906 protein-coding genes, 19 tRNA genes, 2 other RNA genes and 1 riboswitch (2 of these 928 cut by a window edge) are annotated in these 893,404 nt (G+C 60.8%); of the genes, 457 read left to right on the forward strand and 470 right to left on the reverse strand.

Features of this window, described 5'->3' with window-relative positions:
• The 5 genes in view from KF885_06735 to KF885_06755 are tightly spaced (at most 56 nt apart) and all read left to right on the forward strand, a layout consistent with a single transcriptional unit that may run on beyond the window.
• Positions 1 to 399 carry the 3' portion of a sigma-70 family RNA polymerase sigma factor gene (locus KF885_06735; GenBank protein MBX3048851.1) on the forward strand. The gene continues 246 nt to the left of window position 1, outside the view, so the window shows 399 of its 645 coding nt (coding positions 247-645); its start codon lies beyond the left edge, outside the window; its stop codon occupies positions 397 to 399.
• A gap of 39 nt (positions 400 to 438) precedes the next feature.
• Positions 439 to 702: a hypothetical protein gene (locus KF885_06740; protein ID MBX3048852.1), complete on the forward strand. Its 264-nt coding sequence runs from the start codon at positions 439 to 441 to the stop codon at positions 700 to 702.
• Between the two features lie 56 nt (positions 703 to 758).
• On the forward strand, positions 759 to 1,787 hold the full coding sequence (locus KF885_06745) for a hypothetical protein (protein ID MBX3048853.1): 1,029 nt from the start codon (positions 759 to 761) through the stop codon (positions 1,785 to 1,787).
• Between the two features lie 9 nt (positions 1,788 to 1,796).
• On the forward strand, positions 1,797 to 2,306 hold the full coding sequence (locus KF885_06750) for a CopD family protein (protein MBX3048854.1): 510 nt from the start codon (positions 1,797 to 1,799) through the stop codon (positions 2,304 to 2,306).
• Between the two features lie 55 nt (positions 2,307 to 2,361).
• The gene (locus KF885_06755) at positions 2,362 to 2,763 is read left to right on the forward strand and encodes a hypothetical protein (protein ID MBX3048855.1); all 402 of its coding nucleotides are present in this window, start codon (positions 2,362 to 2,364) and stop codon (positions 2,761 to 2,763) included.
• Here the strand turns inward: KF885_06755 and KF885_06760 are convergent.
• Positions 2,750 to 5,707, reverse strand: a complete 2,958-nt coding sequence (locus KF885_06760; GenBank protein ID MBX3048856.1) for a DNA polymerase III subunit alpha — start codon at positions 5,705 to 5,707, stop codon at positions 2,750 to 2,752. The two genes, KF885_06755 and KF885_06760, sit on opposite strands and share 14 nt — an antisense overlap.
• A 38-nt stretch (positions 5,708 to 5,745) precedes the next feature.
• On the opposite strand from KF885_06760, the gene KF885_06765 reads away from it, so the two are divergent.
• Complete coding sequence (locus KF885_06765) at positions 5,746 to 6,303, forward strand: hypothetical protein (protein MBX3048857.1); 558 nt, start codon at positions 5,746 to 5,748, stop codon at positions 6,301 to 6,303.
• On the opposite strand, the gene KF885_06770 is transcribed toward KF885_06765, so the two are convergent.
• From KF885_06770 to KF885_06795, 6 genes are all read right to left on the reverse strand, one after another.
• Positions 6,300 to 6,731, reverse strand: a complete 432-nt coding sequence (locus tag KF885_06770) for a hypothetical protein (protein MBX3048858.1) — start codon at positions 6,729 to 6,731, stop codon at positions 6,300 to 6,302. The genes KF885_06765 and KF885_06770 overlap by 4 nt on opposite strands.
• A gap of 36 nt (positions 6,732 to 6,767) precedes the next feature.
• Positions 6,768 to 7,367, reverse strand: coding sequence for a response regulator transcription factor (locus tag KF885_06775; GenBank protein ID MBX3048859.1), 600 nt, complete (start codon positions 7,365 to 7,367; stop codon positions 6,768 to 6,770).
• On the reverse strand, positions 7,364 to 8,491 hold the full coding sequence (locus KF885_06780) for a sensor histidine kinase (GenBank protein MBX3048860.1): 1,128 nt from the start codon (positions 8,489 to 8,491) through the stop codon (positions 7,364 to 7,366). Before KF885_06780 ends, KF885_06775 begins: the two co-directional genes overlap by 4 nt.
• On the reverse strand, positions 8,488 to 9,210 hold the full coding sequence (locus KF885_06785; protein ID MBX3048861.1) for an ABC transporter permease: 723 nt from the start codon (positions 9,208 to 9,210) through the stop codon (positions 8,488 to 8,490). The genes KF885_06780 and KF885_06785 overlap by 4 nt, the downstream gene beginning before the upstream one ends.
• Positions 9,207 to 10,103 carry an ABC transporter ATP-binding protein gene (locus KF885_06790; GenBank protein MBX3048862.1) on the reverse strand — a complete coding sequence of 299 codons (897 nt, stop codon included), beginning with the start codon at positions 10,101 to 10,103 and terminating at the stop codon, positions 9,207 to 9,209. The genes KF885_06785 and KF885_06790 overlap by 4 nt, the downstream gene beginning before the upstream one ends.
• Positions 10,104 to 10,480: 377 nt before the next feature.
• On the reverse strand, positions 10,481 to 10,702 hold the full coding sequence (locus KF885_06795; protein ID MBX3048863.1) for a hypothetical protein: 222 nt from the start codon (positions 10,700 to 10,702) through the stop codon (positions 10,481 to 10,483).
• Positions 10,703 to 10,949: 247 nt separating this feature from the next.
• Here KF885_06795 and KF885_06800 point away from each other — a divergent pair, with 247 nt between their 5' ends.
• The 3 genes from KF885_06800 to KF885_06810 all read left to right on the forward strand — a co-directional run bounded on the left by KF885_06800 (position 10,950) and on the right by KF885_06810 (position 14,647).
• Positions 10,950 to 12,941 (forward strand): hydantoinase/oxoprolinase family protein, encoded by a 1,992-nt coding sequence (locus KF885_06800; protein ID MBX3048864.1) that lies wholly within the window; start codon positions 10,950 to 10,952, stop codon positions 12,939 to 12,941.
• Positions 12,938 to 14,500, forward strand: a complete 1,563-nt coding sequence (locus KF885_06805; protein MBX3048865.1) for a hydantoinase B/oxoprolinase family protein — start codon at positions 12,938 to 12,940, stop codon at positions 14,498 to 14,500. Before KF885_06800 ends, KF885_06805 begins: the two co-directional genes overlap by 4 nt.
• Before the next feature lie 75 nt (positions 14,501 to 14,575).
• A tRNA-Lys gene (locus KF885_06810) sits at positions 14,576 to 14,647 on the forward strand.
• 30 nt (positions 14,648 to 14,677) lie between these two features.
• On the opposite strand, the gene KF885_06815 is transcribed toward KF885_06810, so the two are convergent.
• Positions 14,678 to 16,705: a hypothetical protein gene (locus KF885_06815; GenBank protein ID MBX3048866.1), complete on the reverse strand. Its 2,028-nt coding sequence runs from the start codon at positions 16,703 to 16,705 to the stop codon at positions 14,678 to 14,680.
• 137 nt (positions 16,706 to 16,842) lie between these two features.
• On the opposite strand from KF885_06815, the gene KF885_06820 reads away from it, so the two are divergent.
• From KF885_06820 to rpsR, 6 genes are all read left to right on the forward strand, one after another.
• Entirely contained in the window at positions 16,843 to 18,909 is a 2,067-nt protein-coding gene (locus tag KF885_06820) for a hypothetical protein (GenBank protein MBX3048867.1), read from the forward strand.
• Between the two features lie 63 nt (positions 18,910 to 18,972).
• Entirely contained in the window at positions 18,973 to 20,613 is a 1,641-nt protein-coding gene (locus KF885_06825) for an aldehyde dehydrogenase (protein ID MBX3048868.1), read from the forward strand.
• Between the two features lie 12 nt (positions 20,614 to 20,625).
• A complete protein-coding gene (locus tag KF885_06830; GenBank protein ID MBX3048869.1) occupies positions 20,626 to 21,147 on the forward strand; it encodes a molybdenum cofactor biosynthesis protein MoaB in 522 nt (173 codons plus the stop codon).
• A gap of 66 nt (positions 21,148 to 21,213) precedes the next feature.
• Entirely contained in the window at positions 21,214 to 21,453 is a 240-nt protein-coding gene (gene rpmB, locus KF885_06835) for a 50S ribosomal protein L28 (GenBank protein ID MBX3048870.1), read from the forward strand.
• A 4-nt stretch (positions 21,454 to 21,457) separates the two neighbouring features.
• Positions 21,458 to 21,700, forward strand: a complete 243-nt coding sequence (locus KF885_06840) for a hypothetical protein (protein MBX3048871.1) — start codon at positions 21,458 to 21,460, stop codon at positions 21,698 to 21,700.
• 27 nt (positions 21,701 to 21,727) lie between these two features.
• A complete protein-coding gene (rpsR, locus tag KF885_06845; protein ID MBX3048872.1) occupies positions 21,728 to 22,033 on the forward strand; it encodes a 30S ribosomal protein S18 in 306 nt (101 codons plus the stop codon).
• 71 nt (positions 22,034 to 22,104) lie between these two features.
• Here rpsR and KF885_06850 read toward each other — a convergent pair whose 3' ends face one another.
• Entirely contained in the window at positions 22,105 to 23,373 is a 1,269-nt protein-coding gene (locus tag KF885_06850) for a hypothetical protein (GenBank protein MBX3048873.1), read from the reverse strand.
• A gap of 239 nt (positions 23,374 to 23,612) precedes the next feature.
• On the reverse strand, positions 23,613 to 24,593 hold the full coding sequence (gene argF / locus KF885_06855) for an ornithine carbamoyltransferase (protein ID MBX3048874.1): 981 nt from the start codon (positions 24,591 to 24,593) through the stop codon (positions 23,613 to 23,615).
• 67 nt (positions 24,594 to 24,660) lie between these two features.
• Here argF and KF885_06860 point away from each other — a divergent pair, with 67 nt between their 5' ends.
• The 6 genes from KF885_06860 to KF885_06885 all read left to right on the forward strand — a co-directional run bounded on the left by KF885_06860 (position 24,661) and on the right by KF885_06885 (position 29,312).
• Positions 24,661 to 25,062, forward strand: coding sequence for a cobalamin B12-binding domain-containing protein (locus tag KF885_06860; GenBank protein MBX3048875.1), 402 nt, complete (start codon positions 24,661 to 24,663; stop codon positions 25,060 to 25,062).
• A gap of 9 nt (positions 25,063 to 25,071) precedes the next feature.
• Positions 25,072 to 26,088 (forward strand): methylmalonyl Co-A mutase-associated GTPase MeaB, encoded by a 1,017-nt coding sequence (gene meaB / locus KF885_06865; protein ID MBX3048876.1) that lies wholly within the window; start codon positions 25,072 to 25,074, stop codon positions 26,086 to 26,088.
• On the forward strand, positions 26,085 to 26,627 hold the full coding sequence (locus KF885_06870) for a GNAT family N-acetyltransferase (GenBank protein ID MBX3048877.1): 543 nt from the start codon (positions 26,085 to 26,087) through the stop codon (positions 26,625 to 26,627). The genes meaB and KF885_06870 overlap by 4 nt, the downstream gene beginning before the upstream one ends.
• 36 nt (positions 26,628 to 26,663) lie before the next feature.
• Positions 26,664 to 27,623 carry a ribose-phosphate diphosphokinase gene (locus KF885_06875; GenBank protein MBX3048878.1) on the forward strand — a complete coding sequence of 320 codons (960 nt, stop codon included), beginning with the start codon at positions 26,664 to 26,666 and terminating at the stop codon, positions 27,621 to 27,623.
• A 63-nt stretch (positions 27,624 to 27,686) separates the two neighbouring features.
• A complete protein-coding gene (mutM, locus tag KF885_06880) occupies positions 27,687 to 28,511 on the forward strand; it encodes a bifunctional DNA-formamidopyrimidine glycosylase/DNA-(apurinic or apyrimidinic site) lyase (protein MBX3048879.1) in 825 nt (274 codons plus the stop codon).
• 69 nt (positions 28,512 to 28,580) lie between these two features.
• On the forward strand, positions 28,581 to 29,312 hold the full coding sequence (locus tag KF885_06885; protein ID MBX3048880.1) for a hypothetical protein: 732 nt from the start codon (positions 28,581 to 28,583) through the stop codon (positions 29,310 to 29,312).
• 29 nt (positions 29,313 to 29,341) lie between these two features.
• Here KF885_06885 and KF885_06890 read toward each other — a convergent pair whose 3' ends face one another.
• Genes KF885_06890 through KF885_06900 form a run of 3 tightly spaced genes read right to left on the reverse strand, consistent with a single transcriptional unit; the run spans position 29,342 to position 34,569 of the window.
• Positions 29,342 to 29,695: a DUF488 domain-containing protein gene (locus KF885_06890; protein ID MBX3048881.1), complete on the reverse strand. Its 354-nt coding sequence runs from the start codon at positions 29,693 to 29,695 to the stop codon at positions 29,342 to 29,344.
• A gap of 51 nt (positions 29,696 to 29,746) precedes the next feature.
• On the reverse strand, positions 29,747 to 30,586 hold the full coding sequence (locus tag KF885_06895; GenBank protein ID MBX3048882.1) for an MBL fold metallo-hydrolase: 840 nt from the start codon (positions 30,584 to 30,586) through the stop codon (positions 29,747 to 29,749).
• A gap of 5 nt (positions 30,587 to 30,591) precedes the next feature.
• Positions 30,592 to 34,569, reverse strand: a complete 3,978-nt coding sequence (locus tag KF885_06900) for a hypothetical protein (GenBank protein MBX3048883.1) — start codon at positions 34,567 to 34,569, stop codon at positions 30,592 to 30,594.
• Between the two features lie 230 nt (positions 34,570 to 34,799).
• On the opposite strand from KF885_06900, the gene KF885_06905 reads away from it, so the two are divergent.
• The 7 genes from KF885_06905 to KF885_06935 all read left to right on the forward strand — a co-directional run bounded on the left by KF885_06905 (position 34,800) and on the right by KF885_06935 (position 44,236).
• Positions 34,800 to 38,813 carry a DNA polymerase III subunit alpha gene (locus KF885_06905; protein ID MBX3048884.1) on the forward strand — a complete coding sequence of 1,338 codons (4,014 nt, stop codon included), beginning with the start codon at positions 34,800 to 34,802 and terminating at the stop codon, positions 38,811 to 38,813.
• A gap of 12 nt (positions 38,814 to 38,825) precedes the next feature.
• Positions 38,826 to 39,803: a 6-phosphofructokinase gene (gene pfkA, locus KF885_06910; protein MBX3048885.1), complete on the forward strand. Its 978-nt coding sequence runs from the start codon at positions 38,826 to 38,828 to the stop codon at positions 39,801 to 39,803.
• 71 nt (positions 39,804 to 39,874) lie between these two features.
• The gene (locus KF885_06915) at positions 39,875 to 40,216 is read left to right on the forward strand and encodes a type II toxin-antitoxin system Phd/YefM family antitoxin (protein MBX3048886.1); all 342 of its coding nucleotides are present in this window, start codon (positions 39,875 to 39,877) and stop codon (positions 40,214 to 40,216) included.
• A 78-nt stretch (positions 40,217 to 40,294) separates the two neighbouring features.
• Positions 40,295 to 40,762, forward strand: coding sequence for a hypothetical protein (locus tag KF885_06920; GenBank protein MBX3048887.1), 468 nt, complete (start codon positions 40,295 to 40,297; stop codon positions 40,760 to 40,762).
• Positions 40,746 to 42,758 (forward strand): hypothetical protein, encoded by a 2,013-nt coding sequence (locus KF885_06925; protein MBX3048888.1) that lies wholly within the window; start codon positions 40,746 to 40,748, stop codon positions 42,756 to 42,758. The genes KF885_06920 and KF885_06925 overlap by 17 nt, the downstream gene beginning before the upstream one ends.
• On the forward strand, positions 42,730 to 43,821 hold the full coding sequence (locus KF885_06930; protein MBX3048889.1) for a DNA cytosine methyltransferase: 1,092 nt from the start codon (positions 42,730 to 42,732) through the stop codon (positions 43,819 to 43,821). Before KF885_06925 ends, KF885_06930 begins: the two co-directional genes overlap by 29 nt.
• Positions 43,822 to 43,831: 10 nt before the next feature.
• Positions 43,832 to 44,236, forward strand: a complete 405-nt coding sequence (locus tag KF885_06935; protein MBX3048890.1) for a very short patch repair endonuclease — start codon at positions 43,832 to 43,834, stop codon at positions 44,234 to 44,236.
• 439 nt (positions 44,237 to 44,675) lie between these two features.
• On the opposite strand, the gene KF885_06940 is transcribed toward KF885_06935, so the two are convergent.
• Entirely contained in the window at positions 44,676 to 46,280 is a 1,605-nt protein-coding gene (locus KF885_06940) for a methylmalonyl-CoA mutase family protein (protein ID MBX3048891.1), read from the reverse strand.
• Between the two features lie 177 nt (positions 46,281 to 46,457).
• On the opposite strand from KF885_06940, the gene KF885_06945 reads away from it, so the two are divergent.
• Positions 46,458 to 47,237: a DUF1295 domain-containing protein gene (locus tag KF885_06945; protein MBX3048892.1), complete on the forward strand. Its 780-nt coding sequence runs from the start codon at positions 46,458 to 46,460 to the stop codon at positions 47,235 to 47,237.
• A gap of 48 nt (positions 47,238 to 47,285) precedes the next feature.
• Complete coding sequence (locus tag KF885_06950; protein ID MBX3048893.1) at positions 47,286 to 47,528, forward strand: DUF1272 domain-containing protein; 243 nt, start codon at positions 47,286 to 47,288, stop codon at positions 47,526 to 47,528.
• Here the strand turns inward: KF885_06950 and KF885_06955 are convergent.
• Entirely contained in the window at positions 47,525 to 48,244 is a 720-nt protein-coding gene (locus KF885_06955) for a hypothetical protein (GenBank protein ID MBX3048894.1), read from the reverse strand. The two genes, KF885_06950 and KF885_06955, sit on opposite strands and share 4 nt — an antisense overlap.
• A gap of 198 nt (positions 48,245 to 48,442) precedes the next feature.
• Here KF885_06955 and KF885_06960 point away from each other — a divergent pair.
• Positions 48,443 to 48,515, forward strand: a tRNA-Glu gene (locus KF885_06960).
• Positions 48,516 to 48,569: 54 nt separating this feature from the next.
• Here the strand turns inward: KF885_06960 and KF885_06965 are convergent.
• A complete protein-coding gene (locus KF885_06965) occupies positions 48,570 to 48,938 on the reverse strand; it encodes a hypothetical protein (GenBank protein ID MBX3048895.1) in 369 nt (122 codons plus the stop codon).
• Positions 48,939 to 49,123: 185 nt separating this feature from the next.
• On the opposite strand from KF885_06965, the gene KF885_06970 reads away from it, so the two are divergent.
• The 13 genes from KF885_06970 (at position 49,124) to KF885_07030 (ending at position 61,751) form a co-directional block, all read left to right on the forward strand.
• Positions 49,124 to 50,119: a LacI family DNA-binding transcriptional regulator gene (locus tag KF885_06970; protein ID MBX3048896.1), complete on the forward strand. Its 996-nt coding sequence runs from the start codon at positions 49,124 to 49,126 to the stop codon at positions 50,117 to 50,119.
• A 144-nt stretch (positions 50,120 to 50,263) separates the two neighbouring features.
• Complete coding sequence (locus tag KF885_06975; GenBank protein ID MBX3048897.1) at positions 50,264 to 51,712, forward strand: extracellular solute-binding protein; 1,449 nt, start codon at positions 50,264 to 50,266, stop codon at positions 51,710 to 51,712.
• 85 nt (positions 51,713 to 51,797) lie between these two features.
• Positions 51,798 to 52,745, forward strand: coding sequence for a sugar ABC transporter permease (locus tag KF885_06980; protein ID MBX3048898.1), 948 nt, complete (start codon positions 51,798 to 51,800; stop codon positions 52,743 to 52,745).
• Between the two features lies 1 nt (position 52,746).
• Positions 52,747 to 53,823 carry a carbohydrate ABC transporter permease gene (locus tag KF885_06985; protein MBX3048899.1) on the forward strand — a complete coding sequence of 359 codons (1,077 nt, stop codon included), beginning with the start codon at positions 52,747 to 52,749 and terminating at the stop codon, positions 53,821 to 53,823.
• Positions 53,820 to 55,190, forward strand: a complete 1,371-nt coding sequence (locus tag KF885_06990; protein ID MBX3048900.1) for a hypothetical protein — start codon at positions 53,820 to 53,822, stop codon at positions 55,188 to 55,190. The genes KF885_06985 and KF885_06990 overlap by 4 nt, the downstream gene beginning before the upstream one ends.
• A gap of 10 nt (positions 55,191 to 55,200) precedes the next feature.
• Positions 55,201 to 56,481 carry a beta-galactosidase gene (locus tag KF885_06995; protein MBX3048901.1) on the forward strand — a complete coding sequence of 427 codons (1,281 nt, stop codon included), beginning with the start codon at positions 55,201 to 55,203 and terminating at the stop codon, positions 56,479 to 56,481.
• A gap of 15 nt (positions 56,482 to 56,496) precedes the next feature.
• Complete coding sequence (locus KF885_07000) at positions 56,497 to 58,302, forward strand: glycoside hydrolase family 3 C-terminal domain-containing protein (GenBank protein ID MBX3048902.1); 1,806 nt, start codon at positions 56,497 to 56,499, stop codon at positions 58,300 to 58,302.
• 160 nt (positions 58,303 to 58,462) lie between these two features.
• On the forward strand, positions 58,463 to 59,251 hold the full coding sequence (locus tag KF885_07005; GenBank protein MBX3048903.1) for a class I SAM-dependent methyltransferase: 789 nt from the start codon (positions 58,463 to 58,465) through the stop codon (positions 59,249 to 59,251).
• Entirely contained in the window at positions 59,244 to 59,771 is a 528-nt protein-coding gene (locus KF885_07010; GenBank protein ID MBX3048904.1) for an SET domain-containing protein, read from the forward strand. The genes KF885_07005 and KF885_07010 overlap by 8 nt, the downstream gene beginning before the upstream one ends.
• Positions 59,772 to 59,780: 9 nt before the next feature.
• A complete protein-coding gene (mscL, locus tag KF885_07015; GenBank protein MBX3048905.1) occupies positions 59,781 to 60,149 on the forward strand; it encodes a large conductance mechanosensitive channel protein MscL in 369 nt (122 codons plus the stop codon).
• A 67-nt stretch (positions 60,150 to 60,216) separates the two neighbouring features.
• Entirely contained in the window at positions 60,217 to 60,735 is a 519-nt protein-coding gene (locus tag KF885_07020) for a pilus assembly protein (protein MBX3048906.1), read from the forward strand.
• Positions 60,735 to 61,160 (forward strand): pilus assembly protein, encoded by a 426-nt coding sequence (locus tag KF885_07025; GenBank protein ID MBX3048907.1) that lies wholly within the window; start codon positions 60,735 to 60,737, stop codon positions 61,158 to 61,160. Before KF885_07020 ends, KF885_07025 begins: the two co-directional genes overlap by 1 nt.
• A 6-nt stretch (positions 61,161 to 61,166) precedes the next feature.
• Positions 61,167 to 61,751 carry a hypothetical protein gene (locus KF885_07030; GenBank protein ID MBX3048908.1) on the forward strand — a complete coding sequence of 195 codons (585 nt, stop codon included), beginning with the start codon at positions 61,167 to 61,169 and terminating at the stop codon, positions 61,749 to 61,751.
• A gap of 59 nt (positions 61,752 to 61,810) precedes the next feature.
• Here the strand turns inward: KF885_07030 and KF885_07035 are convergent, their stop codons facing one another.
• The 9 genes from KF885_07035 to hppD all read right to left on the reverse strand — a co-directional run bounded on the left by KF885_07035 (position 61,811) and on the right by hppD (position 69,910).
• A complete protein-coding gene (locus KF885_07035; GenBank protein MBX3048909.1) occupies positions 61,811 to 63,640 on the reverse strand; it encodes a M3 family oligoendopeptidase in 1,830 nt (609 codons plus the stop codon).
• An 83-nt stretch (positions 63,641 to 63,723) separates the two neighbouring features.
• Complete coding sequence (locus KF885_07040; GenBank protein ID MBX3048910.1) at positions 63,724 to 64,947, reverse strand: mechanosensitive ion channel family protein; 1,224 nt, start codon at positions 64,945 to 64,947, stop codon at positions 63,724 to 63,726.
• On the reverse strand, positions 64,944 to 65,582 hold the full coding sequence (locus KF885_07045; GenBank protein MBX3048911.1) for a flavin reductase family protein: 639 nt from the start codon (positions 65,580 to 65,582) through the stop codon (positions 64,944 to 64,946). The genes KF885_07040 and KF885_07045 overlap by 4 nt, the downstream gene beginning before the upstream one ends.
• A 6-nt stretch (positions 65,583 to 65,588) precedes the next feature.
• On the reverse strand, positions 65,589 to 66,242 hold the full coding sequence (locus tag KF885_07050) for a hypothetical protein (protein MBX3048912.1): 654 nt from the start codon (positions 66,240 to 66,242) through the stop codon (positions 65,589 to 65,591).
• A gap of 4 nt (positions 66,243 to 66,246) precedes the next feature.
• Positions 66,247 to 67,434: a homogentisate 1,2-dioxygenase gene (locus KF885_07055; GenBank protein MBX3048913.1), complete on the reverse strand. Its 1,188-nt coding sequence runs from the start codon at positions 67,432 to 67,434 to the stop codon at positions 66,247 to 66,249.
• A gap of 20 nt (positions 67,435 to 67,454) precedes the next feature.
• Positions 67,455 to 67,631, reverse strand: a complete 177-nt coding sequence (locus KF885_07060) for a four helix bundle protein (protein ID MBX3048914.1) — start codon at positions 67,629 to 67,631, stop codon at positions 67,455 to 67,457.
• Positions 67,556 to 67,834: a four helix bundle protein gene (locus KF885_07065; protein MBX3048915.1), complete on the reverse strand. Its 279-nt coding sequence runs from the start codon at positions 67,832 to 67,834 to the stop codon at positions 67,556 to 67,558. Before KF885_07065 ends, KF885_07060 begins: the two co-directional genes overlap by 76 nt.
• Before the next feature lie 25 nt (positions 67,835 to 67,859).
• On the reverse strand, positions 67,860 to 68,768 hold the full coding sequence (locus KF885_07070; GenBank protein ID MBX3048916.1) for a fumarylacetoacetate hydrolase family protein: 909 nt from the start codon (positions 68,766 to 68,768) through the stop codon (positions 67,860 to 67,862).
• A 5-nt stretch (positions 68,769 to 68,773) separates the two neighbouring features.
• Positions 68,774 to 69,910 carry a 4-hydroxyphenylpyruvate dioxygenase gene (hppD, locus tag KF885_07075; protein ID MBX3048917.1) on the reverse strand — a complete coding sequence of 379 codons (1,137 nt, stop codon included), beginning with the start codon at positions 69,908 to 69,910 and terminating at the stop codon, positions 68,774 to 68,776.
• 220 nt (positions 69,911 to 70,130) lie between these two features.
• On the opposite strand from hppD, the gene KF885_07080 reads away from it, so the two are divergent.
• The gene (locus tag KF885_07080; protein ID MBX3048918.1) at positions 70,131 to 71,528 is read left to right on the forward strand and encodes a hypothetical protein; all 1,398 of its coding nucleotides are present in this window, start codon (positions 70,131 to 70,133) and stop codon (positions 71,526 to 71,528) included.
• Positions 71,529 to 71,597: 69 nt separating this feature from the next.
• On the opposite strand, the gene KF885_07085 is transcribed toward KF885_07080, so the two are convergent.
• Positions 71,598 to 72,542 (reverse strand): hypothetical protein, encoded by a 945-nt coding sequence (locus tag KF885_07085; protein ID MBX3048919.1) that lies wholly within the window; start codon positions 72,540 to 72,542, stop codon positions 71,598 to 71,600.
• A 101-nt stretch (positions 72,543 to 72,643) separates the two neighbouring features.
• Between KF885_07085 and KF885_07090 the strand changes: the two genes are divergently transcribed.
• The 8 genes from KF885_07090 (at position 72,644) to KF885_07125 (ending at position 79,167) form a co-directional block, all read left to right on the forward strand.
• Entirely contained in the window at positions 72,644 to 73,939 is a 1,296-nt protein-coding gene (locus tag KF885_07090) for a hydroxymethylglutaryl-CoA reductase, degradative (GenBank protein ID MBX3048920.1), read from the forward strand.
• A 1-nt stretch (position 73,940) separates the two neighbouring features.
• Positions 73,941 to 75,026 (forward strand): hydroxymethylglutaryl-CoA synthase, encoded by a 1,086-nt coding sequence (locus tag KF885_07095; GenBank protein MBX3048921.1) that lies wholly within the window; start codon positions 73,941 to 73,943, stop codon positions 75,024 to 75,026.
• Positions 75,027 to 76,190 carry a thiolase domain-containing protein gene (locus KF885_07100; GenBank protein MBX3048922.1) on the forward strand — a complete coding sequence of 388 codons (1,164 nt, stop codon included), beginning with the start codon at positions 75,027 to 75,029 and terminating at the stop codon, positions 76,188 to 76,190.
• 1 nt (position 76,191) lies between these two features.
• Positions 76,192 to 76,626, forward strand: a complete 435-nt coding sequence (locus tag KF885_07105; protein MBX3048923.1) for a hypothetical protein — start codon at positions 76,192 to 76,194, stop codon at positions 76,624 to 76,626.
• Between the two features lie 81 nt (positions 76,627 to 76,707).
• Entirely contained in the window at positions 76,708 to 77,115 is a 408-nt protein-coding gene (locus KF885_07110) for a Zn-ribbon domain-containing OB-fold protein (protein MBX3048924.1), read from the forward strand.
• Between the two features lie 5 nt (positions 77,116 to 77,120).
• Positions 77,121 to 77,501: a hypothetical protein gene (locus tag KF885_07115; GenBank protein MBX3048925.1), complete on the forward strand. Its 381-nt coding sequence runs from the start codon at positions 77,121 to 77,123 to the stop codon at positions 77,499 to 77,501.
• 44 nt (positions 77,502 to 77,545) lie between these two features.
• Positions 77,546 to 78,541 (forward strand): phosphotransferase, encoded by a 996-nt coding sequence (locus KF885_07120; protein ID MBX3048926.1) that lies wholly within the window; start codon positions 77,546 to 77,548, stop codon positions 78,539 to 78,541.
• A gap of 8 nt (positions 78,542 to 78,549) precedes the next feature.
• Positions 78,550 to 79,167 (forward strand): FMN-binding negative transcriptional regulator, encoded by a 618-nt coding sequence (locus KF885_07125; protein ID MBX3048927.1) that lies wholly within the window; start codon positions 78,550 to 78,552, stop codon positions 79,165 to 79,167.
• Here KF885_07125 and KF885_07130 read toward each other — a convergent pair.
• Complete coding sequence (locus tag KF885_07130; protein ID MBX3048928.1) at positions 79,164 to 79,754, reverse strand: cadmium resistance transporter; 591 nt, start codon at positions 79,752 to 79,754, stop codon at positions 79,164 to 79,166. The two genes, KF885_07125 and KF885_07130, sit on opposite strands and share 4 nt — an antisense overlap.
• A 110-nt stretch (positions 79,755 to 79,864) precedes the next feature.
• Here KF885_07130 and KF885_07135 point away from each other — a divergent pair, with 110 nt between their 5' ends.
• From KF885_07135 to KF885_07150, 4 genes are all read left to right on the forward strand, one after another.
• The gene (locus tag KF885_07135; GenBank protein MBX3048929.1) at positions 79,865 to 80,518 is read left to right on the forward strand and encodes a LysM peptidoglycan-binding domain-containing protein; all 654 of its coding nucleotides are present in this window, start codon (positions 79,865 to 79,867) and stop codon (positions 80,516 to 80,518) included.
• A gap of 2 nt (positions 80,519 to 80,520) precedes the next feature.
• Positions 80,521 to 81,060 carry an NUDIX hydrolase gene (locus KF885_07140; protein ID MBX3048930.1) on the forward strand — a complete coding sequence of 180 codons (540 nt, stop codon included), beginning with the start codon at positions 80,521 to 80,523 and terminating at the stop codon, positions 81,058 to 81,060.
• Positions 81,061 to 81,232: 172 nt separating this feature from the next.
• Positions 81,233 to 82,510 (forward strand): transcription termination factor Rho, encoded by a 1,278-nt coding sequence (rho, locus tag KF885_07145; protein MBX3048931.1) that lies wholly within the window; start codon positions 81,233 to 81,235, stop codon positions 82,508 to 82,510.
• A 14-nt stretch (positions 82,511 to 82,524) separates the two neighbouring features.
• Positions 82,525 to 83,508 (forward strand): M23 family metallopeptidase, encoded by a 984-nt coding sequence (locus KF885_07150; protein MBX3048932.1) that lies wholly within the window; start codon positions 82,525 to 82,527, stop codon positions 83,506 to 83,508.
• Between the two features lie 131 nt (positions 83,509 to 83,639).
• Here the strand turns inward: KF885_07150 and KF885_07155 are convergent, their stop codons facing one another.
• The gene (locus KF885_07155) at positions 83,640 to 84,128 is read right to left on the reverse strand and encodes a DinB family protein (protein MBX3048933.1); all 489 of its coding nucleotides are present in this window, start codon (positions 84,126 to 84,128) and stop codon (positions 83,640 to 83,642) included.
• The gene (locus KF885_07160; GenBank protein ID MBX3048934.1) at positions 84,129 to 85,211 is read right to left on the reverse strand and encodes an AlkZ family DNA glycosylase; all 1,083 of its coding nucleotides are present in this window, start codon (positions 85,209 to 85,211) and stop codon (positions 84,129 to 84,131) included. It abuts the gene before it with no gap.
• Between the two features lie 128 nt (positions 85,212 to 85,339).
• Here KF885_07160 and KF885_07165 point away from each other — a divergent pair, with 128 nt between their 5' ends.
• Positions 85,340 to 86,074: an SIMPL domain-containing protein gene (locus KF885_07165; GenBank protein ID MBX3048935.1), complete on the forward strand. Its 735-nt coding sequence runs from the start codon at positions 85,340 to 85,342 to the stop codon at positions 86,072 to 86,074.
• Between the two features lie 274 nt (positions 86,075 to 86,348).
• Complete coding sequence (chrA, locus tag KF885_07170; GenBank protein ID MBX3048936.1) at positions 86,349 to 87,473, forward strand: chromate efflux transporter; 1,125 nt, start codon at positions 86,349 to 86,351, stop codon at positions 87,471 to 87,473.
• A gap of 454 nt (positions 87,474 to 87,927) precedes the next feature.
• On the opposite strand, the gene rimO is transcribed toward chrA, so the two are convergent.
• The 4 genes from rimO to KF885_07190 form a co-directional block, all read right to left on the reverse strand.
• Positions 87,928 to 89,310 carry a 30S ribosomal protein S12 methylthiotransferase RimO gene (gene rimO, locus KF885_07175; protein ID MBX3048937.1) on the reverse strand — a complete coding sequence of 461 codons (1,383 nt, stop codon included), beginning with the start codon at positions 89,308 to 89,310 and terminating at the stop codon, positions 87,928 to 87,930.
• A gap of 10 nt (positions 89,311 to 89,320) precedes the next feature.
• Entirely contained in the window at positions 89,321 to 90,637 is a 1,317-nt protein-coding gene (locus tag KF885_07180) for a DUF4115 domain-containing protein (GenBank protein ID MBX3048938.1), read from the reverse strand.
• Between the two features lie 84 nt (positions 90,638 to 90,721).
• Positions 90,722 to 91,381, reverse strand: a complete 660-nt coding sequence (rplI, locus tag KF885_07185) for a 50S ribosomal protein L9 (GenBank protein ID MBX3048939.1) — start codon at positions 91,379 to 91,381, stop codon at positions 90,722 to 90,724.
• A 98-nt stretch (positions 91,382 to 91,479) separates the two neighbouring features.
• Entirely contained in the window at positions 91,480 to 92,637 is a 1,158-nt protein-coding gene (locus KF885_07190; protein ID MBX3048940.1) for a DUF389 domain-containing protein, read from the reverse strand.
• Positions 92,638 to 92,678: 41 nt separating this feature from the next.
• On the opposite strand from KF885_07190, the gene KF885_07195 reads away from it, so the two are divergent.
• The 10 genes from KF885_07195 (at position 92,679) to KF885_07240 (ending at position 103,327) form a co-directional block, all read left to right on the forward strand.
• A complete protein-coding gene (locus tag KF885_07195) occupies positions 92,679 to 93,662 on the forward strand; it encodes a hypothetical protein (protein MBX3048941.1) in 984 nt (327 codons plus the stop codon).
• Positions 93,663 to 93,785: 123 nt separating this feature from the next.
• Positions 93,786 to 94,784 (forward strand): BMP family ABC transporter substrate-binding protein, encoded by a 999-nt coding sequence (locus KF885_07200; GenBank protein ID MBX3048942.1) that lies wholly within the window; start codon positions 93,786 to 93,788, stop codon positions 94,782 to 94,784.
• Between the two features lie 132 nt (positions 94,785 to 94,916).
• Positions 94,917 to 96,488 carry an ABC transporter ATP-binding protein gene (locus tag KF885_07205; GenBank protein MBX3048943.1) on the forward strand — a complete coding sequence of 524 codons (1,572 nt, stop codon included), beginning with the start codon at positions 94,917 to 94,919 and terminating at the stop codon, positions 96,486 to 96,488.
• A gap of 2 nt (positions 96,489 to 96,490) precedes the next feature.
• Positions 96,491 to 97,744: an ABC transporter permease gene (locus KF885_07210; protein ID MBX3048944.1), complete on the forward strand. Its 1,254-nt coding sequence runs from the start codon at positions 96,491 to 96,493 to the stop codon at positions 97,742 to 97,744.
• A gap of 2 nt (positions 97,745 to 97,746) precedes the next feature.
• Positions 97,747 to 99,021 carry an ABC transporter permease gene (locus KF885_07215; protein ID MBX3048945.1) on the forward strand — a complete coding sequence of 425 codons (1,275 nt, stop codon included), beginning with the start codon at positions 97,747 to 97,749 and terminating at the stop codon, positions 99,019 to 99,021.
• Positions 99,022 to 99,087: 66 nt separating this feature from the next.
• Positions 99,088 to 99,450 (forward strand): DUF4260 domain-containing protein, encoded by a 363-nt coding sequence (locus KF885_07220; protein ID MBX3048946.1) that lies wholly within the window; start codon positions 99,088 to 99,090, stop codon positions 99,448 to 99,450.
• A gap of 239 nt (positions 99,451 to 99,689) precedes the next feature.
• Complete coding sequence (locus tag KF885_07225) at positions 99,690 to 100,610, forward strand: DUF3494 domain-containing protein (protein MBX3048947.1); 921 nt, start codon at positions 99,690 to 99,692, stop codon at positions 100,608 to 100,610.
• Between the two features lie 6 nt (positions 100,611 to 100,616).
• Entirely contained in the window at positions 100,617 to 101,351 is a 735-nt protein-coding gene (locus KF885_07230) for a class F sortase (protein ID MBX3048948.1), read from the forward strand.
• Between the two features lie 44 nt (positions 101,352 to 101,395).
• Positions 101,396 to 101,542, forward strand: coding sequence for a lmo0937 family membrane protein (locus KF885_07235; protein ID MBX3048949.1), 147 nt, complete (start codon positions 101,396 to 101,398; stop codon positions 101,540 to 101,542).
• A 180-nt stretch (positions 101,543 to 101,722) separates the two neighbouring features.
• Positions 101,723 to 103,327 (forward strand): ABC-F family ATP-binding cassette domain-containing protein, encoded by a 1,605-nt coding sequence (locus KF885_07240; GenBank protein MBX3048950.1) that lies wholly within the window; start codon positions 101,723 to 101,725, stop codon positions 103,325 to 103,327.
• On the opposite strand, the gene murJ is transcribed toward KF885_07240, so the two are convergent.
• Entirely contained in the window at positions 103,324 to 104,913 is a 1,590-nt protein-coding gene (murJ, locus tag KF885_07245; protein ID MBX3048951.1) for a murein biosynthesis integral membrane protein MurJ, read from the reverse strand. The two genes, KF885_07240 and murJ, sit on opposite strands and share 4 nt — an antisense overlap.
• Positions 104,914 to 105,094: 181 nt before the next feature.
• Here murJ and KF885_07250 point away from each other — a divergent pair, with 181 nt between their 5' ends.
• From KF885_07250 to KF885_07270, 5 genes are all read left to right on the forward strand, one after another.
• Entirely contained in the window at positions 105,095 to 106,918 is a 1,824-nt protein-coding gene (locus KF885_07250) for an ABC transporter ATP-binding protein (protein MBX3048952.1), read from the forward strand.
• An 8-nt stretch (positions 106,919 to 106,926) separates the two neighbouring features.
• The gene (locus KF885_07255; GenBank protein ID MBX3048953.1) at positions 106,927 to 108,762 is read left to right on the forward strand and encodes an ABC transporter ATP-binding protein; all 1,836 of its coding nucleotides are present in this window, start codon (positions 106,927 to 106,929) and stop codon (positions 108,760 to 108,762) included.
• Positions 108,763 to 108,887: 125 nt separating this feature from the next.
• Complete coding sequence (locus KF885_07260) at positions 108,888 to 109,817, forward strand: LCP family protein (GenBank protein ID MBX3048954.1); 930 nt, start codon at positions 108,888 to 108,890, stop codon at positions 109,815 to 109,817.
• Positions 109,818 to 109,897: 80 nt separating this feature from the next.
• The gene (locus KF885_07265) at positions 109,898 to 110,821 is read left to right on the forward strand and encodes a TIGR01777 family oxidoreductase (GenBank protein ID MBX3048955.1); all 924 of its coding nucleotides are present in this window, start codon (positions 109,898 to 109,900) and stop codon (positions 110,819 to 110,821) included.
• Positions 110,818 to 111,759: an L-lactate dehydrogenase gene (locus KF885_07270; protein ID MBX3048956.1), complete on the forward strand. Its 942-nt coding sequence runs from the start codon at positions 110,818 to 110,820 to the stop codon at positions 111,757 to 111,759. The genes KF885_07265 and KF885_07270 overlap by 4 nt, the downstream gene beginning before the upstream one ends.
• Before the next feature lie 62 nt (positions 111,760 to 111,821).
• Here the strand turns inward: KF885_07270 and KF885_07275 are convergent, their stop codons facing one another.
• The 11 genes from KF885_07275 to KF885_07325 form a co-directional block, all read right to left on the reverse strand.
• Positions 111,822 to 112,511 (reverse strand): zinc metallopeptidase, encoded by a 690-nt coding sequence (locus tag KF885_07275; GenBank protein MBX3048957.1) that lies wholly within the window; start codon positions 112,509 to 112,511, stop codon positions 111,822 to 111,824.
• Between the two features lie 24 nt (positions 112,512 to 112,535).
• Positions 112,536 to 114,017 carry a S41 family peptidase gene (locus KF885_07280; GenBank protein MBX3048958.1) on the reverse strand — a complete coding sequence of 494 codons (1,482 nt, stop codon included), beginning with the start codon at positions 114,015 to 114,017 and terminating at the stop codon, positions 112,536 to 112,538.
• Positions 114,018 to 114,096: 79 nt separating this feature from the next.
• Positions 114,097 to 114,330 (reverse strand): hypothetical protein, encoded by a 234-nt coding sequence (locus tag KF885_07285; GenBank protein ID MBX3048959.1) that lies wholly within the window; start codon positions 114,328 to 114,330, stop codon positions 114,097 to 114,099.
• A gap of 5 nt (positions 114,331 to 114,335) precedes the next feature.
• Positions 114,336 to 114,974 (reverse strand): pyrimidine 5'-nucleotidase, encoded by a 639-nt coding sequence (locus KF885_07290; protein ID MBX3048960.1) that lies wholly within the window; start codon positions 114,972 to 114,974, stop codon positions 114,336 to 114,338.
• 1 nt (position 114,975) lies between these two features.
• Positions 114,976 to 116,106, reverse strand: a complete 1,131-nt coding sequence (locus KF885_07295) for a glycosyltransferase family 1 protein (protein MBX3048961.1) — start codon at positions 116,104 to 116,106, stop codon at positions 114,976 to 114,978.
• Positions 116,107 to 116,182: 76 nt separating this feature from the next.
• A complete protein-coding gene (locus KF885_07300; protein ID MBX3048962.1) occupies positions 116,183 to 117,289 on the reverse strand; it encodes a metal ABC transporter permease in 1,107 nt (368 codons plus the stop codon).
• Positions 117,286 to 118,425, reverse strand: coding sequence for a metal ABC transporter permease (locus KF885_07305; GenBank protein MBX3048963.1), 1,140 nt, complete (start codon positions 118,423 to 118,425; stop codon positions 117,286 to 117,288). Before KF885_07305 ends, KF885_07300 begins: the two co-directional genes overlap by 4 nt.
• Complete coding sequence (locus KF885_07310) at positions 118,422 to 119,279, reverse strand: metal ABC transporter ATP-binding protein (protein ID MBX3048964.1); 858 nt, start codon at positions 119,277 to 119,279, stop codon at positions 118,422 to 118,424. Before KF885_07310 ends, KF885_07305 begins: the two co-directional genes overlap by 4 nt.
• On the reverse strand, positions 119,182 to 120,120 hold the full coding sequence (locus KF885_07315; protein ID MBX3048965.1) for a zinc ABC transporter substrate-binding protein: 939 nt from the start codon (positions 120,118 to 120,120) through the stop codon (positions 119,182 to 119,184). The genes KF885_07310 and KF885_07315 overlap by 98 nt, the downstream gene beginning before the upstream one ends.
• Before the next feature lie 119 nt (positions 120,121 to 120,239).
• On the reverse strand, positions 120,240 to 121,148 hold the full coding sequence (locus KF885_07320) for a cation transporter (GenBank protein ID MBX3048966.1): 909 nt from the start codon (positions 121,146 to 121,148) through the stop codon (positions 120,240 to 120,242).
• A complete protein-coding gene (locus KF885_07325; protein ID MBX3048967.1) occupies positions 121,145 to 121,840 on the reverse strand; it encodes a metal-dependent transcriptional regulator in 696 nt (231 codons plus the stop codon). The genes KF885_07320 and KF885_07325 overlap by 4 nt, the downstream gene beginning before the upstream one ends.
• Positions 121,841 to 121,910: 70 nt before the next feature.
• On the opposite strand from KF885_07325, the gene KF885_07330 reads away from it, so the two are divergent.
• Complete coding sequence (locus KF885_07330) at positions 121,911 to 122,528, forward strand: hypothetical protein (protein MBX3048968.1); 618 nt, start codon at positions 121,911 to 121,913, stop codon at positions 122,526 to 122,528.
• Here the strand turns inward: KF885_07330 and KF885_07335 are convergent.
• Complete coding sequence (locus KF885_07335) at positions 122,525 to 123,316, reverse strand: hypothetical protein (GenBank protein ID MBX3048969.1); 792 nt, start codon at positions 123,314 to 123,316, stop codon at positions 122,525 to 122,527. The two genes, KF885_07330 and KF885_07335, sit on opposite strands and share 4 nt — an antisense overlap.
• Positions 123,317 to 123,321: 5 nt before the next feature.
• Positions 123,322 to 124,104, reverse strand: coding sequence for a hypothetical protein (locus KF885_07340; GenBank protein MBX3048970.1), 783 nt, complete (start codon positions 124,102 to 124,104; stop codon positions 123,322 to 123,324).
• Positions 124,105 to 124,279: 175 nt separating this feature from the next.
• On the opposite strand from KF885_07340, the gene KF885_07345 reads away from it, so the two are divergent.
• The 5 genes from KF885_07345 to KF885_07365 all read left to right on the forward strand — a co-directional run bounded on the left by KF885_07345 (position 124,280) and on the right by KF885_07365 (position 129,466).
• Positions 124,280 to 124,489, forward strand: coding sequence for a cold-shock protein (locus tag KF885_07345; protein MBX3048971.1), 210 nt, complete (start codon positions 124,280 to 124,282; stop codon positions 124,487 to 124,489).
• Between the two features lie 166 nt (positions 124,490 to 124,655).
• The gene (locus KF885_07350) at positions 124,656 to 125,522 is read left to right on the forward strand and encodes a CPBP family intramembrane metalloprotease (protein MBX3048972.1); all 867 of its coding nucleotides are present in this window, start codon (positions 124,656 to 124,658) and stop codon (positions 125,520 to 125,522) included.
• A gap of 56 nt (positions 125,523 to 125,578) precedes the next feature.
• Positions 125,579 to 126,574 carry an ATP-binding protein gene (locus KF885_07355; protein MBX3048973.1) on the forward strand — a complete coding sequence of 332 codons (996 nt, stop codon included), beginning with the start codon at positions 125,579 to 125,581 and terminating at the stop codon, positions 126,572 to 126,574.
• A gap of 20 nt (positions 126,575 to 126,594) precedes the next feature.
• The gene (locus tag KF885_07360; protein MBX3048974.1) at positions 126,595 to 128,967 is read left to right on the forward strand and encodes a S8 family peptidase; all 2,373 of its coding nucleotides are present in this window, start codon (positions 126,595 to 126,597) and stop codon (positions 128,965 to 128,967) included.
• A gap of 286 nt (positions 128,968 to 129,253) precedes the next feature.
• Positions 129,254 to 129,466 carry a cold shock domain-containing protein gene (locus KF885_07365; GenBank protein ID MBX3048975.1) on the forward strand — a complete coding sequence of 71 codons (213 nt, stop codon included), beginning with the start codon at positions 129,254 to 129,256 and terminating at the stop codon, positions 129,464 to 129,466.
• 75 nt (positions 129,467 to 129,541) lie between these two features.
• On the opposite strand, the gene KF885_07370 is transcribed toward KF885_07365, so the two are convergent.
• Positions 129,542 to 129,835, reverse strand: coding sequence for a hypothetical protein (locus KF885_07370; GenBank protein MBX3048976.1), 294 nt, complete (start codon positions 129,833 to 129,835; stop codon positions 129,542 to 129,544).
• A gap of 486 nt (positions 129,836 to 130,321) precedes the next feature.
• On the opposite strand from KF885_07370, the gene KF885_07375 reads away from it, so the two are divergent.
• Positions 130,322 to 133,738, forward strand: a complete 3,417-nt coding sequence (locus KF885_07375; protein MBX3048977.1) for a class I tRNA ligase family protein — start codon at positions 130,322 to 130,324, stop codon at positions 133,736 to 133,738.
• Positions 133,739 to 133,809: 71 nt separating this feature from the next.
• Positions 133,810 to 134,574 (forward strand): hypothetical protein, encoded by a 765-nt coding sequence (locus KF885_07380; protein ID MBX3048978.1) that lies wholly within the window; start codon positions 133,810 to 133,812, stop codon positions 134,572 to 134,574.
• Between the two features lie 16 nt (positions 134,575 to 134,590).
• Here KF885_07380 and hemH read toward each other — a convergent pair whose 3' ends face one another.
• From hemH to efp, 5 genes are all read right to left on the reverse strand, one after another.
• Entirely contained in the window at positions 134,591 to 135,601 is a 1,011-nt protein-coding gene (gene hemH / locus KF885_07385; protein ID MBX3048979.1) for a ferrochelatase, read from the reverse strand.
• A 133-nt stretch (positions 135,602 to 135,734) separates the two neighbouring features.
• The gene (locus tag KF885_07390; protein MBX3048980.1) at positions 135,735 to 136,850 is read right to left on the reverse strand and encodes a ketoacyl-ACP synthase III; all 1,116 of its coding nucleotides are present in this window, start codon (positions 136,848 to 136,850) and stop codon (positions 135,735 to 135,737) included.
• Positions 136,851 to 138,101, reverse strand: coding sequence for a beta-ketoacyl-ACP synthase II (fabF, locus tag KF885_07395; protein ID MBX3048981.1), 1,251 nt, complete (start codon positions 138,099 to 138,101; stop codon positions 136,851 to 136,853).
• A 157-nt stretch (positions 138,102 to 138,258) separates the two neighbouring features.
• Positions 138,259 to 138,591, reverse strand: a complete 333-nt coding sequence (locus KF885_07400) for a hypothetical protein (GenBank protein ID MBX3048982.1) — start codon at positions 138,589 to 138,591, stop codon at positions 138,259 to 138,261.
• A gap of 157 nt (positions 138,592 to 138,748) precedes the next feature.
• Entirely contained in the window at positions 138,749 to 139,306 is a 558-nt protein-coding gene (gene efp / locus KF885_07405; GenBank protein MBX3048983.1) for an elongation factor P, read from the reverse strand.
• A 102-nt stretch (positions 139,307 to 139,408) separates the two neighbouring features.
• On the opposite strand from efp, the gene KF885_07410 reads away from it, so the two are divergent.
• Genes KF885_07410 through KF885_07420 form a run of 3 tightly spaced genes read left to right on the forward strand, consistent with a single transcriptional unit; the run spans position 139,409 to position 141,570 of the window.
• Positions 139,409 to 139,813: a response regulator gene (locus tag KF885_07410; protein MBX3048984.1), complete on the forward strand. Its 405-nt coding sequence runs from the start codon at positions 139,409 to 139,411 to the stop codon at positions 139,811 to 139,813.
• Positions 139,814 to 139,823: 10 nt separating this feature from the next.
• A complete protein-coding gene (locus tag KF885_07415; GenBank protein MBX3048985.1) occupies positions 139,824 to 140,201 on the forward strand; it encodes a DUF192 domain-containing protein in 378 nt (125 codons plus the stop codon).
• Positions 140,161 to 141,570 (forward strand): peptidoglycan DD-metalloendopeptidase family protein, encoded by a 1,410-nt coding sequence (locus KF885_07420; protein MBX3048986.1) that lies wholly within the window; start codon positions 140,161 to 140,163, stop codon positions 141,568 to 141,570. The genes KF885_07415 and KF885_07420 overlap by 41 nt, the downstream gene beginning before the upstream one ends.
• On the opposite strand, the gene KF885_07425 is transcribed toward KF885_07420, so the two are convergent.
• Positions 141,567 to 141,809 carry a DUF2007 domain-containing protein gene (locus KF885_07425; protein ID MBX3048987.1) on the reverse strand — a complete coding sequence of 81 codons (243 nt, stop codon included), beginning with the start codon at positions 141,807 to 141,809 and terminating at the stop codon, positions 141,567 to 141,569. The two genes, KF885_07420 and KF885_07425, sit on opposite strands and share 4 nt — an antisense overlap.
• A 101-nt stretch (positions 141,810 to 141,910) precedes the next feature.
• Between KF885_07425 and KF885_07430 the strand changes: the two genes are divergently transcribed.
• Together KF885_07430 and KF885_07435 are read left to right on the forward strand one after the other, a co-directional pair.
• Complete coding sequence (locus KF885_07430) at positions 141,911 to 143,518, forward strand: hypothetical protein (GenBank protein MBX3048988.1); 1,608 nt, start codon at positions 141,911 to 141,913, stop codon at positions 143,516 to 143,518.
• Complete coding sequence (locus KF885_07435) at positions 143,515 to 143,967, forward strand: hypothetical protein (protein ID MBX3048989.1); 453 nt, start codon at positions 143,515 to 143,517, stop codon at positions 143,965 to 143,967. Before KF885_07430 ends, KF885_07435 begins: the two co-directional genes overlap by 4 nt.
• Positions 143,968 to 144,017: 50 nt before the next feature.
• Here the strand turns inward: KF885_07435 and KF885_07440 are convergent.
• Positions 144,018 to 144,093 (reverse strand) — tRNA-Arg (locus KF885_07440).
• A gap of 168 nt (positions 144,094 to 144,261) precedes the next feature.
• On the opposite strand from KF885_07440, the gene KF885_07445 reads away from it, so the two are divergent.
• Genes KF885_07445 through KF885_07475 form a run of 7 tightly spaced genes read left to right on the forward strand, consistent with a single transcriptional unit; the run spans position 144,262 to position 150,662 of the window.
• Positions 144,262 to 145,893: a ThiF family adenylyltransferase gene (locus tag KF885_07445; protein MBX3048990.1), complete on the forward strand. Its 1,632-nt coding sequence runs from the start codon at positions 144,262 to 144,264 to the stop codon at positions 145,891 to 145,893.
• Position 145,894: 1 nt separating this feature from the next.
• Positions 145,895 to 146,779, forward strand: a complete 885-nt coding sequence (locus KF885_07450; GenBank protein MBX3048991.1) for a hypothetical protein — start codon at positions 145,895 to 145,897, stop codon at positions 146,777 to 146,779.
• A gap of 13 nt (positions 146,780 to 146,792) precedes the next feature.
• Positions 146,793 to 147,632, forward strand: coding sequence for a hypothetical protein (locus KF885_07455; protein MBX3048992.1), 840 nt, complete (start codon positions 146,793 to 146,795; stop codon positions 147,630 to 147,632).
• Between the two features lie 57 nt (positions 147,633 to 147,689).
• Positions 147,690 to 147,956, forward strand: coding sequence for an EsaB/YukD family protein (locus KF885_07460; protein MBX3048993.1), 267 nt, complete (start codon positions 147,690 to 147,692; stop codon positions 147,954 to 147,956).
• 58 nt (positions 147,957 to 148,014) lie between these two features.
• Positions 148,015 to 148,683, forward strand: coding sequence for a Mov34/MPN/PAD-1 family protein (locus tag KF885_07465; GenBank protein ID MBX3048994.1), 669 nt, complete (start codon positions 148,015 to 148,017; stop codon positions 148,681 to 148,683).
• Positions 148,680 to 149,537, forward strand: coding sequence for an FHA domain-containing protein (locus tag KF885_07470; GenBank protein MBX3048995.1), 858 nt, complete (start codon positions 148,680 to 148,682; stop codon positions 149,535 to 149,537). The genes KF885_07465 and KF885_07470 overlap by 4 nt, the downstream gene beginning before the upstream one ends.
• Before the next feature lie 3 nt (positions 149,538 to 149,540).
• The gene (locus KF885_07475; GenBank protein ID MBX3048996.1) at positions 149,541 to 150,662 is read left to right on the forward strand and encodes a VWA domain-containing protein; all 1,122 of its coding nucleotides are present in this window, start codon (positions 149,541 to 149,543) and stop codon (positions 150,660 to 150,662) included.
• Positions 150,663 to 150,674: 12 nt separating this feature from the next.
• On the opposite strand, the gene KF885_07480 is transcribed toward KF885_07475, so the two are convergent.
• From KF885_07480 to KF885_07495, 4 genes are read right to left on the reverse strand one after another with little or no spacing between them, the layout of a single operon-like run.
• On the reverse strand, positions 150,675 to 151,835 hold the full coding sequence (locus tag KF885_07480; protein ID MBX3048997.1) for a hypothetical protein: 1,161 nt from the start codon (positions 151,833 to 151,835) through the stop codon (positions 150,675 to 150,677).
• 2 nt (positions 151,836 to 151,837) lie between these two features.
• A complete protein-coding gene (locus KF885_07485; GenBank protein ID MBX3048998.1) occupies positions 151,838 to 153,010 on the reverse strand; it encodes a hypothetical protein in 1,173 nt (390 codons plus the stop codon).
• Complete coding sequence (locus tag KF885_07490) at positions 153,010 to 154,416, reverse strand: hypothetical protein (protein ID MBX3048999.1); 1,407 nt, start codon at positions 154,414 to 154,416, stop codon at positions 153,010 to 153,012. The genes KF885_07485 and KF885_07490 overlap by 1 nt, the downstream gene beginning before the upstream one ends.
• The gene (locus KF885_07495; GenBank protein ID MBX3049000.1) at positions 154,413 to 155,075 is read right to left on the reverse strand and encodes a hypothetical protein; all 663 of its coding nucleotides are present in this window, start codon (positions 155,073 to 155,075) and stop codon (positions 154,413 to 154,415) included. Before KF885_07495 ends, KF885_07490 begins: the two co-directional genes overlap by 4 nt.
• A gap of 117 nt (positions 155,076 to 155,192) precedes the next feature.
• On the opposite strand from KF885_07495, the gene tpx reads away from it, so the two are divergent.
• From tpx to KF885_07520, 5 genes are all read left to right on the forward strand, one after another.
• Complete coding sequence (gene tpx / locus KF885_07500) at positions 155,193 to 155,708, forward strand: thiol peroxidase (protein MBX3049001.1); 516 nt, start codon at positions 155,193 to 155,195, stop codon at positions 155,706 to 155,708.
• A gap of 9 nt (positions 155,709 to 155,717) precedes the next feature.
• Complete coding sequence (locus KF885_07505) at positions 155,718 to 156,122, forward strand: Hsp20/alpha crystallin family protein (GenBank protein MBX3049002.1); 405 nt, start codon at positions 155,718 to 155,720, stop codon at positions 156,120 to 156,122.
• Complete coding sequence (lon, locus tag KF885_07510) at positions 156,122 to 158,722, forward strand: endopeptidase La (GenBank protein ID MBX3049003.1); 2,601 nt, start codon at positions 156,122 to 156,124, stop codon at positions 158,720 to 158,722. Before KF885_07505 ends, lon begins: the two co-directional genes overlap by 1 nt.
• The gene (locus KF885_07515; GenBank protein MBX3049004.1) at positions 158,715 to 159,080 is read left to right on the forward strand and encodes a response regulator; all 366 of its coding nucleotides are present in this window, start codon (positions 158,715 to 158,717) and stop codon (positions 159,078 to 159,080) included. The genes lon and KF885_07515 overlap by 8 nt, the downstream gene beginning before the upstream one ends.
• Positions 159,081 to 159,170: 90 nt before the next feature.
• Positions 159,171 to 160,955: a putative DNA binding domain-containing protein gene (locus KF885_07520; GenBank protein ID MBX3049005.1), complete on the forward strand. Its 1,785-nt coding sequence runs from the start codon at positions 159,171 to 159,173 to the stop codon at positions 160,953 to 160,955.
• Here KF885_07520 and KF885_07525 read toward each other — a convergent pair.
• Positions 160,952 to 162,475: a glycosyltransferase family 39 protein gene (locus KF885_07525; protein MBX3049006.1), complete on the reverse strand. Its 1,524-nt coding sequence runs from the start codon at positions 162,473 to 162,475 to the stop codon at positions 160,952 to 160,954. The genes KF885_07520 and KF885_07525 overlap by 4 nt on opposite strands.
• 107 nt (positions 162,476 to 162,582) lie before the next feature.
• On the opposite strand from KF885_07525, the gene KF885_07530 reads away from it, so the two are divergent.
• Positions 162,583 to 162,987 (forward strand): META domain-containing protein, encoded by a 405-nt coding sequence (locus KF885_07530; GenBank protein ID MBX3049007.1) that lies wholly within the window; start codon positions 162,583 to 162,585, stop codon positions 162,985 to 162,987.
• 66 nt (positions 162,988 to 163,053) lie between these two features.
• Here the strand turns inward: KF885_07530 and KF885_07535 are convergent, their stop codons facing one another.
• From KF885_07535 to KF885_07560, 6 genes are all read right to left on the reverse strand, one after another.
• Positions 163,054 to 163,632 (reverse strand): thermonuclease family protein, encoded by a 579-nt coding sequence (locus KF885_07535; protein MBX3049008.1) that lies wholly within the window; start codon positions 163,630 to 163,632, stop codon positions 163,054 to 163,056.
• Between the two features lie 62 nt (positions 163,633 to 163,694).
• Complete coding sequence (locus KF885_07540; GenBank protein MBX3049009.1) at positions 163,695 to 164,204, reverse strand: DinB family protein; 510 nt, start codon at positions 164,202 to 164,204, stop codon at positions 163,695 to 163,697.
• 9 nt (positions 164,205 to 164,213) lie between these two features.
• The gene (gene gcvPB, locus KF885_07545) at positions 164,214 to 165,671 is read right to left on the reverse strand and encodes an aminomethyl-transferring glycine dehydrogenase subunit GcvPB (GenBank protein MBX3049010.1); all 1,458 of its coding nucleotides are present in this window, start codon (positions 165,669 to 165,671) and stop codon (positions 164,214 to 164,216) included.
• 25 nt (positions 165,672 to 165,696) lie between these two features.
• Complete coding sequence (gcvPA, locus tag KF885_07550; protein ID MBX3049011.1) at positions 165,697 to 167,007, reverse strand: aminomethyl-transferring glycine dehydrogenase subunit GcvPA; 1,311 nt, start codon at positions 167,005 to 167,007, stop codon at positions 165,697 to 165,699.
• Between the two features lie 65 nt (positions 167,008 to 167,072).
• Positions 167,073 to 167,465 carry a glycine cleavage system protein GcvH gene (gene gcvH, locus KF885_07555; GenBank protein ID MBX3049012.1) on the reverse strand — a complete coding sequence of 131 codons (393 nt, stop codon included), beginning with the start codon at positions 167,463 to 167,465 and terminating at the stop codon, positions 167,073 to 167,075.
• Between the two features lie 173 nt (positions 167,466 to 167,638).
• A riboswitch (glycine riboswitch) is annotated at positions 167,639 to 167,803 on the reverse strand.
• Positions 167,804 to 167,872: 69 nt separating this feature from the next.
• Positions 167,873 to 168,313, reverse strand: coding sequence for a hypothetical protein (locus KF885_07560; protein ID MBX3049013.1), 441 nt, complete (start codon positions 168,311 to 168,313; stop codon positions 167,873 to 167,875).
• Between the two features lie 86 nt (positions 168,314 to 168,399).
• Between KF885_07560 and fmt the strand changes: the two genes are divergently transcribed.
• From fmt to KF885_07585, 5 genes are all read left to right on the forward strand, one after another.
• Entirely contained in the window at positions 168,400 to 169,311 is a 912-nt protein-coding gene (gene fmt / locus KF885_07565) for a methionyl-tRNA formyltransferase (protein MBX3049014.1), read from the forward strand.
• A gap of 85 nt (positions 169,312 to 169,396) precedes the next feature.
• Positions 169,397 to 169,978 (forward strand): aquaporin, encoded by a 582-nt coding sequence (locus KF885_07570; GenBank protein ID MBX3049015.1) that lies wholly within the window; start codon positions 169,397 to 169,399, stop codon positions 169,976 to 169,978.
• Positions 169,979 to 170,236: 258 nt separating this feature from the next.
• The gene (locus KF885_07575; protein ID MBX3049016.1) at positions 170,237 to 170,908 is read left to right on the forward strand and encodes a histidine phosphatase family protein; all 672 of its coding nucleotides are present in this window, start codon (positions 170,237 to 170,239) and stop codon (positions 170,906 to 170,908) included.
• A gap of 32 nt (positions 170,909 to 170,940) precedes the next feature.
• Positions 170,941 to 171,990, forward strand: a complete 1,050-nt coding sequence (locus KF885_07580; GenBank protein MBX3049017.1) for a 2-dehydropantoate 2-reductase — start codon at positions 170,941 to 170,943, stop codon at positions 171,988 to 171,990.
• 68 nt (positions 171,991 to 172,058) lie between these two features.
• The gene (locus tag KF885_07585) at positions 172,059 to 172,439 is read left to right on the forward strand and encodes a hypothetical protein (protein ID MBX3049018.1); all 381 of its coding nucleotides are present in this window, start codon (positions 172,059 to 172,061) and stop codon (positions 172,437 to 172,439) included.
• 74 nt (positions 172,440 to 172,513) lie between these two features.
• Here KF885_07585 and KF885_07590 read toward each other — a convergent pair whose 3' ends face one another.
• Positions 172,514 to 172,810 (reverse strand): DUF503 domain-containing protein, encoded by a 297-nt coding sequence (locus KF885_07590; protein MBX3049019.1) that lies wholly within the window; start codon positions 172,808 to 172,810, stop codon positions 172,514 to 172,516.
• Positions 172,811 to 172,840: 30 nt separating this feature from the next.
• Here KF885_07590 and KF885_07595 point away from each other — a divergent pair, with 30 nt between their 5' ends.
• On the forward strand, positions 172,841 to 173,515 hold the full coding sequence (locus KF885_07595; GenBank protein MBX3049020.1) for a DUF4230 domain-containing protein: 675 nt from the start codon (positions 172,841 to 172,843) through the stop codon (positions 173,513 to 173,515).
• 3 nt (positions 173,516 to 173,518) lie between these two features.
• On the opposite strand, the gene KF885_07600 is transcribed toward KF885_07595, so the two are convergent.
• From KF885_07600 to KF885_07625, 6 genes are read right to left on the reverse strand one after another with little or no spacing between them, the layout of a single operon-like run.
• Complete coding sequence (locus KF885_07600) at positions 173,519 to 174,376, reverse strand: lipoate--protein ligase family protein (GenBank protein MBX3049021.1); 858 nt, start codon at positions 174,374 to 174,376, stop codon at positions 173,519 to 173,521.
• 8 nt (positions 174,377 to 174,384) lie between these two features.
• Complete coding sequence (locus tag KF885_07605) at positions 174,385 to 175,281, reverse strand: phosphodiester glycosidase family protein (protein MBX3049022.1); 897 nt, start codon at positions 175,279 to 175,281, stop codon at positions 174,385 to 174,387.
• Between the two features lie 56 nt (positions 175,282 to 175,337).
• Positions 175,338 to 176,219, reverse strand: a complete 882-nt coding sequence (locus tag KF885_07610) for a DUF1385 domain-containing protein (protein ID MBX3049023.1) — start codon at positions 176,217 to 176,219, stop codon at positions 175,338 to 175,340.
• A gap of 1 nt (position 176,220) precedes the next feature.
• Entirely contained in the window at positions 176,221 to 177,594 is a 1,374-nt protein-coding gene (locus tag KF885_07615; protein MBX3049024.1) for a dipeptidase, read from the reverse strand.
• A gap of 10 nt (positions 177,595 to 177,604) precedes the next feature.
• Positions 177,605 to 178,597 carry a hypothetical protein gene (locus KF885_07620; GenBank protein MBX3049025.1) on the reverse strand — a complete coding sequence of 331 codons (993 nt, stop codon included), beginning with the start codon at positions 178,595 to 178,597 and terminating at the stop codon, positions 177,605 to 177,607.
• A gap of 25 nt (positions 178,598 to 178,622) precedes the next feature.
• Positions 178,623 to 179,051, reverse strand: coding sequence for a DUF1801 domain-containing protein (locus KF885_07625; GenBank protein ID MBX3049026.1), 429 nt, complete (start codon positions 179,049 to 179,051; stop codon positions 178,623 to 178,625).
• Between the two features lie 54 nt (positions 179,052 to 179,105).
• Between KF885_07625 and npdG the strand changes: the two genes are divergently transcribed.
• From npdG to rsfS, 17 genes are all read left to right on the forward strand, one after another.
• Complete coding sequence (gene npdG, locus KF885_07630) at positions 179,106 to 179,777, forward strand: NADPH-dependent F420 reductase (protein MBX3049027.1); 672 nt, start codon at positions 179,106 to 179,108, stop codon at positions 179,775 to 179,777.
• A gap of 35 nt (positions 179,778 to 179,812) precedes the next feature.
• Positions 179,813 to 180,529, forward strand: a complete 717-nt coding sequence (gene cofE, locus KF885_07635; GenBank protein ID MBX3049028.1) for a coenzyme F420-0:L-glutamate ligase — start codon at positions 179,813 to 179,815, stop codon at positions 180,527 to 180,529.
• Between the two features lie 56 nt (positions 180,530 to 180,585).
• The gene (locus KF885_07640; protein MBX3049029.1) at positions 180,586 to 180,981 is read left to right on the forward strand and encodes a PPOX class F420-dependent oxidoreductase; all 396 of its coding nucleotides are present in this window, start codon (positions 180,586 to 180,588) and stop codon (positions 180,979 to 180,981) included.
• Complete coding sequence (locus tag KF885_07645; protein MBX3049030.1) at positions 180,974 to 181,393, forward strand: PPOX class F420-dependent oxidoreductase; 420 nt, start codon at positions 180,974 to 180,976, stop codon at positions 181,391 to 181,393. Before KF885_07640 ends, KF885_07645 begins: the two co-directional genes overlap by 8 nt.
• A complete protein-coding gene (locus KF885_07650) occupies positions 181,390 to 181,998 on the forward strand; it encodes a nitroreductase family protein (GenBank protein MBX3049031.1) in 609 nt (202 codons plus the stop codon). Before KF885_07645 ends, KF885_07650 begins: the two co-directional genes overlap by 4 nt.
• An 88-nt stretch (positions 181,999 to 182,086) precedes the next feature.
• Positions 182,087 to 183,028, forward strand: coding sequence for a 2-phospho-L-lactate transferase (locus KF885_07655; GenBank protein ID MBX3049032.1), 942 nt, complete (start codon positions 182,087 to 182,089; stop codon positions 183,026 to 183,028).
• Positions 183,029 to 183,070: 42 nt separating this feature from the next.
• Positions 183,071 to 183,670: a 2-phospho-L-lactate guanylyltransferase gene (gene cofC, locus KF885_07660; protein ID MBX3049033.1), complete on the forward strand. Its 600-nt coding sequence runs from the start codon at positions 183,071 to 183,073 to the stop codon at positions 183,668 to 183,670.
• Position 183,671: 1 nt separating this feature from the next.
• Positions 183,672 to 184,154: a PaaI family thioesterase gene (locus KF885_07665; GenBank protein ID MBX3049034.1), complete on the forward strand. Its 483-nt coding sequence runs from the start codon at positions 183,672 to 183,674 to the stop codon at positions 184,152 to 184,154.
• Complete coding sequence (locus KF885_07670) at positions 184,151 to 184,669, forward strand: hypothetical protein (GenBank protein ID MBX3049035.1); 519 nt, start codon at positions 184,151 to 184,153, stop codon at positions 184,667 to 184,669. The genes KF885_07665 and KF885_07670 overlap by 4 nt, the downstream gene beginning before the upstream one ends.
• A gap of 18 nt (positions 184,670 to 184,687) precedes the next feature.
• Positions 184,688 to 185,050 (forward strand): hypothetical protein, encoded by a 363-nt coding sequence (locus KF885_07675; GenBank protein MBX3049036.1) that lies wholly within the window; start codon positions 184,688 to 184,690, stop codon positions 185,048 to 185,050.
• 68 nt (positions 185,051 to 185,118) lie between these two features.
• A complete protein-coding gene (locus KF885_07680; protein ID MBX3049037.1) occupies positions 185,119 to 186,522 on the forward strand; it encodes an FAD binding domain-containing protein in 1,404 nt (467 codons plus the stop codon).
• Positions 186,519 to 186,845: a hypothetical protein gene (locus KF885_07685; GenBank protein ID MBX3049038.1), complete on the forward strand. Its 327-nt coding sequence runs from the start codon at positions 186,519 to 186,521 to the stop codon at positions 186,843 to 186,845. Before KF885_07680 ends, KF885_07685 begins: the two co-directional genes overlap by 4 nt.
• Positions 186,842 to 189,067 (forward strand): molybdopterin-dependent oxidoreductase, encoded by a 2,226-nt coding sequence (locus KF885_07690; GenBank protein ID MBX3049039.1) that lies wholly within the window; start codon positions 186,842 to 186,844, stop codon positions 189,065 to 189,067. The genes KF885_07685 and KF885_07690 overlap by 4 nt, the downstream gene beginning before the upstream one ends.
• A 3-nt stretch (positions 189,068 to 189,070) precedes the next feature.
• A complete protein-coding gene (locus KF885_07695) occupies positions 189,071 to 189,976 on the forward strand; it encodes an alpha/beta fold hydrolase (GenBank protein ID MBX3049040.1) in 906 nt (301 codons plus the stop codon).
• Positions 189,977 to 190,151: 175 nt separating this feature from the next.
• Positions 190,152 to 190,742, forward strand: coding sequence for a nucleotidyltransferase family protein (locus tag KF885_07700; GenBank protein MBX3049041.1), 591 nt, complete (start codon positions 190,152 to 190,154; stop codon positions 190,740 to 190,742).
• Positions 190,743 to 190,761: 19 nt separating this feature from the next.
• The gene (gene thpR / locus KF885_07705; protein ID MBX3049042.1) at positions 190,762 to 191,346 is read left to right on the forward strand and encodes an RNA 2',3'-cyclic phosphodiesterase; all 585 of its coding nucleotides are present in this window, start codon (positions 190,762 to 190,764) and stop codon (positions 191,344 to 191,346) included.
• Positions 191,347 to 191,360: 14 nt separating this feature from the next.
• A complete protein-coding gene (rsfS, locus tag KF885_07710; GenBank protein ID MBX3049043.1) occupies positions 191,361 to 191,705 on the forward strand; it encodes a ribosome silencing factor in 345 nt (114 codons plus the stop codon).
• 38 nt (positions 191,706 to 191,743) lie between these two features.
• On the opposite strand, the gene ndk is transcribed toward rsfS, so the two are convergent.
• Positions 191,744 to 192,205: a nucleoside-diphosphate kinase gene (ndk, locus tag KF885_07715; GenBank protein ID MBX3049044.1), complete on the reverse strand. Its 462-nt coding sequence runs from the start codon at positions 192,203 to 192,205 to the stop codon at positions 191,744 to 191,746.
• A 60-nt stretch (positions 192,206 to 192,265) separates the two neighbouring features.
• Positions 192,266 to 194,698, reverse strand: coding sequence for a tetratricopeptide repeat protein (locus KF885_07720; protein MBX3049045.1), 2,433 nt, complete (start codon positions 194,696 to 194,698; stop codon positions 192,266 to 192,268).
• Between the two features lie 162 nt (positions 194,699 to 194,860).
• On the opposite strand from KF885_07720, the gene KF885_07725 reads away from it, so the two are divergent.
• The gene (locus KF885_07725; protein ID MBX3049046.1) at positions 194,861 to 197,074 is read left to right on the forward strand and encodes an ABC transporter ATP-binding protein; all 2,214 of its coding nucleotides are present in this window, start codon (positions 194,861 to 194,863) and stop codon (positions 197,072 to 197,074) included.
• Positions 197,074 to 198,903: an ABC transporter ATP-binding protein gene (locus tag KF885_07730; protein ID MBX3049047.1), complete on the forward strand. Its 1,830-nt coding sequence runs from the start codon at positions 197,074 to 197,076 to the stop codon at positions 198,901 to 198,903. Before KF885_07725 ends, KF885_07730 begins: the two co-directional genes overlap by 1 nt.
• A 77-nt stretch (positions 198,904 to 198,980) precedes the next feature.
• Here KF885_07730 and KF885_07735 read toward each other — a convergent pair whose 3' ends face one another.
• Positions 198,981 to 201,335, reverse strand: a complete 2,355-nt coding sequence (locus KF885_07735) for a sodium-translocating pyrophosphatase (GenBank protein MBX3049048.1) — start codon at positions 201,333 to 201,335, stop codon at positions 198,981 to 198,983.
• Between the two features lie 459 nt (positions 201,336 to 201,794).
• Here KF885_07735 and KF885_07740 point away from each other — a divergent pair, with 459 nt between their 5' ends.
• Positions 201,795 to 202,088, forward strand: coding sequence for a GIY-YIG nuclease family protein (locus KF885_07740; protein MBX3049049.1), 294 nt, complete (start codon positions 201,795 to 201,797; stop codon positions 202,086 to 202,088).
• 1 nt (position 202,089) lies between these two features.
• Here KF885_07740 and KF885_07745 read toward each other — a convergent pair whose 3' ends face one another.
• Positions 202,090 to 202,389, reverse strand: coding sequence for an antibiotic biosynthesis monooxygenase (locus KF885_07745; GenBank protein MBX3049050.1), 300 nt, complete (start codon positions 202,387 to 202,389; stop codon positions 202,090 to 202,092).
• Positions 202,390 to 202,675: 286 nt separating this feature from the next.
• Between KF885_07745 and KF885_07750 the strand changes: the two genes are divergently transcribed.
• The 15 genes from KF885_07750 (at position 202,676) to KF885_07820 (ending at position 216,289) form a co-directional block, all read left to right on the forward strand.
• Positions 202,676 to 203,899: a sigma-70 family RNA polymerase sigma factor gene (locus KF885_07750; protein MBX3049051.1), complete on the forward strand. Its 1,224-nt coding sequence runs from the start codon at positions 202,676 to 202,678 to the stop codon at positions 203,897 to 203,899.
• A gap of 118 nt (positions 203,900 to 204,017) precedes the next feature.
• On the forward strand, positions 204,018 to 205,472 hold the full coding sequence (locus KF885_07755; protein MBX3049052.1) for a hypothetical protein: 1,455 nt from the start codon (positions 204,018 to 204,020) through the stop codon (positions 205,470 to 205,472).
• Positions 205,473 to 205,477: 5 nt separating this feature from the next.
• On the forward strand, positions 205,478 to 206,077 hold the full coding sequence (locus KF885_07760) for a class I SAM-dependent methyltransferase (GenBank protein ID MBX3049053.1): 600 nt from the start codon (positions 205,478 to 205,480) through the stop codon (positions 206,075 to 206,077).
• A 61-nt stretch (positions 206,078 to 206,138) separates the two neighbouring features.
• Positions 206,139 to 206,819, forward strand: a complete 681-nt coding sequence (locus KF885_07765; protein ID MBX3049054.1) for a response regulator transcription factor — start codon at positions 206,139 to 206,141, stop codon at positions 206,817 to 206,819.
• A 24-nt stretch (positions 206,820 to 206,843) separates the two neighbouring features.
• Positions 206,844 to 207,899 (forward strand): hypothetical protein, encoded by a 1,056-nt coding sequence (locus tag KF885_07770; protein ID MBX3049055.1) that lies wholly within the window; start codon positions 206,844 to 206,846, stop codon positions 207,897 to 207,899.
• Between the two features lie 126 nt (positions 207,900 to 208,025).
• The gene (locus KF885_07775) at positions 208,026 to 208,184 is read left to right on the forward strand and encodes a pilus assembly protein (protein ID MBX3049056.1); all 159 of its coding nucleotides are present in this window, start codon (positions 208,026 to 208,028) and stop codon (positions 208,182 to 208,184) included.
• A 227-nt stretch (positions 208,185 to 208,411) separates the two neighbouring features.
• Positions 208,412 to 209,464: a hypothetical protein gene (locus KF885_07780; GenBank protein ID MBX3049057.1), complete on the forward strand. Its 1,053-nt coding sequence runs from the start codon at positions 208,412 to 208,414 to the stop codon at positions 209,462 to 209,464.
• A gap of 11 nt (positions 209,465 to 209,475) precedes the next feature.
• On the forward strand, positions 209,476 to 210,708 hold the full coding sequence (locus tag KF885_07785) for a response regulator (GenBank protein MBX3049058.1): 1,233 nt from the start codon (positions 209,476 to 209,478) through the stop codon (positions 210,706 to 210,708).
• 26 nt (positions 210,709 to 210,734) lie between these two features.
• The gene (locus KF885_07790; protein ID MBX3049059.1) at positions 210,735 to 212,153 is read left to right on the forward strand and encodes a CpaF family protein; all 1,419 of its coding nucleotides are present in this window, start codon (positions 210,735 to 210,737) and stop codon (positions 212,151 to 212,153) included.
• Between the two features lie 4 nt (positions 212,154 to 212,157).
• Positions 212,158 to 213,123 (forward strand): type II secretion system F family protein, encoded by a 966-nt coding sequence (locus KF885_07795; protein ID MBX3049060.1) that lies wholly within the window; start codon positions 212,158 to 212,160, stop codon positions 213,121 to 213,123.
• A gap of 3 nt (positions 213,124 to 213,126) precedes the next feature.
• Entirely contained in the window at positions 213,127 to 214,059 is a 933-nt protein-coding gene (locus tag KF885_07800; GenBank protein MBX3049061.1) for a type II secretion system F family protein, read from the forward strand.
• A 56-nt stretch (positions 214,060 to 214,115) separates the two neighbouring features.
• Positions 214,116 to 214,814 (forward strand): ComF family protein, encoded by a 699-nt coding sequence (locus KF885_07805; protein ID MBX3049062.1) that lies wholly within the window; start codon positions 214,116 to 214,118, stop codon positions 214,812 to 214,814.
• A gap of 26 nt (positions 214,815 to 214,840) precedes the next feature.
• Complete coding sequence (raiA, locus tag KF885_07810; protein ID MBX3049063.1) at positions 214,841 to 215,401, forward strand: ribosome-associated translation inhibitor RaiA; 561 nt, start codon at positions 214,841 to 214,843, stop codon at positions 215,399 to 215,401.
• A 23-nt stretch (positions 215,402 to 215,424) separates the two neighbouring features.
• Positions 215,425 to 216,048 carry a GTP cyclohydrolase I FolE gene (folE, locus tag KF885_07815; protein MBX3049064.1) on the forward strand — a complete coding sequence of 208 codons (624 nt, stop codon included), beginning with the start codon at positions 215,425 to 215,427 and terminating at the stop codon, positions 216,046 to 216,048.
• Between the two features lie 79 nt (positions 216,049 to 216,127).
• Positions 216,128 to 216,289: a pilus assembly protein gene (locus KF885_07820; GenBank protein MBX3049065.1), complete on the forward strand. Its 162-nt coding sequence runs from the start codon at positions 216,128 to 216,130 to the stop codon at positions 216,287 to 216,289.
• Between the two features lie 23 nt (positions 216,290 to 216,312).
• Here the strand turns inward: KF885_07820 and folK (KF885_07825) are convergent, their stop codons facing one another.
• Genes folK (KF885_07825) through KF885_07835 form a run of 3 tightly spaced genes read right to left on the reverse strand, consistent with a single transcriptional unit; the run spans position 216,313 to position 217,854 of the window.
• Positions 216,313 to 216,792, reverse strand: coding sequence for a 2-amino-4-hydroxy-6-hydroxymethyldihydropteridine diphosphokinase (folK, locus tag KF885_07825; protein ID MBX3049066.1), 480 nt, complete (start codon positions 216,790 to 216,792; stop codon positions 216,313 to 216,315).
• On the reverse strand, positions 216,773 to 217,126 hold the full coding sequence (locus KF885_07830; GenBank protein ID MBX3049067.1) for a dihydroneopterin aldolase: 354 nt from the start codon (positions 217,124 to 217,126) through the stop codon (positions 216,773 to 216,775). The genes folK (KF885_07825) and KF885_07830 overlap by 20 nt, the downstream gene beginning before the upstream one ends.
• Complete coding sequence (locus KF885_07835; protein ID MBX3049068.1) at positions 217,126 to 217,854, reverse strand: SDR family oxidoreductase; 729 nt, start codon at positions 217,852 to 217,854, stop codon at positions 217,126 to 217,128. The genes KF885_07830 and KF885_07835 overlap by 1 nt, the downstream gene beginning before the upstream one ends.
• A gap of 97 nt (positions 217,855 to 217,951) precedes the next feature.
• Between KF885_07835 and KF885_07840 the strand changes: the two genes are divergently transcribed.
• From KF885_07840 to KF885_07855, 4 genes are all read left to right on the forward strand, one after another.
• Entirely contained in the window at positions 217,952 to 218,449 is a 498-nt protein-coding gene (locus KF885_07840; GenBank protein ID MBX3049069.1) for a hypothetical protein, read from the forward strand.
• Positions 218,450 to 218,571: 122 nt separating this feature from the next.
• Positions 218,572 to 218,844, forward strand: a complete 273-nt coding sequence (locus KF885_07845; GenBank protein ID MBX3049070.1) for a metal-sensitive transcriptional regulator — start codon at positions 218,572 to 218,574, stop codon at positions 218,842 to 218,844.
• Positions 218,845 to 218,873: 29 nt separating this feature from the next.
• Positions 218,874 to 219,080, forward strand: coding sequence for a heavy-metal-associated domain-containing protein (locus KF885_07850; GenBank protein ID MBX3049071.1), 207 nt, complete (start codon positions 218,874 to 218,876; stop codon positions 219,078 to 219,080).
• A complete protein-coding gene (locus KF885_07855) occupies positions 219,080 to 219,508 on the forward strand; it encodes a cytochrome c (protein MBX3049072.1) in 429 nt (142 codons plus the stop codon). The genes KF885_07850 and KF885_07855 overlap by 1 nt, the downstream gene beginning before the upstream one ends.
• On the opposite strand, the gene KF885_07860 is transcribed toward KF885_07855, so the two are convergent.
• Entirely contained in the window at positions 219,466 to 219,672 is a 207-nt protein-coding gene (locus tag KF885_07860) for a hypothetical protein (GenBank protein MBX3049073.1), read from the reverse strand. The two genes, KF885_07855 and KF885_07860, sit on opposite strands and share 43 nt — an antisense overlap.
• A 54-nt stretch (positions 219,673 to 219,726) precedes the next feature.
• Here KF885_07860 and KF885_07865 point away from each other — a divergent pair, with 54 nt between their 5' ends.
• Genes KF885_07865 through KF885_07910 form a run of 10 tightly spaced genes read left to right on the forward strand, consistent with a single transcriptional unit; the run spans position 219,727 to position 229,672 of the window.
• Positions 219,727 to 221,628, forward strand: a complete 1,902-nt coding sequence (locus tag KF885_07865; protein MBX3049074.1) for a copper-translocating P-type ATPase — start codon at positions 219,727 to 219,729, stop codon at positions 221,626 to 221,628.
• Positions 221,629 to 221,652: 24 nt separating this feature from the next.
• Positions 221,653 to 224,067: a heavy metal translocating P-type ATPase gene (locus tag KF885_07870; GenBank protein ID MBX3049075.1), complete on the forward strand. Its 2,415-nt coding sequence runs from the start codon at positions 221,653 to 221,655 to the stop codon at positions 224,065 to 224,067.
• Between the two features lie 50 nt (positions 224,068 to 224,117).
• Entirely contained in the window at positions 224,118 to 225,203 is a 1,086-nt protein-coding gene (locus tag KF885_07875) for a L,D-transpeptidase family protein (GenBank protein MBX3049076.1), read from the forward strand.
• Positions 225,204 to 225,206: 3 nt separating this feature from the next.
• Complete coding sequence (locus KF885_07880) at positions 225,207 to 226,109, forward strand: hypothetical protein (GenBank protein MBX3049077.1); 903 nt, start codon at positions 225,207 to 225,209, stop codon at positions 226,107 to 226,109.
• Positions 226,110 to 226,111: 2 nt separating this feature from the next.
• On the forward strand, positions 226,112 to 226,606 hold the full coding sequence (locus KF885_07885; protein MBX3049078.1) for a TlpA family protein disulfide reductase: 495 nt from the start codon (positions 226,112 to 226,114) through the stop codon (positions 226,604 to 226,606).
• Positions 226,603 to 227,592 (forward strand): DUF2085 domain-containing protein, encoded by a 990-nt coding sequence (locus KF885_07890; GenBank protein ID MBX3049079.1) that lies wholly within the window; start codon positions 226,603 to 226,605, stop codon positions 227,590 to 227,592. The genes KF885_07885 and KF885_07890 overlap by 4 nt, the downstream gene beginning before the upstream one ends.
• A gap of 5 nt (positions 227,593 to 227,597) precedes the next feature.
• Positions 227,598 to 228,383 carry a peptidoglycan editing factor PgeF gene (pgeF, locus tag KF885_07895; protein ID MBX3049080.1) on the forward strand — a complete coding sequence of 262 codons (786 nt, stop codon included), beginning with the start codon at positions 227,598 to 227,600 and terminating at the stop codon, positions 228,381 to 228,383.
• Positions 228,380 to 229,099, forward strand: a complete 720-nt coding sequence (locus tag KF885_07900) for a YggS family pyridoxal phosphate-dependent enzyme (GenBank protein MBX3049081.1) — start codon at positions 228,380 to 228,382, stop codon at positions 229,097 to 229,099. Before pgeF ends, KF885_07900 begins: the two co-directional genes overlap by 4 nt.
• Before the next feature lie 10 nt (positions 229,100 to 229,109).
• Entirely contained in the window at positions 229,110 to 229,355 is a 246-nt protein-coding gene (locus tag KF885_07905; protein MBX3049082.1) for a YggT family protein, read from the forward strand.
• 2 nt (positions 229,356 to 229,357) lie between these two features.
• Positions 229,358 to 229,672 carry a DUF167 domain-containing protein gene (locus tag KF885_07910; GenBank protein MBX3049083.1) on the forward strand — a complete coding sequence of 105 codons (315 nt, stop codon included), beginning with the start codon at positions 229,358 to 229,360 and terminating at the stop codon, positions 229,670 to 229,672.
• A gap of 120 nt (positions 229,673 to 229,792) precedes the next feature.
• Here the strand turns inward: KF885_07910 and KF885_07915 are convergent, their stop codons facing one another.
• A complete protein-coding gene (locus tag KF885_07915) occupies positions 229,793 to 230,494 on the reverse strand; it encodes a hypothetical protein (GenBank protein ID MBX3049084.1) in 702 nt (233 codons plus the stop codon).
• A gap of 144 nt (positions 230,495 to 230,638) precedes the next feature.
• On the opposite strand from KF885_07915, the gene KF885_07920 reads away from it, so the two are divergent.
• Entirely contained in the window at positions 230,639 to 231,490 is an 852-nt protein-coding gene (locus KF885_07920; protein ID MBX3049085.1) for an alpha/beta hydrolase, read from the forward strand.
• 2 nt (positions 231,491 to 231,492) lie between these two features.
• Here the strand turns inward: KF885_07920 and KF885_07925 are convergent.
• The 4 genes from KF885_07925 to KF885_07940 form a co-directional block, all read right to left on the reverse strand.
• Positions 231,493 to 231,563 (reverse strand) — tRNA-Gln (locus KF885_07925).
• A gap of 52 nt (positions 231,564 to 231,615) precedes the next feature.
• Entirely contained in the window at positions 231,616 to 232,359 is a 744-nt protein-coding gene (locus tag KF885_07930) for a hypothetical protein (GenBank protein ID MBX3049086.1), read from the reverse strand.
• 678 nt (positions 232,360 to 233,037) lie between these two features.
• On the reverse strand, positions 233,038 to 233,478 hold the full coding sequence (locus KF885_07935; protein ID MBX3049087.1) for an EsaB/YukD family protein: 441 nt from the start codon (positions 233,476 to 233,478) through the stop codon (positions 233,038 to 233,040).
• A gap of 11 nt (positions 233,479 to 233,489) precedes the next feature.
• Positions 233,490 to 234,410: a M23 family metallopeptidase gene (locus tag KF885_07940; protein ID MBX3049088.1), complete on the reverse strand. Its 921-nt coding sequence runs from the start codon at positions 234,408 to 234,410 to the stop codon at positions 233,490 to 233,492.
• A gap of 78 nt (positions 234,411 to 234,488) precedes the next feature.
• On the opposite strand from KF885_07940, the gene KF885_07945 reads away from it, so the two are divergent.
• The 9 genes from KF885_07945 to KF885_07985 all read left to right on the forward strand — a co-directional run bounded on the left by KF885_07945 (position 234,489) and on the right by KF885_07985 (position 244,034).
• Positions 234,489 to 234,782: a hypothetical protein gene (locus KF885_07945; GenBank protein MBX3049089.1), complete on the forward strand. Its 294-nt coding sequence runs from the start codon at positions 234,489 to 234,491 to the stop codon at positions 234,780 to 234,782.
• Positions 234,782 to 235,048: a WXG100 family type VII secretion target gene (locus KF885_07950; GenBank protein MBX3049090.1), complete on the forward strand. Its 267-nt coding sequence runs from the start codon at positions 234,782 to 234,784 to the stop codon at positions 235,046 to 235,048. Before KF885_07945 ends, KF885_07950 begins: the two co-directional genes overlap by 1 nt.
• A gap of 46 nt (positions 235,049 to 235,094) precedes the next feature.
• Positions 235,095 to 235,376, forward strand: coding sequence for a hypothetical protein (locus tag KF885_07955; GenBank protein ID MBX3049091.1), 282 nt, complete (start codon positions 235,095 to 235,097; stop codon positions 235,374 to 235,376).
• A gap of 153 nt (positions 235,377 to 235,529) precedes the next feature.
• Entirely contained in the window at positions 235,530 to 235,793 is a 264-nt protein-coding gene (locus KF885_07960; protein MBX3049092.1) for a hypothetical protein, read from the forward strand.
• 83 nt (positions 235,794 to 235,876) lie between these two features.
• Positions 235,877 to 239,890, forward strand: coding sequence for a hypothetical protein (locus KF885_07965; protein MBX3049093.1), 4,014 nt, complete (start codon positions 235,877 to 235,879; stop codon positions 239,888 to 239,890).
• Positions 239,891 to 239,910: 20 nt separating this feature from the next.
• Positions 239,911 to 240,741, forward strand: coding sequence for a VWA domain-containing protein (locus KF885_07970; GenBank protein MBX3049094.1), 831 nt, complete (start codon positions 239,911 to 239,913; stop codon positions 240,739 to 240,741).
• 52 nt (positions 240,742 to 240,793) lie between these two features.
• The gene (locus tag KF885_07975; GenBank protein MBX3049095.1) at positions 240,794 to 242,101 is read left to right on the forward strand and encodes a hypothetical protein; all 1,308 of its coding nucleotides are present in this window, start codon (positions 240,794 to 240,796) and stop codon (positions 242,099 to 242,101) included.
• A gap of 2 nt (positions 242,102 to 242,103) precedes the next feature.
• The gene (locus KF885_07980) at positions 242,104 to 242,733 is read left to right on the forward strand and encodes a hypothetical protein (GenBank protein ID MBX3049096.1); all 630 of its coding nucleotides are present in this window, start codon (positions 242,104 to 242,106) and stop codon (positions 242,731 to 242,733) included.
• A gap of 14 nt (positions 242,734 to 242,747) precedes the next feature.
• Positions 242,748 to 244,034: a hypothetical protein gene (locus KF885_07985; GenBank protein ID MBX3049097.1), complete on the forward strand. Its 1,287-nt coding sequence runs from the start codon at positions 242,748 to 242,750 to the stop codon at positions 244,032 to 244,034.
• A gap of 123 nt (positions 244,035 to 244,157) precedes the next feature.
• Here KF885_07985 and KF885_07990 read toward each other — a convergent pair whose 3' ends face one another.
• The 10 genes from KF885_07990 to KF885_08035 all read right to left on the reverse strand — a co-directional run bounded on the left by KF885_07990 (position 244,158) and on the right by KF885_08035 (position 252,194).
• Positions 244,158 to 245,450, reverse strand: a complete 1,293-nt coding sequence (locus KF885_07990; GenBank protein ID MBX3049098.1) for an MFS transporter — start codon at positions 245,448 to 245,450, stop codon at positions 244,158 to 244,160.
• Positions 245,451 to 245,465: 15 nt separating this feature from the next.
• Complete coding sequence (locus KF885_07995; GenBank protein ID MBX3049099.1) at positions 245,466 to 246,245, reverse strand: nucleoside phosphorylase; 780 nt, start codon at positions 246,243 to 246,245, stop codon at positions 245,466 to 245,468.
• A gap of 3 nt (positions 246,246 to 246,248) precedes the next feature.
• Positions 246,249 to 247,001, reverse strand: coding sequence for a nucleoside phosphorylase (locus tag KF885_08000; protein ID MBX3049100.1), 753 nt, complete (start codon positions 246,999 to 247,001; stop codon positions 246,249 to 246,251).
• Positions 247,002 to 247,021: 20 nt separating this feature from the next.
• The gene (locus KF885_08005) at positions 247,022 to 247,798 is read right to left on the reverse strand and encodes a nucleoside phosphorylase (GenBank protein MBX3049101.1); all 777 of its coding nucleotides are present in this window, start codon (positions 247,796 to 247,798) and stop codon (positions 247,022 to 247,024) included.
• The gene (locus KF885_08010) at positions 247,798 to 248,565 is read right to left on the reverse strand and encodes a nucleoside phosphorylase (GenBank protein ID MBX3049102.1); all 768 of its coding nucleotides are present in this window, start codon (positions 248,563 to 248,565) and stop codon (positions 247,798 to 247,800) included. Before KF885_08010 ends, KF885_08005 begins: the two co-directional genes overlap by 1 nt.
• Before the next feature lie 25 nt (positions 248,566 to 248,590).
• Complete coding sequence (locus tag KF885_08015; protein ID MBX3049103.1) at positions 248,591 to 249,481, reverse strand: energy-coupling factor transporter transmembrane protein EcfT; 891 nt, start codon at positions 249,479 to 249,481, stop codon at positions 248,591 to 248,593.
• 21 nt (positions 249,482 to 249,502) lie between these two features.
• Complete coding sequence (locus KF885_08020) at positions 249,503 to 250,315, reverse strand: ATP-binding cassette domain-containing protein (protein MBX3049104.1); 813 nt, start codon at positions 250,313 to 250,315, stop codon at positions 249,503 to 249,505.
• An 11-nt stretch (positions 250,316 to 250,326) separates the two neighbouring features.
• Positions 250,327 to 251,184: an ATP-binding cassette domain-containing protein gene (locus KF885_08025; protein ID MBX3049105.1), complete on the reverse strand. Its 858-nt coding sequence runs from the start codon at positions 251,182 to 251,184 to the stop codon at positions 250,327 to 250,329.
• 87 nt (positions 251,185 to 251,271) lie between these two features.
• The gene (locus KF885_08030) at positions 251,272 to 251,493 is read right to left on the reverse strand and encodes a hypothetical protein (protein MBX3049106.1); all 222 of its coding nucleotides are present in this window, start codon (positions 251,491 to 251,493) and stop codon (positions 251,272 to 251,274) included.
• 23 nt (positions 251,494 to 251,516) lie between these two features.
• Positions 251,517 to 252,194, reverse strand: coding sequence for a hypothetical protein (locus KF885_08035; protein MBX3049107.1), 678 nt, complete (start codon positions 252,192 to 252,194; stop codon positions 251,517 to 251,519).
• Positions 252,195 to 252,729: 535 nt separating this feature from the next.
• Between KF885_08035 and KF885_08040 the strand changes: the two genes are divergently transcribed.
• Genes KF885_08040 through KF885_08055 form a run of 4 tightly spaced genes read left to right on the forward strand, consistent with a single transcriptional unit; the run spans position 252,730 to position 256,653 of the window.
• A complete protein-coding gene (locus KF885_08040; GenBank protein ID MBX3049108.1) occupies positions 252,730 to 253,443 on the forward strand; it encodes a GntR family transcriptional regulator in 714 nt (237 codons plus the stop codon).
• A gap of 28 nt (positions 253,444 to 253,471) precedes the next feature.
• Positions 253,472 to 254,398: a nucleoside hydrolase gene (locus KF885_08045; protein ID MBX3049109.1), complete on the forward strand. Its 927-nt coding sequence runs from the start codon at positions 253,472 to 253,474 to the stop codon at positions 254,396 to 254,398.
• Positions 254,399 to 254,401: 3 nt separating this feature from the next.
• Positions 254,402 to 255,346, forward strand: a complete 945-nt coding sequence (locus tag KF885_08050) for a ribokinase (GenBank protein ID MBX3049110.1) — start codon at positions 254,402 to 254,404, stop codon at positions 255,344 to 255,346.
• Complete coding sequence (locus tag KF885_08055) at positions 255,346 to 256,653, forward strand: DUF455 family protein (GenBank protein MBX3049111.1); 1,308 nt, start codon at positions 255,346 to 255,348, stop codon at positions 256,651 to 256,653. The genes KF885_08050 and KF885_08055 overlap by 1 nt, the downstream gene beginning before the upstream one ends.
• Before the next feature lie 50 nt (positions 256,654 to 256,703).
• Here KF885_08055 and KF885_08060 read toward each other — a convergent pair whose 3' ends face one another.
• Positions 256,704 to 257,387, reverse strand: a complete 684-nt coding sequence (locus KF885_08060; protein ID MBX3049112.1) for a cupin domain-containing protein — start codon at positions 257,385 to 257,387, stop codon at positions 256,704 to 256,706.
• A 257-nt stretch (positions 257,388 to 257,644) separates the two neighbouring features.
• Here KF885_08060 and KF885_08065 point away from each other — a divergent pair, with 257 nt between their 5' ends.
• From KF885_08065 to KF885_08095, 7 genes are read left to right on the forward strand one after another with little or no spacing between them, the layout of a single operon-like run.
• Complete coding sequence (locus KF885_08065; protein ID MBX3049113.1) at positions 257,645 to 259,039, forward strand: aminopeptidase P family protein; 1,395 nt, start codon at positions 257,645 to 257,647, stop codon at positions 259,037 to 259,039.
• A gap of 11 nt (positions 259,040 to 259,050) precedes the next feature.
• Positions 259,051 to 259,911: a cupin domain-containing protein gene (locus tag KF885_08070; protein ID MBX3049114.1), complete on the forward strand. Its 861-nt coding sequence runs from the start codon at positions 259,051 to 259,053 to the stop codon at positions 259,909 to 259,911.
• Positions 259,912 to 259,918: 7 nt separating this feature from the next.
• A complete protein-coding gene (locus tag KF885_08075) occupies positions 259,919 to 260,776 on the forward strand; it encodes an NAD(P)-dependent oxidoreductase (GenBank protein MBX3049115.1) in 858 nt (285 codons plus the stop codon).
• A gap of 7 nt (positions 260,777 to 260,783) precedes the next feature.
• Positions 260,784 to 261,794 (forward strand): thiamine pyrophosphate-dependent dehydrogenase E1 component subunit alpha, encoded by a 1,011-nt coding sequence (locus KF885_08080; GenBank protein MBX3049116.1) that lies wholly within the window; start codon positions 260,784 to 260,786, stop codon positions 261,792 to 261,794.
• Positions 261,781 to 262,791 carry an alpha-ketoacid dehydrogenase subunit beta gene (locus KF885_08085; protein MBX3049117.1) on the forward strand — a complete coding sequence of 337 codons (1,011 nt, stop codon included), beginning with the start codon at positions 261,781 to 261,783 and terminating at the stop codon, positions 262,789 to 262,791. Before KF885_08080 ends, KF885_08085 begins: the two co-directional genes overlap by 14 nt.
• 27 nt (positions 262,792 to 262,818) lie before the next feature.
• Complete coding sequence (locus KF885_08090; GenBank protein MBX3049118.1) at positions 262,819 to 264,162, forward strand: 2-oxo acid dehydrogenase subunit E2; 1,344 nt, start codon at positions 262,819 to 262,821, stop codon at positions 264,160 to 264,162.
• Positions 264,163 to 264,170: 8 nt separating this feature from the next.
• On the forward strand, positions 264,171 to 265,661 hold the full coding sequence (locus KF885_08095; protein ID MBX3049119.1) for an aldehyde dehydrogenase family protein: 1,491 nt from the start codon (positions 264,171 to 264,173) through the stop codon (positions 265,659 to 265,661).
• 23 nt (positions 265,662 to 265,684) lie between these two features.
• Here the strand turns inward: KF885_08095 and KF885_08100 are convergent, their stop codons facing one another.
• On the reverse strand, positions 265,685 to 266,971 hold the full coding sequence (locus KF885_08100; GenBank protein ID MBX3049120.1) for an amidohydrolase family protein: 1,287 nt from the start codon (positions 266,969 to 266,971) through the stop codon (positions 265,685 to 265,687).
• Positions 266,972 to 267,352: 381 nt separating this feature from the next.
• On the opposite strand from KF885_08100, the gene KF885_08105 reads away from it, so the two are divergent.
• The 6 genes from KF885_08105 (at position 267,353) to KF885_08130 (ending at position 275,308) form a co-directional block, all read left to right on the forward strand.
• Complete coding sequence (locus KF885_08105) at positions 267,353 to 268,288, forward strand: ABC transporter permease (protein MBX3049121.1); 936 nt, start codon at positions 267,353 to 267,355, stop codon at positions 268,286 to 268,288.
• Between the two features lie 87 nt (positions 268,289 to 268,375).
• On the forward strand, positions 268,376 to 269,635 hold the full coding sequence (locus tag KF885_08110) for a substrate-binding domain-containing protein (protein ID MBX3049122.1): 1,260 nt from the start codon (positions 268,376 to 268,378) through the stop codon (positions 269,633 to 269,635).
• A 24-nt stretch (positions 269,636 to 269,659) separates the two neighbouring features.
• Complete coding sequence (locus KF885_08115; GenBank protein ID MBX3049123.1) at positions 269,660 to 271,225, forward strand: sugar ABC transporter ATP-binding protein; 1,566 nt, start codon at positions 269,660 to 269,662, stop codon at positions 271,223 to 271,225.
• Positions 271,226 to 273,682, forward strand: a complete 2,457-nt coding sequence (locus tag KF885_08120) for an amidohydrolase family protein (protein ID MBX3049124.1) — start codon at positions 271,226 to 271,228, stop codon at positions 273,680 to 273,682.
• Between the two features lie 9 nt (positions 273,683 to 273,691).
• On the forward strand, positions 273,692 to 274,591 hold the full coding sequence (locus KF885_08125; GenBank protein ID MBX3049125.1) for a cupin domain-containing protein: 900 nt from the start codon (positions 273,692 to 273,694) through the stop codon (positions 274,589 to 274,591).
• 18 nt (positions 274,592 to 274,609) lie between these two features.
• Complete coding sequence (locus tag KF885_08130; protein ID MBX3049126.1) at positions 274,610 to 275,308, forward strand: SDR family oxidoreductase; 699 nt, start codon at positions 274,610 to 274,612, stop codon at positions 275,306 to 275,308.
• A gap of 68 nt (positions 275,309 to 275,376) precedes the next feature.
• Here KF885_08130 and KF885_08135 read toward each other — a convergent pair whose 3' ends face one another.
• From KF885_08135 to KF885_08175, 9 genes are all read right to left on the reverse strand, one after another.
• A complete protein-coding gene (locus KF885_08135) occupies positions 275,377 to 276,876 on the reverse strand; it encodes a glutamate--tRNA ligase (protein MBX3049127.1) in 1,500 nt (499 codons plus the stop codon).
• 6 nt (positions 276,877 to 276,882) lie between these two features.
• Complete coding sequence (locus KF885_08140) at positions 276,883 to 277,989, reverse strand: rod shape-determining protein RodA (GenBank protein ID MBX3049128.1); 1,107 nt, start codon at positions 277,987 to 277,989, stop codon at positions 276,883 to 276,885.
• A 23-nt stretch (positions 277,990 to 278,012) separates the two neighbouring features.
• A complete protein-coding gene (gene minE, locus KF885_08145; protein ID MBX3049129.1) occupies positions 278,013 to 278,279 on the reverse strand; it encodes a cell division topological specificity factor MinE in 267 nt (88 codons plus the stop codon).
• A gap of 1 nt (position 278,280) precedes the next feature.
• Positions 278,281 to 279,084 (reverse strand): septum site-determining protein MinD, encoded by an 804-nt coding sequence (gene minD / locus KF885_08150; protein ID MBX3049130.1) that lies wholly within the window; start codon positions 279,082 to 279,084, stop codon positions 278,281 to 278,283.
• A gap of 18 nt (positions 279,085 to 279,102) precedes the next feature.
• Entirely contained in the window at positions 279,103 to 279,792 is a 690-nt protein-coding gene (gene minC, locus KF885_08155; GenBank protein MBX3049131.1) for a septum site-determining protein MinC, read from the reverse strand.
• Between the two features lie 58 nt (positions 279,793 to 279,850).
• Entirely contained in the window at positions 279,851 to 281,932 is a 2,082-nt protein-coding gene (gene mrdA / locus KF885_08160; protein MBX3049132.1) for a penicillin-binding protein 2, read from the reverse strand.
• A complete protein-coding gene (locus KF885_08165; GenBank protein ID MBX3049133.1) occupies positions 281,929 to 282,429 on the reverse strand; it encodes a hypothetical protein in 501 nt (166 codons plus the stop codon). Before KF885_08165 ends, mrdA begins: the two co-directional genes overlap by 4 nt.
• A gap of 3 nt (positions 282,430 to 282,432) precedes the next feature.
• The gene (gene mreC / locus KF885_08170) at positions 282,433 to 283,272 is read right to left on the reverse strand and encodes a rod shape-determining protein MreC (GenBank protein MBX3049134.1); all 840 of its coding nucleotides are present in this window, start codon (positions 283,270 to 283,272) and stop codon (positions 282,433 to 282,435) included.
• A 91-nt stretch (positions 283,273 to 283,363) separates the two neighbouring features.
• Positions 283,364 to 284,410 (reverse strand): rod shape-determining protein, encoded by a 1,047-nt coding sequence (locus tag KF885_08175; protein ID MBX3049135.1) that lies wholly within the window; start codon positions 284,408 to 284,410, stop codon positions 283,364 to 283,366.
• A gap of 540 nt (positions 284,411 to 284,950) precedes the next feature.
• Here KF885_08175 and glmS point away from each other — a divergent pair.
• Positions 284,951 to 286,792, forward strand: coding sequence for a glutamine--fructose-6-phosphate transaminase (isomerizing) (gene glmS, locus KF885_08180; protein ID MBX3049136.1), 1,842 nt, complete (start codon positions 284,951 to 284,953; stop codon positions 286,790 to 286,792).
• Positions 286,793 to 286,892: 100 nt separating this feature from the next.
• On the opposite strand, the gene KF885_08185 is transcribed toward glmS, so the two are convergent.
• The 7 genes from KF885_08185 to KF885_08215 form a co-directional block, all read right to left on the reverse strand.
• Complete coding sequence (locus KF885_08185; protein ID MBX3049137.1) at positions 286,893 to 288,080, reverse strand: alpha/beta hydrolase; 1,188 nt, start codon at positions 288,078 to 288,080, stop codon at positions 286,893 to 286,895.
• Between the two features lie 282 nt (positions 288,081 to 288,362).
• Entirely contained in the window at positions 288,363 to 288,671 is a 309-nt protein-coding gene (locus KF885_08190; GenBank protein ID MBX3049138.1) for a winged helix-turn-helix transcriptional regulator, read from the reverse strand.
• A 3-nt stretch (positions 288,672 to 288,674) separates the two neighbouring features.
• A complete protein-coding gene (locus tag KF885_08195; GenBank protein MBX3049139.1) occupies positions 288,675 to 289,142 on the reverse strand; it encodes an SRPBCC domain-containing protein in 468 nt (155 codons plus the stop codon).
• A 95-nt stretch (positions 289,143 to 289,237) separates the two neighbouring features.
• Entirely contained in the window at positions 289,238 to 289,552 is a 315-nt protein-coding gene (locus tag KF885_08200) for an AzlD domain-containing protein (GenBank protein ID MBX3049140.1), read from the reverse strand.
• Positions 289,549 to 290,286, reverse strand: a complete 738-nt coding sequence (locus tag KF885_08205; protein MBX3049141.1) for an AzlC family ABC transporter permease — start codon at positions 290,284 to 290,286, stop codon at positions 289,549 to 289,551. The genes KF885_08200 and KF885_08205 overlap by 4 nt, the downstream gene beginning before the upstream one ends.
• A 100-nt stretch (positions 290,287 to 290,386) precedes the next feature.
• Entirely contained in the window at positions 290,387 to 291,439 is a 1,053-nt protein-coding gene (locus tag KF885_08210; protein ID MBX3049142.1) for a CAP domain-containing protein, read from the reverse strand.
• A gap of 45 nt (positions 291,440 to 291,484) precedes the next feature.
• Positions 291,485 to 292,078 carry a helix-turn-helix domain-containing protein gene (locus KF885_08215; GenBank protein MBX3049143.1) on the reverse strand — a complete coding sequence of 198 codons (594 nt, stop codon included), beginning with the start codon at positions 292,076 to 292,078 and terminating at the stop codon, positions 291,485 to 291,487.
• A gap of 113 nt (positions 292,079 to 292,191) precedes the next feature.
• Between KF885_08215 and iscX the strand changes: the two genes are divergently transcribed.
• The 5 genes from iscX (at position 292,192) to KF885_08240 (ending at position 295,944) form a co-directional block, all read left to right on the forward strand.
• Positions 292,192 to 292,404 carry a Fe-S cluster assembly protein IscX gene (gene iscX, locus KF885_08220; GenBank protein MBX3049144.1) on the forward strand — a complete coding sequence of 71 codons (213 nt, stop codon included), beginning with the start codon at positions 292,192 to 292,194 and terminating at the stop codon, positions 292,402 to 292,404.
• Positions 292,401 to 293,084 carry an NADH-quinone oxidoreductase subunit NuoB gene (gene nuoB / locus KF885_08225; protein MBX3049145.1) on the forward strand — a complete coding sequence of 228 codons (684 nt, stop codon included), beginning with the start codon at positions 292,401 to 292,403 and terminating at the stop codon, positions 293,082 to 293,084. The genes iscX and nuoB overlap by 4 nt, the downstream gene beginning before the upstream one ends.
• A gap of 11 nt (positions 293,085 to 293,095) precedes the next feature.
• The gene (locus KF885_08230) at positions 293,096 to 294,874 is read left to right on the forward strand and encodes an NADH-quinone oxidoreductase subunit D (protein ID MBX3049146.1); all 1,779 of its coding nucleotides are present in this window, start codon (positions 293,096 to 293,098) and stop codon (positions 294,872 to 294,874) included.
• A gap of 28 nt (positions 294,875 to 294,902) precedes the next feature.
• A complete protein-coding gene (locus KF885_08235; protein MBX3049147.1) occupies positions 294,903 to 295,568 on the forward strand; it encodes a 4Fe-4S binding protein in 666 nt (221 codons plus the stop codon).
• 61 nt (positions 295,569 to 295,629) lie between these two features.
• On the forward strand, positions 295,630 to 295,944 hold the full coding sequence (locus KF885_08240; GenBank protein MBX3049148.1) for a hypothetical protein: 315 nt from the start codon (positions 295,630 to 295,632) through the stop codon (positions 295,942 to 295,944).
• Here the strand turns inward: KF885_08240 and KF885_08245 are convergent.
• The gene (locus KF885_08245; GenBank protein MBX3049149.1) at positions 295,941 to 296,306 is read right to left on the reverse strand and encodes a DUF1801 domain-containing protein; all 366 of its coding nucleotides are present in this window, start codon (positions 296,304 to 296,306) and stop codon (positions 295,941 to 295,943) included. The two genes, KF885_08240 and KF885_08245, sit on opposite strands and share 4 nt — an antisense overlap.
• Before the next feature lie 45 nt (positions 296,307 to 296,351).
• Between KF885_08245 and KF885_08250 the strand changes: the two genes are divergently transcribed.
• From KF885_08250 to KF885_08260, 3 genes are read left to right on the forward strand one after another with little or no spacing between them, the layout of a single operon-like run.
• Entirely contained in the window at positions 296,352 to 297,437 is a 1,086-nt protein-coding gene (locus KF885_08250; GenBank protein ID MBX3049150.1) for an Mrp/NBP35 family ATP-binding protein, read from the forward strand.
• 42 nt (positions 297,438 to 297,479) lie between these two features.
• Positions 297,480 to 298,433: a hypothetical protein gene (locus KF885_08255; GenBank protein MBX3049151.1), complete on the forward strand. Its 954-nt coding sequence runs from the start codon at positions 297,480 to 297,482 to the stop codon at positions 298,431 to 298,433.
• A 7-nt stretch (positions 298,434 to 298,440) separates the two neighbouring features.
• Positions 298,441 to 299,292 (forward strand): ABC transporter substrate-binding protein, encoded by an 852-nt coding sequence (locus KF885_08260; GenBank protein ID MBX3049152.1) that lies wholly within the window; start codon positions 298,441 to 298,443, stop codon positions 299,290 to 299,292.
• Positions 299,293 to 299,351: 59 nt separating this feature from the next.
• Here the strand turns inward: KF885_08260 and KF885_08265 are convergent, their stop codons facing one another.
• Entirely contained in the window at positions 299,352 to 299,807 is a 456-nt protein-coding gene (locus tag KF885_08265; protein ID MBX3049153.1) for a cupredoxin family copper-binding protein, read from the reverse strand.
• Positions 299,808 to 299,915: 108 nt separating this feature from the next.
• Here KF885_08265 and KF885_08270 point away from each other — a divergent pair, with 108 nt between their 5' ends.
• The 8 genes from KF885_08270 to KF885_08305 all read left to right on the forward strand — a co-directional run bounded on the left by KF885_08270 (position 299,916) and on the right by KF885_08305 (position 307,603).
• Complete coding sequence (locus KF885_08270) at positions 299,916 to 300,149, forward strand: hypothetical protein (protein MBX3049154.1); 234 nt, start codon at positions 299,916 to 299,918, stop codon at positions 300,147 to 300,149.
• Positions 300,146 to 301,009, forward strand: a complete 864-nt coding sequence (locus KF885_08275) for a hypothetical protein (GenBank protein ID MBX3049155.1) — start codon at positions 300,146 to 300,148, stop codon at positions 301,007 to 301,009. Before KF885_08270 ends, KF885_08275 begins: the two co-directional genes overlap by 4 nt.
• Positions 301,010 to 301,019: 10 nt before the next feature.
• Positions 301,020 to 301,853, forward strand: coding sequence for a universal stress protein (locus KF885_08280; protein MBX3049156.1), 834 nt, complete (start codon positions 301,020 to 301,022; stop codon positions 301,851 to 301,853).
• A gap of 74 nt (positions 301,854 to 301,927) precedes the next feature.
• Complete coding sequence (locus tag KF885_08285; protein MBX3049157.1) at positions 301,928 to 302,608, forward strand: FadR family transcriptional regulator; 681 nt, start codon at positions 301,928 to 301,930, stop codon at positions 302,606 to 302,608.
• Positions 302,605 to 304,434, forward strand: coding sequence for a 2-oxoacid:acceptor oxidoreductase subunit alpha (locus tag KF885_08290; protein ID MBX3049158.1), 1,830 nt, complete (start codon positions 302,605 to 302,607; stop codon positions 304,432 to 304,434). The genes KF885_08285 and KF885_08290 overlap by 4 nt, the downstream gene beginning before the upstream one ends.
• A 20-nt stretch (positions 304,435 to 304,454) precedes the next feature.
• On the forward strand, positions 304,455 to 305,486 hold the full coding sequence (locus KF885_08295; GenBank protein MBX3049159.1) for a 2-oxoacid:ferredoxin oxidoreductase subunit beta: 1,032 nt from the start codon (positions 304,455 to 304,457) through the stop codon (positions 305,484 to 305,486).
• Between the two features lie 104 nt (positions 305,487 to 305,590).
• Entirely contained in the window at positions 305,591 to 306,490 is a 900-nt protein-coding gene (locus tag KF885_08300; GenBank protein MBX3049160.1) for a DMT family transporter, read from the forward strand.
• 15 nt (positions 306,491 to 306,505) lie between these two features.
• Positions 306,506 to 307,603: a hypothetical protein gene (locus tag KF885_08305; protein MBX3049161.1), complete on the forward strand. Its 1,098-nt coding sequence runs from the start codon at positions 306,506 to 306,508 to the stop codon at positions 307,601 to 307,603.
• Positions 307,604 to 307,690: 87 nt separating this feature from the next.
• Here KF885_08305 and pyk read toward each other — a convergent pair whose 3' ends face one another.
• From pyk to KF885_08375, 14 genes are all read right to left on the reverse strand, one after another.
• Complete coding sequence (gene pyk / locus KF885_08310; protein ID MBX3049162.1) at positions 307,691 to 309,127, reverse strand: pyruvate kinase; 1,437 nt, start codon at positions 309,125 to 309,127, stop codon at positions 307,691 to 307,693.
• 47 nt (positions 309,128 to 309,174) lie between these two features.
• Positions 309,175 to 309,840, reverse strand: a complete 666-nt coding sequence (locus KF885_08315) for a hypothetical protein (GenBank protein MBX3049163.1) — start codon at positions 309,838 to 309,840, stop codon at positions 309,175 to 309,177.
• Positions 309,841 to 310,102: 262 nt separating this feature from the next.
• A tRNA-Gly gene (locus tag KF885_08320) sits at positions 310,103 to 310,174 on the reverse strand.
• A gap of 160 nt (positions 310,175 to 310,334) precedes the next feature.
• Positions 310,335 to 310,670, reverse strand: a complete 336-nt coding sequence (locus tag KF885_08325; protein MBX3049164.1) for a hypothetical protein — start codon at positions 310,668 to 310,670, stop codon at positions 310,335 to 310,337.
• 277 nt (positions 310,671 to 310,947) lie between these two features.
• The gene (locus KF885_08330; protein ID MBX3049165.1) at positions 310,948 to 313,029 is read right to left on the reverse strand and encodes a hypothetical protein; all 2,082 of its coding nucleotides are present in this window, start codon (positions 313,027 to 313,029) and stop codon (positions 310,948 to 310,950) included.
• Between the two features lie 24 nt (positions 313,030 to 313,053).
• Positions 313,054 to 313,821, reverse strand: coding sequence for a hypothetical protein (locus tag KF885_08335; protein MBX3049166.1), 768 nt, complete (start codon positions 313,819 to 313,821; stop codon positions 313,054 to 313,056).
• Positions 313,822 to 313,843: 22 nt separating this feature from the next.
• On the reverse strand, positions 313,844 to 315,439 hold the full coding sequence (locus KF885_08340) for a hypothetical protein (GenBank protein ID MBX3049167.1): 1,596 nt from the start codon (positions 315,437 to 315,439) through the stop codon (positions 313,844 to 313,846).
• Positions 315,432 to 315,809 carry a hypothetical protein gene (locus KF885_08345; GenBank protein ID MBX3049168.1) on the reverse strand — a complete coding sequence of 126 codons (378 nt, stop codon included), beginning with the start codon at positions 315,807 to 315,809 and terminating at the stop codon, positions 315,432 to 315,434. Before KF885_08345 ends, KF885_08340 begins: the two co-directional genes overlap by 8 nt.
• A 214-nt stretch (positions 315,810 to 316,023) precedes the next feature.
• On the reverse strand, positions 316,024 to 317,385 hold the full coding sequence (locus KF885_08350; GenBank protein ID MBX3049169.1) for an AAA family ATPase: 1,362 nt from the start codon (positions 317,383 to 317,385) through the stop codon (positions 316,024 to 316,026).
• On the reverse strand, positions 317,382 to 317,840 hold the full coding sequence (locus KF885_08355) for a bifunctional DNA primase/polymerase (protein ID MBX3049170.1): 459 nt from the start codon (positions 317,838 to 317,840) through the stop codon (positions 317,382 to 317,384). The genes KF885_08350 and KF885_08355 overlap by 4 nt, the downstream gene beginning before the upstream one ends.
• Positions 317,824 to 318,015: a hypothetical protein gene (locus KF885_08360; GenBank protein MBX3049171.1), complete on the reverse strand. Its 192-nt coding sequence runs from the start codon at positions 318,013 to 318,015 to the stop codon at positions 317,824 to 317,826. The genes KF885_08355 and KF885_08360 overlap by 17 nt, the downstream gene beginning before the upstream one ends.
• A 303-nt stretch (positions 318,016 to 318,318) precedes the next feature.
• Positions 318,319 to 319,239 (reverse strand): tyrosine-type recombinase/integrase, encoded by a 921-nt coding sequence (locus tag KF885_08365; GenBank protein MBX3049172.1) that lies wholly within the window; start codon positions 319,237 to 319,239, stop codon positions 318,319 to 318,321.
• Positions 319,240 to 319,452: 213 nt separating this feature from the next.
• A complete protein-coding gene (locus KF885_08370) occupies positions 319,453 to 320,709 on the reverse strand; it encodes an MFS transporter (GenBank protein MBX3049173.1) in 1,257 nt (418 codons plus the stop codon).
• Positions 320,710 to 320,734: 25 nt separating this feature from the next.
• Positions 320,735 to 323,548, reverse strand: a complete 2,814-nt coding sequence (locus KF885_08375) for a DEAD/DEAH box helicase family protein (protein MBX3049174.1) — start codon at positions 323,546 to 323,548, stop codon at positions 320,735 to 320,737.
• 88 nt (positions 323,549 to 323,636) lie between these two features.
• On the opposite strand from KF885_08375, the gene KF885_08380 reads away from it, so the two are divergent.
• A complete protein-coding gene (locus KF885_08380; protein ID MBX3049175.1) occupies positions 323,637 to 325,634 on the forward strand; it encodes an APC family permease in 1,998 nt (665 codons plus the stop codon).
• 39 nt (positions 325,635 to 325,673) lie between these two features.
• Here the strand turns inward: KF885_08380 and KF885_08385 are convergent, their stop codons facing one another.
• From KF885_08385 to udk, 4 genes are read right to left on the reverse strand one after another with little or no spacing between them, the layout of a single operon-like run.
• Positions 325,674 to 327,035 carry a M20/M25/M40 family metallo-hydrolase gene (locus KF885_08385; protein MBX3049176.1) on the reverse strand — a complete coding sequence of 454 codons (1,362 nt, stop codon included), beginning with the start codon at positions 327,033 to 327,035 and terminating at the stop codon, positions 325,674 to 325,676.
• A gap of 10 nt (positions 327,036 to 327,045) precedes the next feature.
• A complete protein-coding gene (locus KF885_08390; protein ID MBX3049177.1) occupies positions 327,046 to 327,594 on the reverse strand; it encodes a VTT domain-containing protein in 549 nt (182 codons plus the stop codon).
• A gap of 3 nt (positions 327,595 to 327,597) precedes the next feature.
• Positions 327,598 to 328,077, reverse strand: a complete 480-nt coding sequence (locus tag KF885_08395) for a peptidylprolyl isomerase (GenBank protein ID MBX3049178.1) — start codon at positions 328,075 to 328,077, stop codon at positions 327,598 to 327,600.
• A gap of 35 nt (positions 328,078 to 328,112) precedes the next feature.
• The gene (gene udk, locus KF885_08400; GenBank protein MBX3049179.1) at positions 328,113 to 328,766 is read right to left on the reverse strand and encodes a uridine kinase; all 654 of its coding nucleotides are present in this window, start codon (positions 328,764 to 328,766) and stop codon (positions 328,113 to 328,115) included.
• 53 nt (positions 328,767 to 328,819) lie between these two features.
• Between udk and KF885_08405 the strand changes: the two genes are divergently transcribed.
• The gene (locus KF885_08405; protein ID MBX3049180.1) at positions 328,820 to 329,053 is read left to right on the forward strand and encodes a hypothetical protein; all 234 of its coding nucleotides are present in this window, start codon (positions 328,820 to 328,822) and stop codon (positions 329,051 to 329,053) included.
• Positions 329,054 to 329,069: 16 nt separating this feature from the next.
• Here KF885_08405 and KF885_08410 read toward each other — a convergent pair.
• Positions 329,070 to 329,145: transfer RNA gene (locus KF885_08410), tRNA-Thr, on the reverse strand.
• A gap of 112 nt (positions 329,146 to 329,257) precedes the next feature.
• Between KF885_08410 and KF885_08415 the strand changes: the two genes are divergently transcribed.
• A complete protein-coding gene (locus KF885_08415; GenBank protein MBX3049181.1) occupies positions 329,258 to 330,490 on the forward strand; it encodes a glycosyltransferase in 1,233 nt (410 codons plus the stop codon).
• Between the two features lie 239 nt (positions 330,491 to 330,729).
• Here KF885_08415 and KF885_08420 read toward each other — a convergent pair.
• The 4 genes from KF885_08420 to KF885_08435 form a co-directional block, all read right to left on the reverse strand.
• Positions 330,730 to 330,803 (reverse strand) — tRNA-Val (locus KF885_08420).
• Positions 330,804 to 330,862: 59 nt separating this feature from the next.
• Positions 330,863 to 332,077, reverse strand: coding sequence for a peptidoglycan DD-metalloendopeptidase family protein (locus tag KF885_08425; GenBank protein ID MBX3049182.1), 1,215 nt, complete (start codon positions 332,075 to 332,077; stop codon positions 330,863 to 330,865).
• A gap of 56 nt (positions 332,078 to 332,133) precedes the next feature.
• On the reverse strand, positions 332,134 to 333,408 hold the full coding sequence (locus tag KF885_08430; GenBank protein MBX3049183.1) for an extracellular solute-binding protein: 1,275 nt from the start codon (positions 333,406 to 333,408) through the stop codon (positions 332,134 to 332,136).
• A 33-nt stretch (positions 333,409 to 333,441) separates the two neighbouring features.
• Complete coding sequence (locus KF885_08435) at positions 333,442 to 333,816, reverse strand: hypothetical protein (GenBank protein MBX3049184.1); 375 nt, start codon at positions 333,814 to 333,816, stop codon at positions 333,442 to 333,444.
• A gap of 187 nt (positions 333,817 to 334,003) precedes the next feature.
• On the opposite strand from KF885_08435, the gene greA reads away from it, so the two are divergent.
• The 5 genes from greA (at position 334,004) to KF885_08460 (ending at position 339,178) form a co-directional block, all read left to right on the forward strand.
• Positions 334,004 to 334,480 (forward strand): transcription elongation factor GreA, encoded by a 477-nt coding sequence (greA, locus tag KF885_08440; protein ID MBX3049185.1) that lies wholly within the window; start codon positions 334,004 to 334,006, stop codon positions 334,478 to 334,480.
• A gap of 64 nt (positions 334,481 to 334,544) precedes the next feature.
• On the forward strand, positions 334,545 to 336,089 hold the full coding sequence (gene lysS, locus KF885_08445; protein ID MBX3049186.1) for a lysine--tRNA ligase: 1,545 nt from the start codon (positions 334,545 to 334,547) through the stop codon (positions 336,087 to 336,089).
• Between the two features lie 318 nt (positions 336,090 to 336,407).
• The gene (serS, locus tag KF885_08450) at positions 336,408 to 337,682 is read left to right on the forward strand and encodes a serine--tRNA ligase (GenBank protein ID MBX3049187.1); all 1,275 of its coding nucleotides are present in this window, start codon (positions 336,408 to 336,410) and stop codon (positions 337,680 to 337,682) included.
• Positions 337,683 to 338,198, forward strand: a complete 516-nt coding sequence (locus KF885_08455) for a DUF456 domain-containing protein (protein MBX3049188.1) — start codon at positions 337,683 to 337,685, stop codon at positions 338,196 to 338,198.
• Entirely contained in the window at positions 338,174 to 339,178 is a 1,005-nt protein-coding gene (locus KF885_08460; protein ID MBX3049189.1) for a PD40 domain-containing protein, read from the forward strand. The genes KF885_08455 and KF885_08460 overlap by 25 nt, the downstream gene beginning before the upstream one ends.
• A 54-nt stretch (positions 339,179 to 339,232) precedes the next feature.
• On the opposite strand, the gene KF885_08465 is transcribed toward KF885_08460, so the two are convergent.
• Positions 339,233 to 339,928 carry a peptidase E gene (locus KF885_08465; protein MBX3049190.1) on the reverse strand — a complete coding sequence of 232 codons (696 nt, stop codon included), beginning with the start codon at positions 339,926 to 339,928 and terminating at the stop codon, positions 339,233 to 339,235.
• 2 nt (positions 339,929 to 339,930) lie between these two features.
• A complete protein-coding gene (locus tag KF885_08470; GenBank protein MBX3049191.1) occupies positions 339,931 to 340,728 on the reverse strand; it encodes a hypothetical protein in 798 nt (265 codons plus the stop codon).
• An 85-nt stretch (positions 340,729 to 340,813) separates the two neighbouring features.
• Here KF885_08470 and tkt point away from each other — a divergent pair, with 85 nt between their 5' ends.
• The 7 genes from tkt to KF885_08505 all read left to right on the forward strand — a co-directional run bounded on the left by tkt (position 340,814) and on the right by KF885_08505 (position 349,556).
• The gene (gene tkt, locus KF885_08475; GenBank protein MBX3049192.1) at positions 340,814 to 342,829 is read left to right on the forward strand and encodes a transketolase; all 2,016 of its coding nucleotides are present in this window, start codon (positions 340,814 to 340,816) and stop codon (positions 342,827 to 342,829) included.
• 17 nt (positions 342,830 to 342,846) lie between these two features.
• On the forward strand, positions 342,847 to 343,704 hold the full coding sequence (locus tag KF885_08480; protein MBX3049193.1) for a site-specific DNA-methyltransferase: 858 nt from the start codon (positions 342,847 to 342,849) through the stop codon (positions 343,702 to 343,704).
• Positions 343,705 to 343,707: 3 nt separating this feature from the next.
• Complete coding sequence (tal, locus tag KF885_08485; protein ID MBX3049194.1) at positions 343,708 to 344,829, forward strand: transaldolase; 1,122 nt, start codon at positions 343,708 to 343,710, stop codon at positions 344,827 to 344,829.
• 135 nt (positions 344,830 to 344,964) lie between these two features.
• Entirely contained in the window at positions 344,965 to 347,511 is a 2,547-nt protein-coding gene (locus tag KF885_08490) for a formylglycine-generating enzyme family protein (protein MBX3049195.1), read from the forward strand.
• Between the two features lie 89 nt (positions 347,512 to 347,600).
• On the forward strand, positions 347,601 to 348,359 hold the full coding sequence (locus KF885_08495) for an enoyl-CoA hydratase/isomerase family protein (GenBank protein ID MBX3049196.1): 759 nt from the start codon (positions 347,601 to 347,603) through the stop codon (positions 348,357 to 348,359).
• A 36-nt stretch (positions 348,360 to 348,395) separates the two neighbouring features.
• Entirely contained in the window at positions 348,396 to 348,884 is a 489-nt protein-coding gene (locus KF885_08500; GenBank protein MBX3049197.1) for a hypothetical protein, read from the forward strand.
• Between the two features lie 54 nt (positions 348,885 to 348,938).
• A complete protein-coding gene (locus KF885_08505) occupies positions 348,939 to 349,556 on the forward strand; it encodes an SH3 domain-containing protein (GenBank protein ID MBX3049198.1) in 618 nt (205 codons plus the stop codon).
• A gap of 79 nt (positions 349,557 to 349,635) precedes the next feature.
• Here KF885_08505 and erpA read toward each other — a convergent pair whose 3' ends face one another.
• The 6 genes from erpA to KF885_08535 all read right to left on the reverse strand — a co-directional run bounded on the left by erpA (position 349,636) and on the right by KF885_08535 (position 360,353).
• The gene (erpA, locus tag KF885_08510; protein MBX3049199.1) at positions 349,636 to 350,016 is read right to left on the reverse strand and encodes an iron-sulfur cluster insertion protein ErpA; all 381 of its coding nucleotides are present in this window, start codon (positions 350,014 to 350,016) and stop codon (positions 349,636 to 349,638) included.
• A gap of 116 nt (positions 350,017 to 350,132) precedes the next feature.
• Positions 350,133 to 351,665: a histidine ammonia-lyase gene (locus KF885_08515; GenBank protein MBX3049200.1), complete on the reverse strand. Its 1,533-nt coding sequence runs from the start codon at positions 351,663 to 351,665 to the stop codon at positions 350,133 to 350,135.
• A gap of 30 nt (positions 351,666 to 351,695) precedes the next feature.
• Positions 351,696 to 352,148, reverse strand: coding sequence for an SsrA-binding protein SmpB (gene smpB / locus KF885_08520; protein ID MBX3049201.1), 453 nt, complete (start codon positions 352,146 to 352,148; stop codon positions 351,696 to 351,698).
• Between the two features lie 74 nt (positions 352,149 to 352,222).
• Complete coding sequence (locus KF885_08525) at positions 352,223 to 354,877, reverse strand: hypothetical protein (protein ID MBX3049202.1); 2,655 nt, start codon at positions 354,875 to 354,877, stop codon at positions 352,223 to 352,225.
• Positions 354,877 to 359,988, reverse strand: a complete 5,112-nt coding sequence (locus tag KF885_08530) for a tetratricopeptide repeat protein (protein MBX3049203.1) — start codon at positions 359,986 to 359,988, stop codon at positions 354,877 to 354,879. The genes KF885_08525 and KF885_08530 overlap by 1 nt, the downstream gene beginning before the upstream one ends.
• A gap of 26 nt (positions 359,989 to 360,014) precedes the next feature.
• Positions 360,015 to 360,353, reverse strand: a complete 339-nt coding sequence (locus KF885_08535) for a hypothetical protein (protein ID MBX3049204.1) — start codon at positions 360,351 to 360,353, stop codon at positions 360,015 to 360,017.
• Between the two features lie 271 nt (positions 360,354 to 360,624).
• Between KF885_08535 and KF885_08540 the strand changes: the two genes are divergently transcribed.
• Positions 360,625 to 361,245: a 50S ribosomal protein L25 gene (locus KF885_08540; protein MBX3049205.1), complete on the forward strand. Its 621-nt coding sequence runs from the start codon at positions 360,625 to 360,627 to the stop codon at positions 361,243 to 361,245.
• A gap of 48 nt (positions 361,246 to 361,293) precedes the next feature.
• On the opposite strand, the gene KF885_08545 is transcribed toward KF885_08540, so the two are convergent.
• From KF885_08545 to KF885_08570, 6 genes are read right to left on the reverse strand one after another with little or no spacing between them, the layout of a single operon-like run.
• Positions 361,294 to 361,893, reverse strand: coding sequence for a CoA pyrophosphatase (locus KF885_08545; protein MBX3049206.1), 600 nt, complete (start codon positions 361,891 to 361,893; stop codon positions 361,294 to 361,296).
• The gene (locus KF885_08550; protein ID MBX3049207.1) at positions 361,886 to 362,455 is read right to left on the reverse strand and encodes a hypothetical protein; all 570 of its coding nucleotides are present in this window, start codon (positions 362,453 to 362,455) and stop codon (positions 361,886 to 361,888) included. Before KF885_08550 ends, KF885_08545 begins: the two co-directional genes overlap by 8 nt.
• Positions 362,455 to 363,258: a tRNA (adenine-N1)-methyltransferase gene (locus KF885_08555; GenBank protein MBX3049208.1), complete on the reverse strand. Its 804-nt coding sequence runs from the start codon at positions 363,256 to 363,258 to the stop codon at positions 362,455 to 362,457. Before KF885_08555 ends, KF885_08550 begins: the two co-directional genes overlap by 1 nt.
• 1 nt (position 363,259) lies before the next feature.
• On the reverse strand, positions 363,260 to 363,493 hold the full coding sequence (locus tag KF885_08560; GenBank protein ID MBX3049209.1) for a hypothetical protein: 234 nt from the start codon (positions 363,491 to 363,493) through the stop codon (positions 363,260 to 363,262).
• A 29-nt stretch (positions 363,494 to 363,522) separates the two neighbouring features.
• A complete protein-coding gene (gene mnmA, locus KF885_08565; GenBank protein ID MBX3049210.1) occupies positions 363,523 to 364,641 on the reverse strand; it encodes a tRNA 2-thiouridine(34) synthase MnmA in 1,119 nt (372 codons plus the stop codon).
• Positions 364,638 to 365,807 (reverse strand): cysteine desulfurase, encoded by a 1,170-nt coding sequence (locus KF885_08570; protein ID MBX3049211.1) that lies wholly within the window; start codon positions 365,805 to 365,807, stop codon positions 364,638 to 364,640. The genes mnmA and KF885_08570 overlap by 4 nt, the downstream gene beginning before the upstream one ends.
• Positions 365,808 to 365,973: 166 nt before the next feature.
• Here KF885_08570 and KF885_08575 point away from each other — a divergent pair, with 166 nt between their 5' ends.
• The 6 genes from KF885_08575 to KF885_08600 all read left to right on the forward strand — a co-directional run bounded on the left by KF885_08575 (position 365,974) and on the right by KF885_08600 (position 370,811).
• Positions 365,974 to 367,395 carry a phosphoglucomutase/phosphomannomutase family protein gene (locus KF885_08575; protein MBX3049212.1) on the forward strand — a complete coding sequence of 474 codons (1,422 nt, stop codon included), beginning with the start codon at positions 365,974 to 365,976 and terminating at the stop codon, positions 367,393 to 367,395.
• Between the two features lie 6 nt (positions 367,396 to 367,401).
• On the forward strand, positions 367,402 to 368,202 hold the full coding sequence (locus KF885_08580) for a TatD family hydrolase (protein ID MBX3049213.1): 801 nt from the start codon (positions 367,402 to 367,404) through the stop codon (positions 368,200 to 368,202).
• Positions 368,199 to 369,164 carry a polyprenyl synthetase family protein gene (locus KF885_08585; protein ID MBX3049214.1) on the forward strand — a complete coding sequence of 322 codons (966 nt, stop codon included), beginning with the start codon at positions 368,199 to 368,201 and terminating at the stop codon, positions 369,162 to 369,164. Before KF885_08580 ends, KF885_08585 begins: the two co-directional genes overlap by 4 nt.
• 52 nt (positions 369,165 to 369,216) lie before the next feature.
• Entirely contained in the window at positions 369,217 to 369,810 is a 594-nt protein-coding gene (locus KF885_08590; GenBank protein MBX3049215.1) for an iron-containing redox enzyme family protein, read from the forward strand.
• Positions 369,811 to 369,830: 20 nt separating this feature from the next.
• A complete protein-coding gene (locus tag KF885_08595; GenBank protein MBX3049216.1) occupies positions 369,831 to 370,223 on the forward strand; it encodes a VOC family protein in 393 nt (130 codons plus the stop codon).
• Between the two features lie 147 nt (positions 370,224 to 370,370).
• Positions 370,371 to 370,811 carry a CBS domain-containing protein gene (locus KF885_08600; protein MBX3049217.1) on the forward strand — a complete coding sequence of 147 codons (441 nt, stop codon included), beginning with the start codon at positions 370,371 to 370,373 and terminating at the stop codon, positions 370,809 to 370,811.
• Positions 370,812 to 370,824: 13 nt separating this feature from the next.
• Here the strand turns inward: KF885_08600 and KF885_08605 are convergent, their stop codons facing one another.
• The 4 genes from KF885_08605 to KF885_08620 all read right to left on the reverse strand — a co-directional run bounded on the left by KF885_08605 (position 370,825) and on the right by KF885_08620 (position 375,020).
• Complete coding sequence (locus KF885_08605) at positions 370,825 to 372,456, reverse strand: SulP family inorganic anion transporter (protein MBX3049218.1); 1,632 nt, start codon at positions 372,454 to 372,456, stop codon at positions 370,825 to 370,827.
• A gap of 84 nt (positions 372,457 to 372,540) precedes the next feature.
• Positions 372,541 to 373,053: a nitroreductase family protein gene (locus KF885_08610; GenBank protein ID MBX3049219.1), complete on the reverse strand. Its 513-nt coding sequence runs from the start codon at positions 373,051 to 373,053 to the stop codon at positions 372,541 to 372,543.
• Positions 373,054 to 373,063: 10 nt separating this feature from the next.
• On the reverse strand, positions 373,064 to 373,981 hold the full coding sequence (locus KF885_08615; GenBank protein ID MBX3049220.1) for an LLM class F420-dependent oxidoreductase: 918 nt from the start codon (positions 373,979 to 373,981) through the stop codon (positions 373,064 to 373,066).
• A 13-nt stretch (positions 373,982 to 373,994) separates the two neighbouring features.
• Positions 373,995 to 375,020, reverse strand: a complete 1,026-nt coding sequence (locus KF885_08620) for a histone deacetylase (protein MBX3049221.1) — start codon at positions 375,018 to 375,020, stop codon at positions 373,995 to 373,997.
• 66 nt (positions 375,021 to 375,086) lie between these two features.
• Here KF885_08620 and KF885_08625 point away from each other — a divergent pair, with 66 nt between their 5' ends.
• Entirely contained in the window at positions 375,087 to 375,977 is an 891-nt protein-coding gene (locus KF885_08625; protein MBX3049222.1) for a hypothetical protein, read from the forward strand.
• Positions 375,978 to 375,998: 21 nt separating this feature from the next.
• The gene (locus KF885_08630) at positions 375,999 to 377,522 is read left to right on the forward strand and encodes an aldehyde dehydrogenase family protein (GenBank protein ID MBX3049223.1); all 1,524 of its coding nucleotides are present in this window, start codon (positions 375,999 to 376,001) and stop codon (positions 377,520 to 377,522) included.
• Positions 377,523 to 377,579: 57 nt separating this feature from the next.
• Here KF885_08630 and KF885_08635 read toward each other — a convergent pair whose 3' ends face one another.
• On the reverse strand, positions 377,580 to 377,768 hold the full coding sequence (locus tag KF885_08635; GenBank protein ID MBX3049224.1) for a hypothetical protein: 189 nt from the start codon (positions 377,766 to 377,768) through the stop codon (positions 377,580 to 377,582).
• A 580-nt stretch (positions 377,769 to 378,348) separates the two neighbouring features.
• Between KF885_08635 and KF885_08640 the strand changes: the two genes are divergently transcribed.
• Positions 378,349 to 378,425, forward strand: a tRNA-Pro gene (locus KF885_08640).
• Between the two features lie 51 nt (positions 378,426 to 378,476).
• On the opposite strand, the gene KF885_08645 is transcribed toward KF885_08640, so the two are convergent.
• The 4 genes from KF885_08645 to KF885_08660 all read right to left on the reverse strand — a co-directional run bounded on the left by KF885_08645 (position 378,477) and on the right by KF885_08660 (position 380,666).
• Positions 378,477 to 378,839 carry a DUF59 domain-containing protein gene (locus KF885_08645; GenBank protein MBX3049225.1) on the reverse strand — a complete coding sequence of 121 codons (363 nt, stop codon included), beginning with the start codon at positions 378,837 to 378,839 and terminating at the stop codon, positions 378,477 to 378,479.
• A 21-nt stretch (positions 378,840 to 378,860) separates the two neighbouring features.
• A complete protein-coding gene (locus tag KF885_08650) occupies positions 378,861 to 379,499 on the reverse strand; it encodes an ArsR family transcriptional regulator (GenBank protein ID MBX3049226.1) in 639 nt (212 codons plus the stop codon).
• A gap of 70 nt (positions 379,500 to 379,569) precedes the next feature.
• Entirely contained in the window at positions 379,570 to 380,163 is a 594-nt protein-coding gene (locus KF885_08655; protein ID MBX3049227.1) for a LysE family translocator, read from the reverse strand.
• A 32-nt stretch (positions 380,164 to 380,195) separates the two neighbouring features.
• Complete coding sequence (locus KF885_08660) at positions 380,196 to 380,666, reverse strand: DinB family protein (GenBank protein MBX3049228.1); 471 nt, start codon at positions 380,664 to 380,666, stop codon at positions 380,196 to 380,198.
• Positions 380,667 to 381,035: 369 nt separating this feature from the next.
• On the opposite strand from KF885_08660, the gene sufC reads away from it, so the two are divergent.
• From sufC to KF885_08695, 7 genes are read left to right on the forward strand one after another with little or no spacing between them, the layout of a single operon-like run.
• Positions 381,036 to 381,812, forward strand: a complete 777-nt coding sequence (gene sufC, locus KF885_08665) for a Fe-S cluster assembly ATPase SufC (protein MBX3049229.1) — start codon at positions 381,036 to 381,038, stop codon at positions 381,810 to 381,812.
• A gap of 18 nt (positions 381,813 to 381,830) precedes the next feature.
• Positions 381,831 to 383,267 (forward strand): Fe-S cluster assembly protein SufB, encoded by a 1,437-nt coding sequence (gene sufB / locus KF885_08670; GenBank protein ID MBX3049230.1) that lies wholly within the window; start codon positions 381,831 to 381,833, stop codon positions 383,265 to 383,267.
• A 21-nt stretch (positions 383,268 to 383,288) separates the two neighbouring features.
• The gene (gene sufD, locus KF885_08675; protein MBX3049231.1) at positions 383,289 to 384,638 is read left to right on the forward strand and encodes a Fe-S cluster assembly protein SufD; all 1,350 of its coding nucleotides are present in this window, start codon (positions 383,289 to 383,291) and stop codon (positions 384,636 to 384,638) included.
• Between the two features lie 40 nt (positions 384,639 to 384,678).
• On the forward strand, positions 384,679 to 384,963 hold the full coding sequence (locus KF885_08680) for a hypothetical protein (protein ID MBX3049232.1): 285 nt from the start codon (positions 384,679 to 384,681) through the stop codon (positions 384,961 to 384,963).
• Positions 384,964 to 384,965: 2 nt separating this feature from the next.
• Positions 384,966 to 386,213 carry a cysteine desulfurase gene (locus KF885_08685; protein ID MBX3049233.1) on the forward strand — a complete coding sequence of 416 codons (1,248 nt, stop codon included), beginning with the start codon at positions 384,966 to 384,968 and terminating at the stop codon, positions 386,211 to 386,213.
• Positions 386,213 to 386,617: an SUF system NifU family Fe-S cluster assembly protein gene (locus KF885_08690; protein MBX3049234.1), complete on the forward strand. Its 405-nt coding sequence runs from the start codon at positions 386,213 to 386,215 to the stop codon at positions 386,615 to 386,617. The genes KF885_08685 and KF885_08690 overlap by 1 nt, the downstream gene beginning before the upstream one ends.
• Positions 386,618 to 386,644: 27 nt before the next feature.
• Positions 386,645 to 386,995: a non-heme iron oxygenase ferredoxin subunit gene (locus tag KF885_08695; protein MBX3049235.1), complete on the forward strand. Its 351-nt coding sequence runs from the start codon at positions 386,645 to 386,647 to the stop codon at positions 386,993 to 386,995.
• An 82-nt stretch (positions 386,996 to 387,077) separates the two neighbouring features.
• On the opposite strand, the gene KF885_08700 is transcribed toward KF885_08695, so the two are convergent.
• From KF885_08700 to KF885_08715, 4 genes are read right to left on the reverse strand one after another with little or no spacing between them, the layout of a single operon-like run.
• Complete coding sequence (locus tag KF885_08700; protein ID MBX3049236.1) at positions 387,078 to 387,755, reverse strand: HAD-IB family hydrolase; 678 nt, start codon at positions 387,753 to 387,755, stop codon at positions 387,078 to 387,080.
• Positions 387,756 to 387,792: 37 nt separating this feature from the next.
• The gene (gene miaA, locus KF885_08705; GenBank protein ID MBX3049237.1) at positions 387,793 to 388,737 is read right to left on the reverse strand and encodes a tRNA (adenosine(37)-N6)-dimethylallyltransferase MiaA; all 945 of its coding nucleotides are present in this window, start codon (positions 388,735 to 388,737) and stop codon (positions 387,793 to 387,795) included.
• Entirely contained in the window at positions 388,721 to 389,086 is a 366-nt protein-coding gene (locus KF885_08710) for a YraN family protein (protein ID MBX3049238.1), read from the reverse strand. The genes miaA and KF885_08710 overlap by 17 nt, the downstream gene beginning before the upstream one ends.
• On the reverse strand, positions 389,083 to 389,760 hold the full coding sequence (locus KF885_08715; protein ID MBX3049239.1) for a dienelactone hydrolase family protein: 678 nt from the start codon (positions 389,758 to 389,760) through the stop codon (positions 389,083 to 389,085). The genes KF885_08710 and KF885_08715 overlap by 4 nt, the downstream gene beginning before the upstream one ends.
• Before the next feature lie 43 nt (positions 389,761 to 389,803).
• Between KF885_08715 and KF885_08720 the strand changes: the two genes are divergently transcribed.
• From KF885_08720 to KF885_08730, 3 genes are read left to right on the forward strand one after another with little or no spacing between them, the layout of a single operon-like run.
• Positions 389,804 to 390,613, forward strand: coding sequence for a hypothetical protein (locus KF885_08720; protein ID MBX3049240.1), 810 nt, complete (start codon positions 389,804 to 389,806; stop codon positions 390,611 to 390,613).
• A complete protein-coding gene (locus KF885_08725; protein MBX3049241.1) occupies positions 390,613 to 391,017 on the forward strand; it encodes a M67 family metallopeptidase in 405 nt (134 codons plus the stop codon). Before KF885_08720 ends, KF885_08725 begins: the two co-directional genes overlap by 1 nt.
• A 59-nt stretch (positions 391,018 to 391,076) precedes the next feature.
• Complete coding sequence (locus KF885_08730; GenBank protein MBX3049242.1) at positions 391,077 to 391,754, forward strand: glycerol-3-phosphate acyltransferase; 678 nt, start codon at positions 391,077 to 391,079, stop codon at positions 391,752 to 391,754.
• 36 nt (positions 391,755 to 391,790) lie between these two features.
• Here KF885_08730 and KF885_08735 read toward each other — a convergent pair whose 3' ends face one another.
• On the reverse strand, positions 391,791 to 392,657 hold the full coding sequence (locus KF885_08735) for an MBL fold metallo-hydrolase (protein MBX3049243.1): 867 nt from the start codon (positions 392,655 to 392,657) through the stop codon (positions 391,791 to 391,793).
• A gap of 392 nt (positions 392,658 to 393,049) precedes the next feature.
• On the opposite strand from KF885_08735, the gene KF885_08740 reads away from it, so the two are divergent.
• Positions 393,050 to 395,776 carry a valine--tRNA ligase gene (locus KF885_08740; protein MBX3049244.1) on the forward strand — a complete coding sequence of 909 codons (2,727 nt, stop codon included), beginning with the start codon at positions 393,050 to 393,052 and terminating at the stop codon, positions 395,774 to 395,776.
• Positions 395,777 to 395,784: 8 nt separating this feature from the next.
• Positions 395,785 to 396,177 (forward strand): VOC family protein, encoded by a 393-nt coding sequence (locus KF885_08745; protein MBX3049245.1) that lies wholly within the window; start codon positions 395,785 to 395,787, stop codon positions 396,175 to 396,177.
• Here KF885_08745 and KF885_08750 read toward each other — a convergent pair.
• From KF885_08750 to KF885_08780, 7 genes are all read right to left on the reverse strand, one after another.
• Entirely contained in the window at positions 396,174 to 397,196 is a 1,023-nt protein-coding gene (locus tag KF885_08750) for a hypothetical protein (protein MBX3049246.1), read from the reverse strand. The genes KF885_08745 and KF885_08750 overlap by 4 nt on opposite strands.
• Positions 397,197 to 397,217: 21 nt before the next feature.
• Positions 397,218 to 398,243, reverse strand: coding sequence for a hypothetical protein (locus KF885_08755; GenBank protein MBX3049247.1), 1,026 nt, complete (start codon positions 398,241 to 398,243; stop codon positions 397,218 to 397,220).
• A 17-nt stretch (positions 398,244 to 398,260) separates the two neighbouring features.
• On the reverse strand, positions 398,261 to 398,932 hold the full coding sequence (locus tag KF885_08760; protein ID MBX3049248.1) for an SOS response-associated peptidase: 672 nt from the start codon (positions 398,930 to 398,932) through the stop codon (positions 398,261 to 398,263).
• Position 398,933: 1 nt separating this feature from the next.
• Complete coding sequence (locus KF885_08765; protein MBX3049249.1) at positions 398,934 to 400,481, reverse strand: MFS transporter; 1,548 nt, start codon at positions 400,479 to 400,481, stop codon at positions 398,934 to 398,936.
• Positions 400,482 to 400,529: 48 nt separating this feature from the next.
• Positions 400,530 to 402,185: a hypothetical protein gene (locus KF885_08770; GenBank protein MBX3049250.1), complete on the reverse strand. Its 1,656-nt coding sequence runs from the start codon at positions 402,183 to 402,185 to the stop codon at positions 400,530 to 400,532.
• A 56-nt stretch (positions 402,186 to 402,241) separates the two neighbouring features.
• The gene (locus tag KF885_08775) at positions 402,242 to 403,438 is read right to left on the reverse strand and encodes a radical SAM protein (GenBank protein ID MBX3049251.1); all 1,197 of its coding nucleotides are present in this window, start codon (positions 403,436 to 403,438) and stop codon (positions 402,242 to 402,244) included.
• A 160-nt stretch (positions 403,439 to 403,598) separates the two neighbouring features.
• On the reverse strand, positions 403,599 to 404,444 hold the full coding sequence (locus KF885_08780; GenBank protein MBX3049252.1) for a hypothetical protein: 846 nt from the start codon (positions 404,442 to 404,444) through the stop codon (positions 403,599 to 403,601).
• Between the two features lie 172 nt (positions 404,445 to 404,616).
• On the opposite strand from KF885_08780, the gene KF885_08785 reads away from it, so the two are divergent.
• A complete protein-coding gene (locus KF885_08785; GenBank protein MBX3049253.1) occupies positions 404,617 to 405,531 on the forward strand; it encodes a hypothetical protein in 915 nt (304 codons plus the stop codon).
• Positions 405,532 to 405,602: 71 nt separating this feature from the next.
• The gene (locus tag KF885_08790) at positions 405,603 to 406,682 is read left to right on the forward strand and encodes a transglutaminase family protein (GenBank protein MBX3049254.1); all 1,080 of its coding nucleotides are present in this window, start codon (positions 405,603 to 405,605) and stop codon (positions 406,680 to 406,682) included.
• 91 nt (positions 406,683 to 406,773) lie between these two features.
• On the opposite strand, the gene KF885_08795 is transcribed toward KF885_08790, so the two are convergent.
• The 4 genes from KF885_08795 to KF885_08810 form a co-directional block, all read right to left on the reverse strand.
• Positions 406,774 to 407,529, reverse strand: a complete 756-nt coding sequence (locus tag KF885_08795; GenBank protein MBX3049255.1) for an amino acid ABC transporter ATP-binding protein — start codon at positions 407,527 to 407,529, stop codon at positions 406,774 to 406,776.
• 15 nt (positions 407,530 to 407,544) lie between these two features.
• On the reverse strand, positions 407,545 to 408,741 hold the full coding sequence (locus tag KF885_08800) for an amino acid ABC transporter permease (GenBank protein MBX3049256.1): 1,197 nt from the start codon (positions 408,739 to 408,741) through the stop codon (positions 407,545 to 407,547).
• A complete protein-coding gene (locus KF885_08805) occupies positions 408,742 to 409,917 on the reverse strand; it encodes an ABC transporter permease subunit (GenBank protein ID MBX3049257.1) in 1,176 nt (391 codons plus the stop codon).
• 84 nt (positions 409,918 to 410,001) lie between these two features.
• The gene (locus tag KF885_08810; protein ID MBX3049258.1) at positions 410,002 to 411,129 is read right to left on the reverse strand and encodes an amino acid ABC transporter substrate-binding protein; all 1,128 of its coding nucleotides are present in this window, start codon (positions 411,127 to 411,129) and stop codon (positions 410,002 to 410,004) included.
• A gap of 222 nt (positions 411,130 to 411,351) precedes the next feature.
• Here KF885_08810 and KF885_08815 point away from each other — a divergent pair, with 222 nt between their 5' ends.
• Together KF885_08815 and KF885_08820 are read left to right on the forward strand one after the other, a co-directional pair.
• Positions 411,352 to 412,125: an enoyl-CoA hydratase/isomerase family protein gene (locus tag KF885_08815; GenBank protein ID MBX3049259.1), complete on the forward strand. Its 774-nt coding sequence runs from the start codon at positions 411,352 to 411,354 to the stop codon at positions 412,123 to 412,125.
• Positions 412,122 to 413,789: a hypothetical protein gene (locus KF885_08820; protein MBX3049260.1), complete on the forward strand. Its 1,668-nt coding sequence runs from the start codon at positions 412,122 to 412,124 to the stop codon at positions 413,787 to 413,789. Before KF885_08815 ends, KF885_08820 begins: the two co-directional genes overlap by 4 nt.
• Positions 413,790 to 413,837: 48 nt before the next feature.
• Here the strand turns inward: KF885_08820 and KF885_08825 are convergent, their stop codons facing one another.
• Positions 413,838 to 414,506, reverse strand: a complete 669-nt coding sequence (locus KF885_08825) for a hypothetical protein (GenBank protein ID MBX3049261.1) — start codon at positions 414,504 to 414,506, stop codon at positions 413,838 to 413,840.
• A gap of 34 nt (positions 414,507 to 414,540) precedes the next feature.
• The gene (locus KF885_08830) at positions 414,541 to 415,710 is read right to left on the reverse strand and encodes an MFS transporter (GenBank protein ID MBX3049262.1); all 1,170 of its coding nucleotides are present in this window, start codon (positions 415,708 to 415,710) and stop codon (positions 414,541 to 414,543) included.
• 64 nt (positions 415,711 to 415,774) lie between these two features.
• Between KF885_08830 and KF885_08835 the strand changes: the two genes are divergently transcribed.
• Positions 415,775 to 416,938, forward strand: coding sequence for a hypothetical protein (locus KF885_08835; protein ID MBX3049263.1), 1,164 nt, complete (start codon positions 415,775 to 415,777; stop codon positions 416,936 to 416,938).
• Here the strand turns inward: KF885_08835 and KF885_08840 are convergent.
• From KF885_08840 to KF885_08855, 4 genes are all read right to left on the reverse strand, one after another.
• Positions 416,935 to 417,447, reverse strand: coding sequence for a ClbS/DfsB family four-helix bundle protein (locus KF885_08840; GenBank protein MBX3049264.1), 513 nt, complete (start codon positions 417,445 to 417,447; stop codon positions 416,935 to 416,937). The genes KF885_08835 and KF885_08840 overlap by 4 nt on opposite strands.
• Positions 417,448 to 417,708 (reverse strand): hypothetical protein, encoded by a 261-nt coding sequence (locus tag KF885_08845; protein ID MBX3049265.1) that lies wholly within the window; start codon positions 417,706 to 417,708, stop codon positions 417,448 to 417,450.
• A 149-nt stretch (positions 417,709 to 417,857) separates the two neighbouring features.
• Positions 417,858 to 418,049, reverse strand: a complete 192-nt coding sequence (locus KF885_08850; GenBank protein ID MBX3049266.1) for a hypothetical protein — start codon at positions 418,047 to 418,049, stop codon at positions 417,858 to 417,860.
• Between the two features lie 26 nt (positions 418,050 to 418,075).
• On the reverse strand, positions 418,076 to 418,459 hold the full coding sequence (locus tag KF885_08855) for a hypothetical protein (protein ID MBX3049267.1): 384 nt from the start codon (positions 418,457 to 418,459) through the stop codon (positions 418,076 to 418,078).
• A gap of 121 nt (positions 418,460 to 418,580) precedes the next feature.
• Between KF885_08855 and KF885_08860 the strand changes: the two genes are divergently transcribed.
• The 10 genes from KF885_08860 (at position 418,581) to KF885_08905 (ending at position 426,370) form a co-directional block, all read left to right on the forward strand.
• On the forward strand, positions 418,581 to 419,474 hold the full coding sequence (locus KF885_08860; protein MBX3049268.1) for an enoyl-CoA hydratase/isomerase family protein: 894 nt from the start codon (positions 418,581 to 418,583) through the stop codon (positions 419,472 to 419,474).
• A gap of 6 nt (positions 419,475 to 419,480) precedes the next feature.
• Positions 419,481 to 420,059 carry a hypothetical protein gene (locus KF885_08865; GenBank protein ID MBX3049269.1) on the forward strand — a complete coding sequence of 193 codons (579 nt, stop codon included), beginning with the start codon at positions 419,481 to 419,483 and terminating at the stop codon, positions 420,057 to 420,059.
• Positions 420,060 to 421,562 (forward strand): aldehyde dehydrogenase family protein, encoded by a 1,503-nt coding sequence (locus KF885_08870; protein MBX3049270.1) that lies wholly within the window; start codon positions 420,060 to 420,062, stop codon positions 421,560 to 421,562.
• A 100-nt stretch (positions 421,563 to 421,662) separates the two neighbouring features.
• A complete protein-coding gene (gene paaA / locus KF885_08875; GenBank protein ID MBX3049271.1) occupies positions 421,663 to 422,628 on the forward strand; it encodes a 1,2-phenylacetyl-CoA epoxidase subunit A in 966 nt (321 codons plus the stop codon).
• Positions 422,629 to 422,709: 81 nt separating this feature from the next.
• Positions 422,710 to 423,240 carry a hypothetical protein gene (locus tag KF885_08880; GenBank protein MBX3049272.1) on the forward strand — a complete coding sequence of 177 codons (531 nt, stop codon included), beginning with the start codon at positions 422,710 to 422,712 and terminating at the stop codon, positions 423,238 to 423,240.
• The gene (gene paaC, locus KF885_08885; protein ID MBX3049273.1) at positions 423,237 to 424,001 is read left to right on the forward strand and encodes a phenylacetate-CoA oxygenase subunit PaaC; all 765 of its coding nucleotides are present in this window, start codon (positions 423,237 to 423,239) and stop codon (positions 423,999 to 424,001) included. The genes KF885_08880 and paaC overlap by 4 nt, the downstream gene beginning before the upstream one ends.
• Positions 423,995 to 424,501, forward strand: a complete 507-nt coding sequence (gene paaJ / locus KF885_08890; GenBank protein ID MBX3049274.1) for a phenylacetate-CoA oxygenase subunit PaaJ — start codon at positions 423,995 to 423,997, stop codon at positions 424,499 to 424,501. Before paaC ends, paaJ begins: the two co-directional genes overlap by 7 nt.
• Before the next feature lie 17 nt (positions 424,502 to 424,518).
• Positions 424,519 to 424,815 (forward strand): EthD family reductase, encoded by a 297-nt coding sequence (locus tag KF885_08895; GenBank protein MBX3049275.1) that lies wholly within the window; start codon positions 424,519 to 424,521, stop codon positions 424,813 to 424,815.
• A gap of 98 nt (positions 424,816 to 424,913) precedes the next feature.
• Entirely contained in the window at positions 424,914 to 425,702 is a 789-nt protein-coding gene (locus KF885_08900) for a slipin family protein (GenBank protein MBX3049276.1), read from the forward strand.
• A complete protein-coding gene (locus tag KF885_08905; protein ID MBX3049277.1) occupies positions 425,699 to 426,370 on the forward strand; it encodes a hypothetical protein in 672 nt (223 codons plus the stop codon). The genes KF885_08900 and KF885_08905 overlap by 4 nt, the downstream gene beginning before the upstream one ends.
• 38 nt (positions 426,371 to 426,408) lie before the next feature.
• Here the strand turns inward: KF885_08905 and KF885_08910 are convergent, their stop codons facing one another.
• The 4 genes from KF885_08910 to KF885_08925 form a co-directional block, all read right to left on the reverse strand.
• Positions 426,409 to 427,170, reverse strand: coding sequence for a DUF4239 domain-containing protein (locus KF885_08910; protein ID MBX3049278.1), 762 nt, complete (start codon positions 427,168 to 427,170; stop codon positions 426,409 to 426,411).
• Between the two features lie 93 nt (positions 427,171 to 427,263).
• A complete protein-coding gene (locus tag KF885_08915) occupies positions 427,264 to 428,565 on the reverse strand; it encodes a UbiA family prenyltransferase (GenBank protein ID MBX3049279.1) in 1,302 nt (433 codons plus the stop codon).
• Positions 428,566 to 428,699: 134 nt separating this feature from the next.
• Positions 428,700 to 429,653, reverse strand: coding sequence for a DUF2807 domain-containing protein (locus tag KF885_08920; GenBank protein MBX3049280.1), 954 nt, complete (start codon positions 429,651 to 429,653; stop codon positions 428,700 to 428,702).
• On the reverse strand, positions 429,650 to 430,246 hold the full coding sequence (locus KF885_08925) for a hypothetical protein (protein MBX3049281.1): 597 nt from the start codon (positions 430,244 to 430,246) through the stop codon (positions 429,650 to 429,652). The genes KF885_08920 and KF885_08925 overlap by 4 nt, the downstream gene beginning before the upstream one ends.
• A gap of 154 nt (positions 430,247 to 430,400) precedes the next feature.
• Between KF885_08925 and KF885_08930 the strand changes: the two genes are divergently transcribed.
• The 5 genes from KF885_08930 (at position 430,401) to KF885_08950 (ending at position 433,516) form a co-directional block, all read left to right on the forward strand.
• Positions 430,401 to 430,991 carry a sigma-70 family RNA polymerase sigma factor gene (locus KF885_08930; GenBank protein MBX3049282.1) on the forward strand — a complete coding sequence of 197 codons (591 nt, stop codon included), beginning with the start codon at positions 430,401 to 430,403 and terminating at the stop codon, positions 430,989 to 430,991.
• Complete coding sequence (locus KF885_08935) at positions 430,972 to 431,424, forward strand: hypothetical protein (protein MBX3049283.1); 453 nt, start codon at positions 430,972 to 430,974, stop codon at positions 431,422 to 431,424. Before KF885_08930 ends, KF885_08935 begins: the two co-directional genes overlap by 20 nt.
• Positions 431,421 to 432,500 (forward strand): hypothetical protein, encoded by a 1,080-nt coding sequence (locus tag KF885_08940; GenBank protein MBX3049284.1) that lies wholly within the window; start codon positions 431,421 to 431,423, stop codon positions 432,498 to 432,500. Before KF885_08935 ends, KF885_08940 begins: the two co-directional genes overlap by 4 nt.
• Before the next feature lie 98 nt (positions 432,501 to 432,598).
• Positions 432,599 to 433,192, forward strand: coding sequence for a sigma-70 family RNA polymerase sigma factor (locus KF885_08945; GenBank protein ID MBX3049285.1), 594 nt, complete (start codon positions 432,599 to 432,601; stop codon positions 433,190 to 433,192).
• A gap of 6 nt (positions 433,193 to 433,198) precedes the next feature.
• Positions 433,199 to 433,516, forward strand: a complete 318-nt coding sequence (locus KF885_08950) for a hypothetical protein (GenBank protein MBX3049286.1) — start codon at positions 433,199 to 433,201, stop codon at positions 433,514 to 433,516.
• On the opposite strand, the gene KF885_08955 is transcribed toward KF885_08950, so the two are convergent.
• On the reverse strand, positions 433,513 to 433,878 hold the full coding sequence (locus KF885_08955) for a hypothetical protein (protein ID MBX3049287.1): 366 nt from the start codon (positions 433,876 to 433,878) through the stop codon (positions 433,513 to 433,515). The two genes, KF885_08950 and KF885_08955, sit on opposite strands and share 4 nt — an antisense overlap.
• 273 nt (positions 433,879 to 434,151) lie before the next feature.
• Between KF885_08955 and KF885_08960 the strand changes: the two genes are divergently transcribed.
• Positions 434,152 to 435,909 carry a proline--tRNA ligase gene (locus tag KF885_08960; protein MBX3049288.1) on the forward strand — a complete coding sequence of 586 codons (1,758 nt, stop codon included), beginning with the start codon at positions 434,152 to 434,154 and terminating at the stop codon, positions 435,907 to 435,909.
• Positions 435,899 to 436,801, forward strand: a complete 903-nt coding sequence (locus KF885_08965) for a patatin-like phospholipase family protein (GenBank protein MBX3049289.1) — start codon at positions 435,899 to 435,901, stop codon at positions 436,799 to 436,801. The genes KF885_08960 and KF885_08965 overlap by 11 nt, the downstream gene beginning before the upstream one ends.
• Positions 436,802 to 436,830: 29 nt before the next feature.
• Here the strand turns inward: KF885_08965 and KF885_08970 are convergent, their stop codons facing one another.
• Genes KF885_08970 through sucC form a run of 3 tightly spaced genes read right to left on the reverse strand, consistent with a single transcriptional unit; the run spans position 436,831 to position 439,419 of the window.
• Positions 436,831 to 437,409: an isoprenylcysteine carboxylmethyltransferase family protein gene (locus tag KF885_08970; protein MBX3049290.1), complete on the reverse strand. Its 579-nt coding sequence runs from the start codon at positions 437,407 to 437,409 to the stop codon at positions 436,831 to 436,833.
• 2 nt (positions 437,410 to 437,411) lie between these two features.
• Positions 437,412 to 438,278 (reverse strand): succinate--CoA ligase subunit alpha, encoded by an 867-nt coding sequence (gene sucD, locus KF885_08975; GenBank protein MBX3049291.1) that lies wholly within the window; start codon positions 438,276 to 438,278, stop codon positions 437,412 to 437,414.
• 1 nt (position 438,279) lies between these two features.
• Entirely contained in the window at positions 438,280 to 439,419 is a 1,140-nt protein-coding gene (gene sucC / locus KF885_08980; protein MBX3049292.1) for an ADP-forming succinate--CoA ligase subunit beta, read from the reverse strand.
• 167 nt (positions 439,420 to 439,586) lie between these two features.
• Here sucC and KF885_08985 point away from each other — a divergent pair, with 167 nt between their 5' ends.
• Complete coding sequence (locus tag KF885_08985) at positions 439,587 to 439,907, forward strand: hypothetical protein (GenBank protein MBX3049293.1); 321 nt, start codon at positions 439,587 to 439,589, stop codon at positions 439,905 to 439,907.
• Here KF885_08985 and KF885_08990 read toward each other — a convergent pair whose 3' ends face one another.
• The 4 genes from KF885_08990 to scpB form a co-directional block, all read right to left on the reverse strand.
• On the reverse strand, positions 439,908 to 443,399 hold the full coding sequence (locus KF885_08990) for a TIGR03663 family protein (GenBank protein ID MBX3049294.1): 3,492 nt from the start codon (positions 443,397 to 443,399) through the stop codon (positions 439,908 to 439,910).
• Positions 443,400 to 443,476: 77 nt separating this feature from the next.
• On the reverse strand, positions 443,477 to 444,715 hold the full coding sequence (locus KF885_08995; protein MBX3049295.1) for an MFS transporter: 1,239 nt from the start codon (positions 444,713 to 444,715) through the stop codon (positions 443,477 to 443,479).
• A 45-nt stretch (positions 444,716 to 444,760) separates the two neighbouring features.
• Positions 444,761 to 445,861 (reverse strand): pseudouridine synthase, encoded by a 1,101-nt coding sequence (locus KF885_09000; GenBank protein MBX3049296.1) that lies wholly within the window; start codon positions 445,859 to 445,861, stop codon positions 444,761 to 444,763.
• Between the two features lies 1 nt (position 445,862).
• Complete coding sequence (gene scpB, locus KF885_09005) at positions 445,863 to 446,495, reverse strand: SMC-Scp complex subunit ScpB (GenBank protein MBX3049297.1); 633 nt, start codon at positions 446,493 to 446,495, stop codon at positions 445,863 to 445,865.
• Between the two features lie 42 nt (positions 446,496 to 446,537).
• Here scpB and KF885_09010 point away from each other — a divergent pair, with 42 nt between their 5' ends.
• The 6 genes from KF885_09010 (at position 446,538) to rsmD (ending at position 451,359) form a co-directional block, all read left to right on the forward strand.
• Positions 446,538 to 448,058 (forward strand): G5 domain-containing protein, encoded by a 1,521-nt coding sequence (locus KF885_09010; GenBank protein MBX3049298.1) that lies wholly within the window; start codon positions 446,538 to 446,540, stop codon positions 448,056 to 448,058.
• A 50-nt stretch (positions 448,059 to 448,108) separates the two neighbouring features.
• Entirely contained in the window at positions 448,109 to 449,068 is a 960-nt protein-coding gene (locus tag KF885_09015) for an SDR family oxidoreductase (GenBank protein ID MBX3049299.1), read from the forward strand.
• A gap of 89 nt (positions 449,069 to 449,157) precedes the next feature.
• The gene (locus KF885_09020) at positions 449,158 to 449,613 is read left to right on the forward strand and encodes a GtrA family protein (protein ID MBX3049300.1); all 456 of its coding nucleotides are present in this window, start codon (positions 449,158 to 449,160) and stop codon (positions 449,611 to 449,613) included.
• 47 nt (positions 449,614 to 449,660) lie between these two features.
• On the forward strand, positions 449,661 to 450,200 hold the full coding sequence (locus KF885_09025; GenBank protein ID MBX3049301.1) for a hypothetical protein: 540 nt from the start codon (positions 449,661 to 449,663) through the stop codon (positions 450,198 to 450,200).
• Positions 450,201 to 450,262: 62 nt separating this feature from the next.
• Positions 450,263 to 450,775: an acyl-CoA thioesterase gene (locus KF885_09030; protein ID MBX3049302.1), complete on the forward strand. Its 513-nt coding sequence runs from the start codon at positions 450,263 to 450,265 to the stop codon at positions 450,773 to 450,775.
• Positions 450,772 to 451,359: a 16S rRNA (guanine(966)-N(2))-methyltransferase RsmD gene (gene rsmD / locus KF885_09035; protein MBX3049303.1), complete on the forward strand. Its 588-nt coding sequence runs from the start codon at positions 450,772 to 450,774 to the stop codon at positions 451,357 to 451,359. The genes KF885_09030 and rsmD overlap by 4 nt, the downstream gene beginning before the upstream one ends.
• 114 nt (positions 451,360 to 451,473) lie before the next feature.
• Here the strand turns inward: rsmD and fni are convergent, their stop codons facing one another.
• Positions 451,474 to 452,508: a type 2 isopentenyl-diphosphate Delta-isomerase gene (fni, locus tag KF885_09040; protein ID MBX3049304.1), complete on the reverse strand. Its 1,035-nt coding sequence runs from the start codon at positions 452,506 to 452,508 to the stop codon at positions 451,474 to 451,476.
• Between the two features lie 99 nt (positions 452,509 to 452,607).
• On the opposite strand from fni, the gene KF885_09045 reads away from it, so the two are divergent.
• From KF885_09045 to KF885_09075, 7 genes are all read left to right on the forward strand, one after another.
• Complete coding sequence (locus KF885_09045; GenBank protein ID MBX3049305.1) at positions 452,608 to 455,079, forward strand: DUF87 domain-containing protein; 2,472 nt, start codon at positions 452,608 to 452,610, stop codon at positions 455,077 to 455,079.
• 121 nt (positions 455,080 to 455,200) lie between these two features.
• The gene (gene acpP, locus KF885_09050) at positions 455,201 to 455,437 is read left to right on the forward strand and encodes an acyl carrier protein (protein ID MBX3049306.1); all 237 of its coding nucleotides are present in this window, start codon (positions 455,201 to 455,203) and stop codon (positions 455,435 to 455,437) included.
• Positions 455,438 to 455,519: 82 nt separating this feature from the next.
• Positions 455,520 to 456,185, forward strand: a complete 666-nt coding sequence (locus tag KF885_09055; protein ID MBX3049307.1) for a dienelactone hydrolase family protein — start codon at positions 455,520 to 455,522, stop codon at positions 456,183 to 456,185.
• Between the two features lie 9 nt (positions 456,186 to 456,194).
• Complete coding sequence (gene ligA, locus KF885_09060; protein MBX3049308.1) at positions 456,195 to 458,222, forward strand: NAD-dependent DNA ligase LigA; 2,028 nt, start codon at positions 456,195 to 456,197, stop codon at positions 458,220 to 458,222.
• A 211-nt stretch (positions 458,223 to 458,433) separates the two neighbouring features.
• Positions 458,434 to 458,964, forward strand: a complete 531-nt coding sequence (locus KF885_09065) for a flavodoxin (GenBank protein ID MBX3049309.1) — start codon at positions 458,434 to 458,436, stop codon at positions 458,962 to 458,964.
• Between the two features lies 1 nt (position 458,965).
• On the forward strand, positions 458,966 to 459,382 hold the full coding sequence (locus tag KF885_09070) for a hypothetical protein (protein ID MBX3049310.1): 417 nt from the start codon (positions 458,966 to 458,968) through the stop codon (positions 459,380 to 459,382).
• A gap of 128 nt (positions 459,383 to 459,510) precedes the next feature.
• Entirely contained in the window at positions 459,511 to 460,719 is a 1,209-nt protein-coding gene (locus tag KF885_09075) for an aminotransferase class I/II-fold pyridoxal phosphate-dependent enzyme (GenBank protein MBX3049311.1), read from the forward strand.
• 41 nt (positions 460,720 to 460,760) lie between these two features.
• Here the strand turns inward: KF885_09075 and KF885_09080 are convergent, their stop codons facing one another.
• Positions 460,761 to 461,840: an AlkZ family DNA glycosylase gene (locus KF885_09080; protein MBX3049312.1), complete on the reverse strand. Its 1,080-nt coding sequence runs from the start codon at positions 461,838 to 461,840 to the stop codon at positions 460,761 to 460,763.
• Between the two features lie 23 nt (positions 461,841 to 461,863).
• Between KF885_09080 and KF885_09085 the strand changes: the two genes are divergently transcribed.
• Positions 461,864 to 463,075: a class I SAM-dependent methyltransferase gene (locus tag KF885_09085; protein ID MBX3049313.1), complete on the forward strand. Its 1,212-nt coding sequence runs from the start codon at positions 461,864 to 461,866 to the stop codon at positions 463,073 to 463,075.
• Positions 463,076 to 463,133: 58 nt separating this feature from the next.
• Here the strand turns inward: KF885_09085 and KF885_09090 are convergent, their stop codons facing one another.
• The 5 genes from KF885_09090 to ssrA all read right to left on the reverse strand — a co-directional run bounded on the left by KF885_09090 (position 463,134) and on the right by ssrA (position 467,551).
• Positions 463,134 to 463,922: an ABC-2 family transporter protein gene (locus KF885_09090; GenBank protein ID MBX3049314.1), complete on the reverse strand. Its 789-nt coding sequence runs from the start codon at positions 463,920 to 463,922 to the stop codon at positions 463,134 to 463,136.
• A 2-nt stretch (positions 463,923 to 463,924) separates the two neighbouring features.
• Positions 463,925 to 464,773, reverse strand: coding sequence for an ABC-2 family transporter protein (locus tag KF885_09095; GenBank protein ID MBX3049315.1), 849 nt, complete (start codon positions 464,771 to 464,773; stop codon positions 463,925 to 463,927).
• Complete coding sequence (locus tag KF885_09100; protein MBX3049316.1) at positions 464,770 to 465,768, reverse strand: ATP-binding cassette domain-containing protein; 999 nt, start codon at positions 465,766 to 465,768, stop codon at positions 464,770 to 464,772. The genes KF885_09095 and KF885_09100 overlap by 4 nt, the downstream gene beginning before the upstream one ends.
• A 326-nt stretch (positions 465,769 to 466,094) precedes the next feature.
• Positions 466,095 to 466,946, reverse strand: a complete 852-nt coding sequence (locus KF885_09105; GenBank protein MBX3049317.1) for a hypothetical protein — start codon at positions 466,944 to 466,946, stop codon at positions 466,095 to 466,097.
• 220 nt (positions 466,947 to 467,166) lie between these two features.
• Positions 467,167 to 467,551: a transfer-messenger RNA gene (gene ssrA / locus KF885_09110) on the reverse strand.
• A 131-nt stretch (positions 467,552 to 467,682) separates the two neighbouring features.
• On the opposite strand from ssrA, the gene KF885_09115 reads away from it, so the two are divergent.
• The gene (locus tag KF885_09115) at positions 467,683 to 468,195 is read left to right on the forward strand and encodes a DinB family protein (GenBank protein MBX3049318.1); all 513 of its coding nucleotides are present in this window, start codon (positions 467,683 to 467,685) and stop codon (positions 468,193 to 468,195) included.
• Between the two features lie 12 nt (positions 468,196 to 468,207).
• Here the strand turns inward: KF885_09115 and KF885_09120 are convergent, their stop codons facing one another.
• Positions 468,208 to 469,107 carry a VOC family protein gene (locus KF885_09120; GenBank protein ID MBX3049319.1) on the reverse strand — a complete coding sequence of 300 codons (900 nt, stop codon included), beginning with the start codon at positions 469,105 to 469,107 and terminating at the stop codon, positions 468,208 to 468,210.
• 195 nt (positions 469,108 to 469,302) lie between these two features.
• Positions 469,303 to 469,626, reverse strand: coding sequence for a helix-turn-helix transcriptional regulator (locus KF885_09125; GenBank protein MBX3049320.1), 324 nt, complete (start codon positions 469,624 to 469,626; stop codon positions 469,303 to 469,305).
• 81 nt (positions 469,627 to 469,707) lie between these two features.
• On the opposite strand from KF885_09125, the gene KF885_09130 reads away from it, so the two are divergent.
• Entirely contained in the window at positions 469,708 to 470,364 is a 657-nt protein-coding gene (locus KF885_09130) for a metallophosphoesterase (protein MBX3049321.1), read from the forward strand.
• Complete coding sequence (locus KF885_09135) at positions 470,361 to 472,067, forward strand: universal stress protein (GenBank protein ID MBX3049322.1); 1,707 nt, start codon at positions 470,361 to 470,363, stop codon at positions 472,065 to 472,067. The genes KF885_09130 and KF885_09135 overlap by 4 nt, the downstream gene beginning before the upstream one ends.
• A 1-nt stretch (position 472,068) precedes the next feature.
• Here the strand turns inward: KF885_09135 and KF885_09140 are convergent, their stop codons facing one another.
• The 7 genes from KF885_09140 to KF885_09170 all read right to left on the reverse strand — a co-directional run bounded on the left by KF885_09140 (position 472,069) and on the right by KF885_09170 (position 478,499).
• Positions 472,069 to 472,983, reverse strand: coding sequence for an aldo/keto reductase (locus KF885_09140; GenBank protein MBX3049323.1), 915 nt, complete (start codon positions 472,981 to 472,983; stop codon positions 472,069 to 472,071).
• A complete protein-coding gene (locus tag KF885_09145; GenBank protein MBX3049324.1) occupies positions 472,980 to 473,615 on the reverse strand; it encodes a LysE family transporter in 636 nt (211 codons plus the stop codon). The genes KF885_09140 and KF885_09145 overlap by 4 nt, the downstream gene beginning before the upstream one ends.
• Before the next feature lie 48 nt (positions 473,616 to 473,663).
• Positions 473,664 to 475,577: an endonuclease/exonuclease/phosphatase family protein gene (locus tag KF885_09150; GenBank protein ID MBX3049325.1), complete on the reverse strand. Its 1,914-nt coding sequence runs from the start codon at positions 475,575 to 475,577 to the stop codon at positions 473,664 to 473,666.
• A 24-nt stretch (positions 475,578 to 475,601) separates the two neighbouring features.
• Positions 475,602 to 476,246, reverse strand: a complete 645-nt coding sequence (locus KF885_09155; GenBank protein MBX3049326.1) for a glycerol-3-phosphate acyltransferase — start codon at positions 476,244 to 476,246, stop codon at positions 475,602 to 475,604.
• Positions 476,247 to 476,280: 34 nt separating this feature from the next.
• The gene (locus KF885_09160) at positions 476,281 to 476,922 is read right to left on the reverse strand and encodes a hypothetical protein (GenBank protein ID MBX3049327.1); all 642 of its coding nucleotides are present in this window, start codon (positions 476,920 to 476,922) and stop codon (positions 476,281 to 476,283) included.
• A gap of 7 nt (positions 476,923 to 476,929) precedes the next feature.
• Entirely contained in the window at positions 476,930 to 477,712 is a 783-nt protein-coding gene (locus KF885_09165; GenBank protein ID MBX3049328.1) for a hypothetical protein, read from the reverse strand.
• Positions 477,713 to 477,776: 64 nt separating this feature from the next.
• On the reverse strand, positions 477,777 to 478,499 hold the full coding sequence (locus KF885_09170; protein MBX3049329.1) for a class I SAM-dependent methyltransferase: 723 nt from the start codon (positions 478,497 to 478,499) through the stop codon (positions 477,777 to 477,779).
• A gap of 82 nt (positions 478,500 to 478,581) precedes the next feature.
• Here KF885_09170 and KF885_09175 point away from each other — a divergent pair, with 82 nt between their 5' ends.
• From KF885_09175 to KF885_09185, 3 genes are all read left to right on the forward strand, one after another.
• Complete coding sequence (locus KF885_09175; GenBank protein MBX3049330.1) at positions 478,582 to 480,201, forward strand: radical SAM protein; 1,620 nt, start codon at positions 478,582 to 478,584, stop codon at positions 480,199 to 480,201.
• 74 nt (positions 480,202 to 480,275) lie between these two features.
• Positions 480,276 to 481,142: a hypothetical protein gene (locus KF885_09180; protein MBX3049331.1), complete on the forward strand. Its 867-nt coding sequence runs from the start codon at positions 480,276 to 480,278 to the stop codon at positions 481,140 to 481,142.
• Positions 481,143 to 481,187: 45 nt separating this feature from the next.
• A complete protein-coding gene (locus KF885_09185) occupies positions 481,188 to 482,108 on the forward strand; it encodes a hypothetical protein (protein MBX3049332.1) in 921 nt (306 codons plus the stop codon).
• A gap of 75 nt (positions 482,109 to 482,183) precedes the next feature.
• On the opposite strand, the gene KF885_09190 is transcribed toward KF885_09185, so the two are convergent.
• From KF885_09190 to KF885_09200, 3 genes are read right to left on the reverse strand one after another with little or no spacing between them, the layout of a single operon-like run.
• Positions 482,184 to 483,362 carry a radical SAM protein gene (locus KF885_09190; GenBank protein MBX3049333.1) on the reverse strand — a complete coding sequence of 393 codons (1,179 nt, stop codon included), beginning with the start codon at positions 483,360 to 483,362 and terminating at the stop codon, positions 482,184 to 482,186.
• On the reverse strand, positions 483,362 to 485,086 hold the full coding sequence (locus tag KF885_09195) for a hypothetical protein (GenBank protein ID MBX3049334.1): 1,725 nt from the start codon (positions 485,084 to 485,086) through the stop codon (positions 483,362 to 483,364). The genes KF885_09190 and KF885_09195 overlap by 1 nt, the downstream gene beginning before the upstream one ends.
• Positions 485,080 to 485,436: a hypothetical protein gene (locus KF885_09200; GenBank protein MBX3049335.1), complete on the reverse strand. Its 357-nt coding sequence runs from the start codon at positions 485,434 to 485,436 to the stop codon at positions 485,080 to 485,082. The genes KF885_09195 and KF885_09200 overlap by 7 nt, the downstream gene beginning before the upstream one ends.
• Before the next feature lie 111 nt (positions 485,437 to 485,547).
• On the opposite strand from KF885_09200, the gene KF885_09205 reads away from it, so the two are divergent.
• A complete protein-coding gene (locus KF885_09205; GenBank protein MBX3049336.1) occupies positions 485,548 to 486,684 on the forward strand; it encodes a citrate synthase/methylcitrate synthase in 1,137 nt (378 codons plus the stop codon).
• Here the strand turns inward: KF885_09205 and KF885_09210 are convergent.
• The gene (locus KF885_09210) at positions 486,671 to 487,858 is read right to left on the reverse strand and encodes a glycosyltransferase family 4 protein (protein ID MBX3049337.1); all 1,188 of its coding nucleotides are present in this window, start codon (positions 487,856 to 487,858) and stop codon (positions 486,671 to 486,673) included. The genes KF885_09205 and KF885_09210 overlap by 14 nt on opposite strands.
• Positions 487,855 to 489,126 carry a hypothetical protein gene (locus tag KF885_09215; GenBank protein MBX3049338.1) on the reverse strand — a complete coding sequence of 424 codons (1,272 nt, stop codon included), beginning with the start codon at positions 489,124 to 489,126 and terminating at the stop codon, positions 487,855 to 487,857. Before KF885_09215 ends, KF885_09210 begins: the two co-directional genes overlap by 4 nt.
• 73 nt (positions 489,127 to 489,199) lie before the next feature.
• Between KF885_09215 and KF885_09220 the strand changes: the two genes are divergently transcribed.
• From KF885_09220 to KF885_09230, 3 genes are read left to right on the forward strand one after another with little or no spacing between them, the layout of a single operon-like run.
• Positions 489,200 to 489,961, forward strand: coding sequence for a WecB/TagA/CpsF family glycosyltransferase (locus KF885_09220; GenBank protein ID MBX3049339.1), 762 nt, complete (start codon positions 489,200 to 489,202; stop codon positions 489,959 to 489,961).
• Complete coding sequence (locus KF885_09225; GenBank protein MBX3049340.1) at positions 489,961 to 491,328, forward strand: sugar transferase; 1,368 nt, start codon at positions 489,961 to 489,963, stop codon at positions 491,326 to 491,328. Before KF885_09220 ends, KF885_09225 begins: the two co-directional genes overlap by 1 nt.
• Positions 491,328 to 493,721 carry an O-antigen ligase family protein gene (locus tag KF885_09230; GenBank protein MBX3049341.1) on the forward strand — a complete coding sequence of 798 codons (2,394 nt, stop codon included), beginning with the start codon at positions 491,328 to 491,330 and terminating at the stop codon, positions 493,719 to 493,721. The genes KF885_09225 and KF885_09230 overlap by 1 nt, the downstream gene beginning before the upstream one ends.
• Here KF885_09230 and KF885_09235 read toward each other — a convergent pair.
• From KF885_09235 to KF885_09255, 5 genes are all read right to left on the reverse strand, one after another.
• Positions 493,718 to 494,242 carry a GNAT family N-acetyltransferase gene (locus KF885_09235; protein MBX3049342.1) on the reverse strand — a complete coding sequence of 175 codons (525 nt, stop codon included), beginning with the start codon at positions 494,240 to 494,242 and terminating at the stop codon, positions 493,718 to 493,720. The two genes, KF885_09230 and KF885_09235, sit on opposite strands and share 4 nt — an antisense overlap.
• Positions 494,239 to 495,825 carry an NAD(P)/FAD-dependent oxidoreductase gene (locus KF885_09240; GenBank protein ID MBX3049343.1) on the reverse strand — a complete coding sequence of 529 codons (1,587 nt, stop codon included), beginning with the start codon at positions 495,823 to 495,825 and terminating at the stop codon, positions 494,239 to 494,241. The genes KF885_09235 and KF885_09240 overlap by 4 nt, the downstream gene beginning before the upstream one ends.
• Positions 495,822 to 497,405 carry an NAD(P)/FAD-dependent oxidoreductase gene (locus KF885_09245; protein MBX3049344.1) on the reverse strand — a complete coding sequence of 528 codons (1,584 nt, stop codon included), beginning with the start codon at positions 497,403 to 497,405 and terminating at the stop codon, positions 495,822 to 495,824. The genes KF885_09240 and KF885_09245 overlap by 4 nt, the downstream gene beginning before the upstream one ends.
• Positions 497,398 to 498,594: an aminomethyltransferase family protein gene (locus KF885_09250; protein MBX3049345.1), complete on the reverse strand. Its 1,197-nt coding sequence runs from the start codon at positions 498,592 to 498,594 to the stop codon at positions 497,398 to 497,400. The genes KF885_09245 and KF885_09250 overlap by 8 nt, the downstream gene beginning before the upstream one ends.
• Before the next feature lie 91 nt (positions 498,595 to 498,685).
• Positions 498,686 to 498,759 (reverse strand) — tRNA-Asp (locus tag KF885_09255).
• 81 nt (positions 498,760 to 498,840) lie between these two features.
• Between KF885_09255 and KF885_09260 the strand changes: the two genes are divergently transcribed.
• From KF885_09260 to KF885_09280, 5 genes are all read left to right on the forward strand, one after another.
• Entirely contained in the window at positions 498,841 to 501,009 is a 2,169-nt protein-coding gene (locus KF885_09260) for a bifunctional (p)ppGpp synthetase/guanosine-3',5'-bis(diphosphate) 3'-pyrophosphohydrolase (protein MBX3049346.1), read from the forward strand.
• Positions 501,006 to 502,247: a molybdopterin molybdotransferase MoeA gene (locus KF885_09265; protein MBX3049347.1), complete on the forward strand. Its 1,242-nt coding sequence runs from the start codon at positions 501,006 to 501,008 to the stop codon at positions 502,245 to 502,247. The genes KF885_09260 and KF885_09265 overlap by 4 nt, the downstream gene beginning before the upstream one ends.
• Before the next feature lie 52 nt (positions 502,248 to 502,299).
• Entirely contained in the window at positions 502,300 to 502,683 is a 384-nt protein-coding gene (locus tag KF885_09270; GenBank protein ID MBX3049348.1) for a vitamin K epoxide reductase family protein, read from the forward strand.
• 8 nt (positions 502,684 to 502,691) lie between these two features.
• On the forward strand, positions 502,692 to 502,952 hold the full coding sequence (locus tag KF885_09275) for a hypothetical protein (protein MBX3049349.1): 261 nt from the start codon (positions 502,692 to 502,694) through the stop codon (positions 502,950 to 502,952).
• Positions 502,953 to 503,038: 86 nt separating this feature from the next.
• Positions 503,039 to 503,620 (forward strand): hypothetical protein, encoded by a 582-nt coding sequence (locus KF885_09280; GenBank protein MBX3049350.1) that lies wholly within the window; start codon positions 503,039 to 503,041, stop codon positions 503,618 to 503,620.
• On the opposite strand, the gene KF885_09285 is transcribed toward KF885_09280, so the two are convergent.
• Together KF885_09285 and KF885_09290 are read right to left on the reverse strand one after the other, a co-directional pair.
• Positions 503,617 to 503,979, reverse strand: a complete 363-nt coding sequence (locus tag KF885_09285) for a nitroreductase family deazaflavin-dependent oxidoreductase (GenBank protein MBX3049351.1) — start codon at positions 503,977 to 503,979, stop codon at positions 503,617 to 503,619. The genes KF885_09280 and KF885_09285 overlap by 4 nt on opposite strands.
• Positions 503,980 to 504,084: 105 nt before the next feature.
• Positions 504,085 to 504,156 (reverse strand) — tRNA-Met (locus KF885_09290).
• Positions 504,157 to 504,235: 79 nt separating this feature from the next.
• On the opposite strand from KF885_09290, the gene KF885_09295 reads away from it, so the two are divergent.
• Both KF885_09295 and KF885_09300 read left to right on the forward strand, forming a co-directional pair.
• Entirely contained in the window at positions 504,236 to 505,564 is a 1,329-nt protein-coding gene (locus KF885_09295) for a hypothetical protein (GenBank protein ID MBX3049352.1), read from the forward strand.
• Between the two features lie 182 nt (positions 505,565 to 505,746).
• Positions 505,747 to 506,760 carry a hypothetical protein gene (locus KF885_09300; protein MBX3049353.1) on the forward strand — a complete coding sequence of 338 codons (1,014 nt, stop codon included), beginning with the start codon at positions 505,747 to 505,749 and terminating at the stop codon, positions 506,758 to 506,760.
• Positions 506,761 to 506,884: 124 nt separating this feature from the next.
• Here the strand turns inward: KF885_09300 and KF885_09305 are convergent, their stop codons facing one another.
• The 5 genes from KF885_09305 to KF885_09325 all read right to left on the reverse strand — a co-directional run bounded on the left by KF885_09305 (position 506,885) and on the right by KF885_09325 (position 510,860).
• Positions 506,885 to 509,116: an excinuclease ABC subunit UvrA gene (locus tag KF885_09305; GenBank protein ID MBX3049354.1), complete on the reverse strand. Its 2,232-nt coding sequence runs from the start codon at positions 509,114 to 509,116 to the stop codon at positions 506,885 to 506,887.
• A 107-nt stretch (positions 509,117 to 509,223) separates the two neighbouring features.
• Entirely contained in the window at positions 509,224 to 509,616 is a 393-nt protein-coding gene (locus KF885_09310) for a DUF1801 domain-containing protein (GenBank protein ID MBX3049355.1), read from the reverse strand.
• 2 nt (positions 509,617 to 509,618) lie between these two features.
• Positions 509,619 to 510,056, reverse strand: coding sequence for a DUF1801 domain-containing protein (locus KF885_09315; protein MBX3049356.1), 438 nt, complete (start codon positions 510,054 to 510,056; stop codon positions 509,619 to 509,621).
• 19 nt (positions 510,057 to 510,075) lie between these two features.
• Complete coding sequence (locus tag KF885_09320; protein MBX3049357.1) at positions 510,076 to 510,516, reverse strand: SRPBCC domain-containing protein; 441 nt, start codon at positions 510,514 to 510,516, stop codon at positions 510,076 to 510,078.
• On the reverse strand, positions 510,516 to 510,860 hold the full coding sequence (locus KF885_09325) for a winged helix-turn-helix transcriptional regulator (GenBank protein ID MBX3049358.1): 345 nt from the start codon (positions 510,858 to 510,860) through the stop codon (positions 510,516 to 510,518). Before KF885_09325 ends, KF885_09320 begins: the two co-directional genes overlap by 1 nt.
• Positions 510,861 to 510,984: 124 nt before the next feature.
• Between KF885_09325 and KF885_09330 the strand changes: the two genes are divergently transcribed.
• The 9 genes from KF885_09330 to KF885_09370 all read left to right on the forward strand — a co-directional run bounded on the left by KF885_09330 (position 510,985) and on the right by KF885_09370 (position 523,053).
• Positions 510,985 to 512,223, forward strand: coding sequence for a YcaQ family DNA glycosylase (locus KF885_09330; protein ID MBX3049359.1), 1,239 nt, complete (start codon positions 510,985 to 510,987; stop codon positions 512,221 to 512,223).
• Between the two features lie 111 nt (positions 512,224 to 512,334).
• Positions 512,335 to 512,724 carry a hypothetical protein gene (locus tag KF885_09335; protein ID MBX3049360.1) on the forward strand — a complete coding sequence of 130 codons (390 nt, stop codon included), beginning with the start codon at positions 512,335 to 512,337 and terminating at the stop codon, positions 512,722 to 512,724.
• Positions 512,725 to 512,945: 221 nt separating this feature from the next.
• Positions 512,946 to 514,091, forward strand: coding sequence for an FIST C-terminal domain-containing protein (locus KF885_09340; protein ID MBX3049361.1), 1,146 nt, complete (start codon positions 512,946 to 512,948; stop codon positions 514,089 to 514,091).
• A gap of 2 nt (positions 514,092 to 514,093) precedes the next feature.
• On the forward strand, positions 514,094 to 515,995 hold the full coding sequence (locus KF885_09345; protein MBX3049362.1) for an EAL domain-containing protein: 1,902 nt from the start codon (positions 514,094 to 514,096) through the stop codon (positions 515,993 to 515,995).
• Between the two features lie 55 nt (positions 515,996 to 516,050).
• Positions 516,051 to 516,458, forward strand: a complete 408-nt coding sequence (locus tag KF885_09350; protein MBX3049363.1) for a YbaY family lipoprotein — start codon at positions 516,051 to 516,053, stop codon at positions 516,456 to 516,458.
• A gap of 237 nt (positions 516,459 to 516,695) precedes the next feature.
• On the forward strand, positions 516,696 to 517,775 hold the full coding sequence (locus KF885_09355; GenBank protein ID MBX3049364.1) for an iron ABC transporter substrate-binding protein: 1,080 nt from the start codon (positions 516,696 to 516,698) through the stop codon (positions 517,773 to 517,775).
• Between the two features lie 4 nt (positions 517,776 to 517,779).
• Entirely contained in the window at positions 517,780 to 519,417 is a 1,638-nt protein-coding gene (locus KF885_09360) for an iron ABC transporter permease (protein MBX3049365.1), read from the forward strand.
• A gap of 9 nt (positions 519,418 to 519,426) precedes the next feature.
• Positions 519,427 to 520,470, forward strand: a complete 1,044-nt coding sequence (locus KF885_09365; GenBank protein MBX3049366.1) for an ABC transporter ATP-binding protein — start codon at positions 519,427 to 519,429, stop codon at positions 520,468 to 520,470.
• A gap of 183 nt (positions 520,471 to 520,653) precedes the next feature.
• Positions 520,654 to 523,053: a hypothetical protein gene (locus tag KF885_09370; GenBank protein MBX3049367.1), complete on the forward strand. Its 2,400-nt coding sequence runs from the start codon at positions 520,654 to 520,656 to the stop codon at positions 523,051 to 523,053.
• Between the two features lie 2 nt (positions 523,054 to 523,055).
• Here KF885_09370 and KF885_09375 read toward each other — a convergent pair whose 3' ends face one another.
• The 3 genes from KF885_09375 to KF885_09385 are packed head-to-tail and all read right to left on the reverse strand — an operon-like array spanning position 523,056 to position 527,626.
• Positions 523,056 to 524,231 carry a sigma-54-dependent Fis family transcriptional regulator gene (locus tag KF885_09375; GenBank protein ID MBX3049368.1) on the reverse strand — a complete coding sequence of 392 codons (1,176 nt, stop codon included), beginning with the start codon at positions 524,229 to 524,231 and terminating at the stop codon, positions 523,056 to 523,058.
• Positions 524,228 to 526,204: a PAS domain S-box protein gene (locus tag KF885_09380; protein ID MBX3049369.1), complete on the reverse strand. Its 1,977-nt coding sequence runs from the start codon at positions 526,202 to 526,204 to the stop codon at positions 524,228 to 524,230. The genes KF885_09375 and KF885_09380 overlap by 4 nt, the downstream gene beginning before the upstream one ends.
• A gap of 6 nt (positions 526,205 to 526,210) precedes the next feature.
• A complete protein-coding gene (locus KF885_09385; GenBank protein MBX3049370.1) occupies positions 526,211 to 527,626 on the reverse strand; it encodes a hypothetical protein in 1,416 nt (471 codons plus the stop codon).
• Positions 527,627 to 527,704: 78 nt separating this feature from the next.
• On the opposite strand from KF885_09385, the gene trmFO reads away from it, so the two are divergent.
• The 7 genes from trmFO (at position 527,705) to KF885_09420 (ending at position 536,463) form a co-directional block, all read left to right on the forward strand.
• A complete protein-coding gene (trmFO, locus tag KF885_09390) occupies positions 527,705 to 529,078 on the forward strand; it encodes a methylenetetrahydrofolate--tRNA-(uracil(54)-C(5))-methyltransferase (FADH(2)-oxidizing) TrmFO (protein ID MBX3049371.1) in 1,374 nt (457 codons plus the stop codon).
• The gene (locus KF885_09395; GenBank protein ID MBX3049372.1) at positions 529,078 to 529,965 is read left to right on the forward strand and encodes a M28 family peptidase; all 888 of its coding nucleotides are present in this window, start codon (positions 529,078 to 529,080) and stop codon (positions 529,963 to 529,965) included. The genes trmFO and KF885_09395 overlap by 1 nt, the downstream gene beginning before the upstream one ends.
• 2 nt (positions 529,966 to 529,967) lie before the next feature.
• On the forward strand, positions 529,968 to 530,360 hold the full coding sequence (locus KF885_09400; protein ID MBX3049373.1) for a hypothetical protein: 393 nt from the start codon (positions 529,968 to 529,970) through the stop codon (positions 530,358 to 530,360).
• 192 nt (positions 530,361 to 530,552) lie between these two features.
• Positions 530,553 to 531,719, forward strand: coding sequence for an aminotransferase class I/II-fold pyridoxal phosphate-dependent enzyme (locus tag KF885_09405; protein MBX3049374.1), 1,167 nt, complete (start codon positions 530,553 to 530,555; stop codon positions 531,717 to 531,719).
• 9 nt (positions 531,720 to 531,728) lie between these two features.
• Entirely contained in the window at positions 531,729 to 533,069 is a 1,341-nt protein-coding gene (gene hflX, locus KF885_09410) for a GTPase HflX (protein MBX3049375.1), read from the forward strand.
• A complete protein-coding gene (locus KF885_09415) occupies positions 533,069 to 536,020 on the forward strand; it encodes an FAD-binding protein (GenBank protein MBX3049376.1) in 2,952 nt (983 codons plus the stop codon). The genes hflX and KF885_09415 overlap by 1 nt, the downstream gene beginning before the upstream one ends.
• 149 nt (positions 536,021 to 536,169) lie before the next feature.
• Positions 536,170 to 536,463 carry a hypothetical protein gene (locus KF885_09420; protein ID MBX3049377.1) on the forward strand — a complete coding sequence of 98 codons (294 nt, stop codon included), beginning with the start codon at positions 536,170 to 536,172 and terminating at the stop codon, positions 536,461 to 536,463.
• A 44-nt stretch (positions 536,464 to 536,507) separates the two neighbouring features.
• On the opposite strand, the gene rpiA is transcribed toward KF885_09420, so the two are convergent.
• The 11 genes from rpiA to KF885_09475 all read right to left on the reverse strand — a co-directional run bounded on the left by rpiA (position 536,508) and on the right by KF885_09475 (position 548,792).
• Positions 536,508 to 537,215: a ribose-5-phosphate isomerase RpiA gene (gene rpiA, locus KF885_09425; GenBank protein ID MBX3049378.1), complete on the reverse strand. Its 708-nt coding sequence runs from the start codon at positions 537,213 to 537,215 to the stop codon at positions 536,508 to 536,510.
• Positions 537,212 to 538,807 carry a hypothetical protein gene (locus KF885_09430; protein ID MBX3049379.1) on the reverse strand — a complete coding sequence of 532 codons (1,596 nt, stop codon included), beginning with the start codon at positions 538,805 to 538,807 and terminating at the stop codon, positions 537,212 to 537,214. The genes rpiA and KF885_09430 overlap by 4 nt, the downstream gene beginning before the upstream one ends.
• A 138-nt stretch (positions 538,808 to 538,945) precedes the next feature.
• On the reverse strand, positions 538,946 to 539,656 hold the full coding sequence (locus tag KF885_09435) for a hypothetical protein (GenBank protein MBX3049380.1): 711 nt from the start codon (positions 539,654 to 539,656) through the stop codon (positions 538,946 to 538,948).
• Positions 539,653 to 540,870, reverse strand: coding sequence for a DNA polymerase IV (gene dinB, locus KF885_09440; protein MBX3049381.1), 1,218 nt, complete (start codon positions 540,868 to 540,870; stop codon positions 539,653 to 539,655). Before dinB ends, KF885_09435 begins: the two co-directional genes overlap by 4 nt.
• Before the next feature lie 21 nt (positions 540,871 to 540,891).
• Positions 540,892 to 542,094 carry a CoA transferase gene (locus tag KF885_09445; protein ID MBX3049382.1) on the reverse strand — a complete coding sequence of 401 codons (1,203 nt, stop codon included), beginning with the start codon at positions 542,092 to 542,094 and terminating at the stop codon, positions 540,892 to 540,894.
• Between the two features lie 39 nt (positions 542,095 to 542,133).
• Positions 542,134 to 542,991 carry an NmrA family NAD(P)-binding protein gene (locus KF885_09450; protein ID MBX3049383.1) on the reverse strand — a complete coding sequence of 286 codons (858 nt, stop codon included), beginning with the start codon at positions 542,989 to 542,991 and terminating at the stop codon, positions 542,134 to 542,136.
• A gap of 4 nt (positions 542,992 to 542,995) precedes the next feature.
• Positions 542,996 to 543,994, reverse strand: a complete 999-nt coding sequence (locus KF885_09455) for a quinone-dependent dihydroorotate dehydrogenase (protein MBX3049384.1) — start codon at positions 543,992 to 543,994, stop codon at positions 542,996 to 542,998.
• Entirely contained in the window at positions 543,994 to 545,391 is a 1,398-nt protein-coding gene (pyrF, locus tag KF885_09460; protein ID MBX3049385.1) for an orotidine-5'-phosphate decarboxylase, read from the reverse strand. The genes KF885_09455 and pyrF overlap by 1 nt, the downstream gene beginning before the upstream one ends.
• A gap of 2 nt (positions 545,392 to 545,393) precedes the next feature.
• A complete protein-coding gene (pyrB, locus tag KF885_09465; protein MBX3049386.1) occupies positions 545,394 to 546,380 on the reverse strand; it encodes an aspartate carbamoyltransferase in 987 nt (328 codons plus the stop codon).
• A gap of 12 nt (positions 546,381 to 546,392) precedes the next feature.
• The gene (locus KF885_09470) at positions 546,393 to 547,451 is read right to left on the reverse strand and encodes an amidohydrolase family protein (protein ID MBX3049387.1); all 1,059 of its coding nucleotides are present in this window, start codon (positions 547,449 to 547,451) and stop codon (positions 546,393 to 546,395) included.
• 246 nt (positions 547,452 to 547,697) lie between these two features.
• Positions 547,698 to 548,792: an inositol-3-phosphate synthase gene (locus tag KF885_09475; protein MBX3049388.1), complete on the reverse strand. Its 1,095-nt coding sequence runs from the start codon at positions 548,790 to 548,792 to the stop codon at positions 547,698 to 547,700.
• 79 nt (positions 548,793 to 548,871) lie between these two features.
• Here KF885_09475 and KF885_09480 point away from each other — a divergent pair, with 79 nt between their 5' ends.
• Together KF885_09480 and KF885_09485 are read left to right on the forward strand one after the other, a co-directional pair.
• A complete protein-coding gene (locus KF885_09480; GenBank protein ID MBX3049389.1) occupies positions 548,872 to 549,432 on the forward strand; it encodes a DinB family protein in 561 nt (186 codons plus the stop codon).
• A gap of 4 nt (positions 549,433 to 549,436) precedes the next feature.
• Positions 549,437 to 549,835 (forward strand): DUF1801 domain-containing protein, encoded by a 399-nt coding sequence (locus tag KF885_09485; protein ID MBX3049390.1) that lies wholly within the window; start codon positions 549,437 to 549,439, stop codon positions 549,833 to 549,835.
• A gap of 51 nt (positions 549,836 to 549,886) precedes the next feature.
• On the opposite strand, the gene KF885_09490 is transcribed toward KF885_09485, so the two are convergent.
• From KF885_09490 to KF885_09500, 3 genes are all read right to left on the reverse strand, one after another.
• Positions 549,887 to 550,489 carry a hypothetical protein gene (locus tag KF885_09490; GenBank protein MBX3049391.1) on the reverse strand — a complete coding sequence of 201 codons (603 nt, stop codon included), beginning with the start codon at positions 550,487 to 550,489 and terminating at the stop codon, positions 549,887 to 549,889.
• 121 nt (positions 550,490 to 550,610) lie between these two features.
• A complete protein-coding gene (locus KF885_09495; GenBank protein ID MBX3049392.1) occupies positions 550,611 to 552,116 on the reverse strand; it encodes a carboxypeptidase M32 in 1,506 nt (501 codons plus the stop codon).
• 10 nt (positions 552,117 to 552,126) lie between these two features.
• Positions 552,127 to 552,819, reverse strand: coding sequence for a TetR family transcriptional regulator (locus KF885_09500; GenBank protein MBX3049393.1), 693 nt, complete (start codon positions 552,817 to 552,819; stop codon positions 552,127 to 552,129).
• Between the two features lie 114 nt (positions 552,820 to 552,933).
• Here KF885_09500 and KF885_09505 point away from each other — a divergent pair, with 114 nt between their 5' ends.
• Positions 552,934 to 553,314: a DoxX family protein gene (locus KF885_09505; GenBank protein ID MBX3049394.1), complete on the forward strand. Its 381-nt coding sequence runs from the start codon at positions 552,934 to 552,936 to the stop codon at positions 553,312 to 553,314.
• A gap of 51 nt (positions 553,315 to 553,365) precedes the next feature.
• Positions 553,366 to 553,770, forward strand: coding sequence for a DoxX family protein (locus KF885_09510; protein ID MBX3049395.1), 405 nt, complete (start codon positions 553,366 to 553,368; stop codon positions 553,768 to 553,770).
• 70 nt (positions 553,771 to 553,840) lie between these two features.
• Here the strand turns inward: KF885_09510 and KF885_09515 are convergent, their stop codons facing one another.
• The 3 genes from KF885_09515 to plsX form a co-directional block, all read right to left on the reverse strand.
• Positions 553,841 to 554,287: a hypothetical protein gene (locus KF885_09515; protein MBX3049396.1), complete on the reverse strand. Its 447-nt coding sequence runs from the start codon at positions 554,285 to 554,287 to the stop codon at positions 553,841 to 553,843.
• Positions 554,288 to 554,360: 73 nt separating this feature from the next.
• The gene (locus KF885_09520) at positions 554,361 to 555,047 is read right to left on the reverse strand and encodes a hypothetical protein (protein MBX3049397.1); all 687 of its coding nucleotides are present in this window, start codon (positions 555,045 to 555,047) and stop codon (positions 554,361 to 554,363) included.
• Between the two features lie 2 nt (positions 555,048 to 555,049).
• Positions 555,050 to 556,060 carry a phosphate acyltransferase PlsX gene (plsX, locus tag KF885_09525; protein ID MBX3049398.1) on the reverse strand — a complete coding sequence of 337 codons (1,011 nt, stop codon included), beginning with the start codon at positions 556,058 to 556,060 and terminating at the stop codon, positions 555,050 to 555,052.
• Positions 556,061 to 556,143: 83 nt separating this feature from the next.
• Between plsX and KF885_09530 the strand changes: the two genes are divergently transcribed.
• Positions 556,144 to 556,228 (forward strand) — tRNA-Leu (locus tag KF885_09530).
• Between the two features lie 65 nt (positions 556,229 to 556,293).
• Positions 556,294 to 557,835: an NAD(P)H-hydrate dehydratase gene (locus KF885_09535; protein ID MBX3049399.1), complete on the forward strand. Its 1,542-nt coding sequence runs from the start codon at positions 556,294 to 556,296 to the stop codon at positions 557,833 to 557,835.
• A 53-nt stretch (positions 557,836 to 557,888) separates the two neighbouring features.
• On the opposite strand, the gene KF885_09540 is transcribed toward KF885_09535, so the two are convergent.
• The 12 genes from KF885_09540 to prfB form a co-directional block, all read right to left on the reverse strand.
• Complete coding sequence (locus KF885_09540; protein MBX3049400.1) at positions 557,889 to 558,248, reverse strand: YtxH domain-containing protein; 360 nt, start codon at positions 558,246 to 558,248, stop codon at positions 557,889 to 557,891.
• A gap of 29 nt (positions 558,249 to 558,277) precedes the next feature.
• Positions 558,278 to 558,718 (reverse strand): hypothetical protein, encoded by a 441-nt coding sequence (locus tag KF885_09545; GenBank protein ID MBX3049401.1) that lies wholly within the window; start codon positions 558,716 to 558,718, stop codon positions 558,278 to 558,280.
• A 46-nt stretch (positions 558,719 to 558,764) separates the two neighbouring features.
• Positions 558,765 to 560,033, reverse strand: coding sequence for a hypothetical protein (locus tag KF885_09550; GenBank protein ID MBX3049402.1), 1,269 nt, complete (start codon positions 560,031 to 560,033; stop codon positions 558,765 to 558,767).
• Positions 560,030 to 560,887: a twin-arginine translocase subunit TatC gene (locus KF885_09555; GenBank protein MBX3049403.1), complete on the reverse strand. Its 858-nt coding sequence runs from the start codon at positions 560,885 to 560,887 to the stop codon at positions 560,030 to 560,032. Before KF885_09555 ends, KF885_09550 begins: the two co-directional genes overlap by 4 nt.
• 5 nt (positions 560,888 to 560,892) lie before the next feature.
• Entirely contained in the window at positions 560,893 to 561,258 is a 366-nt protein-coding gene (locus KF885_09560; GenBank protein MBX3049404.1) for a twin-arginine translocase TatA/TatE family subunit, read from the reverse strand.
• Positions 561,259 to 561,262: 4 nt separating this feature from the next.
• Positions 561,263 to 561,718 carry a transcription antitermination factor NusB gene (gene nusB, locus KF885_09565; GenBank protein ID MBX3049405.1) on the reverse strand — a complete coding sequence of 152 codons (456 nt, stop codon included), beginning with the start codon at positions 561,716 to 561,718 and terminating at the stop codon, positions 561,263 to 561,265.
• A gap of 6 nt (positions 561,719 to 561,724) precedes the next feature.
• Entirely contained in the window at positions 561,725 to 562,042 is a 318-nt protein-coding gene (locus KF885_09570; GenBank protein ID MBX3049406.1) for an Asp23/Gls24 family envelope stress response protein, read from the reverse strand.
• 11 nt (positions 562,043 to 562,053) lie between these two features.
• Positions 562,054 to 562,815, reverse strand: coding sequence for a 3-oxoacyl-[acyl-carrier-protein] reductase (gene fabG / locus KF885_09575; protein MBX3049407.1), 762 nt, complete (start codon positions 562,813 to 562,815; stop codon positions 562,054 to 562,056).
• 41 nt (positions 562,816 to 562,856) lie between these two features.
• Positions 562,857 to 563,810: an ACP S-malonyltransferase gene (fabD, locus tag KF885_09580; GenBank protein MBX3049408.1), complete on the reverse strand. Its 954-nt coding sequence runs from the start codon at positions 563,808 to 563,810 to the stop codon at positions 562,857 to 562,859.
• 296 nt (positions 563,811 to 564,106) lie between these two features.
• Positions 564,107 to 564,292, reverse strand: a complete 186-nt coding sequence (gene rpmF, locus KF885_09585) for a 50S ribosomal protein L32 (GenBank protein MBX3049409.1) — start codon at positions 564,290 to 564,292, stop codon at positions 564,107 to 564,109.
• Between the two features lie 75 nt (positions 564,293 to 564,367).
• Positions 564,368 to 565,270, reverse strand: a complete 903-nt coding sequence (locus KF885_09590) for a cation transporter (protein MBX3049410.1) — start codon at positions 565,268 to 565,270, stop codon at positions 564,368 to 564,370.
• A complete protein-coding gene (gene prfB, locus KF885_09595; protein ID MBX3049411.1) occupies positions 565,270 to 566,259 on the reverse strand; it encodes a peptide chain release factor 2 in 990 nt (329 codons plus the stop codon). The genes KF885_09590 and prfB overlap by 1 nt, the downstream gene beginning before the upstream one ends.
• Before the next feature lie 139 nt (positions 566,260 to 566,398).
• Here prfB and moaC point away from each other — a divergent pair, with 139 nt between their 5' ends.
• From moaC to KF885_09635, 8 genes are all read left to right on the forward strand, one after another.
• Positions 566,399 to 566,884, forward strand: coding sequence for a cyclic pyranopterin monophosphate synthase MoaC (gene moaC / locus KF885_09600; GenBank protein ID MBX3049412.1), 486 nt, complete (start codon positions 566,399 to 566,401; stop codon positions 566,882 to 566,884).
• A 2-nt stretch (positions 566,885 to 566,886) separates the two neighbouring features.
• Positions 566,887 to 567,060 carry a hypothetical protein gene (locus KF885_09605; protein MBX3049413.1) on the forward strand — a complete coding sequence of 58 codons (174 nt, stop codon included), beginning with the start codon at positions 566,887 to 566,889 and terminating at the stop codon, positions 567,058 to 567,060.
• Positions 567,053 to 567,757 (forward strand): molybdopterin converting factor subunit 1, encoded by a 705-nt coding sequence (gene moaD, locus KF885_09610; protein ID MBX3049414.1) that lies wholly within the window; start codon positions 567,053 to 567,055, stop codon positions 567,755 to 567,757. The genes KF885_09605 and moaD overlap by 8 nt, the downstream gene beginning before the upstream one ends.
• Positions 567,758 to 567,847: 90 nt before the next feature.
• Entirely contained in the window at positions 567,848 to 568,843 is a 996-nt protein-coding gene (locus tag KF885_09615) for a pyridoxal-phosphate dependent enzyme (GenBank protein ID MBX3049415.1), read from the forward strand.
• Between the two features lie 8 nt (positions 568,844 to 568,851).
• A complete protein-coding gene (gene fabF, locus KF885_09620; GenBank protein MBX3049416.1) occupies positions 568,852 to 570,081 on the forward strand; it encodes a beta-ketoacyl-ACP synthase II in 1,230 nt (409 codons plus the stop codon).
• A 90-nt stretch (positions 570,082 to 570,171) separates the two neighbouring features.
• Complete coding sequence (rnc, locus tag KF885_09625; GenBank protein MBX3049417.1) at positions 570,172 to 570,882, forward strand: ribonuclease III; 711 nt, start codon at positions 570,172 to 570,174, stop codon at positions 570,880 to 570,882.
• A gap of 52 nt (positions 570,883 to 570,934) precedes the next feature.
• Positions 570,935 to 574,525, forward strand: coding sequence for a chromosome segregation protein SMC (smc, locus tag KF885_09630; protein ID MBX3049418.1), 3,591 nt, complete (start codon positions 570,935 to 570,937; stop codon positions 574,523 to 574,525).
• A gap of 15 nt (positions 574,526 to 574,540) precedes the next feature.
• A complete protein-coding gene (locus tag KF885_09635; GenBank protein MBX3049419.1) occupies positions 574,541 to 574,726 on the forward strand; it encodes a PspC domain-containing protein in 186 nt (61 codons plus the stop codon).
• Between the two features lie 47 nt (positions 574,727 to 574,773).
• Here the strand turns inward: KF885_09635 and KF885_09640 are convergent, their stop codons facing one another.
• From KF885_09640 to KF885_09720, 17 genes are all read right to left on the reverse strand, one after another.
• A complete protein-coding gene (locus KF885_09640; protein ID MBX3049420.1) occupies positions 574,774 to 576,066 on the reverse strand; it encodes a peptidylprolyl isomerase in 1,293 nt (430 codons plus the stop codon).
• A 99-nt stretch (positions 576,067 to 576,165) separates the two neighbouring features.
• Positions 576,166 to 576,570 (reverse strand): single-stranded DNA-binding protein, encoded by a 405-nt coding sequence (locus tag KF885_09645; protein MBX3049421.1) that lies wholly within the window; start codon positions 576,568 to 576,570, stop codon positions 576,166 to 576,168.
• Positions 576,571 to 576,599: 29 nt separating this feature from the next.
• Positions 576,600 to 576,905, reverse strand: coding sequence for a 30S ribosomal protein S6 (rpsF, locus tag KF885_09650; protein MBX3049422.1), 306 nt, complete (start codon positions 576,903 to 576,905; stop codon positions 576,600 to 576,602).
• A gap of 109 nt (positions 576,906 to 577,014) precedes the next feature.
• A complete protein-coding gene (locus KF885_09655) occupies positions 577,015 to 577,908 on the reverse strand; it encodes a DUF2877 domain-containing protein (GenBank protein ID MBX3049423.1) in 894 nt (297 codons plus the stop codon).
• Positions 577,905 to 580,244, reverse strand: a complete 2,340-nt coding sequence (locus KF885_09660; protein MBX3049424.1) for a xanthine dehydrogenase family protein molybdopterin-binding subunit — start codon at positions 580,242 to 580,244, stop codon at positions 577,905 to 577,907. Before KF885_09660 ends, KF885_09655 begins: the two co-directional genes overlap by 4 nt.
• A 3-nt stretch (positions 580,245 to 580,247) precedes the next feature.
• Positions 580,248 to 581,036 carry a cyclase family protein gene (locus tag KF885_09665; protein ID MBX3049425.1) on the reverse strand — a complete coding sequence of 263 codons (789 nt, stop codon included), beginning with the start codon at positions 581,034 to 581,036 and terminating at the stop codon, positions 580,248 to 580,250.
• An 8-nt stretch (positions 581,037 to 581,044) separates the two neighbouring features.
• On the reverse strand, positions 581,045 to 582,289 hold the full coding sequence (locus KF885_09670; GenBank protein ID MBX3049426.1) for a DUF1116 domain-containing protein: 1,245 nt from the start codon (positions 582,287 to 582,289) through the stop codon (positions 581,045 to 581,047).
• On the reverse strand, positions 582,289 to 583,962 hold the full coding sequence (gene fdrA, locus KF885_09675) for an acyl-CoA synthetase FdrA (protein ID MBX3049427.1): 1,674 nt from the start codon (positions 583,960 to 583,962) through the stop codon (positions 582,289 to 582,291). The genes KF885_09670 and fdrA overlap by 1 nt, the downstream gene beginning before the upstream one ends.
• On the reverse strand, positions 583,959 to 585,203 hold the full coding sequence (locus tag KF885_09680; protein MBX3049428.1) for an amidase: 1,245 nt from the start codon (positions 585,201 to 585,203) through the stop codon (positions 583,959 to 583,961). The genes fdrA and KF885_09680 overlap by 4 nt, the downstream gene beginning before the upstream one ends.
• Positions 585,204 to 585,689 carry a (2Fe-2S)-binding protein gene (locus KF885_09685; protein MBX3049429.1) on the reverse strand — a complete coding sequence of 162 codons (486 nt, stop codon included), beginning with the start codon at positions 585,687 to 585,689 and terminating at the stop codon, positions 585,204 to 585,206. It lies immediately after the preceding gene.
• A complete protein-coding gene (locus KF885_09690) occupies positions 585,686 to 586,570 on the reverse strand; it encodes a xanthine dehydrogenase family protein subunit M (GenBank protein MBX3049430.1) in 885 nt (294 codons plus the stop codon). The genes KF885_09685 and KF885_09690 overlap by 4 nt, the downstream gene beginning before the upstream one ends.
• A gap of 41 nt (positions 586,571 to 586,611) precedes the next feature.
• Positions 586,612 to 587,619 (reverse strand): XdhC family protein, encoded by a 1,008-nt coding sequence (locus KF885_09695; GenBank protein ID MBX3049431.1) that lies wholly within the window; start codon positions 587,617 to 587,619, stop codon positions 586,612 to 586,614.
• A gap of 9 nt (positions 587,620 to 587,628) precedes the next feature.
• Positions 587,629 to 588,072 (reverse strand): carbon monoxide dehydrogenase subunit G, encoded by a 444-nt coding sequence (locus KF885_09700; GenBank protein ID MBX3049432.1) that lies wholly within the window; start codon positions 588,070 to 588,072, stop codon positions 587,629 to 587,631.
• An 81-nt stretch (positions 588,073 to 588,153) separates the two neighbouring features.
• Positions 588,154 to 588,804: a 1-acyl-sn-glycerol-3-phosphate acyltransferase gene (locus KF885_09705; protein ID MBX3049433.1), complete on the reverse strand. Its 651-nt coding sequence runs from the start codon at positions 588,802 to 588,804 to the stop codon at positions 588,154 to 588,156.
• Positions 588,805 to 588,842: 38 nt separating this feature from the next.
• Positions 588,843 to 589,556, reverse strand: a complete 714-nt coding sequence (locus KF885_09710) for a TerC family protein (GenBank protein ID MBX3049434.1) — start codon at positions 589,554 to 589,556, stop codon at positions 588,843 to 588,845.
• A 100-nt stretch (positions 589,557 to 589,656) separates the two neighbouring features.
• Positions 589,657 to 590,442: a sulfite exporter TauE/SafE family protein gene (locus KF885_09715; GenBank protein ID MBX3049435.1), complete on the reverse strand. Its 786-nt coding sequence runs from the start codon at positions 590,440 to 590,442 to the stop codon at positions 589,657 to 589,659.
• 11 nt (positions 590,443 to 590,453) lie between these two features.
• Complete coding sequence (locus KF885_09720; protein MBX3049436.1) at positions 590,454 to 590,981, reverse strand: hypothetical protein; 528 nt, start codon at positions 590,979 to 590,981, stop codon at positions 590,454 to 590,456.
• A gap of 509 nt (positions 590,982 to 591,490) precedes the next feature.
• On the opposite strand from KF885_09720, the gene KF885_09725 reads away from it, so the two are divergent.
• From KF885_09725 to treS, 6 genes are all read left to right on the forward strand, one after another.
• Positions 591,491 to 592,477, forward strand: coding sequence for a tyrosine-type recombinase/integrase (locus KF885_09725; protein MBX3049437.1), 987 nt, complete (start codon positions 591,491 to 591,493; stop codon positions 592,475 to 592,477).
• A 98-nt stretch (positions 592,478 to 592,575) separates the two neighbouring features.
• Entirely contained in the window at positions 592,576 to 593,880 is a 1,305-nt protein-coding gene (locus tag KF885_09730; GenBank protein MBX3049438.1) for an HlyC/CorC family transporter, read from the forward strand.
• Between the two features lie 202 nt (positions 593,881 to 594,082).
• On the forward strand, positions 594,083 to 595,396 hold the full coding sequence (locus KF885_09735; protein MBX3049439.1) for a carbohydrate ABC transporter substrate-binding protein: 1,314 nt from the start codon (positions 594,083 to 594,085) through the stop codon (positions 595,394 to 595,396).
• 104 nt (positions 595,397 to 595,500) lie between these two features.
• On the forward strand, positions 595,501 to 596,622 hold the full coding sequence (locus tag KF885_09740) for a sugar ABC transporter permease (GenBank protein MBX3049440.1): 1,122 nt from the start codon (positions 595,501 to 595,503) through the stop codon (positions 596,620 to 596,622).
• Between the two features lie 3 nt (positions 596,623 to 596,625).
• Positions 596,626 to 597,513, forward strand: coding sequence for a carbohydrate ABC transporter permease (locus KF885_09745; GenBank protein ID MBX3049441.1), 888 nt, complete (start codon positions 596,626 to 596,628; stop codon positions 597,511 to 597,513).
• Positions 597,514 to 597,588: 75 nt separating this feature from the next.
• Entirely contained in the window at positions 597,589 to 599,223 is a 1,635-nt protein-coding gene (treS, locus tag KF885_09750; protein MBX3049442.1) for a maltose alpha-D-glucosyltransferase, read from the forward strand.
• Between the two features lies 1 nt (position 599,224).
• Here treS and pstB read toward each other — a convergent pair whose 3' ends face one another.
• The 7 genes from pstB to KF885_09785 all read right to left on the reverse strand — a co-directional run bounded on the left by pstB (position 599,225) and on the right by KF885_09785 (position 606,085).
• Positions 599,225 to 600,004: a phosphate ABC transporter ATP-binding protein gene (gene pstB / locus KF885_09755; GenBank protein MBX3049443.1), complete on the reverse strand. Its 780-nt coding sequence runs from the start codon at positions 600,002 to 600,004 to the stop codon at positions 599,225 to 599,227.
• Positions 600,005 to 600,008: 4 nt separating this feature from the next.
• A complete protein-coding gene (pstA, locus tag KF885_09760) occupies positions 600,009 to 601,253 on the reverse strand; it encodes a phosphate ABC transporter permease PstA (protein MBX3049444.1) in 1,245 nt (414 codons plus the stop codon).
• On the reverse strand, positions 601,250 to 602,113 hold the full coding sequence (gene pstC, locus KF885_09765; GenBank protein MBX3049445.1) for a phosphate ABC transporter permease subunit PstC: 864 nt from the start codon (positions 602,111 to 602,113) through the stop codon (positions 601,250 to 601,252). Before pstC ends, pstA begins: the two co-directional genes overlap by 4 nt.
• Positions 602,114 to 602,532: 419 nt before the next feature.
• Positions 602,533 to 603,537 carry a PstS family phosphate ABC transporter substrate-binding protein gene (locus KF885_09770; GenBank protein MBX3049446.1) on the reverse strand — a complete coding sequence of 335 codons (1,005 nt, stop codon included), beginning with the start codon at positions 603,535 to 603,537 and terminating at the stop codon, positions 602,533 to 602,535.
• Positions 603,538 to 603,647: 110 nt separating this feature from the next.
• Complete coding sequence (locus KF885_09775; GenBank protein MBX3049447.1) at positions 603,648 to 604,898, reverse strand: PAS domain-containing protein; 1,251 nt, start codon at positions 604,896 to 604,898, stop codon at positions 603,648 to 603,650.
• Between the two features lie 2 nt (positions 604,899 to 604,900).
• Complete coding sequence (locus KF885_09780) at positions 604,901 to 605,611, reverse strand: response regulator transcription factor (GenBank protein MBX3049448.1); 711 nt, start codon at positions 605,609 to 605,611, stop codon at positions 604,901 to 604,903.
• Between the two features lie 57 nt (positions 605,612 to 605,668).
• Positions 605,669 to 606,085 carry a hypothetical protein gene (locus KF885_09785; GenBank protein ID MBX3049449.1) on the reverse strand — a complete coding sequence of 139 codons (417 nt, stop codon included), beginning with the start codon at positions 606,083 to 606,085 and terminating at the stop codon, positions 605,669 to 605,671.
• A 73-nt stretch (positions 606,086 to 606,158) separates the two neighbouring features.
• On the opposite strand from KF885_09785, the gene KF885_09790 reads away from it, so the two are divergent.
• Both KF885_09790 and KF885_09795 read left to right on the forward strand, forming a co-directional pair.
• Positions 606,159 to 606,243, forward strand: a tRNA-Leu gene (locus tag KF885_09790).
• A gap of 51 nt (positions 606,244 to 606,294) precedes the next feature.
• Entirely contained in the window at positions 606,295 to 606,960 is a 666-nt protein-coding gene (locus KF885_09795) for a DNA alkylation repair protein (protein ID MBX3049450.1), read from the forward strand.
• Positions 606,961 to 607,011: 51 nt separating this feature from the next.
• On the opposite strand, the gene KF885_09800 is transcribed toward KF885_09795, so the two are convergent.
• Positions 607,012 to 607,761: an alpha/beta hydrolase gene (locus tag KF885_09800; GenBank protein MBX3049451.1), complete on the reverse strand. Its 750-nt coding sequence runs from the start codon at positions 607,759 to 607,761 to the stop codon at positions 607,012 to 607,014.
• Positions 607,762 to 607,869: 108 nt separating this feature from the next.
• Here KF885_09800 and tig point away from each other — a divergent pair, with 108 nt between their 5' ends.
• From tig to KF885_09845, 9 genes are all read left to right on the forward strand, one after another.
• Positions 607,870 to 609,270 (forward strand): trigger factor, encoded by a 1,401-nt coding sequence (gene tig / locus KF885_09805; protein ID MBX3049452.1) that lies wholly within the window; start codon positions 607,870 to 607,872, stop codon positions 609,268 to 609,270.
• Positions 609,271 to 609,302: 32 nt separating this feature from the next.
• Positions 609,303 to 609,911 carry an ATP-dependent Clp protease proteolytic subunit gene (locus KF885_09810; protein ID MBX3049453.1) on the forward strand — a complete coding sequence of 203 codons (609 nt, stop codon included), beginning with the start codon at positions 609,303 to 609,305 and terminating at the stop codon, positions 609,909 to 609,911.
• Between the two features lie 70 nt (positions 609,912 to 609,981).
• Entirely contained in the window at positions 609,982 to 610,764 is a 783-nt protein-coding gene (locus tag KF885_09815) for an HAD-IIA family hydrolase (GenBank protein ID MBX3049454.1), read from the forward strand.
• A 13-nt stretch (positions 610,765 to 610,777) separates the two neighbouring features.
• On the forward strand, positions 610,778 to 611,836 hold the full coding sequence (rlmN, locus tag KF885_09820) for a 23S rRNA (adenine(2503)-C(2))-methyltransferase RlmN (protein ID MBX3049455.1): 1,059 nt from the start codon (positions 610,778 to 610,780) through the stop codon (positions 611,834 to 611,836).
• Between the two features lie 47 nt (positions 611,837 to 611,883).
• Positions 611,884 to 612,114, forward strand: a complete 231-nt coding sequence (locus KF885_09825) for a hypothetical protein (GenBank protein ID MBX3049456.1) — start codon at positions 611,884 to 611,886, stop codon at positions 612,112 to 612,114.
• Between the two features lie 12 nt (positions 612,115 to 612,126).
• On the forward strand, positions 612,127 to 613,026 hold the full coding sequence (locus KF885_09830; GenBank protein MBX3049457.1) for a diacylglycerol kinase family lipid kinase: 900 nt from the start codon (positions 612,127 to 612,129) through the stop codon (positions 613,024 to 613,026).
• A complete protein-coding gene (locus KF885_09835) occupies positions 613,026 to 613,622 on the forward strand; it encodes a methyltransferase domain-containing protein (GenBank protein ID MBX3049458.1) in 597 nt (198 codons plus the stop codon). Before KF885_09830 ends, KF885_09835 begins: the two co-directional genes overlap by 1 nt.
• A gap of 13 nt (positions 613,623 to 613,635) precedes the next feature.
• Positions 613,636 to 614,334 carry a SpoIIE family protein phosphatase gene (locus KF885_09840; GenBank protein MBX3049459.1) on the forward strand — a complete coding sequence of 233 codons (699 nt, stop codon included), beginning with the start codon at positions 613,636 to 613,638 and terminating at the stop codon, positions 614,332 to 614,334.
• Entirely contained in the window at positions 614,331 to 614,711 is a 381-nt protein-coding gene (locus KF885_09845) for a hypothetical protein (protein ID MBX3049460.1), read from the forward strand. The genes KF885_09840 and KF885_09845 overlap by 4 nt, the downstream gene beginning before the upstream one ends.
• On the opposite strand, the gene KF885_09850 is transcribed toward KF885_09845, so the two are convergent.
• The 3 genes from KF885_09850 to trxA all read right to left on the reverse strand — a co-directional run bounded on the left by KF885_09850 (position 614,692) and on the right by trxA (position 617,314).
• Complete coding sequence (locus KF885_09850; protein ID MBX3049461.1) at positions 614,692 to 616,164, reverse strand: hypothetical protein; 1,473 nt, start codon at positions 616,162 to 616,164, stop codon at positions 614,692 to 614,694. The genes KF885_09845 and KF885_09850 overlap by 20 nt on opposite strands.
• 22 nt (positions 616,165 to 616,186) lie before the next feature.
• The gene (locus tag KF885_09855) at positions 616,187 to 616,891 is read right to left on the reverse strand and encodes a prepilin peptidase (GenBank protein ID MBX3049462.1); all 705 of its coding nucleotides are present in this window, start codon (positions 616,889 to 616,891) and stop codon (positions 616,187 to 616,189) included.
• Positions 616,892 to 616,960: 69 nt separating this feature from the next.
• Positions 616,961 to 617,314 carry a thioredoxin gene (gene trxA / locus KF885_09860; GenBank protein ID MBX3049463.1) on the reverse strand — a complete coding sequence of 118 codons (354 nt, stop codon included), beginning with the start codon at positions 617,312 to 617,314 and terminating at the stop codon, positions 616,961 to 616,963.
• Positions 617,315 to 617,396: 82 nt separating this feature from the next.
• Here trxA and KF885_09865 point away from each other — a divergent pair, with 82 nt between their 5' ends.
• From KF885_09865 to KF885_09905, 9 genes are all read left to right on the forward strand, one after another.
• Positions 617,397 to 618,176, forward strand: a complete 780-nt coding sequence (locus tag KF885_09865; GenBank protein ID MBX3049464.1) for a segregation/condensation protein A — start codon at positions 617,397 to 617,399, stop codon at positions 618,174 to 618,176.
• A complete protein-coding gene (locus KF885_09870; protein ID MBX3049465.1) occupies positions 618,176 to 620,233 on the forward strand; it encodes a hypothetical protein in 2,058 nt (685 codons plus the stop codon). Before KF885_09865 ends, KF885_09870 begins: the two co-directional genes overlap by 1 nt.
• Complete coding sequence (locus KF885_09875) at positions 620,227 to 620,607, forward strand: cytochrome c (protein MBX3049466.1); 381 nt, start codon at positions 620,227 to 620,229, stop codon at positions 620,605 to 620,607. Before KF885_09870 ends, KF885_09875 begins: the two co-directional genes overlap by 7 nt.
• A gap of 65 nt (positions 620,608 to 620,672) precedes the next feature.
• The gene (locus tag KF885_09880) at positions 620,673 to 621,731 is read left to right on the forward strand and encodes a prenyltransferase (protein ID MBX3049467.1); all 1,059 of its coding nucleotides are present in this window, start codon (positions 620,673 to 620,675) and stop codon (positions 621,729 to 621,731) included.
• Between the two features lie 73 nt (positions 621,732 to 621,804).
• Positions 621,805 to 623,220, forward strand: a complete 1,416-nt coding sequence (locus KF885_09885) for a glycosyltransferase (GenBank protein ID MBX3049468.1) — start codon at positions 621,805 to 621,807, stop codon at positions 623,218 to 623,220.
• Between the two features lie 7 nt (positions 623,221 to 623,227).
• Complete coding sequence (locus KF885_09890; protein MBX3049469.1) at positions 623,228 to 624,004, forward strand: hypothetical protein; 777 nt, start codon at positions 623,228 to 623,230, stop codon at positions 624,002 to 624,004.
• On the forward strand, positions 624,004 to 624,741 hold the full coding sequence (locus KF885_09895) for a class I SAM-dependent methyltransferase (GenBank protein MBX3049470.1): 738 nt from the start codon (positions 624,004 to 624,006) through the stop codon (positions 624,739 to 624,741). The genes KF885_09890 and KF885_09895 overlap by 1 nt, the downstream gene beginning before the upstream one ends.
• Before the next feature lie 9 nt (positions 624,742 to 624,750).
• Complete coding sequence (locus KF885_09900) at positions 624,751 to 625,263, forward strand: DUF1684 domain-containing protein (GenBank protein MBX3049471.1); 513 nt, start codon at positions 624,751 to 624,753, stop codon at positions 625,261 to 625,263.
• On the forward strand, positions 625,253 to 626,443 hold the full coding sequence (locus KF885_09905; GenBank protein MBX3049472.1) for an FAD-dependent oxidoreductase: 1,191 nt from the start codon (positions 625,253 to 625,255) through the stop codon (positions 626,441 to 626,443). The genes KF885_09900 and KF885_09905 overlap by 11 nt, the downstream gene beginning before the upstream one ends.
• 2 nt (positions 626,444 to 626,445) lie before the next feature.
• On the opposite strand, the gene KF885_09910 is transcribed toward KF885_09905, so the two are convergent.
• The 3 genes from KF885_09910 to KF885_09920 all read right to left on the reverse strand — a co-directional run bounded on the left by KF885_09910 (position 626,446) and on the right by KF885_09920 (position 628,836).
• Complete coding sequence (locus tag KF885_09910; protein ID MBX3049473.1) at positions 626,446 to 627,054, reverse strand: hypothetical protein; 609 nt, start codon at positions 627,052 to 627,054, stop codon at positions 626,446 to 626,448.
• 65 nt (positions 627,055 to 627,119) lie between these two features.
• A complete protein-coding gene (locus tag KF885_09915; GenBank protein MBX3049474.1) occupies positions 627,120 to 628,151 on the reverse strand; it encodes an SPFH domain-containing protein in 1,032 nt (343 codons plus the stop codon).
• Between the two features lie 25 nt (positions 628,152 to 628,176).
• Positions 628,177 to 628,836 carry a hypothetical protein gene (locus tag KF885_09920; protein MBX3049475.1) on the reverse strand — a complete coding sequence of 220 codons (660 nt, stop codon included), beginning with the start codon at positions 628,834 to 628,836 and terminating at the stop codon, positions 628,177 to 628,179.
• A gap of 133 nt (positions 628,837 to 628,969) precedes the next feature.
• Here KF885_09920 and KF885_09925 point away from each other — a divergent pair, with 133 nt between their 5' ends.
• The 3 genes from KF885_09925 to KF885_09935 are packed head-to-tail and all read left to right on the forward strand — an operon-like array spanning position 628,970 to position 631,910.
• Positions 628,970 to 630,391: a class II fructose-bisphosphate aldolase gene (locus KF885_09925; GenBank protein MBX3049476.1), complete on the forward strand. Its 1,422-nt coding sequence runs from the start codon at positions 628,970 to 628,972 to the stop codon at positions 630,389 to 630,391.
• The gene (locus KF885_09930; GenBank protein ID MBX3049477.1) at positions 630,381 to 630,887 is read left to right on the forward strand and encodes an NUDIX domain-containing protein; all 507 of its coding nucleotides are present in this window, start codon (positions 630,381 to 630,383) and stop codon (positions 630,885 to 630,887) included. The genes KF885_09925 and KF885_09930 overlap by 11 nt, the downstream gene beginning before the upstream one ends.
• A gap of 9 nt (positions 630,888 to 630,896) precedes the next feature.
• Positions 630,897 to 631,910, forward strand: coding sequence for a polyprenyl synthetase family protein (locus KF885_09935; GenBank protein MBX3049478.1), 1,014 nt, complete (start codon positions 630,897 to 630,899; stop codon positions 631,908 to 631,910).
• Here the strand turns inward: KF885_09935 and hemW are convergent.
• On the reverse strand, positions 631,907 to 633,091 hold the full coding sequence (hemW, locus tag KF885_09940; GenBank protein ID MBX3049479.1) for a radical SAM family heme chaperone HemW: 1,185 nt from the start codon (positions 633,089 to 633,091) through the stop codon (positions 631,907 to 631,909). The two genes, KF885_09935 and hemW, sit on opposite strands and share 4 nt — an antisense overlap.
• Positions 633,092 to 633,218: 127 nt before the next feature.
• Here hemW and KF885_09945 point away from each other — a divergent pair, with 127 nt between their 5' ends.
• Complete coding sequence (locus tag KF885_09945; protein ID MBX3049480.1) at positions 633,219 to 634,325, forward strand: LysM peptidoglycan-binding domain-containing protein; 1,107 nt, start codon at positions 633,219 to 633,221, stop codon at positions 634,323 to 634,325.
• Positions 634,326 to 634,385: 60 nt separating this feature from the next.
• Here the strand turns inward: KF885_09945 and KF885_09950 are convergent, their stop codons facing one another.
• From KF885_09950 to trxB, 3 genes are all read right to left on the reverse strand, one after another.
• Positions 634,386 to 635,675 carry a citrate synthase gene (locus KF885_09950; GenBank protein ID MBX3049481.1) on the reverse strand — a complete coding sequence of 430 codons (1,290 nt, stop codon included), beginning with the start codon at positions 635,673 to 635,675 and terminating at the stop codon, positions 634,386 to 634,388.
• A 21-nt stretch (positions 635,676 to 635,696) separates the two neighbouring features.
• Positions 635,697 to 636,620 carry a malate dehydrogenase gene (gene mdh, locus KF885_09955; GenBank protein MBX3049482.1) on the reverse strand — a complete coding sequence of 308 codons (924 nt, stop codon included), beginning with the start codon at positions 636,618 to 636,620 and terminating at the stop codon, positions 635,697 to 635,699.
• Positions 636,621 to 636,759: 139 nt separating this feature from the next.
• The gene (trxB, locus tag KF885_09960; protein ID MBX3049483.1) at positions 636,760 to 637,722 is read right to left on the reverse strand and encodes a thioredoxin-disulfide reductase; all 963 of its coding nucleotides are present in this window, start codon (positions 637,720 to 637,722) and stop codon (positions 636,760 to 636,762) included.
• A gap of 101 nt (positions 637,723 to 637,823) precedes the next feature.
• On the opposite strand from trxB, the gene KF885_09965 reads away from it, so the two are divergent.
• The 6 genes from KF885_09965 to KF885_09990 all read left to right on the forward strand — a co-directional run bounded on the left by KF885_09965 (position 637,824) and on the right by KF885_09990 (position 642,065).
• On the forward strand, positions 637,824 to 638,765 hold the full coding sequence (locus KF885_09965) for a folate-binding protein YgfZ (protein ID MBX3049484.1): 942 nt from the start codon (positions 637,824 to 637,826) through the stop codon (positions 638,763 to 638,765).
• A gap of 142 nt (positions 638,766 to 638,907) precedes the next feature.
• Positions 638,908 to 639,294 carry a DUF2089 domain-containing protein gene (locus tag KF885_09970; protein ID MBX3049485.1) on the forward strand — a complete coding sequence of 129 codons (387 nt, stop codon included), beginning with the start codon at positions 638,908 to 638,910 and terminating at the stop codon, positions 639,292 to 639,294.
• Complete coding sequence (locus KF885_09975) at positions 639,295 to 640,539, forward strand: hypothetical protein (protein MBX3049486.1); 1,245 nt, start codon at positions 639,295 to 639,297, stop codon at positions 640,537 to 640,539.
• Positions 640,532 to 641,236 (forward strand): hypothetical protein, encoded by a 705-nt coding sequence (locus tag KF885_09980; GenBank protein ID MBX3049487.1) that lies wholly within the window; start codon positions 640,532 to 640,534, stop codon positions 641,234 to 641,236. Before KF885_09975 ends, KF885_09980 begins: the two co-directional genes overlap by 8 nt.
• A 24-nt stretch (positions 641,237 to 641,260) precedes the next feature.
• Entirely contained in the window at positions 641,261 to 641,629 is a 369-nt protein-coding gene (locus tag KF885_09985; protein MBX3049488.1) for a hypothetical protein, read from the forward strand.
• Positions 641,622 to 642,065 carry a DUF309 domain-containing protein gene (locus tag KF885_09990; GenBank protein MBX3049489.1) on the forward strand — a complete coding sequence of 148 codons (444 nt, stop codon included), beginning with the start codon at positions 641,622 to 641,624 and terminating at the stop codon, positions 642,063 to 642,065. Before KF885_09985 ends, KF885_09990 begins: the two co-directional genes overlap by 8 nt.
• Here the strand turns inward: KF885_09990 and KF885_09995 are convergent.
• Genes KF885_09995 through KF885_10010 form a run of 4 tightly spaced genes read right to left on the reverse strand, consistent with a single transcriptional unit; the run spans position 642,058 to position 644,817 of the window.
• The gene (locus KF885_09995) at positions 642,058 to 642,645 is read right to left on the reverse strand and encodes an N-acetyltransferase (protein ID MBX3049490.1); all 588 of its coding nucleotides are present in this window, start codon (positions 642,643 to 642,645) and stop codon (positions 642,058 to 642,060) included. The two genes, KF885_09990 and KF885_09995, sit on opposite strands and share 8 nt — an antisense overlap.
• The gene (locus KF885_10000) at positions 642,638 to 643,105 is read right to left on the reverse strand and encodes a GNAT family N-acetyltransferase (protein MBX3049491.1); all 468 of its coding nucleotides are present in this window, start codon (positions 643,103 to 643,105) and stop codon (positions 642,638 to 642,640) included. Before KF885_10000 ends, KF885_09995 begins: the two co-directional genes overlap by 8 nt.
• A gap of 55 nt (positions 643,106 to 643,160) precedes the next feature.
• Positions 643,161 to 643,796 carry a cyclase family protein gene (locus tag KF885_10005; GenBank protein ID MBX3049492.1) on the reverse strand — a complete coding sequence of 212 codons (636 nt, stop codon included), beginning with the start codon at positions 643,794 to 643,796 and terminating at the stop codon, positions 643,161 to 643,163.
• 37 nt (positions 643,797 to 643,833) lie between these two features.
• A complete protein-coding gene (locus KF885_10010) occupies positions 643,834 to 644,817 on the reverse strand; it encodes an NAD(P)H-binding protein (GenBank protein MBX3049493.1) in 984 nt (327 codons plus the stop codon).
• Positions 644,818 to 644,925: 108 nt separating this feature from the next.
• Between KF885_10010 and KF885_10015 the strand changes: the two genes are divergently transcribed.
• Genes KF885_10015 through KF885_10075 form a run of 13 tightly spaced genes read left to right on the forward strand, consistent with a single transcriptional unit; the run spans position 644,926 to position 656,828 of the window.
• Entirely contained in the window at positions 644,926 to 646,401 is a 1,476-nt protein-coding gene (locus KF885_10015) for a hypothetical protein (protein ID MBX3049494.1), read from the forward strand.
• 10 nt (positions 646,402 to 646,411) lie between these two features.
• Complete coding sequence (ftsZ, locus tag KF885_10020) at positions 646,412 to 647,611, forward strand: cell division protein FtsZ (protein MBX3049495.1); 1,200 nt, start codon at positions 646,412 to 646,414, stop codon at positions 647,609 to 647,611.
• A gap of 2 nt (positions 647,612 to 647,613) precedes the next feature.
• On the forward strand, positions 647,614 to 647,853 hold the full coding sequence (locus KF885_10025; GenBank protein ID MBX3049496.1) for a hypothetical protein: 240 nt from the start codon (positions 647,614 to 647,616) through the stop codon (positions 647,851 to 647,853).
• Positions 647,853 to 648,059 carry a hypothetical protein gene (locus tag KF885_10030; GenBank protein ID MBX3049497.1) on the forward strand — a complete coding sequence of 69 codons (207 nt, stop codon included), beginning with the start codon at positions 647,853 to 647,855 and terminating at the stop codon, positions 648,057 to 648,059. Before KF885_10025 ends, KF885_10030 begins: the two co-directional genes overlap by 1 nt.
• 1 nt (position 648,060) lies before the next feature.
• Positions 648,061 to 648,711: a hypothetical protein gene (locus KF885_10035; protein MBX3049498.1), complete on the forward strand. Its 651-nt coding sequence runs from the start codon at positions 648,061 to 648,063 to the stop codon at positions 648,709 to 648,711.
• 43 nt (positions 648,712 to 648,754) lie between these two features.
• The gene (locus KF885_10040) at positions 648,755 to 649,558 is read left to right on the forward strand and encodes a class I SAM-dependent methyltransferase (GenBank protein MBX3049499.1); all 804 of its coding nucleotides are present in this window, start codon (positions 648,755 to 648,757) and stop codon (positions 649,556 to 649,558) included.
• A gap of 22 nt (positions 649,559 to 649,580) precedes the next feature.
• Positions 649,581 to 651,461 (forward strand): VanW family protein, encoded by a 1,881-nt coding sequence (locus KF885_10045; GenBank protein ID MBX3049500.1) that lies wholly within the window; start codon positions 649,581 to 649,583, stop codon positions 651,459 to 651,461.
• A gap of 3 nt (positions 651,462 to 651,464) precedes the next feature.
• Entirely contained in the window at positions 651,465 to 652,766 is a 1,302-nt protein-coding gene (gene murA, locus KF885_10050; protein MBX3049501.1) for a UDP-N-acetylglucosamine 1-carboxyvinyltransferase, read from the forward strand.
• A 13-nt stretch (positions 652,767 to 652,779) separates the two neighbouring features.
• On the forward strand, positions 652,780 to 653,007 hold the full coding sequence (locus tag KF885_10055; protein MBX3049502.1) for a hypothetical protein: 228 nt from the start codon (positions 652,780 to 652,782) through the stop codon (positions 653,005 to 653,007).
• Between the two features lies 1 nt (position 653,008).
• The gene (locus KF885_10060) at positions 653,009 to 653,587 is read left to right on the forward strand and encodes a HEAT repeat domain-containing protein (GenBank protein ID MBX3049503.1); all 579 of its coding nucleotides are present in this window, start codon (positions 653,009 to 653,011) and stop codon (positions 653,585 to 653,587) included.
• The gene (locus tag KF885_10065; GenBank protein MBX3049504.1) at positions 653,584 to 654,363 is read left to right on the forward strand and encodes an aldo/keto reductase; all 780 of its coding nucleotides are present in this window, start codon (positions 653,584 to 653,586) and stop codon (positions 654,361 to 654,363) included. Before KF885_10060 ends, KF885_10065 begins: the two co-directional genes overlap by 4 nt.
• Positions 654,360 to 654,785 carry an EamA family transporter gene (locus tag KF885_10070; protein ID MBX3049505.1) on the forward strand — a complete coding sequence of 142 codons (426 nt, stop codon included), beginning with the start codon at positions 654,360 to 654,362 and terminating at the stop codon, positions 654,783 to 654,785. The genes KF885_10065 and KF885_10070 overlap by 4 nt, the downstream gene beginning before the upstream one ends.
• Before the next feature lie 6 nt (positions 654,786 to 654,791).
• Positions 654,792 to 656,828, forward strand: a complete 2,037-nt coding sequence (locus KF885_10075; GenBank protein MBX3049506.1) for a thioredoxin domain-containing protein — start codon at positions 654,792 to 654,794, stop codon at positions 656,826 to 656,828.
• A 35-nt stretch (positions 656,829 to 656,863) separates the two neighbouring features.
• Here KF885_10075 and KF885_10080 read toward each other — a convergent pair whose 3' ends face one another.
• Positions 656,864 to 658,204: a cytochrome P450 gene (locus KF885_10080; GenBank protein ID MBX3049507.1), complete on the reverse strand. Its 1,341-nt coding sequence runs from the start codon at positions 658,202 to 658,204 to the stop codon at positions 656,864 to 656,866.
• Positions 658,205 to 658,308: 104 nt separating this feature from the next.
• The gene (xth, locus tag KF885_10085) at positions 658,309 to 659,073 is read right to left on the reverse strand and encodes an exodeoxyribonuclease III (protein MBX3049508.1); all 765 of its coding nucleotides are present in this window, start codon (positions 659,071 to 659,073) and stop codon (positions 658,309 to 658,311) included.
• Between the two features lie 66 nt (positions 659,074 to 659,139).
• On the opposite strand from xth, the gene hisS reads away from it, so the two are divergent.
• The 4 genes from hisS (at position 659,140) to KF885_10105 (ending at position 662,074) form a co-directional block, all read left to right on the forward strand.
• The gene (gene hisS, locus KF885_10090) at positions 659,140 to 660,411 is read left to right on the forward strand and encodes a histidine--tRNA ligase (GenBank protein MBX3049509.1); all 1,272 of its coding nucleotides are present in this window, start codon (positions 659,140 to 659,142) and stop codon (positions 660,409 to 660,411) included.
• 18 nt (positions 660,412 to 660,429) lie between these two features.
• Positions 660,430 to 660,504: transfer RNA gene (locus KF885_10095), tRNA-His, on the forward strand.
• 128 nt (positions 660,505 to 660,632) lie between these two features.
• Positions 660,633 to 661,217 carry a TetR/AcrR family transcriptional regulator gene (locus tag KF885_10100; GenBank protein MBX3049510.1) on the forward strand — a complete coding sequence of 195 codons (585 nt, stop codon included), beginning with the start codon at positions 660,633 to 660,635 and terminating at the stop codon, positions 661,215 to 661,217.
• Positions 661,217 to 662,074 (forward strand): alpha/beta hydrolase, encoded by an 858-nt coding sequence (locus KF885_10105; GenBank protein MBX3049511.1) that lies wholly within the window; start codon positions 661,217 to 661,219, stop codon positions 662,072 to 662,074. The genes KF885_10100 and KF885_10105 overlap by 1 nt, the downstream gene beginning before the upstream one ends.
• Position 662,075: 1 nt before the next feature.
• Here KF885_10105 and KF885_10110 read toward each other — a convergent pair whose 3' ends face one another.
• Positions 662,076 to 662,456: a hypothetical protein gene (locus tag KF885_10110; GenBank protein ID MBX3049512.1), complete on the reverse strand. Its 381-nt coding sequence runs from the start codon at positions 662,454 to 662,456 to the stop codon at positions 662,076 to 662,078.
• Complete coding sequence (locus tag KF885_10115) at positions 662,453 to 663,253, reverse strand: YihY/virulence factor BrkB family protein (GenBank protein MBX3049513.1); 801 nt, start codon at positions 663,251 to 663,253, stop codon at positions 662,453 to 662,455. The genes KF885_10110 and KF885_10115 overlap by 4 nt, the downstream gene beginning before the upstream one ends.
• 47 nt (positions 663,254 to 663,300) lie before the next feature.
• Here KF885_10115 and KF885_10120 point away from each other — a divergent pair, with 47 nt between their 5' ends.
• Entirely contained in the window at positions 663,301 to 664,317 is a 1,017-nt protein-coding gene (locus KF885_10120; GenBank protein ID MBX3049514.1) for a glucokinase, read from the forward strand.
• Positions 664,318 to 664,538: 221 nt separating this feature from the next.
• Positions 664,539 to 665,789 (forward strand): sigma-70 family RNA polymerase sigma factor, encoded by a 1,251-nt coding sequence (locus tag KF885_10125; protein MBX3049515.1) that lies wholly within the window; start codon positions 664,539 to 664,541, stop codon positions 665,787 to 665,789.
• Positions 665,790 to 665,997: 208 nt separating this feature from the next.
• Here KF885_10125 and ligD read toward each other — a convergent pair whose 3' ends face one another.
• Both ligD and KF885_10135 read right to left on the reverse strand, forming a co-directional pair.
• Positions 665,998 to 668,580: a DNA ligase D gene (gene ligD / locus KF885_10130; GenBank protein MBX3049516.1), complete on the reverse strand. Its 2,583-nt coding sequence runs from the start codon at positions 668,578 to 668,580 to the stop codon at positions 665,998 to 666,000.
• Positions 668,581 to 668,595: 15 nt separating this feature from the next.
• Complete coding sequence (locus KF885_10135; GenBank protein ID MBX3049517.1) at positions 668,596 to 669,450, reverse strand: Ku protein; 855 nt, start codon at positions 669,448 to 669,450, stop codon at positions 668,596 to 668,598.
• Between the two features lie 177 nt (positions 669,451 to 669,627).
• Between KF885_10135 and KF885_10140 the strand changes: the two genes are divergently transcribed.
• From KF885_10140 to KF885_10150, 3 genes are all read left to right on the forward strand, one after another.
• Positions 669,628 to 670,830 carry a hypothetical protein gene (locus KF885_10140; protein MBX3049518.1) on the forward strand — a complete coding sequence of 401 codons (1,203 nt, stop codon included), beginning with the start codon at positions 669,628 to 669,630 and terminating at the stop codon, positions 670,828 to 670,830.
• 101 nt (positions 670,831 to 670,931) lie between these two features.
• Positions 670,932 to 671,261 (forward strand): YegP family protein, encoded by a 330-nt coding sequence (locus tag KF885_10145; protein ID MBX3049519.1) that lies wholly within the window; start codon positions 670,932 to 670,934, stop codon positions 671,259 to 671,261.
• A gap of 79 nt (positions 671,262 to 671,340) precedes the next feature.
• Positions 671,341 to 671,511 carry a hypothetical protein gene (locus KF885_10150; GenBank protein MBX3049520.1) on the forward strand — a complete coding sequence of 57 codons (171 nt, stop codon included), beginning with the start codon at positions 671,341 to 671,343 and terminating at the stop codon, positions 671,509 to 671,511.
• A 63-nt stretch (positions 671,512 to 671,574) separates the two neighbouring features.
• On the opposite strand, the gene KF885_10155 is transcribed toward KF885_10150, so the two are convergent.
• Positions 671,575 to 672,345 (reverse strand): fumarylacetoacetate hydrolase family protein, encoded by a 771-nt coding sequence (locus tag KF885_10155; protein MBX3049521.1) that lies wholly within the window; start codon positions 672,343 to 672,345, stop codon positions 671,575 to 671,577.
• Positions 672,346 to 672,348: 3 nt separating this feature from the next.
• Positions 672,349 to 673,200 carry a MurR/RpiR family transcriptional regulator gene (locus KF885_10160; protein ID MBX3049522.1) on the reverse strand — a complete coding sequence of 284 codons (852 nt, stop codon included), beginning with the start codon at positions 673,198 to 673,200 and terminating at the stop codon, positions 672,349 to 672,351.
• A gap of 85 nt (positions 673,201 to 673,285) precedes the next feature.
• Between KF885_10160 and KF885_10165 the strand changes: the two genes are divergently transcribed.
• Positions 673,286 to 673,359: transfer RNA gene (locus tag KF885_10165), tRNA-Val, on the forward strand.
• 35 nt (positions 673,360 to 673,394) lie between these two features.
• Positions 673,395 to 674,132: a ZIP family metal transporter gene (locus KF885_10170; protein MBX3049523.1), complete on the forward strand. Its 738-nt coding sequence runs from the start codon at positions 673,395 to 673,397 to the stop codon at positions 674,130 to 674,132.
• A gap of 249 nt (positions 674,133 to 674,381) precedes the next feature.
• Here the strand turns inward: KF885_10170 and KF885_10175 are convergent, their stop codons facing one another.
• Complete coding sequence (locus KF885_10175; GenBank protein ID MBX3049524.1) at positions 674,382 to 674,843, reverse strand: DUF1801 domain-containing protein; 462 nt, start codon at positions 674,841 to 674,843, stop codon at positions 674,382 to 674,384.
• Positions 674,844 to 674,913: 70 nt separating this feature from the next.
• On the opposite strand from KF885_10175, the gene gcvT reads away from it, so the two are divergent.
• Positions 674,914 to 678,006, forward strand: coding sequence for a glycine cleavage system aminomethyltransferase GcvT (gene gcvT / locus KF885_10180; GenBank protein ID MBX3049525.1), 3,093 nt, complete (start codon positions 674,914 to 674,916; stop codon positions 678,004 to 678,006).
• An 8-nt stretch (positions 678,007 to 678,014) separates the two neighbouring features.
• On the opposite strand, the gene KF885_10185 is transcribed toward gcvT, so the two are convergent.
• Positions 678,015 to 678,521, reverse strand: a complete 507-nt coding sequence (locus KF885_10185; protein MBX3049526.1) for an aldo/keto reductase — start codon at positions 678,519 to 678,521, stop codon at positions 678,015 to 678,017.
• On the reverse strand, positions 678,416 to 678,994 hold the full coding sequence (locus tag KF885_10190; GenBank protein MBX3049527.1) for an aldo/keto reductase: 579 nt from the start codon (positions 678,992 to 678,994) through the stop codon (positions 678,416 to 678,418). Before KF885_10190 ends, KF885_10185 begins: the two co-directional genes overlap by 106 nt.
• A 149-nt stretch (positions 678,995 to 679,143) precedes the next feature.
• On the opposite strand from KF885_10190, the gene KF885_10195 reads away from it, so the two are divergent.
• Positions 679,144 to 680,667 carry a M1 family metallopeptidase gene (locus KF885_10195; protein MBX3049528.1) on the forward strand — a complete coding sequence of 508 codons (1,524 nt, stop codon included), beginning with the start codon at positions 679,144 to 679,146 and terminating at the stop codon, positions 680,665 to 680,667.
• 28 nt (positions 680,668 to 680,695) lie between these two features.
• Here the strand turns inward: KF885_10195 and KF885_10200 are convergent, their stop codons facing one another.
• Both KF885_10200 and KF885_10205 read right to left on the reverse strand, forming a co-directional pair.
• On the reverse strand, positions 680,696 to 681,343 hold the full coding sequence (locus KF885_10200; protein MBX3049529.1) for a deoxynucleoside kinase: 648 nt from the start codon (positions 681,341 to 681,343) through the stop codon (positions 680,696 to 680,698).
• Positions 681,344 to 681,395: 52 nt separating this feature from the next.
• Positions 681,396 to 681,866, reverse strand: a complete 471-nt coding sequence (locus KF885_10205) for a hypothetical protein (GenBank protein ID MBX3049530.1) — start codon at positions 681,864 to 681,866, stop codon at positions 681,396 to 681,398.
• A gap of 66 nt (positions 681,867 to 681,932) precedes the next feature.
• Here KF885_10205 and KF885_10210 point away from each other — a divergent pair, with 66 nt between their 5' ends.
• Together KF885_10210 and KF885_10215 are read left to right on the forward strand one after the other, a co-directional pair.
• The gene (locus tag KF885_10210) at positions 681,933 to 682,550 is read left to right on the forward strand and encodes a hypothetical protein (GenBank protein MBX3049531.1); all 618 of its coding nucleotides are present in this window, start codon (positions 681,933 to 681,935) and stop codon (positions 682,548 to 682,550) included.
• Between the two features lie 68 nt (positions 682,551 to 682,618).
• Positions 682,619 to 683,443, forward strand: coding sequence for a hypothetical protein (locus tag KF885_10215; GenBank protein MBX3049532.1), 825 nt, complete (start codon positions 682,619 to 682,621; stop codon positions 683,441 to 683,443).
• A gap of 122 nt (positions 683,444 to 683,565) precedes the next feature.
• On the opposite strand, the gene KF885_10220 is transcribed toward KF885_10215, so the two are convergent.
• The 26 genes from KF885_10220 to KF885_10345 all read right to left on the reverse strand — a co-directional run bounded on the left by KF885_10220 (position 683,566) and on the right by KF885_10345 (position 712,287).
• Positions 683,566 to 684,378, reverse strand: coding sequence for an SH3 domain-containing protein (locus KF885_10220; GenBank protein ID MBX3049533.1), 813 nt, complete (start codon positions 684,376 to 684,378; stop codon positions 683,566 to 683,568).
• Positions 684,379 to 684,523: 145 nt separating this feature from the next.
• Positions 684,524 to 687,094: an adenosylcobalamin-dependent ribonucleoside-diphosphate reductase gene (locus KF885_10225; GenBank protein ID MBX3049534.1), complete on the reverse strand. Its 2,571-nt coding sequence runs from the start codon at positions 687,092 to 687,094 to the stop codon at positions 684,524 to 684,526.
• A 78-nt stretch (positions 687,095 to 687,172) separates the two neighbouring features.
• The gene (gene nrdR, locus KF885_10230; protein MBX3049535.1) at positions 687,173 to 687,634 is read right to left on the reverse strand and encodes a transcriptional regulator NrdR; all 462 of its coding nucleotides are present in this window, start codon (positions 687,632 to 687,634) and stop codon (positions 687,173 to 687,175) included.
• 264 nt (positions 687,635 to 687,898) lie between these two features.
• Positions 687,899 to 689,029, reverse strand: a complete 1,131-nt coding sequence (gene ftsZ, locus KF885_10235) for a cell division protein FtsZ (protein ID MBX3049536.1) — start codon at positions 689,027 to 689,029, stop codon at positions 687,899 to 687,901.
• A gap of 83 nt (positions 689,030 to 689,112) precedes the next feature.
• Positions 689,113 to 690,348 carry a cell division protein FtsA gene (gene ftsA, locus KF885_10240; protein MBX3049537.1) on the reverse strand — a complete coding sequence of 412 codons (1,236 nt, stop codon included), beginning with the start codon at positions 690,346 to 690,348 and terminating at the stop codon, positions 689,113 to 689,115.
• 2 nt (positions 690,349 to 690,350) lie between these two features.
• Positions 690,351 to 691,301: an FtsQ-type POTRA domain-containing protein gene (locus KF885_10245; protein MBX3049538.1), complete on the reverse strand. Its 951-nt coding sequence runs from the start codon at positions 691,299 to 691,301 to the stop codon at positions 690,351 to 690,353.
• 17 nt (positions 691,302 to 691,318) lie between these two features.
• Positions 691,319 to 692,431, reverse strand: a complete 1,113-nt coding sequence (locus KF885_10250; GenBank protein ID MBX3049539.1) for a D-alanine--D-alanine ligase — start codon at positions 692,429 to 692,431, stop codon at positions 691,319 to 691,321.
• The gene (gene murB, locus KF885_10255; GenBank protein MBX3049540.1) at positions 692,428 to 693,339 is read right to left on the reverse strand and encodes a UDP-N-acetylmuramate dehydrogenase; all 912 of its coding nucleotides are present in this window, start codon (positions 693,337 to 693,339) and stop codon (positions 692,428 to 692,430) included. The genes KF885_10250 and murB overlap by 4 nt, the downstream gene beginning before the upstream one ends.
• A gap of 8 nt (positions 693,340 to 693,347) precedes the next feature.
• Complete coding sequence (locus tag KF885_10260; protein MBX3049541.1) at positions 693,348 to 693,530, reverse strand: hypothetical protein; 183 nt, start codon at positions 693,528 to 693,530, stop codon at positions 693,348 to 693,350.
• Positions 693,523 to 694,908, reverse strand: coding sequence for a UDP-N-acetylmuramate--L-alanine ligase (gene murC, locus KF885_10265; GenBank protein MBX3049542.1), 1,386 nt, complete (start codon positions 694,906 to 694,908; stop codon positions 693,523 to 693,525). Before murC ends, KF885_10260 begins: the two co-directional genes overlap by 8 nt.
• Complete coding sequence (locus KF885_10270; protein ID MBX3049543.1) at positions 694,905 to 695,420, reverse strand: hypothetical protein; 516 nt, start codon at positions 695,418 to 695,420, stop codon at positions 694,905 to 694,907. The genes murC and KF885_10270 overlap by 4 nt, the downstream gene beginning before the upstream one ends.
• Positions 695,417 to 696,508 (reverse strand): UDP-N-acetylglucosamine--N-acetylmuramyl-(pentapeptide) pyrophosphoryl-undecaprenol N-acetylglucosamine transferase, encoded by a 1,092-nt coding sequence (locus KF885_10275; protein ID MBX3049544.1) that lies wholly within the window; start codon positions 696,506 to 696,508, stop codon positions 695,417 to 695,419. Before KF885_10275 ends, KF885_10270 begins: the two co-directional genes overlap by 4 nt.
• A complete protein-coding gene (locus KF885_10280; protein MBX3049545.1) occupies positions 696,429 to 697,715 on the reverse strand; it encodes a cell division protein FtsW in 1,287 nt (428 codons plus the stop codon). Before KF885_10280 ends, KF885_10275 begins: the two co-directional genes overlap by 80 nt.
• Complete coding sequence (murD, locus tag KF885_10285; protein ID MBX3049546.1) at positions 697,712 to 699,085, reverse strand: UDP-N-acetylmuramoyl-L-alanine--D-glutamate ligase; 1,374 nt, start codon at positions 699,083 to 699,085, stop codon at positions 697,712 to 697,714. The genes KF885_10280 and murD overlap by 4 nt, the downstream gene beginning before the upstream one ends.
• 1 nt (position 699,086) lies before the next feature.
• Positions 699,087 to 700,082 (reverse strand): phospho-N-acetylmuramoyl-pentapeptide-transferase, encoded by a 996-nt coding sequence (gene mraY / locus KF885_10290; protein ID MBX3049547.1) that lies wholly within the window; start codon positions 700,080 to 700,082, stop codon positions 699,087 to 699,089.
• Complete coding sequence (locus KF885_10295) at positions 700,079 to 701,512, reverse strand: UDP-N-acetylmuramoyl-tripeptide--D-alanyl-D-alanine ligase (protein MBX3049548.1); 1,434 nt, start codon at positions 701,510 to 701,512, stop codon at positions 700,079 to 700,081. The genes mraY and KF885_10295 overlap by 4 nt, the downstream gene beginning before the upstream one ends.
• Positions 701,512 to 703,284: a penicillin-binding protein 2 gene (locus KF885_10300; protein ID MBX3049549.1), complete on the reverse strand. Its 1,773-nt coding sequence runs from the start codon at positions 703,282 to 703,284 to the stop codon at positions 701,512 to 701,514. Before KF885_10300 ends, KF885_10295 begins: the two co-directional genes overlap by 1 nt.
• A gap of 2 nt (positions 703,285 to 703,286) precedes the next feature.
• Positions 703,287 to 703,754 carry a hypothetical protein gene (locus KF885_10305; protein MBX3049550.1) on the reverse strand — a complete coding sequence of 156 codons (468 nt, stop codon included), beginning with the start codon at positions 703,752 to 703,754 and terminating at the stop codon, positions 703,287 to 703,289.
• Between the two features lie 63 nt (positions 703,755 to 703,817).
• A complete protein-coding gene (rsmH, locus tag KF885_10310) occupies positions 703,818 to 704,753 on the reverse strand; it encodes a 16S rRNA (cytosine(1402)-N(4))-methyltransferase RsmH (GenBank protein ID MBX3049551.1) in 936 nt (311 codons plus the stop codon).
• Positions 704,746 to 705,186, reverse strand: a complete 441-nt coding sequence (locus KF885_10315; GenBank protein ID MBX3049552.1) for a division/cell wall cluster transcriptional repressor MraZ — start codon at positions 705,184 to 705,186, stop codon at positions 704,746 to 704,748. The genes rsmH and KF885_10315 overlap by 8 nt, the downstream gene beginning before the upstream one ends.
• 199 nt (positions 705,187 to 705,385) lie before the next feature.
• Positions 705,386 to 706,348, reverse strand: a complete 963-nt coding sequence (locus tag KF885_10320; protein ID MBX3049553.1) for a hypothetical protein — start codon at positions 706,346 to 706,348, stop codon at positions 705,386 to 705,388.
• Positions 706,349 to 706,369: 21 nt separating this feature from the next.
• Complete coding sequence (locus tag KF885_10325) at positions 706,370 to 707,437, reverse strand: polysaccharide deacetylase family protein (GenBank protein MBX3049554.1); 1,068 nt, start codon at positions 707,435 to 707,437, stop codon at positions 706,370 to 706,372.
• A complete protein-coding gene (locus KF885_10330; GenBank protein MBX3049555.1) occupies positions 707,434 to 708,609 on the reverse strand; it encodes a GNAT family N-acetyltransferase in 1,176 nt (391 codons plus the stop codon). Before KF885_10330 ends, KF885_10325 begins: the two co-directional genes overlap by 4 nt.
• Before the next feature lie 19 nt (positions 708,610 to 708,628).
• On the reverse strand, positions 708,629 to 709,483 hold the full coding sequence (locus tag KF885_10335) for a fructosamine kinase family protein (protein ID MBX3049556.1): 855 nt from the start codon (positions 709,481 to 709,483) through the stop codon (positions 708,629 to 708,631).
• Positions 709,480 to 709,974, reverse strand: coding sequence for a low molecular weight phosphotyrosine protein phosphatase (locus tag KF885_10340; GenBank protein MBX3049557.1), 495 nt, complete (start codon positions 709,972 to 709,974; stop codon positions 709,480 to 709,482). The genes KF885_10335 and KF885_10340 overlap by 4 nt, the downstream gene beginning before the upstream one ends.
• Before the next feature lie 9 nt (positions 709,975 to 709,983).
• The gene (locus KF885_10345) at positions 709,984 to 712,287 is read right to left on the reverse strand and encodes an NADP-dependent malic enzyme (protein MBX3049558.1); all 2,304 of its coding nucleotides are present in this window, start codon (positions 712,285 to 712,287) and stop codon (positions 709,984 to 709,986) included.
• Between the two features lie 228 nt (positions 712,288 to 712,515).
• Here KF885_10345 and recA point away from each other — a divergent pair, with 228 nt between their 5' ends.
• From recA to rny, 3 genes are all read left to right on the forward strand, one after another.
• Positions 712,516 to 713,541: a recombinase RecA gene (gene recA / locus KF885_10350; GenBank protein MBX3049559.1), complete on the forward strand. Its 1,026-nt coding sequence runs from the start codon at positions 712,516 to 712,518 to the stop codon at positions 713,539 to 713,541.
• Between the two features lie 235 nt (positions 713,542 to 713,776).
• Entirely contained in the window at positions 713,777 to 714,403 is a 627-nt protein-coding gene (locus KF885_10355; protein MBX3049560.1) for a RecX family transcriptional regulator, read from the forward strand.
• Positions 714,404 to 714,420: 17 nt separating this feature from the next.
• Positions 714,421 to 715,944, forward strand: coding sequence for a ribonuclease Y (gene rny, locus KF885_10360; GenBank protein MBX3049561.1), 1,524 nt, complete (start codon positions 714,421 to 714,423; stop codon positions 715,942 to 715,944).
• Between the two features lie 126 nt (positions 715,945 to 716,070).
• Here the strand turns inward: rny and KF885_10365 are convergent, their stop codons facing one another.
• From KF885_10365 to KF885_10375, 3 genes are all read right to left on the reverse strand, one after another.
• Positions 716,071 to 716,532 carry a hypothetical protein gene (locus KF885_10365; GenBank protein ID MBX3049562.1) on the reverse strand — a complete coding sequence of 154 codons (462 nt, stop codon included), beginning with the start codon at positions 716,530 to 716,532 and terminating at the stop codon, positions 716,071 to 716,073.
• 139 nt (positions 716,533 to 716,671) lie between these two features.
• Positions 716,672 to 717,181, reverse strand: coding sequence for a DinB family protein (locus tag KF885_10370; protein MBX3049563.1), 510 nt, complete (start codon positions 717,179 to 717,181; stop codon positions 716,672 to 716,674).
• A 1-nt stretch (position 717,182) separates the two neighbouring features.
• Positions 717,183 to 717,821 carry an MBL fold metallo-hydrolase gene (locus tag KF885_10375; GenBank protein ID MBX3049564.1) on the reverse strand — a complete coding sequence of 213 codons (639 nt, stop codon included), beginning with the start codon at positions 717,819 to 717,821 and terminating at the stop codon, positions 717,183 to 717,185.
• Between the two features lie 47 nt (positions 717,822 to 717,868).
• On the opposite strand from KF885_10375, the gene KF885_10380 reads away from it, so the two are divergent.
• Genes KF885_10380 through KF885_10390 form a run of 3 tightly spaced genes read left to right on the forward strand, consistent with a single transcriptional unit; the run spans position 717,869 to position 721,217 of the window.
• A complete protein-coding gene (locus tag KF885_10380; protein MBX3049565.1) occupies positions 717,869 to 719,242 on the forward strand; it encodes a tryptophanase in 1,374 nt (457 codons plus the stop codon).
• A 26-nt stretch (positions 719,243 to 719,268) separates the two neighbouring features.
• Entirely contained in the window at positions 719,269 to 720,393 is a 1,125-nt protein-coding gene (locus tag KF885_10385; protein MBX3049566.1) for a hypothetical protein, read from the forward strand.
• The gene (locus KF885_10390; GenBank protein MBX3049567.1) at positions 720,393 to 721,217 is read left to right on the forward strand and encodes a DUF1684 domain-containing protein; all 825 of its coding nucleotides are present in this window, start codon (positions 720,393 to 720,395) and stop codon (positions 721,215 to 721,217) included. Before KF885_10385 ends, KF885_10390 begins: the two co-directional genes overlap by 1 nt.
• Positions 721,218 to 721,244: 27 nt before the next feature.
• Here KF885_10390 and KF885_10395 read toward each other — a convergent pair whose 3' ends face one another.
• The 40 genes from KF885_10395 to KF885_10590 form a co-directional block, all read right to left on the reverse strand.
• Positions 721,245 to 721,616: a hypothetical protein gene (locus tag KF885_10395; protein ID MBX3049568.1), complete on the reverse strand. Its 372-nt coding sequence runs from the start codon at positions 721,614 to 721,616 to the stop codon at positions 721,245 to 721,247.
• An 81-nt stretch (positions 721,617 to 721,697) separates the two neighbouring features.
• Positions 721,698 to 723,806 carry a nuclear transport factor 2 family protein gene (locus tag KF885_10400; GenBank protein MBX3049569.1) on the reverse strand — a complete coding sequence of 703 codons (2,109 nt, stop codon included), beginning with the start codon at positions 723,804 to 723,806 and terminating at the stop codon, positions 721,698 to 721,700.
• Positions 723,807 to 724,022: 216 nt separating this feature from the next.
• On the reverse strand, positions 724,023 to 725,489 hold the full coding sequence (gene mazG, locus KF885_10405; GenBank protein MBX3049570.1) for a nucleoside triphosphate pyrophosphohydrolase: 1,467 nt from the start codon (positions 725,487 to 725,489) through the stop codon (positions 724,023 to 724,025).
• 97 nt (positions 725,490 to 725,586) lie between these two features.
• Positions 725,587 to 725,979 carry a 30S ribosomal protein S9 gene (gene rpsI, locus KF885_10410; GenBank protein MBX3049571.1) on the reverse strand — a complete coding sequence of 131 codons (393 nt, stop codon included), beginning with the start codon at positions 725,977 to 725,979 and terminating at the stop codon, positions 725,587 to 725,589.
• Positions 725,980 to 725,992: 13 nt separating this feature from the next.
• The gene (rplM, locus tag KF885_10415; GenBank protein ID MBX3049572.1) at positions 725,993 to 726,427 is read right to left on the reverse strand and encodes a 50S ribosomal protein L13; all 435 of its coding nucleotides are present in this window, start codon (positions 726,425 to 726,427) and stop codon (positions 725,993 to 725,995) included.
• 19 nt (positions 726,428 to 726,446) lie between these two features.
• Entirely contained in the window at positions 726,447 to 727,184 is a 738-nt protein-coding gene (truA, locus tag KF885_10420) for a tRNA pseudouridine(38-40) synthase TruA (GenBank protein MBX3049573.1), read from the reverse strand.
• A 69-nt stretch (positions 727,185 to 727,253) separates the two neighbouring features.
• Complete coding sequence (gene rplQ / locus KF885_10425) at positions 727,254 to 727,631, reverse strand: 50S ribosomal protein L17 (protein ID MBX3049574.1); 378 nt, start codon at positions 727,629 to 727,631, stop codon at positions 727,254 to 727,256.
• A 3-nt stretch (positions 727,632 to 727,634) separates the two neighbouring features.
• A complete protein-coding gene (locus tag KF885_10430) occupies positions 727,635 to 728,621 on the reverse strand; it encodes a DNA-directed RNA polymerase subunit alpha (protein ID MBX3049575.1) in 987 nt (328 codons plus the stop codon).
• A 66-nt stretch (positions 728,622 to 728,687) separates the two neighbouring features.
• Entirely contained in the window at positions 728,688 to 729,137 is a 450-nt protein-coding gene (rpsK, locus tag KF885_10435) for a 30S ribosomal protein S11 (GenBank protein MBX3049576.1), read from the reverse strand.
• A gap of 12 nt (positions 729,138 to 729,149) precedes the next feature.
• On the reverse strand, positions 729,150 to 729,539 hold the full coding sequence (rpsM, locus tag KF885_10440; protein MBX3049577.1) for a 30S ribosomal protein S13: 390 nt from the start codon (positions 729,537 to 729,539) through the stop codon (positions 729,150 to 729,152).
• Between the two features lie 12 nt (positions 729,540 to 729,551).
• Positions 729,552 to 729,665 carry a 50S ribosomal protein L36 gene (gene rpmJ, locus KF885_10445; GenBank protein MBX3049578.1) on the reverse strand — a complete coding sequence of 38 codons (114 nt, stop codon included), beginning with the start codon at positions 729,663 to 729,665 and terminating at the stop codon, positions 729,552 to 729,554.
• Between the two features lie 80 nt (positions 729,666 to 729,745).
• A complete protein-coding gene (map, locus tag KF885_10450; protein ID MBX3049579.1) occupies positions 729,746 to 730,516 on the reverse strand; it encodes a type I methionyl aminopeptidase in 771 nt (256 codons plus the stop codon).
• Positions 730,513 to 731,175 (reverse strand): adenylate kinase, encoded by a 663-nt coding sequence (locus tag KF885_10455; protein MBX3049580.1) that lies wholly within the window; start codon positions 731,173 to 731,175, stop codon positions 730,513 to 730,515. Before KF885_10455 ends, map begins: the two co-directional genes overlap by 4 nt.
• Before the next feature lie 19 nt (positions 731,176 to 731,194).
• Positions 731,195 to 732,553: a preprotein translocase subunit SecY gene (secY, locus tag KF885_10460; protein ID MBX3049581.1), complete on the reverse strand. Its 1,359-nt coding sequence runs from the start codon at positions 732,551 to 732,553 to the stop codon at positions 731,195 to 731,197.
• A 25-nt stretch (positions 732,554 to 732,578) separates the two neighbouring features.
• Positions 732,579 to 733,043, reverse strand: a complete 465-nt coding sequence (gene rplO, locus KF885_10465) for a 50S ribosomal protein L15 (protein MBX3049582.1) — start codon at positions 733,041 to 733,043, stop codon at positions 732,579 to 732,581.
• A 5-nt stretch (positions 733,044 to 733,048) separates the two neighbouring features.
• Positions 733,049 to 733,249 carry a 50S ribosomal protein L30 gene (gene rpmD / locus KF885_10470; GenBank protein MBX3049583.1) on the reverse strand — a complete coding sequence of 67 codons (201 nt, stop codon included), beginning with the start codon at positions 733,247 to 733,249 and terminating at the stop codon, positions 733,049 to 733,051.
• Complete coding sequence (rpsE, locus tag KF885_10475; GenBank protein ID MBX3049584.1) at positions 733,239 to 733,799, reverse strand: 30S ribosomal protein S5; 561 nt, start codon at positions 733,797 to 733,799, stop codon at positions 733,239 to 733,241. The genes rpmD and rpsE overlap by 11 nt, the downstream gene beginning before the upstream one ends.
• An 8-nt stretch (positions 733,800 to 733,807) precedes the next feature.
• Positions 733,808 to 734,176 (reverse strand): 50S ribosomal protein L18, encoded by a 369-nt coding sequence (gene rplR, locus KF885_10480; protein MBX3049585.1) that lies wholly within the window; start codon positions 734,174 to 734,176, stop codon positions 733,808 to 733,810.
• Between the two features lie 4 nt (positions 734,177 to 734,180).
• Positions 734,181 to 734,726, reverse strand: a complete 546-nt coding sequence (rplF, locus tag KF885_10485) for a 50S ribosomal protein L6 (GenBank protein ID MBX3049586.1) — start codon at positions 734,724 to 734,726, stop codon at positions 734,181 to 734,183.
• Positions 734,727 to 734,759: 33 nt separating this feature from the next.
• Positions 734,760 to 735,173: a 30S ribosomal protein S8 gene (gene rpsH / locus KF885_10490; GenBank protein MBX3049587.1), complete on the reverse strand. Its 414-nt coding sequence runs from the start codon at positions 735,171 to 735,173 to the stop codon at positions 734,760 to 734,762.
• A 16-nt stretch (positions 735,174 to 735,189) separates the two neighbouring features.
• On the reverse strand, positions 735,190 to 735,372 hold the full coding sequence (locus KF885_10495) for a type Z 30S ribosomal protein S14 (protein MBX3049588.1): 183 nt from the start codon (positions 735,370 to 735,372) through the stop codon (positions 735,190 to 735,192).
• A gap of 2 nt (positions 735,373 to 735,374) precedes the next feature.
• Entirely contained in the window at positions 735,375 to 735,923 is a 549-nt protein-coding gene (gene rplE / locus KF885_10500; protein ID MBX3049589.1) for a 50S ribosomal protein L5, read from the reverse strand.
• A gap of 21 nt (positions 735,924 to 735,944) precedes the next feature.
• Positions 735,945 to 736,274 (reverse strand): 50S ribosomal protein L24, encoded by a 330-nt coding sequence (gene rplX / locus KF885_10505; GenBank protein MBX3049590.1) that lies wholly within the window; start codon positions 736,272 to 736,274, stop codon positions 735,945 to 735,947.
• 21 nt (positions 736,275 to 736,295) lie between these two features.
• The gene (rplN, locus tag KF885_10510) at positions 736,296 to 736,667 is read right to left on the reverse strand and encodes a 50S ribosomal protein L14 (GenBank protein ID MBX3049591.1); all 372 of its coding nucleotides are present in this window, start codon (positions 736,665 to 736,667) and stop codon (positions 736,296 to 736,298) included.
• 1 nt (position 736,668) lies between these two features.
• Complete coding sequence (rpsQ, locus tag KF885_10515; protein ID MBX3049592.1) at positions 736,669 to 736,929, reverse strand: 30S ribosomal protein S17; 261 nt, start codon at positions 736,927 to 736,929, stop codon at positions 736,669 to 736,671.
• Positions 736,926 to 737,135, reverse strand: coding sequence for a 50S ribosomal protein L29 (gene rpmC / locus KF885_10520; protein ID MBX3049593.1), 210 nt, complete (start codon positions 737,133 to 737,135; stop codon positions 736,926 to 736,928). The genes rpsQ and rpmC overlap by 4 nt, the downstream gene beginning before the upstream one ends.
• A gap of 2 nt (positions 737,136 to 737,137) precedes the next feature.
• A complete protein-coding gene (rplP, locus tag KF885_10525; GenBank protein ID MBX3049594.1) occupies positions 737,138 to 737,560 on the reverse strand; it encodes a 50S ribosomal protein L16 in 423 nt (140 codons plus the stop codon).
• A 25-nt stretch (positions 737,561 to 737,585) separates the two neighbouring features.
• Positions 737,586 to 738,263, reverse strand: coding sequence for a 30S ribosomal protein S3 (gene rpsC, locus KF885_10530; protein MBX3049595.1), 678 nt, complete (start codon positions 738,261 to 738,263; stop codon positions 737,586 to 737,588).
• A gap of 7 nt (positions 738,264 to 738,270) precedes the next feature.
• Positions 738,271 to 738,642 carry a 50S ribosomal protein L22 gene (gene rplV, locus KF885_10535; protein ID MBX3049596.1) on the reverse strand — a complete coding sequence of 124 codons (372 nt, stop codon included), beginning with the start codon at positions 738,640 to 738,642 and terminating at the stop codon, positions 738,271 to 738,273.
• A gap of 3 nt (positions 738,643 to 738,645) precedes the next feature.
• A complete protein-coding gene (gene rpsS, locus KF885_10540; GenBank protein ID MBX3049597.1) occupies positions 738,646 to 738,927 on the reverse strand; it encodes a 30S ribosomal protein S19 in 282 nt (93 codons plus the stop codon).
• Positions 738,928 to 738,943: 16 nt separating this feature from the next.
• Positions 738,944 to 739,780: a 50S ribosomal protein L2 gene (gene rplB / locus KF885_10545; GenBank protein MBX3049598.1), complete on the reverse strand. Its 837-nt coding sequence runs from the start codon at positions 739,778 to 739,780 to the stop codon at positions 738,944 to 738,946.
• Positions 739,780 to 740,082, reverse strand: a complete 303-nt coding sequence (rplW, locus tag KF885_10550; GenBank protein ID MBX3049599.1) for a 50S ribosomal protein L23 — start codon at positions 740,080 to 740,082, stop codon at positions 739,780 to 739,782. Before rplW ends, rplB begins: the two co-directional genes overlap by 1 nt.
• Positions 740,083 to 740,094: 12 nt before the next feature.
• Positions 740,095 to 740,727: a 50S ribosomal protein L4 gene (gene rplD, locus KF885_10555; protein ID MBX3049600.1), complete on the reverse strand. Its 633-nt coding sequence runs from the start codon at positions 740,725 to 740,727 to the stop codon at positions 740,095 to 740,097.
• Between the two features lie 18 nt (positions 740,728 to 740,745).
• Positions 740,746 to 741,375 (reverse strand): 50S ribosomal protein L3, encoded by a 630-nt coding sequence (gene rplC / locus KF885_10560; protein ID MBX3049601.1) that lies wholly within the window; start codon positions 741,373 to 741,375, stop codon positions 740,746 to 740,748.
• A gap of 232 nt (positions 741,376 to 741,607) precedes the next feature.
• Positions 741,608 to 741,922, reverse strand: a complete 315-nt coding sequence (gene rpsJ / locus KF885_10565) for a 30S ribosomal protein S10 (protein MBX3049602.1) — start codon at positions 741,920 to 741,922, stop codon at positions 741,608 to 741,610.
• Position 741,923: 1 nt separating this feature from the next.
• Positions 741,924 to 743,126 (reverse strand): elongation factor Tu, encoded by a 1,203-nt coding sequence (tuf, locus tag KF885_10570; GenBank protein MBX3049603.1) that lies wholly within the window; start codon positions 743,124 to 743,126, stop codon positions 741,924 to 741,926.
• Positions 743,127 to 743,154: 28 nt separating this feature from the next.
• Entirely contained in the window at positions 743,155 to 745,230 is a 2,076-nt protein-coding gene (gene fusA / locus KF885_10575) for an elongation factor G (protein ID MBX3049604.1), read from the reverse strand.
• Between the two features lie 28 nt (positions 745,231 to 745,258).
• Positions 745,259 to 745,729: a 30S ribosomal protein S7 gene (rpsG, locus tag KF885_10580; protein MBX3049605.1), complete on the reverse strand. Its 471-nt coding sequence runs from the start codon at positions 745,727 to 745,729 to the stop codon at positions 745,259 to 745,261.
• 25 nt (positions 745,730 to 745,754) lie between these two features.
• A complete protein-coding gene (rpsL, locus tag KF885_10585) occupies positions 745,755 to 746,174 on the reverse strand; it encodes a 30S ribosomal protein S12 (GenBank protein ID MBX3049606.1) in 420 nt (139 codons plus the stop codon).
• 150 nt (positions 746,175 to 746,324) lie between these two features.
• On the reverse strand, positions 746,325 to 750,251 hold the full coding sequence (locus KF885_10590; GenBank protein MBX3049607.1) for a DNA-directed RNA polymerase subunit beta: 3,927 nt from the start codon (positions 750,249 to 750,251) through the stop codon (positions 746,325 to 746,327).
• Between the two features lie 193 nt (positions 750,252 to 750,444).
• On the opposite strand from KF885_10590, the gene rnpB reads away from it, so the two are divergent.
• Positions 750,445 to 750,834: RNase P RNA component class A (gene rnpB / locus KF885_10595), an RNA gene on the forward strand.
• A gap of 68 nt (positions 750,835 to 750,902) precedes the next feature.
• Positions 750,903 to 751,808 carry an NAD(P)-dependent oxidoreductase gene (locus tag KF885_10600; protein ID MBX3049608.1) on the forward strand — a complete coding sequence of 302 codons (906 nt, stop codon included), beginning with the start codon at positions 750,903 to 750,905 and terminating at the stop codon, positions 751,806 to 751,808.
• Positions 751,809 to 751,923: 115 nt separating this feature from the next.
• Here the strand turns inward: KF885_10600 and KF885_10605 are convergent, their stop codons facing one another.
• Together KF885_10605 and era are read right to left on the reverse strand one after the other, a co-directional pair.
• Positions 751,924 to 752,616 carry a hypothetical protein gene (locus tag KF885_10605; protein ID MBX3049609.1) on the reverse strand — a complete coding sequence of 231 codons (693 nt, stop codon included), beginning with the start codon at positions 752,614 to 752,616 and terminating at the stop codon, positions 751,924 to 751,926.
• The gene (era, locus tag KF885_10610; protein ID MBX3049610.1) at positions 752,613 to 753,521 is read right to left on the reverse strand and encodes a GTPase Era; all 909 of its coding nucleotides are present in this window, start codon (positions 753,519 to 753,521) and stop codon (positions 752,613 to 752,615) included. The genes KF885_10605 and era overlap by 4 nt, the downstream gene beginning before the upstream one ends.
• A gap of 91 nt (positions 753,522 to 753,612) precedes the next feature.
• Between era and rpsT the strand changes: the two genes are divergently transcribed.
• The 5 genes from rpsT to KF885_10635 all read left to right on the forward strand — a co-directional run bounded on the left by rpsT (position 753,613) and on the right by KF885_10635 (position 757,403).
• Positions 753,613 to 753,885 (forward strand): 30S ribosomal protein S20, encoded by a 273-nt coding sequence (gene rpsT / locus KF885_10615; protein ID MBX3049611.1) that lies wholly within the window; start codon positions 753,613 to 753,615, stop codon positions 753,883 to 753,885.
• Positions 753,886 to 753,981: 96 nt separating this feature from the next.
• The gene (gene argS, locus KF885_10620) at positions 753,982 to 755,754 is read left to right on the forward strand and encodes an arginine--tRNA ligase (protein MBX3049612.1); all 1,773 of its coding nucleotides are present in this window, start codon (positions 753,982 to 753,984) and stop codon (positions 755,752 to 755,754) included.
• A 30-nt stretch (positions 755,755 to 755,784) separates the two neighbouring features.
• Positions 755,785 to 756,597, forward strand: coding sequence for a hypothetical protein (locus KF885_10625; protein MBX3049613.1), 813 nt, complete (start codon positions 755,785 to 755,787; stop codon positions 756,595 to 756,597).
• A 229-nt stretch (positions 756,598 to 756,826) separates the two neighbouring features.
• Positions 756,827 to 757,069: a hypothetical protein gene (locus KF885_10630; protein ID MBX3049614.1), complete on the forward strand. Its 243-nt coding sequence runs from the start codon at positions 756,827 to 756,829 to the stop codon at positions 757,067 to 757,069.
• Positions 757,062 to 757,403 (forward strand): type II toxin-antitoxin system PemK/MazF family toxin, encoded by a 342-nt coding sequence (locus KF885_10635; protein MBX3049615.1) that lies wholly within the window; start codon positions 757,062 to 757,064, stop codon positions 757,401 to 757,403. Before KF885_10630 ends, KF885_10635 begins: the two co-directional genes overlap by 8 nt.
• Positions 757,404 to 757,627: 224 nt before the next feature.
• On the opposite strand, the gene KF885_10640 is transcribed toward KF885_10635, so the two are convergent.
• The 6 genes from KF885_10640 to KF885_10665 form a co-directional block, all read right to left on the reverse strand.
• Positions 757,628 to 758,860 (reverse strand): AAA family ATPase, encoded by a 1,233-nt coding sequence (locus KF885_10640; GenBank protein MBX3049616.1) that lies wholly within the window; start codon positions 758,858 to 758,860, stop codon positions 757,628 to 757,630.
• A 164-nt stretch (positions 758,861 to 759,024) separates the two neighbouring features.
• Positions 759,025 to 759,948, reverse strand: a complete 924-nt coding sequence (locus KF885_10645; protein MBX3049617.1) for a hypothetical protein — start codon at positions 759,946 to 759,948, stop codon at positions 759,025 to 759,027.
• Between the two features lie 249 nt (positions 759,949 to 760,197).
• On the reverse strand, positions 760,198 to 761,583 hold the full coding sequence (locus KF885_10650; protein MBX3049618.1) for an ATP-binding protein: 1,386 nt from the start codon (positions 761,581 to 761,583) through the stop codon (positions 760,198 to 760,200).
• A complete protein-coding gene (locus KF885_10655) occupies positions 761,501 to 762,196 on the reverse strand; it encodes a DnaD domain protein (GenBank protein MBX3049619.1) in 696 nt (231 codons plus the stop codon). The genes KF885_10650 and KF885_10655 overlap by 83 nt, the downstream gene beginning before the upstream one ends.
• Positions 762,197 to 763,573 (reverse strand): replicative DNA helicase, encoded by a 1,377-nt coding sequence (gene dnaB / locus KF885_10660; GenBank protein ID MBX3049620.1) that lies wholly within the window; start codon positions 763,571 to 763,573, stop codon positions 762,197 to 762,199. It lies immediately after the preceding gene.
• Positions 763,574 to 763,579: 6 nt separating this feature from the next.
• Positions 763,580 to 764,152: a bifunctional nuclease family protein gene (locus KF885_10665; protein ID MBX3049621.1), complete on the reverse strand. Its 573-nt coding sequence runs from the start codon at positions 764,150 to 764,152 to the stop codon at positions 763,580 to 763,582.
• Between KF885_10665 and KF885_10670 the strand changes: the two genes are divergently transcribed.
• A complete protein-coding gene (locus KF885_10670) occupies positions 764,136 to 764,315 on the forward strand; it encodes a hypothetical protein (protein ID MBX3049622.1) in 180 nt (59 codons plus the stop codon). The genes KF885_10665 and KF885_10670 overlap by 17 nt on opposite strands.
• Positions 764,316 to 764,396: 81 nt before the next feature.
• On the forward strand, positions 764,397 to 765,080 hold the full coding sequence (locus KF885_10675) for a response regulator transcription factor (protein MBX3049623.1): 684 nt from the start codon (positions 764,397 to 764,399) through the stop codon (positions 765,078 to 765,080).
• Between the two features lie 41 nt (positions 765,081 to 765,121).
• Here the strand turns inward: KF885_10675 and KF885_10680 are convergent, their stop codons facing one another.
• On the reverse strand, positions 765,122 to 765,787 hold the full coding sequence (locus KF885_10680) for a metal-dependent transcriptional regulator (GenBank protein ID MBX3049624.1): 666 nt from the start codon (positions 765,785 to 765,787) through the stop codon (positions 765,122 to 765,124).
• Between the two features lie 233 nt (positions 765,788 to 766,020).
• Here KF885_10680 and phoU point away from each other — a divergent pair, with 233 nt between their 5' ends.
• A complete protein-coding gene (gene phoU, locus KF885_10685) occupies positions 766,021 to 766,707 on the forward strand; it encodes a phosphate signaling complex protein PhoU (GenBank protein ID MBX3049625.1) in 687 nt (228 codons plus the stop codon).
• Between the two features lie 234 nt (positions 766,708 to 766,941).
• Here the strand turns inward: phoU and KF885_10690 are convergent, their stop codons facing one another.
• The 17 genes from KF885_10690 to KF885_10770 all read right to left on the reverse strand — a co-directional run bounded on the left by KF885_10690 (position 766,942) and on the right by KF885_10770 (position 779,534).
• A complete protein-coding gene (locus KF885_10690; GenBank protein ID MBX3049626.1) occupies positions 766,942 to 768,024 on the reverse strand; it encodes a 6-phosphofructokinase in 1,083 nt (360 codons plus the stop codon).
• 37 nt (positions 768,025 to 768,061) lie between these two features.
• Positions 768,062 to 768,490 (reverse strand): response regulator, encoded by a 429-nt coding sequence (locus KF885_10695; protein ID MBX3049627.1) that lies wholly within the window; start codon positions 768,488 to 768,490, stop codon positions 768,062 to 768,064.
• Positions 768,491 to 768,532: 42 nt separating this feature from the next.
• Positions 768,533 to 770,578: a PAS domain-containing protein gene (locus KF885_10700; GenBank protein MBX3049628.1), complete on the reverse strand. Its 2,046-nt coding sequence runs from the start codon at positions 770,576 to 770,578 to the stop codon at positions 768,533 to 768,535.
• 159 nt (positions 770,579 to 770,737) lie between these two features.
• Positions 770,738 to 771,340: a 30S ribosomal protein S4 gene (rpsD, locus tag KF885_10705; protein MBX3049629.1), complete on the reverse strand. Its 603-nt coding sequence runs from the start codon at positions 771,338 to 771,340 to the stop codon at positions 770,738 to 770,740.
• Between the two features lie 116 nt (positions 771,341 to 771,456).
• Positions 771,457 to 771,529, reverse strand: a tRNA-Glu gene (locus tag KF885_10710).
• A 223-nt stretch (positions 771,530 to 771,752) separates the two neighbouring features.
• Positions 771,753 to 772,370, reverse strand: a complete 618-nt coding sequence (gene lepB, locus KF885_10715; protein ID MBX3049630.1) for a signal peptidase I — start codon at positions 772,368 to 772,370, stop codon at positions 771,753 to 771,755.
• Positions 772,371 to 772,421: 51 nt separating this feature from the next.
• The gene (locus tag KF885_10720) at positions 772,422 to 772,700 is read right to left on the reverse strand and encodes a EutN/CcmL family microcompartment protein (GenBank protein ID MBX3049631.1); all 279 of its coding nucleotides are present in this window, start codon (positions 772,698 to 772,700) and stop codon (positions 772,422 to 772,424) included.
• The gene (locus tag KF885_10725; GenBank protein ID MBX3049632.1) at positions 772,700 to 773,020 is read right to left on the reverse strand and encodes a EutN/CcmL family microcompartment protein; all 321 of its coding nucleotides are present in this window, start codon (positions 773,018 to 773,020) and stop codon (positions 772,700 to 772,702) included. The genes KF885_10720 and KF885_10725 overlap by 1 nt, the downstream gene beginning before the upstream one ends.
• Positions 773,020 to 773,430 (reverse strand): hypothetical protein, encoded by a 411-nt coding sequence (locus KF885_10730; protein MBX3049633.1) that lies wholly within the window; start codon positions 773,428 to 773,430, stop codon positions 773,020 to 773,022. Before KF885_10730 ends, KF885_10725 begins: the two co-directional genes overlap by 1 nt.
• A 10-nt stretch (positions 773,431 to 773,440) precedes the next feature.
• On the reverse strand, positions 773,441 to 774,070 hold the full coding sequence (locus tag KF885_10735; GenBank protein MBX3049634.1) for a hypothetical protein: 630 nt from the start codon (positions 774,068 to 774,070) through the stop codon (positions 773,441 to 773,443).
• A 2-nt stretch (positions 774,071 to 774,072) separates the two neighbouring features.
• Positions 774,073 to 774,921, reverse strand: a complete 849-nt coding sequence (gene eutJ / locus KF885_10740; protein MBX3049635.1) for an ethanolamine utilization protein EutJ — start codon at positions 774,919 to 774,921, stop codon at positions 774,073 to 774,075.
• A gap of 39 nt (positions 774,922 to 774,960) precedes the next feature.
• Positions 774,961 to 775,275, reverse strand: a complete 315-nt coding sequence (gene eutM / locus KF885_10745; protein MBX3049636.1) for an ethanolamine utilization microcompartment protein EutM — start codon at positions 775,273 to 775,275, stop codon at positions 774,961 to 774,963.
• A gap of 58 nt (positions 775,276 to 775,333) precedes the next feature.
• Complete coding sequence (locus tag KF885_10750; protein ID MBX3049637.1) at positions 775,334 to 776,809, reverse strand: aldehyde dehydrogenase family protein; 1,476 nt, start codon at positions 776,807 to 776,809, stop codon at positions 775,334 to 775,336.
• A gap of 9 nt (positions 776,810 to 776,818) precedes the next feature.
• Positions 776,819 to 777,109: a EutN/CcmL family microcompartment protein gene (locus tag KF885_10755; GenBank protein MBX3049638.1), complete on the reverse strand. Its 291-nt coding sequence runs from the start codon at positions 777,107 to 777,109 to the stop codon at positions 776,819 to 776,821.
• A gap of 15 nt (positions 777,110 to 777,124) precedes the next feature.
• Positions 777,125 to 777,997 (reverse strand): deoxyribose-phosphate aldolase, encoded by an 873-nt coding sequence (deoC, locus tag KF885_10760; protein ID MBX3049639.1) that lies wholly within the window; start codon positions 777,995 to 777,997, stop codon positions 777,125 to 777,127.
• Between the two features lie 173 nt (positions 777,998 to 778,170).
• Positions 778,171 to 778,731, reverse strand: coding sequence for a ribose 5-phosphate isomerase B (rpiB, locus tag KF885_10765; protein MBX3049640.1), 561 nt, complete (start codon positions 778,729 to 778,731; stop codon positions 778,171 to 778,173).
• A 2-nt stretch (positions 778,732 to 778,733) separates the two neighbouring features.
• The gene (locus tag KF885_10770) at positions 778,734 to 779,534 is read right to left on the reverse strand and encodes a GntR family transcriptional regulator (GenBank protein ID MBX3049641.1); all 801 of its coding nucleotides are present in this window, start codon (positions 779,532 to 779,534) and stop codon (positions 778,734 to 778,736) included.
• Positions 779,535 to 779,677: 143 nt separating this feature from the next.
• Between KF885_10770 and KF885_10775 the strand changes: the two genes are divergently transcribed.
• Positions 779,678 to 779,839, forward strand: a complete 162-nt coding sequence (locus tag KF885_10775) for a DUF1328 domain-containing protein (GenBank protein MBX3049642.1) — start codon at positions 779,678 to 779,680, stop codon at positions 779,837 to 779,839.
• A gap of 75 nt (positions 779,840 to 779,914) precedes the next feature.
• Here the strand turns inward: KF885_10775 and KF885_10780 are convergent, their stop codons facing one another.
• From KF885_10780 to KF885_10805, 6 genes are read right to left on the reverse strand one after another with little or no spacing between them, the layout of a single operon-like run.
• Positions 779,915 to 780,574: a hemolysin III family protein gene (locus KF885_10780; protein ID MBX3049643.1), complete on the reverse strand. Its 660-nt coding sequence runs from the start codon at positions 780,572 to 780,574 to the stop codon at positions 779,915 to 779,917.
• Positions 780,575 to 780,618: 44 nt separating this feature from the next.
• Positions 780,619 to 782,001 (reverse strand): ribosome biogenesis GTPase Der, encoded by a 1,383-nt coding sequence (der, locus tag KF885_10785; protein ID MBX3049644.1) that lies wholly within the window; start codon positions 781,999 to 782,001, stop codon positions 780,619 to 780,621.
• Complete coding sequence (locus KF885_10790; GenBank protein MBX3049645.1) at positions 782,001 to 783,233, reverse strand: hypothetical protein; 1,233 nt, start codon at positions 783,231 to 783,233, stop codon at positions 782,001 to 782,003. Before KF885_10790 ends, der begins: the two co-directional genes overlap by 1 nt.
• A 1-nt stretch (position 783,234) precedes the next feature.
• The gene (cdaA, locus tag KF885_10795; GenBank protein ID MBX3049646.1) at positions 783,235 to 784,110 is read right to left on the reverse strand and encodes a diadenylate cyclase CdaA; all 876 of its coding nucleotides are present in this window, start codon (positions 784,108 to 784,110) and stop codon (positions 783,235 to 783,237) included.
• 1 nt (position 784,111) lies between these two features.
• Positions 784,112 to 785,254, reverse strand: coding sequence for a dephospho-CoA kinase (gene coaE, locus KF885_10800; GenBank protein MBX3049647.1), 1,143 nt, complete (start codon positions 785,252 to 785,254; stop codon positions 784,112 to 784,114).
• A gap of 7 nt (positions 785,255 to 785,261) precedes the next feature.
• Positions 785,262 to 786,446 (reverse strand): glycine C-acetyltransferase, encoded by a 1,185-nt coding sequence (locus KF885_10805; GenBank protein ID MBX3049648.1) that lies wholly within the window; start codon positions 786,444 to 786,446, stop codon positions 785,262 to 785,264.
• 166 nt (positions 786,447 to 786,612) lie between these two features.
• Here KF885_10805 and KF885_10810 point away from each other — a divergent pair.
• The 6 genes from KF885_10810 (at position 786,613) to surE (ending at position 790,557) form a co-directional block, all read left to right on the forward strand.
• Positions 786,613 to 786,700 (forward strand) — tRNA-Ser (locus KF885_10810).
• A 12-nt stretch (positions 786,701 to 786,712) separates the two neighbouring features.
• Positions 786,713 to 786,802, forward strand: a tRNA-Ser gene (locus KF885_10815).
• A 75-nt stretch (positions 786,803 to 786,877) separates the two neighbouring features.
• A tRNA-Arg gene (locus KF885_10820) sits at positions 786,878 to 786,950 on the forward strand.
• Positions 786,951 to 787,062: 112 nt separating this feature from the next.
• On the forward strand, positions 787,063 to 788,295 hold the full coding sequence (locus tag KF885_10825; protein ID MBX3049649.1) for a hypothetical protein: 1,233 nt from the start codon (positions 787,063 to 787,065) through the stop codon (positions 788,293 to 788,295).
• A gap of 2 nt (positions 788,296 to 788,297) precedes the next feature.
• Positions 788,298 to 789,686: an LCP family protein gene (locus KF885_10830; GenBank protein MBX3049650.1), complete on the forward strand. Its 1,389-nt coding sequence runs from the start codon at positions 788,298 to 788,300 to the stop codon at positions 789,684 to 789,686.
• A 52-nt stretch (positions 789,687 to 789,738) separates the two neighbouring features.
• The gene (gene surE, locus KF885_10835) at positions 789,739 to 790,557 is read left to right on the forward strand and encodes a 5'/3'-nucleotidase SurE (GenBank protein ID MBX3049651.1); all 819 of its coding nucleotides are present in this window, start codon (positions 789,739 to 789,741) and stop codon (positions 790,555 to 790,557) included.
• Between the two features lie 12 nt (positions 790,558 to 790,569).
• On the opposite strand, the gene KF885_10840 is transcribed toward surE, so the two are convergent.
• From KF885_10840 to KF885_10850, 3 genes are read right to left on the reverse strand one after another with little or no spacing between them, the layout of a single operon-like run.
• Entirely contained in the window at positions 790,570 to 791,289 is a 720-nt protein-coding gene (locus tag KF885_10840) for a polyprenol monophosphomannose synthase (GenBank protein MBX3049652.1), read from the reverse strand.
• A 3-nt stretch (positions 791,290 to 791,292) separates the two neighbouring features.
• Positions 791,293 to 791,928: a 4-vinyl reductase gene (locus KF885_10845; GenBank protein ID MBX3049653.1), complete on the reverse strand. Its 636-nt coding sequence runs from the start codon at positions 791,926 to 791,928 to the stop codon at positions 791,293 to 791,295.
• A gap of 9 nt (positions 791,929 to 791,937) precedes the next feature.
• The gene (locus KF885_10850) at positions 791,938 to 792,339 is read right to left on the reverse strand and encodes a roadblock/LC7 domain-containing protein (GenBank protein ID MBX3049654.1); all 402 of its coding nucleotides are present in this window, start codon (positions 792,337 to 792,339) and stop codon (positions 791,938 to 791,940) included.
• Between the two features lie 54 nt (positions 792,340 to 792,393).
• Here KF885_10850 and hutI point away from each other — a divergent pair, with 54 nt between their 5' ends.
• Genes hutI through KF885_10875 form a run of 5 tightly spaced genes read left to right on the forward strand, consistent with a single transcriptional unit; the run spans position 792,394 to position 796,002 of the window.
• The gene (hutI, locus tag KF885_10855; GenBank protein ID MBX3049655.1) at positions 792,394 to 793,659 is read left to right on the forward strand and encodes an imidazolonepropionase; all 1,266 of its coding nucleotides are present in this window, start codon (positions 792,394 to 792,396) and stop codon (positions 793,657 to 793,659) included.
• Entirely contained in the window at positions 793,634 to 793,834 is a 201-nt protein-coding gene (locus tag KF885_10860; protein ID MBX3049656.1) for a hypothetical protein, read from the forward strand. Before hutI ends, KF885_10860 begins: the two co-directional genes overlap by 26 nt.
• A gap of 1 nt (position 793,835) precedes the next feature.
• Entirely contained in the window at positions 793,836 to 794,468 is a 633-nt protein-coding gene (locus KF885_10865) for an HD domain-containing protein (protein MBX3049657.1), read from the forward strand.
• Positions 794,469 to 794,492: 24 nt separating this feature from the next.
• Positions 794,493 to 795,197: an SH3 domain-containing protein gene (locus KF885_10870; protein MBX3049658.1), complete on the forward strand. Its 705-nt coding sequence runs from the start codon at positions 794,493 to 794,495 to the stop codon at positions 795,195 to 795,197.
• Between the two features lie 28 nt (positions 795,198 to 795,225).
• On the forward strand, positions 795,226 to 796,002 hold the full coding sequence (locus tag KF885_10875) for an inositol monophosphatase (GenBank protein ID MBX3049659.1): 777 nt from the start codon (positions 795,226 to 795,228) through the stop codon (positions 796,000 to 796,002).
• Positions 796,003 to 796,087: 85 nt separating this feature from the next.
• Here KF885_10875 and rsmA read toward each other — a convergent pair whose 3' ends face one another.
• The 7 genes from rsmA to KF885_10910 form a co-directional block, all read right to left on the reverse strand.
• A complete protein-coding gene (rsmA, locus tag KF885_10880; protein MBX3049660.1) occupies positions 796,088 to 796,906 on the reverse strand; it encodes a ribosomal RNA small subunit methyltransferase A in 819 nt (272 codons plus the stop codon).
• Positions 796,906 to 798,300: a DUF348 domain-containing protein gene (locus KF885_10885; GenBank protein ID MBX3049661.1), complete on the reverse strand. Its 1,395-nt coding sequence runs from the start codon at positions 798,298 to 798,300 to the stop codon at positions 796,906 to 796,908. The genes rsmA and KF885_10885 overlap by 1 nt, the downstream gene beginning before the upstream one ends.
• 30 nt (positions 798,301 to 798,330) lie before the next feature.
• Entirely contained in the window at positions 798,331 to 799,245 is a 915-nt protein-coding gene (locus KF885_10890; protein MBX3049662.1) for a c-type cytochrome, read from the reverse strand.
• A gap of 109 nt (positions 799,246 to 799,354) precedes the next feature.
• Positions 799,355 to 800,161, reverse strand: coding sequence for a c-type cytochrome (locus tag KF885_10895; protein MBX3049663.1), 807 nt, complete (start codon positions 800,159 to 800,161; stop codon positions 799,355 to 799,357).
• A 22-nt stretch (positions 800,162 to 800,183) separates the two neighbouring features.
• On the reverse strand, positions 800,184 to 801,926 hold the full coding sequence (locus tag KF885_10900) for a cytochrome bc complex cytochrome b subunit (protein ID MBX3049664.1): 1,743 nt from the start codon (positions 801,924 to 801,926) through the stop codon (positions 800,184 to 800,186).
• A gap of 27 nt (positions 801,927 to 801,953) precedes the next feature.
• On the reverse strand, positions 801,954 to 802,535 hold the full coding sequence (locus tag KF885_10905) for a Rieske 2Fe-2S domain-containing protein (protein MBX3049665.1): 582 nt from the start codon (positions 802,533 to 802,535) through the stop codon (positions 801,954 to 801,956).
• 81 nt (positions 802,536 to 802,616) lie between these two features.
• Complete coding sequence (locus tag KF885_10910) at positions 802,617 to 803,000, reverse strand: hypothetical protein (GenBank protein MBX3049666.1); 384 nt, start codon at positions 802,998 to 803,000, stop codon at positions 802,617 to 802,619.
• Between the two features lie 68 nt (positions 803,001 to 803,068).
• On the opposite strand from KF885_10910, the gene KF885_10915 reads away from it, so the two are divergent.
• Complete coding sequence (locus KF885_10915) at positions 803,069 to 804,097, forward strand: zinc-binding dehydrogenase (protein ID MBX3049667.1); 1,029 nt, start codon at positions 803,069 to 803,071, stop codon at positions 804,095 to 804,097.
• 82 nt (positions 804,098 to 804,179) lie between these two features.
• Here the strand turns inward: KF885_10915 and KF885_10920 are convergent, their stop codons facing one another.
• The gene (locus KF885_10920) at positions 804,180 to 804,581 is read right to left on the reverse strand and encodes a DUF3597 domain-containing protein (GenBank protein ID MBX3049668.1); all 402 of its coding nucleotides are present in this window, start codon (positions 804,579 to 804,581) and stop codon (positions 804,180 to 804,182) included.
• 174 nt (positions 804,582 to 804,755) lie between these two features.
• Here KF885_10920 and KF885_10925 point away from each other — a divergent pair, with 174 nt between their 5' ends.
• From KF885_10925 to cyaB, 5 genes are all read left to right on the forward strand, one after another.
• Positions 804,756 to 805,244 (forward strand): DinB family protein, encoded by a 489-nt coding sequence (locus KF885_10925; GenBank protein MBX3049669.1) that lies wholly within the window; start codon positions 804,756 to 804,758, stop codon positions 805,242 to 805,244.
• A gap of 206 nt (positions 805,245 to 805,450) precedes the next feature.
• The gene (locus tag KF885_10930) at positions 805,451 to 807,001 is read left to right on the forward strand and encodes an acyl-CoA carboxylase subunit beta (GenBank protein MBX3049670.1); all 1,551 of its coding nucleotides are present in this window, start codon (positions 805,451 to 805,453) and stop codon (positions 806,999 to 807,001) included.
• A gap of 24 nt (positions 807,002 to 807,025) precedes the next feature.
• Complete coding sequence (gene accC, locus KF885_10935; protein MBX3049671.1) at positions 807,026 to 808,540, forward strand: acetyl-CoA carboxylase biotin carboxylase subunit; 1,515 nt, start codon at positions 807,026 to 807,028, stop codon at positions 808,538 to 808,540.
• 1 nt (position 808,541) lies between these two features.
• The gene (locus tag KF885_10940; protein MBX3049672.1) at positions 808,542 to 809,048 is read left to right on the forward strand and encodes an acetyl-CoA carboxylase biotin carboxyl carrier protein subunit; all 507 of its coding nucleotides are present in this window, start codon (positions 808,542 to 808,544) and stop codon (positions 809,046 to 809,048) included.
• A gap of 11 nt (positions 809,049 to 809,059) precedes the next feature.
• Positions 809,060 to 809,689, forward strand: a complete 630-nt coding sequence (cyaB, locus tag KF885_10945) for a class IV adenylate cyclase (GenBank protein MBX3049673.1) — start codon at positions 809,060 to 809,062, stop codon at positions 809,687 to 809,689.
• A 149-nt stretch (positions 809,690 to 809,838) separates the two neighbouring features.
• On the opposite strand, the gene KF885_10950 is transcribed toward cyaB, so the two are convergent.
• From KF885_10950 to KF885_10965, 4 genes are all read right to left on the reverse strand, one after another.
• Positions 809,839 to 810,120, reverse strand: coding sequence for a DUF4287 domain-containing protein (locus tag KF885_10950; GenBank protein MBX3049674.1), 282 nt, complete (start codon positions 810,118 to 810,120; stop codon positions 809,839 to 809,841).
• Between the two features lie 55 nt (positions 810,121 to 810,175).
• The gene (murI, locus tag KF885_10955; protein ID MBX3049675.1) at positions 810,176 to 811,012 is read right to left on the reverse strand and encodes a glutamate racemase; all 837 of its coding nucleotides are present in this window, start codon (positions 811,010 to 811,012) and stop codon (positions 810,176 to 810,178) included.
• Between the two features lie 68 nt (positions 811,013 to 811,080).
• The gene (rplS, locus tag KF885_10960; protein ID MBX3049676.1) at positions 811,081 to 811,503 is read right to left on the reverse strand and encodes a 50S ribosomal protein L19; all 423 of its coding nucleotides are present in this window, start codon (positions 811,501 to 811,503) and stop codon (positions 811,081 to 811,083) included.
• A 55-nt stretch (positions 811,504 to 811,558) separates the two neighbouring features.
• Positions 811,559 to 812,413 carry a PIG-L family deacetylase gene (locus KF885_10965; protein MBX3049677.1) on the reverse strand — a complete coding sequence of 285 codons (855 nt, stop codon included), beginning with the start codon at positions 812,411 to 812,413 and terminating at the stop codon, positions 811,559 to 811,561.
• A 73-nt stretch (positions 812,414 to 812,486) separates the two neighbouring features.
• On the opposite strand from KF885_10965, the gene KF885_10970 reads away from it, so the two are divergent.
• Complete coding sequence (locus KF885_10970) at positions 812,487 to 812,984, forward strand: hypothetical protein (protein MBX3049678.1); 498 nt, start codon at positions 812,487 to 812,489, stop codon at positions 812,982 to 812,984.
• Between the two features lies 1 nt (position 812,985).
• On the opposite strand, the gene moeB is transcribed toward KF885_10970, so the two are convergent.
• On the reverse strand, positions 812,986 to 814,140 hold the full coding sequence (gene moeB / locus KF885_10975; protein MBX3049679.1) for a molybdopterin-synthase adenylyltransferase MoeB: 1,155 nt from the start codon (positions 814,138 to 814,140) through the stop codon (positions 812,986 to 812,988).
• Between the two features lie 60 nt (positions 814,141 to 814,200).
• Between moeB and KF885_10980 the strand changes: the two genes are divergently transcribed.
• A complete protein-coding gene (locus KF885_10980; GenBank protein MBX3049680.1) occupies positions 814,201 to 815,229 on the forward strand; it encodes an aminotransferase class V-fold PLP-dependent enzyme in 1,029 nt (342 codons plus the stop codon).
• A 116-nt stretch (positions 815,230 to 815,345) separates the two neighbouring features.
• On the opposite strand, the gene rsmG is transcribed toward KF885_10980, so the two are convergent.
• Positions 815,346 to 816,065 (reverse strand): 16S rRNA (guanine(527)-N(7))-methyltransferase RsmG, encoded by a 720-nt coding sequence (gene rsmG, locus KF885_10985; GenBank protein ID MBX3049681.1) that lies wholly within the window; start codon positions 816,063 to 816,065, stop codon positions 815,346 to 815,348.
• 59 nt (positions 816,066 to 816,124) lie between these two features.
• On the opposite strand from rsmG, the gene KF885_10990 reads away from it, so the two are divergent.
• Complete coding sequence (locus KF885_10990; protein ID MBX3049682.1) at positions 816,125 to 817,318, forward strand: LysM peptidoglycan-binding domain-containing protein; 1,194 nt, start codon at positions 816,125 to 816,127, stop codon at positions 817,316 to 817,318.
• Between the two features lie 45 nt (positions 817,319 to 817,363).
• Here the strand turns inward: KF885_10990 and infA are convergent, their stop codons facing one another.
• The gene (gene infA / locus KF885_10995) at positions 817,364 to 817,618 is read right to left on the reverse strand and encodes a translation initiation factor IF-1 (protein ID MBX3049683.1); all 255 of its coding nucleotides are present in this window, start codon (positions 817,616 to 817,618) and stop codon (positions 817,364 to 817,366) included.
• A 79-nt stretch (positions 817,619 to 817,697) separates the two neighbouring features.
• On the opposite strand from infA, the gene KF885_11000 reads away from it, so the two are divergent.
• Both KF885_11000 and mce read left to right on the forward strand, forming a co-directional pair.
• Positions 817,698 to 819,359: a methylmalonyl-CoA mutase gene (locus KF885_11000; protein MBX3049684.1), complete on the forward strand. Its 1,662-nt coding sequence runs from the start codon at positions 817,698 to 817,700 to the stop codon at positions 819,357 to 819,359.
• Positions 819,360 to 819,366: 7 nt separating this feature from the next.
• Positions 819,367 to 819,915, forward strand: coding sequence for a methylmalonyl-CoA epimerase (gene mce / locus KF885_11005; GenBank protein MBX3049685.1), 549 nt, complete (start codon positions 819,367 to 819,369; stop codon positions 819,913 to 819,915).
• Between the two features lie 46 nt (positions 819,916 to 819,961).
• Here the strand turns inward: mce and KF885_11010 are convergent, their stop codons facing one another.
• Complete coding sequence (locus KF885_11010; GenBank protein MBX3049686.1) at positions 819,962 to 820,837, reverse strand: DMT family transporter; 876 nt, start codon at positions 820,835 to 820,837, stop codon at positions 819,962 to 819,964.
• A gap of 96 nt (positions 820,838 to 820,933) precedes the next feature.
• Between KF885_11010 and KF885_11015 the strand changes: the two genes are divergently transcribed.
• From KF885_11015 to KF885_11035, 5 genes are all read left to right on the forward strand, one after another.
• Entirely contained in the window at positions 820,934 to 821,614 is a 681-nt protein-coding gene (locus KF885_11015; GenBank protein MBX3049687.1) for an ABC transporter ATP-binding protein, read from the forward strand.
• Positions 821,611 to 824,184: an ABC transporter permease gene (locus tag KF885_11020; protein ID MBX3049688.1), complete on the forward strand. Its 2,574-nt coding sequence runs from the start codon at positions 821,611 to 821,613 to the stop codon at positions 824,182 to 824,184. Before KF885_11015 ends, KF885_11020 begins: the two co-directional genes overlap by 4 nt.
• Position 824,185: 1 nt before the next feature.
• The gene (locus tag KF885_11025; protein MBX3049689.1) at positions 824,186 to 825,325 is read left to right on the forward strand and encodes a hypothetical protein; all 1,140 of its coding nucleotides are present in this window, start codon (positions 824,186 to 824,188) and stop codon (positions 825,323 to 825,325) included.
• A 20-nt stretch (positions 825,326 to 825,345) separates the two neighbouring features.
• Complete coding sequence (locus KF885_11030; protein MBX3049690.1) at positions 825,346 to 825,723, forward strand: cupredoxin domain-containing protein; 378 nt, start codon at positions 825,346 to 825,348, stop codon at positions 825,721 to 825,723.
• A 119-nt stretch (positions 825,724 to 825,842) separates the two neighbouring features.
• The gene (locus KF885_11035; protein ID MBX3049691.1) at positions 825,843 to 826,541 is read left to right on the forward strand and encodes a LysM peptidoglycan-binding domain-containing protein; all 699 of its coding nucleotides are present in this window, start codon (positions 825,843 to 825,845) and stop codon (positions 826,539 to 826,541) included.
• Positions 826,542 to 826,589: 48 nt separating this feature from the next.
• Here KF885_11035 and KF885_11040 read toward each other — a convergent pair whose 3' ends face one another.
• The 6 genes from KF885_11040 to KF885_11065 all read right to left on the reverse strand — a co-directional run bounded on the left by KF885_11040 (position 826,590) and on the right by KF885_11065 (position 831,873).
• Positions 826,590 to 827,066: a hypothetical protein gene (locus KF885_11040; GenBank protein MBX3049692.1), complete on the reverse strand. Its 477-nt coding sequence runs from the start codon at positions 827,064 to 827,066 to the stop codon at positions 826,590 to 826,592.
• 61 nt (positions 827,067 to 827,127) lie between these two features.
• Positions 827,128 to 827,889, reverse strand: a complete 762-nt coding sequence (locus KF885_11045) for an ABC transporter ATP-binding protein (GenBank protein ID MBX3049693.1) — start codon at positions 827,887 to 827,889, stop codon at positions 827,128 to 827,130.
• On the reverse strand, positions 827,873 to 828,850 hold the full coding sequence (locus KF885_11050) for an ABC transporter substrate-binding protein (GenBank protein ID MBX3049694.1): 978 nt from the start codon (positions 828,848 to 828,850) through the stop codon (positions 827,873 to 827,875). The genes KF885_11045 and KF885_11050 overlap by 17 nt, the downstream gene beginning before the upstream one ends.
• Positions 828,851 to 828,878: 28 nt before the next feature.
• Positions 828,879 to 829,676 carry an ABC transporter permease gene (locus KF885_11055; GenBank protein MBX3049695.1) on the reverse strand — a complete coding sequence of 266 codons (798 nt, stop codon included), beginning with the start codon at positions 829,674 to 829,676 and terminating at the stop codon, positions 828,879 to 828,881.
• A gap of 458 nt (positions 829,677 to 830,134) precedes the next feature.
• Positions 830,135 to 830,650, reverse strand: a complete 516-nt coding sequence (locus KF885_11060) for a ferritin (protein MBX3049696.1) — start codon at positions 830,648 to 830,650, stop codon at positions 830,135 to 830,137.
• A gap of 197 nt (positions 830,651 to 830,847) precedes the next feature.
• A complete protein-coding gene (locus KF885_11065; protein ID MBX3049697.1) occupies positions 830,848 to 831,873 on the reverse strand; it encodes a prohibitin family protein in 1,026 nt (341 codons plus the stop codon).
• Positions 831,874 to 831,929: 56 nt separating this feature from the next.
• On the opposite strand from KF885_11065, the gene KF885_11070 reads away from it, so the two are divergent.
• Together KF885_11070 and KF885_11075 are read left to right on the forward strand one after the other, a co-directional pair.
• Complete coding sequence (locus KF885_11070) at positions 831,930 to 832,640, forward strand: hypothetical protein (protein MBX3049698.1); 711 nt, start codon at positions 831,930 to 831,932, stop codon at positions 832,638 to 832,640.
• A gap of 294 nt (positions 832,641 to 832,934) precedes the next feature.
• Positions 832,935 to 833,978 (forward strand): radical SAM protein, encoded by a 1,044-nt coding sequence (locus KF885_11075; GenBank protein MBX3049699.1) that lies wholly within the window; start codon positions 832,935 to 832,937, stop codon positions 833,976 to 833,978.
• Positions 833,979 to 834,035: 57 nt separating this feature from the next.
• On the opposite strand, the gene KF885_11080 is transcribed toward KF885_11075, so the two are convergent.
• A complete protein-coding gene (locus KF885_11080) occupies positions 834,036 to 835,493 on the reverse strand; it encodes a phosphoglucomutase/phosphomannomutase family protein (GenBank protein MBX3049700.1) in 1,458 nt (485 codons plus the stop codon).
• A gap of 103 nt (positions 835,494 to 835,596) precedes the next feature.
• Here KF885_11080 and KF885_11085 point away from each other — a divergent pair, with 103 nt between their 5' ends.
• The 3 genes from KF885_11085 to KF885_11095 are packed head-to-tail and all read left to right on the forward strand — an operon-like array spanning position 835,597 to position 839,001.
• Positions 835,597 to 837,240: a cyclic nucleotide-binding domain-containing protein gene (locus tag KF885_11085; GenBank protein ID MBX3049701.1), complete on the forward strand. Its 1,644-nt coding sequence runs from the start codon at positions 835,597 to 835,599 to the stop codon at positions 837,238 to 837,240.
• A gap of 33 nt (positions 837,241 to 837,273) precedes the next feature.
• Positions 837,274 to 837,789 (forward strand): peptide deformylase, encoded by a 516-nt coding sequence (gene def / locus KF885_11090; GenBank protein ID MBX3049702.1) that lies wholly within the window; start codon positions 837,274 to 837,276, stop codon positions 837,787 to 837,789.
• A gap of 6 nt (positions 837,790 to 837,795) precedes the next feature.
• Entirely contained in the window at positions 837,796 to 839,001 is a 1,206-nt protein-coding gene (locus KF885_11095; GenBank protein ID MBX3049703.1) for a DNA replication/repair protein RecF, read from the forward strand.
• 49 nt (positions 839,002 to 839,050) lie between these two features.
• On the opposite strand, the gene KF885_11100 is transcribed toward KF885_11095, so the two are convergent.
• Positions 839,051 to 839,989: a branched-chain amino acid transaminase gene (locus tag KF885_11100; GenBank protein ID MBX3049704.1), complete on the reverse strand. Its 939-nt coding sequence runs from the start codon at positions 839,987 to 839,989 to the stop codon at positions 839,051 to 839,053.
• Positions 839,990 to 840,167: 178 nt separating this feature from the next.
• Here KF885_11100 and KF885_11105 point away from each other — a divergent pair, with 178 nt between their 5' ends.
• The 3 genes from KF885_11105 to KF885_11115 are packed head-to-tail and all read left to right on the forward strand — an operon-like array spanning position 840,168 to position 842,373.
• Entirely contained in the window at positions 840,168 to 841,067 is a 900-nt protein-coding gene (locus tag KF885_11105; GenBank protein MBX3049705.1) for a hypothetical protein, read from the forward strand.
• Positions 841,064 to 841,837: a nucleotidyltransferase family protein gene (locus KF885_11110; GenBank protein ID MBX3049706.1), complete on the forward strand. Its 774-nt coding sequence runs from the start codon at positions 841,064 to 841,066 to the stop codon at positions 841,835 to 841,837. The genes KF885_11105 and KF885_11110 overlap by 4 nt, the downstream gene beginning before the upstream one ends.
• Before the next feature lie 2 nt (positions 841,838 to 841,839).
• Positions 841,840 to 842,373, forward strand: a complete 534-nt coding sequence (locus tag KF885_11115) for a phosphatase PAP2 family protein (GenBank protein MBX3049707.1) — start codon at positions 841,840 to 841,842, stop codon at positions 842,371 to 842,373.
• 2 nt (positions 842,374 to 842,375) lie between these two features.
• On the opposite strand, the gene KF885_11120 is transcribed toward KF885_11115, so the two are convergent.
• The 9 genes from KF885_11120 to KF885_11160 form a co-directional block, all read right to left on the reverse strand.
• Positions 842,376 to 842,870, reverse strand: coding sequence for a hypothetical protein (locus tag KF885_11120; GenBank protein ID MBX3049708.1), 495 nt, complete (start codon positions 842,868 to 842,870; stop codon positions 842,376 to 842,378).
• A 57-nt stretch (positions 842,871 to 842,927) separates the two neighbouring features.
• Entirely contained in the window at positions 842,928 to 843,221 is a 294-nt protein-coding gene (locus KF885_11125) for a DUF2277 domain-containing protein (protein MBX3049709.1), read from the reverse strand.
• 2 nt (positions 843,222 to 843,223) lie between these two features.
• Positions 843,224 to 843,586 (reverse strand): DUF1801 domain-containing protein, encoded by a 363-nt coding sequence (locus tag KF885_11130; GenBank protein ID MBX3049710.1) that lies wholly within the window; start codon positions 843,584 to 843,586, stop codon positions 843,224 to 843,226.
• A gap of 8 nt (positions 843,587 to 843,594) precedes the next feature.
• Positions 843,595 to 843,981: a DUF1801 domain-containing protein gene (locus tag KF885_11135; GenBank protein MBX3049711.1), complete on the reverse strand. Its 387-nt coding sequence runs from the start codon at positions 843,979 to 843,981 to the stop codon at positions 843,595 to 843,597.
• A 60-nt stretch (positions 843,982 to 844,041) separates the two neighbouring features.
• Positions 844,042 to 844,545: an SRPBCC domain-containing protein gene (locus tag KF885_11140; GenBank protein ID MBX3049712.1), complete on the reverse strand. Its 504-nt coding sequence runs from the start codon at positions 844,543 to 844,545 to the stop codon at positions 844,042 to 844,044.
• A gap of 25 nt (positions 844,546 to 844,570) precedes the next feature.
• Entirely contained in the window at positions 844,571 to 845,053 is a 483-nt protein-coding gene (locus KF885_11145; protein MBX3049713.1) for an SRPBCC family protein, read from the reverse strand.
• A 40-nt stretch (positions 845,054 to 845,093) separates the two neighbouring features.
• On the reverse strand, positions 845,094 to 845,579 hold the full coding sequence (locus KF885_11150) for a VOC family protein (protein ID MBX3049714.1): 486 nt from the start codon (positions 845,577 to 845,579) through the stop codon (positions 845,094 to 845,096).
• 8 nt (positions 845,580 to 845,587) lie between these two features.
• The gene (locus KF885_11155; GenBank protein ID MBX3049715.1) at positions 845,588 to 845,947 is read right to left on the reverse strand and encodes a winged helix-turn-helix transcriptional regulator; all 360 of its coding nucleotides are present in this window, start codon (positions 845,945 to 845,947) and stop codon (positions 845,588 to 845,590) included.
• A gap of 164 nt (positions 845,948 to 846,111) precedes the next feature.
• Positions 846,112 to 846,198: transfer RNA gene (locus KF885_11160), tRNA-Ser, on the reverse strand.
• Positions 846,199 to 846,254: 56 nt separating this feature from the next.
• On the opposite strand from KF885_11160, the gene folK (KF885_11165) reads away from it, so the two are divergent.
• Positions 846,255 to 846,758 (forward strand): 2-amino-4-hydroxy-6-hydroxymethyldihydropteridine diphosphokinase, encoded by a 504-nt coding sequence (gene folK, locus KF885_11165; protein ID MBX3049716.1) that lies wholly within the window; start codon positions 846,255 to 846,257, stop codon positions 846,756 to 846,758.
• Entirely contained in the window at positions 846,755 to 847,630 is an 876-nt protein-coding gene (gene folP / locus KF885_11170; protein ID MBX3049717.1) for a dihydropteroate synthase, read from the forward strand. Before folK (KF885_11165) ends, folP begins: the two co-directional genes overlap by 4 nt.
• 79 nt (positions 847,631 to 847,709) lie before the next feature.
• Here the strand turns inward: folP and KF885_11175 are convergent, their stop codons facing one another.
• Positions 847,710 to 848,186: a GNAT family N-acetyltransferase gene (locus tag KF885_11175; protein ID MBX3049718.1), complete on the reverse strand. Its 477-nt coding sequence runs from the start codon at positions 848,184 to 848,186 to the stop codon at positions 847,710 to 847,712.
• Positions 848,187 to 848,280: 94 nt separating this feature from the next.
• Between KF885_11175 and KF885_11180 the strand changes: the two genes are divergently transcribed.
• From KF885_11180 to KF885_11235, 12 genes are all read left to right on the forward strand, one after another.
• The gene (locus KF885_11180) at positions 848,281 to 849,150 is read left to right on the forward strand and encodes a hypothetical protein (protein MBX3049719.1); all 870 of its coding nucleotides are present in this window, start codon (positions 848,281 to 848,283) and stop codon (positions 849,148 to 849,150) included.
• Positions 849,134 to 849,964 carry an NAD+ synthase gene (locus tag KF885_11185; GenBank protein ID MBX3049720.1) on the forward strand — a complete coding sequence of 277 codons (831 nt, stop codon included), beginning with the start codon at positions 849,134 to 849,136 and terminating at the stop codon, positions 849,962 to 849,964. The genes KF885_11180 and KF885_11185 overlap by 17 nt, the downstream gene beginning before the upstream one ends.
• Positions 849,965 to 850,069: 105 nt before the next feature.
• Complete coding sequence (locus tag KF885_11190; GenBank protein MBX3049721.1) at positions 850,070 to 851,542, forward strand: LCP family protein; 1,473 nt, start codon at positions 850,070 to 850,072, stop codon at positions 851,540 to 851,542.
• A 68-nt stretch (positions 851,543 to 851,610) separates the two neighbouring features.
• The gene (locus tag KF885_11195) at positions 851,611 to 852,891 is read left to right on the forward strand and encodes an AI-2E family transporter (GenBank protein MBX3049722.1); all 1,281 of its coding nucleotides are present in this window, start codon (positions 851,611 to 851,613) and stop codon (positions 852,889 to 852,891) included.
• Complete coding sequence (locus tag KF885_11200) at positions 852,888 to 853,070, forward strand: hypothetical protein (protein ID MBX3049723.1); 183 nt, start codon at positions 852,888 to 852,890, stop codon at positions 853,068 to 853,070. Before KF885_11195 ends, KF885_11200 begins: the two co-directional genes overlap by 4 nt.
• Before the next feature lie 36 nt (positions 853,071 to 853,106).
• Positions 853,107 to 854,423 (forward strand): transposase, encoded by a 1,317-nt coding sequence (locus tag KF885_11205; protein ID MBX3049724.1) that lies wholly within the window; start codon positions 853,107 to 853,109, stop codon positions 854,421 to 854,423.
• A gap of 364 nt (positions 854,424 to 854,787) precedes the next feature.
• Positions 854,788 to 857,067, forward strand: a complete 2,280-nt coding sequence (gene metE / locus KF885_11210) for a 5-methyltetrahydropteroyltriglutamate--homocysteine S-methyltransferase (GenBank protein MBX3049725.1) — start codon at positions 854,788 to 854,790, stop codon at positions 857,065 to 857,067.
• 63 nt (positions 857,068 to 857,130) lie between these two features.
• The gene (gene polA, locus KF885_11215) at positions 857,131 to 859,956 is read left to right on the forward strand and encodes a DNA polymerase I (protein ID MBX3049726.1); all 2,826 of its coding nucleotides are present in this window, start codon (positions 857,131 to 857,133) and stop codon (positions 859,954 to 859,956) included.
• A gap of 39 nt (positions 859,957 to 859,995) precedes the next feature.
• Entirely contained in the window at positions 859,996 to 862,356 is a 2,361-nt protein-coding gene (locus KF885_11220) for a tetratricopeptide repeat protein (protein MBX3049727.1), read from the forward strand.
• A gap of 48 nt (positions 862,357 to 862,404) precedes the next feature.
• Positions 862,405 to 862,797, forward strand: coding sequence for a DUF3054 family protein (locus KF885_11225; protein ID MBX3049728.1), 393 nt, complete (start codon positions 862,405 to 862,407; stop codon positions 862,795 to 862,797).
• A complete protein-coding gene (locus KF885_11230; GenBank protein MBX3049729.1) occupies positions 862,790 to 863,395 on the forward strand; it encodes a sigma-70 family RNA polymerase sigma factor in 606 nt (201 codons plus the stop codon). The genes KF885_11225 and KF885_11230 overlap by 8 nt, the downstream gene beginning before the upstream one ends.
• Positions 863,392 to 864,012, forward strand: coding sequence for a hypothetical protein (locus KF885_11235; protein ID MBX3049730.1), 621 nt, complete (start codon positions 863,392 to 863,394; stop codon positions 864,010 to 864,012). Before KF885_11230 ends, KF885_11235 begins: the two co-directional genes overlap by 4 nt.
• On the opposite strand, the gene KF885_11240 is transcribed toward KF885_11235, so the two are convergent.
• Positions 864,009 to 866,306, reverse strand: coding sequence for a transglycosylase domain-containing protein (locus KF885_11240; protein ID MBX3049731.1), 2,298 nt, complete (start codon positions 866,304 to 866,306; stop codon positions 864,009 to 864,011). The two genes, KF885_11235 and KF885_11240, sit on opposite strands and share 4 nt — an antisense overlap.
• Positions 866,307 to 866,385: 79 nt before the next feature.
• Here KF885_11240 and KF885_11245 point away from each other — a divergent pair, with 79 nt between their 5' ends.
• From KF885_11245 to KF885_11260, 4 genes are read left to right on the forward strand one after another with little or no spacing between them, the layout of a single operon-like run.
• Complete coding sequence (locus KF885_11245; protein ID MBX3049732.1) at positions 866,386 to 867,513, forward strand: alanine--glyoxylate aminotransferase family protein; 1,128 nt, start codon at positions 866,386 to 866,388, stop codon at positions 867,511 to 867,513.
• 35 nt (positions 867,514 to 867,548) lie between these two features.
• Positions 867,549 to 867,920 (forward strand): hypothetical protein, encoded by a 372-nt coding sequence (locus KF885_11250; GenBank protein ID MBX3049733.1) that lies wholly within the window; start codon positions 867,549 to 867,551, stop codon positions 867,918 to 867,920.
• The gene (locus KF885_11255) at positions 867,917 to 868,681 is read left to right on the forward strand and encodes a hypothetical protein (protein ID MBX3049734.1); all 765 of its coding nucleotides are present in this window, start codon (positions 867,917 to 867,919) and stop codon (positions 868,679 to 868,681) included. Before KF885_11250 ends, KF885_11255 begins: the two co-directional genes overlap by 4 nt.
• A gap of 57 nt (positions 868,682 to 868,738) precedes the next feature.
• Positions 868,739 to 869,686, forward strand: coding sequence for an aldo/keto reductase (locus KF885_11260; GenBank protein ID MBX3049735.1), 948 nt, complete (start codon positions 868,739 to 868,741; stop codon positions 869,684 to 869,686).
• 37 nt (positions 869,687 to 869,723) lie between these two features.
• On the opposite strand, the gene KF885_11265 is transcribed toward KF885_11260, so the two are convergent.
• From KF885_11265 to KF885_11315, 11 genes are read right to left on the reverse strand one after another with little or no spacing between them, the layout of a single operon-like run.
• Complete coding sequence (locus tag KF885_11265; GenBank protein MBX3049736.1) at positions 869,724 to 869,906, reverse strand: hypothetical protein; 183 nt, start codon at positions 869,904 to 869,906, stop codon at positions 869,724 to 869,726.
• Positions 869,907 to 870,623, reverse strand: coding sequence for a cytochrome c biogenesis protein CcsA (gene ccsA / locus KF885_11270; GenBank protein MBX3049737.1), 717 nt, complete (start codon positions 870,621 to 870,623; stop codon positions 869,907 to 869,909).
• Positions 870,624 to 870,626: 3 nt separating this feature from the next.
• A complete protein-coding gene (locus tag KF885_11275; GenBank protein ID MBX3049738.1) occupies positions 870,627 to 871,310 on the reverse strand; it encodes a heme exporter protein CcmB in 684 nt (227 codons plus the stop codon).
• Positions 871,303 to 872,013, reverse strand: a complete 711-nt coding sequence (gene ccmA, locus KF885_11280) for a heme ABC exporter ATP-binding protein CcmA (protein ID MBX3049739.1) — start codon at positions 872,011 to 872,013, stop codon at positions 871,303 to 871,305. The genes KF885_11275 and ccmA overlap by 8 nt, the downstream gene beginning before the upstream one ends.
• On the reverse strand, positions 872,010 to 873,719 hold the full coding sequence (locus tag KF885_11285) for a cytochrome c (protein MBX3049740.1): 1,710 nt from the start codon (positions 873,717 to 873,719) through the stop codon (positions 872,010 to 872,012). The genes ccmA and KF885_11285 overlap by 4 nt, the downstream gene beginning before the upstream one ends.
• Positions 873,716 to 874,090 (reverse strand): hypothetical protein, encoded by a 375-nt coding sequence (locus tag KF885_11290; protein MBX3049741.1) that lies wholly within the window; start codon positions 874,088 to 874,090, stop codon positions 873,716 to 873,718. The genes KF885_11285 and KF885_11290 overlap by 4 nt, the downstream gene beginning before the upstream one ends.
• Positions 874,090 to 874,638, reverse strand: coding sequence for a TlpA family protein disulfide reductase (locus KF885_11295; GenBank protein ID MBX3049742.1), 549 nt, complete (start codon positions 874,636 to 874,638; stop codon positions 874,090 to 874,092). Before KF885_11295 ends, KF885_11290 begins: the two co-directional genes overlap by 1 nt.
• Positions 874,635 to 875,108: a cytochrome c-type biogenesis protein CcmH gene (locus tag KF885_11300; protein MBX3049743.1), complete on the reverse strand. Its 474-nt coding sequence runs from the start codon at positions 875,106 to 875,108 to the stop codon at positions 874,635 to 874,637. The genes KF885_11295 and KF885_11300 overlap by 4 nt, the downstream gene beginning before the upstream one ends.
• On the reverse strand, positions 875,105 to 877,168 hold the full coding sequence (locus tag KF885_11305; GenBank protein MBX3049744.1) for a heme lyase CcmF/NrfE family subunit: 2,064 nt from the start codon (positions 877,166 to 877,168) through the stop codon (positions 875,105 to 875,107). The genes KF885_11300 and KF885_11305 overlap by 4 nt, the downstream gene beginning before the upstream one ends.
• Before the next feature lie 31 nt (positions 877,169 to 877,199).
• Positions 877,200 to 877,685: a cytochrome c maturation protein CcmE gene (locus KF885_11310; protein ID MBX3049745.1), complete on the reverse strand. Its 486-nt coding sequence runs from the start codon at positions 877,683 to 877,685 to the stop codon at positions 877,200 to 877,202.
• 55 nt (positions 877,686 to 877,740) lie between these two features.
• Positions 877,741 to 879,399, reverse strand: a complete 1,659-nt coding sequence (locus KF885_11315; protein MBX3049746.1) for a ribonuclease J — start codon at positions 879,397 to 879,399, stop codon at positions 877,741 to 877,743.
• A 288-nt stretch (positions 879,400 to 879,687) separates the two neighbouring features.
• On the opposite strand from KF885_11315, the gene KF885_11320 reads away from it, so the two are divergent.
• Entirely contained in the window at positions 879,688 to 881,631 is a 1,944-nt protein-coding gene (locus KF885_11320) for a hypothetical protein (GenBank protein ID MBX3049747.1), read from the forward strand.
• Here the strand turns inward: KF885_11320 and KF885_11325 are convergent.
• The 4 genes from KF885_11325 to KF885_11340 are packed head-to-tail and all read right to left on the reverse strand — an operon-like array spanning position 881,628 to position 886,198.
• Positions 881,628 to 882,674 carry a PD40 domain-containing protein gene (locus tag KF885_11325; protein ID MBX3049748.1) on the reverse strand — a complete coding sequence of 349 codons (1,047 nt, stop codon included), beginning with the start codon at positions 882,672 to 882,674 and terminating at the stop codon, positions 881,628 to 881,630. The two genes, KF885_11320 and KF885_11325, sit on opposite strands and share 4 nt — an antisense overlap.
• The gene (locus KF885_11330) at positions 882,664 to 883,941 is read right to left on the reverse strand and encodes an exonuclease SbcCD subunit D (GenBank protein MBX3049749.1); all 1,278 of its coding nucleotides are present in this window, start codon (positions 883,939 to 883,941) and stop codon (positions 882,664 to 882,666) included. The genes KF885_11325 and KF885_11330 overlap by 11 nt, the downstream gene beginning before the upstream one ends.
• Positions 883,938 to 885,311 carry a C39 family peptidase gene (locus tag KF885_11335; GenBank protein MBX3049750.1) on the reverse strand — a complete coding sequence of 458 codons (1,374 nt, stop codon included), beginning with the start codon at positions 885,309 to 885,311 and terminating at the stop codon, positions 883,938 to 883,940. The genes KF885_11330 and KF885_11335 overlap by 4 nt, the downstream gene beginning before the upstream one ends.
• Before the next feature lie 59 nt (positions 885,312 to 885,370).
• On the reverse strand, positions 885,371 to 886,198 hold the full coding sequence (locus KF885_11340; protein ID MBX3049751.1) for an SDR family oxidoreductase: 828 nt from the start codon (positions 886,196 to 886,198) through the stop codon (positions 885,371 to 885,373).
• 107 nt (positions 886,199 to 886,305) lie between these two features.
• Between KF885_11340 and KF885_11345 the strand changes: the two genes are divergently transcribed.
• Positions 886,306 to 887,754 (forward strand): DEAD/DEAH box helicase, encoded by a 1,449-nt coding sequence (locus KF885_11345; protein ID MBX3049752.1) that lies wholly within the window; start codon positions 886,306 to 886,308, stop codon positions 887,752 to 887,754.
• A 25-nt stretch (positions 887,755 to 887,779) separates the two neighbouring features.
• Here the strand turns inward: KF885_11345 and KF885_11350 are convergent, their stop codons facing one another.
• The 3 genes from KF885_11350 to dnaK form a co-directional block, all read right to left on the reverse strand.
• Complete coding sequence (locus KF885_11350) at positions 887,780 to 887,941, reverse strand: hypothetical protein (GenBank protein MBX3049753.1); 162 nt, start codon at positions 887,939 to 887,941, stop codon at positions 887,780 to 887,782.
• Between the two features lie 93 nt (positions 887,942 to 888,034).
• On the reverse strand, positions 888,035 to 888,682 hold the full coding sequence (locus tag KF885_11355; GenBank protein MBX3049754.1) for a hypothetical protein: 648 nt from the start codon (positions 888,680 to 888,682) through the stop codon (positions 888,035 to 888,037).
• Between the two features lie 196 nt (positions 888,683 to 888,878).
• Complete coding sequence (dnaK, locus tag KF885_11360; GenBank protein ID MBX3049755.1) at positions 888,879 to 890,789, reverse strand: molecular chaperone DnaK; 1,911 nt, start codon at positions 890,787 to 890,789, stop codon at positions 888,879 to 888,881.
• A gap of 156 nt (positions 890,790 to 890,945) precedes the next feature.
• Between dnaK and KF885_11365 the strand changes: the two genes are divergently transcribed.
• On the forward strand, positions 890,946 to 893,404 hold the 5' portion of the coding sequence (locus KF885_11365; GenBank protein ID MBX3049756.1) for a DEAD/DEAH box helicase. It continues 79 nt past the right edge of the window; 2,459 of the gene's 2,538 nt are visible here — the first part of the coding sequence; the start codon lies at positions 890,946 to 890,948; its stop codon lies beyond the right edge, outside the window.

Genomic DNA, 893,404 nt, shown 5'->3' on the forward strand with positions numbered 1-893,404 from the left:
CAAAAAATCGCGGTGCATGTGGCGCTCTCGGAGCTGCGTCGTCGTCGCTGGCGAGACATTCCCTTACAAGTCTTCACCGAATCCAGCGAGGGTGATGAGCTGACTCCCAGCATCCTCACCGATCACAGCCCTCAGCCCGAGCAACTGGCCAGCCAGCGCGAGCTGATGGGCATGGTGGAGCAGCTCATTTTCGAGGAGCTCACCGAGCGCCAGCGCACTGCCATGCTGGCCATTCTGCAGGACGGGCTGCCGCTCAGCGAGGTGGCCGAGCGCCTGGAGACCAACCCCAACGCGCTCTACAAGCTGCTGCATGATGCCCGCCAGCGGTTGCGCCAGAAATTGGAAGAAAAGAGCGGCCTTTCCACCCAGGAATTGCTGGCGGTTTTCGAGGCCGACTAGGTAATACTCACCCTGTAAAGAGCGTCAATACACAAATCTATGGCACGCATCCAATCCGAAACCCTTAAGAAACTCATTCGCAGAGCGCTGCACACACGCAGCGAGGAAATCGGCTGCGAGACGTGCTTTGAAAGCCTGGACCGCTTTGTGGAGCTGGAGTTGGACGGCAAAGACGCCTCGCAGGCTTTCCCGTTGATCAAGTACCATTTGGAGCTTTGCACGGGCTGCGCCGATGAATATCAGGCGCTTTTGGCTGCTTTAAATGAATTGCAGGCAGATTCGTCTGCCGACTTGCCTTCCTAGCCTGCCATTAATTTGTTTGATATTGCAATCCAGGCCTGCTGGGTATAATTACGCCCATGTCTGAGCCAGAATTCACCGAAGAAACCACCCCCAATACACCGGTCAGCGACCCTGCCGCCACCCAAAAGGTCAGTGCTGCGTCTGCTGGCGCGCCCCGGCCGCGCCGCTGGACCTGGATCTTGGGTGGCCTGGGCTTGCTGCTCCTGCTGGGCGGGCTGGGCGCTTTGGCTGGCTACCAGACGGCGCTGATGGCGCGCCAAAATGAGCAAGCTCTGCAGAGCGCGGTAGAAGCCCATTACCAATACGAGCTGGCCCTGGGCGACCTGCAGCAGGGCGCCTGTGCCCGTGCCAAAGAGCGCCTGATCTACGTGATCGAACTGATGCCCGACCACCCGGCGGCGCAGAGCGCCCTGGTGGAAGCCTCGATATGCGAACAAAGCGACCCGATGGCCGGTATCGGCGATACGACCACAGAGCCGGAAGCTGAGCCGCCCCCGGACCTGCGCGGCGCCGACACGATCTTTAATGAACTGCCCTCACGCATGTCCGCCAATGACTGGAGCGGCACGCTGACCTCGCTGGACACCCTGCGCCGCAACTTCGCAGACTATAAACCGATCGAAGTGGACGGCCTGTACTATGTGGCCCTGCGCCAGCGCGGCGTGGCGCGCATCCTCTCCGGCGAATTGGAGCCGGGCATTTTTGATTTGAACCGGGCAGAGCAGATCGGCCCGCTGGATAATGAAGTCACCAACTATCGCCAATGGGCGATCTGGTACCTGGTGGGTTCCAGCTTCTGGGAGATCGACTGGCCGCAGGCCGTGCAGTATTTCAGTTACGTGAAGGATGCGGCCCCCAGCCTGCACGATCTCAGCTTCGTCAGCGCGCTGGACCGCTACAACACCGCTTTGGTGCGCTACGCCGAGGACATGGTGGATGAGGCCATGCGCCTGGGAGTACAGAAGCAGTGGTGCTCGGCTGAGGAGCGTATTTACGAGGCCAACGCCATTACACCGCTGACGCCTGAGCAGCAGGCCGAGGCCGACCGCTTCAGCCAAAACTGCCTGGAACACGGCAACGAATAACCCCACAGCATGATCCCCGACTGGGCGCTGCTGATCTCTTTTTGGTTGCACATGTTGGCCACCGCGGTCTGGCTGGGCAGCCTGGCAGCCCTGGCCCTGTTTGTCCTGCCCAGCTTGCGCCGGCGACTGCCCGCCGCGGAATACGCTGCCTGGCTGCAGGCGCTCAACACGCGCCTGGACCCACTGGGCTGGTTCAGCCTGGGGCTGCTGACCTTTACCGGGCTGATGCAGATGACGCCCAACCCCAATTACGACGGCTTTCTGAGCATCAGCAACCCGTGGGCGGTGGCTATGCTGGCCAAACACCTGGTCTTCTTCGCCATGATCGGCGTTTCTGCCTACCTGACCTGGAAGGTCTCGCCTGCCCTGGGGCGCGCCGCCCTGCGCCGGGCGCGCAGTAAGGGCGACCCCGACGCAGGCGACTTGGCCTTGCTGGCCCAGTTCCAGCGTCTGGTAACCGCCAACTTGCTGCTGGGTTTGCTGGTGTTGGTCTTCACTGCCTGGGCGCGGGTTTCCTAAACTACGACGCAAACGGCATAAAGCTTGCACATCTCTGAAGAAACGGAGGTGTGCTTTGAATTCCGATTGGATTGGCATAGCGGCTCTGGTGGCCGTGCATTTGGGTTTTGCCGCCCTGCTGGGCGCCTTTGCTGGCCGCGCCAAGGACTTGTCCAGCAGCAGCGCCAGCTTCCTGGCGGCCCTGGCCTATTTCGGATCCAGCTTGAGCTTGCCGCTGGCGCTGCTGCCCAAGGCCGGCCTGGCGCTGGCTTCCGCTGGGCTGTTTGCTTACTTTGGGCGCCGGGGCATCCCGGGCGCGTGGCAGGCCCGTCTGGCCTGGCTGTATGCCGGCTTCTCTATGCTGCTCATTCTGCTGTGGAGCGCGGCACAGGGCTGGTTCTCGCCGCTGGCCAGCTTGGGGGCTGCCGCCGGCTGGGCTGGCGTGCTAGCCTGGCGGCGCGGCTTTACGGCCGGCTAGCCGCTGGCCCCAGCGCGGCCAGCCGCGTGGCTTGCAGCACGGGTTCGGGTGACTCGCGGCCGCTTTCCAGGCGGCCGGTGACCAGCAGCGCCCCCCGGCTGTTGAAGGCGTGGCGATCCCGGCGATAGACCTCGTCTGGGATGACCACGCGCAGAGTGCCTTCAAAGTCGGCCAGGTCCATAAAGTACAAATAGCCGCCGCGGCTGGTTTGCACCCGCCGCCAGGTCTGGCGCATGCCCGCCACGCGTAGTTCGGCGCCGGGAGCGCCCCCGGCGGCCTCCAGCGTGTTGAGCGCACCGGCTGCCGCGGCCTGGACGGCAAAGGTGTCCAAGGGATGGGCGGCCAGGGCCACGCCCAGCAGTTCACGTTGGGCTTCGGCTTTCTCCGCTTCGCTCCAATCTTCTGTTTGCGCGGCTGGCGCTTCAAACAGCGGCAGCTGGCCGCGCCGCCAGGCGCCTTCTCCCAGTTCTTCCAGTAAATTGGGGATCAACCCCAACCCCTCCAGCGCGCCGACCTGGATCAGGCCGCGCGCCTCGACCGGGCGCGGATAGGCACGCGTCAGGAAGTCGCCCAGCGAGCTGAACGGGCGCAGGGCGATGATGCGCCGTTGGGTCTCGCGCCCCAGGTCGCGCAGCTGGTCCAAGCCCATGTAGAGCTGAGGCTGGCCTTCTATATAAGAGACGCTGAACTGGCGCTGGGAATGGTTGATGTGCGGCGGGTGCAGGCGCAGGCCCATGCGACGCGCTTCCAGCAGATAGGTTTCCTGGCCGTAGTAGCCGCCCCAATTGGCCAGCACGGCGGCCATGAACTCTGCCGGGTAGTGCGCTTTGCACCAGGCCGAGCGCCATGCGACTTGAGCGTACGAGGCGGCATGCGCTTTGGGGAAGCCGTAGCCGGAAAAGGCTGCCATCATGTCCCAAATGCGCTCGGCCACTGTGGGCGGCACTTGTTTGATCTCGCCCGCGCCGCGGACAAATTTCTCTTTCAAGGTTTGCATTTGCTTGCCGGGGTCGAAGTGGCTCATCGCGCGGCGCAGCAGATCGGATTCGGCCAGGCTAAAGCCAGCCAGCTCGTGGGCCACGCGCAGCACCTGCTCCTGGTAGAGGAAGACGCCGTGCGTCTCGGCCAGCAGCGGTTCCAGGGCGGGGTGGATGTGCTCGACGCGTTCGCGGCCCAGGTGGCGGCGCACGAAGGCGTCTTTCAGGCCGCCGGTCAGCGGCCCGGGGCGGAACAGGGCCAGAGCGGCCATGACGTTGTCCACGCTGTCGGCCTGCGTCTCACGCAGCGTGGCGCGCATGCCTGGGCTCTCGATCTGGAAGCAGCCGATGGTGCGGCCGCTGCGCACCATCTCGGCGGTGAGCGGGTCGTGGTCGGGGATGTCGTCCAGCACCTGCAGGCGTTGGCTGCCTGCGGCGCCGTTCTGGCGGATGTGGTCGGCCACGTCGCCCAGCACCGTCAGGCCGCGCGTGCCCAGCAGGTCCATCTTGACCAGGCCCATATGCTGCACACCCTCCAGGTCGTATTGGGTGATGGTGATGCCTTTGCCGGAGAACTGGGTGGGCACCGTGTCGGTCAGCGGGCCGGAACTGATCACGATGCCGCCGGGATGGATGGAGAGGTGGTGCGGCAAGCCGATCAGGGCTTGGGCGTCGGCGAAGACGCGCTGGTGCTGCGGGCTGCGGAAACGGCTTTCCAGGTCGGCATAGGCCTGTGGATCTTCGGGGTGGTTGCCCGGCCCCCAGTAGCGGTAGGGCAGGCTGTCCACCATGCGCTTGATCTCGGCGGATGGGAGGCCGTGCGCCTTGGCCACCTCACGCAGGGCCGAGCGGCGGCGGAAGCGGTTGATGGTGGCCACCATCGCCACCCGGTCTGCGCCGTAGTGTTCGTAGACATGGCGGATGACCACATCGCGGCGTCGCGAGCACAGGTCGGTATCAATATCCGGCGGGCTGGGCCGGGCCGGGTTGAGGAAGCGCTCGAAATACAGGTTGAGGCGCATGGGGTCTGGGGTGGTGATGTCCAGGCAGTGGGCCACCAGCGAGGAAGCCGCCGAGCCGCGTGAAGAGATGGGCACGCCGGCGCGGCGGGCAAAGCCCAGGATCTCTTCCATGATCAGGAACAGTGTGGTGTAGCCGCTGGCTTGGATGACCTGCAGTTCGTGATCCAGGCGGGTGCGCAGGGCTTGGTTGATTTCGCCGTAGTGGCGCTGCGCGCCGGCATAGGCCCGGCTGCGCAGCGCTTCCAGCGCGCTTTGCCCGGGCGGCAGATCGGGCTGGGGAAAGTTGGGCTGCCCCAGCGGCAAGTCGAACTGGCAGCGCTCGGCAATTTCCCATGTCGCCGCCAGCGCCGCCGGGCTGAAGCGCGCCTGCATCTCCGCGGTGCTGGGAAAGTGCGCCGGGACGGAGGCGTCGGCGGCCAGGGCGGAGAGCGGCGTGTTGGTGCGGATGGCGGCGGCCACACGCTGCAGGCCGGCTTCCTGCGGCTGCAGGTAATAGACGGGCCACAGCGCCGCATCCACGCCGGCCCGATAAAAGCGATCGCCAAATAGCTGTCCAAGTTCGGGGTGGGGTGCATCCGCCAGGCAGATCAGGCCCTCGGCGTGCTGCTGCAACTGGGCGAAGGGCAGGCTGCGTTCGTCCCCGTTGGGCTCCCCTTGCAGCCAGCTGCTCAGCTGGCACAGCTGCGTCCAACCCTGGGCGTTGATCGCCAGCAGACGCAAAGCCAGCGGTTGGTCGGCCTGCAGCGTGACGGTCATGCCCAGAATGGGCCGGATGCCAGCGGCCTGGCAGGCCAGGCTGAACTCGATGGCCCCGCTGAGGCGGTTGTGGTCGCAGAGGGCCAGGGCCGGTTGGCTGGCTGCGGCAGCCGCGGCAGCCAGCTGGGCCGGGGCGGGCAGGCCGCGCAGAAAGGAAAACTGCGAGTGAGTGGCTAAATGTACGAACATGAACGCTTGTTCTATTATAAAGCCAATATAATCAGGGCATGAGCGAACGTTTACGCCAGCAAGGCCGCCCGGATTGGGAAGTGGCCGCCCTGACGCGCCTGGGCCATTCGGGGGAGCGCGGGCTGCATGCCGTAGCGTTCGTTTCGCAGCGCAACGCACCGATCCGCTTTGGCCGCCAGCCCACCGGGGCCAAGTGGACCCTGTGGGGCATGCTGTTTGGCCCGCCGCTGATCGTGCTGAATGCCGCCCGCGCCGAGCTGATGCGCCAGGGGCGGGACGCCTGGACGCTCTCGGCGATCGCCCATGAGGTCAAGCACTACGAACAGGGGTTTTGGGTGGCGCTGTCGGTATATGGGGAGCTGGAAGCCTGGCAGCTACAGATCCAGGTGTTGCGTGACCTGGGCGCCCCGCCGCGGCATGCGGCCTATCTGGCGATCGAGCAGCTGCCGCTGACCCACGACCCGGCCGTGCTGCGCGAAGCCGCCCGGCTGATGCGAGAGGCTTCGCCCGGCTACCGCAGCGACCTGCTGCCGCTCAACCCGCTGCCGTACACGCTGCGCAGCGCCTGGCAGCGCTGGTGGGGCGGCAAGGGTTAGCGGCTGCTCGCTTTCTTTCGCAGATAACGGCGCACTGCTTGCTGATAGGCCTCTGCCAGCAGTTCCTGCACTTTCCCCCACGTGGCAGCTGGATTGAGTACGCACACAAAACTTTGCGCGGCGTAGTCCGCGTGTGGCATGATCGTATCCAAGGCAGTGAAGTCGTAGGTGCTGAGGTCCAGCTGGTGGGAGCCAAACAGGGCCTCGAAGGTGGCGCGAGTGAGGCCGATATTGAGGCGGAATACCCCGGGCCGGCTGAGGTTGGAGACCTGCTCGTACTGATTGTCGGTGAGAGCGAGGGTGGTGAAGGGCAGCAGGCGCTCATCCTTGTAGAAGAAGAACTTATAGTCCATCGCCTCGGTCATCTCCACTCCATCCAATGACAGAATGTATTCGCTGAGGGCGACTTGATCGGGCTTTTCATCCATCTTGTGTGTCCTCCTGTGGCAGGAATCCACCCAGGGTTACAGGTATCCCATTTCCTGGGCCTTGGCGAATGCCTCGGCACGGTTTCGGGCCCCGAGCTTGGTGATGGCAGCTGACAGGTAGTTGCGTACGGTTCCTTCGGCGAGGTGGAGCTTTTGCGCGATTTCCACGTTGGTATGCCCTTCACCGACCTCTCGCAAGACTTCTCGCTCCCGGTCAGTGAGTGGGTCGCTGCCGGTCCATGCGGATACTGCCAGCTCCGGGGCGATCACACGGTTGCCTACAGACACCCGTCGGAGTGTGTAGGCCAGATGCTCGATGGGCGAGTCCTTGAGGACATATCCAGACACTCCGGCATCCAGCGCCCGCCGCAGATAGCCAGTTCGGGCGAAGGTGGTCACGATTACCACTCGGACCTTCGGATTGCCCTTGAGACGAGCCGCCAGCTCGAGGCCCGTCATTCCTGGCATTTCAATGTCGGTGAGCAGGATGTCTGGCAGGTGCTCTGTGACAGCGGCCAACCCCTGCTCGCCATTTTCGGCAACAGCGACGACCTCGATGTCGGGTTCGAGACCGAGGAGTCGCGCAAAGGCTCCTCGCACCATGGCCTGGTCTTCGACGAGGACGACGCGGATCATGAAGAGCCTCCACCAAATGGCATGTCAATGCGCAGCTGTGTTCCGCTCCTTACTCCGGGTCCGAATGTGAGGGTTCCCCCTGCGGCGATCACGCGTTCGCGCATACCCTGGATTCCTGAGCCGGTTCCCTTGGTGCTAGGTCCGATCCCATCGTCGGTCACGGTGAGTGATACGCCGCCATCCTGGCTGTCTATGCGGATCACCGCCGTGCCTGCGTTGGCATGGCGCAGAACATTGGTGACCGCCTCGCGAAGCCCTAACGCCAGAACGTTCTCGACTGAAGGCGCCAGATCGACCTCGAATTTTCCGAGCGTCTCCAATTCGATGCCTGCCGTCGCGAGTGCATCACGTGCGACCGCGAGCTCGTCGAGCAGCGAGGCCTGATGCCATCCAGCTACGCTTTCCCTGATCGAAGACAGTGCCTCGCGGGCGATGCGTTCCACCTCACCGGCTTCCTCGACGGTGCGATCTAGGTCCGACGGGACCAGCCTTTGGACGAGTTGGCTGCGCACGATGATGGCGGTGAGGGCCTGGCCTGCGATGTCGTGGACGTCGCGAGCGATCCGTTCCCGCTCGGCAATCGTGGCCAGGTGAGCGATGCGGCGGTTCTCAGCCCGCAGCGTGACCGCACGATGGTCCTGTGAGACATCATGGAAGACGGCGGATCCAATCACCCAGATCATGATCACCGAAATGAGTATGAAGCCCCGAAACGGCCAAGGGATCGAACTTAGCAGGAAACCGGGCAGCGTGAGGGCAGTGATCACCAGCAGTCTGTATCGCAGCGTTTCCTGACTGGCTGACCTGGCAAGCAGAGCGGCGGCGTAGATGGGCAGCGCCATGATGGCGGTCGAGTCAAAGGGGGCTGTGGCGAGAGCCAGCAGCATCAGGACAACCGCTCCTGTGATGTCCCAACCGCGCATTTCCGAAATGACAAAGACCGGGAGAGCCACGGCAACCACTCCGACAGCAAAAAACCAATCTGCGGGGCCGGCGTTAGGGGAGAAAATCGGTCCGGTGAGGACGAAGGCAAAAAAGATCAGGGGAGCCCAGCGCGAGAAACCGGAACGCCTCGTCTCGAAGCGTTCCGATTTCCCGAGTTGGACTGTCGTGTTCTTGTTCACACGTCTGCCGAACGGTAGGCCAGCGCGGCTGTGATGGCCCCCACGATCGTTGTTCCCGCGAGGTAGGCGATGTGACCCCACACGGCTCCGCCTTCCACCTGCGCCAACGCCAGTTGTGCCAGGTGATAGGGCGGGAGGTACACCGCGATAGCGCCGAGCCAGGTCGGGAGCATCTCGAGCGGGAACCAGAGGCCGGACAGGATCACCGAAGGGATCAGCACGGCGTTGAGCACCGCCGTTGTGGAGTTGGTACTGAACTTGGCGCCAACAGCCAGGGAGAACAGGCTGAATGGCAAGGATCCGAGCAGCAACACGCCGATGACCCGCAGGACCTGGATTACGTCCAGCGGCCCAGCGGTCAGACGGGCGACCAGGGTTATCCCTGCCAGGGTGATGATCGCATACGGCAGGGCTGCGGTGACTTTGGCAGACAGCGTCACGCCAAGGGGCGTACCGTCTGCTCTCTTGACGCGCAGCCAGCCTCGCTCTCTGGCATCGGCAAGGCTGATACCCGGGTTCGACAGAACCACGGACAGCACACCAAATGCCCCGTACCTGGCTACTGACTCGACGCCGAAGCCGCCCTCGCCGCCGAACATGGTTGCGAACAGGGCAAAGAAAGCCACCGGCACCAGTACCGAGAAGAAGAGAGCGATTGGCTCCCTGAAGATTGACAAGAGCTCGTCACGCACCTCTGTGCGAAAGATTTTTAGGTTCATATCAGCACCTCCTCGTGCTGGGTCATGGCGATGAGCACCTCTTCGAGGCTAGCCGTCTCCACCGTCAAATCGTTGGCCTCGGGGTCGAGGTCGAGCAGCGTGCGGACGACCTGCTCACTGTCGGTTGTTGCGATCACGGTGCGGCCGTTACGAAGCTCGACCGTCTCGACCGAGTCGAAGGTTCTGATTACACTCACCGGTACCTTCGTCTGGACTGAGATGCGCCGCTCGCTGAGCGTCCGGCGCAGTTCGTCCGGCGTCCCTTGCGCGACCACTCGTCCGCGATCAACCACAACAACCCGGTCGGCGACTGCGGCCGCCTCGTCCACGAGATGCGTCGTGACCAGCACACCGGCTCCGTTGTCGAGACGCCGTCGAATCGTGTTCCAGAACCGGCGGCGTGCCTCCACATCGAGCCCTTCGGTGGGCTCGTCGAGTACCAGCAGTACCGGATCGTCAACAAGCCCCATGGCGAGCTGCAGCCGCTGCTGCTGTCCGCCGGAGAGCTCGGCTGCCCGGTGTTTCTCCAGGCCGGCCAGGCCCATTTCAGCAATGGCTTGGCTGGCTGCTTCTGGGGACAACCCCCGGCGGGCGGCCGCACCGCCGACGATCTCACCGACGGTGAGTGACCGCGGAAAACCGACCGCTTGCTGGACGACACCGAGCCTGCGCCGGATTTCGGCGCTGCGTGGGTTGCCACCTGCCACATTAATCAGGTCAGCATGGCCTTCGATCAATCCGATCACATTGCGGACGAGGGTGGTCTTACCGGCCCCATTGGGGCCGAGAAGAGCGACACACTCCCCCGCTTCGACGGTCAGATCGACTCCGCTGAGAGCCGTGTAGTCACCGTATCGGTGCACCAGCCCTCGTACTTCGAGTACATGTTCCATCTACTACCTCCTTCTTTCGACACCGATTATGTGGGACAGTCGGTGCGGCAGGTAGTGCGGTCCATCACGAACCGGATATGATAGATGTCATCCGGATCAAGCCAGATCCGCTGGGATTGATTAAGGAAGCATGCGGCAACCGGCGGTCCAACTCCCCAGTTGCCGCATCAAAAAATTGATCCTATCATGACTTCTCTCGCTAATTTACCAACCACCACTGACCAGTTACTCCTTACAATTCACCCACACGCATTGGCGTGGACACCGATGCGCACCTTGCTCATCACCTTACTGTATTGAAGCATTTGTTCTTGTCTGATGGGAGTTAAAGCACAACTCGCCATGATCGTCTTACGTCATGGCGAGCTGTGGGAAGCTTAGTCCTGTTCATTGCGCAAGTCGGCCACACCCAGGCTGCTCATCGCGGGTGTAGCGAAGTCCACACCCAGCCGAACTGCCGTGCTGCGGAGCCCGACCAGCAGCGAGCGAGGGCTGACCGGAGCTGTGCTCTGCATGGCGAAGTCGGCGTTGTAGCGACCGCTTTCAAGCCTGGCTTCCTCGAATTGCATCTGTAAATAGCTGCGCTTCTGTTTGTGCATCTTGCTGCTCCTTCCTGTCTCCTAATGAAACTTCAATGTGGTGGCTTCCCATCTCTAGGGGAGTCATCCGCAAGAACGCCCCCGATTATGTGGGACGGTCGGCGCGGCGAGTAGTGCGGCCCATCACGAACCTGATATGACAGATATCATCGGATCAAGCCACCACCAATGCCGTGTCAAAACCCATCATGTACTCTTTCCCTGATTGCCAACCACGATTGACCAATTACTCTTTTACAATTCACCCATGCGCATCGGCGTGGATACCGGCGGCACTTTCACCGACTTCGTGGTTTTCGACCCGGCCAGCGGGGGGATCGAGACGTTCAAACTGCGCTCCACACCGGGTGACCCGGCGGCGGCCATCCTGGCCGGCCTGGAGCGCGTGGCCGGGGTCGCCCGCCAGATCGTGCACGGCAGCACTGTGGCCACCAACGCCGTGCTGGAGCGCAAGGGCGCCAAATTGGCCCTGATCAACACGGTCGGATTCCGCGACCTGCTGCAGATCGGCCGCCAGAACCGCCCGGCGCTCTACGACTTCTTGGCCGACCCGCCTCAGCCGCTGGTGCCGCGCCAGCACCGCCTGGAGGTCAGCGAGCGCGTCGCCGCCGACGGCAGTGTGCAGACGCCGCTGGATGCGACGGCCCTGGATGCGCTGGTGGCACACTGCCAACAGGCGGGCATCGAGGCCGTGGCGATCTGCCTGCTTTTCTCTTTCGCCAATCCGACCCATGAGCAAACCATCACCGAGCGTTTTGAGGCGGCCGGCTTCAAGGTCTCCGCTTCGCACCAGATCCTACCTGAGTTCCGCGAATATGAACGCGCCAGCACTACGGTGCTGAATGCCTACGTCTCGCCGGTGATGAGCGGCTACCTGAACAAGCTAACCGCGGCGCTGCCGGACGACCGCTTGCAGGTGATGCAGTCCAACGGCGGCATGGCCGGCCCGCGCCTGGCCGGGCGGGAGGCGGTACGATGCATCCTCAGCGGCCCAGCGGGCGGCCTGGTGGCCGCCCAGGCCCTGGCGGCCGCAACCGGCTACGAGCGCCTGCTGACCTTTGATATGGGCGGCACCTCCACCGACGTGGCCTTGATCCACGGTCAGGCGCAGGTCAGCCGCAGCTCGCAAATTGGCGGCCTGCCGGTGCATGTGCCCATGCTGGCGATCCACACTGTGGGGGCTGGCGGCGGCTCGATCGCTTTTCGCGATGCCGGCGGCGGCCTGCAGGTGGGGCCGCACAGCGCCGGGGCTGACCCCGGGCCGGCGGCCTACGGGGCTGGCGATCTGCCCACGGTGACGGATGCCAATCTGCTGCTGGGACGCATCCGGCCTGAGCACTTTTTTGGCGGCCAACTGCGCCTAGACGCGGGCCGCGCCGCGGCGGCCTTTGACCGGCTGGCCGGCGAACTGGGCCTCAGCCCGCAGGCGTGCCAGCTGGGCGTGGTGCAGATCGCCAACGCCCACATGGCGCGCGCCTTGCGGGTGATCTCGGTGGAAAAAGGCCACGACCCGCGCGAATTCACTTTATTGGCCTTCGGCGGCGCCGGCGGCCTGCACGCGGCTGACCTGGCACGCGCCATGGGCATGCGGCGTGTACTGGTTCCGCGCCAGGCGGCGACTTTCTCCGCTCTGGGCATGCTGTTGGCCGAGGTGGTTAAGGATTACAGCCGCACGGTGATGTGGCGGGGTGTAGCACCCGCCTTGCCGGGCGATACCGCACCCGCTGAACTTCAAGCCCAGCTGGAGGGTCTGCTGGCAACCGCCCGTGCCGACCTGGCGGCCGAGGGCCTGCCGCCGGAGGCGCAGCAGTTCCAGCCCAGCGCCGACCTGCGCTATGCCGGCCAATCCTTTGAACTCAATCTGCCACTCGGCCCGGACCTGCTGGCGGCTTTCCACCAGGCTCACCAGGCGGCGTATGGCTACCATGACCCGGCCGCGGCGGTGGAGCTGGTCACCCTGCGCCTGCGGGCCGTGGGTCTGACCGAAAAACCCGTCCTGCCCTACTTTGCGCCCAGCAACCGCGCGCTGAATGACAGCCTGCTGGGCCGCCACCCTGTGTGCTTTGAGCAGGGCTTGCTGGAGACGCCCTTCTACGCAGGCGAGAGGCTGGGGGCCGGCCAGCGCTTGGCCGGCCCGGCGGTGGTGGTGCACCCGGACACGACTATCTTGATCGGGCCGGGGGATACAGCCGAAGTGGACGCCTTCCTGAATTTGGTGATCGCGGTGGGGCCGGCGTGAAGACCGATCTGATCCGGCTTGAGATCTTTAAGCACCTCTTCGCCTCCATCGCCGAGGAAATGGGCGCGGCTTTGCAGCGGGCCAGCTTTTCGCCCAACATCAAAGAGCGGCGCGATTTCTCCTGTGCGGTCTTCGACGCTCAGGGCGAAATGATCGCCCAGGCGGCGCATATTCCGGTGCACCTGGGCGCCATGCCGCTTTCGGTGCAGGCTGCCATCCGGCGTCTGTCGTTTGAAGAGGGCGATATGGTTATCCTCAATGATCCTTATCAGGGCGGCACGCACCTGCCGGATATCACCCTGATCGCCCCCGTGTTCGCCGAGGGCCAGTTGGCCGGCTTCGTAGCCAACCGGGCGCACCATGCCGACATCGGCGGCATGGCTCCCGGATCGATGCCGATCGCCCGCGAGCTGGTGCAGGAGGGGCTGATCCTGCCGCCGGTTAAGCTGCTGGCCCGCGGCGAGCTGCAACCTGCCGTGTGGGAGATCATTCTGCGCAACACGCGCTCCCCAGAGGAGCGCGCCGGCGACCTGCGCGCCCAGATAGCCGCCAACCAACGCGGTACGGCTCGCTTCGGCGAGCTGATCGCCGCCAATGGCCTGCCCGAAGTGCAGCACTATGCCGCGGCGCTGCTGGACTACACCGAACGCCTGACGCGGGCGCTGATCGCCGGCCTGCCGGACGGCCGCTTTGAATTCGAAGATGCCTTGGACGATGACGGCATCGTCGACGAGCCGCTACCCATCCGGGTCAGCATCCAGATCGAGGGCGACCAGGCCATGGTGGACTTTGCCGGCACGGCCCCGCAGGCGCAGGGCAGCGTCAACGCGGTCTACGCCATCACACTCTCAGCGGTGTATTACGTCTTCCGCTGCCTGGTGGACAGCGAGATCCCCAACAATACCGGCTCGCTGCGCGCCATCCGCGTGCTGGCACCCGAGGGCAGCCTGGTGAATGCCAGCCCACCGGCGCCGGTGGCGGGCGGCAATGTGGAGACTTCGCAGCGCATCGTGGATGTGCTGCTGGGCGCGCTCGCGCAGGCTTTGCCCGCGCACATCCCCGCCGCCAGCCAGGGCACGATGAACAATACGCTGATCGGCGGCTGGGACGCGGCCCGCGGCCGCGCCTTTACCTATTACGAGACGATCGCTGGCGGCATGGGCGCCCGGCCCGCGGCGGACGGCCCCAGCGCCCTGCACAGCCACATGACCAATACGCTCAACACCCCCGCCGAGGCGATGGAGTATGCCTACCCGATCCAGGTGCTGTGCTACGAGCTGCGGGAAGGCACGGGCGGGGCCGGCCGCTTGCGCGGCGGCGACGGCCTACGCCGCGATCTGCTGCTGCAGGCGCCGGCCACAGCCAGCCTGCTCAGCGAGCGCCGCCAGAGCCGGCCCTACGGGCTGGCCGGCGGCGGACCCGGCGCGCCGGGCGAGAATGTGCTGATCCGCGACGGAAGCGAGCAGCCGCTGCCCGCCAAGGGCGAAGTGGCCCTGCGGGCGGGTGACGTGCTCAGCATCCGCACGCCGGGCGGCGGGGGTTGGGGAGTTGACTCTTAATCAATTGGTTGAAGGTTCGAGTCCCTAGAAGAGGATTGAAGAATCTCGTTTTCTTGCTATAATCTAGGCCGCTACGGCTCCGTAGCTCAATGGTAGAGCAGTTGACTCTTAATCAATTGGTTGAAGGTTCGAGTCCTTCCGGAGTCACAAAATCCCCGATGCGGGGATTTTTTGTTTCTAGTCCAGAGCTTGGATAAAGCTCATCAAATACTCGCCGTCCGCTGCCTGGTTGAGGTGGCGGATAGGCACCAGGCGCAGGGCGGCGTAGCCCGCCTGCGCGGCGGTGGCCGGCACCTGCACGCGGTGGGTCTCGATGCCCTCGGTGGTACGGCTCAGCAGGGTCTGCGAAGCCAGCTCCTCCCCGGCAGCGTTCAAATAGACCAGCTCAAAGTGGTCGCCGGCGCTGAGGCCCAGTTCCAGTTCGCCGGCGTGCCAGGGCTGCGTGAACTCCAGCTGCAGGGCGACGCCCTGGTGACCCAAGCCGCCGAAAGCCGTATTTAGCTCGACCCCAGTGCCTGATACTGCCACGCTTTGCAGCTCTGGGAAGCGCAACTGGGCGGCGTAGCCCGGCAGCCAATCGTCGAAGTCGCGCGTGTTGAGCGCCCAGATGGCCGCCCAGCGCTCGGCGCTGAACAACGGACCCTGGGTCACCAGGCGGATCTGCTGGTAATAAGCGTCCAGCGCCGGGTCGTCGAGGGCGGCCTGCTGCCCGGCTTCCAGCGCCAGGTACCCGGCCGGGATCTGGCGCATGAAATGGCCGCTGCGCCAGTTGGGGTTGTAGATCGGCGGCAGGCGGCTCAGCAGCGGGTCGGTCAGCGCCAGGCCGTGGATAAAGTACACATCCGGCCCGGCATAGTAGCCGGTGAAGCCGTTGGCGCCTTGCGGCAAGTAGAGCATGCCCTCGGCCTCCGCCTGGGCGCGCAGTTGGCGGCCCAACTCGATCCAGTCGTGTTCGGCTTCCCAGCGGAACGCCGTGCCGCGCCCCAATGAACGCGCCAGGTAGGCCGCCCGGTTGAGCAGGTGGTAGTCCGGGTGGCTGTTGAAGGCGTACAAATCCTCAATGCGAATCAAGTTGGTGGTGTGATAGACCATGCGCTCATCCACCACGCCCTGCCAACGGGCCGTCTCGAAGCCCTTGGCGTACAGCCAATAGGGCGGCGAGCTGGCTACGGCGCTGAGCAGCAGCGCTGCTGGGATCAGTGGCCAGTACCGGCGCAGTGACAGCTGGGGGAGGAAGTACACGGCCAGCAGTACTACCGCCGCCAGATAGACGGCGGAGAGGAAGCGCCCGCCCATAAAATCGCCGCCGATCTGCAGCACATACAGCAGATAGAGCAGCATGCCCAACAGCACAGCGACGCCGCGCGGCGGGCGATTGCCCAGCAGCACGACCACGGCGGCGCTCAAGACCACCACCCAGGTGAGCGGGTCATACAGCAGCGTGAACCAGAAATAGTTCAGCCCGGCCCAAACCTCCTGCGCCAAAGGCACATAATTGTGCAGCTTGGCGTAGTAGGTGTTGGGAAAAGGGAAGCCATAATAGACCAGCGCGAACAGTTCCCAGGCCAGCAGCGGCAGGAAGCCCAGCGCGGCGGCGCCCAACGCGCCCAAGCGCTGTGGCTGCCGCCACCAGGCATACAGCAGCGCCGGGGCGTAGAGCAGGCCGGTATCCAAGCGGTTAACCGCCGCCAGGGCGGCCACCAGGCACAGCCAGAACAATTGGCGTGGGCCGCCTTCCACGCGCAAGAACAACCACAGGAAGACGGCCAGCAGCAGATGGGTCAGCGGGTTCTCCAGGCCGGAGCTGGAGTAGTCGATGAAAGCCGTGGAGAGCGCCAGCAGCCCAAGGGCGGCCAGCCCCTGGGCGCGGCTGGCCGCGATCTTGAATACCAGCAGCCAGGCGACTGCCAGGGCCAACGCCAGGTTGACAAAGATCGTGGTCAGATAGATCTCCCGCGTGAAGAAGTACAGCGCGCTGAGCAGCAGCACCCACAGCGGGTGCGTGAAGCCTTGCACGCGCTCCTGCACATTCCAGGTCAGCCCATGGCCGTGCACGAAATTGTCCACACTGCGGAAGGAAAAATAGGCGTCGTCAGAGAACCAGGCGTGCGAGAGCACCAGCCAGGTCAAGAAGGTGAATGCCAGAACGATTGCCAAAGGCAGCAGCCGGGCGCTGGATAGGGTCGGCAGGGCAGGTTTTTTCATCAAATTCAGGCGATCAGAGCGGGGAGGTCATTCAGGGCTGGAGTGGGGCAATCATATCATTCTCGAAGGTTTGACGTTTTCTTCAGGTATCCAGGCGTATACTGGCTTCAGTTCGACTGCTTGATGGAGGATTTCTCGTGAAATTACGCTTAATGAACTTGGTGTCTGCGCGCCGCTGGGTTTCCACTACGCTCACCCTGCTGTTCGCATTGCTGCTGGCGGCCTGCGGTTCCGGCGGCATGGGCGGTGGGGCGGGCTGTGCCCCTGCAGACCTGGTCGAGCCGGACAACAGCGCCCCGGCGCCCGGCGAGATCGTCCTGGACATGAACCCTTTGTTTGTGTGGGGCTATACCAGTTGTGAGCCGGACAACTATCAGCTTCAGGTGACGACCTACGGCGGCTATGAATATGGCACTACCTACACTGAGCTAACCCCCTTGGGCGGCGGACTGATCCTTAACGAAGTCTTGGATACGGCACTGCAGCCCGCCAGTCAATACGAGTGGCGCGTAGCAGCCATCGATAGCGGCGTGCTGGGACCTTATTCCTACTCGACAAGCTTCTGGACCGGGCCGATCTGCGCGACGGCGCTCTTGAACGCTCCGCAGCAGGAGACGCCTGAAAATTATGCGGTGGTCACCAACGAATTCCCGCCCATGGGCTGGAATTACCCGGATGGCTGTATCCCCGAAGGCACTTTGCTGGAGCTGGACACCGATCCGAACTTCCCCGGACCGAACCTGGCGCATGGCTTTGGCGGGCCGCGCATTGGCCAGATCCCTCTGGACGCCCTGGATGACTGCACCACGTATTACTGGCACGTACGCAGTGAGAACCCGGACGGCACCGGACCCCTTTCGCCCGTGAGGAGCTTCCGCACCGACTTTACAGGCAGCTGTACGCCGCCGCCCACTTGCGATACCTCGGCGCTGATCGCTCCTTTCCCGGGGCAGCCCGTTTCGGGGGAAATCGTGGATGACCTGATGCCGAACTTCAATTGGTTCTATCCGGATGACTGCGATCCGCAAGGGTACCGGATTGATGTGACCACCTATGGCGGTTATGAGTTCGGCACCACTTTCAGCGGCGGCACAGGCAACCCCAGCCTGGTGTGGGCGCTGGCGGATGCGCTGCAGCCGGCCACGCAGTACGAGTGGCGCGTGGCAGGCATCAACGACACTACGCTTGGCCCCTATTCGCCTTCCACGGCGTTCTGGACCGGGCCGCTGTGCACCAGCGCCACGCTGTTGGCCCCGGTGCAGGAGACGCCCGCAGACGGCGCTGTAGTGGACAATGAGTTCCCGCCGTTGGGCTGGAGCTACTCGGGCGGCTGCCTGCCGCCGATTACCTTGCTGGAGCTGGATACAGACTCCAGCTTCCCCGGCCCCAATCTGGTAGCAGGCTTTGGCGGCCCGCGTATCGGCCAGATCCCCCTGGATGCGCTGGATGATTGCACCACCTACTACTGGCGTGTGCGTGGCGAAACCGCCACTACTCCAGGCGCCTACTCACCCACTTGGAGCTTCACCACCAACTTCAGCGGCGGGTGCGCCGGGGGCGCACTGGGTGGGGCCAGCCCCACGGGTCTGGCCCTGCGCAACCTCAACTGCCGCGCCGGGGACAGCCAGGTCTTTTTGGAGACGGGCTTTTTTGGGCAGGACGATGTCAGCCCGATCCTGGGACGCAATGCAACCGGCACTTGGTTCCTGATTCCCAGGGGGTTGGGCAACACCAACTGCTGGGTCTCGGCCATCTATGTCGAACTGCAGGGCAACGCGTCCCTGGATGCGCTGCCTGTGCTGAGCTCGCCACCTACGCCGATGCCCTCGCCGACGGCAGTCCCGCCCGTGGCGGCCACCGCTACGTCGCAGCCCCAGGGCGGTTCCTTCAATGTGACTGACATTCTTACCCATGTGGACAAAACCCATGTGACCGCCGGTGCCTGCCCGGAGCGCTTCACCTTCACTGCCCGCATCACGGTGGACGGCCCCGGCACGGTGCAGTATCGCTGGCTGCGCAGCGACCAGGTGGCCGGCCCTGTGGAGACTCTCTCCTTCAACCAAGCCGGCACCCAATCGGTGTTCACCACCTGGGATTTGGGGCAGAAGGGCCAGACTTACACAGACTTCTGGCAGCGGGTGGAGATCCTTTCTCCCAACAGCTTGCTGTCCAGCCGGGCCATCTTCTCGCTGACTTGCCAATAATCTAAAGTAATAACTAAAAAGCCCTGCCGGATCCGGCAGGGCTTTTTAGTTACAATCGCTGGCATGCCCACTGCCGTAACATCCTCAGCGGAACTCGAACGCGCTTTGCGCAACCTGCAGGCCGCCAAGCTGCCCTGGGCGCGGCTGCCGCTGGCGGAGCGCATCGCCCTCCTCGACCGCCTGCCTGAGGACTTGCACGCGGTGGAGCAGCCGTGGGTGGCGGCCGCCCTGGCGGCCAGGGGCGCCCAGCCCGGCTCCCCGGCCGAGAGCGAGGAATGGTTTTCCTTCAGTGTCATATATCGCCAGCTGCGCTATCTGCGTAAATCGCTAAGCCAGATCGCCGCCAAGGGGCGGCCGCAGATGCCCGGCAAGCTGTGCTGGAAAACTGCCGGGCAGTGGACCGTGGATGTCTTCCCGCAGACGCTGGCCGACCGCCTGGCCCTGCCTGGCATCCGCGCCGAGGTGCGCGCCCGCGATAACTTCAACGGCGACCTGCCGGAGACGGCTGCCTTCTACCAGCAGGCAGAGCCACAAGGCGGCCTGTGCCTGGTGCTGGGCGCCGGCAATGTCAATGCCTTGCCGGCGGGCGACCTCTTGCATAAGCTGTTTGTCGAGGGCAAGGTTGTCCTGCTCAAGCTCAATCCGGTCAATGCCTACTTGGATGAGTGGATGCAGCTGGCTTTCGGCGCCTTGATCGAGCCGGGGTATTTGCAAATCGTGCAGGGTGGGGCGGACGTGGGCGGCGAACTGGCCGCTCACCCGGCGGTGGATGAGGTGCATGTCACCGGCTCGGCGCGCACCTATGCGGCCTTGCAGGGCATTGGCAAACCGCTCAGCGCGGAACTGGGCAATGTCTCGCCAGTGATCGTCGTGCCTGGGCCGTGGAGTACTGGGGATGTGCGCAAGCAGGCCGCCAAGTACGCCACGTCGCTGGTGGCCAATGCGGGTTTCAACTGCGTGACGCCGCGCGTCTTTATTCAAATGGAAGGCTGGGCCCAACGCCAGGCCTTTAACCAGGCGCTGGTGGACTATTTGCGAGGTGTTCCCACCCGCCGCGCCTGGTACCCCGGCGCGGCTGAACGCCAGGCGGCTTTCGTGCAGAAATATCCCCAGGCGCAGCAGATCGGCGGCGCCGGGCAGGGTGAGTTGCCCTGGACCTATATTCCCGGCCTAGATAGTGAGGCCAAGGATGGCACTGCCTTCCGCCAGGAAGCCTTCTGCGGCCTGGCGGTGGAGACGGCCCTGCCGGCCGAGAACCCGATCGACTTTCTGCATAAAGCGGTGCAGTTCGCCAACCAGCACTTGTGGGGCGATCTGGCGGCCACTATCGTAGTTCATCCCAAATCGCTGCAGGATCCGCTGATGGAAGCCGCTGTGCAGCAGGCCATCACGGACTTACGTTACGGCACGGTGGTGGTCAACCACTGGGGCGCCCTGGCCTTTTACCTGGCCCTGACGCCCTGGGGGGCTGCACCTGGCAACACCCCTGCTGATATTCAGTCGGGTGTTGGGATGGTCTCCAACCCGCTGATGTTCGCCCAGCCGGAGAAATCCGTGGTGCAGGCGCCGTTCCTCTCATTCCCCGACCCGTACCTGGCCCAATCCAGGCGCAGCTATGCGTATTTCCGGGCCGATGCGCGCTACCAGCACCGGCCCAACGCCGGCAATCTGTTGCGGCTGCTGTGGGCGGCGCTGCGCAGCTAGTACAATCTCTGCATGACCAAGTCATCCGCTTCCACCCAGGCCCACCGCCAGCATGCCGCCGAGGGCGGCCCGCTGGCTTTCGCCGTGGTCACGGTCAGCGATTCGCGCACACTAGAAACGGACACCAACGGCAACTACCTGCGCGCCGAGATCGAGCGCCTGGGACACCGCCTGGTGGCTTATCACCTGGTCAAGGACGAGGCCCAGCAGATCGCCCAACTGTTGGATGAGCTGGCAGCCGGCGAGGCGCAGGTGTTGCTCTTCAACGGCGGTACGGGCATTTCTCGCCGGGATACGACGTACGACGTGCTCAGCCAGGCCCTGGAGAAGACCCTGCCCGGGTTTGGCGAGATCTTTCGCATGTTGAGCTGGGAGCAGGTTGGCGCGGCCGCCATGCTCTCGCGGGCCACCGCCGGTGTCTACCGGGGTAAGCTGGTCATCTCCACTCCAGGTTCACCGGCTGCGGTGCGGCTGGCGTGGGAGAAGCTCATCGCTCCTGAGGTGGCGCACCTGGCTTGGGAACTGGGGCGTTAGTTTGGATGGCCATACCCTCTTGGGCTTTTCACTGGTATAATCGCCCGTTGCTATAAGGAGTTATTGATGTCAAGAAAATCGGCCATCACAGGCAAAGGCCCGGCTTTCGGCAACAACGTGCCCTTCTCCAAGAAGAAGAGCCGCCGCCGCTGGGACGCCAACATTCACGACAAGCGCTTTTGGGTGCCTGAACTCAGCCGCTTCGTCAAAATTCGCGTATCCACCCGGGATATGCGCAGCATCGACAAGCATGGCCTGCTGCCCTACCTGCGCAGCAATGGCCTGACCTTGAAAGACGTCAGCTAGACCCATGAGCCTGGCCGAGCATGTAGCCTACAAGTCCAAGCAGCAAGCCGAGCTGCTAGACCGTCTGCGTGCCAACCCGCGAGTGGAACTTATTCGCGTGGCCGGACCTGTGGAATGCAGCCTGTCGCAAACAGTGCAGGGTGTCTACAGCAAGGACGAAGTGCCTGAACTGCCGGTCGAGGGTTGCTCTCGCCCGGGCGGTTGCATCTGCGCTTATGAGCCTGTGCTGAAGGAAATCTATCCCTAACAGGGACTTTGGAAAGAGTAAAAAAGCATGGCAGAACGAGAACGCACTCAAAGCAACGACGCTCCGCGTGAAGAACGCGAGGAGCGTGGTGGTCGCGGCGGTAACAATCGCTACTTCCGCAAGCCCAAGACCGATCCGTTTGAAGCGGATAAATCCTTGAAGATCGACTACAAGGACATTGAGCTGCTGAAGCGCTTCTTGACCCCCGAAGGCAAGATCCGCCCGCGTCGCCAAACCGGCGTAAACGCCCGCAACCAGCGCACGCTGGCCCGCGCCATCAAGCGCGCCCGCCACATTGCGCTGCTCAGCTACACGGACGATACGCTGGACTAAGCTTTCAGCCCGACAACAAAAAACAGCCCTACAAAGTAGGGCTGTTTTTGTTTTGCAACGGTTGGCAAGCTCTACGGACAGCGGATGAAATTACGCGCAATACCGATGTTTTCGCCATCCAGGATGCCCAGGTAACTGCGGCTAATTGGAAACACGAAAATGTCTTCAGCGCTACCTTGGCTGTAGCATTTATCGATTTCCTGTTTGGTGGCTTCGTTAATGCGACTTAAGCAATAGATCATTCCAACTGAGTGATCGTTGCACCAGCCTGCGTACCGCAAGACCAACCACAGGTCACACTCGGTTCCGGTATTGCCGCCGCACCAGCCTTGTGGGTTGTCCAGGTCGATACCGTAGCCGGTGGGGCGACGCTGTTCATCCACAAACCCCAGGAAGCGATTGTTTTGCGGAAGTACTCCCGGCAGGGTCACGATTGGGCATCCCGCCCGCGGGTTTTCGGCCTTGATCGCATCACACAGTTTGTGGAATATTGCGCCTTGTATCCCGCCAACGAGTGGGGGGATCGGTGTGGCTGTCGGTGGGAGCGGTGTGAGGGTTGAGCTCGGCAGGGGCAGCGGGGTGGATGTGACTGTAGGGGCCGGTGTTCGCGTGGCGCTGGGGCCGGCAGTAGGCTGCACAGGACCCCGGAAGGTAGTAGTCAGGTCGACGATGTAAAATATTGCGGTCCTGTCTGTCGCTTGCTCCACTGCGTAAAAGTAGTACTGGTGGAATGTATAGGAATTGTAGCCTGGCAAGCAACCGGCATCGAACATATCCTGCTGTAGATCAAACTGGATCGTGTAAATTCCCGAGTGCTCGGTGATTACTTCGCCCTCGTTTTGGAATCTGCAGGCGTTCGATACCCCGCGTAAAGCAAAATAAATCTCTTGTCTAGCTAATGGAATGTCCTCATCCACAATGTAATCGAAAGAAATTTGCCCCTTCCAGCCATCCAGAGACTCGAAACGAAAGTTTCTAAAAGTGACCGTTCTGGTGTTTACCGTGGGCCAGTCTCGCGAAGTCTGCCAGGCAATCTCAAAGCGTTCGTCATAAGCAACGTTCCCTATGTATCCGGTATCTCCCTCATATTCAATCGGCCAGATTTGCAGCAGGGCTACGTTGCTAGAACAATCGCCTTGCAGGCCGTGCTGGTACTCGAGTTCGGCCCACCCGAGTGACTGACTCACCCATGTGTTGGGGTGTTGCCAGACAAAGGAATAACGTTCCGCCCGGCAGGCGGGCGGAACATAGAGGCTTATGTACGCGGCTTGAACATCATCCGGAAGCCGGTAATAGAACTTTATTCGTACAATGTCCGGCTCAGGATTTTCGATGCTCACTCCAGCGATGTCATATCCGCTGGAGGCAATTTCAACCGTTGGGGTTGGGGTGTGCGTAGGCAGTGGCGTATGGCTCGGACTGGGCGTGATTGTAGCGGTAGCTGTGTGGGTTGGCGTTTCACTGGGTAGGGCAGGGGGCGCAGTGGCTGTGCCAGCTTCTGCCGGTGCGCAGGCTGCCAGCAATAGTAGCAGTGCCGCATACAGTGTCCGCCTCTTTTTGTACAAGTACGCCCGCTTTTCTACCCCAGCAGCGTCGCCAACAGCGCCTTCTGAGCGTGCAGGCGGTTGTGCGCCTGCGGGAAGAGCTGCGACTGCGGGCCGTCGGCCACTTCGTCGGTGATCTCCTGGCCGCGGTGGGCCGGCAGGCAGTGCATCACTATGGCGGTCGGCTTGGCTGCTCGCAGCAGTTCGTTGTTGACCTGGAAGGGCGGGAAGACCGCTTCGCGCTTCTTGCTTTCCTCCTCCTGGCCCATGCTGGTCCAGGTGTCGGTGTAGATCACATCGGCGTCCGCTACAGCGGCCAACGGGTCATTGAACAGCTCGATCGTACTGCCGCTCTGCGCGGCGATTTTCTGCCCCAGCTCAATCGCCGCGGCCGGCATGTCGTACCCTGCAGGGTTGCCGATGGCGAAATTCATGCCCAGCTTGGCACACACGTGCATCAGCGAGATGGCCACATTGTTGCCGTCACCGACGTAAGTGACCTTCAGGCCCTTAATATCGCCCTTGTAGTGCTCATAGATAGTCAGGGCGTCGGACAAGCCCTGGCAGGGGTGGTTGTAATCGCTCAGGCCGTTGATCACCGGCTTCTCGGCCCAGTGGGCCAGGTCCAGCACGTGCTGGTGGGCGAAGACACGGGCCATGATGCCGTCCACGTAGCCGTCCAGCACACGGGCGATATCGGCAATCGATTCACGCTGGCCCAGGCCGATTTCCTGCGGCCCAATATAGAGGGCGTGGCCGCCCAGATGCTGCATGCCCATCTCGAAGGAGACGCGGGTGCGCAGGCTGGGCTTTTGAAAGACCATCGCCAAGGCCTTGCCCTGCAGAATGGGCTTATTGCCGCCGGCGGCGTGCTCTTTCTTTAAATTAACTGCCAGATCAAGCAGGGACTGGATTTCTTGGGTACTCAGGTCGGCCAAAGCGAGAAAATCTTGCATGGGAGCTCCGTAGGAGGGGATTTTGCGGCAGTATAGCATTAAGCGCAATGGATCGCTCATCTCGCAGAGATGAGCGATCCATTGCGCAGGTATAATGCCATTTCACCCCTTTGCTTCCGGAGGATGCATGGCAGAAAAGAAGATCCGCGTCTTGGTGGCCAAACCCGGCTTGGATGGACACGACCGCGGCGCCAAGGTGATTGCCCGCGCGCTGCGCGACGCGGGCATGGAGGTCATTTACACCGGCCTGCGCCAAACGCCTGAAATGATCGCCGAAGCCGCGTTGCAGGAAGATGTGGATGCAGTGGGTCTTTCGATCCTGTCGGGAGCCCACATGGCCCTGGTGCCGCGTGTGCTGGAACTGCTGCGCGCCAACGGCCAGGACAAAGTGCGCGTCTTCGTCGGCGGCATCATCCCGGATGAAGACGTCAGCAAGCTGATCACGGCGGGCGTGGCCGGCATCTACGGCCCGGGCTCGCCCACCCAGAGAATTATTGACGACATCCGCGCTGCGGTACACCCGGCTTAGGAGCTTTGCGTGGATCTGGTTTCTTCCGTGCTCTCAGGCGACCGGCTGGGCTTGGCGCGCCTGCTGAGTGAAGTGGAGAGTGGCAGCCAGGCGGGTACCCAGGCGCTCAATCAGCTCTTTCCCCACACCGGCAAAGCCCAACTGATCGGCGTGACCGGCGCCCCAGGCACCGGCAAATCCTCACTGGTCAACCAACTGGCCCTGCATTATCGCCGCCCGCCGCAGGGTGAGCCGCGCCGCGTGGCGATCCTGGCGGTGGACCCCAGCAGCCCCTTCACCGGCGGGGCGGTGCTGGGCGACCGTATTCGCATGCGCGAGTTGTCCGGCGACCAAGGCGTTTTCATCCGCTCCATGGCCAGCCGCGGCTCACTGGGCGGCCTGGCGGCGGCCAGCGCTGGGGCAGCGCAGGCTTTTGATGCCGCCGGCTACGACATCATCCTCATCGAAACGGTGGGTTCCGGCCAATCTGAAGTCGAGATCGCCAAGCTGGCCCACACCACCCTGGTGGTGGACGTGCCCGGCCTGGGTGACGATGTGCAAGCCATCAAGGCTGGCATTCTGGAAATCGCCGATATTTTGGTGCTCAACAAGGCCGACAGGCCAGGCGTAGAGTCCGCCGAGCGCGCTTTGCAGGGCATGCTTAAGCTGGGCCACCCCACCAAGCGCATCATGCACCACGGCCAGGTGGAAGAAGTGCAGTCGGCGGACAGCGAGCAGGCGCACAGGGAAGAATGGATCCCGCCCATCCGCCGCACGGTGGCCCTCGAGGGCAAAGGTGTTGTTGAATTGGTAGAGGCGATCGAAGGCCACCGCCAGTTCCTGCAGCGCAGCGGCGAATGGCAGGGCCGCGAGCGCGCCCGCTTGCAGAACGAAGTCGAGCTGCTGCTGCAAAGTGAGCTAATGGCGACCTGGCGGCGCGGCCTCTCCCCCGGCCAATACGAAGCCGTGCTGGATGCCCTGATGGCGCGCCAACAGTCGCCGCGCCAGGCGGTCGCCGCCCTGCTCAACGGGAAGGCCAAGCGATGATAGTGGGAGATGGCCTGCGGTTGCGCGCCATCGAGCGCGCTGATCTGCCCACCATCGTCACTTGGTTGAACGACCCCGAAGTGCGCGACCAGCTGGCCGCCTACCTGCCCATGTCCCTGGCCGCCGAAGAGCGCTGGTTTGAAAAGCTGCCCGAGCGCCCGCGCGAACAGCAACCTTTGGCGATAGACGTGGCGCGCGGCAATGCCTGGAAGCTGATCGGCACTTGCGGCCTGCACGAAGTCGACTGGCGCACGCGGGCCGGCGAGTTAGGGATTATGATTGGGGAGAAGGGCGAGTGGAGCAAGGGCTACGGCACACAGGCGGTGGCCTTGCTGGTGCAGTTTGCCTTTGAAACGCTCAATCTGCACCGGATCAGCTTGTATGTGTATGCAGACAATGCGCGCGCCATTCGTGCATACGAAAAAGCTGGCTTTGTTTTGGAAGGCCGTCTGCGAGACGGCGAGTTTCGCCATGGTGTTTACCGCGATGTACTGATGATGGGCATTTTGCGGCCGGAGTGGGCCGCAGCCCGCAAATAAACAGGATAAGGTGAGTACGTGAGCAAGAATAAAGGACTGTACGGCGATATTAAATTGTTCGCTGGCACCGCCAGTCCAGACCTGGCAGAGAAGATCTCGCAGTATCTAAAAGTTCCCCTTAGCCCACGCGACATTATTGAGTTCCCCAATGAGAATTTGCTGGTGCGGCTGCATGGCAGTGTGCGCGGCCAGGATGTGTATGTGATCCAAAGCACAGCGGCCCCGGTGCACCGCAATTGGATGGAACTGTTCATCATGCTGCAGACCCTGCGCCTGGACTCGGCGGCGCGCATCACCGCCGTAATTCCCTTCATGAGCTATGCGCGCTCGGACAAGAAAGACCAGCCGCGCGTGCCGATCGTGGCCCGCCTGGTGGCGGACATGGTGCAGATCGCCGGGGCGGACCGCTACATCACGCTGGATCTGCACGCCGGCCAGATCCAGGGTTTCTTCTCCATCCCGGGGGATGTGCTCACCACTTTCCACATGCTCGCCGACCACGCCAAGAAGCTGTGCAAGAACCTTAAGGACCCCGTGGTGGTCAGCGTGGACCTGGGCTTTGCCAAACGGGCGCGCAACTTTGCCGAGCGCATCAACACGCCGCTGGCGCTAATCGAAAAGCGCCGGGTGGCCAACGACTCGAATGCTGAAGCCATGCGCATCGTGGGCGATGTGGCCGGGCGCGATGTGCTGCTGGTGGATGACGAAGTGGATACGGCTGGGTCCGTCTCGCAGGCCGTAAGTCTGCTGATGAAGAACGGGGTGCGCAGTGTGCACCTGGTCTGTGTGCATGCGCTGCTCTCCGACCCGGCGGTGGAGCGCCTGACCAAACTTGACCTTGCGGGCATCATCACCACCGATACGGTGCCTCTCTCCGCAGAGAAGCGCGCGGTATTGGGCGATAAGCTCACCGTGCTTTCCACCGCGCCGCTGCTGGGCGAAGTCATTCGCCGGGCCCACGAAGGCCGCAGCGTGGGCGCCATGTTCAATGAATAGCATACAGTTGGCAGTCGACAGTTGACAGTCTGTCAACTGTCGACTGCCAACTGTAAACCATCCATGCCTGAACTTCCTGAAGTCGAAACCGTAGCCCGTTCGCTGGTGAGTGGGCAGGGCGCGGCGCCCATCCTGGGGAGGCGCGTGGCCCTGGCTCGAGTGGCCTGGGCGCGCAGCGTGGCCAGCCCGAGCGCCCCCACGTTTGCGCGCCGCATCGCCGGCCAGCAGGTGCAGGACGTGGGCCGCCGCGCCAAGTACATTCAGATCGGCCTCGATCAGGATACCTTGCTGGTGCACCTGCGCATGTCGGGCGACCTGATGCTGGGCTACCAGGAAGTCCCGCTGGGCGCCCACTCGCGCCTGCAGATCTACTTCGAAGATGGCCTGCAGCTCAGCTTCAATGACCCGCGCAAGTTCGGGCGGGTTTGGCTGGTCCCCGACCCGGCCGAGGTCTATGCCGGTCTGGGACCGGAGCCTTTTGACCCGGCTTTGACCCCCAAGCGCTTCCACAGCCTGCTGGTTGCCCGCCAGCGGCAGCTGAAGCCGCTGCTGCTGGACCAGGCTTTCCTGGCCGGCCTGGGCAACATCTACGCCGACGAGGCCTTGTGGGCGGCCCAGCTGCACCCGCTGACCCTGACCAGCCGCCTGGATGCAGCCCAGGCCGCTTTGCTGCTGCGCAGCATCCGCGCCGTGCTGAAAGAAGGCATCCGCCGCAACGGCGCCAGCATCGACTGGGTCTATCGCGGCGGCGATTTCCAGAACCACTTCAAGGCCTACCAGCAAACCGGGCAGCCCTGCCCGCGCTGCGGCACACCCATCAGTCGCATTGTGGTGGGGCAGCGCGGCACGCATTTTTGCCCGCGTTGCCAAATATTGCAAGCTGCATAACGCATAATACTTTGACGGTAAGCTGCGTATTAAGTACGATGCGCAAAAATCAAAAATTGTGAGGATGATTTGAAAAAGACCTTCTTGATCCCTATGGTTGTTTTGGCGCTGGCCGCCATGGCGTGCAGCGCTTCTTCCATTACCAGCTTGCTGGAGAACGCTGTGTCTGAAGATGAGGGCTCCCTGTTGGACCGGGTATCGCAAATTCTTCCGCAGAGTGAACCCAATGAAACGATCGTCACCGGCCAGATCCTGACCCAGGAAAATTTTTCTGACCCCGAAGCCTGGGAATATTATGTGGATGACGGAGCTGCTTTGCAGGTTGACCAGGGTGCTTACAACATGTACCTCGAGGTGGAGGGGTTCATCTGGGGCATTAATGAGCAGATGCATTCTGATGTGGTCATCACTGTATTTGCCACCCAACTTTCCGCCACGGACAACAATGGCTACGGCGTGGTCTGCCGGTCAGACACGGAGAATATGGGCAACGGCTATTATTTTCTGATCAGTGGCGATGGCTTCTATTCCATCATGAAGAGTCTGGACGACTCTGCCGAGGCACTGGTGGACTGGACCAGCAGCAGCCAGATCCAGCAGGGCAGAGCCATCAATTGGATCAAGGCGGTTTGTGTCGAAAACTACCTGGCTCTATTCATCAATGACACCTTTGTCGCCGAGGCTTATGACTCCACGTTTTCTGAAGGCTATGCCGGACTGTCAGTGGCCATCTTTGAAGCTGGCAACGTTGAGGTCGCCTTCGATGACCTGATCATTTTGGCGGCTTCTCTGGCTGAATAAAGTAGTCGCTGAATAAAAAGAGCCGGCAGTTAACTGCCGGCTCTTTTTTGTTCCAGGTAGTCTTTCAAGATCACTGCGTGGTTGATCTGCTTGTCTTTGGCCGCGTACAGAAGTGTGACGGTCTGCTGTTTGGCCGCCGCGCGCAGCGTGTCCACGGCCGGGTTGTGGTCCAACTCTGCCCTGTACGCTTGGGCGAAGGCCGCGAACTTCTGTGGGTCGTGCCCAAACCAGGTGCGCAGCTCCGCCGAAGGCGCAATGTCTTTCAGCCACAGATCCAACCTGGCGGCCGGCTTGCTTACGCCGCGCGGCCAAAGCCGGTCCACCAGCACGCGAGTGCCGTCGTCCTTGGCGGGCTCCGCATAGATGCGTTTTAGTTTGAACATTGTGATCCCTGATGCGTGGTTCAGGCTGGCGCCTGGATCACGCATCAGCGATCACAATTGGGCTTGGGTGACTTTGAGTTTGCCCTCTTCGTCTTGGATCAGCTCGCCCACCGGGATGACCGTGTCGTGCTCAAAGACCAGCAGCGCCTGATTTTCCAGTGCCCAGCGCTGCCAGAAGCCTTTGGTGCGGATGGTTTCCAGCGGCTCCACGTCGTAGGCGGTTACCCAAGCCTTGCGCTCAAAGTGCACGGCAAAACTGGCCAGGTCATTCAGGTAGACGGCCGGCCGGGTTCCGCCTTCCAGCACCACCACCTGCAGGCCGCGGGTGTGGCCGGGGGTCACCGCCAGGCGCAGGTCTGGCGTTACCTGTGTGTCGCCGTTCAGAAGCCGCAGCTGGCCGGCCTGCCAGATGGGCACAAAGTTCTCCGGCAGGTAGGTGGCCCGCGTGCGCTCGTTAGGGTGCATGGCGTCGGCAAACTCGAGGCGCTGCACCCAATATTCGGCGTTGGGGAAAGCGGCCACGGGCTGCCCGTCTTTCAGCGTGGTGTTGCCGCTGCAGTGGTCAGCGTGCAGGTGGGTGTTGATGACGATATCCACATCTTCGGGACGCACGCCGTGTTTGGCCAGGTTCTGCAGCAAAGTACCTTCTGGATACTCCAGCCCCCACTGGCGGATGGCTTTGTCATTCAGCTTGTCGCCCAGACCGTTATCCACCACGATGGTCTTGCCGTCCGAGAAGATCAGCAGGCAGTGCATGCACATCGCCACCTGGTCCTGCTGGTTGGTGCTCTGATAACGGCTCCACAGCGGCCGCGGCACCAGGCCGAAAGGCCCGCCTGGGTCTACCCAGGTGGTGCCGCTGGGAACGATGTGCCACTCAAAGCCTGCCATGCGGCCTAGCCCTTCTTGCCGCGGCGGCGCTTGCGCTTGCCGCTTTTCTCGCTGCCGCCGTTGGCGCTGGCGGCCGGCTGGTTGCGGGCTGGCGCGGCAGGCGCCGGACGGCTGGGCGGCTGGGCCGGCCCCACGCTGGCCGGTTGGAAGACGAACATGCGGTTGACCATGCTGCTGCGCATGTCGGCAAACAGTTCCTGGAACATCTGGTAAGCCTTGGCCTTGTATTCCACCAGCGGGTCGCGCTGGGCGTAGGATTCCAGGCGCACCGCAATGCGCAGGGCTTCCATGCGGGTCAGGTAATCCACCCAAAGTTCGGTGAAGACGCGCAGCAAGAGCTGGCGATAGTTTTCGCTGATGGAACGCTTGCCCAGCGTGTGGATGGCCTTTTGTTTGGTGGCCTCGTCTAGGCTGCTTAATGCTTGGCCGTTCAGGTTCTGCAAAGCCTCTGCCCCCACGGCGGCTTCCAGGGCGGCCTTGCCGGTGGCGTTGAGCGCCTCGGCCCCGTTGGCGGCAATGCTGTCCCAGGCGGCCCGGCCCCAGATGGTCTGCAGCGCGGCCTGGGCCTGCTGCAGGTGGGCCAGCACGTTGTCGGTGACCTGTTCCGGTTTCAAACCTTCCAGGAACTGGGCGGCATAGTGGGTAAAGGTCAGGCGGCGCTGGCGCTGCTGCACCTGCTTGTGGGTGCGCTTGTCAAAAGCGGCCACCTGCGTTTCGGGCAGGCTGAGCAGGATGCGCAGCAGCTGCTCGTCGCTGGGGTTATCCCCTGCGCTCTGCAGGGCCGCGGCAACCTCGCGGGCGATCTGGCCCTCGCCGTTGTCGCCCAGCAGGCGCTGGCGGCGGGCGGCGAATTCCGCGCGGACTCGGGCCGCCAGGCTTTCACCCAGCGGGGCCCAGTCACTGCTGGCCAGCTCCTCGGCTTTTAGGCCCAGTTCAGTTTCCAGGCGGCGTTCCAAAGCCCCCAGCACGCGCAATACGGCCTGCTCGCGCAGGCTTTCCTCCGCCCGGCTGTAGAGCACGTCGGAAGCGGCGCTGTCGGCCAGCTGCAGGCTTTGCTGCTCTTCCTTGCTCAGTTGGAGCGGCACACGCAAAAGCGTGCTGGCTTCGCGCGCCAGGTCGGCCGCCGAGCGCGGCTGGCCCTCTTCGTCCATGCGGATGCCTTGCAGGAAGGTGTCAATCGTCTCGCCCAGGTCATTCATTTGCTGGTCCAGGCGCTCTTCGCTTTGCTCCAGCAGCGCTTCCAAGCCGCGCTGCAAATGCTCTTCTTCGGCCGTCAAAGCGTTCGAGGCGATCTGCACCAGGCCGCTTTGGGCGGAGCCGCCTTTGCGCTTGAGTTCATCCATCAGCAACTGCACGGTGTAGGAAGGCACGATCACCTGGTTTACGACCAGGCTGGGCTGAATCTGTTCCAGCCAGGCCAGCAGCTTCCACGGCCCTTCGGGGTCGTCCAGGGCGGCGGGCACGCGCTGGTGCACTTCCTCTTGCAGCATTTCCAGCACATCGTCCACCAGGTCTTCCTTGGTCATGATGCGCTCGCGCTGGGCGTAGACCGTGGCGCGCTGGGTATTGAGCACGTCGTCGTATTCCAGCAGGTGCTTGCGGGCGTCGAAGTTGGCGCCTTCCACCCGGGTTTGCGATTGTTCGATAATGCGCGAGACCAGGCCATATTCCAGCGGCACGGAGTCATCCATGCGCATGCGCTCCATCATGGCTTCCACTTGCGCGCCGCCAAACAAGCGCATCAGGTCGTCTTGCAGTGAGAGGTAAAAGCGGGAGGAGCCGGGGTCGCCCTGGCGGCCGGCGCGGCCGCGCAGCTGGTTGTCAATCCGCCGGGCTTCGTGGCGTTCGCTGCCAATCACGTGCAGGCCGCCCAGCTCTTTGACCTTGGCCATTTCCTCCACGGACTTGAGGAAGTATTCGACCTCGGCTTTGTAGATACCGTAGTCTTCCGGCTTGAGCTGCAGCAGGGCATCACGCTGCTGCTCAATGGTCATGTCGGAGGTTTCGCCCACGCCGGACTTGCGCAGCACGCGGCTGACGGCGGAGAGCACCTCTTCGGCGATCTCGCCGCCCAGCTTGATGTCCACGCCGCGGCCGGCCATGTTGGTGGCGATGGTCACTGCGCCGAAGGCCCCGGCCCCGGCGATGATCTGGCTCTCTTCGGTGTGCTTGCGGGCGTTGAGCACCGAGTGGGGCACTCCGTTGCGCAGCACGGCGGCCAGGCGCGGCGTATCTTCCGGCGCCAGGCCCAGCAGGCTGATCAAGTGCGCCAGGTTCTGCTCACTTTGCAGGTTCAGGTCCACGCCCAGCTCGCGGGCGCGCTGGCGCAGATCGCCGCTGTTGATCTTTTCCAACGGCTCCGCCAGGCTTTGCAGTTCAGGGATGATGAAGCCGTCGTCGTCTTTGTCGTTTTTCTCCAGCCACAGGGCGCGCAGCAGCATGATCTGCAATTGGCGCTGCACCGCCTCGGCCCGCAGCCGGCCAGAGAGCATGTCAGAGCTTTCCACCGATGTGGTGCCCAGCAGGATCGGCCGGCCGGTGACGTGGATGGCAATGATCTCTTTGATGATCGCGCGGATCTTGGCTTCCACGCTGCGGTAGACCACGTCAGGATAGTCTTGGCGCTTCCACAGGGCGGGCAGCTTGTCGGCGTCGCTTTTGTGCGCGTAGTAGATGACCTTGTAACCGGACTCGTCCTTGGCTTCGACGACTTCCAGTTCCGAGTCGGGGCGGTCAGCGTTGTATTCCACGTTCTGCGGCAGCGCCACCACGTCCAGCTTATAAATGTTGTCGAACTCTTCGGCTTCGGTCAGCGCCGTACCGGTCATGCCGGCCAGCTTCTCGTACATGCGGAAGTAGTTTTGGATGGTGATCGTGGCGTAGGTAACGTTCTCCGCCTGGATCTTGACGCCCTCTTTGGCCTCCACCGCCTGGTGCAGGCCGTCGGACCAGCGGCGGCCGGGCATCAGGCGGCCGGTGAACTCGTCGATGATCACCACCTGGCCGCCCTGTACCAGGTAGTCCTTGTTGCGCTTGAAGAGCAGTTGGGCGCGCAGGCCTTGCTCCACAAAGCCCAGCAAGCGGGCTTGTTCCGGGCTGATGTCTTCGGGGCGCTCCGGGTCGCGCAGCGGCGTCCCCAGCAGCTGCTCAATGTGGGCTTCGCCGATCTCGGTCAGGTTTACGCTGCGGTTCTTCTCGTCGACTTCGTAGTCTTCCGGGTTCAGCCGTTTGACCACATCCGCCACGCGCTTGTAATGCTCGGCTTCGTCATGGGCCGGGCCGGAAATGATCAGCGGCGTGCGCGCTTCATCCACCAGCACATTGTCCACTTCGTCGATCACGGCAAAGTAATGGCCGCGCTGCACGCCTTCTTCCGGCTGCATGCGCATGTTGTCGCGCAGGTAGTCGAAGCCGAATTCGTTGTTGGTGCCGTAGGTAATATCGGCGGCATAGGCTTGGGCGCGCGGCACCTGGTCCAGCTGGTGCTGGTCTTCGTGCGGCGATTCTTTGCTCAGGTTGACCATATAGGCGTAGCGCGAACTGTCGCCGCCGGAACCCATCTGCAGCACGCCTACTTTCAGGCCGAGGAAATCGAAGATCGGCGCCATCCAGCGCGCATCGCGGCGGGCGAGGTAATCGTTGACCGTGATCAGGTGCACGCCTTTGCCGGTGAGCGCATTTAAATAGAGGGGCAGGGTAGCTACGAGGGTTTTGCCCTCGCCGGTGCGCATTTCGGCGATCTTGCCCTGGTGCAGGGCCATGCCGCCCATCAACTGGACATCAAAGTGGCGCAGGCCCAGGGTGCGCTTGCTGGCTTCGCGCACCGTGGCAAAAGCCTCGGCCAGCAGCTCTTCCAGGCTCTGTCCCTGGCTCAGCCGGGCGCGGAACTCTTCGGTTTTGGCGCGCAGCGCCTCATCTGAAAGGGCTTCGTATTCAGCTTCCAGACCGTTGATGAAGTTGACCATCTCGCTGTAGGCGAGCACTGTTTGTTTGTTCGGGTCCCCCCCGATTAGCTTTGAAATTCGTTTTAACATGCGGCTTTTTGCTCCGGCGGCGATTATAGCATGCGGGCTTTTTCATTGAATGGCGCGTGATTCCATGCAGACAAGCTTAAAATATCAGCTCTTTTAAGCTTGGCGCAAAGTGTGCGTCAGGCCCGGATGCTATAATCTCTTTTGTTCCTCGGTAAGGTCTCCTAAAAAAGAAAACAACCATGTCTTTCGCCCACCTTCACGTTCACACAGAGTACTCGCTACTCGACGGATTTAGCAAAATCCCGGAACTGGTGAAGCAGGCCAAAGAGATGGGCATGCAGCACCTGGCCATCACCGACCATGGCGCCATGTACGGCGTCATCGACTTTTTTAACGCGGCCAAGGACGCCGAGATCCATCCAGTGATCGGCATGGAAGCCTACATGGCGGCGCGCGGCATGGGCGACCGCGACAGCGAACTGGACAAGCGCTCCAGCCATTTGCTGCTGCTGGCCGAAACGCAGGAGGGCTACCAGAACCTGCTCAAAATTGCCTCCCGGGCGCAGCTGGACGGCTTTTACCATTACCCGCGCATTGACCATGACTTCTTGGCCGAGCATGCCAAGGGACTGATCGCCACCACCGGCTGCCTGTCGGCAGAGATCCCACGGGCGATTATCCGCGAGAATTTGGACGATGCCCGCCGCCAGATCGACTGGTATTACCAGGTCTTCGGCCCGCACAACTTCTATTTCGAGCTGCAGAACCATCCGATTGACGAATTGAAAACGGTCAACAACGTCCTGCAAGACCTGGGCGCCTATTACGAAGCCAACTTCGTCGCCACCAACGACGTGCATTACATCCGCCCGGAAGATGCGCGCCTGCAGGACATCCTGCTCTGCGTGCAAACCGGCAGCCGCTACGGCGAAGCCCGCCGTATGCGCATGTCTGGCAGTGAGTATTACCTGCGCAGCGAGGAAGAGATGCGCCGCCTGTTCGCCGGGCACGAAGGCGCCCTGCTGAACACCGTGCGCATCGCCGAGCGCTGCCAGGTGGACCTGACGCCGGAAGGCTATCACCTGCCGCAGTTCGACGTGCCCGAGGGCTACGACACCGAAAGCTACCTGCGCATGCTGTGCGAAGAAGGCCTGGAGCGGCGTTATCCCGGCCGGGCGCACAGCGAGGAAGTGCGCCAGCGGTTGGAACATGAACTTGGCACCATCATCGGCATGGGCTTTGCGCCGTATTTCCTGATCGTCTGGGATTTGTGCCGCTTCGCCAAGCAGAAGAACATTTGGTACAACGCCCGCGGCTCGGCCGCCGGCTCCATCGTGGCTTACGCCCTGGACATCACCCTGGTGGACCCGCTGGAGCACAACCTGATCTTTGAGCGCTTCCTCAATCGGGACCGCATCAGCATGCCCGATATCGACCTGGACTTCCAGGACGACCGCCGCCACCTGATGCTGGAGTACTGCCGCCAGCGCTACGGCGACGACATGGTGGCCGCCATCATCACCTTCAACAAGCTCAAGGCGCGCGCCGCGGTGCGCGATGTGGGCCGCGTCCTGGACGTGCCGCTGACCGAAGTAGATCGCATCGCCAAGATGATCCCCAACATCCCCGGCAAGCCGGTCTCCATCGCCGAGGCGCTGGAGACCATCCCGGACTTTGCCCGCGAGTACAACACCAATTCGCAGGCCAAAGAGCTGATCGACACCGCCCAGCAGATGGAAGGCGTGATCCGCGGGGCGGGCACCCACGCCGCCGGCGTAGTGATCTCCGACCGGCCCATCATCGAATATGTGCCGCTCAACCGGCCGACCGGCAACAACGCCGATGACACGCCGATCAAACAGCTGACCCAGTTCGAAATGACCACGCTGGATTCGCTGGGCCTGCTCAAGGTCGACTTCCTGGGTTTATCGACCCTGACCATTATGGAGCGGGCCTGCCAACTGATCGCGCAGCGTCACGGCCAGCAATACGACCTGAACAACATTCCGCTGGACGACCCGCAGACCTACGAACTGCTGGGCCGCGGCGAAACCGCCGGCGTCTTCCAGTTTGAAGGCGCCGGTATGCGCCGTTGGATGATGGCGATGAAGCCCCAGGCGCTGGAAAATGCCGTGGCCATGGTGGCGCTGTTCCGCCCCGGGCCGATGGACTTCATCCCGACCTACATCAACCGCATGCACGGCAAGGAACCGGTGAGCTACGCGCATCCGGCCATGGAGAGCATTTTCGCCGAGACGTACGGCATCCCCGTCTACCAAGAGCAGCTCATGTCGGCGGTGATGCAGGTGGCGGGCTACTCCGCCTCCGAGGCGGATGACCTGCGCAAAGCGATTGCCAAGAAGATCGAAAACAAGCTGAAAAAGCACCGCAAGCAGTTTGTGCGCGGCGCCACCAAGCAAGGTATCGCCGAAAAGACCGCCGAAGAAATCTTCTCGGATTGGGAAAACTTTGCCCGCTACGGCTTTAACAAAGCGCACGCCGCCGACTACGGCGTGCTGGCTGTGCAAACCGCCTACCTCAAGGCGCATTACCCGGTGGAGTACATGACCGCCGTGCTGTCAGTGACGCTGACCGATACGGACAAGGTCGCCTATTACGCCCAAGACTGCCGCCGCATGGATATTGAAGTGCTGCCGCCGGACGTCAACTACAGCCATTGGGACTTCTCGATCCAGCAGGACGGCGAGAAGACCGCCATCCGCTTCGGCCTGGGCGCCATCAAGAATGTGGGCCATGGCCCGGTCAACGCCATCCTGACCGGGCGCGGGGACGCGCCTTTCAAAGATCTGGTGGACTTTGGCGAGCGGGTCGACCTGCGCCAGGTGGGCAAGCGCGCCCTGGAGAGCCTGATCAAGTCCGGCGCGCTGGACGCCTTCGGCAACCGCCATGCCATGCTCGAGATCCTGGAGCAGGTGGTTTCGATGAGCGCCGACCTGTTCCATGCCAGGGAAGTGGGCCAGATGAGCCTGTTTGGCGGCGATGTGGTGGCCGGCCCGCAAATCGTGCTGGCCGCCCCGCGGCCGGAAGAGGAAGAAGCCACCCGCCGCGAACGGCTGAACTGGGAGCGTGAGCTGATCGGTCTGTACGTCTCCGACCACCCGCTCAACCCGCTCCTGCCGCAGCTCAAGGAAGTCGTCACGCACTTCTCCAGCGAGCTGGCCATGCTGGAAGGTGAAGAGCGCGTACGCGTGGCCGGCATGGTCAAAAGCTGGCGCAGCTTCGCCACCAAGCGCGGCAAGATGATGGCCTTTGTGACTATTGAAGATCCCTTCGGCACCATCGACACGATCGTCTTCCCGGGGGTGTGGGAGAAGTTCGGCAACCTGGTGCAGAACGACAAAGTGCTGGTGATGGAAGGCAAGCTGGACCCGCAGAGCGGCGAGACCAAGCTGCTGGTGGACAAAGTGGACACCAACCTGAACATCACCACCCCCATGGCGGATGCCCCGCTGTCCTACCCGCCCAGCCCGCGGCCGGTCGCACCGGCCCCGGCGCTGCGCGAGCCGGACCCCGCCGAGCCGTCCAGCCTGCTGGACGCCCCGGAAGATTTTGACCTGGGCGCCATGCCAGAACCCCCAGAGTCCTTCCCGCCGGGCTGGGAGCTCTCGGTCGAAGATCATTTCCCCTTGGTGGGCAACACCGCCCCGCCAGAGCGGGACGAGCGCCAGCCCGAACTGCCTACCGAGCCGGAGGGGCAGGCCAGCGCCTCTCAGGCAGAGGAACGCGTGGATGACGCCCCAGACTTTGCCGCCTTTATTGAGCCGGCACCTTCGCTGAGCCGGACGCGGGCGCCTGAACCGGCGGCTAAGCAGCCGCCGGCTGACCTGCCAGCCCGGGAGGCCGATGCCCCTGAGATCGCGGTTGGCGGGCTGAGCGTGGCCACCCAGCCGCCCGAGGCGCTGCCGGTGGCCCCGGCCATTGTGCGCCCCGGCGCGGGCAAACCCGCTCCGGCCGCACGGGCAGAAGGCGACAGTACGCCCAAGATGCTGACGGTCTACATCCGCAGCACCGGCGACAAGCACCGCGACATCCTCGCCATTCGCCGCATCCACGGCGCCATCATCAGCTACCCAGGCGGGGACCGCTTTGCCTTCCAGGTCTTTGAGGGCCGCAGCAGTTACCTGCTCGACTTCCCCAACGACACCACCGACCTGGGCGACGAACTGATCGCCCGGTTGGAGACCATGCTGGGCGGGAGCAATTTCCGCGTCGAAACCATCACCTTGCAGTAAACTGTGCCTAGGATGAGCGCCAAGATCAAACGCATAGGGGTGCTGACCTCTGGCGGCGATGCGCCGGGCATGAACCCCTGCATCCGCGCCGTGGTGCGCACCGGGCTGTTCAACGACTGCGAGGTCATCGGCATCCGTGACGGCTATGCCGGGCTGCTGAACGGTAGCTTTGAAGTGCTGGAGGCGCGCCAGGTGGGCGGCATTATCCAACGCGGCGGCACCATGCTGGGCACCGCCCGCTCGCCGGAAATGTACGAAGAGGCCGGCCAGCGGGCCGCCCTGCAGGCCCTGCGCCAGCACGAGATCGACGGCCTGATCGTCATCGGTGGCGACGGCTCAATGCGCGGCGGCCTGGCGCTGGCCGAGCGCGGCGTGCCGGTGGTGGGCATCCCCGGCAGCATCGACAACGACATGTGGGGCACCAACATGGCCATCGGCGTGGATACCGCCCTCAACACCCTGTGTGACGCCATCGACAAGCTGCGTGACACCGCCTCTTCCCACCGCCGCGCTTTCCTGGTCGAGACCATGGGACGCAACTGCGGCTACCTGGCGCTGATGGCGGGCGTGATCGGCGGCGCTGAGGTGATCCTGATCCCCGAGGCGCCCAGCACCATCGAGAAGGTGGCTGAGGCGCTGGTGGGCGCTTACCAGCGCGGCAAGACCCACTCGATCGTGGTCGTCTCAGAAGGGGCCAATATCAAAGTCGCCGAGCTGGCCCAGCACCTTGAGGAGCTGGGTGTCGGTTTCAGCACGCGCATGACCATCCTCGGCCACATCCAGCGCGGCGGGCGCCCCAGCGCTTTCGACCGCCTGCTGGCCACCCGCCTGGGTGTCAAAGCCGTGGACGCCCTGCTGGCGGGCTACAGCAACGTGATGGTCGGCCTGCGCGGCCGGGACATCGACCTGGTGCCGCTGGCCGACGTCGTCAGCCGCCAGCGCGAAGCCAACCTGGAATACTACGAGATGGCGAAGATGCTCGCGTTCTAAGAGTTGGCGTAAAATCGGGGGGTTTGTTATTAAGTACTTCCGTATATACTTGGCGGATGAGGCGCATATCCTTGACTGAAGCGCACAGGCGCCTTTCTATCCTGCTGTCCAAGCTGGGCGAAGGGCCTATTACGCTTACCCGCCGCGGCAAGCCTGTGGCTGTACTGCTGGCGACCGAGGAATACGAGCGCCTGCACCGGCTTGAAATATCGCTTCGCTTTCAAAAAACGCAGGATCGCCTGGCTCGATTAAACGCGGACGTTCCTGAAGATGAGCTGGCTGCAGATATCCGCTCGGCTCGCCAGTCTATAACAGATGGGTACCTTGAGCAATTGCGTGGGTCTCTCAAGGGTGGCAACGCACTGGAGACTCTAATGCGTGAGCGTGAGTGGGAGCGTAGTCGGGACGGGTAGATAGGCTAAAAGAGTAATGCAAATGGCCGCTGCTGGTAGTGAGGTGTCACAGGTCAAGCTGGAGGACAAAAACTTAATATGATCGATAAATTTGAGTATTATCACGGGGCTGCGCTTGTTCGCGTCGTGGATGACCCCAGGTGCTATTCGATAAAAAAGCGGGGCCAGCAGGGGTATTTAGTCAATGATGCGATTTTTGTCTTCCTTAAGTACTCTACTAAATCCCGCTCACCGTGGGAGTTTTCATTCGATGCAGAAGATGTTTTGCACAACAATCTTATGCAGGAGGAGTATGGAGAGGCTTTCCTGGGCCTTATATGTGGAGGTGATGGTATTTGCGGCTTAGGTTGGAGCGAAGCAAAAGAATTACTTGGTGGGCAAGCTGGTCGGATTGCCGCCGGCCGCAAACACAATCGAAGCTATTCTGTTTGGGGAACAACAGGTGAATGGAAGAGGAAGATATCCCTAAGGCGTTGGCCCGCTCTCCTCTTTGAACCGGTGACTGGAATTGAGATGTTAGGGGAAGAATATGCAACCTCAAACTAGATTTGTTATTGAAGATGGTCAGCATACTAAAGAGGCCTTGAGCGTTCTAGCAGAAGAGATACAAGCTGAAGGCTCCCTGGAAGCTATTGTTGGAAGAGCAAGAAGAATATTGGAGCTTTCTGTTGACCCGGTAGCTGGAGCTGTCGATCCAAGTTATGGCCTGCTTTACGGACTTATTCAGAGTGGCAAGACGAGCATAATTACGGTCACGGCAGCTATGGCTGCCGACAATGGATTCAAATGCATAATAATCTTAACTTCAGATATTAATCCGCTTTATGATCAAACATTACAACGTATCCGAAGTCAGTTAAGGGGATTAGCTGTTTTAGGAAAAGCGGATTGGAATGATTATCAAAAATTTGAAAGATATTTGCGGACTTCTCCGTTCGCGATTGTTTGCTCTAAAAACGCTAACCACCTGAGTAGCCTATTGGAGGCATTTAAAAAGGTCGGGGCCAAAGGAGCACGCGGATTAGCCACAATGATTATTGACGATGAAGCGGATCAGGCTAGCCTAAATACAAAAGCTCGGTTTAATGCAATACAAAGGACAAATGAACTCAGTAGGATAAATAACCTGATAACAGATTTGCGAAGCTTTTTTCAGGCCAATACTTATCTTCAAGTAACTGCAACCCCCCAAGCACTTTTTTTACAGAGACCTGACGGTTTTTATAGACCATCATTCACGGTTTTAAGTGAACCCGGCTTTGGATATGTTGGGGGAGAGGCTTTCTTTGAAGATGCATCAAAGTTCCTTGTTTATGTGCCTTTGGAGGAAACGGAGCAGTTGAAATCAGGACATCAGCCTCATGCTACAACCGCTATCCCGAGGGGAATGCGTAGAGCATTTTTGAGTTTTCTTGTAGGAGCAACAACAAGAAATTTGGCGCAAAGTTCTGACGCCTTCGCCTTTCTTGTACATATAAGTCATACCCGGGTTGATCATGAAAATGTTGTGACAGTGATTGATGCTTTTCGTGAAGAGGTGATGAATGCACTTAATAATCCTGGAACGCCTGCTCATGAAAGGATGCGAGAGGAAATAGGTGCTGCTTATGCCGATATCGAGGAAACAGAAGGAGAATTACCCGATTTTGAAGTATTGGTGGATCGGATAAAGTTCCTCTTACCAGGCGCCAGCATAAAAACCATCAACTCGACTTCAGATTCGGCTATATCGTTGGATCACGTATATAGCATTTTTGTTGGCGGTAACAAGCTGGGGCGCGGCGTTACTATTCCAAATCTTATAACAAGTTATTACGGAAGGAATCCCAAATCTCCCAACGCAGATACGGTTTTGCAGCATGCCCGGATGTATGGTTATCGCGGTAAGCATTTGGGAATTACCAGACTATTCTTGCCTAAAAAATTGGCCGATCACTTTCGCATTATTCACCAAATGGAAAAGGCTTTGCGAGACCTTGTTTCCAGGTATCCGGAGGGCAAGTTTGAGGGAATTTATATTTCTTCACCCCTCCGGCCTACCCGAGGAAATGTTCTGGATCCGAATGCAATAGGGGTATATGTTGCTGGTGGATATTGCAATCCCCGTTACCCCTTACGGAATAAGGAAATAGCCAAAGACAGGGATTGGCTTGACCAAGAATTGTTGCCATTTGATGATCGGAATGAATACCACCCGTCGACAATAGATTTCATAAAGGAAATCATCAACAAGTGTAAGCATGATCCCGATGAGGGTGCGGAAATGTGGGATATTCAAACTTTGGAGGTTGCACTTGACAAACTCAAGACCCTCAGGGGAAATAGAGCTTACCTTCGTGTGAGAACTGGGAGAAACCTCAACGAACCAAGGCGCGAGACACAAGGTTTCTTAACGGGCGGAGAAGAAGGTCTTGTTCCTTCTGATGCCCCAACTTTGTTCATCTACAGAATTAATGAGAACGACCGCGGCGAAGCTGTTTGGTGGCCACAAATCAGATTTCCAGAAGGTAACTATGCGTTGGCTTTTAGCTTTGATAGGTAGAATAAAAAATTTACTCTTAGTCAGAAAGCCGCTCATTGCGATTGATGTTTTTTCAGGAGCGGGCGGAATGACTCTGGGTCTGAAACAAGCAGGCTTTAGAGTTATTGCTGCTGTTGAAGTTGATCAATTGGCAGTAGATACTTACAGAGTTAATCACCCCGAAGTTGAAGTCTGGCAGCAGGATGTCCGGCAAGTTAGCGGTGAAGATATCCTGAAAGCTTTAAAATTGCGGGAAGGGGAATTAGATGTTTTGGCGGGTTGTCCCCCTTGCCAAGGGTTTTCATCTATAAGGACGCTAAACGGCAAGAAAAGACCGCGTGATGAACGCAATGATCTTATTTTTGATTTTCTAAGACTTGTTGAGGAATTGAAACCAAAAGTGGTCTTGTTGGAAAATGTTCCTGCACTTGCTAAAAAAGAAAGATTGGTAAGGTTCACTCGGAGTCTGCGGAAGCTCGGTTATACCTTTAGTGGAACACCGATGATCCTTAACACCGCAGACTTTGGAGTTCCACAGCGTCGCAGAAGAATGATTTTCATTGGTAGCAGGGTGGGTGAAATAAAAATGCCTGAAAAGGAAGTGGAAGCAGTTACTGTACGGGCAAGTATTGGCGATTTGCCTCTACCGGGTGAAAGTGGAGATCCGCTGCACGATATAAAAGAACAGCGCGCTCCACACACCGTGAAAATGATAAAAAAAGTTCCAAGAGATGGAGGGAGTCGGTCAGATTTACCTGAGGAGTATCATTTGCCTTGTCACAAAAAATCTCCTAATGGATTCAAGGATGTCTACGGGCGAATGTCTTGGGATAACGTGGCCCCAACTATTACGAGTGGATGCAATAACCCATCCAAAGGCCGCTTCCTCCACCCAACACAACATAGGGCAATAACATTGCGTGAAGCAGCTATTTTTCAATCTTTCCCGAAGGATTATTATTTTTCTCTCGAAAAAGGTAAGAACGGTGCTGCTATTATGATTGGTAATGCCTTGCCCCCTAAATTCGTTCAGAAGCAAGCTGTTGCAATTAAAGATGCTATACGTGCTTCCCGAACTTTGTAACATGGATAAGTTGACCAAGGAACAAAGAAGCAGAAATATGAGCAGGATTCGCTCATCTATGACTGGCTTCGAGCAAAAGATATTCAAAAAACTAAAAAATAAGCGTATTTATTTCCAAACTCATTACACCCGAGTAATTGGTAAGCCTGACATAGCTTTGCCGAGATCTCGCAAAGCGGTTTTTCTGCATAGTGACTTTTGGCATGGCTGGCGACTGCCCAGCTGGGAAAATGTACTCCCTAACGAATTTTGGATTAATAAGCTGAGACAAAATCGAAAACGCGATAGAAAAGTAATTCGAAAATTGCGTCAAATGGGCTGGGATGTTTTTGTTTTATGGGAGCATTCGTACAAAAAAGACCCAGATGGATCGATTGACAAAATTATTAACTTTCTAAAGAGCGATTCCCTGTAAAGCAGACTACTGTTTAAAAGGAAAATAATATTACTTGTGGCTTGACTTCAACTGGAGTCTTCATGCTGCATATACCTGCCCATGCTTTAATACTGCTTGGGGCAAAATTTGTGAACCACAAATCCGCATTCGGGGCGGCTCTCTGTCAAATGTAATACCTGGCTTGACACGCCCGCTCCCCCCAATAGTATTGTTACAACTTGCACGGCTTTGCTGCACACCGTGTGCTGGAAAACGCAGATGACGCGTATCAAACCGAGAGGGATAAATGCTGTCTAGGTCAATTGCCGTCAAGCCATTGCCGGCCCAAAGTTGTATTAAAACCCCTGCCCCCCATCGCGTTAATATATCTTTTTCAAGCTGTTGGACAGAAATTGCCTGCAGTGAACTGCTAAGCCAACCGCTTTTGGGTTGGCTAGGCCTACCGCTTTTTGGTTGGCTAAATTTCCACGCTCTCCTCGTACACGCCGAACTCCTCTTTCATCAGCGACATGATCTCGCCCAGCGTGGCGTAGGCGCGCACTGCGTCCAGCAGCGCGGGCATCGTGTTCTGCGTGCCCTGGCAGGCCAGCCGCAGCCGGTCCAGCGCCTGCCCCAGCGCGCCGGGGTCGCGCTCGGCGCGCAGCTGGCGCAGGCGGGCCACCTGGCGGCGCTCCCCCTCCGGGTCCATCTCCAGGATGGGGATCTGGTAGCCGCCCTCGTCCTGGTAGGCGTTCACGCCCACAATGCGCCGCTCGCCGCTGTCGATCTCGCGCTGGTAGCGGTAGGCCGCATCGGCGATCTCGGCCTGGAAGAAGCCGCGCTCAATGGCCGGCAGCACGCCGCCCATCTCCTCGATCTGGCGGAAGTAGTCCAGCGCTTGCTGCTCCATGCGGTCGGTCTGCGCCTCCACAAAGAAGCTGCCGCCCAGGGGGTCCACTGTGTTGGTCACGCCGGACTCCTCGGCGATGATCTGCTGCGTGCGCAGCGCCACGGTCACCGCGTGCTCGCTGGGCAGCGCCAGCGCCTCGTCCATACTGTTGGTGTGCAGGCTGTTGGTGCCCCCCAGCACCGCGGCCAGCGCCTGGATCGCCACGCGCACCACGTTGTTCTCCGGCTGCTGCGCGGTCAGCGACACGCCGGCGGTCTGCGTATGGAAGCGCATCAGCCAGCTGCGCGGGTCCTTGGCGCCGAACACCTCGCGCATCTGCCGCGCCCAAATGCGCCGGGCGGCGCGGTATTTGGCGATCTCCTCGAAGAAGTCGTTGTGCGCGTTGAAGAAGAAGCTCAGCCGCGGGGCGAAATCGTCGATGTCCAGCCCGCGCTCCAGCGCCCAGCGCACGTACTCCAGCCCGTCGGCCAGGGTGAAGGCCAGCTCTTGCGCCGCGGTGCTGCCCGCCTCGCGGATGTGGTAGCCGGAGATGCTCACCGGGTTCCATTGCGGCAGGTGCTGCGCGGCGTACTCGATCGTGTCGGTCACCAGGCGCATCGAAGGCTCGGGCGGGAAGATGTATTCCTTCTGGGCGATGTATTCCTTCAAGATGTCATTCTGCAGCGTGCCGCGCAGCTGCTCCGGGCGCACGCCTTGCTTCTCAGCGGCTGCAATGTACATGGCCCAGATGATCGCCGCCGGGCTGTTGATGGTCATGCTGGTGGACACCTTGTCGAGTGGGATATCGCTGAACAGGATCTCCATATCCTTGAGCGAAGACACCGCCACGCCGCACACGCCGAACTCGCCCTCCGCCTCCGGCTGGTCGGTGTCATAGCCCATCAGCGTGGCCAAGTCAAAGGCCACCGAAAGCCCGGTCTGCCCCTGGCTCAGCAAATACTTGAAGCGCTGGTTGGTCTCTTCGGCGGAGCCGAAGCCGGCGAACATACGCATGGTCCACAGCTTGCTGCGGTGCAGGGTGGGGTGCACCCCGCGCGTGAAGGGGTACTCGCCGGGGTTGCCCAGGTCCTGGGCGTAGTCCAGCCCGGCCACGTCCAGCGGGGTATACAGCCGCTCGATCGGCTCAGAAGAAGTGGTGACGAACTCCGATTTACGCTCCGGCAGGCGTGCCATGGACTTTTTCAGCGTCTCTTCTGTCCAGGCCTCTTGCTGTTTGCGCAGCTCTTCAAGCGTTTTCTTGTCGTACATCTGGGCGTGTCCTCCAGGGTGAGGGCGAATAACGCCATTATAGCTGATTGAGCGTCCCTGACTGCCGCTGGCCAGTTCGCTCAGAACGGGGATAATCGCAGGATGGACTTGATCTCTGCTTGGTTCCAAACCGGCGCGCTGCTGCTGGCCAGCGTTTTCCTGCTTTGGCTGCTCAGCCTGCGCCTGCGCGACGCCGGCATCATCGACAGTTTCTGGGGCCTGGGTTTCGTGCTCTCGGTCTGGGCCTATTTCGTCTGGCTGCCCGGCGGCCTGGCGGAGCGCAAATGGCTGCTGGCCGCCCTGGTCAGCATGTGGGGCCTGCGCCTCTCAGCGCACATCACCTGGCGCAATTGGCGCCGCGGCGAAGACTTCCGCTATGCCAGCTGGCGAAAGGAGCACGGTCGCCGCTGGCCCTGGCGCAGCCTGTGGCAGGTGTTCATCCTGCAGGGCGCGCTGATCTGGCTGATCGGCCTGCCGCTGCTGGCCGCCCAGGCCAGTAGCGCGCCGCTCGGCTGGCTGGATGGGCTGGCCTTGGCCGCCTGGGCGCTCGGCTTCTACTTCGAAGCCGTCGGCGATTGGCAGTTGGCCCAGTTCAAACGCGACCCGGCCAATAAGGGCAAGCTGCTCACCAGCGGGCTGTGGGCTTACACGCGCCACCCCAACTACTTTGGCGATGCGCTGCAGTGGTGGGCCTTTGGCCTGTTCGCCCTGGCCGGCGACGCCTGGTGGGCTCTGCTCAGCCCGCTGCTGATGAGCTGGCTGCTGCGCTATGTCTCCGGCGTGGCTATGCTGGAGAAGACGCTCAAGAAGCAAAAGCCCGGCTATGCCGGCTATGCCCGCCGCACCAACGCCTTCATCCCCTGGTTTCCCAAATCGGGTTGATAGAATGAGCCAGGCAGGAATGCCTGGAATGACAAACGGAGGCATAACATGCTGGAAATTCGGCCAAACTGCGAATGCTGTAACAAAGATCTGTTGCCCAGTTCAGCGGAGGTCTACATCTGCTCATTTGAGTGCACGTTCTGTGCAGATTGCGCACAAGACAAACTGGACTTGGTGTGTCCCAATTGCGGTGGGGGCCTCGTGCACCGGCCCATCCGCCCGGCGCACAAGCTGCTGGAGCACCCTGCGTCTACCCAACGCGTCTACAAGCCTGAGGGCTGCACATCTTAAGGGAAGTGGATACGTGGGTGTCCCAACACACCTTCGATGAACACCGCGATCAGGGCGATCATCGGCAGCGCCAGTAAGAAGGTTGCCGGCGCGCATAGCAGCTGCGCCAGCCAGCGGGCGGGCCGGGCGCCGCGCCGGCGCGGCAGGCTGTAGGCGGGCAGGTAGACCATCAGCCCATAGACGAAGCACCAGAACGGGAAAGCCAGCAACATGGCCCCGCTGCCGGCAAAGAGGGCTTCGCTGAGGGTGCCCACGGCGCCAAAGGCGATGAAGACGGTGAAAGGGGAGAGATCATAGCGCGCCAGCAAAAAGGCCAGGGCGATGAAATAGGGGATCAGGACCACCACACTGTGCAGTAGGATCACATCGAAGTAGTTGGTCGAGGCGGTGATATAGGCTTCGCCAATCGGCGCCCCAAACCAGGGCGCCAGGTTGGTCATGGAGACCGTGACCACTTCTTCCAGGCAGGCCAGCAGCGTAGCAAAAAGCACGAACTTCACGCGCCAGTCCAGCCGCATGGCCAGCACCCGCTGCCGCACCTGGCGCCGCAAGCGCCACATCAGCCCGCCGCCGGCAATCACCCACAGCAGCACCAGCCCGCTGGCCATGCCCGCCACCGCCCGCTCCGCCGCGCTCTGGGCGCCAAGGCGCATCACGGCCAGGATCAACAGCGCCGCGGCGAACAGCAGGCCCAGAGTGACCTTCTTAGCGTTCACCTACAAAGTCTACTCCGTGGACTTTGTAAGCGTGCATGGTAAAATACGGCGCTCTGTTTGGAAGTGGCTGTTGTTATCTGTGGCTTGAAAATAGCTGCCGTTGCAACGGCAAAACAAAAGGGTGAAGCCCTTTACACAGCTTACAAACCAACCTGCCGTTGCTTCGCAACGGCAAAACAAAGGGCGAAGCCCTTGTTAGCCCTCATCGTCTAGTGGCCTAGGACGTGGCCCTCTCAAGGCCAAAACCGGGGTTCGACTCCCCGTGGGGGCACAACCAAAAACGCCTCGCTGAACTTCAGCGAGGCGTTTTGCTTTCCAAATGCGGTCAGCGTACCAGGTCCAGGTAAGCCTGGTAGTCGCCGCGCATCATCACCAGGATGATCGGGATAACGATCGCCGCGATCAGCAGGTAACGTTTGCGCCAGCTGGTGTGCCAAAGGCTGCCGACGTTGAACAAGATCACGCCGATGCTCAGTACCCCGGCGCCCACATTGATTAGCGGTGAAAAGGTGTTGGAGACGCCCAGCAGCGGCAGCAGCAAGGGCACCACAATGTATTGCAGGGTGCAGCGGATGGCCGTCAGCAGGAAAGGCACCCCGATCACCAAGGTGCCGAACTGCATGACTGGCGGCATCTCCTGCGCGTCTTGCTCATGGCGTACCTGGATCTGGTGGGGGGTGCTTGCTTGGCTCATTTGTCCTCGCGTATTTTCAAGTTCCAAGCAATTATAGCTCAGCCTTTTCGACCGAGGTGCAGGTCTTGACAAACCGTTGAAAATCGTCTTACAATGGGAACGCTCCCAATATCTAGCGAAATCGAGAAGCGTTATCCCTATTTTTGCGTCTAAAGACTGGGAGCGCTCCCAGAAATGAGTAGATTTTGAGCACGATCGAAGAAATCGCCAAAAAAGCCGGGGTGTCCCGCTCCACCGTCTCTCGGGTGATCAACAATGACCCGAATGTGAACGAGCAGACCCGCGAGCGGGTCCTGCAGGTGGTCACCTCCAACAACTACGTGCCCAACCGCGCCGCCCGCAAGCTGGCCGGCGGGCGCACCGGCATTATTGGCCTGGTGATCCCCACCGGTGTCTCCCGCCTGTTTGTCGAGCCTTTCTTCCCCATCCTGATCCAGAGCGTCACCAACCACTGCAATCGCCTCAATCGTTCCGTCATGTTTTGGTTGGGCGAGCCGGAGCATGAGCGCAGAAGCATTACCCAGATTCTCAGCAATGACCTCCTCGACGGGGTCATTGTTTCATCCCTCAAGGACCGTGACCCCATCGTGGAGGCCCTGCACAATTCGCAAGTGCCCTTTGTGCTGATTGGCCGTTACCGCGAAAACCTGCCCATCAACTTTGTCGATATTGACAATGAGAAATGCACCCAAATGGCGGTGAATTATCTGATCCAGATCGGGCGCCGGCGGATCGCCACGATTACCGGCGTGTCGGACACGATGGTCAGCCGCGAGCGTTTGGATGGCTACCGCGCCACGCTGGCCAAGGCAGGCCTTCCGGTCGACGAGAACCTGATCGCCGAGGGCGGCTTTGTGGAGGAGGGCGGCTACGCTGCCATGGCCAAGATCTTCCCGCACAAACCGGACGCGGTCTTCGCCACCAGCGATGCGATGGCGGTCGGCGCCATTCGTTTTCTCAAAGAGCAGGGCGTGCGTGTTCCGCAGGATGTTGCTGTGGTCGGCTTCGATGATGTGCCGCTGGCCGCCAGCTACAAGCCGGCGCTCACCACCATCGCCCAGCCCATCGAAGAGCTGGGCCAGCATGCAGTGGACATGCTGATCACGCTGATCGAACAGCGTCCAAAAGAACTGCTCACTGAAGTACTGCCTTCGAATTTGATCATTCGGGAATCGGCCTAGAAGATATGGGCCGATTCTTTTTTTGTATCCCTTTGACGACTATGGCTTTCGGGTAGAGGAGGTGATGACAACAGGCGAACCTATGTGTCTTACAGCAAAAAAACTCAGTGATTCACTCACTACACAAGAGGAGAAGTGAACATCATGAAAAAGCAATTCCAAGTGTTGTTCTCGTTGCTGCTGGTTGGCGCATTCGTACTCGGCGCCTGTGCAGCTCCGGCCGCGGCTACATCCGCTCCGGCTGAAGAGACCAACGGAGAAGAAGAGACGGGGGTTCTGGAGCCCGTCGCAGAGGCACAGGCAGACCGTGTCCAAATTTACTGGTACATCGGCCTGGGCACTGGCGCCCAACCGGATCAGATCCCCAAGGAGCGCGAATGGGTGGAGAAGTTCAATGCCTCCCAGGACCGCATCCAGCTGATCATGATCGTGGTGGACAACCGCTTCGCGCGTGACAACCTGACCGCTCAGATCGCGGCGGGCAACGCGCCCGACATCGTCGGCCCGGTGGGCACCGAGGGTCGTGGCTTCTTCCCGGATGCCTTCCTCGATCTGCAGCCACTGGTGGACCAGTTCCAATACGACACCAGCGACATTGATCCGGCCTTCCTGGAGTTCTACAAGGACCAAGGCTCCCTGGTGGGGCTGCCGTTCGCCATCTTCCCGTCGGCCGTGTTCTACAACCGCGACCTGTTTGACGAAGCGGGCCTGGCCTATCCGCCGCACGAGGTTGGTGAACCCTACACTCTGGATGGACAGGAAGTCGAGTGGAATTTCGACACCCTGGCTGAACTGGCCCGCCGTCTGACGGTGGACACCGCCGGTAACGATGCCACCAGCGCCGCTTTCGACGCCAGCAGCATCGCCCAGTATGGTTTCGACTTCCAATGGACCAAGGACAGCCCACGCTGGTTCAGCGCCTACTTTGAACCCTTCTACCCCGTCGCCGCTGACGGCACCGCCGTGCTCTCTGATGGCCAGGTGGAAGCGATCAACTGGTACTACGATGCCATGTGGGGCGCCCAGCCCTTCCTGCCCTCGCAGGCCGCTATGGATAGCGACCTGATCAGCGGCAACTCCTTCAGCTCCGGCAAGGTGGCCATGGGCCTCACTCACCTGTGGTACACCTGCTGTATCGACAAGACCTCTGTCCCCAACTGGGACGTGGCTGTGGTTCCGTCTCACAATGGCGTCACCACGGCCAAGATGCATGGTGACACGTTCGCCATCATGAACACCACCGCGCATCCGGAAGAGGCCTTCGAGGTCTACAGCTACATGTTGGGTGAAGGCTCCGCTGACCTGTATGCCATCTATGGCGGTTTGCCTGCTCGCAGTTCGCAGCAGCAAGCTTTCTTCGATGGTCAGGCCGCCAACTTTGCCCCCAATGAAGTGGACTGGGACGTCTTCCTGAAGATGATTTCGTATCTGGAAGTCCCCGGCCACGAGCTGGTGTTGCCCAATGTGGCCAAGTCGCACGATGCCTTCCTGCAGCTCGGCAGCGACCTGCGCAGCAACCCGGACTTGGACGTTAGCGCTCGCCTAACTCAATTCCTGGCAGATCTCACGGCGATCTACCAGGAAGTCGAGTAGTCGAGGTCTTTCCCCTTGGATAGCCTGGCAGGCTGGGCTTTTGCTCAGCCTGCCAGGCACCTGCTGCTTGGTTTTTCGAGGTACCATGGAAAACACCCAAACGATTTCGGCCGTGGAGAAGAAGAAAGCTCCGCGCAACAACCAACTTAAGCGAGAGATCCGTTGGGGCTGGCTCTTCCTCAGCCCCTGGTTGGTTGGCTTGCTTGTTTTCACTTTGTTGCCCACTGTGGCTTCTTTGATCTTTTCTTTCACCAGTTACAACCCAATTCAGCCCGACCAGATCAGATTCATTGGTCTGACCAACTATGCCCGCTTGTTCACCGACCCCTTCTTTGGGCAGGCCGTGGGCGTCACGCTGCGCTTTGTTCTTATTTCCGTTCCTTTTTCCTTGATCATTCCTTTGGGTTTGGCCCTGCTGGTTAATTCGGAGTATCTGTTCGGCAAAAACCTCTACCGTGCTTTGTTCTTCATGCCGTCCATGATCCCCGTAGCGGTCAATGTGATGGTCTGGCGCGGCATCATGAATTCCGAATCGGGCTGGTTGAACAAATTCCTGGGCTTCCTTAGCATTAGCGGCCCCAACTGGTTTCAAGACGAAGTTTGGGTGCTGCCGGCCCTGACCCTGATGGGGGTGTGGGGAGTGGGCAACGCCATGATCATCATGCTGGCGGGCCTGCAGAACGTCCCCACGGAACTTTACGATGCCGCCAAGGTGGACGGCGCCACGGGCTGGCAGCGCTTTCGGCATGTGACCCTGCCGCTCATCTCTCCGATCATCTTCTACCAATTGGTGCTCTCGTTGATCGGCACCTTTCAGTATTTCACGCAGGCCTACATTATTAGCAACGGTCGCGGCGACCCGAATGGGGCCACCATGTTCTACAACCTGTACCTATACCGCACGGCCTTCAATTTCCTCGATATGGGCTATGGCGCCACCCTGGCCTGGGTGATGTTCGCCTTTGTGCTGCTGCTCACCATCTTCCTGTTCCGCACTCAGCAACGCTGGGTGTACTACGCCGGAGGCGAATAACATGGCAGACCAAACCACGAACTCGCCGCAAAACCCCAGGCTCTCTCTGAAGTGGCCTTCCAAACGCGTCCTGCCTTATCTGGGCATCTCGATCTTTGGACTGGCTATTTTGCTCTTGTTCTTAGCGCCTTTGGCTTACATGAGCCTGACTGCTTTCAAGACGCTCAATCAGGTGCGTGATCCGCACTCGCAATTGCTGCCCTCCAGCCCGGTCAATTTCACGTATGAGGGCCGAGAATATCCGCTGCTCAACGTGCCCATGGAAGACGGTCTGCGCCAATTGGCCCTGGTCAAGCCCGGCCGTGAGGCCAGCGATTATGTCGACCCCGAGAATTTGGAAGCCGGCGTGTTTATGGTCGAGGGGCGCTGGCGCACTTTTGACCCGGTCTATGAGTTCGATCCCACCCTGGATAATTTCCCGCTTTCCTGGGCGCAGATCAACCTGGGTCGCCTGTTCCGCAATACCATTTTCATTGCCGTGGTCGGCACGCTGGGCACACTCATCTCGTCCATCCTGGTCGCTTATGGGTTTGCCCGCTTCCGCGTGCCTGGGGTCAACATCCTCTTCATCATCCTGATCTCGACCATCATTCTGCCTTTCCAGGTCAAGCTGATCCCCACCTATATTTTCTTCCGCGCCATAGGTTGGGGCGGCACGTGGTGGCCGCTGATCGTGCCGCATTTCTTTGCCAACGCCTACAACGTGTTCCTGCTGCGCCAGTATTTCCGCTCGATCCCCAAAGATCTGGATGAGGCCGCCACCCTGGATGGAGCTTCGCCCTGGCAGGTGCTCTGGCATGTCATCATCCCGCAGTCCTACCCGGCCATTCTGGCGGTGGGCTTGTTTCACTTCTTCTATGCCTGGAATGACTTTTTCGAGCCCCTGGTCTACCTGCAGGGCCGTGAGGATCTGTACACCATTTCTATCGGCATGACCCAGTTCAACAACATTTTCGCCGTCCAGCCCGGTCTGGCCATGGCAGCATCGATGATGGCGATCGCCTTGCCGTTGATCATTTTCTTCCTGGCCCAGCGTGTGTTTGTGCAGGGCATCGTCATTACCGGCGTGGAGAAGTGAGTTTGACCCTTTTGCGCCTCCCCATCCTTGCCGGTCTGTGCGCCGCCCTCTCGCTGGCGGCCTGCGTTGGCCCGGCGCCTGCACCAGCCACGCAACCCGCTGTGGATGCCAGCCCGACTCCCGCGGCCTTGCCCACGTTCACGCCGGCCGTCCCGGTAACACATGCCGGGCTGTATGTGGACGCCAGCCTGGAGCAGGGGCTGATCAGCCCAATGGTGTATGGCACCAACTACGGCCCCTGGCTGTTTGTCCCGCTGCAAATGCAGCCGGCCGTGGCGGAGGCCAACCTGGGGGTCATTCGCTACCCTGGGGGAAACTGGGGCGACCGCAATGACATGGATGAGTGGAACCTGGACCAGTACATTGCGCTCACCCGCCAGTTTGGCGCTGAGCCGTATATTCATGTGCGCTTGCTGAACGGCACGGCGGAAAAAGCCGCCGAGATCGTCCGGCTGCTGAATGTGGAAAAGGGCTACAACGTGCGCTACTGGTCGATCGGCAACGAGCCCAATCTGTTCGGGGATGGCTACGAGCCGGAGCAGTTTGTGCGCGAATGGCGCCAGTGGGCCGAGGCGATGCGCGCCGTGGATGCAGACATCATCCTGATCGGCCCCGAAGTCAACCAGTTTTATGCCAATCCCACCCAACCGCACCAGCTTGAGCTGGAGCGCTGGATGGTCGAGTTCCTCAAAGCCAACGGCGACATGGTGGACGTGGTCTCCTTTCACCGCTACCCCTTCCCCAGCTCTCAGTTGGCTGGGCCGCCTTCGGCGGATGAGCTGCGTACGGCCTCGGCGGAATGGGATCAGCTCATCCCCTATGTGCGTGACCTGATTCGCCAGCACACCGGGCGCGATATTCCCGTGGCGGTGACAGAGGCCAACTCCAGCTGGGCAGCCAGCAGCGGTGGTGACACCACGCTCGATTCGCACCTCAACGCCATCTGGTGGGGGGATGCCCTGGGCCGCATGATCCGCGGCGGGGCTTACATGGTCAATCAGTTTGCCCTGGCCGGCGATTTCGGCATGCTCACCAATTACGATGTCCGCCCGATCTACCACGTCTATCAAATGTACAAGGCATTCGGCCAGGAGCGTCTGTATGCTTCCTCGGACGACCCCCTGGTCTCCATCTTTGCCTCCCGCCGTGCCGATGGTGCCCTGGTCCTGATGGTGATCAACCTGGCTGCAGAGGCCCGAGAAATGGCTCTGCAGATTGACTCTCTTGATTTGCCCGCGACGGCGGAGGTGACCTTGTTTGACAAAGATCACCCTGCCGAAGCGTTGACCCCGTTGCAGGTTAGCGAGGGGATCCGCCTGCAACTCACCCCCGAATCCATGCTTTTGCTGGTTTTGCCGGCGCCCTGATCGACTGGTCATGATCGCTCCCACACCCCAACCATTCGTTCTGGGCGCCAATTACTGGCCGCGGCGCAAAGCCATGTATTGGTGGAGCCAGTTTGACGCAGCAGAAGTACGGGAAGAATTCGCCCTGATGCGCGCCATCGGCTTGAGCGTAGTGCGCATCTTCCTGCTGTGGGATGACTTCCAGCCCCAGCCAGACCAAGTCTCCCCCACGGCCCTGCAAGACCTGGAGACGGTCTGCACGATCGCTGCCGAGCACGGCCTCAAGCTGGACATCACGTTCTTTACCGGCCATATGAGCGGGCCCAACTGGGCGCCGCGCTGGCTGTTGGGCGGCGAGCTGCCTCATCTGGACTGGATTCGCCAGGTGGTCAGTCGCGGACAGCTCAGTGACCAGGGCTACCGCAACCCATTCCATGACCCGCTGGCGCTTGACGCCGCCCGTCTTTTGCTGCGCACGGTGGTGACGCGCCTCAAGCATCACCCGGCGGTGTGGATGTGGAACCTGGGCAATGAGCCAGACCTGTTTGCCTGGCCCAACTCTGCTGCCGAAGGGCGTGCCTGGGCGCGCCAAATGACCGATCTGATCCATGAGATCGACCCGCTGCACCCGGTCACCCTGGGCCTGCACAGCGGCAGCCTGCACGACCGCAATGGGCTGATGATCAGCGACATTTACGCAGAAACCGACGTGGCCGTGATGCATTCCTACCCCATGTATGTGGACTGGTCGCGCCAGCCGCTGGACCCCGACTTTGTGCCCTACACTTGTGCGATCACCGCCGCCCTGTGCGGCAAGCCGGTGTTGATGGAAGAAATTGGCGGCTGCACCACGCCGCCCGGAGAGCCATCCCAGTACTGGGAATGGGAGGCGCTGGGCCAGCAGTACAAGCGCTTCATGGCTTCGGAGGAAGACCTGGCCGACTACCTGCGCCTAGTGCTGCCCAAGCTGCAGCAAGTCGGCGCAACCGGCGCGGTGCTGTGGTGTTTTGCGGACTATATGGAGGCGCTCTGGGACCGGCCGCCTTGCGATGCCCAGCGCCACGAGCGCTTTTTTGGCCTGGTGCGCCCGGACGGCAGCCTCAAGCCGCACGCCGAGGTGATCAAACAGTTTGCGGAAACCCAGCCCATCGTTCAGCCTATCCCGGCTTGGGCGCAGCTGCAGGTGGACCCGGCAGAATTCAATCGTGACCCCAATGCGGGTGTGCGCAGGCATTACCCCGAGTATCTCGCCGCACTGCAGCGCTCCGAGGCGCAGCAATCCGACTCAAAAAACATTGAGAGCAAACAATAAAGGACTTTTGAGGACATGCAATCGATAGACAAGAACGTGAATATTGCCGAGCGGATGGAAGACCTGCTGGCCCAAATGACCCTGGCCGAGAAGATCGGCCAGATGACCTTGGTGGAGAAGAACAGCATTTCTCCCAAGGAAGTGACCAGCTATTTCATTGGCGGATTGCTCAGCGGCGGCGGCGGTTTTCCCGCCCAAAACACGGCCGAGGGTTGGCGCGCAATGGTGCAGGGTTTCCAGGAAAGGGCCATAGCCACTCGCCTGGGCATCCCTATGATCTACGGCGTGGACGCGGTGCACGGCCACAACAACCTGGTGGGCGCCACCATCTTCCCCCACAACATCGGCCTGGGCGCGACGCGTAATGCCGACCTGGTGCGCCGCATTGCGCGCGCCACGGCGATGGAACTGGCCGCCACCGGGATCTACTGGAACTATGCCCCAGCGCTGTCCGTACCGCAGGACATTCGCTGGGGCCGTACCTTTGAAGGCTTTAGTGAGCGCACCGACCTGGTGACCGAGCTGAGCGTCGCCTATCTGGAGGGTTTGCAAAACCCAGAGGGCGAACTGAACCTGGCCGCCCCCAGCGCGGTGCTGGGTACGCCCAAGCATTTCGTGGGCGACGGCGGCACTTCCTTCGGGTCTTCCACCACCTTCATTGAAGTCCAATACCTCTTGGACCAGGGCATCACCGATGTGGACGAGGCTACCCTGCGCACTGTGCACCTGGCGCCGTACCTGGATGCACTCAAGGCCGGGGCGCGTTCCATCATGGCTTCGTTCTCCAGTTGGGGCGGCATGAAGGTGCACGCCAACCGCTACCTGCTGACCGAATTGCTCAAGGAAGAGCTGGGTTTTGACGGGTTTATCGTCACGGACTGGGAAGCCGTTAACCAGATCTCACCCGACTATTACAAGGCAGTCGTCACTTCGGTCAATGCCGGCATCGACATGAATATGGTGCCCTTTGATTTCAAGAAGTTCATCTTCAGCCTGACCCAGGCGGTGGAGAAGGGCGACGTTTCGCTGGAGCGCATTGACGATGCCGTGCGCCGCATCCTGCGCGTCAAGCTGGAAATGGGCCTCTTCGAGCGCGGCGCCGCTGATTCGGCGCTGCTGCGCCAGGTCGGTTCGCCGGAGCACCGTGCGCTGGCCCGCGAGGCCGTCGCCCAGTCCGCCGTCCTGCTCAAGAACGAAGGCGGCCTGCTGCCGCTGAGCAAGGACACACCGGTCATCTTCCTGGCCGGGGAGGCCAACAACATCGGCCTGCAGTCTGGCGGCTGGACGGTGGAATGGCAAGGGAAGCCCGGCCCGATCACCCCCGGAACCACCATCCTGGATGGCATGCAGGATGGCGAGGCCACCGACAGCGAGATCATCTTCGACCGCTTCGGCAACTTTGACGACCAGCGCACGCCGGACGGGCAGCTGCTGCAGGCGGACGTGGCCGTGGTGGTGTTGGCCGAATTCCCCTATGCGGAGGGGCGCGGCGACCGCGTCTCGCTCGAACTGCCCGAGGCCGACCAGGCTTTGGTGGCCCGCGTGCGCGCCCGCGCCAAAAAGCTGGTCGTGATCCTGCTCTCGGGGCGGCCGCTGATCATCACCGACGTGATTGACCGCGCCGACGCCTTTGTGGCCGCCTTTTGGCCGGGTACCGAGGGCGCCGGCATCGTGGACGTGCTCTTTGGCGACAAGCCTTTCACGGGCAAGCTGTCCTACACCTGGCCGCGCGACATGCAGCAGATCCCGCTCAACGGCGGCAAAGCGCGCGAGCCGCTCTTCCCCTTTGGGCACGGCCTGACTACCAAAGCCAACGCTTAAAATCAGCAGCGCTGCGCCGGATGGAACCCATCCGGCGCAGGTTTTTGTTCTGATCAGATTGCCTATTGAAACTTTAAAAATCAGGCGTATATTGTTTTGTGTTGGAACGTTAACAGTGCATATCTCAGCAGGTTGCCCCCGACCGGGCAGGAGGGCCGTGATGGCCGAGCACAACGCCTTTTATCAAAAGGTGAATTATTACGATATTGTCTTTGATCGAGATGTGCGTAAAGAAGTGGATTTTCTGTTGGGGGTCTATCACAAATACGCCGGCCATGCGGCTCAGTCCACCCTGGACGTGGCTTGCGGCCCGGCTTACCATGCCCGCGAGGTGGCCCGCCGCGGCCTGCGCTCCGTAGGCATTGACCTGCGCCCTGAAATGGTGGAGTATGCCCGCCAGCGCGCCGAGGCCGATGGCTTACAGCTGGAATTGCGCAGCGCCGACATGCGGCGCTTCCGCCTCAAGCAGCCGGTGGACCTGGCCTTCATCGTCTTTGACGGTATTGATGCCCTGGTGGAGAACCGTGACCTGGTCTCGCATTTCCAGGCGATGGCCGCCAACCTCACCAGCCGCGGTGTCTACATTATTGACGTCAGCCACCCGCGCCACACCTCGCTGACCCATTACGGCAAGTTTCACTATCACGGCCAGCGCGGCGGCACCTCGGTGGACATCCGCTGGGCGACCAACAAACCCCATGTGGATCTGCTCACCGGCATTGCCGACACGGAGATCGAGATCCGCGTCAAAGAGAAAGGCAAGCAGCCCGCCGTGATCAAGGACAAGGCGCGCGAACGCATTCTCTCCGCGCAAGAGATCACGCTGCTGGCCCAGCTCAGCAAGCGCTTGTCCGTGGTGGGCTGGTACGGCGACTATAATTTGAAGCAACCTTTGGATGACACCGATGCCTCGCAACGCATGATCGCGGTGCTGCAACGCAATGACTGATATACAAAAACAAAGCGCAACCAACTCCTGGCTTTCCGACAAACTGGAGATTCGCACCGACGAGACGATCGAGGGACGCGGCATGTTCGCCCTGCGACCCATCCAGCGTGGGGAGCGGGTGGCGGTTTGGGGTGGTGACGTGGTTACGCGGGCCTTCTTTGAGGCCCTGCAGCCGCACCAGCAGTCGCAGAGCGCTCAAGTGGAGGAAGACCTTTATCTGGTCTCCAGCAAACCCGGCTCAGGTGACTTCATCAACCACTCCTGCGACCCCAACGCCGGGTTGGAAGGGCAGATCGTGATCGTCGCCCTGCGAGACATCGTACCGGGCGAGGAAGTCACCATCGATTACGCCATGTGCGATGGCGACCCCCGGGACTGGTTTGACTGCCTGTGCGGTTCCGCCGCCTGCCGCGGCCGCGTGACTGGCAATGATTGGAAGCTGCCGCAACTGCAACAGCGCTATGCAGGGCGCTTCTCGCCCTTTTTGCAGAAACGCATTCAAGCTCAGAAAGAAGGATAGGAGACAAATATGCTGCAAGAATTTCGTGATTTCGCCATGCGTGGCAACGCCATTGACCTGGCGATTGGTTTGGTGATCGGCTCTTCATTCACTTCGATCGTGGACACGCTAGTCAACGGCATCCTCATGCCGCCCATCGGCCTGCTGTTGGGCGGCGCCGACTTCAAGGACCTGTTCCTGGTGCTGAAGCCCGGCGAGGTGGCCGGGCCGTACGTCAATTTGGAAGCCGCTCAACAGGCGGGGGCCGTCACCGTTAACTATGGCGAACTGGTCACCGTCATCATTCACTTCGTCATCGTGGCGTTTGCTATGTTCCTGGTGGTCAAAGCCTTCAATCGCCTACACAAGGGCAGCACGGTGAGCGGCAAAGCCGGCTAGCGGCTGGTACCCATGGGGGAAGGTTCGCCGGCGGGCAATCCGCTATAATCCCCGCATGGTGGTTGGGATGCGAAATTTTTTGAAAAAAGTCTCTTCTGGACAGGGAACCCTGGAGTTCGCTCTGGTGATCCCCGTCCTGCTCTTGGTGATCTTCGCCATTTTTGAAGGAGCGCGGGCGGTCTTCATTTACCAATCCATCTCCACCGCCAGCCGTGAAGCGGCGCGCCTGGGCTCTTCAACTCAGTACTACTTGAACTGCACTGCCATTCGTGACAAGGCTTTGGAGTACGCTGGCGTGGCCAGAAGCACCGCCGGCGACATCGATATCTATTACGTGCGCGACGATTTGAGCAAAATTGGCGATTGCGGTTCGGTGACTGCAGCCCAGATCGAGACAGGCCACCGCATTGTGGTGGAAGTCACTGGGTACTTTGACCCGGCCGCCGCCATCCCGCTGATGCGCATTCCGCAAATGACCTTTAACTCCACCACGCGCCGCACCATTCTGAAAAGCGTGGAAGTCGGCCAAACTCTGCCAGCAGGCACAGAACTTGCTCAGCTGTATGAAGTGAGTGCCCTGCGCTGATGAAACAGCATCCTGCCTCCTCCCATCGCCGCTCTGAGCGCGGCCAGAGCCTGGTGGAATTCGCCATCACCTTCCTGGTCCTGGTGCTCATTTTGTCGGTCGTGGTAGATGTTGGCCGCTTGTATTTCGCCTCCGTCGCCGTGCGCGAAGCGGCAGAGGAGGGTGCTCTGTATGGTTCCACCGGAGCGTTTAGCGGCATCGAGACGCGCGTGCGCCAGTCCTCCACCAGTCCGATAGACATGATGGACGTTAGCAGGATCCAGGTCAGCCATTCCCCCACCACCCCCTGCGTTGGGCAGAGCCTGACCGTCACCGTCACGTATCAGTTCGAATTTGTGATGCCGCTGATTGCGCCTATAATTGGCAGCACTATTCTGCCTTTGTCGCATAGCGCCGTCACTACGGTGCTGCAATCGAGTTGCTGAGGCCTTATGCCCAAATCCAAAATCATCTTCCGCGTCGCCCTGTTTGCTCTGCCAGTCGTGGTGTTCTTGTTCAGCGCCATCCCTGCCTCGGCGTTTCAACGCGTGGAGCGCCGCGAAGTTGAGCTCTTTTTCGACCGGGATTACGATGTCTCCATAGGCAACGGCGGCATTTTCATTGATGACTCCAAGTATCGCGGCACGCTGGTGCTGCGCGCTGAAGAATTTCCTGACGATCGGCCGGATTCCTGGCACAAGTTCACCCAGCGCATTCTCGATTTTCAGATCTACCGCGAGGATGGTAAGCCTTTCTTGTGGATGTATGGCTTGGTCCGGGTCTATTTCAATTTGGATAAGATCCAGTACGACAAGTGGAAAGACCAAGAATCGAATATGAGCATTTGGTACTTTGACCACTTAGCAGGCGGTTGGCGCAAATGTTTCACCCATTGGCAGCCACAGGCCGGCAACCCTTACGGCCGCTTGTGGTGCGCAGCCGACAGGTATACTCGCTACGGTGTGGCCTGGACCCAGCCAACCATCCTGATGAAGATGATCAAGCTGGGCACCGTGACGGTAACGCCAACGCCCTAAACGCAAACAAAAGACCCGGCTTTGATAGCCGGGTCTTTTTTTGTTGGAGTGTCTCTCGCTTACAAGCTTTCGTAGCGGTCTACGTTGGCGCCGATCACTTTCAGGCTGTCTTCCCAGAACTTCTTCTCACGGATGTTGATGCCGAAGCGCGCCGCCAGTGTGGCCGCGTCGCCTTCGCCGGTGCTGGCCAGCAGGTCCTGATAATCGGCCACGAAGGCGTCTCCGCGCTGCTGGTAGATGGCGTACAAGCCGGTGCCGAACAGCAGGCCAAAGGCATACGGGTAGTTGTAGAACGAGAAGCCGGCGTAGTAGTAATGCGGCTTCCAGGTCCACATGTACTTATGCAGGTACTTGGGGTCCAGGCCGTCGCCGTAGGTTTGCAGCTGGGCGTCTTCCATGATGGCCGAGATCTCGTCCGCGGATAGTTCCGCCTTGGCTCGGCGCTCGAAGACTTCCTTCTCAAAGATGAAGCGTGAGGTGATGTCCACGATCACTTGGGCGGCGCCTTGCAGGTTCTGCTCCAGGATGGCCAGTTCTTCGTCTTTGTTCTTGGCCAGCTTCAGCGAGGCCTCAGACACGATCGTCTCGCACATGATCGAGGCGGTTTCGGCCAGGGTCATCGGCGTCAGTGTGCGCAGGAAGGGCTTGCCCACCAGGCATTCGTTGTGATAGGCGTGGCCCAACTCATGCGCCAGGGTGCTCAACTGGTCCATCGAGCCGTCGAAATTGGCCAAAATGCGTGATTCGTCCACGCCCGGCACATCCATACAGAATGCGCCGCCGCTCTTGCCTTCGCGCATTTCGGCGTCGATCCAGTTGTTGTCAAAGGCGCGCTTGGCCAGCCCCTGCAGGTGGTCGGAGAAGGTGCCGAACTGCTCCAGGATGAAGTCGCGCGCCTGCTCGTAAGTGTAGACTGTGTCGGTCTTGCCGATCGGCGCGAAGATGTCGTACCAGGGCAGCTGTTCCTTGCCCAGCCGCTTGGCCTTGGCCTTGAAATAGCGCCGAAAGGTGGGGAAGGAATCGCGCATGGCTTCCATCATGGCTTCCAGCGTCTGGCGGTCAATGCGCGCCGTGTCCAGCGAATCGTGCAGCGCGTCAGTCCGCCCGCGGCGGGTGTCCAGAGTGAGCACTTCGCCCTTCACGCCGTTCAGGGCCGCAGCGTAAGGTTCCTTGTTTTTCTCCCAGGCGTCCATCTCGGCTTCGTAACCGCGCTTGCGCGTCTCGCTATCGGGATGGTTGCGCAGGTTGATCAGGGCCGGCATGGGCATCTTCTGGACTTCGCCGTCCAGCTCAAAGTCCACGCTCAGTTGGGAAGTGGTCGTATTGTGCAGTTTGCCCCAGGCGTTGGCGCCGCTCAGAGTCAGCTCGGCGGCCAGGTCTTCTTCGGCCGGGCTCATCAGGTAGCGGCTCTGCTCGTACACCTCTTGCAGGAAAAAGGCATGCTCGGCCAGGGTGCCCGGGCGCTTCAGCAGCTCGGGCAGCTTGTCGCCGAAGCCGCTCAGCCAGCCGCGGAAGGCCACTTCGTGCTTGCGCAGGCGCACGCCTTGCATCTCCAGCTCGGATTCAGCCCGGCGGGCTTCCTGGTTGAACGAGTCGGTCGTGGTGTATGAGGCGATGAACGCGCCCAAAGTGCCGTACAGACGCGAAACCTTGTTGCGCTTGTCCACGGCTTCGGTCAGCACGCGGGCCAGATCATCCAGCTCGGTCTGCGCCGGACCGTTTTCACTCTTTTCAATGCGTTCTTGGCGCACGTAAGCTTCGATCTCGTCGAGCTGGTTCAGCAGGTCCTGGAAAGCCGCTTGGTACTCTTTGCTCTCCAGGCTGGGGTACACGTTGGTCAGGTCCCAACGCGGCACATTGCCTAAATTCTTGGTTTCACTCGTAGCCATCGCACATCCTTTGAAGCTGGCAGGGATTTGGGATTGTTGGGGCGTATTGTAACCGCGCTGCCCATTCCATAAAAGAAGCCCCTCTAGTCAGAGGGGCTTTGGGGATTGACCAGAGCCGGGTCGACGTTGTAGGTCAGCATCGTTGGCTGCTGGAAGACGCGCAGCCCAAATTCGGGAGCGATGGCCAGCAAATGGTCGAAGATGCTGGCCTGGATATTCTCGTATTGCTCCCAGGCCGTGGTACTGCTGAAGGCGTAGATCTCCAGCGGCAGACCGGTGGGGCCGGGGTCCAGCTGGCGCACCAGCATGGTCATGTCCTTGCGCAGGTCCGGGCGGCTCCTCAGGTAGGCGACCACATAGGCGGTGAAAGCCCCCACGTTGGTCAGGCGCGGCTTAAGCTGCATTTGGCTCACCGGCTCTTCGCCCTGGGGCTCCCACTCGCGGTTCTCGATGAAAGATTTCATCAGTGGATTGCTCTTCAGCATCTCCATTTCGTCCGGGCGAACGAAATGAATGGTCTGGATGTCGACAAAGATCGAGCGTTTGATGCGGCGCCCGCCAGCCTGGTTCATGCCGCGCCAGTTTTTGAAAGCCACGTCCATCAATTTGTGCGTCGGAATCACGCTGAAGGTCATGTCAAAGTTTTGGATCTTGATCGAGTGCAGCGACATGTTGGTCACGTCGCCGTCGGCGCCGAAACTGGGTACCTCGATCCAGTCGCCTTCTTTCACCAGGTCATTGGCGGCGATCTGCACACTGGCCACCAGGGCCAGGATGGTGTCTTGGAAGATGAGCAGCAGCACGGCCGTCAGCGCGCCCAGCCCGCTGAGCAGCAAGACGGGCGACTGCTCGGTGAACAGCGATACGCTCAGGATGATGCCGACCGCTACGAAGAGAATCTTGATCATATCCAGGTAGCCCTGGATGGCCACGCCGGTGTAGTTGGCCCGGCTTTCGTAGATGATGTTAACGGCGGTCAGCAGTGAGGTGATCGTGGCGATGCCCAACCAAAGCGCCAGGAACAGGACGCCCTTTTCCAGTGTGGGCTGAATGTCTGGCCAGAAATAGGCGAAGTAGTACACCACCACCAGCGGGGCCATCAGGGACAGGCGATAGGGATGCAGGTGCTTGACCAGCACGTCGTCCCACTGATTGTGAGTGCGCTTGGTCAGGCCGATCAGGCCGCGGGCGATAAAGAAGCGCGCGATCACGAAAGCGAGCACCGCAGCCACGGTCACCGCGAGGGCGGCCTGGCTGGGGTTGGCCTGCAAGGTCTCCAAAAGGGATTGAAAGGCTTCGAATGTCATTTTGCCTCCGGGGTGATCTGAGAAGGCGGCCGCCTCATCTCAAAAGTGTCACTGACGCGGTTGTAGCCATATCCGGCCAGGCGGCCCACGGGCTTGAAAGCCGCCATGTCGATCTTGTACTCTGGCAGCAGGATCTCGTCCGCCACGTACAGATGCACAATTTCGCCGATCACGATCGAGCCTGAGCCGCGCGCTCCGTTGCCAATGTCCACGATCTGGGTCAGCCGGCACTCATAGCTCACCGGGCTCTGTGCCACCCGCAGCGGGCGCACTTTGTGCGCCGGCGCGGCGGCCAGCCCGGCGTGCTCAAATTCATTCACTTCCGGCGGCAGTTCCGTAGCGGTCAGGTTCATCGCCTCGGCCGTGGCTTCGGTGACGATGTTGACCACGAACTCGCCGGTCGCCCGAATGTTCTTAAGCGTATCCTTGACCCCGCCATCGGTGCCGCGGATCTCCGGGCAGAACAGCAGGGTGGGCGGGGTGTAGCACACCAGGTTGAAGAACGAAAAAGGCGCCAGGTTGGGGCGGCCCTCGGCATTGACCGTGGAGACCCAGGCGATCGGCCGCGGCACCACCGTACTGACCATCAGACGGGTGAACATGCTGGCGGCGATCTCGCCGGGGCTAACTTCCATGGACGATTAGTCTCTCTTTAATTCCTGCCAAGTATTCCAGGCCAGCAGGGCCAGGCCCGCCAACATACCTGTAAAACGTAGCAATTCGAAGATTGGTTGCGGGAAAGTGTATACCAAAATTCCGATGGGAACAAAAGCCACCAACAGTGTCCAGCGCAGCACTTTTTCCGTCAGGGTCTTATCCGGCAGCAGGAAGGCAAACAGGAACAGGCCCAGGTAGCTGCTGTGGAACTTGAGCTGGCTCCACACCATGCGGCTGTGCAGCATCTGCGGCTCGATCGCCCAGCCCAGCTGGCTCATGTCCAGGAAAGTGATCAGTTCGTGGTTCTCCTGCAAGTCCAGGTAGGCGGTCACCAGCAGCGCGCCCAAGGCCACGGCAATCAAGATCTGACCGCGCTCTTTGGACCACAAGCGGATCGCCAGAAAGATGAAGGCGGCCGTGTAGAAGGTCAGGAACAGATTGTCCAAGGTCAGGAAGACGCGCAGCGGCAGGTCAGTGGCCAGCAGGGCGGCTTGGTACTCGGTTGGGTCGGCCACCAGCGTGAAGTTGAAGGCATTCAATTGCGGCCAGACCAGCGAGGCGGCGAACATGCCGCCAATCATCAGGGCCGCGGCCAGGGCGCTGGCGAACAGGTAACGTTTGACCTGGGTTTTCTTCATTAAATTAACCGGCGGTGAAGAAGGCGCTTTCGCCATCGTCGGCCATCCAGCTGGCCTGGTATTCCGGTTTTTCCATTTCAAGCGCCTGAGTGGTCAGGTGCATGGGGTTGAAGGTGTCCACCATCACCGCCAGCTCGTCGGTGCTCTTCTTGCCAATCGAGGCTTCGGTGGCGCCGGGCTGGGGGCCGTGCGGCAGGCCGAAGGGGTGCAGGGTGATGTCGCAGCGGTCGATGCCTTTGCGCGACATGAAGTTGCCCTCGGCGTAGTAGATCATCTCGTCCGACTGCACGTTGGAGTGGTTGTAGGGCGCTGGGATGGCATCCGGGTGGTAGTCGTACAGACGCGGCACGAAGGAGCACAGCACGAAGCCGCGTCCCTGAAAGGTTTGGTGCTCTGGCGGCGGCAGGTGTAGCGCGCCGGTGCGCGGCTCAAAATCGTGGATGCTGAAGATCCAGGGATACAAATAGCCATCCCAGCCCACCACATCGTGCGGGTGATGGTCGAGGATGTGGCGGCTGATCGTGTCGCGCACTTTTACGCGCACCTCGAAGTCGCCCTGGTCGGTGTGGGTGTCCAGCTGTTGCGGGACTTTGAAGTCGCGCTCGCTGAAGGGCGCATGTTCGCCCAGCTGGCCGTACTCGTTGCGATAGCGTCTGGGCGCCTGGATGTGCGAAGGGGTCTCGACGACCAGGAAGCGTGCTTCGCTCCCGGAGATCTCCATCTTCCAGGTGGTGCCGAACGGGATCACGACATAGTCGCCCGGTTGGAACTCCAGCACGCCGAACTGGGTACGTAGCACGCCGCTGCCCTCGTGGACATACCAGCATTCGTAGGCCTGCGCATTGCGATAGAAGTAGTCCATGCTCTGCGTCGGGCGGCTGAGGCCGATGGTCACGTCGTTGTTGCCCATCAGCACGCGCCGGGCGGCCACCGGATCGCCGCCCGCTGGCATATCGGCCGACTTGAAGGCGCGGTGGCGGATGGCGCCGAAGTCTACGTATTCCGGCTTGGCCGGGCCAAGCAGTTCGGCCGCTTTGACCCGCGGCGGCAGGAAGTGATGATAGAGCAGCGACTGGATGCCGGAAAAGCCCTCCAGCCCCATCACCTCTTCGCGGTACAGGCCGCCGTTGGGCTTGCGGAACTGGGTGTGGCGTTTCTTGGGGATGTCTCCGAGGGAGTGGTAGAAAGGCATGGGAACTCCTTTATTAGCTGTCAGCTATCAGCCTTCAGCTTTTTCATGAACGAGCTCAACATCTTTTTAACTTCAACGACTTGCTGATTGAGGCTTGTATGAACTTCTGAATTGATGAATTTTAGCTCAAATGCCAGAAGGAGTTGGTATTCGAGTTCGCTGGCAGAACCAAAGGCAATTTGCAGCATCCTGCGCATATCGGCATCGCTGCCACGTCCCGCGCCTTCTGCGATGTTTGAGGGATAGAAATTGCCGATCTTCTGGTCTGACTGGACAATCCGTACAGCTCAGAGCTTGGAAACGAACTGGTAGCTTGTACACTTCGAGCGCTAGCCGGTGCGATTTCTCCCAGACCTGCAATTTTCGGAAATCCTTCATAGGCCCTTTGGTTGTAGCTGATTGCTGACCGCTGAAAGCTGAACGCTTTACGCCACCTTGTTTTTTAGCACTCCAATGCCTTCAACTTCCAATTCTACGCTATCCCCAGCCTTCAGCCACGGCCCCTGGCCTTTGGTCAGCTCCAGCAGGCAGCCGGTGCCCACCGTCCCGGAGCCGATCACATCGCCGGGCAGCAGCTCCACGCCCTGCGAAGCGCGGGCGATGATCTCGCCGAACGAATAGTGGATGTCGCCCCAGTTGCCGCGTGAACGCTCTTCGCCGTTCAACCGCGCCGTCATGCCCAGCGTATACACGCCCGGGCGGCCGCTGGCAGCCTTGGCCAGTTCGTCCGGCGTCACGATCCAGGGTCCCAGGCTGGTGGCGAAGTCTTTGCCTTTGGCCGGGCCCAGGCCCACCTTCATCTCCTGACGCTGAATGTCACGCGCCGACCAGTCATTCATGATCGTGAAGCCAAATACGTGCTGCATGGCCTTCTCGGCGGGGATGTCCTTGCCGCGTTGCCCGATCACCACGGCCACTTCCAACTCGTAGTCCAGCGCCTGTGTGTAAGCCGGCATCTGCACGTCCTGGTCGGGGCCGTGGATGGTGTGCGGGTTGGTGAAATAGAAAGCCGGGAATTCGTACCACTCAGCGGGCACTTCCCGCCCGCGGTTCTGGCTGGCGGTGCGCACGTGGCCTTCAAAGGCGTAGAAGTCGCGCAGGGTGGGGGGGTGCTGCAGTGGAGTGTGCAGCTGCACGTCGCTGAGCGCCCACACCGAGTGTGTCTGGCGCGAGACCAGCTCCGCCAGCGCCCACATCTGCGGCCCGGCCTGGATGAACGAGAGCATGTCCAGCGGCAGGTCGCCGCGGGCCAGCGAGACCACCCGGTCCTCGGCCAATACTGCCCCCAAGCGCGGGCGTTCTTCTCCCGGCGGAGTGAATACCAGATAGCGCATCGAGGCTAGTTGTCCAGGTTGCCGCGGCGGCCTTGTTCCAGCTCCAGGGCTTCGAACAATGCCTTGAAGTTACCCTTGCCGAAGCCGCGGCTGCCGTGGCGCTGAATGACCTCTACAAAGGAAGTGGGGCGGTCTTGCACGGGGCGCGAGAAGACCTGCAGCAGGTAGCCCTCGTCGTCGCGGTCCACCAGAATGCCCAGCTCATTGATCTTGTCCAGCGGCTCTTTGACGATGTCGCCGACGCGCTCCGGCAGCAGGTCGTAATACGCGTCCGGCACGCGCAGGAACTCGATGCCGTTGGCCTTCAGCTGCGTCATGGTCTCGATGATGTCGCCGGTGGCGATGGCGATGTGCTGCACACCCGGGGTCAGGTAATAGTCCAGATATTCTTCGATCTGACTCTTCTTCTTGCCCTCGGCCGGTTCATTAATAGGGAACTTGATGCGCCCGTTGCCATTTTCCATCACTTTGGACATTAGGGCGGAGTATTCCGTGCTGATGTCCTGGTCATCGAAGTGCTGCAGCTGGCGGAAGCCCATCACGCGGTGATAGAAGTTGACCCAATAGTCCATCTTGCCCAGCTGCACATTGCCCACGATGTGGTCGATCGCCGCCAGGCCGGTGGACTGCGCTTCGTAACCCTCCAACGGCTTGTAGCCGGGCGCGAAAGGCCCTTTATAGCCGCTGCGGTCCACGAAGACGTGCAGCACTTCGCCATAGGTGTGGATGGCGGAGGTGCGGTAGACGCCGAACTCATCTTTCTCTTCACGCGGGGCCCAGGCGCTCTGCCCGCCGCGGCTGGTGGTCGCCTTCCAGGCTTCTTCCACATCTTTGACCTGAATGGCGATGGTTTTGACCCCATCGCCATGCGTCATGTGATGGCCGGCGATCTCATGTGAAGGCCCATAAGGGGCCGAAACCACGAAGCGGATCTTGCCGGATTCGAGCACATACGAAGCGGACTGGCGGTTGCCGGTCTCCAGGCCGGAATAGGCCACGGGTTTGAAGCCAAAGCCTTTCCACCACCAATACATCGCCTGTTTGGCGTTGCCGACATAGAAGTGCAAGTGGTCGATGGCTTGAATTTGTAGATGGTCGCCCTCTTCAGTCATCGGGCGGGTTTTGGTCTGAGCTTGTGCCATATGGGGCCTCCAGGGATGGGTTGGGGACTGTCCCCATTATAGTCCTGTGGGGCTGCTGTACAGCAAATAGTTCACAGCCGGCAGTTTATAGGTATTTCACCACAACGTCACTTCTAGCAATGACGGACGGCGCAGCTAGCGGCTAATCGCGAACAGCCAACCGCTCTCGCCCGCATGCTAAAATCATGGACTGTCTCGTTTTCCTGGGTCAGGAATGCCATTGACGACCCGCATCCGTTCCGACCGCCTGCTTCTCTGCGCCCTGGCGCTGTGGCTGGCCGCCTGCACGCCGCCGGCCGCCTCAACGGGGCCGGTCTCCAGCGGCTATTTGGTGGAACCGGTCTTCGCCGAATTCCATGACTTCCTCGGCGGCCCGGCCCGCCTCGGCCAGCCGCTCACCCCGGTGATCGTCGAAGGCATCGTCCAGAAGCAATATTTCGAAAACGCCCTGATGACCTACAACCCCGAGCTGCCGCCCAGCGAGCAGTATGCCCTGGCCCCGCTGGGTGAGCAGTTGGGCGTGTGGGATGCGCCGGTGGCCAATGCTGACCTGCAGGGCGCCGTGGTGGTGGATGGCTACATTATTTATGAAGGCTTTGTGCCGCTCTACCAACAGTTGGGCAGTCGCTACGTCGGCCGCCCGCTGACCGGCGTGCGCTATTCAGCCGAGCACAACCGCGCCGAGCAATACTTCCAGAACCTGGGCTTCTACATCAGCTTGGACCAGCCCGGCGAGGTGCGCCTGATGGCCTATGGCCGCCAGGCCTGCGGCGAGGCTTGCAGCCAGCCGCAGCCCGCCGCGGCGGCCATCATCCAGATCGACCTGCCCTATGGCGAGCCCTTCACCAGCACCGCTGCCCGCCTGGGCGACGCCTTCACTGGCGTCCGATTGGCCGGCCCCTACAAGAACGCTGACGGCAGCCTGGAGGTGATTTACCAGAACCTGGTCTTGTACGCCCAGCCTGATTCACAGGTCGCCACGCCGCGGCCGCTGCCTGGTCTGCTGGGCATCACCCCCGAGCCGCTGGTCACCCAGCTCAACAGCCCGGTGATCATGTTCTACAGCATCGACGGCCAGTACGGCTACAACATTCCGCTCTTCTTCACGGACTACATCGCCCGTCACGGCGGCTACGAACTGGTCGGGCTGCCGATTTCCGAGATCAGAATGCAGCACGACGGCAGCGCTACGCAATGCTTCATCAATGTCTGTCTGCGCTATGTCGAAGGCAGCGTCCTCCCGCTGCCCCTTGGCGGCGAATACAAGGCGCGGGTCTACGACCAGCCCGCCCCCCAGCAAAGCCCGGGCGAGATCCGCATTCAGGTTTGGGAGCAATATTCGCAGATCAGTTCGCAGGAAGGGCAAACCATCTTCGCCACCCTCTACGCCGGCAACCAACTGCTGACTGGCCTGCAGCCTTTTCTGGAGGTCAGCCTGCCGACCGGCGGAGTCAGCATCCACCAGTTCCCGCCCAGCAATGAAAGCGGCCAGACCCAGCTGACTCTGCCGCCCATTGCCGCCGAGAACGGCAAGCTGGTGCCGTACCGGGTGTGCCTCTCCGCCTTTGGCTCCGCCGAAGTCTGCGTCAATGAATCGTTTATGATTTGGGGGAATTAGACCCGCTCAAGAAAAAAAGACCGCTGGCCCTAGGGCCAGCGGTCTTTTTTTATCGTTCAGGCGCTCAGGTTAGGTCCCCAGGCAGTTGAACGTGCCGCTCACTGGGAAGCTGCGCCCATCCGGTCCGGCGGCCTCACCAAAGTACGAGCCGGACAAACCGTCGGGGTTACGCGTCAGGCTCATCCAGGTTGTCACATAGTTGACGCCGCCTACCCGCCAGGAAAGACCGGCGTTGCCGCTCTCGCCCGGCCCTACGCCGTCCTCCAGTATAAAGAGTGCCTGGTTGCCGCCGCGCTCGCCCACCACGATGCGGAAAGGCTCCGTGCTGCAGTGGGTGTTGGTCAGGTCCATCGGGTGTTCGCCGCGGATCGCCACAATGCCGGGCACGCAGGTGAACACGCCCCTCACCGGGATGACCACCTGCACGGGTACGCCGCTGCTGCCGCGGTGGGCCGTACCGTCAAAACGCCCGGAGAAGCCGTCGCCGTTGAGCGTGATCACAAATGTGTCCTGAGTGGATACGACTGCACCGTCTGTGTTGGCCGCGGAGGTCGCCCACACCAGCGTGCCGTTGCGTGTGGCGCCGGTGCCTGCGTAAATAATCAGTGAGGCATAGGGTGGCTCCGCATTGGCCGTATTGGGAATGCTCAGGTAAGTGTCGCCATCCAGCATCTGGCATTCGCCGCCATGCAGTTCCAGCGGCAGGTCGCCGCCGATCACCAGCATGGCGCCTGCCCCCGCAGGTGGGCTGCCGGTGCCCGGCGGGATGACGGGCGGGTTTGATCCGGGCGGGGGCGGAACCAGCTGGGGCTGCGGCAGCCCGGTTTCCACGTCCACCGGCCCCTCAGGCGCCGGATTCTGAGCCCCGCCCGTCTCCCCGCCGCCGGATGCCGGCGTGGGCGTGTTAGTCGGCGCGGCGAGCGAAGCTCCGCTGCCGCAGGCGGCCAACAATAAGGCCAGAAGCAGGACTGTCCAAACAACTTTGAAACGGTAGGAACCGAGTTTGCTTAGCATAGCTCTCCTTGGGGTGGGCGAATTCTACAGGAAAAGCCCTTCCAACCCGCTGATTTATCTTGATAGCTTTTGAAAGCCCGCTTGCGGCTTAATCCACTTGTATGAATTCGCCTACAGCAAAGCCATCATCCCGCATCTCCGGCTTCTATGATTTGTCCCTTGAAGAGCGCCAGGCGCGCCTGCGCGCCCTGGGGACGCTCAGCGAAGCGGAATTGAATGCGTTTGCCAGCGGCGGCCTGACCGCCGCCGCCGCTGACCCCATGATCGAGAATGTGGTCGGCACTTTCAACCTGCCGTTGGGCATTGCGCTGAATTTCGTGGTCAACGGCCGAGAAGTGCTGGTGCCGATGACGGTTGAAGAGCCGTCCGTGGTGGCTGGCGCCTCCTTCATGGCCAAGCTGGCCCGGCTGGCTGGCGGCTTCCGGACCAGCGCCGACGAGCCGCTGATGATCGGCCAGATGCAATTGTTGAACACGCCCGACTTGGACGCGGCCGCTGCGGCCATCACCGCTGCCGAAGCTGAGTTGCTCGCCGAGGCGGCCGGCATTGACCCCGTGCTGCAGAAGCTGGGCGGCGGGCCGCGCGGCCTGGAAGTACGCCGCATTGACGATTCGCCCATTGGGCCGTTCCTGGTCATCCATCTCATCTACGACGTGCGCGACGCCATGGGCGCCAACGCGGTGAACACCGCCTGCGAGCGCCTGGCGCCGCGCATCGAAGCGCTCACCGGCGGGCGGGTGCACTTGCGCATCCTCAGCAACCTGGCCGACCGCCGCCTGGCCCGCGCCGAATGCACCATCCAGCTGGAGCAACTGGCCTTCGGCGATTTTTCTGCCGAGCAGGTGCGCGACGGCATCATCGAGGCTTGGGCCTTCGCCGCCGCTGACCCCTACCGGGCTGCTACGCACAATAAGGGCATTATGAACGGCATCGACGCGGTGGTCATCGCCACCGGCAATGACTGGCGCGCCGTGGAAGCTGGCGCACACGCCTACGCGGCGCGCTCCGGGCGCTACACTTCGCTGAGCAGCTGGGGCAAGGACGCAGACGGCAACCTGGTGGGTTCGCTGGAGCTGCCCATGGCCGTCGGCATTGTCGGCGGGGCGACCAAGGTGCACCCGGCGGCCCAGGCCGCGCTCAAGCTGATGGGCGTATCCACGGCGGCAGAGCTGGCCCAGATCATCACCGCCGTCGGCCTGGCGCAGAACCTGGCCGCCCTGCGCGCCCTGGCCACCGAAGGCATTCAGCGCGGCCACATGAGCCTGCACGCCCGCCAGGTGGCCATCGCCGCCGGGGCGGCCGGTGAGCAGATCGAGCGCCTCGCCGCGCAGCTGGTCGCCGAAAAGACCGTGCGCGTGGACCGCGCCGAAGAGATTTTGAAGGAATGGGCGCAGTAAGATGACAGAACAACCCCACACCCACGAAACCGTCCGCCTGCTGAGGCCGGAGCACCCCGTCGGCATCGTCGGCTACGGCGCCTATGTGCCCCGCTACCGCCTGCCGGCCCGCGAGGTGGCCCGCGTCTGGACCAACGGCACCGGCGGCCTGCCCATCATCGAGAAGTCCGTGCCCGGCCTGGACGAAGACGTGGCCACCATGTCCATCGAGGCGGCCCGCAACGCCATGGCCCGCGCCCAGATCAGCCCGCAAGACCTGCGCGCCGTCTGGGTCGGCTCCGAGTCGCACCCTTACGCAGTCAAGCCCACCTCCACCCTGGTGGCCGAGGCCATCGGCGCGGTGCCCAGCACCCAGGCCGCCGACTGGGAGTTCGCTTGCAAGGCCGGCACCGAGGCCATGGTGGCGGCGATGGGCTTCGTCGGCTCCGGCATGGCCCGTTATGCGCTGGCCATCGGCATGGACACTGCCCAGGGCCGCCCCGGCGACGCCTTGGAGTACACCGCTGGGGCGGGCGGGGCGGCCTTCGTCATCGGCCCCGCCGAAGAGTCGCTGGCCGAGATCGAAAGCTCTTACTCCTTCGTCACAGACACGCCAGACTTCTGGCGGCGGCAGTACGCCAAATACCCGGAGCACGGCCAGCGCTTCACCGGCGAGCCGGCCTATTTCAAGCACATCATTTCTGCGGGCGAGGCCATGCTGGAGGCGACCGGCACCACCGCGGAAGACTACGCCTACGTCGTCTTCCACCAGCCCAACACCAAATTCCCGCAGCGCGCCGGGGCCATGCTGGGCTTCAGGCCGGAGCAGGTCGAGACCGGCCTGTTGGTGCCGCGCATCGGCAACACCTATTCCGGCGCGGCCATCATCGGCCTCACCGCCATCTTCGACATCGCCAAGCCCGGCGAGCGTGTGCTGCTGGTCTCCTTCGGCTCCGGGGCGGGCTCGGATGCGATGGTGCTGCGCATCACCGACAAGATCGCCGGCAAGCCGGGGCTGGCGACTACCACCGAAGACTACATCGCCCGCCGCACCGAGATCGACTACGCCGCCTATGTGCGCATGCGCGGCAAGTTGGAGATGAAGTAGATGAGCAAAGTCATCATCGCCGGCATCGGCCAGACGCCGGTCAATGAACAGTGGAATATCTCCCTGCGCGAGCTGGCCTTCCAGGCCATGGAGGCCGCCATGCAGGACGCCGGCGGCCTGCGCCCCAACGCGCTCTATGTCGGCAATATGCTGGCCGCGGCGCTCTCGCGCCAGGCGCAGCTGGGCGTCCTACTGTCCGACTTCGCCGGCCTGCACGGCATCGAGGCCGCCACCATCGAGGCGGCCGGCGCTTCGGCGGCGATGGCGCTGCGCGTCGGCTACCTGGCCGTCGCCTCCGGCCAGGTCGATGCCGCCCTGGTACTGGGCGTGGAGAAGCTCAGTGATCAAGTGCCCGCCGAGGTGGAGTACGCCATGGCTATGGCCAGCGACGCCGACTACGAAGCCGAGCAGGGCCTCACGCTTACCGCGCAGGCCGCCTTGCTGGCCCAGCGCTACTTCCACGAATTCGATGTGCCCCAGCACGCCCTCGCCGGCTTTCCGCTCACCGCTCACGCCAATGGGGTGCACAACCCCAACGCCATGTTCCGCAAGGCGGTCAAGGCCGAGACCTATGCCAAAGCCGGCATGGTCAGCGCGCCGCTGAACATGTTCGACGTGGCCCCCCACGCCGACGGGGCCGCCGCGCTGCTGCTGACCCGCGCCGACCTGCTGCCGCCCAAGTTCCCGCATCCCTTGGTCGAGATCAGCGGCTCCAGCGCGGTCAGCGACACGCTGGCCCTGCACGACCGGCCGGACCCGCTGGCCTTCAACGCCGCCCGGCTCTCCGTGGAACGCGCCTGCAAACAAGCTGGCATCCAGCCCGGCGATGCCGACTTCTTCGAATTGTTCGACGCCTTTTCCATATATAGCGCCCTCTCGCTTGAAGCCGCCGGCTTCTCCGAGCGTGGTCAGGGCTGGAAGTGGGCGCAGAACGGTGCGCTGGCCCCGGATGGCGAACTGCCCATCGCCACCCTGGGTGGCCTCAAGGCGCGCGGCTTCCCCGGTGGGGCGGCAGGCGCCTACCAGGCCGCCGAGGCTGTCTTGCAGCTGCGCGGTCAAGGGGGTGGGGCGCAAGTGAACGGGGCCAAGATCGGCCTGGTACAGAGCTTGGGCGGCCCCGCTGCCACGGCTGTGACCCATGTTTTGCGAACTGTGAAAGATTGAGATGGAAACCTTACGAACCCGCTTGGTCCAGGCCGCCGAATTGACCAACTCACTGGCCGCCCAGCTCTCGGCCGAGCAGCTCCAGAGCTACAACGGCGAAGCGCCCTCCAACAGCATCGGCGGCCAGTTCTGGTGCGTGGTCGGTGCGCGCGAAAGCTATGCCCGCGCCTTCACCGCCGGCGAATGGCAGGGCTTCAGTTGCAGCCTGCAGGACATCCAGACGCCCGGCAGCGTCCAGGCCGCCCTGGCGGACTCGCAAACCGCGTTGCTGAACGCCCTGGCCGTCACCGAGCAGCCCTGGGACGAAGCCCGCCTGAAGATCCTCTATGACCTGCTGGAACACGAAGCCCAGCACCACGGCCAGCTGATCCGCTACTTCTATGCCAACAGCATCCCCTTTCCTGCCGACTTCGCCCATCGGTATGCTTTAAGCTAACAGCTATTGGCTAATAGCTGTTAGCTATTTGATAGTTTCTGATAGTTCCGCCCCGCTACAGTAGCCTCAGGAGAAACGCAAATGGATATCCCGCGCCATTGGAGATTAAAGAAACAACGTTACGCCCTGGTGGGTGAGGTCTGCGAGCATTGCGACGCCAAGCTCTTCCCGCCGCGTGACATCTGCCCGGAATGCGGCGAAGAGGCCAAGACCCTCTTCCAGTTCAGCGGCAAGGGCGAGGTCTACTCCTACACCACCGTTTACGACGCGCCGCAAGGCTACGCCGAGCAGGCGCCCTACACCTTGGCGATGGTCAAGCTGGCCGAAGGCCCGCTGGTCACCGCCCAGCTCACCGATCTGGGCGAGCAGCAGCCGGCCATCGGCATGCCGGTCGAGATGGTCACCCGTTTGCTGCGCTCCGCCACCGACGAGCGCGGCATGCTCATCTACGGCTACAAGTTCCGCCCGGCAGTCGCCCAAGCCAGCTAAGCAGCATGCTCCGCGTCGGCTCCATCGTTCTACGCGTGGATGACCTGCAACGCATGGAAGCTTTTTGGACCGCTGCGTTGGATTATGTGCCGCGTGAAGGCTCGCGCAACCACGACTTCATCGTCCTACACCCCAGGGATGGCAACGGCCCCAATATCTCGCTTGACCAGCATCGCTCGGAACTGAGCATTCCACCGCGCATCCATCTCGACCTGTACACCGAGGATCAGCCAGGCGAAGTGGCGCGCCTTCTGGCGCTGGGCGCCACCGAGATCAACTGGGACAAGCGCCCGCCGGACGCCGACTACGTTATCCTGGCCGACCCGGAAGGCAATCGCTTCTGCGTGGTGGACGTGAGCGAACCCCAATCAACCAGCAGTTCGTGAAATAAACTGATCTCGAATCCCTAATTACCCATTACCATTCCCCCATGGAAAAATTCATCCGCGACCGCTTCAACGATGCCATCCTGCACGAGGCCGCCGGCCGCTATGGCGTGGCGCCGGACGCCGTGCGCATGTTGGACAGCTTCGAGAGCTTCATCTTCGAATTCTCGCGCCCAGACGGCGACTTCATCCTGCGCATCGGCCACAGTTCCCGCCGCAACCAGACCCTGATCGAGGGCGAAACCGAGTGGATCAATTACCTGGTTGCCGGTGGCGTCTCCGCCGCCCAGGCCATCCAGTCCCAGACTGGCAACCTGGTCGAGCCGATCGCCGACGGCCACGGCGCCGATTTCCTGGCGGTCGCCTTCGTCAAAGCCGCTGGCGGGCCGCCCTGGGAACGCTGGACGCCGGCGCTCTACGAGACCTACGGTGAGACCATCGGCCGCATGCATGCGCTCACCCGGGACTTCCATCGAGACGGCCAGCCGCGCAAGCGCCCCGAGTGGGACGACCCGGTCTTCGAGTTCGTCGACAGCTTCCTGCCGGCGCAAGAAATCATTGCCAGGGACAAGTACAAAGAGGTCTGCGATTATGTGCATAGCCTCCCCAAGGACAACGACTCCTATGGCCTGACCCATCAGGATGCTCACGGCGGCAATCTCTTCGTCGATGAGCAGGGCCGCATCACGCTCTTCGATTTCGACGATTGCGGCTACAACTGGCTGGTCAACGACATCGCCATGGTCCTCTTTTATATGGTGGCAGACGCCGAGCAGCCGGTGGCCCTTGCCAAGCAATTTATGACGCACTTCTTACGCGGCTACCGGCGGGCCTGCACGCTCGACGACCGCTGGCTGCAAGAGATCCCGCATTTCTTGAAGATCCGTGAGATTGAGCTCTACGCCGTCATCCATCGCGACTTTGACGTGGAAAACATCGGGCACAGGTGGGCCGCCCAGTTCATGGACGGCCGCAAAGCGCGCATCGAAAGCGGCGTCCCTTATCTGGATCTGGACTTTACCGCCCCCAGCCTGGGCTAGGAACAGCCATGTACATTCCCCGCCTCTATCGCCAGGAAGACCGCGCCGAAATTCTGGCCTTCCTTAAGCACAACAGTTTCCCCGCCCTGGTGTCTTACGACGGGGAAAAGCCCGTGGCTACCCACATCCCGGTGGAACTGGTCGAGGGTCCTGGCGAGCAGCTCAGCTTCCTAAGCCACATGGCCCGCGCCAACAAGCAGTGGCGCAATTTTGCCGATCGGGAAGTGCTGCTCATCTTTCAGGGGCCGCACACCTACATTTCACCCCGCTGGTACAACCACGCCAATGTGCCCACTTGGAATTATATGATCGCCCACGTCTACGGCCGCGTCCAGCCAGTGGAAGGTGATCAGCTTTACGGCTTGCTCAGCCGCCTGGTGCAGCGCTATGAAACGGGCACAGGCTACAGTCTGGAAGGCTTGCCGCAAGACTATGTCCAGCGTGAGATGCAGGCGGTCTATGGATTCGCTGTGGAGGTCACCCGCATCGACGCCGCCTTCAAGCTCAGCCAGAACCGGGACGACCAGGACCACGCCAACATCATCGCTCAGCTGGAGCAGCGCCCGGACCAAGACTCGCAGCAGGTGGCCGCCGCCATGCGCCGCGGGCGGCCCTCAGGGGATTAGCCGCCCAGCGCGCTGGCCAGCCAGCTCAATGTGCCACTCTCCAGCAGAATAATGAGGCCCAGGCTCACCAGAACCAGGGGCACCACCCAGCGGCCCTGTCTCTGTATCGCCAGGGCCACTGCAGGCTGCCGGCTCAGCCGGTAACCCAGCCAGCACCAGGCTCCCAGCATCCCAAAGAAGACCACTATTGTCAGCGCCAGTTGTTGAGTGTTGCTGCTGGCGAACAAAGGCGTATAGATGCCAATGTTGTCGGCTCCATTCGCCATCGTCACCGCCGCCACTTGCAGGGTGGCGGGGTGGGGCAGCCCGCTGTGACTGGCGTTCGGGTCTTCTGGCTTCGCCAACCAGGCCCGCAACCCCAGCAGCACCGGCGCCAAGCCCAGCAGGCCGACCCATTCGCGGGGCAGCGCCAGGCTGCCCAGATAGCCGAGCAGGCTCAGCGCCACCAGCCCGGCGAAGCCCAGGAACTGGCCGGATACCACCGGCGCCCGCCGCGGCGACTGCGCGAAAAATAAGGTCACGATCAGGATATCATCCAGGTTGGTGGCCGCGAAGGCCAGCACAGCCGTCAGGGTCGTGGCTAACATGCCGCCATTGTAGCTGTACGCAGACTTTGGCTGCACTTGGTCGGCTGGTTGGCTTGACGCTGATTCCCTCCGTGTGCTAGTATCCCCACTGAATGGATGTTCTGAGATCTATGCCTCGTTTTGTACAAATCACCTTTTGGGTATCTCTGGCGCTGTTGCTGCCTGCCTGCACGCGCTCGGTCAGCAATTCCGCTCTGCCCACCGCCACGCAAGATACGCTCAGCGCGTTGTTCAGCACCATCGCCACGGAAACTGCCCTGGCCAACAGCGCCAAGAACCCCGACGCTGTGCTCACCCCGGACGCCTCGGCGCCAGCCGCCAGTCCCACGGCGCCCTTTGGCGCCACCGCCACGCTGGAGCTTTCACCCACGCCCGAAGCCACTGCCACCAACACCCCCGCGCCGATCAGTGAGCAAAGCGTGCCCTCCAGCTACACCCTGCGCCAGGGTGAATGGCCTTATTGCCTGGCCCGCCGCTTCAATATTGACCCGGCCGCCATCCTCAGTGCCAACGGTCTCAGCGAGAGCCAGGCCGCCAACCTCAGTGTGGGCACTACCCTCACCATCCCGGTCGCCCAGGTGGGCACTTACGGCCCGGGTCGCCAGTTGCGCGCCCATCCCGCCACCTACGTGGCCAGCAGCACAGACACCTTCTACAGCATCGCCTGCGCCTTTGGCGATGTCTGGCCGCAGAACATCGCTGAGGCCAACGGCCTCACGCTGGATTCTGCGCTGCAGCCCGGCATGAATCTGCACATCCCCTAGCCGTGAACTTCAAGGTTCTCAAAAGCGAGCGGGTCTATCAGGCGTACAAGTTTGATGTACGCCAGGATTTGATCGAGCTGCCCAACGGCAAAACCGGCCTGTACGACATCGTCGTGCATAGCGGGGCGGTGGCCATGCTGCCGCTGGACGCCGAAGGCAAGATCCACTTCGTGCGCCAGTTCCGCCCCAGCACCGGCAAGCCCATCCTGGAGATCCCGGCCGGCACCCTGGAACCTGGCGAGCAGCCCGAAGCCTGTGCCCAACGCGAACTGCGCGAGGAGATCGGCATGGCTCCCGGCCGCCTGACGCCGCTCAGCGATTTTTACTTGGCCCCCGGCTACTCCACCGAGCGCATGTACCTCTTCCTCGCTGAGGATTTGCGCCCCGAAACTCTGCCGGCCGATGATGACGAATTCCTCAAAGTGGAAAAGCTTTCCATGCACGAAGCCTTTGAGGCCATGCACAGCGGTGCGATCGAAGAAGCCAAAACCATGCTGGCTCTTTTCCTCGCGCGCCAACTCCTGCAGAAAAGGGCAGGCTAAATCTTGCCCTAAGCGGTTTTTTCCGCTATAATCATTTTGTTACCCCCCTGTACTTTTTTTAAAATCGAGCAGCCCAACTATCGCCATGCGCTTAAATGCGGAAACGCCTGCCTGTGAGCGGGCAACCTGCATATAGAACCAATTAACCTGTACACCTGTAAAGAGACATTCCATGACTTTACCCAATTTAGAAAATAGTTCTCTGGCCGATCTTCGCAAAGTTGCCAAAGACCTGGGCATCGACCGTCCCACCCGTCTCAAGAAAGAGGACCTGGTCGTGCACATCCGTCGTGCCGAGGCGGCCAAGCAGGGCCGCGAAGTGCGCGGCGGCATCCTCGAGATCATGAATGAAGGCGTTGGCTTCCTGCGCTCCGACCACTACCAGGGCGGGCCGGACGACGTCTACGTTTCCCAGACCCAGGTGCGCCGCTACGGCCTGCGCAACGGTGACCTGATCATCGGCGAGGCTCGCCCGCCGCGCGAATCTGAAAAGCACTTCGGCCTGGTCAAGGTCGAATCGGTTAACGGCATGGATGCCGAAGCCGCCCGCAACCGGCCGCGCTTCGAGAACCTGACTCCCATCTTCCCGGACCAGCGCTTCGACCTGGAGACTGACCGCCGCGGCTTGGCCATGCGCATGATCAACCTGGTGGCCCCGGTGGGCCGCGGCCAGCGCGGCCTGATCGTATCGCCGCCAAAGTCCGGCAAGACCACCATCCTCAAAGAGATGGCCAACTCCATCTCCACCAACTACAAAGACGTGCACCTGATGATGGCGCTGATCGGCGAGCGCCCCGAAGAAGTCACCGACATGGATCGCTCGGTGGACGCTGAGGTCATCTCCTCCACCTTCGACGAGCCGGTTACTTCGCATGTGCGCGCCGCCGAAATGGTCATCGAGCGCGCCAAGCGCTTGGTGGAGATCGGCCGCGATGTGGTCATCCTGCTCGACTCGATCACCCGCCTGGCGCGTGCCTATAACCTGGTGGTCACACCTTCCGGCCGCACGCTCTCCGGCGGTATCGACCCCTCGGCGCTCTATCCGCCCAAGCGCTTCTTCGGCGCCGCCCGCAATATTGAAGAGGGCGGCTCGCTAACCATCATTGCCACCTGCCTGGTGGACACCGGCTCGCGTATGGACGACGTGGTCTACGAAGAGTTCAAGGGCACCGGCAACATGGAACTGCACCTCTCGCGCCGCCTGCAGGAGCGCCGCATCTTCCCCGCCATCGATGTGGACCGTTCCTCCACCCGCCGCGAGGAGCTGCTGCTCGGCCCGGACATCACCCAGCACGTCTGGCTGATGCGCCGTATGTACAACACCATGATCGCCGATCCCCCGCACGGCGCCGGCATGGATGTCGGCACCGCTGTGGAAGCCCTGTTGCAGCGCATGGCCAAGACCGACAGCAACCAGGAATTTCTGGAAGGTCTCAAGGACGAGGCCTAACGCTCCGAAGGCGTATGAGCAAATCAGTTTTCTCGAAGCAGGTCCGGCGATGGCTTTTCGCGGGCCTGCTTTTTGCTGTCGGCGCCTGCGCTGCACCGCCTACGGCTGAGCTGCCCACTGCGCAGCTCAGCTCGCCCGCCGCCACGGAGGCTCTGGTGGCCACCAGCACGCTGGCGCCACAGCCCACCGCCGCGACCGAGCCGTTCACCTACACCGTGGGGCCGGGCGATACGCTCAGCAGCATCGCCGCCCGCTTCGGCCTGCGCCCGGAAACCGTCTTGTGGGCCAATCATGACCTGCTGCACGACATCCCCGATTTTCTGATGGAAGACATGCAGCTGCTTATCCTGCCGCGTGACGGTATTTACCATCAGGCGGGCGGCGGCGACTCGGCCTCCAGCCTGGCCAACTTCTTCAACGCCAGCATAGACGACATCATCGCCTGGCCTGCCAACGGGCTTGACCCCCAAAACCCGCAAGTCTTTATCGGCCAATGGCTGCTCATTCCTGAGGGCCAGCGCGGCCTGCGCCGCCGCATCATGCCCAACTTGCCCGCCGGCGCTATGGCTGTGGCCAGCGAGGAGTACGGCAACGGGGCCTGCCCGCAGAACAGCGGCCTGGCAGGGCAGGGCACCGGCCAGTATGCCTGGCCGGTCGCCGGCCGCAGCTTGGCGGCCGAAGGTTACTGGAGCGGCCACCAGGCCGTGGACCTGGCCGTCGAGATCGGCGAGCCGGTCCTGGCCGCCGATGCGGGCGTGGTGGTCTATTCCGGTTGGTCGAACCTGGGTTACGGCCTGATGGTCATGCTGGACCATGGCAATGGCGATTACACGCTCTACGGCGGCCTGGGCGCCGCTACGGCGGTGTGCGGCAGCGCCGTGGCCCAGGGCCAGCCGGTCGGTTTGGGCGGCGTGATCGGCCATCCGGCGGGCACCTTCGTGCACTTCGAGATCCGCCGCGGCCCGGAATTTCTCAATCCGCTGGATGTGTTGCCCTAGTAGCTCTAAGCTATAAGCCGTAAGCTCTAAGCCTCCGTCATTGCGAGGAGTACTTGCGTAGCGACGAAGCAATCTCCGAGATGGTTCCACAACGATGCAATCATCAATCGTCAATCAACAATCAGCAATCACTAACCACTCAACTTAATCGGCATCCCATTCGCAAAAAAGAAATAGTCCTGCGCAAAGGTTGGCGCGCCCAGCGTGTGCAGCCCGGCCAGCATTTGCGCCCGGTGGTCCGTGCCGTGGTTGAGCACATGGAAGAGGATCTGCCACACCTTCACATTGGGCATAAAGTCGCGCTGCAGTGTCTCATCCTCCAACCTGCCCAAATATTCGCGCATCCCCGCTTCCACCGCATCCCACTTGCTGCGTACACTGGCGAAATCCGGGTAGGCCAACGGGTCAGCGAAGTCCGGAACGTCCAGCCCGCGCAGCCCGCTGAACCAGCGCTCATCAATGTTCAGTAAGTGCACGCATTGGTTGCGCATGGAGCCTATCGAATAATTCACTTCCTGGGTGAATTGCTCCGGCGTCAGAGTTAAGATGCACTGCTCCCAAAGCTCGCGGTTGCGTGTCAGGTGGTACTCAAACAAATTGTTAAAACTCTTAGCGTCCATCTAATCCTCCTTCGAAAATCCCCATTCAACGGGGATCCCCAGAAATTGGGCATAGTCTTCGGCGGCGGTGTCCAGCAGCTGGCGCTCTTGCGCGTTCAGGGGCCGCACGGGCCGGATGTGGGCGCGGACCCGCTTCTCATCCAGCACCCGCCGCCAGCTGCCCAGGATCACGCCGTCGGCCACCAGCGCATGCAAGAAGGCATTGTCGAACACGCCGGCCTCGCCGCCGCGCAGCATGGCCGCCGAGCGGTCCTTGTACCCGCTGATGTACTCATCGTAGGCCGGCAACAGCCAGCCCCGCCGGGCAGGTGGGGCTGGGGCTTCTCCCGGCGACCACCAGTGCTCCGCACCATCCACCAGGTCTACAGCCAGGCCGTCCTTGGCGTCTTCCAGGCCGCGGCGGGCTTCGCCCAGCGTCAGGCCCGACCAGTTGGCGAAGTCCTGCACTGTCGCTGGCCCGCGCGCCGCAAAATAGCGCGCTGCGAACCGCGTCAGCTCCTCCTCGCGCCCAAGCGGATGGGCTTCGGCGGGTACGCGCTCGTCAAACAGGGCGTAGGTGAATTGCTTGTCCCGCCGCGGCCCGCTGCAGATCGCCATCTCCAACTCGGCGTACATCACCATATAGGCCAGGCGAAAGCGCTTGGCCGCCAGGCCGGCTTGTTCCAGCGCCGCGGCCAGCTCCTCGCGGGTCAGGGACTGTCCGCCTTCCAGGGCTCGTTGCATCACATCCACCGCCCGCACCAGGGTCTCTGCATCCAGGCCTTCCTGGCGGTACATGCTGCCATTCACGGTGTGCACCCGCCCGGCCGTTAGCCGCAGCAGCATGCGCATATCTTCAGGCAGCACAAAATGCCAGGTGGGCCGCAGCACATGTGTGCGCAGGATCCGCCCGGCATTGAAGGCGGCTTCCACCGTCGCCCTGGTTGCCCCGGCTGTGCGCAGGCCCAACGACCACAGCGCGCCGGGGTAGTCTTGGGCCTGCGCCGCCACCAGATGGCGCAGGGCGGCTTCGGGCGTGGGCTGTGCGGGCTGGCTCAGGCCCTGGTGCTGCAGGCGCAGAGCGCGTATTTGAGCGGCTTGCATGCCTAAAAGTATAGTCGCCGCGCGGGCTGGTTTTGGCGTATACAGCGGGAACTTTTTTGGGAGATAATCCGTTAATCAGGTAAGTCAGGCCGCTGGGCTTGGCAAAACCGAAAAAACGGAGAAATCGTATGGTTAAAAAGAATGTCTTGTTTGTTTTGTTGGCGGCCATGCTCTTGGCGGCTTGCGCTCCCACGTCGCCGGCTCCCATCGTGGTGCCTGGCGCAGGCGCGGCCACCACGGGTGTCACCGTCGGCGGCCGTGGCGAAGTTCGCCTGGAGCCCAACGTAGCCTACATCACTATTGGCGTGCGCAGCTTCGGCAGCAACGTCTCTGAGGTAGTGGCGGCCAACGCCAACCAGGTCTCTGCCGTCATGGCTGCTCTGGCTGATGCCGGGGTTGCTCAGGCCGATATGCAGACCTCCAACTTCAATGTCTACGCCTCGGACAGCTACGATCCGTCCACCGGGTTGCCTTCCGGCACCAACTACACCGTGGAGAACACGGTCAATGTGACCGCCCGTGACCTGGCCAACCTGGGCCAGCTGCTGGACAGCGCCGTCTCCGCCGGAGCCAACTCCATCTGGGGTGTCAGCTTCGATGTGGATGACAAGAGCGCGCCGCAGGCCGAAGCGCGTGACCTGGCCATCGCTGATGCGATCGCCGAAGCGCAGGCTGTGGCTGCCGCCGCCGGCGTCACCCTGGGCGACATCGTCAGCATCACCTACGCCGACACCAGCGGTATGTACTACCCGCTGTACGGCATGGGCGGCGGCGGTGGAGCCCTCACCGACCAGGCCACCAGCATCGTCCCCGGACGCATCACCGTGTCCGCTGACGTGACCGTGACCTTCGCCATCCGCTAAGCGCATCGCGATTAAACAAAAAGCCCTGCAGCAATGCAGGGCTTTTTGTTTTTGTTGCAAACTTGTCATTCTTCGCGTCATTCTGAGCGGGTGCCTAGATCCCCACCAGAACCGCCGAATCCGGATCAGCGAAGAATTAACAGAGCCACATCTTCCGTGGCCCGCACCCCGAAACGCCATTTTCTCACGATTGTAATAAATAATGCAAAATAATGATAAAAAGAATAAATTATTGCATAGACCCCGTTAGCCCAAACCCTGCTATCATCGCCCGATGCGAGAATTGCTGCTGCTCTTTTTGCGCCTCGGCTTCACCGCCTTCGGCGGCCCGGCCGCCCACGTCGCCATGCTGCACGACGAAGTCGTCACCCGCCGCGGCTGGCTGACCCAGGCCGAATTTATGGACCTGCTCGGCATCACCAACCTCATCCCCGGCCCCAACTCCACCGAAATGATGATCCACGTCGGCTACCGCCGTGCCGGTTGGCTCGGCCTGCTGGCCGCCGGCCTGGCCTTCATCCTGCCCGCCATGCTCATCGTGTTGGTGCTGGCCTGGCTGTATGTCGAATACGGCAGCCTGCCAGCCGCCGCTTGGCTGCTGTACGGCGTCAAGCCCGTCGTCATCGTGCTCATCCTGCAAGCGCTGTGGAAGCTGGCCCCCGGCGCGCTCAAAGGGCTGGGGCTGACCCTGCTTGGTCTGGCCGCCCTGGTGCTGTACTTTGCCGGCATCAACGAGATCTTGCTGCTCTTCGGCCTGGCCCTGCTGGTGGTTGCCCTGCGCGCCGCCCGCCGCGGCGATACGCCCGGCCTGGCGCTGCTCTTGCCGCCTCTGGCCGGCTTGGCGGCTCCGGCGGCGCTCTCAGCAGTTGCCTTCAGCCTGCCCGTGCTGTTCCTCTCGTTCCTCAAAATTGGGGCCGTGCTCTACGGCGGCGGCTATGTGCTGCTGGCCTTCGTCCAGGCCGAGTTCGTCGAACGCCTGGGCTGGCTGACCCAAACCCAACTCCTCGACGCCATCGCCATCGGCCAGGTCACCCCCGGCCCGCTCTTCACCACCGCCACCTTCATCGGCTACGTGCTGGGTGGGCTGCCGGGCGGCCTGCTGGCCACCCTGGGCATCTTCCTGCCCTCATTCATCTTCGTCGCCCTCACGCACCGCTGGATCGAACGCCTGCGCCACAGCCCACTGGCGGCCGCCTTCCTGGACGGCGTCAACGCCGCCTCGCTGGGCCTGATGGCCGCCGTGGCCCTGCAGTTGGCCACCGCCTCCTTTGTAGACCTGCCCACCGCCCTTATCGGCTTGGCCGCTGCCGTGCTGCTCTTCCGCTTTAAAGTCAATTCCACCTGGCTGATCGTTGCCGGAGCGTTGGCCGGGTTGTTGGTTCATTTCCTGGCTGGGTAGGGGCTGGCTAGGCAAGTAAGGCTGGTTGAGTAGGGGCGGCTTGCAAGCCGCCCCTGCTCCTTACTCTCGCGTCATTCTGAGCGGGGTCATAAAGCCTTTACCAGATCGCCGAACCCCAGCCAGCGAAGAATTTATACTGGCATGGTTTCGGAATTGCCGCCAACTCGCCAATCACCCGCTTCTGCTTGACGCAACACCCCCAAGCGCCCCGAAATCCCCAATCGGCGCGATAACAGTCCCATGCCCACCAATCTATCTTTCGTCCGAGAAAAGTTTGATTAACCTGTCAAGTTTGATTAAACCCCCCGCCCCCCTGGAGGATTAATATATCTTTTTGATAAGCTGGCTGGAAGACTGGCGCTACTGTTAGTCCCGTAGGGCCGCAGCCTTGTCCCGAGCGGAGCGAAGGGATGCTGCGCCCTTGCCACTGTGGTTCGGTAAACAAGAAATGGGGCTAAAAATCGAAAGTGATCACATTGCGGCTGGTGTCCACCACGCCGCTCAGGTCATACGGCATCGCCCCGGTGATGCGCACCGGCACGATCTCGCCCAGGGGCGGCTGGCCTTCCACGAAGACCAGCCCGTCGATCTCTGGTGCGTCGCGGTAACTGCGGCCCACCGCGATCGGTTCAGCGCTGCCTTCCACTTCGCCGTGGCCTTCGATCAGCACATCCAGCGTCTTGCCCACCAAGGCCTGGTTGTTCTCCAGCGAAATGCGCTGCTGGGCCAGCATCAAGCGCTCTTTGCGTTCATCCTTCACTTCCTGTGGCAGCGGGTCGCCCAGCGGCTCGCTGGTCGTCCCCGGTTCGAACGAGAAGGTGAACACGCCCAGGCGGTCAAAGCGGATCTCTTCAATAAACTCCATCAAGGCCTGGAACTCTTCTTCGGTCTCGCCCGGGTAGCCCACAATAAACGTAGAGCGCAGCGCCAGGTCGGGCAGGGCCGCCCGCATCTTGGCCAGCGTGCGGTGCACCCAGCCCATGTTGGCCGGGCGGCGCATGCGCTTCAGCGTCGCCGGGTGGGCGTGCTGCAGCGGCATGTCCAAATAGGGGATCAGTTGCTTGTGGCTTGCCATCACTTCGATCTGCCGGTCGGTCAACGAGCCGGGGAAGTTGTACAAAATGCGGATCCAGTCCACGCCTGGCGCGGTCTCCACCAGCGCTTCCAGCAGGCCGGCCAGCCCGTCCTTCACGCCCAGCTCGTGGCCGTAGTCGGTGATGTCCTGGGCGATCAGGTTGATCTCGCGCACGCCGGCCGTTTCCAGGGCACGCGCCTCGGCCAAAATGCTCTCCCGCGGCCGGCTGACCAGCGTGCCTTTGATCAGCGGGATGGCGCAAAAAGCGCACGGCCGCCGGCAGCCGTCGGCGATCTTCAAATAAGCGCTGTACCCTTGTTGGGCCACGCGCAGCACATCACCCTCGTCGCGGCCCACCGTGGCGGCTTCATCCGGCAGGTGGTACAGCGGCTCCGGGCTGGTGCGCCGGCGCAGCTTGCCCACCAGCTCCAGCACATCCATCCAGCGCCGGGTGCCCAGCAGGGCATCCACGCCCGGCACGCGCTCGATCACTTCCGCGCCATAGCGCTGGCTTAGGCAGCCCGCCGCGATCAGCCATTGGTCGCCGCGCTTGCCTGCCGCCAGCTCGCCCAGCACCTGGTAGGACTCTTCTTTGGCCGGGCCAATGAAACCGCAGGTGTTAACGATCAGCACTTCGGCCTCGGCCGGGCTGCTGCTGGCGCGGTACCCGTCGCCCGCCAGCACCTGCGCCATCGATTCGGAATCGACCGTGTTCTTGGCGCAGCCCAGCGAAACCAAATGAAAGGACTTGGAGGAAGACATTCCAGCCATTCTAGGGGCTGCCACCGCTTGCGTCAACCGTATTGGTCGGCTGCGGGGTCAGCGTGGGCGTGGGGGATGGCGTGGGGCTGGGCGTCAGCAGGAAGTCGGCGGTGGCCGTCAAGATCGCCGGGTCAGTGGTCGGGGTTGGGGTTACCGTCGGCGTGGCCGCGCCTTGCTGGTTGAAGATGATATGCACTACGGCGCTGTAGTTGCCCAGCAGCCCCAGGTCTTGCTCGTTGAGGAAAGCCCGCACGGCCGCGCCGTTGCCGGCCACCAGTGTGATCTGGTTGAGCGCATTGAAGCTGTAGCTGCGGCCGGGCAGCGTGCGCCCCTCGAACTGGATCTCGCCGTCCACAGTCACCTGCATCCAGGTGCGCTGCAGGGCCAGCAGGCGGATGGACACCGTGCCGCTGGCGCCCACTTCGATCGTCGCTTCGCCCAGCACGCCCGGGGTGGGGGTGGCCTGGTCGCCCAGCAGGTTGATCGATCCGGGCGTGCCCGCTGGCGCCTCGTCCACAGACGGCGGCGCCGGCGTATTCAGCAGCAGGCCGGTCAGGGGTGGGGCGGTGGGCTCTGGCTCCTGGTTGGCCTGGGCCGCTGCCACCCGGCCAATGCCCCAGGCCACAAAGACCAGCAGGGTCAGCCCCAGAAAACTGCCCAGCAGCAGGTCGCGCGAGAACAGCGTGCTCAGCCAGGGCGGCAGCCGCAGCACCAGCTTGGGCAGCTGGAAGCTGGGCCGTTTGATGCGGGGCTTGCTCGCCTGCCGGGCGGCGAAGCGCGCTTGCAGCGCTTCCGCATAACGCAGCAGCAGGCCTTCGCCTTCCAAGCCGAGGAAGTCGGCGTAATTGCTCAGCAGGCCGCGCGCCTGCGTGGGCGAGGGAAAGCTGTCAAAATCGCCCTTCTCCAGTCGCTGCAGTTGGTGTTCGGGAATGTGCGTGCTGGATTCCACTTCCGCGACGCTCAGTTGCAGGGCTTCGCGTTGCTGGCGCAGCTCGGCGCCGATCGCCGCAAATGTGGCTGCGCTGTGGTCGCCATCTGCCGCCGGGGCGATCGGCGCTGGCGTCGCCGGGTTCTCTTCGGCCGCGACGGGTTCAGGTTTGGGCTGCAGCAGGTCCAGCAGCGCTTTGCCGTCCAGCTCCAGGTAGGCGGCGTAGGCCCGCAAAAAGCCGCGCAGCTGCGCCGCCGAGGCCAGCTGGCTCAGGTCGCCGGCTTCCAGCGCCGCCAAATATTGCACGCGGATATGGGTGGCTTGTGAGACTTCGCCCAGGTCCAGACCGCGTCGTTCACGCGCCTGGCGTAATTGCTGGCCAACTTCAATTGCGCTCATTGTCGGGAAGAAAAATCAGCCTGCGGCATGGGGACGCGCAGGCTGATAATCAAACATGGAAAGGCCTGCCCGTTGGGCAGTGGCTTAGTTCCCCTCGGCGTCTTCGTCCTCACCAGCGGTGTGGGCGTCCAGCTCCTCGCTGGCTTCAGCTTCGGGTTCACCCGCGGCTTCCGCGGCAGGTTCTGTGGCGGCTTCGGCCACTTCTTCGATCTCTTCAACCACGGCCGCCACCTGGGGTCCACCACCGCCGCTGGCAGCCGCCAGCTCTTCGGCGGCCATCATGTAGTTCTCGGGGTTCTCGCCTTCGCGGTACACGATCACCTCAAACTCAGGGATGATGTCCACTGTCAAGCGCACGGCGGCCTTGTGCAGACCCAGCAGGCGCAGCGGATCGGTGTTGATCTGGCGCTTATCCAGCATCAGCCCCAGCTTCTCGTTCAGCTGGTCGGCCATCATCTGCGTGGTCACCGAGCCGTACAGTTTGCCGGTTTCACCGGCGCGGGCGGGGAAGAACAACTGCAGGCCCGCAAAGCGCTCGGCCACCACCTTCATCTCGGTGTTCAGCTGGTCGCGGCGCTTGCCAGCTTCCGCGCTAATGCGCTCGGCCATCTTGACCGCGCCCTTGGTGGCGGGCACAGCCAGACCCTGGGGGATCAGGAAGTTGCGGCCAAACCCGTTGGCCACTTTCTTCACCTGGCCGGCGCGGCCCAGTTTATATACATCTTCAAGCAATAAAACGTCCATCGTATGGTTCCTTGGTCCTTTTGGGGCTTTCCGGGCCGGTTTAGCCCGGCGCAGGACGGGCTGAATTCTACCAGAGGGGGGTACAAGCGTCAACGACCTTAAGGCCGTGCAGTGGCCGTGGCCAGCAGCCCATCCAGGATCCAGCCATAGGCATCCAGGCTGGGCACATACACCCGCAACCACAGCCGGCCGCCAGCGCTGGCCGGCGGCTCGGGTAGCAAGTGCACCACGCTTCCATTCAATACGGAGCTGATGGTTTGCCCGGCCGGTTCGGCGCGCACAAAGGCGCCATTGCTGTCGGGCACTGCGATCACTGCGATCACCGGCTGCGGCGTGGGGCTGGGGGTCTGTGAGGGCGTGGGGGTTGGCGACGGCGTACGTGTGGGTCTTGGGCTGGGCGTGGGTGTCTGGCTTGGCGTTGGGGTTTGTGTCTGGCTGGGCGTTACGCTGGGCGTCAGTGTGGGCAGCCCCAGGCGGGCGCCCAGCACGGCTCCCGCGCCGCTCAGGATCACGAAGAACAGCGCGGCCGCCAGCAGCAGCGCACCCCCAATGGAATAGCCGAGGAAGTTCGGCGGGCGGAAGCCGGCCAAAGCCAGGCCCAGCGCGCCGGCCAGCACGGCCGCCGCCAGGTGCAGGGCGAAGATCACCAGGCCATCCGGCCACAAGAAAGCGCCGCCACCGCCCAGCCCAAATCCGGCGGCCACTGCCGGGGCGAACAGGCCGTAGGCCAGCAGCAGGCTGGGCAGCTCGGCCTGCTGCTCACGCACCAGGGTGGCCGTGGTCAGCGCACCGGCGGCCAGCATCAGCAGCAGGGCCAGCCAGTCAAAGCGCGTATGGGTCAGGGCCAGGCTGCTGCCGCCTGCGCCGGCGGCTAGGCCGGCTAGCCAGCCGGCGCCCATTGCCAGCCCGCAGCCCAGCAGCAGGGCGGCCAGACCGCGCACAAACTGGCGCGGCGCACCCAGCGCCACGCCCAAGGCGATACCGGCCGCCGGCGTCATCGCCGGGGCCATCAACGCGCCCAGCAGCAGCAAGTAGGGCGCATTCCACAGAAAGGCCAGGGCCATCACCGCCCCGGAGAAAAGGCTGTATAAAAAGAAGTCCAGGTTGGGCGCCGCCTGCTGCGCCACGCGCTCCAGCGCTTGGCTGCGTTCATCGCTGTCCAGCGGGCCAAACAAGTTGCGGGCGTTCTGCCGCCGCCGGGCGGCGGGCAGCTGCGGGTCATTGTCTGGCTGGGTGTGGATCGGCGGTAGGTTCATTCGCAGTGTGGGTTGCGCGGTATTATACAAGAGCAACTTTTATGAGACGCTTTTCTACCCATTTGTCCCTACTGGTATTGCTGGCTGTGCTCCTCTCCGCCTGCGGCGCCGGCCAGCCCACCACCCCCACGCCCGAAGTGTCTGTGCCTCCTACCGCGGTCCCGACGCAGGAGGCGGCCCAACCGCTGCTCCTGCTGATCGCCCCGCCCGATGCCGACGCCGGCTTGCTGGCCGTGGCGGCTGAGATTGCCGCTGCCCGCGCCGCAGAAGCGGGCATGCGCTTCGAACAACGCCAAATGCTGGACGCCGCCCAAATACCCGCCGAACTGGACACCCTGGTCTTGTTGGCCCCGGACCCCGGCGCCGCCGCCTTGGCCGCTGCCGCGCCCCAGGCGCGCCTGGTCGCTGTGGGCTTTTCGCCGGCGGAACCGGCCGCCAACCTCACCGCCTTGTCTTTGGGCGGGGGAGGCGGCAATTCCGCCGCCTTTTTGGCTGGCTATCTGGCGGCCGTCACCGCCACAGACTGGCGTGCGGGCGTGCTCTATTCGCCCTCCAGCCAGGCGCTGGCCCAGAGCTTTGCCGCCGGCGCCGAGTATTTCTGCGGCCTGTGCCGCCCCGCTGGCCCGCCAGATGTGGACTTGCCTATGCTCCAGCCGGCCGACCCGGGTAGCTGGCAGGCCGCCGCAGACCAATTGCTGTTCGGCGGGGTGCGCGTGGTCTATTTGCCGCCGGATCTGGAGAACAGCGGTGCGGCCCAATACCTGGCGGGTTACGGCGTGCTGATCATCGGCAACGGCGCACCGCCGCCTGACCTGGCGGCCAACTGGGTCGCCAGCGTCGGCGCCGACCCGGCCGCTGCCTTGCGCCAGCAGTTGCCCGCCGCCCTGGCTGGGCAGCCCCTGCCCAGCGCCGCCAGCGTGCTGGGCTTCAGCCATATCAACCCCCAGTGGCTCAGCCAGGGCCGCTTGGACCATATGGCCCTCATTATTGCTGAACTGGAACAAGGTCTGATTACCCTGGACTGACGTACAGCTTAAAAAATGCCCGCGCCGCTGAGCATTTTCTTGATTTGCCAAAATACTCATGCTACACTTAGTCAACTTGCGGCCCACTGGCTGCGTCTCACAATCTTCTAGGAGGAAGACTGTATGCATAAGAGATTTTCTACTTTGCTTGCCCTTACTGTGGGTCTGGCGCTGGTTTTGGCCGCCTGCGGGGGGACGGCGCCGGGCGCAGCCGACTTTAAGGCCTGCCAGGTAACCGATACCGGCGGCATCGATGATGCCTCCTTCAACCAGACCGCTTGGGCTGGTGTAGAACAGGCCGTTGCTGAGTTGGGCATTGAAAGCGCCTTCGTTGAATCCAACGAACAAGCCGACTACGAGCCCAACATCAACGCCATGATCGACCAGGGTTGTGACCTGATCATCACCGTGGGTTTCCTGATGGGTGACGCCACCGCGGCTGCGGCGGCTGCCAATCCGGACCAGGCTTTCGGCATTATCGATGTCGATTATCTGGACTTCCCCAATCTGACGGGTCACGCCTTCGCCACCGACCAGGCTGCTTTCCTGGCTGGTTACCACGCGGCTGCCAACACGCAGACCGGCGTGGTGGGCACTTTCGGCGGCATCAACATTCCGCCGGTGACTGTCTTCATGGACGGCTTCTGGTACGGCGTGCAGTACTACAACCAAGAGCATGGCACCAACGTGCAGGTTCTCGGTTGGGATCCTGCTGTGCAGGATGGCCTGTTCACGGGCAACTTCGACTCCCTGGATGACGGGCGTGCCTTTGCTGAGAGCCTGATGGACGAAGGCGCCGACATCATCATGCCGGTGGCCGGCCCCGTGGGCCTGGGCTCTGCGGCTGCCATTCAAGAGCGCGGCAATGCTTGGCTGATCGGTGTTGACAGCGATTGGTCCCAAACCGCTCCGGAATACGCTGGCATCATTCTGAATTCGGTGCTGAAGAAGATGGATGCAACCGTCTTTGAGCACATTCAGGCTGCGATCAGCGGCGAGAGCGCCGGTGCGCTTATCGTGGGCACCTTGGAGAACGGCGGCGTAGGTGTAGCCACCAGCTTCCCCGAGATGCAGGCTCTGGTTGACGGCATCGTTGCCGGCGACATCCAGACCGGCCCGTAATCTGGATCTTTGATGCAAGAGGAAAAGAGCCGAGTACTTGTACTCGGCTCTTTTTTCTGCATGGAGCAGGTGGTTTCTACGCTCATGGTAGAATGCCGTCTGACTATCCACAAGCAGCCGCTGAGGTAGCCGATGCCCCCTGTTCTTGAACTTCGTAACATCACCAAACGCTTCCCTGGTGTGCTTGCCAATGACCGTATTGACCTGACGCTCAATCGTGGGGAAATCCATGCTTTGCTCGGGGAAAACGGGGCGGGCAAGTCTACCTTGATGAATATCCTCTATGGCCTCTACCAGCCGGATGAGGGCGAGGTCTTCATCAACGGCCAACTGGCCCGTATCGACTCCCCTACAGATGCCATTCATGCCGGCGTCGGCATGGTACACCAGCACTTCATGCTCATTCCGGTCTTCACCGTCACCGAGAATGTCATGCTGGGCTCAGAGAGCGTCAAAGCGGGCGGAGTGCTGGACCGCAAAACCGCCGCTGAGCGTATCCGCGAGATTTCCTCTGCTTACGGATTGGCGGTAAACCCGGACGACTACGTGCGCGATCTGCCGGTCGGCGGCCAGCAGCGTGTGGAGATCATTAAGCTGCTGTACCGAGAAGCGGACATTCTCATCCTGGATGAGCCGACCGCCGTGCTGACTCCCCAGGAAGCGGACGAACTCTTCAAGATCATGCACTCCCTGACCGAGCGCGGCAAATCCATTATTTTTATCACCCATAAGCTGCGTGAAGTGCTGGACATTGCCGACCGCATCACGGTCATCCGGCGCGGCCAGGTGGTTGGCTCCACCACGCCTAAACAGGCCGACCAAAACAAGCTGGCCTCCATGATGGTGGGCCGCGAAGTGGATCTCAAGCTGGTGAAAAAAGCCGCCAAACCCGGCGCGGTGGTCTTGGAGGTCGAGAACCTCAAGGTCGCCGATGACCGCAGCCAGATCGCGGTGGACGGCATTTCTTTCCAGGTGCATGCGGGCGAGGTGCTGGGTGTTGCCGGCGTTCAGGGCAATGGCCAAACCGAGCTGGTCGAAGCTGTCACTGGCTTGCGCAGCGCTTTGGAAGGTCATATTCACCTGTTGGGCGAAGATACCACGCAGGCCAGCCCGCGGCATATTACGGAGTTAGGCACCGCCCACATTCCAGAAGACCGCCAACGCGATGGTCTGGTGCTCAATTTCCCCGTAGCAGATAACCTGGTCCTCAACACCTATTACAAACAGCCGTATTCCAAGGGCCTCATCATGCAGCACGAGCTGATTGCCGAAACAGCCAAAACGCGGGTGGAGAACTTCGACATCCGTACTCCCAGTGTGGAAACCTCCGCGGGCAGCCTGTCCGGCGGCAACCAACAAAAGGTCATCGTGGCCCGTGAGCTCTCGCGCCCACTCAAGCTGGTGGTGGCTTCGCAGCCCACCCGCGGCTTGGACGTCGGCTCTATTGAATACATTCACGGTCGCTTGGTCGCCAGTCGCGACGAAGGCGCGGCTGTGTTGCTGGTTTCTTCTGAGCTGGACGAGATCATGCAGCTCTCTGATCGCATTGCGGTTATGTATCGGGGCAAGATCGTAGACGTCCTGCCGGCCAAGGGCGCCAGCAAAGAACAGATTGGCTTGCTGATGGCAGGCCTACCTGGGCAAAAAACGCTCAAGAACGCCACTAAACCCGCCAAACGTGGTAAATCTCGCAAGGACGCGTGAGCATGGCAAAAAAAGACACTCAACCCCAGTCGTCCTCCAAGAAGAAAACCGCTTTCGGCATCTTTCTTGAGGAGCTCACCCGCGGTTCGCTCCTCGTGCCGATCCTGGCCATCGTAACGGGTTTACTCCTGGGAGGCCTGATTGTGGGGCTGACCACGGAGCAGGTCTACACCACCTGGTCCGAGTCACCGTTGGAGGCCATCGGCATCGGCGTTAACGCCGCCTTGCGCTCGTATGGCGCGCTGTTCAACGGCTCAATTGGCAATCCCGAACGCATCATCGATGCCTTGTCCAGTGGGGAAGAAGCCGCCATTCGGCGGGCCTTCAATCCTTTCCTTGAAAGCCTGACCAAGTCTGTGCCCTATATCTTCGCTGGCTTGGCGGTGGCGTTGGGTTTCCGGGCAGGTTTGTTTAATATCGGCGCGGAGGGTCAGCTGTTCATTGGCGCGATCACGTCGGTATATGTCGGCTTCGCCCTCACCGGTTTGCCGGCCATCATTCACCTGCCCTTGGCGTTGGGCGCCGGCGCTCTGGGCGGCGCGCTTTGGGGCTTCATCCCGGGTTGGCTGAAAGCCAAGACCGGCGGGCATGAGGTCATCAACACCATCATGATGAACTACATTGCCTTCCGCCTCAGTGAATACCTGCTGCGCGGTCCGCTGCAGCGCCCGGGCAGCACCAACCCGATCAGTCCTTTTGTCGAAGCCAGTGCACAACTGCCGCGCTTCTTCGATAGTCCCATCCGCTTCCATCTTGGCTTCTTCATCGCTTTGGCCGCCGCCTATGGTGTGTATTGGCTGCTCTTTAAAACCCGGATTGGTTTTGAGCTGCGCACAGTGGGGGCCAACCCCAAGGCGGCCCGCTATGCGGGCATGAATATCGTCTGGGTCACTGTGCTGGCCATGAGCTTGTCTGGGGCTTTGGCCGGGATGGCCGGTGCCAATGAAGTGCTGGGCGTAAACTACAATCTGGCGCCTGCCTTTTCCTCTGGTTATGGCTTCGATAGCATTGCTTTGGCCCTGATCGGGAAGAGTCACCCGCTGGGTGTGGTGCTGGCTGCGCTGCTGTTCGGCACCCTGCGCAACGGCGCCCTGCAAATGCAAATTGCAGCCAATGTTCCAGTGGACATCATCTCGGTTATGCAGGCGCTGATCCTGGCCTTCATCGCCGCCCCGGCCATCATCCGTACCATCTACCGCCTGCGCACTCCGGAAGATGATGACGACCAGCTGCATGTGCGTGGCTGGGGAGGTTAAGCATGAGTTCCCAGTCGACCACGATTCCAACTACCGTCGCCTTTGGCACAGCCCGGCGCCGCACCACAATGGGCATTGTTTTCCTGGCCCTGGCTGGAGTGATTTGGTACTTCTTCAGCCGCACTACTCAGGCAGGGATGATCACCACCTTCACCCTCAATCCAGGCGGCAGCCAGGCCAACTTCCCGGACCTGGTTTTTGGTACGTTGCCGATCCTCAATGTTCTCGCTTCAGTCTGCGCACTGATGGGTGCCTTTCAATTGGTGCGTGGCTTTGGCAAGCGCACCAATGTAGTGTTGGGCTTGGTGGCCGCGTTGTTCATCTTTGCCTTCCTCTCTTGGGTGGCCTCCGGCGCTTCGCTCAACCTGGCCGGCTTGCTGCGGGCCACGCTGATCCGGGCGATACCCATCACTCTGGGAGCATTGTCCGGCATCTTGTGCGAACGGGCGGGCGTAGTCAACATCGCCATTGAGGGCATGATGCTGACCAGCGCCATGCTGGCCGCCATCTTTGGCAGCATGTATGGTTTGTGGGTCGGTTTGTTGAGCGGTGTGATCGCCGGCGGCCTCTTGGCCTTGGTCCACGCCATTCTTTCCATTAAATATAAAACTGACCAGATCGTTTCCGGCACGGTGATCAACATTTTTTCGATAGGCATCACCTCATTCATTTCTGCCAAGTATCTGGCCAGCAGTCGCCACCTCAACAATCCTGGCATTTTTTCGGAGATCCAGGTCCCCGGCCTGGTGGACATCCCCTTCATCGGCCCGATCGTCTTCTCTCACAACATCTTCTTCTTTGGCATGGTCATCTTGCTGGCCTTGTTGCACTTCGGTCTGTTCTTCACCCGCTGGGGGTTGCGCCTGCGCTCGGTGGGCGAACACCCTAAGGCTGCCGACACCCTGGGTATTAATGTCTTTAGGACCCGGTACATGGCGGTGATCCTGGGCGGCATGATGGCCGGTTTTGGCGGCGCTTACTTCACCCTGGGGTCAGTGGGGCGCTTTGATGAGGTCATGACTGCTGGGCGTGGCTTCATTGGCCTGGCCGCCATGATCTTCGGCAACTGGAACCCCTTCGGGGCCTTTGGCGCCGGCCTGCTCTTCGGTTTTGCCGATATGCTGGCGGCGCGTCTTGCTATTCTGGGCGTACGCGTGCCCTCGGAATTTCTGCTGATGGCGCCGTACGTTGCCACCATGATCATCCTGGCTGGCGTGGTTGGCCGCGGTCAAATGCCCGCCGCCGACGGCCAGCCTTATGAGAAGGAAGGCCACTAAACACATTTCTTGCGCGTGGCTGCCGTTGCTTTTGTACAGTTCGCCATGACGAGTTTGGGAATTGATATGAAAAATATACTGCGCCTGGAAGAAATAGCCCTGTTCGCTCTGGGCTTGGCCGCTTATGCTCACACCGGGCTCAGCTGGGGCTGGTTCCTACCCCTGCTCTTCCTCCCGGATGCGAGCGGGATCGGCTATCTGCTGAATCCTCGCATTGGCGCGCTGCTCTACAATTTTGCCCATCACCGTGGCGTGGCCGTCTTGTTCTACCTGGCGGGGCAGTGGCTGGCAGCGCCGCTGCTCACGATTGCCGGCGTGGTCTTGTTCATTCACATCGCCATGGATCGCTTCTTTGGGTACGGCCTGAAATACCCGGATTCCTTCCACAATACGCACCTCGGCCCCATCGGCAAGGCGCGCCGCGCTTAGGGTCTGAAAGCAGGCTGGAGCAGGCACGCTGGAGCAAGAGATTCGTGCCTTCTCCTTAGAAAGCTCTCATAAACGAAATTCCCCAGCGGATTGCCCTATACTGAAAGTAACCACTGGATTGTTCTTTGTCCTCTAAGGGGTGTATACAACTAGAGGGCCTCTTGCTCACCTCCCTTGGTTGGAGGGTTAAATTGAATACTAGAAGATGTCTTAGACTCTTAGTCATTCTAGGAGTGTGTTTGGCCTTGGCCCAGCCATCATTGGCCGCCTTGGCAAGACCACTTGCCGCCATATCGCCTACACTCGGCGCAGTTGGCAGCTATTCTGTATTAGCGGGGTCTCAAGTCACCAATTCCGGGCCTACCAGCATGCCCGGCGACTTGGGGGTCAGCCCAAGTATAGGGGTGCCGCCTCATGTTATTGGTTTCCCGCCCGGCAGTGCAGGGCCGCCCGGCACCATCCATGACGCTGATGCACACGCCGCAGCCGCCCAAGCGGACAATACCGCCGCCTTTGCCTTCATTGACCAGATCTGCGATGTCAGCTATGCAGGCACCAAAGACCTCGCGGGAGAAAACCTTGTCGCCGGCGTGTATTGCGCGGATGCTTTTCAGTTATCCGGGACTCTGATTCTCAGCGGCGCTGGTGTGTGGATTTTCAAATCCGCCTCGGATCTGGTCACTTCAGGAGCGGCCAACGTAGTGGGCGGAGATGCTTGCAACGTGTGGTGGCGGGTGGTCAGCTCGGCCACACTCGGCACGAGTACTTCGTTTATCGGCAACATTCTTGCGCTTACGTCGATCAGCTTGCAGACCAACGCAAGCTTGCAAGGCCGCGCGCTGGCGCAAACCGGGCAGGTTTCTTTGGACTCGAATGTGATCACCGGAGCGGCCTGCCTCACGACTTCACCCGCACCGACCCCCACTGCAACTCCGCTATCTGTGGCTGGCGGTGGGGCTGGGATAACCAGCACCGGCGGAAGCAGCGATGATGACGCTAGCAATGCGGGTGACCCAAATGCGGTGATCGGCGGGTTGCCAGATACTGGCGGTGCGCCCATCCGTACCCAAAACTTTGCACTGAATTTGTTGGTCTTTGGCATTGTGACCGCCCTGATCCTGGGGGTTCTCTATCGACGCGCCTCTCAGACGAGACGGTAGGCCTCTATGCAAAACGATAACAAGCCCAGCCCGAGACCCTCTCCCGGGTGGCTGTTTGCCTGCTTGATTGCATCAGGTCTGCTTGCTGGTTGTGCAGATGATGTCCGTGAAAGAGTCCTACCACCTGCGCGTGTGCTTCTGCAAACAGCTCAGCCACTCATCCAGGCCTTGCCTACCGCCTATTATTTGGAGAACCTGGTCGATGTTGGCCTGCTGTTAGGCGCCGGTCCAGTCCAGATTCCCTTGCAGCTGGTCATCCCTGCACTCGGCATTAGCGCCCCGATCCTGGCGGTGGGCCTGACATCCGAAAATCGGATGGATGCGCCTAAAGGTCCAATTGGCGACGCCGTATGGGGGTCCGCTTTCTGGTATCGAGGCGGGGGAAACCCCGGCGCGATTGGGACTGCCACAATCGCGGCCCATGTCAATGACCCCTTAGGTGTGCCGGAGATTTTCGCCAACTTGGCGCAACTTCAGCCTGGGGATCAGATCATCATTCATGCCAAGGAAACCGGTCTCGATATCGTCTTCGTCATTTATGAGGTGATTACTTACACAACCTTGGAATCGCTCGACCCGGCCATACTTGTGCGCATTTTCGGGGCCGGGCCGGTGACGGGCAAAGCAGCCCAGCCGGCCCAGGATGGCCTTTCCCATCTCGCCCTGATTACCTGCGCCGGAGACATCATTGACGGCGCATTCGATCATCACACAGTGGTTTACGCCACCCGCAGCGATTGAGACTGCAGGTTGCTTTATCTCAACACACATTCAAAGGAGTTTTCATGCTTGAAACCATTATCATTATTTTGCTCGTCTTATGGCTGCTCGGCGCGTTGGGCCGTGTGCGCGTCCCCGCCTTAAGCGGGAATCTGGTTCACATCATCCTGGTGATCGCTGTGATCCTGATCATCTTTCGCTTGATGGGATAAGACTAGACCCAATCAAAAAGGGCGCAGGTTCCTGCGCCCTTTTTGATTTTTAAGTTAGACTTTTCAAGTATTCTGGTCGTTCAACGAAAAAACGCGCAGCTGTTGGCGTGCTAGCACAGGAGTCTTGAAATTATTGCGTTCAGCCTCGACCGGGTGACGGTGTCCTATAATGCCGCCCCCGTGTTCGAAAATCTCTCTTGGGATATCCACAATGACCGCTGTGTGGGCCTTGTAGGCCCCAACGGCGCCGGCAAGAGCAGCTTGCTGAAGATGATCAGCGGGGAGCTGAGCACCGAAAGTGGCTTTGCCAACGCGCGCGGCGCCATCAGTATCGGTTACCTGCACCAGGAGCCGCGCCTGAACCCGGAATACAGCGTCATCCAGGAAGCACTGACCGCCTCCAGCCGGCTGCCGGAGCTGCAAGCCCGCCTGGCCGGGGTGGAGGCCGATATGGGCCGGCCCGAGGTCTATTCAGATGAAAAGAAGCTCTCTCGCAAGATCGAAGAGCAGGCCGCGCTGCTGGAAGAATTTACCCGTATTGGCGGCCCGGGCTATGAAGGCCAGGTGCGTGCCACCTTGCTCAACCTGGGTTTTGAAGAGCACGAGCTGGAGCTGCCCATCACCGCCCTGAGCGGCGGGCAGAAGAAGCTGGTTGGCTTGGCCAAATTGCTGGTGGTGCAACCTGACCTGCTGCTCCTCGACGAACCCGACAACCACCTCGACATGCAGGGTAAGGACTTCCTGGAGAAGTACATCCGCAGCTATCCGGGTGGAGTGGTCATCGTCTCGCATGACCGTTACTTGCTGGACGTCGTGGCCGATGAGATTGCCGACCTGGAAGAAGGTCGCATCACCGTCTATCCCGGCAACTACTCGGAATATGCCGCCGAAAAGGATGCGCGCCGCGTGCAGCAACAGCACCAGTTTGATGTTCAGCAGCGCGAAATCAAACGCCTGGAATTGTCTGCCAAGCGCATGTTGACCTGGGGCCGCTCGCACGAGAACGAAAAGCTCATCCGCCGCGCCAAGTCGATGATGAAGCGCATCGAAAAGATGGACAAGGTGGACAAGCCCCTCGCCGAGCGCAAGGATATGGGTCTGCAGCTGGCGGGCTGGCGCGGCAGCAACAAAGTGCTGGAGATCAGCGGGCTGCGCAAAGGCTTTGAGGTTGTGGGCGAAGAGCAGCGCAAGGAAGTGCTCACCGGCCTGGATCTGACCCTGTGGCACGGCGAACGTGTCGGCCTGGTGGGGCCGAACGGCGCCGGCAAGTCGCTGCTTTTTCGCTTGCTGCTGGATCGCGAGCAGCCCGATGCCGGCCAGATCAAGCTGGGGCCGAGCATCCGGCATGCTTATTACGCCCAGGAGCACGAGACGCTGGACAGCTCACGTTCCCTGCTGGACACAGTGCGCCGGGCGGCCAACCTCAGCGAACCTCACGCTACGAGCCTGCTGGCGCGTTTCCTCTACAGCTATCAGCAGCTCAACAACCGCGTCGATACGCTCTCCGGCGGCGAGCGCAGCCGTCTTCAGCTGCTGCTGATCATGCTCAGCGGGGCCAATTTCCTGCTGCTGGATGAGCCCACCAACAATCTGGACATTCGCTCCGCCGAGGTCTTGGAAGAAGTGCTCGAAGGGTTTGAGGGCAGCGTGATGATGATCTCACACGACCGTTATTTCCTCGACCAGGTCGCGACCCGCGTTGTCGAACTGCAGGATGGCAAACTGATCGATTACCCCGGCGGCTACAGCGACTATCAGGAAGCTAAGGCAAAAGAGAAACGCTAGGCGTGCGGGCTGGCGGATTGCCGGCCCATGTGTGCAAAGGCTTTAATTTCAGGCCACACAAAGGGCAGCGTCAGGCCCAGGCCGACCAGCATGCCCAACAGGGCGATCAGCCATGGCGGCCCCGGCGCAAAGCGCATCAGGCCAAACAGCGTCAGGCTGCCCAGGATGGAGGCCAGCCCCACGCGGGCCAGCGTGTCCCAGCTGCTCAACAGGCCCTGATAGCCGCGCCCCAGCAGCCAGAGCAGCAAGATCGCTTCGGATGTAAAGGCCAGCGTGCCTGCCAAGGCGATGCCGCCGGCGCCCATCCGGCCGGTCAACCACACCGCCAGCACAATGAACACCACCGCGTTCAGCGCCGCCGCCCACATGGGTGTCTTGGCGTTTTGCGTGGCGTAAAACGAACGTGAGGCGATCTCCAGCAGAGCGTGCCCCGTCAGCCCGGCCAGGTACAGGCGCGTGACCCACACCACCAGGTCGACCTCGCCAGGGCTAAAGGCGGGAAAGGCGCGTGCCACCAGCGGTGGCAGGCCAATCGCCAGCAGCACTGCCGAGGGGACGGTAAAGGCCAGGATGGCGCGCACCGCGCCGTTCACGGTCTGCGTGAACTTTTCGCCCAGACCCAGGCTGAACAGTTCCGAGATGCTGGGCAGCAGGGCGATCGCCACCGCTGAGCCGAGCAGCGTCTCCGGCACCTGCATGATGAACCAGCCCAGGTTCAACGCCGTGATCGAGCCTTCGGGCAGCGGCGAAGCCAGGCTGTCGCGCGCCACGAAATAGATGTGAATAAAGAGCATCGTCAGCACCCGCGGCCCCATCAGGCGCAGCACCTGCTGCACGCCGGGGGTGTGCAGGCCCACCACGGGCTGCCAGCGGAAGCCGTAGCGCAACAGGCCGGGCACTTGGATGCCCAGGTGCAGCAGTGCCCCCAGAATCACGCCCCACACCAAGCCGTGGATGCCCATGCCTGCATGCGGCAGGGTGATGCTGCCCAACGAGTAACCGCTCTCCGGTGCCAGAATGAGCGCGCCAAAGATCTGGCCCACGTTGTAGAGCGCCGGGGCCAGCGCCGGCAGGAGGAAATGTTGGTTGGCTTGCAGCGCGGCCATCGCCAGGCCGCTTAGCGAAAAGATCAGGATGGCGACCAGGTCCAGGCGCATCAGTTCCACCGCCAGTGCTTGCTGCTCGGCAGGGAAGCCGGGGGCGATCACCACTTCGATCAGCCAGGGGGCAAAAAGGGCGATGATCACTGAAAGCAGCGCAGTCACGATGAACGCCAGATTCAGCACGCGCACGAACAGCGCCCAGGTTTCGCCGCGGCCGCGCTTTTCCAGGTAATCAGATAAGACCGGGATCAAGGCTACACCCAGCGCACCACCCGAGATCAGGGCGGAGAGCAGGTCCGGGATGTTGTTGGCCACGTTGAAGACGTCCAGTTCATAGCTCAGGCCGAAATGGTTGTTGACGATGATCTGGCGCACAAAAGCCAGCACCTTGTCCACGCCAAAAAAGAAGGCGATCAACAGCGTTGAGCGGGCAAAATGCGAGAGGCGGGGGGGCTTTTGAGTAGCGATGTGCGATTTTATCATGTCGACCATTCAGCAATTGACAACACCCCCCACTTGCTATAAACTATCCAGCGTCGGTTCTGCCTCTACAGGCAGATTTTGCGTCTGGCCCTCTTCCCCCAATCTAATCGCTTAGGCGACTTATTGTCGTTCACCTATTTGGTGAGTTGTCTTTATTTGCTTCGTTAAGGAGTGTGTTTTCTTGTCCGCACAACCCGGTTCTGAATTGATCTCCCTGAAACAGGTGGGGGCCGAGAGTCTGTGGAAGGGCATGTGGCGTCTGCTGGAAGGCCGCCGCCTGGCCTATGTCGGTTCCATGCTGGGCCTGGGTATTGCCGCCCTGGGCCGCTCATCCGTCTACCTGCTGCTTGGCTTTTTCATTGACGATGTGCTCTCCAGCCCGGATTTTGCTGCCCAAGTGCCGCTGGTGGCGCTCGGCTTCATCGGCCTGGCTGTGGTGCAGGGCTTCTTCACCTACCTCAGCGGCACGCTGGCCGGTCGCACGGGCGAAGTCGTCGCTGAGCGCCTGCGCAACTACCTCTACGACCACATCCAGCGCCTGTCATTCAACTTTCACGATCGCACCAAGACCGGTGAGCTGATCCAGAAGGTGACTTCGGACGTGGACGCCGTGCGGCGCTTTATCGCCCAAGAAGCCACCCAGTTTGGCCGCATCGTTACCTTGTTTCTGGCCAACTTTGCCGCGCTTTTCCTGCTGGACGGCCAGTTGGCTTGGCTCTCGGTGATCTGTGTGCCTATCACCATCCTGATGTCGATCTGGTTCTTTAAGCGCATCTCAGATGCCTATGAAGAGTTCCAGAACCAGGACGGCGTACTCTCCGCTGTGCTGCAAGAGAACTTGTCTGGTGTGCGCGTGGTGAAGGCCTTTGCCCGCCAGGAGTATGAGCAGAACAAGTTTGAAAAGGAAAACCAGGAGAAGTACGTACGCGGCCGCAAGCTGCTGATCTGGCATTCGGCGTTCTGGCCCTTGTCAGACATCATCACCGGCGCGCAAATGCTCTTTGGCTACTACATCGGCGCCCAAATGACCATCAGCGGGCAGCTTTCCACTGGTGATTATCTTTCATATATCACTTTGTTGGTGTGGTTGATTTGGCCCATTCGCAACCTGGGTCGTGTCATCGTGGAAATGTCGCGCGGCCTGGTGTCCTTTGAGCGCGTCAGCCGCATCATCCGCGAAGAACGGGAACCGCTGGAAGATGGCCAGGCGTCTTTGCCGGAGCGGCTTAAAGGTGAAATCGCCTTTGAGAACGTCAGCTTCGAGTACGAGCCCAACATGCCGGTGCTCAAGAACATCAGCTTCCACGTACAGCCCGGCCAAACCGTGGCGCTCTTGGGTTCCACCGGTTCTGGCAAAACCAGCCTGGTCAGCTTGCTGCCGCGTTTCTACGATTACACATCCGGCCGCATCCTGCTGGATGGCGTTGAGCTGAAAGACTATCCGCGGCGCTACCTGCGCGAGCAAATCGGTATTGTGCTGCAAGAGCCTTTCCTGTTCTCGCGCACCATCCGTGAGAACCTGCGCTACAGCGTCGGCCGCGAGGTGGACAATGCGGACATCGAAGCCGCCGCGGCGGACGCCGCCGTGCATGATGTCGTGCTGGGCTTCCCCAAGGGCTACGAGACCATCGTGGGCGAAAAGGGCGTCACGCTCTCCGGTGGCCAAAAGCAGCGCATCACCCTGGCACGCACGCTGCTCAAGAAGCCCAGCTTGCTGATCCTGGATGACTCCACTTCGGCGGTGGACACCGAGACAGAGGCGTCGATCCGCGCCGCCCTCAAGCGCCAGCTGGGTGGGCGCACGACCTTCATCATTGCGCATCGCATTCAAAGTGTCATGTCGGCTGATCTGATCCTGGTCTTTGACAAGGGTCGTTTGGTGCAGCAGGGCACGCATGCGCAGTTGCTGGAACAAGACGGCATCTACCGTGAAGTGTTCAACATCCAAACGATGATTGAGCATGAAGTCGAGCGGGAGGTTGCCTCGGCTAACCAAGGCCAATAGGATTTGCTATGGAAGACTTTACCGAATTTCAAGAAGAAGAATTTTCCACGACGGTCAACGGCCGCACCATCCGGCGCATCCTCGGCCTGCTGAAGGCACACTGGCCCTGGGCAGCGGGCTTCCTGCTGATGATCGGCCTGGTGTCCGTGTTGGACTCCTATTTCACTTACCTGAATAAGGAGATCATCGACCGCGGTGTGGCCGTGGGCGATATGGCCGAAGTGGCGCGCATTATGGTGCCCTACGGCCTACTCATGCTTGTCCAGGCCGCGGCGGTCTTCGGCTTCATCTACCTGACCGGTGTGCTCGGTGAAAAGGTGCGTTACGACTTGCGCCGCAAGATGTTCGACCACCTGCAGGGCCTGTCGCTGTCTTACTACAACCGCACTCCGGTGGGTTGGATCATCTCGCGGGTCAATTCGGACTCAGACCGCGTGGCGGAACTGGTTACCTGGGGCCTTTTGGATACCACCTGGGGCATCACCAACATCCTGACCGCGCTGGTGTTCATGGCGCTGATCAACTGGAAACTGACCGTCATCGTGGGCCTGATCATTCCGATCCTGGTGATCGTCGCCTCCTGGTTCCAGAAGAAGATCATCACTGAATATCGCGAGGTGCGCAAGATCAACTCGCGTATCACCGGCGCCTACAACGAGAACATCACGGGTGTGCGTGTGACCAAGTCGTTGGGGCGTGAAGAGGCCAACCTGCGTGAGTTTGGCGGCTTGACCAGCGAAATGCACAGGGCCGGCTTCCGCGCCGCCTGGCTTTCGGCGCTTTTCCTGCCCATCGTGCAGCTGATCAGCTCATTCGGTTTGGGGGCGGTCATCTGGTTCGGCGGTGTGGAAGTGCAGTTGGGCGGCATGACCATCGGCGGCATTTCTGCCTTCGTGACCTACATCACACTGATGCTCTTTCCCATCCAGGAAATGGCGCGGGTTTACGCTGAACTGCAGCAGGCCATCGCCTCCGCTGAACGCATCTTCTCGCTGTTAGACGCCAAAGCCACCGTGGTGGACCGCCCCGGCGCCCGCGACCCGGGCAGCCTGGTGGGCGACATTCGCTTCGAGAATGTGACTTTCGCCTACGACGATGCCCCAGATGAAGCTGTCTTGAGTGACTTTGACTTGCATGTGGAGCAGGGCCAAACCATCGCCCTGGTGGGTCCCACCGGCGGCGGCAAGAGCACCATCGTCAATCTGGTCTGTCGCTTCTATGAGCCTACCAGCGGGCGCGTTTTGATTGCCGGCGAGGACTACACCCAGTACACCTTGCACGGTATTCAATCCCGCGTGGGGGTGGTGCTGCAAACTCCGCACCTCTTCTCCGGCAATGTGCGCGAAAACATCCGCTATGGTCGCCTGGGGGCCAGCGATGCGGAAGTCGAAGAGGCCGCCAAGCTGGCCGGCGCGCACGACTTCATCGTCGACTTGGACAAGGGCTACAATGCCGAAGTGGGTGAGGGTGGCAACCTGCTCTCCTTGGGCCAAAAGCAGTTGATCAGCCTGGCGCGCGCCGTGCTGGCTGACCCGGAGATCTTCGTGATGGACGAGGCTACCAGCTCGGTGGATACGCTCACTGAAGCGCTGATCCAGAAGGGTATGGAAACCATGATGAAGGGCCGCACCAGTTTCATCATCGCCCACCGCTTGTCCACCATCAAGCGCGCCGACCGCATCCTGGTCATCGAAAAAGGTCGCATCGCCGAAAGCGGCAGTCATGCCGAGCTGCTGCGCCAGCGCGGCCACTACTACAACCTCTACACGCAACAGTTTCGTGAGGAACTGACCCGCGAGCAGGATCCCTTCCTGGCGGGCAGGGCACTCCCCGCGGAAAACTAAACGCACCGCATGCAAAAAACAACCGGGCCACTGCTTAGCAGTGGCCCGGTTGTTGGTCATCTCTCCCCTGAGAACCTAAAACCTACTTAACCAACACTAATTGCTCTTAGGCATAATTACTTGATATGCAAGACCCCTACGATAGCTACATGGAGCCGCCGCTGGAGGAAACCCAGCCTGGTGCTCCACGCCCACAGCCTGCTCTCACCCAGCGCAGTCGCCCCCTGCCGGCGGCCGTGCCGCCCCGCCGCCGCAAGCGCCGCTGGGCCTGGCTGCTGTTGTTCGCCTTCCTGATTTACACGCTCTTTCCCCTCCGCAGCAATGTGCTCGTCCTGGGCATCGACCGCACGCCCGAAGGCAGCGCCGTCGGGCGCAGCGACACCATGATCCTGCTCGGCATCCAGCCGCTGACTGGCCAGGTCAACATGCTCTCCATCCCGCGCGACCTGTGGGTGCCCATCCCCGGCTATGGCGAAAGCCGCGTCAACGCCGCCCACGCCTGGGGCGAAGCCGCCCAACCCGGCGGCGGGCCGCGTTTGGCGGCCAGCACCGTCAGCCAGAACCTGGGCGTGCATGTGGGTTACACGTTGCGTATCCGCCTGGAAGGCTTCCCGGATGTGATCGACGCGCTGGGCGGCGTGGATGTTGATCTCAGCCAACCGGCCGCCGGGTACCCGGCGGGCCGCCACCACCTGGACGGCACCCAGGCCCTGGCGTTTGTGCGCGACCGCAGCGGAGATGACTTCTTCCGCCAGGCGCACGGCCAGCTCTTCGTCGTTTCGCTGGTCAAAAAACTGCTCAACCCGCTCACTTGGTTGCGCATCCCCGGGGCCATGCTGGCCCTCGCTCAAACGGTGGATACCAATATTCCCGTCTGGGCCTGGCCGCGGCTGGGGATCGCGCTGACGCGGGGTGTGCTCTTCGATGGCCTGCAGGCCGTGGTGCTGCCGCGCACCGCCGTCAATCCCTGGGTCACTGCCGACGGTGCCCAAGTGCTGCTGCCAGACTGGAACCAGATCTTCCCCCTGGTGCGCGAGATGTTTGGTCTCTGGTAAGAAACATCCACCCAATCCTAATTTCCAATCCCTGATTACCAGTTACCATATGTATCCATCACCCACACGGGAGGGATGCCATGCGTGTATTGATTACCGGGGGTAGTGGTTTGCTTGGCCGGGCTTTGGCGCAAGACCTGGGCGCAGCTGGCTATGAAGTGATCGTCCTCAGTCGTAACCCGGACAAGGTCAAAGACTTGCCCAAAGGCGTGCGGGCGGTTGGCTGGGATGCCCGCACTGCGGCCAACTGGGGCGTGCTGGCCGACGGGGCTGAGGCCATTGTCAACCTGGCCGGCGAAAGCATCAAGGGCGATGGCTTCCTGCCCAGCCGCTGGACCTCTGCCCGCAAGCAGCGCATCCTGCAGAGCCGTCTGGATGCGGGCGCGGCGGTCAGCGAAGCCGTGCGCCAGGCGCCGCGCAAACCCAAGCTGGTCTTGCAATCTTCGGCTGTGGGCTACTATGGTCCGCGCGGCGATGAAGCCGTCACTGAGGACCAGGCCCCGGGCAGCGACTTCCTGGCAGGTGTTTGCACCGCCTGGGAAGAGTCCACTGCAGATGTAGAGAAGATGGGCGTGCGCCGGGTGGTCTTGCGCACCGGTTTGCCGCTCACCATGCAGGGTGGGGCCATGCCGCTGCTGGTGTTGCCCTTCCGCCTCTTCGCCGGAAATACTTTCGGCTCCGGCCAGCAGTATTATCCCTGGATCCACATTCAAGACTATGTCGCTGCCCTGCGTTTCCTGCTTGAGGATGGCAAGGCCAGGGGCGCCTTCAACATCAGCGCGCCGCAGCCAGCCCGCAACCGGGACTTCGCCCGCACCTTGGGCCGCGTCTTGCGCCGCCCGGTATGGCTGCCGACTCCGGCCTTCGCCATGCGCTTGGCGATGGGTGAGGTTTCCACGGTGGTATTGGACGGCCAGAATGCGGTTCCTCAGCATTTGCAGGCCCGCGGCTTCAAGTTCGGCCATCCTCAGCTGGAACCCGCCTTGAGGGACCTGCTGCAATGAAGATCGGGGTGATTGGGGCCGGGTTGGTAGGTTCCACGGCCGCCTATGCTTTGATCATGCGCGGGGTGGGGCGCGAGATCGTCCTGGTCGACTTGGATGCCGCCCGGGCGGGCGCCGAGGCGGACGACCTGTACCATGCGGTGCCCTTCGCCCACCAGCTCACGGTCAGCGCCGGGGATTATGCTCAATTGGCCGGCTGTCGCCTGGTGGTGATCGCCGCCGGCGTGTCCCAGGAACCCGGCGAAACGCGTCTGCAGCTGCTCAGCCGCAACGCTGAGGTCTTTCGGCAGGTCATTCCCAACATTCTAAAGTATGCGCCAGAGGCGATTTTGCTGGTGGCCACCAACCCGGTGGATGTCATGACCCATTTGGCCGCCCACTTTGCCGGCCAGCTGGGTTTGCCCTCCAGCCGGGTGATCGGCTCTGGCACCACCCTGGATACCGCCCGTTTCCGCGCTCTGCTGGGCCGCCGCCTGCAGATCGACCCGCAGCATGTGCATGCTTACGTGCTGGGTGAACATGGCGATTCTGAGGTCTTGGCCTGGTCGCTGGTCACTGCCGCCAGTCTTCCGTTGGACGATTTCTGCCGGGATGCGGGCATCCAGCTCGGCCCCCAAGAACGGGATGAGATTGATGCCGGGGTGCGCCGGGCGGCTTACTCGATCATCGAGGGCAAAGGCGCCACCTACTACGGCATCGGCAGCGCGATCGCGCGGATTTGTGAGGTCATCCTGCGCGACCAGCGCGCGCTGCTCACCGTGTGCACGCCCTTAGAGGATCTGTTGGGTGTCCAGAATGTCACCGTGGCGATGCCCAACCTGCTGGGCGGCGCGGGCGTGATCCGCACCCTCTCCCAACCGCTGACCTCCCAGGAGCAGGAAGCCTTGCGGCGCAGCGCTTCCATAGTGCGCCAGGCGATCACCTCATTGGGCTTGTGAAAGCTAAAAAAAATAAAAAGAGCCACAGCAGCTGCTGTGGCTCTTTTTATTAGCTTGGTCGGCTAGCTGCGCCGGTTCATGCCCATCACGATCGAGGCGTAGTACAGCAGCTGCGAAATTGCGCCCGCCAGCGCGGCTACATAGGTCAATGCCGCTGCGTTGAGCACATTGCTCACGCCGCCGCTCTCCTGCGCATTGTTGATGATGCCGCTGTTGGCCAGCAGCACCCGCGCCCGTCGAGACGCATCCAACTCTACTGGCAGTGTCGCTAGGGCGAACAGCGCGCCGCCAGAGAAGGTTAGCACACCCAGCCAGGCGATGCCGGCGGCTTCCATGAACAGGCCCACCATCAACAGGATCCAACCCAGGTTGGAGCCGATGCTGACTGCCGGCACCATCGCCGAACGCAGACGCAGCAACGGATAGTTTTCGTGGTCCTGCACAGCGTGACCCAATTCGTGGGCGGCGATCGCCGCCGCGGCCACGGAAGTGCCCTGGGCCACACCGGGCGAAAGGCGCAGCGTCTTGGAGCGCGGGTCGTAGTGGTCGGTCAGGTTACCGGGCACTTGCTCCAGTTTCAGATGAGTCAGCCCGTTGCTCTGCATCAGGCGGCGGGCCACTTCGGCCCCGCTCATGGCGTGGCTGTTCTGTACCCGGCTCCAGCGTGAATAGCTGGAGCTGACATACCATTGGGCCAGCATGGTCAGCAGAAAGGCTGGCACCATGCACAGCAAGTAAGAAGAATCATACATAGAAAAAGTTCCTCCTCGTGAGCTTTAGCGCTCGTTGATTAATTCAATCGCTTTGTCCAGTTGGGGGTCCAGGTCCTGGGCAAAGTCTTCTTCCGTCAGCGCCACGACATAGTCAGGCTCCAGGCCAACCCCATGGATCAAGCGGTCTTTGGATGTCAGCCAGTGGGCGATCGTGATGCGCAAGGCCCCTTCGCCATTGGAGAGGGTCGCCGGGGTTTGTACCGAGCCTTTGCCGAAAGTAGTCTCACCCACTAGCGGCGCCCGGCCGTAGTCCTGCAGGGCGCCTGCCAGGATCTCCGAAGCCGAAGCGCTGCCATTGTTCACCAGCACCACCATCGGGATCTCGGTGGCCAGGCCGCCGCTGAGCACGTTGTACTGGTCGCGCTCGCCGTTGCCGTACTCCTCGATCAGCACGATGCCTTCTTTAAGGAACTCGGAGGTCAGACTCACCGCGGTGTTCAAGTATCCACCGCCATTGTTGCGCAGGTCCAGGATCAGGCCCTTGGGGTTCTGCGCTAGCAGATCTTCGAGGATGGCGCGCATCTCACGGTCGGTGTTGGCGCCAAAAGTGTTGAGCTGTATATAGGCGATGCCTTCATCCAGCATCTCGCCTTCCACGCTGGGGATGCTGATGTGGGCGCGCACGATGGTCACATCGAAGGTCGGCTCGCCTTCGCGGCGGATGGTCAGCGTGACGCGGGTGCCTTCCGGCCCCAGAATGTAGCCGATCACCGCATCGCCGGGAATGCCGGTCATGTCGGTGCCATCCACAGCCAACACCTGGTCGCCGGGGCGCAGGCCGGCGGCCTCTGCCGGCGAGCCGGAGATGGGCGTGACGATGGTCACATATTCCGTGGTGGTGTCCACATAGGCGCCAATGCCTTCATACTCGCCGTCCAGTGAAATGTTGGATTGGCGCAGTTGGTCCGGGTCCATGTAGGCGGTGTGCGGGTCGCCCAGCGCTTCCACCATCGAGCGCAGCGAGGCGCGCAGCAGGTCCTGATAGCTGCCGCTGACCTCAGTTTGGCTGAACTGCACCGTGTGCCAGGCCTCCCAGAAGGGTGCAAAAGCAGCCTGGGCTTCCTGCGGCGTCTCGGCCTCAGCCGCCAGCGCTTCGGCGCTGGGGCTGCCGGCCGTCACGCTCAGCGCGTCCAGGCTGACCCCTTGTTCCTCCAGGTAGCCTAGCAGGCCGTCCAAGGCGCCTTCCGCCAGCACCTCATCATCCACTGGCTGCGAAACAAAGTCGTTGCGCAGGTAGCGGCGGCTCTCCCACATCGGGGCGAAAAGCTTCTCCAGGTCGGGGTTCTCCCCGGAAAGGGGTTGGGGCACCTGGGTCGGGCCGGCATTGAACTCGGTCAGCAGGTCCAGGGGGTTGTCCAGAGCGCTGTTGATCTCATCGCTGAACAGGAACATGCCTGCCGCCACTGCACCGATGGAGCAGACGCACAACATGGCCGCTACGGCTATCCCAGCCAAAACGTAAACAATAGGGCGAGATGATTTCATTAAATGATCCTTTGAACGTGGAAATTTGGTATCAGCCAGCGTAGCATAGCTCTATTAGAACGGCATAAAACCCTGAGCGCTACGCCTCGCTGTCTTCTTCATCCCCGGCGCGCAAGGCTTGCACTCTCCGGGAGAGCTCACTCAGGCGATCATCTTCGCCCTTCCAGGGGTTGCGGGCTACATTTGCAAGACGCGAGAAGAAATGGAATTCATTCAGTTTGCCCGGGCGGTGCAGCGCCAGCAAAAAGAGATTGATGGCGATGGCCGCCAGCACAGTGATGCCAATGATCAGGAGCACGTTTTGAATCGGCACTGGGATTATTCTACCAGTCCGGGCACCACTTCCAACAGCTCTTCGATCACCGACACACTGTAATCCGCGGCTGGGTGCGGCTCACGCGTGCCCACCAGCACAGTGCTCATCCCCAGCTGCTTGGCCGGGTCCAGGTTGCGGGCCTGGTCGTCGGCGAACAGGCAGGCCGCCGCCGGCAGGCCGGTGCTGTCCAGGGCCATCAGGTAAGCCTCGGGCTGCGGCTTGTTGCGAAACCCCATGGCCTTGATGTCCACAATGCCATTGAAGTAGCGGCTGACCCCCAGGGCGCCCAGCACCCGGCGGGCGTGCTCCAGACTGGCATTGGTGAAGATCCATTTCTGTTGCGGCAGATCCGCCAGCATCTTGTTCAGCCGGGCGTTGGGCCGCAGCATATCCTCGATGGGCAGGTCGTGCACATACAGCAAGTAATCATCTGGGTCCACCTGATAGGTGGCCATCAGCCCTTGCAGGGTGGTGCCGTAGGTGGCCAGCAGCTCATCCCGCAGGGCGGTGATGCCCCTGGCCGGGATATTCAAACGCTCGTGCATGTACTGCTCAATGCGGGAGCGCACGCCCGTCCAGATGCCGCTGCTGCGCGGGTAGAGGGTGTCGTCCAGATCGAAGAAGAGGGCCTGGGGTCGCACGCTAGGCCTGCAGCTCGCGGCTTTTTTCGATCACGTCGCTGTACACGTCCAACAATTGCTTCAGTGTCAGTTCCCAGGCATATTTGCGCGCCTTGATCTGCCCGGCGGCGCCCATGCGCTTGGCCAGTTCCAGGTCGGTGGCCAGTTCGACCACACTTTGCAGCAGCGCTTGGGCGTCTTCGGGGTCGTAGAGCAGGCCGGTGACGCCATGTTCCACCAGGTCGATCACTCCGCCGGAATTGGGCGCCACCACCGGCAGCCCGGAGGCCATCGCTTCGGCCACCACGTTGCCGTAGGTCTCCTCCGCGCCGGTGAAGGCGAAGATGTCGCCGGAGGCGAACGCGCTGGCCAGCTCTTCGCCGTGCAGATAGCCGGTGAAGAGCGTATCCGTCCCGGCAAACAAGCGTTCCAGCCGCGGCCGGTCCGGCCCATCGCCAATGATGGCGATCCGCACGCCCGGGATCTGCTTGGCCACCGGCACCAGCCAGTCGCAGCGCTTCTCGCGCGACAGGCGGCTGACGAAGATGATCAGCGGCTTCTCCGGCTCGCCGCCGGAGAGGCGCAGGCGCATTTCCGGGTCGGCATTGTTGGCTTGGAAGCGTTCCACATCCACGCCGCCGGACCAGACCGCCAGGCGTTCAAAGCCTTTGTCTTTCAGCTGGTTGAGGGTGAACTCAGAGGGGGTCAGGTTCAGATCCGCCTGGTTGTGCACCCAGCGGTAATAGCCGTAGATCGGCTGGGCCAGGAAGCCCAGCTTCCAGCGTCGCGCAAAGCCTGGCACGTCTGTGTGATACGAAGCCACCACAGGGATGTGGTTCTTGCGCGCCGCACGCAGGCCAGCCAACCCCAGCGAGGTCGGGTTGACCAGGTGGATAATGTCCGGCTTGAACTTGATCAGCTCTTTTTCGACCCGCGCCACGGGCAGGGCCACACGCAGTTCCGGGTACAGGGGCACTTGCACGCTCATGCGCGCAAAGATCTCCGTGTTGGCGTATGAATCCACGGAGCCTTTCGGCGCAAACATAATGCTCTCGTGTCCTTGCTCCTTCAGGTAGTTGAGCAAATGGGTCAGGGTAACCACAATGCCATCCACCTTGGGCAAGAAGACTTCAGTAAAGAATGCAATTCGCATAAGTGACCCTTTTCACCATTATAAATCAGCCTTGTTAAAGAAAAGAGCCGAGGGGCTCGCCCTCAGCTCTTTCTCTCTAAGCTCTCAGGTTTTGTTCGGCCATCTGGCGTCCCTGGGCTGTCAATTCCAGATGGTCGTTCGCGAGGCGGATCAGCCCGCCCTCACGGGCGCGCTGCACCACTTGTTGGGCGAACTGGGCCTCCCAGCGCAAGTGGTCGTGCAAATGATCCAGGCGGTTTTCCACGCGCGCCTCGGGCGTGCCTTCGTGGTGCAGCAGGTGGATGGTCAGCATCGTCTGGGCGAATTGCCAGCGCTGCCGCCGCCGGCGGGCGGCGATGGCCACCAGGCCGCGTTGCGGCGCCAGCAGCAGGCACAGCACGAACAGCAGGCCGATCATCGTGGCCATCGAGCCGGCGATGTTGGCGTCCAGCCAGCGGGCTGCCCAATAGCCGCCGATCGTGCCGGCCGCGCCGATCAGCACCGCATACAGTAGCATACGCTCCAGTTTGTCGGTCAGCAGGTAAGCGGCCGCCCCGGGCACGACCATAAAGGCAACCACCAGGATCGAGCCGACCGCGTCAAAGGCGCCTACCGCGGTCACTGAGACCAGGGCCATCAGACTGTAGTGGATCAACGCGGGGGAAAAGCCCAGCGCCATGGCCAACCCGGCGTCAAAGGTGGCCAGCTTGAGTTCCTTGTAGAACAGGGCGATGAAGGCGATGTTGATCAGCAAAACCACGGCCATCAGCGCCAGCGAATGCGGCACAGACAGCCCCAGCAGCTCCACGCGGTTGAAGGGTGCAAAAGCCAGCTCGCCCAACAGCACCGCGTCGGTGTCCAGATGCACGCCGCGGGCAAAGCGGGAGATCAGGATGACCGCCAGGCTGAACAGGGCCGGGAACACCAGGCCGATCGCCGCGTCCTGCTTGACCAGCTTGGTACGGTTCAGCAGTTCCGTCAAGCTGACCGTGATCAAACCCATGCCAGCGGCGGCGATGATCAGCCAGGGCGATTCCAGGTCGCCCAGTGCCATAAAGCCCAGCACAATACCCAGCAGCACCGTATGGCTGATCGCGTCGCTCATCATGGCCATGCCGCGCAGCACCAGGAACACGCCGGGCAGGGCGCAGGCGGCCGCCACCACCAGGCCGATCAGTTGGATTTCAATTTGCGCGCTGCTCATTGCGTCTCCTTGTGCGCCGGGGCGGCTTCCATGCGCTGCGCCTCGGCCAGCCCTTGCGCGGTCAGCGCCCACCAGTTGTTCTCGCCCGGCCTGACCAGCCCGCGCCCCTGCAGCGTTTGCAGGCTGCGGCGCAGGGCCGCGGCCCCGGTGACTGCGGCCAGGGCACTGACCGGGTGCGGTTCGGTCGGGTCGCTGTGTTGGGCGCTCATGCGGTACAGGTCCAGCAGCACGGCTTCGGTGCGCAGCCGGTTGCGGCTGCGCCAGTTGCGCCAGGCGTTCCAGGCCAGGCCGCGGTTGGGCGCCAGCAGCAGCGAGAAGAGCACGATGGCGCTGGCGCACAGCACGATCACCGGCCCAGTGGAGAGGCCGCTGCCCAGGCTGCTGATCAGCGCGCCGCTGACCCCGGCCAGGGCGCCGAAAAAGGCGGAAAGCAGCGCCATGCGCGCCAGGTCGTCGGTCCACTGCCGCGCCGCCGCCCCGGGGGCTACAATCATGGCGCTCATCAGCACCACACCTACGGCTTGCAGCCCCAGCACGATGGCCACCACCAGCAGCGAGGTCAGCAGGAGGTCCAGGCCTCGGGTCGGCAGGCCCAGGCTGCTGCCAAAGTCTTTGTCAAAGCTAAGCAGCTTGAATTCTTTCCACAGCAGCGCCACCACCAGCAGCGCCAGCCCGCCAAATACGGCCATGGTGACCACATCACGGGTCAGCAGGGCGGCGGCCTGCCCGAACAGGAAGGTGTTCAGCCCGGCTTGGCGTGCATCCGGGTTGCGCTGCAGAAAGGTGAGCAGCAACAGGCCCACGCCGAAGAAGCTGGAGAGCACAATGCCCAGGCTGGCGTCTTCTTTGATGCGCGTGTTGCGCGTGATCACGAAGAACAAGCCGATGGCCAAAAAGCCGGTCAACCCCGCGCCTAGCATCAGCACCAGCGGGGTCTTGGCGCCGGTGAGCATGTAGGCCAGGGCCACGCCGGGCAGGGCGGCATGCGAGAGCGCATCGCCCAGCAGGCTTTGGCGGCGCAACACCGCAAAGGCGCCCAGCACTCCGCTCACCGCGCCCAGGGTGGCCGTGCCCAGCGCCACAGTGCGCACGGTATGGTCGGTGACCAGGCTGGTCAGCAAGTCCCACCAGTTCATGCGGCTTCCTTGCGCGCCGCGCTGAGGAAGGACACCCGTCCGCCGTAAGTGGCGCGCAGGTTGTCCTCGGTGAACACCTCAGCCACCGGGCCGCTGGCGATGCGGCGCACGTTCAGCAGCGTGACCCAGTCAAAATACTCCGGCACGGTTTGCAGGTCGTGGTGCACGGCCAGCACGGTTTTGCCGGCGGCGCGCAGCTCCTTCAGCAGCTCCACGATCGCCCGCTCCGTGGTGGCGTCCACGCCCTGGAAGGGCTCATCCATAAAGTAGATCTGCGCATCCTGCACCAAGGCCCGCGCCAGGAAAGTGCGCTGCTGCTGCCCGCCGGAGAGCTGGCTGATCTGGCGCTGGGCATAGTCGCTCATGCCCACTTTCTCCAGGGCGGCCTCGGCGGCTTTGCGCTCGGCTGCGCCCGGGCGGCGCACCCAACCCAGCTTGCCGTAGTTGCCCATCATGACCACGTCCAGCACGCTGGTGGGAAAGTCCCAGTCCACGCTGCCGCGCTGCGGCACATAGCCCACCAGGCGGCGTTGCTCCGCGTAAGGCTTGCCAAAGATCGCCACCTGGCCGGCCGCCGTCGGCAGCAGGCCCAGGGTGGCTTTCAGCAGAGTGGTCTTGCCGGCGCCGTTGGGGCCGACAATCGCCATCAAAATACCTTGTGGGACGTCGAGGTCGACGTCCCACAAGACAGCTTTTTCCTGATAGGCGACGGTCAGGTCGTTAATTTGAACCGCTAGCTGCTCTTCCAAGTTGGCCTCATTTCTCTCCCAGCAGAGCGGAGACGATCGTGTCAATGTTGTGACGCACCATGCCCAGGTAAGTGCCTTCCGGCGTGCCGGGGCTGCCCATCGCATCCGAGAAGAGCTGCCCGCCAATGCTGACCTCAAACCCGCGGGCGGCCACTGCCTCCTGCAGCGCTTCCACGTTGCGCACTGGCACCGAGGATTCGATGAAGACTGCCGGCACCTGGTTCTGCACGATGAAAGCCGTCAGCTCCTGCACATCGGCGGTCGAAGCTTCAGACTGCGTGCTGATGCCTTGCAGACCCAGCACGCGGAACTGATAGGCCCGCCCGAAATAATTGAAAGCGTCGTGGGCGGTGATCAGGACACGCTGTTCGGCGGGCAGGCGGGCGGCCTGCTCGCGCACATAGGCGTCCAGGGCTTCCAGCTCGGCCAGGTAGGCCGCCGCATTGGCCTGGTAGTCGGCGGCGTTCTCGGGGTCAAAGTCGATGTAAGCATCGCGGACGGCGCCGACTACATACTGCCACAGCTGAACATCGAACCAGACATGCGGGTCGTACTCATCATCGTAGATCGGCGAGGCCAGGCGCTCTCCAACCGGAATGCTCTCGGCCAGGGCCACTACGGTCTTGTACTCGCGGATCTGTTCCAGGATCTGGTTCATCTGGGCTTCCAGGTACAAGCCATTGTAGAAAATGATCTCGGCTTCCTGCAGGATGGTCACATCGCCTTCGGAGGCGACATACAAGTGCGGGTCCACGCCGGCGCCCATCAGCCCGGTGACGTGCACATGTTCGCCGCCCACAATGGCGGCGGCATCGGCGATCTGGCCGATGGTGGTGACGACATTGATCTTGCCCTCAGCGTCTGGGTTGGCCGGGGCGGCACAGGCACTCATCAGCAGGGCCCCAGCCAACAGCAGGGCGAATGCGGTTTGGTATCGAGAAGGCATAAAACTGTGCTCCTTGGAATTTAGGTATGACTAAATATAAGTTTATCAATACCGATATATTTGTCAAGTGTCAGTTTTTAAAAAGTCAGCGCCCACTGCAAAGTGGGCGCTGAGGGTAATTAGTGAGCGTGAGCCTCGGCCAGCATGCAATCGTCAGGGCCGTACTCGATTTCAATGGTGGTGTGCAGCAAATGCTTGTCGTGTAGCAGGGCGCGGATGCGCTCGCGCAGAGCCATGACCTCATGGCGCGGCGTGTCCTCCGCCACCATCACATGCATGGTCAGCACGTGGTTCTCGCCTTCCAGCGACCAGGCGTGCATGTGGTGGGTGGCCTGCACGCCCGGCAGGGCTTCGACCGCTTTCTGGATGCCGCTGGTGTCCAGCTCTTCGGGCACGGCCTGCAGGAACAACGCCACGGTCTTGCGCAGGTTGCGCGCCACGTTGTACAAAATGTAGATCGAGATCAAGATCGACAGGATCGGGTCCAGGATCGGCAGGTTGGTGAACATCATCACGATGCTGGCCACCAGCACCGCCGCCCAACCCAGCACATCTTCGATCAGGTGCCAGGCCACCACGCGGGCATGCATCGAATTTTCGTCCCGCAGACGCAGCGCCCCAAAGCCGTTGACCACAATGCCGATGATCGCCAACAGCAGCATGCCCTGCGCATTGGTCTCCTGCGGGTTCAGCAGCCGCGGCACGGCCTCGCTGATCATATACAGCGAGCCAGCCAGCAGGATCACCGTGTTAATGAAGGCGCCTAGCAGCGAGAAGCGCCGGTAGCCGTAAGTGAATTTGGCGTCCTCGGATTTCTTGGAATAGCGCTCCAGATACCAGGCCAGCCCCAGCGACATGCTGTCGCCGAAGTCGTGCAGCGCATCGCTCAGGATCGCCAGGCTGTTGGTCCACAGTCCGCCGATGATCTCCAGAATGGCGAAGCCCAGGTTGAGAAAGAAGGCCAGCTTGATGTTGTCGCCGCCATGAGGGTGCGCGTGCGCGCCTGAATGCGAATGGTCGTGGCTCATTTCACCTCTACATAGACCTGGTTGGTGACCCGCGGCCCCAGCACGACCTCGCTCTCCTGCCCGGCCACCTGCACGCTCAGGTTGCCGTCGAATTCCGAATAGCTCTTAACCCCCACCTCGGCCTGCGGCACCAGGCCCAGCTGGCTCAGGTGGCGCAGCAGCTCGGCGTCCGTGTCGCGCACGCGCACCACGGTAGCCTGCTGGCCGGCCCGCAGGCTGCTCAGCGGCGTGTGCGAAGAGTCGGGCAGGCTCAGGTCCAGGCGCGGGATGGGGTCGCCGTGCGGGTCCAGGCTGGGGTTGCCCAGGGCGGCCGCAATGCGCTCTTCAAACTGCTCGGAGATGAAGTGCTCCAGCCGGTCGGCTTCCTCATGCACCTCATCCCACTCGTAGCCCAGCACCTGGTGCAGAAACAGCTCCAGCAGGCGGTGGTGGCGCAGGGTTTCCAGCGCGGCCCGTTCGCCGTCTTGGGTCAGGCGCACGCCCTGGTGCTTCTGATACTCCACCAGCGCCGGCTGGCCCGCCGCCAACTTTTGCAGCATGCCAGTCACCGAGGCGGGGGCCACGCTCAAATACTCGGCCAGCGCATTGGTGGAGGCGCGCTTCTCGCCGCGGGTCAATTCGTAAATGGCTTTGAGGTAATCCTCAATCGACTGCGAGTGCAGCTCACGCACGGCCTTGCCAGATTTAGTCATAGCTAAAGTATAGTGAGCTAGCGTCCCAGGGTCAAACCCAAATTTGGGTATAGACTTTATAATCCGGCGCATGTACATCACCTGCCCATGGTGCGGCACCAACCATGCTGAGTTCCAATCCAACTGCAAGAACTGCGGCGCGCCGCTGCCCACACCGCAGCAGCAGGCAGCCGAGCGCAAGCGCAGCGGTTTGCAGATCCCGCCGTCGCCGCCGCGCGAAATGTCGGGTGGTTTCATCTGGCGCTGGTTGGTGACTGATGGCTGGTCGATTACCGCCTTTGTGTTCTTGATGCTGGCCATCAGCTTCATCCCCGCCGGTTTGGGGCTGATCGTGGGGGTTGTGACTGCCCTGATCGGGATCCCTTTGTTTCTGGTGGGCGTGGTAATGCTGGCCGCCGCCGCCGGCGTTTTCTATTGGCGCTTTACCCTGGCCCAGCGCCTGCTCAAAGTGCTGCGCGAAGGACTCACCACTAGAGGCGAGATCACTGAAGTGCGCCAGAATTACTCAGTGCAGATCAATGGGCGCAGCCCTTGGATCATCAATTACATATTCAGGCTGGATGGGACGGACTACACAGGTACGGTGACCACCATGAATACCCCCCAATATCTTAATCCCGGCGACGCTACGGCCATCCTCTACCTGGCCGAAGATCCGCAATACAACGGGATCTACCCGCACCCCTAATCTTCAGCAGAATAGCTGGGCCAGTCCACGTCCACAAAGCGCACATAGCCGTGCTTCTCCGCCGCGCTGACCCGGCCATGGGAGGCTTGCTCACAGCCCGGCTCATCTTCCACCTCGATGGTATAGCCATACGAGCCCAGCGCCACAAAGACGAATTCACCGCCCTGGCACACCCAGGCCTCCAGCACATACGGCACCTGGCCTGAGTCGTCGCCGCGCGAAGGCTCCAGCACCAGGCCGCTGTAGCTCACCGTCATCAGGCTGCCCAACCGCTCGGCGCGGATGTTGCTCATCGGACCGTAGTAGCTGGACCAGGCCATGACCACGTGCGGGTCTGTGGGCGGCAGTGAAAGCGGGTCCCCCTGGATATCCAAATAGTCCGGGCCGCCGTTCACCCAGCAGCGGTTGGTGCCGCCGATGGCGCGCGCCAGCACCCAGGGGCTGGGGCTGTGCTCCATGCGGCCTAGCAGCTCGATCGTGCTTCCGCCGGCAAAGGTGAAATGGAACAAATAGGGCGCCCCCGGCCCGATGCGGCAGCTCAGCCGCCCGTCCACCACCACCTTGGCGCGCAGCGAACTGACATAGGTCGGCGTCAGCGTGGGCGTGGCGGTATCGGTCGGGATGGGGGTGAGTGTCTCGCTCGGCAGGGACGTGGCGCTGGGTGGCACGGGGCTGTTGGTAGGGCTGGCCTCAGCCAGCGTGGGCGTTGCGCTCGGCGCGGCGGCCGGGGGGGCGGCGCAGGCTGCCAGCAGCACGGCCAATAGCAGGAGGGGCAGGGGAGTGCGCATCACGCTTAGGGCGGCCAGGGCACGCCGACCCAGCCGGTGTAGCCGTGCTTGTCTGAGCCGAAGGCCCGCGCCCGCGAGGGCTGGTCACAGCCGGCGTCGTCCTGAATTTCCAGGGAAGTGCGGCTGGTGCCGTAAGCGCGGAACAAATACACGCCGCCCTGGCACACCCAGGCCTCCACCAGGTACTTGTCCTGGCTGTGCTGGTCGCCGGGCAGCCAATCGAAGGGTTCCCACTGCACAGTGACGATATTGCCAGTGCGCCGGGCGGAGACGCCCTTCAGCGGGTCGTAAGGCTGCGTGGTGTAGGGCAGCACCAGGTGTGGATTGTCGATCGGGTAGACCAGGCTGCGGTCCACGCCCAGGCTGATCAGTTCCTGGCTCACCCAGCATTTGCGCTTGTGGCTGCGCTCCACCTGCTCGATGTACCACCAGTTCTCGTTCAGCTGCATATGGCCCAATACGTTGACCACGTCGCCTTCATACACCGTGTCGCGCAGCAGGTAAGCGCCGCCCGGGCCGTAGCGGCAGGAAGCCTGGGCCACGTTGACCACGCCCCAGCTGAACTCCGGCGTGGGGCTCAGCGTGGCGCTGGGCGTCGGCGTTTCGCTGGGGGTCAGCGTGATCGTGGGCGTGCTGGTTGGGCTGGGGGTCAGGCTGGCGGTGGCGGTCGCCGTGGGCGGCTGGGTGGCGCTGGCCTCCGGGGTGGGTGTGGCCGTCGGCGCCGGGGGCGCGCAGGCCGCCAGCCACAAGACAGCCATTGCCAGCACCAGGGCCTGTGAGGAGCGCATGGACGGCATTATACACCCCGGGAACCGGCAGATTTTGCCTCTTGGCGTTCTATTGTAGGTTTGTTCAAAAAATGATACGATATTTACTGGTATACAGGCAGTTCTAATACGGGGGGTAGGCTTCTCGAGTTGGAACACTGGATCCGGAAAAATAAGGAAAGGAGTTCCAATCCCAATGGCTGAACGCGAACAGGGAACCGTGAAATGGTTCAATGGCTCTAAGGGCTTCGGATTCATCTCCCGCGATGGCGGCGAAGATGTTTTCGTTCACTTTAGCGCCATCAGCGGCGATGGCTACCGCAATTTGGAAGAGGGCCAGCGTGTTGAATTCACGGTAACCCAGGGCCAAAAGGGCCTCCAAGCCCAAGACGTGACTGTGATCTAACTAAGTCACAGACCAGTCAACCCAAAACGCCGCCGGACCCCCGGCGGCGTTTTTTTGTTCCCATCCGTCATCGTGGGGCAGGCCCGGGCGCCCTTGGGCAAGACAGGCTTGCCTGTCTGGTTTATACTAGGCTCACCATCCAATAAATAACCGCTGTGGAGCTGCGATGAAACTTCCCAAACTCGAAAACACCGCCGATGTCGGCATCTTGATTATCGTACTCATGCTGCTGGGCCTGGCCGTGACCTGGCCGCTGCTGGGCCAATGGGAGGCCGTGCGCGGCTTCGGCGCTGAGCTGCTGATCTTGGCCGTGACCTTTTACATCGCCCGCCAGTACCTGCCCTGGGAAGACGCGCCGCGCGAGCGCATCCGCCGCCCCGGCCCCGAACTGTGGATCGGCCTGCTGGGCTTTGTGGTTTTCTACATCGCCTGGCCCTTCGTGGCGGGCGGCGGCGGCCCGGTGGTCTTCCTGGCGCCCGGCATCCTGGCCGCCCTGACCCTGGCGGCGCTGCGCTATGGCCGGGCCGCCTGGGGCCTGCGCTGGCCCACCGGGCGTGAGCTGATCGTGCTGGCCGTGGTGGCCGCCGTGGCCGTCGGCCTCAGCCGCCTGTTTGGCGGCCTGCTGCCCCCCAGCGAGGCGCAGCTCCTGGCTACCCACCGGCCGCTGATCCCCGGCTTGATGCTGGACTTTAGCCAGATAGGGGCCAACCTGCTGCCCGCCCTGCTCATCGTCTTCTTGACTGTCATCGGCTATGAACTGTACTTCCGCGTCTTCCTGCAGACGCGCCTGGCGCAGGTACTGCCGGGCCGTTGGGCGCTGTTCGCCCAGGCCGCCCTGTACTTCGCCGGCGCCATGCTGCCGCTGCTGATCGTCAGCCGCGGCGACCCCAGCGTCTTCCCGCCGGCCTCGGTGCTGACCCAGTTCGCCATGCTCTCCAACGGTGTGCTGGCCGGCTATTTCTGGCGAAAAACCGGGAGTCTGCCCTTGCTGGTGCTGCTGCACCTGCTGGCGTTCGTCAGGTGGGGGCTGTAGAGCATGCTTGTTGTTTTGAGAACTCGTCGATACTATTGTCGCGAAAGGTTTTTTGAATGGCATCTGGGGATTTATTAAAGAAACTGTTTCGCAGTTTTAAGAGGCAAGATACCGATGCTTTCTATAGTGCTGCCTTGGAGGTTATTGCAGAAGAGAAGAAGAAAAACCACAATGTTCTTGCCGAAGATTTGCAAAAAATACTCAATAATGGTAATGATCACAAGTTTATTCCGGCCGATAGGTCTTTTGAACGTTTACCACAGGATAAAGACAAAGGAACTTTGTTAGTTGAGGTTAAATCTTCTAACAGAATGTTGTCGGATCTTGTACTAAGTCCTGATATTGCCGACCAAATAACCACTATATTGGATGAGTTTAGAGATGGTTCAGTTCTGAGAACTTATGGATTGAGACCAAAACAGAAAATTTTATTTGCCGGTCCTCCCGGATGTGGAAAAACAGTCACTGCTGAGGCACTCGCAACTGAACTAGGACTACCACTTCTTTATACTCGTTTTGATGCAGTTATTTCTTCCTTACTTGGAGAAACTGCGGCGAATTTGCGGAAAGTGTTTGAATTTGCGCAAAAGGGGACATGGGTGGTTTTCTTTGATGAATTTGATGCCATAGGAAAATCTCGACAAGACATTGGCGAGCATGGTGAATTAAAGCGAGTAGTAAACACTTTTCTGCAACTTCTCGATAACTTTATGTCTGATAGTATTTTAATAGCTGCCACTAATCACGAAACTCTTCTTGACAGGGCTATTTGGAGGAGGTTTGACGAGATCGTATACTTTAATAAGCCCGAACCAGATGAAATCAGGAAACTTGTAGCAATGAGACTGAGGGGATTTCCGCATTCTGGTTTAAATATTGATAGTTTTATCAGTTCTATGCATGGCTGGTCACATGCAGATATAGAGAGGGCAACGATTGATGCTATAAAAATGGTGATAATTGCTGGAGAATCAGAGGTCACCAATGTGTTTTTTCGCAAAGCGGTGGAGATGCAAAAAAACCGAATGGGTGTAATACTTCAAAATTCTTGAATTCCTTTTTGGGGATAGTAATGGCAGACTCAAATCAGCACCAGCATTTAAATTTCGAAAAACTGAATATTGAGCGTCCCAGAAGAAAAATTGGAGGGCCGGGTTCTAGACCCCGTCGGGACAATAGACAACATGGTAAAGAAATTCTTGAGAGCATTAATCTTCTGAAACAAGACTTTGAATCCCAACATCGTGAACTACCACCAAGATTTGATCCAGCGATGATATTTGCCCTTAAATTGGAGGGAAGCATTGACGAAATCGAATTAAAGCGAACCAGTTTAACTGTACTGGCAGAAGAACCAGGTGGAGTTGTTGTATTGTTTTCTCCCGACCAGCTGTCTGGGTTTCAATCGAAAATCGAATCATATAGTGGAGAAATACCGCCGAATCAAAAAAACCCTAGCTACAATTGGGTTGCGTCTGTAACCACAGATATGCATTTATGGGGAGCGCAAGATCGTATGGGGACAAAACTTGAGAAAAGGGAAATCGTTGATCATTTGGAATATATTGTTGATGTAGAAATATGGGTCTATGGCAGCGTAGAAGAGCAACATAGTCGGCGTCTTCAGCTCACTAACTTTGTTATTGAAAATAACGGACGCATTCTTGATAACTTCGAAAATGAATTTGTGAGCTTGTCGCGGATTAGCGTACACGGTGAAAGCCTTAAAAGACTATTAGGGATCGATATTGTTCAAAGAATAGAACTTCCTCCTGAACCTTCGGTTCTTGTAAGTGAGCAGATAGGAACTTCAATTGATGCATTAGAAATCCTGGGCCCTCCACCGGAAGGAAGTCCAGGTGTGTGCATAATTGATAGTGGTGTTGTCTCCAGCCATCCGTTGCTTGCTCAAGCAATTGGGGATGTCCGAGCAATTCCCGCTAGGTTTGGAGACGGGGTTGATGATAATGGGCATGGAACAAAGGTGTCTGGCTTAGTTCTTTGTGGCGATGTAAGCAAGGCAATAAGTGCTGGGAGCTTTGAGCCACAGATATTCATCTATTGTGTCAAGGTTACGAACAAAGACAATAGATTTGACGATGAGCGATTGATCGTAAACCAAATGGCTGATGCAATTCGAACTTTGCACGGGGAATACAACTGCCGGGTATTTAATATTTCTCTGGGCGATGAAGAGCAGATATACATGGGGGGAAGACCTTCTTCATGGGCTTATATTCTTGATGTACTTGCACGGGATTTGGACATAGTCATTGTGGTCTCTAGTGGAAATCAAACCACGGTTCAAGGCGTCACTGGCCCTGACGCAAATATGATAATATCTCGATATCCAGATCACTTACTGGATGACGAATCGAGAATAATTGAACCTGCCACAGCTGTTAATGCATTGACGGTGGGGAGTTTAGTTAATTCAGAGAATAGCTATCATGCTGTAGCAAATGGAAATGACCCTGGATTTAGGGTTTTTGCCCCACTACATTTCCCCTCCCCCTTTACTAGAGTTGGCCCGGGAGTAAACGGCTCGATAAAACCAGATGTTGTTGAAGAGGGTGGCAGTTTTATTTGGTCGCGATATGTGGATGGCTTTACTAATGATCCTGAGCAAGAAATTGTTTCAACTAACCATGAATTCTTGCAACGCTTGTTTACCTTTGATAAGGGTACAAGTTATGCTGCAGCCAAAGTTTCCCATCTTGCCGGCCTGCTATTAAGGGAGTATCCCCATAGTTCGGCTAATTTGATTAGAGCTTTGATTGGTGCCTCTTCGGAAATCCCTGCGACGTTCAATCGGCGTTATAACTTGCCTGAACTACTTCGGATGGTGGGCTATGGGCGACCAGACCCCAAGAAGGCATTGTATTCAAGTGATCAAAGAGTAACTTTGGTTGCTGAAGATGAAATTGGAATAGACAAACTCCATCTTTACGAAGTACCGATACCTGAAGAATTTTCCTCAGGTGCAGGAAGGCGGAGGATAAGCGTAACTCTGGCTTATGATCCACCAGTCAGAACAACTAGACTTGAATATTTGGGGTGTTTCATGGAATTTAATCTTTTTAGGGGGCTTACTATTGATCAAATTGTTGATTGGTACGCTGAAAGGCCCCAAGGCTTTCAGCCAGAACAATTCGGCAAGGCACATGCATGTCCAATGGAGCCAAGGGTGCGATTGAGAAGCAAAGGCACTTTGCAGAAAGGATATTTTGAGTTTTCTCGGAATAGAGCGCTTCAGGAATATCAGGGTGATACGCTTCACCTTTTGATAAAGTGCAAATCCGGCTGGGCCACTGAGGATAATCTTGCTACCCAGCGTTATGCCCTAGCGATAACTATGGAACATCTAGAGGAAGACATTGCTATTTACAATAGAGTTCAACAACGCTTGCAACAACAAGTTCGTGTTCGGGCCACTGCAGCCTAGCATGGAAATAGCTGCTCTCCCTCGCAGAATGGCTGGTTACTGGGCTGTAACTTTGTGTCAATTCCCCTGGACGAAACGGGTGCGTTGGTAGTGTTTAGCTAGCCACCTGCGTCCGAAAGATGCTTTCCGAGGTGGCCCAAACTCTAACGTTCCGCCTATATATAATCCATCGAAACCTGTTACACTCTCATTGTTAGTTAGCAGTGGCAGTTTTCAAACTGGGGGCATTTGCTTCAAATTGGAACTCCTGTGTAACTGAAAAAACGCAAGAAAGGAGTTCCTAATCATGGCAGACAGAATCCAAGGCACCGTCAAATGGTTTAACGGCGAAAAGGGTTTCGGTTTCATTGCTCGCGATGGTGGTGAAGATGTCTTTGTACACTTCAGCGCGATCAGCGGCGATGGCTTCCGCAACCTGCAAGAGGGCCAGAAGGTAGAATTTACCGTCACCCAGGGCCAAAAAGGCCCCCAAGCCCAAGACGTAACGCCCGTAATCTAGGCGTTGGCGTAAGAGCCAAACCAAAACGGCCCGCAGCAATGCGGGCCGTTTTCTTTACTCATTGAGTCCGTCGAGTTATCCCTGGCTAAACGCCAAATACAGCAGTCCCAGGCCAAACAGCAGCAGGATCAGCAATACGCCCGTCTTGCGGCGCAACTGGCCCTCCAGCACCAACAGGGCCGCCTGGCTGAGGAAGAACAAGCCGCCCAGCCCCAGGGCCAGCGGGTTGTAGCCCGCCTCTTCCTGGCCGAACAGGTCGCCCAGGAACATCGACAGCCCTATCGGGATCAGCAAGGCCAATGAAAACACCCGCCAGCGCGGCAGGCCCGGCGTGGCCAGCATCTCGGTCAGACGTTCAAAGATCTTCATAGCTACCGTCGAAAAGAATTATACAAGGCCGTCCGATAGCTACCCCTGACAGCTTGCGGCTAAGAGCCAATCGCTAATAGCTTTTTGTGGCATAATGCGCCCACAGGCTGAGACGAAAACGAGTACGCCCGTCACGGCTGGCAAGCGACCCCGGGAGAGTGAGAGCCGGGGCAGTCCAGCGGGCCGAAGATCCTTTCCGAGCCTAGACCTGAACGGCCACCGGCCTAGTAAGCGATACGGCCCGCCCACCGTTACCGGGCGCGGAGATGTATGCTCAGCTTGCTGATCGTAGTCTTCGACAGAGTGCTACGCCAAGCGTAGAATGCAGGTGGTACCGCGGGAGCAAAACTCTCGTCCTGCACACTGAATTCAGTGTGCAGGACGAGAGTTTTGCTTTAGCGCCTAGCTTTTAGTGAATAGCTAGTGGCTAACAGCTGCACTTATAGCGTATGGCTTATGGCTTAGCCAAACAAGGAGCAACACAACATGGCATTTCGCGAAGTACCCAACAAACTCGACTTCATTGCGATGGAGCATTCCATCCTCAAATTCTGGGACGAGACCCAGGCGCTGGCCAAGCTGCGCAGTCTGCGCCTGGGCGCGCCCAAGTGGAGCTTTGTTGACGGCCCCATCACCGCCAACAACCCGATGGGCGTGCACCATGGCTGGGGCCGCACCTACAAAGACCTCTACAATCGCTATTACGCCATGCAAGGCCGCGAACTGCGCTACCAGCAGGGCTTCGACTGCCAGGGCCTGTGGGTCGAGGTCGAGGTGGAAAAGGAGCTCAACTTCGCCAGCAAACGCGACATCGAAGCCTACGGTCTGGCCAGCTTCGTGCTGCGCTGCAAAGAGCGCGTGCTGCGCTATGCCGCGGTGCAGACCGAGCAGTCCATCCGCCTGGGCTACTGGATGGAGTGGGACTCGCCAGACCAACTGCGCTGGCTGGGCGAGCAGTTGGCCGCCAACCCCGGGCAGGTCATCGAATATCAAGGGCCGGCCGGCATCGCCGAAGGCACCGCCGAGCAGATCGTCGGCCGCCTGGGCATGCCCGAGCTGGGCGGCAGCTACTTCACCTTCAGCGACGAGAACAACTACATCATCTGGGCCTTCCTCAAGAAATGCTGGGAGAAGGGCTGGCTCTACCGTGGGGCCGACTCGATGCCCTGGTGCCCGCGCTGCGCCACCGGTATCAGCCAGCACGAGATCGAGTCGGATGGCTACAAAGAAGTCACCCACCGCACCGTCACCCTGCGCTTCCCGCTGCGCGGCCGCCAGAACGAAAGCCTGCTGATCTGGACCACCACACCCTGGACGCTGCCCAGCAACGTGGCCGCCGCCGTCGGCCCTGACCTGACCTACGCCAAAGTGCGCCAGGGCGAGCAGGTGTACTACCTCTCCAAGGGTACGCTGGGCATGCTGCAGGGCGAGCACGAACTGCTGGCCGAGCTGCAGGGCCGCGAGATGGAAGGCTGGGCCTATGACGGCCCCTTCGACGAGCTCGCCCCGGCCCAGGCTGAGGGCGGCTTCACCGAAGTGGCCGAGATCAAAGAAGGCATCAGCCAGAACGCGGCCCAGGCCCACCGCGTCATCCTCTGGGATGGAGTGGGGGAAGAAGAAGGCACCGGCATCGTGCACATCGCCCCCGGCTGCGGCGCCGACGACTACCGCCTGGGCCGCGAGCAGCAGCTGCCCGTCGTGGTCTGCATCGACGACGAGGGCCGCTTCCTGCCCGGCACTGCCGATTGGCTGCAGGGCAAAGACGTCAACGAAGCCCGCCAGCCCATCCTCGACGCGCTGGAGCGCAAGGGCATCCTCTACCACACCAGCGACTACACCCACCGCTATCCCACCTGCTGGCGCTGCAAGACCGAGCTGGTCTGGCGCGTGGTGGACGAATGGTTCATCAGCATGGGCCAGACGTACGACAAGCCCCGCCAGGATCTGACCCAGGCCGAGAAAGACGCCAGCCTGCGTTATCAGATCATGGACGTCGTCGACCAGATCCGCTGGGTGCCGGAGTTCGGCCACGCCCGAGAGATGGATTGGCTGCGCAACATGCACGACTGGATGATCAGCAAGAAGCGCTACTGGGGTCTGGCGCTGCCCATCTGGGTCTGTGACGATTGCAGCCAGCACACCGTGTTGGGCAGCAACACCGAACTGCACGAACGCGCCGTGGCGGGCTGGGATGAATTCGCCGGCCACACCCCGCACCGCCCTTACATCGACGCGGTCAAGTTAGCCTGCGAGCATTGCGGCGGCCAAATGAGCCGCATCCCCGATGTGGGCAACCCCTGGCTGGACGCCGGTGTGGTGCCCTTCAGCACCCTGCGCTACCGCCAGGAACCGGACTATTGGAACAAATGGTTCCCCGCCGATTGGATCAGCGAAAGCTTCCCCGGCCAGTTCCGCAATTGGTTTTACAGCCTCTTGGCCATGGGTACCGTGCTGGCCGAGACCGCGCCTTTCCTCAACCTGTTCAGCTATTCCACTCTGTTGGATGAGCAGGGCAAGCCCATGCATAAAAGCGCCGGCAACTCCATTGAATTCAACGAAGCCGCCGACAAGATGGGCGTGGATGTGATGCGCTGGATGTACGCCGCACAAAAGCCGGAGAACAACCTGCTCTTCGGCTACAACAAGGCCGACGATGTGCGCCGCCGCTTCCTCATCCCGCTGTGGAATGTCTACAGCTTCTTCGCCACCTACGCCCGCTTGGACGGCTGGACGCCGGACGCCGCCGCTTTTGACGCGGATCACCCCGAAGGCGCCACGCCCCAGTCCGAGAATCCGCTCGACCGCTGGATCCTGGCGCGCCTCAACCAGACCGTCACTCAGGTCAGCCATTCGCTGGACAATTGGGACGCTTTCGCCAGCACGCTGGCCGTCGAAGCCTTGATCGATGACCTGACCAACTGGTATGTGCGCCGCAGCCGGCGCCGCTTCTGGCGCAGTGAGCAGGACGCCGACAAGGGCCAGGCCTACGCCACGCTGTACCATGTGCTGGTCAAGCTGGTGCGCCTGATCGCCCCGCTTACGCCCTTCGTCACCGAGGAGATCTATCAGAATCTGGTTGTCAACCAGAATGCGGATGCGCACTCCAGTGTCCACATGACGCGTTGGCCCCTGGCCGACCCGGCCGCGCAGGATGACGCCCTGGTGGCGCAGATGGGTCTGGCCCGCCAAGTGGCCAGCCTGGGCCTCAGCGCCCGCGGCAATGCGAATCTTAAAGTCCGCCAGCCGCTGGCCGCCGTGCGTGTGCACGCCGGCGGGGCGGCCAGCAGCCTGCCGGACTACCTGACCGAAATCGTCCAGGACGAGCTCAACGTCAAAGCCTTGCTCTTCGTCCAGGACGCCGGCGAACTGGTGACCTATCGCCTGCAGCCGGACAACGTCAAGCTCGGCCCGCGCTTTGGCGCCGATTTCCCAGCACTGCGCAAGGCCCTCGAAGCGTTGGATCCGGCGGGGGTCAAAGCCCAGCTCGACCGCGGCGAAAGCGTGGAAGTGCATCTGGGCGGCCAGGCGCACGCGTTGGCCGCCGACGAGATCTTGGTCAGCAGCCAGCCGGCCGAAGGCCTGGCGGTGGCGGCCGACAAAGGCGTCACCGTCGGCCTGGACACCGCGCTGACGCCGGAGCTCAAGGCCGAAGGCACCGCCCGCGAGATCGTGCGCCGCATCCAGGACATGCGCAAGAAGGCCGGCTTCAACATCGAAGACCGCATCCACACCAGCTACCAGGCCGCCGGCCCTCTCGCCGCCGTCCTGACCGACTGGGCCGACTACATTAAAGCCGAAACGCTCAGCGAGCAGCTGAGCGAGGACACCCCAGCGGCCGACGCCTACAGCGAGGAGCACAAGCTGGATGGCGAAGTTGTCACCTTAGCCGTCTTTCGTAGTTGACCACAACGTAAGAAGGACTCTGCCCCTTGCCTCCTTTATAATCATGTGACCCTTCCGATTGGCGGTGAGTTATGCGAAAAACAAAACGATTTTTGTGGTTAGTGGGTCTGTTGATGTTTTTGCTAGTGGGATGCGCTTCCACTACAGTCGAACCCACTATAGAAGTTACACCCTTTACCGGCGCAGCTTTAGTGCCTACGAACACCGAAACCGCTGTACCCACCGCGACACGGATTCCCCCGACGGCAACAGTAGCCCCTCCTGATATCCTGTCTTCATTCTTGGAGAATATAGAAGTTGTTGCCTTTTATGATTTTAATAGAAATGATGGTTGGGATGTACACTGTGCTTGTGTTTTCAGTGGCGGAGAATTTGTGATGAATTCACGTAACTGGAATGCTGCCGTTTGGCGCAAGAACAGCATAGCGGCTGGAGAAGGAATTGTCCTTGACTTCGTCTTTTCAGAAAAGGTTCAATTTGAAGTTCTATTTGATATTGGTGAATGGGATACAAATCAGTATCGGCGTTTTGGAATCTATATAAATGACAATGTTGCTGGCGCGAACCTGTGGGCAGGCACTCAGTTGTTTCATGGTCGCTTAGGTGGAAACTTCTCTCTTAAACCTGGCACTCAATATTCGATGACTATGGCAGTAATAGAAGGCGGCGAATTTCTTGCTGTGATTTGGGACCCAACTGACCCCACAAAATTTATCAGTACTCATGAGCGTATTGGGGAAAGTTGGGCTGGTAGAGATTGGAAATTTTCTATTGGCGGGAATCAGGGACGAGTGAACGTCGATAATCTGCGAATGATTTCCTTTGGGGATAACTAGGTGTTGATGTTAGTTTCTAACTAACTTCATTCACCCAACCCACCACTGTCTCCACCCAATCCTCATTCGTATTCAAACACGGCACCAGGGTTAACGCCTCGCCGCCGGCTTCCAGGAACGTCTCCCGCCCGCGCAGGCCAATCTCCTCCAGTGTCTCCACGCAGTCGGCCACGAAGGCCGGGCAGATCACAGCCAGGCGCTTCACGCCGCTGTGCGCCAGCCGGGTGAGCTGCTCCACAGTGAACGGCCGCATCCAGGTATCCGGCCCCAGCCGGGACTGAAACCCCACCGAATAGTCCTCCACCTCCAGCCCCAACGCGCCGGCGACCGCCTCGGTGGTCGCCAGCGACTGGTGGCGGTAGCAGGTGGCATGGGCCGGCGAAGGCTGGCTGCAGCAGTCCGGACTGCTCAGGCAGTGGCCCCCGGTGGGGTCGCTTTTGCGCAGGTGGCGTTCCGGCACACCGTGGTAACTAAACAGCAGATGGTCATGGCCCTCCACATAGGGCCTGGCGCTTTCCACCAGTGCGCCGATGTAGCGCGGGTCGTTGTAAAAGGGTGGGTGGGTCTCCAACGTCATCCCTGGGTGCAGTTCCGCCAGGCGCTCGGCGGTTTCCACGATGCAAGTCTCCACCGTCGGCATGGCGAACTGCGGATACAGCGGGATGGCGTAGATCTGCTCGGCCCCCGCATCCAACAGTTCACGCAGCGCGCCGCGAATGGATGGGTTGCCGTAGCGCATCCCCAGCGCCACGGGCAGCTGGGTGCGCGCCTGCACTTGCTCGCGCAGCCGCTGACTGATTACTACCAACGGCGAGCCCTCGGGCCACCAAATGGATTGATACGCTTCTGCCGAACTGTAGGGTCGCTTGGGCAGAATGAACAGGCTGACTGCCATGCGCCGGATCGGGTATGGATAATCCAGCACGCGTTCATCCATCAGAAATTCTTCCAAATAGGGGCGCACATCCTCGGGTGTCGGACTGTCCGGCGATCCCAGGTTGATCAACAAAATACCTTTTTGCGTCATTCCATAGCCTCGGCGGCACATCCTAACGGCCGCCGCACGACCTGACCAGCCAACTTTGCGACCTTTGCTAGGTTTGCATAACTTGCAACAAAAAAGCGGCGCACCAACTGGTGCGCCGCTTGGGTTGTGCATCTTACGCCGAGGAGTCTTTGCCCCGGCCCCAGAACAAGCCTTCGATGAAGCGCCAGATGCGCCGCAAGAACGAGCGCAGGCGAGCGCGACGGCGGTAGCCGCGCACTTGGATCGGCTTGGCTTCTTCGAACGGCCCGGTCCAGCGGATCGCCAGCGAGCCCCAGGTCAGCCCGGCGCCAAAACCCACCATCACGGTATTGTCGCCGCTGTTCAGCATGCCTTGCTCCACCGCTTCGCACACCGCAATCGGGATCGAGGCGGTGGAGGTGTTGCCGTACTTCTGCACGTTCACGGCAAAGCGTTCCATCGGCAGCTTCAGTCCGCGCGCCGCGGCTTGAATGATGCGGAAGTTGGCCTGGTGCGGCACGATCAGGGCCACATCGTCCATCTCCAGGCCGGCTTTGTCCATCGCCTCGCGTGAGGCGGCTGCCATTACGCGGGTCGCAAAGCGGAAGACTTCATTGCCGTTCATATGGATGAAGTGCAGGCCATCCAGCACGGTCTGTGTGCTGGCCGGGTTCACACTGCCGCCGCCGGGGATCGACAGCAGGTTGCCGCCGGAGCCATCCGAACGCATCACCGCCGAAAGCACGCCGCCCGGTTCCTCGGCGGCCTGCAGCACAAAAGCGCCGGCCCCGTCGCCGAACAGGATGCAGGTGCTGCGGTCGGTCCAATCGACAATGCGCGACAAGGTCTCCGAGCCGATCACCAGGGCGCTCTTGATCTGCCCGCTGCGGATGGCTTGGGTGGCCATGTTGAGCGCATAGATAAACCCGGTGCAGGCCGCCGAAAGGTCGAAAGCGCCGGCCTTCTCCGCGCCCAGCCGGTCTTGCACTACGCTGGCCGTGGAAGGGAATACGTATTCCGGCGACGAAGTCGCCACGACGATCAGGTCCAGTTCGGTGGGGGGCAGCTTGGCCATGCGCAGCGCATTCGTGGCCGCTTCCACGGCCAATGAGGCGGTGGTGTCGCTCTTGCTGGCGATGTGGCGCTGCTCAATGCCGGTGCGTTCGCGGATCCACTCATCGTTGGTATCCACCATTTCGGCCAGGTCATTGTTGGTCAGAATTTTCTTGGGGACATGCATGCCCCAGCCTGTGATGTGTGCGTAAGTCATTTAGTCCGCCTGTGCCTGATAGCGGCCCACAATCACAGTGGCGTTGTGCCCCCCAAAGCCGAAGGAGTTGGACATGCATATATCAATTTCGGCTGCGCGGGCCTGGTTGGGTACCACGTCCAGGTCGCACAGCGGGTCAGGTGTCTCGTAGTTGATCGTCGGCGGCAGCATGCCATCGCGGATGGCCAGCAGACAGAACATCGCCTCGATCGCGCCGGCGGCGCCGATCATGTGCCCGGTCATCGACTTGGTCGAGGAAACCGGGATCTTGTAGGCGTGCTCGCCGAAAGTGGTCTTGATGGCGGCTGTCTCGCTTTTGTCGTTGAGCGGCGTGCTGGTGCCGTGGGCGTTGATGTAGTCGATCTGTTCCGGCTTCAGGCCGGCGTCGTCCAGCGCCATGCGCATGCAGTCCACCGCGCCGCGGCCGTTCTCGGCAGGAGCCGAGATATGGAAGGCGTCGTTGGTGCTTCCGTAACCCAGAATTTCGCCGTAGATCTTGGCGCCGCGCGCCTGGGCGTGCTCCAGCGATTCCAGCATCAGCACCGCCGCGCCTTCGCCCATCAGGAAACCGTCGCGGTTGGCGTCAAAGGGCCGGGAGGCGCCCTGGGGGTTGTCGTTGTTGCCGGTCAGGGCGGTCATATTGCCCAGCCCGGCCATGGCCAGGTCATTCACCGAAGCTTCAGAGCCGCCGGCCAGCATCACATCAGCCTGGCCGCGGCGAATGACTTCAGCCGCCTCGCCCAGAGCGTTGCCGCCTGTGGCGCAGGCGGTGGAAATGGCCCAGTTGGGGCCTTGGATCTGCAACTCGATGGCGATCAAGCCGCCCGCCGAGTCGGGGATCATCATCGGCACCAGGAAGGGGCTCACACGGTCGGGGCCGCTTTTCATAAAGACCTTGACCTGTTCGATCAGGCTCGTGGAGCCGCCAATGCCGCTGCCCACCAGGCAGCCCACCCGCAGGCGGTTGCTGTCGGTCACTTGCAGGCCGCTGTCTTGCATGGCTTCCTGCGCCGCGGCCATCGCCAGCTGCGCAAAGCGGTCCATGCGGCGCGCCTCACGGTGCCCGAACAGCGCCGCCGCATCAAAACCCTTGACTTCAGCGGCCACGCGGCTTTTGTGCAGGGTCGGATCGATCAGCGTGATCGGGCCTCCGCCAGGCGTGCCAGCCAAGATTGCGGCCCAGGTGCTTTCAACAGTATGGCCGAGAGGGCTGACACAGCCCAGGCCGGTGATGACGACTCGTTTTTTCATTGTGTGTATAGATCTCGCTTCTCACGGTTATAACACGGGGAGGGTGGATACGATGCGGAATAGCTGTAAGCGCTAAGCCGTAAGCTATAGCACTTCGGCGTTCTGAAATCGAACTTCTAACTTGCTGTTGCAGTTCCTGATTTGAGGCTCATGCTGATTAATCCCCTGGTCCCAGCACCCACTCGATGGGCAGCGAGACACACTGGCCGCAGCCGATCGCTGGCTCGGCCACTGGGCATTCACATTTGTGGCAATACGCGCTGACCTGCACTTCAGGGCGCAGGAAGAACAGCGGTTTGTTCACTTTGGGGGAGAGCTGCTGGTGTTCGCAGGCATTGGCTTGCAAAATGTCCGGCACCGGGCAGGTCTCACATAGGCGCGGTTCCCAGGTTTGCCCGGCGGCCTCCAGCAGCCGGCAGCGCTCTACGTGGCGACCACGGAAATAGTCCCCAAAGAAGTGGCGGCACTCTCTGCCAGCAGGAGTCTGCATGCGAGAATTATAGCTCTATGGAAGAATCGTCATTGCGAGGAGCCCGGCAACGCCAGGAGCGACGAAGCAATCTGTTTTGCTGAATGGCTACTTCGCTTGGAGATTGCTTCGCTCGACCTGTTGCGCAGCGTAAAGCTGGCAATACCGGCGCGAATATCTACGCCCGGGTGACGTATTCCCCCGTGCGGGTGTCCACACGGATTATGTCGCCTTGATTGATGAAGGCGGGCACCTGCACTTGCAGGCCGGTCTCGGTGGTCACCAGTTTGTTCACGCCGGTGGCCGTGTCGCCGCGCACGGCAGTTTCCGCCTGGGTCACTTGCAGGTCCACGGTAGTGGGCAGTTCCACATCCAGCGCTTCGCCCTGGTAAAAGGTCAGCTTCACGTCCAAGCCTTCTTTCAAATAACCCACCACATCCCCCAGGGTTTCCTCAGTGAGGGCCGGCTGCTCAAAAGTTTCCTGGTCCATGAAGATGTAGTCTTCGCCGTCTTTGTACAGGTATTGGACTGTGTGGTAATCCAGGCGCACATCCTGCACGCGCATCCCGGAATTGAAGGTCTTGTCGGTGATCGACCCGCTGCGCAGGTCACGGGCTTTGATGCGGATGGTGGCGCTGCCACGCCCGGGCTTGCTGTGAGAATAATCCAGCACCTTGTACAGGTTGCCGTCTTGCTCAAAGGTGGTGCCTTTGCGCAAATCGTTTACATCGATCATTAGAGCTCCTCATTGGGCCCAGAGAAAACGGGCGGGCGGGATTATAACCCTAAACAATTCGCTTAGGTGGGCGCAACCTTCCTTAATGGTACACTTCCGCGCATGATGGCCAACACCCCCCGCAAGGTGGTCTGCGTCGAGGATGAAGTCGAAATGATCGATCTCATTCGCCTCATTCTCAGCCGCCGCGGTTTCGAGGTGATTGGCGCCAATGGCGGGCGGGAAGGATTGGAGATCATTCGGGCGGAATTGCCCGACCTGGTCTTGCTGGACCTGATGATGCCCGATGTGGACGGTTGGCAGGTCTACCAGCAGCTCAAAGCCGACCCGGCCACGGCGGAGATCCCCGTGATTGTCGTCACGGCCAAAGCCCAAAACATCGACAAAGTGCTGGGCCTGCACATCGCCAAGGTGGACGACTACATCCCCAAGCCCTTCAGCTTGCAAGAATTGGTTGACCGGGTGGAAGCGGTGCTCAAGCGCCGCGACCAGGCCCGCGCCGCTTAGTGTCACCCTTATGCGCCGGGTTCAAGTCCTCAACCGCAACCGCGCCCTCCAGCTGCCCCTCGAAGTAGACTATTGCGCTTCATTCTTGTGCAAACTGCGCGGCCTGTCCTGGCGGCGGCACTTGGCGCCTGGACATGGCTTGCTGATGGCCGAGGCGGGCGAAAGCCGCCTGAACACCGCCATTCACATGCTGGGCATGGCTTTCGACCTGAGCATCATCTGGCTGGACAGTGACTTGCGTGTGGTGGATGTGCGCCCGGCCTGGCGCTGGCGTTCCTTCCTAACCCCGCGCAAAGCGGCTCGCTATGTGATAGAGTGTCGGCTTGAGCGTTTAGAGGAATTTCAGATTGGCGATCAAATCGAACTTCAAGACATCCTTGCTGCTTAGCCTGCTGGCCGCAGCCTTATTGCTCGTCACCACCCCAGCATTCGCCCAGGAAGAAGCAGAGGCGGAAGGGGTGCGCTATGTGGTGCAGCCCGGCGACACACTCTCCAGCATTTCTGTGCGTTTTGACGTGGCGCTCAATGAACTCATCGAGGCCAACAGCCTGATCAACCCCAACAGCCTGAATGTCGGCGATGTGCTGGTGATCCCTGGGATTGATTGGATCGAAGGCACCCTGGTCCTGCAGCCTCTGCCCATCGGCGAGGACTACGTCAGTTTAAAGCGCCGCTATCTGCTGAGCGACGCGGACATGGCCCGCCTCAACCGCTTCACCAGCACCAGCCCTGAGCAGATCTACACCGGCTTCCAAGTCATGCTGGCCACCGAGCACGGCGAGCTGACCGAGAGCGCCCGCGCCCTGGTGCGCCCGGGAATTTCGCTGCTGGAACTGGCCGCGGCTTCCGGCGACAGCCCCTGGGGTCTGGTGGCCGCCAACCAGTTGCCCGGCACCTGGGCTGCATTGCCTGGCGATGTGCTTTTCACGCCGGGGCGCCCCGGGAATGGCCCCGGGGGCTTGCCGGGTGAAGTTGCCAATCTGCAAATGGCGGCGCCGGGCTTTTTGCAAGGCGCCACCCTGCAGCTCAACTTTGATGCACCAACCGACCTCACCTTGAGCGGTGAGTTTGCCGGCTATCCGCTGCGCTTCTTCCGCTACGAAGACGCCTGGGTCAGCCTGCAAGGGATTCCGCTGGATGCGGTGGGCGAGCGCTACTCTCTGCAGCTTTCCGGCACCTTGCCGGATGGTTCGCCGTTCGCCTTTGCCCAGCCCGTGCGCGTGGCCAGCGCCGGCTATGAGCGGGCCAACCTGACTGTGCGGCCGGAACTTCTCGACGATCAGCTCAACGCCAGTGAGCTGGCCTATGTGGCTGAGATCATGTCGCAAGTCACGCCCGAACGGCTGTGGGAGCGCGGCTGGGGTTGGCCGCACGACCTGGTCAACGAGATCACCTCAGGTTTTGGCCTATTCCGCACCTACAACGGCGGCCTGGCCTCCAGTTACCATACCGGGGTGGACTTTGGCGGCGGCGCTTTGCTGGCCATCTACGCGCCTGCACCCGGACGGGTGGTCTTCGCTGGCCCGCTGGACATCCGCGGCAATGCCACCATTATCGATCATGGCTGGGGTGTGTTTACTGGCTATTGGCACCAGGCGGAGATCTATGTGAGCGTGGGCGATGTGGTTGAGCCGGGCCAGGTGCTGGGTATTGTCGGCGGTACCGGCCGCGTGAATGGCCCGCACCTGCATTGGGAGCTGTGGGTGGGTGGGGTGCCGGTCCAGCCTTTGGACTGGCTGGCCCGCACATACCCTTAGTCTTCGGCTTTGCCGAAATTGTCCCGGTAGATCTGGCGGGCGCGCACTTCGTGGCGTTCCGGGACAAAGATCTCGACTTCGGCCATATACCCGTGATGCAACCCATAGACATGGCCAATGCCCTCTTTGGTCAGCATGCAGGGGATCTCCTCAGCTTCCAGCAAACCGCGCAGCACCTCGGCCAGGATCGAGTCTTCCATCACGGCGATGCGGGTTAATTTGGGGTCGCGATTTGGCATTTGTCCTCTTGAGAAAGTTGCGGGCTCAGGTATAATATCGCCGCTTTGCTTCACAGTAGTGTAGTTCCGCTTCATTTTCCCACAATTCAAGTGCAGAGCGCATGAGCAGCCAGTCTTCTACTTTGTCTGCCCAGCAGCCCGCACTCGAGATGGATTGGGAGCAATTCAGCATTCGGTCAGCCGATCTCGAATTTCTCTCCGCATACCTGCTTGAAGAAGAAACGCCCCTCGGCCCAGAAGCGCTGGCCGCCCAACTCATTCGCCATCGCATGGAACAGCAGCAAGAGCATGTGGCCGCCCAACAAGCCGCGGCCCGGCCCTACCTGCCCCAAGAGCGTTATCAGGTCGGTGACCAGCTCAGCTTCCCCGCCCTGGGCTGGCAGGCAGGCCGCGTCAGCGCCGTGCGCCCGGCCAGGACCTTGGGCGAAGCCGTCTTTGATGTCATCACGGTGGAATTTGCCGATGGAGCCAGCCGCGAGTACGCTGCCGGGCTGGAGGAGCATGTCCTCAATCATCCGCCTGAAGTGGAAGAAGCCCCCGAGGATGTGCTGGCCGCCGCGGTCAGCGATCATGCCGCCCGCATCGCGCCCCAATTGGTGGAGGCGCTGCGCCAAAGCCCGGACTTCGTCTATATCGCCGGCCGCTGGTTCCCCAAAGCCCTGATCGTGGATGTCGACTCCGGCCAACTCAACGTTGCCGAAGCCTTGATGGACATGGCTTCCGGCGGCCCGCTGCTCACCGCCCAGCTTCTCGGCGAAGTCGAGCTGCCCAGCGGCGTCAATCCGCGGCTGGCCGAATTCTCTCTCGACCTCGCTCTGCAAGAGGACCCGCGCTTCGACGAAGTGGGGCCTTCGGGCGAGGTCGCCTGGTTCCTGCGTCGTTTGGAGCCGGAGCCGCTGCAGCGCACCCCCCTGCATCTAAGCTATGAAACCCTGGAGCACGACCGCGCCGCGCTGACCGAAGATATGCTGGCGTTCGAAACCCAGTTTGATGATGAACTGACCCCCGCCGAATTTCAACCCCAGGCGGAGGGCGATCACATCCAGGTCGCCCTGCTCTACCCGCACTGGCGGGTGGGCAGCCTGCCGCTGACCCGCCGCCTGGCCGCGTTCTTCCCCAGCGCTTACGAATCCCCCCGTGTGCGTTTCGATTTTGTTGACACGTCCAGCGGGGCGCGTTTTGAAGGTTGGGTCGACCGCGAGCACGGGTACATCGTTGGGTTGCGCCAGTGGTACCTGGACCGCGGCCTGATGCCCGGCGCCTTTGTGCAGCTCAGCCGCAGCCAGCAGCCGGGTGAGGTGCTCATCTCCGTGGATGCCCACCGCTCCAGCAAAGAGTGGGTGCGCACGGCTTTGGTGGGGGCGGATGGCGGCGTGGTGTATGCCATGCTCAAGCAGACCGTGGCAGCATCTTTCAATGAGCGCATGATGATGCACCTGCCGGCTGATCTCAGCCCGCTGGATGCGGTCTGGGAACGCCGCATTGGCAAGCCGGTCAGCAACTTCGCCCAGATCGTAGCCACCACCCTGCGGGAACTGGCCAAGCTCAACCCGCAGAACCACGTGCATGCGGAGGAGCTCTATTCGGCCCTCAACCTGGTCTTGCGCTGCCCGCCGGCCCCGCTGCTGGCCTTGCTGGCCACTCGCCCTCAATTTGAACACGTTGGCCATTTGCACTTCCGCCTGGCCGAACAGATCGCAGACGCATGAGCGAGAACTCCGAACCTCAAGAGAACGAAATCCTGCGTTCCAGTCTCATTCGCCCCACGCTGGACACGCCCTTTCACATTGACTTCTCCTGGTGGCGGCAGAACGACCAGGAATGGCAGGTCTTTCTGTACGGCCTGCTCAGTGAAGAGCAGCAGGCCAGTGTGGGCCGGATTAACCTGGACGATACGATTGACCGGGTGGACCCGCAAACTGCCCAGGTCACCCAGATCGACGCACTGCAATACCTGCTCAGCTCCCACTACGGCGCCAACGATGAGCAGGGCGGTTCCTCGCTGATCGAGTCGATCTTCCGCGCCTTCCTTAAGAATGGCAACCAGCCCCTGACCGCGGAGCAGTTGGCCGCAGACCTGGGCCGCCCGGCGCAGACCATCCTGCGCACACTCTCCGGCCGTCAGGTCTACCGCGGCATCCGCCCCGCCAATGTTTAATGGCTTTATGGAATAAAAAGAGCCTGCGTTAGCAGGCTCTTTTTGGTTTCTGGCGCCCTCGGCAGGGCTCGAACCTGCAACCTACGGATTAGAAGTCCGTTGCTCTATCCATTGAGCTACGAGGGCTGGTCGATAGCGATTATACAGGCTTGTCGGGCTTCCCACGCTTTCCGTGCTTGGAATATGAGAAAAATTTAGCGGCGTAGCACTTTTCGCTCGTCTCCCGTTCACTTCGCCAGCGCAATGGAATGCTGGTCTGACCAGCAGACCACTGCCTTTGGAGAGAGACCGCTGATGAGCAACGCTATCCCCAGAAGCAGCATCCCAGAGCTGGTGGCCGGCAAACTGGCCGCCGCACTGCTGGAAAAAGACTACCTGCCGGGCGCCTACCTGCCGCCGGAGCGTGACCTGATCAAGGACCTCGGCGTCAGCCGCTCCTCGCTGCGCGAGGGACTGCAGATCCTGGCTGAGGCCGAGCTGATCGAAGCGCACCAGGGGGTTGGCTGGCTGGTGGCCGCCTTATCGGCGCAGCAGGCGGCCAAAGCCCGCAAGCTGGCCGCCCGCCTGGCGCCACCTGCTGCGGACAAGCCGGCACGGCGCAAACCGGCCGCGCCGGCTGCCGGGCCACAGCGCCTGCCCGTGGCCAAAGAGAAGCCGCTGCACATCCCCAACCTCAAGAAAGACCGTCTGGGCACTTTCGACTTCATCTCCTGGTGGGAACGCGACAAAGTGCGCGACGCCAAGGTTATGGTGGTGGGGGCGGGCGCTTTGGGCAACGAGGTCATCAAGAACCTCACGCTGATGGGCATTGGCCACATCTACGTGGTCGATTTTGACAATGTCGAACTGGCCAACCTCAGCCGCTCGATCCTCTTTCGTGAGAAGGACTCCGGGCGGGAAAAAGCTCAGTTGGCCGCCGCCCGCGCCAAAGAGATCAACCCCGACGTAAAAGTGCAATACCTGCACGGCGATATCACGCATGACATTGGTTTGGGCGTCTTCCGCCGTATGGACGTCATCATCGGCTGCCTGGACAACCGTGAGGCGCGCCTGGCGGTCAACCGCTTTGCCTATTGGATGAACAAACCGTGGGTGGATGGCGCCATCCAGGAACTGCTCGGATTGGTGCGCGTGTTCGTCCCCGGCGACGGCGCCTGCTTCGAATGCACCCTCACCGAGCAGGCCCGCCGCGACCTGGCCCTGCGTTACTCCTGCCCGCTGCTGGCCCGCCAGAACATCTTGCTGGGCAAAGTGCCCACCACGCCCACCATCGCTTCCATTATCGGCGCCATGCAGTCGCAGGAGGCGCTCAAGCTGATCCACAGCATGCCGGTGGAGCCGGGCAAGGTCACGCACTTCAACGGCTACACCAATCACATGCACACCACGGCCTACCTGGCCGAGGAGGACTGCGAGAGCCATTGGATCTACGGTGAGATCACCGAGACACCGTTGCGCGCCGAGAGCACCACCCTGGGCGAGATGCTGGATGTCGTTTTCGCTGATCTGGGCGAGGACGCTGTGCTGGAGTTGGATGAGGAGCTGGTGCTCTCGCTGAATTGCATGGCTTGCAACACTTCTGAACGAGTGCTCAAGCCCATGTCCGACGTGTCCTTTGAGGCTGGGCATTGCCCCACCTGTGGCGAGATGCGTGAGGTCAACATGACCCACACTATCCGCGGCGACGAAGATTTCCTTGACCGCAGCCTGGCCAGTGTGGGCGTGCCACCGCTGCATGTGCTGCGCGCCACCAACGGCCGTGATTTTCGCTTCTACGAACTCAGCGGCGACTTGCATAAAGCGCTGCACTTCAACGATTTTGCCGAGGCGGTACCGACACCCTCGCCAGAAGCGCGTGTGCGCCTGGGTGAACCGGTCAGCGAATCTGGGGACACGGCCGCGGCGCGCATCCATCTGATGGATTGATATGGCCACGAATGTCATTCAAATGCCGCGCATGAATTCTTCCCCCAGCACCTTCGGTCACCTGCTGGAACAGGTCGTCCTGGTAACGCTCATCACGGCCGTCACCGCCCTGGCTTTGCTGCTGCTCTTTTCGTTGGAGTTGCAGGTTTCCCTGACAGCCATGAAATATGCCGCGCTGGGCTTGGTGGGCTTGGTGGCGGGCTTCAGCGCGCGGCGTCTGCTAGCGGGGCGTAGCTATGCCCTGCGCCTGTCCACCGCTGGGCTGGCCATCTGCCTGGGGCTGGGCTTGATGAATGAGGCCAGCCGCGGCTTTATTGGCATTGACCCCTTGCACCAATTCGCCCACATCACCTTCGAGCAGAACGGGCTGGCTCTGCTCACCAGCAGCCTGGCGGCCTGGCTGGCGCTGAGCGCCTTTGCCCGGCCGCGCACTGAGATCCTGGTGGAGCCGCGCCCGGCCGCTTCGCTGGAAGTGGCGGCGCCTGTACCTCCCATCAGCGTCTCGCCTGCGCCGCGGCCGCGTGTGCGCGCCGCGCGCCCAGCTCGCCGACCCACCATCCGCACCTCGATCGCCAATTGGAGCGGGCGCGTCAAAACCAGTTTGGTCAGCCTGTGGCCGGGCCGCCGCGTGCGCCGCGGCCCCAGCCTGCGCCAGCCCCGCCAGCGCATCGCCGCTCCGGCGGCGCCTAAGCGCACCCGGCGGGGCCGCCGGACAGCTGTGCATTTTTCCAGTGCGGAGACCCATGTCTGCCCGTACTGCCTGGAAGAAGTCACCAAGAAAGACCCGCGCGGCGTGCAGATTTGCAAAGTGTGCAAAACCTGGCACCACCGCGATTGCTGGGAGATCACTGGCGTTTGCCAGGTGCCGCATCAATACGCAGAGTAAACGAGGAGATCCTATGGCTGAAACCGAAATCACGATCATCATGCCCAGCGGTGGGGCGCGCAAGGCCGAAATGCCGGACGACATCCCCATCCGCGACCTGGTCACCGAGCTGGCTTCGCTGCTGGAGCTGCCCACTGTAGGGCCAGACGGCCGCCCGATGGGCTACCGCCTGGACAGCAAGGCCCTGGGCCGTGAACTGAAGGAGGACGAGACCCTGGCTACTGCCGGCGTGCCTGCCGACGACCGCCTGATCCTGACCGCCGACATCACCGCCGGCGCCGTCGGCACGGAAAGCCCGCGTCTGCGCCGCCTGAAAGCCGACCACACCCGCATGCAGGAGCTGGCGGCTCAGAGCGACTTTATCGACTTCAAGGCGCTTTCCGAGCGGCCAGGCCTGCCGCCGGAAAAATACATCGTGACCTACACCTGCAAAGGCATCGTGGGCGTTGACCGTTCCGGCACGCCCAAGTTTGGCGAACGCCACCAGGTGGAGATCTATCTGCACAACCAATACCCGCAGCGTTGGCCGGGGATGAAGTGGCTGACCCCGGTCTGGCATCCCAACATCAACCACCTCAACGGCACAGTCTGTGTGGACGCTGCCTGGTGGACGGCCAGCCGCTCGCTGGACCGCCTGGTGTTGATGATCGGCGAGATGGTGCAGTACAAGAACTTCCACGACGATCCCACCAAACCGCCATTCCCCTGGGATCCGGAGGCCGCCCGCTGGAGCCGGGAATACCGGCGCCGCAACCCACGCGCCTTCCCGGTGGATGCGCGCGAGTTGCTGCGCCCAGAGCGGGTCCGCATCAAGGACAAGCCCAAAACCAAGCCGCGCATTCGCCTCAAATAGTGGTTCCCGGCAGCATGCTGCCGTTGATTGCCAAGAAGAACTTGAAAGGAGTTAGACATGGCAGAGATCCCTGTAACCGTAGTATTGCCCTCGGGGGGCAGCCGTTCCGCCGATGTGCCCGATGACGTGGAGGTCAAGGACCTCATCCCGGAATTGGCCACTTCACTGGAACTGCCCACCACCGGCCCGGACGGCCGCCCGATGGGCTACCGCTTGGACAGCAAGGCCCTGGGCCGCGAGTTGAAGGACCAGGAAACCCTGTCTGGCGCCGGCATCCCCGCCGAAGACCGGCTGATCATGACCGCCGACGTCACCGCCGGGTAATGACTTGGCCTGGGCAGGGCTGGCAAAACAGCCCTGCCCAGACGCCTGCTTTTTGCTTATGACCCACACCAACATCTCCCCACTGGTAGCGGCTCAGGCGCCCCGCCCGGCGCGTCTGCCGCTGGAGCGCGCCCAGCGCTGGCTGGCCGAGGGTGAGCCGGATGCTGCGCCGCACACTCAGGTCTTCATGACCCAAACTGCCTTCCAGGCCATCCACCGTCACGCCAACACCGACTTGGATAACGAAGTAGGCGGCTGGTTGGCGGGGCGGCACTGTCAGGATCCGGACACGGGTCAGCCTTACCTGGTGGTGGAGGCGCTCCTGCCCGCCCAGCAGGTGCGCTCGGGCAGCACCTTCCTCACTTTCACACACGACAGCCAGGTGGCCATGCTGGCCGCCCTGGAGGAGCGCTACGCCAACAAGCACATTGTGGGCTGGTACCACACCCATCCGCGCATGAGCGTTTTTCTCTCCGGTTACGACCTTTGGCTGCATCGGCACTTTTTCCCGCATCGCTGGCAGGTAGCGCTGGTGGTGGAACCGCACAGCCACACCGCGGGCTTCTTTATTCGAGACAAAGAGGGCAACTTGAACGCCCAGCAAGGCTACGGTTTTTACGAGCTCTTTAACCGCAAATCCCACCCGGTGGTGGACTGGAAGAATTTACACCAGCCACCGGCTTCAGACAAAGGCCAAGCCAAGGCCGCTCAGGAGGCAGAAGAATGAACCGCTACACCCGTCTGTATTACTACAGCCTATTGGGCGCCATTGGCGGCCTGATCGGCTGGCAGGCCAGCAATCTGCTCGGCCTTTCGTTCGTGCAGAATCTTTATCTCAGCGAAGTCGTCGTTGGGGCGCTGATCGGCCTGTGCATCGGCGCCCTGATCGGCCTTAGTGAGGGCCTGGCCGCCCGCAGCCCGCTCTACGGCCTGCGGGCCGGGCTGATCAGCGGGCTGCTCGGCGCCCTGGGCGGCGCGGCCGGGCTGCCGCTGGCCGAATATGCCTTCCAAAGCCTGGGCGGCGAAGCCTGGACGCGTGCGCTGGGTTGGGCCATCTTCGGCGCCTTTATCGGCGCCGGCTTGGGTTTCAGCAGCGGGTCCCAGCTGTGGAAGCCGATCCTGGGCGGCCTGCTGGGTGGCGCGGTCGGCGGCTTTTTGCTGGAGTTCGCCCGCCAGCGCTTTGCCGACCCATTGATGGGCAAGGCGGCCGGCCTGGGCCTGCTCGGCGCGGCGGTGGGCGCTTTCATTGCCCTCATTGTGCTGCTGCTCTCCAAAGCCTGGCTGGAAGTGGTTACGGGCAAGATGAAGGGCACGGAATTCGTGCTGGACAAGTTCATTCACGCCAATGGGCCTTCGGCCTATATCGGCTCAGATGCGCTCAAGGCAGACATCGTCCTGCCTGATCCGGATATTGCCCCACAACATGCCCTGCTCAAAGGCGCAGACACGCACATGACGCTCAAGGATATGAGCAGTCAGGGCACTTTTATCAACAACCGCCGGATCGAAGTCGCCAATCTAAAAGACGAACAGGCCATTCGGATCGGCAATACCCAAATGGTCTATCACGAAAAGAGGTAACCCATGAAGACACTTCGCCTCTCCATCACGCTTTTGGCTGTCTTGGCCCTTTTGGGGACTGCGGCCTTCGCACCCCTGGCCCAGGCCGAGGAGAACATCCGCGTCACCCAGGTGGATACCAGCCAATTCCCGCGTGTCACTGTCTACGTCTCCGCCACGGACGCGGCCGGCAATCCGTTGCCGGTGGACCCCAACCGCATTCAGCTGGCCGAGAATGGCCAGCCCATCCCGCTGGACCGCATTGAAGGCATTGGCGATGTGGGGGCACTGACCACCATGCTGGTCATGGATGTCTCCGGCAGCATGGACACGGCTGGCAAGCTGGATGCAGCCAAAGCGGCCGCACACCAGTTCATTGACCGTATGCGCCCCGGCGACCAGGTGGGCCTAATCGCTTTCAACACGCAGATCGAAACCGTGCAGCCCATCACCAGCGACCAGGAAGCCCTGCGCGCCGCGGTGGACAGCCTGACTGCCGGCGATGACACCGCCATGTATGACGCGCTCATGGCAGCCGTGGAGCAGTTGGAGGCCGAGAGCGGCCGCAAAGCGATCATTGTGCTGACCGATGGCATGGACAATTCCAGTTCCGCCAATACCGACACGGTCGTCAATCGCATCGGCCCCATGGGGCTCTCCATCTCGGCGGTGGGCCTTGGTTTGCCGGGGCAGGGCGGCGCCATGGCGGGTATTAATCAGCCGCGCTTGCAGGACCTGGCCGATAGGGCTGGCGGCCTGTATGGCTACGCTGAAGACGAGGACAGCCTGACCACCCTATACAGCAGCTACGCCACCGCGCTGCAGAGCGAGTACGCCATCACCTACACCTCGCCGGCCACCCTGCGTGATGGGGTCAACCGCGCCCTCAGCGTTTCGCTGGCTTCGTCGACGGGTGCCTCAGGCAGTGACACGGCCGCCCAGTACAACCCCGGTGGCCTGGTGCCAGAGGTGGCCCAGCCCGCCTCTTGGACGCTGTTTGCTGCCGTCATCCTGATCCTGGTTGCGCTGGTGGCTGTGCCCATGCTGTGGGGCAGCCTGCGGAGCAATCTTGCCCCCGCCTCTGGTGGAAGCGGTGGCAAAGTCCGCTTGAAAAAGCCGGCCAATGTGCGCATCAAGCTCAAATAAAGAAAAGCCCCGTCAGGGGCTTTTCTTTTTCGGCTGGAGCGCTTGCCAGCCGGGCAGGGCCAGCACCACGCTGGCCGCCAGGAACAGATAAGCCCCGCACAGTTCCAGGGTTTCTTCTATCCAATAATCCCAGTCCTCACCGGTGGGGTGCAGCATGCTGATGTTGTCTTTGAACGAGATCAGATAACGGTCCATCGCCTGGGCGAAAACAATGATCAGCACGGCAGCCACTACGTAGATATAGGCCGGGTGGGTTTGGAAGAAGGTTTTGCGAAAGCGGTCCAGCCAGTTGCCCAAGCGGGTCAATCTGCCGGATGCCGCCAACAAGACCAACCCGGTCACGCCACTGGCCGCCAACAGCCACAGCAGGGGGGCGGCCAGGCGTTGCACCAGCACGACCTTGTCTGGTGCCGAGTCCAGCGGCGCCCAAGCCACAAAGGCCAGCCCGGCCAGCGCGGCCAGCCAAAGGGCGGCGGGCAACAAGCGGCGGCTGATCGCTTTCGAAGTCAGCCAGCCAGCAAACCAGGGCTGCCGCCACAGCCACAGGGGCAACAGCCCGCCCGCCAGCAGTCCGCCCACCAGCAGCAGGCGCGTGGCGGAGTAGCCCAATAACAGGCTGCCCTTGGCATCTGCAGGCAGTGAGAGCAGGTAGACGATGCCAAACAAAGACAAAGCCAGGAAGAAGCCCAGGTGCAGGTTGGACAGGGCCTTGGTTCGCTTGGCCAACAGCCAGTACAGCCCAATAAAAAGCAGCCAGACGACCAGGATCGCTAAAACGCTCAGCAGCAGCTGGCCGCCCAATTCAAAATGCCAACCGGCATCGGCCAGCTCGATTTGAATGACCTCATTCAACACCCCCACGAAATTGTGCAGGTCGTAGACCGGCACATTGTGCCGCTCCCAGGTCAGCGGCTGCACTGCGCCGCTTTCCACCCCATAGGATGATTCTTCCAGAAACGCAAACAAACTGATCAGCGGAATGGGCAAGTAAGTCCACAGCTGTTTGCGGCGCAGCAAAAGCAGCACAAGCGCGCACAGGATCGTGGCCACCAGATAGGTCGGTGGGCTCATCGGCTCCGGGGCGGGCAGGGAGCCCGGTAGAAAGCTAAACAACAGCAGGCAAGCGGCCAAAATGGCCAGAACCATGCCGATGTGCACGAGGGGGTTTGTCACTTTCATGCGGGTTCCTTTGAACTATCGTTTATTGTCTTGAAATGCCGTCCAGCCAGAAAAAAGAAGACCGCCCCCAGCATTTCAAAGACCTCCTCCGTCCACAACCCCCACAGAGGGATGTGTTCAGCCGGTGGTATCCATTGGTTGAGCGGGATGACCTCACGGTCGATCAGCTGGGCCACCAGAATTAGCGCCAGCGCAAAGCCGGCATAGAAATAGGCGGGTTCACTTTCCAGCCAGTTCAGCGCATCTCGCAGCCAGGCGCCTAGGGAGCGGCGGAAGTGCCCGCGCCAAGCCATGATGCTCAGCCAGGCCAGCCCGGCTGCCGCCAGCAGCCACATGGCGACTGGCGTCACCCGGGCCAGGCGCACCTGCGCATCTGGCAGGAAGACAAAGGTCGCCTGCACCTGATAGGCCAAGCCAGCCAGCACCAGCGCGGCAGCCCACAGGGCAACCTGCTGGCCGCGGCGGCCGGTCAGCCAAGCTGCCAGCTTGGCTTTTAGCGGCTGCCAGCCGGTGCGGCGGGCCAGGCACAAAGGCAGGGCGGAGGCAAGCAAAATGCCGGCTATGGTGGAGAGCCTTGCTATGGAATAGCCGCCCCACACGGCCGTACGCTCATCTGCAGGCAGCGCCAGCAGCCAGCCAGCCGCCGCCAGGCCCAGCAGCAGCCAACCGGTTGGCGTCCAGCGTACGATCCGGTCTTGGCGTTCCGTCTCCTTGGATAGTTGCAAACCCCAGGCGAACAAAAAGCCGCCCAAGATCAGGGCGCCATCCAGAAACAGGAACTTCATAAATTCAGCGGCCTGCCAGTTCTTTTCTGCCAGCCACAGGCTCAGCAGTTCCTGTCCCAGGCCGAAGGCATTGTGCAGATCACGCACCTCGGTGTTGTAGCGCGTGGAATAAAACGGCTGGATGTCAAATACTTCGCTGCCGTAGCCGCTCTCATCCAATAAGGCCAGCAGGCACAGCAAGACGATCGGCCCATACAACCATTTGCGCCCTTTGGGCAATTTTAGCCAGGCCAGCAGGCATACCAGAAGCGCTATCGCATAGACAAAAGGACTGATGTCTTCGGGGTGCGGTAAGCGGTCTGCGAATAGTGTGTAAAGGCTGAAGCCTGCGGCGGTGATCAGGGCGCAGTGAACCAGCAGTTTGCGAAAAGGCGTTTTTGTCATCAGGCGTTCTTGTTCGCCCGACTTTCGGCCAGGGCGTCCAAAATATACCCGGGTAGCAGCCAAAGCAACAGGCGGAACAGCAAAACCGAACTGAGCGCATGGCGCACGATGCCGGCTGCATCACCGTGTATGCTCACAAACAGGGTACCTACGGAGCCCAGGAAGAACAGCCAGAACAGTAAAGCCAGGCCAATCCGGGTCCTGTTGCCCCGCTTGACGGCCAGCCAGAGCAGCACCCCCAGCTGGAGGACCACCAGCCATACGATCAAGCTGTCGGTCGGGTGCAGCAGGTCGCCCAGGTAAACCAGGAAGGCCGGCGTAACTTCCGTGTCTCGGCGGAAGAAAGGCTGGGCGTTCTCCGTGAAGGCGTGCTGGGTGTCCTCGACGAATTCCTGCAGCGCCCACTGCGGGTGGCTGGCCAGGAAGGCCATATAGCTTTGCGTGCCGTTCTGTTCCGTCCAGCGCACCAGATCGCTTAGGTTGAAAAGCGAAAGCTCCGTCAGGTTGCCGCCCACTTCGGCCAGCAATTCTTCAGACACGGGCAGACCGCGCGCTTCAAAGAAGGCGCGGTGCTCCGCTACCGGCAGGACGCGGTCCAGCAGATTGTTGAAGAACGGGTTGATCCAGCGGCCGCTCTGCTGCGCCAGGCTGGAGGCGGTCACGAACAGCAGCACTAGAGCCAGCCCAAGCCCGGCCAGGGCTGCCGTGGGCAGCTGGCTGCGGTCTGGCTGCCAGAACCGCATGGCGATCAGGGCCGCCACAAAGGCCGGCAGCATGTAGTTGTTGGTGTCGCGCGCAAACACCCACAGCACGGTGATCAGCAGCCATAACGCTCCCAGGGCCAGCCGTTTGCCGCGCCCGGCAGGCTTTGCAGCCCCCAATGTGCGCATGAGTTCGATGGATACAGCCAGCAAAGCCACCAGCAGTGAGATCGCCAGCGGTTCGGAGAGCATCACATAGTCCCATTCCACTACTTGCGGGCTTAAGCCGAACAGCAGCACTAAACCGGCGGCCAGGTACTGCAATGGCGGTGTCTCAATACTGCGGAAAACCGCCCAAGCCAAAGCCACCCAAGCCAGCGTGGCCACCATCGCCTGCAGAGTGGTGATGCGCTCAAAGCCGGGCTGCCAGACCAGCGGCGGGTGCAGCTGGTCACCCGGGCTGCTGATGTTGGTGATCTGGTAACCGCTGTCAGGCTCCAAAGCCTGGTAGGCCCAGGCAATTGTAGGCTGTTGGATGGACGTGAAAAATCTCAGAGAGGGGAAACCCAGCTGACCTGCCTCCCCGTACCGGTCACTGTCGTAGTTGGAGACAGACAGGCTCAGGTGCGGGTACTGGCTTATCCGCAGCCATAGGGCCAGTGCAACCAGCGCCAGGAAGCCCAGTAACTTTGCATTCAACTTCATCTGGCCTGCCTCAGCCGCCAAGCGGCAAACAGCAGGAAGGGCGGCATCAACTCCAGTGCATACAGGCGGGGCAGTTCAGGGCTGGGCACCGCCCAGGCAAAAGCCAGCAAGCCGAGCGCTAGCAAAGCCAGAAGGCCTGCCCAGAGGTTGGGCGCCCCTTGGCTGCGGGTCAGCCACAGGCCTGCGCCCACCGTCGCCAGCCCGTACAGATTTAGCGCCAGAGCCAGCCAGCGTGTGGGGCGGTTGGTGGCCAGCAGGTCGCCCAGCTGGCTGTAGATCGGCTGGGCTGGGGCATACCAGGTTTGCGCCTGGGTCAGTTGGGTGCTGAGGGCCGGCCCCAGAGCCACGGCGGAAACAGCCAGCAGGGCGGGGGTCAGCTTCCTCAGCAGGCTGTTTCCGGGCAGTACTAGGTTGGTGTAGCCGTGGCCCAGCCAGGCGACCAGCAGCATGCCGCGGCCCCAATAAAACAGCTTCACCAAAGTCTCATTGAGTTCGAAGCGCAGCCCGATCTGGATGCCCAGCAAGAGCGCCAAAGCCAAGAGGCCGCTGCCCAATAGAGACTGGCTGGGGTCACTTTGTGATCGGGCTTGTTGCAGGATCAGGGCGGCAAACCCGCCGGCGAACACCAGGGCCAACAGTAGCCAATAGTCAGGCAGCATGGCGGCGATTCTAGCACTTTCGCTGGTACATCTGATGCTTTTCTTACATGCGCAATAGGGAAGCTGGGTACAATACCTGAGCACTAATATTCTTCCGTCAATTGAGGAGCACTATATATGGAAAGAACTGGTTTATTGCAGCTGGGGGGCAAGGACGTGACTGTCATTGGTCCCGACATTGAAGTCGGCCAGAATGCCCCGGAATTCACCGTCCACGACCACGACTGGAACCAAGTGAAGGCGCTTGAGAGCACGCAGGGCAAGGTGCGCATCATCGCCTCTCTGCCTTCGCTGGCCACTGGCGTTTGCGATGCCGAGACGCGCCGTTTTAATGAAGAAGCGGCTGCCTTGGGCGACGATGTGGTCATCTACGGCATCAGCGCCGATCTGCCGTTCTCGCTGAAGAGCTGGTGCGCCGCCAGCGGTGTCGACAAGGTCAAGGTCGTTTCCGATGCCTACGACACCAACTTCGGCGAGAAGTACGGCGTGCTGGTCAAAGAGCGCCGTATCCTGCGCCGCGCCGTCTTCGTCCTGGACAAAGAGGGCAAGGTGGTTTATTCCGACTATATGGCTGCCTTGGGAGACTCGCCGGACTTTGAGGCCGTGCTGGCCGCCGCCCGTGGAGCGCTCTAGGCGATCAGCATGCGCCGGGGCGAGCTGACCATTCGGCAGTCTTCCACTTCCTGGAGTGAACCCCAGGAAGTGCATTTCCGCGTCACCACGGTGACGCGGCAGTGGAAGTCCCGGCCGCACCTCTGGCGTCCACCTACGGACCTGCAGGAAACTGACAAGACCTTAGTCGTACGCATGGAAATCGCCGGGATGCAAGACGCCGAACTGCACATTGCGGTGGAGGGACGCCAGCTGGCTTTGTACGGGCTGCGCCAGCCGCCCAGCCAGCAAGGCGCCTATCACCAGCTCGAAGTGCGCTATGGGGATTTTCTCTCCGTGCTGGACCTGCCTGCCGAAGTGGACAGTGACCACATCACCGCAGAATACGCCGACGGCTTTTTGTTGGTCACCTTGCCTAAGGCGGGCAGCCGCTAATGCCTTTTGACTGGTGGGATGACTTGAACCCCGATTGGGAATGGAACGAGGCCAATAGCGAGGCGGAGCTGTATGAAGTCTTGCTGGGGCCAACTGTGACCAAGGTCGTACCCGGTAAAGACGACGCCGATCCCAGCGGGGATGGCCAAACCGAGGGCACGGAAGTGCCGGCGGAACTGCCCATCCTGCCGCTGCGCGGCGTGGTGGTCTACCCGCAAACTGGTGTGCCGCTGACGATTGGGCAGCCACGCTCCATCCGCCTGGTGGACGATGCCGTCTCTGGCAGCCGCCTGGTGGGCCTGGTCGCTTCCAAGGACCCTGAAAAAGAAAACCCTGGGCCGGAAGACCTGTATCGTGTGGGCACCTTGGCCTCGGTGCATCGCCTCTTCCGTTCCCCAGACGGCACCATCCGCTTGCTGGTTCAGGGGCTTTCGCGCATTCGCATCGGCGAATTCGTGGCCAGCGAACCGTACCTCAAGGCCAAAGTCGAGGCCTACCCGGAGACCAGCGAGCAGAACCTGGAAATCGAAGCGCTGGCCCGTAGTGTGCGCAGCCAGTTCGAACGCATTGCCGAACTGATTGGCAGCATCCCCCAGGAATTGATTTCCTCGATCTTGGAGATTGAGAACCCGCTGCAAACGGTCTATCTGATCGCCAATTTGCAGCGCATGGACCTGGCAGATGCCCAGCAGGTCTTGGAATACGACTCGCTGCGTGACAAACTGCAAAAACTGGTCGAATTTCTGACCCGTGAAATCGAAGTGCTTGAAGTCGGCCAGCGCATTCAGAATGAAGCGCGTTCCGAGATCGAGGGCATGCAGCGCGATTACTTCCTGCGTGAGCAGCTCAAGGCCATTCAGCGCGAGCTGGGCGAAACCGATGAGACCGCCGCCGAAGTGGAAGAGCTGAGCAAGAAGATTGATGCGGCCAAGATGCCTGAAGAGGCGGATAAACAAGCCCGCCGTGAGCTCGACCGGCTCTCCAAGCTGAATACCGCGGCCGCTGAATACGGCGTAATTCGCACCTATCTCGATTGGCTGGTGGCGCTGCCCTGGTCCAAGTCTTCAGACGACAACTTGGATATCGTTCACGCTCGCAAAGTGCTCGACCGTGACCATTTCGGCCTCAGCGACGTCAAAGAGCGCATTTTGGAGTACTTGGCTGTGCGCAAGCTGCGCCACGAACGCGCTGGCGAGCTGGGCAAAACCACACGCAAGGACACGCTGCGTCGCGAACGGGAAGGGGTGATCCTGTGCTTTGTCGGCCCGCCTGGCGTCGGCAAGACCTCGCTGGGCCACTCCATCGCCCACGCGCTGGGGCGTGAATTTGTGCGCATTTCGCTGGGCGGCGTGCGTGACGAAGCCGAGATCCGCGGCCACCGCCGCACCTACATCGGCGCTTTGCCCGGCCGCATCATGCAGGCCCTGCGCCGGGTGGAGACGCGCAACCCGGTCTTCATGCTCGACGAAGTTGACAAGTTGGGCAACGATTTCCGCGGCGACCCGTCCTCCGCTTTGCTGGAGGTGTTGGACCCCGAACAGAACAACGAATTCCGCGACCATTACCTGGAAGTCGCCTTTGACCTCTCGCAGGTCATGTTCATCACCACCGCCAACTCGCTGGAATCGATCCCCGGACCGTTGCGCGATCGCATGGAGATCATTCGTCTCTCGAGCTACACCGAGAACGATAAGCTGGCCATCGCCAAAGGCTACTTGGTGCCTCGCCAACTGGCCGAGAACGGTCTACGCAAGGGCGAGGCCAAGTTCAGCCCCCAAGCGCTGCGCAGCCTGATCCGCTCTTACACTCGCGAGGCGGGCGTGCGCAATCTGGAGCGCCAGATCGGCGCGGTGTGCCGCAAAGTGGTGACCAAGATCGCCGAAGGCGTGGTGAAATCCGTCAGTATCACCCCTGAGTTGGTGCGTGAATACTTAGGCCCACCCAAGTTCTACCACACCGAAGATATTGCCAAGCGCACCGCCATGCCTGGCGTGGTGACTGGCCTGTCTTGGACGCCGAGTGGCGGCGATGTGCTCTTCATCGAAGCCACGCGTATGCCGGGCAGCAAGGGTTTCCAGCTTTCCGGCCAGCTGGGTGATGTGATGCAAGAGTCGGCTAAAGCTGCCTTGTCCTTCGTGCGTTCCCGGGCGGAGAAATTGGGCATCGACGCTGACTTCTTCCAGAAGACCGACCTCCACTTGCATGTGCCGGCGGGTGCCCAGCCAAAGGACGGCCCCTCGGCCGGCGTCACGATGGTGACCGCGCTGGTTTCGCTGCTCACCGGCCGGCCGCTCAAGCCGCATGTCAGCATGACCGGCGAAATTACGCTGCGCGGCCAGGTCATGCCAGTCGGCGGCATCAAAGAAAAGGTCCTGGCTGCCCACCGTGCTGGCATCAGGACCGTGATCCTGCCTGAACGCAACCAGGTCGACCTGGAAGAGCTGCCCAAAGAAGTGCGTGACAAAATGACCTTCCATTTCGTCCGCACCATGGACGAAGTGTTGGAGTTCGCACTGGTAGCCCGACCAGCCAAACCCGGCCGTGAGCAGGCCAATGGAGCCAAACGCAAGCCCAGCACCGCGCCTGCGTCCCATGCCTAAGCACATCGTTTTACTGGAAGACGAACCGCTGTTGCTTGAACTGCTGCAGCAGGTTCTCCTCTTGGAAGGTCACCAGGCGACCTGCCTGAGCGACCCTCAAACCCTCATTGAAGTTCTGCGCGCCGAAAAACCCGATGCCCTACTGCTGGATGTAAACTTGCAAGACGGCAATGGATTGGATTTGCTGGGTAAGATACGCGCAGACCACAACCTCAAAAACCTGTTCGTGATCCTTTCTTCCGGCATGGATTACCGGCAAAATGCCCACCAGGCTGGCGCGAACGCATTTTTGATGAAACCATATTCCCCCGGCGCCTTGCTAGACCTGTTAGAGTCTCAAGGGGTACAGGGAGGCTAGAGTATATTTATGTGGCCTAAAAACCTACTACAAAAGAAAACAGAAGCAAAAAACAACGACAACCCACACCCGTCCATGAACTGGTATTCCATGGACTTGCACATTCACACCCCGGCATCTAGCGATTATCAGAATCCCGAAGCCAGTTATCTGGACATTTTGCGCAGGGCTGAGGCGCGTGATCTGGATATCATCGCCCTGACCGACCATAACACCGTGGCGGGCTGCCGGGCCATGGAAGCGGAGATGGAGCAGCTGCGCTTGCTGCGCTCGCTCAACCGCATCCTGCCCGAAGAGGAACAGCGCCTGCAAGAATTTGAACGCCTGGTCGGCAAAGTGCTGGTTCTGCCGGGCTTTGAATTCACCGCCACCTTCGGTTTTCACATCCTGGGCATTTTCCCGCCTGATAAATCGCTGCGTGAGCTGGAATACATCCTCCTGGATTTGAATGTTCCTGCCAACCAACTGGAGGATGGTTCGGTCACGGTGGGCGCCTCTGCGGATGTGCTCACCGCCTATCATGCCATTCATGAGGCCGGCGGACTGGCGATTGCCGCCCATGCCAATTCCAGCAATGGCGTCGCCATGCGCGGCATCAAGTTTGGCGGCCAAACCAAGATTGCTTATACCCAGGACCTGCACTTGCACGCCTTGGAGATCACAGATCTGGAAAAACGCGGGCGCTTTTCCACGGCGGCTTTCTTCAGCGGCAGCAAACCCGAATACCCGCGGCGCATGCACTGCATTCAAGGCTCAGATGCCCATCGCTTGGACAATGATCCCGTGCGCCGTGCCAACCTGGGCATCGGCGGGCGTGTCACGGAAGCCCTGCTGCCGGAACGCAGCTTTGCGGCCTTAAAAGAGCTATTTGAGGGCAATGACTTTGCTCGCACCCGCCCCCGGGTGGGCAAGCGTCAGACCAAGGACAAAGAGCCCGCTTTCGATTTCGTGCAAGCCGCCCGTGAAGAGGGCAGCAACATCGTGCAGGAATTCCATGAGAGCCTGCGCGGGGCACGCCTCAATGATGTGATTGCGGATGTATGCGCCTTCGCCAACACCAACGGCGGTTCGTTGTTCATTGGCGTCAGCGACGACCCGCGCCGGCCGGTGGCCGGGGTGCGCGTGGCTGGCATGGCCGTGCGACGCCTGGAGAAAGAGATCAGCCAGCGCATCAGCCCGGAACTGCATTGCACGGTGGATGTGCACAAATCCGGCGGCAAGGACATCATCCGTATCCTGGTGCCGCGCGGGGATGAACGGCCGTACGCCATTGATGACAACAAGATCTATATTCGCTCCGAGGCGGAAACCGGCCTGGCCGTGCGCGATGAAATCGTGCGTCTGATCGCCAAGCAGGCTGAGCCTGAACCGGCGCCCCCGGCACGTGAAGAGCGCGGAGGGCGCAAGACGGGCCGCAATGGCGCGGCCACCAAGCCGCCCGCCACCCGCAGCAAACCGGCGGCGGCTAAGCCGGCCCGGCCGCGCCCAGAGGCGCCACCCCCGGCAGAAGACGCGCCGCGCACGGGTGTCGAAGTCGTCAGCATGGAGCAGCGCGATGGCGCCTCGTATTACGTGGTGCGTGACCTGCGCAACGGCATGGTGGTCAACAACGTCACCGAAAAATCGGCCCGCAAGTTGTGGCACTACGCCATCAAGGCCTATGCTGAACTACAGCCGAACCCGTCTGCGGATTGGCGCGGCAACTTCGGCTTGTTAAAAGCCCATACCCAGTATAAGCAGCGGCGTTTTGACCTGGTGCAGCGCGTGGATGGTGATCTGCGTTACTACTTCGGCGTCACCGAAGATGGCATTCATGGACCGTGGACGCAATTCGTGCCGCAGGATGGGCCGGCCCCGGAAGAGCCCGAACACTAATTGCCTAGCGAATACACATCCCCATAGCGCCCGGTGAACAATAGACGTAAGACCAGGTGCTGCGCCATTTCATCCGGCGTGGGCACCTGGTCTTTGTAATCCAGGTCGCGTTCAAACCAGATCAGCACGGCCTGCTCGTCCTGCTTGGGCCACTCCGCAAAGCTTTGGATGGCTAAGGCCGCGTCTTCGCCCAAGTCCACTTCATAGCGCGGCAGGCGCCGGATCCATTGGCGCAGGTAGAACCAAGCGGCGGCTTCGTTATTGCTGTACACCACCACATCATCCTCAAAGGGCTCGGATTGCAAATAGGCCACAATGTCGGACTGGCGGATGGTGCGCGTATTGTACAGGTTATAAAAGCTGACGTCGCCTTCACGCAGTGACGCGCGCACATAGGCTTGCACCCGATACACCGGTAGCAGCATCACGAACGCCAGTGCGGTCAACAGGAGTCTGCGGTCTGTCTGCGGAAGCATCCGCTGCAAGACTGTGAAGGCCAGCACGAGGAACATGGGCAGCAGCAGCACATGCAGTCGCTGGCTGCCGGGTACGCGGTGTTCACTGGTACTGATGGTGAAGATCAGCACTCCGGCGTAGACCAGGAACATCACCAGTGAGGGCAGCACAGCATGGCTTTGCAGGTCCGCCAGCAGGGAGGGGATGCGCTTGCGGCCCGCTGCCAGCAGGCCGGCAAGCGCGACGATCAGCACCAGGGCCACTGCCGGGCCGTTTGTCCAGCTAAGCGGCACAAACCAGCCGCCTATTTTTTCGAAGAGCACCAGGAAATTCGTCCAGGCCTCGGCGGGGCGGTGTGTGCCCAGCAGTGTGCCGCTGTTGGGCAGATTGAAGAGCAGCGCCCAAGCGGCGATTGGTGCGCTGGCGGCCAGGCCAAAGCTTGCCGCCCGCGCCAAGGCAGCTGGCCAGTTCGGCCGCCAAGCCAGCAGCACCAGCAGGGCGCCCCCGGCGATCAACAACACTCCGGCGTAACGCAGGAAAGTGCTGGCGATGGCCAGGGCTACCATGGCAGTAAACTGTGCCGGTTGGCGTTTTTCCACGTAGCCCTGTGCCACCAACAAGAAGCCCAACAAGCACGCCGCAAACAGTGGGTCTGAAGCGATGTTGGCGCTCACTTCAATGAAAGGCAGCGAGCTGGCCACCAGCAGGCTGGCGGCCGCCGCCCAGCCCTTGCTGGGCAGGCTGCGCTCAAAGAGCCGGCCGCTGAGCAGGATGATGGCGCCAAAACACAAGACATTAAGAATTTGACTGCTGACCAGAACCTCTGTCTTCAGCAGCCTGCTGGTGGCAGCCAGCAGCAGGGGATACAGCGGCGGCCAATTGGTCAGCGGCCGGCCGAAATAATCCAACAAGCCCCGCCCCGCCAAAAGGCTTTCTGCCGTGGAGAGATAGCGAGCACCGTCCGTGGAAAGTCCGGGGCCGAATGTCGCTGTGGCCAGCCAGACCAAGGTCATGCCGAGCAGGCTGAGGCAAACCAGCAAAACGCGATATTGTCGGGAATTCATTGGCAGCATTGTAACTTGCCAGTTTTGTCAGGAACAAAATTGCGCAAGCTGGCGTTTAGTAAGTAAGATACTTGTGAAAGGACGGAATTTTAATTATGAAACTACGCATGCTTGTATTGTTATCTGCCTTGCTGCTCCTTCTGGCTGCCTGCGCCCCAGTAGCCGGGCAGGAACTGGCTGGCACCTCCTGGGTGCTGCAAAGCCTGGATGGCAACACTCAGGTGGGTGAAGCGCTTAGGGGCCAGCCGGTGACGATCAGCTTCGCTGATGAGACCCAGGTCAACGGCTCTTCTGGCTGCAACGGCTATGGCGGTAGCTACGAGTCAGACACGCGTGACGGCAGCCTGCTCTTCTCGCCGCTGGTATCCACGCTGATGGCCTGCCAAGAGGACATTATGGCGGTGGAGCAAAGCTTCTTTGCGGCTTTGCAAGCCGCCAGCGGCTATGAGGTCTCCGGCAATACGCTGACGATCACTTCCAACGAATACACCCTGGTCTTCACCCGCCAGTAAAGCACTCGAACAACAAAAAAAGAGCCTCGTATTTACGAGGCTCTTTTTTTTTTTGTTGTCAGAAATCTATGGCGCGGCCTGTGCAAAGGCGTTGTCACAGGCTGTGTTCGGCTCTTCGGCGGAGACGAAGGCTGCACCTCGGCGTACCAATTCCAGATTGACAAAGACGCCGTCTGCCACTACGTAGCGAGGCAGGCGGCCCCATTCATCGGTGTCTTGTTCGTCGCTGATCAGCATGACCTCTTTGCCAGCCACTAGTTGTGCGTTGACGTCCGTGGGCAGGTCACCCGAGTCGATGCCGATGTAGCGCACTTCCCATTCTCTGCCGTCTATGCGTACCATGATGGCGTCACCCGTGACGATCTCGGTGACAGTCGCCAGCACGCGCAGAGTGCTGTTGGGTACACACCCTGCGTCGCTGGGCAGTGGGGGCAGCAGCACGCCGCCCTGCACGCCCGGACCGTCTTGGGCGGGTTGGGTAGCCTCAGGCGCTTCTTCAACCGGGGCCTGGTTTTCGGCGTTTTGCTGTTCCATCAGCAGCGCCACCTGGGTGTTCACGGCATCCTGGTCTGCCTGACCGGAAGAGCCGCAAGCCGCCAGCAGCAAAGCGGCCAAAGCGAGTGTTAAAAAGGTTTTTGTCTTCATAGTTCCTTTATTTTAGCCAATCAAGATTAATCCCATTATAGCGAACCAAAATGAGGCCAAAATTACTGTTCAGGGGTGTAGGGCGCTTTGCCATGTTGGTCGCCTACGAAAGTGGGTAAGCCTGTATGGCCCAGCAATTGGCGGATGGCCTGTGCTTCGCCCAGATGGTACCAATAGTGATGCGTTGTGCGCCACAAGCGGGAGCCGATGCTCTCCTTGTAGGGTTCGCCTTTGTCGTTGAGTGTGTGCGTAACCAGGTCTTGGCTGGTCAGCGCGTCCAGCCAGGGGTCGCTGGCGGCCGTGACGGTATGCCAGCCCTCCCAAGCCTCTTCCAATGCGGGCACCGCCAACGGCGCGCCGCTGCCTTGGGCGCGCACACCCGGCGCCGGCATCAGCCCCTGGGCGTGGGTCAGCCAATAGAGCTGCTCCTGCCAGGCCAGATGGGCGATGATCCAGCTGATCGGGTTGAGCGGCTCAAACTGACGCGCGGCCTCCTCGGCGGTCACGTCTTTGAGGCCGCGCTCGAATTCTTTGCGGGTGAAACGCAGTTGCAAGACGAGAGGGTGGGGCATTGGATCCGGCTACGCCTCCCCGCTACGCGGGAACTCGCAGCACAGCACCAACTGCCGGGCCGCTTTGACTTCGTCCATGCGGCCGAACTTGGTGGTGTGCGGCGCGTTGCGCAGGGTGTCCGGCTCGCTGTGCGCTTCCTCGGCGATCTTGAGCATCGCCTCGGCGAAGGCGTCCAGGGTAGCCTTGTCTTCGGTCTCGGTGGGCTCAATCATCAGCGCCTCGCGCACGATCAGCGGGAAGTAGTTCGTCGGCGGGTGGAAGCCGTAGTCCATCAGACGCTTGGAAATGTCCAGCGCATGCACATCCGGCGTATCCGCCCAGCGGCCTTCCAGCACCACTTCGTGCATGCACGGGCGGTCGTAGGCCACCTTATAGGCGCCTTCCAGGCGGGCTTTGAGGTAATTGGCGTTCAGCACCGCGTGCTCGGCCACGGCTTTCAAGCCCTCAGCGCCTTGCATCAGAATGTAGGTGAAGGCGCGTACGTGCATGCCAAACTGGCCGTGGAAAGCCTTCAGCCGGCCGATGCTGTCTTTGGGCATCACCCAGTCGTACTCAGGGGCTTCTCCTTCACTGGCCTGTTGGGCAATGCCGGCAATTGGGCCGGGCAAAAAGTCGGCCAGGTGCTGCGCCACGCACACTGGACCGGAGCCGGGGCCGCCGCCACCGTGCGGAGTAGTGAAGGTCTTGTGCAGGTTGAGATGGATGACGTCAAAGCCCAGGTCGCCAGGGCGGCAGACGCCCAGCAGGGCGTTCATGTTGGCCCCGTCGCCATACACCAGACCACCGGCAGCATGCACTGCCTCAATCGCCTCAACAACCTGCTCTTCGAACAGTCCCAGGGTGTTGGGGTTGGTCAGCATGAATCCGGCCAGGGTGTCGTCGCACTCGGCTTTCAACGCTGCCAAGTCCACATTGCCGCGGCTGTCACTGGGGATCTCAACCACGCGGTAGCCGGACATGGCGGAGGTGGCCGGATTGGTGCCATGCGCCGAATCAGGGATCAGGATCTTGTTGCGTTTTGTGTCGCCGCGTTGTTGGTGGTAGGCGCGGATCATCATTACGCCGGCCAGTTCGCCGTGGGCGCCGGCGGCGGGTTGCAGGCTGCTGGCCGCCATCCCGGTGATTTCGGCCAGCCATTCTTGCAAGTGGTACATGATCGCCAGGCTGCCCTGCACCATTCCGGCGGGCTGCAGCGGATGGGCGTAAGCGAACCCGCTCAGCCGGGCAGTATCTTCATTGATGACTGGGTTGTACTTCATGGTGCAGGAGCCCAGCGGGTAGAAGCCGGTCAGGATGCTGTGGTTCAGCTGGGACAAGCGTGTGTAATGCCGCAGAGCTTCGAGCTCGCCGACTTCGGGCAGCGGCAGGTCTTTGCGCAGATGTACCTGGGGCAGTTCGGCCAGCGGCACATCCGGCGCGGGAAACTGGACGCCCTGGCGGCCGGGCGCGCCCAAGTCGTAAATCAACTCTGAATTCGAAGAATTTGGAAGCTCAGCCACGGCTTACCTCTTTCAGGCTTTCCACCAGGAAGTCGATCTCTTCTTTGCTGTTGACCTCGGTGACGGCCAGCAGGCTGCAATCTTCCAGGCCGGGGTAATCCGCGCCCAGCGCATAGCCGCCGATGATGCCGCGCTCCAGCAGGCGGCGATTCAATTCCGCGGCCGGCAGTGGGGCTTTGACCACGAATTCATGGAAGAAGGGCGTGTCGCCATACGCAAGCGAGAAACCCTTCAGCTTCCCGATCTGCGCCGCGGCGTAATGCGCTTTGTGGTAGCAGCTCTCCGCCACCTGGCGCAGGCCTTGCTTCCCCAGCAGGCTGGTGTAGACCGTGGCCGCCAGCATCATCAGGCCCTGGTTTGTGCAGATGTTGGAGCTGGCTTTCTCGCGTTTGATGTGCTGCTCACGTGTGCTCAGCGTCAGCACATAGCCGCGTTGGCCGCGGTTGTCCAGCGTCTCGCCCACCAGGCGGCCCGCCAGGCTGCGCACGTACTCTTGCTTGGTCGCCAGAATGCCCAGATACGGCCCGCCGAACGACAGCGGGATGCCCAAGGGCTGCCCTTCGCCGGTGACGATATCCGCTCCGAATTCGCCGGGCGGGCGCAGCAGGCCCAACGCGGTGGGGTTCACCGAGACGGCCAGCAGCGCGCCTTTGGCGTGCGCCGCGGCGGCCAGGGCGGTGTAATCGTAGATGCGTCCGAAGAAATCTGGATAGGCCACCGCCACCAGGCTGGTGTCTTCATCGATCAGCTCGATCAACGCTTCAGGCCCAGCGCTCAGGTCCAGGTCTTCGCCCAGCAGTTGCACATCAGAGCCGTGCTCGTAGGTGTGCACGGTGGCGCGGTACTGCGGGTGCAGGCCCGGCGAAAGGATGACTTTCTTGCGGGCGCCGCGCTGGATGACGCGGGCCATGTTGACCGCTTCGGCCAGCGCCGTGGCGCCGTCGTAGTGCGATGCGTTGCTGACTTCCATGCCGGTCAGCGCCACGATTAAACTTTGGTATTCGAAGATGGCTTGCAGGGTGCCCTGCGAGATCTCGGGTTGATAAGGGGTGTAGGCGGTGTAGTACTCGCCGCGGCGCAGAATGCTGTCCACCCCGGAAGGAATGTAGTGGCTGTAGGCACCCGCACCCAGGAAGCTGACCAGGTCGTAGGTGCTGTCGTTGGCCGCGGCAATGCTTTCCAGCTCGCCGCGCGCTTCCATTTCGGTCAGCGGCTCCGGCAGATTCAGCTTGGGGTAGCGAGCCTTGGCGGGGATCCCGGCGAATAGCTGGCTGACCTCGGCCACGCCGATGGTCTTGAGCATCTCTGCCCGCTCAGCCTCGGTATGTGGGATGAAGGAGCCGGCGTAGCCGGTTTTGGTGGCTTTGCTCACGCCTGGCGCTCCTGGCAGAAGGCCTCATAGGCTGCCGCATCCATCAAGCCATCCAGCTGAGTTGCATCCCTGATCTTGATCTTGGCCAGCCAGGCCGCGCCGTAGGGATCGCTGTTGATGCTTTCGGGCTGGGTGGGCAGTTGGGCATTGGTCTCCAGGATTTCGCCATCCACCGGCATGTAAACGTCCGCGGCTGCCTTTACTGATTCGACGCTGGCGAAGCCGGCGCCTTTGGCGATCTGCTGGCCGGGCGCGCCGCTGAACTCGACATACACGATGTCAGACAGTTGGTCCTGAGCATAGTCGGTCAGGCCCACGACCCCGCTATCGCCCTCTACACGAATCCACTCATCGTTGGTGGTGTACTTCAGTTCCGCGGGAAAGTTCATATCAGTCCTCCGTCGCCCTGTGGCGACAAACAAAAAGGCGCACACAAACGGTGTGCGCCTCTGTATTGGCCCTGAGAGATTCATATTTTTCCACCGCTTCTTTTGCGAGAGCAGTATCAAAATACTTGCACCATCGGGTTTGGCGATTTCCGCCGCCAAATTTCCAGAGTGAGAAGAACGGCCAGTCCTTTTTACCTGAGAGTTTCATGCGAAGCTATTTTCGCACTTGCCCCTTCGGTGGCTCGTTTGCTGCACTTGAATTCACCAGCAGAACGCCGCTTTTTTGGCGTTCTGCTCTTTGAATGCGCAGCATTCAAACGCTCTCCTAAACCGTTCGATTAAATTGTGGCGAGATTCTAAAAGGCCGCTTGACATACGTCAAGCGGCCTTTTGCGGCGAGAATCGCCCTAGTCGATCTTTTGCGTGCGCAAAAGCACCACGCCGGCGCCACCCAGGGCGCCTAAGAGAGCCGAGGTGACCACTTGGTTAGCCAGGTCATCCATGGAGTACGTGGCGGTCAGGTCGCGCAACGCTCGGGCGAGCGAACCAGAGTCCGAAAGGATCTGCGCCAGCAGCAAGCCGACGATGGCCACCAACACCGCATAGATCGCCCCAGAAAGGGCACCGCCGCCGGCAGCTTCCAGGTAGCTGGGGATGATCTTCTTGTAGATGTGGGTGGCATACATCCAGCCGGCGATGATGGCGAAGACAAAGGCCAGTTCGTTGGCCTGGCGGATGTCCAAAACACCCATGATCAAAAAGAATGCAATGGCCACAATGCCGGCCCATGCAGCACTGCGCCCGGCGGTGGGCACATCCATACGATAATTTGAAGATCCAGATTTCATGGTCATATCTTCCTCCAGAAGAATAGCGGGGTGGGGTTGTTTGGAGAACGTAGCAGCAGCCCTTTTTGACATGCTAGAATGCCGGCATGTCTACTCGTGTTGTCTTCATGGGCTCGCCGGACTTTGCGCTGCCCAGCCTGCAGCGGCTGGCGGCTGACCATGCGGTGGTCGGCGTGGTGACCCAGCCAGACCGGCCCTTTGGCCGCGGCCGCCAGCTGGCCCCGCCGCCGGTCAAAGAGCTGGCTTTGCAGCTGGGCATCCCCGTGATCCAGCCAGAGCGCTTGCGCGAACCCGCGGCCATGCAGCAGCTGCGCGCCTGGGCGCCAGACGTGATCGTGGTGGCCGCCTTCGGTCAGATCCTGCGCCAGGCGGTGCTGGACCTGCCGCCGCACGGCTGTATTAATGTGCATGCCTCCCTGCTGCCGCGCTGGCGCGGTGCCTCCCCGATCCAGGCGGCCATCTTGCATGGCGACGCTCAGACTGGCGTGACCATCATGTGCATGGACGCCGGCCTGGACACCGGCCCCATGCTCAGCCAGCGCGCCATCCCCATCCAACCAGAGGAGACTGCCGGCACTCTCAGCGACAAACTGGCGCGGCTGGGGGCTGAGCTGCTGGCGGAAACCCTGCCTGGCTACCTGGCCGGGCGTGTGCTGCCACGGCCGCAGCCGCAGGAAGGGGTGACGGTCGTCTCGTTGCTGAACAAAGCTGATGGCGAACTGGACCCGACCCAGCCCGCCGAAGCGCTGGTCCGCCGCGTGCGCGCCTTCCAGCCCTGGCCAGGGGCCTATCTGCCCTGGGCGGGCGGGGCGCTGAAAGTGCAGCGCGCCGAGGCGGCTGCGGGCGGCGGCAACCCTGGGGCACACGTGGTGCACCAGGGTTTGCCGGCCTTAAGCACCACCGAGGGTCTTTTGCTTTTAGAAGAAGTGCAGCCACCTGGCAAAAAGCCCATGTCTGGCGCGGACTTCCTGCGCGGCGCTGGCCGGGACTGGGCCTAGCAGCTGATATAGCTTATATATGGAAAGAGGAAATAGATGAACAAAGCCTACCTTGCAGAATTTATCGGCACCTTTGCTTTGATCTTTGTCGGCGCCGGCGCAGTGGCGATTGGCGCCGGCGGCGTTTTTGGGCGCCGCCTTTGCCCACGGTCTGGTGATCGTCAGCTTTGCCTATGCTTACGGGGCCATTTCCGGCGCACACTTCAACCCCGCGGTGAGCTTCGCCATGGCCCTGCGCGGCAAACAGAGCTGGGGACAGACTGCCGGTTACATGTTGGCGCAGGTGCTGGGTGGCGCGGCGGGCGCAGCCCTGCTCTACTTCGTCTTGGGCGGCGCTTCCAGCGGGTTGGGCGCCACGCTGCCCGCCAGCGGCGTCAGCGCCCTGCAGGCTATCGCGGTCGAGGCGGCGCTTACTTTCTTGCTGGTCAATGCCATTTTCTTCACTACGCAGGATAAGCAAAGTGCGCCCTTCGCCGGCCTGGCCATCGGTCTCACCCTGGTAGCCGCTATTCTGATGGGCGGCCCGCTCACCGGCGCCTCGCTCAACCCGGCGCGCACTATCGGCCCGGCGCTGTTCACCGGCTTCGAACATCTGTGGATCTACCTGGTAGGTCCCTTCGCCGGCGCGGCTTTGGCGGCTGGTGTGGCTTCTTTGCTGAAGAAATAGCTGCAGCGGCGGGCGGCCGTGCAATGGCCGCCCGCCAGCGAAGTAGAACGCAAAACAGGCCTTTGCGCTTCTCGTAAGCAGCGGTACAATGCGCCGAATTTAAAGCGGTGACTTTTGCACCGACCGCAAATTGCTGATCATTATCGAAGTGCCTATAGGGTTCATTCAGGGCTAGTCGCGCTAGCGGCTGGCGGTGATTCTCCCCAAGCATCCAACCGAGAACTGGTCATCGCTTTGCAACGCAAAGAGGTTCTTTTTATGTATGAATTCACCTTGCTACGCCACGGCGAGTCCCAGGGCAATATCGAATCCCGGCACCAGGGCCAATCCGATTGGCCCTTGACCGACCTGGGCAGCCACCAGGCGCTGGCCCTGGCAGAACGCTGGCAGCGCGAGCGCCGCGGCTTCGACCGGGTGCTGAGCAGTCCGCTGCAGCGCGCCCGCCAAACCGCCGAAATCGCCAACAAATTCATCGGCGCGCCGATGGAGCTGGACCAGGACTTTGCTGAGCGCGACCTGGGGCAGTTGACCGGCTTGACGCATGAAGAAGCCAGCCACAGCGTACCCCCGCCGCCCTTCCTCACCCCCTATGAGCCTTACGGCAACACGGGTGAAGGGCAATGGCAGCTCTTTCTGCGTGCCGGGCGCGGCCTGCAGAAGATGCTGGCCTTGCCCAAGGGCAAGTACTTGATCGTCTCGCACCGCGGCTTCTTGGGCATGCTGATGTACGCCATTTTGGGCATTGCCCCGCAGGCCAACTTCCAGGGCCCGCGCTTTCATTTCCAGAACACCGGTTTTGCCCGGCTGACCTATGACACTCAGAAACACCAGTGGCGTCTTTTCGCCTTCAATGACCTCAGTCATTTGGAAGACCTGGTGGTCGGCCCCACGATCCTCTCAGAGTCTGGGTTGGTCACAGACAGCAGCTAGCCAGGCCACTGGCTAGCCGTTATTATGGGGATATGAGTCCTTCAACGGCCAACCCGCTCAATGTGCTCGTCTTTGGCGCCGGCGCCATCGGCGGCTATCTGGGCGGCAGCTTGGCCCTGCAAGGGCACCAAGTGGTCTTCCTGGAACGGCGGCACAATGCCCCGCTGCTGCGTGAACGCGGCCTGCGCTTGGATCTGGGTGGCCAAACTCAAACACTGAAGGATTTTGGCGTGGTGACTTCGGTGGAAGAAGCCTTGGCCTTTGCGCCTTTTGATGTCGCTCTATTTGCCCTCAAATCCTACGACACGGCCGAGGCCCTGAAGAGCATTCAGCCGCATGCGGCTGCTCTGCCGCCCTTCCTTTGCCTGCAAAATGGCGTGGACAATGAAACTGCCCTGGCGGCTGTGCTGGGCGAAGACAAAGTTATCGCCGGCACGGTAACCACAGCCGTAGCCAAAGACGCCCCCGGCCAACTGCGCCTGGAGCGTTTGCGCGGGGTGGGGCTGCATGGCGGACATCCTCTGTCGCCGCGTTTGTTTGCCGTCCTGGCGGATGCCGGCCTGCGTCCACGTCTGTATGCCAATGCCCCCGCCTTGAAGTGGTCCAAGCTGCTCACTAACATTCTGGTGAATGCTTCCTGTGCCTTGCTGGATAGGCCGCCGGCTGATGTGCTGGCCGATGCGCGACTGTTCGCCGTCGAAATCCGCCAGCTGCGTGAAGCGCTGGCGGTGATGCGAGCCCTGGGTGTGCCTGTGGTAGATGTGCCCGGCACCCCCGTGCGGGCGCTGGCGGCGGCCGCACGCCTGCCTTTGCCGCTGTGCCGCCTGCTGGTCCGCGGCGCGGTCAGCCGCGGCCGCGGCGGCAAAATGCCCTCATTGCATATCGACTTGTACAACGGCCGTGGCCGCAGCGAGGTGGCTTGGCTGAATGGCGCCGTGGCAAGAGCCGGCGAACGCCTGGGGATTGCGACGCCGGTCAACGCCTTCCTGTCTCAAACGCTTAGCCAGCTGTTGTCGGACAATCCGGCGCACAACCCCTACAAAAACAACCCACAAGCCTACCTGGACGCTATACCCGACTAGCCTGCCTGCAACAGAATGCGCAAGTGCTGCGTTAGCCAGCCTACATTCTGCTTACAAAGGAGGCAAACATGTTGTCTGGTAAAGCTTTGGGTCGTTTTGGCGGCATTATCGCCACGTTGTCTTTGATCTTTCTGCCCCTGGCCAGCTGTGGTGATACGCAATTCCATGCCTTGGATGTCTTCCAGGCTGAGAATTCCGAAGGTCACAAGATCCTGCTTTTCATTGCCCTGGTAGCCGCGGTGGCGGCGGTGGCCTTTGTTCAACGCAATGCGCAGATCGTTTCCGGCCTGGCCGGTGTGGCCGCCATTGGCCTGGAATACAGTTCCAGCTTGCGTGACCCTGAACGACTAGTGCAGTTGCTGGTCGGTACACACCTGGCTTTCTTCGGTTTCTTGCTGGTCCTGGCTGCCGGCTTGTTCACCCAACCGGGCAGACAGGCCAAGGGTTAGGCGACCAAGTCGATCTCAACCCAGGGCAAGGCTTGCCTTGCCCTGGGTGTTGTAGATGTTATCGAGCCGTTGGGTTAGAGGAGCATCTCGATCTCGTCGCCATGCACTTCGACATCCTGCCAATGTCTTTCAACCCAGGCCGCCACTTGCTGCAGCGCGCGCTGAGCATGGCCGGCTTCTGTGCTGAGGGCTACACAGCCGAGCAGCGCTTCGCCCCAGCGGTCGTGGTAGCCGATTTCGGCAGCGGCGATGTTGAACTCACGCCTCAGGCGGGCCAGCAGCGGCTTGAGCCGGCTGCGTTTGGCCTTGAGCGAATCGGCCCCGGGGATGTGCAAGTACAGGATCAGCATGGCAACTTTGGCGTTCATCATTTTCAACTCGCCTAGTATATAATTTTCTTTATGCAACGTATCCGTCCCTGGTTGCCCACGATTATTGCTGTTCTGGCCCTGATGGCTGCGGTGATCCCTTTGCTGCTGGTCTACAACCTGTACAACTCGGTGACCGATATGGCCTCGTCCGGCGTGCAGCAAGTCAGCCAGATGGCTGGCGCGATGAGTACCCAGGTGGCCCAGGTGCTGCACCCCACGCCGACCATTCTGCCTGACCCCGTCAGCATCATCCATAAGGTGCGCAGCCTAGCGCGCCTGGAAACCATCCAGTACTCGGTGGAGAAGGTGATCACGGCGGAAAGCCGCCAGGGTGCATTGAGTTTCCTGGTGGGCGATAAGCTGCTTTTCGTCGCTCATGGCACGGTGATCGCCGGCGTGGATCTGCAGAAGCTGCAGCCCGAGGACATCCGCATCGAAGAGGGCATTCTTTACGTCAATCTGCCCGAGGCGGAAATTTTTATCGCCAGCTTGAACAATGAGGATTCTTATATCTACGACCGTCAGCTGGGCTTCTTGACCCGCGGCGATGTGAACCTGGAGACCAGCACCCGCCGGGTGGCTGAAGAAGAGATCCTCAACGCGGCTCTGGAGGATGGCATTCTGGAGCAGGCCCAGGTCAACGCCGAGAGCTATTTGCTGCGCTTGCTGCTGAGCCTGGGCTTCCAGGAAGTCATTTTCGAATAGCGCTTAGCTGCGCTCGGTCCAGGCCGGGTTGGCGTAGCGTTCCGCCAGCCAGCGCTTGGTGGCGGCATGCTCGTCTGCGCTTAATTCCCCTTCAATAAATTCGATGTTCAACGTCTCGGCGAAGGCTTGGATGAACGCCTCAGCCGCCGCATCAAAGCTCACCCGGCGGCCCAGGCCTTCTTCCACGGTGGCCGCCCGGGCGCGCACTCGCTCGGCAGATTGCTGCTGCCGTTCCGGGCTGGGATAGGTCAAGATCTCGGTGATGCGGCCAATGTCGCCAAACAGCGGCAGGCTGCCGTGCTGCAGCACGCCGCCTTTACGGCGCGCCTGGGCGCTGCCGATGATCTTCTTGCCGTGCAGGGTGATCTCATAGTCGGACGGCACTTCAAAGCATACCGGGTTGTCCGCATCGCCCAGGCCGGGACCTTCGTGCATCGGCTGGCGCTCCACTGGCAAGCCCATCAGCTTTAGGGCGGCCATTAGCCCTTCGGATAAGCGCTTGTAGGATTCCAGCACGCCGCCGGCCAAACGCGGCTCGTCGGAGGCGCCGATCACCGAATAGGTCAGCTCATCGGTATGCAGGATCGCCCGCCCGCCGGTGGGCCGGCGCACCACGTCCCAGCCGCGGGCTGCCTGGGCAGCCAGGTCAATATCGGAATAGTGCTGGGCGAACCCTAGCGAGAGGCAGGCGGGTTCCCAGTCGTAGAAGCGCAGGGTGGGGGGCGATTTGCCTTCCACCACCATTTCCAGGATGGCGGCGTCTACGGCCATATTGTGTGCGCCGCGTGCCGCCGGGTGGCGCAGCAAACGCCATTGCGCAGGTAATGGCGTTTGATTTTGGGTTGGGGGCAGGGTGGTCAAATGAGTTCCTATCGTCTGGCGCTAAAACCCAGGTGGTTGGCTACTGGGCGCTCGTTGCCGGGGATGCCCTGGTGCACTGGCGAATTCAAGATCAGCGGCTCGCCATTTTCGCCCTCGATCACCAGGGTGGTGGAGCCGCCGCCGTCCATGTTTATGGCGGAGTGCACATTGCGCTCCAGCATCAGTTGGGCCAGTTCCAGCTCCGTCACGCCTTCGCTGTACCCGGCTTGGCGGCCGTCCACAATAATGATGACCAGTTTGTTGCCGCCCTTGTTCAGGCCGACCGCGGTACGCGGCTCCGTTCCAGAGCTTCTCAGCCCGTCGGCCAATTCGCCGTTCCAAACCAGCAGCTTGTAGCCGGAAATGGCGTTATTGATCTTGCCTTCCAATGCGTTGATGGTTACCTTGTTGTTGGGCTGCAAATACAAGGTGGGCTGCTCATCTGTATCCTGGCTGTAGATCACCCCGCGCGAGGCGGCAAAGCCCAGCGGGGTGACACGCTGGCCGGGTTTGGGTGCAAAGCCAAAAGGTCCCAGGTCGTACCAGGGGGTGAAGGCGTCGCCATTGATGGCCAATTGCAGCCCGGCTTCGCTCAGAAAGGCGGAGGTTGTTTTGGCCGAAGAAGGTTGGTCACGGTCTGGGTTGCCGGGTGAGACCAGGCTTTTCAAGCCGTCAGCTTTTAGGTCAATAGTGACAATGTGGATCACCAAGCGGCGCGGGCTTTGGCGCACGATGCGCTCGTACTGGATGCCCTTGAACAGCTGGCGTTTCTCAGGCTCCGGTTGGCTGAGGCGCACACCCATGGGGTTGATGGCGCTCAGGTCGCAGGCCAGGCCGACCAACAGCACAAACAGGCCAAAGGCCGCAAAGCGGGCAGTGGGTTTGGTCATCAGGTTGTGCAACATGAGAAAGATTGTATCTGCTGCGGCCGCAAAAGCAAAAGTGCGGCGATGAGTTGAAGTTAAGCGACGTCGGCTTCGTCTTCCAGGCGTTTCATCTCCTTGAAGGCGGCAATGCTGACCTCCAGCATGCTGTCATCCGGCTCCCGGGTGGTCAGGCGCTGCAGCGCCAGGTTGGGCGCCACCAGCAGGCGCACCAGCGGGTTGCCGATGTGCCGGGCGGTCAGCCGCAGGTACTCATAGGCCAGCCCGGCCAATACGGGGATGAGCAGCACGCGCACTGCCAGGCGGGTCAGCAGCGGCATAGGCCCCAACAGGGCGAAGACCAGGATCGAGAGCACCACCACCGACAGCAAAAAGGCCGTCCCGCAGCGCGGGTGTTCTCGGGGAAACTGGCCGACCTGCTTGGGGGTCAGGGCGACGCCGGCTTCGTAGGCGTGAATGGTCTTGTGTTCCGCACCGTGGTAGCCGTACACGCGGGTGATTTCGGGCATGCGGCCGATTACGCTCAGATAGCCGATCAGGATGGCTAGGCGCAAGCCGCCCTCCACCAGGGCGCTGGCCAGCGGCGGCAGGTTGAGCGCGCCGTCCACCAACTGGCCTAGGCCGGCGGGCAGCAGGAAGAACAAGCCGATCGCAAAGCCGAACGAGATCAGCATGGTCAGCGTCAGCGGCCAGCCCTCCAGTCTCTCTTCCTCGCCGGTTTGCAGGTTGGCGGAGATGGTCAGGGCGCGTGAGCCCAGGCCCAGCGCGTCCCACAACAGCACCAGGCCGCGCAGAAAGGGCACTTTGGCCCAGCGGCTGCGGTAAATCGGCCCCAGGGTTTCGCTGTGCAGCACGATCTCGCCACCCGGGGCGCGCATGGCCACAGCCATATGGCTGCGGCCACGCATCATGACGCCCTCGATTACCGCCTGGCCGCCGTAGAGCGGCTTGTCGGTCATGCTATTCGCCCAGGTTGTAGATGAAATGGATCATGGCATCGATCTCTTTTTCCCAGGTCGGCAGGTGCAGCCGTTCGTTGGGGGAGTGCAGCTGGTCATCCGGCAGGCCGCTGCCTACATTGATCGACTCGATGCCCAAGCCCTGCAGGTGGCCCACCACCGGCACACTGCCGCCCTCACGACGGAAGATGGGGCGTACACCCCAAACCGTCTCCTGGGCCTTGGCCATAGCTTGCACGGCGGCCGAGTCACGCTCGGAGATGGACGGGATGGCATCTGAAAGCAGCTTGAGTTCCCAGCTCACACTGGGGTCGATGGTGTCTTCAATATACTTGCGCACCAGGGCGTCGATTTCGAAAGGATCCTGGTCAGGCACCAAGCGGCAGGAGAACTTGGCCATCGCCTTGGCGGGCAGCACGGTCTTGGGCCCTTCGCTGGTGTAGCCGGAGAGCAGGCCGTTGATGTCCAGAGTGGGTTGGGCGGTGGCGCGCTCGTAGGCGCTGAAGTCCTTGTCGCCCCACAAGGCCTTGGAGCCAGACTGCTGCAAGTAGAAAGAATCGTCCTGCGGCAGACGGCGGAAGTCGGCGCGCTCGGCCTCTTCCAGCTCGCGCACTTTGTCGTAAAAGCCCGGGATGGTCACACGGCCATCCGCGTCCTGCATGCTGCCCAGCACGCGGGCCAGCTCATTGGCCGGGTTGCGCACCGTGCCGCCGAAAAAGCCGGAATGCAGGTCCAGCGTCGGGCCGGTGATATGCAGTTCGAAGTAGGACATGCCGCGCAAGCCGTAGGTGATCGTCGGCTGGGTGGGGGTCAGCATGCCGGCGTCGGGGTTGAGCGCGAAGTCGGCGGCGAACAGGTCGGCGTGCTCTTGGATGAACTGCGCCATGGTGGGCGAGCCGGTTTCCTCTTCGCCCTCGATCATCCATTTGATATTGACGGGAACCTTGCCGGCATGCAGGGCGGCTTCCACCGCGGCGATGCTGGCGATGACCTGGCCCTTCATGTCTGAAGCGCCGCGACCAAAGAGCAGATCGCCCTTTTGCACGCCTTCAAAGGCCGGCGTCTCCCACAGTTCCATCGGGTCGGCGGGCTGCACGTCATAGTGACCATAGATCAGCATGGTCGGCGCGCCTTCGCCGGCATTCATCAGGTCACCGTAGACCATCGGGTGGCCGCCAGTGTCCAGGGTTTTCACGTTTTGGAAGCCCAGCGCCTTGAGCTTGCTCACCACCCAGTCTGCCGCGCGCAGAATATCGGCCTTGTAGGCCGGGTCGGCGGAGACGGAGGGGATCGCAACCAATTCTTTCAGTTCTTCGAGGGTGCGGGCGCGGTTGTCTTGCGAATATTTCAATGCAGCGTTGCGGGGGTCACTCATGGCTTTCCTTTCAGTTCGGCATGGCGGCCGAGATGGCGGCAAACGACACATCGTAGCGGTGTTGTACGCCGCGGTGTCCGCCGTCGTATTCGTGGTACTGGTGTGGGATGTCTTGAGCGCGCAGTTGTTCAGCCAGCTGGCGCGCCCCGTAGAGCAAATTATACTCGTCGAAGCGGCCGCAGTCGAAGTACAGCAGGCGCAGTGAGCGCAATGCGTCGCTGAATTGCGCCGCGCAATTCAGCGGGTCGTAGGCGGCCCAGCGCTGCCAAATTTCGGGTTGCCGCGCTCCGCTGCGCAGGTCAAAGGGCAGGTCAAAGCCCAGGGGTGCGGCCGGGTTGGGGGAAAAGATTGCCGCCATGGCCAGGATGTTGAGGACGCCGAAGGGGGCGCCATTGCGCAGCGCTGCGCCGGGGTCGCGCAGCAGCTCGCCCAGGGCGGCCTCGCCGCCACGCTCGGCGTAACGCAGCACTTCGCCAAAGTCCGGCGGATAGGTCAGTTCGAAATATTTGTCGCCGCTGTGGTCGGCGACCAGGCCAAAGGTGTCGGGGTGGCGCATGCCCAGTTGCAGCGCCCCGAAGCCGCCGGAAGAGTGCCCAGCGACGGCACGCGTCTCTGCGGCAGCTAGGGTGGGGTAGCGGTCGTCGATGGTTGCCACCAACTCGAGGATGTGGTCTTCGTAGTTGCCCGTACCCGCCGAATTCAGATATTGCGAGCCGCCGTAGCGCGTGCTGGCGTCTGGCATCACCACGATCATGGGGCGCACGGCGCCAGCCGCCATCAGGCGGTCCAACCGCTGCGGCAGGTTCTCTTCCCACAGGTCATCGTTGAGGAACTTGAGCCCGCGGCTGGCGAAGGCGGACAGCAAATACAGCACTGGGTAGCGCTGGCCGGGGTCATAGCCCGCGGGCAGATAGACAGGGACGCGGCGCACCGCCGGGTCGCCTAGGGCGTTGCCTTCCAAGGCTGTGCTGTGGAAGTGCTCAATGATGATTTGTGAGGACATGGCTGGCTGGGTATCCCGACTGGGATCACATGCCCAGATCGGGCAGGTGTTTTACTCGATGGTAGGAAAGAGCCGCTTTAATGCAGTCTTTTAGTTCAGCCTTGGGAAGCTTTTTGTTGATCGCAAAAACAATCGCCCGGTCTCCTTCAAAAGTGAAGACTTCTGCATAGCGTTTTCGGAAGGTCGGCACCAACTTGCTGGTGCATTTGAAGTAGATGGCGAATTGCTCAGGAGACCGTTCTTTCCAGTCAATTCGAACGGTGCTTCCCTTTTTGACCAGATAACTGGGCTCACCCCACTTTAACGCCTCTTCAACTTCCTGAATTTCTTCGATTTCGCCTGCCGCTTCCAGAATAAGTTCTCGTAGATCCAGCAATTTTTGGCGAGCAAAATCTGGATAGTGCCGAAACACGGCTTCAACCTCGGGTTGGGTGTGTATCTTCATCGCGCGCATAAGCTAGAGCCAGTATACGATACATCCTTGAGCCGCCATGCTACAATCGCCGCGATGCCTACAGCCAACCCACAAACCATCGCCATTTTCGGCGGCACCGGCCAGCTCGGCTCCGCCCTGGCCCTGCGCTGGGCGTACGCCGGACACCGCGTGCTGCTCGGCTCGCGCACGGCAGACAAGGCCCAGGCCGCCGCAGTCGAGCTGAACGCCGAGTTGGGCGGCGCGGCTATCGAAGGCCTCAGCAATCTCGAAGCCGCTGCTGCGGCGGACATCGGCCTGTTGGCGGTGGAGCAGAGCGCCCACGCCGCGGCGCTGGAGGCGGTGCGCGAGCCGCTAGCGGGCAAGATATTGATCGACGCTACGGCACGGCTCAGCTTCCCCGACCTGACCCCGCCGGCCGCGCCGGCGGCCGCGCAGCTCGCCCAGCAGATCGTGGGCCAGGCTGTGCGCGTGGTGGCCGCTTTCCAAACCGTGCCGGCTGCCGGCCTGCGCAAAGACATTGGCCAGCCGGTGAATTCAGACGTGCTGGTGTGCGCCGCAAACCCCGCGGACGCCGAAGCCGTGATCACCCTGGCGGGCGACGCCGGCCTGCGTGGCTATTATGTGGGCGGGTTGGATAAAGCCATCGTGGTCGAAGGGCTCACTTCGCTGCTGGTGGCGATGAACAAGCACTACAAAAGCCGCCACGGCGCTTTCAGAGTGGCTGGCATCAAAGCCCGACCTTGAAGCCTTTAGTCATCACCCCCTTGCAGGGTATCCCTATGGTGCAGCCGGGCGACGACCTGGCGGCGCTGCTGGCGGCGGCTTTGTCGCGCGCCGGCCTGAATCTGCAAGACGGTGACATTCTGGTGCTGGCGCAGAAGATCGTCTCCAAGGCCGAAGGCCGCCTGGTACGTTTGGAGACGGTCACGCCCAGCCCACGAGCCCTGGAACTGGCCGGGCAGGTTGATAAAGACCCGCGCCTGGTGCAGCTGATCCTGGACGAGAGCGGCGAAGTGTTGCGCGCCCGCCCCGGCCTGCTGGTGGTGGAACACCGTCTGGGCTTTGTCAGCGCCAATGCCGGCATCGACCACTCCAACGTCGGGGCGCCGGACGACGACACCGTGCTGCTGTTGCCGCAGGACCCTGACGCCTCGGCCGGGCGCCTGCGCGGCCAACTGGCCGCGGGCGGCGAGCTTGGCGTGCTGATCATCGATTCGCACGGGCGCGCCTGGCGTGAGGGCACGGTCGGCGTGGCGATTGGCTTGGCCGGCTTGCCCGGCCTGGTGGACCTGCGCGGCCGGCCAGACCTGTTTGGCCGTGAGCTGCGCGCCAGCCTGCTGGCCGCCGCCGACGAACTGGCCGCGGCGGCCTCGCTGGCCATGGGCCAGGCGGCGGAGGGTTGCCCGGCGGTGCATGTGCGCGGCTTCCCCTACCCGCTGCGTGAAGGAAGCCTGGCCGAACTTATTCGCCCTCGCGAGCGCGACGAGTTTCGGTAAGATAGGCTGGCGAGCATCGTCCAATGGATTAATCAAACTGTGTAAGGAGAATCAAGATGAAAAACATCCCCGAAAATTTTCAGGACCTGGTGAAGGATGAAACCAAGGCCTTCGTTTTCCTTGCGACTACGCTCAACGACGGCTCTCCGCAGGTCAGCCCGGTATGGTTCAATGTGGAAGGCGAACATATCGTCATCAACACCGCCCGCGGTCGCCTGAAGGACATCAATATGTCCGCCCGTCCTCAAGTGGCGTTGAGCATCCCCGACCCAGCCAATCCCTATCGCTACATTCTCATCCGCGGCGTGGTGGATAAGGTCAGCGAAGAGGGTGGTTACGAGCACATCAACAAACTCTCGCATATCTACAAAGGGGAGGACTTCCCTAAAGTGCCTGACCAGGTACGTGTGATCTATAAGATCAAGCCGCAAAAGGTGTTCACCAATGGCTAAGCAGAGCCTCGTCGAGCGCATCCCCGAATCGCATCGTTACTTGCTGGCCGATGAGACCCAGGCTTTCGCCTGGGTGGCCGCGGTGATGCCCGGCGGCGGGCCGCAGCTCACTGCCGTATGGTTCAACACCGACGGCGAGCATATCCTCTTCGGCACCAGCACCGGCGCCGCCAAGTATCGCTATTTCAAGGCCAATGACCGCGTGGCCGTTTCCATCCCCGACCCCCGCGACCCCTACAAATACATTCAACTGCGTGGTCGGGTGGAGCTAACCGAAGAAGGCGCAGTTGAGCACACGCACGCGCTTTCACGCAAATACACCGGTCAGGATTTCAACATCGCCCCCGGCTCTGTGCGCGTGATGTACAAGGTAAAACCGCAGCGGATCACCCTCTGGCCGCCGGGCTCTTGAAAGCCCTGGACCTGCTGGCCTGGCTGCGTTCGCGGCGCTCGGCCCGCTATTTTCGGCGGGAAGCCGTGCCCGCCGAGGTCTTGCAGCGCATCCTGGAGACGGCCACCTGGGCGCCCAACGCTCACAACCGCCAGCCCTGGCGCTTTGTGCAGTTGGCCGGTACACAAAGCCGCCAGACTCTGCTGGCTGCCATGCAGCCCGGCTTTGAGGCCGCCCTGCTGGCCGAAGGTCTGGATGCGGCGAGTCGCGCGGCCCAAGTGGCCCGCTCTCGGCAGCGGGTGCTTGACGCTCCGGAAGTCCTGCTGCTATGTCTCGATACCGAAGTACTCAATCACTACCAAGACCCCCAGCGCAATCAGGGGGAATATTTGATGGGCGTGCAATCGGTGGCCCTGGCGGGCGGCCAACTGCTGCTGGCCGCCCACGCCGAAGGTCTGGGCGGCGTGTGGGTCTGCGCGCCCCTGTTTGCCGCTGAACCGGTGGGGCAGGCGCTGGAACTGCCGCGCAGCTGGCAGGCGCAGGGCATGATCTTGCTGGGCTACGCGGCTGGGGAGCCTAAGCGGCGCCAACGGCTGGATGTGGACCAGATTTTCCGTCGCATATAAGCAAGTGTCATCCTGAGCGTAGCGAAGGACTTGATTCGCACCTAAGCTGATAGTCATCAGCTTGTTCCCTCGTGATAGCATACCGACCATGAAGATCCTTGCACTGGCTGGCGGGGTGGGCGGGGCCAAACTGGCCCACGGCCTGGCCCAAGTGCTGCCACCCCAAGACCTGACCATCGTCGTCAATACCGGCGACGATTTCGAGCACTTTGGTCTGAGCATCAGCCCGGACCTGGATACCGTCTGTTACACCCTGGCGGGCCTGGCCAACCCGCAAACCGGTTGGGGGTTGGCCGGCGAAAGCTGGACCGCACTGGAGCAGGCCAAGCGGCTCGGCGCACCGGGCTGGTTCAGCTTGGGCGACCGCGACCTGGGCATACACCTGGAACGCACCCGCCGCCTGCGCAGCGGCGAGGCGCTCAGCGCCATCACCGCCGACTTTTGCCGCGCCTGGGGCATCGGCCCGCAGGTCTTGCCGATGAGCGACCAGCCGGTGCGCACCATGGTGCGCACCGCAGACGGCCGCGAATTGGCTTTTCAAAACTATTTCGTCGAACTGCGCTGCGAGCCACAGGTGCGCGGCTTTCGCTTCGCCGGCATTGAGGCGGCCCAGCCCGCCCCCGGCGTGCTGGAGGCCGTGGCCGCTGCCGACCTGGTGGTGCTGTGCCCCTCCAACCCCTGGGTCAGCATCGCTCCCATCCTAGGCCTGCCCGGCCTGCAAGCCGCCCTGGCCGTCAAACCGGTGCTGGCCGTCTCGCCCATCATCGGCGGGCAGGCGGTCAAAGGCCCCGCAGCCAAGATGTTCAGCGAACTGGGCATCGCCCCCAGCGCGCTGGCCGTGGCCGAATACTATGGCGACCTGCTGACCGGCCTGGTGCTGGACACGCTGGACGCCGCCCAGCAGGAGGCGCTGCGCGAACTCGGTATAATCAGTTTGGCTACTGCGTCCATCATGCAAGGCCCGGCTGACCGGGCGCGCTTGGCCGCAGAAGTGCTGGAGTTTGGCCAAAGCCTGCTCACCCATGCGTAAATCCACCCCCTGCGTACAAACCCGCAAATAAGGAGCAACCCCATGGCTCTTTGGGCGATTGTCCCTGTCAAACCCCTGCGCCGCGGCAAGTCGCGCCTGGCTGGCGTACTTTCCGAAGATGAGCGCGCCGCGCTCAACCAGCGGCTCTTGCTGCAAACGGTGGATGTGCTCAGCCGCGTGCCGGACGTCAAGAACATCCTGGTGATCAGCCGCGACCCGGAGGCTTTGGCCCTGGCCCGTGAGCAGGGCGCTCGGACGCTGCAGGAAGACGGCGCACCGCACCTCAACGTCGCCTTGCAGCGCGCCACCGTGGTGGCCAAGACCTACATGGCCACCAGCATTCTCATCGTGCCGGCTGATCTGCCGCAAATCACCACCACTGATATTCAGGCCCTGATCGACGCGGCCAGCGAACCCGGGGTGGCTGTGATTGCCCCGGACCACCGCCGCGAGGGCACCAATGCGCTGCTGCTCAACCCGGTGGGTGACTTCCCTTATGACTTTGGCCCGGATTCCTTCGCCCGGCATAGCCGTCTGGCGCAAGAAGCGGGTCTGCAGGTCAAAGTACTGGAACTGGAATCGCTGGCCCACGATGTGGATGTGCCTGAGGACCTTAGCTTCTTGGGTGAATTGGACTATTAGTATGGAAACTGCACACCAACACAAGCTGCCCAACTCCCGGAATTGCTTTGCCTGCGGCATGCACAATGCGATTGGCCTCAAACTGGCCTTCTATGCCCAGCCGGATGGCAGCGTGGCCGGCGAATACATCGTTCCCACCCAATTCGAAGGCTATCCGGGCATCACGCACGGCGGCATCGTGGCGTCTATTTTGGATGAAGCCGTCAGCCGGGTTTTCATGGTGGCGGATCACAACCGTTTCATGTACACCGGCCGCTTGACCACGCGCCTGCGCCGGCATGTCCCGGTGGACCAGCCGCTGCGCATCACTGGCCGAGCCCTGCGCGACCGCGGCCGCACGGCTGAGGCCGAGGCGCACATCTATGGCCCCGACGGTGAACTGCTGGCCGAGGCGGAAGCCTTGCTGGTGGCTTTGCCGCCCGGGGACTTGCAGGCCGCCGATCTTGAAGAATTGGGCTGGGGCGTATACCCCGACCAGGCATGATCGAGCAGCAAGGCCACTTCCTGCGTATTCCCGCCCAGACCGCTGTGGCGGACCTGCTGGCCTTCCCCGGCCTGCCGCCTGCTTTGGCGCGGGCGGAAGAACCGGCCGCCGGCGGCAGCCTGGCCGCCGCGCTGCAGCCCGCCGGTAACCGGCTGGCCTGCGCCTTGCTGGCCCTGGACAGCCAGCTGGAACTCTCGGCCGACAAGACCCTGGGCTATGGTGACTTCCTCGCCTTAGGCCCCGCCGCCTTGGGGGAGGCGGAATGGATCGCGCTGCAGTTCAGCACGCAGCCCCAGCTCAGCTTCGCCGCCGACCCGGCTGGCCTGCATCTGGCCCTGGCCCGCTGGCCCTCCGGCCGGGCGCGCCTGGCGGTGGGCGGCTTTGCCGCCGCGCCAGCCCTGGCGATGGACGGCCGAGAGCCCAGCGGGCTGCAGGAGGCGCTGGAGAATACACTCAGCGCTGTGCCAGAGCATCTGCCGGCCGCGCTGGAGTTGTTGGCAGCCGTGGCTGTCTGAAGGGGTTTCGATAACCTAATGTTCACATTTGATATTGACTTGAACCAATGCTCAGCACAGACTGAGATTGAAGATGCCGTCGAGTCCACCTGCCGCGCATTGGGTTTGATTCAGATGATCAAAACCGACCTGTCTAAGTATCCTGGCTCCACGCATTGGCATTACAAACTTGGCAGCCGTTCAGGAACGTTAGAGGTCACTTATTGGCCGCAAGAGCAGCGCGCCTGGTTATCCATTCATCACAACCGCCATGCAGATTGGATGAACGGACTGATCCCGCATCTGAAAACAGGCGTGGAAGAAAAACTAGGCTTTGTTGGTCAAGTGGATGAATCCATTAATGAAAACCGCTCTGCTCTCAAGAACTTGGCAGGCAAATGAAGTTGTGTGTCCTCGGCCGATCTCTAGCCTCTAATACTTGTAGGAACTGCTTATAATCACGGCTAGCCATGTGGTCCGATTACATTCACGCCGGCACTATTGACGAAGCCCTCGCCGCTCTGGCTGAACGCGGTCCCTCGGCCCGTCTGGTGGCTGGCGCCACTGACCTGATGATCGAGATCGAGCTGGGCGTCCGTAAAGGCCTGGAGACGCTGATCGATATCACGCGCATCCCCGGCCTGGACGAGATCCGTCTGGAAGACGGGCGTGTCCATCTCGGCCCGCTGGTGACCCACAACGACTGCGCCGCCAGCCCGCTGTTGCGCCTGCATGGCCTGCCGCTGGCCCAGGCAGCCTACGAGGTCGGCGCGCCGCAGATCCGCAACCGCGGCACGATCGCCGGCAATCTGGTGACCGCCTCGCCAGCCAACGACACCATCCCGGCGCTGGTGGCTCTGGGCGCCAGTGTGGAGCTGCGCTCCGCCACCGGGACGCGCAGGCTGCACCTGGCGGAGTTCTACACCGGCCCGCGCAAGACCGTGATGCAGCCGGATGAAATGCTGGTCGATATTGATTTTCCGGCGCTGGAGCCTGCACTGGCCCGCGGCGCATTCCTGCGCATCACGCTGCGCCGCGCCCAGGCCATCTCGGTGGTCAACACGGCCGTCGTGCTGCACTTTGACGGCGATAGCATCATCCAGGCTGCAATAGCCCTGGGATCCGTGGCGCCTGTGATCGTGCGCGCCCCCCAAGCTGAGGCCTTCTTGCTGGGCAAAGCGCTCAGCCAGGAGGTGATTCAAGAAGCCGCCTTGCTAGCCATCGCCGCCGCCCAACCGATCGACGACATTCGCAGCACGGCGGTCTACCGCCAGCGCATGGTCGGCGTGGCCGTGGCGCGCGTGCTCGACGAGCTGGCGGCTGGGACGCAGCCGCAGCGGGTGCCCCCCCAGCCAGTGCTGTTGGCCACCCCGGCGTCGCTCAGCCAACCGCAAAGCTCTGCGGATGGGACGATCACCACCACCATCAATGGCCAAGCCCATACGCTGGAAAACGGGCAGGAGAAAAGCCTGCTGCGCCTGCTGCGCGAGGATGCCTTGCTGATCGGCACCAAAGAGGGCTGTGCCGAAGGCGAGTGCGGCGCTTGCACCGTCTTTCTGGACGGTAAGGCGGTGATGAGCTGCCTGGTACCTGCCCCGCGTGCTCACGGCGCGCAGATCATCACCATTGAAGGCCTGGCCCAGGGCGAAGAGCTGCACCCGGTGCAGCAAGCCTTTATTGATAACGCTGCGGTGCAGTGCGGGTATTGCACGCCGGGCTTTATCATGTCGGCGGCCAAACTGCTCGAAGAGCGCCCACAGCCCAGCCGGGCAGATGCCCAGGTGGCCGTAACCGGCAACCTGTGCCGCTGCACGGGCTACTACAAGATCCTCGACGCCATTCAGCAGGCCGCAGAAAACGGAGCGCAAGCATGAACGTCTGGCGCAAGCAGCGTGACCCCAGCCGCACCCTGCACCCCCTGTGGCGCGGGGTGGGCTGCTTCCTGATGATCTTGATCCCTGTGGCGGCCTGGTGGCTCTCCGGGCAGGCCATGGAGTATTTGCAGGTCTGGTTACCGGAGTTCGCCCGCATCGTGCGTCGCGGCGGCGAGCAGGTCATCTACATCCGGGTCGGCCTGGCCATCGTGCTCGGCCTGGTACTGTACATGCTGCTCTCGTTCCTCAGCGCTTTGCTCTACACGCTGGTCGACCAGACCGACCGCCTGTTCAGCCGTTCCCAACCCCGGGACGAGCAATGAGCGCCATCGGCAAATCGGCCCAGCGGGTTGACGCCCGCGGCAAGGTCACCGGCCAGACGCTGTACCCGGGCGACATCAACTATCCCGGCCAGCTGTATGGCAAGGTGCTGTTTGCCAACCGGCCGCACGCCCGCATCCTCTCCATCAACACCGGCCCCGCCGAGGCTCTGCCTGGCGTGGTGGCGGTCTTCACCGCCGCCGATGTGCCGGTCAACGAATACGGCCTGATCTACACCGACCAGCCGGTGCTGTGCGGCCCAGGCTCCAGCAAGCCGCACGCCGACCGCGTGCGCTTTGTGGGCGACCAGGTGGCCTTTATCGTTGCCGAGAGCGAGGCCATCGCTGCCAGGGCGCGTGACCTGATCCAGGTGGAATACGAAGACCTGCCTGTGATCGGGGATGTCTTCCAGGCCGAGCAGCCGCAGGCCTTTGTGCTGCACCCGGAGAAAGACAGCAACACCTTCGTGCAGTACCGCGTGCGCCAGGGCGATGTGGAGGCCGGCTTTGCCGCAGCCGACGTGATCGTCGAGGGCGAGTACCACACGCCGGTGCAGGAGCATGCCTACCTGGCGCCCGAATCCGGCCTGGCCTATATCGATGACGAAGGCCGGGTTACTGTGGAAGTCGCCGGGCAGTGGGCGCATGAAGAGCGCCTGGCTGTGGCCCATGCCCTGGGTCTGCCTGAAGAGCAGGTGCGCGTGATCCACCCGGCGATTGGCGGCGCCTTTGGCGGCCGCGAGGACATGTCCATCCAGATCGTGCTGGCGCTGGCCGCCTGGCGCCTGGCGCAGCGCGGCGTGCCGCGCCCGGTCAAGCTGATCTGGTCGCGGGCTGAGTCGATGATCGGCCACCACAAGCGCCACGCCTATACTCTGCGCGCCAAGTGGGGTGCCACGCGTGCGGGCAAGATCGTGGCTGCACAGTGCGAGCTGATCGCGGATGGCGGCGCGTACATTTATACATCCACCAAGGTGCTGGGCAATGCGACCTTGATGAGCATTGGCCCCTACCTGATCCCCAACGTCAAGATCGATGCGCGGGCCGTCTTCACCAACAATGTGCCCGGCGGCGCCTTCCGCGGCTTTGGCGGCCCGCAGGGCGCTTTTGCCGCCGAGACGCAGGTCAACAAACTGGCCGCCGCGCTGGGCATGGACCCCATCGAGCTGCGCATGCGCAACATCGCCCGCGATGGCGATGTACTTTTCTTCCAATCCCCGCTGCCCAAAGGCTCCAGCATGGACAAAGTCGTGGAGCAGGGCGCCCAGGCGGCGGGCTGGTCGCGGGCTGCGGCGGGCTGGCAACGTGACGCAGCCCGCTGGCCGCAGCTGCCGCCGGTCGCCGGCGCGCACATCAAGCGTGGCGTGGGCTTCGCTTCCGGCTTCAAGAATGTGGGCTTTTCCTTCGGCTTCCCGGAGCGCTGCTACGCTACCGTGGAACTGCACGGCGATGCGCACATCGAGCGCGCCGTGGTTCACCATGCCGGCTCAGACGTGGGCCAGGGCGCCCACACCGTCTTCCAGCAGATGGCTGCCGAAGCGCTGGACCTGCCGCTGGAGAAGGTCGAGATGGTTGTGGCCGATACGGCCGTCACCGGTGACTCGGGCAGCGCCTCGGCTTCACGGCTGACCTTCATGGCGGGCAACGCCATCCGCGGCGCGGCCCAGCAAGCTTTGCAGCAATGGGCCAATGAAGAGCGCCCGGCGATTGCCGAATACAAATATGTGCCGCCCGCCACTACACCGCTGGACCCCGAAACCGGGGCCACTGACCCCAACTTCGCCTGCGGCTATGTGGCCGAGGCGGTGGCGGTGGAAGTGGACACCGAGACCGGCCATGTGCACATTACCGATGTGCTCTGCGCAGACGATGTCGGCAAGGCCATCAACCCACAGCAAATCATCGGCCAGATCGAGGGCGGCGTGGTGCAGGCCGCCGGCTATGCGATCATGGAAGATTTCATCCAGCAGGACGGCTACGTCAAAACACCTTTCTTCTCCAATTATTTGATCCCCACTGTGCTGGATGTGCCAGACCGGGTTGAATCGCTGATTTTGGAATACCCCGACCCCGAAGGCGCCTGGGGTTTGCGCGGCATGGCCGAAATGCCGTTGATCCCACTGGCCCCGGCGGTCATCGCCGCGGTGCATGACGCCACCGGCGTGTGGATCGACCGCTTCCCGCTCACCCCGCAACGCGTCCTGGCGGCCCTGGGCAAGCTCTAAGCCTTGGCCTTTTTCAAGCGCTTCTTCCGCGATGAACAGCGCCGCTTGGACGCCGGCGTGTGGGAAGCGCTGCCGGGCGAAGTCGTACGCCTGAGCGACGGGGCCACCTATTATCAGCAGGTCGGGCCGGCGCGCGGTCGGCCAGTCATCCTGATCCACGGTTTTTCCGTCCCCCAGTTCATCTGGGATCCGACCTTCGATGCGCTGGCTGCGGCCGGCCTGCATGTCATCCGCTACGACCTCTTCGGCCGCGGCTACTCCGACCGGCCGCTGCAGCCTTACGACAAGGCTCTGTTCATGCGCCAATTGGCGGAGCTGATGGATGCGCTCAAGCTGCCGCGGGCAGACCTGGTGGCGCTCTCGATGGGCGGGCCGCTGGCCGCCGAATTCGCCTTTCGTTTTCCCAAGCGCGTCGCCAAATTGGCTCTGATCGACCCGGCGGGCTTTGAGCTGGGGCTGCCACCCGCGGTGCAAGCTCTGCGCCTGCCGCTGGTCGGCGAGCTGGCCCTGGGCGTGTTGGGCCGCTTCGGGCGGCGCAGCCTGATCGAGAGCATGCTCACGGACTTTTACCAGCCCAGCCAGGTGATGCTGGACTATTTTGTGCCGCGCTACCAGGAGCAGATGCAGTACCGGGGGTTCAAGCGCGCCATACTCTCCACTTTCCGCCGCGGCCTGCTGGACGAAGATCTGCAGGTCTACCAACGGCTGGGGCAGGGCGGCAAGCCGGTTTTGCTGGTCTGGGGCGAGCACGACCAGACCGTGCCGTTTCACCACCATCAGACTTTCCAGCAGCTGGTGCCTCAGGCCGAGTTTCACGCCATCCCGGCCGCCGGCCACCTGCCGCATTTTGAGCGCCCTGAACTGGTCAACCCGCTGCTGGTTGAGTTTCTCGCTCGCACGCCAGCCTGACCTGTCATTGCGTCGTCGCCCCAGCGCTTCGCGCTGGTACACTCCTCGCAATGACAACAACCTTGTGTCATCCTGAACAGCGTGCTCGTTGCAGGCCACGCAATGACGAAAGCGCTATGCGGGGATCCTTCACTGCGCTCAGGATGACACGCATTGATCATGACGAAGTTGCGCTATGCCTAACCATGTAGCCGGCATCCTGCTCGCTGCCGGGGAGTCCAAACGTCTGGGTCAGCCCAAGCAGCTGCTCGATTGGAAGGGCAAGCCTTTCGTGCGCCAGGTGGCCGAAACAGCACTGGCCTCGCTGCTCGACTCCGTGATCGTGGTCACCGGCGCGGCCGCCGCCGAAGTCAGCGCGGCGTTGGACGGCCTGCCTGTCACCCTGGTGCACAACCCGCGCTTCGCCGAAGGTCAAAGCACTTCCGTGCAGGCCGGGCTGGCGGCCCTGCCGCCGCAGGCGCGTGCGGCGCTTTTCCTGGTCAGCGACCAGCCGCAGCTGCCCGTGGCGCTGATCGACACGTTGCGCGCCCAGCATGCCGCCAGCAGCGCGCCGATCGTGGCCACCCTGGTGGATGACCAGCGCAGCAACCCGGTGCTCTTCGACCGCGTCACTTTTCCTCACTTCGCTGAGCTGCAGGGCGACGTGGGCGGCCGCGCCCTGTTCTCCCGTTTCCAAGTTACCTGGGTGCCGTGGCTGGATGCTTCACTCTCGATAGACGTGGACACCCTCGAGGACTACGAGCGGCTTAAGCGCGCCGCAGGCTAGCACAGGTACAATCCGGCCCATGTCCCTGACCCGCGCCTTCGTCGCCCTTGAAATGCCTGAGCCTATGCAACGCGAGCTGCATAAGCTGGCGCTGCCCATCCAGCGCCAAATGAAAGACTTGCCCCTGCGCTGGGTGCAGATCCCCAACATCCACCTGACCCTCAAATTCCTAGGGCCGGTCGCGCCGGAGCAGATTGCTCAGATCGGCCCGCGGCTGCAGGCTTTGGCGGCTCAAACGCCGCCGCTGCCGGTGCACATCGCCGCCGTCGGCGCTTTTCCCAATGCGGCGCAACCGCGCGTGCTGTGGGCCGGCTTGGAAACCCCGCCGGAGCTGCATGACCTGCAGGCCAGCCTGGAGCGAGAATTGGTCGCCCTGGGCTTCCCGGCCGAGCCGCACCCCTTCCGCCCGCACCTCACTCTGGCGCGCGTGCGCCGGGAACATCGCCCGGCCAACATCAAACGCATCAGTGAAATGCTGGCTGAGGCCAGGGTCAACCCGCCGCAAAGCATTGCACTGGACAGCCTGGCCCTGTTTAGCAGCGACCTCAAACCGGGCGGCTCCGTGTATACTCCTTTGGTACGCAGTGCACTTGTTGGAAATTAGGAGTTTTGGATCTATTGGAACCGATTGAACTGGCCCGCAACCTGGCGGAAACCCTGGAAGACAAAAAAGGCGAGGACATCATCCTGCTCGACCTGCAGGAACTGGCCCCGCTCAGTGATTATTTTGTGATCTGCTCCGGCAGCAGCGACCGCACGATCAAAGCCCTGATGGATGCGGCGGTGGACGTTGCCCGCGAGAATTTCAAAGTCAAGCCGCGCCGCGAGGGCAAGCCGGAAGAAGGCTGGCTGTTGGCCGACTACGGCTCCGTGGTCGTGCATGTCTTCTCCAACCACCAGCGCGAGTACTACCGCTTGGAAGACCTCTGGTCCGAAGCTAAGGTGTTGTTGCACGTGCAATAGCCAACAAAAAACGGGCCATTGGCCCGTTTTTTTTTTACCTAATCGTCGTGGTCTTCGAAGACCCAGCGGTCCACCGCACGCTTCCAGTCGACCAGTTCGTCTGAGTCGAACCACAGCTTGACCTCGCGTTCGCCGCTTTCCGGCTGGTCCGAGGCGTGCGTCAGGTTGCGACCCACCTCCAGGGCGAAGTCGTGGCGCAGGCTGCCCGGGGCCGCCTCCGTGGGCCGGGTGGCGCCCATCGTCTGGCGGATGGCCGCCACCGCGTTGGGGCCTTCCCAGGCCATGGCCATCACCGGGCTGGAGGTAATGTACTTGATCAGGCCGTCGTAAAAGCCTTTGCCCTTGTGTTCGGCATAATGCTTTTCCGCCAGATCCTTGCTGACTTCAATGAATTTCGCGCCTACCAGGCGCAGGCCGCGGCGTTCCAGGCGGGAAATGACTTCGCCCACCAGACCGCGCTGCACACCATCGGGTTTTACCAGTACCAAACTGCGTTCCAAAAGAGTCCTCCGAAATTAAAAATCTGTGGCCCAGCGGGCCAGCGTCGAATTCTACCAGCGCTAGAGCAGGTCTTCAGCCTGGGTATAGCACTCCAGGGCCTGGCTCAGCTGGTTATTGCGCATATAGGCGTCGCCCAACGCCTGCCACAAGGCAATCTGGTCCGGCTGCAGGCTGGCGGCGGCTTGCAGGTCGGCGATCACTTCCGCCAGCTGGCGCCGCCGCCGGGTTAGACCGTCATAGTGGCGCAGGGCCAACTGCAGGTCGCCGCCGTTCAGCGCCCGGCGGGCTTCCTGCAGCTGCTCCGGCGCGGCGCGGGTCGCCAGGGGTTCAGCCGCCTGTGCGGCTGAGCGGTGGGCCTGCTCGGCCAGCCGGTCGTTTGCTTCATCGGTTGCTGTGTCAGTCTCGGCGACCCCAGCTTCGTCCAGGCCAGCCAGCCAGTCTTCGATGGGCTGGGCTTCCTCTTCTATCCCGTTGGGGGCCAGCGGCTCGCTGGCAGCCTCTATCCCTGGATGGTCTTCCGTTTCCCAGGCCTCCGCTTTGGCCGCGGCCTCTTCGGTGCTCAGTTCCGCTTCCGGCACCCACTCGCTGGCGGGTTGGTGTTTGGGCGGACCGAGCTCATCCAACCAGTCCAGCTTCTTCAGCTCATTCTCTTCCGCCGGCGCGGGTTCAGACTCTGCAGGAGCGTTTTCTTCAGCTGGCTGGCCCTCGGCGTCCAGCGGTTTCAGCTCGCCGGTCTGCAAGCGCAATTCGTTCAGCCAGTCCGGCGTTTCTTCTAAGGCGCGTGGGGCCGGGGCGTCTGCCTGGGTTTCTTCAATTTCGGCGCTTAGCTCTTGCAGCCAGGAGGGCGTTTCCGCCTCGGCGGGGATTTCTGGCATTTCGGTGAAGATCTGGCGCAGGCTGTCGGTGGAAAGATCGTCTTCAGCTTGCGCTTCTGCGCTTCCCCGGTCGGGGTCTGCCGGGCTGGCCGCAGGGACATGCTCCGCCGCCTCAAATGCCGGCGGCGGGCCGCTGCTCTCGGCGGATCCCGGGGCCTCGTCCTGAGTGTCCAGGCTGTCCAGCCAGCTTAGGGCGGGGCTGGCGCTTTGCGGCTCCTCGGAGGGTGCTTCTACCTCTGGCGCCCAGTCCGGCTTGGCCAACTGGCGCTCCTCCGGCGTGGTCAGTAGTTCTTCTTCCTCGACGCCCTGGCTGGCCGCCAGGTTTTCCAGCCAGCTCAGGCTTTCCTCATCGTCCACGACTTGGGTGGCTTGGCTGTCGGGCAGGTCGGCTTCGTCCGCGGCTTCATCGGCTGCCGGCAGAGGTTCCTCGTCTTCCGGCAGGCTCGTGGGTTGCAGGCCGGCATCGCGCAGCTCTTCAGTCCAGCTCAGCTTGCGCGGCTGTGGCGCTTCGTCTTCCGGCAGATCGCCGGTTGTGTGCATGGCCGGCCCCAGCTCACGCAGCCAATCCGGCACGGCGTCTTCCACCAGGGCGGCGGTGCCGCGTGTGCCGTACATCTGCAGCTGCTCATCTTCGCTGGCCACCGGGCCGGGCTCCAGGCTTTCCAGGCTCTCCAAGAGGGAGCTGGTGCGCCCGGCTTGCGGCTCTACCGGTGTCTCTTCAGCGCGAGCCGCGTCCTCGGCCTGGACTTCACCGTCTTCCATCTCTACGGAGAGCCAGTCCGGCAGGTCTTCCGTTTCAGAGCCTGCTACCTCAGCCGCATACGGGCTGGGGTTTTCCTCGTCTTCCAACTCGCGGGCCAATTTTTCCAGCATCACGCTGTCTGCGGGCACGTTGTCGACCGCCTCGCGCGTGTCGGTCTGGGCGGCGTACGGGTCCATCTCCTGCACCCGTTCCAGGTAAGGGGCCGCCTCAATATCACGCTGTTCACGGCCCAAGATCTCGGCCATGGCGCGGTTTGGGAACAGGCAATAAGGCATCTTTTCGATCAATTGCTGGCAAACCTGAATGGCTTCGTTTTGCCGCTGGCTTTTCAGCAGCATTTCGGCCAGCAGCACCTGCAGGTCCGGCCGCTCTGGGTCCTCGGCCAGCGCGCTACGCAGTTCAGTGATGGCCTGGTTGAACAGGTCGCCGTGGGCGTACATGCGCGCCAGGGCGCCGCGCGTCAGGCGCACCTTGGGCGGTGCATAGCCCTCGCGGGCGGTGTATAGCCGGCGCAGCTCGTCTTGCACCGCCCGGTTGGAGGGCTGCGCTTCAAAGGCGCGCTCCATGTGCCAGATGGCGGCATCCGCATCGCCGGCTTCTTCCCCCACGATGCTCATGCCGATATGGGCGACGAAGTCATCCGGGCAGGAGGCCAGCACGCGCTGGAAGATGTCTGCAGCCTCTGTGTGCTGCTGCGCTTCCAGATAGGCCTTGGCCATTAAGCGATAGGTGGCGATGTTCTTGGGGAAGCGTTCCAGGATGTGGCGGCAGTGGGCTAGCGCTTCATTGGTCTGCCCAGCATCAATCAAGCTCTCGATCTGGCTTAGATAGGTTCGTAATGCAATTTCGGCCACATTGATCTCCAAAAAGTTAGTATGCCATCTCTCTAGGGATGACGCAAGCTGTAGTCGATCTGCTGGATATAATCAGCCTCTTAGAAGAACGGAGAACTCAACTTTGCATAACATCCCCAACTCCACCGCGCTCAGCGGTCTGACAGTCCTCTAGCCACAGCCATGTTACGTATCGCCAAATTCTTGCGGCCGTATTGGCTCTTCTTCAGCCTGTCGGTCTTGCTGCTGTTCGGCCAGGCCAACTTCGAGCTGGCTCTGCCGGACTACCTCTCGCAGATCATCAACATCGGCATCCAGCAAAGCGGCATCGCCAGCCCGCAGCCCGCGGTGCTGCGCGCCAGCCAGATGGAACACCTGGCCCACTTCCTGACCGCCGATGAGCAAGCCCGCGCCCTGGCAGACTACGACCTGGCCCAGCCGGGCGACCCGACGGCCCAGGCCTACCTGGCAGACTACCCCGGCCTGGCAGACCAGGCCGCGTATCTGCTGCGCCCCAGCGCAGCTGGTCCGCAGCCGGCGCTCAGCCGGGCTTTATGGGCCGCCGCCAGCCTGGAGCAGGCCGCGGCCCAAGCGCACCAGACCCCTTTGCAGCTAGACTTGGCCGGCCTGCCCGCCGGAGCCGACATCTGGGCCCGCCTGGGGGCCGCCCAACCTGCCCAGCGGTCGGCCTTCGTGGCCGACCTGCTGGCCCAGCTTGACGCCCAGGGTGAAGAAGCCCTCGAGCAAGGCGCCATTCAGGCGCTCAAAGCCGAGTATGCCGCCCTGGGCATGGATCTGGGGGCGCGCCAAACCGCTTTCATCTTCCGCATCGGCGGCCTGATGCTGCTCTTCACGCTGCTCTCTGGCATATGCGCGGTGGCGGTGGGCTACTTCGCAGCGCGGGCGGCGGCCGGGGTGGGGCGCGACGTGCGCGCCGCGCTGTTCCGCAAGGTGGAGAGCTTCTCCAGCGTCGAATTTGACAAGTTCCCAACCGCCTCGTTGATCACGCGCACCACTAACGACGTCAGCCAGCTGCAGATGGTGACCCAGATCGTGGTGCGCATGGGCGTCTACGCGCCCATCTTGGGCATTGGCGGCATCTTGCGCGCCGTGGGCAAAGGCTCCTCTATGTGGTGGACGATCGCCCTGGCTTTGTTGGTGCTCACCGGCGTGATCGCGGTCGCCTTTTCCCTCTCGATGCCCAAATTTCGGCTGATGCAGAAGATGGTTGACCGCCTCAATCAAGTCTCGCGCGAAACGCTGTCCGGCATGTTGGTCACGCGCGCCTTCAACCGGCAATCCTTTGAAAAAGAGCGCTTTGACACGGCCAACCAGGACCTGACCGCCAATACGCTCTTTACCTCGCGGGTGATGGTCATTATTTTCCCGATCATGATGCTGGTGCTCAACCTGCTCACCGTGGTCATCGTCTGGGTCGGGGCAGAACAGGTGGCCCAGGCCAGCATGCAGGTCGGTGACATTATGGCCTTCCTGCAATACGCCACGCAGATCGTGATGTCTTTCCTGATGCTTTCGCTGCTCTTCGTCATTCTGCCGCGCGCCTCCATCTCAGCCGACCGCATCGCAGACGTGCTTGAGACCCAGCCGCGCATCGTGGATCCGCCGCAGCCGAAAAGCTTTAGTGCGCCCTTCCGCGGCCAAGTCGAGTTTCGCAACGTCTCTTTCCGCTACCCCGGCGCCGAGGAGGATGTGCTGCACGACATCAGCTTCACCGCCCGTCCGGGCCAAATGACGGCCTTCATCGGCTCCACCGGTTCGGGCAAATCCACCATCATTAATCTCATCCCGCGCTTTTATGACGTCAGCGAAGGCGCCGTGCTGGTGGATGGTGTCGACATCCGCCAAGTGCGCCAGGCCGAGCTGCGCGACAAGATCGGCTATGTGCCGCAGCGGGCCACGCTCTTCTCCGGCACTATCGAGAGCAACCTGACCTACGGCGACCGGGCCGCCAGCCCAGCCGCGCTGGACGAAGCCCTGCGCATCGCCCAGGCCAGCCGCTTCGTGGCCGAGCGCGAGAATGGCCTGCAGGCCGAGGTGGCCCAGGCCGGCGCCAATGTCTCCGGCGGTGAGAAGCAGCGCTTGTCCATCGCCCGGGCCTTGGTGAAAAAGGCCCCGATCTACATCTTTGACGACACCTTCTCGGCTCTGGACTACCGTACCGATGCGGCCTTGCGCCGGGATCTGCGCCAGGCCTACCGTGAGCACACCGTGCTGGTGGTTACCCAACGCGTCTCCACGGTCCGCAATGCCGATCAGATCGTGGTGCTGGAGCAGGGGCGCGTGGTGGGCAAGGGCACCCATGCGGAACTGATGAAAACCAGCGAGATCTATCGGGAAATTGCGCTGTCCCAACTCAGCGCTGAGGAGCTTTCCTAATGCAACGCCGCAGTCCTCATGGCATGGGCCAAGTGGCCCCGGAAAAGGCGCGCAATTTCTGGCCCGCCATTCGCCAACTGCTCGATTACCTGGGCCGCTACAAGCTCAGCCTGGTCGGGGTGGTCATCCTGGCTTTGGCCTCCACCTTGTTCAGCATCATGGGTCCATGGCTGCTGGGCATGGCCACCACCGAGCTGTACGACGGCGCGCTGGCCCAGCTGGCCGGCAGCGGTGCCATCAACTTCGCCGCCATCAGCCGCCTGCTGCTCCAGGCCCTGGGCCTGTACCTGACTTCGGCGGCCTTCGCCTACATCATGGGCTGGGTCATGTCCGCCATCTCGGCAGACATTTCGTATCGCCTGCGCCGCGACATCAGCGACAAGATCCACCGCCTGCCGCTCAAATACTTTGACAAGATCACTCACGGCGAAGTGCTCTCACGCATCACCAACGATGTTGAGGCGGTCAATCAGACCCTCAGCCAAAGCCTGACCCAGATCATCACTTCACTGGTCACTGTGGTCGGCGTTCTGGGAATGATGCTGGTGATCAGCTGGCAGATGACCCTGGCTGCGTTGATCATCGTGCCGCTTTCTCTGGTGTCGATCATCGTGATCGCCAGCCGCTCGCAGAAATACTTCGTGCAGCAGCTGGATTTCATCAGCAAGGTCAACGGCCATGTGGAGGAAATGTTCGGCGGCCACTTGGTGATGAAGGCCTTCAACGGTGAGGCCGACAGCGTGGCGGAGTTTGAACGCCGCAACGACGCCCTGCATGAAGTGGCTTGGAAGTCGCAGTTCTTCTCCGGCCTGATGATCCCAGTGCTGACTGTGGTCGGCAGCCTGGGTTATGTGATCGTGGCGATTGTGGGCGCCTGGATGTTTGTGCAGGGGCGCGTACCGGTTGGCAGCATCCAGGCCTTCATTCAATACGTCAGCATGCTCAACCAGCCGCTGGCGCAGCTGGCCAACGTCACTAATGTTTCGCAGATGACCGCCGCTGCGGCCGAACGCATCTTTGACTTCCTGGCCGAAGCAGAAGAGACGCCAGACACCCCAACCCCACAGCAGATCACCCAGCCGCGCGGGGAAGTGGAGTTCCGCAATGTCAGCTTCGGCTACGAAGCAGACCAGCCTGTGATTCGCAACCTCTCCGCCCTGGTCAAGCCGGGCCAGAAAGTGGCCATTGTCGGCCCCACCGGGGCGGGCAAGACCACCGTGGTCAAGCTGCTGATGCGTTTCTACGATGTCAACGCCGGCGAGATCCTGGTGGATGGGCAGGACATTCGCCAGTACACCCGCCAAGACCTGCGCCGCAACTTTGCCATGGTCTTGCAAGATACCTGGCTGTACAGCGGCAGCATCATGGACAACATCCGCTACGGCGTGCCGGGGGCCAGCGATGAAGACGTCATCGCCGCGGCCAAGGCGGCCTACGCCGACCATTTCATCAACACCCTGCCGGATGGCTATAAGATGGTCATCAATGAAGAGATCAGCAATATCTCGCAGGGCCAGATGCAGCTGCTGACCATTGCGCGCGCCGTGCTGGCCGATGCGCCCATCTTGATCCTGGATGAGGCCACCAGTTCGGTGGACACGCGCACCGAACTGCTGATCCAGGCTGCCATGGACCGCCTGATGGAAGGGCGCACCAGCTTCGTCATTGCCCACCGCCTCTCCACCATCCGCAATGCCGACAACATCTTCGTCATGCGCGATGGCGACATCGTGGAGCAGGGCAACCACGCTGCTCTGCTGGCTGCGGGCGGTTTCTATGCCGAGCTGTACAACAGCCAGTTTGAGCGTGACAGCGAGACCGCGGCCTAACGGCAGCCGGCTGCAAGAAAAACAAAAAGAGGCGCACCCGCGGGTGCGCCTCTTTGTTTTGGTATTTAGTCAGTCAGCTACTTGGCTGCCACAACAGGGGTGGTGCGCTTGCTGGTTCTGATCGACCAGACCAGCAGGCCAACCATCACGACTGCCGCGATCCACTCGCCGATGCCGAAGTTGGTGATCTGCACCACGACCGGGGCAATGATCACTGCCACCAGGTTGACCACCTTGATCATCGGGTTCAGCGCCGGACCGGCGGTGTCCTTCATCGGATCACCCACGGTGTCGCCCACCACGCTGGCCTTGTGACGCTCGGAGCCTTTGCCCAGATTCTTCTTGGGGTCCTTGGGCTCGTCTTCGATCAGCTTCTTGGCATTGTCCCAGGCGCCGCCGGCGTTGTTCATGAACACCGCCAGCAGTTGGCCGGAGAGGATGATGCCTGCCAGGGCGCCGCCCAGGGCTTCCACACCCAGCAGCAGGCCCAGCAGGATCGGGGTGACCACGGCCAGCACGGCCAGGGGCACCAGTTCCTTCTGCGCCGCGGTGGTGGAGATGTTCACCGCCTGGCGGTAGTCCGGCTTGACCTTGCCGGTCAGCACACCCTTCTTGAACTGGCGGCGAGCCTCTTCCACGATCAGCGCAGCCGCACGGCTCACCGCTTGAATGGCGAAGGAGGAGAACAGCCAGGGCAGAGCGCCACCGATCAGCATACCTACGAAGACCTGCGGCACGTCCACGCGGATACCGATGGACTGGATCTGCTGGGCCAGAGGGATGCCCAAGGCAGCCTGGGCCCGGCTCACGTCCACCAGATAGGAGCCGAACAGTGAGACGGCCGCAATCACGGCTGAGCCAATGGCGACACCCTTGGTGATCGCCTTGGTGGTGTTGCCCACTGCATCCAGGTCGGCCATGATCTGCTTGGCCTTGAGGGTTTCTTTGTCCTTCTTGTTGCCCCAGGACATCTCACCGATGCCGTTGGCGTTGTCGGCGATGGGACCAAAGGAGTCCATCGCCACGTTGTTGCCGGTCAGCGTCAGCATGCCGATGCCGGTCATGGCCACACCGTACAGAATGTAGGTGATGCTCTCGACCGGGTCGGCGCTGATGCCGCCGAAGATCACGATGGAGGAGAAGATCGTGGCGGCGATCACCACAGTCGCCCACACCGAGGATTCATAGCCTACGGACACACCTTGCAAGATCAGCGTGGCCGGGCCGGTGTTGGCAGCCTTCTTGATGTCCTGCACCGGGCTTTGGTGCGTGCCGGTGAAGTACTCGGTCATGCGATCGATCAGGATCGCCAGCAAAACGCCGATGCCGACCGCCAAAGGCGTGCGCCACCAGCCGCCGGGCAGGCCATCCGTGGACAACACGTTCAGGTAGTAATACGCGGCGGCGAAGAACAGCACCACGGAGATCGCCGCGGAGGAGAGGAAGCCACTGAAGATGGCGCTCATCGCGTTGGCGGCGTTGCCTTCTTTGCCGGCTTTGACAGCGTAGGTGCCGAAGATCGAGGACAGCACACCGATGCCGCGCACGATCAGCGGGTAAATGATCCATTCCACATGGCCGGTGATGTGATACAGGGCCACACCCAGGATCAGGCCGGCCACGATGGTCACTTCGTAAGACTCGAAGATGTCGGCCGCCATCCCAGCGCAGTCGCCCACGTTGTCGCCCACCAGGTCAGCGATCACGGCCGGGTTGCGCGGGTCGTCTTCGGGGATGTCGTTTTCGACCTTACCCACCAGATCGGCGCCCACATCAGCCGCCTTGGTGTAGATGCCGCCGCCTACGCGCATGAACAGCGCCAGCAGCGTGCCGCCAAAGCCAAAGCCCAGCAGGGCGTCTGGCGCAGCGATGCCGAAGTAAATGAAGATGACCGTACCACCCAGCAGGCCCAGACCGTCGGTCAGCATGCCGGTGATGGTACCGGTGCGGTAGGCAATACGCAGAGCTTCGCCGAAAGAATAGCGGGCGGCGGAAGCGACGCGCACATTGCCTTGTACCGCCATGCGCATACCGATCTGGCCCACAGCCAGCGAGAAGGTGGCACCCAGCACAAAGCCGACAGCGCGGCCGATGCCGATGATATTGCTCACCTGGGCCAGGGGGATACCCTCAAAGCGCTCGATCGCCTCCGGAGTGGGAGGCACGATGGTTACCGAGAGGTACATGGCCACGGTCAGCAGGGCGATCAGCGGCAGGATGGAGCGCAGTTGGCGCTGCAGATACGCATCTGCCCCGTCACGGATGGCGCCCCACACTTCTTGCATCTTGGGTGTGCCCATGTCCTCAGCCAGGATCTGATTGCGCAGCAGCAGCGCGTACAGCAGGCCCACAATGGCCACACCGAGCACGCCCCACATCGCCCAGATCTCAAAAGGGGATAAACCTAATTGTTGCATGCAAAAAACTCCTATGAAAAAAGGTTTGCTTCCTTAAAAAGCGCCGGAGGACATCAGCCGCCGGCGCCTACGAATGCGAAAAGATTGTAATTTGGGGGGTACTTTGTGTCAAGTTGCACTACTCTGGGTTTGTCATTCCGGGCGCAGCGAGGAATCCGTATTGCGTTTGTAAGAAACACCATCACATGAGGTCTGCCCCTCCAGATAGGGCTGATTCTCAACCGTCTTTGCACGGATTTCTCGTCGCAGCTCTGCTGCTCCTCGAAATGACAAAAACGTGTCATTCCGAGCGTAGCGAGGAATCCGTATTGCGTTTGTAAGAAACACCATCACATGGGCGGCCTCTTCCGGACAAGGCTGATTTCTCAGTCGCCCGGCACGGATTTCTCGTCGCAGCCAGCTGGGCGTGGCTCACGCTCCTCGAAATGACAAACACGCCTTATCAGTTCGACTGGTATGCCTTATAGTAAATCCATGGCGCAGCAGGGGAAGTATTACATCTACATCCTGAGCAACCCCACGGGCACGCTTTACACCGGTGTCACTAACAACCTTGAGCGGCGAATCTGGGAGCATAAAGCGCGCGCCAATCAAGGTTTTGCCAGCAAATACAAGATCGATTTGCTTATGTACTATGAAGAATTTGACTTTGTCGAGGATGCCATTGCTCGCGAAAAGCAAATCAAAGCCTGGCGTAGAGAAAAGAAGCGCAATCTAATCGAGACGACCAACCCCACCTGGCAGTACCTCAGCCACGATTGGTTCTAAGCTACAGCCCCTTGCCGCCCAGGGTGCGCAGTTCCGCCCGGTCAGACATGCCGGCAATCAGCGGGCGCGCCTGGGCGATCAGCGCCTGGGTCTCTTCCGGAGCCAGCGAGGCTTGGTGGCTCTCGGCGCTGGTCCACACTTCGCTGACCCAAATGCCCTCTGGGTCGGCCGCATCTTCGCTCACGATATAGATGAGGCAATCGGGGTTGGCCTGCATGGCTTCCGCCGCCTGCAATAAAAGCTCCAGCAGGGCGGGGCGTTTGCCTGTTATAGCGCTGATTTTTCCGTGTAATCCATACATGGATACATTATAGACCTCCAAGATTAGAGAATCTCATTTTCTGGCACAAAGCCTGCATTAACCGGTAGCATGTCAAGGATTTGATGTTGACTCGCCGATTTGATTCACTGTATAGTGGTCTTCACTCGGTTGGGGTAACAAAGCGCCAGCAACATTCGTTGCTGGACTTTTTACTCCCCGGCAGCAGCAACTCCTTGGCGCAATACTCTCAGGAGTAAATTCAATTACCGGGCTTTTAGCCTGGGAGAAAGACAACATAGTGCTGAACGAGAAACTCCTCGAAGATATCGCAGGGCGTGATGCCCAGTCCGATCGTGAACACCCCGCCATCGCCCGGCTTATTGAGCTGGGCCGCAAGCAGGGTTATGTCACCATCGACGATATCCTCAACTTCTTCCCCGAAGCAGAGCGTGACGTAGACAAACTCGAAGAGGCCTTTGCTGCCCTGCTGGGCGCCGGCATTGCCTATGTGGACGACCCCGAAGTGATTGAGGGCCACGACAACGAGCTGAGTCTGGACGGGGACGACGACAACGAGGAAGACGAAAAGGAAAGCCGCCGCCAGCAGGAAGCCGACGACAACTACCTGGCCAATATTGATACCGATGACATGATCGGCCTGTACCTTAAGGAAGTGGGCCGCGTACCGCTGCTCACCGCCGAAGAAGAGGTCATGCTGGCCAAGCGCATCGAAAAAGGCCGCATTTCCCGCGAGGCACTCGCCTCCGGCAAGTTCAGCGAAGAGCAGCGCCCCAAGCACCGCCAGCAGATCGAAGACGGCTGGGCCGCGCGTGAGCACCTGATCACCGCCAATTCCCGCTTGGTGATCAGTGTGGCCAAGAAGTACATGGGCCGCGGTGTACCCTTTCAGGACCTTATTCAAGAGGGCAACATTGGCCTGATCCGGGCCGCCAAGAAGTTCGATTACCGCCGCGGCCACAAGTTCAGCACCTACGCCACTTGGTGGATTCGCCAAGCGGTCACCCGCGCCATTGCCGACCAGGGCCGCACGATCCGCGTGCCGGTCCACATGGGCGACCAGATCAACAAGCTGCTGCGCGTGCAGCACCAGCTCACCCAGCGCCTGGGGCGTGACCCCTCGGTGGAAGAGCTGGCCGAGGCTTTGGATGTGCCGCCCAAGAAGGTCGAGAACATGATCCAGGTGGCCCGCCGCCCGCTTTCGCTGGAGACGCCCACCGACGATGAAGAAGATTCCGTGCTGGGCGATTTCATCCAGGACCATGAGGCCCCGGCCCCGGACGACTCGGCCACCTACAACCTGCTGCGTGAGCACCTCTACGAAGTGCTCGATGGGCTGCCGCCGCGTGAAGTGCGCATCCTGCAGCTGCGCTATGGCCTCATGGACGGCCAGGCCTATACGCTGGAAGAAGTTGGCAGCAAGATGGGCGTCACGCGTGAGCGTGTGCGCCAGATCGAAGCCCAAGCGCTCAGCCGCTTGCGCCATCCTGTGGTCGCCAAAAAACTCAAGGAATACTTGGGTGAGGCTTAACCCTAAACGGGCAAGAACCAAACAGGCGCCAAAGGCGCCTGTTTTTTTGTTGGCTTGGACGCCCCGGGGCAGCATGATAATAATTAATACTTTCATCCCACCGTATAATGCTTAGCTCATGAGTTTTCGCAGCTTTGTTATCACCCTCCTGTTCCTATGTGTCTTTTACATGGGCCTCAATACGCCTCTGGACCCAGACACCTGGTGGCATCTGCGCGCCGGCGAAGCCGTTTTGCAGACGGGGGCGATACCCAAGACAGATAGCTACTCCTTCACCCGGGCCGGAGAGCCCTGGCTGTACCCCAGCATGGCCTGGCTCAGCCAGGTGCAGTTGTACGCCGTGTACAGCCTGCTGGGCTTGGGCGGCCTCAACCTTTGGGCGGCCGTCCTTGTGACTTTAGCCTTCGCTTTCATTTATAACGCGATGAGCGGGCCACCGCTGCTGCGTGCCTTTGTGCTGGTGTTGGCAGTGACTGCCTCGGGACTGTATTGGGCGGCCCGACCCTATATGGTCAGTTTTGTGCTCAGCGCCGCCTTTCTTTGGATTTTGGAGGACTATCGCTGGGGGCGGGCCAACCGGCTGCTCTGGCTGCCGCTGCTGATGGCCGTGTGGGTCAACAGCCATCCTGGTTTTGCGATGGGATTCTTGGTCGTGGGGACTTATCTGGCTCCGCAGCTGCTCGCCTGGCTGGTGGGCCTTTGGCGCCGTCAGCCCGATGCTGAGGCGCTGCGCCGCCTCAAGCAGCTTGGGCTGGTCGTTCTGGGGTTGCTGTTGGGCGCTTGCCTCAACCCCAGCGGCCCGGCCATGCTGGCCTATCCTTTCCAAACCGTGTCGATCGGCGTTTTGCAAGACCATATCATTGAATGGCAGTCGCCCAACTTTCACGCTCTCAATACGCTGCCCTTTGCGCTGTTGCTCTTTCTGGCGCTCGGCGTGGTGGGCGCCTCTGGTCTGGGCCTGGCGCTCACCGACTTCTTGCTGCTGGCCGGCTTCGGGTACATGAGCCTGCTGGCCGCCCGCAACATCCCCGCCTTTGCCCTGGCGGCCCCGCTGGTGCTCGCCCGCCACGCCGAAGCCGGCCTGGCGCGCTTAGCCCGGCAGTTTGCTTGGCAGCCTGGCCCGCCGATCACCGCTCGTTGGACGCGTGGGTTGCACCTGGCCGTGGTGCTGCTGGGCGTGCTGGTCATCGGCCTCAAAGCCGCCGAGCACTTCGACGAAGAGACCCGCGCCGAGCGTTTGGCCAGCAATCTGCCCATCGGTGCGGTGGAGTACTTGCGCAAGCAGCGCCCGCAGGGCAGGCTTTTCAACTCTTACAATTGGGGAGGCTACTTGATTTGGGCCTTGCCTGAATACCCGGTCTTCACCGACGGGCGCACCGACCTGTACGGCGATGAGCTGCTCACCGACTGGCTGGACGTGGTGCGCGCTGACCCGGGATGGCAGTCTCTATTGGAAAGCTACGCTATTGACCTCATTCTGCTGGAAAAGCACTGGCCGATCGTGCCACTGTTGCCCTTTTATGATTGGCAGGTATTGTATGAAGATGAGCTCTCAATCCTCTATGGGCGGTGAACTGCATGTCCGTTGAGCAGAGCAAGGCCACACGCGGCAAAGGCTTGCTGGAGCCGTTCCTGGCCCGGCTGCGCGCCAACAAGGCCAATCAGCTCATCCCGGCTGAAGCGCGCCGCGGCCGCATTCTCGACATTGGCTGCGGCTCATATCCGTATTTCCTGACTCACACCAATTTCAGCGAGAAATACGCCATAGACCAGTTGCCGCTTAAGCTGGAGGGCACGGGCATCCACTGGCACCAGGCGGACCTGAACGCCAAGCCCGTGCTGCCCTATGCCGATGGCTATTTTGACATCATTACTCTGCTGGCCGTGGTGGAGCATCTCAATCCAAACAGCCTTCCGCAGCTGCTGGCTGAAGCCCGCCGGGCTCTCAAGCCGGGCGGCAAGGTCATCATCACCACGCCGGCTGGCTGGACAGATAATCTGCTGCACTGGATGGCGCGCCTCAGCCTGGTCAGCGCCGAGGAGATTGATGAGCATGCCTACGCCTATACCCTGCCCACTCTAGGGTGGTGTTTTGGCCGGGCCGGCTTTGCCATGCACAATATCCGTTTGGGCTATTTTGAACTGGGGCTCAACCTCTGGGCGACTGCGCAGCGCTGAGAATGGCCGCGCAAAAGTGCCTATGCTATACTGACTGACCGCGGGCGGCGCGTGAGGACTTATGGCAAAGATTTCCATTGTGGTGGTGGATGACCATCCCATTTTTCGGCAGGGGGTTGTCGATACGCTTTCCCTGGAGCCCGACTTTGCCATTGTCGGGCAGGCCGCCAGTGCCGGAGAAGCGCTCGAGCTGGTCTCCAAGCTTTCACCGATTGTCGCCATTGTGGATCTAAACCTGCCCGATTTCAACGGCCAGCAGCTCACCCGCCAATTGCATGAGGCCAAGAGCCATACCCGCGTGGTCTTGCTCACCGCCTACGATGACAGTTCGCAGGAATGGAATTCGATCGCGGCCGGCGCGGCGGCCTACTGCGCCAAAGATGTGCACCCGGAAACCTTGGTGCGCATCGTGCGCAGCGTAGCCGAAGGGCGCTATGTCGTCGCCGAGCAGGTCTTGGACCGCGAAGCGTTGCAGCGTTGGCAGGCAGAGCGGGCCAACCCCATCTCGCCCCTGAATGAGGCGGTGGGCCTGGAGCCGCTTTCTGGCCGTGAAATGGAAGTGTTGGCCTGTATCACACGCGGTCTGAGCAATAAGGAAATCGCCCGCGATCTGGCCATCAGCCATCAAACCGTAAAAAACCATGTGACCGCTGTGTTGCGTAAGTTAAAAGTAGAAGATCGTACTCAGGCAGCTGTATTTGCTCTGCGCCAGGGGTGGGTGCAGGTGGAAAAACCTTCGTAGTGCGTGCCTGGGCAGGAGATAGGCTTGACCGTTAGTTCATCATCCAAGGAAGAAGGTGCCCTGACGCTGGCCGCGGCGCTGGAGCAGCTGGACCAGGAGCGCGAGCAGACCGAGCGCGAACTGCGCGAGGTCGACCTGTTGCTTGACCAGAGCAAAAGCGAGGTGGAGAAGCTTACCCAGCGCAATGCCACCATCAACGCCCACCTGCAGCAAATGGAGTCACAAATCGACGATCTGCCGGCTGCCGATATCCGCGTCGCCTACGAGGCAGCACTGGAGGCCCAGCAGCGCCTGGTGGTGATGCGCGGCCAAATGGAAAAGCTGGCCAGCGATCGGGCTCACTTGGAGCACCAACTGCAGACCTACAAGAAAGTGCTGCAGGCCAACCAGGATCTGAATGCCCCGCAGGGCGATGGCCGCAATGCACAAAGCTCCATCGAAGTCATCACCCAGGCGCAGGAAGCCGAACGCCAGCGTCTTTCGCGCCAGATGCATGACGGCCCAGCCCAGGCGCTGTCCAACTTCATCCTGCAGGCGGAAATTGCCCTGCGGCTCTTCGATGTGGACCAGGACCAGGCGCGCCAAGAGCTGAACAACCTCAAGGAATCGGCCGCCACCACGTTCCAAAAAGTGCGTGATTTCATCTTTGACCTGCGCCCCATGATGCTGGATGATCTCGGCCTGGTGCCGACCGTCAAGCGCTACGCCAGCCACCTGGCCGAAAAATCCGGCACCGAGATCAACGTCAGCGTGACTGGAGCCGAGCGGCGTCTGGAACCGTATGTTGAAGTCATCGTTTTCCGTGTGGTGCAGGAGCTGATCAGCAATCCCGCCCTGCACAATCAAGCCACCACTATCCGCGTGCAACTGGATATTGCTGAACAGCATGTGCGCGCCACTGTGGACGACAACGGGAACGGCTTTGAAGCCCACAGCCTGCCAGATGAGGCCGAGCTGAGCATCAAGGCCTTGCGCGAGCGCATGGAAATGTTGGGTGGCACCTTTGAGGTGGAAACTTCGCCGGGCAAGGGAGCCCATTTCCAACTCTCCATTCCACTTCAGCCGTCTTTGAACAGATAACTGCGCTAGTACTAATCTCTCATTAATTCAAACCGTATTTTTGTTGCGATGAAAGCCAAAAATACTATAATGTCAATACACTTACGGTGTTCCGTAAGGAGCCTTTATTAGAAAGGAGAAATTGCCATGTTCTTCAAGTTGAACGAAAAGGGTCAGGGTATGGTGGAGTACGTTCTGATCATTGTGTTGGTCGCTATTGTTGGCCTCGTGGTTTGGGGTCTGTTGGGCGACGGCATTCAGAATACACTCAATACCATTGTTAATGCTCTGAGTGGTGCCGGCTAGTCCGATCTGCTTTCGAGCAAGATCTCGTTGTATCAAAGTGGCGGTAATTGCCACGAAGTGATTTGATAAGCAAACGCAGCCCTGGTCTTCAGGGCTGCGTAGCTTAACTCAGCCGCAGGATTTTTCTGCGGCTGATGGCAGTTTCAGGTAGACTTGGACTGTATACTGGAATCATGACAGCCAAGCGGACGTGTGCTGGTATTCGCCGCCTGGATGGAGGCAGCTAAATGCGATTGGGTAGAGCTCTTATTATTGTTTCCGTTATTCTTATTCTGGCCCTGGTGGCTTTGTATGCTGCCACAAACCTGGGTTTGACGGGTGATTCGCAAGGCGAAATCCAAACGACCGATATTGTGATCGTCGTCCAACCGATTAGCCGCGGCAGTTTGATCACGGAAGAAGCTCTGGGCTATCTGGCTTACCCCACGCAGCACACCAGCGCCAATATGCTGACCAACACCAGCCAAGCTGTGGGCCGCTTGGCGCGCTATGACCTGGAGCCCGACCAGCCGCTGCTGGTCAACATGGTGGTGAATACCGCGGAAGAGGTTGCCACCGGCGGCTCAGACACTTCGCTGGCCATCCCGGCCGGCATGGTGGCCTTCCCCATCCCGATTGATCGCTTCTCCAGCCTGGCCTATGGCCTGCGCTCCGGGGATCACGTCAACGTGATCGTGACCCTCTTGCTTACCGACCTGGACCCGGACACGCAGACCCGCCTCCCCAACAATACGGGTGTTCTACGCTCACCGGAAACCAGCACTGAAGAGGGCGGCTCCCAGGCGCTTACCGCCGAGGTTGTGATCGGCAGCGTGCCGCTGCCGCAGGGTGAAGCCGTGCTGGACGAGCTGACCGGCCAGGTGCTTTATTTGGTGCCCTCTGAAAACCAGCGCCCGCGCCTCGTCAGCCAAACCTTGCTGCAAGATATTGTCATTTTGCATGTCGGCGATTTCCCTTACGCCAATGCCAGTTCGGATACTGCAGAGGATGGCGCCGCAGTGGTTGTCTCTCCGCCAGACCTGATCACGCTCATCGTTTCGCCTCAAGATGCGGTGACCCTCAACTACTTGATCTACGCCGGCGGTGAACTGACCCTCGCTTTGCGCTCTTCGACGGATGAAAGCACCACTATCACTGAAGCGGTCACGCTGGAATACTTGTTGAGCACCTACAATATTCCAGTGCCGTCCAAGCTGCCCTACGGGCTGGAGCCGCGTATCGACGCACTGATCTCTCCTACTCGGGTGAATGTGTTCCCGCAAGTGGAAAGCGCGCCTTAGTCGATCACCTCATGTCTGCTGAAGATAAAGTTCGCGTCCTGATTGTGGATGATGTCGCTGAAACGCGCGAAAACATCCGCAAGCTTTTGCAGTTCGATGCCAATATTGAAGTCGTCGGCGCTTCGCGCACCGGGGCAGAAGGACTGGAGCTCTCCATGGAGACCCAGCCGGATGTGGTGCTCATGGACATCAACATGCCGGACATGGACGGCATTACCGCCACCGAGGCCATTCGCAAGAAGGTGCCTTTCACCCAGATCGTCATTCTTTCCGTTCAGGGCGATTCGAACTATATGCGCCGCGCCATGCTGGCTGGCGCCCGGGACTTCCTCACCAAGCCGATTGATATTGACGAGCTGACGGCCGCCATCCACCGCGCCGGCCGCGTGGCCCGCAACGAGAAGGAAAAGCTCTCCGGTGTGGGCATGTCCGAGGTCAGCGGCGGGTCGGCCGGAGGCGGCCAGCTCATCCCTGGCGACCAGGGCTATGTGGTCACCGTGTTCGGCCCCAAGGGCGGCATCGGCAAAACCACCATCGCCACCAACCTGGCCGTGGCCTTGCGCCAGCAGGGCGGGGCGGTGGCCGCGGTGGATGCCAATTTGCAGTTTGGCGATCTGTCCTTTTTCTTCAATGAGCAGGGTCGCACCAACATCACGGATCTAACCCCGCGGGCCGATGAACTCGATCGCGAGATCGTGGGCGAGGTCGTGATCAAGAATGAAGCCTCCGGTGTGCACATCCTGGCAGCGCCTATGCGCCCGGAATATGCCGATGCGGTCACAGGCCCTGAGCTCGCCTCCGTCTTGCGCTACCTGAGCCGCATGTATCCCCGTGTGGTGGTGGATACCAGCGCCTTGCTCAACGAGCTGACCCTGGCCGTCCTCGACACCACCGATATTCTGGTGTTGGTCTTCACCCAGGACATTCCCTCGATCAAGAACGTGCGCCTCTTCCTGGACCTGGCGGAGGGGCTGGGCATGCCCCGCGACCAAATTCTTTTGGTGATGAACAGTTACGACAAGCGCCGCAGTATTACCCCTGAGCGGGTGCGTGACAACTTCAAGAAAGATATTGATGTGGTCGTGCCGTTGGATGAACGCCTGGTTGTGCCCGCCATGGACCGCGGGGAACCCTTCTTGTTGCGCGGCGCCAACACGCCCAGCGGCAAGGCCGTTACGGAATTGGCCAATAAAGTGAACGCCAAGCTGAAGATGATGGTTCGCTCTCAGGTCGAGGCCAACTAGCTTAAAGGAATCTGGCCATGTCATTGATGCGCAGACTGGAACGCGACCAGAACGAGGAACCCAAGAAGCCGGTCACTCGCCCGATAGAGAAGCCGGAAAACGGCAATGACTCTGGCGGTTCGCGCCTGACCAACCTGCGGCCCAGCCGGCCCGGCGGCGCTACCCCAGCCGGGCGCACCTCCTACACAGACTTGAAGACGCGTGTTCAGACTCGCTTGCTCAGCGAAGTGGACATCACCATGGACGTCAGCAAGCTGGATGAGATCCGCCGTACCATCCAGGACTTGTTTGAAAAAATCCTGGTCGAAGAGAACATCGTTATCACCCGGCCGGAGCGCCAGCGTTTGCTGGAGCAGATCACCGATGAAATTCTGGGATACGGCCCCCTGCAACCGCTTTTGGCGGATAACAGCATCTCTGAAATTATGGTCAATGGCTACCAGAGCGTGTATGTGGAGCGCGGCGGCAAGCTGTACCGCACCCCGCTCAAGTTCGAGAGCAACGAGCATGTCATGCGCATCATTGACCGCATCGTTTCTCCGCTGGGCCGCCGTGTGGATGAGCAAAGCCCGTATGTGGATGCCCGCTTGCCGGATGGCTCGCGCGTCAATGCTGTCATCCCGCCGATCTCACTCAGTGGGCCGGTGCTCACCATCCGTAAGTTCTCCAAAGACCCGATCACGATTGACCAGTTAATCGGCTTCGGCTCCATTTCGCCCGAGGCGGTGCTGTTCCTCAAAGCCTGTGTAGAAGCCAACCTGAACGTAGTGATTTCCGGCGGTACGGGTTCTGGTAAGACCACTTTGCTCAATGTGCTTTCGACCTTCATCCCGGCGGACCAGCGCATCGTCACCATCGAAAATGCGGCGGAACTCCAACTGCGCCAGGACCATGTGGTCACGCTGGAGACGCGCCCCTCGAACGTAGAAGGCACTGGGGCGATCACCGCTCAGCAGCTGGTGGTCAATGCGCTGCGTATGCGCCCCGACCGCATTATCGTCGGCGAAATTCGTGCCGGTGAGGCGCTGGACATGCTCCAGGCGATGAACACCGGCCATGAAGGGTCCATGACCACGGCCCACGCCAACAGCCCCCGAGATGTGCTCTCTCGTATCGAGACCATGACCCTCATGGCGGGCTACGAATTACCCATCCGCGCCATCCGCGAGCAGGTTGCCTCTGCCATCGACTTGATCGTGCAGGTCGACCGTATGCGTGACGGCACCCGCAAGGTGGTCAACATCACCGAAGTGCTTGGCATGGAAGGCGATGTGATCACCCTGATGGACATCTTCGTCTTCGAGCAAAGCGGCTTTGAAGAGGGCAAGATCATGGGGCAAATGTTGCCCACCGGACTGCGGCCCGGGTTCATGGATCGCTTCGAAGCGGCTGGCATTCACATCCCAACCACATTGTTCGGCGCCGGCCAGCGCCCGAGGTATTAGACGCATGCCGTTGGTGTTTTGGATCGGACTGGGGCTGGCCATTCTGCTCCTGCTGCTGGGTACCGTAGTGGCCCTGCGCGGTGAAAAGTCCTTGGTGGATCGCCGTCTGGAACAATACCTGGATGATGTTTACCAGGACGCCCGGCAAGAGGGCGCCAAGCAAAACAGGGAAGGTGTGCTGGTCAACTGGCTCACCAAGCGCATTGAGCCCACCAATTTTGGCGAAAGCACCGCCAGGGAGCTGGCCCGTGCCGATCTCAAGCTGAAGATCGGTGAATACATTGCCCTGATCGTCATCGCTATCGGCCTGATGGGTTTGCTGGGTTATCTATTCGGCGGCGGCTCCTGGCTGTTCGGCCTGGTGGGCGCCCTGCTCGGGGCCGGGATCCCGCGCCTCTTTGTGCGCTATCAACAGGGCAAGCGTCTGCGCAAATTCGATGAACAGCTGCCAGACATGCTCAATCTAATGGTCAACAGCCTGCGCACAGGCTTCTCGGCCTTGCAGGCTATGGAAGCGGTCAGCCAGGAAATGCCTTCGCCGATCAGCGACGAATTCCGCCGCGTGGTGCAGGAAATGCAGCTGGGCGTGCCGATGGAAACCGCCCTCGACAATTTGCAGCGCAGGATCGCCAGCGGCGACTTGGACCTGGCCATCACGGCGATTAACATCCAACGTGAGGTTGGCGGCAACCTGGCGGAAATTCTGGACACCATCTCATACACCATCCGCGAGCGGGTGCGCATGCAGGGCGAGATCCGCGCCACCACCGCCCAGGTGGCCTTTTCCGGCCGCTTTTTGGCGTTTATGCCGCTGATCATTTCCGGCGTGCTCTGGGCGGTCAACCGCGACTATATGATGGGCTTCTTTGAAGAGCCGGTTATCTGCGGGATCTCGATGCTGATCACTGCCGGCGTGATGCTGGTGGTTGGCTATGTAGCCCTCACCCGCCTGGCGCAGATTGAGATCTAGCCCATGACTTGGATCGGTCTGCTGATCATCTTCATCATCATTGCCGCGGCGGTTGCCCTGGTGGTGGTAGGCCTGCGCGACCGCCAGAATTCCGACCCGCTGGCCACCCGGCTGGCTGAATATGCCGCCCGCGGCGAGATCGCCAGCCTGGAAGAGATCGAGCTCTCGCAGCCCTTCATGGAGCGCGTCGTGTACCCCACGGCGCGGCGTCTGGGCGAATTTGCCCAGCGCTTCACGCCGGCGCAGGCCATCATTGATGCTCGCCGCCGGTTGGAGATGGCCGGCGCGCCGCGCTGGTTGGAACCCAGCTTGTTCCTCGCCTCGCGCTTCGTCTTTGGCTTTGGCTTGGGCGGCCTGCTCTTTATGGTCTATTCCATATCCAATGACATCACCTTCAACACAGCGCTGATCATTCTGGCCGCTACCGTAGTAGGTTTCTTCATGCCCAACCTACTGGTGGACAGCCGTGTCACCCGCCGCCAGCGCACCATTCTGAACTCCATGCCAGACGCGCTGGACCTGCTCACCATTTCGGTGGAAGCCGGCCTGGGTTTTGACGCTGCCCTCAAAAAAGTGACCGAGAAGTGGGACAACGAACTTTCCGAAGCCTTCAGCCGCGTGTTACAAGAAGTGCAGCTGGGCAAATTGCGCCGTGAAGCCTTGCGAGACATGGCCGCCCGGCTCAATCTCTCGGAAATGGACAGCTTTGTAGCCGCCGTGATCCAGAGCGAGCAGTTGGGTGTCAGCATGTCGCGCGTGCTGCGGGTGCAATCCGATTCCATGCGCATTAAGCGCCGGCAGCGTGCTGAGGAAAGAGCCCAGCAGGCTCCCGTGAAAATGCTGATGCCGATGGTGCTGCTGATCTTCCCTACGATCGTGATTTTGCTGATGGGTCCTGCCGTGCTGCAGATCATGCGCTCCGGCATCGGCTTCTAAAACATCCCCCGGGACTATCCATTTTGAGGGGCGCCTTTCGCAGAGCTGGGACCACCGTGCTGGACTGGCTCTTCCCGCCGCGTTGCCTGGGCTGTGGCGCGCTGGGTGGTCCGTGGTGCTCGGCCTGCGACCAGCGCACCCACTGGCTGCGCGCGCCGCTCTGCGCCCATTGCGGGCTTCCGTCTGCCGAACAGGCGGCAAGCTGTGAGGCCTGCCGGGTCAATCACTATCGCTTCACTTCGGCGCGTTCATTGGCGCCTTATGCCGCTGAGCTGCGCCAAGCATTGCTGGCCTTCAAACGCCAGCAGAACATGGCCCTGGCGCAGATCTTTGCCGCCAAGCTGCAGCTGCTCTATCAGCAGCAAGCCTGGCAGGCAGACCTTGTGCTGCCCGTGCCTTTGGATGCCCAACGGGAGGCCCAGCGCGGCTTCAACCAGGCGGGCTTGCTGGCCGGGCCGCTTGCCCAGGGTTTGGGTCTGCCGCTCCCGGCCGGCGCGCTGCGGCGCAAGCCCGGCGCAAAGGTTCAGCACCGGTTGACCGCTGCGCAGCGCTGGCAGAACTTACAAGGGACATTTGTTGCAGACAAACAGGCAATCTTGGGGACGCACGTGCTTCTGGTGGATGATATTATGACTACAGGAGCTACAGCACAAGCGATCTCGCTGGCTTTGCTGGAAGCCGGCGCTGCACAAGTGTATGTCCTCACGGTGGGGCGCTCGCTCTTCCAAGACCACCAGGCGAATTTGGTAAGATAGCTCCCTATTCCGGCAAGGAGGCTGACATGACCACAGTGGTTGATATTTCCGCAAAAGACTTCCAGGTAGACGACACCTTGCGCGATTACGTCAGCTCGCGCGCAGAGAAGTTGGACCGTTATCTGCCCGATGTTGAGGACGTCAAAGTGGACCTGGCTCACCGCAAAGCGGCCAAAGCCGCCGGTGACCGCTATAAAGCTCAGATCACCCTGCGCGGCGCCAGCTTTGTACTGCGTGCCGAGGAAAATTCCGACCAGCCCAGCAACGCCTTTGACCTGGCCTTGGAAAAGATCCAGCGCCAGATGGAACGCTACAAGGGCAAGCGCCAGGGCAACAAGAGCGCCCAGCCCGTGCTTGCCGACCAGGAACTGGCCGAATTTGAGATCGAGGACGAGCCGCTGAGCGAGATCGTCCGTCAGAAACGCTTTCTCTTGCACCCCATGTCGCCCGCCGAAGCGATGGAGCAGATGCGCCTGCTGGGGCACAACAACTTCTTCGTCTTCTACAATATGGATGCCAATGGCGTCAGCGTGCTCTACCGGCGCGGCGACGACAGCTACGGCCTGATTGACACCGAGATCGCCTGAAAATCTCGGACGAGAGGAATTGAATGAGTAAAAAAGTCTATGAGGCTGCGCGCCTATTGGAAAACGGCTTTGACGCCGAGTCGATCGAACAGGCTGTGGAGAGCATTCTGAATGCGGTGGGCGAAGACCCGCAACGTGAAGGTCTGCGAAAAACGCCGCACCGCGTGGCCGGAGCCTACAAGGAGCTGCTGGCCGGCTACCGCACCGACCCCGTCAAGCTGATCAATGAGGCACTCTTTGACGTGGACTACGATGACATGGTGCTGGTGCGCGACATTGAATTCTTCAGCTTATGTGAGCACCATATGCTGCCTTTTATGGGGCGGGCGCATGTGGCTTATATCCCCAGCGGCAAAGTCATCGGCCTCTCTAAGATCCCGCGGATCGTGGATATGTTTTCCCGCCGCCTGCAGGTGCAGGAGCGGCTGACGCGTGAGATCGCCGATTTCCTGTGCCAGGCGCTTAACCCGCTCGGGGCGGGCGTGGTGGTGGAAGGGCTGCATATGTGCTCCATGATGCGCGGCGTGAAAAAGCATGACGCGCGCATGACCACCTCCACCATGGTGGGCAGCTTCCGCAGCAATCCGATCACTCGCCAGGAATTTTTGGACAGCATTTCACGCGGCGCGCAGCCGCTGCACTTCTAAAAACTGTAGGTTTGCTGCGCTTGTGCGTGTTTGCAGTTTTGTGCAATAATGGGCCACCTTGAAGCTAGCAGAGGCACAAATGGACAAGCGCATCAATAAAGCGGAAAAAGGGCAGGCCATGGTGGAATATGCCCTTCTGTTTGTGCTGATTGCTTTGTTTGTAATTGGCGGCTTCACCTTGCTCAGCAGCACGATGGGCAATGTGCTGCAAAACCTGGTGGATTTTCTGCCCTCCCCCTAGTTGGCTATGAAGCGAACGGGCCGCTAGTCTATAGCGGCCCGTTTTAGTTTAACCTCACGGCCTAAGTCCGCCGAGATCTGACGCAGGTTCAGGCCGCTGCGCGGCTCCACCAGTTCCGGGGCGCACTCGGCCAGTGGAATGGCCAGATGCGCCCGCGTCCAGATTTCGAAGTCCAATACCTGGTCTCCATAGACCAAGATGTCAATATCCATGCTGCGCGGAGCGAACTTGTCTGCCGTGCGCTGCCGGCCTAGTTCGGCCTCCAGTGGATGCAGCACTTGCGTCCTCAGCGCTTCGGCGGGCAGGTTGGTGGCTACCGTCAGCGCCGCGTTGAGAAAATCAGGTCCCTCCGAGCCGACCGCCGGGAATTGCCACACGCCGGAGACGCAGCGCACATCCAGGCGTTCCCGCAGTGCCGCAATCGCCAGGAGCATGTGGCGCTCTGGCTCGATGTTGGAGCCCAGCCCCAGATGAACGATGTGCTCATTCCCGGCTGCGTTCAATCTCCACTCCCACGGACTGGGCAAAGCGCACTGCGCCGGGTTTCTCTACGCGCACTTTAACGCTCAAGGCGCCGGGTTCTTCTAGGCACAGCGCGGCAATGTCTGCCGCCAGGGCTTCCACGGTCAGGCGCGCAGCGCGTTCAGTATGTGCCATGACCTTCTTGCTTACCGTGCGATAGTTCACGCAATCCTCAATCGCATCGCTCTGTCCGGCTGCGTGCAGGTCGGCGCCGATCTCGATATTGATCAGGATGTCCTGCGGGTGCTCGCGCTCCCAGTCGTTGATGCCGATGATGCCGCGCACCAACAGGTCTTTGATGATGACTTTATCCATTAGACAAGATGCCTTCCACCGTCCAGGTGAATGATGTCTCCGGTGATGTAACCCGGGCCAGTCAGCAAAAAGCGCAGCGTCTGGCCCACTTCGTCCAGCTCTGCCCAGCGTCCGGCCGGGGTTTGGTCGATCAGCTTGGGCGCCGCGCCGCCGTCCGCCGGGGGCAGGATCGCCCCGAGGGCGATGCCGTTGACCGTTACCTGTGGTGCCATGGCCACCGCCAGTGAGCGGGTCAGGGCCGCCAGGCCCGCCTTGCTGATCGTATAGGGCAGATGGTCGGCGGCGGGGCGCAGGGCGCGCCAGTCCAAAATGTTCACGATGCGACCGGGCTGCTGTGCGGGCAGGCCGCGCCAGAAAGCCTGGCTGAGCAAAAAGGGCGCGCTGAGGTTGAGGTCCAGGTGGCGCTGCCAGGCGGACAAGTCGCTGCTGTCCAGATCCAGGTCTTCGAAAATGGCGGCGCTGTTCACCAGGCCGTACAGCGGGCCAAATTTTCTGGCGCGCGGCACCAGCTCGCCGGCTTGCTGCAAGTCGCCCAGGTCGGCCTGCAGCATATGCACTGTGACACCTGTGGCGCTCAGCTCTGCTTGCAGCGCCTCTGCCTTTTCAGCCGAGCTGTGGTAGTGCAGCACTAGGTTGCCGCCCGCGGCCGCCACCGCCCGGGCCAGGGCGGCGCCGACGCGCACCGCGCCGCCGGTGACCAGCACCAGTTTGCCTTCCAAACTATCCATGGCTTGTATTCTACCTGTCGCCGTCAGGGATTAAGAACAAGTTAAAGGCCCGCCGATAGCGAGAGGCTGCGCGTTTGGCAGGGTTAACATCTGAGCAGTGAGTAATTTTGTGAACAACCGGCGCATCAATCCCCAGATCCTCTTGCCTTTTGTGGCCTTGGCTTTGCTCAGTGCTTGTGCGGGCGCGGCAGAGCTCTCCTTTGAGGATCTCAACATCCCCTCCAGTCAGTCTACCGCCACCGAGGAACTGCCGCGTATCCCCATGGGCAGCTCCGCTTTCCGGGCTGATGACCCGGCTGCGGTGCGGTTGGACAGCGGGCGGGTGCAGCTGATCGAGTTTTTTGCCTACTGGTGTTCCACCTGTAAGGCGATGGCGCCCACCGTGCATGGCTTGGAAGACTTGTATGGCGACCGCATGACCTTCACCTACCTGGACCGGGACGATCCGGCCACCCAATCGCTGCGCAGCCAGCTGGGCTACGTATACCAGCCGCATTTCTTCCTGCTGGGGCCTGAGGGCAGCCTGCTAGGGCAGTGGCGCGGGTACGTTGAGGGTGAAACCCTGCAGCAAGCCATCCTGCAAGCGATTGAATAACTGAATGGCTGCTGATGAGAAAGCCTGGCCGTAAGGCCAGGCTTTTTGCTTGCTTGACAAACCACTCTTGAAGGGAGTATCATCTCGGATACCCATACCCCCTGGGGGTATTAGGAGGCCCAATGCACCATAGCGATCAAACCAAACGCCGGCTCAAGACCATCGAGGGCCAGATCCGCGGCATCCAGCGCATGCTGGACGACGGTGTCTACTGCATCGACATTGTGCGCCAGGTGCAGGCGGCCCAGGCCGCGCTGGGCAAGGTCAGCCAGATGGTGCTTGAGGAGCACATGCATTCTTGCATGGTCTCTGCCATCCGCGGCGATGACCCAGACGAGCGCGAGCGTGTTCTCAGTGAAATTGCCGAAGTCTATGCGGCGGCCACCAAAAACTAATCCCATTCCCCACATCTAAAGGAGATGTCATGAATACTGTTGTCTACACTGTCCCCAAGATCCACTGCGCCAACTGCGTCCACACCGTGGAAACTGAGCTTTCGGAACTGCCCGGTGTGGAAAGCGTTAAAGCCAACAATGTTGACCAAAAGGTCATGGTCAGCTTCGATGCCCCGGCCAGTGACGACCAGATTCGCGCGGCTCTGGCTGAGATCAATTACCCGGCTGAAGCCTAATGTCCGCTGACAAGCGCGAACAGCCAGCGCGGTCACGCGTCTGGCTGTTCGCCAGCTTGTTCCTGCTGGTGGCGATACTGCTGGTCGCTTGTGCAGATCAGCCGGAACCTTTGGCCTCTGCCGCCCAACTGCAGTTGGGTGAGCAGGTCTACGCGCAGACTTGTGCGGTTTGCCACGGCGACCGCGGCCAGGGGCATGTCCTGCCCGCCGCCCCGGCGCTGGATGACAGCGAACACGCTTGGCACCACCCAGATGCTCAAATCCAGCAGCTGATCGTGCTGGGCGGCCCCACCATGCCGGCGCTCGGCGGCCAGCTCAACCACGAGGAAGTGGTGGCGGTGATCCGCTACATCCAGACCTGGTGGACCCCCGAGCAGCTGCAAGCTCAACAGGAATTCAGCCACCAGTACCCGCTGCGTGAACCATGAACCAGCCCCAGCACGATCCCGAAGATCATTCGCATCATATGCATGTCCATGATGCGCATGCGCACGCGCATCATGGACACAGCCAGCAGGAACATCACGCCCAGGGGCAGGACCATACGAGCCACGATGAGACCCACCCTGGCCATGTAGATCACAGCGGGCACGAAGGGCTCTTCCGCCAACGTTTCTGGGTCTCTGCGCTTCTTTCTATTCCGGTATTGCTGTACAGCGAAATGCTGCAGCACTGGCTGGGCTTTTCGGCGCCAGGCTTCTCCGGAGACGAATGGGTCGCCCCCATCTTTTCAACCATTGTCTTTGTTTATGGCGGTTTGCCGTTCCTGCAAATGGCCGTGCCAGAGCTGCGCCAACGCCGCCCTGGCATGATGCTGCTGATCAGCCTGGCCATCAGCGTATCCTTCCTCTACAGCTCTGGCGCTTTCCTTTTTCAGCTGGGTGAGGGCTTTTATTGGGAGTTGGTCACGCTGATCGACATTATGCTGCTCGGCCATTGGCTGGAAATGCGCAGTGTGCGCCAGGCAACCGGCAGCCTGGACGAGATCGCCAAACTGATGCCAGACCAGGCTGAGCGCATGGCCCCAGATGGCAGCCTGCAAACTGTGTCCGCCGCCGTTTTGCAGGCCGGTGATCTGGTGCTGGTGCGCCCCGGCGCGGGGATCCCCAGCGATGGCGAAGTGGTCGAAGGCATTTCTACGGTCAACGAGGCTTTGCTCACCGGCGAATCCACGCCGGTGAGCAAAGCTCCGGGTGACCGGGTTATCGCCGGCGCATTGAACGGCGATGGCAGCCTGCGGGTGCGCGTCACCGCTACGGGTGCAGGCACGGCCCTGGCCGGCATTATGCGCCTGGTGCGCCAGGCACAGCAAAGCCGCTCGCGCACGCAGATCCTGGCAGACCGGGCCGCCGGCTGGCTCTTCTATATCGCGCTGGCCGCCGCGCTGCTGACCGGCCTGGCCTGGACATTGGCTCAGGGTTTTGACCTGGTCGTCTTGGAACGCGTCGTCACCGTTTTGGTGATTGCCTGCCCGCACGCGCTGGGCTTGGCGATTCCCCTGGTGGTTGCCACCAGCACCAGCTTGGCGGCGCGCCATGGTCTGCTGATCAAAGACAGGCTGGCTTTGGAAGAGGCGCGTGCAATCAACGTGGTCGCTTTTGACAAAACCGGCACACTCACCCTGGGCCAGATGGGGTTGGCGGGGATGCGCACTCTGCAGGGCTGGGATGAGGATACGGCTCTCGCTTTAGCCGCCGCCGTGGAGGGCGATTCCGAGCATCCCCTGGCTGCCGCTGTGCGCTCTGCCGCCGCCGAGCGCGGGCTTGCGCTGCCGGCTGTATCGGACTTCGAAGCCATCAAAGGGCATGGCGTGCGCGCCCTGAGCGAAGGCCGGCAAGTCCATTTGGGCGGCCCGCGCCTGCTGCAGCACTTAGGGCTGCCAGTGCCGCCGGAGGCCGCAGAATTTGCTCAACAGGCCGGGCTCAAGGCTCAGACCGTGATTTATTTGGTGGTGGCTGGTGAGCTGGCGGCCGCCCTGAGCGTGGCCGATGTGGTGCGCCCGCAAAGCGCTGAGGTCATCCGGCGTTTGCACGCCTTGGGCGTGCAGGTGGCCATGATCACGGGAGACAGCCAGGCCGTGGCGGATGCGGTAGGGGCTGAGCTGGGCATTGACCACATCTTTGCCGAAGTGTTGCCTGAGCATAAGGAGCAAAAGGTGGCCGAGCTGCAGGCTGACGGCCAACGTGTGGCCATGGTGGGGGATGGCGTCAATGATGCTCCGGCGCTGGCGCGCGCCAACGTGGGCATCGCCATCGGTTCGGGCACAGACGTCGCTGTGGAATCGGCCGGCATTATTCTGGTCAACAGCAACCCAGTGGACGTGCTCAAGATCTTTGAGTTGAGCCGGGCCACTTACCGCAAGATGATCGAAAACCTGGTCTGGGCCACCGGCTACAACTTGGTCGCCATCCCGCTGGCCGCCGGAGCCCTGGCCTGGGCCGGCATTCTGCTTTCCCCGGCCATGGGCGCTGTGCTGATGTCGATCAGCACGGTGGTCGTGGCCATCAATGCCCAATTGCTGCGCCGGGTGCGCCTGGGCGCGATCTAACATCAATGAGAAGGACAGTTAGCCATGGCTGACACCAAACAATACAGCTTGCCCATTACTGGGATGACCTGCGCCAACTGCGTTTCTACGGTGGAGCGCAACCTTAAGAAGCTGCCGGGCGTACAAAGCGCCCAGGTCAACCTCTCCTCAGAGCGCGCCGCAGTCGACTTTGACCCGGCCCAATCCAGCCTGCAAGACATGCTGGCCCGCCTGCGCCGCGCCGGTTACGACCTGGCCAGCGGCGAAGCCGACCTGCCGATCGCCGAACTGCACGACCCCAACGACGCTCTGCGGCTGGAGAAGCTGCTGGCCGATACGGACGGTGTGCTTGAAGCCCAGGTCAATCTCAGCAGCGGCCGGGCGCATGTGCGCTATGTGCCTACGATTGCCAGCTACGCTGAACTGCGCCGCGCTGCCCAGGCGGCCGGCTTCGAAGTGCTCGAGCAGGACGGCGAAGTGCAAGACGTGGAGCGGGCTGCCCGCCAGCGTGAAGCCCGCCACCAGGCGCACCTCATGTGGATCGGCGTGCTCTTCAGCGCCCCGCTTTTCATCCTCTCCATGTCGCGTGACTTTGGCCTGCTGCCCGCCAGCCTGGCGCATGCCCCCTGGATCGAATGGCTTTTCTTTGCCCTGGCCACGCCGGTACAGTTCTATGTCGGCCTCAGTTATTACATCAATGGCTTCAAGGCCTTGCGCAATGGCGAAGCCAATATGGACGTGCTGGTGGCGATGGGTTCGTCCGCGGCCTATTTCTATTCTGTGGCGCTCTTGCTGGGCCTGCTGCCCGGCCATCATGGCTATTTTGAGACCTCGGCGCTGATCATCACATTGATCCGCGTTGGCAAATACCTGGAGATCGGCGCCAAAGGCCGTACGGGCGACTCGATCCGCAAGCTGATGGACCTGCGCCCGAAAATGGCGCGCGTCTTCCGTGACGGCCAGGAGCTGGAGATCCCCAGCGCCGATGTGCTGGTAGGGGACCGTGTGCTCGTCCGCCCGGGCGAAAAGTTCCCGGTGGATGGGGTGGTCACCGAAGGCCGCAGCGCCGCCGACGAATCGATGATCACCGGCGAGTCGATGCCGGTCAGCAAAGCCCCGGGTGACGCGGTGATCGGGGCCACGCTGAACAAGCAGGGCAGCCTCAGCTTTGAGGCCACCAAGGTCGGCAAAGCTACGGCGCTGGCGCAGATCGTGCGTTTGGTGGAGGATGCCCAGGCTAGCAAGCCGCCCATTCAAAAGCTGGGTGACCGCATTTCCGCTGTCTTTGTACCGGTTGTCATTTTGATCGCGCTAGTCACCTTTGTCGCCTGGTTCTTCCTGGCTCCGCAGGGGGAGGCCTGGACGCGGGCCATCATCAACGCCGCCGCGGTGCTGCTGATCGCCTGCCCCTGCGCCATGGGCCTGGCCACTCCCACAGCCGTGATGGTCGGCACCGGCCGCGGGGCGGAGATGGGCATCTTGATCAAGTCTGGCGAAGCGTTGGAGCGCGCCTCGGGCATCAGTATGGTGCTGCTGGACAAGACCGGCACGGTCACCCGCGGCCAGCCGGCCGTCACGGATCTCCTCACCGACGGCAGCCTGCCGGAGGACGAGATCCTGCGCCTGGCCGCCAGCGTGGAAGATGCCAGCGAGCATCCCTTGGGCGAGGCCATCGTGGCTGAAGCGGCTGCCCGCCAGATCGCCTTCACTCGCCCAGACGGGTTCCAGGCCGAGGAGGGCCGCGGCGTGTCCGCCGAGGTGGACGGCCGCCAGGTGCGCATCGGCTCCGCCCGTTGGATGGAGGAGCTTGGCTTGGATCTGGGCGACCTGGCTGCCGGCCTGCAGCGCCTGCAGACCGAGGCCAAGACCGGCGTGCTGATCGCCGTGGACGGCCAAGTGCGCGGGCTGTTCGGCATCGCCGATACGCTCAAGGACGACGCCCGCCAGGCCATTGAGGCCCTGCACCGCATGGGCCTCAAGGTGGGCCTGCTCAGCGGCGACAACCGAACCGTGGCCGAGGCCATCGGCCGCCAATTGGGCCTGGACACGGTAGTGGCCGAGGTGCTGCCCGACCAAAAGGTGGCCGAAGTGCGCCGCCTGCAGGAGCAGGGCGAAGTCGTCGCCATGGTCGGCGACGGGGTCAACGATGCCCCGGCTTTGGCGCAAGCCAACCTGGGCATCGCCATCGGCACCGGTACGGACGTGGCCATGGCCGCCGCGCCGGTGGTGCTGATCACCGGCGACCTGATGGGCGTGCCCCGCGCGATTGCCCTGGCCCGCGATACGCTGAAGGCCATCAAGCAAAACTTGTTCTGGGCCTTCATCTACAACATTCTGCTCATCCCCGCTGCGGCGATCGGCTTGCTCAGCCCCATCCTGGCGGCCGCCGCCATGGCGCTTAGCGATGTCTTTGTGATTGGCAACAGTCTGCGCTTGCGGGGCTGGAAGCCGGGCCATTAAGCAGGCTATTAAGTCAGGCTGCGTCCTGCCACGGTAGAATTGGGTTTGCTATGCGACAAACTTCGTCCTTTTCCCGCAGAGATTTCCTTAGATTGAGCGGCTTGGGTTTGGGCGCCTTTGCTCTGCCTCAGTCATTGACCACCGGCATTTGGCGTCCGTTCGAGAACGAATTCCCTACCGCAACCCGCCTGGGCCGTGCCGTGGAAGACTTCGGCCGCCCGGTGAATGTGCGCGCCGCCCCCAACTCTGACGCAGCCCTGGTGGGCGAGATCACCGGCGACGACATTGTCGAATGGCTGCGCGAAGTAGTGGGCTACACGCCGTACCGCAACCAGCGCTGGGTTGAGACGCCGCAAGGGTACATCTGGTCGCCGCTGCTGCAACCTGTGCGCAACCTGCCCAACACCCCGCTAAGCAGTCTCTCCGTAGGTGATTCTCCAGGCCTGTGGATGGAAGTCACGGTTCCCTACGTCAATGCCCAGTTGATCAACTCGCCCCCCCGCGGTTTCCGGGTCTCCTTCTTGGTCGAAAATCGCCTGCCGGTGCGCTTCTATTATGGCCAGGTGCTTTGGGTGGACGATATCCGCACCAATGACAATGGCGTGGTGGAATACCGCGTCGGTGAGTTGCACGGCCATCGCGGTGACGTGTTCTGGGCCGCTGCCGAAGCCTTCAAGCCCATCTATCCTGAAGACGTCACGCCCATCTCCCCGAACGCTGAGAACAAACGCATTGATATCAACTTGGCCCGCCAAACGCTTTCGTGCTTCGAAGATGAACGCGAGGTCTTCTTCTGCCGCGTGTCCACAGGCGATTATGGCGAAGGCCGCGCCACTCCGGTGGGCGAGTATTTGCAAGTCTTCATGAAGTACCTCTCCACCCATATGGAGGGGGGCAGCACCGGCGCGGGCTACGACCTGGGCGGTATTGGCTGGGCGACTTTCATTGCCACGGGCGGCATCGCCATCCATTCCACCTATTGGCACAACAACTTTGGCGAACGCACCTCGGCCGGGTGCGTCAATGTCACGCAGGAAGACGCCAAGCACATCTACCGCTGGACCTCGCCCGAAGTGCCGTACTATCCCGGCAAAACTGAACTGGCCGGCACGCGCGTGCGCGTGATCGAAGGCTAACGCATGCTGACTGCCCCCAGCTTCGGCTTGTCCTTTCTGGCCGGACTGGCTTCTTTTCTCTCCCCTTGCGTCTTCGCCCTGGTGCCGGCTTACATCAGCTACCTGGGCGGGCGCACTTCAGCGGTCGGTGACCAACAACCGGCCACCCGCCAGGCGCTCTCGCATGGTCTGGCTTTCGTGCTTGGCTTCAGCCTGGTCTTCATCTTGCTCGGTCTAGTATCTTCCGCCCTGGGCGCCTTGTTAGCCAGCTTGCAAGGCACCATCGCCAAGATCGGCGGCCTGCTTGCCATCGTGCTGGGTTTGCAGCTGGCCGGCATCATCCACATCCCTTTTTTGGCTTACGACCTGCGTCCGCAGAACAAACTGCAGCAGGAGCGCAGCTACCTCTCCTCTGCCATGATGGGGATTTTCTTCTCTGCAGGCTGGACGCCCTGCATCGGCCCGGCGCTCGGCGTGATCCTCACGCTGGCTGCCAATGGCGGCTCGCCCGTGCAGGGCGCCTTGCTGCTGGCGGCCTACTCTGCTGGTCTGGCCATCCCGTTCTTGCTGGCCGCCGGCCAGATCGGCTGGGTCACCTATTTGCTGCGCCGTTTCCCTCGGCTGGGGCAGGGTGTTCAGCGCGCAATGGGCCTGGTGCTGGCCTTTGTCGGCGTGCTGCTCTTCAGCGGCCGCTTGGCTACGCTGGGGACCCTGGGCTCCTTCTTCGATATTCTGGATGAGGGCCGTGTAGGGCTGTGGCTGCTGATCGCCATCGGCCTGGCGCTGCTCCTCGGACTTGTGCCGGGTTGGTGGGCCCGCCGCCAGGGCAAGCCGTTTGTGGAGTATTGGTTCCTGGGCGCCGGCCTCAGCCTGCTGATTTTTGCCGCGCTCTATTTTTCCGGGGCCTTGTCCTTCCTCACGCTTTGACCATGAAGTTGCGGTGGCTGGGTTTGCTGTTGATCTGGGCTGTAGCCGCTTGCCAGCCGCCGGCTTTCAACCGGCCCTCGCCTGAGGTCGGGGCGCTGGCCCCGGACTTCGCCCTGCAGAACTTGCTGGGTGAAACTGTCCGCCTCGGCCAACTACGCGGCCAGGTGGTGCTGATCAACTTCTGGGCCACTTGGTGCGGCCCCTGCCGATTGGAGATGCCCGCCATCCAGGCGCGCTATAATCACGGCGGGTTCAGCGTGCTGGCTGTGGACTTTGCCGAGCCGGCCCCGCAAGTGCAATCCTTCGCCGATGAATTGGGGCTCACCTTCCCCATTCTGCTGGACCCGGATGGTGCTGTGCAGGAGCTATATCGGGTGCGCGGCTACCCCACCAGCTTTTTTGTGGACCCCCAGGGCGTCATCCGCTTCTTTCACATCGGTGAGATGAGCGAAGCGATACTGGATCATTATCTTGCCGAATTGGGAGTGCTGCCTTGATCACTGTGACCCTTTACACCAAAGACAACTGTTCACTGTGTGAAACGGCCAAGCAGGATTTGCTGGCCCTGCAGGCCAAGATTCCGCATAATTTGGCCCTGGTCGATATTGAACAAGACCCTGAGCTGAAAGCGGCCTTTGGTACGCGTGTGCCCGTGGTACAGGCCGGTCCGTATACGGTTGAGGCGCCGTTTGACCGCCGCAAGCTGGAAGCTACGCTGGCGGCCGCCAACGACCGCCAGGAACAGATGGCCGGCGATCCCAAGTTTGAAGCCCGCAAGGCGCGCGGCGGCCAGATCAGCGGCAGCGACCGTTTCACCGCTTGGCTCGGCCGCAGTTATATGCTTTTGCTCAACCTGCTCTTATTCCTGTACGTTGGCCTGCCTTTCCTGGCCCCGACACTGATGAATGCCGGCTACCCGCAACTGGCCCGGCCGATTTATGGCATGTATGGCGCACTGTGCCACCAGCTGGCCTATCGCTCCTGGTTCCTCTTCGGCGAGCAGCCCTTCTACCCGCGCGCCGCGGCGGGCTTGGAAGGCTACCAGAGCTTCCAGCAAGCTACAGGGATCAACGAAGACAACCCCTCCAGTCTTTTGGAAGCGCGCCGTTTCATCGGCAACGAGCAGATGGGCTACAAAGTCGCCTATTGCGAACGCGACATCGCCATCTACGGCAGCATGCTGATATTCGGCCTGGTGTTTGCGGCCTCGGGCCGCCGTTTGCGCGCTCTGCCCTGGTGGCTTTGGGTGCTGGTGGGCATTGCACCCATCGCGGTAGACGGCTTCAGCCAGCTCTTCAGCCAAATCCCCGGTTTCAACCTGTGGGTGCACCGCGAGAGCACGCCACTTATCCGCACCATCACCGGAGCGCTGTTTGGCCTAACTACTGCCTGGTTCGGCTTCCCCATCCTGGAAGAATCAATGGCTGAGACGCGCCTGGCTGCCGCTACCAAGCAGGCGCGCCTCAAAGGCAAATCCCGCTAGCCGTCATGCCGTTTCAGACCGCTGTTGGACTGCGCTTCTTTCAATTTGACCTGTTCAAGTCCAGCGGGGTCACTCAGGCGATCTTCACCCGCCAGGGTGGGGTGAGCCAGGCGCAGTGGACCTCGCTGAATGTGGGCGCCACCGTCGGCGATGACCCCGAGAACGTGCGCCAGAACTTGGAGCGCAGTTTTGCCGCCCTGGGCCGCCCGCGCCACTCCCTGTTCGACAGTTGGCTGGTGCACGGTACCCACGCCCTGGTGGCCGAAGACCCGCGCCCGGCCGACCAGGCCAAGCCGCCCCAGGCAGATATCCTGCTGACCAACAAACCGGATGTGACGCTTTTCATGCGCTATGCCGACTGCACGCCGATCCTGCTGGTGGACCCGCGGCGGCGTGCCGTGGCCTTGGCGCATGCCGGCTGGCGCGGCACGGTGCAGCGCGCCGCCGCCCGGGCCGTGGAAGCCATGCAAGCGCAATACGGCAGCCAGCCGGGTGATCTGCTGGCAGGCATCGGGCCTTCGATTTCTGCCCGGCACTATCAGATCGGCCCTGAAGTCGTGGACGAGGTACAGGCAGCTTTTGGCGGCCAGGCGGCGGACTTGCTGCCGCAGTATAACGAGCGCACGCATTTTGACCTGACCGCCGCCAATCAGCTCATCTTGCAGCAGGCTGGGGTGGGGCAGATAGAGCAAGCCGGGCTGTGCACCTACGCGGACTCGCAGGATTGGTTCTCCCATCGCGGCTCCGGTGGCCAAACCGGCCGCTTCGGCGCTTTGCTGGCTCTGGCATGAGCCGTTTGCAAGAACTGCGCAGCAATTTGGATGCGCTGCAGGCGCGCATCGCCACCGCCGCCCAGCGGGCGGGTCGGGATACTGCCGATGTGCGCCTGGTGGCGGTGAGCAAAGGCCATCCGGCGCAGGACTTGGCAGCTTTGCATCAGTTGGGCGTACATGACATGGGTGAGAGCTACCTGAGCGAAGCGTTGCCGAAGCGAGCTGAGCTGCCACACTTGCCAGGATTGCGCTGGCACATGATCGGCCATGTGCAAAGTCGCAAGGCGGCCGACGTGGCTGAGCATTTCGATTGGGTGCATTCGGTGGACAGCCTGCGGCTGGCCGGCAAGCTCAGCGCTGCGGCTGGCGCCGCTGGTCGCAGGTTGGCAGTGCTGCTGCAGGTTAACCCCAGCGCCGAGCCCAGCAAGCACGGCTGGCTGGCTCACGATGAAACGCATTGGGCCCGGGCGCTGCCTGAAATCGAGCAGGCGCTCCAGTTGCCGGATTTGGACATCCGTGGCTTAATGTGCATGGCCCCGTTCACGGACACGGCCGAGCAGGCCCGGCCTTATTTTGCCCGCACCCGAGACTTACTTGCAGACTTGGCTCGGCGCTTTCCCCAGGTTGGTTTGGATCAACTTTCCATGGGGATGACAAATGACTTTGAGGCAGCCATCGAAGAAGGCGCCACCCTGGTCAGGGTGGGCACCGCCGTCTTCGGGGCGCGCCCCTGACGGAGAAGGCATGGTTCAATTGATTCGCTTGATCGTGGATGTGCTCACTTGGATGGTCGTTTTGCATGTCCTATTGGGGTACATACTTCCGCCATATCATGCCCTGCGTGAAGCACTGGAACGCCTTGTGGAGCCGATGCTGGCGCCTATCCGCCGCTTTATGCCTCCCATGGCCGGGCTGGACTTCAGCCCGCTGGTGTTGATCTTTGTGCTGCACCTGTTGGGAAACATGCTCACCCGCTTGCTGGTTTTCTAGGCATGGCCAAGTTTAACAAACTGTCTGACGGCCGACGGGGGGCCGCCTTGGCCATTCGTGTCACGCCGCGTGCCAAGCGCAATCAGATCGTCGAAATCCTGCCGGATGACACCATCAAGATCCGCCTGACTGCGCCGCCCGTGGAGGGCAAGGCTAACGAGGCGCTGATTGCCTTCCTGGCCGAGGTGCTGGATGTGCCCCGCTCCCATATTGAGATCATCGCCGGCGACACCGGCCGCGACAAGCTGGTTACCATCATGGATCTGGACAGCGTAGAAGCGCAAGCGCGTATTTTGAAGAGGCTGCAAGTGCTGTAGTTCTTAGCGATTAGCCAACTTCTGAACCCCACAAATCCAACTGATAGACTCGCGAAGTCGAGCAAAAATGTAGGGCCGGTCTTCAGACCGGCCCGTTGCATGCTGATTCAGTCATCGCTATCAGCCCGCGTACAGAATACGCTTACAGGCGGCGCAGCGGGACAGCTCGCTGGGTGAGCGGGCGGCTTGCAGCAGCGCTGCCGAGAGTTCCATGCCGCAGGCACTGCAACTGTCGCCAGTCACCTTGGCCACCGCCATCCCGGCTTTGCTGCCTCGCAGCTGGGTGTACAGCGCCAGCGCCTCGGCCTCAACGCCGTTCAGGGCCAACTGGCGGTCGCCTGTTAGCCGCTCCACCTCAACCTGCAGTTCAGCCTGTTCAGCACCCAGGGTTTGGCTCTCGGCGCCGCGTTGGGCGATCACCGCTTCCAGGTTGGCTTGGGCGGCTTCCCGCGCGGTGCTGCGCTCTTCACTGGCCGCCAGCTTTTCCAGTTCAGCATCTTCCAGGGCGCCTAGCTGGCGGGTGAGGACTTCGGCCTCAGATTGCAGGTCTTGCAGCTCTTTGGGATTCTTTACCTTGCCGCCGTAGAGTTGGTCTTGGTTTTCCTTAAACTTGTCGCGCACAGCCTTGACGGCTTCGCCAGCCTGGCGCAATTCGTCCTCGGCGCTAAAGTTGGCATGCTGGGCTGTTTGCAGGCTTTGCTGCGCTTCACTTAATACGGAGTCCTCGGCTAGCTCGCGGGCGATCTCGGCCAGGCGGTTGTTGGCCTGGTCCAGTTGACTGTCTATTTGCTGTAAGCGGAAAAGCTTGAAAGAAGGGTTCACAGCGCTGATTATAGTGCAGGCTGGGATTAGGGTACACTTTCCGCTGATGGTGTTAGCCCGGTGATCGGTAGCTCGTCCGCACAACAACTTGAAACGGGGGAAATTCAGCCGCCGCCGGTTACTTATGGCTTTGTCGATTTGCCCATGACGCGCTTGCATTGCTTGCACTGCGGGGACGGGCCGCCCTTGATCATGGTTCCGGCGACGATTTCCAAGATCGAGAACTGGGTGGGGCTGGCCCAGTTCATGGGGCAGCGCTTTCGCGTCACTTTCTTCGAGCTTCCCGGTCATGGCCAATCCAGCCTGCTTTCGCCTGGGCCGTTCAGTTCGGCACGGCTGGCGGAGGTAGTTGGGGCCTTGGCCGATGCGCTGGGGCATTCCCGGTTTTCACTGATGGGCTTTTCCTTCGGCGGTATGCTGGCCATGGCTGCTTTGCAGCACTTGCGGCCGCGCGTCGAGCAGGTTATCCTGGCTTCGCCGGCGCTCACCTGGCGGGCTTTCACCTTCTCGCCGGCCCGCCGCCGCGGGATCCTGCGGGCAGCCCGCCTGCTGCGCCGGCCAGGCGCCCGCTCTGCCGTACTGCGCTTGGCCAAAAGCCCGGCCTTCGGCCGGGCTTTTGGCCGCTTGCTGCGTTGGTTCGGCCGCGTCGAGGGCACCATCCCCATGCGCGAAGTCTTTGCCAAGCTCACCGACAGCACACTGGAAACGCTTTCCTATCAATTCGGCGAGACGCTGGAATACGAATTCCCTGAGGCGGAGCCGCCCTTCACCCAACCGTGCTACTTTGGCATGTCCGTGCGCGACCCGCTGTTGGATTTTGAAACCACCCTGGCCGCCGCCCAGAAGCTATTCGCCAACCTGACCGTGCAGCGCTTCGACTTTCCTTACCACCAGCCGCCGCAGCCGCCCAGCTTTGCCGAGGTGAACCGGGAATATGCTAGATTGCTGGATTGGGCGGGCAACAAAAAAGCTGCTGGCACAAGCCAGCAACTTTGAGGATGGGGATTCTGGATTCGAACCAGAGCTTACTGAGTCAGAGTCAGTCGTCCTACCGCTAGACGAATCCCCAATATGTTGGCATTTTACCCTAAAATAAGCGACGCGAGTAGTGTGTGGACGGCTTAATCGAGTTGCCAAATAAGCATATCATCGAAATGTATCTCGTCACCTCCGCCCATGTAAAAGCCAACACCACCGCTAGAGATGCCATTGCTGTTTGTCTTCAAGATAAGCTTGTTATCTATATAAAATCGGAGATCAGTACCCTCAACCTCAAAGCGCATCGTATACCATTTATTTCGAAGAATGGATACACGACCATTCCCAAACAACTCGTAATTCCCATTCAGGTATTGGGCAAACTGAATATTGGTGTCGTTGCTGTTAATAAAAACATTATAGAAAGAACTGCCCGTATCAGCCCGGACGCAGAAAAATACTCCACCGCTGCGGATACGCACGCGAGCTTCAAAAGCGTAATTTTCCCATTGTGAGGTTTCAGCTAACCAGGCTTGCGGATAATTTTCAGGACCTGTGCCAACCCAGAAATAGTTGCTGCCTTCTTGTTCAATTGTCCATGTGCTGAAGTAGGTTTCCCAGCCTTGGGCTCGTCCGTCTTCAAAATCCTCCTCGTAGAGGATACTTGACAACGGGACATTCGTGGGGCTTGGGCTCGGCGTGCGAGTGGGGCGCAGCGTGTTTGTGGGTTGGGGCCGTGGTGTATCAGTGTTGGTCGGCAATTGAGTGAAAGAGGCGGTTGGCTCTGGGGCCGCCGCGGGCAGCAATGGCTGGATCAAGCCAATTGCTAACCTGACGACGAACAGCGCCACGATCGCGGTCAGAGTGATCTTAAGCCAAGTGCTCATTCGGTGCGCTCCAAGTTCCTGGGTGGTAAGCAAACAGTGTACAAATCGCCTTGGACTCGTAGGTCTGGCAGTTAATGCTAACGCTAACCAATTTGCTATCTCGAATAATCGGGCTATTTCCTAAAATAAAACAATGTCAGGTCATCACCCCACCCAATCACCCGTGGATAATAGGCTCTTAAGGACCCATCTCGAATTGAAAGATAGACCTGTCTTCGGTAGTATCCGCTGAAGACAAGATGGATACCATTGTTCGTGCTGATTTGGTCGGGCGTGATCGAATATCTACTGACCACCGCTACGTAATGACGGTTTGAGGGGTCGCCTCCCAGATCAAGACCTTTGACGATAATGGTCATGTGATTGACGTTGTCTGGGTCGGCAAAGATCTCAAAACTGGCGGGGATCGGATAGTACTCTGGTTGCGCAGCGGTAAGGTTCCATAATCCAAAATATTCAGAATATGGGGAAATTGTAGCCGTGGGAGTCTTGGTCGGACTACTTGGCGTACGAGTAGGGGCTGTGGTCTTCGTGGGATGTGGGGTGAAAGAGGGAGTTGGCTCTGAGGCCGCCGAGGGGAGGAATGGCTGAATCAGGCCAACCGCCAACCTGATGGCAAACAGGGCGACGATCGTGGTCAGAGTGATCTTAAGCCAAGTCCTCATGACGTGTTCCTGGTTAGCCTGATGGGCGTATCTTCTTCCAAGAAGCGGGCACGCTTGGCGTTTTTCGCCGCTCCTGTGGGTCCAAGGACGCGGCTTGCTGGACGGCTTGCTGCCGGGCGCGCTCGCTATTGCGTTGTGACGTGGTTGTGAAGAGCGGTTCTGCGTCTTCCGGCTTTTGGGTAACTTCTTTAGGCAGCTTGCTGCCTTGATGGAGGATTAGGGTCATGCTGTTTTTTATGCCCGCCTCTTCTAGTGAGAGGTTCTGGTTCAGTGGTTCGCCCCCCAGCGTAGTAAGCCAATATTGAAAAGGTTGTCCGTCGGCATCATTTGCGGGGCAATCCAAAAACTTCTGGATCGGCAGGATCAGTTCCCTGATTGGAATGTTTGCCCTGATCTCAAGTTCTGCAGGGTGCTTGTTGCTGCCTAAGAGGATGCCGATGATTATTTTGTTCATTAGTTATGATTTCAATCTTTGAGTAGCTTATTGGGATCTTGCTTTCCTAACACTTTCCACTCATCATACGATCCAACACTGTCGGAAGACCCCACGGCAAACTCTAAGTGCAAATGGATGCCTGTAGATCGGCCATCATTTCCCATGGTTGCTATCTCTTCCCCGGGTTTTACTTTCGTCCCCTCTTTCACACTGATGGAGTCCAGATGTGCATGGTAAGCATACAGCGACTGTCCTTTGGAAAGGCCGTACTCCTGCTCTAGTTGCTTTTGAATTTCTTTACTTTGGTTATCGTATTTATATTCCGTTATTAATGAATTCCCATATCCATAATTTATGCTGCTATCTTTGAGGGCATTTTCTCCTTCAACGGAATCTGGGGCAATAGTCCCTGCACTGACTATGCTCGTCCAGACAATGGTTCCCGGCATCATTGCAACAATTGGCAGGTTTTGGCCACCGCCACTAATGTCTACTCCTTTGTGTTTCTCTGTAACTCCACGCTCAAACTTCGCCCCTTCACCTACAGGCTTTGTTATTTCCTTTTGCCTCGCCTGAGGGAAAGGCTTTTCTATAGGTGGGGGCGCATACTTTATTTCTCCAGTAGTCTGGTCGATAGTGAAATTGGAAATGCGCGTAAGTGGAGCAATGCACTGGAGGGTCTGCCGGTTGGCTTCATCAAAGAGGGCAGCTCTGCGGTTCAACTCCTTTTGGAGTTCACTTAAACCGCCTGCCAACTGGCCCGCCCGGCTCTCCACACCCCCTAAAAGCTCCCTGATCTTTTGGGTCAATTGGCCCTCATAGACGTCATTGTTCACGCTGTTGATCAGAACCGAGATCTGGCCTGAAACCGCACGGAGATCGTCCGAGGCTTTTTGAAGGTCCCGGGCCTGCTTCCTAAGTTGCTCAGTGTTTACAACAATCTTGCTCATGTAAGTCCCTCGGCACCTTGTTGCACTCATGTTATACTAACATAACTAACACTGAGGTTAGGTGGCAAGTGCCTCAAAATGAACCAGCAAATTCACGAATCTGAAGCAACGCCCGAGGAAGTGTATGCGATTGCGCGAGAGGTTGAATACCTCGCTGATCAGGTGGACAAGATCGCCTGGCAGGTGGCGCGGGCCGGGCAGGAGTTGGATGGCGGCTGGATAGGCACGGCCAAGACGAAATTCTTTTTGGCTTTTGCCCCGCTTCCACGGGAAATTACCAGTTTCTCGAAAGATCTGAGGGGCAAAGTCACCCAAATAAAAGTGATTCGAGTGATCGTGCAAGTGGTTCGTTGGGTGGAGGACCAGTTCTAATGCCTCAATTAAGTCTTGAGCCGGAGGAGTTTGAAAAGACTTCACTAGAGTTTCGCGATGCTGCCAAACAGTTGGTTGAAATGGGGGGACGCCTGGACGAAAGAATCGAGACCTTGGCCAAAACTTGGGAGCAATCTTCGGAACACGAGCTTATTAAAATTTATAAAGAATGGCGAGTTCAGATTGGGGAATTTGCGACCAATTTGGACAAGATTGCCGAGCAGTTTGAAGCTGTGACTGAAAGTCTGTATAAGGCTGATAGCTAGTCGGAAAAAAGAAAAGGCAATCCACAAGGAAAGCTAGGAGATAAAAATGTCAGATATTCGGGTTAATCTTGACCAGATGGAATCGTCAGCGAATGATTTAATGAAGGCCAAAGCGGGTATGCATGATGGACTAAATAATCTTGATAACAAAATGAACGCGATTCGTGAAATGGTCAGTGACCGCTTGCGGACGGATATCGAATTTTTTATGGCGGTTAAAGCCAACTTGGTTAAGGAATTTCAAGAATTGGACAGACTTAAGGCCGAGCTCGATGAAGCGGTGGTCGATTTCCGTAATGCGGGTAGTGGCGGGATTTCCAAAGAATGATTTTGAGTACTCATCAAGGCAAGACTTCTTGAAGAATTTGATGAGCTGGACAGGCTTAAGGCTGAACTTGACGATGCATTGGAAGGCTATTGGGCCGCCGAGCAATTTTTCTAATCGAGAAACTAACCGGTAAACAAGAAAGGAATCTCACATATGACCGACGTTAAGCTAACAACAACTGATATCTTTGATGTGTCCAGCCAATTGACTTCAAAGGCCGAGGAGATCAGTGGCGCTACTGTGGCGGCCAATGGCCAGGTGGCTCGCATCCGCGAGATGGTCAGCCCTCGCCTGAAACGGAATATTGAAACCTGGGACCAACTGAAAGACAGTATTGACCAGGCTGTCGAAGCCCTGCGCGAAGCTTCGAAAGAGCTCCAGGCGATTGGCCAGGCCAACGAGGACGCCAACAGATAGCGAAGACGGGTCCATAAATTTGTAGTCCATGAAACAAGAGTTTGGCGTTATTGCGCCAAACTCTTGTTTGGGATTGGTGAGCCATGACATTTAACCGCCCTCCACGCGTTCAGAAGACCATCGAGAAGGAAAAAGTAAAAATTCCTTCTCCAGAAAATTTGCCTTCCAAGCCCACAATCAACTGGCTCACGGTGGGGTTACCGATCGTCGGGGTCGGGTTGGCCATCGTAGTGATGATATGGGTATCCGGCGGTGCCGGCGGAGGCCTGTCCTATGTCACTTTCCTGCCCTTTATCCTGGCTTCGGTTGTGGCTTCTGTCTTCACCTATTCCTCCCAAGTCAAGCAATACGAAAAATCGGTTGCAGAGGCCAGCGAGTTCTATTCAGCAGAACTGAAAGACACCCGCAAGGAATTGATACGCATTACTCAGGCGCAGACCGAGGTTCTTCAATACAACAACCCTGATCTGGCAGCCTGTTTTGAACTTGCCGAAAGTAGTGCTTATCGCCTTGGTGAGCGCCGTCCTGAGGATGCGGATTTCCTCAGCCTGCGCATTGGCGCGGGCAGCCTGCCTTCAGAGATCGAATTCGAAGGGCCAACCCTTACTGACCGAAAGAATGAATTGATCAGAATGGTCAAGGTCGGTGAGCAACTAAAAAAGGATTTCTCAGAACTGACAAACGTTCCGGTGGCGGTTAGTCTGCGAGAAGTGGGCAATGTGGGGATCAGCGGAAAGAGGAGCGAATGCCTGGAGGTCGCCCAGGCAATGCTGGTGCAACTGGCCACGCATCACTGGCCGGGCGAGTGCAATTTTCTGGTGTATTGCAATTCGGCGTTGAAAGTCGATTGGCGTTTCGCCGAAATACTTCCCCACAAAAGCCATTTGTTGCCCACTCCGGTGAATGAGCTTCGTAAGGAAGCCATGCTGCAACTGGAGCGAGAGATTCTAGCCAGGGAAGCGGTAGGCAAAAAACCACCTGCAACCAAAGATGCCGAGGCGGCAAAGAATTCTCTTCCCGCACTGATTGTCTTTTTTGACAATGTGTCCAGTGTTTATGATTACCCTGCGATAGTCCAGATTCTGAAAAAGGGCGCGCAATTCGGCATCTACGGTGTCTTCCTCACGGAACGATTTGAGGATAGCCCGAGCGATTGTGGCGGAGTGATCACGGTAAGCAGCACTGGCCTGAAATTCGAAAAGACTGGCCCGGAAGGAACCGCGGTACTGGATGTAACCACCGACAGCGCCAGTTCTATTGACAAGCTGCAGTTTGCTAAGTTGCTTTCAGGTGTGAATTGGAAGACAGTAGAAGATGCATCTGTACCGCCCGCGCAGATTTCTTTCTTTTCAATGTTTGGCATTAGGAAGCCCGCCGAGTTGCCGCTTGAAAAATGGTGGAATGGGCAATTTGAAAAGCCCTATGAGCAATTGGGCCGGCTTAAGGCCCTGATCGGAAAATTCTCGCCAACTGCCGATCTGGTGCTGGACCTCAGCGATAAGGACGATGCGCACGGCCCGCATGGTTTTATTGGCGGCGCAACCGGCTCCGGCAAAAGCGAATTGTTGAAGACCATTATCCTGTCTCTGGCCATAACTCATCATCCTTTTGATCTGAACTTTGCTTTGATCGACTTTAAAGGGGGCGCAGCTTTCGAGGAATTGGAGAGCTTGCCGCACGTTGTGGGGTTGATGACCGATATTGAGCACAATGAAAGTTATGCGACGCGGGTCATCCAGTCACTAACTGGAGAAGTCAATTCGCGTAAACGTATTCTGGCGCAGGCTCAATCTTCAGGCAGCTTGGAGAAAACGAACATCGCCGATTATGAGCTGTTGCCGGTTAAAACACCACTGCCGCGCCTGGTGATCATTTTTGATGAGTTTGCGGAGTTTAAAGACAGGCATCCAGAGGAATCCAAAAAACTTATCAGTATTGCCAGGGTGGGGCGCTCTCTAGGCATTCACTTGATCCTTTGCACGCAGAATCCCGGCGCGGCGGTTGATAACCAGGTGAAGCAGAACTCTCGTTTCCGCATAAGCCTGAACATGAATTCGCCTGAGGACAGCCGTGAGATCATTGGTATTCCCGATGCTTATCGGCTGCCTGCAGGCAGGGGCTATTTCCGCATCAGGCAACCCCAGTTGTTCCAAACTGCCTACGCTGGCGGGCGCTATACCGAAGGCGAGGAAGATAAAACGCAGCTGCGTGGCATTGTTGACCACATCATCCAATTCAATGAGAGGTTGAAGATCCCTACTCCGCCCAATGTTTGGGAAAAACCATTGCCCTCCAGGCTGAACCTGACCTTGCTTTATCAAAACGAGAAGATCCAAGTCAGCTGGGATGGACAAAAGTGGGCCGCTGGCAATCCGCGCTTTGCTACGATTGGATATTATGACGATCCGACGAATCAAAGGCAGCCAATGCTCCAGTTTGGCGGGCCGGATCAAAGTGCTCATTTAGTCATAATAGGTGCACCCGGCGCTGGCAAGAGTTCGGCATTGGCTGCCATAGCCTTGGATCAAGCCTATAGATATTCTCCCGAAGAAGCCAGCATCTACATCATAGACTTCGGTATGAAGAACTCGCTGAAGGCTTTGGCAAACCTGCCGCATACAGCCCGGGAGGGCGGCCTTATCTCAGGAGAAGAACATGAGCGTATTGCGCGGTTGTTCAGCATGTTGCGCTCTGAGATCGTTCATAGAAGTTCCGTGTTGCGTGGAACCAATATTAACGAATTCAACGACAAAGCGGCTAAAACAGACAAGCTTTGCAGTATTTACCTGCTTATTGATAACCTGAGTAAACAGGTAAATGAAGCTTTGCCCGGTTTCAAAGATCAACTTCTGGAAATCGTCTCTTCGGGACAGGGGTTGGGTATCCACGTAGCTATAACTGCGGGCAGTTGGGCGGGAATTCCCTACGAGATCTCAGACCTGATTGATGCCAAAGTCTCTCTGCGACAGTCTGATGACCGGCTGTATGGCGAGATCGTCGGGCCAGTGCCTAAACATTTAACCGCTACTCCGGTTGGCGAACTCAAGAACCCCGGGTGGGGTCTGGTCAACACCAATCCGGTGATGGAAGTGCAGTTGGCTTTCCCGGTTGCTGCTGAGACAGATAAAGAAGGGGAGAGCAACCTTGAAGAAGTTATCAATACAATGGCGAAGGCTTGGTCCAGGAGGCGCCCGCAGGATGTGAAGGTCTTGCCCACCCATGTGTACTCTAAAGAACTTGTGGACAACTACTTGCAGCATTCAAATGGGTCGGAGCGCGATTCACTGACCACTCCGGTTGGGCTAGGGCTTGACGGCTTGGATGAAGTCACTATCTCACTTGCGAAAGATGGGCCAGTTATATTGGTTGCCTCAACTGTTAGTGGCAAGGGCAAGACCGCATTCATTCAAACCTGGTTGTTGGAACTAGCTCGCTCCTACAGCAAAGACTTAGTCCAATTTGTGATTGTGGATTTTCATTCAAAATCATATGGTCAGTTCCGAGATCTGCCGAATGTCCGCAGATTTGTCAGTACCAGCGAGCAGATGGAAGAAGCAGTAAAAGATCTGGAAGAGGAAGTTGCGAAACGGCAAAAGAAGATCGATGCAGCCTACGCAAAATCCCCAGAGCAGTTTGATGAATATAACATCGTCAACGAATTGGGTATGGTATTGGTGGTCATTGATGATATGGCAAACTATCGAAAACGCGGATCACCAAAACAGACAGAGCTTGACAAGCTGTTCAGCATCGGCGCTGATTGCGGTTTGCGCTTACTTGCCGCCGAGAACATTGGTCAGCTTGGTTCGACATACAACTCAGTGGTTCCGCATTTGAGCAGCAGCAATTGCGGGATACTGCTGGGTGGTTCCGACGGCGTCGAGTCTTTTAACGCCAAAATGCCCTACGGCCAAAAAACTGCCAACCTGCCCCCGGGGCGTGGCTATATGATCAGCAATGGCGTTGTCAGTACCTTTCAGACCATGGCTTACTGGCCGGAGGGGGAGGACGCCAAGCAGCATCTTAAACAAAGGCTGGACGAACTGAAACCGCAGCCGGAAACTCGACCACGCCCCAAAAAGGCTAAAGTAAGTTAATACTCGCTCTGAAGGTGACCATGAACTATCAAAATAGAGCTTCTTCGACAAATCCCGCTTTGGTTGTATTCCTGATCGACATCAGCGGATCGATGGCGGCAAAGATGCCGGACGGAAGGCCACGGCATGTGGTCGTGCAGGATGCTCTGCAGGTGGCGATTTCCAAGTTGGTTCAGAACTCCTTTCAGTCTGGGCAGGTAAGACCTCGCTACAGGCTTTTGGTTTTAGCTTATTCAGAAGAGATTTGGGATATTTTTGGTGGGATTAAATACATTAGCGACGAAGAGTTCAATATTACCGAGCTGCCACCCATGACGAAGACCAATCCAGCTGCAGCCTTGGAGCATGTCAGAGAAGTATTGGCTGAAGATATTGCGAAATGGAGTGATGAACACCTGCGCTATTGCCCGGCACCGGTAGTGATTCACCTGACTGACGCGGAAGTATCAGAAAATTTTGAAGACCCCGAGCCGGTTGCCGAACAGATCAGGCAGTTGAAAGTGCCTGATGGAAATGTGTTGCTAACCAACATCTACATATCGCCATATTTGAAAATTAACGCCGAGAATTTCAGTGAGTGGGAAGGTTTTTATCCTGAAGACAGCAGTGGGGATGTGTTTGGGGATAAGTTGCTTAGGATGTCCTCCCCCTTGCCAGAGGCATATCACGAAGCACTGAAAGAAGATGGGCATGCTGGATTGAAGCCAGGCACGCTCATGTTCTACCCCGGTATAAACGCCGACTTTATTAAAGGCGGCCTTGTTGTGAGCGGCGCCAGTAGAGTTGCGGATGCTAGAGCTTATAAAGATGAGGCTGCACCTGAAAGAGGCAGAGATGTCTATCCTGAATGAAGCTGCTTGGCGGTCTGCTTGTTATCCCCCTGCAGCCGTTTAGGAGACTAACATGACAACCATTGCAATTGACCAAACTTCAAGAACACTTCCCATCCCAACCATCAAACATGGCAATTTTGAGATTCGCTATGCGTTTTATCCCAAGCTTGAGCTATTTCAGGGTGGGGAAAGAGGAGAAGATTATCTGGTATTCCGGGTTGAGGGTAACAGACTTGCTTTTGCTCTGTGTGATGGGGTTGGCGGATCTTATTACGGCAGTGTAGCTGCTCAAACAGTAGGAGAAATATTAGTTGATACTTTGTGGAAGGAGTCCTCTGTCAGTTCAGCCTCCCATGGTGGGTTAACAAAGAAACTTTTGGATGTCCTCAATGCCAGACAAAGCAAGCAGATAGCTGATACCGAGTTGCGCAGAAAGACCGAACAGTTGAGCCCAAATCTGCGCAAGCGCTTGGTGGGGCTTCAAGAACAGTCAGGTTCCCAGTCTAATTTTGTTTGTGGATTGGTAGACCTGGATGTGGAAAATTCCAATTCCATCTGGTTGCTGTGGCTCGGGGATGCCAGATTAAGGGTTTATCAACAGGGGAAGTTGCAGAGTCCGGAGTTAACTGGGGCAGGCCAGCAAGCTTGGTCCAGCCATCTTGGGGTTTTGGGTCAGATAGAAACAGCTGCCTTTAGCCTAAACCAGGTAGACCAGATCATTGCCTATTCGGATGGTTTGGACCCCGCTGCGACTCTTTTGGATCGCCCCATCAGCGATGGGGATCTAACCAAGGCCATTAGTGACTCCCAGCAGGAAAAGGATGATGATGTTTCTTTTCTGGAGATTAGACTCCTGAAAAATAATTATCAATCTTTGGATGAGCTTGCACCTCGAATCCGCAGCCTGTTGAATCAGCCGCCGGAAGCAAAAAAGAAGACCCATAAAACTGGACAAACCGCTGAATTGGGTGAAGCGAGTCAACTCGGGGTAAAGGAGAACATCGGCAAGAAGAACAAGCCACTTCAATGGGTGTTTGGCGCAATTGCAATGGCGCTTTCTCTTGGTCTTGGCTTGGTGCTGGGTGGCAGACCCGCCATTTACTCTATCACTCAAGGAGACAGCCATCGTACAGCAATTGCACAAACATCAAGCGCGATGATCGAGAACATAGTGGCGACTCTATCCACACTCTCATCGATTGAAGTGCAGGCTGCACAGTCTACGATGCAAGCGGACATCGAAGCAGCCGTCGGGTTTACCCTGGATGCCGCCTCAGCGGAGCAGAGTCAAACCGAAACGCTTACGCCTACGGGAACTGCAGAGACAACGCCCGCTGTGGAAGCTGAAAACACTGCCACGCCAGAAAGCGAGGATTGAGAATGTCAGCAACAAAGAAGACGACTGTGCATAAGGGCCTTCCGAAGCCAGTCAAACACGATCGTATATTGAAGTACCTGGGTTACTTTGTGGCTGGCGGCGTGCTGCTTGCCTTGCTGATACTCTTGTTCAAGGATTCCCTCGCTTTAATTTCCGCCGGATTGAGGCAAGGGGGCAATTTTATGTATCTGCAAATTGTGGTCGGTGGTTTGATCTCTATTCTCGTGGCTGCCATCCAAGTCGGCGTTTTTAGGCAGCGAGTAAAATCTCGGCAGCTTTTATTTGTCGGCTTGGCGGGTGCCGGGGGTCTTTTGGGAGGACTTGTCGCTGGCTGGCTACTGGATAGCTACATAATTGTTGATGGGTTTTCTACAGGTGCAATTGTTGGCGGGGTTATGGGTCTCGTTGCTGGATATACTCAAACATTACTAATGAGCCGAGAGAGAAGTGTCTCAACGTGGGTTACCTATAATTCTCTTAGTTCGGCAATCATCTACGCCGTCGGCTGGCAAATCGGGTGGGGCTATGATGCGAGCAAATTTGCAGCCGGGGCCTTTTTTGTAATGCTCGGTGCTGGCCTTGCCTTAGTCGTTTTCCTCAACAATTTTCAGCAAGATTTAGAATTTTCCTAATTGGTGGTCATAACTTGAGTCAGTTTGATCCCACGCCAGACACTAAACTCCTGATTGATGGAGAAGAATATGCTTTTACACAGCAGCGCGGAGTTGTCTACGCAGAAATCGGCAAAGCAGCCAAGACCTTTCGAATAAAGAATTCAGAGGGAGCGTTTTTTGCTCTTAAGGTCTTCTTTCCCGGCTTCCGGGGCGCCCGTTTGCTCAACAACAATCATAAGATTAAGCAACTGTCGCAAATACAGGGGTTGCGTATTGCTCAACGCAAGATTTTGGCGAAGTCTAAATATCGTCAATTGATTGAAGAACATGGCGCCCTTGAAAACAGTATCCTTATGCCTTGGGTAGAAGGACAAGCATGGGCCAATTTTCTGGACAGTAAGATTGCATTTTCCCGAGAGGAAAGCTTGCAATTAGCGAAATCGCTGGCTACTTTGCTGGCTAATTTCGAGGGGCAAGGGATAGCTCATTGTGATTTATCCAGCAAGAATATTGTGTTTAAAGGCAAGGGAGAGGACATTCAATTTGTCGACATTGAGGAAATATATAGTGATGGGTTTGTTCCACCTAGCGCAGATCGAATGCCAGCGGGCAGCCCAGGTTATTCGCCGGGTTGGATTCGCAAGTATGGACTGTGGCAAAGGGAGGCTGATCGCTTTGCAGGAGCTATTCTCTTGGCAGAGATTCTTGCTTGGTCAGATGGCGAAGTCCGCTCTTCTTCTGCCGGAGAGACATTTTTCTACGCCGATGAAGTAGGTGGGACGAAAACGAGCCACCGGTTTACCCTCATCAGGAATAGGCTTAACGCGCTAAGCAAAAAGTTGGAGAAGTTGTTTGTCCAGACTTGGTCGGCTTCGAAGATTGAAAGATGTGCTTCATTAGCTAGTTGGCACCATGCGATCCAAGATTTGGATAAAAGTTCTACAAATTTACCAAAACCGCAGACATCTGCGGTCTCGCAGAAACCAACTCTGCAAGTTTCACCAACCATGATTGATTTTGGTACAGTCGATTCTAGAAAGAAAGGGCAAATTGCAAATGCGGTAAGTATTTTAATTAGGAATACGGGGCATGAGAAAGTAGAGGTCAAGTTAACTCGACCAAACTGGATACTACTTTCTGAGACCCAGATCAGCTTAGGGCCCGGAGAATCCCAGGAGATTCAGTTGTATTTATTGGACAACATGCCCACTCCGGCAAAGGGTGATTACTATCATTTCGTGAAAGGCCTTGTTATTGATAGCAATGGGGGTAATTGGGTATTGGGTGGAAAGTACCAAATTAAGAGAGGCTTTTTCTAGAGGATTCGCTGGTGAAGCAGAATTCGAATTCTGCTTCACCAGCGAATGTTTAGATTATCACAACGGGTTTTTCACTAGCTAAGGCGCACCTATCCGCTAACAATCCATATACCGTTGATCGTTCTAAGCCGCGATAATTTGCTTGCGCGGGTCTGGCAGGTATTTGATGCACAGCCAGAGCGCAGCGATGCCTACGGCCAGCACGGTGGCGAAGAGCGCCTGGTGCGAGAGGCCGTCCACGATCAGGCCGCCCACCAGCGGAGCGATAGTGAGCACTGGGGCCATAAAGGTGTTGTTGATGCCGATGAAGCGGCTGGTCTGCTCCGGCGGGGCCAGCTCGAAGACCATGTTGGCGTCGCCTACGCGCTGGACCGCATACATGCCGCCCATGCAGACGGCGATGATGTAGAAGGCCAACGGCGAGGCGGCGGTGAGCGAGAGGACGCCGGTGAGAATGAACAATACGCAGTCGAAGACGTAGACCATCTTGTAGCCGTGGCGGTCGCCCAGCCAGCCCAGCAGGAAGCCCATCAGGGTCTGGGTGAGCAGGATGATCATGGTGAAGACCCCGACCGCGCCGCTGTCCAGGCCGAAACGGCTGATGGCGTAGATGGCAAAGAAGGCATTGCCCATCAGGCCAAAGTTCATAAAGCTGCGCACCAAAAGGTAGCGCTTGAAGCCCAGCGATTTACGGATGTGCTGAGGGATGGTCTTCAGGAAGGTTTTGAGGTCTTCCGTCTTGGTTTGGATGGGGAAAGGCACTTCGCGGAAGCTGGCGATGAAGAACGGCGAGATGAACGAGGTGCCAAAACCCAACCAGAACAAGTAGCGCAGGTTGATGGGGAAATCGTAGCTGTTGAGCAGGTGCGTAGCGATGAGCGAGGCGGCCAGGCCGATCAGGCCGCCCAGGGCGCCGTTGAAGCCAAAGAACAGGCCGCGGTTGCGGATGATGTTCTTGCTGGTGAAATCGCCGTAGGCCGGGCCGATCAGCCCGTTGGTCACGGAGAAGACCAGGAACGAGATCATCAAGATCAACAGCGCCAGCTCATTACTGATCAGCCCGGTGAATTGCGCCACCAGGGCAATCGCCAGGATGCCGACGCGCTCGGTGGCGGCGATCCAGAAGATCGGCCACTTGCGGGTGGGGCGGCCGTTGACCAGAAAGGCGCCGATCAGTTGCGGGAAGAAGTAGCCCAGGTAGTAGATGGCTGGCACCAGCCCGATATAGGCGGGGTGCTCGGTGAGTTTGGAGACAAAATACGGAATGATCGTATCTTGCGACAGCATCGCCACGGAGAAGGAAAAGAAAGACGAATCCAGCGCCAGCATCAGGAAATTCCAGCGATAGTTCTTCTCCACCGCCTCGATGTAGTCGGGGAAATCCTGTTTGATTTTTTGGATATCGGTGCTTAGCATCGTAGTGCGACTTGCTTAGCTTTTGGCTTTCGCGCGGTCGGCCTCAATCAGGGTCTTCAGTGCTTCCACGGCTACGCGGATGGGTTTGTTGATGTCGAACTCGCGGTTGAACTGCTCGACTTCTTGCGGAGTTTCCGGGCGCTTGTAGATGTTGGCCATCAGCATCACGCCGCCGGCGCGTACGCGGTGAATGCTGCCGATGACGAACAAGGCAGCCGCCTCCATTTCGGAGCAGACCGCCCCGCCGTCCGTCCAAGCCTTCCAGCGGTCGTGCAAGCGCTTGGCGACCGGCATGCGTTCGGGGGTCACTTCGCCGTAGAAGGAGTCTTTGGACTGGCTGATGCCGACGCGATAGGGCAAGCTCAGGTCCTGGGCGGCTTTGCGCAGCGCCAGGGTCACATCCAGGTCGGCCACGGCCGGGAACTCGATGGGCATGTAATGGCTGGTGGTGCCTTCGTCGCGGATGGCTCCGCTGACCACGGCCACTTCGCCGTTGATCGTGTCGGGCTGGATGCCGCCGGAGGTGCCAACGCGGATGAAAGTGTCGGCGCCGATGGCGACCAGCTCCTCCATGGCGATGGCGGCCGAAGGGCAACCAATGCCGGTGGAGGTCACCGAGACTTTCTCACCAAGCAGCGTGCCGGTGAAGGTGCGGTACTCACGCTTGTAAGCGATCTCTTTGGCATCGTCAAAATACGAAGCGATCAACTCGGTGCGGCCAGGATCGCCGGGCAGCAGCACATAACGGCCCACGTCACCGGGCTTGAGGTCAATGTGGTGTTGTTTTTGGTCCATGATCTATGTTCCTTGGGCGCGATCGCGCTCGATGAGGATCTTTAAGGCTTCGGTGACCGTCTGCAGCATGCGGGTCAGGTCACGATAGGGTTCCATTTTCTGAGGGGCTTCCTGGTTGGCCATGATCTGCATCACGCCGCCGCAGCGTTTGCGATGGATGGCCGCGATGGCGAACAGGGTGGAGGCTTCCATTTCCGAGCAAATCGCCCCGCCAGCGATCCAGGCCTTCCAGCGGTCCAGCAGGTGGTCCGCCACGGGCATGCGCTGGGGGGCGTGCTGCCCATAGAAGGAGTCCTTGGACTGGCTGATGCCGACGTGGTAGGGCGTGCCCAGCTTCTCGCAGGCCTCGCGCAGTGTGGCGACGATATCAATGTCGGCCACGGCGGGGAACTCGATGGGCAGGTAGTGGCTGCTGGTGCCCTCGTCGCGGATGGCGGCATTGACAATCGCCAACTCGCCGGGGATCAGGTGGGGCTGCATGCCACCGGAGGTGCCGACCCGGATGAAGGTATCCGCGCCGATGGCGATCAGCTCTTCGATGGCAATCGCCGCTGAAGGGCAGCCAATGCCGGTGGAGGTGACTGAGACTTTCTCGCCCAGCAACGTGCCGGTGAAGGTGCGGTACTCGCGCTTGTAGGCGACTTCTTTGGCGTCGTCGAAGTAGGAGGCGATCAGCTCGGTGCGGCCGGGGTCGCCGGGCAGCAATACATAGCGGCCGACATCGCCAGGTTGCAAGTCAATGTGATGTTGTTTCATTGTCCCAAGTGCTCCGGCTGCTAGGCCTTGGCGCGGTCCGCTTCGATCAGGGTCTTGAGGGCTTCGACCGCTACGCGGATCGGCTTGTTGATATCGAGGGCCTTGGCGAACTCCTCGATCTCTTCCGGTGTTTCGGGGTGCTTCTCAAACTTGGCCATCATCATCACGCCGCCCACGCGCACGCGGTGGATGCTGCCGATGACGAAGAGCACCGCAGCTTCCATCTCGGAGCAGATCGCTCCGCCATCGGTCCAGGCTTTCCAACGGTCCAGCAGACGGTTGGCGACCGGCATGCGCTTGGGCGCGTGCTGGCCGTAGAAGGAGTCCTTGGACTGGCTGATGCCGACGCGATAGGGCTGTCCCAGGTCTTGGGCGGCCTTGCGCAGCGCCAGGGTGATGTCCAAGTCGGCCACGGCGGGGAATTCGGCCGGCATGTAGTGCAGAGTAGTGCCCTCATCGCGAATGGCGCCGCTGACGATGGCGACCTCGCCGTTGATCGTGTCTGGCTGGATGCCGCCGGAAGTACCGACGCGGATGAAGGTGTCGGCCCCCAGCGCGATCAGCTCTTCGATAGCGATCGCCGCCGAAGGGCAGCCAATCCCGGTGGAAGTCACCGAGACCTTTTCGCCCAGCAGGGTGCCGGTGAAGGTGCGATATTCGCGCTTATAGGCGATCTCTTTGGCGTCATCAAAGTACGAAGCGATGACTTCGGTGCGGCCTGGGTCGCCGGGCAGCAGCACATAGCGGCCGACATCACCGGGCTTCAAGTCAATGTGGTGTTGCTTTTGTTGGTCCATCAGTGCTGTTCCTTTATATGGTCTTGTTGGATCAGGATCTTCATGGCCTCGATGGCGGTGTCCAGGGTTTGTCCCTGGTCACGCGCCGCAGGCAGCGGGGTGGCGGCGGTTTGGTTGATGGCCATCAGCAGCACCGAGCCTACCCGCTTGCGGTAGATGCTGCCCAGGATGAACAGAATGGCTGATTCCATTTCGGCACAGATCGCGCCCCCCGCCGTCCAGGCCTGCCAGCGCTCTTGCAGTTCGCTGGCAATTGGCATGCGTTCGGGGGCATGCTGGGCATAAAAGGAGTCCTTGCTGTGCGAGAACCCAACATGGTGGGGCAGCCCCAGCTGCTGGGCAGCCTGGCGCAGCGCCAGAAGTACATCCAGATGCGGCACCGCCGGAAATTCTACCGGCAAGTAATGCTTGCTGGTGCCCTCATCCCGAACGGCTCCGCTGACAATCGCCAGGTCGCCAGGCATGATGTGCGGCTGCATGGCGCCGGAGGTGCCCACGCGGATGAAGGTGTCCGCCCCGAGCATGATCAATTCCTCGATGGCAATCGCCGCCGAGGGATTGCCAATCCCTGTGGATGTTACCGAGACCTTCTCGCCCAGCAGGGTGCCGGTGAAAGTGCGGTATTCGCGTTTGTAGGCTACCTGACGCGCATTCTCAAACCGCGCCGCGATGGCTTCTGTGCGGCCGGGATCACCCGGCAAAAAGACATAGCGGCCCACATCGCCGGGTTGCATGTCGATGTGGTGCATTCGCTGCGCAGCGTTCATCGTCTCGGGCTACCAGCATCCCGGCCTAGGCGGTCAGCACCAGCCTGAGGGCAAAAGCGATGAAGAGCAGGAAGCCGATGCCTGCCCCGAAGAACAGGATCAAGGCGAAGGTCGGCGAGAAAGTCAGCGTGCGGCTCCAGTCCAGGGTCTTGTCCACCAGCAGCCAGTAGGTCATGGCGCCGCTAAACAGCGCGCCAGCAGCCAGCACCAGCGCATCTTTGAAGCCAAACTGAACCTGGCGGTAGCTGGTCTTCTGGCCGCTGCTGCCAAAGGCGCGTGATTCCAGCGAGATGGAGAGCTGCTGCACGCGCTCAATGGCGCCGACGAAGACCGGCACCATGCTAGGCAGAATCGCGGCAAAGCCGGTGCCCTTCAGGCCGCGTGACTTCTGCGCCTTGAGCACGGTGTTGAACTCGCTCTGCAGAATGGGGATCAACTGCAGGGTCATGGTCAGGATGAAGTTCATCGTGTAGGGCAGGCCCACCTTTTGCATGGAGGCAAAGATGTCGCTGGGGTGCGAGGTCATGATCATGACCATGGCGAAGGTGGTCATGCACATGATGCGCAGCAAAAGTGAAAGCCCGCTGTAGATGCCTTCTTGCCAGATAGTGAAAGGTCCCACCGCCACGATCGGCGTCCACGGTTGCGGGAAGGCCGGGGCAATGCTTTGCAGCAGGATCAGCGTAAGGCTGATGGGGAACAGCACCATCACCACGCGCAGATAAGAAGGCCAGATCTGCGCGATGGTCACGAACAAAAGACCCAGCAGAAAGACGCCGCCCAGGATGACAGGGTTGCGGGTGATGAATGAGATCACCAGAATGCCCAACACCCAAACCATCTTGGGGATGGGGTTGATGCGATGGATCGGCGAGTTGCCGGGAACTACAGAGATGGGGACTGCAATGCCTTGCATGAGTTTCTCCTCCGGAAGCCGCTAGGACTTCAGCTCTTTCAGCATCTCGTCCACCGAGAGCACCACTTTGCCCTTCTTCAGGTTCAGGGAAAGTTGGGTGATCTGCGGCGGGGCCAAGTGGGTACTTTCCATAACCTCGCTCATGGCGAACACTTTGCGCGGGGTATCGTCGGCGATCAAGTGCGCGTCGCGCATCACCAGCAGGCGGTCCACCACTTCGGCCAGCAGGATCATGTCGTGTGCCACGCAGATCACGGTGTGGCCGTTCTCGCGCAGGCGATGGATCAGCTTGTATACACGCTGGGTAGTGATGTTGTCCTGGCCGGTGGTCGGTTCGTCCAAAATGAAGATGTCAGGGCGCATGGTGAAGATTGAGGCCATGCCGACCAGCTTGCGCAGCGGGAAGCCGATGCGGTAGGGGTGCAGGTCGCGCATTTCTTCCAGGCCAAAGAATTCGATGGCTTCTTCGCGGCGGGCCTCAATTTCGGACTCGTCCACTTTTAAGTTGCGCGGCCCAAACTCCAGCTCATCCTGCACCGTGCGGGCGAACAGTTGGTGGTTGGGGTTCTGGTACACATAGCCCACCTTGGCAGACATGGCCTGTACGCTTTGCTTTTCGGTGTCTTCGCCATCGATCAACACGCGGCCACTGGTGGGCTTCAGCAGCGAGTTGAGGTGTTTGACTAAAGTGGTCTTGCCGGAGCCATTCTGGCCGATCAGGCCCACGATCTCGCCGCGGTTGATGGTCACAGACACATCATCCAACGCGGTCACGTTGCCGCGTGAGTACACATGGGTGACATTCTCTACTTGAACAATGGGTTTAGCGCTCATAGTTTCCTCTCTCAGCGCAGGCTGGCCACAGCTTCGTCCAGGGTCACGGGGTAACCTTTGCTGAACTTGCGGGTACCCTTCTTGGCGAGCTTGGCCGACAGCTCAGTGACCTGCGGAGTGCGCAGACCCAAGCGCTCAAACAACGCGGTTTCGCTGAAGACTTCCTTGGGCGTGCCATTCAGTACGATCTTGCCTTCGTCCATCACGATCACACGGTCGGCATAAGCGGCCATCACTTCCACTTCATGCTCGGCCATGACGATGGTCATGTTCTCTTCTTTGTTCAGCTTGGCGGCCACCGCAAAGATCTCTTCCTTGCCGATCGGGTCCACGTTGGATGTGGGTTCATCCATCACCAGGATCTTCGGGCGCATAGCCAGCGCAGAAGCGATCGAGAGGCGCTGCTGCTGCCCGCCGGAGAGGGCGAATGGCGAGCGTTCCTCCAGACCGGACAGGCCCACGATCTTCAACACTTCCGGGATGATGCGGTTCATCTCTTCGAAGCTGAAGCCGATGTTTTCCATACCGAGGGCGATTTCCTCTGCCACGCTCATTTGGCTCAACTGGAATTCCGGATTGTCAAAGACCATCCCTACCAACTTGGCCATCTCGCGTACAGAGGTGACCTCGGTATCCTGTCCGTAGACAGAGAACTCGCCAGAGAATTCGCCCATAATGCTGTTTGGAATAACGCCATTGATGCACAATTGCAAAGTGGTTTTGCCCGCGCCGTTCAGGCCCAACAGGGCCACATACTCACCTTCATAAATCGTCAAGTTGATGTTTTCGATGGCGAATTCACGGTCGCTGGCGGCTGCGTACCCGAAACTCACATCTTTAAACTCGATAACAGGTTTTCCTTTGGCCATTGTGGCTCCTTGGTTCAGATAAGAGCGAGGGCAAGACGGAGTACGCCCTGCCCTCGCTCCTTACTCACTAGCGAAAGAAATTAAAGCCTATTCTTCGCTATCAAAGTTGCCAAAGATCACGCCCAGGCCGGCCAGGATGATAATCACACCCAGCACATACACAGCACCAAGCAAGATCGAGAACGGTTCGCTGCCCACGAATTCCAGGTCAGCGATGTTCTGGGAGGCACCCGGCAGAAAGAGCATCATCAGACCGATGCCGATCACGCCGGCGCCCAAACCCTCTTTTGCACCAACAGTCTTGTTCATCTCTTGAAATCCTTTTCTGGTTCTTAGTTGGCCACAGCGATAGCGATCAGCATGACCGCCACACCGATGACCACACCGACAACCGGCAGAATGATGCGGTTCAGGCCTTCGGCCTTCGGCAGCATCAGGTTCTGGGTCAGGTTAGCAGGCAGGGCCTCGATGATCGCCAGAGCCACATAACCGGAGATGATCTTGTCAGCCAGGGAGACCAAGATGTTGGACGAGAACACCGAGACGATCAGGTTCTGGCCCATCGCCAGGAAGGCAGCGGTCATCACATCGGAGAAGTGGCCGGTAGCGCCGCCGAAGATGAAGACGTAGATCGGCACTGCGGTAACGGAGCACAGGAAGGCAACCAGAATGTTGAGCAGGAAGAAGCCCACATTGGTCTTGCCCCAACCCCAACGGTGACCGTAACCCCAAACCAGCGCGCCCACCACATTGACTACGGCGAAAGGCAGGCTGATGGGGCCGGACAGGAAGGAGTTAACGATGTTCGTGATCGCGCCAACCAGCGCACCCCACCAGGGGCCAAGCACGATCGCGGTCACGGCGGTACCGATCATGTCCAAGAAGATCGGCAGTTGCAGAGCGCTGCGGATGGTGCCACCAACGATGTTAAGGGCGGCAGCCACGGGTACCAGTGCGACCACATAGGTCAACGGAATGCGAGCCGCACGGGTCTTTGCTTTTGAAGCCATATTGAGATCCTCCTACATAAAATGTGTAGTTTAGTGTCCCTGCAACGATAATGAGTGTTGCAGCCCCATGGACGCGGGTTTCTCCTCGGGGATTAGCCAATCGCAGGGGCGCACGGTAACAATTCCGTGGAGGAGCGCTCCAAGATAAAAGCGGCTATGGATCTACGTAACTTGTGCGCATCACCTCCATTCCTGATACTAGGTACAAAAACACCACTCTTGCATAAGAGCAAGAATGGTGTTTTTAAGTAGACTTAGATTGGTGGAATATGAAGTACAAGCCCTGGGTGTTGCTTTTCGGAGCGACAACTGCAGATGTGACTTGCAGCAACTCCGTGGGGGAGATAGTAGAAATCTCTCACGCTTGACGGTACTGAATACCGATGGTGTAATGGATATACGTCTACAAACGTTTGGGCAGTATACCATACAAATTTGCAAATTCTTGCAAGATTAAGAGGTATAGCCATTGAGCGGTTTGCCAACGATTGATCATCAGGGGCCGGTGCCAATTTACTTGCAGTTGGCAGACTGGATGCGTTCTCAGATCCTGGGCGAGCAGTGGCCGCGCGGCCACCAACTCATCGCTGAAGAAGATCTGGTAAATCTATGGGGTGTCAGCCGGGGCACCATCCGCAAAGCGATCGAGAAACTGGTTGAAGAAGGCTTGCTGATGCGAGTGCACGGCCGGGGCACTTTTGTCTCGTCCAAATTGGTGGAGCAACCCCTGGCTGAGGAGTTGATCACTTTTTCCGAAGACCTGATCGCCCGCGGCATTGATTTCCAAACCCATGTTTTGCAGCAGCACTATATTGCCCCCACAGCCCGTACCGCCAATGTGCTGCAGGTGCCACCGGGTGAAACGGTTTTTTATCTAAACCGGGTGCGCGTGGTGGAAGGCGAGCCGGTGGTGGTATTGGACAATTATGTATACAGTCCACAGTGCACCGGCATTGAGCAAGTCGATTTCACCCGCTTCCGCCTGTTTGAGACTTTGGAAGAGACCTATGGCGTGCTGCCCGCACGCGGCCGGCGCACCTTTGAAGCTCAGCTGGCCGAGGGACGCGTGGCGGAATTGCTCCAGGTGGGCGAGGGCAGCCCGGTGATGTATATGGAACAGGTCACCTCTTTGGCGGATGGCACGCCAGTCGAATTTTCCAACCTGTGGCTGCGCGCCGACCGTTACCGGATCTCTGCCAATGTGAGCCGCCAGCGCGTCACCCAAAAAACCACCAGCCTGCAAGCCTGAAGTCCGCACAAAAAACAAAGGAGTAGTTTTGAAAATCGAAAAAGTCTTCTTTAGCCATGATGGGGGCTTAGACGACTATCTGTGTGTCATGCTTTTGATGAGCCTGGCGCACGTGGAAACCCTGGGTGTGGTCGTTACTGAGGCCGACTGCTATATCGATCCAGCGGTGGGAGCCACGCGCAAGATCCTGGACTTGATGGACGGCGCACATATACCCGTGGCGGCCAGCACCGTGCGGGCGCGCAATCCCTTCCCGCGCCGCCTGCGGCGCACATCCTGGCAGATCGACAATCTGCCGATATTGAATGCGCGCGGCGAAGTGAGTGCCCCGCTGGTAGGTGAACCCGGCCAGCAGTACCTGGCGCGGGTGCTCAGCGAACTGGAGGAGCCGATCACCTTCCTGGAGACCGGCCCGCTGACCACCCTGGCCGAAGCGCTGAAGATCGCGCCGGAGGCGGCCAGTAAGGTGAGCCGCATCTTATGGATGGGTGGGGCGCTGCATGTGCCCGGCAATGTGCGCCCTCATGAGGATGCCAATATTGACGGCAGCATGGAATGGAATGTCTACTGGGATCCTGAGGCGGCCTACGACATCTGGCAGACGGACATCCCGGTGGTGCTGTGCCCGCTGGACATCACCAACACCGTGCCGCTGACGCAGGACTTTATGAGCATGCTGGCCGCGCAGTACGACTACAAGATCTCCGACCTGGCCGGGCAGGCCTATGCCCTGGTGCGTCACCAACCCTACTACATGTGGGATGTGCTCACCACTGCCTATCTGGCCTGGCCGGACCTTTTCACCTTGAAGGAAGAGCGCGTCGAGATCGTGCCGTACGGCGCCAGCCAGGGGCGCACCAAACCCTCGCCGGATGGCAAGCTGGTGCAGGTAATGCACACGGTTGACACGGCGCGGTTGAACGCCAACCTGGCCGCAGCCTGGAAGCGCAACTAGATCATGGCTCACACTGGGCGGGTGACTGTGGTGGGCAGCTTTGCAGTGGGCATCACCCTACGGGCTTCACGTTTCCCCGTGGCGGGCGAAACCCTGCCCGGCCGCGACTTTGACATGGGGCCGGGCGGCAAAGGCTCCAACCAGGCGATTGGCATCGCCCGCCTCGGGGTACCCAGCGCTTTGCTGGTCAAGATCGGCCAGGACCAGCTGGGCCAAATGGCGGCCCCGCTGTACGCCGAGGAGGATGTGGATGCCAGCCACCTGATCACCTCTGCTGAGCGCAACACGGGGGTCGGGCTGATCGTGCTTAACCAGGCCGGCGAGAACTTCATCGTGCTGGATATGGGCGCCAATGAACTGCTCAGCCCGGCCGATGTGGCCGCGGCCGAGGACTTGATCGCCGGCAGCCGGGTGGTAATGACCGTGTTGGAGATCCCCATCCAGACCGCGCTGGCGGGCATGCGCCTGGCTCGTAAGCATGGCGCCATTTCCATCCTAAACCCGGCCCCGGCCCAGAGCTTGCCGGATGAGTTGCTGGAGCAGGTGGATGTGATTACCCCGAACCAGACTGAGCTGCGCCTGCTGAACGGCCTGGCGCCGGATGCGGAAATAGATCGCGTCCAGATGGCCCAGGCCTTGCAAGCGCGTGGGGTGCGCAATGTGGTGCTGACCCGCGGGGCGCAGGGCGCCATGCTGCTGGCCGAAGACGGCAGCGTGCATGAGGTGCCCGGATACACTGTGGACGTGGTGGACACCACGGGCGCCGGCGATGCCTTTAACGCCGCTTTGGGGGCGGCCCTGGCGGAGGGCAAGCCTTTGCTGGAAGCGGTTCAGTTCGCGGTGGCGGCCGGCGCATTGGCTTGTACAAAACTGGGGGTGGTGCCGGCGCTGGCCCGCCGCTCAGACATTGAAGCCCTTACAAGTGCTCAGGCAAGAAGGGAACTGTGATGAACACGACCACCAAGTACCTCCCCGGCCAACACCCGCGGGCACAGTGGATGCGCATGGATGCGGCAGGCATATTGAAGCGCTTCTTCTTTCTGGAGCGCGCCCTGGTGGTGGCCCAATCCGGTTGGCTGGCGAGCATTGCGCCGGTACCTATTAAAACCGGCCTGCCGGAATTCGCCTGGCAGGATGCCGAAACCGCCGATGATCTGCGTGAGCGCATCTTTGAACTACGCTTCCCCAGCCGCTTGATGGAAGTCGATAAGGACGCGGCTCTGGTGAACCTGTACCAGGCGGCCATCCATGCGCCCAGCGCCGGCGCCTTCTTGTTGGGCCTGCAACGTGTGCTCAAGCCCGCCCTACGGGATGCCTATCGCCAATACCTGACCAACACGGACGCTATTGCGGATGGGCCGACTTTGCGCTTTATCCGCTTGGCCGAGCGGGAGAAGACCGAGCAGATCGAAAAGCTGGGCATCTGGGCGGCGGAGCTGCTGGAGGGCGACCCAGCGATGGCCGAGCAGGCTGAACGCTGGGCGGCTGGTTTGCAAGCCGCGCTGGACGCTCTGGGCGGCGTGAGCCTCGAGCCACAGATGCCTCAGATTGCTATGCCGGAGCTGCCCGAGCACAAGCCCTTTGCCTTGGCGCAAGACCCGGCCCGGGATGAGCGCTTCAACCGCGTGCGCTTTTATTGGCCTGACATCGTCGATCCGAACTTTGCTTATGGGGAGGGCATCAACCTGCAGATGCGCAGCGCCATCAGCCATTTTAATGAAGTCTGGGCGGTGGAGACGGCCGGCGCCATTCTGCACGCCTTTGCCGACGAGCTGGGCTGGGATTTCATTCATGACGCCGCTCACTGGGCCTATGATGAAGCCCGCCATACTCAAATGGGCCTCAACCGCCTAATCCATTGGGGCTTTGACCCAGCCGAACTTCCGCTGGGCGACTATATTTACCAAAGCGCCCACGGAGAAGACCCCATCTATCGCCTCGGCATGCTTTTCTTCTTTGAAACCAAGAACATCGGTCACAAGAACGTGCGCATCAAAGCTTTCACCGAGTATAACGACGAGGTCAGCCGCCACGACATGGACTATGACTGGGCCGATGAAACCATCCATGCCAGCTATGGAGCCCACTGGTTGGGTGAGTTGCTCAAGAACCGTCCTGAAAAAGAAGTGGACGAAGTGCGGGCTTACTGTGGTGAACTGGTGGCGAAGACCGTGGCTACCTGCACGGATCAGGAACGGGCGGAGATCCGCTCCATGGCGGAAAAATTGCTGGTCAAAGCCAGCAGCCTGGCCTAACAACAGAAAACGCCGCCTGGTCAGGCGGCGTTTTTATTTAAGGTGTGAGGCTAGTCGCGGCTCAGCACGACCCACAGCGCGCGCATGGGTGTTTCGCCGGTGTTGGAGAGGCGGTGCGGAGTGGTCGAGTCGAAGATGATGCTGTCGCCGGGTCCGAGCACGTAACTTTCAAAGGCCAGTTCCACCAGCAGCTCACCTTCCAGCACCAGCCCAAATTCGCGGCCGCTGTGGCTGGACATGGTCTTGCCGGACTGGGCTTGCGGCTGGTAACTGATCTCCAGAAATTCGGCGTCGGGTTCCGCGCCGGTGGTCAGGCGCGCCCATTGAATGCCGCTTTGCAATTCGATCAGCGGGCGGTTGTCGCGCTGCATGATCGGCTCTTGCTTATTGACCGGGTCAAACCCGGCCACGCGCGCATCGCTGCCTGCTGAGAGCATGGCTTCGCGCAGCTTGCTGGCGGTGTATTCCTGCGGTTCCAGCACGGCTTCGCTGGCCTCAGGGTTTTCACCGTTCTCAGAAGGGAAGAAGTAGTCCAGCGGTACGTTCAACGCTGCGGCGATCTTGTACAGGGAGCGTACCGAGGGGTAAGCCTTGCCCGTCTCGATCTGGCTGAGCATGCTCGCGCTGATCTCAGCCGTGCTGGCCAACTCGCGCAGGCTCATTTTATGGCCCTGGCGCGCGGCGAGCAGCTTCTTGCCTATGCTTACTGCATCTTGGCGGAGTTCTTCTTGCATAGCTAAATGGTACCCGATTGTTCAATAGAAATTGACAAAAACGGGGTTTCCCCTATAATTTGTTCAATAGGACGCAACAAAAGCGGCTTTGTACGGGCCGTAATGATCATCATCAATGAAAACTCAAGGCAAGACTCATGATTTGGTTTCGAGCTGCCTTTCTGCGCGCAACTATATCATTTTTTATTTATCTGCATCTGCCTCTTGGGCCGATGTGTTTGTTCAAACTCCACTACAGCAGAAGATGAGAGGCCGCCATGCTTAGAACGTACGGGACCATGGGTGTGGATTGGGAGCAGCGCGTCGATTTTGACCGCCTGCGCAAAGCCCGCCTAGCCCGGGTGAAGCAGAAGTTGAAGGAGTCGGAGATCGGCGCGTTGCTGTGCTTCGACATGAACAACATTCGCTATATCACCAACACGACGATTGGCACCTGGGCCATCGACAAGCTGGGCCGCTTCTGTTTGCTGGCCCAGGACGATGAGCCGATCAACTGGGACTTCGGTTCGGCGGCCAAACACCATACTCTCCATGCGCCCTGGCTGGGTGAGGGGCGCTCGCGAGCGGGCATCTCCACACTGCGCGGCGCCATGCCTCCCGGCGCCATGCGCGCCGAGGATGTGGCCCGCAAGATCCGCATTGAGCTTGAGGAGCGCGGCCTGCAGAACGAACCGCTGGGCGTGGACGTGGTCGAGCCACCGGTGCTGTTCGCTCTGCAGGCCGAGGGCATTACCGTGGTAGACGGCCAGCAATTGATGCAAGACATTCGCGTGATCAAAACCGAAGATGAGATCACCCTGCTCAATATGGCCTGCATGATGGTGGACGCCGCCTATGAGGAACTGTATCGCTTCATGAAGCCCGGCGTGCGCGAGAGCGAAGCGGTGGCCCTGGTGAACAAGGTGCTCTACGAGTTGGGCTCCGAGCATGTCGAGGGCGTCAACGCCATCTCTGGCGAGCGCTGCAGCCCGCACCCGCACATCTTCAGCGATCGCGTGATGCGCCCGGGCGATCCGGCCTTCTACGATATTCTGCATTCCTATATGGGCTACCGTACTTGCTACTATCGCACCTTCGCCATCGGTTCTGCTTCACAAGCGCAGGTGGATGCCTATAAGCGCTGTCGCTATTACCTGGATGCAGCCATCGACGCCATCCGCCCCGGTGTGACCACTGCTGATGTGGTCAAGCTGTGGCCCAAGGCGCAGGAGTTTGGCTTCCCCAACGAAGAGTCCTGCTTTGCCTTGCAATACGGCCACGGTGTTGGCCTGGCGATCTGGGAGAAGCCGGTCTTCAGCCGCCTGGTTTCCTTCGACAGCCCGCAAGAGATCGAAGAGGGCATGGTCTTTGCCTTGGAAACTTATTGGCCGGCCAGCGATGGCTGGTCTGCCGCCCGCATTGAAGAGCAGATGGTGGTGACCAAGGACGGTGTGGAGGTCATTACCCGCTTCCCGGCTGAGGAGTTGATGGTGGCCGGCAAGCGCTACTTCACCACCGAGGGCTGGCTGCCCACCATGCGCGACACGCAGTCGCACCGCAACATTGACTACAGCGGCGTCAGTTACGGCGGCGCAGGCCTGCCTGATGATGCGCCCGGCCTGGATGGCAAGGTGGACGGCAAAGTCAAACCCGCCAACGCCAAGAAGAAGTAATCAGGCCAGCCATGCACTTCGTCTCCAGCCTGAGCCAGATCGCCGCCGAAACGCCGGACGGTTATGAAACCGCCAGCCGAGGTTTCACGCGGCAAACCTATGTGGACCGCGCCAAGGGCTCGGTGCACATGGGTGTGGGCATCTGCGCGCTGGATGAGGGTGGGGCGATCGAGCATCATCTTCATTCGTTTGAAGAGAGCTTCTACGTTTTGGAAGGCCAGGTCAGCGTGCAGATCGGCGACCTGGCCTTTGTGCTGCGCCCGGGCGACTACGGGCTGATCCCTACCGGCAGCGCGCACGCCTGGCGCAACGCCGGCGACGCGCCGGCGCGCTGGCTGGAGATGCAGGCCCCGCAGCCACGCTCACTAGACTACGGACGCGATACGTTCTTTGTCCCCGGCGAGTTCCCCGCCAACGCGCAGCCGCTGGATCCGGCCGCGGCGGGCGGGCTGATGCTGGGCCACTTCGACGAGAGCCAGCTGCCCAAACCCGGCGCGCCCTCAGAGATGGAAGGCTTTGACCCCACCACGGGCGTGGCGATCAAGATGTTTGTGGACCGTTCGTCTGGCGCCCTGCACCAGTCCCTGTTTCTGATCCAGTACCAACCTGGCGCCAAGATTGATCCGCACGACCACACCTTTGAAGAGTCCTACTACATCCTCAGCGGGCGCGTGCGCGCCCTGGCCGATGGCCAAGCCCATGAACTGGGGCCGGGCGATGTGATCTGGACTGGCGTGGGTTGCATCCACAGCTTTGAGAACGCCGGGGACGAGCCAGTGACCTGGCTGGAAACGCAGGCCTCCCTGCCGCCGGCCAAAGAGGCTTTCCGCTTTGAGCGCGATTGGGCGGGCAAGTACCCGCAGAGCAGTTAGGAGCAAGATGGCGACAATTGGCTTTATTGGGTTGGGCGTGATGGGCAGCCGCATGGTGCAGCGTTTGCTGGCGGCCGGCCACAGCGTCACCGGCTACAACCGCACCCGTGCCAAGGCGGAGGACTTGATTGCCGCCGGTATGAGCTGGGCGGATACGCCGCGGGCCGCCGCCGAAGCGGCCGACATCGTGCTCAGCATTGTCAGTGATACCAAGGCCCTGCAGCAGATTGCTGAAGGGCCGCAAGGCGTGCTGGCCGGCCTTTCCGCCGGCAAGATCTATGTGGACATGAGCACGGTCAGCCCGGCGGCCATCCGCGAGCTGGCGGCCAAGGCGGCCGGGCTGGGCGCGGCCATGCTGGACTCGCCCGTTTCGGGGAGCGTGGCCACGCTGGAGCAAGGTCAGTTGACCATGATGGTGGCCGGCGACCCTCAGGCTTTCAAGCAGGTCGAACCGGTCTTGCTCGACATTGGCATGAAAGCCACGCATGTGGGCGAGAGCGGCCAGGCGGTTTCGATGAAGATCGCCGTCAACCTGAACATTGCGGCCCAGGTGCTGGCTTTGAGCGAGTCCGTCTTGCTGGCTGAGAAGGCCGGCATCCCGCGCCAGACCGCGTTGGATGTGCTGACCAACAGTGTGGTCGCCTCGCCGCTGATCAAGTACAAGTCGCCCTTCCTGATCGAAATGCCGGACCAGGCCTGGTTCACGGCCGATATGATGCACAAAGATATTGGTCTGGCCCTGGATTTGGCCGAGGAAGTCGGCGCGAATTTACCCGTGACACAAACCAGTCAGGCCTATTTCAAACGCGTTCAAGAGCTGGGCCTGGGCGGCAAAGATTTTGCCGTAGTGATCGAGGCCCTTTAGGAGCAATATGGCAAAAGCAGCCAAGCAGACCAAACCCAAAACCAGCAAGTCCGCCACGCCCGACGCCGAAGAGTGGCTGACGATGTACGAGCAGATGGTGCGCATCCGCAGCTTTGAGGAGCGCGTCAACCTGCTGTATACCTCGGCCAAGATGCCTGGCCTGGCGCATTTGTACATTGGCGAGGAAGCCATCGCTGTCGGGGTGTGCTCGGTGCTCAACGCCGAAGATTACATCACCAGCACGCACCGCGGCCACGGGCATTGCATCGCCAAAGGTGCCGACGTGGACATTATGTTCGCTGAGCTGCTGGGCAAAGCCGCCGGTTACTGCAAAGGCAAGGGCGGTTCGATGCACATTGCCGACCAGGCCAATGGCAACCTGGGCGCCAACGCCATCGTCGGCGGCAGCGCCGGCATCGCCGTGGGCGCGGCCTTCTCGGCCCAGCGGCTGGGCAATGGCCGGGTGGCGGTGTGCTTCTTTGGCGAGGGCGCCATGGGACAGGGATTTTTGGCCGAGACGATGAACCTGGCCCAGCTGTGGAAGCTGCCGGTCATCTTCGTCTGCGAAAACAACATGTACAACGAGTACACGCACTTTTCTGAAACCACCGCCGGCAACCCAGCGGACCGGGCGCGGGCGCTGGGTATGCACACCGAGGAACAGGACGGACAAGACATTCGAGTGGTATATGAAACCGCCTTGACCGCCGTCGAGCGCGCCCGCCGCGGCGAAGGCCCGGCCTTCCTAATGTTCCACACCTACCGCTATCACGGCCACCATGTGGGCGATATCAACCGCGAGTACTACCGTTCCAAGGAAGAGGAGCGCGACTGGGTGGAAAACCGTGACCCCCTGGCCTTGTTTGCCGATTGGCTGCTGGCCAAGAAGCTGACTGACCGCAGCGTGCTGGACGGCATTGAAGCAGAAGTCAAAGAGGAAGTGGAGCGCGGCGCCCAGTTCGCTTTGGACGCTCCATATCCCGACCCCAGCGAGGTGAGCACCAATGTCTACGCTTAGTGCCGAGAAAACCGGGGTGCGGGTGCTGACCATGGGCGAGGCGATCCGTGAGGCCCTGGCCGAAGAGCTGCGCCGCGACCCGACCGTGTTCGTGATGGGCGAGGATGTGGCCGAGGCGGGCACCGCCTTCAAGGTGCTGCTGGGCCTGGTGGACGAGTTCGGCCCCGAGCGGGTGATCGACTCGCCGATCTCCGAGCCGGGCATCACCGGCCTAGGGGTGGGGGCGGCGATGACCGGCATGCGTCCGGTGATCGACATCATGTTCGGCGACTTCATCACCCTGACCATGGACCAGATGGTCAACCAGGCGGCCAAGATCCACTACATGTCCGGCGGCAAACTCAAGGTGCCGATGGTGCTGCGCACTACGATGGGCGCCTCGCGGCGCTCGGCGGCCCAGCACTCGCAGTCGCTGCATGCCTGGTTCAGCCATGTGCCCGGCCTCAAGGTGGTGGTGCCCTCCACGCCGTACGACGCCAAGGGTCTGCTCAAAACCGCCATCCGCGACGACAACCCGGTAGCCTTCTTCGAGGACAAGATGATGTACCAACTCAAGGGCGAAGTGCCCGAGGAGGAATACACCATCCCCTTCGGTGTGGCGGACATCAAGCGCCCTGGCACGGACATCACCATCGTGGCCACCAGCAGTATGGTGCAGGTTTCGCTGGCCGCCGCCGAAATGCTGGCTGAGATCGGCATTGAGGCCGAAGTGGTCGACCCGCGCACCACCTTCCCGCTGGACAAAGAGGCCATCATCGAATCGGCCAAGAAGACCAGCCGGGCGATCGTGGTGGATGAAGGCTACGAGCGCTACGGCGTTACCGCCGAGATCGCTTCGGTGATTGCCGATGGCGCCTTCTATTATTTGGATGCGCCGGTGAAGCGCATCGGCGCCATGGACGTGCCGATCCCTTTCTCGCCCGCGCTGGAAGACCTGACCGTGCCCACTGCGGACACCGTGGTGGAGACCGCCAAGGCCCTTTGCGGCCGCAACTAGGAGCCCACCCTGGCTATTGACGTAATTATGCCCGCCCTGGGGATGGCCCAGGAAACCGGCCGCTTGCTGAAGTGGTACAAGGCCGCCGGGGAGCAGGTCACCAAAGGGGAGCCGCTGATGGAGGTGGAGACCGACAAGGTCACCGTCACCATCGAGGCGGCGGACAGCGGTACCCTGGCCAATGTGGTTGCCACCGAAGGCCAGGATGTGCCCGTGGGCGAAACCATTGCTCATTTGCTGGCGCTGGGTGAGGCGGCCCCACCGCCGCCCGTGATCCGCAGCGCGGCGCCCAGTGCGCCAGCGGGCAAACCTGCCGCCGCACGCCCGCAAGCCTCTCAGCCGCGCCAACCTGCCGCCCAACCGATAGCTCCGGCGGGCAATGGGCGCGCCGTGGTGGTCAATGCCAGCCCGGTGGCCCTGCGCATGGCGGCCGAAAACGGCATCGACCTGGCGCTGGTCAAGCCGGGCGGGGGGCGCGTCACCCGCGAAGATGTGCAGGCCTATCTGCAACAGCGGCAGCGTCCGCTTGCGGTCGGCCCCGGTGGGCGCGTCTTGGCTTCGCCCAAGGCGCGTCGCCTGGCGGGCGAGGCCGGGCTGGACCTGGCGTTCATCCCCGGCAGCGGTCCGGAAGGGGCTGTGCTGGTGATTGACCTGCCGCTGGCCGCGGCGGGGCCGCAGACTCCGCCGCCATTACCGGCCGGGATGAGCGAAGTCAGCCTGGGCAGCCTGTGGCGCGTGATGGCCGAGCATGTCACCCAGAGCTGGCAGGATGTGCCGCATTTCTATTTGGTGCGCGAAGTGGACGCCGGGGCGCTGATGGCCGCCCGCCAGAAACTCAAGGGGCAGGGCGAAACCAAAGTAACCTTTACTGATATGCTGGTGAAGCTGGTGGCCAAGACGCTTAAGCAGCATCCCAACGTCAACGCCACCTGGATGCGCGGCACACTGGCCTTGATCGAAGACATCAACGTTGGTCTGGCGGTGGGCGTGCCGGATGGTCTGGTGGTGCCGGTGGTGCACAAAGCCGACCAGCTCAGCGTGCAGGAAATTGCCCAGCGGCGCGGCGAGATCGTGGAACGCGCCAACCAAAAGGCCCTAGGCCCGCAGGATATTCAGGGCGGCACGTTCACCATCAGCAACCTGGGTATGTACAATATTGATGCATTCAACGCCATCGTCAATGCGCCCCAAGCCGCCATCCTGGCGGTTGGGCGCATTGTGGAGCGCGTGGTGGCCCAGGAGGGCAAGCCGGTGGTGCGGCCCATCCTGACCATGACGCTTTCCTGCGACCACCGCGTGGTAGACGGCTTGCGCGGGGCCGAGTTCCTCGATACGCTGGCTAAACTGATCGAAGATCCGAATTTGGATTAAGGAGCCTCATGGAAAGCAAACGCCTGCGCGATTCGCAGACCCGCGCTGCAGAGCAAGACGCCGCCAAGACCGAGATGGGCGAATTCGGCGTGCTGCTGGACGGTAAGTGGCTGAAGACCGGCGATGCCATTGGTGTGCACAGCCCCTACGACGATGCCCTGGTGGCTGTGGTACACCGCGCCGGCCCCGAGCAGATCGAGCAGGCCATTCAGGTGGCCACCGCCGCCTTCCAGACCACCCGCAAAATGCCGGTCTGGAAGCGGGCTGAGGTGCTGACCAAGGTCAGCCAGGGGATTGCCGCCCGCCGTGAAGAGCTGGCCCGCACCATCGCCCTGGAAGCCGGCAAGCCCATTCGCACCGCCCGCTTGGAAGTGGACCGGGCTACTTTCACCTTTCAAGTGGCTGCGGAAGAGAGCAAGCGCATTTACGGTGAAATTGTCCCGCTGGATTGGCTGCCCGGCGCCGAGAACCGCGTGGCGCATGTGATGCATGTGCCGCTGGGACCAATTGCGGGCATCGCCCCGTTCAACTTCCCGCTCAATTTGGTTGCCCACAAGGTGGCCCCGGCCATGGCGGCCGGTAACCCGATCATTTTGCGCCCGGCCAGCGCCACGCCGCTCAGCGCGCTGAAGCTGGGCGAGATCATTCTGGAAGCCGGCTGGCCGGAGGGCGGCTATGCCGTGGTGCCTTCAGCCACCAAGGACGCTGCGCCATTGGTGGAAGACCCGCGTATCAAGCTGCTGACCTTCACGGGCAGCCCGGCGGTGGGCTGGGCGCTCAAGGCCAAGGCCGGCATGAAGCGCGTAACCCTGGAGCTGGGCGGCAACGCCGGCGTCATTGTGCACGACGACGCCGACATTGACTACGCCGCCGAGCGGGTGGCCTGGGGCGGCTTCTCGTACGCCGGCCAATCCTGCATTTCAGTGCAGCGCGTTTACATTGCCCAAAAGGTCTATGAAGACTTCGCCGAAGCCCTGGTCCCGCGTGTAAAAGCGTTGGTGGTGGGTGACCCGCTGGATGAGAAGACCGACGTGGGCCCGATGATCGACGTGGGAGCGGCCGAACGCCTGGACAACTGGGTGGGCGAAGCCAAGACCGGCGGGGGCCAGGTGCTGGCGGGCGGCAGCCGCAAGGGCACGCTGTTCCAGCCCACAGTGCTCAGCTCGATCGACGAGAGTATGTCCGTGTCTTGCCAGGAAGCCTTTGGCCCCATTTTGGGTTTATACCAGTACACTGATGTGCACCAGGCCATTCGCGCCGTGGATAGCAGTGAATTCGGGCTGCAGGCTGGCATCTTTACCCAGAATATGGGCATCATCCACGCGGCCTTTGAGGAAATTGAAGTCGGCGGCTTGATGGTGAACGACGTGTCCACCTTCCGCATGGACCATATGCCCTACGGCGGCGTGAAACAGTCTGGCCTGGGCCGCGAAGGCCTGCGCTATGCGATGGAAGAGATGAGCGAACTCAAACTGCTTACCTTCAACCACCGCAGCTAGAACGAAAATTTCAGCAGGATCTACTAGCTGGCTTTCAGGACGTGCTTTTGCGTTTTGAAAGCCAGTTCTTGTAAGCGGCCCAGCTCAAAATTCAGCAGCACTCCACCGCGTTTGAGGATCTTGCCGCCCACCAGCACCGTGTCCACGTTGCTGGCGTCCATGGCCCAGGCCACCGCGCCAATCGGGTCATTCACCGGCATAACGTTGATGTGGTGCTCCTGCAGCAGGATGATGTCTGCCTGCTTGCCGGGGGTCAGGGTGCCTATCTGCGCCTCCAGCCCCAGGGCGCGCGCTCCGTTGATCGTGGCGTATTCGACCACGTCCCGGGTGGTGATGTGCCCGGGTGACAGGCGCATGGCCAGTTTCTTTTCAAAAGACATGGCGTGCTGCATGGCGATCACCGCGCGCATTTGAGAGAAGAGGTCGCCGCGGTTGGCAATTTCGGAATCGACGCCCAGGCTGGGTTGCAGCTTGGCGTCCAGGAACCTCTGGATCGTCGGCGCGCCGTAGCCGGCCAGCATTTCCGTATTGGCGCTGATCGCCACCGCGCCGCCGCTGTCTTTGATGAGGCGCAGTTCCTTGTCCGAGAGCGTATTGCCGTGCGCGTAGAGCACGTCCGGCCCAAGCAACTTGGCTTTCTGCAACGCGGCAAGCGGTTCCTTGTCTTTTGCGGCCATGCCCACTTGGGCGGAAATGCGGATGCCCAGCTGGCGGGCCATCCCCCAGTCGCTTTTGATCTGGTCTAATGAAGCCGTGTCCAGGTCGGCAGAGGCCACCGCAAAGCTGATCAGGTCCTGGTTGGAATCCAATTGGTCGCTAGGCTGTTCGCCAGCTTTGAGCGATTTGGTGTTGAAGGCAAATACGGAGCGGATGCCGGAGTCCACCAGAGCCTGTAGGTCGGCGGCCATGTGTTCTTTGGAGCCGCCTACATCTGCATGGTTAAGCACGGTGGTGATGCCTGCATCAATGGCGCCTGCCGCGCTGGACAGGGTGCTGGCGAAGACGTCTTCGGGTCGAAAGCTGGCAGCCAGCTGGCTGGCTGCCTTGGCGGCTGATCTGTCTTTGGCGAAGAACTGGCTGCCAGTGTTGCGCAGCACGCCCTTCCACATGTGGCGATGGCTGTCAATGAAACCGGGCATCACGATCATACCGGTGGCATCGATCACTTCTGCGCCAGGCGCAATCAAGTCCTGTGAAACCGCGGCGATCTTGGAACCCTCGATCAGCACATCACAACCCACCAAGTTACCAACCTGGGGGTCCAAGCTGAGCACCGTGCCGGACTTGATCAGCAATTTTCGATCTTCCATCAATACCTCTGCCCATGTGTTAAGAGTATTACTTATTGTAATAGATTTCCGCCAAGCGTTTAGTGCAATCAAACACTCTGGCGCAAAAAGCTCGGTTTGCGCCTGTTTTCACGAATAGAAGCATGGTCTTGTCAAGTCTTAGTGAACAACTTGGGATTTTTGTTTGATAGGACTTGACTAAACTTTCAGTATGCGCTTACAATGCAACATCTCCAGAAGCCAACTTCCCCAATGGTTATGCCAATGACTTTCCTTGAAGCAATGTGTTAAGGGTACACCTTGAGCACACGAACCGATCAAGCCTTTAGAGACTTTCTTACTTCGGTTGTCATCTCATCGCGTTATATCCCCGTGTGGATCGCGACCGTTCTTTTGCTTGTGTTGGCGTATTTTATAGCTCCCGGCACTCTTTCCACCGTTTCGTTCACCGCTGTTCTTCCTCTTACTGCTTTTCTTGCCATTGTTAGCCTGGGCCAAATGCTGGTTGTGATGACCGGCGGTATTGATCTATCCATCCCGGGCACCATGACTTTGGCCGCTTTCGTAACCGTGGGTGTCGCCGGCGGCTCCAGCGACAATATTTTGCCCGCGCTGGGCATGGCCTTGGGTGTTTCCGCCCTGATTGGCTTGGTGAACGGCTTCCTGGTGGGTGTCATTCGCCTGAACGCGCTGATCGTGACCCTGGCAGTCGGCCAGCTGGTGCGCGGCATTCTGCTGCGCTATGCCACCACGGTGGCGAATGAGGCCTCTGTGCCTGGCGCATTGTCACAATGGGCCATCCAGCAGGTGTTTGGCGCCGGCTGGATCTTTTGGATCGCCCTGATCACCGTGGTGATTGTAAGCCTGGTGCTAAGCAACACCGGCATCGGCCGTCGCTTCCGCGCCGTGGGCGCCAACCAAGTGGCGGCCCGCATTTCCGGCTTGCGTGTGACCAGCTATGTGGTCATGGCTTATGTGGTGGCCGCCGTGCTGTATGGCCTGGCCGGCTTCCTGGCCGCCGCTTTCATCCGCAGCCCAACCCAGGGCCTGGGGTCGCCCTACCTGCTGGGACCGATTGCGGCCGTCGTGATTGGCGGCGCTTCGCTCAGCGGCGGCCTGGCCAGCGTGGCTTCCACGGCCATGGCGGCCTTTTTCCTGACGGTGCTGAGCCAGATGCTGCGAGTTTTGGGCCTCTCCACCGACTTGCAATTCGTGGTGTTTGGCCTGGCGATCATTGGCGGCATGGCTGTCTCGGGTGATCGTATTGTAGACATGGTCGAGTTCTTATTCCAGAAACGTTTCAGCAAAAATTCAGAAGAAAGCCACTTAGCCACATGAAGGAGGTCAGATGGGACAAACGGTCAATCAACATAAGTTGCAGGCCGTCTAGTTCGTAACCCGCTAGCTAAAAGGAGAAGATTGATTATGAAACAGGTAGACATGAAGAAATTTGCCATTCTCATTGCTTTGTTTGCAATGGTCTTGGCAGCTTGCGCTGGGACCCCAACCTCTGCGCCGGCAGCTTCTGGAGAGGACACTGCTCCGGCGGCCGGAGATGAGAGCGTTCCGGCTGGTCGCTCGAGCGAAACCTTTGACGCCGACCCTGAGGTCTTGATGAAGACCATGGGTGTCTCTGACGCGTCTGAGGTCAATGAGGTCGTGCTGGCCGCCATGTACCGCGCCGGCCTCCCCGTCAGCGATGAGATGGCCGAACTGGCCTTGAAGTGTTGGCGTGAGAAGGAATGCGACACCGGTACAGGTGGTGATGTGACCGTGGCTCTGGCTGATGGCTTTGGCGAGAACCTGTGGCGCGAAGTGACCCACATGGAAATGGTCTTGCAGGCTCTGACCTATCCTGAGATTGGCCGCATCATTTACACCACGGCTATGTTCGACACCCAGCAGGCGATTGCCGATATCCGCGGCCTGATCGCTCAGGATGTTGACATCATCGTGGGCTTCCCGGATGCGGGCGATGCCCTGATCCCGGTGGTGCGTGAGGCCACTGAGGCTGGTGTCCTGTATGTGACCCACTCCTATGGTGTGCTGGGTGACGGCAGTGATTACCTGACCTCGGTGTCTGAAGACGTCTGCTTGCTGGGCCAGGAGTTTGCTCGCATCCTGAACGAGGAAGTGGGCACCGGTAAGGTCGCCTTCCTGGGTGGCACGCCGGGCAATCCACTGTCTGCTTACTGGCAGGGCTGCGAAGAGCCCGCCTTGGGCGAGGGCATTGAGCTGGTTGGCGCCGCCGACACCTTCTGGACCCGTGAGGGCTCCTTTGATGCGATGTCCGGCTTCCTCAGCGCTCATCCTGATCTGGCTGGTGTAAGCTACGAAGCCGCTGGCTCCTTCATGGGTGGCCTGAGCGCTTACGAAGCGGCTGGCCTGCCGGTAGACCTGGTGTTGACCCTGCGCACGGACGAGACTGTCCTGTTCTGCGAATGGATCGACATGGGCAAACCCGATAACTTCAAGATCTACTTTGGTTCGGGTGGCAACTACCAGTCCCGCATCGCCCTGACGGCTGCCATGATGCACTTGAACGGCTATGAAATTCCGTCCAGCATTGTGATCCCGCCGTACATGCAGCAGGTCAACGAGAGCCACTGCTATCGCGATCTGCCGGATGATGCCTCGATCTCCTCGATGGTGCCGCATGATGTCGTGCGGGCCATGTACCCCTAACCACTAACAGGAACCGCTAAGTTAGTGGCAAAGAAGAATCAGAACCCCAGCAGCGAGAGCCTCGCGCTCTCGCTGCTGGGAGTTTCTAAACGGTATGGCACCGTCCAGGCTCTGCAAAATGTGAGCCTGGAATGCCGCCCCGGTGAGATCCACGCAGTGGTGGGTGAGAACGGGTGCGGCAAATCGACATTGCTGGGCATTGCCAGCGGCTTTGTCGAACTGGACGAAGGCACTGTCCACATCATGGGCAAACCGCTGACGACCGATTCGCCGGCCAAGGCGCGTGAACTTGGCCTGGGCATGGCCTACCAAGAGATCTCTCAGGTGGCCATGATGACCGTGGCCGAAAATCTGTATATGGCTGCTTCCAAGAAGCAGCGTCCTTTTTATTGGAAACTCAAAGATTGGGCAATCCAGATCCTGGCCAAGTTTGAACTGGATGACCTGTTTGCCGAAGCGCCAGTCTGGAGCCTGGCGCTGGCCGAGCGGCAACTGCTCGAGGTGACCAAAGCTCTGCTTTCCGAACCCAAGGTCTTATTGTTGGATGAACCCACCACGGCTATGGGCCCGGCTGAGGTGGAATGGCTGCACCGTACCATCAAGGAGCACGCGCAACGCGGGGTGTGTGTGGTGTATGTTAGCCATCGCTTGCCGGAAGTGTTGGAAGTGGCCGACCGGGTGACTGTACTGCGCGACGGTCGCACGCAGGGCACCTATGATGCCCGCAAGGTCAGCGAGGCCGAACTGGTCGAGTTGATGATTGGCCGGCCGCTGGACTCCGCCTTCCCGCCGCGTATTGAGATCGGCGAAGAGACCGATGTCGTCCTTTCGGTCACGGATCTGCATGGGGAATTCTTTGGCCCGCTGAGCTTCACGGCCAGGAAGGGCGAGATCATTGGCATTGCTGGCGTGGAGGGCAACGGGCAGGGCGACCTGTTTTGGACGCTGTCCGGCGCCATCCCGCCCAAGGGCGGCATTGTTCAGGTAGACGAAAAGCACGTCAATCTGACTTCGCCCACCGGAGCGCTGCGCTCCGGCATTATGCTGCTGGCCGGCGACCGCAAACGGGATGCACTCTTCCTGGTGTTGGGTGTTACCAGCAATGCTTCCATTCAAGTATTGGACAAATTTAGCCGGGCGGGCTGGCTGCTTCCGGGCTTGGAACGAAAACTGGTCTCTGAAATGACCCAGCAACTCAAACTGCGCTCTCCATCGCTGGAGCAGCCGGTGAGTTTTCTGTCTGGCGGCAACCAGCAGAAAGTGGTCATGACGCGCCCCTTCCTGTTCGAGAACGTGCGCGTGATTCTGACCGATGAACCGACCCAGGGCGTCGATGTGGCTTCGCGGTTTGACATCTACGAAGCCTTGCATACCAAGGCTTCGCAGGGCACGGCAATCATCATCAAATCCAGCGACCCCATCGAACTTTCCAGCCTGTGCAATCGCGTACTGGTCATCTCGCGCGGGCAGATCGTGCACGATCTGCCCCAGGAACATCTCAGCGAGCGCACCATCATCGAAGCCATGGTGGGCGGAGCGAAAGTAGGCAATGTGGAAGACCAATTTACGATCAGCGGAAGAGAGGATTAGTTGAACCGGAACAAGGAACGCCTCAAGAAAGCCGCTATCCGCATCAGGGAGTGGTATCCCCTGATGCTGATGATCTTGCTGATCTATGGTTTGGGCGCCTATTCCGGCTCTCAGTCCAGCGCTTTCCTATCCGAATACAACCTCAACAATCTATTGCAGGCGACCCTACCGTTGGCGCTTGTGGCCATGGCCCAGGTCAACGCCATGCTGGTTGGCTACCTGGATATTTCGGTCGGCGCCATCATGGCCTTCTGCATTGTGGTGTTGTCCTTTATCGCCACCAACAACGCCACACCTGAGATGGTCTTGCTGGCCTTCGTGCTGGTGCTGCTGATCGGCGGCGGGGTGGGCTTGTTCAACGCTTTCCTGGTGCGCGGCGTCAAACTGCCGCCCATCATCGCAACCCTGGCCACGCTCAGCATTCTGGACGGCGTCTCGCTGGTGCTGCGCCCGGTGGCTGGCGGCCAGATCAACTTCGACGCGCTGAGTATCTTCAAGGCCAAGGTCGGCTGGGTGCCGACGGCTTTCATCGTCACGCTGGTCGTGGCGATCCTGTGGGATATTTGGCTGCGCCGTTCGGCAGGCGGCCTGCGCCTGCGAGCCACCGGTCGTGATGTGCGCGCCGCTCGCCGCCTGGGCATCAAGACCAAATTCATCCAGGTGCGTGCTCTGGTGCTCTCTGGCCTGATGGCGGCCGTGGCGTCCTACTTTCTGGCGGTGCAAGTGGGCGTGGGCGACCCACGTTCCGGCACCAACTTCGCGCTGATCAGCATCGCTGCCGCGGCCCTGGGCGGTACCAGCCTGATGGGCGGCCTGGGGCACTTCACCGGCGCGTTGGCGGTCAGCCTGTTTCTCTCGCTGATCAGCAATATGTTCTCGCTGCGCATCATCACCGCCACCTGGATCAACGACCCGATCGTGATGGGCGCCCTGACCATCTTCGGCCTCATCCTGTACCAGGTGGAAGACCTGCGCCTGCTGATCAAAGAGAACTGGAAGAAGCTGCGCCGTGTCTTTACCGCCACGCGTGAGCGGCGCAAGGACTACGCCGTGGCTAACGTATTCCTCAACGGCCACAGCGGCAACGGGGTGGTTGCGCCGGTGCCAGAAGACCAGCGTGTGCTGATCAAGGGCGGCACGGTGCTGACGCTGGATGCCAAGCTCGGCGACTTCCAGAAGGGCGATATCCTGATCGAAGGCAAGAAGATCGTCAAAGTGGCGGCCAATATCACCTCTGGCGGCGCCCAAGTGATCGACGCCAGCAACATGATCGTGATGCCCGGCTTTGTGGACACCCACCGCCACATTTGGGAGGGCCTGCTGCGCAACATCGGCACCGATGTGCCGCTGGAGGGCCGCAACAGCTACATCCGCTTCGTGCTCGGCCGCCTGGGCCGCGCTTATCGTCCCCAAGATGTGTACGCCGGCAACATCGTCAGCGCTTTCGGCGCCATCGACGCTGGCATTACTACCCTGCTGGATTGGTCGCATATCCAGGCCTCGCCGGAGCACACGGATGCGGTCATCCAGGCGATCAAAGATTCCAATATGCGCGTCGTGTTCGCTTATGGCTTCCCCTGGTGGGGCAAGTACGAACCCAAGCAGCCGGGCTGGTTTGTACGCGCGGCGCGCATGCACTTCACCAGCAAGGACCAGCTGCTGACCTATGCGCTGGCCGCGGCCGGCCCCGAGTTCACCGAATTCGAGGTCACCCGCGCCCACTGGAACATGGCCCGTTCGGTGGATGCACGCCTGACCGCCCACGTGGGCGTAGGCACCTTTGGCCAGCGCCGCAAGGTGGAGGAGTTCGGCCGCAAGGGGCCGGAACTGATGGGCCCGGACACCACCTACATCCACTGCACGACCTTGAATGACACCGAGATCCAAATGATCGTCGACTCCGGCGGCACCGTCTCCCTGGCTGCCCCGGTGGAGATGATGATGGGCCACGGCATGCCGCCGACCCAGAAGTTCCTGGACCGCGGTTTGAAACCCGCCCTCAGCGTGGACGTCGAGACCAACGTGCCTGGGGACATGTTTACCCAAATGCGCACCATGCTCTCCCTGCAGCACAGCCTGATCCATGAACGTATCCTGGCAGGCGAGTCCAAGGTGCCCAAGCTGATCAGTGAGAAGGACGTGATCGAATATGCCACCATTGAAGGCGCCAAGGCCAATGGCTTGGACCACAAGGTGGGCACGTTAACGCCCGGCAAGGAAGCCGACATTATTTTGCTGCGCACAGACCAGGTCAATGTCACCCCGCTGAATGATCCCTATGCAGCCGTGGTGTGGGGTATGGACACCAAAAATGTGGACACGGTGATGGTGGCGGGCAAAGTGTTGAAGAACAGCGGCCGATTGGTGAATGTGGACCTGAATGCCGTGCGCAACATGGTCTACGATGCGCGTGATCACGTGATCAAGAAGGCGCGCTTCAGGCTGCCTACTATCTAAGGAGATAAGATGCAAGCGAGGTTTTTGGTCCGCACCGCCGACCAGGCAGATTTTGTCTTGCCCAAGGAGTTTGAAGGCATCAGCCAAGGCTTCAGCCGCTGGTCGATCGTGAATGGCGAGTCCGGTTCTGTGCACCAGGAGTTCAACATTTGCGAACTGGAGCCCGGTGGCTCGATCGACACCCACTTGCACACTTTCGAAGAGAGCGTGTATGTGCTGGAAGGGGAACTGATCTGCGAGACCGGCGACGGCGCCTTTGCGCTGGGGCCGGGTGATTACGGCGTCATCCATATGGCGGCGGCCCATGGGTACCGCAACCGCAGCGATGCGAAAGTGCGCTGGGTAGAAATGCTGGCCCCGCAGCCGCGTCTGTGGAAAGAAGGCGACGTTTTCCCCATTCAGGCGGCCATCGCTCAAACCGGCGAGCCGATCAAAGTGGACCCGCGTGACCCACGCACGCGCTTTTTTGGCAACATCACCGCCCAGCACATGGACCCCAGCAAGCAGTCGCAGGAGCTGCTGGCGGTCTCCGGCAGCATGCGCACGGCGCTGCTGGTGTACACCGGCATCAGCGTCAAGATGATGGTGGACAGCGACCTGGGCGCTTATTTGCATACCATGTTTATGGTCAAATACATCCCAGGCGGCGGCGCCGGCAGCCATGACCATCCCTTCGAAGAGACCTACATGATCCTGGATGGCGAAGTAGAAGCCTGGTTCGACAATCAAACTTTCACGCTTAAGCCGGGCGACGTGGCCTGGGCGGGAGTGGGCTGCGTGCACGGCTTCAAGAACAAGACGGATACCACGGTACAGTGGCTGGAAACCTCTGCGCCGCAGTCGCCCGCGCGCTATGCGTATCGCTTTGGGCGTGACTGGGATTATTTTGAAGACAAGATCAGTAAGTAACCGGACGGGAGTGGACTAATGGCTGGAAAAGGCACTGTAGTGGTGGTTGGGGGGACTTCTGAACTGGGCAAGAGTGTGGCCGTGCATTACGCTGAGAAAGGGCACCCGGTGGTGATTACCGGCCGGGAGCCGGGCCGCGCCCAGCAAATCGCTGCCGAGATCGGTCATGACGCGGTCGGCATTAACTTCGACCTGAGCAAGCCCCAGGAAATTGCGACTGCCCTGGCGGATGTGAAAGATGTGCTTTATTTGGTGCTGGTCTCTATCTCACGTGACGAGAACAGCGTCAAGAACTACGATATCAAGCAGGCAGTGGAGCTGGTGACGCTCAAGCTGGTGGGCTACCCGGAGGTCGTGCATGCCCTGCTGCCACACATGCGCCCGGATGGGGCCGTGCTGATGTATGGCGGCATGGCCAAGGAGCGTCCGTACCCCGGCTCCACCACAGTGACCAGCATCAACGGCGGCGTCTCGACCCTGGTGCGCGCCATGTCTGTGGAGTTGGCCCCGCTGCGCATTAACGCCATTCACCCGGGAGTGGTGGGCGAGACGCCTTACTGGGCCGACAAGCCTGCCGGCGTGCTTGAAGCGCTGTCTGCCCGCACGCTGACCGGCAAGCTGGTGACGGTCAAGGACGTTACAGACGCAGCCATTTTCTTGCTGGAGAACCAGGGTGTCAACGGCGTCAATTTGGATGTAGATGGTGGCTGGTTTTAGGGTACCTGCCACTCTTGGACAGCAAAAAAGACCGGCTCGCCGGTCTTTTTTGTTTGTCTTCGCTAAATCTAGTGTAGCGTTTCCAGCTTCTCCACCGCCGCTCGCAGGCGGGCCAGCACTTTTCCGCGGCCCACGATCTCCATGCTCTCGAAGAGCGGCGGGCTGATCTGTTGGGCAGTGACTGCATTGCGCAGCATGCCGAAGAACTGCCCAGCTTTCAGGCCCAGCACTTCGGCGGCGGCGCGCAGCGGCTCTTCCAGGCTGGCGGCCGTGAAGTCTGGCAAGCCCTCAATGATTTCGATGGCCTTGCGCACGGCCGCTGCCGATGGGGCCGCATCCAACCCCTGCCCGAGAAGAGTGTCTGCAGGCGCAGACACCTCTTCTTTAAAGAAGAAGCCCGCCAACTCAGGAGCCTCATCCAACGTGGTCATGCGGGTCTGGATGAGGGGCACAATGGGCAGCAGCTGCTCGACGGAGACGGGATAGCCCGCTGCGGCGAAGTAGGGCAGCAGGCGGGTTGCCAGGTCCTCCACGGACAGGGCGCGGATGTGCAGCCCGTTGAAGTGGTCCAGTTTCTTGAAGTCAATCGCAGAAGGGGAGGGATTGAGCTTGTCGATGTCGAACTTCTCCACCATGTCAGCTAGGGTGAAGAATTCGGTTTTGTCGTCGTAGCTCCAGCCCATCAGCGCGATCCAGTTCAGCACGCCCTCAGGCAGGTAGCCCATGGCGGCCAGGTCTTTGACGAAGATCGACTGCCCGGAGAGGCGCATCTGCTCCGTGTCGCGCTTGCTCATCTTGCCCTTGCCGCTGGGCTTGAGGAACACCGAAAGGTGCACCCATTCCGGCTGCGGCCAGCCAAAGGCTTCGTAGATGTGGGCGTGCAGAGGCAGGCTGGGCAGCCACTCCTCGCCGCGGAAGACGTGGGTAATGCCCATCAAATGGTCATCCACCATGGCGGCCAGGTGATAAAGCGCGTGGCCATCGGACTTCAACAGCACGCGGTCGTCAATGTTGCGGTTCTCCACGGTGATCTCGCCGCGCAGCCGGTCCACCACGGTGATGCTGCCTTCTTTGGGCGCCTTGAAACGGACCACATGCGTCTCCCCAGCGGCCACGCGGGCACGGGCTTCTTCCAGCGGCAATTCACGGCAGCGGCCGGCGTAGTGCGGCTGCTCTTTACGCTCCTGCTGTTCCTTGCGGTCCTGTTCCAACTGCTGCGGGGTGCAAAAACAATAGAAGGCTTTGCCGGCGCTCACCAGATCTTCAGCGTGCTGGCGGTAAATGCCCATGCGCTGCGACTGGTGGTAGGGCGCATGCGGGCCGTCCACGCCGGGGCCTTCGTCCCAGTCTAGGCCCAGCCATTTCAGGCTGTTGGTCAGGTCGGCCTCGGCGTTGGGGTCGTAGCGCTTTTGGTCGGTGTCTTCGATGCGCAGGATAAAACTGCCGCCGGTCTGCTGGGCGATCAGAAAATTGTACAAGGCCGTGCGGGCACTACCCAGGTGGGTAAGCCCGGTGGGGGAGGGCGCAAAGCGCACCCGGGCCGGTTGGGAGGGGTCTGTTTTTGTCATTATTCCTTATGAGAAATTGAGCGCCCGGTGGCGAGCCACAACCGATTCGACCAGGCCAATACCAAACATGAACGTGAGTAGTGAAGAGCCGCCGGCGCTGATGAAGGGCAACGGCAAACCGGTGACAGGCAGAACTTGGATGTTCATGCCTACATTAACGATCGTGTGCAGGGCGATGATCACGGCGACACCATAAGCGATCAGCGAACCAAACGTGTCTTGCGAAAGCTGGGCAATCCGTACGCAGCGCCATACGATGAAGAATAGCACGCCTAGAACCGCCATAGCGCCCACCAAGCCAAACTCTGCGGCAATGGCCGAGAAGATGAAGTCATTGTGACGCACTTTGAGGAATCGCAGTTGGACTTGCGTGCTTTGCCCGTAGCCCTGGCCTAGCACGCCGCCCGAGCCGATCGTGATCAGCGCCTGTGTCACGTTGTAATTGGCATCCAGCGCCGCTTCAGGGTCTGGGGCCACAAAGTTGATGATGCGCTGGCGTTGGTAGTCTTCCAGCAGCGGAAAGCTGACCACCGCGATGAGCAGCGCGCCAAAAATGAACATCAGCAGGTGCTTGACTTCCAGGCCGCTGACCCATAACAGGGAAAACCACACGGTCATCAGCACGATGGAGGTGCTGAGGTTGGGCTGCGCCAGGATCAGCGCCACCAACGCCACAGTCGAAATGGCGCTGCGGAAGATCCATTTGAAGTCTTTGGCGGCGTCCCGGTTGCGGGCAAAGAAATCCGCCAGAATGATGATCATGGTGATCTTGGCCAGCTCTGAAGGCTGCAGCACGACCAGGCCGATGTTGAGCCAACGCTGGGCGCCGAAACTGCTTTCGCCAGCCACCACCACGAAGAGCAGCAGAATGAACAGGAAGGCGTACAGCACACGGCTGATCGAGATCCACAAGCGGTAATCAAACGAGGCTGAGACTAGGATAACGACGAAGCCAATCGCTGCAAAGGTGATTTGGCGGCCAAGTACATCCAGTTCGATCAGCTCGGGGTTGCCCGCGATGGCAGAACTGATCATGGCCAGGCCAAAGGTGATCAGGACGGCGACTGCGCCAAGCAGCCAAAAATCAAAGTGACGCCAAACAGCTGTTCTCATGCTCTATGCAACTTTGGTTAGTGCTAGTCTTCAGACTGGCGTTCTGGTCTGCGTTTCAGGGGGATGTCTGCCAGCAGGCGCTGGGAGCGGCCTTCTTGGGTCAGTTCCAGGCGCACTTGGCTTGGGTCCACATCCACATGGCGAGAGATCACTTCGACGAGCTCGTCTCGCAGGGCTTCCATGGCGCCAGGCGCCAGGGTGCTGCGGTCGTGAATCAGCACCAGGCGCAAGCGCTCCTTGGCGGTACTGGCACTGCCCTTGCGCCCGAACAGGTCACTCAGATTTCTCATCTTAGCCTCCGCCTGTGCGGATCAGCTTGGACAAGCGGCCAAACAGGCCGCCGCTGCCGTTTTCTTCCGTGTAGGCAACTTCCTGGCCGCTGAGCCGTTTGGCCACATCCCGAAAGGCCTGGCCGGTGCGGCTCTTCTGCTCCAGAGAGATCGGTGCGCCGCGGTTGGTGCTGACCAAAACGGCCTGGTCATCCGGCACCATGCCGATCAGATCCACCGCCAGCAATTCGAGTACATCGGCCACGGCCAGCATGTCCCCGCGTTCGATCAGTTCTTGGTTGATGCGGTTGATGATCAGCTTGGCGGGGCCTTTTTGGTCTGCTTCCACCAGGCCAATGATGCGGTCGGCATCGCGCACTGCGGAAACTTCGGGGTTGGTGACGATGATTACATCGTCTGCCGGGGCGATCGCATTCTTGAAGCCGCGCTCAATGCCTGCCGGCGAATCGATCAAGATGAAGTCGAACTCCGGGCGCAGCTCATCACAAACGCGCTGCATGTCCTTAGGTGAAATAGCGTTTTTGTCGCGGGTCTGTGCTGCCGGGATCAGGTACAGCTCGCCCATGCGCTTGTCACGGATCAAGGCTTGGCGCAGCTTGCAGCGGCCCTCCACCACGTCCACCAGGTCGTAGACGATGCGATTTTCCAGGCCCATCACTACGTCCAGGTTGCGCAGACCAATGTCCGCGTCAATGCAGACGACCTTATAGCCCATATCCGCCAGGGCGGCGCCAATGTTTGCTGTGGCCGTGGTTTTGCCCACGCCGCCTTTGCCAGAAGTAATAGTAATTACGCGTCCACTCATCGTGTCATCCTTATCGGGTTATTTGATTGCTTTGCCGGGCTCCCAGGGCTCGGCAATGACTTGTCCATCTCGGACAAAGGCCACTTCTGGGCTGGGTTGGCCGCGCTCCTGCGGCGGAATAGCAATGTGTCCGGCGATGCGCAGTTGGGTGGGGGCCAGGTCCAGCGCGCACACCACGGCGTCCTCATTGCCTTCGGCCCCGGCGTGCACCAAGCCGCGCAACCTGCCCCATATGATCACATCACCGCCGGCGATGATCTCGGCGCCGGGGTTCAGGTCGCCGATTAAGGTCACGTGCCCGGCGTGGGTGATGCTGGCGCCGGAGCGCAGCGTGCGGCGTACCAGCACCGCGTCGGAATTGGGGTCAAAGCTGTGACCCTCTGCCGATTCTGCTTCGCGCTCCGTCTGGTGGATGCGAGTGGCCAGGCCCATGGCCTGGGCGCTGCGCTCGGTCAGGGGTGAGCGGCTGAGCACGCCCCACAGTGAAAGGCCGTGGTCCGAGATCTGGTCTCGCAGGCGGCCCATCGCGGCAGCGTTGATGCCGTGCTCATTCACATCCAGGATCAGCTTGGCGCCCTGCAAGAAGCCTTTCTGGCGGTCCAATTCGCTGAGCAGCTCTTTTTCCGCCAGACTCCAGTCTCCTTCATTTTCCACTACAGAGACCAATAAACCCTCGCGGATGCCTTTGATTTGTACCTTGTCCGTCATTAAAAAAAATTATAGCATCGCGTACCTGCCCACGCTGGGTCCGCGCGATGGCAAAGCCCTAGGGAGCAGTCAACTGATTATCGACTTCTTTGATGCCGAAATAGGCCGAGAGCAGCTGGCGCACGATCGGGCCACCGACGGAAGAGCCTTCCTTGCCGTTGTATACAAAGGCGATCACGGCAATTTCCGGGTCATCATAGGGCGCATAGGCCAGCGTCCAGGCGTGGCTGGGCCAGTTGCCGTATTGGCAGCGTCCCTGGCTGAAGGCGGTTTCATCGCAATATTCTGCGGTGCCGGTCTTGCCGGCCACGGCTACGCCAATCGGGTTGTTGTCAAACTCCTGCTGCAGGGTACCAAATTGCACCGCCCCGCGCATGCCCTGTTGCACGGCTTCGATCACCCAAGGCTCCACCGTGACTTTCTCGCCGGTCGGCCGGCAGGCGCCGATGCCGCTGGGGTTCTCGTATTTTTCGATCACGGCGTCGCGCGTCAAATCCCGGATGATGGTCGGCTGAAAGGGTTGGATGACATTGCCATTGCCATCCACGATCTCGCGCAGCAGGGTGGGTTTCATCATCACGCCATCGTTGGCGATCGTGGCGGCAGACATTAGGATCTGCAGGGGGGAGGCCAATACATAGCCCTGGCCCACACTGGTGATATAGGTGTCGCCGGTGGACCAGTTCTCGCCCTGTGAGCGGCGTTTCCAAGTGGGGTCGGGGATCAGGCCGCGGGTTTCGTACGGCTGCTCGATGCCCAGGAAATCGCCATAGCCCAGGGCGCGGGCGTAGGTGCCCAGGCGGCAAATGCCCAGACCTTCCGGCACTTCCTCTTGGAAACCGCCGCCTACTTTATAGAAATACACATTGCTGGAGTTGGCGATGCCGCCAATGAAGTTCAGCTGCCCGAAGCCGGCCCGGTTCCAGTCTACGAACTCGCGGCTGCGGCCGGCCTCGCCCTCGAAGAACTGTTCACTGACTGTGATCAAGCCGGGGGTTTGAATGAGCTGGTCCACAGACACTACGCCTTCGTTCAAGACGCCTACGGAGGTGACCAGTTTGAATACCGAGCCTACCGGGATTTCGGCGCCTACGGCATGGTTCACCAGCGGGTTGGTGGCATCCGCCAGAAGCTGGTCATAGTAGTAAGCGGGGATGAAGCGCGCCATGCGGTTGTTCTCATAGCTGGGCCAGGACACCATGGCCAGGATCTCGCCCGTGCGCGGGTCCATGGCGATCACCGACCCGCTGGTCATTTCGATGGCGCCAATAAAGTTGTTCCACAGCTCAATGTCGCGTTTCAAGATCTGGTAGGCGGCCTGTTGCAGGCGCATATCCAGCGTCAGCACTATGTTCTGGCCCGGCTGCGCCTCGATGGGCGGATCAATATCGCGCAGGACCTGGCCACCCACGTCCGTCTCCACTACGCGCTGACCCGGCATCCCGCGCAGGACTTCATCAAAGTACAACTCCAAACCGCCGTAGCCCACTTTGTCCCGGTTGGGCACAAAGCCCAGCGAGCGCATTTGAGGCTCTATCGCCGCCGGAATGGGGCCGAGGTAGCCGATCACCGCCGCGGTCATTTCGCCGGTAGGGTAGTCTCGTACCGGCTCAACCTGAATATCAACCCCCGGCCAATCCACAGATTTTTCTTTGATGGCCATGGCCATCTCTCGGCTTACATTGCACTGCAGCTGCACAGAGTCATAGGGGGAAAACGAGGTTTGGATGGCGATCATCTCGCGCAAACCCAGGTTGGTGCCGCAGGGGATCAGCGGTTCATCCAGCGAGCCGCGCGTCACCGGCAGGCCGGTAAGCTCGGCCAGTTCGAAGATGATCTGCTCGATCTCACCGCTGTCGCCCGGCAGGAAGGCCGGCACGGCAATGATGTTGTACGAAGCTGTGTTGCTGGCCAGCAGCACCCCGTTGCGGTCGAAGATGACGCCGCGCTGCGGGGCCAGGCTGATCACTTCGGTGCGGTTGTCATCCGCCTGGCGCAGCCAGTTGCTGTGCTCCAGGACTTGCAAATAGAACAGACGGATGAAGAACAGGAAGAAGATCAGGCCAAAGGTGATCAGCACCGTGAGCAGCCGCCAATTCTCCAGTGAACTGCGACTGCCAGATTGCGAAGTGCTGCTCATTCAGCTTCCTCTACGGGTGAAATTAGTTTGCTCATCTCGTTCATTATCCCGTGCAGAGGTAAGATAAAGATTAGGTTTAGCAGCATGGTAGGGATGGTAATTAAGTTAAACGCATCGACCAGATTCAGTGGTTGGGCCGAGGCCAGCAAGTAAGTCATCGTGATTGCATGCACGGCCAAGGTGGCCAGAAGAGCGCCACTGAACAGGCTGAAGAGCTTTACCTGCCAAATGCGTTCTGACAGCAGTTGGCAGATGCCCGCTCCGGCGGCATAGCCTGCGATCAGAACCCAGTCTGGCAGTGCGCTGGCGTAGCCCACCATCAGGCCAGCCACCAACCCCCAGCGCCAGTCGGGCCGGTTACCCGGCAGCATCAACCAGGCCACCAGGACAAGTAGAACTAAATCCGGCGACCCCTGCAGCAGGGTCACGCGGGTCGCCAGGGTGATTTGCAATAGCGTGGCGGCAAGCAGCAGTAGAACGCCCGTGACGATACGCATGGATTACGGCGAAGAGAGCAGAGGGGTCAAGTCCACAGGTTGAAAGTTTACAATGACCAGCACAATTTCTAGGCGGGTAAAGTCCACCACCGGTTGCACGCTGGCAAGCTGAAAGAGCGCCTGGGCCTCCTGGCGAACGTTGCTGACCTGGCCAATAAAGATGTCGCTCGGATACAGACCGCCAATGCCGGAGGTGAAGACAAGGTCACCGGGTTGGATCTGCGTATCGAGCGGGATCAAGTCGATGCTGAGCGCGCCGGTAATGCTGCCGGTGACCACGCCGTCCATCTCGGACGGCTGCACCTGGGCGCTGACGACGGAGGCCGGGTCGGTGATCAGCTCCACGCGTGAGGCATTGGCGGTCACTTGAGCCACGCGGCCCACCAAGCCCTGCTGAGCTACGACCGGCATGCCGCGGCGGATGCCGTCGTCCGAGCCGCGGTTGATGATGATGTAATGCAAGAAGGGGCTGGGGTCGCGGCCGATCACCGCGGCAGCCTGGTAGGTGTTTTCTGGGCGTGCGCGCGCAAAGTCCAGCAGAGCCGAAAGCAGCTCGATCTCGGCGACTTGCTGCTGGAGGGCGATGATTTGGGTTTGCAGGGTGGCATTTTCCGAGCGCAGCTCGGCATTTTCCTGGCGCAGCCGTGCAATATCTGCAGGGGCGTTGATAAAGTCTTGAATGGCTTGGAAGCGCTCAAACAGAAAGCCCTGCACGCCCAAAACAGGTTGCAGCACTCCGCTGAAGACAGGGCTCAGGTAACCGCCCAGAGCCAGCACCAGCAAGCCGGCGGCAAGCAAAACCAAGGCGATCAAGCGATAGGGACTGTCTTTTCCTGGACGCATAAGTGCAACAAGCTCGATAATATCCTGCCCCGCTGCGGCTTAAGTGCCGCGCCGGCGCATTCAAACACTATTAATCTGGCGGCGGAGCTGGTTAGTCCAGCTGCAGCAGATGATGGCGATAGGCTTCGATATCTTCTAGCACCACGCCCGCGCCGCGCGCCACGCAGGTCAGCGGATCATCCGCCACCCAGCAGTGAATGCGCAGATCCTCGCTGATGCGCTGATCCAAGCCGCGGATCAGCGCTCCACCGCCGCTCATGCAGATCCCGGCATCCATCACGTCGCCAATCATTTCGGCAGGCACTTCATCCACCGTCTCTTTGACCGCCTGCACAATGCTATCAATGATGGGCGAGAGCGCTTCGCGGATCTCGATGGACGAGATTTCCAAGGTTTCAGGCAAACCGCTGATCAGATTGCGGCCGCGTACCGAGGTAACCTTTTCCTCGGGCAGCGGGAAGGCCGAACCGATCTTCATCTTGACCTGCTCGGCGGCGCGTTCACCGATCAGCACGTTGTACTTGGTGCGGATGTACTGCAGCACCGCCCGGTCCATTTCATCTCCGGCCAGACGCAGGGACTTGTTGGCCACCACGCCGCCCATCGAGAAGACTGTGATCTCGCTGGTGCCGCCGCCAATGTCCACGATCACCGAGCCGCCGACTTTGTCGATGGGCAGGCCGACTGCCAGGGCCGAGGCGGTGGGTTCTTCGATCAAATAGACTTCGCGAGCGCCGGCCAACAGCGCCGCATCGTTCACGGCGCGCTTTTCCACCTCGGTCACGCCGGTGGGCACGCCGATCACCACGCGGGGGCGGGGCAGCGGCACGATGCTTTGCTCGTGCGCCTTATTAATGAAGTAAGCCAGCATTTCTTCGGTGATTTCGAATTCAGCAATCACGCCGTCGCGCAGCGGGCGGACCACGATGATGTTTTTAGGGGCGCGGCCGGCCATTTCCTTGGCTTCTTCGCCTACGGCGATGGGGCGGCGCGTTTTGCGGTCTACAGTCACCCAAGAGGGCTCATTGATCACGATGCCCTTGCCGCGCACGAACACCAAGGTGTTCGCCGTGCCCAGGTCGATGCCAATGTCCAAAGAGAAGAATCCCAGGATCCAATTGAGTGGGTTAAAGGCCATAAATGGTCTGCCTGGCTAGGTGTACAGAATGTCGGAGGGACGGTGCGAAATATTCACTGAGTTGTACTATACCCTTGCGGTGTGGATTTTGCGGGCGTACTTGCCAAACAAGCAATTTTACCATGCTGGCTTCCCTTGCAGTTCTGCAAGCGATTTGGCCCTAATGGTACCCGGTGCACACTCAATTGGCTTGCAGGTATAATCCGCTGGACTGGAGTTGCTTATGTAGAAGAGAGATGACTGAGGGAATACAGCGCATGGCCCGGCAATGCCGGGTGACGAGGATGAAGGTTTCTCACCTGGGTGAGACTAAGCAGCTCAAGGCTGCGAAAATCGAAGAGCCAGATGTGCCTGATGCACGCAGTGCGACACGCACATCTGGGTAGATCAGCGGATGCCTTCCGGGAGTTCACCGCCCCCGACCATTTTCCCTCCAATTTGACAAATGCCCGATAACACCGCGAGAGCAATCTGGCGGACAGACACGGCATGGCGGCCTTATTGACGATTGGGTTGGAACACAACCCGGAGGTTTTTTGCATGTGTGGAATTGTTGGCTACATCGGTGAGCAGAACGCGACTCCGATTATTTTGAACGGTCTGAAACGCTTGGAGTACCGTGGTTACGACTCGGCGGGCATTGCCGTGCTGCAAGACGAGCGTATTGAGGTGCGCCGCGATGCCGGCAAGCTGGGCCGCCTGGTGACCCTGGTGGATAGTGAGCCCCTGGCCGGTTCGCTGGGCATTGGGCACACGCGCTGGGCGACGCACGGCGAGCCGAATGCGCGCAATGCGCACCCGCACATGGGCGCCACCGGCGAAGTAGTGCTGGTGCACAACGGCATTGTGGAAAACTACCTGGAGTTGAAGGACGAGCTGCAGGCGGAGGGTGTGGACTTCAAGTCTGACACCGACACCGAGATCATCGTCCATTTGGTGGAACGCTACCTCTCACAAGATGTTTCTTTGGAGCAGGCGGCCCGCAAAGCGCTCAGCCATCTGCACGGCCATCATGGCATCGTCATGTTCAGCTCTCAGCAGCCCGACCGTATCGTGGCCGCCCGCATCGGCAATGCCGGTGGCGTGGTGGTGGGCTTTGGCGAGGGTGAGATGTTCGTTGCCTCTGACCTGCCTGCCATCCTGGAACACACGCGTGATGTGGTCTTCCTGGAATCCGGGCAGATGGCGCTGGTCACCCGTGAGGGATTGAAGATGAGCACGCTGGACGGGCAGGCGCTGGACTACAAGGTCGATACGGTTGCCTGGGATCCGGTGGCGGCGGAGAAGGGCGAGTATCGTCACTTCATGCAGAAAGAGATCCACGAGCAGGTGCGCTCGCTGACCGACACCATCGCGGGCCGGGTGGATTTTGACAATGGGCGTATCATTCTGCCCGACTTGAACCTGGATGCGGATTCTGCCAAGAAGATCGAGAAGATCTTTATCATCGCTTGCGGCACGGCCGGCTATGCCGGTATGGTAGGCAAGACGCTCATCGAGCGCATTGCGCGCGTGCCGGTGGAATTTGATATCGCTTCGGAATTCCGCTACCGCGACCCGCTGGTGACTGACAAGCATGTGGTGCTGGCCATCAGCCAGTCCGGCGAAACTGCCGACACCCTGGCCGCCATGGCCGAGGGCAAGGCACGCGGCGCCAAGCTGTGGTCGATCGTCAATGCGATCGGCTCACAGGCCATGCGCATTGCCGACGGCTGCATCACTATGCAGAGCGGCCCGGAAATTGGCGTGGCCTCCACCAAGGCCTATACCGCCCCCTTGGTGGACCTGTACATGCTGGCCATCCTGTTGGGCGACCTGCGCGGCGTGCTTAGCGAGGATGACCGCCGGGCGCTGGTGGCCGAACTGCGCATGGTGCCGGAATGGGCCTCTGCCTGCCTGGAACGCGAAAGTGAAGTCATCGCCGTGGCCGAAGCGATCGTCAATATTGACCATTGCCTCTACCTGGGGCGCGGCATTAACACCGCCACGGCGTACGAGGGTGCCCTGAAGTTGAAGGAGATCTCCTACATCCATGCCGAGGGCTACCCGGCTGGCGAGATGAAGCATGGGCCGATCGCGCTGGTAGACCCGGAAATGCCGGTGATCGCCATTGCGCCGCGTGACCCGTGGTACGAGAAAATGATCAGCCAGATCGAGCAGGCCAAAGCGCGCGGCGGCAAAGTGATTGCTGTTGCCACCGAAGGCGACACGGTCATCCCCGCACTTGCCGACCATGTCTTGTGGATCCCGGATGTGCCCTGGATGCTCAGCCCGGTCTTCACCGTCATCCCACTGCAATTGCTTGCTTATCACATCGCCAGCCAGCGCGGTTTGGATGTGGACCAACCCCGCAACCTGGCCAAGAGCGTCACGGTGGAATAGCCGTTAGCTGTAAGCTCCTCACGGTAAACAAAAAGCGCCGCAACTGCGGCGTTTTTTGTTGTATTCCGGGGCTGGATGCTCTTGCTTTCTCTAGTCGGGGTCAAAGCCCGTGTGCCCGGAACCAGGCGAGGGTGGCTGCGCGCCAGACCTGCGTGCCGATGCCGCCTTCTAGATCGAAGACGTGCTCGCCGTGCGGAATCTCGATGGTCTTCACTTCGACGCCAAGCGAGTGCAGGGTCGCGGCAAAGGCCAGGGTGGGGCCGGGCGGCACCAAGTGGTCCTTTTCGCCCAGCGTGATCAGTGCCGGTGGAGCTGCGGGCGTGATGTGCGTGGCAGGGTCGATTGCCGCATAGCGGTCGGGATATTCGGCAGGAGAGCCGCCCGTGTAGTTCTCGAGGTATAAGCGGGCAACCGAGCCCATGACGGGATCCGGGTTGGCATAGAGCGCATGCGGATCGGCCGCCGGGTACAGAGTGCTCGTGGCGCCGATGCGGGGCAGGTCGCCCGGGCAGGCCGGCGTCAGGGTGCCGGCGGCGGTGCGGGCGGCCACGTTGAGGACGAGGTTGCCGCCCGCCGAGTCGCCGATCAGCCCAAGCCACTCGATGTCGCCGCCATAGTCGCTCGCATTCGCCGCAGCCCAGACGAGCGCGCAGCCGATCTGGGCCTCCTGCACGTCCCAGAGGTGGCGTGTCGGCGTCGAGAGGCTGTAGTCGACGCTGATGACGAGGTAGCCGTGGTCGGCGAACCAGCGTGCGTGTGTGGGAGGCGCAGCGTCGAGGCGCGAGCCTTCGCTCCAGCCGCCGCCGTGCACGATGACGATCACAGGCGCCGGTCCGGCGCTGCCGACCGGCCTCCAGACAGAAAGGGCCACCGGCTCGCCGTCGAACAGCAGGTAATCAATGTCGGCGTCCGGCGTGATGTCAGGTGTTGGCGGGGCAAGCGTGGCGAACAGATCAACTGTGACGCCTTCACGGGCGGCCAGCGCCAACTGCCGGCCGGCGATGACGGCGATCCCTGCCAGCGCGAGCAGGGCAGCAGCGGCAATGACACGACGGCCGCGGGAGTGTGCGATTCGCAGCAGCCACAGCGCTAGCCCCACGAGGACCATGGCGAAGAGGGCAACCTGGACGATGCGGGCTGACAGGCCGGCAGCGATTATCGAGAGCAGGGGAATAGGGACGAACGCGGCCAGCACGAGGAGCAGCAGCACCGCGACGGGAAGCCCAACAAGGGCCGTCGCCCACCACTGCGGAACGCGGTGCGGTATTGGACTGGCGGATGTAGGCATAACACCTCAGTGCTGCGAGACGTGGACGGCGACTCAGGCCTTCTTGTTATCACCCTCCACTTGGAGGCTTTTACTGCGTGAGCTATTGCCTGTACACCGGAACTGAATGGTTACACAATAACATGAAGAACCAGCTTGTCAAAGGCGAAAGCTTTGGGATGTATGCTGCTGGAGCAACCCAGGCACGCCGTCTTCCACTGGGAAGTGCGCAGTTCCTTTTTGGGTAACTGTTAGCCGTAGCGATAAAACAAAAGCGCCGCCTAGGCGGCGCTTTTGTTGTGGCTATTCGCCTTCCGCGGCCTTTTTCAAATCTCGCAACTTCTCTTCCCAGAAAGCCGCATATTGCTCCAGCCAGGCTTCGACCTGCGAGAGTGGCCCGGCGTCGAGCTGATACCACAGCTCACGGCCGCGGCGTTCTTGGTGCAGCAGCCGCGCTTGGCGCAGTACGCGCAGGTGCTTGCTCACTCCGGGACGACTGATAGCCGGGAAGCGCGCCGCCAGGTCCCCGGCGCGCTGCGGGCCTTCTGCCCGCAGCGCATCCAGGATCTGGCGGCGGGTCGGATCCGATATGGCCTGGAAAGGGGAGCTCACGGCTTAATCTGCCTCCACCGCGGCCTTCAAGTCGCTCAGGTTCTCAGACATGGTCCAGCCCTGGATGTGACCTTCGTAGGCGCCCTTGCCCAATGCGGTGCCAAGCTCTTCAAAGCCGGTGTGGGTTAGAGTCACGCGTGTGCCGCGGTCCGTCGGCGTCAGGCGCAGGGTGACCAGCGTGGATACCGGCCAGGCTTCGCCCTCCTCTGGGTCGTGCTTCCAGGTGAAGGCCAGCTCTTGCTCCGGCATTAAGGTCACTACTTCGCCGGTGAAGCGATATGGGCCTTCACCGGGCAGGTTGCCCTTCATCTCAAATCGTCCGCCCACTTGGTGTTCAAACACCAGGTTGCGCGCCAGCCATTGGTGCATGCCTTCGAGTGTGGCCATCTTGGCCCAGACCTTGGCGGGTGGGGCATTGATCTCGATCTCGAAATGAATTCTGAGTTCTTGAGGGTCGTGAGCGCTGCGCATATAGCCTCCAATATGTAACTTTTTGGTTACAAATATAAGCCAAAACAATTCAGGATGCAAGGCTTCAATTGTTTGCCGGCTAGTGGGCAATGCGGCTAAAAGAATGCCCGCCAGGCCAGGAAGACCGTCATGCCGACCACAATCGTCAGCAATAGATTGCGTGTACGCCAGGAGACCAGGGCGGCTACCAGACTGGCCAGCAAGGCCGCGTTCTGCCAGCTCAAGTTCAGCTCGCCGCCCGGCGTGAGCACCATGGGCACAATGATGGCGGAGAGCACCGCAGCTGGCACGTAGCGCAGCGCGGCGAACAAGCCTTGTGGCAGTTGGCGACGGCTGAGCAACAGCAAGATCGGAATGCGCGTGGCGATCGTGGCGGCAGCCATGCTCGCGATGAGCAAGACTTCGTTCATGATGCCTCCGCGGCCTGCGGCGGCCAAACGCGCTCAGCCAAGACGCCGGCTGTGACGCCCAGCAGAGCCGCCAGCATCAGCCCCAGCTGGTGGGGCAGGCCCTGCGCCAGCAATGCAGTCCCTCCGGCCACCAGCGCCGCGGCCAGCATTGGGCGGCCCTTGAGCATCGGCACCAGCATGCCCAGAAAGGTGACCACCATGGCGTAGTCCAGCCCCCAGCTTTGCGGGTCGCGGATCTGCGACCCAGCCAGGATGCCGACCCAGGTGGCCAGCTGCCAATTGGTGTACATCGCCAGTTCGGAGCCCAGCAGATACCAGCGGTTATGCGGGTCTTGAGGCTGCTCATCAAATTGCTTGGCGGCCACCACGAAGGACTCGTCGGTCAGCCAGAAGCCCAGCGGCAGCAGCCAGCGCAGCGGCAGCCCTTTGAGCTTGGGCGCCAGGGTGGCCGAATAAAGCATATGGCGCAGGTTGACCACCAAGGTAGTCAGGGCGATGACCAGCACTGGGGTCCCGGCGGCGATCAGGCCCACTGCTATGAATTGCGAAGAGCCGGCAAAGACCAGGGCGGACATGGCCGCCGCGCCCCAGGCGGAGAGTCCGGAGGCCATCGCCAACGCGCCGAAGATCAGTCCGAAAGGCGCCGCGCCAACCAGCAAGGGAAAAGTATCGCGCATGCCGGCCAGCAGGGCGGCCCGCGCAGAAGACTTGTCGTTATCTGTTTCTCTGTGCATGCTTGGGAAAGGGATTTTATCAGCAGTAGAGCAGGCGTCAGAGGCTGTTCTGCTGGCCAAGCTATTGTAGAGGCGAGACATGTCTCGCCTCTACGCGATGTTACTCGATCGGCGCGAAGGGGTCGTTCTCGTCGGGCTGGGGCGGTTGTGGCCGGCGGATGAAGAAGCTGGCGGCGAAGACCCCCAGAATGGTGGCCAAGGCACCCCCAACGATCAAGAAGATCGGCGTGTTTGCGGAACGGGCTTCAGCGGCCAGGTCTGGCGCCGGCGTGGCTGCCACGGCGGTAGGCGTGGTCGCGGCACCTTGCGGCGTTTGGCTGGGGGTGGCTGAAGGCGGCGGCCCGGTGGGCGTTTCGGTCGCTTCAGGCGGAGTGGGGGTCGCTGTGGCGACTGAGCCCGGCGGCTTTACCAGCAGCTCGTCACCCGGGTAGACGAAGGCCCACTCCGGCAGATTGTTGAGCTCCAGCAGTTCTTGGAGCGGGACACCGTACACAGCCGCGATCGTCCAGAGGGTTTGTCCGGTGCGCACGATGTGCTTGACTGAGCCGTCGGGCTGGGCATCAGCGATCGTGACCGGGATCATCACAACTTGTGGCGCGATGGTGGCGCCGCTGCTGCCGGCTGTGCTCCCGCTGGAGCCGGAATAGTCCGTGCCGGTGACCCAGCCGGTGACCGCCACGTAATACCAGCGGCCGTTGCCGTCTGTGGCCGCGCCGGCGCCAATCTCCTGATAGGTGGAGGCGATCATGGTGGGGTTGTGGTTGGGGGAGTTCTTCCACCAGGCCAAGGCGCCCTGGGGAGTTTCGTTGAAGCCGCCTTTGACGATTTCGGAGATGAAGATGGTTTTGCCGCCACCATAGCCCGCGGCATAGGCCCGGTCAATCGGGCGGCTGCCGCCCGGGCCGGCGTGCACATCGCTCACCCCGCCCATCCCCTGGCTGATCAGCCAGTCAGCCTGCCCCTGGGCGATCTGCGACAGAATGGGGTTCTGTGCATAAGCCGGCAGGCCATTTTCCGCCCGGTAGGCGTTGATCAGTGCGATCACATCGCTGGCGCTGCCCTGGGCTTCGGGCTGGGCATGGTTGGCGGCGGCTGCGGTCTGTAATGGGACAAGCGCGCTCAGCGCCAGAGCGAAAGCAATTAGGACACGCATGAGCAAAATAGTACCATTTTGGGCTATTGGCTGTGGTTCCCCAGTTTAGTTTTTGGTGATGAAAATGCACTGCGGTTGGCCGTCTGGCCCGGGTTGCAATTTGCTCACCTGTTCCACCGGTTGGCTAAGCAATTGTTCCAGCACCTCCTTGTCCATGCGGCACAAGATTGGATGCTCTGCCACCAGGTTGGCGTAGGGGCAGCGGCTGAGCACCACTTCAGGACCTTGAGGACGAGCTTCCCAATGCGGCTTGTAGCCCAGCGGGGTCAGCCTTTGCATGGCGGACACCAGGCGGCGGGCCGGGCCTGTGGGTAGGTTGTCTGTGCTGACCAGGTTGGCAGCCAATTGGCGTACTTGTGCAGGGCGGGGCGAGTCGCCCAGTTGGCGCAATAAGGCGCGGGTCAGGTTCTCCAACCCCTCGGGCTGGGCAGCGACGGTTAGGGTGAAAACCTGCTCCGGCCGGCCGCGGCCGGCCAAGGGACGCAATGCGATCGCCTGCACCAGGCCGCGCGCCTGCAAGATGCTCAGGTGACGGCGCAAATTGGCCGGGCTCATGCCAAAGGCCTGGGCCAGCTGCTTGGGAGAGGCCGGGCCGCGTTGCTCCAAGTGGTCTAAAATACGCTGTCGGGTGCTTTGCATGGCGAAATCTGCGATAACTATACCAAATTACGCAAAATTTTGTTTGCGTAATAACTCAGGTTGACACGAATGTTCACTTAGGTATAATGTGAACGAAGGAACAAAGGGCATACATGGCCCACAAACTCTACTGGGACGCCATATATGAGATCGCGCTGGCGCTCAAAGCCAGCCGACCCCAGCAGGATCTGGAAGATGTCTCTCTTGGTGACATCTTCCAGTGGACGACCGCGTTGCCGGATTTTGCCGATGAGCCTGAATTGGCGAACGACGATATCCTCGCAGCCATCTACCAGGAATGGTATGAGGAGAATAACCCTGTATGACTGAGAAAACTGTTGCGCCAACCGTGAATTCCGCCGGCTACGACGTGCCGCCGGAGCTGCGCCAAAGCGTGGCGATCACCACCCTGGACAAGATCTGGAACATGGGACGTCGTTACTCTGTGTGGCCCATGATGTTTGGTCTGGCTTGCTGCGCCATCGAAATGATCTGTACCGCCGCCAGCCGCTATGACCTGGCCCGTTTCGGTATGGAAGTCATGCGCCCCAGCCCTCGCCAGTCTGACCTGATGATCGTCTCCGGCACGGTGACCAAGAAGATGATCCCGCAGATCGTGCGTCTCTACAACCAGATGCCGGAACCCAAGTATGTGATGGCCATGGGTGCCTGCGCTTCGGGCGGTGGTCCTTTCAAAGAAGGCTACAACGTGGTCTCTGGTGTGGACCAGTACATCCCGGTGGATGTGTATGTCCCTGGTTGCCCGCCGACCCCGCAAGCGCTGCTTCACGGTTTGATGAAGCTGCAGGAGAAGATCGACCGTGAGTCGATCACCAAGGTGCGCTGGTACCAGAAAGATGAGATCCCGGCCATCCCCGTGCCCATCCTCGGCCCCGACATTATTGACCCACGTGACAGCGCGGCCATCCGCGAAATGGCCAGCCGGAAAGCAGCCCCTGCTGCGCCGGCCGCCCAGCCTGAGGCTGCCGAAGCCCCGGCTGCTTAGAGAGATACATGATGAGCGAACAAACTCCCGTTAAAGAAGCCCCGGCCAATCCGCCGACTGAACTGGAAAAGCGCTTTCCCGGCGCGGTCAAGCGTGACGAGCGCCCCGGTTTCGAAGGCCATATAGTTGAAGTCGCCAAGCTGCACGAAGTGGCGGCCGCCATCCGTGACGAAATGGGCTATGACTTTTTGTCCTCGGTCACGGCCGTGGACTATTACTCTGAGGCGCCCGAAGGCGAGAATTTTATTGAGGTGGTTTATCACCTCTACAAATCCACCGGCGGTGGGGCGCTGGTCTACCGCGTGCAGGTGCCGCGTGACAACGCGGTGGTGCCCAGCCTGGTGGATCTGTACCCCGGCGCCGACTTTCAGGAGCGCGAGGCCTGGGACCTGTATGGCGTGAAGTTTGAGGGTCACCCGGACCTGCGTCGCATCCTGCTGTGGGAAGGCTTTGCAGGCCACCCCATGCGCAAGGATTGGAAAGAACCTTACTTTGAAGAGGATGTGAAGCCGTTCAAGAACCGCTGGCCCGAAGGCCAGGTCTATCGCATTGAAGACCGCAATCCGGTCGGCAAGAACGTAAGCTATCCTCAAGGCTTTGACCCGGACGGCTTCCAGGAAACCGATGACCCACGCATGTATGAAAGCTTGGAACGCTCTTCCCAAGATTTCATTGAACAGATCGACACCGAACAGGTGGTAGTCAACCTGGGTCCACAGCATCCTTCCACTCACGGCGTGTTCCGCATGGCGGTGCGCATGCACGGCGAAACCATCGTGGGCCTCAAGCCGGTGATGGGTTACCTGCACCGCAATCACGAGCAGATCGGCGAGCGCAACACCTGGACGATGAACATGCCGTTCACCGACCGCCTGGATTACCTCTCCTCGATGAGCAACAACTTCGGGTATGCCCTGGCGGTGGAGAAGTTGATTGGTGAGAAAGCCGCTCCCCCGGAGCGCGCCGAGTACATCCGTGTGATCATGGCGGAGTTGACCCGCATTAGCAATCACTTGTGGGCCATCGGCTTTCTGCTGAACGATCTGGGCGCCTTTTTTACCCCGGCGCTGTATGCGATCGAAGAGCGCGAGCTGATCCTGGACATTTTTGAGGCCACGGCTGGGTCGCGCATGATGTGCAATTATTTCCGCTTTGGCGGCGTAGCCCGCGACCTGCCCGAAGGCATTCTGCCCAAGATCAAAGACCTGGTGACCGACCGCCTGCCGCGCAAAGTGGAAGAGCTGGACCTGTACCTGAGCGCCAATGAGTTGGTGCGCAGCCGTGGTGAGGGCGTGGGCGTGATCACGCCCGAAGATGCGATTGCCTTCTCCGCTGCAGGCCCGGTGCTGCGTGCGTCTGGCGTGCCGTACGATGTGCGCCGCGCCGATCCCTATAGCATTTATGACCGCTTCAAGTTCGACGTGACTGTGCGCCAGCATGGCGACGTCTACGACCGTTATATGATCCGCATCGACGAGATCTACCAGAGCTTGAGCATCTTGCGCCAGGCTCTCAAGGATATTCCTGAGGGCGAGATCATGAACGGCAAGAACCCTTACCAGGTGCGTGTGCCGGCTGGCGAGTCCTACGGCCGTGTGGAAGGTCCGAAGGGCGAGTTGGGCTTCTACATTGTTTCCACCGGTAAGGCCAACCCGCACCGCTATCATGTGCGCGCCCCATCTTTCATCAACTTAACCATTCTCGAGAAGATGTGCGTGGGCCAGAAGATTGCCGACGTGGTGGTCAATCTGGGTTCGATCGACATCGTGTTGGGCGAAGTGGACCGCTAAAGCCAGCGGCAATAACGGAGAAGAACGTATGTATGGAATTGGTATCCTAAAAGGCTTGTGGGTGACCCTGGTCCACTTTGTCGAAACCTTCACGGAAGACTTCCGCTGGATAGGCCGGAAGCGCTACTATTCTGAAGAAGGTGTGGCTGCCCGCCGCAGCAAAGACGCCAAAGGCATCTTCACCGTGCAGTACCCTGAAGAGAAGCTGCCGGTGCCTGAAGAATTTCGCTTCATCCCCTTCCTGGTTTATGAAGTGGATGAGGAGGGCAATAAGCACGACCGCTGTACTTCCTGCGGTATCTGCGCCAAGGTCTGCCCCCCGCAGTGCATCTGGATCGTACGTACCGAAGACCCAGTCACCAAGCGCCCTGTGCCGGAACCGGTGGACTTCTTTATTGACGTCGACATCTGTATGAACTGCGGTTACTGCGCCGAATACTGCCCGTTCGACGCGATCAAGATGGACCACGACTACGAGCTGGCTTCGTACGACCGCCATGCAGAGCATATCTACAACAAAGAAAAGCTCTCCAAGCCGGTGGAATACTATGCCAGCATCCGTCCGGCCAACTACACTCGCGAAGAGGCAGTCAAAGCTGCCGAAGAGGCCAAGAAGGCTGAGGCCGCGGCCGCCAAAGCCGCGGCTGCTGCGGCGACCGCCCAGGCAAGCGGCGGCGAACAGGCTGCCAGCTAGGCACACAGCATCGAAAACAAACAATCCCCGAGAGGGGATTGTTTCGTATAATGGACTGACTATGTACCACGAAGATACTGAGATCATCTTCCCGCTGCGCGTCACCCCTGCCTTGCGCGACCTGCATGGCGAGGCGTGGCAAGCCGTTGCAGATCAGGCTGTAAAGGCGCCTGCCGACGGGCTGGAGGCGGTCAGTTTCGTCTTGGCCATGGCCCGGGTGGCCAGCTGCCACAACTGCAATGCCGATTCGTTCAGGGCGATGAAGGGTTGCACGGCTTGCGCCCAGGACGCCGTGCGCCGTTACCGCGGCGGCGAGAAGGCGTTGCTCAAGCAGGTAGAAAAAGCGCGCGCGGACATGGATAAGTGGGGCGGTTAGGCTTGTTCGTCCGCCAGCATCTGCATTCTAAACTTCACGATTTTGGTAATTAAGTCCAGCGGCAACGGCTTGTCCAGCGCAAAGCGGATAGTGCCTTTGCCGGACTGCGCATAAGCCGTAGCTTCTGGGAAGGCCTCATTCATCGCATCGTAATAGGGATAGAGTGAGAGATGCTTCTTGGCCCCGGCAAAGAAGATCATCGTTTTCCCGTCCAGCTTAAAGGCGGGGATGTTGTAGCTAATGACTTGCTCGGCCTTCGGTGCAATTTTTTGAATGGTCTGGCGCAACGTCTGCAGCAAGGGTTGTACTTCACTAGGAAAGCTGCTGATGTACTCATCAACACTTTGAAACTTCTGACTCATGGCGGCCTCTCCGTGTAATTTCTGGCAACCCTTATAATAGCGCCTATGTCCAATATTAGCGAAGAAACCATTCTGTCGGCCCTCAGCGGCGTGCAAGACCCCGCCCAGGGCCGTGACCTGATCAGCCTGAACGCCTTGCGGGAAATGCGCATTAAAGGCAGCGATGTCACCCTGCGGCTGGCACAAGTTACCCCCTTGCATCCACAGCGCGCAGAGATTGAGGCCGCCGTGCAGCAAGCCCTGCAGACGGCTGGTGTGGGAAAGCTAGCCTTTGAATATGCCAGTGAAGTGCCAGATGACGGCCGCCAGCGCGGCGGCCTGGCGGCAGGCGTAAAGAACATCATCGCCATTGCCTCCGGCAAAGGCGGGGTGGGCAAGAGCACCGTGTCGGTCAACGTCGCCGTGGCGCTGGCCCAGGCCGGCGCCCGGGTGGGCCTGCTGGACGCCGACATCTATGGGCCTAATGTGCCCACCATGATGGGCGTGGAGCACCTGCCCAAGCCGCCTGACGCCGATGGGCGCCTGACCCCTGCCGAAGCCTACGGCGTCAAAATGATGTCGATCGGTTTCCTGGTGCGTCCGGAACAAGCCATGGTATGGCGCGGCCCCATGCTACACAACGCCTTGCGCCAGTTCGTCAATGACGTGGATTGGGGCGAGTTGGACTATTTGATCGTGGACATGCCGCCCGGCACCGGCGATGTGCAGCTCTCCCTGGCCCAAACCACCCCGATCAGTGGCGGCTTCATCGTCACCCTGCCGCAAAAGGTCTCGGTGGACGATGCCCGCCGCGGCGCGGAAATGTTCCGCCAGCTGCGCGTCCCCCTGATGGGCGTGATCGAGAACATGAGCTTCATGTTGCTGCCGGATGGGCAGCGCATGGAGGTCTTTGGCAGCGGCGGGGGCCAGGCTTTGGCGGCGGAATTCGAGATCCCTTTGATTGGCGCCGTGCCCATGGAGGCGGAGGTGCGCGCCGGCAGTGACGCCGGCACACCCATCGTGCACAGCCAACCAGACTCTCCGGCGGCTGTCGCTTTGCGTTCCATTGCCGGCGAGATCTCGCTGCGTGCCTCTCTGGCCGCGCTGGAGACCCAAAGCCAAACCATCCCGTTGCAAATTGTGGATGAGTAAACGCCCCTCTCAAACCGCTTTCGTGGTTAGAATAGACCTCTTATGACAGACACTCAAGCGACCGAAACTGTTTCGCCTCAGATCGTCGGGATACGCTTTCAAAAAATTGGCAAGATCTATCATTTCGATGCCAGCAAAGAACCCGAAATCAAGCCGGGCGATTACGCCATTGTAGAAACCAGCCGCGGCGTGCAAATGGGCCAGGTGGTCCAGCGCGTCGATTCGCCGCCCACGCCGCCTCAGGGTAGTTGGAAGGCGATTGAGCGCAAGGCTACCGATCAAGACATTGTCACCCTGCAAGACTGGCAGAAGAAGGAAGTAGAGGCAATGATCGAGTGCCGCGCTACCGCCGCGGAGCTTAAGTTCGAAGCGATCAAAGTGGTCAAGGCCGAGTACAGCTTTGACGGCAAATCGCTGATATTCCTCTACAACTTTGACAACGAAGAAGACATCGATGTGGAGCGTCTGCGCAAAGCCATGCAGAGCCGCTACAAGAAACCCAAGGTGGAGATGCGCCGGGTGGGGCCGCGCGACGTGGCCAAGATCTTGGGCGGTTTAGGCGCCTGCGGTTTGGAATCCCGCTGCTGTTCCACTTTCCTCACCGAGTTCAGCCCGATCTCGATTAAGATGGCCAAAGCCCAGGGGATCTCGCTGGACCCCAGCGAGATCACCGGCATGTGCGGCCGGCTGCGCTGCTGCCTGATCTACGAATACGAGCAGTATGTCGAAGCCCGCAAGACCCTGCCCAAGCGCGGCAAGGAAGTGGTTACGCCGATGGGCAAGGGCAAGGTGATTGATGTGCTGCCTTTGAAGCAAGCCATCATGGTCTCTTTGCCCGAGGGCAAGCGCGCCGAGTTCCTGAAGCACGAAGTGGAACCCTGGGACGAGCTGGAGGCGCTGCGCCGCAAGTCTGCCGCCCCCTGTGACCGCCATGAGAACGGCGGTTGCGACTGCGGCAAAGCCAATTACGGCGACAAGGCCAAAACCGACGATTAGCCCAGCCATGACGCCGGAACGGGTCGTCTCGCTGGTTCCTTCGATCACCGAAAGCCTGTTTGACCTGGGGTTGGGATCCAGCGTAGTTGGCATCACGGGTTACTGCATACACCCCGCAGAAGCCCTGCGGGGTGTGCCGCGCCTGGGCGGTACCAAGAACCCGCGCATTAACGAGATCATCGCCCTGCGGCCAGACTTGATCTTTGCCAACCAAGAGGAGAACACCGCCGCGGCGGTGCATGCCTTGCAGGCTGCCGGCCTGCGCGTGCTGGTGCATTTTCCGCTCACCGTCCACCAGGCCATCGCAGACCTTGAAGGTATTGCCACGTTGTATGCGGATGCCGAAGCGTCGGCGCGGGTAGTAGAGCTGGCAGAGCGACTGGCCGCTGCCCAGGCTGGGCATGCCCCTTTGCAGCCTCTACGTCTCTTTTGCCCCATCTGGCAGGATGCAGATGGGGCAGTACCCTGGTGGATGACTTTCAATCAGGAAACCTTCACACACGATATTCTGCGCCTGTGTGGTTTCGTCAACGTATTTGCCCAGCGGGGGCGGCGTTACCCGCTGGCCGCCGACCTGGGGCTGGCTCCAGCCAAGCCGGCCGCCGACCGGGATACGCGCTACCCGCGCGTGACGCGGGAGGAGATCCTGGCCGCCCAGCCTGAAGTGATTTTGCTGCCCAGTGAGCCCTACGAATACACGAGCGCTCATCTATCCATGTTTCGGGAAGCTTTTGCGGGCACGCCAGCTGCGGATGGCGGGCGCATCGTTGCCCTGGATGGCAGCTTGCTGACTTGGCCTGGCACACGTTTGGCCAAAGCTCTGGATTACTTGAGTACCCTGCACGCCTCATTGCTTTAGGAGCAAACAACAAAAAAGCCCGCAGGAGTGCGGGCTTTTTGTTGCCTGGGACAGGCGCGTTATTCTTCGACCACGATGGTGCCGGACATGCCAGTGTGTCCGGACGCCCCATGGAATTCACAGTAGTAGTCGTAGGTACCCGGCTCGTCGAAGGTGAAACTAAAGCTATCGCCCAGGCTGAGCGTGCCACTGGCGAAACTGCCATCATCGGCAGTCACAGTGTGGGGTGAATCTTCCGCATTACGCCAAGTGACCGTAGTGCCCGCCTTCACTGTCAGCGAACCGGGACGGAAGCTGAAATTGCTGATCGTGATCGAGGCGTCTTCGTCGTCGGGCGTCTCGGGTTCAGTTTCGGTCTGTGCCTCGGTTTCCGTAGGCGCATCGGTATGAGCAGCGGTGTGCTCTGCTTCCAAGGTTTCGGCGGGAGCTTCCTCCGGGGTGGCTGGCGCGCTGCAGGCAGCCAGCAAAAGCATTAGCAGAACTGAGATGGCAATGAGGCGATTTGTCGATTTCATGCGCTACTCCTGGATGCTTCTGGATTTAAAGAGTATAAACGTCAATTCTAAGAAAGAGCTTAACCAAACCCTGGCCTGTAATACAATCGGCTTCCATACGATCGACCATTGAAAGAATCCAATTATTCTCCCAGTTTGTTCTCGCAGCCTTGGATGGGCAGTGCGTTAAAAGTCATCCGTCAAAGCGGTCTCTTGTTGTTCAGCTTGTGGTTGTTTGTCTTGGCCATTACACTGATGAAGTCGGGGGCGGGGGAACTTGGACCGCTGATTCAGTCTACCTTTGCGCTTGAGAACATCGCCAATAGTCTGGGCTTTGGCGGCTCTTTGCTTATGGCGTCATGAGCGGCTCTCCGGTAGCGGCTGCCGCGCTCACGTTCTTTGATGCCGGGCTGATCCGTGATCTGGATGTTTTTGCGATGATCACCGGCAGCCGCTTGGGCGCCAGTCTGATCGTGCTGCTGATCGGCTTCGTCTATGTGCTGCGTGGGAAAGGCCGCTCAGAAAGCCTGGGGATGGGCTTGGTGTCGATCTGTGTCACTGGCAGTACCTACCTGGTAGCGTTGCTCCCAGGATATTTTATGTTGTCCAGCGGAATGCTGGACGGCCTGCAGCTTCAGAGCGGCACCTTGCTGTCATCGTTTATTGATGGCCTATTTACACCGATTGTTGTGCTGGCCGAACAGTGGCTGTCGGGCTGGATGATCTTTCTGCTGGGGATGGGCGTGATTCTGGTCAGTTTTCGGATGTTCGACGACTTTCTGCCTACAGAATCCATCCGGCAAAGTCAACTGGGGCGCCTGTCTCGCCTGGTCTATCGCCCCTTTGTGATGTTCCTGTTGGGGTCACTGGTCACGCTGATTTCCATGTCAGTCAGCGTATCCATCTCTATTCTTGTGCCGCTCAGCAATCGCGGCTTCGTACGGCGCGAGAATGTCATCCCTTACATTATGGGTGCCAACATCACGACGTTCATTGATACGCTATTAGCGGCGGTCCTCTTGCGCAACCCGCGGGCCTTTACCGTGGTTTTGGCAGAGATGATCAGTATTTCTTTGGTGTCCGCGCTGATCTTGGCTTTCTTCTATGCTCGTTATGAGCATGTGATTCTGAAGTTTGTCAATTGGCTGGTCAACCGCAAACGAAACCTGGCCGTTTTCGTTTTCTTCCTTTTCCTCATCCCTCTGGTTTTACTCCTGGTGTAAAGGAGTTTTCATGCATATTCTGATCGCCACCAACAATACTCCACACGGACAAAAGGCCCTGGAGTACGGCCTGGGTTTGGTGAAGCAGACCGGGGCGAATTGCACTCTGGTGCATGTGATTAACCGCCCGGAAGAGCGTCCCAGCGGCCTTGCCGTCCTGCAGGCGCAGGTGGAGCAGGCTCAGCAGCTGGGGCTGAAGCCCCGCGCTGAACTGCGTCTGGGGCTCCCCGCCGAGCAGATCGTGCATCTGGCCTACGAGACAGACATTGACCTGATCGTCATGGGCGGCGGGACCCCAGAGAAGCTGCTTAGCCGGTTGATTGCTCCGGCCAGCGAGCGCGTGCTGGCCAACGCGCCGTGTCCGGTGCTGATGGTGCGCGGCGCGGCCCGCCCGCCGAAACGTTTCCTGGTACTGCACAGTGGGGCCGAGGCGCTGCGCACCCTGCCGCTCTTCTTGCAGCGGGCCGGCAGCATCCTGCTGCCAGGCAGCCAGGTGGTGTTGCTGCACGTGATGTCACAGATCGGCGCCAGCCACCAGGTGAGCGGCTGGGAGCTTTATGCGGATGCGGACGAGCTGATCCAGAACAAGACCCTGGAGGGGGAATGGCTGGAGCAAGGCCTGGCCTTCTTTGAGCCCTATAAGGGCGTAACCACCACTGCCAAAGTCCGGCATGGTTTGGTGGTGGATGAGATCCTCGTTGAAGTGCGCCAAGGCGACTATGACTTGGTAGTTTTGGGCAGCCACAGAGGGGGCACCTGGCAGGATCTGTTGATCGATAACGTCGCCAAGCAAATCGCCGGCCGCACACAACTTCCTATTTTGGTTGTTCAGCGGCAGGTGTAGCTCAACGGCTTGACGTTTCTTGCCTTTGACGTATAATTGCTTTAATAACATTCATCAGATTAACTATATTTTTGATGATGAAAGCAACCACTTCTTTTCATTTTCTGGACTATTTAGCCAATGGCATTCAGGACGAGCGCTTGCCGTCTTTGGAGGCCTTGAGTGCCGAGCACGGTATTAGCGCCTCTGTGCTGCGTGAGCAGCTTCAGGTAGCCCGGGCCCTAGGCCTGGTCGAGGTGCGCCCGCGCACCGGTATCCGGCGTCTCCCGTATTCCTTTGCCCCCGCCGTGCGCCAAAGCCTGTTTTACGCCATGGCACGAGACGCCCACAGCTTTGACCAGTTTGCTGATGTGCGCCGTCATTTGGAACGGGCGTATTGGTCCGAAGCCGTTGAAAAGCTGACCCAAGAAGATATTGCCGAGCTTCGCCAGCTCGTTACGCGCGCGCAGCAGATGCTGAGCGACACGCCCATCCAAGTCCCTCATTCCGAGCACCGCCAATTGCATTTAGCCATTTATCAACATGTCGCCAACCCATTTGTGATTGGGTTGCTTGAAGCCTACTGGTCTGCTTACGAGGCTGTGGGCTTGAACCGTTATACAGGCATTGACTATCTGGAACAAGTTTGGGCGGTTCACGATCAAATCGTTGCGGCTATTGCCGCCGGGGACTTCGACCTCGGCCATCGCTTGTTAAATGATCACTTCGCACTTATTGAACAACTACCAGGAAGACCCGCTAAGGAGAGCAGATGACAACACCGCAAGTCCAAGAAGCAAAAGCCAGTCAAAGGAAGGCCGTGGTCAACGACTTTTCCATGACGGTCGCCACCATGAACGGCTCCGGCAGCCAAACGTCCAACGTGACCTTGCTGCGCGCCCTGTTCAAAATGGGCATTCCCGTCTCTGGCAAGAACTTGTTTCCCTCCAACATTCAGGGCTTGCCCACTTGGTACACCATTCGCGTAAGCAAAGATGGGTACCTGGCGCGCCGTGAGACCCATGAAGTCGTGGTGGCGATGAACCCCGACACTTTCGTGGCTGACCTGGCCAGCGTGGCGCCCGGCGGAGCCTTCTTCTATGGGGATCACCTCAAGTTCGAGATCAACCGTGACGACATTTCCGTGCATTCTTTCCCGGCCAAATTGCTGGCCAAGGAATCAGGTGCGCCGGCCAACCTGCGCGACTACGTAGCCAACATGGCTTATGTCGGCGTTTTGGCGCACATGCTCGACATCGATATGGACAAGATCCGTGAGGCCTTGGAATACCACTTCGATGGCAAAGAGAAGCCGATCGCCCTAAATATGGGTGTGATCGACGCCGCTTTCGCCTGGTCTACCGCCAACCTCAAGAAGACCGATCCCTATCGCGTGGAGCCGATGGACAAGACTTCGGGTTTCATCATGGCCGACGGCAACACTGCCGGCGCGCTGGGCGCCATCTTTGGCGGCGTGCAGTTTGTGGCCTGGTACCCGATCACGCCGGCCTCCAGCTTTGCTGAGGCCATTTCGCAGAACATTTCCGCCTTCCGCGACAAGGAAGGCCAGGATGGCAAGACTTACGCCATCGTGCAGGCTGAAGATGAACTGGCTGCCATTGGTATGACCGTAGGCGCTGGCTGGTCTGGCCTGCGTTCGGTGACCTCCACTTCCGGCCCGGGCATCAGCCTGATGACCGAGTTTGCTGGCCTGGCCTACTATGCGGAAATCCCGGTGGTGGTCTGGGACGTGCAGCGGGTCGGCCCCAGCACGGGTCTGCCCACGCGCACCTCCCAGGGCGACATTCTCTCCACCCATTTCTTAGGTCACGGCGACACGCAGCAAATTCTGATGATCCCTGGGTCTGCCCAGGAATGCTTTGAGTTTGGCTGGCGCTCCTTTGATATCTCTGAGCGCATGCAAACGCCCGTGTTTGTGATGAGCGATCTGGACCTGGGCATGAACCAGTGGATGACCAAGCCCTTTGAGTATCCCGAGCAGCCCATGGACCGTGGCAAGATCCTTTGGGAAAAGGATCTGGAAGCGCTGAAAGAACCCTGGATGCGCTACAAGGATGTCGACGGTGATGGCGTGCCTTACCGTACGGCGCCTGGCAACCGCGCCCCTCAGAGCGCCTGGTTTGCGCGCGGCACCGGTCACGACGAATCCGCCAAGTACAGCGAGCGCGCCGACCACTGGGAAGCCAATATGGATCGCCTGGTGCGCAAATACGAGACCGCCAGCCAATATGTGCCGGGGCCGGTGCTGCAGACCCGTGCGGGCGCCAAGATCGGCGTGATCGCCTATGGCTCTGCCGACCCGGCCATTTTGGAAGCCGGTGATTATCTGGCAGCCGATGGCCTGGCAACCGATTACCTGCGCCTGCGCGCCGTGCCCTTCACCGATGAGGTGCGTGACTTCATTGCCTCGCACGACAAGACCTATGTGGTGGAAATGAACCGCGATGGCCAAATGCACAAATTGCTGTTGCTGGAATACCCAGAGATGGCCGCCAAGCTAAGTTCGCTTGTGAAATATGATGGCCTGCCGTTGAGTGCCCTGTGGGTCAAAGAGTCCCTTCAGGCTGAGGAGCAGAAATGAGCGACACAACCGAAACCGCCATGCCCAACATCCAGCTGAACCTGGTGGGGTTGAGCAAAAATGATTATCGTGGTGCACAGACGACGCTGTGCGCCGGCTGCGGCCACAACTCGATCTCCAATCAGATCATCGCCGCGGCTTATGAACTGAACATTGTGCCGGAAGATGTGATCAAGTTGAGCGGCATTGGCTGCTCCAGCAAGAGCCCGGCCTACTTCCTGAACCGCAGCTTCGGCTTCAACAGCTTGCACGGTCGCATGCCTTCCGTGGCGACTGGCGCCATGTTTGGCGACCATACCCTGCGGGCGCTGGCGGTCAGCGGTGATGGCGATACCACCAATATCGGTATGGGTCAGTTCAAGCACATCATGCGCCGCAATGCGCCCATGGTCTACATTGTGGAGAACAATGGTGTGTACGGCCTGACCAAGGGCCAGTTCTCCGCCACGGCGGAGATGGGTTTGCGCTTGAAGTACCAGGGCGTCAACCACTACTTCCCGGTCGACGTGGTACAGGAAGCCATGGCTTCCGGAGCCACTTTCGTGGCCCGTTCCTTCGCTGGCGATGCCAACCAGGTCAAAGCGTTGATCAAAGCCGGCCTGAGCCACAATGGCCTGGCGATCATCGACATCATCAGCCCTTGCGTGACCTTCAACAATAACGATGACTCCCGCCACTCTTATGGCTGGGGGCGCGAGCATCAGGAACCCCTGCACGACTTCACTTATGTGCCGCGCGAGCAGGAGATCCAGCTGGGCGAATTCCCGGAAGGCACCACCCGCCAGGTGGAGATGCACGACGGCTCCACTATCGTGCTCAAGAAACTGGACCGCGACTATGACCCCACCAGCCGGGCCGCGGCCATGCGCGTGATCGAAGAGTCGCAGAACGAAGAAGTCCTGCTGACCGGCTTGATCTATGTCGATACGGAGCGCCCGTCACTGACCGACATTTACGAACTGCCGCAGGGCCGCGCTCTGAACCGCATGACGGATGCAGAGCTGCGCCCCGGCAAGGACATGATCGAAAAAGCCAACGCGATGATGTTCTAAGGGCAAGGATGAAGGCAAAAGTATGAAGGATGAAGGGCCTCCGCAAGGAGGCTCTTTTTTTTTGCCCTTATCTTCATTCTTCATCCTTGTTTTACAATCACCAGATGCGCTCACCCTCCTCCCGCACCGGTATCCTCGCAGGCTTGGCCGCGGCCGCTATTTGGGGCGGCATGTACGTGGTCAGCAAAGTCATCCTTGACGTCGTCCCACCCTTCACGCTGCTGAGCCTGCGTTTGCTGCTGGCCGTCTTTTCCCTGGGCCTTTGGATGCTGTGGCGCAGACAGGCATTGCAACTTGGCCGGCGAGAGTGGGCCGGGTTGTTGTTGATCGGTCTGTTGGGATATGGCGTTTCGCTGGGCTTGCAGTTCAGCGGCGTGCAGCTGTCCACTGCAGCCAATGGCGCCGTGATCACGGCGGCCACGCCGGTGTTCATCTATCTGTTTGCCGGGCCGCTGCTGGGCGAGCGCGTAACTGGCCGTCGCTGGCTGGCCCTGTTGCTGGCCAGCCTGGGCGTCTTGGTGGTGGTGGACCCCAGTCAGGCGCAGCTGAATGCGGACCTGTGGCGCGGCAACCTGCTGCTGGTGGCCGCCGCAGTCACCTGGGCCTTGTACTCTGTCTTGGTGCGCAAGGCCACGCAGTTCACCGATGCTCTGCGGCTGTCCTTCGTGACTTTTCTGGGTGGGTTGCTGTGGGTGCTCCCCGCGGCGGCGTTAGAGTTGGGACAGCAACAAATTGGGCCAATCACTTGGAATGTGGTCTTGGGAGTTTTCTATCTGGGGGTGATTTCTACGGCGGTCGCGGCCTATTTCTGGAATTTTGCCTTTGAGGTTCTGGAAGCTGGAGTGGCCTCTTTGACCTTCTTCGCCCAGCCGCTGATTGGGGCTGTGCTGGGCTATATGCTGCTGGGCGAGCAGCTTTCTGCTTTTTTTCTATTAGGCGGTCTGCTGATCTTGCTTGGCTTGTGGATGGCCTCACAAGAAGATAGAATTTCTGCTTCTCGTTAGGAATCAAAAACACCCATGTTAAAAGCTTTTTTACGTTTCTTTGCCTGGTTGGCCCTGATTGTGCTGGTGCTGGCCCTGCCCGCCAGCCTGGCGCTGCGCAATATGAGCAATTTACTCTTTGAGGCGGATGCGACCAAACAACTGGTGCGCGAGACGCTGATGAGTTCTGACATTGCCGGCCGTCTGGCCCGGCGCGGCGCAGAGCAGATGTTGCGCTCCCAAGTCGGCGTGCAAGTGGTGGTGGATGTCTTGGAAGAGTTGGATGAACAGGAGTGGAAGGCGATCACCGAAGTCATCGCTCCGGAGCACCTGGTCTCGGATGCCTTGGATGGAGCGGTGGATGCTTTTTCCGAATGGCTGAACGACCCGCAGTCTGATCTGCCAGAACTGAATATTAGTTTGGCGGCCTGGAAAACGAGCACCGTCCAGCGCGCTGGCGAAGTAACCGCGCTGATCTTCGATTCACTGCCGGATTGCACCATGGAGCACGTCACCCGCATGCTGCAGCTAAGCATTCAGGACCCCGTGGCGCTGACCCAGAATTTGCCCGCCTGCCGCCCGCCCGAACCCCTGTACTCGACCTTCGTGGATCAGTCGGGGCGACTTTTGGGCCAAATGGCCAATTCAGCCCCAGATACGATTGATCTGGATCAACTGATCGAAGGCAGCCAAACTCCGGAGCAGTTGAAGGCGCTCAAACAAGACTTGTTGGTGACGCGCACTTGGCTAAGCTGGGGCTGGGCCGTGGTGATTGCGCTGATGGCTTTCGCCGCAGTGCTGGCAGCCAGTGACCTAAAGAGCTTTTTGGCCTCGTTGGGTCTGCCACTGTTGTTAGCCGGCATCCTGATGGTGGCCTTGGGGTTCGCGTTCCTCTTGTTCAATCTCAGGTTTCTGACCGAACTGCTGGCTGGGACGGGCTCGGAAACCTTCGTGTTGCGCACCTTGGCGGGTGCCCTGGCAGACGGTGCGCTTCGGCGGGTGAGCGGGCCGCTGCTGTTGCAGGGTATCCTGGTGGCACTGGCTGGCAGCGGTCTGGCGCTGTGGGCACGTTCACTGTATGAGCGGGAGGCCTCGCCGGGCATTCCTATTCGCCGCAGGCGAATGGGACTATAGAGCCATCATTTAAAAACAAACTGCCGGCTTAGCCGGCAGTTTTTATGTCTGTAAGTCGGGGCTAGTTTTTATGTCTGTAAGTCGGGGCTAGAGGCGCTGGCCCAGTGTGTAGATCATCACGAGGTTGGGAGGGCGCATGGCGCCGATCGGATAGCCCGAGGTCAGCACGACCTGCTGCCCGGGTTTCAGCGATGCGGCCCGCATCACAGTGCCTTCAATGCTTTCCAGCATTTCGTCCACCGTGCTCGACAGATCCACCATGATGGGCATCACGCCCCAATAGAGCGCCATGCGGTTGTAGCTGCGCGGTTCCGGGGTGAGCCCCAGGATGGGCACACGCGGGAACGCCTTGGACATCAGCCGGGCCGTGCGGCCGGAAGAAGTGAACACTGTGATGGCCGCCACGTTGACATCTTGGGCCAATTCATTGGCGGCTCGCGTGATGGATATGGCATCATCCCGCAAGGTGCCGAGGTTAGAGCCCTTCCAATGGCCCCATTGACGGATGTGATTTTCCGCCTGGCGCACAATGGCGTCCATCATGGTGACTGTCTCGACCGGGTATTTGCCCACGGCGGTCTCGCCGGAGAGCATCACCGCGTCCGTGCCATCGAAGATGGCGTTGGCGACGTCCGAGGCCTCCGCGCGAGTGGGACGCGGGTTATGGATCATCGAGTCCAACATTTGGGTGGCAGTGATGACCAGTTTGCGCTGCTGGTTGGCTGCGTCAATGATCTGCTTCTGGGCGATGGGTACCATTTCGGGGGGCAGTTCCACGCCCAGGTCGCCGCGGGCGACCATCACGCCGTCTGCGACTTCGATGATCTCGTGCAGGTTTTCCAGCGCCTCGGCGCGTTCCAGCTTGGCGATGATCGGCGTATCCAGTTTGTCCGGCGCCAGGTTGGCGATGGCTTGGCGAGCGCGGGCCACATCGGCCGCATTGCGCACGAAAGAGATGGCGATGATGTCTACGCCCAGCTCCAGACCTTTGGCCAGGTCTTGCTCATCTTTGGCGGTCAGGCCGGGGATATCTATGCTGGTGCCGGGCAGGTTCATGCCCTTATGCGACTTGAGCACTCCGCCGACGATCACTTCGGTCTCGACAGTGTGCGTGTCGATCTTTGTGGCTTTCAGTTCCAGGTTGCCATCATCCAGCAGGATGATGCCGCCCACCTGGATGAAGCGCGGCAACTCGGGGAAGTCTACAGGGATGTGGCTTTCATTGGGTGCGGCGTGATGAGTGGCCAGCACGATAGTTTGCCCAGGCGTAAGCGGCACGCCCTCTTTGGGCAATTCGCCGACGCGAATCTTGGGACCCTGCAGGTCTTGCAAGATGCAGATAGCTTTTCCGGCGCGTTCGGCGGCGGAGCGGATGCGCTGAATCAGCTCTGCGTATTCCGCATGCGTGCCATGCGAGAAGTTGAGCCGGGTGACATTCATGCCTGCCGCGATCAGACGATCGATCGTGCCGGCGTCTTGGCTGGCTGGCCCCAGGGTAGCTACGATTTTGGCTCGGCGTTCCATACGGGTATGATAACCCGCTCCGCCTCTACAGGTTGCGCTGAACCGTATTACGGGGTGAAATGCACCCCTTGACTCAGGCAATTGCCGCCATAGCCTTTTTCCGTGCACACCACAATGCGGGCAATCACCTGTGTATTCGGGGGCAATGACCCAATTGCTACCGAAAGATACTTGGTTTGCCCTGGGCCGAGGGTAGCTTGGTAACCCGAACAGGCAGTGCTGCTCGGCAGAAATTCATTGTTGCCATCTGAGCGCCCCAACTCCGTATCGTTGCTTGCATCAGCTGCCGACACTCTTGCCGACTGGTAGGTTTCCGGCCCGGTGTTGCGGACGCTCAAGAAAGCCATGCGCGTCCCGCTGCAAGTAAAGGTCGCTTCAAAACGCACGGCAACCCCTGGCGGATTGGTGGGCGCAGGCGTGTTGGTCGGAATGCTGCGCGTAGCCGTCGGTTCCGGCAGCGGCGTGCTGGTATCTGCCGGTGGGGAGGTGGGCGCGGCGGCTTCATTGGCTTGCGCGTCTATCGTGGCTTGAAGAATAGCGTTTTGCGCTTGTGCGGTTTGCAGAGCCATTTCGGCCTGCACTACAGCGGCCTCAGCGTTCAGAGTGGCCATGGCCTCGGTCTGCACCACACTGGTCAGGTCCTGTGTGGCGCCGCTGCAGGCGCCCAGCAGCAAGCTTAGGGCAAGTAAGGAAGTCAGAAGTATCGTGCGCATAAATTGCCACCTTTGTCTGGAAGTATTAGAGACAACGCTATCAAGCTTAAGTGTATTACATACATATAGCCAATGTCGAGAGGGGAAGATGAGTGTTCGTGCTTGGCACACCAGGCCAGAGTGGCTGATCTTGTTGGCTAAAATTAAAAACGCCATTGCTTTTAGAGCGGGTGATGCGCGCTGGCGTAGCCAGCGCGAGAGAAAGCGCCCGGCTGTGCCGTGCTAGCTTCTCCATGATGTTGTTATTGCTAACAGCTGCTAGAGCGGGTGATGGGATTCGAACCCACGAATGCTTGCTTGGGAAGCAAGTGCCTTACCACTTGGCGACACCCGCGTTTTTCGTCGCTTACATGCCGGATTTCGGGAAGCAAGCATTCGCAGCTTCGGATCCCATCACCCGCCAATTCAACTACATAAGCGCGCGGGATTCTAACCCAAAAACATAGCAGCGGGAGTTTTCAATGCCCCCGCTGCTATGTTGTGGATAGTGCAAACTAGGCCAACCCAAAGACAAGGTAATCGCTGAATTCATCTCTCGCGCTCGGCCAGGCGGGTGTGCAACAATGGGGAGAGTAAAACTCCTCAACCTGCCAGAGGAGTTCCTCTGTGAGCGCGCTTATTTCTGAAACTCGCCGCTCGTTGGGGAAATGATCGCGTGTAAGTTCAAGAAGTTCTCCTAATCTAACAGCCTTCTCGTATAGAGGAGATCCTTCAGGATTGTTTGCTTTGATACCATCAGCGATGCTTTCCAGAAGGCCGTGGGGAAGTGGGAAATGTTGCTTAGCGCGGGCGATTGCCTCAGGCGAAAACTTCTGCACTTCTGTGATCATTTCAATTTCTCCTTCTCGGCCCGCTCGGCGGCCTTTAACAAGATTTCGTAAATCAGTAGCAGGACGTTGGTGCTTTTCTTATGGTCTTCTGACACTTCATCCCTCCCGGGGCAAAAACACAGCCCCACTCCATGTACCGGAGCGGGGCTGTTAGAATCAATCTCAGCCAGGAAACCGCTCGAATCGGTTTGCTTGGTTAGACCGTCTCAGGTGTTTCCAGCACTTGGGACGGTTGCCTTTAAGATACTACTGCCGAGTCAAAAATGCAAGGGCGTCTTTACATTATTTCTGACACGGCTTCTCTGATAGCGGCTTTGAGGTCATACCTAGAGGGTAGCCCCTCAATCGCCTTGCGCATGCGTGCTACCTCCGCCGCTAGCTCTTTGTTCGACCGCTGCGTCTCTGCAACAAATGCTGCCGTCGCACGCTCGGCTTGCTGTTGGCCCTGCAATGCTACTGCTCTGGCGGCGCCTACCGCCGCGGCACTGCTCGCCGCACCCGTCGCCGCCAAAGCCGCCACCGCCGCCGCATCTGCCGCCTGCTGCACCTGCACTTGATTGTTCTGTCCACCGCCCCCCGCCCGGCCCGGGCGCGTCACCGCGCTGGGCGCAATGTTGCCCACCGTCCCATACGCGCTGCTGTTGCCAGGCTTGGTCACGTACTGGTTGCCGTCCAGCAAGTACCCGCCGCCGGCCATGCCAAGCGCACGGTCGCGCTCCATCTGCACAGATTTGTTGTGGGGGATGATTTCCCACGCACCGGTGGAGGGGTCGTATTGGGCATACTCCCAGCCCTGCTCACCGACTTTCACCAGTGGGCCTTTGCTGCCCAAGTAGCCGCCGTCTGCGTGGCCGAAAATGCCGCCATACCGCAAGAAACCGCCATAAGCTCCGCCAGGACCAGGACCATCATAAGACCGACCGACAGACTTGGCCACATTCTGCGCGTTCGCCTGACCCGCCCACCCATTGGCTTTATCTTCAGCAATGGCTATCGCTGCATCCAGGCCAAAGCCCCGGCCAGGCCCGATCAAATCAATGATGAGTTCTGCGCTGTATTTGCCAGACGAAATGCCTTCCAGCAGAGACTTGATTTGCCCCAGTTGCAACCCGTAAGCTTCCAGTTGCTTCTGCGCTTCATCATCGCCGATGGTCTTGGCCGCCAGCGCGGTCAAGGTGGCGGCCACCTGAGCACCGTGCGCCCGTTGCTCAAACTGAAACAGCGAAATATCGCCGTTCATCAGCTGGGCCACGAGACCGGTCATGGCGTCTTCAAGGCTGTCAATGCCGGCCGCCCACAAGCGCGCTTTCTCCAGTTGCGACTCGATCGCGCCAGACAGGTTGGTGTTGACGCTTTTCAAACGATCCATCGCATCAGCAGCCGAAAGCGCCGCCCTAGACGTGCTCTCAATCTCTGGCCACAGCATCCCGTGCAGCCTGGCGGCGCGCTCAAGTTCAAAATTAGCGCCTCGTTGCGCCTGCTCATACAGGCGCAACAGTTGCTCGGCAGTCACCAGCTCGCCATTCGTCAGCCGAAATATCTGTGCAGCGCCTTGGGATTGTTGATACACCTGGGACATGCTCGCCCCCAAAAAGCCCTGGGCCTCAGCCAGTCGATTGGTTCTTTCCATGCCATCAGTCAGGTAATCCAAAAACGGCTCAAAGAATTCGCCCGCCTTGGTCTTGAGCCTGTCCCAGGTATTGGCACTTTGCGCTTCAAAGCGCATGAACGCTCCCAGCGTGGTGTCAGCCGCATGACCTACTTTGAGGATCTGCTCCTCGGCCTGCTGCAAAAAGGCTTCGTTGAATGCATCATTGGCGCTCATCCCTGCAGCTTCCAGGGCGGCAACTTTTTCCTTGAAGCCATCCACCGTCACGCCCAGCGTGTCAAAGCGCATCGTGGTCTGGTTGGTCAAGGTCAAGACCAGCTGGTTCATGTTCATATTCAACGCGCCGGCCACGGTCGCCAAACGCACCGCTTCATCGTGCGTTTTGGCCAGGCCCAGCGCCATGAAGTCGCCAGCCCGGGCCATCAACTCTGCATCCGAGTACAGGCCACGCGTGGCCTCACGCAGGTCGCCGAGCATTACGTTGCTCAAACTGCCCACGCTCCCCGCCATGCGCTCAAATTTCACGCTGGCGTAATCCAACTCGGCGCCTTCGCGCGCAAAGTCAAAGCCCTTTTTCAAGGTGTAGAGAGCAGCGGTAATCTTGGCTACGTTGAGCAAGCTGTTCGTGCTGAACTGCTCAAACTGCTTGCCTCCCTGCTGCAAGCCAGACTTGACATCACCCATGCCCTGTTTGAAGCCCGCTGTTTGCGCCCCAATGGACACAAACAAACTAGCGATTTGAGTCGACATTATTCACCGTCCTTTGCATGTTCATCACCTAAACTGCGGGATCCTGTCTGGCTGCGGCTCGTCGCTCACATCCACCTGGTAACCCTCGGAGGCATCCCAACTGATGCTTATTTTGCTCAGCTCGTTCTCCGTCTGCTTCATGTTGTACTTGTACTTGCTTGCCAAGCTATCGCAGCGCGCGTAGGCCTTCCGAAGGTCTTCTGCTCCGGATTGCACCTTAGCCTCGGCTTGGCGTGTGCTTTCGGTGTAGACGATGTTGTCAATGTCCTTGGCCGCCTGCCGAGAGATGCGGTTCATTTCCATCACTTCCTCATGAGGCCACCCGCTGGGCACCATGTTAGCCAGTACCTCCGCAGCAGCCCGCTTCTGAAGATCGCTGCCCTCCAGGAGGGTGCGGGTGTATTCTTTTTGGATTTCTTTGGTCGTGGCAGAAGTGCCAGTCCTCTTGCCATCGCGCTTGACCAGGCGATTGATGCGCCCTTCAAAGATTGACATTTCAGCGGCCAGGGCCTGAGCGTCAAAACGCTGGTTATCCTTTGCACGCCGGGCTGCTGCGGTTTCTTTTGCCGACTTGAACTCTCTGATAAAGTAGTTCAAGTCGGAGGCAACCCCTGCGTCAATTTGGGGGATGATGCGATTTTTCTCATCTTTAAAAAGTGTAGAAAAATTATCAAGCTCCCAGGGAGTAAAGCGAGCAGTGTTCTCTCGATATTCGTTGAACAGGTCCGTCAAGTACTTATCAGCCGAAGCCCAATCTTTCGGGCTTTGACTGCGACCAGCGACTAAATTCATTAGCAAAGACATTTTATTGCTCCTATATTTCAAAGTGTTGTTCGTAGTAACCTTCTGCTTCTAGTTCGCGTACACAGGCTTCACAGCCTAAACCTTCTTCATTTCCATTTCTCCTTCGACACGTTTTCCAGGTAACTCCCGGTTTGTGCCTTTCCGTGCCATAAGCCACTCGCGCTCCGCAGATGATTTTGAAAGGCTCGCCATCGTAGTAGAACGGGTTGGAGATGAATTCTCCAGGTGAGCCTACGTTGCGGATGTATTCTTCAGCGGCTCCGTAGTGAGCCATCGACAAAGCCACAGCCGCGTCAATCTTCAAACTGGTCTTCTCTTTGGCAATTCGGAAGCCGCGCGGCGTTTCCACTGCTATTGCGTTGCGAATATGCTCATTCAAGACAGGGTCGTTGTAGTGTTTGATAGAGCGGTTCACAACTGCGTCATAGAGCGCCTGGTCTGCCTCTACACGCTTCCCGGTTTGAGGTAGCTCCACCATTGGTACGCCAGCTTGTTCGAGCTCAACGGCGATGCTGTGCATTTGCATCGGGTCGTAGTAAACAGCGTCAACGACTTTGACCCCGTACAGCTTTAGGATTTCCTCTTTCACCAGACCCAGGTCCACAGTTGGTTTGCCACCTCTCAGAAGCCCCTTGCGCGGCTTCCAGGTGCGAACATGCACAACCTCCATGTGCTCCGATACACCTACTAGGGCGGTCAGATCGCGCGTGGTGGAAGCATCGACGCCCAACACCATGCGCCGCTTGTCGGCTTCCGAGTAGGGCTTCACATCCGGCGAATAGCAAGCATCCCAGGACTCCTGATCGACAAAGCGCGCCTCATTGGCCACCCATTCGTTCAGCCACAAACGCCGGAAGGTGTTGGGGCGCGTCTTCTCGCGCTCCTCGGCCATGTATTGCGCCGTCATCCAGGGCATGCGCCAGCTTGCCTCACCCGTGTCAATCAGAGCCAACAGGCCGGCAGCCTTGTTGTGGTGAATGGGCAAGTCAAACTCATTAGCCAGTTTCTCGCCAGCTAGGGCTTTGTTCCACAGCTCAAAGAGCAGCTCGCTCTCGCCCAGCCAGCCTGCATAGCTGGCCACCCAGCGGACACCGTCGGATACTACAGGCGAGACAACCATCTCGTCCCAAAGGCGACGCTGTCCTTCGTGCACAAAGCTATGCAGCTCATCAACCAGAACGCAACTGTAGTTACCACCAGCGGCACCTTTCCAGTCGGCGGCAAAGGCTTTGATTGTTGCGCCGTTCTCGAACTCGATGACGTCGCGGTAGACCTTGGCGTACTCTGCCAGCGGGCCGTTCTGCACTGCGAACTTGGCCGAGCGAAAGATGCGATCGCGTGACTGATCTTGGTCGTTGCTGACAATGGCGCATTCGGCGCCAGGCGTACGAACTGCCATGAACAACCCCACGGCTGCGGCCAGGGTGGATTTGCCCTGCTTTTTGGTGCGGCCATCCAGGATGGTGCGAGCAGCAGGGACACCGCCGGCAAAGGCTGTGCCCAACCAGTGTTTTAGGAACGGGGGCAGCACTGGTTTGGGGCCATAACCGCCCTCAACGGGCAGAAAGTCCTGATAGAAAGCGGCGAAGTCGTTGTATTTAGCCATTCATTACCTCATTTAGTGTTTTCCGGCCCTTATCTGTGGGCAAAGTTTCCAGCTGACGCCGTGCCTCGGCAATAAACGTACCCAGCCGGGCAAGAATAGGGTCACTCCACAGCTTGAAGCGTTCATCACCTTCTGCCTGCCCGTAGCGCTCCTCTAGATGCGCCAGGCCAAGCTCTGCCAGCATCACCGTACGGGCCGCCAATTCCTGCCTCAGTTGCAGGTTGCCGGGCTGTGTACGCACCAGCTCGCGGATCTCCGCCAGCCTGGACCTTCCCTCGGGGGCAAGCGAGGCCTCTCCGCCAACCTGGAAGGCATAGGCGCCATGTTTACGCGGCGCCTGCCGGTTGCGGGCCAGTTGCTTCTCGGTCATTGACAAGTGTTCTTACCTCCCATGTAAGTAGTTGTTTTATGGGCAGGGGCTAGGCTTCGCGAGCATTCGGAGGCCTCATCCGGGCGGGGCGGCATTCTCTCTTTTGCCCGCCAGATAGTTATGCTTACACCCTTTAAGGGTGGTGTAAGCAATAAATAACTCTCTGGATGTTTATTCTGTAAGTATTCATAAGTATTCATAAGCAATAACCTTTTTACGGCAGGCCATATATCTTTTGCCGCGCATCGGAGGCAGGCCTGCGCTGTATGGCTCCGGCTGCCTCCAAAGCATCGATGGCTTGTGAGATTTGCACAATCCCCAGTCCAGTTGCCTCCTTTACCCTTTGGCCGAGCACCGTCTTCGTCATCTCCCCCGATTCCAAGGATCTCAAGGCTGCCGCTCTTGCCTGCGCGGCTACCTGCTTTGCGGAGGCCCCGATGGGCATTCCATACATGGCGGCCGTTTCAAGCTCGTAAGTCCCGGGGCGATGCTCGAATGTAAACACCCCGCCAAACTTCTGAACCGGCGCAGAGCGCACCTTGGTAGGCACAATTGTGAAGCTGTCTTCGTCGCGTTCCATTCGCAGAGCGAGATCAAGAGAGGCCTCGATGGCGGAGTGGCCGCGCAGGCTATCTCCCTTGCGGCCCTCACTTCCGTTTGCCTTGCGTGCGTGGTGAATCAGGAGCACTGCTGCGCCACTGATTTCGGCCATGCGGCGAAGGTTCAGCATTGCGATTGAAACAATGCCACTATTTTCATCCAGCCCGCCCAGCGCCATTTTTAGACAATCAATAACTATGAGCTTGGATTGCATTTCTAAGGCATAATCAGCTACTCCAAAAACAACGTCCTCGTTTTCGGCGAGAAAGGCTGGGGAGGGAAACGAAATATGCCGGATGTTGCCGCTCTCGGTGTTATTCCCGTAATGATTGAAGAACGCGGCCAGACGGTCTTTAAGCTCATCATAGGGCTGATCGATGTTTATCCATAAGGGAGTTGTTTTGTGTGTTTTGAATGGCTCTACTGCTCCGTCAGAGAGTGCCGGCAACCAAGGCCGTCCCAGCGCCAGGCAAGAGCATAAGTCCATAAGTAGCATAGATTTGAAGTCCCCGCTGGGGCCATAAAGTGCGTTCAAGGATTTTGGCCGCAGCAGGTTCTCAACCACCCAGCCCCTGGGCTGGCGCGGCGCGAGAATGTCTACGGCATCTAGCCACTTCCAGCTTCCTGCGGGCGGCATTTCAGTTGGTGGAGCAATATGCCCGTTGGTTGTCCCGCTGCGTGGCTGGAGCTTACCTTTATCCATTCCAGACTTCACCGTGGAACGAGCCTCGGCCTCAGGCAAGCCAGCTTTTAAGGCAGCCTGCAGCAGGCGATCTTCTGAGCTTGTCTGTTCGAGCTCTCGCCCCGCAACCAGCTGGCCGGCGGCGAAGGCAGCACGATTTAAAGTGTCGTTGCGCGTTCCCTCTGGAGCAGCTTCAACCTCGCTCGCTTCTTGTTCCAAGGCCCGGAGGCCGTAGAGCGTAGAGCCAGCGTTTAAGCCCATTAACAAAGATGGAGTTGAGGCGAGTGTTGTCATGGAGCGACTCCCCAAGAGTAAGCCAGCCCTGAGGGATGAATGCTTGGCGGTGCGATGACAAAGCCGCCATCGCCTCGAAGGTCCAGGCCCGGGAGTAGGCCTGCCCGATTGCGGAGCCCCATTTCGTTTGAGAAATAAAAATGGCAGCCACGAGCTGTGTCAGCTATTGGTGCTTTTGGCAACGGGGCAATTTCGCGTAGTTGTCGTAGAGAAAGAGCCCCGCCTGAGTCATAGTCACAATCCAGTACCAGCAAACCGTTGCCCGTAGCGATCGCAATGTTCGCATTTGGCCAGCGATGCCACCAGGACATGATTTTCGCTGGATCGGTACTGGCTTCATGCTGCCAGCGCTTAATCAGGGGGCGCTTGCCCTTGGGAATGGCCGGAAAGACGCGCCAGCCGCGAGCAGCGTAAGACAGAGCATGGGAGAGCAAGGGGTTAGGAGGGATACTCATATCTCTCCGCAGCGAGCTGGTGCCCACTGCCAGCCTCGGTTTCTTGTGTCAGCCAAGTCAGGCAATATCGGATTAACTGCGAGCGATTCATCCCCCATTTTTTGGCGAGCGAATCCAAGAGCGTCAGCTCAAAACCGGAAAGCCATACCTGAAGAAGTTTCTTTTCTTTTGCCATGCCTCCACCTTGGGTTAAGAACAAAAAAGCCGCTCACTCAAAGCAGCGTGCCGCAAAAAGCGGGAGGCTGTAAGAGGAAGCGGCTCTCCATACGGACTGCCACTACTCTACGGAAGTCATTTCCTGGCAAACCGGAAATTATTCCGCGGGGTGCGCCAACAAAAGTTGGGGGACCACTTATTCGATTTTCTTACTACTGGTAGTAACAGTAGCACGTTTGCAACACTCTCGCTATGCCAAGCCAGCCGTATATCCGCTCTATTAATCTTCGTCTAATTTTTGGGGAGGAAAACTGCAAACTTGCTAAAAATTCGCCAATCTGTCAACTGGACTTGCTGCCGCGTGAGCAGTTGCCAGGTCTGCCTCAGCCAATGCGAGATAACGCTGGCTCATTTGCAAATCGCTGTGGCCTAGAAGCCGCTGTAAAGCGAAGACGTGCCCGCCATTGCGGAGGAAGGAAACCGCGAAGGAATGACGGGCGCGGTGCGGCCCGGCACCTGGCACGCCAGCTTTCTTGCCCAGGCGCACGAATAAGCCACGCAGCATGAGCCTGTTGTATGGCCGGCCGTCTTTGGTGGTGAATAAGTAGTCAGTGGGGGATGCCTCTTTGAGGCTCAGCCAGCGCCAGACAGCCTTGCGTGCCAGCTTGCCAATGTACACATCTCGGCCTTTGGTCTTTCTGCCGGAGCCGAATGGTTTTACCAGGATGTGACCATTCTCCAGGCTCACATCCTCAACCTTAATGCGACACAGCTCCGAGGCCCGCACGCCAGTATCTAGCATGACTAACAGGATGGCAGTGTTGCGCGCAGCGTGGAATGACTTGCCAGCGGCTGCTTTAAGCAGAGCGTTGATCTGCTCGTTGCTGTAAGGCTGCACAACTGGCGGGGAGAACCTCGGCTTCTTGATGTTCTTGTCTGCCCGCTCGATATCGAAGTTCTCGCTGGCGAAGTTGTAGAAAGACTTGAGTGCCACCCAGACGTTCTGCCGACTGGCGGGCGAAAGGGGAGCCTGGTTGCCACCCGGCCGCTTTGGCTTGTATTCATCTTTTAGGTAAACCCAGAAGGCCCTAACGTCAGACTCGCCAACGCTGGCGAGTTCTTTGTCCCCCACGAAATTGATAAGCAGCTGCAGCGCCCAGGAGTAGACGTCTATCGTGTTCTGAGAGAAGTCGCTCGCACGCAGCTCTAGCAGGAATCCCTCGATTGCTTTCGAGAGCAACATAAGCGCGCGTTTCCTTTCCGGCGACGAATCGCCTAAATGGGCAAAGCGCGCGCTTATAACCTATAAGCCGGAATATAAGTCTACGAAAATGGGGAGGGTCAATCCCAAACTGAAGTCATGCTTGCTTGGGAAGCAAGTGCCTTACCACTTGGCGACACCCGCGTGCGCCGAAAATTATAACCAATTCTTGCCAAGTGCAGACGGCTGCCCGGGTCAGCCGGCAATCGGCTCGATCCTCATGCGTTGCAGCACTAGGGCGGCGCTGAGCGCCAGGAGCATGAAAGCCCCTGCGAAATTGAACACAGCTTGCGGCGCAATATTCTGGTAGACGTATCCGGCCACGATGGGGCCAAGGATAAGCGCCAGGCTGCGTGCTGCTTGGTAGAGCCCCAAGAGGCGGCCGCGGTTTTGCCGCACGCCGAAGCGGGTGGCCAGCGCCTGGATGCTAGGTTCGCTGATGCCGTACCCGAAGGCTAGCGGGGCGAATAGCGCCGTGGCCAGCAATGGGCCGGCCACAGCGGCCAGACCGAAAAAGGTCATGGCCAGCGTGAACTGGCCCAGCAGCAGCAAACGCCGCTCACCGAAGCGCGTCACCAGTGGGCGGATCAATACCAGCTGGGTAAAGACCTGCATCAGTCCATTGAAAGTGAACATCAGCCCGATCAGCAGCTGAACTCGTGCGCGGTCCGGGTAGCCGGCAAATAATATATGGTCGGCGTAGAGAGAGAAGGTCGACGGCAGGCTGGAGAAGGCCATGGAGGCGATGAAGCCGATTGCCAGGATCAGCATCAGTGCCGGCGTGCGCAGGATCTGTCGCCATTCGATCCTGCCCAGCGGATTGCCCGCCAGGCTGTCAGCGCGTTCATCCGCCGTGAGCGTTTCTTCCAGAGTGAACCAGGTCAGCAGCAGGGTCAATACAGTGATGATCGCGGCTCCCCAAAAAGGAGCCACGGCGCCAAACCCGCTCAGGAAACCGCCAAAAGCCGGCCCAAAAATAAAGCCGGCCCCGAAGGCGGCCTGCAACAAGCCCAAGCCGCGTGCACGTTCTTGTTCGGGCGTCATATCGCTGATATACGCCTGGGCGATGGTGATATTGCCGGCGGTGAAGCCGTCCAGCGTGCGAGCGATGAACAGCATCAGCATGCCGCCGGTCAGCGGCAACCCAAGCTGCCAGCTGTCAATCCATTGACCCAGTTGTGCGGAGAGAATGAAAAGGGCGAAGGCGATTACCGTGCCGACTTGACTGATCAGCAGGATCGGACGGCGTCCGTACTTGTCGGACAGACGCCCCAGCCACGGGGCAGAGATGAACTGAGCTGCAAAATAGGCCGAGGCCAACAGCGTTACCTGGAACACGGTGCCGGCAAAGGCGCCTTCGGCGTACAAGGGCAGGATCGGAATGATCACCCCGGCCCCCAAAATGTTCGTGAAAATGACCAGCAAAATTGGCGTTAGACGTCTGAAGTCCATGCAACCTCTGATGATTGAATTGGAGCTAAGCCCCCAGCCAACGGGCGGCCGCGGCCGGCAAGTCGGCCAGCCGGCCGCGGCGCAGCGTACATTGTGGCAGGGAGTCGATGAACAGCTGCCCGTAAGTCTTGGTTAGGATGCGGCGGTCAAAGACCGCCACTACGCCGCGGTCCGCCTGGGTGCGGATCAGGCGACCGAAGCCCTGGCGGAAGCGCAGGATCGCTTCGGGCACCTGATATTCATAGAAGGGCGATTCGAAGGTCTCTGAGCGCGCCGCCACCAGCGGGTCACTGGGCACGTCGAAAGGCAGGCGCACCAGAGCCAGCACGCTGAGTGCCTCGCCCGGGATGTCCACGCCTTCCCAAAAGGCGCGCGTGCCCAGCAAGATGCCGCCCTGGCCAGCGTGGCTGGCCTTGAAGTTTTCCAGCAGCGCGTGGGGTGAAGCGCCCTCGCCCTGCTCGTAAACCTGAATACCGGCCTGGGCCAGCGGGCCGACGATGGCCTGCGAGGTGCGCCGCAGCTGCTCGTACGAAGTGAACAGGGCCAGGGTGCGCCCGTTGGCGGCCTTGACCAACTGGATCAGGCCGCGCTCTACGGCGTTCTGATAGGCGCCGCGTTCAGCCGGTTCGGGAATGTCATCTACCAAATAGAGCAGGGCGGCGCTCTCGTAGTCAAACGGCGAGCCGAGGGCCAGCTCATCGGCGTCTTCGGCGTTCAGGCGGCGTTTGATGTAGTCGAACTCGCCGCCGGCGGTCAGCGTGGCAGAGGTCAGCACCACGCTGGCTTTCTTATGCCAGATGTGCTCCTCCATCAAGTCGCCTACTTGCAGCGGGGCTGCCTGCAAGGTCAGCTGGTGCTGGCGCTGCGGGTTGATCTCCACCCAGTACACCATGCTTTCCTGCGGTTCAAATACCAGGCCCTGGACTTGCTTCTTGAGTTCCACCAGGGCGCGGTAAGACTGGTTGATGTTGCTGGTCAGGTCTTCCAGCTCTTCTTCGTCTGCCGTGGCCCCGATCTCTTTCAGGGTGCGGTTGATCTGTTCCAGATCGCCCAGCAGCGGGTCCAGCAGATTGAGCGTGTTGTCCCAGGCGCGTTCCACCATGATCCAGGCGGGCTGGGCTCGGGTAGCTTCCACAATGCGTTCCTGGTGGGCGTAATTGCCCAGCGCCTGGCCTTCACGCTGCTCCTGCAAAAATTCGACGATCGAGGCAAAAAGGGCGGTGAGTTGGTTCTGGAATTGGATCGCCTTGGTGGTGGCATCTTCCACCAGGGCCGTCAGCGCCCCATAGTGGCTGGGCTGCAATTGTGTTTGGGCCACCACCAGCATGCGCCCCAGCTGGCCGGAGCGGCTGCCGCCCAGTTCGCGCAGCAGACGCTCAATTTCCGGCTGGGTTAGGCGATAGCTCAGCGCCCCGGTGGTGGCGGCTTCAATGTGATGCGCCTCGTCCACGATCAGGCGGTCGTAATCCGGCAGCACGCGGCTGCCGGTGGCCACGTCGGCTAGCAGCAGGGCGTGGTTGACGATCAGGATATGGGCAGCCTGGGCTGCCTGGTGGGCCCGGTGGAAGGGGCAGATGCCGCCCATGCGGCGTACACAGGTGTCACCGCCGCAGTTCTCATCGGCAGCGGAGATGCGCGTCCACACGGCGCGTTCGGCCGGGCCGGTTAGGTTGATCTCGCTGCGGTCGCCGCTGTGCGTCTCTTGCAGCCAGACCATCACTTTGGCGAGCACCCGCAGCTCTTCGGCGCTTTCCGGCCCGCGGCGGCGCAAGGCCACCAGACGCCGCGGGCAGAGGTAATTGTTGCGGCCTTTCAGTACCGCGGCTCGCAGCGGCTGTTCAAGGGATTTTTGCAATTCCGGCAGATCTTTGTGGATCAACTGATCTTGCAAGTTGATCGTATTGGTCGAGATGACCACGCGCTGGTCGTTCTTTTGCGCCCACAGAGCTGCAGGAAGGGTGTAGGCGATCGATTTGCCCGTGCCGGTGCCCGCCTCCACCAGCAGGTGCCGGCCTTGGCCCAGGGCTTCGCTCACCGCCCGCGCCATTTCCACTTGTTGGCTGCGGTGCTCGAAGGCGCCGAACTGCCGAGAGAACGGGCCGCCGTGCTGCAGCATGGCGGCGACTTCTTCGCTGTCCAGCGGTTGGGCCTCATCGGGGTCGGCGCGGCGGCCGGTGCTGGCGGGCGGCGGAGTGGTGAATAGCGGGCCATTGGAGATCAACGTGGAGCGGCCAGCGGCCGCCAGCTCATCGGCGCGCAGGCGCAGCGCCTGGCGAAAAGCGAATTCGCCGCGCCAGGCATGCTCATCGCCCAGCTGGGCGATTTCGGCCAGCAGTTCGATGGGCATTTCCAGCATGCGCTCGAAAAGTTTTTGGTGGACCGCCTGGGTGACGCGTGCATCGTCCAGGGCGCGGTGCGTGGCTGGCAGCAGAATGCCAAGCTGCTGGCCCAAGGCGCCCAGGTTGTAGCGCCCGGCGCCGGGCATCATCACTGCCGCCATGTCAAAGGTATCTACCGATTCGTTGAATTGAAATAACCCGTGGCGGCGCAGGAACGAGAGATCAAAGGCGATCCGCTGACCGAGGATGGGGGCGTCACCCACGAATTCGGCAAGCTTGGGTAGCACCTGGCGCAGCGCAGGGGCGCCTTGCACCATGCTGTCTGTGATGCCGGTTAGCTGGGAAATAAAGGGCGGGATGCGCCGCCCGGGGTTGATCAGGCTGGACCATTCATCCTGAACGCGCGGGCCATCGAAGCGGACGGCTCCAATTTCGATGATGGCGTCTTTTTCCGGGTCCAGTCCGGTGGTTTCAAGATCGAGGGCAACGATGACCGGCATACAGTGAATTGTAACATCTGTTCTATTATTGGATTTGAAACACGCACGAAAAACTGGTGGATGACAGGAAAATGCCGAGTGCTATATAATGCGCCTGTTCCCCAAAGGACCTCCCTTGAAAGACCCCATAGAAAAACGTATAGCCCAAATCGCCAAACAAGACGACCATATCGAGTATCGGCCCACGGGCGGGAAGCCCCGCCGCACCTGGGTGGACTGGTTTATCGGCCGGCCCTTGGCCTCGGCAGATGCTCCGCATCAAACCATCAATAAGTCGGTGGGGCTGGCCGTGTTTGCTTCCGACGCACTCTCCTCCACGGCCTATGCCACCCAGGAGATCCTGGTGGTGCTGGCCCTGGCCAGTGCAGCCGCCTTCAGCATTTCGCTGCCGCTGTCGCTGGCGATTGTGCTGCTTTTGGGCATTGTGACCCTGTCTTATCGCCAGACCATCCATGCCTACCCAGATGGTGGGGGCGCCTATATTGTGGCGCGTGAGAACCTGGGCGTCCTCCCTTCACTGCTGGCTGGGGCTTCGCTGATGGTGGACTATGTGCTCACCGTGGCCGTGTCCTCCTCTGCGGGGGTGGCCCAGCTGACCTCGGCATTCCCGCAGCTGCACGGCCGCCAGGTGGAAGTCGCCCTCGTATTGATCACTCTGATCACCTTGATCAACCTGCGCGGGGTGCGCGAGTCGGGTTCGCTGCTTGCGGTGCCTTCCTTCCTTTTTATTGCGCTCTCCGTACTGACGATTGGCGTGGGTCTTTTTAAGGCTCTGACCCACTCGTTGGGGACGCTGGCGGAACCTCCGCCGCTGGAGATGATCGGGGCAGCCACGGGGTTAACCACCTTCCTGGTCCTGCGCGCTTTCGCCAGCGGCACCACGGCCTTGACGGGCATCGAAGCCATCTCCAACGGGGTGACGGCTTTCAAAGAGCCTCGCAGCAAGAATGCCGGCACCACCCTGGTATGGATGTCGATCATTCTGGGGACGCTGTTCCTGGGAATCACATTCCTGGCGCACGAAATCGGCGCCGTGCCTTCCGAGTTCGAAACCGTCGTCTCGCAGATTGCCCGCACGGTCTTCGAGGGCCGCGGCTGGCTGTACTACAGCGTTGTGGGCGCCACCACGCTGATCTTGGCCCTGGCGGCCAACACAGCCTTTGCGGGCTTCCCGCGTCTGGGTGCACTGATTGCCGAAGACGGCTATCTGCCGCGCCAGTTGACTTTTCGCGGCAGCCGTCTGGTGTACTCCTACGGCATTATTGCCCTGGCTGTGATGGCCGGGGTGCTCATCGTGCTATTCAATGCGCGCGTCACTGGGCTGATCCCCCTGTATGCCATCGGCGTCTTTCTCTCTTTCACGCTCTCGCAGGCCGGCTTGGCGCGCCATTGGTGGCGCTCCGGCCGGCAGCTCGCTAAAGGCGGACATAAAGCCAAAGCGGAGGACGAAATCATCCCCTATGACCGCCATTGGGCGGTCAAGATGGTCTTCAACGCCTTTGGTTCGGTGTGCACTTTTGGAGTCATGGTGATTTTGATGGTTACCAAGTTCCAGGAAGGGGCTTGGATCGTGGTGGTGGCCTTGCCCGTGATCATGGTCCTGTTCCAAACCGTCAACGACCATTACGATGATCTGGCGCGTCACTTAACCCTAAAGCGTTATAAACCACCCAAGTCGATTCGCCGGCAGAGGGTGATCGTGCCCATCTCCGGAGTGCATCGCGGCACCTTGGCAGCGCTTAACTACGCCAAGTCGCTGAGCGATGATGTGGTCGCCGTGCACGTCTCCACCAATCCGCAGAAAGCCGAAGAACTGATGCTGAAGTGGCAGAAGTGGGCTGAAGATGTGGACTTGGTCATCCTCGGTTCCGCTTACCGCCTGCTCTACGAGCCTTTGTTGCGCTATGTGAAGACAGTGGCAGCCGAGTCTGCTGAGGACGAAGTGGTCACCGTGGTGGTGCCGGAGTTCATCCCGCGCATTTGGTGGCACGGCTATCTGCATGCCCGGGCGGCCAATGCCCTGCGCATGCGCCTGCTGTTCACCCCCAAAGTGGTGATTGTCGAAGTACCCTACATCATCGACTAGAGAAAAAGAGCGGTGCGTTTCGCACCGCTCTTTTTGTAGCTAGCTTTGAGCAAACTGCTGCACCACTCGGGCCACATGCTTGGTGGTTTTCAGGTACAGGTCCTCACGGATGTTCTCGTTTGGGGCGTGCACCTGGCCGCCTGGGTAGCCCATGCCCGCCGCGGCCACAGGCAGCTTGAGGTGGTGGATAAAGGCATGGTTGGGGCCAGAGGCCCCTGACATGGGCACAATTTGCTGCGGCCAGCCGTACACCCCTTCAGCAGCGTTGGCCACCAATTGAATGAATGGATCACGAGGGTCGACCCGGCCGGGGGCTTCCCCGCCCAGGTAGTTGATCTTGACGTCCTCAAAGCCTTGCGCGTCCAAATGGGCGCGCAGGTTCTTGAGCACTTCTTCAGGCGTTTGGTTGGGCACCAGGCGGAAGTCCACCTTGGCCGAGGCCTTGGCAGGCAGCACGGTTTTGCTGCCTTCGCCCTGGTAGCCGGCGGTCAGACCGCAGATGGTGCAGGTAGGCTCCATCGTCTCTTGAAGCAGCAGTTCCGGCTGGCTGTTGGTGCCGCGCAGGAATTCTTTGACCCCATAACGCTGGCGATACTCGTCGCCCAGGTAGGGGCGGGCCGCGGCCAGTTGGCGGTCCAGCTCCGTGGGCGGCAGCACGTTGTCGTAGTGGCCCGGGATGAGGATGCGTTCATCCTGGTCTTTGAGAGTGGACAGCGCCCAAACCAGCCGCCAGGCGGCATTGGGGAAGATGGAGCCGCCCAAGCCGGAGTGTACATCCTGGCTGAGCAGTTCGACCTCCAGCTGCACATAGCAGATGCCGCGCATACCCAGGATCTGCATGGGTTTGTCGTCCGGGTCTACATAGCCGAACTCCCAGATGCAGGCGTCCGCCGCCAGCTTGTCGGCATGCTGCTCAATGAAACCGGGCAGGTGCACGCTGCTGATCTCTTCTTCGCCTTCCACCACGAACTTGATGTTGCAGGGCAGCTCATCGGTCTGGGCCAGCAGCGCGTCCAGGGCGAACAGGCGGCTGACGAAGTGCCCCTTGTCGTCGCTGACGCCGCGGGCGTAGACCTTGCCGTCGCGGCGCGTGGCTTCAAAAGGCGGCGAGTCCCACAGTTCCAGCGGCTCGGCGGGCTGCACGTCGTAATGGTTGTAGAAGAGCAGCGTCTTGTCGGTTTTGCCTTTGCGTTCGGCATACACCACCGGCGCGCCGCCAGAAGGCATGATCTCGGTCTGGAAGCCGCGGGCTTGCAGCATCTGGGCCACCAGTTCAGCGCATTCGTCTAAATTCAGGTTCTGGGCGGCAATGCTGGGTACTGCGCACAGCTTGGCCAGTTCATCCAGGCTGGCATCCAGGTTACGTTCAATATAGTCATCGATGGCGTTGTAATCGCTCATAACCGTTTCCTTAGTTTAGCCAATTGGGCAGGTTCAATAGCCCATTGCCCAGCAGGGCAACGAACCCCATGCGAATCACTTTGCCGGGCCAGCACCAGGCCAGAAATTTCCAGATCGGCATTTTTAGCGCGCCTGCGGCCACGCCGCCCAGGTCGAAGATCGGGTTGGGCAGGGCGGCCAGCAGGAAGATGGTCAGACCACCGTAATTCTCCATCCAGCCGGTCAGCCGGCGGGAAGTGGGGTTGTCTGGAATGATCGCCTGACCGGAGTAGCCGGCCAGGTAACCAGAAAGCTCGCCCAGCGCCGCGCCGCTGCCCGCCGCCAGGCCCAGGCCCAGCGGCGAGAGGTGCGCGCCCATGGCCATGACGATCAGAAAGGCCGGTGTGGGCAGCACGATGGTGGCGTTGGCCAGCAGGCAGAGCAGGAAGATGCCCAGGTACCCGTAGCCTTGCAAGTTTTCCAAGCGTTCCTGGGGGATAAAGGCAATCGCTACGCTAAGCGCAGCGACCACCACAAGAATAAGAACGCGCTGGAGGGTCCAGCCGTCCTTGGTCTCCAAAATTTAGCTCTCCTGAATGGTCACGGACAGCAGTTGCCCGGCCGGGGCGGAGCTGTCACGCGGGTCGCGGGCGGGGATGGACATCAGCACATCTTCGCCCTCGACCACTTGGCCAAACACGCTGTGGCGGTTGTCCAAATGCGGTGTGGGGCCGTGGGTGATGAAGAACTGCGAGCCGTTGGTGCCAGGGCCGGCGTTCGCCATGGAAAGCACCCCGCGGCCGCTGTGGCGCAGATCCGGGTGGAACTCATCCTCGAACTGATAGCCCGGGCCGCCCATGCCCGTGCCGGTGGGGTCGCCGCCCTGGGCCATGAAGTCGTTGATCACGCGATGGAAGACGGTGCCATCGTAATAGCCCTGGCGGGCCAGGAAGACAAAATTGTTGACCGTCTTGGGCGCCTTGTCGGCATGCAGTTGGATGACGATCTCACCTTTGTCGGTGTTGAAAACGGCCTTGTATTGCTTGGCCGGGTCGATTTCCATTTGTGGAGCGGTGTTCCATTGTTGAGACATAGTGCTTATCCTTTCGGCGAGTGGGTTTGGTATTCACGTACCTTGGCCTGAATACGGGCCATGAATACGTCCATGGCGACTTGATTGTAGCCGCCTTCGGGAATGATCAGGTCGGCGTAACGTTTGGAAGGCTCTACAAATTCCAGGTGCATGGGGCGTACCGTGGCCTGGTATTGCTTGATGACCGATTCGGTGGTGCGGCCGCGCTCTTCAATATCACGCTGCAAACGGCGGATGAAGCGGATGTCGGCGTCCGTATCCACAAACAGCTTGAGGTCGCATAACTCGCGCATGTTCGGGTCGGTGAAGAGCAGGATACCCTCCACCAGAATGATGGGGCGCGGGTCCAGTCGCTGGGTTTCCGGCTTGCGCCTATGAGTAGTGAAGTCGTAGGACGGGACTTCTATGGAATTACCGGCGCGCAATTGGGTGACATGCTCGACCATCATCTCGGTTTCCAGTGAATTGGGATGGTCGAAGTTGATTGCTGCGCGTTGGGTAGGGGGCAGGTCACCCAGGTCTTTGTAGTACGAATCGTGTTGGATGTAGGCCACCAATTCCGGGCCGGCGCGCTGCAAGATGCTTTGTGAAACCGTGCTTTTGCCGGAACCGCTGCCGCCAGCAATGCCGATGACGAGGGGAGTGGGAGCGGCGGACATGCCGCCATTATAAAGGATGCCCGCGGCGGGACTGGCCTGTATAATCGGTCGCGATGCCCAGTTACGACCGTGAAGTCTACAGCCGGGAGTTTGCTCGCCTGCTGAACCGAGCGCTAAAGCAGGGTGGCGGCGATGCAGGCCAGGCCCTGGCCTGGCTGGAGGGCAAATACCATTTGCCGCTGGTGCTGTTCTTCAGCGCCCATCGCATGGAACTGAGCGATGCCTATCTGGATGTGCGTGAACACATCTTGAAACGCATGGAAGAAGTTAAAAAGAAAAGCCAGTGAGAACCGGCTTCGTGTGTGGAGCCACCGATGGGACTCGAACCCATGACCCGTCGCTTACGAAGCGACTGCTCTGCCAACTGAGCTACGGTGGCTGGCACGCCTGACGCATAATGTGAGGCGTGAGGCGAGATTATAACTGTTGGACATGTATGCTACAAGAGAGCGATCCAGCCAGGAACTCATTAGGCTCCGAGAGACACCGCATTGAAAATTTGTATGCTTTCGTATCACACCAGCCCGCTGGCCGTCTTGGGCGGCAAACACAGTGGGGGCATGAATGTGTATGTGCGCGAACTGAGCACGCATCTGGCGGCGCTAGGGCATGAAGTGGATGTGTTCACGCGTGGCAGCCGGTTCGAAGAACAGCGCTTCGCCCCGAGGGCCAGGCTGCTGAGCCTGCCGGCTGGCCCGGCAAGCGAAGTCGAAAAGAATCGGCTGGCGGACTACATCCCCGAGTTTGCTGAGAACCTGCTGGCCTTTGCGGGTGAGCAGGACCGCCGCTACGATGTGATCCACGCGCATTACTGGATGTCTGGCTTAGTGGGCGCACAGCTGAAGGCGGCCTGGGGCGTACCTATGGCGCTGATGTTCCACACGCTGGGCCTGGTGAAAAATCGCATCACCGCCTTGGGCGAACGCGAGAGCGACGCGCGCATTCGCGGCGAGCGCCGGGCGCTGGCGGCCGCCGACCAGGTTGTGGCGGCCACGCCGGCCGAGCAGGCAGAGCTGCAATGGCTGTATGAGGTGCGCAGCGCCCAGATCGGCGTGATCCCTCCGGGTGTGGATTTGCAGCACTTCCAGCCGATGGACAAGGCCGCCGCCCGCCGCCGGTTGAGCGCCGCCCAGGACGAAGCGCTGCTGCTGTTTGTGGGCCGCATCGAGGCGCTCAAAGGCATTGACACCTTGATCCGCGCCGCGCATCTATTGGCTGCCGAAGGTCCGGCGTGCACGTATTTCCGGGTCTGGATCGTGGGCGGGGACGTGGAAGAAGACCTGGAATTGATGGGCAGCGAGATGTCGCGGCTGCGCAGCCTGGCGCGTGAGCTGGGCGTGCAAGACCAGATCGAATTTCTCGGGAGCCGCAGCCAGGAGGACCTACCCAGCTATTACGCTGCGGCGGATGTGGTGGTGATGCCGTCTTACTCCGAGTCGTTTGGCATGGTGGCGCTGGAGGCGATGGCCTGCGGTCGCCCGGTAGTGGCCAGCCGGGTGGGCGGCCTGGCTTACCTGGTGCACGACGGCATCACAGGCTTTCATGTGCGCGAAGGGCACAGCATGGAACTGGCCAGCCGGCTGGCCGAGCTGCTAAACGAACCGCCGCTGCTGGCCCGTCTGGGGCAGGCGGCCCGGCGGGAAGCCGAAGACTACTCGTGGCAGGCGATGGCCCAGCGGATCGAGGAGCTATACCGCCGCATGCGGGCAGAACAGTCTGCTTAGGGTAACAAGACCACCTGATGGGGGTCTTTTGTTTTTTGTGGCTTTTGTTGTGGTGGGCGCGGGGAACTCGAACCCTGGCTGGCAAGCCACCTCTCTGGATGTGACCTAAACAAAGAAGCTCACCTAGCGGCGAGCTTCTTGTTTTGTGGGCGCGGGGGACACGAACCCTGGCTGGCAAGCCACCTCTCGGATGTGACCTAAACAAAGAAGCTCACCTAGCGGCGAGCTTCTTGTTTTTGTGGGCGCGGGGGGACTCGAACCCTCGACCTCACGGATGTGAACCGTGCGCTCTAACCAGCTGAGCTACGCGCCCTTATCTTGCGAGCCGGGATTATAGCACCTGCCTCAAAAGCGGGCAAGGCAAACCGGAATTTACTGGAGGAAGCTCCAGGGGTTGACTTTACCGAAGCTAAAGCTGAGCAATTCGAAATGCAAGTGAGGGCCGGAGGAGTTGCCGGTGCTGCCCAGGGTGCCCACATATTCGCCCTGGCCCACGTTCTGGCCACAGGTCACGGCCACGGAATTCATATGGGCGTAGGCCGACTGCCAGCCAGTGCCGTGGTCGATCACCAGCAGGTTGCCGTAGCCGGTGTTACTCCAACCGGCGTACACCACTACGCCGCCGTCGGTGGCATAGATCGGGTTGCCCTCAGCGCCGGCGATGTCGATGGCCGGGTGCAGGGGTGGGTTGTAGTCGTAGCCGGAGAGCTGGCGCACGGAGGTAGGCCAGACGAAGGAGCCCGTGCCGATCGCGCCGGCGCCGATGGCGCCGCAGGCGCCGGGGCCGTAGTAAGCGGCCACGGCCGGGTTGTCGCGGCTGATGGCTGGCGGGCCCCAGTCACGCAGTTCGCGTGAGCCGTTGGGGATCACCAGCAGAGCTCCATCGGCCAGGCCGGGGTTATTGGGGTCGGTCTCGTAGGGGTCCAGGCGGTTGCCCGGCCAGTCCAGCACGTCCTCTACACTGGGGTCGGTGCTGTAACTGTACTGGTCAATGATCGACTCGATGTTTTCCCCAGTACGGTAGACGTGCAGCACGCCATCTACAGGGGGGATGCGCAGTTCCTGCCCAATTTCCACAAAGTTGGGGTTGTCTTGCAGCACGCTGAAGTTGAACCACAGAATGCTCTCGGCTTTTACGCCAAAGCGCTCCGCAATAGCGAAGAGTGAGTCGCCCTGCGCCACGGTATACGTTTGAATATCGATACGCGCCCGGCTGGGGATGATCGTGTCTGGCTGGGTTCGGCGGTGGATGCCCAGGTTGAAGGGGGAACTGGCCCCGCCGAGCGAGGGCATCAGTGCGCTGGCTTCGCCGCCGGTGACGGCCTCAATTTGTGCGTCAGCCATCGCCTGCGCCGTGGCGCGCAGCTCTTCCTGTCGCAGTTGCTGCATGCCTGATGTGAAGTTGCGCATCAACCCCACGATCACCAGGGCGAAGACCAGCAAGACGGCAATGCCGCCATAGCGCGCCCATGTCAGGGGAATGCGGTTCCCGGTCAGCCGGGCCAGCAGGGCGTCAATTCGGCTGGCGGGAGTCTGTGAGGAACTGTCTTGCTCGGATTGGGGAGTGGGCTGGTTTGTTTCCGTCATGCGAATACCGCGGGCGAGTGTATCACTTGGCTTTGCGCAGCGTCAATATAGGCAGATTAAGGCTCGGAAAGTTCTTCTTCCAGCAAAGCCATGGCTTCTCCTGGAGTGAGTTCCTGCTTGAGCAAACCCACAGTGGCCTGGCTCAGGGCGCTCCCCAAGGAGTCTGTCGCCCTCAGCTGCGGCAGGGCCACGGCGTTGTGCACGATCTGGCTGGCCAGCACCTGGCGTGCGTCGGGCGACCAGGCGGCCAGCGAGCTTTGCCGCGGCGGCAGCAGGCCTGCGGCGGCCGTCCATTGGGCCATGAACTCCGGCTGAGTGAGGAAGTCGATCAGCTTGGTGGCCGGGTCCAAATGGTCGGTCTGCGCGGTGGAGATAGCCCAGACCCAGCCGCGCAGGACAGCAAAGTCACGGCCGTCTGCTGTGGGCAAGGGAGTGGCGTGGATGTCCACATTGCGGCTGTCAAAGGCCAAGCTGCTCCAAGTCGCCAACGCCGGGACGCGGCCTTCATTAAATGCGCCCCAGCTCTGTTCGGAAGTCTCGTATTGCGTCAGCCAGAAGGGAAACAAGCCGCGTTCACTACCGTTGGCTAGGAAGTCCACCATGCTGAGCAGGTCTTCTGAGCGGATCTCTTGGCTGTCGGTTGGATCGACACCGGGTAGTGAAAGGATTTGATGCCAGGCAAAATTGGCCCGCGGGTCAGCCGCTGAGAAGCCCAGTGCGTATTGGCCGCCCAGCAGGTCATCCCAAGTCTTGGGGATCTGCTCAATGGCCGCCGGGCGATAGACCATGATTAGGGCGTCTGCTGCAAAGGGCAGGGCATAGGTTTGCCCATCCACTTTGCCCATCTGGGCGGCAAAAGGATACCAGTCCTCCGTATCCAGGCTGCCTGTCAGCGACATCAGAGGCAGCAAGGCTTGGTTGGACACCGCTTCGCCCAGCTGGTTGTGTGGCAGCAATACTACGTCGGGTTGGGCCAGCGGCGCGGCGGCCTTGGCGGCCAGCAGCGCATCCAGCAGGCGGCCCTGGCCCTCCTGGGCTTTAACGCGCACTTCCAGCCGAATCTGCTGGTTCTGGCTGCTGAACTCGTCCAGCCGGTCTTGCAGCATGTTGGCGGCCAGAGTGCCGGCGTTGGGGTCAAAGCGCGGTGGCAGCCACACGGTCAGCACTGTGGCGCCGGAAGAGTTGGTGGAGGTGCCCTGCGGTGTGGCCTGCTCCGCCGCCTGTATGGTTGAGACGGGCTCAGTGCCGGAGGTCGGCCGGGCAGCTAACGGGGCGCAGGCGGCCAGCAACACGCACAAGGCCAACAGGCCGCCGAATGGCTTCTTGAACATCATTTTGATTGTATCGCGTTGGGTCAGCAGCCACTAGCCGCCGTCTGGCGTCTGTGTGGGCATGGGTGTATCGCTGGGCAGGCTGGTGGCCGTGGGCTCCAGGGTAGGTGTGGGAGTGTGCGTGGAGGTCGGCGTGGAACTGTGCGTGGCCGTGACCGTGCTGGAGGCCGTGATCGTGTGCGTGGCGGTCGGAGTGTGCGTCTCCGTCAAGGTGTGGGTGGGCGTGCTGGTGGCTGTGGTAGTCTCCGTGGCTGTGGCGGTTACCGTGGGCGTGGGGGCTTGACCCAGACGCCACTGGGCGGCCACATAGCCGGTCAGGTAGCAGGGCAGCGTAGCCAAAGCGATTATGGCCAGAACAAAACGCAGGCGTTGTCGTTTTTGAGGGTCAGACTGCGAAAACAATTCCACCTGGCGAGTGTAACATCCACACCAGCCAGGAGCAAGCCGGCCTGCGTTCGCCCCTCAAGGGTAGAACAATCGTTCTTGATTTTGGCTTGCAGATATGCTATAGTAGTCGGGCTGTTTGCGAGGTGATAGAGGGTTGCCCGCTTACAGCAAATTTTTTTATGGAGCGCCCTCTACATAATAAGGGTCTATGTCAACAGAGTATCTAACCAAAGACGGCTTTAAGAAGCTGCAAGATGAGCTCGATCACCTGCGGGATGTACGTCGTAAGGAGATCGCCGAGCGTTTGCGTGAGGCCGCCGAAAACAGCCTGGGCGAGTTTGTGGAGGACCCCGAGTTCGAGGCCGCCAAGAATGAGCAATCCTTTGTCGAAGGACGCATTAAGGAGCTGGAGATCATTCTGGCCAATGCGACCTTGATCGAAGAGCGCAAGGGCAAAGCCAAAAGCGAACTGGTGGAGATCGGCTCACGCGTGACTGTGCAGCAAGGTCGCCACAAACCCGAAGAGTACCTGATCGTCGGCGCGGCGGAAGCCAACCCGCGCGAAGGCAAGATTTCCCACGAATCCCCGCTGGGCCGTGCCCTGCTGGGCAAAAAAGTGGGCGACAAAGCCGATATCCAAGCCCCCTCAGGTGAGTTTTCTGTCAAGATCGTGAACCTCGAGTAACTTTTCCGCTTCTCACGATAAAAGACCCGCACCTGAACCAGTGTGCGGGTCTTTTTTCTTTATAATGCTTCACGAAGGACAACCAATGACTGACCAACAGTATTCTGAAATTGAACGTACCCGCCTGAACAAGCTGGCGGCATTGCAGCAGCAAGGCCTGGACCCCTTCCCGGCGCGTGTGCAGCGCAGCCACACCACGCAGCAAGCTCTGGCGGTCTTTGAAGCCAGTGAAAGCCAGGCTGATGCCGCGCCGGTTCAGGCCGCGCTGGTGGGCCGCATCCGTTCCATCCGCCAGATGGGCAAGCTGATCTTCGCCCATATCGAGGATGGCTACGGCCGCCTGCAGCTCTTCCTGCGTGCCGACACGCTCGGCGCGGAGCAAATGGACGCCTTTCGGGAATACTATGACCTGGGCGACTACGTGCAAGCCAGTGGAGAGCTGTTCCGCACTCGGGCAGGTGAAGTCAGTCTGAATGTGGTTGCCTTCCACATGATCGCCAAGGCGATCACCCCGCTGCCGGCCGCCAAGGACGAAGTCGTAGACGGCGAAGTCGTGCGGCATGCCACGCTCTCCGACCCGGAGACGCGCTTCCGCCAGCGCTACGCCGACCTGGCGGTCAACCCGCAGGTACGCGAGGTCTTTCGCCTGCGCGCCGCCATCACTCGGGCGCTGCGCGAGTTCCTGGACAGCCATGACTTTTTGGAAGTCGAGACCCCGGTGCTGCAGCCGGTATATGGCGGCGCGGCTGCCCGGCCGTTTGTCACTGAGCACAACCAGCTCAAGCAGGATCTCTACCTGCGGATTTCATTTGAGCTTTACCTCAAGCGCCTGCTGGTTGGTGGCTTTGAGCGCGTCTACGAGATCGGCCGCGACTTCCGCAACGAAGGCGTAAGCCGCAAGCACAACCCTGAATTCACGATGCTGGAGTTTTATATGGCTTACGCCGACTACCAGCGCGTGATGGAGTTCACAGAGGAGATGCTGCGCTTCACGGCCCAGCAGGTTCTGGGCGGCACCAAGCTGAGCTATCAGGGTCACGAGATCGACCTGGGCCGGGAGTGGCCGCGCATCACGATTGCCGATGCCGTGCGTCAATACGCCGGCATTGACCTGGACCAGCACCCGGACGCGGCCAGCCTGGCGCAGGCCATGCTGGCCAAGCAATACTACGTCTCGCCCAACGCCAACCGCGGCAAGCTGATCGAGAGCCTGGTGGGCGACCATGTGGAGCCCCACCTGATCCAGCCCAGCTTTTTGTACGATTACCCGCGCGAGATCTCACCGCTGGCCAAGAGCAGCCCGGGTGACCCGCAAACCGTGGAGCGCTTTGAGGGCTATGTAGCTGGTTTTGAGTTGTGCAATGCCTTTAGCGAACTCAATGACCCGCTGGATCAGCTGGCCCGCTTTGAGGAGATGGGCCGTACCATGGGCGATGAAGATGAAGACCGCCACCCGCTGGACGAAGATTACCTGCGCGCCATGCGCTACGGCATGCCGCCCAACGGCGGTTTCGGCATGGGCATCGACCGGCTCACCATGCTGTTCACCGACCAGCCCAACATTCGCGAAGTAATCTTGTTCCCGCATCTAAGGAAGCGGGAAGAATAAAGAGCGTGTCATTACTTCGTTCGCTGCCCAGCCTGCGGCTGGGTGTGCTCCTCGCAATGACACGGTGTTGTATAATCACAACAGCCCCGCGCGAAGCTTTCCACTTCGCCGCCGCAAGGCAGGGCGCTCCCGCAGAGTTTCCGACTTCTTCGGCAACATAAGGGAGCCGGGTTCGCCCGATAGCGCGAGAAGAGGTATACAACCAGGCGTTTCTAGAGCCTGCGGCTCCAGATCCTGGGTTGTTATACGAATGCAGGTGGCACCACGAGCGCCCCTCGTCCTGCAAGACGAGGGGCGTTTTGTATTTTCGGAGGAGACATGCTGGATATTGAACTGATCCGTAAGCAGCCGGATTGGCTGCGTGAGGGCTTGCGCAAGCGCGAAATGGACACCGCCGTGGTGGACCGCGTGCTGGCATTGGATGAGCGCCGCCGCGCCCTGTTGGTGGAGGTGGAGACGCTCAAAGCGCAGCGCAACGCCGCCTCTAAAGAGATCGGCACCATGAAGGATGCTGCGGCGCGCGAGGAAAGGATTGCCGCTACCCGCGGCCTGGGCGACCAGATCGCCGCATTGGATGGCGAGCTGGCGGCGGTGGACGCTGAGTACAGCGACCTGATGGCGCGCCTGCCCAATGTGCCCTTCGACAACGTGCCTGCCGGTGGCGAAGCGAACAATCAGGTAATCAAGGAGTGGGGGGATAAACCCGACTTTAACTTTGAACCCCAGCCGCACTGGGACCTGGGGCCGCAGCTGGGCCTGATCAACTTCGAGCAGGGCGCCAACCTGACTGGCTCGCGTTTTTACGTGCTCAGCGGCGCCGGCGCCCGGCTGCAGCGCGCCCTCATCGCCTGGATGCTGGACCTGCACATTCGCCAGGGCTACACCGAAAAATACACGCCGTTCCTGGTGCGCCCAGAGACTGTCTTTGGCGCTGGACAGCTGCCGAAGTTCAAAGACAACCTATACAAAGACTACGAGGAAGAACTGTATTTGCTGCCCACCGCCGAAGTTTCGCTGACCGGTTTGCATATGGGCGAGATCTTGGACGAAGCCCGTCTGCCCCTGCGTTACACAGCTTACTCGCCGTGCTTCCGCCGCGAGAAGATGAGCGCCGGCCGCGATGTGCGCGGCATCAAACGCGGCCACCAGTTCGACAAAGTCGAGATGTACAAATTCACCCGGCCTGAGGAATCGCAGGCCGAGTTCGAGGCCATGATTGCCGATGCTGAGGCCACTTGCCAGGAGCTGGGCCTGCCGTACCGCCTGCTGTTCAAGGCCGCCGGCGACATTAGTGAAGGCGCCCACATCAGCTACGACATCGAAGTCTGGGCTGCGGGCTGCCAGGAATGGCTGGAAGTTTCGTCCATTTCTCTGGTCGGTGACTTCCAGGGCCGTCGGGCAGGCATTCGCTATCGCCCACAGGGCGAAAAAGGCACGCGCTTTGTGCACACCATCAACGGTTCCGGTTTGGGCCTGCCGCGCACCTTGATCGCCGTGATGGAGAACAACCAGCAGGCGGACGGCACCATTCGCGTGCCGGAGGTGCTGCGGCCCTGGATGGGCGGCGTGGATGTGATCCGCCCGGAGGCTTAGGTGATAGGCGACCTTTTCGCCGAAGTGGCGCGCCTGCTGGTGTTTGGCGCCATGCTGGTGGGCTTGTTCGGCATGGTCATCCCCATCTTCCCCGGCGGTTTCGTGATTTGGTTGGCGGCGCTCGTCTACGCCCTGATCGAAGGCATTTACGGCCTGGGTTGGGGCTTCTTTTTGTTGATCAGCCTGCTGACCCTAGTGGGCTTTCTGGTCGACGACCTGCTGATGGCCAGCACTGCTCGTAAGGAAGGCGCCTCCTGGTGGGGACTGGCTTTTGCCTTCATCGGCGGCATTGTCGGCACGGTGCTGCTGCCGCCCTTTGGCGGCCTGATTGGCTCGCCGCTGGCTCTGTTCGTTGTGGAGCGCCTGCGTTGGAAGGACACCAGGCATGCCTTGCAGATCACGCGCAGCCTGTTGGTTGGCTGGGGCTGGTCCTTTGTGGCCCGCTTCCTTTTGGGTCTGCTGGTGATTGCCTTGTGGCTGGGTTGGGTGCTATGGGCAGACGGCGTCTTTTCCTAATTCTGCTTGCCTGGCTGCTGGCAGCCTGCACGCCGGCAGCCGATAGCGGCAACCCGGTGCAGACCGCCATGTCAGCCACGCTGACCGCGCGCCCGCTGGTCAGCCCTACCGCGCCACCCAGCCCTCAGCCAGGGGCCGAGACCGGCCCGTCTGGGAAGATCGTCTATGTTTGCCAGTACAGCCGGCGCAGCGAGCGCAACCAGATCTGCCTGGCGCAGGCTGACGGCAGCGGCCAGCGCGTGCTGACCCCGGGCGGCGAGTATGACGACTTCTTTCCTTCGATCACCCCGGATGGGCAGGCCGTGCTGTTTGTCTCAAGCCGCAATGGTCCATACCAAGTCTACGAGTACGACCTCAACACCGATCAGGTGCGCCAACTGACCCAGGTGGCCAACCACCGGCTGTATGCGCCGGAAGCCTCGCCGGATAATGCTTATATAGTCTTCTATGGCGAGCGCATTGGGCAGAGCTATCCGCAGAGCCACAATCTGTGGATTGCGGCCCGCGACGGCAGCAACCCCACGCAGATCACGCAGCGCTCCGGCGGCGCCTGGGACCCGGTTTGGTCGCCGGACGGCACCCAGATCTTGTTCGCTTCACAGGTGGATGGGCTGCCGCAGTTGGTGGTGGTCAATGCGGATGGCAGTGCGCCGCGCCAGGTCACCAGCCTTAGCGGCATCCGCGGGCGCAATGACTGGTCGCCGCAGGGCTTGCTCTCAACCTACATTGGCACCCCCTGGGACCGTGATATCTATACTTTTGACTTGAATGGCGAAAATGTGCGCCAGCTGACGGATGGCTTTAACAACCTGGCGCCCAGCTTTTCACCGGACGGGCAGTGGATCACCTTCATGTCCTATCGTGATCATCCCAACCAGAATCTGGGCTGTGAAATTTACATCATGCGCGTGGATGGCACTGACCTGCGCCGGCTGACCGATAACGACATCTGTGATTGGCAGCCGCGCTGGGGACCCTAAAACTTACAATACCGACAACATCCACAACACCGGCAATCGCTTGTCGGCCGGCAGTTAACCCAAATAATCGGCAGCTAGTCGGGTTTCCACCACCTGGCCGTCTTGCATCTCCACCTGATAGGCTGCCGCCCCCGGCCGCGCGCCCACCAGCCGGTACAGTTTGCCATCCACATAGTGCGCTGCGGTGGCATCATCCAGAGCGATGCCCGCCGGCATGCCCTCTTTCTTGATCAGTCGTTGATAGGCCGCTCGCCGGGCGCGCTCGCCATCGTAGTGTGGGCAGCAGGACCCGGGCAGTATCCCCAGGCAATCCAGCGCGGTCAGTTTGCCGGGGATCGAGTCGGTCACGCCTTGTTCAAACCAGCAGATCGCTCCAGCGCTCCAACCCGCCAGGAGTGTGCCGCGCTGGTAGGCATCCCAGATCAGCGCATCCAATCCCCAGCCGCGCCATAAGGCCAGCATGTTCTTGGTGTTGCCGCCGCCGATCAGCAGGATGTCGTGCTTGGCGATTTCGGCTTCCAAGTTCGCCACAGTGGGCTGGATCAGAGGCAGGTGGCTGGGGCGGCAGTTGTGCTGGCTGAAGGCGGAATAGAAACTGACGATATAGTCTGGCGCATCGCCGCTGGCGGTGGGCAGGAAGCAGATCGAGGGGTTGTTGACGCCGCTGGCGGCCAGCACGTAGTCTTCCAGCAGGGCGTTGTGCTCACCATTGGAAAAACGGCCGCCGCCCATGGCGATGATCTGCTTCATGCTCAGAGGATGGATTTTTGCAGTTGGTAGGCGCCCTGCAGGAAGTCTTGGATGCGCTTGGCAGTATCGGCTTTGTCTGCCACTTCAGCATAAGGCAGCAGAGCGCCTTGCCAGCCGCTGGTGTGCCAGCGGGCGCCGGTTGGGAGGGTTTGTTGCAGCAGATCTTGCTGGAAGGGCGCCGGGCTGACGAAGAAATAAGCGCCGTCTATCCCTGCGCCGGCCGGACTGAAGCCGAAGAGAATTTGGCTGTCCGGGCTGGTTCCCAACAAGGCGAACGACAGGTCGAAAAGCTTGGGCCACACCAGCACGGGGGACTTCTCTCCGGGCAGCGCTTCACTTAGATTTTCAAACAAACGGCCCACCTGGCTGAGGATGCCGAAATAGCGTTCGGCCTCATCAAAAGCGTAGTTGTTGGGCCGGTCGCTGGCGAATTTGCGCTGGTTGATCTTGCCGTGCACGTCCATCTCGGCCAATTTGGCAATGATCTGCTCGCCCAGTTTTGTGGCGCTCAACCCTTCGCTGATGCGCCATTGGTGCACATCGCCTTCACTGGTGCTGAACAAGACATAGTGGTTGCGCAGGTCCAGGCTCAGCGAGAAATTGCGGCTGGTGTTGAGCGGGTGGGGGATCGGCGTGGTGGTTAGCCCTGAGGTATACAGCCGCAGGCTGCCGTGCTCATCGCGTGGCAGCTCTGGCGTAAAAGCGGCCCGAATGGCCCCCAAGACACGCGCATAGGCGTGCAAAGTTTCACGCGTTTCGTCCCAGGGAGTCAGTTTCGGAAAGGTACTTTTGCTGGCCACGGCCCTAGTATACAGGCAAAAATTGGGGTCGAGCCCCTACGGTACAATACCGCCATCACCTGTAGTTTGCTAGGAGTACAAGCACATGCGCCCCAACGCGGAGCTCGAACAAAAAGCCATCAACACCCTGCGGTTCCTGTCTGCCGACGCCATTCAAACCGCCAATTCCGGCCACCCTGGCTTGCCCATGGGCAACGCGGCGGTGGCCTATACCCTGTGGACCCAGCACCTGCGCCACAACCCCAAGAATCCGGCTTGGGCGGGCCGGGATCGCTTTGTGCTCTCGGGCGGGCATGGCTCCATGCTGCTGTACTCCCTACTGCATCTGACCGGCTATGACCTTTCGCTGGAGGACATCAAACAGTTCCGCCAGTGGGAGAGCAAGACGCCCGGCCATCCGGAATATTGGCTGACCCCCGGCGTGGAAACCAGCACCGGCCCGCTGGGCCAGGGCTTCGTCAACGCGGTCGGCATGGCCATGGGTGGCGCGCACCTGGCGGCACGCTTCAACCGGCCGGGGCATACCCTGTTCGATTACTACGTTTACGCCATCGTCACCGACGGCGATCTGATGGAAGGCATCACTGCCGAGGCGGCTTCGCTGGCCGGGCATCTTAAGCTGGGCAAGCTGGTCTTCCTCTACGATGACAACAGCATCTCGATCGATGGCAGCACCAGCCTGGCCTTCAGCGAAGATGTCGGCAAACGTTTCGAGGCCTATGGTTGGCATGTGTCGCAAGTGGCGGACGGTAACGATGTCGCCGCGCTGGACGCGGCCATCCAGGCTGCCCAAGCCGACCCGCGCCCTTCGCTGATCAAAGTGCGCACGATCATCGGCTACGGCCTGCCCAAGCGCGCCGGCACTGAAAAGGCGCATGGCGAGCCACCCGGCTTGGAAGAGTTGAATGGCGCCAAGGCCGCCCTGGGTTGGCCGCAGGAACCCTGGTTCCTGGTTCCCGGTGAAGTGCTGGAGCTGTACCGCGACGCGCTGGAGCAAGGCGCCGAGCGACAAGCTGCCTGGGAGGCGGATCTGGCCGCTTATCGGGGGGCGCACCCGCAGTTGGCCGCCGAACTGGAACGCATCATCAAGGGCGATCTGCCGGCGGGCTGGGACAAGGACCTGCCGGTCTTCCCGGCTGACGCCAAAGGCATGGCCACCCGCGTCTCCTCCGGCAAGGTGCTGAATGCGATTGCCGAGAAGCTGCCCGATCTGTTGGGTGGCTCTGCAGACCTGCATCCCTCCACCAAAACCTTCATCGACTCCGCCCAGGCCTTTTCAGCGGAGACGCCGCAGGGTCGCAGCGTGCACTACGGCGTACGTGAGCATGCTATGGGCGCCGTCGTCAACGGGCTCAACACCACGCCGGGCATCATCGCCTTCGGGGCCACCTTCCTGGTCTTTTCCGACTACATGCGCCCGGCGTTGCGCCTCTCGGCGCTCTCACCGCACCACAGCATTTGGGTCTTCACCCATGACAGCGTCGGCCTGGGCGAAGACGGCCCGACTCACCAGCCGGTGGAGCACCTGGCCGCTTTACGCGCCATCCCCAACATGACCGTCATCCGTCCGGCGGACGCCAACGAGACGCGTGAAGCCTGGTTGGCGGCCATCCGCCGCCGCAACGCCCCCACCTGTCTGATCTTCACCCGGCAGGATCTGCCCACCCTGGACCGCAAAACTTATGCCTCAGCGGCCGGACTGCACAAAGGCGCCTATGTACTGGCCGACCTGGGCCAGGGCGTGCCGGAGATGATCTTGATGGCTACCGGTTCTGAGGTTTCGCTGATCGTTGAGGCTGGAGCCAAACTGACCGCCGAAGGCCACCGCGTGCGCCTGGTCTCCTTCCCCAGCTGGGAGCTGTTTGCTGCCCAGCCCAAGAGCTACCGCGAGCGCGTGCTGCCGCCCAGCGTCACCAGGCGCCTGGCGGTGGAAGCGGGCGTGGCCCAGGGATGGGAGCGCTGGGTCGGCGCGCAGGGCGAGATCATCTCGCTGGAGCGTTTCGGCGCCTCGGCCCCGGGCGACGAAGCTTTGAAGAAGTTGGGCTTTAGCACTGCTAATGTATTGAAGCAGGCGCGCAAACTACTGGCTGGTCAGGGCTAAGCATGCCGGATTTGGCGATGGATTTCCACGCCAGGGTAGTACACGGCGATAACTTGTCCGTGCTCAAGGCGTTGCCCGACGGCTGCGTCAATCTGATCTACATTGACCCACCGTTTAACACCGGCAAGCGCCAGGCACGCAGCCAACTGCGCACAGAGCGGGATGCCAATGGCGATCGCAGCGGTTTCCAAGGTCAACGCTACAGTACGACAGTGTTGGGCAGCCGCTCCTTTGAAGACCAGTTTGAAGATTATCTGCAGTTCTTGGAGCCGCGGCTGCGCCAAGCGCAGCGTGTGCTGGCGGCCAATGGCAGCCTGTACTTCCATGTCGACTATCGCGAAGTGCACTACTGCAAGGTCTTGTTGGATCAGATCTTTGGCCGCCAGAACTTTTTGAACGAGATCATTTGGGCCTATGATTACGGCGCGCGGCCCAAGGACCGCTGGCCGCCGAAGCACGACAATATTTTGCTGTATGTGCGTGACAAACAGCACTACACTTTCAATTTGGACGATATCGACCGCATCCCCTATATGGCCCCGGGCCTGGTGGGGGCGGAGAAGGCTGCCAAGGGCAAGCTGCCCACCGACACTTGGTGGCACACCATCGTCAGTCCCACCGGGAAAGAGAAGACCGGCTATCCTACGCAGAAGCCACTGGGCATCCTGCGCCGCATTCTGTCCGCCTCGTCCAACCCCGGTGAACTGGTGCTGGACTTTTTTGCCGGCAGCGGCACCACCGGGGCAGCAGCCTTGGAATTGGGCCGCCGCATGCTGCTGGTGGACGCTAATCCGGAAGCGATTGATGTAATGAAAGCGCGTTTTGACGGCCAGCCGGTGGATTTTTTTACCGAGGCCGAATTTCTGAAAGGTTAAGTAATGACCACTGTTCCGCAAAAACTGTATGCCCTGGGCCAATCCCTGTGGTACGACAATATCGAGCGCCGTTTATTGGAGAATGGCGAATTGGAGGCCATGATCCAGCGCGGCGATATCTACGGCGTGACCTCCAACCCCAGTATCTTCAACAACGCCATTGTTAACTCCAGCGATTACGATGCCCAACTGGCTGAACTGGCCAAGCTGGGCGCCGGCACCGCGGAGATCTTTGATGCGCTCAGCATTCAAGACATTCAGGCAGCCTGCGACCTGTTTTTACCGCTGTACCAGAGCAGCCGGGGCGGCGACGGTTACGTCAGCATTGAGGTTCATCCAGACCTGGCCCACGACACAGCCGCCACCCAGGCCGAGGTCACCCGCCTGTGGGGCTTGGTGGACCGGCCCAACCTGATGGTCAAGATCCCGGCCACGCCGGAAGGCGTGCCGGCCATCCGGCATGCGATTGCCGCCGGAGCCAACATCAACATCACGCTGATCTTTTCGCAGCAACGCTACGCGGAGGTGATCGAAGCCTACCTGGCCGGTCTCGAGGAACGCGTCGAGAACAATCTGCCCATCGGCCACCAGGCTTCAGTGGCTTCTTTCTTTATCTCGCGCATTGACAGCAAGATCGACGGCTGGCTGGATGCGATTGTTGCCGAGGGTGGCCCGCGCGCCGCCCAGGCCGCCGCCCTGAAGGGCAAGATCGCGGTGGCCAACGCCCGGCTGGCCTACCAGTTGTTCAAGCAGCAGTTCAGCTCAGAACGGTTTGCTGTGCTGCAGAAGAAAGGTGCCCGCGCCCAGCGGCCGCTGTGGGCCTCCACCAGCACCAAAAATCCGGAGTATCCCGACCTGCTCTACGTGGATACCTTAATTGGCGAGCAGACCGTCAACACGCTGCCGCCGCAAACCTTGGAAGCGGTGAAGCACCATGGCAAGGCTGAGTTGAGCATTGAGGCCGATCTGGACGCGGCGCGCGCTCACCTGCAAGAGCTGACGGAGCTGGGCCTCTCCCTCGACCAGGCCACCACTGAGCTGGAAGCCGAGGGCGTGGCCGCCTTCTCCAAGGCGATACAAACCTTGTTTGAGGCGATTGAGCAGCGCGCCAAGGCGATCGGCTAGCTTTTCCGTAAGGCGTGTGTGGCATTTTCTGCCCGGTTTACGTTGTGTCTTGATACGTAGATTGCACGGATCTGTGAGGAGAGTCTGATGCTAAAGCATTCACGATTTGCTTTAGGGTGGAGCTTATTGCTGCTTATGGCCGTCTTGCTGGCTGCCTGTGCCGCACCGGCTGTGACCGAGGCGGACACACCGGATGGCAGTGAGGAGCCTTCCCAGCTGGAGCAGCTGCCTGTTCCCATCGAGGAATTGTTGGTATATGTACCGGCGGGGCGCTTTGTGATGGGCAGTGACCCGGAATTTGACACCCTGGCCGAAGACGACGAATTTCCGCAGCATTCCGTGCTTCTGGATGGTTTTTTCATCTATCGTAATGAGGTCACCAACGGACTGTACAAACAGTGTGTGGCCGCTGGCGATTGTACAGAACCCACGATCTTCGAAGAAGGTCCTTCCACTTACTACAACGATCCTGAATATCTCAATCACCCCATCGTGGGTGTCACCTGGGTCCAGGCCGACGCTTTCTGTACCTGGGCCGACAGCCGCCTGCCTACTGAGGCCGAATGGGAAAAGACCGCCCGCGGTGAATTTGGCAACATCTATCCCTGGGGCAACAATGAGCCGGAGTGCTCGCTGGCCAATCTGGACGGCTGCTTTGTCGACCCGGAGTTTACCGACAAGATCGGCCAGCGGCCTGATGGCGAGAGCTTGTATGAAGCCGATGATATGGCCGGCAATGTATGGGAGTGGACCCAGGATTGGTATGACGAGGACTATTATCATACGGCTCCCGGCATGAATCCGGGTGGACCGGAAAATGGCGAGCTGCGCGTGGTGCGCGGCGGCAGCTATGAAGATAGCTTGGAAGCTTTGCGCTCTGCGGAGCGTATGGCGCTGGATCCCGAAGAAGCCTATAACAATGTGGGCTTCCGCTGTGTCCCGGTTGGCTTACCCTCAGCGGCCAAGGCTCCCTTCTGCCAGACCACTTATACGCCGTTCTGCTTCGGTGACGAACCGGACTGCGGCCCGCTAGCCCAGGCCACTCCCCAAAGCGATGAGTATGAGTTCGTAAGTTTTGGCTGCCCTCAGAATGGATTGGTCAATATCCGCATTCAAGCCAACAAGCCCGCCGGCGGTGGTGAGACCGTCACCGTGGGCGGAGTGGTCTACACCTGTATCGACTCGACCGTCAATCCAGGGCAATGGATCTGTAGCGGCAGCCCGCCAACCGCAGGAACACTGACAACCGTCCAGGTATGCCCAGGGCCTGCGGCAGCAGGCGGCGCGGCGCTGGTCGCTTTTGGCGGCCAACCAGTTCCGCCTTCTGGCGATCAGCTGGTCGTCTACCAACCCGCGCCGGCCGCCCAACCGGCTGGTCTGCATGCCTTTGAGCCGCCGCATCGTTCGCAAGGGCTGGCCGCTTTCCAGACCGCAGCCGGGCCTGATTACTGTGCCGACGGATACCTCTACAACCCGACTACCGGCCAGTGTGAGCAGACGCCGGATGGCGTAGGTTGCCCCGAGGGTTGGAGCTACAGTGCCGCCGCTTATGCCTGTGTGCCAAGTGACGGCGCCTGCCCTGCGGGAACGATCTACAATTCCGATTCACAGGTTTGTGAGCCTGAAACTGGGCAGGACTGCCCGTTGGGCTTTGAGTACGACGAGGCCAGCAACTCCTGCCAGCCTGGTAGCGGTGATGCGGGTGGCTGCCCGGCAGGGTATTACTTTGATACGCAGATCAACTGCTGTGCTCCGCTGACTGGTGACAATTTGGGGTGTGAACCTGGCTTCTACCGCTCCGTGGCGACCAATGAATGCCTGCCGCTGGACCAGAATGGCTGCCAGCAGGGCTACATTTACAATCGCTATGAAGGCGGCTGCGTGCCGGATTATGGCAATACCCAGTTCGTCAACAATAACTGCCGCCTGCCTGGTTATGTAATGAATGAGGCTGGGCAATGCGAACCTGCGGGCACAGTCCCCACTGCAGACTGTGGTCAGGGGGCGTACTACAACCCCTACAGCCAGCAGTGTGAGCCTCTTGGCGAGAATGGTTGCCAACCGGGTTACCGCTACGACCCGCTTACCGAAGCCTGCCTGCCTGGGGATGGCCCTGGCAGCGGCTGCCCGGCTGGCTACGTGTTCAGCGAACGACTTAATTGCTGCGCTGCTGGGCCGGGGACGGATGGCAGCGCGTGTTTAGGCGACGAACAGCCGGTGGGTCGCTTGATCAGCTATGTGGCCGCACCTTCATTGACCGGCTTTGACTACGGGCTGGGCTACTGTGATCCGCGGGGCAGCCGCATCACGGGCCAGACCGAATGCCCGGCTGGCACCGCCTATGATGAAGAGCTGGGCTACTGTCTGCAGACCCAATGTGGCTGCGCTCTGGGTACCTATTATGATGCTCGCAGCCAGACCTGCCTGCCTTATGGTGAAACCCAGTCCGGTTGCTGGACTTACACGGTCTCCGTACCGGTGTGCCCATACCTGACGCCGACACCTTCGGTCACGCAAACTTGCGACCGCGGCGAGACCTTTAATCCCCAAACACAGCGCTGTGAAGACGATTCAGGAACTTCACCTACTGTCGATCCGCGGATTGCCTATTGTGCTGCGCAGACGGGAACCAATTGTGCATTTGTGGGGTGTACATGGACTGGCAATGCCTGTGTGCCTTAGCGACTAAAGATTGAGAGAATGCAACGAGGCGCAACTGCTTGCGCCTCGTTGTGTTTAAGCCCCTAGCAGGTAGTGGAAGGAACAAGAAGATGTCAGGTGTTGAATTTTCAGTCGATGCTCAGGGGATTGGCACATTAACCATTGACCGCCCAGCGGTGCGCAATGCCCTGGACTGGGAAGCGATGGGCTTATTTTCTGATCTTATTGACCGGGCCGCCAGGGCGATCGACCTGCGCGCCCTGATCGTTACAGGCGGCGGCGAAACCTTCGTCTCAGGGGGCGACTTACGTGTTTTGGAAAAATACACCAGGCGACGGGATGGCCTGCGTTTGGCCGTGATTATGGGCAATGCCCTGCAGCGCTTGCGAGCCTTGCCTTGTCCGACAATCGCGGCTATCAATGGCCCTGCACGCGGGGGCGGCGCGGAGATTGCCGCGGCCTGTGACCAGCGCGTGATGGCCAGCGGAGCGGATATTGGTTTTGTGCATGCCAGTTTGGGTATTACCACTGCCTGGGGTGGGGCGCGCTTTTTACTGCAGTTGGTGGGCTACCCTATGGCGCTGGAGCTGATGGCCACCGGACGTGTGCTGAATGCCCAAGAGGCCAAGGAGATCGGCCTGGTGCAGCATGTGGTGGCGGCCGGCGAAGCTTTGCACGCCGCACGTGAGTTGGCAGGCCAAATGGCACGGCATCCCCAACAGGCCGTGGAAGCCGCCAAGCGCCTATTGCGCTCAGCCATGATCAGTCCGTTGGCGGCCAAGCATGCTGAACGCCGTTTGTTTGCTCAGTTGTGGGACAGCGAATTCCGGCGTGAAGCCGTGCGCCGCTTCTTGCACCGCAAGCCCTAGAGCGCGTAGTAAGATAGCCCGCTGAGGTTACGCAGAATGCCGGATTGGACCAATCTGTTTCGTTGGCTGCATATTTTGGGTGGGGCCGCTTGGTTGGGGGAGGTGGCTACGGTCGTATTCATCCTGATGCCTTATGTACGTCAGTTGCAGGGTGACCAACGCAGTGCCTTTGTCTCGAAAGTGTTCCCCAGGGTTTTTCGTTGGGCTTCTGTATCTGCATCCACAACCTTATTGGCCGGTGTGGCCCTGAATTATTCTTTGACTGGATGGCAGAATCTGTCTGCGTACTTTTCTTCTGCCAGAGGATTGCCGATCCTGGTTGGCGGGGCCTTGGGTCTCTTGTTGGCGACTTTTCATTTCGTAGTCGAGGGCCGTATTGAACCAAGAGTATCCCTCTTGCTGGACACCAAGGACGCAGCCCAGGAACAGAGATTGGTCACTTTTCTGACGATTGTGCCGCGCGTCGGTTTGGCCATCCTGGTTGTGGTGTTTTTGCTGATGATGATCGGCGCCCGAGGTTACTAAATCCTAAGAATATGGCAGGTCGAGGCAGACGCTGGTTATAATCAGGCGTTTGCTATGCGTAACTTCCTATTTCGTCTGCTGATAAGCTTGATGCTTTTGGTGCTGGGCCTGGTGTGGCTCCCATGGCCTGCTGCCAGCCCCGTGTATGCCCAACAGCCCACGGTTTCGGTGCCAACGGTAACCGGCACGGCGATTGGCGCCTACATCGTCGTGAATCTGGACCAGGAGCGCATTAATGTGCGCACCGGCCCCGGCACGGATTACCCGGCTGTCGGCATCCTGCTCCCTGGCGAGCAGGCCGCCGCCCGCGGCCGCTCAGTGGGCGGCGACTGGATCCAGGTCGCCTATGCGCCTGCGGATACTGGGCTCGGCTGGGTGTTTGCGCCGCTGGTGACCATGTTCAACGTGATCAGCCTGCCGATCATTGAGCCGCCTTCCACGCCGACCCCGCGCGTGACCCCCACGATTGACCCGACCCTGGCGGCCCAGTTTGTCTTGGAGATCCCGGCCACGCGCCTGCCCACCTACACTGCCGTGGAACCGCTGGAGATCCCGCAGTTTGAACAGGCCGCCACCGGGCGAGTGGGCGGCATTCCGATCGGCATGTTCATTACCGGCTTGGGTCTGATGGGCCTGTTTGCCACGGTAGTGGCCTATCTACGCGAACGCTAGATCCCTAAAATTCCGTTCTTGCAAACAAAAAGAGGACTGCTGATGCAGTCCTCTTTTTTTATTAACTTGGTGAGCTGTTTTAGCAGCCGCAGCCCGCGCCGTGGGCATGTTCCGGGGCGTCTTGGCCGTCGGTGCGGAAGGAGTGGCCACAACCGCAGGCCGAGCTGGCGTTGGGGTTGTCGATCTTGAAACCACTGGCCATGACATCATTGACGTAGTCAATGTTGGCGCCGCGCAGGTAGCCCATCGAAACCTCGTCCACCACCACGCGCACGCCGTGCTGCTCGAGCACGAAGTCATTCTCGCGCGGGCTGGGTTCCAGCGCCATGCCATATTGGAAGCCGGAGCAACCGCCGCCCTGGATGAAGACGCGCAGAGCGTGGTCTTCCACTTGGCGTTGTTGCAGCAAACCACGCACGGCCTCCGCGGCCGAGGCGGTCAGCGTGATCGTTTCAGTCATAATATCTGCGGTTTTTACGTCAGCAAGAGCCATTTGTATGCTCATCCTTTCTTGCAGCGAATACTGGTCTATTCTATCAAAGAAGAAAGACCTGTGTCAAACAGAGATGACGGGAATTAGGTCGTCAATTCGCCAGCCAGCAACTGGGAACGAATGGCATCCACTTCGACGCTCCACAGCGTGTCATCTTCCTTGAAAGGCGCCGCGGCGCGGATGCGCTGGTGCACGGTGGCCACGCCGCGGCCCGGCTGTGCGCCCGGCATTTGCGCTAAGCGCAGATCCAGGGCGCGGGCGGCGCAGGCCAGTTCCAGCGCCAGCACCTGGGCCGTATTGTAAGCCACCTGCCAGGCGTGGCGGGCGGCGGTCATGGCGTTGGCATTGTGGTCCTCTTTGCCTGCTGAAGTGGGCAAAGAGCGCACCGAGTCCGGCGCGGCCAGGCCCTGGTTCTCCAGCACCAGCGAGGCGGCTGTGTACTGCAGCAGCATCAGGCCGGAATTGAGCCCGGCGGCCGCGCCGCCGGCTACCAGCATAGGCGGCAGGCCGCTCAGGCTACCGTCCAGCAGGTGGTAGCTGCGCCGTTCGGAAATGGCGGCCACTTCGCTCAAGGCGATGGCCAGGAAATCCATGGCCATGCCTACCGGCTCGCCATGGAAGTTGCCGCCGGACAAGCTTTCGCCGGGACCGAACAGCAGAGGATTGTCGGTGGCGGCGTTGATCTCTTTTTCGATGATGCCGCGCACATACACCAGGGTCTCGCGTGCCGGGCCTTGCACTTGCGGGGCGCAGCGCAGTGAATAGACGTCTTGCACACGGCCCGCCGCATCCAACAACGTGCTGCCGGCGGTCAGGGTGCGGATGCGGGCAGCGACTTCGATCTGGCCCAGGTGGCGACGGGCGGTGTGCAGCCGCTCGTCGAAGGCGGCCGAGGCACCTAACACGGCCTCGAGCGACATGGCCGCCGAGAGTTCTGCCGCGTCCAACAGGGTTTCAGCCACCTGGATGGTTAGCGCAGCCAGGGCGGCGGAGAAGGTGGCGCCGTTGGTCACCGCCAGCGCTTCTTTCGGCCCCAGCACGAGGCGCGGGATGCCGGCGGCGGCCATGGCCACCGCGCCGCGCAGCCGCTGGCCTTCGTATTCAGCCCAGCCGGATTCGCCTTCGCGCTCATGCTCGTCGGTAGTCATCACTAGGGCCAGGTGAGAGAGAGGCGCGAGGTCGCCGGAGGACCCCAGCGAACCCTGCGAAGGGATGCAAGCAGTCACGCCCTTGTTTAACATTTGCAGCAGTGTCTGCACCAACTCTGGTCTGGCTCCGGAGACACCGGCTGCCAGGGTGTTGGCCCTGATCAGCATGGCGGCCCGCACGACTTCCGTGGGCAGCTCCGGCCCGGTGCCCATGGCGTGGCTTAGGATCAAGTTGCGGTTGAGCTTGGCAATGTCCGCCGGGCTGATCTGTTTGTCGGCAAAGATGCCGAAACCCGTGTTGATACCGTAAACCGGTTTGCCCGCGGCAACGATCTCGTTCAGCCAAGTGTGGCTGGCCTGCATGCGCTTTAGCGCATCGGGAGCCAGGCTCACTGGATGGCGAGTTGTGGCGACGCGCTGCACGTCCGCCAGGCTGAGTTGTTCGCCGTCAATGATCAGATCGCTCATGCGTGAGCCTCCGGAAAGAGATGAGTTGGGTCAGTCGCTCTGTTTCAGAGCGCGGGCCATGTCACGTTCTGCATCGCGTTTGGCGATGTCCTGACGTTTGTCCCACTTCTTTTTGCCACGTGCCACGGCGATTTCCAGTTTGGCGCGGCCACCCTTGAGATAAATACGCAGAGGCACGATGGTATTGCCTTTACGCTGGGTTTCATCCCACAGTTCAGCGATTTGCTTGCGGTGCAGCAATAACTTGCGCTCTCGCAGGGGTTTGTGGTTCTCCGCGCTGGCTGGGTTATAGGGGGCAATATGCGCGTTGACTAGCCAGGCTTCGTACCCGTCTGTGCGCACATAGGCTTCTTTTAGGGATACTTGTCCGGCGCGGATCGACTTGATCTCGCTGCCTTGCAGCACCAGGCCGGCTTCATACTTCTCGAGTAGGAAGAAATCGTGACTGGCTTTGCGGTTGCTGGCCAGGACTTTGTCATTCATGCGCCGATTCTAGCATGGACTGAATGAGGTTCGACCATGGATGAAAAAGAGGCGAGTTCGCTCGCCTCTTTTGTTTAGCGGGACACGGCCATCTTGACCACTTTGCCTTGGGCGTCCATGGTGATGCGGGCATATTGCTGATGCACTAGGTTGCCCGCCGGGATTTTCTTGCTCAGGGTTACCAGGCTGCGAGTGGGCATCAATCCGGCCGATTTGCTGTGCAGATGCGGCAGCGTGCAGTCGTGGCCGCGGCAATCGGTGTGCTCATGGCTGAGGCTGACCTGGCTGCCTTGCATGCCGGGCAGGTACTCGGCCACCACCGACTTGATCGTGGCCAGTGTGTTTTCGGGCAAGCGTTCCATGGGCACGGCTTCACTCTCGCTCAGATCGCAAATGGCTTTGAGTTCGCTGGCTTGGTCTTCCACACGCAGGATGCGCTTAGGAGTCTCGCCCTCGGCGGTTACATGCGCCAGCGGGTCGCCGTACAGCACGAACGAGATCAGCGTCTTCTGGTCTTCACCGTCCAGGTAGCCCTGGCGGCGATGCATGGTCTGAGCCATGGCGATCTTGGCGCGGCGCAGCGCTTCGCCCACCGGGTGGCCCTCATTCAACAGCTTCCAGAAAGCCTGCCCGAGCAGGTCGGCAGCGATCAGCGGCGTGGTTACCGAGCCGTAGGAAGTTACTGTGGACCCGATGACGGCTTTGCTGCCTGAGTCCAGAAATTTGAGCGAGAGGGCATTCTCCACGGTCTTATCGTAAATGTGCGCACCAAAGCAGGCTTCGCTGAAGACCACCTGTGGGGCGCGGCCGCTGTTGATCACATCGCTGGGGCGCAGCGCCACCGGATAGTCCGGACCGCTGGGGGTGCTGAACGGGTCACGCTGACCGTACCATTCAGCCGTTTCCGCCAAGCCGTGCAGGTTGAAATAGGCCAGCTGCAGGGGTCTGTTGGCCTCTTTAGGCAATTGTCCTGTGCCGGTGGGCGGGCTGATCGAGAGCTGGCTGGGATCGCTGATGGTGCGGTAGACGGAGTGCGAGGCACGCTGCCAAATCTCGGCGCTGTAGCCAAAGCTGCTGCGCTTGGGCCGCCACAGGCCGAAGAAGGCCAGCAGGCGGTTAACCATCCCCTGCACGCGGGCCGCCGGGCTGGGCGTCTGCCCGCGCACCACCACGATCTGGTTGAGTTTCTTGACCAGCATGGCCGGGTCGCTGCCTTCGCCGTTGGGCAGGCGGCCCAGCGGCCAGGTCGGTACAAAATAGTTCTCATCCAGGCTGGCATACGGGTTGTCCGAAGGGACATCAGCATCTTCATCGTCCACCGGATTGGGCAGGCGGTGGAAGGGGATGATCTGCGGCCCGCCGACGATCAGCACCGCGCCGACCATCTCGCCCTTTTGGCGCAGGGTTTCATCCAGATCGGCCAGCAAGTGCTTGATCGCCCAGGGGTCATTGGTATCCACAGCTTGCAGCTCGAATGGTTGCAAACTGTCGCCGCGGTCGGCGTAGACCAGATGGCTGGTCCAGTAAGGCAGCGCTTCGGTGGCGGCCACCACGGCCTTCAGCGCCTGGTCCACTTTGGCCAGACCTTCGGGGCCGTACTGTTCCTGTAGAGCTTCCTGCGAAGTCAGCACCACATAGGCAGGACGGCGACCATCAGCGCGCAGCAGTAGATCTTCCGCCTTGGTGGTGATGTCTTCCAATTCCACCGGCATTTCTGTTTGCACGGACTTGGCTTCCTGGTCCTCCGGCAGCGCATACTCCACGCCCAATTCGTCCACATATGTGTTGGCCGCCTGCTTGGGCGGCACGCGCTGGACTTTGGGGCGGCGCAGCTTGGGCAGCTCTGCTTCTGTCTGCACGGGCTGCTTGGAGGTTGGTTGCACGGTTTTGGCCGCGGCCAGATTACCATCCCCGGCGGGCAGCTGGTTCCAGTGCAAAGCGGCGGCCACTGCGGCGGGGATCGCAACGCCGATGGGGTGGCTGAGCTGCTCCGGCCAAATGGCGGCAAAGCGATGCGCGGCGCCCCATAGCCGGGCCGGCACCTGGCCGCTAATGTCTTCGGCCGCGCAGCCGTGCAGCAGGTCGATGGCTTCGTCTCCCAGGCCGCTCTCCATGCGGTTTGCGGCGGCCAGCAGGCGGAACTGCAGGCAGCTCGGCCAGCGCTCGCGGTAGAGCTCCACCAGGTTGTGGCGCGCCTGCCAGGAAAGCTGCTGGGTCTCTGCGATCTTGAGGTGCAGCAAAGCGGGCAGGGGCGAAGGCGGCTGGTTGAGCAGGGCACCCTGGATGTGCTTTTCGGCAGCCTGCAGGTCCCCTGCGGCCAGCGCTTGCTGGGCGCCGATCAAGCCCTGCGCCCAGGGTTGGATGTCCGCAGGAGCTTCTACGAGCCCGCGCAAAACCATGACTGCCGCACGGGCCTCTTCGGCCAGTTCGGGTTTGAGGCGGCGGGCCATGCTGGCCAGCAGTTCCTGCGCTTGGATGAATTCGGGATCGACTTCGACCAAATGGATCAGTCCAGCCAATGCTTTTTCCGGCTTGGCCTCTTTGGCGTAGGCCTGCGCCGCGATGAATTCGATGAACAGATCATGTGGATAGCTTTGCAGCCAGTCCTGGGCCAGGCTGCGCACGAAGCGGGGTTCGCCCGCATCCAGAGCCGCCTGCAGCAGATGCAGTAGGCCGTTGCGGGTGATTTGCTTGCCGGCGCTCAGGGCGTGGTGAAGTTCGTGGGTCATTAGCCGGCTCCTATAGTTTGCGGTTGCTGCACCAGGTTCATGGCCATCACCGCCGCCAGCTGGCGTTGGATGTCTCGGTCACGCGGGGCCAGGTTGGCAGCCCGGCGCAGCGCTTGTTCGGCGGCAGGGTAGTCCTTGGCGTCTTTGAGCGCCAAGGCGGCTTCATAATGCGGAGCAGCGGCTTGCGGGGCGGCCTTGGCCGCCTGCTCGAAGGCATTCAACGCGGCAGTGTGTTGGCGGCGTGCCAGAAAGACGCGGGCGCGCTCCATATGGGCATCGAACAGTTGCGGGGCCAGACGAGCGGCTTCATCCAGATGGTGCAGCGCCTGGTCCAGGTTGCCGGCTTGCTTGAGCAGCTGTCCCAGATGGAATTCGATCGAGGCCAACAGATTACTGGCACTGCCTGCAGCCGCTTTCAGGGCACTTTGCGCCGATTGGACGGCGGCCGGCAGGTCCCCCATCAAGGCCAACATTTGCGAAAGGGCGAACTGCACCTCGACGCGGTCGGCATGTTTCCGGGCCAGCTGCTTCAGGGCCTGCAGTCCTTCAGACTGGGCCAGCAGTTGGGCGCGGCGCAGCAGCAGCGGTACTTCGTCCGCTGCGTGCTGGGCGGCGCGTTCCAACACCGCGACAGCGTCCGAGCTTTGTCCCAGGGCATACAGCGCTTCACCAAAGATGCGCAAGGCATCCGCATCCCGCGGGGCCAGCTCCAAGGCTTGTTGGATGATGTTCTTGGCGCGCGGCGCGTCGTCGCCTTCTAGGGTCAGTTGGGCTTGCAGGATAAGGGCTGCCGGGTCTTGCGGCGCGGCCTGCTGGGCACGTTCGGCCAGGGACTTGGCCGCGACTGCATCGCCTGACTGGCGCTTGGCCTGGGCCAGGGTCAGCAGATAACTGGCCTGGTCTGGGGCCAGCTCCACGGCCTTTTCCAGATTGTCGATTGCAGCAGGCAGCAGCCTGGCTTCGGACTGGGCCATCCCGAGGGAGAAGAAGTGTTCAGCTTGCTCCGGCTCCAGCTCTGCGGCTAGTTGGAAGTGCTGGCTGGCCTCAGCCAGGCGGCCCTGGCTGTGCTGCAGCTTGCCTGCCAGAGCTTGCCAAGCGGGCTGCTCTGGCCAGAGGGATAGCGCAACTTGGATATAGTGCAAAGCGCGCTCGGTCTCTCCAGCCTGAAGTGCTTGCTGGGCGGCCAGCGCTTGAACCGGCGCCACACGGGGCATTTGGCTGGCGGCGGCTTGCAGTAATCCGTAGCTGTCGCCGCTGTCCGGGCTGAGGGCGCGCTGCAGTAAGACTTCAGGGGCGTCCCAATGGGGCTGCAGCAGGTATTGGACCTGGTGGCTTTGCTCGCCCAGGGCGAAAAGCAGGGCGGCCGCTTCGCCGGCGCAGGCCGGGTATTCGGCGGGCAGCCCTTGCAGGTCTACGGCTTGGCCGAAGCGCAGCGCGGCGCGCTGCAGCCAGCCCGCCAAGTGAGCTTGCATGCGCGGATCATTATTGGCCAGCCCGGCGGCTTGGAACGCCTTGCTGGCGGTTCCGTAGGCTTCTTCATTCAGCGTTGCGGCTGGCAGGCCGCGGGTGGCGCCGGCTGCGCGGCACAGGTGCTGCCATTCCGCTTGGCGCACCAGCGCACGGCCCAGGCCAAACTGAGCGGCGGGCAATCCCGGGTGCTCTTTGCCCAGGCGGTTATGCAGGTCAATGCTGGTGTCCCAGTCGTTGAGGCTTTCTGCCGCGGCGGCCAGCCCCAGCAGGCTGAAGACGTCTGGCGTGCGGCTTGGCTGGCTGGCTTGGCCGAACTCGGCGCGGGCTGTGCTCAGGTCACCGCGGGCGGCGGCCAGGCGCACTTGCAGGGCCAGCAGGCGGGCGCTGTCGAGTGGCACCAGGGTGTGCAGGGCGGTCAGCTGCTCGGTGGCGGCCACTTCCATCCCAGCGGACAGGTGCAACTCTGCTTGCAGGTAGAGCAGATCTGCGCTTTCACTCAGGTCCGTGCCTGCCAAAATTTCAGCAGCGCGCTGGTCGTACAGGTTGAGTAATGCCAATTCCGCCGCATTCTGGATATAGTCCGCCTGGCCCGGATGGTGCTGCAAGGCCGCTTCGGCCGCCTGGAGGGCGCCGAACCAATCGGCTTGCTGGCGCAGCAGTTGGGCTTTGGCGTGCAATAAGCTGGCATCGCTCGGGCGCAGTTCCAATGCAGCGCTGAGCGCTTCCAGGGCGGCCTGGGGCCGGTCCAGTTGCAGCAAAACCCCGGCCTTAGCGGAGAGCAGAGCCGGCTTGGCAGGTGCAATGTCCAAGGCTTTTTCTAGAGCGCTAAGCGCTTTGCCAGGCTGCTCTGCCCGAGAATAAGCCTGGCTGAGCCCAAGCAGCCAATCGGCATTGAGGGGTTCCAACTTCAGGGCCTTTTGATAATAGGCAATGCTCTCTTTGGCCTGGCCATTTTGGCGCAGAAATTCAGCCGTTTGGCTGAGGATCTGGCTGTCACCACTGTCCAAAATAGACTTGAAGGTGGACAGGGCGATTGCTTGGGTGGCGCCGTTCCATTGCAGCTTGCCCAGCCCAAAGGCCAGGCGCGGGCTGGGCGATCCGGCAACCACCTGCTTGCTCAAGGCCCGGCAAGCCTCAGCGCTCTTGCCCAGGGCATCCATCTGCTCGGCAAACCACAGGATGGTTTCTTCGTCTTCGGGTTGACCCAGGTAGACCTTTTGGGCCAGCAGGGCTGCCTGTTCGGGACGCCCCGCCAATTGGTTGGCAGCGCATAGCGCCTGCAGAACCTGCAAGTCGCCAGGTTCGTGGATATCCAAAATTTCCAGCGTATCAATGGCGGCTTTGGCGTCGCCCTGCTTCATCTCTGCCTGGGCCTTGCCCAGCAGCAGGCGTTTGCGCCAATCAGCCTGCTTGCCCAGTTCGGTTTGTTGGGCGGCATCGTATTGGGTGATGGCTTCGGTCTGGCGGCCCTGGGTGGCCAGCGCCTCGGCCAGCAGGCCAGCGGCTTCGGCGGGTGCACCCGGCAGAGCCAGGGCGGCGCGCAGGCTGCTTTCGGCGGCGGGGATTTGAGAGTCCAGCGCCAGCTGGGCGCGGGCCAGGTCCAGCAGCAATTGCGCATCTTGCGGATAGGCCGCCTGCGCCAGACTGAGCGCGGAGAGGGCCAGTTGGTGTTCCCCGGTTTGCAGCCACAGCTGGCCCAACTGGCGGGCGATCTGCGCATTCTCTGGGAACACATTGTGGGCCGCCTGCAGGCATAGGCGCGCCTCTTCGGATTGGTCAAGCTGCAAGTACAGCTCTGCGCGTTGCAGGGCGATTTCCTGGGCCAGTTTTCCCTCAGCCTCGTCTTGCGCCAGTTGTGCGGCCAGCTCCAAGGCTTGCAGGGCGGGGTGCTGCTGGCCGAGAGCCAGATAAATGCCGGCCAGCCTGGCTTGCAGCCCGGCAGTCACCGGGCAATATTGCAGAGCAGTCGTCAGGCTGGCCAGGGCGGCCTCATGGCGGTCTTTGGCTTGCTGCAGATCGACCAGCGCCACCCAGGCATCCAACTGGGTGGGCGATAATTCCGTAGCGCGCTGCAGGTACTCTGCCGCGCTTTCTTCGTCGCCTTCGGTCAGCAGGGCGCGACCCATCAAGGCCAGGGCGCGACCGCTGCCCGGGCGCAGGGCCAGAGCCTGCTGGCTGGCGGCCAGAGTTTCCGCAGGTTGGCCGGCGGCCAAAGCAACCGCGGCCAGCGCCAGCCAATCTTCGAAAGTGGGTTGGTCGGCATGCTCCAGCGCGGCTTTCCATTCGATCAGTGCATCTTCGGGCGCGTCTTCCTGCAGCGCCTCAGCCAGCAAGCGGCGGATGGCGCTGTCTTCTGGGGCCAGGGCGCTGGCCAATTGGGCATGGGCCAGTCCTTCTGCCTGGTCGCCGTTCTCGAAGAGCAGCTTGCTGAGCAAAGCGGCATTTTGAGCATCGTTGCCTTGCAGCTCCAGCGCAGCCTTGGCGGCCGACTCAGCCTCGAGGCGCAGGTCCATGCTAACGAAGAATTCGCCCAGTTCATGCAGTAGGCGCACCTTTTCCATGTCTTCGGCGGTGCTGCCTTTTTTGCCGGCGGCTTGCAGGGCTGCCAGCGCCATTTCTTTGGCTTCGTCCTCCTCGCCGGACTTTAGCGAGACCTTGGCGGCAGACAATAAGGCCGCTGGGCGGCGGGAGACTTGCTTGGCAGCCGCCAGTATCTTGGGGTCTGCCATCTGGGCGCTGACCTGCACGAAGGCCAGGGTTTCGGCATCTTCGCCATTGGCTTCAGCCACTTTGGCGGCCAGATCCATTTGCAGCTGCTGTGAGACTTCCCAGGCGGCTTGCAGCAGGGGGGCGGCGCGCTCGGCCTGCCCACCGATCTGGTAGACCTCGGCTTGCAACAAGAGGCGCTGGATCTCGCTGAGATCGTCGCTGCGCTCTCCTGCAGCCACCAGATCGTCCAGCATGAATTGGGCGGCCTGCTGGGCCAGCTCGGGAGCATAGGGCGCCAGGGCACGCAGCAGGTCGATCAACTGGGTCAGTGGATACCCCTGGATGATCTCCAGCAAGTGAGCTGCTTGCACATCCAGCGGGTAGGGGTTGGCGATCAACGCATGCAACCCGATGGGATGCAGGGCAGCCTGGGAGGGCGCCAGCAGCGTTTCCAGCAGTTCGTGCGAGCGTGGCGTGACGCCCAACAAGCAGGCGGCAGGCAGCAGCCAGTAGTCTGCTTGGGCGATGCTCAGGTCATGCGGCAGTTGTTCCCAGCTGTTGAGCAGGCGGCGGCGCTCGCGCAGGGCCAGGGCCAACAGGGTGGCCTGGCGCAGGTCCGGCGCACTGGCAGCCGTCGGGTCGGCGGCCAGTTGTTCATAGGCAGCCGCGGCTTGGTAACGCAGCTTCTCGCTGACGGGCTGCATAGGGTCAGCGCGCAGTGCGTCAAACTGATCTGCGTGACCCAGTTGCAACAGTCCAAGGAAGGCAGGCGCCCAACGGCTGCGCTCGCCAGCGGCCGCATCCAGTGCGGCCGCACCCAGCGCACCCTGCAGCTCTGCCCACACCTGGGCATTGTTGCGCAGGGCGGCCACCACCACCGGCCAATCAGCCTGCGGCAGGCGCTTTTTGATGTCAGCGATGAAGGCGGTCATGAGCGCCGTTCCGATGCCAGCGCGGCTTAGCCGGCCCAGTTGACTTGCAGCACGACCCAGTAGGCAGCGGCCATCATGCCCAGGCCCAGCGCAGTCATGAAAATGCCTACGCCAGCGGCCGTGCGCACCAGGGTCGAAACCGTGTCCAGCAGGGCGGTGGCGTTGCTGACCAGGGCGGAGACATCTTCGGCGATGCCCTTCTGGACCATCTTGGTGGCCGTGTTGCTGATGTTCTTGATGTCTTTGTTCATGGTGCGGGTCAGCAGCACGAACAAACCAATGGTGAGCGTGCACATGCCCAGAAAGAACATGGCGGCGCCCATGACCAGCAGCGTATCGGTTTGGGTGATTTCGTACATCGTCATTCTCCTGTCAAAGGTTTGCCTGCAGAAGCAGACAAATGCCTAGTTGCAAGATGCATGCCTAAATTTGCTTTCGGCGGCAAGCACAGGAAGGATTGACGTAAGTTACGCTTGAAGCTACAATTTGGACCGAAACGTCTCCGGCTGGAGGCGTTTTTGGCGGATGGCGGCAGTGGTTGCCCCTGAAGCTTAGTGTGCAACCGGCAACCGTGCCGGACCTGTCGGGACGAAGGTAACCGATCTCGGTGAGAGGCGTCCCCAAGGAAGGTTTTTGATGGAAGATTTTTATGTAAAGGCCACTCGGCGCACATTGACTGGCAAGAAGGTCAGCCAGCTGCGCACCCAAGGCAAAACCCCGGCGATCATCTACGGGCGTACTGTGGAAAAGCCGATTGCGATCACACTGGACCGCTTGGATCTGGCCAAGGTGCTGCGCAAGGCGAGCTATTCCAGCTTGATCACGATTGATCTGGAAGGCGAGAAGTACAGCGCACTAGTGCGTGACTTCCAGATGGATAAGATCCTGGGCGACTTGACCCATGTGGATTTCCTGGCTGTCTCCCTCACGGACAAGGTGCGTACGGAAGTGCGCATCATCCTGGAAGGCAAAGCCCCAGTGGTCAGCAACCTGAATGGTATGCTGGTGACTGGCTTGGAATCGGTGGAAGTAGAGAGCCTGCCCCAGGACCTGCCGGATCACTTTGTGGTCGATGTGTCCACCCTGGTGGAATACGGCGATACGATCTTTGTACGCGACCTGGTGGCCCCGGCAAACGTCGAAATTCTGACCGACCCGGACGAGCTGATCGTGGTGAGCGCTGCCCCGGCAGTCGAAGAAACCAGCAGAAGCGAAGGCCTGGCCCCGGCCGCAGAAGCCGAGAAATCCGAAGAGTAAGTCTGTTAGTCTGAAAAAGAGCCCGCCAATTAGGCGGGCTCTTTTTGTTCACGACCCCAACGCGTCGAGGAAATTCAGTGTGATGCGGGCAGTCAGCCCCCAAAGCAATTCGCGGTCATATTCGGTGAAGTAGACCACGTTGAGTGTATGCCCATCCGGCGCGATGCGCTGGCGTTCTTCACGGTTGGCCGGGTCTGCCAGCCAGGCCAGCGGGATGGTGAAAGCGCGCTGCACCTCACTGCCTTGCAGATGCAGCTCAAAGGGCCAGGGGATCACGCCCACAACCGGGGTGACCCGGTAGTTGCTGATCGTGATGAATTCCTCCATGTGGCCCAGCAGGCGCACGCCGCTGGGTTCCAGGCCGATCTCTTCCTGAGCCTCGCGCAGCGCGGCTTGTTCGGGTTGAGTTTCATGCGGATCCAGGCGGCCGCCGGGGAAGGCCACCTGACCGCTGTGCATGTCGCCCTGCACCTGGGCGCGCAAAATGTAAAGCAGGTGCCATTCGTCATTTTGGCGCAGGAGCGGGATGAGCACCGCCGCGGGACGCGGCTCGGTTTCGCCGTGCAGCTCGCGATAGGGGCTGATATACGGGTCGGCGGCGCGCGTCGCCAAGCGCTGGCGGATGGTGTCTTCGCTGAGGTTATGCATCGGGCAACACCAGGATGCTGGCGCAGTAACTGCATTGGCTGGCCTGGCCGCGCCGAACCGGCAGCGGGCTCAGGCTGGCGTTGGCTCCGCAGTAGGGGCAGGTCTGGGCCGGTGGGGCTGCGTCGCCAGCGGGTTGCTGCGCCAGCCAAGTTGCAAGCTCTTTTACGGCTTCAGGGGCGGCTTCGCCTTCTTGCGCATCCTGCAAGTAGCGTTGGCCCTGGCTGTGCAGCAGCGGCCCGCGCTCCTGGGCCGAGAGCAGTTCCAGGCCGCGGCGGGCCTGAGCCAGCGAAGCCGCCGCATCGCCCGCCAAGAGCAGGGCATGGGCGGCCTGCAAATGCAGCATCGGGGCCGGGTAGACAATGCCGAGGTCGTGGGCTTTGACAGCGATGTCTGTGAAGATTTCCGCGGCGCGGCGGTGCTCTCCGAGGGTCAGCAGGTGATTGGCATGGTGCAGCTCGCGCTGGATGCGCGGATTGAGGGCGCGTCCCGGCAGCATGCGGCGAGGGTTTTTGTCTTGCTGCGGGCGGCCAAATGGGCCGGGACGTTCGTAGCGTTTGCGCATCAGTCCTCTGCCTCATTTTGGCCGGCGACCAACTTGCGGGCGAAGATGAGGAAACCGGTGTGGCCGGTCATATTGTCCACGGGTCGCAGGCGGGCGGCGATGGGTTGGTAATAGCGGTGCAAGATCTCTGAAACTTCCAGAAAGCCGAAATCGTGCTGTTTCAGCGCCGTGATCAGCAGGCTGACCTGGTTGGTGGTGGGCAGCAGGCTGCCAAAGAAGCCGCCGGACTGCAGGGCGGCGCGCACCTGGGCCAGATAATCCTCCGGGTTGGGCAGATCCAGGAAGACGGCTTGCAGGTCCTGTTCGCCAAACCCATCGGCGGCGTCGCCCACTTGAAAGGTGACGCGTTGGGCCAGACCAAGCTGTTCCAGGTTCCTGCGGGCCGCCGCCTGGGTCTCGGCGCGGCGTTCGTAGCTGAAGACATGGCCCTGGTCGCCCACGGCGTGGGCCAAAGCGGCGGTCAGCGCGCCCGAGCCGGTGCCGGCTTCCAATACGCGACTGCCCGGACCGATGCCGAGACTGAGCAATGTGTAGCCGATGTCCTTGGGGTAGACCACTTGAGTGACGCGCTCTATGTCGCGGAGAACATCGTCCAGCGCCGGCTGCAAGAGGATGAAGTGCTTGCCCAAGTGGCTGAAGACACGGCTGCCCCATTCCTGGCCGATCAGATCGTCGTGGGCCAGAATGCCGTGCATGGTTTCGATGCGGCCGCCGGGAGCAAGCTGGGCAGTCATGGTTTGGCCGCGCGGGCCGAGCAAATGGGCCAGGTCGCCGGCCTGGGCGTGGCTATGACGGGTGGCCATGCTAATAGCCCGGCTGGATCACGAAGAGCCAGTAGCCCAGGAACAAGGCGCCCAGCCCTCCCAGCACGCCTAAGCCGGCATAGAGTGGGCCGATCTGGAAAAGGCCGAGATCGAATTGGGCGGCCAGGCTGTGGCCGACCCAAAAGCCGCCCCAGGCCAGGCCCAGATAGAGCAGCAACCGGCCCAGGCTGCCGCCGCGCCAGAGATGGAAGGCGGCGCCCAGCAGAGTGGCCAAGGTAGCGCCAAGGAGAAATGAAGGCAGTGTCATTCGACGGCGACAGCGATCGGGCTGACGGGATGGGTTTGAGGTGATGGCTGGGCGATTAGGCCGCCGCCCAACACTTCCCCTTTAACGTAAAAGACCGCAGCCTGACCCGGCGTAATGTCGCGCAGGGGCTGGGCAAAGTCCACTTGGGCGCCGCCGTCTAGCAACGGAGTAACCCAGCCGGCGGCTTTGCGGGCACTGTAACGTATCTTGACCTCGGCTTCGAAGGGTGTTTGCGGCGCCATGCCGGACAGCCAGTTCACTGGGCCAGTCAACAGGCTGCGGCCGCCAAGCTCATCCTCAGAGCCGACCACCAGCGTGTTGCTGGCGATGTGCTTGGCGAGCACGTACAGCGGTTGGGCGGCGGGGATGCCCAGCCCCTTGCGCTGGCCGATGGTGTAGTGGGCCAGGCCGGTGTGCTCGCCGAGCTTGTGGCCGGCGCGGTCGGTGATCGGGCCGGGCTGGCTCAGCTGCGGCTGGTGGCGCCCTAAGAAGTCCCGGTAATCCTGGCCGGCCAGGAAGCATAGATCCTGGCTTTCCTTGGATGTGGCCGCCGGCAGGTTGAGATCGGCGGCGATTTGGCGTACTTCGGTTTTGGGCATGTCTCCCAAGGGAAAGAGGGCATGCTTGAGCTTGGCCTGGTTGAGCACATGCAGCACATAGGACTGGTCTTTGTGCTGGTCTACCGCCTCGAACAGACGCACTGGCTCTCCGGGTTGGCGCTGCAGCCGTACATAGTGCCCAGTGGCCAGGTAATCGGCGCCCAGCGCCAGGGCGCGTTCCAGCAGGAACTCCCAGCGGATCTGGCGGTTGCAGGCCAGGCAGGGGTTGGGTGTGCCGCCGGCGGCATAGCCGTCCAGAAAGGATTGCACCACGATGTTGCGAAAGCTTTCCTGGGCATTGACGGCGTAAAAGGGGATGCCAAGCTGGCCGGCGACGCGGCGGGCGATGGCCATCGATTCCGGCGTACAGCAGCGGTTGCTGGCTTCGCGGCCGGGCTCAGACCACAGGCGCAGCATCATGCCGCTGACCTGGTAGCCCTGCTGCTGGAGCAGGGCGGCCACCACGGAGCTGTCCACCCCGCCGCTCATGGCCACGACGACTTTGCCTTTGCTCATGCCAACTCCAGCTGGCGGGCACGGGCCACTAGCGCCGGCAGAACGGACAGCAGGGCTTGCACCTGCTCTGGCGTGCTCTCCCTGCCTAAAGTGACGCGCAGCGAACCCAGCGCCCACTGTGGTGTGAGACCCAGGGCCAGCAGCACCTGGCTAGGCTCCGGGTTGGCGGTCTTGCAGGCCGAGCCGGAGGAGCAGGCGAAACCGGCGTCATCCAGCAGCATCAGCAGCGCGTTGCCGTCCACGCCTTCGAATACGAAGCTGGCATGGTTGGCCATGCGCTCCCTGGGGTGCCCGGTGAGCTGGGCATCAGGGATGGCGTTGAGTACGCCCTGAATAAGTTCATCTTGCAGCGGCCGCAGCCGCTGGCCTTGTTCTTCCATCTCGTTTTTGGTCAGTTCCAGAGCCTTGGCCATGCCGACGATGAGCGGCACGTTGAGGGTGCCGGCGCGGCGGCCTTCTTCATGGCTGCCGCCGATTTGCTGCGGCAGGAGCGGCGTGCCCTGGCGCACATACAAGACGCCGGTGCCTTTGGGTCCGTAAAATTTGTGGGCGCTGATCGAGAGCAGGTCGACTTGCAGGCCGCTGACATCGATGGGCAGGTGGGCTGCCGCCTGCACCGCATCGCTGTGCAGCGGGACACCGCGTTCGCGGCAAATCGCCCCGATCTCGGCCAGCGGATTGAGGCTGCCGATCTCGTTGTTGCCCAGGATCACGGAGACCAGGGCCGTTTCCGGACGCAGGCGACGGGCAACATCCGCCGGGTCGACGCGCCCAAAGCCATCCACCGGCAGCCATTCCAGTTCAAAGTCGAATTGTTCCGCCAAAGCGCGCGCCGTTTTGGCGACGGCGTCGTGCTCCACTGGGCTGACCAGCAGATGGCGGGCACCGCGCTGCTGGCGGGCGGCAAGAGCTGCGCCGCGCAGGGCCAGGTTGTTGCTCTCGGTGCCGCCGGAGGTGAAGACCAGCTCGTGCGAGGCACAATGCAGGTGCGCGGCCAAGTTGGCCCGGGCTGCTTCCACGGCGGCCTCGGCGCGCTGGCCATAACCGTGCACCGAGGCGGGGTTGCCATAGTCTTCATTGAAATAGGGCAACATGGCCTGCAGGACGCGGGGGTCCAGCGGTGTGGTGGCGGCGTGGTCCAGGTAGGCCCATTGACGAGCGGACATGCTGGCGATTATAGCGCGTTCATCAAATCGGCTTTTTCTCGGAGTTCCGCCTCTGAAATGAGATAATCAGGCCTGTCCGCACCCCTTAAAATGTCGGGTGGGGATTGCTGTTATAATCGCTTTGTACTAATTATCACATTGTATTGCGCGCTCAAAAAAGGAAATCATGGCCAAAGATATCATTTTCGGAACTGACGGTTGGCGAGGGGAGATCGCCCGGGACTACACCTTCGCTACCTTACAGCGGGCGGCCCAGGGTTTTGCCACATACATGAAGCAGCAGGGCAAGGCAGAGGTGGGCGTGGTGGTGGGCCATGACAAGCGTTTCCACTCTGAGAATTTCGCCGCGGCCGTGGCTGAAGTGTTGGCTGGCAACGGGGTGCGAGTCTATTTGACGCAGGAAGCTACGCCAACCCCGGTGATTTCTTTTGCGGTGGTCTCTCTGAAAGCGGGCGGCGCGGTCAACATTACCGCTTCGCACAATCCGCCCACCGATAACGGCTTTAAGGTGCGCGATGAGACCGGTGGGGCGATTGACCCTGAAGGCCTAGCTCAAATCGAGGCGGCCATCCCGGAGAGTGCAGATGGCGTGCAACGCATGCCGCTGCAGGAAGCGCTAGACGCCGGCCTGGTGACCATCTTTGATGCAGCGCCTGCCTACATTGAACATCTCAAGGATCTAATTGATCTGCAGCCTATCAAAGATGCCGGCCTGACGGTCATGGTAGACGCCATGTGGGGCAACGGCGCCGGCTGGTTCCCGCGCCTGTTGGAAGGTGGCAAGACCCGCGTCCTCGAGATCCATAACGAGCGCAACCCAATCTTCCCCGAGATGCTGCGTCCCGAGCCGATCCGTCCGAATGTCGACGCGGGTCTGAAGGCTACCGTGGACAACAATGCTGATGTGCTGCTGATCACCGATGGCGACGCCGACCGTGTGGGTCTGGGCGATGAGAATGGCGTGTTTATTGACCAGCTGCGTGCTTTTGGCTTGCTGGCCTATTACCTGCTGGAAGTGCGCGGCGAGCGCGGCGATATTGTCAAGACGCTCTCCACCACGACCATGCTGAACAAACTGGGCAAGATCTATGACGTGCCAGTGCATGAGACTGGTGTGGGCTTCAAGTTTGTGGCCCCCAAATTCTCCGAGACCAATGCGCTGATCGGCGGCGAAGAGTCCGGCGGCTATGCTTTCCGCGGCAACGTACCTGAGCGTGACGGCATTTTGGGCGGGCTCTATTTTCTGGATCTGATGGTCAAGACCGGCAAGAAACCCAGCGAGCTGGTGGAATGGCTGTTTGAGAAGGTCGGCGCGCACTATTACGACCGCATCGACACCTTGTTCAGCGGCGACCGCGCCGCCCGCGAAGAGATCATCCTCAACGCCGATCCTGAAACGATCGGCGGCCTGAAAGTGACCGGCCTGGAAACTGTGGACGGCTTCAAATTTAACCTGGAAGATGGCGGTTGGCTGTTGATCCGCTTCTCTGGCACCGAGCCCAAACTGCGTGTGTACACGGAAACCACCCATGAGGACAAACTTCAGGCCATTTTGCAAGACGGCCTGAAGGTCGCTGGGTTGGCTTAAGCTGCTGTGCTGGTCGACACGCACTGCCATCTCGATTTCGAAGCCTTTGACGATGACCGTGAAACGGTCATCGCAGCGGCGCAGGCAGCCGGCGTGACCAGGATGTTGAACCCCGGGGTGGACTTGCAAAACAGCGCGGCCGTGGCCGCGCTGGCTGCGTCTCAACCTGGGGTGTACGCCGCGGTAGGTGTGCACCCCAACGACAGCGCGAGCTGGGACGATAGCAGCCCCGGCCGCTTGGCCGAGCTGGCGGGCCGCCCGAAGGTTGTGGCGATTGGCGAGATCGGCCTGGATTATTATTGGGACAAGGCCCCCAAGCCGCAGCAGCACAAAGTGCTGCAGGCGCAGTTGGCGCTGGCGGCAGAGCTGGGGCTGCCGGTGATCATTCACAATCGGGAAGCCAGCCAGGATGTCTTGGCGATCTTGCTGGAATGGCAGGCTGGGCTGGCTGCAGCGGGTTCACCGCTGGCAGAACGCCCGGGCGTTTTGCACTCCTTTTCTGGCGACCGACATATGGCGGAAAAGGCAGTGGCTGCCGCCTTTTTTGTGGGGCTGACTGGCCCTTTGACCTTCAAAAAGGCCACAGAGTTGCAAACCCTGGCGGCCGAGCTGCCCTTGGAGAAACTGTTGGTCGAGACTGACAGCCCTTTCCTTTCCCCACACCCGCGGCGCGGCCAGCGCAACCATCCGGCGCAGGTGTGCTTGGTGGCCGAGAAATTGGCCGAACTGCGCGGATTACCTTTTGAGCAAGTGGCCCAGGCCACGACGGCGAATGCCGAACGACTTTTTCGTTTTGAGGCTGCATGACCACGCTGACTTTCCAAACCCAAATTCAGGATCTGCTGCTAGAGGTGGAGGCGCGCATGCGCGCCCAGGGCGACGGCTATCATCCGATTTTGAAGGAGGCGCTGGACCAGCTGCTGGGGTCCGGCGGCAAACGCGTGCGGCCTACGGTGGTGCTGTTGGTCAGCGGCATGTTGGGGGTGGATGATTACCGTAGTACCAGCCTGGCGGCAGCGGTGGAACTGTTGCATACGGCCACACTGGTGCACGATGATTTGATTGATGATTCAAAACTGCGCCGCGGCCAGCCGACGATCAACTCCACCCTAAGCACACCTGCCACAATCTTGACCGGTGACTTTCTCTTTTCGCAGTCAGCCGGCTTGGGGGCCCAGGTCGGCTCGCCGGAAGTGATGCACTTCTTCGCTCAAACCCTGTCCACGATCGTCAATGGCGAGATCGCCCAGATCTTCCAGCGCAACGCATTGACCGACCGCGATATCTACCAGGAGCGCATTTACGCCAAGACCGCCTCAATGTTTGAGCTGGCCGCCAAGGCGCCTAGCGTGCTGGTTGAGGGCCACCGGCATCACCTGGAGCCGCTGCGGGCTTACGGCTACGGCATCGGCATGGCTTTCCAGATGGTGGACGATATTTTGGACTTCTCTTCCAGCGCCGATGACCTGGGCAAACCTGCCGCCAGTGATCTGCGCTTGGGCCTGGTGACGCTGCCTTCTTTGTATTGGCTCGAAGCCAATCCGGGCGATGGGCGCCTGGCCACGCTGCAAGCGGGTCAGCGCCTACCCGAGGCCGAGCTGGATGCGCTGGTGGATGACATCCGCCACAGCGAAGCGATGCAGCTCGCCAATCGGGAAGCCAAGCAGCACGTGCAAGACGCCAAGGATATGCTGGAGGGCTTGCCGGATCGCCCGGAGCGCGACGCGCTGCTGCAGCTGGCTGACTATGTGGTCGAGCGTTTAAACTAACTCGACTTGGTGTACACTATCCGCAATTCGTCTTTTTAACACAGGAGTAACCATGAGCATTCAGAAAACCCTCAATGAACGTATTCAGGCTTGGAACTTGTTGAGCCATCCGTTTTATCAGGCGTGGGAGTCCGGCGACCTTCCCGTGGAAGCCTTGCAGACCTATGCGGCCGAGTATGGCGCCTTTATCCACCATATTCCGGCGGGCTGGGAAGTGCAGGGCGATGCCGAAACCACACAAGAAGAGCATGAGCACGCTGAGCTGTGGGATGCTTTCGCCGCGGGTCTGGCGACCCGTGTGGGTGAGGCCAAGCTGCCCGCCACCGCTGAACTGATCGCCACCGCCAAGCGCTTGTTCGCCAAGCCGGCCACGGCGCTGGGTGCGCTGTATGCCTTTGAGGTGCAGCAGCCCGCTACCGCCAAGAGCAAGCTGGAGGGCCTGCGTGCTCATTACAGCCTGCCGGCCACGGTGGAGCCGTACTTCGAAGTACACTCCCACAACGAACACGAGGCCGAAAAGCTGTTGGCCCGCATGGCGGTCCTTTCGGTGGAAGAGCAAGCTGAGGCGGCTGAAGCCTGCGAGCAGATGGCCACCGCGCTGTGGAATGCGCTGACCGACATTTACGACACGCACTGCGAGATGTAATGGTCGCTAGCAATCGGTCCATGCCGGCCAGCACGGTGATCCCCGTGTTGAGTTATCCGGATGTGTCCGAGGCAGTGATCTGGTTGTGCAAGGCTTTCGGGTTCACCCTGCGCTGGCAGGCTGGCGATCATCGTGCCCAATTGAACATTGGCCAGGATGGCGCACTCGCCATCGCACAAGGCGCCGGTGGAAGTGAAGGACATTCGGTAATGGTGCGCATCGAAGATGTCGATTCCCATTATCAGAGCGTCAAAGCCTTCGGCGCTGAGATCTTGGCCGAGCCAGCAGACTATGCGTACGGTGAGCGACAATACACCGTGAAGGATGTGGCTGGGCACGTCTGGACGTTTCCCAAACGGTGGCCGATAAGGCACCGGAGGACTGGGGCGGCACATCCAGCAACTTATGAATAAAACAACGGCGAGGCCAACAGCTTCGCCGTTGTTTTTTATTGCAGTTTGTGTGTCCTGTAAATATGGAACGGTTTTCTGGACATTTGCCACTGCTGCGGAACAGCCCGCTTGGTGAAAATAAGTGTAGCTAAAACCAAGGAGGCTGACATGATCAACGAGAAGGTAATGGATTGGATGTCCCGGACTGTCCTGACGATAAACGCTGACCAGACCCTGCCTGAAGCCCATGCGCTGATGAAGGAATACAATGTGCGTCGTTTGCCTGTGTTGGAGCAGGGCCGTCTGGTAGGGATTGTGACCCTAGGCGATCTGCGTGAGGCCAGCCCTTCGGATGCCACGTCACTGAGCATCTTTGAGCTGAACTACCTGCTCGCCCGTCTGACCATGCAAGACATCATGACGCGCGATCCGCTGACTGTGGCACCAAACACCCGGCTGGCCGAAGCCGCCAAGCTGATGCTGCATCACAAGGTGGGGGGGCTGCCCGTAATGGAAGGTGGCTCGCTGGTGGGCATCATCACCGAGACCGACATTTTCCGGGCTTACGTACATCTGGCTGAAGAGCCAGCCAGCGAAGTGGCTGCCTAAAGCATTTTGGCGGCTACTCAGCCGCCAAAATGGCTTGGTCGCTGCTCCAAAAGACGTTCTCTTCTCCTACTTCTTCCACCAAGCCAGCGCGCTCGAACATGGCGCGCACACTTGGGTTAAGCCCGGCAAACATAAGCTGGCCGCCTTTGGCGCCCAACTTCTCGTGCAGTTGGCGCAAGGCTTCGATCCCGGCCGTGTCCACCAGGGGCACTCCGCGCATCGAGAGAATAAGCGTGCGCACTGGGCTGAGGTCGGCCAAGGCTTCATTGAAGCTGCCCATGGCGGCGAAGAATAGTGGGCCGGTGATGAAGGCCACATACATGCCTTCGCAATCCGTGCGCGGCTGCAGGCCGCGGGCGCGCAGCTTGCTGGGGTCCACCGGGCTGACTTCGACCTCGAGGTGGGCAATGCGGTTGAGGAAGATCGCCCCGACCATGAAGGTGCCGATGAGAATGGCCTGGGTCAGGTCCAGGCTGATGGTGGCCAGCATGGTAATGGCGAAGGCGGCCATGTCTGTTTTGAAGCGCTTGTTGAACATGAAGCGAATGGCGGACCACTCGTTCATGCGCCAGGCCGTCACCATCAGCACTCCGGCCAGGGCCGCCAGCGGGATGCGTGCCATGATGGGTGCCAACAGGAACATGGACAGCAGCAAGCCGATGGCGTGGATGATGCTGACCAGGCGGGTTTGCCCGCCGGACTTGATGCCGACGCTGGAACGAGCGATGGCGGCCGTGGCGGGCACGCCGCCGAAGAAGGGGATCAGCATATTGCCAACGCCCTGGGCGACCAGCTCCTGGTTGGCCTGCAAGCGGATGCCGGTCATGTTGGAGGCCACCGCGCCGCACAGCAGGGATTCGATGGCCCCAAGGGCGGTGATGGTTAACGTAGGGGCCACGAACTCCGGCAGGCGACTCCAGTCGAAAGCCAGTGGATTGAAACGATCCTGCAGCAGCAAAGTTTGCGGAATTTCGCCGATCTGGGCCACGTCTGGATTAAGCAGCACAACGATCAGGGTGGCCAGGATGATGCCGAGCAGCGAAGAGGGAAAGCGGGCGCTGATCCTCTTGGGCAGCAACAGCATGGCGCCAACCACCACCAGCCCCAGGGCAAGAGCAGTCCAGTCGGGAGCCAGACTGACCTGGGTGTAGCCGATCAGCTTTTGCAGCGCAGTTTCTGTGGCGGGAGTGGTGATGCCGAGGAAATTGTCTATCTGGCCGATGAAAATGATCAGGGCGATGCCGGACGTAAAGCCGGTGATCACCGGGGCGGGGATAAAGGCGATGAAGCGACCGAGCTTGAACAGGCCGATCAGCAGGAGCAGCAGACCGGAGAGCAGCCCGGCCACCCATATCCCTTCCAGCCCGTAACGGGCGACCAGCACGATCAGCACCGCGCTCATAGCGCCGGTAGGTCCGCTGATCTGATAGGGCGCGCCGGAGAGCGCGCCGATGATCAGCCCGGCCAGGATAGCGGTGACCAGGCCTGCCGCGGCGGTGGAGCCGGAGGCGACGCCGAAAGCCAGCGCCAGCGGCAGAGCCACTGCCGCCACGGTGAGACCCGCCAAGAGGTCTTGCTGAAACTTGGCGAGAGAATAATTGTTAAATTCGTCTTGATAGAGTCTTTTTAGACTGCGCCGCGGCATGCTGTTCTCCTCGGGTTGGGCGCTTAAGCGTCCGAGCTCGAAGCCGCACTATATCATGAGGCATGTTTTCTGGCGCGGTGAAATCTACCACTTCTCCCAGTGCACGACTTCATCCAGCTTCTTGCGGCCGCCCACCAGTGGGCGGAAATGGAGACCGCGCTTGTCCGCCGGGTAGCCAAAGGAGATCGCCATCAGGATCTGCCATTCGCGGGGAATGCCCAGCAGGTCGTAGCCCTTATCGGCTTTGTACAGAGTGGCCAGGCAGGAGGCGACGCCCAACTCCCAGGCGGCCAGCTGCATGTAGGCTGCCGCTTGGCCGGCGTCGAACAGCGCCCCGTAGAATTCTTCCGGCGGGGGTGTAAGGATCAGCACGCCCAGGGCGGCGCCTGCCAAATGCCCGGCGAACATGCCGTATTTGGAGACTTTCTTGAGCGTGGCTTTGTCCTGCACGGCCAGGAACTGCCAGCTCTGGCGGTTCTTGGAGCTTTGAGCGCGGCGGCCGGCGTTGAGGATGGCCAGCACTTCGGATTCTTTGAGCGCTTCCTGGCGGAACTCGCGCACGGCGCGCTTGGTGCGGATGGCTTCGGATACGTTCATTTTGTTCCCTTCATGCGACCTGAGGCAGCACTTGCTTGGCGATAGTTTCCAGGCCGGCGATGTCGTCCTGGTCCAGCCACTGCAGCATGACGCGCTGGCAGCCGGCTTCTTTGAAGGCCGCCAGCTGCTCGACGACTTGGGCGGGTTCGCCAAGCAGACGGCCCTGGGCGCGCAGCTCGTCCTGGCTGCGGCCCGCCGCCTCCGCCTGCTGCTTGGCGCGACCTGCGCCCAGGTGCAGGCTGGTCATTAGGCTGCGGCGCAGGTCGTCGGGTCGGCGGCCGTGCTCGCTCAGGTATTCGTCGAGCACCTGGCAGCGCTGGCGGTATTGGTCGGCGGGCAGAAAGACGCCGTTCCATTCGTCGGCGTATTGGGCGGCCAGCCGCAGCGTGCGCTGGATGCCGTTGCCGCCCACCAGGATGGCCGGCCCGCCCGGTCGCAGTGGGCGGGGCAGCAGGATGGCCTGGTTGAGTTGGTAGAACTCGCCCGCGTAATTAACGGGCACATCGCTGCTGAGCAGCAGTGTGACCACTTGCAAACCTTCTTCAAAGCGCTGCATGCGTTCAGTGAGGTCGAGCAGATCCAGGCCGAACATGGTGTGTTCGCGTTCCTGCCAGCCGGCCCCCAGTCCGAGCTGCAGGCGGCCGCCGGAGAGGTCGTCTACCCCGGCGGCCATGCGGGCGGTGATGCTGGGGTGGCGGAAGGAGAACGGCGAGACCAGCGGACCGAATTGGATGCGCTGCGTGTGGCTGGCCAGGTAAGTGAGCGAGACCCACAGTTCCAGCGAGTCCTTTTCTGGCGGCCGGGCATTGGTGTAATGGTCGGAACGGTAGAGGCCGGCGAAGCCGAAGTCTTCGGCGGCCGCCGCCAGGCGCTTCCAACGCTCCCAGGTCAGGCCGTCCTGGCCTTCGATCATGATGGCGAGTTCCATGCTATTACTCCTCCTACAGGTTCCAGAGACGGCGCACCTGGTCGAAGACAGGCAGCCAGCCGTCGTTTTCGGGGTCAGGGCCGGGGCCGAGCGGGTCGCGGATCTCTTCGCCCAGCAATGCCTGTACGGCGCACAGGCTGCTGGCGGCCAGGCCGTCCAGGTCATAGCCGCCCTCGAGGATCAGGGCGATGCGGCCGCCGCAGTGCTGGCTGGCCCAGCGCTGCAGGCTGTGCACGGCGGCCCCATAGCCCGCGGCGCTGACGCGCAGTTCCGCCAGCGGGTCTTGCCAGTGGGCATCCAGCCCCAGGCTGACCAACAGCATCTCGGGTTGGAAGCGGTCCAACAGGCTGGGCACGATCTCGTCATAGGCGACCCGGAAAGCTGCATCCCCGGATCCGGGGGGCAGCGGCAGGTTCACTGTAAAGCCATCGCCCGGGCCGCGGCCGCGCTCGTCCAGCGAGCCGCTGCCGGGATAGAGCGGTATCTGGTGGCTGGAGATGAAGAGCACGTCCTCGCGTTCGTAGAAAATGTCTTGTGTGCCGTTGCCGTGATGCACGTCCAGATCGATGATCGCCAGGCGTTGGGCGCCCTGGTGCTGCAATAGGTGCTGGGCGGCCAGGGCGATGTTGTTGAGGATGCAGAAGCCCATCGCCCGCTCAGGGGTGGCGTGGTGGCCAGGCGGGCGGGTGAGCGCCAAGCCGCCCGCTGCCTCACGCCGCCAGACCGCCGCAGCCAGCGCGGCAGCCGCGCCGGCGGTGCGCAGCGCCAGCGGCCAGCTGGCCGGGTTGAGGTAAGTGTCCTCATCGAAGGGGCGGTGGTGTTGGGCGTATTCTGGCAGGCTGGCCAACAGGTGCGGGGTGTGAATGGCGGTCAGCACGGACGGGTCGAGTTCGATGGGTGACAGCAGCGACCCGCGGGCCCAATAGCCGGCGGCCTGCAGCGCGGCCTGCAGGGCTTCAATACGTTCGGGCCGCTCAGCATGGCCGGGTTGGTGGTGGGCCTGGTGGCCTTCGGGATAGGTGAAGGCGATGGGGTGCATGGCTTGATTATACGGGACTGAGTGGGCGCAAATCGTTGGCGGAGTGCGCTGGACTATAATGCCCGCATGGCAGAAGCAACCCTTGATTTCTTTTGTTCAATTGAATCGCAAGAGGCACAAGAAGACCTGGCGGGCAGTGCCCCGCGGGCGGATGTGTGGTTCTTGCTGGAGTACAACGGCAAATGGGGCAAGGCGGCACTTAAAGAGAGCCCCATCCCTGAGGACGTTAAGATCCATTTAGATGCCATGCTGGCCACCGTGCCCAAGTCGCGTTTGCTTCTGATCAAGAACCGTCAGGCGCGCCAGGGCATCGCCTTTTTCGCCGCTTTGGCCGCCGAAGACCCGCCCGCTCTGTACGAGTTCAGCCTGGAGAGCTACCGCGACCTGCTGGCGCTGGATCTGGCGGCGCTGGCTGAACTAGACCCGGCTTTTGATGCGCAGCGCAGCAAGCAGACCTTGTTCGTGGTGTGCACGAATGGCCTGCGCGACCGCTGCTGCGCGGTGCATGGCCTGGTTGCCTATCAGGCCTTGGCGGCAGAGGTCCCGGGGCAGGTGTGGGAGAGCACGCATCACGGTGGGCACCGCTTCGCGGCCAATCTGCTGCAAATGCCGCAGGGACTGTCTTACGGGCGGCTGGGGGCCGAACCAGCGCGGGCCTTGCTGGCTGCCGCCGGGCGCGGCGAACTACTGCTGGAGCATTTGCGCGGCCGCTCACGTTTTGGTGAGCCGCAGCAGGCGGCCGAGATCCTGCTGCGGCGCCTGCTGAACGTGGCCGCAGACGAGGGGCTGACCTTTGTGGACAGCCAGGAGCTGGGGCCGAACCGTTGGAAGATGCATTTCAGCCAGCAAGGGCAGCCGCATGTGGTCACCGTGCAGCGCAGTGAGACCGGACGACAAGTACACCTGTCTTGTGGCGACGAAGCTACCGGGCCGGTGGTGCAATATACTTTGGTGTAGTTTATCTATCAGGAGAGATGCATGAACGCTTTGCTCAAGAAACTCAATATTGCGGAAGTCAACCCTGGCGCCAGTTTTGGCGCCGATCATTGGATCACGGATGCCAAGGGCAGCGAGCTGGTCTCGTACAACCCGGCCACCGGTGAGCCGATCGCCAAGGTGATCCAGGCCACTCCGGCCTCGTATGACCAGGTGGTGGCGGCCTCTCAGGCGGCCTTCGAGCGCTGGCGCAATGTGCCGGCGCCGAAGCGCGGCCAGGTGGTGCGTGATCTGGGCGAAGCCGTGCGCCAGCTGAAAGAGCCGTTGGGCGAACTGGTCTCGCTGGAGATGGGCAAGATCCGCGCCGAGGGTTTGGGCGAAGTGCAGGAGATGATCGACATCTGCGAGTTCGCCCTGGGGCTGAGCCGCCAGCTGTACGGCCTGACAATGCACAGCGAGCGCGCCAGCCACCGCATGTACGAGCAGTGGCATCCGTTGGGGCCGGTGGGCGTGATCACGGCTTTCAACTTCCCGATCGCGGTCTGGTCGTGGAACTCGACCCTGGCCAGTGTGTGCGGTGACACGGTGATCTGGAAGCCGTCTGAGCTGGCGCCGCTGACCGCCATCGCCACCCAGCACATCTGCAACCAGGTGATGGCGGACCATGGGCTGAGCGGCGTGTTCAGCCTGGTGATCGGCACCGGCCAGGAAGTCGGCGAGCTGATGATCAACGACCCACGCGTGCCGCTGGTTTCCTTCACCGGCTCGACCAAGGTCGGCCGGCACGTCTCGCAGACGGTGGCAGGGCGCTTTGGCAAGACCCTGCTGGAACTGGGCGGCAACAACGCCATCATCGTGGCCGAGGACGCCAACCTGGATCTGGCGGTGCGCGGCATTCTGTTTGGCGCGGTGGGCACGGCCGGGCAGCGCTGCACCAGCACGCGGCGCATCCTGGCGCACAAGAGCGTGGTGGACGAGTTGACCGCCCGCCTGGTGAAAGCCTATGGCCAGGTGCAGATCGGTGATCCGCTGGAAGACGGCACCCTGATGGGGCCGCTGGTGACAGATGTGGCTGTGGAGAAAATGGAAGCCGCGCTGCAGCAGGCGCAGGCGGAGGGCGGCACGGTGCTGACCGGCGGCAAGCGGGTGGACGGCCCCGGCAACTTCGTGGAGCCGACCATCGTGCGTATGCCGGCGCAAAGCGGCGTGGTGAAGGAAGAGACCTTTGCCCCGGTGCTGTACATTTTGGACTATGAGGATATTGATGAGGCGCTGCGCATTCACAATGATGTGCCGCAAGGCCTGAGCAGCGCCATCTTCACCGACAGCATGCAGACCGCCGAGCGCTTCCTGTCGGCGATGGGCAGCGACTGCGGTATCGCCAACGTCAACATCGGCACCTCCGGCGCCGAGATCGGCGGGGCGTTTGGCGGCGAGAAGGAGACCGGCGGCGGCCGCGAGAGCGGCAGCGACGCCTGGCGGGCCTACATGCGCCGCCAGACCAACACGATCAACTGGGGCCGGGATCTGCCGCTGGCCCAGGGCATCAAGTTCGGCGAGGATTAGCCGAGGGGTTAATGCATACAAAAGAGGCCAAGCATTTGCCTGGCCTCTTTATTTTTTTTATTGGACAGCCTGGGTTTTCATCAGCTCGCGGTAGGCCTGCAGCAGTTGCGTGACTTGCGAAGTGTGCTGCTGGCGGCGGTCTGGTTGGCGGCTTTCCGGCCGGGCGACCAGGTTGACCAAGGCGCTCTGCAGGCGTTGTGCGGCGGCGGTCTGGGGGTGGTTGCGGTGGGTATGTTTGGGTGACATGTTCTGCCTCCGGTCTAGGATAGCCACAGTATATAGAACATGCGTGCTATTGTCAAGAAGCAGGAATATCAATTCTCGCCAAAAATGACAAGCAACTAGGGGAGATTGATCGGAACAATATTCTGGGTAGACCTCGCGTGCTATTGCATCGGTTTGGCCTGTCCACTCTACGTCCATCGTGTCGCTCTGAGCTGGCAACGCAGTTGCCTGCGCAGAGCTTTCGGTGCGTGATTGAAAGAGAACAGGCTGGCTGATTAAGTACTTGCGCATCAGCATGCGGGGTTTCTCTTTTAGCACCACGAAACTTCTTCGCCAGGCAGCTGCACTGCCGGCTCAGTATGACACTGTTGGCAGTAGCTGTCAGCAGTCTGGATCTATGGCTAAGATTTCAGATTGCTTCGTCCGCTACGCCGTAATGCCTATTCATGCATCACGGCGTGTGCTCCTCGCAATGACGGGTGTTTTCGCCCAAACTAGGCTATAATCCTGCCCGTTCGGGGCGTGTTGCGAATGGCTTCGCCACTCGCGTTGGAGTTCGCAAAGCAGCGAACTCCACTTTGTAAGCTATAATTCTTTTCTTCGGGGCGTGGCGCAGTCCGGTAGCGCACTTGCATGGGGTGCAAGGGGTCGGAGGTTCGAATCCTCTCGCCCCGACCAAAAAGAACTGCCAGCGGCAGTTCTTTTGATTTAAGCGTACGTCTCGTTTAGCTAGAACAAACCCCAGTCAGCGCCGGCGCCTTCTTCCATATAGGTGAGGTCCCACAGCTCGGTGCCCATTTGGATCTGGGTGTGGTGGCCGATGGCTTCGGCAGCCTTTTGGCGGGTCATCTCCAGCAGGGCCGGGGCGTAGGGGCAGAAAGGCGTGGTCATGATCATGGTGACCATGGCCTTCTTCTCGTCTTCGTTGATCTGCACATTGCGCACCAGGCCCAGTTCGATCACGTTGAGGCCGATCTCCGGGTCTACCACCTGGCGCAGCGAGGCGTCCACGGCTTCCAGCAGCTGGGGGTGGGTGCTTTCAATTTCCCAGATGGCTTGCTTGGCGGGGTCTTGGGAGGCTACAGGGCTCATTCACTTAACTCCATTAAAAAATTATCCAGATATGGCTTGCTGAGCGGCGGCCAGCGGCACCACATAGGTGCAGTGGCTGTCGCCGCTGAGCAGGCAGGAACTGCGGCGGGGTTCCACGGCTAGGATGCGCGAGATAAGCGCTTTGTCGATGCCGCAGACCTCGCGGTGGGTTTGGCCGACATGGTAATAGGGGCAGCCCGTCTCGCGGATGATGATCTCGTCGGCGGTCTGCTCTACGTGCGCCAGGAAGCCTTCGTTGTTGAGGCATTCTTCCAGCAGGCTGAGGCGTTGCGGAATGCTGAGGTCGGTCAGATCCTGGTCGGCGTACTTGGCCGAGATCGACTCGGCCATGCGCACGAAGATGCGGTTGTATTCTTCGACCGGGAGATGTTCTTTGATTTCGGCCAGCAAGTGGTTGGTGAAGCGAATAGTGTGGGTGGGGAAATGCTCGCGGCCGGCCTGGGTCAGGAAATATTGGCGGCGCGGGCGGCCGACACCGTGGCGCTCCTCGGCTGAGTCGACCAGCCCCTGGGCCTGCATGCGGCTGATGTGGTGGCGCACGGAGACGGGGTTAATGCTGACCGCTTCGGCCAGGTCATTGATCGTGCAGCGCTGGGCGGTGCGCAGGTGCTCCAGGACGAGATTGCGGGTGCTGCTCATGGGTAGCGGCAGTATATCATCGGCCCTCGCGAGCGTCAATATTATAGAATTTGTTCATAAATATTGGCGGCTAAACCAGGCCAACCATATCGGCCGCGGAATAGACCAGCATCAGGGCGAGGACCACGTTTACCGCCAGCCGAATGCGCGGGAAGGCCAGATATTTCTTGATCAAGGTGCCGAACAGGGTCCAGGTGGAGATGGCCGCAAAGCAGCTGAACGTGAGCGGGATCAGAATCAGCAATAAGAACGGAATGTCCTTGGTGAACCCGGCCAGGAAGGTGGAGAACAAAGTCAGCGCGTAGATCAGCACTTTGGGATTGACGATCTGGAACAAGAAACCTTGCACGAAGCCCATCGGCTGCGCCTGGTCGTCTTCAAACTTGTAGGTGGTCTTCAAAATGCTGTAGGCCAGGTACAGGATGTAGAGCGAGCCCACATAACGCAGCACAGGCTCGATGCCGGGGATGGCGGTCAGCAGCGTGGCGGACACCAGCGCGGCGGCGAGCAAGACCAGATAGAAGCCGGCCGCACAGCCAAGCAGGAAGGGCAGCGAGCGCCGGTAGCCATACAGCACGCCCATGGCGGCGCTGGTGATGTTGTTGGGCCCGGGGGTGAAGTTCGCTACCAGGGCATAGGTGATGGTGGGCAGCCAGTTGAACATGATGGCCTAAAGACGGCTGATCTGTGTTTTGCTCACTTCTGCAGCACGCACAGCGCCTGGCGGATCTCGCCCAGGTGGTAGGCAGAGTGGACCACGATGCTCAGTGCGCCGCCCATGGTGTCTTGATTCCACAAAGGATTGCGCTCAAACAGCCCGCGCATGCGCTCGTAGACCGTGCGCAACTGGTCTTTGTAGGCCTGCCATTCTTCTTCGCTTACCTTTTCCACCGTGCGCCAGACGTGGCCCCAGTCCGGCGGGGTCTGATCGCCTTGCAGCGCGTAGCGCTCGAAAGATTCAATGTAGAAGATGACATGGGCCACTTGGGCGGCCAGAGAGCCGCACTTGCCGCCGACCGGGATGGAGGCTTCGGCGGCGCTGACGGTATCCAGCGTCTCCAGCAGGGAGTTCTTTTTGTCGAGGTAGATGCCCTTGTGGACAGCAAAGGTTTCGTCGAGCAGCTGGGTGATGGTGTTAACGAATTCCTGAGGTTCAATTGCGGTCATTTTTAGCTCCTGGATGTGTGTAGGTTGTGTTGTTCCGGTTGGTTTGGGCGAATGTGTGGGTTGTGTCGATTGTGTTGGTTTTGTTGGCGCTTGACAAGCGGCTTGGCGAAGCGTGCGGTTTGCTGGCACTGCATATTCTGCATCATACATCAAAGCACTCCACAGCGGTCAAGAGGCATGCTTTGTCAAGGCGCCGGCAACGAATATTATAGAATTTGTTCATAAATATTGACACTCTTAGCAAACCTGCTATAATCTCCCGTAATTACAACCAGGTTGAAAAATCCAGGCTAATGGCCTGATGGGTTGTCCAAAAATACGGTCAGCCCCCGACCAGCAAAGTCATTTGTCAAGGAGAATCTGCAGTTCATGTCTGACTTAGTCATCCGCGATTTGCGCGTCAACGTAGCCGACAAAGAGATCCTGAAGGGACTGACCCTGACGGTGGAGCAGGGCAAGGTGCACGCGCTGATGGGCCCGAATGGCAGCGGCAAGAGCACGCTGGCCTACACGTTGATGGGCCATCCCAATTATGAAGTGACTGGCGGAGAAGTGATCTTCAAAGACCAGAATATTTTGGAGTTGGAGCCTGACCAGCGCTCGCATTTGGGCGTGTTCCTGGCGTTCCAGTACCCGGTGGCGATCCCGGGCGTGAGCGTGGCCAACTTCCTGCGCTCGGCGGTGAATTCGCACCGCAAAGCGGCCGACCCGGAATACAAAGGCATTCCCATCCCGGAGTTCCGCACGCTGCTGAAAGAGAAGATGGACAAGCTGAAGATGGACCACAGCTTCGCCGGGCGTTATTTGAACGACGGCTTCTCCGGCGGCGAGAAGAAGCGCGCCGAGATCTTGCAGATGGCGACGCTGATGCCGAACATGGCCATTTTGGACGAGACCGATTCAGGCCTGGATATTGATGCCCTGCGCAACGTGGCCGAGGGCGTGGAAGCCTTGCGCGGCCCGGACTTTGGGGCGCTGATCATCACGCATTACCAACGCATTTTGAACTATGTCAAACCGGATGTGATCCACATCATGCTCGACGGGCGCATTGCTGAGACCGGCGGGCCGGACCTGGCGCTGAAGCTGGAAGAGCATGGATATGACTGGATCCGCGAGAAGCACGGTGAGGCTGCGGCCGCTTAGCGCAGCACGAGGTGAATGATGGCTTTGGATGAAAAGTCGATCGAACGACATAAAGACGATGCCGAGCTGTTGGCCGGCATTGATGAATATCGCTGGAACTTTGTAGACGAGATCAAGCCGGTCTATCGCTCAGGAAAGGGGCTGAGCGAAGAAGTGGTACGCATGATCAGCGCCAAGAAGGAAGAGCCGCAGTGGATGCTGGACTTCCGCCTGAAGGCGCTGAAGCATTTTGAAGCGCGCCCAATGCCGACCTGGGGCGGCGACCTGGCCAGCCTGAACCTGGACGAGATCTATTTCTACAGCAAACCCTCCGAGGGTGAAGGTAAGAGCTGGGACGAAGTGCCCGATGACATCAAGCGCACCTTTGAGCGCCTGGGCATCCCCGAGGCCGAGCAGAAGTTTCTGGCCGGCGTAGGCGCCCAGTACGAATCCGAGATGGTCTATCACAACATCCAGGAGCATTTGGCTGAGAAGGGCGTGATCTTCAAGAGCATTGAGCACGGCCTGCGTGACCATGAGGATTTGTTCCGTGAATACTTCAGCACGATCATCCCGATCGAGGACAACAAGTTCTCGGCGTTGAATTCGGCAGTTTGGTCGGGCGGTTCGTTCGTGTATGTGCCCAAGGGCGTCAAGATCGAGATGCCCCTGCAGGCCTACTTCCGCGTGAACCAGGCGGACCAGGGCCAGTTTGAGCGCACCCTGATCATCGTCGAAGAGGGCGCCGAGGCCCATTATGTGGAAGGCTGCACTGCGCCGGTCTACACCACCGACTCGTTCCACAGTGGTGTGATCGAGATCGTGGTCAAGAAGGACGCCCGTTTCCGCTACACGACCATCCAGAACTGGTCGAACAACATGTACAACCTGGTGACGCAGCGCGCCCACGTGCACGCCAACGCCACCATGGAATGGGTGGACGCCAACCTGGGCAGCAAGCTGACCATGAAGTACCCCTCCTGCTATCTGCTTGAGCCGGGTGCGCACGGCGAGATCCTCTCGATGGCCTTTGCTTCCGGCCATCAGCACCAGGACACCGGCGGCAAGGTGATCCACTTCGCGCCCAACACGACCAGCAAGATCACCTCTAAGTCGATCAGCAAGAGCGGCGGGCGCGCTTCGTACCGCGGCCTGCTGAAGGTGCATCCCGGCGCGGAGGGCTCCAAGTCCAACGTGGTGTGCGATGCGCTGCTGCTGGACGACGCCTCACGCTCGGACACGTATCCTTACATTGAAATTGACGCCGAGGATGTGACCATTGGCCATGAGGCCTCGGTCTCCAAGGTCGGCGAAGAGCAGCTCTTCTATTTGATGAGCCGCGGCATGAGCGAAGAGCAAGCCGCCACCATGGTGGTTTCCGGTTTCATTGAGCCGCTGGTCAAAGAGCTGCCGATGGAATACGCCATCGAGATGAATCGTCTGATTCAACTGCAGATGGAAGGCTCGATCGGCTAAAGCCGTCGTTTGAGGATACCGATGACTGATAGCCCGAAACGCGTTGTTAAACGCAGTACTTCTGCTGGGCAGAGCACGAGCCGTGACTTTGCCTTCACCGCCGAGATGATCCCCAATGGTGTGGCAGAAGCTGCTTTCTTGCATGAGTACCGGCAAAACGCCTGGGAACACTTCCAGAAGCTGGGCGTACCACAGACCACCGAAGAAGCCTGGCGGCGCACTGACCTGCGCGGCCTGAAGGCCGGCAGCTTTAGCCTGCCCGCCGGTAAAGCGGCAGCCCAGCTGCCTCAGCCCCCCGAGCGGCTGCTGAAGCCGCTGGTGGGCGAGGGGCACGGCGGCCAGATCGTGATGGGTCCGGGCGAGACCCAGGTGACACTGAGTGAAGCGATCGCCAAGCAGGGTGTGGTCTTCACCGATATTGCCACGGCGGCCAAGCAGCACCCTGAGCTGCTGCAGAAGGCGCTGGGCCGGGCGGTGAAGCCCGATGAAGGCAAGTTCGCGGCGATGGCGGCGGCCTTGGCCGGCCGCGGCGTGCTGCTGTATGTGCCCAAGGGCGTGCAAGTGCAAGAGCCGCTGCATTCCGTGCTGTGGGGCCCGGGCACTGACCTGGCTTACCTCTCGCACCTGCTGGTGTGGGTGGAGGACGGCGCCTCGGTGACCTATGTGCACGAGGCGGCTTCGCCGGCGGAGAACGGCCAGACCATGCACTCCGGCATTGTGGAGTTGTATGTGGGCAACGGGGCCGAACTGCGCTTTGTGGAACTGCAATCCTGGGGCGAACACGTGTGGAACTTCAGCCACGAGCGGGCCGTGCTGCAAAAGGACGCCCGCCTGGACTGGATCTTTGGGGCGCTGGGCAGCAAGCTGACTAAGAACTTCTCCGAGATGAACCTGGAGGGTGAGGGCGGCTCGGCGCGCATGTCGGGCTTCTATTTCACCGATGGCGAACAGCACCTGGACCATGACACCCAGCAGAACCACCTGGCGGCGCACACCACCAGCGACCTGCTCTTCAAGGGCGCGCTGGAGGAGCAGAGCCGCTCGGTGTGGCAGGGCATGATCTATGTCGCCCCCGGCGCGCAGCAGACGGACGGCTACCAGGCCAACCGCAATCTGGTGCTGAGCCAGACGGCGCGGGCCGACTCGATCCCCGGCCTGGAGATCCTGGCCGATGACGTGCGCTGCACCCACGGCGCTACCGTGGGCAAGATCAGCGACGAAGAGCTGTTCTATCTGCTTAGCCGCGGCATTGCGCGGGAAGAAGCGCGCCGCTTGATCGTGGAAGGCTTCTTTGATCCGATCATGCAGCGCATCCCGTTCGAGGGCGTGCGTGATCGCTTCCAGCAAGCTATTGTGGACAAGCTTAAATAAGAGTATAGTTTTTAGGTATTTTTCCTAATTGGAGGCAAATTTGGTAGACCTGCGTTTTACCTCCGCTCCCGACCGTGATGATCTGTATCAGGTCGGTGACCGGGTTGAAGTGTATTGTGACCACGAAAACGAGAAGAAAGAACGCGTGCGTGGTTGGATGGAAGGTGTCGTGGTCCAGGTGGACCCCAAGATCGTGGCCGTGCAGTTTACTGAGCCGGTGTATCTGACCGACGGCTGGATGGTGCCGGACCATGTTCTGTGGTGCCCGCCCAACTCCTCCCAGATCCGGGCTGCCCGCAAGGGCAAGCGCCGCCCGCGGAGCTAAACATGACGATCTCGCCCCAGGCCGGCGCACTCGACGTAGATAAGATACGGGCAGACTTCCCCATCCTGCAGATGGAAGCCAGCCCTGGTGTAAAGCTGGCCTATCTGGATTCGGGGGCCAGCAGCCAGAAGCCCCTGGCGGTGATCGAGGCGATGAACACCTACTATCGCAGCCAGAACGCCAACATTCACCGTGCGGTGTACACCCTGGGGGAGGTGGCCACAGAAGCGTATGAGGCCGCCCGCGCCAAGGTGGCGAAATTCATCAACGCCTCCAAGCCGCGTGAGATCATCTTCACGCGCAATGCCACCGAGTCGGTGAACCTGGTGGCGCAGACCTGGGGCCGCGCCAACCTGAAGGAAGGCGACCTGGTGGTGCTGACCGAGATGGAGCACCACGCCAACCTGGTGCCGTGGCAGATGCTGGCGGCCGAAAAAGGCATTCGCCTGGAATTCATCCCGGTGACCGAAGAAGGTATTCTGGACCTGGCGGCCCTGCCGGCGCTGCTGGAGCAAAAGCCCAAGCTGGTCAGCTTCACGGCCATGTCGAATGTGCTAGGCACCATCACGCCAGCGGCCGAGATCGTGCGCTTGGCGCACAAAGCCGGCGCGCTGGCGATGATCGACGGCGCGCAGTCTGTGCCGCACCTGCCCACGGACGTGCAGGCGCTGGACGTCGATTTCCTGGCTTTCTCGAGCCATAAGATGCTGGGGCCGACGGGGTTGGGCGTGTTGTACGGCAAACTCGACCTGCTGAATGCCATGCCGCCGTTCATGGGCGGCGGCGACATGATCAAACGTGTCGAGCTGCGCAGCTTCACCACCAATGAAGTCCCGCAGAAATTTGAGGCCGGCACCCCGGCGATCGCCGAGGTGGTGGGCCTGGGTGCGGCGGTGGACTATTTGATGGCGGTGGGCATGGACGTCGTGGCGGCTTATGACCACGAGTTGACCGCCTACGCCCTGGAACGGCTGGAAGAGGTGCAAGGACTGAAAGTCTTCGGCCCGGGCATCGAGCACAAGAGCTCCAACGCCTCGTTCACCTTTGAGGGCGCGCACCCGCACGACGTGGCGGAGATCCTCAACCGCCACGGCGTGGCGACGCGCGCTGGCCACCACTGCGCCATGCCGCTGCACAACAAATTTGGCATCCCCTCGACCACAAGAGCCAGTTTTTATTTGTACAATACCAAGGAAGAGATTGACCAACTGATCGAGGCGTTGTACAAAGTGAAGGAAATTTTTGGATAATGGACGACCTGTACCGCGAAGTAATTATTGACCGCTACCAGAACCCGCGCTTCCGCGGCGAGCTGGACCCGCACGACTATTCCTATCAGGACGACAACCCGGTGTGTGGCGACCATGTGCGCATCGACCTGCGCGTGGACGAGAACGACACGATCACCGAGGCCAAGTTCAGCGGCGAGGGCTGCTCCATCTCGCAGGCTTCGGCCGACTTGCTGGTGGAGAAGGTCACCGGTATGAAGCTGGATGATGTGCGCCAGCTGGGCAAGGCGGACGTGTTGGAGTTGCTGGGCATCGACCTGGGCCCAGTGCGCCTGAAGTGCGCGCTGCTTTCACTGAAAGTGTTGAAGGGCGGCGTGTACGGTCTGGACGATGTGATGACCTTGGACGAACTGGCCGCTTCTTAGCGATAGCGGCTGGCCTAGAAATCGTCCATGCCTGAGTTCACCTATACTCATTTAGGGCCCAAAGAAGTGGATTTCGTGGCTGTAGGGGCAGCCGATGAGTTGGCCAACGGTCAACGGCTTTTCGTCGAGATCGACGATTATTCCATTTTAGTTTTCAATATTGCTGGGGAATTCTTCGCCATCGGCGACATCTGCTCGCACGACAACGGCCCCCTGGGCGACGGCGAGCTGGAGGGCAATGAGGTCATCTGCCCGCGGCACGGGGCGCGCTTCGATGTGCGCAACGGCGAGGTCAAGGCTTTGCCGGCCGTGGTGGACATCCCCGCCTACCCGGTGCGCGTGGTGGATGGGCAGATCGAGGTGGGGGTGCCGGTTTAGCGGCTAGCTGCTAGTAGATAGCTTTAGCAGTCAGATGGTAAGGGCGCACGACCGTGCGCCCTTATGTTTTTGCTCGGGAAGACTAATCCACCAGCGCCCAGCCGCGTTGCTGGGCGATGGGTTTGAGGTGTTCGTCCGGGTAGAAAGCGACCGGGCGGCCGACCAGCTCCAGCAGCTGAAGGTCAGTGCGGCTGTCGGCGTAGGCCGTGCTGGCGGCGTAGTCGATGTCGTGGCCGGCGGCTTGCATGGCGGCTTTGGCCAGCACGGCTTTCTGCTCGTCAATGCATACCGGGCCGGCCAGGCCTCCAGTGTAGCGCCCGTTGCGCAGGACAGGCTGTGTGCCCACGGCCATGTCGGCGCCCACATGGCGGGCGATGGCCGCTTGCAGCGGGGTCAGCCCGGCCGAGACCAGCACGACCAGGTCCCCAGCGGCCTTATGGTCCTTGACCAGCTGCAGCGCGTCGGCGCGCCAGAATGGCGTTAAATATTGGTTGGTCACCCAATCCCAGACAGGCTGGGCTTCTTCCAGTGTGTACCCGCGGATGAACCAAGCCAGGTGGGCGGCCCAGGCTGTGCGGAAGCGGCTTTGGCTGATCAGGCCGGCTTTGTGCAGCAGGTAGTGCGGGGCGTGATAGTACCAGAACCAACGCTGCAGAAAGCGGCGCTGGGTATGTTGCTTGAAGTATTCCAAAATGCCCTTCCACACACGTTCGGTGGTCAGGGTGCCATCTACATCAAAGAAAGCTGCTTTGCGTGCCATGTTAGTGTCTCCAGCGGCAAGAGTATCACGACTATCCCTATCGAGCAAATATAATTTGATCCCGGCGAATGACTGCTTCAATCGCATCTACGGCATCTTCGCCTGCGTTAAACCAGTGGATCTGCGGGTCCGTGGGGCGAAACCAGGCCGCCTGGCGGCGCACGAAGAGGCGCGTGCGGCGTTTGATGTCGGCGATGGCCTCCTCCAAGCTGAGTTCCCCCTGGAGATGCTGAGCCAGCTGCGCATAGCCAATCGCCGATAGGCTGGGCAGGCTGGGGCTGTACCCCTTGTCCAGCAGGGCTTGCACTTCAGCCAGCCAGCCGGCGGCCAGCATGTCCTCTATGCGCTGGTCAATGCGGGCATACAACTCCGGCCGGGGGCGCGTCAAGCCGATCTGCAGCAGGCGGTAGGGCGGACTGCCCTGTCCGCGTTGGGCGGAGAAGCGCCGCCCGCTGGCCAGGGTCACCTCCAGGGCGCGCAGGGTGCGGCGCTGGTTGCGGGCGTCTATATGGGCGGCGGCTGCGGGATCCAGGCGGGCCAGGCGGGCGTGCAGGCCGGCCGGCCCCAGCTCTGCCGCCCAGGCCTCCAGCGCGGCGCGCAGGGCGGGCTGGGGCGGCAGGGCCGGCGGGGTCCAGCCTTCGACGATGGCGCGCAAGTATTGGCCTGTGCCGCCGACCAGCAGCGGCAGCTTGCCGCGGCTGGTCACGGCGGCGATGGCTTCGGCCGCGGCGGTCTGGAAGCGGGCCAGGCTCCAGATTTCATCAGGGTCGGCCACGTTGATGAGATGGTGCGGCACCCGCCGCAGCTCGGCGGGGCTGGGTTTGGCGGTGCCAATATCCATGCCGCGGTAGAGCAGCCGCGAATCGGCGGAAATGATTTCGGCATCCAGCCGCCCGGCGAGCTGCAGTGCGATCTCGGTTTTGCCCACGGCGGTGGGTCCCACCAAGGCGACGAGGGCGATGCGCTTATCCTTGGACGGCATTTTCAAAGTGCTGGATTTGTGGCGCGCCACCGGGCTGGCGCAGGATGGAGACGACATCAATGCGCCAGTCGCCGGCCAGCTCAGGGTGGGCTTGCAAATACTCTTCGGCGCTGTGGATGAGATGCTGCTGTTTGGCGGGAGTGATGGCTTCTTCCGGCAGGCCGAAGCGGGCCGAGGTGCGCGTCTTGACTTCAATGAAAACCAGCGTACCCTGGTGGCGGGCCAGCAGGTCAATTTCGCCGTAGGCGCCGTGCAGGTTGCGGCCCAGGATCTGATAGCCGCGCTGGGCCAGATAGTCTGCGGCTTGTTGTTCGCCCCAGCGGCCCAGGGCCTGCTTTTGACGGCTCATCCACCCAAATATTGTTCGAACCAAGCCAGGGTTTGTTTCCAGGCTTCCGCCGCGGCCGCGGGATGATAGACCTCTGGGCGATCTTCGTTGAAAAAAGCGTGGTCTGCCCCGGCGTAGATGTGGATGGCATGCGGTGTGCCCTGGGCGCTGAGCTGCTTCTCGAAGTCGTTGACGATGCTGGCCGGGATGCCGCCGTCATTTTCGCCGTAGAGGCCTAGCACCGGCGTGCGGATGCGGGCCGCCTCGCCGGCTTCCAGCGGACGGCCATAGAAGCAGACCACCGCGTCCACCGGGTGGGCCGCGGCAGTGGAGAGCGCTAGGCCGCCGCCCATGCACCAGCCCACCAGGCCCACTTTGCCGGTGGTGTACTCCAGGCTGTTCAGGTAAGCGCCGGCGGCATGGATCTCCTGGATGGCCTGGGCGCGGTTGAGCGCCATGGCCAGCTTGCGGGCTTCATCCGGCTCGCTGGCCGCCTGGCCGTGATACAGGTCAGGCGCCAGGACGGCGTAACCTTCGGCGGCCAAGCGGTCGGCCACGGATTTGATATGACCCACCAGGCCCCACCATTCCTGAATGGCGACGACCGCCGGGAAGGGACCGGGGCCGCTGGGCACGGCCAGGTAGCCGGGCGTTTGGTCTCCATTGCTGGGGTACTGGATCATCTGTGCGCTCATGCGGTGAGTATACCTGTGGGAGGGCTGGAGTACAATCGCCGGCATGCAGGCCCGACTCTTTCCCGACGGTGAACGGCTGAGTGCAGTGATGGCGATCACGCTGCTGGCCTATGCCGGTTCGCGGTTTATTCAAGCGCCGGGCCAGGTGCTGGCACTGGAACTGGCCGGCATCTATCTGCCCCTGCAAATGAGCGTGAACACCGCCGTGGCTCTGTTTGTGGCCGGGCTGACGGCGGCCGGCGTGGACTGGATGCTGCAGTCTGAGGACGGCGCGCCGAGGACTTCGCGTTTCCGGCATTGGACCCTGCCGGCAATGACGGCCTGGGTGCTCAGCCTGCTGCTGGGCAACCTGACCTTTGACCTGAATTGGTGGGCCACCTTGGCCCTGTGCACGCTGCTGCTCCTGGCAGTCATCATGGGGGAATTTGCCAGCGCGCAGCCTGAGCACCGCTATCACTGGCTGGCGAGTGTGGTGTTGCGTTTCTTGATGCTCGGGCTATTCTTGATCCTGGCGATTACCGTGCGGGCGGTGGGCCTGCGCTTGTTCCTGGCCCTGCCCGCCGTGGCGCTGGGCGCCTTTGCCGCTTTTTCGCGCATGCAGTTGCTCCTGCCCGGGCAGGCTTGGCGACCGGTGCAGATGGCCGGCCTGACCTTCTTGTGCGTACAAGTGGCTGCCGCCTTGCATTATTTGCCGTTTTCTGCGTTGGGGTATGGCCTGGCGTTGTTGGGCCTGGTCTTTGCCCTTAACCATTTTGTCAGCGCGCTCAATCTGGAACAACCCTGGCTGGCGCCGGCGCGCGAGGGACTGATCACGCTGGGCATCTTTTGGGCGCTGGCGCTGCTGGTACGCTGATGGCGCTGCGCCTCCCGCGCCGCCTTTGGCAGCAGATGCGCCGGCATGTGGCCGCCGTGTCTCCGCAGGAGGCCTGCGGCTTGCTGGCCGGACGTGACGGTCAGGCCCAGGCGGTTTATGCCGTGCGCAATGAGCTGGTCAGCCCCACACACTTCCGCATGGATGCGGCGGAACAGTGGGCGGCTTTCCAGGCGATGGAAGCAGAGGGTCTGGAACTGCTGGCCATCTATCACTCACATCCCAACGGACCCGCCGGGCCGTCCCAGCAAGACATTCTGAACGCCGGTTACCCGGGCGTGGCGCACTTGATCTGGAGCCCGGTTGGCGACGAGTGGGCTTGCCGGGCGTTTTTGTTGGACACAGGGGCCAAAATCGAATTAGAATTGCAGTTGCAAGACGAGTAACTTCCCTAAAGGCTTCGTGTTTCTAAAGTACACCTTTTGCCCACCCAGGAGGCATTTGTATGAATTTGCTGATTAGCATCGGCGTAGTTTTGTTTGGCTATTTACTTGGTTCCATCCCCTTTGGCTTTATTCTGGTCAAGCTGCGTACGGGTGAAGACATTCGCCAGGTGCAGAGCGGGCGAACCGGCGGAACCAACGCCATGCGGGCGGCAGGCAAGTGGGTCGGCATCCTGACCGGCGCGTTGGACATTCTCAAGAGTTACTTTGCCGTACGCCTGGCGGTTGCTGTGGCACCTGAAAACTTTTGGCTGCATGTGATCACGCCGCTGGCGGTCATCCTGGGACACAATTATTCGATCTTCCTGATGCGCCGTGAGGAAAGCGGTGTGAAATTTGGCGGCGGGGCCGGTGGGGCGACGGCCGGCGGCGGCGCCATGGGGTTGTGGTTCCCGGCCCTGTACATTATTTTGCCATTGGCTTTTGCCGTCTTCTACTTTGTAGGCTATGCCTCGATGACCACTTTGAGCATCAGCGTGTTGGCCACGATCATTTTTGCGGTACGTGCCTATCTGGGGGCCTCGCCTTGGGAATATGTGGCCTATGGCCTGGCTTCGCTGGCCCTGGTGGCCTGGGCTTTGCGGCCCAACATCAAGCGCCTGATGGAAGGCAATGAACGCCTGCACGGCTTCCGTGTGCGCCACCTCAAGAAGGCCGAGGGCAAAGCCGGTGGTAACTAGCCAACAAAAAAAGACCCGCGTAGCGGGTCTTTTTTGTTAGCGTGTCTCGTAGACCAGTTCAGAACCTTCGGGGTTCTTGCCGTACTCCTGGCGGAAGAGGGCGATCAGGTTGCTGCGGTGCAGCTGCTCTGCCAGGCCGGCGATGAGCACGCGGCTCTTGCCGCAATCCTCGATCTGGACGGTCTCCAGCAGGTCGAGAGGATAGCGGCGGCGGGCGGCTTTGCGAACCACCTTGCGGATTTCGGTCAGGTAATTGATGTTGGACTTGACCGCGCCCTCGATCTCACCCCGCAGCACAATCTCGCCGTGGCCGGGTACCAGATTCTCCAGGCTCATTTTAGGGATCTTCTTCTGCGAGGCAATCGTGTCGTCGATGTCGCCGTCCATCAGGGTCGGCACGGCCATAAAGGTATCGCCGCTGAACAGGATGCGGTCCTCTTCGACCAATACTGCGATGGAGTCGGCGCTGTGGCCGGGCAGGGGGAAGATGTTGAGGGCTTTCTTGCCCACTTGCAAGGTCATCTCTCCTGTTTCGAGGCTGAAGTGCGGCAGCACGATCTCCACCTCCCGCAGGCTGCTGTTCTCGCGCTTTTCGGCTTCCAGCGAAGGAATGCCGCGGGTCTTGAGCATGTCGTAGCAGCGCTGGTGGGCGATGATCTGCGCTTCGGGGAAGAAACAATTGCCCCAGCTGTGATCCGCATGGTAATGGGTGTTGATCACATAACGGACGGGGACGCGCAGCTCTCGGTCGATGAAACGCCGCAGCTGCAAAGTCTCTTCGGGCAGCGCCAGGGTGTCGATCACCACGGCCATGTCTGGGCCGGCAACCACGCCGGCGGTGACTTGCGCATAGAGGCTGCTTTGAAAGAAATAGACGTTTTCGGCAATGCGTTCGTGTTGCATAGAGCGTGAAGAATAGCACACAGGTTTGCCAGAAGTCAAGAAATGTGAAACATTGCACAATGTCAGTTGATTTTTGGCACTCTGCCAGCGTGAATTTGACAAGCGCGGCCTGCGGCACTATAATCAGCCGCACAATTGCATATTTGCTTCAGGAGTAGTACGCGGGCTGGTGCTCACAGAGAAGGAACGGCCATAGACTGAGAGCCTCCGGAGATCGCCGAACGCCGAAGTCGCCTGAATTGCACACCGCAGAACAGCCGCAGGCTTAGTAGACCGGTGCGGGCCAGCCCGTTACAGCGTTTGAGCGCAGCCAATGGCTGAAGCGAGGTGGTACCGCGGAACACCCTTCCGTCCTCAGTGGAGAAGGGTGTTTTTGTTTAACTGGAGGCCGTGTGAGCAGCGATTCTTTACCCAAAACCTATGACTTCAAATCCACCGAGCAGCGCATTTATGCCTGGTGGGAAGAGCAAGGCTTTTTTCAGCCCGCCAATGACCCGGGTAAGGACGGCTTTGATCCGGCCCAAAAGCCTTTTGTGATCTCCATCCCGCCGCCCAATGTGACCGGCGAGCTGCACCTGGGCCATGCCATGTTCGTGGCCATGGAAGATCTGATGATCCGCCACCAGCGCATGCGCGGCGTGCCGGCCCTGTGGGTGCCGGGCAGCGACCATGCCGGCATCGCCACGCAGCTCAAGGTGGAAGAAGACCTGCTGCGCACCGAAGAGGTGACGCGGGAGGAGCTGGGCCGTGAAGAATTCCTGAAGCGCACCTGGGCCTGGAAAGAGAAATACCACGCCATCATCTCGCAGCAGATCCGCCGCCTGGGCGCCTCCTGCGATTGGTCGCGCGAGCGTTTTACCCTGGACGAAGGTTTGTCCACCGCAGTGCGCGAGGCCTTTGTGCGCCTGTATGAAAAAGGCCTGATCTATCGCGGCCCGCGCCTGATCAATTGGTCGCCGGGGCTGCGCACGGCGGTGTCCGACCTGGAAGTGGAATACAGCGAAGAAGAAGGTACGCTGTACTTCTTCAAGTACCGCATTCAGGGCAGCAACGAATTCATCCCGGTGGCCACCACCCGGCCGGAAACCCTATTGGCTGACACGGCTGTGGCGGTGCACCCGGAGGACGAGCGCTACAAGCATCTGGTGGGGGCCACGGCGCTGGTGCCGATGCTGGACCGTGAGATCCCGGTGATCGCCGACGACTACGTTGACCGCCAGTTCGGCACTGGCGCGCTGAAGATCACCCCCGGCCACGACGCCAACGACTACGAAGTCGGCGCCCGCCATAACCTGCCCGTGCTCTCGGTGTTGGATGAGGCCGCCAAAGTGACTGAGACCGGCGGCAACTATGCCGGGCTGGATCGCTTTGCGGCGCGCAAGCAGATCTGGGCGGATATGCAAGCTGCCGGCTTGACGATCAAGACCGAGAAGCACATGCAGCGCGTGCCGCGCTCGCAGCGCGGCGGAGAGATCATCGAGCCGATGATCTCCACGCAGTGGTTTGTAAAGATTCAACCGCTGGCAGCGCCAGCACTAGCCGCAGTGGAGGACGGTCGCATCCAGATCGTGCCGGAGCACTTCACCAAGGTTTATCGCAACTGGATGAGCAACATCCAGGACTGGTGCATCAGCCGCCAGTTGTGGTGGGGCCACCGCATCCCGGTTTGGTATGGCCCGGACGGCAGCATGTTCTGCGCCCGCAGCGAAGAAGATGCCCTGGCGCAGGCCCGCGCCCAGTTCGGCGAGGACGTGGCTCTGGAGCAAGACCCAGATGTGCTGGACACTTGGTTCTCTTCCGGGCTGTGGCCTTTCTCCACCCTGGGCTGGCCCGAAGAGACGTCGGACTTCAAATATTTCTATCCCACCTCGACACTGGAGACCGGTTACGACATCCTCTTCTTCTGGGTGGCGCGCATGATCATGATGGGGCTGGAATTCACCGGTGAAGTGCCCTTCGATACCGTGTACTTGCACGGCCTGGTACGCGACGAGCAGGGCCGCAAGATGAGCAAGACCCTGGGCAATGTGGTCGATCCGTTGGAAGTGATGGATGAGTATGGCACGGACGCACTGCGTTTCACGCTGCTGGTGGGCTCCACGCCGGGGCAGGATGTCAACCTGAGCCTGGACAAAGTCGGCGCCAACCGCAACTTCATCAATAAGTTGTGGAACGCTACTCGCTTTGCGCTGGGCATCATTCCGAACGCCCCAACCGAGCCGCAAGGCTCGCCGGATTGGACGCTGGCGGATGGCTGGATCTGGGCGCGCTGCAAACAGATCGTTGAGAACTTTGAGCGCTTGTTTGCTACGCATCAATACGGTGAAGCCGGCCGCCAGCTGTATGAATTCTTCTGGAACGACTTTGCTGATTGGTACATCGAGATCGCCAAGCGGCAGATCGAGAAGGGCGGCGACCGGGCCTTTTACACCGCCGACCTGCTGACCCGTATTCTGGATATTTGCCTGCGCCTGCTGCACCCTTATATCCCCTTCGTCAGCGAGGAACTGTGGAGCCACTTGAAGGCTGCGGCCCAAGGACATTCGCAGCGGCTGCAGCCCGAATTCGGCGAGTGGAGCGAAGGGCTGGCCGTGGCCGCCTGGCCCACGCCGCTGCCGAGCATAGGCTGGGAGGATGAGGCACTGCGTGACTTCGAGGTCTTCCAGAATGTGGTGCGCGCCATCCGCAACCAGCGGGCTGAGAAGCAGATCAAGCCGGCGGTGAAGATCGCCGCGCATTTCGTCTCGCAAGATGCCGAGAGCCGCGGCACACTCGAAGCGCTGTCCGCCGAGCTGGCGCAGCTGGCCGGGCTGGACCCGACGCAGCTGCGGATCGGCGAGGCGCCCAGCGCCGAACTGGGCGAGGCGGCTGCACTGGTAGTGGGACCGGTGCAGATCTACCTGCCGTTGGCTGGGCTGCTGGACCCGGCCGAAGAGCGCGCCCGCCTGGCGCGCGAACTGGCCGTGACCCGTGAGCAGATCGGTCGCCTGGAAGGGCTGCTGGGCAGCGATTTCGCCAACAAGGCCCCTGCCGCTGTGGTGGATAAGGAGCGTGCCAAGCTGGCAGATTACCAAACTTCCGCAGCCAGCCTTGAAGAGCAGCTCAAGAAGCTGAGTTAGGAGCCGGGATGGCTGTAATGGAACTGCGTGTGGCGATCACTGTGGACGATTGGGAAAAGGCAGTCGCTTTCTATCGCGATGGCCTGGGCTTGGATCCGGGTGAGCTATGGACCGAGCATGGCCGGGGCGCGTTGCTGCATGGGGGCAAAGCCACCTTTGAGGTCTTCGATGAGCAGCATGCCAGCGCGGTTGACGAGTTGGAGGTAGGCCAACGGGTCAGCGGATCAGTGCGCTTCGCTTTCCGGGTACTCGATGTGCATGCTGCCCTGCAGAGAGCACTTGAATACGGCGCGATCCTGGTGCACGAGCCGGTCCTGACGCCATGGAACGATCTGAACGCGCGGGTACAGGCGCCCGGTGGCATGCAGATCACTTTGTTTCAGGTGATGGCTGTAAGCTAGAAGAACTGTGAGACTACTCGCTCCAAAATGAGCAGCAACACAGGCAGCAGGATGGCGGAGGCGAAGTTGCGGAATGCGCCGGGCCGCCAGGGCCAGGCGGGCACGTCTCTGATGTTGGTGCGCATCGTGAACAGGGCGTGCAGACCTTTCTCCAGCTTCTCTAGGTTGCCCAGCTTTTTCTTTGCCAAGTCGGCCTGCAGGTTTTGGTGTAGTTCCTCGATCTGCCTGGCGTTGTGGGTCAGCAGTTGCTGCTTGTTATTCTCTATCTTTTGGTGGATGCCCCAAAGCGGCACTACGGTAACCACTACGCCGATCACCAGGGCAAAGAAAGAGACCAGCAGCGCCGTCTCTGGGGTCATGCTGGGCGTGCCCAGCAGCACTTCCCAAATGTAGTTCATGCTAGCCGTGATGACTGAAAAGGCGCCTATCAGCATGGTGACCCGCGCCAGGCCGTAAAAGGGCTGCAGGTCAAAGAGATTGAACTCGCCCACCTGGCGGTAGAGTTGGCTGATCTGGCTGACATGCCACCAGGCGGCATAGATCCATACCGGGGTGAAGGTGTATCCAGGGCCGGACAGCAGCGCCCACAGGGCCTGGCTGAACTGGCTGGCGGCCATCGAATGTCCGCGGTAGACCAGCCAAACGCCGAAGATGAAGCCGGCCACGCTGAGCAGCAGAACCGGCCAAAACGGCATGGTCAGGAAGTGGTACTTGACCGCTTCAAAGTCGTTCTTCTTGAGGGCCAGCACGGGGCGAAATTCTTCCAGTGACCTGGCTGCGGTCCTTTCCATCAGGTTGAGATACCCCAGGGCGTAAGGGACCCAGGCCATGTCAAAGAAAACCGGCGATACCCATTCGCCCCAGCCTGCACTGCCATCTGCCCACAAGGCGATGTGCACCAGCAGCACACTGGCCAGATAGAAAAGGATGTAGAACAGGGCTGGGTGGATGGGCAGCCCGTTGATCCAGTCGAGCACGAGATTGACCCAGCTAGGTGGGTAGCGCCGGAAAGTGGCCATTTGCCTGTCCTCAGAAGTTTTTTACGGCACCGCGACGAACGGCGTCAGGATGCGCTGCAGCAGCCAAACAATGATCGGCAAAACGATGGCCGAGGCGAAGCTGCGGAAGGTGCCTGGGCTCCAGGGCCAGGTGGGGATGGCGCCCACGCTTTCGCGCACTTTCAGCAAAGCGCTCAGACCCTTTTCCAGCCCGTCAATATTTTTGAAGTTGCGGCCTTCCATGTCCTTTTGGATCTCGTTGCGCAAACCGTTGATCTGCTCCGCATTCTCCGCCAGCAGCGTGTTTTTGTCCTTTTCGATCTTGCGGTGAATGCCCAGCACCGGGATCACAAAGACCGCAACCGCCGCAGCGATGCCGCCGACAGTGATCAGATAGGTGGTTTCAGGGGTTTGGGTGATGGACCCGTAATACGTCTCATTAAAGAAGTTGATGTTGACCACCAGGATGAGAAAAATGCCGACTGCCATGGCCACGCGTGCCAGGCCATACAGCGGCTGAAGATTGAACAGGTTGAGCTTGGTGACCCGTTTGTACAAGCTGTCAATTTGCGAGACGTGGCGGTAGGCAACATACAGCCAGAGTGGTAGGAAGGTATAGCCCTGGCTGGAAATGAAGGACCATAGGATGGTGCTGGCCATATCAACGGAGCGCGATTGGAACGAGAAATACAACCCCACGCTCAGCCCCAGCAGGGTGATGATCAGAACCGGCCAGAATGGCAGGGTGACAAAGCGATAGCGAATGGCATCGAACTCGCTGGCTGACAGCCCCAGCGCGGGCCGAATATCTTCAATGGAACGACGGGCCACCCGTTCCATAAAGTGAATGTAGCCCAGGGCCAGGGGCAGCCAGATGACATCAAAGAAGACGTAGTTGTGCCAGACCCACCAATCCTGATAGCCCTCCAACCAAAGTGTCAGGTTGATAAGAAATACACTCAACAAATAGAGAAGGATGTAAAAGACTACCGGTGGGATTTTGAGCGAACTGACCCAGTCAATAGTGGCATCTACCCAGCTGGGTTTATAGGGGCGGGTTTCCGTCATCTTGTCTCCTCACGTTTTTAAGTATCTACGGGAACGATGCACTCCGGCACATCGTTGCGGGCGTTGCTGACCACTGTGCCCACCTGGTAATAGGCCATCTTTTCGGATGGGTAGGGGCGCAGGAGTGGCAGCAACGTCTTAGGATCGGCTTCGTCCGGCTGCAGCCAAATGGCATGGTCGTCTTCATCGAGGATGACGCCCATGCGGTGATGGATCTGGGCCACGAGGTCGTTGGGTTCGCAGGTGATGAAGCAGCAGGTGTTCACTTCGGAGCCGTCCATCGAGGTCCAGCTGTCCCACAGGCCAGCAAAGGCGAAAGGGCGCTTGTCTTTCATGTGCACCCAGTACGGGATCTTCTCTTTCTTGCGCGGCAGCTTGACCCATTCGTAATAGCCATCCGCCAGCACCAGGCAGCGCCGCCGCTTGAAAGGCGAACGGAATGACGGCTTGCGCTCGATGCCCTCGGCGCGGGCATTCAGCAGGTAGCTGGTCATCTTGACCTTGGTGAAGGAGGGGATCATGCCCCAGCTAAGGAAATCCACTTTGTTCTGGCCGTCATTGAGCACCACAGCAATGGGTTGGGTGGGGGCGATGTTGTAGCGGGGGCGCAGCTCTGGCGGCACTTGCAGCCAGGGAAAAGTCGCGGCCAGTTCCTCGGCGGTTTTGGTCAGTGTTATTCGTCCGGGCATATCAGTGCATCCTTGGCAGAGCCTCAGTGGTCGGCGCGTGTTTGGGTTTGCCGTCTACAAAGAGCTGGGCGACCAGCGAAGCGGTGGCAACCAGGCCGGCGCAGACGTACATCACAATTTGGAAGGCGTCCACAAAGGCCTGATCATAGACCGCGTCGATTTCCTGGCGCTGGGCGGGTGGCAGGCTGGCCGGGGCGCTGGCGTTGGCCAGGTTCTTGGTTTCGGCGCGGATCTCAGAGAGCGCCTGGGGCGTGAACTGGGCCGGGTCCACGCGGCGCTCCACAGAGCCGATGAAGACGTTGAGCGCCACCACGCCGAGGATGGCCACCGCCAGCACGTTGGCGGTGCTGTTGACGGCGGTATTGATGCCCGAAGCCGTGCCGGAGAGCCGCTTGGGGGCGGCGCCCATCACCGTGGTGGTCAGCGGGGCGATGACCAGGGTCATGCCGAAGGCCAGCACGATCACCGCCGGGAAGAAAGTCGTCCAAAAGGAGCCGCCCAGGCCGGCCTGGCCAAACAGCACCAGCCCGGCGGCGACCACCAGCGGGCCGATGGTCAACGGCAGTTTGCTGCCGTAGCGGGCCACCAGGCCGCCGGCCCAGCCGGAGAGGGCGCCGACGATGAGCGGGAAGGGCAGGAAGCCCAGACCGGCCATGACGATGTCGTAGCCCTGGATTTGGATTAGGTTGAAGGGCAGGAAAAAGATCACGCCCGAGACGGCGCAATACATCAGCAGCGTGATCAGGTTAGCCCCGCTAAAGGTGCGCGATTTGAACAGGTCCAGCGGCAGCAGCGGGTTTTCGGTGATGCGCTGGGTGTAGAGGAACAGGGCAAACACGGCCGCCCCCAGGAAAATGCTGCCCAGCACGATCGGGCTGCCCAGACCGTAATTGGCTGACTCGATGAAGCCGAAGACGAACATGCCCAGGCCCAGGGTGGCCAGGCTGGCGCCGCGCCAGTCCAGCTTGCTGGGGGCTTTTTCGTCGCGGCTTTCCGGCACTTTCCAGAACAGCACCAGCACGGTCAGGATGCCCACGGGGACATTAATGAAGAACAACCAGTGCCAACTGGCATACTGCACGATCAGGCCGCCCACGGCCGGCCCGAGCGCCAGGGCGATGGCCGAGGCGCCGGACCAGGCGCCAAAGGCGGCGCCGCGGCGCTCGTCGTCGAAGTAAGCGGTGATGATCGCCAAGCTGGAGGGGCCAAGCAGGGCGCCGCCCAGCGCCTGCAGGATGCGGGCGCCGATCAGGAAGCCCGGCGTGGTGGCCAGGCCGCACAGCGCCGAAGCGATCGAGAAGATGACCACGCCCACGGCGAAGACGCGGCGGCGGCCCAGGCGGTCACCCAATGTGCCGCCCACCAGGATCAAGGCGGCCTGGAAAAGCACATAGGCCTCCACGATCCACTGTGCCTGAACCACCGTGGCGTTAAGGTCTTGCTGCACCACCGGCAGGGCGATATAGATCACCGTGGCGTCAATGTAGGACATGCAGGAACCCAAAATGGTGGACACCAGCACCCAAAAACCGGTATTGAACTTAGGCAACAAGGCGGCTCCTCTGTGGCGATGCGGTATTTTAGCTGAAACTGGCGGCTAACTCAGCCAGGCCAGTACCAGCTGGGCCAGGATGATCTTGGCGATGCTGGCGACGGGATACACAGCGGCGTAACCGATGTTGGGCAGTTCATCCCCGCTTTGCTCGGAGGCGAAGCTGAGCAGGGCGGGCTGGGTTTGCAAGCCGGAGAGCATACCGGTCAGCAAACCCATGGGAATCTTGAGCAGGCGATAGCCGGTCCACAACACCAGCCAGCCGGTGAAGAGCGTGATGCCCAGGCCGGCGGCCAGCAAGACCAGGCCTTCGCCGCTGGCCAGGGTGGTGACGAAGTCATAACCGGCGCGGGAGCCCACGCCCGCCAGAAAGAGCACCAAGCCGAACTGGCGCAGGGTGACGCTGGTGCTGTAAGGGATGGTCCAGACCAGCGGGCCGGTGCGGGCCAGGTTGCCGAGGATCAGGGCCAGGATCAGCGGGCCGCCGGCCATGCCCAGGCGCAGGGTCAGGCCGCCCGGCAGCGGGAAGGGCAGCATGCCCAGCAGCATACCCAGGGCGATGCCCAGACTGAGGGTCAGCACATCCACTTCGCTGACAGCGCGGTACGAGTCGCCCAAATACTTGCTGACGGCGGCCATGTGCTCGCGATGGGTCAGCACGCGCACGCGGTCGCCCAATTCCAACACGGTGTTGCCCGTGGGGATCAGCTGAATATCGCCGCGGCGAATGCGCGTGATCAGCGCGCCAAACTGCTCCGGCAGGTCGATCTGGCTCAGCTTGCGGCCGACCACCTGCGGGTTGGAGACGAAGATGCGCCGGAAATCCATCTCGCGGCGGTCCAGCTCCAGGCTGGCCGGGCTGCGCTCCCCAAGAAAGGCGATCACGGACTGCAGCTGGGCGGGGGCGCCGACCACGGTGATGTGGTCGCCCAGTTCCAGCTGGCTGTCCTTTTCAGCCAGCAGCAGTTGCTTGCCTTTCTGGATGCGGCCAAAAACCACGTTCCAATTCTGCTGCTTGACCAGTTCCACCAAGGGTTTGCCCAGCGCCGCGGGCTGAGTAACGCGGATGGTGAGATTGTCCAGCTCGACATCGGCGCCGGCCAGGTCGCCGGCGCGCAGGGCTTCGGCGCGGTAATCGATGCGCCAGATGCGCTGGGCCGTGTAGACCGCCAGGATCATGCCCAGCACGCCCAGCGGGTAGGCGATGGAATAGGCCACCACCGGTTCAGCCAGCAGGGTTTGCAGGGCGCTGCCGGCCGGTTGGTTGAGATTGATGAATTCCAGCGCGCTGGCCAGGGCGGGGGTGTTGGTCAGCGCCCCGGAGAAGAGGCCGGCGGCGCTGCCGGCGGAGAGCCCCAGCTGCCCGGCGGCCAGCACAACCAGCCCGGCGGCCGCCAGCAGGCAGAGCAGGATGAGGGCATTGTCGCGCAGGCCTTTGTGGCGCAGGGCGGCGAAGAAACTTTGGGCGCTGCTCAGGCCGAGGGCGTAGACGAAGATGACCAGCCCAAGGGTATAGACCGCTTCGGGCAAGCGCAGCTCCGGGCTGAGCGCCCCGAAGCCGAGGCCGACGAAAAGCACGGCGGCTACGCCCAGGCGGATGCCGCCCAGGGAAACCTGCCCCAAGGCCCAGCCGAGGGCGGCGATGGCGAAGAGCAGCAGCAGGGGATTGTCTCGGAGCAGGGCGATGATGTTTTGCAGCATGACGCCGCCATTATCCCTTGATTTGCAGGTTTGCGAAACCCGCCCCGCTTGCTGCACTAGCCAGGGAAACGCGGGCGCAGCGGCACGGGCGGCTCGGCCGGTTCCAGCAGGCGCATTTGGTAGGCGGGCAGCTTGCCATCCAGCAGAATGTAGGGCGCGGCGCGCTGGGCGACAATGCCCAGGGCGCGCAGATCGTCCAGCGAGCGCAGTTTGCGCCCGCGGCGGGCCAGCAGGATGCTCATGGCGCCTTTGGGGCCGATGCCCGGCACCATCAGCAGCTGCTGCTTGTCGGCGGTGTTGAGCTCGATGGGGCGGTGCAGCAGGGTCTGCTCCGCCCAGGCTGTCTTGGGGTCCTTGTTGAGCGGCAAGTGGCCGTTCTGGGCGAAGGGTAGCTCTTCCATGCTGAAGCCGTAATCGCGCAGCAGGAAGGAGGCCTGGTAGAGGCGATGTTCACGCCAGGGGTTTTCGGCCGGGTGGTTCTCCAAGGGCGTGTCCAGCACCGGGGTAAAGGCCGAGTAGTAGGTGCGCTTGAGTTTGAGCTTAGAGTACAGGTATTCGGAAATGGCAACCAGCTCCACATCGCTCTCGCCGGAGGCGCCGACCACGAACTGGGTGACCGTGCTGGCCCAGCGCCCGTTCCAGGTGCCGTGAGGCGCTTCGTTCTGGCGGATCTCCTCGGCCCACTGCAGCGGCGCCAGCAGTTCCTCGGCGAACTTCTTCATCGGCGCCAGGGCGGGCATGCGGCGGGGATTGGCCGCCTCCAGGTTGACCGAGACGCGGTCGGCCAACTGCATGGCGCGGCGCAGCTGGTCCTTCTCGGAACCGGGCATGATCTTGAGATGGATGTAGCCGCGGTAGCCGAGCTTGTTGCGTACGATGTCGACCGTGTCCAGCAGGCGATCCTGGGTGGCCACGCCGCCCTTGATGATGCCGGAACTGAGGAACAACCCTTCGACCGCGCCGGCTTTGTAGACCGCCAGGAAAGTGCGGGCCATCTCGTCCGGCTTGATCGTCGCCCGGCGCATCTTGCGCCCGGCGCGGAAGGGACAGTAGTTGCAGTTGCGCTCGCAGGCGGTGGTGAGCATGGTTTTGAGCACGTTCATCTTGCGCCCACCGGGCAGGGCCACCTGGCTGATGGGGATGCGCGGCAGGGCCTTGCCGCCAACCACCGGCTGGCAATCCTGCTCGCGGGTGCTCTCGATTTCGATGCCCATGTCCTGCGAGACCAGGCTGAGTTTGGCGAAGGTGTCCATGCAGTGATATTAGAACGTATGGTCTATATTGACAAGGGGGTGTCAAGTGGTTGGGGTTTTTCACCACAAAGGCACAAAGACACAAAGGGATACGATATAAGTTTATGTAGTAGGGGAGAAGGATGCTACGATAGAATTAAACGTGTACTGAATCTCAAAATTACTGTTCATTCGAACTAGATTCTTCGAGCCTTTTTTGCTTTACTACATCAATAAACTCCTTATACGAGGAAGGCTTTAGCCAGGCAGGCGAATCTGCTGATTTGTTACCCTTAGGAATTGGCTTGCAATATAATTTGTACCATTGTGGTGAAACAACATCCCCACTTCCATCCCCGTAGATAGCGATTTGGAGAAAATACAAACCTGCAGTTAGCACGGGTTCAACACCTGGTGAAACCGAATCAGGAGTACCCTTCTCTAAATTCATTTGTGGTGGAATATACACCCGTAGCCAAATTGGCTCCTTGCCTTCGCCTCTGTTTTTTATCTGTGCAATATCAAGGAAATTAAAATCGCCCCCGCCATGTAATCCTACAGGCAAATACCTGGTGTAATGACTCTTGCCATCTTGCCTTGTCCAAAATAGATCTAATGCGTCAAATTTTGTGACTCTTTTTCCGCTCTGATCCCAAACACCAAGCAATTTACCCTTGCAATTTTTTACCACAGACAGTCCCACATTTGCCACAGCTAGCCTCACAAACCAACTAGGGGTATCGCCGTCTACGGGAGATTCGGAATATCTTGGCGGATTTTCCTCGAACACTTCCAACTTAGATCTTGTTGCGTGCGAGTTTATGTAAGCAAACAACAAAGTGAGCAGTGACAGTAGTATGGCAATTAGTTCGAGCGTGAATTCGAAATGGAATATAAAAAATATGGTGATGATTATTAAGGCGAAAATATCAAAGGCTCTCCACCTTTTTTGATATTCGGTTTTCCTCTTGATGTCGTCGTGAAGTTTACCCCTTAGGTCATTATGGTTTGTGTTCATATCTGCCAACGTTCGGCTTGAAATTGCCGAGTTCTAAAAATACTGCATCTATCACAGAAGTCTTTATTACCTATGTTATAGTCTAAACTATCTAAAGGTAATTGGAACTGAATTTAATTAGGAGGAAATCATAGATAAAATCCACCAGCTGCAAAACGAGATTGACGATTTAGAAAAAGAATTGCGTCAATACGAAGCAATGGGCGGCAGCAGCGGATGTGGATGCTCCTTCATCTTTTTTGTTATCGGTGGTTTTGTACTTTTCTTTGTTGCTTGGCCAATCGGGGTGATTATTCTGTCTTTGGCTGCCCTTATTTTTATGTCAGGTGGAGGCAGGAAAAGCGCTAACAAGCAAGCAGCAGTTGTTAGACAAAAATTATCTGGAAAAAGGATTGAATTGTGGGGTGAGAATGCTTTCCGGGCCGCCGTGAGAATGAAGAATTGGTTTGGCCGTCAATCTCGTACAGTCAAAATAGTTTTACTCATTAGTGCAGTGGCACTGAGTTGTTACTGTGTAATGTTTTTGCGTCAAGAAATCGGAGTTTCAAATCAAAATCCTTCTGCAACGGAGCAAATCCAAACTGCAGTCGCTGCCCTGTTCTCTCAACGTGAGACAGCAGCGGTTTTAGAAAACCAAACACAAACGCCGATACCAAATCAAACTGATCTGCCACTTTCATCAGAGACAACTAACTACGAGATTGTCTTTGAGATACCAAACCACAGATATGATGGCGGTAAGACTCTTTATGTATTAATTAATCAAATTGATCTTTCTTCTGATGATTTTAAGAATGATATCAGAATCATCTTGCAAGATATCGTTGCTCAGGAAGGCAACAAAATTTCAGTAGAAATCCATGACAGCAGAGCAACCTTGGATTTGTCCTATAAGCAATATGGGGATTTTTCTTTGGGTCGCCCCCTTACACAAAGTGAACTGGACAACAGGGCCATACACCTAATTGCAAGTTATGACGGAGACTTGGAAACAATGATTTATGTCAATACTTTAATGTTTTTTCCTGGAGCGTTCACTGATACACCGAATGTAGGAATATATGTTGAAGAAATTGAATTTGACGCGCGCAAATGAGCAAACAAATTCATAGATCTGAAGGTCGCATTCTGCTTCCCTGCCAGGTGAATGTCAGGTCTCTTTAGGAGATGACAAAACCCTTGGGAAACCATTCGCCAAGTTTGCTCATCAAACGCTATGTTCCCTGGCTGGCGCTGCTGGCCGTGCTGGCGCTGGCGGCCTGGCCGCGACCGGCCGCCGCGCCTGCGCCAGCGGCAACGGCTGCGCCTACGCCGCAGCCGCAAGCCGACGCGGCCTTGCTGGCCGCGCTGAACGCCGCCGGCGAGGCTGAGAGCGGGGCGGTACAGTTCTTCGAGAGCGTGCGCTATCGCGTCAGCCAGCAGATGGCGGTGGTCAATGAAGGGCCAGGCATGGCCAGCAAGCAAAATCTTTGGATCGCACTGATTCAGACGCGCTGGCCTTACCAGCAGGTGCATTCCGTGGCCATTACTCCAGGCGAATACCAACTGGCGCGGGATGAATACGGCAACCTCTACGCCGAATTCGATTTCAGCCACATTCAGCCCGGCGAGCGCATCGAAGTGCGCCTGGAATACGAGGTCGAGGTGCGTCGGGTGGTCTTCGACTTTGGTACCTGCCTGGGCCTGCTGCCCAGCGAGCATACCCGCGCCGAGCTGCACATCGAGGCCAATAACCCGCAGGTGCAGGCGCTGTCCGCGCAGCTGGCCGCCGGACGGGCCACCGCTTGCGAGCAGGCGCGCGCCTTCTACGATTACACCGCCGAAAATTTGATATACACCTTCAACGCCGGCAATTGGGGGGCGCAGGCCGCCCTAGGCGAAATGGGCGCGGACTGCACGGAATACGCTTCGCTGTTCGTGGCGCTGAGCCGCGCCGCGGGCATTCCGGCGCGCTACTTCGAGGGCCTGCGCTACGGCCCGGGCGATGAGGAGCCGCCGGAGCACGCCTGGGCGGAGTTCTACGCGCCTAGCGCGGGCTGGATACCGTCCGACCCCACGCTGGGCCGCCATGAGCACAGCCGGGAGCAGTACTTCGCCCGGCTGCCCGCCAGCCACATCGTGGTTACTGAGGGGCGCAGCCCGTCCACGCTGCGGGGTGGCAGCTACATCGCCCACCTGTATTGGGCGGCGGGGCAGGCGCGGCTGCGGGTGGTCGATTTTGCCTGGGGAATGAAACCGCTGCACTAGCGCAGCAGGGCGGGTTTCAAACCCGCCCCTGCGGCCCTCTGGCAAACCTGCTTCCTATAAAATACAGAGCGCCGAAAGGCGCTCTGTATTTTTAGTGGTGCAGGATCTGCGAGAGGAAGAGCTTGGTGCGGTCTTCCTTGGGTTTCTTGAAGAGCGCCTCGGGCGTGCCACTCTCCACGATCTCGCCTTTGTCGAAGAAGAACATGCGGTCCGCCACGGCGCGGGCAAAGCCCATTTCATGGGTGACCACCAGCATGGTCATGCCGGTCTTGGCCAGCTCGATCATCACGTCCAGCACTTCTTTGATCATCTCGGGGTCGAGGGCGGAAGTCGGTTCGTCGAAAAGCATGATCTTGGGTTCCATGGCCAGGGCGCGGGCGATGGCCACACGCTGCTGCTGGCCGCCGGAGAGCTGGCCGGGGTACTTGCTGGCCTGCTCAGGGATGCCGACGCGCTTGAGCAGCTCCATGGCCTTTTCCTCGGCCTGCTGCTTGGACCACTTGCGCACCCACATGGGGGCCAGGGTGATGTTCTGCAGCACGGTCAGGTGCGGGAACAGGTTGAACTGCTGGAAGACCATGCCGGTCTCCTCGCGGATCTTCTCGATGTTGCGCACATCATGGCTGAGCTCAATGCCGTCGACGGTGATGTCGCCGCGCTGGTGCTCTTCCAGGCGGTTGATGGTGCGGATGAAAGTGGACTTGCCGGACCCGGAAGGCCCGAAGATGACGATGACCTCACCGCGCTGTACTTCCATGCTTACGCCGCGCAGGGCGTGAAAGTCGCCAAACCACTTGTGCACGTCTTTGCAGACGATGATCGGTTGCTGGGTTGTTTTTGCACTCATTGTCATTCCTCCAAATTATCGCTCACCCACGCCCAGCGAAACTTCCAGACGCTGGCTGACATACGCCATGGCGTAACTAATCACCCAATACAGCATGGAGATAAACGCGTACACTTCGCGCTGCAGGCCCAGGAATTCCGGCTGGGCCAGTACGGTCTTGCCGATGCCGACCAGATCCATCAGGCCGACGATGGAGACCAGGGCGGTGTCCTTGAACAAAGCAATGAACTGGCCCACCAGGATGGGGATGACCAGGCGCAGCGCCTGGGGCATGATGATCAGCCCCATGGACTGGATGTTGTTCAAGCCCATGGCGTAGGCCGCCTCGTATTGGCCCTTGGGGATGGCTTGCAGGCCGCCGCGCACATTCTCGGCCAGATAGGCGGCGCTGAACAGCGTGATGGCCACCATGGCGCGCAGCACACGGTCGATGTTGACGCCGGTGGGCAGGAAGAGCGGCAGCATCAGCTGGGCCATGAAGAGCAGCGTGATCAGCGGCACGCCGCGGATGAGTTCGATGTAGGCGACGCTGAACCAGCGCACGATGGGCAGCGACGAGCGCCGGCCCAGCGCCAACAGCACGCCCAGCGGGAATGAAAAGACAATGCCCACGATGGTGAGCAGCAGGGTCAGCAGCAGGCCGCCCCACAGATTGGTGCCCACCAGAGGCAGCACTTCATTGCCGGCGCCCAGGCCGCGCAGCAGCAGGATGAAGATGGGCGGCCAGATCACCCAACCGGTGATGACCACCCGCTCCAGGCCTTTGCCGGCGGAGCGGCCGACCCACCAGCCGAAGCCCAGCAAGCCCGCCATGCCCAATAGCCACAGCTGCGACTGACCAGAAGTGATGGTGGCCAGCCCAAGCAGCAGCGCGAGCAAGCCGATGGTGACCCGCCCGGCGCCGCGAGCCTTGCGGCCCCAGATACCCAGCGAATTGCCCGCGATGAGGGCCAGCAGAGCCAGGCCCAGCCATACGCGCCAGACCTCGCTGATCGGGAACTGGCCCAGCATGATCAGGCGCAGGTTGGTCACGATCACGCGCCACTGGGCCACTTCGAGCAGCCAGATGACCACGGCGCGCACGATCCAGAAGATCAGCGCGCCGGAGAGCAGGCTGAGCAGCGCGTTGTACCAGGTGTTAAAGAGATTCTTGTAGATCCAGCTCAGCAGCGAAGGGCGCTCAATGAGCGGGGGGAGGATGTTGTCGCTCATTTAGCGCTCCACCAGTTGGGCTCGTTGGTTGTACCAGTTCATGAACCAGGAAGTCACCAGGCTAAAGGTCAGGTAGGTGAGCATGACCAGGCTGATCATTTCCACCGCCCGGCCGCTTTGGTTCAGGATGGTGTTGGATACGTAGAACATGTCTGGGAAGCCCACGGCAATCGCCAGGGACGAGTTCTTGGTCAGGTTGAGGTATTGGCTGGTGAGTGGCGGGATGATGACGCGCATGGCTTGCGGAAAGACCACCAGGCGCAGGGTTTGGAAGCCGGTCAGGCCGATGGCCCGGGAGGCTTCCACCTGGCCTTTGGAGACGGCCTGCAGACCGGCGCGCACCACTTCGCCGATGAAGGCGGCTGTGTAGAGCACCAGGCCGGAGAGCAGCGCCATGAATTCGGGCGTGACGACTTTGCCGCCCACCATGTTGAGGCCTTGCACGCTGGGGTAATCCAGCGAGAGAGGGGCACTGGGGACGACGAACCAACCCACCACGGCAAAGGCCGCGAAGGTGAGCAGCGCCCACAGGGCGGTCAGCGGCGGCTTGCCGGTGCGCTTGCCGATGTAGTGCAGCACCAAGGCCACCAGAACTGCCGCAGCCAGGCCGGCCCATAAGATCCAACGATAGGGCTCGTAGGTTTCGGTGGGCAGGCCCCAGGGCAGGCCAATGCCGCGGTTGGTCAGATGGATCTGGCCGGGCCAGATGACGGCTTCAGCCACGCGGGGCAGTTTGAGGAAAACGGCCAAGTACCAGAAGATAAGGAAGACCAGCAGGGAAAGATTGCGCATCAATTCCAGGTAGGCAGCCGACAGGTTGCGCACCAATAGGTTGCTGGACATGCGTGCAACGCCCAGAATAGTGCCAAGAATGGTAGAGAGAATGATGCCGACAAGGCTGACCTGCAGCGTGTTAAGCAGACCTACCAGAAACGCCTGCGCATAGGTGGAGGTGCGGCTGTATGTGATCGAGGTTTCAGCGATATCAAAACCGGCGGTGCCCTGCAAAAAGGAGAAGCCCAGGGTGGTGCCTTGGCGCTGCAGGCCGGTGACCATGTTTTGGATCAGGATGTAAAAGAAGAAAATGACTGCGGCAGCAAAAGCGACTTGCCCAAGAACTTGCAGGACGCGTTCGTCACGCCAAAAAGGGATAGACGTGTGTTTTTGATTTCTCATCCCTAGATCTCTCCTGCGTGATACAGGCCGGGGGTGGGCTGCCCTAAGGCTGCCCACCCCCGGCAGGGTGTAAAACGGTGGTGCTTAGTTGAAAGGCGGGGCGAAGAGCAAGCCACCTTCGGTGTAGATGCTGTTGTAACCGCGGGGGATATGGGTCGGGGTGTCCGGACCCAAGTTGCGGTTGTAGATCTCACCGTAGTTGCCGGCCAGCTTGATCACGTTGTAGGCCCACTCGTTGCTCAGGCCCAGCTTGGCGCCGAGCTCACCCTCGTTGCCCAGCAAGCGGTTGATCTGCGGGTCGGTGTTGGAGGCCTTCACCTGGTCCACATTGGCGGAAGTGATGCCATATTCTTCCGCGGCAATCAGAGCGAAGACAGTCCACTGGGCAATGTCGAACCACTGGTCATCACCATGGCGAACCATGGGGCCCAAGGGTTCCTTGGAGAGGGTCACGTCCAAAATGACGTGAGCGGAAGGATCGGCCAGAACCGAGCGGCGGGACACCAGACCGGACTTGTCGGTGGTGACTGCATCGCAGCGGCCTTCGCTGTAAGCGGCGAAGGTGGAGTCGGCGTCTTCAAAGACGACCGGGCTGTAGCTGATGCCGGCCGCAGAAAAGGCGTCCGCCAGGTTCAGCTCAGTGGTGGTGCCGGTCTGCACGCAGACGGAACCGCCCGCCAGGTCTTCCAGGGTGGTGAAGCCAGTGGCGCTAGGCACCATCAGGCCTTGACCATCGTAGAAGGTGGTGGCGGTGAAATTGCCAGCCAGCTCGGTGTCGCGGGTCAGGGTCCAAGTGGTGTTGCGGCTCAGCACGTCGATCTCGCCGGACTGCAGCGCAGTGAAGCGCTCAGGGGCGGTCACGGGGCGGAACTCCACGGCGTCGGCGTCACCAAAGATGGCGGCGGCCAGGGCGCGGCAGTAATCCACGTCCACGCCGGAGAAGTTGCCGTCGGCGTCGACATAGCCGAAGCCAGGCACCTGGTTGTTGGCGCCGCAGACCAGGTAACCGCGGGCAACCACGGCAGCCAGGGTTTCACCTTGGGCAGCGGTTTGGGCCGCGGGGGCCGGAGCGGCATCGTCAGCCGGGGCGGCAGTATCGGCCGTGGCTGGCTCTGAGGCGTCGCCGCTGGCGGCCGGGGCCCCACCGCAAGCGGCCAGGACCAGCGCCGCAACGATGAGAAGCCCAAAGAGAGGGTAGAACTTCTTGGACATAGGGTTTCCTCTTCCTTGCTACTGTGTATAAGGTTTGACCGGCATGGTGGCCGGCCCTGTGCTGGAGGGGGGCGCCTGGCTTGCTGATTGACTGCAAACGTCGACAACCCTCTCCGGCGCAGCAATACAAGGGGTGCAGCATTATAGGCGGAAGCTTGCATCTTTACAAGGCCTAATAAACCTATCGAATTAGTGATTTAATGCCGGCGTATAATCGCCCGCATGAGCCAACCCCTGATTTTGGTCGAGATCGACAGCGGTATTGCGCTGGTGACATTAAACCGCCCGGATGCATTGAACGCCTTGAGCCCGGAGATGCTGGGCAGCCTGGCTGAGACCATGGAGAGCCTGGACCGCGACGAGAACGTGCGGGTGATGGTGCTGACCGGCGGCCAGAGCGTGTTTGCCGCCGGGGCGGATATTAAAGCCATGGCCAGCGCATCTCCGGTGGACATTTATTTGAGGAACACGCGCCAACTGTGGCAACGTCTGTGGGCGCTGGACAAGCCGGTAATCGCGGCGGTGAACGGGGTGGCCTTTGGCGGCGGGTGCGAACTGGCGCTGGGCTGCGACCTGATTGTGGCCGGTGAAGGCGCCCGCTTCGGCCAGCCGGAGATCAAGCTGGGTATTATGCCGGGGGCGGGCGGCAGCCAGCGGCTGGCCAAGGCCCTGGGTCCGTACCGGGCGATGGAGATGGTGCTGACCGGCGACCCGCTGCCCGCACCGGAGGCGCATGCCGCCGGGCTGGTGAACCGCCTGGTGGCGGACGACCAGGTGTTGGCGGCGGCCCGCGAGCTGGCCGCCAAGATCGCCGAACGGCCCGCCGTGGCGGTGCGCCTGGCGCGCCAGGCGCTGCGCTACGGCGTGGAGCACAGCCTGGGCGAAGGCCTGGAGATGGAGCGGCGCAACTACCGCCTGTTGTATGACACCGCCGACCAAAAAGAAGGCATGGCGGCTTTTATTGAGAAGCGCAAACCCAAATTCTCAGGCAAGTGAGCGCATTGAGCGACGATAAGCATCTTCCGCTGATCGGGGTGGTCGGCGCGGGCACAATGGGCTCCGGCATTGCGCTGGTGGCCCTGACCGCCGGGGCCAAGGTGATCCTGCAAGACCCCTATCCAGCCATGCTGGAGAAGGCCGCGGCCTACATCAAGAAATTCTTGGAGAAAAAGGACCAGGCAGCCTTACTGGGAAACCTGACCCTCACCGACAGCCTGGAGGCTTTTGCTCCAGCCGGCCTGGTGATCGAAGCGGCCCTGGAGCAACTGGAACTGAAGAAAGAGATCTTCGCCAAGCTCGAGGCGGTCTGCGCGCCGGAGGCCATCCTGGCGACCAATACCAGTACACTGTCGGTGACCGCCGTGGCCGCCACCACGCAGCGCCCGCAGCGCGTGGCGGGCATGCATTTCTTCAACCCCGCCCCCGTGCTGCCGTTGGTGGAAGTGGTGCGCGCTGCGCAAACCAGCCAGGCGACCATCGAGAGATTGGTCGGCCTGACAGAAGCGCTGGGCAAGACGCCAGTGGTCACCGGCGATACGCCGGGCTTCATCGTCAACCGCGTGGCGCGCCCGTTCTACGGCGAAGCGCTGCGCTTGCTGGGCGAGGGCGTGGCTGGCTACGAAGTCATCGACCAGATTGTAGAGGGCGGCGGTTTTAAGATGGGGCCATTTAAATTGATGGACCTGATCGGCATCGACATCAATGCTGGAGCGATGCGCTCCATGTACGAACAGAGCTTTGGCGAGCCTCGCTATAAGCCGCACTGGATTCAGATGCAAAAGTTGGCTGAAGGCGCCCTGGGACGAAAGACGGGCAGGGGGTTTTATAAATACAATGGGGATGGCCAGCTCACCGGCCCCAGCCACCTCGACCATGAATATGAACAACCCGAGGATGCACAGCGCTCTGTTGCAGGCCCACTGGTAGCTCCTGCCGAGGGGCTGGTTTTGATCTCAGAGGGGACCTGGGCCCCGGGTTTGGCGGACATTTGCCGGCAAGCCGGGTATAGTGTGGCTTCAAAGCCGCAAAAAGGGCAGGAGCCAATCGCTTGCTTTATGGTGGCGGGTCGCAACGAGGGGGCAGAGGAGATCCTGAGATGGTATGACCAAAACCTACCGGCGGATACACCGCTGATTGCGCAATGCGTCGATATGACTTTGGCCGAGATGAGGAAATGGGTTTCTCATACGCAGCGCTTGATGGGCTTTGATGGCTTGTTCTTTGCCAGCAGCTCAATTGCCACCACGATCCACTCGTCGATCCCAGCCGAGAAATATCTTGCCGTCATGGATCTATTTGAAAATTTAGGCCGCTTCCAATTGTCAGTACAGGATAGCCCCGGGCTTATCTTGCCGCGCATCGTGTGCCAGATCATTAACGAAGCGATGTTCATGAGCCAGGATATGCGCGGGTCGCATAATGTGACCAGGTTTGAGATTCCCAGCGAGGAGTTTTCCGCTCGCTATGGGCTTGATGTGCTCTTCCCCATCGATAAGGCCATGAAGTTGGGCGTCAACTATCCCTATGGGCCAGTGGAGTGGTGTGAGCTGATTGGTTACGACAAGGTGCTGGCCGTGCTCGACCACCTCTACGCCGAATACCATGAAGAGCGCTACCGCGCTTGCGTGCTGATCCGCCAATGGGCGAGAGGGCAAGGATGAAAGGATGAAGGCTGACTTAGTCAGCCTTCATCCTTTCATCCTTGAATTTCACTCCAACACAAAATCAAACTCGCCATGCACGCCATTCTGGGCGGACAGCATGCTCATCAGCAGGCGACTGTCGAAGATGCCGTCTGTGGCATTGCCAGCTTCGTCGGGGAAATACAGCTGCGTGGTGAGCACCGCGCCGTTGGGCCGCTGCACTTTGACGTGGAAGTGGCGTGTGCGGCCGGGGTACAGGCCGGGCATGATGGTTTCCAGTTGGTAGCGGCCCTGGGCATCGGCGAACTGATGGCCGCGCAGGCGGTAGCCGGTGTTGTCGTATACGCCTTCGGCGTCCGCATGCCAGAAGTCGAGTAGGGCACCGGGGATGGGCTGGCAGTTGGTGTCCAATACCTGGCCGCTGACCAGCATGTACACGCCCCGCATGCCATCCTCAAGCAGTGAACTGCGTTCCGGTGAATTGGGCGTAAAGTAAGGCCCCTCGGTCTGGGCGATGGTCGGTTCATCGTCGTCATCGCCGCAGGCGGGGGTGGGCGGCAAGCTGATGCCTGTGCTGGTCGCAACGGGTGTGGCGGCGATCTGGGTGGCAGGGGCCGAACTGGTCGGTTCTGGCAGGCCCAGGGCTTGGGCACAGGCGGCCAGCAAACCGCTGGCAGGCACCAGCAGCAGGGTGCGCAGGAAATCTCGGCGGGAATAGGGGTTAGGCGCTTTCATGCACGCACTATAGCGCGCCTAGATGAATACAAGCTTAGGCCGGGCTGGTCAGCCGCCTGCGTTGGGCGACCAATCCGCCCAGGGTCAGCAGCAAAATGACCATGCTAAGCATGTTGACCCCGCTCCAACTGCTGGCGTGCAGCATACTGCCGGCGGAGAGTGAGCCCAAGGCCTGCACGCCAAAAACGACGAAGTCATTGCTGGCTTGGGTCTTAAAACGTTCTTCCGGCGCGTAGCTGCGGGTGAGCAGCACCGTCCCGCCTACAAAGAGCAAGTTCCAGCCCAAACCCAGCAGGACCAAGGCCCACCAATAGTGCATGAAGGCCGAGCTGATCATGGCCAGCGCGGAGCAGGCCACCATCAGCAGCGCGCCCAACAGCATGAAACGGTACAGGCCTAAACGCTCGACCAGAAAGCCGCTGATCAGCGAGGGCAGATACATGGCGATCATGTGGCTTTGGATCACCAGGGTGGTCTGGTCCAGGCTGAAGCCGGCGCCGCTGTGCATGTGCACCGGTGTGGCGGTCATCACAAAGCTCATCACCCCGTAGGCGCTGGCGCCCGCCAAGACGGCCAGCAGGTAGTCGGGCTGGCGCATGATCTGGCCCAGCGGTCTGCCAGTCAGGGTGCGGCTCTCTTCCGTTTGGCGGGTGTCTTGCAGACCGGCCAGAGTGACCAGCGCCAGGGCGTAGACGATGACCAACGCCACGAAAGAGCCCTGGTAGGGCACGGCCAGCCAGTCCTGTGTCTGGCGCGCAATTTCCGGCCCGGCAAAGCCGGCAAAGATACCGCCGACCAGCACCAGCGCCACGGCGCGGCCCTGAAAGGCGCTGTCCACGCTTTCCGCGGCGGCAAAACGATACTGCTGCACGAAGGCGTTGTTGGCGCCTACCAGCAAGGTGGCCAGGCAGAACAGCCAGAAGCTGCCCAACTGCAAAGCCAGGGCGGCCAGCGCCGCCCCGGCGATGGCCAGCAGCGAGGCGAGCAGGAAGCCGTTGCGCCGCCCGATGCGGCGCATCAGCCCGCCAGCGGGCAGGGCGGACACTGCCGCGCCGACGACCATGATGGAAATGGGCAGGGTGGCCAGCCCCGGGTTGGGGGCCAACTGGCCGCCAACGATGCCGCCCAGCAGAATGATGGCGGGCGAACCGCTCATGGCCAGCGCCTGGGCAATTACGAGGAGGGTCAGGTTTCGAGAGCGCATCAGCCGGTTGATTATACGGCGAAGGGTTAACAGGCCGCCAGGGAGGAGCGTGTATGATGCGGGGGTGTTTGCCTTACGTCTTGCGATTCTGGCTGGGCTGACTTGTCTGCTGGCCGCTTGCCGCGGCCTAGCCGAACCTGGGCCAAGCGCAGGCCTGCAGGATACCCAGGCTTGCCGGCCCCAGCGCCAGCAGCCGCTGGGGCTGGGCTTCCCAATTGCGGCGGACCGCCTGCCGGCGATTGGACCGCTGCATGCCGCAGTGCTCTTCGCGGATTTTGAGGACGCGCCTGCTGAACGCTCCCCTGCCGAAGCGCTGGCGATCGTCTCCCCCGGCGCTGAAGAATTCTTTGCTGAGCTGTCCGGCGGGCGGCTGCAGGTACAGCTGCACCCACAGCTGATCTGGCTGCGCCTCAGCCAGCCACAGGCACACTACGCGGCAGGGCTGACCAGCTTCGAAGCGCATCTCGACTTCCTGCAGGAAGCCGTGGACCTGGCCGATGCGGCGGTGGATTTCTCCCAGATGGACCTGGTGCTGGTGCTGACCAACCCTGATGCGACCGGTATTCCTTACGGCCCGGCCTTCACTGGATTCGCCGATCACGGCATTCAGGCGGACGGGGTCACGATTGCCAACGGCATCACCTCAGGCAGCGACCTGCTGCACTGGGGCCACTTGTGGCTAAACCATGAGATGGGCCACAGCCTGGGACTGCCCGACTTGTATGCCTACCCAGGGGCAGCTGCTGCAGAGGCAGATCAGTTCGCGTTCACGGGGGAGTTCAGCTTGATGGGAAATATTTTCGGTCAGGCGCCGGAGCTGACCGCCATTGAGCGTTGGATGCTGGGCTGGCTGGAGGACGAGCAGGTCTTGTGTTTGAGCAACCCCGGCCAGTGGGAGATCACTCTGACCGCGCTGGAACAACAAGACGCGCAAACCAAAGCGATTATGCTGCCGCTGGCGGACGGGCAGATGTTGGTGATCGAAGCGCGGCGGCCGCTGGGGTATGACTGGCGGCTGCAACAGCCCGGCGCGTTGGTCTATCTGGTGGATACGCACCGCGATTCCGGCTATGGCCCGCTGCGCGTGCTGGCGCCGGAAGGCAAGCTGCCGGGCCAGGCCGCCCTGCAGGCGGGCGAGTCACTCCAGTACGAGGGTGTGAGTGTGCAGGTACTGGAGAGCGGTGCGGAATTCGACCGCCTGTGGGTCAGCTTTGGCCTCCCGGACTAATCCAGGATGGCGCGCATCCAAGGGATGTGTTCGTCGTAATGGTGCGAGCTGTTGCCGGTAATGTAATCAAAGATTGGGGTGGTGGATTTGCTGCCTGGTTGGTAGTGGTTGTAGGGTAGTTGCAATTCCTCTTCGGTCATTGCCTCAACCCGGGCGGCCAGCTCGTTGTGCTTCTCTTCCACTGCCTTGCGCACATCGGCCAGCGGCAAATCCTTGTAGCGCTGCTGCAGGATGCCGTTCACCACGTCATACGTTTCCGCCAGTGTCACCCAGTCTTCACGAGCGATCTCCATGTAATCGCGGCGCGCCTTGCCGTCCAGCACCGCCACCATGCTGCCCGCCCATACGGAGAGGTGCATCAGGTGATCTTTGGCGGTCCAGCCGGCGGCGTCCGTTGGCCCGGTTAGCTGCTCGTCGCTGTAGCCGCTCACAAAGGCCTGCAAGCGTTCCCAGCCATACTGCATTTCTTGCAGCAGCTTCTCTTTACTAAAGTCTATTGCTTCGCTCATTCAGCACTCCGATTGGATACAAAAAAGGCCGCCGATTACCACCAGGTTCAGGGTCACAAAGAGAACGGCCACAGTACCGCCTATCATGGCCGGCAGCAGCCACAGCTCCGCAAATTTGTTGATGGCGGCCCTGCCTAGGTCCTGCGGGTTGTACACCATCTCGACCTCCTGACCCACATGGTAGGCCGGCGGTGGCTGGCAGTCGTTCCTTCTATTTTGCAGCGTACAAAAAGTGTCGCCTTCGGTGTCGGTGCTTTGCACCAGCCCGATCACTTGACCGTGGTTTTCTCGCCCTGGAGGGCAGGTTCTAAACTTTCCCGGCTCAGCAAAAGCGCAACGATAGTGAGCACGGCCAGGACCGCATTCACAGCCAGAAGGGGAAAGAACCTGCCTGGTTTCATCGCTTGGAGCTAGTCGCTGTCTGCTTCAAGGAGAGGGCGGCCGCTGCGCATCTTGTGGATCGCCACTCCGTTTAGCACGACAAACAGGATCAGCGTTGCGCCGCACAGTGTGGCTGCCACCATCCACAAGTCGAAGAACGAATTGACCGCGGCATCGCTGGGGTTGTCGACGTTGTAGATCACCTCTACCTCTTGCCCCACACGGTAGGCGGGCGGGTTGCTGGCGTTCAGGCTTTCGAAGGTGTGCGGCGGCCATTTACTGTGTATTCAAAGACAGGGGAGTACACGCAGCAGTCGCCATCCCCGTCGGTTGATTCCGACAGCGCAACCACGCGTGCCATCGTGGTGTCTCCGTTGGTGGTGAGTGTGTAACCGCGCCAACCAAAGAACAAGGTGCCGGCGGCCATGGCCACCACGATCAGGTTGAACAACGCCAGCAGCAGCAGGTTGCCCAACAGGCTGGGCCTGCGGGTGCTTTCTCTCTCGGCTTGTTCGAGGATTTTGTTTGCTCGCTCCTCGTGTTTGCTGGCTATCCTCTCGCTGTATGCAAGGACTTTGTTGATCCGCTCTTCCTGTTCGCGGGCCATCTTCTCGATCTTGTCTTCGTCCATCTGGAACTCCTTTTTGGCGAAAAGTAATGTGCATTGTACAACGTATGTATGATTCCCTATTTATCATTCCGCAACCCATGGGCGTGTAAAATACTCTTTACCAACGTATCGGGAGAGTCTCTTGGCAAAGCGTTCTTTTGGCGGTCAGTCCGCTGCAGATCTTGATTTCAAAGCCATTGTTTATACAAAGAAAGACGGCCGCGCCACGGTGACCTTCAACCGGCCGCAGGTGCTCAACGCCGTCAATCACCAAGTGCTCACCGAACTCAATATCGCCCTCAAGGACGCCAGCTGGGACGACTCCGTGGCAGTGTTGGTGCTGACCGGTGCGGGGGAGCGTGCCTTCTGTACCGGGGCAGACCTGGACGAGCAAAAGCAGTTCTTGCAGCGCCCGCGTGATTACTGGAAATGGATGGGCGACTTCATCGAGGCCCATGAGCGCCTGCGCAACCTGGGCAAGCCAGCCATCGCCCGTCTCAACGGCATCGTAGTGGGCGGCGGCAACGAATTCAACATGAGCTGCGACCTGGCCGTGGCCGCGGACGAAATCTACATTCGCCACGTCGGCACTAGCCACGGCAGCGTGCCGCTGGCTGGCGCCACACAGTTCCTGCCCATCATCGTGGGCGAGCGCCGGGCGCGCGAGATCCTCTTCCTTAATGAAGAGATCCCAGCCGCCAAGGCCGCCGAGTGGGGCTTAGTGAACTGGGTCGTGCCGCGCGCCGAGCTGGATGCCAAGGTGGATGAGATCGTAGACAAGCTAAAGGCCAAGTTCCCCGAGAAGACGCGCTACACCAAGCAGCAGCTCAATTTCTGGCGTGACCTGAGCTGGCACAGCACCATCGGCCATGGGCGCGACTGGCTGGCGGTGCACAACACCAGCCCGGAGACCTGGGAGGGCGTGCGCGCTTTTGATGAGAAGCGCAAGCCGGACTACGAAGGCATCCGCCGTCGCTGGGCGGAGGATGGCGCGCCGGAATGGTTGGATGGGGAGATGCCGGAGATCGAGGACTAGACTTTGGTGGACAAACAGCTGTGCAGTCGCAAGAGCATTCGTTTGCAGGAGTACGACTATGCCCAGCCTGGCGTCTATTTCATTACTATCTCTTGCTACAAGACAAGCAATATTTTCGGCGCTATCGTCGATGAAGAAGTACAGCTGAATGATTTCGGGAAGATGGCGCAGCGAAGCTGGCAAGCTATACCGGAGCATTTTCCGGCAGTATCACTCGATTCGTTTATCGTGATGCCGAATCATGTTCACGGAATTCTACATATCAATGAACGTGAAGTGCGTGTGCACATGCCTTCAGCTGCGCAGGATGCGCCGGATCAAGAGGCATCACAAACACGCGTAGGGGCGAGGCATGCCTCGCCCCTACATAAACCGAAAGGCGCCCCCAAAGGGTCAATAGGCGTAATTATCGGCAGCTACAAATCTTCCGTTACGCGAGCCATAAATCAACTGCGCGGAAATGCTGCTCCAATCTGGCAACGCAACTACTACGAGCGCGTTGTTCGTAATGAAGAAGAACTCAATGCTCTTCGCAACTATGTCACATATAATTTCCTCAAGCCACTAACTTACAGGAACAGGTGAATGAAAACCACACTCCCCGACTACAACTTCCAGCCCGCCACCCTCAAATTTCTGGAGCAGTCCCCCAAGAAGCTCTTCATAAATAACGAATGGGTGGAGGGGAATTCTGGTGAGACCTTTGCCACGCGCAACCCGGCCACCGGGGCCGTCCTGGCCGAGGTGGCCCTGGCCAACGCGGCCGATGTGGACGCGGCGGTGGCGGCCGCCCAGGCGGCCTTCCCGGGCTGGAGCCAGACCATCGCCGCTGAGCGCGGCGAACGGCTCTTCAAGCTGGCCGCGCTGATCGACGAGCATGCCGATGTGATGGCCGAGCTCGAAACGCTGGACAATGGCAAGCCCATCCGGGTGGCGCGCCGCGGTGACCTACCCTACGTAACCAAGCACCTGCGCTACCAGGCCGGTTGGGCCGACAAGATCGAGGGCAGCACGGTTCCAGTAACCTTCCCCGATCAGCTGGTCTACACCCGCCGCGAGCCGTTGGGCGTGGTGGGCGCCATCATCCCCTGGAACTTCCCGCTGCTGATGGCGATCTGGAAGCTGGGTCCGGCGCTGGCGGCGGGCAACACGCTGATCCTTAAGCCTGCCGAGCAGACCCCCCTGACGGCGCTGTACCTGGCGGACCTGGTGCGCGCCGCCGGCTTCCCGCCGGGGGTGCTCAACATCCTCACCGGTCCGGGACTGCCCACCGGCGCGGCCATGGCGGCGCACCCGCATGTCGCCAAGATCGCCTTTACCGGCTCCACCTCGACCGGGGCGCGCATCATGGAAGCCGCCGCCAAGAGCAACCTCAAGCGCGTCAGCCTGGAACTGGGCGGCAAGTCCCCCAATGTGATCTTTGCCGACGCCGACCTGTCCGCCGCCATCCGCGGGGCGCAGTGGGCTGTGTTCAGCACCGCCGGCCAGGAATGCGTGGCGGGCACGCGTCTGTTCGTGGAACGCAAAGTCTTCAACGAAGTGCTGGAAGGGCTGACCGCTAATGTTGAGAAGATGGTGGTGGACCACGGTTTCGCTGAGAAGGTGCATGTGGGGCCGCTGATCAGCGCCGAGCAGTTGGAGCGTGTAGCAGGCTACATCACCGAGGGCCAACAAGCCGGGGCGGAGATCGTCACCGGCGGCCAAGGCCTGAGCGATGAGTTGAAGGGTGGGTATTTCCTCAAACCGACCGTGTTCAGCTACCAGGATGATTCGCTGCGTTTGGTGCAGGAAGAGATCTTTGGCCCGGTGGCGGCGGTCACCGCCTTTGATGATGAAGACGAACTGATCGCTCGCTCCAATGCGACCCAATACGGTTTGGCGGCGGGCGTGTGGACCCGTGATGTGGGCAAGGCCCATCGCTATGCCCACGCGGTGCAAGCCGGCACAGTGTGGATCAACGGCTACGGCATGATCGACCCGGCTGCGCCCTTCGGCGGCTACAAGATGTCCGGCTTCGGTCGGGAGATGGGCAAGGAAGCCATCGACCTGTACACCCAGGTCAAGACCGTGTGGGTGAATACTCAGTGAAGCAAGTAAACAGTGAGTGGTGATTAGGATTTCTCCTATTCACTGTTTACTGTTCACTAATCACTTGGCCTGTTGTTACAATCATCTATAAGGAAAAGTCATGTACGGCGCAGATATTGAACAGATCGCCATTGAACTGAACGAAGAGCCGGAAAAGCTGGCTGAGTTTGAAGCGCGCATTGCGCGCGGCGAGAAGATCGAGCCGGGCGACTGGATGCCGGCGGAATACCGCCGCCAGCTGATCCGCATGATCAGCCAGCACGCCCACAGCGAAGTGGTCGGGATGCTGCCGGAAGGCGCTTGGATCACGCGGGCGCCTTCGCTGCGCCGCAAGCTGATCCTGATCGCCAAGGTGCAGGACGAGGCCGGGCACGGCCAGTACCTGTACCATGCCGCCGAGACGCTGGGCGCCACCCGCGAAGAAATGCTCGACGCGCTGCTGAGCGGCAAGGCCAAGTACTCCAGCATCTTCAACTATCACACCACCACCTGGGCCGACAATGGCGCGATTGGCTGGCTGGTGGACGGCGCGGCGATCCTCAACCAGACCATGCTGGCGCGCTGTTCCTACGGCCCTTATTCGCGGGCCATGGTGCGCATATGTATGGAAGAGAACTTCCATCGCAAGCAGGGGCAGGAAATGATCATCCGCTACTCCCAGGGCACACCCACGCAGCGCGCTATGGTGCAGGATGCCATCACGCGCTGGTGGTGGCCGACCTTGATGATGTTTGGCCCGCACGACGCCGACAGCCCCAATTCCGGCTTGCTGATCCGCTGGGGCATCAAGACCCGCACCAACGACCAGTTGCGCCAGGAATTTGTGAACCAGCTGGCCCCTGACTTGCAGGCCTGCGGCATCACCATCCCCGACCCGGACCTGCGCTATGACGAAGCCAGCGGCAACTGGCTGTTCGGGGCGATCGACTGGGATGAGTTCTGGCGGGTGATCAAAGGCGACGGCCCGGCCAACGCCGAACGCATGGCCGCCCGCCAGCAGGCCCATGATGACGGGCGCTGGGTGCGTGAAGCATTGAGCGCCTACGCAAAAAAGCAGCTTCATTGACGATTTTCGATTTCAGATTTTTGATTTGTCCCTTACTTGGAGTTGACCTTGAAATCTGAAATCAGCAATCAGAAATCCACAATGGACACTCAATGGCCCCGCTACGAGGTCTTCCAACAGGAAGCGCCGGATAAGCCAGTCTTGCACAACGGCAGTGTACACGCGCCCGATATTGAGATGGCGCTGTTGAACGCCCGCGACGTGTTTGCGCGACGGCCGGAGGCCAGCCAAATGTGGGTGGCTGCCGCCGAGCGCATCACCAGCCGCACGCGCCAAGAGCTGGCCGCCGGAGAGCCGGCGCCCAGCGCTGCCGGCGAGCCGCAGACCTATTGCATCTTCGGCAAGTTGGCTGAGCAGGCCCAGGCCAGCCTGCTGGGTGAGGTACAGGCTGCCTCCGGCGCGGCGGCGATCGCCGCCGCGCAGACTGAATTCGAGACCCAGAATGTGCTGCGCTGGTGCGCGGTGCCGCTGGCGGCGCTGCTCAAATCCGACCCGGCCGAGGCCGGACCGATGTTCGCCCCGGCCCGTGAGAAGACTTACAAGGACCAGGCGGAATACCCCGTGGTGACCATGATGCGCAAGCTGCGCGCAGGCAAAGGGCTGGACGAGTGAACGCAAAACAGAAAGCCGCTTTGGCTGAATACCTGATCGCCCTGGCGGACGATGAGCTGATTCTCGGCCACCGCAATTCTGAGTGGACCGGGCACGCCCCGATCCTGGAAGAAGATATTGCCTTTGCCAACCTGGCGCTGGACGAGATCGGCCATGCCCGCTTGTGGTACGAACTGGCTGCCGACTTGCTGGGCGCCGACCGGACTCGCTTCCCCGACCAGCAAGTCTTCTTCCGTCCTGCGGCAGATTTCCGCAGCCTGCAGTTAGTGGAACTGCCCAAAGGGGACTGGGCGTTCAGCATGTTGCGTCAGTATTTGTTTGATGCCTTTGAGCAGCATCGTCTGGTCGGGCTGAGCGAGAGCAGCCATATGCCCCTGGCCGAAATCGCCGTCCGGGTGCGCAACGAGGAGCTCTATCACCTCAGGCACACGCGCGCCTGGGTCACGCGCCTGGGCCTGGGCACCGAGGAAAGCCAGGCCCGAATGCAGGCCGCGCTGGATGCGCTCTGGCCGTATGCCCGCGGCTTAGGGGCCGCGCTGCCGGGTGAGGCTGACCTGCCGCTGGGGATCGTGCCGGCCAGCGCGGCGCTCTACCCGGCCTGGGCTGCTGAGGTTGGCGCTTTCCTGGCCGAAGCCGGCCTGCGCCTGCCCAGCGAGACCGCCGCGGTCCAGGCAGACCGGGCCGTGCGCTCCGAGTACATGCAGGCGCTGGTGACCGAAATGCAGGAAGTGGCTCGCCTGGATCCGGAGGCGGAATGGTGATCAGCCGCCCGGCCGCCGCACGCCCCAGTGAAGCCCAGATCTGGGAGGCTTTGGCCCAGGTACCAGACCCGGAGATGCCCTTCGTCAATCTGGTGGAGATGGGCATTGTGCGCCAGTTGGGCTGGCAGGGGGCGCGGCTGCAAGTGACCATCACGCCGACCTTCGCGGCCTGCCCTGCCTACGAAGTCATGCAAAGCGATATTCTGGCCGGCCTGCAGGCGTTGGGCCTGGAGGATGCCGAAGTGCTGGTGCGCCACAACCCGCCCTGGACCTCGGAATGGATCAGCGCCGAGGCGCGCCGCAAGCTTCAGACGGCGGGCCTGGCGCCGCCGCCGCGCCATCAGGGCGATCTGCTGACGGTGCTGATGGACCCGGTGGCCTGCCCGCGCTGTGGGTCAGAACAGACTTCGCTGCGCAACAGCTTTGGCACCACGCCCTGCCGCATGATCTACACCTGCAACGACTGCCGGGAACCGTTCGAGATGTTTAAGCCACTGTAGTTTTTCTTGAGGAGCCTATGTCTAAACTGATCGCCCTGTATAAACAACCCGCTGACCCGGCCGCATTTGACCAGGCCTATTTTGAAACTCATTTGCCGCTGGTGCAGAAAGTGCCTGGCCTGCAGAAGACCGTCATCACGCGTTTTACCCGGGCCTTGGTGGGCGAGGGCCACTACCTGATGGCCGAGATGCACTTTGCTGATGGCGATGCGCTCAAGGCGGGCATGAAAAGCGCTGAGATGGCCGCGGCCGGCGCCAATCTGGACTCGTTCGCCAAGGATGGTTACAGCCTGCAATTTGGCGAAGAGCAATAGAATATTCTCATAACAAGCGCAATTCTAGTTGAGTTAACAGATTTAACTTGTAGTACTAAGCAGTTTTGTGCTGAAGATCTAATTTTATGGAGGTAGCTGTGGGTGGTTTGGACGTTTTCTTTTTGTGTTTGGTGGGCTTTGCTTTCCTGTTCGTACTCTGGCTGCTGCCGGCCGGCATCAAGCTCATTTACCAATATGAGCGCGGCGTGGTCTTTACCCTCGGGCGCTTTGCCGGCATCCGCCAGCCTGGCCTGACCTTGATCGTGCCGGTCTTGCAGACGATGCGCAAGGTGGACATGCGCATCAAAACGGCAGACATCCCTCGCCAAGAGGTGATGACCAAGGACAACATCCCCATGCTGGTCAACGCCGTGGTGTACTTCAAGGTGCTCGACCCGGAATCTGTGATCATCAAGATCGAAGACCACGTCTTTGCTGTGCGCCAGTATACGCAGGCCGCCTTGCGCGACGTGATCGGCAACAGCGAGATGGACTCGGTGCTGACCGAGCGCGAAAAGATCGCCGAGAGCATTAAAGAGATCGTGGACGCCGAGACCAACGGCTGGGGCGTGGATGTTGAGTCGATCAAGATCCAGGAAGTGGAGCTGCCGGCTGAAATGAAGCGCGCCATGGCCAAGCAGGCCGAGGCGGAGCGCGAACGCCGCGCCATGGTGATCAACTCGCAAGGCGAGCTGACCGCTTCGGAGAACTTGCGCAAGGCGGCCGACAATCTTGGCCGCAGCAGCGGCGCGTTGCACCTGCGCACGCTGCAAACCATCCGTGACATTGCTTCAGATCCTTCGGAGAAGATCGTCCTGTTCCTGCCGTCTGACTTGGGCGATGTGGTCGGGAAGCTGACCGGCGGCCGCGGTACTGCGAAGAAGTGAACAACCTAGATCACCGGCAGCGCTACCTGCAGATCGCCTTTAACTATGATCTGGGCATTGCCCGGCGCATCGTGCCGCGCCTGCCGCTGCATCCGCGTATTTTGATCGAGGCGGGTACGCCTTTCATCAAGCGCGAGGGCATGCATGGGGTGAGCGCTTTGCGCAGCATGTGGCGCGGCCACATCGTGGCGGATATCAAGGTGGCGGATGGCGCCGTGGCGGAAGTCGCCATGGTGTCCGCCGCCGGCGCCGACGCAGTGACCGCCCTGGGCAACTCGCCCACGGAAACGCTGGACCTGTTCGTGGCCTACTGTGACGAGCTCAAGATGATCTCGATGATCGATATGCTCGGCGTGGAGGACCCACTGGACGCGCTGCGACCGATGCGCCAGCGCCCCGACGTGATCGTGCTGCACAAAGGCCGTGACGAGGAGAAGACGCGCGGCAAAGTCATCCAGTACCGGCATGTCAAGCGCATCCGCAGCAAATACGATGCGAGCATTTCGGCGGCTGGCGGCGTGGGCCTCAACGAAGCGCGCAGCGCCATCTTCAACGGCGCCAACATCGTGGTGGTCAACCTGGTGCGCCCGGGCGACCCTTGGGAAGGCATCTCCACCGAAGAGGACATCCCGGCCATTGCCCGGAAGTTTCTCGAGACCATCGAGTAGCTTACAAAAAAGAGCGGCGCTTGCGCCGCTCTTTTTTGTTAGTCGTAATCTTCTTCGATGTGTTTTAAGGCCCGTGTGAAGGGCGCCGGCGTGAGCTGCCAGTGGCCGCTGAAGGGGTTGTCCAGGTCTTCGATGATCTGGAAGATCATGGCCTGCAGAAAAGCAATCATCACCACAGAAGCCAGGCCATAATATTCGTTGCTGAAAGGCATGAACAGGAAGGTGGCCAATGCGAAACCTGTGGAGAGATAAATGAAAGTCTTTAGCAGCCTAGGCAGACGATTGCGGCTTTGGTTGGTGCGCTCAGTGCGCAGTTCTGCCAGCATGCCGTAGTGCTCCACGACTTGCTCAAAGACGATCGAGTCATGGTCGTCGTTGAAGTCAACATCGCGGATGATGTGGGAGATCTTGCGCAGCGCCAGGCCGCTTTGGGCATTGCGCTCCCCCTTGGCCAGTGCCCGGAAATTGCCCTCGACGATCTTGCTGACGTATTCACGGATGCCGGCCTTCATGCGTTCAGTGAAGTTGGCGTCTCTGAAGTAGAGGCTCAGACGGAAAAGCTGTTCCAAGGCCTGGGCTTCACGGTCAATCAATTCGGAGATCTTGTTGTACTGGGTCCACACTTCGAAGACTACGAAGGCGGCCAGAATACCGTAGAGCGTGCCGAAGACACCCAGGAAGGCGCTGATGCCGTCCACATCGTCGATGTACATTTCGGTATGCAAATAAACCCGCGCCAAGTAGTAGGCCAGGCCGGACAGTATGGCGAAGAAGAATGAGCGTAGTATCACGAGGGTCATTATGGTGGATTCCCTTACGGTCTGCCAGCGATTTTTGGATAAAAAAAAGAGGCCCACAGTGATTGTAACTGCGGGCCTCTTGCGGGTCGAGGGTTATAAGCCCAGCAGGAGCTGGATGGAACCGCTCCACAGGATGCCGGCGGCCATCAGCAAGCCGGCCACGGCGTGCAGTTGGATGGTGGCGACGTTGGCGCGCACCAAGCTGCGCTCGGCGTATTCGCGCAGGATCACACGGGTGGCCTGGATGGCGATGGGCAGACCGCCGAGGATCAGCAAGGCGCCGAAGGGGAACACGCCCGTGACCAGCGTCCAGTAAGCGGCCAGCCCGAAGGCGGCGACCAACAACAGCACATAGCCCCAGCGGGCGCGCTGCTTGCCCAGCAGCACCACCAGGTTGTGCTTGCCGGTGGCCTTGTCGGCTTCTTCATCCGGGAACTGGTTGATCCACAGAATGGCGACGGTCAGCAGACCGATGGGCACGCCGGCCAGGAAATCTGCCAGGCTAACCGCGCCGGTCAGGGCGTAGACCGTGCCAGCTACGGCCAGCGGGCCGAAGCTGAGGCCGACGGAGAGCTCACCCAGGCCGCGGCGGGCGGCCAGGCGCAGGGGTGGGGCGGTGTAGAAGTACGAGAAGAAGGCGCCCAGCGCGCCGAAGACCAGCACACCCAGGCCGCTTTGCAGGGTCAGCAAAATGCCCAGGATGGAACTGACTGCCAGGGCAATGCTGGCGACGATGAACAGCGTCTTCTCATTGACCAGGCCCAACTCAATCGAACGGCTGCCGCCGGAGTAGGGTAGGAAGTAGTTGTTGTTGGCCGGGTCGCTGCCGCTCTTCCAGTCGAAGTAGTCGTTGAACGTGTTGGCGGCCACATGCATGCTGATGCCGGCAAACAACGCCATCAGGAATTTGCTCCAGGGGAAGGGGCTGGCCAGGCCCAGGGTGGCCACCCAGGCGGAGCCGATCAGGATCGGCACGATGATGGCGGTCAGGAACGGAGCGCGGGTGATCACCAGCCAGGTGAAGATCTTGGTCATCAGGCTGACCTCCGGCATGGCCTCTTTGGCGTCCATGTCCAGTTCTTCGGTCACGCCGCAGAAGCCGACCTGCACACCGTCTTTAAAAGTAGGGGTGATGCGAATATCGGCGGCGAAGGGTTCGCCATTTTTGCGCACGAAGACCGTGCGGCCCACATACTCACCCTCTTTGGAGGCGGTCGCCAGCCAGTTAGGCACATGCTGCAGCACTACCTGCCCGGGCGAAAAGAGAGAGACGCGTTTCTTGCCGATGATCTCGGCCTTGGTGTAGCCGAACATCTTTTCGGAGCCGTCACCGAAGGTTTCAATGCGGCCTTCCAGGTCACAGGTGATCACGGACTTTTGCAGGGTTTTTGCCATCTCAGGACTCCTTGGACGAAAATTGTGCAATCCTTCACTTGTATAGCATGAGTTTGGGCATAGTGTCAATAATGGCTTAAACACAACGAAGGCGGATAGTGTTATCCGCCTTCGCAGGTTGCGTACTCTTGTTTTTAGTCTCCCGCCCTGTGGATCGAGCCCAGGCCGTCCGTCTCTTGCTGGACTTGCGGGGAGCCGTAGTAGCTGATGGAGCCGACGCCTTCTATCTTGGCGTGCAGCGTTTGGGATGCACGCACTTTGGCGCTGCCCACGCCGCTGACGGTCACATCCACGTTCTGGGCGGCCAGCTGCTCACCCTCATAGGAGCCCACGCCATCCAACTCCAGGGTGAGCTGCTGCACCGTGCCGCTGGCGAAGACCGTGCCAGCACCGTTCAGGCGGGCTTCCAGGCGGTCGAGCTGCAGGTCTTGCAACTGCACAGAGCCGGCCCCGTCCACGATCAGCACCAGGCTGTCGCCGCGCAGGCTGGAGAGCGTGATGCTGCCCGCCGTGTCCAGCTCCACCCGGCTGAGGGCGGGCAGGGTGACCTCAATTTCCACCGGCTTGGTGGGCGTGACGCGCTGTTGCCAGGGGTGGGGGTTGCGGATAGTGAGCGTGTCGCCGTTGACCCGGGTTTCCAGCTGGGGCAGCAGATTGTCGTCGGCGCTGATGCGCACCTGAGGCGTATCGCCCTGGATGAACTCAACCCGGGCCGGATAGCGAATAACCAGCGTGTTAACCTGGCTGTCAATCGGGCGGGTTTCGCTGGCGCTCGTGCCTGAGCCGCGCTCGCTGCCCAGATTGCCAAAGCTGGGGTTCCAGTGCGGCGCCCCGGCCCAGCCCAGCTGGGGGGCGAAGATGATGGCGCCCATCATGCCCAGCACCAACAGGGCCTGGACCAGGGCGGCAGGCAGCAGGCCGCGGTCACGCAGGATCAGGTTGATGCCCGCGCCGATCAGCAGGAAGGGCCACAGGCGGGTCACGGCCCACAGGTTCTCTGCCGGGATGTAGCCAAAATTGATCAGCAGCCAGATCAGGCCGGCGGCGATCAGCGCCATGGGAAAGAATAGACTGCGATTGTCGTTCACTTCGCGCTCCGCTTCTTGGGCTTGGCCGGGGCGGGCGGCGCCTCAAGCTGGACGGCGGTTTCCGCTTTGGGCGGCGCCAGCAGCCCGCGCAGGATGATCAGGTAAATGCCCAACCCGATCAGCAGGGTGGGGAACAGCAGTTGGGCGACCGGGGAGTTGTTGAAGATCATCTCAAAGAACGTGCCGAACAAGGCCAGCAGCACCAGACCCACTTTGGCCACGCGGATGCCGGTGGCGCGCTGCTCGGGCTGCTCAGCCCACCAGCCCATCAGGAAGATGCCCAGGCCCACGGCGATAATGATGCCGGTCCAGGCATAGGCCCAACTGGCCCAGTGGCCGGTCAGGCTCTGCGCCAGCAGGATCAGGCCGAAGCTGATGAACAGGCTGCCGGGAATGGCCAGCGGCGCCCCGGACTTTCCAGAATAGGCCATGACCGCAAAGAACATGGCGCCAAAGCCGATCAGGAAGAAAGGCCAAAAGCTGGCGAAGAAATTAACTCCGGGCATCCACTGCGAGGCCAGCGCCAGCAAGCCGATGCCTACGAGTACGCTGCCCACCACCAGCGAACTGATGCGTTTCCCGTCTTTTTCCATCAAAAAACTCCTTGGTATTTAGGGTTCTATAGGGATATACGAAGAACCCAGTAAAACGATACAGTATTCGCCGTAGAATTGTGAAAGTCGCTATGGTCACTGTAACCTGAATGCCCGCTTTGCGTATAACTGTATGAAACCTAGGAGCGAAATTTTGCAGAATCACGAAGGCGAGTGGCTGCGCCTTGCCCGGGAGGGCGATGCAGCCGCCTTTGCCAACCTGGTGGAGATGTACGCTAGGCCGGTTTACAACTTGTGCTATCGCATGTTGGGCAACTCACAGGACGCCGAAGACGCGGCGCAGGAGGCCTTCCTGCGCGCTTTCCGCAATCTGCAGCGCTACGATCCGCAGCGTAAGTTCGCGACTTGGCTGCTAAGCATCGCAGCCAACTACTGCATAGACCAGCACCGCCGGGTGAAGCCGCCGCAATTGGACCTGGATGAAGGCCCTTATGAGCTGCCGGACAAGAGCCTGGGGCCGGAGAAGCAGACCCTGGCCCGTGAACTGCAGGATGAGGTGCAGTCTTTGTTGGCGGGCTTGCCGCCGCGCGACCGCGCCGCAGTCATCTTGTATTACTGGTACGACTATTCCTATGCAGAAATCGCCAAGCAGCTTTCGATCAGTGAAGGCGCATTGAAGACCCGCATGCACCGCGTGCGGCGCAGCCTGGCCCTGGCTTGGGAAGAGACGCAAGAGAATGCGCCCCAAGCCAAAAGGAGATTATATGAAGAAGCCATCCCCTAAAACCCGCCAAACCCTCACAGAAAGCGACGTGCTGGCTGTGGAAGCCCGCTTGCGCAAGGCGGCCTGGTTTACTCCAGAGTCGGGCTTTGCCGAGCGCTGGCAAACCCATTGGCAGCACGAGCAGGCGCGCCTGCAGCGGCTGGCGGATGGCAAACTGCTGGTGGCCAGCGGGGTCACCTTAGCGGGTCTGTTGGGCTGGGTGGGCTGGTGGGTGTGGCAGCTGGTGATTGAGCAGCCGGCTTTGCTTTCCGGGACGATCGCCTTTTTTGTCCAGGGCAGCGCGCGGCTGTGGACCGTGCTGCGCGTGCTGGTGACGATGTTGAGTTTGGTGCCCTTGCCGATCTGGTTTGCCAGCAGCGCCGCCGCGCTCGGTTTGCTGGTGGTGTGGTTGCTGTTGTATCAGCAGACCCCGCAGAAGAAGGAGATACGATGAGCAGGAAACATATTTGGACTGCGCTGCTGCTGGCAGTCTGTTTGCTGGCCGTACCGGGCGCGGCGCTGGCCGGCCCGGCCCTGGCCCCCCTCGCCGATGACACGGTGATCTTCGGCAACAACTTCACGCTGGCTGCCGGCGAAGTCACCGACAATTTGGTGGTGTTTGGCGGCAATGTCACCGTGGAAGAAGGCGCCACTGTCCTGCAGAATTTGGTGGTGTTTGGCGGCAACGTCAGCGTGCACGGCCATGTGGGCGAAAGCGTGGTGACGGTGGGTGGCAACATCGACCTGGGCCCGACAGCCGTGGTGCAGGAAGACCTGGTCAACTTCGGCGGCCACGTGACGCGGCAGCCCGGCGCCCAGGTGCTGGGCTACCAGTCCACGGAAGGGCAACTGCTGAACCCGGAGCAGATCCGGGTGCGCAGCGGCCCGAGCTGGCTGGGCACCCAGGTGCTGCGCGTCTTTCAATTGGTGGGCTTGCTGGGTGTGGCCTTTGTGCTGGCGTTGCTGACCCCCCGCCAGCTGACCAACACGGCCAATACGATCGCGCGGCGCGGCGTGGCGGCCGGCGGCCTGGGAGCGATCAGTTACATATTGCTGCCGGTGGCTGTGGTGATCACGCTGATCACGTGCATTCTGCCGCCGCTGATCCTGCTGCTGGTCCTGCTGGGTACTCTGTTCGGTTGGGCGGCACTGGGCCTGCAGCTGGGCCGCCGGCTGGCCGAGATGTTCAAGGCCCACTGGTCGTTTGAGGTGCAGGTGTTGGCCGGCAACCTGGCCCTGGCGCTGGTGGCTTTTGCGGTGCGCGGTGTGCCCTGCATCGGCTGGCTGGGCACTTTCGCCCTGGGCTCGATCGGCCTGGGGGCGGCTTTGCTGAGCCGCTTTGGCACCGAAGCCGAGCCGCTGGACGAGGATTTGCCGCCGGCGCTGCCGGCTCCTCTGGCCGCAGCTGCCACGGCGGCGGCCAAGCCCGCCGCTAAACCGGTTGCCAAGCCGGCTAAGGCGCGGGCCAGCAAGGCGCAGACGCCGGCGCCCGCCAAGCGGCCGCGCAAGCCGAAGACTTCGGGGGAGTAGCGGATCGCGGGTGATATACTCGCGGCGATGTTCGTAGGCTGCAACCAATCCCATCGCTGCGGGTTATCTTTGATACAAGCTGCACCTTGCGGAGCGCCATGCCAGAGCTGAGCGACGAGAAGCTGCTGGCAAAGGCCACCGCCGGGGACAAGCAGGCGTTTGGCATGTTGTATGACAAATATGCCACGCGCATCTACAACTACATCTATTACCGCACGGGCAGCGCCCAGGATGCCGAGGATTTGACCTCGCGAGTATTTTTCCGGGCGATGCGGCACATCACCAACTACCGTGACCGCGGTGTGCCGTTCACGGCCTGGCTGTACCGCATTGCGCACAACCTGGTGGCCAACTGGCACCGCGACAGCAGCCGCCGGCAGGAAGTGGAGCTGGAAGACGGCTACCGGGCCAGCAAGGGCGACGAGCACCCGGAGCAGGCCTTGATGGAGAGCGAGGACCAGAACGCCTTGCTGTCGATCATCCGCAAACTGCCGGAGGAGCGCCAGCAGTTGCTGATTTTGAAGTTTGTGGAACATATGTCGAACGCAGAGATCGGCCAGATCATGGATCGCACGGAAGGGGCGATCAAGAGCCTGTATCACCGTACCTTACTCTCTCTGCGTGAAGCGATCACCAAGGACAAATCCGGACATTTCTTACTGGACATGTTCCGGGATTTGCCGGAAGATTGAGCTGAGATGAAGATCGTATGGCCTTGGAACCGCAAACGGGTGGAGCGTGAGCTGCAATCCGTAGAGAACCTGCTGGCAGGCGCCTTTAAGCCGGTGGATGCCCGCCCGGCGTTCATGACCGATCTGCGCAAGCGCCTGGTGGGCAGCCGTAACCCGCTGGAGCGCGCCGGCCTCTCCACGCTGCTGTTGATCGGCGGGGCGGTGGTGGGCGTGGTGGTGCTGGTGCTAACGATCCTGGGTCGCTTTGGAGGCCTGGTGGGCAAGCTCAAGTTTTGGGATAAGGACAAGCCCAAAACGACGCAGAAGAAACAAAAAGGCAGCTAAGCTGCCTTTTTTTGTTGGGGAAATAGAAGCTCAATAAGTTCTTCGGCCTCTGTGATCAGGTCGACATCCAATGGGAAATGGGATTCTTCATTAATATCGGTCATGTCGTGCTTGGTCTTGTAGGTCAGCAGGTGCGCCACGATCTCGCCGCCGCGGGCGGGCAGGCTGCCCACTGCGGCCAGCTGGCGTAGCTGCTCCAGCACGCTGGGCGTCTGCAGCGCCTGCCCGCGGGCGTCCAGCCAGGCCGCCGCGGCCCAGCCGGCGGCGCGCCGGGCGCATACGCGGGCCATGCTCTGGTTGCCGCGCGCCTGGGCGGCGCGGCCGGCGGCCAGCTCACGTTCGACAGCGATTTTCCATTCCATAGCAGGGATTCTAACCATAAAGCCACAAAGAATAGGAATTCGTCATCCGTGATCAGAATTCCCGCTCTCTGTGTTGTCTTGACAAAGGCCACGGCTGCGTATATCCTCTGGGTATGCAACATCCAGAAGCCGCTGTGGTCTTCTTCCCGGTCCCTAGCCCGGCCGTGAGCCATCGTACTTTCCCTGAGGGGCAAAGCTAGTTTCACGCGTTGCTTGCATTGGTTCATCCTTGCGCCCCTGACGGGCGCTTTTTGTTTTTGAGGAGCTGCTGTTATGAAAATGTCACACATGTTTGGCGGTACGCTGCGCCAGGCGCCCACCGACGCCGAAATCGCCAGCCACCAATTGCTGGTGCGCGCCGGGTTCATTCGCCAGCTGGGGGCCGGCATCTATTCACTGATGCCGCTGGGTTGGCGGGCGATCACCAAGATCGAAGACATCATGCGTGCCGAGATGAACGCCATCGGCGGGCAGGAGATCTATATGCCCGTGGTGCACCCGGCCGACCTGTGGATGGAGACCGGGCGCTGGTACCAGATCGGCGATGAGATGAGCCGTTTCCACGATCGTAAAGGCCACGACATGGTACTGGCCATGACCCACGAAGAGGTCGTGACCGACCTGGCGCGGCGCGAGGTGCAGTCCTATAAGCAGCTGCCGATGCTGGTCTACCATATCCAGACCAAATGGCGCGACGACCCGCGGCCGCGCGCCGGCCTGATCCGGGTGCGCGAGTTCACCATGAAGGACAGCTACAGCCTGGACGCTGATGAGGCCGGGCTGGATCAGCAGTACCGGGCGCATTACCAAGCCTATTTCAATATCTTCAATCGCTGCGGCGTGCCCGCCGTGGCGGTAGGCTCCGATGTGGGCATGATGGGCGGCAGCCTGGCGCACGAGTACATGTACCTGTGCGCGGCGGGCGAGGACACGCTGCTGCTGTGCGACAGCTGCGGTTACCGCGCCAACCGCCAGATCGCTCTGTTCCAGAAGCCGACGCCGGAGGAAGAAGAGCTGGCGACGATGGAGAAGATCGCCACGCCCAATGTGGCCACCATCGAGGACCTGGCCAATTTCCTGAACGTCCCCAAGGCGCGTACCGCCAAAGCCGTGTTCTTGACCGCCACTTTCACCGAGGGCGAGCAGGAGGTGCAGAAGCTGGTGTTCAGTGTGGTGCGCGGTGACATGGACGTCAACGAGACCAAGCTGGCCAATGCGCTCAGGGCCAAAGAACTGCGCGCTGCGCACGCCGAAGAAATTGCCGCGATTGGCGCGGTGGCGGGCTATGCTTCGCCGGTGGGGCTGAAAGGCGCCATCGTGGTGGTGGACGATCTCATCCCGCTCTCACCGAATTTGGTCGCAGGCGCCAACGAAGCGGGGTATCACTACACCAACGTGAACTATGGTCGTGACTATCAAGCCGAGATCGTCGCCGATATTGCCAGCGCCGAGGAAGGCTCCGGCTGCCCGCGTTGCGGACAGCCGATGCACACCTCGCGCGGCGTGGAAGTGGGCAACATCTTCAAGCTGGGCACGCGCTACAGCGCTGCGCTGGGGGCGACCTTCCTGGATGAGAAGGGCAAAGAACAGCCGGTAATCATGGGCTCCTACGGCATTGGCAGCGGCCGCCTGCTGGCCTGCGCCGCCGAGGAGAACCACGATGACAAAGGGCTGGTCTGGCCGATCAGCGTGGCGCCGTACCAGGTGCATTTGCTCTCCCTGCGCGGCGGGCAGGCACAGGCCGAGACGCTGTATGCCGACTTGCAGGCTGCCGGCCTGGAGGTGCTCTTCGATGACCGCGAGGAGTCGCCGGGCATCAAGTTCAATGATGCCGACTTGATCGGCATGCCCATCCGCCTGACGGTGAGCGAACGCTCGCTGAATGAGGGTGGAGTGGAGTTCAAATTGCGCCACGAAGTGGACAAACGCATCGTGGCTTTGCAGGACGTGGTGGCTGAAGTCTTGGCAACCCGGGATGCACTGCTGGCTGAGATCGCACAAAAGGTGGTGACAGTACCCTTTGAAGAATAAGACGAGCGGACGCAGAATTGCGCTGGTTCTGGGCGGCGGTGGTCTGCGCGGCGGCGCCCATGTAGGCGTGCTGCGTGTGCTGGAGCGCGAAGGCATTCGTGTCGGCGCGCTGGCCGGCAGCAGCATTGGCGGGCTAATTTCTGCCGTGTACGCGGCCGGCCTGAGCCCGGAAGGCATCAAGGACAAGCTGGCCGCGCTGGAATATCGCCGCCTGCTGCGTGAACCCAGCCGGGCGGCCAATGCCTTGCTGGGCTTGCAGGGTGTGGAAAGCGTGCTGCGCGAGGTGCTGGGCGAGCGCACCTTTGAGGACCTGGGCATTCCGCTGGCCCTGACCGCGCTGGATATTCGCAGCGGCCGCGAGGTAGTGCTGACCAAAGGCTCGCTGGTCGACGCGGTGATGGCCACCATCGCCATCCCCGGCGTGTTCCCCAGCCGGCAATACAACGGCTGGGAGCTGGTGGACGGCGGCTTGAGCAACCCGGTGCCGGTGCAGGTGGCGCGTGACCTGGCCCCCGGTCTGCCCGTGGTGGCGGTGCCCCTGGGGCCGATGCCGGAACTGGAGACGCAGACGGTGCAAACCGGCCGCAGCGACTTGAGCTCGCTGCCCATCCCCAGCCCAGTGATGCGTTTTCGCCTAGGGCAGGCCTTCATCGCTTTCACCCAGGCGATTACGCTCAGCGGCCAGATCCAGGGCGAGTTCCGCCTGGCCACCGAGAAGCCCGATCTGATCATTCGTCCGGTGGTAGCAGATTTTGGCTTGTTGGACGCGCCGGATGTGGAAGAAGTGGTGCGGCGCGGCGAAACGGCGACAGAAGCGGCCTTGCCGCGCTTGCGGCGCCTGCTCAGACCTGCGCCGTTGCGCATGCTGGGCGATTGGCTGGGACGTGAATGAAAAGAGCGGTGCAAGTGCGCCGCTCTTTTTTAGATCTTGGGGAAGATGGCGCCGGTGCTTTGCCGGTAGGCTTCGTACTCGGGGCCAAAGCGATCCAGCATCATCTGCTCTTCGGCGCGCACGCGGATGAAGTAGAACGGGGCGAAGATGACCAGCCCGGCCAGCCCGGCGACCCAGTTGTGCAGCAGCAGCGCCTGGGCAATGACGAACAGCCACTGGCTGGCATACATCGGGTGGCGCACCCGGCTGTAGATGCCGGTGGTGATCAGTTTATGGTCCTCGATGATCTCCAGCACTGGCGACCAGAACTTGTTCAGGTCAGCGTGGGTCTTGGCGAAGACAGCCAGGGAAGCGACCATCAACCCGGCGCCCAGCCAGCCTGCCCAGTGGGGCAGGCGGTAGTCGAAGGCGCGTAGCCAGGGGGTCATGACAAAGATGAACGGCAGGATGAACTCGCCCAGGCCCAGCAGGATTAAAAACAAACGCTCACGCGGTGCGGAGCGTTGTTCGACTTTGGGGTTGCTCTTCCAGGTGTTGCGCAGTGGAGCACGCACAGCGGCTTTGACCACCATAGCGACCCAGTACAACCCGGAGAAGAGATTGAGCATGTCTATTTGCGCAGCAGGTCCGGGATCTGCTCCGGATGGTCGGCCATTTGCACGCCAGCCTTCTTGAGCGCGGCGATCTTATCGGCTGCGCTGCCCTCGCCGCCTTCCACGATGGCGCCGGCGTGGCCCATGCGTTTTCCGGGAGGGGCACTCTGGCCGGCGATGAAACTGACCACCGGCTTGGTCATGCTCTGGCTGATGAACTCAGCCGCCTTTTCTTCGTCGCTGCCGCCGATCTCGCCGATCATTACCACCTGGTCCGTCAGCGGGTCGTCCTCGAACATCTGCAGCACATCAATGTAGTTGAGGCCTTTGACCGGGTCACCGCCGATGCCGACGCAGGTGGTGGCGCCTAAGCCGACTTGCTTCAGGGCTGCCAGCACCTCGTAGGTCAGTGTGCCGGAACGCGAGACCACGCCGATGCTGCCGGGGATGGCGATGTCGCCGGGAATGATGCCGATCTTGGTCTGGCCCGGGGTCAGCAGGCCGGGGCAGTTGGGGCCGATCAGCTGCACGCCCTTGAAGTCCAGGTAGGCGCGTACGCGCATCATATCCTGGATCGGAATGCCCTCGGTCAGACAAATGATCAGGCGTACGCCGGAGTCGGCCGCTTCGAGCATGGCATCCGGCGCGGCAGATTGCGGCACGACGATCATGCTGCAGTCGGCGCCGGTGGCGTCCACGGCGACTTTGACCGAGTCGAAGACGGGCACTTTGCCGTCCAGCACCCATTCGCCACCCTTGCCGGGGCGTACACCGCCCACAACCTGGGTGCCGTATTCGAGCATGCGCTCAGAGTGGAACATGCCTTCGCGCCCGGTGATGCCTTGCACTACCACTCGTGTATTCTTGTCAGCGAGAATTCCCATCTTACTTGCTTCCTTTGGCGGCTTCCACGGCCTTCTGGGCGGCTTCGGCCAGGGTTTCTGCGGTGATCATGTTGGCCTCAGCCAGCAGGGCGCGCCCCTCGGCGGCGTTGGTGCCCACCAGGCGGATGACCATCGGCACCGTCGGCTTGAGAGCATCCATGGCTTCCAGGATACCTTTGGCGACTTCGTCGCCGCGGGTAATGCCGCCAAAGATATTGAACAGCACGGCCTTGACGTTGGTGTCAGAGAGGATGATGCGCAGCGCGGCGGCGACTTTCTCGGCATTGGCGCCACCGCCAATGTCCAGGAAGTTGGCCGGCTCGCCGCCGAAGAGTTTGATGATGTCCATGGTGGCCATCGCCAGGCCGGCGCCGTTGACCATGCAGCCAATTTCGCCATCCAGCTTGATGTAGGTCAGGTCGCTTTCGCGGGCTTCGATCTCGGCCGGTTCTTCGGCGGAGAGGTCACGCAATTCTTCGAAATCCGGGTGGCGGTAGAGGGCGCTGTCGTCAATCACCATCTTACCGTCAATGCCCAGCAGCTGGCCTTTGTCATCGATCACCAGCGGATTGATCTCGGCCAGGGTGGCGTCAGAATTGTGGTAAGCCTCCCATAGACCCTTAGTGATGGTATGGAAGCTGTCCCACAGGCTGCGGTCCAGCTCGATGCCGATGGCCAGGTCGCGAATGTTGTAGTCCTGCACGCCCAGCAAGGGGTTGACGTGCACGCGGATGATCTTCTCCGGGTTGGTCTTGGCGACCTCTTCGATGTCCACGCCGCCGGCCGCCGAAGCGATGATCACCGGTTGGCGGGCCGTGCGGTCGTTGGTGATGCCCAGGTAGATCTCAGTGGCGATCTCGACCGCCGGGGCGATCAGCACCTTGCTGACCGTGAGGCCCTTGATGTCCATGCCGAGGATGGCCTTGGCGGCTTCCACGGCTTCCTGGGGAGTGGCGGCCAGCTTTACGCCGCCGGCTTTGCCGCGCCCGCCCACCAGCACCTGGGCTTTAACTACAACGCGGCCGCCCAGTTTTTCGGCAATCTTGCCTGCTTCTTCTGGGGTGGCCGCTATTTCGCCCTTGGGTACCGGGACGCCATATTTGGCAAAAATGTCCTTGGAAATATACTCATGTAACTTCATGAATGAGGTGTGCTCCTTACAAAGGGAGGCTGGGATGGTGAACGGCGGGATTATACCACCGGCGCAGGGCCTGATTTTGAAGGGTCAGGACGCATATGCGTGTTCAGTTTGGTCATACCTATTTTCATAGGCCGGAGGGTATAAATACGCGCTAGGAATAGACAATAATGACCATCGGCGAATTGTTTAGCTATATTGGTTCGAAGACTGTCAGCGGCCAGTATCTGGTGGAGCAGGCTTTGGGACAGCCTGGGGTGATCAACTCCCTGGTGGAGGGTCTGTTTGCCCAGGATGTGCGCGTGCAGTATGAGTGCTCCGGCCTCTTGGGCCTGATCAGCCTGGCCGCGCCGGCCAAGCTGTATCCGCATTTCAATTCCCTGCGGGACGTAGTGGCTGGCCCTGACAAAGTGCTGGGCGCGGATGCGCGCCGCATTCTGAACCATGTCTCCCGCGTCGATACGCAGGGCAAATTCACGACTATCTTGTAATTATTCGATCGTAAAGCGTTGCAGGCTGTGGGTTTGGCTGTCGCTTAGCCACAGCCCGTTTTGGCTTACGGCCACGCCCTGCGCCACGCTGATCAGCGCGGCGCTTTGGTCGTACCCGCCGATGTAGTGCAGCAGATTGCCCTGATTGTCGAAGACCAGAATGCGGCCGGCCTCCGGATCGCTGGCATACACGCGGCCTGCTTCATCCACAGCCAGGTAGGGCTTGTTGTTCAACGATTGCCCATACCAGCCATTGATATCCCAACTGGTGTCCACGCTCAGCGTGCCGGCAGCGTAGTGCAGCACTTGGATGCGTTGGTTCCAGGTGTCCGCCACGTACAGCTCTCCCGTGTAGATGTTGAGGGCTAAGCCGACAGGCTCCTCAAACTGGCCCAACTCGTAGCCTGAGCCGCCGATCTGGTTGATGTATTCGCCTTCGGGACTGTAGACCACCAAGCGTTTGTTGCCCGTGTCGGTGACAATCACGTTGCCGTCCGCACCCACGGCGATGTCACGCGGGCCGTAGAGGGCCAGGCCGTCGGTGCTGTTGCCGAAGCCGCCCCAGCTGGTGATGTACTCACCTTCGGTGGTGAACTTTTGAATGCGATGGTTCCAGGTGTCGGCCACGTAGATGTAGTTGCCATCCGGTGAGACGGCCACGCCCCAGGGCTCTGAGAAAGTGCCGGGCTGCGGGTTGCTGGGGTCGCTGAAGCTGCCCCAGCTGTTGAGCACCTGGCCTTCGGCGCTGAGGTGCTGGATGCGGCTGTTGAGCGAATCGGCCACGAACAGGCTGCCGTCCGGCGCGGCGGCAATGCCGCGCGGGCTGTTGAACTGGCCGGGTTCAGCGCCCAGGCTGCCGAGCATGAAATCGGCGACCAGCGCCAGGCCTTTGTCGGCGTAGGGATCTGGTTCCAGGGCCACCGGGGCCACGCCATAATCCCAAATTTGGGCGGCGATGTCTTTGCGCACATACATGCGCATCGAACGGGCCGGGTCCCAGGTGGCAGGGCTGTACTCACGCCCTTTGAGGGCAAAGTACTGCGTAAAATCTCGGTCGATCCAGATCGCCCAGAGCGCTTCGCGCTCTTCGGGCGTATCTATGGCGCCCCACAGGCGCACCAGCACGCGACCCCAATAGTCCAGCGTGCTCATTTCCGTGGCGGGCCGCCCAGTTTCGCCGGTGAAGGCGAAACCGATGCTGTTGACGGTGAAGTCGAAATAGTCCTGGTTGGGCCACCAAATGCGCATGAACTCGAACGGATAATAGTCCTGGCGCACGATGGGTTCGATCTTGCCGTAGTTGGTGTCACCCACGATGATCACCGGCGATTCGCGCAGGGTCATGCCTGGGTTGGTATCGTAATAGACCTTGCGGGGGTAGTTGCGCAAATACCACCACAGCGGATAGTTGCTTTCGTTGTCATAGGCCACGCGGATGTCCAGGCTGTCGTGCAGGCGCAGCGAAAGGTCTTCCAGCTGTGCCATCATCAGCTTGGGGCCGGGCGCCATGTGGGCATAGACCAGGTATTCTGTGGCCATGTCGTAGTTAATGTAGTTGGCGCGGAAAGCGGTGCGGGCGGTGAGCAAGGCCAAGCCGGCAAAGACCAGCAGCACCAGTTGGCGGCCCCATTGGGGCCGTGGCCCGTTTTGCCCGGCGTGCAGGCGATAGAGGGCGAACAGGCTGCCTGCCAAGACGATCAGGATGGAGACGAAGCGGGCTGTATCTTGCAGTTGGACTTGCTGCATGCCGCGCAAGGGCGGGTTGGCACCCAGCAACTGGGCCAGCAGGCCGAAGCCGGCCAGCAGCGCCACTGCGCTGGTCAGCAGAGTCCACAGGCCGCGCGGGCTGAAGGCCCGCGCCCAGTCCACACGCTGGGCTAGCCAGCCCAACGCCCAGCCGGTCAGCAGGATCATGGGCAGGGTGATGTGCACGGTGAGCCAGGGCATCTTTTCGCCGGCGATGGTGTAGGCTGCCAGGGCAGTCACGGCCCAATAGGCCAGCAAAGTCAGCGCCAGGCGGCGGCTGTGGGCCGGACGCAGGCGGCCGGCAGGCGTGGGCGGCGGGTCTGCAGGCCGGCGCAGGAAGAGGCGCAGACCCAGCCCGGCCGCCAGGAGGGTGCCGAGGGCGGGCAGATATTCGTAGATCGGGATTTGCAGACCCCAGTAATAGTAGGGGGGCTGGCTGCCGCGCTGTACGGCCTGCTGTTCGATCCAGTAGCCCAGCGAGCCTACCAAGCCGGTAAAGAAACCCAGCGAATTGGTGAAGACCGTGGTGAACAGTGGAATGAAGATGGCGAAGAAAATGCCCATATTGATCAGCCACTGGCGCGGATTCCAGAAGAGCCCAAGAGCAGCAGAGAGCAGAAAGCAGGCCAGGGTGACCACCAACAGCAAGCCAAGCTGCGGCAGGTCAGGCGAGCTGGACAGCGCGGTCAGGTCCAGCGACATGACCATGCTCTTGAACATGCTGTAGCTCACTGAGGGAGCCAAGAGCTCCAGCGGGAAGGCGGCCAACTGCGGCAGCATCAATGCCAGCATCATGGCCATCAGGCCAAAGCTGCGCTCCTGGCGCAGGTTTTGGGCGCCGTAGCCGCGCACCAGGAAGGCCAGGCCGGCGACGATGGCCAACAGGCCCGCGGTGCCCAGCACCAGGGCGTAAGGCGAGAGGGTGTGGCCCGTGGCGGCGGTGACCCCTTCGCTGGGTACGGCCGGCTCCAGCGTCTCGGCACCGGTCAGCATGCCGGCGCCTTCTCCGCTGATCTGTGCACCAGCGGCCAGCAACAACAGCGAGGCGCACAGCAGCAAGGCGATAAAAAATACCCTCTTGTCGTTTTCCCGGCCCCAGTTCGCCCTCCACATACGCGCCAGGAAGAGCAGGCCGAGGAAGACCAGCGCTTGCGCGGCGTAGATGAAGCCGGTTTCTTTGCTGGCCAGGTGCAGCGTTAATGATGCCGTGATGATGTACAAGTATTTGTTCTCGCCGCGGTCCAGGTAGCGCAAGATGCCCCAGAGCATCACCAGCCCGAAAAGCGCCACGAAGATCTCGTTGCGGGCGTAGCGGCTGTAGTAGAGGATGTAGGGCGAGATCAGCATCAAGAAGGCGGCCAGCAGAGCGCCGGCCCGGCCTAGATAACGGCGGAAGGCCCACCAGGTGAAGAAGATAGTGGCTACGCCAAACAGCGCATGGGGCAAGCGGGCGGTGAAGTCGGTATCGCCGAAGAGGAAATAGGTCAGCGCCAGAATGTGGAACTGGAACGGGCCGTGGCTGAGCGGATCATGCGAATAGCCCAGACCCTTGAAGAGGTTCCACGAGAAGAGCACATGGGTGGTTTCGTCGTGACTCATGACCCGCTCGCCCAGAATGTACAAGCGGGTGATCAAGCCCAGCAGCACCAGCACGGCGATCAGGGCGATCTCCCAGTTGAACTTGAAATTGGCCAAAAGCGGCTTGTCGAGCCAGGATGCAGGTGCGGAGGAAGCTTTTTTGGGCATGCGAATGAGGACCTCTTGTCGGGTGCTGTATTTTACCGTTAGCGGTGCGGCTTGCGCCCGGCCAGAAGGCCGCTAAGTTAGTGAGCGGCTTCAGGCGCGGCTTGGAACTGCGAGCGGCGCCCGAGGCGCAGATGCAGCAGATAGAAGCTGAGGGCGGCCAGACCGCAGAGCAGTGCGCCGAAGTACCACAGCCAATTGGGGTCGTAGTTGTCCAGAATGATACCCGCCGCTGCCGGGCCGACTGCGGCGGGCAGGGCGAAGGTCAGGCCAAAGATGGCCATGTAGCGACCGCGCATCGCCTCCGGGGCGAAGCCCGCCGCTAGGGCGGCGCTGGTGGGCATCACGATCATTTCGCCCAGGGTGACCACGACGATGGCGGTCACGAAGAGCGCGTAGCTGGCCACAAAGCCGTACATGCCAAAGCCCAGCAGATAGAACAGCGAGCCCGCCACCATCAGCAGGAAGGGCGGCAGGCTCTTGATGCGGCGCGAGGTCCAGAACTGCAGGAAGATGACCGTGATAGCGCTGGCAGTCAACAGGAAGCCGTACCCCTGGGGTGACACGCCATGCTGGTCACGCAAGAACACCGACAGCGAGTTGTACATTTGGATATAGACCACACCCAACAGGCTGAGACCCAGGATGTAGGCCATGAAGGCCATATCGCCCAAGGCGCGGCCGTACCCGCGGAAAGTGGCCAATAGGCTTTCGGGTGTCTCGCCCGCCTGGGCGGCCGGTTTGGTTTCTGGGATGAAGAAAAAGAAGAGAGCGGCCACGATGCAGCTGATGATGGCGTCGATGATGAACAGGGCCAGGAACGAGTGGCCCACAATGAATCCGGTGATGCTCGGCCCCACGATCCAGGCCAGGTTGCCGACCACGCGCAGCACACCAAAACCTTCCTGGCGTTTTTCCTCCGGCAGAATATCGGCCACCATCGCCTGGTGGGCCGGGCCGGCCAGATCGGAGAGCAGGCCGATGACGAAGGCCAGCGGGTAGAGCAGGGCCAGCTCGCGCACTAGGCCCAGCGCCAGCGTGCTGACCGCGCTAAAGATCAGCCCGGCGATGATCAGCCGCCGGCGACCCCAGCGGTCGGTCAATGCGCCGCCGATCATGCCACCCAGCATGCTGCTGATGGCAAAGATGCCCAGGACGATGCCTGCCTGGGTCATGCCGACATTGAATTGCTGGGTGATGTAGAGGGCAAAGAAGGGGAACAGCATCGTACCGCCGACTTTGTCAATGAAGGACACCGCCGCCACCGTCCAGAAGCGCTGCGGAAAGTCGTTGTAAATGGCTTGAATGCTGGTCAGCATGGCCAAATTATCGCACAGATGTTCGGTTTGTAAAGATTAAGAATTCTATGAAGGGCGGCGCGTACCGGGTTTCCGGCTGGATGGCGTTGGTCGTTTGCCTGTCGGGCGGCTGGCACGCGCGGCGGGGCGGCTGCTGCGAGATGGACGTTTGTCCCCCGAGGCGGGGCGGTCATCACGCGTTCCGGAGCGTTTATCACCAATGGTTGGACGGCTGCCGCGCGAGGGACGCTTGTCCCCAGTGTCGGGCGCGCGGTCATCCCGCGCCCTGGTGCGTTTTTCGCCGGCGGGGGGGCGGCCGCTGCGGGACGAGGGACGCTTGTCGCTGGCGGCTGGGCGGCCAGTGCGGGTCGATGGGTGTTTATCCCCTGTTGCCAGGCGGCTGCTGCGGGCCGGAGTGCGTTTGGCCGGGGCGTGCCTGAAGGGCAGCGGCGTTTTGCGGCTGCGCAGCGTCTCCACTTCTTCCGGCTCCAGCAGGCGCCACTGGCCCGGCTGCAGGTCGCCTACCCGCAGGGCGCCGATGCGGATGCGCAGCAGTTTGACCACCGGCAGGCCCAGCAGGCGGGTGATCTCACGGATCTCCCGTTTGCGCCCCTCACGCATGATCACTCGCAGCCAGGCGCCTTTGCCGTGCGGTTTCTCAATGCGCACTTCGGCGGGCAGGCTGCGGCTGCCGTCCGGCAGCACCACACCGCGTCGCCAGGTCGCCAGCTGTTCCATATCAGGCTGGCGGGCTACCAGTACGCGGTACTCTTTCTCATGTTCGTAGCGGGGGTGGGTGAGTTGCTGGGTCAGGTCGCCGTCGTTGGTCAGCAGCATCAGCCCCTCGCTGTCCAGATCCAGGCGGCCCACCAGGTGCAGTTGCTCGCCTCCCGGCACCAGGTCGGTTACTTTGCGGCGCGGGTCTGGGCCGGCGGTGGTGGAGAGCACCCCGCGCGGTTTGTAGACCGCGTAGTAGAGCTTCTCGTCGGCCGCCTTGAGCTTGTGCCCATCGACGCGAATGCTGTCCTTCTGTGGGTCGGCCTTGCCCCCCAGCTCAGCGATTTGGCCGTTGACGGTCACGCGCCCGCTGGTGATCAGCTCCTCACAGGCGCGGCGTGAACCGAAACCGGCGCGAGCCAGGATCTTTTGGAGGCGTTCTTCAGCCACGTTAGTTGGCCGCTTCTTCTGCGGGCGGCTCGGGGGTGGGGGGTGTCTCGACTTCGCCGGCGGCCCCATTGGCCATCGGCAAAGCTGCCTGACTGGCGAGGTGATCCAGGTTGAGCGGAGGAAGCGCTTCCAGCTTGTCCAAGCCGAAGTGCTGTAAGAATTCTGTGGTGGTGGCGTAGAGGATCGGGCGGCCGGGGGTATCGGCGCGGCCGGCTTCTTCCACCAGGCCATGGGTAAGCAGCGAACGCATGGCGCTGTCGCTGTTAACCCCGCGCACGGCGTCGATCTGCGGGCGGGTGATGGGTTGCTGGTAGGCCACAATGGACAGGCATTCCAGCGCGGCGGCGCTGAGGCGGGTGGTGGCTTCCAGGTCGAGGAAGCGTTCCACCAGTCCGGCGGCCTGTGGGGCGCTGGTCAGGCGCAGTTCGCCTTTGTGGCGCTGCAAACGGATGCCGCGCTGGGCATAACTGGCCTCCAGGGCATTCAGCGCCTCTTCGATCTGCTTGGGTTTGGCGTCCAGCGCTTCGGCTAGCTGTTTGGGGCTGACTGTGGCCGGGGCGACGAACAGCAGCGCTTCCAATTGGGCTTCCAAGCTGAGCGGTTCGGCCTGAGCGAGTTCACTTTCAGGGGTCATCTACTATAATTTCCATGTTCCGTCGCCCGAGGGCGAATTTCTATGCGCAAAACGCGATTATACCTGTTGATTGCTTTGGCTCTGGGCCTGGCGGCCTGTGCGTCGCTGGGCAGCCGCGCCGACCTGGTTAGCGTGCGCATCCTGGTAGATGGAGGCGCGCTGTCCGCCTCGGTGCCGGCCGGCAGCAGTGTGCGCCAGGCACTGCAGGCAGCCGGCGTCGAGGTGGGGCCGCTGGATCGCAGCGAGCCGCCTTCGTACACGGTCTTGCAAGGCGGCGAAGAAGTGCGCCTGCTGCGAGTGAGCGAGGACTTCGAGACCGAGCAGAGCGAACTACCCTTCGTCTCGCGCACCCTGCCGAATGAGGCTTTGCCGGTGGGCGAACAGCGCCTGATCCAGAACGGCGTCAATGGCTTGCAAGAGGCTACCTATCGCCTGCTGTATGAGGACGGCGAACTGGTGGCACGCACCTTGGTCGGCGCCACCACGCTCAGCCAGCCGGTCGAGGAGATCATCATGATCGGCGCCCAGTCGCCCTTCAGCGCCGTGGGCCTGCCAGGGCGGCTGGCCTTCCTCTCGGCCGGCAATGCTTGGGTCTTTGACGGCAGCAGCGGGGCGCGGCGGGCCGTGGCCGTGACCGGCGACCTAGATGGACGCATCTTTGAAGTATCGCCGGACGGACGCTGGCTGTTGTTTTCACGTACCAGCGCGGCGGCAAACACGATCAATGAGCTGTGGCTGGCTGGGCTGGAAGAAGGCCCACTGACTTTGATCGATCTGGGCCTGGAGAATGTGGTGCATTATGCCGGTTGGGTGCCGGGCGCGGCTTACCAGGTCGCCTTTTCCACAGTGGACCCGGCCGATAATCCGCCCGGCTGGCAGGCGCGCAATGATTTGCAGCTGCTGGAGATTGATGCTGATGGCCAACCGGGCCGCCTACGCACTCTGCTGGCTGCCAACCAGGAAGGGTTTTATGCCTGGTGGGGCAGCGGCTTCGCCTGGTCGCCCAGCGGGCAGCGCTTGGCCTTCGCCCGCCCGGACGGCGTGGGCAGTGTGGGCTTGGCGACCGGCAGCTTGAACCTTTGGTACAGCTTGCCGGCTTACCAGACCGGCAGCGACTGGGCCTGGATCCCGGGGCTGAGTTGGCTGGATGAAGAGCGCTTCTACTATGTGCATTACACGATCAACCCGCCCAGCTTTGCCTTGACGCTGGCCGGGCCGAACGACAGCCAGGCGATTGCGCAAGACGTGGGCTTGTTCGCCATGCCGCAGACGGAACCCGGCGGCGAGCAGGTCGCTTATCTGCGCGCCTTTCTGCCTTCGCAGGGCGAGATCAGCGGCTATCAGTTGATGGTCGCCACACCACAGGGGGTCAGCATGCTCCTCTTCCCGCCGGAAGGCGCGGCAGGTCTGACGCCGCACAAGCTGGCCTGGTCGCCCTCGGCCGAAGACGGGCCGCTGATCGCTTTCCTCTATGAGGGCGACTTGTGGGTGGTGAACGTGTTGAGCGGGGAAGCGCAGCAGCTGACCGGAGACGGCCTGGTGGGCGCCGTCTCCTGGCGATAGCTGCGTGCTACAATCCGCAGGTTGATCTCCGACAAGAAACGAGTGACTCGATGCGCATTCTGATCACCGGCGCGGCCGGCTTCCTGGGTTCCCACTTGTGCGACCGCCTGCTGGCGGACGGGCACGACGTGGTCGGCATGGACAACTTTATTACCGGCAAGCCGGAGAATATCGCCCACTTGTCGGGCAACGACCACTTTCATTTTATTCGGCATGATGTCTCCAACTACATCCATGTGCCGGGCAAGCTGGACGCGGTGATGCACTTTGCCTCGCCAGCCAGCCCCAACCCGGCCTCGCCGGTGGGCTACCCCAATCTACCCATCCAGACCATGAAGGCCGGCGCCTTAGGCACGCACAACAGTCTGGGCGTGGCCCTGGCCAACCAGGCGCGCTTCCTGCTGGCCTCCACCAGTGAGATCTACGGCGACCCGCTGGAGCACCCCCAGAAAGAAACCTACTGGGGGCATGTGGACCCGATTGGCGAGCGCTCAGTCTACGACGAAGCCAAGCGTTTTGCCGAGGCGCTGACCATGGCCTACCATCGCTTTCACGGCGTGAACACCGCCATTGTGCGCATCTTCAACACCTACGGCCCGCGCATGCATGTGGATGATGGGCGCGCATTGCCCAACTTCATCCAGCAAGCCCTGCGCGGCGAACCGCTGACTGTCTATGGCGACGGCCAGCAAACGCGCAGCTTCTGCTACGTCGACGACTTGGTGGAAGGCATTGTGCGCCTGTTGAATTCCGAGGTGCACGAGCCGGTCAACATTGGCAACCCGCAGGAACTCACCATCGCCCAGTTCGCCGAGCAGATCGACAAGCTGGTCGGCGGTGGGGCGGGTCTGGTGTACCAGAAGGAGAAGATGCTGGCGGGCGACCCGCTGCGCCGCCAGCCGGACATCGCCCGGGCGCGTGAGCACTTGGGCTGGGAGCCGGCCGTAGGGCTGCGCGAGGGTCTGGAAAAGACCATCCCGTATTTCAAAGAGCAGCTTGGGATTAAGTAGTCCCTGCGCAAGTTTGGGATATTGCGTGGCTGGGTTTATACTCTAGGCTTGTGTGTATGGACTTGTTAATTAATTACTGACAGGTGGGCATGAGCCTTCTTTCTTCTCGCCGAGAACAAAAACGCTTCGTGAAATTTGCCATCGTGGGTGGTGTGGGCACCTTGGTGGACTATTTGGTCTTCAACCTGGCCGCCTTTTTGGTGGGTCTGCCTGAGATCCTGTCGCAGGGGATTTCTTTCGCGGCGGCGGTCACCAGCAATTTCATTCTCAATCGCAACTGGACCTTTCGAGACGCGCGCAGCAAGCGCCTGCGCGTACAGTTGGGGCAATACTTGCTGGTCAATCTGATCGGCCTGCTGATCCGCACGCCCATCTTCGCTTGGCTGGCTGCCACCCTGCATACAGTGATGGACCCGCTGCAGCTGCCGTTGGACATCAATGCTAGCTGGCTGGCGCACAACCTGGCTCTGGCCGGGGCCATCGCTGTGGTCATGCTGTGGAACTACTTCGTCAACCGCCGCTGGACTTTCGGCGATGTCGAGTAGTACATTCTTCTTAGCAAATTCCGATACTTTACGGGTACAGTTGTCCTGTGGAACTAACTCTTCGCCCCGAACGCGCCCCTGTGCCAGCTATTGAGCCACCTGCGCCGACTTCCCTGGCCGACAAAGTCTTCCCGCCGCAGCCATCGCTGGCTGACCGCCTGAGGACCTTGCCGGCTCGCGCCGGGACAGCGCTGGCGGCGCGCCTGCCGCAGCAAGTTCAGCCGCGGCCTGTCAGCCAGCGGCTGCCCGACGCGCGGCGCTTTTGGGGGCGAACCGGGCGACAGTGGCTGAGCGCCAACCGCCGCGAACTCTCGTTAGGGTTGCGTATTTCAGCTTGGCTGTCCTCTCTCTGGCACCGGGCATTTGTCAAGCTCGTGCGTTGGAGCTGGGGGCAGCGCCATTCGCGCCTGTTCGGTTTCGCCTGGCGAGCTGTGCGCAAAACGCTGCACGCCGAGTGGCTGCAAATGAATAGCTCTTTCAAGATGCTGGGCTCGGCTTTCCTGCTTTGGCAGAAGGCTGCGCTCAAAGCCGCCTGGTGGGACCTGCGTCGCCGCTTTCGGCGATCTCGCAACCCCTTGCTGGGTTAACCCGCAACTTCTCACTTCACCCGTCTAACATCGAACTTGCCTCTATAATTGGGCATACCGTTATGTCTAAGTCCAAACCCCTAGCTCCGCAACCGGTCTCCGCTTCACGGGTGATCATGTCGCAGTTGATGAACCCGACCGCAGCCAATATTCAGGGCAATGTGCACGGCGGCCACATCATGAAACTGGTCGACGAGACCGGCGCGCTGGCCTGCATGCGCCATGCGCACAAACGCGTGGTGACGGTGGCGATCGATCGCATGACCTTCCAGCATCCCATCCGCATCGGCGACCTGGTCACGCTGACCGGCGAGGTCAGTTATGTGGGCAGCACCTCGATGGAAGTCGAAGTCTCGGTGTTTGCCGAGAACCCGACCACCGGTGAGAAGTGGCACACCAACACCGCCTATTTGGTCTACGTGGCGTTGGATGAGAACGGTAAGCCGGCTCCGGTGCCGCCGCTGCAACCCGAAACCGAATTCGAGCGTAAGCGCATGGAACTGGGCGCCGCCCGCCAGGCGTACCGCCTGAGCCAGTCGCGCCAGACCGAGAGCCTGCGCACCAACAACGCATGAGCGCGCCGCGTGTGATAGGCGGCAGCGCCCGCGGCCGTCGGCTGCGCCCGGTGCCGGGCGACAGCACCCGGCCGATCACCGACCGGGCCAAAGAAGCCCTCTTCAATATTCTGCAACCCAGTCTGCAAGGTGCGGCGCTGTTGGACGTCTTTGCCGGCACCGGTGCGGTGGGGATCGAGGCGCTCAGCCGCGGGGCCGGGTTTGTGCGCTTTTTGGACAACAAGCGCGCTGCCGTGGAAACCGTGCGCCAAAATTTACAGACCACTGGTCTGGGGCAGGGGGCTGAGATATTTCTGGGGGATGCCTTTACCCACCTGGCGGGCAAGCCGGGCCGGGCTTTCGACTATGTCTTTATTGCCCCACCGCAGTATCACAAGCTGTGGCAGCGGGCTTTGCTGGCGGTGGACGCCCAGCCGGATTGGCTGGTGGACGATGGCTGGACGATCGTGCAGATCGACCCACGCGAGTATGAAGCGCTGGAGTTGCAAAACCTGGAAGAATTTGATCAGCGCAAATATGGCAACACGCTGTTGGTGTTTTACGAGCGGAAGGGGCCTGTCATTGCGAGCGAGCCAACAGCGTAGTCGCTAGGTGAGTCAAGCAATCTAGATACGCACTCCAACGTATAGATTGCTTCGACGGCTGCGATGCGTGCGCAACGCCGGCTGCGCCGGGCCTCCTCGCAATGACTGAGTAGGTTAACTCCTCAACACAAGTGGCACGCGCTGCAAACTGGCGATATCCGCCGCCCCGGCGGCAAACATGGTCACCCGCAGCTCGCGGGCGACTTCCTCGATGGTTTCACTGACAGCCTTGGTGGATTGGTTGGCGGCCTTTAGGAATGGGCCGGCCATGCCGCCCAGCTCGGCGCCGAGGGCGATGCACTTGGCGATGTCGACGCCTGAGCGCAGGCCGCCGGAGGCGAAGATGCGCATACTGCGCAGCGCCTCGCGCACCTGGATGATCGACTCGCTGGTGGTGATGCCCCAGTCGGCGAAGGCGGCGGCCAGGCGGGCCTGGCTGGGCTTCTTGGCGCGGTGCATCTCCACCTGGGTCCAGGAAGTGCCGCCGGCCCCGGCCACATCAATGGCTTGCACTCCGGCACGGGCCAGCTGCTTAGCCACTTCAGCTGAAATGCCCCAGCCGACCTCTTTGACCACCACCGGCACAGGCAGTTGCTTGCACATAATTTCGATCTTCTTGAGCAGGCCGCTGAAGTTGGTGTCGCCCTCCGGCTGCACGGCTTCCTGCAGGGCATTGAGGTGCAGCACCAGGGCATCAGCCTGGGCCATATCCACTGCGCGCTGCAAGTGGTTGAGACCGTAGCCGTAATTCAGCTGCACGGCGCCAATATTGGCGAAGAGCAAAATACCCGGGGCCACTTTACGCACCTGGAAACTGGCTTCCAGCTTGGCGTCCTCGATGGCGGCGCGCTGGCTGCCCAGCCCCATGGCTATGCCGTTGACCTGGGCGGCTTCCGCCAAGCGCAGGTTGATGGCGGTGGCCTCGTCGCTGCCGCCGGTCATGGCGGAGATCAGCAAGGGCGCCTTGAGCTGCTTGCCGAAGATCTCCACGCCCAGATCGACCTCCTCCAGATCCAGCTCGGGCAATGCGCTGTGCAGGAAAAAATAGCGTTCCAGGCCGGTGGTCAGGCCGGAACGCACGTCTTCTTCCAAGTTGATGCGGATATGGTCGGCTTTGCGGGAGCTGGTAGTGGATTTTTTGGTCGGCATCGGCTTGTCCTTCGTGGCGTGAGTCTACCAGCCGCCGAATCGGGTGTCAATTAAGCTCCAGTTAAGCGATGTTATCATGTGGCGGATACGGAGTATTGCATGAGCAAGGACAAGCACTTTTATCTGGGCCGCCTGCGTGACCTTAAGGCGGGCAAAACCAGCAAAACCGATCTGATGTACGACCCGGACGATCTAGTCACGCACGGCGTCGTATTTGGCATGACCGGCTCCGGCAAGACCGGCTTGTGCATTGATATTTTGGAAGAGGCCGCCCTGCAAAAGATCCCGGCCTTGGTGATTGACCCCAAGGGCGACATTACCAATGCCTTGCTGCACTTTCCTGAGCTGCGCCCTGAAAACTTTGAGCCGTGGATCAACCCGGACGAGGCGCGCCGTGAGGGCAAGAGCACTGCACAGCTGGCTGAACAAACCGCGGCGATCTGGAAGCAGGGCTTGGCCGAGTGGGGCATCGGCCCGGAGCGTATCCGCGCCCTGGACGAAGCGGCCGACTTCGCCGTCTACACGCCCGGCTCCACCGCCGGGCTGCCGGTCAGCATCCTGGCCTCGCTGGCCGCGCCAGACCTGGACTGGGCGGGCAACCAGGAGGTCATCCGTGAACGGATTGCCTCCACGGCCACCGCCATCCTGGGGCTGGTGGGACTCAAGGATATTGACCCGGTCAAGACGCGGGAGCACATCCTGCTGGCCAATCTGTTCGAGTACGCCTGGTCCGCGGGACGGGACCTGAAGCTGGAGGATTTGATCCGCCAGGTGCAGAATCCGCCGCTGGAGAAGATCGGTATCCTCGACCTGGACAGCTTCTTCCCCGCCCGGGAACGGGCCGCATTGGCCTTGAAGCTCAACAACATTTTGGCCGCGCCCAGCTTCCAGGCCTGGCTGCAGGGCCAGCCGCTGGACATCGCCCAGCTGTTGTACACGCCGGAAGGCAAGCCGCGCCACTGCATCTTCACGCTCAATCACCTGGCCGAGGCGGAGCGCATGTTCTTCGTCACCCTGTTGTACTCGGCGGTGGAGACCTGGATGTACGGCCAGAAAGGCAGCGGTTCGCTGCGGGCGATCGTCTACTTTGACGAGATCCACGGGTACCTGCCGCCGGTGGCTGCGCCGCCTTCCAAGGCGCCCATGCTGCGTATGCTCAAGCAGGCGCGCGCCTTCGGCGTGGGCCAACTGCTGGCTACGCAGAACCCGGTGGACGTGGATTACAAAGCGTTATCCAATGCGGGCACCTGGTTCATCGGCAAACTGCAAACCGAACGCGACAAAGAGCGCCTGTTGGACGGCCTGGAAGGCGCCCAACACAGCAACTTCAAGCGCGCGGATTACGGCCGCATCATTTCCGGCCTGGGGAAACGCGTCTTCTTGCTGCACAATGTGCATGAAAAAGAGCCCGTGGTGTTTGAGACCCGCTGGGCGATGAACTACTTGCCTGGCCCGCTGACGCGCAGCCAGATCCCTGAACTGAATTCACTGAAAGGCAAAAAGAGTGCGCCCGCTGCGCCGTCGCGTGCAGCCAGCCAAGCCAAAGGCGGGGCGGATAAGGAGAAGACCAAAATGGACGAGATCACCCTGAGCAAACCCATCGCCCCATCTGGCGTGCAGGAAGTCTTCATGCCCGCCGGCTTAAGTCTGGAAGCCTCGGCCCAGGCCAACCGCCGCGAGCTCCCGGCCGGCGCCAAGCGCGTGGGGTACGTCTACCGCCCGGCGCTGATCGCCCAGGCGCAGGTGCGTTTCAGCCAGCGCAAATACAACCTGGACTCCGAGATGCACAAGGCCGCCCTGGTGGACTACCTGGACGGCCGCACGCTGCGCTGGGATGACTTTGAGAGCGAGCCGGTTGATGAGCGCCGACTGGAGGCGCGCCCCCTGGAAGATGCCAGTTTCGCTGAGCTAAACGGCGCCCTGGCCGACGAGAAGCAGCTCAAGAACCTGGAACGCGAGTTCAGCGACTGGGTCTACCGGGCCGGGGAAGCTCAAGTGTGGGCCAACGATGACCTGAAGGTCTATGGCGGGCCGGAGCTGAGCCGCGAGGAGTTCCTCAGACTGACCCAGGCCGCCGCCGACGCCAAGCGGGACGACGAGATCGAGAAAGCCAGCAAGCAGATCGAAAAGAAGCTGGATGCGCTGCAGAAGAAACTGGCCAAGTACCGTCTGGGCCTGAGCCAGAAGGAACAGCGCGCCTCCGATCGCCGTCTGGAAGAATATGGTACCCACGCTGAGAACATCCTGAGCTTGTTCCTGGGCCGCCGCCGCACTTTAACCACTTCGCTGACCAAACGGCGCCTGACCTCTGAGGCGGCCGCCAATGTGGAGGCCACTAAGGAAGAGATCAAACAGCTGGAGACAGAAGCCGCCGCGCTCAACGAAGAAGCCAAATCGCTGGTCGACGAGATCGATGCCCGCTGGGACGAAGTTGCCCAGCGCATCACCCAGATCAGCGTGCAGCCCACGCGCAGCGATGTGTTTGTCAGCCTGTTTGGCATCGTCTGGCTGCCGCACCACCTGGTGGATGTGGGCGGCCGCTCGGTGGAAATTCCCGCCTTTCAGGCGTAACTTTCCCCACGAGGGAGTGTTCCTGTGTCTGAAAGGTGCAGTTGCCGCTGTGCCTTGGCTTGCTTGACAAGCCACCCTTGATAGGTACAATTGCCCAGTTTGATAGCTTAGGAGGCTTGAAGTGGCAGACACGTTTGAACAAGTGAAGAGCACCATTATCGAATTGCTCGGTGTTGATGAAGGCAAGGTCACCCGCGAAGCTCGCTTCCGTGAGGATCTGGAAGCCGATTCGCTGGATATTGTCGAACTGATCATGGCTCTCGAAGACAAGATGAGCATTGAGATTTCCGACGAAGACGCCCAAGGCATTACCACCGTGGGTCACGCCGTGGACTATATTGAGGCCCAGAAGAAGTAAGTTTCTTTTTCCGCCATCAAAAAGCGCAGCTTAGGCTGCGCTTTTTTGTTGCCCGCAAGCAAACAAGGGTATTATCTGCCACGTGTTTCCCGAAATGTTGACAGATCTGGAATTGGACGGCTGGACGCTGAAAGTGCGCCCGCCGCTGGACGGCTCTGAGCCGCGCCGCGTGGTGTGGATGATCCACGGGTGGACCGGTGATGAGCGCTCCATGTGGGTCTTCGCAGCGCGCATGCCCAAGGACGCCTTGTTGTTGGCGCCGCGGGCGCCGTACCCCTCACAGCACGCTGAGTTGGATGGCTACAGCTGGGTCACGCAGCGCTCCCGCGAATTCAGCCCGCTGCCGGCCTTTCAACCCGCCCTGGAAAGCTTTGGCGGCCTGGTGGCTGCGGCTGCGGCTCGCTATGCCAGCGCGGACTTCACGCGCGCCGGCTTTGTCGGCTTTAGCCAGGGGGCGGCCTTTAGCTTCGGCTGGGCCCTAAGCCAGCCACAGGGCGTCACCCGCCTGGCGGCGTTGGCCGGCTTTTTGCCGGGCGGTGCAGAAAGCCAGTTGGCGAGCTTGGCTGGGCTGCCCATCTTCATGGCGCATGGCACCCAGGACGAGACGGTGCCCGTCAGCCTGGCGCGCCAGGCTGAGCAACAGCTAACCGCCGCCGGCGCCCAGGTGCAATATTGTGAGGCCGAGACGGGCCACAAGCTGGCGGCCGATTGCGCCCGCCAGTTGGCCGAATTCATGGCCGTTGTATAATTTTTGCCTATGAGCGACGAAGCGCTGCGTAAGCATCTGGAGGAGTTGAGCGCCGCCCTGCGCGAACACAACTACCGTTACCATGTGCTGGACGAACCGGTGATCAGCGACGCCGAGTACGATCACATGCTGGCCGAACTGCGTGCCATCGAAGAAGAGCATCCCGAGTGGGTCACGGCTGATTCGCCGACCCAGCGGACTGGTTCACAGCCTTCGGCGCGTTTTGTCAAAGTCACCCATCCCGCCTCCATCTTGAGTTTGGCCAATGCCTTTGGCGAGGTGGACTTGCGCGCCTGGTTTGAGCGCATTGCGCGCCTGGACGAGCGCGTGGCGCGCACCCGCTTTGTGGCGGAGCCCAAATTGGATGGCCTGTCCATCGTGCTGCACTATCAGAATGGCTTGTTCGTGCAAGGCGCCACGCGCGGCAACGGGGAAGTGGGCGAGGACGTGACCGCCAACTTGCGCACACTGCGCTCGCTGCCGCTGCGCATTCCGGCCAAACCCGGCGGCCCTCAGCCCCCGGCAGACCTGTTTGTGCGCGGTGAAGTCTTCTTCTATAAGGCCGATTTCGAAGCGCTCAATAAACGCCAGGCAGAGGCGGGTGGGCAGATCTACCAGACCGCCCGCAATACCGCGGCCGGCACCCTGCGGCAGCTGGACCCCGGCATCACCGCTGCGCGCCCGCTGGCGCTGTATGTGTACAACATCGTAGCTGCCGACGGGCGCCTGCCTGCCACCCAATGGGAGACGTTGGACTATTTGCGCCAGCTGGGCTTCCCCGTGGCGGCCGAGTCGCGCTTGTGCGCGGGGTTGGATGAAGTCCTGGCCGCCTACGCCGAGTGGAAAGAGGCCCGTGACCAACTGCCCTACGAAGTGGATGGCATGGTCGTCAAAGTGGACGACCTGAGACTGTCTGATGATCTAGGCGTGGTGGGCAAAGACCCGCGGGCGGCCATCGCCTACAAGTTCCCGGCCATCGAAGTCACCACCCAGCTGCACGGGATCGGCGTCAATGTCGGCCGTACCGGCGTGCTGACGCCGTACGCCATGCTGGAGCCGGTGGAGATTGGCGGCGTGATCGTGCGCCAAGCCACCTTGCACAACTTCGACTTCATCGCTGAGAAAGATATCCGCGTCGGTGATCGCGTGCTGGTCAAGCGCGCCGGCGATGTCATCCCGTATGTGATCGGCCCCGTGTTGGCCGCTCGCAGCGGTGCCGAAACGCCCTATGTACCGCCGCAGGTCTGTCCGGTCTGCCAGCAGCCGGTGGAGCATATTGAGGGCGAGGTGGCCTGGTATTGCATCAACAGTGCCTGCCCGGAGCAGTTGGTGCGCAACATCGAACATTTTGTCTCACGCAGCACGCTGGACATTGTCGGCTTGGGCATCAAGATCGTCGAGCAACTAGTGCAGGCCGGCCTGGTCAAAGACGTGGCCGACCTGTACAGCCTGACGCGGGAAGACCTGCTTCAGGTGGAAGGCTTTGCCGACAAGAAAGCCGACAACCTGCTGGCCTCCATTCAGACCTCCAAGACGCGCTCCCTGGCCCAGCTGGTCTATGCGCTGGGCATCCGCGGCGTGGGCGATGTGGTGGCCCAGATGCTGGCGCGCAAGTACCGCAATCTGGACGAGCTGGCTGCCGCCAGCATGGATGATATTGACGATATCGAGGGCATTGGTCCCAGCATCGCCGAGGCGATCACCGATTGGTTTTCTAAGCCAGCCAACCAGCGCGTGCTGGCCAAGCTCAAGGCGGCTGGCTTCTGGCCGCAGTCGGTGCCTCCTAAGGCGCCCAGCGGCCCACAGCCCTTTGCCGGCCGGACCTTCGTCATCACCGGCACGCTGCCCAGCATGAGCCGCAAAGAAGCCCAGCAGCTCATTGAAAGCCTGGGTGGCAAAGTCTCTGGCTCGGTGAGCGCCAAAACTTCGTATGTAGTGGTGGGGGAGGATGCCGGTTCCAAGCTGGACAAAGCCCGCGAATTGGGCATCACCACCCTGGACGAAGATGCGCTCAAGGCTTTGGCCGGAGCCGGCTAAGCGCTAGCTTGGCGGAGTAATCACCCGTTCCACAAGACCACAACTGCGGCAACATCAGCCCTACAGCGCTTGTAGTTTTATATAACTTTGCTTTGACCCTGGTTGAATTCGTAGTTAACCGCGGCGCATTTTCTTTCTCCACCAACAGCATAGATTTTTGACCACGCTGCTCCTACACTCTGCGTACATTCACTACGCTTTGAGGAGCAGCATGGCAAAGATTGGTTTGTTTTTTGGTTCATCCACCGGCAATACGGAAAATGCCGCCGAGCTCATTCAGAAAGACTTGCAGCAACGCGGTCTGGAAGTGGACCTGTTCAATGTGATGGCCGACCCGGTCAGCAAGATGCAGGATTACGACTGCCTGGTTTTGGGCATCCCCACCTGGGATATCGGTGAATTGCAGGAAGACTGGAAGAACAACTGGGATGACCTGGACAGCCTGCAACTGGCTGGAAAGAAGGCGGCTCTGTTTGGGCAGGGCGACCAGCGCGGCTACCCGGCCACTTTCCAGGATTGTCTGGGTCTGCTGGGCAATAAGCTGCGCGAGCGCGGCGCCACGCTGGTGGGTTTCACCTCCACGGATGGCTTTGAATTTGATGAGTCGCTGGGTGTGGAAGATGGCAAGTTCATGGGCCTGTCTCTGGACGACGACAACCAGCGCGAACTGACCGAGGGCCGGGTGGCCGCTTGGGTGGAGCAACTGGTCGCCGAGTTTAATTTGGCGGCGCAGGCAGGTTAGCATGTCTCACCACCAGCGCACGATCGCCAAGCTGGACGCGTTCCATACGGTCGCGCTTTGCAACCACAATGCGCTGCACCTGAACTGGGGTTCGCTTTCTGTGCACATCCCGCGCCACAATTTTCAGCAATTGGCGCAGATGCTGCATCAGGTCACGATCGGTTCTGCTCGCCAGCAGTTGAGCAACCCGTCCTGCCGGCTGAACCAGGACAGCAAAGGCAACTTCGAACTGCGCTTCCCCGATCTGGCGCTCTACCTGAGCGCCAACGATATGCTGCAGTTGGTGCTGCTGGTGGAAGAGGCCGTGCTGGCCCTGGGGGAACAGGACCAGTTTGAGGCACTTGAATACCCCACGGGGCCAGTGCTGGTAGAGGCCCGGCCCTGGAGCAGTGGCCGTTACCGGCCCTCCATGAATTAACCTGCAGTCGATAGACGAATCAACAGATGGAGTTTAGCAGGGCGGGCCGGCTGGCCCGCCCTGTGCGTTGCTCGGTTGACAGCCCGCACCGCCTAAGCTAAACTCACTCTCAGTTTCCAGGAGAGTAGATGAATTTTCCACGAATTGAAGACAATGTCACCAAGCGAATTGACGCCATATTGCAACGCGTCAGCTTGGCGCAGGATGCGGATCTCTACCATTACAACCAGCCTATTACGGAGCTGCGCGGTGGGGCGCGCGTGTTGGTACATGGTCGCGAGATGGGCATGTTCGCCTCTTACAGTTATTTGGGCCTGATCGGCCACCCCAAGATCAACGAAGCCGCCAAGGCGGCCATTGACAAGTATGGCACGGGCACGCACGGCGTGCGTAGCCTGGCCGGCACGCTGGAACTGCATGAGGAGCTGGAGCAGACTATTTCCAGTTTCAAGAATGCCGAAGCGGCGATTACCTATACTTCAGGCTACGCCACCAATCTGACCGTGGTCTCGACCATGTTGGGACGCCACGACTACGTTTTTTCTGACAAGCTCAATCACGCCAGCATTGTGGACGGTTGCATGATGTCCGGCGCGCGCTTTGTACGCTTCAAGCACAATGACCTGGACGACCTGCAGCGCCGCTTGGAAGAAGCCCCAGCCAATGCCACCAAGATGGTCATCGCCGATTCCGTGTTCAGCATGGATGGCGACATCATTGATCTGCCGCGGATTGTCGAGCTCTCCCGCAAGCACCATGCCTGGCTGATGATCGATGAAGCGCACTCGGTTGGCGTTCTCGGCGCCACCGGCCGCGGCATTGAAGAGCACTACGGCATGGACGATGTGATCGATATCAAGATGGGCACGCTGAGCAAGACCATTCCTTCGGTCGGCGGTTACATCGCGGGGAAGAAGGATGTGATCAATTTCCTGCGGCATGCCAGCCGGGCCTACATTTTCTCGGCGGCGCTGCCACCGGCGCAGGCCGCGGCGGCTAATGCCGCCTTCCAGGTGATCCTGGAAGAGCCGGAGCGCATGCAGCGTTTGTGGGCCAATTCCAAGCAGTTCATTGAAGGCATCAAGAGCCGCGGCTTTGACACCCTGCAGACTGAGACGGCGATTGTGCCGGTGGTGTGCGGCACGGACGAGCTGGCCTACGCCATGACCCGTGAGGTGCAAAACAAGGACGTCTTCGTGCTGCCTGTGGTCTCACCGGCCGTGCCGGAAGGCCTCTCGCGTCTGCGCGCCACGGTCACGGCCGCCCACGAACCGGAAGAGATCGAGCACGCCATGGACATCATCGCTGAGGCGGGCAAGAAGTTAGGCGTGATCTAGCTGGAATCGCTGCAAGATAAAGATGCTAAAACGGCCTGCGCTCAGCGCAGGCCGTTTATCTTGTGCAGTGTAGCGCCCAGATAGGCGGCATAGCCTTCAGCGGCTTCTTGCAGCTGGCGGGCTTGCTGGGCGTTTAGCGTGGCGAAGGGGGCGACCTCAAAGGTGAGCCGGTCTTTGTTCAGGGTGCGTTTCCAGGTACCCAGTACCTGGCCGTCCTGCACCATCACGGCCTGGATCAGGCCGTTCTTGTAAGGCATCAGCGCGCCGATCAGGTCGGGCGGAACCACCATGGAGCGGTCCTGGTAGCCCACGATGAATTCATCAAAGGCGGGCAGCAGGTAGAAGTCCTTGGCCCTCTGCGGTTCTCCGCCCATCCAATAGCTCATCCCATCGACGACTTCATGCTCCAGTTCTGGACGGATCATTTCGTGGGCGCCTTTACCTTGCTTCACGCTCAGCCCGCTCCACCAGATCCAATCTTCCACCCGGGCCGGACCGTGGCTACGGAAGTAGCGCCGAGCCAGCTCGGCCAAGGCCTCTTGCTCGCTGAGTTGGATGGAGTTGGGGACCCAGTCCGCCAACCAGGCGAAAGTGGGCTGCCTGCCGCTCAACGGCCCCATGCACAGCAATCCGCGCAGGCCGGCGTGGGCCAGCAAGTGATAGCCGCGCTGGGCATCCGTGGGCAGGCCGGCTGCCTCCAGCCGGGCATAGAGTTGATTGCGTTCCAGCAGGTGGCCGCCTTCTAGCGCCTGCTGCAGCACGGTGATGCTCTTGTCCAGTTTAGCCGGCCCCAACTGCTCCGCCTGCAGGAGGCGGTTGCCGGCGGCCAGTGGCCGTGGCGAGACCAGCCGCGTGATCCAGGCGGCGTCGGGTGCGGGCAGCAGGTGAATGGTGCCGCGCAGGCTCCACATGCGCAGCACTTGCTTGCTGGCGATCAGTGCTTCGATCTGGGCCTGACTGGGCTGGGCAGCCAAGCGCCGCGCGACGGCGTACTTTACCGCGGCGTAATCCTGCGCCTGCATGGCGCCCATGTGGGTTAGCAGTTCCAGCAGGCTGCCCGGGTGAGGGCAGTGAATGCGCTGGCTGCTCAGGCGCAGGGCGCCAATCGGATTGGCTGGCATTTCACCATTCTACTTGGAGCGAGATGGCGTATCATCGGCCTGTGAACAACCCTCAAGCTCAATTGATCCTCAAACCCGGCCGGGAGCGCTCGTTGCAGCGCCGCCATCCCTGGGTTTTCTCTGGCGCGGTGGCAGAATCGCGCGGCAATCCGCAGCCTGGAGCGACCGTGCAGGTGTGCGCAGCTTCCGGTGAATTCCTAGCCTGGGCTGCCTACAGCCCGCAATCGCAGATCCAAGCCCGCGTGTGGTCCTGGCAGGAAGACGAAACCATCGACCGTGATTTTCTGCGCCGGCGCCTGCAGCGGGCGCTGGATGCCCGCCGCGGGCTGAAGGCGCACAGCGACAGCTGGCGTTTGGTGCACGCCGAGTCTGACAGGTTGCCCGGCTTGGTGGTGGACCGCTACGGCCAGGTGCTGGTGCTGCAGTGCCTCAGCTGGGGCGCAGAAGCCTGGCGAGATGAGATCGTGGCCTTGCTGATCGAGATGACCCAGCCCGCTGCGATCTACGAACGCTCCGATGTGGATGTGCGCCGGCTGGAAGGCCTGGCCGAGCGCAGCGGCCTGCTGTGGGGAGAGCTGCCGGAAGAGACGCTCAGCATCGAGGAGCATGGGCTGCAGTTCGCGGTGCAGCTGGCCAGTGGGCACAAGACCGGTTTCTATCTGGACCAACGCGCCAACCGGCTGCTGCTGCGTTCACTGGTTGAAGGCAGGCAAGTGTTGGACTGCTTCGCCTATAGCGGGGGTTTCGCGCTTAATGCTCTGAAGGGCGGGGCGGCGGGCGTGACGCTGGTGGAGGAATCCGAGACGGCGCTGGAATTGGCCCGCCAGAATCTGGCGGCCAATGGCTTTGCGCCGGAAGCGGCTGATTGGATGCGCGGCGACGTCTTTCACGTATTGCGGCGCTTCCGAGACGAAGGCCGCCAGTTCGACTTGATCGTGCTGGACCCGCCCAAGTTCGCGCCCACTCGGGCACAAGCTGAGCGGGCCGCCCGCGGCTACAAAGACATCAACCTGCTGGCGCTCAAGTTACTGCGTCCAGGCGGGCAGTTGCTGACCTTCTCGTGCTCAGGCGGCGTGGACGCCGACCTGTTTCAGAAGATCGTGGCCGGTGCGGCACTGGATGCCGGAGTCGAGGCGCGCATTCTGCAGCGGCTGGGCGCCGGGCCGGACCACCCGGTGGCGCTCAACTTCCCTGAAGGGGAGTATTTGAAGGGGCTGCTAATAGAAGTGGAGTAACCTGCGGGTAAGCAATAAAAAACCGGCAGCCATCTGGCTGCCGGTTTTCGTTGTTTGCTTAGGCTGAGGCGCCTGTGTAGTTCTTCAGGCCGTAGAACCAGATCTTGCGGGAGATGAACGCAAGAAAGATAGTGAAGAAGAAGGTGAACAGCAGCGTCTGTGGGGTCAGACGGCCGGTGAGCGCTTCTGCCGGTACGGTTACGGCAAAGGCCACCGGGATCAAGTAGGTCAGGCCCAGGCGCAGCCAGTCTGGGTAGATGCCCACCGGCCAGCGCCCGGCCTGGAAGATGCTGCCGATCATCTCCATCATCTCCCAAACACGCACCGACCAGAAGGCAGCCGTGCTGGCGATGAGGATGATGCTGTACAGGATCACCGCGCCCATCAACAGGGCCGTCCCAAAGGCCAACGCCTGCAGCCAGCTGCCTTGCTGGCCGATTTGGGTCAGGGCGATGGCCAGCACCACCACGCCGATGATCACATCCACCAGGCGCCACAGGGCTAACTGGCGCACGCTGATCAGTACTTGGGCATCCTCCGGTTTGGTGAGGATGAAGTCCAAGCGGCCCTCACGTACGTCCTCCATGAAGGCCCAGATGTTGGGAAAGATCAGCGCCCCGACAATGCCAGACATCAAGAAGAACACCCCGTAGATGGCGAGCAGTTCCGAGTGGGTCCAGCCGCCCAGGGTTTGGGTATAGCTGAAGACTACGTTCATCACGATCAGGCCGGTCGTCAAGGTTAGGGCCGATTGAAAGACCTGGATAAAGAAGTTGGCCCGGTACTGCATCTCGTTGAGGATGCTGATGCGAGAGAACAGGCCGAAGAGTTGAAATCCACGCAGCATGTTTAGCTCCCAACCGCAGTAAAGTGCTTGATGGCCTGTTTCCAGACCAGCATGATGAACAGATAGCCGCCCGTGATCCAGGCCAGCTGGGCCAGCAAGCCCCAGCCCAAGGCTTGGGGATCCACACGGCCCAGCAAGACCTCGATGGGGAAGTAGAAGGTCCACTGGAAGGGCATGAAGTTGGCTACGGTCTGGGCCCAGGCGGGCATCACGCTCAGCGGTACCAGGCGTCCTGAGAAGAGCAGCTCCAGCACAAAGTAGAGCTCGAAGATGGCATCCACACGTTCGGTCCAGAAGCACACCAGGCCCAGCACCCACATGAACAAGAAGCGCACGAAGAACGCTAGCATCAACGCCACCGGGAAAACCAGGATCTGCCACAGCTCAGGGTTCACCTCGGGCCGGAAGAGCAGCCAGAGCAGGATGCCCATCGGCAGCCAGTAGATCACCTGAGGGATCTTGTAGCCCAGGTAATAACCGATGTCCACCTGCAGCGGGTGGACGGGCCGCAGCAACTCGGCCGCCAGGCGGCCTTCTTTGATGCGCCAGTGGAAGCTGTGCGGTCCCATGGAGAGGTTGAACTGGCGCACCAGGGTCCAGATGATGTAGTAACCGGCGAACTGGGCAGTAGTGTAGCCGCCGACGGAGCCGCCCTGCGCCTCTGAGACGGTGGTCCACACCACCAAGTAGATGACCGGCTCGATGAGGATGTGCACCATGAACATCATATTGGCCAGCCGGTATTGCAACTGTTCAATGATGGCCTGGCGTCCGGCGACCATGTACATCTTGATGCGGTCGCTTAGGGTGGCGGCAGGCAGTTCCTGCGCGGGCTGTGTGGCTGCGCTCATTGGGCGATCTCATCCGGCGTGGCGAAGACGGTTTCGATGATCTCTTCGATCGGCGGGTCTTCCACGGTCAGGTCGGTCACTGGCAGGTCAGCCAGCAAGCGGGCAGTAACCTGCGGGGCCTCGGCCTTGCTGACCCGCAGGGTGGTGCGGTTGGGCTCGGCTTTGAGCACATTGCCGTATTGGGCCATGTCCGGTGCTTTGCCGTTCATGTCGCTGGTGCTGACCACCAGCGTCTTCATGGCGGAGAAGCGACCTACCAGGCCGGCCAAGTCACCATCGTAGAGGATGGTGCCGTGGTGGATGACGATGACGCGTTTGCACAAGGCTTGCACATCAGCCATGTAATGGCTGGTGAGCAGCACGGTCGCCTTGTGCTTGTGGTTGTATTCCTGGATGAACGTGCGCATGCGGCGCTGCATGGTGACGTCCACGCCGATGGTGGGTTCGTCCAGGAAGAGCACTTGCGGCTGGTGCAGCAGCGCGCCGACCATCTCAGCCTTCATGCGCTCGCCCAGCGAGAGGTTGCGCACCGGCTTGTTGACCAGCCCTTCCAACTGCATCAAAGCGATCATCTCGTCGCGGGTTTTGGTGAACTGCTCCTGCGGGATGCCGTAGATGGCGCGATAGAGATCGTAAGAGTCGATGGCGGGGATATCCCAGTTGAGCTGGCTGCGCTGGCCCATCACCAGCGTGATGCGCTGCAGCAGCTCGCGCTGGCGCTTTTCCGGCAGGTGGCCCAGCACGCTGAGCTCGCCGCTGGTGGGGTAGAGCAAACCGGACAACATCTTGAGCGTGGTGGTTTTACCGGCGCCGTTGGGGCCAAGAAAGCCGACGATTTCACCGGGCTCAATGTCGAAAGTGATGCCGTCTACGGCGCGCACTTCCTTGTGCTTGCGCCGCAGCAAACTGACCACAGCTGCCTTCAGACCCGCTTCGCGCTCGGGCACACGGTAGACCTTGGTCAGATTTTTGACATGAATGCCATATGTAGACAAGATTCCTCCAAAAAACTTTAGAAAAGGCGAAAACTTACTGACTTCTTCGCAAGATAATAGTACATCTCATTAGAAAAGTCAATATAATAATTGAAATTGTTTATCTCTGACATCAATTTTCTCCATAGATGCCATATAGGCATAAAAAAACCGCAGGAGAGCCTCCTGCGGTTTTGGGATTCGCGGATTGAACCGGCGTCAGTACGCCGCTTCAGGAGGCTGGGTGGTACTGCATTGGGTTGTGTTCATCCTAGCCTCCTTTACCTTGAAGTCGTTCATCATGCGAACGCTTGGTCTATGATACGCTCAAGCCGGAAATTTGTCAACTACGGCAGCGGATTGGCCGGGTAAGTGCCCTCTGGCGCGTACCAGTCCTGCGGATTGACCTCGGTAACAAAGTCGCCGGCATTGACCAGCACCGGAATGTAGTAGTGATTGGGGCAATCCACCGAGAGACCACAGGGCACCGCGTTGGTGTAGCCAGCCGCATAGTCTTCCCCGGCCAGGTAAGCCACCACATAGTATGTGCTGGGCGGCAGGTTGCTGATCTCGTAGTAGCTGGTGCCCTGGCTGGTGGTGATGTAGTAGAAGTAGTCGTTGTTCATGTCGAAAGCGATCACATTCAGCGCAGGGATGAAAGAGCTGGGGTAACTGAGGTAGCCTGAAATGGTGCCGGTGTTCGGCGAACTCTGGCCACTGCCGCTGCCGGTAGTGCCCATGCCCTGGGTGCCGCTGTTCTGGCCTCCCGCGGGGTTGAAGTAGTTGCCGTCCGGTCCTGGGATGTCGCCAGGCCCGGTGTACCAATCGCAGATGTCGATCCCACTGACCGTGCCGCCTGCGGGTACGTGGAACTGCACCAGATCATGGTCCGTGCAGTCGGCGGTCAGGCCGCAGGCCACGGCTTTGGTATAGGCGCCGCCCAAACTGAGGTCCGGCAGCCAGGCGTAAGCCAGATAGGTGCCTTCCGCCACTTCAATGGAATAATTCTGTTGGTCCTGGCCGATGGAGAAGCTGAGCGGCGTCTCCAGTGTGCCCACTTTGGTGAGGTAGATGTTCATGGGCGGGATGCCAGAGCTGGGGAAGCAGACCGCGCCCTCGACCGTGCCGGGGCCGCTGGGGACTTCGGTCGGTTGGGGAGCATCCAGGGTTTGCTGCGCCTGCAGAGTGCTGGCGACCATAGCAGCAATCTCATCGGCGTCCACTTGAGGCGCGCACGCGGTTAATAGCAAGAGACCACAGGCAACAAAGAGGAGAAGTCGTTTCATTTTCTATTTCCCTAGAATAAGATTCCGCTGAGCGAGCGGTTGGCGAGATTATACGCAGATTCAATCGATGCACTGGACTTTGACAAAAGGAAATGTTGTCGGCAAAGAAAATAGCCGCTGGGCAGCGGCTATTAGGTGGAGATGGCGGGAATCGAACCCGCGTCCGACTGATTAGGTTTGCACACGTCTACGAGCGTAGTCGGTTGTGTTTGTCACCGCGTGACCCACAAACGACAAGGGGGCTCACGCGGCCACCCGTTAGGTCTTTCGCGCCGGTAACGGGGTCGGGCGCGGCACTCCGGCATTGTCTCGCCTGCTCCCACCCAGCCGGAGGGAGGGCGGGGCAGACGCGGCTCTCGAGGAGCCGGACAGTTCTTAGCTAACCGGTGTTACGCGGCGAGCGGCAGAGCTGCGTAGTCAGTGCTTTTGGCACTTAAAGTTTGCGCTGAGTTAACGAGGTCGGCGCCTCTCGGCTCGCAATGTGCAACCAGCCTCAACCGTCGAAGCCAGTCATCCCCATGCAAAATACATTGTATCATTCGCACATATGCGTTTTATTAGAGGGTTTTCTAAAAGTTCCAATGCTTGAAACTCGAATTCGTGCTTCTCAGGCTGATGTTGCCCTCCATTCTCTGGTAAAGGCTTCTCTATGAATCTGGAAACCTATATCGCTCGCTTTACCCACAATGCTGCAGCCATTGCCAGTTTGGTGCAGGATATGCCAGCGGAACAGGCGCGTTGGCAGCCCTCTCCGTCTGATTGGTCTATTCTGGAGGTGGTCAACCACCTCTACGATGAGGAACGCGAAGACTTCCGGCGGCGGCTGGATCTGTTGCTGCACCAGCCGCAGGCCGATTGGCCGCCGATCGACCCGGCCGGTTGGGTGACTTCACGTCAATACAGTCAACGTGAACTGCCGGCTTCTCTGGAGAATTTTTTGCAAGAACGGGAAAATTCGCTCGAGTGGCTGCGCGGCTTATCACAACCTGATTGGGAATCGGGTCGCATGGCACCCTGGGGCAGCAAAATGCGCGCCGGGGACATGTTGGCCGCCTGGCTGGCGCATGATTTCCTGCACATCCGTCAGTTGAATGAGCTGCAATATGCCTACTGGACGCGGACCGCTGATCCCTACCAGGTGGGCTATGCCGGTGATTGGTAGCCTGCCGTTCGTCTAGCTGGGCTCTTTAGGGCCGAGCAATTCCACTTGAATCCCGTCCTGGTCCGGCAGGCTTAGGCCCGGCGCGCCCTCGCGCTCGATGGACAGCAGCTCACGGCCGCTGCCGGTCAGCTGCTGCTGCAAAGCCTGCCAGCCCGCCGCGTCCGGAACGCGATAGGCGTAAGACAGCAGGCCGGTACGGCCGGCTTGGCGTGCCGGTGCGCCGCGGCTGTGCCAGATGTTGGCGCCTAGGTGATGGTGGTAGCCGCCGGCGGCCATGAACAGCGCGCTGGGCATGGCCATCATCACGTCCAAGCCAAGCACGTCGCCATAGAAGCTTTGTGCCAGACCTGTATCCGAGACCTGCAAATGGATGTGGCCAATGTCTGTGCCGGGGTCAATCGCCCCCGCCTCGGCCGCTTCACGGTCGGCTTCCTCCAGCAGTTTGTTCAGGTCGAGCGGCAGGTTGCCCATTTGGATGCTGTCCTGCAGGCGCGGCCAGTTGGCGCGCGGCCGGTCGCGGTAGATCTCGATGCCGTTGCCTTCCGGGTCGGCGAAGTAGATGGCTTCGCTGACCTGGTGGTCTGAGGCGCCTTGGAGCGGCCAGCCCGCGGCCACCACGCGCAGCAGGGTGGTGGCCAGTGGGCCGCGGCCTGCGAAGCGGAAGGCGGTGTGGTAGAGGCCCACGCCGAACGAAGAAGAAGGCTGCAACTCGGCCTGTGGGTTGTGCACCAGGGTCAGCAGGGCGGGGCTGTCGGGCTGGGCCGCCAGACGGGCGCGGCCATGGGCCTGCTCCACGACCTGGAAACCCATCAGTTGGCCGTAAAAGCGCAGCATATTGTCCAGGTCTCGCACTTGCAATTCCACATGGGCGATCTGGGTATCGGAGTGGATCTTGAAGGTGTGATTGTTCATGATTGACATATTGACGCTCGTCTATTAGTATCTATTACATAGATGCGCATCTATGTATATTGCAGAAAAGGAGGTTGCGCATGTCTACTGAAAGCACCGAGTTGCAGATTTTGAGTAACGGCTCTTGCTGTGGCGGCGGGGGTTGCTGCTAATCCTATCTCGTGGCCAGCGCACAACTGCGCTGGCCACGAGCTTTTAAGAAGTGAGCTTGGATAATTGGCTGGCCGCCTGGCTCTCTGGCGCAAAAGCGACCAACAATTGACCACAGCACTGCGCCACAGCTTCTTGGTTCAGAGTGTAGTAGCTATGCTTGCCTTCTTCTTTGATCTTCACTAACCCAGCCTCGCGCAGCACCGACAGATGATGAGAAACAGTGGGCTGGCTGACCTCAACCACCGCCACGATCTCGCTGACCGAGCGCCAAACGCAGCAACAGGCATCCATGATCTGCTGGCGGGTCGGGTCTGCCAGGATCTTGGCAAAAGCCACTGGGGTGATCAGTTCTGTGCTCTTTTTCATATAGATAGCTTTCAATAAGTGTACCTGTGCGTGATTGGGCTTGTCAAATGGTTGCCGGCTGACGTGTTATAGTCCCGCGAGATGAGGGTCTTATCACTGAGCGATATTGTGCTGGAGCCTATCTACACCCCCAGTGTGGCAGAGCGCTTTGCGCATATAGACTTCGTGCTGGGCTGCGGGGATTTGCCGTACTACTATCTGGAATACCTGGTGGATGTGCTGCGCAAGCCGGTTTTCTTCGTGCGCGGCAATCACGCATCCGAAGTGGAAGCTTCCGACCAGGGGGCAGACCGCAGGGCGCCCTGGGGGGCGGTGGACCTGCATCGCAAGGTGGTCAACTTCAACGGCCTGTTGATGGCAGGCTTTGAAGGTTCGCTGCGCTACCGCAAGGGCGGTTTCATGTACACCCAGGCAGACATGTGGTGGCTGGTGCTGGAGATGCTGCCGCGCTTGCTATGGAACCGTGTACGCCACGGGCGGGCGCTGGATGTGTTGGTGACCCATTCGCCGCCGTGGGGCGTGGGCGATGCGGATGACCCGGCCCACCAGGGTTTCAAAGCCCTGCGCTGGCTGCTTAAAGTGGCCCAGCCGCGCTATCATTTCCACGGGCACATCCATGTCTACAGCAATACCACTCCGACCATACAACGATTCCGGAAGACGATCGTGATCAACACCTATGGGTCTCGCCAGACCCGACTGCGCATTCCCCAGTTGCGCTATACAAGCGAGCCATGAGCTTTTACAGCCGCTACAGCACCGCGGTGCAGGACTTTCGCCGGGCCCGGCGCCGGGCGGCCCTGCAGGAGTTCCTGCAAGGCATCGGCGGGCGCAGCAGCCGGCTGCTTTCCTACGACGAAGTGCGCAAGAAGATAGGGCGCGGCAGCCTGCTGCCGCGCGGCTTGCGCGATGTGCCTCTGGATGCGATCGTCGGCACGGTGGGGCGCTATGAAGACTTCAACCGCCAGTTCTTGCCGCGCCAGGCCAGCCAGCAAGGCCGCTGGGCGCAGGTGCGCCTGGCCGTGGAGGGCAGCGGTTTGCCGCCGGTCGAGCTCTACCAGATCGGCGATGTGTACTTTGTGCTCGACGGCCATCACCGCGTCTCGGTGGCCCGCGAGCTCGGCGCCACGACGATCGAAGCCTACGTCAGCGAGCTGCCCTCGCGGGTCAAGCTAACCGCCGATCTGACGCCCAATGACCTGATCCTGAAAGCAGAAGAAGCGCTCTTCTTGGAAGAGACCCGTCTGGATGAGCTGCATCCGGAACTGGATCTGCGCGTCACCCTGGCCGGCCGCTACAACGAAATGTTGGAGCACATCCGAGTGCACCGCTACTACATGGGTGTGGACCAAAAGCGCAGCAATGTCCCCCAGGCAGAAGCTGTGGAGCACTGGCTGCAGGCGCTCTACCTGCCGGCGGTAGAGGCCATCCGCCGCTTGGATCTGTTGCATGACTTCCCAGGCCGCACCGAGGCCGACATGTACCTGTGGCTGATGAAACGCCGCCACGAATTGGAGGAGCAGCTGGGTTGGGACCTGGGCACAGAGGAAACCGCCGCCCACTTGTGGAACCGCTTGTATACCAAGCCGGGCCGCTTGTGGGACCGCCTGCGCCGCTGGCTGGGCCGCCAGCCTGTGCCTACCCAGTGGCGCCTGGACCGCGGCCAGATCCCGTCTGGCCAGAAGCTGTTCCCGCGCATTCTGGTGCCAATCAGTGGCGAGGATGCCAGCTGGACGGCAGTGGACCTGGCCATCCGCGTGGCGCACCAGGAAGCCGCGGAGCTGCGCGGCGTGCATGTCCTGGCCAGCGGCGAAAGCCGTGAGAGCCACAAGGTGGAGCAGATCCGCACAGAGTTCCAGCGCCGGCTGGAGAAGGCCGGAGTGCGCGGCCGCCTGGTGCTGGAGCAGGGCAACATCTCGCGCCGGGTCGAGGCGCGCTCACACTGGAGCGATCTGGTGGTGCTGCACCTCAAGCACCCGCCGGCAGCGCAGCCGCTGCCGCGGCTGCTTTCCGGCTTGCGCGTCTTCCTCTCACGCAGCCCGCGCCCGGCGCTGGTGGTACGTAAGGCCAGCCGCATGCAGCACGCCCTGCTGGCCTACGATGGCAGCCGCAAAGCCAACGAAGCCCTGTATTTGGCAGCCTACCTGGCCAACGCCTGGGGCGTGCGCATCACCGTCTTCAGTTCGCGCGAGCGGCGCATCACCGAGGCGCTGAACCTGCAGAAGGCCAAAGGCTATTTGATTTCGCAGGGGGTGGAAGCGCAGTATCTCTCTGCGTCAGGTGAGGCTGCACCGGGCCTACTGGAAGCGGCGCGTGAACAAGGTTGTGACTTCATGCTCATCGGCGGCTATGGCCGCGGCAATCTGCTGGAGATGGTGTGGGGCAGCACGTTGGACCACGTGCTGCGCGAATTCAAAGGCCCGGTTTGGGTGTGCTGTTAGCTTAGGGCCACAGCGCTTCCAGCGTCTGGATCTCTTCTTGCGACAAACGCCAGCCCAGCGCGCCGCCGAATTCGGCGGCCTGCTGGGCGTTCTTGGCGCCCGGGATGGGCAGGGTGCCTTTGCTCAAGCACCAGTTGAGCGCCACCTGTACCTGGCTTTTACCGCCGTGCGCCGCGCCGATGCGCTGCATGGCCGCCAGCAGCGGCTGGGCACGCAGCAGTGTGGCCCGGCTGATACGGCGCAGGAACGGCGGCGGATTTTCCAGGGTGTATTTGCCGGTCAGCAGACCCTGGGCGATGGGGCTGTAGGCGATGAGGGTCACGCCCATATCCTTGCATAGCTGCAGCAGGCCATTCTTTTCCACTTTGCGGTCCGCCAGGTGGTAGCGCACCTGGTTGCTGGCCAGGCGCAAACCGCGCTTTTCCAGAGCGGCCTGCGCACGCTCCATCTGCTGTGGGCTGTAATTGGACACGCCAATTTGCAGGATCTGTCCGGCCTGCACGGCTTCGGCCATGGCGTCCATCCAATACTCCACACGGCGCGGCGGGAAGGGCCAGTGAATTTGATAGAGCTGGATGGGCCGGCTGCCCAGGCGTTCCACACTTCTGCGCAGCGCTTCCCGGAATTGGGCGATCGAGATGCGCCAGGGGTAGGGGAAGAATTTGCTGGCGATGTAGACCTGGCTGTTGCCCGCGGCCAACTGACCCAGCACTCTTTCTGAACGGCCCAGGGCATACAATTCAGCGGTATCAAAGAAGTTAAGGCCTGCATTCAGGCTGGTCTGGTAGGCGGCGGCCACATCGGCGCTGCTGTAGCGTTGGCCGCTGCTCCAGTAAGGCTCATCGCCCCAGGCCCAGCAGCCTACGCCGATGGCGCTGACTTCGGGGCCGTCTGCCCCTAAACGGATGGTGTTCATGATTGCCCTTTGAGGCCGCTGTAGGCCAGAAAAGCGGCATAGCCCAGCATCAGCGCCAGGCTGGCGGCTTGCAGCCACCAGCGGCCGCGGCTGCTGAGCTGACCCAGCCGGCCCAGGACGAGGGCCAACAGTTGCAAGCCGCCAATGCTGAAGCTGTAAAAGCCGAGCAAGAATAGAATGGCGTGCAGCCAGGAGAGGCCCAGGGCCTGCAGCAGCAGTGGCCCCAGGATCAGCGCCCAGAACAAATAAGGCCCCGGGCTGAGGAAGATCATCAGGACGCCCTGCGCCAGCCCGCGCCAAGGCGACTGCGGCGTGGCGGCCTGCGGGTTGGACTGTTGACTGCGGCTGCGCATCTCTTGCCACAGCCCCCAGGCCAGCCAGATCAGCAGGGCGGCCCCCGCCAGGCGAATGAAGCGCAGGAAGTCATCCGGCACCTGGCTGATGAAAAAGACCAGCAGTGTAGCAATTGGAATATCGGCGATCAGCGGGCCAAAGGTGACCGGGGCCGCCCGCCGCCAACCGCCCAGCAAGCTTTGAGCGATGACCAGCGACTGGAAAGGCCCGGGGCTGAGCGCGGCGTACAACCCGATGCCGGCGCCCTGCAGGAAGAATGCGATGCTGCTGAAGTCCATGGTGCGGTTTTGAAAGGGAGCCTGCGACCGCAGGCTCCCTTTGTCTTTCTACGGCATCTCTACCGTGACGATCAGAGGCAGGTGGTCTGAGGCTGTCGTGCCGGGGATGAGGAAATCCCGATAGCCCAGGTCCGGACTCAGAAAGATGTAGTCGATCTGGTGCGTTGGGTCGGCCGCGTAGTAGGTATGGGTCGGCGGCTGGCCCAGCTCGCGGGAGACGTCAATGAAGCCGGCCTCCAGCATCAGCTGGATGGCGGCCGACTCGGGGCGAGCGTTGAAATCGCCCGTCACCACGGTGGTGGGACGCCCATTCCACTCATCCAGGATAGCGGAGGACTGCACCATGCGGATCTCGTCCTGGCCATCCTTCTCACTGTAGTGCGTGTTGATCAGGGTCAGCACTTGGCCGTTCACATCCACTTCGGCCACGGTGAAGCCGCGCAGCAGCAAGACGTCATCCGGCGGCAGGTCGAAGAACTCCACATTTTCCAGCGGGTAGCGGCTGTAGATCGCCATGCCCCATTGGCTGTCGGCCGTCGCATCCCAGACGTACGGCATGTTCAGGCGCAGGGAGAACCACTCGAGCATGTCCATGCCGCCCCAGATCAGCCAACCGCGTGAGATCTCTTGCAGCATGACAATGTCTGCGCCGCTGTCTTCGATCACGCGGGCCAGCGCTTCGGGGTCGACGCGGCCGTCGGTATTGACCGCATCATGCACGTTGTAATTGATGATGCGCACGCTGCCGGCAGGCGTGCTGGAGGGGTTGTCGGTCAGTTTCCAGCCCGGCAGCATCAGCAGGGGGATCAGCAACAACGCAGCGGCGCTGTAAGCCGGGGTGAACCCCGCCGTGTGCGCTTGCGAGCGTCCGGCGGCCATAGCCAGCAGCGTCACCACAGCCGCGGCGGCCAGGGGCAGCACGGGCGGACGGAAACCAAAGTCAATATCATACGAAGCGTAGTACAGGAAAAGCAGCAAGACTAGGAAAACCTGGCTCAGGCCATTGAGCAAGCTGGTCTTGAGCAAACCTGGCTCTCCTTTGACGCCGGCCGCGGAAAGCAGCAGGAGCAACCCCAAAACCATGCTAAAGGCCTGGCCCAGCAGCAACACCAGGCTGGTCAGCCCGGCGCCAGGGGTGTTAAGCACCAAGGCCAGCAGCGTCAAGGCGCCGGCCAGCAGGGCGTGCAGCCAGCTCGGGCGCAGGCCTGCGATCTGTGTGCCGATATACAAGCCGAGGAAGTTGCCCAACACCAGGAAGATGGCCGCCGCAGGGGTATGCCAGCCGGCATTGGAGGAGATCAGAGGCAGGCTCTGGAAGACGAGCAGCTGCAGGAACAGCCAGGGACCAACCGCCAGCGTGGCCAGGTTGGCCTTCCAGCTGCCGTCGTGGGCCGCCGGCGCGCCGGCGGCCTCCCGGTTGAGCGTCCAAAGCTGCACAACCACAAGCGCCAGCACCACCACTACGGGCCATAAGCCGCTCTGCCACGAGAGGTCCAGCGTGCGTCCGGCGGCGACGATCACGCCGTCCAGCGCCAGGCCCAGCAGGAAAGCCAGGCCAAAGTGCAGCGGGGCATTGCCACCCTGGGCGCGCACGCTGCCGATGGCTACCGGAATGAAGATGAGGAACAGAACTACCGCCGCGGCGGAAATGTACAGGTCCAGCGGGGCCGTCTGAGCGAATTGCTCCGCGGCGCGCAGGAGGGCCAGGCCGCCTGCGCTCACCCACAGCGCATTGCGCGTGCTCACCAGGCGGTTGAGCAGCCCGGCCAGGAAACTGAGCGCAAAAATGCCGATGGCCACCGGGGCCAGGCTGAGCGAGGACATGCCCACCGAGTCGCGCAGGTAGCCCACGAAGCCGACAAAGAGCACGCGCAGCTCCTGCAGGCCGAAGACCACAGTCAGCGCAGTCAGCAGCCAGGCCGGGGCGTGGCGCTGCCAATCTTTCGTGAAGGTCGATAGCATAAGTGTTTGCCTTTCTTGGCGAAGTTAGGGTTTCTTGCGTTTTTGGGTGCTTTGCCGATATACAGCGTCAGGTTCATGCAGGTAAGCCTTGAGGGCGCCCGGAGTGCGTAAGGTCTTGATCACATCCGGCAGGCTGGCCAGAAATACCACCCCCCAAGTGGCGATAATAAAGTATACGATCTCGGCAGGGCGGTTTTGCCGCGCGGCCACCACCAGCATGCTGGCAAAGCCGGCCGTGCTGGTGTAAAGGATGTTGCGGGTAGGCAGCAAGATCGCCATGCCCACTACAAAGCTCCAAAAGCCCTCCGGGAAGACGATGTAGCTGATCGCCCCCAGGGCGGCCAGCAGGCCTTTGCCGCCGTGGAAGCGCAGCCACACCGGCCAGTTGTGGCCCGCCACCACGGCCATACCGTTGAGCAGCCGCTCAGGGTAGTCTACACCAAGCACTTCGGCCAGCCACAGCGCTGCGGCGCCCTTAGCCACGTCCAGAGCGCCGCCCAGCAGCCCCCAAGCCACGCCCAGTTGGCGTGACAGGTTGCGCCCGCCCACATTGCGGCTGCCCACCTGGCGCAGGTCTATACCCTTGACCCAGCGGGCCAGGATTTGTGTAAAGGGGATGGAACCGATCAGATAGCTGGAGACGAGCGAAAGGACAAGCTTGGCTTCCATAAGTCCCTAGTATCGGTGAAAACCGTGATCTTGGCTAGCTCTTGCGCAGCGATTGCCAGAGCAGGCAAATGCCGACGACGATAATGATCACCGGCCAAACGTAGTTCCAACTGGCTGCACTGCCCAGGCTGACAAACAAGCCGAAAAGGATCAGAGCTCCGGCCGGGAAAATGGCCCAGCCCAAGGGCTCGCTGCTGGTGCGCAACTGGCTGATGACCAGGAAAGTCAGGCCAATGCCGATAAAGAGCAACCCGCCGGTTTCAAAGGGCAAATCCAGCCGCAGATCATCCAGTACCGAAATGATCGCCAGCGTGAACATGACCCCGCTGGGGATCAGCGCCCACCAGTTGCTGGGTTCGCGCCGGAAGATGAACAGGAAGCCTGCTCCAATGGCGCCAAGAAAGACCGCGCCGCCCAGAGCATCGCCGATGGGCGGGAAGAATAGATCGAGGAGGTTGGAAGCCGCCAAACCCGCCAGCACCAACCCGGCGAAATTCAGCCAGGGATTGTTTTGGAGGCGCGCCTGGTCAAAGAAATACAAGGCACCCAAGGCCCACAGGCCGGCAAACAAGGCATCGTTCCAGTTGCCTTTCAGGTAACCCCATTGCTGCAGGCCGATCAGGATGCCGCCGGCGATCAGCAGCACGCCAAAGATGGTGCGGTAGTCTCTTTGCATGGTTCTCCTATTTCACCTGTACTGAACTGAGGCCAACTTCGATCATCAACTCCAGTGTATTGGCCGCTTTGTCATAGTCTACGGATTGGTAGGCATTCAGGTTTCGCGGAAAGCGCTGCTCATTGATCATCACTGAACCCAAGCCCGATTCGACGCTGATGCGGGCCGCTACGCCTTCCGGCACGGTGATGTCGAAATTGGCCGCCCCGCCGGAGATCTTGGCCCGCGTGTGCCCGGCCCGCTGTGGCATCACCAGGGTGGTACTGCTGGCCCCCGTCTCGATCTCAATCTCCTGAACTTGGGTATCGCGCAGGTCCAACGTGCTATCCGCCGCGCCGCATTCCAGTTTGATGATCGCAGGCGTTTTGGCATTGAGCTGTAGTTTGAGACGCTGCGCGCCATTCCAATTCCAGGGGAAGAAAGTGGTCAGGCCGTGCTCCAAGCGCACTCGCAATGTGTCGCCCTCGCGGCGAGCGGAATGCTGGACCGAGCCTGAACCGCTGAGCAGCTGCGTCCCGCTGCCGCCGCCGCTGAGGCTGAACTTGCCGGCGCCGTAGGTCAGACGCAGCTCGGCGCGCTTGGCGCCCTCGAGAGGGATTTGGATGCTATCCGCAATGCTGTTCTGGTCGTCCGGCCATTGGCGGCTGAGCAGGGTGTAGATGCCCAGTGCGATCAACACGATGGGAAAGATGAGCTGCGGCCGAATGCTGAACCAGTTGAGATTGTTGCCCAGAAAAAGAACACCGGCCAGGATGAGCAGCGCGCCCCAAAATAGATTGTGTTTATTCATGTTGTTCCTCAAGCTTTCATTCCCATTATACGGTTGCATGCCGCCTGCTGAAGTGTCAAATGCCTCAGGCAAGGCGCGCCCAGGCGAAGTAGGTAGGCACCTCCGCCGTAGGTTGGGCTTGGAGTGCGGCCAGCAGCGCGGCCAAGTCTGCTGCGGGCAGCAGCCCGGCCAGGTCCGCTTGCAGTACCTCGGCTTCCAGCGGGTTCTCCCCCGCGGCCGGATCGCTTTGCAGCCGGCCGCTTTCCGCGGGCGGCAGGCCGGCCGCGGCAAAACTGGCGGCCAGTTGCCCGCCAAAACCAGGGTCGGCTCCTTGCTGGCGCAGAGCCTGGACTTGCAACTGATTGACTGTTTGCAAGGCGCTGCTTGGCGCGGCGCGGGCAGTGTAGTCTGGCTCGGCAAAGGCCAGGACTGTCCCGCCGCGCCGCGTGATTCGGGCGGCTTCCCGCAGAGCTTGCACCGGGTCAGGCAGCCAAAGCAGCACATAATGGAAGAAGCTCAGATCGAAGCTGTTGTCCGCGTAGGGCAGGTGCAGGGCATCGCCGCAAGTCAAGTCCGCCGCGCAGACACTTCGCGCCCGTTGCAGGGCAGGGCGGTCAATATCCAAGCCGTGGATGGCTGCGCGAGTGGCGGGCAGACTGCGCAGCACGGCGCCGGGGCCGCAACCTACCTCCAGCACGCGTTGGGCATGGGCCAGCCCGGCGCGGACGAACAGGTGGCGGCGCAGCGGCTCGGTCCAGCCGGCTTGCTGCTGGTAACGGCGCTCAGCCAGGTCAGGGGACAGGGACATCTTGAGTATTATAGAGCTTGGCAAATTTTGCTCAGGGAAAATCGTAATAGACGGCCGCCTTTACAGGTTATATACTGTATCTATGGCCATCGCTATTCGCCCCACATCCATGAACGCACTTTGGCAGGGCCTTCGCCAGAACTCCAGCAGTTTTCTGGCTGCCCTGCAGCCCCCTGAAACTCCCAGCCTGGGATTGCATTATTACGATATCGAAGCATCCAACGGGCGCACTTTCCGCATCCACCTGCGCGTGGAGCCCAGCGGCAATGGCGTCCTCTTCGTGGATGTGACCGATGTGGTCCACCTGAACCAGACGGCCACCCTGATGGCCAAGATGGCCCTGGATGGCGTGCCGCGCCATGCAGCGCGGGCGCGCCTGGCCAGCTGGCGCAGCGGCGTGGCCGCTGCGCAGCTGAACAGCGAGCTCGACCAGATCTACGACATGGTCGATGGCTTCCGCCACCCGGACGGGGACTGTGCCACCTGCCGCCTGTCTGATGCGGTGTCCATGTCGCCCCTGTTCAGCATTGAGATCAATGCGCCGTACAAGGTAGACATGGCGCTGACCTACGGCTGCAACAACGAGTGCCCGCACTGTTACAACGAGAATGACCGCCTGCAAATGCCCTCACTGCCCCTGGTGGAGTGGCAGGCCGTGCTGGACCGCCTGGCTGAGCTGGGTGTGCCGCATTTGATCCTGACCGGCGGCGAGGCCACGCTGCACCCCGACCTGCCGCAGATCATCCAGTACGCCGAGAAGCTGGGCATGGTGGTAGGCCTCAACACCAACGGCCGTCACATCGCTCATAAGCCCTATATGGAAGAACTGGCCGAGGCCGGTTTGAACCATGTGCAGATCACGTTGGGTTCCAGCCGGGGGGAAGTGCACGATGCCATGATGGGGGCGACCTCTTTCGAGCAAACCCTGCGGGGCATCGAGAACGCGGTGGCCAGCCGCGTGCATGTCATCACCAACACCACGCTGATGCGCGCCAACATGGACCACGCCGAAGAGATCATCGAGTTCCTTTACTCGCTGGGCATCCGCACTTTTGCGATGAACGGCATGATCTATTCCGGCGGCGGTTTTGCCCATCCGTCTGCCATCACGGAGGCGGAGATGCCTGCGTTGCTGGTGCGCGTGCGTGATAAGGCGGACGAGCTGGGCATGCGCTTCCTGTGGTACACGCCCACCGAGTATTGCCGCATGTCCCCGGTGGAACTGGAAATTGGCGCCAAGCGCTGCAATGCCGGGGAGTACTCGCTGTGCATTGAACCGAATGGCGATGTGCTGCCCTGCCAGTCGTATTACGTGTCCGCAGGCAACATCCTGCATGATCCCTGGGAACAAATTTGGGATGGGGAGCTGTTCCGCTCTTTCCGCCACCGCGAAGAAGACCCCAAGGGCTATGGCCTGCCGGAGAAGTGCTGGACCTGCCCGGACCTGCCGCTGTGCGGTGGGGGCTGCCGCATCGAGCGTGAAGCACGCGATGGCGTGCGCATCGCCGGCGAGGGCGGCGGCGGTTGCTCTGGCTGCAGCGGCAGCTGCGGCACCGGCGGGGCGGCCCACGAGATCAAGAGTCATGTACACACTGCCGGCTATATCCCGACAGGCGGCTTCATCCCTTCGCCCAGCACCACGCGCACCACGGTGCGCTCCAGCGGTAACATGTCGCTGATCGGCCTGGAGGAAATTCAATAGGCTATTTGTAGAAGTCTAGAAGGTCAAGGCTCCCGGTTATGATTGCCGGGAGCCTTTTACTTGATGGAAGACGAATGACACTTCAATACGCGATCCTGGCCGTCTGTGTTCTTTTGCTTTTGTATGTCGGCACGCGCTATTGGCACTGGCGGCAGGCCAACCTGCAGCCCTACACGCCCGCCCTGGCGCGCATCGAAGGCGGCGGGATCAAACGCGGCCTGACCCCCGCCGAAGGCGCTATCTTGCTGGGCCGTCCTCTGCATATCACGCTCACCCTGGTCATTTTCGAGATGCTGCGCAAAGGCTTCCTGCGCCAGGTAGCTGCCGATCCACTGACGGTGGAAGTGGCCGAGGCTTTTCGCACCCAGGGCCGCGGCCTGAGTCCACAGGCGCGCGGCGACCAACGCCGGGCGGCTGCGCAGAAGATCAACAGCACATTGCATCTCTACGAAGAACCGTTTCTGGAGATTATCGAGGCCCATCCGGGCCGCCCGGTGGCCGAGTTGGACCTGGGCGTGGCGGTGCAGCCGTTGGTGCGCTATGTGGCCGGGCGAGTGGGCGGCTACAGCCTGGAGGAGAGCCGGGAATACTACCGCCTGATCATCGAGCGTGCCCCGCGTGAAGCGCGCAGCGACGGCCGCCTGACCTTTGAACGCCAGAAAGTGCTGGACCGCAACTTTGGCTGGGTACTGCTTGGCGACGAGTTCGCCGGTGTGCTGGATACGCCGGAGCTCAGCTACTTGCCGTTGTGGCTGCGCCCGCCGCGCGGCTCCGGCCAGGAACTGGGCGCAGTGGGCTTCGCTGCTTGGGCTCAGGGTGTGATGGATGGGTTGGCGGGTGTGGTGGCCGAGGAAGATGTCAAGCTGACCTTGGGCCGTGAAGAGGATGCCACCACCGCGACCTTGCTCAATGACATCACCCGCACCACGTTTTACGGCTGATTAATCTCTATTATCATTGTACGAGCTTGTGTCTGAGGAGCCCTGATGTCTAATTTCCCTACGCTCTACAACAGTGAAGATGCCTTCCGCGACTATGTCCCGCGCACCCAGGAGTTTATGACGCTGGGAGCCCAAGCCGGCCTACGGCCCGCAGCCGAAGACAAGGCCCGCGCGGCGCTAGTGGTGATCGATATGCAGAACGACTTTGTGCGCCCGGAGGGCGCACTCAGCGTGCCCGGCTCCGAGGCCGATCTGCAGCGCCTCGTCGAATTCATTTACAACAAAGCCGAGCAGATCAGTGCTATCTACTGCACGCTGGATTCGCACTATCCGATGCAGATCTTCTACAGCGAGTGGTGGCACAACCCGGCTACTGGCGAGCAGCCGGCACCTTTCACCGTCATCACCGCCGAAGATCTGGCCCAGGGTGCATGGGTCGCCCGGCAGGATGCGGAGTGGTCGCAGCACTACGTCACCGAACTGGCCAAGCAGAGCCAGAAACAGCTCATGATCTGGCCCAAGCACACCATGGTGGGCACCTGGGGCCAGGCCCTCTCGCCAGCGCTGTACGAGGCGATTGCCTGGCACAGCGCCGCCCGGCAGGCCCAGCCGGTCTTCGTGACCAAGGGCGACCTGCCGCAGGTGGAGCGCTACGGGGCGTTTGCGCCAGAGGTGGAATATCCCGGCGACCCGCGCGGCCGGGCCGACCGGACCTTGCTGGACGAACTCGCCGGTTACGAGCGCACCTGGTGGGCGGGTGAGGCCGAGACACACTGCGTGATTGCCAGCCAGGTACAGGCGGCGGAGTACTATGCCAGTAAGCCCCAGGTGCTGGAAGGCATGAACTTCCTAACCGACTGCACCAGCCCTATCCTGCACCCTGAGGTTGACTTCGTCGGCCCGACACGCGCCGAGCAGCAGCGACTGGCTGCGCTCGGTGTGAAGCTGGTGAAGAGCACGGATTAGCTATAGATAAAAAAGAGGCCGGTCTTTTGACCGGCCTCTTTTTTGTCTATGCAATCTACAAGCTGATGATAGGGGCTATGCCTTAACCTTCCAGATCTTGCTCCACTTGTCATTCAGCATATTGCCCAAAACTTTTTTGCCGCCCTGTCCTGCCAGCACGTCGCCATCCGGCTCGACGTACAGCCAGGCGCGGCCGGCCCCGTCGAGCGCTTTGGTTTTCTGGGCTTTGAGCTCCAGGCTCACCGGGTTTAAGCCTGAGTAAGGCACCGGCATGTCCCAGACCAGCGGCAAGCCCATATGATTGGCGTGGTCGGCGGCGGTTTGCAGCTTGTCGCTGAGCGTTTCGTCACTCTCGCTCAACGAAAGGGCGCGCACGCCGCTCTCGGCGATACGGTCGATCAGGCTATTGATCTGCTTGGCGTTCTGCTTGGTCAGCGTCAGGTGGGCGGCGATGAAGATGTCATCATCCAGCACCTTGCGCCAGTAGGCAAAACTGGCCAGTGATTCCCAGGTTTCCTCTTTGCTGGGCTGCAGCACGATCATGGCGTGGTCCAGGCCTGCATCTAATAGGGTCTTCAGGTAACGCGTATCGCCCAGCTTGCGGCCGTCGGTGATCAGGCCGCTCACCAAGCCGTGCTCTTCGGCGCGCTGCAGCAGTTGCGGCAGATCCTCACGCAGGGTGGGTTCGCCGCCGGTGAACAGCACATGCGGGATGCCGATTTCGTAGGCCCTGTCGATGATCTGCGTCCACTCTTCGGTGCTGAGCTCGCGGGTCACGCGCTTGGTGGGCGCCGCATCGCGCGGGGCTCCGGCGGGCAGCTTGTAAGTCAGCGCGCAATCCAGCCGATAGGGCGCGGTCATCGAGTCGGTATAGGGCGCCTGGCGTTCCAGGTTCAGGTAGGTCACCGGGTCCAGGTCGGGCGTCTCGATCAATGTTTGCAGGCTTTGCGCAAAGTTGGCGTAATCGGTGGTTGCCTGTTTTTTGCTGACCCGGTAGCGTTGGCTGATTTTGGCGGCAACTTCATCCGGAGGGGTTAGATGGATGAAGTGATACGCATATTCTGCGGCGGACTGGTTGAGGTGCATCACCGTCGAGGCATTCAATACCAGCAGTCCCTGGCCGTTCGGCTCCACGCGCAGATGCAAGCGGTAGTGGAAGGGATGGCTGGCCGGCGCCGTGTAAGTATAAAAGCCCGGCTCCAGGGGAGCGGCGCGCTCAGTGTCGTTCAAGCCCAGGCGTTCTCGCCAGCCCATCAGCGGCCTCCTCCAGCGCAAGCGCAGGCGCAGCCGGCACAAGCGCAGGCGCAGGAACTGCCACCCCCGCTGAAGCCGCCGCCGCTGCTGCTGGTGCGGCTGGGCGGGGGCGGCGGGTTGGTCACTTTGGTTACGCCGCCGGTAAAGTCGCTCAGGTTGCCCACCACGCCGCCGGCCATGTTCTGCACGCCCTGCACCATGGAGGCAGCGAAATCCGCCCCCGGCAGGGTGGGCAGCGAAACACCGCCGCCCGTGCTCTTGGTTGGCGCACCGGGGCCGCTGCGGCCCCCGCCGCCCGCGCCGGCCGTGCGGAAGGTGGGGTCATAGCTGCCCCACCAGCGCGGCACATACACGGAACGCCCGCCACCGCCGAAGACGTCTTGCGTGCGGCGGTTGTAATCCTTGTCCATCATGGTCCATTCCAGGTTCTCTTCGTACAGTTGGCTCTGGACCTTGGGTGTGTCGGCTGCCTCCACTTGCTTCCAGGCATCCTCAGAAATCTTGCGATAGAAGTCGACGGTCTCACGCTTGCTGAAGCCGCGCATCTTGGTGGCCACGCCCTTGACCAGGCGCACCATCATGTCTTGCAGTTCTTTGCGGCGCTTGGTCTTGTTGCTCTGGGCGAAGGCGCCCAGGAATTCCATCTCGTAATCGCGCAGGCCGGCCTCGGCGGGCAGCGGCGAGGCCACTTTGAGTTCCAGTGGATCACGTTTCTCCACCTCGGCCGCGCCCTTTTTGATCGCCGAGAACAGCATCATGGTCAAGATCTTGTCCATGGGCTGTTCCAGCAGAATAGCCGCTTCTGGGGCGGTTAGGCCGCGCTTGATGCCGTGGCCTTCAATCGAGATCTTGGGTGGCAGGTATTGCATGCGGCGCCGGCGGTCTGCCGCCACTGCCACCCAGATAATGATGCCCATGATCAGGCCGAAGCAGCAGCACACCAGCATGGTGATGACGAAGTCCGGGTCCAGGCCCAGGCGCTGCCAGATGTTGGGTTGCTGGATGGTGCTGGCGGGCACGTAGTGAGTGGGAAAAGACGCGCCGAAGATGTACTCACGCGAGGGACTGGCGCTGGGGTTGCGCCAGGTATAGGTGATGCGGCCCTGGTTATCCCGGCCGGTTACCGGCTCGTCCGGGAACCCCACGTGGCCTTCGGTGTGCCAGCGCGGCTCAGCCGGCTGCACACCGGGGGGCAGGTGGAAGATGACGGTCAGGTCTGTCGTGCCGTAGGTGAATTCACTGCCGAAGTAATTCGGCATAAACAAAGCGCTGGCGTAATCGTCGTCCAGGTTGTCGGTATACAGTACCTGGCGGATGCCGGTCACGCGGGCGCGGAAAGTGCCGCTGCCGCCGGCCGGGATGGGATTGCTAAAGTAGATGGCGGGGCCGGCATCAATGTAAGGAGATTGCGCCTCGATGCGTGATGCCGCCTGGCCGTTCATGGATGCCGTGATGTTGCCGGCAGAATATTGCCGGTTGGGCAGGCCCAGGTCCACCACGTCGATGGGATGCGCCCCTGTGCCGTTTTGGAAAACAACTTCATAGTCAACCGTGACGGTGCCGTCGCTCTCCCAGTACACATCCACCCAGGCGCGTGGCACAGCGAAATAATAGTCCTGGGCCGAGACACTGAACGGCATGGCCAGCATGACCAGCAGGCCGAGCAGCAGCAGGGCAGAACGCCAGGACGGCTTGCGCAGGTTCTGCAAAAACTGTCTTACCATTTGGGTTTCTCTTCGACTTGATAGACAGCCCCACAATAGGGGCATTCGACGTTGAGCGCGCCGCCCACCAGGCGCACGTTTTCACTGCTCAGCGCGCCGCCGCACTGGCGGCACTGGAAGTTCTCCAGATTGACATCGCCGGTGAGCTCTACCTGATAGGTTACCTTGTGTTCTTGGGCAGCGGGTTCTTTGCGGTTCACGTACCAAATGATGCCCAAACCAATTGCGGTGCTGATGGCGCCAACTGCGATCCAACCAATGCCGCCGCCTTGATCACTGAACGCACCCCATATAAATAGCACGCCAAAAAAGACCAAAATGGCGGCGAAAATATTGCCAGCTGTCTTCATTGAGAACTCCTTGTGTCTTCCGTAGTGTAGCCGATTTTTTGGCAAATCTTCGCTATCAGAGTGGCTAGAGGGTTAGAATGGGGCCAATTCATCAGAGGTTTAGGAGCAGGTATGTCGCAGAATACTTATGTGCCGGGGCTGGAGGGCGTGGTAGCCGCCCAGACCCGGATGAGCAAAGTGGATGGTTTGGCGGGGGAATTGGTCATCGGCGGATTCAAATTAGAAACGATTGCCGATAAAGCTAGTTACGAAGAAATGGTCTACCAGTTGTGGTACGGCCAGTTACCAACAGAAATTGACCTGCAGACTTTCACTGCTGAGCTGGCCGCGCTGCGCAGCCTGCCGGCCGCCGCGCTGGATCTATTGCGTTCCATTGCCCACAAAGATCTGGACATGATGGATGCGTTGCGTGTAGCCACAGGCGTGCTGGGCACTGAAACTGATGCGCAGGACAGCGATGAGTGGCTGGCGAAGCGGCTGCTGGCCGCCACACCCACGATTGTGGCCGCCGCCTGGCGCCTGCGCAACGGCCAAGAGCCGCTGTCGCCGGACCCCAAACTGGCGCATGCGGCCAATTATCTGTACATGCTCGAGGGTCAGGCGCCCAGTGCGGCGCGTGCCCGCGGCTTGGAAACCTATTTGAACACCGTCATCGACCATGGCCTCAACGCTTCGACCTTCACAGCACGCGTGATCGCCTCCACCGGCTCGGATTTCGTCTCGGCGATTGTCGGCGCGATTGGCGCGCTGAAAGGCCCGCTGCACGGCGGCGCGCCCGGCCCGGCGCTGGACATGGTTTTCGAGATCGGCGAGGTCAGCCGCGCCGAAGAAGTGCTGCGCAAGAAGCTGGATGCCGGCGAGCGCCTGATGGGCTTCGGCCACCGTGTCTACAAGGTGCGTGACCCGCGTGCCGACGTGTTGGCCAAGGCGGCGCGTGAATTCTATGAAGCCGATGGCGATATGCAGCTGTACCATTTGGTGGAAGAGGTCGAGAAGATCGCCATCCGCGTGTTGGAGGAGCACAAGCCCGGCCGCAACCTGCAAACCAACGTGGAGTTTTACACGGCGCTATTGCTGCACGGCCTGGGCTTCTCCGTGCCCTGCTTTACGCCCACCTTTGCCGTGGGCCGGGTGGGCGGCTGGCTGGCGCACTGCTTCGAGCAGCGCGAGAACGCCCGCATCATCCGCCCGCAATCGGAGTTCATCGGCGATGATAACCGTGCATGGGTTGAGGTTAGCCAGCGCTAGATTTGGCCAGCACTGTGGCGTAAGCTTCCATCAGCAATTCATAGTTCTTGTCAGGCGCGTATCGCTCTTCGTATACGCGCCTGGCTTTTAAGCCCAGTGTGGCCATATGGGCCGGATTCTCCCATGCCCAGCGTACTTTATTTGCCAGGTCTTTGGCATTTCCCGGCTGGACGTGCAAGCCATTAACACCGTCTTGGATCATCTCGGCCATTACCCCGTGGCTGGATGCCAACACGGGCACACCGCAGGCCAGCGCCTCTGCGGCCACAAAACCAAAGGTTTCATAAAACCCCTCAGAAGGCCACACCAAAAAACGGGCGCCTTTGATAAGTTCGATCAGCTCGGCTTCCGAGAGCCGCTCAACCAACTGGATGTTTGGATTGTCGGCGGCGGCCAATTGCACCTGGGGCAGCAGGGGGCCGCTGCCGCGCACGCTCAGCGGGATCTCTGGCAGATGCTCCCAGGCGCGCAGCAACGTGGCGATGCCCTTTTCGGGATCCAGCCGGCCAATGAATAAGGCGTAGTCGCCCTGGCCTGGGCTGCGGATCTGCGGGTCTGGCGAGACAAAATGCGGTTTGATCAGCAACTTGTCCGCGGCCAGTCCGGCTTCAATGAACATGTCTCTATAGAACTGGGTCGCCACAAAAAAGGCGGCGACCCTGCGTTTCCAGGTTTTGAGCAGCTTATGGCTGGTTAGCATGGTCGCTACGGCCGCAGTTTGGCTGCGCGAATCGCGGTAGCACGCGTGAAGAATGCCCGGCCAGGCCAGGGTTTTGTTCATACAATCCTGGCATACCCGCCCCTGGCGGTACAGGCTGGCTGCTGGGCAGATCAGGCGCGGGTTGTCCAGAGATTGCACTACGGGCACGCCTTCGGCTGCACAGGCATAGTAGGCGGCTGGCGAGATCATAAAATGCGTGTTGTGAAAATGGGCCAGTTGTGGTCTCTCTTGCTGCACGATCTCGCGAATTTGTCGGGCAGCCTGGACGGACCAAGTCATGCGCGCTGGGATGCCTGCCTTTGCCAGCAAGCCCATCTGTTGCACTTCTTGATTGCTGCGTTCATAGGTGATGACCTGATGGCCGTGTTGCCGCAGCAAGGCGACTTCACGCTCATAGGCTGTGTCTTCGCCGCCGGGCAACTGGTAATAGTTGTGCACTGCCAGGATCTTCATATTGCTTTGTCCACGGTCTGCAGATCTCTATAGAGGAAGAGGGCGGCCGCCGCAAATGCTAGCGCCTGGCCGATCAGCGCGCCGGCAATGCCGTAGCTCAGGGTTAGCCCTGTGCCCAAGCTAACCGCCAGCAGCGCGGCGATCAAATACCCCTGCATGACTTGCCGCGGGCGCTCCATGGCGCGCAGGCTATTTTCCAACAGTGCGACGACCCCGAACAGCAGTGGCACCGCCCCAGCGAAGAGCAGCAATCGGCTTGCCTGGTGATACTGGTCGACGTATAGCAGTCGAAAGATGGGTTCGTGCAGCCCGGCGAGCAGCAGCCAGTACAACGCGGCCAGGCCAACAAAGCCGCCCAGGAAGCGTTGGGTGGCGTGTAGGACAGGCTGGGAGCCTGACTCGCTATAGGTTTTCGCCAATTGCGGTAATGTGAGCGTAGTGATTGCCATAGTGCTTTGCATGAGGGGCGTCAGTGTATTGCTGATGGCGCGTAACGCAGCTGGCCCTTGCAATCCATCTATGTATGGTAAGAGGAAGAATACGTTGAGCGGCACCCAGATAAGCACCGCGGTCCCCGCTGACCAACGGGCGTAGCCCCACTGGGCCGCCCACAACTCGCTCGGATTCAGTGCGAGTATCGTCTGGTTGGGAATGGGGAAGACTTTTTTCCCGAAGAGCAGGCAGATCAACAGGCTGGAGGCACCCATCCATAAGTAGGCCGCTAAGGGTGTGAGCTGTGCATTTTGCTGGCTGGTCCACAGCCCGGCCAGCAGGCAAAATGCAAAAAGCAAACTAGCCAGGGCGGCTTGCCGGGCCTGGCCTTGCAAGTAAAAGGCGCGGCGCACAAGCCAGGCTGACAGGATCCAAGGCCCGGCAAGGCAAGCCCCCAGCAGAGCTTGGGCCAGTGTTGCCAGGCCTGTGTAGTGCGCCGCCCCCGCAGCTAGGCCCAGCAACGCTGTGGCCAGCAGGCTGAACCCCAAATGGCCTCTGAGCAGAAAGCGCAAATATGCTCCCTGATGAGCACGGAAGCGGCCCGCGGCGAAAATTAGCATCGGGTCGCTGAGTACGGCGGTGTGAACCGCCCCAAAGAACAGGAAAATGGCAAAGCTCAAGGCAAATGCGCCAAATGCCTCTGGCTGCAGCCACCGCGCCAGTAAGATATTGGCAATGAAGTTGGCCCCGGAGAATAGCCACTGATCGGCCAGGCTCCAGGTGCCGCGTTGCAACCAGAGCTGGATTTTTGGGGAAATGGCCGGGAATTTTGCCAAGGATGCCTCTGGGCTGTTTGTACCATGCTTCCGCGGCTTGCAAATTGCAATCCAAGCCTATAATTTCTGTGGGATGCAGCCAAAAGTGAAACTCCTCGGCGTAGCTGTGAACGCCATCGACCTGCCGGGCACCTTGGAGCAGATCGCGGCTGGCCTCGCGGCACGCCGCGGCGGCCTGGTGTTGCTGGCCCCGGCGCACAACCTGATGGCCGCCCGGCGTGAGCCCGCCTTGCGCGCCGTATTCAATGCAGCCGCGCTGGTTGTGCCGGATGGCATGGGCACTGTGTGGTTCTTGCGCGGGCTGGGCGCCCAAGCCGGCCGGGTCTACGGCCCGGACCTGCTGCGGGCCGCCTGCCAACGCGGCTTGGGCGCCGGTTGGCGGCACGCCTTGCTGGGCGGCTCCCCGCGGGTCAGCCAGGCGCTGGTCGCCAGGCTGCAGGCAGACTACCCTGGCCTGCAGATCGTCGCCGCGCTCAGCCCGCCGTTTGGCGAACTGGGGCCTGCGGCTGAGGAGCAACTTCTGGCTGACTTGAATGCGAGCCAGGCGGATATCGTTTGGGTGGCGCTGGGCAGCCCGCGCCAGGAACGCTGGATGGCCGCCGTCCAACCGCGGCTGCAGGCCAGCTGGCTGGTCGGCGTGGGTGCCGCGTTCGACTTCCTGAGCGGCGCCAAACCGCAGGCTCCAGCCTGGATGCAGCAGGCCGGCTTGGAATGGCTCTTCCGCTTGCTCAGCGAACCGCGCCGTCTGTGGCGGCGCTATGCCGAATACCCTTTGTTTGTCTGCTTGGCGCTAGGCCAGAAGCTGGGCCTTTTGCGCTTTGAGGAGCCGGCCTGATGCTGCGCCGCTTTTCGGTCAACTTCGCCTTGTTTTCGATGGCGCTGGATGCACTATTGGTGGCTCTGGCTTTGTTCGCGGCGGAGCAGTTGCGCCCGGCGCTCAGCGGGTTGGGTTTTGCCCAGCCGCTGGCTGAGGGCGATGTGCTTGTGCCCGACCTCTTGTATCTGGCTTTCCCGCTGATCTGGCTGGGCGTGCTGCTCCTCTTTGATTTGTACGATGGCCGCCACAATCTGCGCCTGTTCACCGAACTGAGCAGCCTGACCCTGGCGGGTCTGCTGGCCGGGGTGGCCAGCGCAGGTTTGCTCTATCTTTCGTTTCGCGATGTTTCGCGTCTGCTGTTCGTCGCTTTCGTCTTGCTGGCCTTCGCCAGCCTGCTGCTGTGGCGCCTGGTTTGGCGCGCCCTGCAGCGCTGGCGCGGCTTCCGCGTCGCCGAGCGGCGCGTGCTGGTGGTGGGCGCTGGGGAGCTTGGCCAGCGGGTGCGCGCCCAACTGGCGCAGCACGCTGGGCTGGGCTTGCACTTTATCGGCTACCTGGCCGACTCACAGGCAGAGGAAGTGCTTGGCCGTTTGCAGCAGGCGCGCCAAGTGGTAGACAGCCAGCAGGTCGATGATGTGGTGATCGCTTTGCCTTCCGCCGAATATGAGCAGATTGGCGGCTTGCTGGCCGAGCTGCACGACCAGCCCCTGCGCACCTGGGTGATCCCCGACTATTTCTCGCTGGCGCTACACCGGGCCCAGGTGGAAGACTTTGCCGGCCTGCCCATGCTGGACCTGCGCGCCCCGGCGCTCAATGATTCCCAGCGCCTGTTCAAGCGCGCTTTTGATGTGGCGTTGGTGCTGCTCAGCGCGCCGCTGACTTTGCCGCTGATGGTGTTGTGCGCGTTGGCCGTGCGTTTGCAGGACGGCGGCCCCGCTCTGCTGCACCAGACGCGGGTGGGTGAGAATGGCCGCTTGTTCCGCATGGTCAAATTCCGCAGCATGCGCGTGGACGCCGGCAAGCTGCCCAACGGCGCCCACAAACAGGCCGATGACCCGCGCGTCACACCGGTCGGCCGCTGGCTGCGCCGCACCAGCCTGGACGAGCTGCCGCAGCTATTAAATGTCTTCAAAGGCGAGATGAGCCTGGTAGGGCCGCGGCCGGAACTGCCGGAGCTGGTCGAGAATTACCAACCCTGGCAGCGCAAACGTTTTGCCGTGCCCCAGGGCATGACCGGCTGGTGGCAGGTTAATGGGCGCAGCGACAAACCGATGCACTTGCATACGGAGGAAGATCTGTATTACGTGCAGAACTATTCCGTAGCGCTGGATGTGCTCATCTTGTTGCGCACCTTTTGGGCCGTGCTGGGCGGGCGGGGGGCGTTTTGATGCAGAGCAAGTTGGACTGGACGTTTTTGGGCCGGCAGACCTTTTTGATCCTGGCCGCCGCGCTGGCCCTGGTGGCTGGCGGCGGCTTCGGGGCCTTGGTCGACTTTCGCTTGCAGGTCATGCTCAGCGGGCTGGCTATCGCCGTCTTGGGTGGCTGGCTGCTGTGGCGGCTGCTGCACCGCCAGCGCCTGGCAGCCGGCGGGCTGGAGTGGGCCTGGCTGGCGTTTCTGCTGGCCCAACTGCTGGCGGCCGCATTCTCCGAGGATGTGCGCCGCAGCCTGCCGCATCTGGTCACCTGGTGGACCTATTTCGCGGTGTTCTGCCTGGTACTTGACCTGCTGCGGCGCGGCTGGCCGGCGCGTGATCTGGAACTGGCTTTGTTCGCCGCCCTGGGCTTGGTTTTGCTCTCCGGCAGCCTGGAATGGTGGCAGATGTGGCAGGGTTGGCGCATGCTGGCGGGGCTGCAGTTCGTGCCAGCCTTTGCCCAGCGGGTGAGCAGTTTGCTGGGCGACCCCAATCTTCTGGCGGCATGTATTAACTTGCTGCTGCCTTTGTTGCTCGTGCGCTGGATGCTCTCCGGCCGGTTGTGGCGTGCTTTGCTCAGCCTCTTGATCCTGGTGAGCTTGGGCATGCTCTATCTGACCGATTCGCGCGGCGCCTTGCTCGGTTTTGGCGCTTGTATTTTGGTTCTGGCCGTCCTGTGGGTGTGGCGTGTCTCACCGGCGGCGTATGGCCTGGCGCAGCGCGTTTGGGCTGCGCTGTGGGGGCGTAAATGGCTTCTAGCGGGTCTGGTGCTGTTGCTGGCGCTGGCCGCTGGGCTGTTTGCCTGGCGCATGCTCAGCTTCCAGGGCGATACCACCCACGGCCCGGTGCTGACCTCGCGTGATGTGTATTGGCAGGCGGCGCGCAACGCGCTGGCCTCGGACCCGCTGACCGGCGCCGGGCAGGGTCTCTATCCGACATATTTGATGGGCGTCTGGTCCATGCCGCCCGGGCGGCCGTACTTCCATGCCCACAGCCTGTACTTCCACACCCTGGCAGAGAGCGGCTGGCTGGGTTTGTTGACTTTGGCCGTGCTTGGCTTCAGCTTTGCCCGCCGCGCCTGGAATGCCTGGCAGGGCCAGGAAGAAGCCGGGCGGGCGCGCTGGGCAGCCGCCCTGGCCGGGCTGGCTGGGTTGGCAATCCATTCGATCGTGGACGACTTCTTCGCCTTTGCCTCAGCCGGCTTGGTCAGCATGGCGCTGATGGCCTTTGCGCTGGCTGGTCCCCGCCAGCCGGACCGTCAGCAGCCCAGCTGGCATCCCGCTTGGCTGCTGCTGCCCGGCTTGCTGGCCGCTGGGTTCAGCCTGTACGCCTTGCGAGCGCATGCGTTGGCTGACGTCGCCTGGCAGCTGGGCCGGGAAGGTGACTGGCCGGCTGCCGCGCAGCAAATGGCCGCCGCGGCGGCTACCGACCCGGGGCTGGCGGCCTACTGGCTGCAGGCGGGCTATGCCCAGGCGCAGGCCGGTAATTTTGCGGCCGCCATTGAAAGCTACCGCCAGGGGATCGCCCTTGAGCCGGTGCACGGGCTGAACTACGCCAACCTGGCCGCGATACACTGGGCCGCCGGCGACCCCTCGGCGGCGCTCATCCAGATGCGTATAGCCACACGGCAATCTCTGGAAGCCTGGCAGTTTTGGTTGACCCAGGCTGTATATGAAGAAAGCTTGGGGGAGAAAGAAGCGCTAAGCGCTTACCAGCAGGCGCTGTACTTCAATTCCGACTTGAGGGACAGTCTCTTCTGGCAGGGCAGCGCTTTGCGCCAGCAGGCGCTGGCCGGCTCGGACGCGGTTGCGCCCGGCAACATCCACACCCCGGCCAGGGAGGCCGCTGCGCTGGGCCGGGCAGCTGTAGCGGCCGGTGACCCGGCCGCGGCCGCCGATGCCCTGGGGCTGGCGTTCAGCCTGAATGATCAGGAAGTGCTGGTGTATGTAGGCTTGGCCGAGTTGGCCATGGCCGAAGGCGACCTGGAGATGGCGCAAGGCTACTTGAACGCAGCTTTATGGGTGCAAACCACCCGCAACCAATCCAAGGTAGAGGCCATTCTGCTGGCGGCCGAGATCGCCACCCAACGAGGCGATGCAGAACTGGCCTTGCTGCGCTACGAAGCCGCTTTCGCGTCGATCACAGCCTATGACACCTATGGCTGGGGTTCGTCGAACTGGTCGCCGTACTTCTGGTTTGCTTTTCAGCGCCGCGCCTTTCCGAACGAACTGCTGCCCTGGCTGGAGCGCGCCGATGTCAGCCCGCTGGTCGCCCAACGCTTGCTGGTCTTGGCTGAATTGTATGAAAAGAGTGGGAATGAGATTAAGTCCGCCCAGGTACGCACGGCGTTGGCCGGTTACCTGCCCTAAGATTTGTTAGCCTGTAAATCCAGCCGCCAAATATTGCAGCGGATGGGATTCCCTTTGGGGTATTCGTAGTCGCTAACGCCTTCAAGCGTAAAACCGGCCTTCCGGCAGATGGCATTTGACGCCAGGTTTTCCACTGTTGGGAAGGCATACACAGAACGGCGGCGCCCATCGGCTCGCAGCAGGTCTATCACCGCCAGGGTGGCCCTGGTCGCCAGACCTTGTTGCTGAAAGGCAGGCAAGACAGACCAGCCAGTCTCCCAGGCCGCTTCTCCCTGATGCTCATGTTCCCAATAGCCTATGGTGCCGGCCGCTGCGCGTTGCGCTCCAGCCAGGATGACGAACATGCGCTCCCACTCGGAATTTCTGAGAGCCAGATAGCGCTCGTGCCGTTGCTGGAGCTTCTCAGCGCTTTCCGGGCCGCCCAGGAACCGGGTCATTTCCGGGTCGCCCAAGGTTGCCTGCAGCAGTTCAAAGTCGCCTTCCCCATAAGGCCGCAGGGCAATTTGGGGTTCAGGAGTCATCCGCTCATTTCTCGTGCCGCCTGGCCGGCGGCCAGCCATCCGGGCAAACCGGTCAGGCCACCGCCGGGGTGGCCACCGGCACCGCACACATACAAGCCTTCAATCGGGGAGCGGTAGCCAATAAAGCCGGGGGTGGGGCGCATCAGCAACAGTTGGTCCAGACCCATTTGGCCGTGCATTTCACTGCCCTCAGTCAATCCATAAGTGCGTTCGTAGTCCAGCGGGGTGATCACCGCCTGCTGCGTGATCTGCGCTTTGAGGTTCGGGGCATGCTGCGCCAGTGTCTCTACCGCCAGGTCGCCCAGTCGCCCGCCTTCGGACTCCCAATCCCCCTGGGCCAGCTTGTAGGGCGCGTAACGCACCAAGACGGACAGCGTATGCTGCCCGCTGGGCGCCAGGCTGGGGTCCAGCAGGCTGGGGATGCGCGCTTCCAGTACGGGCCGCCCGGCACTGCGGCCATGTTTGGCGTCGTCGTAGGCCTGCTCGGCATAGTCCAGGCTGGGCGAGATGACGATGGCGCCTTTGAGGCGGTTGGCATCGCCGGCCGCCGCCGGAAAGTCTGGCAGCCCGCTAAGCGCCAGGTGCACGCTGGCTGTGCTGCCGCGCAGTTTGAGGCTGCGCAGCCTGCGGCTAAAGCGCGGCGTCAGCTGCGGGCCGCCCACCAGGCCCAGGAAGGTGCGCCGCGGGTCGGCGCTGGAGAGCACGATCTTGGCGCGGATCTCCTCGCCATCGCCCAGGCGTACGCCCACCGCGCGGCCATCCTCGCACAGGATGGTCGCTACCGGGGCACTGGTGCGCAGCTCGGCGCCGTGCGCCTGAGCGGTCGCGGCCAGCGCGGCGCTCAGGCGGCCCACGCCGCCGCGCGGCAGCAGGCTGCTGCGGTAGCCGCTGTTGGCTTGACCCATCTGCTGGTACAGCATCATAAAAGCCGTTCCGGAGGCGCGCGGGCCTTGCATCAACCCGATCGTGCTGGGGTAGGCCAGCAAACCTTTAAGGGCCTCAGTCTCAAAATGTTCGTTGAGGTATTGCGCGGCGCTCATCGGCAGCACGCGCAAGAATTCCATCATGTCACGCCCGCCCAGCCCGCGTAGGCTTAGGGCCAGCCGGCCCCAGCCCGCCAGGACCTTAAGGCTGTTGGCTTTGAGGGCGAAGGGCTGCAGAGCGGCCATCTTGCCCAGCACCGCCGCAAAGCGCTGGGTGCGCTGATAAAAGGGCAGGAAGGCACGGGCGTCATCAGCCGAGAAGGCTGCGATTTCCATGGCGCTGCGCTCTGCGTCACGCCACAGGGTCAGGCCGCGGCCATCCGCCAGCGGGGCGAAGGCCGCCACATCATTTTCAATGAATTCCAAACCATGCTTGTGCAGGCCCAACTCGCCGGCCAGCCCTGGGTGAAACAAGCCGGCGTCCGGCGCGCCGGTGTTGAAGTGAAAGCCGGGGAAAAGCTCCTCGGTGGCCGCCGCGCCGCCCAGACTGGGACGGGCCTCCAGCAGCAACACTCGCCGGCCGGTTTTGGCTAGCCAAGCCGCCGCGCTCAAGCCGTTGTGGCCGCCGCCAATCACGATCACGTCTACGCTGCGGCTCATTTGTGCAAGTCCTTGAGGATCTCGAAGGCCGCCAGTTGGCCCGGCGCGCCGGAGATGCCGCCGCCGGGGTGCGTGGCTGAGCCGCACTGGTAGTAGCCCTGGATGGGTGTGCGGTACTGGGCGTACCCAGGCGCCGGGCGCAAGAAGAGCAGTTGCGACAGGCTCAGCTCACCCTGAAAGATGTTGCCGCCGGTCATGCCGATCGTGCGCTCGATATCCCAGGGGCTGAGCACCTGGCGATGCAGGATCAGTTGTTTGAGGTTGGGAATGTACTCGGAAAGGGTGTCGACCACTGCATCGCCAAAGGCTTCACGCTGGTCGTCCCAAGTGCCTTCGGCCAGGTCGTAAGGGGCGTATTGCACGAAGCAGGACATGACGTGCTTGCCCGGAGGGGCCATACCCGGGTCGATCATCGAAGGCAGAATGATGTCAATATACGGCCGGCGTGAAAAACGCCCATATTTGGCGTCGTCGTAGGCACGCTCAATGTAATCGACGCTGGGGCTGATCGAGATGGCGCCGCGCAGGTGCGGGCCGTTGCCGGGCAGGCAGCTTAGGTCGGGTACACCATCCAGCGCCAGGTTGACCTTGCCGGAGGAGCCATAGGTGTCGAAATTGCGCACTGCCGTGACCAGGTCGCCCGGCAGCTGTTCGGGGTCGACCAGCTTGAGGAAGGTCAGCTTGGGATCCAGGCTGGAGACCACCAAGCCGGCTTCGATCTCTTCGCCGCTTTGCAGGACTACGCCTGTGGCGCGGCCGTTGCGGTTGAGCACCGCCGCCACTGGGGCGTCGGTGCGGATCTCGGCGCCCAGGCTGCGGGCCGAGGAGGCCAGCGCCTCGGCCACGCCCCCGGTGCCGCCTTTCTGGAAGCCCCAGGCGCGGAACACGCCGTCGATCTCGCCCATGTAGTGGTGCAGCAGCACATAGGCGCTGCCCGGCGAGCGCGGCCCCAAAAAGGTGCCAATGATGCCGCTGGCCGAGAGCGTGGCGATCAGCGGGTCGGTCTCGAACCACTCTTCGAGGAAATCGGCCGAACTCATCGTCATCAGTTTGGCCAGCGTGTAGATGTTCTCCTCGCCCAGGCCGAGGAAATGCTGGCCCAGCTTGAGCAGAGCCAGCAGCTCACGCGGGTGAAATGAGGTCGGGTCTGGCGGGCGGATGCCCAGAATGTATTTGACTGCCTTGGCCATTTGGTACATGGCCTGGCCGTATTCGCGATAGGCCTCGGCATCGCGCGGCGAGAACTGCGAAATATTGCGGAAGGTCTCGTGCGAGTCCGGCCCACGATAGATATAGCGGCCATCCGGCAGGGGCGTGATGGTGCTCTCCAACGGCAGGATGGTCAGGCCGTGCTTGGGCAGCTGCAGGTCGCGGATGATCTCCGGGCGCAGCAGGCTGACCACGTAGGAGAACACACTGTATTTAAAGCCGGGGTAGATCTCTTCGCTGACGGTGGCGCCGCCCAACAGCGGGCGCTGCTCCAGCAGCAGCACGCTCAGGCCGGCGCGAGCCAGGTAGGCTGCGGTGGTCAGACCGTTGTGTCCGCCGCCAATGATGATGGCGTCGTAGCGCTTAGCCATCGGCAACTGCCTTTTTCTGGGGCGGGTTGTAGAAGGGCGGCTTGACCACCTGGGCGCCTGCCTGGCGGCGTACATACTCCACGGTGATCTCAATATCCAGCGTCGTGCCCGGTTGGGCATAGGCGCTGTCCACCGTGGCCAACGCAATGTAGGTCTTGAGGATTGGGCTGAAGACCAGGCTGGTGGCCTGGCCGACATGCTTGCCACTGGCATAAACCGGCACCGGGATGCGTGAGGAACGTCCGGCGACCTGCGGCGGCAGACCCACTTTGCCGAACTCTCGCTCCATTGCGGGCCAGCTTACCTTCAGCCCCACCAACTGTTTGGCGGGCTGCTTGTGCGCCCGCAGGGCGCGCTGGCCGATGAAGTCAGCTTTGCCTTCGGTCACGGCCCAGCCCAGGCCGATCTCGTAGGGCGTGGACTTTTGGGCTGGGATGTGGGCATGCAAGCTGGAGGTATAGTCCACCTCGATCAGGATCAGCCCAGCCTCAATGCGCAGCATATCCAGCGCCGCCAGGCCCAGCGGGTGCAGTCCATAACGGCTCCCGACTTCCATCAGGCGGTCCCACAGTTTGGGGGTCAGCTCAGCCGGCAGCCACAGCTCGTAGCCCAGGTCGCCAGTGTAGCCGGTGCGCGTGATCGTCAGAGGCTTGCCTTCAAACTCGGTTTGCAGCAGCCAGTAATAACGCAAGCCGTTCAGCGGCAGGTCGGGGAAGATCTCTTGGAGGAGCGCCCGGCTGTTCGGTCCTTGCAGCGCCAGAGCGGCCAATTCGGTGGACACGTCGCGCAATTCCACGTCCAGGCCGTAGCCCACGTCTTGCAGCCAGCGCAGGCTGGGGTCGGCGGCGGTCAGCCGGTAATGGTCCTTGCCCAGGCGGCCTAAGGTGCCGTCGTCGATCACGTAGCCGTCTTCATCGCACCAGGGCGAATACAGCATCTGGCCGATCTTGCATTTGCTCACGTCCCGGGTCAGCAAACGGTTTGCCAGGCGGGCTGCATCAGGCCCGCGCAGTTCATATTTGTACAGTGGGGAGGCGTCCAGCAGGCCGGCGGCGTTGCGCACGGCGAAGTATTCCACTTCGTGGCTGGTCTGGTAGGTCCCGGCGGCCAGGTAGCCGGACCAGTCACGCCATTCGTGTGTGTGGCACAGTGCGGCCGTGCGTGAGTGTAGTGGACTGGGGATGGGCATAGACTGCCGCCCATCATAAATCAGGATGCGAAATTGCGGGCGATTAAAAAAACAAAAACCCCAGCCTTTGCTGGGGTTATGCTTTCATCAGCGGTCCCGACGGGATTTGAACCCGCGATCTCTGCCTTGACAGGGCAGCGTGTTAAACCGCTACACTACGGGACCAACGGCACGAGAGTCTACCATACGGGAATATCATGGTCAAGCAAAGCAATTGATTCAAATATCGTTATACTAGCCAGAACGATGGAAATTGCCAATCTGCTTGAAGCGCTGCCCGCTCGTTACACGCCTGCAGACCAGGATTTGCTGCAGCGCGCTTATCGCTTTGCGGCGCAAGCGCACGAAGGGCAGATGCGTCTTTCGGGCGAGCCCTACGTCAATCATTGTTTGGCGGTCGCCATCATTCTTGCCGAACTACACGTCCCGCCGGTGGTCATCGCCGCGGGACTTTTGCATGATACGGTGGAAGATACCGACGTCACGCTCGATAATCTGCGCAAGGAATTTGGCGAGGAGATCGCCAAACTGGTCGACGGCGTCACCAAGCTTAGCCACTTGCCGCGTGTCTCGCGGGTAGGCGCCGGCGCCAATGGCGCCGAAGACCGCAGCCGCGGGGCTGACCTGGCTTCGGAAACCTTGCGCAAGACCTTCCTGGCCATGGGCGAAGATGTGCGCGTGGTGCTGATTAAGCTGGCCGACCGCTTGCACAACATGCGCACCCTGGGCCACATGCCCGAGGAGAAGCGCCGCCGGATTGCCCGGCAGACATTGGATATTTTCGCCCCGCTGGCCAATCGTTTGGGCATCTGGCAGCTCAAGTGGGAGCTGGAGGACCTGGCCTTCCGCCATTCTGACCCAGAGACCTACAAACAGATTGCTGCCAGCCTGGCTGATCGCCGTTCTTCTCGCGAAAAACAACTGGACAGCATTGTCGATCGTCTGAAAGAAATGGTGGCGCAGGAAGGCATCAAGGCGGAAGTCAGCGGCCGCCCCAAGCACTTGTATTCGATCTACAACAAGATGCGCCGCAAGGCAGTTGGCATCGAAAATTTGATGGACCTGCGCGCCGTGCGCATCATCGTGCCAGATGTGCCCTCCTGCTACCAGATCCTGGGCCTGATCCACACGCACTGGCGCCCGGTGCCGGGCGAATTTGACGACTACATCGCCGCGCCGAAGGACAATTTCTACCAGTCGCTGCACACCGCCGTAATTTATGACGACGGCCGCCCGCTGGAAGTGCAGATCCGTACGCCGGAAATGCACGAGCAGGCGGAGTACGGCATTGCCGCACACTGGCGCTACAAAGAAGGCCGCCCGCAGGACCAGGAATACGAACGCCGCGTGGTTTGGCTGCGCCAGCTGATGGACTGGATGCAGGATGTGGACGACGCCAGTCAGTTTGTGGACACCATGAAGACGGATGTCTTCAGCGACCGCGTATATGCTTTCACCCCGCGCGGCGACATTATTGACCTGCCGGCCGGCGCCACGCCGATCGACTTTGCCTATCATGTGCACACCGATGTAGGCCACCGCTGCCGGGGCGCCAAGATCAACGGCAAGCTGGTGGCGCTGGATTGTCAGCTCAAGACCGGCGATCAGGTGGAGATCCTGACCACCAAGCGCGGCGGCCCCAGCCGGGACTGGCTCAACGCCAACCTGCGCCTGTTGAACACTGAGCGCGCCCGTGCCAAGGTGCGCCATTGGTTCAAACGCCAGGCTCAGGAGCAGAACGTGGCCAATGGCCGCTCGCATTTTGAGCGTGAATTACGCCGCCTGGGCATTGTCGAGCCGGACTTGGAAGACTTGGCCAAAGAGGCCGGCTTCCGCCATGCGGTGGACATGTTCGAAGCCCTCGGCACGGGCGACATCTCCATGGGCCGGCTGATCAACCGGCTCAACCTGGAGCGCGAAGACAGGACGCCGGAACTGGTGCCCGCCGCCAGCAGCATCCCGCAGGTGGGCGGCGATGCGGTCAATGTGCTGGGCCTCAAAGGCTTGCTGACCCAGTTCGGCAAGTGCTGCAAACCGGTGCCGGGCGACGAGATCGTGGGCTACATCACCCGCGGCCGGGGCGCCACCATTCACCGCCGGGATTGCCCCAATATGCTGCGTATTCGAGACCGCGAGCGGCTGGTCCAGGTGTCCTGGGGCGAGCCCAAGTCCACCTATCCCGTGGCCGTGCGCATTTTTGCCTACGACCGTGACGGGTTGATGCGCGATGTTTCCACGGTGATCGCTGATGAAGGCATCAGCATGAGCCAGGTCAAGGTCGAAGTCAGCCAGCGCAATGAAGCCACCTTTGACCTGATCCTCAATGTGGACAATATCAGCCAACTCAGTCGCGTGCTCTCCCGGGTGGAGGCCCTGCCCAACATCATGGAAGCCCGCCGGGTGCGCCCTGGATGAACCACAGCGATTTGCTTAGTGTGGCGGAGGCGCGCCGGCGTTTGCTGGCGGCCCTGCCGGTGAGCCCGGCGGAGGAGATTGCTTTAGCCCATGCGGCGGGCCGGGTATTGGCTGCACCGCTTGTCGCCCCGTTCCCTTCTCCGCGCTTTGATAACTCCAGCATGGACGGCTTCGCCGTGCGCGCCGTGGATGTGGCCGGCGCTTCGGCTGAGGCGCCCGTGCAGTTGCAGGTTATCGGCGACCAGCCCGCAGGCGCAGACTTCCCGAAGCAGGTCGTCGCCGGCCAAACTGTGCGCATCATGACCGGCGCGGCCCTGCCGGCTGGGGCGGACGCCGTGGTGCCGGTGGAGCAGACTGACGTCCCCGGCGGGCGCGCCGGCCTGGCCCTGCCCGCCAGCGTGCAGGTACAGGCGGCGGTGGCCGCTGGCGACTACGTGCGCCCTGCCGGCGAAGACTTTGCGGCGGGCGCCGAACTGCTGCCCGCCGGCCACCGCCTGCGGGCGCAAGACGCCGCCTTGCTGGCCATGCTGGGACAGGCCAGGCTGGCCGTGCACCGCCGCCCGCGCGTGGCCTTGTTCTCTTCTGGTGACGAACTGCTGGCTCCCGGCCAGCCGTTGGACCCCGGCAAGATCTATGAAACCAATTCGTTCCAGCTCTCCGCGCTGATCGAGAGCTGTGGCGCCGAAGTGGTCTGGCTGGGTGTGGCGCGCGACGAGCGGACGGACGTGCAGGCCCACCTGGAGCATGCCCTGGAGCAGGACGCCGACCTGATCTTGACTTCGGCAGGCGTCAGCGTGGGCGCCTTTGACTTTTTGCGCGAGGCGGTATTGCAGCGCGGTCATCTGGACTTCTGGAAAGTGAATATGCGCCCCGGCAAGCCCTTCACCTTTGGGGATTATGCCAGCGTTCCCTATATCGGTCTGCCGGGCAACCCGGCTTCGGCCTTCGCCTGTTTTGAGGTTTTCGTGCGCCCGGCCCTGGAGCATATGGCTGGCGTGCCCGCCTGGCAGCGCCGCGTGCTGCACGCTGAGATGGGCCAGGACGTCAGCTCAGACGGCCGCGAATCCTACCTACGCGTGAAGATTAAGCCTGAAGGAGAGACGGTGCGCATATTATTGACAGGCCATCAGGGTTCAGGTAATCTTTACTCGCTCGTCCAGGCAGAAGGCCTGATGATTGTCCCGGCGGGCATCAAAGAAATTTCTGCAGGCTCTCAAGTGGAAGTATGGCCTTTATAGGCGCGGAGGCAGGTTGCTTAGAAAAGCATTGTTAGGTCTGGCTGTCATAGGGTTGATCGATTCGCTCTACTTGACCTACGTCAAGGTTTTTTCGGACGGCGTGTGTGTGGCTGGCGACCAATGCGAGATCGTCAACAGCAGCCTGTATTCCAACCTGTGGGGGATTCCCATTGCGGTTTTGGGCGCCAGCGCCTATTTGCTGTTGATCGCCATCCTGCTGTTGGAAGCGCGCCACGCGTTCTTTGAAGAAAATGGGCCAGTGCTCATTTTGGGCATCACCTTCTTTGGTGTGCTGTATTCCGCTTACCTGACCTACCTGGAATTGTTCGTCATCCACGCCATTTGCCCGTTCTGCGTGCTTTCTGCAGTGGTCTTGCTGATCATGTTTGTTCTGGCCCTCATTCGTTTTCAAAAGACCATGCAGCTCTCTGCTTAGGAGTCTTCGTGCCACGCATTCGTTGTCACTATGCTGACTGTGTCTTTTTAGACGAGGGCTATTGCGCCGCAGCCGCCATTGAGCTGGATCCGGAAGAAGGCTGCCTGACCTACTCACCTTCGGGTGATGGCGGGGCGGAAGCCTGGGGAGGCGATGATGCCGACCTGGAAGAGGATTGGGGCGAAGCGGGTTTCGGCCCGGCGGGCGAAGATGATGATGAGGATGACTGGGACGCGGAAGATGACGACGACTTCAGCGATGAAGACTGAGCGCTAAGCGTTACATGCAACGGGCGGCCTGATGGCCGCCCGTTTTTTGATCCTGGCCGGTTGCGCTCCTCCTGTATAATCTGCACATGAGCGCAAAGAGTGACTCGCGGCTGAAAAAGGCTTTGGACTATGTGCGCAGTCACGATGCCGCTCGCGCTCGTCCTCTGCTGGTCAAGATCCTGCAGGCCGAGCCCAAGAACGCCACAGCCTGGTATTTGCTCAGTCACGTGCTGGACGATCCGGAGCGCCAACAGTACGCGCTCTTGCAGGCCTTGCAAGCCGATCCGGATTTTGAGCGCGCCCGGACGCGCTTGAAAGAGTTACGCAGCGCCAGCATGCTGCCCAAGGCCCGCGTCGGCGCCGAAGAGGTTGCCGCCCTGAGTTTCGAGCCGGGACAGCCGGAGCTTTCCGCGGACGATGAGCTGCGCGCCAGTGTGGCGCCTTTCATTGCTGGGCCGGATGAGATGGACGGCCCGGTCACTCAGACCGACGGCCGGCCGGCCTGGCTAAAGCTGGTGCTGGGCCTGCTGCTGGTCGCTCTGCTGGGCTCCATCTTATTGCTGGGCTGGCGTTATGTGGGCAGCGAATTGCTGCAGCCAGGCGCCTCGCCTACGCCGGTGGCCTCCCGCACCCTGGTGCCAACCTGGACCCCGACCCCCGCGCCCTAGAGCTTGATTTCGATCGCTACCGGCAGTGCCGTGGCCGCCCAGCGGTTCAACGGTCGGCCTGCGCGCCAGTTGTAGTACTTGGCGGCCAGCAGCTGCCGGGCGGTTTGTTCCTCGCTCGCATCGCTCACGATGCGGGCCGTGGCCTCAAAATGTCGTTTGCCGATCTCAAGGCCCACGGCAGGCTGAGCCGTAAGGTTACGCACCCAGTCCGACTGCTCGCCGCCGCCGGACATCAGGTAGGCGGTGGAGCCCTGTAAGCTGAACCAGATCTCAATGCGGTGCGGGCTGCCGCTCACCCGGCCGCGAGTGGTCAGGTAGGCGAATTCTTCGCCGGCCAGGGCGGCCAGTTCGTTTGTCATGCGGACATAATACCCTTGAATTTATCCGCTGACTGCTTTGAGCAATTGCACTCGGAGTCTGGGTCTGAAACTTAAGAAAAGACCCCCGATTTCCGGGGGATCTAGTGGCGAGAGTGAGATTTGAACTCACGACCAAGGGCTTATGAGTCCCCTGCTCTACCACTGAGCTACCTCGCCATTTAGGGCGGGCACAGTCTACTATGTACCCCCTTGATTGTCAACGCGTGCGATCCGCTTGGCATGAGTTGGCAACCGTTTGTCGGGCGAGAAATCGAGCCTGATTTCATACTCTGATAAATGGGTTTCAGTTTATATTTCACTTGAGGGATTGATGAAAAGATTACTGCTCTTTGTTCTTGCGGGTTTGGTGTTTGTGGCTTCTGGGTGCAGCCAAGCTGCTCCTACAGAAGTGGTTGTCCAGGTTACTTCAGTAGAGGCAGCTGAGCCGATAGAAACCTCTCCTGTTATTGAAGTTTCTCCTACGGCAGAAACAATGCCTGCTTCTTTTGAGAAAAATCGAAGAGCTCTCGAGGAAATGGGATATACCTTCCAATGGGGGAGGGGTATAGAGTTAGTCGGTTCTAATGGCAATGTAATTGCTTCCAGCATTGATGGTCTTACTATCAGCATATATGGGCAGAACGGCGAGCTGACTATTTTCCCTGAGCAAGCATTTGCCATCACCAAAACTTCTGGCCTGGGGATGGAAAATCTTCTTACCCTATCCAACACTCAGGGCGAAGTAACCCAGACATACCTTGAGAACGGCGCCTACTGGGCCCCTTTAACAGAAATTCAGCGCAACCCAAGAGAAATAGAAAACTATCCCAGAGTACCGATTGAAGCGCTGTGGAGCGGGCAGTTAGCACAATCTGAAGCTCTCACTGCTGAACCATTTCCAGAAGGAACTGTTCCTCCAGATGGGCTTGCCTACGTATTGTGGAGGGGAAATCAACTGCACTGGGTAACACTCGATAGTGTGATAAATGGACAAGGAAACTTTAACAATGAGTCTCATTATTTGACCTTTCATTATCGCTGGGCAAATTTCTATCGTTCCACAACCCCTGAAGGGGTTGAAATAATTATTGCTACCGAACAAACCCTTCTGCCAGACGGGGAAACTTCGATGTTTCTACATTACATCTTTGGTCCTGAGTGGGGTTGGGAGGAAAACGGTTCATACACAAACTTTCGTCTTAACTTGATTGAAAGTGTTTTTCTTGCCTATACACAACCCGCAGAGCCTGGTCGCTCTTTAGTTGTAAGGCCCGTTGTTTTTATTGATAGCTATGATCCAAACTTCCCTCTAGAGCACTTTGGCAATGGTGTAAGCGGCGAACAACCAATAGCAACGGAAGAATTATATAAACTTCCACAGAATAACCCGTCAGAATCAATTCCAGAAATAATCGACTTGGCAAACAATCGTCTGCCAGAAATCACGGGAAATAGCGTTTATTTAGAGTGGGCAAACCATGAAGGTTTTAAAGAATGGCAAACAATGGGATTTTACGCTAACTGGGGGCAAACTCTTTTTCATCAAGACTCTTTCTTCCGGGGTTTTACGCAGACGAATCCATAATTGATCTGTAAATATTTGCAAAAGAGGCACGTAGATCTTCGAACATTCTCACACCGCTACTTGCCTCAGGGTTTTTAATAACCTATACTTTTGCAAACATGTTCGCTTTGGCCCAATACGCGATACCTCTTGGCGCGGTTTGAATCTCTTCTCACCCTTATTTCCCGGTAACGAGGAAAGTAATGGACCCTAAAAAACCTAAATTGCTAATTCAAAAACCAACGAAGTCGGTCATAGACTGGCTGCTGGCTTCGGATCCAGCCATCCGTTGGCAAGTCATGCGAGACCTGACCGGAGAGTCCGACGAGGCGGTTGCCGCCGAGCGCGCCAAGGTGGCCAGCGAAGGCTGGGGAGCCGCAATCCTGGCTGCTCAAGCCGATGACGGCACCTGGGCGGGAGAGGTGCGTATTCCTGAATATCCTACGTTGCGCACGCTGCTGCTCTTGTGCGACATGGGGCTGGACCCAGAGAGCGAACAAGCCCGCCGCGCCCTAAGCCGCGTCCGGGCCAATGTCAAATGGCTGATGAATATTACTCAGGAAGAACTGCCAAAAGACGAAGATATCAGCTGGTGGCACAAGCCCTTCTTTGCCGGCGAAGTCGAGCCCTGCATGAATGGCCGGGTTGTGAAGATTGGAGCGTACTTCGGCGAAGACATGCAGCCGTTGGTCGAGCGGCTGCTGGGTGAGCAGATGGCCGATGGTGGCTGGAACTGCGAACAAGAGAACGGTTCGACGCGCGGTTCCTTTCACTCTACGATTTGCGTGCTTGAGGGACTTCAGGAATACGAGAAGGCTACCGGCGGCTCGCCCGCCGTCACCGCCGCCCGGCAGCGGGGAGAGGAATACCTGTTGGAGCGGGGCATGCTCCGCTCACTATCGACCGGTGAGATGCCGGCGTTTGATCACGCGACCGAAGGGCCGCCAACTTGGACGCTTTTTTCTTATCCGACTTCGTGGCACTACGATGTGCTGCGAGGATTGGACTACATGCGCAGTGCAGGCGTTACGCCTGATGAGCGGGTTGCTGAAGCCATCGAATTGGTGGCGAAAAAGCAGAACCAAAACGGGCGCTGGCCGCGCGAAAACATTCACGATGATCCAGTCGCCCTCGAGATGGAAGGCGCCAGCGGTACGGATAGCTATTGGAACACTCTGCGTGCCTTGCGGGTTTTGGATTGGTATTCAAAAACCTGATGGAGGGAAAGCCCTGGTCCATTGCGATGCGTCGCGAGTTCAGATCTCCACTCGCCATCAAAACCAATCCCCGAGCAGCGCTCGGGGATTGGTTTTGATTTACAACCTGTATGCTCGACTTCAGTTACACATATTGGCTGGTGATCGACCCCTTGGCCTTTTGCAACTCCGCCGGGGTGCCTTCGAACATCACCTGGCCGCCGCGGCTGCCGCCTTCCGGACCCATGTCGATCACCCAGTCGGCATTGCGCACCACATCCATATTGTGCTCGATCACGATCACCGTGTTGCCGCTGTCCACCAGGCGGTTCATGATCGCCAGCAGGTTGGCCGTGTCCGACATGTGCAGGCCGGTGGTGGGCTCGTCCATCACATAGATGCTGCCTTCCTTGTGCAGCTCGCTGGCCAGTTTGATGCGCTGGCACTCGCCGCCGGAAAGCGTGTTGAGCGGCTGGCCCAGCTTCAGATAGGTCAGGCCCACGTCGCTCATCGCTTGCAGCTTGCGGGTGATCTCTGGCTGCTCAAAGTGTTCCAGCGCCTGGCTGACGGTCATCTCCAGTACATCGGCAATGGATTTGCCATTCAGCTTGTAAGCCAACACTTCATCTTTGAAGCGCTTGCCGCCGCAGATCTCGCAGGGCGACTTGACCACATCAAAGAACGACAAGTCCGTGTAGACCACGCCCAGGCCCTGGCAGTTTTCGCAGGCGCCCTTGGAGTTAAAACTGAACAACCCGGCGTTGACGTTGTTGGCTTTGGCAAAAGCTTTGCGCACATCGTCCATGATGCCGGTGTAGGTGGCCGGGTTGGAGCGCGAGTTGGCGCCCACTGCCGACTGGTCGATCACGATCGCTTCAGAGTAGCTTTCCACAAAGGCTTGATTGATCAGCGAGCTCTTGCCGGAGCCGGCCACGCCGGTCACGGCGGTCAGCACACCGACCGGGATGTCCACGCTGATCGCTTTGAGGTTATTGACCGTCACCTTGCTGAGCTTAAGCTGGCCCTTGGCTTGGCGGAATGCCGCTTTGATCGGCAGCGTCTTCTTGAGAAACTTCCCGGTAACCGTATCGGCCTTGAGCAGGCCAGTATAGCTGCCCTCGTAGACGATCTCGCCGCCCTGGCTGCCGGCGTGCGGGCCAACGTCCACGATGTGGTCGGCGATTTGGATCACCTGCGGGTCGTGCTCCACCACCAGCACCGTGTTGCCTTTGTCGCGCAGCTTCTGCAGCAACTCATTCAGGCGGTGTACATCGCGCGGGTGCAGGCCCACGCTGGGTTCGTCGAAAATGTACATCACATCGATCAAGCTGCTGCTGAGGTGCTTGACCATCTTGATCCGCTGCGATTCGCCGCCGGAAAGCGTATCCGTCTCCCGGTTGAGGGTCAGGTACTCCAGACCGATGCCGACCACATTTTGCAGCCGTTCCAGCAGGTTGTCCACCAGCGGCTTGGCCACCTCGCCCTTAATGCCTTTGATCACTTCGATCAGCTCGCCGATCTCCATTGCCGAGAGTTCGGCGATGTTGTAGCCATTGATCTTGCAGCTCAGCACGGATTTGTTGAGGCGGGCTCCGTTGCAAGATGGGCACAGGCCTTCGTGCAGGTAGGGGGCCACCTGTTTCTGAGTGCGCTCCGAAAGTGCTTTCAGATCGCGCTTGATATAGGAATTGTTGAACTTGAGCAGGATGCCTTCATAGGTGGCATTAAAGCCGCCCATATTCACTTTGCGGCCTGAGCCGTGCAGCAAAAGCTCCAGTTCCTCTTTCGTGTAGTCCGACAACTTCTTGTCATTATCGAAGAAACCGCTGGCCTGATAGAGGCCTACCCAGCTGCCAAAGCCCGGCACGCGCACAGGCCCTTCGTTCAACGACTTGTCCATATCCAGGATCTTCTCGGCGTTGGGCTGCAGTTTACGGCCGAAGCCGTTGCATTCCGGGCACATCCCCAGCGGATCGTTGAAGGAAAACACGTTGGAATAGCCAATGAATGGTTCGCCAACCCGTGAGAAGAGCAGCCGCAGCACGGTGTAGATATCGGTGATGGTGCCCATGGTGGAGTGTGAGCCGCCACCCAAGCGCTTCTGGTCCACCACGATGGCCATGCCCAGGTTCTCGATCGAATCCGCTTCCGGCTGCGAGTAGCGCGGCAGGAAGTTGCGCACGAACATGCTGAAGGTTTCGTACAGTTGGCGCTGTGCCTCCGTGGCCAGGGTGTCGAAAACGATCGAGGACTTGCCTGAGCCGGACACGCCGGTGAAGATGGTGGTTTGGCGCTTGGGGATGCGCAGCGAAACATCTTTTAGATTGTTTTCACGCGCGCCCCGAATTTCAATAAATTCTTGTGTTGCTTGAGCCATGTCTTTGTGTCCTTGGTGGAGTTTTTAGCGAGTTTAAAAGAGTCTACCCGCTTACCAGCGGGTGGGCTCAAAATTCTGTTGCGTAAGCGCCCGAGCTAAACGGTCGTTCACTTACTGGGTTTGACGGCGTTCAGCTGGATGGCGGCCAGCACCAGGCTCTGCAGCCCGGCCATGCTAACCACATCCTCAGGACCGAAGTCAATGGCGCGCACGGCACTGCTGTCAAGCCGCGTGTTGAACAGCTTGTCGGGATCCTTCATCTGCACACCTTTATGAAAGGTGATGCGCACTGCATTTTTGAGGATATCTGCATGGCACAGGATGCCGTTGTGCTCCCACACCGCCACGCCCTCCGGCTTGGATGGCTTCTTCCACTTGACGGTCTCGGTGATGTCTGCATGGGCCTTGCGGATCACCTCACGCAGCTCTGCCAGTTTCTTGCCCTTCCAGGCCTCCGCCGCGTGGATGATGGCGTCGATTTCCTGCGAAGCTGTGGCCATCCTTACCGCAAGGCCTTCTTGATCAGCGCTTTGATCCTTTTCTCTTCTGCGGGGCCGATCTTGACGATGCCAAACGAGCTGGGCCACATGTTGCCGTCGTCCAGTTTGGCCAGGTCGCTAAACCCTAACGAGGCATGCCGAGTGCCAAACTTCTGGGCGGCCTGGAAGAACAGAATGTTCTTGCCCTCACGGTTGGCGTATCCGGGCATGCCGTACATGGTCTTGGGCAGCAGGTCAGGCGCGGTCTCACTAACGATCTTGTGCAGGCGTTCCGCCATCTCACGGTCTGGCCCGCTCAGCTTGGCAATCGTGGCCAGCACGTCTTTCTCGCCCTTGGCCTTGTCATTGCCAAACTTCTCCTGCAGCTTGAGCTCTCGGGCGCGGGCCTTCATGGCCTCCTTTTCGGCGGCAGAGAAACCACTATTCTTGCTTTTATTCATGTTATTTGCATCCCTTCTTTTATAGCGCTTCGATGTACTCGGCCAGGCCTTCCAATGCCTGCATGGCGCCCACAATGGCGCCGTACTTCACAGCCTGCTCGCGGGCTGCCACAGAGGCAAACACCAGCTGCAGGGTTACCTTGGTCTTGCCGGCTTCTTCTTCGAAGGTGACGTGGGTGCGCACAGGCTCGTCCGCTCCTTCGGCGTCATTGCCATAGTCGTAGACCAGGCGGTTGGGCTTGTCAATCTCGATGAAAGTCACTTTGAAGGCGTAGCTCGTGCCGCGTACCGGCATGCTATAGCGCCAGTGGCCGCCGGGAGTGGCATTCCACTCATGGGTTTCTCCATTGGGCACCCACCACTTTTCTGCGTGCTCTTGCTGCGTGAACGCGTCAAAAACCAGGTCGCGTGGGGCGTCCAGCACACGCGAGACGACAATTTCTTTCTCTTTGGTAGCCATTAGTCTTCTCCTTTTTGGATCTTGCGCAGGTAGTCTTCCAGACGATCAAAATTCTCTTCCCAATGCTGGCGGTAGCCTTCCAGCCATTGGGAAGCGTCCTTCAAGGGGGCGGCTTGCAGCTGGGCCGGCCGCCATTGGGCTTCACGCCCACGTTCGATCAACCCCGCCCGCTCCAGCACCTTGAGGTGCTTGGAGACCGCCGGCAGGCTGATCGCGAACGGCTCGGCCAGCTCCTTCACCGTGGCCGGCCCGCGCGAAAGCCGCGAGAGCATCGCTCGGCGGGTGGGGTCGGCCAGGGCGCCGAAGGTCAAACTTAGGGTGTCGTTCATGCTCGGGATGGTCATTGGGGCTCGCTAATTAACCAAATGGTAAAATACAATCTTGACAGTGTCAAGTGAGAATTCTTTAATCAGACCCGCAGACCCTTTGGTGATAAGCGCCGACCCCGCTTCCAAGTAGAATACCCCCATGCTGACGATTGACCTCCAGACCGCGCGACGTTTCATCCTCGGCAAGCAGGGTCTGTGGCCGGGCCGCCGCTGGCAGGGCGCCAAAGGCACCGAGCAGGCGATGCGCGCCATGGAGTACCTGCAGCTGGACCCCCTGCAGATCATCGCCCGCAGCCAGGACATCAAGCTCTACGGCCGTGTGCTGGACTACATGCCAGGCATGTGGGAAGACGCGGCCTACAAGAAGCGCAAGTTTTTCGACTGGGGCGGTTGGCTGGCTGTGCGCCCGATGGATGAGCTGCCGTATTGGCGCGTGGTGATGCGCCGCGAGCGTGACGACCCCGCAGCCTGGCGCAAGACCGCCACAGAGCACGCAGAGACAATTGCCGAGATGCGCCAAATTCTGCGCGAGCGCGGCACGGTCAGCAATCGTGATTTCAAGATGGCGGACCGCAAGCGCACCGACAGCTATCGCGGCCGCAAGGACAGCGCCATCGCCTTGTACTACCTCTGGCGCATCGGCGAGGTCATGACCCACCACCGTGAGGGTTTTGAGCGCGTGTACGCGCTGACCGAAGCGGTTGCCCCGGGCGACCTGATCCGCGAGAGCAGCGACGACGAGGCCGATCGTTTCCTGATCCGCAAGGAAATCAGTCACAACGGGCTGACCCGCCTCAACCGCACCGCCGAAGCCTACTACCGCGGCGTGCCTTTTGATAAGACCGCCAATCTGCGCCACTCGCTCTTGCAAGATTTGGAGATCGTGGAGGTGCAGGTCGAGGGCTGGAAGCAGGTGCACTGCGCGCTGGCCAGCGACGCTAAACTGCTCAACGAGTTGGCTGCCGGGCGGGTGCCCAAAGCCTGGAAGCCGCTGGGGCCGGATGCCACCGAAGAGGCCGTCTTCCTGGCGCCGCTGGACCCGGTCAGTGCCCGCGGCCGCGCAATGCCACTGTTTGGCTTTGACTACGTCTGGGAAGTCTACAAGCCGCTGGAGAAGCGCAAATATGGCTACTACGTGCTGCCAGTGCTGTGGGGCGACAAGCTGGTGGCCCGCTTCGATAGCAAGCTGGACCGCACGACCAACACCTTCGTCATCCTCGGCCTCTGGCTGGAGGATCAGAGTCTGGCCAAGAATGAAGCGTTTGCTGAGGCTTTGGCGGGCGGCTTCCGCCGTTTTGTTGCCTTCTTGGGTGCAGACAAGCTGGACGCCAAGGCGATCCAGGCGCCCTTGTTGCGCAAGCGCCTGCAAGCCGGATAGTCATTCAGCCTGGTTGAATTCCCTTATCACTTTTGGCGAATTTTCATATCCACTTGAGGCGTAGATTATTTTTTGTGCGCCGCCTATGCTCTTGAGCAGGAGCATAGACCCATGCACAAAATTGATATTGAACACAAACCCGTCTACGTCTTTCACAGCATCGAGCCCGTCATGAAAGCGGACATGCAAGCCATCATCGAAATGGGCAACCAGCTGATTGCGGAGAATGAGCCGTTTGCCCTGGTGATGGTCAGTGTAGGCGAGGACAGCAAAGACCGTGAAAAGGGCGCCAATGCCATGTTGACCCAGTGGGTCAAGGAGAGCAAAAGTGAGTTACAGCGCTTGTGCGCGGGCATGGCTTCGGTTGTGGCCACCTCTCGTCTGATGGCGATATACAAGCCGATCATGAAGAGCGTAGGTTCACGCATGTATGGCTTTCCGTTGGAGATGTTCACTGATATTGAAGAGGCCAAGCAGTGGGCTCGTAGTCAGCTGGCCTAGATCAAGTGCTTAGCCATCAAAGCCGCCTTCGGGCGGCTTTTTTGTTTGCGCGGAGAAAGACGAGCACAAAACCCTATTTTTGGCTACAATTTTATGATTCGCTTCAATATTAATTAGGTCTATGCGACCCAAACTTCTTTACTCTGGTTGGACATTACGCTGCCATCTTCGCTTGCCCTCAGTCCAGGTCAGAATGAATGGATTTCCCGACAGGTGCTGATATGAAACTGGAAACCTTTGTATACACCCGTGAGGCTGGCTGGTCTGTAGATGCCTTTCCCGACCTGGATTCAGATCAGTCGATCGTGATTGCCTTTGGCTCCAGCAAATTCCTCGATGATCCTGAACCTGTCAATGAACTCATCCAGGCGTATCCCAAAGCCAGGGTGGTGGGCTGTTCAACCGCCGGCGAAATTTCCGACACGCAGATCAACGATGATTCACTCTCCGTGGCCGTGATCCGTTTTGAAAAGACGCGGGTGGCTTGTTCCAGCACCAAGGTTGCCGCCGCGAAGGATTCCTTTGCGGCCGGGGCCGCGGTGGCCCATGAACTGGCGGCTCCGGACTTGGTGGCCGTCTTTGTGCTGTCTACGGGTACGGAGATCAATGGCAGCGAACTGGTGCGCGCCCTGAACGAGCACCTGCCTGCCCACGTAGTGGTAACGGGCGGCCTGGCCGGCGATGGCGATCGCTTTGAACGCACCTGGGTGATTCGCAATCACCAACTCACGCAAGGCTATGTCTCTGCCGTGGGCCTGTATGGCGATGCCGTGCAAGTCGGCCACGGCTCCAAGGGCGGCTGGGATGTTTTTGGCCCCCAACGCCGCGTGACCCGCTCGCAGAGCAATGTGCTTTACGAACTGGATGGCCGGCCGGCGCTGGACCTGTACAAGGAATACTTGGGTGATCTGGTCTCGGGCTTGCCCTCCAGCGCATTGCTGTTCCCTCTGGCGCTTAGCGAGAACCAGGACGATCAGAAGACCATCGTGCGCACCATCTTGGGCGTGGATGAAGAAGCCAAGTCGCTGATCTTTGCCGGAGACATTCCGGTGGGCTATTACGCCCAACTGATGAAGGCCAATTTCGACCGCCTGATCAACGCAGCCAGCGAAGTGGGGCAGATGGCCGGCTTCGCCGGTGCGGCCAATCCGGATGAGCCGGTGCTTTCCCTGGCGATAAGTTGCGTTGGCCGGCGCCTGGTGCTGGGCGAGCGCACCGAGGAAGAACTGGAAGCTACGCTGGAAACCCTGCCGCCGGGCGTGAAGCAGATCGGCTTTTATTCGTACGGTGAGATTTCACCGTATGGCAACGGCACCTGTGACCTGCACAACCAAACCATGACGCTGACCACACTGCAGGAGATCTGATTTTGTCGCTGCATAAGATCCTCTGGCGCCAACTGAAGCGGCTCGAGCTGGATGCAGATGTGCCGCCTAACGCCAAGGATTGGCAGCGCTTCCTTGCACATGTTGAGCAGACCTATAAGCAGGGCGACCAGGATCGGTACCTGCTGGAGCGTTCTCTGGCGATCTCGTCTCGTGAAACGCAGGCGCTATATGACGAAGAGCGCCGCCGGGTTCAGGAAGCGTTGCGCGTCAGCGAGGGCAGGTACCGCACGCTGTTCGACAATGCGGTGGATGCTATTTTCATTATTGATGTGGAGACTCGCAAGATCTTGGATGTCAACCAAGTGGCATCCAATGCGCTGGGCTACAGCCACGAGCAGCTGCTGCACATGACCATTGATGATCTGTATTCGCCGCAAGAGATGGAACGCACAGCACAGCTGGTCGACCAACTGCATAAAGCCGGCAATCTGACTTTTGAGCGCGTCCACATCCGCAAAGACGGCAGCCAGATGCCGGTGGAGGTCAGCTCGATCGTACTGGAGCAGGATGGGCGCAAGGTTTACCTGAGCATTGCGCGTGACATCACGCAGCGCAAAGAGGCCGAACAGGAATTGCAGCGCCTGGCCAACTTCGATTCATTGACCGGTCTGGCAAACCGCCTGATGTTCATCGACCGCGTGTCGCACGCCATTCAAATGGCGACGCGGCGCAACAAGCCTATTCTGGCCGTATTGTTTCTGGATTTGGACGGGTTTAAAGCTGTGAACGATGCGTTTGGCCATGAGCAGGGCGATGCTTTGTTGCAGATGATGGCCCAGCGTATCCGCAGCGCAGTGCGCACAAGCGACACGGTGGCGCGGCTGGGCGGCGACGAATTCGCCATTCTGCTGGAGGGATTGCCAAACGAGACTGCGGTGGAGCCGATCGTGCAGAAGATCATCGAGCAGGTTTCGCAGCCTTTCGAGTTCCATTCCGCACAGGCCTTCATCACTTGCAGCGTCGGCGTCAGCTTTTTCCCGTCTGGTGGTGAGGACCCGGATGCTCTGGTGCGCAATGCGGACCGGGCCATGTATGCCTCCAAAGGCTCCGGCAAGAATAGCTACCGTTTGTTTGAAGCCCACATGAAAACCCAGGCTCTGCAGCGGCTGGAGTTGGGCAATGATTTGCGCAATGCCTTGGAGCGCGAAGAAATGTTCGTGCTCTTTCAACCGCAGGTCAACATCAAAACCGGTCAACTGTTCGGCTTGGAAACGCTGGCCCGTTGGCAGCATGCCCAGCGCGGTGTTTTGCTGCCAGATGACTTCATCCCCCTGGCCGAAGAGATGGGGCTGATCATTGCGCTTTCCGACAGGATCCTGCTGCGGGCCTGTGAGCAGGTTAAAGCTCACATCGACGCCGGGCAGAACTCGCCCAGGTTGGCGGTCAATCTTTCCTCTCGGGACCTGACCGATGCTCGTTTGCGAGAACGCATCGAAAACGTCTTGGAGCGCACCGGTTTTCCGCCGGCTTTACTGGAGCTGGAACTTTCTGAGAACACCATCTTCCGGGACTTGGATTTGGCAGCGGACACGCTGGCCGCGCTCAAGAAGCTTGGCGTGCGTCTGGCGATTGATGACTTCGGCACCGGCTACTCCACCCTAAGCCAATTGGCTCGCTTTCCTTTCGACACGCTGAAGATAGACCAGCGCTTTGCGCACAACCTGCCTTCTTCACCGGCTTACGCTGCGATTGTGAATGGGCTTGTCACGATTGCGCATAACCTGGGGGTGGAACTGGTGGCGGAGGGCGTTGAAACGGAAGAGCAGTTGCGCCTCTACCGCGAAGCCGGTTGTTACTTGGTGCAGGGCAAATTGTTTGGCATGCCCCAATCCATTGAGAATTTGGAGTTGGTTAACTTCAACGCACAACCTGATGGCGGGTAGGGCAAGTGGCGATCCATGGTTTGGCTCCTTCTTATTGTGATATGCGAGGATACGAATGAGAACATCTATTGTTTTTCTGCTGGGTACAACGCTCCTGCTGCTATTGAGTGGCTGTGCGCAGGCGGCTCCTGCCGCGACGATCCGCGGGCAGATCACTTACTTACAGCGCATTGCGCTGCCTGAGGGTGCTGTGGTGACCGTGCAGCTGGTCGACATTTCCCGTGCCGATGCCGCCGCAGTGGTGCTTGGCGAGCAAGTGATCACGCCGGGGACGCAGGTGCCCATCCCGTTCAGCATCTCTTATGATCCCACCGTCATCCAAGATAACCTGAACTATGCCTTGCAGGCCTCCATCCGTGATGCACAGGGCCAGTTATGGTTCACCACCACCATGGCGCACTTTGTGATCACCCGGGGCAACCCCAGCGATCATGTCGAGTTGCTGTTGGAGATGGTGCGCTAGCCGCCCCTGCAAATCTCAAAACGACGCTTGGAAGCGCAGGCGTCGTTTTTTGTTGCTGTTATACGACAAAGAAACTAATAAAACTTATAGTACATTTACCAATCGGGTTTAAGATTCTCTTTAGGCATGTTCAAGATGATGTCCCCGCCCGTATATTCATATATCGGGGATGCCCCTCTATACTTCCAACGGATTGAGCCAAATTCCCCTAAACTATGTCGGCTCAAGAAGGAGAACATGTCTCGTAAGTTTTTTGCCCTTAGTCTTTTGTTGGTAGCCAGCCTGGTGCTGGGTGCCTGTGCTGCCCCGGCTCCCCAGGCAACCGAAGTTCCGGTTGCGGTTGAGCCTGAGGTGGTCGAAGTCGAAGTTGAAGTTCCGGCGGATCCGGGTTCCCTGGTGATCTATTCTGGTCGCAGTGAGAGCCTGGTGGCGCCGATCATTCAACAGTTCGCCGATGCCACTGGCATCAATGTTGAAGTGCGCTACGGCAGCACGGCGGAAATCGCCGCGGCGTTGCTGGAGGAAGGCGCCAACTCCCCGGCAGATATCTTCTATGCCCAAGACCCCGGTGGCCTGGGCGCCATTGAGGACGCCGGTCTGCTGGCGCCCATCCCGGCTGATACGTTGGCCAAGGTCGCCCCTGGCTTCGCTTCTCCGAACGGCGCTTGGGTCGGCATCACTGCCCGTGCCCGCGTGGTGGTCTACAACACTGGTGTGCTCAGCCCGGCTGACCTGCCTGCTGACATTCGTGATTTCACCAATCCCGAATGGAATGGCCGCTTGGGCTTGGCTCCCACCAATGCTTCCTTTGTGGTCATGGTGACTGCCATGCGCCAGATGTGGGGCGAAGCAGACACCGAGGCCTGGTTGGCGGGCATTGCTGCCAATAACCCGACCTACTACTCTGGCAATGGTGGCGTTGTCACTGCTGTTGGCGCTGGTGAGGTGGAAGTGGGCTTTGTGAACCATTACTACCTGTACCAGTTCATGGCGGAGCAGGGCGAAAGCTTCCCCGTTCGCAATCACTACCTCTCCAATGGTGGTCCTGAATCGCTGGTGATGGTGTCTGGCGCCGGCATTTTGGCCAATGGCGCCAACCAGGACAATGCTCAGCGCTTCCTGGACTTCATGCTGTCCACCGTTGCGCAACAGTACTTTGCCAGCCGCACCTTTGAATATCCCCTGGTGGAAGGTGTCGCCACGTCCAGCTTGCTGGTGCCCCTGGCTGAGATCAACGGCCCGGACATCTCGCTGGGCAGCCTGTCGGATGTGAGCGGTTCTGCCGCCCTAATCGAAGCCGCAGGGATGGTGCCGTAACTTAGTGCAAATTACCGGTACAACCCCGCTGGATGCCGGTAAACAAAAGGCACGGCGGGCTGGGGCAGTCATGCCCAGCCCGCGTGCCTTTTTGCTGTTGTGGCTGCCCGCTATCCTGGTGGCGGCCGCGGTACTCTTGCCGGTCGTTTACCTGCTCATCCGCGCCTCGGGGGCCGGGGACGCTGTCTGGGCTACCCTGCTGCGACCGCAAACGCTAACCACGATAGGCAACACGGCGTGGTTAGCGTTTGCGGTTACTCTGGTTTCACTGCTTTTGGCCTTGCCGCTTGCCTGGCTCACCGTGCGCACGGACCTGCCACTGCGTCGTCTGTGGACGGTGCTGACTCCACTGCCCCTGGTCATCCCCAGCTATGTGGGCGCCTTTCTGTATGCCTCGGCCCTGGGGCCGCGCGGTCTGCTGCAAGGCTGGTTGGAAACGCTTTTTGGCATTACGCGTTTGCCGGACATTTACGGCTTCCCTGGCGCACTGCTGGTGCTTAGTTTGCTGAACTACCCTTACATGCTGCTGGTATTGCGGGCTGCCCTGCAGCGCGTGGACGCCTCACAGGAGGAAGCCGCCCGCAGCCTGGGGCACGGCGCCTGGTCGGCTTTCTGGCATGTGACCTTTGCCCAGCTGCGGCCGGCCATCGCCTCTGGCGGCTTGCTGGTGGCCCTTTACGTGCTGCGTGACTTTGGCGCCGTGGCAGTCATGCGCTACACCACCTTCACCCGTGCCATCTATATTCAATACCAGAGCGCTTTGGATCGCTCGACGGCAGCGGTGCTGGCGTTGATGTTGATCGTTTTTACTTTACTCGTCCTAGTGCTGGAGAACCGCGCCCGCGGTCGTGTGTATCAGCTCTCCAGCGCCAGCGGTGGCCGTAAACCGCCGGTGGTGCGCCTGGGGCGTTGGCGCTGGCCCGCCCTGCTTTTTTGTGCCGCCGTGGTTTTCCTGGCGCTGCTGTTGCCCGCCGGTGTGCTGCTTTATTGGTTGGTGCGGGGGTGGGCTGCCGGCCAGGTGGTGGGCAACCTCGGCCCGCTGGCTTGGAATTCTGTGCTCGCCTCGGGCTTGGGGGCTTTGGCGGTGACCCTGGCGGCTTTGCCGGTGGCCTATTTGCTGGTGCGTCGTCCGGGAAAGGTCACCAATCTATTGGGCGGCGTCACCAACCTGGCATTTGCCCTGCCGGGGATTGTGATCGCCCTGGCCCTGGTTTTCTTCGGCGCCAATTACGCGCTGACCTTTTATCAAACGTTGCCTATGCTGGTGCTGGCTTACCTGATTCTATTTCTCCCGCAGGCGGTTGCCACGGTGCGCACAGCCTTTCTGCGCATTCCTCCCCAACTGGAGGAAGCCGGTCGCAGTTTGGGGCAAGGCCCGCTGGGCGTGCTGCGCCGCGTGACCTTACCGCTGCTCAGCCCCGGCATTGGCGCCGCCGCGGCGCTGGTCTTTCTCACCGCCATGAAGGAGCTGCCTACCACCTTGCTGCTGGCTCCCATCGGGTTCCGCACCCTGGCCACCAACGTCTGGACCATGATCAACGAAGCCTTTTTCGCCCGGGCCGCCGCCCCGGCCTTGCTCCTTATCCTGGCCTCTTCGGTGCCTATGGCGATCATGGTGCTGCGTGAAGAGAAAGAAAGTTAGAATCTGCCCGTGGATCATTTGGCTTTAGAACTGAAAAATGTCAGCAAGCGCTTTGGAGAGCATCCGGCAGTTGAGGGCGTGGATTTGCAGTTGGCTCCCGGTGAGGTGCTGACCTTGGTGGGACCAAGCGGCTGCGGCAAGACCACGGTGCTGCGCTTGATCGCCGGCTTTGAACGGCCCGATTCAGGCGAGGTCTTGCTCGATGGGCGCTCCGTGGCCAACCGCACAAAATTTGTGCCTCCCGAACATCGTGGGGTGGGGATGGTCTTTCAAGACTATGCCTTGTTCCCGCATTTGACTGTGGGCGACAATGTGGCCTTTGGCTTGCCGCGTGCCCAGCGAGATAAGCGCGCCGAGAAAGTGGAGTTCATGTTGCGTCTGGTGGGCTTGGACGGCCGCCAGGATGCTTACCCCCAAGAGCTCTCTGGCGGGCAACGCCAGCGGGTCGCCCTGGCGCGCGCCTTGCTGCCCCAACCGGTGCTGATCTTGCTGGATGAACCCCTCAGCAGTCTGGACGCCGACCTGCGCCTCAAGATGCGCGAGGAGTTGCGCGTGCTGCTCAAGGGCGCCAAGCTGTCTGCCGTATTCGTCACGCATGACCAGGAAGAAGCGCTTTATCTGGGCGACCGTCTGGCGGTCATGAATCAGGGTCGAGTGGAGCAGGTGGGCACCCCGGAAGAGATCTTCAGCACTCCCGCCAGCGACTTCGTGGCCGTATTTATGGGCAAGGGCGACTTTTTGCCCGGCACCTCCACGCCAGCCGGTGTTCAGACCGAGATCGGCCTGATCGGCCCTGCAGTGGATGCGAAGCCAGGCGCTGCGGTGGACTTGGTGCTGCGCGCCGATGATGTCCAGTTTGAGGCCGACTCTGCCGGCGACAGCATCATTTTGGCTCGGCATTACCGCGGCACCACCAATTTGTACCGCTTGCGCTTGCCCTCAGGACGCCTGCTGCATGCCTCTGCGTCGCACACCGTGCGCTACCGGCCGGGCACGCGTGTGCGTGTCTGGGCAGAACCGGGGCACGCGTTGCCTTGGTTTGCCCGAGACTGACTATGAACACGGGTCTGACAAATTTGTGTGTCAAGGACTTGACATTTGTTTTGAAAACGCTATACTGTACGTCGATGAACGTCTGGGTGCCCCCCTCACCTAGGCGTTTGTCATTTAAAGCGCCATTCGCGGGGTAAAACAGGCTGTGATACACTACCGCTGAACCCCCGTACAGGACAGTGAATGGCCACCAAATCCAAGAAAGCTTCTTCTACAGAGCATTCCAAAGAGAGTGTGCTGGCGGATTACCGCCTGGGCTGGATCAGCCGCCAGGCTAGCTTGGTGGGGCGCCGCGAGGTGCTCAGCGGCAAAGCCAAGTTCGGCATTTTTGGTGATGGCAAAGAAGTCGCCCAGATCGCCATGGCAAAATCCTTTCGCAAGGGCGACTGGCGTTCTGGGTATTACCGCGACCAGTCCTTTATGTTTGCGATTGGCCGCCACACGGTCGATGAGTTCTTCGCTCAGCTGTTCGCCAACACAGATATAGCCATGGAGCCGGCCACAGCCGGGCGGGCGATGAACGCCCACTTCGCCACTCGCCTGCTGGATGAGGCCGGCAATTGGAAGACCCTGGCCGAGGAGTACAACTCCTCATCCGACATTTCGCCCACCGGCGGCCAAATGCCGCGCATGGTCGGCTTGGCTTATGCGTCCAAGCTCTACCGGCAGCTTAAGGCCACCAAAGAGTCCAAGAAATTTTCCGACAATGGCAATGAAGTCGTCTTTGGCACGATTGGCAACGCCAGCTGCGCCGAAGGCTTGTTCTGGGAAACCGTCAACGCCATTGGCGTCCTGCAGGCGCCGCTGGTGCTCTCGATCTGGGACGACGAATACGGCATCTCCGTGCCCAACGAGTACCAGCTCACGGCTGATCTGTCGCGCCTGCTCAGCGGCTTCCAGCGCAGCCCCGGCGGCGATGATGGCTACGATGTCTACACCGTGGCGGGTTGGGACTACGCCGCCCTGGTGGACGTCTACGCCCAGGCCAGCCAGCGGGCGCGCCAGGAGCATGTGCCGGCCCTGGTGCACGTCGTCGAGCTGACCCAGCCGCAGGGCCATTCCACCTCCGGCAGTCATGAGCGTTACAAGACCGCCGAACGTCTGCAATGGGAGCAGCAGCATGACTGCCTGCTGATGTTCCGCAACTGGATCCTCGAGCAGAAACTGGCCCGCGAAGCCGACCTCGAAGCGATTGAGAGCGAGAGCCGCGTCGAGGTCGAGACCATCCGCCAGCGCGCCTGGGAGGCCTACAAAGAGCCGATTCGCAAGGACATCGAAGCATTTGCGGATCTGCTCACCGAAGTAGCCGGCGCCTCCCAGCACAAGACCGAATTGGAGGCCTTGGTCAAGAACCTGATTGCCGCCGACAATCCCCTGCGACAGGACATGCTGATTGCCTATCGCAAGGCCATGACGCTTACCCGTGATGAAGCCCTGCCCGGCAAACCCTTGCTGCTGGGCTGGAAACAGCAACAAGACGCCCAGGCGCAGGACCGCTACCATTCCAAGCTGTACACCGGCACCGCGTTGCAAGTAGCCGGGGTCAAGCCGGCCTTCGACGCGGATGCGCCTTTGCTCAGTGGCTTCGAGATCGTCAACAAAGGGTTCGACGCCATCCTGGCCCGCGATCACCGCGTGGTGGCCTTCGGCGAGGACCTGGGCTATCTGGGCGACGTCAACCAGGGCTTTGCCGGTCTCCAAGAGAAGTATGGTGCGCTGCGCGTCAGCGACACCGGCATCCGCGAGGCCACCATTATGGGCCAGGCGATTGGCCTGGCGCTGCGCGGCTTCCGCCCCATCGCCGAAATTCAATACCTCGACTATTTGCTCTACGGCATCCAGATCCTGTCGGATGATCTCTCCACGCTGAGCTGGCGCACCAAGGGCGGCCAGAAGGCCCCCGTCATTATCCGCACCCGCGGCCATCGCCTGGAGGGCATCTGGCACTCCGGCTCGCTGATGGCTGGGGCCTTGCACCTACTGCGCGGCATGCTTATCCTCACCCCGCGTGACATGTTGCAGGCGGTGGGTTTCTACAATACGCTGCTCGAGGCCGATGAGCCCGCTTTGGTGGTCGAGGTGCTCAACGGCTATCGCCTCAAAGAGCGCCTGCCGCACAACTTGGCCGAGTTCCGCGTCCCTGTGGGCGTGCCTGAAGTCTTGCGCGAAGGCGGCGACGTTACCGTGGTCACTTACGGCCCGCTGTGCCGCATCGCCCTGGAAGCTGCCCAGGCCCTGGCCGAGCTGGGCGTGGAGACGGAAGTCATCGACGTGCAGTCGCTGATGCCTTTTGATGTGCACGGTCGCATTGGGGAATCGCTCAAGAAGACCGGCCGCGTCTTATTCCTGGACGAGGACGTGCCCGGCGGCACCACGGCTTTCATGCTGCAAGAGGTGTTGGAAAAGCAGGGCGGCTACCAGTGGCTGGACTCGGCGCCGCGTACGCTCTCCGGCCAGGCGCACCGCCCGGCCTACGGAACAGACGGCAACTATTGGTCCAAGCCCAACGCCGAAGACATCATCTACACGGTCTACGCGATGATGCACGAGGCCGCGCCGCAGCGCTACCCTCTGTTCTTCTAAAATTACTTGTCCTTGGGACTGGTTATGTCGGCCGGCAGGTGGGCCACGTCAATCGCGGCTTCATCGCAGAAGATCATGGCGCGTTCCACCGCGTTGCGCAGCTCGCGGATGTTGCCAGGCCAGGGATGTGCCATCAGCGCTTCGATCGCCTTGGGGGTTACGTCCAGAATGTTACGGCCCAGGCGCGGGTTGTTGTATTGGATGAAGAAGCCCACTAGTTCGGGGATGTCCACCGTGCGCTCGCGCAGGGGTGGAATGTCCATATCCACCACGCGCAGCCGGTAGTACAAGTCGTCGCGGAACTCGTTGTTCTTCATCATGGTCGGCAGGTCGCGGTTGGACGCCGCAATCACCTGCACGTCTACTTTGACCAGGGTCGTACCGCCGGCCCGCCGGAAGGAACGTTCTTCCAGGGCGCGCAGCAACTTGCTCTGCATGTCGGCCGGCATGGACGAAATCTCATCCAGAAACAGCACGCCGTCGTTGGCAACTTCCATCAGGCCCTGCTTGCGCTTGTCCGCACCCGTGAATGCGCCGACCTCGTGCCCAAACAGCTCCGACTCAATCGTCATCGCTGGCACGGCCGCGCAGTTGATATCAATAAAAGGCTTGTCGGCCCGCGGCCCCATGCGGTGAATCGCCTTGGCCAGCACCTCTTTGCCCGTGCCGGTTTCGCCAGAAATCAGCACTGAGGCGCTGGTCTGAGCCACCCGCTCGGCCTGGATCAGCAGGGTTTTCATGGCCTCGCTCTGGCCCAGCACAAAGTCGCTCTGCTTTTGTACCTGGCGCAGGTGGTTGAGCTCACGCCGCATCGCCACTGTCTGCCCGGCGCGCTGAATGGTCTGTTCCAGCCGTTCAAATTTGAGCGGCTTTTGCAAGAAGTCGTGGGCACCGTTCTTCATCGCCTCTACGGCCATGTCAATCTCACCTTTGGCCGTAATGATAATAATCGGCGGGCGGTTGGGCATGCGGCTGGTCTCTTCCAGTAGGGTGGTACCCAGGCCGTCCGGCAGCTCCACGTCCAGCAAAATTACGTCAGCGCTGCCTTCTTGCAGCGCCTTGCGGGCGGACTTAATATCTTCGGCTTCAGAAACTTCGTAATCGTTTTCAGAGAGGAAAGCGGCGATGTTTTCGCGGGCATTTTTTTCGTCGTCTACGATCAGTACGCTCAAACTCATTCTGCGGGCGTCCCTTCACTCGCCTGGGGGCGGACCATGGGCAACAAGACTTTGAATAGTGTACCGCCGGGCATGCTTTCCAGCAGAATTTCACCCTTGTGCATTCGCGCAATCCGGCGGCTGATTGCCAACCCCAGGCCTGTGCCCTCGCTGCGTTTGGTGGTGAAGTACGGCTCAAAGACGCGCTCTTGCGCTTCCTTGGCGATGCCAGGCCCATTGTCCGAGACGATGATTTCGACCATATCGGCGTTCTGCGCATACAGGCCGACTTTGATGGCCAGCATGGCGTCTTCCTGACCCTCCAGGGCATGCATGGCGTTGGTAATCAAGTTGGTGAAGACCTGGTCCAGCGCCCGGCTGTCGCCCAGCACCTGGGGCGTACCTTCGGCCACTTGCAAGAGGCTCTCGATGTTCTTGCGAGCCAGGCGCGGCCGCCAGCGTTCCAGCTGCATCTGCAGGAATTCCTCAATGTCCATTGGGATCGGGCGCTGCAGATTTTCAATGTTGCGGGCCTGGCTCAACAGCGACTTCATGCGATGGTCCAATCGGTCGCAGTCATTTTCCATGCGGCGCAGCTGATCTTGCAGAGGATCTTCAGGCGGCAGGTTGCGGCGCATGCGTTGCAACCCGGTGCTGATGCTGTTGATCGGGTTGCCAACCTCATGGGCGAAGTCCAGCAGCATCTCACCCAAGAAGGCGCGATGCTGCAGCTTTTGGCTTTCGGAATGGAAGATTTCATGGGCGGTCAGGTCGCTGAACAGCACGGCCAGCGCCGCGCGGCCTGCGCCGCCGGGGATGGCCGCCACGCGCAGCGCCGCCAGAAATTCGCTGCCGTCGCGACGGTGCAGCTTGCGCTCACCCAAGTCTATGGCGTGCCCTTCAGACAGGGCCAGCTCCATCGCCGGGGTCAGTGACTGCCCGCTGACCAGCACGTCATTTGCCGGGCGGCCGTGCACTTCGGCAGTCAGGTAGCCCAGCATGCTCTCTGCGGCCGGGTTGATCTCCAGCACGCGCAGCTCGCCATCGGTGAATAGGATGCCGTCTTGGGTCTGGCCCTGCAGCAGGCTGCTGACCGCATCGCTTTGCGCGAAACGGTCAAGCTGGTATTGCAAGGCTTGCTGCACCTGGTGCTGCAGCAGCGCTGTGGCGGCGCTGGCCGCCACGATCTGCAGCTGGGTCAGCAATTCCTGGTTGGGTTGGCCCTGAGTATCGGCGGCGGCCAGCAAGCCGCTCTCCGGGTTGCTCAGGTCCAGCGGCGTGCTGGCCAGGTAGGCCAGCTTGGCCGCGTGGGCGGCTTTGTGCAGAGGCGATTCCAACGCCCGGCCGGGCTGCCAGATCTTGGGCACGCGCAAATGGCCCAGGTCGGCGGCGGTCAATGCCGCTGGGAACAGCGCTGGGTCGCCCAACGCATGCTGCAAAGCCAACGTGTCGCCCTCGCCGCGTACATAGAGTGCCAAAGCGGGCAGGCCGGTCAGCAAGCCGGCCGCCTGCACGGTCTGGCGCAGGCAGGCGCCCAGCTCCTCCTGCTGCTGGGCCAGGCTGAGCATGTGCAAAGCCTCCCAACGCTGCTGCTGCACGGCCTGCGGGTCTTGTTCGCTTTTCTGCGGGGGTAGGAAGCTGATCGCCACCCAGTGTTCTGCGCCACCCAGCGTATCCACTTTGACGCTGACCTGCGTCTCTCGGCTGCTGCGCATCACCAGCTTTTGCAGTTGGCTGCGCTCGGCCTCCGAGGCTTGCCACTCGGCCAGCTTCAGGTCGGGCAGCAAGGTCGGCAGCTCCAGCTCGCTCAGTTCGCGGCGGGTGTAAGCGCTCAATTGGCTCACGCCCCGGTTGGCGAACAGCACTTTGCCGCTGCGCCCGTCGGCAACCAGGGTCGGGTGGGGCAGCAGATCCAGCAGGGCTTCCAGCTCTTCCGAGCTGTGTGCCCCGCGGCGTTTGAATAAGGACAGTTCGCCGATGCCGGAGATGGTCATGTGTCTTTACGCGGCTTGTGCCTTGCGCATGTGCGCAGGCTCAATATTTTCCATCATACGATATTTGGCCACGGTGCGCCGCGCAATCGCAAAGCCTTGTTGCTCCAGCAGGCGGGCCAGCTTGGTGTCGCTGTAAGTTTTGCCTTCCTGGGATTCTTGGCGGATGATCTGCTTGAGCGCCGTGCGGATGTGTAGGCTGCGGTCAAAGAACTGCGAAAGCGGCACGATCTTGCCGGAGGGCAGCTGCACGCTTTTGCCGGACACCGCCCGGGAAATGGTCGACTCGTGTACGCCAAGCTCATCGGCGATCGAAGCCCGCGTGATCGGTTTCAGGTGCGCGTCGCCGGCAGTGATGAAGTGCCGCTGCAGGACAGCCAAGATCTGCATCAGGCGCACGATGGTGTGGTTGCGCTGCGCCAGGCACTTGATCAGCAGGTTGGCCTGTTCCAAGTCTAGCTTCCATTGCTCGGCTTTGTCTTCCGGCGCTTCGCGCAGGGCTTGCTGGAACAGCGGGTTGACCCGCAACAGGCCGCGCAGCGGCCACATCACTTCCACCACCAGGCGCAGGTCCTCCTGCTGGCGAATGGCGATATCTGGTCGGGAATACGTGCTGGGTGTATCGGCGTTGGGTGTGCCCAGGTTGCCCCAATGCGCCCGGGCCGGGTAGGGGCTCAGGTTTTGGGTGATGAAGTCAGCAATTTGTTCGGCCTTGGCCTTGCTCACGCCCAGCAGGTTGCCCAGTTCGGCGTATTGGCGCTTGCCCAGCATGGTCATGCCTTCGCGGATGGCTTTAGCGCACAGTTCGGCATTAGGGGCTTGGTTGCCCAGGCTCTTCAGCTGCACCAGCAGGGCTTCGGTGGGGCTGCTGGAAGCCACGCCCAGCGGGTCGGCCTGCTGGATGCGCTGGACGACTTCCTCCACTACCACCAGGGGCACATGGTGATAGCGGGCCACTTCCAGCAGCGGGAAGGTCAGCAGGCCATCTTCGTCCAGACCGGTGAGGATGTGGGCGGCGATCTCCTGTTCCAAAGGATCCAGTTCGGTGGCGATTTGGCGCAGTACATAGGTACCCAGTGTTTCGGGCTGCGCGCCGGTGTAATCTTCGGGAAGTTCTTCGCCGCTGCGTCCCTCGGCGCTGAAGCCGGAGTCGGTCGGCGCCAGGAAGACCAGTGGCTCATCGCCCTGGGCCTTGGTCTGGGTGCAGGCCTGGCAGCTGGCCCCGCTGCGCAGGGTGCGCCCACAGCTGGGGCAGTGGCGGCCTTCTAGGAGCTCTAGGGCGGGGTTTTCCGCCAGCGCGGCTTCGATGCGCGCATTCAGCTCTTGGGCATTCAGCCCCAACAAACTCATGGTTTGTGCCAGGTGGGCGGTTGCCTGAGGGCGTTGTTGGGCGCCTTGGTAGAGGATTTGAGAGGGCAGGGCCATAATATGCTCCAGTGATTATAGAGAAGTATCCCCCTGGATGCAAGTTCTGTGCCAAATCAATTTGATAGAATTCACCCAATGTCCAAGAAACGTGCCGATTTGATCGTCGTGGGTGGCGGCCTGGCCGGCAGCGAAGCCGCCTGGCAGGCCGCCGAGCAGGGCTTGCGCGTCGAGCTGTACGAGATGCGCCCGCTGCAGCCCACCGGGGCGCATGTCAGCCAGTCGCTCGCCGAGCTGGTTTGCTCCAATTCGCTGGGTTCAGACCTGCCCGACCGCGCTTCGGGCCTGCTTAAAAATGAGCTGCGCCGCATGAATTCGATGCTGATGCAGGCTGCCCAGGCCACTGCCGTGCCGGCCGGCGGCGCGCTGGCCGTCGACCGGGAGGGTTTTGGTCACGAAGTCACCCGACGCATTGAAGCGCACCCCAATATAGACCTGCGCCGCGCCGAGATGCCCGAGGTGCCGCCCGGCCTGACCGTGATCGCTTCGGGGCCGCTGACCTCATCAAAACTGTCCCAGTCCATCGCCGCCCTTAGTGGGGCGGGGCACTTGTATTTCTACGATGCGATCTCACCGATCGTCAGCCTCGAGTCGATTAACTTTGATACCGCTTTCCGCGCCTCTCGCTATGACCGCGGCCAGGAAGAAGAGGGCGATTACATCAACTGCCCCTTCAACAAAGAGGAATATGAGGCCTTTGTGGCAGCCCTGGCCGGGGCCGAGCGCATTGAGCTGCGTCACTTTGAGCAAGACATCGACCAGGGCGTGCGCGCCGGATTGCACGAATATTTTGAAGGCTGCCTGCCGGTCGAAGTGATTGCCCAGCGTGGCGATAAGGCGCTGGCCTTTGGCCCCATGCGCCCGGTCGGGCTGGATGACCCGCGTACCGGCCGGCGGCCCTACGCTGTGCTGCAGCTGCGCCAGGACAATCTGGCCGGGACACTCTACAACCTGGTTGGCTTCCAAACCAACCTGACCTTTCCCGAACAGCGCCGCGTCTTCCGCATGGTGCCGGGCCTGGAGCAGGCCATCTTCGAGCGCTACGGCCAGATGCATCGCAACACTTTCATCAATTCGCCGGAATTGCTGCGCCCCAGCCTGCAGTTCCACAACCGGGACGATCTGCTCTTTGCTGGGCAGATCACCGGCGTCGAGGGTTATGTAGGCAACATCGCTACCGGCCTGCTGGCCGGCCTGAATGCCGCCCGTCTGCATCGCGGTGAGACGCCGTTGGTGCTGCCGCCCACCACTATGCTGGGCGCCCTGTGCCACTATGTCACACATGCCAGCCCGGCCGACTTCCAGCCCATGAAGGCCAACTTCGGCATTCTGCCGCCGCTGGCCCTCAGCGGCAAAAGCGGCCGTCGCCAGCGCGCCGCTGGCTACGCCGAGCGCGCCCTGGCCGACCTGGATGCTTACCTGGCGCAAACCGCCGCCGTACCTGCTGGCTGATGCGCAAGCGCGTCTATCTCGTCGTTGCGGTTGTGGCTTTGGCGCTGGTGGCGCAATCTTTGTTTGCCAGCCTGCAGGGCGCTCAGCAGCCGGCCTTCAATGGCCAGCGCGCCCTGGCCGATATTGAGTATCAGCTGGCCTTGGGGCCGCGCACGCCCGGGTCTGCCGCCCACGCCAATACGGTGGAGTGGATGCTGCGCAGCTTGCGCGCTGCCGGCTGGGCGGCCGAAGTGCAGGACACCGAATGGCTCGGCCAGCCGGTGCGCAATGTTATCGCTAAGCGCGGGGCGGGCGAACCATGGCTCATTCTGGGGGCCCACTACGACAGCCGCTTGTCCGCCGACTTTGACCCCGACCCGGCGGCCCATGCCCACCCGGTGCCCGGTGCCAATGACGGCGCCTCGGGCGTGGCGGTGCTGCTGGAATTGGCGCGGGTGCTGCCGCCAGACCTGCCGGGGCAGATCTGGCTGGTTTTCTTCGATGCCGAGGACAACGGCCGCATCGCAGGCTGGGACTGGATCATGGGCTCGCGCGCTTTTGCCCAATCGCTGAGTGAACATCCGGACGCGGTCATCATCCTGGACATGATCGGCGATACCGATTTGCAGGTCTATTACGAAGCCAACTCTGACGAAAGTCTGCGCGCTGAGATCTGGGACACAGCCGCTGAGCTGGGCTACGCCGATCTGTTCATCCCCAGCGTGCGTCACAGCATGCTGGACGACCACACACCCTTTATTGAGCTGGGCATTCCCTCTGTACTGCTGATCGACTTCGATTATCCCTATTGGCACACCCGCCAGGATACGCTCGACAAGGTGTCTGCGCATAGCCTGCAAGCCGTCGGGGATACCATGCTGGCCTGGCTGCTGGGACGGACCGACTAAGCGTGCACGTCTTCCTCAGCGCCAAGGCCAAGCTCGCCGAGTCGCTTGCCTTGGCGGACTTGATCGAAAGGCAGGTGCATGCGACGGGGATGACTTGTTTTGTGGCGCCGCGTGAGCTGCAGCGCCGCGGCCTGCATGCCGGCTTCATGCAGACCATCCGCGCCGAAATCCAGCGCTCCGACTTGATGATCGTGCTCTATGCGCCGGAATTGCGCGGCGGCCTGGTGGAGTTGGGCATGGCCTATGCTATAGACATTCCTATTTGGCTGCTCTGTCGGGCACAAGAGAAAGTCTCGAGCACGGCTTTGGAGTGTGCCTCAAAAATCCTCCGCTATCAGGATGCGGATGATTTGGGGGATCAATTGCAGAGTGCAGTGAAGCAGTTCTTCGAATAATGTCCTGCCTGACGCCGGCGCCGTATTCTGCGACGAGTTTAGCCAGCGCAGGCTAACTTTTTTAGGACATAAACAGTGTTTCTGGTGCACACACCTTGCGTGGGGTTTTGGGGCGATGCAATCGCCTAAGCGAGGTCAGGGGCGGCTGCCCTGCGAGGATAGGGATGCGGCACAGTGGTAAACTACTGCCTTATGCCACTTCAACCTGCCCATCGCATCTCTCACATCAAGCCGTATTTCTTCTCGGAACTGGCCAAGCGCATTACTGCCATGCGCGCGGCAGGGGTGGATGTAGTCCGTTTGGACATTGGCAGCCCGGACCTGCCGCCTCCCGGGTTCATCTTGGAGAGCCTGTTTGCCGCCGCCAGCCAACCGAGCACCCACGGCTACATGCTGGGGCTTACCGCGCCTTTCCGAGCGGCTGTGGCCCAATACTACAAGCAGCGTTTTGGCGTAGAGCTGGATCCCAAGAGCGAGGTTGTCGACCTGATCGGCTCGAAAGAAGGCTTGTTCATTCTCAGCCAGGCCGTGCTTAACCCCGGCGACCTGTCTCTAGTGCCGGACCCGGGGTATTCGGTCTATGCCATGAGCACGCAGATCGCCGGCGGCGAAGTCTACAAGATGCCGTTGCTGGCTGAGAACGCTTTCCTACCAGACTACGACAGCATCCCGGCCGATGTGCTCCAGCGCGCCAAGATCCTCTGGCTCAACTACCCGAACAATCCCACCGGCGCCATTGCGGATATGGCCTTTTTTGAGCGTACCATCGCCTTTGCTCGTAAGCATGACCTGTTGGTGGCCCACGATAACCCCTACTGCGACGTGGGCTACAACGGCTACCAGGCGCCCAGTTTGCTGCAGGTGCCGGGCGCCAAAGAAGTCGCCCTGGAGTTCAACTCGCTTTCCAAAACGTACAACATGGCAGGCTGGCGCGTCGGCATGGCCGTCGGCCAACCTGAGGCCATCAAATACATCGAGACCTACAAAAGCCAGCAGGATTCGGCCATCTTTGCGCCGCTCATGGCGGCTGGTGAAGCCGCCATGCTGGGCGACCAAAGCTGGCTGGCGGAGCGCAACCGCATCTACCAGGACCGCCGCGACGCCGCCATCGACGGCCTGCACCGCGCCGCTATTCAGGTGGCCCCGCCACAGGCTTCGCTCTACATTTGGGCTCCGGTACCCGGCGGCGAGCCGAGCATGGATTTCTGTGCCCGCCTGCTGGAGGACACCGGCGTCAGCGTCACGCCGGGCGTGGTCTTCGGCCAGCACGGAGAAGGCTATTTCCGCATTTCGTTGGTCACCGACATCGAGCGGATTCGCGAGGGTGTAGAACGCATCGCCAAGTGGCTGCACAAGTAGAATAGGGTAATGCCCAAAGGGAATACGCGTTCCAATCTTAAGGAGCTGGAACGGGCCTTGATCGTCGGCGTGCAAATCGCCGGCCAGCCTGCCTTGCTCTCGATGGACGATTCGTTGGAGGAATTGTCTGTTTTGGCGCGCACTGCCGGGCTGGAAGTTGTCGGCGGCACGTCCCAACAACTGGAGAAGCCCAACCCCAAAACGCTGATCGGCAAAGGCAAGGTCGAAGAAGTCCAAGCCCTGGCCGATGAATTGAACGTCAGCGTGATTCTCTTCGATGATGAGCTCTCCCCGCGCCACCAGCGCGAACTGGAAAAAGTGTTTGGCGACAATCGCCGTGTAGTCGACCGCACGGCCCTGATCCTGGACATCTTTGCCCAGCACGCCAGCACACATGAAGGCGCCCTGCAAGTGGAGCTGGCCCAGTACGAGTACCGCCTGCCGCGCCTTACGCGCGCCTGGACGCACTTGGCCCGCCAGGGCGGCGGTGGCGGCGGCCGCAGCGGCGTGGGCGGCGTGGGTCTGCGGGGCCCTGGTGAAACCCAGCTGGAAGTTGACCGTCGCGAGATTGGACGCAAGATCGCCAAGCTCAAGCAAGACCTGGAGAAGGTCAGCGCCCGCCGCGGCCGCTACCGCGCCCAGCGCAAGCGCGCCAGGCTGCCGGTCATCGCTCTGGTGGGCTATACCAACGCCGGCAAATCCACACTGCTCAACGCCCTGGCCGGCGCCGAGGTCTACGTGGCGGATCAGCTTTTCGCCACCCTGGACCCAACCACGCGCAAAGTGGACCTGCCCGGTGGCCGCGAGGCGCTCTTCACCGACACGGTCGGTTTCATCCAAAAACTGCCCACTACCTTGGTGGAAGCCTTCAAAGCCACGCTGGAGGAAATCCAGGAAGCGGACCTGCTGCTGCACGTGGTCGATACTACGCACCCCAATGTGCATGAGCAGGCCGAGGCCGTGCTGCAGACCCTGGCAGAGATTGAGGCCGACCATATTCCGATCCTGACCGTCTTGAACAAGATCGACCGCTTGGATAATCCGGACGCCGCCCAGGAAGCCTTGCAGGATTTTGAAGACGCCGTGGCCGTCTCGGCTTTGCGCCGTCAGGGATTGGACGAGCTTCTGGCCGCCATCAGCCATAAGCTCTACGAAGCGCTTGCCCCGGTGGAGGTCTTGCTGCCTTACCAGGAGGGCGCGCTGATTGCGCTCTTCCACGAGCAAGGCAAGGTGGACCGTATCGAGCACACCCGCAGCGGGGTGCATATTCAAGGCCGCATTCCCGGCCGCATGCTGGCCCGCTACAGCGCCTTCGCCACCCGCGGCGTGCCGGCTGCCGAGGACGAATAATGGCGCAGCAGCTCGCCCAGTTTGCGGCGCAGGCGCGCCAGCAAGACTTGGGCGATATCCGCCTGGACGCGGCCACGCGCCAGCTCTACAGCACCGACGCCTCTATTTACCAACTTCGCCCGCTGGGCGTGGCCTTCCCCCGCCATGAAGACGAGTTGTCCGGCTTGCTGGAACTGGCGGCCAGGGAGGGTTTGCCGGTACTGCCGCGCGGCTCCGGCACCAGCCTGGCCGGCCAAAGCATTGGCCCGGCGCTGGTGATTGACTTCACCCGCCACCTCAACCAGGTCTTGGAGATCGAGCCTGATGCCCGCCGCGCCTGGGTACAACCCGGCCTGGTGCTCAATACCTTTAACCGTCAGACCGCCCGGCATGGCCTCATGTTCGGCCCCGACCCGGCTTCGGCCGACCGGGCCACCTTTGGCGGCATGCTCGGCAACAACTCCACCGGCGCGCACTCCATCAGCTATGGCATGACCGCTGACAATGTGCTGGCGCTGGATGTCTTGCTGTCTGATGGCAGCCAGGCCGGCCTGAAGAGCCTGCCGCTCAAGCAAGCGGTGCAGCGCGCTGCGGGCGATACGCTCGAGGCGCAGCTCTACCGCCAGGCGCTGCGCATCCGCGAGGAAGGCGCCGAGGCCATTCGCCGGGACTGGCCGCGCACCTGGCGGCGCGCTTCTGGCTACAGCCTCAATTATTTGCTGCCCTGGTCGCCCAGCCAGCCGCCGCTCTGGACGCGCACCGGGGCAGGCGAAGCGTACCCGCCCATCCCGGCTGGCCAGATCAACCTGGCCCCGCTGCTGGTCGGCTCCGAGGGCACCCTGGCCGTATTCAAACGCATTCAGGTGCGCCTGGTGCCCAAGCCGGTCTTCACCGTGCTGGGAGTGGTGTCCTACCCAGGCATCGCCGAGGCCTGTGACGCCGCCCCCGGCCTGCTGGCGCTGGAACCTTCAGCCATCGAACTCATCCCGCAGGCGATGATTCGCCTGGCGCGCTCCGTGCCCGCCTATGCCAAACGCCTCGACTTCGTCAAAGGCGATCCCGAAGCTATTCTGATCATTGAATTCAGCGGTGACACTCTGGCAGAGGCGCAGGCCAAGCTGGCCCGCCTGGGGCCGGAGACGGTGCATGCCATCAGCCCCGAGCAGCAAGACCAGGTTTGGTCGGTGCGCAAAGTCGGTCTGGGCCTGCTCATGTCGCGTCCCGGCGACGCCAAGCCGCTGCCTTTTATCGAGGATGTGGCCGTGCCGGTCGAGCACCTGGGCCAGTTCGTGCGTGAGTTCCGCGCCGTGCTGGAGGCCAACGGCACCAGCGGTGATTTCTACGCCCATGCCTCGGCAGGCTGCTTGCATGTCCGCCCGCTGATCAACCTCAAGACCCTGCGCGGTCTGGAACAGATGCGTGCTATCACTCAAGGGGTGATGGCCGCCGCCAAACGCTACGGTGGGGCGATGAGCGGCGAACATGGCGACGGCCTCTCGCACGGTGAATGGCTCAAAGATACCTTCGAGCCGCAGATCATCCGCCTCTTCGACGACCTCAAGCGCACTGCTGACCCGCAGGGCCGCCTCAACCCCGGCAAGGCGCCAGACCCGCAGCCCATGCATGAGAACCTGCGTTTTGGGCCGGACTATCAGGCCGACCCGTGGCTGCCTGTGCTCGACTTCGGCGTCCAGGGTGGGCTGGGCGGCGCCATCGAGATGTGCAACGGTGCCGGCGTGTGCCGCAAAGACGGCGGCGTGATGTGCCCTTCGTTCCAGGCCACTCGCGAAGAGATGCACAGCACGCGCGGCCGCGGCAACCTGCTGCGCGCCATGATCAGCACCGGTCTACCGGACGCGGCCGATGCGCAGCGCGCCGCCCAACAGGCCGCGCATGCTGCCCTGGACCTGTGCCTGGAATGCAAGGGCTGCAAGGCCGAATGCCCCTCGGGCGTGGACATGGCCAAGCTCAAATACGACTTCCTGCACAACTATTACCAGACCCATCGCCGCCCGTTGCGTGATTACCTCTTCGCTTACATCGGCGAACTGGGCCGCCTGGCACGACCGTTTGCGCCGCTGGTCAACCTGCTCACCCACAGCGCGCCCGGCAAGTTCCTCGCCGAACGCTTGCTGGGCCTGGCCGCCCGCCGCAGCCTGCCGGTCTTCACCTGGCGGCGCGCCGAAGTTGCCTCGCTGTCCGCCGCCGAGGCGGATGTGCTGGTGCTCAGTGACCCCTTCAGTGACCTCTTCTATCCTGAGTTGGCGGCCGCGGCGGCCAAAGTGCTGCGCGCCGCCGGACTGCGTCCGCATCTGCTGCCGGTTTCCGGGGCAGGACGGCCGCTGATCTCCAAAGGCTTCCTGCCGCAGGCCCGCCGACACGCCCAGAAGGTGGTGGCTGCGCTGCGCAAAGCCGACCCGGCCGGGCGCCTGCCGGTGCTGGGTTTTGAGCCTTCTGAGATCTACGCGCTGCGCGACGAATATTTGGATCTGCTGCCTGCTGAACAAGGCATGGCCGCACTGGCCAAGCGCACCTTCATGTTCGACGAGTTCCTGCTGCGCCAGCCGGATTATGGCCCGGCGCCACTGGAGACCCTGCGCACCGCGCTGGCGCCCGAAGACGCCGCGCCCGTGCTACTGCACGGCCACTGCTATCAGAAGAGCCAGCCGCCCGCTGATGACGGCCTGCCCACTGGGCAAGCCGCCACCGCCGTCTTGCTCAACGCGCTGGGCTACTCGGTGGAGCTAATCAATTCGGGTTGCTGCGGCATGGCCGGCTCCTTCGGCTACGAAGCCGAGCATTATGAGCTCTCCATGCAGATCGGCGAGCTGGCCTTGTTCCCGGCCGTGCGGGCGGCAGATGGCCGCCAGGTGGCCGCCTCCGGCCTCTCGTGCCGCGCCCAGATCGCCGGCGGGGTAGGCGTCCAGGCTCCGCACCCCCTCGAGCTGATCGCCGCCCGGCTGGCGGATTAGGCAACGGCTCAGCTTCCTGCCTTAGCTTGTTACTCTGTTAATTGCATATTAGCCTGTCCCCTGCCCCCTGTAGGCCCCATAACGGGCGGCATACCGCCCCGTTCGCCTCTTTGTACTTTCGCGTATCCTGCCCTTAGGAGGGTTGTCCCATGTTGAATAAGAAAAGAATACTGATCGCGCTGATTGGCCTGTTGCTGGGCAGTTCCTTGCTCACGGCTTGCGCCGGAGGCGCCCGCGTGGATATCGATGTGGACCCGGAAACCGGTCAGGGGACCATTGACATCTTCGGTGCCGACGGCCAGAATCAGCAGGATAGCGCCTCGAGCAGGGGTTTGGGCACTGACAATGTGGTCGTGCTGGCGGTTGTGGCCGCGCTGTTTATCGCTGTCATCGCTTTGGTGATTGCCCTGGTCAGCCGCAGGCCGACTCCGCCGAGCGGATAAAATGCCTGGTACGGGCGGCTTGCAAGCCGCCCGTACTGCTTCTGTCAACTCGGTGAAGTAAAGGCGTCCGCCCTCAAGTGTCTGACCCCGCCCGCGCCGGCCACGAACACGTCGGTCGCCAGGCCCAGAAACAAACCGTGCTCTAAAACGCCGCTGCGGGCCTCCAGCGCCGTCGCCAGCGCGACCGGGTCGGTGATCGACCCGAAGTCGCAGTCCAACAAATAGTTGCCCTGGTCGCTCAGGGCGGGCTCGCCGCCTGCGGTTACCCGCAGGCTGGCCACGCCGCCTAGAGCGACGACGAAGCCGGCTTGGCGCTCCCAGCCGAAGGGCAGCACCTCCAGCGGCAGCCGGAAGCGGCTGCCGACCCGTTCGGAGAGCTTGCCCTCGTCCACGATGATCGCCAGCCGCTGGCTGTTCTGCGCCAGGATCTTCTCGCGCAGCAGCGCGCCGCCGCCGCCTTTGATCAGGTTGTAGTGCCCATCCACCTCGTCGGCGCCGTCGATGGTCAAGTCTAACTGCGTATAGTCGTTCAGGTTGCCCAGTGGAATGCCCAGACGCTCGCATTCGGCCTGGGTCTGCAAAGAGGCTGGCACGGTGATGATGTCGCTCAGCGCGCTGGCTTGCAGTTGGGCGGCCAGCGCCTCCAGGGCGAAGCGTACGGTGCTGCCGTGCCCCAGGCCCAGGCGCATCCCTGGCTGCACCAGTGCTACGGCCGCTTCGGCGGCCTGTCGTTTGTATTCGTCCGTGCTCATGCCGGCAGGCTCCCAAGTTGGTCGGTGTCGTTCACTGTCAGGGTCAGCACTCGTCGTCCGGCGCTGCGCAGCGCCTGGGCGTCGCCCAACGCTTGCGCCGCTTTCAGCGCGCCGAAGCCCAGGTCGCTGCCCGGCTGCCCGGCCTGGTTGGGGATCGGCAGATCGGGCTGCGGCGGGGGGCTGACCAGCTGGATGAACAAACCGTGACCTGCGTCGCCCTTGTGCAGCTGCCCGGTGGAGTGCAAAAAGCGTGGTCCGTACCCCAGCGTGGTCGCCAGCCCAGTTTGCTCGCCCAGCTGCGCCCGCAGCGCCTGCAGGCTGGCTTGCGTGTCGGCCTCAGCGGCCAGATAGGCCTGCAGGGCAATATAGTCGCCCGGCTTGGCGCTGGCCAGAAAATTATTCAGAGCCTTGCGGCTTGGCATGACCGACTCGCCGCTGGGAAGCTGGCCGCTTTCTTGGTAGGCCTGCACGAATTGGCGCGCCTGCACTTTGGCAGCTTCTACATCCGGCTGGTCGAAAGGGTTAACGCCCAAGATATAGCTGGCTACTGCCGTGGCGAACTCCCAAAGGAAGAACTGCCCGCCTAGTTCCAGGTCCGCTTGCCAGTCCACTTCAATGCGCGTCTGGCCGCTCGGCGCGGCCTGCGCTCCGCTGAACTGCACGAAGGCGCGCTCTTCGCCGTACTGGGGTAGCACCGGCTCGCCCACCACCAGCAGGATGCCGCAGCCCCGCTTGCCCGTGCTCTCGGCGATCAGCTGCTCAACCCAGTCGCCAAAGCCGGCCCGTCCGGCGGGCAGGCGCAGGGTCAGTTTGTCTTTACCCGCTTGGGCCAAGGCGCCCAGCGCCAGCCCCAGCCGTGCGCCGGGGTTGTGCGCCAGGTCGCTGTCGCGGCAGCGCTCGGCCATTACTTGTGCGCGGGCCAGCAGCCCGCTCAAGTCGGCGCCTGCCAGGGCTGCCGGCACCAACCCAAAGTGCGACAGCGCCGAATAGCGCCCGCCAATATTGGGGTCTGCCAGGAATGTGCGTCGGAAACCGTATTGCTCGGCGGTCTGCGCCAGGCCGCTGCCCGGGTCGGTGATGGCGATAAAATGCCTCCCGGCTTGGCCGGCCCCCAACGCATCCAGAGCTCGATTGTAGAAATACTTGAAGAATGAGAACGTCTCCACCGTGCCGCCGGACTTGCTCGAGACGATGTAAAGGGTCTCGCTGGGGGGGTGGGCGGCCTCGGCCGCCCGCACGGCGGCGGGGTCGGTGCTGTCCAGGATGCTCACCGCCAGCCCGTCACCCCCGCCAAACAGGGCGGCATACAGCTCCGGCGCCAGGCTGGAGCCGCCCATGCCCAGTACCAACGCCCGGCGGAAGCCGGCAGCCTGCGCCTCCGCGGCGAAGGCCTGCAGGTCAGGCACTTCAGCCTGCATGCGCTCGGCCACATCCAGCCAACCCAGACGGTTGCTGATCTCGTCTGGCTGCGGCGCCCACACAGTGTGGTCGCGCTGCCAGATGCGCTCGACGACCCGTTCGGTGCGGGCTTTGTCGAGCGTATTTTCGTAGGCGGCTCGGTAGTTACCGAGATCTAGGGTGATGTTGGGCATCAAGCGAAGTAAACCACAAAGCCACAAAGAGTACAAACTGCCGTGTCAGCTGAACAACGAAAATCGCTGCAAGGCAGCGGCTTCGCGTCGTGAAGGGTCCTCATATATTGCGTCAGGCACCTCAGTGCTGCGGGCTTGCTATTGTGTGTGTTCGTTAGCTTGGGACGAAGCAATGACGGGGGCCAGCAGCAGCTCGCGCCCCTGTCTGCTATGTTCCTCCAGTAAACCCATCTTGCGCAGGCAATAGCTCACCCGCGTGCTCTGGCGCGTGTTCACGCCCAGTGCCTGGGCCAACTGTTTGTGGGTGAAGGGCGTCTTTAGTGTGGCCGGCAGCAAACCCAGGTAATCTTGCTCTCCGGCAAACTCGGTTTCGGCCACCACCCGCAGCAGGCGTCGCTCCACGATGCTCCAGTGTTTCCGCCGCCACGAGCCCCGGCCGTCATCCCGCCAGACCTCCTCTTCCTCCGTCAGCACGGCCCGGAAAGCGAAGTTGGGGTGTTGGATGACCTGGGGGATGTACAGTAGTTCGTCAAAGATGTTCTCCAGCCGGCCGCGCTTGGGTGACTTGCGCCGCGCCACCTGGCGGCCGCGGCTGTCCTGGCGCACGATCCATTTTTGCGCCGCGATCGGGTGCACCAGCAGCACCTGGTGCGCTTCCAGCAAGACGCCCAGCTTTTTGCGCAGAGCAGAAAAGTTGCCGGTCTGCACTTCGATCAGCAGGTCCCCCCGCAAAATGTCGATCTGGTAACCATCCACTTCCTGCTCAAAGCGGTCGCCATGCTGCGCCAGGTGAAGCTTCAAGGCCGCGTGTAAACCCTGTTCGCGTAAAGTGCCGATGGCGTGGTTCACGGCTCTACCTTCAGTTGGCTGGCTCGGTGAATGGCCGCATCGCCATATTGCGCCTGTAGCGCGCGTACCGCCGCTTCCAGGCGCTCTTGTTTGGCGGCCTCTTTGGGGTTCCAGTCCCACAGCCCCAGCTGCCGGCTGGGCGGCCCCAGCCGGCTGATGCCCACACCCAGCAGGCGCAGCTTGCGGCCCGGCCGCCAGTTCTGGTGGAAGAGCTGCAGCGCCGCCGCTTCGATCTGGCGGGCGTCGTCGCTGGCCTCGGGCAGGGTACTTTGCCGCGTGATCGTGGTGAAATCCGGCCAGCGCAGTTTGATCTTGACCGTGCTGCCGTACAGCTCTTTGCGCTTCAACCGCCGGGCGATGCTTTCTGCCTGGCTACGGATCAGCTCTTCCAGCAGCGCCCCGTCGTCTGTGTCGCGCGCAAAGGTCTCTTCCTGGCTGATCGACTTGGTCTCGTGCGACGTGTGCACGGGACTGTTGTCGATGCCCTGGGCGCGACGCTGCAGATCCAGGCCGCCTTGCGGGCCGAACAGCCGCTGCAATTCACGCAGCGGGTGCGCCGCGATCTGGCCGATGCTGCGCAAGCCCACCTCCGCCAGCCGCTCGGCACTCTTGGGCCCCACACCCCACAGCGCCTCGCAGGGCAGCGGAGCCAGGAAGGCGGCCTCTTCGCCCGCCGGCACGTGCTGCAGTGCGTTGGGGTAGGCGCCTGTGCGCACCGAGCCTTTGCCCACTTCGGTGGCGATCTTGGCCACCAGCTTGTTGCTGGCAATGCCCAATGAGCAGTGTAGCTGCAAGTGGTCGCGGATCGCTTTTTGCAGGTCGTGCCCGATCGTCAAAGGGTCGCCGGGCAGCGCGCTGATATCAATAAAAGCTTCGTCAATCGAGATCGGCTGGATGATTTCTGAGACGCCGCTGAGCAGCTCCATCACTTTGTTGGACATCTCGACATAATCACGGAAGTGATGGCGCACGATGATCAGATCCGGGCACAGCCGCAGCGCCCGCGCCATCGGCATCGCCGAGCGGATGCCGAACTTGCGGGCCGGGTAAGAGCACGAGGCCACCACGCCGCGGCCCTCAGGGCTGCCGCCTACGGCAAACGGCTTGCCGCGCAGCGAGGCGTCACGCAGCTCTTCCACCGCGCAGAAGAACGCGTCCAGATCCAGGTGGATGATGGTGCGCGGTGCGGGCGTTCGGGTATTTTGCTGGGCCATTTCGTATAGCCATTTGGCTGATTAGATGATCTTTTCGTCTTGCAGTTGGGCGATCTCGGCCTCCGTCTTGCCCAATAGGCCGCTCAGGACTTCAGCCGTGTGCTCGCCCAGGGTCGGTGGCGGCAGGCGCACTTGCGCCGGCTGCGTCGGAATTTGCAGCGGCGAGCCGAGCATTTGGATGCTTTCGCCGTCGGAGAGGGTTGCCTGCGTCAGCATGCCGCGCGCCGCCACCTGCTCGTGAGCCAGCGCCTGGTCCACGCTGAGGATCGGCGCCGCCGGCACCGTGGCCCGTTCGCACACTTCCAGCCAATGGGCGATGGGCTGCTGGACGAACAAGGCGTCCAGCAGCGGTAGCAACGCCTCACGGTGGGCGTTGCGCTGTGGATTGCTGGCAAAACGCTGGTCACGCGCCCAGTCTTCCTGCCCGACTTCCTGGCAAAAACGCGCCCACTGCAGGTCATTGCCCGCCGCGAAGGCAAAATAGCCATCGGCGGCCTTGAACGACTGGTAAGGCACAATATTGGGGTGGGCGTTGCCGTAGCGTTTGGGCGGCTTGCCTGAGATCAAATAATTGCTGGCCACATAGGACAGCGTGGCGATTTGCGAGTCGAACAGCGAAATATCGATGCGCTGTCCGGTTTTCTGGCGTTCTCGGGCAAAAAGCGCAGCCATGATGGCGTTGCTCGCATGGCTACCTGCCAGCAGGTCTACGATCGCCACGCCCACCCGGATGGGCTCGCCTTCGGCCTCGCCGGTCAGGCTCATCATACCGCCCATGGCCTGGCTGATGAAGTCGTAGCCCGGCCGGTCCTTCAGCGGGCCGCTGTAGCCGAATCCGGTGATCGTGCAGTAGATGATGTCCGGCTTGAGCGCCTTGAGTTCTGCATAACTCAGGCCCATCTTTTCCAGCGTGCCAGTCTTGAAGTTTTCCACCAGTACATCACTTTGGGCGATCAGCTCGCGCAGCACGGCCCGGCCCTCAGGGCTGCGCAGGTTGAGCGTGAGGCTGCGTTTGTTGCGATTGGCGGAGATGAAATAGGCTGAGAGGCCGTTTTGCGTGTAGGGTGGACCCCACTGGCGTGTGTCATCGCCCCGGGAGGGTTCTTCCACTTTGATCACTTCGGCCCCCAGGTCCCCCAGCAGCATGGTGCAGTAGGGGCCGGCCAATACGCGGGTCAGATCCAGCACGCGTATGCCGTGCAGTAAGCCTTTTTCTTCAGTCATGGAATCAAAGCCTCTTCTCGTGATTATAGTACAAATATTCTAATTCGCTAGCCGGCTGAGAAATCCCCGGAAGGTTTGCGGCGGGCGGCCCAGCGTGGCTTGCAGCACCGTGCCCTCGCCAGCAAAGCCGTGCACATCATAATAGGCGAACATGCGCTGCAGGGCGTGGCTGGCATAGTCGCTCAGGCCGTTGGCCGCTGCCGCCCAGTCGGCCAGCGGCTGCGCCTCGGCCCGCACCGGGCGGCCTAGCTGTGCGGCCATCTCGGCTGCCATCTGCTCAGAGCTCAGCCGCTCCGGCCCGGCCAGCGGCAGTACCCGGCCGGTGTACTCTACAGGGCTGGCCAGCACCGTCGCGGCGACTTCGGCGACATCCTCCAGGTCCACCGGGGTGAAGATCGCCTCCAGCGAATGCGGCACGCGGTACAGGCCGCTCCGGATGCTTTCCCAATACGGCAGCACGTTCTGCATGTAGCTGGCCGGCTGCAGGCTGGTGTAGGGCAGCCCGCTGGCTTGCAGGCTTTGCTCGACAAGATGCTTCTGCCAGTGATGCGGCATGGCCGCCACAGCCGGCAGCAGCACCGAGTGGTACACGAAGTGTTCCACGCCTGCCGCCTGCGCTGCGAGAATCGCCGCCTGGCCTATCTCGGTTTCCTGGTAGTGCACATTGGGACAGATCAGGTAGACGGCTCGCACGCCCTGCATCGCGCTGCGCAGCGCTGCGCTGTCCAGCAGGTCGCCCACTGCCACCTGTACCGCGCCGGCTTGGTGGGCGGGAGCGGCTTGGTCGCCCCGGTGTACCAGCGCCCGGGCGGCCTTGCCGCGCCGCGCTACGGCGCGCAGCACGGCCAGGCCGGTCTTGCCGGCCGCCCCGGTGACCAGAACTTCCGCGTGGGACATAGCCTTATTGTACGAGGGCTGCGGCGATCTCGCGGGCCAGGCCCGGCCCGCGATAGATCAGGCCCGTATAGACCTGCACCAGGCTGGCCCCCGCGTCCAGCGCCGCCTGGGCCTCATGGCCGCCAAAGATCCCGCCGACGGCGATGATCGGGAGGCGATCTTGCGCCCGGGCGGCGATGCGCGCCACCATGCTGCGGCTGGCGCCCACCAGCGGCCGGCCACTCAGCCCGCCGGCTTCGCCAGCCGCAGCCGAGCGCAGGCCTGCTGGGCGCGCCAGGGTGGTGTTGCTGGCGATCACGCCGTCGACCCGCTGCCCCAGCAGCACCTCCAGCACATCATCCAGCTGGGCATCGTCTAGGTCCGGCGAGAGTTTTACCAGCAGCGGCACCCTTCTCAGCGGGGTCAGCGCGCTCAGCAAGCCGTCCAAATAGCGGCGGTCTTGCAGCTGGCGCAGCCCGGGCGTGTTGGGCGAACTGATGTTGATCGTCAAATAGTCGGCCAACGGCGAGAACGTCCGCATTAATTGTTGGTAATCCGCCGCGGCTTGCTCCAGTGGTGTGTCCTTGTTGATCCCCAGGTTAACCCCCAGCACCAACCCCGGCGGCCGCCGTCCCGCCAACCGCCTGGCCAGAAAGTCCGCGCCCCGGCTGGGGAAGCCCAGCCGGTTGATGGCCGCCTCATCTTCGGGCAGCCGGAACAGCCGCGGCCGCGGGTTGCCTGGCTGCGGCCGCGGCGTCACCGTGCCCAGCTCCAGGTGGCCGAAGCCCAGACCGGCCAGGCCGCGCCAGGCCAAGCCGTCTTTGTCGTAGCCAGCCGCCAGACCCACCCGGTTGGCGAATCGCAACCCGAACAGCTGTACGGGCTGCTCTGGGGCAGCATACTGCCGCCGTAGCCAAGCCGCCGCTGGCGGCAAGCTGCCTGCCAGCTGCAGCAGGCGCAGGCTGGCACCATGCGCCATCTCAGGGTCCAGCCGGAACAGCCAGGGGCGTATGCGCTGATACATCAGCTCTCCAAGTAGCGTAGCGTGGCTTGGTGCTGTTGGGCGCTGATCGCCCCCTGCTCGCGCCAATAGTCCAGCAGTTCAGGCAAGCGCAGCACGGCGTGCAGGGCCAGGCCGCGCGGGCCAAAAACGTCCTGTCCCTGGGCCTGGCGGTTCACCAGCACCACGATCTCGCGCACTTTCAGCCCGGCTGCCTGCAGCTTTTCGATGCCTTCGAACTTGCTCTCGCCAGTGGTGACCAGGTCATCGATGACTACGGCGGTCTCACCCGGCTCGTAGGGCCCTTCCACTACCGAACGCGTGCCGTAATCCTTGCTTTCCTTGCGCGGGTAGACCAGCGGCCAGCCGCCGTGTATGGCAATGGCCGCCCCCAGCGGCAGGGCCGCGTAGGGCAGCGCCGCCAGCCGGTCAAAGCGCAGGCCGCGCAGCACGGCGCTGTAAGCTGCCGCCGCCCGCGCCAGTGCCGCCGGGTCGCCCACCAGCCGGCGCAGGTCCAAATAGATCGGCGAGAGCTGCCCGGACTTGAGCTTGAACTCGCCAAATTGCACGCAGCCCAGTCGCAGCAGGTCGTCGGCCAGCTGTGCATGGCGAAAAACCGACCTGGCCGTCTGGGCTTTGCTGCCTCGCGCCGTGTTCAGCGCCTCGCGCAGTTCGGCTGCCGCAGCGGCCGGGTCAGCCGTCCGGCTGATGGCCCGTGAGGCTGGCGCCAAGAGCCCCAGCCCATCTTCCCGCAGGCCGGCATGCACTGCTGCTTGCAGATCGCCGCCCTGGGCGCCGATCCCCGGCGCCAGGATCCACAGCCCTGGCGCCGCGGCGCGCACCGCCGCCAGCTCGGCGGGGTAGGTGGCGCCTACCACCAGGCCTACGTTGCCGTGCTGGTTCCATTCCTGCGCCAGCCGCGCCACGTGCAGGTACACGGGCTGGCCGCCGGCGCCCAAATCTTGCAGGTCGCCCGCGCCGGGGTTGGAGGTCTTGCACAGCAGGAAGACGCCCTTGGCCGGGTCTTCCAGAAAGGGCGCCACCGCATCCTGGCCCAGGTAGGGGCTGACGGTCAGCGCACCTGCCTTCAGCTCACCAAAGGCGGCCCGCGCATAGGCCGCCGCCGTGCTGCCGATGTCGCCGCGCTTGGCGTCCAGCAGCACGGGGATTCCCTCCGGCACTGCCGCGATCACATCTTGCAGCGCCTGCATGCCTGCCGCGCCGAAGACTTCAAAGAAGGCTGAGTTGGGCTTGAAAGCCGCGGCGTAGGGCGCGCTGGCTTCGATCAACCGCAGGCAAAACTCCCTGGCGGCCGCTGAGCTGGGCTCGCTCAGGTCCTCCCCGTGGGGGTCCAGCCCCACGCACAGCAGGCTATCAACCGCGCGGCAGCGCGCCTCCAATTGCGCAAAGAATCCCGTCAAGGCTATGCCTTTCCCAGCACCATGGCCAGCAAGGCCATGCGCGTGTACATGCCGTACTCCATCTGGCGGAAATAGGCCGCCCGTGGGTCATCATCTACATCCATGCTGATCTCGCCGACCCGCGGCAGAGGGTGCATTACGATCATCCTTTGCTTGGCGGCTTTCATCGTCTCAGGCGTGATCACATACAGGTCTTTGAGCTGCTCATACTCTTCCAGGCTGGCGAAGCGCTCTTTCTGCACGCGGGTTACATACAGCACATCGGTCTCCGGCAAGATGCCGTCCAGCTCGCTGAATGCTTCCTGTTTCACATTCTTCTTGCTCAGCTCGGCTACGATCTCCTCCGGCATCTTCAGCACTTGCGGTGAGACATAGTTTAGCTTGACGTTGAACAAGGCCAGCAGCCGCGCCAGCGAGTGCACCGTGCGGCCGTTCTTCAGGTCGCCCAGCAAGGTCACACTCAGTCCTTCCGGGTTGCCCAGCTCCTCAAAGATGGTGAACAGGTCCAACAGCGCCTGAGTGGGGTGCTCACCAATGCCGTCGCCGGCGTTGATGATCGGCTTTTTGGCGTACTGTGCCGCCAGGGCACAGGAGCCTACTTCTGGATGACGCAGCACGATCACATCCGCATAGCATTCCAGCGTGCGCACCGTGTCGGGCAGCGATTCGCCTTTGGATACCGAAGAGTACTGCACATTGTTGATCGGGATCACCGAGCCGCCCAGCCGTTCCATCGCCGCCGTGAAGGAGGAGGAAGTCCGCGTGGAAGGTTCGTAAAACAAATTGGCCAGGATTTTCCCTTTGAGCAGATCGAAGCTGCCAATCCGCTCTACGATGCTGCGCATTTCGTGGGCCACCCGGTAGATGTAGGTCAGATCCTCCCGGCTGAATTGGTTCACTGAAAGGATGTCCTGCCCGTACAGCGGAGCGTTGCGTTGCTCGCCAAAGGGCAGGCTAAAGGTATTGATCGCACTGGATAAAGGGGTCATAGGTTCCTCCATTTAATGACGAATGGGCCGTCCGCTGCCCGGGGCAGCCCGCAGGCGGCCGTCTTCATAGGCTGTTTGCCCGCGCAGTGTCACGCGCACCACCCGGCCGTTCACCTGCCAACCCTCGAAGGGCGTCCAGCCGCAGCGGGTGTGCTGCTCGGCTGCGCGGATTTCATAGCGGCTGTTAAGATCTACCTCCACGTAAGTCTCTGGCTGCTCCGGCAGGCGAAAGATGCGCTGGGGGTTGCTGTGCAGGCGGGCAATGATGTCGTCCAGCGTCAGCCGGCTCTCGCGGGACGCATTCAGCAGCAGCGGCAGCATGGTCTCCAGCCCAGGGTAACCGGGCGGTGGTGTGGCGCTGTCCTTCTCCTCCAGCGTGTGTGGGGCGTGGTCCGTGGCGAAGCAGTCCACTACGTCCAGGTTGGCCCACAACGCCTCTTGGTCGGCTTTGCTCGCCAGCCGCGGGCGCACCTCGGCCCGCCCGGCGCCCAGCGCGGGGATGTCGTCCTCGCACAGGAACAGGTGCTGCGGGCACACCTCGCAGGTCACTTTGAGGCCGGCTTGCTTAGCCGAGCGGATGAGGGCGATCTCTTCTGCCAGCGAGACGTGGCAAATGTGCACCGGCCGGTCGTGCAGCGCGGCCAGCAGGATGGCCGCCGCCATCGTCTTGCTTTCGGCATGCACACACAATGGCCAGTCCTGCGGCCAGGCGGCGAAGTGCGGCAGCCAGTCGCGCATGTCGTCCAGCTTCAAGTCGCCGTAGGTCTGGTCCAGGTATAGCTTCAGCCCGGCCGCCAAGGGGGCGACGGAGGCGGTTGTGGCCGCATTGCCGCTAGCGCCGCCGATGTACTGGCCGTAATCGCAGTGGGCTTTGCCGGCTGCCAGCGCCAGGCCGGCCGCCAGCGTTTCGGCCGAATTGATCGTCGGCAGCGTGTTGGGCATCGCCAACACGGTGGTGATGCCGCCGGCCAGCGCCGCCGCCGTGCCGCTGGCCCAGTCCTCCTTGTGCGTCGCGCCAGGTTCGCGCAGGTGCACATGCACATCGGCCAGGGCGGGCAGGCGCGTCAGCATCGGTCGCCGCCAGGCACAAAAAAAGCGCCCAAGAGACTGTTCTCTTGGGCGCTGACGTACAGGGGAAGTTGGTGTGGCGTTTCGTGCATGTCCTGCCTATTGTACAAAATCCAGCGCTTTCGTCAAGCCAGCACAACAACCCATATTGGCAAACTTGTAACAAGCGCAACACCTACAATAGAATCCGGCGGAAGAATCAAACAGGGCCAGGTATGCACCCGGCCCTGTGATTTGTGTGTTTCAGGTTTATTCGGCGATCACGTTTTCGCCCTCAATGAATTCCTCCATGGCTTTACGCGCCAAGTCATCGGGAATCTGCTGGGGCGGGGTCTTCATCAGGTAAGCGGACGGCGCGATCAGCGGGCCGCTCATGCCGCGGTCTAGGGCCACTTTGGCGCAGCGCACCGCATCGATGACCACGCCAGCCGAGTTGGGCGAGTCCCACACTTCCAGCTTGACCTCGATGTTCAGCGGCACATCCCCAAACGAGCGGCCTTCCAGGCGCATATGCGCCCATTTGCGGTCGGTCAGCCAGGGCACATAGTCACTGGGGCCGACATGCACATCGTCGGGGTTCATCTCATAGGGCAGCATGCTGGTCACCGCACCGGTCTTGGAGATCTTCTTCGACTCCAAACGCTCGCGCTCCAGCATGTTGTAAAAGTCCATGTTGCCGCCAAAGTTTAGCTGGTAGGTGTGGTCCAAATGCACGCCGCGCTCCACGAACAGGCGAGCCAGCTCGCGGTGCGTGATCGTGGCGCCTACCTGGCTCTTGATATCATCGCCGATGATCGGCAGGCCGTGCTCCGCAAAGCGTTGGCCCCAATACTCCTGGCTGGCGATGAACACCGGGATGCAGTTCACCAGCGCCACGCCGGCTTCCAGGATCTGCTCCACGTACCATTTGGTGGCCATTTCGGACCCCACCGGCAGGTAGTTGATCACCACATCTGTTCCAGTTTCCTGCAGGATGCGGGCGATATCCGCCGTGGAGCCCGGCGCCTTCTCCACCACCTCCCGTAGGTACTTGCCCAGGCCGTCGTGCGTCATGCCGCGCTGCACCGGCACGCCCAGGTGCGGCACATCAGCGAACTTGATCGTGTTGTTGGGGTAGGCCCAGATGGCCTCGCTCAGGTCCTTGCCCACCTTGGTGGATACCACATCAAAGGCAGCGCTGAACTCGATATCGCGGATGTGATAGCCGCCCAGATTGACATGCATCAAGCCGGGGACTTCATCGGTCTCCGAGGCGTTCTTGTAATACTCTACGCCCTGCACCAAGGAATTTGCGCAGTTGCCGACGCCAATAATGGCGACGCGTACTTTGGAAGATTTAGACATTTGTCTCCTTTGCTGTGGTTCTTGGGGGATTATAACCCTAGCATTCCAGCTGGCTGTCGGATGGCGTTATGATTGCAGCGTGAACCCTTATTCGCTTTCGGAGATCCACGCCAGCCTTGTCGACATGGACCGCCAGGTATATGAATACTTTGCCGGCATCCCCAGCCAGGATTTCTTCCAACACCCAGCTGGGGTTTGGTCCCCGGCGGAGAACTTGGCCCATCTAAGTATTTCTGTGCGTCCGGTCACGCTGGCTTTGCGTGTGCCTCGCCGCGTGTCTGGTTTGATTTGGGGCTCACCGGGCCACAGCCGCCCATTCCCTGAGCTGGTGGCAGCCTACCGGGCCGCGTTGGGACAGGGAGGCGTTGCCCCGGCCCAATTTGTGGCCGAGGTGGACGACCAACCCGCCGACCCGCAGGCCGCCCAGCAAAAGCTTCTGGAGAGCTGGCGCAAGGATGCTTCCCGCTTGGAAGCCGCAGCCGCCACTTGGCAGGATGAAGACTTGGACAAGGCAGCTGTGCCACACCCTCTGCTGGGCAAGCTCACCCTGCGCGAACTGTTGTTTTTCACGCTCTATCACAACTTGCATCACATCAATGACGTCCGTGGGCTCTTGGGAGCGTCCCCGCTGGAATGGTGAACCGATGATGAATGTCCGCAAAACAATTTCAGAAGACTTGGAAGACTTCCTGTCCAACTATGCGCCGGATGTGCGCAATCTGGCTCTGGCCCTGCGTGAGCGTATCTTCGATATTGAGCCGCGTGTCAAAGAGCAAATTGATATCAAAGCCAGCCTGCTGGGTTACGGTTACGCCGACACGTACAAGCACATCATTTGCGTCGTGATTCTCTACAGCGAGTACGTCAACCTGGGCTTTCCGCGTGGTGTCGACATGCCTGACCCCGAAGGTCTGCTGCAGGGTACCGGGAAATACGCCCGCCACATGAAGATCGGTGCTCTGGCAGATGTGGAGGCGCCTGAAGTGGCTGCGCTGCTCCAAGCGGCTGTGGACCTGACGCCGTTTCCTGGCGAGGAAGATTAAATAAACAGAGGCCGCTTTTCAGCGGCCTCTGTTTGTATGCATAGACTTGAGCTAAGGAACCTTGATCACAACTGACAAATAGCCAAAAGCCTGTCCGCTGGCATTCGCCAACGCCCACCAACCGGTATAGTCACCGGCCGTGGCGGGGGCCGTCAGAGTTACTGATATTTCCGTGCTGCCACCAGAAGGCACTGCCACGCTGAGCGGTTGGCCGCTGGTGCCGCCCATTTGATCGCCGCTGCTGTAGATCAGCGTATAGCTGGTGGACCACTCGCAGGTACCCGCGTTGCGCACCTGCCAGGTTTTGGTGAACGGCGTATTGGCCGCGATCTCTTCACCATCGCTCACCGTCACATCCGCCAGGAAGCCCATCACATCACAGGTGCCGCCTGTGCCGGTCCCCGCGCCGCCCGCTGCCGGGCTGGTTGGCGTGAACAGCGGTGTCTCGGTGACATCAGGCGTGCTGGTGGGTGGCTCTGTGTTGGTCGGGCTGGGGGTCAGCAAGGCCACCTGGGTATATTGCGCGTGCACGGTGGTGACTGCATCGCCCACCGCCTGCGTCACCGTGGCTTGCAGATCCGCTTCAGACAGGCCGCAGGCGCTCAGCAGCATGGCCGCAGCCAAAAATATCGGGATCAATAGGGTTCTTTTCATCAGGCCTCCTTAATCTCAAATCAGCCAACGCATTGTACCCAGCCCAGCCCGCAGACTGAGCGCATTAATTTGGCGCTTATCTATACAAAAAAAACGGCGGGCCATTGGCCCGCCGTTTTTCTTAGAGCGTATACAGTTCGCCGTATTTTGTTTTTAGATACTGGATGTACGGCTCGATGCGTAGGGGACCGCCAGTCACCCGCTCGATCAGCTCGTTCGGAGTGAACTTGGAGCCGTGCCGGTACAAGTTGTCCTTCAGCCAACTGTGCAGTGTGCCGAACTGGCCTTGGCCGGTCTGCTGGGGAATGTCTGGGTGTGCCTTGAGCGCTGCGTCGTAAAACAACGCGCTCATAATGTTGCCCAGGGTGTAGCCTTGAAACTCTCCGCCGATCGCGCCGCCATACCAGTGCACATCTTGCAGCACGCCGTCCACATCACTGGGGGCGTGAATGCCCAGGTCGGCCTGGTAACGGGCGTGCCAGGCTTCCGGCAAGTCCTTAACTTCCAGCTTGCCTTCGAGCAGCTCCAGCTCCAGCTCGAAGCGCAGCATCACATGCAGGTTGTAGGTCACCTCGTCGGCATCCGTGCGGATCAGGGAGCGTGAGACTTTGTTGATCGCCCGATAGAACTCGTCCAGCGAGACTCTGTTCAGCTGGCCGGGGAACTGCTTCTGCAGCTTGGGGTAGTAATGCTCCCAGAAGCCGCGGCTGCGACCGATGATGTTCTCCCAGGTGCGTGATTGGCTCTCGTGCACACCGGAGGACGTGCCGCCCGCCAGTGGTGTACCTTCCAGGGCCGGGTCAATGCCCAACTCATACAGGGCATGGCCGGTCTCGTGCAGCGTGCTAAACAGCGCGTCGGAGAGGTCGCCTTCCTGCACGCGTGTGGTGATGCGCACATCGTCAATGGCGAAGCTGGTCATGAACGGGTGCGGGCTTTTGTCCTGGCGGCCCCGGTTGAAGTCGAAGCCATAGTCCTTGGCAACCTGCATGCCGAAAGCCAGCTGTTCGTCCTCCGGGTAGCCAGCGCGCAGCGGGCTGTCATCCGCCATTGCCTGTTCGGTGATGGTCTTGACCAGCGGTACCAGCTGTTCGCGCAACTCGCCGAAGACGCGGCGGATGTCAGATGCCTTCATGCCCGGGTCGGGTCCGTCGATCAGCGGGTCGGCGATGTGCTCGTATCCGGGGAAGAAGTTGGCGTATTCGCGACTCAGGTCAAGCGTGGTCTTGAGCTTGTCTTCCACGGCTTTGAAGTTGTTGGCGGGGCGTGCTTCGGTCCAAGCCTGGTAGCTCACGGCAGAATGGGTGCTAAATTTCGCTACCCAAGCCGGTGGCACTTTGACGGCCTTTTCGTAATCGCTGCGCGTCTTGCGGATCAGCGCCGCGTCATCAGAGTCGTAGGGCAGGCCTTCAGCGTAGGGCTGCAGTTCATCCAGCAGCTTGCCGATCGCCGGGTCGGTGAACTTCTCCTGGCTTAAACTGGCCAGAGTCGCCATCTGGCGGCCGCGGCTGTTGGCTCCGGCGGGAGGCATAAAGGTGGCCTGGTCCCAGCCTAGTACGGCGGTGGCGCTATTTAGGTTGGAGACTTCTTCGAGCCGCGTTTTCAGTTCTTTCAGTTTCTTTTCCATGGGTAGTCCTTTAGATGAATTGGGGGTGGAGGCGCAAATTGTAGCTAAGCAAGCCGGAGGGAGCCCGCCCGGCAGCCGCCCGCTGCGGGCTGGCCAACGGCTCTGGCTTGACGGGTAGATAGGCTTGCAAATTGGCGGTGATCAGCGGCAGCACCTGGCGCACCAGCTCCGCCACCGGCTGTCGTTTGTTTTGCTGGCTCCACTGGAATGCCGCGCCATAGATGGCCCAGCTGGTCACCATGGCGGTTTGCTGCACAGAGGCTTGCTGCGGGCGGTTAGGTTTGCTGGTCTCCAGACGCTGCAGCAGCAGAGTGTAAATCTCGTCCTTGATTTGCTTTTCGGACAAAGCCTGCATTTGGCCGCGTGGGGCAGGGCAGTGCTTTTCATAGCCCTCGAGCAGCCCACAGACCACCCGCAGCATCTTTTCGATCATCTCGGTCAGGCCGGGGTCGGCGCTCAGCTCCGCGTGCAGTTGGGTGCGTACCAGGCTGCGGATGGAATACTCCAGCAGGGAGAATTTGTCCTGGAAATGCGCATAGAAAGTAGCCCGGTTCAAGGTGGCGCGCTCGGCGATCTCACTGACCGTGATCGACTCGAAACTTTTCTCGCCCATCAGTTCGTTGAGCGCATCAATCAGCAGATTGCGCGTGCGCGTGATGCGCGGGTCCTCGCGCTCGGTAGTGGCAAGTTGGTTAATCAACATTCTTGGCCTTTTGTCGCATAGCGAACATACTCGGTTCTTTGTTGGTTGACGAATTGGTCAACTTAGCTATCATCTGTAGCATACACTACAAGTGTTGTTTACACAAGGAGCTGCATGAATATCATTCTTTGGATCGCCCAGGGCCTGTTGGGGTTGGGTTTTATCGCTGCTGGCTATAACAAGGCGTTTCGCGCCCAGCAGGCTGCCGCGCAGCCTGCCATGGCTTGGATGTCTGCCGTATCCCCTCCATTGCTGCGCTTCATCGGCTTGGCGGAGATCGCCGGTGGGTTGGGGGTTCTTGCCGATGCTGTCAGGGGTGCTGCCCTGGCTCACGCCTGTGGCGGCGGCGTTGTTGGCGCTGGTGATGGTGTTGGCCTCGGGTTTCCACTTTTCACGAAAGGAACACCCGGCGATAGTCATCAATCTAGTGCTGTTGTTGTTGGCGCTGTTTGTGGCCTGGGGCCGCTGGGATCTTGTCGCCGCATAAATCTGTGAGCAAAATGACATCGTGTCATTTCGTCAAAATTATCTTCTTTAAGGAGCAACATGTTTGATTTTATTACGCAGTATTCCGATTGGGGTCTCTTGATCTTGCGCTTGGGCGTAGCCTATGTTTTTTGGGCTCATGGCTTGCCCAAGATCAAAGATGTCGGCAAGTTTGCCGGCTTCCTGCAGCAGCTTAAGGTGCCTGCCGCGGGTCTGATGGGTTGGGTGGTTTCTTTGTGGGAAACCCTTGGGGCCGTTTTGCTGGCTCTGGGCATCTTCACTCCGCTGGTGGCGCTGGGCTTTGTTGCTGTAATGCTGGTGGCCATTCGTGGCGTGAAGATCGGCATGGCCAAAGCCGATTTCGTGGGCGGTTGGGAGTTGGAGTTCACCCTGCTGGTGGCTGCTCTGGCGCTGGTCTTCACCGGTGCTGGCGCCCTTTCTCTGGACGCCTTCTTCGGCATCTAAATCCTGCAAACAGCACAGAACAAAAAAGGCGGCCAGCTGGCCGCCTTTTTTTGTTCTTGATTCCAGTTGGTTAGCGCGTGAACCAGGAAATGATGTTACGGACCACGACGCCAATCACCGCAAAGCCCAGGAAGAAGACCAGCGCGCCATTAATGCCAGACAGGTAGGTGCCAATCTGGGGAATGGCTCCGAGGGAATTGCCAAACAAGGCCAGACCGATGGACAGGATGATGAAAGAATTTTCTTCTGCCTTATTGATGAACAGCACACCACCAACCAGACCCAACAGCATAAGGATATAGCGGGCCCAATCGGTAACCACGGGATTGAGCTGAGTGGAAGGCAGGACGCCCAGGACTGCGGCCAGGGTCAGGCCGACCAGGAAACTCCATTTACCGACTGCGGCCATATCCACGCTGGCTGCTTCGCTGACCGCCGGGGACGTGGCCGTGCGTTTGCTGGCGGCGGGTTTGCTACTCTTTGCTGTCTTCTTGGGTGTTGCCTTTTCTGTAGCCATAAATGCTCCTTAGGTTTTTGGAAAGATTAGTTCGGCCTCACTATACACCATGAAGAATACCTGCGCGCTTTTGTCAGGCTGGGTAATGCTGGTGCAGCAGGCGGTTGAGCTTGTCTCGTTGTGCCGCAGTCAGGTGAGCTTTTGGATCGCCTTTTTGCAAAGTGTGCTTGAGCTTCTTGATGGAAGCAGTCGGGATGGGGGCGCCAGCCACGCGCTCGACCTCGGTATTCTCATCCATCATCACCAAGACCGCCTGGATACGCAACTGTGCGTCCGGCCAGTGCTTTTGCAGGAAGCGGTCGATTGCTTCGGCGTCTATCGAGGCTTCAGCCACTGGGCGGCCGATGCCTTCCTGTCCCAGTCGCGCCAAGATGTTGGGCAGCTTAACCGTCCAGCGCTTTTTTTGGCTGTCATAGCTCACCTGGCCGCGGGTATGCCGCGGCAGCAGCATCCAAACACCGCTGGGAGCCACCAGCAGGTGCGCTACCGGCGAACGGTAGTGATACAGGCTGAAATGGTTGTCCAGCGAACCGAGCGCCTTGTTGAAACCCTGGTCGGCCCGGCGGCCCCAGCGGCTGAACCAAGAACCCACCTGGACCAGCACGATGCCCAATACCAGGAAAAGCAGGTAGAGGCCGAATTGGCCCTCCCCGAACAACACGTACACGGACCCGACCAGCGCCAGCATGCCCAGCAGGCTGGCCACAAAAGACCCACGGATGTTTCGTTTATATAGCGCTTCGTTGTTATGAATATGCATGGTCATTCGCTGGCTGGCGCAGTGACCTGGCTCAGACCCTGCTCAATGCGCATGCGCAGGCTGTCCAGCAGGCCTACCTGCGCGGAGCGCTGCGCCAGCTTGACCGCACTGACGATGGCGCGCCCGTCTGAGCGGCCGTGACCGATGAACACCAGCCCGTTGACGCCCAGCAAGGTCGCCGCGCCGATCTCGCCCGGGTCCAGGTCTTTGCGCAGCCGGCGGAAGGCTGGGCGCGAGAGCAGACCGCCGATCTTTGTCAGCGGGGAGGCCATCAGCTCTTCGCGCAGGCGCTCGGTGATCAGCTTGGCCACGGCTTCGGCCGTCTTCATCAGCACGTTGCCGGTGAAGCCATCGGTCACGGCAACGTCTGCCTGCCCGCCGAACAGTTCTTTGCTCTCCATGTTGCCCACGAAGTTGAGGCCGCTGGCGGCGATCAGCGGGAAGGTAGCCTTGATCAGGTCGTTGCCTTTGCCTTCCTCCTCGCCATTAGAGATCAGGCCGATGCGCGGGCTGCTGATACCCAGGATCTCTTCCGCGTATACGGCGCCCATCAGGGCAAACTGCTGCAAGTATTCCGGCTTGCATTCGGCGTTGGCGCCGATATCCAGCGCCACACAGCGACCGCCCTTGACCGGGTACATCACGGTCAGGGCGGGGCGCAGCACGCCTTGCAGGCGGCCCAGGCGGGCTAAGGCGATGGCCAGCGCGCCGCCCGTGTTGCCTGCTGTGACGAACGCGGCCGCTTCGCCGCTTTTGACCAGATCCAGGGCCACGCCCATGGAGTTTTGCGAGCGGCGCAGGGCGCCAGGGCCGATGTGATCGCTCATTTCGAATACTTCCGGCGCATTAACCACTTCTATACCGGCAGCGCGTGAACCCAGCATCTCCTTCAGACGGGGGGCATCGCCCACCAGGATCAGGTCTGCGCCCATGCTTGGGGCTAGTTCCACTGCGGCTTCAACCTCCGGTGCAGGATGGTTGTCACTGCCCATGGCGTCCAGAACGATACGCATCTATCCTCCAAAAAGTGGATCAGGGGTTTACCAAAACCGCTGTTGCTTGACACTAAGGTTGCGGGCATTATAATTCCTTGTCTGCGCTGGTGCTGGAACTGGTAGACAGGCATGGTTGAGGGCCATGTGCCGCAAGGCGTGTGGGTTCGATTCCCACCCAGCGCACCAATCGACAGCGAGCGACTCATTGTGATGGGCTGCTCGCTGTCTTTGATTTAACCTATAATCAACCTATGGCGAAACTGGTCACAGTCGATGAGATGGTCGCCATTGAACGGGCGGCAGACGCTGCAGGCTGGTCTTACGCTCACATGATGCAGGCTGCGGGCACTTCTTTAGCGCAAGCCGTGATTGCGCATAGTCATTCCCTTGAGAAGAATATAGTGGCCCTGGTGGGGCCTGGAAACAATGGCGGAGACGCCTTGGTGGCTTTGCGGTTGTTGGCTGAAGCGGGCTGGCAGACCCAAGCGCTGTTGGTCGGCGGAAGGCCGGCTGAGGATGACCTGCTGCTCGCTGCACAAAGTGGGGGCGTGCGGATTTCATCCTTTGCGCCAGATCTGGCCCAAACTGCTCTGCAAAAATGTGCCGTGCTGTTGGATGGCCTGTTAGGCACCGGCATGCGCCTTCCGCTGCGCCCGGCGTTTGCCGATGCGTTGGACCTGACCGTCCAAATACTCAACAACCTGGCCACGCGGCCGCTGGTGGTCGCCGTCGATTGTCCTTCTGGAATGGATTGCCGGACTGGTGCAGTCGCCCCTGAGGCCCTGGCCGCAGACCTGACCGTATGCATGGCTGCCGTAAAGCAAGGCATGCTGACCACCAGTGCCTGGCCCTATCTAGGGCAATTAGAGATTGGCGATATTGGCCTACCGCAGGACCTGCCTGCCTGGGCCGCCATTCCGCGCGCGGTAATCGACCGTCCTATGGTGCGCCAGACCCTGCCGCCGCGCCCCCTGGACGCGCACAAAGGCACCTTTGGCACCGCCCTGGTTGTGGCCGGTTCCCAGGCGTATCCCGGAGCGGCCTTACTGGCCGCTCAGGCTGCCTACCGGGTGGGCAGTGGCCTAGTGCGCGTGGGAACCACGGCAGCGGTGCAGGCAATGCTGGCCGGGCACTTGCCTGAGGCGGTTTGGTCGGTCCTACCGAGCGAGGCTGGCGCCATCGCCGAGGCCGCCGCGGCTGATCTGGCGGCCGCTTTGCCGCGCGCAACGGGCTTGTTGCTGGGACCGGGATTGGGCCAGCAACCCGGCACAGGTGCCTTTGTGCGTGCTGCACTGGGTTTGGCTCTGCCGCCTACAGTCATCGACGCAGACGCCTTGCGCTGGCTGACGGAGATCGGAGATTGGCCAGGTCGCCTGAGAGCGGATAGCGTGCTGACCCCGCACCCGGGCGAGATGGCCGCACTTAGCGGCTTGAGTGTGGAGCACATCCAGGCCGACAGGCTGGCAGTGGCCGAGCGCTATGCTCAGACCTGGCGACAGGTGCTGGTCTTGAAAGGCGCCTTTAGCGTGGTGGCCGCGCCAGACGGGCGCAGCGCTACCCTGCCGTTGGCCACCCCGGTGCTTTCCCGTGCCGGCAGCGGAGACGTTCTGGCAGGCCTCATCACCGGATTACTGGCGCAGGGGGTGTCCTCCTACCAGGCTGCTTGCGCCGCAGTATGGCTGCATGGACATACGGGCGAGCGTGCCTTAAGTCGCCTGGGCACCGCGGCTGGTGTTCTGCCCAGCGATCTGCTGGCGGAGCTGCCCGCGGCCATCGCAGCCGCAATGGGTTAAACAATAAAGGACTGGCCAGGCCAGTCCTTTATGCTCATATACAGATCGTGTTCTTAGTTCTTCTTGCCGCCACGCGGGGTCTTGGCAGCTTCTACGGCCGCTTCACCGCGCAGGCGAATGTCCTCGATCGCGGCTTCACCGCGGGTACGGACATCTTCGGCGCGGCCACGCAGATCCTTGGCCTGTTCACGCGCCAGGCGGGTCAGTTCATCGGCACGCTCACGTGCCTCAGCGGCAGCCTTCTCCAGGGCGTCACTGCTCATATCGCGCAGTTCAATGCCTCTTTCACGCAACAGCTTGCGGGTCTCTTCGCCGGATTGCGGGGCCATCAGCAGAGCACTCACCGCACCGATAATGCCGCCCATCAGCAGGCCGGAAAAGAAAGCTCCAAAATCACCATTTCTGTCAGACATGTCACACTCCTTAAATTTGGTTAACCCGATTATTTGTTAACCCATAGTCGTAATAGGTCCAGCGCACGGCGGACTGCCGCTGCGCCGCTATTAACCTTAACGATGGGGGCCACGAGTTTATCACTTATGAATTGGGTTGTGCCGCGCATCGTGTCTGCGGCCTCGGTGGCAGATTCCAGGATGGGGCGCACTTCGTTGTTGAGCAAATTGACCAGACGCGCCACTTGCACCAACAATAGCAGCAAGGCCAAACCCACCAGCAGGAACTCAAAGGCAACCAGGATAATCAGAATATCCCGCACGGTTTCCGTAGGCGCCCCAGGCTGCAGCAGGAAGTAGATCGCCGCGACCAGACCCGCAAGCATCAAAATGCCCAGCACAACCAACCCGATCATCAGGTTGCGGGAAGAATTGTCTGTGGTCTGCCCCTCTGCGTAGATGGGGCTGTCTTCATACGAGTCGTAGCTCACAAAATTTCCCTTCCAGATCTAATTATACCCATTGGGATTTGCGTTTTTATTCGCTTTGCCAGCCTGCTACGACATCTCGGATCTCTTGCAGTTGTGGCTGGTTGCCTTCTACGCTGCGGATGCCCGCACTGTCCAACACGGTGCAGGCGGGGTCCAGGCAGTAGCGGTACTCCAGCATTTGTGCAAAGTTGGTGGGACTGTTGAGTCGGTAGGCCCAGTGTCCCGGCCCAAGCGGCCACATTGGCAGCGGGGTGGACCAATCGCCGAGCTTGAATTGCACATAGGCCAGCAGGTTATCCACCGGCGCCTGCAGCTCAAACCAGATGGGCGCGGCAGACCCGGCCGACCAGGAGACGGCCTGGTCGTGGATCTCCAGCTCACTGGTGCCGTCCGGGATGATCAGTTGGCGCAGCAAAAAGCTGCCATCCGCCAGGTGCTCCGCGTTCCACAGGCCGTCTCCCAGCGTATATTTGTAGCGAATGTCCACACCGGTCGGCAATTGCAAGATCAGGCCATAACGTCCGTCCGCTTGCGAGATCATCAGCGGGCGGGCGGCCAGGCTATCCAGATTGCCGGTCAGGAACACGGGGGTTCCGGCGGTATGGTCTGCGGGAGGCGTCAGCCAGAAGGTGACAGTCGCCAGGCTGCTGGGCTGCACTTCAATCGTGGCCGGCGTATCACTATGGGCCGCCACCAGCGCGCCCTGCTGGAAGGTCCGCTGGCTGCCGTTGGCGGAGTAAGCCAACACATTGTGCAGTCCTTGCAACAAGCCGGGCAGCACGAACTGACCTTCTGGGTCGGTGCGGGTTTGCAGGCCGGCGGCAACCACCACCATATTGGCCAATGGGCTGCCGTCTGCCGCTGTCAGCTGCCCGCTTACCTGGCCGGTCTCCTGCTCTACGCGCATGTCCGTCCACGCCGCCACCATGTCGTGCGCCACGTGCCCTGGGCCATCCACGTAGAAGGCCCGAAACTCGATCGCTGCGCCGTCGGCGGCGGCTTCATTGGCACTGCCGGCGGCCCCCTGACGCATATAGCGATACTTCAGCAAGCTGCCCTGCGGCACGCTCATTTTTAGGCTGACGCTTTGCTCCCCGGTGGAATGCATGGCGATTGGTTGCGTGTTCAATGCCAATCCAGTCACGTCATCCAACAGCACCAGGAAGATCTGCTCCCCGGCTGGCGTGTCTTGGGGCAGCAGTGCGCTAAAGGTCACATCCACTGAGCGCGGCAATTCGTAGCTGCTGAGCTGGGTGGTCTGACCGCTGCATGCGGATAATGCCAGGGTAAGAAATAGGCAGAACAATCGCTTCATGACAATCTCCGGCGGGTGCGTTGGCCCAGGGCGGCTGTGCCCACACTGAGAAAGTAGATCAGGCTGAGCGGGATCCACACCAGCATCATGTTTATCGGGTCGACTGTGGGCGTAATGGCTGCGGCCAGCACGGCCAGTAGGACCACGGCGATACGCCAATTTTGCGCCAGCCAGCGGGCTGGGAGTAAGCCCATGGCCGCCAGCGTGTAGGACACCAGGGGAAATTCAAAAGAAAGGCCGACCCAGAACATCAGTCCTGTGGCAAAGCCGATATAGGAGGAAGGCCGCACAATCGTGGGGATGTCCATGAAGTTGAGCAAGAAATTGACCGCAGGTGGCAGCAACACATAATAGGTGAACGTTACCCCGGCGGCAAACAATACGAACACCAGCGGGATCGCCAGCAGGCCGAGGATGCGCGCCTTGCGCGAAATGCCGGGGGCCACAAACAGTAGCAATTCCAGCGCGATGTAAGGCAGGGTGACGGCAAAGCTGGCCAATAAAGTAACACGCATCACGGTCCCGATCGGCTCGGTGATGTCCACCGCTTGCAAGGCCTCCAAGCCGCCCACCGGGGCAGCCAGCCAGTCCAGCAGCGTTCCGGAGAATTCGAACAGAATGATGGCGGCCAGGGCCATGGCCAATGTCGCCCGCAACAAATGGCCGCGCAGGGCGGCCAAGTGCGCCAGCACTTCGTTAGGGCGGGCGACGGCCTTTTGTACGGCTTCGCCCAAGGGTGAATCCTCGGGTTCCTCGCCAAAGAATCGCCGCGGTCCTGCCGTCAACCGGTCCAAACCGCGGGCGACCCAGCGGAAGGGAGCGGTCAGGCCGCGCCACAGGACAGTAAGCGCCACCCGCATTACTTAGCCTCTTGTGGGTTGTCGCCTGCAGCAGGGTCCTTGGGGGCTTGGGTTTTCTGGGACAGGGAATCCGGCGAGCGCGTCCAGGCGCTGAATTGGCCTTCCAGTTCGCGTAAGGCTTGCTTTTGTTCCTTCAGGTCACTTTCCAGTTCATCCAGGCCTGCCTGGCGAACCAGTGTTTCAGGGAATTCGCGCAGTTGCCGGCTGGCGTCTTGCATGGCGCGCCAGGCTTCGGAATTGCGAAATTTGTGCAGGGTGCGCCCCAAGCTGCCGCCAATTTTCACCAGGTCGCGCGGCCCCATCACCAGGAAGACGATGATCAGAATGGCAAGCAGTTCCGTAATGCCAATTCCCAGGAATTCCATGGCGCTAGCTCTTCTCGTCGCCCAACGGGGCCAGCGAACTGAGCGTTTGCCCGATCTCTTCGCGGCGGTCTGCCAGGCTGCCCAGCACGCCGTTGACGAAACGGGACGAGCTGTCCGAACCGTAGCGCTTGGCCAGTTCCACGGCTTCGTTGATAGCGACCTTGACTGGTGTTTCACCACTGACGGCAAATTCCCACACGGCCATGCGGATCAGATTGCGGTCGATTACGGAAACTTGGTCGATTGGCCACTCGGGTGCGTGCTCCGCAATATACGCATCCAGACGTTGGCGCAAGGGCAGTACGCCCAGTACCAAATGCCGGGCAAACTCCTCCAGCTCCTGCTCCAGTTGGTGTTCACTGAAACGAACTTGCAGGACATGACCGGGCAGGTGATCGGTGAGGTCGATCTCGTAAAGTGCTTGCAGCGCCAGACTGCGTGCCCGTGTCCTTGGTTTCATCTCGGGTCAGCTGTTCGGGTAATAGATGTCTTCGATGTGGATATTGATGCGACCGGGCTGCATGCCCACCATTTCGTCGATGGCGCGGGTTACCGCTGCCTGCACCTCATGGCCCACCTGGCGCAGGTTGACCCCGCTCTCCAATACCAGAAACAGATCCATCTCGACATGATTGCCATCGATCTTCACGTGCACCCCCTGGTCGGAGCGGCGGCCTACGCCGTGCGCCAGCATAGCGTACACGCCGGGCACATCCAGAGCCGTGAGCCGGGCGATCGATTGCAGTACATCGGGTGCAACAGTGGTCGTATCGGGGTTTCGCATGGGGGCCGCCTTTAGAACATGGCCAACCCGCCATCCACAGCCAGTACCTGGCCGGTGATGTAGGCGGCTTCATCCGAGGCCAGGAAGGCCACGGCTTTCGCAATTTCTTCCGGCTGGCCCTTGCGGCCCAGCGGGATCATGTTAACTGTGGCCGCCTGCATCTCCTCCGGCACGCTGTCCCAAATTTCCGTATCAATATAGCCGGCCGCAATGGCGTTGACGGTCACATTGCGAGAAGCCACCTCGCGCGCCAGCGCCTTGGTGAAGCCGATTTGGCCAGCTTTCGAGGCCGAATAGTTGGTTTGGCCGGCATTGCCAATTTGGCCAGAAATGGAGGTGATGTTGATGATGCGGCCGCGGCGGGCTTTCATCATATGCCGGGCGGCGGCTTTGGAGCAGTTGAAGGTGCCTTTGAGGTTGGTGTCCATGACCGCATCCCAAGACTCTTCGGACATCATCATGATCAACATATCTCGGGTGATGCCAGCATTGTTGACCAGGATGTCGATGCTTCCCCATTTTTCGATGGCGCCTTTGATCAGCGCCTGGGCGTCTTCAGACTTGGCCACATCGCCGATCAGCGCGGCGGCCTGGCCGCCGGCTTTGACGATCTCCATAACCACATCCTGGGCGGCTTTGCCGTTGCTGTTGTAGTTGATGATCACTTTGGCGCCGCGGGCGGCCAGCTCAATGGCGATGGCACGGCCAATGCCGCGTGAGCCGCCAGTGACCACGGCGACCTGGTCTGCGAGGGGGGTGGGGTTTACGGGCATGGTAAGGTCCTTTACTGCGGGGAGATTATACCAACCGGCGTTTAGCTGGTTTCGGCGAGGGCTTTTTCAAAGTCGGCGGGCTCACCCAGGGCGATGCCCTGAGCCTCGCTCTCGATACGTTTCAATAGACCAGTCAGCACGCTGCCAGTGCCGAGCTCAATGAACTGGGTCACGCCAGAGCGGTGCATGATCTGGATGCTTTCGGTCCAGCGCACGCGGGCGGTCAGCTGCGCTTCCAGGTCGGCGCGCAGCGCCGCCGCGTCGGCCAGCGCCGCAGCCTCAACATTGCCAATCATGGGGATAGCTGGCTCGCCTGGGTTGGCCTCGGCGATGGCCGCGGCAAATTCGCTTTGCACGCTGGCCATCAGCGGAGAATGGGCGGCGATGCTCACGGCCAGCGGCAGAGCGCGCTTGGCTCCGGCTGCTTTGGCGGCTTCCATGGCGCGTTCCACAGCCGCCGAATGGCCGGAGATGACCACCTGGCCCGGGCAGTTGTCGTTGGCTACCTGGGCGACTTCGTCGGCCGTGCTGGCGTTGGCACAGGCTGCTTCCACAGCCGGGATGTCCAGCCCCAGGATGGCGGCCATGCCGCCCGGCGAACGCTGGCCGGCTTGCTTCATCAGTTCGCCGCGCCGGCGTACCAGCCGCAACCCGGCGGCGAAGTCCAGCGCCCCAGCAGCCACGGCCGCACTCAGCTCACCCAGGCTGTGGCCAGCCACAAAGGCGGGCTGGAACCCGGGCCACAGTTTCTCGAAGACGCGCAGGGCGGCAATACTGTGTACGAATAGGGCGGGCTGCGTGTTGATCGTATCGTTCAGTTCGGCTTCCGGGCCATCCCAGCACAAGCTGGAGAAAGCGAAACCCAGCGTGTCATCGGCTTGCTGGAAGATGGCTTTGGCTTCGGGGTGAGCGGCGGACAATTCCTTGCCCATGCCGATCTTTTGCGATCCCTGTCCGGGGAAAATGAAGGCGGTGGTTTTGGGGTCTGGGGTCATTTCAAAAGCCCGTAATGTCGAAATGCTTCTAAAATGCTGTCTTCTTTGCTCTCAGGGCAGGGTAGAAGGCGCACTTCAGACTGTCTGTTATGTGCCCGAGTTACGGGCAACCCGCTTTTTTCTTTCATGTGAGTAATCCAACAAGTCTTCGGCGTATATCCATGTTCTTGCTTCACATAAGCTTGTATTTGAGCATAAGTGGCCATGGCTCTCCAAAAAAATACCCAATGGCTATGAACCTAGGGTGACAAACATTTTAAACGAAAAACGGGCCGTGGCCCGTTTTTTGTGCGTGCTTAGTCGCGCTCCACCTTGATCACTTCACGGCCTTTGTAGTGGCCGCAGTTCGGGCAGGCACGGTGAGGCAGACGGGTCTGCCCACAGTTGGAGCAGGTTGCCGTGTTGCGGACCTGCAAACTGTCATGGGCGCGGCGGCGGTCCCGGCGGCCCTTGGAAACTTTTCGTTTTGGAAGTGGCGTCATTTCCTTACCTTAATTAGTCCTTTGATCAACAGCCAATAATTATACCCAACAGAACTTTTCATGCAAGTCGAGTTTTTATGATCGATCCAAGCTTTGATCATCCCAACTGGCTGCATCTTCCAGTGCCTCCAGGTGCGTGAAGACCGTAGCGTTCTCCAAGCTGGCCCGGATCTCCCCTTCTAGCTGCTCCAGCAGACCGTGGCCGCGGCGCACGCTCCAGTCGCCGGGCACCAGCACGTGCATCGAGACGAAGCGCCGCGCCCCGGATTGCCGCGTGCGCAGAGCGTGAAACTGCACCGAGTCCTGAGTGTATCTATCCAAAATTTGCTGGATCTGGGACAGCTCTTCGGCGGGCAGGGCCGTGTCCATCAAGCCCTCGGTTGATTGGCGCAGGATGCGGTAGCCGGTCCAGGTGATGTTCAAGGCCACGATCAGCGCCACAACCGGGTCCAGCCAGCCCCAGCCGCTCAGCGCCACCAGGCCTACCGCCAGCAGCACCCCGGCGGAGGTCCACACGTCGGTGAGCAAGTGCTGGCTATTGGCTTGCAAAGCCGGCGAATTGTGGCGCTGGCCGGCCCTGCGGATCACCAGGGCGACCCCCAGGTTGATCAGCGAAGCCGTCACTGAGACGGCCAAGCCCAGGCCGATATCTTCCAGCGGTTGCGGGTATAGCAGACGCTGGATGGCGGCCCAGGCGATGCTCACCGCCGCCAGCAAGATCAGCCCGCCTTCCACACCGCTGGAGAAATATTCCGCCTTGCTGTGGCCGTAGGCGTGCTCCTCATCCGGCGGCTGGGCGGCGATGTTGAGCACCACCAGGGCCAGTACGCCTCCCGCCAGGTTTACCAGCGATTCGACCGCGTCGGAGAGCAAGCCCACCGAATCGGTCAGCCAATAGGCGGTGGTTTTCAGGGCAATTGTCGCCACCGCGGCGGCGATGGACAGCCAGGCATAGCGGGTGAGAAAGCTGCGTTCCATTACTTGATCTGGGAGCGCAAATATGCCTCAATGAATTCGTCCAAGTCACCATCCAGGACGGCCTGCGTATTGCCGCTTTCGTGGTCCGTGCGATGGTCTTTGACCATCTGGTAGGGGTGCAGCACGTAGGAGCGGATCTGGCTGCCCCATTCCGCTTTCTGGTAATCGCCACGCAGCAGGGCCAATTCTTTTTCTTTTTCAGCCTGCTGCACTTCCAGCAGGCGCGCCTTCAGCACGCGCATGGCATTTTCGCGGTTTTGGGTTTGCGAGCGCTCGTTTTGGCAGCTGGCCACCAGACCAGTGGGCAGGTGCGTGATGCGCACGGCGGTGTCGTTCTTTTGCACGTTTTGCCCGCCGGCGCCGCCGGAGCGGAAGGTCTCGATCTTCAGGTCATTGGGGTTGATCTGCACATCGGCATCTTCCACCTGCGGCAGCACTTCCACCTGGGCGAAGGAGGTGTGCCGGCGATTGGCCGAGTCAAAGGGCGAGAGGCGCACCAGGCGGTGCACGCCCTTTTCCGGGCGTAGGTAACCATAGGCGTATTGCCCGCCGATGGCGATGGTCACGCTTTTAATGCCGGCTTCTTCGCCGGGGGTTTGGTCCAGGATCTCGGTCTTGTAGCCGGATTCTTCCGCCCAGCGCAGGTACATGCGCTGCAGCATGGCAGCCCAGTCCTGTGAGTCGGTGCCGCCCGCCCCGGCATTGATGCTCAGCAGCGCATCGCCCGCGTCGTAATCGCCGGAGAGCATGGTACGCAGCTCACGCTGCTCGAGCTCGCGCTCCAAAGCAGTCGACTCGCTGCCCAACTCTTCTGACAGGTTCTCGTCACCCAGCCCAGCCAGTTCCAACGCATCGCTGATGCGATTCTCCAGCTTGCGCCAGGTCTCGATATCATCGCGCAGCGCAGCGGCGCGCTTCATCAATTGCTGGGCTGCCTGTGGGTCGTCCCACAGGTCTGGCGCAGCCGTTTGCTTCTCCAGTTCGGCCAGTTCAGTTTCGCGTTGGGCTAAGTCAAAGACGCTCCAAGAGCGCGTGGATGCGCTGCTGGGAGTTTGTCAGACGATCAATAATCTCTTGCATAAGTCAATCATATCAAAGCCCAGAGGGCTTCGTTGCTATAATCTGTGTATGTCTGCTGCCAAACTAAGTCATGTAGATCAGAGCGGTCGCGCCCGGATGGTGGATGTGGGCGAGAAGCCCGCCAGCCAGCGCATTGCCGTAGCGGAAGGGTGGGTGCGCATGCAGCCTGAGACCCTGGCCTTGCTGCGCGCCAATGCCCTTCAAAAGGGCGATGCGCTGGCCGTTGCGCAGGTGGCGGGCATTCAGGCCGCCAAGCGCACCGCGGAGCTTATTCCCTTCTGTCACACATTGCCCTTGGAGCATGTGGCGGTTGAATTCGAATTGAAGGATGATCTGCCTGGGGTGCGCGTCACAGCCACTGTGCGCATCACCGGCAAAACCGGTGTAGAGATGGAAGCTCTGACCGCCGTTTCCGTGGCAGCGCTAACGCTCTATGACATGGCCAAGTCTGCCGAGAAAAGCATGCGGATTGAGAACATTCGCTTGCTGAGCAAGACGGGCGGCAAAAGCGGCGATTATCACGCCGCGGAGTAAGTATGCCCAAGGTTCAAGACGCCAAATGGCAGCGCCGCGAGAAAAAGCTGCAGAAGAAAAAGAGCGCCATGCGCGTAAGCGGCCGCAGCGTCTTCACCTTGCAGGAAATTGCCCGGCGCAAAGCCGCTGAGGCCAAGCAAGCCAAATCTCCTAAACAGAGCCAGCCGCGTGACTAGAGTGCAGGTTTTCTTTTTCGCCACGCTGAAAGACAAGGCCGGCGTGGCCGAAGCCGAGCTGGAATTGCCGGCCGGCAGCCGTGTGGCTGACTTTCGTCGGCAGTTGGCGGCCCAGTTTCCCCAGCTGCCCCAGGGCAGAGCCAGCCTGCTGGTCGCCGTCAATCAGGAATATGCCTTTGATGAGGACTTGCTGCCAGACGGCGCCCAAGTGGCCGTGTTCCCTCCCGTCAGCGGCGGCAGTGGGGCACCTGAGGTCTTCTCGGTCACAGAGCATCAAATCGACTTGAACCAGTTGCTGGCGGGCATTACCACCCCCAGCACAGGCGCCACCTGCACTTTCAGTGGCATGGTGCGCGGCCAGACCCTGCGCGAGCTGCCGCATGAGACTATTCGCCTCGAGTACGAAGCCTACGTCCCGATGGCCGAAGCCAAGATGCGTCAGGTGGCAGCGGAGATCCGCGCGCGCTGGCCAGCAGTGCAAGGCATTGCGATTGTGCAGCGTATTGGCGTTTTGCTGCCCGGCACGCCCACGGTGGTCATCGCGTGCAGCGCAGCCCATCGTGACAGCGGTGTGTTTGAGGCCGCCCGCTATGGCATTGACCGGCTGAAAGAGATTGTCCCCGTGTGGAAAAAAGAAGTTGGCCCGCAAGGTGAAGAATGGGTCGAAGGGGAGTATATTCCAGAGGTGGGTGACTAGCCGGTGGTTGAATTCAAGTGCAGCAATTGTGGGCGGTCATATCCCAGCGAGGGTATGCCGTACCGCTGCCAGTGCAGCGGGGTATACGGCTTGGCCGGTCCGCTTAGCTACTCCGAGCTTGACGCCAGCCAGGCCGGCATTTGGCGCTATCTCAAAAGCCTGGGCCTGCCAAGCGATGGACAGCAGATCAGTTTGGGGGAAGGCAATACGCCTCTGGTGTTTGGGCAGGGCTTTGGCAAGCAGCTGGCTTTTAAGCTTGAATCTCAAAATCCCAGCGGATCATACAAGGACCGCGGCAGTGCGCTCTTGGCCAGTTGGCTTTTGAGCCGTGGAGTTGACGAAGCCGTGGAAGATTCTTCCGGCAATGCCGGCGCGTCTTTTGCTGCCTATGCGGCCCGGGCGGGCATCCGCGCCCGGATCTTCGTGCCTGCTGCGGCCTCCGGCCCCAAACGCAAGCAGATCGAAGCCTATGGGGCTGAGCTGCAGGCGGTGGAAGGACCCCGCTCGGCTGCGGCTGATGCGGTGCAGCGTGCTGCCGCCGACGGCGCGGTGTACGCCAGCCATGCTTATTTGCCCTTTGGGCTGCCGGGCATTGCCACCATAGCCTATGAGTTGTGTGAGCAGTTAGGCCGCGCCCCCGGCGCCGTGCTCGCTCCGGTGGGACACGGCAGCCTGTTGTTGGGCATTGCGCTTGGCTTCGAGACCCTGCTGGCCGCCGGCAAAATTGCCGCGTTGCCACAGCTCATTGGTGTCCAGGCGCGTGCCTGCGCCCCTTTGTGGTCTCTTTCCACCCAGGGTTATGCGGGCCTGGCCTGGGTGACCGAAGGCGAAACCCTCGCAGAAGGCGTGCGTGTGCGCCAGCCGCTGCGCGGCGATGCGCTGCTCGCCGCCGTGGAACGCAGCGGTGGACAATTTGCCGCAGTGGAAGAGAATGAGATCCTGCCCGCCCGCGACGCTCTGGCCTCGGTAGGGTTATTTGTAGAGCCAACATCTGCCATCGTATGGGCTGCCTTGTCCCAAGTGGCAGAGGCATTGCCAGACCCGGTTGTGCTGGTGCTCACCGGTTCTGGCCTTAAAGCGCTTTAAGGAGTGAAATGGCTGAGAAAATCGTAATTACAGGCATGGGGACCGTCAATGCTGTCGGCAAGTCGGTCGAAGAAAGCTGGCAGAACGCAGTGAATGGTGTGTCGGGCTTGGGTCCGATCACGCTGTTCGACAGCAGTGATCATTTGGTCAAGGTGGCCTGCGAGATCAAGGACTTCGATCCTACGCTGTATGTCGACCCGCGCGAGACCCGCCGCCGCGACCGCTATGAATTGTTTGCCGCCGCCGCGGCCCAGCAGGCCATCCAGCAATCCGGCCTTGAGATCACGGAAAAGAACGCTGCCCGCATCGGCACCGTCATTTCTGCAGCTGTGGGCGGGCTGACCTCCATGGAAGAGGGCGTGCTGGCCGCTTTTCAGGAGGGTCCGCGGCGCGTCAGCCCTTTCATGATCCCGATGCTGATGCCCAACGGCGCCGCAGGCCTGGTCGGCATCGACCACGGCCCCAAAGGACCGGCGCTCTCGGTCGCCTCTGCCTGCGCCTCCGGCCAGGATGGGATTGGCACGGCGTGGATGATGCTGCGCTCCGGCATGATCGATGTGGCCATTGCCGGCGCGGCTGAAGCAGTCATCACCAAGACGGCTGTCTCCGCCTTTGACCGTATGCAGGCCATGTCTCGCCGTCTGGAGGGCACGCCCAGCCCGTTCGATAAGCGGCGGGATGGGCTGGTGATCGGCGAAGGGGCGGCGGTTCTGGTGATGGAAACCGAGTCGCATGCCAAGGCGCGCGGTGCCACCATTCTCGCCGAATTGGCTGGTTATTCCTCCTCGGCAGACGCATATCACATCACCGCCCCGCATTCCGAAGGCATTGGCGGCGCTCAGGCGATCCGCAATGCCCTGGACGTGGCTGGCATCAATTTGGACCAGGTGGATTACATCAACGCCCACGGTACTGGCACGGTGCTCAATGATCTCTCCGAGACACGCGCCATCAAATCCGTGTTTGGCGAGCAAGCCTACAAGCTGGCCGTTTCCTCCACCAAGGGCGTGACCGGCCATATGATGGGTGCTACCGGCGCCCTGGAGACCATCTTCTGTGTGCAGACCATCCGCAACGGTTTGATTGCCCCAACCATCAATTACCTGGAGCCAGACCCGGACTGCGACCTGGATTACGTGCCCAACAAGGCCCGCGAAACCAAGGTGGACGTGGCCCTGACCAACGCTTTTGGCTTTGGCGGCCACAACGCGGTGTTGGCTGTGCGCAAGTACCAATAACCCGATTACAATTGCATAATGGAACTAGCGGACCGCTAGCCACCCCTCATTCGAGGGGTGGCTGTCGTTCCTTGAGTTCCGGGAGGCATGATGTCGAATGCACACGGCCCCGGGCTGGAAACACCCCAGAGCTTCGCTGCTCGCTTAGGCTTGCCAATTAAGGATATGCGCCTGCTGGCCAGAGCGCTGACACATCGTTCTTTTCTGAACGAGCACGCCGAGGCGTTAGAGGATAACGAGCGTCTTGAGTTTCTCGGCGATGCCGTCCTGGACTTTGTCGTAGGCGCCTGGCTCTACCGCTATTTTCCCTACATGTCCGAAGGGGAGATGACCCGGCGGCGGGCTGCCCTGGTGAGCACAGAGCAACTGGGGCAATTTGGCGCAGAGGTCGGCATCGGGCGCGCCTTGCGCATTGGGCATGGCGAAGAGGAGGGCGGGGGGCGCACCCGGCAGGCCATGCTCTGCAACGCTTTTGAAGCTTTGATCGGCGCCTTGTACCTGGATGGCGGCATAGAATCTGTGCGTGATTTTGTGCATCCCATGCTTGAGGTAGCTGAGGAGAAGATCAGCCGCCTGGGCGACCGGGACCCAAAGAGCATGCTGCAGGAAGCCGTGCAGGCAGAGGGTAACTCTGCCCCGTTTTACAAGATTGTGGAAGAAACTGGTCCGGACCACAGCAAACACTTTGTTGTGGAGGTGCTGGTCGAAGGGCGCTCGATTGGCCGGGGTGAAGGCTCCAGCAAACAAGCGGCCAGCAAAGAGGCGGCGCGTGAGGCTTTGCAGAAAATGGAAAGGATGTAGCGGTTGGCGCTGAAGCATCCGTTTGTGATGCGGCAACCTAACGAAAACGACTGTGCGGCTTAAATCTCTTGAACTGAACGGTTACAAAACCTTTGCCAGCAAAATGCTGTTCGAGTTCTCGGACAGCATTACTGCGGTTGTTGGCCCCAACGGCTCTGGCAAGTCCAATATTGCCGATGCGCTGCGCTGGGTGCTGGGGGAGCAGTCCTACGGCGTTCTGCGCGGCCGCAAAACCGAGGACATGATCTTCTCCGGCTCCGAGAAGCGTGCTCGTTCGGGTATGGCCTCCGTCACGGTGACCTTTGATAACAGCGATGGCTGGCTGCCTCTGGACTTTTCGGAGGTGGCCATCACGCGCCGCGCCTACCGAGATGGACAGAACGAATATCTCATCAACCAGCAGAAGGTGCGGCTGAAAGATGTGACCGAATTGTTGGCCCAGTCGGGTCTTTCTGAGCGCACTTATACCGTCATCGGCCAGGGCCTGGTGGATGCGGCGCTGACGTTGAAGTCCGACGAACGGCGCCGCTTGTTTGAGGAAGCTGCAGGCATTGGCCTGTACCGCACGCGCAAGGACCAATCCCTGCGCCGCCTGGAAACCACGCTGCGCAATTTGGAACGTGTCGAAGACATCCTGGCGGAGCTGCGCCCGCGCGTGCGCAGCCTGGAGCGCCAGGCCGCCCGCGCAGAGGAGTATTCCCGCCTGCGTGCCGATCTGAGAGCCACTCTGCGCCAATGGTATGGCTATCACTGGCATAGCGCACAAGGTGAGTTGCGCGCCCGGCGCAAGGACGCTGAGCAGCGTGAGCAGGAACTGAACACGGCCCGTGAGCAGCAGCGTGTGCTGAACGAAGAAGTCAATCAGTTGCGCGCACAGACGCAGGAGCTGCGCAACCAATTGAATGATTGGCGCCGGCGTCTGGTGGAACTGCATGCCAGTCGTGAGGATGCCACCAAAGGCTTGGCTGTGGCCGACGAGCGGCGGCGCGCCCTGGCCGAGCGCCGCGAAGCGCTAACCGAGGAGCACAAGCGCATTGAAGGCGAATTGCGTGTCTTGGGTGATCGCTTGCAGGAAGCTAAAAAGGATACCCAGCAATACGAAGTGGAAGCCGGCGAAGCTCAGGCCAAGCTGGATGAAGCCAATCGAGATTTGGCCGAGCGCCAGGCATCTAGAGAGGCCAATGCCGCCAAGATTGAAGCCGCCCGTGATTTCATCTCTCGATTGGAACGCCAGCATGTCGGCCTGGTGGCCCAGCGCGAGCAATTCCAATCCAAACAGGCCCGCTTGCAATCTGAAGTGGCGGAATTGCAGCACAACCTAGGCAATCTTGACGCCGACCTGGCCAATCTGCAAGAGCAGGCCTCGGCTGGGCAGCAGGCTGCCGAGCGCGCCGAGAGCGCTCTGCAAGCGGCACTGGCGGAGCTGGAGCAAACAGAGCTGGCTCTGGATGCTGAGCGCAAGAGGCTGGATGCAGACGAGATCAAGAACCGCCAACTTTTGGCGCGCCAAGCGGGTTTGCTGGCCGAAATTGCAGGCATGGAGCAGGCGCAGCTGACTGCCTCAGGTTTTGCTGAAGGCGCCCGTGTGCTGTTAGAGGCGGCTCAGCAGAAGCGCTTGGGCCTGCGCAAGGGCAGCCTGGGGCGTGAACTGGTTGTGCCGGCAGAACTGGAGCGCGCCATTTCGGCGGCTCTGGGCAATTACTTGGATGCCGTCGTTTTGGTGGATGGCAAAGATGCGGATGCCGCCCTGGATATTTTGGGGACACAGGCTGCGGCCGGCGCCTTGGTACCCTCTGGCAGCGGTGCGGTGCGCATGCAGGCGGCTCCCTCTGGTGGCTTGCTGGGCGTGGCGGCAGACTTGGTGCAGGCGCCCGAAGAATTGCGCAGCGCGCTGGATCTGCTCTTGGGCCGCACCTTGGTGGTGTCCAACCGGGCCGATGCCAAACCGGCCCTGGAGCGCCATCCTGAGGCCACCAGTGTGGTCACCCTGGCGGGCGAGCTATTCCATCGCTCTGGCCAGATCGAAGTGCGCGCCCCGAAGGCCGCCGCCGGGCTGGCCAGGCCCAGGCAGGAACGTGAGCTGCGTATTGAGCTGGAGAAGGTGGATGCTGAGCTGGAGACCAATCAAGGGTCGGTGCAACGCCTTAAGGGCCATATAGAGACAGCGCAGGAGCAAGTGCAGCACAGCCAGGCTGCCGTTCAGGAACGTCGTGCCGAGCTCGACGCCGCTCGCCGGGCTGTGCAGGAGCGTGGCCTGGAAGTCAGCCAGTTGGAAAACCAACTGGAGTGGTTCCGCACCCAGCAGCGCAGCCTGGAAACAGAGGCGGCGACCACCCTGACGGAGCTGGCCGGCCTGGCAGACTCGGAAGCCGGCATCCTCCAGCAGCAAGTCACCGCCAAGCAGGACCTGGAAAACTTGATCGGCTCTATTGAAGACGTACCTACAGATGAGCAGCACGCCCAGGTGGCACACTGGGAAATGCGCCTGGCCGTGGGCCAGCGCGCTTTGCAAGAGGCGCAGCGCCGCGTGCAGGAGCGCCGACAGGCCTTGCAGCTTGCTAAGGACCAGCTGGCCGCTCAGCAGGAGCGTCAGGCCGAGGTCGAGGACCAGGCGCGGGCGCTTGCTGCGGAGATTGAGCAGTTGGGCGGGCAGGGCGACACGATGGGCGGCGAGATAGCCCAAATACAAGCCGAAATTGCTCCGGCTGAAGCCAGGTTGACCGAGGCTGACGCTCACCTGGCGCAAAAGCAGGCTGCCGAGAGCCAGGCCATGCAGACGCTCAGCGCTGCGGAGCGCAACCACACCCAGGCCCAGATTGCGATGGCCCGCCAGCAAGAAGCCTTGGACACTCTGCGTTCACGGGTGGAGGACGACTTTGGCTTGGTGGCGTTCCAGTACGAAGAAGGCATTTCCGGGCCTACACCACTGCCTTTGGGCAACCTGGTGGAGCAACTCCCGATGCTCACCGAGCTGGACCCTGAGTTGGAGGAAGTGCTCAAGGCGCAACGCGCCCAGATCCGGCGTTTAGGATCTGTCAATCTGGAAGCCCAGCAGGAATATGGCGAGATCAAAGAGCGCGTCGAGAGCATGGAAACGCAAGTCAGTGACCTGCGTTCTGCCGAAACCGATCTGAAGCAAGTCATTTCTGAGCTGGACGCACTGATGGAAAATGAATTCCGAGACACCTTTGAACGCGTGGCTGCGGAATTCAAGGTCATTTTTGGCCGTCTGTTCAACGGCGGGTCCGCCCGTTTGGTGCTGACAGAAGAAGCCGACATGGCTGCAACAGGCATTGATATTGAGGCGCGCCTGCCCGGCAAGCGCGCCCAGCGCTTGGCGCTGCTTTCCGGCGGCGAGCGCAGTCTGACCGCTACGGCTTTGGTGTTTGCCTTGCTCAAAGCTTCACCCACTCCGTTTTGCGTCATGGACGAAGTGGACGCCATGCTGGACGAGGCCAATGTGGGCCGCTTTACCGAGGTACTGCGCGAATTGAGCGAGAACACGCAGTTTGTGGTCATTACGCACAACCGCAACACGGTGCAGATCGCAGACGTTATCTACGGAATTACCATGGGCCGTGATACCGCCAGCCAGATGATCAGTTTGAAACTGGACGAGGTTGGAGAGGAATACACACGCTAAGAAGCGGAGGCAAGTATGAGAAATAGATTGCGTCGTTCGAAGAGTGATCGGATTGTCGCTGGGGTTTGCGGCGGTCTGGGCGAGTTCTTTGGAATAAGCGCCTTTTGGTTTCGGCTGATGTTTTTCCTGGCTGCACTTCCGGGTGGGGTGCCTGGCATCCTCAGTTACTTCGTCTGCTGGTTGATCATTCCAAGAGAGTAAGCTAATAAAAAGGCCGGTCTTTGACCGGCCTTTTTATTGCGCTTTGGCTATTGCAGCAGACTGCTGGGGATGCGAGGCGTTTCTGGAGCCATATCGCGCCAGTTGTCTTCGATCCGCCAATCATACTTTTCACGCAAACCGTCCAAATAGACCAGGAAAGCTTGTTCACGCAGCTGTTCGTGTTCAGCTTGGCTCAGGCCGCGGTCTTCATGACCCAAGACCTGGATGATGTGCCAACCGAACTGCGATTCAACCGGTTCGCTGACTTCACCGATTTCGAGCGCAAAGGCGGCATTCCCAAAGGGCTCCACCATGACTTCTTTGGCGAACCAGCCGAGATCGCCTCCCACGCTGGCACTGCCTGTATCCAGAGATAGCTCAATGGCCAGGTCACCGAAATCCTCACCTGCATTCACCCGGTTGATGGCCTCTTCAGCTTCTTCCAGAGTGCTTACAAGGATGTGGCGCGCCCACACTTGCTCTTGCAGTGGTTGCAGGTCAGCGGTCACCTGATCCTTGAGGGCCTCACGCAGCAACAGGGTGCGATAGGCATCTTCCAGGTCTTCAGGGCGCACGCCAATCTCTTGTTGGTAGCTAGTGTAATAAGTGGCCAGGTTCTCCTCATACAACTGCTGAGTGTAGGCCGTAGCTGTGGGGAGGGGGGTCGGGCTTGGACCGGCCGTTTGGGTCGCGGTGGCTGGGGCTGTGGTCGGTTCGCTGGTTGCGGTGGGTTCCAGTGTGGCCGTTTCCAGCTCTGTCTCCGGTGTTTCGCCTTCTTCTGTTGATTCTGCATCAATGTCCAGCGTAGCCGTGGGGTCGATGCCGATCAGGCTGAATTGCTGCGCTGACAAGGTGGACGTGGGCAAAGCGGTCGGGAAGATCGCTGGAGTGGGCGTCCCATTCGGGAAGAAGCCAAACAGCTCTTCCTGGCTTTTTGCAAAATCTGCGTCGCTAATGCTGATCCCCAGCGCCGCGGCTTCCAACTTGATCAATTCTTCATTCACCAGCTGGTTGACCGTGTACTCCGCCGCATATTCGGGGTCCAGCTGCATCTCGATCTGAGCCATAACCGTGAAGTACTGTTGCTGCAGCCGCGGGTCGTCCCCAAAGAATTGCCTCATCTGCGTATATTCACTGTACGATTGGTAATAGTTGTTGATCATTTGCTGGCGATTGAGACGCGTGCGGGAAATGTACTGCTCCCCCTTGATCTCTTTGCCTTCCACTACGGCGACGACTTGGTTGGGGTAGATCACCGCATCCAACAGCCAAGTCCAGCCCACCAGCAGCAAGACGATGCCTACCAGGGCGCCAGTCCCAAGCAGGACCAGCCGATTCATGTCGCGTTCGCTGCTGGGCTTTGCTCTTTGTACCCGTGACAGAACAGGGGTTTTTTGTGTGTTTGCCATGAAGTCCGTTGTTCTCTTTTCGTGAATGTGCTAGAAGGGGAATTCCTCTTCGTCGTTCTCTGGGTAGTGGTCGTCGCTGCCCGCTTCGCCTTCTTTCTCAGACTTGTGAGAAAGCATGATCATTTCGCGGGCCACAATTTCGGTTGCACTGCGTTTATTGCCTTCTTCATCTTCCCAGCGGCGGGTTTGCAAGCGACCCTCCACGTAAACCTGCTGGCCCTTTTTCAGGTACTGGTTGCAAATTTCCGCCAGGCTGCCCCAGGCAACTACATTGAACCACTCGGTCTCGGTGCGGCGCTCCCCTTCGGCCGTGGTCCAGTTGCGGCTGGTGGCCACGCTGAAGCTTGTGACCGAGCGGCCGGAAGGGGTATAGCGCATTTCTGGATCACGGCCTAAGTGGCCGATGATCATGACTTTGTTCAGCCCTCTGCTCATGCTGCCTCCTGTTGGGGAGAAGCGAATGCTTAGCCGGCCGGTTCGGCCTCTTCCTCAAGAGCAACGATAATGAAACGCAGAACAGACTCCTGCAGGCGGAATTGCTGTTCAAGCGTGGCGCACAGGGACGGATCCATTTCTGTGCGCAGCAAGACGTACTGGCCTTCGCTCTGCTTCTTGATCTGGTAGGCCAATTTGCGCTTGCCCCAGATGTCGCTTTTCTCGATCTTGCCTTTGCCGTCCTTGATCCAGCCTTCAACCTGCTTGTTGAGCTGTGTAAAGGCGTCGCTGTCCAAATCGGGGTGGACGATGTAAATCACTTCGTAATTGCGCATGTGTGTGGCTCCTATTCCACGGGGTTGCCCTGGTTTCGCGCAAGCCAGAGCGGAAACTGAATTGAGTTCAGCGTAACCGAAAGATTTTAGCACGCTGCTTCTTGTTTGACTAGGCGACGCCTCCCTGCAGAGCCTGCAGCACACCCGAGAAGCCTGCCAGCGCATCGGCGCCGGAACTGTGTCCGGTGGGTAGAATGCGCATAGCCACTTCGCTGAGTGAACCTGCATCTTGTTTTACGATCGCCTCAAAAAGTTCATGCCACACGGCTGGAGCTTCGCCTGCCGCGCCGGCAGACAGCCAGGCGGCTGACAATTGGTGGGTGCGTGGCACAGCCGCAGATATGATCGCTTGGCTGAACAGCCTGGCTTCTTCGACTGGCAGGCGCGCCCAGCAGGCGAACAAGGCGCCCAACAGCAGGTCGTCACCGGCGGGGGTCAAGCCCGGGCCTAGCCCGGCCAGCCCTTTGGCTGCCTGGGCTGCTTGTCCGCTATTGCCATCCCGCACGGCGGCAAAGAGCAGCGGGATGCGCTGCTCGGCCGCTTGCTGGATGCGGCCCGGCAGCGCCGAGCGTCCCAAGGGACTGACTACTAAATGGGCGAAGCTCTCAGCCGTGGCGTGCTGGCGCAGCAGTTCGGCCAGGGCTTGGCTTACCCAGCCAAGATCGCTGAGAGAGCGAATGGAGGACCAGTTTGGGGTGGGTTGCCACAACTTGGCGTCTTCAGCATCTACCAACCAGTCGCCAAGCCACAACCCATTTTCGAACACGAGCAGCTTGCTGCTGATGTCTATGCCTTCAGGCAAGTGGTCTTCGATCAGGAGTGAGAAAGGCCCATGGCCCAGCCCCTCATCCGCGATAGTAAGCACGTCCCCTTCCTGGTTGACCAGGTTAATGGCGCGTTCAAAGGAATGCAGTACATAGGCTTGCTGTGTGCCGGCCAGCCAGGCCTTGGCACGTGGGGTGATGCTGGTGGCTCGCAGCCTGCGAGACGGAGCCGAGCTCATTCGGAGGAGCGGCTCAGCTCCCACAGGCGATTGGGACTCAGCGGGATCTCACGCAGCTCCAAGCCTTCGCCGAGGGCGTCTTCAATCGCCTGGGCGAACAGCGGCCCCACCGGGATGGCGCCGGCTTCGCCAGCGCCCTTGACGCCCAAGGGGTTCAGCGGGGAGGTGGTGACCTGATGGCCGATCTCTATGCGAGGCACATCATGCGCGCCGGGCAGCAGGTAGTCCATGAAAGACGCGTTCAGGATCTGACCCATCTCATCGTAGACCAGCTCCTCGTAGAACGCATTGCCAATGCCTTGGGCCACGCCGCCCTGGATTTGCCCATCCAATATCAGCGGGTTGATCACGTTGCCACAGTCATGCACCGTGATGTATTTCTTGATGTCGAGCAGCAGCGTGTCTGGGTCCACTTCCACGATCATGGCATGCACGCCGGCCGCGGTAGCGCCCATTTCCGGGCCGAAGTAGTCGGTGGCTTCCAGACCAGGTTCTGTACCGGGCTTGACCGCGCCGCGCATGGGATTGGCCTTCTGCGCCAGCACGCCCAGCGGGATGGCGGTTTCCGGCGCGCCGATGATCTGCACCACACCGTTGACCAGCTCCAGCTTGTCTGCCGTCACTTCGCCTTCGAATTCTTCGATGGCTTTGTTCAAGATCTTCTCGCGCACTCGCACGGCGGCGGCGTGAATAGCGTTGCCCGCCACCACCGCACCGCGGCTGGCGAAGGTGCCTACGCCCCAGTGGAACTGGTCGGTGTCGCCAGTCACCAGATCGATCTGGTCAATCGGCATCCCCAGCTGCTCAGCCACGATCTGGGCGTAGCTGGTGTAGTGACCCTGGCCCTGCGTGCCGATACCGGTCGACACGCTTACGCGGCCATTGGCCTGCACCTGGATGCGGGCGCCCTCATAGGGGCCAATGCCGGTGCCTTCCACGTAGCAGACGAAGCCCAAGCCCAGTTTGCGGCCTTCTTTCTCCGCCTGGGGCTTGGTCTCCTGGTAGAACTTGTCGTAGTCGATCATCTCCATGGCTTTCTCGATCAGCGGCGCGTAGTTGCCGCTGTCGTAGGTCAGCTCAGAGAAGTCTTGATAGATAATGCCGTGGCGGTGGGGGAACTGGTCTGGGGGGATCAGGTTCTTTTGGCGCAGGGCGATCTTGTCCATGCCCAATTCTTTGGCGGCGGCGTCCATCAGGCGCTCCATCACGAAGACGCCGTGCTGGCGGCCCGCCCCGCGGTACGGACTGGTCATCGGCTTATTGGTGAAGACAGACGTGAACTCGCTGTAGTAGTTCGGCACCAGGTACATGTTGAGCAGGGTGCACTGTGTATTGATCGGGATGGTCAGCCCATAGGGATCATAGGCGCCGTTGTCGTGCAGAAAGACGTCTTTGACGCCCAGGATGGTGCCGTCTTTTTTCAACGCAATCTCGGCCTGGTGGTACTGGCCGCGCTCCTGCGTAGTGGCATAGAAATTTTCAGAACGATCCTCGATCCACTTGACCGGCCGTTCCAGCTGCATGCTGATCCACGGCAGCAGCATTTCCTCAGGGTAGAACATCAAGATCTTGGGGCCGAAACCGCCCCCGATGAAGGGGGCCACCAGGCGCACCTGATGTTCAGAGAGACCCAGCATACCGGCCAGGCCGTTGCGAATGATGACTGGCGCCTGCGTGGTGTCCCAAATGGTCAGCTTGCTAGCCTTGGCGTCCCAAGCAGCCACGATGCCGCGGTTTTCCATGGCGGCCGCGGTACCGCGATCATAGTGGAATTCGCGCTGGATCACGACGTCGGCTTGGGCTTTGGCCTTCTCGTAGTCGCCCTTGGTCTGCACCACGTGGGCCGCAGTGTTATCCGGCAAATCCTCATGGATCAACGCGGCTTCTTCGCCCAAGGCCTTGCGGATATCGGTGCTTACCGGCAGCGATTCATAGTCCACCATGACCAGATTGGCCGCATCCTCGGCGATGTAGCGGCTGTCCGCCACGATGCAGACCACCGCTTCGCCCACATGGCGCACCTTGTCCTTGGCCAGGATCGAGTGCAGGCGTTCGTTGAACTTGGCGTCTTTGATCGGCGGCACGCCCACGTTGAGCACGCCCGTGCGCCAGTAATCACCAAGGTCTGCTGCCGTGTAGACTGCCGCCACACCGGGTAGCGCCCGGGCAGCAGCAGCATCGATTGATTTGATGCGGGCGTGCGCGTAGGGGCTGCGCACGAAGGCGATGTGCGCCATGTTCGGCAGGTCTACGTCATCCACGAAGAGCGCCCGCCCAGTCAGCAGGCGGGGGTCCTCGTTACGTTTAATGCGTTCGCCGAAGTAGCGCGTGGCCATGTTTTACTCCTGAGTGAAGGCGACCGCGCGACAGAATGCAGCCTCTCCGCCTTTGAACTTCCAGGGGAATGCGCCCAGCGTGATGCGCTTGTTATGCAAGGCCGGGTTGCCGATCTCACCGCCCATATTTTCCACGTGGAAGCAATCGTGCGGGAACAGTGCGTTGTGGGTCAGTTGGTAAGCTTCACTGGGGAACATCTCATCGACTTTGGCGGAACCGCCGAACTTGCTTTCCACAATGGCGCGCACCTTGGCCCAATGTTCCAGGCCGCCTTTGCCCAGGAAACGGCCGATGGGCAGGTTCATGGGGTGGTCGGTGGAGATCATGTCCACACCCCAAAGATGGATCTTCTTGTCCAGCAGCCAATCGCAGATGCTGTGGTGCGGGCCGGGATGGCGCTGGATGTAGCGCTCTTCGTCGGCCTGCTCGCTAAAGAAGGAATATTTGTGCCAGCCGGTATGGATGAAAAGAATGTCACCATTCTTGATCTCAGCCTTGGCCTCGATCATTTCAGGAGTAAAGACATCCAGGTCGTCCAACTGATCGCTCAGATCCACGATCACGCCTTCACCGTACAGCCAGTCCAGCGGCAGCTCGTCGATGGTTTTGCCGTTGGTCACAAAGTGCCGCGGGGCATCCAGGTGCGTGCCCATGTGGTTGGAGGTCTGAATATATTGCGCATTTACGCCGTGCTCCGCTTTGCGCTTGATGTACTTGACCTCAAAGGGCGGATAGAAAGGCCAGAACGAAGCGTCCTGGTTCAGCGGTTGGGATAGGTCGTGGATTTTCATAAGGCTCCTTATAAGTTGTATTGCTTGGCATATGCCCGTACGGCATCTTCAAAGATCTTCATCGGTGGGCGCACCAAACCTGCACCCACCTGTCCTACGCCGGCATCCTTGTGGGCGATGCCGGTATTGACCCGCGGGGTGATCCCCAACTCGACCACCTTGCGGATGTCGATGCCAGTGGGGGAGCCGCGGAATTCCAGCTGGGGGATGGTGAAATGGCTGTGTTCTGCCGTGGTGATCTCGTACATTTCCAGCGTGGCGTTGAGCGCGTCTTGCGGCGTGCCGCTGACGAAGGTCACAATCGCCGGAGCGGCGGCCATGGCGAAGGCGCCAATGCCGGCCGTCTCGGTGATGGTGCTATCGCCGATGTCCGGGTTGGCGTCTGCGCTTGTGTAGCTGGGGAAATACAAGCCGTCCGGCACTTCAGCCGGAGCGGTGAACCACTGGTCGCCCAGACCGCTGACGCGCAGGCCAAAGTCAGTGCCGTTGCGCGCCATGGTGCTGACCATGGTGCTGCCTTCTACGCCGTGGGCCGCATCGGCCATCGCTTTGCAGGCGGCCATCACCGGGTTCAGCACGCTGAGTGCATTCTCGCCCAGGAACTTGAGGATTTCGCCAGCCACGGCGCTATCGCCAGCTGTTTGGGCGATCCAGGGGGCGAGTTTGGTAGTGTAGAGGATGGAACCGGCCTTGTTGCGGTTGTGGCCTTCGTCGCCCATGTGCAGAGCCTCGGAGAGCAGGGCTCGAATGTCCATGCCACCACTGGCCTCGATAGCCTTGGCCAGAACTGGCCCCATTACATCGTTCATCCATTTGAGCTTGGCGATAACTTCCTCACTGTAGGCGCCGTAGCGCAGCACTTTGCCATACCCCTCGTTGAGATTGGAATAGGCCATGTTGCCGTGCGTCTCATTTTCAATGATGTAGACCATCATCGAAGCCGAAGTGACGCCGGCCATAGGGCCGACGGTGGCGTGATGGTGGCAGGGGGCAAAGTCCACTTCGCCTTTTCCAACCAGGGCTTCAGCCTCTTTCTCATTCTTGGCTAGACCCTCGAAAATGAGCGCGCCGATCACGGCGCCGCGCAGCGGCCCAGACATGCGTTCCCACTCAATTGGCGGGCCGGCGTGCAGCAACAGATTGGGGCGCATGCCGGGGACCACATCCCGGGCTGGGGCGACGCCTTTCAAAATAGGGCGGGCGCCCATCATGCCTTCAACAGCAGTTTGGTTGGCTTTGTCGATACTGACCATCAAGTCCTCATCTTGCTAAGCAGCGCCATCAGATCCTCGTCGCCAGAGGCGGGTGGGCGCCACTCTACATGAATGGTTTGCGCTCCCTGGGCGCTTTGGCTGTCGTAAAAGCCTTCCACGCCGATATTGATCACCGCCAGAGGTTGTGCGAACGGAGCTGGGCTTTTTTGCACCTCTGCGGCGCCCAACAGACGCCCGACCACGTGTTCCAGCGTTTGCGTGATGTCTCGATAGACCGTGGCTCCGGCTTTGGCTAGGGCTTCTTCTTGTTTTTGGATGTCTTGCGGGTCTTCGTCTGTGCCCACCAGCAGGGCGACGAATTCCAGCTCTTTACGGGCCTTGCGCGCTGCGGCGATGGCCGGGGCCAACTCGGCGGCCGGGTTGGGATGGGCGCCTTCCCCCAAAACCACGTCGAGCAGGATCAGACCAACTTCTGGATCAGCCGCTTCTTGCTTGAGGCGGCGAATGCGCAGGTCGTTGTCCATCATGGGATGCAAACGGCCTACGGTGAACTCGTCTTCGCCGAGATCCAGGATGGTGTGGGCCTGGCTCTTGTGGGCGTCATTTACCTTCTGTTCACTGCGTATAGCCACATTGGAAAATAAAGGGGATAAAAAGAGATTGAGCCCTAAGAACAGTTCGGAGGCCAAGGTGCCGCCGCTGAATAAGCCGCGCAGATAGCCGCTGATGGGCTTTGCCTTAGAAGGGCTGCCGCTATCCCGGGCCGGCTGCTGGCTTAGGTCCACTGCGATGCGGGCCGCATGCTCCAGCCCTGAAGCGAAATGCAGATTGTTCAGGCGGACGGCAGGGGCGGCAAAACCCAGAAAACAGACCACCACCGGTTTGCCGGCGCCCAGGGCTGCGGCAAGCAGCTTGCCGGCCACGGCCGCGTCAGGCGGTTTCGAAATAATCACAATCACCCGCGTGTCGGGATCAGCCGCCAGATACGCCAGGCCTTGCAGCGTGCTGGCCGCGCCGATGGCTTCTTTGAGGTCTCGCCCACCGGTGCCGATCGCCTGTGAAACGCCGCCGCCCAGGTTGTGAATGGCGCTGGTCACGCTTTGCAGGCCTGTGCCGGACGCGGCTACCAGGCCAATCGAACCCTGGCGAACGTGGTTGGCAAAGCCCAGGCCAATGCCGTTAATGATCGCCGTGCCGCAATCCGGCCCCATGAGCAGCAAGCCGTTTTGTTGTGCTTGCTGCTTGAGGCCGATTTCATCTTCCACCGAGACGTTGTCACTGTACAAGAAGACGTGCTTGCCGAACTCAAGTGCTTCCCGGGCAACGCCGGCCGCATAACGCCCGGGAACGGAGATCGATACCCAGTCGGCGTCGGGCAGGGCCTTGACCGCCCCAGCCAGGCTGCGCGGCCGGAAGCTGCTGGTTGCCGCGCCGCTGCGCCGTTTCAGCAGCTCGTCCACTTGGGCCAGGGCGTCTTGTGCCTTAGCCCCACTGGCCGCTTTGACCACGATCAGCAGGTCTTCGGGTTTGGCGGCTTTGCCTTCCGCCTGCAGGAGTTGGCTTTCTGCCAGCAGTTCAAGATTGGCGGGAGTGGCCATGACCACACCGGCATCTTCCACGCCTGGCAGTTGCAACAGGTTGCGCTGCAACTGCATCAAGACTACAGAGTCGTAATAGGCTCCCGAACGGATCTCGCTCTTGGTCACGCTCATGCCAGCCCCGCCAAGGCGCTTTCAATCTCGCTCCCCCAAGCCAATAAGTCCTCATCTCGGCCGAAGTCCGCCGCCAGCTGGATGCCCATAGGCAGGCCTAAAGCATTTTTGCCCGCAGGCAATGCCAGGCTGGGCAGGCCAGCCTGGGTCCAGGGCAAATTCATTGCCGGGTCGCCTGTGCTTTGGATGCCTCTGGGCGCCGGGCCTAAGGCCGCCGGGCTGAGCCACAAATCGATCGCATGAATATCCATCAGGGTGCTGAGGGTTTGCCGGAAATCGAAAGCCTCTCGCCTAGCCTTACTCAGAGCCGAATCGGAAATACCCTGGCCTTCACGGATCAGAGCGGCAGTCCTGGCATGGTAAAGATGAGCGAAGTCATGAAACCAGGCAGCATGGGTGGCCGCGGCTTCAGCCGCTAGAATAAGTTGGTGGCGCCGTTGGATGCTGTCCAGATCGGTGAACGGATCCATGCGGCGTACCCAGTAGCCTGCTTGCTGCAGTTTGGTCACGGCCTTTTCAAAATGTGCCAGCATTTCTGGACTGGCTTGCTGCAGGTAGGCCCCTGTGGGCACGGCCAGAATAGGCTTCCCGCTCTTCTGTGTGTCTGCGGCCCAGTCCGCGCACAAGATCGCTGCGGCAGGCGCCAGGCTGCTGGTTGTGCGGGCGAACAGGCCAACATGGTCCAGGCTGGGCGCCAGCGGAATTAGGCCGTCGGCAGCGATGCGCCCATGGCTGGGTTTGAAACCGGCTACGCCACAGAATGAGGCCGGCCGCACGACCGATCCGATGGTTTGTGTCCCCAGAGCCAGATCTGCCAGCCCGGCGGCGACAGCCACTGCCGAGCCACTACTGGAACCGCCCGGTGTGTGAGCCGGATTGTGCGGGTTGCGGGCCGGGCCGGGGGCAAAGTAGGCGAACTCAGTCGTGACGCTTTTGCCGACCACCAGCATTCCGGCGTTCTTCAGAATGCTCACGCTGCTGGCTTGTGGGCCTTTCAGGGCGCGGGCGGGCAGCCGGCTGCCCGCTTGTGTGGGCAGTTCTGCCACGTGGAAGATGTCTTTAACGGCAAGCAGCTTGCCGTGCAACGGACTATCTTCTGCCGGCAGTTGGGCTGCCGCTTTGTGCAGGCGCTCAAAACGGTCATCTTCGGCCACGTAAGCGTGCAGCTGGGCATTCTTTTGTGCAAAGTCAGCTTCCAGGGCTGACAGATGCATCGAGAGGGTGCTTTCTTTCTCTGGCATCTACGGTTTGCTTTGCAATTTTTCGGCCGCCAGCAGGGCAGCATCCACGATGTGCTGATAGCCGGTGCAGCGACACAGGTTGCCTGAGATCGCATCGCGCACTTCGGTCTCGGTTGGATTGGGATTTTCTTCCAGGTAGGGCACCAGCGTCATCAAGATGCCGGGAGTGCAGAACCCGCACTGCAAGCCGTGGGCTTCCCAGAAGGCCTCTTGAATGGGATGCAAAGACTTTTCGTCCTGAGCCAAGCCTTCCACTGTGGTCAGCTCATGACCGTCGGCTTGCACCGCCAACATGATGCAGGAGCGCACCGCCTGTCCATCCAGCAAGATCGTGCAGGCGCCGCACACCCCATGTTCGCAGCCGATGTGCGTGCCGCTTAGCCCGACCACCTGGCGAATATAGTCAGCCAGCAAGAGACGAGGCTCAACCTCGTGGGCGTATGGGGTGCCGTTGATCCTGACTTGAATGGAGTGTGTCTGGCTCATGGGTGTGTAGCTTTCTGAGTGATGCGGTTCAGCGCCAGCTGCAGAGCGCGCTGGGTCAGCACGGCGGAGAGATGTTGTTGGTATTGCGGGCTGGCGTGCAAATTGCCAAAGGGTTGCATATCCTCTTGGCTGGCAATTTTGCCGGCATCTTGAAAGGCTTTGGCGCTGGGCTTTTGGCCCTGCAGGCTGGCCGCGGCCTGGGTCGCTTCCAGCGGCCCGTCGCCCACGTTCAGGTATACCAGACGCGCTTGGCGGCAGAGCCCGTTTTCATCCAGACTGAGCACAGCGGCCAGCCCGGCCATGGCGTAATCGCCGTGGCGGCGGGCCACCTCCAAGAAGGCGTAGCCGGTGCGCTCTTCGACCAGCGGGAATTCCACGGCGGTCAGCAACTCATCTGCTGCCAGGGCTGTCGAGAACAAGCCGGAAAAGAATTCCTGTGCTTCGATCCAGCGCTCACCGGATTGGCTTTGGGCCTGCATTCGGGTGCGCAAAGCCAGGCAAACCACGGGCAGTTCTGCAGCAGGGTCCGCGTGGGCCACGCTGCCCCCGATCGTGCCGCGGTTGCGAATTTGCGGATGGGCAATGTTGGGCAGGGCTTCATGTAGCAACGGGACATGCTCGGCCACCAACGGATTCTTCTCCGCGGTGGATTGCGTGGTCATGGCGCCAATGGTCAGGGCGCCATTCTTGCGGATATCCCGCAAACTGGCGATGCGATTCAAATCCACCAGGATGGCTGGCTGTGCCACGCGGAAGTTCATGGCTGGGATCAAGCTCTGGCCCCCAGCCAAAGCTTTGGCCTCTTCACCGTGCTGGGCCTTGAGAGCCAAAGCTTCTTCGAGAGAGGCGGGGGCAAAATAGTTAAAGGGTGCGGGTTTCATTTGGACTGGTTATTGTAGTCTCGGAGCAGGGAGGGGGCAAGCTAAATGCCCGCATGTTCGCCGCGATAGACTGCCACGATCTCAGCCATGATGCTCAGGGCGATTTCTTCGGGCGTTTTGGCGCCAATGCTCAGGCCAATGGGGGCGTGCAGTTTATCCACTGTTATCTCGTCCAAACCTGCCTCTAACAGACGCTGTCTTCGCTTGGCCTGGTTTTTCCGGCTGCCAAGCGCCCCCACGTAGAAGCAATCGCTCGACAGGGCTGCGATCAGGGCCGGGTCGTCTATTTTGGGGTCGTGCGCCAGGGCCGCCACAGCGGTGGAGCTGTTGAGCTGAACTTCTTCGAAACCCTTGTTGGGCCAGGTCTGCAGCAAGAGGTCTGCATGGGCGAAGCGCTCCTGGGAAGCGAACAGGCGTCGGGGGTCAATGATGACGCTGCGGAAGCTGAGTGTGTTGGCCAAATGGGTCAATGCGATGGCCACATGCCCGCCGCCAACCATGACCAGTGTCGGCGCTGGTGGCAACGGATGGCTGAAGACCTCAGTTGTCCCTTTCGAGATGATTTGCGGCAAACGGCCATCTGCCAGGGTGATACCTAGAGGGCCGTTGCTGCTGGCGATCGGGCGCCCTGTCTCGTCCAGCAATTCCTGGGTCCCGGCGGCCTCACCACTGACGACTGTGTGTAAGTGGCTGTGTTGTTGGTTCTGGAGCCGCGGCAGCAGCGCGGCAAAGATCTCAGCATTCACGCGTTCGACAAAGATATCGATCTCGCCGCCGCAGGCCAAGCCCACGCCAAAGGCGGTTTCATCATCCACGTCGTAGTGCAGGCGTTGTGGCTGCCCGTCCTGAATGACTTGACGGGCGGCCTCGATAACCGCGCCTTCTACGCATCCACCGCTGACCGAGCCAACCAACTTGCCATCGGTTGTGATCGCCATGGTGGATCCCGGCCCGCGCGGCGCCGAGCCCCAAGTGGATATGACAGTGGCGATGGCGATTTTCTCGCCGTCCGCCAGCCAGTTTGCAAGGTCCGGCAGAAGCTCGCGCATAAGCTTAGTTTACGACTCTATCCGTTGTTTGACGCATCCAAAAAATTCCGCTGTGAGTTTTTGGGTCACGCTGCCCATCATGCGGGAAGCCAGGCTGGCGATAGTGCCCAGCACGTTGATGTCGGCCGTCCAGTCGAGCAGGGTGCCGCCTTCGGGGTCGTCGCTCAGACGCATCTCGGCAGTGCCTTCCACGGCGCTGCCAGGTGCTGTCCCGCGGCCTTTTAGGACCGCTCGATCTGGTGCTTCCAGGGCGGTGAATTCAATCTCCCCAGTGAAACTGACTTTGAGATTGCCCAGGCCAACTGAGCCGGTGGCGCGAAATTTCCTGTCGGTTTCCACAACTTCCATGTTCTCCAAGCCGGGGGCACAGGCGGCAACGAAATCCATGTCGGTAAGGGCCGCCCACACTTTGTCACGTGGGGCTTTGATGGTAGTTTTTCCATTAACTTGCATAGCTATAAGCCTCCTGTAGGGAGTGGAATTGCATAAGCATTAAATGCGTATAGCCAATTCCATTCAAAAAAGTAAAAAACTTCAAGACTTTAAAGCAACCAATTCGGCCACTCGTGGGTGGGTAGCGTACACGCCCCGGTATTTTTCAGGAAGTAGGGCGGCGATTTGCGCCATAATTTCATCCGTGCATTCTTTAAAGTACACATCTCGATCCGTCTTGGGTATCGGTGGCAAAGTGAAGGGTTCGCCAACTATGATGCGCACGTGGGGTCGGCGAAATTTGCGCAGCTGCTCTTTAACCACACGATCTTCACTGCCAATCACAGCCGACGGAATGATGGTGGCCCCAGAGCGGGCAGCCAGGAAGGCCGCACCGGGCTTGCCCTCAAGCAATGCTTCAGTGTGGCTTCGTGTGCCCTCCGGAGCGATCATCAGCATGCCGCCGCTTTTCAGCCGCCGTAAAACTTCTTTCAGCGTGCCGAAATCAGCCTCGTTGCGTTCCAGGAATAGCAGGTCCAGCGTCTTGACCATCCAACGATAGAAGGCCGATTGCCGATATTTCTCGGCCACAACAATGATCAGGTCATCCCGCCTGACCAGACCCAGTGAAAGGGCAGCGTCAAAGCGTCCCAAGTGATTGCTAACCCCAATCGTGGGTCCCTTGGCATTCTCCAGCTTCTCCATTCCAGAGATCTCGACGCGCATCAGGGAGCGGACGATGAGGTTGATCATCACCCGAAAGATACGACGTTTAGCTATTAGCCACACGACTACTTCGCCTTGCTTTTGCGCTTAGCTGTGTATGGCTTGCGCAGCGTGATAGGTTCTGTTTTCTTAGTGCGCAGTCTCAGATTTAGGAATTCCACAAAGACCGAGAAGCCCATGGCAAAGTAGATGTACCCCTTAGGAATGTGCTGGTGCAAACCTTCCACAACCAGCGAAAAGCCGATCAACAACAAGAAGGACAGGGCCAGCATTTTGATGGTGGGGTGTTTCTCCACAAAGGCGTTGATGCTGTTGACGGACAGGACCATGATGATGATGGCAATAACGACTGCGGCCACCATGACCGGCACACTATCCACCATGCCAACGGCTGTGATCACTGAGTCGATCGAAAAGACCAGATCGAGCAAGATGATCTGGGTGATCACGCCCACAAAAGAAGCCGCTACTTTAGCTTCAGCGTGCTCTTCGTCGCCTTCCAGCTTGTCGTGAATTTCAAAGGTGCTTTTCCCGATCAGGAACAGGCCGCCAACCAGCAGGATCATATCTTTGCCGGATACGGCCTGTTCAATGATCGGCAGCACAAACAGTGGGGTGGTTAAGCGCGTGATCCAGGCAATCGAGAAAAGCAAAAGCAGGCGGGTGATCAACGCCAGGGCCAAGCCTATCTGGCTGGCTCGCTTCTGCTGGTTGGCTGGTAGTTTGCTGGCCAGGATGGAGATAAACACCAGATTGTCAATGCCGAGGACAATCTCCAATGAGGTTAATGTAAGAAGTGCTATCCAGATTTCTGGATTCGTGATCCACTCCATGCTTTAGTGCTCCAGTCGGTAGGGAATGAAAGCGATTATATATCAGCTAGCTGCCGAGGAAGGCCAACAAATAATCAAAGGCGTCAAACAGGTACAGCACTGACAAGGCTACGGTGGCAATCACTACCCAGCGGACCCAGTTGGCGCCTTTGTTGACCGCCAGACGGGCAGCTACCCAGCCGCCGAGCATATTGCCCAAACCCAAAAGCAGTCCAATTCCCCAATCCACCTGACTGTTGTTGCTAAATATCAGGAGGGAAGAAATGCTAAAAGCCAGGACGATGATGATCTTGACTGCATTGGCTCGCACCAAATCGTACCCAACCGACAGCACCAAGGCCGCCAGCAGGAACACACCAACGCCCGCCTGAATAAAACCCCCATAGGCGCCGATCACAAACATGCTGGCGGATTGTTTCCAGTTCAGTCGGCCGGAGAGCTCCAAAAGACGGCCCTGCAACCAACGCTCCGGGCGCAGGATCAGAACCACCAGCATCAGCAGCATGACCGCACCGATCACGCGCTCCATAAGCTCTTCGTTGAGATTAACCGCTACGGAAGCGCCCAGGATGGAGCCCAGCACAGCCGGAACGCTGAGCACTAAGGCGCCACGCAGATCCAGCACCCGGCTTTGTTTGAAGCTCCAACCAGCAGCCACATTCTGCAGCAAGATGCCGACGCGATTAGTTCCATTGGCCACCGGTGCGGGGAGCCCGAGAAAAATTAGGATCGGCAGCGAGATCAGTGAGCCGCTGCCGGCCAGCGTATTGATAACCCCGCAGACGAAACCGGCCCCGATCACCAGGGCAGAAAGCCACCAGGATGTTTCCATGGCCAGAAGTGCTATTCGGAAATTGTGCGCTGCAGCTGGGTCAGGATGTTAACCAGCACATCCAGATCACTGAGCGCGGCCAAAGTATCTTCGGTGGCGATGTCCGCCTTGACCAGCTCCAGGCGTTCTCGAATGTCCCCCAGGGTATCGCCATAGCGCTCACCAACCAACTGCTCAAGGCTGGCCAAGGTCTGCTCAGAGCTCAGCAAGGCCGCCGAAGCACTCGCAGAGCGGTTGCGCATCAGTTCAAAGCGGGCCGTGTTCGCATCCGCCAGCAGGCTGTAGACTTCTTGCAATGGGCGGGACGCTTGCAGTGTAGCCACCTGCTCAGTGGCGCCTTGCAGCTCAGCAGTCAGATCAGCCACTTGGCTCTGCAAGGGAGCTATCAGCAGAAACCAAGCCAACAAGCCCGCCACTGCCAGAATGAGTACAAAGAAAATAAACCCTCGCAGCCAGCCAGCTATGCGTGAACCCGCCGACTGAGGTTCGTCTCCGTTATTCAACAACGTTTCTTTGCTGCTAAAGTCTTCAGGGGACATGTTCCCTCCACTAGGTCTTGGTAAACGAATCGGGAATGCACATTGTAACTGCAGAGCTAACTCATGATGGTGGGGGAGTGGCCGTAGATTAACTGCTAAGCCTAAGTGACCTGAAAAATGGACACCCTAGAACTTGCTGCATCGTAGATTTTTCTGTTCCGAAGTATGGAGCGCACAGCTAAGTTAGTAGAGTAGGATGAGTACCGCCGTACCTTTATGATTTCGATAAGTATTATTATCGCAAATTATGTTATACTGCATACAGGGTCAAAAAAGCCGCTTTGGGTCTATACTAAATTGTGTTGAAAAAATCTTCCAGGAGAAAAGCATATGCAAACCGTTGTTCGCGTGGCGCTGGGTACCTTTATCGGAATGTGGGCGTTTCTGATCTCCCTGCTGTTGGTGGGAAGAATTTTTGGCTCAGCCGTGCTGGGGCTCTTGCTCTAAAGTTGAATGTCCCACATAGTTTGCTTGCGATAATTCGTGACCGCCCTCTATAATTTACCTAAATGGATTCGGAAACTACGCTGACAATCGAACAAGCCATCAGCCAGTATGTGGACGCGGTCAAGCTGGCCAGATCAGAGAATACCACCATCGCTTATCACAAAGCCTTGGCGGCCTTTTCGCAGGTGCTTCTCAATGAGGGTTTAGACCCCAAGGAAACCTCTCTTTCGTATCTAAAAGAAGACAGCGTGGCTTGGTTTGCTGCTTCCCAGAAGCATCTCTCGCCGGCTACGGAGCGCCAACGCCTGACAGCGGTCGCCGGCTTCTTTGAGTTCCTGGCCGCTGAGCGGCTGGCAGAGCCGAACTTGCCGCGCGTACGGCTTCTGATCCGCCAGCGCAGCCGCCGGCCCGGCCCCCGCTTACCGCAGTTCCCGCGCCAGGCTATTGAGCAAACCGTTGACTTTGCCAACCAGCTGGCTGCTTATCCTGTGGAGAACGAGACGGACCACCTGCGCAACTTACGCGACCGCGCCTTCATTATCACTTTGGCCGATACCGGCCTGCGCGTGCATGAAGCCTGCAATTTGCGCAGGGGCGACCTGGACCCCAACGAAGGCAAAGCCATCATCATCGGCAAAGGCAACCGCGAGGCAGTCGTGCGCTTCTCCCAGCGCGCTCTGCGCGCCATCAAGGACTATCTCAACGCTCGCAGCACCCTGGATGGCAGTTCCGGCCGCCCCTTAGGCACACTGCCCATCTTCGCCCGACACGACAAAGGCAGTGCGAAAGCGATCAAGCTGATGACTCCTACCACGGGCAGGAACATCGTGGCGGAACGCACGCAGCAAGCGCTGGGCGTGGGGAACAGCGGCATCACGCCCCACTCCTTCCGCCACTACTTCGTAACGACAGTCCTCAGAGGATCAGGCGGAAATCTCAAACTGGCCCAGGAACTCGCCCGCCACCGCAATATTCAGGTGACCCAGCGCTACGCCCACCTAAGTGATGATGAATTGGATCGCGGCTATCACGATATTTTTGAGAATTGAATGGAATTATTTTTATGCAGGTTAATGGCTATGCGCAGTTTTGTGTATCACTCGATTTGTTATACTAGCGTTCACAATCTAAGTATTGCAAAGGACACATGGCACTCGAATTTCTGCTGATCATTGTTTTAGTTCTCATCAACGGTTTCTTCGCCGCACTTGAATTAGCTTTAGTCACTTCTCGCAAGCATCGCCTTCGCTCCATGGCGGACGAGGGCAAGACCGCCGCAACCGACGTCCTCCAAATCAAGGAAAAACCCGGGCACTATCTCGCCACTGTGCAGGTGGGCATCACCCTGGTCGGCCACTTGGCTGCGGCTTTTGGCGGCCAATCGGCGGCACCAGACATTGCCGAGGCGCTTGGCCAAGTGCCCCTTCTCGCCCCCTACGCCAACCAGCTAGCCCTGCTCACCATCGTGCTCGCCATCACCTACCTATCGCTTGTCTTCGGCGAATTGGTGCCTAAGCAACTGGCTCTGCGCAATCCGGAGGCGCTCTCCGTGGCATTGGTACGCCCGGTCAAATGGCTTTCCAAGATCGCCGCCCTGCCCATCCGCTTCCTCTCCTTTTCGGCGGATCTGATCCTGGGCCTGCTGGGGCCACAAACCGACGGCGGCCCCAGCACCAGCGCCGAAGAGATCGAACTGCTCGTTCAGCAAGGCACTGCAGAAGGCATATTCCAGATCAGTGAAGGCGCCTTTGTGCGCGGCGTCTTTGATTATGCCGACCGCAAAGCGCACGAGGTCATGACGGCCCGTCCCGAGATCAGCGCGCTGGAGGCTTCGCTTAGCCCGCGTGAAGCGCTGGAGCAGGCCGCAAAATCGGGCCATTCACGCTTTCCCGTCTATGAAGAGAGCTTGGATAGCGTGGTGGGCTATGTCCACCTCAAAGACTTAATCTGGGCCCAAGACGACACCCCACTAAGAGATATTGCCCGCCAGCTGGCTTATATTCCAGAATCCCTGCACCTGCCACAGATCTACAGCCTGCTCACCAAACAGCGAACCCACATGGCCATCGTGCTGGACGAATACGGTGGGACCGCCGGCCTGCTCACCCTGGAAGATGTCTTGGAGGTCATCGTGGGTGAAATCGATGACGAATACCAACCCGCTAACCTGGAAATCCGCAAGTTGGGAGACAAGGCCTGGCTGGTGGCCGGCAATATCCAGCTGGGCGATCTGAGCGCCAAACTCAATGTGGAGCTGCCCTCAACGGATGCCTACACCACCTGCGCCGGCCTGATCATGTCTGAATTGGGGCACCTGCCCAAAGTGGGCGAACAAATCGTCTATCAAGGCCTCACTTTTACGGTCCGCTCCATGGACAAACTGCGCATATCGAGTATTTTGGTCCAACAATCCATTGAGCCAGGCAAGCCGATCGGGAGCGCCACAGGGTAGCTTTACTTGACACTGAATTTTCTGAGTAGTACTATCGTAGTAGGTGCATGCACCGCTTACAAATTTCTCTTACTGGTAGTGGGACAAAGATGCGTTTTCCGGCACATTTAATCGTGTGCCGCAATATCTGCTAAAGGAGGCGCCAGAAAAAGTACTGTTCTCTAGCTTCAGTATTACCCTGCAACTATCCAAGGAGAAAAGAATGAAGAATTTCAATAAGGTTTGGCTCATGGTGAGCGTGTTGGCAATGCTCGCGCTCATTATGGCCGCCTGCGCCCCAGCGGCTAGCACCCCGGATGCGGATACGGGTGACAGCGGCGACGCGGCAGATTTTGCCGGCGAAACTGTAACCATCTTCACCGCCGCTGAGGGCGAGCAGGTTGCCCTCTTCCAGCGCAACTTCGATGCTTTCGAAGAGCGCACTGGCATTGAAGTTGTGGTTGAAGCTTCGCCCGACTTTGAGACCGTCGCCTTGGTGCGCGCCGAAGCTGGCGACTCCTACGACATCCTCAACTTCCCCCAACCCGGCCTGATGGCAGACTTTGCCCGCTCTGGCTTCCTGGTGGATTTGGGCGGCTTCCTCTCACAGGATTATATGCTGACCAAGTACACCCAGTCCTGGATCGATCTGGGCACGGTGGATGGTTCGCTGTATGGCGTTTGGCATAATGCGGATGTGAAGAGCCTGGTGTGGTACGCCAAACCGGCCTTTGACGCTGCTGGCTATTCCATCCCGCAGACCTGGGACGAAATGATCGCCCTCTCTGACCAGATCGTTGCCGATGGCGGCACGCCCTGGTGTATCGGCTTTGAGAGCGGTGGCGCCACGGGTTGGCCTGGCACCGACTGGGTGGAAGACATCATGCTGCGCACTGCCTCCCCGGAAGATTATGACGCCTGGGTGGCCGGCGAGCTGGCTTTTGACTCTCCCCAAGTACGCAACGCTTTTGAAGTTGCCAGCGAGATCTGGATGAACCCGGACTACGTCCTGGGCGGCACCACCGGCATCTTGACCACCAACTTCGGCGATGCGCCCAACATGCTGCTGGGTGATGAGCCCGCTTGTTACATGATGCGCCAAGCCAGCTTCATCGCCGGCTTCTTTGCCGAGGGCACTGAGATCGGTACGGATGTGGATTACTTCTACCTGCCGCCGATTGACGCCGCTTATGGCAAGCCAGTGCTTGGCTCCGGTTCGCTGTTGAGCATGGGCAAGGACACCCCCGCTGTACGCGCCGTGATGGAGTTCCTGACCACCGGCGAATCGGCTCGGGCTGAAGTGGAAGCCGGCATCCTGATCGCTCCGCATCTGGACGCCAGCCTCGACTGGTACCCCAACGACCTGACCCGCGGCTTTGCTGAGATCCTGGCCAATGCTGACACGTTCCGCTTCGACGGTTCTGACCTGATGCCTGGCGCCGTGGGCGCTGGCAGCTTCTGGACCGGCATTGTGGACTTCGTGGGCGGCTCCAATCTGGACAGTGTGTTACAGGCAATTGACACCAGCTGGCCTTAAGCCTCAGGCCGCTTAATGTCTTTGTGCTAAAGTAGAGAAGCAGGGCAGTCATTTGACTGCCCTGCTTACTACTGGCTGATCACCAAGTGCTGAAAGGAGCCGGCATGCTTAAAACCACCAGCCGCAACCTGACTGATTTCCTTTCTACTGGGCCGCTGCGCGTGGCCATGACTTTCCTAGGCCCAGTGGTGACCTTCTTCGTCTTCCGCGAAAGTTTGCGCTTTATGACCACCCCGGGCGTCAACAAGTACATGGCCGCCCTGGTAGCCCTGTTTGTCGGCGTGGTGGGCGTGTGGGCCTTGTACCTGGTGATGGACTCGCTCGTCTCCCTGTTGCCGGAAAGCATGCGGGAGCGCGTCCGCCCTTATGCTTTTATCGGGCCGGCGGTCATTATCCTGGCCGCTTACCTCATCTACCCCACCTTCAACACGATTTACCTGAGCCTCAGGGATGCCCGCGGCCTGGATTGGGCAAACGTCAACAGCCCCCTCGGCTTGCCTCTGGACAATTACGTCTTTATTTTCTCAGACCCCAGCATGCTCCTCACGCTGCGCAACAACTTGCTCTGGCTGGTCGGAGTTACCACGGTGGTGGTTTCATTGGGCTTGATCATCGCCGTAATGGTGGACCGCATCCGCCTGGAATCGCTGGCCAAGTCGATCATCTTTCTTCCCATGGCCATCTCGGCCGTGGGCGCCAGCGTGATCTGGAAATTCATCTATAACTTCCGTGCGCCCGGCCAACCGCAAAATGGCTTGCTCAACGCCATATGGGTCGCGCTCGGCAATAATCCTGTAGGCTGGCTGATCGAGAAACCTTGGAACAATTTCTTCTTAATCATCATCCTGATCTGGCTGCTGACTGGCTTTGCGATGGTGGTGCTATCCGCAGCTGTCAAAGGCGTACCTGCAGAATTGATCGAAGCCGCCCGCTTGGATGGCGCCAGTGAAATACGGATCTTCTTTAACGTGATCATCCCCTACATCCAGGGCACGATCATCACCATCACCACCACCATCATCATCATGGTCCTCAAAGTATTCGATATCGTGTTTGTGATGACCAACGGGCAGTTCGATACGCAGGTGATCGCCAACCGCATGTATACCGAAATGTTTACGTTTCGGCATTTTGGGCGGGGCAGCGCCTTGGCCGTGTTGTTGCTCTTGGCCGTATTCCCCATCATGATCAGCAATATTCGCAGCCAGCAACGTGAAAGGAACTGAGCCATGACCGCCCAAACACGAAAATCCAGCAATTTCAAACAATTTGGCCAAGTGCTCACTGGGCTGCCTATGCGCATCGTCATCTTGGCGATCTGCTTTTTGTGGACCCTGCCCACAGCCGGCTTGTTAATCAGCTCGTTCCGTCCGGCAGCAGATCTGCAAACCACCGGATGGTGGACAACCCTTCTGCATCCTTTCGAGATGAGCCAGTGGACCGTAGAAAATTACGTGGATGTGCTCACCTCGGCAAACATGGAAACGGCCTTTCTGAATAGCTTCCTGGTTACCCTACCCTCGGTGGTCATCCCCATCACGATTGCGGCCTTTGCAGCCTATGCTTTCGCCTGGCTGCAATTCCCCGGGCGCAATTTCCTTTTTGCCCTGGTCATCGGTCTGATGGTGGTGCCCCTGCACATGTCGCTGATACCGATGTTAAGGGTCTACACCTCGCTAAACCTAAACGGCACATTCCTCGGCGTGTGGCTGGCCCACACCGGTTTTGGTCTGCCTCTGGCGATCTACTTGCTCTACGGCTACATATCTTCACTGCCGAAAGAGATCATCGAATCGGCTCAAATTGACGGGGCCTCCCCTATGGCCACCTTCATCCGCCTGGTCTTGCCCCTCTCGGTGCCAGCCATCGCCTCCTTCGCCATCTTCCAGTTCCTGTGGGTTTGGAATGATCTGCTGGTGGCCTTGGTCTTTCTAGGCACCAGCCGCAATTCAGTGGTCATGACGGCCCAGTTGGCCAGTCTGATCGGCGACCGTGGCCAGGACTGGCACATCCTGACCGCAGGCGCTTTTATCACCATGATCGTGCCCCTCATTATCTTCTTCTCATTGCAGCGTTACTTTGTACGCGGCCTGACGGCTGGTTCGGTCAAAGGCTAAGCCAACTCAGATCAATCACTTGACCAAAGAACCTGACCCATCTACACTCAGCGGATGGGTCAGGTTCTTTAACTTATGGACAAAAACACACACTGGTTTAAAGATGCCGTCTTCTACGAAGTCTATGTACGCGCCTACCGGGACAGCAACGGAGACGGCCACGGTGACTTGCTCGGCTTGGTTGAGAAACTGGATTACTTGCAAGACCTGGGGGTGGACTGCCTGTGGCTGATGCCCATCTTCCCTTCCCCACTATTGGATGATGGCTATGATGTAGCTGACTTCCGCGGCATTCACCCCGACTTTGGGAACCTGGATGACTTCAAGCTGCTGATCGCCGAAGCGCACAAACGGTCCATCCGCATCATCACCGACATGGTGATGAACCACACCTCGGACCAGCATCCCTGGTTTCAAGAAGCTCGCAAAGACAAGAACTCCAGATATCGCGACTATTATGTCTGGTCAGATACAGACGAGAAATTCAGTGAAGCGCGGATCATCTTCCTAGACACGGAAAAATCCAACTGGACTTGGGACGATCAAGCGCAGCAATTTTATTGGCATCGCTTTTACTCCTCGCAGCCCGACTTGAATTACGACAATCCAGAAGTTCAGCAGGAAATGCTGGATATCATGAAATTCTGGCTGGACCTGGGCATCGATGGCTTTCGAGTCGACGCCATCCCCTACTTATACGAACGCGAAGGCACCAACGGCGAAAACCTGCCTGAGACGCATGCCTATCTGAAGCAAGTGCGCGCATTTTTTGATCAGCATGCCCCAGAAGGCATCCTGCTCTCCGAAGCCAATCAGTGGCCGGAGGATGTGCGCGCCTACTTTGGCGACGGCGATGAAATGCACATGGCCTTTCATTTTCCCGTCATGCCGCGCATTTTTATGGCGCTCAAGCGCCAGGATAGCACTCCGATCCGTCAAATTCTGGAGCGGACGCCAGCCATCCCGATGAACAACCAATGGTGCACCTTCCTGCGCAATCATGATGAACTGACCCTGGAAATGGTGACGGAAGAGGAGCGCCAATGGATGTGGGAGCAATACGCCCCAGAGCCGCGCATGCGCCTCAACTTGGGCATCCGCCGCCGGCTAGCGCCGCTGCTGGGCAACAATAAAGTCAAGATCCTGCTGGCAAACTCGCTGCTCTTCTCACTGCCCGGCTCTCCCATTGTGTACTACGGGGACGAGATCGGCATGGGCGACAATATCTGGCTGGACGACCGCAACGGCGTACGCACGCCGATGCAATGGGAGGACAGCTCCAATGCCGGCTTTTCCCCTGCGCAGCAGACCTATGCGCCAGTCATCACAGAGCCGCCATTTTCATATCAGTCCGTGAATGTGGCCAGCCAACAAGCCGATCCAAACTCGCTTTACCACCACATCAAGGGCATGATCGCCAATCGAAAAAATGAACGCGTGTTTGGCTGGGGAGAGCTGGCTTGGGCCCAAAATGATCATCCAGAACAGATCCTGGCCTATTATCGCCAGTTCGCCGATGAGCTGGTGCTTGTGGTCAATAATTTGAGCGAGTCAGAGCAGACCACGCGCATCGAGCTGGTCGAAGGCATGCTGACGCCGGCGCTTGTGGACTTACTCTCCCAGCAAACTTACAGCCCCACCAGCGGCTTCTTGGAGTTAACCCTGCCGTCTTACAGCTATCTCTGGCTAAAACCGGTGCAGCCCGGCTAGGCTATCCGAAACGGCCGGTAATGTAATCTTCGGTGATCTTGCGACCCGGGTTGGTGAAGATCGTCTTGGTATCGCCGTATTCCATCAGCTGGCCCGTGCGCTTGCCATCCTCGGAGAGCGAGAAGAAAGCGGTGTAGTCAGACACACGCGCCGCCTGCTGCATATTGTGCGTGACGATGATGATCGTGTACTCGCGGGCCAGGTCATGCATCAGCTCTTCGATGCGCAGCGTGGCGATCGGGTCCAGGGCTGAGCAGGGTTCGTCCATCAAAATGATGTCAGGCTTTACCGCAATCGCCCGCGCAATGCACAGGCGCTGCTGCTGGCCACCAGAGAGTGACGTCCCACTTTGGTCCAATTTGTCATGCACCTCATCCCAAAGGGCGGCGCCGCGCAATGCCGATTCCACTAACTCGTCCATATTGCCGGTGTAGCCATTGATTCGTGCGCCCCAGGCAATGTTCTCGTAAATGGACTTGGGGAAAGGATTCGGCTTTTGGAACACCATGCCGACATGCCGGCGCACTTCAACAGGATCCACATCACGCTCGTAAATATTGTGTCCGTTGAAGAGCACCACTCCCTTTGTGCTCACGCTGGGGATAAGCTCATTCATACGGTTGAAAGCGCGTAACACGGTGCTCTTTCCACAGCCAGAAGGCCCAATGATGGCGGTGATCTTATGATGCTCAATCTCTAAATTGACATTACCCACAGCCTGAAAGGCGCCATAGAAAATGGCGAGATCTTTGGTCTCGATCGCATAGGTGCTGTTCTGCATGACTTCAGTAACTCCTTCGGGAGCGATTGCGCAGTAAGATTGCAGTCGCATTCAAGGTAAGCAGCATCACCAGCAAAACCAGGCTGGCCGCTGCGGCAAGGTGATGGTAGGCGCCCTGCGGGCGGGTGGTCCATTGGAAAATCTGAATGGGCAATGTAGTGAACTTGGAAAAAGGGCCACTCGGGTCCACTTGAATAAAAGTGGATGCCCCGATGACGATCAGCGGCGCGGTTTCACCGATCGCCCGAGAGACCGCCAGAATGCTGCCGGTCAAAATACCCGGCAGCGCATTCGGCAGCACGTGCGCCCAAATGGTCTCCCATCGCGTGGCACCCAGACCAAAGCTGGCTTCACGCAGTGAATTTGGCACGGCTTTGATGGCCTCTTGAGCGTTAATGATGATCAGCGGCAACACCAACAAACCGAGGGTTAAGCCAGCTGAGAGGATGGTACGCCCGTTGGCCGTAGCCGGGTCCACCGCACCGAAAGCAATGCCGCTGGTAAACAGGCCAAACGCCCGCACAAAGATAGCCAAACCGAGCATGCCATAGATGATCGAAGGCACGCCCGCCAGGTTATTGATGTTGGTTTGAATGATGCGGTTGATTTGATTATCCTGGGCATATTCCTGCAAATACACCGCTGCGCCTACGCCCACTGGAAGTGAAAAGGCGATGGCGATGGCGATCGTCCATAACGAACCCAAAATTGCAGTGCGCACCCCAGCAATTTCAGGATAGCTGGACTGCTGAGCACGCACAAAATTCCAACTCAGCCAGTTGCGGAACTGCAATTCCGCATTAGGGAAATCCCTCTCCAGCGTCTCCGAAATTTGTTCGCGAATGAACAAGGAGTCGTACAACGTCCAACTTTCTAGAATACGCGGGGAAATCACAAACTCCTGGATCAGCGCATACACATTGGCTTCATCGCGTTCCGCAAAGGGTTGATCGCGCTCGAACCGCGCGTAAAGGCCGGCCGAGATGTTGCCGCGCAGCGTTTGCACCAGGTTCTCCTTGTCCTGCGCATCCAGTGGAATGCCGTTGACAGCCAAGCTGTCCGGGTCCACCTTGTTCTCGACAGCGACATACCCAAACGAGTCATTCAGGATGGTCAGCAGCAATACGGTCAGCGCCACCACCCCGATCAAGGTGGCCACCTGGAAAATGGCCAGCCACAGCTTGCCACTGACATGTCGGCGGCTTACTTGAACAGAGGTATCTGTAAATTTCGAAGATGCCTGGCTCATTCGTAGACCTCACGGAAACGACGCACGATGCGCTGGCTGATGATGTTAAGCACCAAGGTCATCAGGAATAGCATCAGACCTACTGCAAAGATGCTGTTGTAATCCAGAGAGTCGTAACTTAGGTCACCACCGCTAATCCGAGCGATATGCCCGGTCATGGTTTCTGCAGCTTTAAAGGGGTTGAAGGTGAAGTTTGGCCCGGCCCCAGCCGCAATCGCCACTACCATAGTTTCACCAATCGCCCGCGAGGTGGCCAGGATGACAGCGGCGGCAATGCCGGAGAAAGCGGCCGGCAGCACGATCTGAATCGCAGTCTCCAAGCGAGTGGCCCCTAAGCCATAGGCCGCCTCCCGCAAAGAACGGGGCACCGCGGACAGGGCGTCCTCACTGACCGTGCTGACAAAGGGCAGGATCAGGATGCCCACCACAATGCCGGCGGAAGCCATGTTGTATATCTCGACTACGCTGGAACCAAAGATGGCGCGCAGCAAGGGGGTCATGAACGTCAAAGCAAAGAAGCCGTATACCACCGTCGGCACTCCTGCCAGGATCTCCAAAATCGGCTTAAGCCTGCTGCGCGCTTTCGGTGTAGCGTATTCGCTGAGGTAGATGGCCGTCGCCAAGCCTAAAGGCAGAGCCACCAGAATGGCGATGCCTGAAACGATCAACGTAGAGTTCAACAAAGGCAGAATGCCAAAACGTCCGTTGTGCGGCTCCCAGGCCGTGCCAGTCAAGAATTCCAACAGGCTGGGGTTAATTTCCCGGGAAAGGGTCAGCCCAGCCCGATGAGCGATTGGCTCAGTCTCCTGTGCGCCGCGCTGCATCTGAACGATCGTGCCGTCCACAGCTTCCAACAACATGATCTCGTCGCCGATACGGTAGTGGGAGCCCACTTCCAAGGCCGGACCCTGCGCACCCACTTCAAATAGAGCTTGCTCTGGGGATATATCAGCCACTAAAGGCTTGTGGGCTGGCAACCACTGCTGGTAGCCGAAGAAAAGATATGCCTCTTTGCTTAGTTCGTAAATAATTCCGGTGGTGACAAAGATCGAGATCAGGCCGCAAAGGAACAACAAGCCCTGAATAATAACTTCATGGATGCGAGTGCGTCGGCGCAGCGGAGGAACAGGAGGGGTTGGAATGGCCATGACGCGTCTTGTTTAACCTCGCAAGAAAGTGAAATTCATTATAACTGTGTCAGGTCAGTGAACTTGGGGCGGCTGGCTCAGGCCAGCCGCCCCAAGGAATTCTGATACTGCGACAGTCGTGGTGCGGAGTTTTACTGACCGACAGCGGCCCAGAAGTTGTCCCACGAAGCTTCGATAGCAGCTTCACTGGCCTGGAAGTAACCCACGTCCACGATCTCCTCATTCACATAGGAGAGGTAGAAATGGATGAAGGCAGCCACTTGGGGCTTCTCCGCCAGGATGGCGGCATCCGAGAAGAGGAACAGCGGGCGAGCCAAGACGTAGCTACCGTCTTCTACGCTGACATTGTCCGGAGCTACACCATTGATGCTGACAATGTTCATCGCACCGGCGTTCTCCACGTAGTAAGCGTAGCCAAAGAAACCGATCGCATACGGGCTACCCAACACGCCTTGAACCAAAACGTTGTCGTCTTCGCTCATCTGGGTATTGGAAGCAGCCAGGATAGCCGTCGGGTCTGTACCATGGATGATCTCGACGAAGAAGTCGAAGGTGCCGGAGTCCGTACCAGGGATGAAGCGCTGAATGGGTTCGTTCGGCCATTCAGAGCGCACATCGGACCAGGTGTTGGCGGCGCCAAAGATCAAGGCCAGCTCTTCGCTGGTCACGTCGGTGACAAAGTCGTTCTGCGAGCTGACCACCACAGAAACCGCATCAGTACCTACATAGAACTGAATAGGCTCACGGCCAATCGCGCGGCAGGACTCGACTTCGCTTTCGCGGATCGGGCGGCTGGCATTGGCGATGTCGGTCTCACCAGCAACGCAGAAGCGCTCGTAGCCGGCGCCAGACCCAATGCTGTCGATGGTGATGGTGTCGCCAAAGCCTTCCAGGTTGAAGCGCTCAGCCATGCGCTCAGACAAGGGATAGACGGTGGAGCTTCCGGCGGTGATGATGTCACCGGAAACGTTCAGCGGGCTGAACGGGTCAGCCGGCGCGGCTGGCTCCTCAGTTGCCGCGGCAGCCGTGGTCGGCTGCGCCGGCACTTCAGTGGCGGGCGCAGGGGCGCCGCAGGCTGCCAGCGCCAAGCCGGAAATAACCAGCAGGGCCAGCAGCGTTTGAATCTTTCGATTCATGGGGATTCCTCCTAAGGGAAAAGTGGGGTTATTCATACAGCAGCATGGTAGCAGTCCCACTTTAAGCCAATGGAAAAACCATGCTAAGGGATTGTTAACGAATTCTGCGGTTAGATCAGGGGAATGGTGAAATAAAAGCGGCTGCCTTTACCTTCCTGGCTTTCCACGCCAATGCGCCCGCCGTGCGCTTCAACCACATGCTTGGCGATCGCCAACCCCAGGCCGGTGCCTGTTTTATTACGGGCCGGGTCGGTCTTGTAAAAGCGTTCAAAAATACGCGGCTGGTCCTCGGCAGAAATGCCCACCCCGCTGTCTGTGACCGAAAATTCCATCACGCCATCCCCGCGGCCCAGAGCAAGCGAAATGCGCCCGCCCTTGGGGGTGAACTTGATCGCATTTTGGATCAAGTTCACCAAGACCTGCTCCAGGCGGGAAGCATCCGCCATCACCTGCGCCACGCCGGCATCCAAGTCAGCCTCCAGTTGCACCCCGGCGCGCTCCGCCTGCAAACGCAAACGTTCCAGGCTGCGCTGCACGACGGCGGCGCTATCCGTGGGCTGCAGTTGCAGCGGCACTTGCTTGGACTCGATGCGGGCCAGCTCCAAAAGCTCTGAGACCAGCTCGGACAAAGCATCCACTTCGGTTTCAATGTGGCCCAAGAAACGCCGCGCCATCTCTGGCTCTTCCAAAGCACCCGCCCGCAAGCTTTCCGTCAGCGCCTTGAGCGAGGTCAGCGGTGTGCGCAGTTCGTGCGATACATTGCTCACGAAATCACGCCGGATGGTTTCCAGGCGCAGCAACTCGCTCACATCCTCAAACAGCATCAGCGCCTGGCCCTGCATATCGCCAGAGAGTGGATAGACCGTGGCGCTCAAATGGCGCTTGCTCTGGGGTACCTCAGCGGTAAGTGTTTGTGGCAATCCCAGCTCCCTACTGCGCCGCCACAGCTCCACAAAGCGATAATGGCGCAACAGGTGCGGCAGGCTCTCTGCCTGCGCCTCTTGAGAGCTGAGAGAAAAAAGCTGTGCAACAGCTTTATTGGCTATGCGCACTTCTCCATCTGAGTCAACCAACACCAGGCCGACCTTCAGATGCCCCAACATCTGCTGCTGGTCAAGGGCGTTCTCGTGCGGGTTGGGGGGCGTCTCTGGCTGCACGGGCGTCGGCTTATCCTCTCGCCGCCAAGCGGCCAGCCCGGCAGTGGTCAGCACGACTAAGGCGGCCAGCCCCAGGCTCAGCCACGAAGAACCAGGCGAAACAGGGGCCACTGGCTGCAGGGCTACATAGACAATAAGAATTAGAGGGAGTTGGAGCAGCAGAAAAGCGGCGAAGCGCCGCCAGCTAAAGCGACCCGAAAACATGGCTAGCCTTCAAAACGATATCCCAGCCCACGCACCGTCACCAGCCGGGTGGGCGCATCAGCATCCTGCTCAATTTTGGAGCGCAGCCAGCGCACATGCACATCCACAGTTCGACTTCCCCCGGAAAACTCCCAGCCCCAAACCTGCTCCAGCAATTGCTCCCGGGTGAAGGCGCGGCCGCGGTTCTGGACAAAGAAGAGCAGCAAATCGAATTCCTGCGGTTTTAGCTCGATAACGGCATCTCCCAGGCGGGCTTCATGGCGGGTCAAATCGATCTGCAAGTTCCCGGAAATGATCTGATCCTGTGTGCTCACCGCTGCCGTACTTTCACCGGCCTCCTCGCGGCCCAACTGCACGCGGCGCAGCATGGCCTTAATGCGTGCCAGGAACTCCCGCATGGAAAACGGTTTGGTCAGATAATCATCTGCCCCCAGTTCCAAGCCCAGCACCCTGTCGATCTCATCATCACGCGCGGTCAGCATCAGGATCGGCACACTGCTCTCCTTGCGCAATACGCGGGTGACATCAAAGCCATCCAGTTCTGGCAGCATCAAGTCCAACACGACCAGATCAGGCTGCTCACTGCGCGCCACGGCCAGCGCCTGCACGCCATCGCCAGCGGTCAGCACCTCGTAACCGGTCTGGATCAGGTTGTAGACCAGCGCATCTTGAATGGCGGCATCGTCTTCAACGACAAGGATCTTCTGGCGCATCTGCTTTCATCTTACCTGCTCTTGGCGACCAGATACAAGCGCGCCACGCACTGCCGCCTACTTCTGGGAGGTCAGCTGCGCCCAGGCACCCTTCCATGGCGTCCCCAGGCGGTGCTTTTCGGACACTTGCACATCTTTCAAGCGCTGGCCCAATGAAGCCAGATGAAAGGCGATCTCCCCCGCATCCTCCGCCAGCACCGTTTTGCGCAACTCGCGGCGCAGGGTTTCCACCCAGGCCCATTCCATGCGGAAGCGGTCGGCCTTCAGCCAGAAATCCCGCTTCTCCCACGGCTGCACGCTGCGCTCGATCGTGTCGGCAACCCCGTCCAAGGCCAGCACCAGGAAAGCCGCCAAGTCGCGCGCTTCGCTGTTAAAAGCGCCTAGTTTTGCCAACTCCCTCACGGCGAGCGTCATGGCTTTCATCAGCCGAGTACGTTCGCTGGCCAGGCTTTCTGTGCGGATCACACGTCCCATAAGTTCTCCATACCGGGCGGCATTATACTCAAGCCAGCTTCTCTCAGCGCTTTCTTGCTATAATCTCGCAGCCGGGGAAGTGTTGGAACTGGCAGACAAGCATGACTTAGGATCATGTGCCGCAAGGCGTGAGGGTTCGAGTCCCTCCTTCCCCACCAAGCGAACTTCAAAGCTTCTGCTACCATCCATTTAATCCTAGAGGAAGCCCAATGACTGTCCAAGAAATCCTCAAAGAACTCGAAGCGCTAAGTGATGAAAAGACCAAAGCGCAAAATGCGAAGATCGGCATTTGGGACAACCAATATGGCGTGAAGCTGGGCGACCTGCGTGTGTTGGCCAAAAAGATCAAAACCAACCATCAACTGGCTCTTCAACTCTGGGAGACTGGCAACTTTGATGCCCAAATGTTGGCCATGCTGCTCATCAAGCCCAAAGAGCTCAGCGCAGATGAACTGGACAACATGGTGCGCTCGGTAAAACATCCCCGCCTGGCGGACTGGATCAACTCTTACGTGGTCAAGGTGCACCCGGACAGCGAAACCCTGCGGCAAAAATGGATGATGGACGAGCACCCCATGGCCAGCCGCGCCGGCTGGAACCTGACCTCGCAAAGAGTTATTAAGGCTTCAGACACGCTGGATATTCCGGACTTATTGGACCGCATCGAAAATGAAATGGCTACGGCGGCCCCCGAGGCGCAGTGGACCATGAATTTTGCTCTGGCCGAGATTGGCATCAACCATCCCCAGCACCGCCAGCGCGCCATTGAGGTTGGCGAGAAGTTGGGTGTCTATCGCGACTATCCTGTTCCCCGGGGTTGCACCTCGCCATTCGCTCCAATTTGGATAAAAGAAATGGTGCGCAGGCAGGGATAAATATTGGTGCAAGAAGGCGGCAGGCGACGCCTCAAGCCGCATAGTACTAGCTCAGCTTTTCAGCAACTGCCGCAATAAGCTGACATACGTCTGCGGGTGGGCCAAGCTCAGTTCCCCATGCCCCATTTGTGGCGCCAGGTACAGCTCGCTGAGCGGCAGCACTTCATGCAGGCGGCGCGCCGAGCGGCGCACGATCTCCAACTCACGCGAGCCGGCAACCACTAAGGCTTTGGCGCGGCTGTGCTGCAGCAGCTCTTCTTTGAGCGCGTAATTCCCGTTACTGGCGCTGATGTTCAGCAAGGTTTGCTTGGACATGCGCTGGCTGTCCTGGTAGTACTGTTCGTACATGCTCTGGCGCAGAAACAAACTCTTGGCCTGCGTCCTGGAAAACCAGCGCTGCTTGATCAGCCCGTAAGCCATGCCGTAACTGACGCGAGAGAGCAAAGCGATCCCAGGCACCGGATAGACCAAGGCGCTCTCGATCAGTGCGCGCTTCGCCATTTGGGGTCGCGCGGAGAGCAGCTCTACGGCGATCTGCGCGCCGAGAGACTGGCCGCCAATCAAGGCTACTTCCCCGTCCAACTCGCTATCTATATAGGCAATCAGCTTCCGGGCCGAATCTTCAATACTGACAAAAGTGGTTTCCCCATCTTCACCATGGCCGTCAATCACCGGCAGCACCAAGTGATATTCGGTCTGCAAAGCGTCCACTATGGGTTGATAAGCCCACCATGACAAGCCACCGCCGTGCAACAGCACAATGCGGGGAAGTTTCGCATCGCCAAAGGTCTTGAACTTCATACCGGTAGTATCTCACGGCCGCACACAATCTAACAAAGCTCTGACACAGCCCAAAATGCCGCCATGCTATAATCCACGCATTCTTGCCATAGCTTAAGGAATCCTTTGTTGAAAATCGAACAGAAGCCCCTAGACGACCACCAAATGCATCTCACGGTCGAGGTCGAAAAGCAAACCTTGGAAAATGCGCGCCAAAAAGCCGCCCGCAAGATCGCCAAACGCGTAAAGATACCTGGCTTTCGCCCCGGCAAGGCGCCGTTTAGTGTTGTCGAAAAGCAAGTTGGCCCTGAGGCCATCAAAGATGAAGCGATTGAGATCGTGCTGGACGAGATGTACCCCAAGGTCATCGAGGAAAGCGGGATCCGTCCTTACAGTTCTGGCACCTTGGAAAAAGTCCATGAAGACAAGGACCCGCTGATCTTCGAGATCCGCGTGCCGCTCTCCCCCGAAGTCACCCTGGGCAAGTATCAGAAGATCCGCATGCCTTTTGAAGACAAGCCCATCACAGAAGAAGACATCAACAATGTCTTCAAGAACCTGCGTGAGCAAAACGCGATCATGGCCCCCGTGGAACGCCCGGTGCAGGCCGGCGACATCGCCTACATCCTGCTGAGTGCAGAGCGCAAGACCCCGGACAAGGATGGCGACACCACGCTGCTCAACGAGCGCCGCTACCCCGTAATGGTCGAAGCGCCGGACACCGACACCAAGGGCGAGTGGCCCTACCCTGGTTTCTCGCAAGAACTGTTGGGTTTAAAGCCTGGTGATGAGAAGACCCTCGAGCATACCTTTGCTGAGGATTCCGACTTTGAAGACCTGCGCGGGGAAACCGCCAGCTTCAAACTCAAGCTCGAAGAGATCAAGGACCGCCAACTGCCGGAGCTGGACGACGCTTTTGCCCAGTCTGTGGGCAGCTACCAGACCTTAGCCGACCTGCGCGCCGAGATTGAAAGCCAGCTCACCGAAAGTTTCCGGCGTGAAGCAGAAGGCGCCTATGAAACCCAAGTAGTGGAAAAACTTGTAGCCGAGAGCGAAGTCAAGTTCCCCTCGCAGATGCTGCACCACGAAATCCACCACCACATTGAAGATATGGGGCCAGACCTGGCCGCCCGCGGCATGGATCTGGACACCTACCTCAAGAGCCGCAACATTACCTTCGACCAATTGGAAGAAGAAGTAACTCCAGAGGTGGAAGAGCGACTCAAGAAGTCGCTGGTCATCATGGAAGTTGCCAAGCAAGAAGAAATTGAAGTCGGCGATGACGAAGTGGAGGGTTTGGTGCAAGAGCGCATCCTGCGCCTAAGCCAAACCCTGACCGAAGATCAGATGAAGCGCGTGCTCTCCAAGGAAAACCTGCAAGGTTTGGTCAGCCGCACCCTCTCCGAAGAAGTTATCAGGCGCACGCTGGAACGCCTGCGCCTGACCGCCCAGGGCCAGTCCCCAGACAAAGCCGCAAAGAAAGCCAAGAAGAGCGAGGAACCTGTCGAAGAAAAGGCGACAGAAGAATAACAATAGCTATGCAAGCACGAAAGGAAGACTCCATGTTCAATCCGCAATCTGTCATTCCGATGGTCATCGAGACCACCGGTCGCGGCGAGCGCTCGTTTGATATCTACTCCCTGCTGCTCAAGCGCCGCATCATCCTGCTCAGCACGCCCATCGAAGATCACACCGCCAACCTCATCGTGGCCCAGCTGATCTACCTGAGCAATGAAGACCAGGAAGCCCCCATCCAGATGTACATCTCCTCGCCCGGCGGGTCCGTATATGCCGGCATGGCGATCTACGACACCATGCAGATGATCCCGAACCAGGTCAGCACCGTAGCCGTCGGCTTTGCCGCCTCCTATGCCACCGTGCTGCTCTCGGCCGGCACCAAGGGGCACCGCTATGCGCTGCCCAACGCCACCATCCACATGCACCAGCCCTGGGCCAGCGGTGGCGGCGGCGGCCAGGCAACGGATATCGAGATCCATGCCCGCGAGATCTTGCGCCTCAAGGCTCGTCTGAACGAGATCTTGGCCGAGAACACGGGCAAAAAGACCGATGACATCGAGAAGGACACCGACCGCGATGTGTACCTGACCGCCAAGCAAGCTGTAGACTACGGCTTGGTGGACCAAGTCCTCGAAAAGCCGGTGATCAAGTAGGCTTACTCGCTTATGAAAGAGCCGAGGGCAAACCCTCGGCTCTTTTGTTTGGCGCACTATAATCATCCTGATGACTTCCCCTGCGATCAAAGCCCTGCTGCTGGATATGGACGGCGTGCTCTGGCGCGGTGACGAGCCGATTGGCGACGTCCCCGCCCTCCTGGAGCGCATCCTTCAGCACGGCATGCAATATGCCTTTGTCACCAACAACGCCACACGCACAGTTGAGCAATACCAGGAGAAGTTCCGCCACTACGGCGCTGAGGTCGCTCCTGAACACATTCACACCTCCGCCCGCGTAACCGCCAAAATGCTCAGCGAGCAGTATCCAGACGGCGGACGCGTCTATATCATTGGCGAGCGCGGCCTGCAGACAGCTCTGGCAGAGCGCGGTTTCCAGCAGGCAGAGAGCGACTGCCTGGCGGTGGTGGTTGGCCTTGACCGTGAGCTGACCTACGCCAAACTACGCCAGGCAGCGCTGCTCATCCAAGCTGGGGCCGCCTTCATCGGCACCAATCCGGATGGCAACCTGCCCTCGCCGGAAGGCAAGGTGCCTGGCGCCGGCAGCATCCTGGCCGCCCTACAAACCGCCACCGGAGTCGCCCCTACCGTCATTGGCAAACCTCAGCCGGCTCTGCTGCACAGCGCGCTGGAGCAGCTCGGCGTGCCGCCGGAGCAGGCCCTGATGGCGGGCGACCGTCTCGACACCGATGTGCAGGCCGGTTACAACGCCCGCTGCCGCACCGCGCTGCTGCTTTCCGGCGTGGCGACCCGCGACCAGGCAGAAGCCTGGCAGCCGCAGCCGGACTTTATCGAGCCTGACCTGGCCAGCTTGCTGGACAAACTGGCTTAGCGCAAAGACTGCCATGACCCTGCCACTGATCTTCGACCTCGACCTGCCCCAGCTCACCCAACAGCTAAAAGACTGGGGACAGCCGGCCTACCGCGCCAAGCAAGTCTGGCAAGGTCTGTATCAAAACCTGTGGGCGAAACCTCAAGATTTCAGCAACCTGCCCAAGGATCTGCGCGACAAACTGGCCGAGAACTTTGCCTTCACCCACCTGGAAGAAGCCCAGCGCCTGTATTCCAAAGATGGACAGACCACTAAGGTGCTCTTCCGCCTGCCAGACGGCCAATATATCGAAACAGTGTTGATGCGCTATGAAGACCGGCGCACGCTGTGCATCTCCTCACAGGCCGGCTGTGCCATGGGCTGCGTGTTCTGCGCCACCGGGCAAATGGGCTTCCGCCGCAATCTAAGCAGTGGCGAGGTCCTGGAACAGGTACTGGTCTTCGCCCGCCAGTTGGCCGAAGACGGCGAACGCCCCACCAATGTCGTGCTGATGGGCATGGGCGAGCCCTTCCATAACTACGACGCCACTCTGGAAGCGATCGACCGCCTGGGCGATCCGGATGGCTTCAACATGGGGGCGCGCCGCTTCACCATCTCCACCGTGGGTCTGCTGCCCGCCATCCGCCGCTTCACTGCGGAGAGGCGGCAGGTAGGATTGGCCATCTCGCTGCACGCCGCCACGGACGAGCTGCGTTCATCCATGCTGCCAATCAATGACAGATACCCGATCAAAGATCTGATACGCGCCTGCCGGGAATACACCGAAGCCACCGGCCGGCGGGTCACCTTTGAATGGGCCTTAATTCAAAACCAGAACGACAGCCCGGAAGAAGCCGGTCGCCTGGTAAAACTGCTGCAGGGCCTCAACTGCCACGTCAACATCATCCCGCTCAACCCCACACAGGGTTACGCCGGGCAACGCTCCACTCGCGAAAGTGTGGCGGCTTTCAAGCAGATCTTGGACAACGCCGGCATTTCGTGCACCGTGCGCGTACGCCGGGGCATTGACATCCAAGCGGGCTGCGGCCAATTGGCCGAACGCGCGGATGGCGGCTTGCTGCAAGTCAATTAGCCATCCGTGCTAAAATCTGTCTACCCCGTAGCCTTAGAGGAGTCGCTTTGACTGAGCAAGTTGTCCGCCTCATCTACCCGCCCTCCGCAGTCAACACCCCGATCGTAAACCAGCTCATCCGCAATTTTGGCGATTTGTCCATCAATATCTTGCGCGCCCAGGTCAACCCAACCGAAGGCTGGTTGGAAGTGCAGCTGGTCGGCAGCGCCGCTGTGATTGAATCTTCGATCGATTGGCTGCGTTCTCAGGGAATTGAAGTGCAAGTCCTCGGCGCATAGCGGTCTGCCCACATGGCAGCCAAATTCATCCTCAACCCCTACGCCGCCCGCTGGAGTGCCGGCAAACGCCAAGCCGCAGCAGAAGCGGCTTTGTGCAATGCCGGTATCGCTTTCGAAACCGTGGTCAGCGACGGGCCGGGCCATTGCACGCAACTGGCCACCGAGGCTGCCCAACAAGGCTTTGACCCCATCCTTGCAGGCGGTGGAGACGGCACGATTGGCGAAGTGGTCAACGGCATCTTGCTGGCTGCGCCTAAGAAGATGCCCATACTGGGTATCCTGCCGCTCGGCACCGCCAACGACACCGTGGTCAACCTGGGCCTGCCCAAGGACCTGGACGCCGCCGCGGCGGTGATCGCCGCTGGCAACACCCGCAACATAGATGTATGCCAGGTCAACCAGCGCTATTTCATCAACAACGCCGGCATCGGTCTGGAACCCTACGTCACCACCATCCAACAACGCATGACGGCCATCAAGGGCATTGCGCGCTATCTGCTGGCCACGCTGGTCGCCATTGGCCGCAACCCCAAATGGCATATGAAGCTGCAATGGGACGACGGCCAATACGAGGGGCCATGCACCCTGGTCTCCATCGGCAACTCACCGTTGACCGGCGGCGTGTTCTACACCGTGCCCCATGCTGACCCGTTTGATGGCAAGCTCAGCTTCGTCTATGGCTATCTACCCACACGTCTGGGCATCCTGTCCGTCCTGCCCAAGACGATGAAAGCGGCGGAAGGCAATTACGTTGAGCATCCCGCCGTGCACGAAGTCCACGCCACCCGGCTGCGCGTGCAAGTGCGGCCGGGCTCGCCCGCCCATGCCGACGGCGAGTTGATCTCAGAGGATATTCAAACGCTGGAATATCGCATCCATCCCGCCAAGCTGCCGATCCTGCTGCCCGGCTGATGGGCAGGCTTTCCAACCTGCTGCGTTTCCTTTATCACCTGCTCTATTATCCTTTCGCCTGGGCTTATGACTTGGTGGCCTGGGTCGTCTCGCTGGGCCATTGGAACGATTGGGTTGCCAGCGTGGCGCCGCGCGCCACTGGTCCGCGCCTGCTGGAGCTGGGGCACGGCCCTGGCCACTTGCAGGCGCTGTTGGCCGGCGCACGGCCTTTCGTGGTCGGGCTGGACCTCAGCCCCAAGATGAGCCGCCTGGCCCAGCGGCGCCTGGCCGCGGCGGGCAAACCGGCCAGGCTGGTGCGGGCGCAGGCCCAGCAGCTGCCCTTTGCCGCCGGTAGTTTTGACCAGGTCGTGGCCACCTTCCCCAGCGAATACATCGTCGCCCCGGCCAGCCTGCAATCCATCTGGCGTGTCTTGCTGGCTGACGGCAAGCTGCTGGTGCTGCCTACTGCATGGCTACACAGCCAACCGCGGCTTTGGAACCAGGCGTTCGCGGACCAACTGCGCACCGCCGGGTTCAGCGTGCAACAGGAATACCTTGCGGTGCGCGCCAGCCAGGCTGTGCTGGTCACGGCAAGCAAGCCAGACGCCAAAACTTGATTACAATGCCGGAATGGAAATTCAAATCGGTGTCGCCAAGATCAACAAGTACGCCATGTCGGAAAGCGGCGACACACTGGAAGTCGTAGAACGTCCCAATGGCGGCCTCTCCGTGGTGCTGGCCGATGGCCAACGCTCCGGCAAGAGCGCCAAGCTCATCTCCAACATGGTGGTACGCAAAGTCATCAGCCTGCTGGCTGAGGGCGTGCGTGACGGCGCTGCGGCTCGCGCGGCCTCAGACTATCTCTACACACATCGCAGCGGCAAGGTGCAGTCCACGCTCAACATCCTGTCGATCGATATGGAATCGCGCAATGTGGTCGTGACGCGCAACAACCCCAACCCAGTACTGGTCTACTACGCCGGCGAAACTCGATCGCTGGACCAGGAAAGCTCTCCCGTCGGATTGCGCCGGGAGACCCGCCCAGTCATCCACCAGATCGATCTGCAAGATGGCCTGGTGATCGCCACCTACACCGATGGCCTACCCTTTGCTGGCGTGCGCAGCAGCCAGCCGCTGGACGTGCAAGCCGAGTTTGAGCGCCTGGTCGCCAGCGGCGCCGAGCCACAAACCATCGCAGATGGTTTAATGGCCGCCGCGCTGCAGCGCGAACAGGACCGTCCCGGCGATGATGTCAGCATCGTCGTATTGGGCGTGCTGGCCAACAGGCCGGACCCGGTGCGGCGCATGTGGGTAAGATTGCCTTTATGACACAGGCAGACGACAACCCTCAAAGTACCTTGCCGCGCGTTGGCGTAGTCGGCCCCTGCAAATCGGGTAAGTCTACGCTGGTGCGCGGCCTGCAAGCTGCCGGCTACCAAGCCTTCCAAATCGCCCAGGAACACTCATTTGCGCCACGCATGTGGCAGATCATCGGCAAGCCGGATGTGCTCATTTATCTGCACAGCGACTACCCCACTACCGTAAGCCGCGGGCTGAAGTGGCAGGAGCGTGAATACGCTGAACAGCAACCGCGCCTGACCAACGCCCGTGAAAATGCCGATCTGGAGATCCGCACCGACGAACCGGAACCGGAGGAAGTGCTGAGGCAGGTCTTGGCGTATCTGGCTAACTGGCCTGCTGGATAAACGCGGCCAGGTGCTGCTTCTGGGCCACTAGTGAGGCGGGATGAATGTACATCATATGCCCTGCTTCGTAGTATTCCATCGAGACATTCTGGCGTAATTCCGCGGCCAGCTGCATATGGCTAAAGGTGTACTCCGTCGCAAAATACGGCGTAGCCATGTCGTAGTAGCCATTGGCCACAAACACCCGTAAGGCGGGGTTGACATGCATCGCTTTTCGCAACATCTCCGCCACGTTCACGTACTGGTTTTCGAATTCTTTGTAGCTCCACGGGTACACCCGCCAAGAAAGGATTTCGTACGGCAGATCGCTTTCAAAGTTGAGTTCTTCGCGCAGATACTGGTTCAAGGTCGCCGTGAAGGCGCCCTGAATGGCGGCATAGCTGGGGTCGAATTCGTAGTTCTCGCCCGCCGCATCCCGGTCAGCTGCCGTGAAGCGGCTGTCCAGTCGCCCCACGGTGCGCCGCTCAGCGCGCAGCAGTTCCTTGGTAAAGCGGTGGATCTCAATGCGCAGATTGGTGCGCTCCACGTACTCCGCAGACAGTCCGGTGTACTCCGCCAACTTGGCCGCCAGCTGGCCGCGCTCTTCAGCCGGCAGCGCATCCCCGCGCATCAGGGCCAGGGTGTACTCTGTGCTGGCAAAGTCTTCAACTTCTTTCAGCAATTTTCGCAGGTCGGGGAAGCGCTTGCGGTCCAGTTGGCCGTGGTACCAGGCCGTGGCCGCATACGTAGGCAGGAACATGATGAAAGGCAGATCATTGCCTGGGTTGAAGTCCGCCGTGGAGAAATCAAGGATCGAGGAGATCAGCATCACGCCATTCAGGTAAAGACCATGACGTTCCTGCAGATGATGGCTGAGCGCAGCGGCACGCGTGGTGCCGTAGCTCTCGCCGATTAGGAACTTGGGTGAGGTCCAGCGCATCTGGCGCGTGGTGTACAAGCGAATGAACTCGCCCACCACTTCCATGTCCTTCTGCATACCATGGAACTGCTTGGCCTCCTCGCCCGGAACGGCCCGGCTGAAGCCGGTAGTCACCGGGTCGATGAAGACCAAGTCGGTCTCCTCCAGAATGGAGTACTCATTGTCCAGCAAGCGGAATGGCGGTTTGGGCATGCCCGCGTCCGGTGTCATGTCCACCCGCCGGGGACCCAGCACGCCCAAATGCAGCCAAACCGAAGAAGAACCCGGCCCGCCATTGAACGAGAAAGTCAGTGGTCGCGGCTTGGCGCCCCCGGGCTGATCCAGTGTATAAGCCACAAAGAATACCGATGCTTTGGCTTTGTGTTCACTCTTGGCGTCATCCTCTTCGCGCAAGACCAAGGTGCCCGCGGTGGCTGTGTAATTTAACGTGCGCTTACCGAGCTTCAACGTATGCTTGGTCTGCACCAGCTTATCTTCCACAGGTGTCTGCGCCGCTTCTGTCTGCTTTTCCTTGTCTGCGTCTTTCTCTGTCATGCGGAAGTCTCCCAAACCAATTTTAGAAAATGGCCAAAACGATCGTGGTCATGGCACCCAGGCACAGGAAGGGTGCATAGGCGAAGGACATCATTGGCGTATAGCTGCGCTGGGCCATCGCCCAGATCAGATAGAGCAAGCTGAACGCGCCAGCAAACAGCACGCCAAAAAATAGCGCGCTCAACACTGAGGGCCAACCCAACAAAACCCCGATCACGCCAGAGATGGTCACATCGCCGAAGCCCAGGGCGGTATCTTGCCAGGCCCGGCCGCGCAACCGGGCCAAAAGGCGTCCCAGCCAATCGCCCAGCAGATACAGGGCTAACATGACCCCAAAGCCTGCGGCGCCGCCCAGCAAAACCCGTGTGAGGCCCACCCACTGCTGGCCTATCGCTCCCAACAAGAGCGCTCCCCCCAGGCTGACCATGTGCAGCACCAGGCGATGCTCAATATCGATGACAATCACCAAAGCAAAATACGCACCCACCAGCAAAAGCTGATAACCTGGAAAAGCGTTCACAGGGAACACAAACAAGAGAACTGCCAAAAGAGTGAGCAGAAAAAGAACGGCCGCGTTGCGCGGCAGCTTGAGATAGTCGAAGAACTTGGCAAAACTGAAGGGCAGCCAAACAGGCTTAGCTAACCTGCGTTGCGTGGGCAAAACATCCGCCAGATAGCAAACCAATCCCCCCAACCCAAAACCGATTATCGCCCAAGCCAGCGTCATGCCACGAATTATAGGCCAAAACAAAACAGGACCGCGCTGCGGTCCTGTTTGCTCTAACTGAGGTTTTACTTAAGCGGCTTTTTCTTCCTTGACCACGCTGACGAACTGCTGGAATAGATCGCGCAGCATTGGCTCCGGCACGGCGCCTACCTGGCGATGTACCAACTTGCCATCCGACAGGAACAGCATAGTCGGGATGCCCTGCACGCCGTACTGCTGGGCCCAGGAAGGATTCTCGTCAGTATTGACCTTGGCGATCACCAGTTGGCCGGCAAATTCCTCGGCCAGCTTATCCAGGGTCGGGGCGATCTGCAAACAAGGTCCGCACCAGGGTGCCCAAAAATCCACCACCATGGGCGTTTCAGACTTCAATACAGTCTGCTCAAAGGCATCATCAGTTACATGAATGGGTTCGTTTGCCATTTGTGTCTCCAATTTCTCCGGAACATTCTACCCTTCAGACTCGCCCTAAGTGGCTCTTCTTACCCAGGAGTATAATGGCCGCGTGGTGCTACTTTCCGATCCCAACACACCCCAACCCTATACAGTCGAGACCGAGGTCTACCAGGGTCCGCTGGATCTGCTGCTCCAGCTGATCGAACGCGCCGAGCTCGACATTACTAAGCTCTCACTGGCCAAGGTCACTGACCAATTCCTGGCTTACATGCGCACACTGCAATCCGCCCGCGCCGAGCGCGTCTCAGAGTTTCTGGTGGTTGCCTCGCGTTTGATGCAGATCAAGTCTGAGGCCCTGCTGCCCCGCCCCGTCGTGCGCATGCCGGACGAAGAGGACCCCGGCGAAGCCTTGGTGCAGCAGCTCATTCTGTACAAACAATACAAGCAACTGGCTGAGTTGCTGGCCCGCCGCCAAGCGAGCCAGTTGCGCGCCTACCTGCGCCTGGCGACACCGCCAAAAGTCGAGGGCCGGCTCGACCTGAGCAACATCACCATCCAAGATCTGCACGCCGCAGCGCTGCGCGTGTTCACCCGCGAGGATTCGCGCGCCCCGCTGCGCACGGTGGTCGCCCCGCCCAAAGTCACCATTCGCGAGAAGATCCGCGTGATCGCCCAGGCGTTCAAGCAAAACACCCTGGTGCGTTTCCGCTCGCTGCTGGGCGAAAACCCTCAACGTTTGCATATTGTGGTGACCTTCCTGGCGGTATTGGAACTGGTGCGTCGTTATCGCATTACCGCCCAACAGGAAAAGCTTTTTGGCGACATTGAAATGAACCGAGATGACGCCTGGGACGAAAACCTGGACTTTGAACTGGAATTCCGAGAATAATGCCAAAAAAACCTCAGACGACCAGCACAAACAGCCCAGACTGGCAGCAAGTCGCCCGGCTGGTGCTAACCTCCCGCACGATTGATGAGATCGAAGAAAACGAACTGGTTAGCCGGGGCAAAGTCACCTACCAGTTCTCGGCCAAAGGACATGAGCTGGCCCAGGTTTTGCTTGCTCTGCAACTCACCCAAGGCAAAGACGCCGCCACGGTCTATTACCGCTCGCGGCCCTTCATGCTGGCCGCCGGCCTCAGCCCGCGTGAAGCCTTCGCCGCCGATATGGCGCTGACCGGTTCGCCCTCCGAGGGTCGTGATGTGGGCGTGGTCTATTCCCTGCCGCCGCGTAAAGGCGTGACCGTGCTGCCTTCCTCTGGCGATGTGGGCGCCCAATACACGCCGGCCGCGGGCTGGGCACAGGCCGCCACCTACTACCGTGACGAGCTCAAAGACAAAGCCTGGAACGGGGCGATTGCCGCGGCCCTGGGTGGCGATGGCTCTGTGGCCAGCAACGGTTTCTGGGCGGCCCTCAATATCGCCACCACGCTCAAGCTGCCCATGCTCTTCTATATTGAAGACAACGGCTACGGCATTTCCGTACCCAAGCAATACCAGACTCCCGGAGGCGACATCAGCGCCAACCTGGCCAGCTACAACAACTTGCACATCTTACGCGGGTCCGGTACTCAGCCGGAAGAAACGGCTGCCTTGGTGAGCCAGGCAGTCGCCTTTGCGCGCAGCGGGGCCGGCCCGGTCATGCTGCACCTACAGGTGCCGCGCCTCACCGGCCACACCTTTGGCGAGGATCAGACCGCCTACAAGAGCTCCGAACAAATAGAAGAAGAACGTAGCCGAGATCCGCTATTGGCTATGCGCAAATTGCTTGGCAATGCAGATTGGGAGGCTCTGGCGGTTGAGGTCGAGGCCCAGGTGCGCCAAGAACTGGATACGGCCTTGCAGCAACCCGCTCCTGCATTGGATTCTGGCCCTCGCTTTGTGTTTGCGGAGGCAGGCCACCAGCCCAGCGTGCCCACAGATGCACACAAACCGGCCACAGATTGGGCTGCCCCAGCAGCGGAAGACGGCCCGCGCATCAATCTGTCTGAAGCGATCCGCCGCACCATGGAGGCTGAACTGCAAGCCAACCCGCGCCTGGTCATCTTTGGCGAAGATGTGGGTCCCCGCGGCGGTGTGCATCGCGTGACATTGGATCTGCAAGCCAAATTCGGCGGGCGCCGTGTCTTCGACACGTCATTATCTGAAGAAGGCATCATCGGCCGGGCGGCTGGCATGGCCATGGCCGGGCTCACCACACTGCCCGAGATCCAGTTCCGCAAATATGCCGACCCGGCCACCGAACAGATCAATGACATCGGCTGGATCCACTGGCGCACAGCGGGCAAGTTCAACGCCCCAGTGGTTATCCGCATTCCGGTGGGCTACAGCAAAAAGACCGGCGATCCCTGGCACTCGGTCTCCGGTGAGGCCATCTATGCGCACAGCCTGGGCTGGCAGGTAGCCATGCCCTCCAACGCTGCCGACGCCGTTGGCCTGCTGCGCAGCTCGCTGCGCGGCAACAATCCCACCATTCTGCTGGAACACCGCGCACTGTACGATACACCGCCCTCTCGCCGTCCTTATCCTGGCGACGACTATCTGCTTCCCTTTGGCCAAGCCGCTTCGCTGAGCTCTGGGGATGCCCTCACCATCGTCAGCTGGGGGGAGATGGTGCACCGCTGCCTGGAAGCCGCAGAAGCCTTTCCTGGCAAGATAGACATCCTCGACCTGCGCACCATCATTCCCTGGGACCGGGGGGCCGTGCTGGCTTCTGTACGCAAGACAGGCAAATGCCTGATCGCCCATGAAGATGGTCTGACCGGCGGCTTCGGCGCCGAGATTGCCGCGACGCTGGCGCAGGACTGTTTCACTTTCCTCGATGCGCCAGTGCAGCGCCTGGCTGTCCCCGATACGCCGATCCCCTTCAATATTCCGTTAATGAACACCATCATCCCCAGCGCGGAAGAGATACGTACGAAAATTCAAGAGTTGCTGCAATGGTAAAGATCCGACCAAGCCTGCTTGGGCTATGCGCTCTGGCTGTGTTGGGGGCAGCCTGCAGCAGCCAGCCCGCCCCCAACACAGACCACAGCCCGCAAGAAGCTGCCGGGCAAACGTTGTTCACCCGGCACTGCGCCGCCTGCCACAGCCTCAACGCAGGTACCATCATCGTTGGCCCTCCCTTGGCTGGGATCGCCAACCAAGCCCAACAGCGCGTGGCGGGGATGGATGCCAGCACATACCTGCATCAATCCATCATGGAACCCAGCGCTTATCTGGTTGAAGGTTTTTCTGATCTAATGCCGCCCACCCTGGGGCAAGTTCTAACTCCAGAAGAGGTTGATGCCCTCGTCGCCTACATGCTCACCTTGCAGTAGCGCTGTCGGGCCGCTTGTGCTATTATGAAAAGACTAATTACAGAGTTCACAATCAAGGAGCGTTCATGAGCACCAGAACTGCAGTACAGGGCAAAGCTGCCCACCCACTGCCGCTGCTAACCCGTTGGAAGACGGCTTGGGACGGCTGCAATGTCCCGCAGATCGAGTTGGCAGACGGTTTCACCCGCTGGCTGGTGATTTCCCGTGCCTGCGTATTCACCATGACCATCATCTCGGGCATGCTGGGGCTGCTGATCGCTGCCGAGCAGGCCACTCGCGGCGCTGGCTCGGTCAATTGGTTCTTCGGCTTTCTGGCCATCATCGGCATCATCCTGGCGCATGCCTCCAACAACCTGCTGAACGACTACATGGATGTGCGCCAGGGTGTGGATACGGAAGACTATCCACGCGCCCAATACAGCACCCACCCGATCCTGGGCGGCCTTACCACCCCCAATGGCCTGCTCAAGGCCGCTGGCCTGCTCACCTTCATTGATTTCCTTATCATGCTCTATCTGTACACTCAGGTCGGGGCTATGGTGCTGGTATTTGCTGTGCTGGGTTTTGTACTCAGCTTCTTTTACACCAACGTACTCAAGCGGGCTGGCTTGGGCGAGTTAACCGCTTTCGTGGTTTGGGGACCGTTGATGACCGGCGGTACGGCTTACGTCGCCCTCAACGGTATGCCCTTGACCACGGAGATCTGGGCGCTGACCCTGCCCTACGGTCTGGTTGTAGCCAGCGTGCTGGTAGGCAAGCACATCGATAAGATCGAACCCGACACCAAGGTTGGCGTGCGTTCTGTGCCCGTCATCCTCGGCGAAGAACGCTCAAAGCTGCTCAATAAGGCCATCTTCATCCTTTTCTACGTCATCATCGTCGCCCTGGTCGTGTTGAACTACACAGGCCCCGGCGTGCTGCTCACCTTCCTGGCGTTGCCCTACCTGCGTCGCAGCTGGCAAAAATACTCCGAGCCCAAACCTAAGAAGGCGCCGGAGGGCTGGACGGTGTGGCCGCTGTGGTTCGTGGGTTGGGCCATGCACTTCAATCGCAAAGCCGGTGGCTACTTCACCCTCGGCTTGCTGGTTAACATCGGCTGGCACTACATCTCCACCTTATTGTAGAATCAGCTACCAAAAGGTTTCTAAAAGCCCTGGCCTAAGCCAGGGCTTTTACTTTCAGGTTATAGTTGCTGGCGTGCGAAATTATCGAAAAAAACGCATCACGCATTGGAATGCTGTTTTCTCCAAAAGTGGCTTACCGAAAAGTGCTCGCCACTATCACAAATTGCTAGAGCAATACTATAGTTTCCAAATTCCCACAGGAATGCGTGTCTTGGAATTGGGCTGCGGCAATGGCTCTTTGCTCGCTTCAGTGAAGCCAGAATTCGGTGTGGGCGTGGACTTTTCCAGGCAGGCTTTGATACAGGCAAAGCAGTTGCATCCCCAACTGTCCTTTATCGAAGCCGATGTTTGTGAATTGCCGTTGTCTGGAAGCTTCGATGTGATCATCCTCTCCGACTTAGTGAATGACCTTTGGGACGTACAAACCGTCTTGGAGTTGATTACAAGATGCAGCCACAGCCGCACCCGCGTTATTCTCAACCTGCATAGTCACCTATGGCAAGTATTGCTTGCCTGGGCAGAGCGGCTAGGTCTGAAACGACCTACCTTAGCCCAGAATTGGTTCACGCTAGATGATTTGCATACTTTGTTGAAGCTTACCAACTGCGACCTGATTAAACACGAGACAGAAATCCTGCTGCCAGCGCATATTCCCGTATTGTCCTGGTTTGCCAATAAGTACCTGGCGCGCATCTGGCCATTCTCGGCGCTCTGCCTGACCAATATGCTTGTGATTCGTCCCCTTAAAGCCAAGCTTGAAAAGCGCAGCCAACAGCCTAGTGTGTCAATTATCATTCCAGCCAGAAATGAAGAAGGCAATATTGGCCGCTTATTTTCCGAATTGCCTAAATTGGGTAGAGCAATGGAACTGGTCTTCATCGAGGGTCATTCCAAAGACAAGACGTACGAGGCGATCGAAGAGGCCATTCAACAGCATCCAGAACAAAAAGCTCAGTTGCTTAAACAGACTGGGGTCGGCAAAGCCAATGCCGTTTGGCAGGGCTTTGCCGCAGCCAAAAATGATGTGCTCATTATCTTTGATTCTGACTTGTCGGTTTCCCCTCCTGATCTTTTGCGTTTTTATGAAGCAGTTTCAAATAACAAAGGCGAATTCATTAATGGCTCGCGCTTGGTCTACCCAATGGAAGACCGCGCCATGCAATTCATTAACCTGATTGGCAATCGTTTGTTCGGAAAAATCTTCTCTTGGTTAATTTCCCAACCAGTTAAGGACACCCTTTGTGGAACAAAAGTTATCTGGCGGGAAGATTTTGCCCTATTGCGCCAAGTATGGCCAGAGAACAGCAGAGATCCCTTTGGCGACTTCGATTTGCTGATTGGTTCAGCTAAGCTCAACCTCAAGATTATTGATGTGCCCATCCGCTATCGTGAACGCACCTATGGCAGCACCAACATCAACCGTTGGAGCCACGGGTTGATGCTGATAAGAATGCTCTCTTGGGCGGCCAGCAGCCTGAAGTTCCGTTGAGATAGCCATGCTTCGCAACATACTTTCACACCCGCTAACACGCGACTTGGACCTCGACTCGCCAGAAACCACCGAACTTCGACGTCAAATAATCCAGTCCAAGCCTTTCCTCAAAAAGATCTACGAAGAATGGTATGACATGCTGATTAGTCGCTTTCCCGGTGGGAATCTGAAGCGAGTATTTGAGATCGGCTCCGGGGCAGGCTTCCTCGGCCAAGTGGCACCAGACGTTATCAGCAGCGATCTTCTACACATCGCAGGCGTAGACCTGGTGATGGATGCCCAGTGCATCCCGGCAGCTGACGAAGGGCTGCATGGTCTGCTGATGGTCAATGTGCTTCACCATATCCCAGACATACGCGGTCTATTCCGCGAAGCCAGCCGCAGTCTTGAAGTAGGCGGCATGATTGTGATGATCGAACCATGGCTCACAACCTGGTCTCGCATGGTTTACACAAAACTGCACCACGAACCATTAGACGACCAAGCCGCCGAATGGAAGATACAAGGTGAGGGTCCGTTGTCTGGTGCGAATAGCGCTCTGCCTTGGATCGTCTTTCACCGGGACCTGGCCCGCTTCCAGCAGGATTTTCCCGAATGGGAAATCAGGGAAGTACGCCCTTTTATGCCGTTGCGCTACCTGCTCTCAGGAGGCATTTCATTGCGCAATCTAATGCCGGGATTCAGCTTCGGCTTCTGGCGTTTGATGGAAACCTTGCTCACCCCACTCAACCATCACATTTCTATGTTTGCGATTATTACCCTCCAAAAGAGATCTATTTAATGAGTAAAACCATCAATCAAGATCGCGTGGCAAACGAAATTGCCCACGGCAAATTCCTCGCTCAAGGCTCTACCGAAGCCATCTGGGGTTGGGACTCTGCGGCGGGCAAACACCGAGCAGTAAAGCGTGCTGCCAAAATAATCGCCGCAGCCCAGCTGGCCCCCGGTAAGCACGCCCTGGAAATTGGCTGTGGCACGGGTATGTTCACACGTATGTTTGCCGACAGCGGGGCCAGGATCACCGCCAATGATGTCTCCCCAGACCTAATCGAAATTGCTCAAAAGAACAATCCGGAGGTCAATTTCATCTGGATGCCGTTTGAGGAGCTGCCCAGTACTGCCCAATACAATGCCATCATCGGCTCTTCAGTACTGCATCACCTGGACCTGGATGCGGCTCTCCAAAAAAGTATCGAATTGCTGCGGCCAGGTGGGTGCCTGGCTTTTGCAGAGCCCAATATGCTAAACCCGCAAGTATTCGCTGAACGCACCTTTCTTCGTAATGCGCTGGACTATGTATCGCCAGACGAAACTGCTTTCGTTCGTTGGCACCTGGCAAAGAAACTGAAGCAACTAGGCTTTATCAACATTCACCTCACGCCCTTCGACTGGCTTCATCCAGCCATTCCCGCCACATGGATCAATACGATAGAAAGCGTTGGGCGAGTACTCGAGGCACTGCCCGCAGTACGAGAATTCTCGGGCTCATTGCTTATTTCTTGCCAAAAACCCGAGTAAACTCGAGGCATGCCAACGCCTCTGGAAATCTTCCGCCAAGGCAAAGATGAGTTCTTTGCCAACCACACCAACAGCCCTCTGACCCCGGAACAGCGGGAACGCTTTTCGGGTCTCAGCTACTTTCCCGAGAATTCAGCTTTGCAGCTTGAAATAGACGTAACGCCCTTTGAAGAACAAGAACTAGTGCAGCTCCCCACGTCCACCGGGGATTTAAAGACCTACACCCGTTATGGGCGCTTCAGCTTTACCGTGAACGGTGAACAAGCAGAACTAACCCTGTTCCATGCGCCTTATGGCTTCTTCTTGCTCTTCGTAGACTCACTGGCCGGCAGCGAGACCTACGGTGCCGGCCGCTACCTGGAACCCGAGCAATTGCCCGATGGCAAGTTCTTGATCGACTTCAACCTGGCCTACAACCCCTACTGTGCCTACAACGACGCCTGGAATTGCCCCATCCCCCCGGCAGAAAATCGGCTGAAGGTACCCATCCGCGCGGGCGAGAAGAACTTCGATGACCACTAAATCCACAAACATCCTGATCGTTGGCGGCGGCACATACGGCATTAACACGGCCATCGAGCTGCAAGGACGCGGCTACGCGGTCACGCTGCTGGAACCCGGCCCGATCCCTCACCCGGATGCGGCATCGACCGACATCAGCAAGGTCATCCGGCTGGACTACGGCAAAGATGAACTCTACCTGCACATGATGGCAGAAGCCCTGCCTCTCTGGCGGCAGTGGAATGAAGAATTGGGCGAAACCATCTACCACGAGACCGGCGTGCTCTACTTCACGCTGGATGGCATGCAGGCGAATGACTTCGAGTACGAGAGCTACCTGCTGCTGCAAAAACACGGCCACCCCGCGGAGCGCCTGAACTCGGCGGAAATTCGCAAACGCTACCCAGCCTGGAACGCCGACCTGTACCCCGATGGTTACTTCAATCCGCAAGGCGGCTGGGCCGCCAGCGGCCGCGTGGTCACGCTGCTGGCCGAGCGTGCCCTGCAGGCTGGGGTGCATATCGTGCAAAACGTGGGCTTCAAACAACTGTTGGAGACCAGCGACCGGGTAACCGGTATGCTGGCGACAGACAATAAGCAATATCATGCAGATCAGGTCATCTTTTGCACAGGCTCTTGGACTCCGGTGCTGCTGCCCTACCTGGCAGACGTAATGTGGCCCACCGCCCAGGCCGTCTTCCATTTCAAAGCCGGTCAGCTCTCCCTCTACCAGCCGCCGCAATTCCCGGTTTGGACGGCGGATGTGGGCAAAACGGGTTGGTACGGTTTTCCCGCTCAAAACGATGGCACTTTAAAAATTGCCAACCACGGCGTGGGCTGGCAGCAGGATCCGCGTTTGCCGCGCCAGGTCCCGGCCGAAGCCGAAGAGCGCTTTCGCGCCTTCCTGGCCGAATCGCTGCCAGGCATGGCAAAGGCGCCCAAGATCTTTGAGCGCCTTTGCTTCTACTGCGATACTTTCGACGGTGACTTTTGGATTGACCACGACCCGCAACGCCCCGGATTGCTCGTCAGCGCCGGTGGCAGCGGACACGCCTTCAAGTTCACGCCACTGCTCGGCCGGGTCACCGCAGATGTGGTGGAAGGCAAGCCCAATCCCTACGCCACGCGCTTCGCTTGGCGGGAGCGCGGCGATCTAAAGGCTGAGGAAGCGCGAGCCGCCGGCGAAGGCGTACGCAAATAGGCCTACCAAAAGAAAAACAAGAAGATCACTGCGGCCAGCAAAACAATCCAAAGCACAGCAAGCAACCAAAACAAGATCGTCAATGGCTTTCCGGCTTGGCTTAGATCAAGCGCGCCGATCTTAAGCTCGTCACCCAAGGGGCTATCAGCCTGGTCAAGCTTCTCTAGTTGGTTCAAGCTGTGAATAGCGCGGAATAGGATAAATAATGGGATGGCATGGATGATCAACCCCAGATAATCCTCCAGCCAAAAGGCAATGCCAGCATCCATCAGATAGATTACCGCCACAGCCAAATAGATCCACTTGTTTCTGCGCCCCAGCAAGGCGCCCAGCATCAGCACCAGGAAGGTGACCACGTAAATGGCGACCGCCAGGCCGGAGAACAGCAGTTTGAACTCGTCCATGACTTCGGGAAGCATGGCGATCAATACATCCGCGAATTGGGTGAAGCTCAAACCAAAGGCCGCGATCACCGTCGAGCCAAAATAGGTGAGCACCGAGTTCAGCAGCGAGAATGCACCCAGGAATATTAGCCAGGAAGCTGCCGATTGCACCCGGTTAAGGTGACCTTGCTGCTGTTGAATTTGCATGCTTTGTTCATCGAGACTCATAACGCTCTCCTACAAAAAAGGCCGCGGCAACCGGGTTGCCGCGGCCTTTGAAACTCAACTGTCAGTTACTCATCACCACCGAGGAAGGCCTCCAGGTTGGCTTTGGTAATCCGGTAAGTGCCACCCACCTTTTTGGCCTTAAGATCTTTGCTTTCGATGGCAGCCAGCACATCCTTCTCAGCCACCTTGAGGAAGCCAGCCACTTCAGCGGTGGTCATCACATCCGGCATGGCGGCCGCGGCCGGGCTGCTCATGGCGCCTTTGAGCGCCTCGCCCATCACTTGGCCAATGCCCACGCCGGCACCGATACCGGCCGTCAGGCCGGCGCCGCCGCTGGGATTGTTGGCAGCATCGCGCATCGCGTCGGCCGCCTGCAGTTGCGTATAGGTGGCCGTGTCCAGCAAGCCCATATCGCGCAGGTCCTCCGCCGTGGTGCGTGCCGGAGTCAAGTTGGCGATCACGAAGCTCTTCAGCACCAAACCACGCGCCTCAAAGTCCGAGGCGGTCTTGGCACGCACGCCGGCGCTGATTTCTTCCTGGTTGCCGATGATGTCCTGCACCGTGCTGTACTTGCCCTTCATCTCACCCAGCAGGTCAGAGAAGGAGCGCAGCAAGCGAGAGCGCAGGTCATTTTCGATCTCGGCGGTGTCATACTTACCCTGGGTGCCTACCACCTGGGTCACAAACTGCTGAGGGTCTTCCACCTGATAGGCATAGGTGCCAAAACCCTGCAGCAACAGCCAACCCAGGCCAATTCCGGGGGTCTGCATCACGATCGGCTGCGGGGTACCCCACTTGCGGTCCAAAAACTCCCGCATGGAGACAAAATACACCTCAGCCGTGAAGGGGCTACGACCATCAAAAAGCGTACCCAGCAGGTTGACCAGCAGCGGCACGTTGCCCGTAGCGATCGTGTGGCGGCCGGGACCAAACACATCCAGCGCTTTGCCATCGCGAAAGAACAGGGCATTCTGGGATTCACGCACGATCACTTGCGAGCCAATACGGAAGTCACCCGCACCGCTCTCTGGGAAGCGATGTACGATCTCTTCCTTCATCTCATTGGGGTATTCAATTACGTCAAAAATACGAGCCATTTCTCCTCCAACAGAATGTCAACAATTATTCAGCCGCTGCTGAGTCGTCTGCATCTGCCTCGGCATCCATCACCGAGCCCACAGATGTCGGTGCATCATCCGCGGCAGGGACTTCAGCCTCGGCCGCGGGCGCAGCTTCAGCCGCATCGCCCTCACCCGTGGCAATGCTCGCCTCTTCGGTGATCACTGCGCGGCGGCCCTCGAAAGTGGCCACCAGATCACGGCTCAGATCGATCAAGGCCCGCACCGGCGCAGCCAGCTCGTCGCCACCCACCGCCGCGCGCACAGCCTCCACAGCAGCGCTGATCTCATCAGCCCGGGAAACCAGCGCCAGGTCGAATTCATACAAGCGCTGCAATTCGGGCGATTTGATCTTGATCGCATCGAAGAAGCCGGTGTTGCCATAGCTAGCCGTGCGCACTTTGTCGATGAACGTGCGCAGCTTGGTGGCAGCCTCTTCTATGTCATCAATCAGGTCAAAAGCGCCGTTATTGGCCAGGTCCTTTTGCACGTTGGTGACCTGCTTCCAGATCTGCTCGTAGCTGTCTGCAATCGACTCGCGCAGGATCTTGTCAGCCGCACGCCGATTTTCGCGCTCAACATATCCACTAAAGCCGGGAATCTTTCCCGCCAAACGGCGAAAAATATCCTGATCGGCGTTTACTTGATCGTATAAATCTGCCATTTTTATCTCCTCAACTTGGGCGCATCCGCACCTGGAATCATTATACATGAAGACGATATGCATATTGTTAGCGCCCCTGAATACCTCCGGATGGTAAAATGCCAACAACTTCTCCCCGTTTCTGAGGATGCATATGAATAACGAAGCTTTGAATAAAGTGTTCCACGCCCTGGGCAACAGCATTGACTATAGCGACGGCAAAGTCACCATCAAAGATGAGGCCACCGTTCGCAGTCAGATCGGCAGCCTGGTGGAACTGTCTGCCCTGGGCAGCAAGGCTGAGCAATCCTGGGCGCGTTACATTGTGCGCTTGCTGGCTGTAGAGCTTGGCGCCTTCCCAGCAAGCATCCATGAACTCTACATCGCCCGCGGCCGCGGGGATGTCCCCCCCACTTTCACCGTGCCGGCTATGAACCTGCGTGCCCTCTCGCACGACGCGGCCCGTTGCGTATTCCGCGTGGCCAAAGACATCGACGCGGGAGCCTTCATATTCGAGATCGCTCGTTCAGAGATCGGCTACACCGAGCAGCGCCCTGCGGAATACGCCACCAATATTCTGGCAGCCGCCATCGCTGAGGGCTATCAGGGTCCGGTCTTCATCCAGGGCGACCATTTCCAGATCTCGGCCAAGCGTTACAAAGAGGACCCCGCCAAGGAAATTGCCGCAGTGGAAGAGCTGACGGTGGAGGCCATGCAAGCCGGTTTTCTAAATATTGATATTGACACCTCCACCTTGGTAGACATTAATCAGGTCGGCGAACCAGCTCAGCAGCGTTTGAACTCTGAGCTTTCGGCCCATTTCACTCACTTCATCCGCCAGCACGAACCGGCCGGTGTCACGGTCTCCGTCGGCGGAGAGATCGGCGAAGTGGGCGGCCGCAATTCCAACGAAGCGGAATTGCGCGCCTATGTGGACGGCTTCCAAACCAAGCTCGACGAATTGGGCAGCGGCCAGGCGGGGCTCAGCAAGATCAGCATCCAGACCGGCACGTCCCACGGTGGCGTGGTGCTGCCCGACGGCAGCGTCGCCAAGGTGAAAGTGGACTTCGACACGCTGCTGAACCTGAGCCGTGTGGCGCGCAATGAATATGGCTTTGCTGGCGCCGTACAGCACGGCGCTTCGACCCTGCCCGAGGATGCCTTTGGTAAGTTCGTGGAGGCGGAAGCTTGCGAAGTACACCTGGCCACTAACTTCCAGAACATTCTCTACTCAAGCGTTCCCCAAGCGCTCTTGGCTGAGGTCTACGCCTACATCGACGAAAAATACGCCGAGGATCGCAAGCCCGAACAGACGGACGAACAGTTCCATTACGAAAACCGCAAGCGCGCCCTGGGGCCTTTCAAGGCCAAGCTCATGCAGCTTTCTGAGGGCGAAAAAGAAGCCATCTTCCAGGCCTGGGAAGAACAGTTCCGCATGCTTTTCGGGCATCTGGCTATCGCCGGTACACGCAAGTATGTGGATGAATTTGTCTCCCGCACCTATCCAGAGGTAACGCGGGCCTTCTATTTCGGCGAAGAAGTCGAACAAGAAGAAGTCAAGGACCTTGCAGACTAACCCTCAGGCCTTTGACAGCCGCCGCTACCAGGTCATTCCTCGCGTGCTGGTTTTCGTTAGCCGCGGGGATGAGGTTCTGATGATGAAACGCGCCGCCGACCGGCGCGTTTTCCCCGGCCAGTACAATGGCCTGGGCGGCCATGTGGAAGTGGGCGAAAGCGTGCTGGCGGCTGCCCGGCGTGAAGTCCTGGAGGAGAGTGGGCTGCACGCCGCAGATCTATGGCTATGCGCAGTAGTGGCGATTGATACAGGTACTCCCCATACCGGCATCGTGATGTGGGTTTTTCGGGGCAGCGCCGAAGGCGAACCCAGCTCCACGCCAGAGGGCGAAAATGCCTGGATCCCCCGCGACCAATTGGCTAGCCTGCCGATGGTCGAGGACATCCCGGTGCTTTTGCCCAAGATCTTGGATATGCAGCCTGGCGATGCCCCACTCTGGGCTCATTACAGCTACACGCCGGACGGCCAACTGCAGATGCACTTCGAAGCTCCCTAAACACACCGCATGACTCTAAACACCTACCGCAACGAAATGCTGCCTATGGTCGAAGAAGCGCTAAAGGCAGCTACGCAGCCCGCCAATACCCCCGGCCAGGAAGTGCTCTATGGCATGCTCAGCTATCACATGGGTTGGGAGGGCCTGGGCGCCGGCCCCAAGGCGGCCGGCAAACGCGTGCGCTCCATCCTGCTGCTGCTCTCCTGCGCCGCCGCCGGTGGCAACTGGCGTGCGGCCCTGCCCGCGGCCGCGGCCGTGGAACTGCTGCACAACTTCTCGCTGATCCATGATGACATTCAGGACAAGAGCGACCTGCGCCGCGGCCGCCCCACGCTGTGGGCGCTGCACGGCACCGCCCAGGCCATTAATGCCGGCGATGCCATGTTCGCCCTGGCTCACATCAGCTTGGAGAGCCTCGAGGACAGCGCCAACCAGGCCATCTACGCCGCCGCCGCCAAGCTGCTGGCGCGCACCAGCTTGCAGCTGACCCAGGGACAATACCTGGACATGGCCTATGAAACCGTGGAGAACCCGGGCGTTGAAGCCTATTGGCCGATGATCTGGGGTAAGACCGCCGTGCTCATCCGCGCCTGCACGGACTTGGGGGCGCGGATTGCCGGGCTAACTGGCCGCGAACTGAAAGCCTATATGCTCTTTGGCGAAAAGCTGGGCCTGGCCTACCAGGTCTATGATGATCTACTCGGCATCTGGGGCGACCCGGACGAAATGGGCAAGTCAGCGCACACCGATCTACTCAGCGGCAAGAAGTCCCTGCCCGTTTTGTTTGGCCTGGAAAACAAAGGCCGCTTCGCCAGCCGTTGGCAGGAAGGCGGCATTCCAGAGGAGCAAGTAGCGGAATTTGCCCGCCTGCTGGAAGAAGAAGGCGCACAGCAGTTCACCCGCCAGAAGGCCGCTCAACTCACCGAAGAAGCCCTGGAGGCGCTGCGCGCTGCCAAGCCCCTGGAGACCGCCGGCGAAGCCTTGATGGCTCTGGCCCAGGAACTGGGCCACCGCAGTCTCTAAATAAACTCTACGAACACCTGGTTACCCAACAGGCGCCCCCGCTGACTAAGGCGGATGCCTGCTTGTTCACCATTCATGCGCTCCAGCAAGCCAGACTGGGTCAGCTGACGTATCTCCCGCCCGTAGACATCATCCAGCGACTGGCCGAAGCGCTGCGAAAAGCTGCTTTGCGAGACCCCTTCGTGGATCAGGCGCAGCCCCATCATCATCACTTCGCCCATCTCATCCCGCGGCTCCAAAGCCGTCAGGTTGACGGTCGCCGGCGTGCGCGGGAACTCCAGCGCGGCGCCCTCACGCAGTCGCTTGATGTAGGCGGCCGGCGCCAGCACGTTGGCAGTGCGCTTGCCGCCCAGGAACCCGTGGGCGCCGGCGCCCAGGCCGGCGTAAGGCAGGCTGCGCCAATACTGCAAGTTGTGCTTGCAAGCCAGCAATCCACCGCTGGAATCGCGCCGCGCCCAATTGGAGATCTCGTATTGCGCGTAGCCGGCGGCGGCCAGGCGATCGGCGGCCAATTCGTACATGTCGGCCGCCAGATCGGCATCCAGGTCCGGCAACAAGCCACGGGCGGCCATGTCCTTGAAAGGCGTGCCGTGCTCAATGGTCAGGGCATAGAGTGAGAGGTGTTCCGGGGCCAGCTGTATGGCCAGTTCCACATTGCGCTGCCAGGAGTGCAACGACTGACCCGGCAAGCCAAAGATCCAGTCCAGGTTCAGGTTGTCGAACCCGGTCTGGCGCGCGCACTCTACCGCTTGGATCACGTCGATAAAGTCGTGTTCACGCTCCAGCAGGCGCAGTTCCTCCGGGCTGGAAGACTGCACCCCGAAACTTAGGCGGTTTATCCCGGCGGCGCGCAGCCCCTGCAGTTTTTGCCGGTCCAACGTGCCGGGGTTGGCCTCCAGGGTGATCTCAGCATCCGCAGCGAGGTCGTATGCCTCCGCCAGCGTTTGCAAGATGGCCGCCACGGTCTTGGGCGGCAGCAACGAAGGCGTGCCGCCGCCAAAAAAGATGGTGTGCACCTTCAGTCGTTCCGGGGTGGCCTGAGCCAGTAAGCGCGCTTCTTGTTGCAGCGCGTCTGCATAGGCGGGCATCAGCGCCTCCAGACCTGCGTAGGTGTTGAAGTCGCAGTAACCGCAACGATGGGTGCAAAAGGGGATGTGCAAATACAGGCTGACAGGCAGCATGAAATCAGTATAACCTTGGCTTGACACATATCCATGCGGCTCTTGGTATAATCCGCCCGCTTTCCCTATGACAGCCGACAATCCCCGTTCTACACCGACAAAAGTCTGCCCCTCCTGCGGAACCCGGGTGAGCGAACGCTCCCCGCGTTGCCTGGTTTGCGGCCATCAATTCGACCAGGGCAGCAAGACCCCCTTGGTGCGGACGCCCGCCGCCGGGCGCACGCAGCCTCAGGTCGTGCTCAGCATCCCCATCGCCATCGGCTTGCTGGCATTTGTGCTCTTGCTGCTGGGCGGTTTGGTCTACTTTGCGTTATCGCCAAGCGGAACCGCAGCAGAGGACGCTGAGCTCGTGGCCAACGAAAGTGCTACTCCGACGCTGTCACCCACGCCAGAGACGCCCACGCCAACCTCCACTCCGCAGCCCACCAATACGCCGTTGAGCTACACGGTGCAGGCCCTGGATACTTGTGGCGGCATCGCCTTTGCTTTCAACATCCAACCGCAAGACATCATTCTGGCCAACGCGCTTAATGCCAACTGTGGGTTGAGCATTGGCCAGGTGCTCAGCATTCCCCAACCCACCTTCACCCCAACGCCGTTGGCCACAGCCACTCTCAGCGAGCTGGAAGCAACCATCGCCGCCTGCGAGACCCGCAGCCACGTCGTTCAAGAGGGCGAAACCCTCAGCCTGATCGCCTTGACCTTTGGTGTGCCGATGGAAGCCATTATGGAGTGGAACTCGCTGACTTCGGATGTGGCTTTCCTCGGTCAGCGGCTTTCCATCCCGATGTGCGAGCGCACCTTTGTGGGTGTAGCCACAGTGACACCCACGGTGGCCCCGCCCTATCCAGCCCCCGAGCCGCTGCTGCCGGCCAACGGCTCCCCATTCGACTCCTCCAGCAGCACGGTGACGCTGCAATGGTCCTCGGTCGGCGCCCTGCGCGGCAACGAGTACTACCAGGTCACGGTCACCGACATCACCGGCGGCCAGAACCGCCAAACCATCGGGCATGTCAAGGACACTACTTTCACCGTCCCGGCCAACTTCCGGCCCAGCACCGGCCAGCCGCACATCTTTAGCTGGCAGGTGGTGCCCGTGGCTCAGATCGGCGTGGATGCCGATGGCCTGCCGGTCTACATTGCCGGCGGCCCCTCCAGCGAAATGCGCTTCTTCTCCTGGAACGGTGGAGCCGGCGGCGGTGCGCCTGCCGCCACTGCTACGCCCACACCATAGCCAAAAACCATACAAAAAGACCTCCCGTTGGGAGGTCTTTTTTGTATTTGTGTGGTTGAGCTACTTACGCTTGGCCATCGGTACAAAGTCGCGCACATCCTCGCCCAGGTACACTTGGCGCGGGCGGGCGATCTTCTGCTCGCTATCCAGCAGCATTTCCTGCCACTGAGCCAGCCAACCCACCGTGCGGGGGATGGCGAACATCACCGGGAAGAAGCTGGTCGGCAGGCGCATGGCCTGATAGATGATGCCCGAGTAGAAGTCCACATTCGGGTACAGCTTGCGCTCGATGAAGTAGTCGTCCTCGAGGGCAATGCGCTCCAGTTCCATGGCCACATCCAGCATTGGGTTGCGGCCGGTCACCTTGAAGACGTCCTCCGCCACCTGCTTGATGATGCGCGCCCGCGGGTCATAATTCTTGTACACGCGGTGCCCAAAGCCCATCAGGCGCCCTTCGCCCTTCTTGACCTTATCGACGAATGCCGGAATGTTCTTGGCGTCGCCGATCTGGTTGAGCATGCGCAGTACCGCTTCGTTGGCGCCGCCGTGCAGCGGGCCGTACAAGGCGGCCGCCGCACCGGCCATGGCGGAATACGGATCCACCTGGCTGGAGCCGATGCCGCGCATCGCGTTGGTGCTGCAGTTCTGCTCGTGGTCCGCATGCAAGATAAAGAGCACATCCAGGGCACGCTCCAGCACCGGGTTGGGCTCATACTTCAACTCGGTCATGCGGAACATCATGTTCAGGAAGTTGCCCGGGTAGCTCAGGTCATTGTCCGGATAGGCAAACGGCAAGCCCTGGCTATGGCGATAAGAAAACGCCGCAATGGTGGGCACCTTGGCGATCAGACGTTGGATCTGGATCGTGCGCCCGGCTTCGTCGCCGATATTGCTGGCTTCAGGATAGAAGGTGGACAGCGCAGCCACGGTGGCGATGAACATGCCCATCGGATGTGCATCGTAGCGGAAGTGCTGCATGAAGTTCTTGATGTTCTCGTGGATGATCGTATGGTGGGTGATGTCGTACACCCACTGCTCGTCCTGAGCCTTGTTGGGCAATTCGCCATGCAAGATCAGGTATGCCACTTCAAGATAGGTACAGTTCTCCGCCAGCTGCTCGATCGGATAGCCGCGATAGCGCAGAATGCCCTTGTCACCGTCCACCAACGTAATGCTGCTCTTGGTGCTGGCTGTGTTGGTGAAGGCCGGGTCATAGCTCATCAGGCCAAAATCATCGTCGCCAGTCTTGATCTGGCGCAAATCCAAAGCCCGAATGGTGCCTTCCCACACCGGGATCTCGTATTGTTTCCCGGTGCGGTTGTCCGTGATCGATAATGTGTCTTTGGACATATCTCTTCTTTCTCAGGCAGTCTAGATCTTCAGTTCGGTCATGCTGGCTTTCACTTCCGCCGCCGACTTGTCAACCTCTGCCTGTTCCTCTGCATTGAGCGTGTACTCAATCACCTTCACCAGACCCTTGCGGCCCAGCTGCGCAGGCACGCCAAAGAAAATGTCCTTCTGCCCATATTCACCTTGCAGGTAAATAGAGCTGGGTACGATCAGGTTCTTGTCTTTCAAAATGGCTTCCACCATCTGGGCGATGGCCACAGAAGGCGCATAGAAGGCGCTGCCCTGCTTGAGCAGCGAAACGATCTCGCCGCCGCCCTTGCGGGTACGCTCCACGATGGCTTCCAGCCGGTCGGCGGGCAGCATCTCGTTCAGCGGCACGCCGGCCACGTTCGAATGGCGCGTCAGCGGCACCATGCTGTCGCCGTGGCCGCCCAGCACGTAGCAGTTGATGTTCTCCACGCTGACACCCAGTTCCATGGCCACAAAGGCGCGCATGCGGGCGGAGTCGAGGATGCCAGCCTGGCCGATTACGCGTTCGCGCGGCAGGCCACCGGTCTTCATCGTGACGTAGCACATCGTATCCAGTGGATTGGTGAGAATAATGTAGATGGCGTCGGGGGAATGCTTGAGGGTCTCTTCCGTGGCTTTTTTGACGATATCGGCGTTTGTGTTAAGCAGATCTTCACGGCTCATACCCGGCTTGCGCGGCAGGCCGGCGGTGATCACCACAATGTCTGACCCTTCGGTTACCTTGTAGTCATTACTGCCTGTCACGCGCACGTCCTTGCCGATCACCGGCATGGCCTGCAGCAGATCCAGGGCTTTACCCTGCGGCATGCCTTCGACCACATCGACCAAGGCGATATCCGCCAGTTCGCGCTCAGCCAACCAGTGGGCCGCGGTAGCGCCGGTCATGCCGGCGCCGACAATAGAAACTTTAGTCATTCATGCTCCAGAAATTTAGGGAAGTTTTGGGAATACATAGCTCAAACAAGCGAATTATAACATTGCAGATTTGCCCAAAAACTTGATGTTAAAAGCAAAATGAGCGGAAGCACCGCCCATTTTGCTGGTTTCATTCAGCTTAGGGGTTTTCTTCGAGAAAGCGCGTCGCCTGAATGCCCGCCGCAGCGCCCATGCCGGCAGAAGTGATCACCTGCCGGAAGTGCGGGTCAGCCACTTCGCCCGCAGCGAAAACACCAGGGACGCTGGTCTCCATGTACTGGTTGGCGATCAGGTATCCGCCTGCGTCCATCTCCAGCTGCCCGACAAACAGCTGCGTGTTGGGCGTGTGGCCGATGAAGATAAACACGCCATCGGTTTTGAAGTTCTTCTTCTCGCCGGAGACGATATCTTCCAACTCCACTGTATTGACTGCTTCGGGACCTTCGATCTTGTTGACCACCGTGTTGGTGATAAATTTCATTTTCGGGTTTTCCTGGGCGCGCTGCAGCAGCAATTCGCCCGCACGGAATTCCCCGCGGCGGTGGATCACGGTCACGTTGTTGGCAAAGCGCGTCAGGAACGAACCTTCTTCCATGGCGCTGTCCCCGCCGCCAACCACGATCACGTCCTTATCCTTGAAGAAGAAGCCATCGCAGGTACCGCAGTAGGAAACGCCGCGCCCAGTCAGCTCCACTTCGCCCGGTACATCCAAGTGCCGCGGCGTGGCGCCCGTGGCAATGATCAGCGTATCCGCCAGATAGACTTTTTCATAGGTCGTGACCCGGAAAGGCCGCTGGCTCAAGTCCACTTGGGTGGCCGTATCAAAGACCACACGCGCGCCAAAGCGCTCGGCTTGCTTGCGGAACAGCTCGGTCAGTTCCGGGCCGCCCACCGCCTCGGGGAAGCCGGGGTAATTCTCCACAATATGGGTTTGCGATACCTGGCCGCCATACTCCTGGCCGGCCAACACTACCGGCTCGAGCTGGGCGCGAGCGGTATACAGGGCCGCGCTCAGGCCGGCTGGGCCAGAACCTAAGATCAAATTCTTGACATGCTCAGGCGGCGAAGCAGAATTGTTGGCATTGCGTTTGACTTCGAGCATCGTACATCCTCATCCAATGGGTTCACTCCCTAGACGCCGACCGCGTCCTTTTCATTACCAAGCTGATTATATAGCGTCGGGTCCCATGCTAGAATCAAACAATGACCCTACAGGCTCCACCTGCCTACCAGGCCGCCAAAGAAGGCGCCGCTTACTTCACCCTGAGCGCGCCCGGCCTTCTGCGCTTCACCGGGGAAACCCATGTGGATTTCTTGCAGCGGCAGACCAGCAATGATCTCGGCCTGCTCAGCCCGCAGCAAGCCGTGCCCAGCCTACTAACTTCCGCCCAGGGCCGCGTGCTAGAACATTTCAGCCTGGCCCAAGACGGAGACAACCTGCTCATGCTGACCCAACCCGGGCACGGCCCCGGGCTGGCAGCCTACTTCCAAAAACGCATCTTCTTCAATGACCAGGTCGTCGTCCAAGATCAGAGCGACGCCTATGCACAAATTGAACTGCACGGTCCGCTGGCAGTGCAGGCTCTGGCCAGGCTGGGCCTGGAACCCGTCGCAGCGCTGGATAGCCTGCGGGCGGCAGAATGGCAGGGGCATCCGGTTCATCTGATCACCCAACCCGGCTACGGCAGCCCGTACAGGTATCTTCTCATGCTGCCCCAACCCACCGCCCCCGCCCTGCTGGTTAGCCTGCAGCTGTCAGAACTGAACGCCTCACAACGTGAGCTGTTGCGCATTGAGGCCGGTCTGCCCGGCGACCCGGAATTCAATCACCAATACACGCCATTCGAACTTGGCTTGGATCGACTGGTCTCGGCCACCAAGGGCTGCTACACAGGTCAGGAAGTGCTCGCTCGCCAAGTGACCTACGACAAGGTCGTGCGCAAGCTAGCCCGGATCAGCAGCCAGCAACCCTTGGCTCCAGGCCAGCGGCTGCTGGCAGAGGACAAGCCCGTCGGCGAGGTCACCTCCGCAGCGAACTCGCCCACTCATGGCCCACTGGCCCTGGCCGTGCTGCGCCGGACACACGACCAGCCCGGTACCAGACTTACTACCGAAAACGGGGAAGAAGCAGTCATTCTGGAGTAATTTGAGCAATTATTGAGAAAAGTAAATAGAAATATCAGAATATTCAATATATTTTCTTGACAATTGCCAAAACATCTATACAATAGTTGCATGTTTCCGCGTGAAAAAATCAAAATCCTGATTTTGCGCTTAGGAGAATGACATGCACCCCACTCCCCACACTTGTCCGGTTTGCCAGGGCGACTTGCTGGTCACCAGCTTGGCCTGTCGCGAATGCGATACGCGCATCGAGGGCCGCTTCCAGGGCAGTCCATTCAGCCAACTGAGCGAGGAGCAATTGGCCTTCGTGGAATTGTTTGTCCGCAACCAGGGCAAGATCACCCGCATGGAGGCCGACCTGGGGCTTTCCTACCCCACCATCCGCAACCGCCTGATGGAGATCATCCGCAGTCTGGGCTATGAGCCCAGCGAAGAAGACTTCGCCGGGCTGGGCGACGAAGAGCGCCGCCGCATCCTGGACGACCTGGACCACGGCACGATCAGCTACGAAGAGGCCTTGCGCCTCATTGAAGAAAAGGAAGGCAGCTAAATGGCACGCGTACAACTGGCTTCGAGCAGCAACCCTGAAATACAAATCGGTTCAATTGCAGGCAGCCTGCACATCAAAGGCCAAGGCGACAGCAGCATACGCATCGAAGGCCAAAGCGAAGATGCCCTGCAATACAGTTTCCAAAACGACAGGCTGACGCTCTCCTGTGACAGCGACTGCGTTCTGCGCATACCGGAAGACAGCTCACTGAGCATCGCGCAAGTCGGCCGGGATGCGTACATCAGCAATGTAGAAGGCGACCTGAAGGTGCATCAGATTGGCGGCTCGCTGACTCTGCGCATGGTAGGCGATACCGTCGCCGAGCATGTTGCCGGCAGTTTCACTGCCCGCAATGTGGATGGGAATTTGAGCGTACGAAATATCAGCGGCAGCGCCGCCATCCGCAACGTTGAGGGGAACCTTGAAGCACAGACCATTAGCGGCAGCCTGGGGCTGCGCGATGTGGAAGGCAACATCCAGGTCAAGACCAGCGGTAACGCTGACCTGCGCCTGAGCACGCTTGAAGATTCCGTTCATGTGGAAGCCGCCGGCAACCTGCATTGTGACTTGCGCGATTCAATAGACGCCAACATTCATTTGGAGAGCAAGGCCAAAAGCATCCTGGTCACCAGCCCTGATGAGAAGACCCGCATCCAAGCTCGCACGCATGAATTCGTCCTGGGAGAGGGCGGCAGCCAGATCGTGCTGAAGGCCGGCGGACACATTGACATCCGCAGCCGCCAGCGGGATGAGGAGCTGCTGGTGGACCTGGACGTAGTGGATGATCTGGACAATCTGGCCGACGAGATCACCGGCCAGGTGACCCAGCAGTTGGAATCCCAGATGGAAGCGCTGAACCAGCAGCTCAGCTCGCTCAGTGAGCGATTGGGTCATTCCGGCTCACGGGCTGCGGCACGCGCTCAGGAGCGTGTAGCCCGCACCCAGCGCAAATTGGAAATGAAACTCGCCGGTCGCCGCCGGGGCCGTACTGTGTCACCACCTACCCCGCCGGCCAGGCCCGCTGAACCCGTGGACACCAAAGAGCGCGCCATGGTGCTGAATATGCTGCAGGAAAAGAAGATCTCCATCGCCGAGGCGGAGATGCTGCTGCATGCCCTGGAAGGCCGCCCGGCCGTACAGCCCCCTGAACCACCGAAGGCCCCCGAGCCGCCTACTTCTCCTGAGTCCCCTACACCCCCGGAACCGCCCACACCCCCGAACCTTGCGGAGGATGAAAATGCCTAGCCCGTCAGAACGCCTGGAAATCCTCAACCGCCTGGAGCGCGGCGAACTAAGCATTGAACAGGCCGCGGAATTGTTGACCGGCGCGCAAACCAGCCGTAAGGCTGCTGCCTCGCCAATGGATGTGTTGGAGCAACTGGAGCGCGGCGAAATCAACCCTGAAGAGGCCGCACAACAACTGGGGGCAGCGGGCGCAAGCCAGGACGCCAAAGAAGAAAGTCACACCAGCCGGGTCGAAGTCATCGACCCCAAAGTTCGCCGGTCTCGGTGGTGGGCGGTGGCGATTGCGGCGGGCAGCCTGCTGGCCGTGCTGGCCGCCACCTGGATGCGCAGCGACCTGCAGGATGGCTCGCTGGGCCTAGCCTTCATCTGTGCCTGGGCGCCGCTGCTGATGGGCATTTTGCTGATCGTGCTGGGTTGGGCCAGCCGGCAAAGTCCCTGGGCTAGTGTGCGTATTCGCTCGCGCAGGGCGGTCGGGCACGCTGAGGGCAACTTCAACCTGGACCTGCCCCTGCCGGTTAAGCTGACCAGCCAGGTCCTGAGATTTTTTGGCGGTCGCATGAATATCTCCGGAGTGGATTTGGAGGATATTGAAGGGCTGCTGGGTGCCTTCGAACAGGCCAAAGAGAACGGCCAACCGATCATCATCCAGGCTCACAGCGACGATGATGATGAAACAGTCGACATCCAGATCAGCTAATCGCGGTCTAATTGGGAGATAGTTATGGCAACCAGTGAAGAACGACTAAAGATTTTACAAATGATCCAGGACGGCAAGATCAGCCCGGCCGACGGCGCCAAGCTGCTGGAAGCGTTGACGCGCGGTTCCGGCCGCCCGGCACCCGGCCGCGTAGCTGCAGACGACGGCCGCTATCTGCGCGTGCGGGTGACGGATTTGTTCAGCGGACGAAACAAAGTGACGGTCAATTTACCGCTCAGTCTGGTGAGCGCCGGCCTGGGCATCGCCTCCAAATATGTTCCGGGGGTGCAAGAAGAAGAGTTGATGGAAGCCATCCGCAGCGGCATGACCGGCAAAGTCATCGATGTGCGCGATGAGGAAGACGGCGACCACGTGGAAATCTACATTGAGTAAAGCCACACCGGTTCGCGATCCGGACGAGGTCTTCGTCACACCAGAGCAAATACCCACTGCCTGCCAGGGCGCCTTGCACCCTGCCGCGGTAGAGGGTATTGCTTTATTTGACGCCGGCCAATATTGGGAGGCTCACGAAGCGCTGGAAACCGCCTGGCGGGCAGAACCTGGCCCGGCCCGCCACCTTTACCAAGGCATATTGCAGGTCGGCGTCGTCTATTTGCAAATAGAACGGAACAATTTCATTGGCATGGCCAAAATGTTTGAACGCTGCAAAAAATGGCTGGCGCCCTGGCCGGCGGTTTGCCGCGGGGTGGATGTCGATCAGCTGCGGGTCGATGTGGCGGCCGCGGTGGCTGCGGCCGGAGAGCTTGGCCCCGGCAACCTGGCCGGCTTCGACCGCAGCTTGTTCAAGAAGATCCAACGCGTCAGCTAGTCGCTGACAGAATTTCCGCCAACTCGCTGCTCTTAGCCAGCTGGTTGAACGGTTTTGGCGCAACCGGTTCCCCAGAGAGCTCTCTCAGGTCCATCTCCCACCAGCCCACATCCTGCCAGGCGCCCAGCTTGTAGCCCACGGCCCGATAGGTGGCGAATTGGCGGAAGCCGAAGGTTTCGTGCACGGCTACACTGCCTGGGTTAGGCAGTGTGACCGCCGCATAGACCTTGTAAAAACCTTGTAGCCTTAGAATGGCAAACAGCGCTTTGTACAGCGCGCCCGCAATGCCTTGACGGCGTGCATCAGGGTGCACATACACTGAGCATTCCACTGCCCACTGATACGCTGCCCGAGGACGGTAGCGGCTGGCATAGGCATAGCCCAGCACAACGCCTCGGCCTTGAGCCACCAACCAGGGAAATTCTGGCAGTGTGCGCTCAATGCGACCGGCCATTTCCGTTACAGAGGGCGGCTCAGTTTCGAATGAGACTGCAGAGTGGCTCACCAGTGGTGCATAAATCGCCAGAATAGCCTCGGCATCCGCCATGGTGGCCAGTCTGATGCGAAAGGACTTAGGCACTTGTCCAGCCATAGGCCAACTCGGTTACAGGCTGACCGCCGATCTGATCCTCTTTGCGCCCGATCAGCTGCCCTCCCATGTGCTCGTAGAAGCCGCAGGTCGGGTTGCCCTCCAATACCCAGAGCATGAAGCCGGCATAGCTTCGCTCAACCAGTGCGCCGCGCGCGCTTTCAAACATCGCGCGGCCAATGCCCTGCCCTTGCTGCGAAGCAAGCAGATAGATAGCGTACACTTGCCCGCCATAGGGGCCTAGGTCCTCGAGCGCTGGGCCGCCGCTGACAAAGCCCACCACGCCCTGCGTCGAGTGTTCCACCACGAAGGCGAATTCGCCCGGTGACTTTTTCTCGAACACGCTGTGCCAATAGTCCAAGCGACGTTGGATATCCAAATTGTCTAAGAAGTCTTCGGGGAGCAAGCCGCGATAGGTGCTGCGCCAGCTTTCCACATGAACACGAGCCACCGCTGCCGCATCCCCCACTCTGGCGGGGCGGATTGCAACCTGGCCGTCCACAAAATCACACGCCCATCAAAATCGCACGGGCTGGAGCGCCGTCACTGCCCACCAGTTTCAGCGGCAAACAAACGAAGTTGTACCGGCCCTGGGACACTTGTGACAGATTCAGCCCTTCCACAATGATCACACCGGCTTTTAGCAAAGCCTGGTGAGTGGGCGCAGGCTGCGGGAACGGGGCCACCGAAAGATAGTCCACGCCCACCAACTTCACGCCGCGTTTGACCAAATAATCCGCCGCGGCTTTATCCAGCCCCACATAGTCCTCGGCAAAAGGTTTGTACCCCTTCACCCATTGTTTGGAATTACGCGTGCGGATCAGCACGCGGCGGGTACGCGGAGGGATGCCGGCCGTCTCGAGCACCTGCGGTGTCACCACATCAACATCGTCTTTAAGATGGATCACATAGGCGCGCCCCACCAGGATCTTCAGCGAGAGCGTCTCCGCCGTTTTGCCATCTTTGACAAAATGATAGGGGGCATCTACGTGCGTGCCGGTGTGCACCCCCATCGCCACGCGGGATACATTGGCGACCGAACCGTCCTCAATTTTTTCGAAACGCTGCAGCACCAAGCCTTCATGACCTGGCCAGGTGGGCAATTCCGAAGAAATATCCAAGGTGATGTCGTAAGTTTTCATACTCAGCGAGCAACTGCGCGTGAGTATATAAGAGCGGTTAGTCTGCCGCCACTTCGGAATCACTCGAGTTTGGCAACAGCATTCTCAAGCGCAGTGCTTCCATCTCTTTTTTCAATTCCGCCTTCCAATCGACCCCGGCCAAATAGGCATTCTTCTGAGAAAAGCGGGCGGGCAACAGGTGGAATACACGCGGAATAGTATCGAAAGAGGTGATGCGGTCAGCTGCTAAGTAATCCAGCCAGTAGCTGGACGCCGGCATTTGCGGCCACAAAACGTGCGCCAGGCGCAGCAACACGCGCAGATGCGAGGGACGCATGGGGACCAATTGGCGCGGCTGCCCTGTTTTTTGCAAGACGATTTCGGTGATCTGCCGCAGGGTCAAATGCTCTGGGCCGCCCAACTCATAGGTTTGGCCGGCCGTGCTCTGGTCCTGCAGGCACCAGGAAAGACAGGTGACCAGATCCTCCACCCACAACGGCTGCAGCACGGTCTCGCCATCTGCCGGTAACGGAAAGACGCGCGGGAAGAAGGCAATCAGCCGGGCCAGGCCGCTGGTGAAATGGTCGCCTGGCCCGAACACCAGGCTGCTGCGCAAAATAGTGTAGTCCATGCGGCTTTGGCGAATGAACTCCTCCGCGATCCCCTTGGCTTTCAGCATGGGATAGGCCGCCGCCCTGTCAGCGTCCAGATGGCTGAGGAAGATAAAGCGCTTAACGCCGGCGTCTTCTGCCGCGTCCAAAAGGCTGCGCGTGCCGTCACTTTCGGTGGTGCGAAAATCGGCGGCGGGGTCGTTCCACCCCACCGCCGCCAGGTGAAACACTGTATCGACCCCTACCAGAGCTGCCCGCAAGCCGCGTGTGTCTGTAAGGCTGCTGATGGCCGCCTGCACAGACACGCCACGCGGCAAGCGTGGCGTCTCATTCGATGGCCGCAGCAGTGTGCGAATGCTGGCGCCTTCTTCGGATAACCTGGCGATCAAGCGCTGCCCGATGAACCCGGCCCCACCGGTGACCAAAATCATTGAAAGGTTTTACCACATCCATACCGGCATCACCGGTGGCGAGTCAGGTCAAATCATCAGGATTTGGCACGCCTCTTGCATCTTGCAGGCATGTAAAGGAGTGCGACTATGGAAATCGAAACGCAATATCACACAGAAGACGATGGCTTTGCCGGGGCGATCAGCCACAGCGCAGACATCATCGAAGATTTCCCGGAAGGCGCCGAGGAAGGCACCCCCTTCCAGGAGGTGTTCGCCAGCACGCCTGCCGACGAAACCACTGAGGCAGTGCCGGTTGAACCGGCCTTGCACATCTCCAGCGACAAACGCATGGGCATCCACTATTTCCCAGACCACAAGCATTACGGTCAGGGCGCCCTGCAGAAATGGCTGCCAGCCATTCAATCGCTGGGCGTCAATTGGATCACCCTGCCCGCACCGCTGGATCGTGCCATCCCGGATGAATTCATCAGCGGGTTGATCTCCAGCGACATCCAGCCCGTCCTGCAGTTCGACATTCCGCTGACGGAGGAATACTCCGTTGAGGATTTCGCCGCTCTGTTCCGCGCCTATGCCAGCTGGGGTGTGCGCTACGCGGTGCTGTTCGACCGCCCTAACCTGCGCAGCCAGTGGCCCGGTGTGGCCTGGACGCAGCGCGGCCTGGTGGACAATTTTCTGGACAAGTTCATCCCCCTGGCTCAGGCTGCTCGCCAAGCCGGCCTGACCCCCGTCTTCCCCGCACTGGAACCCGGCGGTGATTACTGGGACACCGCCTTCCTGCGCTCCGCTCTGGAAGGCCTGCAAGGTCGTGGCGAAAATGAACTGCTGGCCAGCCTGGTGCTGGGCGCCTATGCCTGGACGCGCGACCGGTCGATGACCTGGGGCGCCGGCGGCCCAGAGAATTGGCCGGCCACCATGCCTTACCACACGCCCGAAGGCAGCGAAGACCATATGGGCTTCCGCATCTTCGACTGGTACAACGCCATCAGCCGCGCCGTGACCGGCAGCGTGCTGCCCATTATCCTGGTGGCCGCCGGCGTCCAACGCGAAAATAGCCAGGCCCGCGATGCGCAGCCTGTGCGCCGCGCCATCGCCATGGCCGAATCACTGCAGCGCGCCCCCTCAGACACGCACAACAACCGCGTGCCGGCCAATGTCTTGGCCTGCAACTTCTGGTTGCTGTGCGCGGCCGAGGACAGCCCTTCCAGCATTCACAGCTGGTTCCGTTACCAAACCGCCAAGCCCAACCAGCAGGGCGAAGAATGGCTGGACTGGAACGCTCCCAAAGCCAAGTCGGCTGCGGTTGCCCAGCCTGTCGCTGCCGTACCGCCAGCGACATCCAGCAACCTGTCCGCCGGCAGCAAAGGCATCACCAAAGCCCAAACTTTGGCTCACTACATGCTGCTGCCACATGCCGAACACTGGCCCATGGATACGGTACGCAGTTTCCTGGAGTCGCACCAAGCCGCAGTCGGCACTTCTTTGGAGCAGGCTCTGGCCGCCTCACGCGTCACCTTGGCAGGCGGCCTTGAGGCCTACCCAGACGAAACTTTGCGTACTCTGATCCAGGCGGGCTGCGCCGTGGACAATTTGCAGGCCGCTTAAGGAGCCCAAGATGGAAGACACAAAACCCAACCCGGCCACTGCAGCCAGCGAGCTGCGCAGCCCGGTGATCAAAGTCCTGGGGCTGGGCGGCGGCGGCGGCAACGCCGTGGACCGCATGATCGAGCTGGGCATCCCTGGCGTGGAATTCATCGCCGCCAACACAGACTACCAGGTGCTGCAGAACAGCCAGGCGCCCACCAAAGTCCAACTGGGGCCGCTGCTCACCCGCGGCCTGGGCGCCGGCGGCGACTATGAGATCGGCTGCAGCGCTGCATTGGAGAGCCGCAAGGAGCTCGAAGAGGCGCTGCGCGGAGCGGACATGGTCTTCCTGGCGGCGGGCATGGGCGGCGGCACTGGCACCGGCTCCATCGCTGTGGCCGGCGAAGTCGCCCGTTCTCTGGGCGCCGTGACCATCGCCGTCGTCACCACGCCTTTCAGCTTCGAAATGGGCCGTCGCCAGCGCAACGCCCAGGAAGGGCTGGAGCGCCTGCAACCGCACACGGATACGCTGATCACCATTTCCAATGACCGCTTGCTGCAAGTGGCGCCACAAGACCTGCCGCTGGAAACTGCATTCCGCATGGCGGACGATGTGCTGCGCCGCGCTGTGCAGGGCATTGCCGAACTGATCACCCAGCCAGGTCTTATCAACGTAGACTTCTCACACATCCGCAATCTGATGCTGCGCGGCGGTGGCGCGCTGATGGCCATTGGCCACGGCAGCGGGCCTAACAAAGTGCTGGACGCCATCCAGCAGGCTCTCCAGCATCCGCTGCTGGGCGACGTCTCGCTGGCCGACGCAGACGGCGTCATCGCCAACTTCAGCGGCGGGGATGACCTGAGTTTATATGAGGTCGGCGAGGCCGTGGGCCACATCAACTCGCTGACCGGGGAGCGCGTGGACGTTGTCATGGGCCTGTCCCAGGACGAACGGCTGAACGGTCGTGCCCAAGTGATCCTGGTCGTGACTGGCCTTGGGGAGAAACCCTCCCAGCCGGTTGCCGCTTCGCACAACCAAGAGTTGCTCAGCCCTGAGCATCGAGTGGCAGAGCCTGAGGCAAAAATGGCCTATGAAGTTGCCCCGACTTTCACAGAACCAAAGATCACGGAAAGCCAACCAAGCATGCCCGCCGAGGTGTTGAGCGATTTGGATGTGCCCGCTTTCCTGCGCAAGAAAGCGCGGGTCAACGCGCAGCTGGTGGAGCAATAAGCATGGACACCAAAACAATTGACCGCATCAGCCGCGAAGTGTTGCGCAAGTTTCCCGAAATGGCGGGCTGCGCCCCGCGTATCACTCCGCAAGCCGGAGCAAAAAGCCCTGGCGGTCACGCAACCTACCTGCTGGCCTACACGGGTCACAGGGGGGATGCCGGCGGCCATGCGATCAGCCGCACAGTACGCGTGGTAGCGGACGACAGCGGTCGCATCCTGAAAGTGACCACCTCCCGCTGATGAGCACTCGCCTCGTTCACTGGCTGGAGCTCAACTTTTGGCAGCTCGCCGTGCGGGTCCTGGGCGCGGTGCGTCCGCTCAGCCATATCCGGCAAGCCCATAGCAAAACTGCTGAGGCCAACCCCGGCTGGACCATCCATACCATGGCTGGCGCCACTCTGCTCCTGAGCTTCTGCGCCGGCGCCCTGCTGGGCTGGTTCTGGTGAAATGATCAGTCCGCGGCAAGCCATTCTCGGCGGCCTGGCTGTGCTCGGCTTGATCGGCGGCCTGTTCGTTGGCCGCCTCAGCCGTGTCCTGGCCGCCCCTGAACATCCTGCACATGGCCAGGTCTTGATTGCGCTGGTCGATGACCTGCACAGCGCGGAACCGAGTTTGCTGGCGCTGTGGACGGTCACCAAGGCGGACACGAACCTGCAGCTGCGCCCGATCTACCCGGCACCCTTGACCGACAAGCAAAACTTATATGCTCAACCTCATGCCGCCATCCGGTTGAGTGAACAGCAACTGCAAGATCCCCAGCGGCTCATCACGCTCAGCGGCTCTGCCGACTGGGAGACGGTTTACTGGTTGGACCTGACCACATTTGTCACGCTAAACGCCCTAGCTGGCCACGCGCCAGCCTTGTACAGCCAAACTTGGGAACAACCGCAGCGAGCCCTGCGCGACCAGGTGGAAGCGCTGAACAATCTGTGCGCGGCGGCTGGCGCTGCCGTCACTCCAGAAAATCTGGACGCGCTGCTGGGCTTAATGCCTAAGCACTTGCGCAGCACCCTGAGTCCCTTCGAACTGATCACGACTTGGGATGATTGGGTTCAGCAAAGCGCAGGGGTTCATTGTTCGCATTCCTGGACGGGATGAATGTAACAAAGATTTTCAGTTAAACTGCCTATACTAGGTGTTCATGAGCAATAAGCCTGACTTAATACGCGTCTCTGAAGGCCTGCGCGTGGCCTATTATCGAGTATCCGCCAATTCCCGGTTTTGGGATGATCTATGGGCTAGCCAAGAAACACAAAGGCTATATGAAAATGCGCAAAAAGGAGAACTAGGGTACTTTGATGATATCTTTCCAAAGTATTTACCTACGCATGGTCGCATTTTAGAGGCTGGCTGCGGTTTAGGCCAATTTGTAATTGCTTTGAGGCAGCGCGGCTACCAAGTTGAGGGGGTAGATTACGGTGAGCAAACTATTAACGCGCTGAATAAAACGTTCCCTAAAATGAATTTTTTATTTGGAGACGTGACCAAGTTAGATGCACCCGACGGCCACTACCACGGCTATATCTCATTAGGAGTAATGGAACATCGCCAGGAGGGACCAGAACCATTCCTCAAAGAAGCAAATCGTGTTTTGGCGCCGGACGGAATCGCACTGATTTCCGTTCCTCACCTTAATGCAATAAGAACTCTCAAGAAAGCTTTTGGTTTCTTCCGCAAACCAGCTCCAGCTGGTTTATCCTTCTATCAATACCTTTATTCTTCTTCAGAGTTCAATAAGAAACTGAACGATGCGGGTTTTCAAGTAATTGCGCATCACCAGTATGACGGCCATAAAGGTTTGGTCGGTGAGCTCCCTTGGCTAATGAAGCTCTACAATCTTCCTAAGGTGGGTTGGCGAATTTATAGAGTTTTGCGGGATTGGCGTTGGGCAAATGACCACATGGGGCACATGATGATGTATGTCTGTCGCAAGATGCAACCTTAGTTGACCGGGTAAAATCTAAGGCATGGTCACCCAACCGCTCTCTCAGCCATCTTTTGAGCTGCCCCGGCCATCCTGGTTCTCACGTGTGCTGGCTGCCGTGGTGGCGGCTCTGGGGGTGGTGGCCGCGGTTGCTCTGCTTTTTTCCCTGGTGATCAGCCTGCTCAACCTCGGCAAAGTCATGCCGGGTGTTCGCGTGGCTGGTATGGACCTCAGCGGCGTCGGGCGCACGGAAGCCATCGCCCTGCTCAGCCAGCAGCTCACCTTCCCCCACACCGGAAAAGTCACCCTGCGTTACGGCGAGCGCAGTTGGCAGTTCACCCCCGCCCAACTGGGCCTGCACCTGGACGCCGAAGCTTCGGCGGGAGCCGCGTATGGCTTCGGCCGCAGCCTGTGGCCGTGGGAAAATATCGCCCAGAAAATTCAAACCCTGCAGGGCGGCGCTGACCTGGCCCCGCGCTTGATTTTTGACGGCCAAGCCGCCTACCTGGTCCTGCAGCAAATCGCAGCGGAGATCAACCAGCCGACCATTGAAGCCCAGCTTTCCTTGCAAGAACTAGATGTGTCCATGAGCCCCGGCCAGGTGGGCCTAAGTCTGGATAGTGAAAAAACCGTCACCTGGCTCGCAGCCCAATTGATGCAAATGCGGGATGTGGACGTGCCGCTGGCTGTGGAGGAAACCCCGCCGCGCATTTTGGACGTCAGCGCCCAAGCCGCTATCGCAGAAAATCTGCTAAGCCAGCCGCTGGTCATCGCCCCCGGCGGAGACTACGAAGACAACCCCGACCCCTGGACCCTGGAACCCGAGACGCTTGCCGGCCTGCTTAGCGTGGAGCGCGTGGTGGTTTTGGAAGGTGCGCATTATCAGCTGGGTTTGAACAGCCAGGAGCTAGGCGCCATCCTGGCCAGCTTGGGCAGCAAGGTCAGCGCCCAACCGCGCAATGCCCGTTTCGTCTTCAACGATGAGACCAGGCAACTCGACATCTATAAGCCCGCCGTCATCGGGCGCACGCTTAATCTGCAAGCCAGCATCGAGCACATCAACACCCAGATCGGCCAAGGAGCCCATCAGGTCGAGCTGCAGTACGACTACACTGAACCTGGGATCCTCAACTCGATCAGCGCCGAAGAGTTGGGTATCCGTGAGCTGGTCTCAGAGCAAACCACCTATTTCTACGGCTCCAGCGATGAGCGCATCCAGAATATCGCCATCTCCGCAGAGCGTTTCCACGGCCTGCTGGTCGCCCCAGGCGAAGTTTTCTCGATGGTGGAGAACATCGGTGACATCAGCCTGGAATCCGGGTTTGCCGAGGCCCTCATCATCTTCGGCGACCGCACCATCAAAGGCGTCGGCGGCGGGGTCTGCCAGGTCAGCACTACGCTCTTCCGCACTGTATTTTTCGGGGGTTTCCCGATTGTCGAGCGCTACCCACACGCGTACCGTGTCGGCTATTACGAGATGGACGCGGCCGGCAACACGCGCACCAACCTGGCCGGTTTGGATGCCGCCATCTTCGCTCCCATTGTGGACTTCAAGTTCCGCAACGATACACCTTACTGGCTGCTGATGGAAACCTATGTGGATCGCGCCGCTCGCACGATCACCTGGAAGTTCTATTCGACCTACGACGGCCGCACGGTGGACTGGGATACCAGCGGAGCCCGCAATATTGTGGATGCTCCAGACCCGGTCTATGAAGAGAATGCCGAACTGGGCCGAGGTGAAGTGAAACAAGTCGACTGGTCCGCAGATGGCGCCACCGTCAGCGTCGTCCGCACGGTGACGCGCAACGGCGAGGTCATCCACCAGGATCAGATCAACACACAATACCAAGCTTGGGCTGCGGTCTACCAATATGGGCCGGGGACGCCCAATATGCCCCCCCGGCAGATTCAAGGAAATTAGCTGATGACCTCATGGAGCATTGAAGGGGGCCTGCCACTCCGCGGAGAGATCGCGGTCAGTGGCGCAAAGAATTCCATCACCAAACTGTTGGTTGCCTCAATGCTGAGCGAACAACCCAGCCATTTTCGCAACGTACCCAACATTGGCGACCGCCTGATCACGCAGGAGATGTGCGAAGCCGTCGGCGCCCAGTTTGAAAGCCCCAGCGCGCACGGCCTCATTGTCCACACGCCGCAGATCACCAACCATGCGATCAGCGCCGAACTGGGCGGCCGTAACCGTCTGGCGATCATGATGATGGGCCCGCTGCTGCACCGCAGCGGCCGGGCTTTTATCCCGGCTGCCGCGGGCGGCGACCAGATCGGCCCCCGCCCGGTGGATTTCCACCTGGAGGGCATCCGCCGCATGGGCGCCAAAGTCCAGATCCGCGATGGCGTCTACCAGATCGAAAGTGATGGGCTGCACGGCGCCGAAATCGAGCTGCCGTATCCCAGCGTGACCACCACCGAGAATTTGCTGATGACCGCCGCCTTGGCCCAAGGCCGCACCATCCTGCGCAATGCCGCCATCGAGCCAGAGGTCATGGATCTGGTCATCTATCTGCAGAAGATGGGTGCCATCATCGACTACAACGTGGACCGCACCTTTGTCATAGAAGGCGTCTCCAAACTAAACGGAGCCAACCACCGCCTGATGCCTGACCGCATCGTGGCTGCCTCACTGGGCGTGGCGGCCGTAGCCACCGGCGGAGACGTGTTCGTGCGCAATGCCCGCCAAACGGATCTGCTGACTTTCCTCAACACCTTGCGCCGCGTAGGCGGCCTCTTCGAGGTCAAGGAAGACGGCATCCGCTTCTTCCACAACGGCCCGCTGAAGGCCATTCACCTGGAAACCAGTGTGCACCCCGGCTTTATGACCGACTGGCAATCGCCCTTCTTGCTGCTGCTGACCCAGGCTGAGGGTATGTCTGTGGTGCATGAGACCGTTTTTGAAGACCGCTTCGGCTATGTCAGCGCGCTGCAGCAGATGGGCGCCGAGATCGCACTTTACAACACCTGCCTGGGCAATCATTGCCGTTTCCACAGCAGCAACTACAAGCACAGCGCCGTGATCAAAGGGCCGGCCCAGCTAAGGGCAGCCGAGATCAACGTGCCGGATCTGCGCGCGGGTTTCACCTATCTGATCGCCGCCATCATGGCTCAGGGAAAATCCATCATCCACGGGATCGACCACATCACCCGCGGGTACGAAGATTTGGAAACCAATCTGCGCAGCCTGGGAGCGCGCATTGAGGCTGTACAATAGCATCGGAGGAAGCATGGTTAGCAAAGATCTGATTGAAATTCTGCGGTGCCCCGCCTGTGTGCAGGAGAGTGAAGGCGAGCTGGAGTTTTACCAGGAAGCTTGGTTCATCTGCAAAGAGTGCGGGCGCAAGTATCCGGTGATTGATGATATTCCTGTGATGCTCATCGAAGTGGGCGACAAATTCATCAAGACCGACAAGAAAGATCTGCAGGTTCCGGCCCCCGCCTCTGCCGCAGACTAAGATGCCTGACCTGGCGGACCTGCTGCGCGACCTAAAGGGCGGAGATGACGCCCTGGCGGAGCAAGCCGCCCTCAGCCTGCCCGCCCATGGGCAGGCTGCCTTGGACGCTTTATTGACCCTCAGCCAAAGCCCGCAGCCCAACCAGCGCTGGTGGGCGCTGCGAGCTTTGGCGGGTTTCGCTCAGCCACCAGCCGGCCAGGCCCTGGTCGCCGCGCTGGCGGATGCCGAGCCGGATGTGCGCAGTTGTGCCGCTCTGGCACTGACCCAACGCCCAGAGCCTGCCGCCATCCCAGCCCTGATCAGCATGCTGCACCGCGAAGACAGTTTGCTCTCTCGCCTGGCGGGCGATGCCCTGGCCGCAGGCGGGGCGCCGGCTGTGGCTGCCCTGACCCAGTTCCTGCAGCAACCTGAAGTCGCCGCTGGCCAAGCCGAAGCGGCCCGCGCCCTGGCGCTGGCTGGCGACAAAAATAGCATTCCTACCCTGATGAACCTGCTGGAAAGCGAATCAACATTGGTCCAGTATTGGGCGGGCGAAGGCCTGACCAAGCTGGGCGTGGGTATGACCTTCTTTAAGCCATGACACATTCACCCACTTTGCCCTTAACCCCTGAACTCAGCATTCCCCAGCTGGGCTTCGGCACTTGGAAGCTGCGCGACCCGCGCAGCGCCATCGGCCAAGCCCTGCAGGTCGGCTACCGCCATTTGGATACCGCGGACCTGTACCATAGCCACGGCGCCATCGCTGAAGCCTTGGCGGACAGCGGCTTGCCCCGCTCAGACGTTTTCATCACCACCAAGCTCATGCCGCACAGCCACGGCGCCAAGCAGGTCAAGGAGGCGGTGCAGCGTTTCCTGCAGGAACTGCGCACCGACTACATTGACCTGCTGCTCATCCATTGGCCCAGCAGCGTGCCCGTAGCTGAAACGCTGGGAGCCATGGACGCCGCTCGCAAGGCCGGGCAGGTGCGCGCCCTGGGCGTCTCGAACTTCGAGATCGACCTGCTCCAGGCTTCGCTCGACACAGGCATCCCTTTTAGCAACAACCAGATCGAATACAACCTCAAAGAGCAACCACAGGAAGTGCTGCGCTTTTGCCTGGAACGCGGCATTAGCGTCACCTCATATACTTCGCTGGAGCGCGGCACGCCAGAACAGGAAGCGCGGGTCGCCCAGCTCACCAAAACACACAATGCCACTCGTGAGCAGGTGCTGCTCAGCTGGCTGATGCACAAGGGCATGATCGTGATCCCGGCTTCCTCCAACGCCGCCCATATCGAGAGCAACTTCCAAAGCCTGCAGATCAAATTGGCTGACGAGGATATTGCCTACCTCGAGAAAGGCGTGGGGACAGAATGAGCGAGTCCTGGGTCTTCTGGGCTTTCCTTTCCGCCTTGTTTGCTGCGGTGACCAATCTATTGGCCAAAGCGGGTATTAGCGGCATCAGCTCGGACTTTGGCACGCTCATCCGTACTCTGGTCGCCCTCCCCGCCATGGCGTTGGTCGTCTGGGCCACGGGCGAACTCCGCCAGCCGGCTGACTGGACGCTGAGGAGCATGCTGCTGCTGGGCTTCTCCGGCCTGGCCACAGCTGCCTCCTGGCTGGCGTTCTTTCGCGCCTTGAGTCTGGGACAGGCGTCCCAGGTGGTTTCGGTGGACAAGCTCAGTGTTGTGCTGGTGGCCCTGTTCGGAGTGGCCCTGCTGGGAGAGAAGCTCACCGCTATCAACTGGCTGGGGATCCTGCTGGTGGCTGGCGGAACGATACTGGTGGCGATACACTAGCCTCACATGCCTAACCGCCTCGCCGATTCCAACTCCCCTTACCTGCTGCAGCACCAGCACAACCCGGTGGACTGGTATCCCTGGGGCCTTGAAGCGCTGCAGCGCGCCCAGACCGAAGACAAACCCATCTTTCTCAGCATCGGCTACGCCGCCTGTCACTGGTGCCATGTCATGGCCCACGAATCCTTCGAAGACCCGGAAACCGCCGCCTACCTCAACCAGCATTTCATCAACATCAAGGTCGACCGTGAAGAGCGCCCCGACATTGACGGTATTTATATGGAAGCGGTCGTAGCGCTCACCGGCTCCGGTGGCTGGCCGATGAGCATCTTCCTCATGCCGGATGGGCGGCCTTTCTGGGGCGGCACCTATTTCCCACCTCTCCCCAGCCACCGCATGCCCTCTTTCCGCCAGGTGCTGGAACATATCGTGGGTTTATGGAATGGGGAGCGGGATAAGGTGGAAGCCGCCGGCGAGCAGTTGAGAGAGCATCTCTGGCAACCACTGGTTACCAGCGACAACAACCTTCTACAGGCGGAAGAACTGGACAAGATCTCCATGGCGCTGGCCCAGGCCTATGACTGGCATCTGGGTGGCTGGGGACACGCCCCCAAGTTCCCGCAGCCGATGAGCATCGAGTTCCTGCTGGGGCGCAGCACTCAGGGCGACAAGCTGGCCGGCGATATGGCCCGCCATGCCCTGAATGCCATGGCGCTGGGCGGTCTCTACGATGTAGTGGGCGGTGGTTTTGCCCGCTACAGTGTGGACAATCTGTGGCTGGTGCCGCACTTCGAGAAGATGCTTTACGACAATGCCCAGTTGGCCCGTGCCTACCTGCACGGCCATCTGGTCACGGGGGACCCACACTTCCGCCAGGTCTGTGAGGAAACTCTGGATTTCGTGCTGCGCGAGCTTTGTGATGAAAGCGGCGGCTTTTACAGCAGCCTGGACGCCGACTCTGAAGGACACGAAGGCAAGTTCTATGTCTGGAGCCTGGAAGAGATCAAGCAAGCCATTGGCGACCCGCTTGACCGGGACCTGCTGCTAGCCGCCTACGGCGTCACCAACCAGGGCAATTTTGAAGGCAAGAACATTCTGCAGCGCGCCAAGGATGACGCCGAGTTGGCCGAGCAGTTCAGCTTGGCGGCAGAGCAGATTCCAGTTCGCCTGCGCGCCGGCCTGGATGCCTTGCTGGCTGCCCGCGGCGGCCGCATACGTCCTGGCACAGACGACAAGGTGCTCACTGCCTGGAACGGCCTGATGCTGATCGCCTTTGCCGAAGCGGCTCGTTACCTGAAACGGCCGGACTACCTGCTGGCGGCCCAACGCAACGCCGATTTCCTGCTGACTCAGTTGCAGCCCACCGGCCGTTTGCTGCGCTCCTGGCGGGCCGGCCGGGCGGCCCACGACGCCTATCTGGAAGATCACGCCGCGTTGGGTCTTGGTCTGCTGGCGCTCTACCAGAGCGATCCGCAGCCGCGCTGGTTTGCCGAAGCCAAACGCCTGGCCGAGGACATGCTGGCGCACTTCAGCGACCCCAGCGGCGGCTTCTACGACACCCGCGACGACGCCGAAGCGCTGATCACCCGCCCCAAGGATGTGCAGGACAACGCCACGCCCAGTGGCAATGCCTTGGCGGGTACCCTGCTGCTGCAGCTAGCCGCTTACGAGGGCAACCACAGCTGGCGCCAGCAGGCAGAAAGCCTGCTGGCCAGCATTCTGCCCCAGGCAGTCCGCTATCCCACTGGTTTCGCCCAGTGGCTATGCGCAGCCCAGTTTGCTCTGGCCGAAGGGCGTGAGATTGCTCTCCTCGGCGGGTTGGCTGAACCCGCCACAGCTGCCCTGCAAGAGACCGTCTGGACTCGCTGGAGGCCTTTCGATGTGCTGGCCGCCAGCCCCGTTCCGGCGCCAGCCGGCAGCCCGGCGCTGCTCGCCGAGAGGCCTCTGGTGGACGGCCAGCCCAGTGCCTACGTTTGCCGGAACTTCGCCTGCCAACTGCCGGTTACCACGCCTGAGGCACTGGCAAAACAATTGGGCTCATAACAAAAAACGGGCCTTTCGGCCCGTTTTAGATCACTTTACTTCCTCTTGTAGCGCACCACGGTTGGGGTTGGCTTGCTGGAGCCGCTGCGTTCCACCCGCAACTCTTCTGGCGGCGTGATCAGTTCCAGGTCATAGTCACGGAACAGCATCGCCAGGATGATGGACATCTCAGTACGGGCAAAGTTCATGCCAGTGCATTTGTGCAAACCGCCGCCAAAGGTCAACAGCTCAAAGCCCCCGCCCTCTTTGCGTTCGCTAAAGCGCTCTGGGTCGTAGCGATACGGATCCGCGAAGTACTCCGGAATGAAGTGGGCTGCCGCGGTCGAGGTCATCACAAACCAGCCGGCGGGAATGCGGTAGCCATCCAGTTCAATATCTTCCTTGACTTCACGGATCAACGTCTCGGCCGAGGGGCGCAGGCGGCCGGTTTCCTGCACGGCCGCGTTGACCAGCGTGAACTCACGCATATGCATATGGCTAACTTCGTCCAGCCCGCCCAACACCCGCTCGACTTCCGCGGCCAGACGCTGGCGGTAGGCCTCATTTTCGATCAAGTGGATCACGGACCAGGCAGCCTGCCCGGCGGTGGTTTCATGGCCGGCGAACATCAGCGCGGCGAAGAAGTTGGCTACGATCTCGTCGGGCAAAGGCTGGCCGCTGCCATCCGGCTGGTCCAGCAAATACTGGAAACCATCGTCAACCGGGTTGGCCCGGCGCTCTTCGATCAACGGCTGCAAAATGGCCCGGATCTTTTGCTTGGCGGCATCCCGGCGGGCGAACTTGGGCAGCGGCAAGTTGTACAGCAGTGGGTCCAGCGAGGCGCTCAGCGCGTCGTACTGCGCCCAGAAGCCTTCGGCTTCCAGGCGTTCATGGACTGCATCCCCGAGGAAGCAGCGGCCCGCCACTTCTTTGACCAGTTCGGTCATCTGAGTGGTTATCTCCATTTCGCCGCTCTCGCCCAGGCTGTCCACCCAGGCTTTGATCGCTCGGCTCATTACAGGCAAATAGCCCACCATCTGGTCCCGGCCAAACAAACTGTGCAGCACTGGCCGGTGCTGTTTGTAGGTTTCGTGGCTGCCTAGGAAGGCGATGCGCCCAAACATGGCCGCCAGGAAAGCATACGGCTTTTCCATGTCCAGTTGTTTGTCTGTGCTGCGGAAAAAGAAGGATTGTTGCTGCGGCCCCACCAGGATCGCCATCGGCTGGCCCAATAGCTTGATGCCAAACACATTGCCATGTGTCTGATAACCGCGCCGGAAAAAGTTCTCCTGATCGCGGTAAAACTCCAGAACATGGCCGATATACGGTAAACCGCCGCTGAGCATGGGCGGTGTGGGCAATTTTTGAGAGGAAGAGATCATCTCGGTGTTGAGCATGTCGTGAGTATAGTCCACTTGTGAACTATCTCACTTTAGCGGCAGGTTAAGGCCCTAGCTCTGCGCCAAGTGACCAAACACAGGCTGGGCAACCACCAGCTCGCTCACTTCAGCTCAAGCATCACCGGGCAGTGATCGGAGCCTGCGACCTGATCAAAGATGGTCACGCTTTTGACCTGGGGGAACAAATCTTCCGACACCAGGAAATAGTCCAGCCGCCAGCCAATATTGTTGGCCCGCGCGCTGGGCGAGCGCTGCGACCACCAAGTGTATTGGACCTTGTCGGGGTTAAGCTGCCGGAAGCTGTCCACCAGGCCGCTCTCAAAATATTTGCCCAGCGCTTCGCGCTCGATCGGCATAAAGCCGGAAGTCCTTTGGTTGCTCTTGGGGCGCGCCAGGTCGATCTCGTTGTGCGCAGTGTTAAAATCGCCAGTGATGATCACACTCTTGCCTTGGGCGCGCAGCGCCTTGATATATTCCAGCAAGGCCGCATAGAATTCTAGCTTGAACTCCACGCGGTGCATGCCACTGGTGCCGCTGGGGAAATAAACGTTCAACAACTCGAAGTCATCAAAGTGGGTTTGGATCAGGCGGCCTTCGCTGTCGAACTTGGACTGGCCGAAGCCAATCTCAGCCGCACTTTTCAGTTTGGTGAACGTCGCCACACCGCTGTACCCCGGCTTCTCCGCCGGGTTCCACACGGTTTCGTAGCCAGTGAAGGCAGCCAGCTGGTCGGCGCCCAACTGCTCAGGCATCACTTTGATCTCCTGATGGCAGACCACATCCGGCTTTTGCGCCGCAACCCAATTCCAACCCTCGCGTTTCAACAGCGAACGTAACCCATTCACGTTCCAAGTGACCAATCTCATGGCTGCCTCCGTGGCCGCAATTGTACCGCGCCGGTTTTTCCAGCCGCCCCATGCTAAAATCCCCGCATGGCAAATATTGTGCAGGCGGTGCGCGGCACCCAGGACTATTACCCCGAAGACATGGCGGTGCGCAATTGGCTGTACAGCCAGATGCGCTCCGTATCCGAATCGTTTGGCTATCAGGAATACGACGGCCCTTTCCTGGAGCGCTTTGACCTGTACGCTGCCAAATCCGGCGCCGAGCTGGTGGAAAAACAGTCCTACGTCTTTGAAGACCGCGGCGGCGAAAAGATCGCCCTGCGCCCGGAGCTAACCCCGACCCTGGCCCGCATGGTGGCCAGCCGCCAGCGTCAGCTGACCTATCCACTGCGCTGGTGGTCCTTCGGCCCTTTCTGGCGCTACGAGAAGCCCCAAAAGGGCCGCAGCCGCGAGTTCTTCCAGTGGAACATCGACATGATCGGCGAAGACTCGCCTGAAGCCGATGCCGAGCTGGCCGCCGTGGCGGCCGCCTTCCTGCGCAGCGTAGGTCTGCAGCCCAGCGAGGCGCAGGTGATGGTCAATAACCGCCAGCTGATGCAGCAAGAGTTAGAGGCGCTGGGCATCCCCGCCGCCAAGCACAAGCTGGTCTTCAGCTTGGTGGATCGGCGTGACAAGCTCAGCGCGGCCGCCTGGAATGAGTATGGCGCTGAACTGGGCCTCAGCCAGGCCGAGCTGGGCGGCATTCAAAAGATCATCAGCGACCAACAACTGTGGAAGAAGTCGCCCAGCCTGGTGCGCTTCTTCGAGGCCGTGGCCGCCCACAACGCCAGCGACTACGTGCGCTTTGGCCCGCAGATCATCCGCGGGCTGGATTATTACACCGGCACCGTTTTCGAAGCCTGGGACACCGCCGGCGAGTTCCGCGCCATCTTTGGCGGCGGGCGTTACAACGACCTGGTCAATGCCGTGGGCGGCGACCCCGTGCCAGCGGTCGGCTTTGCCGTAGGCAATGTGGTCATCAGTCTGATGCTCAAGGCCCTAGGCCGCCTGCCGCAACTGAGCGCCGGCGCCCCCATCTATGTCACCGTCTTCGGCGAAGAGCAGCTGGCTGCCAGCCTGACTCTGGCAGCCGAGCTGCGCAGCGCCGGCTTGGCAGTCGCCAGCCACCTGGCCGCCGACAAACTGCAAAAGCAGTTCAAGCAAGCCGACCGGCTGGGGGCCAAGGTCGTTTTGGTGTTGGGGCCGGACGAGCTGCAGCAAAAGCAGGTCACGCTCAAAGATTTGCGCAGCGGCGAACAGCGCAACCTGCCCCGGGCGGAACTGGCGACGGAACTCAAGCGCATACTCAGCGCAACGTGATAAAATAGCCGCCGCTTGGTGGATGTAGCTCAATGGCAGAGCACCGCATTGTGGATGCGGTGGTTGCGGGTTCGACTCCCGTCATCCACCCCAGCAGCAAACACTCGGAACCCGTAAGGGTTCCGTTGTTTTTAACTCATCCCTGCTTGACAAGCGAAGCCTAAGCCAGGTATAAACTCCATTAGTAAGTGGTCGTTCACTTACTAATGGAGCCTGTAGGCATGCGCCCTCAAACACAGACTGACGAAGCCATTTTCATCAGCATCTCGACCGTGCTGCTCAGGCAGGGTTACAAGGCCCTCACCCTGCAAAACATTGCCCAGCAGGCCCAGCTCTCACCGGCCGCCCTCTCCAAACGCTTCGGCTCCAAGAAAGCCATGCTGCTAGCCTATTACGATTTCCTAATTCAAATTACCGAAGCCAGTTTTGCAGAGCTGTCTAAACGTCCGCTGCCATTGCTGGAGGCATTGACCGACCTTTTCACCCAATGGAACCAATTCATCAAAAAACCCAGCGAGTACGCCAACCTGCTGATGCTGTACCTGAACTTCGACATTGACCCGCAATTGGTGCATAAGTCCCGGCAGCGCTTGCGCCTGGTGGACGACGAAGTGCAAAAGATGCTTCGCGCCGCGGTGCAACGCGGCGAACTGATCTGCGAGGACATCCCCAACACGAGCCACACCCTGCAGGCCGCGGCCACCGGCGCGGCGCTGCTGTGGTGCAAGGATGAGCCGGGCAGCGACCCCAAAGAGCGCATCGCGGCCAGCCTGCGCATCATCCTGGAAAACCGAGAGGCAAGCTAATGGCACAAGGAATTCAAAGCAAACGCATCACCGTAGACGGCGTGGGCGTGCACTGCTTCCACGCCGGCAGCGGCAAGGAGACCATCATCCTGCTGCACGGCGCCGGCGTGGATTCGGCCAGGCTTTCCTGGGCTGAAGTGATCCCCTTGCTGGCCGAGCGCTATCGCGTCATCGCCCCTGACCTGCCGGGATACGGCGCCAGCCAGCGCATCAGCGGTGAGTATTCGCTGCCCTTTTACACCAACATCGCCAAAGGGGTCATCGAAGCTTTCGGGGGTGGCCCGGTCATCCTGTGCGGTCTATCCCTGGGCGGCGGCATTGCCCTTAACACTGCCCTCACCTACCCGGAGCTGGTAAAGGTCCTTATACCGGTAGACGCCTGGGGATTGTCCAACAAACTGCCCTGGCATCGCTTGACTTATTGGTACACGCGCTCCAAGCTTAATGAAAACATCTACAAATGGACCGCGACACCTTGGATGGTGCGCTGGTCTCTGGAGTACAACCTGATCAGCGACAAGAGCAAAGTGACCGACGAGATGGTCAACGAGATCGTTGAACTGATGAAGGCGCCGAATGCTGGCAAAGCGTTTATGTCTTTCCAAAAAGCGGAGATCACCCCGACCGGTCTGACGCGAGACTTGTCAGCCAGGTTTGCAGAAATCCAACAGCCCACCCTCTTGATCCATGGCAGCCACGATGCGGCCGTGCCGCTCAAAGACGCCATTGCAGCCAGCCGACAAATCGCGGACTGCGAGCTGTACGTGATGGAAGGCGGCAAACATTGGCCGCAGAAAGAACGTCCCGAAGAGTTTGCCAACGCCGTGCTGTCTTACCTGGATAGAAGGTTGAGCTAGCCTAAGCAGAATTTTCAATGCGCCCCATCAGCAGTTGGTTGATCGCTTCGCGCGCCGCCGGCAAATAGCGCATGGCCGCCCAGTTCTCCACCACTTGCTTGGCCGCTGGCAGGGCCAACAAAGCCTCGAATGGATTGGTGGTCAAGCTTTCGCCTTTAATGCGCACATGGGGCCAGAACTGCCCAAGCTCAGCGGCCAGCGCCGCATACTCCGGTTGCAGCGCCTCGCGCAGTACAAAGAAGTGCTCCTGCTGCGCGAACGAGACGGTTTTCTGGCGATAGATCTCGATGATCAGGCTCTCCCAGTCGTCCCAGTTCTGGGCGAAGGTCGCCAATGACGGTTCGTTCAGCTGCGCCAACAAGCCCTGGGTCACGGGATTCATACCGGTTTCTCCTCGCTCTTCTCCAGCACCGAGCCGAGCTCGGCGCCCAACAGGAACAGGTTGGCGACCACGTAAGCCCACAACGCCAGGGAGACCACCCAGGCCAGCGAGCCATACACCGCGCCGTAGTTATTGAAAGCCGAACGGATAAAAAGGTCAAACAGCGCCCGGGCTGTGAACAACAGCGTCGCCGCGGTCAAGCCGGCCAGCCAGGCGATGCGCGGCGGTATGCGCCGGTTCGGCAAAATCGTATAGAGCAAACTGATCACCACTATCAGCAGCACGAAAGCGGTCAGCTGGCCCAGCCACTGTGTGCCCGGATGCTCAGCCAGGGTCAGCATGCTGGGCAGGAAGTGCCCCAGGCCAATCACCACCAGAAAAAGCAGGCACAACGACAAGATCGACAAGGTCGCCATCAGGCGTTTGCGCCAAAAGCCGCGGGCGCGGGTGCGCCAGATGCGGTTGAGGGCTGTCTCCAGCACTGCAAAGATCGAAGAGGCGCTCCACAGCAAGCCCACCAGGCCCACCCAGCCCAGCGAGCGGCTGTGGCTGATTGTGGTGGTCACCACGCCAGCGATCGCCTCGGCGCCCGTGGGCAGAAACTGCCCCAGGCTGTGGATCAGTTCCTGCTGCAGGCCGCTGACCGCCAACACTTCGCTGCCGAAATAGATCAGAAACAGCAGGAAGGGGAAAATGGAAAAGAAACTGTAATAGGCCAGGGCCGCCGCCAACATCGGACAGTTGTCGAGGTAATACTTGTCATGGGTTTTGCGGATGAGTTCGAAGAAGCTGGACATGCTACAAGTTTACAGGAGGGCGGCAGTATAATTCAGCCGCATTGCCCATGAAAACGTCTACTCAAGGCCTTTTGCTTGCCGGTGATATTGGCGCCACCAATACCCGCCTGGCCCTCTTCTCGGCCCAGGATCCTTACACTGCTGTGCACCGCGCCAAATTCAAAGGCCCGCGCTATGCGCGTTTTGGCGACATCTTGCGTGAATTTCTGGCCGATGTGCACCAGCCCATCCTAGCCGCCAGCCTCGGCGCTGCCGGCCCGGTGGTCGAGGAGCGCGTCAAGCTCACCAACCTGCCCTGGACGATTGACGCCCAGGAACTGCGCCAGGAGTTTGGCTGGCAGGGGGTCTGGCTGCTCAACGACTTAAAGGCCATCGCCAGCTCGGTGGAGCATTTGCCCGCCGCTGACCTGCACAGCCTGCAAAGCGGCCTGGCAGAGGCGCAGGGCAGCCGCTTCGTGATCGCCCCCGGCACGGGCCTGGGCGTAGGCTACCTGGTGTGGAACGGGCAGCGCTACCTGCCCTACGCCACCGAGGCCGGCCACGCAGACTTCGCCCCCGCCAACGCCCTGCAAGACGAGCTGCTCTCCTTCCTGCGGCAGCGCTTCCCCCAGGTGCACGTGGAGCATGTTTGTTCCGGCATCGGCATCCCCAACATCTATGATTTCCTGCTGGCCAGCGGCCGCGCCCAGGCCCCAGAATGGCTGGCCGCCCAGCTGGCTGCCGCGCCAGACCGCACGCCGGTCATCGTCGATGCCGCGATGGCCGGGGAACCCGGCAGCCAGATCTGCCAGCAAGTGATCGAGATCTTCGTCGATGTGCTCGCCGCCGAGGCGGGCAGCCTGGCCCTCACCTACGGAAGCACGGGCGGCGTCTACATCGGCGGCGGCATCCCCCCGCGCATCCTGCCCGAATTTGGGCGCCTGAACTTTGCCCAAAAGTTCGCCGCCAAAACAGCCTACGAAAGCTACTTGGGCCGCATGCCCATCCACATCATCCTCAACACAGGGGCCGGCCTGTTGGGCGCCGCGGCCTACGGTTGGCAGCAACTCAGCAACATCGCTTAACCTGCACTCATCTGGCTCAAATAAAGTTCTAATGGGTCGAATGCTAGAATGACCCTTAGCAGTTCACTGTCTCTTTTACCCTTACGCCAATAACTGAGCTGCGAGTACACCCTGGCAACAGGGCGCGTGTTTCTGCGCATAGCGCAAACACACAGGGCTGCGTTCTCCTTTGTAAGCTTTTGAGAGCACGGCCGCTCTAATTTGTGGAGGCTGTTTTAGAAATGGCAAAGAAAATGATTGAAGCCTTTGAACCCGAAGAGATCTTGGAAGAGGAAGATGCTCTGGAACGCTTGCTGGCCCTGGGCCGCAAGCAGGGATTCGTGAATATCGACAATGTCTTGCAGATCGTGCCTGGCGAACAACGCCAGTCCGGCCAGATGGAAGACATCTTTGAAGCCTTGCTCAACGCCGGCATTCCTCTGATCGAGGACGATGAAGCCCACGAGGCGATTGAAGCCGAGCTCGACGATGAGGTCGAAGCCGCCAGCGACGAGGACGAGGAAGAAGACGCCGAGCCGCAAGGCGTGGTGTACTACAACAGCGATGACCCCCTGGCCGAAGCTGAGACCAGTGACTTGGTGCGCATGTACTTCAACGAAGCGGCCAGCGTCCCCTTGCTGAATGCGCAGGAAGAAGTCGCCTTGGCCAAAGCGATGGAGCTGGGCAACAAAGCCAGCACCCAACTGGCCCAGCCCAACCTCAGCGCAGCCAAGCGCGCCAAGCTGACCAAAGAAGTGCAGGAAGGCTGGGATGCCCGCCAACACCTCATCGTGGCCAACTCGCGCCTGGTGATCAGCATTGCCAAGAAGAACATGAACCGCGGCCTGCCGCTGATCGACCTGATCCAGGAAGGCAACATCGGCCTGATGCGCGCCGCCAAGAAGTTCGACTATCGCCTGGGCTTCAAGTTCAGCACCTACGCCACTTGGTGGATCCGCCAGGCCATCACCCGCGCCATCTCCAACAAGGGCCGCACCATCCGTATCCCCGCCCACATGGGCGACAAGATCTCCAAGATGATGCGCAGCAAGAACACGCTGAAGCAGGAACTGAAGCGCGAGCCCACCCTGGTGGAAATCGCCGATGCGCTGGACACCACCCCGCAAGAGGTGGAACTGATCACCAAGGCTGCTTACCTGCCTCAGTCGCTGGAAACACCGATTGGCAGCGATGAAGACTCTGTGCTGGGGGAGCTGATCGAGGACGAGACCTCCCCCTCGCCTGAGGAGAGCACGGCCCAGGCCCTGCTGCAAGAGGACTTGGCCCGCACGCTGGAAGACATCCTGCCCCTGCGTGAGGCGCGCATCGTGCGCCTGCGCTTCGGTTTGGACGACGGCCGGGTACACAGCCTGAGCGATGTAGGCCGCCGCCTGGGCGTGACGCGTGAGCGCGTGCGCCAGATCGAGGCCCAAGCGCTGCGCAAGTTGCGTGACCCGCGCGTGCGCACCCGCCTCAAGGACTACGTCAGCTAACTGACCATGCAAACAAAGAGCCTGCCGCTTGGCAGGCTTTTTTTATTGCGATCAGTTAGAACAGGCGTGGGGCGGCTAGCTTGCCAGTTCAGGGTGACACGGATGAGTTTAGAAATAGCGCAGGGGCGATAGTGCTGGAATACTCCGCGCAATGACAAAACCCAAGCTTAAAGCTTGTGGCTTACAGTCAATCGCTAGTAGCTAACAGCTAACCCAACACCTTCTGGATCATCTCAAACCCAGGCAGCGGGGCCTTGAACTTGAAGAAATCCTTCCACGGATCGCCGCCCTGCTCCAGGCGGGAAAAGATATTGGCGATTGTGAAGGACTGGGAGGTCAGATCAGGGTTGTCCAGCTCATCCCAGGACAGCGGCGCAGCCACCGGCGCACCCGGCTTGGCGCGCAGCGTGTAAGGCGCCACGCTGGTGTGCCCGTAACGGTTGCGCAAATGGTCCAGGAACACGCGACCTTTGCGCTTCTCTTTGCGGAACTGGGTGGTGAACTTGCTGTCCTCGCGCTCCAACTTGCGGCAGACCGCCTTAGCAAACAAGGTGATCGCCTCATACTCATGCTCCGGCTGCAACGGCACGGCCACATGCAAACCGCGTGAGCCGGTCGCCATCAAGAAGGAGGGCAGACCCATCTCGGCCAGCATGTTGCGCAGGTCCGCCGCCCCGGAACGCACCACCTCCCAACCGTCCTCGGTGGACGGGTCTAGGTCAAAGACGATCTTGTCTGGGTGCTCCAGGTGCTGGGCGCGGCTCAGCCAGTGGTGCAGCGTCAGGGCCGCCATCTGCGCCAGGTAGACCAGGCTGGCCGCGTTGTTGGCCATGCTCTGCATCTGGGTTTCGGTGTCAGACACCTTGACTTCGACCAGGTCTATATATTTGGGGAAATAGTCTGGCGTTTCTTTGTGGTAAAAGCCCTTGGTGCCGATCCCGTTAGGGAAACGCTCCAAATTCAGCGGCCGATCTTGGATATGCGGCAGTATGAAAGGTGCAACGCGCTCGTAATAGTCAATCACTTCGCCCTTGGTGATTCCGTCGGGGTAGAGCGCCTTATCCAGATTGGTCAGCTTGATCTTGTGCCCGTCCACAATGCGCGTGGTGTCAGTGTTCAGGCTGCCGCGTTTGGCAGGGCTTGCCTCATCGTCGGCCCACTCCGGCTCTGGGCCCGCCGTCTCACGCGTGACCTGTTGCGGGTCAATGTCATTGCGCAGTCCCAAAAAGCGCGGGTGGCGCATTTTGTTGGCGCTAGTCCATTCACCATAACCCACCTGGGCCACCAGGACTGGTTTCACCCAGTGCACGCCGCTTTTGGGCAGCAGTTCGTCGGGCGCAAAAGGGTTCTCATCACTGGCCAGGTGATCCAGTTGCGCAGCAATATCCCGGATGCCCCCATCGCTGAAGCCCGTGCCCACCCCGCCGGCAAACTGCAGTTTGGTTTCCCCGGGCGGGTAGTAACCCACCAACAGCGAACCAAAACCGCGCATGCCGGCCTTGCCTTCCGTATATCCGCCCACCACCATTTCCTGCTGGCGCACACATTTGAACTTAAGCCACAGGGGCGAGCGGCGGTGCTGGTAAGCCGCATTGGCGTCCTTGGCAATGATGCCTTCCAGACCCTCCTTGCAGGCCTGCGCCAGCAGCTGCAGGCCGCCGCCGGTCTGGTGTTGGGTGTAACGCAGCGGGTCGCGATACTCCAGCATCCTCTCCAGCACATGCTTGCGCTCAATTTGCGGCAGGGCTGTGGTGCTATAACCTTCGTAATAAAGCACATCGAAGGCATATAGGAAGACGGGCACCTCTTTCAGCAGTTCCTTTTTAGGCTTCTGCACATGCATGCGCTGCTGCATCATTTCGAAGCTGGGCCGGCCGTTGTCAAAGGCCACGATCTCGGCATCCAGCACAAAATCCCCATGCCCCTGCTCCAGCAGTGCCGCCACCAGCTCTGGGTACTGGCTGGTGATCAGCAGCTGATTGCGCGAGATCAGCTGCACTTGGTCTCCCTTGCGGTAGACCAGGCAGCGCTGGCCGTCCAGTTTTTGCTCATACAGCCAGTTGGGGCGTTCAAAGGGTTTGTCGGCGGCGGTGGCCAGCATCGGCGCCAGCCAGCCGGGGTACGGCGCCGCGCGCAGCTTGGGCCGCAGCGCCTCCGGCACATCGCGCAAAGCAGGGGGCATGGCCGCCCGCTCGCTCTCCTCCCACAGCTCTTCGATCGTCTTGCCGCTCTTGATCGATTGGGGGAACTCACTGACCAGATCGCGCTCCGGGTCCGCTTCGCTGTCCTTCATCTTGACCATCAGCCAGCTGTTTTCGGCATCTCGGAATTTGGTGCGCACCAGGGCATAGGCCCCGCGCAGTTTTTCGCCGCTCAGTCGCACTTCGATCAAGCCCTGCTCATACGACTCTTGCATGCTGAACGGTTTGCGCTTGTCTCCGCGGATATTGGTGTAGGTGCCACTGTCCCAGACAATGATCGGGCCAGCCCCATACTGGCCTTTGGGGATCACGCCCTCAAAGGTCAGGTATTCCATCGGGTGGTCTTCGGTCTCCACCGCCAGCCGCTTCACTTGCGGATCGGTCGACGGCCCTTCCGGCACCGCCCAAGACTTGAGCACGCCGTCCACTTCCAAGCGTACATCGTAGTGCAAGCGGGTGGCGTCGTGCTTCTGCACTACAAAACGCAAAGCCCCCGGTGCGGCAAATTCTGCCGCACCAGTAGGCTCGTTGGTGGCCTGAAAGTCGCGCTTTTGGCGATATTCAGTGAGTTTGTCAGAGGGGCGGGCCACAGCGCAATTCCGTGCTTAGGCGTCTACGCTGGTCTTGCTCTTCTCCAGGCTGGCCTGCAGGATCTTGAGCAGGTCATCGTCATCCGTGGCTTCCGGCTTGGCGCTGACCATGGCCGTCACATCAATGCCCTGGGCCTTCTGCTCGATGATGTGCTTGATCTCATCGGTGAAGGTGTCCCGATACTGGGCCGGGTCAAACGACTCGGTAAGCTGCTCCACCAGGTTCAGCGCCAGCTCCAGCTCCTTCTCTTTCATCGCATCCGAGCCGGGCAGGTCCAGATGTTCACGCTCCCGGATCTCAGACTGGAAGCGGATCTGGTTGAGGATCAGCGCGTCACCCTCGGCCTTGAGGATCGCCAAATTCTCTTTGGTGCGTAAGATGAATTTGCACACTGCCACTTTTTTGGACGCCTTCAATGCCTCACGCAGCAGGACATAGGCACGCGCCGAGGTCTTGTCTGGCGCGGTGTAATACGGCTTCTCAAAGTAAATACTGTCGATCTCAGCCTCGTCAGTAAAGGTCAAGATCTCGACGGACTGCGTTTTTTTCGGGCTGGCCTGCTTGATGTCCTCTTCGTCGATCACTACATAGACATCTTCTTCGATCTCGTAGCCTTTGATGATGTCTTCATAGGGGACTTCCTGGCCATCATTGGCAGCCACGCGCAGGTACTTGATGCGCGAAAGGTCACCACGGCGCAGTTGATTGAAGGAAATTTGGTACTCCTGCGTGGCGGAAAACAGTTTTATCGGGATATTGATCAAACCAAAAGCGATCGCCCCGGACCAAATCGCCCTGGCCCCACCGGCGGCTTTTTTCTGGCCTTTTTCCTTGCTGCTTTTCTCTTCAGAATCCTTGGCTTTGGGCATGATTCACCTCGTTTTCTATGGCGATTTCCTATTATATTGGCTTTGCAAGGCTTTTGCGTTTGCGAATATGTGGGGAACTTTTCCTCAACACTCCACGTTTAGATATCAGGGCTTTCGTGCTTGATTTCCGGGCCGCGAATGCTACAATCAAAGTGAGGCTCTACATTAGGAGACGGTATGACTGCTAAATCACGGAAAGACGGAATCATTGGATTGGTCCTGCTTGCGTTGCTGCTGGGGGCGTGTCGCGCGCCCACGCCTGACACAAACACGGCGCCTACACAGGACATCAACGCGCTGTATACCCAAGTGGCTGGCACCCTCATCGCTCAGGGGCAGCAGCAGCCGGACTCCTCCGGCGGCCAGGCAGAACAGCCGACCCAGACCCCCATCGTGGTCACGGCTACCTATACCTCGACTCCGGAGATCGTCGAATCGCCAACACCATCAGCAACCAGCGTACCGCCCACCGCTGCGACTGCCTGCAACCAGGCCACCTTCGTCGCTGATATTAGCATCCCCGATAACACCCAGATCGGCAGAGGCAACACCTTCACCAAGACCTGGCGCATCCGCAACAGCGGCACCTGCACTTGGGACAAGGACAGCTATGACATCATCTACGAAGGCGGCACCAACCTGGCAGACAAGAGCACCTTTGACCTGCCAAAGACCGTCGCTCCCGGCGAAACGGTGGACATCTCCATCCCGATGAAGGCGCCCAATGACAACGGCACCTACCGCAGCAACTGGATGCTGCGCACCGGTTCCGGCGCCAAGTTCGGCGTGAACGGCTCGGCCAACAGCGCCGGTGTACCCTTCTTCGCCATAATCCGTGTGGGCGCAGGCGGTTCAGGTGGCGGCAATACCGGCGGCGGCAATGTGCGCTATGACTTCGCCGCAAACTACTGCGATGCCAAGTGGTCCAGCAACACCAAGAACAACCTACCCTGCCCGGGCGCCAACCAGGGCAGTGACGGCTTCGTGTTGGTGTTGCAAGACCCCGCCCTGGAGCACCGCAAGGAAGACGAACCCGCCATCTGGATGCGCCCCAACCATGCCGGTTCTGGCTACATCAGCGGGCAGTTCCCCAAGTATGAAGTGCGCAACAATGACCATTTCGTAGCCGTGATCGGCTGTCTGGACCCCAGCACCAATTGCCGGCTGACCTTTAAGCTCAGCTACCTGCGCCCTAATGGCAACGAGGTGGTGCTGGGCACTTGGGATGAGAAATTCGACAACCTGTCGCGCACCATCGACATTGACCTCTCCTCTCTGGCGGGCACTGAAGTGCGCTTCATCCTGACCGTGGAGACCGGCAACCAGAACTATCAGCACGCCAACGGCTACTGGTTCGTGCCACAAATTGTCCGCAAGTAATTTCTGCACCCCAAAAGAGGCGCACGAATGTGCGCCTCTTTTTTTGGTGTAGAGTTATCAATGATAAAATCCCTATCATTTTTATGTACCTGAGGTGAAAGATGGCTAAATTTGTAATCGAACTGGGTAAAGGCGGGTATCGCTTCAACCTGCTGGCTGGCAACAACGAACCCATCCTGCACAGCGAGACCTACACCAACAAAGCCGGCGCCAAGCGCGGCATCGCTTCCGTGCAAAAGCACGCAGGTGACGACAAGAACTACCAGCGCAAAACCGCCAAGAACGGTGCGCCCTACTTCAACCTGCGCGCCCGCAACAATAAGGTGATCGGTACCAGCGAAATGTATTCCGGGACCTCTGCGATGGAAAATGGCGTTAAAGCTGTGAAAGAAGCCGCCAAGAAAGCCAGCGTAGAAGACCGTAGCAAGTAAACCCAAATTTTGCTTGTTTTCATCTGGCATTTATAGTAGAGTTAGCTAAGCAGTTATCTTGAAAGGAGATTTTTTCATCATGCGTCTTACCCCCCCGACCAAAGTTGTGTTTTGGATCTCTGCGATCCTGACCGTGGTTGCCCTGCTGGGCGCCCTCGGTGTGGTTGCCGCCTTGGCCCCGTATGCCGCTTGGCTCGCCATTGCTGGCGCGGCCATTCTGCTGGCCGGCAACGCCCTCAAGGGCTTCTAATTCATTCACAGCACAATACAAAAAGGCTGCCTTTCGGCAGCCTTTTTGTATTTAACCTAGGACTCAGTGCGGCGGCTCGGCGCGCACCGGGTTGCGCAGCTCACCCAACCCCTCGATGCTGCTGACCAGCTCATCACCATCGACAAGCGGCCCCACCCCAGCCGGAGTGCCTGTGAGCAAAATGTCGCCCGGCTCCAGGGTCATTACAGAAGAGGCATAGGCAATCAATTGCAGCACGGGGAAGACCATGTCCCGCGTAGAGCCCATTTGGCGCAATTCCCCATTGACATTGCAGGTCACCACCGCATCCGCAGGGTCAAAATCCGTCTCGATCCAAGGGCCAACCGGGCAAAAAGTGTCGAAGCCTTTGCCACGCGTCCATTGCCCATCGCGGCGCTGCAAGTCACGCGCCGTGACGTCATTGGCGATCGTGTAACCCAGGATGGCGGCCTTGGCCGTCTCCGGGTTGAGCCAGCGGCTGCGCTGGCCGATGACCACGGCCAACTCAGCCTCATGCTCCACCCGCTGGGTCTGCGGCGGCAAAAAGATGGTGCCGCCCGGCCCTACAATGGAAGACGGCGGCTTGAGGAACAGAAGCGGCACTTCGGGCACATCCACATCATGCTCCTGGGCATGGGCCACGTAATTACGCCCCACACAAATGATCTTGCTGGGCTCAACCGGAGAGAGCAAGTCCACTTTCTCTAACTCAATGTCCGCTTCGTCGCGCCGGAAAGCGGCAAACGGACTGCCCTCGATCAGGCCGACCTTGTCATCCAAGAGCCAGCCATACTGCGGCGCCCCGCCCGCCTGGGAAAAACGAATAATCTGCATTTCTTATGCTTTGCCCACTCTGGCCGCGGCCAGGCGTTTTTGGGCCCTTTCCACTTTGGATTGCATTTGCTTGTACTCATCGGCAAAACGCCAACGCAGCGCCCTGCCAATGGTATACACCATGGCGGACAACACCACGGGGGCATTGTCGCTTTGCTCCTGGCTTTGCACCTCGATCACGATGCTGGCTCGCTGGGCAGCCGCAAATGAGGCGCTGCCCACCAGGGCCGCGCTGGGCATCCCGGCTGTTTTGGCCCAGGCCAGCGCGGCCGGGATGGTTTCGCCCTGGTCAGTCATATCAATGATGAACAAAAAATCACTGGGGAGCGCAGCGGCCAGGCTGGCAGCCAGGCTGCGTTCATCGCTGGGCAGCGGCAAGCAAACCATGCCCACTGCCCGCAGCAAACGCGCCAGCTCACCCAAGATGAATTGGCCTTGCGAGTCCGCCAGCAACAGCACGCGCCCAGCTGACTTGAGCGCGGTCAGCAGCTGCTCCAAGGGCTCGGGGTCCAGCATACGCCGGCGGCGCTCCATAGTTTCGCTGAGGTCCTTAAAAGCCGTATCGGTGAGCGCCGGCAGGCTGTCTGGCTTGACGCTCTCCCTGGGCCGCAACATCAGGTCTTGAATCACGCGCGCCTTAATTTCGGCCTGAAGTTCAGGGAAGCCGGAATAGCTGAGCGCTTGGGCGAAGCGCACCACCGTGGCAGAGTCGACGTCCACCGCATGGGCCAGTTCTGAGGCCGTCATCAGCGCGGCGTGCACGTAAGAATCCAGTATATAATCAGCCAGCCGCTGAAAGCTCTTGGAGAGCCCCGGGCGGGCAGCGCGAATCCGCTCTGCATAGGTCGCAGCCATTGAGGCACTATAGCACAGAAAATTGCAGACCGCACATGAAGTGCAACCCGTGTTGCAGTACGCTTCGGGTACAATTTTGTCGATCGGGCGAGTAGCTCAGTTGGTTAGAGCGCTTCCCTTACAAGGAAGATGTCGTAGGTTCGAGTCCTATCTCGCCCACTAGGGCGCCGTTAGGCGCCCTAGTATTTTTTATTATGGAAACTAGCGTTTGGTCGGTTTTTTGGGTAGCCATGGCCACCGCCGCCGCTTGCGGCTTGGGCGCGCTGCCCTTCTTCTTTGTCCACAACTTTTCCCGGCGCTGGCTGGGAATATTCGGGGGTGCAGCCAGCGGCCTGATGTTGGGAGCCTCCTTCAGCCTGATCTTTGAAGCCCTGCCGCTCTCTGTGCCGCTGCTAATGCTGGGCTCGATCGCCGGCCTGGCAGGCATACATGCCCTGAACCAACGCCTAAAGCAAGACAAGAGCGCATCACTGCAAGCTCTACGCAAATCAGCCGGCGTTAAAACCATCCTGATTTTGGCGGCCATGACCATCCATTCCTTCGCAGAAGGCATTGGCATGGGTGTGGCCTATGGCGGTGGGGAACAACTGGGGCTGCTGATCGCCGTTGCCATTGCCATTCAAAATATCCCGGAGGGTTTGGCGATCGCACTCCTGATGGTGCCGCTGGGCACTTCGCCTTTGCGGGCCGCCTGGTGGGCCATCGTCTCTTCTCTGCCCCAACCCCTCATGGCAGTGCCTGCCTTCCTGGCGGTGACCTTGTTTAAACCTGTGCTGCCCCTTGGGTTGGGGCTGGCGGCCGGCGCCATGCTGTGGATGGTCTTTGCCGAAGTATTGCCCGAGGCTCTGGAGGATGCCCCCAAAGAAGTCGTAGCCGTCGTCGTGACGCTGTCTGTCACGGCGATGATCGCCTTGCAAGCCGTCTTGGGCTGATGTCATTTGTCCCGCCCAAGGCAGGACAAACAGCAGGTGGCAAGCCAGGCCGGGCCGGCTATTCTATGGGTGCAAAGAACGCCGGAGCGAACATCTGGTACGGCCCAGCAACAAGGCTCTTTGCGGGAACGGAAGCATCACCATCCGTAGCCGAGGGCAAACTACCAGATGAGGCAACGAGCGCACCGCCGGCCAGAGGCGAACTGGTCTTAGCGAAAGCGCAAGTCAAGCCAAGCTCCGGCGTTTTCTTTATTTCTTTCTCCGGGCCGTTATCTGTGGCTGCTTGTAGAAGGTCAGGAGTTTTTCCGGCGGCGTCATTGCCACAGTCTCGCCGACAAGTTCCAATGGCAGATCAGCCAGTTTCTTGAAACGTACGCAGGATTTACCCATATCCAGCTTCTTGCCGCTGGCTTGGTAACGTTCCCTGAACCACTTCTCCGCCGCTGCATCACTGTACACGCTGTTCAAGTACAAAGCCATATAATTTTTTTGCGAAGCCAACCCGACATGGCCAAGCGGCTGGCCATTGTACGTATCCGGGAAATCCTTCAGCGGGATGTAGTATGCGATCATGCCGTAGAGCATACCTTCCTCATAGCCGGCGGGCAGGTTGTCTAAAATAACCTGGCGAACCGCGGAGATCGCCTCCCGGCGGCCTTCAGGCAATTCGTTGAGATACCCTTCCACGGTTGCCGCTTTGCTGCTGACCATACTGCACCTCCTTGTGAGTAGCCTCTCCATTATACAAAGCTGCAGCGCAGAGAAGCGTTACAATTCCGGCATGCCTGCCAAAGACTTCCTTTTCCGTGGTTCCCTGGCCCAACTGGCCCCTGAAATTCATGAACTGACACAGCTTGAAGCTGAGCGCCAATACCGCCGGCTGATCCTGATTCCCAGCGAAAGCAGCGCACCCCTGGCCGTACGCGAGGCGCTTTCCTCCGCCTTCCAGAATATTTACGCCGAAGGGTATCCCGATGAAGACACACGCTGGATGCAGGAAGCCGAGATCATGGATTACCCGGCGCGCCTCAACCACTACCGCCGTCATTCCGACCCGCGCTATTACAAGGGCGTCGAATACGCCAACCTGCTGGAAGCATTGGCCCGCCGGCGGGTGGCGGAAACCTTTGCCACTGAGGAAGTCAGCGCGGACAAGCTGTATGTGAATGTGCAAGCGCTCTCCGGTGCGCCGGCCAACAACGCCGTGTACCACGCCCTGGTGCAACCCGGGGACACGGTGATGGGCATGAACCTGCTGCACGGCGGGCACCTCTCGCACGGCTCGCCCGCCAATCGCTCCGGCAAGTATTACAACATCGTGCATTACACGGTGAACCCCGACACAGAAATGATCGATTATGAAGAGCTGGCCGAACTGGCCCTGCAGCACAAGCCACGCATGATCATTGGCGGCTTTTCATCCTATCCCTGGCCGGCGGACTGGGCCGCCCTGCGGCGCATCGCCGACTCGGTGGGCGCCCACCTGCTGGCGGATATCGCCCATGTGGCCGGCTTGGTAGCCGCCGGGGTCTATCCATCCCCGGTGGGTCACGCGCACGTGGTCACCTCGACCACCCACAAGACGCTCAACGGCCCGCGCGGCGCCATCATCCTGACGACAGACAAAAAGCTGGCCGAAAAGATCGACCGGGCCGTGTTCCCCGGCGAGCAAGGCGGCCCGCACGTGAATGTATTTGCGGGGCTGGCCCTGACCTTCAAGATCGCCCAAAGCCCGGAATTTCAGGCGCTGCAAACCCAGGTGATCGCCAACTGTGTGGCGCTGAGCGACCAACTGCAGCAGCGCGGCTTCCGCATCCCCTTTGGCGGCACGCGCAGCCACCTGACCAACCTGGACTGCAAGAGCGTGGTAGGTCCGGATGGCACGACCCTCTCGGGCGACATGGCAGCGCGCATCCTGGACCTGGCTGGCATCGTGGTCAACCGCAACACCATTCCCGGCGACCGCTCCGCCTTCAATCCGTCCGGCGTGCGTTTGGGCACTTCCTGGGTAACCCAACGCGGCTTCAACGAAAAAGACAGCCGTGAGCTGGGCAACATCATCGCCGACCTGCTGCTGGCCTGCCGCCCCTACCGGGACCGCACACAGAGCAGCCTGAGCCAGCGCGCCAGGGTGGACTTTGCCTCGCTGTGGGACGCCAAGCTGCGCGTGCGCAAGCTGGCCGAAGCCGCCGGCATTGACTTCAAGCCCAGCCAGCACGGGTATCCCCATTTCTATTATCCGGATGACAAACCAGCCGGCCAAGCCGCCTGGGTCGGCCTGGAAATCAGCGGCCCGCAGGCTCAAAGCCTGCTAAACGTGGCCGTGGCCAATGATATTGAAGCCGCCGGCCCCAAGAGCAACCTGGCGGTCACCCTGCCGACACCGATGGGCGAAGTCAACGCAGGGCTCAGCCGGCTGAGCGGCGGCCACTACCTGCTGGCGGTGTCCAAGGCGGAGTTCAGCCTGGCCGCCGAGTGGCTGCGGGCGCTCTCCGACGGTTATGTGACCCTGGACGATCAAGACCTGACCCGCACCGCGCCTGGCCCAGTGCTGGTGACCGAGAGCAAACGCAAGGTGGCGGCGCCCAAAGGAAAGCCAGCCCCGGCGCGCAAGCCCTTTGCGGTGCGCCAGCCCGCCTCCCCAACCAAGGCCTTGACTGACTTTGTCTGGCAAGCGCCGGTCGACCCGCCATTGAAGCGCACCAGGCTGCATGAAGTGCACCAAAGCCTGGGCGCCAAGCTGGTGCCCTTCGCCGGTTGGGATATGCCGCTGCGCTACAGCTCCGTGCGCGAGGAGCACCTGGCCGTGCGCCAGACCGCCGGCCTGTTTGACGTCAGCCACATGGGTGTCTACGATGCGCGCGGCCCGCAGGCCGCCGCTTTTCTCGATTCGGTATGCGCCAACGACATCGCCGGGCTGCCCGTGGGCCTGTCGGTCTATACCCATTTCCTGGACCCTGACGGCGGCGTTATCGACGACCTGCTGGTCTATCGCTTGGCCGAGGAAGACTATCTGCTGGTGGTGAATGCCGGCAACGACGACAAGAACTGGGCCTGGCTCAACGCGGTGAAGGCGGGCGAAGTGTGTGTGGACCGCCAGCAGCCGGATGCGCAAGCCTTTGGCCGCGGCGTGGCGTTGCGCAACCTGCGCGCGACCAGCTCCGGCGCTGACCAGCGCGTGGACCTGGCCCTGCAAGGCCCCAACGCCCGCAAGATCTTGCTGGCCCTGGCCGCCCCGGCCGATAAGCCGCGGCTGCGCAAGCTGAGCCGCTTTGGCGTCACCCGCGCCCACTTGGCAGGGCTGGACCTGATCGTCTCACGCACCGGCTACACCGGTGAGCAGTTCTCCTACGAGCTCTTCGTGCATCCCGACCAGGCCGTGGAGCTGTGGCACAGCCTATTCAAGGCCGGGGCCAAGCACGGCTTGCAGCCCATCGGCCTGGGGGCGCGCGACTCACTGCGCATTGAGGCTGGTCTGCCCTTATACGGGCAGGAGCTGGCCGGGCCGCACAACCTCAGCCCGGCAGATGCCGGGTTCCGCAGCTTTGTGCAGACCAACAAGCCCTGGTTCATTGGGCGCGCCGCCTTCCTGGCGGCAGATGCCAAGCGCAAACGCGAAGTGCTGCGTTTCCAGTTCCCTCCCGGAGTGCGCATGGCCCACCAGGGCGACCCGGTAACCGACGCCGAGGGCAAACAGATTGGAGAAGTCACCAGCTGCTCACTGGACCAGTTCGGCACGCTCACTGGGCAGGCCTGGGTCGACAAGAAATACGGCAAAGAGGGCACGGCCATCTTCGTCCATCAGGGCATGCATGACAAGCCGCTGGCCGCGGACGCCAAAGGCACCCAGGCCAGGGTGCTCAGCCGCTTCTAATCGTCAAGCTAACCCGCTTCTGCGATGATGCTCTGCACTTCAGCGAGTTGCTCCGCGCTCAACGGGCCGAGAGCCATCGCAGCGGCGTTCTCCTGCACTTGGGCCGCTGAACGGAAGCCGGGGATCGGCACCATGCGCTCATCCAGCGCCCAAATGTAAGCCAGCGAAGCCTGCGCCAGACTGTGACCCTTGGCGCTGAGCGCAGTGCGCACCGCTTCCAGCTGCCGCAGACGTTTGGCACCGGGACCTTCTTTGAAGCTCAGGCTGTGACGAATATCATCTGCAGGAAAGCTGGAGTCCGCAGCGAACTTGCCGGTCAGCACCCCGCGATTGAGCGGACTCTTGTTGATGCCGCCCAGGTTGAACTCCGCGCACACGGCGCGGATGCCGGGATTGTCGTGATACACATTCAGGTCGAATTGGTTGGAGGTGCAGTGTTCGCCAGCCGCAAAGATGCGGGCGCGCTCGGCGTCGTCCGTGCTCCAGCCGTACCAGCGGATCTTGCCTTCGGCCACCAACTGCTCTCCAGCACCTCCATCACTTCAGGGGCTTTCGCCATGTCATAGCTGCCGTCATGCAGCTGGTAAATGTCGATGTAATCGGTATCCAAGCGGCGCAGGCTGTTCTCACAGTCGGCGCGCAGATTGGCCAGGATCTGGTCTGGCGCGGCGCTGATCTGGCGCTGGGCTTCATCTACCAGGAAGCCGAATTTGGTGGCGATCACCACCTGCTCGCGTTTGCCTTGCAGCGCGCGGCCCAATAAGCGCTCACTGTGGCCGGCGCCGTAATTGGCGGCAGTATCAAAAAAGGTGATGCCGGCGTCCAGCCCAGCCTGAATGGCGTGCAGCGATTCGGCGTCGTCCACCTGCCCCCAGCCCGCCTGGATAACCTGCGCCCCGTTGTGTAGCGTCCAGGGGCCGCCTATGGCCCAGCAGCCCAACCCCAACGCGCTGACCTGCAACCCGCTCTTGCCCAGTGTTCGTTTCATCCGGTTCCTTCTTTCTTTAAAGCCAAGCCATTTTTGTAGATAGGCAATAATAACTGCCCCAAACGAGATGCGCTGAGAAGCGATAACCCCAGCAAGTGTTCAGCCTAGCACGCTAGCCGAGCCGCAGAAACTGGGGCATACTTTCGGGTATGCCCCTACGCGTTAAACTCACCGCCCTGACTGCCATGCTGATCTTCGCCAGCCTGGCCTGCAACACCGCCACCAGCATGCTGGCCGAACTGCTGGCAGTGCGCGACGTGGATGCTACCGTCGCCACGCAAACCAGCCCACCCCGCCCCACGGCGGAACTTACCACCCCGCCCAACCCGCACCCCGGGCCGGTGGGCCTGGGGGATGTGTACTATGCCGAGCTGGGCAATGGCGGCTACGATGTGCGCCATTACCATCTCGTGCTGGATGTGGACGTGCTGGATAACTTCGTCCGCGGTTTGGCCCATATCCAACTGACGGCAACGCAACGCCTGAGCAGCCTGAACCTGGAGCTGTACGAACTGCAAGTGGATGAGGTGCGTGTCAACGGCGAACGTGCCGAATTTCACCGGCAGGGGGTTGAGATGACGATCTTCCTGCCGCTGCCCGCCGACATGGGCGACAAGCTGCTGGTCGAGGTCCTCTACCAGGGCCGCCCAGGCGAGAGCCGGGATGACCTGCCACAGTATTCGCAGGGCTGGATCAACTACGGCCACGGGATCCTGGTAGCCGGGGAACCGACCGGCGCGTCCACCTGGTACCCAGTCAATGAACACCCCTCAGACAAGGCCACCTACAGCTACAGCGTTACCGTGGACGCCAGGTACGATGTGGCTGCCAACGGTTTGCTGACCGGCGTGGAGCAGAGCAACGGACACAGCACCTATCACTGGGCGATCGCCGACCCTATTGCGCCCTATCTGACCACGCTGGGCATCGCCGAATTTGATCTGGAAGAAAGCCGCAGCTCAGACGGCCTGCTGATCCGCAATTACTTTGGCTCGGGCGTGAGCCGAGAAGTGCGCAACGATTTCGCCCGCACGGCGGAAATGCTGGACTATTTCGAGGGCTTGTTCGGCCCCTACCCTTACGAGGCTTACGGCGTGGTGGTGCACGATATGCCGCTGAACTTCGCTTTGGAGACTGCCACGTTGTCCGTGTTTGGCAACAGCTTCACCGATGAGTATGTGGTGGTGCATGAGTTGGCCCATCATTGGTTCGGCAACGCGGTAGGGCTGAAGCAGTGGCAGGATATCTGGCTGAATGAGGGCTTTGCCACTTACGCCAGCGACCTGTGGAACGAACACACCGATGGCCGCCCAGCCATGGAGCGCAACATCCGCTCCACCTATGAAAGTCTGGCCGCCTATGCCGCCTACAACCAGAGCTTTACCGGTGACCCGGGGGCCAACTGGCTGTTTGATTACGCCAGCGTCTATGCGCGCGGCGGCCTGGTGCTGCACGCCCTGCGACTGGAGATTGGCGATCAGGCTTTCTTCGAGACGCTGCGCACTTACACGACGCGCTTTGGCGGCGGCAATGCCAGCACGGCAGACTTCATCGCCACCACCGAAGAGGTGGCCGGGCGGGATCTGGGCGCTTTCTTCGATGCCTGGCTGTATCAGCTCGAGTTGCCAGACATCCCCCAGATGGGTCTGTACGCCGCCGATTACCAAGAATAAACCCGCCAACGGGCTAACCCAGGCTGGCCTAGCTTTCGGGGAAGACCACGTCGTCTTTGCCGGAGAGTTTCTCCAGGATCTTTTCGCTGACCAAGTCCAGGTGCTGAGGGCGTTTGACGAAGTCCAGATCGCCCGAGGGCACGGTCAGCACCGGGCACAGGTCGAAGTCCGCCATCCACTCCCAGTAAAAGCGATCGAGCAGATCGAGGTACTCACGACTGATGCCGGTTTCCATGGCGCGACCGCGCAGGCGAATACGCTCCAGCAGAGCGTCCACCGGGGCGCGCAGGTAGACCAGCAGGTCCGGCTTGGGCAGGTGATCAATCACCAGGTTGTAGACGCGGCGGTAGGTGTCCAGGTCTTCGTCGTTGAGGTTGCCCAGCTCGTTGAGCGCCCGGGCAAAGATGTGATAGTCCTCATAGATGCTGCGGTCCAGAATGTAGGACTGAGCGGCCTGGTGGGCGGCGATGTGCTGCTCAGAGCGCTGGCCCAGCAAGAAGACCTGCAGGTGGAAGGCCCAGTTGCGCATATCGCCGTAGAATTTGCCCAGGTAGGGATTCTTCTCGATGGTCTCGAAACCGGAAGACCAGCTGAGCTTTTCGCTCAGTTTTTTGGTGAGGGAAGTTTTGCCGGCCCCAATATTCCCGGCGACAATGACAAGACGTTTGGCGGCCATGCGGCTATTTTCCTACAGAATCGGTTATCTCACCGATCAAAGTTGGCGAAGGTCAGGGAGTTGCCCGAGCAGCGGCGGCTTGCTGGGCACGGCGCATGACCGCAACTGCGATCAGGCCGAGCAGCGCGCCGCTCAGGGCGATGATCACCAGGGCAATACCCAGCAAACTCTCGTAGTTGGCTTCTGGCTGGAAGAGGCGCATGAGTGCGGCATAGGGGAAATGCAAGGTCAGCGGCAGCAGCCAGCCTGCCAGGGCCGCCCACAGATATAGCCAGCCGGAGTGCAGACGCTGGCCCAGGCGGTACACCACGGCGACCAGAAGCGGCGTGGTGATGAGCACTTGCAGCGTTTGAATACCGAGAAAGGCCAAGCTGCCCGCCCAAGGCCGTGCCAGGTCCACGCCTAGCGGGGCCAGCAAATACATGGCGCCGAGGAACATGACCATCAGCAAGCCGATCCCGAGGGGCATGAGCCACTGCAGCAGGAATGAAAAGAACAGCGTCCACCAGAACGAAGAGCGCATACTGCAACCTCCCGCTTTTTATGAGAACTGGATGGTGAACATTATATAATGGGGCAAGGAGCCGCGATGAGCGCTGAGAAACAACCTTTCCTGCAATCCCGTTACGCTTTAGCGGGGGCCGTGGCTGGCGCTGCGGGGTTTGGAACTTTTCTGATCATCCACCACTTTTTGATCATGCCGATTTGGTTCATTGCCGGGTTCGGGATCGTGGTGGCGATCCCCACCGGCCTGCTGGTGGGCTGGGCCTTTGAGGCCATGCAGGCCCGCCTGCCCCGCAACCCGTATCTGGCGATCATGATCTTCTCGACCCTGCTGACTCTGGTACTGGCGGCCTCTTTTGTGGTGAGCAGTTGGCAGCGGCCGCTGACCGACTTGCTTTTCGGTGGCAACCGGGTTTTGCCCGGGTTTGAGGCCGAGCTGGCTTCACGCTTTGCCATAGATCTGTTCCTGGTCTCCGCGCTGAGCGGTGCGGCGCTGGGCTGGTTGCTGGGCCGCAGCAAGCAAGCCGTCGGGCGCATGACGGTTGCCGCCCTGGCTTTTGCCGCCGGCCCGGGACACAACGTGCCGGTCTTCCCCAACACCAGTGGCGCAGCTACCATGTGGATTCTGACCCTTGGGACTATTTTGGCAGCGGCGTTAAGCTTTGGCACAGTGCTATGGTTGGCGAATCGCAAAAAATCCTAGCCGCCACCGACGACTTGCTGTTTTCACCATACTTGAGGGAGTTTATACTAGTACCTAGAGGTGCTGTGATGATCATACGAGTTTCTGTTACCCTCCTGCTTGCTTTGGCCCTGGCCGCCTGCGGCGCCAGCCAAACCGGTCCGGATATTGAGATTATCGCCACGGACGTGGCGGGCACGCTGCAAGCAGCCTCCACCAATACGGCCGCGGCAGCCAGCCCAACCAGCGAACCGGAACCGAGCGCCACCACGGCGCCCCCCACCCCGATCCCCAGCAACACGCCGGAAAGCAACCGCATCAATTTCTCCACAGGAGCCACGCAGGGCACGGTGACCGGGCAGGTGCAAGCCAACCAGACCCGCAGCTATATGGCCGGCGCGGCCCAAAACCAGATCATGATTGCGCAGCTATTCACCCCGGCCGGCAACGCGGTGCTGGAGGTCGTGGGGGCGGATGGCACAGTGCAGCTGCCAGCGTCGCGCGGCTGGAATTCGTTCCGCAGCCTGCTGCCCAAGACACAGGACTACGAGTTCCGTGTAGTGGGCGGGAACAGCACCCAAGACTTCACCCTGAGTGTGACCTTTGCCGTGCCAGTACGCTTTGCCTCGGGCGCAAGCAGCGCAACCTATGATGGCCGCACGGCGGATGGCAACCCTGTGACTTATACGGTGTACGCCCAGGCCAATCAGGATCTGTATGTGACTCTGAACACCAATTCCAGCGATGCGGCGCTGACGGTCTGGGGCTTTGATACGGGCACGCCCTATGTGCGGGCGCAAAACGGCGTGACGAATTACAGCCTGGACCTGCCGCAAACACAGTTTTACATCATCGAAGTGGTGCCGCAAGCTGGACGTGTGGTCGATTACCAGATCAAAATTGAAGTGAAGTAGCCATTCAGTAAGCGATGCTACAAGGGCGCATAGCCGTGCGCCCCAACGGAAAACTCCAAAAGAAGGGTTGTACAAAAAAAAGAGGCGGCCAATTGGCCGCCTCTTTCTTTGAGGTTCTACCGCTACGGGCTAACGTTGGCGATGACAGTCCACTTGGCAGAGTTTATGCCATCCAACTGAACAGTGATGACCGCTGGATTGCTGCTGCTCACCTGGTGCGACCAGTTGTTGTTACAGATCACATTGTCCGTCGCGCCGGGCGCAGTCAGCTTGACCTTCTCCGGCTGGCTCGTATCGCATTGGAAGGCGATATCCACTTCAACTGAATTAGAGCCGCTCAGCCCCTGCACCTGAATGGTGATGCGATGAACGTTATTGCCGGAGACGGTATCGCTGATCGACTTATTGTCCGTATCATTGGCATCCAAGATGAGCACATAGTTGCTCACCGGACCGCCACTGCCTCCCCCACCGCCCCCGCTGCTACTGCTGGTGGCGGTGGCCTGCGGCGGCGGAGCCGCTGGCGCGACCACAGGCAAATCACTCGGGATCTCTCCCTCAATAAAATCGGCAGAGATCCAGCCTGAAGTATTGCGGAAGCTGACCTGGTACCAGGTCCCTGCTTGATTGACGCCTGTCAACTGCAACGTTTCGCCCCCGGAAACCACTGTGATAACGGGATAAGCTGTGGAATCCCCGGTGCGCAGATTGACATCACGCGAGGTGGTGATGGGCACTGGGGTGGCTTCAGCTTCTGTCGGCGCCTGGGTGGGTTCCGGCGTGGCTTGTGCCCCAGCAGCAGCCGTTTCCAGCGAGCTGATCTGCTGGGTCTGGGCGATGCCGGTGGCGATGGCCGCGTCGGTATTGCCGCCACAGGCGGCAAGGAGCAGTACTGCGACTACTGCGAAAACGAGTAAAGCCGTCTTGTTACGCATGGCGAATCCTCCTGGGATCGATTATGCCTAGCCAAGTTTGTAGCTGAATTTGGCTACAAGCAGAACGATGAGAAGCATGGGTTGGTTACTGCCTAATACGAAGAGAACTTGCTAAAAAAAGAGCCCCAATTGGGGCTCTTTTCACTCAGCATTCACTGTAGCTACAGCTATAGCATTTCTTGCAGCCCTCGGTGTTCACCAGCGTACTGTGGCCGCATTCCGGGCACAATTCGCCCACGGCGGCAAAGGCGCCGGGCGCAGCCGTGCTGCGCCCGCCGGCCTGCTTGGCAGCGGATGGCGCCGGGGCGGCTGCGGGGGCCGCATCGGCGGCTTCTTCGCTGTCGGCCAAGTACTGATCTAACGCCTGGCTGACCCCGTCGGGCAGGGAGCGCACTTTGCGGGGGCCGAGGCCCAGCTGGCGGTCGCCGCCCAGGCCGGAGAGCTGGTTACGAATCTCGATCAGACGTTGGCGGGGCGAGATGGGCGAAGCCAGGCGCAGGATATAAGAGATCAGGCGGCCGATGGCCTCGGAGACGGCTGCGGTTTCGGAGCCAGCCTTGGCACTGGTGATGAAGGCTTCGAAAGGCTGCTCGTCGCCGTTCTTGTTGACGGTAACGAACACGGTGCCCAGCGGGGTCTCGGTCTTATAGGTGGAGCCGTGCAGCACGCCAGAGCGCGGCTTGCGGCTTTCATTCCATAGAGGTTCGGCTGCGGCGGCCGCGGGTTCCTTGGACTTGGCAGTGGCATACGTTTCCAGCACGACCTTGTCGCGTGAGCCGGTCACGTAGACGGTAATGCCCTTGGCGCCCAGTTCCCAGGCCAGCATGTAGGCGGTGGCTACATCGTCTTCTGTCGCGCCGGCGGGGAAATTGACCGTCTTGGAGAGGCTATTGTCTACGAAGGCCTGCAACGCGCCCTGCATACGCACGTGCGCCTCAGCAGTGATGTCGGCGGAGACGACGAAGGTATCTCGCAGCGCGGCGGGCAATTCCTTCACATTATGGCAGCTACCCTCGGCGACGACCTGCTCGATGATCTTCTTGCGCGTCTTGGCATCCAGGCCGCTCTTGTTCAGCGCCGCTTCGAACATTGGGCTGGTGTAAGTCAAGGTCAGGTCCTTGCCGTTGTCGTTGACATGGCGCAGGTACGCCAAGGCGAAGACCGGCTCGCAGCCGTAGCCTTCGCAGCCGGAGACGGTGGCGATGGTGCCGGTGGGGGCGATGGTGGTTTGCGCCGCATTGCGGATGCCGTGCTGCTGGATGCCGCTGACGATCTCATCCCAATTCAGCGTCGGGCGGCCGTAGTCGTGCTGGTAGCTGCGCAGCGGCACCGGCGGCTGCCAGGTCATCTTCTTGCCGTCATATATGCTGCCCTCAATGGCCGTGAAAGGGCCGCGCTGGCGGGCCAGCTCAATGCTGGTCTGCATGCTGTGATAACGCACGAACTCCATCACCTGAGCGCTGAACTCCTGCGCCTCCTCAGAGCCATAGCCGATACCCACATGGTAGAGCAGGTCGGCCAGGGCCATGATGCCCAGACCGATGCGGCGGGCATTCAGGGCCGCTTCACGCAGCTGCGGCACGGCGGGCACGTAGGCGTTCTCTTCCACCACATCGTCCAGGAAGCGCGTGGAGAGCACTACGGTCTGGCGCAGCTTCTCCCAGTCCACGGTTCCCTCCGGGCCAAAATGCTGGGCCAGGTTGATCGAGCCCAGGCAGCAATTCTCGTAAGGCCCGAGCCATTGCTCCCCGCAGGGGTTGGTGGCTTCCAGCGGGTAGAGGTGCGGCACGGGATTGCTGCGATTGGCCGCATCCAGAAACAGGCAGCCCGGCTCGCCGTTGTGGTGCGCCTGGCGCACGATCTTGTCGAACAGCTCGCGGGCCTTGACCGTCTTGTAGACCTTGATCGGCAGTCCAGCCGCCTCGGCTTGCTCCAACGTGCCGTCGAAGCCCTTGGTGGCCGGGTCGGACACATCGATGAAGCGCAGGTCCCAGTCGGCGTCGTCGCGCACGGCACGCATGAAGGCATCAGTGATGCCCACGGAAATGTTGAAGTTGGTGATCGAGTTCTCGTCGGTTTTGCAGGTGATGAACTCTTCTACATCCGGGTGGTCGCAGCGCAACACGGCCATGTTGGCCCCGCGGCGCGTGCCGCCCTGGGCGATCTCGCCGAAGGCCTGGTCGTAGACGCGCAAGAAACCGACCGGGCCGGTAGCGCGCCCGGCCGAGGTTTTGACGTGCGCATCCTTGGGGCGCAGACGAGAGAAGGAGAAGCCGTTGCCGCCGCCAGTCTGCTGGATCAGGGCTGCGTCGCGCAGCGTCTGGAAGATGCCAGACTGCTGGCGGCCCATATCGTCACTGATCGGCAGCACAAAGCAGGCGGCCAGCTGGCCGATGGGCGTGCCGGCGCCAGTGAAGGTCGGCGAATTGGGCGTGAAGCGCTGTGAGCCCAACAGGTCGTAAAATTCCGCGCCCACCTTGAGGGGATCGCTGCCCCACTGCGCCTCGACCTTACCGACATGGTAAGCCACCCGCCAATAGGTCTCCTCGACCTTTTCCACCGGCTTGCCGTCCTGGCCGCGGCGCATGTAGCGCCGCTTAAAGACCTCTAGGGCGTTGTCGCTCAGTTTGATCCGCTTGAGCGACTTGGGCAGCTGCGGGGTCGGCAGCAGGCCGTCGGTGTCTGAGCTCTTGGTCGGTTTGGCTTCCTTCAACATGGTCGTTCTCCTGTTGTAGTCATACGTAGAGACAAAAACACCCGCCTCTGCAGCCAGCAGAGTGGGTGCAGGTTCAGCTTAACTGGCTTCGATGAGTTGGTCGACTTCCTTCCGGATAGTGTGCAGATCGTTCAGCCCCAGGTACACCAGGGCGAAGCGAATGTAAGCAATCTCGTTGAGTTCTTTCAGCCCGGCGATGACCATATCTCCCACCACGCGGGACGGCACTTCCGGCTTCTCCATTTGCATCAAGGCTGTTTCAATGTTGCCCACCAAATAGTCAATGTCCGCCGCCGAGACCGGCAGCTTGACGCAGGCCAACTGCACGCTGTGGGTCAGCTTGTCGCGATTGAACTCTTCACGCCCCCCATCCTTCTTGATCAGCATCGGTGCAGCCAGGACCGGGCGCTCGTAGGTGCTGTAACGCTTGCCGCAGTTCTTGCACTCCCGGCGGCGGCGAATGCCACCGCGCGCGTCATGAGTGGTGTCGATCACCTTGCTGCCTTCTTGGTCCGGATCTTTACAATGCGGGCACTGCATTTGACGAATTGACCTCTTCTTCATCCCCTACATATGGGGGAACTCTCCAAAAACTCCCGATATTTGGGCGGAAAGTTCGCCATTCTAGCATGCCGCCACCAAGGGATACAAGCGTTTTATGTCCCAACTTTGGCCGCCTGACAAAACTTTTAGGTTCACGTCAGGTTAACGTATGAAAACAACAAAAAAGCACCGTGTCGACTATGCCGACACGGTGCTTTATTTCGCAGCGCGCCCGGGGAGGAAGGGTCCGGGCGGCCGCGGCTACTTGCCTGCTCGTTTGCGCAAGAAGGTGGGGATATCCAAATCTTGCGGGTTGAAAGAAGCCGGTTCGAACTGGTCCTGGTCCACCGGCAGATTCTCCCGCTGGGCGGGCTCACCGTGGGGTTGAGAGGCGTTCTCGCGCGGCGGCTGGGTACGCAGCATGCGGCGCGGCATGCCTTTGCGGTCAAAGCCAGTGGCGATGACAGTGATGCGCAGCTTGTCTTCGGGCATATCCGGATCAATCACCGCACCGAAGATCAGGTTGACATCCGGATGGGCGGTTTCCTTGATGATCGCCGCGGCGTTATTGACCTCGAACAGCGACAGGTTGGGGCCACCGGTGACATTGAAGAGGATGCCACGCGCGCCATCAATCGTGATGTCCAGCAGATTGCTGGTAATGGCCGCTTCGGCAGCTTCCTGGGCGCGGTTCTCGCCGCTGCCTTCGCCCACCGCCATCAGGGCGGCGCCGCCCTCAGACATAATCGTGCGCACATCGGCAAAGTCCAGGTTGATCAGGCCGGGGACCGTGATCAGCTCGGAAATGCCCTGAATACCCTGGCGCAGCACATCATCAGCTACCTTGAAGGCGTCCGTCAAGCTGGAGCGCTTCTCGACCACATGCAAGAGGCGGTCGTTGGGGATCACGATCAGCGTGTCGACGTGGTCTTTGAGATTGGAAATGCCGACTTCGGCATTCTGGCCGCGGCGGGCGCCTTCAAAGCTGAAGGGTCGCGTGACCACGCCGATGGTCAGCGCCTTGGCCTCACGGGCCAGCTTGGCCACCACCGGGGCGGCGCCAGTTCCGGTGCCGCCGCCGATGCCGGCGGTGACGAAGACCATGTCGGCGCCGTTCAGTACCTGCATCAGCTCGTCAGCGGATTCCTCAGCGGCCTTGCGGCCGGTTTCCGGGTCGCCGCCCGAGCCCATGCCGCGGGTCAGCTTGTCCCCAATGCGCACCTTGGTATCAGCATTGGAGAGCAGCAGCGCCTGGCCGTCCGTGTTCACAGCCACGAATTCAATGCCAGGCATGCCTTGTTCGATCATGCGGTTGATGGCATTGCAGCCACCCCCGCCAACGCCCACAACTTTAATGCGGGCAAACGATTCCACGTGATTCTGAGACTTCATTCCTTCCTCCGTACTCACAAACCTTGAGTGTAGGCGGTTTCTTTAAGGTTGCGCTTGCTTAAACCTTAAAAAATTCGCTTCCACTAGGGCAAGAATCGTCGGGCGACGTTCTTGATCTTTTCCCAATCCAGCCCGACTGGCGAATGTCCATTGTCGGACTCTTGCCGCGGGGTAACTTCATTCATCAGCACCGCCCAGCGCAGCAGGCCGACGCTGGTGGCAAAGGCCGGCGACTGCAGCTTGTCGACCATGCCGGTCAGCTTGTCCGGCTTGCCCAGGCGCACCGGCATGTTGAGCACGCGCTCCGCCAACTGGGGCATACCGCGCAGCGCGCCGGAACCGCCGGTCAGCACCAAGCCGGCCGGCAGCAGGCTCTCGTCGAAAGTCGAGCGTTTGATGCCCTGCTGTACCAGCGAGAAGATTTCCTCCACCCGGGCCTCGATGATCTCGGCCATCTGGTGGCGGTTGATCTCGATCTGCTCTTCGCTGCCAAAGGATTTGACCGCAAAGGTGTCACCGGGGTCGATCTCGTCCGGCAGGCAATGGCCGTAGCGGATCTTGATGTCTTCGGCCTGCGAGAAGGGGATGCGCAGGCCATGTGCAATGTCAGAGGTGATGTGGTTGCCACCAACCGAGATGACCATGGTGTGCCAAACTTCGCCCTCTACCAGGATGGCTACGTCTGTCGTGCCGCCGCCGATGTCACAGATGACCACGCCCATCTCGCGTTCCGTGGGGGTCAACACCGCCTCGGCAGAGGCCAGCGGGTTGAGCACGAACTGGCTGACGCCCACGCCGGACTGCGCCACACACTGGCGCAGGTTATCCACCGTGGAGGCGGCGGCGCTGATGATATGCGTTTCGACTTCCAGGCGATAGCCATGCATGCCGACCGGGATGGCGATGCCCTCCTGCCCGTCCACATTGAAGTTGCGCTGGATGACATGGATGACCTCACGGTTGTGCGGCACGGGCACGGCCCGAGCGACTTCAATGGCGCGCGCTACGTCGGCATGCGTGATCACCCGGCCGGCGATGCCGACCGCGCCGCGGTTGTTCTGCGAGCTGATGTGCGAGCCCGCCAGGCTGACCAAGGCTGAGGTGATTTCCAAGCCGGAACTGCGTTCCGCCTTGTCGATCGAGTGGCCGATGGCGCGAGTGGCGGCGTTGATGTCCACCACCGTGCCTTTGCGCACACCCTGGGACGGCTCAATGCCCACGCCCAGCACGCGCACACGCCCGTCATTTTCCACGCGGGCGACGATGGTACAGATTTTGGTGGTGCCGATGTCTACACCGACGACGATAGGTGCGGCCATGATTAATAGTCCATTCGATAGTATGGCGCATGCAGTTCGGCCACGCTGATTAGGGTCGGGGCCAATCTGCGGCTGGCCAATTCTGCCAAAATTGAGCGATAGACGGCCATGCGCTGAACGATGTCGGCGCCGTCCTGCCCAAAGAAAGCCTGCCAGCCACCCGGGTCGGTCCAGCCAAACCCATGCGTGGCATCGTAAATCAGCGGGGCGCCTTGCGGTGCGATCTGGCTGAGGATCTTGATGGCAGAGACCATCTCGAAGCGCAGCAACTGGTGGCGACCGTATTGGTCGGTCTTCATCAGCGGCGGCGCGCTGATGGCGCTGACCTGCACCAGACCTTCACCGCCCTGCTGCGGAGTAAAGGCTACACCGGCCGCATCCACCCACACGGTCAGGCCAGCTTGCTGCCAGGAGAGCACTGGTTCGCGTTCGACTACACGCACGGTCAGCCTGGAGGGGAAGCCGACAGTAACAGACACGCGCTCCAGCTCAGGGAACTGGGTCTGCAGCACCTGCAGCAACTCATCCGGTTGGATGCTGAAGATGGAAGCGCCAGCCACGCGCAGCGCAGTGTTCACCGCGGCGGCATCCAAGCGCTGGGCGCCTTGCAAACGGATCTCCGAGACGGTGAAAGCCGAACTGAAGCCCATCAGGTAGAGCAGAGCCAAGCAGCCGAGGACCAGCGCAGCCGAAATGACCCGGGCGCCGACCCGCACGGCGGGTAGCACCGGCAGGCGCAGCTCTGCGCCCAGTTCACCCAGCTTCAAGTAACGCGGCCGGCGGGAGCGCACGGAGCTGGCCGCCTGGCGGCGATCCAATTCGGGGTTGCGCGCCACCATTTGCGGACCGCTGGCCACCGAATGGGCGCTGACGCCAAAGGCGTTGCGCTCCACCAGCGGGCGGCCTTCGCGGCGCTGCAAACGGCGCGAGCGTACCTGTTGGGCGCGGGTCATAGAGCCTTCCGCCATGACTAGCCTCCCCTCGTGTAATCAAAACGCTGCGCGCCGCGCTGGGCGTGCCGCTCCAGGGCCAGCTCAATAAGCCGGTCCACCAATTCGCCGCCGGGGATGCCGCTGGCCGCCCACAGTTGCGGATACATGCTGATTTGAGTGAAACCCGGCAAGGTGTTTAATTCGTTCAAGTACACTTCGCCACTCTCCTGATCCAGAAAAAAGTCCACCCGCGCCAACCCGGCCAGGTCCACAGCTTTATAAGCCTGGATCGCCAGGGCGCGAATACGCTCGGCGGTCTCGGCGGGGATATCTGCCGGGATGGCGCTGCGCGAACGCTCGTCATGGTATTTGGCCTCGTAGCTGTAAAACTCGGCCTCGGGGATGATCTCCCCGCACTGCGAGGCCTGCGGCTGATCGTTGCCCAGCACAGCCACCTCGATCTCACGCACCTTGTGGCCCTTCTGCACCACCATACGCCGGTCGTATTGAGCGGCATAGAGCAATGCCTCGACCAGATCGGAACGGCTATGAGCTTTGCTCACGCCTACGGAGGACCCCAGGTTGGCCGGTTTGATAAACAAGGGGTACTCGCCGGCGCTCTCGGCTACACGCACTGCCGTCTCAATATCGTTCTCCACTTCAGAACGCAGGATAAGAACTGTATTGACCACCGGAATGTTATTGGCGCGCATCACATCGGCGAACAGAGCCTTATCCATGCCGGCCGCGGAACCCAAAACACCGGCGCCCACGTAGGCCACGCCGGCCATTTCGAGCAGGCCCTGCAGGGTGCCATCCTCGCCAAAAGTGCCGTGCAAAACGGGGAAGACCACATCCAGTTCGCCCAGCGTTTGCAAGCGCTCGTCGGTCTCAATGCGCTTGAGGCCGCGGCGCGTCGGATCGGGCAGCAAGGTGGCCGGCTGCAGGCCGGCGCTGTCCTCGGCTTGCAGCGCGGTCAAAACGTCCGCGCCGGTCCACCAGTCGCCCTGCTTGCTGATGCCCACTTGGATGACCTGGTACTTGGCGGGGTCGAGCATAGACAGCACGAATTTGGCCGACATTAGCGACACTGCGTGCTCGCCAGACCGTCCGCCAAAAACCACCGCCACGTTCAACTTGCTAGCCGTCATTCCCAATCACCGATCAACTCCACTTCCAGTTGCAATTCCACGCCGGACTGGTCTTTGACCGCCTGGCGGGCTTGCTGAATAAGTGCATACACATCCTCGGCGCGCCCCCCGCCGCGGTTGAGGAAAAAGTTGGCATGCAGCGGGCTGATCTGCGCCTGACCCTGCTGCAAACCCTTGAGGCCAGCCGCTTCGATCAGGCGACCGGCGCTATCGCCCGGCGGGTTCTTAAACATGGAACCCATGCTGGCCCCGGGCGGTTGTGTCAGGCGGCGGTAGGCATTGAAGCTCTCCATCGCACTGCGGATCTCCGCTTCGGGCACCGGATTCAACCGCAACCGGGCGGCCAAGACCACCGCCTGCCCGGGATGGGCCTTGAACCAACTGGTGCGGTAGCCATAAGCCATCTGCTCAGCCGTCCACGTTTGCCTGCCCTGTGTACAGTGCAAGATGTCTGCCAACTCCAGCACCGCAGCCGTGTCGCCGCCGTGGGCGCCGGCGTTGCCGGCCACGGCCCCGCCCAGGCTGCCGGGGATGCCGGCGGCCCATTCCAGACCGCCCAGGCCCTTGGCGGCCGCCTGGCGGGCGATCACGCCCAGCCCGGCCCCCGATTCGGCCCAGACCCCTTGGTCATCGAAGACGACTTGGTTGGCCTGGTTCAGCAGCACCACCTGGCGCACACCTGCATCGCTGACCAGCACGTTGGAGCCGCCGCCCAGAACAATGAAAGGCAGCTCCAGGTCCCAAAGCGCCTGCGCGCTGGCAGCCAGCTCATCGGCGCTGCTGGCCAGCACGAGCGCATCGGCCGCCCCGCCCAGGCGCGCTGAGGTATAGCGCGCCAGCGGGTGCTGCTCGCGCAGACGCTCGCCAAAGGCGGCTCTCAGGGCATCCAGGGGCAAGGTAACGGCCATAGGCTGCATCAGATCTTCTTGACGCGCTGCACGATGCGCTGCAAGACCTCACGGGTGGCTTCATCTTTGCTCAGGTGGCTGCCCGGCTTGCGCGCTTTGGCCGCAGCCTGGGATTGTTTGGCCTCTACGACTTCAGGGTAGGCCACCACAAAGGGCGTCAGGACAAAAGTCTTCTGGCGTTGCTCAAGCATGCTTGCTCTCCTTTTCTTGCAATTGGCGGAAGATGCGTTCACTGAGAAGAATGGCGTCTCCGGCGGACATGATCAGCAGCACATCACCGGGCTGCAAACTAGACTCAAGGCGGGCCTGGGTCGCGTCCAAGTCTCCGGCCCATTCGACCGCCGGATGCTGAACCGCCCCCACGATGGCATCCAAATCAAAGCCCGGCGGGCTCTGCTCGCGGGCGGCGTATACGTCGGTGACCAGCACCTGGTCGGCATCGCCGAAGGTGACCGCGTACTGCTCACGCAGTGCGCCGGTGCGGCTGTAGGTGTGCGGCTGCCAAACCGCCACCAGCCGGCGGCCAGGGTAGCGCGCCTTGGCCGCCGCCAGGGTGCTGCGTATCTCGGCGGGATGGTGGGCGTAGTCATCCACCACCAGCACCCCACCCACTTCGCCACGCAGCTCAAAGCGCCGCGAAGTGCCGCGGAAGTCTGCCAGGGCCAGCGCCGCCTCGGCCGGGTCCAAACCCAGGGCATGTGCCGCGGCCAGGGCGCCCAAAGCATTCTGCGCATTGTGCAGCCCAGGCACCTGCAAGCTCACCGGGGCCAAAAGCTCACCGCGATACATAGCCTCAAAGCGATAGCCAAGCCCTTCCTGTGAGACCAGCTGCTGTGCGCTGTAATCCGCTTCGTGGCTATACGCATAATAGCGGGTTTCAAGGCCTCGGCTCTGAGCATAGTCTCCCAAGGCTCTCGCGCCGGGGTCGTCGGCACAAGCCAGCAGCATGCCGCCAGGCTGGATGCGCTCCACAAACTTCTGGAACGCCTGCATGAAACTATCCGGCGTAGGGAACATGTCCGGATGGTCGTGTTCTACGTTGGTGACCAGGGCCAACTGCGGCGCCAGCCCCAGGAACATATAGTCGTACTCGTCAGCTTCGACCACAAACCAGCGTCCCGCCCCGGCAGCCGCGTTGCTGCCCAGGTTGGCGGCCGGGCTGCCAATAATGTAGCCGGGCCGCTGGTTGAGCGCAGTGAAAACCCAGGCCAGCATGGCGGTGGTGGTCGTCTTGCCATGCGAGCCCGCTACGCCGATCACCTGTTGCTCAGCCAGCAGCTGGCCCAGGAAATCGGCCCGCTTGTAGACCGGCACGCCCTTGGCATGGGCGGCCTGCACCTCGACATTGTCATCGCCTACGGCGGAGGAGCGCACCACTTGCGCCGCCCCGTTCACATTTCCTGCCGCATGACCGATGTGCACAGTCGCCCCGGCGCGGCGTAAAGCCTGCGCCAGCGGGGAGTCCTCGCGGTCGGAGCCGGTCACAGCCTGGCCGCGTTCCAACAGGACGCGGGCGATGGCGGACAAGCCTGTGCCGCCAATGCCGATGAAGTGTGTGGCGCCATTCATATCACCACCACCATCACGAAGGTGAAGGCCACCGCCACCGCGAAATAAATGGCGGGCACACCCAGGATGGCCGGCGCCATGAAGACCATCAGGTTGACCAGTTCCGGCCCGGGAGCCACTACCCAATCAAAGGGGTAGCCCGACTGGTGCAGGTAGTACAGCAGCGAGCCGAACAGCACATAGCCATTCAACGCGCCGGCCAGGCCGCCCAGCAACGAGTCTTCAAAGCGCTGGCGCAGCACCACCTCAGACAATTGGCGCAGCTTGGGGCTTTGGTAGCCGAAGAAAGCAAAAATGATCACCACCGCGGCATGCACGTAAAAGACGCGGCCTGGGCCGCCCGCATCCATATAAGGTTTCATGAACGGCACATACTGCAAAAAGACGGTGATGACGAAGATCGCCAAGATCAGGCTGAAAGTGACCAGCACTTCTTTGGACCAGCCGCGGATAAAACCCACGAAGGTGAAGATGCCGATCAGGAGCCAGAACAGCGTTTCCAGAGAGATCATGCTTGCGACCCTCCCAACTGGCGCAGCTGCGCCGCGATGTGCTGGGCCGCCTGTGGGGCGGCCAGCTGGGCCATGGCGCGGGCCAGCTGCTGTAGCCGCGGCTTATCTTCGATCAGGCCGATCACAGTGCCAGCCAGTGAAGCGGCCATGTCTTCGTCGGCCAGGACCACGGCCGCGCCGCGCGCCTGCAAAAAGCCTGCGTTGACGTGTTGCAGGTGTTGCTTGAACGGGATCGGCACCAGCACGGCCGGCAAGCCGAAGTGCGGCAGCTCGCCCAGAGTGGATGCGCCCGCCCGGCACACGGCCAGGTCAGCGGCAGCGAAGGCCGCGCCCATGTCGTCATGCAAATAAGGGAAGGCGTGATAGCGGGCGGCCAGCTCGGCGGGCAGTTGGGCGCGGGCAGCTTCTACCTCGGTCCAGTTGCCCTGGCCGCTAATGTGCAAAACTTGCATGCGGGCCAGCAGTTGGGGCAAGGTGGCCAGCGCGGCGCGGTTGATCGACTGGGCGCCTTTGCTGCCACCGAAGACCAACAATACGGGCAGTGACTTCTCCAGGCCAAAATGCTGCAGGGCTGCCGGACGCGTCCAGCGCGTGACCTCCGGACGCAGCGGGTAGCCAGTCACCACCACCCGCTCGGGGCGGCGGAAGTAGGCCCGGGCTTCTTCAGCCACGACGGCGATCGCATCCGCAAAGCGGGCGATCAGGCGCAGAGTGAAGCCCGGCTGAATATCCGGCACGAAGGCCAGCGTGGGCGTGCGCCCGGCGGCCAGCGCCACCGGGGCGGCCACGAAACCGCCAGTAAAGAAGAGCACATCCGGACGGAACTCGGCCAGCAGGTGGCGGGCTGCCAGGTAGCCCCGGGCCAGCTGCCACAGGTTGCCGGGCAGCGCCAATAGGCCCACGCCATGCAACCCAGCGGCGGGCAGGCTGCGCAGTTGGTAGCCGGCACGCGTCACCAGGTCGTGCTCCATGCCGCCTTCACCGCCAACCCACAGCAGCTCCACGTCTTTACTGCCCAACTCTTGAAGCACGGCGAGAGCGGGATACACCCCACCCCCGCTCGCTCCGGCGGCCACGAGTAGTCGCATCCAGAGTCCTTTCTTCCTCTACACTTTGTTCACGCGAGGCGCGTGAAATACTCATCAAAATACCCAGGGCTGCCAGGTTGGTCACCAGGCTGGAACCGCCAAAGCTGATCATCGGCAGCGTGTTGCCGGCAAAAGGCACCAGGCCGACCAACACGGCCATATTGACGCTGGCTTCCAGGGCGATCCACAGAGCGATACCGCCGGCCAGCAACGAACCGAACATATCCGGGGAGCGCCGGGCGATCACCAGCCCGCGCCACAGAATGAGGGCATACAAACCCAGGGTCAGCAGCACACCAAACAGGCCCAGTTCCTCGCCGATCACGGCGAAAACGCTGTCGGTGGGCGGCACAGGCAGGCCGGTCAACTTGGCGGTGGATTGGCCCAGGCCGACGCCAAACCAGCCGCCCTTCACGAAGGCCTCGTACGAGCGCAAGATATGGTCGTTGGCCAGGGTCGGGTCGCCCAGGCCGGTCACGTAGTCGGTGATGCGCACCCGCGCCGTAGTGCTGAACTGCATCAACAGTGGGATCAGCGCCGCCGTGCCGCCCACGATCAGGCCAATTTGCAGCACGGAACCGCCTGCCAGGAAGAACATCAGGCCGCCCAGAAAGACGATGGTGGCAGCAGCGCTGATGTCCGGCTGCAAATAGATCAGGCCTGCCACCGTGCCCAACATGATGATCAAAGGCAGCAAACCGTAGGAGACCTTGCTGAGTTCGTTGCGCTTGGCATACAGCCAGACCGAGAGATAGATCAGGGTAACCAGCTTGGCCACTTCACCCGGCATATAGGAGCCGGCCGAGAAAGCACGCGCCGAGCCGTACAGCACCTGGCCATACACCAGCACGGCGACCAGCGCCATCAGCGTGCCGCCCATCAGCAGCACGGAGTATTTGCGCCAAAAATGATAGTGGATAAAGCAGCAGGCCGTGCCGACCACCAGGCCCACCACCAGGCTGCGCATCTGCTGAAAGAACATGCGCGTGGGATCGCCATAATTGACCAGCGAGAAATCCCAACTGGCGGAATAGACCATCAGCGCCCCGAAGAGCAGCAAGGCGAAAACACCCAGCAGCAGCGGCACATCGAAGTTGATCTCCAGCTGCGGCCAGCCGGATTTCTTGCGGCGACGCGAGCGGCGTTCGCTGCGCAGCGGAGCTTCGGTCTCAGGTTCGTTGAAATCTTCAAAAGTCTGTTCGCTCATAGCTCTTTCACCAATTGGCGAAACCGCTCGCCACGCGCTTCAAAGTCCACAAATTCGTCAAAGCTGGTGCCGCCCGGGGCCAGCAGCACCACGTCGCCCGGCTGGGCCGCTGCCGCGGCGGCGTGTACTGCGGCAGCCAGGTCGGCCGCCTGGATGCGGGGCAGCTGCGGCGCATGGGCCGCGAAAACGCTCTCCAGCATCGGGGCCGCTTCGCCAAACAGCACTACATGCCGGCTGCGTTGGGCCGCCAAGCGGGCCAAATCTGCCCAAGGCAGGCCCTTGTCCCGCCCGCCCAGCAGCAAAACGATCGGGCGGATGAAAGAGTGCAGGGCTGCTTCCGTACGCTGCGGCGCAGTGGCGATCGAGTCGTTGTACCAATCGGCATCATTCAGACTACGCACCCACTCCAAGCGATGCGGGGCGCCATGAAAGCCCTGCACGCCCGCCCGCAGCGCCTCTGCATCGGCTCCCGCCGCGGCGGCAATCGCGCAGGCCGCCAGCACGTTGGACAGGTTATGGTCGCCGATCAGCTGGACTTGATTGACTTGCAAGACCGCCGTCTCCCCTTGGGTGGTGCGCAACCATACCTGGCCGTCCCGCAGACAAGTGCCGTTCTGCCCAAAGGGCAGCTCGCCATGCCCAAAACTCCATAACTGGCCGCGCACCTGGCTTGCCAGCGCCCAGGTGGCTGCGTCTTCGCGATTCAGGACGGCACTGTCGCCCGGCATCTGAAAGTCCAGAATGCGCGCCTTGGCCGCGGTATAGGATTCCATCGTCCCGTGTCGGTCCAGGTGATTGGGCGCCAAGTTGAGGATGGCAGCCACACTGGGCGAGCGCGTCATCCACTCCAACTGGAAGCTGGAGAGTTCCATCACAGCCACATCTTCTGCCTGCATCTGATCCATGTCGGCCAGCAGCGGGTTGCCAATATTGCCGCCCACCCAGGCCCGGCGCACGCCGCGGCCCTGCATGGCGGCCAGCATGCGACCCACCAGCATGGTGGTGGTGGTCTTCCCGGCTGAGCCGGTGATGCCCACCACCCGACAGGGAGCCAGCTCCAGAAAGAGCTGCGAATCATTGCTGATCGGCAGGTCGCGCGCCCGGGCTTCGGCGACCAGTGGGTTGTCGCTCGGCACGCCGCCGGAAACAAACAAAACGTCTGCGCCGTCCAGCAGCTGTAACGGATGGTTACCCAAGTGCCATTCGACCGGCAGGTTGGCCAGACGCTGCTTAGCCTCGACCAGTTCGGCCTGCGGGCGGGCGTCGTTCAGCACCACTTGCGCGCCGCGGCCCGCCGCATAAACGGCAGTGGCCTGGCCCTGGCGGCCGGCACCTACAACCACGACACGAGCGGCTTTCCAGTCGATCACATCACACCATCGCCAGGGCCACGCCGATCATGGCAAACAACAGGCTGACCAGCCAAAAACGCTGCACGATCTGGGTTTCACTCCAGCCGGAAAGTTCGAAATGCAAGTGGATAGGCGACATCTTGAACAGACGCCGGCCGCCCGTCAAGCGGAAATAGCCCACCTGCAAGACCACGCTTAGGATCTCGCTGGTCGGGATAATGCAAATGATGGGGTACAGGATCCAGTGCCCGGTCATCAGCGCAACCACACCCAGGGTGGCGCCCAAAGCCATCGAACCCGTATCGCCCATGATCAGCTGGGCCGGGTGCACGTTGAACCACAAAAACCCGAACAAGGCGCCCACCAGGGTGAAACAGAACTGGCCCAGAAAGACCTGGCCTTGCAGTAAGGCAATCCCACCGAAGGTGGCAAAAGCCGTGGCGGCGATCAGGCCAGACAGGCCGTCCAACCCATCCGTAAAGTTGACCGCATTGGCCGAGCCAGCAATGATGATCATCGCCACGGGATAGAAGAGCCAACCCAGGTCGAATTCATTGCGAAAGCCCGGCAGGTACATGTCCGGCACATGCAGATAGTCGTGCAGCACAAAAGCCAGGATACCGGCCAGCAGCATTTGGATCAGGAACTTGGTGCGGGCACGCATGCCCTCACCGATCTCACGCTGGCGCAGTTTGCGCCAGTCGTCCAGGCCGCCCAGCGCGCCAAAAGCGATCATGGCGCCCAGCGGCACCAGGATGGAGCGACCGATGCCGCTGAGACCGATCAGAGGCACCGCGTTGAGCAGAATGGTGACCAAGAGCACCGGCAGAATGAACATCACCCCACCCATGGTGGGCGTGCCGACTTTCACTGTGTGGTGCCGCTGCGGGGCCTCCAGGCGGATGCTGTCGCCCACTTTGAGTGAACGCAAAGTGCGGATCAGCGGCCCACCCCAAATGACCGTCATAATGAAGCTGACCCCGGCAAGCACCAAGGCGGCGCCGCTACCACTCATTTTGTCTGCTCCGCTTCCCGCCGCTGTTCCAACTGCGGCACGATGGTTTCCATCTTCACAGCACGCGAACCTTTGACCAACACTACATCGCCCGGCGAAAGCAGCCGTTTCAAGTACTCCAGCGCCACTTCGCTGTTGTCGAATTCGTGGACGGCGGCGGCATCCAGACCATTGGCCCGCGCCGTTTCGGCGATCAGATGCGCCCGTGGTCCCACGGTGACCAGCGCGTCCGCGGCTTTGGCCGCCAGCATGCCGACCATCTGGTGGCCCTGGGCTTCGTACGGGCCCAGCTCCAGCATGTCGCCCAGCACGGCGATCTTGCGGCCGTCCAGCTCGCTCAGGAGGTTGAGGGCCGCCATGGTCGATTCGGGCGAGGCATTGTAAGTGTCGTCCAACAGCAGCGACCCGTTGCGCCCAGGCACGGTCACCAGGCGCAGCTGCGGGTTGCCGATCCGCAAGCCAGTCAGAATCTCGGCCCAGTCCATGCCTTCCACCAGGCCTACCGCAGCCGCCCGCAGGGCGGTGTGAACCGAATGGCGGCCGATCAAGGGAATACGCACATGCAGGGTTTCGCCCTGGTAGTGCAGCTGGAAGCGCACGCCGTCCAGGCCCAGGCCTTCAATATTGTCGGCCCACAAATCCGCTGCTGGATCTGTGCCGTAAAAGAATACCCGCGCGGGTGTCTCGGCGGCCATGCGCTTAACATTCTCATCATCTATGTTCAGGATAGCCACTCCGTGGCTGGGCAGCGCCCGCACCAGCTCCGCCTTGCCCTGATAAATGGCCTCTTGCGAACCGGCCCGCTCGGCATGCACCGTGCCGATGTTGGTGATCACGCCCACTTCCGGCACGGCGATGTCAGCCAGCAAGGCGATCTCACCGATCAGGTAGAAGCCCATCTCCAGCACAGCGCACTGGTGCTCTTCGGTCAATGAAAGCACGCTCAGCGGCAGACCGATCTCATTGTTGAAATTGCCGCTGGACTTATAGGTATTGAATCGCTGAGAGAGCACCTCAGCGGTGAGTTCTTTAGTGGTGGTCTTGCCCACACTGCCGGTAATGCCGATCACACGCAGCTGGGTCAACTTGCGGCGCCAGAAAGCCGCCGCTTTTTGCAGGGCGGCCAGGCTGTCCTCCACGCGGATGCACAGCGGCGTGGACCAGACGAAGTCGACGGCTGGCGGCCCCTGGCGCAGGTCCAGCACCGGCCAGTCGCCCGGCAGCTCACGATCCACCAGGGCCACCGTGGCTCCATTGGCAAAGGCAGCTTGCACATAGTCGTGGCCATCCACATGCTCGCCCCTGAAGGCCACAAACAGCATACCGCCCTGCGCCGCACGCGAGTCGTGCGTGGCGCCGGTCACCGGCTGCCCGGCGCCCGGCGGGCGCCGGCCGCTCAGAGCCTCAACCAGGTCGGCAATCGTCAGCATTAGTCGCCCTGCCCTTGCGCCAAGCGCTGGTTGTCGGGAGGAATATTCATCAGCACCACCAGGCGTTCGACAATATCGGCGAAGGCCGGGGCCGCCACTTCGGATGCCCAGATGGAGCTTTCAGGGCGTTCGATCCAGACAAAGACGATGAAGCGTGGGTCATCCACAGGACCCCAACCAATGAAAGAGGTGTTGGTCTGGTTGGGGTCATAAGTGCCGTTGGGCGTGGGGATCTGCGCTGTGCCGGTCTTGCCCGCCAGGCGGTAACCCGGCACCATGGCCAGCGAGGATTCGTATTCCAAAGAGTCCGCCAACATGCTGGTCATAGTGCGCGCCGTCTCGGCGGAGATGGGTGCGCCGGCATATTGCGGAGACAGGCTGTACTGCGAGCCGTCCTGCACCACGGCTTTGACAATGTGCGGAATGGCCATCTTGCCGTCATTGACAAAGGCCGACACAGACATCACCATCTGCAGCGGTGTCACCGCCAACCCCTGGCCAAAGGAGTTGGTCACCAGGTCGGAGGGATACCATCCTGCAATGGCCGGGGTGCGCAGTGAGCCCAGTTGTTCGTTGGCCATATCCACCCCCGTGGGGCGGCCAAAACCAAAAGCTTCCACGTATTCGTAAAACTTGTCCGCGCCCACCTTGTTCACAGCCAGGTCGGCCAGGCACACATTCAGTGAGTGCTGCATGCAACCCAGGATGGTCTGGTCGCCCCAGGCCGCCCCGTTCCAGTTCCGCACCGTGATACCGCCATGACTGAACACGCCCTTGTCTGGGTAGACCTGTTCCGGGTGCGAAACTCCCATGTCAAAGGCGGCCGCGACGGTGATGACCTTGAAAATTGAGCCGGGTTCATATACCTGCCCCACGGCACGGTTGTAGGGGCGGTCACCATCATACAGTTCGGTGTATGTCTGGTAGTTGTTCAGATCCAGGCGCGGGGTAGAAGTCATCGCCAGGATCTCGCCATTGCGCGGGTCCATCACGATCGCAGTGGCCGATTCAGCGCCGCTGAGCAGAATATGCTCATCGAGCACATCTTCCACCATGGTCTGAATTTCACGGTCCAGGGTCAGCACCAGGCTGGCCCCGCCGGGAATGTTGGGCAAAACTTCCGCCTGGTTGGGGTCGGTCGGCACCCAAATGCTTTCCGGCACTCCGGCCAGCAGATCCTGGTATTGTTGCTCCACGCCAAAGTTGCCGTAATTGTCCTGGTTGACAAAACCTAGTACATTCGAGGCCAGGTCGAATTCGGGGTAGCTGCGCGCCAAATGCTGGCGGCATTCCAAAGCGATCAGGGCGGGGTCATTGGAGCAAGCCCGGCCTTCGGAGGGTTCTCGCTCGGCATTGTAATTGCGCAGCAGGTTGACCTTCTCCGGCAGGATATAGTCGGCCAGCACTACATAGACCAGACCATTCTCCTGTCCGTAGACGATCAACTCCAGCACGCGGTTGTAATCGGCGCCGACCAGGGAGCCAAGCGCCAGGGCTATGGCCTTGGGCGCTTCGCCGCGGAGCGACGCAAGATTAACTCCAATTTCATATACCGTGCGATTTCCAGCCAATAAATTACCATTGCGGTCATAGATCTCTCCCCGAGGTGGGTAGATGGTGGTGTACAGGCGACTGTAGAACTTGCTCTGGTCGATGAAAGCTTCTGCCTGGGCGCCTGTCTGCAGAGCGAAGGCGCGCCAGAAGATCAATACGCCCACCAGGCCAAAAACCGCCGCGCTAAAGAAGTAGCGCCAGGAATGCTGCCGGGGCATGGCTAAAAGCCTCCCAGATCAGCGAACAACTCGCCCACCCAATCGAATAAGGATTGCGTATAGCTCTCTGGCATGCGAAACAGCGCGCCGAAGCGGCTGCCGGCGCCGGGGGCCAGCTGCGCGCCCTGTGGACGGCCGAGATATTCGGGCACATACAAATAGGTGATGGCGTGCGGCGAGAGCGGCTTAAAGCCCAGTTCGCTGGCGCGCTGCTGCATAACTTCCGTGGAGCTGATAAAGGCCAGTTGGGTCTTCAGGTCTTCAATGCGCTGCTCAGCGTCAGAGATCTCACGGCGAGAGTACAGCACCAAGCGGCCGGCCGTGGCGGCCCGAGCAGTAATGTTCAGGTACAGAGCGCTGACGAGCGAAATCGCCACCAGCGCCGCGGCAATATAGCCGATGACCTGCATTTGGCGACGCCAAGGCGCCTGATTGTATGCTTGTAAAATGTCTTTCGAGCGTCTAAACATTTTTTCGTACTCCTCACCACTCTCGGGTGCATGGCTCATGCCAGACCCTAGGCGAGTTTGCGACTATAGCTTTTCCGCCACCCTCAGGCGCGCGCTGCGCGCTCGGGGGTTGCTGGTCACTTCCGCATCGCTGGGGCGAATGGGCTTGCGGGAAATCTCTTTCAAGCTGGCCTGGTGACCACAGGTGCAGCTCGGTTGCCCCGGAGGGCAAATACAGTCTCGGCTTTCCTGGCGGATGAACTGCTTGACCAGACGATCCTCCAGCGAATGAAAGGAGATCACCGCCAGCCGCCCACCCGCCCGCAAAGCGGCCAGGGCCTGCGGCAGGCTGTGCTCAATGGCCTGCAGCTCGCCATTCACCACAATCCTCAGCGCTTGAAAGCTGCGCGTGGCCGGGTGAACCCCGCCCCGCTTGCCGCCCAGCACCGCCGCGATCAGCTCCGCCAGCTGTGTGGTGTTGTGCAACGGCCGGGCTTTCACGATCGCCCGGGCCAGCTTGCGGGCCTGGCGCTCCTCCGCATAATGGAAGAGCACGTCCGCCAGCTCGGCTTCATCCCAGTCATTGATGACGTCCGCCGCGGTCAACGCTGCCTGTGGGTTGAAGCGCATGTCCAGCGGGCCTTGCTGCTGGAAGGAAAAACCCCGCTCGGCATTGTCGAACTGCAGCGAGGAGCCGCCCAGATCCAGTAAGATGCCGTCCACCTCGTCCCAGCCCAATTCGCTGAGGCGCTCTGGCAGTTCCGTATAAGAGCTGTGCCGCAGGTGCGCCCGGCCGGCAAAAGTCGCCAGGCGTTCCGTGGCCCGTGTCAGGGCTTGCGCATCCACATCCAGTCCCAGCAATTGGCCGCTGGGGGCGCTGGCCGTCAGGATGCCGGCGGCGTGCCCGCCCAACCCCAGCGTGCCGTCTACGTACCGGCCGCCATCCCGGGGCTGCAGAGCAGCCAAGACTTCTTGGTAAAGTGCAGGTATATGGGTGAACTCAGCTTGTGGGTCACCCATTGCCAGAGGCGCTCATGTCGATCTCAGAGTAGCCTTCAGCCGCGTCCTTCATAATACGCGCCGCTTCTTCGTTCCACTCCGCTGGCGGCCAGATCTCAAAGTAATCTCCAGAGCCAACCAGCACCACATCGGCGTCCAGGCCGCGTTTGTTGCGCAAGAACTGTGGGACCATGATGCGCCCACTGCCGTCCGGCGCAATGCGTTCCGCTTGGGAAAACCACAAACGGGACAGCTGCCGCATGCGCAGGTCAGTAATGTTTTGCTCCTGCAGCACCTTACTGCGCGCTTCGAAGTATTCCTTCGGCATCACCACCACGTTCGAATCAAAACCCATGGTGATATAGCCGCCGTCTTCCAGAAGCTGGCGGAAACGCGCCGGAACCGTCAGACGGCCCTTGGCATCAATCGAGTGGTGGTATTCTCCTAGGAACATAAGTTCTATCCTGTGGTTAATGGCAGAGACGCCGGAAAAAATGACCGGCGTCCCACTTTGCGCCACTTCGTGCCACAATGAGACCATTTTACGGGAATTCGCCACAGAACGCAAGCGTTTTGTGGGATTTGGGCTGAATTGCCCCCTACAAAAAAGTCCGCCAGGCGGCGGACTTTTTCGTAGGCAAGGGATGGTGAGATTATGGCGCCAGGCGCTCGATACGAGGGTTGAGCCAGAAGCCCTTCGCCTCCAGGGAGCGGCCATCATTGTCGCGCAGCATGAGCACCAGGCTCACCTCTTGTCCGGCCAGATCCGAGAGGTCGACGGCGATCTCATGGCTCAGTTCATCGTATTCTTCGGCCCATTCCAGCAGCGGCAGTTCGCTGCCGTCCGCCAACTGCGCTTTCACGATGAAGTTCAGCTTGCACCCCGGGTTCCCATCCATGCAACCTACCGTGGCCACAAAACGATCGCCCTCGGCCAGAGTAATTGCTGGGAAAGCGCCAAAGATAAACCCGTTGGTCTGATTGTCTGGCTTCATCTCCAGCACTGGTGGGTTTTCGCGTGTGCTGCCCTCAAGCGAGGGATTATCGTTCACGCGCACATAGCCCTCAAAGGCGCCGGTCTCGTCGTCCTCCCCTTCACAAGGCAGGAAGGTCGCCCGGGCGCTGTCCCAACGGGTCAGGCAAGCCATACTAATGAAATCATAGACGACGCCGGCAGGCAAATCGGCCACCTGCAGGGCGGCCTCCAGCGGCTGGCTGCCGTCCGCCCCCACCCCGAACCGCGCGCCCGCAGGGTTGCGCAACAGCCATTCGCCGGCATGTTCGCCGGCGCGGTCCGGCGCGGTCATGCGCAACGAGATCTCGACGATCTCGCCTGCAGGTACATCGGGCAGGGCTTGTTCCTCAACAGCGCCAAAGGTTTCGCCGCCGCTGTGCACCAAGGCATAGCCGTCTCCCCAATCGCAGGTGCCGCGGTTGGTCACCAGCCAAGTTTTGGTGAAGTGCGTGCCCGGCATCACTTCTGTGCCGTCCTGAACCGGCACATCCAGGATGACATGTTCAATAAACTCCGCCTGGTCGCAGGCAGCCGCCGAGGCTGCAGCAGAACAGGCCGCCAAAGCCAACGAGATCGCAATATAAGGAACAAGATGTTTCATACGAGAGATTATACCGAGTCGTTATCCGGGCTCAATGGCAGGCTCGGCATCTGCAGCCTGGCCCTGCATGGCTTTATAAGCTTCGGCGCGATAGGCAGCATGCAGCAAGTCCGGCAGGTTGGTTTGTGCGCCCGTAGCGCGATAGGGGGCTTTTTCCGCCCAAATGCGGTTCACCATAAAAGGCTCATCCAGCTGCAAGTCCCGCGTGTCAAAGAACAATCCCAGGAACGGATGGCGGCTGCGCAGATCAGCCAGCCAGTCCCGCCCCACCCCTGTCGCCGAGTAGGGGAAGGAGAAGTGCACCCGCTGCGTGCCGGTGATCTGCTGCACATCTTGCGCAGAACCGACGATCTCAGCTTCGGCTTCCTGCGGCGCAAGCTGCGCGATCTTGATGTGCCGCCGGGTGTGGGCGCCAACCGTGAAGCCGTCGCTGTGCAACTGTTGCACCTGGGCGCGGGTCATATACGGCTGGCGGTCGCGCAAATATTCCGCCATATCGATCCCCAGCATGCGTGCCGCCATATCGATCACGGGCTCGTCCACTCCGCCCAGGCTCATCACCCAGGCGCTGAAGCTGGCGGCGTCAGTCAGGCGCGTGTCCATGGCATTGTTGATGCTGGTCACCACCATCTTGACCGTGTCCGGGGCCAGCTGGCGGATGGCTTCCACGCACAGCGAGGCCTTGTTGCGATAGAACATACTCTGGTTGTCCAGCCAGTTGCTGGTGACGTAAAAAGTACAGGGAATGCCATGCTGCAGCAGCAAAGGCCGGGCGACCGTGAAGCACTCCGCAAAGCCGTCATCAAAGGAAAGGTGCAGCGCGCCCCGCGGCAGGCTGCGCCCATGCAGGCGATGCGCTTCGATCTGCTCATCCGTGACAGGGTGATAGTGCTTTTTGATATAGCGCAAAGCCGCCTCGAAGCGCTCCACCCGTTCCGGTGGATAGAGGTGCTGGATGTGCGGCAAGCGCTGGTCTGAAACGGCGTGATAGAAGACGCCCACCACATCACGCCGGACCAGGTAAGGATAGAGTCCCAAAGGAATGGCCATGCGCACGGCTTTGGCCAATTTGCCGACGGTCTTCTTCATGTAAAGGCCATATCTCCATCGCAAAACGTCTGCGTCAGCTTTGGCAGAGCCTGGTCCAGCGGACTGCCCGGCTTGTGCGGGTGCAGCTGCAGGGTGCGCTGCTTGCGTTGCAGCAGCCAGGGGAGCCGGCCGCTCACAAAGGGTTTTGCCAGCCCAGCCGGACCCTCGATCAGGTCAGTCTGCTGGCGCGCAGCCAACTGCACAGCGGCTGCCGCCAGCAGGTCAGCCGGCGCGCCAGGCGCCAGGTGATGATCCAGCACTTTCAAGATCTTGCGGCCGCGCAGCCGGGAGCTTTGAAAGCAGGCAAAGCCCCACTCCTCGCCGCCGGGGCCGCTCAACGCCCAGGCACTCTGCACGAACTCCGCGCGGCTGTCGGTAAAGCCATAATTCAAGTCCTCGCTGGCGGACTGCCCGGCCGGCGCCACCCATGGGTGTGCCAGCATCCAGTTCACCACCGCCTGGCTGCGCACAAAGCCGGTGTGCTCGGCAGGCAAAGCAAAGCCGGGGACTGTCTGGATGGGCTGCATGCGCAGCGCGCCGGCGGCAGGCGACAGCCGGCGGCCCAATCTGCGGTTGAGCCAGGGCCGTAAAAACGGCTTAAGCAATCTCTCGAAGAAACGATTGATGCGCGGCTCGGTCTTTTCCACTGACCAACGCACATCCAAAAAGGACAGCAGCTTACGCAGCAGACGCAAAGCCAGCGTGACCGGGTTGTACGCCGCCCAACCGCCCAGATCCAGCTGGACATACTCGAGCGGCTGGGCCTCGACAAAGCCGAACTTGGCGGAGACGCGCCGCGCCGGAGCGCTGCCGACGATGGCCAGATCTACATCCAGATCCAAGGCGGCCTGCATCAGGGCAGAACCCAGGCCGCGGCCCAGATAGCCGGGGGCCACACCCCAGGTGGTCAGCCAATGGACCCGCGCCAGCCGGCCGCCCACCTGCAGCATGACGGCCATCAAGCCAAAGTACCCCACCGGCGCATCGCCGGCTTTGGCCAGCAACAGCACCACATCGTCCGGCTGGGCATGCGGATTTTGGCTGTGCGCCTGGGCGCGATGAATGGTGATGGGGATAAAAGCCCCGGGAGCGGCATTGCTCACCAGGCGCGCCGCCAAGTCTGGCAGTTCAGCCAGGCGGATGTGCTCAATGGAAATGCCTTCCAAAACCATAGGGCGGATGATACCAGCCTTAGGCAAAGCGGCGCAGCACGCCCTGCACTTGGGCCAGATAGCCGCTCCCAAACAGATTGAGGTGATTGAGCAGATGATAGAGGTTGTAGATCGGCAGGCGCTCACGCCAGCCCGGCGCCAAGTTGGCAGCTTCTGCGTAGGCCGCATAAAAAGCCGACGGAAAACCGCCAAACAGTACGGTCATGCCCAGTTCCGCCTCGGCCCAGCCGTAATGAGCCGCGGGGTCGATCAGCGCCGGCTGGCCCTGCGCATCGCTGATGGCGTTGCCCGCCCACAGGTCGCCGTGGATTAACACGGCAGGTTGGGCGGGCAGCAGCTGCGGCAGGCGCTGCGCCAAGCGCTCCACAGCCATCACATCGGCTGCCGCCAGCCGTCCAGCCTCGCGCGCCAAGCGCGCCTGGTACAGCAGGCGGTGCTGGGCGAAAAAGTCGTGGCCGTCGGCCGTCCAGGGGTTGGGCTGGGGCGTTGTGCCCAGGTAGTTGTCGTGTTCAAAGCCAAAGTGCGTATGGGGTTGGCTGTGCAGCGCCGCCAGTTGGCGGCCCAACGTCTGCCAGTAATCCGGAGCTTGCTCGGCAGGCGCCAGGTCCTCCAGCAGCAGGAAATCCGCGCCGCACAAGAAAACCTGCGGGATCCGCAGCGGACTGCACATCCCGCTCAGGGCCGCCAACCCCTCGGCCTCACGGGCAAACATATCCGCTGGGGCGGATGCATTGGTCTTCAGGAAATAGCCGGTCCCGTCGGCCATACGCAGCCGGGCGCCGTGATTGATGCAGCCACCGCCGACTGGTTGGCGGCTGTGCAGCTCCCCATGGCCGGCTTGCGCCAGCCAGTCGGCCACAGCCAGCGGGATCACGCCGGGGTCAGGCGGCCCGCTTCCAGCTCGGCCAACAGCTGTTCCACGCTGCGCTCGATGATGTCATAGGCGTCGTCAAAACCATTCGGGCCGGCATACCAGGGATCCGGCACGGTCATGTCTCCGCCGGCTTGCGGGTCAAACTCGCGCATTAGCCGAATTTTGGCGCGCTGCTCCGTATTCTGGGCCAGGGCTTCCAGGTTGAGCTTGTTCTGCGGGTCCATGGCGATGATCAGGTCAAAGCTGTCCAGGTCGGCCGCTTTCACCTGGCGGGCGCGGTCGGTGTAGTGAAAGCCGCGGCGGGCGGCGGTGCGCACCATGCGCTCATCCGGCGGCTCGCCCACATGCCAGTCGCCTGTGCCGGCCGAATCAACCGCGTACTTCTCAGCCAGCCCCGCTTCGGCGGCCTTGTGCTCAAACAAGCGCGCCCCCAAAGGGCTGCGAATGATATTGCCAAGACAAACAAACAAGACGCGCGTCGGTTCAGTCATAAGACAATTCTATCGCTTGCTTGCCTTGGGCTTGGCGGCAGCCTTCTTCGGTGCGTCAGCCTCCTGATAGGCAGCTGCGTCCAAAGCCGCCACAGCCGCCATATTGACGATGTCGCGCACTTCGTCGCCGGTCTGCAGCACCTGGATCGGCGCGCCCAGCCCCAACAAGATCGGGCCAATCGTCTGGGCCTTGCCCAGCCGGTTGAGCAGCTTGTAGCTGATGTTGGCCGCCTCCAACGAAGGGAAGACCAGCACATTGGCATTTTGCACCCGGCTGAAGGGATAACGCTGATCAACGATCTCCGCCACCACGGCGGTGTCGGCCTGCATCTCGCCGTCCACCAGCAGATCCGGACGGCGCTGGCGCACCAGCTCCACCGCATCACGCACCTTGGACGAGGAAGGGTGCGGCGTGCTGCCGAAGTTGGAGAACGACAGCATCGCCACGCGCGGCTCCAAACCGATCTTCTGGGCAAAATCAGCGGCCAGGATGGCGATGTCCGCCAAGGCATGTTTGTCGGGGTCAATGTTGACCGTGGCGTCTGTGAAGAGATAGACGCGCTGTTCGACGATCATGATGTACACGCCGCACACCAGGTTGACGTCCGGAGCGGTGTGGTGCACCTGCAGCGCCGGACGGATCACTTCGGGGTATTCGAAGGTGCGCCCGGAAACCATCGCATCCGCATCACCCAGTTTGACCATCATGGCGCCGAACACATTGCGGTCACGCATCTGCTTTTCAGCATTGGCCAGGGTGCCGCCCCGGCGCTGGCGCAGCTGGTACAAGTCTTCTGTGTATTCCGGCATGCGCTCAAAGTTGCGGATGTCCACCACCTCCGGCTCGTAACGCAGGCCCAGCTGCTGCAGCTCTTCGGCCAGCACTTCCGGCCGGGCGATAAGGATCGGGTGGGCAATGCCCTCCTGCTCCAGCTGAGCCGCGGCGCGCAACACCTTGCTGTCCTCACCCTCGGGGAAGACCACGCGCATCAGCTTGGGCAGCTGTTTGGCCCGGTTCATGAAGTACTGGCGCACCTGCTGGCCGCGGCCCTGGCGCGCCGCCAGATCGTCGCGGTACTTTTCAATATCGACCTGAATACGCGCCACTCCGCTGCGCATGGCCGCTTCGGCCACAGCCGGCGCCTCCCATAGCAGCACGCGCGGGTCAAACGGCGTGGGGATGATGTAGTCCGGCCCAAACTTGAGCGAGCCTACGCCGTAGGCGCGCAGCACCGAATCAGGCACGTCTTCCTTTGCCAGGGCGGCCAGCGATTTGGCCGCCGCCACCTTCATATCCTCGTTGATATGCGTGGCGCGCACATCCAGCGCGCCGCGGAAGATGAAGGGGAAACCCAGCACGTTATTGATCTGGTTGGGATAGTCCGAGCGTCCGGTGGCCACGATGGCGTCCGGGCGGGCCGCTTTGGCCACTTCGTAGCGGATCTCAGGGTCAGGGTTGGCCATGGCAAAGATCAACGGCTGCTTGGCCATGGTCTTGACCATTTCCGGCTTGAGCACGTCGGCCACCGAAAGGCCGTAGAAAACATCCGCATCCTTGACCGCATCGGCCAGGCTGCGGGCATCCGTCTTCGCCATGAACTCACGTTTGTATTGGTTGATGTCGTCACGTCCGCTGTGCACCACGCCGCGGCTGTCCACCAGCAAAATGTTCTCGCGCTTGGCGCCCAACAGCACCGCCATGCGCGCGCAGGAGATGGCCGAGGCGCCGGCGCCGGAGACGACGATGCGCGTCTTGGCGATGTCCTTGCCCACCAGTTCCAGAGCGTTCAGCAGGCCGGCGCCGGAGATGATCGCCGTGCCGTGCTGGTCATCGTGAAAGACGGGGATATCCAGCGCCTCTTCCAACCGGCGCTCCACTTCGAAGCATTCCGGGGATTTGATGTCCTCCAGGTTGATGCCGCCAAAGGTGGGCGCGATGGCGCTGACGACCTGGATGATCTCTTCCACGGTCTTGGCGTTGATCTCAATATCAAAGACATCAATATCAGCAAATTTCTTGAAGAGCACCCCTTTGCCTTCCATCACCGGTTTGGAGGCCAGCGGGCCTTTATTGCCCAGGCCCAAAATGGCCGTGCCATTGGAGACCACCGCCACCAGGTTGCCCTTGCTGGTGTACTGGTAGGCGGCATCCGGATCTCGGGCGATCTCCAACACCGGTTCAGCGACGCCGGGGGTATACGCCAGGCCCAGGTCGCGCTGGGTGTCCAGCGGTTTGGTGGGCAGAATGGAGATCTTGCCGGGTTTGTTGTCTAAATGATGGTACTCCAGGGCTTCTTTACGCAGATTGTCCACAAATAACTCCAGTCGCTACAACAACCACTATGCAGGGGAAAACGTGCACCTATTGTAGTAGCCTTGCGCGCAATTCAAAGGGGTCGTTTGAACTGAATTTATGGGACGCGCGCCATTCCGCAAGCCATCAAAATGCGCACATGGTACACTGCTCATTCCGCTGGCAACAATGCCAGTTTTACTTCATACTTACTTGCAACCAAATCCGAACTACCTTACTCAACTCACATGGCAGACGACAAAAAACACGCCCTTGAACAGGCTTTAAGCCAAATCACCAAGCGTTATGGAGAAGGCTCGATCATGCGCCTGGGCGAATCGACCCAGATGGTGGTTGAGAGCATCCCCACCGGCGCCCTATCGCTCGATATTGCCTTGGGCGTCGGCGGCATCCCGCGCGGCCGGGTAACCGAGATCTACGGCCCGGAATCCGCCGGCAAGACCACCATCTGCCAGCACATCGTGGCCGAGGTGCAGAAGCGCGGCGGCACGGCCGCCTTCATCGACATGGAACATGCTCTCGACCCCAGCTACGCCGCCCGCTGCGGTGTGGATGTGGAAAAGCTGCTGGTCTCCCAACCGGACACTGGCGAGCAAGCTCTCGAGATTGCCGAAGCGCTGGTGCGCTCCGGCGCGGTGGACCTGGTGGTGATCGACTCGGTGGCGGCCCTGGTGCCGCGTTCCGAGATCGAAGGCGACATGGGCGATGCCACCATGGGCATGCAGGCGCGGCTGATGTCGCAAGCGCTGCGCAAGCTCTCCGGCGCCATCAAGCAGACCAACACGGCGGTGGTGTTCACCAACCAGCTGCGCCAGAAGATCGGCGTCATGTTCGGCAACCCCGAAACCACCACCGGCGGCATGGCGCTCAAGTTCTACGCCTCGGTGCGCATGGACGTGCGCCGCGTGCAGTCCATCAAAGAAGGCCAGGAAATTGTGGGCAACCGCACCCGCGTGCGCATTGTCAAGAATAAGGTCTCGGCCCCCTTCCGGACGGCCGAATTTGATATCATGTATAATGAAGGTATCTCCCGGTCTGGTGACCTGCTGGACTTGGCGACACAGTTGGACATCATTGCCAAGCGCGGGTCTTTCTACCAATATAAGGAAGAGCGCTTGGGACAGGGGCGTGAGAATGCGAAAGCATTCTTGCGTGACAACGCAGAAATGGCGGCCGAAATTGAAGCGCAAGTGCGCACCCAGGCTCAATCGATGATGAACCTGGGTCTGGATGAGGATGATCCTCAGGAATAACTCGGCTGCAGCACAGAACCACGGCTGCGCCGCCTGCTGCGAGCACACTACACTTGGAACGTCCTGCTTGCAGGACACTGAAACGAGATTACTAAGGGTTTTTGCGAGGTCTTGTGCCCGTCAGGAGCGCAGCTTTCGCCTCCGTCTGACCATAGGTTAGGCCTCGCCTATCCAAGTGAGTTAATGCGCAGCAGCCGTAGCCGCACACAGCGGAGTACGGCTGCTTTTGATTAACATGGCGACAATTACGGCGATCAAACAACAGAAGCGCAATCCGCAGCGGGTCAACCTGTACCTGGACGGCGAATACGCCTTTCCCCTGGCCAAGATCGTGGCTGCCTGGCTTAAGGTAGGCCAGGAGCTGGATGCGCAAAAGATCGCCTCTCTGCAAAACAATGATGCAGCCGAGAAGGCTTTCCAACGCGCCTTGCTGTTTATCAGCTATCGCCCGCGCTCACGCGCCGAGGTGGAACGCCGGCTGAGGGAGCAGCAGACCTCAGCAGAGCTGGCAGCCGGCATCATCGCCCGCCTGGAAGAAGGCGGCCTGCTGGACGACGCCGACTTTGCCCGGCGCTGGGTGGCGGACCGGGTTGAGCTGCACCCGCGCGCCGCCCGCCTGATACGCTTGGAACTGCGCCAGAAAGGCGTCGCAGAAGACCTGATCGCTGAAGCCCTGGAAGGCCTGGATGAAAGCCAGCTGGCTCTGCAGGCCGCTCGGCGTAAGGCGCACCAACTGGCCCGCCTTGATTGGCAGGCCTTCCGCACGAAATTATCCGCCCATTTGGGCCGCCGCGGCTTTGACTACCACAGCGCGGCCGAAGCTTGCCAGGCAGTCTGGCAAGAGCTGCAAGCAACTCACTAACATACAAGGAAAGTTCTATGGAAAACAGTCAACTCTTTTTGATCGGAGCGGGTGTGGTGGGAGCCATTCTTGGCTTTGTCGCAAAGCACCTGCAAGTGGAAGGCGCCAAGCGCCGCCTGAAAGAGGAAGCCGACCGCATCGTTCAGGATGCCAAGGAAGAAGCCAAGGTCATTCAGGTAACCGCCAAGAACGAAGCTCTGGAGACCAGGCAGCGCGCCGAGGCGGATATTGACCGCAAGCGCAAGGACCTCAGCCGCGAGGATGATCGCCTGCGTCAGCGCCGCACGGAACTGGACAAACGCACCGAGCGGCTGGAAGAACGCGACCAGACCTTGAACAAGCGCCAGTCCGCTCTGGACAACAAAACCAACGAGATCGAAAAGCAGCGTCAAGAGATCGTGCAAAAACTCGAATCCGTCTCTTCCATGACACGTGAAGACGCCCGCAAAGTGCTGATGGATGAGGTCGAACGCGAGTCACGCGGCGACATGGCCCGGGTCATCCGCGCCATCGAGAACGAAGCCAAGGAAGAGGGCGAAAAGAAAGCCCGCAACATTATCTCCCTGGCCATCCAGCGCGTCGCCAGCGAACACGTCTCGGAAACCACCACTTCGGTGGTGACCCTGCCCTCGGATGAAATGAAGGGCCGCATCATCGGCCGCAACGGCCGCAACATCCGCTCCTTCGAGCAGGCCGCCGGTGTGGACGTAGTGGTGGACGACACCCCAGAAGCCGTCACCATCTCCAGCTTTGACCCGGTACGCCGCGAGGTGGCCAAGCGCGCCCTGGCCAAGCTGGTCACCGACGGCCGCATTCACCCCGCCAGCATTGAAAAGACCTTGAAGAAAGAACAGGATGATGTAGAGAAGGCCATCATCGAAGCTGGCGAGCAAGCCGTCTTTGACGCTGGCATCCCCAACCTGCACCGCGAGATCGTCAAGATGCTGGGCCGCTTGCAGTTCCGCACCTCCTATGGGCAAAACCAGTTGCACCATGCCGTGGAAACCTCACGCATTGCGGCGGTGATCGCTTCCGAGCTGGGCGCCAACGTGGAGATCGCCAAAGTCGGCGGCCTGCTGCATGACTTGGGCAAGGCCATGGACCACAATGTGGAAGGCACGCATGCCGCCATCGGCGCCGAATTCGTGCGCCGCTACGGCATCAACCCCGTGGTGGTCAACGCTATCGCTGCCCACCACCACGAAGTGGAGCAAGAGAGCGTGGAAGCCGCCATCGTCGAGTCCGCCGATGCCATCTCCGGCGCCCGCCCCGGCGCCCGCCGCGAAAGCCTGGAGCAGTACATCAAGCGCATCAAGGCCCTCGAAGACATCGCCAATTCTTACAAGGGCGTCGAGCAGAGCTACGCGCTGCAGGCCGGGCGTGAAGTGCGCATATTCGTCAAGCCGGAAGTGGTGGACGACCTGGAAGCCACCCGCATGTCTCGCGACATCGCCAAGCAGATCGAGGAGACCATGCAGTACCCCGGTCAGATCAAAGTCACCGTGCTGCGTGAAACTCGCGCCGTCGACTTCGCCAAATAACAAAAGCCAACGCGGCCAAGCAATCTGCATCCAAAGAGGCAGCCAAATGGCTGCCTCTTTCTTTTGCTCAGTTCGCCCCAAACTGCCAACGCTGAGGTGGCATTTTTACCGCCTCAGCAGTACCCGCTAGCTCTTGCGCTTGCGGGTGGCGCCGGCTTGCGCCTCCTGGCGGAAGCTGCGCAGGTGATACAGCCAAAGCGCGGCTGTGACCGCCAGATTGGCAAAGGCGGAGGCCAATGCCCACGCCTGCCCCTCACCCAGCTGCAGCAACAAGCGGGCGGCCGAACTGAGCGTATTGGTGCCGTGCACCAGCAGGCCGATCACCAGCAGACTGCTGGCCAGGAACATTTGGAAATACGCCAGGTTGTGCCCGTCCGCCGCACGCCGGCTCAGCAGCATGCGCCAATGTACCCACCAGATCACCCCGGCCACCGCCGCCAGGCTGAGGGAGCCTACCGTCTCATTCAATTGCCAGGAATAACTGGAGCCTTCCAGAACCGCCGCAAGACCACCAATCCCCAACATGGCCGGCAAGTAAAAGATTGCCAACCCAAAGCAGCTAACCAGGAATACGTAGAAAACGAACATCTCACGCTCCTTTCCCTAAGGCGAACCAAAGCGACTTACATGTGCATTATATCACAATATTGTGAAAAATATCACATGTGAACTTGCGAACAAAAAGGCAGCCTCGCGGCTGCCGTTCTGCTTACAAAGCTAAAGTCGGTTAGCTGGCGAGCTTCTCTCGCACATACAGCGCGTAGTCCAGATCACCAGGCGACTGGTCAAACTCGGTCAGCATCTGGGCCGCCTCTGAGCGGTGCTGGGCGCTGTGAAACAACAGCTGGTACAGGAAATCACGCCGCACGCGCGTAATCTCCTCGCCGCGCGAAGTGGTATAGCTTACCGAACCGGCCAGGGTCTCATCATCCACACCAGCCAAATACGTTCGCATCAACCCCTCTTCCTCCTGCCACGCATCTCGCAGGGCGATCGCATCGGCGAAATCCTCTGCCTTTAGGCCGGCCGTGACCGCCTCCCCCACCAGGCGTTTACGATAGGCCCACTCTGCCGAAAACGCGTGAACCAAAGTTTCCTTCAGCGAGCCCATCGGGAAACGGCTGTCCTGTTCCAGCTGCTCCGTGCTCAGTGCGGCCGCCCGGTCCAGAACGATCGTGCGAGCCCAGCAAGTAAAATCGTACAAAGTGATTAGTTGATCGCGCAGTGCAGTAGCCATGTCACTCCTGTAAAAAGGGATTGAATTCTCTTTCCTGGCCCACGGTCGTGCTTGGCCCGTGGCCGGGCAAAAGACGCACATCATCCGGCAGGCTCAGCACCTCCCGGCGGATACTTTCCAGCAAAGTGGCATGGTCCGCCCCGGGCAGATCGGTACGCCCCACACTCATCTGAAAAATGACATCGCCACTGAACATCAGCGCCTGGCTGGGCACATAAAACATGACGTGCCCGCGGGTGTGTCCCGGGGCAAAGCGCACCTGCACCTCCACGTCACCGATATACAGCGTCTGGCCGTGCGCCAGATCCACCGTGGGCTCAGGACCGGGGTCGAACTGCAAGCCAAACTTCGACGCCCCGCCCCCGGCCCGCCACAGCACATAATCTGCCGGGTGCAGGGCCACGGGCGGCGGCGGGTCACTGCCGTCTGCCAACGCCGCCGCCCCGCCGAAGTGGTCCCAGTGGGCATGCGTCAGCCAGATCGTGGTCACTCGCCAGCCGCGCTGGCGCGCCGCGTCCAAAATGACGTGGCCGTCCCAGGATGGGTCGATCGCCACTGCTTCGCGGCTGCCGGCGGCCGCCACCAAAAAGGCATTGGTCTGCGCCGGGCCAAGCGTGAACTGCACAATTTCCAGAGACATCAGGTGGGATTATACTTTGATGGTCAAACAACCCCGTAGGAGCTTGCATGCCCAAATACATCCCTGAGCCCTTTCGCATCAAAATGATGGAGCCTATCCGCCTGATTGACAGGGCCGCGCGCCAACGCGCCCTGCAGGAAGCGGGCTACAACGTTTTCGGTTTGCGTTCAGAAGATGTCTATATTGACCTGATGACCGATTCCGGCACAGGGGCAATGAGCCAGGAGCAATGGGCCGCCATGATGACCGGTGATGAGGCCTATGCCGGCTCACGTTCCTACTACCGGCTCAAGGCCGCCATGGATGAGATCTTTGGCTTCAAGCATTTTGTGCCCACGCACCAGGGCCGGGCTGCCGAAAATATCCTGTGCGCGGTGCTGCTCAAACCCGGGCAGGCCGTGCCCTCCAACATGCATTTTGATACCACCGAGGGCAATATTCGCGCTCGCGGCGGCCTGCCCAACAATCTGGTCAATCAGATGGCTTACGATCCGCTGGCGCACGCCGACTTCAAAGGCAACATGGATCTGGAAGCGCTCGAAGCTTGGATCCAGGCCACCGGCGTGGAAAACATCCCCTTCGGCATGATCACCATTACCAACAACGCCGGCGGCGGCCAGCCGGTTTCGATGGCCAACCTGCGCGGCGTTTCGGAGATCTATCGCAAGTACCAGATCCCCTTCTTCATTGACGCCTGCCGCTTTGCGGAGAATGCCTACTTCATCAAACTGCGTGAGCCGGGCTATGCGGACAAAAGCCCGCTGCAGATCGCCCAGGAGATGTTCTCCCTGGCAGACGGCGCCACGATGAGTGCCAAAAAAGACGGCATGGTCAATATTGGCGGCTTTCTGGCGCTCAACGACAGCGCGCTCTTCGAGCGCGTCAAAGCCGAATTGATCTTGCGCGAAGGTTTCCCCACCTACGGTGGTCTGGCCGGTCGCGACTTGGACGCGCTGGCTACCGGCTTCTACGAGGCCCTGCAGGAAGACTACCTGGCCTACCGCCTGTCGCAGTCCGAGTATCTCTGCGCCCGCCTGCGTGAAGCGGGCGTGCCGATCGTGGAGCCGCCGGGCGCCCACGCCGTCTACCTGAACGCGGCTGAGCTGCTGTCGCATCTCAGCCGCGAAGAATTGCCCGGCCAGGCACTCTCTATCGCCATGTACCTGGAAGGCGGCATCCGCGCCGTGGAGCTGGGCACGGTCGCCTTTGGCCAGTTCAAAGATGGGCAATGGGACTTCCCAGCCCTGGAAGTGGTGCGCATGGCCATCCCTCGCCGCACCTACACGCAGAGCCATTTAGACTACGTCGCCGACACCCTGGCTGAAATCAAAGCCAATGCCAAACAGATCAAGGCCGTCAAAATGACCTACGCGCCGGAACTGCTGCGCCACTTTACCGCCCAATTTGAAATTGAGATTTGACCTTCCACGGAAGAGGAATCAAGTGCATGAGCAAGAGCATTTTCCTAATCAATAACGATGGTTCTCTAATTGAATTGAACGAAGAGGGCTACGAATCAGAAGACCTTTTGCAGAGACTTTTGGCCGAGTACCCCAATTTGCTGCGCATGGACAATGACGAAGGAAAACCAACTAGATGGCTTTTAGTTAAACGGGAAATGGGAGTCCCCGACGACCAAAGCATGAACAGATGGTCTTTGGACCACCTGTTCCTAGACTTAAAGGGAATCCCGACTCTTGTTGAAGTCAAACGGGCAACAGATACTCGCTCTCGAAGAGAAGTCGTCGCTCAAATGCTCGACTATGCTGCAAATGCAATCATCCATTGGCCAATTGAACGCATCCAAACTGAATTCGAAAAAACTGCGGGAAGTCTAGGAGCAGATCCTGGGCAAGTGCTACAAAACTTCTTGGAAGAAAGTACTAGCCCAGAGGAATTCTGGAACGCCGTGAAAACCAACCTTCTTGCTGGCAAGATAAGGATGCTCTTCGTCGCAGATGAGATCCAGAAGGAACTGAAAAGGATTATAGAATTTCTTAATGAACAAATGGACCCCGCTGAAGTTCTGGGAATAGAAATAAGGCAATTTTCAGGTGGAGGTGTCAAATCACTCGTACCCGAGCTAGTCGGGCAAACAATGATTTCAGAAATCCGAAAATCAGGCAACAGTAAACAGTGGGATGAAGAAAGCTTCTTTTCGACATTAGAGGAGCGAAACAACGAGAGGGAACTGAATCTGATTCGCAATCTCTACAATTGGGCGTTACAAAACAAGGTAAAAGTTATCTGGGGCAAGGGGAAAAGAACACCGACATTTACTCTATTCGATGAACGCGACAATAGGACTCTCCCCATATTTCGTATTTGGGCTTCAGAGATTACGTACTTAGAAATTCTGTTTGGCAGGTATGCCAAAGAAGTCACGGAGCTTATCACGCAGGAAAGCAGAAGAGACTTCGCTGACCGGATAACAGAAGCAACTGGAAAAAATTTCACAGACGACGAAATAGAAAAATATCCTAGCATTCATATTGCAACACTCAGCGAAAACCAAGTAAAAGATCTTCTAAAAGTATACGATTGGTATTTAAGCATCCTAAGGAAGTCTTAGTGAAAGATCACTTCAACGACCTCCTTGCTTGGCGCACGCAGCGTGAAGCCAGCTTGCGCGGCGAGTACAGCTGGCTGGCCCTGGCGGGTTTGGGCTGGCTGGAGGACGGCGCCAACTCCGTGGGCAGTGCCCCCGACAGTCGCGTACAGCTGCCGCCGCGCTTTCCCAGCCTGGCTGGCGTGCTGCACTTGCAGAACGGCGCAGCGGAACTGGAACCCGCCCCAGGCGTCGCCTGGCGGCTGGGGGAGCAACCGCCGCTCAGCGGCCGCAGCGCCGCGCTGCGCGATGACTCTGGCGGCCAGCCTGACCTGCTGTATTTGGACGACCTGCGCCTGGTAGTCATCGAGCGCGCCGGGCGCCTGGCGGCCCGCCTATGGGACCCGCAGCACCCCACCCGGCTCAACTTTCCTGGCTGCATCTGGTATCCGCCCGCGCCGGAGCTGCGCTTGCTGGCCCGGGTGGAACTCTACCAACCACCCAAACCCGTACAAATTGTGCAAATCACCGGTGGTGAATACACCGCCCATATGCAAGCCACCCTGGCCTTCGAGATCGATGGCAAAACCCATCGCCTGGACGCGGAACAGATGCAGGATGGGCGCTATAACCTCATGTTTAGGGATACCACTGCCGGCAAAACCACTTACGGCGCTGGGCGTTTCCTGATCAGTGAGCAGCCTGCGGGCGATACAGTCATCCTCGACTTCAACTATGCCTACAGTCCACCCTGCGCCTTCACAGAATTTGCCACTTGTCCCCTGCCCGTGCCGCAAAACATCCTGCCCATCCCCATCGAAGCGGGCGAGCAAGCGACAGCGCACTAAGTAGATAAAGCCGCCGGTTGTTATAAACTAGAGCACCAAGAACCAACAAACCAGCGCCAAGAGCAAGGCTATCGGGGTCATCAGATTGCGCTCAGGCTTGCTGCGAGAGATTGCATTCATCAGCACACCCAGAGTGAAGTAGGCGGCCAGCGCCCAAATCGCCCAACCAGGCAGGTCAAACCCGGGTGAGACCAGACCGACCTGTGCCAATATCACCAGGGCGAACAAAGCATACAGCCCGATCGAGATTAAACTGCCTGCACGCAGATTGGCTGGCAGCACTTCGTGCTGGCCGCCCCAGGCAAAGCGCCCTAAAGGGCGCCCGACAACCAGCAGGAGTTGAAAAACGGCCAGCCCAGCCAGGATCAAAACAGCCAAATAAGCAAAAGTGGTTTCCATGAGCAGATTTTACTTCAGGCGAGATCGCAAAAAAAAAACAGGCTGCCGATTGGCAGCCTGTTTTTTTGAAGTACTCATCTTTTATCTAACGACTTTGAACTCAGTATAGTGGTAGTTGATCACCCGGGGTCCGCTATCGCTCACCCGGATCATGTCCTTGCCATTGAGCACCTTGCTCTTCTTTCCTTGTGCAGTCCATTCGATGTTGTAGAAGTTGCCGTTCTGAGTCACCTTGGTGGGGGTAAAGGTGGCGCCGGGCAGCTTGTTGTTGAACAAGCGAATGTACCAATTGGCGATCGCCTTGGTGCCGCTGAAAGCACGCTCCTCAGCCACCAGCTTGCTGGTGCTGCTGTACAAGGCGGCTGCCTGGTTGGCATTGGCTTTGTTCAAGGCGGCAAAGTACTGGTCCACAACGCCCCCGTTGGGTGCCGGCAGGGCCTGCTGCTGTTCGGGAGACAGCATGGGCTTCAGATACGGACGGGCGTCCACCAATGGGATGGGCGGTGCGGTTTCCATCTTCCAGTTGGTGTAGTACTCCGGTCCGCGCGTGGTGGTGTAAACCAGCGCGATCCAGCGGCCCTCGCCAATCTTGCCCCACACGCTGGAACCCTGCGGGCGATACTCGGTGACCGTGGCGGTCTGTCCCTTGGTCATGCGGTCCACAATCGGGTTGTGCGTGCCGGGCGCCTTGCGCACATTCAGCCGGTCAGAAATCACCACGGTGGCCTTGAACGGCAATGCCGGGAAGAACTCCACGCGCTCCTTGGGGACCCAACCGGCGCCCGGGCGGCCCAGGTTGGGGAACACCAGGTCCCGGCCGGTCGTCTTGAGCAGGCTGCCATCTTTGCCCACCGCGGTGAACGCACTCACCAGCCAGGGAGTGTCTTCGTAGTTCAGTTGGGCAGGCGCCGGCGGGGCGGATTGGAAATCCACCAAGCGCAGGCGCACTGATCCGGACTTCTCCTCCACAACCTCATACACGTTGCCCGTGGCGCCAATTGCCTCGGCCACAGTATCGCCGTTGTAATTGGCCAGGTTGGCAGGGAAAGGGCTCTGGTTGTTGCGTGGGTTGAACAGGCCGGCCGCAATGCGCTCCAAATGCGTGTACTGCTGCGGGTTGGAAGCCCGCAGGAATTGCGCCCAGGCACGCGAATAAGCATAGGCGCCGTCGCCACCGTTGGGGTTGGTCCAATGGGCTACCACAGCCGGGTAGCTGTCCAGCGAAAAGGCCGCGTTCCAGTCCGAGCGCTCCATGCGGGAGCGAACGCGCTTGCCGGTGACCGGGTCGGTCATCCACTGCTTGTCATGCTTCAAACGAATATAGATCGTCTTGGAGCTGGGTTCAGGTTGCGGTTGAGGTTCAGGTTGCGGTTGAGGTTCAGGTTGCGGCTGCGGTTCCGGCTGAGGCTCGGGTTGCGGCTCAGGCTGGGGGTTCACCCCGCCCCACTGAAAGGCCTGCACGGCCGCGTACAACTTGCCCCCATCCAGCAGCGCGTTGCTCCACTCCCAGAAATTGGCTCCCGGCAAGCCCATGGCACGCGCTTCATTGAGGAACTCGGTGATCTCCGCCGGTTTGGCGCGCCAGCCCTGCTCACCATAAGCAGAGCCGCAGGGCACAATGGTCATATTGGGCTTCAGGGCGCGATACTCCTGCACGCAGCGCCGCAGCTGCTGGGCCGCATTGGTGGCGCCCTGCCAGTACACGCCAGGCATATTGAAATCACAAAAATCCAAAAAGGTCTTGAACGGAAATGGCGCGTGCAGTGTGGGGAAACGATAGCTGATCAGCGCCACCGGCGTATTGGGCAGTTCCTGCTTCAAGCGCTGCATGTACTTCTTGGCCACGTTGGTCATGCCCGCCGCCTTGAACTCATGCTCGGCATTCACGACGAAACCGGCCAGACCCAGCTGCTTGGTTAGCGTGGCCGCCGTGCGCGCCTCGGCCTCTGCATCCCTGCCGTAGACATACTGCCAGCCCCAGGCCTTGATGCCGCGTGCTTTCAACAGCGGCACCAGGGCCGCGCCCATATCTACGCCATTGGTAATGTTGTAGCGATACTGCCCATCAGCAATCTTGATCACCACGTGGGTAAGCCCATCCGCCTTGGCGCGGTCGGCGATCTTGACCACATCGCCGCCGTAGACGTCACGGACCTTCCAAATGTACATGCCTTTGCCAGTTATAGCCATTACAGCCTCCAGATCATGCCAGGTCGCTAGGGAGTGGTTGAAAGCGATGGCACACGCCTCTTTGATTGCAGGTTTTATGCCAACTTATGGGGAATCCTAGGCGTATAGATAGCAGAAAAGTGCTGGACCTCGCATAAGGAGCAGCTGCTTGTCAAGCAAAAAGAAAAGGCCAGCCCTCATGCGGCTGGCCTTTTCTAATAAGGACTTGGGCTGGGCTCAGGTCTTTTTCAAAATCTGCTTGGCCTCATCCCAAAGCGCGTCCATCTCCTGCAAGCTCATCTCACTCAACTGCCTCCCCTGGCTGCGAGCGCCCTGCTCCACATAGGCAAATCGCTCCCGAAAACGGGCGTTGGCGGCGCGCAAAGCCGCTTCGGGATCGATCTTCAGCCAGCGCGCCAGGTTCACCCAGGCGAACAGCACATCGCCGTACTCGGCTTCGCGGTCCTCGGGCGTTTCTGCTTCTTCGAATTCGCGCATCTCTTCGGCCACATCGCCCTGCACGCCCTCCAGATTGGGCCACTCAAAGCCCACCCGCGCCGCACGGGCCGTGTAGGCTTCCGCCTGGCTTAGCGCGGGCAGCGCCACCGAGACGCCGTCCAAGATGCCGCGCTGCGTGCCTTGGGCCGCCCGCTCGCCCGCTTTGATCTGTTCCCAATTGGCAATCACGGTCTCGGCGTCTTCAGCCTGCACATCCCCAAACACATGCGGATGGCGGTGGATCAGTTTGCTGATGATGCCGTGCAGCACATCACTCATCCGGAATTCGCCATCTTCGGTGGCGATCTGGGCGTGCAGCACCACCTGCACCAGCAGGTCACCAAACTCTTCCTGCATGGCAGCTGGGTCTTCCTGGTCCAGGGCTGCCAGTACTTCATAGGCTTCTTCGATCAGATTACGGCGCAGGCTGAGGTGAGTTTGTTCGCGGTCCCAGGGGCAGCCTTCGGGCGCGCGCAAATGTGCGATCAATTCCTGGAATTCTTCAAAAGAGGTGTTTGGTCCCAGCGCGGGCACATACAAGGCGGTCAGCACGCCAATCTGCTCGCTGTGGTCAATGGCGTGCAGTGGCAGCTCCTCCACCAGCTCGTCGGCCGTCCCCGCCGCATGCACCAGCCGCACCGCATGCTCATCGGGGTATTGGGCCATCAGGGTGATCTTCAGGTCACCGGCCACCTGCCGCGAATAAACCTGGGCCACCAAAGCCGGCGCGTGCGGCGGAAACAGGGGATGGTGCTGCTCCAACACATCCAGGGCATCTACAATGCTCAGCTGCGGCAGCAGGTCCTCCCCCAGCACCGCCAGCAACGGCTCCACGAAACTGAGGCCCTGCACGATCCGCACGGGAATGCCCGCCTGGCGCGCCCGCCGGGCGATTTCCGGAGCAGTGGTCTCCGCCACAAAAGGCGCACCCGGCACGGCATACACCACCCCACCTGGGCGGGCGCCCAGCTCCAGCACCTCAGACACGATCCGCGCATACACAGTCTCAAACTGCGCTTCGCTCTCATAGATATGATCAAAGCTGTGCACTTTGAGGCTGGCCGGGAAAGCGGACACCAGCGGATGCCGGCTGGTCCGCAGGTACACTTCCGGCACGCTGTTCAGCACATCCCAGGCTTCGCGTGTGATCTGTTTGGGGTTGCCGGGGCCAAGCCCCAACAGGGTAATGCCAGTCAATTCAGGCATGCTGCCTCCATTGCAAGTGGCGCAATTCTACTGCACCGTCAGGACAAAGAAAAACCGCAGCCGGTTTGGCTGCGGTTTTGTTCTGAGAAGTGAAAACTTAGCGCTTGGTATAAGTAGGCGCCTTGCGGGCACGCTTGAGGCCCGGCTTCTTGCGCTCTTTGGCACGCGGGTCACGGCGCAGATGGCCGTTCTTGGCCATCGGGTCGTGCCACTCGGGGTTCATCCCGGCCAGCGCACGCGCCAGGCCCATGCGCACCGCGCCGGTCTGCCCGGTGCGGCCGCCGCCGCGCACCATCACGCTGACATCTACACTGCCAGCCGCCGCAGCGTCGCCCAGCACATCCAAGATCGTCTTGGAATCGCCCAGGCGGGAGAAGTACTCATCCAACGCTTTGCCATTAACAATGAACGCACCTGCGCCGCTGCTGACCCGTACCCGAGCAGTGCTGGTCTTGCGACGGCCAATGCCTTCGTAATATTGTCCTGCCATCGTTACTCCTATCCTACTCGAACGTCAGAGCCTGGGGCTTCTGCGGGTCGTGGGGATGCTGCGGACCGGCATACACCTTAAGCTTCTTGATCAGTTTGCGACCCAGTTTGTTGTGCGGCAGCATGCCGCGCACTGCGCTCTCGATCACGCGCTCTGGGTGTGTGGCCAGCATGTGCTTCAGGCTGGTCTCTTTCAGACCGCCCGGGTAGCCCGTATGGCGATAATAGATCTTGTCCACCAACTTAGCGCCGGTAACCGCCACGCGTTCGCAGTTGGTCACCACCACAAAGTCGCCCAGATCCACACCAGGGGTGTATTCCGGGCGGTGCTTGCCCAGCAGTACGCGGGCAATGCGAGTGGCCAGGCGGCCCAGGTTCTGGCCGTTGGCATCTACGTGGTACCACTGGCCGGAAATTTCAGCGGCCTTCGGATAATAGCTTTTTTGCATCATCAAACCTTCACAGTTCTCAATATTCTACCGCAACCAGGGTCAGCCCCTGGGGCGGCGCCATGTGACGCGCTTTGGTGCGTCCGTCTTCCAGCAACCGAGCTACCTGCTCGGGATCTTCCTGGCCTTGGCCGATCTTCACTTGCAGGCCCACCATGCGGCGCACCATGCGGTACAAAAACCCGTCAGCGCTCACGCTGAAGACAAACTCATCTTCAGCCATTTTCTGCCAGGCCGCCGCCTGCACCTGCCTCACCGTGCTGCCGCCTGGTGTAGGCGCCGACCCGAATGAGCCGAAGTCATGCCGGCCGCGCAGCTGCCGGGCCGCCGCCGACAAGAGCCGCAGGCCCGGCGCCGGCCACACCCGCCAGGCGTAACGCTCCCTGAGCGGGTCGCGCTGCGGTTGGCAGTAGAGGCGGTAGTGGTAGCGCCGGCTGCGCGCCTGGTAGCGAGGATGGAAATCCTCCGTCACCTGGCTTAGCTGGGTGACCGCCACGTCTGCGGGCAGGCCGACATTCAGGGCTCGCTGCAGCGCCTCGGGCGCATGCCTCCAGGCCAGGTCAAATGCGGCCACTTGGCCGCTGGCATGCACGCCGGCGTCTGTGCGGCCGGCCACCAGCAGGCTGCGGCCCTGCCAGCCTAAGCTGCGCAGCACCGTCTCTACCTCCGCCTGCACACTGCGCCCAGTCTTCTGGCGCTGCATGCCGTAGAAGGCGCTGCCATCATATGCTAGAACGACTTTGTAACGTGCGGCCATCTCGCTAGGCTCGATGGGTGCTCCAACCGGTTAGGCGCATGTGTTCGCCAAGCCGGGTTTCAAACAAACTTATTCGACCAGTTCCAACAAGACCATCTCGGCGCGGTCGCCTTCACGCGGGCCCAGCTTGGTCATGCGCGTGTAGCCGCCGTTGCGTTCCGCAAAGCGCGGTGCGATCTCGTCAAACAGCTTCTTGACGATCACCGGGTCATTTAAGCGCGCGGCAGCCAAACGGCGCGAATGCACTTTGGCCGAAACTTCCTCGACCGCATTGCCGCGCTTAGCCAGGGTGATCAGCTTCTCGGCCTGGCCGCGGATGGCCTCCGCCTTGGCGCGCGTGGTGCGAATGCGCTCGTGCTCAAACAGCTGCTTCACCAGGATACGGCGCAGAGCCGTGCGAGCGCCGCTGTTGCGGCTGAGGCGCTTACCAGCAATTTTGTGACGCATGTTTTACTCCGACTCCGCGGCGCCCTCAGTGGGTTCACCGTCTTGTTGCATATAGCCCTTTTCGCGCATCTTGTCGACAAGCTCGTCCATGCTCTTGTCGCCAAAATTGCGAATGGACATGACCGCATCCTGGCCCTTGTCCAACAGCTCCATCACCTCACCCACCGTCGTGATGCCGGCCCGCTTCAGGGAGTTGAAGACGCGTACAGACAAGTCCAGGTTTTCGATCGGCGTGTCGTACACTTCGCTGGAGAGGCGGCTGTCGCCCAATTCTTCTTTGGGCGCCGGGCTCAGCGTGATCTCGGTCACGCCGGCAATGTGGCGCAGGTGTTCGATCAGGATGCCGGCCGCGGTGCTCATCGATTCCTCGGGGCGCACCGTACCGTCGGTCCAAATCTCCATCACCAGGTTGTCGTAGTTGGTATCCTGGCCCACACGGGCGTAGTCCACTTCCCAGTTCACCCGGCGTACCGGGGTGTAGATCGCATCCACTGGCAGCTCGCCGATCGGCAGCTTGCCGCTGCGGTCGTTGGCCGGCGAATAACCGCGCCCGCGCTCTACTGTCAACTCCAGCTCCAGCTTGGTCTTGCCGCTGTCAGAGGTGAACAGATACAGCTCCGGATTGACGATCTCGATCTCAGCCGGAGCAATAATGTCAGCCGCCGTGATCACCCCTTCGCCACGCACTTCCAGGTGCATGCGGGAGGTGGAGCCTTCGTGCATTTTCAGGCGCAGCTGCTTCAGCTGCAGCATGATCTGGATCACATCTTCGCGGATGCCTGGCACCTGGCTGTACTCATGCTGAACGTCAGTCATGCGCATGGAGGTAACAGCCACCCCTTCCAGAGACGAGAGCAGCACCCGGCGCAACGCATTGCCCAGGGTGCCGCCGTAGCCGCGCTCCAGCGGGCTGATCGAATATTTTCCATAATTGCGGGCTTCCGCGATCTTCTTGATCCGCGGGGTCACCATATTACTTAAGACAATCACAGCATCGTCCTTCTTCCCCAAACACAGGTCTTGCCCTGCGCGGGAACCTTGAATTGCCGCCGCAGCTTACATGCGGCGGCGTTTGGGTGGGCGGCAGCCGTTGTGCGGAACCGGCGTCACATCAGAGATGGAACGCACCTTCAAGCCCATGCTTTGCACAGCGCGCACAGCGGACTCACGGCCAGGACCAGGGCCTTTCACATACAACTCAATTTCCTGCATGCCCATATCCTGGGCAGCCTTGACTGCACGCTCCGTAGCCAGGCGTGAGGCGAACGGGGTGCTCTTGCGAGAACCCTTGAAGCCCACCAGACCTGCGCTGGCCCAGGAGATCGTGTTCCCCTGGTCATCCGTCACCGTCACAATCGTATTATTGAAAGTGGCGAAAATATGGATCTGCCCAGTCGTAACCCGGCGGGCGCCTTTCTTGGAGCCGCGCGTGGAACGAGAAGGCTTGGCCTTCTCTTCAGAAGGGGCAGCTTCTGCGCTAACGTTCTTTTCTTTATCTTCAGCCATTCGTTACTCCAATTACTTCTTGGTAGCGCCGCGGCGACGGCCGCGACCGGCCACAGTCTTGGCCGGACCCTTGCGGGTGCGCGAATTAGTGCGGGTGCGCTGGCCGCGCACCGGCAGCCCGCGGCGGTGACGCAAACCACGATAGCTGCCAATTTCCATCAGACGCTTGATGTTCAGCTGGATCTCACGGCGCAGGTCACCCTCCACCTTGAAGTTCTGGCTGATGTACTCGCGCAGTTTACCGGCTTCTTCGTCGGTCAGGTCTTTGACGCGCGTGTCCGGGTTCACCCCAGTCTCGCTCAAAATACGCTGAGAGGTCTTCAGGCCAACGCCATAAATGTAGGTCAGGCCATATTCAATGCGTTTGTCGCGTGGCAAATCCACGCCTTCGATACGTGCCATCTATCCCAGCTCCTAACCCTGGCGCTGCTTGTGCCGCGGCGTGCTGCAAATCACGTACAGCTTGCCCTTGCGCTTCACGACCTTACAGCGTGCGCAGCGTTTCTTGATCGATGCAGTTACTTTCATCATTTACTCCAAACCGCCACCATTTCCGGCGGCAAACGACCTATTTTATCTTTCTTTCCAAATTCCGTCCAGACCACAGCTTACTGGGTCAGGATCAAAGGGTCACCCTCGGTGACCGCCACAGTATGTTCAAAGTGCGCCGTCAGCGAGCCGTCTGCAGAAACCACGGTCCACTTATCCGCCAGCACCCGTGTGCGGTGCGTGCCCACCAGAACCATCGGCTCCAGGGCGATCGTCAAACCCGGGCGCAGTTCCAAACCTTGGCCCGCTGTGCCGTAATTCGGCACCTGCGGTCCCTCGTGCATGTTGCGCCCCACCCCGTGGCCGGAGTATTCGCGCGGCACGTGGTAACCGTGGCTCTCTACCCACTCCTGCACCGCGGCAGACACATCGCCCAGCCGGTTGCCCGGGCGCAGCTTCTCAATACCCAGGCGCAGCGCCTCACGGGTCACATCAATCAGCTTCTGAGCCTCGGCGCTGATCTCGCCGACGCCGGCGGTAAACGCTGAGTCACCCACGAAACCCTGCCAGACCGTGCCGCAGTCCACCGAAAAAATGTCGCCCTCGCGCAGCTCGATCTTGCGGGTGGGCAAACCATGCACCATCTCTTCATTGATGCAGGCGTTGATCGTGCTGGGGTACGGATACGGCCCCGGGTAATTGAGGAAAGCCGGCGTGGCCCCGTGGTCACGAATGACCTGCTCGGCCAGCTGGTCCAGCTTATCGGTGGTCACCCCGGGACGAATGTGCTTGCGCACTTCCTCCAGAGCCAAAAAGTTAATGTGCCCGGCCTGCTGCATGATCTCGATCTCAGCAGGGCTTTTCAGGACGATGTTGCGTTCCCAACTCATGACGAGCTGCCCACCCCTAGCGCCGCCAACAGGTCCCCGGTTACCACATCGATCGGTTGGTCGCCGTTAATGCTCACCAGAACGCCCTTGTTGCGGTAATACTCCACCAAAGGCGCGGTCTGCTCATGGTAGACCCGAATGCGCCGTTCGACAGTCTCACGCTTGTCGTCGTCGCGCTGGTACAGTTCAGAGCCGTCTACATCGCAGACCCCCGCCTGCTTCGGCGGGTTGAACTGCTCATGGTAGACATGCCCGCCCGCCCGGCAGACCCAGCGCCCGCTAAGGCGTTCCACCAGCACCGCCTCATCCAGTTGGATCAGGGGCACGGTCTTTACCGCCGTGCCGATCTCTTCCAGGGTCTTGCCCAGGGCTTCTGCCTGGGCCGGCGTACGCGGGAAGCCATCCAGCAAGGCGCCGCGTGCGCAGTCAGGCTGGGCTAGGCGCTCACGCACCATGGCGATGGTTACATCATCGGGGACCAGATCGCCCCGATCCATGAACTGCTTGGCCAGCACCCCAAGCTCGGTTTGGTTTTTAATGTTCTCTCGAAACAAATCTCCGGAAGAAATGTGGGCCAGGCCCAACTGTTTGGAGATAATTTCGGCCTGGGTTCCCTTACCGGCTCCAGGCGGACCGAGTAAAACAAAAATTGTAGGCACGTCGCTCCCAGCACTTGCTTTATCGGACAAGCAGGGACTCCTCGTAACCGTGCAGCTTCAACTCCGCATCAATGTTGAAGAATGTCTCGCGCACGGTGCCAACCACGATCAGCAAACCAGAGGAGCTCACCAGGAACAGGGTCGCCTGGCTGCTGTTGGCGGCCAACAGCGGGAAAGCGATGCTGGCCAAGTAAGGCAGCACCGCGATCGTGCCCAGGAACAGCGCCCCGGGCAGCGTGATGCGCCGCAACACCGTGGTCAGATATTTCTGGGTAGGTGCGCCGCGGCTCACGCCCGGGATCTGGGCCCCCACCCGCTTCAGGTTCTCACCGTAGTTCTGCTGGGCAAAAAGCACATCCGTATAGAAGAAGGAAAATGCCACCACCATCAGGAAGTACAGCAGCCAGTACCAGCCGCCCTGCGGATTGAAGAAGCTCTGAATGCCGACCGACAGGTTGGCCACCCAGGCCGTATCAGAATTGGCAAAGAAGGTGGCGGCGATGGAGGGCATTTGCAACAAAGCTTGCGCAAAGATCAGTGGAATCATGCCGGCCATGTTGACCATCAGCGGCAGCGTGCCCTTGACTGGCATCGACATGCGATTGCCCATACGGCGTCCCGGGTACATCACCGGTACATTGCGGCGGCCCTGCTGCACATACACGATCACGAAGATCGTCACGATCATAATGAAGACGATGATCAGCAGAGAGAGCCAGCCCACCGGCGAGCCGGTGATCAGTTGCAGGAAGTTGCTGGGGATTCTGGAGATGATGCCCGCAAAAATGATCAGCGAAAGGCCCTGGTTGCGGATGCCGTACTCAGAGATCAGCTCACCCAGCCAGATGGCAAACATCGTGCCCGCCACCATGCTGAAGATGATCGCAAGCGATCCGATTGGATTGCCATTCGGGCCAAAGAAGCCGAAGTTCTGAATGACCTGCCCGCCGGCCAGGGTGGAGAAAATGTTGATCTGGCCGATGGCGGTTAACGCCGCCATGGGCACCGCCAACAGATAGGTCCACTTCTCCATCCACTTGCGGCCCTCACGCGGGTCTTCCTCCATGCGGCGTTGCAGGGACGGAATGATCGGCACCAACAGCTGCAAGATGATCTGCGCCGTAATGTAGGGATAGACACCCATCGCCAGCACAGAGAAGTTCAGCAGCGTACCGCCGGAGATCAAGTCGATCAGACCCACCAGCGTGGCGGCGGAGCCGCCCTGGTCCATTAGGCTGGCGATCAGGTCACGGTTCACCCCAGGAATCGGCACGTGAGCCGCCAGGCGATACAAGATCAGAATGGCAAATGTGAACAGCAGCTTCCGGCGAATATCCGGAGCGGTCCACAAATAGCGCCATGCTCCACCTCGTCTCATGCAATCTCCTTAGTCCAGACTGAGCTCAGTCTGGCTTAGCTTCTTCGTTGATGATCTCGACGCTGCCGCCGGCTTTTTCCACCTTGGCGATGGCAGCTTGGCTGGCGCGGTGCACGCTGATCTTCACGGCTTTCTTCAACTCGCCGCGCGCCAACAGGACAATCGGGTCCTTGGGGCTGCGCAGCAAGCCGGCCTTTTGCAGGCTCTCCGGGTTCACGGCAGCACCTGCCTTAAAGGCATCCAACTGGTCCAGATTGACCTCGTTGTAATGCGTGCGGAAAGGCGAATTGAAGCCCCGCTTGAAAGGCAAGCGGCGGAAAAAGGGCAGGTTGCCGCCCTGATGGTGCAGGCCGGCGCCGCCGCCGGCGCGTGCGCCTTGGCCCTTGGTACCACGGCCGGCGGTTTTGCCCCGGCGGCCGGCGGTACCACGGCCAACCCGACGGCTGACAGTGGTTTTACCCTTGTTGGGTTTAAGATCATGCAATTTCATGCGAATCAAGCCTCTTCTATCTTGACCAGGTGGATGATCTTCTTGATCATGCCACGCACAGTGGGCGAATCCTGACAAACCACACTGTGGTTCATACGGCGCAGACCCAGCGCGCGCACAGTCGCCTTCTGGCTCTTCTCGTAGCCAATCGGGCTGCGCACCAGCGTCAACTTGATCTGCTTGTTAGAACCCTTCTTAGCTGCCATTCTTCTTGCCTCGGTCCCAGAAAGGTTTCACATCACTGATGTCCTTGCCGCGCATGGCGGCCAGTTCATCCACAGACTTCAGCTGCTTCAAAGCTTCCACAGTCGCCATCACCACATTGTGGATGTTGGGGCTGCCCATCGACTTGGTCAGGATGTCCTGCAAGCCCACTGCCTGCATCACCGCGCGCACACCGCCGCCGGCGATCACGCCGGTGCCGGGGGAGGCGGGCTTAAGCAGCACTTCAGAGCCGCCCACCCGTCCGATCACTTCATGCGGGATGGTGCCGTAATACAGGTTCATGCGCTGCAGCCGGCGGCGCGCCTGCGTGGTCGCTTTGCGGATGGCGTCAGGCACGGTGTTGGCTTTGCCCACACCTGCGCCTACCTGGCCGCCGCGGTCACCCACGATCACGGTCACACGGAAAGAAAAGCGCCGGCCGCCCTTGACCACTTTGGCCACCCGGCGAATTTCGACAGTCTTCTCTTCAAACTCGCGCTCGAACTCGGCAACCGGCGACTGCTTTTCGGTTCGTTTACCTTCGTTTGCCATAGAAACTCCTAAAATTCCAATCCTTCGCTACGGGCGCCATCGGCCAATGCCTTGACGCGCCCTGCGTAGCGAAAGCCGCCGCGGTCCAGCACCACCTGCTTCACACCCTTGGCCGTAGCGCGCTTAGCGACGGCTTCACCCACCACGCGGGCCTGCTCCGTCTTGTTCTTGCCCTTCATCTGGGCGCGCAGCTCCGTGTCGATGCTGGAGGCCGAAGCCAGCGTGTGCCCGGCGCCGTCATCGATCACCTGGGCGTAGATGCTGTCCAGGCTGCGGTAAACGTTGAGCCGTGGGCGAGCCTCGCTGCCGTTGACCTTGCCGCGCACGCGTTTGTGGCGGCGCAGTCTTGCGATATTGCGTGTCTTCTTTGCCATAATGCCCTTAACCTGCCGACTTGCCGGCCTTGCCCGCCTTCTGGCGGACATGCTCTCCGGCGTAGCGAATGCCTTTGCCCTTGAACGGCTCAGGCGGACGTACCTTGCGAATGCGGGCTGCGGTTTCGCCGACCAATTCCTTGTCGTAACCGCTCACCATAATGTCGCCCTTTTCCACAATGGAAAATGTGATGCCGTCTTCCGGCTCCACTTCCTTGGGATTGGAATAACCTACATGCAGCACCAGGGTCTTGCCCTTGACCTCTGCACGATAACCAACGCCATGCACTTCCAAGACCTTGGAGAACCCAGCGCTGGTACCCTGCACCATGTTGTTCACCACGGAGCGTGCGGTGCCGTGCAAGGAGCGCTCAAACTTTTCGTCTGAATTGCGCTGCACTTCCAGGGTGCTTCCTTCACGCTTGAAGGTGATGGCGGGCGGAAAGGTGTGCGAAAGCTCACCCTTCGGCCCTTTTACTCGAATAGAAGAGCCGGTGATCTCCACATCCACACCGGATGGGATCTCGATCGGCATTCGTCCAACTCTAGACACGCTAGACCTCCAAAGACCGGCAGCTACAGCCGGCTACCAAACCTTGCACAGAATTTCGCCGCCCAGGCCCATTTGGCGCGCCTTGCGACCGCTCATCACACCCTTGGGCGTGGACAAAATAGCAACACCCAAGCCAGACAACACCCAGGGGATCTCACTGCGCTTGGCATAAATGCGGCGCCCCGGCGTGCTCACCCGCTCCAGCCCGGAAATCACCGAGCGGCGCGTGCGGCGGTCGCCGATGTACTTGAGGCCGATGCGCAGCACCTTGAAGCCGCTGAAGTCGTCCGTGACCACTTCGTAGGATTCGATGAAGCCCTCTTCCTTCAAGATCTCGGCAATGGCCGCCTTCAGCTTCGAGCTGGGCATTGCCACCAGAGTGTGGCCCACCATCACCGCATTGCGCAGACGGGTGAGCATATCGCCAATAGGATCGTTTACAGCCATGATCGCTCCTCCTCGCCTACCACGACGACTTTACAACGCCGGGGATTTTGCCTTCCAGCGCAAACTGACGGAAACAAATGCGGCACAGGCCAAAACGGCGCATGTAACCTCGCGGCCGGCCGCAGATCTTGCAACGGTTGCGCACCTGCACGGCATACTTGCGCCGGCTTTCGCGCGTAACGATCGACTTTTTCGCCATGCTTAACCTTCCCTCTTGAAGGGCATACCCAGCATTTGCAGCAAAGCACGTCCTTCGTCATCATTGTGCGCAGAGGTCACAATGGTCACTTCCAGGCCGCGCACCTGCTCAATGCTGTCGTACTGGATCTCAGGAAAGACCAGCTGCTCAGACAGGCCCAGGGTGTAGTTGCCGCGACCATCAAAAGCATCCGGAGAGATGCCGCGAAAGTCACGCACCCGCGGCAAAGCCAGGTTGACCAAGCGGTCAAAGAATTCCCACATGCGCTGGCCGCGCAGCGTAACCTTCACGCCAATCGCAACACCTTCGCGCAGCTTGAAGTTCGCAATGCTCTTGCGCGCCTTGGTGACCACCGGCTTTTGGCCGGTAATGATCGTCAGGTCTTCCACGGCCCCATCCAACGCCTTGGCGTCGCCCTGGGCCTGGCCCAGGCCCACATTCAGCACGATCTTCTGCAGCTTGGGCACTTCCATCACATTTTGCTTGGACAGCGCCTTCTGCAGATCCGGCAGAATTTCCTTGTTGTAGCGTTCTTTCAAATAATGTGCCATTCAATTACTCCAGCGCAAGCGCTAGTCAATCTGCTTTCCGCAATTTTTGCAGACGCGGTGCAGGCCCTTTTCGTCACGCAAGAAGCCCACCCGTGCAGGCTTGCTGCACTTGGGGCATACCAGCATCACGTTGGAAACGTGCATCGGGCCTTCAAACTCAACGATGCCGGGATTCAACTGGCGTCCCTGGGTCTGCACGGCGCGCTGGTGCTTCTTGCGCATATTGATCTTCTGCACCACCACACGTTCTTTGCTGGGCAGCACCTTGATCACTTCGCCGCGTTTGCCTTTGTCAATTTCTTTGCCGGTGATCACTTCTACAGTGTCACCTTTGCGAATTTTCTGCTTCACGTTCTACTCTCCTGCCAGCGCCTAAAGCACTTCGGGCGCCAGGGACACAATGCGCATGAACCCTCTGTCACGCAGCTCACGAGCCACGGGGCCAAAGATGCGCGTGCCGCGCGGGTTGGTGGTGTTGCCATCCAAAATTACGGCGGCATTGTCGTCAAAACGAATGTACGAACCGTCTTCACGGCGCCATTCCTTGGCAGTGCGCACAACTACGGCGCGCACCACATCGCTCTTCTTCACCGAGCCCTGAGGAATGGCACTCTTGACGGTGGCGGTGACAATGTCACCAATGAAACCATAGCGGCGGCCAGTGCCACCCTGCACCTGGATCACCAAGATCTCCTTGGCGCCGGTGTTATCGGCCACTTTGAGGCGTGATTCGCGCTGAATCATGCTAAACCACCTCTTCCTGTTCTTTGTGCGACAAGATCTCGGCCACAACCCAGCGCTTGGTCTTGGAGAAGGGACGGCTCTCGATCAGGCGTACCCGGTCTCCCACTTTGGCGCCCAGCTCGTCATGAGCCTTCAGCTTGTGCTGCGCTTCCACGACTTTGCCGTACAGCGGGTGGCGATGGGTCTGGCTGGTGCGCACCACCACGGTCTTTTGCATCTTGTTCGAGGTCACCACACCTTCGACTTGGCGGCGTTCACTCATGCTTCACCTTCCGGTTTCTCAGCTTGCTTCTGGCGCAGGATTGTCAGCAAGCGGGCGATTTCCCTGCGCGTCTGGCGGGGCAGGTTTTGGTCCTTCAGCTCGCCCGTGGCGATCTGAAAACGCATGCGCATCAATCTCTCGCGGGCGTCGTCCAACTGCTCCTGAATTCTCTCAGCGGTAAGACCGCGTATCTCTTCAGCTTTCATGGCTACTCACTCAAATATTCCGTGCGGCGGATGATCTTGGTGCGCATGGAAAGCTTGTGCCGGGCCAGGGTCAGCGCGGTCAAAGCCACATCCTCCGGCATACCCGCCACTTCAAACATCACGCGGCCAGGCTTGATCACTGCAGCGTGAAACTCCACACTGCCCTTGCCCTTACCCATGCGAGTTTCGGCGGCGCGCTTGGTGATCGGCTTGTCCGGGAACACCCGGATCCACACCTTACCGCGGCGGCGCGCCTCACGCACGATCGCTCGGCGGGCCGCTTCGATCTGGCGAGCCGTGATCAGCCCAGGCTCCAAGGCCTGCAGGCCATAGTCACCAAACTGCACTTCGGCGCCGCGCAGCGCTTTGCCGCGCATGCGGCCGCGGTGCATCTTGGGAAACTTGAAATTCTTCGGCATCAACATAATTACAATCCTTTAGCCGCCAGCGCTATTCGCTAACGTACACGCCTTCGGAGCTCTCCGGGGCAGCATCCGCCTCGGGGCGAGTATTGCCGCGGTACACCCACACCTTCACACCGATCACACTGTACTGGGTGTTGGCTTCAGCGGTTGCATAATCAATGTCGGCGCGCAGCGTGTGCAGCGGCACACGGCCTTCACGCTGCCAAACCCGGCGAGACATGTCAGAACCGCCCAGGCGGCCTGCCACTTCAACCTTGACGCCTTTGGCGCCGGCGCGCATCGTCTGCTCCACGGCGCGGTTCAGGGCGCGGCGGTAGCTGATGCGGCGCTGCAGCTGGTCGGCGATGTTCTGCGCGATCAGTTTGGCTTCCAGGTCTGGGTCCTTGATCTCTTTGATATCCAGATCGATCTTGGTACCCACCAGGGCTTCCAGGGCTTTGCGCAATTCCTTGACGCTCTCGCCCTTCTTGCCGATCAAAATGCCCGGCTTGGCGGTATGCACGGAAATCTTCACATTGCCAGGGAAGCGCTCCACCTCAATGCGGGAAATGCCCGCGCGCGGTGCCATCTTGTTCACCAGCTGGCGGATGGCGAAGTCCTGGTGCAGGCGCTCCACATAATCCTTGCCCTGCGCGAACCAGCGGCCGTCCCAGGTCTTATTGATCTTCAGGCGGAAGCCAATCGGATGTACTTTGCGACCCATAATTCTCCTAGCTCTTCTTTGCCGGCGCGGCAGGCTCAGCCCCGCGTTCGCGCAAAATAACCGTAACGTGAGAGGCGCGGCGCAGCCAAGGCTTAAAGCGGCCGCGGGCGCCAAAGCGGCGCCATTTGCGCGTGCGGGCCTCGTCGGCGGTGATGGTGTGAATGTACAGGTCCTCACCGTTCAGGCCCATGTTCTTGGTAGCGTTGGCCGCCGCAGAAGCCACCAGCTTGGAGACCGGCTTGGCCGCCAGGTTGGTGGTGAACTTCAAAATGTTCAGAGCCTCGGCCACATCCTTGCCGCGCACCAGATCGATCACCAGGCGCACCTTCTGGGCAGAAATGCCAACATCGCTGGCTTTAGCGCGAATATCTTGAGCCATCGCTTAGCCTCCCGCCGAAGACTTCTTCTCATTGACGTGGCCGCGGAAGGTGCGCGTGGGCGCAAATTCGCCCAGGCGGTGACCCACCATGTTCTCAGTCACGTAGATCGGCACATGCCGGCGGCCGTCATGCACCGCGATCGTATGCCCCACCATCTGAGGGAAGATCTGGCTGGCGCGGCTCCACGTGCGCACCACGGTCTTCTCGTTGCGCTCGTTCATCGCCTCAATCTTCTTCAACAGTTTCGGGTCGACAAACGGCCCTTTTTTCAGTGAACGTCCCATTTACTTCTCCAAACCTTTAGCGGCGTTTCTTGCCGCGCTGGCGCAGGATGTACTTATCGCTTGCCTTGTTGCGCCGCGTCTTCTTGCCCAAAGTGGGCTTGCCCCACGGGCTCTTGGGGCTGGCCATACCCACCGGTTGGCGGCCTTCGCCACCACCGTGGGGATGGTCACGCGGCGTCATCGCCGTGCCGCGCACCGTCGGGCGAATGCCCATGTGGCGCTTGCGGCCGGCCTTGCCCAGCTTGATGTTGCCGTGGTCCACGTTACCCAGCTGGCCAATCGTGGCATAGCAGGCCTGGCGGATCAGGCGGATCTCGCCCGAAGGCAGGCGGATTTGGGCGTACTCGCCCTCTTTCGCCGTCAGCTGGGCGCTGGCGCCGGCCGAGCGAACCATCTGGCCGCCCCGCCCTTCCTTCATCTCGATGTTGTGGATCACGGTACCGGTGGGGATGTTCGCCAGCGGCAACGCATTGCCGGGCTGGATCTCCGCCTTTTCGCCTGCCACCACTTTGTCGCCCACCTTCAAACCCAAGGGCGCCAAAATATAGGCCTTCTCGCCATCTACATAGTGCAATAGCGCAATGTAGGCTGTGCGACCGGGATCGTACTCAATGCCGGCCACCTTGGCCGGAATGTCGCGCTTGCTGCGGCGGAAGTCCACTATGCGCAGGCGCTGGGGATGCCCACCGCCGCGATGGCGCACGGTGATCTTGCCGCGTACGTTGCGTCCGCCCGAGGCCGTCTTCTTGGCCAGCAGCGAGCGTTCTGGCTTGGACTTCGTGATTTCGTCGAAGGTATAGCCAGTTGCGTCGCGGCGACCCGGTGTAGTCGGTTTGTACTTCTTAACAGCCATTACTTAACACCTTCAAAGAGTTCCATGGTTTCGCCAGGCATCAGGGTCACGATCGCCTTGCGATAGCTGCTGCGGCGCAGCCGCATGCGGCGGTTTTGCGCCGAGCGGGCCCGCTTGGCCGGCATATTCATCACATTGACCCGCTCGACCTTCACATTGAAAAGCAGTTCGACCGCGTCTTTGATCATTGCCTTGTTGCTGTCAACAGAGACCTCAAAGGCCACCTGGTTCAGCTTGGAATTCTGATAGCTGGACTTCTCGGTGATCAGGGGTCTGCGTAAAACGTCGTAAACAGTAGTCATCTTCGCCTGCTCTTAGCCCAAGAAGTTCTCGATGGCTTCGATGGAAGCCAGCGGCAGAATGAGCTTGTCATAGGTCAGCAAGTCACGCACATTGACGTAATTGGCCAACAACGTCTTGAAGACGGGCAAATTGCGTCCGGCGCGCTGAACCATTGCGTAATTGTCGTCCTTGGCCGGCATCACCAACAGGGCCGTTCCCTCACCCACCAGGCTGCTGACCGCCTGGGCCACCAGCTTGGTCTTGGCTTCGTCCAGGCCGAAGACATCCACCAGAATGATCTCCTGCTCAGCCGCCTTGGCGGACAGCGCAGAACGCAGAGCCGCCTGGCGCATCTTCTGCGGCATGCTCTGGCTGTAATCACGCGGGCGCGGCGTGTGGATCTTGCCGCCGCCTACCCACTGAGCCGAACGGATGGAACCCTGGCGAGCGCGGCCGGTACCCTTCTGCTTCCAGGGCTTGCGGCCGCCGCCGGCGACTTCCGAGCGGGTCTTGGTCTTGTGCGTACCCAGGCGCGCATTGGCAGCCTGGCGTACATAGGCCTGGTGCATCAGATCGGTGTTGATCGGCGCCTCAAAGATCTTGGCCGGCAACTCCGCTGTTTGTCCCAGCTTCTTACCTTGAATGTTGTAAACGTCTAGTTTCATGGATGACTTCCCGAGCCGTTAGGCCTTGCGGGCCTCCCGGATGGTCACGATCGTGCCCTTGCCGCCCGCCACTGCGCCGTGCACGCCGATCAGGTTCTTCTCGGTGTCCACCAGCACGACCTTCAGGTTCATGGCGGTTACCTGGCGGGAACCCATATGGCCGGGCATCCGCTTGCCCTTGAACACTTTGCCGGGATACGTGCCGGCGCCAATCGAGCCCACCGCGCGCTGCCGGTCAGACTGGCCGTGCGTAATGGGACCGCCGCCGAAACCGTGGCGCTTCATCGCGCCGGCAAACCCCTTGCCTTTGCTCACACCGATAATATCGACGTGGTCGCCAATGGCAAACGACTCCGCGGTCACGGTGTCGCCTTCGGTAATTTCGGGGGATTTGGTGCGGAATTCACGCAGGAACCGCAACAGGGGAGCCTGGGTGCGGTTAAGGTGGCCGCGTTGGCCGCCGGTCAGGTGCTTGGCCTTGGTCTCGCCAAAGCCCAGCTGCACAGCGCTATAGCCATCCGTGTCCGGGCGACGCACCTGGGTGACATAACAAGGCCCAGCCTCGATAAGCGTGACCGGCAACGCACGGCCTTGCTCGTCGAAGATCTGGGTCATGCCGATCTTCTTTCCAATAAGCCCTTTAAACATCTTCGGTTTGCTCCTTAGTTCCATTGTTAGGGACTGTCAGTCTGGGCTAGACTGCATCATCCCGAGTGGCACAGTCAGCCACCAGCTGGGAGAACTTTGCGTCTCCCTTACTGGTGGCTCTTGCACCACCCCAGCAAAGCCTTAGCTCTGCATGTTCTGCTCATTTTTCTGGGCTTGGCCAGCGAATGGCCAAGCCCAGAACTATACCAAACAGTCGTCTATTCGTCCAGTGCTAGATCTTGATCTCGATGTCTACACCGGCGGGCAGATTCAGACGCATCAACATATCGATCGTCTTGGAGTCCGGCTCCAGCACGTCAATAATGCGGTTGTGCGTACGGATCTCAAAGTGCTCGTGCGAGTCCTTGTCAATAAAGGTCGAGCGGCGCACCGTAAAACGTTCACGCTTGGTGGGCAGCGGCACCGGGCCTACCACACGGGCGCCAGTGCGTTCTGCCGTCTCCACAATCCGCTTGGCGGACTGGTCGATCACACGGTGATCGTAGGCTTTGAGACGAATGCGGATCTTCTGCTTGGTGGTTGCCATGTCAGTCCAGGATCTCGGTGATGACACCGGCGCCGACGGTCAGGCCGCCTTCGCGAATGGCGAACTTCGAGCCCTGCTCCAGCGCCACCGGCGTCCCCAACTCCACATCCAGGTTCACGTTGTCCCCAGGCATCACCATCTCCACCCCAGCAGGCAGGGTGATCTCGCCCGTCACGTCCAACGTCCGAATGTAGAACTGCGGCTTGTACCCACTGAAGAAGGCTTTGTGCCGCCCACCCTCTTCCTTCTTCAACACATACACTTCGCTCTTGAACTTGCGGTGCGGTTTGATGCTGCCAGGCTTGGCCAACACCATGCCGCGCTCCACCTGCTCACGGTCCACACCACGCAGCAACAGACCCGCATTGTCGCCTGCCAGTCCCTCTTCCAGCTGCTTGTGGAACATCTCAATGCCCGTCACCACCGTGCTGCCCGCTTCATCCCGCAGGCCCACAATGTCCACCGTGTCGTTCAGCTTGACCTTGCCGCGGTCAATGCGGCCAGTCACCACCGTGCCGCGACCTTTGATCGAGAACACGTCCTCCACAGACATCATGAACGGCTTGTCCACTTCACGCGTCGGCTCCGGAATGTACTCGTCCACCACCCGCAGCAGTTCCACGATCGGCGCATACTCTGGCGCATTGATGTCCGTGGAGGTGCTCTCCAAGGCCTTCAAGCCCGACCCGCGCACGATGGGGGTCTCATTGCCCGGGAAGCCATATTCATTCAGCAGCTCACGCAGCTCCAGCTCCACCAGCTCCAACAGTTCCGGGTCGTCCATCATGTCGGTCTTGTTCAGGAAGATGACGATGCTCGGCACTTCCACCTGGCGCGCCAGCAGCACGTGCTCACGCGTCTGCGGCATCGGCCCGTCCGGGGCCGCCACCACCAAGATGGCGCCGTCCACCTGCGCCGCTCCCGTGATCATGTTCTTGATGTAGTCCCGGTGGCCCGGCATGTCCACGTGCGCATAGTGGCGCTTCTCGGTCTCATACTCCACATGCGTGATGCTGATCGTGATGCCGCGCTCGCGCTCTTCCGGCGCATTATCGATCTGGTCATAGGCTTTGAACTCGCCTTTGCCCATCAACGCCGCTACCTTCGTGATCGCAGCCGTCAACGTGGTCTTGCCATGGTCAATGTGCCCCATGGTCCCCACATTCAAATGCGGCTTACTCCGATCAAATTTTTCCTTCGACATGATTGCTCCTTATTCCTTAGCAGTCCAGCTAGTTGGCCTGAATGAGTTCCTCAGCCAAGTTGGCCGAGACTTGAGAGTAGTGATCAAATTCCATCGTAAACGCACCGCGGCCCTGCGTAGCAGAGCGCAACTCGGTGGCGTAACCGAACATTTCAGCCAGCGGCACCATGGCACGCACAGACTGCACACCACCCTGGCGAGGTTCCATACCCTGGATCTCGCCGCGGCGGGCGCTCAACTGGCCTACGATATCGCCAAGGTACTCCTCAGGAATGGTCACTTCAACTTTCATAACCGGCTCCATCAGAACCGCCTTGCCGATACGCATACCTTCCTTGAAGGCCATCGAACCGGCCATCTTGAAGGCCATTTCATTCGAGTCGACTTCATGGAAGGAGCCGTCATAAAGGGTTACGGCGATGTCCGTGACCGGGTAACCGCCCACCACGCCGGCCTCAGAGGCCTCGCGCACACCCTTCTCGATTGCCGGGATGTATTCCTTGGGAATAGCGCCCCCGACAATTTTGTTCTCAAAGCTGATGCCGCTGCCCGGTTCGCTGGGTTCCATTTTCAAAATGGCGTGGCCATACTGGCCGCGGCCGCCGGACTGCTTGACGTAACGCATTTCGGCTTTTTCCACCGGACGCGTGATGGTTTCACGGTAAGCCACCCGCGGGCGTCCCACCGTCGCAGCCACCTTGAACTCACGCATCATGCGGTCCACCAGAATATCCAGGTGCAGCTCACCCATACCGGAGATCACGGTTTGGCCGGTCTCCGCATCGGTCTGCACGCGGAAGGTGGGGTCTTCCTCGGCCAGGCGATGCAGCGCTTCGGCCATCTTGTCCTGGTCGGCGTTGGTCTTGGGTTCCACCGCAATCGAGATCACCGGCTCAGGGAAGCTGATGTTTTCCAGAATGATCTGCTTGGTTTCATCGCACAGTGTGTCACCGGTGAAGGAGTTCTTCAAACCGATCACCGCACCAATGTCGCCCGCCACCACTTCTTCGATCTCTTCACGGCGGTCGGCATACATACGGATCAAACGGCCAATGCGCTCGCGGTTCTTCTTCGAGGAGTTGTAGACAGAGCCGCCCTTGACGATCTTGCCGGAGTACACCCGGAAATAGGCCAGGCGGCCCACGAACGGGTCAGCCACGATCTTGAAGACCAAAGCGCTCAGCGGCTCTTCGTTCTTGGGGTGGCGCTCAACCGTCTCTTCGCTGCGCGGGTCAATGCCTTCCACTGCCGGAATGTCCAGCGGGGACGGCAGGTAATCGATCACCGCGTCCAGCACGGGCTGCACGCCGCGGTTCTTCAAAGAAGAGCCGCAGAACACAGCATTGGCCCTGCCTTCGATCACAGCCTTGCGCAGTGCAGCCTTCAGTTCAGCAATGCTGATCTCCTGGCCTTCCAGATACTTGTGCGTCAGAGAGTCATCGGTTTCGGCAATGCCTTCCACCATGCGCTCGCGCCATTCCTTGGCCTGGGCCTGCAGGTCAGCCGGAATATCGCCGACCACCGGCTTGGCGCCGGTCTCTTCTTCCCAAATGATCGCCTTCTGCTCCAACAGGTCGATAATGCCCTGGAAGCTGGACTCGGCGCCGATCGGCAGCTGCATCGCGATCGGGTTGGCGCCCAGGCGCACACGGATGCTCTCCAGGCTGCGCTCAAAAGAAGCGCCGATGCGGTCCATCTTATTAATGAAGCAGATGCGCGGTACACCGTAGCGGTCAGCCTGGCGCCACACAGTTTCACTCTGCGGCTCCACGCCTTGCACGGCGTCAAAAACCACCACACCGCCGTCCAGCACGCGCAAGGAGCGCTGCACTTCGGCGGTGAAGTCGATGTGGCCCGGGGTGTCGATCACATTGATCAGGTGTTCTTTCCACTCGGCAGTCACCGCCGCAGACACGATGGTGATGCCGCGCTCGCGTTCCTGCTCCATCCAGTCGGTGACGGTGTTGCCTTCGTCCACCGAACCCAGGCGGTGCGTCTTGCCGGTGTAGAACAAGATACGCTCGGTAGTGGTCGTCTTACCGGCGTCAATATGGGCAATAATGCCTATGTTTCTAAATTTCTCAAGCGGATAAGTAGCGGGCATAACTCTCTTTGTTCATTACTCCGTATTTCTAAACACGATAATGGGAGAAGGCGCGGTTGGCCTCTGCCATCTTGTGGGTTTCGTCTTTTTTGCGAACAGAAGCGCCCTGCCCGGCGGCCGCTTCGCTCAGCTCAGCAGCCAATTTCTCGGAAAAGGACTTGCCGCCACGCCCGCGCGCCGAAGCAATGATCCAGCGCGAAGCCAGGGCGAACTGGCGCTCCGGGTTCACTTCCATCGGCACTTGGTAGGTGGCGCCGCCTACGCGCCGCGGACGCACTTCCATCTGCGGGCCTACGTTCTTGAAGGCGGTGCTGAACACTTCCATCGGGTTTTGCTTCTTCTGCTTCTCGATCAGGTCCAGGGCGCCATATACCTGGCGGGCGGCGGTGCTCTTCTTGCCGCCGCGCATGACGCGATTAATGAACATCTGCACCTCAACGCTGCTGAAACGAGCGTCAGGAGCAATAATGCGCTTCTCGGGTTTCTGTCTGCGTGCCATCTACTTCTCCACTATGCGATGAATGCTAGGCCTTGGGCCGTTTGCTTCCGTACTTGGAACGCGCCTGCTTGCGGTCATTCACCCCGGTGGTATCCAGGGTGCCGCGCACGATGTGGTAACGCACACCGGGCAGGTCCTTCACACGGCCGCCGCGCACCAGCACCACCGAGTGCTCTTGCAGCGTATGACCCTCGCCGGGAATGTAAGCGCTAACTTCCATGCCGTTGCTCAGGCGCACACGGGCGATCTTCCGCAAAGCAGAGTTCGGCTTCTTGGGGGTCATCGTACGCACAACCGTGCACACGCCGCGCTTCTGCGGGGAACCCTTAGGCAGGCGAATGCGGCGCTGCGTATGCGTGTTGAACACATACTGCAAAGCCGGCGCTTTGGTCTTTGCCCGTTTTGTTTTGCGGCCCTTGCGGACCAGCTGGTTAATCGTCGGCACTCTTCTTCTCCGTTCTACGTTTCACTACATCTTTTCGTACATCGAGGCCATCGCGTGCTGGATGGCCTCGACATTGACTGCGCTATGCGGGCCCAATCGGCCCGGATCCTACGTCGCGGCGAAAGATTTTAGCAGTATCCCCAATTTGCGTCAAGGATTGGCCTTAAGGTCATCACCCAGGCCCAGCAGGCCGGTACCCAGCCGCGGCGGGCGTGTGCGCTGCTCTTCCTTGCCGAACTTGATCACGCCTTCGTCGGTTTCAGCCTCCACAGACAGGCCCAGGCTCTGCAATTCCTTCACCAGCACCCGGAAGGAAGCCGGGATGCCCGGCTCTTCGATGGGTTCGCCCTTGACGATCGCCTCGTAAGTCTTCACCCGGCCGATCACGTCGTCGGACTTGACCGTCAGCATTTCCTGCAAAGTGTAAGAGGCGCCATAGGCTTCCAGCGCCCACACTTCCATCTCACCGAAGCGCTGGCCGCCGAACTGCGCCTTGCCGCCCAGCGGCTGCTGGGTCACCAGGCTGTACGGGCCAGTCGAGCGGGCATGCACCTTGTCTTCCACCAAGTGATGCAGCTTCAACAGGGTCATGATGCCCACCGTCACCGGTTGGTCATACGCTTGGCCGCTCTTGCCGTCGCGCAGTAGCTGCTTGCCCAGGTACGGGGCCGGCTTGGCGGTTTCCAGCGTGTAGGCGTCCGCCAGCTCGCGCAGCTTCTCTTCGCCGGCGTTGCCCGCCGGGCGGCCCATGCGATCCAGCCACAGGCGGGCGCAGGCCACCACAGCTTTGGTGCCGCGCTCACGGCGCACGTCCAGCTGCAGGTCGGCCTGCTCAAACACCAGGATCTCATCCGGGTTGTAACCCTCTTCGACCAGCCATTCACGTGCCACAGAGTGGCGCGCATAGGTTTCATCCTGGGCCAACTTGGACACATCGTACTTCTTGGGGCCTAACCATTGCTCCAGGTACAGGTTGCGTACCTCATTTTCATCTTCCAGCGCTTCCGGGTCCAGGTTGCCGTTCTGTTCGGCCAACCAGGTCCAGGAACGTTCGCCGGCTTCACGCCAGGCTTGGTCCACCAGCCAGGCACGCGCCAGTTCGGCTTCGATCTCCTCTTCGCTGGCGCCGTCAAACACCGGCACCACCGAGCGGAAGCCGAGCCGCTTGGCCGCCCAACCCAGGTGGGTTTCCAGGATCTGGCCGATGTTCATACGGCCGGGGACGCCCAGCGGGTTGAGGATCACGTCCACCGGGGTGCCGTCTTCCAGGAAGGGCATATCCTCCACCGGCACCACCTTGGACACCACACCCTTGTTGCCGTGGCGGCCAGACATCTTGTCGCCGGCGGTGATCTTGCGGCGCTGGGCCACGGAGACGCGCACCATCTTCTCTACGCCGGCAGACAACTCAATGTTGTCCTCGCGGGAGAAGACCTGTACGTCCACCACCTTGCCGCGCTCACCGTGCGGCATACGCAGCGAGGTGTCTTTAACGTCACGTGATTTCTCGCCGAAGATGGCGCGCAACAGGCGCTCTTCGGGCGTGAGTTCCTTCTCACCCTTGGGCGTGATCTTGCCCACCAGGATGTCGTTGGGGCCAACCTCGGCGCCGATGCGCACGATGCCGAACTCATCCAGATCCTTGACGGCTTCTTCGCCCACGTTGGGGATGTCACGCGTGATCTCTTCGGCGCCTAGTTTCGTGTCGCGGGCTTCCACTTCATATTTTTCAATATGAATGGAAGTGAAGCGATCTTCCTGCACCATCTTCTCAGAGATCAAGATGGCATCTTCAAAGTTGCCGCCTTCCCAGGAGAGGAAGGCCACTACTGCATTTTGGCCCAAAGCCAGGTTGCCTTCCACCGTGGAGGAGGAATCGGCCACCACATCGCCCTTCTTGACCTTCTGGCCCTTCACCACGGCCGGGCGCTGGTCAATACAGGTGCTCTGGTTGGAGCGTTGGTATTTACGCAGGCGGTAGGTGTATTCCTTGCGGCTCTTGCCGCGCAGCACAATGTCCTCGCCGCTGACTGAGATCACTTCGCCATCTTCTTCCGCCAGGATCACCTGGCCGGAGTCCTTGGCGGCGTGGCCTTCCATGCCAGTCGAAACCAGCGGCACTTCCGGGATCAGCAGCGGCACGGCCTGCGACATCATGTTCGAACCCATCAGGGCGCGGTTGGCGTCGTCATGCTCCAGGAACGGGATCAGCGCCGCGCTGATGCCCACCAACTGGTGCGGGGCGATATCCATGTAATCAATATCTTCCGGGTTGGTGAACATAAAGGCCGAGTGATGGCGGCAGGACAGGCGTGAACGAATGAATTCACCATATTCGTTCAAGGGCGCATTGGCCTGCGCGATGTAGTAACGGTCTTCTTCATCGGCGGACAAGAAGATGGAAGAGTCGGTCACATACGGAGTGATCGGCACTTCTTCTACATCCAGCTTGGCAATCTCTTTGGCCAGTTTCTCATCAATACGCGTTTCCGCCTTGGCGATCACTTTGTCATTCTTGGGATCCACCAGGTCTTCACGCAGCTTGCGGCCCACCAAGCTCTTGTCCTTGGGACCCAGCGCCTTGACCACCTTGCGGTACGGCGTCTCGACGAAACCATAGTCGTTCACCCGCGCAAAGGAGGCCAGGTTGCCGATCAGGCCGATGTTCGGGCCTTCCGGCGTCTCGATCGGGCAGATACGGCCGTAGTGCGAATGGTGCACGTCACGCACATCGAAGCCGGCGCGCTCACGGCGCAGACCGCCCGGGCCCAGCGCCGAAACACGCCGCTTGTGGCGCAGCTCGGAGAGCGGGTTGGTCTGGTCCATGAATTGCGACAGCTGGCTGGAGCCATAGAACTCTCGCAGCGCAGCCACCACCGGCCGAATGTTGATCAGCGTGATCGGCGAGAGCTGCTCCTGGTCACGGATCGACATACGTTCTTTGATCACACGTTCCATGCGGCGCATACCCACCCGCAGCTTGTTCTGGATCAGCTCGCCCACCGTCTTCAGACGGCGGTTGCCCAAGTGGTCAATGTCATCAGCGAACTGCTTCTGATTGTTGATCAGGATCATGCGGCGGGCCAGGTTGATCAAATCCCACTTGGTCACCGTGCGGTGCGCCAGGGGAATGCGCTCTTTCTGGTCCAGCTTCTGGTTCAGTTTGTAACGCCCCACCCGCTCCAGGTCATAGTGACGCTGGTCAAACAGCTGGGTTTGCAGAAACTCGGTAGCGTTGTCCAGCGTGGCCGGGTCGCCCGGGCGCATGCGCTTGAAGAACTCGATCAGCGCCGCCTGGGCCACGCTGATCTTGCCGTTGTTGGTATCCCACTCGGGTTCCTGGTCCAGCGTCGACTGGATAAAGGAGCGGTCCGGGTTGGTGTCAATATCGCTGAACAGAGCCAGGATCTCTTCATCCGAGCCCACTTTCAGCGGGTTGTCCTTGACGCCATCATCGACGGCTGCCAGCGCGCGCAGCAAGATCGTGATCGGCACCGTGCGCTTGCGGTTGAACTTCAGCGTCAGGTAGTCGGTCTTGCGTGTCTCGAACTCCATCCAAGCGCCCCGGTCGGGGATTAGCTTGGCAGTCGCCAGCGGGCGGTTGGTGGCGCGGTCCAGCGGCGCTTCGAAATACACGCCCGGCGAGCGGATCAGCTGCGAGACCACTACACGCTCCGTGCCGTTAATAATGAAGGTGCCCTTCTCCGTCATCTCGGGGAAGTCACCCAGGAAGATGTCCTGCTTGATCGGCTCTGGCACATCCGGCCCGGCCAGCAGCACAGAGATGTACAGTTGGCGGGCATAGGTCAGGTCGCGTTCAATGCACTCTTCGATCGAGTGCTTCGGATCCTCAAACCAAAACTTCAAGTCCCACTGCTTGGACTCAGGGCTGCGGCTCGGGAAGAACAGCTTCATGCCCTTGTTGTAAGATTCGATGGGCGAAATTTCATGGAAGAGATCTCCCAGGCCTTCGTCCTTAAGGCGCTGGAAAGAGCTGAGCTGGACTTCGATCAGGTCCGGCAGCGTGAGTTCAGTCGACATGCGGGAATAGGTTTTGGTGGGAAGAGCTTGCGCCATTCAGCGCCTCCTAAGAATGAAAGATGCTGCAAAATACGAAAAAGCCGCTCTCCAAAAACACCGGAAGTAGCGGTAGGTTGCCAATCGTCAATTATATGGTAGAGCGGCTAACTATGTCAAGCCAGATCTGGCTCTCTTTAGGTTAATCCAATTCTCTAGTCGCTTACCCGCCTGGGTAGTATCATTTATACCCCAGGTCAGCTGGATGATCGCTGGAATTTGCTGTTAAGCATCTTCCAGAGGAAAGTCCGCACTCCACAGAGCATGACGCCGGGGAAACTCCCGGGGCGGGGCAACCTGCCGGATCAGGGCCACAGAAACATACCGCCAAACGCTGCGGTTGGATGCAGCTTGCTGCACACAATGCAGCGTAGGCAAGGGTGAAATGGTGGTGTAAGAGACCACCGGCGCGGGCAGCAATGCTCGCGGCCGGGCAACCCCCGTCAGGAGCAAGGCCGAGCAGGGACGAGCAGCGGCTCGCTGCGTTTGAGTCCCGGGTTGGCTGCACCGAGCTGGCCAGAGATGGCCAGCCCAGACAGATGATCATCCACGACAGAATGCGGCTTACAGGCTGGCCTGGGAAGCAGTCCTAAGTGAGCAGTGCTCGAAAGAACACTGCTCACTGCTTTACTACCACAAGAGGAAAATACCATGCCAAACAAACCAATCCTCGGCTTCATCGGCCTCGGCCTGATGGGCAAACCCATGGCCGCTCATCTGCTCAAGGCCGGCTTCCCGTTATGGGTGCACAACCGCAGCCAGGCCGCCGTGGACGAGCTGGTCGCGCTGGGCGCCACTGCGGCCGGCAGCCCGGCTGAGCTGGCGGCCGCAGTCGACATCGTCTTCACCTGCCTGCCAGACTCGCCAGACGTGGAACAGGTCGTCCTCGGCCCGGACGGTATCGCCGGCGGCGCCGGGCCTGGCCTCATCGTCGTAGACCACTCCACCATCAAGCCAGCCACCGCCCGCCACTTAGCGGCGGCCCTGGCCGAACGCGGCCTGGGCTGGCTGGACGCTCCCGTCAGCGGCGGCCAGCTCGGCGCCGAACAAGGCACCCTGACCGTCATGGTCGGCGGAGAGGCGGACGCGCTGGAACGTGCCCGCCCGGCCCTCGAAGCCTTTTCCAAGGCCATCACCCACATCGGCGCCGCCGGCGCCGGCCAGGTGGCCAAATGCTGCAACCAGATCATGGTCGCCGCCCAAATGACCGCCCTGGCCGAGCTGCTCATCTTCGCCCGCAAGGCCGATGTCGATCCTGCCAAGGTGGTCCAGGCCATCCGCGGCGGCGCCGCCGCCTGCTGGACGCTGGACAACAAACCCGAGCGCCTCTTCGCCGGCAACCGCCAGCCAGGCTTCAAAGCCTATATGCAGGCCAAGGACATGGGCATCGTCATGGACAGCGCCGCCGAATTCGGCATGCCGCTGCCCGCTAGCGAAGTAGCCACCCAGCTCTACGATCAGATGCTGGAAATGGGCCTGGGTGACCTGGACAACTCCGCCCTGGTCGGCGTGCTGGAAAAGATGGCCGGAGTGCAGCTATTAGCGGATAGCGATTAGCCAAAAAGACGCCAGCCGTGTCATTCTGAGCGAGTACTGCAACCAACACCCAATCGCCGAACCTCGGCCAGCGAACGCTGGGTTTCGCTTAGGGCTTAGAGCTAACAGCGAGCCGCTACAAAAACTGCGAATACACAAACACCGCCGCCACCACCATCAGCAGCGTCCCCAGGCTAAAGGCCAGCCGCTCCGCCCAGACCGGCACTGCATCCCGTCCAAACACCACCCGCCAGCCGCGCCACAGCTGCCCGGCCGCCGCCAGCAGCGCCCCGCCGCAGGCCATATAGGCCCAGGGCATGGCCCAGTTGCGGTCCATCATCTTATAAATGCCGGCATACACCAGCACCGCCATCGCGATGATATGCCCCAGCAGGATCAGGCGCGTGCCGCCGCGGTTCTCGGCATTGCGCACCAGCAGGCGGTGCGCCTGCCAGGTCACCAGGAAAACGCCAATGCGCATAATGCCGGAGGGAACGGCCGCATATTCATCCGGGCGCAGCACGTCCAGGCCCAGAGCGAAGCACAGTGCCATCAGCGGCACCGCCGCCGCGGCCCCCGTCACCAGCGGCCCGCCCCATTGCTTCAGCGCTTCGCCCACTGCCAGGGTGGCCAGGCCAAAAACGAACATACCCAGCAGGCCGGTCTCGCTGCCCTGAAAGGTCTTCTCCCCGGCCGTGAACCAGATGTGCGCGACCAGCGCCAGGTAAAGCGCCATGCGCGCCCCGGCTGCGGCCTGCGCCACCTCGCGCCGGTCAAACCAGGCGGCCGCAGCCAAAGCCGCCACCCCCAGCGCCAACCAAAGCGTCATTCCATCCTCCGCGTGTAGCCAAACTGCTTCAGCGATTTCTCGTCGTTGCGCCAGTTGGGCCGCACCTTCACTCGCAGCTCCAAAAAGACCTTGCGCTCACTCATGGCTTCGATCTCTTTGCGCGCTGCCTGGCCGATCTGCTTGATCATCGCCCCGCCCTTGCCCACCACGATGCCCTTGTGCGAATCGCGCTCGACGAAGATGGTCGCCTCAATATGCGCCCCGCTCTCGCCGCGCTCCGTGAACTGGTCAATGCGCACGTCAATGCCATGCGGCACTTCCTCTCGCAGCAGCTGCATCGCCGCCGCCCGGATCAGGTCGGCGGTGATCTCTCTTTCATATAAGTCCGTCACCTGCTCGGCCGGGTAGAAGGGCTGGCCCTCCGGCAGCAGGCCCTGTAGGTGGGCCAGCAGCGCATCCACCCCGGCGCCCTGCGCCGCCGAGATCTCGAACACGCTGTGCGCCTCCACCAGGGCTTCATACTCGGCCCGGCGGGCGGCCAGCTGTTCGCTGCTGAGCAGGTCCACCTTATTGATCGCCAATACCAGCGGCGCCTTGCGCCGCCGGGCGGCCAGGCGCTCCGCCAGTTGGCGGTCTTCCGCCTGCGGGCTGTGGGCTGCGTCCACCAGGAACAAGACCACATCCGCATCTTGCAGGGCGAATTGGGCCTGCTCGTTCATCAGCGCCCCCAGCTTGTTGTGCTCCTGGTGCAGGCCGGGCGTATCCACAAAGACCAGCTGCGCCTCCTCGGTGGTGAGGATGCCCAGCTGGTTGCGGCGCGTGGTCTGCGGCTTGGGGGAAACGGCCGCCAGCGGCTGGCCCATCAGGCGATTGAGCAGCGTGGACTTGCCTACGTTGGGCTGCCCCACCACAGCCACGAATCCGGCTTTGAAGTTTGCTGACATGGCGGGATTGTAACAGGCCAACGCTGGACAGTTGGCCCGGCTTCATGTACAATGCGGCGTCTGATTCAGAGTAGGTATTTTTGGAGGAACGTTGGCAAACATTAAATCTGCCATTAAACGCAACAAACAAAACGAAAAGCGCCGCCTGCGCAACCGTGTCTTTCGCGGTACCGCCCGCACTTTCGTTAAGAAGGCCCTGACCGCCATGGGCGCCGGGGAGCTGGAAGAGGCTCGTGAGGCCACCCGCCTGGCCGCCAGCGCGCTGGACAAGGCCGCCCAGAAGGGCATCATCCACAAGAACAATGCCGCTCGCCGCAAGGGCGCCCTGATGGGCAAACTTGCCGCCATGGAAAAGAGCAGCTAGCATTCACGCATCCAGAAAAGCGGGAGCCTTTGCTCCCGCTTTTTTTTGTTGGCTCGCCCTGCAAGACACGCCGTTATAATCCCAGCGAGTAGCCCCATGTTTGACGCCGAAAAGCAAGCCATCGAAGCCCGCCTGCGCGCTTTCTGTGAAGCGCAAGGCCTGCCCGCTCCCGACCAGGTGCAGTGGAGCCAGATCCCCTTCGCCGGGGAATGGGGCATCTCCACCTCCCTGTTCCAGATCGCCGCAGACTCCGCCCGCCAGGGCGGCCAGAAGGTCAACGTGCCGCAGCGCGCCAGCGAGCTGGCCGAGGCGCTGGCCGCCGAGCTGGGCACGCCGCCCGGCTTCTCCCGCGTCGAGGCCGTGCGCGGTTACCTGAACCTGTACTTCGCCGCCGCCGACTACGCCGCCCGCGTCCTGCAAGATGTGGCCGCCGCCGGCGAAAGATACGGCCACGGCGCGCCCAAGGGCGAGCAGGTCATGCTGGAATATTCGCAGCCCAACACGCACAAAGCCTTCCACGTCGGCCACCTGCGCAACATGATCCTGGGCGCCGCCCTGTGCAACATCATCGAAGCCGCCGGTTACCAGATGGTGCGCGCCAACTACATTGGCGACTTCGGCAAGGATGTGATGAAGTGGGTCTGGAACTACAAGGCCCGCCACATGGGCGAGCAGCCCCCTGCCGAAGACGTGACGCGCTGGATGGGCGATCTGTACGCCGAGGCCAGCCGCGAGCTGGAGAACAACCCGGACGGCGAAGCCGAGATCCGGGCGCTCTTCAGCCAGTGGGAAGACCCGCAAAGCGAAGCCCACCAGCTGTGGCAGCTGACCCGCCAGTGGTCGCTGGACGGCTTCAACGAGATCTATGACCTGATGGGCATCCGCTTCGACCGCATCTATTACGAGAGCGAGATGGAAAAGCCCTCCAAGCAGATGGTTACCCAGCTGATCGCCGAAGGCATTGCCACCGACGAGCGCAGTGAAGACGGCCCGGTGGTGGTCAAGCTGGACCAGCTGCTGGGCCTGGAGCAGGAGAAGTTCCGCGTGATGGTGCTGATGCGCTCGGACGGCACCGCCCTGTACGGCGCCTGGGACCTGGCGCTGGCCCTGGCCAAGTTCCGTGAATACGAGCTGACCAAGTCCATCTACGTGGTGGATGTGCGCCAGTCGCTGCACTTCCAGCAGGTCTTCAAGACCCTGGAGCTGGCCGGCTACAGCGATCTGATGAAGAAGGTGCTGCACATCCCCTACGAAGTGGTCAACCTGCCCGGCAACATCATCCTCTCCTCGCGCGAGGGCGTGGTGGTGCTGCTGGAAGAGCTGATCCGCGAGGCCACCCGCCGCACCGGCGAGATCGTGGCCGAGAAGAACCCCGAGCTGGACGCCGCTACCCGCGCCCAGGTCGCCCGCCAGGTCGGCCTGGCGGCCATCAAGTACCCGATGCTGGCCCGCGAGAACACCAAGATCGCCACCTTCGACTGGGAAGCCGCCCTGGACTTCAACGGCCAGGCCGCCCCCTACATGCAATACGCCCACGTGCGCGCCAACAGCATCCTGCGCCGAGCGGGCGGCGCGCCCGCCGCGGCTGTGCCGGGGCAAGACCTGCACAAGAGCGAGATCGAATTGATCGACCTGATCTCGCAGCTGCCCGACACGGTGCAGCGCGCCGCCGCCGAGTACAAGACCCTGCACATCACCAACCTGGCCTACGAGGTCGCCAAGGCTTTCAACGACTTCTACAACCAGTGCCCCGTGCTGGGGGCCGAGGAACCGGCCCGCAGCTTCCGCCTGGGGCTGGTGGCGGCTGCCAAGCAGGCGCTGGCCAACTGCCTGGCGCTGCTGGGCATTGAAGCCCCTGAAGTAATGTAGCCCCATCCCCTGCCCCAAGGAGACCTGCCGATGCCCGCAGCCCAGCCCCGCCGCCTGTACCTGACCAACCCCAGCCAGTTCAAGATCGAATACGAGATCAATTCGTGGATGAAGGCGGGGTCGCAGGTGGACCTGGCGCTGGCCACGGCCGAGTGGGAACGCCTCTGCCAAACCTACGCCGACCTGGGCGCTGAGGTCGAGACCTTCGACCCGCTGCCCGGCTGGCCCGACTCGGTCTTCCTCGGCGACGCCATCTTCCTCTACGGCGACCAGGCCATCGCCAGCCGCTTCCGCCACCCCGAGCGGGCCGGCGAAGTGGAGCCGATGGTGGCCCGCTTCGAAGAGCGCGGCTTCCGCGTCCACTGGCTGCCGGACGGCCTCTATTACGAAGGCAACGGCGAGACCATGCCCTGGAACGGCCGGCTGCTGGCCGGCTACGGTCCGCGTAGCGACCGCGCCGCCCACGACTTCATCTCCAGCACGCTCGAAGTCCCCGTCCTCTCCATCCATGTCCAAGCCCCCCACTTCCATGTCGATACCACCATTTGCCCGCTGTCCAGCGGGGCACTGGCCTACGTGCCCAACGGCATGGACGCCGAGAGCCGCCAGCGTGTGCACGCCCTCAACGCCGATCTGATCGAGATCGACGACGAGGAAGCCCGCCTGCTGGCCTGCAACTCGATGGTCTTCGGCAACACGGTCATCCTCAGCACCCAAAAGGCCCCCCGCTTCGAGAAAGCCCTGGAGCGCGCCGGCTTTGATGTGCTGGCCCTGGACATGAGCGAGTTCGCCCAGTCCGGCGGCGGCGCCAAATGCCTGACGTTGGAAGCGTATAGCGCATAGCGATTAGCTGTCAGCTGTCAGCCATCAGCGTTCAGCTTGCGTAGCGGACGAAGCAATCTCCACCTTAGCCCACGCCCCACATCCCTGGGTCATCCTTCACGACGCTTGGTCGTTGCAGAGCAACGACCAAGCGTCGTGAAGGATCCCTGATAGCGTTGCCAGGAATCCAAGTTCTTTGGGCTGGCAAGCGAAGTTCGGTATACACACCTATGTTGTGTATAATGCAAGCATGCAAAGACTTCAACGCGTTCAGATCCTGCTTGATGAGCAGCAGCAAAAATACCTGGCCCGCGTGTCCAAGAAAAGCGGCAAGAGCGTCTCGGCGCTGATACGCGAGCTGATCAGCGAGAAGATGGCCGGTGTTAAAGAAGCGCGCCTGGCCCAAACCGCCCGCGAGCTGCGCGCGGTCTACGAAACAGATGAAGAACTGACCTCCTTCAGCGGACTGGACGCCGAAGACTGGCATGCGTAGAGGGGAAATCTGGCTGGTCAACCTGGACCCGACCATTGGCTCTGAGATACGCAAGCAGCGCCCCGCGGTCATCGTCAACCGCAATTCCGTCGGCATCCTGCCGTTAAAGATCGTGGTGCCGATTACCGGCTGGAATGACAAATTCGCCGAAGCGCCCTGGTTGGTGCCGTTGGAACGCAACTCCACTATCGGCCTGGTCAAGAAATCGGCTGCAGACACTTTCCAAGTGCGCTCAGTCAGTGACCAACGCCTGGTGCGCCGCCTGGGAGCGCTGGATGCGGACACCCTGCAGCGGATAGATGCCGCGCTGAGCCTGGCACTGGATTTGGATTGAGACCGCAACAAGGCACAAACCCATCCGTCATTGCGAACGAGCGAAGCGAGTGAAGCAATCTCGGCTTGCAATACGAGATTGCTTCGTCCGTTTCCAGCGCTGACGCGCTGGAATACTCCTCGCAATGACGAAAGGGGCGAGACTGGCAATGACGGGGCGGGCCAGAAAAGTTGTAATAATCATATTGTGGGGAGCGGGGTTTGTTACATGTTACATGTTTGAATTCAGGCATTTTCATTCTCCATAGAAGGATCGACCAGTTCGAATAAGGCGGTTTTGCCATGAAGCCCTTCGTTGGCGCGGCGGATCCGCCCGGCGGCCACGAGCTGGTGGACGGCGTTGCGCACGGTGCCGGGCGAGTATTCGGCGAGCCAGGCGATGAGCTGGGGTGTGGTGGCGGAATCGTGCTCTTCGATATAGTCCAGGATGTCGGCGAGGACACCGGGGCGAGGCGGCTTTTGGCCGAGATGCGGGCGATGTTCGGCGGCGGTGAGGTGGACACGCAGCGGGGTGGCTACGTCTTGTTCGAAGTGCACCTGGGCAGCAAAAGCGGATGGGGCGGCGTGACGGGCTTTGAGCGTTTCGAAGTCAATGCGGGCTTCTTCGGGCGACTGGACACCAAGCATGAGGTCGACCCCGGCCGAGATGGAGGAGGAGCCGCGGAAACTGCCGGAGCGGTTGGTGTGGTGGATGAGTAGGACGGCGGCGCGGCAGTGCTCGGCTAGGCGGCGAAGGTTGTAGAGCAAGGGCTGGACAGAGAGCACGGAGTTCTCGTCGCCACCGCGTAGGACGCCTGCCAATGTGTCGATGACGATGAGCTGGGCTTCGAAGGTGAGGGCGCGCTGTATGAGGTGTTGAATGTCTTGCGGTTGGCGCAGGTCGTAGCCGCCGAAGGAGACGAAGTGCAAGGGCAGGCCGTAGCCCGCAGAGCGGCCGTGGAGCACGGCGTGGATGCGGCCCCAAAGGCGGCTGAGGCCGGTTTCTTCATCGACAAAAATTGTGGGTGCCTGGGTGACCGCTCTACCCAGCCAAGATAGGCCAGCGGCCACAGCGACAGCGAGGTCGAGCGCGGCCCAGGTTTTGAGCGAGCCGGGCGGGCCAACCAATAGGTTGAGGCTGGGGCGGGCAAATACGCCTTCGACGCACCATTCGGTTTGCGGCGGGTCGGTGTAGGCATCGTCTGCGCGGTAGTAGATACGCGATTTTTCCTCGGGGTCTTCGACGGTTTCGAGGACGGCGTTGACCTCTTCGACCATCTCGAAATGGAAATCGCGGGTGGCCTCGACGAAGGCCGCGTAACGGGCACGGCGGCCGCGGGCGGCTACCTGGTCTATGGCGTCGGTGATGTAGACCCATTCGATGGGCAGGTCTGACGGCAAGGATTCTTTGTGGTTGTGCTGGATGAGGCGGGCAGCGTATTTGGCGGCCTCGGGATTGGGCCTGTATGGCGTGGACATGAAACCCCCAAAAGCAAAAGGGTGAGGGCGGAAGGCTGAAGGATGAGGCCGCCCTGCAGGATAGCTATAGCATGGATGGCAGGGGTTTAGTGGGATTAGGGTGTGGGGTCAAGGATAAGGAGACAGCAAAATACATCGTTTAATATTGGACAATAATATTCTTCTTAAATCTTTATTGGTGTTATTGGCGAAAAACCACCAAGCTTCTTGAAGTTGACCTGATGCGTAAAGTTCTCAAAAGCATCAGACGGATCTAACATCTCAAAATTAAGGGTTTCCATAGTTTGGCGCGGCAGAAGTGAAGAAAGAATCGGCTGGTCCTCGAGATGACCGGTCTTCGTGTTTAATAATTTGCAATAAACAGTTAGCAGAACAGCAGCCACGGGAACAATTGCGAGCACCTCACGAACTACGCGAAGTGATGCGCTACAAACATAGTCCTGGTAAACCTGATTCCGGATGGAAAGAGGCAACGGACGTGTCGAAAGTTTCCCGGACTTCAATAAGGACTTTTTCTCCTTAGGAACTATGTCGCTAGTTCTAACATACAGATTTACTTGAACTGAATCCCTACTCAATACACTTAGCTCCACTCTAGAACCAAGCCCTTCCAATTCGCTGAAAGCGGAGGGGAAGAGCTTGAAAGCTGATTGCATTTTTGACTTTTCTTTCTTTAATACACCTTTAGCAAGTTTCCATTCCAATATCTTTTCTTTATATCCCTGCTCAGCCAAAGTAAAAGCCTCTCGGTCCTTTTCTGAGGCTTCGAGGATTTGCTTTTCTAATTGATGTACTTTCTTTTCTGTTCTGCGCAGAATTCTGTCAAAAAAACTCGGTTTGTAGTTTTTAAGTTCTGCTTCTGCAAGCTCCGCAAATTGGCTAGAGGAAACTGGTTTTGCAGGTGGGTCAGCTTCTATTTTCTCCCAGTCAACACTCTCACTGCATTCTTTATGCAATGTTTGCAAAAGTTCGATGTAGTTTTCATATTCTGCGACTTCTAATTCAGCTCTAGCCAATTCAGTTAGCCATTCAGCTTCCTTACGTTGCCGCTCTAGTTCGCGCTGGCGTCTGCGCTGTTCACGTTCCATTCTATTGGCTGTAGCATTTACTGCTCTGAGAGTTCCTCTAAAGCTCACACTGTCCTCCCATTCAAAAAATGAGCAGAGCTAAGTGCTATACACTTAGTCAGCTGGACAAATCACAATACCATAGTCGCACCCAGTAGCCAGTTTAGTCGATTCTACGATGTTTATAGACATATAAATAGTGATACAGATTGCTTCGTCGCACTTGCTACGCAAGTACTCCTCGCAATGACGGTAAAGTTCAGCCGCGTATTACTTCGTCTTACGCCTGCCCGTATACGAAGAGGCAGTAATGCCAAAAATCGTGCACAGCCGCGTATCCAACATGCGTGAGCGGATGCGCGGGTCCATATCATCCAGCCGGTCGGCCGTGGTGATCACCGTGGGCAGCTGGGCGTTGTAGCGATGGTTGAACAGCTGGTAGAGCTTCTCGCGCGCCCAGGGCGTGGCCGACTGGGTGCCCAGGTCGTCCAGCACCAGCAGCTCGCTGTTGCGGATCTCCTCAAAGCGGCGGTCGTAGCTGACCGGGCTGTTGGGGTTGAAGGTCGCCCGCAGGTGGTCCAGCAGGTCCGGCACCATCACGAACAGCGGCACCTTGCCCATGTCCTGGCTGTAATTGGCGATGGCCGCCGCCAGGTGCGTCTTGCCGCTGCCGTGCGAGCCCATGAACACCAGCCAGCCCTTGGGCTTCTCAGCATATTTGCGGGCCGCGTCAAAGGCCTTGCGCAGCGACTTCTGGTCCGCCCCCGGCAGCCCCTCGCCCTCACGCAGGTCAAAGTTGGCGAAGTTGCGCTCGCGCAGCAGGTGCAGCGCCGAGAGCTCGTTCTGGCTGCTGTCGTCCATCGGGCGGCGGTAGTCCGGCGCCTGCACGCGCAGATGGCTGACCAGCTCCGGGTCAGACAAGCGCGAGCGGATGCGCCCCTCGACCTGGTCCAGGCTCAGGTTGGTGGTCACCACCAGCGGCAGGCGGTTGATGTAGCGGTGGTTGAGGATCTGGAACAGCTTCTCCTGGGCCCACTCGGTGGCGTTCTGCGTGCCGAAGTCGTCCAGGATCAGCAGCGGCGCCTGGCGGATCTCTTCGAAGCGCTCCTCGAAGCCGTGCTCCGAGCCGTAGGAGAAGCGCAGCTCATCCAGCAGGTCGGGTACGGTGATGAAGATGGCCGGCAGGCCGACCGAGACAGCGAAGTTGGCAATGGCCGCCGCCAGGTGGGTCTTGCCGCTGCCATAGCCGCCCTCCAGCAGCAGCCAGCCTTCCATAGTACGGGCGAAGTGCTGCGCCTGGTTAAAGGCCGTCTCCAGCGAGTCGGCCTGGCGGGCGGTCAGGCCCACCCGGCCGCGCACCTCGAAGTTGTCGAAGCTGAGGTGGTTGAGCTCGTCCAGGCGGCTGATGGCGTACAGCCGGCGGCGGCTGTGCTGAGCCACCTCGCCGTGCCGGCAGCTGCAGATCTGCAGCTTGCCGAACTCGGGGTGGCCGGGAGGCACCTCGCTGCGCACATAGCCCAGCCCGCCGCACTGCGGGCAGTCCGGGTCGCCGGCCAGATAGGCGCGCGGGTTCTCAGTGCTCGATGTAGTCTGAGAACTCGCCTTCGACGTATTTTCGGCGATCCTTTTCAGAATCCCCTTGAGTTCGTCGCTCATCTTTGCCTCCTTCCTGCCAACGCCGCAAAATGGCGTCCACATAACTCCACGAGCGGGCGTTGTTCTGCACCGCAATGCCGATGGCTTCTTGCAGCCAATCGTGCGGATAGTCTTTTTCGGCCTGCTTCAATATGTCGGCCAGCATGGGCGTGATCGGGCCGATGTGCTTCTCATACAGGCTGAACAGGTTGCCGTGCTCCTGAGCCAGCTCGATCGGGTAGCGGGCGTCGCCGGAAGGCTTCCAGGCTCCGTCGGCAATGGCCTGCAGCGCCTCCCGCCCGCGCGGCGAGTTGAGGAAGTAGAAGCGGCGCTGGGCGCCGTCGAACTCCAGCTCGGCCAGCAGCAGGACGCCGCGCCCCACGGCGCGCGCCAGCCCGTCTGCCAGGGCGGCCGCGTCCCCCAGCCCGGCCATGAAGACCGCATCGTCACTAAAGTCTTCGGGCTGCAGGTAGCGCGGGTCGCCTTCCATGCGCTCCAGCTTCCAGAAGGCGTACAGCAGCACCTTCAGCTCATTCAGGTCGTCCACCTGCGGCAGCAGCTGGCTGAAGAACGGCCCGGGGATGCGGGTGAAGCGCAGCTTGCCGTCCGGGAAACCGGGGAACGGGGCGCTCACCTAAAACTCCGAGAAGTCGATGTTCTTGGTGGCGGCGTTCTCGAACTTGGCCAGGTCCTCACGGAAGACCAGCTCGACAATGCCGGTAGGCCCGTTGCGGTGCTTGCTGATCATGATCTCAGCCACGTTCTTGCGCAGGCTGTCCTCTTCGTTCAGGTCGGGCCGGTGGATGAACATGACGATGTCGGCATCCTGTTCCAGCGAGCCGGACTCACGCAGGTCGGACAGGACCGGGCGTTTGTCGGCGCGCTGCTCCACGGCGCGCGAGAGCTGGGCGGCGGCCAGCACCGGCACGTTCAGCTCGCGGGCCAGCACCTTCAGGCTGCGCGAAATATACGAGACCTCTTGCACACGGTTCTCGTTGCGTGTCTCGCCGCGCATCAGCTGCAAATAATCCACCACAATCAGGTCCAGGCCAAATTCCATATGCAGGCGGCGGCACTTGGCGCGCATCTGCGTGGGCGAAATGCCGGGCGTGTCATCCAGAAAGATGCGCGTGTCGCCCAGCACATCCATCGCCTGGGCGAACAGGTCCCACTCGTTTTGGTTCAGCTTGCCGCTGCGCATCTTCTGGCCGTTGATGCCGGTCTCCTGCGACAGCAGGCGCTGCACCAACTGGTCGTTGGACATTTCCATCGAGAAAATGGCGACATGCTTCTTGGCGATCTGAGCGGCGTTCTTGGCCACCGACATCAGGAAGCTGGTCTTACCCTGGGCCGGGCGGCCGGCGAAGATCAGCAGGTCGGAGGGCTGCAGGCCCATCAAGAGCCGGTCCAGGTCAATAAAGCCGGTGGGCACGCCGTAGATCTCTTCGCCGCGGCGGGACATCTGCTCCACCTGGTCGAAGTAGTCCGACAGCACCACCTTGATCGGCTGCAGGTCGGTGGAGAGGCGCTGCTCGCTGGCGCCGAAAACGGCCTTCTCGGCCTCGTCAATGGCGCTCTCCACGGTGATGTCTTCCTGGTAAGCCACCTTGGCGATCTTGTTGGCGGCTTCCAGCAGGCGGCGGCGGATGGAGCTGTGCTGCACCAGCCGGCCATAGGCCTCGGCGTGCATGGAGCTGGGCACGTTGTTGACCAGGCTGGTCAGGTAGGCCGGGCCGCCCACCTCGGCCAGGCGGCCCTGCTTGTCCAGCTCCTCGGTGACGGTCAGCATGTCCACCGGGATGCGCTGCTCATGCAAGGCGGTGAAAGCCTCCCAGATCCAGCGCAGGCGGTGGATGTGGAAGTCGTCGCCGGTCAGGAAACCGGCCACGTCGTAATAGGCTTCGGGGTTGATCAGCACCGAGCCGATCACGGCCTCTTCGGTCTCGCGGCTGTGCGGAACCAACTGCGGGCTGGGGGCTTGCTCGGCTTCTTGCGGGAAGAGATCGCTCATGGCGGGCTAGTTGTTCTCGCCGCCGGGTTCGTCTTCCTCAGCATCGTCGTCCCCGTCCTCGCCGATGCTGAGGTTGTCCAGAAAGTCTTCAAACACTTCCAGGCGGCTGTCGGCTTCTTCCGCCTGCGGTTTCTCTTCGAAAATGTCGTCGGGGGAGAACTCGCCCTCGTCCAGGTCTTCCTCCGGCACGATGCCGACGGCGTCCATCACCTCGCGCGAGACCATGATGGGCACGTGCGTGCGCACGGCGATGGCCAGCGCATCCGAGGGCCGCGAGTCGACATTGACCGTGCGCCCGTCCACCTCGACCACGATGTTGCCGTAAAAGACATCGGCCTTGAGGGCGCGCACTTCCACGCGCGAGACGCGCGCCTCCAGCGAACGCAGCATTTCGCGGATCAAGTCATGCGTCATTGGTCGGGCCACTTCGACCTCCTGCAAGGCGAAGGTGATCTGCTCGGCCATGTACGGGTCGATCCAAATGGCCAGGTAGCGCTCGGCATCCACCTCACGCAAGATCACCACGCGCTGCTGGGACATCAGCCCGACGCGAATGCTATCAATGACGACTTCGATCATCTACTTGCAGCCTCCCGGCTCAGAAAAAGCCGACCCGGCCGGCGCCCGGGCCGGCAAAGTGGGCTATTCTATCATGTGGGATATCGAGGCTATTTTAACGCCAGCCCCACCGGAATTGCCAGACGAATATGGATTGTTAAAAACCCGGCTCGTATTTTTTTAACATTGCGTTATAATGCCGCCTTCGAGGCAGCCGATGCAAGACGAGTACGACACTTCTACTACATTGGGCGGAAAATAAAGAATGGCGCGCAAGTTCATCAAAGCCAGCAACACGCGCATTCTGTGGGTAGAAGGCCGCTGGACCAGCAACCCCGAATTCGTCCCCACCCTGCTCCAGAAGAATTTCCAAGTGGAGCGGGTCACCTCCGGAAAACAAGCCATCAGCCGAGTAGAAAAGAGCCGTCACGATCTGGTGATCGTCGACGCGGCTTCGATGCGCACCAACGGCAAGCGCATCTGCACCTCAGTGCGCAACCTGGTGGAGAGTATGCCGATCCTGGTGATCTCCGACTCGCAATACCCCATCGAAGCCGGCTTCGATTGCGCCAACGCGGTATTGGTGCTGCCCTTCACGCCGCGCAAGCTGATCAACCGCATCGGCCTGCTGCTGCCGGCGGACGAAGACGGCCTGCTGCGGGCCGGCCCGCTGGAGCTGGACCTGAACGCGCAGACGGTCAAGGTTCACGGCAAGAAGACGGCGCTGACCCCGCGCCTGATGAAGCTGCTGCGCATGCTGATCGACAATGCCGGCCAGGCCGTGCCGCGCGATACGCTGTTCAAAGAAGTGTGGCGCACCGAATACACCGGGGATACGCGCACACTGGACGTGCACATCAGCTGGCTGCGCCAGGCGATCGAAAAGGACCCCAAGAAGCCCAAGCTGCTGCACACCATGCGGCGCATGGGCTACCGGCTGGATATATAAAAAGCTCCCTTGCGGGAGCTTTTTGTTTGCTGTCGAGAAGGCTAGGCTTTCTCCACCCACAGGCTGGAGGCCAGCTCGTAGCCGATGACCTGATCGCTGCGCTCGAATTGCAGGCGCAGCGGGCCATTGAACGGCGCCCGGCTGACCAGGGTGAATTCCACGCCGGGGGTCAGGCCCAGGTTGCCGATGTAGCGCAGCTTGTCCATGTCATGCGTGCGCACCCGGCTCAGCCGCCAGGCGCTGCCGGGTTCCATGTCCACCAGCGGCGCATCCTGCGGCATGATGATGGTGCCGTCCTTGCTAGGGATGGGTTCGCCGTGCGGGCAGCGGGTCGGGTTGCCGGCCATTTCCGCCATGCGGTCCTCCAGCTCGCCGTTCATGCCGCGCTCAAAGACGTCGGTCAGCTCGTGGGCGGCGGCCCAGTCGTAGCCCATAACCTTGACCAGGAAAACTTCGCCCAGGCGGTGGCGGCGCAGGGCCGGCATGGCAATGCGCTCGCCTTCCATCGTCAGGCGGATGCCGCGGTACGGCTCGTAGGTGGCGTAGCCGGCGTCGGTCAGGCGTTTGACCATGCGGGCGATCGCCTGCGGAGAGGATTCGACATTATCCGCCAGAATGGAAAGCGAAACCTGCGGGGTGTCCTGCTGGATGCGGAACACCTCGGCGGCGTAGCGCTGCATGGCGGGAGTAGCCTGTGAGTCAGACATTCGTGTTCGTGGTTGTTCCTATCGCTGCGCTGGCCCTATGGCCCGCGCCGAAAAATAAATATGAAGATTCTGATAAAAATTCGCTGCGTGATTATACTACGTTGAAAATTCTGTTCCAATAGAATTAAGTTTATATTTCGCCGGCGTCCAAAACGGCGAAAACAAGGCATTAACATTCCCATAAAGTCGCCAACAAGCGATAGGCGTATAATCAGACTTGAGGTGAACCAGCCATGACCCGGGAAACGCTTGAACGCAAAATGCACGAACTTCTGGATGAGGTGCTGCTGCTGGGCAGCATGGTGGAGCAAGCCACCCTGCAGGCCGTGCGCGCCCTGAGAGATCACAACCTAGCCGCCTCGGAAGAAGTCTACAAAGCGGACAAGATCATTAATGAAAAGCGCTTCGAACTGGAAGAGCGCACCCTGGTGCTGATCGCCACCCAGCAGCCCATGGCGGGCGACCTGCGCATCCTGGCCGCTGTGCTGGACGTGGCCAGCGAGCTGGAGCGCATGGGCGATTACGCCAAGGGCATTGGCAAGATCAACCTGAACCTGGGCGCCGAGAGCCGTCTGAAGGTGCCGGCCGAACTGATGCAAATGGCCGAGATCAGTGTGGATATGCTGCACCGCGCCCTAGAAGCCTTTGTGACCCGCGATGCAGATGCGGCCAGCCAGATCCCGGCCGAGGACGACAAGGTGGACGCCCTGTTCACAGTGGTCAACAACGAGATCTTGCGCCAGATGGGGGCCGACCCCGGCGATATTGGCCACATCAATCACCTGATGTGGGCCTGCCACAACCTGGAGCGCATGGCCGACCGCGTGACCAACATCTGCGAACGCACCATCTTTGTGGCCACCGGCAAACTGGCCGAGTTCGACAGCAGCGACGACGAGCAGCGCCAACTGGCCAAGTAGCCGGCCAATTCATTTGACATCCGCCCACCAACGTGTAATACTCTATCCTGTTGGTGTGAACCATCCCCCCTTGCTATCCCATCGTAGAGGAGGTGTTGCCCATGGACAGTACTAGTCCTGAACATTGCGCTGTGGCAGCCCTCCTCGCCTCTGAGCGATAAAGCTGCCACAGCGCAAGAAAACCCAAAGAGCCGCCTAATAAGCGGCTCTTTGGTATTTAATCTGCCTGGGCGATCAATCGCCCAGGCAGATGCCGATGTCACGGGCGGCGCGCACGGCATCGCCCTGCAGGTCCACGCGTTTGGGATGGCCCAGCGCCGCTTCCAGCGGCACGTCTGTCACCCGGCCCTGCTGGTAGGAGACCATGCGCCCGTACTGCCCCGTGGCGGCCAGGCGCAGGGCGGCAGCGCCGTAGCGCGTGGCCAGCCAGCGGTCAAAGGCAGTGGGCGTGCCGCCGCGCTGGATGTGGCCCAGCACGGTGGTGCGTGTTTCCACCTGGCATTCCTGCTCCAGCCAGGCGGCGACCCGCTGGGCAATGCCGCCCAGACGCGGCAGGGCCAACAGGTCGCCGGCGCGCGAGAAGACCTGCTCGCCATCCAGTGGCCGGGCACCCTCGGAGACAACCACCAGGCCATCCAGATAGCCGCCAGCCAAACGGCTGCGGATCTCCTCGGCGATCAGCGAGTAAGAAAAGGGCACTTCGGGGATGAGGATAATGTCCGCTCCGGCGCTGAGGCCGGCATGCAGGGCAATGAAGCCGGCATCGCGGCCCATCACCTCCAGCAGCATGACGCGCTGGTGCGACTCGGCGGTGGTATGCAGGCGATCTATGGCCTCCACGGCGATGTTGAGGGCGGTATCAAAGCCGAAGGTCATCTCGGTACCGCCGACGTCATTGTCGATTGTCTTGGGCACGCCCACGACGTTGACGCCCTTTTGCATCAGGTCACGGGCAATCGCCAGCGTGCCGTCTCCGCCGACCACAATCAGGGCGTCCAAGCCCAGCTCGGCGATGCGAGCGACCACCTCGCCAGAAGCGTCCTCGACCACCTGCTGGCCGTCACGCTCCACCAGGCGCGCAAAGGGGTTGCCGCGGTTGGCGGCGCCCAGGATGGTGCCGCCTTTGGAGTGGATGTCTTGCACGCTGGCAGGAGTCAGCGGCACCAGGCCGTTAGGCAAAAGCAAACCATCGAAGCCGGAGCGAATGCCGACCACTTCGCAGCCGTATTGATGCTCGGCGGCCAGCACCGCGGCGCGAATGACGGCGTTAAGGCCGGGGGCGTCACCGCCCCCAGTGAGAATGCCAAATTTCTTCATCGTGCTGGTATATCAGAAAATGGCACGCAGTGCGATGTCATTCCTGCACGTTGGGCAACTTGACCACAGAAAGCCAGTATTCCTTGAAAGAGGAGACCACGCCGATGAATTTCTCCATGCTGACCGGCTTGACGATGTAGGAGCTGGCGAACTGACGGTAGCTCTCAGTGATATCGGTCTCGTCTTGTGAGGTGGTGAGGACCACCACGGGGATACGCTTGAGGTCCGGGTCGTTCTTGATGGCGCTGAGCACTTCGCGCCCGTTCATTTTGGGCAGGTTTAGATCCAGCAAAATCAGGTCTGGGCGGGGCACGGCGGCGTAATCGCCCTGCTGCTTCAGGTATTGCATGGCGGCCTCACCATCCATAACCACATGCAGTTGGTTGCGCAGCCGGCCTTCCTTAAAGGCCTCCTGCGTCAGGCGCACATCCCCTGGGTTGTCCTCCACCAGCAGTATGTCAATCATCTCCGTTCCTTCCATGTCGCCTCTCCTTTTGTCCGAGCATGCTTACAACATGCGGTCGGCGCGTTGCTGGGCACTTTCATCGCTTTGCGGTTGGTGCTGTGCCTGTGTCTCTCGTTGCGCATCGAGTGCGTAATCTGGCGGCAGTTCCGGGACCAGCGGGAAAGTGAAAAAGAACTGGCTGCCTTTCCCTGGCTTGGACTCGACCCAGATTCGGCCACTGTGCCTTTCGACGATCTTCTTGCAGATGGCTAGGCCAATGCCGGTGCCCTCATACAGTTCCCGGCTGTTCAGGCGCTGAAAAATCACAAAGATCCGGTCGGTGTACTTGGCATCAAAGCCGATGCCGTTGTCTTTGATGCTGAATTCGGCGAAGCCGTCCACCTGGCTGGCGCCGATGCGAATTTTGGGCGCGGCTTCGCCGCGAAACTTGATGGCGTTCGCGACCAGGTTCTGAAAGACCTGGGTCAGTTGGTTCTTGTCGGCCACGACCTGCGGCAGGTCAGCGATGGTTATCTTGGCGCCCGTCTCTTCGATACGCACCTTCAAGTTCTGCAGAGCATCGTCCACGGCTTGGCGCGCATCCACCGGTTCAGGTGGCTGCCCCTGTGTGCCGACCCGCGAGAAGGACAGCAGGTCTTGAATAAGGCGCTGCATGCGCTGGGCCCCATCCACGGCATAGTTGATGAAATCCAGAGCATCGCCGTCCAGATCTTTCCTGTAGCGGCTCTCCAAAAGCTGCATGTAGCTGGAGACCATGCGCAGTGGTTCCTGCAGGTCATGCGAGGCCACGTAGGCAAACTGTTCCAACTCCTTGTTGGAGCGCTCCAGCTCTTCGTTCTTTTGACCCAGGTGCTCAGCCAGCTGCTTCTGCTCGGTGATGTCGGTCCAGATGCCGCCAATGCTGACCAGGTCGCCGTCGGCGTCAAACATGGGGAATTTGGTACAAAGGTAGCTGCGCTTTTCACCCTCCAGACGCGCCTGGGCTTCGAACGAAACCACATGCTTGGACGAGAGCACTTGCTGGTCGCTGAGTAACACCTTGGGCAGTAACTCGCTGGAAAAGATGTCTTCAGCGGTCCTGCCGATGACCTGGTCTGCCGGCAGGCCGACCAGCTTTTCGAACGGCAAATTGACCATCTGGTACTGGCCTTCAGTGGATTTCAGAATGATGGCTGAAGGCGAATTCTGCACCAAGGCATTGAACTGCTGCTGGGTGCTGGCCAGGTTGCTGCGCAACAAACGTTGAGAGGTTTCTGCAGTCTGTAGATTGATGGCATTCAGCACGATGACTGCGCCCAAAAAGAGCATGACCAGAACCGCGTAGGAGGATGAGGCCAGGCCGGCCTGCAGCACACCCCGGCTCTGCAACCAGAAGATCAGCCAGCCCAACAAAAAAGGGGTGACCAGCGCAGCGGCCAGCAAATTGCGTGTGTTTTGGCCAATGGCGTTGTTGGCCAGGATCAAATCCACCCAGCCGCGCTGCTTCATCTCCAATAACAGGGTGGCGGCCAGCAGCACAATAAGCACGGAGGTATGCAGAGCCATGCCGGTATAGGAGAACAGGCTGGTGCCGTACACCCAGGAGAATGGATAGCTAAAGAAGACGCTCAGCCCCAGCAGCAGAACAAGCAGGATCATTGTCTGACGGTGGCGGTCTTTGAGGCGGTCCTCGGTGAGCATGGCCAAAGCGAGCAGCACGAAAGCGGCCGCGGTCGGCGCGGAGGTGCGCCCGGGCAGCCCCTCTTGCACGTCTCCGAAATTGTCAGGGAACAAGGCCTGGTCGATGCCCAGGTTTATATCGAACACGAACTGCGACAACAGAAGGCTGGCGAATACAAGGCCCAGCACGGCCAACAGCTTCCACCCGCGCGTCTGGGGCAGCCGCATTTGGCGCAGATACAGCGCCCCGCCCAAAAGGATGAAACCGAGGGCTGTGTTGGCCTTCATGCCGGGCAGGCCAGGCAAGATCGAGGTGAGCACCCGAATCTGCAGCCACCAGCCAACCAGGACCAGCAAGGCCACGCCGAGAACCAGCAAACTGATCTTTTTGGGCAAATCTTTGTTGGTGATCGCGATCACTTCTGCCAACCCTCAGGTCACACCTATGGTTGCCGCCCCTGACAACTCCGCAAAGTCTGAGCTTACTCCAGTTTTAATTGCCGCCCGGCTAACAAATTTGCAAGGCAGTCTGCGGGAAACAAAAACACCCGCCGGGCTGCGGCGGGTGTTTGGTCTGCTGCATGCGGGTTAGCGCGAGTAGTATTCGATAACCTGGTTGACTTCGCAGATGACCGGGATCTCGGTGGGTACGGGCAGCCGAGCGTACTTGGCGCTCATGCTCTTCTTGTCCATCTCGACATACGGGGGAACGTTGCCCACAGTTTCCAGCGCCTCGACAATGGCGGGGATCTTGCGGCTCTTTTCCTTGACGGCGATCACATCGCCGGGCTTGACCGAATACGAGGGGATATCCACCCGCTCACCGTTGACGGTGATGTGGCCGTGGTTGACGTACTGGCGGGCGGCATAGATGCTGCGGGCAAAGCCAGCACGCAAGACCAGCGCATCCAAGCGGGACTCGAGCAGGATCATCAGGGTCTCAGGTGTGCGGCCCTTGGTGCGATAGGCGCGCTGGATGTAGCCGCGCATCTGGGCTTCGCGAATGTTGTATTGGTCACGCAGACGCTGCTTTTGCAGCAGCTGCTGCTTGTAGTCCGAGGCGCGACGCCACTGGCCGCGGCCGCCATGCTGCCCGGGAGGATTGGGGCGGCGCTCCATGATCTTGAGCGCCTTAGGGGTCAGCGGGACACCAAGTGCGCGGGACCGTTTAACTTTGGACGTTTTATTCATACTGCAGTAGTACTCCTTATTTGTCGGGCAGTGTCGCCCGGCCAGCAACTGGCGCTGGTCAATGTAACTTCTTTTTGCACTCCTGGCAAGCCGTGGCCGCGCGCTCGCCAGGAAAGTGCCCCCACGGGGATTCGAACCCCGGTTTTAGCCTTGAAAGGGCCACGTCCTAGGCCTCTAGACGATGGGGGCTAATGAACGGCTGCGCCGTTCAATTTGGCCTTGCTTCGCAAGGCCAGCCGACCTTGCATTTCGGTGAACAGCGGAAATCCCGCTGATTCTTTGGCCTGCTTCGCAAGGCCAGCCGACCTTGCATCTGGGTAATCAGCGGAATTCCGCTGATTTTTTGGCCTTGCTGAATACGAGACCATGACTGGTTCACGAAACAGCAGCGCATTTTACCACAAGGTATGCGCTAGTTATCCCCCGGATCTGGCAAGGTGTAGTGCTCCACCACGCCAATCGCATCGAAGGGAAAATAGCGAAAGACGGCTTTGCCAATAATGTCACTGATCGGCAAGGCGCCCCACTCACGCGAATCGGAGGAGGCGTTGCGGTTGTCGCCGATGACATAGACATGCTCCGGCGGCACGATGCGCTCAGACATGTCCAAGCGAATCGGTTCGCTGGCGTAGATTTCCTCCAATGCCTGGCCATTGATGTAGACCTTGCCGGCGTAGATGGCAATGCGTTCCCCGGGCAGGCCGATGACACGCTTGATGTAATCCTCATCCGGATCATTGGGATAAGGGAAGACGACCACATCCCCGCGCTGCGGTTCCGCCCAGCGGTAGGCCAGGCGATTGACGATGATGTAATCCCCATTGTGGAAATTGGGATACATGCTGTTGAACTCGACGCGGACCCGGGCGGAAACAAAGTTGATCGCCAGGAAAAGCACCAAGGCCAGCAGAATAGTCTCGAACACCTCGCGTAAGGTGCGGCGCAGCCGGGAGGACGGCGCCTCGTCCAGCGCGACGACATTCTGGCGGTCTAGCGGACCAAGTTCTGGGGGAGAAGGGGGCAAGGACATGCGAAGCGGCGTGATTATACACGCCCTGCCCTCGCCCGGCGGCAGCAGGAATCAGTCAAAACTGGGAATGGAGAGCGAGTCGACGATGCCGACAATGACAGAGATGACGCAGGCGTCCGGGTTGCCCAGCACCTGGCGGGCGCCGTTGCCTTCACGGTTGACCAGCACCGTGTCGCCTATGCCGGCCTGGGTGCTGTCCAAGGCGATGAAGTCGCCGCTAGGCTCCTCGCCCGGCAAGAGCAAAGGCTGCACCACCAGCAGGCGGCGGCTCTTGTAATCGGCGTGTCCGATGGTGGTGACCACTGTGCCGGTGACTTTGCCGAGGATCATTAGCTGTACCTGCTGACGCCTTTTTTCAAGGTGAAATCAAATTCACCGTCCGGGCGTTGAGTCAGCTCATCGACCAGGCCAACCAGGGCCAGGTCGACCGGCACGAACTTATGCCCGGGCAGCGACAATGCCGCCTCGCGCGAGCGCACCATGACGCACAGGTCGCCCTGGTTGGCTTCGACTACGTCCACGGCGACTTGCAGAGGCCCGCTGGGCTTAAGCTGCCGATCAAGCGGCTCCACCACCAGCAGGCGGTATCCCTCCATGTTGGGATACTTCAGCGTGCTGACGGCGACGCCGCGCACTCGCCCGAAGAGCATTAGCGGCCCAGGCTCCGCAGCACACGCTGCACGATGGTGCGCAGCAAGGCATCGTCCACCTGGCTGCCCAGCTTGGCTTTGACCGCGGTGAAGATACGCGCTTCAAGCTCTGCGCCGCTCAGCGAGCCGCTGGGGGCGGCAGGCGTGATATGCGGCTTAGGGACCGGCGCGCTGGCCGCGGCGGGCGGCACCGGCGCACTGGCGGCCGGTGAAGCCAGGTCTGAGAGATACGGGCGCGCCGGGGCGCTGGCCGGGCGGCTATCACGTTCGCCGATCAGCTGCAGGCCCATGCGGCGCGCTTTCTCGCGGGCCAGGTCGGTGATGACGACGTCATCGGTGACCGTCAGCAACGTGACGCCCTGGCGGGCCAGGTCTTCGATGTCGCGTTCGGTGTAAAAGACTTTAGCCATAGGCCGCTCCTTAGCCGCTGACGCCCTCAAGCGCACTCATGGCCTTGGTGGCCGCATCGTGCGCACTGACAATCTCAGATTCGGAGCCGGCCAGCCACATGCGGCCGAAGCGCCCCACCGAGGAAACGTGCATGATCTTGATGCTGGCGTTCTTCTCAGCCTCATTGCAGGCCAGGTTGATGTAGGCAGCCGGGGCCACTTCCATGACCAGCATGGTCTCGCCAGGGACCAGCATGCTGCCGCGGCGGAAGCGGTTGAGCAACTGCGCCTGGTAGGGGTCCACGTTGGTGATGATCTGGCTGGAGGCGATCTGCGGGCGAATGCGGTCTTCGACCTTTAGGTCGAGGTGGTTCAAGACTGCCTGGCCGGCTTCTTTGACGGCGGCCTGGTTCATCGAGTGCACCTCGAACATGCCAAACTCGCGTTCCACGATCTGGGCGCCGGGCTTGGCCTCAGTGGCCTTGACAGCGATGTCCACCAGGCGGAAGGCTTCGTTGCCCGGGGCCATTTCGATATAGAGCGAAGCCATGCCTTCAGTCGGCAGGTCGCCCTGGGTCACAGTACCCACGAACGCGGCGTACTGCGGCTGCATGCGGTCGATGTAGCAGTAACACCGCAAGGAAAATTTTTGATCTGCCATAGTTAATCCGTTCCTTCGTTGCGCTGGTTGCTCAGGGCAATCCCCAGCGGGGTGACAAACATGGGCCAGTCCGGCACGCTGGTCGGCAGCCCGGTGTAACGCTGCACTACTTCCGCCATGCCAGGGAAGGCGGAAGTACCGCCCACCAGGGTAAGGCTCTCGACCGTGCGGCCGCCGCTGGCCTGGTAGGCCTGGATGTGGCGAGCCGTGATGCTGGCCACCTTTTCCATCACCGGGCGCACCACCGGCAGCAAACGGGTCTGCTGCGCCGGGTCCTTCTTCAGCTCCTCAGCTTCTTCAAAGCTGAGGCCTTGTGCGCCGGCGATAACCAGGCTGAAGTGCGTGCCGCCGGTGGCCTCGTCGGCCGTGTAGACCACCTGGCCATCCTCAATGATGGCGATGCCGGTGGTGCCGCCGCCCACGTCCACGATGGCGCCGTTCTGCAGGCCCAACAAGGCGTTGGCGGCTGTGGGCTCGTCCACCAGCTGATCACACAGCAGGCCAGCGGCTTGCACCACGTTGGCGGTGGCCTGCACCTCCGCCCGGGGTACACCCGGGGGGAAGGAGCTGGCCGCCTCTTGCAGCGGGCGACCCAGACGGGCCTCCACCCTAGCCTTCATGGCGCTCAGCCGGTCCACAGCCCCGATGTAGTCGACCACCAGGCCATCACGCACCACCTGGGCGAACTGGTATTCGCCGGCAAGCGGTTGGCCCTGTTCATCCAGCACGACCAGCACCAGGTAGGCGGTGCCAAGGTCTACACCGGTCAACAGGCGGCCCTGAGGGACAACCTCGAGGGGCGGCGGTTCCGGCTGGTCGATGCGCCGCAATACCTGTGCGGCGCGCGCCAGCCTGGCGGCGGAGTCCAAAGCGCTACTTACTGCAGCGACTTAGGCCTTGGCGCCGCCGCGACCGCCGGAGTTGCCACGCGTGTTCTGCGGCAAGATCATCTCGACGTTCTCGTGCGGGCGCGGGATGACATGCACGGACACCAGCTCGCCAATGCGCTTGGCGGCGGCGGCGCCGGCATCGGTGGCGGCCTTGACCGCACCTACATCGCCGCGCACCATCACGGTCACGAAGCCACCACCGACATACTCGGAACCGATCAGGGTGACATTGGCGGCCTTGACCATGGCGTCAGCGGCCTCGACGGCGCCCACCAGGCCACGGGTTTCGACCATGCCGAGGGCAATCAAACTCAAATCTTGTGCCATTGCTTTTCTCCTTGTTTTTTCGTACTGCGTTGGTTAGCCAACAGGCTTAAGCCTGTGAACTACTGAGGATTTGTTGCACAACTTCCTGGACAATGCGCTCCAACTGTTGGGAGTCCGGGTTGGACACCGCAGCCGCCTCCGTACCGGGCCGCAAAGCAGCCTCCGGCGGCGCCGAAGTTTCGTAGGCCAGGCGTTTGACATTGAACAGGTGGTGCACAGTGATGTTGTCGCCAGTGATGGCGCCGCCGATGCCGCCGGAGCCGAGGGTCATGGAAGGCATGACCGAAGTGGTCAGGCCTACCGCACCGAGGGTACCCATGGTATTGACGCCGATGCGAAAGACCGGCTTCTCCAGGGCGAAAGCCATGATGATCTTCTCATCAGTGGCGTGCAGCATGATGCTGTGGCCGCGGCCGCCGAAGTGGATCATCTCCAGGCAGCGGTCGCAGCCCGCTTCCCAGCCGTCTTCTTCGTACCAGCCCAGCACGGTGGTCAACTTCTCGCGTGAGAGCGGCTCGTCACGGCCGACCTGGCTGAGGCGGGCGACCAGGATGCGGGCCGAGGCCGGCACCTGCACGCCCGCCATGGCGGCCAGCACCTGTGGGGACTTGCCCACGGTGGCGGCGTTGATGGCACCGTCGGGCTTGAAGAGCAGCTGGCGCATGGCCTGGGTCTGCGCCTCGTCCATAAAATGGGCGCCTTCGGCCTTCATCAACTGTTCCAGGCGAGCGGCGATCGGCCGGTCGGCCACCACAGCCTGCTCGGTGGCGCAGATCACAGAATGGTCGAAGGCCTTGCTGCCCACGATATAGCGGGCGGCCTTTTCCAGGTCAGCGCTGCGGTCGACATAGACCGGCACATTGCCGGGACCGACGCCGAAGGCTGGCTTGCCCTGCGAGTGGGCGGCGCGCACCATGGGGCCGCCGCCGGTGGCCAGAATGACAGCGGTACGCTTGTGGCTGAGCAGTTCGTTGGTGCCCTGCAGGCTGACCAGCGACATGCAATGGATCAGTCCTTCGGGTGCGCCGGCTTCCACAGCGGCCCGGGCCATCAGCTGGGCGGTCTCGACACAGCAGTTGACCGCCGAGGGGTGCGGGGCGACCACAATGCCGTTGCGGGCCTTGATCGAGATGAGCACTTTGTTCATCACGGTCGAGGTGGGATTGGTGCTGGGGGTCAGCGCGGCGACCACACCCATCGGCCAGGCGACTTCATAGAGCTGCTTGTGCGGGTCATGGCGGATGACGCCGACGGTGCGCACGTCTTTGATGCTCTCCCAGACATTGCGGGAGGCAAATTCGTTCTTGAGCTTCTTGTGCTCGGGCACGCCGTAGCCGGTCTCTTCGCTGGCCATGCGGCCCAGGCGTTCGGCGGCGCGGAAGGCCGCATCGGCCATCGCCCCACAGACGCGGTCGACCTCTTCCTGGGTGGCCTTGGCCCAGATCTGCTGGGCTTTGTAAGCGGCCTCCACCATGGAGCGGGCTTGTTGGATGGATTGCAGGTCTTTGTCGAATTCAGCCATAGTGTCTCACTAACTCTTGCGGAAAGCGACTTCGCCGTCCACATTGAGGGTGTCAATGATCGCCATAATCACCGCATCCACCGGAGTGTCCTTGGTAATGTCAGTCTGGCGGCCGCTGGAGCCGTGGGCGGTGAGCACCAGGTCGCCCACCCCGGCGTTCACCGAATCGACCGCCACGTACGGCTTGCCGGTGGGTTTGCCGGTCTGGTCGGTCTCGCGGCAGATGAGCAGCTTGCGCCCTTCCAGCTTGGGGTCTTTGATGGTAGCAACCGTGTTGCCGATGACTTTGGCGATCAACATATGCGTGTCCTCTGTCTAATACGCCTGGGCAGGCTGCGGAGCGGCGGCAGGCACAGCCGCGGGAGCGGCGGCCTTTTCTTTTTCGCCAGCGACGATCTTGACGCCCGCGCTGGCGCCGATGCGGGTGGCGCCGGCGTCTACCAGGCTCTTGGCGTCGGCGTAGTCACGCACACCGCCCGAGGCCTTGACGCCCATCTCCGGGCCGACCACGCGGCGCATCAGGGCGATGTCGGCCGCGGTGGCGCCGCCACCGGAAAAGCCGGTGGAAGTCTTGACGAAGTCAGCGCCGGCCTCTTTGGAGAGCAGGCAGGCGGTGACCTTTTCTTCTTCGGTCAGCAATGCGGTTTCAATAATGACCTTGACCAACGCACCGGCGGCATGGGCGATGCGCACCACCCCGGCGATGTCACGCCCCACCAGGGTGAAGTCACGGCCCTTGAGCGCGCCGATGTTGATGACCATGTCGATCTCCGTGGCGCCGTCGCGCAGGGCGGTTTCGGTCTCGAAGGCTTTGACGTCCGGGGCCGAGGCGCCTAAGGGGAAGCCGATCACGGTGCAAACCTTGACCGGCGTGCCGCGCAGCAAGTCGGCGCACAGCTTGACATAACCGGGATTGACACACACCGAAGCGAAGTTGTAGGTGCGGGCTTCATAGCACAACTGGGCGACCTGGTCCGGCGTGGCGTCGGGCTTGAGCAGGGTATGGTCAATCAAGCGGGCTACACTGGGGTCCTGCGGGATGCCGCCCAGGGTGGAAGTCAGCCGTTCCGCGCCAGCGGTGATCACGCGGCCGACGCGGTCAAAGCAGGTGCGCACGCAAATGCCGTCGGCGCATTCCTGGGTGCAGGAATCGCCGTGGACGTGCGCCACGGCCCCACTGGCATCCATCGGGCTGGTCTGGAGGGTGGCCTTGTGGCCGCCACAACCGCAGCCGCAGTCGCCGCTTTTGACGGCTGAGGCGACCGAGGCCCCGCCGGCGGGCAGCTGGCCCTGTTCGGCCAGGGCGGCAATCACCTCGCGGGCGACAATCTCAACAATCGAACGGATGTCAGGGGTAGCGGTCATTTTTTGCTCTCAATCGCCATGATCTTATCGACGCGGGCGGCATGGCGGCCGCCGCCAAATTCGGTGCTCAGCCAGGTGTCCACGATCTGGCGGGCCAGGGCGGCGCCCAGCAAGCCTGCGCCGAGGGTCAGCACGTTGGCGTCATTGTGCTCACGGCTGTTGACGGCCGTGGCGTAGTCGTAGCACATGGCGGCGCGGGCGCCGGGCACCTTATTGGCCGCCATGCAGCTGCCAATCCCCGCCCCGTCGATCACAATGCCGCGCCAGGCTTCGCCACTGGCGACCTTGCGAGCCACGGCCTCGGCGAAGTCGGGATAATCCACCGCTTCAGTGCTGTGGGTGCCGCAATCGTCGATCTGAAAGCCCTTGGCCTGCAGGTGGGCGACCAGGTCCTGCTTCATGCCCAGGCCGCCGTGGTCGGCCCCAATGGCAATCCGGCCGCGGTTGGCGGCGCGCGGCGCGCCAGCGGCGGGTTCAGCTTGCAACCCCGCGGGCTGCAGCTGGGCCAGCACGCGGCCCACGATCTGCTCGACTTCGCTCTCGGAGATGTGCGCCATGGTCAGGAGCCCCCAGCGGTGACGCGGCCGGGCAGGCGGCGGAAGCCGACTTCCTGGACCGGTGCGTGCAATTTCAAGTTGGTATAGAAGCGGAACTGGTCGGCGCGCACTTCGGAGTCGACGTATTCGATGACGCGGCCATCCGCCAGGCGGGTCTCACGATGGAAGACGAAGACCACCGCCGGCATTTCCAAACCGAGCAACTCAGCTACCTGCGGCGTGGCCAGGGTGGCTTCGATCTCCTGCTCGGCATGGTCAGGGCGCAGGCCGTACTGCTCAGCCAGCACTTGATATAGGGACATATGGGAAAAGTCGTGGTTGAGCAGACCCGGGAAGAGCGTGTGCGGCAGATGGGTGCGTTCAATCGCCATTGGCTGGCTGTCCAGCAAACGCAGGCGCAGCAGGTAGACCACTTCTGCGCCGAGCTGCAGCTGCAGACGGCGCGCCAGGAAAGGTTCGGCGCGGATCACGGCCGCCTCCAGCACTTGGCTGCTGGCCTGGCGGCCCTGCAACTGCATCTCTTGGGTGAAGCCCATCAGGTACTCGGCGGTCTTGTTGACCCGCTCGGGGGCGACGAAGGTACCGACGCCTTGCAGCGTGCGCACATAGCCGCGAGCAGCCAAGTAGGCCAAGGCGTGGCGCACCGTATTGCGCCCCACACCATACAGCTGGCCCAGTTCGCTCTCCGAGCGGATGCGCTGGTTGGCGCCCAACTGGCCGGACTGGATCTCCGCCAGAATCGAATCGGCCACTGCTTGATACAGCGGCTTGCCAGCCTGATTCTTTTCAATAGAGGTAGCCATAGCGTCTCGGCATGCAGAACTTATACCTACATGTTCCAACATGTACCATCGAGGATAGCACCAACGGCCCTGCGAGTCAAGCGCGTAACGGGCACAGGGTTGGTCCCGTTTGCCCAGATAACCCATATTCAAGGAGGCAAATAATGCTTAGGTGGGCTCTTACTTTTCTGGTTGTAGCTCTGATCGCCGGTGTGCTTGGCTTCGGCGGCATTGCCGGGACGGCAGAAGGCATTGCCAGAGTGCTGTTCGGGTTGTTCCTGATCCTGGCCCTGGTTTCCTTCATCTTTGGCCGCCGTGTGGTCTAGACCTAGCGGTCTGACCGTGCAAAAATGAAAAAGCCCGCCTGTTTGGCGGGCTTTTTTGTCGGGGCAGCGATCGCGTTAGGCCGCCAGGGGGATCACGTAAAACAGAATGGCAAAGTAGTGCAAAGCGCTGCCCAGCAGCACGAAGCCGTGCCAGATGGCATGGTTGAACGGCAGGCGCTTCCAAACATAGAAGATCACGCCCACCATGTAGGCCAGTCCGCCTGCCAGCAGCAGCGCCAGGCCACCAGGGGCCACCGACTCCAGCAGGGGCCGAATGGCGACCACCACCAGCCAGCCCATCGCCACGTAAGGGATGGCGTTGACCCAGCGCGGCAGCTTGAGCATTACGCCCTGCAGGGCGATGCCGGCGATGGCCAACGTCCAGACCACGGCCAACAAGCTCCAACCCCAGGGACCGCGCAGGTTGACCAGGGCGAAGGGCGTATACGTGCCAGCGATGAGCAGAAAAATGGCGGAGTGGTCCAGGGTGCGCAGCCACTTCTTGGCACGCTCCAAGGGAATGCTGTGATACAGCGTGGAAGCGGTGTACAGCAGGATCTGAGTGGCGCCGTAAATGCTGCAGCTGACGATATGCCAGACACTGCCAAACAGGCTGGCAAAGCTGGTCAGCACGGCCAGGCCGGCGATCGAAAGCACAATGCCCACGCCGTGAGACAGGCTGTTGGCCAACTCCTCAGCGGGGGTGTACCGGTTGGCGTGGATGTTGGTGTTCATGCTCGGCCCAGTATAGCCAAAAGGGCTTAGGCCAGCATGAGTGGCTAGCTGCTGCGGCCCTTGAACACCAGGCGGATGGGCGTGCCTAGATACCCGTAGGCGGCACGCAGACGGTTCTCTAAAAAGCGCTGGTAGCTGAAGTGCACCAGCTTGGGGTCGTTGACGTAGATCAGGAAAGTTGGCGGGTCGCTGCGCACCTGGGTGCCGTAGTAAATGCGCAGGCTGCGGCCAGACTTGCCAGGGGGCGGCTGGTAGTCCTGCGCTTCGCCCAGCACCTTGTTGATCATCGAGGTGCTCAGCTGCACGTGGCGCTCCTCGGCCACTTTGACAGCGGTGGGCAGCACTTGCCCCACTCCCGCCCCGGTCAGCGCTGAGATAAAGATCAGGGGCGCGTAGCTGACGAACTTGAGCGCACTGCGAATGCTGGCCGCCATCTCATCCTGGGCGCTGGCGGTCTTTTCCACCGCATCCCATTTGTTGACCACCAACACAGCGCTCTTCCAGGCTTCCTGGATGTAGCCGGCTATGTGTGCGTCCTGAGCCGTGATGCCCTCAACTCCGTCGATCAGTAACAAAGCCACATCGGCGCGCTCGATGGCCCGCAGGGTGCGGATGCTGCTGAACTTGTCCACACCCGGTGTGATCTTGCCGCGGCGCTTGAGCCCGGCGGTGTCGATCAGACGCAGCTGCTGGCCCTGCCACTGCAGCATGGTGTCGACCGCGTCGCGGGTGGTGCCGGGGATCTCGCTGACCAGCACGCGCTCCTCGCCGATCAACTTGTTGAACAAGGTGGACTTGCCCGCATTGGGTTTGCCCAGCAGGGCAATCGCTACATCCTGCTCAGCATCTTCTTGCGGTTCAGGCAGGCTGCGCAAGGCGGCCACCAGCTCATCCAGCAGGTCGCCGGTGCCAGTGCCGTGCACGGCGGAGATGGGGTGCGGCTGACCCATGCCCAGTTCGTAGAAAGCGCCGGCCGCTTCGCGGCGGGCGCTGGAGTCGGCCTTGTTGACCGCCAGGAAGACCGGCGGGCGCAGCTCGCCGCCCTCCTTGCGTTGGAAGCGGCGCAAGATCTCGGCGACTTCCAAGTCAGCCGGGGTCACGCCGTCTTCGACATCGACGACGAAGATGACTGCATCCGCTTCGCGGATGGCTTGCTCGGCCTGGGCGCGGATCTGGCTGACAAAGTCGGCAGAGCCCACCGAGAGCGCCTGGCGGCCGGCCCCCTGGGCGACTTTGATGGGGTCGATGCCGCCGGTGTCCACCACGGCGAAGTCCTGGCCAGCCCAGTCGGAGTTGGCATACAGCCGGTCACGCGTTGTGCCGGGGATGTCATCCACCACGGCCAAGCGTTCGCCGGCCAGGCGGTTGAACAGGGTGCTTTTGCCGACGTTGGGTCGGCCGACGATTGCGACGATAGGTTTAGACATTAGCGGCTGGTAATAGTAACTTCAATTTGGCTGGGGCTGACCGAAACAATTTCCACGTCGCGCGGCAGCACCTCAACCTCCGGCACCAGGACATGCGTGCCGGCTTGCAGGCCGGTCAGATCGACAAAGATGCGGATGTCGCCGGTCTGCAAGTTTTGCAGCGTGGTCAGCGGTCCGGAAACCACTACGCTGACGGTTTGCGGTGAAAGCGCCGCCTGTAAACCAGAGGCCAGGCCGGCCACTTCCACCTGCAGATTGAGCAAGGTGCTGGTCTCGATCGGCGAAACACCCACGCTGACTTGAACATTTTGTTGTTCGCCCACCACGATCACGCCGGGGGGCAGGCTGAGCGCCAGCCGCGTGGTGACCGTTTCGTTCAGGCCGCTGATGTCCAGCGGGAGTGTGTCCACATAGCCCGGCAAGCCAGCCACGACCTCCGAATCGGTGGAGAACAGCGTGATGACCGGTGGGTCCACAGTGACGCTGGTGACGCGGAACCCGCTGGCAAGGAAGCCCACGGTTTGTACGCGCACCGCCACCTCACGGTAGCCGCCGGCCTGCACGATGGTCTGGCTGATCTCGGCCTGGGCCGGGTTCAGGGTCAGCCCGCTGAGCACATTGCCGGCTTCATCCAAAGCGGTCAAGCTGACCTGGGCGCTGACCGTATCGCGCGCGTCGGCAATGTTCAGGCTGGCGACCACGCGGTCCACCTCGGCCACCAGGGTGGCGGGGCCGGAGACGGTGGTGCTGGCCGCGCCCAAATTGAGGTCGCCGGTCTCAAAGCCGAGGGCCGGGCTGCCCACCACCTGGGCCAGTACCGGGAATTCCTGCACAGCCAGCGGTTCCAGTTGGAATGTGACTTCTTCAGGATTGATCTGCACCACGCGCAGCGGGCGCAGCTCTGAATCGAGCTGGATCGGCAGGGTGTGCTCGCCGGCCTCCAGGCCTTCCAGGTCAATAAAGACTTCCACCGCCCCAGGCAACGCAGTGAGGCGGTCCCACAAGGATACCGGCGCGCCCAGGCGCAGCAGCACCTGACTGGGCAGGTTGCCCACAATGATCAGGCCCGGGTCCTGGTTGCGCACTTGCAGGGCCAGCGGGGTTGGGAAGTCGCGCGCTTCGTTGGGGTCCGTGGCCACCACCGCCGAGACCCAAACGGCGAAAGCAATGGCAAAGGCCAGCAGCACAGTGCCCAGGTTGTTCCACAAGCGCAGAAGCAAGACTTTCCACATATCAGGCTTCGCTATCTCGCTGTTCGCTGAGCAGGAAAGGCAAATAGCGGGCGATGAACTGCTCGAAAGAATTGCTGGGCTGCACCGGGCGGTAGAAGGCGCGCAAGACGCCGTCCAGACGCTCACGGCCCAGACGGTGGATCATGCGTCCGCCAAAGGCGATCGAGATAGCGCCGGTTTCTTCGGAGATGACCAGAGAGACGGCGTCGCTGACCTCGGAAGTACCCAGGGCGGCACGGTGGCGCAAGCCCATCTGGCGCTCCGCCCCCGGCGAGAGCACGCCGCTGGTGGAGAGCGGCATGACACAGGCCGCCCCCGCAATGCGCGTGTCCATGATGATCACCGCCCCATCGTGCAGCGGCGTATTGGGGTGGAAGATCTGCAGCAGCAAGCTGGGACTGACCTGCGCGTCCAACAGGACACCGGTATCCACGTATTCTTCCAGGCTGTCCAGGCGCTGCAAGACGATCAAGGCGCCGTGGCGCTTTTCGGAGAGGCGCAGAGCCGCCTGGGTGATGGCGGAGATGACATCCGGCGAGTGGTCGTTGTTATTGGCGCTGGTCAGGATCTGGCTGGCGCGCCCCAGGCGCTCCAGCGCCCGGCGGATCTCCGTGGCGAAGATGACCGGGATGGCCACCAAGATGGCCGGCAGCGAATTGCGCACCAGCCAGGAAAAAGCGGGCAGGTTGAAGACCACTATCAGCAAGCTGATCAGCACATACAGCACCAAAATGCCGCGCAGCAGCACCATGGCGCGCGTGTTGCGCAGGAACGAAAGCCCGGCATAGACGATGGCCGTCACCAGCAGCAGATCCACCACGCTGGCGAAGGACAAGCGTTGCAGAATAAAGAGGATCTCGTCTAGCAGCTGGCTCATATCAAATCGGTCGCAGCACGCGGTCGGCGCGCAGTTGCTTGAACAACATCACCGTGCCCGGGGGGAGCGATTCCAAAGCAGCTTCCTTCCAGGCAGTTACGTTAAGCTCGTGGGGAAAGCGCTCCTCATAGCCCAGCTTTTGCCACTGGTCGCGCTGGGCGGCCAGCTGGGGTTCGGCAAAGATCAGGGCGACTTCACACTGCAATTCGCGTGAGGCGTTTTCCATTTCCTTGATCAGAAAGGTCAAGTGACCGGCTTCATCCTCACCTGTCGCCATGTGAATATCGTCGACGCGCGCCACCAAGTTCTCCACCTTCCAACCCAGCAGACCCTGCAGGCCGTGCTCGTTGCGCAGGAGCAGGATGGCCTTTTCGCCAAAAGAGGAGAGCAGGCGGTTGGCCTCGCTTTCACCGTGCCCATTGCTGCGCGTGATGAATTCGGTGATCTCGCGGATCTGGCGCGGGCGGGCGCGCATCACCTGCAAACCGTGCGCGGTTTGCGCCAGGTTGGAGAGGCGGCTGGGCACGGTCTCGCCAGTGAACTGCGGGAAGAGCTTCTTCCAGGCGGCTTTGACCTGCTCCCAGGTATCCAGCAGCAAGCCGCCGTTGTCGATAACCACATCGGCCTTGGCCGCTTTCTGCCATTCCGGGCTTTGGGCAGCCATGCGGCGGCGAGCTTCGGCCTCGTCCATGCCGCGCTGGCTGCGCAGGCGCTCCAACTGCACGGCTTCGCCGGCGGTCACCACCCAGATCGAATCACAGGCCTGGGCCAGCGGCGATTCCAGCAGCTTGATCGCTTCCAGCACGATCACCGGCTGGCTGCTCTTGCGGATCAAATGGTTGACCGCTTCGCGCACCAGGGGATGTACGATAGCCTCCAGCAATTTCAGGGCCTGCGGGTCGGCAAAGACCAGGCTGCCCAGCTTCTTGCGATCGATCTCGCCGTCCTCTTTGAGGACGTAGCTACCAAAGGCATCCAGCACCGCCTGGTGGCCCGGCGCGCCGCGCTGGATGGCGCGGTGCCCCAGGGCATCCGCATCGATGCCCAGCGCGCCAGCATGCTCCAGCATGCGGCGCACCACGCTCTTGCCGCTGGCAATGTTGCCGGTCAGGCCGATCACGAACTTATCCGGCCAGGCGCTCACACCACCCTCACGAGATCACCCCCAGCTTGCGGCCCACTTCCGCGAAGCTGTGCAGGCCCTGCTCCAGGTCGTCCGTGCTGTGCGCGGCGGAGATCATCACGCGGATGCGGGCTTTGCCGCGCGGCACAGTGGGGAAAGCAATCGCCATACCAAATACGCCGGCCTCATACAGAGCCTTGCTGAATTCTTGTGCCAACTGGGCTTCGCCCAGCATCACGGGAGTGATTGGGGTCACACTGTGGCCAATATCAAAGCCGAGGGTTTTCATTTCATTCTTGAAGAATTCGGCGTTGCGCCACAGGCGCTCGACCAGCTCGGTGGACTCTTCCAGCAGGTCCACCGCCGCCAGGCAAGCGGCCACGTCCGGCACGGTCATGGCCGAAGAAAACAGGAACGGACGGCCGCGCTGCTGCAGCCATTCCACAATGCTGGCGCTACCGGCCGCCACGCCGCCGACCACGCCAAAGGCTTTGGAGAAGGTGCCGACCTCGACATCCACTTTGCCGTGCAGGCCGTAGTGGTCTACAATGCCGCGGCCGCCGGTCCCCAGCACGCCCTCGCCGTGGGCGTCGTCCACCATCAGCATGGCGTCGCCCTTGCGCGCCTCAGCATAGATCTCGGGCAGCGGAGCAATATCGCCGTCCATACTGAATACGCCGTCCGTGATCACCAGGGCGCGGCGGTACTGGCTGCGGTGCTCAGCCAGCATCTGGGCCAGGTGGGCCGGGTCGCAGTGGGTGTAGCGAATGATGGCGGCGCCGGATAGGCGGCTGCCGTCAATGATGCTGGCGTGGTTCAGTTCGTCGGAGAAGATGACGTCTTCTTTGCCCACCAGGGCCGGGATGACACCCAGATTGGCGGTGAAGCCGGACTGAAAGGTGATCGCCGCTTCGACGCCTTTGAAGGCCGCCATGCGCCGGTCCAGCTCCACATGCAGGTCCATGGTGCCGGCAATGCTGCGCACCGCCGCCGGGCCAATGCCGTATTTTTGAATAGCTTGTTGGGCCGCGGCGGCCAGACGCGGATGGTTGGCCAGGCCCAGGTAATTGTTGGAGCAAAAGTTCAATACGCGCCGGCCGTCCACTTGCAGCCAGGCGCCTTGCGGCGACTCGATGGTGCGGATGTGGTTGTACAACCCATCTTGTTTAAGTCTGTCCAGTTCCTCACCGGCCCAGGCAACCACGTTCGCCATGCAATGCTCCTCGTTTCGCTTGATTAAAGAAAATAACACAGGCCGCGCGGCAAGGACACGCGCAGCCCCTGCTTCTTATTATACGCTCACCAAGCTTGTCCGGCTTTTGCTCGCAACGCCCGCCCTTATGGTAGAATTTTGCCCGCCAAGGGAGACGGAACGTCCGGGAGGGATGGCCGAGTGGCTGAAGGCGGCGGTCTTGAAAACCGCAGTGGGTGTTTCACTCACCGGGGGTTCGAATCCCTCTCCCTCCGCTGCACTCCATTGGGGAGGTCGCATAGCCTGGTCTAGTGCGCCCGCCTGCTAAGCGGGTTCCGGGGTTTACTCGGACGAGGGTTCAAATCCCTCCCTCCCCGCCTTTGTAACCATGCGTTACAATCGCATTGTCGTCACTTCGTGAACGACAAAACGAACAGTTTCACCGTTCGTTAGCTCTCGTAGCTCAGTGGATAGAGCACTTGCTTGCGGAGCAAGGGGTCGTGTGTTCGAGTCGCACCGAGAGCGCTCGTTGGAAACCAGCTCTGATGGAGCTGGTTTTCTGTTTTAACCGGCCAGATTGCGCCGGGGCATTTCACGCAATCAAAAACACGGCGCAGTACAATATTTGTTGAAGCCTATGTCTGCCCGTCTCAACGATACCCAGCCCAATAAACCCAGCAGCCAAGTCACCCAACCCAGCGCCCTGGGCCGCAAAGTGGGTGCGCCGCGCCCGGCCCCCGAAGCCGCATCAGCCAGTGGGCGCGGCCCGGGCTGCCTGCGCGGCCTGCTGCGCTCGCCATTGGCGATCGTTTCGTTGAGCGTATTGGCCGGGCTGCTGCTGGTGTCAGGCGCTGGGGCCGCCGCCGGCTGGGCTCTGGGCTCCGGCGACTACAACGCCACCGCCACCATGCAAACTGGCATGTACCTGCTGGAGCAGTACAACCTGGCGCTGGGCGACATGGACGCAGGAGATTTTGGCCTGGCCCGCGAGCGCCTGGAATTTATTTATGGGCAGAACGCCAACTTCCTGGATGTACGCCAAAAGCTGCTGGAAGTGCTGGTGATCACCGGCAGCACAAGCACAGAGCAGCCCGCCGGGCCTACGGCCACCCCGACGCTGGACCCGCGGCCCAAAGAGCAGCTCTACCAGGCCGCCCTGGGCCACCTGCGCGCTCGGGATTGGACCGCCGCGATCGAGACCCTGCTGGCTCTGCGCCAGGCAGACGCCAGCTACTTTACGGCGCAGGTGGACGGCTGGCTCTACGCAGCTTTGCGCAACCGCGGCGCACAGAACATCACCCAACACGGCCTGTTCGAGCAGGGCCTGTACGACTTCGCTTTGGCCGGCACTTTTGGCCCGCTGGACAGCCACGCCGAAAATTACCGCCAGTGGGCACGCCTCTACCTCTACGGCAACGCCTTCTGGCTGGCTTACCCACTGGATGCGGCCTATTACTACGGCCAGCTGGTGTCGCTGGCGCCAGACCTGCGTGACGCCAATGGCATCTCCGCCTTTGGGCGCTACTGGCAGTCGCTGCTGCATCATGCAGAGCAGCTCGCCGCCGAAGGTGAATGGTGCGCCGCACAGGAGGCCTATCAAAACGTGCAGAATGCCCGCCAAGAGGGCAGCCTGCTCCCCACCCAGGAATTCGTGGCGCTGGAATGCCTCGGCCCTTCTGAGACGCCCAGCCCCATCCCCAGCCAGACCAATACTCTCTCCGCCAGCCTGACGCCCAGCGCCACTTTCACCGTGGATCCGGGCGCCAGCAATACCCCCACCCTGACCCCCAGCCAGACGCTCACCCCCAGCGAAACCCTCACGCCCAGCCATACCCCGAGTGAAACGCCAAGCCTAACGCCGACACCCTGACCATGCGCCGACTAAAACTGCCCGCCTTTGTCCATGCCCACCGCCGCCTCTCGCTGGCCGCCTTTGGCGTGTTTGTGCTGCTCGGCCTGCTGCTGACCCCGGTGGCCTATGGCTTCGCCCACATGGCGGCCACTTCGCCGCGCGGCCTGTTTGGCATTCCGCTGCTGGTGCAGCCTTCCAATAACGGCGTCACGTCTGGCGACATCCAGTCCGCCCCTGAAGACTATGTCCTGCCGCCGGGCTGGAGCGGCGCGGACCGGGTCACGGTGCTGATCATGGGCTTGGATGCGCGCGATACCGGGGTGGGCGGCGCGGCTCGCAGCGACACGATGATCGTGCTGAGTGTGGACCCGGTAGCCAAGACCGCCGGCATGATCTCCGTGCCGCGTGACCTGTGGGTGGTGATCCCCGGCTTTACGCCCAACAAGATCAACACCGCCTACTATTTTGGCGAGCTGCACAAGGTGCCTGGCGGCGGCCCGGCGGTGGCCATGCGCACTGTGGAACAAACGCTGGGCGTGCCGATTGATTATTACGCCGTGATCGACTTCGACGCCTTTGTGCGTTTTGTGGACCTGATCGGCGGCGTCAAGATAGACGTAAAAGCGCCTATCACCGTCGATCCAATTGGGGCAGACACTCAACCCAAGAACCTGCAGCCCGGCGTGCAGGTGCTGCCCGGCAATGTGGCTCTGGCCTATGCCCGCGAGCGCTATTCCGGCGGGGGAGATTTTGGCCGCTCCGAACGCCAGCAGCAGGTCATTCTAGGCATCCGCAACCGCATCCTCGAATTCAATCTGCTGCCTGGGCTGATCGCCAATGCCCCGCAGCTGTACGCCGAACTGTCCTCCGGGGTGCGCACCAACCTGACCCTTCAAGACGTGATCCAGCTGGCCGTGCTGGCGGTTCAAGTGCAGTCCGAGGACATTCGCCAAGCGGTGATCGGCGAGCAGCAGATCGTCTATGGCCGTTCGCCGGATGAGCTCTCGATCTTGATCCCGATACCCGACAAGATCCACGAACTGCGTGACTACGTCTTCACTGGCAACAGCAACCTGGGGCCGCTGACCCCTGGCAGCAGCGAGGAGCGCCTGGGCGCTGAGGCACCTAACATCGCCATTCGCAATGGCAGCGGCGACGTGGGACTGGGCGACCGCACTGCCCAATACCTGAGCAGCTTGGGCGCCAGCGTGGTGGAGAACAGCGGCGGGGGCGGCCAAGCTGCCACAGTGCTAGTGGACCGCACCGGCAACCCTTATACACTGGCCTTCCTGGCGCAGCTGATGGGCGTGCCCAGCAACCGCATTCTGCACGAGTTTGACCCGGACAGCCCGGTGGATGTCGAAATTCGCCTGGGCAGCGACTGGATCAACCGCAACGCGCTGCCCTAACTGACCGGCTGCGTCTGGACAGGCGGTCAGGCACTGCTATAATTCTGCGTCTATGTCGCGAAAAGAACGACCTCAAATTCTGTTAACCAACGACGACGGCATCAACTCCCCCGGGTTGTGGGCCGCGGCTGAAGCGCTGTCCGCGCTGGGCTATGTTTGGGTGGCCGCCCCGCGCCAGCAATCCTCGGGCATGGGCCGCAGCATGCCCACCTCGTCTGACGGCATCATCACCACCCAGAGCCTGACCGTGCACGGCAAGGAATGGACGATCTACGCCGTGGGCGGTACCCCTGCCCAAACTGTGCAGCATGCCATTCTGGAAATCATGCCCAGCCCGCCAGACCTGGTGGTGGCTGGCATCAACTACGGCACCAACTTCGGCAACGGCATCACCATCTCCGGCACCGTCGGCGCTGCGCTGGAAGGCGCCTCCTACGGCATCCCCGCCCTGGCCGTCTCACTGGAGACTGACCACAAATACCACATGTCCAACTCACACGAGGTGGACTTCAGCGTGGGCGCATACTTCACCCAATTGTTCGCGGCGGAGCTGCTGCAAAAGAGCTTCCCCGAGGATATGCATGTACTGAAGATCGAAGTGCCCACGGATGCCACGCTGCAAACTCCCTGGGTGATGACCCGCCTGGCCCGCCAGCGCTTTTACCTGCCCACGGCGCCGCAGCGCGCTTCCTGGGAAGAAGCCGGCCCCACCGGATATGCCCAGGTGTCGGACCTCAGCGTCTTCGACGCTGACTCAGATGTATATGCCGTGATGGCCCAGCGCCAGGTAGCGGTAACGCCGCTGAGCATGGACATGACCGCCCGCGTGGATCTGGGCGCGCTGGAAGAACAGCTGCGCCACAAAAGCTAAGCGCTACTCGCCTTACCGCCTGGCACGATAGTGCCAAACCATCTGCCACACGCGCAAGGCAGCTTCCAGCTGGACGCGTAAATTCATCTTGGACGTACCAAACTGCCGGTCGGCGAAGTAAATGGGGACCTCGCCAAAGCGCGCGCCCTGCAACTTAGCCAAATACAGGATCTCCACCAGGAAAATGTAGCCATTGGATACAGCCTGCTGGTACGGCACGCGCTCCAGCAGGCTGCGCCGCCACAGGCGGAAGGCGCCGGTGACATCGTTGACCGGCAGGCGCAGGATGGTGCGCGCATACAGATTGGCCCAACGCGAAAGCGCCTTGCGCCACACCGGCCAGTTCTCATCCACCCCACCCCCGGGAACATAGCGCGAACCTTGCACCAAGTCGCAATCAGCCAGCTTGGCGACCATCTCAGGCAGTTTCTCGGGCGGGTGCGAGAAGTCGCAGTCCATCTGGGCGATGGCTTCGGCGTCGCCGCGCAGGGCATGGTCGAAACCAAAGCTGTAGGCACTGCCCAGGCCGCGCGGCCCGCGCCTATGCAGCACTTCAATGCGGCCGGGGTACTCGGCCGCCAGCTGCTCAGCGATCTGACCGCTGCCATCCGGGCTCAAGTCGTCCACCACCAGCACACGCAGGCCGGGCAGCGGCAAGGCCATCAATACAGGCAGCAACTTGGGCAAATTCTCTACCTCGTTGTATGTAGGCAGCACCAAGGTAATTCTCACAACTTAGCTCAGGGGTTCCTTCTGAATAATGAAGCGGCACACTTCACCGCCGGCCGCCTGGCATTCGGCTTCGTCAACGCGGAATTCATGGCCCCCAGAGATGCGCAGCAGCGCCTCTTGCAGCATCCCGACCATCATGTAGCATACGGGGCGTTCTTCGCCGGAGCGACCCCAGCAGACCGCATTGCGTTGCACGATGTAGTGGAATTCATTGCGATTCTCGCGCAGCAGGCTGTGTTGGTCGCTCATCTCGCTGAAGATGCGCGCCAGCGCGCCCAGCCCGACCCACAGCTTGCGCCCGGCCGGCAGCATGCGGAAGGCCATCGCCTCCATGCCGGCCAGCGCCCCAAAGCGGCTGAGGGCCTGGCTGAACAAGCTGCGGCCGGCGCGCAGCGCCATGCCGCGGCCGCCGCGCGGGCCATACATTTCCTCCAGCGCCAGGTTCAGCGCGCCAAACTCGGCGAAGTCAAAGCCGCGCTCCAGATTGGCGGGCGGATAATTTTCGATGAGGTGTCCCAGATGGGCAGTGAGCAGCAGCGTTTCCATCCCCTTGGGTTTGAGCAAATCTTCCAGGGATTGCAGGGCGATGCGGGCGAAGCGGTTGGGCAGAGTGAAGCCGCTGAGAACGATTGGTTCCATCCGGCGGCTTTAGAGATGGGCCTGTAAGTCGGCCACGGACTTGCGCAATTCCAACAGGAGCATCCCCAGGCGCACATCGTTGCTGGCCATCACGGTCAGCACCGCCTGCGGGCCGGCCGCAGTCAGCACGGCATGCCCAGCCGCGCCGCGCACGTAGACCTGCTCCATAGTGCCGCGCCCCAGTTCGCGGGCGATGCGCTCGCCCAGAGAGACCATGGCGGCGGACATGGCCGCCACGCGGTCTTCCTCAATGCCGGCTGCCAAGACCGAGGCGATCGCCAAACCATCCGGGCTGACCACCGCCGCGCCTTCGATCTCGGGCAGGCTTTGCAGCAGCTCGTGCAGGCGGGCTTCCAATTGGCTAGTGCGGGAAATAGTCACAGGATCACCAAAACGAGGCAACTCTAGCATGGCGGGGTAAGCGTGTCAAGAAACGGACGCTCGGCGGACTATAATGCCAGTCCAATGCTGATCCACTCCGCTTCCCAAGTGCTCACCCTGGCCGGCGGTCCGCAGCGCGGCGCGGCGCTGGGGACGTTGGGCCTGATCGAAGACGGCGCAGTGCTGCTGCATGCCGGCCGCATTGCTGCGGTAGGCGGCAGCGCTGAACTGCGCGCCGCTCACCCTAATGAAGAGATGCTGGATGCCCGCGGCCGGGTGCTGATGCCCGGCTTTGTGGACGCCCACGCCCACCCCATCTGGGCCGGCGACCGCGCCACCGAGTTTGAGCAACGCCTGCAAGGCAAAAGCTATTTGGAGATCCTGGAAGCCGGCGGCGGCATCCTCTCCACGGTGCGCGCCACGCGAGCGGCGGACCTGGAGCAGCTTATCCAGCAGACCCGCTCCCGCCTGCAGCGCATGTTCGCCCACGGCAGCACGACTATGGAAGCCAAGAGTGGCTACGGGCTGGATCTGGAGACGGAATTGCGTATGCTGGAGGCGCTGCTGCACCTGGACGACGAAGGTCCCTGGGACCTGGCGCTCACCTTCCTGGGCGCGCACGCCATCCCGGCCGAGTTCAAAGGCCGCGCCGATGAGTACACCCGGGAGCTCAGCCAGACCTGGTTGCCAGAGCTGCGCAGCTGGTGGGCCAAGAAGGCCGCCGCCCGCCCGCTGCCCTTTGTGGATGTGTTCTGCGAAACCGGCGCTTTCAGCCTGGCCCAATCGCGCCAGATCTTGGAGGCAGCCAAGGCGTTGGGCTTCCCGCTCAAGATCCACTCTGATGAGTTCGACAACCTGGGCGGCACCGGCATGGCAGTGGAACTGGGCGCCGTCTCCGCCGACCACCTGGTGGCCACTTCGGCGGCGGAGATCGCCGCTCTGGCGGCCAGCGATACGGTGGCCGTGGCCCTACCCGCCACCCCATTTGCGCTCAGCGAAGCGCATTACACCCCGGCGCGCCAGTTCCTGCAGGCGGGCGGCCTGCTGGCTGTAGGCGGCGACCTGAACCCGGGCACGGCCTGGTGCGAAAGCCTGCAGTTCTCGCTGGCTCTGGCCTGCCGCTATCTTAAGCTGACCCCGGCCGAGGCGATTGCCGCCACCACCATCAACGCCGCGGCCGCCATTCAACGCCAGGGCCAGGTCGGCTCGATCGAGGTGGGCAAGCAGGCCGATCTGCTCTTGCTGGACGTGGCCGATTACCGCCAACTCGGCTACCGGTTTGGCACCAATCTTGTACATACAGTGATCAAGAAAGGTGCACTACATGTTCCTGCTGGATACCCTCATTAACAATGTGCCCGGCCACTGGCTGGTTCTGGGCGCCATCACGGCCATTGGGCTGTCCATCCTCTTCATCCGAGGGCTGATACGCCTGGTCATCCGGGCCTTTATCGTCGGCCTGGTTGGGTTTATACTGCTCGGCGCTGCTTATTTGGCCATGAACTGGCTGAATATCAGCCTCTAACATGCCGACTATCGAACAAGCCCAAGCTTGGTACCCAGACAAAGATCCCGTGCATGGTTTTGACCATGTGCTGCGCGTGCTGAACATGGCCGAGAAGCTGGCCGCGGCCGAAGGCGCCGATGTCGAGATCGTGCGCGCGGCCGTGCTGCTGCACGATGCCAGCGGCGCTGAAACCGGCGGCGAAGGCCGGGCCGAGCACCAGCACCTCTCGGCCGAATTCGCCCGCCAGGTGCTGGAAGCCGAAGGCTGGCCGGCTGAGCGCATCGCTGCCGTGCAGCACTGCATCCGCGCCCATCGTTTCCGCGGCGACGAAGGCCCGCAAAGCCTGGAAGCCCAAGTCGTCTTCGACGCTGACAAGCTGGACGTGATCGGCGCCTTCGGCGTGGCGCGTACCCTGGCTTACGATGTGGTCATGGGCTGGCCGTTTTACGCGCCGGCCTCAGAGCAATTCCGGCAAACGGGCGAGAAGGAGCCGGGCGAAACGCACAGCTCATACCACGAGTACTTGTTCAAACTGAGCAAAATCCAAGACCGCCTGCACACGCAGACCGCCAAAAATTTGGCGGCTGGCCGCCAGGCGTTCTTGAATGCCTACTTCGAGCAATTGGACGCCGAAGCCCGGAACGTTAAGTAATCAGCATCTTCACAAGTGGGGGCTATGAAAAAGGGATTTCTATACCTGTGCATTTTCATCTTGGTTTGTTTATCGTCTTGCTCAGTCGGGGTTGGGTATGAACCACCACTTATTCCAATAAAGATCATTGTTAATACAAACGGCAAGATTAGTGTCAGTTGGTCACATGGATTGCGAACACCTATAGGCACTTTTTCTATTGAAACTTCAACCGACTTGACGCGAGTTGCATCTGGTTATGAAGAAAAGGTCTTAATTGTAAGAGTTGATAACCGCGTGTCTGTGTACACTCTGGATGAGGACAAAAAGTTTACGGTTGAGTTTGATGATAAAGATAAACTCTATCGAAGTGTTTTTCTTGAATATAGTGAAGAGGGCGACATCATCCTAGAGATCCATTCAGCTCCAGTTGCCTCCCAAAATCCTACACCTATTGTTTCTTACACAAGCTCAACCCTCTCCTGTCCAGGGGCACCCCCACAACGCTTGGAAGTGAATGAGGATGCTAAAGTCTGTACGAAAAAGGATCGTGTAATACTACGAAGCGGACCTGGCTCTTACAATTCGGAACTGACTAGACTAGAACCTAAAAGCATTGTTTGGGTACTCGATGGACCTTCATGCGCGAACAACTGGTCCTGGTGGAAGGTAAGAACAAGCTGGGGATTGGTGGGTTGGATGGCAGAGGGCGGCGACTCAAAGGATGATTATTTCCTCTGCCCAAACTAATAAGCTTACGCGGTGGTATAACCACCTCATGCAGCCCAATCTCGAGCATGTCATTGAAATTGCCCGCGCCGCAGGCGAGATATTGCGCCAAGGCTACGGCCAGCAGCATCAGGTCGAGTACAAAGGCGAGATTGACCTGGTCACCGAGATCGACAAGCAATCGGAAGCGCTGATCCTCAGCGAGATCAATAAACATTATCCCGGTCAGACTCTGTTCACCGAAGAGAGCGGCGAACACGCCGGCCAAGCCGAGCATGTCTGGTACATCGACCCGCTGGATGGCACGCTCAACTACGCACATGGCATGCGCCTGTTTTGCGTTTCGATCGCCTATGCCCATCAGGGCTATCTGACCCTCGGCGTGATCTACGACCCGCTGGCGGATGAACTCTTCGCCGCCCAGCGCGGCCAGGGTGCCCAGCTAAATGGCCAGCCGATGCACGTCAGCCAGGTGGACAGCCTGATCCGCAGCCTGCTGGTCACCGGCTTCCCTTACGACGCCAAGATCAATCCGGACAATAACTTCGCCGAGTTCCAGCGCTTCACCACTCTCAGCCAGGGCGTGCGCCGTCTGGGATCCGCCGCGCTGGACCTGGCCTATGTGGCCGCCGGGAGGCTGGACGGCTACTGGCAAAAACGGCTCAACGCCTGGGATGTGGCCGCAGGCGCCCTGCTGGTGCAGGAAGCCGGCGGGCTGGCCACCGACATCCACGGCAGGCCAGACTATTTGAGCCAGCCGCAGTCCATTCTGGCCGCCAACCCGGCCCTGCACGCATTGATGCTGGACGTGCTAGGCGAGGAATAACACTATCCTCTTGTCATTTTGCGAGCCTGCGCAGCAGGCGAAACAATCTCGACAGGCAACCAGACAGAGCGAACAATCGAGACGGTTAGCTCACCGCCTCCAACAACGCCCCCCACTCTGCCAGGCTGAGCGTCTGAGGGCGGCGCAGCGGATCGATGCCCGCCGCTTGCAGACTGGCAGCCGCCCGCGGCTTATCCAACCCCGGCATGGCCGCCAGCGAATTGGCCAGAGTCTTGCGCTTCTGGGCAAAGGCGGCTTTGGCCACGGTGAACAGCGCACTGACCTGCTCCGCAGGCAAAGCCGGTTGGTCATACAAGTCGATCAGCAACAGAGCCGAGTCCACCTTCGGCGCGGGATAAAAGGCACCTGCCGGGATGTGGTGAACCAGTTTGGGTTGCCCGTAGAGTTGAACGCTCAGCGAGAGCAGCGACATATCCGGCGGCCCGGCGCAAGCGCGTTGAGCCACTTCCTTTTGCACCGTCAAAGCCAAACGCGCCGGGCGCGGCGCGCCTTCCAATAGATGGCGGATCAGATTCGAAGTCAAATAATACGGAATGTTGGCGATCACCAGAAAACCCGGCTGGCTGAAATGCTGTCTCAGGTCTACCTTGAGGATATCCCCATGCACGATCTCGACATTCGCGTGATCGGCCAGCACGCTGCGCAGCACAGGCAACAGATCGGCGTCCAGCTCGACCGTCACCACTCGTTGGGCCGCAGCCGACAGATGGCGGGTCAGCGAGCCCAGCCCCGGGCCTACCTCCAGCACTTCGTCGCCGGGCTGCACGCCAGCCGCCTCTACAATGCGCTCCAGGTGACTGTCGTCCACCAAGAAGTTTTGGCCCAAACGCTTGTCTGGCCGCAGGCCGTGCGTGCGCAGCAATTGTGGGATGTTCAGGCTCATTAGGGCGGCCAGATCGGGGGGACGTAGGACGGCACCGGTATGGTGAAATACAGGGTGACGTTCTTGTTGGACCAGGTATGCGGTTCGTTCTCGTCAAAGGCCAAGTCGATCCAAGGTACGCTGCGGTCGCTGTACGAGCCAATGTCTGCGATCGTGCCGGGGCCATAGCCGGAAACGTACACCGGCGCCAGTTTGGTGGCGTTGTACCAGTTGCGATAAGTGGCGATCATGCCGCGACCCACGGGCAAGCCGGAGGCAGTGGTGTAACCGCACACGCCGGTGCCCAAGCCCAAATTGCAGGCAGAATACCAGGTGGCGAAAACGGTGACCTTGCGGTAATACTCGATCTCCACGCCGTCCACCACTTCGGTGTGAATGACGATCTTGCTGCCGTAACCGGTGATCTGGTTCTGCGGCTCGGTCAGCGTACGCAGATCCTCTTGCGTGCGTGAGACTTCCTCGCCATCCTCGTAGCGGATGCGTTCTCGGGCGGCGGAAACGCCATTCTGGCCCAGCTGGATAATCGTGGTGCTGTCCAGCTCAGCCTCCGGGTTTTCGACCCATTCGGTTTCAAACGGGACGATTTGCTGGGTCAGCGCCACTTCCTCGCGAACGCGGATGATGCTGATCTGTCCATCGTTGGGCAGCGGTTCATCCGCCGCGGGCTGGCTGTAATCCAAGCCTTGCAGGGCCAGGCCCGCCTGCGCCAAAGCCTCGCCGACCGTGGCGGCGGTGGTGTGCAAAGCCAGCACTTCATCGCCCACCGTCACTTGCAGCGGTCGGGCTCGCGTCAGCACGGCCTGCAAGCCGGCCACCAACGGAGTCTCCGCCGCTGGCTGCAGCTGGTCAGCCGCCTGCAGGAGAATGCCGTGCTCGGCCAGCGCCTCACCCAGTGTGCTGGCCGAGCTGCTCAAGTCCCGCGGCGCCCCGTCCTCTTGCAGGGAGAAGCCGACTGCCCGGCGCAATTCCAGGCTCAGGAAAGGCGCTTCAGGCAGCTCGGCTGCCGGGTCTAACACCTGGCCGACCAACAGGATGCGATCTTCGGAGCCAAGGCTCAACCCCCACTCAGCCAAAAGACGCTCCAAACTGCGTTCACTGCCGCGCGCAGCATACGTCTGCCCGTCGGCGGTCAGTTGAATGCGGGCCGCCCGGCGCACGCCGATCACCAATTGGTCATTGATCGGCAAAAGACGATGAGGGATGGTGCTGTCCTCAGCCGCCAAGCGGATGCCAGCCTCATTCACCGCCGCCTCCACGGTGAGCGCCCGGGTCAGGATGGTGGTCACGCGCCCATCGGCAACAATCGTGACGGTTTTGATCAGCGAGGCGTAGCCAGCCAACAGGACCACAACTGCAGTGGCCAGGGCCAACCAGCGGATGCGTGCGGGGGTCATGAGCCAGATTCTACCCAACGACCAGGCCAGCTATTCGGTCTTCTTTTTGAAATAAATATCCCAGATCACATTAATCGCCAACAAGCCCATCAACGCTGTGCTGGCCCATACGATCGGCTCAATTTGAGCCTGCTGTTCGGTCGGAAATGTCGGCGTGCCGTCAAAGACGATCACAGAATATTCGGGGTTGCCGCGCGGCAAAGTCTGGCTGTACGCCAACACATCCGCCATCATACGCAGCGACCAGTCTTCCGCTTCGTAGGCTGGCATTCGCTGGCTGGTGGGAGTGCCAAAGCGGATCTTGTGCATGGTTTGCCAGGGTTCAGCCACGGCCATATCGCCCAGGTACATGGGGTTGCTCTGCGTGCCGAAGTTGATCAGGTTGCCATAGGCGCCATGACATTCCGCACAGGTCTGATCAAAGAGCTCGCCGCCTTGCTCCACGCGCCCGAACGAGGCGCCGGTTTCAGGATCGATCAACAGATCCATATCCACTTGCTGTGTGCGCAGGAAGGCCGCCAGGTCATTGAGCGCGCTAGCATTGGTCAGCACCAGAAAATTGTGCGCCGAGTTCTGAGAGCCATTCAGCCAGCTCAAGACTTCCTGGTGCGTAGCGCCTACTGTTCGTTGCAGCCCGGTGAAGCCAGTGTAGTATGTGGAGTATGGGCCGTAAGCGCCATCGGCGCCCTTGTAATCCCAGCCGTGGCAGGCAGTGCAGCGCCAGGTAGCCACGCCCGAGCGCTTATTGAAATCCTGATTGCTCCACAGGGGGTGGTCCCCTTCCGGCGGGTCACGATCCAACGTCAGGATCCAGTTATCGTAGATGCGTGCGCCCATCAAAGCATCCCCAATCACCTGCTGCTCCACTGGCTGGCCGCGCTGCGCGGCCAACAAAGCTGTAGAGACCAGCAAGAGCAATAAAGTGATTCCAACAATGCGTTTCATAGGTGTGGGGGGTTGAAGCAGCTTCAAAAGTATATCGTCAAAGTATGAAGAGCCGGTTACAAAAACGCCCCTCCGGGCGGAGGGGCGTTTTGAAACCAGGCCAAAAAGCTTATTCCAGGGTCAGCAGAAATGCTACCAGGTCGTTCAGTTGGTCTTCGCTCATCAGCTCAGCAAAATTCTGTGGCATGATGCCCTCGGCAAAACCGGGCACGATGTAAGCATTCGGATCCACGATGGATTGGTGGATGTATTCTTCAGCGCTCAATCCCGCCACAGTGTTGCCGGCGCGGCTGGCCAGGCCGTCCAGGACGGGGCCAACGTTGCCAGTGCTCAGCCCGCTGATGGCGTGACAAGCTGTACAACCTTGGGCGGCGAAGACCACCTGGCCGCGACCCTCGGGTGTGGATTCGTCCACCACCGGGCCGAGCGGCACAGCAGTGGGCACCAGACCCAGTGCATACGGCTCAAAATTCATGATGAAGGCGGCCACCGCCCGAATTTGATCGTCACGCAAAGGGCCGCCGAACTTCTCCGACCAGGTCGGCATCACCGGCGGCTGGCCGGTCATGCCGACGTAAAGCTGCGGGCGGGTGGAGATCTGACGGCCCGTGGTGACCACCGAAATGATGTAATCCTCCAAGCCGCCCTGCCAGCCCACCTCTGCCAAGCGCTCCGTGAAGAAGTGCTCGTCGCGCAGGCTGGGAGCCACACCAGCCACACCCTGGCCCAGAGAGCCGTGGCAGCTGGTGCAGTTGTTGGTGAAGACGGTGGCGCCAAACTCGATCAACTCGGCGCGCTGCTGCACCACATATTGCTCCAGGCGCTGGGGTTCACGAAAGCCGAGAACCACCACCATGGCCGTGGTGAGCAGTACCAAGAGAGTACCGAGGACGATTTCCAGTTGAATGCGTTTCATTGCCTAGTAAATCTCCTTGGTACTAATGGGCATCCATGGCCCGGTCTTTATGCAGGAAGTAGATGTGATAGTAGGTCTGTGCCTGGCCCGTGCTGGGATCAGTCCACTCCACATGCGGAGTGACCTTGACCACATCTGCCTGCAGCTGCTCGACGATCAACTTGGCGTTCAAGCCCGGCAGACGGCCGTCGATCTGAGCATCGATCAACCGGCGGCTGAAAGTCTGGAAAACGTCGGTCAAGTGCGGGCAGCCAACCACAATGTCGTTGGGGTGGCTTTCGGGGTCCGGATAGTAGCTGAGACCGGGGCAAAGATCCGTGCCGTAGTCCTGGCCAACGATATATTCCATCTGGCGGTTTTCCAGCTCCTGATACGGAATCAGGCGCAGCGGGCCTTCACCTTCTTCAGGCGCCAGGTCCTGGATGATGCGCGTGGCGGCCGGCGTCTCAATGCCATACTCCGGCGTGCCCATATAGCTGAGCACCAGGACGATGAAGATCCAGGCTACACCCCAGGCAATCGCGAAGGGGCGTTTGCGGGCCAGGCGGGAGGGATTGCGGTCAATGTAGGGGATCGCCATCAACAACAGCACCAGCGCCGGCGGCACCATCAAACCCATGATGAACTTGCTGTCCAGCAAGCGGCTCAATTCCACCCGGTAGCTCAGGCCAAACATCTCGAACAGCGGATTGACCAGGTTCTCAATGATGCTGGCCGGGTCGATCTTGAGGATGCCCTGCAACCACCAGAAATACCAAGGCGCTTTCGTATCCAAAGGCGTTTGCTGTGGGTTGGCGTGCGTTTCCAGTGGAGAAGCGAAGCCACGGAAGTACAAAATCGCCACAGTAATGAAAAGACCCAGTGCGATGAGGAAGAGTTCGTGGGAAAGCAGGTCCGGGATCAGGTCGATACGCCGGGTGGCCTCTTTCTTCTTTTCCGGCTCCATCTCGGTTTCTTCCACCACCGCCGGCAGCGAGATACTGTGCTCGCGAGAGACCTTGTAGTAATGAATGCTGATCAGCAGGATAGCCAGCAACGGCATCAGGATCACGTGCTGCAGATAGAAGCGCAGCAGACCGCCCGTGCCGATGTCCGGCGCGCCGCGCATCAGCAGGTTCAGCGCCGGGCCGACCACGGGGCCGGACTCGGTAATGCTGGTACCCACCGTCACCGCCCAGTAAGCCAACTGGTCCCAGGGCAGCAGGTAGCCGGTAAAGCTCAGCCAGGCTGTGATCAGCAACAGGATCACACCAGTCAGCCAGGTGAAGCTGCGCGGGCCTTTATAAGAGCCGGTGAAATAGGTGCGCAGCAAATGCAGCCAGCTGAACACCACCATCGCTTCGGCGCCCAGGCGGTGCATATCGCGCAGGAATTCGCCGAGGAAAACGTTGCTTTCGATCGCCAGCACGGACCCGTAAGCCTGGTCCGGGAAGGGGATGTAGTACACCATCAGAACGATGCCGGTGATGATCTCCAGCACAAAGAAGAAAGTCGTGAAGAAACCCAAGCGAAGCGTATGGGTAAACCAGGTGGCCGCCGCCGGGTAATAACGCGGGCGCAGGTGGGCCACGAAGCTGGTGGTGATCACCTTGTAGCGCGGGTTGGGCTTTTCGGTCGGCGGGTCGCCGCGCATAATAGCGCGCAACTCGCGGATGCTGAGACCGGCGGTGATGATGCGCACGCGGTCGTCGATCAGTTTGCCGATCGCTTCGCGCCATTGATCACGCGGCGGAATGTTAAAACGCTTCATTAAGCTGTTGATCATGAACTCTCTCCGCACACAATAGGCGAATTAGCCGTGGGTCTCGCCGAGGATACGGCTGCCGGTATCAATACGAATGACCGCGTTCGGGTTATCCGGCAGGACTACCGGGCCACCCTCTGCCGGAGTTTGCGCCAGCACGGTGCCATTCTCGTCCTCAATGCGGATCACAAAGTGATCCAGGCTGCGCGGCGCAGGGCCCAGGATGTAGTCGCCATTGTGCTCATACTGGGAACCATGGCAGGGGCAAATGAACTTGAATTCCTGGTCGTTCCAGGAATACAGGCAGCCCAAGTGCGGGCAAACCTTGTAGAGGGCCATCAGGCCTTCCGGCGTGTTGGACAGCCAGAACTTCAGCTTGGCAAAATTCTCCGGTGTGGTGTTCACATCCGGCGCCTGGCCGACGGTGCCGGCAGTGAACATGCCGCCGAACTCGCCTTCACGGAAACGCGGCATGGCAAACAAAATAGTGATACCGCCCAGGCTCAGGGTGAGGAAGCCCAGCGAGGCTAGCCAGGCGATGTTGAGAAACTCTCGGCGATTGAGCTTCAGTTCGCTCTCTTCACTAGGGGATTGCTCTGCCTGGCCGGCGGGAGCGGCAGCTTCTGTCATGCGGATCGTCCTCCGAATATCTTACAAAACTTAACTTGCGTATTTTATCACTACTGGATTTTGCTGACAAGCAAAAGCAGCCTAGAACGGCACCTGAGCCGTATATATGGCTCGGATAATCAGCCCGCATGTAATTATGGCGGCAGTACTATACACCAGAATCTCGGGCCGTCCGGCGCGCGCCTGCGTATAGAAATAGGTCGCCGGGATCAGCACCGGAATGATGGCGCCGTACAGCAGGTGCAGCCAGCCCTGCGCCGGGCGAAAGCCCTGGAACCACATCACCACGCCCAGCACGGCCTCGCCCACCAGGATCAGCTCGGCGATCGCCAACGCGCCCCAATAGGTCGAGTCGAGGCCCTGGCGCCGGAAGAAGCGGTAGTAGCCCCAAACCGAGATGATCAAGAAGTAATACAGGGCCGTTATCGCCAGCCGCTGGTGCACAAAAACCAACCACTCTGCCAAGTTCTCTCCTCGCTGCCAACCGTCCGCAAAATGCAGCAGCGGCCTGCCTAGTATAATCAGCATTCCCCATGAAAGCGGCCTATTTCGAACAACACGGCAGCCCGGACGTGCTGCGTTACGGCGATCAGCCCAAACCGGCGCTGCGCGCTGGCTGGGTGCTGGTGCGCCTGCACGCCGCAGCCCTCAACCATGCCGACGTGTTCGTGCGCGCCGGCTGGCCCGGGCTGCAATTGCCCCTGCCCCACATCCTCGGCGCTGACGGCGCCGGCGAAGTGGCCGCCCTGGGGCCGGACGCATCCGGCTGGCAGGTCGGCCAGCGCGTGGTGATCAACGCCAGCATTTGCTTGGAAGCAGACGAATTCACCCGCAGCGGGCAGGAGAATCTGTGCCGCCACTGGGAGCTGCTGGGCGAAAGCCTGCCGGGCACTTACGCCCAATATGTGGCGGTGCCGGCGAGCAATCTATTGGAGATCCCCGCCGGTTTCCCATATGACCAGGCGGCCGCAGCCGCTCTGGTGTACGTCACCGCCTGGCACTCGCTCATCAAGCGCGGCCGCCTGCAAGCCGGCGAAACCTTGCTGATCGTAGGCGCCTCCGGCGGGGTCAACACGGCCAGCATCCAGATCGCCAAGCACCTCGGCCTGCAGGTCATCGTGGTCGGTTCCAGCGCCGCCAAGCTGGAGCTTGCGGCACAGCTGGGCGCCGACCACCTGATCGACCGGAGCCAAGAAGACTGGTCCAAGGCCGCTTATCAACTCACCAACAAGCGCGGTGTGGATGCAGTGGTAGACAATGTCGGCGCGACCTTCATGCACAGCCTGCGCGCACTGCGCAAGGGCGGCCGCCTGCTGACCGTGGGCAACACCGGCGGCCCCAGGGTGGAGATCGACAACCGCTACATGTTCGCCAAACATCTCAGCATTCTGGGGTCCACCATGGGCACTTTCGCCGACTTTGCCGAGGTGATGCAGTTGGTGTTTGCCGGCCAGTTGCAGCCGGTCATCGACCGCAGCTATCCGCTGGCGGAAGCCGCCGCCGCCCACGCACGCATGGAAGCCGGCCAGCAGCTGGGCAAGATATTGCTGGAAATTCCCTGAGCGATAGCAGCAACTGACTATAAACAAAACCGCCCGGCCAAATGGCCGGGCGGTTTGTGTGTACACATTCTTGGTTTGAAACTTAGTCCAGCAAGCTAGCGGGCACGGTGCCGCCATTTTCCGAGATCTTCTTCATCACGGCCTTGTGCAGCCAGACATTCATCTTGGCCGAGTCCTCAAGGTACTCGCTGGGAACACCCAGTTCCACAGCCAGTTCCTTGCGGTTCTCGAAGCTGCTGTCAATGTCCAGCAACTTCAACAGGTCCACGATGGATTCCTTCCAGTTCAGCTCAGCGGGGAAATCCTTGGCCATGCCGTCGATCTTGGCGACCACGTCCACCATGTCCATGGCTTCCTTCTTGGCGCCAATGCCAGTGCGGATCGGGGTGCGCTCAGCCGGAGTAGCCGCTGGGGTGGAAGCCTTAGGGGCTTCGTCCTTCTTGCCCAGACCCAGCTTGTTCAGAATGGTATTGAAAATGCTCATGAGTAATAATCCTTTCGACCTTTTGGGCTCTTCACCAGCCCTTTGAATTTAGTGTAACACAGTTGATTAAACGTAAATTCACCGCTTGTTATTACAATAATAGCGGTTGTTTTAGGCAGATTTCCCGCTGCAGCCAGCTACAATGTTTCCATTCATTTTTAGACTGAGGTACCCATGACAGAAACACCGCAACGTATGACGCCTGCTGAATTGTGGGCCGAGATTCAAAAGGGACGCGCCGCCTACAGCGCGGTGTACGCCGGGCTTAGTGAAGAGCAGATGACGCGTCGCCCCGGCCCGCAAACCGATTGGTCGGTCAAAGACCAGATCGTGCACCTCACCTGGTGGGAGAATTACGCCATCACGCGCAGCGCCATTTTGCTGGCGGGCGAGCCCACCAGCAAGCTCAGCGACTTCGACGCCCTGAATGCCCGCGTCTTTGCCTTCGGCAAAGACCTGCCCCTGCAAACTGTGCTGGACGCCTTTGCGGCCAACTTGCCGCGCCTGGGCGGGCTGTGCCACAGCCTGAGCGAGGCAGAGCTCAACGACAAGGACGGCAAACGCCGTCCACCGTATTGGCTGCTGGTGACCGACACCTTCGAACATTATCAGGAGCACCAGCCAGACCTGGAACGCTATGTAGCCAGCCTGAAAGACGCCTGAACCCCCCGGACAGCAGCCAACCGCCGTGCATCCGATCTTACCAGGGTTGGCAGAGCGGGCAGGTGTCCCACAGCCTCATCCCGGCGGGCCAATCTGGCTTTGGGGCGTAACCGTGCTCCGGCATATAGTGTTAATGTTCACAGTCGGACTCATACTACGCGCTGGCCTGCGTTTGCCAATTGAGATGAAATGAACTGGAGAAACGGATGAGCAATCGCCCTACTATTGAAGAACTGAACCGCAGACGAGCCGAAACCCTGCAGGGGGGCGGGCAGGATCGCGTCGAAGCGCAGCACAAGCAGGGGCGGCTGACCGCCCGGGAACGCTTGGACTTATTCCTCGACAAAGGCTCTTTCCGTGAGTTGGATGCCTTCGTCAAACACCGCACCTACGCCTTTGGGCTGGAAAACCAGCAGATCGCCAGCGACAGCGTGGTCACCGGCTGGGGCACTGTGGACGGCCGCCTGGTCTACGTCTTCTCGCAGGACTTCACCGTCTTCGGCGGCAGCCTGGGCGAAGTGCACGCCGAGAAGATCATCAAAGTCATGGAAATGGCGCTCAAGAACGGCGCACCGGTCATCGGCCTGAATGACTCCGGCGGCGCCCGCATTCAAGAAGGTGTCGTCTCGCTGGGCGGCTATGCCGATATCTTCCTGCGCAACACGATGGCCTCGGGCGTCATCCCGCAGATCAGCGCCATTATGGGGCCTTGCGCCGGCGGCGCGGTCTACTCGCCCGCCCTGACCGACTTTATCTTCATGGTGCGCAATTCTTCCTACATGTTTGTCACCGGCCCGGAAGTGGTCAAGAGCGTGACCCATGAAGAAGTTTCGTTCGAAGACCTGGGCGGCGCCAGCGTGCACGCCAGCCAGTCCGGCGTCTGCCATGTGGTCGCCGACAGCGAAGCGGACACGCTCTTCCTGATCCGCAAGCTGCTCTCCTACCTGCCGCAGAACAACCTCGAAGATCCCCCGTTCCGCCCGGCCAAGGACAATCCCCTGCGCCGCGACGAAGCCCTGGACGACATCGTGCCGGACGATCCCAGCAAGCCTTATGACATCAAAGAGGTCATCCGCATGCTGGTGGACGAAGGCGCCTTCTTCGAGATCCATGAACAGTTCGCCCAGAACATTGTTGTGGGCTTTGCCCGCATGGGCGGCCACGCCGTCGGCGTGATCGCCAACCAGCCCATGGTGCTGGCCGGCGTGCTGGACATTGACGCCTCGGAGAAAGCCGCCCGCTTCGTGCGCTTCTGCGACAGCTTCAACATCCCCCTGCTAACGCTGGTGGACGTGCCCGGCTTCATGCCTGGCACCGCTCAGGAGCACAGCGGCATCATCCGCGCCGGCGCCAAACTGCTGTATGCCTATTGCGAAGCCACTGTACCCAAGCTGACCGTGGTGACCCGCAAGGCTTACGGCGGCGCCTACGACGTGATGAGCAGCAAGCACATCCGCGGCGACATCAACCTGGCCTGGCCCACTGCCGAGATCGCTGTCATGGGCCCGGACGGCGCGGTCAACATCATCTTCCGCAAGGAGCTGGCCAAGGCCAAGGACCCTGACAAGAAGAAGACCGAGTTGGTAGCGCAATACCGCGAGCAGTTCGCCAACCCTTATGTGGCCGCCGCACGCGGTTACATCGATGACGTCATCCAGCCGCGCGATACCCGCCCCCGGCTGATCAACGCGCTGGAAATGCTGACCAACAAGCGCGACACCAACCCGGCCAAGAAGCACGGCAACATTCCGCTGTGATGGCGACAGGGAAGGACGCTTGCTATGTTTGACAAAGTACTGATCGCCAACCGCGGCGAGATCGCCGTGCGCATCATCCGCGCCTGCCGTGAGCTGGGCCTGCAAACCGTGGCCGTCTTCTCCGAAGCCGACCGCAATGCGCTGCACGTGCGGCTGGCCGACGAAGCCTACTTGATCGGCCCTCCGCCCTCCCGTGAGTCCTACCTGCAGATGGAGCGCATTCTGGATGTGGCCCGCAAGACCAAGGCCAGCGCCATCCACCCGGGCTACGGCTTCCTGGCCGAACGCTCTGATTTCGCCCAGGCCTGCGAAGACTCGGGCATTACCTTCATCGGCCCGCGCCCCTCGGCCATTTCAGCGATGGGCGACAAGGCGACTGCCCGCGCCACGGTCATCGCCGCCGGCGTGCCCGTGGTGCCTGGCACCGAAGACGTGGGCAACCTGACCAACGAGAAGCTGCTGGCCGCGGCCCGCAAGATCGGCTTTCCGCTGCTGATCAAAGCCACCGCAGGCGGCGGCGGCAAGGGCATGCGCGAGGTCAAGAACATCGACGAGATGCCCCACCTGCTCGAATCGGCCCGCAGCGAAGCGCTGGCCGCCTTTGGCAACGGCGATGTCTATCTGGAGAAACTGGTCGAAGGCGCCCGCCACATCGAATTCCAGATCATGGCCGACATGGACGGCAACACCGTCCACCTCGGCGAGCGCGAGTGCTCGCTGCAGCGCCGCCACCAAAAACTGCTGGAGGAAGCCCCCTCCCCCTTCATTGATGACGACGAGGAGTTCCGCCAGCGCATGGGCGAAGTGGCGGTCAAAGCCGCCAAAGCCGTCAACTATCTCAACGCCGGCACCATCGAATTTTTGGTGGACAAAGACAAGAACTTCTACTTCCTGGAGATGAACACGCGTCTGCAGGTGGAGCACCCCATCACCGAAGAAGTCACCGGCATCGACATCGTCACCGAACAGCTGCGCATCGCCCGCGGCCGCCAGCTCAGCGTGCGCCAGGAAGACGTCAGGATGCAGGGCTGGGCCATCGAGTGCCGCATCAATGCCGAAGACGCCCACAACAACTTCCTGCCCTCTACCGGCTACATCTCGCACCATGTGCTGCCCACCGGCCCTGGCGTGCGTGTGGACACCGGCGTGTTTGGCGGTTTTCAGATCACGCCCTACTACGACTCGTTGGTCTCCAAGCTGGTGGTCAAAGGCGAATCACGCGCCCAGGCCATCCTGCGTATGCGCCGCGCTCTGGAGGAATACCGCATCGTCGGCGTCAAGACCAACATCCCCTTCCACCAGAGCATCCTGGAGCAGGCCCGCTTCATTGCCGGCAAGTTCGACACGCGCTTCGTGGAAGAGCGCTTCTCGCTCGAGGAAGCCGAGGGCGGCAAGGAAACCCATCCGGAGATCGCCGCCATCTTCGCCACGCTGGTGGCGCATGAGCAGGCCGAGCGCTCCGCCCACATCATCTCGCGCGGCAAGCGCGACACCAGCAACTGGAAGTGGGTCTCCCGCTGGGAACGGATGAACCGCTAACATGATGAGCAAATACATTACAACCATTGGCGAGAAGCAGTACACCGTCGAGCTGATCGACGCCACACATGTCAGCGTCAACGATAAGATCTACGAAATTGACTTTGTGGCCGTCTCCGGTCAGCCGGTGTTCAGCCTGCTGCTTAACGGCGGCTCCTTCCAGGCCGAGGTCTACCCCGGCGAAGAAGATGACATGATGCAGGTGCTGATGCGCGGCCGCCTGTACGAAGCCCTGGTGGAAGATGAGCGCGAGAAACGGCTAAGCAGCGCGGCGGGCGCCGCGGCCCAGTCCGGCGAATTCGTGCTGCGCGCCCCGATGCCCGGCTTGGTCGTCAAGATCCCCGTGGAGGAAGGCGCCCAAGTTCAGAAAGGCGACGTGCTTTTGATCTTGGAATCAATGAAGATGCAGAATGAGTTGAAGTCGCCGCGTGAAGGAAAGGTCACCCGCATTCAAGTGAAAGCGGGCGACAGTGTAGAACAACGCCAGGTGATGCTGAGCGTGGAATAGATGAGCACAACATGGTTATTTCGCACAGTGACAAAGAGATTGAGGTTAAGTTTTTCGTCCGCAGCCTGCCTGAGATCGAAACCCGCCTGGTAAAAGCCGGGGCTACTCTGGTGCAGCCGCGCACGCACGAATACAATTTGCGCTTTGACACGCCGGAGGGCAGCCTGAGCCAGCAGAAGAGCATGCTGCGCCTGCGCCGTGACTTTGCCAGCCACATTACCTATAAAGGGCCCAGCACTACGCTGGGCGGCGCGCTGGCCCGACAGGAGATCGAGTTCGAGGTCAGCAACTTCGCCGCCGCACAAAAGCTGATCGAAGCCCTGGGCTTTCGCTCCCGTTTTGTGTACGAGAAGTACCGCACTACCTATGCATTGCAAGGTATGAAAGTCACCTTGGACGAAATGCCCTACGGGGATTTCGTGGAAATTGAGAGCGGCCAAGCCGAAACGCTGCCAGGCGCGGCCAGCGCCCTGGACTTGAACTGGGAGCTGCGTCTGCCGGAAACTTATGTCAGCATTTTCCGGCGCCTTAAAGAGCTGTTTCAATTGTCTTTCAACGACATCACCTTCGCCAATTTCGAGAACGTGACGGTGGATCTGCACCGCAGCGGCATTCAAGAAGCGGACACCGCCTTAGCTTAAACAAAAACGCCCCTCTCGGGGCGTTTGTTTTAACCACCTCAAATTCAGCTAGCTCGAAGCTTACGTACAAAAACTTCTTCGCGAGGCTTACAGGATGGCTGTAAGCCTGCTCAGAAAGACGAATTAAGTGAGACTAGCCCGTCCCGCACTTAGCGATTCTTGATACCGTCCAGGCGCAACACATCGCTGTCGTCGCTGTGGCTGCCGCCGCTGTCCACGTGCTTATCGCTGATCTGCGGGCCGTTCTTGATCACGTGCACCAGCGCCATCGCGTGGCCGCGCCCCAGATCGAAGTCCTCTTTGAGCCAGGCCACGATCTCACCAGCTTTGGTCTCCGCGCCAAAGCCTTTTTCCTTGGCCAGCGCCAGGAATTCATTGGGCGTCTTGCCTGTCTTCAATTCAATATTGTCCAAATAGGCTTGAAATGACATTTATCTTCCTCCTGCGTCTGTCGTCTACAGTGTAAAAGAACGCATAAAACTTGATTTAGGTCTCCACCGGCTGCAGCTGACCTGCTGCCCACCGCAGGCCTTCCACGTTTACTTGCTGCCCCAACAGTTCTGCCACCCTGGCCTGCATGGCCGCCGGATCCCCGCTGGTCAGATAGCGGGTCATGCCGGCCGGCCCCGGGTTGCGCAGCCCGGCGGCGTCCAGCAGCGCGGCCGCCCGGCGGGCGATGGCCGGCGCCGGGTCGATCAGACGCACGTCCTCGCCCACGATCCGCCGAATAACGTCAAAGGAAAAGGGGTAATGCGTGCAGCCCAGCACCACCGTGTCCAGCCCCCAGGCCAGCATCGGCTCCAGGGCTGCGCGCAGGATGCGCTCTGCCTCCACCCCATCCGCCCGCCCGGCTTCGATCTCGGCCACCAGGCCCGGGCAGGCATCCTGCAGCAGGGTCACACCGCCGCCAAAGCGCTCCACCACTGAGGCGTATAGCTCGCCCTCAAAAGTGGTGGGCGTGGCCAGCACACCCACCACTCCGCTGGTGGTGTGCTCCGCCGCGGGCTTCACCGCCGGCTCCATGCCCACGAAGGGGAAGCCGGGGTATTGGGCGCGCAGGGCGTGCAGCGCCGCGGCTGAGGCGGTGTTGCAGGGGATCACGATCAGCTTGACCCCCTGGCCCATCAAGAATTCCACGACGCCTTCAGACAGGCGCCGCACTTCCTGCAGGCCGCGCGGGCCGTAAGGCACATGCGCCTGGTCCGCCACGTAGAGCGTGTGCTCCTGCGGCAGCTGGGCCTGGATGGCCCGCAGCACGCTCAGGCCGCCGACACCGGAATCGAAAGCGCCAATTGGAGCGGTGGGTAATGGGGAAGTCGACATAAACAAACGGGCAGCCTGTTGGCTGCCCGTGTTTTATACCAGAATGGGTCTGAAATTGCGTTCCAAGTCTAGGCTTCGGCTTCGCTCTCGGCGGCTTCCTCTGCGGGAGCCGCTTTGGCTTTGCCCTTGCCCTTCTTGGGCAGGTCGCTGAACTTCTGCTTGAGGCGGGCCTTCTTGCCGGTCAGACCGCGCAGGTAACCCAGGTTGGCGCGGCGCACCACGGAGCTGTGCTCGACCACCACTTTGTCGATCAGCGGCGAATGCACCAGGAAAGTGCGTTCGACGCCGATACCATTGCTGGCCACGCGGCGCACGGTGAAGTTTTTGGTATTGGCAGATTTGCCGGCACGCAAGACAACACCCTTGAACTCCTGGATGCGCTCACGGTCGCCTTCCTTGATCTTGACGTGCACGCTGACCTGGTCGCCGGGGCGCAGGGCAGGAATATTCGGATTGGGGGCGGCCGCAACGGCCTTTAACAATTCAGACATCGATTTTCTTTTCCTCTCGGTTCAAACAGCAACGGATTTTACCATACCTCTAAATTTAGCTGGCGAAGAAATCCGTAGAGCGGTAATCCTCTGCGACAAGTGGATAGCCTTGGGTGAAATGGTCCTGGTTGCCCAGCCAACGCGCCACCACCTCCAACAGGTTGGATCCAATGAAACGGCCGCCGCCCTGGCTGGCGTGGCAGGCATCCGCCTGGTCCTTGCGCGCCTGCACGCTGCGGTAATTAATGCTGACGTGCTTGGGCGTGTCCACATCGCGGGCCAGCCGGGTCAGGTCAATATCTTTGTTGCGTCCCACTTTGGAGGGGTCTTTGCGCAGCAGGCGCATGAACAGCACCGCCCGGCGCAGACGGGCACGGTTGCGGGCGTTGAAGAAGAGTTTGTCGGGCTGGAAAGGCGCCCCGGCTTTGGGGAACTGCGCCGCGTCGCCGGCGGCATGGAAGGCCGCCACAGTGGCCTTATGCACCGCAATGTGGTCCGGATGGTAGTAGCCGCCAGTCTCGTCGAAAGTGATCACCACTTGCGGCTTCAGCCGGCGGATGTGGCCGACAATGCGCTCGGCCACCTGCTCCAGCGGCGCCTGCACCAGCGAAGCGGGGTTTTGGTTGTCCTGCGAACCGACCATACCCGAGTCGCGGTAGTCCAGGAAGGAAATGCTCTTCAGCCCCAGGGCCTGGCCGGCGCAGTGCAGTTCCGCCTCGCGCAGCTCGGCGATGGTCTTGTACTTCTGCAGATATTCAGGGTCGACCGTGCCGGCTTCGCCGCGCGTGGCGCACACCAGGTGCACGTCCACCCCCAGGCTGGAGTAATAAGCCAGTGTGCCGCCCATGCCAAACGACTCGTCGTCTGGGTGGGCCATCACAACCAAAATAGTTTTAGGAGTAGTGTTCATGGCAATACCTGTTCGGAGGCGAAGACAACATTATAGTCCTGTGGGCTGGCTTTGTCTCAACTAGAATACCGCAATGAAGGAATTTGGCTTTACTCCCAGTGATTTGCAAGCCAATAAAGCCGGCAGACTGTCTGCCCGCCAGCAGGAAGTGGTCAGCGCATTTCTGTTGGGGGCGCACAAACGGCTGCAATTGGCGGCTGCCGTGGGGGGATTTAGCCCGCTCGTGGTGGTTGGCTTGGTCTACTTGCTGGAACCCACCGGCTTTGAGCAATCCATACCCTACCTGTTGCCAGCCTATGCGCTCTATCTGCTAATTCTGGGCATCGCTTTATTCAGGGGTTCTCGCCTCAACCAAGTGCTGGCCAAGGGCCGTGTCCAAACCGTCAGCGGCTCTCCCGCCTTATCCACGGCCAAGGTGCGCAGGTGGACCGCCTATTACGCCGAGATCGGCGGCGTGCGTTTCCAGCTGCAATCCAACCAATTCCAGGCGCTACAAAAACACCGGCAGTATCGCGTCCATTACCTGCCATACCCACCGACCCACTGGATCCTGTCGTTAGAAGAGAAATAGCCTAATAGACGGAGAGATTGGGGTCCACTTGCCGGGCCCAGGCATTGATGCCGCCCACCAGGTTCTTGACCTTGGTGAAGCCCGCCGCCCGCAGGAATTCCACGGCGCGCTCGGAGCGCGAGCCGGAACGGCAGAGGATGACCATCTCGACCGACGGGTCCAATTCGGGCAAGCGGGCGGGCAATTCGCCCAGTGGGATCAGCTCGGCGTTTGGCAGCTGGGAAATGTGCAATTCGTGCGGCTCGCGCACGTCGATCAAGCGCGGCGGGTGGCCCTGCTGGATCTGGGCAGCCAATGCCTGCGGGGTGATTTCAAATTCTTTGTCCATAGGCCTCTCATCGTGGTCGTGGGCCGGCACACCGCAGAAAGCTTCATAATCGATCAGCTCGATCTGTTCGGACGGCAGGCTGCACACGGTACAGTTTGGATCTTTGCGAAGTTTTATCGTATCGAAGCGCATGTCCAGCGCGTGAAAAAGCAGCAACTTGCCCACCAGCGGCTCGCCGATCCCCAGCAACAGCTTGAGGCCTTCGCTGGCCTGCAGTGAGCCAATGATGCCCGGCAAGACGCCCAGCACGCCGCCTTCTGCGCAGCTGGGCACACTGCCCGGCGGGGGCGGGTCGGGGAACAGGCAACGGTAGCAGGGGCCGTCTTTGGCGGCAAAGACGCTCACCTGGCCGTCAAAGCGGAAGATCGACCCATACACGTTGGGGATGCCCAGCTTGACGCAAACATCGTTGACCAGATAACGCGTGGGGAAATTGTCCGTGCCGTCGATCACCAGGTCGTAGCCTTGAACAATGCGCAGAGCATTGGCCGAGGTCAAGCTCTCGTTGTAGACCGGCACATCAATGCCCGGGTTCAGGTCGAGCAGGCGGCTGCGGGCCGATTCGACTTTGAGCTGGTCGAGATTGGATGTCCCATGGATCACCTGGCGCTGCAAGTTCGAGGCGTCGACCACATCGTAGTCCACCAGGCCAATGCGCCCCACTCCGGCGGCGGCCAGGTACAAGGCAGCCGGAGAGCCCAACCCGCCTGCGCCGACCACTAGCACCGAGGCGGCCTTGAGTTTGCGTTGACCGTCCAGCCCCACCTGCGGGATCAGCAAGTGGCGTGAATAGCGCAGCAGTTCGTCACGGGACAGCTCGGCAGACATGGCGACTACTATATCAGAGAGCAATCAGCGATCCGAAACCATCGCCACTATAATCAGCGCATGAAGCACATGTTCTTCAATGATTATTCAGAGGGAGCCCACCCCAGGATCCTGCAACGTCTGGGGACCACCAACCTGCAGCAGATGACGGGCTATGGCGAAGACGAAGTATCCCTGGAAGCCCAGAAGCGCATCCAAAACGCCATCGGCAGCTCGGACGCTGCGGTTCATTTTGTCTCCGGCGGCACCCAGGCCAACTTACTCTGCCTGGCTTCGATGCTCAAACCCTATGAATCCGTGATCGCCCCTGTGACGGGGCACATCAACGTACATGAAGCCGGCGCGGTCGAAGCCACCGGGCACCGCATCGAGGCCATCCCCACCCCAGACGGCAAGCTCCGCCCGGACAGGCTGGAGCCGCTGATCGTGCGCCACGCTGACGAGCATATGACCAAACCTAAAGTGGTTTTTCTCTCCCACTCCACCGAAGTCGGCACGATTTATTCCAAACAAGAACTGGAAGCCCTCAGCCGGTTCTGCCATAGCCATGGCCTCTATCTATATCTGGACGGCGCTCGCTTGGGTTCAGCCCTTACCGCACCGCAGGCCGACCTGACCCTTGGCCACATCGCCCAACTGACCGACATGTTTTACATCGGCGGCACCAAGAATGGCGCTTTGCTGGGCGAGGCCATCGTGATCAACAACCCGGCCCTCCAGCCGGAATTTCGACGCCACATCAAACAGCGCGGCGGGTTGCTGGCTAAGGGACGCTCCATCGGCGTGCAATTCCTGGAGCTCTTCAGCGACGAGTTGTATTTTGACCTCGCCCGGCACGCCAACCAAATGGCCCACCAGCTAGCTGCCGGCATCCAGGCCCTCGGCTTCAGCTTCCTCACCCCACCCGCCAGCAACCAGATCTTTCCGATCCTGCCCGATGCGCTGATTAAGCGCGTACAGGCTGATTACGGTTTCTATCTTTGGGAACCACAAGCGGACGGCCACTCCGCCGTCCGCCTGGTCACCTCTTGGGCCACGCCCGAGAAAGCGGTGGACCAGTTCCTGGTGGATCTGAAACAATTGGCCTAGCCGCGGCCAGATGCCGCAAGCCGGGAAAGGTGCGCTTCCAAACGATTCGTCATTTTGCGAGGAGTACTTGCGGAGCAAGTGCGACAAAGCAATTTATATGTTGGCAGAGCTTGCCGCTAAGAATCAGCTCGCAGCGGCCGCTTGCTGGGCATCCCCGGCCGGCGCGGGTACTTGGCCGGCGTTTCCGCCACTTTCTCTACTACTATCAGCCAGCGCTCCTCATCCAACCCAGGCACCTCGGCGGGCAGTAGTTGCGCTGGGCCGCCGCCCAGCAGGCGGATGGCTTCCTGCGCCGCGGACAGTTCAGCGGCCGCTTCCCGGCCCTTTTGGGCCAGCATGCGGCCGCCCACGCGCACCAAAGGCAGCAGGTACTCCGCCAACACCGGCAGCGGGGCCAGCGCCCGCGCCACGGCCCAGTCGTAAGCCGCGCGCTCAGCCGGCAGCTGTCCGGCCTCTTCCGCCCGGGCGGCCAGCACTTGCACATCCTTCAGGCGCAAAACTTGCACCATGTGCTCCAGGAACCCGGCCTTCTTGGCCGTGGCTTCGATCAGCGTCAGCGGCAGCCCCGGCTGCAGGATCTTGAGCGGCAGCCCCGGCAGCCCCGCCCCGGTCCCCACGTCGGCCAAACGGCCGGGGGCCGCGCCCAGCGCCAGCCAGCAGCTCAGCGAGTCGAGGAAATGGCGCGTGCGCACCTGCTCCAGCTCAGTGATCGTGGTCAGGTTGAAGCGCTGGTTCCAGGCCGCCAGCTCGGCGGCGTACTGGTCAAAGGCGGCCAGCTGCTCGTCGGTAACAGAGACGCCCAGCCAATCGTGTATCGTCTTGGCAAAATCCGGCATGATTGGATTATACGGCCCGGTTGCGACCAGGCAGGCATTGAGGATATAGTCACCATCGCATGAAAGCTGTACTCGCCACCTTGTTTGCTGTGGCCGCTCTGCTGTGGCTGGTCCCCAGCCCCGTTGCGGCCCAGATCCCGGACCAGGCCTACATCTCGTCCTTTGTCGGCCGCGCCCAGACCTATTCACTCTCCTGTGAGTCGCGCTCGGCGGCGGACTGGGGCGCCTACTGGGGCGTGTACATTGACGAGACCGAGTTCCTCAACCGCCTGCCGCGCTCCGACGACCCCAACAAAGGCTTCGTCGGAGACGTCAACGGCCCCTGGGGCTACATTCCCCCGGCGGCCTACGGCGTGCACGCCGCCCCGGTAGCCGAACTGTTGCGCGAATATGGGTTGGACGCGCAGGCCGAGACCGGCCTGCGCTGGGACGACCTGCGCGCCGAGATCGCCGCCGGGCGGCCCGCCATCGTCTGGGTCATCGGCACGGTCTGGGCCGGCACCCCGCGCGATTACACCACCAAAGCCGGCGACACGGTCACGGTGGCCAACAACCAGCACAGCATGGTGCTCATCGGCTACGACGAGAGCCGCGTGCACCTGGTGGATGCCCTCACGGGCTATACCATCACGCATCCCCTGCAGAACTTCCTGGCCTCGTGGAGCGTGCTGGGCAATATGGCCGTGATTGGTGAGGGCAGCGGGCAGCTGCCCGCCGAGCGCCAGCCTAGCAATGCCAGCGGCAGCACGTACACTGTCCAGTCAGGCGACACGCTCAACCGGGTGGCCAATCGCTTCAATCTCTACTGGCCGGACCTGGCCGCGCTAAACGGCATCAGCTACCCCTATCTGATCTATACCGGCCAGGTGCTGCTGCTCAGCGCTGACGCGCAAAGCGAAGAGCCCCTCGAGGAAAACGAACCGGACGTAGAAGAGCCGCAAACTTATACCGTGCAGCGCGGCGACTACTTGCTAAAGGTGGCTGAAACGCTGGAGCTGGACTGGCTGGCCCTGGCGCGAGCCAATGGTTTGCTGCCGCCCTTTGACCTGCATGCCGGCGATGTGCTCCAGCTGCCCGAGGAGGACGCCGAATGGCCCGCCGCGCAACCGCCAGCCAGCTACACGGCGACCCGCAGCGAGAGCCTGGTGATGATCGCCCAGTTCTACGGTCTGGACTGGCTGCGTCTGGCCGGCCACAACAACATCGCCTTCCCTTACCTGCTGGCCCCCGGCCAAAACATCACTTTGGATTAAACACAAAAAGCCCGGCTTCACCGGGCTTTTTTTGGATGTGTGGGTTTACAGCCCCTCGGTGGGGGCGGGTGAACTGGCCTTGTTATAGCGATAGACGATGCGGCCGCGGTTCATGTCGTAGGGCGACATTTCCAATGTGACGCGGTCGCCCAGCAAAATACGGATATAGAAGCGGCGCATTTTGCCTGACAGGTAGGCCAATACCTTATGGCCGTTCTCCAATTCCACCTGGAACTGTGTTCCAGGCAAAGCTTCGATAACGGTTCCTTCAACTTTGATTGTGTCTTTTTCTTTTGCCATTGGCTTAACTATACCTTAAACACGGCCAAAGTATACCTGCCCAATCGGGCAGGCAGGCATCCGGCGGTATACTCGCAGCATGGCGGCAAAATCCCCCAAGAAATCGGGCAAATCGCGCTGGGAAGCGGACACTCTGCAGCCGGCGTTGGACAAGCACCCCGAACGCAAGCCGGCCTTCGAGACCACCAGCGGGCTGGCCCTGCCGCCGCTGCTGAGCGCCGAAGATCTGCCGCCAGACACCGACCTGGGCTACCCAGGCGAGTTCCCGTTCACGCGCGGCGTGCAGCCCAACATGTACCGGGGCCGTCTATGGACCATGCGCCAGTACGCCGGCTATTCCAGCGCAGCCGAATCCAACAAACGCTACCGCTACCTGCTGGAACAGGGCCAGTCCGGCCTCTCCGTGGCCTTTGACCTGCCCACCCAGATCGGCTACGATGCCGATGACCCGATGGCTCTGGGCGAGGTCGGCAAGGTCGGCGTCAGCATCTCCTCGCTGGAGGATATGCAGACCCTGTTTGACGGCATCCCGCTGGACAAGGTCTCCACCAGCATGACCATCAACGCCCCGGCGGCCGTGCTGCTGGCCATGTATGTGGCCGTAGGAAAACGCCAGGGCGTGCAACCCAGCCAGCTGCGCGGCACGGTGCAGAACGATATCCTCAAGGAATATATCGCCCGCGGCACTTACATCTTCCCGCCCGGGCCGTCCATGCGCCTGATCACCGACCTGTTCCGCTACTGCGCGCAGGAAGTGCCGCGCTGGAACACCATCAGCATTTCCGGTTACCACATCCGTGAGGCCGGCTCCACCGCCGCGCAGGAAGTGGCTTTCACCCTGGCCAACGGCATCGCCTATGTGCAAGAGGCCTTGGACGCCGGCCTGGACCTGGAGGCCTTTGCCGCCCAGATCTCGTTCTTTTTCAATGCGCACAACAATTTTCTGGAAGAAGTCGCCAAGTTCCGCGCCGCCCGCCGGCTGTGGGCGCGCATCATGCGCGGCCGCTTCGGCGCCCAAAGCGACGCGGCCTGTAAGCTGCGTTTCCATGCCCAGACCGCCGGCTCCACCCTGACGGCGCAGCAGCCGCAGAACAACGTGGCCCGCGTCACCGTGCAGGCTCTGGCGGCGGTGATGGGCGGCGCCCAGTCGCTGCACACCAACAGCATGGACGAAGCCCTCTGGCTGCCCACCGAGCAGGCCGTGCGCGTCGCCCTGCGCACCCAGCAGATCCTGGCGCACGAGACCAAGGCCGGCGACACGGTCGACCCGCTGGGCGGCTCCTACGCGCTGGAGTATTTGACCAATGCGATTGAAGAGCAAGCCAACGGCTATTTGAAAGAGATCGAGCAGCGCGGCGGCGCCCTGGCCGCCATTGAGGCCGGCTACATCCAAGGCGAGATCCAGTCTGCCGCCTACAGCTTCCAGCAAGCGCTGGAGAGCGGCGAGGAGATCGTGGTCGGCGTCAACGCCTACACCAGCCAGGAAAGCCTGAACCTGGAACGCTTGCAGATCGACCCGGCCATTGAGGCTGAGCAGGTGCAGCGGCTGGCGGCCTTGCGTGCCCGGCGCTCTGCGGCCCGGACCGCAGAGCTGCTCGGTCAACTGGAGAACGCCGCCCGCGGCCACGAGAACCTGCTGCCGCTGTTCATCACCTGTTTGGAGAACGACATCACCTTGGGAGAGATCTGCGGATGTTTGCGCAGCCTGTGGGGCGAATACCAACCCCCCGCCACCGCTTAGGAGTCTTATGCCGGGTTTTATCAAGAAGATTGACCACATCGCCGTCGTCGTGGACGACATCAGCCAGGCGCTGACCTTTTGGCAGGACACGCTGGGCATGCAACTTTCCCACATGGAGGACGTCCCCAGCGAAGGTTCGCTGGTGGCCTTTTTGCCCACCGGCGAAAGCGAAGTCGAGCTGGTGCAGCCCACCGGCCAAGATAACGGCGTGGCCCGTTTCCTTAAGAAGCACGGCCCCGGCATGCACCATATCTGCTTCGAGGTTTATGACATCCAGAAGACCATGGCACACCTCAAAGAAAAACAGGTGCGTCTGATCAACAGCGAACCGATCATCGGCACCGGCGGCAAGAAGATCGCCTTTATTCACCCAGAGAGCAGCTATGGCGTCCTGGTCGAACTTTACGAGCTTAGCGGCAAGGAAAGCGAAATCCGCCTGGACCGCGCCCGCGAACTGGCCGAGCGCGTGCTGAGCGAAGGGCAGACCATGGCCAACGCCGCCATGGAGTTTTTGCGCAATCTGCGCGAGGAACTGGGAAAAGACCGCCGCAATTAGACAACAAAAACGCTCCAGAATATCTGGAGCGTTTTGTTCAGAGGTGTCAGGCTCGGGCCGGCCGGTTGACGATATACAAACTAAGCAGCACCAGTAGCGCGCCGATGATCAGCGAAGCATCCAGGCGCTCGTTGAGGAACAGCACTCCCATCGTCACGCCCACCACCGGGAACATGTAGGTCACCATCGCCAGGCGCGTCGGCCCAACCGAGTGCAGCAGGTAATAGTAGAAGAGATAGGCCATGCACGAGCCCACCACCCCCATCCACAGCAGCGCCACCCAGGTCATGGGCAGTTGTGGCAAACCCAGCGGCGCCTCGGCGGCCTGGGCCGCGCTCCAGATCACCAGGTCGGCCATCACCAGCGGCACAAAAGCCTGCACGGTCGGCGCAATGCCCTTGGTGGTCTGGCGGGCGAAGACCGTGCTGCCGGCGTAAAACAACACCGCCAGCAAGAGCGCGCCCTGGGCCAGCAGGTTCATGCGTACGTCCCCGCCTGTATCCCGCAGGGCCAGCACCACCACGCCCACGAAGCCGACCAGCAGGCCCAGCACGCGTTGGCGCGTCAGGCGGTCATCGCTCAGCGCCACATGGGCGATCACCATGGTGAACAGCGGCATGCTGCTGTTGAAGATCGAAGCCACCGCCGAGTCGACATGCAACTCAGCCCAGGAGAAGAGCACAAAGGGCACGGCCGTGTTGGTCAGGCCCAGGATCAGCATGGCGATGTAACTGCGCCGGTCACGCGGCCACTGCGGCCGCGTCCACAGCAGCACCAGGGCCAAAGCCAGCAGGCCAAACAGGATGCGGTAAGCCACCAGCAGGAACGGGCCTACCTCTTCCAGTGCGATCTTGATCCAAAAAAACGAAGTGCCCCAGGCGAGGCTGAGGCCGATAAATGCCAGCCAGTCTTTTGTTTTCATAGACTATAGATTCTAGCACCGCCGGCTTCCTTACGCCCACATCTCAAATCGTTTGTGATATTATTAACAAATACTCTTTTTTCGCCAAAGGCAGCCATGAGTACACCTGCTTTCATTAAGCTCACCAATCTATCCAAAAGTTATCAGGAAGCCGGGCAAAGCCTGCACGTGCTGCGCCAGGCCCAGTTGGAGATCGCCAAGGGCGAATTCGTCGCCCTGGTGGGTGCCAGCGGCAGCGGGAAAAGCACGCTGCTCAACCTGCTCAGCGGGATTGACCGCGCCGACCAGGGCGAGATCTGGGTCAACGGCCAAAAGTTGAGCGCCATGGACGAAAGCCAGCGCACCCTCTTCCGCCGCCAAAACATCGGCTTCGTCTTCCAATTCTTCAACCTGCTGCCCACCCTGACCGTGCGGGAAAACGTGGCCCTGCCGCGTGAGCTGGCTGGCGCCAGCGCGGCAGAGGCCGCCGCCAAAGCTGACGAACTGCTGCAGCTGGTCGGCCTGGCCGAGCGCGCCAACACCTTCCCAGACCGGCTCTCCGGCGGCCAGCAGCAGCGCGTGGCAATCGCCCGGGCACTGGTGCACAGCCCACAGTTGGTGCTGGCCGATGAACCCACCGGCAACCTGGACGAAGAGACCGGCCAACAGGTCATGGACCTGCTGGAGACGCTGACGCGCCAGGCCGGCAACAACCTGTTCATGGCCACGCACAACTTGGAAATTGCCAAGCGCGCCGACCGCGTGCTGCACCTGCGTGAAGGCAAGCTAGTGGAATGAACGCAGTCCCCAGCCGGCCCCCGGCCACTCTGTTCAAAGTCGCCTGGCGCTACCTGCTCAGCCATCCGCTGCAAAGCCTGCTGATGCTGCTGGGTATCACGCTGGGCGTGGCCGTGGCGGTCAGCGTGGATGTGGCCAATGCCAGCGCCGCCCGCGCCTTTGACCTCAGCGTGGACGCCGTCGTCGGCCGCAGCACGCATTACATTTCGGCCGGTCCCACCGGCATCCCCGAACAAGACTATGTGGAATTGCGCCTGGCCGGCCTGGAACTGCCCATGGCCCCAGTGGTCAGCCAGTTGGTCACCTCGCCACAGATGGGCGACCTGCCGCTGCAGCTGCTGGGCGTGGACCCCTTTGCCGAAGAACCTTTCCGTGATTATTTGTATGACGACCAACGCCAGATCGACCCAGCGTTGATCGGCGCCTTCTACACTGTGCCTGGGGCGGTCATGCTCTCCAGCGACATGGCCGCCGCTCACGGCCTGGCGACCGGCGACAGCATTCAACTAGACGTGGGCGGCGTGCTGCGCCCGGCAACTATCGCCGGGCTGCTCACGCCGCAAGACGCCCTGGACCGCCGCGCCTTGGAAGGCCTGGTGCTGGCGGACATCTCCACCGTCCAGGAGTTCAGCGGCCGGCTGGGTGTGCTGGAGCGCGTGGATCTGATCCTGCCCAGCGGCGACGCAGCCGCCCTGGCCCGCCTGCAAGCCGCCCTGCCCGCCGGGCTGGACCTGCAGCCCGCCGAAGGCCGCAGCCAAGCTGTAGAACAGATGACAGGAGCCTTCCGCACCAACCTCACCGCGCTCAGTCTGCTGGGCCTGGTGGTCGGCCTCTTCCTGATCTACAACACCATGACCTTTTCCGTGGTGCAGCGCCGTCAAAGCTTTGGCACGCTACGCGCCCTGGGCGTCAGCAGCCGTGAAGTTTTCATCCTGGTGCTGGGCGAGGCCATGCTGGTCGGCCTGGTGGGCTCCGCCCTCGGCATCCTGCTGGGCGTAGTGCTCGGCCGCGGCGCAGTGGACCAGGTCGCCCAGACCATCAATGACGTCTTTTTTACTCTCACCGTACGTGAGGTCAGCCTGCCGGCCAGCAGCCTGGTCAAAGGCGGCCTACTGGGCATCGTCGCCACGCTGCTGGCCGCCCTGGTGCCGGCCTGGGAGGCGGCCAAGTCGCCGCCGCGGCGCACCATGTCCCGTTCGCAGCTGGAGTTGATTTCCACCAGGCTCTTGGGCCAGGCTGCGCTGCTCGGCGCGCTGCTGGCCCTGGCCTCCGGCGCCCTGCTAGCCAGCGTGCCGCTGGGCCTAGTGGGCAGTTTCGCCTGCACCTTCGGGGTCACCATCGGCATGGCCCTCACCACGCCTTGGATCACGCGCGGGCTGATGCCCTGGCTGGCCCGCCTGCTGGGCGGGCTGTTGGGGCCGCTGGGCCGCCTGGCGCCGCGGGAGGTCTCGGCGGCCACCAGCCGCACTTCGCCGGCCATCGCCGCGCTGATGGTGGCCGTAGCGGTCAGCATCGGCGCCAGCCTGATGGTCAGCAGCTTCCGCGGCGCGGTGATCGACTGGCTGGACCAGATCCTCAGCAACGATGTCTACGGCTCGGTGGCCAGCGCTTCCCTCAGTGAACCGGCCGTGCCCATCAACCCGCACATCCTGGCCCAGCTGGACAGTTGGCCGGGCGTGCTGGCCGTGCACTCCCTGCGCAATATCGAGATCGATTCGCCCTACGGGCCGCTAATGGTCAGCGCCAATAACAATCCCAACGACGGGCATGAGCAGATCTATGTGGAAAAGCAGGGCACGGAAGACGAGGTCTGGGCCGCCGTGCAGGAAGGCGCTGTGATGATCTCGGAACCGCTGGCCAACCGTCTCGAACTGGGCATGGGCGATGTGATCGAACTGCAAACCCCGGGCGGGCTGCGCGCCTTCCCAATCGCGGCCGTGTTCCGAGATTACACCTCCAGCCGCGGCAATGTCACCATGTGGCAGCCGCAATACCAAACGATCTGGAACGACCCCTCCATCTCGGCTTTTTCACTGCTGCTGGAGACCGGCACAGACCCCGAAGCCGTGGTGGAAGAGCTGCGCCAGGCCTTCAACGCCACCCAATTCCTCAATATCCGCTCCAACGCCGGCCTGCGCGCCGAGACCCTGGAAGTCTTTGACCGCACGTTCCTGATCTCCAGCGCCCTGGAACTGATCACCACTGCCGTGGCCTTTGTCGGCGTGCTGAGCGCCATGCTGGCCCTGCTGCTGGAAAAGCAGCGCCAGATGGGCGTGCTCAAAGCGATCGGCATGAGCCTACGCCAGCTGTGGGGCTTGACCCTGCTGGAGACCGGGCTGATGGGCCTGGTGGCCGGGCTGCTGGCCCTGCCCACCGGCTATTTTGTCGCCCAAATCCTCTTGCAGATCATCAACAAGCGTTCCTTTGGCTGGGCCCTGGACCTGCGTCTGACCCCGCAACCCTTTGTGGAGGCTTTGCTGATCGCCGTGGCCGCTGCCTTACTGGCCGGGCTGTACCCGGCCCACCGGGCCAGCCAACGCAGCGCGGCCGATGCGATGCGCTTTGACTAACATGGCCAACAAATTTCTGCTCCCGCTGCTCATCCTTTGCCTGCTGGCCGCCTGCGCCGCCCCGGCCCAAACCGGTTCCGAGCCTGCCGCGGGCACCCCATTGCCCACGCCGGAAGGCTTCTTGCGGGCAGACCGGCCGCGCAGCTTCAGTTTCCCGGCAGACTTTGGCCCGCACGAAGACTACCTGACCGAGTGGTGGTACTACACCGGCAACCTGGATACGGAGGACGGCCGCCATTTCGGCTATGAGCTGACCTTCTTCCGCATCGGCCTGCAGCCGGCCAGCCAGAACTTTCCCCGCAGCAGCGATTGGGCCAGCGGGCAGATCTACATGGCCCACTTCGCCGTTACCGATGTGGTCGGCCAGCAGTTCCACGCCTTCCAGCGTTTCAGCCGCGGGGCGGCTGGACTGGCCGGCGCACAAGGCCAGCCTTACCAGATATGGCTGGAAGATTGGCGCGCCGAGCAAACCGGGCCGCACAGCTTCCGCCTGCAGGCCAGCCAGGCTGGTGTGCAGCTGGACCTGGAGCTGACCGACGTCAAAGGCCCCGTGCTGCACGGCATGGGTGGTTACAGCCAAAAAGGGCCGGATGCCGGCAACGCCTCGTATTACTACACCCAGCCGCGCCTGCTCTCCCAGGGTACGATCCAGTTGGGCGAGCAGCGTTTTGAGGTCAGCGGGTTGAGCTGGAAAGATCACGAATTCAGCACCAGCGTGCTCTCCCCGGGCCAGGTGGGCTGGGACTGGTTCTCCATCCAATTGGACAATGACTATGAACTAATGGTCTTCGAGCTGCGTCGGGAAGATGGCAGCCGTGACCCCTTCTCCAGCGGCACCTTGATCCATCCGGATGGGTCCACCACGCACCTGGACGAAAGCGATTTCAGCATCCAAGTGCTGGACGAATGGCGCAGCCCGCACTCTGGGGCCACCTACCCCATGGGCTGGCGTATCCAGGCTCCAGGGTTGCAGCTCGAGCTGGAGCTGCAACCCTTTATGCACGACCAGGAGATGAACATGCGCACCATCTACTGGGAAGGGGCCGTGCGCATTAGCGGCAGCCTCGCCAGCCAGCCAGTGCATGGCGCGGGCTACGTGGAGTTGACCGGCTACGCCGAAGCTTTTGACGGCGATTTCTAAAGCCGGATAGAATCCGCCCTATGCAAAAACGCCACACACCCTGTTGGGCAGCCCTGGCGCTGGCCGGCCTGCTGGCTGCCTGTGCAACCCCGGCCCCCGCTGCGCCGCCCACACCTGCCGTGCAGGAGATCTCGTTGGTGGCTTTGGACATCTATTGGGACCAAGACGTGATCGAGGCCCAGGCCAACCAGCCACTGCGCCTGACCCTGCGCAACGACGGCGCGCTGGATCACAATTTCGAGATCCTCGAACTGGACATCAGTGTACTGCTCTCCCCCGGCGAAACCGAAGTGGTCGAATTCGTCGTGGATCGCAATGGCATCTTTAGCTACTTATGCAGCATTCCCGGCCATGACGAGGCCGGCATGCTGGGTGAGTTGGTGATTAGCGATTGGTGACAGGCATATCGATTGCGGGCAATCCGCGCCATTTGGGCTATATAATTCGTTAGCTGGGGCGATCAACTGAGAAGCACCCGTCATCGGGTAGAATCCACTGCCAAGTTTGGAAGAAATGTATGCGTTCAAAACCCCCTTACACCCTCCTTAAGAGCAGCCGTTCGCGGCGCGGCGGCCGCGGCCGCATCGGTTTCTATTTATTGTTGGTCCTGTCCATCTTGCTGGTGGCGGCCGGGCTGTGGGTTACCGGCAGCTGGGTCTCTGCGGGCGGCCCTGGGGCGCTGTTCCCCAGCGACACGCCCACGCCCACGCTGACCTATACGCCCAGCAACACGCCTACCGTGACCAACACTCCCACCGAAACACCCATTCCGGCCACGCCCACCGCCGCACAGCCTTTCTTATATTCAGTGGTGTCCGGGGATACGATCTCCGCCATTGCCGAACGCTTCGGCCTGGACACGGTCGAAGGTCCGATCATCATCATGCTGCTCAACGGCATGAACAACGACAGTGTGCTCTTCGTTGGGCAGGAGCTGATTATCCCCGACCCGAATATGGCGATCCCCTCGCCCACACCGCTGCCGGAGAACCTGCGTCGCGGCGACCAGATCGAATACTTCGTGCTGCCGGGCGACACCCTGGCGCTGATCGCCGCCCGCTTTGCCAGCACTGAGGCCGCCATCATCTCGGCCAACAGTCTGGATAATCCCAACAACATCTTCGTCGGCCAGATCTTGCTGGTGCCGGTCAACATGGTCACAGCCACGCCCGGCCCTTCACCCACCCCCATCCAGTCGCCAACAGCGACCCCCTAAAGCAAAAAGCTCCCGGATACCCGGGAGCTTTTTTTAGAGCTCAGCACTTCAATCCTCGCTCACCCAAACGACGAAGCTCAGTTCGCGGTCGCCGGCTCGGGCTTCAACCTGCCAGCAGCCTTCAGTGGGAAAGATCAATGCGGTGGCCTGAAACCGAGTCGGATAGCAGCAGGGGATCTGCGCCACAAGCGGCGCAGCCGGTGCGTCCAGGCGCCGACCGCTTATATGCAAGGCGGCGCCCTCCGGACGGAACCAGCCCACTTTGATCCCGTAGCCTTGCGCGTCCACATCCCAGACCCCATGCGCGTCTTCTGCCGCCCACCAGGCAGAGGCCCAAATGCTCTTATCGCTGTTGACAAAATAGTGCCCGGGTTGCGGCGCCCCGCCAACCGCCGGATCGTCCGGCGGTTGGTCCCAAACAACGGGAGACGGCATGCAGCCCTCAGCCACGGTTGCGGCACAGCCAGTCAAAAGGGCTGCCAGCAGGCCCAAGCAGGCAATGTGTTTGTGTGGAGGAGCGATCACACCAAAATCATAGCCCTGCCGAGCGCCGAGCGTCAAGCCAGGCATAGGGATCGGGCCTTGTTTAGGCCGGCGATTCTATGGCGGCCCGCAGCTGTGCCGCCAGCGCGCCAAACTGCGGCGTGTAGCGCTGCGCCTGATGCCGCGGGCGCGGCAGCGACACGCGCAGATCGAGGCGGATGCTGGCCGGCCGCGGGCTGAGCACCAGCACCCGGTCGGCCAGGTAGACCGCCTCGCTAATGTCGTGCGTCACCAGGATAACAGTCGTGCGTTGGGCGCCCCAAATGCGCAGGAGTTCATCCTCCATGCGCTCACGCGTAATCGCATCCAGCGAGCCGAAAGGCTCATCCATCAGCAGCACTTCCGGGTCCTGCACCAGGGCTCGGGCGATCGCCACGCGCTGCGCCATGCCGCCGGATAACTGGGCGGGCAAGCTGTCTTCAAACCTTTGCAGGCCCACCAGCTCCAGCATTTGGCTGGCCGCGGTCAAATCTTCGCCAGCCAGTTCCAACGGCAGGCTGATGTTTTGCTGCACAGTGCGCCACGGCATCAGGTTGGCGTGCTGAAAGACCAACCCAACCCCCGGCGGCGGACCCTGAACCACCCGGCCGCCCAGGAGTACCTGGCCGCGGCTGGCGGGCAGCAGCCCGCCCAGCACGCGCAGCAAGGTCGATTTGCCGCTGCCAGACGGCCCCAGGACGCACAGGAACTCGCCGCGCTGAACGCTGAAGGACAGCTCGTCCAGCACCGGCAGCCCCAGCTGGCCGTCACGAAAGGTGACGGCCAGCTGGCTGGCCTGCAGCAGGGGTTCAGTCAATGAAGGCATTGCTGTAGGCGGCGTCAAGGTCCAACGGCTGGGTCAGCAGGCCCATCTCGCGCAGGACGCGGTGCATGTTCTCCCAGGCTTGGGGGTCGGAATATCCCAGGCGGTCTGCCTGCCAAAACTCGATGGAGAGCGCCAACACTTGCTTCTGGGTGGCTTCATCCGCCTGGCCCAGAGTCTCCACGTATTGCTTGCTGATCTCATAGGCTGCATCCGGATCCTGAAGCGTATCCGCAATGCCGCGCATCACCGCCTGGACGAAGGCGCTGATTTGCTCCGGCTGCTCGGCGATCATGGTCTCGTTGGTCAGAATGCCGTTGGCGGCCAGCTGGACATAGTCGGCGACCAGGATGACATTGATGTCATAGCCCTCGGCGCGCAGCTGCACCGGCTCGTTGTTCAAGTAGCCCACGACGGCTTCTTGCTGATCAGCCGCCAGGGCCGGTACCTGGTTGAAGCCGATCGAGTCCAGGGTCACGTCCTGCTCGGCAATGCCGGCCGTGCTCAGCAAGGCGCGCAGGCCGATGTAGGTGGCCCCAAACAGGCCGGGCAACCCGATGCGGCGGCCGGCCAGGTCAGCGGGGGCGCTGATCCCGCTATCCGTCTTGGCCACCACCGCCACCGGGTACTGCTGCCACCAGGCGCCTACATACACCACCGGCAGTCCCTGGGCGCGCGCCAGCAGCACTTGTTCGCCGGAGACGATGGCGAAGGGCACTTCGCCCACGCCCACCAGGGCCACGCCGTCGGTCTCAAAACTGTAATCGAACTCCACCTGGAAGCCCGCTTCAGCAAAGTAGCCGCGGGCGTCCGCCACGTAGAAGGGCGCGTACTGGACATTGGGAATGTAACCCATCGGCAGCCGGATGGTTTGCAGCTCGGCGGACGGCTGCGCCGCCGGTGCCGCCTGACAGCCGGCCAACCACAGGCTGAGCAAGACGAATGTGAGCAGAATTTTTTGCACAACAGCTCCTTGGCGTTTCAGGGGACGCCTACCCTTCAGAGGTTTGACTTTTGCGCTGCCACCACAGCAAACGCGCTTCCAGCAGCAGGACCAATCCGTACAGCGCCAGGGCCAGGGCGACCAGCGTGAAGACCGCCACAAACACCAGGGCCGTGTCGTAGCCGCCCCGCCCTAAGTTGATCAGAAACCCCAGGCCGCGGTCAGCGCCCACCAGTTCACCCACCACCGCGCCGATCACCGAGAGTGTGGCGCCGATGCGCAGCCCGCCCAGAAAGACCGGCATGGCCGACGGCAGTTCCAGCAGGCGGAAGGTCTGCCAGCGGCTGGCGCGCAGCGAGCGCATCAGGTCGTGCAGGTCCTGCGGCACCGCCTGCAAGCCCACCACGGTGTTGATCAACACCGGGAAGAAGACGATCAGCGCACAGATCAACACTTTGGAGAACAATCCCGGCCCAAACCAAATGATCAGCAAGGGGGCGATCGCCACGATGGGCACCGACTGGCTGGCGACCACATAGGGGGCCAGCATGCGCTCCAAGCGCGGCGAGCGCGCCAGCAGGTAGCCCAGGGCCGCCGCAAACAGCGATCCAGACACCAGACCCAGCACGACTTCCTGCAGCGTGACCCAAATGTGGCGTCCCAGGCTGCCGTCGCCCAGCGCGCTGAGGAAGCGCGCCCACACCTGCCCGGGGGCCGGCAGAATGAAGGCTGGCAGCTGGCTGCTGCGCACCACACCCTCCCACAGCAGCAGCCCGGCCAGCATTGAGACCAACAGCAAAGCCCAGGTGGCCCGGCGGCCCGCCAGAGGGGTGCTTTGTGTTTTCATAATGGGCAAAAGAAAGCCCCGGCTCCTTCCAGAACAAAGCACGGGGCAACGCAAAAGAAGCGTTTAAAAAACACAACCCGAAAGGCAATTCGTTGCGAAGCAACGCAACCTTTCGGGGCGCGTAATAAACGACTAACCCGCCTGGTTCCACCAGGCCGGTTATCCCACTGGAAATTTCCAGCGACTTCTTCTATCCGGACTATACCGTCGGCCCCGGAGTTTCACCGGATCCTGCATCCAAGGATGCTCGTGGGCTCTACCACCGATCGGGAATTTCTATGCACACTTGACACTAGCATAGAGTTTGCTCCGCAAACCCTTAAATGCTGCGCTGGTTTTGTGCAGCATAGATCACCCTGCCCCGAAGATTTGTATTCTATTGTGGGCGCATTATACCAAGCCAGCCTAAACAAAACGGCCTGGCGTCTGCCAGGCCGTTTTGTGTCTACAGGTCAGCACTACGCGTTGCCGCTTTCAGTGCTTTCGATGGCGGTTAGCGTTTGCTGCACATACTGCTCTGCCAGCAACAAGTTGCCGTTCGAGCGTTTGATGATATTGAGGATGCTGCTCATCTTGGAGACTTCCTCCAGCTGCTCGTTGACAAACCAGCCCAGGAATTCCTGAGCGATGTAATCGCGTTCTTTGACTGCAATGTCCATCAGCTCATTGATCTGCTGCGTCACCTCTTGCTCCCACTGCAGGGCCGCGCCTACCGCATCTTCGGGGGTCTTGAAGTCGGCCCGGGCCTGCGTCACGGCCGGCACCGCAATGGAGCCGCCGGCATCCAGGACGTAGCGCACCAGCTTCATGGCGTGCGCATTCTCTTCGGCGGCCTGATTAAAGAAGATCTGGCCGAAAAGCAGCATATCCTCCACCATGAAGTAGGCGGCGATGTTAATGTATTGCATCTGGGCGCCCATCTCACGCCCGATCTGGGCATTGATGGCTTTTTCCAAAGCAGGGCTAATTAGCATTCTTGCTCCTTTTGCATTTTTTGCACGCGCAGAGTCTACCATATTTTCACCTTAGTTGATAATTAGAATCACCCAGTAGAAAGAGTTGGGCTATGAGAACACCTTACCAGCCTGGCCCGCAATCCGCCTAGGCAAGTTCTGCAGGTTTAACTAACCAGAGGGCGCCGCTGGCGCCCTCTGGGGGCAAAACAAATGGGTTAGGGGTTGGTGAAACTGCCGCTGGTGCCAGGCAAAGGCAGCAGGAAGGGGTTGTCCGTGGGCACCAGCATCACCTGGATGTTGGGCGCCAGCTTCTGGATGTACTCCAGCGTCAGCACGTTCGGGTTCTGCGCCAGCGCCTCGGCCAGCAGTGCCAGCGCCTGCGCTTCGGCCTCGGCCTGGATCAGGCGGGCTTGCGCCGCGCCCTGCGCCTCGATCACCACCGCGTCGGCGCGACCCTGAGCCACCTGGCGAGCCTGCTCGGCCTCCTGGCGGCGCTGCTCCACAACAAAAGCGGCTTGCTGGGCCAATTGCTCAGCGATCTGCTTTTGCTCCACAGAATCGGCATATTCGGCAGAGAAGGCGATGTTGCGCAGCACGAAATCACCGTATTCCAGGCCGTTGGCCGCAAAGCGGCGCCCCAGCTCCTCAATGATGATGTTGGTCAACTCCGTGCGCTTGGAACTGTAGACTTCTTCCACGCCGAACTGGGCCACCGCATCGCGGATAATGCCGCGCAGCAGCGGGCGCACCAGTCCATTGGTGTAGCGGTTCTGCCAGCGCACATGCACGTCGATCACGTCCGCCGGATTGATGGCGTAGATCACCGAGGCTTCCACATGCACCACTTGGCCGTCCGAAGTGCGCGCTTCCACCGCATCGTCGCGGTACACGTCGCTCTCTTCCGGAACCACCGACATGGTGTAGGTCTGCCGGGCGATGCTGTAAGGGATCACGTTCTCCGCAAAAGGCACCACCCAGTGCAAGCCGGGTTGCAGAGCCTGAGGACGGATGCCGCCCTCACGGATGGTGACCACCACGCCGCGCTCGTTGGGCTGGATGAAGACCATGCCCGCCGCCAGCACGTTAAGCGCCAGTGCGAATACAGCCAGCACAGCCACCATGGGCACCGCTCTGCGCAGCGGCCGCCCGCGGGCGGCACGGGTTACAGCCAGCACAATGATGCCCAGCACCGCGGCCCAAGCTGCGAAGCCCAGGAAATTGACGATGGTTACTAAATTCATGAATTCCTCCTCAGGAAGACAATTTCTGACCACAGCCAGCGTGTTAGCATGGCGTTGTGGCTAATTATACGGGTCAGCTTAGTGAAATCCTGTTAGAGGCCTATCAGAATGCCTCTGCCCGGCTGGTCTGCCCAGCAGAAGCGCAGCCCGCTCCAGGACAATACATACAAGCCACCCACCCACACGACGAATCGCAGGCCGTTCCTGTTACGCTGTTCGCCGCCGCCCCGGCCAACCCGCTGCCAGGCGGCCGGGTGAGCCTGGCCGTGCTGGGTGCGCTGCGCCCGGACTGGCAGCCCGGAGCCGAATTGGCCTTGCGCGGCCCGCTGGGCCGCGGCTTCACCCTGCCCAAGCGCGCCCAGCGCGTCGCACTGCTGGGCCTGCAGGGCAGCCCCGGCCGCCTGCTGCCCCTGGCGGCCCAAGCGCTGGCTCAAGGCAGTCAAGTGGCTCTGGCCAGCCAGGCGATGGCCGTCGGACACCTGCCGCCGGCCATCGAAGTGCACGAGCTCAACGATCTACCCAGGCTGCTGGCCTGGGCGGACTATGTGGCGCTGGACCTCGACCGCGCCGACCTGGAAAGCCTGGAGGCCCGGCTGGGCGGCCGCCCGCCGCGGGCCGTGACAGCCCAGGCGCTGGTGCGCGCCCCGATGCCCTGCGGCGGGCTGGCCAGCTGCGGCGTATGCAGCCTGCCAGCCGGCCGGGGCACACGCCTGGCCTGTGAGCAGGGGCCTGTGTTCGAACTCAGTGAGCTGTTCGCTCCAGCTTGACAAGCAGCGCATTCCCGATAGACTTATTTCACGAAGGAAGGAGGCCCTAGCCTAGAATGACGACTCGGTAGAACCAAAGCATTGCAACAGCATCGCCTGTTGCCATTGACCGGGTCTGCCAGGGCATCTTCATCTTTCTATAAAGCCATCATCTCTGCTTTTCTGAATCGAGCCGCGGGCAAACCCGCGGCTTTTTTGTTTCCAATCTCTCGGAGGTAACCATGTTCCAGAAATTTCGCATTCCCCTGTCGTGCCCGTCGTGTTCGCGCCATTTAGCCCGCAGTGAGGTTTGTGATGCCCCGCCCCCATCGCTATGCTCAAATTAAGCAGCTGCTGCACCAGAGCAGTGCCGCCGCTTATCGTTATCAACAAGTTACCCAAGCCTACTTTCGCCAGGGTATAGCCTACTTTGAAGAGATGGGCACCCTGCCCGCCGCACTGCGCCAGCGGCTGACCCACCAGCTGGGCAGCGGTTTCAGCCTGCGGGTGGCTCGGGTCAGCCACTCGGCCCAGGCGGAAAAATACCTGTTCGAACTGCAAGACGGCCAGCGCATTGAGACGGTCGCCATGCGCTATCGCGCCGGCTGGCACTCGTACTGCTTGTCCACTCAGGCAGGCTGCGGCATGGCCTGCCGCTTTTGCGCCACAGCCGCCATGGGGCTGCGGCGCAACCTGAGCGCAGACGAAATTTGCGACCAGGCTCTGTTTTTTCGCCAACGCGGTCTTCCCCTGGACAGTCTCTCATTCATGGGCATGGGGGAGGCCTTGGCCAACCCCAACCTGTTCACCGCGCTGGACTGCCTCACAGACCCCAGCCTGTTCGGCCTCAGCCCGCGCCGCCTGACAGTGTCCACCATCGGCCTGCCCAGCGGGATCGAACGGCTGAGCCGCCAACACCCGCAGGTCAATCTGACCTTCTCGCTGCACTCGCCCTTTGAGGATCAGCGCAGCCAGCTCATTCCGCTGAACCTGCGCCATTCCCTCACCGAAGTGATGGCCTGTCTGGATGCCCATGTGCAGCGCACACACCGCAAGGTCTACCTGGCCTATCTCTTACTGGAGGGGGTCAATGACAGCCGTGAACACGCTACGGCTTTGGCACGTCTTGTGCAGGCGCCGGGACGGCACAGCCGCCTCTATCACATCAACCTGCTGCGCCACAACGCCAACGACTTTGCCGCCGAACGCTATGCCCGCCCGGCCGAAGCGCACATCCAGCGCTTTGGGCAGTGGCTGCAAGAGGCCCAGGTCAAGGTGACCGTGCGCTCCTCCTTTGGCGATGAGATCCAGGCCGCCTGCGGCCAGCTGCACGCCGCAGCCAGTCCGCTGCGCGCTTAACCACCAGGGGCGGCTTGCTCGGCAAGCCGCCCCGTGCAGGTCCCATCGTGTCAGCTCTCAGGCCACTTGGGCGGCAATGCCTTCGCCAAAGGCCATCAGCGCTTTAACCATTTGCGGGCTGCGCCCTTCCGCGTACACCCGCAGCACCGGCTCGGTGCCGGAAGGGCGGATCAGCAGCCAGGAGTCATCCGCCAGGATGTACTTGGTGCCGTCATTGGTCGCCACGCTCAGCACTTCTTCCCCACCGATCTGGCTGGGGGCCTCGGTGCGCAGGCGTTCGCTCATCTCTTTCTTCTCCACCGGGCGTTTGAGGCGCAGGTCTGTGCGGGCGTAATGCGCCGGGCCGACCTCGGCCAGCAGATCAGCCACTAGTTCGCGTAGAGTGCCGCCCGCGGCGGCCACCATCTCCACCACCAGCAAGCCCATCAGCACGCCGTCACCTTCCGGGATATGCCCCTTGAAGGAGATGCCGCCGGACTCCTCGCCGCCGATCAGCACATCGCCGGCCAGCATATGGTCGGCGATGTGGTTGAAGCCCACCGGGGTTTCAACCACCTGCAGGCCATACTTCTCAGCCAGGCGGTCGATCATGCGCGTGGTGGACACCGTGCGCACTACCTTGCCGCTCAGGCCGCGCGTTTGCACCAGATAGCGCAAGGCCAGGGCCATGATCTTGTGCGGGTCCACGAACTCGCCCGCCTCATCCATGGCGCCCACCCGGTCGGCGTCGCCGTCGGTGGCCACGCCAAAATACCCCGGGTGCTCAGCGATGGCGTCCGCCAGAGCTTGCAGATGCGGCATGATCGGCTCCGGGTGCACGCCGCCAAAGCCGGGGTTCATATCTCCACGGATCTCATGCACCTCGGCCTTGCCGGCCAGCAGGCGCGCGATCGCCCCGCGTCCGGAGCCGTGCATCGAATCCACCAGCACTTTGGGGTTGTGGCGGGCGATCAGGTCAAAGTCGATCAAGCTCCGCAAATGCGTTTCATACTCTTCAATAGGCGAGAAGCGCGTGATCATGCCCTCGGCCACCGCATCGTCGTATTCCATCAGCGCCGGGCTGCGCCCGCGGTTCTCATTGTCGTTCAGGTAGATCTCCACCCGTTTACACATCTCGCTGGAGGCGGAACCGCCGTAAGCCGCTTTGAGCTTGATGCCGTTGTAGCGCGGCGGGTTGTGCGAGGCGGTGATCATCACGCCGCCCAAGGCGCCCAACTGCTTGACGGCGTAGGAGATGGCCGGGGTCGGCGCATCGGCCTGGGCCAGGTACACCCGCAGGCCATCGGCGGCCAGCACGCAGGCCACGTCTCGCGCGAAACGGTCGGAGAGGAAGCGTGTGTCGAAGCCGACCACCAGGTGCGGCCTGCCCCCGGCGGCATGCCGCTGGCCGGCCCCGTTTTGCAGATCCACCCGGGTCGCATCCGCGATGGCCTGGGCCACCATGCGTAAATTAGAGAAAGTAAATGTGTCTGAGATAACGGCACGCCAGCCGTCGGTTCCAAAGTGAATGGGCATTCAGGTTGCTTTCCAAAAAAGTGGGGTGGCGGATTGTAACATGTGGGCAAATGCCCTGCCCTGCGCACAATCCGCGCCCTATCTATCTGCTAGAATCTTCTTTATGGATACCGGCCTCGCCGAACGCTTGGCATTGTTGAAAGACATGGCCCTCTTCCAGGAACTGGAAGAGGCGCAATTGGCCGCCATTGCCGCCCGCCTGCAGGAATATGCCCTGCCGGCCAACCGCCTCTTGTACCTGGCCGGCGACCGGGCGGAGAATTTCTATATCCTGGTAGGCGGCAGACTGCTCAACCAGGATATAGAGGACGGACAGCGGGTGGGCGAATATGTACTGGAGCCGGGCGATCCATTTGGCGCCGAAGCGTTGCTGGACCAGGAGGTGCGCCAGGCGGCGGTCAGCGCCCTGCACACCAGCCGCCTGCTCTACCTGACCGGCGAAGACTTCGCCTGGATGCTGGCGGAGTTCCGCCAGGTATACGAAGGGCTGCAGCACTTGCTCAACGGCCGCAAGCTGCTGGGCCGCGTGCATTTTGACTTCCTGCAAGAAGATGAAGTTGTGCATTACGCCACACGCAAACACCCCAGCACCCTCTGGCTGCGCTGGACGCGCGCCTTGCTTCTGGCCATCTTCGGCTTGCTGGTTCTGTATGTTGGGCAGTCGGTCAGCGCCGGCTTGCAGTTCACCATGGGCCTGGCGGCGGCCACCCTGCTGTTTGGCAGCGCGGCCGCCGTGGGCTGGGAAGCGCTGGATTGGCGCAACGATTTCGTGCTCATCACCAATCTGCGCGTGGTGTGGATGGAGCACCGCCTGCTGCGCTCCGCCAGCCGCGTGGAGGCGCCTTTGTCCACCATCCAGTCGGTGGATGTGCACACCCATCTCTTCGCCCGCCTGCTGGGCTTCGGCGACATCATCGTGCGCACCTACACCGGCATCGTGCTGATGCCCGGCGTGGGCGCGCCGCTGCGCACCAAATATCTGATCCGCGACTTTGCCGCCCGCAGCCGCAAGCTCAGCCGCCAGGCGCGCCACGACACGATCCGCCTGGCGGTGCGCCAGAGCCTGGGCATCGAAAAGAGCCTGCCCGCCTCCACGCACGCGTCGCCAGCCATGCCCCTCGTGGACCAATCAGAACGCTTCTCGTTGTTCAAGAGCCGCACGGTGGACGGCGACAAGATCGTCTACCACAAGCACTGGTTCTCGCTGCTCAGCAGCCTGGCCCTGCCCGGCCTGTTCGTTATCGCCGTGTTGGTCGGCGCGCCCATCGTCTTCGATGGTTTGCCCAGGAACGCACTAGGCTGGCTGCTGACCCTGGCTGCCCTGCTAGCTCCGCTGGCCATCATCGCTTACCGCTTTCTGGATTGGGTCAACGACGTCTATGTGGTCACATCTGAAGTGCTGATCGACACCGAACGCAAACCGCTGGGCAGCGAGATCACCAAGTCAGCCCCCATCACCAACATCCTTAGCCTGCAGAACCACAAGGTTGGCATTATCGGCCTGCTGCTCAATTTTGGCGTGGTGCGCATCAGTGTGGGCGACAGCGTGCTGGACTTTGACAACGTGCCCAACCCCGCCCAGGTGCAGCAGGACATCTTCGCCCGCATGGAAGCCTTGCGCGCCCGCCAGCAAACACAGCAGACAGAAGATGAACGCCGCCGCATGACCGAATGGCTGCGTGTCTATGAAGAAGAACGCGGCCGCAACCCGCAAACATTCACCGGCGATGAAGCGGCGGTAGAATAAGCCGGAGCTTTTTAGAAGAAGGTTTTTGAATTCATGCCCCTTTTGCCGATCGTGAAATACCCCAACGACATCCTGCGCCGCAAAGCACAGGATGTCACTGTGTTTGACGACAATTTGCAGCAGCTGATTGACGACATGTTCGAAACCATGCGCAATGCGCCGGGCGTCGGTCTGGCGGCCCCACAGGTGAATGTGCCGCTGCGCCTGACCGTGATCGAGTACGGCGAACAAGAAGAGGACAGCGACGAACCCATCAAGTTGCAGCAGTATGTGCTGATCAACCCCGAGATCACGCGCTTCTCGCCCGAAACCGAAGTGGCCGCCGAAGGCTGTCTTTCCATGCCCGGCCTGGTGGGCGACGTGGAACGCTCGCTCTCCGTCACCGTTAAGGCCCAGAACCGTCGCGGCCAGCCCGTCAAGCTCAAAGCCGAGGGCTGGTTGGCGCGCATCTTCCAGCACGAAATAGACCACCTCAACGGCGTCATGTATGTGGACAAGGCGGACAATCTGCGCTCGCTGGACGAAGACGCCGAGACGGATGCCGACTAGCCTGGTATGCAACTCAAGCACCTCTCGCTGACCCAGTTCCGCAACTTTGCGCGCCTGGATGTGGAGGTACCCCCCGGCCCCACCCTCATCGTGGGCAGCAATGCCCAAGGCAAGACCAGCCTGCTGGAGGCGGTCTACTTCCTGGCCACCCTGACCTCTTTCCATGCCGAGACCGACCGCCAGCTGGTCAACTTCACCGAAAGCCTCAAGCCGCTGGCCGTGGCGCGCCTGCAGGCCTTGTATGAGAACAACGGCCGCCAACACCAGCTGGAAGTGCGCATCATCCGTGAGCAAGCCCGCAACGGCTCTGACCGCAGCCGCAAAGAAGTGCTGCTGGACGGCGCCAAGAAGAAGGGCAGCGAAGTCGCCGGGCAGTTCTCGGCGGTCTTGTTCCTGCCCCAAATGTTACAGATCGTCGAAGGCAGCCCGCGCTTCCGCCGCCGTTACCTGGACCTGGCCCTCTCGCAAACCGTGCCGGGCTACGCCGAGCAGCTCTCCGATTACGAAGCCATCCTCAGCCAGCGCAACGCCCTGCTCAAGCAGCTCGGCGAGCAGGGCGGCGACCCGGGCCAGTTGGACTTCTGGGACCAGCGCTTCAGCCTGCGCGCCAGCCAGCTGCTGGAGGCGCGCTTCCGCGCCGTGCAGGAGCTGGACGCGCTGGGCGGCCGCCTGCACCACGAGCTGACCCGCGGCAGCGAGGTGCTCAAGCTGCTCTACCAGCCCAGCTACGACCCACTGCCCAACCCGGACAAGCAGCGCGTCCTGCTGGCCGAGCCGGCCGACCGCAGCAGCATTGAACGCGCCAAGATCGAAAGTGGCTTCGCCGAAGCGCTGCGCGCCGCCCGCCGCGAAGAGATCGCCCGCGGCGTCACCAGCCTCGGCCCCCACCGGGATGAGCTGCGCTTCCTGAGCAACGGCATTGACCTGGGCAGCTACGGCAGCCGCGGCCAGGTGCGCACCGTGCTGCTGACCCTCAAGCTGGCCGAGCTGGACTGGATGTATGCCCGCAGCGGCCGGCGGCCACTGCTGCTGCTGGACGAAGTCTTGGCCGAACTCGACGAGCCGCGCCGGGCCGACCTGCAAGACCGCTTGGGAGCAGAGCAGCAGGTGCTGGTCACCACCACCGACTTTAATCTATTCAAACCGGAATTCGTAGAACGGGCCGCCCGCTGGCAGATCGAAGCCGGGCGGCTGACCGAGCAGGCAAAATAAAAAGAAGGCTGCCAATGCAGCCTTCCTTTTTATCTTCGCAAGCGAACCTTTACTTCACCACCATCTTCTCAAAAACCGGGTAATTCCAGTGGCGGTATTTGGGCAGACGGCCGCGCACGGCATCGTCGTACAGCTTGCGCAGCTTGGCGGTCACCGGACCCATCTGGCCGTCGCCCACCGGGCGGTGATCCACCTTGGTGATGGCGGTCACCTGCGCCGCCGTGCCGGTCATGAACATCTCGTCGGCAATGTAGACTTCGGTGCGGTCGATCGAACGCTGCACCACAGGGATGCCGACTTCCTTCTCAGCCAGTTCCAGAATGCTGGCGCGCGTGATGCCTTCCAGAATGTTGTCAGTGACCGGGGGAGTGATCAAAGCGCCATTGCGCACCATGAAGATATTCTCAGCGCTGCCTTCGGAAATGTGGCCGTCCTGCCCCAGCACCAGGGCTTCATCAAAGCCGGCACGCACTGCGTCGGTTTTGACGAAGGCCGTGTTGACGTAGGCGCCGGCCACTTTGGCCCGCGCCGGGATCATGTTGTCGTCCACCCGGCGCCAGGAGGAGAAGGTCACATGCGCGCCGGTGTCGTTGGACACGTATTTGTCAAAAGGCACCGAGAAGATGGTCACCTCGGTTTTCAGGTCGTGCAGCTTCACGCCGATGATCTCATCGGCGAAATAGGCCATCGGGCGCATATAGACATCCTGGCGATGGCCTTCTTTTTGCAGCAGTTCAATGCTCAGTTCGGTCAATTGCTCGCGCGTGAAAGGAATATCCATCAACATCATGCGGGCGGAATTGAGCAAACGTTGAAAATGGTCATGCGGGCGAAAAATGAACAGTTCCTCTTCTGCCTCATTCCAATAGCCGCGTACGCCGCCAAAGATGGCGGTACCATAATTCAAAGCATGCGTCATCACACCGACTTTTGCTTCAGAATATGGAACAATTTTGCCGCGGAAAAAGGCATAGTTGGGAAGAGTCAAATCTGCACCTCCGGTCTAGTTTTACGGAATTTTTGGGAGCCAAACTGATTATATCCTACGCCCGCCGCGTCCAAAAATCAAGTACGCCTCCCCTACGCTCACAAACGGTAGTCCCATTGGCGGAGTTCAGTTACAATTCCGCCGTTCCACACACGTCCCCTAACCCTGGAGGCCCGCCATGAAGCGTGCTGTCAGCATCAGCATCGGTTCCTCAAAGCGCGACAAAACTGTAGAAGTCACCCTGCTCGGCGAAAAAGTACGCATTGAACGCATTGGCACCGACGGCGACATGGAAAAGGCCGCCCAACTCTTCAAAGAGCTGGATGGCAAGGTGGATGCCTTTGGCCTGGGCGGGGCCGATCTGGGTCTGTTCGTTGAGAACAAGATGTACTATCTCAACTCGGTCAAGAAGATCGTGCGCTTCGTAAAAGAAACGCCTCTGGTGGACGGCGCCGGTCTCAAGAACACTCTGGAGAACCGCTCCGCCTCCTTTGTGGACACCCACCTCGGCCATTATGTCAAAGACAAGAAGGCTTTCGTCATCGGCGGCGCCGACCGCTGGGGCATGGCCACCTCCTTCGCTAGTGCGGGCTACGAGTGCGTCTTTGGTGACCTGATGTTCGCCCTGGACATCCCCATCGCCATCCACTCGACCAACACCCTGCGCAACCTGGTGCCCTTCATCGTGCCCATCGTCGGCCTGCTACCCTTCGAGTGGGTCTACCCCACCGGCGAGAAGCAGGACAAGCGTATTCCCAAGTGGCACAAGTATTATGAATGGGGCAATGTGATCGCCGGCGACATGCACTACATTCGGCGCCACATCCCGGATCAGCTGCTGGGCAAGGTGGTCGTGACCAACACCACCGTGGCCTCAGATGTCGAGCTGCTCAAGCAGGTTGGCATCAAATATCTGGTCACCACCACGCCCGTCCTGGATGGCCGTTCCTTTGGCACCAACATGATGGAAGCCGCCTTGGTGGCCGTCAGCGGCAAGGGCCGCGCCCTGACCTTGCCCGAGCTGGACGCCCTGATCGACGAACTGAAGTTTGAGCCGCAACTGCAGGAGCTGAATTGAAACTGCACGCCTTGGTCACCGCCGGCGGCGTCCCGGAAGCGGGTGACCCGCTCTACGAATTCAGCCAGGGGCGTTCAAAAGCGCTGATCGACGTGGCCGGCAAGCCAATGGTGCAGTGGGTGCTGGATGCGCTGAGCGCCTCAAACAGCATCGGCCAAGTCGTCATTGTCGGCGTCGACGAGAGTGCCGGCCTGAGCTGCAAGAAACCGCTGGCCTATCTGGCCAACCAGGGCGGCATGCTGGACAACATTCGCGGCGGCGCCCGCAAAATTGCCGAACTCGATCCCCGCGCCGAATACACCCTGATCGTCTCTTCCGACATTCCGCTGATCAACGCCGAGATGGTCGATTGGGTCTGCGCCCAGGTGCGCCCGGGTGAGGATGAAGGGCTGTACAGCGTCATCCTGCGCCAGACAATGGAAGAGCGCTTCCCCAACTCAATGCGCACCTTCACCAAGCTCAAAGACATGCATGTCTGCGGCGGCGACATGAACCCCTTCTCCATCCCGCTGATCCTCTCGCATACCGGCCCCTGGGAAAAGATCGCCGACGCCCGCAAGAGCCCCATTAAGCAGGCCGGGCTGGTGGGCCTGGATACGCTGCTGCTCCTGCTGCTGGGCCAGCTGACGCTGGAAAGCGCCGCCGCCCGGGTCAGCAAGAACCTCGGCCTGCGTGCCCGCGCCATCGTCAACCCTTATGCAGAGGTCGGCATGGATGTGGATAAACCTCACCACCTGGAGATCGTCCGCCGCGTCCGGGGACAAAGCTAAGTATGCTGGCGCAGCTGGAGAAGAAAGACGCGCAGCTTTCCCAACAGCTGCGCGTGGCAGAAAAGCCCGGCAAACGCCGCAACCTCTCCATCCTGTTCGGACACAGCGGCGATTCCTGGTCGCTGCTGGTGATGCTGGCGGCGGCCGCCCTGCTCATCCCCAGCTGGCGGGAGAATGCTTTCATCATGATCGCCGGCATCGTCCTGACTGCCATCGTAGTGCTGGCGATCAAGTTCAGCGTGCGCCGGCGGCGCCCTGAAGGCGAATGGGGCCAGCTCTACCGCCGGGCGGACCCGCACTCCTTCCCCTCCGGCCATGCCGCGCGAGCCGCCATGCTGGCCGTGCTGGGCTTGGCGCTGGGGCCGCCCTGGCTGGGCTGGCTGCTGCTGGTTTGGGCGCCGCTGGTCGGCCTGGCCCGCGTGGCCACTGGCCTGCACTACGTCTCGGACATCCTGGCCGGCTGGGCGCTGGGCATTGTGATGGGGCTGGTAACCTTGCAACTTATTCCGTGGGTTCTTTTCCCAATTCTCACTTAACCTCACAGAAGCCAGCTAAGCAGCCAGGCCGCGGGGAGAACGAAGATCGCGCTGGCAGGCACAGCTTTTAATAGAGAGCGGAAATGAAAGCGCATATCGCTCCAGCCTTTGAGATTTTCAGTACCGCGGATGGGCGGCTTGGCCGGGTTGATCAACAGGGTATGCGCAAAGTCGATCACGGCGAAATCCCACAGGTGCACCACGATCCAAACTAAATAAATATGCACCAGGGCGCCCCAAAAGGTTAAATCGATTGAACGCGTCGCCTGGTACGTGGAGAGCACTGAGGGGCCTGGTAAGACAACCAGAGCGACAATAAGCAAATATTTCGTGGCCTGCTCTTCGGCCTGAGACTTTGGCCCAGCTGCCGCGGCAATGTCGGGAGGCAGGCTGTGCAACCACAAGCGCGGCCAGCCCCAAAAGCTAACCAGAACAAATAGGGTAAACGGCAGGCAGATCAGCAAGCCGTGGAGGAGAGTGGTGGAGAAAGGGATCACAGGGCCTCGTCTATAATTTAGGTATGGCTAAATTATAGACGAGGGGCCGGCGGGTTGTCAAACTGCCGGGGTCGATGGCGTATTGAGTCCATACCTCTTCGCCGCCCGTTCGCGGGCGCGCTGCGCCATCACATCGCGGTCACGCGGCGGGGCCTGAGTCACCAAGCTATCCAGCAGTGTCTGCGAAATGCGTGTCACCTCAGCCACGGCGGCGTCAAAGGCTGCCTGATTAGCCTGCGAGGGCTTGGTAAAACCGGAGATCTTGCGCACATACTGCAACGCCGCGGCCTGCACTTCATCGGCCGTGGCGGGGGGTTCAAAGTTATACAATACACGGATATTGCGACACATGATCACTCCTCGCGATTGAATTCAGCCGCACGCTGCAGCATATCGGCCAGGGCGGCCTCGTCCAAGGTATCGCCTTCCTTGAGGTCCCGGCTGCGCATGTCTTTGGCGTCCAGCCCGGCATTGAAGAAGCCGCCCGCATCGTCCAAGCTGGCACCTTTGAAGAAATTGATCTTGACATGGGCTTTGAAAGCGCTGGACGAACAGATCATGCCATGCTGCGACCAGATCGGGCTGTTCCACTTCCATTCTTCGATCACGTCCGGCAGGGTCTTCTGGATCACCTGGCGGATTTGAGCCAAGCGTTCACCGCGCCATCCCCCGGTCTTGGCAATGTATTCGTCGATCTTCTGGCTGGCATCCATCATCAACCTCCTCAGGCTTTGGTGTCGGTTTCTGCCATGCGCGCCCGAACCAGGGCATGCACCAGTTCCTCCGGCAGCGGCTGCTCAGGCTGAAAACGCACGGTACCTTTGGAGGTATTGTAGCCCGCCAGCAGTTCAGCATGCGCTTCCATCACCACCGGGCTCTGCACGAAAAAGGAACAATGTATTTTGGCTGCCGCGTAGGATACCAGCGGCCGGCCTTTGTACTTGAACGCCGGCACGCCGTAGCTGATCATCTCAATCGCCTCGGGCGCCGCCGCGCGGATCTGGGCGCGCAAGCGCTCCAGAGCGGAGCGCTGTTCGGCGGGTACTCCCGCCAGAAAGCTCTCCACATCTTGCAGGGCGGCCGGGTCTTGGGTTGGTTTGGCTGGGCACATGTGTCGATCATACTGTGTGAGCAGAGTGCAACGTCGTGACGTCGCACTCTGCTCAAAGGACTATTCGCCGGCCGTCTTCAAATACTCGACCAGGCGGTCCCAGGTCTCAGTAATGCCTTGTTCCACGCCCATCTCAATGATCGTCTGCAAATGCTCCGCCGCAGGGTATACCGTGCGACTGACCACTTTGGTGCCACCCTCCACCTCGATGAACTCATTGGTGATATCGGCCACCGGCATGTTGACGGTTTTGTTGCCGTCACTGTCAGAGAAGGCATCTTTGTACATAAAGCTATCGGGAGCCGAGATGGCCTCGTATTCCGCCAAGCCCCAGGATTCCATCGGCTTGCCGTCTTCGCCAGGGCCGCTCATCATGTAATGCCAGCGGCCGCCAGGGCGAAAGTCCATCTCGCAATGGGTCAGGTCCCAGCCGTGCGGCCCCCACCAGTGCTTGAGGTGCTCGCACTCCGTAAAGGCCGCCCAAACCAATTCACGCGGGGCGGCAAAGGTGCGTTCCAGGTACAGCTCGGCGCCTTCGGCCTTGATAATCATTTTGTCATTCATCTCTATCTCCTTTTGCCAAAAAAATTTAAAGCATACTCATGACCAGCGCTTCAAGCCGGTCGTACAGTTCGGCGGCGCCTTCTTCCATGCCCGATTCGATGATGCCGTCGCGGCTGGCTTTATCCGGGAAGCTGTTGGTTTCCACAATGCGCGTTTGCGCCCCAAGATCCTCGAACGTAGTGGTGACCAGCCCCACAACCCCGGGCATCGGTTCAAACTCGAAGGTATGCACCAAACGCTCGGGGGGAGTCACTTCTCGATATTCGCCGCGGAAAGCATACTCATTGCCATCCGCATCACGCTGGATGTAGCGCCATTGGCCTCCAGGGCGCACATCCATTTGGTCCACGATCGTGGTCACCGCCGCTGGCCCCCACCATTGCGGCACACTTTGTGGATCGGTGTAGACCTTGTAGACCAGCTCACGCGGGGCGTTCAAGACACGCGTCAGCAAAAAATCGGTGTCAGAGGTCAGAGTCATTTCAAGCTTGTTCTTCGCATTTTCCATGTCAGGCTCCTGTTGGGTAAATGGACTCGCAGGCCGCGAGTTAAATCGCAGGGGAATGCTTAATGCCTTCATAGGCGCGCTGCAGGGCAGCCAGGTCGAACTTCTTCATCTGCAAGAACGCCTGGGTCACCCGCTCCAACTGCTCACGGTCTGCCGTCTGCAGCATCTCATCGAGGGCGCTGGGCGAAATTTGCCAGGACAGGCCGAACTTGTCCTTCAGCCAGCCGCACTGTTCGGCCTCGGGCACGGCAGACAGCTTGTCCCAGTAGTAGTCGATCTCTTCCTGGGTCTCACAATTGACCAGAAAAGAGATCGCCTCGTTGAACTGGAACAAAGGGCCGGCACTGATCGCCATGAAAGGCTGGCCGTCCAGCTCAAACGAAACAATCTCGCAATCTCCGGAAGGAGTGCCATACAGAGTGGAGACATTGGTGATCCGTGAGTTCGGGAAGACCGAGCAATAGAACTCAGCCGCTTCCTTGGCTTGCTGGTCGTACCAGAGGTGGGGGGTGATCTTGAATTTCATAGAATCTCCTAAGGGGTGTTTTCAAGCGAAGTGGTGTCATCCTGGTCGGCCTGCAGCTTTTGCAAGTACTCATCCAGGCGATCGTAGCTTTCTTCCCAGTTGCGGCGGTAGCGCTCCAGCCATTGGGAAACATCGCGCAGCGGCTCAGCCTGCAAGCGGGCGGGGCGCCACTGGGCGTCCCGCCCTCGGGCGATCAGCCCGGCCTTCTCCAGCACCTTAAGGTGCTTGGAGATGGCCGGCTGGCTGATAGCGAAAGGCGCCGCCAGTTCGTTGACCGCCGCCTGGCCGTGCGAAAGCCGTTCCAGGATCGCCCGGCGGGTCGGGTCTGCTAAAGCGGAGAACGTAAGGGTCAGGGCATCTGTACTCATAATTCACCTACTAGTTATATAACTGTACAGTTATATACACGAGATGACTGAAAATGTCAAGGCCGTTTAGTTGCTTCTGCTTCCGACTTCTGGTAGTGAGCTACAGCTAGGGGTTATGGTGAGAAGAAAGGCAAATGAATGCAGAACTTAGAAGTAAAACGAGGCGGAGAGGGAGGGATTCGAACCCTCGATACCTTGCGGTATACGCGCTTTCCAAGCGCGCGCACTAGGCCAGACTATGCGACCTCTCCCAGATTGGGCGGCGAAATTATAGCACGTCTCTCAGGAAGGTTTACAATCCGCAGCCATGAGCACAACCATCTATCTCGGCTTGGGCAGCAACCTGGGCGACCGGCAGGCGGCGCTGGATGCCGCCTGTGCCGCGCTGGGGCCGCAGGTGCGTATGCTGCGCCGCTCGCCATTATATGAAACCGCCCCCTGGGGCTACACCGAGCAGGACGACTTCCTCAACCAGGTGGTGGAGGCTGAGACTGAGCTCAACCCCGAAGAACTTCTGCCGGCGCTCAAAGGCGTCGAGCAGCAGCTTGGCCGCCAGCGGCGTTTCCGCAACGGCCCGCGCGAGATCGACATCGACCTGCTCTTGTACGGCCAGCAGCAGCTGACGGTGCAAACCGCCGCCGGGGTCTTGCAAGTCCCCCACCCCGGCCTGGCCGAGCGCGCCTTTGTGCTCGTGCCATTGGCTGATCTGGCGCCAGACCTGCGCATCCCGGGCCAGCCAGCCAGCATCGCCGAGCTGCTCAGCCAACTGGATACCACCGGCATCCGCCCCTATCCCGAGGAGCCACAATGAAATCGCTGCAGATCGGGAGCCACGCCTTCGACTGGGGCAGCCGCACCTATGTCATGGGCATCCTCAACATCACCCCCGACAGCTTCTCCGGCGACGGCTTGGCCGCTGGGGAGGATGCGGTGGCGGCGGCGTTGGCGCAGGCACGCGGTTTCATTGAAGCCGGTGTGGACATGTTGGACGTGGGCGGCGAGAGCACTCGCCCAGGCTCGGAAACCATCAGCGCTGCCGAGGAGATCGCCCGAGTGGTGCCCGTGGTGCAAGCTCTGGCCGCCGAAACCGACATCCCCATCTCGATCGACACCTACAAAGCGGAAACAGCCGCAGCAGCCCTGGATGCCGGCGCCAGCCTGATCAACGACGTCTGGGGGCTGCGCGCCGACCCGGCTCTGGGGCCACTGGCCGCTGCACACGATGTGCCGATCATTCTGATGCACAATCGCAGCAATCCGCAAAATGCGGAGCTGCGCGAGCGTCTGGGTGGCCGCTATGTGGGCGTGGAATACGAAAATCTATTGGAAGACATCAAGAGCGAACTGCTGGGCAGCGTAGCCCTGGCCCGCGCCGCCGGTATCCCAGACGAGCACATCATCCTGGATCCCGGCATCGGCTTCGGCAAGACCCGCGAGCAGAACCTGGAGCTGCTCAACCGCACGGATGCGATTTGCGCACTGGGCTTCCCGGTACTGGTCGGTCCTTCGCGTAAGTCTTTCATTGGCTACACGCTGGACCTGCCCCCCGATCAGCGCGTCGAGGGCACCGCCGCCGCTGCCGCAGTGGCGATCACCCGCGGCGCAGACATTATCCGAGTGCATGATGTCCAAGCCTTGGTGCGCGTGGCGCGCATGACCGATGCAATCGTGAGGCAGCCCTAAGCTATAAGCTCTAGGCCGTAAGCTGGCGGCTTGCAGCTCAAGCCGACTAAGCCATATGCCATCAGCTAAAGCTTATGGCTTACAGCTTAGGGCGGAGAATCTTTTCCATAACAAGCGCATCCTCTCCCCCAAAGTAGTAGCGCGGCCAAACATCGACTTGCACATAGCCGCTGCGCTGGTACAGTCGCTGGGCGCTGTGGTTGCTGACCCGCACCATCAGGCGCATGCGCGGCATGCCGCAGCGCTCCTCGGCGATGCGCAGCAACTCAGCGCCGATGCCCCTGCCGCGGTAGTCCGGATGCACAGCGATCGTGGCGATCCAGGCCAGTTGCTCACCGCGCTTCGGGTCGGCCGCTACAAAGCCCGCCAGACGGTCGTTGTCGACGGCTTTCCAGCGCTCAATGCCCGGCAGGCTCAGCACGCCGATCATCTCGATCAGCGGCCAGGCGTCCAACTCAAAGCTGATGCGCTCCAGCTCGCGCACTGCGCCCAGGTCCCATAAGGTGGCGGGCAGATATTCGATCGGTTTTCCGTGGTCGAGCATGGGGGCGGACATGGCAAGAAGCAGCGATTATATACCTCAGGGCTGTGTTCAGCCGGCTGAACACAGCCGTTAAGGTGCACATGGTACACTTTCGCGTGAGGCGCATGTGAAGCTGAACTTGGCACTGGCTCAGATTGACACCCAGCTTGGCGGAGTACAAGCCAACCTGGAAAAGCATCTGGATTATGTGAAGCAAGCCAAAGGCGCCGACCTGCTGATCTTCCCAGAGCTTTCCCTCACGGGCTACCTGCTGCAAGACCTGGTGCCGACAGTCGTGGCCCGCCCGCGGGCGGACGATCCGGTGTTCAAACCCCTGCTGCAAGCCAGCAAAGACATTGACCTGATCGTCGGCTTCACTGAAGAGGACAATCGCCACCGCTTCTTCAATTCCTCCGCGTACCTCTCCGGCGGCGAAGTGGTGCATGTGCACCGTAAAGTGTACTTACCCACCTATGGCCTGTTTGATGAAGGCCGCTTCTGGGCCTGGGGAGATAGTGTGCGCGCCTTCGACACTCGCTTTGGCCGCGTCGGCATGCTGATTTGTGAAGACTTCTGGCACGCTTCGCCGCCCTATCTGCTGTGGCTGGACGGCGCTGACTTACTGTATTTCATCTCCGCCTCCCCCGGCCGCGGCATCAATGGCGACGACAGCCTGGAAAGCGCCCGCTGGGTGGAGCATGTCTGCCAGGCGTACGCCAGCCTGTTCACCAGCTTTGTGGCCCAAACCGGCCGCACTGGCTTTGAAGATGGCATCAACTACTGGGGCGGTGCATTGGCCTTTGACCCCAGTGGGGAGCTGCTGGCCAAGGGGCCGCACCACCAGGAAGCCCTGACCCAGGTGGAACTGGACTTGAATGAGTTGCACCGCACCCGGGCGCGGCTGCCCTTGCTGCGCGACGAGCGCACCGCCCTGACCCACCGTGAGCTGACCCGCATTATTAACAAGGACATTGGCGGCGGTGATGGGCGAGATTGATCTGAACATCAATACCCAGTTGGCGCGCACCATCCTGACCGGCTTCATTCGCAGCGAGGTCACCCGGGTGGGCTTTCAGCGCGTGGTGCTGGGCCTTTCCGGCGGCATCGACTCCGCGCTAAGCTGCTACCTGGCTGCCGAAGCGCTGGGACCGGAAAATGTGCTGGCCATCCGCAACCCGTACAAGACCTCCTCGCCGGAGTCGCTCACCCATGCCCAACTCGTAATCGACGCTTTGGGTGTGCAGAGCACCACGATCGACGTCACCGCCATGGTGGATCCCTATTTTGAAAGCCAGCCGGACATCGACAACATCCGCAAGGGCAATGCCATGGCTCGGGCGCGCATGCTCACCTGGTATGACCAGTCGGCCGCCTTCGGCGGGCTGGTGCTGGGCACTGGCAACAAAACCGAGATCCTGCTCGGCTACACCACCATCTACGGCGATTCGGCCTACGCACTCAACCCCAATGGCGACCTATACAAGACCCAGATTCGCGAATTGTCCCGAACCATGGGCGTACCCGAACCGATCCTCAACAAGCCCCCCTCCGCAGACCTGTGGCTGGGTCAAACGGACGAAGGTGAACTGGGCTTCACGTATGAAGAAGTGGACAAACTGCTCTATCTGTTGGTAGACCGGCGTTACACCGCCGCAGAATGTGTGGAAGCCGGCTTCAAGGAAACTTTTGTGAAAGCCGTCATCGAACGCGTACGCCGCAACCACTTCAAACGCGTGATGCCGCCCATCGCCAAGCTAACCAACCGCACGGTGGGATACGATTTCCTGTATCTACGAGATTGGGGCACTTAGAATCGCCAAGTTGGCACCTTTGTTGCATCCTACATATTGTGAAAACACGAGATCAGAAAAACTCATGTCATTCCAAAGGGGAATGGCTATAATTTGCGCTTGCCTATGACAACTACAACTGCTCGTCGTGAGGGCTTCTTTCGCCGCTGGGCTAACCGCTTCCGCGCGCTGGATGGCCTCACCAAAACCCTGTTTATCCTCTTCCTCGTGCTGGGCATTGCCAGCAGCGTGGTGGCGTTCAATTACGTCAATTTCTTGACAGCACACGCCCCCTCGCACACCCTGCCTGGCTTGGCGCTGTCAGACAACGGCGATCCGCAAACGCCGGAAGAGGCTGTGCAAGCCCAGAACATCTTCTCTTACGTGTCGCCACAGCGTTGGGATGGCGCCAGCCGCGTCAATGTGCTGGTGATGGGCCTCGACGCTCGCGACTGGGAAGCCGGTCAGGGCGCCCCTCGCACCGACACCATGATCGTGCTGACCTACGACCCGGTCAGCAACACCGCCGGCATGCTCTCCGTCCCGCGTGACCTCTGGGTCGAAATCCCAGGCTTTGGCCACGAGAAGATCAACAACGCCTACGCCCTCGGTGAGGGCAGCCGCCTTCCGGGCGGTGGCGCCGGCCTAGCAGTAAAGACCGTAGAGCAGTTGCTGGGCATCACCATAAATTATTACGCTCAGATTGACTTTGTCGCTTTCGAGCGCTTCATCGACATTATTGGCGGCGTCAAGATGGATATTCCGTCGGACACTCGCGTAGAAGTCATCGGCGACCAGCGCACCAACTGCCCGCCAGGAGGTTGTACGCTAATCCCCAGCGGTCGCCAGGTACTGAACGGCCAACTGGCATTGGCCTATGCACGCGCCCGCCACAGCGGCGACGGCGACTTTGACCGCTCCAGCCGCCAGCAAGAAGTCATCCTGGCCATGCGTGAACAGTTGGCCCGCGACGATGTGCGCGCCGTGGTACTCAATAATCTACTGAACATCTACAACGAACTCTCCAACGGCATCAACACCAACATGGGCATTGAAGAGGCGCTTAGCCTGGCCTGGTCGGTGAAGGACGTCAAGGTCGAAAACATCCGCCGCGGTGTGCTCGGCCCCAACGCCTGCCAGGCAGCCGGCTGCATTGGCAAGGATTACGTCACCATTAGCAACTCGCCAGATGGCCTCTCGATCTTGAAGCCTGTCTCGCAAAACATCCGCTTGCTGCGTGACGAGATCTTCTCGGCCGGCACGGTGCGCAGCCCGCTGGCCGCCAGCAGCGAGGCCACCGATCTGATGAAGATGGAAGCCGCTCAGGTCTCAATTTTCAACGGCTCCGGCCAAGGCGGCTTGGCGGAAAGCACCAAAGCCTACCTGGAGGCGCGCGGCATGCTGATCTCTAGCGTGAACAGCGCCGACAATGTCGGGGGCACCCTGATTTACGATTACACGGGCAACCCCTATACGGTGCAATATCTGGCGACATTGATGGGCGTCAACTCGGCCCGCATTTACAGCCGCTACGACCCCAACAGCGCAGTCGATGTAGAAGTGGTGCTCGGCCCTGAATGGGTGGTGCCGGCTCAATAGTCTGCAACGCCCAGCCAAATGGCTGGGCGTTTTTTTCGTGGGTTGGATTAGAATCACAGCAGGTCGAGATGCCAAAAACCTTAAAAGCTAGCCCCACAGAAAAATCGCCGCGGTGGAATTCCACCACTAAGCTGATCGCTGGCTTAACGCTGGTGGCGATTGTGGGCACTTTTGTGGTGCGCTTTAGCGGCTTCCTCGGCCCGATCCTCTCCGCATTCATCTTCAGCTATTTACTGCATCCGCTGGTCAGCCGGCTAACAGCCAATAGCCGCCTCTCTTGGCGCGCGGCAGTCAATATCGTCTTTGTGGTCTTTATCGTGCTTTTGGGCTGGTTGCTGACCATGGCCGGCGTGGTCATCGTCGAGCAAATGGCCAATCTGGTCAAGGTGGTGGAGGGCTACGTGCAGCAATTGCCCGAACTGCTGCACAACCTGGGCGAGGCGCCCGTGGTGCTCGGTCCCTTCTCGCTGGACTTTAGCGGACTGGAACAAAGCCTGATCGAGGGCTTCAATCTGGACTTTGCCCGCTTGGGCCAGGAAGTCATTTCCACGGTGCAGCCCGCCTTGGGGCAGGCCGGCAGCCTGCTGGGCGCGGTGGCTACGTCCACCATCGCCACTCTGGGCTGGTTCCTGTTCATCTTTATCTTGACATACATGATCCTTTCGGAAGCGGGGGATGCACCCAACCTGCTGCGCGGCGCGGACCTGCCAGGGCATGACAACGATATTCGCCGCATCGGCCGTGAGATCTCACGGACCTGGAACGCCTTCCTGCGCGGCCAGCTGATGCTGGTCGGCATCATCATCATCAGCTCATTCACCTTGATGAGCGTGTTGGGCGTACGCTACGCGCTGGCCCTGGCGCTGATCACCGGCCTGGCCAAGTTTGTGCCTTACATTGGCTCCTTCGCCATGTACGTCACTACGGCTTTGGTGGCCTTCTTTCAACCCGAGAACTACCTGGGGATCGATCCCGGCACCAACTACATGCTAGTCGCCACCATCCCGGCTTTCCTGATGGATATGGTCTTCGACAACCTGGTGACGCCCCGCTTCCTTGGCAGCGCGCTGGGCGTGCACCCCGCCGCAGTCCTGGTTACCGCCCTGCTGGCCGCCAATCTGCTCGGCTTTGTCGGCCTGATCCTGGCTGCTCCAGTGCTGGCTAGCCTGCAACTGATCGCCCGCTTCATCATGCGCAAGATTCTGGACCTGGACCCCTGGCCAGAGCCTGAAAAGCGCGGCAAACAGGAACTTCCCTTGAGCAAGTATCTGCGCAACCTGGCCAGCCAGGCAAAGCAGCGTGTCTTGGCGTTTTTCAACCAACTAGAAAAAAGGACGAAGAAGAAATGAGCGAGAACAACAACGATATTCACTCCACCACTTTGGCGGAGACCGAGAACTACATCATTTGGAAGACCGTAGAGCCGGATAACGAGGAAACCTATCACCTTGAGATTAACAACGTGACCCTGCACTTCTTCATGGAGGAGTGGCAGGAGTTCGTTAAACTGATGAGCGCGGTGAAGTAAAACTCCTGTATACTGATTTCCCTTCGGGGAATGGCAATGAAACAGAAAAAAGCGCTCATTCTGAGCGCAGACCAGGCGTTTGCCGGGCTGATTGGGCAGGTGTTGGAAGACACCGGCGCCTACCAGCCTGTTTTGGCGCGCTCCCTGGCTGCCGCCTCCCAGCAGGCTGACCCGCAGGTCAACCTGCTGGTGCTGGATGCAGCCAGCGGGTTGGAAGCGCAGGCCGTGCAAGCGCTACGCAACCGCGCGCCACTGGCCAAGCTTATCCTCATCCCCGATGAGGGCAAGCCAGCCGACCCGGACCTGGCCGCGCTGGGCGCCGAACGCGTGCTGCCCAGCCCCTTCTATCTGCCCGACTTACTCAGCGCGGTGGAAGAGCTCTTCGGCCCCCTGGAACCCGCCGCTGAGCGTCACAGCTACGGCGACCCCGCCCCGCGCTTGAGGAGTGCTGCCCGTGAGCCGCTGCCCGCACCGGCCTGGCTGGACAACGTCTCCGAAGCCGCCAGCTATTTAGCGCGGCTTTCCCTGGAAACCGCTTCGCATGCCGCGCTGATCGTGCGCGAGGGGCAGCTGTGGGCCTACGCCGGCGAGCTGCCGCGCTCGGCAGCCGAAGAACTGGCCACGGCTGTGGCTGCCGGCGGCGAAGCCGATCTGGCGCGTTTTGTACACTTGCAAGCCACTGGGGCGGATTACATGCTCTACGGAACACCGTTGGGCGCCAACTTCAGCCTGGCGCTGGCTTTTGACGCCCAGGCGCCGCTCAGCAAAATGCGCGCCCAGGTCGCAGAAGCCGCCCGGGCGTTGGTCAGCCAACCGCAGGCCGCCCTGCACAGGGATAGTGCTGAGCCAGCCAGCCGCTCCACTCCATCCAGCCGCGACTTTACGGAAGAGATGCAGCCCCCCAGCGCTGCGCATGCGGCGTCAGAACCAGCCGGCAAGCCGCTCAAGCTGGTCACCGACAACTTGCAGCAACCCAGCTTGAGCTACAGCTTCGCGCTGATCCCGCGCCTGCCCCGGCACCGCCTGGAAGGCGACCTTGCGCAGCGCCTCTCCGAATGGTTGCCGGAACTGTGCCTGGCCTTTGCCTGGCAGCTGGAAACCCTGAGCTTGAATGAAGCCGCCCTGCAATGGTCCGTGCGCCTGGCAGCCGACAAGCCGCCCGAGGTAGTGGCCCGCATCATGGACCAGCATCTATCCGGGCGTATCTTTGCCGAATTCCCGCGCCTGGCGCAAGACAACCCCTCGGGTGAATTCTGGGCGCCGGGTTATCTGGTCACCGGCGGCCGCCTGGACGAACAAACCCTGCGTGAGTTCATTCGCAAAACCCGCACCCGTCAGGGTCTCAACGTGTAACCCCCCCATATCTGCCGTCAAATTTGTTAGCACAGGTCGATTTGTGCTATACTGATTTTTACATTTCCCCACTGCGGTTAACTTGGTGAAGTCCGGTGAAATTCCGGCACTGTCGCGCAACGGTCACAGTCCGATCCCAGGTTATGCGTCCCGATGGACCCGCACCGGCTCGCGCCAAGCCCTGGTTCGCTTGACCTACAACCACCTGGCCCCGCCGGGTGGTTTTTTGTTCAGGAAGGCAACCATGCGTATCACTGTCACCAAACGCAAAAGTAGCATTCAACGCCAATCAAATCAAAAAATCGATTGAGCGGGGTGATCGCCCGCTGCCCGTACCGCAACTTTGAATAAAGGACAAATAGCCATGACCCTCACCGCAAATCTCGGATATCCGCGCTTCGGCGCAAAACGTGAACTCAAGACCACCCTGGAAAGCTTCTGGAAAGGCAAGCTGGATGAGGCCGGCTTCCTAGCCGCCTGCGCCGATCTGCGCCGCCAAAACTGGCAGCTGCAGCAAGCCGCTGGCATCGACTTCATCCCCTCCAACGACTTCTCGCCCTACGATCAGGTGCTGGATACCGCCGCCATGGTCGGCGCCGTGCCGGCTCGCTACCAGTGGACCGGCGAGCAGGTGAGCTTGCAGACCTACTTCGCCATGGCCCGGGGCGGCAAAACCGCCGGCGGCGATGTACCCGCCATGGAGATGACCAAATGGTTCGACAGCAACTATCACTACATCGTGCCGGAGTTCGAGCCGGAGCAGAAGTTCAAGCTCACCCACAACAAAGCGTTGGCCGAATTCAAAGAAGCGCTGGATCTCGGCATCCGCACCCGCCCCGTGCTGCTGGGGCCGGTCTCCTTCCTCGGCCTGGGCAAGAGTACGGCCGAGGGCGGCGATCCGCTGGACCTGCTCCCCGCCCTGCTGCCGGTTTACCAAGCCATCCTGGGCCTGCTGGCTGAGGCCGGCGCCGAATGGGTGCAGATCGACGAGCCTTGCCTGGCCCAAGACCTCAGCGAAAAGCAGGCTGCCGGTTACCAAGCTGCCTATGCCGAATTGGTCGCGCCCGCCCATCCCAAGCTGATGCTGACCACCTACTTCGAGGGCCTGCGCGACAACCTCGACCTGGCAGTTAGCCTGGGCGCAGCCGGCCTGCATATTGACCTGGTGCGCGCCCCTGAGCAACTCGAACCCACGCTGGCCGCCCTGCCGGCCGAGAGTTGGCTCTCCGTCGGTGTGGTGGATGGGCGCAATGTGTGGCGCACAGACCTGGATACCGCGCTGGCCAAAGTCAAACAGGCTGCCGAAGCCCTAGGGCCGCAGCGGGTGCTCATCGCCCCATCCTGCTCGCTGCTCTTCAGCCCGTACGACCTCGACCTGGAGACCAAGCTGGACGCCGAGCTGCGTTCCTGGCTGGCCTTTGCCAAGCAAAAGATCGCTGAACTGGCCACTCTGAAACAGGCCTTGGAGAGCGGCTCCGACGAGGGTTTGCTTGAAAGCCGCAAGGCGCTGGAAGGCCGGGCCAAGTCAGCCCGCACCCACGACCCGGCCGTGCGCCAGCGTATGGCCGCCATCACCCCCACCATGCTGCAACGCCAGCAACCGCACGCCCAACGTAAGGCAGTGCAGGACGGCAGTTTTGGCCTGCCCCCCTTCCCCACCACCACCATCGGCTCCTTCCCGCAAACCAAGGAAGTGCGCGCCAAGCGCGCCGCCTTCCGCAAGGGCGAGATTTCCAAGGAGCAGTATGAAGACTTCCTGCGCGAGGAAACCAAGCGCACGATCCGCTTCCAGGAAGAGATCGGCCTGGACGTGTTGGTGCACGGCGAGTTCGAGCGCACCGACATGGTGGAATACTTCGGCGAGCAGCTGCAGGGCTTCGCTTTCACCCAGCACGGCTGGGTGCAGAGCTACGGCTCGCGCGGCGTGCGCCCGCCGATCATCTACGGCGATGTCACTCGCCCGCAGGCCATGACGGTGGATTGGTCGGTCTTCGCCCAGTCGCTGACCAACAAGCCCATGAAGGGTATGCTCACCGGGCCGGTGACCATCCTGCAATGGTCTTTTGTGCGCAACGACCAGCCGCGCGCCGAGACCTGCCAGCAAATTGCCTTGGCGATCCGCGATGAGGTACAAGACCTGGAGGCCAACGGCATCCGCATCATCCAGATCGACGAGCCGGCCTTCCGCGAAGGCATGCCGCTGCGCCGAGAGGACTGGGCCGCCTATCTCAAGTGGGCCGTGGACGCCTTCCTGCTCGCCTCGACTGGGGTTCAGGACGAAACCCAGATCCACACGCACATGTGCTATGCGGAGTTCAACGACATCTTCGACGCGATTGCCCATATGGATGCGGATGTGATCTCCATCGAGGCCTCGCGCTCCAAGATGGAGTTGCTGGACGCCTTTGAACGTTACGCCTACCACAACGACATTGGCCCTGGCGTGTACGACATCCACTCACCGTTGGTGCCCAACCAGGCCGACATGCAGAGCCTGCTGGAGAACGCGCTCAAGGTCATCCGCCGCGAACAGCTCTGGGTCAACCCGGACTGCGGCCTGAAGACCCGCGGCTGGGCCGAAGTCGAGCCGGCCCTGCGCGGTATGGTGGCAGCGGCGCGGGCGCTGCGCGCCAAGCTGGGCTGACCGCGGCGGCCCACCGAACACGCCCAGCGTGGCGGGCAGGCCAAAGCGAGTACAATCGCTGGCATGCCTGCCACGCTGTATCTAATCGACGGCCACGCCCTGGCTTACCGCACTTACTTCGCCCTAACCGGTGCGGGCGCCGGGGGAGACCGTTGGACGACCTCCAAGGGCGAACCCACTGCAGGCGTGTTCGGCTTTACTTCAGTACTGCTGCGCATTCTGGAGCAGGACCGCCCGGATTACATGGCCGTGGCTTTTGACCGCGGACGCACTTTCCGCGATGATTTATTCGCCGACTACAAGGCCACCCGTGAGAAGATGCCGGATGACCTGCGCGCCCAAATCGACCGCATCCGCGAATTGGTGGACGCTTTCAATATCCCGCGTCTGGAGCTGGACAACTACGAGGCCGACGATATTTTGGGCAGCGTGGCCCGTAAAGTGTCCGAGCAGGGCATCGGCGTCAAGATCATCACCGGCGACAAAGACCTGCTGCAGTTGGTTTCGCCACGCGTGATCGTCAGCCTGCCCGGCAAATCGCTGTCGGACTCCAAGGATTATTACGAGAAGGATGTGCAGGACTACCTGGGCGTACTGCCAGAACAAGTGGTGGACTTCAAAGCCCTGGTGGGCGACAAGTCCGACAATATTCCCGGCGTGCCGGGCATCGGCGAAAAAAGCGCCGCCGACCTGCTGAACCAGTACAAGACCCTGGAGGGCATTTACGCCCATCTGGACGAACTCAAACCTGCCCAGCGCAAGAAGCTGGAAGAGAACCGCGAGAAGGCCGACCTGAGCTACAAGTTGGCCCGCATCGTCACCGACCTGGAGATTGACTTTGACCCAGAGGACGCCCGCACCAGCGAATTGCGCCCCAAAGAGGTCGAGCCCATTTTCCAGCAATTGGAATTCCGCGCCCTGATGGGCCGCCTGAACAAAGTCATGGAAATTTTGGGCGTGGCCCCGCCGCCCAGCTCTCCCACCAGCGGCCAGCAGCTGGGCCTGTTCGCCGACGAAAGCGCCGCAGACTATTCCAAGCGGCTGGATTCCACCGCCACCATCGTGGACACGCCGGGAAAGCTGGCCGAGCTGGTTGAGACGCTGCGCACCGCCAAGCTGATCTCGTTCGACACCGAGACCACCGGCACGCAACACATGAGCTGCGAACTGGTCGGCCTGTCTTTCGCCGTGCAGCCCAAACATGGCTACTATGTGCCCGTGGGCCACGAACTGCGCCTGGGCGAGCAGCAGCTGGCGCTGGAAGAGGTGCTGGAGGCAGTGCGCGGCCCGCTCAGCGACCCCAAGATCCCCAAAGTAGGCCACAACCTGAGCTTTGACACGGTGGTGCTGGCGCGTTACGGCGTGCCGGTGACCCCGTTGGCCTTCGACAGTATGATCGCCGAATGGCTGGCCGACCCGGGCTCGCGCAACCTGGGGCTAAAGAACCTGGCCTGGGTGCGTCTCAACTTGGAAATGACTGAGATCAGTGAACTGTTGGGCAGCGGCCGCAAGCAGATCACCATGGCACAAGTACCCATCGAGAAGGCCGGCCCCTACGCCGCCGCCGACGCCGAGGTGGTGCTGCGCCTGATGCCGGTGCTGGAAGCCCGCTTGGACGAGCTGCAATCGCACAAGCTGCTGGACCAGATCGAGATGCCGCTGGTGCCTGTCTTGACCGCTATGGAACAACGCGGCATTTTGCTGGATATTCCCTTCCTGCAAAGCATGTCTTCCGAGCTGGAAGCCCAGATGGGCGAAATGGCCACCTCGGTCTACCAGCATATTGGTGAAGAGATCAACCTCAATTCGCCACAGCAGCTGGCCCATGCGCTTTTTGACCGCCTGCAGATCGAACCGCCCCGCGGCGTGCGCAAAACCGCCACCGGTTCGTATTCCACCGCGGCGGACATCCTGGACAGCCTGCGCGACAAACATCCCATCGTGCCCACTTTGCTTGACTATCGCGAGCTCTCCAAGCTCAAGTCCACCTATCTGGATGCCCTGCCCAACGAAGTCAATGCCCAAACAGGCCGGGTGCATACCTCTTACAACCAAACCGGCACGGTCACCGGGCGCATCGCCTCCAGCGAACCCAATTTGCAGAACATCCCCATCCGCACCGACCTCGGCCGCCGCGTGCGCCGCGCCTTCATTGCCGCCCCGGGCCATGTGCTGCTCAGTGTGGACTATTCGCAGATCGAGCTGCGCATCGTCGCCCACATTGCCGATGATGAAGCCATGCTGGACGCCTTCCGCGCCGGGCAAGACATCCACGTCACCACTGCCGCCGCCATTCTGGGGCTGGAACTGGAGCAGGTCAGCGGGAGCGCCCGGCGCAACGCCAAGGCGGTCAACTTCGGCCTGATCTACGGCATGAGCCCCTTTGGCCTGACCCGCAGCACCGATCTGACCCTGGCTGAGGCGGAAGATTTCGTCAAAGGCTATTTCGAACGCTTCCCCAAGGTCAAAGCCTATATCGACAACACCAAAGCCCAGGCGCGTGAAACCGGCTATGTCGAAACACTGCTGGGCCGCCGGCGCTATTTCCCCGGCCTCAAAGACGGCACCAACTATGTCTTGCGCAGCCGTCTGGAACGTGAAGCGATCAACAGCCCCATTCAGGGCACGGCCGCAGATATTATGAAGCTGGCCATGCTGCGCGTGGCAGCCGCCCTGCCGGCGGCCGGGCTGGCCGGCGGCATGCTGCTGCAAGTGCACGACGAGCTGGTGCTTGAGGTGCCTGAGAGCGAGCTGGAGGAAACCGCCCGCTTGGTGACGGCCGAGATGACGGCCGCCTATACGTTGAAAGTGCCATTGGCAGCCGACGCCAAATGGGGCAAGAACTGGGGCCAGATGGAAAACATCCCCCTGGCCTCTCCCAGCTCCTGATGAGTGTGCTAGACTTTTTGGCGGAGCATTCCTAAGAAGATGACCGTACTGCGCGGCAACGAAGACAGCTTCCGAGAGGCGATGAACCTGGGCCATTCCGCGGCCTGGGAAAACCGCTGGCAAGAAGCGGTGGAGCACTACACCCGGGCGATGAACGAATTCCCGGACAATCCACCCATGCTCAACAGCCTGGCCCTGGCCCACCTGGAGCTGGGACACTTGGATGAGGCCTTGCAGCTCTACCGCCGGGCGGCGCGCCTCTCCCCCGAAGACCCGTTGCCCGCGGAAAAAGTGGCCTGGATCTATAAACAGACCGGCCGCACCAAAGAGTCGGTGCAGTATTCCATGCGCGCCGCAGAGCTGTATTTGCGCCTGCGGGATGCCGACAAAGCCATAAACAACTGGGGCCGGGCAATCAGCCTGGATCCCGACAATTTGGATGCCCACGCCCATCTAGCGCTGGTCTACGAAAAGCTGGGGCGCACCCCGCAAGCCATCAGTGAACACATCGCCGTGGCCGCCCTGATGCAGCGGGCCGGGCGGCTGGACGAAGCCCGCAAGACCGGCGAGCACGCCCTGCATCTGAACCCCAAGAGCATCGAAGCTCAGCAGGCCGCCGCCATGCTGCAGGCCAACAAGCCGCTGCCCAAGCCGGCCCGCCAGGGCAGCATTAGCGGCCCTCTGCGGCTTGCGCCCGGCACCGGCCGCCTGGGCAACAACAGCCCGGCTAATGGCAAGCCTATGGCGCAATTGGAACTGGAAGACGGGCCAGACCCCCTGCAAGAGGCTACCGAGAAGGCCCTGCAAACTCTGGCGGCCATGCTCTTCGACCTGACCCCGGCGGGCAAAGTGGAGGTGGAGCCCAAGAGCGGCGGCCTGCGCTCCATCGCCAAAGTCGTCTCTGATGGTTTGCTGGCGCGCGGCTTTGACGAAAAAGCGATCGTGCGCCACCTCAACCAGGCCATCCAACTGGAGACCCAAAAACAGCCCGAGGAAGCCGCCAAGCAATTTGAAGCCGCCATTCAGGCCGGCTTGGAGCATGCCGCCGCCCATTTTGTGCTCGGTTTGTTGCTGCGTGACCAGGGCAAGTGGGACGCAGCCCTGCCGCATGTCCAAAAAGCCGTGACGCATGCAGATTACGCCCTGGCCGGCCATCTGCTTTTGGCGGAAGACCTGCAAGCCAGGGAGCAGTCCAAGGCGGCAGTGCTGGAGTATTTACAAGCCCTGCGCGAAGCAGACGCCTCGGTCATCGCCCCGGAAAAAAGCGAGGCGCTGCGCCAGCAGTACGAGCCTCTGCTGGCCGCTGCTGAGCAGAACCCGGACGATGCCGCCATTCAGCAGCTGTGCGCTAACATTCGCCATTTGCTTTTACGTCCTGGTTGGCGCACCGGGGTCAATGAAGCCCGCGGGCAATTGCCGGGCCAGGCAGAAGGGTCTGCCCCGCGCCCCGTGGCGGACATCCTCACCTCGGCCAACAGCGGCCGTCTGGTGGACGCGCTGGCCCAGATCAGCCGCATTTCGCGCCAGGGCCACTTCCGTGCCGCCATGGAAGAAGCCTTCACCGCCTTGGAATTTTCGCCCACCTATTTGCCGCTGCACATGCACATGGGCGAGTTGCTCTTTATGAATGAGCACCCGGAACGCGCCGTACAGAAGCTGGCCACCGTGGCGCGCGTCTATTCAGCGCGCGGCGAGAACGACCGCGCCACTCAGGTCTATCGCCGCATCGTGCAAATGTCCCCGCTGGATGTCTCGGCCCGCACGCATCTGGTGGAACGGCTGCACGCCCTGGGCGAGAAAAAAGAAGCCGTGCGTGAAACCGTGGAGCTGGCCGACGTGTATTATCGCCAGGCGCAGCTGGCCCAGGCGCGCGAAACTTACGAGAAGGCGCTGCGCCTCTCGCAGGGCGTGGAAGTAGACCCCAACTGGAATGCGCAGATCCTGCACCAGATCGCCGATATTGACCTGCAGCGCCTGGATTGGCGCAAGGCTCTGCGCGTCTATGAGCAGCTGCGCACTGTGGCGCCTGAAGACGCCACCGCCCGCCAGAACCTGGTGCAGCTGAACCTGCGCCTAGGGCAGGAGGCCAAAGCCAACACGGAGTTGGAGAACTATCTCTCGCTGCTAAGCAGCCGCAGCCGCGAGCAGGATGCCATCAGCTTCCTCAGCGCGCTGGCGGATGAAAATGGCAATTATGTGCTGGCGCGCCGCCGCCTGGCTGAAGCCTACCAGCAGCAGGGCCAGCGTGATGCGGCCATTAGCCAGTGGAACAAACTGGGCGAACTGCTGGTGCAAAAGGGCGACCGTCAAGGCGCGCTGAATGCCGTGCGCGCCATCCTGGCGCTTAACCCGCCCAATGCCGAACGCTACCAGAGTTTCCTGAAACGACTGAGCAAATAGCTCTAAAACCCGCATCTGCAAATTAAGGCTTTGTGGTACAACCAGCCTATGGCACTCCCACTTTTCCTCTTGCTGACAGATGACGCTCTGGCCATCTTCCTGGTCACCTACATTGGGCTGAAGTTCCACAGCCTGGATGCGATCCTGATGGACCGCCTGCCCTACACCTTTCTGCCTTTCCTGCTGGCCTGGGTCAGCGCCGCGGTTGCGCTGCGCCTATATCGCCCATCCGTGGCCGGGCAATGGAAGCAGCTGTGGCGCGTGCCGCTGGCGGCACTGCTGGCTGCCGTGCCCGCCGCCGCGCTGCGCGCATTGTGGTTGGACATTCCCTTCACCCCGCTCTTTGCTCTGATCATGGGCTTGGTACTGGCTGGGGCCTTACTGATCACCCGCAGCTTATACATTGCCACCGTAGGGCGTTTGTGGCTAGACCGTGGATGAGATCGCCCTGATCCAGGCCGCCCAGCAGGGCGATCTGGATGCTTTCAACCGTCTGGTGCTGCACTACCAGGACATGGCCTTCAATGTGGCTTACCGCTTACTGGGTGAAGACGCCAGCGCAGCGGATGCCACCCAGGAAGCCTTTATTGCTGCCTACCGCCACCTGGACCGCTTCCGCGGCGGCTCTTTCAAGGCCTGGCTGCTGCGCATTGTGGTCAATGGCAGCTACGACGAATTGCGCCGCCAAAAGCGCCGCCCGCAAACCGAACTTGAACCCGAAAACCTGGATGGCGAAGACAACGCCGAGCCAGCCTGGCTGGCGGACCCGAGCGCCGGCCCGCAAGAGCTCAGCGAACGCGCCGAACTGGCGGCCGCCATTCAACGCTGCTTGAAAGAGCTGGACGATGATTTCCGCAGCGCAGTGGTGCTGGTGGACGTGCAGGGCCTGGATTATTCGGAAGCCGCGCAGATCATGAAGCGCCCCGTCGGCACGGTCAAAAGCCGCCTGGCGCGGGCCCGCACGCGCATGCAGAGTTGCCTGCAGGGATTTGCGGAACTCTTGCCCGACCGTTTTCGTCTTAAAGCGGAAGAAGCATGACGAATTACAAGCTTTCCCCCTACGACTGGGAGGCGCTCTCCGCCTATTTGGATGGTGCACTGGACGGGCCAGACCAGGCCCGCCTGCAAACGCGTCTAGCGAATGAAACCGGGCTGAACGCTGCTCTGCGCCAACTGGAGCAGACGCGCAGTATGCTGCGCGCCGCGCCCCAGCGCCGCCGCCCGCGTGGTTTCACCATCCCGGCCGCCCTGGCGGCCAAGCTGCGCCCAGCCACGAGCAGCTTTGGGCTGTGGCGGCTGGTCTCGGCCGCCGCCAGCGTGATACTGGTGGCGGTGATGGCCGGCCAATTCTTGGACGGCGCGGCCACGCCCATGATGGCAACCATGGCCGATGAGGCTCCGCAGGCTTACATGCTGGAGATGGCGGTCGAAGAATCGGCCACGGCGGAAGATGCTGCTGGCGCAGCGGCCAGCGAAATCGTCCCCGAAGAAGCTGACCTGGCCATGGAAGATGAAGCCCTGCGCAGCAGCCCTGCCAGCAAAATGCCCACCCAGATCACGCTCAGCCCTGAGCAATTGGTGTGGGGTCTGGTTGTGGTCGTCGCCTTCAGCAGCTGGATGGCTTGGCAGCAGTGGCGCAAGCTGCCTGACCGCTAATTTTCAATCGTGACGACGCTGTACGTGCGCTGCAAGACGCCCTCCGCATCCCAGGTCTGCAGCTGAATGGCCCACAGGCCGGACAGGCCGCTTGTATCCCAGGCAGCTCGCACCTGGGATGCGGAGCCCTTGCGGCCCTCGGCCAGAGAGATCCACTCGTCCGGCCAAAGCCCCTGCCCCACTTGAATGTCGTAGAACTCGGCGGCCTCATCCAACTCGGCTAATAGGGTCAGCGCGCCGCCAACCACGGCAAAGGCTTCTGGCCGGGCAATGCGGCTGGGCGTCGCTTGGAGGTTAAGCGGCGAAAGTGTATCGAAGCGTTCCGGCGGCTGCGAAACGCCAGCGGCGTTGGCCCAGGCCTTGGCCGCCTCCGGCAGGCGCAGGAACAGCTGCTGGCGCACAAACTCTTGCGGCGTGAATACCGTGGCCAGCTGGCCGTTCAGGCCGCTGAGCGCCACTCGCTCGAACAGCGTATCCACCACAGTGGGCTGCGTACCGGGTAGGAACAGCTCCCGGCGACGTTGGGGGCAATCTTCGTCCGGCAGTTGGCCGGAAGGCACGCAGACGGTGACGGCCACCAGGCTGGCTGGCGCCTCCCAGGCGCGCAGCGGCAAATCACGATGGGCGGCATCGTAAGCCGCAGCCAATACCGCCACCGGCGCATCCCCCCACACCGCCACCACGCGCTGGGGGGAGTAACCCTGCGCCCAATCCCCGGCAGAGAAAAATGCCAGCGGGCGCTCCACCGCCAGCTGTTGTTCCGGCGGGCGTTGGCTGGCGTCTGCCAGCACATCGCTCACCAGGTAGGCCAATTCCACGCTGGTGACTGTGCCGAATTGCGGCACAGTCCAATTGAGCAGCACTCGGTTTTGCGCGTCGACCACGAACAGCACAGTGCTGAGCTGCAGGTCTGTTGGGTCGCCCTGTCCGGCGCGCAGACCGCGGGCGGCCAGCACGCCATAGGCCGCGGCCACATCGATGGTCGTCGCATCCTGCTCTGGCTGCCAGCCAAAAGCGGCCAGGTCTTCGGCGGCGCGTGTTGAACCCAGCGGGTCCAGCAGGGGCTGCACCGGTCTCAGCAAGCCGGCCGCCAAAGCCGCCCGCAGCGTGGTGGGGCCGAGGTACTCCTCGGTTTCAAACTCGTCTCCTGCCGGCAGGTCCCAGACCAGCGAGGCCGGACTGTATCCCATGGCAAACACTTCCAAATAAGAGAAGGGCAGCAGCATCTCGGCCGCCGGGTGTGCGCGGCCGGCGCCATGCAGAGCCAGCACCTGGCCGTTTATCGGATCCAGCACGGCCACTTCCCCAAGCGTGCCGCCCAGACCCTCAATTTCCTGCTGCAGGGCCGCATCCAAGGTGCTGGTGACACGCAGCCCGCCGGCGTGCAAACGCGCATAGCCCAGTTCAGCTTCCAGCTGCGATACCAGCAACTCCAGAAAACTGTTGGGGCGCTGCAGCCCAGCCGGCATGGCGGCCAACTGCAGGTCTTCGGCAAAGGCCGTATCAAATTCGGCCGGCGAGATCATGTCCTGGTCCAGCATAGTGGTCAACACCAGCCGCTGATAGGCGCGGGCCAGCTCTGGCGCATCAAAGGGGTTGAGCGCCGGCGCCTGGGCCACGGCAGCCAGCAGAGCCGCCTGCCCCAGTGTTAGCTGCCCAGCCGGTTTGCCAAAATAGAGCTGGGCGGCACTCTCCTGGCCAAAGGTCCAGTAGCCAAAGTCGGCGCTGTCCAAGGCCCAGACCAGAATTTGCTGCGGCCCAAAGCGGCTCAAAGCTTCGTTGGCCAGCAGGCGCGCCCGCAGGGTCTTGGCCCAACCATCGGCTTGCTCTGCCAAGAGCAGTTTGGCCGCCAGGTTTTCGGCAATACCGCCGGGGCGTTCATCCAGCAGCCACAATGGGCGTTCGCCCGCCTGCCAATAGTCCGGCTGCTGGCTGGCCACAAACGCCTGCGCCAGGTAAGGGTTTGGGGAGCTGGTGAACTGGCGTGTCACGCCGGGCGGCTGCAACGCCGCCCAGACCTCGGCGCCCGTGCGATCATAGATGTAGGTGGGCTGCAGCAGCTCGCCGGTCTGCGCGTCCATTAGATCTGCCAGGCGCGTCACCGGCGGCATGCCGGCCGCCAGCCACTGGAACAGCGGCCAGGCGGCCAAAGCCGCTAGCGCGGCCAGCAGGCTGAGCGCCCCCAGCAAGACGGCGCCAACCCTCAACAGGCGCTGCGGCAGGCTGCGACGGCGGGCGGCCCGCCGTCGCTGGCGGCGCTTGAGCAGCGCGTAGGTCTCGATCAGCCGGGACATGCGCCTGATTCTACTTGCTCGCAGCCGCCTGCGCGGGCCGGTGGTACACTGTGGAGAACACCTTGATTAGGAGCCTATCTTGAGCGAGAAAAAGCTGCACAGCGCCTTTAATGTCCCCGAACGCATTCTGCTGGGCCCAGGCCCAAGCAATATGCCGCCGAGCGTGTCCCAAGCCCTGGCCATGCCGGTGATCGGCCACCTGGATCCGATCTTTTTGCAGGTGATGGACGAAGTTCAGGGCATGCTGCGCGAGCTTTTTCAAACCAAGAACCGCCTGACCATTCCGGTCTCCGGCACAGGCAGCGCCGGCATGGAAGCGGCGCTCTCAAACTTTATTGAACCGGGTGACCGCGTCCTGATCGGCGTGATCGGCTATTTTGGCGAGCGCATGGTGGCCATGGCTGAACGCTACGGCGCTGAAGTGCACCGCTTGGAAGTCCCCTGGGGCCAAGCGCTGGATTTGGATGAAGTGAAAACCGCTCTCGGCAAGCACAAGTACAAGTTCCTGGCCGTCGTGCACGGCGAGACCTCCTCCGGCGTGCGCCAACCGCAGATTGCTGAGCTGGCGGCCGCCGCCCACCAGCACGGCGCTTTGTTCATCCTGGACACCGTAGCCAGCCTAGGTGGCGTGCCCGTCGAAACAGATGCCTGGGATGTGGACGTAGCCTTCAGCGGCTCACAAAAGGCGCTCTCCGCCTCACCGGGCCTGGCGCCTATCACCATCGGTCCGCGCGCCGAAGAAGCCCTGGCCAAGCGCAAGACGCAGGTGGGCAACTGGTACCTCTCGCTGGGCGAAGTGCAAAAGTACTGGGGCGGCGAACGCACCTATCACCACACCGCGCCGGTGCAGCTGAACTACGCCCTGCATGAAGCCTTGCGCCTGGCGCTGGATGAGGGCCTGGAAGCCCGCTATGCCCGCCACCAGCACAACGCCGAAACCCTATGGAGCGGCCTGGAAGCGTTGGACATGGAGATGCTGGTGGCGCGGGAAGACCGCCTGGCCACAGTCACTTCCGTACGCGTGCCGCCCTCCGCCAGCCACGACCACGTCAAGAACAGCCTGCTGAATGAATATGGCATTGAAATTGGCGCTGGTTTGGGCCAGCTGAAGGGACAGATCTGGCGCATTGGCCTGATGGGCCACAGCAGCCAGCGCAAATACGTCAGCCTGGTGCTGGCCGCCCTGCGTGAGATCCTCTCAGCCTAAGGCAGACTGGCTTCAATCTTGCATCTGTTGAAGCGATGAACATCCGTTACGCTCTGTTCGGCCTGACCATCCTGACTGGCTTTGTGTTTGCTGTCTACCAGGGCTGGTCGCAGCGTCCGGTGTCGGCGCAGGATGCGCCGCCCAACATGCTGCGTGCGGATTTTCAGTCAGACTACATCCTGATGGTGGCCGAAGCCTACGGCACAGACGGCGACGCCCAGCGTGCAATCAGCCAGCTGGGCTTACTGGCCACCGATGGCGAACCGTATAACCCCTACGGCATGGCCAGCGATGCCCTAAAGTTCGGCGAGGAAAATGGTTACTCCAGCCGCGACCTGGATTTATTGCTGGCCTTGCAAAGCGGCCTGCTGTCCTTTGACCCCAACTTCGCCACCGCGGAACCATGATTCGTACCCCAGAACGCAAACCTCCGCTCTACCTGATCACTGGCCTGGTGTTTGGCCTGTTGCTGGGCTTGGTGCTGGCCTGGCTGGTCTGGCCGGTGCGGGTGAGCAGTGTTGGCCCCAGCAGCCTGAGCGTTGAGGACAAGGAGCAGTACCGACTGATGGTGGCGCTGGCCTACGCGGCCAGCGGCGATATGGGGCGTGCCCAGGCCCGGCTAAACCTGTTGGGAGATGCCGACCCGGTGCGGGCGCTGACCAGCCAGGCACAGACCGCGCTGGCCAACAGTGCCACCCAGCGCGAAGCGCGGGCGCTGGCCGGCCTGGCGGCCGAGCTGGGCAGCATGCTCAGCAGCCAGCAAGCCACCCTGGAGGCGGTCAATACCCCGGGCAGCGCGGAGGTGGGCTCGCCCGTGGACACAGCCGGAGAAGGGGCGCGCTACTCGCTGGACAGCCAACAGCTGATCTGTGGCGCAGCCAGCGACGCCCCTGAAGTGCGCGTCTACCTGTTCAATGCGCAAAATCTGCCGGAAGCCGGCGTGCGCATGCAGCTGCAATCGTCCGAAGATCACGCCGAACTGACCACGGGCAATCACCCCTCCGAAGGCCCCGGGTATGCCGAGGCCGAGATTACCCCCGGCGAGGTTTACACCCTTTCCATTCAAGACACCGAGATGATGGGCGCCATCCAGGCGGCCGCCTGCCAAACCGCCGAAGGCGAGCCAGCCTGGGGCAGCTGGCAGCTCATCTTCCACGCAATTCCCTAATTCCTGACAAAGCAAATACAATACCAGTCAGCTTTTATTTTCACGAGAAAGGTTGATATGGAATATCGTCACTTAGGCAAAAGTGGTTTGCGTGTTTCGGCGATTGGCCTGGGCACCAACCAGTTTGGCGGCAAAGTGGACGCCAAAGGCGCCGCCACCATCATCCACGCAGCCCTGGATGCAGGGATTAATTTTATCGACACCGCCGACATTTACCGCGAGGGGCGCTCTGAAGAAGCGATCGGCGCGGCCGTCAAAGACGTGCGCAAACAAGCGCTGATCGCCACCAAAGCGCGCCACCCGATGGGCGATGGCCCCAACGACCGCGGCACCTCCCGCCAGCACCTGCTGGATGCGGTCGAAGCCAGTCTGCGTCGTCTGGGCACGGATCACATTGACCTGTATCAGATGCATACCTGGGATGCGGAAACGCCCATCGAAGAAACCCTGCGCACCCTGGAAGACCTGCTGCGCGCAGGCAAGGTGCGTTACATTGGGGCTTCGAACTTTACCCCCTGGCAGCTGACCCACGCCAATGCCGTGGCAGAACTGCAGGGCTGGACGCAGTTCGTCTCCATCCAGCCGCACTACCACATGCTACATCGTGAAGTCGAAGCCGAGCTGCAGCCAGCCTGCGCCTACTTCAACATCGGCATGCTGCCTTACTTCCCGCTGGCCGGCGGCTTCCTGACCGGCAAGTATCGCCGGGACCAGGAGGCCCCCAAGGGCTCGCGCGGCGAAGAAAGCCCCTATGTGCAGCGCTACATGACTGCCGAAAACTACACGATCGTCGAACAGCTGGAGGCCCTGGCCAAAGAAAATGGCCGCCACCTAAATGAACTGGCGCATGCCTGGCTGCTGGCGCAGCCCCAGGTGAGCAGCGTCATCTCTGGCGCCACCAAGCCGGAGCATGTGCAAGCCAACGCTAAAGCCGCTGAATGGATCCTGAGCAGCGAGGAGCTGGCCCGGGCGGACGAGATTTTAGGCAAAAGCAAGCCGAGCTAAAAAAGAGCGAGCCAATGGCTCGCTCTTTTTTCTTTGGCTATTTGCGCTTCTTAGCAGCGGGTTTTTTCTTGAGGGCGGCTTTCTTGGCGGGCTTTTGCTCTTCCAGCACGGCGAGATCGGCTTGCAGATTGCGGTAGCGCAGCGGCAGGCTGATGAGGTGCAAAAGCATTACGGCGAAGACCACCGCAAAGCCCAAAATCATGTAATTGCTGGTTTCCATTTAGTTGCCCATCCATTTCACACGAAGCTGTTCCACCCGGTCACCCAACTGCCCGAGGCGGATGAGGTGCCAAAGCAAGGTGATGCCCAACACCGTAAACGCCAGCACGGAAAAAAGCAAGGTATGCAGCATGGGCGTGGTCATGGCGAAGCCGCCCTCGGCATTCGGGTCACCGCTGCCGATCACCACCGGGTGCAGGGTGCGCCAGATGCGAATGGAGTAATAGGTCAGCGGCACGGTCAGCGAGGCCAGGATGGCGTAGATCGCCCCAAAGCGCGCCCGCCGGTCCGGGTCTTCAATGCTCTGGCGCAGCAGCAGATAGGCCAGGAAGGTCAGCAACATGATCGAAGCAGTGACCAGGCGCGGGTCCCAGGTCCACCAGGTATTCCAAGCCGGGCGAGCCCAGATTGAGCCAGTGGCCACGTTTAGAAAGCCGTAGACCAATCCCAGTTCCACGGCGGCCACCGCCAGGATGTCCCACTTGCGGTTGGGCCGGATCAGATAAACGATGCCGGCTATTGCCGCGACGATAAACGCCGCCATGCCCACCCAGCCCGTGGCTACATGGAAGTAAAAGACGCGCTGCACTTCGCCCATCACGGCTTCACGCGGGGCGTAGAAAAAGACCATCCAGGTTGCCACGGCCATGAACACAAGAGAAGCAATATCCAGGACACGCAACCAGAATGGTTTCGACTCAGACGGTTTTGTTGCCATCAACTAATCCTCCACAATGAAATCAAAAAACAAGTACCCTAACACCGGCATGCACACCGCATAAACGATGAGCAAGTTAAGGCTCGGCCAAATGTAGGCCATTGGCTGTCCCTGCAAAAAAAGGCTGCTGGCGCGCACCGCAGAAACCAGCACAGGCAACAACAAGGGAAACACCAAGACCGGGAGCAGCAACTCCCGGCTGCGCGCCTGAGACGCCATGGCCGCCAGCAGGGTGCCCAGGGCAGAGTAGCCCCACGACCCCAGCGCCAGCACCAGCAGCAGCCCAGGTTGAATCAAGTTCACGTTGTACAAGACCCCATAGACCGGCAAACTGAAGAGGGCCACGACCAACATGAAAACCATGTTGGCCAACGTCTTACCCAGGTAGACGGTGCCGTAATCGACGGGGGTCAACAGCCAGCTGTTCATCGCCCCGGCATCCTTCTCGACAGCGCCTGAGCGGTTGAGGCCCAGCGTGCCGGCGAAAGCAAAAGTGGCCCACAGCACACCCGCGCTCAATTCGGCTCGGGCGCGTGCATCTAAGTCTAGAGCGAAGTTGAAGATCAGGATCACCAGCAGCACGAAAACCAGCATGGAGGCCAGCAGTTGGCGGCTGCGCCATTCGATGGCCAGGTCTTTGCGCAGCACCGCAGCGATCACAGCCAGGCTGGCGCGTAGCTCAGTCATCCAGCGCCTCGTGCAATGCCCGGTCATACTGCCGCGGGAAACCCGCAGACGCCAACTGGCGCCGGGTCCAACTGGCCGCCAGTTCTCCACCGGCCAGCAAGCAAGCCCGGTGGGCCAGCTTTTGGGCCGGTTCCAGGTCGTGCGTCGCCAACAGAATGGCGGCACCCTGCTGCAGTTGCTCGCTCAGGCATTCGTCCAAAACCGCAGAGGCAGTCCGGTCCAAGCCGGTGTAAGGCTCGTCCAGCAGGATCACTTGCGGGCGGTGCAAAAGCGCCCGCGCCAGGGTGAGGCGCTGCTGCATGCCCCGCGAGAAGGCCCGCACCGGCTCCCGGTGCCGGCCCCACAGGCCAAAGCGCTCCAGCAGCTCCGCGCTGCGCGGGCCTGCATCAGGCAGGCCGTACAAGCTGGCAAAGAAAGCCAGGTTTTGTTCTGCGCTTAGGTCTTCGTACAAAAAGGTCTGGTGGCCCACAAAGCCCATGCGGGCACGCGCCTGTTGAGCGTCCTCCGGCAGGGTCAAACCAGCCAGCGTCACCTGCCCCAGACTGGGGCGAGTGAGCCCGGCCAACATGCGCAGCAACGTGCTTTTTCCCGCGCCGTTGGGGCCAAGCAAAGCCACCAGTTCACCACGCCCCACCTGCAAACTAACGCCCCGCAGCACAGGACGCAGCCCGTAACGCTTGACCAGCCCCCGCGCCCGAATCACGATCGATCCCTGTCCAAGGCCTGGGCCAGGCGCGCTTTCAGCGCCGCCCGGCGGCGTTGGTACGCAGCCTCAGCGATCTGGCCGGCGGCATAGCGCTCATCCAGCACAGCGATCTCATCCAGGAAGGTTTCCGGTTTGGCTGGGCTGACCCGCAGCCACAGCCACAAAACCGCCACAGCCAGCGTCAGTCCAAACAGGCCTGGGAGCAGGCTGTCATCTTCCAGAATCAGGTTGAACACGCGGCTCAGGCCACCCACTGGATGGCCACCGCGTAAGTCTATGGTTACTTCGTCACCAACAGAAAAGGGTCCAGTGGCGGAATACACCGCATAGCGTTCGCCTTCCAAATCCTGGGTGCCTACCATGTTAAAGTCCACCGAACGCATCTCTGGACCCGTTTCGGGTGCCAAGGCTACCAGAGCCCTGGTGGGCTGGTCAATGTAAATTTGATAGGTTAGCGAATTTTGGTATGGCAGCTGATAAGCCAATAAAAGTTCGTAGGTGGCCTGCCCGGGCATCACGGCGCGCAGATCGCCGAAGCCATCGGCGGTGAGCACATAACGTTCTCCCAGGGCGCCTTCGTTAAAGGCCAGGTTGGTGGCGCCATCCGGCAGACGATAATTCAGCAAGGGCAGGCCGTCACCCCCCGGAGCAATGGCCTTATCCCCCAGATTGGTCAAGACCACACGCTGGATGACCCGCGCCAAACCGGCTTGCGAAAAGTCGTAAACCAACTGCACCCCTTCCACCACCAATTGGCTGGTGTCCTGGGTCGTGTCAAAGACCCTCACAGGTAAGTCCAGGTGTGCCTGCTCCGCTGCCAACGTGGCAAATTCTGAGAAGTAGCGCAGCCCTCGGTAACCCACCTCCACGAAGAAGATGCGTCCCGCCCGCATGGGCACATCTTCAAAGACAAAGGAACCATCTGCATCTACCTGGGTCGTCAGGCTGACGGCTTCTTGTGTATGGTCAAAGCCGGTGAGGATGGCCGGCATGCCCGTGGGCAACGCACCCGGGCTGCCGTATTCCAGCTGCCCAGTCACCCGGCCGAGGGTCTCGTCTGCGGCCACCGGGAGTGTAGGCTGTGGCGGCGCCTGAACTGGACGGCCGTCCAGCCCCAGGGCACGCGCCTGCACAAACGCGGTGAGGGCGCGGGCATCTTCCAAACCGAGTCCCAAGGGTGTGAATAAGCTGCTTTTTGCGCTGAAGTCGTCGCCCGCCAAGAGAATATCCACTTCACTGCGATACTGCGCGTAAAGCCCGGCCCCTCGCTGCAACACTTCCGGGGTCAGGCTGAGCGAATAGACATAGGCCAGGACATTCCAGCGTTCTTGCGCGCTTAGGCTGTTGGCAAAGGGCGGCATATAGCGAGTGATGCGTCCTTCGCTGACCATCTGGAACCAGTCTTCCGGGCTGGCGCCGCGGGCCGTCACCGCCGCGCCGATGGCGCCGGGCGGGAAGGGCAGCTGCGCGCCCTGCTCCCCGTCCCCCAGACCCAGGGCGCCGTGACAAGCCAGGCAACTTTGGGCGTAAATGGCGGCCCCGGCTGCCGGGTCAGGCTGCGCTGCCGGATGCTGCACCGGCTGAGGCGTGTCCAGCCCGCTGACCAGGGCGTTTGGCCCCGGGGTTACATCGCCTGCCAAGGAAACGCCGCAGGCAGACAGCCCCCAGGCGGCCAGCAGCCAAAACAGTGCCAGCCGTCTCATGGCGCGCTCCGCGCCGCGCGTTTACGTTTGGCCTTGTGGGCGGCTATCAGATCTTCCAGATCATCTGCCTGCGCAGGTTTGTGGCGGCGCACTGGCTTGGCCAGTTTCTCGATCTGCTCCAGCGCCAGGGCGCCGGAGGCCAACAGATCTGCCCGCTGGGCCACATATAGATCCGCAGGCACTTTGCCCATGGCGTGGTCAGCATCCAATTCGGCCAGGGCATCCAAGGCGCGCTCACGCTCGGCCGTCCAATGGGATAGAGCCGCATCGGGCAACTCGGTCTCGTCGTGCGCCTTCAACAGGGGCTGCACCACGAACAAGGCCACCAACATTAAAAGCGCCAACAAAAGCAGCAAGGAGCCCAACGCCATCAGGCATCCACCTCAAGCAGCAGGTCGATGACCGAAGTAATTTCTTCCAAACTGAGGAAGGGGCCGATCTTTACCAGGGCCACCTCGCCCAGCTTATTAATAATGTAGGTTTCGGGGATGCCGCGGCCGCGGAAGGTCGCATAAATCTGCGAACCGATGTCCGGCCCGTTAGGGTAAGTGATCTTCCAGCGCTCCAGATAAGCCAGGGCTTCTTTCTCCGTATCCACGTAGTCCACACCAAGGAAGAGCACATCGCCGCGGTGGGCGTACAGCTCCCAGGCGGTCTGCAGATCCTCGGCTTCTTCCTCGCACGGCAAGCACCACGAAGCCCACAGGTTGACCAGTACAACCTTGCCTGCCATCTCTTCGGCGCCATAGACCTGGCCGTCGAAGGTGGTTAGGGTGAACTGTGGGGCAGGTTCGCCGCGGGTCAGGATACCCCGGCGGGATTCCATCAGCTGGGCCGCCACGAGGCCCAGTAAGACCAGCAGGAAAGCCCAGGCCAACACACGGCCCCAAAAGGACGTCGGTTTAGCCTGTTGGCTCATGGGTCACGGGCCTTTAGCTCTTCTTCCATCTGGCGGGCGTATTTGCCGGCCGGTTTAGCGCTTTTGCGCTCGCCAGCTGCCTGCATCGGGCGCGTGACCATCGTGCGGTACAGCCACCAGCCAGCCGCAAAAATGGCGATGGGCGGCAGCAGGTAAAAGGCCCAAAACAGCCCCTGCGCCGGCGGAGCGGGCAATACACTGGGGCCAAAGCGGGTCACAAAATACTCGTAGATCTCGGCCTCGGTGTAGCCCTGCATCAGCAGGTCGGCGATCTGGTCGCGCCACTGGACGCAGGCAGCCGTGCCACAAGCGTCCAGTGGCACATTGGCGCATACCGGGCAGTAGAGGTTCTTGGCGATGGCGTTGACCTCGTCCGGGCTGGGCGTGGGCGGCACAGGCTGCTGGGCCGCAGCGGGGACCACCAGCGCAAAGGCCAGGCACACGGCCAGTAGCAGGGCAAGGGGTTTCATCGGCGCGCTCCGGCCGCAGCCCGACGCCCACGCAAACGAGAAGGGGCCGCCAGTTCAATAGTTTCACGCTCCGGCCAGGAGGCCACCAGCGTACCCAGAATAAAGACAAAGCCGCCCGTCCAGACCCAGTTCACCAGGGGATTCAAATAGACCTTGAAGGTGGCCTTCTGCCCAGACAGCGGTTCCCAGCCCACCAGCAACACATACACATCAGCCTCCCAGGTGTTGTGCAAACCCGAGATGGTCATGGGCTGGCCCGATTCAAAATAGAAGTCCTGACGCGGGTACAGCTGGGTCACGTAGCGGCCATCACGGTACACATCCACCACGGCACGGTCTACCAGGCGGCCGTCGTCGGTCTGGAATTCGATCAACGAAACGAATTCGATCTGATAGCCGCCCAACTGCAGACGCTCACCGGGGGCCAGGCTGCCCTGGGTTTCTTGCTGAAAGAGTTCGATGCCGATAATGCCAATCGCCAGCAGCACCACACCCAGGTGGATGATGTAGCCGCCATAGCGGCGCCGGTTGCGCGCAACCAGGCGCCACAGGGCCAGGGCAAAGTTCTCTCCGCGCGCGCTGCGGGCCGCCGCGCCGCGCCAAAATTCATAGAGGGTGACAAAGCCGACAAAGGCACACAGCCAGAAGCCCAGCAGGGCGCCTGGGTTGCGCATGCCGCCGATCAACAAGGCGACCAACACCAGCAATGAGGCGATGAACGGCTTCCAAATGGCGCGGCCCAGCGTGCGGGCCGTGCTGGCCCGCCAGGCGGAGAGCGGCGCCACGCCCATGATCAGCAGCAGAGCCGCCCACAACGGCCCGGTGGCCGATTCATAGTACACCGGCCCCACTGTGATCTGCTGGCCGGTGAGCAACTCGCTGGCCAGCGGAAAGATGACGCCCAAGAAACAAATCACCAGAATGCTTATAAAAAGGAAGTTATTGAGCAGGAACAAGGCTTCGCGCGAGAGCAGTGAAGTAATTTCCACTTCAGACTTAAGCGTGTTCCAGCGCCAGCTAAGCAGGGCCAGCGAGGCGCCTAGTGTGATCGCAATGAAGGCGAAGAACATAGGGCCAATGGCGCTCTGCGCAAAAGAATGCACGGAAGACAGCACGCCCGAACGGGTTAGGAAGGTGCCAAAGATGACCAAGTCGTAGGTCAGGATGATCAGCAGCATGTTCCAGTGTTTGAACAGGCCGCGCTTCTCCTGAATCATGACCGAATGCAAAAAGGCCGTGCCGGTCAGCCACGGCATAAAAGCGGCGATCTCCACCGGGTCCCAGCCCCAGTAACCGCCCCAACCCAGCACATCATAGGCCCAGCGGCTGCCCAAGATCAAACCCAGCGAGAGGAACAGCCAGGCCACTAGGCTCCAGCGGCGCGTCAAACGGATCCAGCGGTCATCGCTGCGGCCGGTGATCAGCGCAGCGATGGCGAAGGCAAACGGCACCACGAATGAGACAAAACCCAGATAGAGCACGGGCGGATGGATGATCATGCCTGGGTGGCGCAGGAGGGGATTGAGGCCGTTGCCGTCCATCGGGAGATAGGCTTGCGCCCCGGCGGGCTGCCACATGGCGGTCCAAACCGCACCTGTCACGCCCTGCCACATGCGCAGAAAAGGATTCTCAAAAAAGACGATTAGCACCAAGAAGAAAGCCAGGGTGAACATGCATACCAAGATCACCCAGGGCAGCAGGTCGCGGTCGCGCCGCCAGTTGCGCAGCATGACGCCGGAAGTGAAGGCAGCCATCAACCAGGCCCAGAACACTAGCGAACCAGACTGCCCGCCCCACAGAGCCGTGACGCGCAAATACATCGGCATGCTGCGGCTGGTGACTTGTGCTACGTATTGCAGTTGAAAATCGAGGGTGGCCAGGGAATAAATGATGCTCAGGGCCGAGATGGTGAGCAAGGGGAAGCACAACAACGTGGCGGCGCGTGCGCTGGCGGTCCAGCGCGGCTCCCCGCGCACCTGGCCCACCACGGCGGAGCAGCAGGCATACAGGGCCAGCAGCAAAGCGATGAACAGGGCAAAAAAGCCGAGGTCAGCGATCATGGAAAGGGCTGGTTAACAAGGCCGCAAGCTGTCAGCCCTGTGCCTGAGCAGGCAGGGCTTCTTCGTAGCGGGTTGGGCAGCGCAGCAGCAGCTCATTGGCGTGGAAAACGCCAGATTCGTCGATCTGGCCGGAGACGATGGCCTCAGCCGCGTGCTGCAGCAGGTCCGGCTTCACGCCCACATAAACCACTTGCAAACGATTGCGAGTGGGGTCGGCCACGGCGGCATCCAGAGCAGCGGCCAGGCCGCCTTCGTCATTGATCAGCCGAGTATCCCCGGGAGTATGCACAATCGTGAAGCTGAGGGTCAGCGTCTCAGTGTCGTAGACGATGGTGTCACCCAACACCGCACCGGCCACCCGGGCGGGTTTGCCCACGGCGCCCGGCCCATCGGCGAGCAGTTCGTCTACGGTGAAGAAGAACTGCGCGCCTGCGGCGGTGGAAGACACAATCAAGTAAACGACCGCGGCCAAAATGATCAGGCCGCCGAACAGGAATTTGTTTCGGCTGCGGCTCATGTGCGTTTTCTCACTTTCGAAGAATTATACCTTTGCGGCAGCCGGCTCACCCAGCCTAGTTGATCACCACAAAGATCATCGGACGCCGGCGGGTGGCCTCAAATAGGAAGTTGCGCAAATTGTGTTCCAGCTCGCTCTGCAGGTTGCCGTTGGAACGCGCCACAACCTTCTCGATCTGGCGGCGTGTCTCGGCCATCAGCTGCTCGGAATCACGCAAGTAGACAAAGCCGCGCGTGATGATCTCCGGCTCCTCCAGCAGTTTGCCGCTGGAGGCGTCAGTCTTCAGGTTGACGAAGATGAACCCATCGCGCGCCAACGCTTCACGTTCGCGCATCACCGAAGGGCCGATGTCGCCCACACCGGAGCCGTCCACAAAGACGTAGCCGCCGGGTACGCGCTCGGCCAGGTGCATCTCGCCATTGCGGAACTCCAACGCCTGGCCATTCTCGATCACGGCAATGTGCTCGGCTGGCAGGCCGGCGGATTGCTGGGCCAGAGCGGCATGCTGGTGCAGATGGCGCAGTTCGCCGTGTACCGGCACCAGGTATTTGGGTTTGACCAGATTGAGCATGAAGACCATCTCATCCTGGCTGGCATGGCCGGAGACATGCACGGCAGCAATCGGATCGTAGATCACCTTGGCGCCGCGCTGGAACAGGCGGTTGATCACGCGTGAGACCGTCTCTTCATTGCCCGGAATGGGGTGCGAAGAAAGCACCACCGTGTCGCCAGCAATCACGTCGAACTGGCGATTGGTGCCCGCCGCCAGCCGGCCCATAATCGACGAGGGCTCACCCTGTGAGCCGGTACACATCAGCACTACATCACGTGGCTTCATTTTCAGCGCATCGTCAATCGTCACCACCAAATCGCTGGAGACCTTGAGGTACCCCAACTGGATCGCCATCTTGGCATTCTCGCGCATGCTGGTGCCCACAAAGGCCATCTTGCGCCCATGGCGCTGGGCGGCCTCGGCCACCTGTTGAATGCGCGAGATCAACGAAGCAAAGGTGGCCACCAGGATGCGACCCTCGGCCTCCTCGAAGACCTTGTCAAACGCCGGGTCGATCACGCGCTCAGAAGGCGTCCAACCGGGCCGGTCGGCGTTGGTCGAATCAGCCAGCAAGGCCAGCACGCCGCGGCCGGCGAACTCGGCCAGCTTGGCATAGTCGGTGGGCCAATTGTCCACCGGCGTATGGTCCAGCTTATAGTCGCCGGTGTGCACTACCAAACCGGCCGGCGTGGTGATGCCCAGGGCCACGCCATCCGGAATGGAGTGGCACACATGGCAGAATTCCACCTTGAACTTGCCGATCTGCACTGTGTCGCCGGCATTCACCGTCTGCAGACGGGCTTTCTTCTGGGCGCCGGCGCGGGCCAGCTTGACCTCCAGCAGGCCGCGGGTCAGCGGCGTGGCATAGATGGGCACATTGAAGGCTTCCAGCACGTGATGAATGGCGCCGGTGTGGTCTTCATGTCCGTGCGTGATCACAATGCCTTTGACCTGATCGCGCTTGTCCAGCAGATACTGGAAATCGGGGATGATGTAATCGATCCCCAACATGTCATTTTCAGGGAACATAATGCCGGTATCGACGATGAGGATATCGCCGCCGTACTCGAACACAGTCATGTTCTTGCCAATTTCCCCCAACCCCCCCAAAGGAACGATCCGTAAGGTCTCGCCCTTGTTCTTGCTATTTTTCTTTCTCATACTTGCTAATTTCTCCCAGGCAGGCAAAAACAGCCCGCCATAATTCTTTATTCAAAGTTAAACAAAAACCCCGACAGGTCAAGCCGGCCGGGGTAGTAATCTGTCTAGGGCATCGCCCATGCAACTTGTGTGCTAGCCACTGGTGCTACAGAAAATACAGGCCGATGTCGCAAACCGCGCAAGCGCGGGGCCAACTAAGCATAGAGATTGTAGCACATTGGGATATTTGAAAGCGATAAAGCTAATCATTTCCTCATCGGCTATAATTGTTGCTAAGAGGGGGGCAATTTGCGACAAACCCTAGCAGGCAACAAATTTTTTATCGCGCTAATTCTAATCGCATTACTCTGGGGCGGTTACGCAGCGAAAAACTACGGCGAAGCCGCGGATGATGAATCGTTGGATATTTACGCGCGCCAGACTCTGAATATTTACACACAATTCTTTCAAAAAGGGGAAATTGCACAACCTGAATACACCATTCTGGACAACTATGGCCCAGCCTTTGTAATGTTGATCCGGTTAACGCAGCTTGCTGCCGAAAAACTGGCGCCAAATCTAAGTTGGTTTAGCATTTGGCACTTTGTTAGCTTTACAGGATACCTAATAGGAGTTATCTCGTTTTATTCGATCCAACTTCGATTCTTCAGAAAGTCTGTAGCAATCAGTTCAACGTTCCTGTTTGCGACGCAGCCTGTTTTGTGGGGGCAAGGATTCCTCAATGTAAAAGATAGCCCTTTGATGGCCTTTACTTTACTGTGCGTTGCTCTCGGGATAAGGATGATCCCGAATTCCCCCATGGCCGCTTGGGATTTCAGACAATGGCAGGAAATTCTACAGAAGGATTTCGCAAAAGTTTCAGAACAAAGGCGAGTTCAATGGAGAAAATGGTTGGCTGCGCTTGCTCTGATCACTATCCTTCTTTTCCTTCTCGAAAGTATTCTCTCTATTATTTTTACTTGGCTGTTCTCCATCGACTCAAAGACCTGGTTAGGTGAACAAATCCGAACTTTTGCACCCTATGCAGACAGTATGCCTGTAAGCGGGTATGTGCAAAGAACGCTTGGAATTCTCCAGCTTCCATTGTGGCTTGGGCTTGGACTTATAGTCTTAGTACTAGGCATAGCTTTTGTTAAAGCTATGCCTAGTACGCGCAGAGCTGTTAGCAGCTTTATCCAAGAGACATGGAAATCCAGCTGGTCCTTTTGGAGTGCACCAATTATTTGGTTTGCTGCGCTGGCAGTAGGCTTTACAACCGCTATCCGGGTAACCGGACCATTTGCAGGCATGCTAGTTATTGTATTTCTCCTGATAAGCAAGGGGCCTAAAAGTTTGGCTATCCTTCCCGCATTTGGCTTGCTGAGCATGCTTTTCACCTACATCTTTTGGCCCTACTTGTGGACCAATCCGATAGGGAATTTCATGGAAGTCATCCGTGTCATGTCCGACTTCCCCTGGGCGGGACATGTGCTTTTTGATGGAGAAGTTATTCGCGCTACTCGTCTGCCAGCAGACTATTTGCCAAGACTTTTGATCATTCAGCTCACGCTTCCTACCCTACTTTTGTTTATCGCCGGTCTGGTAGCCATTGCGAGGCAACCACGGCATGCCAACACTGCTCTCTGGGTAACTGCAATAGTCTGGCTTGTCGTCCCATTGAGCTATACGATCTTCGCTCGCCCCACCCTATATCACAATTTTCGTCAGCTGTTATTTATGACACCTGCAATTTTTCTGCTGGCCGCTTTCGGCCTGAACTGGCTGCGTGAAGTAGTTAACCAGCGTCTCTTTGCGGCTCTGAGTTTGGTGGCACTGCTTCCTGCCTTGCTTGCTCTTATAGAGCTGCATCCTTACGAATATATCTACTATAACGAGCTGGTGGGCGGCGTGAAAGGAGCCGATGGCAAATATGAAATGGAATACTGGGGCAGCTCATTGACACATGCTATGGAAGAGCTAAACCAGATTGCGCCGAACGGTGCTGTGATTGGCTCCTGGGGGAACCAAGCAATTTCCCAACGTGTAGCCAGACCCGACCTCCAAGTGGAACTGCTAAATTACAACAATTTCAATTCCGAACTTGACTATAAGTACGTCTTGATTCCCCTCAGAGCTGGACGAGACCGAACCTTTTTGGATGGATATCCAGAGCTATTTGTTATCGAGCGCCTAGGCGTATCTTTGACCATAGTCAAAGAGCTTGATAACTTCCAGCCAGATTGGCAACCCTAACCTTCCAAGCCCGGCACCACGGCCACCGGCGACCAGGCGGGCAGCAGGGCGCGCACACTGCCAGTTTCCAAATGCCATTGCTCTTCGGGGTTCTCCACCTCCAGCACGAACAACTGGTAATTGCCTGTGCGTTGCGAGTGGAACACGATGTATCGTCCATCCGGCGACCAAGTGGGATGCCCATCCTCCGCCTCGCTGGTGGTCAGTTGGCGCAGGTCGCTGCCATCCGGGCGCATGATGAAGATATCGGCGTTGCCAGAACGCCAGGATTCGAAGGCGATCCATTCGCCGTCCGGCGACCAGGCCGGTCGCCAATCCAGACCCCAGCTGTCCGTCAGGCGCACCAGGTTGCTGCCGTCGGCGTCCATAATGAAGATCTCTGAATTGCCCTCTCGCCGAGAAGTGAAGGCGATGCGTTCCCCGTCCGGCGACCAGGCCGGCTCATAGTCCTCAGATGGATGGTCGGTGAGCTGGAGCAGCTCGTTGCCTTCCAAGTCCATGATGAACAGCTCACGATTGCCGTCGTGCTCCGCCATATAGACTATGCGCTGGCCGTCAGGTGAAAAACTGGGGTAGCAGTCGAACCCCAGCTGAGTGGTCAGCTGTGTGGTCTGGCTGGGCTCGGCCTCCACGGCCATCAGGTAAATATCGCGCACGGACTCCGGACTGGTGATGCCGTCGTAGGCGATCAGGCTGGCGTCCGGCGACCAGACCGGCGCTTCGGCGAAGATATTGCGCATACCGCCGGTGAGATTGAGCACATCGCTGCCATCCGGACGAATGACCCAAATATCCCGGCGGCCGCCTTCGGTGGCAGAGAAAGTGATCCAACCCAGTTGGGCGAGCTCCACAGCCACTTCCGGTTTGGCGGTCGCTACCGGTTCCGGCGTGGGGCCTGGCCGCCCGGCGGCCGGGCTGGGTGTAGTGCTGTTCTGGGCATTGGGTGTTAGCGCTGGGGTGGCTGTTGCCTGGGGGCTGCAGGCCGCCAGGAAAAAGGCGAGGATAAACAAGGAGCGCAGCTGAGAGGTGAAGCTAAGTGTCACTGGGTTGTTCCTCGATGATGTCATCCTGAATGATTTCCTGCGCCAGGCGGCTTAGGGTTTCACGGTCAGCCACTTCAACATGGGCGGCGCCCCAATACAGGTCCAGCAAGGCGCTGGCATCCAGGTCGCCCACGTTCTTGTCTTCCGGAATGCGCAGGCGGGCTTCCATCTGCGGGCGCTTGATCAGGTGAAATTCAAAGGTGCCGCTGGCCGCTTCGCGCAGCTCGCTTTCATCTATATATGGCTCCAGCTCGCGCGGGTAATCGATGGTCAGGCGCACGATGGCGTCTTGCATCTCTGGCTTGCCAGGCAACTTGGCGCGGATCTTCTCCATCACGCCTTCTGCCGCATCCAATCGCACGCGGCGGTCAATAAAGGTGCGAATGTGTTTCAACTGGCGCCAGGCGTAGCTGGTGGCGTTTTTCTGCAAATCCACCATCACGAAGAATTTGTCGTCTTCCACTTCGCCAAAATCCACGCGCTCGATCGAACCGGGATAGACCACAGGCGGCCCGGTCTGTCCGTCGCTCTTCTGGCTCACACGGGTGGCTTCGTTGACATCCTGCTTTTTGTGGATGTGCCCCAGGGCCACGTAATCCAGCGCAGGGCTCTTGACCAAAGCGGGAGACAGCACCAGGTCGCGCCCTAGGCTGACCGTGCGCTCGCCGCCGTATACGGCGCCCTGCACGGAGGCATGCGCCAGCAGGATGGCAGGCAGCTCTGGATCCAGCTGGCTGAGCAGGTCTTCGATGCGATTGATCAGTCGTTCTTCAAGCTCAGCATCGGCGTGCTTGCTATCCGTACCGTAGGCAGCGATCATCTCAGACTTGCTCACCCAAGGCAGGGCAATCACTTGCAGCGGCAAATCCCACAGATCCGCCGGGCCTAGCAGGGCCGGTTTGGACACCACGCGCACATAGGGGATGTCCAGCGTGTTGTATTCTTCCAGTGCATGGGCGCGGCCCAGGCTGGGAGAGACGTCATGGTTGCCCACCAACAGCAGCGTAGGGATGTCGGCCCGCGACAGGCGCATCATGCGCCGGCCCCATTCGCGCTGGAAGGTGGGCGCTGGATTGCGGTCTTTGTAGGCGTCGCCGCCAAACAGCACCAAGTCGACCTTCTCACTTATAGCTGTGTCTACGATCTCGTCCAGGGAGCGCAAGAAGTCCAGGACGCGCACCGGCAGGCCAGTTTGCGCATCCTGGCGGCCATAGTTGGCAATGTCGATGTGCGCGTCGGCAAAGTGCAGCACTTTCAATCCGCTCATGGATTCACTCCCAAAGCTTCCAGCTGCCCAATGGCCGCCCAAAAATGTTTGTTCAGGCGCACGGCCTCTTGCAAGTCGGAAACCGCATTGCCCGTCTCGCCAATCGCCAAGCGGGCCAGGCCGCGCCAGTATAGGCTTTCCTCAAGCGTGGGTTGGTCAATCGTCTCAAACAGGGTGGTATTGGCCAGGCTGATCACATCCTGATGGCGGCCGCTGTAGTAATACGCCCAGTATGGGCCGGTCTGGTACCACATCATCCGGTACGGCCGCTGGGTATCGTCGTCAGTCAAGCCGGCATACAACTGAAAGGCGTAATCATAGGCGTGGGCGGCATCCACATATTGCAGCAGGCGCACATGGCTGCTGCCCAGGTTGAACCAGGCAAAGAACTGCTGCAAGCCGGTCAAGCTGGCCAACTCTTGCTGGGCCAGCTCCAAGGCGCGTTGGTTGGCCCATTCTTCATCTGCCCAGGGGCCTAAAGCGGCGATGACCTGATCCAACTGGGCTTCGGGATAGATCACCAGGAACAAGTAGTTAAAAGCCCGCCACTGGTCTTGAAATTCTTCATAAGAAGAGCGCAGGTTGGCGCCGGTGCCGTTGTCACCCGTGCGCAAGTACACATCCTGCACGATGAATTCTTGGCTGGCCTCGTCATAGCCGGTGACGAACAGGTAGTGGCCCAACCAGCTGACCCTGCCAGAGGCGTCGCGCTCGGAATAGCCCTTCTCCACTACCACCGGGAAGCCGGCGGCCAGCAGCTGCTTGACGGTATCGAGCTCCCCGCCCACTCGAATGACCGCCTGCAAGCCGGGCACCTGCGTATCGACAAAGTCTTCCAGCTCGTAGGGCATCACATTCTTGTCAGGGCGGCCGCGCTCGACGCGGTTGAGGTTGGGGTCTTGGATGCCAGGCTTGACGTAGTCTTCCACATCGTTGCGCGTGCCAGCCCAGTCCCAATAGGTCAGGGCCATCGCCAGGGTGGCCGGGCCGCACAGGTTCCAGCCGCCGTGCTGGTCAATATAGCGGAAGCCGGTCAGACTGACCGAGGGCGGCAGCGGCGGCCGGGTGGCCAGCGCCGTGGGCGTGGGGCCGGCCGGTGTGTGCGTGGCCTGCGGCGTCAGGGCCGCGGACGGTTGGGTGTTGGAGACCTGCGCCGGCACGAAGATGGCTTCCTCCGGCGGGCGGAAGAAGTAGACAATGCTGGCGCGCAGGCTATCCAGCCGCCAGGCGAGCGCATTATGCACAAAAGGGATGTGGTAGATCAGATAGAGCAGCGCCAAAACGCCGAGAATGGCGGCAAGCGACCGCCAAGGGTTGCGAGACCGGCCTGGCGGTGAATAACGGCGGAAAAACGGATTGTTCGACTGCACGGTGCGCGGATTATATCAGCCGGGCATTAAGCCCAAATAAACCACCCCTGCGAGCGCGCTTAGGTTTTGGTTTTGCGTTCCGCGGCAACCGCCCCGAGGCTGGCTTTTTCCACCAGGCCAGGTGACAGCCGCCCCAGGTACCACACCAAGCGGGCGCGCCCCGGGGCGACAATTGTGGCAAGGTTTTTCTCTACACCGCGCAGGGCTTCTTCCGCAAATTTCTCCACGGAATAAGGCGGGCCGGCCAGCTCCGTAAGGAAACGCCGCACATTGGGTTTCCAGGGCATGCCGGCCAGGTCGGCAGGCGGCTCCGCATCCAGCATCGGTGTTTCCACGGAGGCTGGGCAGAGCACACTGACACGCACGCCAAACTCAGCAGCCTCAATGCGCAAGCTGGCGCTCAGGCCCACGATGGCATGTTTGGTCATCGAATAGGGCGTCAGCAGCGGTGCAGGCCCGAGCCCGGCCAGGGAAGCTGTGTTGATAATGTGGCCCCCACCCTGCTGCACCATGACTGGATAAGCAGCGGCCACCCCATTGACTGTGCCGCGGATATTGAGATCAATAATGCGGTCCCAAGCTTGTGGGGGCAGCTCAAAGACCTCACCTGCGATCCCCATGCCCGCATTGTTAAAAAGATAGTCCAAGCGGCCATGCTGCTTGACTACCGCGGCGACACACTTGCTGAAGGCTTCCCCGTTGCGCACATCCAGCTGCACGGCCGTGGCGCGCTCTCCAATTTCAGCCGCTGCGGCCTCAGCAGCTGCCAGGTTGATGTCAGCCAAATAAACACTACCGCCGCGAGAGGCGATGGCCTTGGCCAAAGCGCGGCCTATGCCCGAAGCGCCGCCGGTAACTATCGCCACACTATCTTTCCACTTATCCATAGATCACCTCCTGAAAATAGAACATTGATTATCGCGCAGTTTCGAACTGAACAAAGGAGTAGAACTATAATTAGGCACCTTATCCCCGCATTCAATGAGAGTTCATATTGTCACTGCAAGAACCTGACCCACAACATTTAGAAATCCCTCAAGACGGCCTGCCGGCCACCAAACTGGCAGAGCTCTCTGCACGCATCCAACAAGCCGCCCAGCAGGTAGGTTGGTCAGAGCTAGCCCCTGTGCAAGCCATGGCCGTGCCCTACTTGCTGGCTGGACAAGATCTGATGGTCCAGGCTCGCACCGGCAGCGGCAAGACCGGCGCTTTTCTGCTGCCTATGCTGGACCGCCTGGACCCAGCGCTAAAACAAGCCCAAGCGCTGGTGCTGGTGCCCACCCGAGAACTGGCCAGCCAGGTGACCGACGAAGCCACCAAGCTGTTCGCTGACACCGGCTTGGAGGTGGTGCCGGTCTATGGTGGCGTGGGCTACCAGCAACAGATAGACGGCTTCCAACGCGGCGCTCAGCTGGTGGTGGGTACCCCCGGCCGGGTCCTGGACCACTTGTTGAAGCGCAATTTAAAGCTGGATCATTTGAAGCTGCTGGTCATGGACGAAGCCGACCGCATGCTCTCGATGGGCTTCTACCAGGACATGCTAGAGGTGCAAAGTTACCTGCCCAGCAAGGGTGTGCAAGGCAGCATGTTCTCCGCCACCTTCCCGGCCAATGTGCAGCGCCTAGCCGAGCGTTTCCTCGACAAACCCGCCTTTCTCAGCCTGAGCCGTGACCATGTGCATGTGACCGATGTGCAGCATGTGATGATGAAAGCGGCGCGCATGGACAAGGACCGCGCCCTGGTGCGCCTGCTGGAGATTGACAATCCGCCTCAGGCGCTGATCTTCTGCAATACCAAAACACGCGTCACCTATGTGACTACCGTGCTGCAGCGTTTCGGCTATAACGCCGCAGAAATGAGCTCAGAGCTTTCCCAAGCGGCCCGGGAGCGCGTGCTGCAGCAACTCAAAGACGGACATGTGCGCTTCGTTGTGGCTACGGATGTGGCTGCCCGCGGCATTGACATCCAGGACCTGGGCTATGTGGTGCTGTACGAACCGCCCGAGGATCCCGAGCTCTACATCCACCGGGCCGGGCGCACCGGCCGGGCCGGCGCCAGCGGCATCGCCATCAGCCTGATCATGGGCTTGGAAGAACGTGAGCTTAAGAAGATCGCGTCAATCTATAAAATCGAGTTCCAGGAACGCCCCGCCCCCACCGACGAAGATGTCGCCCGGGTGGTTAGCGAGCGCATGATCGCCATTCTCGAAGGCCAACTGCGCACCCGAGACAAACTGCAAACTGAACGCATGCAGCGCTTCATGCAGCTGAGCGCACAGCTGGCCGAAAGCGAGGAGGGGCGCGCCTTGCTGGCCATGATCCTGGACGACCGTTACTACGCCGCCACGCAAGCGGGCACTCCCGTGGAAGCGCAGGAAAGGGTCAAGCCCACATCCGACGGCAGCGGGCAGCAAAAGCGCCGTCACAGGAGCGGACGGCGCTAGCATCAAAATTCAGGTGAGGTGAAAGTTACGGAGCGGCTTCCACAGCCGGCAGGCTGCGGGGGGTGGTGATGGGCGCGTCAATATAAGCCGCCTGCTGAACACCGGTCCAGACCAGGAAGCTAAGAATCACCGTAAACATCACCACGACGAAAATAACGATCGATCTTTCGGTCTTGCCTAGTGCCACAGTTCACCTCTGAAAGTAAAAATTAGAGCGTTGCTCAACTGAAAGCAACGCTCTAATTGTAAAGCCTAACAGCCGCTTTGTGTTATCCGACGGCTAATTTCCGCCCAGGTTCAAGCACACCAAGCCCAGCAAACAACCATTGCCTTCGGCAGCACCCCCACCCAGCAGGCCGGGCAGCAGGGTTTGTGTCCCGGAAACACCGTTCACATTGGGGTCCAGGTCAATCAGCGTGTCGTCATCCAAATCTGCCTTAGCGGCTGGGCCACTGTCATCCAGATCGGCGTCCAGTTCGATCAGAGGCGAGCTACTGCTTCTATTGGTTCCCACGGCGGCATCTGTCGAAAGACACAGCAAATTCAGGAAACAATTGGAAGCATTGCCCGCGCTGTTACCACCCGTACCCACATCGGCACTGAGGCAGATTAAGCCCAGCAAGCAGGACTCATCACCTGACCCACCACCGCCGCCCGGATTGTTGGGGCCAGGCTGCTGCGGCCCGCCAGTGTCGGGACCGTTGGGGCCGCCGGTATCCGGCCCACCCGTGGTGGGGTCACCTGCCAATGGGCCGCCTGTTTGCGGCCCCCCGCGGGCGCGGAAGAAGCCGATCAGAGCTTCCCAGGCGGGAGAGCTGATTGTGTAGCCTGCAGCCGAAACTGCCACGACACACAAGCTGCCTGCGGCAATTAATGCCAACAAGACGGCCAAAATCCGATTGCGCCGGTTTTGAGATGTATTCGCCATGATATTCCTCCTAAACTTTCTTTTAAAGGCGAGATCTTCCTAGAGCCTAGAACGGCTTGAAGAACCCAGCGTTATCAAAACCCACCTGATAGATTGTTTAGGAAGAATAGGGCCAATCAACAAAAACGTTAAGAGATGTCTGGCCAGCACAAGCAAGAAAAAGATGGGCGCCCTTTGGCGCCCATCTTTTATCATTTTAGGCTTCGCGGAATTCGCCTTCCACCACATCGCCATCAGGCTGGGCTTGCGGCCCGTGGCCGTTGGTGCTGTGGCCGTTGGCGCCGGGACCATCCGCCTCAGGGCTGGCCTGGGCATAGGCCTGTTGGCTGAGCGCATGCAGCGCGTTCTGCAGATCTTCGCTCAGGCGGGCGATCTGCGCCTTGTCTTCACCGTCCAGCACCTTGCGCAGTTCGGCGATCTTGGCCCCGATGTCAGCACGCTCCTGGGCGGGCACCTTCTCGCCCAGATCCGCGAGGGTCTTCTCGGTCTGGTAGGCCAGGCTGTCAGCCGCATTGCGGGCTTCCACCAGCTCGCGGCGCTGGCGATCTTCGCTCTCATGCTCGCGGGCTTGCTGCACCATGCGCTCGATGTCGGCCTGGTTCAGGTTGGTCGAGGCGGTCACAGTGATTTTCTGCTCCTTGCCGCTGGCGCGATCCTTGGCGCTCACGTTGAGGATGCCGTTGGCGTCGATGTCGAAGGTCACTTCCACCTGCGGCGTGCCGCGCGGGGCGGCGGGGATGCCGTCCAAGCGGAAGTGGCCCAGGCTCATGTTGTCGCCGGCTTGGGTCCGTTCGCCCTGCAGGATATGGATATCCACCGCGGTCTGGTTGTCCTCGGCCGTGGAATAGACCTCGGTCTTCTTGACCGGGATAGTTGTGTTGCGCTCGATCATCTTGGTCATCACGCCGCCCAGGGTTTCCACGCCCAGGGAGAGCGGGGTCACGTCGAGCAGCAGCACATCCTTGACCTCGCCGCCCAGCACGCCGGCCTGGATGGCGGCGCCTACGGCAACCACCTCATCCGGGTTGACGCCTTTGTGCGGCTCTTTGCCGGTCAGGCTGCGCACCAGCTCTTGCACCATCGGCATGCGGGTGGAGCCACCGACCAGCACGACTTCATCCAGTTCGCCGGACTTCAAGCCAGCGTCCTTGAGGGCCGCATCAAAGGGGCCGCGCAGGCGGGCCAGCAAGTCTTCACTCAGCTGCTCCAGCTTGGCGCGGCTGAGCTTGCTTACCAAGTGCTTGGGGCCGGACGCATCTGCCGTGACATACGGCAGGTTGATCTCGGTCTCGGTCACCGAAGACAGCTCGATCTTGGCCTTCTCGGCCGCCTCGCGCAGGCGCTGCAGGGCCTGGCGGTCAGTGCGCAGGTCGATGCCCTGCTCTTTCTTGTATTCGTCGGCCAGGTAGTTGACGATGGTTTCATCCCAATCGTCACCGCCCAGATGCGTGTCGCCGTTGGTGGCCTTGACCTCGATCACGCCGCCGCCCACCTCCAGCACGCTGACGTCGAAAGTGCCGCCGCCCAGGTCAAAGACCAGGATGGTTTCATTGTCCTTTTTGTCCAGGCCATAGGCCAGGGCTGCCGCAGTAGGCTCGTTGATGATGCGCAGCACTTCCAAGCCGGCGATCTTGCCGGCATCTTTAGTGGCCTGGCGCTGGCTGTCGTTGAAGTAGGCCGGCACAGTGATGACGGCCTTGTCCACCTTTTCACCCAGGTAGGCCTCGGCGTCCGCCTTCAGCTTGCCCAGCACCATGGCGGAGATCTCCTGCGGGCTGTATTCCTTGCCCGTGGCGGGGATCTTCACCCGGGCGTCGCCGCCCGGGCCGTCCACCACTTCGTACGGCACCATGCCGCGCTCGCTGGCCACTTCCGCAAAGCGACGGCCCACAAAGCGCTTGATGGAAGACACCGTATTCTCCGGGTTGATCACAGCCTGGCGCTTGGCGGGCTGGCCCACCATGCGCTCGCCATTCTTGCTGAAGGCCACCACCGAGGGCAGCAGGCGCGTCCCTTCGGCGGTGGGGATCACGGTCGCATCGCCGCCTTCCATCACGGCTGCCACGCTATTGGTGGTGCCCAAGTCGATACCTATGATTTTTGCCATGTTTAATACTCCTCAGAATTGATAATTTGCCCATTTCCATGGACATCACCCCCCATACTAGGCGAGGAGCGCAAGAGGAGCGTTAACACCGCGTTGGATTTGTGTTAGTAGGCTAGAAATTAGAAAATCTGTTCGCTGTTTGATACAATCAGCGCCATGGAACCTGTGGAGCGCCTGCTAGCCCGCTGGCGGGCCGAGCCCAGCCTAGGCGGCAATGTCACCCATTGGCACAAGCGCCCCGCCCTGCCAGCGCAGTTGGCGCCGCTGCCCACTGCGCTGCACCCGGCGCTGGCGGCCGCTTTTGCGCGCATGGGCTACGGCCAGCTGTACAGCCACCAGGCCGCCGCCTGGGAACAGCTGCGCGCCGGGCAGCATGTCGCCGTGGTGACCGGCACAGCCAGCGGCAAAACCCTGTGCTACAACCTGCCGGTGCTGGATGGGCTGCTCCGTGACCCGGACGCACGGGCGCTGTACTTTTTCCCCACCAAGGCCCTGGCTTACGACCAGAAGCACGAGCTGGACACCTGGCTGGAAGCCGCCGGGCAGCAAGCCGCCGTGCCGGTGGCCACGTATGACGGCGACACCCCCAGCCACCAACGCAGCGCCATCCGCCGCAAGGCGCGCTTGCTGATCAGCAACCCCGACATGCTGCATTACGGCATCCTGCCAAACCACACTCAGTGGGCGGAGTTCTTCGGCAGCCTGCGTTACGTCGTGCTGGACGAAATGCACAGCTACCGCGGCGTGTTCGGCTCGCATGTGGCCAATGTGCTGCGCCGCCTGACCCGCATCCTCAACTTTTACGGCGCCCGGCCGCAGTTCATTCTGGCCTCAGCCACCATCGCCAACCCCGGCGAACTGGCCGAAAAGCTGATCGAGCAGCCAGCGCGCATCATTGACCAGGACGGTGCCCCGCACGGGGCACGCCACTTCCTTATATACAACCCGCCGATCATTAATGAAGAGCTGGGTCTGCGTGCCAGCCTGGTGCAAGAGAGCACCCGCCTGGCTGCCGACCTACTCAGCCAGGACGTGCAAACCATCGTCTTTGGCCGCACCCGCCGCATGGTGGAGCTGATGCTCAAGTCATTGCGGGCGGGCAGCCCGCAGCCGGACCAGCTGCGCGGCTACCGCGGCGGCTACCTGGTAGCCGAGCGGCGCGCTATCGAAGCCGGGCTGCGCAGCGGCGAACTGCGCGGCGTGGTGGCCACCAACGCGCTGGAACTGGGCGTGGACATCGGCGGCATGGGCGCGGCGGTGCTGGCCGGCTACCCCGGCACAGTGGCCGGCACCTGGCAGCAGGCCGGCCGCGCCGGCCGCGGCAGCGGGGCCGCGCTGTCTGTGCTGGTGGCTTCGTCCAGCCCGCTGGACCAGTTCCTGGCCCGGCACCCCGAATACATTCTCGAGCGCAGCCCGGAGCATGCGCTGATCAACCCCGACAATCTGGTCATCTTGCTTTCGCACTTGCGTTGTGCGGCCTTTGAGCTGCCTTTCGGGCAGGGCGAAAGCTTTGGCCGCGTACCCGCCGCTGAGGTGCAGGAGATGCTGCGCCTGCTGGCCGAAGGCGGCGAGCTGCACGCCTCAGGCGATAAGTATTTTTGGATGGCCGAGGGACAGCCCGCCCGCCAGGTGAGCCTGCGCGGGGCGGGCAGCGACTCAGTGGTGCTGCAGGCCGCTACGCCGCAGGGTTGGGCTTTGGTGGGCGAAGTCGACCCGGTGGGCGCCCGCAGCCTGGTGCACCCCGAGGCGATCTACATCCACGACGGCGCTACCTATTTTGTAGAGAAGTTGGATCTGGTGGAGAACGTGGCGTACCTGCGGCCCATCGAGGCCGATTACTACACCATGCCCCGCAGCCGCAGCACCGTCTCGCTGGTGGAGGACAAGGAGCAGGCTCCGGTCGCCGCCGGCAGCAAGCATTTCGGCGAACTGAACATCACCGAAGAAGTCTACGGCTACCTCAAAATGCAGTGGTCCGGCGCCGAGATGCCCGGCGGCGGGGAGCTGGACCTGCCGCCCCTGCAGATCAATACCTATGGCTACTGGATCGAAATTGGCGAGCAGGCCGTGGAACGCTTGCGCGAGCGCGGCCTGTGGAGCAACGACGCCAACGAATACGGGCCGGACTGGCCCACCATCCGCGATGCAGTGCGCGCCCGCGACGGGCACGCCTGCCAAGTCTGCGGACTGCCGGAGAACGGCCGCCCGCACGACGTGCACCATAAAGCGCCGTTTCGCAGCTTTGCCTCCCGCCAGGAAGCCAACCGCCTCGACAACCTGATCACGCTGTGCCCCGCCTGCCACCGCAAGGCGGAGACCATCGTGCGCATCCGCAGCGGGCTGGCCGGCCTGTCCTACGTCCTCCAAAACCTGGCCCCGTTGTTCCTGATGTGCGATCCGCGCGACCTGGGCGTGCACTCTGACCCCAAGGCCGACTTTGCCGCCGGCCGGCCAGCGGTGGTAGTCTTCGACCAGATGGGGGATGCGCTCGGTTTCAGTCGCAAGCTGTTCGAGCTGCACAGCGAGCTGATGAACAGCAGCTATCACCTGGTGAGCGAATGCCCCTGCGAAGACGGCTGTCCGTCCTGCGTCGGCCCTGGCGGCGAGCAGGGCAA

The organism is Anaerolineales bacterium (assembly GCA_019637805.1).
Lineage (GTDB): Bacteria > Chloroflexota > Anaerolineae > Anaerolineales > UBA11579 > JAMCZK01.

What these genes read in the sequence shown, in the direction of transcription:
- KF885_06740 (MBX3048852.1), top strand. Translation starts at nt 439, where the DNA reads ATGGCACGCATCCAATCCGAAACCCTTAAGAAACTCATTCGCAGAGCG.
- KF885_06745 (MBX3048853.1), top strand. Translation starts at nt 759, where the DNA reads ATGTCTGAGCCAGAATTCACCGAAGAAACCACCCCCAATACACCGGTC.
- KF885_06750 (MBX3048854.1), top strand. Translation starts at nt 1,797, where the DNA reads ATGATCCCCGACTGGGCGCTGCTGATCTCTTTTTGGTTGCACATGTTG.
- KF885_06760 (MBX3048856.1), bottom strand. Translation starts at nt 5,707, where the DNA reads ATGTTCGTACATTTAGCCACTCACTCGCAGTTTTCCTTTCTGCGCGGC.
- KF885_06765 (MBX3048857.1), top strand. Translation starts at nt 5,746, where the DNA reads ATGAGCGAACGTTTACGCCAGCAAGGCCGCCCGGATTGGGAAGTGGCC.
- KF885_06770 (MBX3048858.1), bottom strand. Translation starts at nt 6,731, where the DNA reads ATGGATGAAAAGCCCGATCAAGTCGCCCTCAGCGAATACATTCTGTCA.
- KF885_06775 (MBX3048859.1), bottom strand. Translation starts at nt 7,367, where the DNA reads ATGATCCGCGTCGTCCTCGTCGAAGACCAGGCCATGGTGCGAGGAGCC.
- KF885_06785 (MBX3048861.1), bottom strand. Translation starts at nt 9,210, where the DNA reads ATGAACCTAAAAATCTTTCGCACAGAGGTGCGTGACGAGCTCTTGTCA.
- KF885_06790 (MBX3048862.1), bottom strand. Translation starts at nt 10,103, where the DNA reads ATGGAACATGTACTCGAAGTACGAGGGCTGGTGCACCGATACGGTGAC.
- KF885_06795 (MBX3048863.1), bottom strand. Translation starts at nt 10,702, where the DNA reads ATGCACAAACAGAAGCGCAGCTATTTACAGATGCAATTCGAGGAAGCC.
- KF885_06800 (MBX3048864.1), top strand. Translation starts at nt 10,950, where the DNA reads ATGCGCATCGGCGTGGATACCGGCGGCACTTTCACCGACTTCGTGGTT.
- KF885_06815 (MBX3048866.1), bottom strand. Translation starts at nt 16,705, where the DNA reads ATGAAAAAACCTGCCCTGCCGACCCTATCCAGCGCCCGGCTGCTGCCT.
- KF885_06825 (MBX3048868.1), top strand. Translation starts at nt 18,973, where the DNA reads ATGCCCACTGCCGTAACATCCTCAGCGGAACTCGAACGCGCTTTGCGC.
- KF885_06830 (MBX3048869.1), top strand. Translation starts at nt 20,626, where the DNA reads ATGACCAAGTCATCCGCTTCCACCCAGGCCCACCGCCAGCATGCCGCC.
- rpmB (MBX3048870.1), top strand. Translation starts at nt 21,214, where the DNA reads ATGTCAAGAAAATCGGCCATCACAGGCAAAGGCCCGGCTTTCGGCAAC.
- KF885_06840 (MBX3048871.1), top strand. Translation starts at nt 21,458, where the DNA reads ATGAGCCTGGCCGAGCATGTAGCCTACAAGTCCAAGCAGCAAGCCGAG.
- rpsR (MBX3048872.1), top strand. Translation starts at nt 21,728, where the DNA reads ATGGCAGAACGAGAACGCACTCAAAGCAACGACGCTCCGCGTGAAGAA.
- argF (MBX3048874.1), bottom strand. Translation starts at nt 24,593, where the DNA reads ATGAGCGATCCATTGCGCTTAATGCTATACTGCCGCAAAATCCCCTCC.
- KF885_06860 (MBX3048875.1), top strand. Translation starts at nt 24,661, where the DNA reads ATGGCAGAAAAGAAGATCCGCGTCTTGGTGGCCAAACCCGGCTTGGAT.
- KF885_06870 (MBX3048877.1), top strand. Translation starts at nt 26,085, where the DNA reads ATGATAGTGGGAGATGGCCTGCGGTTGCGCGCCATCGAGCGCGCTGAT.
- mutM (MBX3048879.1), top strand. Translation starts at nt 27,687, where the DNA reads ATGCCTGAACTTCCTGAAGTCGAAACCGTAGCCCGTTCGCTGGTGAGT.
- KF885_06890 (MBX3048881.1), bottom strand. Translation starts at nt 29,695, where the DNA reads ATGTTCAAACTAAAACGCATCTATGCGGAGCCCGCCAAGGACGACGGC.
- KF885_06895 (MBX3048882.1), bottom strand. Translation starts at nt 30,586, where the DNA reads ATGGCAGGCTTTGAGTGGCACATCGTTCCCAGCGGCACCACCTGGGTA.
- KF885_06905 (MBX3048884.1), top strand. Translation starts at nt 34,800, where the DNA reads ATGTCTTTCGCCCACCTTCACGTTCACACAGAGTACTCGCTACTCGAC.
- pfkA (MBX3048885.1), top strand. Translation starts at nt 38,826, where the DNA reads ATGAGCGCCAAGATCAAACGCATAGGGGTGCTGACCTCTGGCGGCGAT.
- KF885_06920 (MBX3048887.1), top strand. Translation starts at nt 40,295, where the DNA reads ATGATCGATAAATTTGAGTATTATCACGGGGCTGCGCTTGTTCGCGTC.
- KF885_06925 (MBX3048888.1), top strand. Translation starts at nt 40,746, where the DNA reads ATGCAACCTCAAACTAGATTTGTTATTGAAGATGGTCAGCATACTAAA.
- KF885_06930 (MBX3048889.1), top strand. Translation starts at nt 42,730, where the DNA reads ATGCGTTGGCTTTTAGCTTTGATAGGTAGAATAAAAAATTTACTCTTA.
- KF885_06940 (MBX3048891.1), bottom strand. Translation starts at nt 46,280, where the DNA reads ATGGCACGCCTGCCGGAGCGTAAATCGGAGTTCGTCACCACTTCTTCT.
- KF885_06945 (MBX3048892.1), top strand. Translation starts at nt 46,458, where the DNA reads ATGGACTTGATCTCTGCTTGGTTCCAAACCGGCGCGCTGCTGCTGGCC.
- KF885_06950 (MBX3048893.1), top strand. Translation starts at nt 47,286, where the DNA reads ATGCTGGAAATTCGGCCAAACTGCGAATGCTGTAACAAAGATCTGTTG.
- KF885_06965 (MBX3048895.1), bottom strand. Translation starts at nt 48,938, where the DNA reads ATGAGCCAAGCAAGCACCCCCCACCAGATCCAGGTACGCCATGAGCAA.
- KF885_06975 (MBX3048897.1), top strand. Translation starts at nt 50,264, where the DNA reads ATGAAAAAGCAATTCCAAGTGTTGTTCTCGTTGCTGCTGGTTGGCGCA.
- KF885_06980 (MBX3048898.1), top strand. Translation starts at nt 51,798, where the DNA reads ATGGAAAACACCCAAACGATTTCGGCCGTGGAGAAGAAGAAAGCTCCG.
- KF885_06985 (MBX3048899.1), top strand. Translation starts at nt 52,747, where the DNA reads ATGGCAGACCAAACCACGAACTCGCCGCAAAACCCCAGGCTCTCTCTG.
- KF885_06995 (MBX3048901.1), top strand. Translation starts at nt 55,201, where the DNA reads ATGATCGCTCCCACACCCCAACCATTCGTTCTGGGCGCCAATTACTGG.
- KF885_07000 (MBX3048902.1), top strand. Translation starts at nt 56,497, where the DNA reads ATGCAATCGATAGACAAGAACGTGAATATTGCCGAGCGGATGGAAGAC.
- KF885_07005 (MBX3048903.1), top strand. Translation starts at nt 58,463, where the DNA reads ATGGCCGAGCACAACGCCTTTTATCAAAAGGTGAATTATTACGATATT.
- KF885_07010 (MBX3048904.1), top strand. Translation starts at nt 59,244, where the DNA reads ATGACTGATATACAAAAACAAAGCGCAACCAACTCCTGGCTTTCCGAC.
- mscL (MBX3048905.1), top strand. Translation starts at nt 59,781, where the DNA reads ATGCTGCAAGAATTTCGTGATTTCGCCATGCGTGGCAACGCCATTGAC.
- KF885_07020 (MBX3048906.1), top strand. Translation starts at nt 60,217, where the DNA reads ATGCGAAATTTTTTGAAAAAAGTCTCTTCTGGACAGGGAACCCTGGAG.
- KF885_07025 (MBX3048907.1), top strand. Translation starts at nt 60,735, where the DNA reads ATGAAACAGCATCCTGCCTCCTCCCATCGCCGCTCTGAGCGCGGCCAG.
- KF885_07030 (MBX3048908.1), top strand. Translation starts at nt 61,167, where the DNA reads ATGCCCAAATCCAAAATCATCTTCCGCGTCGCCCTGTTTGCTCTGCCA.
- KF885_07035 (MBX3048909.1), bottom strand. Translation starts at nt 63,640, where the DNA reads ATGGCTACGAGTGAAACCAAGAATTTAGGCAATGTGCCGCGTTGGGAC.
- KF885_07040 (MBX3048910.1), bottom strand. Translation starts at nt 64,947, where the DNA reads ATGACATTCGAAGCCTTTCAATCCCTTTTGGAGACCTTGCAGGCCAAC.
- KF885_07045 (MBX3048911.1), bottom strand. Translation starts at nt 65,582, where the DNA reads ATGGAAGTTAGCCCCGGCGAGATCGCCGCCAGCATGTTCACCCGTCTG.
- KF885_07050 (MBX3048912.1), bottom strand. Translation starts at nt 66,242, where the DNA reads ATGAAGAAAACCCAGGTCAAACGTTACCTGTTCGCCAGCGCCCTGGCC.
- KF885_07055 (MBX3048913.1), bottom strand. Translation starts at nt 67,434, where the DNA reads ATGCCTTTCTACCACTCCCTCGGAGACATCCCCAAGAAACGCCACACC.
- KF885_07060 (MBX3048914.1), bottom strand. Translation starts at nt 67,631, where the DNA reads ATGCGCAGGATGCTGCAAATTGCCTTTGGTTCTGCCAGCGAACTCGAA.
- KF885_07070 (MBX3048916.1), bottom strand. Translation starts at nt 68,768, where the DNA reads ATGCGCTATCTGGTATTCACTCCGCCGGGAGAAGAACGCCCGCGCTTG.
- hppD (MBX3048917.1), bottom strand. Translation starts at nt 69,910, where the DNA reads ATGGCACAAGCTCAGACCAAAACCCGCCCGATGACTGAAGAGGGCGAC.
- KF885_07085 (MBX3048919.1), bottom strand. Translation starts at nt 72,542, where the DNA reads ATGCTAAGCAAACTCGGTTCCTACCGTTTCAAAGTTGTTTGGACAGTC.
- KF885_07090 (MBX3048920.1), top strand. Translation starts at nt 72,644, where the DNA reads ATGAATTCGCCTACAGCAAAGCCATCATCCCGCATCTCCGGCTTCTAT.
- KF885_07095 (MBX3048921.1), top strand. Translation starts at nt 73,941, where the DNA reads ATGACAGAACAACCCCACACCCACGAAACCGTCCGCCTGCTGAGGCCG.
- KF885_07100 (MBX3048922.1), top strand. Translation starts at nt 75,027, where the DNA reads ATGAGCAAAGTCATCATCGCCGGCATCGGCCAGACGCCGGTCAATGAA.
- KF885_07105 (MBX3048923.1), top strand. Translation starts at nt 76,192, where the DNA reads ATGGAAACCTTACGAACCCGCTTGGTCCAGGCCGCCGAATTGACCAAC.
- KF885_07110 (MBX3048924.1), top strand. Translation starts at nt 76,708, where the DNA reads ATGGATATCCCGCGCCATTGGAGATTAAAGAAACAACGTTACGCCCTG.
- KF885_07115 (MBX3048925.1), top strand. Translation starts at nt 77,121, where the DNA reads ATGCTCCGCGTCGGCTCCATCGTTCTACGCGTGGATGACCTGCAACGC.
- KF885_07120 (MBX3048926.1), top strand. Translation starts at nt 77,546, where the DNA reads ATGGAAAAATTCATCCGCGACCGCTTCAACGATGCCATCCTGCACGAG.
- KF885_07125 (MBX3048927.1), top strand. Translation starts at nt 78,550, where the DNA reads ATGTACATTCCCCGCCTCTATCGCCAGGAAGACCGCGCCGAAATTCTG.
- KF885_07130 (MBX3048928.1), bottom strand. Translation starts at nt 79,754, where the DNA reads ATGTTAGCCACGACCCTGACGGCTGTGCTGGCCTTCGCGGCCACCAAC.
- KF885_07135 (MBX3048929.1), top strand. Translation starts at nt 79,865, where the DNA reads ATGCCTCGTTTTGTACAAATCACCTTTTGGGTATCTCTGGCGCTGTTG.
- rho (MBX3048931.1), top strand. Translation starts at nt 81,233, where the DNA reads ATGACTTTACCCAATTTAGAAAATAGTTCTCTGGCCGATCTTCGCAAA.
- KF885_07150 (MBX3048932.1), top strand. Translation starts at nt 82,525, where the DNA reads ATGAGCAAATCAGTTTTCTCGAAGCAGGTCCGGCGATGGCTTTTCGCG.
- KF885_07155 (MBX3048933.1), bottom strand. Translation starts at nt 84,128, where the DNA reads ATGGACGCTAAGAGTTTTAACAATTTGTTTGAGTACCACCTGACACGC.
- KF885_07160 (MBX3048934.1), bottom strand. Translation starts at nt 85,211, where the DNA reads ATGCAAGCCGCTCAAATACGCGCTCTGCGCCTGCAGCACCAGGGCCTG.
- KF885_07165 (MBX3048935.1), top strand. Translation starts at nt 85,340, where the DNA reads ATGGTTAAAAAGAATGTCTTGTTTGTTTTGTTGGCGGCCATGCTCTTG.
- chrA (MBX3048936.1), top strand. Translation starts at nt 86,349, where the DNA reads ATGCGAGAATTGCTGCTGCTCTTTTTGCGCCTCGGCTTCACCGCCTTC.
- rimO (MBX3048937.1), bottom strand. Translation starts at nt 89,310, where the DNA reads ATGTCTTCCTCCAAGTCCTTTCATTTGGTTTCGCTGGGCTGCGCCAAG.
- KF885_07180 (MBX3048938.1), bottom strand. Translation starts at nt 90,637, where the DNA reads ATGAGCGCAATTGAAGTTGGCCAGCAATTACGCCAGGCGCGTGAACGA.
- rplI (MBX3048939.1), bottom strand. Translation starts at nt 91,381, where the DNA reads ATGGACGTTTTATTGCTTGAAGATGTATATAAACTGGGCCGCGCCGGC.
- KF885_07190 (MBX3048940.1), bottom strand. Translation starts at nt 92,637, where the DNA reads ATGAACCTACCGCCGATCCACACCCAGCCAGACAATGACCCGCAGCTG.
- KF885_07195 (MBX3048941.1), top strand. Translation starts at nt 92,679, where the DNA reads ATGAGACGCTTTTCTACCCATTTGTCCCTACTGGTATTGCTGGCTGTG.
- KF885_07200 (MBX3048942.1), top strand. Translation starts at nt 93,786, where the DNA reads ATGCATAAGAGATTTTCTACTTTGCTTGCCCTTACTGTGGGTCTGGCG.
- KF885_07205 (MBX3048943.1), top strand. Translation starts at nt 94,917, where the DNA reads ATGCCCCCTGTTCTTGAACTTCGTAACATCACCAAACGCTTCCCTGGT.
- KF885_07210 (MBX3048944.1), top strand. Translation starts at nt 96,491, where the DNA reads ATGGCAAAAAAAGACACTCAACCCCAGTCGTCCTCCAAGAAGAAAACC.
- KF885_07215 (MBX3048945.1), top strand. Translation starts at nt 97,747, where the DNA reads ATGAGTTCCCAGTCGACCACGATTCCAACTACCGTCGCCTTTGGCACA.
- KF885_07220 (MBX3048946.1), top strand. Translation starts at nt 99,088, where the DNA reads ATGAAAAATATACTGCGCCTGGAAGAAATAGCCCTGTTCGCTCTGGGC.
- KF885_07230 (MBX3048948.1), top strand. Translation starts at nt 100,617, where the DNA reads ATGCAAAACGATAACAAGCCCAGCCCGAGACCCTCTCCCGGGTGGCTG.
- KF885_07235 (MBX3048949.1), top strand. Translation starts at nt 101,396, where the DNA reads ATGCTTGAAACCATTATCATTATTTTGCTCGTCTTATGGCTGCTCGGC.
- murJ (MBX3048951.1), bottom strand. Translation starts at nt 104,913, where the DNA reads ATGATAAAATCGCACATCGCTACTCAAAAGCCCCCCCGCCTCTCGCAT.
- KF885_07255 (MBX3048953.1), top strand. Translation starts at nt 106,927, where the DNA reads ATGGAAGACTTTACCGAATTTCAAGAAGAAGAATTTTCCACGACGGTC.
- KF885_07260 (MBX3048954.1), top strand. Translation starts at nt 108,888, where the DNA reads ATGCAAGACCCCTACGATAGCTACATGGAGCCGCCGCTGGAGGAAACC.
- KF885_07265 (MBX3048955.1), top strand. Translation starts at nt 109,898, where the DNA reads ATGCGTGTATTGATTACCGGGGGTAGTGGTTTGCTTGGCCGGGCTTTG.
- KF885_07270 (MBX3048956.1), top strand. Translation starts at nt 110,818, where the DNA reads ATGAAGATCGGGGTGATTGGGGCCGGGTTGGTAGGTTCCACGGCCGCC.
- KF885_07275 (MBX3048957.1), bottom strand. Translation starts at nt 112,511, where the DNA reads ATGTATGATTCTTCTTACTTGCTGTGCATGGTGCCAGCCTTTCTGCTG.
- KF885_07280 (MBX3048958.1), bottom strand. Translation starts at nt 114,017, where the DNA reads ATGAAATCATCTCGCCCTATTGTTTACGTTTTGGCTGGGATAGCCGTA.
- KF885_07295 (MBX3048961.1), bottom strand. Translation starts at nt 116,106, where the DNA reads ATGCGAATTGCATTCTTTACTGAAGTCTTCTTGCCCAAGGTGGATGGC.
- KF885_07300 (MBX3048962.1), bottom strand. Translation starts at nt 117,289, where the DNA reads ATGAGCAGCGCGCAAATTGAAATCCAACTGATCGGCCTGGTGGTGGCG.
- KF885_07305 (MBX3048963.1), bottom strand. Translation starts at nt 118,425, where the DNA reads ATGAACTGGTGGGACTTGCTGACCAGCCTGGTCACCGACCATACCGTG.
- KF885_07310 (MBX3048964.1), bottom strand. Translation starts at nt 119,279, where the DNA reads ATGCGATGGGCAGCCCCGGCACGCCGGAAGGCACTTACCTGGGCATGG.
- KF885_07315 (MBX3048965.1), bottom strand. Translation starts at nt 120,120, where the DNA reads ATGCCTTCTCGATACCAAACCGCATTCGCCCTGCTGTTGGCTGGGGCC.
- KF885_07320 (MBX3048966.1), bottom strand. Translation starts at nt 121,148, where the DNA reads ATGAGCCACGACCATTCGCATTCAGGCGCGCACGCGCACCCTCATGGC.
- KF885_07325 (MBX3048967.1), bottom strand. Translation starts at nt 121,840, where the DNA reads ATGACTAAATCTGGCAAGGCCGTGCGTGAGCTGCACTCGCAGTCGATT.
- KF885_07330 (MBX3048968.1), top strand. Translation starts at nt 121,911, where the DNA reads ATGTACATCACCTGCCCATGGTGCGGCACCAACCATGCTGAGTTCCAA.
- KF885_07335 (MBX3048969.1), bottom strand. Translation starts at nt 123,316, where the DNA reads ATGCGCACTCCCCTGCCCCTCCTGCTATTGGCCGTGCTGCTGGCAGCC.
- KF885_07340 (MBX3048970.1), bottom strand. Translation starts at nt 124,104, where the DNA reads ATGCGCTCCTCACAGGCCCTGGTGCTGGCAATGGCTGTCTTGTGGCTG.
- KF885_07345 (MBX3048971.1), top strand. Translation starts at nt 124,280, where the DNA reads ATGGCTGAACGCGAACAGGGAACCGTGAAATGGTTCAATGGCTCTAAG.
- KF885_07350 (MBX3048972.1), top strand. Translation starts at nt 124,656, where the DNA reads ATGAAACTTCCCAAACTCGAAAACACCGCCGATGTCGGCATCTTGATT.
- KF885_07355 (MBX3048973.1), top strand. Translation starts at nt 125,579, where the DNA reads ATGGCATCTGGGGATTTATTAAAGAAACTGTTTCGCAGTTTTAAGAGG.
- KF885_07360 (MBX3048974.1), top strand. Translation starts at nt 126,595, where the DNA reads ATGGCAGACTCAAATCAGCACCAGCATTTAAATTTCGAAAAACTGAAT.
- KF885_07365 (MBX3048975.1), top strand. Translation starts at nt 129,254, where the DNA reads ATGGCAGACAGAATCCAAGGCACCGTCAAATGGTTTAACGGCGAAAAG.
- KF885_07370 (MBX3048976.1), bottom strand. Translation starts at nt 129,835, where the DNA reads ATGAAGATCTTTGAACGTCTGACCGAGATGCTGGCCACGCCGGGCCTG.
- KF885_07375 (MBX3048977.1), top strand. Translation starts at nt 130,322, where the DNA reads ATGGCATTTCGCGAAGTACCCAACAAACTCGACTTCATTGCGATGGAG.
- KF885_07380 (MBX3048978.1), top strand. Translation starts at nt 133,810, where the DNA reads ATGCGAAAAACAAAACGATTTTTGTGGTTAGTGGGTCTGTTGATGTTT.
- hemH (MBX3048979.1), bottom strand. Translation starts at nt 135,601, where the DNA reads ATGACGCAAAAAGGTATTTTGTTGATCAACCTGGGATCGCCGGACAGT.
- KF885_07390 (MBX3048980.1), bottom strand. Translation starts at nt 136,850, where the DNA reads ATGACTTACGCACACATCACAGGCTGGGGCATGCATGTCCCCAAGAAA.
- fabF (MBX3048981.1), bottom strand. Translation starts at nt 138,101, where the DNA reads ATGAAAAAACGAGTCGTCATCACCGGCCTGGGCTGTGTCAGCCCTCTC.
- KF885_07400 (MBX3048982.1), bottom strand. Translation starts at nt 138,591, where the DNA reads ATGCAGACTCCTGCTGGCAGAGAGTGCCGCCACTTCTTTGGGGACTAT.
- efp (MBX3048983.1), bottom strand. Translation starts at nt 139,306, where the DNA reads ATGATCGATGTAAACGATTTGCGCAAAGGCACCACCTTTGAGCAAGAC.
- KF885_07410 (MBX3048984.1), top strand. Translation starts at nt 139,409, where the DNA reads ATGATGGCCAACACCCCCCGCAAGGTGGTCTGCGTCGAGGATGAAGTC.
- KF885_07415 (MBX3048985.1), top strand. Translation starts at nt 139,824, where the DNA reads ATGCGCCGGGTTCAAGTCCTCAACCGCAACCGCGCCCTCCAGCTGCCC.
- KF885_07425 (MBX3048987.1), bottom strand. Translation starts at nt 141,809, where the DNA reads ATGCCAAATCGCGACCCCAAATTAACCCGCATCGCCGTGATGGAAGAC.
- KF885_07430 (MBX3048988.1), top strand. Translation starts at nt 141,911, where the DNA reads ATGAGCAGCCAGTCTTCTACTTTGTCTGCCCAGCAGCCCGCACTCGAG.
- KF885_07435 (MBX3048989.1), top strand. Translation starts at nt 143,515, where the DNA reads ATGAGCGAGAACTCCGAACCTCAAGAGAACGAAATCCTGCGTTCCAGT.
- KF885_07445 (MBX3048990.1), top strand. Translation starts at nt 144,262, where the DNA reads ATGAGCAACGCTATCCCCAGAAGCAGCATCCCAGAGCTGGTGGCCGGC.
- KF885_07450 (MBX3048991.1), top strand. Translation starts at nt 145,895, where the DNA reads ATGGCCACGAATGTCATTCAAATGCCGCGCATGAATTCTTCCCCCAGC.
- KF885_07455 (MBX3048992.1), top strand. Translation starts at nt 146,793, where the DNA reads ATGGCTGAAACCGAAATCACGATCATCATGCCCAGCGGTGGGGCGCGC.
- KF885_07460 (MBX3048993.1), top strand. Translation starts at nt 147,690, where the DNA reads ATGGCAGAGATCCCTGTAACCGTAGTATTGCCCTCGGGGGGCAGCCGT.
- KF885_07465 (MBX3048994.1), top strand. Translation starts at nt 148,015, where the DNA reads ATGACCCACACCAACATCTCCCCACTGGTAGCGGCTCAGGCGCCCCGC.
- KF885_07470 (MBX3048995.1), top strand. Translation starts at nt 148,680, where the DNA reads ATGAACCGCTACACCCGTCTGTATTACTACAGCCTATTGGGCGCCATT.
- KF885_07475 (MBX3048996.1), top strand. Translation starts at nt 149,541, where the DNA reads ATGAAGACACTTCGCCTCTCCATCACGCTTTTGGCTGTCTTGGCCCTT.
- KF885_07485 (MBX3048998.1), bottom strand. Translation starts at nt 153,010, where the DNA reads ATGACAAAAACGCCTTTTCGCAAACTGCTGGTTCACTGCGCCCTGATC.
- KF885_07490 (MBX3048999.1), bottom strand. Translation starts at nt 154,416, where the DNA reads ATGAAGTTGAATGCAAAGTTACTGGGCTTCCTGGCGCTGGTTGCACTG.
- KF885_07495 (MBX3049000.1), bottom strand. Translation starts at nt 155,075, where the DNA reads ATGCTGCCTGACTATTGGCTACTGTTGGCCCTGGTGTTCGCCGGCGGG.
- tpx (MBX3049001.1), top strand. Translation starts at nt 155,193, where the DNA reads ATGGAAAGAACTGGTTTATTGCAGCTGGGGGGCAAGGACGTGACTGTC.
- KF885_07505 (MBX3049002.1), top strand. Translation starts at nt 155,718, where the DNA reads ATGCGCCGGGGCGAGCTGACCATTCGGCAGTCTTCCACTTCCTGGAGT.
- lon (MBX3049003.1), top strand. Translation starts at nt 156,122, where the DNA reads ATGCCTTTTGACTGGTGGGATGACTTGAACCCCGATTGGGAATGGAAC.
- KF885_07515 (MBX3049004.1), top strand. Translation starts at nt 158,715, where the DNA reads ATGCCTAAGCACATCGTTTTACTGGAAGACGAACCGCTGTTGCTTGAA.
- KF885_07520 (MBX3049005.1), top strand. Translation starts at nt 159,171, where the DNA reads ATGGACTTGCACATTCACACCCCGGCATCTAGCGATTATCAGAATCCC.
- KF885_07525 (MBX3049006.1), bottom strand. Translation starts at nt 162,475, where the DNA reads ATGAATTCCCGACAATATCGCGTTTTGCTGGTTTGCCTCAGCCTGCTC.
- KF885_07530 (MBX3049007.1), top strand. Translation starts at nt 162,583, where the DNA reads ATGCTTGTATTGTTATCTGCCTTGCTGCTCCTTCTGGCTGCCTGCGCC.
- KF885_07535 (MBX3049008.1), bottom strand. Translation starts at nt 163,632, where the DNA reads ATGAAGACAAAAACCTTTTTAACACTCGCTTTGGCCGCTTTGCTGCTG.
- KF885_07540 (MBX3049009.1), bottom strand. Translation starts at nt 164,204, where the DNA reads ATGCCCCACCCTCTCGTCTTGCAACTGCGTTTCACCCGCAAAGAATTC.
- gcvPA (MBX3049011.1), bottom strand. Translation starts at nt 167,007, where the DNA reads ATGCTCAAGACCATCGGCGTGGCCGAGGTCAGCCAGCTATTCGCCGGG.
- gcvH (MBX3049012.1), bottom strand. Translation starts at nt 167,465, where the DNA reads ATGAACTTTCCCGCGGAACTGAAGTACACCACCAACGATGAGTGGATT.
- KF885_07560 (MBX3049013.1), bottom strand. Translation starts at nt 168,313, where the DNA reads ATGAAATCTGGATCTTCAAATTATCGTATGGATGTGCCCACCGCCGGG.
- fmt (MBX3049014.1), top strand. Translation starts at nt 168,400, where the DNA reads ATGTCTACTCGTGTTGTCTTCATGGGCTCGCCGGACTTTGCGCTGCCC.
- KF885_07575 (MBX3049016.1), top strand. Translation starts at nt 170,237, where the DNA reads ATGTATGAATTCACCTTGCTACGCCACGGCGAGTCCCAGGGCAATATC.
- KF885_07580 (MBX3049017.1), top strand. Translation starts at nt 170,941, where the DNA reads ATGAGTCCTTCAACGGCCAACCCGCTCAATGTGCTCGTCTTTGGCGCC.
- KF885_07585 (MBX3049018.1), top strand. Translation starts at nt 172,059, where the DNA reads ATGTTGTCTGGTAAAGCTTTGGGTCGTTTTGGCGGCATTATCGCCACG.
- KF885_07590 (MBX3049019.1), bottom strand. Translation starts at nt 172,810, where the DNA reads ATGATGAACGCCAAAGTTGCCATGCTGATCCTGTACTTGCACATCCCC.
- KF885_07595 (MBX3049020.1), top strand. Translation starts at nt 172,841, where the DNA reads ATGCAACGTATCCGTCCCTGGTTGCCCACGATTATTGCTGTTCTGGCC.
- KF885_07605 (MBX3049022.1), bottom strand. Translation starts at nt 175,281, where the DNA reads ATGTTGCACAACCTGATGACCAAACCCACTGCCCGCTTTGCGGCCTTT.
- KF885_07610 (MBX3049023.1), bottom strand. Translation starts at nt 176,219, where the DNA reads ATGACCGACAAGCCGCTCTACGGCGGCCAGGCGGTAATCGAGGGCGTC.
- KF885_07615 (MBX3049024.1), bottom strand. Translation starts at nt 177,594, where the DNA reads ATGAGTGACCCCCGCAACGCTGCATTGAAATATTCGCAAGACAACCGC.
- KF885_07620 (MBX3049025.1), bottom strand. Translation starts at nt 178,597, where the DNA reads ATGTCCTCACAAATCATCATTGAGCACTTCCACAGCACAGCCTTGGAA.
- KF885_07625 (MBX3049026.1), bottom strand. Translation starts at nt 179,051, where the DNA reads ATGCGCGCGATGAAGATACACACCCAACCCGAGGTTGAAGCCGTGTTT.
- npdG (MBX3049027.1), top strand. Translation starts at nt 179,106, where the DNA reads ATGCCTACAGCCAACCCACAAACCATCGCCATTTTCGGCGGCACCGGC.
- cofE (MBX3049028.1), top strand. Translation starts at nt 179,813, where the DNA reads ATGGTGCAGCCGGGCGACGACCTGGCGGCGCTGCTGGCGGCGGCTTTG.
- KF885_07640 (MBX3049029.1), top strand. Translation starts at nt 180,586, where the DNA reads ATGAAAAACATCCCCGAAAATTTTCAGGACCTGGTGAAGGATGAAACC.
- KF885_07645 (MBX3049030.1), top strand. Translation starts at nt 180,974, where the DNA reads ATGGCTAAGCAGAGCCTCGTCGAGCGCATCCCCGAATCGCATCGTTAC.
- KF885_07655 (MBX3049032.1), top strand. Translation starts at nt 182,087, where the DNA reads ATGAAGATCCTTGCACTGGCTGGCGGGGTGGGCGGGGCCAAACTGGCC.
- cofC (MBX3049033.1), top strand. Translation starts at nt 183,071, where the DNA reads ATGGCTCTTTGGGCGATTGTCCCTGTCAAACCCCTGCGCCGCGGCAAG.
- KF885_07665 (MBX3049034.1), top strand. Translation starts at nt 183,672, where the DNA reads ATGGAAACTGCACACCAACACAAGCTGCCCAACTCCCGGAATTGCTTT.
- KF885_07670 (MBX3049035.1), top strand. Translation starts at nt 184,151, where the DNA reads ATGATCGAGCAGCAAGGCCACTTCCTGCGTATTCCCGCCCAGACCGCT.
- KF885_07675 (MBX3049036.1), top strand. Translation starts at nt 184,688, where the DNA reads ATGTTCACATTTGATATTGACTTGAACCAATGCTCAGCACAGACTGAG.
- KF885_07680 (MBX3049037.1), top strand. Translation starts at nt 185,119, where the DNA reads ATGTGGTCCGATTACATTCACGCCGGCACTATTGACGAAGCCCTCGCC.
- KF885_07685 (MBX3049038.1), top strand. Translation starts at nt 186,519, where the DNA reads ATGAACGTCTGGCGCAAGCAGCGTGACCCCAGCCGCACCCTGCACCCC.
- KF885_07690 (MBX3049039.1), top strand. Translation starts at nt 186,842, where the DNA reads ATGAGCGCCATCGGCAAATCGGCCCAGCGGGTTGACGCCCGCGGCAAG.
- KF885_07700 (MBX3049041.1), top strand. Translation starts at nt 190,152, where the DNA reads ATGCCTAACCATGTAGCCGGCATCCTGCTCGCTGCCGGGGAGTCCAAA.
- thpR (MBX3049042.1), top strand. Translation starts at nt 190,762, where the DNA reads ATGTCCCTGACCCGCGCCTTCGTCGCCCTTGAAATGCCTGAGCCTATG.
- KF885_07725 (MBX3049046.1), top strand. Translation starts at nt 194,861, where the DNA reads ATGTTACGTATCGCCAAATTCTTGCGGCCGTATTGGCTCTTCTTCAGC.
- KF885_07730 (MBX3049047.1), top strand. Translation starts at nt 197,074, where the DNA reads ATGCAACGCCGCAGTCCTCATGGCATGGGCCAAGTGGCCCCGGAAAAG.
- KF885_07740 (MBX3049049.1), top strand. Translation starts at nt 201,795, where the DNA reads ATGGCGCAGCAGGGGAAGTATTACATCTACATCCTGAGCAACCCCACG.
- KF885_07745 (MBX3049050.1), bottom strand. Translation starts at nt 202,389, where the DNA reads ATGTATGGATTACACGGAAAAATCAGCGCTATAACAGGCAAACGCCCC.
- KF885_07755 (MBX3049052.1), top strand. Translation starts at nt 204,018, where the DNA reads ATGAGTTTTCGCAGCTTTGTTATCACCCTCCTGTTCCTATGTGTCTTT.
- KF885_07760 (MBX3049053.1), top strand. Translation starts at nt 205,478, where the DNA reads ATGTCCGTTGAGCAGAGCAAGGCCACACGCGGCAAAGGCTTGCTGGAG.
- KF885_07765 (MBX3049054.1), top strand. Translation starts at nt 206,139, where the DNA reads ATGGCAAAGATTTCCATTGTGGTGGTGGATGACCATCCCATTTTTCGG.
- KF885_07775 (MBX3049056.1), top strand. Translation starts at nt 208,026, where the DNA reads ATGTTCTTCAAGTTGAACGAAAAGGGTCAGGGTATGGTGGAGTACGTT.
- KF885_07780 (MBX3049057.1), top strand. Translation starts at nt 208,412, where the DNA reads ATGCGATTGGGTAGAGCTCTTATTATTGTTTCCGTTATTCTTATTCTG.
- KF885_07785 (MBX3049058.1), top strand. Translation starts at nt 209,476, where the DNA reads ATGTCTGCTGAAGATAAAGTTCGCGTCCTGATTGTGGATGATGTCGCT.
- KF885_07790 (MBX3049059.1), top strand. Translation starts at nt 210,735, where the DNA reads ATGCGCAGACTGGAACGCGACCAGAACGAGGAACCCAAGAAGCCGGTC.
- KF885_07795 (MBX3049060.1), top strand. Translation starts at nt 212,158, where the DNA reads ATGCCGTTGGTGTTTTGGATCGGACTGGGGCTGGCCATTCTGCTCCTG.
- KF885_07800 (MBX3049061.1), top strand. Translation starts at nt 213,127, where the DNA reads ATGACTTGGATCGGTCTGCTGATCATCTTCATCATCATTGCCGCGGCG.
- raiA (MBX3049063.1), top strand. Translation starts at nt 214,841, where the DNA reads ATGACCACAGTGGTTGATATTTCCGCAAAAGACTTCCAGGTAGACGAC.
- folE (MBX3049064.1), top strand. Translation starts at nt 215,425, where the DNA reads ATGAGTAAAAAAGTCTATGAGGCTGCGCGCCTATTGGAAAACGGCTTT.
- KF885_07820 (MBX3049065.1), top strand. Translation starts at nt 216,128, where the DNA reads ATGGACAAGCGCATCAATAAAGCGGAAAAAGGGCAGGCCATGGTGGAA.
- KF885_07830 (MBX3049067.1), bottom strand. Translation starts at nt 217,126, where the DNA reads ATGGATAAAGTCATCATCAAAGACCTGTTGGTGCGCGGCATCATCGGC.
- KF885_07835 (MBX3049068.1), bottom strand. Translation starts at nt 217,854, where the DNA reads ATGGATAGTTTGGAAGGCAAACTGGTGCTGGTCACCGGCGGCGCGGTG.
- KF885_07845 (MBX3049070.1), top strand. Translation starts at nt 218,572, where the DNA reads ATGCACCATAGCGATCAAACCAAACGCCGGCTCAAGACCATCGAGGGC.
- KF885_07850 (MBX3049071.1), top strand. Translation starts at nt 218,874, where the DNA reads ATGAATACTGTTGTCTACACTGTCCCCAAGATCCACTGCGCCAACTGC.
- KF885_07855 (MBX3049072.1), top strand. Translation starts at nt 219,080, where the DNA reads ATGTCCGCTGACAAGCGCGAACAGCCAGCGCGGTCACGCGTCTGGCTG.
- KF885_07870 (MBX3049075.1), top strand. Translation starts at nt 221,653, where the DNA reads ATGGCTGACACCAAACAATACAGCTTGCCCATTACTGGGATGACCTGC.
- KF885_07875 (MBX3049076.1), top strand. Translation starts at nt 224,118, where the DNA reads ATGCGACAAACTTCGTCCTTTTCCCGCAGAGATTTCCTTAGATTGAGC.
- KF885_07880 (MBX3049077.1), top strand. Translation starts at nt 225,207, where the DNA reads ATGCTGACTGCCCCCAGCTTCGGCTTGTCCTTTCTGGCCGGACTGGCT.
- KF885_07885 (MBX3049078.1), top strand. Translation starts at nt 226,112, where the DNA reads ATGAAGTTGCGGTGGCTGGGTTTGCTGTTGATCTGGGCTGTAGCCGCT.
- pgeF (MBX3049080.1), top strand. Translation starts at nt 227,598, where the DNA reads ATGCCGTTTCAGACCGCTGTTGGACTGCGCTTCTTTCAATTTGACCTG.
- KF885_07900 (MBX3049081.1), top strand. Translation starts at nt 228,380, where the DNA reads ATGAGCCGTTTGCAAGAACTGCGCAGCAATTTGGATGCGCTGCAGGCG.
- KF885_07905 (MBX3049082.1), top strand. Translation starts at nt 229,110, where the DNA reads ATGGTTCAATTGATTCGCTTGATCGTGGATGTGCTCACTTGGATGGTC.
- KF885_07910 (MBX3049083.1), top strand. Translation starts at nt 229,358, where the DNA reads ATGGCCAAGTTTAACAAACTGTCTGACGGCCGACGGGGGGCCGCCTTG.
- KF885_07920 (MBX3049085.1), top strand. Translation starts at nt 230,639, where the DNA reads ATGACGCGCTTGCATTGCTTGCACTGCGGGGACGGGCCGCCCTTGATC.
- KF885_07930 (MBX3049086.1), bottom strand. Translation starts at nt 232,359, where the DNA reads ATGAGCACTTGGCTTAAGATCACTCTGACCGCGATCGTGGCGCTGTTC.
- KF885_07935 (MBX3049087.1), bottom strand. Translation starts at nt 233,478, where the DNA reads ATGAACAAAATAATCATCGGCATCCTCTTAGGCAGCAACAAGCACCCT.
- KF885_07940 (MBX3049088.1), bottom strand. Translation starts at nt 234,410, where the DNA reads ATGAGCAAGATTGTTGTAAACACTGAGCAACTTAGGAAGCAGGCCCGG.
- KF885_07945 (MBX3049089.1), top strand. Translation starts at nt 234,489, where the DNA reads ATGAACCAGCAAATTCACGAATCTGAAGCAACGCCCGAGGAAGTGTAT.
- KF885_07950 (MBX3049090.1), top strand. Translation starts at nt 234,782, where the DNA reads ATGCCTCAATTAAGTCTTGAGCCGGAGGAGTTTGAAAAGACTTCACTA.
- KF885_07955 (MBX3049091.1), top strand. Translation starts at nt 235,095, where the DNA reads ATGTCAGATATTCGGGTTAATCTTGACCAGATGGAATCGTCAGCGAAT.
- KF885_07960 (MBX3049092.1), top strand. Translation starts at nt 235,530, where the DNA reads ATGACCGACGTTAAGCTAACAACAACTGATATCTTTGATGTGTCCAGC.
- KF885_07965 (MBX3049093.1), top strand. Translation starts at nt 235,877, where the DNA reads ATGACATTTAACCGCCCTCCACGCGTTCAGAAGACCATCGAGAAGGAA.
- KF885_07970 (MBX3049094.1), top strand. Translation starts at nt 239,911, where the DNA reads ATGAACTATCAAAATAGAGCTTCTTCGACAAATCCCGCTTTGGTTGTA.
- KF885_07975 (MBX3049095.1), top strand. Translation starts at nt 240,794, where the DNA reads ATGACAACCATTGCAATTGACCAAACTTCAAGAACACTTCCCATCCCA.
- KF885_07980 (MBX3049096.1), top strand. Translation starts at nt 242,104, where the DNA reads ATGTCAGCAACAAAGAAGACGACTGTGCATAAGGGCCTTCCGAAGCCA.
- KF885_07990 (MBX3049098.1), bottom strand. Translation starts at nt 245,450, where the DNA reads ATGCTAAGCACCGATATCCAAAAAATCAAACAGGATTTCCCCGACTAC.
- KF885_07995 (MBX3049099.1), bottom strand. Translation starts at nt 246,245, where the DNA reads ATGGACCAAAAACAACACCACATTGACCTCAAGCCCGGTGACGTGGGC.
- KF885_08000 (MBX3049100.1), bottom strand. Translation starts at nt 247,001, where the DNA reads ATGAAACAACATCACATTGACTTGCAACCTGGCGATGTCGGCCGCTAT.
- KF885_08005 (MBX3049101.1), bottom strand. Translation starts at nt 247,798, where the DNA reads ATGGACCAACAAAAGCAACACCACATTGACTTGAAGCCCGGTGATGTC.
- KF885_08010 (MBX3049102.1), bottom strand. Translation starts at nt 248,565, where the DNA reads ATGAACGCTGCGCAGCGAATGCACCACATCGACATGCAACCCGGCGAT.
- KF885_08015 (MBX3049103.1), bottom strand. Translation starts at nt 249,481, where the DNA reads ATGCAAGGCATTGCAGTCCCCATCTCTGTAGTTCCCGGCAACTCGCCG.
- KF885_08020 (MBX3049104.1), bottom strand. Translation starts at nt 250,315, where the DNA reads ATGAGCGCTAAACCCATTGTTCAAGTAGAGAATGTCACCCATGTGTAC.
- KF885_08025 (MBX3049105.1), bottom strand. Translation starts at nt 251,184, where the DNA reads ATGGCCAAAGGAAAACCTGTTATCGAGTTTAAAGATGTGAGTTTCGGG.
- KF885_08030 (MBX3049106.1), bottom strand. Translation starts at nt 251,493, where the DNA reads ATGAACAAGACTGTTGGTGCAAAAGAGGGTTTGGGCGCCGGCGTGATC.
- KF885_08035 (MBX3049107.1), bottom strand. Translation starts at nt 252,194, where the DNA reads ATGGCTTCAAAAGCAAAGACCCGTGCGGCTCGCATTCCGTTGACCTAT.
- KF885_08040 (MBX3049108.1), top strand. Translation starts at nt 252,730, where the DNA reads ATGCGTTCTCAGATCCTGGGCGAGCAGTGGCCGCGCGGCCACCAACTC.
- KF885_08050 (MBX3049110.1), top strand. Translation starts at nt 254,402, where the DNA reads ATGGCTCACACTGGGCGGGTGACTGTGGTGGGCAGCTTTGCAGTGGGC.
- KF885_08055 (MBX3049111.1), top strand. Translation starts at nt 255,346, where the DNA reads ATGAACACGACCACCAAGTACCTCCCCGGCCAACACCCGCGGGCACAG.
- KF885_08060 (MBX3049112.1), bottom strand. Translation starts at nt 257,387, where the DNA reads ATGCAAGAAGAACTCCGCCAAGATGCAGTAAGCATAGGCAAGAAGCTG.
- KF885_08065 (MBX3049113.1), top strand. Translation starts at nt 257,645, where the DNA reads ATGCTTAGAACGTACGGGACCATGGGTGTGGATTGGGAGCAGCGCGTC.
- KF885_08070 (MBX3049114.1), top strand. Translation starts at nt 259,051, where the DNA reads ATGCACTTCGTCTCCAGCCTGAGCCAGATCGCCGCCGAAACGCCGGAC.
- KF885_08075 (MBX3049115.1), top strand. Translation starts at nt 259,919, where the DNA reads ATGGCGACAATTGGCTTTATTGGGTTGGGCGTGATGGGCAGCCGCATG.
- KF885_08080 (MBX3049116.1), top strand. Translation starts at nt 260,784, where the DNA reads ATGGCAAAAGCAGCCAAGCAGACCAAACCCAAAACCAGCAAGTCCGCC.
- KF885_08085 (MBX3049117.1), top strand. Translation starts at nt 261,781, where the DNA reads ATGTCTACGCTTAGTGCCGAGAAAACCGGGGTGCGGGTGCTGACCATG.
- KF885_08090 (MBX3049118.1), top strand. Translation starts at nt 262,819, where the DNA reads ATGCCCGCCCTGGGGATGGCCCAGGAAACCGGCCGCTTGCTGAAGTGG.
- KF885_08095 (MBX3049119.1), top strand. Translation starts at nt 264,171, where the DNA reads ATGGAAAGCAAACGCCTGCGCGATTCGCAGACCCGCGCTGCAGAGCAA.
- KF885_08100 (MBX3049120.1), bottom strand. Translation starts at nt 266,971, where the DNA reads ATGGAAGATCGAAAATTGCTGATCAAGTCCGGCACGGTGCTCAGCTTG.
- KF885_08110 (MBX3049122.1), top strand. Translation starts at nt 268,376, where the DNA reads ATGAAACAGGTAGACATGAAGAAATTTGCCATTCTCATTGCTTTGTTT.
- KF885_08125 (MBX3049125.1), top strand. Translation starts at nt 273,692, where the DNA reads ATGCAAGCGAGGTTTTTGGTCCGCACCGCCGACCAGGCAGATTTTGTC.
- KF885_08130 (MBX3049126.1), top strand. Translation starts at nt 274,610, where the DNA reads ATGGCTGGAAAAGGCACTGTAGTGGTGGTTGGGGGGACTTCTGAACTG.
- KF885_08135 (MBX3049127.1), bottom strand. Translation starts at nt 276,876, where the DNA reads ATGACAAAAACAGACCCCTCCCAACCGGCCCGGGTGCGCTTTGCGCCC.
- KF885_08140 (MBX3049128.1), bottom strand. Translation starts at nt 277,989, where the DNA reads ATGAGAACAGCTGTTTGGCGTCACTTTGATTTTTGGCTGCTTGGCGCA.
- minE (MBX3049129.1), bottom strand. Translation starts at nt 278,279, where the DNA reads ATGAGAAATCTGAGTGACCTGTTCGGGCGCAAGGGCAGTGCCAGTACC.
- minD (MBX3049130.1), bottom strand. Translation starts at nt 279,084, where the DNA reads ATGAGTGGACGCGTAATTACTATTACTTCTGGCAAAGGCGGCGTGGGC.
- minC (MBX3049131.1), bottom strand. Translation starts at nt 279,792, where the DNA reads ATGACGGACAAGGTACAAATCAAAGGCATCCGCGAGGGTTTATTGGTC.
- mrdA (MBX3049132.1), bottom strand. Translation starts at nt 281,932, where the DNA reads ATGAGCAGCACTTCGCAATCTGGCAGTCGCAGTTCACTGGAGAATTGG.
- KF885_08165 (MBX3049133.1), bottom strand. Translation starts at nt 282,429, where the DNA reads ATGCGTATCGTCACGGGCGTTCTACTGCTGCTTGCCGCCACGCTATTG.
- mreC (MBX3049134.1), bottom strand. Translation starts at nt 283,272, where the DNA reads ATGCGTCCAGGAAAAGACAGTCCCTATCGCTTGATCGCCTTGGTTTTG.
- KF885_08175 (MBX3049135.1), bottom strand. Translation starts at nt 284,410, where the DNA reads ATGGCCTTTAACCCACTCAATTGGATCCTGGGATTCTTCTCTTTGGAC.
- glmS (MBX3049136.1), top strand. Translation starts at nt 284,951, where the DNA reads ATGTGTGGAATTGTTGGCTACATCGGTGAGCAGAACGCGACTCCGATT.
- KF885_08185 (MBX3049137.1), bottom strand. Translation starts at nt 288,080, where the DNA reads ATGCCTACATCCGCCAGTCCAATACCGCACCGCGTTCCGCAGTGGTGG.
- KF885_08195 (MBX3049139.1), bottom strand. Translation starts at nt 289,142, where the DNA reads ATGCGCAGCGCTCACGACCCTCAAGAACTCAGAATTCATTTCGAGATC.
- KF885_08200 (MBX3049140.1), bottom strand. Translation starts at nt 289,552, where the DNA reads ATGAACGAAGTCTTGCTCATCGCGAGCATGGCTGCCGCCACGATCGCC.
- KF885_08205 (MBX3049141.1), bottom strand. Translation starts at nt 290,286, where the DNA reads ATGCACAGAGAAACAGATAACGACAAGTCTTCTGCGCGGGCCGCCCTG.
- KF885_08210 (MBX3049142.1), bottom strand. Translation starts at nt 291,439, where the DNA reads ATGCGTGTCCTAATTGCTTTCGCTCTGGCGCTGAGCGCGCTTGTCCCA.
- KF885_08215 (MBX3049143.1), bottom strand. Translation starts at nt 292,078, where the DNA reads ATGCAAAGCACCCGACAGCGTATTTTAGACCACTTGGAGCAACGCGGC.
- iscX (MBX3049144.1), top strand. Translation starts at nt 292,192, where the DNA reads ATGGCCCACAAACTCTACTGGGACGCCATATATGAGATCGCGCTGGCG.
- nuoB (MBX3049145.1), top strand. Translation starts at nt 292,401, where the DNA reads ATGACTGAGAAAACTGTTGCGCCAACCGTGAATTCCGCCGGCTACGAC.
- KF885_08230 (MBX3049146.1), top strand. Translation starts at nt 293,096, where the DNA reads ATGAGCGAACAAACTCCCGTTAAAGAAGCCCCGGCCAATCCGCCGACT.
- KF885_08235 (MBX3049147.1), top strand. Translation starts at nt 294,903, where the DNA reads ATGTATGGAATTGGTATCCTAAAAGGCTTGTGGGTGACCCTGGTCCAC.
- KF885_08240 (MBX3049148.1), top strand. Translation starts at nt 295,630, where the DNA reads ATGTACCACGAAGATACTGAGATCATCTTCCCGCTGCGCGTCACCCCT.
- KF885_08245 (MBX3049149.1), bottom strand. Translation starts at nt 296,306, where the DNA reads ATGAGTCAGAAGTTTCAAAGTGTTGATGAGTACATCAGCAGCTTTCCT.
- KF885_08250 (MBX3049150.1), top strand. Translation starts at nt 296,352, where the DNA reads ATGTCCAATATTAGCGAAGAAACCATTCTGTCGGCCCTCAGCGGCGTG.
- KF885_08255 (MBX3049151.1), top strand. Translation starts at nt 297,480, where the DNA reads ATGACAGACACTCAAGCGACCGAAACTGTTTCGCCTCAGATCGTCGGG.
- KF885_08260 (MBX3049152.1), top strand. Translation starts at nt 298,441, where the DNA reads ATGACGCCGGAACGGGTCGTCTCGCTGGTTCCTTCGATCACCGAAAGC.
- KF885_08265 (MBX3049153.1), bottom strand. Translation starts at nt 299,807, where the DNA reads ATGAAATCGACAAATCGCCTCATTGCCATCTCAGTTCTGCTAATGCTT.
- KF885_08275 (MBX3049155.1), top strand. Translation starts at nt 300,146, where the DNA reads ATGAGCGGCTCTCCGGTAGCGGCTGCCGCGCTCACGTTCTTTGATGCC.
- KF885_08280 (MBX3049156.1), top strand. Translation starts at nt 301,020, where the DNA reads ATGCATATTCTGATCGCCACCAACAATACTCCACACGGACAAAAGGCC.
- KF885_08285 (MBX3049157.1), top strand. Translation starts at nt 301,928, where the DNA reads ATGATGAAAGCAACCACTTCTTTTCATTTTCTGGACTATTTAGCCAAT.
- KF885_08290 (MBX3049158.1), top strand. Translation starts at nt 302,605, where the DNA reads ATGACAACACCGCAAGTCCAAGAAGCAAAAGCCAGTCAAAGGAAGGCC.
- KF885_08295 (MBX3049159.1), top strand. Translation starts at nt 304,455, where the DNA reads ATGCCCAACATCCAGCTGAACCTGGTGGGGTTGAGCAAAAATGATTAT.
- KF885_08300 (MBX3049160.1), top strand. Translation starts at nt 305,591, where the DNA reads ATGCGCTCACCCTCCTCCCGCACCGGTATCCTCGCAGGCTTGGCCGCG.
- KF885_08305 (MBX3049161.1), top strand. Translation starts at nt 306,506, where the DNA reads ATGTTAAAAGCTTTTTTACGTTTCTTTGCCTGGTTGGCCCTGATTGTG.
- pyk (MBX3049162.1), bottom strand. Translation starts at nt 309,127, where the DNA reads ATGGAACGCCGAGCCAAAATCGTAGCTACCCTGGGGCCAGCCAGCCAA.
- KF885_08315 (MBX3049163.1), bottom strand. Translation starts at nt 309,840, where the DNA reads ATGCGCACGATACTTCTGACTTCCTTACTTGCCCTAAGCTTGCTGCTG.
- KF885_08325 (MBX3049164.1), bottom strand. Translation starts at nt 310,670, where the DNA reads ATGATCACAGAAGTGCAGAAGTTTTCGCCTGAGGCAATCGCCCGCGCT.
- KF885_08330 (MBX3049165.1), bottom strand. Translation starts at nt 313,029, where the DNA reads ATGTCGACTCAAATCGCTAGTTTGTTTGTGTCCATTGGGGCGCAAACA.
- KF885_08335 (MBX3049166.1), bottom strand. Translation starts at nt 313,821, where the DNA reads ATGAATTTAGTCGCTGGTCGCAGTCAAAGCCCGAAAGATTGGGCTTCG.
- KF885_08340 (MBX3049167.1), bottom strand. Translation starts at nt 315,439, where the DNA reads ATGGCTAAATACAACGACTTCGCCGCTTTCTATCAGGACTTTCTGCCC.
- KF885_08345 (MBX3049168.1), bottom strand. Translation starts at nt 315,809, where the DNA reads ATGACCGAGAAGCAACTGGCCCGCAACCGGCAGGCGCCGCGTAAACAT.
- KF885_08350 (MBX3049169.1), bottom strand. Translation starts at nt 317,385, where the DNA reads ATGACAACACTCGCCTCAACTCCATCTTTGTTAATGGGCTTAAACGCT.
- KF885_08355 (MBX3049170.1), bottom strand. Translation starts at nt 317,840, where the DNA reads ATGAGTATCCCTCCTAACCCCTTGCTCTCCCATGCTCTGTCTTACGCT.
- KF885_08360 (MBX3049171.1), bottom strand. Translation starts at nt 318,015, where the DNA reads ATGGCAAAAGAAAAGAAACTTCTTCAGGTATGGCTTTCCGGTTTTGAG.
- KF885_08365 (MBX3049172.1), bottom strand. Translation starts at nt 319,239, where the DNA reads ATGTTGCTCTCGAAAGCAATCGAGGGATTCCTGCTAGAGCTGCGTGCG.
- KF885_08370 (MBX3049173.1), bottom strand. Translation starts at nt 320,709, where the DNA reads ATGGACTTCAGACGTCTAACGCCAATTTTGCTGGTCATTTTCACGAAC.
- KF885_08375 (MBX3049174.1), bottom strand. Translation starts at nt 323,548, where the DNA reads ATGCCGGTCATCGTTGCCCTCGATCTTGAAACCACCGGACTGGACCCG.
- KF885_08380 (MBX3049175.1), top strand. Translation starts at nt 323,637, where the DNA reads ATGCGCCTGTTCCCCAAAGGACCTCCCTTGAAAGACCCCATAGAAAAA.
- KF885_08385 (MBX3049176.1), bottom strand. Translation starts at nt 327,035, where the DNA reads ATGAGCGATTACAACGCCATCGATGACTATATTGAACGTAACCTGGAT.
- KF885_08395 (MBX3049178.1), bottom strand. Translation starts at nt 328,077, where the DNA reads ATGGAAATCGACCCGGCCAAGCAATACAAGGCCGTTTTCAACACCGAC.
- udk (MBX3049179.1), bottom strand. Translation starts at nt 328,766, where the DNA reads ATGTCCGCCGCTCCCACTCCCCTCGTCATCGGCATTGCTGGCGGCAGC.
- KF885_08405 (MBX3049180.1), top strand. Translation starts at nt 328,820, where the DNA reads ATGCCCAGTTACGACCGTGAAGTCTACAGCCGGGAGTTTGCTCGCCTG.
- KF885_08425 (MBX3049182.1), bottom strand. Translation starts at nt 332,077, where the DNA reads ATGACGGAAACAAACCAGCCCACTCCCCAATCCGAGCAAGACAGTTCC.
- KF885_08430 (MBX3049183.1), bottom strand. Translation starts at nt 333,408, where the DNA reads ATGTTCAAGAAGCCATTCGGCGGCCTGTTGGCCTTGTGCGTGTTGCTG.
- greA (MBX3049185.1), top strand. Translation starts at nt 334,004, where the DNA reads ATGTCAACAGAGTATCTAACCAAAGACGGCTTTAAGAAGCTGCAAGAT.
- lysS (MBX3049186.1), top strand. Translation starts at nt 334,545, where the DNA reads ATGCTTCACGAAGGACAACCAATGACTGACCAACAGTATTCTGAAATT.
- serS (MBX3049187.1), top strand. Translation starts at nt 336,408, where the DNA reads ATGCTGGATATTGAACTGATCCGTAAGCAGCCGGATTGGCTGCGTGAG.
- KF885_08460 (MBX3049189.1), top strand. Translation starts at nt 338,174, where the DNA reads ATGGGCAGACGGCGTCTTTTCCTAATTCTGCTTGCCTGGCTGCTGGCA.
- KF885_08465 (MBX3049190.1), bottom strand. Translation starts at nt 339,928, where the DNA reads ATGAAGCAGATCATCGCCATGGGCGGCGGCCGTTTTTCCAATGGTGAG.
- tkt (MBX3049192.1), top strand. Translation starts at nt 340,814, where the DNA reads ATGCGCCCCAACGCGGAGCTCGAACAAAAAGCCATCAACACCCTGCGG.
- KF885_08480 (MBX3049193.1), top strand. Translation starts at nt 342,847, where the DNA reads ATGGATTTCCACGCCAGGGTAGTACACGGCGATAACTTGTCCGTGCTC.
- tal (MBX3049194.1), top strand. Translation starts at nt 343,708, where the DNA reads ATGACCACTGTTCCGCAAAAACTGTATGCCCTGGGCCAATCCCTGTGG.
- KF885_08490 (MBX3049195.1), top strand. Translation starts at nt 344,965, where the DNA reads ATGGCCGTCTTGCTGGCTGCCTGTGCCGCACCGGCTGTGACCGAGGCG.
- KF885_08495 (MBX3049196.1), top strand. Translation starts at nt 347,601, where the DNA reads ATGTCAGGTGTTGAATTTTCAGTCGATGCTCAGGGGATTGGCACATTA.
- KF885_08500 (MBX3049197.1), top strand. Translation starts at nt 348,396, where the DNA reads ATGCCGGATTGGACCAATCTGTTTCGTTGGCTGCATATTTTGGGTGGG.
- KF885_08505 (MBX3049198.1), top strand. Translation starts at nt 348,939, where the DNA reads ATGCGTAACTTCCTATTTCGTCTGCTGATAAGCTTGATGCTTTTGGTG.
- erpA (MBX3049199.1), bottom strand. Translation starts at nt 350,016, where the DNA reads ATGACTGAAACGATCACGCTGACCGCCTCGGCCGCGGAGGCCGTGCGT.
- KF885_08515 (MBX3049200.1), bottom strand. Translation starts at nt 351,665, where the DNA reads ATGAGCGATCTGATCATTGACGGCGAACAACTCAGCCTGGCGGACGTG.
- smpB (MBX3049201.1), bottom strand. Translation starts at nt 352,148, where the DNA reads ATGAATGACAAAGTCCTGGCCAGCAACCGCAAAGCCAGTCACGATTTC.
- KF885_08525 (MBX3049202.1), bottom strand. Translation starts at nt 354,877, where the DNA reads ATGACCCACGAACTTCACCACGCCCTGAGCGCCGGCAAGCAAATCACC.
- KF885_08530 (MBX3049203.1), bottom strand. Translation starts at nt 359,988, where the DNA reads ATGACCGCCTTCATCGCTGACATCAAAAAGCGCCTGCCGCAGGCTGAT.
- KF885_08535 (MBX3049204.1), bottom strand. Translation starts at nt 360,353, where the DNA reads ATGACGATGTACGAAATCACCCAAACCGATACGCTGCTGGTCATGGGC.
- KF885_08540 (MBX3049205.1), top strand. Translation starts at nt 360,625, where the DNA reads ATGGAAGATTTTTATGTAAAGGCCACTCGGCGCACATTGACTGGCAAG.
- KF885_08545 (MBX3049206.1), bottom strand. Translation starts at nt 361,893, where the DNA reads ATGCATAACCTCAGCGAAGACACCATCCGCCAGCGCTTGGCGACGCGC.
- KF885_08550 (MBX3049207.1), bottom strand. Translation starts at nt 362,455, where the DNA reads ATGCGCAAACGCTACGAACGTCCCGGCCCATTTGGCCGCCCGCAGCAA.
- KF885_08555 (MBX3049208.1), bottom strand. Translation starts at nt 363,258, where the DNA reads ATGGCCACCCGTCATAGCCACGCCCAGGCCGGCGACCTGGCCCATTTG.
- mnmA (MBX3049210.1), bottom strand. Translation starts at nt 364,641, where the DNA reads ATGAGCAAAGGCAAAGTCGTCGTGGCCATGAGCGGCGGGGTGGACAGC.
- KF885_08570 (MBX3049211.1), bottom strand. Translation starts at nt 365,807, where the DNA reads ATGTCCGCTCGTCAATGGGCCTACCTGGACCACGCCGCCACCACACCG.
- KF885_08575 (MBX3049212.1), top strand. Translation starts at nt 365,974, where the DNA reads ATGGCCAAAGATATCATTTTCGGAACTGACGGTTGGCGAGGGGAGATC.
- KF885_08585 (MBX3049214.1), top strand. Translation starts at nt 368,199, where the DNA reads ATGACCACGCTGACTTTCCAAACCCAAATTCAGGATCTGCTGCTAGAG.
- KF885_08590 (MBX3049215.1), top strand. Translation starts at nt 369,217, where the DNA reads ATGAGCATTCAGAAAACCCTCAATGAACGTATTCAGGCTTGGAACTTG.
- KF885_08595 (MBX3049216.1), top strand. Translation starts at nt 369,831, where the DNA reads ATGCCGGCCAGCACGGTGATCCCCGTGTTGAGTTATCCGGATGTGTCC.
- KF885_08600 (MBX3049217.1), top strand. Translation starts at nt 370,371, where the DNA reads ATGATCAACGAGAAGGTAATGGATTGGATGTCCCGGACTGTCCTGACG.
- KF885_08605 (MBX3049218.1), bottom strand. Translation starts at nt 372,456, where the DNA reads ATGCCGCGGCGCAGTCTAAAAAGACTCTATCAAGACGAATTTAACAAT.
- KF885_08610 (MBX3049219.1), bottom strand. Translation starts at nt 373,053, where the DNA reads ATGAACGTATCCGAAGCCATCCGCACCAAGCGCGCCGTGCGCGAGTTC.
- KF885_08615 (MBX3049220.1), bottom strand. Translation starts at nt 373,981, where the DNA reads ATGGAACTCGCCATCATGATCGAAGGCCAGGACGGCCTGACCTGGGAG.
- KF885_08620 (MBX3049221.1), bottom strand. Translation starts at nt 375,020, where the DNA reads ATGCACCCCATCGCCTTCACCTATCCCGAAGGCCACCAGGCCCACCAC.
- KF885_08625 (MBX3049222.1), top strand. Translation starts at nt 375,087, where the DNA reads ATGGCAGAAGCAACCCTTGATTTCTTTTGTTCAATTGAATCGCAAGAG.
- KF885_08630 (MBX3049223.1), top strand. Translation starts at nt 375,999, where the DNA reads ATGAACGCTTTGCTCAAGAAACTCAATATTGCGGAAGTCAACCCTGGC.
- KF885_08635 (MBX3049224.1), bottom strand. Translation starts at nt 377,768, where the DNA reads ATGTCACCCAAACATACCCACCGCAACCACCCCCAGACCGCCGCCGCA.
- KF885_08645 (MBX3049225.1), bottom strand. Translation starts at nt 378,839, where the DNA reads ATGAGCCCTGTAGCCTCCCAAGACCCCGCCAAGCAAGCCATCTGGGAA.
- KF885_08650 (MBX3049226.1), bottom strand. Translation starts at nt 379,499, where the DNA reads ATGAGCAGCACCCGCAATCTCGTCCTGGAGCACCTGCGCACCGCCCAG.
- KF885_08655 (MBX3049227.1), bottom strand. Translation starts at nt 380,163, where the DNA reads ATGTTCAACTGGCTGCCCACCATCACCTATGCCCTGGTAGCGAACTTC.
- KF885_08660 (MBX3049228.1), bottom strand. Translation starts at nt 380,666, where the DNA reads ATGACCGCAATTGAACCTCAGGAATTCGTTAACACCATCACCCAGCTG.
- sufC (MBX3049229.1), top strand. Translation starts at nt 381,036, where the DNA reads ATGTCTGACTTAGTCATCCGCGATTTGCGCGTCAACGTAGCCGACAAA.
- sufB (MBX3049230.1), top strand. Translation starts at nt 381,831, where the DNA reads ATGGCTTTGGATGAAAAGTCGATCGAACGACATAAAGACGATGCCGAG.
- sufD (MBX3049231.1), top strand. Translation starts at nt 383,289, where the DNA reads ATGACTGATAGCCCGAAACGCGTTGTTAAACGCAGTACTTCTGCTGGG.
- KF885_08685 (MBX3049233.1), top strand. Translation starts at nt 384,966, where the DNA reads ATGACGATCTCGCCCCAGGCCGGCGCACTCGACGTAGATAAGATACGG.
- KF885_08690 (MBX3049234.1), top strand. Translation starts at nt 386,213, where the DNA reads ATGGACGACCTGTACCGCGAAGTAATTATTGACCGCTACCAGAACCCG.
- KF885_08695 (MBX3049235.1), top strand. Translation starts at nt 386,645, where the DNA reads ATGCCTGAGTTCACCTATACTCATTTAGGGCCCAAAGAAGTGGATTTC.
- KF885_08700 (MBX3049236.1), bottom strand. Translation starts at nt 387,755, where the DNA reads ATGGCACGCAAAGCAGCTTTCTTTGATGTAGATGGCACCCTGACCACC.
- miaA (MBX3049237.1), bottom strand. Translation starts at nt 388,737, where the DNA reads ATGCCGTCCAAGGATAAGCGCATCGCCCTCGTCGCCTTGGTGGGACCC.
- KF885_08710 (MBX3049238.1), bottom strand. Translation starts at nt 389,086, where the DNA reads ATGAGCCGTCAAAAGCAGGCCCTGGGCCGCTGGGGCGAACAACAAGCC.
- KF885_08715 (MBX3049239.1), bottom strand. Translation starts at nt 389,760, where the DNA reads ATGAGCGCACAGATGATCCAGTACCCCAGCAATGGAGACCAAACGCCC.
- KF885_08720 (MBX3049240.1), top strand. Translation starts at nt 389,804, where the DNA reads ATGCAGGCCCGACTCTTTCCCGACGGTGAACGGCTGAGTGCAGTGATG.
- KF885_08725 (MBX3049241.1), top strand. Translation starts at nt 390,613, where the DNA reads ATGGCGCTGCGCCTCCCGCGCCGCCTTTGGCAGCAGATGCGCCGGCAT.
- KF885_08730 (MBX3049242.1), top strand. Translation starts at nt 391,077, where the DNA reads ATGAATTTGCTGATTAGCATCGGCGTAGTTTTGTTTGGCTATTTACTT.
- KF885_08735 (MBX3049243.1), bottom strand. Translation starts at nt 392,657, where the DNA reads ATGCAACACGAACGCATTGCCGAAAACGTCTATTTCTTTCAAAGCAGC.
- KF885_08745 (MBX3049245.1), top strand. Translation starts at nt 395,785, where the DNA reads ATGGCTGTAATGGAACTGCGTGTGGCGATCACTGTGGACGATTGGGAA.
- KF885_08750 (MBX3049246.1), bottom strand. Translation starts at nt 397,196, where the DNA reads ATGGCCACTTTCCGGCGCTACCCACCTAGCTGGGTCAATCTCGTGCTC.
- KF885_08755 (MBX3049247.1), bottom strand. Translation starts at nt 398,243, where the DNA reads ATGACGGAAACCCGCCCCTATAAACCCAGCTGGGTAGATGCCACTATT.
- KF885_08760 (MBX3049248.1), bottom strand. Translation starts at nt 398,932, where the DNA reads ATGCCCGGACGAATAACACTGACCAAAACCGCCGAGGAACTGGCCGCG.
- KF885_08770 (MBX3049250.1), bottom strand. Translation starts at nt 402,185, where the DNA reads ATGCTGCAAAACATCATCGCCCTGCTCCGAGACAATCCCCTGCTGCTG.
- KF885_08775 (MBX3049251.1), bottom strand. Translation starts at nt 403,438, where the DNA reads ATGGACACCTTCGCCAAACTCAGCCTGGTCTCGCAGGACATGGGCATC.
- KF885_08790 (MBX3049254.1), top strand. Translation starts at nt 405,603, where the DNA reads ATGACAAAACCCTTGGGAAACCATTCGCCAAGTTTGCTCATCAAACGC.
- KF885_08795 (MBX3049255.1), bottom strand. Translation starts at nt 407,529, where the DNA reads ATGAGTGCAAAAACAACCCAGCAACCGATCATCGTCTGCAAAGACGTG.
- KF885_08800 (MBX3049256.1), bottom strand. Translation starts at nt 408,741, where the DNA reads ATGAGCGACAACATCCTCCCCCCGCTCATTGAGCGCCCTTCGCTGCTG.
- KF885_08805 (MBX3049257.1), bottom strand. Translation starts at nt 409,917, where the DNA reads ATGAGAAATCAAAAACACACGTCTATCCCTTTTTGGCGTGACGAACGC.
- KF885_08810 (MBX3049258.1), bottom strand. Translation starts at nt 411,129, where the DNA reads ATGTCCAAGAAGTTCTACCCTCTCTTTGGGCTTCTCATCGTTGCGGCG.
- KF885_08815 (MBX3049259.1), top strand. Translation starts at nt 411,352, where the DNA reads ATGAGCCAACCCCTGATTTTGGTCGAGATCGACAGCGGTATTGCGCTG.
- KF885_08825 (MBX3049261.1), bottom strand. Translation starts at nt 414,506, where the DNA reads ATGAAAGCGCCTAACCCCTATTCCCGCCGAGATTTCCTGCGCACCCTG.
- KF885_08830 (MBX3049262.1), bottom strand. Translation starts at nt 415,710, where the DNA reads ATGCGCTCTCGAAACCTGACCCTCCTCGTAATTGCCCAGGCGCTGGCC.
- KF885_08840 (MBX3049264.1), bottom strand. Translation starts at nt 417,447, where the DNA reads ATGAGCGAAGCAATAGACTTTAGTAAAGAGAAGCTGCTGCAAGAAATG.
- KF885_08855 (MBX3049267.1), bottom strand. Translation starts at nt 418,459, where the DNA reads ATGGACGAAGACAAGATCGAGAAGATGGCCCGCGAACAGGAAGAGCGG.
- KF885_08870 (MBX3049270.1), top strand. Translation starts at nt 420,060, where the DNA reads ATGAAAACCACACTCCCCGACTACAACTTCCAGCCCGCCACCCTCAAA.
- paaA (MBX3049271.1), top strand. Translation starts at nt 421,663, where the DNA reads ATGTACGGCGCAGATATTGAACAGATCGCCATTGAACTGAACGAAGAG.
- KF885_08880 (MBX3049272.1), top strand. Translation starts at nt 422,710, where the DNA reads ATGGACACTCAATGGCCCCGCTACGAGGTCTTCCAACAGGAAGCGCCG.
- paaJ (MBX3049274.1), top strand. Translation starts at nt 423,995, where the DNA reads ATGGTGATCAGCCGCCCGGCCGCCGCACGCCCCAGTGAAGCCCAGATC.
- KF885_08895 (MBX3049275.1), top strand. Translation starts at nt 424,519, where the DNA reads ATGTCTAAACTGATCGCCCTGTATAAACAACCCGCTGACCCGGCCGCA.
- KF885_08910 (MBX3049278.1), bottom strand. Translation starts at nt 427,170, where the DNA reads ATGACCCTCGTGATACTACGCTCATTCTTCTTCGCCATACTGTCCGGC.
- KF885_08915 (MBX3049279.1), bottom strand. Translation starts at nt 428,565, where the DNA reads ATGGCAAAAACCCTGCAAAAGTCCGTGATCACCTGTGACCTGGAAGGC.
- KF885_08925 (MBX3049281.1), bottom strand. Translation starts at nt 430,246, where the DNA reads ATGGAAAAAGACGGGAAACGCATCAGTTCGCTGGTGGTGGGCAGCGTA.
- KF885_08935 (MBX3049283.1), top strand. Translation starts at nt 430,972, where the DNA reads ATGAAGAAGCCATCCCCTAAAACCCGCCAAACCCTCACAGAAAGCGAC.
- KF885_08940 (MBX3049284.1), top strand. Translation starts at nt 431,421, where the DNA reads ATGAGCAGGAAACATATTTGGACTGCGCTGCTGCTGGCAGTCTGTTTG.
- KF885_08945 (MBX3049285.1), top strand. Translation starts at nt 432,599, where the DNA reads ATGCCAGAGCTGAGCGACGAGAAGCTGCTGGCAAAGGCCACCGCCGGG.
- KF885_08950 (MBX3049286.1), top strand. Translation starts at nt 433,199, where the DNA reads ATGAAGATCGTATGGCCTTGGAACCGCAAACGGGTGGAGCGTGAGCTG.
- KF885_08955 (MBX3049287.1), bottom strand. Translation starts at nt 433,878, where the DNA reads ATGGAATGGAAAATCGCTGTCGAACGTGAGCTGGCCGCCGGCCGCGCC.
- KF885_08960 (MBX3049288.1), top strand. Translation starts at nt 434,152, where the DNA reads ATGAAAATGTCACACATGTTTGGCGGTACGCTGCGCCAGGCGCCCACC.
- KF885_08970 (MBX3049290.1), bottom strand. Translation starts at nt 437,409, where the DNA reads ATGCTCAATCTCTTCTCCGGGTTGTACTGGGTCGCTATGGTGGTCAAA.
- sucD (MBX3049291.1), bottom strand. Translation starts at nt 438,278, where the DNA reads ATGGGAATTCTCGCTGACAAGAATACACGAGTGGTAGTGCAAGGCATC.
- sucC (MBX3049292.1), bottom strand. Translation starts at nt 439,419, where the DNA reads ATGAAGTTACATGAGTATATTTCCAAGGACATTTTTGCCAAATATGGC.
- KF885_08985 (MBX3049293.1), top strand. Translation starts at nt 439,587, where the DNA reads ATGACCATCGGCGAATTGTTTAGCTATATTGGTTCGAAGACTGTCAGC.
- KF885_08990 (MBX3049294.1), bottom strand. Translation starts at nt 443,399, where the DNA reads ATGCCCAAAAAAGCTTCCTCCGCACCTGCATCCTGGCTCGACAAGCCG.
- KF885_08995 (MBX3049295.1), bottom strand. Translation starts at nt 444,715, where the DNA reads ATGCTGACCAGCATTCAAGCCATTTACAACGACTTTCCGCAGCGCTTC.
- scpB (MBX3049297.1), bottom strand. Translation starts at nt 446,495, where the DNA reads ATGACCCCTGAAAGTGAACTCGCTCAGGCCGAACCGCTCAGCTTGGAA.
- KF885_09010 (MBX3049298.1), top strand. Translation starts at nt 446,538, where the DNA reads ATGCGCAAAACGCGATTATACCTGTTGATTGCTTTGGCTCTGGGCCTG.
- KF885_09015 (MBX3049299.1), top strand. Translation starts at nt 448,109, where the DNA reads ATGCGCATTCTGATCACCGGCGCGGCCGGCTTCCTGGGTTCCCACTTG.
- KF885_09020 (MBX3049300.1), top strand. Translation starts at nt 449,158, where the DNA reads ATGAGCCTTCTTTCTTCTCGCCGAGAACAAAAACGCTTCGTGAAATTT.
- KF885_09030 (MBX3049302.1), top strand. Translation starts at nt 450,263, where the DNA reads ATGTCTAAGTCCAAACCCCTAGCTCCGCAACCGGTCTCCGCTTCACGG.
- rsmD (MBX3049303.1), top strand. Translation starts at nt 450,772, where the DNA reads ATGAGCGCGCCGCGTGTGATAGGCGGCAGCGCCCGCGGCCGTCGGCTG.
- fni (MBX3049304.1), bottom strand. Translation starts at nt 452,508, where the DNA reads ATGCCGACCAAAAAATCCACTACCAGCTCCCGCAAAGCCGACCATATC.
- KF885_09045 (MBX3049305.1), top strand. Translation starts at nt 452,608, where the DNA reads ATGAGCAAGGACAAGCACTTTTATCTGGGCCGCCTGCGTGACCTTAAG.
- ligA (MBX3049308.1), top strand. Translation starts at nt 456,195, where the DNA reads ATGAGCGACGAAGCGCTGCGTAAGCATCTGGAGGAGTTGAGCGCCGCC.
- KF885_09065 (MBX3049309.1), top strand. Translation starts at nt 458,434, where the DNA reads ATGGCAAAGATTGGTTTGTTTTTTGGTTCATCCACCGGCAATACGGAA.
- KF885_09070 (MBX3049310.1), top strand. Translation starts at nt 458,966, where the DNA reads ATGTCTCACCACCAGCGCACGATCGCCAAGCTGGACGCGTTCCATACG.
- KF885_09075 (MBX3049311.1), top strand. Translation starts at nt 459,511, where the DNA reads ATGAATTTTCCACGAATTGAAGACAATGTCACCAAGCGAATTGACGCC.
- KF885_09080 (MBX3049312.1), bottom strand. Translation starts at nt 461,840, where the DNA reads ATGCCAGCCAATCCGATTGGCGCCCTGCGCCTGAGCAGCCAGCGCATT.
- KF885_09085 (MBX3049313.1), top strand. Translation starts at nt 461,864, where the DNA reads ATGGCGTATCATCGGCCTGTGAACAACCCTCAAGCTCAATTGATCCTC.
- KF885_09090 (MBX3049314.1), bottom strand. Translation starts at nt 463,922, where the DNA reads ATGCTGCGTGGATTTCAACTCTTCGGCCTGTTCTCTCGCATCAGCATC.
- KF885_09095 (MBX3049315.1), bottom strand. Translation starts at nt 464,773, where the DNA reads ATGAGCGCAGCCACACAGCCCGCGCAGGAACTGCCTGCCGCCACCCTA.
- KF885_09105 (MBX3049317.1), bottom strand. Translation starts at nt 466,946, where the DNA reads ATGGTCGCCAGCACTCTGCAGGCGCAGCAAACCCTGGATGCTCCCCAA.
- KF885_09115 (MBX3049318.1), top strand. Translation starts at nt 467,683, where the DNA reads ATGAATCTGGAAACCTATATCGCTCGCTTTACCCACAATGCTGCAGCC.
- KF885_09120 (MBX3049319.1), bottom strand. Translation starts at nt 469,107, where the DNA reads ATGAACAATCACACCTTCAAGATCCACTCCGATACCCAGATCGCCCAT.
- KF885_09125 (MBX3049320.1), bottom strand. Translation starts at nt 469,626, where the DNA reads ATGAAAAAGAGCACAGAACTGATCACCCCAGTGGCTTTTGCCAAGATC.
- KF885_09130 (MBX3049321.1), top strand. Translation starts at nt 469,708, where the DNA reads ATGAGGGTCTTATCACTGAGCGATATTGTGCTGGAGCCTATCTACACC.
- KF885_09135 (MBX3049322.1), top strand. Translation starts at nt 470,361, where the DNA reads ATGAGCTTTTACAGCCGCTACAGCACCGCGGTGCAGGACTTTCGCCGG.
- KF885_09140 (MBX3049323.1), bottom strand. Translation starts at nt 472,983, where the DNA reads ATGAACACCATCCGTTTAGGGGCAGACGGCCCCGAAGTCAGCGCCATC.
- KF885_09145 (MBX3049324.1), bottom strand. Translation starts at nt 473,615, where the DNA reads ATGGACTTCAGCAGCATCGCATTCTTCCTGCAGGGCGCCGGCATCGGG.
- KF885_09150 (MBX3049325.1), bottom strand. Translation starts at nt 475,577, where the DNA reads ATGCTATCGACCTTCACGAAAGATTGGCAGCGCCACGCCCCGGCCTGG.
- KF885_09155 (MBX3049326.1), bottom strand. Translation starts at nt 476,246, where the DNA reads ATGGAAGCCAAGCTTGTCCTTTCGCTCGTCTCCAGCTATCTGATCGGT.
- KF885_09160 (MBX3049327.1), bottom strand. Translation starts at nt 476,922, where the DNA reads ATGCAAAGAGACTACCGCACCATCTTTGGCGTGCTGCTGATCGCCGGC.
- KF885_09165 (MBX3049328.1), bottom strand. Translation starts at nt 477,712, where the DNA reads ATGAATAAACACAATCTATTTTGGGGCGCGCTGCTCATCCTGGCCGGT.
- KF885_09170 (MBX3049329.1), bottom strand. Translation starts at nt 478,499, where the DNA reads ATGTCCCTGTCCCCTGACCTGGCTGAGCGCCGTTACCAGCAGCAAGCC.
- KF885_09175 (MBX3049330.1), top strand. Translation starts at nt 478,582, where the DNA reads ATGGCCATCGCTATTCGCCCCACATCCATGAACGCACTTTGGCAGGGC.
- KF885_09180 (MBX3049331.1), top strand. Translation starts at nt 480,276, where the DNA reads ATGACACTTCAATACGCGATCCTGGCCGTCTGTGTTCTTTTGCTTTTG.
- KF885_09185 (MBX3049332.1), top strand. Translation starts at nt 481,188, where the DNA reads ATGTCTAATTTCCCTACGCTCTACAACAGTGAAGATGCCTTCCGCGAC.
- KF885_09190 (MBX3049333.1), bottom strand. Translation starts at nt 483,362, where the DNA reads ATGGGCTGGCGAGAACGCCTGGGCTTGAACGACACTGAGCGCGCCGCT.
- KF885_09195 (MBX3049334.1), bottom strand. Translation starts at nt 485,086, where the DNA reads ATGGTAAGACAGTTTTTGCAGAACCTGCGCAAGCCGTCCTGGCGTTCT.
- KF885_09200 (MBX3049335.1), bottom strand. Translation starts at nt 485,436, where the DNA reads ATGAAGACAGCTGGCAATATTTTCGCCGCCATTTTGGTCTTTTTTGGC.
- KF885_09205 (MBX3049336.1), top strand. Translation starts at nt 485,548, where the DNA reads ATGTCGCAGAATACTTATGTGCCGGGGCTGGAGGGCGTGGTAGCCGCC.
- KF885_09210 (MBX3049337.1), bottom strand. Translation starts at nt 487,858, where the DNA reads ATGAAGATCCTGGCAGTGCACAACTATTACCAGTTGCCCGGCGGCGAA.
- KF885_09220 (MBX3049339.1), top strand. Translation starts at nt 489,200, where the DNA reads ATGCAGCCAAAAGTGAAACTCCTCGGCGTAGCTGTGAACGCCATCGAC.
- KF885_09225 (MBX3049340.1), top strand. Translation starts at nt 489,961, where the DNA reads ATGCTGCGCCGCTTTTCGGTCAACTTCGCCTTGTTTTCGATGGCGCTG.
- KF885_09230 (MBX3049341.1), top strand. Translation starts at nt 491,328, where the DNA reads ATGCAGAGCAAGTTGGACTGGACGTTTTTGGGCCGGCAGACCTTTTTG.
- KF885_09235 (MBX3049342.1), bottom strand. Translation starts at nt 494,242, where the DNA reads ATGACTCCTGAACCCCAAATTGCCCTGCGGCCTTATGGGGAAGGCGAC.
- KF885_09240 (MBX3049343.1), bottom strand. Translation starts at nt 495,825, where the DNA reads ATGAGCCGCAGCGTAGACGTGATCGTGATTGGCGGCGGCCACAACGGC.
- KF885_09245 (MBX3049344.1), bottom strand. Translation starts at nt 497,405, where the DNA reads ATGGCTAAGCGCTACGACGCCATCATCATTGGCGGCGGACACAACGGT.
- KF885_09250 (MBX3049345.1), bottom strand. Translation starts at nt 498,594, where the DNA reads ATGCCCATCCCCAGTCCACTACACTCACGCACGGCCGCACTGTGCCAC.
- KF885_09260 (MBX3049346.1), top strand. Translation starts at nt 498,841, where the DNA reads ATGGAAATTGCCAATCTGCTTGAAGCGCTGCCCGCTCGTTACACGCCT.
- KF885_09265 (MBX3049347.1), top strand. Translation starts at nt 501,006, where the DNA reads ATGAACCACAGCGATTTGCTTAGTGTGGCGGAGGCGCGCCGGCGTTTG.
- KF885_09280 (MBX3049350.1), top strand. Translation starts at nt 503,039, where the DNA reads ATGAGCGCAAAGAGTGACTCGCGGCTGAAAAAGGCTTTGGACTATGTG.
- KF885_09285 (MBX3049351.1), bottom strand. Translation starts at nt 503,979, where the DNA reads ATGACAAACGAACTGGCCGCCCTGGCCGGCGAAGAATTCGCCTACCTG.
- KF885_09300 (MBX3049353.1), top strand. Translation starts at nt 505,747, where the DNA reads ATGGACCCTAAAAAACCTAAATTGCTAATTCAAAAACCAACGAAGTCG.
- KF885_09305 (MBX3049354.1), bottom strand. Translation starts at nt 509,116, where the DNA reads ATGGCTCAAGCAACACAAGAATTTATTGAAATTCGGGGCGCGCGTGAA.
- KF885_09310 (MBX3049355.1), bottom strand. Translation starts at nt 509,616, where the DNA reads ATGGCCACAGCTTCGCAGGAAATCGACGCCATCATCCACGCGGCGGAG.
- KF885_09315 (MBX3049356.1), bottom strand. Translation starts at nt 510,056, where the DNA reads ATGAATAAAAGCAAGAATAGTGGTTTCTCTGCCGCCGAAAAGGAGGCC.
- KF885_09320 (MBX3049357.1), bottom strand. Translation starts at nt 510,516, where the DNA reads ATGGCTACCAAAGAGAAAGAAATTGTCGTCTCGCGTGTGCTGGACGCC.
- KF885_09325 (MBX3049358.1), bottom strand. Translation starts at nt 510,860, where the DNA reads ATGACCATCCCGAGCATGAACGACACCCTAAGTTTGACCTTCGGCGCC.
- KF885_09330 (MBX3049359.1), top strand. Translation starts at nt 510,985, where the DNA reads ATGCTGACGATTGACCTCCAGACCGCGCGACGTTTCATCCTCGGCAAG.
- KF885_09335 (MBX3049360.1), top strand. Translation starts at nt 512,335, where the DNA reads ATGCACAAAATTGATATTGAACACAAACCCGTCTACGTCTTTCACAGC.
- KF885_09340 (MBX3049361.1), top strand. Translation starts at nt 512,946, where the DNA reads ATGAAACTGGAAACCTTTGTATACACCCGTGAGGCTGGCTGGTCTGTA.
- KF885_09350 (MBX3049363.1), top strand. Translation starts at nt 516,051, where the DNA reads ATGAGAACATCTATTGTTTTTCTGCTGGGTACAACGCTCCTGCTGCTA.
- KF885_09355 (MBX3049364.1), top strand. Translation starts at nt 516,696, where the DNA reads ATGTCTCGTAAGTTTTTTGCCCTTAGTCTTTTGTTGGTAGCCAGCCTG.
- KF885_09370 (MBX3049367.1), top strand. Translation starts at nt 520,654, where the DNA reads ATGGCCACCAAATCCAAGAAAGCTTCTTCTACAGAGCATTCCAAAGAG.
- KF885_09375 (MBX3049368.1), bottom strand. Translation starts at nt 524,231, where the DNA reads ATGAGTTTGAGCGTACTGATCGTAGACGACGAAAAAAATGCCCGCGAA.
- KF885_09380 (MBX3049369.1), bottom strand. Translation starts at nt 526,204, where the DNA reads ATGACCATCTCCGGCATCGGCGAACTGTCCTTATTCAAACGCCGCGGG.
- KF885_09385 (MBX3049370.1), bottom strand. Translation starts at nt 527,626, where the DNA reads ATGGCCCTGCCCTCTCAAATCCTCTACCAAGGCGCCCAACAACGCCCT.
- trmFO (MBX3049371.1), top strand. Translation starts at nt 527,705, where the DNA reads ATGTCCAAGAAACGTGCCGATTTGATCGTCGTGGGTGGCGGCCTGGCC.
- KF885_09395 (MBX3049372.1), top strand. Translation starts at nt 529,078, where the DNA reads ATGCGCAAGCGCGTCTATCTCGTCGTTGCGGTTGTGGCTTTGGCGCTG.
- KF885_09405 (MBX3049374.1), top strand. Translation starts at nt 530,553, where the DNA reads ATGCCACTTCAACCTGCCCATCGCATCTCTCACATCAAGCCGTATTTC.
- hflX (MBX3049375.1), top strand. Translation starts at nt 531,729, where the DNA reads ATGCCCAAAGGGAATACGCGTTCCAATCTTAAGGAGCTGGAACGGGCC.
- KF885_09415 (MBX3049376.1), top strand. Translation starts at nt 533,069, where the DNA reads ATGGCGCAGCAGCTCGCCCAGTTTGCGGCGCAGGCGCGCCAGCAAGAC.
- KF885_09420 (MBX3049377.1), top strand. Translation starts at nt 536,170, where the DNA reads ATGTTGAATAAGAAAAGAATACTGATCGCGCTGATTGGCCTGTTGCTG.
- rpiA (MBX3049378.1), bottom strand. Translation starts at nt 537,215, where the DNA reads ATGAGCACGGACGAATACAAACGACAGGCCGCCGAAGCGGCCGTAGCA.
- KF885_09430 (MBX3049379.1), bottom strand. Translation starts at nt 538,807, where the DNA reads ATGCCCAACATCACCCTAGATCTCGGTAACTACCGAGCCGCCTACGAA.
- dinB (MBX3049381.1), bottom strand. Translation starts at nt 540,870, where the DNA reads ATGGCCCAGCAAAATACCCGAACGCCCGCACCGCGCACCATCATCCAC.
- KF885_09445 (MBX3049382.1), bottom strand. Translation starts at nt 542,094, where the DNA reads ATGACTGAAGAAAAAGGCTTACTGCACGGCATACGCGTGCTGGATCTG.
- KF885_09450 (MBX3049383.1), bottom strand. Translation starts at nt 542,991, where the DNA reads ATGTCCCACGCGGAAGTTCTGGTCACCGGGGCGGCCGGCAAGACCGGC.
- KF885_09455 (MBX3049384.1), bottom strand. Translation starts at nt 543,994, where the DNA reads ATGTATCAGCGCATACGCCCCTGGCTGTTCCGGCTGGACCCTGAGATG.
- pyrB (MBX3049386.1), bottom strand. Translation starts at nt 546,380, where the DNA reads ATGACCCCTTTATCCAGTGCGATCAATACCTTTAGCCTGCCCTTTGGC.
- KF885_09470 (MBX3049387.1), bottom strand. Translation starts at nt 547,451, where the DNA reads ATGCTGACGCGCCTGCCCGCCCTGGCCGATGTGCATGTGCACCTGCGC.
- KF885_09475 (MBX3049388.1), bottom strand. Translation starts at nt 548,792, where the DNA reads ATGTCTAAATCTTCCAAAGTACGCGTCGCCATTATTGGCGTCGGCAAC.
- KF885_09485 (MBX3049390.1), top strand. Translation starts at nt 549,437, where the DNA reads ATGATGAATGTCCGCAAAACAATTTCAGAAGACTTGGAAGACTTCCTG.
- KF885_09490 (MBX3049391.1), bottom strand. Translation starts at nt 550,489, where the DNA reads ATGAAAAGAACCCTATTGATCCCGATATTTTTGGCTGCGGCCATGCTG.
- KF885_09495 (MBX3049392.1), bottom strand. Translation starts at nt 552,116, where the DNA reads ATGGAAAAGAAACTGAAAGAACTGAAAACGCGGCTCGAAGAAGTCTCC.
- KF885_09500 (MBX3049393.1), bottom strand. Translation starts at nt 552,819, where the DNA reads ATGTTGATTAACCAACTTGCCACTACCGAGCGCGAGGACCCGCGCATC.
- KF885_09505 (MBX3049394.1), top strand. Translation starts at nt 552,934, where the DNA reads ATGAATATCATTCTTTGGATCGCCCAGGGCCTGTTGGGGTTGGGTTTT.
- KF885_09510 (MBX3049395.1), top strand. Translation starts at nt 553,366, where the DNA reads ATGTTTGATTTTATTACGCAGTATTCCGATTGGGGTCTCTTGATCTTG.
- KF885_09515 (MBX3049396.1), bottom strand. Translation starts at nt 554,287, where the DNA reads ATGGCTACAGAAAAGGCAACACCCAAGAAGACAGCAAAGAGTAGCAAA.
- KF885_09520 (MBX3049397.1), bottom strand. Translation starts at nt 555,047, where the DNA reads ATGCATATTCATAACAACGAAGCGCTATATAAACGAAACATCCGTGGG.
- plsX (MBX3049398.1), bottom strand. Translation starts at nt 556,060, where the DNA reads ATGCGTATCGTTCTGGACGCCATGGGCAGTGACAACCATCCTGCACCG.
- KF885_09535 (MBX3049399.1), top strand. Translation starts at nt 556,294, where the DNA reads ATGGCGAAACTGGTCACAGTCGATGAGATGGTCGCCATTGAACGGGCG.
- KF885_09540 (MBX3049400.1), bottom strand. Translation starts at nt 558,248, where the DNA reads ATGTCTGACAGAAATGGTGATTTTGGAGCTTTCTTTTCCGGCCTGCTG.
- KF885_09550 (MBX3049402.1), bottom strand. Translation starts at nt 560,033, where the DNA reads ATGAAGCGATTGTTCTGCCTATTTCTTACCCTGGCATTATCCGCATGC.
- KF885_09560 (MBX3049404.1), bottom strand. Translation starts at nt 561,258, where the DNA reads ATGGAATTCCTGGGAATTGGCATTACGGAACTGCTTGCCATTCTGATC.
- nusB (MBX3049405.1), bottom strand. Translation starts at nt 561,718, where the DNA reads ATGAAACCAAGGACACGGGCACGCAGTCTGGCGCTGCAAGCACTTTAC.
- KF885_09570 (MBX3049406.1), bottom strand. Translation starts at nt 562,042, where the DNA reads ATGCGAAACCCCGATACGACCACTGTTGCACCCGATGTACTGCAATCG.
- fabG (MBX3049407.1), bottom strand. Translation starts at nt 562,815, where the DNA reads ATGCCCGTAAACCCCACCCCCCTCGCAGACCAGGTCGCCGTGGTCACT.
- fabD (MBX3049408.1), bottom strand. Translation starts at nt 563,810, where the DNA reads ATGACCCCAGACCCCAAAACCACCGCCTTCATTTTCCCCGGACAGGGA.
- rpmF (MBX3049409.1), bottom strand. Translation starts at nt 564,292, where the DNA reads ATGACGCCACTTCCAAAACGAAAAGTTTCCAAGGGCCGCCGGGACCGC.
- KF885_09590 (MBX3049410.1), bottom strand. Translation starts at nt 565,270, where the DNA reads ATGGAACGCAGCTTTCTCACCCGCTATGCCTGGCTGTCCATCGCCGCC.
- moaC (MBX3049412.1), top strand. Translation starts at nt 566,399, where the DNA reads ATGTCTGCTGCCAAACTAAGTCATGTAGATCAGAGCGGTCGCGCCCGG.
- KF885_09605 (MBX3049413.1), top strand. Translation starts at nt 566,887, where the DNA reads ATGCCCAAGGTTCAAGACGCCAAATGGCAGCGCCGCGAGAAAAAGCTG.
- fabF (MBX3049416.1), top strand. Translation starts at nt 568,852, where the DNA reads ATGGCTGAGAAAATCGTAATTACAGGCATGGGGACCGTCAATGCTGTC.
- rnc (MBX3049417.1), top strand. Translation starts at nt 570,172, where the DNA reads ATGTCGAATGCACACGGCCCCGGGCTGGAAACACCCCAGAGCTTCGCT.
- KF885_09635 (MBX3049419.1), top strand. Translation starts at nt 574,541, where the DNA reads ATGAGAAATAGATTGCGTCGTTCGAAGAGTGATCGGATTGTCGCTGGG.
- KF885_09640 (MBX3049420.1), bottom strand. Translation starts at nt 576,066, where the DNA reads ATGAATCGGCTGGTCCTGCTTGGGACTGGCGCCCTGGTAGGCATCGTC.
- KF885_09645 (MBX3049421.1), bottom strand. Translation starts at nt 576,570, where the DNA reads ATGAGCAGAGGGCTGAACAAAGTCATGATCATCGGCCACTTAGGCCGT.
- rpsF (MBX3049422.1), bottom strand. Translation starts at nt 576,905, where the DNA reads ATGCGCAATTACGAAGTGATTTACATCGTCCACCCCGATTTGGACAGC.
- KF885_09655 (MBX3049423.1), bottom strand. Translation starts at nt 577,908, where the DNA reads ATGAGCTCGGCTCCGTCTCGCAGGCTGCGAGCCACCAGCATCACCCCA.
- KF885_09660 (MBX3049424.1), bottom strand. Translation starts at nt 580,244, where the DNA reads ATGGCCACGCGCTACTTCGGCGAACGCATTAAACGTAACGAGGACCCC.
- KF885_09665 (MBX3049425.1), bottom strand. Translation starts at nt 581,036, where the DNA reads ATGAAAATCCACGACCTATCCCAACCGCTGAACCAGGACGCTTCGTTC.
- KF885_09670 (MBX3049426.1), bottom strand. Translation starts at nt 582,289, where the DNA reads ATGGTCAGTATCGACAAAGCCAACCAAACTGCTGTTGAAGGCATGATG.
- fdrA (MBX3049427.1), bottom strand. Translation starts at nt 583,962, where the DNA reads ATGAGCGTGACCAAGAGCGAGATCCGTTCGGGAGCCTATTACGACTCT.
- KF885_09680 (MBX3049428.1), bottom strand. Translation starts at nt 585,203, where the DNA reads ATGCCAGAGAAAGAAAGCACCCTCTCGATGCATCTGTCAGCCCTGGAA.
- KF885_09685 (MBX3049429.1), bottom strand. Translation starts at nt 585,689, where the DNA reads ATGAGCCAGACACACTCCATTCAAGTCAGGATCAACGGCACCCCATAC.
- KF885_09690 (MBX3049430.1), bottom strand. Translation starts at nt 586,570, where the DNA reads ATGAAACCCGCACCCTTTAACTATTTTGCCCCCGCCTCTCTCGAAGAA.
- KF885_09695 (MBX3049431.1), bottom strand. Translation starts at nt 587,619, where the DNA reads ATGCGCGAGCTTCTGCCGGACCTTGCAAACTGGCTGGCGGACGGCGAG.
- KF885_09700 (MBX3049432.1), bottom strand. Translation starts at nt 588,072, where the DNA reads ATGCAAGTTAATGGAAAAACTACCATCAAAGCCCCACGTGACAAAGTG.
- KF885_09705 (MBX3049433.1), bottom strand. Translation starts at nt 588,804, where the DNA reads ATGATCAACCTCATCGTCCGCTCCCTGATGCGCGTCGAGATCTCTGGA.
- KF885_09715 (MBX3049435.1), bottom strand. Translation starts at nt 590,442, where the DNA reads ATGGAAACATCCTGGTGGCTTTCTGCCCTGGTGATCGGGGCCGGTTTC.
- KF885_09720 (MBX3049436.1), bottom strand. Translation starts at nt 590,981, where the DNA reads ATGTCCCCTGAAGACTTTAGCAGCAAAGAAACGTTGTTGAATAACGGA.
- KF885_09725 (MBX3049437.1), top strand. Translation starts at nt 591,491, where the DNA reads ATGGATTCGGAAACTACGCTGACAATCGAACAAGCCATCAGCCAGTAT.
- KF885_09730 (MBX3049438.1), top strand. Translation starts at nt 592,576, where the DNA reads ATGGCACTCGAATTTCTGCTGATCATTGTTTTAGTTCTCATCAACGGT.
- KF885_09735 (MBX3049439.1), top strand. Translation starts at nt 594,083, where the DNA reads ATGAAGAATTTCAATAAGGTTTGGCTCATGGTGAGCGTGTTGGCAATG.
- KF885_09740 (MBX3049440.1), top strand. Translation starts at nt 595,501, where the DNA reads ATGCTTAAAACCACCAGCCGCAACCTGACTGATTTCCTTTCTACTGGG.
- KF885_09745 (MBX3049441.1), top strand. Translation starts at nt 596,626, where the DNA reads ATGACCGCCCAAACACGAAAATCCAGCAATTTCAAACAATTTGGCCAA.
- treS (MBX3049442.1), top strand. Translation starts at nt 597,589, where the DNA reads ATGGACAAAAACACACACTGGTTTAAAGATGCCGTCTTCTACGAAGTC.
- pstB (MBX3049443.1), bottom strand. Translation starts at nt 600,004, where the DNA reads ATGCAGAACAGCACCTATGCGATCGAGACCAAAGATCTCGCCATTTTC.
- pstA (MBX3049444.1), bottom strand. Translation starts at nt 601,253, where the DNA reads ATGAGCCAGGCATCTTCGAAATTTACAGATACCTCTGTTCAAGTAAGC.
- pstC (MBX3049445.1), bottom strand. Translation starts at nt 602,113, where the DNA reads ATGTTGTTGGAAGCTGTGGACGGCACGATCGTTCAGATGCAGCGCGGC.
- KF885_09770 (MBX3049446.1), bottom strand. Translation starts at nt 603,537, where the DNA reads ATGAATCGAAAGATTCAAACGCTGCTGGCCCTGCTGGTTATTTCCGGC.
- KF885_09775 (MBX3049447.1), bottom strand. Translation starts at nt 604,898, where the DNA reads ATGTTTTCGGGTCGCTTTAGCTGGCGGCGCTTCGCCGCTTTTCTGCTG.
- KF885_09780 (MBX3049448.1), bottom strand. Translation starts at nt 605,611, where the DNA reads ATGCGCCAGAAGATCCTTGTCGTTGAAGACGATGCCGCCATTCAAGAT.
- KF885_09785 (MBX3049449.1), bottom strand. Translation starts at nt 606,085, where the DNA reads ATGGGACGTGTGATCCGCACAGAAAGCCTGGCCAGCGAACGTACTCGG.
- KF885_09795 (MBX3049450.1), top strand. Translation starts at nt 606,295, where the DNA reads ATGACTGTCCAAGAAATCCTCAAAGAACTCGAAGCGCTAAGTGATGAA.
- KF885_09800 (MBX3049451.1), bottom strand. Translation starts at nt 607,761, where the DNA reads ATGAAGTTCAAGACCTTTGGCGATGCGAAACTTCCCCGCATTGTGCTG.
- KF885_09810 (MBX3049453.1), top strand. Translation starts at nt 609,303, where the DNA reads ATGTTCAATCCGCAATCTGTCATTCCGATGGTCATCGAGACCACCGGT.
- KF885_09815 (MBX3049454.1), top strand. Translation starts at nt 609,982, where the DNA reads ATGACTTCCCCTGCGATCAAAGCCCTGCTGCTGGATATGGACGGCGTG.
- rlmN (MBX3049455.1), top strand. Translation starts at nt 610,778, where the DNA reads ATGACCCTGCCACTGATCTTCGACCTCGACCTGCCCCAGCTCACCCAA.
- KF885_09830 (MBX3049457.1), top strand. Translation starts at nt 612,127, where the DNA reads ATGGCAGCCAAATTCATCCTCAACCCCTACGCCGCCCGCTGGAGTGCC.
- KF885_09835 (MBX3049458.1), top strand. Translation starts at nt 613,026, where the DNA reads ATGGGCAGGCTTTCCAACCTGCTGCGTTTCCTTTATCACCTGCTCTAT.
- KF885_09840 (MBX3049459.1), top strand. Translation starts at nt 613,636, where the DNA reads ATGGAAATTCAAATCGGTGTCGCCAAGATCAACAAGTACGCCATGTCG.
- KF885_09845 (MBX3049460.1), top strand. Translation starts at nt 614,331, where the DNA reads ATGACACAGGCAGACGACAACCCTCAAAGTACCTTGCCGCGCGTTGGC.
- KF885_09850 (MBX3049461.1), bottom strand. Translation starts at nt 616,164, where the DNA reads ATGACAGAGAAAGACGCAGACAAGGAAAAGCAGACAGAAGCGGCGCAG.
- KF885_09855 (MBX3049462.1), bottom strand. Translation starts at nt 616,891, where the DNA reads ATGACGCTGGCTTGGGCGATAATCGGTTTTGGGTTGGGGGGATTGGTT.
- trxA (MBX3049463.1), bottom strand. Translation starts at nt 617,314, where the DNA reads ATGGCAAACGAACCCATTCATGTAACTGATGATGCCTTTGAGCAGACT.
- KF885_09870 (MBX3049465.1), top strand. Translation starts at nt 618,176, where the DNA reads ATGCCAAAAAAACCTCAGACGACCAGCACAAACAGCCCAGACTGGCAG.
- KF885_09875 (MBX3049466.1), top strand. Translation starts at nt 620,227, where the DNA reads ATGGTAAAGATCCGACCAAGCCTGCTTGGGCTATGCGCTCTGGCTGTG.
- KF885_09880 (MBX3049467.1), top strand. Translation starts at nt 620,673, where the DNA reads ATGAGCACCAGAACTGCAGTACAGGGCAAAGCTGCCCACCCACTGCCG.
- KF885_09890 (MBX3049469.1), top strand. Translation starts at nt 623,228, where the DNA reads ATGCTTCGCAACATACTTTCACACCCGCTAACACGCGACTTGGACCTC.
- KF885_09895 (MBX3049470.1), top strand. Translation starts at nt 624,004, where the DNA reads ATGAGTAAAACCATCAATCAAGATCGCGTGGCAAACGAAATTGCCCAC.
- KF885_09900 (MBX3049471.1), top strand. Translation starts at nt 624,751, where the DNA reads ATGCCAACGCCTCTGGAAATCTTCCGCCAAGGCAAAGATGAGTTCTTT.
- KF885_09905 (MBX3049472.1), top strand. Translation starts at nt 625,253, where the DNA reads ATGACCACTAAATCCACAAACATCCTGATCGTTGGCGGCGGCACATAC.
- KF885_09910 (MBX3049473.1), bottom strand. Translation starts at nt 627,054, where the DNA reads ATGAGTCTCGATGAACAAAGCATGCAAATTCAACAGCAGCAAGGTCAC.
- KF885_09915 (MBX3049474.1), bottom strand. Translation starts at nt 628,151, where the DNA reads ATGGCTCGTATTTTTGACGTAATTGAATACCCCAATGAGATGAAGGAA.
- KF885_09920 (MBX3049475.1), bottom strand. Translation starts at nt 628,836, where the DNA reads ATGGCAGATTTATACGATCAAGTAAACGCCGATCAGGATATTTTTCGC.
- KF885_09925 (MBX3049476.1), top strand. Translation starts at nt 628,970, where the DNA reads ATGAATAACGAAGCTTTGAATAAAGTGTTCCACGCCCTGGGCAACAGC.
- KF885_09935 (MBX3049478.1), top strand. Translation starts at nt 630,897, where the DNA reads ATGACTCTAAACACCTACCGCAACGAAATGCTGCCTATGGTCGAAGAA.
- hemW (MBX3049479.1), bottom strand. Translation starts at nt 633,091, where the DNA reads ATGCTGCCTGTCAGCCTGTATTTGCACATCCCCTTTTGCACCCATCGT.
- KF885_09950 (MBX3049481.1), bottom strand. Translation starts at nt 635,675, where the DNA reads ATGTCCAAAGACACATTATCGATCACGGACAACCGCACCGGGAAACAA.
- mdh (MBX3049482.1), bottom strand. Translation starts at nt 636,620, where the DNA reads ATGACTAAAGTTTCTATTGTCGGCGCCGGCATGACCGGCGCTACCGCG.
- trxB (MBX3049483.1), bottom strand. Translation starts at nt 637,722, where the DNA reads ATGCTCGAAGTCAAACGCAATGCCAACAATTCTGCTTCGCCGCCTGAG.
- KF885_09965 (MBX3049484.1), top strand. Translation starts at nt 637,824, where the DNA reads ATGACCCTACAGGCTCCACCTGCCTACCAGGCCGCCAAAGAAGGCGCC.
- KF885_09970 (MBX3049485.1), top strand. Translation starts at nt 638,908, where the DNA reads ATGCACCCCACTCCCCACACTTGTCCGGTTTGCCAGGGCGACTTGCTG.
- KF885_09975 (MBX3049486.1), top strand. Translation starts at nt 639,295, where the DNA reads ATGGCACGCGTACAACTGGCTTCGAGCAGCAACCCTGAAATACAAATC.
- KF885_09980 (MBX3049487.1), top strand. Translation starts at nt 640,532, where the DNA reads ATGCCTAGCCCGTCAGAACGCCTGGAAATCCTCAACCGCCTGGAGCGC.
- KF885_09985 (MBX3049488.1), top strand. Translation starts at nt 641,261, where the DNA reads ATGGCAACCAGTGAAGAACGACTAAAGATTTTACAAATGATCCAGGAC.
- KF885_10005 (MBX3049492.1), bottom strand. Translation starts at nt 643,796, where the DNA reads ATGAAAACTTACGACATCACCTTGGATATTTCTTCGGAATTGCCCACC.
- KF885_10010 (MBX3049493.1), bottom strand. Translation starts at nt 644,817, where the DNA reads ATGATTTTGGTCACCGGTGGGGCCGGGTTCATCGGGCAGCGCTTGATC.
- KF885_10015 (MBX3049494.1), top strand. Translation starts at nt 644,926, where the DNA reads ATGGAAATCGAAACGCAATATCACACAGAAGACGATGGCTTTGCCGGG.
- ftsZ (MBX3049495.1), top strand. Translation starts at nt 646,412, where the DNA reads ATGGAAGACACAAAACCCAACCCGGCCACTGCAGCCAGCGAGCTGCGC.
- KF885_10025 (MBX3049496.1), top strand. Translation starts at nt 647,614, where the DNA reads ATGGACACCAAAACAATTGACCGCATCAGCCGCGAAGTGTTGCGCAAG.
- KF885_10030 (MBX3049497.1), top strand. Translation starts at nt 647,853, where the DNA reads ATGAGCACTCGCCTCGTTCACTGGCTGGAGCTCAACTTTTGGCAGCTC.
- KF885_10035 (MBX3049498.1), top strand. Translation starts at nt 648,061, where the DNA reads ATGATCAGTCCGCGGCAAGCCATTCTCGGCGGCCTGGCTGTGCTCGGC.
- KF885_10040 (MBX3049499.1), top strand. Translation starts at nt 648,755, where the DNA reads ATGAGCAATAAGCCTGACTTAATACGCGTCTCTGAAGGCCTGCGCGTG.
- KF885_10045 (MBX3049500.1), top strand. Translation starts at nt 649,581, where the DNA reads ATGGTCACCCAACCGCTCTCTCAGCCATCTTTTGAGCTGCCCCGGCCA.
- murA (MBX3049501.1), top strand. Translation starts at nt 651,465, where the DNA reads ATGACCTCATGGAGCATTGAAGGGGGCCTGCCACTCCGCGGAGAGATC.
- KF885_10055 (MBX3049502.1), top strand. Translation starts at nt 652,780, where the DNA reads ATGGTTAGCAAAGATCTGATTGAAATTCTGCGGTGCCCCGCCTGTGTG.
- KF885_10060 (MBX3049503.1), top strand. Translation starts at nt 653,009, where the DNA reads ATGCCTGACCTGGCGGACCTGCTGCGCGACCTAAAGGGCGGAGATGAC.
- KF885_10065 (MBX3049504.1), top strand. Translation starts at nt 653,584, where the DNA reads ATGACACATTCACCCACTTTGCCCTTAACCCCTGAACTCAGCATTCCC.
- KF885_10070 (MBX3049505.1), top strand. Translation starts at nt 654,360, where the DNA reads ATGAGCGAGTCCTGGGTCTTCTGGGCTTTCCTTTCCGCCTTGTTTGCT.
- KF885_10075 (MBX3049506.1), top strand. Translation starts at nt 654,792, where the DNA reads ATGCCTAACCGCCTCGCCGATTCCAACTCCCCTTACCTGCTGCAGCAC.
- KF885_10080 (MBX3049507.1), bottom strand. Translation starts at nt 658,204, where the DNA reads ATGCTCAACACCGAGATGATCTCTTCCTCTCAAAAATTGCCCACACCG.
- xth (MBX3049508.1), bottom strand. Translation starts at nt 659,073, where the DNA reads ATGAGATTGGTCACTTGGAACGTGAATGGGTTACGTTCGCTGTTGAAA.
- hisS (MBX3049509.1), top strand. Translation starts at nt 659,140, where the DNA reads ATGGCAAATATTGTGCAGGCGGTGCGCGGCACCCAGGACTATTACCCC.
- KF885_10100 (MBX3049510.1), top strand. Translation starts at nt 660,633, where the DNA reads ATGCGCCCTCAAACACAGACTGACGAAGCCATTTTCATCAGCATCTCG.
- KF885_10105 (MBX3049511.1), top strand. Translation starts at nt 661,217, where the DNA reads ATGGCACAAGGAATTCAAAGCAAACGCATCACCGTAGACGGCGTGGGC.
- KF885_10110 (MBX3049512.1), bottom strand. Translation starts at nt 662,456, where the DNA reads ATGAATCCCGTGACCCAGGGCTTGTTGGCGCAGCTGAACGAACCGTCA.
- KF885_10115 (MBX3049513.1), bottom strand. Translation starts at nt 663,253, where the DNA reads ATGTCCAGCTTCTTCGAACTCATCCGCAAAACCCATGACAAGTATTAC.
- KF885_10120 (MBX3049514.1), top strand. Translation starts at nt 663,301, where the DNA reads ATGAAAACGTCTACTCAAGGCCTTTTGCTTGCCGGTGATATTGGCGCC.
- KF885_10125 (MBX3049515.1), top strand. Translation starts at nt 664,539, where the DNA reads ATGGCAAAGAAAATGATTGAAGCCTTTGAACCCGAAGAGATCTTGGAA.
- KF885_10135 (MBX3049517.1), bottom strand. Translation starts at nt 669,450, where the DNA reads ATGCCCAAAGCCAAGGATTCTGAAGAGAAAAGCAGCAAGGAAAAAGGC.
- KF885_10140 (MBX3049518.1), top strand. Translation starts at nt 669,628, where the DNA reads ATGACTGCTAAATCACGGAAAGACGGAATCATTGGATTGGTCCTGCTT.
- KF885_10145 (MBX3049519.1), top strand. Translation starts at nt 670,932, where the DNA reads ATGGCTAAATTTGTAATCGAACTGGGTAAAGGCGGGTATCGCTTCAAC.
- KF885_10150 (MBX3049520.1), top strand. Translation starts at nt 671,341, where the DNA reads ATGCGTCTTACCCCCCCGACCAAAGTTGTGTTTTGGATCTCTGCGATC.
- KF885_10155 (MBX3049521.1), bottom strand. Translation starts at nt 672,345, where the DNA reads ATGCAGATTATTCGTTTTTCCCAGGCGGGCGGGGCGCCGCAGTATGGC.
- KF885_10160 (MBX3049522.1), bottom strand. Translation starts at nt 673,200, where the DNA reads ATGGCTGCGACCTATGCAGAGCGGATTCGCGCTGCCCGCCCGGGGCTC.
- KF885_10170 (MBX3049523.1), top strand. Translation starts at nt 673,395, where the DNA reads ATGGAAACTAGCGTTTGGTCGGTTTTTTGGGTAGCCATGGCCACCGCC.
- KF885_10175 (MBX3049524.1), bottom strand. Translation starts at nt 674,843, where the DNA reads ATGGTCAGCAGCAAAGCGGCAACCGTGGAAGGGTATCTCAACGAATTG.
- gcvT (MBX3049525.1), top strand. Translation starts at nt 674,914, where the DNA reads ATGCCTGCCAAAGACTTCCTTTTCCGTGGTTCCCTGGCCCAACTGGCC.
- KF885_10190 (MBX3049527.1), bottom strand. Translation starts at nt 678,994, where the DNA reads ATGAAACGAACACTGGGCAAGAGCGGGTTGCAGGTCAGCGCGTTGGGG.
- KF885_10195 (MBX3049528.1), top strand. Translation starts at nt 679,144, where the DNA reads ATGCCCCTACGCGTTAAACTCACCGCCCTGACTGCCATGCTGATCTTC.
- KF885_10200 (MBX3049529.1), bottom strand. Translation starts at nt 681,343, where the DNA reads ATGGCCGCCAAACGTCTTGTCATTGTCGCCGGGAATATTGGGGCCGGC.
- KF885_10205 (MBX3049530.1), bottom strand. Translation starts at nt 681,866, where the DNA reads ATGCGCTCTTCGTTCTGGTGGACGCTGTTCTTTTCATTCCTGCTGCAG.
- KF885_10210 (MBX3049531.1), top strand. Translation starts at nt 681,933, where the DNA reads ATGAGCGCTGAGAAACAACCTTTCCTGCAATCCCGTTACGCTTTAGCG.
- KF885_10215 (MBX3049532.1), top strand. Translation starts at nt 682,619, where the DNA reads ATGATCATACGAGTTTCTGTTACCCTCCTGCTTGCTTTGGCCCTGGCC.
- KF885_10220 (MBX3049533.1), bottom strand. Translation starts at nt 684,378, where the DNA reads ATGCGTAACAAGACGGCTTTACTCGTTTTCGCAGTAGTCGCAGTACTG.
- KF885_10225 (MBX3049534.1), bottom strand. Translation starts at nt 687,094, where the DNA reads ATGTTGAAGGAAGCCAAACCGACCAAGAGCTCAGACACCGACGGCCTG.
- nrdR (MBX3049535.1), bottom strand. Translation starts at nt 687,634, where the DNA reads ATGCAGTGCCCGCATTGTAAAGATCCGGACCAAGAAGGCAGCAAGGTG.
- ftsZ (MBX3049536.1), bottom strand. Translation starts at nt 689,029, where the DNA reads ATGAAGTCTCAGAATCACGTGGAATCGTTTGCCCGCATTAAAGTTGTG.
- ftsA (MBX3049537.1), bottom strand. Translation starts at nt 690,348, where the DNA reads ATGGCCGCACCTATCGTCGTCGGTGTAGACATCGGCACCACCAAAATC.
- KF885_10245 (MBX3049538.1), bottom strand. Translation starts at nt 691,301, where the DNA reads ATGACCCGCGCCCAACAGGTACGCTCGCGCCGTTTGCAGCGCCGCGAA.
- KF885_10250 (MBX3049539.1), bottom strand. Translation starts at nt 692,431, where the DNA reads ATGACGGCTAGCAAGTTGAACGTGGCGGTGGTTTTTGGCGGACGGTCT.
- murB (MBX3049540.1), bottom strand. Translation starts at nt 693,339, where the DNA reads ATGGCCGTTACCTTGCCCCTGGATGCCCTGAGAGCCGCCTTTGGCGAG.
- KF885_10260 (MBX3049541.1), bottom strand. Translation starts at nt 693,530, where the DNA reads ATGCTTGAGCAACGCCAGAAGACTTTTGTCCTGACGCCCTTTGTGGTG.
- murC (MBX3049542.1), bottom strand. Translation starts at nt 694,908, where the DNA reads ATGAATGGCGCCACACACTTCATCGGCATTGGCGGCACAGGCTTGTCC.
- KF885_10270 (MBX3049543.1), bottom strand. Translation starts at nt 695,420, where the DNA reads ATGATCTCTCTGGAAACGCTGTTCTGGCTCCTGATCGGCATCTTCACC.
- KF885_10275 (MBX3049544.1), bottom strand. Translation starts at nt 696,508, where the DNA reads ATGCGACTACTCGTGGCCGCCGGAGCGAGCGGGGGTGGGGTGTATCCC.
- KF885_10280 (MBX3049545.1), bottom strand. Translation starts at nt 697,715, where the DNA reads ATGAGCGAACAGACTTTTGAAGATTTCAACGAACCTGAGACCGAAGCT.
- mraY (MBX3049547.1), bottom strand. Translation starts at nt 700,082, where the DNA reads ATGAGTGGTAGCGGCGCCGCCTTGGTGCTTGCCGGGGTCAGCTTCATT.
- KF885_10295 (MBX3049548.1), bottom strand. Translation starts at nt 701,512, where the DNA reads ATGCTGACGATTGCCGACCTGGTTGAGGCTCTGAGCGGCCGGCGCCCG.
- KF885_10300 (MBX3049549.1), bottom strand. Translation starts at nt 703,284, where the DNA reads ATGCCCCGGCAGCATTCCTGGCGCTACTTCTTTAGCGCGGCGGTTTTT.
- KF885_10305 (MBX3049550.1), bottom strand. Translation starts at nt 703,754, where the DNA reads ATGTTTAGACGCTCGAAAGACATTTTACAAGCATACAATCAGGCGCCT.
- rsmH (MBX3049551.1), bottom strand. Translation starts at nt 704,753, where the DNA reads ATGGGTGACCCACAAGCTGAGTTCACCCATATACCTGCACTTTACCAA.
- KF885_10315 (MBX3049552.1), bottom strand. Translation starts at nt 705,186, where the DNA reads ATGTTCCTAGGAGAATACCACCACTCGATTGATGCCAAGGGCCGTCTG.
- KF885_10320 (MBX3049553.1), bottom strand. Translation starts at nt 706,348, where the DNA reads ATGAAACATCTTGTTCCTTATATTGCGATCTCGTTGGCTTTGGCGGCC.
- KF885_10325 (MBX3049554.1), bottom strand. Translation starts at nt 707,437, where the DNA reads ATGAAGAAGACCGTCGGCAAATTGGCCAAAGCCGTGCGCATGGCCATT.
- KF885_10330 (MBX3049555.1), bottom strand. Translation starts at nt 708,609, where the DNA reads ATGGTTTTGGAAGGCATTTCCATTGAGCACATCCGCCTGGCTGAACTG.
- KF885_10340 (MBX3049557.1), bottom strand. Translation starts at nt 709,974, where the DNA reads ATGACTGAACCGACGCGCGTCTTGTTTGTTTGTCTTGGCAATATCATT.
- recA (MBX3049559.1), top strand. Translation starts at nt 712,516, where the DNA reads ATGGCAGACGACAAAAAACACGCCCTTGAACAGGCTTTAAGCCAAATC.
- KF885_10355 (MBX3049560.1), top strand. Translation starts at nt 713,777, where the DNA reads ATGGCGACAATTACGGCGATCAAACAACAGAAGCGCAATCCGCAGCGG.
- rny (MBX3049561.1), top strand. Translation starts at nt 714,421, where the DNA reads ATGGAAAACAGTCAACTCTTTTTGATCGGAGCGGGTGTGGTGGGAGCC.
- KF885_10365 (MBX3049562.1), bottom strand. Translation starts at nt 716,532, where the DNA reads ATGTTCGTTTTCTACGTATTCCTGGTTAGCTGCTTTGGGTTGGCAATC.
- KF885_10370 (MBX3049563.1), bottom strand. Translation starts at nt 717,181, where the DNA reads ATGGCTACTGCACTGCGCGATCAACTAATCACTTTGTACGATTTTACT.
- KF885_10375 (MBX3049564.1), bottom strand. Translation starts at nt 717,821, where the DNA reads ATGTCTCTGGAAATTGTGCAGTTCACGCTTGGCCCGGCGCAGACCAAT.
- KF885_10380 (MBX3049565.1), top strand. Translation starts at nt 717,869, where the DNA reads ATGCCCAAATACATCCCTGAGCCCTTTCGCATCAAAATGATGGAGCCT.
- KF885_10385 (MBX3049566.1), top strand. Translation starts at nt 719,269, where the DNA reads ATGAGCAAGAGCATTTTCCTAATCAATAACGATGGTTCTCTAATTGAA.
- KF885_10395 (MBX3049568.1), bottom strand. Translation starts at nt 721,616, where the DNA reads ATGGAAACCACTTTTGCTTATTTGGCTGTTTTGATCCTGGCTGGGCTG.
- KF885_10400 (MBX3049569.1), bottom strand. Translation starts at nt 723,806, where the DNA reads ATGGCTATAACTGGCAAAGGCATGTACATTTGGAAGGTCCGTGACGTC.
- mazG (MBX3049570.1), bottom strand. Translation starts at nt 725,489, where the DNA reads ATGCCTGAATTGACTGGCATTACCCTGTTGGGGCTTGGCCCCGGCAAC.
- rpsI (MBX3049571.1), bottom strand. Translation starts at nt 725,979, where the DNA reads ATGGCAGGACAATATTACGAAGGCATTGGCCGTCGCAAGACCAGCACT.
- rplM (MBX3049572.1), bottom strand. Translation starts at nt 726,427, where the DNA reads ATGCAAAAAAGCTATTATCCGAAGGCCGCTGAAATTTCCGGCCAGTGG.
- truA (MBX3049573.1), bottom strand. Translation starts at nt 727,184, where the DNA reads ATGGCCGCACGTTACAAAGTCGTTCTAGCATATGATGGCAGCGCCTTC.
- rplQ (MBX3049574.1), bottom strand. Translation starts at nt 727,631, where the DNA reads ATGCGTCACAAAATTGCTGGTAAGCGCCTCAGCCGCAACAGCGGCGCT.
- rpsK (MBX3049576.1), bottom strand. Translation starts at nt 729,137, where the DNA reads ATGGCTGAAGATAAAGAAAAGAACGTTAGCGCAGAAGCTGCCCCTTCT.
- rpsM (MBX3049577.1), bottom strand. Translation starts at nt 729,539, where the DNA reads ATGGCACGTATCGAAGGCGTGGATTTGCCACGCGACAAACGCATTGAA.
- rpmJ (MBX3049578.1), bottom strand. Translation starts at nt 729,665, where the DNA reads ATGAAAGTAACTGCATCGATCAAGAAACGCTGCGCACGCTGTAAGGTC.
- map (MBX3049579.1), bottom strand. Translation starts at nt 730,516, where the DNA reads ATGAGTTGGGAACGCAACATCGTCCTGAAAAGCCCTGCTGAGATCGAG.
- secY (MBX3049581.1), bottom strand. Translation starts at nt 732,553, where the DNA reads ATGAGACGAGGTGGAGCATGGCGCTATTTGTGGACCGCTCCGGATATT.
- rplO (MBX3049582.1), bottom strand. Translation starts at nt 733,043, where the DNA reads ATGAAATTGCATGATCTTAAACCCAACAAGGGTAAAACCACTGTCAGC.
- rpmD (MBX3049583.1), bottom strand. Translation starts at nt 733,249, where the DNA reads ATGGCAGCTAAGAAGGGTTCTAACAAGCAGATCAAGTTGACGCTGGTG.
- rpsE (MBX3049584.1), bottom strand. Translation starts at nt 733,799, where the DNA reads ATGGCAAACGAAGGTAAACGAACCGAAAAGCAGTCGCCGGTTGCCGAG.
- rpsH (MBX3049587.1), bottom strand. Translation starts at nt 735,173, where the DNA reads ATGGCTGTAAACGATCCTATTGGCGATATGCTCACCCGTCTGCGCAAT.
- KF885_10495 (MBX3049588.1), bottom strand. Translation starts at nt 735,372, where the DNA reads ATGGCGAAAAAGTCGATCGTTACGCGCGAAAGCCGGCGCAAGTATGCC.
- rplE (MBX3049589.1), bottom strand. Translation starts at nt 735,923, where the DNA reads ATGGCACATTATTTGAAAGAACGCTACAACAAGGAAATTCTGCCGGAT.
- rplN (MBX3049591.1), bottom strand. Translation starts at nt 736,667, where the DNA reads ATGATTCAGCGCGAATCACGCCTCAAAGTGGCCGATAACACCGGCGCC.
- rpsQ (MBX3049592.1), bottom strand. Translation starts at nt 736,929, where the DNA reads ATGAGTGAACGCCGCCAAGTCGAAGGTGTGGTGACCTCGAACAAGATG.
- rpmC (MBX3049593.1), bottom strand. Translation starts at nt 737,135, where the DNA reads ATGAAAGCTGAAGAGATACGCGGTCTTACCGCTGAGAGAATTCAGGAG.
- rplP (MBX3049594.1), bottom strand. Translation starts at nt 737,560, where the DNA reads ATGTTGATGCCGAAGAATTTCAAGTTTCCCAAGATGCACCGCGGCCGC.
- rpsC (MBX3049595.1), bottom strand. Translation starts at nt 738,263, where the DNA reads ATGGGTCGCAAAGTACATCCGATTGGCTTCCGCCTGAAGATCAATAAG.
- rplV (MBX3049596.1), bottom strand. Translation starts at nt 738,642, where the DNA reads ATGGCTCAAGATATTCGCGCTAAAGCCAGCGATGTTGGCATTTCTGCC.
- rpsS (MBX3049597.1), bottom strand. Translation starts at nt 738,927, where the DNA reads ATGGGACGTTCACTGAAAAAAGGGCCGTTTGTCGACCCGAAACTGTTG.
- rplB (MBX3049598.1), bottom strand. Translation starts at nt 739,780, where the DNA reads ATGGCTGTTAAGAAGTACAAACCGACTACACCGGGTCGCCGCGACGCA.
- rplW (MBX3049599.1), bottom strand. Translation starts at nt 740,082, where the DNA reads ATGACTACTGTTTACGACGTTTTACGCAGACCCCTGATCACCGAGAAG.
- rplD (MBX3049600.1), bottom strand. Translation starts at nt 740,727, where the DNA reads ATGAAACTAGACGTTTACAACATTCAAGGTAAGAAGCTGGGACAAACA.
- rplC (MBX3049601.1), bottom strand. Translation starts at nt 741,375, where the DNA reads ATGTTTAAAGGGCTTATTGGAAAGAAGATCGGCATGACCCAGATCTTC.
- rpsJ (MBX3049602.1), bottom strand. Translation starts at nt 741,922, where the DNA reads ATGGCAACCACCAAGCAGAAGATCCGCATTCGTCTCAAAGCCTACGAT.
- tuf (MBX3049603.1), bottom strand. Translation starts at nt 743,126, where the DNA reads ATGTCGAAGGAAAAATTTGATCGGAGTAAGCCGCATTTGAATGTGGGG.
- fusA (MBX3049604.1), bottom strand. Translation starts at nt 745,230, where the DNA reads ATGCCCGCTACTTATCCGCTTGAGAAATTTAGAAACATAGGCATTATT.
- rpsG (MBX3049605.1), bottom strand. Translation starts at nt 745,729, where the DNA reads ATGGCACGCAGACAGAAACCCGAGAAGCGCATTATTGCTCCTGACGCT.
- KF885_10590 (MBX3049607.1), bottom strand. Translation starts at nt 750,251, where the DNA reads ATGGCGCAAGCTCTTCCCACCAAAACCTATTCCCGCATGTCGACTGAA.
- KF885_10600 (MBX3049608.1), top strand. Translation starts at nt 750,903, where the DNA reads ATGCCAAACAAACCAATCCTCGGCTTCATCGGCCTCGGCCTGATGGGC.
- KF885_10605 (MBX3049609.1), bottom strand. Translation starts at nt 752,616, where the DNA reads ATGACGCTTTGGTTGGCGCTGGGGGTGGCGGCTTTGGCTGCGGCCGCC.
- era (MBX3049610.1), bottom strand. Translation starts at nt 753,521, where the DNA reads ATGTCAGCAAACTTCAAAGCCGGATTCGTGGCTGTGGTGGGGCAGCCC.
- argS (MBX3049612.1), top strand. Translation starts at nt 753,982, where the DNA reads ATGTTTGACGCCGAAAAGCAAGCCATCGAAGCCCGCCTGCGCGCTTTC.
- KF885_10625 (MBX3049613.1), top strand. Translation starts at nt 755,785, where the DNA reads ATGCCCGCAGCCCAGCCCCGCCGCCTGTACCTGACCAACCCCAGCCAG.
- KF885_10630 (MBX3049614.1), top strand. Translation starts at nt 756,827, where the DNA reads ATGCAAAGACTTCAACGCGTTCAGATCCTGCTTGATGAGCAGCAGCAA.
- KF885_10635 (MBX3049615.1), top strand. Translation starts at nt 757,062, where the DNA reads ATGCGTAGAGGGGAAATCTGGCTGGTCAACCTGGACCCGACCATTGGC.
- KF885_10640 (MBX3049616.1), bottom strand. Translation starts at nt 758,860, where the DNA reads ATGTCCACGCCATACAGGCCCAATCCCGAGGCCGCCAAATACGCTGCC.
- KF885_10645 (MBX3049617.1), bottom strand. Translation starts at nt 759,948, where the DNA reads ATGGAACGTGAACAGCGCAGACGCCAGCGCGAACTAGAGCGGCAACGT.
- KF885_10650 (MBX3049618.1), bottom strand. Translation starts at nt 761,583, where the DNA reads ATGAGCGACGAACTCAAGGGGATTCTGAAAAGGATCGCCGAAAATACG.
- dnaB (MBX3049620.1), bottom strand. Translation starts at nt 763,573, where the DNA reads ATGAGCGATCTCTTCCCGCAAGAAGCCGAGCAAGCCCCCAGCCCGCAG.
- KF885_10670 (MBX3049622.1), top strand. Translation starts at nt 764,136, where the DNA reads ATGACGACTTCGATCATCTACTTGCAGCCTCCCGGCTCAGAAAAAGCC.
- KF885_10665 (MBX3049621.1), bottom strand. Translation starts at nt 764,152, where the DNA reads ATGATCGAAGTCGTCATTGATAGCATTCGCGTCGGGCTGATGTCCCAG.
- KF885_10675 (MBX3049623.1), top strand. Translation starts at nt 764,397, where the DNA reads ATGGCGCGCAAGTTCATCAAAGCCAGCAACACGCGCATTCTGTGGGTA.
- KF885_10680 (MBX3049624.1), bottom strand. Translation starts at nt 765,787, where the DNA reads ATGTCTGACTCACAGGCTACTCCCGCCATGCAGCGCTACGCCGCCGAG.
- phoU (MBX3049625.1), top strand. Translation starts at nt 766,021, where the DNA reads ATGACCCGGGAAACGCTTGAACGCAAAATGCACGAACTTCTGGATGAG.
- KF885_10690 (MBX3049626.1), bottom strand. Translation starts at nt 768,024, where the DNA reads ATGAAGAAATTTGGCATTCTCACTGGGGGCGGTGACGCCCCCGGCCTT.
- KF885_10695 (MBX3049627.1), bottom strand. Translation starts at nt 768,490, where the DNA reads ATGATTGACATACTGCTGGTGGAGGACAACCCAGGGGATGTGCGCCTG.
- rpsD (MBX3049629.1), bottom strand. Translation starts at nt 771,340, where the DNA reads ATGAATAAAACGTCCAAAGTTAAACGGTCCCGCGCACTTGGTGTCCCG.
- lepB (MBX3049630.1), bottom strand. Translation starts at nt 772,370, where the DNA reads ATGTCCTTGCCCCCTTCTCCCCCAGAACTTGGTCCGCTAGACCGCCAG.
- KF885_10720 (MBX3049631.1), bottom strand. Translation starts at nt 772,700, where the DNA reads ATGATCCTCGGCAAAGTCACCGGCACAGTGGTCACCACCATCGGACAC.
- KF885_10725 (MBX3049632.1), bottom strand. Translation starts at nt 773,020, where the DNA reads ATGCTCTTCGGGCGAGTGCGCGGCGTCGCCGTCAGCACGCTGAAGTAT.
- KF885_10730 (MBX3049633.1), bottom strand. Translation starts at nt 773,430, where the DNA reads ATGGCTAAAGTCTTTTACACCGAACGCGACATCGAAGACCTGGCCCGC.
- KF885_10735 (MBX3049634.1), bottom strand. Translation starts at nt 774,070, where the DNA reads ATGGCAGATCAAAAATTTTCCTTGCGGTGTTACTGCTACATCGACCGC.
- KF885_10750 (MBX3049637.1), bottom strand. Translation starts at nt 776,809, where the DNA reads ATGGCTGAATTCGACAAAGACCTGCAATCCATCCAACAAGCCCGCTCC.
- KF885_10755 (MBX3049638.1), bottom strand. Translation starts at nt 777,109, where the DNA reads ATGTTGATCGCCAAAGTCATCGGCAACACGGTTGCTACCATCAAAGAC.
- deoC (MBX3049639.1), bottom strand. Translation starts at nt 777,997, where the DNA reads ATGGATGCCAGTGGGGCCGTGGCGCACGTCCACGGCGATTCCTGCACC.
- rpiB (MBX3049640.1), bottom strand. Translation starts at nt 778,731, where the DNA reads ATGGCGCACATCTCCGAGAGCGAAGTCGAGCAGATCGTGGGCCGCGTG.
- KF885_10770 (MBX3049641.1), bottom strand. Translation starts at nt 779,534, where the DNA reads ATGGCTACCTCTATTGAAAAGAATCAGGCTGGCAAGCCGCTGTATCAA.
- KF885_10775 (MBX3049642.1), top strand. Translation starts at nt 779,678, where the DNA reads ATGCTTAGGTGGGCTCTTACTTTTCTGGTTGTAGCTCTGATCGCCGGT.
- KF885_10780 (MBX3049643.1), bottom strand. Translation starts at nt 780,574, where the DNA reads ATGAACACCAACATCCACGCCAACCGGTACACCCCCGCTGAGGAGTTG.
- der (MBX3049644.1), bottom strand. Translation starts at nt 782,001, where the DNA reads ATGTCTAAACCTATCGTCGCAATCGTCGGCCGACCCAACGTCGGCAAA.
- KF885_10790 (MBX3049645.1), bottom strand. Translation starts at nt 783,233, where the DNA reads ATGTGGAAAGTCTTGCTTCTGCGCTTGTGGAACAACCTGGGCACTGTG.
- cdaA (MBX3049646.1), bottom strand. Translation starts at nt 784,110, where the DNA reads ATGAGCCAGCTGCTAGACGAGATCCTCTTTATTCTGCAACGCTTGTCC.
- KF885_10805 (MBX3049648.1), bottom strand. Translation starts at nt 786,446, where the DNA reads ATGGCGAACGTGGTTGCCTGGGCCGGTGAGGAACTGGACAGACTTAAA.
- KF885_10825 (MBX3049649.1), top strand. Translation starts at nt 787,063, where the DNA reads ATGTCTGCCCGTCTCAACGATACCCAGCCCAATAAACCCAGCAGCCAA.
- KF885_10830 (MBX3049650.1), top strand. Translation starts at nt 788,298, where the DNA reads ATGCGCCGACTAAAACTGCCCGCCTTTGTCCATGCCCACCGCCGCCTC.
- surE (MBX3049651.1), top strand. Translation starts at nt 789,739, where the DNA reads ATGTCGCGAAAAGAACGACCTCAAATTCTGTTAACCAACGACGACGGC.
- KF885_10845 (MBX3049653.1), bottom strand. Translation starts at nt 791,928, where the DNA reads ATGGAACCAATCGTTCTCAGCGGCTTCACTCTGCCCAACCGCTTCGCC.
- KF885_10850 (MBX3049654.1), bottom strand. Translation starts at nt 792,339, where the DNA reads ATGCTAGAGTTGCCTCGTTTTGGTGATCCTGTGACTATTTCCCGCACT.
- hutI (MBX3049655.1), top strand. Translation starts at nt 792,394, where the DNA reads ATGCTGATCCACTCCGCTTCCCAAGTGCTCACCCTGGCCGGCGGTCCG.
- KF885_10860 (MBX3049656.1), top strand. Translation starts at nt 793,634, where the DNA reads ATGTTCCTGCTGGATACCCTCATTAACAATGTGCCCGGCCACTGGCTG.
- KF885_10865 (MBX3049657.1), top strand. Translation starts at nt 793,836, where the DNA reads ATGCCGACTATCGAACAAGCCCAAGCTTGGTACCCAGACAAAGATCCC.
- KF885_10870 (MBX3049658.1), top strand. Translation starts at nt 794,493, where the DNA reads ATGAAAAAGGGATTTCTATACCTGTGCATTTTCATCTTGGTTTGTTTA.
- KF885_10875 (MBX3049659.1), top strand. Translation starts at nt 795,226, where the DNA reads ATGCAGCCCAATCTCGAGCATGTCATTGAAATTGCCCGCGCCGCAGGC.
- rsmA (MBX3049660.1), bottom strand. Translation starts at nt 796,906, where the DNA reads ATGAGCCTGAACATCCCACAATTGCTGCGCACGCACGGCCTGCGGCCA.
- KF885_10885 (MBX3049661.1), bottom strand. Translation starts at nt 798,300, where the DNA reads ATGACCCCCGCACGCATCCGCTGGTTGGCCCTGGCCACTGCAGTTGTG.
- KF885_10890 (MBX3049662.1), bottom strand. Translation starts at nt 799,245, where the DNA reads ATGAAACGCATTGTTGGAATCACTTTATTGCTCTTGCTGGTCTCTACA.
- KF885_10895 (MBX3049663.1), bottom strand. Translation starts at nt 800,161, where the DNA reads ATGAAACGCATTCAACTGGAAATCGTCCTCGGTACTCTCTTGGTACTG.
- KF885_10900 (MBX3049664.1), bottom strand. Translation starts at nt 801,926, where the DNA reads ATGATCAACAGCTTAATGAAGCGTTTTAACATTCCGCCGCGTGATCAA.
- KF885_10905 (MBX3049665.1), bottom strand. Translation starts at nt 802,535, where the DNA reads ATGACAGAAGCTGCCGCTCCCGCCGGCCAGGCAGAGCAATCCCCTAGT.
- KF885_10915 (MBX3049667.1), top strand. Translation starts at nt 803,069, where the DNA reads ATGAAAGCGGCCTATTTCGAACAACACGGCAGCCCGGACGTGCTGCGT.
- KF885_10920 (MBX3049668.1), bottom strand. Translation starts at nt 804,581, where the DNA reads ATGAGCATTTTCAATACCATTCTGAACAAGCTGGGTCTGGGCAAGAAG.
- KF885_10925 (MBX3049669.1), top strand. Translation starts at nt 804,756, where the DNA reads ATGACAGAAACACCGCAACGTATGACGCCTGCTGAATTGTGGGCCGAG.
- KF885_10930 (MBX3049670.1), top strand. Translation starts at nt 805,451, where the DNA reads ATGAGCAATCGCCCTACTATTGAAGAACTGAACCGCAGACGAGCCGAA.
- accC (MBX3049671.1), top strand. Translation starts at nt 807,026, where the DNA reads ATGTTTGACAAAGTACTGATCGCCAACCGCGGCGAGATCGCCGTGCGC.
- KF885_10940 (MBX3049672.1), top strand. Translation starts at nt 808,542, where the DNA reads ATGATGAGCAAATACATTACAACCATTGGCGAGAAGCAGTACACCGTC.
- cyaB (MBX3049673.1), top strand. Translation starts at nt 809,060, where the DNA reads ATGGTTATTTCGCACAGTGACAAAGAGATTGAGGTTAAGTTTTTCGTC.
- KF885_10950 (MBX3049674.1), bottom strand. Translation starts at nt 810,120, where the DNA reads ATGTCATTTCAAGCCTATTTGGACAATATTGAATTGAAGACAGGCAAG.
- murI (MBX3049675.1), bottom strand. Translation starts at nt 811,012, where the DNA reads ATGTCGACTTCCCCATTACCCACCGCTCCAATTGGCGCTTTCGATTCC.
- rplS (MBX3049676.1), bottom strand. Translation starts at nt 811,503, where the DNA reads ATGTCTGAATTGTTAAAGGCCGTTGCGGCCGCCCCCAATCCGAATATT.
- KF885_10965 (MBX3049677.1), bottom strand. Translation starts at nt 812,413, where the DNA reads ATGAACACTACTCCTAAAACTATTTTGGTTGTGATGGCCCACCCAGAC.
- KF885_10970 (MBX3049678.1), top strand. Translation starts at nt 812,487, where the DNA reads ATGAAGGAATTTGGCTTTACTCCCAGTGATTTGCAAGCCAATAAAGCC.
- moeB (MBX3049679.1), bottom strand. Translation starts at nt 814,140, where the DNA reads ATGTCTGCCGAGCTGTCCCGTGACGAACTGCTGCGCTATTCACGCCAC.
- KF885_10980 (MBX3049680.1), top strand. Translation starts at nt 814,201, where the DNA reads ATGAAGCACATGTTCTTCAATGATTATTCAGAGGGAGCCCACCCCAGG.
- rsmG (MBX3049681.1), bottom strand. Translation starts at nt 816,065, where the DNA reads ATGCCGGATTTTGCCAAGACGATACACGATTGGCTGGGCGTCTCTGTT.
- KF885_10990 (MBX3049682.1), top strand. Translation starts at nt 816,125, where the DNA reads ATGAAAGCTGTACTCGCCACCTTGTTTGCTGTGGCCGCTCTGCTGTGG.
- infA (MBX3049683.1), bottom strand. Translation starts at nt 817,618, where the DNA reads ATGGCAAAAGAAAAAGACACAATCAAAGTTGAAGGAACCGTTATCGAA.
- KF885_11000 (MBX3049684.1), top strand. Translation starts at nt 817,698, where the DNA reads ATGGCGGCAAAATCCCCCAAGAAATCGGGCAAATCGCGCTGGGAAGCG.
- mce (MBX3049685.1), top strand. Translation starts at nt 819,367, where the DNA reads ATGCCGGGTTTTATCAAGAAGATTGACCACATCGCCGTCGTCGTGGAC.
- KF885_11010 (MBX3049686.1), bottom strand. Translation starts at nt 820,837, where the DNA reads ATGAAAACAAAAGACTGGCTGGCATTTATCGGCCTCAGCCTCGCCTGG.
- KF885_11015 (MBX3049687.1), top strand. Translation starts at nt 820,934, where the DNA reads ATGAGTACACCTGCTTTCATTAAGCTCACCAATCTATCCAAAAGTTAT.
- KF885_11020 (MBX3049688.1), top strand. Translation starts at nt 821,611, where the DNA reads ATGAACGCAGTCCCCAGCCGGCCCCCGGCCACTCTGTTCAAAGTCGCC.
- KF885_11025 (MBX3049689.1), top strand. Translation starts at nt 824,186, where the DNA reads ATGGCCAACAAATTTCTGCTCCCGCTGCTCATCCTTTGCCTGCTGGCC.
- KF885_11030 (MBX3049690.1), top strand. Translation starts at nt 825,346, where the DNA reads ATGCAAAAACGCCACACACCCTGTTGGGCAGCCCTGGCGCTGGCCGGC.
- KF885_11035 (MBX3049691.1), top strand. Translation starts at nt 825,843, where the DNA reads ATGCGTTCAAAACCCCCTTACACCCTCCTTAAGAGCAGCCGTTCGCGG.
- KF885_11045 (MBX3049693.1), bottom strand. Translation starts at nt 827,889, where the DNA reads ATGCCTTCATTGACTGAACCCCTGCTGCAGGCCAGCCAGCTGGCCGTC.
- KF885_11055 (MBX3049695.1), bottom strand. Translation starts at nt 829,676, where the DNA reads ATGAAAACACAAAGCACCCCTCTGGCGGGCCGCCGGGCCACCTGGGCT.
- KF885_11060 (MBX3049696.1), bottom strand. Translation starts at nt 830,650, where the DNA reads ATGCTAATTAGCCCTGCTTTGGAAAAAGCCATCAATGCCCAGATCGGG.
- KF885_11065 (MBX3049697.1), bottom strand. Translation starts at nt 831,873, where the DNA reads ATGAATTTAGTAACCATCGTCAATTTCCTGGGCTTCGCAGCTTGGGCC.
- KF885_11075 (MBX3049699.1), top strand. Translation starts at nt 832,935, where the DNA reads ATGCCCCGCCCCCATCGCTATGCTCAAATTAAGCAGCTGCTGCACCAG.
- KF885_11080 (MBX3049700.1), bottom strand. Translation starts at nt 835,493, where the DNA reads ATGCCCATTCACTTTGGAACCGACGGCTGGCGTGCCGTTATCTCAGAC.
- KF885_11085 (MBX3049701.1), top strand. Translation starts at nt 835,597, where the DNA reads ATGGATACCGGCCTCGCCGAACGCTTGGCATTGTTGAAAGACATGGCC.
- def (MBX3049702.1), top strand. Translation starts at nt 837,274, where the DNA reads ATGCCCCTTTTGCCGATCGTGAAATACCCCAACGACATCCTGCGCCGC.
- KF885_11095 (MBX3049703.1), top strand. Translation starts at nt 837,796, where the DNA reads ATGCAACTCAAGCACCTCTCGCTGACCCAGTTCCGCAACTTTGCGCGC.
- KF885_11105 (MBX3049705.1), top strand. Translation starts at nt 840,168, where the DNA reads ATGAAGCGTGCTGTCAGCATCAGCATCGGTTCCTCAAAGCGCGACAAA.
- KF885_11115 (MBX3049707.1), top strand. Translation starts at nt 841,840, where the DNA reads ATGCTGGCGCAGCTGGAGAAGAAAGACGCGCAGCTTTCCCAACAGCTG.
- KF885_11125 (MBX3049709.1), bottom strand. Translation starts at nt 843,221, where the DNA reads ATGTGTCGCAATATCCGTGTATTGTATAACTTTGAACCCCCCGCCACG.
- KF885_11130 (MBX3049710.1), bottom strand. Translation starts at nt 843,586, where the DNA reads ATGATGGATGCCAGCCAGAAGATCGACGAATACATTGCCAAGACCGGG.
- KF885_11135 (MBX3049711.1), bottom strand. Translation starts at nt 843,981, where the DNA reads ATGTGCCCAGCCAAACCAACCCAAGACCCGGCCGCCCTGCAAGATGTG.
- KF885_11140 (MBX3049712.1), bottom strand. Translation starts at nt 844,545, where the DNA reads ATGAATGACAAAATGATTATCAAGGCCGAAGGCGCCGAGCTGTACCTG.
- KF885_11145 (MBX3049713.1), bottom strand. Translation starts at nt 845,053, where the DNA reads ATGGAAAATGCGAAGAACAAGCTTGAAATGACTCTGACCTCTGACACC.
- KF885_11150 (MBX3049714.1), bottom strand. Translation starts at nt 845,579, where the DNA reads ATGAAATTCAAGATCACCCCCCACCTCTGGTACGACCAGCAAGCCAAG.
- KF885_11155 (MBX3049715.1), bottom strand. Translation starts at nt 845,947, where the DNA reads ATGAGTACAGATGCCCTGACCCTTACGTTCTCCGCTTTAGCAGACCCG.
- folK (MBX3049716.1), top strand. Translation starts at nt 846,255, where the DNA reads ATGAGCACAACCATCTATCTCGGCTTGGGCAGCAACCTGGGCGACCGG.
- folP (MBX3049717.1), top strand. Translation starts at nt 846,755, where the DNA reads ATGAAATCGCTGCAGATCGGGAGCCACGCCTTCGACTGGGGCAGCCGC.
- KF885_11175 (MBX3049718.1), bottom strand. Translation starts at nt 848,186, where the DNA reads ATGTCCGCCCCCATGCTCGACCACGGAAAACCGATCGAATATCTGCCC.
- KF885_11190 (MBX3049721.1), top strand. Translation starts at nt 850,070, where the DNA reads ATGACAACTACAACTGCTCGTCGTGAGGGCTTCTTTCGCCGCTGGGCT.
- KF885_11195 (MBX3049722.1), top strand. Translation starts at nt 851,611, where the DNA reads ATGCCAAAAACCTTAAAAGCTAGCCCCACAGAAAAATCGCCGCGGTGG.
- KF885_11200 (MBX3049723.1), top strand. Translation starts at nt 852,888, where the DNA reads ATGAGCGAGAACAACAACGATATTCACTCCACCACTTTGGCGGAGACC.
- KF885_11205 (MBX3049724.1), top strand. Translation starts at nt 853,107, where the DNA reads ATGAAACAGAAAAAAGCGCTCATTCTGAGCGCAGACCAGGCGTTTGCC.
- metE (MBX3049725.1), top strand. Translation starts at nt 854,788, where the DNA reads ATGACCCTCACCGCAAATCTCGGATATCCGCGCTTCGGCGCAAAACGT.
- polA (MBX3049726.1), top strand. Translation starts at nt 857,131, where the DNA reads ATGCCTGCCACGCTGTATCTAATCGACGGCCACGCCCTGGCTTACCGC.
- KF885_11220 (MBX3049727.1), top strand. Translation starts at nt 859,996, where the DNA reads ATGACCGTACTGCGCGGCAACGAAGACAGCTTCCGAGAGGCGATGAAC.
- KF885_11225 (MBX3049728.1), top strand. Translation starts at nt 862,405, where the DNA reads ATGGCACTCCCACTTTTCCTCTTGCTGACAGATGACGCTCTGGCCATC.
- KF885_11235 (MBX3049730.1), top strand. Translation starts at nt 863,392, where the DNA reads ATGACGAATTACAAGCTTTCCCCCTACGACTGGGAGGCGCTCTCCGCC.
- KF885_11240 (MBX3049731.1), bottom strand. Translation starts at nt 866,306, where the DNA reads ATGTCCCGGCTGATCGAGACCTACGCGCTGCTCAAGCGCCGCCAGCGA.
- KF885_11250 (MBX3049733.1), top strand. Translation starts at nt 867,549, where the DNA reads ATGAACATCCGTTACGCTCTGTTCGGCCTGACCATCCTGACTGGCTTT.
- KF885_11255 (MBX3049734.1), top strand. Translation starts at nt 867,917, where the DNA reads ATGATTCGTACCCCAGAACGCAAACCTCCGCTCTACCTGATCACTGGC.
- KF885_11260 (MBX3049735.1), top strand. Translation starts at nt 868,739, where the DNA reads ATGGAATATCGTCACTTAGGCAAAAGTGGTTTGCGTGTTTCGGCGATT.
- KF885_11265 (MBX3049736.1), bottom strand. Translation starts at nt 869,906, where the DNA reads ATGGAAACCAGCAATTACATGATTTTGGGCTTTGCGGTGGTCTTCGCC.
- ccsA (MBX3049737.1), bottom strand. Translation starts at nt 870,623, where the DNA reads ATGGCAACAAAACCGTCTGAGTCGAAACCATTCTGGTTGCGTGTCCTG.
- KF885_11275 (MBX3049738.1), bottom strand. Translation starts at nt 871,310, where the DNA reads ATGACTGAGCTACGCGCCAGCCTGGCTGTGATCGCTGCGGTGCTGCGC.
- KF885_11285 (MBX3049740.1), bottom strand. Translation starts at nt 873,719, where the DNA reads ATGAGACGGCTGGCACTGTTTTGGCTGCTGGCCGCCTGGGGGCTGTCT.
- KF885_11290 (MBX3049741.1), bottom strand. Translation starts at nt 874,090, where the DNA reads ATGGCGTTGGGCTCCTTGCTGCTTTTGTTGGCGCTTTTAATGTTGGTG.
- KF885_11295 (MBX3049742.1), bottom strand. Translation starts at nt 874,638, where the DNA reads ATGAGCCAACAGGCTAAACCGACGTCCTTTTGGGGCCGTGTGTTGGCC.
- KF885_11300 (MBX3049743.1), bottom strand. Translation starts at nt 875,108, where the DNA reads ATGAAACCCCTTGCCCTGCTACTGGCCGTGTGCCTGGCCTTTGCGCTG.
- KF885_11305 (MBX3049744.1), bottom strand. Translation starts at nt 877,168, where the DNA reads ATGATCGCTGACCTCGGCTTTTTTGCCCTGTTCATCGCTTTGCTGCTG.
- KF885_11310 (MBX3049745.1), bottom strand. Translation starts at nt 877,685, where the DNA reads ATGAGCCGCAGCCGAAACAAATTCCTGTTCGGCGGCCTGATCATTTTG.
- KF885_11315 (MBX3049746.1), bottom strand. Translation starts at nt 879,399, where the DNA reads ATGAGAAAGAAAAATAGCAAGAACAAGGGCGAGACCTTACGGATCGTT.
- KF885_11330 (MBX3049749.1), bottom strand. Translation starts at nt 883,941, where the DNA reads ATGAGCGGATTGAAAGTGCTGCACTTTGCCGACGCGCACATCGACATT.
- KF885_11340 (MBX3049751.1), bottom strand. Translation starts at nt 886,198, where the DNA reads ATGGATAAGTGGAAAGATAGTGTGGCGATAGTTACCGGCGGCGCTTCG.
- KF885_11355 (MBX3049754.1), bottom strand. Translation starts at nt 888,682, where the DNA reads ATGGCGAATACATCTCAAAACCGGCGCAATCGGATTTTGGCCGTCTTG.
- dnaK (MBX3049755.1), bottom strand. Translation starts at nt 890,789, where the DNA reads ATGGCAAAAATCATAGGTATCGACTTGGGCACCACCAATAGCGTGGCA.